At 59.7% G+C, this 922,746-nt stretch carries 810 protein-coding genes, 8 tRNA genes, 1 other RNA gene, 5 pseudogenes and 1 riboswitch (2 of these 825 running past the window's edge); of the genes and pseudogenes, 416 read left to right on the forward strand and 408 right to left on the reverse strand.

What is annotated here, in order from left to right; translation table 11 throughout:
• Nucleotides 1-549, forward strand: the 3' portion of a protein-coding gene (locus tag IC231_RS09375) for a hypothetical protein (protein WP_190784267.1). The gene continues 36 nt to the left of window position 1, outside the view; 549 of the gene's 585 nt are visible here — the last part of the coding sequence; the start codon falls outside the window, past its left edge; its stop codon occupies nt 547-549.
• A 79-nt stretch (nt 550-628) separates the two neighbouring features.
• Nucleotides 629-1,576 carry an NmrA family NAD(P)-binding protein gene (locus tag IC231_RS09380; protein WP_190784268.1) on the forward strand — a complete coding sequence of 316 codons (948 nt, stop codon included), beginning with the start codon at nt 629-631 and terminating at the stop codon, nt 1,574-1,576.
• Nucleotides 1,577-1,610: 34 nt separating this feature from the next.
• Here the strand turns inward: IC231_RS09380 and IC231_RS09385 are convergent, their stop codons facing one another.
• The 5 genes from IC231_RS09385 to hutU all read right to left on the reverse strand — a co-directional run bounded on the left by IC231_RS09385 (nt 1,611) and on the right by hutU (nt 7,297).
• Nucleotides 1,611-2,804, reverse strand: a complete 1,194-nt coding sequence (locus IC231_RS09385) for a DUF1624 domain-containing protein (RefSeq protein ID WP_190784269.1) — start codon at nt 2,802-2,804, stop codon at nt 1,611-1,613.
• A gap of 175 nt (nt 2,805-2,979) precedes the next feature.
• A complete protein-coding gene (locus IC231_RS20420; protein WP_190784270.1) occupies nt 2,980-3,327 on the reverse strand; it encodes a DUF3592 domain-containing protein in 348 nt (115 codons plus the stop codon).
• A 265-nt stretch (nt 3,328-3,592) separates the two neighbouring features.
• On the reverse strand, nt 3,593-4,510 hold the full coding sequence (locus IC231_RS09395) for an NADPH-dependent F420 reductase (protein WP_394368203.1): 918 nt from the start codon (nt 4,508-4,510) through the stop codon (nt 3,593-3,595).
• A 200-nt stretch (nt 4,511-4,710) separates the two neighbouring features.
• The gene (locus tag IC231_RS09400) at nt 4,711-5,151 is read right to left on the reverse strand and encodes a cupin domain-containing protein (RefSeq protein ID WP_190784272.1); all 441 of its coding nucleotides are present in this window, start codon (nt 5,149-5,151) and stop codon (nt 4,711-4,713) included.
• A gap of 370 nt (nt 5,152-5,521) precedes the next feature.
• A complete protein-coding gene (hutU, locus tag IC231_RS09405) occupies nt 5,522-7,297 on the reverse strand; it encodes a urocanate hydratase (protein ID WP_223831393.1) in 1,776 nt (591 codons plus the stop codon).
• Nucleotides 7,298-7,579: 282 nt separating this feature from the next.
• On the opposite strand from hutU, the gene IC231_RS09410 reads away from it, so the two are divergent.
• Nucleotides 7,580-8,947, forward strand: coding sequence for a vanadium-dependent haloperoxidase (locus IC231_RS09410; RefSeq protein WP_190784273.1), 1,368 nt, complete (start codon nt 7,580-7,582; stop codon nt 8,945-8,947).
• 138 nt (nt 8,948-9,085) lie between these two features.
• Complete coding sequence (locus IC231_RS09415; RefSeq protein ID WP_190784274.1) at nt 9,086-10,075, forward strand: MBL fold metallo-hydrolase; 990 nt, start codon at nt 9,086-9,088, stop codon at nt 10,073-10,075.
• Between the two features lie 65 nt (nt 10,076-10,140).
• Here IC231_RS09415 and IC231_RS09420 read toward each other — a convergent pair whose 3' ends face one another.
• Together IC231_RS09420 and IC231_RS09425 are read right to left on the reverse strand one after the other, a co-directional pair.
• Nucleotides 10,141-10,986 (reverse strand): DUF4097 family beta strand repeat-containing protein, encoded by an 846-nt coding sequence (locus IC231_RS09420; RefSeq protein ID WP_190784275.1) that lies wholly within the window; start codon nt 10,984-10,986, stop codon nt 10,141-10,143.
• Between the two features lie 53 nt (nt 10,987-11,039).
• Nucleotides 11,040-11,948, reverse strand: coding sequence for an arginase family protein (locus IC231_RS09425; RefSeq protein ID WP_190784276.1), 909 nt, complete (start codon nt 11,946-11,948; stop codon nt 11,040-11,042).
• Between the two features lie 162 nt (nt 11,949-12,110).
• Between IC231_RS09425 and IC231_RS09430 the strand changes: the two genes are divergently transcribed.
• The 4 genes from IC231_RS09430 to IC231_RS09445 all read left to right on the forward strand — a co-directional run bounded on the left by IC231_RS09430 (nt 12,111) and on the right by IC231_RS09445 (nt 15,071).
• Nucleotides 12,111-12,527: a SpoIIAA family protein gene (locus tag IC231_RS09430; protein ID WP_190784277.1), complete on the forward strand. Its 417-nt coding sequence runs from the start codon at nt 12,111-12,113 to the stop codon at nt 12,525-12,527.
• 41 nt (nt 12,528-12,568) lie between these two features.
• Nucleotides 12,569-13,012 (forward strand): hypothetical protein, encoded by a 444-nt coding sequence (locus IC231_RS09435; RefSeq protein ID WP_190784278.1) that lies wholly within the window; start codon nt 12,569-12,571, stop codon nt 13,010-13,012.
• Nucleotides 13,013-13,117: 105 nt separating this feature from the next.
• Nucleotides 13,118-13,852 carry a YebC/PmpR family DNA-binding transcriptional regulator gene (locus IC231_RS09440; protein WP_190784279.1) on the forward strand — a complete coding sequence of 245 codons (735 nt, stop codon included), beginning with the start codon at nt 13,118-13,120 and terminating at the stop codon, nt 13,850-13,852.
• Between the two features lie 151 nt (nt 13,853-14,003).
• A complete protein-coding gene (locus IC231_RS09445; RefSeq protein WP_190784280.1) occupies nt 14,004-15,071 on the forward strand; it encodes a proline iminopeptidase-family hydrolase in 1,068 nt (355 codons plus the stop codon).
• 49 nt (nt 15,072-15,120) lie between these two features.
• Here the strand turns inward: IC231_RS09445 and IC231_RS09450 are convergent, their stop codons facing one another.
• Nucleotides 15,121-15,762 carry a hypothetical protein gene (locus IC231_RS09450; RefSeq protein ID WP_190784281.1) on the reverse strand — a complete coding sequence of 214 codons (642 nt, stop codon included), beginning with the start codon at nt 15,760-15,762 and terminating at the stop codon, nt 15,121-15,123.
• Between the two features lie 78 nt (nt 15,763-15,840).
• Here IC231_RS09450 and IC231_RS09455 point away from each other — a divergent pair, with 78 nt between their 5' ends.
• The 19 genes and pseudogenes from IC231_RS09455 (at nt 15,841) to IC231_RS09545 (ending at nt 36,838) form a co-directional block, all read left to right on the forward strand.
• The gene (locus IC231_RS09455) at nt 15,841-16,191 is read left to right on the forward strand and encodes a hypothetical protein (RefSeq protein ID WP_190784282.1); all 351 of its coding nucleotides are present in this window, start codon (nt 15,841-15,843) and stop codon (nt 16,189-16,191) included.
• Between the two features lie 123 nt (nt 16,192-16,314).
• Nucleotides 16,315-17,451 (forward strand): 23S rRNA pseudouridine(2604) synthase RluF, encoded by a 1,137-nt coding sequence (rluF, locus tag IC231_RS09460; protein ID WP_190784283.1) that lies wholly within the window; start codon nt 16,315-16,317, stop codon nt 17,449-17,451.
• A 324-nt stretch (nt 17,452-17,775) separates the two neighbouring features.
• A complete protein-coding gene (gene yiaA, locus IC231_RS09465) occupies nt 17,776-18,192 on the forward strand; it encodes an inner membrane protein YiaA (RefSeq protein WP_190784284.1) in 417 nt (138 codons plus the stop codon).
• 39 nt (nt 18,193-18,231) lie between these two features.
• Nucleotides 18,232-18,777 carry a sugar O-acetyltransferase gene (locus tag IC231_RS09470; RefSeq protein WP_190784285.1) on the forward strand — a complete coding sequence of 182 codons (546 nt, stop codon included), beginning with the start codon at nt 18,232-18,234 and terminating at the stop codon, nt 18,775-18,777.
• Between the two features lie 157 nt (nt 18,778-18,934).
• A complete protein-coding gene (gene bioB, locus IC231_RS09475) occupies nt 18,935-19,942 on the forward strand; it encodes a biotin synthase BioB (RefSeq protein ID WP_190784286.1) in 1,008 nt (335 codons plus the stop codon).
• A 94-nt stretch (nt 19,943-20,036) separates the two neighbouring features.
• Complete coding sequence (locus tag IC231_RS09480) at nt 20,037-20,630, forward strand: hypothetical protein (protein ID WP_190784287.1); 594 nt, start codon at nt 20,037-20,039, stop codon at nt 20,628-20,630.
• A complete protein-coding gene (locus tag IC231_RS09485; protein WP_190784288.1) occupies nt 20,630-21,778 on the forward strand; it encodes an aminotransferase class I/II-fold pyridoxal phosphate-dependent enzyme in 1,149 nt (382 codons plus the stop codon). Before IC231_RS09480 ends, IC231_RS09485 begins: the two co-directional genes overlap by 1 nt.
• A gap of 76 nt (nt 21,779-21,854) precedes the next feature.
• Nucleotides 21,855-22,427, forward strand: a complete 573-nt coding sequence (locus IC231_RS09490; protein WP_190784289.1) for a Crp/Fnr family transcriptional regulator — start codon at nt 21,855-21,857, stop codon at nt 22,425-22,427.
• A 74-nt stretch (nt 22,428-22,501) separates the two neighbouring features.
• Complete coding sequence (locus IC231_RS09495; RefSeq protein WP_190784290.1) at nt 22,502-23,353, forward strand: acyl-CoA thioester hydrolase/BAAT C-terminal domain-containing protein; 852 nt, start codon at nt 22,502-22,504, stop codon at nt 23,351-23,353.
• A 39-nt stretch (nt 23,354-23,392) separates the two neighbouring features.
• Nucleotides 23,393-24,013 carry a dethiobiotin synthase gene (gene bioD / locus IC231_RS09500; protein ID WP_190784291.1) on the forward strand — a complete coding sequence of 207 codons (621 nt, stop codon included), beginning with the start codon at nt 23,393-23,395 and terminating at the stop codon, nt 24,011-24,013.
• A 346-nt stretch (nt 24,014-24,359) separates the two neighbouring features.
• The gene (gene bioA, locus IC231_RS09505) at nt 24,360-25,691 is read left to right on the forward strand and encodes an adenosylmethionine--8-amino-7-oxononanoate transaminase (protein ID WP_190784292.1); all 1,332 of its coding nucleotides are present in this window, start codon (nt 24,360-24,362) and stop codon (nt 25,689-25,691) included.
• Entirely contained in the window at nt 25,684-27,114 is a 1,431-nt protein-coding gene (locus IC231_RS09510; RefSeq protein WP_190784293.1) for a beta-ketoacyl synthase N-terminal-like domain-containing protein, read from the forward strand. The genes bioA and IC231_RS09510 overlap by 8 nt, the downstream gene beginning before the upstream one ends.
• A 304-nt stretch (nt 27,115-27,418) precedes the next feature.
• A complete protein-coding gene (locus IC231_RS09515) occupies nt 27,419-28,777 on the forward strand; it encodes a M20/M25/M40 family metallo-hydrolase (protein WP_190784294.1) in 1,359 nt (452 codons plus the stop codon).
• 81 nt (nt 28,778-28,858) lie between these two features.
• Nucleotides 28,859-29,692, forward strand: coding sequence for a hypothetical protein (locus IC231_RS09520; protein ID WP_190784295.1), 834 nt, complete (start codon nt 28,859-28,861; stop codon nt 29,690-29,692).
• 196 nt (nt 29,693-29,888) lie between these two features.
• Nucleotides 29,889-30,134: pseudogene (locus IC231_RS09525) on the forward strand (DUF5958 family protein); the annotation flags it as partial.
• 384 nt (nt 30,135-30,518) lie between these two features.
• Complete coding sequence (locus tag IC231_RS09530; protein ID WP_190784297.1) at nt 30,519-31,853, forward strand: aspartate kinase; 1,335 nt, start codon at nt 30,519-30,521, stop codon at nt 31,851-31,853.
• Nucleotides 31,854-31,952: 99 nt separating this feature from the next.
• Nucleotides 31,953-33,101 carry a diaminopimelate decarboxylase gene (gene lysA, locus IC231_RS09535; RefSeq protein ID WP_190784298.1) on the forward strand — a complete coding sequence of 383 codons (1,149 nt, stop codon included), beginning with the start codon at nt 31,953-31,955 and terminating at the stop codon, nt 33,099-33,101.
• 80 nt (nt 33,102-33,181) lie between these two features.
• Nucleotides 33,182-34,654: an SDR family oxidoreductase gene (locus IC231_RS09540; RefSeq protein WP_190784299.1), complete on the forward strand. Its 1,473-nt coding sequence runs from the start codon at nt 33,182-33,184 to the stop codon at nt 34,652-34,654.
• Between the two features lie 384 nt (nt 34,655-35,038).
• On the forward strand, nt 35,039-36,838 hold the full coding sequence (locus IC231_RS09545) for a prolipoprotein diacylglyceryl transferase family protein (RefSeq protein ID WP_190784300.1): 1,800 nt from the start codon (nt 35,039-35,041) through the stop codon (nt 36,836-36,838).
• An 8-nt stretch (nt 36,839-36,846) separates the two neighbouring features.
• Here IC231_RS09545 and IC231_RS09550 read toward each other — a convergent pair whose 3' ends face one another.
• Nucleotides 36,847-37,056 carry a DUF2905 domain-containing protein gene (locus IC231_RS09550; RefSeq protein ID WP_262892760.1) on the reverse strand — a complete coding sequence of 70 codons (210 nt, stop codon included), beginning with the start codon at nt 37,054-37,056 and terminating at the stop codon, nt 36,847-36,849.
• Nucleotides 37,057-37,167: 111 nt separating this feature from the next.
• Entirely contained in the window at nt 37,168-39,717 is a 2,550-nt protein-coding gene (locus IC231_RS09555; RefSeq protein WP_190785007.1) for a type IA DNA topoisomerase, read from the reverse strand.
• Between the two features lie 187 nt (nt 39,718-39,904).
• Between IC231_RS09555 and IC231_RS09560 the strand changes: the two genes are divergently transcribed.
• Nucleotides 39,905-40,444, forward strand: coding sequence for a glycine-rich domain-containing protein (locus IC231_RS09560; RefSeq protein ID WP_211538973.1), 540 nt, complete (start codon nt 39,905-39,907; stop codon nt 40,442-40,444).
• An 839-nt stretch (nt 40,445-41,283) separates the two neighbouring features.
• Here IC231_RS09560 and IC231_RS09565 read toward each other — a convergent pair.
• Nucleotides 41,284-42,243 carry a formylglycine-generating enzyme family protein gene (locus IC231_RS09565; protein ID WP_190784302.1) on the reverse strand — a complete coding sequence of 320 codons (960 nt, stop codon included), beginning with the start codon at nt 42,241-42,243 and terminating at the stop codon, nt 41,284-41,286.
• A 172-nt stretch (nt 42,244-42,415) separates the two neighbouring features.
• Between IC231_RS09565 and IC231_RS09570 the strand changes: the two genes are divergently transcribed.
• On the forward strand, nt 42,416-42,844 hold the full coding sequence (locus IC231_RS09570; protein WP_190784303.1) for an EamA family transporter: 429 nt from the start codon (nt 42,416-42,418) through the stop codon (nt 42,842-42,844).
• A 66-nt stretch (nt 42,845-42,910) separates the two neighbouring features.
• On the opposite strand, the gene IC231_RS09575 is transcribed toward IC231_RS09570, so the two are convergent.
• From IC231_RS09575 to IC231_RS09590, 4 genes are all read right to left on the reverse strand, one after another.
• Nucleotides 42,911-43,858 carry an NAD(P)-dependent alcohol dehydrogenase gene (locus tag IC231_RS09575; protein ID WP_190784304.1) on the reverse strand — a complete coding sequence of 316 codons (948 nt, stop codon included), beginning with the start codon at nt 43,856-43,858 and terminating at the stop codon, nt 42,911-42,913.
• Between the two features lie 182 nt (nt 43,859-44,040).
• Nucleotides 44,041-44,808: a carbonic anhydrase gene (locus IC231_RS09580; RefSeq protein ID WP_211538974.1), complete on the reverse strand. Its 768-nt coding sequence runs from the start codon at nt 44,806-44,808 to the stop codon at nt 44,041-44,043.
• Nucleotides 44,809-44,914: 106 nt separating this feature from the next.
• The gene (locus IC231_RS09585; protein WP_317173268.1) at nt 44,915-46,483 is read right to left on the reverse strand and encodes a SulP family inorganic anion transporter; all 1,569 of its coding nucleotides are present in this window, start codon (nt 46,481-46,483) and stop codon (nt 44,915-44,917) included.
• 224 nt (nt 46,484-46,707) lie between these two features.
• Nucleotides 46,708-48,105 (reverse strand): sensor histidine kinase, encoded by a 1,398-nt coding sequence (locus IC231_RS09590; RefSeq protein WP_190784306.1) that lies wholly within the window; start codon nt 48,103-48,105, stop codon nt 46,708-46,710.
• A 227-nt stretch (nt 48,106-48,332) separates the two neighbouring features.
• Here IC231_RS09590 and IC231_RS09595 point away from each other — a divergent pair, with 227 nt between their 5' ends.
• Nucleotides 48,333-49,673 carry an ATP-binding protein gene (locus tag IC231_RS09595; RefSeq protein ID WP_190784307.1) on the forward strand — a complete coding sequence of 447 codons (1,341 nt, stop codon included), beginning with the start codon at nt 48,333-48,335 and terminating at the stop codon, nt 49,671-49,673.
• Nucleotides 49,674-49,681: 8 nt separating this feature from the next.
• Here IC231_RS09595 and preA read toward each other — a convergent pair whose 3' ends face one another.
• The 16 genes from preA to IC231_RS09675 form a co-directional block, all read right to left on the reverse strand.
• Complete coding sequence (gene preA, locus IC231_RS09600; RefSeq protein ID WP_190784308.1) at nt 49,682-51,076, reverse strand: NAD-dependent dihydropyrimidine dehydrogenase subunit PreA; 1,395 nt, start codon at nt 51,074-51,076, stop codon at nt 49,682-49,684.
• A 111-nt stretch (nt 51,077-51,187) separates the two neighbouring features.
• A complete protein-coding gene (locus IC231_RS09605) occupies nt 51,188-52,528 on the reverse strand; it encodes an FAD-dependent oxidoreductase (RefSeq protein ID WP_190784309.1) in 1,341 nt (446 codons plus the stop codon).
• Nucleotides 52,529-52,673: 145 nt separating this feature from the next.
• Nucleotides 52,674-53,540, reverse strand: coding sequence for a nitrilase-related carbon-nitrogen hydrolase (locus tag IC231_RS09610; protein ID WP_190784310.1), 867 nt, complete (start codon nt 53,538-53,540; stop codon nt 52,674-52,676).
• A gap of 232 nt (nt 53,541-53,772) precedes the next feature.
• Nucleotides 53,773-55,149: a dihydropyrimidinase gene (gene hydA / locus IC231_RS09615; RefSeq protein ID WP_190784311.1), complete on the reverse strand. Its 1,377-nt coding sequence runs from the start codon at nt 55,147-55,149 to the stop codon at nt 53,773-53,775.
• A gap of 146 nt (nt 55,150-55,295) precedes the next feature.
• Entirely contained in the window at nt 55,296-56,648 is a 1,353-nt protein-coding gene (locus tag IC231_RS09620; RefSeq protein ID WP_190784312.1) for an aminotransferase class III-fold pyridoxal phosphate-dependent enzyme, read from the reverse strand.
• Between the two features lie 146 nt (nt 56,649-56,794).
• Nucleotides 56,795-58,267 (reverse strand): CoA-acylating methylmalonate-semialdehyde dehydrogenase, encoded by a 1,473-nt coding sequence (locus IC231_RS09625; RefSeq protein WP_211538975.1) that lies wholly within the window; start codon nt 58,265-58,267, stop codon nt 56,795-56,797.
• Between the two features lie 254 nt (nt 58,268-58,521).
• Entirely contained in the window at nt 58,522-60,954 is a 2,433-nt protein-coding gene (locus tag IC231_RS09630; protein WP_190784313.1) for a T9SS type A sorting domain-containing protein, read from the reverse strand.
• A gap of 102 nt (nt 60,955-61,056) precedes the next feature.
• Nucleotides 61,057-62,214 (reverse strand): serine hydrolase domain-containing protein, encoded by a 1,158-nt coding sequence (locus tag IC231_RS09635; protein WP_190784314.1) that lies wholly within the window; start codon nt 62,212-62,214, stop codon nt 61,057-61,059.
• A gap of 33 nt (nt 62,215-62,247) precedes the next feature.
• Nucleotides 62,248-62,526: a hypothetical protein gene (locus tag IC231_RS09640; protein ID WP_190784315.1), complete on the reverse strand. Its 279-nt coding sequence runs from the start codon at nt 62,524-62,526 to the stop codon at nt 62,248-62,250.
• Nucleotides 62,527-62,588: 62 nt separating this feature from the next.
• Complete coding sequence (locus IC231_RS09645) at nt 62,589-64,487, reverse strand: M28 family metallopeptidase (RefSeq protein ID WP_190784316.1); 1,899 nt, start codon at nt 64,485-64,487, stop codon at nt 62,589-62,591.
• 13 nt (nt 64,488-64,500) lie between these two features.
• Nucleotides 64,501-66,240 (reverse strand): alpha/beta fold hydrolase, encoded by a 1,740-nt coding sequence (locus IC231_RS09650; protein ID WP_190784317.1) that lies wholly within the window; start codon nt 66,238-66,240, stop codon nt 64,501-64,503.
• Between the two features lie 115 nt (nt 66,241-66,355).
• Nucleotides 66,356-67,180: a DUF6252 family protein gene (locus tag IC231_RS09655; protein ID WP_190784318.1), complete on the reverse strand. Its 825-nt coding sequence runs from the start codon at nt 67,178-67,180 to the stop codon at nt 66,356-66,358.
• A 194-nt stretch (nt 67,181-67,374) separates the two neighbouring features.
• On the reverse strand, nt 67,375-69,087 hold the full coding sequence (locus tag IC231_RS09660; protein WP_190784319.1) for a S41 family peptidase: 1,713 nt from the start codon (nt 69,085-69,087) through the stop codon (nt 67,375-67,377).
• Between the two features lie 157 nt (nt 69,088-69,244).
• The gene (locus tag IC231_RS09665) at nt 69,245-69,964 is read right to left on the reverse strand and encodes a LytR/AlgR family response regulator transcription factor (RefSeq protein WP_190784320.1); all 720 of its coding nucleotides are present in this window, start codon (nt 69,962-69,964) and stop codon (nt 69,245-69,247) included.
• Nucleotides 69,964-70,695: a sensor histidine kinase gene (locus IC231_RS09670; protein ID WP_190784321.1), complete on the reverse strand. Its 732-nt coding sequence runs from the start codon at nt 70,693-70,695 to the stop codon at nt 69,964-69,966. Before IC231_RS09670 ends, IC231_RS09665 begins: the two co-directional genes overlap by 1 nt.
• 443 nt (nt 70,696-71,138) lie before the next feature.
• A complete protein-coding gene (locus IC231_RS09675; protein WP_190784322.1) occupies nt 71,139-71,801 on the reverse strand; it encodes a hypothetical protein in 663 nt (220 codons plus the stop codon).
• Nucleotides 71,802-72,267: 466 nt separating this feature from the next.
• Here IC231_RS09675 and IC231_RS09680 point away from each other — a divergent pair, with 466 nt between their 5' ends.
• Nucleotides 72,268-72,786 (forward strand): hypothetical protein, encoded by a 519-nt coding sequence (locus IC231_RS09680; RefSeq protein WP_190784323.1) that lies wholly within the window; start codon nt 72,268-72,270, stop codon nt 72,784-72,786.
• Entirely contained in the window at nt 72,783-74,186 is a 1,404-nt protein-coding gene (locus IC231_RS09685) for a M64 family metallopeptidase (RefSeq protein WP_190784324.1), read from the forward strand. Before IC231_RS09680 ends, IC231_RS09685 begins: the two co-directional genes overlap by 4 nt.
• Nucleotides 74,187-74,272: 86 nt before the next feature.
• Here IC231_RS09685 and IC231_RS09690 read toward each other — a convergent pair whose 3' ends face one another.
• Nucleotides 74,273-74,950 (reverse strand): response regulator transcription factor, encoded by a 678-nt coding sequence (locus IC231_RS09690; protein WP_185887033.1) that lies wholly within the window; start codon nt 74,948-74,950, stop codon nt 74,273-74,275.
• Between the two features lie 298 nt (nt 74,951-75,248).
• Between IC231_RS09690 and IC231_RS09695 the strand changes: the two genes are divergently transcribed.
• From IC231_RS09695 to IC231_RS09740, 10 genes are all read left to right on the forward strand, one after another.
• Complete coding sequence (locus IC231_RS09695) at nt 75,249-76,037, forward strand: polysaccharide biosynthesis/export family protein (RefSeq protein ID WP_190784325.1); 789 nt, start codon at nt 75,249-75,251, stop codon at nt 76,035-76,037.
• 162 nt (nt 76,038-76,199) lie between these two features.
• The gene (locus IC231_RS09700; protein WP_190784326.1) at nt 76,200-78,608 is read left to right on the forward strand and encodes a GumC family protein; all 2,409 of its coding nucleotides are present in this window, start codon (nt 76,200-76,202) and stop codon (nt 78,606-78,608) included.
• Nucleotides 78,609-78,720: 112 nt separating this feature from the next.
• A complete protein-coding gene (locus IC231_RS09705) occupies nt 78,721-79,803 on the forward strand; it encodes a hypothetical protein (RefSeq protein WP_190784327.1) in 1,083 nt (360 codons plus the stop codon).
• Between the two features lie 87 nt (nt 79,804-79,890).
• On the forward strand, nt 79,891-81,423 hold the full coding sequence (locus IC231_RS09710) for a lipopolysaccharide biosynthesis protein (RefSeq protein ID WP_190784328.1): 1,533 nt from the start codon (nt 79,891-79,893) through the stop codon (nt 81,421-81,423).
• A 64-nt stretch (nt 81,424-81,487) separates the two neighbouring features.
• Nucleotides 81,488-82,741, forward strand: coding sequence for a glycosyltransferase family 4 protein (locus IC231_RS09715; RefSeq protein WP_190784329.1), 1,254 nt, complete (start codon nt 81,488-81,490; stop codon nt 82,739-82,741).
• Nucleotides 82,738-84,066, forward strand: a complete 1,329-nt coding sequence (locus IC231_RS09720) for an O-antigen ligase family protein (RefSeq protein WP_190784330.1) — start codon at nt 82,738-82,740, stop codon at nt 84,064-84,066. Before IC231_RS09715 ends, IC231_RS09720 begins: the two co-directional genes overlap by 4 nt.
• A 3-nt stretch (nt 84,067-84,069) precedes the next feature.
• Nucleotides 84,070-85,035, forward strand: a complete 966-nt coding sequence (locus tag IC231_RS09725; protein ID WP_211538976.1) for a hypothetical protein — start codon at nt 84,070-84,072, stop codon at nt 85,033-85,035.
• Between the two features lie 52 nt (nt 85,036-85,087).
• A complete protein-coding gene (locus IC231_RS09730; RefSeq protein ID WP_190784331.1) occupies nt 85,088-86,086 on the forward strand; it encodes a glycosyltransferase family 2 protein in 999 nt (332 codons plus the stop codon).
• Between the two features lie 116 nt (nt 86,087-86,202).
• Nucleotides 86,203-87,042: a glycosyltransferase family 2 protein gene (locus IC231_RS09735; RefSeq protein ID WP_190784332.1), complete on the forward strand. Its 840-nt coding sequence runs from the start codon at nt 86,203-86,205 to the stop codon at nt 87,040-87,042.
• A gap of 598 nt (nt 87,043-87,640) precedes the next feature.
• Nucleotides 87,641-89,923, forward strand: a complete 2,283-nt coding sequence (locus IC231_RS09740; RefSeq protein WP_190784333.1) for an Ig-like domain-containing protein — start codon at nt 87,641-87,643, stop codon at nt 89,921-89,923.
• Nucleotides 89,924-90,019: 96 nt separating this feature from the next.
• Here the strand turns inward: IC231_RS09740 and IC231_RS09745 are convergent, their stop codons facing one another.
• The 13 genes from IC231_RS09745 to IC231_RS09805 all read right to left on the reverse strand — a co-directional run bounded on the left by IC231_RS09745 (nt 90,020) and on the right by IC231_RS09805 (nt 105,366).
• Nucleotides 90,020-91,222 (reverse strand): glycosyltransferase family 4 protein, encoded by a 1,203-nt coding sequence (locus IC231_RS09745; protein WP_190784334.1) that lies wholly within the window; start codon nt 91,220-91,222, stop codon nt 90,020-90,022.
• 289 nt (nt 91,223-91,511) lie between these two features.
• Nucleotides 91,512-92,771, reverse strand: a complete 1,260-nt coding sequence (locus IC231_RS09750) for a glycosyltransferase family 4 protein (RefSeq protein WP_190784335.1) — start codon at nt 92,769-92,771, stop codon at nt 91,512-91,514.
• Between the two features lie 63 nt (nt 92,772-92,834).
• Nucleotides 92,835-94,202 carry a glutamate-1-semialdehyde 2,1-aminomutase gene (locus IC231_RS09755; protein WP_190784336.1) on the reverse strand — a complete coding sequence of 456 codons (1,368 nt, stop codon included), beginning with the start codon at nt 94,200-94,202 and terminating at the stop codon, nt 92,835-92,837.
• Nucleotides 94,203-94,232: 30 nt separating this feature from the next.
• Nucleotides 94,233-95,513, reverse strand: a complete 1,281-nt coding sequence (locus IC231_RS09760; protein WP_223831394.1) for a DUF4910 domain-containing protein — start codon at nt 95,511-95,513, stop codon at nt 94,233-94,235.
• A gap of 62 nt (nt 95,514-95,575) precedes the next feature.
• Entirely contained in the window at nt 95,576-96,925 is a 1,350-nt protein-coding gene (locus IC231_RS09765) for a class I SAM-dependent methyltransferase (protein ID WP_317173269.1), read from the reverse strand.
• Nucleotides 96,926-96,961: 36 nt separating this feature from the next.
• Nucleotides 96,962-98,314 carry an NAD(P)H-dependent oxidoreductase gene (locus tag IC231_RS09770; RefSeq protein WP_190784339.1) on the reverse strand — a complete coding sequence of 451 codons (1,353 nt, stop codon included), beginning with the start codon at nt 98,312-98,314 and terminating at the stop codon, nt 96,962-96,964.
• A 94-nt stretch (nt 98,315-98,408) separates the two neighbouring features.
• Nucleotides 98,409-98,963 (reverse strand): dTDP-4-dehydrorhamnose 3,5-epimerase, encoded by a 555-nt coding sequence (gene rfbC, locus IC231_RS09775; RefSeq protein WP_190784340.1) that lies wholly within the window; start codon nt 98,961-98,963, stop codon nt 98,409-98,411.
• A gap of 58 nt (nt 98,964-99,021) precedes the next feature.
• A complete protein-coding gene (locus IC231_RS09780) occupies nt 99,022-100,101 on the reverse strand; it encodes an NAD-dependent epimerase/dehydratase family protein (protein WP_190784341.1) in 1,080 nt (359 codons plus the stop codon).
• A 118-nt stretch (nt 100,102-100,219) separates the two neighbouring features.
• Nucleotides 100,220-101,110, reverse strand: a complete 891-nt coding sequence (gene rfbF / locus IC231_RS09785) for a glucose-1-phosphate cytidylyltransferase (protein ID WP_190784342.1) — start codon at nt 101,108-101,110, stop codon at nt 100,220-100,222.
• 176 nt (nt 101,111-101,286) lie between these two features.
• The gene (locus IC231_RS09790) at nt 101,287-102,069 is read right to left on the reverse strand and encodes a WecB/TagA/CpsF family glycosyltransferase (protein WP_190784343.1); all 783 of its coding nucleotides are present in this window, start codon (nt 102,067-102,069) and stop codon (nt 101,287-101,289) included.
• A 60-nt stretch (nt 102,070-102,129) separates the two neighbouring features.
• Entirely contained in the window at nt 102,130-103,527 is a 1,398-nt protein-coding gene (locus IC231_RS09795) for an exopolysaccharide biosynthesis polyprenyl glycosylphosphotransferase (protein WP_190784344.1), read from the reverse strand.
• Between the two features lie 375 nt (nt 103,528-103,902).
• The gene (locus IC231_RS09800; RefSeq protein WP_190784345.1) at nt 103,903-104,769 is read right to left on the reverse strand and encodes an AraC family transcriptional regulator; all 867 of its coding nucleotides are present in this window, start codon (nt 104,767-104,769) and stop codon (nt 103,903-103,905) included.
• Nucleotides 104,770-104,934: 165 nt separating this feature from the next.
• On the reverse strand, nt 104,935-105,366 hold the full coding sequence (locus IC231_RS09805) for a DUF983 domain-containing protein (RefSeq protein ID WP_211538978.1): 432 nt from the start codon (nt 105,364-105,366) through the stop codon (nt 104,935-104,937).
• A gap of 416 nt (nt 105,367-105,782) precedes the next feature.
• On the opposite strand from IC231_RS09805, the gene IC231_RS09810 reads away from it, so the two are divergent.
• From IC231_RS09810 to IC231_RS09825, 4 genes are all read left to right on the forward strand, one after another.
• Entirely contained in the window at nt 105,783-107,426 is a 1,644-nt protein-coding gene (locus IC231_RS09810) for a glycoside hydrolase family 43 protein (RefSeq protein WP_190784346.1), read from the forward strand.
• Nucleotides 107,427-107,508: 82 nt separating this feature from the next.
• Nucleotides 107,509-109,035 (forward strand): xylulokinase, encoded by a 1,527-nt coding sequence (locus IC231_RS09815; RefSeq protein WP_190784347.1) that lies wholly within the window; start codon nt 107,509-107,511, stop codon nt 109,033-109,035.
• 41 nt (nt 109,036-109,076) lie between these two features.
• Nucleotides 109,077-110,405: a xylose isomerase gene (xylA, locus tag IC231_RS09820; RefSeq protein ID WP_190784348.1), complete on the forward strand. Its 1,329-nt coding sequence runs from the start codon at nt 109,077-109,079 to the stop codon at nt 110,403-110,405.
• 71 nt (nt 110,406-110,476) lie between these two features.
• A complete protein-coding gene (locus IC231_RS09825) occupies nt 110,477-112,165 on the forward strand; it encodes a sodium/sugar symporter (protein WP_190784349.1) in 1,689 nt (562 codons plus the stop codon).
• 102 nt (nt 112,166-112,267) lie between these two features.
• On the opposite strand, the gene IC231_RS09830 is transcribed toward IC231_RS09825, so the two are convergent.
• From IC231_RS09830 to IC231_RS09840, 3 genes are all read right to left on the reverse strand, one after another.
• Complete coding sequence (locus IC231_RS09830; RefSeq protein ID WP_190784350.1) at nt 112,268-113,296, reverse strand: LacI family DNA-binding transcriptional regulator; 1,029 nt, start codon at nt 113,294-113,296, stop codon at nt 112,268-112,270.
• 165 nt (nt 113,297-113,461) lie between these two features.
• Entirely contained in the window at nt 113,462-114,754 is a 1,293-nt protein-coding gene (locus IC231_RS09835; protein WP_190784351.1) for a voltage-gated chloride channel family protein, read from the reverse strand.
• Between the two features lie 45 nt (nt 114,755-114,799).
• A riboswitch (Fluoride riboswitch) is annotated at nt 114,800-114,873 on the reverse strand.
• A 131-nt stretch (nt 114,874-115,004) separates the two neighbouring features.
• Nucleotides 115,005-115,078 (reverse strand) — tRNA-Ile (locus IC231_RS09840).
• A 162-nt stretch (nt 115,079-115,240) separates the two neighbouring features.
• Between IC231_RS09840 and IC231_RS09845 the strand changes: the two genes are divergently transcribed.
• Genes IC231_RS09845 through IC231_RS09855 form a run of 3 tightly spaced genes read left to right on the forward strand, consistent with a single transcriptional unit; the run spans nt 115,241 to nt 117,771 of the window.
• Nucleotides 115,241-115,918, forward strand: a complete 678-nt coding sequence (locus IC231_RS09845; RefSeq protein ID WP_190784352.1) for an HAD family hydrolase — start codon at nt 115,241-115,243, stop codon at nt 115,916-115,918.
• On the forward strand, nt 115,872-117,098 hold the full coding sequence (locus tag IC231_RS09850; protein ID WP_211538980.1) for a site-2 protease family protein: 1,227 nt from the start codon (nt 115,872-115,874) through the stop codon (nt 117,096-117,098). Before IC231_RS09845 ends, IC231_RS09850 begins: the two co-directional genes overlap by 47 nt.
• Before the next feature lie 31 nt (nt 117,099-117,129).
• Nucleotides 117,130-117,771, forward strand: coding sequence for a hypothetical protein (locus tag IC231_RS09855; protein ID WP_190784353.1), 642 nt, complete (start codon nt 117,130-117,132; stop codon nt 117,769-117,771).
• 98 nt (nt 117,772-117,869) lie between these two features.
• Here the strand turns inward: IC231_RS09855 and IC231_RS09860 are convergent, their stop codons facing one another.
• On the reverse strand, nt 117,870-119,060 hold the full coding sequence (locus tag IC231_RS09860) for a phosphoglycerate kinase (RefSeq protein WP_190784354.1): 1,191 nt from the start codon (nt 119,058-119,060) through the stop codon (nt 117,870-117,872).
• A 261-nt stretch (nt 119,061-119,321) separates the two neighbouring features.
• Between IC231_RS09860 and IC231_RS09865 the strand changes: the two genes are divergently transcribed.
• The 8 genes from IC231_RS09865 to IC231_RS09900 all read left to right on the forward strand — a co-directional run bounded on the left by IC231_RS09865 (nt 119,322) and on the right by IC231_RS09900 (nt 128,258).
• A complete protein-coding gene (locus IC231_RS09865; protein WP_190784355.1) occupies nt 119,322-122,021 on the forward strand; it encodes a D-alanine--D-alanine ligase family protein in 2,700 nt (899 codons plus the stop codon).
• 60 nt (nt 122,022-122,081) lie between these two features.
• Nucleotides 122,082-122,867, forward strand: coding sequence for a PASTA domain-containing protein (locus IC231_RS09870; protein WP_185890041.1), 786 nt, complete (start codon nt 122,082-122,084; stop codon nt 122,865-122,867).
• Between the two features lie 216 nt (nt 122,868-123,083).
• Nucleotides 123,084-124,934, forward strand: coding sequence for a T9SS type A sorting domain-containing protein (locus IC231_RS09875; RefSeq protein WP_190784356.1), 1,851 nt, complete (start codon nt 123,084-123,086; stop codon nt 124,932-124,934).
• A gap of 96 nt (nt 124,935-125,030) precedes the next feature.
• Complete coding sequence (locus tag IC231_RS09880; protein WP_190784357.1) at nt 125,031-125,330, forward strand: rhodanese-like domain-containing protein; 300 nt, start codon at nt 125,031-125,033, stop codon at nt 125,328-125,330.
• A gap of 149 nt (nt 125,331-125,479) precedes the next feature.
• The gene (locus IC231_RS09885; RefSeq protein WP_190784358.1) at nt 125,480-125,932 is read left to right on the forward strand and encodes a MarR family winged helix-turn-helix transcriptional regulator; all 453 of its coding nucleotides are present in this window, start codon (nt 125,480-125,482) and stop codon (nt 125,930-125,932) included.
• 30 nt (nt 125,933-125,962) lie between these two features.
• A complete protein-coding gene (locus tag IC231_RS09890) occupies nt 125,963-126,400 on the forward strand; it encodes an organic hydroperoxide resistance protein (RefSeq protein ID WP_190784359.1) in 438 nt (145 codons plus the stop codon).
• A 146-nt stretch (nt 126,401-126,546) separates the two neighbouring features.
• Nucleotides 126,547-127,542: an NADP-dependent oxidoreductase gene (locus tag IC231_RS09895; RefSeq protein WP_190784360.1), complete on the forward strand. Its 996-nt coding sequence runs from the start codon at nt 126,547-126,549 to the stop codon at nt 127,540-127,542.
• A gap of 35 nt (nt 127,543-127,577) precedes the next feature.
• On the forward strand, nt 127,578-128,258 hold the full coding sequence (locus tag IC231_RS09900; protein ID WP_190784361.1) for a type 1 glutamine amidotransferase domain-containing protein: 681 nt from the start codon (nt 127,578-127,580) through the stop codon (nt 128,256-128,258).
• A 192-nt stretch (nt 128,259-128,450) separates the two neighbouring features.
• Here IC231_RS09900 and IC231_RS09905 read toward each other — a convergent pair whose 3' ends face one another.
• From IC231_RS09905 to IC231_RS09915, 3 genes are all read right to left on the reverse strand, one after another.
• Nucleotides 128,451-130,370, reverse strand: a complete 1,920-nt coding sequence (locus tag IC231_RS09905; protein WP_211538982.1) for a RecQ family ATP-dependent DNA helicase — start codon at nt 130,368-130,370, stop codon at nt 128,451-128,453.
• A gap of 231 nt (nt 130,371-130,601) precedes the next feature.
• On the reverse strand, nt 130,602-131,405 hold the full coding sequence (locus tag IC231_RS09910) for a hypothetical protein (protein WP_190784363.1): 804 nt from the start codon (nt 131,403-131,405) through the stop codon (nt 130,602-130,604).
• 506 nt (nt 131,406-131,911) lie between these two features.
• Nucleotides 131,912-132,568, reverse strand: a complete 657-nt coding sequence (locus tag IC231_RS09915; RefSeq protein ID WP_190784364.1) for an ABC transporter ATP-binding protein — start codon at nt 132,566-132,568, stop codon at nt 131,912-131,914.
• 255 nt (nt 132,569-132,823) lie between these two features.
• On the opposite strand from IC231_RS09915, the gene IC231_RS09920 reads away from it, so the two are divergent.
• Together IC231_RS09920 and sucC are read left to right on the forward strand one after the other, a co-directional pair.
• Entirely contained in the window at nt 132,824-133,876 is a 1,053-nt protein-coding gene (locus IC231_RS09920) for a glycoside hydrolase family 113 (protein ID WP_211538983.1), read from the forward strand.
• Between the two features lie 239 nt (nt 133,877-134,115).
• On the forward strand, nt 134,116-135,318 hold the full coding sequence (sucC, locus tag IC231_RS09925) for an ADP-forming succinate--CoA ligase subunit beta (RefSeq protein WP_190784366.1): 1,203 nt from the start codon (nt 134,116-134,118) through the stop codon (nt 135,316-135,318).
• A gap of 85 nt (nt 135,319-135,403) precedes the next feature.
• Here sucC and IC231_RS09930 read toward each other — a convergent pair whose 3' ends face one another.
• On the reverse strand, nt 135,404-135,886 hold the full coding sequence (locus tag IC231_RS09930) for an Ohr family peroxiredoxin (protein ID WP_190784367.1): 483 nt from the start codon (nt 135,884-135,886) through the stop codon (nt 135,404-135,406).
• Between the two features lie 145 nt (nt 135,887-136,031).
• Between IC231_RS09930 and IC231_RS09935 the strand changes: the two genes are divergently transcribed.
• The 5 genes from IC231_RS09935 to IC231_RS09955 all read left to right on the forward strand — a co-directional run bounded on the left by IC231_RS09935 (nt 136,032) and on the right by IC231_RS09955 (nt 143,433).
• Nucleotides 136,032-136,103, forward strand: a tRNA-Arg gene (locus tag IC231_RS09935).
• A 266-nt stretch (nt 136,104-136,369) separates the two neighbouring features.
• Entirely contained in the window at nt 136,370-137,914 is a 1,545-nt protein-coding gene (locus IC231_RS09940) for a SulP family inorganic anion transporter (protein ID WP_190784368.1), read from the forward strand.
• 138 nt (nt 137,915-138,052) lie between these two features.
• Nucleotides 138,053-139,936, forward strand: a complete 1,884-nt coding sequence (locus IC231_RS09945; RefSeq protein WP_190784369.1) for an alpha-amylase family glycosyl hydrolase — start codon at nt 138,053-138,055, stop codon at nt 139,934-139,936.
• Nucleotides 139,937-140,387: 451 nt separating this feature from the next.
• Complete coding sequence (locus tag IC231_RS09950) at nt 140,388-140,894, forward strand: fasciclin domain-containing protein (RefSeq protein ID WP_223831420.1); 507 nt, start codon at nt 140,388-140,390, stop codon at nt 140,892-140,894.
• Nucleotides 140,895-141,105: 211 nt separating this feature from the next.
• On the forward strand, nt 141,106-143,433 hold the full coding sequence (locus IC231_RS09955; protein WP_190784371.1) for an endonuclease: 2,328 nt from the start codon (nt 141,106-141,108) through the stop codon (nt 143,431-143,433).
• A gap of 89 nt (nt 143,434-143,522) precedes the next feature.
• Here IC231_RS09955 and IC231_RS09960 read toward each other — a convergent pair whose 3' ends face one another.
• The gene (locus IC231_RS09960; protein WP_190784372.1) at nt 143,523-144,401 is read right to left on the reverse strand and encodes a universal stress protein; all 879 of its coding nucleotides are present in this window, start codon (nt 144,399-144,401) and stop codon (nt 143,523-143,525) included.
• A 158-nt stretch (nt 144,402-144,559) separates the two neighbouring features.
• Nucleotides 144,560-144,850: a GNAT family N-acetyltransferase gene (locus IC231_RS09965; protein ID WP_190784373.1), complete on the reverse strand. Its 291-nt coding sequence runs from the start codon at nt 144,848-144,850 to the stop codon at nt 144,560-144,562.
• A 181-nt stretch (nt 144,851-145,031) separates the two neighbouring features.
• On the opposite strand from IC231_RS09965, the gene IC231_RS09970 reads away from it, so the two are divergent.
• The 3 genes from IC231_RS09970 to IC231_RS09980 all read left to right on the forward strand — a co-directional run bounded on the left by IC231_RS09970 (nt 145,032) and on the right by IC231_RS09980 (nt 146,932).
• Entirely contained in the window at nt 145,032-145,571 is a 540-nt protein-coding gene (locus IC231_RS09970) for a hypothetical protein (RefSeq protein WP_190784374.1), read from the forward strand.
• A 32-nt stretch (nt 145,572-145,603) separates the two neighbouring features.
• Nucleotides 145,604-145,888: a hypothetical protein gene (locus IC231_RS09975; RefSeq protein WP_190784375.1), complete on the forward strand. Its 285-nt coding sequence runs from the start codon at nt 145,604-145,606 to the stop codon at nt 145,886-145,888.
• Nucleotides 145,889-146,110: 222 nt separating this feature from the next.
• Nucleotides 146,111-146,932, forward strand: a complete 822-nt coding sequence (locus IC231_RS09980; protein WP_190784376.1) for a universal stress protein — start codon at nt 146,111-146,113, stop codon at nt 146,930-146,932.
• 10 nt (nt 146,933-146,942) lie between these two features.
• Here the strand turns inward: IC231_RS09980 and IC231_RS09985 are convergent, their stop codons facing one another.
• Both IC231_RS09985 and IC231_RS09990 read right to left on the reverse strand, forming a co-directional pair.
• Nucleotides 146,943-147,467 (reverse strand): GNAT family N-acetyltransferase, encoded by a 525-nt coding sequence (locus IC231_RS09985; protein ID WP_190784377.1) that lies wholly within the window; start codon nt 147,465-147,467, stop codon nt 146,943-146,945.
• 110 nt (nt 147,468-147,577) lie between these two features.
• Nucleotides 147,578-149,716, reverse strand: a complete 2,139-nt coding sequence (locus IC231_RS09990; protein WP_190784378.1) for a TonB-dependent receptor family protein — start codon at nt 149,714-149,716, stop codon at nt 147,578-147,580.
• A gap of 464 nt (nt 149,717-150,180) precedes the next feature.
• On the opposite strand from IC231_RS09990, the gene IC231_RS09995 reads away from it, so the two are divergent.
• From IC231_RS09995 to IC231_RS10005, 3 genes are all read left to right on the forward strand, one after another.
• Nucleotides 150,181-150,882, forward strand: coding sequence for a hypothetical protein (locus IC231_RS09995; protein WP_190784379.1), 702 nt, complete (start codon nt 150,181-150,183; stop codon nt 150,880-150,882).
• A gap of 65 nt (nt 150,883-150,947) precedes the next feature.
• A complete protein-coding gene (locus IC231_RS10000; protein ID WP_190784380.1) occupies nt 150,948-152,174 on the forward strand; it encodes a PQQ-dependent sugar dehydrogenase in 1,227 nt (408 codons plus the stop codon).
• Between the two features lie 219 nt (nt 152,175-152,393).
• Nucleotides 152,394-153,674 carry a dicarboxylate/amino acid:cation symporter gene (locus IC231_RS10005; protein WP_190784381.1) on the forward strand — a complete coding sequence of 427 codons (1,281 nt, stop codon included), beginning with the start codon at nt 152,394-152,396 and terminating at the stop codon, nt 153,672-153,674.
• A 15-nt stretch (nt 153,675-153,689) separates the two neighbouring features.
• Here IC231_RS10005 and IC231_RS10010 read toward each other — a convergent pair whose 3' ends face one another.
• Nucleotides 153,690-154,244 (reverse strand): NUDIX hydrolase, encoded by a 555-nt coding sequence (locus tag IC231_RS10010; protein ID WP_190784382.1) that lies wholly within the window; start codon nt 154,242-154,244, stop codon nt 153,690-153,692.
• Nucleotides 154,245-154,359: 115 nt separating this feature from the next.
• Here IC231_RS10010 and IC231_RS10015 point away from each other — a divergent pair, with 115 nt between their 5' ends.
• The gene (locus IC231_RS10015; protein WP_190784383.1) at nt 154,360-154,914 is read left to right on the forward strand and encodes a hypothetical protein; all 555 of its coding nucleotides are present in this window, start codon (nt 154,360-154,362) and stop codon (nt 154,912-154,914) included.
• A 217-nt stretch (nt 154,915-155,131) separates the two neighbouring features.
• Here the strand turns inward: IC231_RS10015 and IC231_RS10020 are convergent, their stop codons facing one another.
• Nucleotides 155,132-155,575, reverse strand: coding sequence for an energy transducer TonB (locus IC231_RS10020; RefSeq protein ID WP_190784384.1), 444 nt, complete (start codon nt 155,573-155,575; stop codon nt 155,132-155,134).
• A gap of 171 nt (nt 155,576-155,746) precedes the next feature.
• Here IC231_RS10020 and IC231_RS10025 point away from each other — a divergent pair, with 171 nt between their 5' ends.
• The 6 genes from IC231_RS10025 (at nt 155,747) to IC231_RS10050 (ending at nt 160,124) form a co-directional block, all read left to right on the forward strand.
• The gene (locus IC231_RS10025) at nt 155,747-156,067 is read left to right on the forward strand and encodes a sll1863 family stress response protein (RefSeq protein WP_190784385.1); all 321 of its coding nucleotides are present in this window, start codon (nt 155,747-155,749) and stop codon (nt 156,065-156,067) included.
• Nucleotides 156,068-156,290: 223 nt separating this feature from the next.
• Entirely contained in the window at nt 156,291-157,241 is a 951-nt protein-coding gene (locus tag IC231_RS10030) for an alpha/beta fold hydrolase (RefSeq protein WP_190784386.1), read from the forward strand.
• 65 nt (nt 157,242-157,306) lie between these two features.
• Nucleotides 157,307-157,891 carry a DUF7010 family protein gene (locus IC231_RS10035; RefSeq protein WP_190784387.1) on the forward strand — a complete coding sequence of 195 codons (585 nt, stop codon included), beginning with the start codon at nt 157,307-157,309 and terminating at the stop codon, nt 157,889-157,891.
• 16 nt (nt 157,892-157,907) lie between these two features.
• Nucleotides 157,908-158,990: a sensor histidine kinase gene (locus tag IC231_RS10040; protein ID WP_190784388.1), complete on the forward strand. Its 1,083-nt coding sequence runs from the start codon at nt 157,908-157,910 to the stop codon at nt 158,988-158,990.
• A 35-nt stretch (nt 158,991-159,025) separates the two neighbouring features.
• Nucleotides 159,026-159,781, forward strand: a complete 756-nt coding sequence (locus IC231_RS10045; protein WP_190784389.1) for a LytR/AlgR family response regulator transcription factor — start codon at nt 159,026-159,028, stop codon at nt 159,779-159,781.
• 79 nt (nt 159,782-159,860) lie between these two features.
• On the forward strand, nt 159,861-160,124 hold the full coding sequence (locus IC231_RS10050) for a hypothetical protein (RefSeq protein WP_190784390.1): 264 nt from the start codon (nt 159,861-159,863) through the stop codon (nt 160,122-160,124).
• Nucleotides 160,125-160,189: 65 nt separating this feature from the next.
• Here IC231_RS10050 and paaN read toward each other — a convergent pair whose 3' ends face one another.
• Complete coding sequence (gene paaN / locus IC231_RS10055) at nt 160,190-161,857, reverse strand: phenylacetic acid degradation protein PaaN (RefSeq protein WP_190784391.1); 1,668 nt, start codon at nt 161,855-161,857, stop codon at nt 160,190-160,192.
• Nucleotides 161,858-162,057: 200 nt separating this feature from the next.
• Between paaN and IC231_RS10060 the strand changes: the two genes are divergently transcribed.
• A complete protein-coding gene (locus IC231_RS10060; protein WP_190784392.1) occupies nt 162,058-164,922 on the forward strand; it encodes a S8 family peptidase in 2,865 nt (954 codons plus the stop codon).
• Between the two features lie 70 nt (nt 164,923-164,992).
• Here the strand turns inward: IC231_RS10060 and IC231_RS10065 are convergent, their stop codons facing one another.
• Both IC231_RS10065 and IC231_RS10070 read right to left on the reverse strand, forming a co-directional pair.
• Complete coding sequence (locus IC231_RS10065) at nt 164,993-166,306, reverse strand: Y-family DNA polymerase (protein WP_190784393.1); 1,314 nt, start codon at nt 166,304-166,306, stop codon at nt 164,993-164,995.
• A gap of 8 nt (nt 166,307-166,314) precedes the next feature.
• A complete protein-coding gene (locus IC231_RS10070) occupies nt 166,315-166,797 on the reverse strand; it encodes a LexA family protein (RefSeq protein WP_190784394.1) in 483 nt (160 codons plus the stop codon).
• 215 nt (nt 166,798-167,012) lie between these two features.
• On the opposite strand from IC231_RS10070, the gene IC231_RS10075 reads away from it, so the two are divergent.
• Nucleotides 167,013-167,261 carry a hypothetical protein gene (locus tag IC231_RS10075; protein ID WP_190784395.1) on the forward strand — a complete coding sequence of 83 codons (249 nt, stop codon included), beginning with the start codon at nt 167,013-167,015 and terminating at the stop codon, nt 167,259-167,261.
• Nucleotides 167,262-167,375: 114 nt separating this feature from the next.
• On the opposite strand, the gene IC231_RS10080 is transcribed toward IC231_RS10075, so the two are convergent.
• Both IC231_RS10080 and IC231_RS10085 read right to left on the reverse strand, forming a co-directional pair.
• Complete coding sequence (locus IC231_RS10080) at nt 167,376-168,086, reverse strand: carbonic anhydrase (protein ID WP_190784396.1); 711 nt, start codon at nt 168,084-168,086, stop codon at nt 167,376-167,378.
• 51 nt (nt 168,087-168,137) lie between these two features.
• Complete coding sequence (locus tag IC231_RS10085; RefSeq protein WP_190784397.1) at nt 168,138-168,848, reverse strand: TIGR02117 family protein; 711 nt, start codon at nt 168,846-168,848, stop codon at nt 168,138-168,140.
• Nucleotides 168,849-168,941: 93 nt separating this feature from the next.
• Here IC231_RS10085 and IC231_RS10090 point away from each other — a divergent pair, with 93 nt between their 5' ends.
• Nucleotides 168,942-169,349, forward strand: a complete 408-nt coding sequence (locus IC231_RS10090; protein WP_211538984.1) for a hypothetical protein — start codon at nt 168,942-168,944, stop codon at nt 169,347-169,349.
• A gap of 14 nt (nt 169,350-169,363) precedes the next feature.
• Here IC231_RS10090 and IC231_RS10095 read toward each other — a convergent pair whose 3' ends face one another.
• The 3 genes from IC231_RS10095 to IC231_RS10105 form a co-directional block, all read right to left on the reverse strand.
• Entirely contained in the window at nt 169,364-172,246 is a 2,883-nt protein-coding gene (locus IC231_RS10095) for an MSEP-CTERM sorting domain-containing protein (RefSeq protein WP_190784398.1), read from the reverse strand.
• 222 nt (nt 172,247-172,468) lie between these two features.
• Nucleotides 172,469-173,158 carry a hypothetical protein gene (locus IC231_RS10100; RefSeq protein WP_190784399.1) on the reverse strand — a complete coding sequence of 230 codons (690 nt, stop codon included), beginning with the start codon at nt 173,156-173,158 and terminating at the stop codon, nt 172,469-172,471.
• Nucleotides 173,159-173,475: 317 nt separating this feature from the next.
• Complete coding sequence (locus IC231_RS10105; RefSeq protein WP_190784400.1) at nt 173,476-175,770, reverse strand: aconitate hydratase; 2,295 nt, start codon at nt 175,768-175,770, stop codon at nt 173,476-173,478.
• Between the two features lie 232 nt (nt 175,771-176,002).
• Between IC231_RS10105 and IC231_RS10110 the strand changes: the two genes are divergently transcribed.
• Complete coding sequence (locus tag IC231_RS10110; RefSeq protein WP_190784401.1) at nt 176,003-177,295, forward strand: peroxiredoxin family protein; 1,293 nt, start codon at nt 176,003-176,005, stop codon at nt 177,293-177,295.
• Between the two features lie 123 nt (nt 177,296-177,418).
• Here the strand turns inward: IC231_RS10110 and IC231_RS10115 are convergent, their stop codons facing one another.
• Nucleotides 177,419-177,982, reverse strand: a complete 564-nt coding sequence (locus tag IC231_RS10115; RefSeq protein WP_190784402.1) for a GNAT family N-acetyltransferase — start codon at nt 177,980-177,982, stop codon at nt 177,419-177,421.
• On the opposite strand from IC231_RS10115, the gene IC231_RS20425 reads away from it, so the two are divergent.
• Entirely contained in the window at nt 177,921-178,112 is a 192-nt protein-coding gene (locus IC231_RS20425; RefSeq protein WP_394368201.1) for a hypothetical protein, read from the forward strand. The genes IC231_RS10115 and IC231_RS20425 overlap by 62 nt on opposite strands.
• Here the strand turns inward: IC231_RS20425 and IC231_RS10120 are convergent.
• Complete coding sequence (locus tag IC231_RS10120) at nt 178,022-179,425, reverse strand: cytochrome P450 (RefSeq protein ID WP_190784403.1); 1,404 nt, start codon at nt 179,423-179,425, stop codon at nt 178,022-178,024. The genes IC231_RS20425 and IC231_RS10120 overlap by 91 nt on opposite strands.
• Nucleotides 179,426-179,576: 151 nt before the next feature.
• Here IC231_RS10120 and IC231_RS10125 point away from each other — a divergent pair, with 151 nt between their 5' ends.
• A complete protein-coding gene (locus tag IC231_RS10125) occupies nt 179,577-179,876 on the forward strand; it encodes a hypothetical protein (protein ID WP_190784404.1) in 300 nt (99 codons plus the stop codon).
• Nucleotides 179,877-180,012: 136 nt separating this feature from the next.
• Here the strand turns inward: IC231_RS10125 and IC231_RS10130 are convergent, their stop codons facing one another.
• The gene (locus IC231_RS10130; protein ID WP_190784405.1) at nt 180,013-180,993 is read right to left on the reverse strand and encodes a polyprenyl synthetase family protein; all 981 of its coding nucleotides are present in this window, start codon (nt 180,991-180,993) and stop codon (nt 180,013-180,015) included.
• Nucleotides 180,994-181,350: 357 nt separating this feature from the next.
• Here IC231_RS10130 and IC231_RS10135 point away from each other — a divergent pair, with 357 nt between their 5' ends.
• The 4 genes from IC231_RS10135 to IC231_RS10150 all read left to right on the forward strand — a co-directional run bounded on the left by IC231_RS10135 (nt 181,351) and on the right by IC231_RS10150 (nt 184,356).
• Nucleotides 181,351-182,217, forward strand: coding sequence for an alpha/beta hydrolase family protein (locus IC231_RS10135; RefSeq protein WP_190784406.1), 867 nt, complete (start codon nt 181,351-181,353; stop codon nt 182,215-182,217).
• 11 nt (nt 182,218-182,228) lie between these two features.
• Nucleotides 182,229-182,834, forward strand: coding sequence for a hypothetical protein (locus IC231_RS10140; protein ID WP_211538985.1), 606 nt, complete (start codon nt 182,229-182,231; stop codon nt 182,832-182,834).
• A gap of 3 nt (nt 182,835-182,837) precedes the next feature.
• Nucleotides 182,838-183,320: a 2-amino-4-hydroxy-6-hydroxymethyldihydropteridine diphosphokinase gene (folK, locus tag IC231_RS10145; protein ID WP_190784408.1), complete on the forward strand. Its 483-nt coding sequence runs from the start codon at nt 182,838-182,840 to the stop codon at nt 183,318-183,320.
• A 190-nt stretch (nt 183,321-183,510) separates the two neighbouring features.
• The gene (locus IC231_RS10150; protein ID WP_190784409.1) at nt 183,511-184,356 is read left to right on the forward strand and encodes a class I SAM-dependent methyltransferase; all 846 of its coding nucleotides are present in this window, start codon (nt 183,511-183,513) and stop codon (nt 184,354-184,356) included.
• 81 nt (nt 184,357-184,437) lie between these two features.
• Here IC231_RS10150 and fabD read toward each other — a convergent pair whose 3' ends face one another.
• Both fabD and IC231_RS10160 read right to left on the reverse strand, forming a co-directional pair.
• On the reverse strand, nt 184,438-185,325 hold the full coding sequence (fabD, locus tag IC231_RS10155; RefSeq protein ID WP_190784410.1) for an ACP S-malonyltransferase: 888 nt from the start codon (nt 185,323-185,325) through the stop codon (nt 184,438-184,440).
• 116 nt (nt 185,326-185,441) lie between these two features.
• Nucleotides 185,442-188,357, reverse strand: a complete 2,916-nt coding sequence (locus IC231_RS10160; protein WP_190784411.1) for a T9SS type B sorting domain-containing protein — start codon at nt 188,355-188,357, stop codon at nt 185,442-185,444.
• A gap of 253 nt (nt 188,358-188,610) precedes the next feature.
• Between IC231_RS10160 and IC231_RS10165 the strand changes: the two genes are divergently transcribed.
• From IC231_RS10165 to IC231_RS10205, 9 genes are all read left to right on the forward strand, one after another.
• Nucleotides 188,611-189,282, forward strand: a complete 672-nt coding sequence (locus IC231_RS10165) for a succinate dehydrogenase cytochrome b subunit (protein ID WP_190784412.1) — start codon at nt 188,611-188,613, stop codon at nt 189,280-189,282.
• Nucleotides 189,283-189,301: 19 nt separating this feature from the next.
• Entirely contained in the window at nt 189,302-191,236 is a 1,935-nt protein-coding gene (locus IC231_RS10170) for a fumarate reductase/succinate dehydrogenase flavoprotein subunit (protein WP_190784413.1), read from the forward strand.
• 130 nt (nt 191,237-191,366) lie between these two features.
• On the forward strand, nt 191,367-192,122 hold the full coding sequence (locus IC231_RS10175; RefSeq protein ID WP_190784414.1) for a succinate dehydrogenase/fumarate reductase iron-sulfur subunit: 756 nt from the start codon (nt 191,367-191,369) through the stop codon (nt 192,120-192,122).
• A gap of 161 nt (nt 192,123-192,283) precedes the next feature.
• Nucleotides 192,284-192,811 (forward strand): NADPH-dependent FMN reductase, encoded by a 528-nt coding sequence (locus tag IC231_RS10180; protein WP_190784415.1) that lies wholly within the window; start codon nt 192,284-192,286, stop codon nt 192,809-192,811.
• Between the two features lie 78 nt (nt 192,812-192,889).
• Complete coding sequence (locus IC231_RS10185) at nt 192,890-193,270, forward strand: hypothetical protein (protein ID WP_190784416.1); 381 nt, start codon at nt 192,890-192,892, stop codon at nt 193,268-193,270.
• 113 nt (nt 193,271-193,383) lie between these two features.
• Nucleotides 193,384-194,142 carry an MbnP family protein gene (locus IC231_RS10190; RefSeq protein WP_190784417.1) on the forward strand — a complete coding sequence of 253 codons (759 nt, stop codon included), beginning with the start codon at nt 193,384-193,386 and terminating at the stop codon, nt 194,140-194,142.
• Nucleotides 194,143-194,163: 21 nt separating this feature from the next.
• Nucleotides 194,164-195,222, forward strand: a complete 1,059-nt coding sequence (locus IC231_RS10195; RefSeq protein ID WP_190784418.1) for a cytochrome-c peroxidase — start codon at nt 194,164-194,166, stop codon at nt 195,220-195,222.
• A 69-nt stretch (nt 195,223-195,291) separates the two neighbouring features.
• A complete protein-coding gene (locus tag IC231_RS10200; RefSeq protein WP_190784419.1) occupies nt 195,292-196,290 on the forward strand; it encodes a hypothetical protein in 999 nt (332 codons plus the stop codon).
• 119 nt (nt 196,291-196,409) lie between these two features.
• A complete protein-coding gene (locus IC231_RS10205; protein ID WP_190784420.1) occupies nt 196,410-197,573 on the forward strand; it encodes a cytochrome-c peroxidase in 1,164 nt (387 codons plus the stop codon).
• Between the two features lie 269 nt (nt 197,574-197,842).
• On the opposite strand, the gene ftsZ is transcribed toward IC231_RS10205, so the two are convergent.
• The 13 genes from ftsZ to mraZ all read right to left on the reverse strand — a co-directional run bounded on the left by ftsZ (nt 197,843) and on the right by mraZ (nt 214,521).
• Nucleotides 197,843-199,339, reverse strand: a complete 1,497-nt coding sequence (gene ftsZ, locus IC231_RS10210) for a cell division protein FtsZ (RefSeq protein WP_190784421.1) — start codon at nt 199,337-199,339, stop codon at nt 197,843-197,845.
• 124 nt (nt 199,340-199,463) lie between these two features.
• The gene (gene ftsA / locus IC231_RS10215) at nt 199,464-200,858 is read right to left on the reverse strand and encodes a cell division protein FtsA (RefSeq protein ID WP_190784422.1); all 1,395 of its coding nucleotides are present in this window, start codon (nt 200,856-200,858) and stop codon (nt 199,464-199,466) included.
• A 96-nt stretch (nt 200,859-200,954) separates the two neighbouring features.
• The gene (locus IC231_RS10220) at nt 200,955-201,719 is read right to left on the reverse strand and encodes a cell division protein FtsQ/DivIB (protein ID WP_190784423.1); all 765 of its coding nucleotides are present in this window, start codon (nt 201,717-201,719) and stop codon (nt 200,955-200,957) included.
• Complete coding sequence (murC, locus tag IC231_RS10225; RefSeq protein WP_211538986.1) at nt 201,703-203,139, reverse strand: UDP-N-acetylmuramate--L-alanine ligase; 1,437 nt, start codon at nt 203,137-203,139, stop codon at nt 201,703-201,705. Before murC ends, IC231_RS10220 begins: the two co-directional genes overlap by 17 nt.
• A 54-nt stretch (nt 203,140-203,193) precedes the next feature.
• The gene (gene murG, locus IC231_RS10230) at nt 203,194-204,288 is read right to left on the reverse strand and encodes an undecaprenyldiphospho-muramoylpentapeptide beta-N-acetylglucosaminyltransferase (protein ID WP_190784424.1); all 1,095 of its coding nucleotides are present in this window, start codon (nt 204,286-204,288) and stop codon (nt 203,194-203,196) included.
• A 100-nt stretch (nt 204,289-204,388) separates the two neighbouring features.
• Nucleotides 204,389-205,582 carry an FtsW/RodA/SpoVE family cell cycle protein gene (locus tag IC231_RS10235; RefSeq protein WP_190784425.1) on the reverse strand — a complete coding sequence of 398 codons (1,194 nt, stop codon included), beginning with the start codon at nt 205,580-205,582 and terminating at the stop codon, nt 204,389-204,391.
• A gap of 59 nt (nt 205,583-205,641) precedes the next feature.
• Nucleotides 205,642-207,027 carry a UDP-N-acetylmuramoyl-L-alanine--D-glutamate ligase gene (gene murD, locus IC231_RS10240; protein ID WP_190784426.1) on the reverse strand — a complete coding sequence of 462 codons (1,386 nt, stop codon included), beginning with the start codon at nt 207,025-207,027 and terminating at the stop codon, nt 205,642-205,644.
• Between the two features lie 10 nt (nt 207,028-207,037).
• Nucleotides 207,038-208,258, reverse strand: a complete 1,221-nt coding sequence (gene mraY, locus IC231_RS10245) for a phospho-N-acetylmuramoyl-pentapeptide-transferase (RefSeq protein WP_185887133.1) — start codon at nt 208,256-208,258, stop codon at nt 207,038-207,040.
• Between the two features lie 129 nt (nt 208,259-208,387).
• Nucleotides 208,388-209,875 (reverse strand): UDP-N-acetylmuramoyl-L-alanyl-D-glutamate--2,6-diaminopimelate ligase, encoded by a 1,488-nt coding sequence (locus tag IC231_RS10250; RefSeq protein ID WP_211538987.1) that lies wholly within the window; start codon nt 209,873-209,875, stop codon nt 208,388-208,390.
• A gap of 63 nt (nt 209,876-209,938) precedes the next feature.
• Nucleotides 209,939-212,338, reverse strand: a complete 2,400-nt coding sequence (locus IC231_RS10255; protein WP_190784427.1) for a penicillin-binding protein — start codon at nt 212,336-212,338, stop codon at nt 209,939-209,941.
• A gap of 6 nt (nt 212,339-212,344) precedes the next feature.
• Entirely contained in the window at nt 212,345-213,061 is a 717-nt protein-coding gene (locus tag IC231_RS20035; RefSeq protein ID WP_211538989.1) for an FtsL-like putative cell division protein, read from the reverse strand.
• Between the two features lie 42 nt (nt 213,062-213,103).
• Nucleotides 213,104-214,051, reverse strand: coding sequence for a 16S rRNA (cytosine(1402)-N(4))-methyltransferase RsmH (gene rsmH, locus IC231_RS10265; protein WP_190784428.1), 948 nt, complete (start codon nt 214,049-214,051; stop codon nt 213,104-213,106).
• The gene (mraZ, locus tag IC231_RS10270; RefSeq protein ID WP_185887137.1) at nt 214,048-214,521 is read right to left on the reverse strand and encodes a division/cell wall cluster transcriptional repressor MraZ; all 474 of its coding nucleotides are present in this window, start codon (nt 214,519-214,521) and stop codon (nt 214,048-214,050) included. The genes rsmH and mraZ overlap by 4 nt, the downstream gene beginning before the upstream one ends.
• A 334-nt stretch (nt 214,522-214,855) precedes the next feature.
• Here mraZ and IC231_RS10275 point away from each other — a divergent pair, with 334 nt between their 5' ends.
• The 4 genes from IC231_RS10275 to IC231_RS10290 all read left to right on the forward strand — a co-directional run bounded on the left by IC231_RS10275 (nt 214,856) and on the right by IC231_RS10290 (nt 223,307).
• Nucleotides 214,856-219,880, forward strand: a complete 5,025-nt coding sequence (locus IC231_RS10275; RefSeq protein WP_190784429.1) for an FG-GAP-like repeat-containing protein — start codon at nt 214,856-214,858, stop codon at nt 219,878-219,880.
• A gap of 86 nt (nt 219,881-219,966) precedes the next feature.
• Nucleotides 219,967-220,416, forward strand: coding sequence for an HYC_CC_PP family protein (locus tag IC231_RS10280; protein ID WP_190784430.1), 450 nt, complete (start codon nt 219,967-219,969; stop codon nt 220,414-220,416).
• A gap of 93 nt (nt 220,417-220,509) precedes the next feature.
• The gene (locus IC231_RS10285; protein WP_190784431.1) at nt 220,510-222,855 is read left to right on the forward strand and encodes a TonB-dependent receptor plug domain-containing protein; all 2,346 of its coding nucleotides are present in this window, start codon (nt 220,510-220,512) and stop codon (nt 222,853-222,855) included.
• A gap of 86 nt (nt 222,856-222,941) precedes the next feature.
• Nucleotides 222,942-223,307, forward strand: a complete 366-nt coding sequence (locus IC231_RS10290) for a heavy-metal-associated domain-containing protein (RefSeq protein ID WP_190784432.1) — start codon at nt 222,942-222,944, stop codon at nt 223,305-223,307.
• A 70-nt stretch (nt 223,308-223,377) separates the two neighbouring features.
• Here IC231_RS10290 and IC231_RS10295 read toward each other — a convergent pair whose 3' ends face one another.
• Nucleotides 223,378-223,941 carry a hypothetical protein gene (locus tag IC231_RS10295; RefSeq protein WP_190784433.1) on the reverse strand — a complete coding sequence of 188 codons (564 nt, stop codon included), beginning with the start codon at nt 223,939-223,941 and terminating at the stop codon, nt 223,378-223,380.
• A gap of 310 nt (nt 223,942-224,251) precedes the next feature.
• On the opposite strand from IC231_RS10295, the gene IC231_RS10300 reads away from it, so the two are divergent.
• Nucleotides 224,252-224,992, forward strand: coding sequence for a LytR/AlgR family response regulator transcription factor (locus IC231_RS10300; RefSeq protein ID WP_190784434.1), 741 nt, complete (start codon nt 224,252-224,254; stop codon nt 224,990-224,992).
• On the opposite strand, the gene IC231_RS10305 is transcribed toward IC231_RS10300, so the two are convergent.
• From IC231_RS10305 to IC231_RS10335, 7 genes are all read right to left on the reverse strand, one after another.
• Entirely contained in the window at nt 224,970-226,931 is a 1,962-nt protein-coding gene (locus IC231_RS10305) for a tetratricopeptide repeat-containing sensor histidine kinase (RefSeq protein WP_190784435.1), read from the reverse strand. The two genes, IC231_RS10300 and IC231_RS10305, sit on opposite strands and share 23 nt — an antisense overlap.
• Nucleotides 226,932-227,352: 421 nt before the next feature.
• Entirely contained in the window at nt 227,353-228,108 is a 756-nt protein-coding gene (locus IC231_RS10310) for a fatty acid desaturase (protein WP_190784436.1), read from the reverse strand.
• Nucleotides 228,109-228,171: 63 nt separating this feature from the next.
• A complete protein-coding gene (locus tag IC231_RS10315) occupies nt 228,172-229,020 on the reverse strand; it encodes a 4-hydroxy-3-methylbut-2-enyl diphosphate reductase (protein ID WP_190784437.1) in 849 nt (282 codons plus the stop codon).
• Between the two features lie 115 nt (nt 229,021-229,135).
• Entirely contained in the window at nt 229,136-230,305 is a 1,170-nt protein-coding gene (locus IC231_RS10320) for a carboxypeptidase-like regulatory domain-containing protein (RefSeq protein WP_190784438.1), read from the reverse strand.
• A 144-nt stretch (nt 230,306-230,449) separates the two neighbouring features.
• Entirely contained in the window at nt 230,450-230,926 is a 477-nt protein-coding gene (locus IC231_RS10325) for a hypothetical protein (RefSeq protein WP_185887148.1), read from the reverse strand.
• 72 nt (nt 230,927-230,998) lie between these two features.
• Nucleotides 230,999-231,841 (reverse strand): phytoene/squalene synthase family protein, encoded by an 843-nt coding sequence (locus IC231_RS10330; protein ID WP_190784439.1) that lies wholly within the window; start codon nt 231,839-231,841, stop codon nt 230,999-231,001.
• A 10-nt stretch (nt 231,842-231,851) separates the two neighbouring features.
• Nucleotides 231,852-233,339: a phytoene desaturase family protein gene (locus tag IC231_RS10335; protein ID WP_190784440.1), complete on the reverse strand. Its 1,488-nt coding sequence runs from the start codon at nt 233,337-233,339 to the stop codon at nt 231,852-231,854.
• A gap of 198 nt (nt 233,340-233,537) precedes the next feature.
• Here IC231_RS10335 and IC231_RS10340 point away from each other — a divergent pair, with 198 nt between their 5' ends.
• Nucleotides 233,538-233,933, forward strand: coding sequence for a hypothetical protein (locus IC231_RS10340; protein WP_190784441.1), 396 nt, complete (start codon nt 233,538-233,540; stop codon nt 233,931-233,933).
• Nucleotides 233,934-234,055: 122 nt separating this feature from the next.
• On the opposite strand, the gene IC231_RS10345 is transcribed toward IC231_RS10340, so the two are convergent.
• From IC231_RS10345 to IC231_RS10375, 7 genes are all read right to left on the reverse strand, one after another.
• Nucleotides 234,056-234,571, reverse strand: a complete 516-nt coding sequence (locus tag IC231_RS10345) for a sigma-70 family RNA polymerase sigma factor (RefSeq protein ID WP_185887152.1) — start codon at nt 234,569-234,571, stop codon at nt 234,056-234,058.
• Nucleotides 234,572-234,874: 303 nt separating this feature from the next.
• Nucleotides 234,875-235,780 (reverse strand): MerR family transcriptional regulator, encoded by a 906-nt coding sequence (locus IC231_RS10350; protein ID WP_190784442.1) that lies wholly within the window; start codon nt 235,778-235,780, stop codon nt 234,875-234,877.
• 2 nt (nt 235,781-235,782) lie between these two features.
• A complete protein-coding gene (locus IC231_RS10355; RefSeq protein ID WP_190784443.1) occupies nt 235,783-236,301 on the reverse strand; it encodes a sterol desaturase family protein in 519 nt (172 codons plus the stop codon).
• Between the two features lie 143 nt (nt 236,302-236,444).
• Complete coding sequence (locus IC231_RS10360) at nt 236,445-237,248, reverse strand: enoyl-CoA hydratase/isomerase family protein (RefSeq protein ID WP_211538990.1); 804 nt, start codon at nt 237,246-237,248, stop codon at nt 236,445-236,447.
• Nucleotides 237,249-237,434: 186 nt separating this feature from the next.
• Nucleotides 237,435-239,684, reverse strand: coding sequence for a ComEC/Rec2 family competence protein (locus IC231_RS10365; protein ID WP_190784445.1), 2,250 nt, complete (start codon nt 239,682-239,684; stop codon nt 237,435-237,437).
• A gap of 116 nt (nt 239,685-239,800) precedes the next feature.
• The gene (locus tag IC231_RS10370) at nt 239,801-240,235 is read right to left on the reverse strand and encodes a GNAT family N-acetyltransferase (RefSeq protein WP_190784446.1); all 435 of its coding nucleotides are present in this window, start codon (nt 240,233-240,235) and stop codon (nt 239,801-239,803) included.
• A 178-nt stretch (nt 240,236-240,413) separates the two neighbouring features.
• The gene (locus IC231_RS10375; RefSeq protein ID WP_190784447.1) at nt 240,414-241,532 is read right to left on the reverse strand and encodes a PhoH family protein; all 1,119 of its coding nucleotides are present in this window, start codon (nt 241,530-241,532) and stop codon (nt 240,414-240,416) included.
• 133 nt (nt 241,533-241,665) lie between these two features.
• Here IC231_RS10375 and IC231_RS10380 point away from each other — a divergent pair, with 133 nt between their 5' ends.
• The 4 genes from IC231_RS10380 (at nt 241,666) to IC231_RS10395 (ending at nt 243,566) form a co-directional block, all read left to right on the forward strand.
• Nucleotides 241,666-242,436: an SAM hydrolase/SAM-dependent halogenase family protein gene (locus tag IC231_RS10380; RefSeq protein ID WP_190784448.1), complete on the forward strand. Its 771-nt coding sequence runs from the start codon at nt 241,666-241,668 to the stop codon at nt 242,434-242,436.
• 118 nt (nt 242,437-242,554) lie between these two features.
• Nucleotides 242,555-242,875 (forward strand): putative quinol monooxygenase, encoded by a 321-nt coding sequence (locus IC231_RS10385; protein WP_190784449.1) that lies wholly within the window; start codon nt 242,555-242,557, stop codon nt 242,873-242,875.
• Between the two features lie 29 nt (nt 242,876-242,904).
• Nucleotides 242,905-243,459, forward strand: coding sequence for a Fe-S protein assembly co-chaperone HscB (hscB, locus tag IC231_RS10390; protein WP_211538992.1), 555 nt, complete (start codon nt 242,905-242,907; stop codon nt 243,457-243,459).
• A gap of 25 nt (nt 243,460-243,484) precedes the next feature.
• A tRNA-Leu gene (locus IC231_RS10395) sits at nt 243,485-243,566 on the forward strand.
• A 51-nt stretch (nt 243,567-243,617) separates the two neighbouring features.
• Here the strand turns inward: IC231_RS10395 and aspA are convergent.
• Nucleotides 243,618-245,024, reverse strand: coding sequence for an aspartate ammonia-lyase (aspA, locus tag IC231_RS10400; RefSeq protein WP_190784450.1), 1,407 nt, complete (start codon nt 245,022-245,024; stop codon nt 243,618-243,620).
• A gap of 218 nt (nt 245,025-245,242) precedes the next feature.
• Here aspA and IC231_RS10405 point away from each other — a divergent pair, with 218 nt between their 5' ends.
• The 7 genes from IC231_RS10405 (at nt 245,243) to IC231_RS10435 (ending at nt 251,751) form a co-directional block, all read left to right on the forward strand.
• Entirely contained in the window at nt 245,243-245,596 is a 354-nt protein-coding gene (locus IC231_RS10405) for an S-adenosylmethionine decarboxylase family protein (RefSeq protein ID WP_190784451.1), read from the forward strand.
• On the forward strand, nt 245,593-246,921 hold the full coding sequence (locus IC231_RS10410) for a DUF4178 domain-containing protein (RefSeq protein WP_190784452.1): 1,329 nt from the start codon (nt 245,593-245,595) through the stop codon (nt 246,919-246,921). The genes IC231_RS10405 and IC231_RS10410 overlap by 4 nt, the downstream gene beginning before the upstream one ends.
• Nucleotides 246,922-246,941: 20 nt before the next feature.
• Nucleotides 246,942-247,124: a hypothetical protein gene (locus IC231_RS10415; RefSeq protein WP_190784453.1), complete on the forward strand. Its 183-nt coding sequence runs from the start codon at nt 246,942-246,944 to the stop codon at nt 247,122-247,124.
• A gap of 18 nt (nt 247,125-247,142) precedes the next feature.
• Nucleotides 247,143-247,358, forward strand: coding sequence for a DUF350 domain-containing protein (locus IC231_RS10420; RefSeq protein WP_190784454.1), 216 nt, complete (start codon nt 247,143-247,145; stop codon nt 247,356-247,358).
• Complete coding sequence (locus IC231_RS10425) at nt 247,351-248,928, forward strand: polyamine aminopropyltransferase (RefSeq protein WP_190784455.1); 1,578 nt, start codon at nt 247,351-247,353, stop codon at nt 248,926-248,928. The genes IC231_RS10420 and IC231_RS10425 overlap by 8 nt, the downstream gene beginning before the upstream one ends.
• A gap of 73 nt (nt 248,929-249,001) precedes the next feature.
• The gene (locus tag IC231_RS10430) at nt 249,002-250,681 is read left to right on the forward strand and encodes an NAD(P)-binding protein (protein ID WP_190784456.1); all 1,680 of its coding nucleotides are present in this window, start codon (nt 249,002-249,004) and stop codon (nt 250,679-250,681) included.
• Complete coding sequence (locus IC231_RS10435) at nt 250,678-251,751, forward strand: hypothetical protein (protein ID WP_190784457.1); 1,074 nt, start codon at nt 250,678-250,680, stop codon at nt 251,749-251,751. The genes IC231_RS10430 and IC231_RS10435 overlap by 4 nt, the downstream gene beginning before the upstream one ends.
• 92 nt (nt 251,752-251,843) lie before the next feature.
• Here IC231_RS10435 and IC231_RS10440 read toward each other — a convergent pair whose 3' ends face one another.
• The 6 genes from IC231_RS10440 to IC231_RS10460 form a co-directional block, all read right to left on the reverse strand.
• Nucleotides 251,844-252,122, reverse strand: coding sequence for a hypothetical protein (locus IC231_RS10440; protein WP_190784458.1), 279 nt, complete (start codon nt 252,120-252,122; stop codon nt 251,844-251,846).
• A gap of 122 nt (nt 252,123-252,244) precedes the next feature.
• The gene (locus IC231_RS10445) at nt 252,245-253,156 is read right to left on the reverse strand and encodes a DUF6929 family protein (protein ID WP_190784459.1); all 912 of its coding nucleotides are present in this window, start codon (nt 253,154-253,156) and stop codon (nt 252,245-252,247) included.
• A 12-nt stretch (nt 253,157-253,168) separates the two neighbouring features.
• Nucleotides 253,169-255,220 carry an RICIN domain-containing protein gene (locus IC231_RS10450; RefSeq protein WP_190784460.1) on the reverse strand — a complete coding sequence of 684 codons (2,052 nt, stop codon included), beginning with the start codon at nt 255,218-255,220 and terminating at the stop codon, nt 253,169-253,171.
• Nucleotides 255,221-255,343: 123 nt separating this feature from the next.
• Nucleotides 255,344-255,466 carry a hypothetical protein gene (locus IC231_RS20200; RefSeq protein ID WP_262892761.1) on the reverse strand — a complete coding sequence of 41 codons (123 nt, stop codon included), beginning with the start codon at nt 255,464-255,466 and terminating at the stop codon, nt 255,344-255,346.
• Nucleotides 255,467-255,944: 478 nt separating this feature from the next.
• Nucleotides 255,945-256,625 (reverse strand): response regulator transcription factor, encoded by a 681-nt coding sequence (locus IC231_RS10455; protein ID WP_190784461.1) that lies wholly within the window; start codon nt 256,623-256,625, stop codon nt 255,945-255,947.
• Between the two features lie 148 nt (nt 256,626-256,773).
• A complete protein-coding gene (locus IC231_RS10460; RefSeq protein WP_190784462.1) occupies nt 256,774-257,517 on the reverse strand; it encodes a sensor histidine kinase in 744 nt (247 codons plus the stop codon).
• 212 nt (nt 257,518-257,729) lie between these two features.
• Between IC231_RS10460 and IC231_RS10465 the strand changes: the two genes are divergently transcribed.
• Nucleotides 257,730-257,954: a hypervirulence associated TUDOR domain-containing protein gene (locus IC231_RS10465; protein ID WP_190784463.1), complete on the forward strand. Its 225-nt coding sequence runs from the start codon at nt 257,730-257,732 to the stop codon at nt 257,952-257,954.
• 87 nt (nt 257,955-258,041) lie between these two features.
• Here IC231_RS10465 and IC231_RS10470 read toward each other — a convergent pair whose 3' ends face one another.
• Nucleotides 258,042-259,628, reverse strand: a complete 1,587-nt coding sequence (locus IC231_RS10470; RefSeq protein ID WP_185887168.1) for an amino acid permease — start codon at nt 259,626-259,628, stop codon at nt 258,042-258,044.
• Nucleotides 259,629-259,838: 210 nt separating this feature from the next.
• Here IC231_RS10470 and IC231_RS10475 point away from each other — a divergent pair, with 210 nt between their 5' ends.
• From IC231_RS10475 to IC231_RS10495, 5 genes are all read left to right on the forward strand, one after another.
• Nucleotides 259,839-260,273, forward strand: coding sequence for a hypothetical protein (locus IC231_RS10475; protein ID WP_190784464.1), 435 nt, complete (start codon nt 259,839-259,841; stop codon nt 260,271-260,273).
• 227 nt (nt 260,274-260,500) lie between these two features.
• Nucleotides 260,501-261,877, forward strand: a complete 1,377-nt coding sequence (locus tag IC231_RS10480; protein ID WP_190784465.1) for an MBL fold metallo-hydrolase — start codon at nt 260,501-260,503, stop codon at nt 261,875-261,877.
• A 130-nt stretch (nt 261,878-262,007) separates the two neighbouring features.
• The gene (gene sbcD / locus IC231_RS10485) at nt 262,008-263,240 is read left to right on the forward strand and encodes an exonuclease subunit SbcD (protein WP_190784466.1); all 1,233 of its coding nucleotides are present in this window, start codon (nt 262,008-262,010) and stop codon (nt 263,238-263,240) included.
• A 99-nt stretch (nt 263,241-263,339) separates the two neighbouring features.
• A complete protein-coding gene (locus IC231_RS10490) occupies nt 263,340-266,711 on the forward strand; it encodes a DEAD/DEAH box helicase (protein ID WP_190784467.1) in 3,372 nt (1,123 codons plus the stop codon).
• Nucleotides 266,712-266,886: 175 nt separating this feature from the next.
• The gene (locus IC231_RS10495; protein WP_190784468.1) at nt 266,887-267,120 is read left to right on the forward strand and encodes a hypothetical protein; all 234 of its coding nucleotides are present in this window, start codon (nt 266,887-266,889) and stop codon (nt 267,118-267,120) included.
• Nucleotides 267,121-267,204: 84 nt separating this feature from the next.
• Here IC231_RS10495 and IC231_RS10500 read toward each other — a convergent pair whose 3' ends face one another.
• The 8 genes from IC231_RS10500 to IC231_RS10535 all read right to left on the reverse strand — a co-directional run bounded on the left by IC231_RS10500 (nt 267,205) and on the right by IC231_RS10535 (nt 273,523).
• Nucleotides 267,205-267,627, reverse strand: a complete 423-nt coding sequence (locus IC231_RS10500; RefSeq protein ID WP_190784469.1) for a VOC family protein — start codon at nt 267,625-267,627, stop codon at nt 267,205-267,207.
• A 128-nt stretch (nt 267,628-267,755) separates the two neighbouring features.
• A complete protein-coding gene (locus IC231_RS10505; protein ID WP_190784470.1) occupies nt 267,756-268,028 on the reverse strand; it encodes a hypothetical protein in 273 nt (90 codons plus the stop codon).
• A gap of 80 nt (nt 268,029-268,108) precedes the next feature.
• Nucleotides 268,109-270,406, reverse strand: a complete 2,298-nt coding sequence (locus tag IC231_RS10510; protein ID WP_190784471.1) for a GH92 family glycosyl hydrolase — start codon at nt 270,404-270,406, stop codon at nt 268,109-268,111.
• Between the two features lie 57 nt (nt 270,407-270,463).
• A complete protein-coding gene (locus IC231_RS10515; RefSeq protein WP_190784472.1) occupies nt 270,464-271,309 on the reverse strand; it encodes a toxin-antitoxin system YwqK family antitoxin in 846 nt (281 codons plus the stop codon).
• Nucleotides 271,310-271,389: 80 nt separating this feature from the next.
• Entirely contained in the window at nt 271,390-271,773 is a 384-nt protein-coding gene (locus IC231_RS10520) for a hypothetical protein (RefSeq protein ID WP_190784473.1), read from the reverse strand.
• A gap of 99 nt (nt 271,774-271,872) precedes the next feature.
• Nucleotides 271,873-272,367, reverse strand: coding sequence for a nuclear transport factor 2 family protein (locus IC231_RS10525; protein WP_190784474.1), 495 nt, complete (start codon nt 272,365-272,367; stop codon nt 271,873-271,875).
• Nucleotides 272,368-272,440: 73 nt separating this feature from the next.
• Complete coding sequence (locus IC231_RS10530) at nt 272,441-272,857, reverse strand: hypothetical protein (RefSeq protein WP_190784475.1); 417 nt, start codon at nt 272,855-272,857, stop codon at nt 272,441-272,443.
• 114 nt (nt 272,858-272,971) lie between these two features.
• Nucleotides 272,972-273,523 (reverse strand): hypothetical protein, encoded by a 552-nt coding sequence (locus IC231_RS10535; protein WP_190784476.1) that lies wholly within the window; start codon nt 273,521-273,523, stop codon nt 272,972-272,974.
• A 231-nt stretch (nt 273,524-273,754) separates the two neighbouring features.
• On the opposite strand from IC231_RS10535, the gene IC231_RS10540 reads away from it, so the two are divergent.
• Entirely contained in the window at nt 273,755-277,192 is a 3,438-nt protein-coding gene (locus tag IC231_RS10540; protein ID WP_190784477.1) for an AAA family ATPase, read from the forward strand.
• A gap of 212 nt (nt 277,193-277,404) precedes the next feature.
• On the opposite strand, the gene IC231_RS10545 is transcribed toward IC231_RS10540, so the two are convergent.
• Both IC231_RS10545 and IC231_RS10550 read right to left on the reverse strand, forming a co-directional pair.
• Nucleotides 277,405-278,484, reverse strand: a complete 1,080-nt coding sequence (locus IC231_RS10545) for a DUF6687 family protein (protein WP_211538993.1) — start codon at nt 278,482-278,484, stop codon at nt 277,405-277,407.
• A 61-nt stretch (nt 278,485-278,545) separates the two neighbouring features.
• Nucleotides 278,546-278,878 (reverse strand): restriction endonuclease, encoded by a 333-nt coding sequence (locus IC231_RS10550; RefSeq protein ID WP_211538994.1) that lies wholly within the window; start codon nt 278,876-278,878, stop codon nt 278,546-278,548.
• 210 nt (nt 278,879-279,088) lie between these two features.
• On the opposite strand from IC231_RS10550, the gene IC231_RS10555 reads away from it, so the two are divergent.
• The 5 genes from IC231_RS10555 to IC231_RS10575 all read left to right on the forward strand — a co-directional run bounded on the left by IC231_RS10555 (nt 279,089) and on the right by IC231_RS10575 (nt 283,883).
• A complete protein-coding gene (locus IC231_RS10555; protein ID WP_190784478.1) occupies nt 279,089-279,547 on the forward strand; it encodes a hypothetical protein in 459 nt (152 codons plus the stop codon).
• A 145-nt stretch (nt 279,548-279,692) separates the two neighbouring features.
• A complete protein-coding gene (trxA, locus tag IC231_RS10560; protein ID WP_190784479.1) occupies nt 279,693-280,001 on the forward strand; it encodes a thioredoxin in 309 nt (102 codons plus the stop codon).
• A gap of 157 nt (nt 280,002-280,158) precedes the next feature.
• Nucleotides 280,159-282,459, forward strand: a complete 2,301-nt coding sequence (locus tag IC231_RS10565; protein ID WP_190784480.1) for a TonB-dependent receptor — start codon at nt 280,159-280,161, stop codon at nt 282,457-282,459.
• Nucleotides 282,460-282,581: 122 nt separating this feature from the next.
• Complete coding sequence (locus IC231_RS10570) at nt 282,582-283,364, forward strand: DUF4249 domain-containing protein (protein ID WP_190784481.1); 783 nt, start codon at nt 282,582-282,584, stop codon at nt 283,362-283,364.
• Between the two features lie 114 nt (nt 283,365-283,478).
• Nucleotides 283,479-283,883 (forward strand): lipocalin family protein, encoded by a 405-nt coding sequence (locus IC231_RS10575; RefSeq protein WP_190784482.1) that lies wholly within the window; start codon nt 283,479-283,481, stop codon nt 283,881-283,883.
• 71 nt (nt 283,884-283,954) lie between these two features.
• On the opposite strand, the gene IC231_RS10580 is transcribed toward IC231_RS10575, so the two are convergent.
• Nucleotides 283,955-284,773 carry a purine-nucleoside phosphorylase gene (locus IC231_RS10580; protein WP_190784483.1) on the reverse strand — a complete coding sequence of 273 codons (819 nt, stop codon included), beginning with the start codon at nt 284,771-284,773 and terminating at the stop codon, nt 283,955-283,957.
• A gap of 177 nt (nt 284,774-284,950) precedes the next feature.
• Entirely contained in the window at nt 284,951-286,708 is a 1,758-nt protein-coding gene (gene sppA / locus IC231_RS10585) for a signal peptide peptidase SppA (RefSeq protein WP_190784484.1), read from the reverse strand.
• Nucleotides 286,709-286,962: 254 nt separating this feature from the next.
• Here sppA and IC231_RS10590 point away from each other — a divergent pair, with 254 nt between their 5' ends.
• Entirely contained in the window at nt 286,963-288,750 is a 1,788-nt protein-coding gene (locus tag IC231_RS10590; protein WP_190784485.1) for an RICIN domain-containing protein, read from the forward strand.
• 60 nt (nt 288,751-288,810) lie between these two features.
• Here IC231_RS10590 and IC231_RS10595 read toward each other — a convergent pair whose 3' ends face one another.
• On the reverse strand, nt 288,811-290,058 hold the full coding sequence (locus IC231_RS10595; RefSeq protein ID WP_223831426.1) for a replication-associated recombination protein A: 1,248 nt from the start codon (nt 290,056-290,058) through the stop codon (nt 288,811-288,813).
• 243 nt (nt 290,059-290,301) lie between these two features.
• Between IC231_RS10595 and IC231_RS10600 the strand changes: the two genes are divergently transcribed.
• From IC231_RS10600 to dinB, 3 genes are read left to right on the forward strand one after another with little or no spacing between them, the layout of a single operon-like run.
• Nucleotides 290,302-291,234: a DMT family transporter gene (locus IC231_RS10600; RefSeq protein WP_190784487.1), complete on the forward strand. Its 933-nt coding sequence runs from the start codon at nt 290,302-290,304 to the stop codon at nt 291,232-291,234.
• 18 nt (nt 291,235-291,252) lie between these two features.
• On the forward strand, nt 291,253-292,194 hold the full coding sequence (locus IC231_RS10605; RefSeq protein ID WP_190784488.1) for an energy transducer TonB: 942 nt from the start codon (nt 291,253-291,255) through the stop codon (nt 292,192-292,194).
• 57 nt (nt 292,195-292,251) lie between these two features.
• Nucleotides 292,252-293,292, forward strand: coding sequence for a DNA polymerase IV (dinB, locus tag IC231_RS10610; RefSeq protein ID WP_190785020.1), 1,041 nt, complete (start codon nt 292,252-292,254; stop codon nt 293,290-293,292).
• On the opposite strand, the gene IC231_RS10615 is transcribed toward dinB, so the two are convergent.
• Together IC231_RS10615 and IC231_RS10620 are read right to left on the reverse strand one after the other, a co-directional pair.
• Entirely contained in the window at nt 293,289-293,978 is a 690-nt protein-coding gene (locus tag IC231_RS10615; RefSeq protein WP_190784489.1) for a sce7726 family protein, read from the reverse strand. The genes dinB and IC231_RS10615 overlap by 4 nt on opposite strands.
• A gap of 160 nt (nt 293,979-294,138) precedes the next feature.
• Nucleotides 294,139-294,432 carry a hypothetical protein gene (locus IC231_RS10620; protein ID WP_185887194.1) on the reverse strand — a complete coding sequence of 98 codons (294 nt, stop codon included), beginning with the start codon at nt 294,430-294,432 and terminating at the stop codon, nt 294,139-294,141.
• Nucleotides 294,433-294,903: 471 nt separating this feature from the next.
• On the opposite strand from IC231_RS10620, the gene IC231_RS10625 reads away from it, so the two are divergent.
• Nucleotides 294,904-295,701 (forward strand): oxygenase MpaB family protein, encoded by a 798-nt coding sequence (locus tag IC231_RS10625; protein WP_190784490.1) that lies wholly within the window; start codon nt 294,904-294,906, stop codon nt 295,699-295,701.
• A 57-nt stretch (nt 295,702-295,758) separates the two neighbouring features.
• Here IC231_RS10625 and IC231_RS10630 read toward each other — a convergent pair whose 3' ends face one another.
• The 11 genes from IC231_RS10630 to IC231_RS10680 form a co-directional block, all read right to left on the reverse strand.
• Nucleotides 295,759-296,703 carry a Rossmann-fold NAD(P)-binding domain-containing protein gene (locus IC231_RS10630; protein ID WP_190784491.1) on the reverse strand — a complete coding sequence of 315 codons (945 nt, stop codon included), beginning with the start codon at nt 296,701-296,703 and terminating at the stop codon, nt 295,759-295,761.
• 87 nt (nt 296,704-296,790) lie between these two features.
• Nucleotides 296,791-297,081, reverse strand: a complete 291-nt coding sequence (locus IC231_RS10635) for a GIY-YIG nuclease family protein (protein WP_125424434.1) — start codon at nt 297,079-297,081, stop codon at nt 296,791-296,793.
• Nucleotides 297,082-297,097: 16 nt separating this feature from the next.
• Nucleotides 297,098-297,421 carry a hypothetical protein gene (locus IC231_RS10640; RefSeq protein WP_190784492.1) on the reverse strand — a complete coding sequence of 108 codons (324 nt, stop codon included), beginning with the start codon at nt 297,419-297,421 and terminating at the stop codon, nt 297,098-297,100.
• A gap of 120 nt (nt 297,422-297,541) precedes the next feature.
• Nucleotides 297,542-300,775 (reverse strand): carbamoyl-phosphate synthase (glutamine-hydrolyzing) large subunit, encoded by a 3,234-nt coding sequence (carB, locus tag IC231_RS10645; RefSeq protein WP_190784493.1) that lies wholly within the window; start codon nt 300,773-300,775, stop codon nt 297,542-297,544.
• 94 nt (nt 300,776-300,869) lie between these two features.
• Complete coding sequence (locus IC231_RS10650) at nt 300,870-301,238, reverse strand: hypothetical protein (RefSeq protein WP_190784494.1); 369 nt, start codon at nt 301,236-301,238, stop codon at nt 300,870-300,872.
• 93 nt (nt 301,239-301,331) lie between these two features.
• Nucleotides 301,332-301,904 carry a DUF7677 family protein gene (locus IC231_RS10655; protein WP_190784495.1) on the reverse strand — a complete coding sequence of 191 codons (573 nt, stop codon included), beginning with the start codon at nt 301,902-301,904 and terminating at the stop codon, nt 301,332-301,334.
• A gap of 53 nt (nt 301,905-301,957) precedes the next feature.
• Nucleotides 301,958-303,037, reverse strand: a complete 1,080-nt coding sequence (gene carA, locus IC231_RS10660; RefSeq protein ID WP_190784496.1) for a glutamine-hydrolyzing carbamoyl-phosphate synthase small subunit — start codon at nt 303,035-303,037, stop codon at nt 301,958-301,960.
• 469 nt (nt 303,038-303,506) lie between these two features.
• Nucleotides 303,507-304,646, reverse strand: coding sequence for an aspartate aminotransferase family protein (locus tag IC231_RS10665; protein WP_190784497.1), 1,140 nt, complete (start codon nt 304,644-304,646; stop codon nt 303,507-303,509).
• Nucleotides 304,647-304,776: 130 nt separating this feature from the next.
• Nucleotides 304,777-305,757, reverse strand: coding sequence for an N-acetyl-gamma-glutamyl-phosphate reductase (gene argC, locus IC231_RS10670; RefSeq protein WP_190784498.1), 981 nt, complete (start codon nt 305,755-305,757; stop codon nt 304,777-304,779).
• Nucleotides 305,747-306,937, reverse strand: a complete 1,191-nt coding sequence (gene argG, locus IC231_RS10675) for an argininosuccinate synthase (protein ID WP_190784499.1) — start codon at nt 306,935-306,937, stop codon at nt 305,747-305,749. The genes argC and argG overlap by 11 nt, the downstream gene beginning before the upstream one ends.
• 142 nt (nt 306,938-307,079) lie before the next feature.
• Nucleotides 307,080-307,649 carry a GNAT family N-acetyltransferase gene (locus tag IC231_RS10680; protein ID WP_190784500.1) on the reverse strand — a complete coding sequence of 190 codons (570 nt, stop codon included), beginning with the start codon at nt 307,647-307,649 and terminating at the stop codon, nt 307,080-307,082.
• Between the two features lie 603 nt (nt 307,650-308,252).
• On the opposite strand from IC231_RS10680, the gene argB reads away from it, so the two are divergent.
• The 3 genes from argB (at nt 308,253) to argH (ending at nt 311,593) form a co-directional block, all read left to right on the forward strand.
• Nucleotides 308,253-309,035: an acetylglutamate kinase gene (gene argB, locus IC231_RS10685; RefSeq protein WP_190784501.1), complete on the forward strand. Its 783-nt coding sequence runs from the start codon at nt 308,253-308,255 to the stop codon at nt 309,033-309,035.
• Entirely contained in the window at nt 309,023-310,090 is a 1,068-nt protein-coding gene (locus IC231_RS10690) for a M20 family metallo-hydrolase (RefSeq protein ID WP_190784502.1), read from the forward strand. Before argB ends, IC231_RS10690 begins: the two co-directional genes overlap by 13 nt.
• 204 nt (nt 310,091-310,294) lie before the next feature.
• Entirely contained in the window at nt 310,295-311,593 is a 1,299-nt protein-coding gene (gene argH, locus IC231_RS10695; RefSeq protein WP_190784503.1) for an argininosuccinate lyase, read from the forward strand.
• Nucleotides 311,594-311,981: 388 nt separating this feature from the next.
• Here argH and IC231_RS10700 read toward each other — a convergent pair whose 3' ends face one another.
• Nucleotides 311,982-312,527, reverse strand: a complete 546-nt coding sequence (locus IC231_RS10700; protein ID WP_190784504.1) for a hypothetical protein — start codon at nt 312,525-312,527, stop codon at nt 311,982-311,984.
• A gap of 106 nt (nt 312,528-312,633) precedes the next feature.
• On the reverse strand, nt 312,634-314,028 hold the full coding sequence (gene lpdA / locus IC231_RS10705) for a dihydrolipoyl dehydrogenase (protein ID WP_190784505.1): 1,395 nt from the start codon (nt 314,026-314,028) through the stop codon (nt 312,634-312,636).
• A 241-nt stretch (nt 314,029-314,269) separates the two neighbouring features.
• Here lpdA and IC231_RS10710 point away from each other — a divergent pair, with 241 nt between their 5' ends.
• Complete coding sequence (locus IC231_RS10710) at nt 314,270-315,010, forward strand: tetratricopeptide repeat protein (protein WP_190784506.1); 741 nt, start codon at nt 314,270-314,272, stop codon at nt 315,008-315,010.
• Between the two features lie 156 nt (nt 315,011-315,166).
• Here IC231_RS10710 and IC231_RS10715 read toward each other — a convergent pair whose 3' ends face one another.
• A complete protein-coding gene (locus IC231_RS10715) occupies nt 315,167-316,411 on the reverse strand; it encodes an NAD(P)/FAD-dependent oxidoreductase (protein WP_190784507.1) in 1,245 nt (414 codons plus the stop codon).
• A 152-nt stretch (nt 316,412-316,563) separates the two neighbouring features.
• Here IC231_RS10715 and fabG point away from each other — a divergent pair, with 152 nt between their 5' ends.
• The 3 genes from fabG (at nt 316,564) to IC231_RS10730 (ending at nt 319,958) form a co-directional block, all read left to right on the forward strand.
• Nucleotides 316,564-317,313 carry a 3-oxoacyl-[acyl-carrier-protein] reductase gene (fabG, locus tag IC231_RS10720; RefSeq protein WP_185887211.1) on the forward strand — a complete coding sequence of 250 codons (750 nt, stop codon included), beginning with the start codon at nt 316,564-316,566 and terminating at the stop codon, nt 317,311-317,313.
• Between the two features lie 878 nt (nt 317,314-318,191).
• Nucleotides 318,192-319,130 carry a DUF808 domain-containing protein gene (locus IC231_RS10725; RefSeq protein WP_190784508.1) on the forward strand — a complete coding sequence of 313 codons (939 nt, stop codon included), beginning with the start codon at nt 318,192-318,194 and terminating at the stop codon, nt 319,128-319,130.
• Between the two features lie 153 nt (nt 319,131-319,283).
• Entirely contained in the window at nt 319,284-319,958 is a 675-nt protein-coding gene (locus tag IC231_RS10730; protein ID WP_211538995.1) for a YiiX family permuted papain-like enzyme, read from the forward strand.
• A gap of 12 nt (nt 319,959-319,970) precedes the next feature.
• Here IC231_RS10730 and IC231_RS10735 read toward each other — a convergent pair whose 3' ends face one another.
• A complete protein-coding gene (locus IC231_RS10735; protein WP_190784509.1) occupies nt 319,971-320,453 on the reverse strand; it encodes a hypothetical protein in 483 nt (160 codons plus the stop codon).
• 226 nt (nt 320,454-320,679) lie between these two features.
• Between IC231_RS10735 and IC231_RS10740 the strand changes: the two genes are divergently transcribed.
• The 4 genes from IC231_RS10740 to dnaK all read left to right on the forward strand — a co-directional run bounded on the left by IC231_RS10740 (nt 320,680) and on the right by dnaK (nt 326,878).
• A complete protein-coding gene (locus IC231_RS10740; protein ID WP_211538997.1) occupies nt 320,680-322,752 on the forward strand; it encodes a hypothetical protein in 2,073 nt (690 codons plus the stop codon).
• A 108-nt stretch (nt 322,753-322,860) separates the two neighbouring features.
• Entirely contained in the window at nt 322,861-323,769 is a 909-nt protein-coding gene (locus IC231_RS10745; RefSeq protein WP_190784510.1) for a pseudouridine synthase, read from the forward strand.
• 74 nt (nt 323,770-323,843) lie between these two features.
• Nucleotides 323,844-324,728, forward strand: coding sequence for an alpha/beta hydrolase (locus IC231_RS10750; RefSeq protein WP_190784511.1), 885 nt, complete (start codon nt 323,844-323,846; stop codon nt 324,726-324,728).
• 203 nt (nt 324,729-324,931) lie between these two features.
• The gene (gene dnaK, locus IC231_RS10755; protein WP_190784512.1) at nt 324,932-326,878 is read left to right on the forward strand and encodes a molecular chaperone DnaK; all 1,947 of its coding nucleotides are present in this window, start codon (nt 324,932-324,934) and stop codon (nt 326,876-326,878) included.
• 94 nt (nt 326,879-326,972) lie between these two features.
• Here dnaK and IC231_RS10760 read toward each other — a convergent pair whose 3' ends face one another.
• The gene (locus IC231_RS10760; protein ID WP_190784513.1) at nt 326,973-327,401 is read right to left on the reverse strand and encodes a hypothetical protein; all 429 of its coding nucleotides are present in this window, start codon (nt 327,399-327,401) and stop codon (nt 326,973-326,975) included.
• Nucleotides 327,402-327,604: 203 nt separating this feature from the next.
• Here IC231_RS10760 and IC231_RS10765 point away from each other — a divergent pair, with 203 nt between their 5' ends.
• On the forward strand, nt 327,605-328,753 hold the full coding sequence (locus tag IC231_RS10765) for an FAD-dependent monooxygenase (RefSeq protein WP_190784514.1): 1,149 nt from the start codon (nt 327,605-327,607) through the stop codon (nt 328,751-328,753).
• A 103-nt stretch (nt 328,754-328,856) separates the two neighbouring features.
• On the opposite strand, the gene IC231_RS10770 is transcribed toward IC231_RS10765, so the two are convergent.
• Together IC231_RS10770 and purE are read right to left on the reverse strand one after the other, a co-directional pair.
• Nucleotides 328,857-330,029, reverse strand: coding sequence for an endonuclease/exonuclease/phosphatase family protein (locus IC231_RS10770; protein ID WP_211538998.1), 1,173 nt, complete (start codon nt 330,027-330,029; stop codon nt 328,857-328,859).
• Between the two features lie 67 nt (nt 330,030-330,096).
• Nucleotides 330,097-330,657: a 5-(carboxyamino)imidazole ribonucleotide mutase gene (gene purE / locus IC231_RS10775; protein WP_190784515.1), complete on the reverse strand. Its 561-nt coding sequence runs from the start codon at nt 330,655-330,657 to the stop codon at nt 330,097-330,099.
• Nucleotides 330,658-330,800: 143 nt separating this feature from the next.
• On the opposite strand from purE, the gene IC231_RS10780 reads away from it, so the two are divergent.
• The 3 genes from IC231_RS10780 (at nt 330,801) to IC231_RS10790 (ending at nt 334,053) form a co-directional block, all read left to right on the forward strand.
• Nucleotides 330,801-331,427, forward strand: coding sequence for a MarC family protein (locus tag IC231_RS10780; RefSeq protein ID WP_190784516.1), 627 nt, complete (start codon nt 330,801-330,803; stop codon nt 331,425-331,427).
• A 127-nt stretch (nt 331,428-331,554) separates the two neighbouring features.
• On the forward strand, nt 331,555-332,589 hold the full coding sequence (gene hemE, locus IC231_RS10785; protein ID WP_190784517.1) for a uroporphyrinogen decarboxylase: 1,035 nt from the start codon (nt 331,555-331,557) through the stop codon (nt 332,587-332,589).
• 33 nt (nt 332,590-332,622) lie between these two features.
• On the forward strand, nt 332,623-334,053 hold the full coding sequence (locus tag IC231_RS10790) for a hypothetical protein (protein WP_190784518.1): 1,431 nt from the start codon (nt 332,623-332,625) through the stop codon (nt 334,051-334,053).
• Nucleotides 334,054-334,069: 16 nt separating this feature from the next.
• Here IC231_RS10790 and IC231_RS10795 read toward each other — a convergent pair whose 3' ends face one another.
• The 3 genes from IC231_RS10795 to IC231_RS10805 form a co-directional block, all read right to left on the reverse strand.
• Nucleotides 334,070-335,086, reverse strand: a complete 1,017-nt coding sequence (locus tag IC231_RS10795) for a bifunctional heptose 7-phosphate kinase/heptose 1-phosphate adenyltransferase (RefSeq protein WP_190784519.1) — start codon at nt 335,084-335,086, stop codon at nt 334,070-334,072.
• Nucleotides 335,087-335,232: 146 nt separating this feature from the next.
• Complete coding sequence (locus tag IC231_RS10800; protein ID WP_190784520.1) at nt 335,233-336,453, reverse strand: pyridoxal phosphate-dependent aminotransferase; 1,221 nt, start codon at nt 336,451-336,453, stop codon at nt 335,233-335,235.
• 65 nt (nt 336,454-336,518) lie between these two features.
• Nucleotides 336,519-338,585: a glycosyltransferase family 2 protein gene (locus IC231_RS10805; RefSeq protein ID WP_190784521.1), complete on the reverse strand. Its 2,067-nt coding sequence runs from the start codon at nt 338,583-338,585 to the stop codon at nt 336,519-336,521.
• Nucleotides 338,586-338,771: 186 nt separating this feature from the next.
• Here IC231_RS10805 and IC231_RS10810 point away from each other — a divergent pair, with 186 nt between their 5' ends.
• The 3 genes from IC231_RS10810 (at nt 338,772) to IC231_RS10820 (ending at nt 344,699) form a co-directional block, all read left to right on the forward strand.
• Nucleotides 338,772-339,860: an efflux RND transporter periplasmic adaptor subunit gene (locus IC231_RS10810; protein WP_190784522.1), complete on the forward strand. Its 1,089-nt coding sequence runs from the start codon at nt 338,772-338,774 to the stop codon at nt 339,858-339,860.
• Nucleotides 339,861-340,072: 212 nt separating this feature from the next.
• On the forward strand, nt 340,073-343,270 hold the full coding sequence (locus IC231_RS10815) for an efflux RND transporter permease subunit (protein WP_190784523.1): 3,198 nt from the start codon (nt 340,073-340,075) through the stop codon (nt 343,268-343,270).
• On the forward strand, nt 343,263-344,699 hold the full coding sequence (locus tag IC231_RS10820; protein WP_190784524.1) for a TolC family protein: 1,437 nt from the start codon (nt 343,263-343,265) through the stop codon (nt 344,697-344,699). The genes IC231_RS10815 and IC231_RS10820 overlap by 8 nt, the downstream gene beginning before the upstream one ends.
• Before the next feature lie 93 nt (nt 344,700-344,792).
• Here IC231_RS10820 and recR read toward each other — a convergent pair whose 3' ends face one another.
• Nucleotides 344,793-345,407 (reverse strand): recombination mediator RecR, encoded by a 615-nt coding sequence (gene recR, locus IC231_RS10825; protein ID WP_185887228.1) that lies wholly within the window; start codon nt 345,405-345,407, stop codon nt 344,793-344,795.
• Between the two features lie 78 nt (nt 345,408-345,485).
• A complete protein-coding gene (locus IC231_RS10830; RefSeq protein ID WP_185887229.1) occupies nt 345,486-345,767 on the reverse strand; it encodes an ATP-dependent Clp protease adaptor ClpS in 282 nt (93 codons plus the stop codon).
• Between the two features lie 219 nt (nt 345,768-345,986).
• Between IC231_RS10830 and IC231_RS10835 the strand changes: the two genes are divergently transcribed.
• The 3 genes from IC231_RS10835 (at nt 345,987) to IC231_RS10845 (ending at nt 349,709) form a co-directional block, all read left to right on the forward strand.
• Nucleotides 345,987-348,164, forward strand: coding sequence for a S9 family peptidase (locus IC231_RS10835; RefSeq protein WP_190784525.1), 2,178 nt, complete (start codon nt 345,987-345,989; stop codon nt 348,162-348,164).
• Between the two features lie 192 nt (nt 348,165-348,356).
• A complete protein-coding gene (locus IC231_RS10840; RefSeq protein WP_185887231.1) occupies nt 348,357-348,914 on the forward strand; it encodes a hypothetical protein in 558 nt (185 codons plus the stop codon).
• Between the two features lie 27 nt (nt 348,915-348,941).
• Nucleotides 348,942-349,709 carry a hypothetical protein gene (locus tag IC231_RS10845; RefSeq protein WP_190784526.1) on the forward strand — a complete coding sequence of 256 codons (768 nt, stop codon included), beginning with the start codon at nt 348,942-348,944 and terminating at the stop codon, nt 349,707-349,709.
• A 93-nt stretch (nt 349,710-349,802) separates the two neighbouring features.
• Here the strand turns inward: IC231_RS10845 and IC231_RS10850 are convergent, their stop codons facing one another.
• Together IC231_RS10850 and IC231_RS10855 are read right to left on the reverse strand one after the other, a co-directional pair.
• A complete protein-coding gene (locus tag IC231_RS10850; RefSeq protein ID WP_190784527.1) occupies nt 349,803-350,450 on the reverse strand; it encodes a YceI family protein in 648 nt (215 codons plus the stop codon).
• A 47-nt stretch (nt 350,451-350,497) separates the two neighbouring features.
• Nucleotides 350,498-350,947: a MarR family winged helix-turn-helix transcriptional regulator gene (locus tag IC231_RS10855; RefSeq protein WP_190784528.1), complete on the reverse strand. Its 450-nt coding sequence runs from the start codon at nt 350,945-350,947 to the stop codon at nt 350,498-350,500.
• 167 nt (nt 350,948-351,114) lie between these two features.
• Here IC231_RS10855 and IC231_RS10860 point away from each other — a divergent pair, with 167 nt between their 5' ends.
• Nucleotides 351,115-351,699 carry a DUF6799 domain-containing protein gene (locus tag IC231_RS10860; protein WP_190784529.1) on the forward strand — a complete coding sequence of 195 codons (585 nt, stop codon included), beginning with the start codon at nt 351,115-351,117 and terminating at the stop codon, nt 351,697-351,699.
• A gap of 164 nt (nt 351,700-351,863) precedes the next feature.
• Here the strand turns inward: IC231_RS10860 and IC231_RS10865 are convergent, their stop codons facing one another.
• The 6 genes from IC231_RS10865 to IC231_RS10890 form a co-directional block, all read right to left on the reverse strand.
• Entirely contained in the window at nt 351,864-353,342 is a 1,479-nt protein-coding gene (locus tag IC231_RS10865) for a L,D-transpeptidase scaffold domain-containing protein (RefSeq protein ID WP_190784530.1), read from the reverse strand.
• A gap of 85 nt (nt 353,343-353,427) precedes the next feature.
• Nucleotides 353,428-354,489 carry a 2-hydroxyacid dehydrogenase gene (locus tag IC231_RS10870; RefSeq protein WP_190784531.1) on the reverse strand — a complete coding sequence of 354 codons (1,062 nt, stop codon included), beginning with the start codon at nt 354,487-354,489 and terminating at the stop codon, nt 353,428-353,430.
• A 63-nt stretch (nt 354,490-354,552) separates the two neighbouring features.
• Nucleotides 354,553-355,320: an LOG family protein gene (locus IC231_RS10875; protein WP_190784532.1), complete on the reverse strand. Its 768-nt coding sequence runs from the start codon at nt 355,318-355,320 to the stop codon at nt 354,553-354,555.
• Between the two features lie 62 nt (nt 355,321-355,382).
• A complete protein-coding gene (locus IC231_RS10880) occupies nt 355,383-356,213 on the reverse strand; it encodes a DUF6544 family protein (protein ID WP_190784533.1) in 831 nt (276 codons plus the stop codon).
• A gap of 175 nt (nt 356,214-356,388) precedes the next feature.
• Nucleotides 356,389-357,804, reverse strand: a complete 1,416-nt coding sequence (locus IC231_RS10885; RefSeq protein ID WP_190784534.1) for an MBL fold metallo-hydrolase RNA specificity domain-containing protein — start codon at nt 357,802-357,804, stop codon at nt 356,389-356,391.
• A gap of 235 nt (nt 357,805-358,039) precedes the next feature.
• Nucleotides 358,040-359,074, reverse strand: coding sequence for a dipeptide epimerase (locus IC231_RS10890; RefSeq protein WP_190784535.1), 1,035 nt, complete (start codon nt 359,072-359,074; stop codon nt 358,040-358,042).
• Nucleotides 359,075-359,176: 102 nt separating this feature from the next.
• Here IC231_RS10890 and IC231_RS10895 point away from each other — a divergent pair, with 102 nt between their 5' ends.
• The 9 genes from IC231_RS10895 (at nt 359,177) to IC231_RS10935 (ending at nt 370,187) form a co-directional block, all read left to right on the forward strand.
• Nucleotides 359,177-360,598, forward strand: a complete 1,422-nt coding sequence (locus IC231_RS10895; RefSeq protein WP_190784536.1) for a dicarboxylate/amino acid:cation symporter — start codon at nt 359,177-359,179, stop codon at nt 360,596-360,598.
• 193 nt (nt 360,599-360,791) lie between these two features.
• Nucleotides 360,792-361,436, forward strand: a complete 645-nt coding sequence (locus IC231_RS10900) for a hypothetical protein (RefSeq protein WP_190784537.1) — start codon at nt 360,792-360,794, stop codon at nt 361,434-361,436.
• Nucleotides 361,437-361,579: 143 nt separating this feature from the next.
• A complete protein-coding gene (locus IC231_RS10905; RefSeq protein ID WP_190784538.1) occupies nt 361,580-362,980 on the forward strand; it encodes a M16 family metallopeptidase in 1,401 nt (466 codons plus the stop codon).
• Nucleotides 362,981-363,005: 25 nt separating this feature from the next.
• Entirely contained in the window at nt 363,006-364,565 is a 1,560-nt protein-coding gene (locus tag IC231_RS10910) for a M16 family metallopeptidase (RefSeq protein WP_190784539.1), read from the forward strand.
• Nucleotides 364,566-364,702: 137 nt separating this feature from the next.
• Nucleotides 364,703-365,596: a T9SS type A sorting domain-containing protein gene (locus tag IC231_RS10915; RefSeq protein ID WP_190784540.1), complete on the forward strand. Its 894-nt coding sequence runs from the start codon at nt 364,703-364,705 to the stop codon at nt 365,594-365,596.
• 113 nt (nt 365,597-365,709) lie between these two features.
• Nucleotides 365,710-366,264, forward strand: coding sequence for a hypothetical protein (locus IC231_RS10920; RefSeq protein WP_190784541.1), 555 nt, complete (start codon nt 365,710-365,712; stop codon nt 366,262-366,264).
• A gap of 124 nt (nt 366,265-366,388) precedes the next feature.
• Nucleotides 366,389-368,719: a GAF domain-containing protein gene (locus IC231_RS10925; RefSeq protein WP_190784542.1), complete on the forward strand. Its 2,331-nt coding sequence runs from the start codon at nt 366,389-366,391 to the stop codon at nt 368,717-368,719.
• A 123-nt stretch (nt 368,720-368,842) separates the two neighbouring features.
• Entirely contained in the window at nt 368,843-369,331 is a 489-nt protein-coding gene (locus tag IC231_RS10930) for a hypothetical protein (protein WP_190784543.1), read from the forward strand.
• Complete coding sequence (locus IC231_RS10935) at nt 369,303-370,187, forward strand: tetratricopeptide repeat protein (protein ID WP_190784544.1); 885 nt, start codon at nt 369,303-369,305, stop codon at nt 370,185-370,187. The genes IC231_RS10930 and IC231_RS10935 overlap by 29 nt, the downstream gene beginning before the upstream one ends.
• Nucleotides 370,188-370,193: 6 nt before the next feature.
• Here IC231_RS10935 and IC231_RS10940 read toward each other — a convergent pair whose 3' ends face one another.
• The 3 genes from IC231_RS10940 to IC231_RS10950 form a co-directional block, all read right to left on the reverse strand.
• Nucleotides 370,194-370,862: a phosphatase PAP2 family protein gene (locus IC231_RS10940; RefSeq protein ID WP_190784545.1), complete on the reverse strand. Its 669-nt coding sequence runs from the start codon at nt 370,860-370,862 to the stop codon at nt 370,194-370,196.
• Between the two features lie 232 nt (nt 370,863-371,094).
• Nucleotides 371,095-371,176 (reverse strand) — tRNA-Leu (locus IC231_RS10945).
• A gap of 134 nt (nt 371,177-371,310) precedes the next feature.
• Complete coding sequence (locus IC231_RS10950) at nt 371,311-372,024, reverse strand: phosphatase PAP2 family protein (protein ID WP_190784546.1); 714 nt, start codon at nt 372,022-372,024, stop codon at nt 371,311-371,313.
• A gap of 138 nt (nt 372,025-372,162) precedes the next feature.
• Here IC231_RS10950 and IC231_RS10955 point away from each other — a divergent pair, with 138 nt between their 5' ends.
• Both IC231_RS10955 and IC231_RS10960 read left to right on the forward strand, forming a co-directional pair.
• On the forward strand, nt 372,163-372,837 hold the full coding sequence (locus IC231_RS10955; RefSeq protein WP_190784547.1) for a class I SAM-dependent methyltransferase: 675 nt from the start codon (nt 372,163-372,165) through the stop codon (nt 372,835-372,837).
• Between the two features lie 85 nt (nt 372,838-372,922).
• Entirely contained in the window at nt 372,923-374,752 is a 1,830-nt protein-coding gene (locus IC231_RS10960; protein WP_190784548.1) for a M61 family metallopeptidase, read from the forward strand.
• Nucleotides 374,753-374,803: 51 nt separating this feature from the next.
• Here IC231_RS10960 and IC231_RS10965 read toward each other — a convergent pair whose 3' ends face one another.
• Nucleotides 374,804-375,535, reverse strand: a complete 732-nt coding sequence (locus IC231_RS10965) for a Bax inhibitor-1/YccA family protein (RefSeq protein ID WP_394368202.1) — start codon at nt 375,533-375,535, stop codon at nt 374,804-374,806.
• 102 nt (nt 375,536-375,637) lie between these two features.
• Between IC231_RS10965 and IC231_RS10970 the strand changes: the two genes are divergently transcribed.
• From IC231_RS10970 to IC231_RS11070, 22 genes are all read left to right on the forward strand, one after another.
• Nucleotides 375,638-376,867, forward strand: coding sequence for an MFS transporter (locus IC231_RS10970; protein ID WP_190784549.1), 1,230 nt, complete (start codon nt 375,638-375,640; stop codon nt 376,865-376,867).
• Nucleotides 376,868-377,012: 145 nt separating this feature from the next.
• On the forward strand, nt 377,013-377,603 hold the full coding sequence (locus IC231_RS10975; protein WP_190784550.1) for a hypothetical protein: 591 nt from the start codon (nt 377,013-377,015) through the stop codon (nt 377,601-377,603).
• A gap of 90 nt (nt 377,604-377,693) precedes the next feature.
• On the forward strand, nt 377,694-378,710 hold the full coding sequence (locus IC231_RS10980) for an MBL fold metallo-hydrolase (RefSeq protein WP_190784551.1): 1,017 nt from the start codon (nt 377,694-377,696) through the stop codon (nt 378,708-378,710).
• A gap of 157 nt (nt 378,711-378,867) precedes the next feature.
• Nucleotides 378,868-380,355 (forward strand): sodium:solute symporter, encoded by a 1,488-nt coding sequence (locus IC231_RS10985; protein ID WP_190784552.1) that lies wholly within the window; start codon nt 378,868-378,870, stop codon nt 380,353-380,355.
• A 71-nt stretch (nt 380,356-380,426) separates the two neighbouring features.
• Nucleotides 380,427-380,906, forward strand: coding sequence for an energy transducer TonB (locus IC231_RS10990; protein WP_190784553.1), 480 nt, complete (start codon nt 380,427-380,429; stop codon nt 380,904-380,906).
• 81 nt (nt 380,907-380,987) lie between these two features.
• Nucleotides 380,988-382,832: an ABC transporter ATP-binding protein gene (locus IC231_RS10995; RefSeq protein ID WP_190784554.1), complete on the forward strand. Its 1,845-nt coding sequence runs from the start codon at nt 380,988-380,990 to the stop codon at nt 382,830-382,832.
• A 42-nt stretch (nt 382,833-382,874) separates the two neighbouring features.
• On the forward strand, nt 382,875-383,921 hold the full coding sequence (locus tag IC231_RS11000) for a YcxB family protein (RefSeq protein WP_190784555.1): 1,047 nt from the start codon (nt 382,875-382,877) through the stop codon (nt 383,919-383,921).
• A 209-nt stretch (nt 383,922-384,130) separates the two neighbouring features.
• Nucleotides 384,131-385,126 (forward strand): cation diffusion facilitator family transporter, encoded by a 996-nt coding sequence (locus tag IC231_RS11005; protein WP_190784556.1) that lies wholly within the window; start codon nt 384,131-384,133, stop codon nt 385,124-385,126.
• Between the two features lie 4 nt (nt 385,127-385,130).
• Nucleotides 385,131-385,679: a hypothetical protein gene (locus IC231_RS11010; RefSeq protein ID WP_190784557.1), complete on the forward strand. Its 549-nt coding sequence runs from the start codon at nt 385,131-385,133 to the stop codon at nt 385,677-385,679.
• A 31-nt stretch (nt 385,680-385,710) separates the two neighbouring features.
• The gene (locus tag IC231_RS11015; protein ID WP_190784558.1) at nt 385,711-387,063 is read left to right on the forward strand and encodes a sigma-54-dependent transcriptional regulator; all 1,353 of its coding nucleotides are present in this window, start codon (nt 385,711-385,713) and stop codon (nt 387,061-387,063) included.
• A 383-nt stretch (nt 387,064-387,446) separates the two neighbouring features.
• Entirely contained in the window at nt 387,447-387,800 is a 354-nt protein-coding gene (locus IC231_RS11020; RefSeq protein ID WP_125430474.1) for a DUF7674 family protein, read from the forward strand.
• Between the two features lie 135 nt (nt 387,801-387,935).
• Nucleotides 387,936-388,013: a K(+)-transporting ATPase subunit F gene (kdpF, locus tag IC231_RS20430; protein WP_125422174.1), complete on the forward strand. Its 78-nt coding sequence runs from the start codon at nt 387,936-387,938 to the stop codon at nt 388,011-388,013.
• Nucleotides 388,014-388,143: 130 nt separating this feature from the next.
• Nucleotides 388,144-389,844 (forward strand): potassium-transporting ATPase subunit KdpA, encoded by a 1,701-nt coding sequence (gene kdpA / locus IC231_RS11030; RefSeq protein WP_190784559.1) that lies wholly within the window; start codon nt 388,144-388,146, stop codon nt 389,842-389,844.
• A 221-nt stretch (nt 389,845-390,065) separates the two neighbouring features.
• A complete protein-coding gene (gene kdpB, locus IC231_RS11035) occupies nt 390,066-392,114 on the forward strand; it encodes a potassium-transporting ATPase subunit KdpB (protein WP_125422111.1) in 2,049 nt (682 codons plus the stop codon).
• 155 nt (nt 392,115-392,269) lie between these two features.
• Nucleotides 392,270-392,830, forward strand: a complete 561-nt coding sequence (kdpC, locus tag IC231_RS11040; RefSeq protein ID WP_190784560.1) for a potassium-transporting ATPase subunit KdpC — start codon at nt 392,270-392,272, stop codon at nt 392,828-392,830.
• 3 nt (nt 392,831-392,833) lie between these two features.
• Entirely contained in the window at nt 392,834-392,968 is a 135-nt protein-coding gene (locus tag IC231_RS20205) for a hypothetical protein (protein WP_262892762.1), read from the forward strand.
• A gap of 255 nt (nt 392,969-393,223) precedes the next feature.
• Nucleotides 393,224-394,345 (forward strand): porin, encoded by a 1,122-nt coding sequence (locus IC231_RS11045; RefSeq protein WP_190784561.1) that lies wholly within the window; start codon nt 393,224-393,226, stop codon nt 394,343-394,345.
• A gap of 108 nt (nt 394,346-394,453) precedes the next feature.
• Nucleotides 394,454-395,623: a sensor protein KdpD gene (locus IC231_RS11050; protein ID WP_190784562.1), complete on the forward strand. Its 1,170-nt coding sequence runs from the start codon at nt 394,454-394,456 to the stop codon at nt 395,621-395,623.
• Nucleotides 395,624-395,648: 25 nt separating this feature from the next.
• Nucleotides 395,649-397,418, forward strand: a complete 1,770-nt coding sequence (locus tag IC231_RS11055) for a sensor histidine kinase (protein ID WP_190784563.1) — start codon at nt 395,649-395,651, stop codon at nt 397,416-397,418.
• Between the two features lie 119 nt (nt 397,419-397,537).
• Nucleotides 397,538-397,714: a hypothetical protein gene (locus IC231_RS11060; protein ID WP_190784564.1), complete on the forward strand. Its 177-nt coding sequence runs from the start codon at nt 397,538-397,540 to the stop codon at nt 397,712-397,714.
• Between the two features lie 39 nt (nt 397,715-397,753).
• On the forward strand, nt 397,754-398,251 hold the full coding sequence (locus tag IC231_RS11065; RefSeq protein WP_190784565.1) for a hypothetical protein: 498 nt from the start codon (nt 397,754-397,756) through the stop codon (nt 398,249-398,251).
• A 120-nt stretch (nt 398,252-398,371) separates the two neighbouring features.
• Entirely contained in the window at nt 398,372-399,256 is an 885-nt protein-coding gene (locus tag IC231_RS11070) for a DUF2911 domain-containing protein (RefSeq protein ID WP_190784566.1), read from the forward strand.
• 95 nt (nt 399,257-399,351) lie between these two features.
• Here IC231_RS11070 and IC231_RS11075 read toward each other — a convergent pair whose 3' ends face one another.
• From IC231_RS11075 to IC231_RS11080, 3 genes are read right to left on the reverse strand one after another with little or no spacing between them, the layout of a single operon-like run.
• Nucleotides 399,352-401,082: a sodium:solute symporter gene (locus tag IC231_RS11075; protein ID WP_190784567.1), complete on the reverse strand. Its 1,731-nt coding sequence runs from the start codon at nt 401,080-401,082 to the stop codon at nt 399,352-399,354.
• Entirely contained in the window at nt 401,079-401,210 is a 132-nt protein-coding gene (locus IC231_RS20210; protein WP_260625679.1) for a hypothetical protein, read from the reverse strand. Before IC231_RS20210 ends, IC231_RS11075 begins: the two co-directional genes overlap by 4 nt.
• A 55-nt stretch (nt 401,211-401,265) precedes the next feature.
• Nucleotides 401,266-403,797 (reverse strand): PIG-L family deacetylase, encoded by a 2,532-nt coding sequence (locus IC231_RS11080; RefSeq protein ID WP_190784568.1) that lies wholly within the window; start codon nt 403,795-403,797, stop codon nt 401,266-401,268.
• Between the two features lie 241 nt (nt 403,798-404,038).
• Between IC231_RS11080 and IC231_RS11085 the strand changes: the two genes are divergently transcribed.
• Nucleotides 404,039-405,673, forward strand: coding sequence for a S8 family peptidase (locus tag IC231_RS11085; RefSeq protein WP_190784569.1), 1,635 nt, complete (start codon nt 404,039-404,041; stop codon nt 405,671-405,673).
• A 95-nt stretch (nt 405,674-405,768) separates the two neighbouring features.
• Here IC231_RS11085 and IC231_RS20335 read toward each other — a convergent pair whose 3' ends face one another.
• Entirely contained in the window at nt 405,769-406,368 is a 600-nt protein-coding gene (locus IC231_RS20335; RefSeq protein ID WP_317173273.1) for a DUF805 domain-containing protein, read from the reverse strand.
• On the opposite strand from IC231_RS20335, the gene IC231_RS11095 reads away from it, so the two are divergent.
• Nucleotides 406,274-407,206 carry a YitT family protein gene (locus IC231_RS11095; RefSeq protein WP_190784570.1) on the forward strand — a complete coding sequence of 311 codons (933 nt, stop codon included), beginning with the start codon at nt 406,274-406,276 and terminating at the stop codon, nt 407,204-407,206. The genes IC231_RS20335 and IC231_RS11095 overlap by 95 nt on opposite strands.
• 40 nt (nt 407,207-407,246) lie before the next feature.
• Here IC231_RS11095 and IC231_RS11100 read toward each other — a convergent pair whose 3' ends face one another.
• Entirely contained in the window at nt 407,247-407,921 is a 675-nt protein-coding gene (locus tag IC231_RS11100) for a DUF3667 domain-containing protein (RefSeq protein ID WP_190784571.1), read from the reverse strand.
• Nucleotides 407,922-408,125: 204 nt separating this feature from the next.
• Between IC231_RS11100 and IC231_RS11105 the strand changes: the two genes are divergently transcribed.
• The 3 genes from IC231_RS11105 (at nt 408,126) to IC231_RS11115 (ending at nt 410,900) form a co-directional block, all read left to right on the forward strand.
• On the forward strand, nt 408,126-408,950 hold the full coding sequence (locus tag IC231_RS11105) for an MOSC domain-containing protein (RefSeq protein WP_190784572.1): 825 nt from the start codon (nt 408,126-408,128) through the stop codon (nt 408,948-408,950).
• A 364-nt stretch (nt 408,951-409,314) separates the two neighbouring features.
• Nucleotides 409,315-410,112, forward strand: a complete 798-nt coding sequence (locus tag IC231_RS11110; RefSeq protein WP_190784573.1) for a DUF547 domain-containing protein — start codon at nt 409,315-409,317, stop codon at nt 410,110-410,112.
• Between the two features lie 122 nt (nt 410,113-410,234).
• A complete protein-coding gene (locus IC231_RS11115; protein ID WP_190784574.1) occupies nt 410,235-410,900 on the forward strand; it encodes a DUF2461 domain-containing protein in 666 nt (221 codons plus the stop codon).
• A gap of 138 nt (nt 410,901-411,038) precedes the next feature.
• Here IC231_RS11115 and IC231_RS11120 read toward each other — a convergent pair whose 3' ends face one another.
• Entirely contained in the window at nt 411,039-411,662 is a 624-nt protein-coding gene (locus IC231_RS11120) for a deoxynucleoside kinase (protein ID WP_185887269.1), read from the reverse strand.
• Nucleotides 411,663-411,820: 158 nt separating this feature from the next.
• Here IC231_RS11120 and IC231_RS11125 point away from each other — a divergent pair, with 158 nt between their 5' ends.
• Complete coding sequence (locus IC231_RS11125) at nt 411,821-412,294, forward strand: hypothetical protein (RefSeq protein ID WP_190784575.1); 474 nt, start codon at nt 411,821-411,823, stop codon at nt 412,292-412,294.
• A gap of 83 nt (nt 412,295-412,377) precedes the next feature.
• Here IC231_RS11125 and IC231_RS11130 read toward each other — a convergent pair whose 3' ends face one another.
• Nucleotides 412,378-413,046 carry a hypothetical protein gene (locus tag IC231_RS11130; RefSeq protein ID WP_190784576.1) on the reverse strand — a complete coding sequence of 223 codons (669 nt, stop codon included), beginning with the start codon at nt 413,044-413,046 and terminating at the stop codon, nt 412,378-412,380.
• Between the two features lie 142 nt (nt 413,047-413,188).
• Here IC231_RS11130 and IC231_RS11135 point away from each other — a divergent pair, with 142 nt between their 5' ends.
• The gene (locus IC231_RS11135; protein WP_190784577.1) at nt 413,189-413,704 is read left to right on the forward strand and encodes a GNAT family N-acetyltransferase; all 516 of its coding nucleotides are present in this window, start codon (nt 413,189-413,191) and stop codon (nt 413,702-413,704) included.
• A 78-nt stretch (nt 413,705-413,782) separates the two neighbouring features.
• Nucleotides 413,783-414,007, forward strand: a complete 225-nt coding sequence (locus tag IC231_RS11140; protein ID WP_190784578.1) for a CDGSH iron-sulfur domain-containing protein — start codon at nt 413,783-413,785, stop codon at nt 414,005-414,007.
• A gap of 123 nt (nt 414,008-414,130) precedes the next feature.
• Here the strand turns inward: IC231_RS11140 and IC231_RS11145 are convergent, their stop codons facing one another.
• Nucleotides 414,131-414,382, reverse strand: coding sequence for an acyl-CoA-binding protein (locus IC231_RS11145; protein WP_190784579.1), 252 nt, complete (start codon nt 414,380-414,382; stop codon nt 414,131-414,133).
• 226 nt (nt 414,383-414,608) lie between these two features.
• On the opposite strand from IC231_RS11145, the gene IC231_RS11150 reads away from it, so the two are divergent.
• Nucleotides 414,609-415,136: a CinA family protein gene (locus tag IC231_RS11150; protein WP_190784580.1), complete on the forward strand. Its 528-nt coding sequence runs from the start codon at nt 414,609-414,611 to the stop codon at nt 415,134-415,136.
• Between the two features lie 103 nt (nt 415,137-415,239).
• Entirely contained in the window at nt 415,240-417,057 is a 1,818-nt protein-coding gene (locus IC231_RS11155) for a DUF2339 domain-containing protein (RefSeq protein ID WP_190784581.1), read from the forward strand.
• Between the two features lie 44 nt (nt 417,058-417,101).
• Here IC231_RS11155 and IC231_RS11160 read toward each other — a convergent pair whose 3' ends face one another.
• The gene (locus IC231_RS11160) at nt 417,102-418,136 is read right to left on the reverse strand and encodes a hypothetical protein (RefSeq protein ID WP_190784582.1); all 1,035 of its coding nucleotides are present in this window, start codon (nt 418,134-418,136) and stop codon (nt 417,102-417,104) included.
• A gap of 152 nt (nt 418,137-418,288) precedes the next feature.
• Here IC231_RS11160 and IC231_RS11165 point away from each other — a divergent pair, with 152 nt between their 5' ends.
• On the forward strand, nt 418,289-419,527 hold the full coding sequence (locus IC231_RS11165; protein WP_190784583.1) for a zinc dependent phospholipase C family protein: 1,239 nt from the start codon (nt 418,289-418,291) through the stop codon (nt 419,525-419,527).
• A gap of 257 nt (nt 419,528-419,784) precedes the next feature.
• Nucleotides 419,785-420,567, forward strand: a complete 783-nt coding sequence (locus IC231_RS11170) for a peptidylprolyl isomerase (protein ID WP_190784584.1) — start codon at nt 419,785-419,787, stop codon at nt 420,565-420,567.
• Between the two features lie 24 nt (nt 420,568-420,591).
• Here the strand turns inward: IC231_RS11170 and IC231_RS11175 are convergent, their stop codons facing one another.
• The 3 genes from IC231_RS11175 to IC231_RS11185 form a co-directional block, all read right to left on the reverse strand.
• Nucleotides 420,592-420,957: a hypothetical protein gene (locus tag IC231_RS11175; protein WP_190784585.1), complete on the reverse strand. Its 366-nt coding sequence runs from the start codon at nt 420,955-420,957 to the stop codon at nt 420,592-420,594.
• A gap of 119 nt (nt 420,958-421,076) precedes the next feature.
• Entirely contained in the window at nt 421,077-423,188 is a 2,112-nt protein-coding gene (locus IC231_RS11180; RefSeq protein WP_190784586.1) for a M13 family metallopeptidase, read from the reverse strand.
• A 160-nt stretch (nt 423,189-423,348) separates the two neighbouring features.
• Nucleotides 423,349-424,989 (reverse strand): ArnT family glycosyltransferase, encoded by a 1,641-nt coding sequence (locus IC231_RS11185; RefSeq protein WP_190784587.1) that lies wholly within the window; start codon nt 424,987-424,989, stop codon nt 423,349-423,351.
• Nucleotides 424,990-425,190: 201 nt separating this feature from the next.
• Here IC231_RS11185 and IC231_RS11190 point away from each other — a divergent pair, with 201 nt between their 5' ends.
• Both IC231_RS11190 and IC231_RS11195 read left to right on the forward strand, forming a co-directional pair.
• Nucleotides 425,191-426,207 (forward strand): GDP-mannose 4,6-dehydratase, encoded by a 1,017-nt coding sequence (locus IC231_RS11190; protein ID WP_190784588.1) that lies wholly within the window; start codon nt 425,191-425,193, stop codon nt 426,205-426,207.
• Between the two features lie 3 nt (nt 426,208-426,210).
• Complete coding sequence (locus tag IC231_RS11195; RefSeq protein ID WP_190784589.1) at nt 426,211-427,908, forward strand: ArnT family glycosyltransferase; 1,698 nt, start codon at nt 426,211-426,213, stop codon at nt 427,906-427,908.
• Here the strand turns inward: IC231_RS11195 and IC231_RS11200 are convergent.
• Together IC231_RS11200 and IC231_RS11205 are read right to left on the reverse strand one after the other, a co-directional pair.
• A complete protein-coding gene (locus tag IC231_RS11200) occupies nt 427,905-428,612 on the reverse strand; it encodes a lipid-A-disaccharide synthase N-terminal domain-containing protein (protein WP_211538999.1) in 708 nt (235 codons plus the stop codon). The two genes, IC231_RS11195 and IC231_RS11200, sit on opposite strands and share 4 nt — an antisense overlap.
• Nucleotides 428,581-429,342 (reverse strand): glycosyltransferase, encoded by a 762-nt coding sequence (locus IC231_RS11205; protein WP_190784590.1) that lies wholly within the window; start codon nt 429,340-429,342, stop codon nt 428,581-428,583. Before IC231_RS11205 ends, IC231_RS11200 begins: the two co-directional genes overlap by 32 nt.
• 233 nt (nt 429,343-429,575) lie before the next feature.
• On the opposite strand from IC231_RS11205, the gene xseA reads away from it, so the two are divergent.
• The 9 genes from xseA (at nt 429,576) to IC231_RS11250 (ending at nt 436,353) form a co-directional block, all read left to right on the forward strand.
• Nucleotides 429,576-430,946: an exodeoxyribonuclease VII large subunit gene (gene xseA, locus IC231_RS11210; protein ID WP_190784591.1), complete on the forward strand. Its 1,371-nt coding sequence runs from the start codon at nt 429,576-429,578 to the stop codon at nt 430,944-430,946.
• Between the two features lie 91 nt (nt 430,947-431,037).
• Nucleotides 431,038-431,331, forward strand: a complete 294-nt coding sequence (gene xseB / locus IC231_RS11215; protein ID WP_190784592.1) for an exodeoxyribonuclease VII small subunit — start codon at nt 431,038-431,040, stop codon at nt 431,329-431,331.
• Nucleotides 431,332-431,463: 132 nt separating this feature from the next.
• Nucleotides 431,464-431,802 carry a hypothetical protein gene (locus tag IC231_RS11220; RefSeq protein ID WP_190784593.1) on the forward strand — a complete coding sequence of 113 codons (339 nt, stop codon included), beginning with the start codon at nt 431,464-431,466 and terminating at the stop codon, nt 431,800-431,802.
• A 168-nt stretch (nt 431,803-431,970) separates the two neighbouring features.
• Nucleotides 431,971-432,543: a hypothetical protein gene (locus IC231_RS11225; RefSeq protein ID WP_190784594.1), complete on the forward strand. Its 573-nt coding sequence runs from the start codon at nt 431,971-431,973 to the stop codon at nt 432,541-432,543.
• Nucleotides 432,544-432,757: 214 nt separating this feature from the next.
• Complete coding sequence (locus IC231_RS11230; protein ID WP_190784595.1) at nt 432,758-433,501, forward strand: hypothetical protein; 744 nt, start codon at nt 432,758-432,760, stop codon at nt 433,499-433,501.
• Nucleotides 433,502-433,635: 134 nt separating this feature from the next.
• The gene (locus tag IC231_RS11235; RefSeq protein ID WP_190784596.1) at nt 433,636-434,349 is read left to right on the forward strand and encodes a hypothetical protein; all 714 of its coding nucleotides are present in this window, start codon (nt 433,636-433,638) and stop codon (nt 434,347-434,349) included.
• Between the two features lie 90 nt (nt 434,350-434,439).
• Nucleotides 434,440-435,129, forward strand: coding sequence for a hypothetical protein (locus tag IC231_RS11240; RefSeq protein ID WP_190784597.1), 690 nt, complete (start codon nt 434,440-434,442; stop codon nt 435,127-435,129).
• Complete coding sequence (locus IC231_RS11245) at nt 435,122-435,937, forward strand: sensor histidine kinase (protein WP_190784598.1); 816 nt, start codon at nt 435,122-435,124, stop codon at nt 435,935-435,937. Before IC231_RS11240 ends, IC231_RS11245 begins: the two co-directional genes overlap by 8 nt.
• Entirely contained in the window at nt 435,934-436,353 is a 420-nt protein-coding gene (locus IC231_RS11250) for a response regulator (RefSeq protein ID WP_190784599.1), read from the forward strand. Before IC231_RS11245 ends, IC231_RS11250 begins: the two co-directional genes overlap by 4 nt.
• A 113-nt stretch (nt 436,354-436,466) precedes the next feature.
• Here IC231_RS11250 and IC231_RS11255 read toward each other — a convergent pair whose 3' ends face one another.
• Together IC231_RS11255 and IC231_RS11260 are read right to left on the reverse strand one after the other, a co-directional pair.
• Entirely contained in the window at nt 436,467-439,220 is a 2,754-nt protein-coding gene (locus IC231_RS11255) for a TonB-dependent receptor (RefSeq protein ID WP_190784600.1), read from the reverse strand.
• Between the two features lie 282 nt (nt 439,221-439,502).
• Entirely contained in the window at nt 439,503-439,865 is a 363-nt protein-coding gene (locus tag IC231_RS11260; RefSeq protein ID WP_190784601.1) for an MGMT family protein, read from the reverse strand.
• 127 nt (nt 439,866-439,992) lie between these two features.
• On the opposite strand from IC231_RS11260, the gene IC231_RS11265 reads away from it, so the two are divergent.
• From IC231_RS11265 to IC231_RS11285, 5 genes are all read left to right on the forward strand, one after another.
• Nucleotides 439,993-440,499: a YciE/YciF ferroxidase family protein gene (locus IC231_RS11265; protein ID WP_190784602.1), complete on the forward strand. Its 507-nt coding sequence runs from the start codon at nt 439,993-439,995 to the stop codon at nt 440,497-440,499.
• Nucleotides 440,500-440,686: 187 nt separating this feature from the next.
• Nucleotides 440,687-441,844 carry an efflux RND transporter periplasmic adaptor subunit gene (locus IC231_RS11270; RefSeq protein WP_190784603.1) on the forward strand — a complete coding sequence of 386 codons (1,158 nt, stop codon included), beginning with the start codon at nt 440,687-440,689 and terminating at the stop codon, nt 441,842-441,844.
• 108 nt (nt 441,845-441,952) lie between these two features.
• A complete protein-coding gene (locus tag IC231_RS11275) occupies nt 441,953-445,036 on the forward strand; it encodes an efflux RND transporter permease subunit (RefSeq protein WP_190784604.1) in 3,084 nt (1,027 codons plus the stop codon).
• Between the two features lie 132 nt (nt 445,037-445,168).
• The gene (locus tag IC231_RS11280) at nt 445,169-446,602 is read left to right on the forward strand and encodes a TolC family protein (protein WP_190784605.1); all 1,434 of its coding nucleotides are present in this window, start codon (nt 445,169-445,171) and stop codon (nt 446,600-446,602) included.
• 189 nt (nt 446,603-446,791) lie between these two features.
• Nucleotides 446,792-446,977, forward strand: coding sequence for a hypothetical protein (locus IC231_RS11285; protein ID WP_190784606.1), 186 nt, complete (start codon nt 446,792-446,794; stop codon nt 446,975-446,977).
• A gap of 98 nt (nt 446,978-447,075) precedes the next feature.
• On the opposite strand, the gene IC231_RS11290 is transcribed toward IC231_RS11285, so the two are convergent.
• Nucleotides 447,076-448,344, reverse strand: a complete 1,269-nt coding sequence (locus IC231_RS11290) for a zinc dependent phospholipase C family protein (RefSeq protein ID WP_190784607.1) — start codon at nt 448,342-448,344, stop codon at nt 447,076-447,078.
• Between the two features lie 212 nt (nt 448,345-448,556).
• On the opposite strand from IC231_RS11290, the gene IC231_RS11295 reads away from it, so the two are divergent.
• The 4 genes from IC231_RS11295 to IC231_RS11310 all read left to right on the forward strand — a co-directional run bounded on the left by IC231_RS11295 (nt 448,557) and on the right by IC231_RS11310 (nt 454,881).
• Nucleotides 448,557-448,970: a hypothetical protein gene (locus IC231_RS11295; protein ID WP_190784608.1), complete on the forward strand. Its 414-nt coding sequence runs from the start codon at nt 448,557-448,559 to the stop codon at nt 448,968-448,970.
• A 283-nt stretch (nt 448,971-449,253) separates the two neighbouring features.
• Nucleotides 449,254-452,373, forward strand: a complete 3,120-nt coding sequence (locus IC231_RS11300) for an efflux RND transporter permease subunit (RefSeq protein WP_190784609.1) — start codon at nt 449,254-449,256, stop codon at nt 452,371-452,373.
• Between the two features lie 81 nt (nt 452,374-452,454).
• Entirely contained in the window at nt 452,455-453,693 is a 1,239-nt protein-coding gene (locus IC231_RS20340; protein WP_190784610.1) for a TolC family protein, read from the forward strand.
• Nucleotides 453,694-453,714: 21 nt separating this feature from the next.
• The gene (locus IC231_RS11310) at nt 453,715-454,881 is read left to right on the forward strand and encodes an efflux RND transporter periplasmic adaptor subunit (RefSeq protein WP_190784611.1); all 1,167 of its coding nucleotides are present in this window, start codon (nt 453,715-453,717) and stop codon (nt 454,879-454,881) included.
• 87 nt (nt 454,882-454,968) lie between these two features.
• On the opposite strand, the gene IC231_RS11315 is transcribed toward IC231_RS11310, so the two are convergent.
• The 6 genes from IC231_RS11315 to mltG form a co-directional block, all read right to left on the reverse strand.
• Entirely contained in the window at nt 454,969-456,672 is a 1,704-nt protein-coding gene (locus IC231_RS11315; RefSeq protein ID WP_190784612.1) for a T9SS type A sorting domain-containing protein, read from the reverse strand.
• 273 nt (nt 456,673-456,945) lie between these two features.
• Nucleotides 456,946-457,030, reverse strand: a tRNA-Ser gene (locus IC231_RS11320).
• 58 nt (nt 457,031-457,088) lie between these two features.
• Nucleotides 457,089-457,178: transfer RNA gene (locus IC231_RS11325), tRNA-Ser, on the reverse strand.
• Nucleotides 457,179-457,311: 133 nt separating this feature from the next.
• Nucleotides 457,312-458,304 (reverse strand): YihY/virulence factor BrkB family protein, encoded by a 993-nt coding sequence (locus IC231_RS11330; RefSeq protein ID WP_190784613.1) that lies wholly within the window; start codon nt 458,302-458,304, stop codon nt 457,312-457,314.
• A gap of 146 nt (nt 458,305-458,450) precedes the next feature.
• A complete protein-coding gene (locus IC231_RS11335) occupies nt 458,451-458,939 on the reverse strand; it encodes an acyl-CoA thioesterase (protein WP_190784614.1) in 489 nt (162 codons plus the stop codon).
• A 117-nt stretch (nt 458,940-459,056) separates the two neighbouring features.
• Nucleotides 459,057-460,133 carry an endolytic transglycosylase MltG gene (mltG, locus tag IC231_RS11340; protein WP_190784615.1) on the reverse strand — a complete coding sequence of 359 codons (1,077 nt, stop codon included), beginning with the start codon at nt 460,131-460,133 and terminating at the stop codon, nt 459,057-459,059.
• A gap of 259 nt (nt 460,134-460,392) precedes the next feature.
• On the opposite strand from mltG, the gene IC231_RS11345 reads away from it, so the two are divergent.
• Entirely contained in the window at nt 460,393-462,225 is a 1,833-nt protein-coding gene (locus IC231_RS11345; protein WP_190784616.1) for a T9SS type A sorting domain-containing protein, read from the forward strand.
• Nucleotides 462,226-462,530: 305 nt separating this feature from the next.
• Nucleotides 462,531-463,163 carry an L-threonylcarbamoyladenylate synthase gene (locus IC231_RS11350; RefSeq protein ID WP_185887317.1) on the forward strand — a complete coding sequence of 211 codons (633 nt, stop codon included), beginning with the start codon at nt 462,531-462,533 and terminating at the stop codon, nt 463,161-463,163.
• 88 nt (nt 463,164-463,251) lie between these two features.
• Here IC231_RS11350 and IC231_RS11355 read toward each other — a convergent pair whose 3' ends face one another.
• Both IC231_RS11355 and IC231_RS11360 read right to left on the reverse strand, forming a co-directional pair.
• Nucleotides 463,252-464,154 (reverse strand): lysophospholipid acyltransferase family protein, encoded by a 903-nt coding sequence (locus IC231_RS11355; RefSeq protein WP_190784617.1) that lies wholly within the window; start codon nt 464,152-464,154, stop codon nt 463,252-463,254.
• A gap of 9 nt (nt 464,155-464,163) precedes the next feature.
• Nucleotides 464,164-465,030, reverse strand: coding sequence for a hypothetical protein (locus tag IC231_RS11360; RefSeq protein ID WP_190784618.1), 867 nt, complete (start codon nt 465,028-465,030; stop codon nt 464,164-464,166).
• Nucleotides 465,031-465,345: 315 nt separating this feature from the next.
• Between IC231_RS11360 and IC231_RS11365 the strand changes: the two genes are divergently transcribed.
• From IC231_RS11365 to IC231_RS11395, 7 genes are all read left to right on the forward strand, one after another.
• On the forward strand, nt 465,346-465,981 hold the full coding sequence (locus tag IC231_RS11365; RefSeq protein ID WP_190784619.1) for a WbqC family protein: 636 nt from the start codon (nt 465,346-465,348) through the stop codon (nt 465,979-465,981).
• Between the two features lie 122 nt (nt 465,982-466,103).
• The gene (locus tag IC231_RS11370) at nt 466,104-468,725 is read left to right on the forward strand and encodes an ATP-dependent Clp protease ATP-binding subunit (protein WP_190784620.1); all 2,622 of its coding nucleotides are present in this window, start codon (nt 466,104-466,106) and stop codon (nt 468,723-468,725) included.
• Between the two features lie 189 nt (nt 468,726-468,914).
• A complete protein-coding gene (locus tag IC231_RS11375; RefSeq protein WP_190784621.1) occupies nt 468,915-470,483 on the forward strand; it encodes an acyl-CoA carboxylase subunit beta in 1,569 nt (522 codons plus the stop codon).
• Nucleotides 470,484-470,492: 9 nt separating this feature from the next.
• Complete coding sequence (locus IC231_RS11380) at nt 470,493-471,005, forward strand: GNAT family N-acetyltransferase (protein WP_190784622.1); 513 nt, start codon at nt 470,493-470,495, stop codon at nt 471,003-471,005.
• A 59-nt stretch (nt 471,006-471,064) separates the two neighbouring features.
• Nucleotides 471,065-472,135, forward strand: coding sequence for a M42 family metallopeptidase (locus IC231_RS11385; RefSeq protein ID WP_190784623.1), 1,071 nt, complete (start codon nt 471,065-471,067; stop codon nt 472,133-472,135).
• Nucleotides 472,136-472,193: 58 nt separating this feature from the next.
• A complete protein-coding gene (locus IC231_RS11390; protein WP_190784624.1) occupies nt 472,194-473,072 on the forward strand; it encodes a glycosyltransferase family protein in 879 nt (292 codons plus the stop codon).
• Between the two features lie 11 nt (nt 473,073-473,083).
• The gene (locus IC231_RS11395) at nt 473,084-473,893 is read left to right on the forward strand and encodes an ABC transporter substrate-binding protein (RefSeq protein WP_211539000.1); all 810 of its coding nucleotides are present in this window, start codon (nt 473,084-473,086) and stop codon (nt 473,891-473,893) included.
• 7 nt (nt 473,894-473,900) lie between these two features.
• On the opposite strand, the gene IC231_RS11400 is transcribed toward IC231_RS11395, so the two are convergent.
• Both IC231_RS11400 and aroB read right to left on the reverse strand, forming a co-directional pair.
• A complete protein-coding gene (locus IC231_RS11400) occupies nt 473,901-475,166 on the reverse strand; it encodes a 3-phosphoshikimate 1-carboxyvinyltransferase (protein WP_211539001.1) in 1,266 nt (421 codons plus the stop codon).
• A gap of 61 nt (nt 475,167-475,227) precedes the next feature.
• A complete protein-coding gene (aroB, locus tag IC231_RS11405; protein WP_190784626.1) occupies nt 475,228-476,268 on the reverse strand; it encodes a 3-dehydroquinate synthase in 1,041 nt (346 codons plus the stop codon).
• A 127-nt stretch (nt 476,269-476,395) separates the two neighbouring features.
• Here aroB and IC231_RS11410 point away from each other — a divergent pair, with 127 nt between their 5' ends.
• The 3 genes from IC231_RS11410 (at nt 476,396) to IC231_RS11420 (ending at nt 477,824) form a co-directional block, all read left to right on the forward strand.
• Nucleotides 476,396-476,851 (forward strand): hypothetical protein, encoded by a 456-nt coding sequence (locus IC231_RS11410; protein WP_190784627.1) that lies wholly within the window; start codon nt 476,396-476,398, stop codon nt 476,849-476,851.
• A gap of 157 nt (nt 476,852-477,008) precedes the next feature.
• The gene (locus tag IC231_RS11415; RefSeq protein ID WP_190784628.1) at nt 477,009-477,320 is read left to right on the forward strand and encodes a hypothetical protein; all 312 of its coding nucleotides are present in this window, start codon (nt 477,009-477,011) and stop codon (nt 477,318-477,320) included.
• A 21-nt stretch (nt 477,321-477,341) separates the two neighbouring features.
• Entirely contained in the window at nt 477,342-477,824 is a 483-nt protein-coding gene (locus IC231_RS11420) for a hypothetical protein (protein WP_190784629.1), read from the forward strand.
• A gap of 5 nt (nt 477,825-477,829) precedes the next feature.
• Here the strand turns inward: IC231_RS11420 and IC231_RS11425 are convergent, their stop codons facing one another.
• Nucleotides 477,830-478,927, reverse strand: coding sequence for a chorismate mutase (locus IC231_RS11425; protein WP_190784630.1), 1,098 nt, complete (start codon nt 478,925-478,927; stop codon nt 477,830-477,832).
• Between the two features lie 167 nt (nt 478,928-479,094).
• Between IC231_RS11425 and IC231_RS11430 the strand changes: the two genes are divergently transcribed.
• The 6 genes from IC231_RS11430 to lysS all read left to right on the forward strand — a co-directional run bounded on the left by IC231_RS11430 (nt 479,095) and on the right by lysS (nt 487,299).
• Nucleotides 479,095-480,285, forward strand: coding sequence for a proline dehydrogenase family protein (locus IC231_RS11430; protein WP_190784631.1), 1,191 nt, complete (start codon nt 479,095-479,097; stop codon nt 480,283-480,285).
• 115 nt (nt 480,286-480,400) lie between these two features.
• Nucleotides 480,401-480,775: a hypothetical protein gene (locus IC231_RS11435; RefSeq protein WP_185890061.1), complete on the forward strand. Its 375-nt coding sequence runs from the start codon at nt 480,401-480,403 to the stop codon at nt 480,773-480,775.
• 176 nt (nt 480,776-480,951) lie between these two features.
• Nucleotides 480,952-481,782, forward strand: a complete 831-nt coding sequence (locus tag IC231_RS20345) for a hypothetical protein (RefSeq protein ID WP_211539002.1) — start codon at nt 480,952-480,954, stop codon at nt 481,780-481,782.
• 319 nt (nt 481,783-482,101) lie between these two features.
• A complete protein-coding gene (locus IC231_RS11445) occupies nt 482,102-484,249 on the forward strand; it encodes a carboxy terminal-processing peptidase (RefSeq protein ID WP_190784632.1) in 2,148 nt (715 codons plus the stop codon).
• Between the two features lie 241 nt (nt 484,250-484,490).
• Nucleotides 484,491-485,537 (forward strand): hypothetical protein, encoded by a 1,047-nt coding sequence (locus IC231_RS11450; RefSeq protein ID WP_211539004.1) that lies wholly within the window; start codon nt 484,491-484,493, stop codon nt 485,535-485,537.
• 199 nt (nt 485,538-485,736) lie between these two features.
• On the forward strand, nt 485,737-487,299 hold the full coding sequence (gene lysS / locus IC231_RS11455; RefSeq protein ID WP_190784633.1) for a lysine--tRNA ligase: 1,563 nt from the start codon (nt 485,737-485,739) through the stop codon (nt 487,297-487,299).
• A gap of 565 nt (nt 487,300-487,864) precedes the next feature.
• Here the strand turns inward: lysS and IC231_RS11460 are convergent.
• Nucleotides 487,865-488,221 (reverse strand): YtxH domain-containing protein, encoded by a 357-nt coding sequence (locus IC231_RS11460; RefSeq protein WP_190784634.1) that lies wholly within the window; start codon nt 488,219-488,221, stop codon nt 487,865-487,867.
• Nucleotides 488,222-488,361: 140 nt separating this feature from the next.
• Entirely contained in the window at nt 488,362-488,796 is a 435-nt protein-coding gene (locus tag IC231_RS20350; RefSeq protein ID WP_185887334.1) for a YtxH domain-containing protein, read from the reverse strand.
• A 274-nt stretch (nt 488,797-489,070) separates the two neighbouring features.
• On the opposite strand from IC231_RS20350, the gene IC231_RS11470 reads away from it, so the two are divergent.
• The 3 genes from IC231_RS11470 (at nt 489,071) to IC231_RS11480 (ending at nt 490,644) form a co-directional block, all read left to right on the forward strand.
• Nucleotides 489,071-489,322 carry a Kazal-type serine protease inhibitor domain-containing protein gene (locus IC231_RS11470; RefSeq protein ID WP_190784635.1) on the forward strand — a complete coding sequence of 84 codons (252 nt, stop codon included), beginning with the start codon at nt 489,071-489,073 and terminating at the stop codon, nt 489,320-489,322.
• Between the two features lie 5 nt (nt 489,323-489,327).
• On the forward strand, nt 489,328-489,696 hold the full coding sequence (locus tag IC231_RS11475) for a cupin domain-containing protein (RefSeq protein WP_185887336.1): 369 nt from the start codon (nt 489,328-489,330) through the stop codon (nt 489,694-489,696).
• 87 nt (nt 489,697-489,783) lie between these two features.
• Nucleotides 489,784-490,644: a dienelactone hydrolase family protein gene (locus tag IC231_RS11480; RefSeq protein WP_190784636.1), complete on the forward strand. Its 861-nt coding sequence runs from the start codon at nt 489,784-489,786 to the stop codon at nt 490,642-490,644.
• 105 nt (nt 490,645-490,749) lie between these two features.
• Here IC231_RS11480 and IC231_RS11485 read toward each other — a convergent pair whose 3' ends face one another.
• Entirely contained in the window at nt 490,750-492,324 is a 1,575-nt protein-coding gene (locus IC231_RS11485) for a M28 family metallopeptidase (protein WP_190784637.1), read from the reverse strand.
• Nucleotides 492,325-492,465: 141 nt separating this feature from the next.
• Here IC231_RS11485 and IC231_RS11490 point away from each other — a divergent pair, with 141 nt between their 5' ends.
• The 11 genes from IC231_RS11490 to IC231_RS11540 all read left to right on the forward strand — a co-directional run bounded on the left by IC231_RS11490 (nt 492,466) and on the right by IC231_RS11540 (nt 502,401).
• Nucleotides 492,466-493,437: a proline iminopeptidase-family hydrolase gene (locus IC231_RS11490; protein WP_190784638.1), complete on the forward strand. Its 972-nt coding sequence runs from the start codon at nt 492,466-492,468 to the stop codon at nt 493,435-493,437.
• Nucleotides 493,438-493,465: 28 nt separating this feature from the next.
• The gene (locus IC231_RS11495) at nt 493,466-493,753 is read left to right on the forward strand and encodes a putative quinol monooxygenase (protein WP_190784639.1); all 288 of its coding nucleotides are present in this window, start codon (nt 493,466-493,468) and stop codon (nt 493,751-493,753) included.
• 134 nt (nt 493,754-493,887) lie between these two features.
• Nucleotides 493,888-494,439 carry a hypothetical protein gene (locus tag IC231_RS11500; protein WP_190784640.1) on the forward strand — a complete coding sequence of 184 codons (552 nt, stop codon included), beginning with the start codon at nt 493,888-493,890 and terminating at the stop codon, nt 494,437-494,439.
• A 73-nt stretch (nt 494,440-494,512) separates the two neighbouring features.
• Nucleotides 494,513-496,324 (forward strand): ABC transporter ATP-binding protein, encoded by a 1,812-nt coding sequence (locus IC231_RS11505; RefSeq protein ID WP_190784641.1) that lies wholly within the window; start codon nt 494,513-494,515, stop codon nt 496,322-496,324.
• A gap of 50 nt (nt 496,325-496,374) precedes the next feature.
• The gene (locus tag IC231_RS11510) at nt 496,375-496,884 is read left to right on the forward strand and encodes a hypothetical protein (protein ID WP_190784642.1); all 510 of its coding nucleotides are present in this window, start codon (nt 496,375-496,377) and stop codon (nt 496,882-496,884) included.
• A 105-nt stretch (nt 496,885-496,989) separates the two neighbouring features.
• Nucleotides 496,990-497,295 carry a barstar family protein gene (locus tag IC231_RS11515; RefSeq protein ID WP_190784643.1) on the forward strand — a complete coding sequence of 102 codons (306 nt, stop codon included), beginning with the start codon at nt 496,990-496,992 and terminating at the stop codon, nt 497,293-497,295.
• A 78-nt stretch (nt 497,296-497,373) separates the two neighbouring features.
• Entirely contained in the window at nt 497,374-498,444 is a 1,071-nt protein-coding gene (locus IC231_RS11520; protein WP_190784644.1) for an SDR family oxidoreductase, read from the forward strand.
• Nucleotides 498,445-498,781: 337 nt separating this feature from the next.
• On the forward strand, nt 498,782-499,843 hold the full coding sequence (locus IC231_RS11525) for a hypothetical protein (protein WP_190784645.1): 1,062 nt from the start codon (nt 498,782-498,784) through the stop codon (nt 499,841-499,843).
• A 189-nt stretch (nt 499,844-500,032) separates the two neighbouring features.
• Entirely contained in the window at nt 500,033-500,731 is a 699-nt protein-coding gene (locus tag IC231_RS11530; RefSeq protein WP_190784646.1) for a hypothetical protein, read from the forward strand.
• Nucleotides 500,732-500,865: 134 nt separating this feature from the next.
• Nucleotides 500,866-501,273 (forward strand): hypothetical protein, encoded by a 408-nt coding sequence (locus IC231_RS11535; protein ID WP_185887348.1) that lies wholly within the window; start codon nt 500,866-500,868, stop codon nt 501,271-501,273.
• Between the two features lie 60 nt (nt 501,274-501,333).
• Entirely contained in the window at nt 501,334-502,401 is a 1,068-nt protein-coding gene (locus tag IC231_RS11540) for a tetratricopeptide repeat protein (RefSeq protein ID WP_190784647.1), read from the forward strand.
• Nucleotides 502,402-502,418: 17 nt separating this feature from the next.
• Here the strand turns inward: IC231_RS11540 and IC231_RS11545 are convergent, their stop codons facing one another.
• From IC231_RS11545 to IC231_RS11590, 10 genes and pseudogenes are all read right to left on the reverse strand, one after another.
• The gene (locus IC231_RS11545; protein ID WP_211539005.1) at nt 502,419-503,204 is read right to left on the reverse strand and encodes a pectinesterase family protein; all 786 of its coding nucleotides are present in this window, start codon (nt 503,202-503,204) and stop codon (nt 502,419-502,421) included.
• 15 nt (nt 503,205-503,219) lie between these two features.
• Nucleotides 503,220-503,363 (reverse strand): hypothetical protein, encoded by a 144-nt coding sequence (locus tag IC231_RS20050; RefSeq protein ID WP_211539007.1) that lies wholly within the window; start codon nt 503,361-503,363, stop codon nt 503,220-503,222.
• A gap of 43 nt (nt 503,364-503,406) precedes the next feature.
• Nucleotides 503,407-504,399 carry a pectinesterase family protein gene (locus IC231_RS11550; RefSeq protein ID WP_190784648.1) on the reverse strand — a complete coding sequence of 331 codons (993 nt, stop codon included), beginning with the start codon at nt 504,397-504,399 and terminating at the stop codon, nt 503,407-503,409.
• 212 nt (nt 504,400-504,611) lie between these two features.
• Nucleotides 504,612-505,433: an enoyl-ACP reductase FabI gene (locus IC231_RS11555; RefSeq protein ID WP_185887353.1), complete on the reverse strand. Its 822-nt coding sequence runs from the start codon at nt 505,431-505,433 to the stop codon at nt 504,612-504,614.
• A 150-nt stretch (nt 505,434-505,583) separates the two neighbouring features.
• Nucleotides 505,584-507,257, reverse strand: a complete 1,674-nt coding sequence (gene recN / locus IC231_RS11560) for a DNA repair protein RecN (protein WP_190784649.1) — start codon at nt 507,255-507,257, stop codon at nt 505,584-505,586.
• A gap of 231 nt (nt 507,258-507,488) precedes the next feature.
• On the reverse strand, nt 507,489-508,421 hold the full coding sequence (gene porD / locus IC231_RS11565) for a type IX secretion system protein PorD (protein ID WP_190784650.1): 933 nt from the start codon (nt 508,419-508,421) through the stop codon (nt 507,489-507,491).
• Nucleotides 508,411-509,726 (reverse strand): annotated as a pseudogene (locus tag IC231_RS20435) (bifunctional phosphopantothenoylcysteine decarboxylase/phosphopantothenate synthase). The gene porD and the pseudogene IC231_RS20435 overlap by 11 nt, the downstream one beginning before the upstream one ends.
• 12 nt (nt 509,727-509,738) lie before the next feature.
• A complete protein-coding gene (locus IC231_RS11580; RefSeq protein WP_190784653.1) occupies nt 509,739-510,092 on the reverse strand; it encodes a DNA-directed RNA polymerase subunit omega in 354 nt (117 codons plus the stop codon).
• 108 nt (nt 510,093-510,200) lie between these two features.
• Entirely contained in the window at nt 510,201-511,028 is an 828-nt protein-coding gene (locus IC231_RS11585) for an outer membrane protein assembly factor BamD (RefSeq protein ID WP_190784654.1), read from the reverse strand.
• Between the two features lie 101 nt (nt 511,029-511,129).
• A complete protein-coding gene (locus tag IC231_RS11590) occupies nt 511,130-512,875 on the reverse strand; it encodes an OstA-like protein (RefSeq protein WP_190784655.1) in 1,746 nt (581 codons plus the stop codon).
• Nucleotides 512,876-512,947: 72 nt separating this feature from the next.
• On the opposite strand from IC231_RS11590, the gene tilS reads away from it, so the two are divergent.
• The 3 genes from tilS to IC231_RS11605 all read left to right on the forward strand — a co-directional run bounded on the left by tilS (nt 512,948) and on the right by IC231_RS11605 (nt 516,426).
• Nucleotides 512,948-514,279, forward strand: coding sequence for a tRNA lysidine(34) synthetase TilS (gene tilS / locus IC231_RS11595; protein WP_190784656.1), 1,332 nt, complete (start codon nt 512,948-512,950; stop codon nt 514,277-514,279).
• 407 nt (nt 514,280-514,686) lie between these two features.
• The gene (gene mdh, locus IC231_RS11600) at nt 514,687-515,628 is read left to right on the forward strand and encodes a malate dehydrogenase (RefSeq protein WP_190784657.1); all 942 of its coding nucleotides are present in this window, start codon (nt 514,687-514,689) and stop codon (nt 515,626-515,628) included.
• A 99-nt stretch (nt 515,629-515,727) separates the two neighbouring features.
• Nucleotides 515,728-516,426, forward strand: a complete 699-nt coding sequence (locus IC231_RS11605; RefSeq protein ID WP_190784658.1) for a DNA alkylation repair protein — start codon at nt 515,728-515,730, stop codon at nt 516,424-516,426.
• A gap of 49 nt (nt 516,427-516,475) precedes the next feature.
• On the opposite strand, the gene IC231_RS11610 is transcribed toward IC231_RS11605, so the two are convergent.
• From IC231_RS11610 to mutL, 3 genes are all read right to left on the reverse strand, one after another.
• On the reverse strand, nt 516,476-517,375 hold the full coding sequence (locus IC231_RS11610) for a rhomboid family intramembrane serine protease (protein WP_190784659.1): 900 nt from the start codon (nt 517,373-517,375) through the stop codon (nt 516,476-516,478).
• Nucleotides 517,376-517,443: 68 nt separating this feature from the next.
• Nucleotides 517,444-518,241 carry a rhomboid family intramembrane serine protease gene (locus IC231_RS11615; protein ID WP_185887366.1) on the reverse strand — a complete coding sequence of 266 codons (798 nt, stop codon included), beginning with the start codon at nt 518,239-518,241 and terminating at the stop codon, nt 517,444-517,446.
• A 110-nt stretch (nt 518,242-518,351) separates the two neighbouring features.
• Nucleotides 518,352-520,337: a DNA mismatch repair endonuclease MutL gene (gene mutL, locus IC231_RS11620; RefSeq protein WP_190784660.1), complete on the reverse strand. Its 1,986-nt coding sequence runs from the start codon at nt 520,335-520,337 to the stop codon at nt 518,352-518,354.
• A gap of 317 nt (nt 520,338-520,654) precedes the next feature.
• Here mutL and IC231_RS11625 point away from each other — a divergent pair, with 317 nt between their 5' ends.
• Nucleotides 520,655-523,609, forward strand: a complete 2,955-nt coding sequence (locus IC231_RS11625; protein WP_190784661.1) for a glycoside hydrolase family 3 N-terminal domain-containing protein — start codon at nt 520,655-520,657, stop codon at nt 523,607-523,609.
• Nucleotides 523,610-523,760: 151 nt separating this feature from the next.
• Nucleotides 523,761-524,903: an N-acetyl-alpha-D-glucosaminyl L-malate synthase BshA gene (gene bshA, locus IC231_RS11630; protein ID WP_190784662.1), complete on the forward strand. Its 1,143-nt coding sequence runs from the start codon at nt 523,761-523,763 to the stop codon at nt 524,901-524,903.
• A 92-nt stretch (nt 524,904-524,995) separates the two neighbouring features.
• Here the strand turns inward: bshA and IC231_RS11635 are convergent, their stop codons facing one another.
• Complete coding sequence (locus IC231_RS11635) at nt 524,996-525,532, reverse strand: DUF7935 family protein (RefSeq protein WP_190784663.1); 537 nt, start codon at nt 525,530-525,532, stop codon at nt 524,996-524,998.
• A 268-nt stretch (nt 525,533-525,800) separates the two neighbouring features.
• Between IC231_RS11635 and IC231_RS11640 the strand changes: the two genes are divergently transcribed.
• Entirely contained in the window at nt 525,801-526,154 is a 354-nt protein-coding gene (locus IC231_RS11640) for a HesB/IscA family protein (RefSeq protein WP_185887371.1), read from the forward strand.
• A gap of 115 nt (nt 526,155-526,269) precedes the next feature.
• On the forward strand, nt 526,270-528,468 hold the full coding sequence (locus tag IC231_RS11645; RefSeq protein ID WP_190784664.1) for a penicillin acylase family protein: 2,199 nt from the start codon (nt 526,270-526,272) through the stop codon (nt 528,466-528,468).
• A gap of 76 nt (nt 528,469-528,544) precedes the next feature.
• Here IC231_RS11645 and IC231_RS11650 read toward each other — a convergent pair whose 3' ends face one another.
• Entirely contained in the window at nt 528,545-529,096 is a 552-nt protein-coding gene (locus IC231_RS11650) for a dioxygenase family protein (RefSeq protein ID WP_190784665.1), read from the reverse strand.
• A gap of 221 nt (nt 529,097-529,317) precedes the next feature.
• On the reverse strand, nt 529,318-529,743 hold the full coding sequence (locus tag IC231_RS11655; protein WP_190784666.1) for a GNAT family N-acetyltransferase: 426 nt from the start codon (nt 529,741-529,743) through the stop codon (nt 529,318-529,320).
• Nucleotides 529,744-529,862: 119 nt separating this feature from the next.
• On the opposite strand from IC231_RS11655, the gene IC231_RS11660 reads away from it, so the two are divergent.
• Nucleotides 529,863-531,509 (forward strand): glycerol-3-phosphate dehydrogenase/oxidase, encoded by a 1,647-nt coding sequence (locus tag IC231_RS11660; protein WP_190784667.1) that lies wholly within the window; start codon nt 529,863-529,865, stop codon nt 531,507-531,509.
• On the opposite strand, the gene IC231_RS11665 is transcribed toward IC231_RS11660, so the two are convergent.
• The 8 genes from IC231_RS11665 to IC231_RS11700 form a co-directional block, all read right to left on the reverse strand.
• Nucleotides 531,506-532,141, reverse strand: coding sequence for a hypothetical protein (locus IC231_RS11665; RefSeq protein WP_190784668.1), 636 nt, complete (start codon nt 532,139-532,141; stop codon nt 531,506-531,508). The two genes, IC231_RS11660 and IC231_RS11665, sit on opposite strands and share 4 nt — an antisense overlap.
• A gap of 26 nt (nt 532,142-532,167) precedes the next feature.
• Entirely contained in the window at nt 532,168-533,007 is an 840-nt protein-coding gene (locus IC231_RS11670; RefSeq protein WP_211539009.1) for a ChaN family lipoprotein, read from the reverse strand.
• A gap of 144 nt (nt 533,008-533,151) precedes the next feature.
• A complete protein-coding gene (locus tag IC231_RS11675; RefSeq protein WP_190784670.1) occupies nt 533,152-534,519 on the reverse strand; it encodes an ABC transporter permease in 1,368 nt (455 codons plus the stop codon).
• A 39-nt stretch (nt 534,520-534,558) separates the two neighbouring features.
• Entirely contained in the window at nt 534,559-535,500 is a 942-nt protein-coding gene (locus tag IC231_RS11680) for an ABC transporter ATP-binding protein (protein ID WP_190784671.1), read from the reverse strand.
• Between the two features lie 130 nt (nt 535,501-535,630).
• Nucleotides 535,631-536,185, reverse strand: coding sequence for a hypothetical protein (locus IC231_RS11685; RefSeq protein WP_190784672.1), 555 nt, complete (start codon nt 536,183-536,185; stop codon nt 535,631-535,633).
• Nucleotides 536,186-536,271: 86 nt separating this feature from the next.
• Complete coding sequence (locus IC231_RS11690) at nt 536,272-536,778, reverse strand: RNA polymerase sigma factor (RefSeq protein ID WP_190784673.1); 507 nt, start codon at nt 536,776-536,778, stop codon at nt 536,272-536,274.
• A 229-nt stretch (nt 536,779-537,007) separates the two neighbouring features.
• The gene (dnaJ, locus tag IC231_RS11695; protein WP_190784674.1) at nt 537,008-538,147 is read right to left on the reverse strand and encodes a molecular chaperone DnaJ; all 1,140 of its coding nucleotides are present in this window, start codon (nt 538,145-538,147) and stop codon (nt 537,008-537,010) included.
• Nucleotides 538,148-538,260: 113 nt separating this feature from the next.
• Nucleotides 538,261-538,857 (reverse strand): nucleotide exchange factor GrpE, encoded by a 597-nt coding sequence (locus IC231_RS11700; RefSeq protein WP_190784675.1) that lies wholly within the window; start codon nt 538,855-538,857, stop codon nt 538,261-538,263.
• 232 nt (nt 538,858-539,089) lie between these two features.
• Between IC231_RS11700 and IC231_RS11705 the strand changes: the two genes are divergently transcribed.
• On the forward strand, nt 539,090-539,461 hold the full coding sequence (locus tag IC231_RS11705) for a hypothetical protein (protein ID WP_190784676.1): 372 nt from the start codon (nt 539,090-539,092) through the stop codon (nt 539,459-539,461).
• Nucleotides 539,462-539,486: 25 nt separating this feature from the next.
• Here the strand turns inward: IC231_RS11705 and obgE are convergent, their stop codons facing one another.
• From obgE to IC231_RS11730, 5 genes are all read right to left on the reverse strand, one after another.
• A complete protein-coding gene (obgE, locus tag IC231_RS11710) occupies nt 539,487-540,563 on the reverse strand; it encodes a GTPase ObgE (RefSeq protein ID WP_211539011.1) in 1,077 nt (358 codons plus the stop codon).
• Nucleotides 540,564-540,732: 169 nt separating this feature from the next.
• Entirely contained in the window at nt 540,733-541,356 is a 624-nt protein-coding gene (locus tag IC231_RS11715; RefSeq protein WP_190784677.1) for an adenylate kinase, read from the reverse strand.
• Between the two features lie 119 nt (nt 541,357-541,475).
• The gene (hpt, locus tag IC231_RS11720; protein ID WP_190784678.1) at nt 541,476-542,015 is read right to left on the reverse strand and encodes a hypoxanthine phosphoribosyltransferase; all 540 of its coding nucleotides are present in this window, start codon (nt 542,013-542,015) and stop codon (nt 541,476-541,478) included.
• Between the two features lie 148 nt (nt 542,016-542,163).
• Nucleotides 542,164-544,395, reverse strand: coding sequence for a sodium-translocating pyrophosphatase (locus IC231_RS11725; protein WP_190784679.1), 2,232 nt, complete (start codon nt 544,393-544,395; stop codon nt 542,164-542,166).
• A 225-nt stretch (nt 544,396-544,620) separates the two neighbouring features.
• Nucleotides 544,621-545,535: a M20/M25/M40 family metallo-hydrolase gene (locus tag IC231_RS11730; protein WP_190784680.1), complete on the reverse strand. Its 915-nt coding sequence runs from the start codon at nt 545,533-545,535 to the stop codon at nt 544,621-544,623.
• Between the two features lie 142 nt (nt 545,536-545,677).
• On the opposite strand from IC231_RS11730, the gene IC231_RS11735 reads away from it, so the two are divergent.
• Together IC231_RS11735 and IC231_RS11740 are read left to right on the forward strand one after the other, a co-directional pair.
• Entirely contained in the window at nt 545,678-546,886 is a 1,209-nt protein-coding gene (locus IC231_RS11735; protein WP_211539015.1) for a tetratricopeptide repeat protein, read from the forward strand.
• A 9-nt stretch (nt 546,887-546,895) separates the two neighbouring features.
• Nucleotides 546,896-548,251 carry a hypothetical protein gene (locus tag IC231_RS11740; protein WP_190784682.1) on the forward strand — a complete coding sequence of 452 codons (1,356 nt, stop codon included), beginning with the start codon at nt 546,896-546,898 and terminating at the stop codon, nt 548,249-548,251.
• A gap of 3 nt (nt 548,252-548,254) precedes the next feature.
• On the opposite strand, the gene IC231_RS11745 is transcribed toward IC231_RS11740, so the two are convergent.
• From IC231_RS11745 to IC231_RS11820, 16 genes are all read right to left on the reverse strand, one after another.
• On the reverse strand, nt 548,255-549,043 hold the full coding sequence (locus tag IC231_RS11745) for a formyl transferase (RefSeq protein WP_190784683.1): 789 nt from the start codon (nt 549,041-549,043) through the stop codon (nt 548,255-548,257).
• Entirely contained in the window at nt 549,040-550,065 is a 1,026-nt protein-coding gene (locus IC231_RS11750; protein WP_211539017.1) for a polysaccharide deacetylase family protein, read from the reverse strand. Before IC231_RS11750 ends, IC231_RS11745 begins: the two co-directional genes overlap by 4 nt.
• Nucleotides 550,066-550,077: 12 nt before the next feature.
• Nucleotides 550,078-551,151 (reverse strand): glycosyltransferase, encoded by a 1,074-nt coding sequence (locus IC231_RS11755; RefSeq protein ID WP_190784684.1) that lies wholly within the window; start codon nt 551,149-551,151, stop codon nt 550,078-550,080.
• A 41-nt stretch (nt 551,152-551,192) separates the two neighbouring features.
• Nucleotides 551,193-552,320, reverse strand: a complete 1,128-nt coding sequence (rffA, locus tag IC231_RS11760; protein ID WP_190784685.1) for a dTDP-4-amino-4,6-dideoxygalactose transaminase — start codon at nt 552,318-552,320, stop codon at nt 551,193-551,195.
• Nucleotides 552,321-552,416: 96 nt separating this feature from the next.
• Nucleotides 552,417-553,058 (reverse strand): NeuD/PglB/VioB family sugar acetyltransferase, encoded by a 642-nt coding sequence (locus tag IC231_RS11765; RefSeq protein ID WP_190784686.1) that lies wholly within the window; start codon nt 553,056-553,058, stop codon nt 552,417-552,419.
• An 8-nt stretch (nt 553,059-553,066) separates the two neighbouring features.
• A complete protein-coding gene (locus IC231_RS11770; protein WP_190784687.1) occupies nt 553,067-553,996 on the reverse strand; it encodes a glycosyltransferase family 2 protein in 930 nt (309 codons plus the stop codon).
• Nucleotides 553,993-554,715, reverse strand: coding sequence for a WbqC family protein (locus IC231_RS11775; RefSeq protein WP_190784688.1), 723 nt, complete (start codon nt 554,713-554,715; stop codon nt 553,993-553,995). The genes IC231_RS11770 and IC231_RS11775 overlap by 4 nt, the downstream gene beginning before the upstream one ends.
• 29 nt (nt 554,716-554,744) lie before the next feature.
• Nucleotides 554,745-555,527: a 2OG-Fe(II) oxygenase gene (locus IC231_RS11780; protein ID WP_190784689.1), complete on the reverse strand. Its 783-nt coding sequence runs from the start codon at nt 555,525-555,527 to the stop codon at nt 554,745-554,747.
• 72 nt (nt 555,528-555,599) lie between these two features.
• Nucleotides 555,600-556,805, reverse strand: a complete 1,206-nt coding sequence (locus IC231_RS11785) for a glycosyltransferase (RefSeq protein ID WP_190784690.1) — start codon at nt 556,803-556,805, stop codon at nt 555,600-555,602.
• 42 nt (nt 556,806-556,847) lie between these two features.
• Nucleotides 556,848-557,750, reverse strand: a complete 903-nt coding sequence (locus IC231_RS11790; protein WP_190784691.1) for a glycosyltransferase family 2 protein — start codon at nt 557,748-557,750, stop codon at nt 556,848-556,850.
• Nucleotides 557,751-557,848: 98 nt separating this feature from the next.
• Nucleotides 557,849-559,234: a lipopolysaccharide biosynthesis protein gene (locus IC231_RS11795; protein ID WP_190784692.1), complete on the reverse strand. Its 1,386-nt coding sequence runs from the start codon at nt 559,232-559,234 to the stop codon at nt 557,849-557,851.
• A gap of 24 nt (nt 559,235-559,258) precedes the next feature.
• Nucleotides 559,259-560,251, reverse strand: a complete 993-nt coding sequence (locus IC231_RS11800; RefSeq protein WP_190784693.1) for a glycosyltransferase — start codon at nt 560,249-560,251, stop codon at nt 559,259-559,261.
• Nucleotides 560,252-560,313: 62 nt separating this feature from the next.
• Entirely contained in the window at nt 560,314-561,294 is a 981-nt protein-coding gene (locus tag IC231_RS11805; protein ID WP_190784694.1) for a glycosyltransferase family 61 protein, read from the reverse strand.
• A gap of 266 nt (nt 561,295-561,560) precedes the next feature.
• A complete protein-coding gene (gene gmd, locus IC231_RS11810; protein WP_190784695.1) occupies nt 561,561-562,673 on the reverse strand; it encodes a GDP-mannose 4,6-dehydratase in 1,113 nt (370 codons plus the stop codon).
• A 225-nt stretch (nt 562,674-562,898) separates the two neighbouring features.
• Complete coding sequence (locus tag IC231_RS11815) at nt 562,899-563,906, reverse strand: glycosyltransferase family A protein (RefSeq protein WP_190784696.1); 1,008 nt, start codon at nt 563,904-563,906, stop codon at nt 562,899-562,901.
• 59 nt (nt 563,907-563,965) lie between these two features.
• Nucleotides 563,966-564,538: an acyltransferase gene (locus IC231_RS11820; protein ID WP_190784697.1), complete on the reverse strand. Its 573-nt coding sequence runs from the start codon at nt 564,536-564,538 to the stop codon at nt 563,966-563,968.
• Here IC231_RS11820 and IC231_RS11825 point away from each other — a divergent pair, their 5' ends adjacent.
• Nucleotides 564,539-564,781: a hypothetical protein gene (locus tag IC231_RS11825; protein WP_190784698.1), complete on the forward strand. Its 243-nt coding sequence runs from the start codon at nt 564,539-564,541 to the stop codon at nt 564,779-564,781. It begins immediately after the preceding gene.
• A 34-nt stretch (nt 564,782-564,815) separates the two neighbouring features.
• Here IC231_RS11825 and IC231_RS11830 read toward each other — a convergent pair whose 3' ends face one another.
• The 5 genes from IC231_RS11830 to fcl all read right to left on the reverse strand — a co-directional run bounded on the left by IC231_RS11830 (nt 564,816) and on the right by fcl (nt 569,604).
• Nucleotides 564,816-565,385: an acyltransferase gene (locus tag IC231_RS11830; RefSeq protein WP_190784699.1), complete on the reverse strand. Its 570-nt coding sequence runs from the start codon at nt 565,383-565,385 to the stop codon at nt 564,816-564,818.
• Nucleotides 565,386-565,396: 11 nt separating this feature from the next.
• A complete protein-coding gene (locus tag IC231_RS11835) occupies nt 565,397-566,329 on the reverse strand; it encodes an NAD-dependent epimerase/dehydratase family protein (protein WP_190784700.1) in 933 nt (310 codons plus the stop codon).
• 13 nt (nt 566,330-566,342) lie between these two features.
• Entirely contained in the window at nt 566,343-567,467 is a 1,125-nt protein-coding gene (locus IC231_RS11840; protein WP_190784701.1) for a DegT/DnrJ/EryC1/StrS family aminotransferase, read from the reverse strand.
• A gap of 66 nt (nt 567,468-567,533) precedes the next feature.
• Nucleotides 567,534-568,529 (reverse strand): glycosyltransferase family 10 domain-containing protein, encoded by a 996-nt coding sequence (locus tag IC231_RS11845; protein ID WP_190784702.1) that lies wholly within the window; start codon nt 568,527-568,529, stop codon nt 567,534-567,536.
• 136 nt (nt 568,530-568,665) lie between these two features.
• On the reverse strand, nt 568,666-569,604 hold the full coding sequence (gene fcl / locus IC231_RS11850) for a GDP-L-fucose synthase (RefSeq protein ID WP_190784703.1): 939 nt from the start codon (nt 569,602-569,604) through the stop codon (nt 568,666-568,668).
• Between the two features lie 298 nt (nt 569,605-569,902).
• On the opposite strand from fcl, the gene IC231_RS11855 reads away from it, so the two are divergent.
• The gene (locus tag IC231_RS11855) at nt 569,903-570,688 is read left to right on the forward strand and encodes an enoyl-CoA hydratase/isomerase family protein (protein WP_190784704.1); all 786 of its coding nucleotides are present in this window, start codon (nt 569,903-569,905) and stop codon (nt 570,686-570,688) included.
• Between the two features lie 86 nt (nt 570,689-570,774).
• On the opposite strand, the gene IC231_RS11860 is transcribed toward IC231_RS11855, so the two are convergent.
• The 8 genes from IC231_RS11860 to asnB all read right to left on the reverse strand — a co-directional run bounded on the left by IC231_RS11860 (nt 570,775) and on the right by asnB (nt 580,122).
• Entirely contained in the window at nt 570,775-572,139 is a 1,365-nt protein-coding gene (locus tag IC231_RS11860) for a glycosyltransferase family protein (RefSeq protein ID WP_190784705.1), read from the reverse strand.
• Between the two features lie 61 nt (nt 572,140-572,200).
• The gene (locus IC231_RS11865) at nt 572,201-573,139 is read right to left on the reverse strand and encodes a glycosyltransferase family 2 protein (RefSeq protein ID WP_190784706.1); all 939 of its coding nucleotides are present in this window, start codon (nt 573,137-573,139) and stop codon (nt 572,201-572,203) included.
• Nucleotides 573,140-573,175: 36 nt separating this feature from the next.
• Nucleotides 573,176-574,291 carry a DegT/DnrJ/EryC1/StrS family aminotransferase gene (locus IC231_RS11870; RefSeq protein ID WP_190784707.1) on the reverse strand — a complete coding sequence of 372 codons (1,116 nt, stop codon included), beginning with the start codon at nt 574,289-574,291 and terminating at the stop codon, nt 573,176-573,178.
• The gene (locus IC231_RS11875) at nt 574,288-574,905 is read right to left on the reverse strand and encodes a GNAT family protein (protein WP_190784708.1); all 618 of its coding nucleotides are present in this window, start codon (nt 574,903-574,905) and stop codon (nt 574,288-574,290) included. The genes IC231_RS11870 and IC231_RS11875 overlap by 4 nt, the downstream gene beginning before the upstream one ends.
• Before the next feature lie 332 nt (nt 574,906-575,237).
• The gene (locus tag IC231_RS11880) at nt 575,238-575,675 is read right to left on the reverse strand and encodes a sugar 3,4-ketoisomerase (protein WP_190784709.1); all 438 of its coding nucleotides are present in this window, start codon (nt 575,673-575,675) and stop codon (nt 575,238-575,240) included.
• Nucleotides 575,676-575,806: 131 nt separating this feature from the next.
• A complete protein-coding gene (locus IC231_RS11885) occupies nt 575,807-576,754 on the reverse strand; it encodes a UDP-glucuronic acid decarboxylase family protein (protein ID WP_190784710.1) in 948 nt (315 codons plus the stop codon).
• A gap of 66 nt (nt 576,755-576,820) precedes the next feature.
• The gene (locus IC231_RS11890) at nt 576,821-578,158 is read right to left on the reverse strand and encodes a UDP-glucose dehydrogenase family protein (protein WP_190784711.1); all 1,338 of its coding nucleotides are present in this window, start codon (nt 578,156-578,158) and stop codon (nt 576,821-576,823) included.
• Between the two features lie 23 nt (nt 578,159-578,181).
• Nucleotides 578,182-580,122 carry an asparagine synthase (glutamine-hydrolyzing) gene (gene asnB, locus IC231_RS11895; protein ID WP_190784712.1) on the reverse strand — a complete coding sequence of 647 codons (1,941 nt, stop codon included), beginning with the start codon at nt 580,120-580,122 and terminating at the stop codon, nt 578,182-578,184.
• A gap of 128 nt (nt 580,123-580,250) precedes the next feature.
• Between asnB and IC231_RS11900 the strand changes: the two genes are divergently transcribed.
• Together IC231_RS11900 and IC231_RS11905 are read left to right on the forward strand one after the other, a co-directional pair.
• Nucleotides 580,251-580,751, forward strand: a complete 501-nt coding sequence (locus IC231_RS11900) for an acyl-CoA-binding protein (RefSeq protein WP_190784713.1) — start codon at nt 580,251-580,253, stop codon at nt 580,749-580,751.
• Nucleotides 580,752-580,858: 107 nt separating this feature from the next.
• Nucleotides 580,859-582,838, forward strand: a complete 1,980-nt coding sequence (locus IC231_RS11905; protein ID WP_190784714.1) for a peptidylprolyl isomerase — start codon at nt 580,859-580,861, stop codon at nt 582,836-582,838.
• Between the two features lie 65 nt (nt 582,839-582,903).
• Here the strand turns inward: IC231_RS11905 and IC231_RS11910 are convergent, their stop codons facing one another.
• Nucleotides 582,904-583,242, reverse strand: a complete 339-nt coding sequence (locus IC231_RS11910) for a cupin domain-containing protein (protein WP_190784715.1) — start codon at nt 583,240-583,242, stop codon at nt 582,904-582,906.
• Nucleotides 583,243-583,434: 192 nt separating this feature from the next.
• Between IC231_RS11910 and IC231_RS11915 the strand changes: the two genes are divergently transcribed.
• Together IC231_RS11915 and cysK are read left to right on the forward strand one after the other, a co-directional pair.
• Entirely contained in the window at nt 583,435-584,277 is an 843-nt protein-coding gene (locus tag IC231_RS11915) for a serine O-acetyltransferase (RefSeq protein ID WP_190784716.1), read from the forward strand.
• A gap of 87 nt (nt 584,278-584,364) precedes the next feature.
• Complete coding sequence (gene cysK / locus IC231_RS11920; RefSeq protein WP_190784717.1) at nt 584,365-585,288, forward strand: cysteine synthase A; 924 nt, start codon at nt 584,365-584,367, stop codon at nt 585,286-585,288.
• A gap of 133 nt (nt 585,289-585,421) precedes the next feature.
• Here the strand turns inward: cysK and IC231_RS11925 are convergent.
• From IC231_RS11925 to IC231_RS11940, 4 genes are all read right to left on the reverse strand, one after another.
• Nucleotides 585,422-585,495: transfer RNA gene (locus IC231_RS11925), tRNA-Ala, on the reverse strand.
• A gap of 173 nt (nt 585,496-585,668) precedes the next feature.
• The gene (locus IC231_RS11930) at nt 585,669-586,469 is read right to left on the reverse strand and encodes a DUF4397 domain-containing protein (protein WP_190784718.1); all 801 of its coding nucleotides are present in this window, start codon (nt 586,467-586,469) and stop codon (nt 585,669-585,671) included.
• Between the two features lie 36 nt (nt 586,470-586,505).
• Nucleotides 586,506-589,754 (reverse strand): TonB-dependent receptor, encoded by a 3,249-nt coding sequence (locus IC231_RS11935; protein WP_190784719.1) that lies wholly within the window; start codon nt 589,752-589,754, stop codon nt 586,506-586,508.
• A 146-nt stretch (nt 589,755-589,900) separates the two neighbouring features.
• Nucleotides 589,901-590,509, reverse strand: a complete 609-nt coding sequence (locus IC231_RS11940; RefSeq protein WP_211539018.1) for a C40 family peptidase — start codon at nt 590,507-590,509, stop codon at nt 589,901-589,903.
• Between the two features lie 105 nt (nt 590,510-590,614).
• On the opposite strand from IC231_RS11940, the gene IC231_RS11945 reads away from it, so the two are divergent.
• Nucleotides 590,615-592,036, forward strand: coding sequence for an FAD-binding oxidoreductase (locus IC231_RS11945; RefSeq protein ID WP_190784720.1), 1,422 nt, complete (start codon nt 590,615-590,617; stop codon nt 592,034-592,036).
• Between the two features lie 60 nt (nt 592,037-592,096).
• Here the strand turns inward: IC231_RS11945 and IC231_RS11950 are convergent, their stop codons facing one another.
• Nucleotides 592,097-593,155, reverse strand: coding sequence for an MJ1255/VC2487 family glycosyltransferase (locus tag IC231_RS11950; RefSeq protein ID WP_190784721.1), 1,059 nt, complete (start codon nt 593,153-593,155; stop codon nt 592,097-592,099).
• 243 nt (nt 593,156-593,398) lie between these two features.
• On the opposite strand from IC231_RS11950, the gene IC231_RS11955 reads away from it, so the two are divergent.
• Nucleotides 593,399-594,316: a hypothetical protein gene (locus tag IC231_RS11955; RefSeq protein ID WP_190784722.1), complete on the forward strand. Its 918-nt coding sequence runs from the start codon at nt 593,399-593,401 to the stop codon at nt 594,314-594,316.
• 41 nt (nt 594,317-594,357) lie between these two features.
• Here IC231_RS11955 and IC231_RS11960 read toward each other — a convergent pair whose 3' ends face one another.
• The gene (locus IC231_RS11960) at nt 594,358-595,113 is read right to left on the reverse strand and encodes a TerC family protein (protein ID WP_185887429.1); all 756 of its coding nucleotides are present in this window, start codon (nt 595,111-595,113) and stop codon (nt 594,358-594,360) included.
• 155 nt (nt 595,114-595,268) lie between these two features.
• Here IC231_RS11960 and IC231_RS11965 point away from each other — a divergent pair, with 155 nt between their 5' ends.
• The 4 genes from IC231_RS11965 to IC231_RS11980 all read left to right on the forward strand — a co-directional run bounded on the left by IC231_RS11965 (nt 595,269) and on the right by IC231_RS11980 (nt 600,713).
• The gene (locus tag IC231_RS11965) at nt 595,269-596,768 is read left to right on the forward strand and encodes an FAD binding domain-containing protein (protein ID WP_190784723.1); all 1,500 of its coding nucleotides are present in this window, start codon (nt 595,269-595,271) and stop codon (nt 596,766-596,768) included.
• 80 nt (nt 596,769-596,848) lie between these two features.
• Nucleotides 596,849-599,173, forward strand: a complete 2,325-nt coding sequence (locus IC231_RS11970) for a xanthine dehydrogenase molybdopterin binding subunit (protein ID WP_190784724.1) — start codon at nt 596,849-596,851, stop codon at nt 599,171-599,173.
• Complete coding sequence (locus IC231_RS11975; RefSeq protein WP_190784725.1) at nt 599,122-599,616, forward strand: hypothetical protein; 495 nt, start codon at nt 599,122-599,124, stop codon at nt 599,614-599,616. The genes IC231_RS11970 and IC231_RS11975 overlap by 52 nt, the downstream gene beginning before the upstream one ends.
• 98 nt (nt 599,617-599,714) lie before the next feature.
• Nucleotides 599,715-600,713 (forward strand): XdhC family protein, encoded by a 999-nt coding sequence (locus IC231_RS11980; RefSeq protein ID WP_211539019.1) that lies wholly within the window; start codon nt 599,715-599,717, stop codon nt 600,711-600,713.
• 51 nt (nt 600,714-600,764) lie between these two features.
• Here IC231_RS11980 and IC231_RS11985 read toward each other — a convergent pair whose 3' ends face one another.
• The 7 genes from IC231_RS11985 to IC231_RS12015 all read right to left on the reverse strand — a co-directional run bounded on the left by IC231_RS11985 (nt 600,765) and on the right by IC231_RS12015 (nt 605,864).
• Nucleotides 600,765-601,361 (reverse strand): DUF4136 domain-containing protein, encoded by a 597-nt coding sequence (locus tag IC231_RS11985; RefSeq protein ID WP_190784726.1) that lies wholly within the window; start codon nt 601,359-601,361, stop codon nt 600,765-600,767.
• A 108-nt stretch (nt 601,362-601,469) separates the two neighbouring features.
• On the reverse strand, nt 601,470-602,054 hold the full coding sequence (locus IC231_RS11990; protein ID WP_190784727.1) for a hypothetical protein: 585 nt from the start codon (nt 602,052-602,054) through the stop codon (nt 601,470-601,472).
• A 41-nt stretch (nt 602,055-602,095) separates the two neighbouring features.
• Entirely contained in the window at nt 602,096-602,668 is a 573-nt protein-coding gene (locus IC231_RS11995) for a hypothetical protein (RefSeq protein ID WP_190784728.1), read from the reverse strand.
• A 67-nt stretch (nt 602,669-602,735) separates the two neighbouring features.
• Nucleotides 602,736-603,188 (reverse strand): GNAT family N-acetyltransferase, encoded by a 453-nt coding sequence (locus IC231_RS12000; RefSeq protein ID WP_190784729.1) that lies wholly within the window; start codon nt 603,186-603,188, stop codon nt 602,736-602,738.
• A 44-nt stretch (nt 603,189-603,232) separates the two neighbouring features.
• The gene (locus tag IC231_RS12005; protein ID WP_190784730.1) at nt 603,233-603,490 is read right to left on the reverse strand and encodes a hypothetical protein; all 258 of its coding nucleotides are present in this window, start codon (nt 603,488-603,490) and stop codon (nt 603,233-603,235) included.
• A gap of 118 nt (nt 603,491-603,608) precedes the next feature.
• A complete protein-coding gene (locus IC231_RS12010; RefSeq protein ID WP_190784731.1) occupies nt 603,609-603,890 on the reverse strand; it encodes a hypothetical protein in 282 nt (93 codons plus the stop codon).
• 90 nt (nt 603,891-603,980) lie between these two features.
• A complete protein-coding gene (locus IC231_RS12015) occupies nt 603,981-605,864 on the reverse strand; it encodes an ABC transporter ATP-binding protein (RefSeq protein ID WP_190784732.1) in 1,884 nt (627 codons plus the stop codon).
• A gap of 161 nt (nt 605,865-606,025) precedes the next feature.
• Between IC231_RS12015 and IC231_RS12020 the strand changes: the two genes are divergently transcribed.
• Nucleotides 606,026-607,273: a serpin family protein gene (locus IC231_RS12020; RefSeq protein ID WP_190784733.1), complete on the forward strand. Its 1,248-nt coding sequence runs from the start codon at nt 606,026-606,028 to the stop codon at nt 607,271-607,273.
• 96 nt (nt 607,274-607,369) lie between these two features.
• Here IC231_RS12020 and IC231_RS12025 read toward each other — a convergent pair whose 3' ends face one another.
• Nucleotides 607,370-607,630: a hypothetical protein gene (locus IC231_RS12025; RefSeq protein ID WP_190784734.1), complete on the reverse strand. Its 261-nt coding sequence runs from the start codon at nt 607,628-607,630 to the stop codon at nt 607,370-607,372.
• A gap of 173 nt (nt 607,631-607,803) precedes the next feature.
• The gene (locus IC231_RS12030) at nt 607,804-609,477 is read right to left on the reverse strand and encodes a catalase (RefSeq protein ID WP_190784735.1); all 1,674 of its coding nucleotides are present in this window, start codon (nt 609,475-609,477) and stop codon (nt 607,804-607,806) included.
• Between the two features lie 224 nt (nt 609,478-609,701).
• Here IC231_RS12030 and IC231_RS12035 point away from each other — a divergent pair, with 224 nt between their 5' ends.
• From IC231_RS12035 to IC231_RS12050, 4 genes are all read left to right on the forward strand, one after another.
• On the forward strand, nt 609,702-610,895 hold the full coding sequence (locus IC231_RS12035; protein WP_190784736.1) for an MFS transporter: 1,194 nt from the start codon (nt 609,702-609,704) through the stop codon (nt 610,893-610,895).
• A gap of 428 nt (nt 610,896-611,323) precedes the next feature.
• Complete coding sequence (locus IC231_RS12040; protein ID WP_190784737.1) at nt 611,324-613,381, forward strand: DUF3857 domain-containing protein; 2,058 nt, start codon at nt 611,324-611,326, stop codon at nt 613,379-613,381.
• Between the two features lie 4 nt (nt 613,382-613,385).
• Entirely contained in the window at nt 613,386-615,341 is a 1,956-nt protein-coding gene (locus tag IC231_RS12045; RefSeq protein WP_190784738.1) for a DUF3857 domain-containing protein, read from the forward strand.
• 291 nt (nt 615,342-615,632) lie between these two features.
• Nucleotides 615,633-619,259 carry a reprolysin-like metallopeptidase gene (locus IC231_RS12050; protein WP_190784739.1) on the forward strand — a complete coding sequence of 1,209 codons (3,627 nt, stop codon included), beginning with the start codon at nt 615,633-615,635 and terminating at the stop codon, nt 619,257-619,259.
• Between the two features lie 160 nt (nt 619,260-619,419).
• Here IC231_RS12050 and IC231_RS12055 read toward each other — a convergent pair whose 3' ends face one another.
• From IC231_RS12055 to IC231_RS12075, 5 genes are all read right to left on the reverse strand, one after another.
• On the reverse strand, nt 619,420-621,549 hold the full coding sequence (locus IC231_RS12055) for a ComEA family DNA-binding protein (RefSeq protein ID WP_190784740.1): 2,130 nt from the start codon (nt 621,547-621,549) through the stop codon (nt 619,420-619,422).
• A 50-nt stretch (nt 621,550-621,599) separates the two neighbouring features.
• A complete protein-coding gene (locus IC231_RS12060) occupies nt 621,600-622,454 on the reverse strand; it encodes a PorV/PorQ family protein (protein ID WP_190784741.1) in 855 nt (284 codons plus the stop codon).
• A gap of 154 nt (nt 622,455-622,608) precedes the next feature.
• Complete coding sequence (locus IC231_RS12065) at nt 622,609-623,910, reverse strand: hypothetical protein (protein WP_190784742.1); 1,302 nt, start codon at nt 623,908-623,910, stop codon at nt 622,609-622,611.
• Nucleotides 623,911-624,050: 140 nt separating this feature from the next.
• A complete protein-coding gene (locus tag IC231_RS12070; protein WP_190784743.1) occupies nt 624,051-626,357 on the reverse strand; it encodes a S46 family peptidase in 2,307 nt (768 codons plus the stop codon).
• 123 nt (nt 626,358-626,480) lie between these two features.
• Nucleotides 626,481-627,164, reverse strand: a complete 684-nt coding sequence (locus tag IC231_RS12075) for a hypothetical protein (protein ID WP_190784744.1) — start codon at nt 627,162-627,164, stop codon at nt 626,481-626,483.
• Nucleotides 627,165-628,055: 891 nt separating this feature from the next.
• Here IC231_RS12075 and yidD point away from each other — a divergent pair.
• Nucleotides 628,056-628,277 (forward strand): membrane protein insertion efficiency factor YidD, encoded by a 222-nt coding sequence (yidD, locus tag IC231_RS12080; RefSeq protein ID WP_190784745.1) that lies wholly within the window; start codon nt 628,056-628,058, stop codon nt 628,275-628,277.
• 147 nt (nt 628,278-628,424) lie between these two features.
• Nucleotides 628,425-629,327, forward strand: a complete 903-nt coding sequence (locus IC231_RS12085) for a hypothetical protein (protein ID WP_190784746.1) — start codon at nt 628,425-628,427, stop codon at nt 629,325-629,327.
• A gap of 72 nt (nt 629,328-629,399) precedes the next feature.
• On the opposite strand, the gene lgt is transcribed toward IC231_RS12085, so the two are convergent.
• The 5 genes from lgt to IC231_RS12110 all read right to left on the reverse strand — a co-directional run bounded on the left by lgt (nt 629,400) and on the right by IC231_RS12110 (nt 634,884).
• Nucleotides 629,400-630,404: a prolipoprotein diacylglyceryl transferase gene (gene lgt, locus IC231_RS12090; RefSeq protein ID WP_190784747.1), complete on the reverse strand. Its 1,005-nt coding sequence runs from the start codon at nt 630,402-630,404 to the stop codon at nt 629,400-629,402.
• A 60-nt stretch (nt 630,405-630,464) separates the two neighbouring features.
• Nucleotides 630,465-632,399: an NAD(+) synthase gene (gene nadE, locus IC231_RS12095; protein WP_190784748.1), complete on the reverse strand. Its 1,935-nt coding sequence runs from the start codon at nt 632,397-632,399 to the stop codon at nt 630,465-630,467.
• Nucleotides 632,400-632,557: 158 nt separating this feature from the next.
• A complete protein-coding gene (rnc, locus tag IC231_RS12100; protein WP_190784749.1) occupies nt 632,558-633,298 on the reverse strand; it encodes a ribonuclease III in 741 nt (246 codons plus the stop codon).
• A gap of 5 nt (nt 633,299-633,303) precedes the next feature.
• On the reverse strand, nt 633,304-634,554 hold the full coding sequence (fabF, locus tag IC231_RS12105; protein ID WP_190784750.1) for a beta-ketoacyl-ACP synthase II: 1,251 nt from the start codon (nt 634,552-634,554) through the stop codon (nt 633,304-633,306).
• 93 nt (nt 634,555-634,647) lie between these two features.
• Nucleotides 634,648-634,884 (reverse strand): acyl carrier protein, encoded by a 237-nt coding sequence (locus IC231_RS12110; protein WP_019948606.1) that lies wholly within the window; start codon nt 634,882-634,884, stop codon nt 634,648-634,650.
• A 162-nt stretch (nt 634,885-635,046) separates the two neighbouring features.
• Here IC231_RS12110 and IC231_RS12115 point away from each other — a divergent pair, with 162 nt between their 5' ends.
• Complete coding sequence (locus IC231_RS12115; RefSeq protein ID WP_190784751.1) at nt 635,047-635,475, forward strand: IPExxxVDY family protein; 429 nt, start codon at nt 635,047-635,049, stop codon at nt 635,473-635,475.
• Nucleotides 635,476-635,625: 150 nt separating this feature from the next.
• The gene (gene pyk, locus IC231_RS12120; RefSeq protein ID WP_190784752.1) at nt 635,626-637,065 is read left to right on the forward strand and encodes a pyruvate kinase; all 1,440 of its coding nucleotides are present in this window, start codon (nt 635,626-635,628) and stop codon (nt 637,063-637,065) included.
• Between the two features lie 85 nt (nt 637,066-637,150).
• Here the strand turns inward: pyk and IC231_RS20355 are convergent, their stop codons facing one another.
• Nucleotides 637,151-638,662, reverse strand: coding sequence for a T9SS type A sorting domain-containing protein (locus IC231_RS20355; protein ID WP_190784753.1), 1,512 nt, complete (start codon nt 638,660-638,662; stop codon nt 637,151-637,153).
• 140 nt (nt 638,663-638,802) lie between these two features.
• Nucleotides 638,803-639,060: a 30S ribosomal protein S20 gene (rpsT, locus tag IC231_RS12130; protein WP_044013973.1), complete on the reverse strand. Its 258-nt coding sequence runs from the start codon at nt 639,058-639,060 to the stop codon at nt 638,803-638,805.
• Nucleotides 639,061-639,328: 268 nt separating this feature from the next.
• Here rpsT and IC231_RS12135 point away from each other — a divergent pair, with 268 nt between their 5' ends.
• On the forward strand, nt 639,329-640,312 hold the full coding sequence (locus IC231_RS12135) for a YheT family hydrolase (RefSeq protein WP_190784754.1): 984 nt from the start codon (nt 639,329-639,331) through the stop codon (nt 640,310-640,312).
• 49 nt (nt 640,313-640,361) lie between these two features.
• On the opposite strand, the gene IC231_RS12140 is transcribed toward IC231_RS12135, so the two are convergent.
• The 4 genes from IC231_RS12140 to IC231_RS12155 form a co-directional block, all read right to left on the reverse strand.
• Entirely contained in the window at nt 640,362-640,706 is a 345-nt protein-coding gene (locus tag IC231_RS12140) for a hypothetical protein (protein ID WP_190784755.1), read from the reverse strand.
• Between the two features lie 184 nt (nt 640,707-640,890).
• A complete protein-coding gene (rsmG, locus tag IC231_RS12145) occupies nt 640,891-641,523 on the reverse strand; it encodes a 16S rRNA (guanine(527)-N(7))-methyltransferase RsmG (RefSeq protein ID WP_190784756.1) in 633 nt (210 codons plus the stop codon).
• Between the two features lie 172 nt (nt 641,524-641,695).
• Nucleotides 641,696-642,313, reverse strand: coding sequence for an RNA polymerase sigma factor (locus IC231_RS12150; RefSeq protein ID WP_073287353.1), 618 nt, complete (start codon nt 642,311-642,313; stop codon nt 641,696-641,698).
• Entirely contained in the window at nt 642,304-643,464 is a 1,161-nt protein-coding gene (locus IC231_RS12155) for a glycosyltransferase (protein WP_190784757.1), read from the reverse strand. Before IC231_RS12155 ends, IC231_RS12150 begins: the two co-directional genes overlap by 10 nt.
• A 130-nt stretch (nt 643,465-643,594) precedes the next feature.
• Here IC231_RS12155 and tgt point away from each other — a divergent pair, with 130 nt between their 5' ends.
• From tgt to IC231_RS12170, 3 genes are all read left to right on the forward strand, one after another.
• On the forward strand, nt 643,595-644,725 hold the full coding sequence (gene tgt, locus IC231_RS12160) for a tRNA guanosine(34) transglycosylase Tgt (protein ID WP_190785032.1): 1,131 nt from the start codon (nt 643,595-643,597) through the stop codon (nt 644,723-644,725).
• 173 nt (nt 644,726-644,898) lie between these two features.
• The gene (locus IC231_RS12165; RefSeq protein ID WP_190784758.1) at nt 644,899-645,975 is read left to right on the forward strand and encodes an LptF/LptG family permease; all 1,077 of its coding nucleotides are present in this window, start codon (nt 644,899-644,901) and stop codon (nt 645,973-645,975) included.
• 79 nt (nt 645,976-646,054) lie between these two features.
• On the forward strand, nt 646,055-647,029 hold the full coding sequence (locus IC231_RS12170; RefSeq protein ID WP_190784759.1) for a DMT family transporter: 975 nt from the start codon (nt 646,055-646,057) through the stop codon (nt 647,027-647,029).
• 7 nt (nt 647,030-647,036) lie between these two features.
• On the opposite strand, the gene ispE is transcribed toward IC231_RS12170, so the two are convergent.
• Nucleotides 647,037-647,855: a 4-(cytidine 5'-diphospho)-2-C-methyl-D-erythritol kinase gene (gene ispE, locus IC231_RS12175; protein ID WP_190784760.1), complete on the reverse strand. Its 819-nt coding sequence runs from the start codon at nt 647,853-647,855 to the stop codon at nt 647,037-647,039.
• A 158-nt stretch (nt 647,856-648,013) separates the two neighbouring features.
• Here ispE and IC231_RS12180 point away from each other — a divergent pair, with 158 nt between their 5' ends.
• The 3 genes from IC231_RS12180 to IC231_RS12190 all read left to right on the forward strand — a co-directional run bounded on the left by IC231_RS12180 (nt 648,014) and on the right by IC231_RS12190 (nt 650,630).
• On the forward strand, nt 648,014-648,664 hold the full coding sequence (locus IC231_RS12180) for a sugar transferase (RefSeq protein WP_190784761.1): 651 nt from the start codon (nt 648,014-648,016) through the stop codon (nt 648,662-648,664).
• Nucleotides 648,661-649,359, forward strand: coding sequence for an acetyltransferase (locus IC231_RS12185; RefSeq protein ID WP_190784762.1), 699 nt, complete (start codon nt 648,661-648,663; stop codon nt 649,357-649,359). The genes IC231_RS12180 and IC231_RS12185 overlap by 4 nt, the downstream gene beginning before the upstream one ends.
• 116 nt (nt 649,360-649,475) lie before the next feature.
• A complete protein-coding gene (locus IC231_RS12190; RefSeq protein ID WP_190784763.1) occupies nt 649,476-650,630 on the forward strand; it encodes a DegT/DnrJ/EryC1/StrS family aminotransferase in 1,155 nt (384 codons plus the stop codon).
• Nucleotides 650,631-650,853: 223 nt separating this feature from the next.
• Here IC231_RS12190 and IC231_RS12195 read toward each other — a convergent pair whose 3' ends face one another.
• From IC231_RS12195 to atpD, 5 genes are all read right to left on the reverse strand, one after another.
• Nucleotides 650,854-651,921: a DUF6268 family outer membrane beta-barrel protein gene (locus tag IC231_RS12195; RefSeq protein ID WP_211539021.1), complete on the reverse strand. Its 1,068-nt coding sequence runs from the start codon at nt 651,919-651,921 to the stop codon at nt 650,854-650,856.
• Nucleotide 651,922: 1 nt separating this feature from the next.
• Nucleotides 651,923-652,375, reverse strand: coding sequence for a DUF2147 domain-containing protein (locus tag IC231_RS12200; protein ID WP_190784764.1), 453 nt, complete (start codon nt 652,373-652,375; stop codon nt 651,923-651,925).
• Between the two features lie 478 nt (nt 652,376-652,853).
• The gene (locus IC231_RS12205; RefSeq protein ID WP_190784765.1) at nt 652,854-653,981 is read right to left on the reverse strand and encodes a trans-sulfuration enzyme family protein; all 1,128 of its coding nucleotides are present in this window, start codon (nt 653,979-653,981) and stop codon (nt 652,854-652,856) included.
• Nucleotides 653,982-654,127: 146 nt separating this feature from the next.
• Nucleotides 654,128-654,367: an ATP synthase F1 subunit epsilon gene (atpC, locus tag IC231_RS12210; RefSeq protein ID WP_190784766.1), complete on the reverse strand. Its 240-nt coding sequence runs from the start codon at nt 654,365-654,367 to the stop codon at nt 654,128-654,130.
• A gap of 139 nt (nt 654,368-654,506) precedes the next feature.
• Nucleotides 654,507-656,012: a F0F1 ATP synthase subunit beta gene (gene atpD / locus IC231_RS12215; protein WP_185887474.1), complete on the reverse strand. Its 1,506-nt coding sequence runs from the start codon at nt 656,010-656,012 to the stop codon at nt 654,507-654,509.
• A 277-nt stretch (nt 656,013-656,289) separates the two neighbouring features.
• Here atpD and IC231_RS12220 point away from each other — a divergent pair.
• From IC231_RS12220 to pth, 4 genes are all read left to right on the forward strand, one after another.
• Nucleotides 656,290-656,362 (forward strand) — tRNA-Gln (locus IC231_RS12220).
• A 90-nt stretch (nt 656,363-656,452) separates the two neighbouring features.
• Nucleotides 656,453-657,382: a ribose-phosphate pyrophosphokinase gene (locus tag IC231_RS12225; RefSeq protein ID WP_190784767.1), complete on the forward strand. Its 930-nt coding sequence runs from the start codon at nt 656,453-656,455 to the stop codon at nt 657,380-657,382.
• Nucleotides 657,383-657,583: 201 nt separating this feature from the next.
• Nucleotides 657,584-658,156, forward strand: a complete 573-nt coding sequence (locus tag IC231_RS12230) for a 50S ribosomal protein L25/general stress protein Ctc (RefSeq protein ID WP_190784768.1) — start codon at nt 657,584-657,586, stop codon at nt 658,154-658,156.
• Between the two features lie 213 nt (nt 658,157-658,369).
• Entirely contained in the window at nt 658,370-658,936 is a 567-nt protein-coding gene (pth, locus tag IC231_RS12235; protein ID WP_190784769.1) for an aminoacyl-tRNA hydrolase, read from the forward strand.
• 144 nt (nt 658,937-659,080) lie between these two features.
• Here pth and metG read toward each other — a convergent pair whose 3' ends face one another.
• Nucleotides 659,081-661,129, reverse strand: coding sequence for a methionine--tRNA ligase (metG, locus tag IC231_RS12240; protein ID WP_190784770.1), 2,049 nt, complete (start codon nt 661,127-661,129; stop codon nt 659,081-659,083).
• Nucleotides 661,130-661,331: 202 nt separating this feature from the next.
• Between metG and IC231_RS12245 the strand changes: the two genes are divergently transcribed.
• Nucleotides 661,332-662,003, forward strand: a complete 672-nt coding sequence (locus tag IC231_RS12245) for a hypothetical protein (protein WP_190784771.1) — start codon at nt 661,332-661,334, stop codon at nt 662,001-662,003.
• Nucleotides 662,004-662,085: 82 nt separating this feature from the next.
• On the opposite strand, the gene IC231_RS12250 is transcribed toward IC231_RS12245, so the two are convergent.
• The 3 genes from IC231_RS12250 to msrB form a co-directional block, all read right to left on the reverse strand.
• Complete coding sequence (locus IC231_RS12250; protein WP_190784772.1) at nt 662,086-662,442, reverse strand: hypothetical protein; 357 nt, start codon at nt 662,440-662,442, stop codon at nt 662,086-662,088.
• An 84-nt stretch (nt 662,443-662,526) separates the two neighbouring features.
• Nucleotides 662,527-663,324, reverse strand: a complete 798-nt coding sequence (locus tag IC231_RS12255; protein WP_190784773.1) for a DUF3050 domain-containing protein — start codon at nt 663,322-663,324, stop codon at nt 662,527-662,529.
• Nucleotides 663,325-663,478: 154 nt separating this feature from the next.
• Complete coding sequence (gene msrB / locus IC231_RS12260) at nt 663,479-664,054, reverse strand: peptide-methionine (R)-S-oxide reductase MsrB (RefSeq protein WP_190784774.1); 576 nt, start codon at nt 664,052-664,054, stop codon at nt 663,479-663,481.
• A 255-nt stretch (nt 664,055-664,309) separates the two neighbouring features.
• Here msrB and typA point away from each other — a divergent pair, with 255 nt between their 5' ends.
• Together typA and IC231_RS12270 are read left to right on the forward strand one after the other, a co-directional pair.
• Nucleotides 664,310-666,118, forward strand: a complete 1,809-nt coding sequence (typA, locus tag IC231_RS12265; RefSeq protein ID WP_190784775.1) for a translational GTPase TypA — start codon at nt 664,310-664,312, stop codon at nt 666,116-666,118.
• A 156-nt stretch (nt 666,119-666,274) separates the two neighbouring features.
• On the forward strand, nt 666,275-667,006 hold the full coding sequence (locus tag IC231_RS12270) for a YqjF family protein (protein WP_211539022.1): 732 nt from the start codon (nt 666,275-666,277) through the stop codon (nt 667,004-667,006).
• 183 nt (nt 667,007-667,189) lie between these two features.
• On the opposite strand, the gene IC231_RS12275 is transcribed toward IC231_RS12270, so the two are convergent.
• Both IC231_RS12275 and IC231_RS12280 read right to left on the reverse strand, forming a co-directional pair.
• Nucleotides 667,190-668,689: a hypothetical protein gene (locus tag IC231_RS12275; RefSeq protein WP_190784776.1), complete on the reverse strand. Its 1,500-nt coding sequence runs from the start codon at nt 668,687-668,689 to the stop codon at nt 667,190-667,192.
• A 132-nt stretch (nt 668,690-668,821) separates the two neighbouring features.
• On the reverse strand, nt 668,822-669,631 hold the full coding sequence (locus IC231_RS12280) for a TrmH family RNA methyltransferase (RefSeq protein WP_190784777.1): 810 nt from the start codon (nt 669,629-669,631) through the stop codon (nt 668,822-668,824).
• A gap of 135 nt (nt 669,632-669,766) precedes the next feature.
• Between IC231_RS12280 and IC231_RS12285 the strand changes: the two genes are divergently transcribed.
• The 8 genes from IC231_RS12285 to IC231_RS12320 all read left to right on the forward strand — a co-directional run bounded on the left by IC231_RS12285 (nt 669,767) and on the right by IC231_RS12320 (nt 675,972).
• Nucleotides 669,767-671,287 carry a sensor histidine kinase gene (locus IC231_RS12285; protein ID WP_190784778.1) on the forward strand — a complete coding sequence of 507 codons (1,521 nt, stop codon included), beginning with the start codon at nt 669,767-669,769 and terminating at the stop codon, nt 671,285-671,287.
• Between the two features lie 64 nt (nt 671,288-671,351).
• The gene (locus IC231_RS12290; RefSeq protein ID WP_211539023.1) at nt 671,352-671,762 is read left to right on the forward strand and encodes a response regulator; all 411 of its coding nucleotides are present in this window, start codon (nt 671,352-671,354) and stop codon (nt 671,760-671,762) included.
• A gap of 129 nt (nt 671,763-671,891) precedes the next feature.
• Complete coding sequence (locus IC231_RS12295) at nt 671,892-672,812, forward strand: hypothetical protein (protein WP_190784780.1); 921 nt, start codon at nt 671,892-671,894, stop codon at nt 672,810-672,812.
• Nucleotides 672,813-673,047: 235 nt separating this feature from the next.
• Complete coding sequence (locus tag IC231_RS12300) at nt 673,048-673,650, forward strand: hypothetical protein (protein WP_185887490.1); 603 nt, start codon at nt 673,048-673,050, stop codon at nt 673,648-673,650.
• A gap of 126 nt (nt 673,651-673,776) precedes the next feature.
• The gene (locus IC231_RS12305; protein ID WP_317173278.1) at nt 673,777-674,559 is read left to right on the forward strand and encodes an endonuclease III domain-containing protein; all 783 of its coding nucleotides are present in this window, start codon (nt 673,777-673,779) and stop codon (nt 674,557-674,559) included.
• 119 nt (nt 674,560-674,678) lie between these two features.
• Complete coding sequence (locus tag IC231_RS12310; RefSeq protein ID WP_190784781.1) at nt 674,679-674,879, forward strand: hypothetical protein; 201 nt, start codon at nt 674,679-674,681, stop codon at nt 674,877-674,879.
• A gap of 2 nt (nt 674,880-674,881) precedes the next feature.
• A complete protein-coding gene (locus IC231_RS12315) occupies nt 674,882-675,154 on the forward strand; it encodes a DUF167 domain-containing protein (RefSeq protein ID WP_190784782.1) in 273 nt (90 codons plus the stop codon).
• A 23-nt stretch (nt 675,155-675,177) separates the two neighbouring features.
• Entirely contained in the window at nt 675,178-675,972 is a 795-nt protein-coding gene (locus tag IC231_RS12320; protein ID WP_190784783.1) for a ZIP family metal transporter, read from the forward strand.
• Nucleotides 675,973-676,199: 227 nt separating this feature from the next.
• Here IC231_RS12320 and IC231_RS12325 read toward each other — a convergent pair whose 3' ends face one another.
• From IC231_RS12325 to IC231_RS12340, 4 genes are all read right to left on the reverse strand, one after another.
• Nucleotides 676,200-677,543: an ammonium transporter gene (locus IC231_RS12325; RefSeq protein WP_211539025.1), complete on the reverse strand. Its 1,344-nt coding sequence runs from the start codon at nt 677,541-677,543 to the stop codon at nt 676,200-676,202.
• A gap of 276 nt (nt 677,544-677,819) precedes the next feature.
• Nucleotides 677,820-679,658: a glycosyltransferase gene (locus tag IC231_RS12330; RefSeq protein ID WP_190784785.1), complete on the reverse strand. Its 1,839-nt coding sequence runs from the start codon at nt 679,656-679,658 to the stop codon at nt 677,820-677,822.
• A 79-nt stretch (nt 679,659-679,737) separates the two neighbouring features.
• The gene (locus tag IC231_RS12335; RefSeq protein WP_211539027.1) at nt 679,738-680,943 is read right to left on the reverse strand and encodes a threonine synthase; all 1,206 of its coding nucleotides are present in this window, start codon (nt 680,941-680,943) and stop codon (nt 679,738-679,740) included.
• Nucleotides 680,944-681,196: 253 nt separating this feature from the next.
• Nucleotides 681,197-682,105, reverse strand: coding sequence for a LysR substrate-binding domain-containing protein (locus IC231_RS12340; protein ID WP_190784787.1), 909 nt, complete (start codon nt 682,103-682,105; stop codon nt 681,197-681,199).
• Between IC231_RS12340 and IC231_RS12345 the strand changes: the two genes are divergently transcribed.
• Nucleotides 682,104-682,268 carry a hypothetical protein gene (locus tag IC231_RS12345; protein ID WP_190784788.1) on the forward strand — a complete coding sequence of 55 codons (165 nt, stop codon included), beginning with the start codon at nt 682,104-682,106 and terminating at the stop codon, nt 682,266-682,268. The genes IC231_RS12340 and IC231_RS12345 overlap by 2 nt on opposite strands.
• Nucleotides 682,269-682,319: 51 nt before the next feature.
• Here IC231_RS12345 and IC231_RS12350 read toward each other — a convergent pair whose 3' ends face one another.
• Nucleotides 682,320-682,754 (reverse strand): hypothetical protein, encoded by a 435-nt coding sequence (locus IC231_RS12350; RefSeq protein ID WP_190784789.1) that lies wholly within the window; start codon nt 682,752-682,754, stop codon nt 682,320-682,322.
• Between the two features lie 109 nt (nt 682,755-682,863).
• Between IC231_RS12350 and IC231_RS12355 the strand changes: the two genes are divergently transcribed.
• The 7 genes from IC231_RS12355 (at nt 682,864) to IC231_RS12385 (ending at nt 699,151) form a co-directional block, all read left to right on the forward strand.
• Nucleotides 682,864-688,389, forward strand: a complete 5,526-nt coding sequence (locus IC231_RS12355) for an alpha-2-macroglobulin family protein (RefSeq protein ID WP_190784790.1) — start codon at nt 682,864-682,866, stop codon at nt 688,387-688,389.
• Between the two features lie 128 nt (nt 688,390-688,517).
• Nucleotides 688,518-689,066 carry a transposase gene (locus IC231_RS12360; RefSeq protein ID WP_190784791.1) on the forward strand — a complete coding sequence of 183 codons (549 nt, stop codon included), beginning with the start codon at nt 688,518-688,520 and terminating at the stop codon, nt 689,064-689,066.
• A gap of 136 nt (nt 689,067-689,202) precedes the next feature.
• A complete protein-coding gene (gene pbpC, locus IC231_RS12365; RefSeq protein ID WP_190784792.1) occupies nt 689,203-691,590 on the forward strand; it encodes a penicillin-binding protein 1C in 2,388 nt (795 codons plus the stop codon).
• A 331-nt stretch (nt 691,591-691,921) separates the two neighbouring features.
• Nucleotides 691,922-693,280, forward strand: coding sequence for a TolC family protein (locus IC231_RS12370; protein WP_190784793.1), 1,359 nt, complete (start codon nt 691,922-691,924; stop codon nt 693,278-693,280).
• A gap of 241 nt (nt 693,281-693,521) precedes the next feature.
• Nucleotides 693,522-694,679: an efflux RND transporter periplasmic adaptor subunit gene (locus IC231_RS12375; RefSeq protein WP_190784794.1), complete on the forward strand. Its 1,158-nt coding sequence runs from the start codon at nt 693,522-693,524 to the stop codon at nt 694,677-694,679.
• A gap of 135 nt (nt 694,680-694,814) precedes the next feature.
• Nucleotides 694,815-698,039 (forward strand): efflux RND transporter permease subunit, encoded by a 3,225-nt coding sequence (locus IC231_RS12380; protein ID WP_190784795.1) that lies wholly within the window; start codon nt 694,815-694,817, stop codon nt 698,037-698,039.
• Between the two features lie 194 nt (nt 698,040-698,233).
• Nucleotides 698,234-699,151, forward strand: a complete 918-nt coding sequence (locus IC231_RS12385) for an alpha/beta hydrolase (protein WP_190784796.1) — start codon at nt 698,234-698,236, stop codon at nt 699,149-699,151.
• Here the strand turns inward: IC231_RS12385 and IC231_RS12390 are convergent.
• A complete protein-coding gene (locus IC231_RS12390; protein WP_190784797.1) occupies nt 699,148-699,453 on the reverse strand; it encodes a hypothetical protein in 306 nt (101 codons plus the stop codon). The two genes, IC231_RS12385 and IC231_RS12390, sit on opposite strands and share 4 nt — an antisense overlap.
• Nucleotides 699,454-699,649: 196 nt before the next feature.
• On the opposite strand from IC231_RS12390, the gene IC231_RS12395 reads away from it, so the two are divergent.
• The 3 genes from IC231_RS12395 (at nt 699,650) to IC231_RS12405 (ending at nt 702,988) form a co-directional block, all read left to right on the forward strand.
• Complete coding sequence (locus IC231_RS12395) at nt 699,650-700,177, forward strand: glycine zipper 2TM domain-containing protein (protein WP_185887509.1); 528 nt, start codon at nt 699,650-699,652, stop codon at nt 700,175-700,177.
• A gap of 124 nt (nt 700,178-700,301) precedes the next feature.
• Nucleotides 700,302-700,766 (forward strand): YybH family protein, encoded by a 465-nt coding sequence (locus IC231_RS12400; protein ID WP_190784798.1) that lies wholly within the window; start codon nt 700,302-700,304, stop codon nt 700,764-700,766.
• A gap of 173 nt (nt 700,767-700,939) precedes the next feature.
• A complete protein-coding gene (locus IC231_RS12405) occupies nt 700,940-702,988 on the forward strand; it encodes a S9 family peptidase (RefSeq protein ID WP_190784799.1) in 2,049 nt (682 codons plus the stop codon).
• 184 nt (nt 702,989-703,172) lie between these two features.
• Here IC231_RS12405 and IC231_RS12410 read toward each other — a convergent pair whose 3' ends face one another.
• On the reverse strand, nt 703,173-703,577 hold the full coding sequence (locus tag IC231_RS12410; RefSeq protein ID WP_190784800.1) for a DUF779 domain-containing protein: 405 nt from the start codon (nt 703,575-703,577) through the stop codon (nt 703,173-703,175).
• A gap of 149 nt (nt 703,578-703,726) precedes the next feature.
• Nucleotides 703,727-705,256, reverse strand: a complete 1,530-nt coding sequence (locus tag IC231_RS12415) for an aldehyde dehydrogenase family protein (RefSeq protein WP_190784801.1) — start codon at nt 705,254-705,256, stop codon at nt 703,727-703,729.
• Between the two features lie 250 nt (nt 705,257-705,506).
• Here IC231_RS12415 and IC231_RS12420 point away from each other — a divergent pair, with 250 nt between their 5' ends.
• Both IC231_RS12420 and IC231_RS12425 read left to right on the forward strand, forming a co-directional pair.
• On the forward strand, nt 705,507-706,430 hold the full coding sequence (locus IC231_RS12420) for an AraC family transcriptional regulator (RefSeq protein ID WP_190784802.1): 924 nt from the start codon (nt 705,507-705,509) through the stop codon (nt 706,428-706,430).
• A 182-nt stretch (nt 706,431-706,612) separates the two neighbouring features.
• Nucleotides 706,613-707,749, forward strand: a complete 1,137-nt coding sequence (locus IC231_RS12425; RefSeq protein ID WP_211539029.1) for an MFS transporter — start codon at nt 706,613-706,615, stop codon at nt 707,747-707,749.
• Here IC231_RS12425 and IC231_RS12430 read toward each other — a convergent pair.
• From IC231_RS12430 to IC231_RS12450, 5 genes are all read right to left on the reverse strand, one after another.
• Nucleotides 707,746-708,267: a hypothetical protein gene (locus IC231_RS12430; RefSeq protein WP_190784804.1), complete on the reverse strand. Its 522-nt coding sequence runs from the start codon at nt 708,265-708,267 to the stop codon at nt 707,746-707,748. The genes IC231_RS12425 and IC231_RS12430 overlap by 4 nt on opposite strands.
• Nucleotides 708,268-708,313: 46 nt before the next feature.
• Nucleotides 708,314-709,165, reverse strand: a complete 852-nt coding sequence (gene rfbD / locus IC231_RS12435; protein ID WP_190784805.1) for a dTDP-4-dehydrorhamnose reductase — start codon at nt 709,163-709,165, stop codon at nt 708,314-708,316.
• A 74-nt stretch (nt 709,166-709,239) separates the two neighbouring features.
• Nucleotides 709,240-710,208, reverse strand: a complete 969-nt coding sequence (locus tag IC231_RS12440; RefSeq protein ID WP_190784806.1) for a TIGR03915 family putative DNA repair protein — start codon at nt 710,206-710,208, stop codon at nt 709,240-709,242.
• 43 nt (nt 710,209-710,251) lie between these two features.
• Nucleotides 710,252-710,431 (reverse strand): hypothetical protein, encoded by a 180-nt coding sequence (locus IC231_RS12445; protein ID WP_190784807.1) that lies wholly within the window; start codon nt 710,429-710,431, stop codon nt 710,252-710,254.
• An 80-nt stretch (nt 710,432-710,511) separates the two neighbouring features.
• Nucleotides 710,512-711,780, reverse strand: coding sequence for a putative DNA modification/repair radical SAM protein (locus IC231_RS12450; RefSeq protein ID WP_190784808.1), 1,269 nt, complete (start codon nt 711,778-711,780; stop codon nt 710,512-710,514).
• Nucleotides 711,781-712,121: 341 nt separating this feature from the next.
• Between IC231_RS12450 and IC231_RS12455 the strand changes: the two genes are divergently transcribed.
• The 5 genes from IC231_RS12455 to IC231_RS12475 all read left to right on the forward strand — a co-directional run bounded on the left by IC231_RS12455 (nt 712,122) and on the right by IC231_RS12475 (nt 716,921).
• The gene (locus IC231_RS12455) at nt 712,122-714,041 is read left to right on the forward strand and encodes a BamA/TamA family outer membrane protein (RefSeq protein ID WP_190784809.1); all 1,920 of its coding nucleotides are present in this window, start codon (nt 712,122-712,124) and stop codon (nt 714,039-714,041) included.
• Nucleotides 714,042-714,154: 113 nt separating this feature from the next.
• The gene (locus IC231_RS12460) at nt 714,155-714,994 is read left to right on the forward strand and encodes a CvfB family protein (protein ID WP_190784810.1); all 840 of its coding nucleotides are present in this window, start codon (nt 714,155-714,157) and stop codon (nt 714,992-714,994) included.
• A 3-nt stretch (nt 714,995-714,997) separates the two neighbouring features.
• Nucleotides 714,998-715,501 carry a hypothetical protein gene (locus IC231_RS12465; RefSeq protein ID WP_190784811.1) on the forward strand — a complete coding sequence of 168 codons (504 nt, stop codon included), beginning with the start codon at nt 714,998-715,000 and terminating at the stop codon, nt 715,499-715,501.
• A 101-nt stretch (nt 715,502-715,602) separates the two neighbouring features.
• On the forward strand, nt 715,603-716,271 hold the full coding sequence (locus IC231_RS12470; RefSeq protein WP_190784812.1) for an NAD-dependent epimerase/dehydratase family protein: 669 nt from the start codon (nt 715,603-715,605) through the stop codon (nt 716,269-716,271).
• 77 nt (nt 716,272-716,348) lie between these two features.
• Nucleotides 716,349-716,921 carry a hypothetical protein gene (locus IC231_RS12475; RefSeq protein ID WP_190784813.1) on the forward strand — a complete coding sequence of 191 codons (573 nt, stop codon included), beginning with the start codon at nt 716,349-716,351 and terminating at the stop codon, nt 716,919-716,921.
• 359 nt (nt 716,922-717,280) lie between these two features.
• Here the strand turns inward: IC231_RS12475 and IC231_RS12480 are convergent, their stop codons facing one another.
• From IC231_RS12480 to IC231_RS12545, 14 genes are all read right to left on the reverse strand, one after another.
• The gene (locus IC231_RS12480) at nt 717,281-717,568 is read right to left on the reverse strand and encodes a hypothetical protein (RefSeq protein ID WP_190784814.1); all 288 of its coding nucleotides are present in this window, start codon (nt 717,566-717,568) and stop codon (nt 717,281-717,283) included.
• Between the two features lie 172 nt (nt 717,569-717,740).
• Entirely contained in the window at nt 717,741-718,736 is a 996-nt protein-coding gene (locus tag IC231_RS12485) for a DUF4249 family protein (protein WP_190784815.1), read from the reverse strand.
• Between the two features lie 22 nt (nt 718,737-718,758).
• Nucleotides 718,759-721,158, reverse strand: a complete 2,400-nt coding sequence (locus IC231_RS12490; protein ID WP_190784816.1) for a TonB-dependent receptor — start codon at nt 721,156-721,158, stop codon at nt 718,759-718,761.
• A 154-nt stretch (nt 721,159-721,312) separates the two neighbouring features.
• The gene (locus tag IC231_RS12495; RefSeq protein WP_190784817.1) at nt 721,313-722,035 is read right to left on the reverse strand and encodes a hypothetical protein; all 723 of its coding nucleotides are present in this window, start codon (nt 722,033-722,035) and stop codon (nt 721,313-721,315) included.
• Nucleotides 722,036-722,073: 38 nt separating this feature from the next.
• Nucleotides 722,074-722,847 (reverse strand): hypothetical protein, encoded by a 774-nt coding sequence (locus tag IC231_RS12500; protein ID WP_190784818.1) that lies wholly within the window; start codon nt 722,845-722,847, stop codon nt 722,074-722,076.
• 20 nt (nt 722,848-722,867) lie between these two features.
• On the reverse strand, nt 722,868-723,800 hold the full coding sequence (locus IC231_RS12505) for a hypothetical protein (RefSeq protein ID WP_190784819.1): 933 nt from the start codon (nt 723,798-723,800) through the stop codon (nt 722,868-722,870).
• Nucleotides 723,797-724,522: a hypothetical protein gene (locus IC231_RS12510; RefSeq protein ID WP_190784820.1), complete on the reverse strand. Its 726-nt coding sequence runs from the start codon at nt 724,520-724,522 to the stop codon at nt 723,797-723,799. Before IC231_RS12510 ends, IC231_RS12505 begins: the two co-directional genes overlap by 4 nt.
• On the reverse strand, nt 724,519-725,070 hold the full coding sequence (locus tag IC231_RS12515) for an RNA polymerase sigma factor (protein ID WP_211539031.1): 552 nt from the start codon (nt 725,068-725,070) through the stop codon (nt 724,519-724,521). Before IC231_RS12515 ends, IC231_RS12510 begins: the two co-directional genes overlap by 4 nt.
• 165 nt (nt 725,071-725,235) lie before the next feature.
• Nucleotides 725,236-725,907, reverse strand: a complete 672-nt coding sequence (locus IC231_RS12520) for an OmpH family outer membrane protein (protein WP_190784821.1) — start codon at nt 725,905-725,907, stop codon at nt 725,236-725,238.
• 93 nt (nt 725,908-726,000) lie between these two features.
• Nucleotides 726,001-727,128 carry a succinylglutamate desuccinylase/aspartoacylase family protein gene (locus tag IC231_RS12525; protein ID WP_211539033.1) on the reverse strand — a complete coding sequence of 376 codons (1,128 nt, stop codon included), beginning with the start codon at nt 727,126-727,128 and terminating at the stop codon, nt 726,001-726,003.
• Between the two features lie 187 nt (nt 727,129-727,315).
• Nucleotides 727,316-728,266 carry a 30S ribosomal protein S6--L-glutamate ligase gene (gene rimK, locus IC231_RS12530; RefSeq protein WP_190784822.1) on the reverse strand — a complete coding sequence of 317 codons (951 nt, stop codon included), beginning with the start codon at nt 728,264-728,266 and terminating at the stop codon, nt 727,316-727,318.
• Between the two features lie 61 nt (nt 728,267-728,327).
• Entirely contained in the window at nt 728,328-728,804 is a 477-nt protein-coding gene (locus IC231_RS12535) for an ATP-dependent zinc protease family protein (RefSeq protein ID WP_190784823.1), read from the reverse strand.
• 106 nt (nt 728,805-728,910) lie between these two features.
• Complete coding sequence (locus IC231_RS12540; RefSeq protein WP_190784824.1) at nt 728,911-730,038, reverse strand: PQQ-dependent sugar dehydrogenase; 1,128 nt, start codon at nt 730,036-730,038, stop codon at nt 728,911-728,913.
• Between the two features lie 127 nt (nt 730,039-730,165).
• Nucleotides 730,166-730,453 (reverse strand): 2TM domain-containing protein, encoded by a 288-nt coding sequence (locus tag IC231_RS12545; RefSeq protein ID WP_190784825.1) that lies wholly within the window; start codon nt 730,451-730,453, stop codon nt 730,166-730,168.
• A 307-nt stretch (nt 730,454-730,760) separates the two neighbouring features.
• Between IC231_RS12545 and IC231_RS12550 the strand changes: the two genes are divergently transcribed.
• A complete protein-coding gene (locus tag IC231_RS12550) occupies nt 730,761-731,210 on the forward strand; it encodes a DoxX family protein (protein ID WP_190784826.1) in 450 nt (149 codons plus the stop codon).
• Between the two features lie 19 nt (nt 731,211-731,229).
• Here the strand turns inward: IC231_RS12550 and IC231_RS12555 are convergent, their stop codons facing one another.
• The 6 genes from IC231_RS12555 to IC231_RS12580 form a co-directional block, all read right to left on the reverse strand.
• Complete coding sequence (locus IC231_RS12555; protein WP_190784827.1) at nt 731,230-732,021, reverse strand: alpha/beta fold hydrolase; 792 nt, start codon at nt 732,019-732,021, stop codon at nt 731,230-731,232.
• 70 nt (nt 732,022-732,091) lie between these two features.
• Nucleotides 732,092-732,640 carry a DUF502 domain-containing protein gene (locus IC231_RS12560; RefSeq protein ID WP_190784828.1) on the reverse strand — a complete coding sequence of 183 codons (549 nt, stop codon included), beginning with the start codon at nt 732,638-732,640 and terminating at the stop codon, nt 732,092-732,094.
• A gap of 181 nt (nt 732,641-732,821) precedes the next feature.
• Nucleotides 732,822-733,706, reverse strand: a complete 885-nt coding sequence (locus IC231_RS12565) for a 4-hydroxy-3-methylbut-2-enyl diphosphate reductase (protein ID WP_190784829.1) — start codon at nt 733,704-733,706, stop codon at nt 732,822-732,824.
• A 131-nt stretch (nt 733,707-733,837) separates the two neighbouring features.
• Complete coding sequence (gene cmk, locus IC231_RS12570) at nt 733,838-734,566, reverse strand: (d)CMP kinase (RefSeq protein ID WP_190784830.1); 729 nt, start codon at nt 734,564-734,566, stop codon at nt 733,838-733,840.
• A gap of 38 nt (nt 734,567-734,604) precedes the next feature.
• A complete protein-coding gene (locus IC231_RS12575) occupies nt 734,605-735,006 on the reverse strand; it encodes a hypothetical protein (RefSeq protein WP_185887545.1) in 402 nt (133 codons plus the stop codon).
• A gap of 10 nt (nt 735,007-735,016) precedes the next feature.
• Nucleotides 735,017-735,709, reverse strand: coding sequence for a hypothetical protein (locus IC231_RS12580; protein ID WP_190784831.1), 693 nt, complete (start codon nt 735,707-735,709; stop codon nt 735,017-735,019).
• Between the two features lie 321 nt (nt 735,710-736,030).
• Between IC231_RS12580 and ade the strand changes: the two genes are divergently transcribed.
• A complete protein-coding gene (gene ade / locus IC231_RS12585; RefSeq protein ID WP_190784832.1) occupies nt 736,031-737,686 on the forward strand; it encodes an adenine deaminase in 1,656 nt (551 codons plus the stop codon).
• Nucleotides 737,687-737,771: 85 nt separating this feature from the next.
• Here the strand turns inward: ade and IC231_RS12590 are convergent, their stop codons facing one another.
• Together IC231_RS12590 and IC231_RS12595 are read right to left on the reverse strand one after the other, a co-directional pair.
• Complete coding sequence (locus IC231_RS12590; protein ID WP_190784833.1) at nt 737,772-738,194, reverse strand: response regulator; 423 nt, start codon at nt 738,192-738,194, stop codon at nt 737,772-737,774.
• 66 nt (nt 738,195-738,260) lie between these two features.
• Nucleotides 738,261-739,235 (reverse strand): annotated as a pseudogene (locus IC231_RS12595) (PLP-dependent cysteine synthase family protein); the annotation flags it as partial.
• A gap of 323 nt (nt 739,236-739,558) precedes the next feature.
• Here IC231_RS12595 and sucD point away from each other — a divergent pair.
• From sucD to IC231_RS12610, 3 genes and pseudogenes are all read left to right on the forward strand, one after another.
• Nucleotides 739,559-740,440, forward strand: a complete 882-nt coding sequence (sucD, locus tag IC231_RS12600; RefSeq protein WP_190784834.1) for a succinate--CoA ligase subunit alpha — start codon at nt 739,559-739,561, stop codon at nt 740,438-740,440.
• A gap of 11 nt (nt 740,441-740,451) precedes the next feature.
• Nucleotides 740,452-742,236: an IPT/TIG domain-containing protein gene (locus tag IC231_RS12605; RefSeq protein WP_190784835.1), complete on the forward strand. Its 1,785-nt coding sequence runs from the start codon at nt 740,452-740,454 to the stop codon at nt 742,234-742,236.
• A 158-nt stretch (nt 742,237-742,394) separates the two neighbouring features.
• Nucleotides 742,395-742,714: pseudogene (locus IC231_RS12610) on the forward strand (succinate--CoA ligase subunit alpha); the annotation flags it as partial.
• A 66-nt stretch (nt 742,715-742,780) separates the two neighbouring features.
• Here the strand turns inward: IC231_RS12610 and IC231_RS12615 are convergent.
• From IC231_RS12615 to IC231_RS12625, 3 genes are all read right to left on the reverse strand, one after another.
• Nucleotides 742,781-743,581: a hypothetical protein gene (locus IC231_RS12615; protein WP_190784836.1), complete on the reverse strand. Its 801-nt coding sequence runs from the start codon at nt 743,579-743,581 to the stop codon at nt 742,781-742,783.
• 106 nt (nt 743,582-743,687) lie between these two features.
• Nucleotides 743,688-744,347, reverse strand: a complete 660-nt coding sequence (locus IC231_RS12620) for a hypothetical protein (protein WP_190784837.1) — start codon at nt 744,345-744,347, stop codon at nt 743,688-743,690.
• Between the two features lie 248 nt (nt 744,348-744,595).
• Entirely contained in the window at nt 744,596-745,360 is a 765-nt protein-coding gene (locus IC231_RS12625; RefSeq protein ID WP_190784838.1) for a hypothetical protein, read from the reverse strand.
• 146 nt (nt 745,361-745,506) lie between these two features.
• Between IC231_RS12625 and IC231_RS12630 the strand changes: the two genes are divergently transcribed.
• The 3 genes from IC231_RS12630 (at nt 745,507) to IC231_RS12640 (ending at nt 748,057) form a co-directional block, all read left to right on the forward strand.
• On the forward strand, nt 745,507-746,901 hold the full coding sequence (locus tag IC231_RS12630) for a mercuric reductase (protein ID WP_190784839.1): 1,395 nt from the start codon (nt 745,507-745,509) through the stop codon (nt 746,899-746,901).
• Between the two features lie 92 nt (nt 746,902-746,993).
• On the forward strand, nt 746,994-747,461 hold the full coding sequence (locus IC231_RS12635; RefSeq protein ID WP_190784840.1) for an MlaD family protein: 468 nt from the start codon (nt 746,994-746,996) through the stop codon (nt 747,459-747,461).
• A 53-nt stretch (nt 747,462-747,514) separates the two neighbouring features.
• Nucleotides 747,515-748,057 (forward strand): GNAT family N-acetyltransferase, encoded by a 543-nt coding sequence (locus IC231_RS12640; protein WP_190784841.1) that lies wholly within the window; start codon nt 747,515-747,517, stop codon nt 748,055-748,057.
• On the opposite strand, the gene IC231_RS12645 is transcribed toward IC231_RS12640, so the two are convergent.
• Complete coding sequence (locus tag IC231_RS12645) at nt 748,035-748,730, reverse strand: hypothetical protein (RefSeq protein ID WP_190784842.1); 696 nt, start codon at nt 748,728-748,730, stop codon at nt 748,035-748,037. The genes IC231_RS12640 and IC231_RS12645 overlap by 23 nt on opposite strands.
• 781 nt (nt 748,731-749,511) lie before the next feature.
• On the opposite strand from IC231_RS12645, the gene IC231_RS12650 reads away from it, so the two are divergent.
• The gene (locus tag IC231_RS12650; RefSeq protein WP_190784843.1) at nt 749,512-749,757 is read left to right on the forward strand and encodes a hypothetical protein; all 246 of its coding nucleotides are present in this window, start codon (nt 749,512-749,514) and stop codon (nt 749,755-749,757) included.
• Between the two features lie 96 nt (nt 749,758-749,853).
• Here IC231_RS12650 and rny read toward each other — a convergent pair whose 3' ends face one another.
• The 6 genes from rny to radC form a co-directional block, all read right to left on the reverse strand.
• Entirely contained in the window at nt 749,854-751,551 is a 1,698-nt protein-coding gene (gene rny / locus IC231_RS12655; RefSeq protein ID WP_190784844.1) for a ribonuclease Y, read from the reverse strand.
• A gap of 134 nt (nt 751,552-751,685) precedes the next feature.
• Nucleotides 751,686-751,976, reverse strand: coding sequence for a cell division protein ZapA (locus IC231_RS12660; protein ID WP_044014150.1), 291 nt, complete (start codon nt 751,974-751,976; stop codon nt 751,686-751,688).
• 34 nt (nt 751,977-752,010) lie between these two features.
• Nucleotides 752,011-752,307: a hypothetical protein gene (locus tag IC231_RS12665; protein WP_044014152.1), complete on the reverse strand. Its 297-nt coding sequence runs from the start codon at nt 752,305-752,307 to the stop codon at nt 752,011-752,013.
• 133 nt (nt 752,308-752,440) lie between these two features.
• Nucleotides 752,441-754,876 carry a phenylalanine--tRNA ligase subunit beta gene (gene pheT / locus IC231_RS12670; RefSeq protein WP_190784845.1) on the reverse strand — a complete coding sequence of 812 codons (2,436 nt, stop codon included), beginning with the start codon at nt 754,874-754,876 and terminating at the stop codon, nt 752,441-752,443.
• Between the two features lie 136 nt (nt 754,877-755,012).
• Complete coding sequence (locus IC231_RS12675) at nt 755,013-755,630, reverse strand: DUF1684 domain-containing protein (protein WP_190784846.1); 618 nt, start codon at nt 755,628-755,630, stop codon at nt 755,013-755,015.
• A gap of 436 nt (nt 755,631-756,066) precedes the next feature.
• Nucleotides 756,067-756,819, reverse strand: a complete 753-nt coding sequence (radC, locus tag IC231_RS12680; protein ID WP_190784847.1) for a RadC family protein — start codon at nt 756,817-756,819, stop codon at nt 756,067-756,069.
• Nucleotides 756,820-757,361: 542 nt separating this feature from the next.
• Between radC and IC231_RS12685 the strand changes: the two genes are divergently transcribed.
• From IC231_RS12685 to IC231_RS12705, 5 genes are all read left to right on the forward strand, one after another.
• Entirely contained in the window at nt 757,362-758,189 is an 828-nt protein-coding gene (locus IC231_RS12685) for a metallophosphoesterase (protein WP_394368204.1), read from the forward strand.
• A gap of 164 nt (nt 758,190-758,353) precedes the next feature.
• Complete coding sequence (locus IC231_RS12690; RefSeq protein ID WP_190784849.1) at nt 758,354-758,992, forward strand: hypothetical protein; 639 nt, start codon at nt 758,354-758,356, stop codon at nt 758,990-758,992.
• A 217-nt stretch (nt 758,993-759,209) separates the two neighbouring features.
• A complete protein-coding gene (locus IC231_RS12695) occupies nt 759,210-759,881 on the forward strand; it encodes a carboxypeptidase-like regulatory domain-containing protein (RefSeq protein WP_190784850.1) in 672 nt (223 codons plus the stop codon).
• A gap of 45 nt (nt 759,882-759,926) precedes the next feature.
• Nucleotides 759,927-760,979 (forward strand): UV DNA damage repair endonuclease UvsE, encoded by a 1,053-nt coding sequence (gene uvsE, locus IC231_RS12700; RefSeq protein WP_211539036.1) that lies wholly within the window; start codon nt 759,927-759,929, stop codon nt 760,977-760,979.
• A 56-nt stretch (nt 760,980-761,035) separates the two neighbouring features.
• Entirely contained in the window at nt 761,036-761,380 is a 345-nt protein-coding gene (locus IC231_RS12705; protein ID WP_190784851.1) for a hypothetical protein, read from the forward strand.
• Between the two features lie 79 nt (nt 761,381-761,459).
• Here the strand turns inward: IC231_RS12705 and IC231_RS12710 are convergent, their stop codons facing one another.
• The 4 genes from IC231_RS12710 to IC231_RS12725 form a co-directional block, all read right to left on the reverse strand.
• Complete coding sequence (locus IC231_RS12710) at nt 761,460-761,849, reverse strand: hypothetical protein (RefSeq protein ID WP_190784852.1); 390 nt, start codon at nt 761,847-761,849, stop codon at nt 761,460-761,462.
• A 324-nt stretch (nt 761,850-762,173) separates the two neighbouring features.
• Nucleotides 762,174-762,701 carry a hypothetical protein gene (locus tag IC231_RS12715; RefSeq protein ID WP_190784853.1) on the reverse strand — a complete coding sequence of 176 codons (528 nt, stop codon included), beginning with the start codon at nt 762,699-762,701 and terminating at the stop codon, nt 762,174-762,176.
• Between the two features lie 559 nt (nt 762,702-763,260).
• Nucleotides 763,261-763,631, reverse strand: a transfer-messenger RNA (tmRNA) gene (ssrA, locus tag IC231_RS12720).
• Between the two features lie 169 nt (nt 763,632-763,800).
• Nucleotides 763,801-765,975 (reverse strand): prolyl oligopeptidase family serine peptidase, encoded by a 2,175-nt coding sequence (locus IC231_RS12725; RefSeq protein WP_190784854.1) that lies wholly within the window; start codon nt 765,973-765,975, stop codon nt 763,801-763,803.
• A gap of 281 nt (nt 765,976-766,256) precedes the next feature.
• Here IC231_RS12725 and dnaX point away from each other — a divergent pair, with 281 nt between their 5' ends.
• The 6 genes and pseudogenes from dnaX to IC231_RS12755 all read left to right on the forward strand — a co-directional run bounded on the left by dnaX (nt 766,257) and on the right by IC231_RS12755 (nt 774,493).
• Nucleotides 766,257-768,404, forward strand: a complete 2,148-nt coding sequence (gene dnaX, locus IC231_RS12730; RefSeq protein WP_190784855.1) for a DNA polymerase III subunit gamma/tau — start codon at nt 766,257-766,259, stop codon at nt 768,402-768,404.
• A gap of 275 nt (nt 768,405-768,679) precedes the next feature.
• A complete protein-coding gene (locus tag IC231_RS12735; protein WP_211539037.1) occupies nt 768,680-771,718 on the forward strand; it encodes a M16 family metallopeptidase in 3,039 nt (1,012 codons plus the stop codon).
• A gap of 150 nt (nt 771,719-771,868) precedes the next feature.
• Complete coding sequence (icd, locus tag IC231_RS12740; protein ID WP_317173279.1) at nt 771,869-773,188, forward strand: NADP-dependent isocitrate dehydrogenase; 1,320 nt, start codon at nt 771,869-771,871, stop codon at nt 773,186-773,188.
• Nucleotides 773,189-773,279: 91 nt separating this feature from the next.
• Nucleotides 773,280-773,717 carry a DUF7832 domain-containing protein gene (locus tag IC231_RS12745; RefSeq protein WP_190784857.1) on the forward strand — a complete coding sequence of 146 codons (438 nt, stop codon included), beginning with the start codon at nt 773,280-773,282 and terminating at the stop codon, nt 773,715-773,717.
• Between the two features lie 132 nt (nt 773,718-773,849).
• Nucleotides 773,850-774,140, forward strand: a complete 291-nt coding sequence (locus IC231_RS12750) for a nucleotidyltransferase family protein (protein ID WP_190784858.1) — start codon at nt 773,850-773,852, stop codon at nt 774,138-774,140.
• Between the two features lie 53 nt (nt 774,141-774,193).
• Nucleotides 774,194-774,493: pseudogene (locus IC231_RS12755) on the forward strand (HepT-like ribonuclease domain-containing protein).
• A gap of 85 nt (nt 774,494-774,578) precedes the next feature.
• Here IC231_RS12755 and IC231_RS12760 read toward each other — a convergent pair.
• The gene (locus IC231_RS12760) at nt 774,579-775,286 is read right to left on the reverse strand and encodes a hypothetical protein (RefSeq protein WP_190784859.1); all 708 of its coding nucleotides are present in this window, start codon (nt 775,284-775,286) and stop codon (nt 774,579-774,581) included.
• Between the two features lie 411 nt (nt 775,287-775,697).
• Between IC231_RS12760 and IC231_RS12765 the strand changes: the two genes are divergently transcribed.
• Nucleotides 775,698-776,024, forward strand: a complete 327-nt coding sequence (locus IC231_RS12765) for a hypothetical protein (RefSeq protein ID WP_190784860.1) — start codon at nt 775,698-775,700, stop codon at nt 776,022-776,024.
• Nucleotides 776,025-776,113: 89 nt separating this feature from the next.
• On the opposite strand, the gene IC231_RS12770 is transcribed toward IC231_RS12765, so the two are convergent.
• A complete protein-coding gene (locus IC231_RS12770; protein WP_190784861.1) occupies nt 776,114-776,671 on the reverse strand; it encodes a DinB family protein in 558 nt (185 codons plus the stop codon).
• 120 nt (nt 776,672-776,791) lie between these two features.
• Here IC231_RS12770 and IC231_RS12775 point away from each other — a divergent pair, with 120 nt between their 5' ends.
• The 5 genes from IC231_RS12775 to IC231_RS12795 all read left to right on the forward strand — a co-directional run bounded on the left by IC231_RS12775 (nt 776,792) and on the right by IC231_RS12795 (nt 781,522).
• Nucleotides 776,792-777,496 (forward strand): hypothetical protein, encoded by a 705-nt coding sequence (locus IC231_RS12775; protein ID WP_190784862.1) that lies wholly within the window; start codon nt 776,792-776,794, stop codon nt 777,494-777,496.
• Nucleotides 777,497-777,511: 15 nt separating this feature from the next.
• Nucleotides 777,512-778,057: a hypothetical protein gene (locus IC231_RS12780; protein WP_190784863.1), complete on the forward strand. Its 546-nt coding sequence runs from the start codon at nt 777,512-777,514 to the stop codon at nt 778,055-778,057.
• Nucleotides 778,058-778,099: 42 nt separating this feature from the next.
• Nucleotides 778,100-779,335, forward strand: coding sequence for a pyridoxal phosphate-dependent aminotransferase (locus tag IC231_RS12785; RefSeq protein ID WP_190784864.1), 1,236 nt, complete (start codon nt 778,100-778,102; stop codon nt 779,333-779,335).
• Between the two features lie 88 nt (nt 779,336-779,423).
• On the forward strand, nt 779,424-779,915 hold the full coding sequence (locus IC231_RS12790; RefSeq protein ID WP_190784865.1) for a hypothetical protein: 492 nt from the start codon (nt 779,424-779,426) through the stop codon (nt 779,913-779,915).
• 59 nt (nt 779,916-779,974) lie between these two features.
• Nucleotides 779,975-781,522, forward strand: coding sequence for a serine hydrolase (locus tag IC231_RS12795; protein ID WP_190784866.1), 1,548 nt, complete (start codon nt 779,975-779,977; stop codon nt 781,520-781,522).
• Nucleotides 781,523-781,633: 111 nt separating this feature from the next.
• Here IC231_RS12795 and IC231_RS12800 read toward each other — a convergent pair whose 3' ends face one another.
• On the reverse strand, nt 781,634-782,674 hold the full coding sequence (locus IC231_RS12800) for an NAD(P)-dependent alcohol dehydrogenase (protein WP_190784867.1): 1,041 nt from the start codon (nt 782,672-782,674) through the stop codon (nt 781,634-781,636).
• Nucleotides 782,675-782,836: 162 nt separating this feature from the next.
• Between IC231_RS12800 and IC231_RS12805 the strand changes: the two genes are divergently transcribed.
• Nucleotides 782,837-783,493, forward strand: coding sequence for a cytochrome b/b6 domain-containing protein (locus tag IC231_RS12805; protein WP_190784868.1), 657 nt, complete (start codon nt 782,837-782,839; stop codon nt 783,491-783,493).
• 11 nt (nt 783,494-783,504) lie between these two features.
• Here the strand turns inward: IC231_RS12805 and IC231_RS12810 are convergent, their stop codons facing one another.
• Both IC231_RS12810 and IC231_RS12815 read right to left on the reverse strand, forming a co-directional pair.
• A complete protein-coding gene (locus tag IC231_RS12810; RefSeq protein ID WP_190784869.1) occupies nt 783,505-784,233 on the reverse strand; it encodes a DUF1990 domain-containing protein in 729 nt (242 codons plus the stop codon).
• Nucleotides 784,226-784,795 carry a DUF1990 family protein gene (locus tag IC231_RS12815; RefSeq protein ID WP_190784870.1) on the reverse strand — a complete coding sequence of 190 codons (570 nt, stop codon included), beginning with the start codon at nt 784,793-784,795 and terminating at the stop codon, nt 784,226-784,228. Before IC231_RS12815 ends, IC231_RS12810 begins: the two co-directional genes overlap by 8 nt.
• 395 nt (nt 784,796-785,190) lie before the next feature.
• Here IC231_RS12815 and IC231_RS12820 point away from each other — a divergent pair, with 395 nt between their 5' ends.
• From IC231_RS12820 to IC231_RS12830, 3 genes are all read left to right on the forward strand, one after another.
• Nucleotides 785,191-786,396, forward strand: coding sequence for a glycosyltransferase family 87 protein (locus IC231_RS12820; protein WP_190784871.1), 1,206 nt, complete (start codon nt 785,191-785,193; stop codon nt 786,394-786,396).
• Between the two features lie 85 nt (nt 786,397-786,481).
• The gene (gene nfi, locus IC231_RS12825; protein ID WP_190784872.1) at nt 786,482-787,168 is read left to right on the forward strand and encodes a deoxyribonuclease V; all 687 of its coding nucleotides are present in this window, start codon (nt 786,482-786,484) and stop codon (nt 787,166-787,168) included.
• A 61-nt stretch (nt 787,169-787,229) separates the two neighbouring features.
• The gene (locus tag IC231_RS12830) at nt 787,230-788,258 is read left to right on the forward strand and encodes a T9SS type A sorting domain-containing protein (protein ID WP_190784873.1); all 1,029 of its coding nucleotides are present in this window, start codon (nt 787,230-787,232) and stop codon (nt 788,256-788,258) included.
• 28 nt (nt 788,259-788,286) lie between these two features.
• Here the strand turns inward: IC231_RS12830 and IC231_RS12835 are convergent, their stop codons facing one another.
• Nucleotides 788,287-789,201 (reverse strand): glutamate--tRNA ligase family protein, encoded by a 915-nt coding sequence (locus IC231_RS12835; protein WP_190784874.1) that lies wholly within the window; start codon nt 789,199-789,201, stop codon nt 788,287-788,289.
• 73 nt (nt 789,202-789,274) lie between these two features.
• On the opposite strand from IC231_RS12835, the gene IC231_RS12840 reads away from it, so the two are divergent.
• From IC231_RS12840 to IC231_RS12870, 7 genes are all read left to right on the forward strand, one after another.
• On the forward strand, nt 789,275-789,817 hold the full coding sequence (locus IC231_RS12840; protein WP_190784875.1) for a hypothetical protein: 543 nt from the start codon (nt 789,275-789,277) through the stop codon (nt 789,815-789,817).
• Nucleotides 789,818-789,892: 75 nt separating this feature from the next.
• Entirely contained in the window at nt 789,893-791,206 is a 1,314-nt protein-coding gene (locus tag IC231_RS12845) for a serine hydrolase (RefSeq protein WP_190784876.1), read from the forward strand.
• Nucleotides 791,207-791,351: 145 nt separating this feature from the next.
• A complete protein-coding gene (locus IC231_RS12850; RefSeq protein WP_190784877.1) occupies nt 791,352-792,071 on the forward strand; it encodes a pirin family protein in 720 nt (239 codons plus the stop codon).
• A 60-nt stretch (nt 792,072-792,131) separates the two neighbouring features.
• Complete coding sequence (locus IC231_RS12855) at nt 792,132-792,710, forward strand: nitroreductase family protein (protein WP_185887598.1); 579 nt, start codon at nt 792,132-792,134, stop codon at nt 792,708-792,710.
• A gap of 4 nt (nt 792,711-792,714) precedes the next feature.
• Nucleotides 792,715-793,425 (forward strand): pirin family protein, encoded by a 711-nt coding sequence (locus IC231_RS12860; protein ID WP_190784878.1) that lies wholly within the window; start codon nt 792,715-792,717, stop codon nt 793,423-793,425.
• A 332-nt stretch (nt 793,426-793,757) separates the two neighbouring features.
• Nucleotides 793,758-796,205, forward strand: a complete 2,448-nt coding sequence (locus IC231_RS12865) for an alpha/beta hydrolase family protein (RefSeq protein ID WP_190784879.1) — start codon at nt 793,758-793,760, stop codon at nt 796,203-796,205.
• 184 nt (nt 796,206-796,389) lie between these two features.
• Nucleotides 796,390-796,677, forward strand: coding sequence for a glycine zipper domain-containing protein (locus IC231_RS12870; RefSeq protein ID WP_190784880.1), 288 nt, complete (start codon nt 796,390-796,392; stop codon nt 796,675-796,677).
• Nucleotides 796,678-796,755: 78 nt separating this feature from the next.
• Here IC231_RS12870 and IC231_RS12875 read toward each other — a convergent pair whose 3' ends face one another.
• Together IC231_RS12875 and IC231_RS12880 are read right to left on the reverse strand one after the other, a co-directional pair.
• On the reverse strand, nt 796,756-797,805 hold the full coding sequence (locus IC231_RS12875) for a methyltransferase domain-containing protein (RefSeq protein ID WP_190784881.1): 1,050 nt from the start codon (nt 797,803-797,805) through the stop codon (nt 796,756-796,758).
• 37 nt (nt 797,806-797,842) lie between these two features.
• The gene (locus tag IC231_RS12880) at nt 797,843-798,436 is read right to left on the reverse strand and encodes a nitroreductase family protein (protein WP_190784882.1); all 594 of its coding nucleotides are present in this window, start codon (nt 798,434-798,436) and stop codon (nt 797,843-797,845) included.
• Nucleotides 798,437-798,577: 141 nt separating this feature from the next.
• Here IC231_RS12880 and IC231_RS12885 point away from each other — a divergent pair, with 141 nt between their 5' ends.
• Entirely contained in the window at nt 798,578-799,513 is a 936-nt protein-coding gene (locus tag IC231_RS12885; RefSeq protein WP_190784883.1) for a D-2-hydroxyacid dehydrogenase, read from the forward strand.
• A 76-nt stretch (nt 799,514-799,589) separates the two neighbouring features.
• Here the strand turns inward: IC231_RS12885 and IC231_RS12890 are convergent, their stop codons facing one another.
• Together IC231_RS12890 and IC231_RS12895 are read right to left on the reverse strand one after the other, a co-directional pair.
• Nucleotides 799,590-800,114: a GreA/GreB family elongation factor gene (locus IC231_RS12890; protein ID WP_190784884.1), complete on the reverse strand. Its 525-nt coding sequence runs from the start codon at nt 800,112-800,114 to the stop codon at nt 799,590-799,592.
• A 155-nt stretch (nt 800,115-800,269) separates the two neighbouring features.
• A complete protein-coding gene (locus IC231_RS12895; RefSeq protein WP_190784885.1) occupies nt 800,270-800,410 on the reverse strand; it encodes a hypothetical protein in 141 nt (46 codons plus the stop codon).
• A gap of 153 nt (nt 800,411-800,563) precedes the next feature.
• Between IC231_RS12895 and IC231_RS12900 the strand changes: the two genes are divergently transcribed.
• Both IC231_RS12900 and IC231_RS12905 read left to right on the forward strand, forming a co-directional pair.
• Nucleotides 800,564-801,127 (forward strand): hypothetical protein, encoded by a 564-nt coding sequence (locus tag IC231_RS12900; protein WP_190784886.1) that lies wholly within the window; start codon nt 800,564-800,566, stop codon nt 801,125-801,127.
• A 106-nt stretch (nt 801,128-801,233) separates the two neighbouring features.
• Nucleotides 801,234-802,181, forward strand: coding sequence for a 1-phosphofructokinase family hexose kinase (locus tag IC231_RS12905; protein WP_190784887.1), 948 nt, complete (start codon nt 801,234-801,236; stop codon nt 802,179-802,181).
• 21 nt (nt 802,182-802,202) lie between these two features.
• Here IC231_RS12905 and IC231_RS12910 read toward each other — a convergent pair whose 3' ends face one another.
• Together IC231_RS12910 and IC231_RS12915 are read right to left on the reverse strand one after the other, a co-directional pair.
• A complete protein-coding gene (locus tag IC231_RS12910) occupies nt 802,203-802,931 on the reverse strand; it encodes a DUF72 domain-containing protein (RefSeq protein ID WP_190784888.1) in 729 nt (242 codons plus the stop codon).
• A 76-nt stretch (nt 802,932-803,007) separates the two neighbouring features.
• Nucleotides 803,008-805,002, reverse strand: a complete 1,995-nt coding sequence (locus IC231_RS12915) for a T9SS type B sorting domain-containing protein (RefSeq protein ID WP_190784889.1) — start codon at nt 805,000-805,002, stop codon at nt 803,008-803,010.
• A 324-nt stretch (nt 805,003-805,326) separates the two neighbouring features.
• Between IC231_RS12915 and IC231_RS12920 the strand changes: the two genes are divergently transcribed.
• The 6 genes from IC231_RS12920 to clpB all read left to right on the forward strand — a co-directional run bounded on the left by IC231_RS12920 (nt 805,327) and on the right by clpB (nt 813,565).
• Nucleotides 805,327-806,931 carry an ATP-binding cassette domain-containing protein gene (locus tag IC231_RS12920; protein ID WP_190784890.1) on the forward strand — a complete coding sequence of 535 codons (1,605 nt, stop codon included), beginning with the start codon at nt 805,327-805,329 and terminating at the stop codon, nt 806,929-806,931.
• Between the two features lie 267 nt (nt 806,932-807,198).
• Nucleotides 807,199-807,774, forward strand: a complete 576-nt coding sequence (locus IC231_RS12925; protein ID WP_211539040.1) for a hypothetical protein — start codon at nt 807,199-807,201, stop codon at nt 807,772-807,774.
• A gap of 45 nt (nt 807,775-807,819) precedes the next feature.
• A complete protein-coding gene (locus IC231_RS12930) occupies nt 807,820-808,284 on the forward strand; it encodes a hypothetical protein (protein ID WP_190784891.1) in 465 nt (154 codons plus the stop codon).
• Nucleotides 808,285-808,759: 475 nt separating this feature from the next.
• Complete coding sequence (locus IC231_RS12935) at nt 808,760-809,455, forward strand: hypothetical protein (protein WP_190784892.1); 696 nt, start codon at nt 808,760-808,762, stop codon at nt 809,453-809,455.
• Between the two features lie 180 nt (nt 809,456-809,635).
• Entirely contained in the window at nt 809,636-810,811 is a 1,176-nt protein-coding gene (locus IC231_RS12940) for a hypothetical protein (RefSeq protein WP_190784893.1), read from the forward strand.
• A gap of 135 nt (nt 810,812-810,946) precedes the next feature.
• Nucleotides 810,947-813,565, forward strand: coding sequence for an ATP-dependent chaperone ClpB (clpB, locus tag IC231_RS12945; protein WP_190784894.1), 2,619 nt, complete (start codon nt 810,947-810,949; stop codon nt 813,563-813,565).
• Nucleotides 813,566-813,774: 209 nt separating this feature from the next.
• Here clpB and IC231_RS12950 read toward each other — a convergent pair whose 3' ends face one another.
• The 12 genes from IC231_RS12950 to IC231_RS13005 all read right to left on the reverse strand — a co-directional run bounded on the left by IC231_RS12950 (nt 813,775) and on the right by IC231_RS13005 (nt 825,545).
• Nucleotides 813,775-814,257, reverse strand: coding sequence for a hypothetical protein (locus tag IC231_RS12950; RefSeq protein WP_190784895.1), 483 nt, complete (start codon nt 814,255-814,257; stop codon nt 813,775-813,777).
• A gap of 225 nt (nt 814,258-814,482) precedes the next feature.
• Nucleotides 814,483-815,424, reverse strand: coding sequence for an oxygen-dependent coproporphyrinogen oxidase (gene hemF / locus IC231_RS12955; RefSeq protein ID WP_211539041.1), 942 nt, complete (start codon nt 815,422-815,424; stop codon nt 814,483-814,485).
• A gap of 54 nt (nt 815,425-815,478) precedes the next feature.
• Nucleotides 815,479-816,393: a universal stress protein gene (locus tag IC231_RS12960; protein ID WP_190784896.1), complete on the reverse strand. Its 915-nt coding sequence runs from the start codon at nt 816,391-816,393 to the stop codon at nt 815,479-815,481.
• Nucleotides 816,394-816,444: 51 nt separating this feature from the next.
• Complete coding sequence (locus IC231_RS12965; protein ID WP_190784897.1) at nt 816,445-817,173, reverse strand: sulfite exporter TauE/SafE family protein; 729 nt, start codon at nt 817,171-817,173, stop codon at nt 816,445-816,447.
• An 80-nt stretch (nt 817,174-817,253) separates the two neighbouring features.
• Nucleotides 817,254-817,724: a FixH family protein gene (locus IC231_RS12970; protein ID WP_190784898.1), complete on the reverse strand. Its 471-nt coding sequence runs from the start codon at nt 817,722-817,724 to the stop codon at nt 817,254-817,256.
• A 28-nt stretch (nt 817,725-817,752) separates the two neighbouring features.
• Nucleotides 817,753-819,162: a cytochrome c oxidase accessory protein CcoG gene (ccoG, locus tag IC231_RS12975; protein WP_190784899.1), complete on the reverse strand. Its 1,410-nt coding sequence runs from the start codon at nt 819,160-819,162 to the stop codon at nt 817,753-817,755.
• 101 nt (nt 819,163-819,263) lie between these two features.
• On the reverse strand, nt 819,264-820,124 hold the full coding sequence (locus IC231_RS12980; protein WP_190784900.1) for a cbb3-type cytochrome c oxidase N-terminal domain-containing protein: 861 nt from the start codon (nt 820,122-820,124) through the stop codon (nt 819,264-819,266).
• Between the two features lie 5 nt (nt 820,125-820,129).
• Nucleotides 820,130-820,390 carry a hypothetical protein gene (locus IC231_RS12985; RefSeq protein ID WP_190784901.1) on the reverse strand — a complete coding sequence of 87 codons (261 nt, stop codon included), beginning with the start codon at nt 820,388-820,390 and terminating at the stop codon, nt 820,130-820,132.
• The gene (locus tag IC231_RS12990; RefSeq protein WP_190784902.1) at nt 820,384-820,584 is read right to left on the reverse strand and encodes a hypothetical protein; all 201 of its coding nucleotides are present in this window, start codon (nt 820,582-820,584) and stop codon (nt 820,384-820,386) included. The genes IC231_RS12985 and IC231_RS12990 overlap by 7 nt, the downstream gene beginning before the upstream one ends.
• Before the next feature lie 29 nt (nt 820,585-820,613).
• Nucleotides 820,614-822,818, reverse strand: coding sequence for a cytochrome-c oxidase, cbb3-type subunit I (gene ccoN / locus IC231_RS12995; RefSeq protein WP_190784903.1), 2,205 nt, complete (start codon nt 822,816-822,818; stop codon nt 820,614-820,616).
• A 117-nt stretch (nt 822,819-822,935) separates the two neighbouring features.
• Entirely contained in the window at nt 822,936-823,085 is a 150-nt protein-coding gene (gene ccoS / locus IC231_RS13000; protein ID WP_073284721.1) for a cbb3-type cytochrome oxidase assembly protein CcoS, read from the reverse strand.
• 12 nt (nt 823,086-823,097) lie between these two features.
• Nucleotides 823,098-825,545: a heavy metal translocating P-type ATPase gene (locus IC231_RS13005; RefSeq protein ID WP_190784904.1), complete on the reverse strand. Its 2,448-nt coding sequence runs from the start codon at nt 825,543-825,545 to the stop codon at nt 823,098-823,100.
• A 196-nt stretch (nt 825,546-825,741) separates the two neighbouring features.
• On the opposite strand from IC231_RS13005, the gene IC231_RS13010 reads away from it, so the two are divergent.
• On the forward strand, nt 825,742-826,233 hold the full coding sequence (locus IC231_RS13010; RefSeq protein WP_190784905.1) for a hypothetical protein: 492 nt from the start codon (nt 825,742-825,744) through the stop codon (nt 826,231-826,233).
• A gap of 22 nt (nt 826,234-826,255) precedes the next feature.
• Nucleotides 826,256-826,645 carry a group III truncated hemoglobin gene (locus IC231_RS13015; protein WP_190784906.1) on the forward strand — a complete coding sequence of 130 codons (390 nt, stop codon included), beginning with the start codon at nt 826,256-826,258 and terminating at the stop codon, nt 826,643-826,645.
• Between the two features lie 171 nt (nt 826,646-826,816).
• Here IC231_RS13015 and IC231_RS13020 read toward each other — a convergent pair whose 3' ends face one another.
• The 3 genes from IC231_RS13020 to IC231_RS13030 all read right to left on the reverse strand — a co-directional run bounded on the left by IC231_RS13020 (nt 826,817) and on the right by IC231_RS13030 (nt 829,955).
• Nucleotides 826,817-827,125: a cupin domain-containing protein gene (locus tag IC231_RS13020; RefSeq protein WP_190784907.1), complete on the reverse strand. Its 309-nt coding sequence runs from the start codon at nt 827,123-827,125 to the stop codon at nt 826,817-826,819.
• A gap of 198 nt (nt 827,126-827,323) precedes the next feature.
• Complete coding sequence (locus IC231_RS13025; RefSeq protein WP_190784908.1) at nt 827,324-828,376, reverse strand: response regulator; 1,053 nt, start codon at nt 828,374-828,376, stop codon at nt 827,324-827,326.
• Nucleotides 828,354-829,955 (reverse strand): sensor histidine kinase, encoded by a 1,602-nt coding sequence (locus IC231_RS13030; protein ID WP_190784909.1) that lies wholly within the window; start codon nt 829,953-829,955, stop codon nt 828,354-828,356. Before IC231_RS13030 ends, IC231_RS13025 begins: the two co-directional genes overlap by 23 nt.
• 155 nt (nt 829,956-830,110) lie before the next feature.
• Between IC231_RS13030 and IC231_RS13035 the strand changes: the two genes are divergently transcribed.
• Nucleotides 830,111-830,437, forward strand: a complete 327-nt coding sequence (locus IC231_RS13035; protein WP_190784910.1) for a thioredoxin — start codon at nt 830,111-830,113, stop codon at nt 830,435-830,437.
• A gap of 301 nt (nt 830,438-830,738) precedes the next feature.
• Here IC231_RS13035 and IC231_RS13040 read toward each other — a convergent pair whose 3' ends face one another.
• On the reverse strand, nt 830,739-831,104 hold the full coding sequence (locus IC231_RS13040) for a hypothetical protein (RefSeq protein WP_190784911.1): 366 nt from the start codon (nt 831,102-831,104) through the stop codon (nt 830,739-830,741).
• A 375-nt stretch (nt 831,105-831,479) separates the two neighbouring features.
• Between IC231_RS13040 and IC231_RS13045 the strand changes: the two genes are divergently transcribed.
• The 7 genes from IC231_RS13045 (at nt 831,480) to IC231_RS13075 (ending at nt 842,124) form a co-directional block, all read left to right on the forward strand.
• A complete protein-coding gene (locus IC231_RS13045; RefSeq protein ID WP_190784912.1) occupies nt 831,480-835,628 on the forward strand; it encodes a T9SS type A sorting domain-containing protein in 4,149 nt (1,382 codons plus the stop codon).
• Nucleotides 835,629-835,831: 203 nt separating this feature from the next.
• A complete protein-coding gene (locus IC231_RS13050; protein WP_190784913.1) occupies nt 835,832-837,184 on the forward strand; it encodes a T9SS type A sorting domain-containing protein in 1,353 nt (450 codons plus the stop codon).
• 103 nt (nt 837,185-837,287) lie between these two features.
• Entirely contained in the window at nt 837,288-837,890 is a 603-nt protein-coding gene (locus tag IC231_RS13055; RefSeq protein ID WP_190784914.1) for a HupE/UreJ family protein, read from the forward strand.
• A 176-nt stretch (nt 837,891-838,066) separates the two neighbouring features.
• A complete protein-coding gene (locus IC231_RS13060; RefSeq protein WP_190784915.1) occupies nt 838,067-840,421 on the forward strand; it encodes a M1 family metallopeptidase in 2,355 nt (784 codons plus the stop codon).
• A gap of 89 nt (nt 840,422-840,510) precedes the next feature.
• Nucleotides 840,511-840,804: a hypothetical protein gene (locus tag IC231_RS13065; RefSeq protein WP_190784916.1), complete on the forward strand. Its 294-nt coding sequence runs from the start codon at nt 840,511-840,513 to the stop codon at nt 840,802-840,804.
• 118 nt (nt 840,805-840,922) lie between these two features.
• Nucleotides 840,923-841,297: a PH domain-containing protein gene (locus IC231_RS13070; protein WP_190784917.1), complete on the forward strand. Its 375-nt coding sequence runs from the start codon at nt 840,923-840,925 to the stop codon at nt 841,295-841,297.
• 179 nt (nt 841,298-841,476) lie between these two features.
• Nucleotides 841,477-842,124: a beta/alpha barrel domain-containing protein gene (locus tag IC231_RS13075; protein WP_190784918.1), complete on the forward strand. Its 648-nt coding sequence runs from the start codon at nt 841,477-841,479 to the stop codon at nt 842,122-842,124.
• Between the two features lie 14 nt (nt 842,125-842,138).
• Here the strand turns inward: IC231_RS13075 and IC231_RS13080 are convergent, their stop codons facing one another.
• Nucleotides 842,139-843,521 (reverse strand): NAD(P)/FAD-dependent oxidoreductase, encoded by a 1,383-nt coding sequence (locus IC231_RS13080; RefSeq protein WP_190784919.1) that lies wholly within the window; start codon nt 843,519-843,521, stop codon nt 842,139-842,141.
• Nucleotides 843,522-843,625: 104 nt separating this feature from the next.
• The gene (locus IC231_RS13085; RefSeq protein WP_190784920.1) at nt 843,626-844,315 is read right to left on the reverse strand and encodes a carboxypeptidase-like regulatory domain-containing protein; all 690 of its coding nucleotides are present in this window, start codon (nt 844,313-844,315) and stop codon (nt 843,626-843,628) included.
• A gap of 110 nt (nt 844,316-844,425) precedes the next feature.
• Between IC231_RS13085 and IC231_RS13090 the strand changes: the two genes are divergently transcribed.
• From IC231_RS13090 to pruA, 5 genes are all read left to right on the forward strand, one after another.
• Nucleotides 844,426-844,818, forward strand: coding sequence for an ArsR/SmtB family transcription factor (locus tag IC231_RS13090; RefSeq protein ID WP_185887641.1), 393 nt, complete (start codon nt 844,426-844,428; stop codon nt 844,816-844,818).
• 49 nt (nt 844,819-844,867) lie between these two features.
• Nucleotides 844,868-845,194, forward strand: a complete 327-nt coding sequence (locus IC231_RS13095) for a (2Fe-2S) ferredoxin domain-containing protein (RefSeq protein ID WP_190784921.1) — start codon at nt 844,868-844,870, stop codon at nt 845,192-845,194.
• Between the two features lie 45 nt (nt 845,195-845,239).
• Entirely contained in the window at nt 845,240-845,935 is a 696-nt protein-coding gene (locus IC231_RS13100; RefSeq protein WP_190784922.1) for a YjjG family noncanonical pyrimidine nucleotidase, read from the forward strand.
• A 39-nt stretch (nt 845,936-845,974) separates the two neighbouring features.
• The gene (locus IC231_RS13105) at nt 845,975-846,523 is read left to right on the forward strand and encodes a nucleoside/nucleotide kinase family protein (protein ID WP_190784923.1); all 549 of its coding nucleotides are present in this window, start codon (nt 845,975-845,977) and stop codon (nt 846,521-846,523) included.
• 583 nt (nt 846,524-847,106) lie between these two features.
• Complete coding sequence (pruA, locus tag IC231_RS13110; RefSeq protein ID WP_190784924.1) at nt 847,107-848,771, forward strand: L-glutamate gamma-semialdehyde dehydrogenase; 1,665 nt, start codon at nt 847,107-847,109, stop codon at nt 848,769-848,771.
• A gap of 647 nt (nt 848,772-849,418) precedes the next feature.
• Here pruA and IC231_RS13115 read toward each other — a convergent pair.
• Nucleotides 849,419-850,021 carry a Uma2 family endonuclease gene (locus tag IC231_RS13115; RefSeq protein ID WP_190784925.1) on the reverse strand — a complete coding sequence of 201 codons (603 nt, stop codon included), beginning with the start codon at nt 850,019-850,021 and terminating at the stop codon, nt 849,419-849,421.
• A 132-nt stretch (nt 850,022-850,153) separates the two neighbouring features.
• Here IC231_RS13115 and IC231_RS13120 point away from each other — a divergent pair, with 132 nt between their 5' ends.
• From IC231_RS13120 to IC231_RS13170, 11 genes are all read left to right on the forward strand, one after another.
• Entirely contained in the window at nt 850,154-850,546 is a 393-nt protein-coding gene (locus IC231_RS13120; RefSeq protein WP_044014256.1) for an NADH-quinone oxidoreductase subunit A, read from the forward strand.
• Between the two features lie 81 nt (nt 850,547-850,627).
• Nucleotides 850,628-851,182: an NADH-quinone oxidoreductase subunit B gene (locus IC231_RS13125; protein ID WP_044000931.1), complete on the forward strand. Its 555-nt coding sequence runs from the start codon at nt 850,628-850,630 to the stop codon at nt 851,180-851,182.
• A gap of 99 nt (nt 851,183-851,281) precedes the next feature.
• Complete coding sequence (locus tag IC231_RS13130) at nt 851,282-851,845, forward strand: NADH-quinone oxidoreductase subunit C (RefSeq protein WP_190784926.1); 564 nt, start codon at nt 851,282-851,284, stop codon at nt 851,843-851,845.
• Nucleotides 851,846-851,940: 95 nt separating this feature from the next.
• Nucleotides 851,941-853,209, forward strand: a complete 1,269-nt coding sequence (locus IC231_RS13135; RefSeq protein WP_211539043.1) for an NADH-quinone oxidoreductase subunit D — start codon at nt 851,941-851,943, stop codon at nt 853,207-853,209.
• Between the two features lie 22 nt (nt 853,210-853,231).
• Complete coding sequence (locus tag IC231_RS13140) at nt 853,232-853,801, forward strand: NADH-quinone oxidoreductase subunit NuoE family protein (protein WP_190784927.1); 570 nt, start codon at nt 853,232-853,234, stop codon at nt 853,799-853,801.
• Nucleotides 853,802-853,821: 20 nt separating this feature from the next.
• Nucleotides 853,822-855,162 carry an NADH-quinone oxidoreductase subunit NuoF gene (gene nuoF, locus IC231_RS13145; protein ID WP_190784928.1) on the forward strand — a complete coding sequence of 447 codons (1,341 nt, stop codon included), beginning with the start codon at nt 853,822-853,824 and terminating at the stop codon, nt 855,160-855,162.
• Nucleotides 855,163-855,284: 122 nt separating this feature from the next.
• Complete coding sequence (locus tag IC231_RS13150) at nt 855,285-856,289, forward strand: 2Fe-2S iron-sulfur cluster-binding protein (protein WP_190784929.1); 1,005 nt, start codon at nt 855,285-855,287, stop codon at nt 856,287-856,289.
• 127 nt (nt 856,290-856,416) lie between these two features.
• Nucleotides 856,417-857,496: an NADH-quinone oxidoreductase subunit NuoH gene (nuoH, locus tag IC231_RS13155; protein WP_190784930.1), complete on the forward strand. Its 1,080-nt coding sequence runs from the start codon at nt 856,417-856,419 to the stop codon at nt 857,494-857,496.
• A gap of 149 nt (nt 857,497-857,645) precedes the next feature.
• A complete protein-coding gene (locus tag IC231_RS13160) occupies nt 857,646-858,215 on the forward strand; it encodes a NuoI/complex I 23 kDa subunit family protein (protein ID WP_190784931.1) in 570 nt (189 codons plus the stop codon).
• A 104-nt stretch (nt 858,216-858,319) separates the two neighbouring features.
• Nucleotides 858,320-858,832, forward strand: coding sequence for an NADH-quinone oxidoreductase subunit J family protein (locus IC231_RS13165; protein ID WP_190784932.1), 513 nt, complete (start codon nt 858,320-858,322; stop codon nt 858,830-858,832).
• A 126-nt stretch (nt 858,833-858,958) separates the two neighbouring features.
• Complete coding sequence (locus IC231_RS13170; RefSeq protein ID WP_190784933.1) at nt 858,959-859,534, forward strand: hypothetical protein; 576 nt, start codon at nt 858,959-858,961, stop codon at nt 859,532-859,534.
• 56 nt (nt 859,535-859,590) lie between these two features.
• On the opposite strand, the gene IC231_RS13175 is transcribed toward IC231_RS13170, so the two are convergent.
• The 3 genes from IC231_RS13175 to IC231_RS13185 form a co-directional block, all read right to left on the reverse strand.
• Nucleotides 859,591-859,956 carry a hypothetical protein gene (locus IC231_RS13175; protein ID WP_190784934.1) on the reverse strand — a complete coding sequence of 122 codons (366 nt, stop codon included), beginning with the start codon at nt 859,954-859,956 and terminating at the stop codon, nt 859,591-859,593.
• Between the two features lie 120 nt (nt 859,957-860,076).
• Nucleotides 860,077-860,682 (reverse strand): RNA polymerase sigma factor, encoded by a 606-nt coding sequence (locus IC231_RS13180; protein ID WP_211539044.1) that lies wholly within the window; start codon nt 860,680-860,682, stop codon nt 860,077-860,079.
• A 177-nt stretch (nt 860,683-860,859) separates the two neighbouring features.
• Nucleotides 860,860-861,321: a MaoC family dehydratase gene (locus IC231_RS13185; protein ID WP_190784935.1), complete on the reverse strand. Its 462-nt coding sequence runs from the start codon at nt 861,319-861,321 to the stop codon at nt 860,860-860,862.
• Nucleotides 861,322-861,568: 247 nt separating this feature from the next.
• Here IC231_RS13185 and nuoK point away from each other — a divergent pair, with 247 nt between their 5' ends.
• The 5 genes from nuoK (at nt 861,569) to IC231_RS13210 (ending at nt 868,630) form a co-directional block, all read left to right on the forward strand.
• Nucleotides 861,569-861,901, forward strand: a complete 333-nt coding sequence (gene nuoK, locus IC231_RS13190) for an NADH-quinone oxidoreductase subunit NuoK (RefSeq protein ID WP_125421892.1) — start codon at nt 861,569-861,571, stop codon at nt 861,899-861,901.
• Between the two features lie 152 nt (nt 861,902-862,053).
• Nucleotides 862,054-864,000 carry an NADH-quinone oxidoreductase subunit L gene (gene nuoL / locus IC231_RS13195; protein WP_190784936.1) on the forward strand — a complete coding sequence of 649 codons (1,947 nt, stop codon included), beginning with the start codon at nt 862,054-862,056 and terminating at the stop codon, nt 863,998-864,000.
• Between the two features lie 57 nt (nt 864,001-864,057).
• Nucleotides 864,058-865,527, forward strand: a complete 1,470-nt coding sequence (locus IC231_RS13200; protein WP_190784937.1) for a complex I subunit 4 family protein — start codon at nt 864,058-864,060, stop codon at nt 865,525-865,527.
• Nucleotides 865,528-865,575: 48 nt separating this feature from the next.
• Nucleotides 865,576-866,988, forward strand: a complete 1,413-nt coding sequence (locus IC231_RS13205) for an NADH-quinone oxidoreductase subunit N (protein WP_190784938.1) — start codon at nt 865,576-865,578, stop codon at nt 866,986-866,988.
• 517 nt (nt 866,989-867,505) lie between these two features.
• Entirely contained in the window at nt 867,506-868,630 is a 1,125-nt protein-coding gene (locus IC231_RS13210; RefSeq protein WP_190784939.1) for a S41 family peptidase, read from the forward strand.
• Nucleotides 868,631-868,639: 9 nt separating this feature from the next.
• Here IC231_RS13210 and IC231_RS13215 read toward each other — a convergent pair whose 3' ends face one another.
• The 6 genes from IC231_RS13215 to IC231_RS13240 form a co-directional block, all read right to left on the reverse strand.
• Complete coding sequence (locus tag IC231_RS13215; RefSeq protein WP_223831403.1) at nt 868,640-869,989, reverse strand: OmpA family protein; 1,350 nt, start codon at nt 869,987-869,989, stop codon at nt 868,640-868,642.
• 150 nt (nt 869,990-870,139) lie between these two features.
• A complete protein-coding gene (locus tag IC231_RS13220) occupies nt 870,140-870,931 on the reverse strand; it encodes a 3'-5' exonuclease (RefSeq protein ID WP_211539045.1) in 792 nt (263 codons plus the stop codon).
• Nucleotides 870,932-871,458: 527 nt separating this feature from the next.
• Nucleotides 871,459-872,109, reverse strand: a complete 651-nt coding sequence (locus IC231_RS13225; RefSeq protein WP_190784941.1) for a response regulator — start codon at nt 872,107-872,109, stop codon at nt 871,459-871,461.
• Between the two features lie 133 nt (nt 872,110-872,242).
• Nucleotides 872,243-875,323, reverse strand: a complete 3,081-nt coding sequence (locus tag IC231_RS13230) for a sensor histidine kinase (RefSeq protein WP_190784942.1) — start codon at nt 875,321-875,323, stop codon at nt 872,243-872,245.
• A 160-nt stretch (nt 875,324-875,483) separates the two neighbouring features.
• Complete coding sequence (locus tag IC231_RS13235) at nt 875,484-876,149, reverse strand: SdpI family protein (RefSeq protein ID WP_190784943.1); 666 nt, start codon at nt 876,147-876,149, stop codon at nt 875,484-875,486.
• A gap of 17 nt (nt 876,150-876,166) precedes the next feature.
• Nucleotides 876,167-876,421 carry an autorepressor SdpR family transcription factor gene (locus IC231_RS13240; RefSeq protein WP_190784944.1) on the reverse strand — a complete coding sequence of 85 codons (255 nt, stop codon included), beginning with the start codon at nt 876,419-876,421 and terminating at the stop codon, nt 876,167-876,169.
• A 79-nt stretch (nt 876,422-876,500) separates the two neighbouring features.
• Here IC231_RS13240 and IC231_RS13245 point away from each other — a divergent pair, with 79 nt between their 5' ends.
• A complete protein-coding gene (locus IC231_RS13245) occupies nt 876,501-877,346 on the forward strand; it encodes a hypothetical protein (protein ID WP_211539046.1) in 846 nt (281 codons plus the stop codon).
• A 55-nt stretch (nt 877,347-877,401) separates the two neighbouring features.
• Here the strand turns inward: IC231_RS13245 and aspS are convergent, their stop codons facing one another.
• Entirely contained in the window at nt 877,402-879,165 is a 1,764-nt protein-coding gene (gene aspS / locus IC231_RS13250) for an aspartate--tRNA ligase (protein ID WP_190784946.1), read from the reverse strand.
• 310 nt (nt 879,166-879,475) lie between these two features.
• On the opposite strand from aspS, the gene IC231_RS13255 reads away from it, so the two are divergent.
• The 4 genes from IC231_RS13255 to IC231_RS13270 all read left to right on the forward strand — a co-directional run bounded on the left by IC231_RS13255 (nt 879,476) and on the right by IC231_RS13270 (nt 881,933).
• Nucleotides 879,476-879,928 carry a hypothetical protein gene (locus tag IC231_RS13255; RefSeq protein WP_190784947.1) on the forward strand — a complete coding sequence of 151 codons (453 nt, stop codon included), beginning with the start codon at nt 879,476-879,478 and terminating at the stop codon, nt 879,926-879,928.
• A gap of 154 nt (nt 879,929-880,082) precedes the next feature.
• The gene (locus tag IC231_RS13260; RefSeq protein WP_190784948.1) at nt 880,083-880,649 is read left to right on the forward strand and encodes a hypothetical protein; all 567 of its coding nucleotides are present in this window, start codon (nt 880,083-880,085) and stop codon (nt 880,647-880,649) included.
• Nucleotides 880,650-880,781: 132 nt separating this feature from the next.
• Nucleotides 880,782-881,213: a nucleoside deaminase gene (locus IC231_RS13265; RefSeq protein WP_211539047.1), complete on the forward strand. Its 432-nt coding sequence runs from the start codon at nt 880,782-880,784 to the stop codon at nt 881,211-881,213.
• A 111-nt stretch (nt 881,214-881,324) separates the two neighbouring features.
• Nucleotides 881,325-881,933: a superoxide dismutase gene (locus IC231_RS13270; protein ID WP_190784949.1), complete on the forward strand. Its 609-nt coding sequence runs from the start codon at nt 881,325-881,327 to the stop codon at nt 881,931-881,933.
• A 67-nt stretch (nt 881,934-882,000) separates the two neighbouring features.
• Here IC231_RS13270 and IC231_RS20060 read toward each other — a convergent pair whose 3' ends face one another.
• Genes IC231_RS20060 through IC231_RS13285 form a run of 3 tightly spaced genes read right to left on the reverse strand, consistent with a single transcriptional unit; the run spans nt 882,001 to nt 883,213 of the window.
• Nucleotides 882,001-882,309 (reverse strand): winged helix-turn-helix domain-containing protein, encoded by a 309-nt coding sequence (locus IC231_RS20060; protein ID WP_211539048.1) that lies wholly within the window; start codon nt 882,307-882,309, stop codon nt 882,001-882,003.
• On the reverse strand, nt 882,293-882,886 hold the full coding sequence (locus IC231_RS13280; RefSeq protein WP_190784951.1) for a hypothetical protein: 594 nt from the start codon (nt 882,884-882,886) through the stop codon (nt 882,293-882,295). The genes IC231_RS20060 and IC231_RS13280 overlap by 17 nt, the downstream gene beginning before the upstream one ends.
• A 12-nt stretch (nt 882,887-882,898) precedes the next feature.
• Nucleotides 882,899-883,213, reverse strand: a complete 315-nt coding sequence (locus IC231_RS13285) for a hypothetical protein (RefSeq protein WP_190784952.1) — start codon at nt 883,211-883,213, stop codon at nt 882,899-882,901.
• 338 nt (nt 883,214-883,551) lie between these two features.
• Between IC231_RS13285 and IC231_RS13290 the strand changes: the two genes are divergently transcribed.
• Complete coding sequence (locus IC231_RS13290; RefSeq protein WP_190784953.1) at nt 883,552-884,838, forward strand: nucleoside permease; 1,287 nt, start codon at nt 883,552-883,554, stop codon at nt 884,836-884,838.
• Between the two features lie 101 nt (nt 884,839-884,939).
• On the forward strand, nt 884,940-886,046 hold the full coding sequence (locus tag IC231_RS13295; protein WP_190784954.1) for an AAA family ATPase: 1,107 nt from the start codon (nt 884,940-884,942) through the stop codon (nt 886,044-886,046).
• Between the two features lie 108 nt (nt 886,047-886,154).
• On the opposite strand, the gene IC231_RS13300 is transcribed toward IC231_RS13295, so the two are convergent.
• Nucleotides 886,155-886,574 (reverse strand): nucleoside-diphosphate kinase, encoded by a 420-nt coding sequence (locus IC231_RS13300; RefSeq protein ID WP_190784955.1) that lies wholly within the window; start codon nt 886,572-886,574, stop codon nt 886,155-886,157.
• A gap of 277 nt (nt 886,575-886,851) precedes the next feature.
• Here IC231_RS13300 and IC231_RS13305 point away from each other — a divergent pair, with 277 nt between their 5' ends.
• From IC231_RS13305 to IC231_RS13325, 5 genes are read left to right on the forward strand one after another with little or no spacing between them, the layout of a single operon-like run.
• Entirely contained in the window at nt 886,852-887,895 is a 1,044-nt protein-coding gene (locus IC231_RS13305) for a DHH family phosphoesterase (protein ID WP_190784956.1), read from the forward strand.
• A 39-nt stretch (nt 887,896-887,934) separates the two neighbouring features.
• Nucleotides 887,935-888,888, forward strand: a complete 954-nt coding sequence (locus IC231_RS13310; protein WP_190784957.1) for an FKBP-type peptidyl-prolyl cis-trans isomerase — start codon at nt 887,935-887,937, stop codon at nt 888,886-888,888.
• Nucleotides 888,889-888,946: 58 nt separating this feature from the next.
• Nucleotides 888,947-889,522 carry an FKBP-type peptidyl-prolyl cis-trans isomerase gene (locus IC231_RS13315; RefSeq protein ID WP_190784958.1) on the forward strand — a complete coding sequence of 192 codons (576 nt, stop codon included), beginning with the start codon at nt 888,947-888,949 and terminating at the stop codon, nt 889,520-889,522.
• Between the two features lie 15 nt (nt 889,523-889,537).
• On the forward strand, nt 889,538-890,008 hold the full coding sequence (locus IC231_RS13320; RefSeq protein WP_190784959.1) for an FKBP-type peptidyl-prolyl cis-trans isomerase: 471 nt from the start codon (nt 889,538-889,540) through the stop codon (nt 890,006-890,008).
• A 51-nt stretch (nt 890,009-890,059) separates the two neighbouring features.
• Nucleotides 890,060-891,022, forward strand: a complete 963-nt coding sequence (locus tag IC231_RS13325; RefSeq protein ID WP_190784960.1) for an FKBP-type peptidyl-prolyl cis-trans isomerase — start codon at nt 890,060-890,062, stop codon at nt 891,020-891,022.
• Nucleotides 891,023-891,039: 17 nt separating this feature from the next.
• Here IC231_RS13325 and recO read toward each other — a convergent pair whose 3' ends face one another.
• The 4 genes from recO to IC231_RS13345 form a co-directional block, all read right to left on the reverse strand.
• Nucleotides 891,040-891,756, reverse strand: a complete 717-nt coding sequence (gene recO, locus IC231_RS13330; protein WP_190784961.1) for a DNA repair protein RecO — start codon at nt 891,754-891,756, stop codon at nt 891,040-891,042.
• 87 nt (nt 891,757-891,843) lie between these two features.
• Nucleotides 891,844-894,153 (reverse strand): type IX secretion system anionic LPS delivery protein PorZ, encoded by a 2,310-nt coding sequence (gene porZ / locus IC231_RS13335; RefSeq protein WP_190784962.1) that lies wholly within the window; start codon nt 894,151-894,153, stop codon nt 891,844-891,846.
• Nucleotides 894,154-894,218: 65 nt separating this feature from the next.
• Nucleotides 894,219-894,842 carry a thymidine kinase gene (locus tag IC231_RS13340; protein ID WP_190784963.1) on the reverse strand — a complete coding sequence of 208 codons (624 nt, stop codon included), beginning with the start codon at nt 894,840-894,842 and terminating at the stop codon, nt 894,219-894,221.
• A 217-nt stretch (nt 894,843-895,059) separates the two neighbouring features.
• A complete protein-coding gene (locus IC231_RS13345) occupies nt 895,060-895,386 on the reverse strand; it encodes a 2Fe-2S iron-sulfur cluster-binding protein (RefSeq protein ID WP_190784964.1) in 327 nt (108 codons plus the stop codon).
• A gap of 36 nt (nt 895,387-895,422) precedes the next feature.
• Here IC231_RS13345 and IC231_RS13350 point away from each other — a divergent pair, with 36 nt between their 5' ends.
• On the forward strand, nt 895,423-896,622 hold the full coding sequence (locus tag IC231_RS13350; RefSeq protein WP_190784965.1) for a hypothetical protein: 1,200 nt from the start codon (nt 895,423-895,425) through the stop codon (nt 896,620-896,622).
• A 108-nt stretch (nt 896,623-896,730) separates the two neighbouring features.
• On the forward strand, nt 896,731-897,768 hold the full coding sequence (locus IC231_RS13355; RefSeq protein WP_190784966.1) for a hypothetical protein: 1,038 nt from the start codon (nt 896,731-896,733) through the stop codon (nt 897,766-897,768).
• A 4-nt stretch (nt 897,769-897,772) separates the two neighbouring features.
• Here IC231_RS13355 and IC231_RS13360 read toward each other — a convergent pair whose 3' ends face one another.
• From IC231_RS13360 to purH, 7 genes are all read right to left on the reverse strand, one after another.
• Nucleotides 897,773-899,350 carry a hypothetical protein gene (locus IC231_RS13360; protein WP_190784967.1) on the reverse strand — a complete coding sequence of 526 codons (1,578 nt, stop codon included), beginning with the start codon at nt 899,348-899,350 and terminating at the stop codon, nt 897,773-897,775.
• A gap of 39 nt (nt 899,351-899,389) precedes the next feature.
• Nucleotides 899,390-900,694 (reverse strand): rod shape-determining protein RodA, encoded by a 1,305-nt coding sequence (rodA, locus tag IC231_RS13365; RefSeq protein WP_185887685.1) that lies wholly within the window; start codon nt 900,692-900,694, stop codon nt 899,390-899,392.
• Nucleotides 900,695-900,801: 107 nt separating this feature from the next.
• Entirely contained in the window at nt 900,802-902,640 is a 1,839-nt protein-coding gene (mrdA, locus tag IC231_RS13370; protein WP_190784968.1) for a penicillin-binding protein 2, read from the reverse strand.
• A gap of 125 nt (nt 902,641-902,765) precedes the next feature.
• A complete protein-coding gene (locus IC231_RS13375; protein WP_211539049.1) occupies nt 902,766-903,293 on the reverse strand; it encodes a hypothetical protein in 528 nt (175 codons plus the stop codon).
• Complete coding sequence (gene mreC / locus IC231_RS13380) at nt 903,290-904,216, reverse strand: rod shape-determining protein MreC (RefSeq protein ID WP_190784969.1); 927 nt, start codon at nt 904,214-904,216, stop codon at nt 903,290-903,292. Before mreC ends, IC231_RS13375 begins: the two co-directional genes overlap by 4 nt.
• A gap of 88 nt (nt 904,217-904,304) precedes the next feature.
• On the reverse strand, nt 904,305-905,330 hold the full coding sequence (locus tag IC231_RS13385; protein ID WP_044014329.1) for a rod shape-determining protein: 1,026 nt from the start codon (nt 905,328-905,330) through the stop codon (nt 904,305-904,307).
• 255 nt (nt 905,331-905,585) lie between these two features.
• On the reverse strand, nt 905,586-907,121 hold the full coding sequence (gene purH, locus IC231_RS13390; RefSeq protein WP_190784970.1) for a bifunctional phosphoribosylaminoimidazolecarboxamide formyltransferase/IMP cyclohydrolase: 1,536 nt from the start codon (nt 907,119-907,121) through the stop codon (nt 905,586-905,588).
• Nucleotides 907,122-907,275: 154 nt separating this feature from the next.
• Between purH and IC231_RS13395 the strand changes: the two genes are divergently transcribed.
• Genes IC231_RS13395 through IC231_RS13405 form a run of 3 tightly spaced genes read left to right on the forward strand, consistent with a single transcriptional unit; the run spans nt 907,276 to nt 909,847 of the window.
• On the forward strand, nt 907,276-908,460 hold the full coding sequence (locus tag IC231_RS13395) for an acyl-CoA dehydrogenase (protein WP_190784971.1): 1,185 nt from the start codon (nt 907,276-907,278) through the stop codon (nt 908,458-908,460).
• A complete protein-coding gene (locus tag IC231_RS13400; protein ID WP_190784972.1) occupies nt 908,453-909,202 on the forward strand; it encodes a PIG-L deacetylase family protein in 750 nt (249 codons plus the stop codon). The genes IC231_RS13395 and IC231_RS13400 overlap by 8 nt, the downstream gene beginning before the upstream one ends.
• Nucleotides 909,203-909,244: 42 nt before the next feature.
• Complete coding sequence (locus IC231_RS13405) at nt 909,245-909,847, forward strand: class I SAM-dependent DNA methyltransferase (protein ID WP_190784973.1); 603 nt, start codon at nt 909,245-909,247, stop codon at nt 909,845-909,847.
• Here IC231_RS13405 and IC231_RS13410 read toward each other — a convergent pair.
• The 8 genes from IC231_RS13410 to IC231_RS13445 all read right to left on the reverse strand — a co-directional run bounded on the left by IC231_RS13410 (nt 909,785) and on the right by IC231_RS13445 (nt 916,193).
• The gene (locus IC231_RS13410) at nt 909,785-911,065 is read right to left on the reverse strand and encodes a glycosyltransferase (protein ID WP_190784974.1); all 1,281 of its coding nucleotides are present in this window, start codon (nt 911,063-911,065) and stop codon (nt 909,785-909,787) included. The two genes, IC231_RS13405 and IC231_RS13410, sit on opposite strands and share 63 nt — an antisense overlap.
• Before the next feature lie 179 nt (nt 911,066-911,244).
• A complete protein-coding gene (locus tag IC231_RS13415) occupies nt 911,245-912,459 on the reverse strand; it encodes a BamA/TamA family outer membrane protein (protein ID WP_190784975.1) in 1,215 nt (404 codons plus the stop codon).
• A gap of 101 nt (nt 912,460-912,560) precedes the next feature.
• On the reverse strand, nt 912,561-913,493 hold the full coding sequence (locus tag IC231_RS13420) for a geranylgeranylglycerol-phosphate geranylgeranyltransferase (RefSeq protein ID WP_190784976.1): 933 nt from the start codon (nt 913,491-913,493) through the stop codon (nt 912,561-912,563).
• 157 nt (nt 913,494-913,650) lie between these two features.
• Complete coding sequence (locus tag IC231_RS13425; protein ID WP_073284930.1) at nt 913,651-913,845, reverse strand: cold-shock protein; 195 nt, start codon at nt 913,843-913,845, stop codon at nt 913,651-913,653.
• Between the two features lie 124 nt (nt 913,846-913,969).
• Nucleotides 913,970-914,473: a KdsC family phosphatase gene (locus tag IC231_RS13430; protein WP_190784977.1), complete on the reverse strand. Its 504-nt coding sequence runs from the start codon at nt 914,471-914,473 to the stop codon at nt 913,970-913,972.
• A gap of 131 nt (nt 914,474-914,604) precedes the next feature.
• Nucleotides 914,605-914,844, reverse strand: coding sequence for a Fe-S cluster assembly protein IscX (gene iscX / locus IC231_RS13435; protein WP_190784978.1), 240 nt, complete (start codon nt 914,842-914,844; stop codon nt 914,605-914,607).
• A gap of 118 nt (nt 914,845-914,962) precedes the next feature.
• On the reverse strand, nt 914,963-915,295 hold the full coding sequence (locus IC231_RS13440; RefSeq protein WP_185887698.1) for a 2Fe-2S iron-sulfur cluster-binding protein: 333 nt from the start codon (nt 915,293-915,295) through the stop codon (nt 914,963-914,965).
• A gap of 61 nt (nt 915,296-915,356) precedes the next feature.
• The gene (locus IC231_RS13445; RefSeq protein WP_190784979.1) at nt 915,357-916,193 is read right to left on the reverse strand and encodes a Rossmann-like and DUF2520 domain-containing protein; all 837 of its coding nucleotides are present in this window, start codon (nt 916,191-916,193) and stop codon (nt 915,357-915,359) included.
• A gap of 191 nt (nt 916,194-916,384) precedes the next feature.
• Between IC231_RS13445 and IC231_RS13450 the strand changes: the two genes are divergently transcribed.
• Nucleotides 916,385-918,268 (forward strand): T9SS type A sorting domain-containing protein, encoded by a 1,884-nt coding sequence (locus IC231_RS13450; protein WP_190784980.1) that lies wholly within the window; start codon nt 916,385-916,387, stop codon nt 918,266-918,268.
• Between the two features lie 370 nt (nt 918,269-918,638).
• On the opposite strand, the gene ccsA is transcribed toward IC231_RS13450, so the two are convergent.
• From ccsA to IC231_RS13470, 4 genes are all read right to left on the reverse strand, one after another.
• Complete coding sequence (gene ccsA / locus IC231_RS13455; RefSeq protein WP_190784981.1) at nt 918,639-921,233, reverse strand: cytochrome c biogenesis protein CcsA; 2,595 nt, start codon at nt 921,231-921,233, stop codon at nt 918,639-918,641.
• Nucleotides 921,234-921,359: 126 nt separating this feature from the next.
• The gene (locus IC231_RS13460) at nt 921,360-921,788 is read right to left on the reverse strand and encodes a cytochrome c maturation protein CcmE domain-containing protein (protein ID WP_190784982.1); all 429 of its coding nucleotides are present in this window, start codon (nt 921,786-921,788) and stop codon (nt 921,360-921,362) included.
• 123 nt (nt 921,789-921,911) lie between these two features.
• The gene (locus IC231_RS13465; protein ID WP_211539051.1) at nt 921,912-922,157 is read right to left on the reverse strand and encodes a CcmD family protein; all 246 of its coding nucleotides are present in this window, start codon (nt 922,155-922,157) and stop codon (nt 921,912-921,914) included.
• On the reverse strand, nt 922,138-922,746 hold the 3' portion of the coding sequence (locus tag IC231_RS13470; protein WP_190784983.1) for a cytochrome c biogenesis protein. It continues 63 nt past the right edge of the window; the window shows 609 of its 672 coding nt (coding positions 64-672); the start codon falls outside the window, past its right edge; the stop codon is at nt 922,138-922,140. Before IC231_RS13470 ends, IC231_RS13465 begins: the two co-directional genes overlap by 20 nt.

The raw sequence follows: 922,746 nt of genomic DNA on the forward strand, positions 1-922,746 counted from the left end.
GCTGGCTGTGGCTCCTGCGAGGAAGTAGTGCTCACTCCGGAGGAGCGGGCGTGGTTTACTGTCTACCAGAAAGCCAGTACGGTTACTTTCCGAAGCAACCGGGGCCACACCGTTACGGCGGTAGTGCAGCCGCTCAAGGAATGGCATCAGAATACGGACTGCAACCAACTGGAATCAGGAAAATACCAGCCCATTTTCACGCAGCTGGGCCTGATTCCAGCCGAGAAATACAACGACTCCAATCCTTCTTTTACGGTAAATATCCGCAAGCACACCCCGGAAAAGCCTGGCTACATGACTTTTGATATGGCTGGGCTGCAATGCGGCACGGCCTCCCAGGCAGGCGTGCCTACTGCCAAATGGCAGCAGCAGGCCTGCACTCTGTCTACTACCGGCAAAACATATCCGGCGGCTTATGCTTTTCGCAGAGACCAGAACTGCACCAGCTACTCCAATGCGCGGCTACAGGCCTTCTATTGGGACAAACAGGACGGCCTTATCCGGTACGAGCTGACCGATGGCGAGATTTTCGAGCTGGCGGCCAGGTAGTTTCTAAACCAAGCAGGCTTAGCAATCCGGCAAGTCGTCTCATCCAACCTTACTCCTACTCAACTACATCAACTCCCGAATGGCTTCGTCTACTGCTGAACTCAGCCCCGAAACGCTTCCCCAGGCTCCTTCCACTTCCGGCCCGGTAGTGCTGGCCGGTGCTACCGGGGCGCTGGGGCTGCTGATTGCCCATCATCTGCGCCGCCGCGGCGCATCAGTGCGGGCACTGGTTAGGCCTGAATCCAGCCACAAAGCGGAGGCTGAATCGTTGCGGCAGCAGGGCGTGGAGGTGATAGCCGTAGACTATAGCAGCGTTGCGGACCTTACGAAAGCCTGCCAGGGTGCTACCTGTGTCATCTCAGCTTTATCGGGGCTGCGCGATATTATTGTGGATACGCAAACGCGGCTATTGGAAGCAGCGGTAGCAGCCGGAGTACCGCGCTTTATTCCGTCGGACTTCTCCGCCGATTTCACCACGCTGCCAGAAGGCTCCAACCGCAACTTCGACCTGCGCCGGGAGTTTCAGCGCCGGCTTGATGCGGCACCAATCCGGGCCACGTCTATTCTCAACGGCATGTTCATGGACTTGCTGAAAGGCCAAGCGCCGCTGGTGCAGCCGGGTATCGGCCGGATTGTATACTGGGGCGACGCCGACCAGCCCCTGGACTTCACCACGATGGTAGACACGGCCGATTTTACTGCCGCCGCTGCCCTTGATGATGCCACGCCCCGTTACCTGCGCGTAGCCGGCGAAGTAGCCAGCATCCGGGGGGTGCAGGCGGCAGCCAGCCAGGCGTTCGGGAAACCGTTCAAGCTGCTGCGGGTAGGAAGCCTGGGCGTACTGGCCACCATGATTAAGGTGACGCGCACACTCATGCCCGCCCCCAACGACGTATTTCCGCCGTGGCAGGGCATGCAATACATGCACAACATGCTCAGCGGCCAGGCCAAGCTGAACCCGCTGGATACGGCCCGCTACCCCGATATCCGCTACACCCGAATCCGGGAGTTGCTGGCGGAGAAATAATCGGGATGGGGCTGGTGGACGGCCTGGGGGTGGCTTATAGATACGAGAGCCACCAGTAGCTGTGCCGCTGCCTGTATTGCTGGTACCAGCGGCAGGGCCAGTACAGCATCAGCACCAGACCCACCCACACGGCATAGGTGCGCCACAGACTGGGGTGGTAAGCTGAGGGCCAGGTAGCCGGCGCAGTAAAGCCCAAGTTGCGGGCCTGCCCGAAGGCCAGACGGGTCCAGACCCAGGCTGACGCGCTGATCAGCAGCAGATGCAGTAGATAGTAGAAGAACGGCACCTGCCCGAACGTGCGCAGCCAGCGGCTCAGGCGGCTGGTGAGCTGCTCGACGCTGCTCAATGCCAGCAGCGCTACTCCCAGCGTAAGGCACACAAACAGCAAAGAAGGTGGGTATTTACTCACATTCAGAAACGACAGTACGGTATACAGTTCCCCACGGGGCTGTACGCTCCACGGGGCCGGGTCGCCGTACCAGTTGGTGGCCCGCAGCACCCCAAACAGCACCAGCAGGCCCGCTCCTACCCGGCGCAGCAGCTGGGTGCGCCGGGGGAGCGGCAGCGCAAACCACGGCCCAACTACATAGCCGGCCAGCATCACGCCCAGCCACGGCCCCAGCGAATAGGCCACCAGAAACGGCGGCAGTGGTGGCAACGGCAGCAAAAACGGATTGTTGTGCAGCAGAGCCCAGCCGACGTTTTCGGGCGTAACGGGCTGAATGAACGGCAGCGCATCGTGGCCGGCTATGATGAGGAGTGCCAAGACCGCCAGCACCGTGCGAGGCAGCCACAGCAGCCCGGCCAGCAGCACCATGCTCCAGCCAATCACCCAGATTACCTGAAGCAGCAGCATGTCGTAGTTCCACTGCAGCAGAAAGCTGATAACCAGCAGCTCAAGCGCGGCCAGCCACAGGCCCCGCGTAAGCAGAAAGCGGCTGGTGCGGCACCGGCTGCCCTGTTTCTGCTGATACAGCCAGATGCTCACGCCTGAGAGAAACACGAAAGTAGGCGCGCAGAAATGCGTAATCCAGCGGGTGAAAAACAGGAGCCCGGTCGTCTGGGCCATATCCTCGGGGCGGATGGATGTGGGGCTCCACAGCTCACGCACGTGGTCGAGGGCCATAATGACCATCACCAGGCCGCGCACTACATCAACGGCCTGCACGCGGGCGACGGAAGCCCTGCCCGGCACGGGCACAGCGGCTGAAGCGAAGGCAAACTGCATAGCACGAACAGATTGAGTGGGAGAAGCAACCCAAAGTAGCGTATTCGCCGCCGAAGATTGCGCTACGGCTTCTGCCGAGGCTTTTCGAGGCTGACGCTTTGCAGCAACCTGCTGAAACAAAAGCGCCGCCCCGGTTTCCCGGGGCGGCACCATGTACCGACTTCGACAATGTTAGCTAGATAAACTGACGACTAGCATTTAGTATATCGAACTCATATGGGTTATGCTTATTGTAAACGATAGTGACGGTAGCTCCTGCCGCATACCGTGGTACAGCAAAAGCTGTCCCGTTCTTATCTAGGGTTTCAATTGTCTGACCACTCTGGGTCGTGAAGCGGACAACCGGCCGCATAACAGTCGTTTCCCCCCAACACAGCTCATTACGCACTACGACTCCCGGCACCCGCACTCCGTGCATCTGCAGCCGGTCGCGTCTCCTCTTGGCTGTAATATACCATACAGTAAGTGCTACCCCGAACATTACTAAGACAACTATAAGATGGCCGTCGAATGACAAATCCATAAGATCAAACGTGTTTCAGACGTAAAGTATTAGACGGTAAATGTACAGCGAGAATGAGGTCAGCTAGATGATGAAGAGCATAACTTGTACCTGACAAAGGTGCGTCTTGAATCGCAAGGTTTCTCTGAGAAGCTGCGCCCGGAAGCAGGTGTTCCCTCCAAAACGCAAAGCGCCGCCTGAGTTTCTTCAGGCGGCGCTTTGCGAGTTTAGTATCAAGAAGCCCGTCATGCTGAGCATGACGGGCTTCTTGATTTCCGGCAGGCGGCTACTTCAGCTTGATGCCCTGATCGGCCATGGCCTGCTCGGTTTTGGCGTGGTTGGCCAGAAACTCCTTGTGCTGCTCCTCGGTGCGCTCGGTGCCGAGGCTCTGCAGGTTCTCGCGCAGCTTGTCGGCGGGCATATCGGCGCCGTAGGAAGGGGTGCCGGGCTGCTGCCGCCACGACTGATGCAGGGTACCAGCATCCACCGCGTCGAAGCCCAGCTCATCCACCATCTGCATTACTTTCTGCTTGGCGGCGGCATCGTCGCCGGCCACGGGCAGGCTGATGCGGCCGGGCGTGCCGGCGGGCTGGCCCTTCTCCACAATGTGGTGGGCGTAGATGTTGTTAAACACCTTCACCACGGGGCGGCCCAGGTGCTGCTGCACCCACTCGCTCTCGGTGAGGCTGCCGGTTTCCAGCTCCGCAATCTTGCCGTCGCGCAGCATGGGGTAGTAGTTGCTGGTGTCGATGATGGGCGTCTCGCGGGGCACGCTGGCCAGCAGATCCTTGGGCAGGTCGGGAATGTTCTTGAGCGGGATGGTCACCACCACGAGGTCGGTGCCGTGCTGGGCGGCTTCCTCGGCCGTCACGGCCTGGGCACCCGTTTTCTGCTCCACGTCTTGGAGGGTTTCCGGCCCGCGGGAGTTGGCAATGTATACCTGGTGGCCGAGGTCCGTCAGCCGCATGGCGAGGGCGCTGCCGATGTGGCCGGCGCCAATGATTCCGATGTTCATAGTTGCGTTGTTTAGTAGTTCGTGCGCCGGTGATGTGCCGGTGCAGGGAGGTAAACAACGTAAGTGGGCGTTTTGCTTTTTTTCTTCTTTGGTGTGGCTAGAACGAGCAACGCCGCCGGAGAGGGGCTCGGGCGGTGTTAGTAGTAGAGTGCAGAAGACCCGTTCATGGTCCGGCGAGGCGGCTGGTATATCCTCAAATGGCCGGAACGCGGCGGGCTCAACTGCCCAATGATCTACGCCGGGGCCGGTTTTGCGTTTGGCCCGTCCGGCGCGTAGGTAAAGTCCTGCAGCATGTCACCAGTAAGAACTACGAATGAGGACGTAGTATAGTAGTATAGCGGGGCGGCATGTGTTGGTAGGATGCCTTTCAAAACGTCAGGCTCCTGATTTTACAGAAAATGAATGCCATACTCGGCACATATTTCAGCTACCTGAGCAAATTCCGGCGGGCCGGGCGGCAGTTGGGCCAACTCGTGAAACATGTCCTCGATGTCGGCAGGGAAAATGGAGAGCAGCACCCGGGCCGGGGCATTTCCCACTACTTTGAAACTATGCGGCACGCCTCTGGGCACATATGCCAGTTCGCCGGCTTGCAACACTTGCACGTTGTCGTCCACTTCAAATTCCACCTCTCCCTCCTGCACGTGAAATACCTCGTCTTCTCGCGAGTGCACATGCCGCGGGACGCCCGTGCCGGGCTGATTCAGTTGCTCAATCAGCGTAAACTGCTGGTTGGTGTCCTTACCAGTGAGCAGAATGCGTTGATGGTCCCCGATTACAACCAGTTGAACACCTGCTTCCGCCTCCAAAATCTTGGCATGTACATTCATAAACTTTCTGTTTTATGTCTTTCCTAATTTACATTTTATAGTAGATAATAAACAAAAGCAAACACAAGAATTGTGCGCCAGGTTGCGCATGAATCTTTCAACATCAACAGGATACGCAACGAAATTATGCGGCATATATCACGCTTGCTGCAACCAGTGTAAGCGTCGATTAATCTGTCGACCCTCACCACCCCCAAGCTTGGCGAAAGTTGTTGCAAGGCACTGGCCGAGGCCCAGCAGCAACTCAACGCCATACAATACCTCTAGGTGCGGGAGTGGCGCCTGAAGGTATTGTATGGCTAACTATCCCTACTATTTGATACACAAGGGCGGCAACCAGCCAGAAAGGCCAGATTGCCGCCTCTGCAGCTTACTCCCGCCCCGGAATCTTCACCCCGCGCTCCTCGGCTACCTGCTGGGCCAGTTCGTAGCCCGCGTCGGCGTGGCGGAAGACGCCCATACCGGGGTCGGTGGTGAGCACGCGGCGCAGGCGCTCCGCTTTTTCGGGGGTTCCTGTCGCTACTATCACCATGCCTGAGTGGGTGCTGTTGCCGATGCCTACGCCGCCGCCGTTGTGCAGGCTCACCCAGTCGGCACCGGAGGCGGTGTTGGCCAAGGCGTTGAGCAGGGGCCAGTCGGCTACGGCGTCGGAGCCGTCCTTCATGCCCTCGGTTTCGCGGTTGGGCGAGGCCACGGAGCCGCAGTCGAGGTGGTCCCGGCCGATGACGATGGGGGCCGACACCTCGCCGCGGGCCACCAGGTCGTTGATGACCAGGCCGAACTTTTCCCGCTCACCGTAGCCGAGCCAGCACACGCGGGCGGGCAGGCCGATGAAGGGCACCTTGGCCTGGGCCTTCTCGATCCAGCGGGCCAGCATCTTGTTGTCGGGGAAGGTTTCGAGCAGGGCCCGGTCGATGCGCAGAATGTCCTGCGGGTCGCCGCTGAGGGCGGCCCAGCGGAAGGGGCCTTTGCCCTCGCAGAACAGCGGGCGAATGTAGCCGGGCACGAAGCCGGGGTAGAGGAACTGCCCGTTCTCGTCGCGCACCTGCAGGCCGCCTTTTTCGGCCTGTCCGCGCAGGTTGTTGCCGTAGTCGAGGGCTACAGAGCCGGCCGCCTGCATATCAATAATGGCCTGGCAGTGCTTCATGATGGAGGCCAGGGCCTGGCGCTTGAACTCCTCGGGGTTGTCCTTGCGCAGCTGCAACACGGCCTCAATGTCGCCCTCGGGAATGTAGTCCATCAGGTCGTGGGCCGAGGTCTGGTCCGTCACGATGTCAACTTTGTAGCCTTGGGCCAGCAGCTCGGGCAGCACGGTGGCGGCGTTGCCGGTCAGGCCGATGCTCCAGCCTTTGCGGGCGGCTTTGTACTGCTCGCACAGCTCCAGGGCGTGCGGCAGGTCGCGGGCCTGCTCGTCGAGGTAACCTTCGCGCACCTTCTGCTTCACCCGCTCGTCAATGGGTTCGATAACCAGGCACACGCCGTCGTTCATGGTCACGGCCAGCGGCTGCGCGCCGCTCATGCCGCCGAGGCCGGCCGTCACGGTAACGGTGCCGGCCAGTCTGCCGCCGAAGTGCTTGTCTCCCACCGCAGCGAAGGTTTCGTAGGTGCCCTGCAGGATGCCCTGGGTGGCAATGTAAATCCAGGAGCCGGCCGTCATTTGCCCGTACATCATCAGGCCCAGCTTATCCAGCTCATCGAAGTACTCCTGGGTGCTCCAGGCGGGTACGATGTTGGAGTTGGCAATGAGCACGCGCGGGGCGTGGGCCCAGGTGCGTAGCACGCCCACCGCCTTGCCCGACTGCACCAGCATGGTTTCGTCAGCTTCCAGGTTTTTGAGGGTCTTGACGATGGTCTGGTATTCCTTCCAGTTGCGAGCAGCACGGCCGGCGCCGCCGTACACAATCAGCTCATCATACACGAGGCTCACGGCCGGGTCAAGGTTGTTTTCCAGCATGCGCAGGGCCGCTTCGGCTTCCCAGGTTTTGCAGCGCAGCGTGGTGCCGTGCTGCGCTTTTACCGTTTCCTCAGGTTTATACTCATAGTACATGGGCCGCGTGGTGGGCTTTTTGGCAGCGGATGACTGGCTGGTAGCTTCGAGATTAAGCTCGGGCGTTTCGAGGGCGGAGTGCGGCATGGGAAGGGCCATTGGGATGGTGGGTAGAACGGCGAATATAGCGTTTTCGCCGCTTGACGGTACACAGTTTGGTGGAGCGACAATGGAAAAAGCGAGGACCATGAAACAGAATTCCAACGCTGGAAATCCTCCGCGCCTGAGAGGCCTCATGGGGCTGCTCCCATTCATGCGCAAGAAGAAACCTCGAAGCAACAGAATATTTTTTTTACTATTTTTTATTATATAATTTATATTTTTACCGATATATGCTCCGTCTTCTTCAGGCATCTACCACTTAGCTACAACTTCTTTCTTATGGACAAACTTCTACTTCTTTCGACGACACGGCGCCTAGCGTGGTCGGGCTTGGTAGTGCTGGCGCTGCTGCTACAGAACTGCCAATCAGACAAGGAAACGGCAGCGCCCGAATCGGTGCCGGCAACCAGCTACACTGCCGAAGTGGCGGACAAATGGGCCAAGCTCACGCTACAATTGGTGCGCACCAGCCCCGGTTTCACACCACCCGTAACGGCGCGGGCGCTGGGCTACGCTGGCCTCACCATGTACGAGTCGGTGGTGGCCGGCATACCGGGGCGCCGCTCGATGGCTGGCCAGCTGCAGGACCTGAGCAGCTTGCCTCAGCCGGAGGCAGGGCAGGTTTATAACTGGCAACTGAGCGCCAATGCCGCGCAGGCCAGTATCCTGAAAGCGCTGTTTGCCAATACTACTGCCGCCAGCATGGCCCGTATCGATTCGCTGGAAACGGCGCTGGCCCGCCAGCACGCCGGCACCGATGAGGCGGTAGCTGACCGTTCAGGCCAGTACGGGCGCAGCGTGGCGCAGGCTATTTTCACGTGGTCGAGGACAGACGGCGGGCACGAGGGCTACAACCGCAACTTCCCCGCTAGCTTTACTCCGGCCAGCGCATTAGGTGACTGGCAGCCTACTGAAAACGGCCGGACCATCCCGATGCAGCCGTACTGGGGCTCGAACCGCACGTTCCTAGCCACAGACCGGAACATGCCCATGCCCGTGCCTATTTCTTATTCCAGTGCCCCTACTTCGCAGTATTACGCCCAGTATCTGGAGGTATATGCCAAAAACCGCAGCCTGACGCAGGAAGAGAAGGAAATTGCCATCTGGTGGGCCGATGACCCCAGCGAGACCTTCACGCCCCCCGGCCACTCCTACAACCTGGCCCGTATCTTGGTCAACACTACCCACGCCGACTTGGGCAAAGCCACCGAAACGTTTGCCCGCACCGGTATTGCTGTGGCCGACGCCTTCATTCTGTGCTGGAAGTGCAAGTACATCTACAACAACGAACGGCCTTACACCTTCGTCCGCCGCTTTATCGATCCTACCTGGGTGCCATTCTGGCCAGCGCCACCGTTTCCGGGTTTTCCATCGGGCCACGCCACGCAGTCGGCCGCCACGGCTATTGTGCTGGAGCAGTTGTATGGCAACATCACCTTCACCGACGACTCCCACGTGGGCCGGGGCCGCGACATACCCCGCGCCACCGACTTCCGGGCCCGTACCTACCATTCGTTCTGGGAAACGGCCGAAGAATCGGCCCTCTCCCGCTTCCTGGGCGGCATTCATTCCCGCCAGGACAACGAAATCGGGCTGCGCGAAGGCCGCAAGATCGGGCAGAACGTGAATGCCCTGAGCTGGCGCTAAGCGCGTGCTGGGGAATTTGTAAAAACGTTGTTTCTGTCCTGCTAAGCTGAACGGCACAGAATGCTGGCATTTACCGATCCGGCGCAGCCCTGAAGGGCGTTTCTGCGTATGCAACGCCCAAACCTACTGTCCTCCGTTATGAAAAAAGTAGCTGCTGGCGTGACCCAGCTTCAGATTCAGCGTTTCGTCAACCTGTATTTTGTGGAAACCGGTACGCCCGGCGAGTGGGTACTGGTGGATACCGGCCTGCCCGGCTCTGAAAAAGACATCATTGCGGCGGCCGACAAGCTGTTTTATCCCGGCACCCATCCCGAAGCTATTATCCTGACCCACGGCCACATGGACCATTCCGGCTCGGTGCAGGCACTGGCGGAGCATTGGAAGGTACCGGTATTAGCCCACCCGCTGGAAATGCCTTTCCTGACGGCCCGCGCCGTGTATCCGGCCGCCGACCCTACCGTGGAAAACGGCGGCACGCTGGCTTTCGTGGCCCGGTTCTTCCCGCCGCAGTCGTTCCAGCTCAGCGACTATGTGCAGGCTTTCCCCACCGATTCGGAGGAAGTTCCGTTTCTGCCTGGCTGGCGCTGGCTGCACGTGCCAGGTCACGCGCCAGGCCAACTAGCGCTGTTCCGCGAGTCAGACCGCACGCTGTTGGGCGCCGATGCATTTGCCACGGCCAACCACGAGTCGGTGCCGGCGCTGCTGCTACAGCTCCCGAAAATCAGCGTGGCCGGCGCGCCCTTCAACTACGACTGGCAGCAGGTGCGCGAGTCGGTGCAGAAGCTGGCGGCGCTTCGGCCCGAGGCCATTGGCTGCGGCCATGGCCCTGTCATTACGGGCCTGGAGGCCACTGCCGGGCTGCAGCAGCTAGCCGACCATTTCCCGATGCCAACCAAAGGCCGCTACGTGCAGGAGCCTGCTCGTCTTGATGCCAACGGCGTCGTGTCGGTTCCGCCCGCTCCTGCCGACCCACTCCGCACCAAACTCGCTATTACTGGCGTGGCGCTGGCGGCCATTGCTGCCGCGGCTTTCTTTGTCAAGAAGCAGAAAACGCATCAGCAGAACGACTACCCGAAAAAGCAGGCGGACGGGCCTCGCGTGCCCCGGACCGGTAAGGCTCCGGAGTAGAAACTGCCTTGTTGCAACTGTATACTGCCGCGCTCCGCTGAATCACTTCAGTGGAGCGCGGTTTTTTATTCCTCTTGCTTCGGTTCTGGTTCCGGCGCGTTTTTCTGGCCCGCTCCCTCCTGCTTCACCGCAATGCTGCCGTTCACGGTAGATACGCGCAGCTGCGGGCCGCCCTTCCCGAACGTAGCCGTGAGGCTATGCGCCTGCAGCAGCTTGCGCACTGCCGGTACCAAGCTAGCCGTGACGCGGCCGTGGCTGGTGCGGGCCACCAGTATCCCGGCATAGGAGGCCGGCAATTGGCACGTTGCACCACCGTTAGTAGTTTTTACATCGAGTCCGGGACCAGCCCAGGCAGCCCCGGTGAAGGCAACGTTCAGGCGGCCGTTGGTGGTTTTACCGCGTACGTCACCGCCCACACCCGCCAGCTCCACGCTGCCGTTGGTGGTTTCGAAGGTGATGGTACCCTGCACATTTTCGAGCCGGATGCTGCCATTGGTGGCCGTCAGTGCCAGGCTGGTTTGCGTGGGCACAAACACCTCGTAGCTCACGCCCCAGTCTTCCAACGAGCCATTGGCGCGGGACGCACGCAGCGTGTTGCCAGTGCTGCTGATTTGCACGGCCGCCGCCACTGCCCGGGCTGCTTCCAGCGTGCCGGACTGGCCTTGCACGCGGGCCCGCACCCGCACCGTGCTGCCGCTCCAGCCCCGCACCACAATACCGCCGTTCAGGCGGGCATCAACGGTCAGCGGGGTACCGGCCGCCGGGGCAGGCAGGCTCAGGTCGCGCGTTTCGCAGTAGGTTTTCTGCAGTTGGTTACCCGTACTGGTTTCACACCGAATCTGAAAAACGGGTGCCTGGGCGGCGCAGGTGGCAGCGCCCCCCATCAACAGTATAAGGAAGAGGTATTTCATGTTGAGAGAGCCGAAGAAGATACTGGAAGACGAAACTCGCCACGCGGCCGACACTACTGCAGGCTGGCCGCAACTCCCGTGAGGTAGGCCGCAACGATGGTAGCGGCCAGCCGCGCCGTCTGGTTATCCCGGTCGAAAATCGGGTTGAACTCCACTACCTCAAACAGCCGCACCTCCGGCTTCTGCCCGGCCAAGAATGCGGCTTCCGTGGCCTGGCGCGGCGTGAAACCGTCGGCGCTGGGCGCCGACACAGCGGGTGCAAACGCCTCGGCGCAGCCATCCACATCGAAGCTCACAAAGGCCGGGCTGGTAGCGGCCCGTGAAAGAGCCCGGCTCATGTAGAGCGGCATGCCTTCGGCCTGCACATGGGCCAGCGGCACAATGTGGGCCTGCTGCTGGTGCAGAAACTCGATATCCTCGAACGTGTTCAGATTGGAATGCAGCCCTATTTCGGTGAAGCGCGAACCGTCCAGGAACCCCTCGCGCAGCAGCTTGCCGAACGGGGTACCGCTGCTGATCAGGCCCGGCTTATCCTTCACATCAGCGTGAGCATCCAGGTTGATACCACTTACCGGCTGGCTTCCGGCCGCATCAAACAGGCCACGGACGGTGCTGTAGCTGCCATCGTGGGAGCCGCCCAGCACCACCACGCGCGGATAGCGGCGCAATAGGTCGGCCATCTGCTCCCGGATGTGGGCATGATTGGTCGCATGGTCAGGGTGGCTTAACTGCAGGTCGCCGGCGTCAGCAATCCGGAGGCCGTCGAGGCGAACGTTGTGCTCCAGATTGTAGGTTTTGTGGTAGCGGCCCAGCTCCCGGCGCATAGCGGCCGGGGCACCGGCGGCGCCGGGCCGTCCTCCTTCCAGCACCGTCCCGAAATCCAGGGGCAGGCCCACGAGGCATACCTCGGCTTCGGGCAGCTCGGCGGCGGGCCGAATCAGTTCACGCAGAAATGTTGGCATGCGCCAAATGTAGTACACAACCGAACAGGACGCATACAGCCCGACCGATCAGCAATAGCATGGCAGACAACGGCTTTTGCGCAATCCAACTCCCGCTCCGGCTCAAGCGTATTGCAGAAAACATCATCGGTATGGCCTGACAGGCGCCTTTCTCTCTCGCTCATGGCCTCTTCTTCCAGCCCACGGATTCTGTTCGATACCGCTTCGCTCACGATCCGCTACGACTACCACAATGATTGGCTGCACGCCCAGTGGCAGGGCCACCAAGATGATGCATCGGTACGCAGCGGCTGCGCCCAGCTATTGGCACTAGTGCGGCAGACTGGTAGCACACGTATCTTCAACGACAGTAGCGAAGCCTTCGGCGAGTGGTACCAGGCCGCCGAATGGATAGGTCAGGAATTTATGGTGCAGCTGCACGAGGCCGGGGTGCGGGCCGTAGCCTGGGTAAATGCCATGGACTGGCCTACGCGCAGCTGTGTGGCTTCCACTCTCCAGCACATGAACCACCCGCTGGCTACCACGTTCGAGTTCGATGAGAAGGAGGCCGCAAAAGCCTGGCTGGCCACCATCCACTGAGTGCTACCCCGATCTAAGCGGGCGGTGCGCTATCTTCCGGCATGATTCGTCGTTTTCTACTCCTGCTGCTGGCCGGCCTGTTGTGTAGCGCCCCGGCCGCCCTAGCCCAGCGCAAAACCGCCCCGGTACCCAAGCTGGCACCTTCCTTCTTCAGCACCTACTCCTACCTCACCTATTCCATCCTCGACAAGGCCACCAGCCCGACGCCGATGGCGGCCAAAGGAGTGGGCGGCACCCTCACGCTGCGCCCCGATGGCACTTTTCAGAAGGCCCTGACACTGGCCGGCAACGGCGGCACCATGCGCTTCGACCAAAGCGGCCGCTTTGCCTTCACCGCCGACCGGATTACGTTCAGCTACACCGACAAAAAAGGCCAGCCCCGCACCGATGAGGGCACATTTCGGCTGGCCAATGGCCTGCTCACGCTCACCATGCAGGGCTACCCCGCCGGCAACCAGAGCATCTACACGCTGCGGGTAGAATAGCGGGCCAGCGTTGCGCCCGGCCGGGCTTTCTGCTAACTTGCAGCCCATTCCGGGCGCAGGCCCGCTTTTCCTCTTTACCCACTCACCTACTTACCTACTCTATAGATGGGACGCGCGTTTGAATTCCGCAAAGGCCGCAAAATGAAGCGCTGGGACCGGATGTCCAAGGACTTTACCCGTATCGGCCGGGAGATTGTAATGGCGGTGAAGGAATCGGGCCCCAACCCCGATACGAACTCCCGCCTGCGCACCGCCATGCAGAACGCTAAGGGCGTGAACATGCCCAAAGACCGGGTGGAAGCCGCCATCAAGCGCGCCAGCAGCAAGGAAGAGAAGGATTATGCCGAGGTGGTGTATGAAGGCTACGCGCCGCACGGCGTGGCTGTAGTCATCGAAACCGCCACCGACAACCCGACCCGCACCGTAGCCAACGTGCGCATGTATTTCAACCGCGGCAACGGCGCCCTGGGCACGGCCGGCTCCTCCGATTACACCTTCACCCGCAAGGGCGTATTCAAGCTGGCCGCCGAAGGTCTCGACCTGGATGAGCTGGAGCTGGAGCTGATTGACGCTGGTGCCGAAGACGTGTACGCCGACCAGGAAGAAGACGAGCACGGCGCCGTGAAAGACTACATCGTGGTGGAAACTGCCTTCACCGACTTCGGCCAGATGCAGAAGGCGCTGGAGGAAAAAGGCCTGAACGTGGTTTCGGCGCAGCTGCAGCGTGTGCCCAACACCACCGTGCATCTCGAAGGCGAGCAACTGGAGGAAGTGATGAACCTCATCGAGAAATTCGAGGACGACGATGACGTGCAGGCCGTGTACCACACGCTGGGCTAAATCACGGATTTAACCGGATTTTCCGGATTGGTCGGATTTCGTAGTCGATTCAATCAGGCAAGCGGGCCGCTCCATTGGGGTGGCCCGCTTTTCGTTTGGTGGTGGCCGCGAAGTTGGGTAGGTTTAGTTTTCCACCTTCACGCCTGCTTACGTGCTCCATCGACTTCTCGCACTCGCCACGCTTAGCCTAGGCCTGCTGGCTTCCTGTTCCGGCCCCGCTCCCACCGAAATCAGCGCCCCGGAGACGCCCAGCCTCAGCAGCTACTTCCCCGCCCCCGATACCACCCAGCTGCAGACCGGCGGCGTGCAGCTGGTGGCCATCAACACGCCCAAAGGCACGTTCAACGTCTGGACCAAGCGCATCGGCAGCAACCAGCGCCTGAAGCTGCTGCTGCTCAACGGCGGGCCAGGGGCCACGCACGAGTACTTCGAGTGCATGGAAAGCTTCCTGCCCCGTGAGGGCGTGGAAATCATCTACTACGACCAGCTCGGCTGCGGCAACTCCAACAACCCCAAAGACACCGCCATGTGGAGCCTGCCGCGCTACGTGGAGGAAGTGGAGCAGGTGCGCCAGGCCCTGCGCCTCGACAGCAGCAACTTCGTGCTGCTGGGCCACAGCTGGGGCGGCATCCTCGCGGCCGAGTACGCCCTCAGGTATCAGCAGCACCTCAAGGGCCTCGTCATCAGCAATATGATGATGAGCGTGCCCGACTACGGGAAGTACGCGGAGGAGGTGCTGGCCCCGCAGTTCAAGCCCGAGGTGTTGAAGGAAATCCGGGCCATTGAGGCGCGCAAGGACTTCCAGAACCCACGCTACATGGAGCTGCTGCTGCCCAACTTCTACGCCAAGCACATCCTGCGCCGCCCGCCCGCCGAGTGGCCCGAGCCGGTAAACCGCTCCTTCGCCAAAATGAACCAGTCGCTCTACGTGACCATGCAGGGGCCCAGCGAGTTTGGCGTGTCGGGCAAGCTGCTGAACTGGAACCGCGTGCCCGACCTGCCCAGGCTGCGCGTGCCCGTGCTTAGCATCGGCGGCAAGTACGATACCATGGACCCCGAGCACATGCGCATGGTAGCCCAAAAGGTGCAGCACGGCACCGCCCTCATCTGCCCCAACGGCTCCCACATGAGCTTCTACGACGACCAGCCCATCTACATGCGCGGCCTGATTACCTGGCTAAAAGGCGTGGACCGGGGCGAGAAGGCGGTGAAGCTGTAGCGCCCACAAGACGTGTCATCTTGTGCTTGCGCAAGGTCGGGTTGAGGATTTACAGGAGTTCTATACTTGTGATTTCCCGCATTTTGCTGAAGCGTTTTTCCTGAGGCTGGTATATATCAATTTCCTGCCAGCTAATGCGCACCTGCCGACCTTGCAGCGTATTTAGCTTTGTTAGAATTTCTTCGGCCTCTGGAAAGCGAGTTAGCCACAGGAACTCGGCATTGTCACCTTTTGCAATCTGTACTTGCAGCCGCGCCAGTCCCGTACCCTGCAATGGGCCCAATTTACCTACCGACTTCCCAGTAGTGGCGGCAGTGGATTCAGGTGCAGGCGCCACCATTTGTGATAATGCCATAAAAGCTGGGCAATCCTGCATTAACTGAGCCCCTACCTCAGTACCAATCTGATTCATAATCTCAGCATTGCCAAAAGCATCTGCACCATATAGCCGCTTAATTGTCATTACTTCTTTGCCCGCTACCGGCCCGAAGCTCTGCGTTAGAATTTTTAGGTATTGAGCTTTCGTGAGGGATTCCGTTTTCTGCTCAGAAGCAGCTTTTTCAAGAGCCGGGCATATGGCCGCTGCCATTTTCACATTCAATTCCTGCTTGGTTTGCTGCGCATAACCCTGAATAGTATTCAAACAAATCATCCACAAAAGCAGAAATACGGTCTGTAAACGAGTAAGCATAGCAACGTCAAACAAATGAAGAGTGTGAGAAAGTGTCAAAGCTAAGCGTAATCTTGCTTCAAATTTCTGTTACCCCCAATGACTTACCGCCCCCTGTTCCTGCTCGACGCCGACACGGCCAGCATCTTCGAAATAAAGCGGCTGGATGTGCGGAGCGACAACCCCGGCGACGTGTACTTCTGGCTGTATTTCGACCGCGCCAGCCGCCAACTCCGCCACCTCACCTTCGTTTCGATGAATGCGGAGGGCGACGAGCAGCAGCGCGAATTCACGCAGGGCCAGCTGCGGTTTACGGCCTCAGAAGGCACCTATACGCCCACGGACCCCGGCCCGGCGCTGGCCCTGCAACCGGTGGTGCCGCCCACGCTGCCGGTTGAGCTGGAAGCAGCCTTGTTTGCGCTTTTCCGGGAAACCCAGCCCGCGGAGTAAGGCCGCCGCCGCGCTATACCGTATCTTTGCAGGCTGCCGACCCTCCAGGGGGCCGGCAGCCTGTTTTTTACCCGCCTGCCCAAGTGCCTCAGCACCAAGCGCCAGGCCCTAAGCACGACCTCCATGGCTACCCGTCTCAATAAATACATCAGTGAAAGCGGCGTGTGCTCCCGGCGCGAAGCCGACCGCCATATCGAGCAGGGCAACGTGCTGGTGAACGGCAAGCGCGCCCACGTCGGCGACCAGGTGACGACCAAAGACCGGGTAGTGGTAAACGGCATCGTCATTGAGCCGCGGGCCGAAGAAGATGCCGTTTATATTGCCTACAACAAGCCGCCGGGCGTCGTCACCACCACCGATACCAGCGTTAAGGACAACATCATCCGGTCCATCAAGCACTCGGTGCGCATCTTCCCGATTGGCCGCCTCGATAAGGAGTCGCAGGGCCTGATTCTGCTGACCAGCAACGGCGATATCGTCAACAAGATTCTGCGCGCCGGCAATCAGCACGAGAAGGAGTACGTGGTGATGGTAGACAAGCCCATCAACGACCAGTTCATCGAAGCCATGTCGGGTGGCGTGCCGATTCTGGGCGTGATGACCCAGCGCTGCAAAGTCACGAAGGAAACGCCTTACATCTTCCGCATCACGCTTATTCAGGGCATGAACCGCCAGATCCGGCGCATGTGCGAGCATTTCGGCTACGAAGTGGTGCAGCTGGAGCGCATCCGCGTGATGAACATCAACGTGAAGGGCCTCGGCCCCGGCGAGTGGCGCGAGCTGACAGAGAAGGAGCTGAAGGTGCTGTTTGAGATGATTGAGCACTCCAGCGGTACCGACGACGGCTCCGTGCCTCGCCGCCGCAAAACCGTTTCTACTGCCACGCAGTGGGCCGACCGCCCCTCACACAAAACCGCCCGCCCCGCCACCAGCCGCCCCGACATTGTGCGCCCGGCCTCCGGCGAAACCGCCGGCGACGGGCCGCGCAAACCCAAAGCCAAACCCACTGGCGCCTGGGTCGAGAAGCCCAGCGCCAGCGGCCGCAAGCCGGTTACGCCCAAAGGCCTGGCAACGGCCGGCCGCGCGGCTGGCTCTGGCCGCCCAACGGGCATAGCAGGCACCCGCCCCGGCAAATTGGCTGGCAAACCCGGACCAGGAAAGCCCGTCCGCTCCGGCACTCGCGGCGCCAGCGCCTCTCCGAAAGGCAAAGCCAGCACCCGCGGCACCCGCGGCAGTGCCCGGCCCGGCAAACGCTCCTAACCACCACGAGCCGCTTCACATGAAGCGGCTCGTTTTGTTTTGCACTCTGTATAGCCGTAAAATCATCCGGGTTAAAAGTCAGATTTCACGGCTTCAGAAAGTTCACTCCACGCAGCTCAAAAACCCTGAAAACCGCCTTCACACCCCAATTAAGTGCATCACACTGCAGGAACAGAAGCAAAAACGGCGGCTTTTGCTCCGATTCCAAAAGTCTGATTGGTGCTGAAGTTTGGATACGATTTATGCCGGCTTGCCTGCTATGTTTGGTTTGTCGACCGGGGAAGTCCTGGCGTTTTTCTCTCACCCCAAACTACCTGTTGCTGTATGAACTCCAAGCCCTCTAACGCCTTCGTTGCGGCCTCGTGGCTGGCGCTGCTGGCCGGTATGTCTGCCTTCGTCATTGGCCTCTGGAATGCCCAGATGCTGCTCAATGAGAAAGGCTACTACTTTACGGTGCTCATGTACGGACTCTTTTCGGCCATTTCGCTCCAGAAATCAGTCCGCGACCAGCTGGAAGGCATTCCCGTCACGAGCATCTACTACGGCCTGAGCTGGTTTTCCACCATCCTCGCAATAGGGTTACTAACTGTTGGCTTGTGGAACGCGACGCTCCTGCTGAGCGAAAAAGGCTTCTATGCCATGTCATTTATGCTGGCCCTATTCGGAGCTATTGCGGTGCAGAAAAATACCCGTGATACACGCGGCGTAGCCAATAACACGCCGGAAACCCCGGTTTCGTAGCCGGCGGGCCCCAGGTACAATCGTTTCATTCAGTAGTTTATGCCGCTCACCGACAAAGAAAAAATGCTCTCCGGCGAGCTATACCTCGCCAACGACCCGGAACTGGTAGCCGAACGGCTGCGCGCCAAGGAGCTCTGCCACCGCTACAACCAGGAGCCCGTGTACCTGAACCGGCAGGTGCTGGCCGAGCTGTTGGGCTACGAAACCGACGCCCACCTGGAAGCCCCGCTGCGCTGCGACTATGGCTACAACATCCGGCTGGGCCGCAACGTGTACGCCAACTACAACCTCACCATTCTCGATTGCGCCCTCGTCACCATCGGCGACAACGTGTTTATGGCGCCGAATGTGGTACTGAGCACGGCCGGGCATCCGGTGGAAGTAGAACCGCGCATTGCGGGCTGGGAGTTTGCACGGCCCATCACCATCGGGGATAATGTGTGGCTGGGCGCGGGCGTGCTGGTAATGCCGGGCGTGACCATTGGCGCGGGCACTACCATTGGGGCGGGCAGCGTCGTCACGCGCGATATTCCGGCGGGAGTGGTAGCTGTAGGCAATCCGTGCCGAGTGCTGCGGCCAGTATAAAGTGGCAAACAAGACCGGCTAAGCCCGGTTCTTCATCCGTGCAAATCCGCTTCTCCTGTATCTTGCGGCCCGCTGTGGAGCTTCGGCACCAGTGGGCCGCGCTGTTTTGCGCAGACACCAGCTTCCATTCCTCTACCAACCAGACACTTCCCACTCCATGACCATTCGTACCGACTGGACGCTCGACGAAGTACACGCTATTTACAACCAGCCCGTGCTGGAACTGGTCACGCAGGCCGCCGCCATTCACGCCGAAACCCAGGCCACCGGCGAAGTGCAGGTATGCACTTTGCTGAGCGTAAAAACCGGTGGCTGCCCCGAAGACTGCGCCTACTGCCCCCAGGCTGCCCGCTACCACACCGGTGTGCAGGCCCACAAGCTGCTGCCCGACGCCGAAGTGCTGGCCTCGGCCCAGCGCGCCAAAGACTCGGGCTCCACCCGCTTCTGCATGGGCGCCGCCTGGCGCGAAATCCGCGACAACCGCGACTTTGACCGGGTGCTGGGCATGGTGGAGCAGGTGAATGGCCTAGGCCTGGAAGTGTGCTGCACGCTGGGCATGCTGAACGAGTACCAGGCCGAGCGCCTCAAGCAGGCCGGCCTCTACGCCTACAACCACAACCTAGATACCAGCCGCGAGAAGTACGACGACATCATCACGACCCGCACCTACGACGACCGGCTGAACACGCTGGAGCACGTGCGCAAAGCCGGAATTTCGGTGTGCTCGGGCGGTATCATCGGCCTCGGCGAAACCGACGAGGACCGGATTGCCATGCTGCACACGCTGGCCACCCTGCCCGCCCACCCCGAGAGCGTGCCGGTAAACGCGCTGGTGCCCGTAGCCGGCACGCCCCTCGCCGACCAGCCCCGCGTGAGCGTGTGGGAAATGCTGCGCATGATTGCCACGGCCCGCATCCTGATGCCCCACACGATGGTACGCCTCTCGGCCGGCCGCCAGGAAATGCCCGTAACGGAGCAGGCCCTGTGCTTCCTGGCCGGTGCCAACTCCATCTTCAGCGGCGAGAAGCTGCTGACCACGCCCAACCCCGATTTCGATGCCGACAAGCAGATGTTTGCTCTGCTCGGCCTCAAGCCCCGCAAGTCGTTCAAGGACGTACCCGAGGGCGCCACGGTGCTCGGCCGCACGGCGGCGGTGGAGGCGTAAGCAGCATCGATTCCTTGCAATAGAAACGCTCCTTAGGCCGCCTTTTCTGCGCCTAAGGAGCGTTTTGTCTGTGTACGACTTTCTCTTTGTTGCTGTGAGTAAAGCACTTTTCTGGCTGTTGGCGCTACCGTTTTCCAGTCTTGCCCAAGGCGGCATCAACGGCAAACGCCTGCTGCCGCTTGATTCTGCCTATGCCGTGCACGGAGTGCCGTTGGGAGCCGCAGAAGGCACCATAGCAACTCTACGGCCGCAATTTTCCGGCACCGGCAAACGCTGGAAAACCAGCCGGGTATATGGTCTTCTTCCTGAAGCCGACACCGTGACGGTAGCAGGCCAGCCAGTGCATCCGGCATTCTGGTTTCGGGGCGGCAGGTTTATCGGCGTCACGTACCAGTTCAAGAAGGAGCAGAAAACCCGCCTTGTTTTGCAGAACCTGACTCGCCAGTATGGGCCACCCAAACCCGGCAACGTGGCCGGCATGTGGTACTGGCTGGGGCAGCGCACCTACATCCTGTATGAAGATGCGCTGCCTGATGTGGCGTTGCACGTAGCCAGCCTGGATATGCTCAATGAGCAGGTGATAGAAACGGCCGTCCGGCAGGAAGCCCGGCAGCGGCTGGGCTGGCAGCCCGATTCGCTGGGCTTACCGCGCCAGTTTGCTCTTCCCGGCGAGAAAAAGAAGAAGTAATGTCCTCCCCTCTCCACCAGCGTCTGCAGGAAGAATTAGGTCGGCGCGAAGCCGCCGGCACCCGCCGCCGCCTGCCTCCCCCGCCCGCCCCCGGCCTCGTCGATTTCAGCTCTAACGACTACCTGGGGCTAAGCCGGCACCCGCAGGTACGGGCAGCAGTGCAGGCCGCCGCCCACGCGCCCGCCGGCAGCACCGGCTCGCGCCTGCTCACCGGCAACTCCGCCGCCGCTGAAGCCTTAGAAATCCATCTGGCTCGTTTCCACCGCGCCGAAGCCGCGCTGCTGTTCAACTCGGGCTACGCGGCCAACCTGGGTTTCTTCGCCGCCGTGCCCAAGCGCGGCGACACGATTCTCTACGACGCCGCCTCCCACGCCTCCGTGAAGGAAGGCATCCGGGGCTCGTTTGCCACCGCCTGGAGCTTCCGCCACAACGATGTGGCCGACCTGCGCCGCAAGCTGGCCCGCGCCACCGGCAGCGTATTCGTGGCCGTGGAGGCATTGTACTCGATGGATGGCGACATGGCTCCGCTGGCCGAGTTGGCCGAGGTGTGCCGGGAGCAGGGCCTGTATCTGGTGGTGGATGAGGCCCACACCAACGGCCTCTACGGCCCCCAGGGCGAAGGTTTGGTGGTGGAGCTGGGACTGGAAGAGGCGGTATTCGCCCGCATCCTCACCTTCGGCAAGGCCCTGGGCAGCCAGGGCGCCGCCGTGGCCGGCCCCGCCGTGCTGCGCGACTACCTGCTGAGCTTCAGCCGGCCCTTCATCTACACCACGGCCTTGCCTCCGCTCACGGTGGCGGCCCTCACGGCTGCCTACGCGGTGCTGCCCGACCTCGGCCCGGAGCGCGCCCGGCTGTTTGCCCTCTCTGACTACCTGAAAGCCCGCTTGAACACCGTACCCAGCCTGCATGTGCCTCCCGAAAGCCACGTGATTCACCCAATATTCTTCGCTGATTCCCCCGGCCCGGCCCACGTGCGCGCTGTGGCCACCGCCGCCCAGGCCGCCGGTTTTGACGTGCGCGCCATCGTTTCGCCGACTGTGCCCGTAGGTACCGAGCGGCTGCGGCTCATCATCCATTCGTATACTACCAAGGCTGAAATTGACGCACTGGCAGCCGTGCTGGAACACGTGGTAGCTCCCGAACGATAAGCCCAGCTTCGCATGGCAGCCGCAGGGCCTGGGAAGCTTTGTGACCCTAAACCGCTGCCACATTATTCATCTTCCTATGCTACCAGCCGACGCCTTACTCCTGCACATCGGGCAATACATCCGGGTTTCGGAGCCGTTGCGGACGGCCTTGCTGGAACGGGTGCAGGCGGCCAGCTACAATAAGGGCGAGCTACTGCACGATGCCCGGCGCGTATGTACCCGCAGCGACTTTATTCAGCGAGGACTCGTGCGCTTATATTACCAGCACGACGGTGAGAAGATAACCGAGTATTTCAGCGCCGAGGGTGAATGGGTAAACTCGCCGAACAGCCTGGTTAAGCAAACCCCGGACATCTACTACCTTGAGGCACTGGAGCCCACACAGACTCTGAGTCTGCACATGCGGGACTTGGGCTACCTGTTCGACAACTTTCCGGAAATGGAACGCTACGCCAGGCTGTCCATGGGGTCGGTTTTCGGGCATCTGATGGACCGCATTACCTCGTTGCGCTTCACCTCCGCCCGGGAAAAATACGAGCATTTCTGCCGCACTCACCACGATATTCTACATCGGTTGCCGCTGGGCATGGTGGCTTCCTACCTGGGCATTACGCAGGAAACGCTGAGCCGCATTCGGGCCGCGCGGTGATTATTTGATCTATGTCAAAGAGTAGGGAGGATGGTTCGGACCACCTTTGCAGAAACCCGTAACCAACTCCTGCCATGCGCCAGCTTCTGCTTCCAGTCGCGTTTTTTCTGTTCTTGCTGCTTTCAGCTGCTTCCGTTCTTTCAGCACCCATTGACCTGAAGACACCCGGCGTGCAGAGCCTGCTATACGTGGGCGCCGGCCGGCAGCAGCCGCTGCTGGTAGGCTTGGGCGGCTCAGAAGGCGGTAATGCCTGGGCCAGTTCCCGTTGGCAGCCCACTCGTGAGCAACTGGTGGCCGATGGCTACGCTTTTTTGGCACTAGGGTATTTCAAAGCTGACGGTACCCCGCCCCTGCTCGACCGTATTTCGCTCGACACGGTGTACGCGGCTATTAAGGCGGCCACCCGGCACCCACAAGTCAACGGCCGCAAAATCGCGCTGATTGGTGGTTCGCGCGGCGCCGACTTGGCGTTGCTGCTGGCCAGTCGCTACCCCGATATCCGCTGCGTGGTGAGCATTGTGGGCAGCCATGTTGCATTTCCGGGCCACACCAGCCACTTCACCACTTCGGCTTGGTCGTACAAGGGCCAGCAGCTACCATTTGTGCCCGTGAATGAAGCCGCCGTGCCCTTTCTGTTGCAGGGTAATCTGCGGGCTGCGTTTGCGGCCATGCTCACCGACACAGCCGCGGTCCGACAGGCATTGATTCCGGTGGCAAAAATTCGGGGCGCGGTGCTGCTGGTATCGGCTACTCAGGATGAGGTGTGCCCTTCCACGCTCATGGCGGAGCACATGCTGGACCAACTGCAGCGCCGCAACTCTCGCTATCCGCAGCAGCACCTAGCCATTGAAGGCGGGCACGCCGCGCCGCTAAAGCACTTTCCTGCCATCATTCGCTTTCTGCACACGAACTTTCCGGCTCGATAGGCGCCTGAGTCTTCGTTCGTTGTTAAACATCTTTTCCCTTTGGAACGACTCTTCATCACCGGCATCGGAACCGACGTAGGCAAAACCTTTGTTTCCGCCATTCTCACCGAAGCCCTGCAGGCCGACTACTGGAAGCCCGTGCAGGCCGGCCTCACCCCCACCACCGACGCGGCCACCGTGCGCAGCCTCGTGCAGAACCCCGTCAGCCGCTTCTGGCCCGAGCGGCACCGGCTGCAGCTGCCCGCCTCGCCCCACGCCGCCGCCGCCGCCGAGGGCCTCACCCTGCGCCCCGAGGATTTCCAGCTGCCCGCCACCGACAACCACCTGCTGGTGGAAGGCGCGGGCGGCCTGCTGGTGCCCCTGGCCCGCGACTTCCTGCTGGCCGATCTGGCCCAGCAATTCGCCCTCGATGTGGTAGTCGTATCGCGCAACTACCTGGGCAGCATCAACCACACGCTGCTCACGCTGGAAGCCCTGCAGGCCCGCGGCCTGCGCGTGCGTGGCCTCGTGTTCAACGGTGAGCCCACGCCCGCCACCGAGGACTTCATTCAGCAGCACACCGGCGTCCCCCTTATGCCCCGCATCCTCCCCGAGCCCGAGGTAACGCCCGCCGTAGTCAGCCGCTATGCCGCCGAGTTCCGGGCGTGGTTTGGGCTGTAGAAACCGGCTGTCATAGTGTAGAGACGCAACATCTTGCGTCTCGTCGTTGAACGATTGGCGTGCTGGCACCCTCACTCAACGGCTATTCTGTTAGTATCGAAGAATCCGAAGATTTAAAGAACGTCATGCTGAGCTTTTCGAAGCATCTCTACCGCTTCGCTTGAGCTATTTTCAACGAAGCGGTAGAGATGCTTCGAAAAGCTCAGCATGACGGGCTACAGGCGTTCTGGCGCTGCAACATCAGCAACGACGAGACGCAAGATATTGCGTCTCTACACCTGCCAAACCACCGCCCGCGTGCCCGGTTGTAGCTTTGCAGCGGCCGCTACCTCCGGCCCCACCCGCAATGCCCCATCCTACTTCCCTTGCCCAGCGCGACCACGCCGTTTTGTGGCACCCCTATACCCAGATGCAGACTGCCCCGCTGCCCATCCCCATTGTGCGGGGTGAAGGCAGCTGGCTGATTGCCGAAGACGGCACCCGCTACCTCGACGCCATTTCCTCGTGGTGGGTGAACCTGCACGGCCACAGTCACCCCGCCATTGCGGAGCGCGTAAGCGAGCAGCTGCGCACCCTGGAGCACGTACTGTTTGCCGGCTTCACCCACCCCGCCGCCGTGGAGCTGGCCGAGCAGCTGCTGGCTTTGCTGCCCGCCAACCAGGCCCGCGTGTTCTACTCCGACAACGGCTCGACGGCCGTGGAAGTGGCCCTGAAAATGGTGCTGCAATACTTCCACAACCAGGGCCAACCCGCGCGCCGCACCTTCCTCTGCTTCCAGAACTCCTACCACGGCGACACCTTCGGGGCCATGGCCGTGAGTGCCCGCGGGGCCTTCACCCAGCCCTTCTGGCCCCTACTGTTCGACGTGGAGTTTCTCGACGTGCCAGTACCGGGCCGCGAGGCCGAGACGCTGGCCCAGTTCGACGCGCTGCTGCTGCGCCCCGATGTGGCCGGTTTCATCTTCGAGCCGCTGGTGCTGGGCACGGCGGGCATGGTGATGTACGAGCCCGGGGTGCTGAGCGAGATGCTACGCCGCTGCCACCAAGCCGGGGTGCTCTGCATTTCGGATGAGGTGATGACCGGATTCGGCCGCACCGGGCCGCTGTTTGCCTCCGGGCTACTCACCGAGCAGCCCGACATCATGTGCTTCTCTAAGGGCCTCACCGGCGGCACCCTGGCCATGGGCCTGACCACCTGCGCCGCGCCGGTGTACGAGGCGTTTCTGAGCCACGACAAGATGCGGGCCCTCTTCCACGGCCACTCCTACACGGCCAACCCGGTAGCCTGCGCCGCTGCGTTGGCAAGTCTGGAGTTGACGCGAGCCGACGAATGTACAGCCCAACGCCAACGCATTGAGGCAGCCCACGCTGCGTTTCGACAGGAAATTGAGGGCCAGCCGGGCATCCGGGCGGTGCGGCACCGGGGCACCATCCTGGCCGTGGAGTACGACCCCGGCGAGGGCACCAGCTACTTCAGCCGCCTCCGCGACGCCTTCTACCAGCTCGCCCTCGACCACCACGTCGTGCTGCGCCCCCTGGGCAACGTGGTGTACCTGCTGCCGCCCTACTGCACCACCAACGAGGAGCTAGGTTTGCTCTACACCGTGCTGCGCCGCATGCGTGAGTTGGTACTCGACTTCATTCCCGCTCCCAACCTGCCCGAAATCCTGCATGACTAACTTCGTAGGTAACGCCGCCAACGCCGCCGGTCCGGTGGTAGTCATTCGGGGCCGGGGCCGGGTATCGGCGCTGGGCCTGGAGCCGACGCCCCCGCTCGAAGCCGCCTCGCCCTTCACGCCCCACGCCACCGGCGTACCCGTGGCCGCCCTGCCCGCCGCCACCGAAGCTGCTGTAGCTACCCTGCGCCGTAGCCAGTCTGCCTTTCGCCAGCTCGACCGGACCGTGCTGCTGGCCCTGCTGGCCGCCCGCCAGGCTACCGCCGCCGCCGGCTGGCTCCCGCAACCCGACACCCACGCCCCGCAGCCTGCCAGACATCTCCCGCACCTTGACACTTGTCTCCCGCAGCCTGCCACTTATCTCCCGCAGCTTGACAGTCATTCCCCGCAGCCTGCCACTTATCTCCCGCAAGCTGACAGACGTTTCCCGCAGCCTGACAGCTATTCCCCGCAGCTTGACAGTATCCTCCCACTGTTCGACAGCCAACCGCCCACAATTGACAACCAGCAAACAACTCACTTAGCCGTGAGCATCGGCAGCAGCCGGGGCGCCACGGGGCGGCTGGAGGAGTTTCACGCTGGGTTTCTGGCCGAGGGCAGCGTGCCGGTAGCCGCTTCGCCGCTTACCACGCTGGGCAACGTAGCCAGTTGGGTGGCCTACGATGCCGGCCAGCAAGGCGGCGCGGCGCTCAGCCATTCCAGCACCTGTAGCAGCGCGTTTCAGGCCTTGGGCAACGCGCTGGCCTGGCTGAAAGCCGGCATGGCCACCCGGTTTCTGGCCGGCGGCACCGAAGCCCCGCTCACCGATTTCACCCTGGCCCAGATGCGCGCCATTGGCATCTACTCGCCCCTGCCCGCCGCCGACTGGCCCTGCCGGCCCGGCGCGGGCCGACCTTCCACCTTCGTGCTGGGCGAAGGCGCGGCCGTGTTTGCCCTGGAACAGCTTTCCGCCGCCCAGGCCACCGCCGAAACCAGCCCACTGCTGGTGCTGGCCGGCGTGGGCTTCGGCTTCGAGGCCATCGGCAGCAAAACCGGCCTCTCGCCCGAGGGCCGGCACTTCCAGCAAGCCATCCAGCAGGCACTGGCGCAGTCTGGTGTAGGCCCGGCCGACATCGACGCGGTGGTGCTGCACAGCCCCGGCACCCCCGCCGGCGACGCCGCCGAACGGGCCGCCTTACGTGCTATCTTCGGCCCGGAGCTGCCGCTACTGCTCTCCAACAAATGGCTGCTGGGCCACACGCTGGGCGCCTCTGCCGCGCTCAGTCTCGATTTCGCCTGCCACGTGCTGGAAACCCAACAGTGGCCGGCCGCCCCCTTCGCCACCGATCTGGCATCGGCAGTTGACAAGCCCATCCGGCGTATTCTGGTGAATGCTGCCGGCTTCGGCGGCAACGCAGCCAGCGTAGTGGTGGAGCTGAGAGGATAAAGCGTAAGAACGTCATTCCGAGCTTGCCGAGGAATCTCGCGTGCTGACGTTGCCAAACCAGCTATCATGCTTGATCTGGCGTCCGCGCAGCCGAAGCATCTCTCCCGCTTCGCCTGAACGATTCACTAGTCCAGGGTTTAAACCCTGGGCTACGGAGCGGTTCTCGTCACAACGTCAGCACGCGAGATTCCTCGGCTGCGGCTCCGCCTTCGCTCGGAATGACGGTCTTATTGCGCTACTTCCCCGCCCCGCAACACTGGCGGCAATCCTGCGTCTATAGCCTTCCACACCCCAACCACCGTCTATGCGTCGTTTTTTCCCTTTGCTGCTGGCCCTCGGTCTTTCTGCCCCGGCCTTGGCCCAGACCCAGCCCGCCACCACGCCCAATCCGCTTATCCTGAAGATGGTGGAGGAAGTATCCGAAAAGAACCTGCGCGACGACATCGATAAGCTCGTAAGCTTCGGCACGCGGCACACGCTGAGCGACACCAAAAGCAAAAAGCGTGGCATCGGGGCTTCCCGCAACTGGGTGGAAGGCGAGTTCCGTAAGTACAGCAAAGCCAGCGGCGGCCGGCTCAAAGTGGAGCAGGATACGTTCACCATCAAGCCCGACGGCCGCCGCATCGACCGGCCCGTGCTGATGGCCAACGTCATGGCCACCCTCCCCGGCACCGACCCCACCGATAAGCGCGTGTTCATCGTGAGCGGCCACATCGACTCGCGGGTGTCGGACGTGATGAACGCCACCGCCGACGCGCCCGGCGCCAACGACGACGGCTCGGGCACGGTAGCCGTGATGGAGCTGGCCCGCGTGATGAGCAAGCAGCAGTTTCCGGCCACCATCATCTTCGTGGCGGTGCAGGGCGAAGAGCAGGGTCTTTACGGCTCCACCTACCTGGCCAAACGCGCCAAAAAGGAAGGCTGGAACCTGGTGGCGATGCTCAACAACGACATCATGGGCAACTCCACCGGCCACGACCCCGAAATCAGGAACACCACCCAGCTGCGCGTGTTCAGCGAAGGCGTGCCCGCCACCGAAACGCCCGACGAAGCCCGCGTGCGCCGCACACTGAGCAGCGAAAACGACTCACCAAGCCGCAACCTGGCCCGCTACACCCGCACCGCCTGTCAGCAATACGTGCCCGGCCACGAGGTGGTGCTGGAATATCGCCCCGACCGATTCCTGCGCGGCGGCGACCATACGCCCTTCAACCAGCAGGGCTTCACGGCGGTCCGCTTCTCGGAGATGAACGAGGATTTCCGCCACCAGCACCAGGACCTGCGCACCGAAAACGGCGAAGAGTACGGCGACCACGCCAAGTTCATGGACTTTGCCTACCTGCGCAAAAATACCGGCGTGAACCTGGCCACCCTGGCTTCCCTGGCACTGGCCCCCGCCGCCCCCGAAAACGTGGGCGTGCTCACCGCCAAGCTGACCAACCGCACCGAACTGCAGTGGCAGGCTCCCAAAAACGGCGAAAAGCCAGCCGGCTACTACGTGCTGATGCGCGAAACCAGCGCCCCCGAGTGGCAGCAGAAGTTCTTCGTAACCGACACCAAAGCTGACCTGCCCCACAGCAAGGACAATTTCATCTTCGGAGTGGTAAGCGTGGACGCCGAGGGCCACGAGAGCCTGCCGGTGCTGCCGAAGCCGGTGCGGTAGCGCGGCGTTGGATACATTCCGAAAAGCATTATCTGCCAGCTACCATTGATTATCCTTATGCGTTGTATTTTCCGGCTCATTTTGCTGCTTCTGCTGAGCACCGGGCCTTGGCCGGTATATGCTGAGTGCGTAGAACAACGAGACATTGCCGTGTGGCCGGATGAGTATGCTGCCGCGACCATCCAGCCACGCCAGCTGTTCCTGTTTTCCGCTGGTAGCCGCACTAATGGCCGCTTAGCCATCCTCGATTTTGGGCGGCAGACACAGGTGTATCTGTGGTCGAAGCACGACTCAGTGCCGTTGCTGCTACTGGACCAAACAGTTAACCCTCTCAGCAGCGACCTACAAGTACTAATGCAGCCAGTGCGGCCATTGCTGCCCGATACGGTATACCACTTGCGCACCAGCCTGCCGCCGCCCGCTGGCTACAGCTTGTTCAGAATGCAGCGTGCCAGGGCTGGCAGCAACCAGCTCATTATTGCGCACCGCTGGCGCGTCAGTAGTGCTCTGTCCGATACGCAGGCGCCGCGCTGGACAGCCACGCCTGCTGTGCTGCACAAGGAGTACTCCAGCAACAGTGAGGGAATCAACAACTTCGTGCAATTCTCTTACCCGATGCTGGACGCCTCGCCGGTGCTGGTGCGGGCCACCATCCGAAGCGCGCGGCAGGCACAACCGGTGGTCAGCTACCTCACGCCCTGGCAAAATCAACTGGGAATCGGCTGGTTTACGTGTGGCGGCAATTTCGCTTTTGGGCCAAGTGAAGACTGTACCGTAACGTTTGAGGCGCTTGATGCAGCCGGCAACCGCAGCCTCGCTACCGGCCGCCCTATTTCGTTCCGGGGCCCTAGGCCGGAACAGGCTGCTGCCAAAATGAGTGAGCGGAAAACCAAAATACCTGCCCCCAGACGGTAAAGAGGCACAACTTCCGGCGTCAATTTCATTTCAGCTGACACCTCCACTATGCAACCCGCTCCCGACCATGTGCTCAACCGCCTGGCCCAGCAGCAGCTGCCGTGGGAATAGGCATGGGCGTGGTTTGCGACCCTTGACGCAGCAGGCCAGCTTGCGCAGCTGAACACCTTGTGCCAATACATTCAGCAGGCCCAGCCCGGCGCTGGTGCGGCAGGCCTTGTCGGAAGCCCAAGTAAAGCCCACTGCTACCCCGCTGGTGTTGCTGCGGGCCCACGGGGTAGCGGAAGCCCTGCGCCGCATCCAGAAACTACCGCCGCCGGAGTATCCGAATGCCTTTCGGGCATTGCTGAGCCTGTTCAGCGTGGCCGATGCGCACCGCCGCCGCACCGCGTGCCGGACCGGGTGCACGCACGACTGGCACCATCTGCCGCCGCTGCGCTGAGACTGATGCGGCGCTGCTGCTGGCCGTAACCAAGCAACGCAGTGAGTGGCCGCCCCGACGCGTCAGGCGCTTTTTTTCACTCCAAGGCTGGCCAAATGCTATTTGTGTACTTTCTTTGCGGAACCAGACGCCTCTTTGGCCCTGGTCCGATACTGCGCTTATCTGCCATGTACCTTACCAACTCCCGTGTCGTTCTGATGCCGCTGGCTGCTGCCGGAGCGAAGTGCGCGTGCGTGTTGGTCAAGAAATGCAAGAAACGGATTCCGGCCTGACCGTCGCACCCGTTCATTGCGCCTCGTTGCTTCTCTGAACTCTCCGCGCCGGTCCTCTTGGGCCGGCGCTTTTTGTTTGTCCTTTTCTGCTGATTTCCCGTTTATCCCTTTCATGAAAGTTCTCAAGTTTGGCGGCACGTCCGTCGGGTCGGCGCAGCGGATGCGCGAGGTAGCAGAGCTGATTCAGTTGCCCCAGGAGCGGCGCATTGTGGTGCTGTCGGCCATGAGCGGCACCACCAACACCCTGGTGGATATTGCCCGCCTGCTCTACTCCAACGACGTGGCAGCCGCTACGGCCCGTATCGAAATTATGCGCCAGGGCTACCACATGATAGCGCATGAGTTGCTGCCCGAAGCCAGTATAGCAGCGGCAGCCATCAAAGACCTCGACGGCGTGTTCCGTACCCTGTTCGACCTGACGCGGCAGCCGCTTTCAGCCTCCGGCGAGCGGGTGATTCTGGCCCAGGGCGAGCTGCTGAGCACCTGTTTGTTCCATCATTACCTGACCGGCGTGCTGCACCGCGACGCCGTGCTGCTGCCAGCGCTGGAATTCATGCGCCTCGACCAGAACGAGGAGCCGGATGCGTCCTATATCCGGGAGCATCTGGCAGTGCAGCTGGCCCGGTATCCGGAGCAGCAGCTGTTTATTACGCAGGGCTATATCTGCCGCAACGCGCACGGCAAAACCGACAACCTCAAGCGCGGCGGCTCCGACTATTCGGCCTCGCTGATTGGGGCCGCGGCCGACGCCGACGAAATCCAGATCTGGACCGACATCGACGGGCTGCACAACAACGACCCACGGGTGGTGGAAGGCACGTATCCTATCCGCGAGCTGTCGTTTGATGAGGCTGCCGAGCTGGCGTATTTCGGAGCCAAGATTCTGCACCCCAGCTCCATTCTGCCCGCCGCCAAGCATGGCATTCCGGTAAGGCTGCTCAACACCATGCAGCCCGAGGCACCCGGCACGCTTATCTCCACCCGAACCGGTAACGAGGCCATCAAGGCGGTGGCGGCGAAAGACGGGTTGGTGGCCATCAAAATCAAGTCGAGCCGCATGCTGCTGGCGCACGGTTTTCTACGCAGCGTGTTCGAGGTGTTTGAGCGGCACCGCACGTCCATCGACATGATTACGACCTCCGAAGTAGCCGTGTCACTCACCATCGACGACGCCACTCACCTGCCCCAGATTCTGGAGGAGCTGCGGAGTTTCGGCACGGTGGAAGTGGATGAGAACCAAACCATCATCTGCCTCGTCGGCAACCTGATTCAGGAAACCAACGGCGCGGCCCGCCTCGTGTTCAATGCTCTGGTCGATGTGCCGCTGCGCATGATTTCCTACGGCGGCTCGCCCAACAACATCAGCCTGCTGGTGCATACTTCCGACAAAACCCGCGCCCTGAAAGCACTGAATGCCGGCCTGTTTCAGCGGCCGGCAACCACCTGAGCGGCAGTGCGCGCGAGCTGAACTCCTGATTTTTTGACCTGATATTTCCTTAGCTCTGTGCCGACTTTCGTGGCTGGCACGGACCGCAGCCTACGCTACATGTCCTTTTCCCTTTCGCCGGAGCTTCTGGCCCAGCCCACTCCTTTCTACCACTACGATCTGGCCCTGCTGGACCGTACCCTGGCCGCGCTGCAGCAGGCCGCAAAACCGCGCGGTTTTCAGGCCCACTACGCCCTGAAAGCCAACGTTAATCTGCCGGTGCTGGCGCGCATCAAAGCCGCTGGCCTGGGAGCCGACTGCGTGAGTGGTGGCGAGGTGCAGCGCGCCCTTGACGCGGGGTTTGCGCCGGACCACATTGTGTTTGCCGGCGTGGGCAAGTCCGATGCGGAAATCAACCGGGCGCTGGCCGCCGATATCTGGTGCTTCAATGCCGAGTCGGGGGAAGAGCTGCAGGTACTGAATGCGCTGGCCGGCGCGCAGGGCCGCACGGCGCGGGTAGCGTTGCGCGTCAACCCGAACGTAGACGCCCACACGCACCCGCACATCACCACGGGCCTGGAAGCCAACAAGTTCGGCATCAGCCTGACTGATTTACCGGCCGTGGTGTGGCAGTTTTCCGCGCTGCCGAATCTGGAGCTGGTGGGCCTGCACGCGCATATCGGGTCCCAGATTACGGACCTGACCGTTTTTGCGGACCTGAGCCGCAAGCTAAACGAGCTGCAAACCTGGCTGGCTGACCAGGGCTACACGTTGCCGCACCTCAACGTAGGCGGCGGCCTCGGCATCGACTACCATCATCCTGATGAGAACCCGATTCCGGACTTCGAAGGCTACTTCTCAATGTTTGAGAAGCACTTGGTGCGCCGCTCGGGCCAGCAGGTGCATGTGGAGCTGGGCCGGGCCGTGGTAGCGCAATGCGGCACGCTTCTGAGCCGGGTGCTCTACGTGAAGCAAAGCCAGCAGACCCAGTTTGCTATTCTTGATGCGGGCATGACCGAGCTAATGCGCCCGGCCCTCTACGGCAGCTACCACCACATCCAGAACCTTTCGAACCCCGACGGCGACCGGTACATCTACGACGTGGTGGGCCCCATCTGCGAGTCGTCGGATAGCTTTGGGAAGGAGCTGGCACTACCAAAGACCCGGCGTGGCGACCTGGTGGCCATTCGCTCGGCCGGGGCCTACGGCGAAGTCATGTCCTCGGGCTACAACCTGCGCGAGAAGGCTGCCGCCGTGTATGTAGGCTAAGCAGCCGGCAGGCAATACGCAATACGTACAACTCTATTGCGGTCCGGTAGTTAGCACTATACCACCTACCCTGCCTGCTCATGAAAATCCTGCTCACTGGTGCCAACGGCTACATCGGCCAACGTTTGCTGCCGCTTTTAATCGAAGCCGGCCACGAAGTGGTATGCCTCGTGCGCGACCCGCGCCGCTTTGAGCTGCCGGAAAGCCAGCGCCCGCACGTGACGGTGGCACAAGGCGACCTGCTCAAGCCGGAGTCACTACAGGAATTGCCCACCGACATTGAGGCGGCGTACTACCTCGTGCATTCCATGAGCGGCGACGGCAAGGATTTTTTCCAGCTGGAGCAGGAGTCGGCGCGCAACTTTACTGCCTATCTAAACCGCACCACGGCTCGGCAGGTGATTTATCTTTCCGGCATCGCCAACGACCAGGCCCTGAGCGTACACCTTCGTTCCCGCAAAGGCGTGGAAGAGGTGCTGGGCAAGGCGCAGGCGGCCCTTACGGTGTTGCGGGCCAGCATCATTATCGGCTCGGGGTCGGCGTCGTTTGAGATTATCCGGGACTTGGTGGAGAAGCTTCCCGTGATGATTACGCCACGCTGGCTGAACTCGCGCTGCCAGCCCATCGGTATCCGCGACGTGATGTTCTACCTAACCGGCGTGCTCGGCAACGAAGCCTGCTACGGGCGCTCCTTCGATATTGGCGGCCCCGATGTGCTGACGTACCGCGAGATGCTGCTGCAGCTGGCACAGGTCCGTGGCTACCGGCGCTACATCATCACGGTGCCGGTGCTCACGCCGCGGCTGTCGTCGTGGTGGCTGTTTTTGGTAACAAGCACCTCGTTTTCGCTGGCGCAAAGTCTCGTGGAAAGCCTGCGCAACGACACCGTAGCCGACCCGAAACGCAGCATTGCGGCGGTGCTGCCGCACGAGTGTATGGGCTACACGGAAACGGTACAACTGGCTTTTCAGCGCATCGAGCAGAATGAAGTAGTGAGTAGCTGGAGCGACGCGCTGAGCAGCGGCAAGATGCCCCGCAACTACATGGACCACATCCAGATACCACAGTACGGCCTGCTCACCGACCGCCAGACCCTGCGTTTCCGCCGCGACCCGCAACAGGTGCTGCAGAATGTCTGGAGCATCGGTGGCGACCGGGGCTGGTACAAAGTGGATTGGCTCTGGCGTATCCGCGGCATTATGGACAAAATGGTAGGCGGGCCGGGTCTGCGGCGTGGCCGCCGCTCCCCTACCAAGCTCCGCGCCGGCGACCCACTCGACTTCTGGCGCGTACTCGTGGCCGACAAAGCCAACCGCCGCTTGCTCCTTTACGCCGAGATGAAGCTTCCCGGCGAAGCGTGGCTGCAGTTCCGCATCCTCGATAACGAAGATGGTTCCCACACGCTGGAACAACTGGCGGCTTTCCGCCCCAAGGGCCTGGCCGGACGGCTCTACTGGTACTCGCTGGTGCCGTTTCATTTCATCATTTTCAAGGGCATGATTGAAAATATCGTGCAGTATGAGGCACCAGAGCAAGTGCCAGTCGTAGCGTAGCCTGCTGGCCGGGTAGCCAGATTTGCTCCGGTTCTGCGGCCAGCAACCACTTGGGCAGTTCGTTACTAATCCCGAAATCAGCTATTTATATCATTGGCTGATGATATCCCCAAATCATGTCTTTAATTTATTGATATTCAATATTATATTAATAAAAATCATCATTCTATAAAGTCTGATTACTGCAATAATTGGAGAGGAAGTCGGGTGATGGAAAAGTAGCTTAGCTTCCGTTGCCACTGTTGGGGCCGCTTTACCATAAGCCGTTCCTCACACTGCCAGTTGTGCTGCATTTTCGTACTGAAGCCGAGGCTTGACTGGTCCACGAAAATGCTGATACCGCTGAGTCAGCAGCAGTTTTCCGGCAGCTTTATCCGTTAGTCTATGCTCTGTTCGACTACCCTGTTGCTGCCCTCGCCCGTGGGGCACCACTACTATTCCAGCTGCTACCTGCTGGCCTTTGGGCTGATGCTGCTATTGCTGCTACATGCGGGCTATCGGCGTGGCTACCCGTTGCAGACGTGGCTGGTGTTGCTGGCGGCCAGCACGCTGGCCTTTATTGTGGGTACCAAGCTGATTACACTGCCCACCGGAGCATGGCCGGCGCTATTGCACGGCATCTGGCCTGATTCTACGGCCCGGTCAGTGCTGGGCGGTGGCCTGGGCTTCGTGGGGGCGCTGCTGGTGTTGCGGCGGTGGCTGGGCTACAGTTGGCACATTGTGGATGCATTTGCGGGGCCGCTCTGCGCGGGGCTGGTGGTGCAGTGCATCGGGTGCCTGCTCACAGGCTGCTGCTTCGGGGCTCCTACAGATGGCAACTGGGGCCTGACATATGCGGCGGGCACGCTGCCGTACCAATTGCAGCTCCAGCAGGGCCTGCTGGACACCCATGCCGCGCATTCGCTGGCGGTGCACCCAACTCAGCTCTATACCCTGCTACTATGCGCCGGTGTGTGGCTTGTGCTGCATCTGACGCGCCACCGCCAATGGCCGGCGGGCAGCCGGGCGTTGTTGCAGGCCGGGTTATTAGTGGTGGGCCGGCTGCTCATCGAGTTCTGGCGCGACCCGGCTGGCGAACCGGTAGGCTCGTCTGTCGTAGCGCTGGGCCGCTTGCAGATGCTCCAATTGCAATGGCTGCTTTTGCCCTGTGCTGTGCTTCTGCTGGGTAGCTGGCTCTGGCTGATCCGATATGCTACACCCACACCAGATGAAGCACCCGAAAACCGGCCGGTACGGAATCTGCTTGGCGCTCTTGGACTATTGGCATTTGCCGCGCTGCTCCCAGCCGGAGCCCTCACACTGCCTGAATTGCTGGTAGTAAAAGCCGTATTGCTGGCCGTGGTGGTACTGGCTACGGCCACCATCTTGCGGGGTGCCTTGGCCGCGCAACGGACCGGGCTTCCGCTGGCCGCACTGGCCGCGGTGCTGCTTTTCACCAACCAGGTGCCGGCCGATACTACCGGCAACAAACAGCACTGGTCGGTTACGGTGGGTGGCGGCAACGGCGAATTTGCACGGGAGCAGCAGCCGTATGAGAATGAGGGATGCGGCAGCCCCCCTCCCACCCAACCTTTTCGCCACAAGTACCAGTCCGTCAGCGTAGACGTTTCGAGCACCTGGAAACCTGACGAGCGTCCGGAAGCCGAGAACGAGGCTGGGCTACGGCTCATGGTCGGCCGCGACCAGCAACACACCATCGGCCGGCCTGACACCGTAAAATCGACCTTTCTGTTCGCCATCAATCCGCACTACATGCTGAATCGGCGCTGGTTTGGAATCGGGGGCGGACTCCTGCTGGGTACTCTTGGATACAGCAAAACAGCCGGCGACACGTACCAGCCACTCGTGGCCGCACCTCATTTCACCACCTGGATAGGGCGGCGCGAGTACTTATATGTGCAAGGCGACGTGAACACGCCCAACCAAGGTCTCGGCAATCCGGCACTACGCGTAGCGGTGGGTTCCCGGTTCCGTTCGAGCGGACGCTATAGCGTGCTGCTGGGTATGTCCACTGGTAGTGGCTACCCCACGCCTCCCGATGTAAATGATAAAGCATTCTTCGTTGAATCAAGCCTGCAAATCAGCCCGCGCTGGCAGGTGCAGCCCTACCTCACGCTGGGTGGCCGCGAGTTCCGGCAAGCACACGTGCAGCTGCGCTACGTACTACCGCCCCACAATCGGTAGTCTTGGCTTCAGCCACCGAAGCGCCGCACCAGCCACAGGAGCAGGCTCAGCACCACACTTACCAGCAGCATCGACACGATGGGCGCGTAGAACCGAAACCCCGGCCGCTCAATGCGGATGTCGCCGGGCAGCCGGCCGAACCAAATCAGTAAACTGCCGCCTCCCAGCCACAGAAAAGCGCCAAAGGCTACGACAATGAGGCCTAGAATGACAAGCATTTTACCAGGTTGAGGCTGCATAGAAAGCGGCGTAGCAGGGCTTCGTGTATTGTTAAGCCAAATAGCTGATGCGGCACATATGGTGCGCAAAGCGAAGGATTCGCATTAAACTTACCCTTGTCCAAACACCGGCTCGATCCGGCCTTGCTGATTAATCTGCAGCACGGCTTCGTAGTTCTTGCCGGTTTTGGCGGATACGAAGCCGCGGATGACGCCGGTTTTGCCTTTGCGTAGCAGCTGGTTCATTTGGGTGTCGGTGAGGGTTTTGCCGCCCCATTCGAACGGCACGCGGAACTGGCAGTCCTCGCGGAAGCGGGAGCAACCCCAGGCGCTTTTGCCGCGCAGCATCTGGCCCAGCCGGCACACCGGGCACGGAATCTGGCCGGGGTCCTGGGGCGTGGTGGGCTTGCTTTCGGCGGCGCGCACCAACTCCAGCGTGCGGGCCGGCGTGAGGCGAATGGCGGCATCGAACTTCTGGCCCATGCCGTCCACGAAGCCTTTCATGACCGGCGTGCGGCCCTTTTTCAGAAGCTCGCCTACTTGCTTGTCGGTGAGCTTTTTGCCCTCGAACTCGGTGGGCAGCCGGAACTGGCAGCCTTCCTTCCAGCGCGAGCAGCCCAGCGCCGACTTGCCGCGCAGCACGTGGCCGCTGCCGCAGGCCGGGCACGGCCCCAGCGCCCCCGGTACGGCGGGCGTAGCGGCGACTTTCGGCGGGCTGGCTTTGGCGGTAGCGCCGGCTTTCTGGCCGGTGAGGTCGGCCAACTCAGGCTTGTGGATGCTGATGCCGCGGCCCGAGCCGTCCTGCTTCACCTCGTGCACCATTTCGCGCACCAGCTGCTGCAGCTCGCCCAGAAACTGCCCCGATTCCAGTTGGCCGCCTTCAATCTGGCGCAGCTTCCGCTCCCATTGCCCGGTCAGCTCCGCCGATTTCAGCGTGGGGTTGCGAATCAGGCCAATCAGCTCGACACCGGTGGGCGTGGGCACAATCTTCTTTTTGTCGCGCCGGATATAGCCACGTTTGAACAGGGTTTCGATGATGGCGGCGCGGGTGGAGGGGCGGCCGATGCCGTTTTCCTTCATGGCCTGGCGCAGCTCCTCGTCGTCGACGTTGCGGCCGGCGGTTTCCATGCCGCGCAGCAGCATGGCCTCCGAGTACTCGCGCGGCGGCTGGGTCATTTTGGCGTCGAGGCGGGGCTTGTGCGGGCCGGTTTCATCTTTCACGAAGCTGGGCAGCACGGTGCTCACCACGTCGTCGTCACCTTCACCAACCGCTTTCGGGGCCGAGGGTGCCTGCTGCTTCTCGGGGTCGCCGTACACCTCGCGCCAGCCAGGGCTCAGGATCTGGCGGCCCCGCACGCGGAACGTGCGCCCGGCCACGTCGGCCGTCACAGTGGTGTTCGACACTTCGCAGTCGGGGTAAAACGCGGCCAGGAAGCGGCGCACGATGATGTCATACACGCTGCTTTCGGTGCCGTGCAGGCTGTTGGCGCTGGCCCCGGTCGGGATGATGGCGTGGTGGTCGGTGACTTTGTTGTTGTTGAAGACCTTGGTGCTCTTGCGGATTTTGGGGGCCGCCAGCAGCGGCGCGGCCAGCGCGGCGTGCGCGCCGCCCAGCCCGCGCATGATGCCCGCAATTTTGGGGTACTGGTCGTCGGGCAGGAAGGTGGTGTCGACGCGCGGGTAGCTCACCACTTTCTTCTCGTAGAGGCCCTGCACCGTTTTGAGCGTGTCTTCAGCCGAGAGGCCCAGCTGGTTGTTGCACTGCACCTGCAGCGCCGTCAGGTCGAACAGCGCCGGCGGACTCTCCAGCGCCTTCTTGATTTCCACGTTGGTCACCGTCAGGGGCTGGCCGGTCACCTGGGCGAGGGCGGCATCGGCTTCTTCCTGGGTCACGAAGTAGCCGCGGGCTTTCAGGCGGGCCTTTTCGTCGGGCTCGTCGTCGTCCTTGCCCTTTATCAGCACGGCCACGTGGCTGAACATGGTGCCGCGGTACTCGGTGCGCAGCACCCAGTACGGCTCGGGCCGGAAGTTCTGGATTTCGTGGTAGCGGTCGACAAGCAGCGCCAGCGTGGGCGTCTGCACGCGCCCGATGCTGAGCACCTGCCGCTGGCCGGGCGCATATTTGAGCGTGAACAAACGAGTAGCATTCAAACCCAACAGCCAGTCGCCGGCGGCGCGGCTTTTGCCGGCTTGGTAGAGATTATCGAACTCCGAGCCTTCGCGCAGGTTCTGAAAGCCCTGGCGGATGGCTTCCTCGGTGAGCGAGGAAATCCAGAGGCGCTTGAAGGGCTTGCGGTACTTGGCTTCCATCAGCACCCAGCGCTGAATGACTTCGCCTTCCTGGCCGGCGTCGCCGCAGTTTATCACTTCCTCGGCGTTGGCCAGCAGGTTCTTGATGACGTTGAACTGGCGCACCACACCGTCGTCGCGGCGCATGAGCTTAATGCCGAACTGCTCGGGTACCATGGGCAGGTCGTGGATGCTCCAGCGTTTCCACTCGGGGCGGTAGTCCTCGGGCTCGCGCAGCTGGCAGAAGTGCCCAAACGTCCAGGTGACCTGGTAGCCGTTGCCCTCGTAGTAGCCGTCCATGCGCCGGTCGGCGCCCAGCACGCTGGCAATTTCACGGGCCACGCTGGGCTTTTCGGCAATGCAGACTTTCAACTCGTAGATGCTCGTGGTGAGGGAATGGTGCCGGCTTTGCGCTGGCAAGGGAATCAACAAAGATACGCGCAGGAAAGGTCGGGTAGAACCAGCTAATTCAACAATTCCCTGGGATGAAAAGGGCCTTTCCAATTTCATCCTGCGTATCTGAAACTTGCTTTTGCAGCCGCATTTTCCGTGGTTGGCATTGTCAAATCCCCCCAACTACCCCGTGCTTTTTGTGATGCCTTTGCTGCAGCCTGAGTTATGGGATAAAATTCAGCGCTTTGAGTTGGATGATCCGGCAGCGGCGCTTTCATTTACCAGCCGGCTGGCCCGCGAAAATGGCTGGAGTCTGACTTTTTCCTTGCGGGCCGTGGCAGAATACAAGCGCTTTATTTTCCTGCTCTGCACTACAAATCAACCTCTTACTCCTTCCGATGAGGTAGACCAAGTATGGCATTTGCATCTGCTTTACACTCGTTCTTATTGGATTGACTTCTGCCAGTATACCCTGCAAAAGGTCATTCACCACGGTCCTACACACGGGGACAGACAAGAGCGTGCTAAGTTCAACAACTGGTATGACCAAACTTTGAAATGCTATGCTGAGGTATTTGGCCAGTTGCCACCACCCGACCTTTGGCCCTCACCGGCTGTGCGTTTCCGGCCTTCCCGTTTTCAGAGAGTCAACTTATCTACCAAGTGGCTGGCACCCCGATTTTCGCTCCCATGGTACCGGAAATAACAGCCTTTCTTCAGCAGGCGCGTCCCACGGAAATACTGCTTTTGCTTGCTGACACTACGCCTTCGCAGCAGCAGCAATTGCGCCTCACATTTTTAGAGCTACTGCGCCAACAGGTGTTGGTTCTTGGAAATCGGCTGATTCAGCGTCCGCCAAGTAGCACCAGCGCTATTTATGTACGGCCCGGGCCGGCTTTTTACGACTATCAACCCCGGGCCTATGAAATCTTACTGCTCCGGCCATTCCTAAAACAGAACCTTCCGGAGCTTCTTTTAAGACATTTTGTTGAACTGGCTTTCCAGGTGGCGGAGTCTGCCTCACGATTTTCGGGAACAGTACATTTGCAGGGGCCCTTACCTTCGCTGTACTCTCAAAACTGGTGGCAGCGGCTACTGGGAATTCGGCAACTCGTGCCATCCGGCAACGCACTGCGTATGCGGTTAACGGAGTGGCTCACACATCAGGATATTACGCTAAACCGCATTGCTCAACGGGATGAAAAAGCAGCTACTGTCCTGGCGAGCCAGCTTGGGAGAATCTTATTTTTGCTTCCCACATTTCGTTCTCCTCTCGGCCATATTCTTGATCGGGAGCTATTCCGGGCTCAAACGGAACAACACGGTGCCGTATTTGCCACTGATAGTTCTGACAGTACTGACAGCAGCCCTAGCTCATGGTACAACTGTGGACACCACTTCGACAGCCACACGGACGCCGGAGGGCACGGAAGCCAATCAGACGGGGTAGATGACTCGGGTTGCGGAGGCGACTCGGGCTGTGGCGGTTGCGGTGGAGACTAGAAAACTCAGTTGAAAACCATTGCTATAGGCAATGGATTTCATCTACTGCCCCACCCGCCGCACCATACGTACGGTAGCCACGCAGCGGAAACCCAGCCAGCTCTGCGGCCCCTGGTAGAGCTGCCGCGACTCCAGTTTCAGGCTCAGCACGGAGCTTTGGAACGAGCCGCCTTTCGCTATGCCTTTTGTGGCCGTCATTTCGGCGGCGTTGCCGATGATGTTGTAGAGGCCGAGGTAGTTGGCGGGGTTCACGTACACGTACTCCAAGCCCAGCTGGCCGGGCTTCGCCGAGCACTCAAATACCTGGTTGGTTTCGGTCGTGTAATAGTTTTCGCGCAGGTTGTATGGCAGCTTGTAGATGGCGCTGGCGGCCGGAATCTGCAGCGCAACCAGGCAGGAGTCGAGGCCGGGCTCTTTGCGCGTAGCTACAGGCTTTGGCCGGGCTTTGGGGCTGGGCGGCACCAACGCGGCCGGCGTGTGGCCGCTGCCGAGCGAGCCTGCGGCCGCCTGCTGCCACTCGGCTTCGGTGGGCAGGCGGTATTCCACCGTCAGGTCGTAGCCGCGCAGTTCGGGGTGCTTTTTCCGGAAGTCCGTCGACTGCAGCAAGGACTCGTTGACGACTGCGCTGCGCCATTTGCAATAGGCTACGGCCTGCTCGTAGCTGATGCCCACCACGGGATAGTAGCGGAAACCCGGATAGCGGAAATAAATGATGGCCGTTGGGATGCCGGCCACGGCCGTTGGCGGCGCCGCGGCCATAGCTTTCCAGACCGTTGAGTCGGGCAGCTGGCTGCGGTAGTAGGTTTCAGACGAATCGAGGCGGATGCGCTGCAGGTATTCCAGCCAGTGGATATTGGCCACTTCCGATTCGTCGATGAACAGATTTTCGGCTAGGCGGATGGTGCCGGGCGGTTCGGGCGCATTCACATGCTGTTGCGCCGTAGCCGCCCGGCCGGTCAGCACCAGCCATAACAGAGCCGGCAAAAGTATTCCTGGTTTCATGGTTGTGTTGCTGGGCCCGCTGTCGTGTTGATGCAGGCGGTTCAGCGTTACCTGTTTCCCGCGCCCTGTATTCACTACAGACATATATCCCTGAATTAGTGGAACCTGCTTTTCGGCCAAGTGCAGACCGGCTGCGTACTTCTACCCGAATATCACTTCTTTTTCATCGTGTATGTGGATAGTCTTTTCGTTGCTGGCAGCACTGTCGGCGGCTGTGGTAGTTACGCTTTCCAAAGTAGGCGTCAAGAACATAGAATCCAGCGTGGCTTTTGCCATCCAGTCGGTACTGATTGTGAGCGTGGCCTGGGGCGTAGTGGCATGGCAGGGCCACTTGCCGCAGGTAGCCCAGATTGACCGCCGCACGTGGCTGTTTCTCATTACCGCGGGCATTATCACGTGCGCCTCGTCGCTGTTCTCGTTTCAGGCCCTGAAGATGGGACAGGCCTCACGCACCTCATCGTTCGACAAAATCTCGCTGGTGTTTTCCATTCTGCTGGCCGTGTTCTTTCTGAAGGAAAAAGTAACCTGGCAGGTGCTTCTGGGCGCAGCCTTCATGGCCGGCGGCGCCATCCTGATAGCCTTCACCAAGCCCGCCGAGTAAGTGGTGGATTGGTGGATTGTAGATTGTCCAGATATCAACCCACCACTCCACAATCCACCAATCCAGCTACTCCACAGTAAGCACAATTTTGCCGGGCGTGCCACCTTTCTCGCTGAGGCGGTGCGCGTCGGCCAGGTCGCGCAGGGCGAAGGTTTTGTAGATAACGGGCTTGAGAGTGCCCGCCTGCAGCCATGCCGAAAGCAGGGCCATATCCGGGCCGCTGTTTTTGGCCAGAAACATGGCCTGGCTCTTATCGGAGAAGGCCGCCGCAAAGGTGCCTGTCACCATGCCGGCCGGGTCGGGGATGGTCGTGACGTAGCGGCCCAGGCGGCGCAGGGCGTTTTTGCTGGCGCTGAAGCTGCTCTTGCCGGCGGCGTCGAATATCACGTCGTAGCGGCTATGGTCTGCGGTGAAGTCTTGCTCTTTGTGGTTGAGGACCCGGTCGGCGCCGAGCGTGCGTACCAGTTCCTGGTTGTCGGGGCCGCACACGCCGGTAATTTCGCCGGCACCCAGCGCCCGGGCAATCTGCACCGCAAACGAGCCCACGCCACCCGACGCCCCATTGATGAGCACCCGGTCGCCGGAAAGCAAGCGGCCGTGGTGGTACAGGCCCTGCAGCGCCGTGAGGGCGGCCAGCGGCACCGCTCCTGCCTGCTCCATGCTTAGCAGCGGCGGCACAAACGCCGCGCTGGTTTCGGCCAGCACCGCGTACTCAGCGGCAGCCCCGCCCACGCCGTCGGCCGCCATGCCGTACACCCGGTCGCCGACCTGGAAGCGCGTGACATTGTCGCCGACGGCCGCTACCTCGCCGGCCACGTCGCGGCCCGGAATCTTGGGAAACCTGTGGCATGTGAGCAGCTTCATTTCGCCCTGGCGCACTTTCCAGTCGATAGGGTTGACGCTGCTGGCCCGCACGCGCACCAGAATCTGGTCGGCTTTGGGTGTGGGGGTCGGCTGCTCGCCGTAGTGAAGGACGTCGGCGGAGCCGTATTGCGTGTAGTAGACAGCTTGCATGGGAGCCGAAGTTTAGAAAACAGAAGATTCTAGCCCGCCTACGCAATAAGCGGGGAAGCAGGTTCGTCAACGCAGCATTCTGCCGGCCCTCCTCCACAAAAAAAACCGCCGTAGCCAAAGGCTACGGCGGTTCCAACCACACTTAACTACGTAAACTTGCCCAGGGGCAAGGCGGGAAGCCGCTAACTGGTTTTCTGAAGGTGGGGCTTGTGCTCCTTGTCCTTGCTGCCAGCGGCCATAACTTCCGATTCCGAAACACGCTTGCCTTTGTCGGCCTGCGGATTGAAACCGGGTTGTTCTTCAAATACCTCTTCGGCGTACTTCATGGCCTCGGTACCATAAATGTGGTCCAGGTCGCCTATTTCGTCGTTTAGCTGCAAATCCCGGAGCAGGCCTTCCTTGATGTCATACACCAGGCCATGCAGGCGGGGCGGCTTGCTGGTTTTGCGGGCATTCTGGATGATGTTGGTTTTGGCCAAGTTCCGGACCTGCTCAATCACATTGAGCTCTACCAAACGGCGCAGCCGCTCATCCTCATTCTTGATGCGCAGAAATTCCCGCTCGTGCACCCGAATCACGTCGCGGATGTTGGTCAGCCAGTTGTCTATCAGGCCGTATTGCTTGTTGGCGGCGGCGGCAGCTACCCCACCGCAGCCGTAGTGGCCCACCACCAGAATGTCCTCTACGCCCAGCACTTCCACGGCGTATTGCAGCACCGACAGCATGTTGAAATCGGTGTGCACCACCATGTTGGCGATGTTGCGGTGCACGAACATTTCGCCGGGGCCGGTGCCGGTGATGGCCGAAGCCGGCACCCGCGAATCGGAGCAGCCGATAAACAGGTATTTGGGCTTCTGGCCATCGGCCAGCCGGTTGAAGAATTCAGGATCTGCGGCTTTCCGGTCAGCTACCCATTTCTCGTTGTTGTCTAAAATCTGCTTGATGCTCATGGCCAGTGGGAGGGAATGGAGAGAAAACCAGCCGTTAGGAGGCGAAGCCGCACCGGGCGGCCCGGCTGCCCTGTTGCCTGTCGATGTCCTGCTGCTCTGACCGGCTCTAGTGGCCCATTACCTCGACTTGCGGAATACCCCGCAACTCCAGGTTCAGGCCCCGGTCGGCAGCCGACTGGCGGAAGTTCTCAATGGCTTCCAACACGTCGTAGTCTATCATCTCCGACTCAGTACCGTCGAGGATGACCCGGCTGCCGGGGCTGAATTGCTCCAGCATCCGGATGATGCTGGCTTTGTTCAGGAAAGAGACATGCTCGCTCAGCTTCAGGTGGTACACACCGGCTGCCTGGAGCTCCGGCGACTGGCGCAGGAAGTAAGCCGATTCGTAGTGCGTTTTCAGGATGTAGAAGATGCCCACTACCAGCCCGATGGTAACGCCTTTCAGCAGGTCCGTCAGGAGCACGGCCACAATCGTGATGATGAAGGGCAGAAACTGCCGCCAGCCCAGTTTCCACTGCGTACGGTAGAGAGCGGGCTTCGTCAGCTTGTATCCTACTACCAGCAGCACAGCCGCCAGCGCCGACAGCGGAATCTTGTTTAGAATGGTATCCAGAAACAGCAGGCTGATGAGCAGCAGCAGCCCGTGCAGAAAGGCCGACATGCGGGTCTGGCCACCGGCATTGATGTTGGCAGAGCTACGCACGATAACGGCCGTCATCGGCAGGCCGCCCAGCAGGCCGCTCACCATGTTGCCGGCTCCCTGGGCCATCAGTTCCCGGTTGGTAGGGGTGGCACGCTTCTGGGGGTCCAGCTTGTCAACCGCTTCTACGCTCAGCAGGCTTTCCAGCGACGCAACAATGGCAATTGTGAAAGCAACGGTGTACGTGGCAGGCACCATGAAAGCCGACCACCTAGGCTGCGTGAATATGTTGATAAAGTCGGACCACGAGGTGATGTTGGGCAGCTGCACCAGGTGCTCGGGCCGCACCCGCAGTACCGGCAGGGCCACATCCAGCAGCGAGCTGATCCCAATGGAAAGCAGCACGACCACCAGCGCCCCCGGAATCATGCGCAGCACGGCCACACGCTTCGCAAGCACATTTTCCCAGAGGAGCAGCACACTCAATGACACCAGCCCGATGAGAGCTGACCCCCAGCCAAAGGAGCGCAAGGCTCCGCTCAGGGCGCTGAACGTGTTCTGGCCATCGAACTGCAGAAAGCTCATGTCCTCGAAGTAGTCGGTATCTACCCCGAGCAGGTGCGGAATCTGCTTCAGAATCAGGATCAGACCAATAGCGGCCAGCATGCCCCGAATAACAGAGGTGGGGAAGTACAGACCAATGATACCGGCCCGGACCAGCCCCATTACGATCTGTAGAGCACCGGCAATGACGGTAGCCGCCAGCACGGCTTCAAACGAGCCCAGCGTTTGGAGAGCAGTCAGGATAATGGCCGTGAGGCCGGCGGCGGGGCCACTCACGCTGAGCTGTGAGCCACTCAGCCACGATACCATCACCCCTCCTACTATGCCGGTAATGATACCGGCCAGCAGAGGCGCTCCGGAGGCTAGCGAAATACCCAGGCAAAGCGGCAACGCCACCAGAAATACAACTAGTCCTGCCGGAGCGTCCTTGCCCAGCGAGCTGAAAGGACCTTTGGGCGCGGGAGGAGGCACTGTAGCGGTGGTTGCCCTTTGCGCAGGGGCGGATGCTGTTTGAAGCATGGAGGTAGACTTGTCAAGTGTGGAACTGGTACTGATCAGAAATCAGCCCAGGTAGCAGGAACGGTCCACAAGTCTACACGCAGGTAATTAAGACCCGGTTAAAAGAGCGTTAAAAGGAAGTTAAAACGGCCTGAGGAGTCAAAATAGCAGATTATGAGCCTTTTGCTCTGAGGTTTTTATCCAAGCGCAGGCCAGTGAAGCCATACCTGAGTGCCCTCACCCAGCTCACTTTCTACCCGCACGCTGCCGCCGTGCAGGGCCATGATTTTGGAAGTAAGCGGCAGCCCGATACCGTGGCCCGGCACCGTCCGGATGGCTTCGGCCCGGAAAAAAGGCACAAATACCTGCTGCCGGTCGGCTTCGGTCATGCCAACGCCATGGTCGCGCACTTCCAGAAACACGCGGGAAGCAGTGGTGGTCAGGCTAGCCACAATGGGTTCTTTGGAGTCTTTAGAAAACTTGCAGGCATTTTCCAGCACATTCAGAAAGGCGGAGAGCAGCAGGGCCTCATTTCCTTTCACAGCAAATGGATGCCGTATCATGGCCGGTACATCACCAAATTCCAGGTCGACGCGGCACGTAGGGTTGCGGCGCTGTACTTCCTCGTGTGCCTGCAGCAGCAGCTCGTCGAGGCGCACAATGGTCAGGGGCACCTGGGAGGGGTCGTCGGAGGCCCGCGCAATCTGCAGCAGGCCATTGGTCAGGTCTTTGAGCAGGCGGGAAGCATCGAGCGTACTCTGCAGTACCCGGCGGTATTCTTCCGGGCTGCGCTCCTGCAGCAGCGCCACTTCCAGCTCCCCGATAATGACGGTGAGCGGAGTGCGCAGCTCGTGCGAGGCGTCGCGCACAAAGGTGCGCTGGCCGGCGAAGGCTGTTTCCAGCCGGTCGAGGAGCTGGTTGAAACGTTGGGCCAAGTGCGCAATTTCGTCGTAGCCACCGGCCTGCGAGAGGCGGCGGTGCAGGTCCGTTACCGTAATGCTGTCTACTTCACGCACCACTTTCTGTATGGGCCGCAGGGCCAGTCCGGCAAAAAACCAGCCGCCGATGCTCACAATAATAAAGGAGGCGAGCAGGCCACTGGCCAGAATCCGGCGCAGACTGCCCAATTTGTCACGGCTGTCGGTATCCACGGAAGAAGCCACCACCACAAAGTCGCCCCGGTCCTTGTCGCGGTACAGCATTCCGACTGTCTGGCCGAAGTTTTCGCGCAGCTGCACTTCCCGGCCTTCCTCCCGCACGGCCGCCAGCAACTCCAGGGGTAGCGGCACATCAGAAAGCTGGCCCTCGCGGAAAACCACTTGATTTTCCGCGTTGTATACGCGCACTTCTTCTTCGGGCAGCGTGCGGTAGAACTGCCGTAGGTAGCGCCGGTACGAGGCGCGGCTGCCTTCATCAGCCCGGCCGGTACCATCGAGGTACACGTGGGCCACAATCCGGGCCCGCGCAAACAGGTTCTCCGTGAAGGATTCCTGCCGGGCCCGGAAAGTGGAGAAATAAATTACCAGGGAAAACAGCAGCAGGGTGAAGGCCAGAATAGCCGCAAACTGCAGCGCCAGCCGGAGCCGAATGGTCATTGGGAAAGGAAATAGTCGTGAGAATCTGCCGTAAGCTGGCACAAAGAAACCGCTTGGCCGGAGCAAATGGTTTTGTTTGTCAACGGCCAGGCCAGAGACGTTACTATCCAGGGGCTGCTCCTCCTGCTCAAATATTCATCTTTTTCTATCTTTAGACAGGCGGAGCCAGGCTTTCCAGAAAACTGTGGCTCCCGCCTACACTGCCCACCACCTTTTAGCGCCTTGCCTTGGAAGCTCCCCGCCCAGCTGCTCTTGCTGCTACTCTCGCCCGTGAGTTCGACTGGCTTTCCGCCGTGCTGAATGCGCGCCTGCAGCTATATTTTGGGGCTGAAAGCGGAGCCGCAGCGCGTGACGACCTGCCCGCACCCGAATTGCCGGCCGAGGCTACCGATGCCTATAGCCGGCTGGTACAGCGTGAGCAGCTGGGCCGGGCCGAGCGGCTGGTGCTGGCACTGGCGCTGGCCCCGCATTTCCGGCCGCAGGCGCTGGATAGCTTTTTCGCCCGCAACAGCCTCTACGACCGTCGTTTCACGGAATTCGGCGGGCTGCAGGGCCGCAACCACGCGGGCTTTCTGCCTACCGGCGAAACCGCGCTGTTTCTGCTGGCCGGCAACGACCTGGCACGCCGCCTGCCCTATCAGTTTCATCTTTTCGCTGATTCCGTTCTGATTACAGCCGGGTTCATTGAGCTAGGCACTCCCGATGCGGCGGAACCTGCCCTGAGCGGCGCGCTGACGATTACGCCCGAGGCGCTGGCCCTGCTTACGGCCGGCCACGGCGCGCGCCGGCCGGCGAGTGTCGCGGCCTTGGCTCAGCTTGTCACCACTCCTCTTTCCTGGGATGAGCTGGTACTGGAACCAGACACCCAGGAGCAGCTGCACAACATACGAGCCTGGCTGACTCAGCAAGGCAGCCAGGGGCCGGACGCGCACCTGACCCGCCAACTTAAGCCTGGCTACCGGGTGCTGTTCTATGGCCCGCCCGGTACCGGCAAAACCCTGGCGGCCAGTTTACTGGGGAAAACTACCGGCACGGCCGTGTACCGAGTGGATTTGTCGGCAATGGTATCGAAATACATCGGCGAAACGGAAAAGAACCTGAGCCGCCTCTTTGATATGGCCGAGCGGCAGCGCTGGATTCTGCTTTTCGATGAGGCCGAGGCACTATTCGGCAAACGCACCACCATAGGCTCCGCTCACGACCGGTATGCCAATCAGGAAATCAGTTACCTACTCCAGCGCATGGAGCAGTTTCCGGGGCTGATTGTGGTGGCAGCCACTGCCAAAGGCAATCTGGATGAAGGTTTTATTCGCCGCTTCCACGCGGTGCTGCCGTTTCCGCTGCCCGGCCCCACCGAGCGGGAGAAGCTATGGCGGCAGGCGTTTGCGGGTATACCAGTAGCTCCCGACGTGGATTTTTCAGTTCTGGCCCGGCAGCACCAGCTAACGGGTGGCGCCATTAGTAATGTGCTGCGCCATTGCGCGGTGGCGGTTCGGCAGCATGGCCAGCGCGTTTCCACTGCCGACTTTGAACGGGCCATCCAACGGCAGAAGGAAGCCTTCGGCTGAGCAAACAGCTACTCGCGTACAACTGGCGGACTCGTGGGCACGGGCTCAAACTGCCGGGCCTTGCCGGGCAGCGTTTTATGCTTTTCCTTGCCCAGGGCGGCAGCCGGCTCGGGCACCCAGTGGTGGCGGCCGCCGGCCCGCTCGTCCTCAAACTCCGTCGGGATATTGCCGGCCACCGTGCGCTGCTGCCAGGTTTCGTGGCGGCTGCCGTCGTCGCGGCGCTCCATCGTGATGCACTCTTCCACGGGGCACACCAGGGAGCAGAGGTTGCAGCCCACGCAGTTTTCGTCGATGATTTCCGGTACGCGGGTGCCTTCATTCAGCCGGATGGCCTGGTGGGCGCCGTCTTCGCAGGCCGTGTAGCAGAGCTGGCACCCGATGCACTTCTGCTCGTTGATGCTGGCCGTGACTTTGTAGTGCAGGTTCAGCTCTTCCCAGTGCTTCACGTTGGGCAGCGCCCGACCCACCATATCCTGTATGGTCTGAAAGCCTTTCTCACGCATATACTGCTCCAGTCCGCTGGTCATTTCCCGGATGATGCCGAAACCAAAATGCATAGCCGCCGTGCACACCTGCACGCTGCTCGCGCCCAGCAGAATATGCTCCACGGCGTCGCGCCAGTTCTCAATGCCTCCGATGCCAGAAATGGGTAGCTGCACGCCGGGGTGCTGGGCGCAGTTTTTCACCATGTTCAAGGCAATGGGCTTTACGGCCGGGCCGCAGTAGCCGCCGTTGGTGCCCTGCCCGTCCACTATCGGATAGGGCGAAAACTGGTCGAGGTCCACGCCCACAATGCTCTGGATGGTATTGATGAGCGAAATGGCGTTGGCCCCGCCCTGCCGCGCCGCCAGCGCTGGCTCGGTTATATCGGAGATATTAGGCGTGAGCTTCACGATAACCGGCACCGTAGCCACTTCCATCACCCACTCTACTATGGTGCGCAGCACGTTGGGCTCCTGCCCTACCGCCGAGCCCATGCCCCGCTCGCACATGCCATGCGGGCAGCCGAAGTTCAGCTCCAGCCCGTCGGCACCGGCATCCTGCGAGGCCCGCACGATGTCGTGCCACTCCTGCCGGCTCTGCACCATCAGCGAGGCAATGACAGCGTGCTGCGGAAACCGCTTTTTCACTTCCTCAATCTCGCGCAGGTTGTCCGACAGCGGCCTATCCGAAATCAGCTCGATGTTGTTGAAGCCAATCAGGCGCTTGTCGCGGTAGTTGACGCCGCCGTAGCGGCTCGACACGTTCACAACGGGCACGCCCAGCGTCTTCCACACGGCCCCGCCCCAGCCCGCATCAAAGGCCTTCATCACCTGATAGCCGGAGTTGGTAGGTGGCGCCGAGGCCAGCCAGAACGGGTTAGGCGACTTGATACCGGCGAAGTTGATGGAGAGGTCTGGCATGGCGCAAGCAGATTGAATTTGTGTAGTTTGTCATCCTGAGCGGAGCGAAGGACCTTCTCACGTCAGACCCTCGTTCGATTGCCCCAGATACAAGAAGGTCCTTCGCGCTGCTCAGGATGACAGGTCCTGACTCATTAGATACTCGTGAATGCCGCGCGCTGCCACTTTGGCTTCGGCGGTGGCATTCACTACTTCGGCCCCACCATTGCCCGCGTCGCCGGCGGCGAAGTAGCGCGGGTTGGTGGTCTGGCCGGTGCGGCTGTCGAGGATGATGCGGCCCTTGGCATCGAGCTGCAGGCCATCAATCAGGCCGAGAAAGGTGGTTTGCTTGCTCTGGCCGGTGGCTTTTATCACCATGTCGCAAGGCACGACGAACTCGCTACCGGGCACGGGCTGCACCTGGCCACCGGTGGTGGCGGTGCGCACAAACCGCACGCCTTCCACCTTGCCATTACCGGTAATTTCGACGGGGGCTACGTTGAATAAGCCTTCCACGCCCACGCCTTTGGCCAGGTCGTACTCAAAGTCGTAGGCGCCCATATCGGCTTTGCTGCGGCGGTAGGCCAGCGTCACGTGCTCGGCCCCCATTCTGGCCGACTCGGAGGCAGCATCCATAGCCGTGTTGCCGCCGCCCAGCACTACCACCCGGCGGCCAACGGCTATGGCGTGGTGCTGCTGGCGCAGCTGCTCGATGAATTCCACCGCACCCACGCAGCCGGCGCTGTCTTCGCCCGGCAAACCCAGCGTGCTGGTGCTGCCCAGCCCGATGCCAAGAAACACGGCGTCGTAGCTGGCTTCCAGCTTCTCCACATCAGCGCGGCTGGCAATGGGCGCGTGGTAGTACACCGAGTAGCCAAACTGCCCTTGCAGATAGGCCATTTCGGCCAGCGTTTCCTCGTTTGTGATTTTGTAGGGCGCCACACCGTATACGGTCAGGCCCGAAGGCTGCGCTTTGGCCTCGAATACGTCCACCTCGTGCCCCAGGGCCCGCAGTTCGCAGGCACAGCTGATGCCGGCCGGACCCGCCCCAACTACGGCCACCCGCCGGCCCGTGGGGGCGCCCGGCCCGAACAGGGCCTCTCCGCTGTCCATCTGGGCCCGCGTGGCGAAGCTCTGCAACCGCCCGATTTCGATGGGTTTTACGTCCTGCAGATTGTACACGCAGGCGCCTTCGCAGAGCACTTCCGTGGGGCAAACCTTGCCGCAGGCATTGCCGAAGTAGTTGGCCTCGTAAATGGTGCGCGCCGCGCCCGTTACGTTGCCGGTGTTTATCTGGCGGATGAACTGTGGAATGTCTATACCCGACGGGCAGGCCTGAATGCAGGGCGCATCGAAGCAGAACAAGCAGCGGGAGCTTTCCAGCATAGCCTCAGTGCGGTTCATGCGCGGCTTGAGCTGCGCAAAGTTCGCCTGGAATTCCTGCTCGGAAGTTGGGGGGGAGTATTCGGCCACGAGTTTATGGCTTTAGTTATAAGGAAATACACATCTGCTGTTATCCTAAGCCTGCGAAAGGCCCTCTCACACCAGAACGAATCGTTGTTCTGGTGGTTCACACGTGAAAAGATCCTTCACAGGCTCAGGATGACAGTACGGAAGGCTACAGCTCCACCAGCTTCTCATAGGTTTCGGGGCGCCGGTCGCGGAAGAACTGCCAGGTAGAGCGCACTTCCTCTATCATATCGAGGTCGAATTCGGCTACCAGCAATTCATCTTTGTCTTCTGAGGCCTGGGCGAAAATCTGGCCGCGCGGGTCCACGAAGTAGCTGCTACCATAGAACCGGCCCAGATTCCAGGGCTTCTCCTCTCCCACCCGGTTGATGCAGCCCATAAAGTAGCCGTTGGCGGCGGCGTGGGCCGGCTGCTCCAGCTTCCAGAGGTACTGCGAGAGGCCCGCCACCGTAGCAGATGGGTTGTACACGATTTCCGCGCCGTTCAGGCCCAGCACCCGCGCGCCATCAGGGAAGTGCCGGTCGTAGCAGATATACACGCCTACTTTGGCGTATTTGGTCTGGAATACCGGATAGCCCAGGTTGCCGGGCTTGAAAAAGAACTTCTCCCAGAAGCCGGAGGTGTGCGGAATGTGGTTCTTGCGGTACTTGCCCAAGTAGGTGCCATCGGCATCAATCACGGCGGCCGTGTTGTAGAGGAAGCCCGCCGCCTCCCGCTCGTACACCGGCACAATGATGACCATGTTGTACTTCTTGGCATATTCGGCCATGCGCTCCGTCGTGGGGCCCGGCACGGCTTCGGCCGAGGTATACCACGCTTTGTCCTGGCCGGGGCAGAAGTAGGGCGTGTTGAAGATTTCCTGCAGGCACAGAATCTGCACGCCCTGGCGGCCGGCTTCCTCAATCAGCGGAATGTGCTTCTGCACCATGGCCTCTTTTATTTCCTCTATACTGCCCTGCCCTTCAGTCATGGGCAGGCTCATCTGGATAAGGCCGGATTTAACGATTCTGGGCATGATGGAGAGGAAATTAAGTGAGGGAGAAAATCAAATATCTGAGCCGTAGTTCTGTGCTTTTAGGCACTATCAGGACGTGGGTGAACTGTCATTCCGAGCTTGCCGAGGAATCTCGCGTGCTGAGGTTGTGGTGGTATTTACCACACTAGCGAGATTCCTCGGCTGCGCCTTCGCTCGGAATGACGGTTAAGTTGAGAGAGTGTATCGTCTGAATTGCGGGTTGAAATCCTGTTTAGAAGGCCGTTTTGCCGCGTTTGATAAACTGGCCGTAGCCGCGTCCAACCTTGGTTTCGCCGGCATGCACGGCTACCTGGCCGCGCAGCAGCACGGTTTCTATTTTGCTGGTCAGCTCCCAGCCTTCGTAGGCCGAGTAATCGACGTTCATGTGGTGCGTGGCGGCGGAAATGGTGTGCTTGGCGTCCGGGTCGATGATGACTAAGTCAGCGTCGGCGCCGATGCTGATGGTGCCTTTGCGCGGAAACATGCCGAAGATTTTGGCGGCGTTGGTACTCGTCACTTCCACGAACTTCTGCAGGCTGATACGCCCCTTCTGCACGCCTTCCGAAAACAGCAGCTCCATGCGGTGCTCGATGGCCGGGTGCCCGTTCGGAATCTTTGAAAAGTCGTCCTTTCCCATCAGTTTCTGCTCCCACCTGAACGGGCAGTGGTCGGTGCCCACCACCTGCACGAGGCCTTGGTTGATGCCGGCCCAGAGCGTGTCCTGGTCCTTTTTCTCGCGCAGCGGCGGCGACATCACCCACTTGGCACCCTCAAACTCTTCACCGTATAGTTCGGCATCGAGCAGCAGGTACTGAATGCAGGTTTCCACGAACACGCGCTGGTTGCGGCGGGTGGCTTCGCGCACCTGGTTCAGCGCACCTTCACAGGTGAGGTGCACGATGTAGGCATTCACGCCGGTATAGTTGGCAATGTCCGTGAAGCGGCCGGACGCCTCGGCTTCCGTCACTTCGGGCTGCGAGAGGTAGTGGTAGCGGGGCGTGAGCTTACCCGCGGCGCGGTGCTGCGCGATGAGCGTGTCAATCAGGTCGCCGTTGGTGGCGTGGGCCGTCACGAGGCCGCCGTGCTGGCGCACTTCCTGCATCAAACCTACCATCTGCGCATCGTCAATCATGAGTGCGCCTTTGTAGGCCATGAACGTTTTGAATGATGTAATGCCCTCGGCCACCATGTCCTTGATTTCCTCCCTGGTGCTCGGGTTGAAATCCGTCACGGCCATGTGAAACGAGTAGTCGCCGACGGCGGTGCCGGTGGCGCGGCCCTGCCACTCCGTGAGGGCCTCCCGCAGCGAGTGGCCCTGCTTCTGCAGCACGAAATCAATGACCGTGGTGGTGCCGCCGTGCAGCGCGGCGCGGGTGCCGGTTTCGTGCGTATCGGAGCTGAACGTACCCATAAACGGCATGTCCAGGTGCACGTGCGGGTCAATGCCGCCGGGCACCACGATTTTGCCGGTGGCATCAATGACTTCTGCCCCGTTGGCCGGCAGGTTGCGGCCGATGGCGGCAATAGTTTCGCCCTCCACCAGAATGTCGCACACCGCATCAAAATCGGCCGTCACGACGCGGCCATTTTTCACCAGTAAAGTCGCCATCAAACCTACAAACTATGAGAGAGTTGCAATTGAGAAAAGTAGCGTTTTGCCCCACCAAAAACAAGCGTTTCCGCCTGACTTAGAAGCAAAAGCAATAACGGCACCCGCACGAATGCGGGCCGGGCAATAGGCAGGAAAAGAGCGGGTTAGTGCACGTGCGCGTCGGCGATGCGCAGGGCTTCGGAAATGATGGCGAGGCCTTCGTCCAGTTCTTCTTTGGTGATGCAGAGCGGCGGGCAGATGAAGATGTAGTTCCAGCGCACGAAGGTGTACATGCCCAGCTCACGGATTTTGGCCATCACTTGGTTCATCACCTCCATCTGACTAGGCGCGGCGTTCCAGGGGGCCATGGGCTCTTTGGTCTGGCGGTTTTTCACCAGTTCCAGGCAGCCGAACAAGCCGGTGTTGCGCCAGTCGCCGATGCTGGGATGCTCACCCATCAGGTCGCAGATTCGCTCGTCGAGGTAACGGCCCATCTGCACGGTATTTTCGAGCAGGTTTTCCTCTTCGTACACATCCAGCACCGCCACGGCGGCGGCACAGGAAACCGGGTGGGCCGAATACGTGAGGCCTAGTGGCAGCGGCTTGTCGTCGAAGTGATGCGCTATCTTCTCATCCACCATCACGGCGCCCAGCGGCAGGTAGCCGGCCGTAATGCCTTTGGCCATGCACATCAGATCCACTTTCACGCCGTGGTGGTCGGAGCCGAACCACTTGCCGGTGCGCCCGAAGCCGCTCATCACCTCGTCGGCCACCAGCAGAATTCCGTGCTGGTCGCAGATTTCGCGGATGCGCTGCCAGTAGCCGGGCGGGTACTTGATGCAGCCCGACGTGCCCGACTCACCTTCCAGAATGATGGCCGCCACGCTGCCGGGGTTCTCGTAGCCGATGATGCGTTCCATGGCAGCAGCAGCCCGCTCGGCGCACTCTTCGGGCGTGGCGCTGTACCACGGGCAGCGGTAGAAATACGGATTCTCGACGTGCACCACGCCAGGCATAGCCTGGCTATCTACGGCAAATTTGCGCGGGTCGCCGCCGGCACTCATAGCCCCGTACGAAGCGCCATGAAACGACTGGTACAGCGTCACGATTTTGTGGCGGCCGGTGTACACGCGGGCCAGCTTGATGGCATTTTCGATGGCCTCGGCCCCACCCAGCGTGAAAAAGGCCTTGGTGAGATTGGCCGGCGTGATTTCCGCCAACTTGCGGCCCAGGTCGCCGCGGGCCTTGGTAATCATGCCCGGATACACGTAGCTCAGCTCCCGCATCTGGGCGGCCACGGCCTCCGTCACGCGCTGGTTGCCGTGCCCGATGTTCACGTTCATCAGCTGCGACGAGAAGTCGATGTAGCGTTTGCCGTCCCGGTCCCAGAGGTACACGCCCTCGGCCCGCTCGGCGCTAATCGGGTTCAGCCCCGCCTGCTTCGACCACGAAAACAGCGTGTGGTCGAGGTTGTCGTGCAGAATCTGTTCTTTGTCGGTGTCGAAGGCGGTTTCCATTTTGCAGAGGTAAATGGGTATTTTCTGACTCGCTAATCAGAACGTCATGCTGAGCTTGCCGAAGCATCTCTACCTCATTGGTAATTCAACAAAGCGGTAGAGATGCTTCGGCAAGCTCAGCATGACGTTCTACTAGTATTGTTCTTCTAGCTCATCCAGTTCACTCTGGACTCGGGGTTCCACTTGGTGGTGGTTTTCTTGAGCTGGGTCCAGAACTCGATGGAGCTTTTGCCGGTGATGTCGCAGGCCCCGAACTTCGACTCGTTCCAGCCGCCGAACGAGAACGGCTCCCGTGGCACCGGCACCCCGATGTTGACGCCAATCATGCCGGCCGAGGCGTTGTCCATGACGTAGCGGGCCATGCTGCCGCTCTGCGTGAAAACGGCGGCGGCATTGCCATAGGGGTTGGCGTTTTCGATGGCCAGAGCTTCATCCAGCGTGTTGGTGCGCATGATGGCCAGCACCGGCCCAAACACTTCCTCCTGCGCAATCCGCATGTCGGACGTCACGTAGTCAATCACCGTCGGGCCCACGTAGTAGCCCTCTTCGTGGCCGGGCACCACGGCGTTGCGGCCATCGAGCAGGACTTTAGCACCGGCGGCTTCGGCCTCCGTAATGTGCTGCTCAATCCGCTCCTTGGCTTCTTTGCTGATGACCGAGCCCAGATTCTGACCGGGTACAATCTTGCGGGCCTCCTCCACAATTTTGGCCACGATGCTGTCAACGGGCCCCACGCCGACCATGGTGGAGCCGGCCATGCAGCGCTGCCCCGCGCAGCCCGACATGCTGGCGGCCACGTTGGAGGCCGTCATGTCGGGGTGGGCGTCGGGCAGTACCATTAGGTGGTTTTTGGCCCCGCCCAGCGCCACGCAGCGTTTCAGGTTGCCGGTGGCCCGGATGTACACGACCTTGGCAATCTTGGTGGAGCCGACGAAGGACACGGCCTGAATATCGGGATGGTCGCAGATGGCTTCCACGATTTGCTTGTCGCCGTGCACAACGTTGAGCACGCCATCGGGCAGGCCGGCTTCGCGCAGCAGCTCCGCAATTTTCACGGCGCTCAGCGGCACCTGTTCCGACGGCTTCAGAATCATGGTATTGCCGAGTACCAGCGCGTTCGGGATGGTCCAGTGCGGCACCATATTGGGGAAGTTGAACGGCGCAATGCTGGCCACCACACCCAGCGGCTTCCGCTCGGCGCGGGCTTCCACGCCTTTGCTCACTTCCAGAAACTCGCCCTGAATCAGCTGGGGCATGGAGCAGGCAAACTCGGTTAGCTCAATGGCCTTTTCCACCTCGGCGCGGGCCTCGTCCAGCGTCTTGCCGTTTTCCTCGCGCACCAGGTCGGCTAGGGCTTTCATGTCGCGCTCCAGCAGGGTTTTGTAGCGGTAGAAAATCTGCACCCGCTCCTTGATGGGCGTGCCCGACCACGCCGGGAAAGCAGCTTTGGCCGCCGCCACAGCCGCGTCCAGAGCGGCGGTTCCGCTCAGCGGCACCGTAGAAATGACAGCCCCGGTAAGCGGGCTGAACACATCCAACGCAGCGGTCTGGGTATCTGCGACAAACTCGCCAGCCACGTAGTTGCGAAGAGCAGGATATTTCAGGGCGTGGACTTCCATGGCATGATAAGGTTAAGCCCAGGCAAGCTATAGTTTTTGCATCAAAAAGCTAATACCATCTCCTTTATCCACAATATTTCCCTCAATCAGCTGCAGTCTTTGCAGATTTCTCGCCTGCCGCACTGTTCCAGCAGCACCAATCGAGCGGGGCTTGTGCGCCTGCTATTGATATAAGGAGCGTTAGTGAAAAAGAATGGTCTGTTGAGCTTTGCGAAGCTTAACAGACCATTCCACCTAAATACGCTGCTACATGCTTAATGCATCAGGTGCCGCACCTGCTGGTGCCCTTGGGGGCTGCGCAGGCGTAGCCAATAAGGTCCGGCCGGGAGGTTCTGCAGGCCAGTTAGGAGTATGGATTCTGCAAGATCGGGCACGGCTTGCTGCCGCACTACCCGTCCCAAGCCATCCAGAAGCTCCAGCTGCAGTGCAGTGGTGGTAGCTCTGGGAACAGCAATGTGCAATTGGTCGGCAAAAGGTACGGGCCAGGCCTGCACCCGTTCTCTTTCCCACTCCCCCGCCGCACTGCTAAGCGTGCCGCTGAACTCGTAGGCTCCCATATCGGGCAGCGGCCCGCGCAGGGTACCGGCCAGGTCGGTGGCAACGGAGGGCACTGGTGTTCCGGCATTATCCAGCGCGGCATTGGTGGGGCGCAGCACAACGGCACCTGCCCCAAACTGCGGATCCAGCTCAACAGAATTCGTGTCGAATCCGGTGCCGGCCTGCCAGGCAGCCAGCGAGGCATACTGCTGGGTTCCGCCCGGCGTTCCGGCAAAGTAGGTTCCCAGGTAGCGTTGCGCCCCGGTGGTCAGTACCAGGTCGTTGTGGTCCATGCGGACGCGGGTAAGCGGCGGCGTGGCCTGGGTGGCCGCAATGCCTATGTTCACCACCGCCTGCACCGTTGTGGCTGTCACAGGACTGATAGGCGGAGTGGTGTTGAGCAGAATGTTATTTAGAATCTCGGCCGTGCCGAACGACGCGTTTTTGGTGCGTACCAACAGGGCGCTGCTGCTGAAATTGGCCCAGGCCGGCGCTGCTACCGCCACCGTATTGTGCGCAAAAAACAAGTGGCTGGTTGCAAAGCCGCCCAAGTCGGCAAGTACGCCGTAGGTTTGGCCGTTGCGGTCCGTGGGAACAGAAGCGCCCGGAGCCAGCCGGTGCCGCAGCTCACTGATTTCGTTGTTGAATACCCGCACCGGGTGGCCAGCTGCCAATGCCTGGGAAGCCGGTGCCTGCAGCAGCCACAGGCCCATGGCCAGCGCCGGCATGACCGGCGACATAGCCGGGTTGGCCGGGTGCCGGAATTCAATGTCCCGGATGCGGTTGTTGGCAAATACGGACGGCAACGGCCCCATCAGGTCATAGACGTAAATGCCCACCGCAAAATTGGTACGGCTGACTACGCCCTGCACCACGTTGTCGTGCACGTTCAGGCCATTGACGCGCATAAAGTACATGCCGTAGGCCTCGTAGCCATTTGTCGGGTAGCCGATGTTGCCCGGTGTTCCGTCGCCGATGGTTACGCGCGCTACCTCCACATCATAGTCAGGAACGTTGCCAATGCCGGCCGCCACCCAGATACCGTGGCAGCTCTGTTGAATCTGCAGGTTTTCGTAGTGAATGCGCCGGTTTACGAGGGCCGTATCTCCCGGCCCGGCACTGGCTAGCAGCAGATTGCGCTGGTAGACACCCTTGGTATGCGCCTGGGTTTGCCGCATCGTGATGGTGGCGTTGCGGATGTGAATGTCGTGGCTGCCCTGATCGAACGCGCCCGAAATGGCGTACCCGGCTTCGGGTCCCACGGCTTCCGGGCCGGGCGCAATGTCCAGGCCGTCGAAGGTGACGTGATGAGCGCCTACTAAGTCGATGTTGCCACCCTGCAATTGCGGGTTTGGGCCCACTCCCTGCTTCTGAAAAGCCACCGGATGCGTGTTGGTACCCCAGAGCTGCGGTACTAATTCAGTGAAACGCTGACCCGCAGGAATGGCTACCGTTACCGGGGCACTGGTGCCGGCAGTATTCAGCTGGAAAAACACGTCGGTCAGACTCTGAAAATTTCGTGGGCTACGAGGCTGCTGGCGGCTAAGAGTATAAGCACCAGCCAGGGCCACGGGCGGACCCGCCGTCACTTCCACGTTGTCGAGTACGGCGGGCAGCGCGGCCGGCACCTGGGAAGAGCTGGCCCAGGTGAAAATCAGGCGCTGCGTAGTGCCCGCTACGGTTGCGGGCAGCCGCAGGAAGGCCGTGCTGTAATATCCGCCGTTCTGCAGGTTGGCACTGAGTTGCGTGGCCGCTGGCGACGTTGGCCGCACGCCCGCCGTAGGCTGATAAGAGGTCGGGGCCAGGTGTACGTCCAGCACGCCCTGGCTCCGGAAGTCAAAGCGCAGCACAAACTCAGTCGTACCGGCCGGAAACGTTACATCCCGGTATAGGTGCACCACTCCATTCAGGCCCGACAAGGGGCCGTAGGTGCCGGCATTTGAGGAAACAAAAGCGGCCGTGTTGCCGGACCAGCGCGGACCGTTGCCGGGTGCGGCACCGGCGTACCAGGCGGGCGTCTGCGGCCCATTAACGGCAGTGAAACCGCCCAGCGTGCCGCTTTCAAAATCCTCCGTCAAAAGAGAAGTTTGCGCCTGGGCAGAGGCCACAAGCGCCAGCCAAAGGCCAGCGCAGAAAAGGAAGTACTTCATTACAGGATAGAGGATACCAGCGGGATTTCGGAAGCAAGTTGGGTCATAATCATTGATTTATCAGCTGGCCAATGGCTTACCAGGATAAAATTTACGCTAAGGCTAAGGCACTAGTCGTTTCAGGCTCTCTTCCAGCTCCGTTAGCCGGTCCTGGCTGCTGTTTTCGTTCACCAGCAGCACCATAGCTACCTGCGTGGCCGGGTAAAGCACTAGTCGGGTATTGTAGCCAGTGGATTTGCCATTATGATAGATTCGCGGCTTTCCCTGCGCATCGGTATCCAACATCCAGGTTAGCCCCATTCCCGTTTCCGCGGCCCCGCCCCAGGTGCGCTGGTGGGCCAGGCGCACGGCCGGCAGCCGCTCCTGCAGATTAGCCTGTGCGTAGCGCAGCAGGTCAGCGGCGGTGGAGCTCAGGTTGGGGCCGCCCCAGTAGCCCGTGTAGTTCTGGTGCGCCTGCGGCAGGTCGGGCCGGGTGTAGCCTATAGCGTAGCGCATTTGTTCTTTGGCTGAAAGCACGCGCTTGGTATCGCGCAGGCCGAACTGCTTGCGCACATAGCTGGTCACCAGCTGCTCGTAGGGCTGCTGATAGACACGCTCCAGTAGTAGCTGCAGCACCAGCGTGGCTACGCCGTTGTAGCGGTAGGTGGTGCCCGGCGCGGTAGCCAGCTGAAAATGGTGCATGTCGGCCAGCAGGCTGTCGGCTGAGTAGCGGTTGTAGTGCGCCGTCTTCTCCGCAAGGTTCAGTTGGTCGAGGCGCTGCTTGGTAGCGGCCGTGTACACGTGGGCGGTGCCGGGCAAGCCCGAGGTATGGTTGGCCAAGTCTACCAGCCGCACAGGCTGGCCCTGGTACTGCAGGTTGGGGTACTGGCCGGGCAGATACTGGCGGATGTCGTCCGTGAGCCGCACCTTTTTGTCGAGTACGGCCTGGGCCAGCAGCGTGCCCACGAAGGTTTTGGCCACCGAGCCCATGTCGTAGTAAGTAGTGGCGGTAGGCCGGCGGCCCGTGCCCTTTTCCACTTCGCCATAGTTGTAGAAGCGCTGCCGGCCCTGCTGGTACACTCCAATGGACAAGCCTGCCGCTTCGGGCTGCTGCATGTAGGGCAGCACCACGCGGTGTACCGCCGAGTCGAGGGCCGTTCGGAGTGGGTTGTCGGTTAGTACGGGCCGGGCGCTGGCTGGCGCCTGGGCATGGCTGGTCGTGCAGCCATCCGTCAGCAGCATGCCGGCGGCAGAGGCGAGTAAGATAAGAGCGTATCGCATCAGAAAAGAGGAAGTAGGGAAGAAAAAAAATGTCTACCGGGTCAGTATTGCTGGAAATTGCATGCAAATCGAACATAATGCCGGTGCGTTGTAGCTACTGCTGGGTTCGGCCGTAAGCGAATAGGTATCCCGGCCGTCGGCGCCTGTCAGGGTGACGTAGCTGGCGGCCCGAGCCGGCGTGACCTGGCCCTGAATCATGTCCTCAGTAGGCAGGGGCGCCACGGCATCTTCCTTGGAGCAGGAGCCAGTAACCAGAAACAGGACGCACCCTAGCAGGAAGAGCGCACAGCGCAGAGAGTAGGTAAGAAACATGGAGAGAAAAGAAATATGGTGAAGTAAATATCTGGAAGTATGGACAGGCGGCAACCCGCTTGCTAGGGCTTGCTGAACGCGAAGCGGCAGCATCCTTCAACCAGCACGAAGCGCGACTGCCCCGCCTCAAACTCCAGTAGCCCGCCGGTCGGCTCGAACCGGAAGACGTTTGGGCGAACCGGCCGCAGCACGAAAGCCGGCTGCCCCGTGGGCTGGGCCTGCAGCGTTTCCCCCACCCGGGACAGGGTGATGGTCAGCGGCAGCTGCGGGCAGCTATAACGCCCCGCGTAGCGGTCCAGCTCCGGCGCGGTGGGCTGGAAGCCCGGGCTTGCGCGCGCCGGGTCCGGGCGCGGCCGTTGGGGCGCGGTGGCTACTGCCCAGGCGGTGCGGAAGATGAGCTGGCTGCGCCGGGTGAGGGCCGCAAAGTCAATCTTATCCACATCGTCGCCGGGCTGGTGATAGTCGGGGTGGAAGCCGCTGAAGTAGTAGATGACTGGTACCTGCTGCCGGGCGAAGTTATAGTGGTCGGAGCGGTAGTAGAGGTACGCGGGATGGGTCAGCGTATTGTAGCGGTAGTCCAGCTGCAGTGGCTGATGCCGGCCATTGGTCTGCTCGCTCAGCTCGTGCAGTTCGCCGGAAAGCCAGTTGCTGCCCAGCAGGTACAGGTAGTCGCCCTGCTGGTGGAGGCTGTCCACGCGGCCCACCATGTCCAGGTGCAGGTTGGCCACGGTGGCCGTAAGCGGAAATACAGGGTGGTCGGTGTAGTACCGGGAGCCCAGCAGGCCCAGCTCTTCGCCCGTAAAGCCCACAAACAGCAGGCTGCGGCGCGGCCCGTGCCCTTCGCGCTTGGCCTGGGCAAACGCCCGGGCCATAGCCAGCACGCTCACCGTCCCGGAGCCATCGTCGTCGGCCCCGTTGTAGACTTGCCCGTGCTGGCGGCCCACGTGGTCGTAGTGGGCGGAAATCACCACCACTTCCTCTTTCTTATCGGTGCCTTCGAGGTAGCCCAGCACGTTCTCGGTGGGGAAGCGCTGGGTTTGTTCCCGCACCTGCAGTGTCACGGCCGGCGGCCGGAACGGCGAGGCCACGGGCTTGCCGGCGGCCGCTACCTGCTGCTGGTAGGCCGCCAGTCCGGCCTCGGTAGTCCCCAGCAGGGCGGCTCCCATTTCGGGCGACACAAAAAACACGTTGGCCCCCGCGGCGGGCGCCGGGGCCGGCCCGTCGGGAAAGGCAATGCGCGGTTCCCAGCCGGGCAGGTCGGCGTAGGCCTGCGGTACCTGCGCCAACGCGGCGGCGCTGGGCATAATCCGGAAGGTGGCGTGCGGGGCCAGGGTGCGCATGGCCGGGCTGCGGGCCAGCATCTCGGCAAAGCCCGGCTGGGCGTAGGCGCTGGCCTGGCCGTTCGGGCTCAGCAAGGGCTGGCCGGCCGGGTTCCGGGGCTCGTCGAGCAGCAGCACCAGGTCCTTGGCCTGCAGCGCCGGGTCCGAGGGGGTGTAGTCGGCAAAGCCGGGGGTGCTGATGCCGTAGCCCACGAAGGTGGGCTGAATCACGGCAGCGGCGGCAGCCGGGTTGCGCAGCAGCACGAAGAAGTCCTGGTTCACCCGGAAGGTCCGGGTTCCGACCGTCACCGACGAGGCGGAGTCCACCCCCGTCCGGGTCAGAGTGAAGCGCTGATAGTAGGGCGTATCGGATCCCGCTACGGGGCCCCGCAGCCCCGCGGCGGCAAAGGCCCGCGCCAGGTAGGCGGCGGCTTGCTGCTGCCCCCGCCGGCCGGTGGCGCGGCCTTCGTAGGCATCGGAAGCCAGCACCGTCAGGTCCTGGCGCAGCGCGGCGGGCGTGATGCGGGCGGCGTAGGTCGGGGCCGGGTCCGCGGGGGGCCGCCGGGCCCGCTGGGCGTGGGTGCCGAGCGGGAGCAGCGGCACCGCCAGGACGATAAGGAGGCGAACGGGAAAGGCTGGCATAGCGGGGAAAAGGTTAGCCGCGGGGCTGGCCTGGGCCGGCAGCGGGCTGAGCGGCAGGTACTTCCGCCGGGCGGAAAAAGCGCAGCACCTGCTCGGTGAAAAGCCGGGGAGTTTCCACCGGCGCGTAGTGCGTGGCGCCGGGCAAGAGCAGCAGCGTGCCGTGCGGCAGGGCGGCCGCAATGGCCCGGGTGTGGGCCGGCCGGATGACGTCGTGCTCCCCCGCCATGGCCAGCGCCGGCGCCTGAATCCGGGCCAGGTCGGCCGGGGTGAGGTGGGGCTCCTGCAGCAGCAGGTTCAGCAGGCGGGTCTGGGTAGGCGAGGCCGCTTCGGGGTGGGCGGCGCGGCGGCGCAGCAGCGTTTCCAGCTCGGGCGTGAAGGCCTCGGGGCCCGGAAACAGGTTGGCACCCAGCACGGCGAGGCGACGCACGTAGGCGGGGTAGCGCAGGGCCATTGTCAGGGCGGTGTTGCCCCCGTCGCTCCAGCCCAGCACGTTTACCTGGCGCAGGTGCAGCGTATCCAGCAGCTGGCGCATGTCGGCGGCAAACCGCTCGTAGGAAAGCGGGGTGGTGGTGGCATCCTGGCTGCGGCCCTGGGCCCGCGTATCCACGGCAATTACCCGGAAGTGCTGGCTCAGCTCGCCAATCTGGGCCGAAAAAGCCGCAATCGACTGGCTGTTACCGTGCAGCAGCAGCAGCGGCTCGCCGTGGCCGTACTCTTCGTAGTACAGCGTGCCGCCCTCGATGGCCACGGTACGGCCCACGGCCGCGCTGTCGCCGTAGTGCCGCGACGTGGCCGGCTGGGGAGGCGGGGCCAGCAGGGTCAGGTAGCGCAGGCTGTCGGGCAGGGTTTCGGGGGCGGCGGCCCCGGTCTCGGCGGCCCCGGCCCGGGCGTCGACGTCCGCCGTGAGGTTCAGGCTCAGGTAACCAGGGCGGATGGCCCGCCACTGGGCCGCGCTTTTCTCGCGGAACAGCACCGCGTGGCCCGGCGTAGGCACGGCGGCCAGCCCGAACGCCTTGGTATTGCCGGCAATGGCCTCGCTGCGCAGCCATTGCAGCGTGACGGCCACCTGGCGCACGTCACCCAGGCTCAGGTGATACGGGCGCAGGTCCACCGTCACCCAGCCCCGGGGCTGCGTCACGTCGAATACGATATCCGGGTGCGGCACGGGCTGGTCGGGCAGGCCCTGTTTCACGCGGTAGAGCTGCAGCCGGAACGTGACGGTTTTGAACCGGTTGAAGGCCACAAAGAAGCGGGCCTCGCGCAACTGGGAGCCGGGGTCCAGCTCAATCACGGTACCCTGCTCCCGGCCCAGCTCGTCGCTGATCAGGCTGGGCTCGGTGTACAGGCTGGCGCCCATCAGGGTGGAGCTGCCGGTGCGGCCAAAGGTGCGGGGCTTGCGGGGTTTGCCCAGCGGCGCCTGCACAATGACTTCGCCGAGCGAAACAGCCGCCGGCGTCAGCTCGATGGTACGGCGCCCCGGCCGGAAATCGTCCACGGCCAGGCGGACGGGCTCGTAGCCGACGCAGGAAACCACCAGCTCCGCTCCGGCCACGTCGCCGGGCAGGGTGAAGTGAAACCCACCCTCGGCATCGGCCACCGAGCCGTAGGGCTGCCGGGCCACGCCCAGCGTAGCGTAGGCCACCGGGGCGTGGGTGGCGCGGTCGAGCACGGTGCCCTCCAACATGAGAGTTTGCCCCCGGGCGCCCGCGCAGTGCAGGCAGCAGAGCAGCAGTACAAACCAAAAAAGACGCATAATAACTACGTGAATCAGCAACGGGAATTCTTATTTGATTCTTTGCTTATCAAGCCAATGCCACCTGTAAACCGCGTGGCAAGGTTACGACGCGGGTTAGGAATCAAGCAGGTTGTCAGAAGGTTATGGCGAATTCTCCGTTGGTAATGCGCTGGCTGGGAGTTGCTGCGCCTGTTCCCGGAGTAAAGCTGTAGTAGGTACCGATGAACTCGAACCGACCAGCCGCCCGCCGCGCTACGCTGTCGAACTGGCTTACCGTAATGGTGCCGACGGGTTGGAAGGAATACATGGTTGTGTACTGATCAAAATTACCTCCACGGGTAAACGTGTATCGGGCGTAGGGATACACGCTGCCCCCCAGTGGATAGGTGCCCACGCCGCTGAAGGGCCGCGCATTGGCGAGACCGGCCTGACTGATAACCAAGGTGAGGGAGTGGCTTTCCTGGTTGGCATCGGGGGCGGAGCTGCCTTCGATAGTGAATTTATCGGCGGTGAATTCGCCAGAGGTGGCCGGCACGCTGTAGCGCACCCCGTTCATCTCCCAGCTGATTGTGCCGCGCACCCGCACGGCCCGCGGCAGCGTGAGCAGGGTGCGGGTAGTGTCACCGACTTTTACCATCAGTTCCTGGGCCTCATTGGACGTAAACAGATAGTCGGCGACCGGCACGGCCCCGAGCAGGTAGTTCCCGGGAGGTAGCTGCGTAAACCGGAACAACCCGGTGCGCGCATCGGGCGCCACCGACCAGCGCCGGAAGCCCGCCCCGTGCAGCAGGATGCTGTCGGCGGAGCCGATGGGCTGCAGCCGTCCTTCCAGGGTTCCGGTAGTAGCGGGCGCGGGGCGGGACGGCTTAATTTCTTCTTTATGGCAGCCCGTCAGGGCAAGGAGGAAGGCGACGGTGAGCGAGGCAGCAAAAGCACGGAAGAAAGCGGGGACTATCATGGGAGGGAAAGCAGGAATAAAAAGTAGTAGGAATGCGCAGCCTGAACCAGCCGGCCAGCAAACGCAGGCAGTAGCCCGGAACTGAGGCCCGGCAACGAGGACATTGCCGTGAAAGAATTTGAAAGGGCTTGCTGGTGAATTGAGCGCTCATGCGGAACAGCAGCGCTGTTGCCCGTGAGATTCAGAAGTTTCCGCTACTGGCGCTGAAGCAGTTCGAGGGCCCGCTCCCGCAACTCGTCGCGGCCGGCGCGCAGGCCGGCGGGGGTCGGCTGCACCACCACGTCCGGGATAATGCCTACGCCCTGGGTGGGGCGCCCATCGGGGTAGAACACGCCGATGCCCGACATACCCGTTTTCAGCCCGCCCGGCAGCGTGATGGAAGAGCGGTTACCATCGGCCCCGGCCGTCTGGCTGCCCAGAATGGTGCAGTTTGGCGTAGCCCGCAGCGTAATGGCCGTAAACTCGCCCTGGCTCAGCGTGATTTCATTGACCAGCACCACCACCCGGCCGGTGTAGGGCAGCCCGGGCCCGGCCTGCGGGTAGATGGTGTCGGGGTCGGCGCGCAGAAAGCGGCCGGGCGAGCGGGTATCGAACAGCGTGTACCGGGCGAAGGTCGCGGGCTCGGGCAGGAAATAGCCGGGCAGCTGGCCCGCTACGAAGTCGCCGGGGTAGTTGCGCAGGTCGATGATGAGGCCCCGGGTCTGGCGGAAGGTCTGCATCATCCGCGGCAGCTTGTCGCGGCGCACCTGGGCCATGTCGATATAGCCCACGGTCGGGGTCAGAAATCGGTACAGGCTATCGGCCGCAGCCCGGGGCACGGGCGTCAGGGTGGTCGTCAGGCGGGCCTCGGCCCGCACGCGCAGCGGTCGGCCCTCGCGCAGCAGGTCCAGCGTAAGCTCGGGCGTGGGGCTGACGAGCAGCTCCCGGGCAATGAGGCGCAGCCGGGCGGGGCGGTTGGAGCCCGGCGTTTCGGGCAGGCGCTGCCGGACCAGCTCCGCCACCGGCACGCTGTTGAGGTGGGTGATAATGTCGCCCGGGGCCAGGGGACTGGGCTGGCCCACCCCGTCCTGGCGCACGCGCCGTACCACCGCCTGCTCCCCGATAAACTGCACCACCGCCGGCACCAAGTACGCGCCCGCTTCCTGGTCGAGCAGGGCATCCGGGGCCAGGGTGGCGTGCCCGTCCTGCAGCTCCGCCAGCAGGCGCAGCACCGCGTGGCGGTAGCGCAGGGGCGTATCGGCGGCCGCAAACAGCGGCAGCAGCTCGGGCAGCACCCGGGCCCAGGGCCGGGCCGCCAGCTCCTTGTAGGGCGAGTAGTACTCCACCATATTCCAGAAGCGGCACAAAGCCAGGATGCGCAGCCCTACCTCGGGGCAGGCCTGGTTGGCGTAGGCTTCCTCGTGCGGAAACGACGCGTTGCCGGCCGGCAGCTTCCCCACGTAGTAGGGCTCGCCCTGGTAGCGGTTGGTCTGGATGTAGGCCAGCTGCCGCCGCAGGGCGGCATCAAAGACCCGGGACTCCCGGGCCCAGCGCAGGTCGGGGGCGGTGTGCACGGGCAGGCCGGGCGGGGTGGCGCAGCTGGGGCAGGCGGGCACGTCGCCCAGGCTGCGTATCCAGCCGCCGAGCAGCAGCCGCTGCTCGGCGGTTGTGCGGCAGGCCAGCAGGGCGGGTAGCTGGCGCAGCAGCGTAGCATCCCAGTCCTGCTGCCCGGCCGCCACGGCCGGGTGGTGGTATTTCAGAAAGCCCCAGAGCTGGCCCAGCGCCGCCACGCCCGCCACTTGCCGCGGGGTCAGCGACTGAGCGGCGGGGCTGGCCTGGACGCTAGCTGGCAAAGCCGGGGTTTGAGCTCGTAGTGCCCCGGCGCAGAAAGTGAGCAATAGCAGCCATACGTAACGAATTGGGAGCATAGGAATTGGGTTTGTTGGCTAGAGAAATAGCATGTACTGGGTCGTGATATAATTGGCAGCACATTGCGTAACCAAGCGTCCACCCCACCGAAGTGGTGCGATACGCAGGATATCAAACCCAGAAAGTAGCCGGGGGGCTGGTGCTTATTTCGCGCCTCTAGCCCCCAACCACGTAGCGCTGCAGCGCTTCGAAGAAGCCGCGTCGGTACGTGTCGCCGAGCGGGGCGCTGGCCTTGCCGTCCTGAAACAGGATCTGGTTGCCGTCCAAGGCCTTGATTTTGGGCAGCGACACGATGTAGGACTTGTGCACCCGCATAAACTGGGTTGGCGGCAGCCGCTCCTGCAGGTCCTTGATGTTGAGCAGCGTGATAATACGCTCCTGCTCGGTGTAGATGGACACGTAGTTCTTGAGCCCCTCCACATACACGATTTCCTCGAAGCTGACCTTGCGCATGCGGCCCTTGCTTTCCGTCTTGACGAAGATGTAGCTGTCGGGCGGTGGGGCAATGGGCTGGGTGGGCAGGGCCTGCGCTTTCAGGGCTTTCTGGGCCGCTTTCAGGAACCGCTCAAAGGCAATGGGTTTGAGCAGGTAGTCCAGCGCTTCCAGCTCGAAGCCTTTGAGGGCAAACTCGCTGTAGGCTGTGGTCAGAATCACCTGGCACTTGCCCGTGAGCAGCGGCATGGCATCCAGACCCGAGAGCTGGGGCATGTGGATGTCGAGAAACACCAGGTCCACGGGCTGGGTGGCCACCAGGCGCAGGGCCTCCACGGGGTTGGTGGTGCTGGCCACCAGCTCCAGGAAGGGCGTTTTCTCCACGAATTGCCGCAGAATATCGATGGCGCCCTGCTCATCGTCCACAATCAGGCAGCGTATCACTACAGGGTCAGGGTAAGGTGGGTGGCGTAGGTGTCGGGCGTGTCGTGTATGGTGAGCTGGTGGCGGCCGGGGTAGATGGCCGCCAGTCGGCGGCGGGTATTTTCGAGCCCGATGCCGGTGGAGTGCTCCACGGGGCCGCCGTGCTTGCGGTTGCTGGTGAAGAAGGTGAGCTGGTTTTCCTGCACCCGCACCTGCACCAGCACGGGGTGGGCGGCATCAAACAGCTCGCCGTGCTTGAAGCAGTTCTCAACGAAGGTGATGAGCACTAGCGGCAGAATCAGCAGAAACCGGGTGCTGCCCTGCACTTCAAATTTTACCTGCAGCTGGTGGTCGAAGCGCAGCTGATTCAGAGCCACATAATTGCGCAGGTGCTGAATTTCCTTGTCCAGCATCACCTTGCCCTGCTCGCCGCCTTCGTTTAGGGCGTAGCGCATGATGTCGGAGAGCAGCAGTACACTTTTGGCCGTAGGCTCGGAAAGCGGGTAGACCTGGGCGTACAGGAAATTGAGAGAGTTGAAGAGAAAGTGCGGGTTGATCTGGCTTTTCAGGAAGGCAATGTCGGCTTCCAGCAAGCCCCGCTCCTGCTGGTGGAGCTGCTGCTCCTGGTTGCGCAGTTGCTGCTCGTGCAGGCGCAGCTGCTTTTGCATGCTGATGGCATACACGGCGTAGGCATACGTGAAGCTATAGCCCAGAAACTGCACGCCTCGCCAGATTACCAGGGACCAGAACATGCGGGCATTTTGATAAGTTAACGTCATCGTAATGCCCGTAGCAGGCACTAAATACACGGCTAGTAAGTAGCGTAAAGTACAGTAGCCAGCTAATAGGCCGATCAGGCCCAAGGCGTATTGCCCGTAGCGCTTAGTGTTGTAGTATCGGGGGAATATCCACAGCGCGTGGCCGTACAGCAGTAAAGCTGAAATAGCATAGTTGGGGGCCGTTTCCACTGGGTTGGGAACCGGGCCACCCAACGTCCACAGGCAAAGCACCTCATATATGTAAAATGTAGCCCACAGCGTGACGTGAAGCAGGATAGTTTTAAAGCGCGGCACGGTAAAAGCGGGCTGGAGAGAATTAGGGAAGGATAGTGCAAAAGTGCTCATAAAATTCTCTTGTAATAAAGTCCTCCCCTCACCTAGCAATACTGGCAATAGAAGCTTTGTGCTCCCCGCCCCTACCGCACCAGGCTCAGCTTGATGCCCACTTCCAGGTGCGGGCGAATCTGCACGCCCCGGTAGCTCATATTCAGCCGTCGGGTTTCCAGCCCGCCACCCACGTAGGCATCCAGCAGGCCGTGGCTGCCCAACCGATGCTGCGTGCCCCACAGCACCGACAGGGCCGATACTTCGTGGTAAAGCTTGGGTGCATAGTAGGGAGTGAAGCTGGTGCTACCCTGCAGAGCCACATAGTTGCCCACAAACGGCCCAGCAGCTCGTCCGGCAGCCTGCCGCTTCTCCTGGTTGTAGTAGTGGCGCACGCCCAGGTCTGCTCCTACCTCGGTGACATACGCCGACCGGGTACCACGCTCGGGTGCCGCCGTGCGGGCCCCTATGCGCCAGCCGCTGCTCACGTTGCCGTACACGGACCAGGCCGGTGCGTAGTTGTGCTCCACGCTGGCCACCAGCGGCAGTGCCGTGCCCATAAATCCGCCGATGGTCAGGCCGCGCGTGAGGCCGGTACCCAGCTTGAAAAGAGTAGCTGACTGGAAACCAGGCGCCGGTGCTGTCTTGGTCGGGGCAGGGGCGGCAGGTTCTGCAGCAGTCTGGGCCTGCGTAGCAAGCGGAGCACTCAGGCTGGCCGCTAAAAGAAAAGCGCTGAAGTAAAACTGATGAGGCATAAAATGAGAGAATGGGTGTAGAAAAACTGCAGTAAGAAGGCCAGCAGTTGCAGCTGCCTGCTCCTTCCTGCTTGATGATTCAAACCTACCTCACTGGCCTTGGGCCGTAAATTTTATTACACCAACAGCCCGTTTCTCCATATCAACGCGGCTCGTTTTGCCCGCAGGCCGCCAGAAACCCGCACGCAGGTGGCACCTACCCACCAGCAGTCAGCTGTCAGCCTCCCTACAGCACCCTTCCCTACTGCTCAGATACCGAGCTCCGCCACGGCGTATCCATCTATTTTCACTGCGCGGCACAGCAGCACAAGCACTTCCTGTCAATCCTCTGGCTGGCTTCTGTACCCATCTATCCTGTTGGTTTCCTCCCGGGGCCTTATATTGTCTTGGGGATTGGCCGCGCGCATCGGGCAGAGCCAAACGCCGCTTGCCCCGCGGCCCTGCCTACCCTCCTACTTCAGACTCTATGCGCTGTCTGCACTTCATCCCTTACGTGCTGCTTTTCTCCACCTTGGCCGGTTGCCAACGCCCTGTGTCGTCGGCAACCGCGGCATCGGGACCTGCTGCTACTCTGGAGTCCACAGCCGAAAAGCCAGCGGTTGTGTTTCTCACGTTTCGGGTGGTAGCTGCCGGGGCCGGGCAGCCGGCCCGCATCACGCTCCTCCGCAGCCAGGCCGCGCCGGGCCGCTTAAAAGCTGCGCCTGCTCCCACCCCAGCCACCGGCACCGACTATCTGGCGGTGCGGCTGCTTGATGCGGCGGGCCAGCCATTGGGCACCGCCGCGGTAGTAGAGCATCCGCTGCGCAAATCGGTGGAGTACACCGATGAAAAGCAGCAGTTAAGCCGCCGGGTAGTCAGCCTGCCCGAAGCGGAGTTTTTTGTGCGGCTTTCGCTGCCGGCGCAGGCCACGCAGGTGCGCGTCGAAGAAGTTGCGGCGGCTACGGCCACGGTTATTGCGTCCACCTCCTTTCCCCTACAGCCTTGAAAACACGCTACGCCTTTCTGCTTCTCCTGCTGCTGTTGGCCGCAGGCGCAAACGCTCAGAGTTTTCCCGTCGATACGCTCGTGAAAACCGGTCCCCTCGACCGGCGCATCAACCTAGTGTTTCTGAGTGACGGCTACCAGGCCAGCGAGTTGGCCCGCTTCCGCACTGATGTCGACCGGATTGTGGCGACTATGTTCACTCAAACGCCTTTCCGCGAGTATCAGGCTTACTTCAACGTGTTTGCCGTGCGCGTGCCGTCCGCCCAATCGGGCGCTTCGCACCCGCGCACCGCTCCCGACTGCACTTCGTCCACGCTGCCGGTGGCAGTAGTCAATAACTATTTCGGCAGCTCTTTCGACCAGGGTGGTATTCACCGGCTGCTGGTGCCGCGCAACCAGGGGGCGGTGGCCAGCGTGCTGGCGGCCTCCTTCCCACTCTACGATCAGGCCTTCATCGTTGTCAACTCCACCGAGTACGGCGGTTCGGGTGGGGCGCTGGCTACCTCTTCAGTGCACCCAAGCGCCAATGAAATCAGCATCCATGAAATTGGGCACTCCTTCTCCGGCCTATCGGACGAGTATTGGGCCGGCCAGCAGTACGCCCGCGAGACCCAAAACATGACCCAGCAAGCCAACCCAACCTTGGTGAAATGGGCGGCCTGGATGGGTACCAACGGCATCGGCATCTATCCGCATACCGGCAACGCTACCTGGTACAAGCCGCATCAGAACTGCAAGATGCAGGTGCTGGGCGTGCCCTTCTGCAGCGTCTGCCGGCAGGCCTTCACCGAAACCATTCATACGCTGGCCGGGCCGCTGCAGAGCTACAGCCCCACTACTCTTACCATCACCAACCCGGGCCAGGACCCGACGTTTGCGCTGATCCTGCTGCCCCCGAACCCCAATACGCTGCGTGTTACCTGGCGGCGCGACAATACCGTCGTCCGCCACAACCAGCCCCAGCTTACTGTTCCGCTCAGCAGCCTGAGCACCGGTACGCACCGGATTGTGGCGGAAATAACGGATACCACGGCCCTCACCCGCGCAACCAACCACCTCACCCAGCACACCTACACCGTGGTCTGGACGGTAGAGCGCACCGTGGCCGGCATCCGGAGCAGCGCGGCGGCCCACGACTATGAGGTGCAGGTTTTTCCGAATCCGGTGGCAGATGCACTGCAGATTTCCTGCACGCTCAGCCGGCCGCTACCCGTCGACATTACCGTGTACGACGCTACCGGGCGGCGGCTGGCCACTGCCCTGCGCCGCACGAAGCTGGCGGCCGGCACGCACACCTATCAGTTTAAAGCCGCGGAGCTGGGCCTGAAGCAGCCCGGCCAGTACACCCTCGTGCTGACCGTGGATGGCACTCCTATCAGCCGCCAGCTGATCAAGGAGTAGACACGGCTCTGTTAATAAGCAGCCCGCCTGCCCTTCCGGTTATGGATACCGGAAGGGCAGGCGGGCTGCTTTTTTTGATGGATGCGCTACTCTTCCTTCATCACGTAGCCCATTCCTACCAGCGTATGAATGAGTTTGGGAGTGAAGTCCTTGTCTATCTTTTTGCGCAGAAAGTTGATGTACACATCAATGACATTGGAGCCCGTATCGAAGCTGGTTTCCCAGACGTGCTCCAGAATATCGACGCGCGAGATTACGCGGCCTTTGTAGCGCAGCAGGTACTCAAGCAGTGAGAATTCGCGGGCCGTGAGCTGAATGGGCTGGCCGGCGCGCTGCACCAGTTTGCTGGCGGGGTCGAGGGTGAGGTCGGCGAGCTGCAGAATAGGAACCGAGGCAGCCGTTTCGGGGCGGCGGCGCACCAGTGCCCGCAGCCGGGCCAGCAGCTCCTGAAACGCGAACGGCTTCACGAGGTAGTCGTCGGCGCCGGCATCTAGCCCGCGGATTTTATCGTCGGTTTCGCCCAGCGCCGTAAGCATCAGAATAGGCACCGCCGGATTATGAGCCCGCACCTGCCGGCAGACTTCCAGTCCGCTCAGGCCGGGCAGCAGGTTATCCAGAATAATGAGGTCGTGCTGCCCGGCCAGCGCCAGTCGCAGGCCGGTAGGTCCGTCGGTGGCTACTTCTACGGTGTGCTGTTGTTCGGTAAGCCCTTTGTGCAGAAAAGCAGCCACTTTGGGCTCATCTTCCACCAGCAGAATTTTCATGCGGTAAGGTACAGGGTATAAACTGATTCAACGGGGCCGAAGGTAAAGGGTTTGCGGCTGCCGGCCACTACCTGCCGGCAGAGGAAATCAGAAACAGGCACCCTTGCCTTTCCTGTAGCACAGTGTTGGCAGCTACCCAGGTAAATACAATTAAATATAAAAAATATTGAATAAATATTTTGATTTTACAGAATCATACAATATTTTTATTAAAAAGTACCAGTTATTAAAATTATGCTTATGCTGAAGAGCTCCTGTCTTTTACCTCCGCTCATTTCCTGCACCACACGCTCTACTTATGTTCTCTCACGTTGCGTTGCTCGCCTTCCGCCCTCCCGTTCTGGCTCTGCTGCTGGCGCTTATGTTCAGCTCCTGCGTTCCAACCCGCGACATCAGCTACCTGCAGGGGCAGTACTCGCCCACGCAGCCGACGTCCGTAGCCAATCCGCCCACGGAGTACCGAATCCTCCCCAACGACGTGCTCTACATTCGGGTGCAGAGCCCGCAGCCGGAGCTCACCAAAGTGTTCAGCCTGCACGAGTCTGAGTTGGTGATGAACCAGTCGGACCCCGGCTCCCTGTACATCAACGGCTATGTCGTGGACGAGAAAGGCCAGATCATCGTCCCGACGGTAGGCAAGATTATGGTGCAGGGCCTGACCCTGAGCGCCGCCCAGGAAAAGGTGCAGCAGTCGATTGCCGGCTACGTGCGCAATGCCACCGTGGTCCTGCGGCTGGTCAGCTTCCGGGTGACGGTGCTGGGGGAAGTGAAAAACCCGGGGCGCTACACCGTTTTCAACGACCGGGCTACGGTGCTAGAAGCCCTGGGCCTGGCCGGCGACCTGAGCCCTCTTGGCAACCGCCGCAACGTGAAGCTGATCCGGCAGACTCCTTCCGGCTCAGAAGTGGTGCTGCTGGACCTGACCCAACCCGAGTTGCTTAAGTCGCCTTACTACTATCTGCTCCCGAACGATGCCTTGTATGTGGAGCCCTCCAAGGCCCTGACCCAGCGCGGCAACTCCGTAAATCTGGGCCTGCTGTTCTCAGGCCTGGGCACGGCAGCCCTGCTCTACGGCCTGTTCCGGTAGCGCCGGCAAAAGGCAAGAATCTGCACACATATTTATGTGATTAAAACAATTTTTTTTATAACAAAATAGTAACTTAGTTATCCGTCCCGGCTTCTGCCTACCCCGCTCCAGAAAGCCCTGAATGCTGCCAGTCGTTTTACAACTCAGTTTCAGTTTGCGCTTATGTCTACTACCCACACTCCCACTACCGCCGATGAGCTCAATCTGAGCAACATGCTGTTTAAGCTTCGCACGCGCTGGTACTACTTTGCGGCGTCGTTGGTGCTGTTTCTGGCCATTGCCTTTTTTGTGGCGCAGCTACTGCCGGTGCGCTACGGCTTCAAGGCCACCATGATGCTGGCCGACCGCACGACCGGCTCGCGCCATGCGCAGGAAATGCTGACCATGGAGGCCGCTAAGGAGCGGGAAACCAAAGTGGAAGACGAAGTTGGCATCCTCACATCAGCGGGCGTGATAAGCCAGACGCTGCGGGGCCTGGATTTCGGCGTGAGCTACCACGTGGTTCCGGATACGTGGGTGAATACGCTCCGGCCGCTGAAAACGCAGGAAGTATACGGGGCCGAGTCGCCGGTGAAGGTGGTAGTGGATACCACGGCGCCGCAGGTGGCGGGGGTGCGCTTTTTTCTGGAAAGCCGGCCCGATGGCACGTTCCACGTGAAGGCCGAGGGCAAGCGGGTGCCGGTAGTCCAGTTCACGACGGGCACCATGCTGAATACCGTACCGGAGTTTCAGTTTGAGCGCACCGTTACGCTGGGCCAGCCTATCGAGAGTCCTTACTGCAACTTCACGGTGGAAAGTACCACGCCGGGCCTGACGCCTCAGCTGCCGGGCAAGGCGTTCTACTTCGTGCTGCACGATATTCAGGGCCTCACGAGCGAGTACCAGAGCAAGCTCACCATCAAGCCGATTGAGCGGATGTCGCGCGTGCTCAGCATTACGACGCAGGGCGCCATACCGGCCAAGGAAATCCGGTTTCTGAACGCGCTGATGAACACGTATATCGTGAACGACCTCACCGACAAGAACCGGGACGGCCACAAGGCCGTGGCGTTCATCGACTCGCAGCTGGGCAAAGTAGGCGACTCGCTGCGTCGCTCACAAGCCGCAGTGGCCACGTTCCGGGGCCAGCGCGGCCTGATTGATGCTGGCCAGCAGACCAACGCCGACCTGCAGATGCGCGGCCAGCTCGAAAACGACCGGGCCCGCACCCAGAACGCGCGCATGGCGTACCAGAACGTGCTGAACCTGCTGCGTTCCTCGCCGGACGGAGATGCCGTCAGCTCGGCTACCGGCCTGGGCGTGGAAGACCCGGTACTCAACAGCCAGATCATCGAGCTGGCCCAGCTCAACACCCAGAAAGCCGGCCTGGCGGTGGGCGCATCAGAAAACAACCCGGTGCTGCAGGTGCTGGACAACAAAATAAAGGGCCGGCGCGCGGCCCTGCTGCGCAACCTTACCAACCTTATCGTCTCGGCCGACGCTACGCTGCGCAGCTACGACCAACGCCTGGGTGCCGTGCGCAGCAGCATCAGTCAGCTTCCTGAGAATGAGCGGCAACTGGCCCTGTTGCGCAACCAGGCCGATGTGAATGACAAAAACTACACGTTTCTGCTGCAGAAGAAGACGGAAGCGGCCGTGACCCTGGCCACCAACTCCAGCGACAAAAAGGTAGTGGACCAAGCCGCCATGCAAAGCGCTGATCCGCTCCCGCCTCATCCGCAGCAGCTCTACCTCGTTAGCCTGATACTGGCGCTGGTGCTGCCGGCGGGCCTGATTATGCTGCTGGAGCGCACCAACCAGACCGTGCAGACCGTCGACCAGATTAAGAGCGTGACGACCGTACCGTTTCTGGGTCTGATTGCCGACGCGGGCAAATCCATCAAGCTGGTGCGCCACGAGCTGCCCAAGTCCGCCGTAACGGAATCGTTCCGCACGGTGCGCATCAACCTGCAGTATGTGAGTGGTGGCGCCCGGCAGAAAGTCATCGGGTTTACCTCTTCGATATCGGGCGAGGGCAAAACCTTCTGCTGCACCAACCTGACGGCGGAACTGGCCATTTCGGGCAAGCGCACGGTGCTGATTGAAACCGACCTGCGCAAACCCACCATGAGCGCCTACTTCGATTTTCCGCCCCGGCGGCCCGGGCTGTCATCGTACCTGAAAGGCGACATCAGTCTGAAAGAAGCCATGCAGCAGTCGGAGCACATTCCTAACCTTGATGTGCTGACGGCCGGCCTGATTCCGGAAGATGCGGTGGCACTGCTGGAAAGCCCCCGCTTCCGGGAAATGATTGAGCAGCTGAAGGCCGAGTACGACTATGTGGTGCTGGACGCGCCACCCGTGGGGCTGGTATCGGAATATCACATTCTGCGCCAATACATCGACGTGTCGGTGTTTGTGGTGCGGCACCGCTACACGCAGCGCACTAGCCTGCAGCACCTGCAGGAGCTCGTTGACACGTCGCACCCCACGGCTCCGGCAGGCCAGGTGTATGTGCTGCTCAACAACGTCAACTTCAACGAGACCTACGAATACCATTACAAGAGCCAGGCAGCTTACTACTCCGTGTAGCGCAGCTTCATGGCACCAGCCTTCCGCAACCTGAGCGGGAACAGGGCCGCTGCCGGGTGGTAGCTTTTCGGGTGGCTCATCCTTTCGTTTTCTACTTTCTAATTCCCCCATCATGGCCATTGTGACGAGCCTTTGCGTGGATACGGCCGGGGCGCCGGCTTCCGTGTATCCGCAGCTGCTCGATGTGGGTGCGGAGCAGCGCCGACGGCTATACTGGCAGTGTACGGTTGTGTTCTTTGCCACATCGGTGCGCTGCAATCCGGGCGTGACGCATGTGTTTTACACGAATGATGAGGCCCCGGCCAACTGGGGCGGCATCGATTATCGGTCGTTTCTGGAGAAGCTGGGGGTGCAGACGCAGTACCTGCCGTTCGTGGAATTCTGCCCGCCTCCGCACTTCGGCACGGAGTTCCGGAATGCTTTTTATAAGCTGGAAGTATTGCGGGAGCTGGCCCGGCCCGAGGCGGAAGAAGGCAGTCTGCTTCTGGATTCGGATTGCGTCTGGACGCGGCCGGCACCAGCGCTGCTGCAGCTATTGCGCCAGCCCGAAACGCTGCTGCTGCTGGACGCCGAGCCCGAGGCCGGCCCCGACACCAAAGTGCACGGCCTGAGCCGCCGCGGCATCGGGAACCTGTACCGACAGCTTGACCCGACTTATCCGGCGGCCATACCGCATCATTATGGCGGCGAGATACTGGGTGGCAGCCGGCAACGGCTGGCGGAAGTAGACCAGGAGCTGCGTACGCTCTGGCATGCCGTGCTGCAGAACTACCCCAGCACCCCGCCCCGCTTTGAGAATGGCCGCAGCCTTTTCGATGGCGACGAGTACCTGACCAGCTACGTGTACAACCGGCTTGCCAGGCCAGGGGCAGATGCCAGCCCGTTTATCCGCCGCATCTGGACCTCCTACCAGAATACCAATGTGCGCCCCACGGATCTGGAGCTGCCCATCTGGCATCTGCCCAACGAAAAGAACCAGGGCCTGCCGCTGCTGTGCCGGCGCGTGCTGACTCCTGACAGTACTTTCTGGCGCACTCCCACGTCCGAACTAGCCCACTATCTGGGGCGGTTCCTGGGGGTTCCGCGCCCCCTGTGGCAGCCACAGCGGCTCTTGGTACTGGCCACCAAACTGCCTCGGCTGCTGGTGCTGGCCCGCCGGCTCTTGGCGCGGCCCGTTGCTCTCACTCCAGGCTAAGCTTGCTTCTGTTTCCCGCTCTATACTGCCCTGCCGCCCGCCGCCCCCATTTCCCCTGATCTGTAGCTCGTTGCCTCAGCTTCTGCTATGTCTGCATCTGCCTCTTCCATCCCGGCCAGCACCATTCGTGGGCTTCGTTGGAGCATGATTACCACCGTGGCCATTGCCGGGCTGCAATTCGTGTACTCCGGTATTATGTCGCGCCTGCTCACCCCCGCCGATTTTGGGCTGATGGGTATGGCCATGGTCGTCATCAGTTTCGGGAGCTATTTTGCCCACATGGGGCTGGAGCAGGCGCTCATTCAGCGCTCCGACCTGCAACCCGTACACATCCGGGCCACTTCCACCGTAGCTATTGGGCTCGGCATTGTCGTGACGGGCCTGATGTGGGCGCTGGCGCCTCTGGCAACGCTGCTTTTCAAAGAGCCGGGCGTCGTGCATGTGCTGCGTGGCATGTCGCTCACTTTTTTGCTCAATAGCCTGGGCGCTACCTCGCAGAGCCTGCTGCGCCGCCGCATGGCGTTTGATTTGCTGGCTCGTATCGAGTTCGGGGCATTTCTAGCGGGCTATGGCGTCATTGGGCTGGGAATGGCCTGGGCTGGCTGGGGCATCTGGAGCTTGGTAGGCGCCACACTGGCCAACCTGCTTGTGAAGGCCGTTGCGGCCTGGCTGTGTGTCCGGCACAGCCTGCGTCCGCCGCTGCGCTGGGCACATTATCAGCCGCTGGTCAATTTTGGCGGAGCAGTATCGGTGGTAAGTCTGCTGGAATATTTTGGCTCCAACCTCGACCGGCTGAGCATCGGCCGGCTGCTGGGCACCTTCACGCTGGGCCTCTACAACCGTACGTTTTTCCTGGTACAGCTGCCCCTCTACCATTTCACCGACAGCATTTCGCGGGTGATGCTGCCTTCCTACAGCAGTTTGCAGCACGACATTCCGCGCCTCCGGCCGCTCTACCTGACTACGCTCAGCCTATCGGCATGGGTGATGCTGCCGATGGCCGCCGGCATGGCGGTGGCCGCCGAGCCGCTGGTGCGCGTGGTGCTGGGGCCACAATGGGGCGCGGCGGTGCCGCTGCTTGGGCCACTGGCCCTGATGGTTGGGGCGCACCTGCTCACCATCTACAGCGGGTCATTGTGTGAGTCATTGGGCCGGCTGCGGTTTAAGGTATGGCTGCAGGTGGGCTTTATTGCGGGCCTGAGTGCGGGTCTGTGGCTGGCGGCCCCGTATGGGCTCCGCGCCATGGTGTTCACGGTGCTGCTGGCCGAGGTGCTGCGCCACCTCACGTACCAGGTCGCCATTCACCGCTACCTCCAGATTCCGGCGGCAGGCCTTTGGGGTGCCTACTGGCCCGCGCTATGCACGGCGCTGGTGCTGGCGCTGGTGCTGGGCACCGCACAGAATGGCCTAGCCCGCCTGGAAGCAGGAGCCCTGCTACAGCTGCTGGTGCTGATGGTGCTGGGAGCCGTAGCGCTGCTGGGCCAGCTGGCAATGCCTTGGAACCGCACGGTGCGCATTTCCCTCTACAACGAACTCGAAGGCCACCTCAAGCCCGGCACGATGCGCAACCGCCTGCTCGCCCTGCTGGGCCCGGCGCCTGCCATACTGCAACCCTCCTGATTTTTCCCCTGGCTGGTAGAACGCCTCTTTCCTCTGCTTTTCACGCTCTGCTCTTTTCCTTCTCATGAAAGTAGGCCTGGCAACTCCCATCGACATTGAAGTGCTGTGCCCCCACCTCGATTTGCCAGTCGGCACTGTGCCGCCGCAAGGGTTGGGCGGCAGTGCCACTACGCCGCTGGTGCAGGGGCTGCTGGCAGCCGGGCATACCGTATCTGTCTACACGTTGGGCCGCAACATACCGGAACCTGTTGTGCTGCGTGGCCCACGCCTCACGGTGTATGTGGGGAACTTCCGGGCCCGGGCCCGGCAGTACTGCCCCGATATGTTTGAAGCCGAAGCGACTATTATCCGGCAGTTCATCGACCTGGACCAGCCTGATATCGTGCATGCGCACTGGGGCTACGAGTTTGCGCGTGGCGCATTGGCCAGCGGCTTTCCGCACCTCATTACCCTGCACGACAACCCCTGGAACGTGCTGCGTTACCAACCCGACCTATACCGGATGGTGCGGCTGCTGCTTAAGCTCTGGGTGTTGCGGCGCGGCCAGCATTTCACGGCCGTATCGCCGTACCTGGCGCAGGCGCTGGAAAGTGCTTCCCGCAAGCTGACGGTAGTACCGAATGCCGTGCTTCCGGCTCCTGGTGGCGTCAAGGTTTTCCCAGCCAAGAAGGTCCGGCGCATTGTGTCTATCCTCACGGGCTGGTCGGAGCTGAAAAACGCCGCCACCGCGCTGCAGGCCTTCCGGCAGGTACGCGAGCAGCTAGGCCCCGACCTGGAGTACTGGCTCTACGGCCCCGACTATGGTCCGGGTGAAGCAGCCCAGCAGTGGGCCGAAGAGCAGGGCCTCGCGGCAGGTGTGCAGTTTGGTGGGCTGCTGCCGCACGAGGAGCTACTGCACTGCCTGCCCACTTTCGATGTGCTGCTGCATCCCTCGCGGGAAGAGTCGTTTGGACTGACGCTGGTGGAAGCCATGCAAGCAGGACTGCCAGTAGTGGGCGGAAGCCAATCCGGCGCCGTGCCCTGGGTGCTGGAAGGTGGCCGCTGTGGCCTGCTCGCCGACATCAACTCGCCCGCGGCTATTGCCGCTGCTCTGCTCACACTATTTACGCAGCCCGCCCGCTACGAAGAGCTGAGCGCGCTGGGAGTAGACCGGGTAGCCAACCACTTCTCCCAGGCGGCCGTGACAGCAGCCTACGAGCGACTCTACCAGCAGGTGTTAGGCTGGAACCAGACAGCCGTACGGCCACTGAAAACGCCAGCTACAGCCTGGCAGCACACTGTCGAACCCCATTCCGTTGCCCTTTCCCCGTTGTCATGAAAATCAATATCCGCTACTGCTATATCGGAGCCCTGCTGGTGCTGTTGCTATCCGACCCGCTGTTTTCGGAAATATTCACTGGCAAAGCGCCTGAAGGTGACCTGAGCCCACATCCGTCACACGAATTCAACCTTCTGTACGCCAGGTTTTTTGCCGTCATGTGCGTGGCACTCAGCGTACTCTACTACCGCTATCTGCGTGGTATGGCACTCGGGGTGTTTTGGGCATCGGTGGCCGCTACGGGGTTGCTGGCCGCCGAGTCGTACTGGTTTTATGATACACCGATGGTGTATCCGCATGTGTTTCAGAAGCTGCTGGTGCTGTTTGCCATCCCGGCTTTCTATGGCCTGTATGCCCGCGTAGGCCGCATCACCCTCGCCGACATCATTCCGATGATATGGGTGGCACTAGCCCTGAATCTGGCGCTGGTGAACCTTGAGGCATTGAGCGTGGGGTCATTCCTGGCGCACAACCGGGGGCTGTATGCCTCATCGGTGTACCTGCTGATGCTGCCCTTGCTCTACCATTTCAATGTTTATCTAGAGCAGCGGCAGACCCGGCAGCTGTTGCTGTTTTTTCTGGCAGCCTTTGCCATCTTCTTCTTCCAGCACCGCACGGTGTGGGTGACATCGGCAGTAGCCCTGGCGCTAAATGCGCTGCTGATAGCCCGGGCCGCGCCCAAACGCCTGGGCGGCGCGGCACTGCCCACGCTGATAGGAATCCCGCTGCTGGTGGTGTCACTGGCGGCATCCTTCATTCTGGTGTCGTACCCGGAAGTGACACAGAAGCTGGCGGCCAACTTCTCTGACATCGAGAACCACAGCACTCAGGGTACCGGCGAGTGGCGGGCCATCCAATTCGATTCCTACTGGCCTTTCGTGGAGGATCATCCGGTGCTGGGCATGCGGCTGGCCGGCTTCGAGCTACCAGTGCAGTTCTACAACCCGGAAAGCAACATGCCCTTCTTCGAGGACGGACACGGCCACAACCTGCACAGCTTCTACCTCGAAACCCTGTTCTACTTCGGGGCGGTGGGCCTGCTGCTGTTTGTGCTGCCGCACCTCCATGTAGCGGGCCAACTGCTGCGCCGCGTCCCGGCTTCTCCCGAAGCCCTGACTTGGGCGGTTCTCATCGTCACGAATCTGGTGTACGCCTACTCCTACTGCCTGCCGCCCTTTTTCTACGGCTTCATCGGGTTTGGCCTGTTGCGCATCACGCAGCTGACTGCTACGCCCCAGACGGCCAAAGCCCCCTTGCCACCGCCTGCCCGGCCACAGCCGGCACCATTTCCTGCAGAAAGCAATTCGTTGCCTTTTCCTGTCTGAGCTATGCAGTCCTCTCCATTTACTTCGGCCAACCCAAGTCCTGCTGCGGCGCCTCCACGGGCGGCGGTGTTGTTTATCATCTTCAACCGAGCCGATGTAACGATGCAGGTGCTGGCCGCCATACGGGCAGCCCGCCCGCCACGGCTCTACGTTGCGGCCGACGGCCCCCGGGCCCAGCGGCCCACCGAGGCTGAAGCCTGCACGGCGGTTCGGGCGCAGGTGCTGGCCGCCATCGATTGGCCCTGTACGGTTGAGACGCTGTTTCGGGAGCAGAACCTGGGCTGCCGCCGGGCGGTGAGCGAGGCCATCAGCTGGTTTTTTGAGCACGAAGAAAGTGGCATTATCCTCGAAGATGACTGCCTGCCGCACCCCAGCTTCTTCCCGTATTGCGAGCAGCTGTTGGAGCAGTATGCCCACGATACCCGCGTGCTGCATATCAGCGGCAGCAACCTGCTGCGTGGCTGGCACCGCGACCCGGACTACTCCTACTTTTTCTCACAATACGTGGGTATTTGGGGCTGGGCCACCTGGCGCCGGGCCTGGCAATTCTACGATGCGGCCACGTCGCTGCTGCCCGAGCTGGCCCGCAAAAACTACTTCTGGAACCGTTTTTTCCACCGGCTGGAGCAGCGCTTTGCCCTGCAGCCTCTTTGGGCCACCCACACGGGCCAGCTGGACACCTGGGACTACCAGTGGGCTTTCACGCTGCTGAGCCAGTCGGGGCTGAGCATCACGCCGGGCGTAAACCTGATCAGCAACATTGGCTTCGGGGACCAGGCCACCCACACCCACAATACCGACCACCCGTGGGCCAATCTGCCGACCCGGGCGCTGCCGCTGCCGCTGCGCCACCCACCATTCATGATGCGCGATACGCTGTCGGATTACCGGCAGTGGCGCTCCACACTCCGCGACAAGGCGGTGGCGCGGGTACGGCAGCTGGCAGCGGTATTTTCCATCACGCTGTAGCCACAAGCCTCCTGATTTCTACTTCATACTCACACACTTAAAAGCCACTCGCATGTCGGCAGTTCAGCTCTCCATCATCGTTCCTACCTACAACCGCCTGCACGACCTGCAGCGCGTGCTGGGCCAGCTGCAGCGGATGCACCGGCCGCCAGGACTTAGCCTGGAAATCCTTATCAGCGACAATTCTACCGAGGACGACACGCAACGCTGGGTAGAGCGGGAGCAGCCGGCGGGCATGCTCTACCACCGAAACGCCCGTAACCTGGGCCAATACAACAACTGCAACCTAGCGCTGCGGCGTGCACGCGGCGAGTGGGTGCAGATTCTGCACGACGACGACGAAGTAACGCCCGACTACCTGCAGGCCCTTGTTCCATACCTCTCCGATCCTGACCTCGTGCTGGTGACCGGCCGGAGCATCTTTGTGGGCACGAATGCCGCCGACGTGCAACAGCAGCACGATTTGCGGCTGCAGCGGCTACATTTCACGTACCCGGCCCGGCTCAATGGCCGGCAGCTGTTCACCCAAACCCTGCAGTTGGGCTGCCCTTTCATTATTTCGCATTCGCTCATGCGCCGCAAAGCCGTGTTGGCAGCGGGCAGCTTCAAGGAGCAACTCCGTTACACCGGCGACTTCGACCTGTGGCTCCGCATGATGATGCGCGGCGACTTCCAACTCGTGGACGCCGTGATGGGCAACTATCACCTGCATCCCGGCAACCAGATTTCGACCCGCAAAACGCGCTGGGCCATGTATATGGAAAGCTACTGCCACGCCCTGTACTATCTGGCCCCCCTGCACCACTACGACCCAGCTGGGGCCGCAACATTTCGCCAGGCACTTTCGAAGGAAGTACCCAAGCTGCAGTTCATATCCGGACAGCTGCTGCACAACCCCAGCCTGAGCCGGCGCCTCAACACGCTGCTGCAGCGGCACCAGCTACAGCCCCGCACTACTCCAGCCTCGCTGCCTTATATGCTGCTCAATGCGCTGCCTGCAAACCTGGGCGGACAGCTCTACCGCGGGCTGGTAAGCACCATACCGGCCTAAAATCCTTGCAGGCACATGGCATAATGCGCCAAGCGCTGTAGCAGAGCAGCAGGCTTCGCGGGCGCCATTCCTTCATCAGTAGATAGTTGCTTTTCACATCTCACTCTTTTGCGGCCATGCTGTATATCGTCATCCCGGTTTTCAACCGCCTCTCTTACACACGCGCTTGTCTGTATGCGCTGCGGGCCCAGACGGAGCAGGGGTTTCAGACAATTGTGGTGGATGATGGCTCGACGGATGGCACGGCCGAGGCCCTAGCCGCCGACTATCCGGAAGTCATTGTTCTGCCCGGCACGGGCTCGTTGTTCTGGACGGCCGGCGTGAACCTGGGCCTGCACTATGCGCTGGACCAGGGTGCCAGCTGGCTGATGACCATGAACAACGACGTAGTAGCCTATCCTGATTTCGTGGAGAAAATGATGCAGGCTGCCCACAGCCGCCCTCCGGCACTGTACGGGGCTTTTGAGCTGGACGCCCGCACCCAGGCGCCGGTATATGCCGGCGGCTGGCTCAACTGGCGCACCGGCAGCTTCCGGCGGCTGCTCGACGATGTGCCGCCGGACCAGCGCCAGGGCCAGTACCCCACTGAGTGCCTGCCAGGCCGCGGATTACTCATTCCGCGCGTTGTGTTTGAGCGTATCGGTCTGTTTGCGGCTGAGCTGCTCCCGCATTACTACGCCGACTACGACTTTACTCATCAGGCGCGGCTGGCGGGGTTTGAGGTGTATCTGAATTTTGACGCCTGCCTCGGCACCTACCCCGACGAAAGCGGCGACCAGCACAACCGGCAGCAACGCACCCTACGCAACTACTACCAGCACCTGTTCAGCATCCGGGGTGGCGCCAACCTGCGGGACTTCACGTGGTTTGCACGGCGAAACTGCCCCCCGCGCGACTTACCGCTGTGCCTGCTCACGGGCTATTCGCGCCGATTGGTGGGCTACTTTCTGAAGTGAGCCGGCTTTACCGCACCTATGCTACAGTAGGCCAGCTCTGTTCCACCCAGGTAGAAGCAGAACTGCTGTGACTTTTTTGGCTGTCGGCCCCGCCTGTTCATGCTGTTCGGACAACTATACAAGGCAGGCCGATGGTTTGATTTTGATATTGAGTAGAACAATACGCCTGGCTTGCCACCAAATTGAGTCTGGTCTGTTACAAAATTCCGGTCTTTTCCAGCATCGCCTTTCTGCATCAATCAAAATTGAACGCAAGGCAGTATGATTCAAATCCTTACCCGCAATAATTCAACCTTAGCCGGGGCATTACTCTAAACTCCTATTCCGACAAAAAATATTTCTACTATCCACAAGCAATAATTCAATTTTTCAAAATGCACTTGTACGCACTATACCGGTCATATTACATAATTTTTCCAATACATGAACCTTTATATACTTTCTATATGTATGCCTTTACTACATAGTTACGCTGGTTTAATCATTCATGAAGTGAACATGAATTAAGTTTTTCTGCGTAACTTTGCCTTACTCAAAACAACCTTTACGCTCTTTCACCTCTTAAAAAGTGCAAATGCTGAAGAAAAAGAAAATTGGAATGTCTGCTTCTTTGCAGACGTATGTGTCGTTGGCTGTGTTGCTCTTTTTCACCACGTTTTGCGCCAATGCTCAATCGGATGGTGGGCTGACCGGCCTGACGGCTAGTGCCCCGGTTCGCCTGGATGGCCAGAGCAACCGTGTGATTGAAAATCTGGTGATTACCAATTTCACCACGGAGCCGGCTATCAAGCTCACAAACTGCTCCAACATGACCATCCGTCGTGTTTCGATGCGCAACGGTCAGAAGCTGGGCGTTGATCTATACAACTGCTCGAACATCAAAATCGAGGATTGCTACTTCGAAAACCTGATTGGCGGTATCTACGCCCAGAACGGTACGGGTGGCCTGGTGGTTAGCCACAACTCCTTCAAGAACATGAACATGGCGGATGCCCGCGGGCAATTCGTTCAGTTCAACAACTGCACGGGCGCCGGCAACATCATTGAGTACAACTATGGTGTGAACGTAGCTGGCCAGAGCAACCCCGAGGATGCCATCAACATGTTCATGACCAGCGGTACGCCCAGCAGCCCGCTGCTGATCCGCAACAACTACATCAACGGTGGCGGCCCCAGCGCTTCGGGTGGCGGCATCCTGGTAGGTGACACGGGTGGCTCGTACTGCACGATTGAAAACAACGTGGTTATCAACCCGGGTCAGTATGGCATTGCCAACACCGGCGGCACCAACAACAAGATCATCAACAACGTGGTGTTTGGTCGTCAGCAGAGCTTCACGAACGTGGGCATCTATCTGTGGGGCGGTCCGCGCATCGTAGAAAACCCAACCGTAACCGGTAACAAGGTAAACTGGGTGAACAGCGCCGGCCAGCAGAATCCCTTCTGGACACTGAACACCACCAACATGGTGGAGAACAACAACAGCTGGGGCGACCAGTCGATTACGGCTAACTATCCGGCTCCGGCCGGCGCTGGTATCCGGGTAAGCGGTGGCGGTACTACTACCCCCACCACACCTACTACTCCCACCACGCCTACCACCCCAACGGTAACGCCGCCGCTGGCCAGCGGTGCCCTGTACCGCGCCATCAACTTCAACGGCAGCGCCGCTACCATTGACGGCAACAGCTGGGAAGGCGACAACGCCCCGAACGTAACGCACAATGCGCAGCGTTTCGCTGACCAGAACGCCGCGCTTACTCCCGCAACGGATGCTGCCCGCGCGAACATGATCCGCTCTTCCATCTACAGCAACAGCCTGCAGCTGACGGTGAGCAGCGTGCCAGCCGGCCAGTATAACGTGTATGCCTATGTGTGGGAAGACAACTATGCCGGCAACATCAACCTGAATATTCAGGGCCAGCGCGTCTCTTCCTTCAACACCGGCGCGGCCGGCAGCTGGCAGCGTATCGGGCCGTTCGCCACTACGGTAGCTTCCAACGGCCTGCTCCAGATTACGTCTTCGGGCGGTGACCTGAACCTCTCGGGCCTGGAAATCCGGGCAGCCGGCACGGCTCCGGCAGCCAACGTTGCACCACGCGTGCAGTTGGCCGCTTCTGCCGCTACTCTGACGGCCGGTGGCAGCGTAACCCTCACGGCTACGGCCTCGGATGCTGACGGCACCGTAAGCAAAGTAGAGTTCTTCCAGGGCTCGACCAAGCTGGGCGAAGACACCAGCGCGCCATACACCTTCACCTGGAGCAATGTAGCGGCCGGCGCGTACTCGCTGACGGCCAAGGCTACCGACAACGCCACTGCCAGCACTACCTCGGCTGCTGTAAGCCTGACGGTAACGGCTCCGGTGCCTACCACGCCTGTTACGGCCTTCTACCGCGCTATCAACCTGGGCGGCGGGCGCACTACGCTTGATGGCAAAACCTGGGAAGCCGGTACCGGCGCCTCGAACTTCACGGTAGTAAACGGCAACGCGTTTTCGAACAACAACGTGGCCCTCACGCCTGCTACCGATGCTACCCGCGCCAACGTGATTCGCTCGTCGGTATGGCACAACAGCCTGAACGTGCGGATGTCGGCAGTGCCAAATGGCACGTACGAAGTGTACATGTACGTATGGGAAGATAACAACCCGGCTACGTTCAGCCTGTCGCTGAATGGCCAGCAGGTAGTTACGAACCGCAACAGCGGCTCGGCCGGCAACTGGGCTAAAGTAGGCCCCTTCACTACCAACGTCACGAACGGTACCATCACCGTTACGTCGGCCGGTGGCGACGCCAACCTTTCGGGTCTGGAAATCTACTCGAAGACGACCACCAACTCGGCTGCTTCTACTACCTCGCCTGCCACAGGCGCCGGCCAGTAGCCTTCGCACTGACTATCTGCAAAAAAAGCCCGGCCGTTTGGCTGGGCTTTTTTCGTGTAAGGATTGTCTGGAAGCCACAATAGCGGCGGGCCTCAGCTAGCCCAGGTACTGGTGCACCATGTTGGCCAAGGACTTTCTGGCGGAGAACTTTTTGCGGTAGAAGGCATAGGCTTTGTCTTTCCAGCCCGTAATGCGGCCATCCGCTTTCATGGCGTGCATTTCCAGCAGGGCTTCATCAAAGCGCTCCGTGTCCGGGTCTATCCAGAAGCCATAGGTTTCGGCCGGATCTGCGGGCCGGAAGTCGTTCATGCCCCAGCCCTGGTAGAGGATAACAGGCACTTTGCAGGCAATAGCCTGCAGAATGACGTTGCCCAGCCCTTCCCAGTGCGACGAGAATATAAAGGCATCTGACGCCCAGAATACTTTAGGCAGGTAGTCGATATAGTCGAGGAAAATGACGTGTTGCTCGATGCCCAGCCGTTTCACGTATTCGCGCTCCTGGGGGAGGTTTTCGCCAGTGCCCCGGTGCAGAAAAACCAGGTTGGGCAGCCGGTCCTTCACTCTTGCTACCGCTTCAAATATTTCGTTGTGGCACTTCTTGTCGTTGCAGGTACCCACAGTCAGCACCACAAAGGCATCGGGCGCAATACCGATTTCCTGCCGGGCAGCCGCCATCTGCTCGGGCGTGGGCGGCCGGAACTCGTTTTCGTCAATCCAGTTGTAAACAATGGTAGTGGGGTTGCGGAAATGTTCCCGCTCCACCGTCTGCACCGACTCGCCGATGCTTACGTGGCGCACCCCCAACTGCGTGGCTAGCCAGCGGTGAAAAGTGCGCTTCATCCGCAGATACGGCGGGTACTGAAAGTAGACATCGTGGTGTGTATGCACAATGCGGGCCTTAGGAAAGGCCAGCCGGATAGCGAGGCAATGCCAGATAAATAGCCCCTCCAGGTGCAGGTGCACCACATCGGCAGGGTGCTTGCGCAGATACCGGTATAGCTCAATGAACGAGCCCAGATTCCGACGGGCCGGCAGATGCTCTACCGGGTAGCCGGCCCTGGCCAGTGTAGGAGCATAAGGGCCAAATTCGGGCCCTCGCGCTACTATCGAGCCGTACAAACCCTGCGACTCGAAGTACTCTTTGGCATCGTATACCATCACCTCAGCACCGGAATAGCGCAGCTCCCAGAGCAGGTGCAGCAGGCGCCGACGAGTTGGCTGGGGCTGTGTGGCAGCGGACGGCGCCAGCGTCTCGCGGCTGGCCACTAGCTGGTCTGAAGGGTAGGTTAAGGTTTCCATTGGGCAAAGCCTTGAAGAAAAATGGGAGTCCAGGAGGCGGTGATGTCAGCTACAAACCGAAGGTCTGACAGGTGCAACTTTGGATTAAACTTACGAATTTCATAATGCATTTTTGAAAGATTAGTTATATTTTTTCTTATTTAATTTTAATATAACCAGCCATATATTATGCCGCTTATTTCCTAATCTTACCGGATTTACCAAGCATTTTTCACCCTCGCGAGCTGGCACTCCAGCTACTACTGACCCATCTGAAGGCAGACAGGAGTAGGGTGGGGTCAGCGGAACATCAGCGTAGTAGCGGCACTTCTACCGGCGCATTGTAGTGCGGCTCCGGATTGCGCGTTCTGTCTTGCGCTGGTCTGCCACTGCCTTTTGCTACCACCTCCTGGTAGATGCTCAACAGGCAAGTGTAGTTGCTGGCCGGAGTGTAGAGCGCCTCATAGCTGGCCCGGCCTCCCTCACCCAGCCGGGCAGCCAGTTCTTCATCTGCGAGAAGATAGCGGGCGGCCTGGGCAAGTCCTTGGGCATCTCCGGGCTCAAACAGTAGACCATTACTACCCGGCCTGACCATTTCGCCGGGGCCGCCCCGCCGGGCCGCCAGCACCGGCGTTCCGGTGGCAAAGGCCTCCAGCACTACCATAGGCATTCCCTCCACGCACTCCGATGGCATCACCAGGGCCCGGCAGTGGCGCATGGCCTCCGCTACTCCGGCCGCGTTGGCGGACCCGACGTAGCGGACTGAGGGGGTGGCGGCAGCGCAAGCTTCCACTTCGGCGCGCAATGGCCCATCACCGACTATTACCAGCGGCAGCGCATGCGTGGCAGCGGCAGCCAGCAGGGTGTGCAGGCCCTTCTCAGGGGAAAGCCGCCCCACAAACAGCAGGTGGTTCGCCCGCTCAGTGCCAGCAACAGGTGGCCCCGGATCAGCCAGGAAGTTGGGTTTATAGACCAGCTGCTCGGGCCGTAGCCGTAGCGACGAATTAAGGTAGCGCTGCCGGGCAAAGTGCGTGAGCGTAATGTAGCGGCTCACGCCCCAGCGCCAGGTACCTAGCAGCTTGTGCAGGCCCGTAATAGCGGCTACAGTAGCGGTTTGCAGCGCTGAGTTGCGGTAGAGGCGGCGGCGGACTGCATCCCAGGGAAATAGCCGATGCACACTGGCCTCATACAATTTGCCATCGGTGTAGAGCAGTGCTCCGGGGCATATGAGCCGGTAGTTGTGCAGGGTCATCACGACGGGCACTCCGGCAGCGCGGGCTGCCCAGAGCAACGCCGGCGAGCCTACCGGAAACAGGTTATGAATATGAAGTACATCGGGCCGAAAGCGGGCAATAGCCTTGCGGAGGCGTCGGGCGCTGCCCGGGTTGTAGAAGCCCCGCAGGCCCGCCCGCAGCTTGCCCAACGCCCCGGCTTCTATCTCAGCGTTGTGAAATTCCAGGGTTTCGACAGCGTGGCCGTAGGTTCGCAGCAGGTCACGCTCTGACCGAAACACGGCATCTTCGCCGCCGGGCTGCTGGTAGAAGTTGTGAATGAGCAGGATGCGTAACATAGTAGCCAGTTTTCAGAACAGGATGTGGGACCTCGCTTCTTCGCCATTGCCGGGCTGCCCGGCTTAATTCCGGGTTCGATACACTGACTTCACCGGCTCCCCGACGAGGTAGTGCTCCACACCGTCTTCGAGGGCCCGCCGATACACGCCCAGCACCTCGTACAGGCGCTCCAACACGCTGCTGATAACGGCCGGCGTGTGCGAGTAATTGACGATAAGCGAAGGCATAAGCAAGCCGCGCCGCAGGGTTTCCTGCAGGAAAAGCGTACGGAGCGCCGCCGAGTGCTGCCCCTGGGCGTCGCGGGTGGTGTAGGTGAGGCAGCAGGACTGGCCGAGTGCCTGGATTTGTTCGGCTACACCTTGCTCCTGCGCCGCCTGCCGGAGGCCGTCGGCCAGCTGCCGGCCTGCTTTCCAGAGCTGTTCGACAACGGGCTGCGTGCGGTATTCGCGCATTACGGCACGGGCAGCAGCTAGTGCGTGCGTCTCGGCACCATACGTGGTTGAAAGCAGAAAAACCCGGTCGTGCGAATGGTGCAAACCGCCCCGTTCCATCAGTTCACGACGGCCAGTGAGAGCCGCCAGGCTGAATCCGTTGGCGAGGGCCTTGCCCCAGGTGCTCAGGTCGGGGCGCACGCCATAGCGGGCCTGGGCGCCCTGGTTGTGCCAGCGAAACCCGGTGATGATTTCATCGAAGATCAGGACGGCTCCTTCCTGGTCGCAGAGGCGGCGCAGCCCGGCCAGAAAGCCGGGTGCTGGTGCTACTTCTTTCTCTACTTCCAGCAACAGGCAAGCCACCTGCCCAGGATGGGCCGCAAACAGCGCCTCTGCACTGGCCAGATCATTGTAGCGGAAGCTGACGGTAAGAGAGCTGATGGCGGGCGGAATGCCAGCGGCCAGTGGCGTGGTCCCGATAAACCAGTCGTCGACGGAGAAAAATGGGTGGTCTTGGCAGATACCCACCAGATTGCGGCCCGTGTAGGCGCGAGCCAGCTTCACGGCAGCGCTGGTCGCATCGGAGCCGTTTTTGGCAAATTTCACCATCTCCCCGGCCTGCACGAAGTCCAGAAACTCCTCGGCCGTCTCTAATTCCAGCACGGCCGGCCGGCCAAAATTAACGCCCAGTTCCAACTGCTGCCGGGCAGCCGCTACTACGGGGCCGTAGGCGTGTCCCAGCGTCACGGAGCGCAGACCGGCCCCAAACTCAATGAACTCATTGCCATCGACATCCCAGACCCGGCAGCCTTCACCCCGCACAATATAGGGTGCCATGTGCTCCGGAAACTGGTCGTCGCCTTTGGCATAGGTGTGGGCGCCCCCCGGAATGGCGGCATGAAACCGGGCACTCAGCGCATTTGAGCCCGCGAAAACAGGTTCAGGGACTGATTTCTTAGCCAGAGAAGGAAGTGAAGCCGGAAGCGTGGCAGTTTCCATGATACGGAGCGCAAGAGTAGTGAGAAAGACCTAAACAGGTGCCAGTAAATCGGTGGTGGCCAGAGCTTCGGCGGCCCGCTGCAGCAGCTCAAACGGCAGGTTGGCCTGCTCGGCCACCGCTACCAGACTATGGTCGCCGTCGGAAAGGCTCAGTACCCAGAGCAAAGCCATCTGCCACTCCTGCCCTTCCAGACCTCCGCCGATACCCTTGTACAGGCCGCGCCGGCCCAGCTGCGGCTCGCCATACGGCCGCAGGTTTCGGTACACTTGGTCGCGTTCGAAAATACCGCATATGCGCAGCAACAACGCCCGCGCTTCGGCCAGCTGCTTGGGCTGGACAAAATCCAGGTTGTCGGCGGAGGTGTGGTACTCCGGAAACTCGCCAAATGGGGTGCGCGACAAACAGCCGACCGGCAGATTGAACCCTGGCGAACAGTATTGGCGCTCATCGTAGCCGTAGGGCAGCCAGGGCCTTATATTGTGCGCCACGGCAGCATCGCGCAAGGCCAGGGCCACGGCCCGGTCTACGGCGGCACTACCGCGGCGGCTTTGTTTATAGGTGAACGGCCCCGGGCCACCCAGCAGGGTAAGCACCAAGCCGTGCCGGATACGGGCTATGGCCTCCGGATTACGGGAAAGCCAGACAATGCTTCCGATAGTGCCGGGGCCAAACACGAAGCGGTACGTGTAGTGGCGCACAGGCTGGGCGGCCAAAGTCTGGGCCAGCGCCACGGCCACTACCAGCCCCGAAAGGTTGTCGTTGGCTAGTGAAGGGTGGCAGCAATGGCAGGAAAACAGCACCTCGTTCGCAGGGTTTTCTCCTGCTTCAGTAGCTGGCAACTCCAGTTCGCCGTAGGTCAGGAAGCCCTGCTCATCGATTGTGCTATCGATACAGACCTCGTAATACGCATCCTGCAGTGCCAGCCGGTGCTGGTGGCTGAGGCAAAAACCCCAGGTGGGCTGATAATAGCTGGTGCGATACGGAAGCAGATCTGGCTGCTCTGGCAATGAAAACAGGTGCTCATCCAGTTCCTGCCGCGAAAACCACCCCCGCACGGGTGTGCTGTACCCTACCACGTGCAGATTGTGCTGCCGGAAGTCGATGACCCGTTCCCCGGCCGCATTTTTCACCCAGGCATCCCGAATGTTCCACTCCGCAGGCACTTGCCAGTCGAGGGCGGGGGTGCCACTGGGCACCTCGTGTAGCTGCAGCGCGGGCAGATACTCCTGCACGATGGCCAGCGTCTGGCGGACTCCATTGCCGGTGATGCTCCGGCAGATAGGAAACAGCCGGGCCAGCAGGGCATGCATATCTTTTCCTGCTTCGAGGATAGCCGGTGTTTGTACTGGGCTGGTCGTTTCCATCCGAAAGGCTACTCAAACACCTGTACCTCCGGAATGGGCACCACAAACCGGCCACCCCACTCCCGGATACCAGCCATCTGGTCCATTATTTCCTCCCGCAGGTTCCAGGGCAGAATCAGCACATAGTCGGGCTGGGTGTCCCAAATCCGGTCCGGATGGCAGATGGGAATGCGGGTACCGGGCAGAAAATTGCCTTGCTTGTGCGGGCTCACATCCACTGTGTAATCCAGAAAGTCGGTGCGGATGCCGCAGTAATTAAGCAGGGTGTTTCCCTTACCGGGAGCACCATAGCCTACTACCGTTTTGCCGGCCCGTTTTGCCTCAATCAGAAACTCCAGCAGCTTCCGCTTCGTCTCTTTGGCTTTTTCCTCGAAGTCGGCGTAATACGTCAGGTCGGTGACGCCAGCAGCCAGTTCCCGGTTCCGGAGCTCCGCTACCCGCTCACTCAGGGGCCATTCTGGGCAGCCGGTGTGCCGGGCGTAGATGCGCAGCGAGCCGCCGTGCGTAGGCAGTTCCTCCACATCAAAAAGCGTAAGGCCATGATGCGCGAAGATGCGCTCTACCGTATAAAACGACAGGTAGCTGAAGTGCTCATGGTAGACAGTATCGAACTGGTTGCCCTCCATGAGCCGCAGCAGATGCGGAAACTCCATGGTGATAACGCCGTTGGGCTTGAGCAGCAGCTGCATACCAGCCACAAAGTCATTGATATCGGGAACGTGGGCCAGCACATTGTTGCCGAGAAGCAGGTCGGCCTGGCCACTGGTGGCAGCTATATACTGTGCTGTTTCACGCCCGAAGAAGCGTCCCAGCGTATTGATACCTTTGCTGCGGGCTACTTCGGCTACATTCAGCGCCGGCTCCACTCCCAGCACCGGAATATCCTTGGCCACGAAATATTGCAGCAGGTAGCCGTCGTTAGAAGCCACTTCTACCACCAGGCTTTGGGCGTTCAGGCCGAAACGCGTGGCAGCCATATCGGTGTAGCGGCTGGCGTGCCGGAGCCAGGAGGCCGAATACGAGGAAAAGTAGGCGTAATCGTTCTGGAATATCTCCTCGGATGTTACAAACTCATCAAGCTGCACCAAAAAGCACTCCCGGCATACCCGTGCATGCAGTGGATAAAAAGGCTCGGCGCAGTTGAACTCGTGCGGCCGCACATGGTTTTGGCATAGCGGTGATGTTCCCAGATCAACGAACGTCACATCGAGAGGAGCGCCGCAGAACCGGCAGGGACTAGCCGGAGGTTCAATTGGCTTGGACCGCAGTGCAGGTTGCTTTGTAGTAAGCTCTGCTGGTGCTACAACAGGCAATGCTACGGCAGAGTAGGTGGGCAGAGAAGACATAAGCTTGTCCATTGGGGAAGGTAGATCAGTAGTGGCAAGAACGGCGGCTCACCGAAGCATCGATGGAGGATCGGCAAGCGTTGGGGAATTCAGGAAGGGCTGGCTATTTTGAAAATACGCGGTCTGCTCAGCCCGCAATTGGTCTATGAGGCGACCCTCCGGCAGTATTACATCGTTGTAAGTCAGCACTTGGTCACGCTCGACATCGTGGCGAAGCGTGCAGCCCTCAGCCACGCCAATAGGCAGCAGGTTTTCGCGCTGGGTGATGTCGGCGTTTTCGGCCAGCCCGTAGGTATGGTAGTGGCCGATGCCATCGAGCACTTGGCCGGCAAACAGCGGCACTTTGGCGGCTGTCACGACTTCCACGCGCATGGGGCCGGCCGGGGCCAGGGCAGCATCCTGGAACAGCACGGCGCGGGCCACTGTAGTCGGCGTCTCGAAGTGGCAGAGATGGTAAGGCGTGTAGAAGCAGTAGAGTGGCCCGGGGCCCAGCTTGTAGAGCTTCAGGTAGTGCTGCTGCACCGCATCGTCGATGGTGCCCAGCACGAATACCCCGGGACCCGGCTCCGCTCCCACCACATAATCGACGAGGCCGGGGCCACCGCCCAGCAGCAGCTCCTGCGGGTACCATTCGGCGGCTTTGCTGATGGGCGTACCGGGCTCCACGGTGGGGCCCAGCATCCCGCGCCGCGCCACGCGCATGTCCAGCGCATTGGCAATAACGGCCTGCTCGAAGCTGATTTTGCTGCCGTCGGCGAAGCTGGTGACCATGCTCGGGTTCTGGCCCCACTGCCGGGCAAAGCCTTCCTGGGTAGTCGGGTTGCGGTACGGGTCGTGAAGGCCTTTGATGTTGCCGCACAGGACCGGTGTCACGCCCAGCCCCTTCACGAAGCGCGCCAGATTGAGCGTTACGCCCGGCTGGTCGCCATCCGCCACGGAGTAGATTACCCCGGCCCGGTCGGCATACACTTTAAGAATAGGCCCTACAGTACCGTCCAGCTCGGCATTCAGCAGGATGATGTGCTTGTGGTGCCGGATGGCTTCCAGCACCACATGGGCGCCGTGCTCTACGGCACCGGTCACTTCAATAATGGCATCAATGCCGGCGGCGCGGCTCAGCAGCAGCGCATCATCGGTAATGGCGGGCTGGCCCAGTGCTATGCAGGTTTCCAGCTGCGCCACCGAGGCTACTTCACGCACGTCGGCTACGCCCGCCTCGGCATAGATGTTGCGCGCCCGTTCCGGGTTCCGATTGGCAATGGCCACCAGCTCCATACCGGGCACATAGCAGCAAATCTGCCGGGCCACACCCCGCGCCATAAAGCCGGCCCCAATCATGCCCACCCGAATCGGGTTTCCGTCGCGCTGCCGTTTTTCCAGAGCTTTGTCAATGATGATCATGCGCTGATTCAATGAAAAATGGGGAGTCTGATGGGGAGTAAGGCTTCTGACAGCATTGCCACAGCAAGCTCTCAGGCCGTTTCCATCACATTTTTTAGCCGCTTACCTCTTCCGGCACGCGCAGTTCAAAGCCCGGATGGCTGCGGTCTTTTTCCGATACCAGCACCGGTTTGAGGGGCCACTTGATGCCGATGGCCGGATCGTCCCAGCGCAGGCCGCGCTCAGAGCCGGGAGCATACTTCGCCGATACCTGGTAGCACACGTCGGTATTGTCGGTGAGGGTGATGAAGCCGTGCGCGAAACGGGCCGGCACGAACAGCATCCGGAACGAGTCTGCGGTCAGCTCCACTCCCAGCCACTGCCCATAGGTCGGCGACTCTTCCCGCAGGTCCACGATGACATCGTAGATGGCCCCGCGTGTGCAGCGTACCAGCTTGGTTTCTTCGTGCGGGGCCAGCTGAAAGTGCATGCCGCGCAGCGTGCCCTTCGTTGGGTTTGAGGAGACGTTGGCCTGGAGCGGCGGCATCAGAATGCCATGGGCGGCAAACTCATCTTCGCACCAGGAACGGGCGAAGAAGCCCCGCTCATCGGACATGCGTTCTACATCAATGATAAACGCGCCGGCCAACTCGGTTTCGGTGAAAATCATACGGGATGTCATTAATTCAGGTGTGAGTGCGGTGGGGGTATCGGTTGCGGAGAATCGGCTATGCAAGCACGGCAGCCGGCGTGGCGGCCACTTGCGCCCAGGTCAGCTCATCGGTCAGCTCGCCCGACTCGCGCAGGCTGGTGAGCACCCGCAGGCGCATGAGCTGCGAAGAGCGGAACGAAGTGTCGCGGAAGTTCATCGCCAGCAGTCCGTCGCGCAGCTCGGCAATGGTATCGTGCAGGGTGCGGAGCGGCTGGTATTCGGGGGCCATGGCGCGGTACAGGCTGAAATCGACGCGGTACGAGCGTTTGTCGGGCGGAGCGGCGGCGTTCAGACTCACGTTCGTCCCCGGAATGATTTCGGCAATGGCATGTGCCAGGTCGCGCACCTGGTAGTTCCAAGCGTCGCAGCCGGTATTGATGGCCAGGAAAGCCCCTCCGTAGCTGGCGTCGCGGCGCAATGCCCACTCGATGCCGCGGGCCATATCCTGCACATGAATCAGGGGCCGCCACGGCGTCCCGTCGCTCAGGATATTGATGTCGCCGGAAGCCACTGCACCCGCCACAAAGTCGTTCACTACCAGATCTAGGCGCAGCCGGTCGCTCCAGCCGCAAGCCGTGGCAAACCGCAGGCAGGTTACGCAAAAGTCGTCATCGGCCAGCGGGCGCAGGTCCTGCTCGCTCATCACTTTGGAGCGGGCATATGCCGTCAGCGGGTTCACCTCCGACTCTTCGGTTTTGGCGCCTTCGCCGCCGGCCCCATATATACTGCAGGAGCTGGCAAACACAAACGTGCGCACCCCGGCTGCCTTCGCCCGCCGCGCCAGCCAGATGCCTGCCCGGTGGTTTACTTCCATGGTCACGTCCTCGTACGTCTGGCCCATGGGGTCATTGCTGATAGCCGACAGATGCACAATGGCATCTACTCCCTGCAGCAGGTCAGTGGGCAAGTGGCGCACGTCGCCGAAGATCTGGCGGTCCAGCCTCGATTCGGGCAGACGCGTGGCGCCGGTCAGGCAGTGCGCAAAGAAACCCATGTCGTAGCCAATCAGCTCGGCCTGCGGAAACTGCCGGCGCAGGTGCTGCACAACACCGGGCCCTACATAGCCCATGTTGCCAGTGATAAGGATGCGGTTCATCTCGAAGAGTTACAGGTGGAAAGGCAGGTATGTATGGCAGCAAGCAGGCTAGGCGCTGCCTTTGCGGCCAGCAGCACGGAGCTGGCTCGAAGAATTTTTACTCGTAAGGCGGGGGGAATCAGCTAACCGGCATAATGGTGGGTGCCGCCACGCGCTGGCCTTCGGGAGCAAGTACCGGAGCCGCCATAATTTCGGCCAGCACGGGGTCGGGCGCTTCGGCAGCAGGCGCCTTGTCCCAGACCTTCCATTTGGCCTGCCCTTTCTGCCAGAGCTCCTCCAGCATGTTTCGGTCGCGCAGCGTGTCCATGGGCTGCCAGAAACCGGTGTGGCGAAATGCGGCTAGCTGTCCTTCCTTGGCCAGCCGTTCCATAGGGGCTTTTTCCCACATGGTGTCGTCACTGTCAATGTAATCCAGCACGCGGGGCTCCAGCACGAAGAAGCCGCCATTTATCCAGGGCGTTTCAGCCCCTTCGGGCTTTTCCGTGAAGCTTTCCACCTGCTCGGAATTGTCATGCAGGTTGAAAACCCCGAAGCGGCCGGGCTGGCGCACCGCCGTAAGCGTGGCCAAAGAGCCCTGCGCCTTATGAAAACGAATGGCGGAGCGAATGTCCACGTCGCCTACTCCGTCGCCATAGGTCAGGCAGAAGGTGCTGTCGTCCAGATACTCTCGCACCCGGCGCAAGCGGCCACCCGTCATGGTCTCCTGGCCGGTATCTACCAGCGTCACATTCCACGGCTCGGTATTATTGCGGTGTACCTGCATTTCATTGCGGTCCATCCGGAACGTGACGTCGGCGTTGTGCAGGAAATAGTCGGAGAAATACTGCTTGATCATGTGGCCTTTGTAGCCGCAGCAAATCACGAAGTCGTGAATGCCATGGTGGGCATAGATTTTCATGATGTGCCAGAGAATAGGCTTGCCACCTATTTCCACCATGGGCTTTGGTCTTACTCCGCTTTCTTCGCTGATGCGGGTACCGTAGCCCCCCGCCAGAATGACTGCTTTCATGATTAGTACTGCTTGAGGAGAAAACGGAACCAAGACCACTTAACTTCCAGCTCAGGCGGTATTTCTCATACCAAGCACGTATCCTGGGCTAGTGAAAGATATCGATTATTATAATATTGTCAATATAAAATGTTAATTATTTTAATTTAAGGTAAAATACAAATTGGTATAGTTCACTAATAGCGCACTGTTGAATGGGTTGGGCGGCCCGCATACTGTGCTACCGTTCGCCGGAGCACGAGGTACACGAACTGGCTGTTGGTAACCAGGTAGCGCCGCCAAAGCCGACGCGGCTCCAGCCACAGCCGGTAGGCCCATTCCAGCCAGAGCCGCCGCGCCCACAGTGGCAGCCGGCGCTCCAGGCCGGCGTAGACGTGGAACGCCTGCCCGACGCCCAGCATGCAAGCCCGTACGCGCCCCCGGTGGTGGGCCATCCAGTTTTCCTGGCGCGGGCAACCCAATGCCACAAACAGCAGATCCGGGTCGGCGGCATTGATAGCAGCTACCTCGGCCTCATCCTCCTCCGGCGTAAGCGGACGAAACGGAGGCGCATGCGTACCGGCAATGCGCAGCGTGGGCAACTCTCGCCCTGCCCGTGCCACTATGGCTTCCAGTACATTTTCGGTGGTGCCGTAGAAATACACCGACTGCCCACGCCGCGCAGCTTCGGCAAGTAGCGCCGGCAGCAAATCCATACCGGCTACCCGCTGCTGCTGCTGCCCCTGGTTGAACCAGCCCACGGCCGCCGCAATCGGGCTGCCATCGGGCGCGGCAATTGCGGCCTGATTGAGTACCTCCTGAAAGCCGGGATTGGTGTGCGCCTCCACCAGCATGTGCACGTTGGTGAAGCAGACATAGGCGGAACAGCGGGCCTCGCCCAACCGCAGAATGGCGTCTACAAACTCCGGCGCTGTGCCGGTTGAGATGCGCGAGTCCAGTACATAGCGTTTGGGAAGCATGCCCTGAATGGTTGAATTGTCGATTGGGTTACCGGGCAGGTATAGGCGCCTGAGCACCTCTTAGTAGGCGTTCTTCTCGCCACGCACCATGTTCCAGACAGTCTGGCCTATGATCTTAAGGTCCAGCCCAAACGTCCAGTTCTCGACATATTTCAGGTCGTATTCCACCCGCTTTTCCATGGTGCCGGCCTCACGGGTTTCGCCACGGTAGCCGTTCACCTGTGCGTAGCCCGTGATGCCGGGCGTTACGGCGTGCCGCAGCTGGTAGGTGCGGATATGCTTGCTGTACTCTTCCAGCTGCGACACCATGTTGGGGCGCGGCCCCACCACCGACATATGCCCCAGCAGCACGTTAAAAAACTGCGGCAGCTCGTCTAAGTTGTACTTGCGCAGATACTGCCCCACGCGGGTTACGCGCACGTCGTTTTTGGTAGCCTGCAGCTCGGTACGGCCGTGGTCGGCACGCATGGTGCGGAGCTTGTAGCACGGAAACAGCTGGTTGTGCTTGCCGGGGCGCAGTTGCTTAAAGAACACCGGCCCTGGCGAGTCGAGCTTGATAAGCAGCGCCAGCAACGGCATGATAACAGGAAATATGGTGCAGATAACCAGCCCGGAAAATGCAATATCAAAGATGCGCTTCAGCACCTGATTGGTGCGCATGCCAAGCGGCTCATTCCGGATAGTGAGGATGGGCAGATGGTCGTAGAAATACACGTTTACATCCTTGCGCATGGTTCCGCGGAAATCGGGCACGATGCGGAAAGACAGAAAGTGCTCATCTGCAAACCGCGACAGCTCCGCAATGAGGTGACGCCGGTCGAGGGGCAGCGCGAAGTAGATATCGTTGATTTGCTCGTTCAGGCAAAACTCTTTCAGGTCGGCGAGGCGGCCACGCACCAACGGCTTCACAGCGGCCGGGGCGGCATCATCGGAGAAGAACCCCATAAACTTATTGCCGATAGGGTCGTGGGAGGCCAGAAAGCGGTACAGTTCCTGGCCACTATCGCTGGCCCCCACTATCACGAAGCGGCTGCTGGCCCTGGCTACGTGCTGATGGTAGGAGCGGTTGAGAAATGTTACCAGAAACCGCCCCGATACCACGCCTACCATCGAAAGGCTGTACACCGAAAACAGATACTGAACTGGTGGCCATTTCATCTGCCCGGCCACTACGGCCAGCAGCACAATGGTGGCGTGCAGCAGAAAAGTCCGCATCAGGTAGAGCAGCTTCTCCGGATAGGTGATAAGCCGGTCGACGCGGTAGATGTTGGCATACTGGCCGGACAGTATCCACCAGAGCAGCCCGAAGATGACGAAGAAATAAGGATAATAGCCGGCAAATGTCCAACTATCGAGGTAGATGCGGCCAGCGACCCGGAAAGCTCCGTAAATAAGGAGCACGTCGACTAGCAACAATACGAAACGCGAGGCGTCCGTGTAGTGTCTGTAGCGTTCCATGAGTAAGCAACATGAGCGAAGGTTAATACCAGGCAGTAGCGGGAACGGTAGGGTAGGATTCGGAGCGGCTGTATGACAAAGAAACAATTTTTTATTCTTTAATCAATATTTTATATGACTTTTTTTCTCAATAAGACAAGACAATCTGTAAATGATTCTGTACTAGCACACTGTAGTATTTCGCTCTATCATTTTCTAACCAGCTGCTTATCTGCATGTTGCTACATATATTTCAGAGACAAGCTCGGAACAGGTCTCTTGCTAGGCTATTTCACCTAAGCTGCCCTGGGATTTGCCTCCTATACGCTGCGCCAAATTGCCGGACTCCGCGCAAGTGAAGCCCCTGTTCCCACTCAGCAAACCGCCCTGCCTGCTTTAGCGGACACTATTGTGGCGGAACGACTCAGGCGTTTGGCCGGTGTGCTTTCTGAAATAGCGAGCGAAATAGGAGGCATCCTCAAATCCGACTGCGTAGGCTACCTGAGCCACCGACTGGGCGGAATGGGCAAGCAGGCGGGTTGCTTCCGCAATTACCCGTTCCTGAATCAGGCGGCTGGCTGTTTTGTTAAGTATGCGCCGGCAGACAGCGTTCAGGTGATTAGCCGTCAGATGCAGCCTTTCGGCATAATAGCGCACTGTTTTCTCGGCTCGGAAGTGCTGGTTGAGCAGCAACCCAAACTCCCTGATCTGCAGCAGCGCATGGGAAGCCTGCTCCTGAGGCGTGTACGCATAGTGCCGGGTAGCGAGTTCCAGGCACAGAAATAAGTAGGCCCCGATTACAGAAGAATGGTTGGGAGCCGACACTGCACGCTCCAGATAAATTCGCTGGAGCAGCGGCAACAGCATTACTTCGCTGGGGGGCAGATACAGTACTGGCTGATGGGCCGGATTGAAAAAGGGATACTCAGCTAACCGGGCGGCAGGATACTGCTGCAGGTAGAAATCAGCCGTAAAAAACAGGATGTAGCCTTCAGTGTCGGCGGACAGCACCCAGGAATGCGCCTGCCCTGGCACCAGAAAAAACAGGCTCCCGGCACGCAGGTCATACGTTATCAGATCGATAGTATGGCTGCCCTGCCCCTGCGTAATGTAGAGCAGCAGATAAAAGTCATGCGCGTGAGGCTCGCTCACTATCGGAAACTTAGCCACATGCAACTCCAGCCGCTCGATATAATACTGGTGAGCAGCGTGTTGCCCAGGAAACGTATTCAGTGCAAGAACAGGCAGGCTGGAGTATTTCATGCGGAAGCAACTCGGCCTGAGTCTTGGTTGGGGCCGGATAAAGTTCGGCCGCAAGCTACGCAAAGCTTACGCTGCACTTTCTCCGGCACGGGCAGATTCCGCTGAATCCTGTAAGCGTACAGGCGAGCCCCCTCTCCTATCGGCTCCCTGATCTGAAGCCGTAGCTTAGTTGGTATCCGAACGGTTTGCGAAGGAATTTAGATTTCGGCTCGCAGGCTCATTCAGGCGAGGGTCGTAGGTAATGCCGCCAAACAGGTACAGCATTAGGGCCCGCGAATAGCGTAGTACGAGCGGGGTGGTGGCCAGCACAATAACGGCTACCGTCAGCACATACACCCATACGGCAGGGTCATTCAGCAGGTAGTAGCACAATACCCCGCTGAACGCAAAAATGGCTACTGAAAAACCGTAGCTCACGAACATGGCTCCCCAATAAAAACCAGGCTCGGGCTCATACGCTACGTTGCAAACGGGGCAATGCGCGGGCATTTCGGCAAACTTGGTGGAGTAGGCGGGGTGCGAAAACAACTTACCCTGATGGCAGCGAGGGCAACGCAGATCCAGCAGGGCCAGACCAGTGGATTCTATTGGCTTCATACGCTATGAACACTTAAGCTAACACAAAGCTACATACGCTTTCAAAGCAGAAGCAGGCACAAAAGCGGGTACGTACCGCACAAATCAACGATTTGTACACTGCTACGCCTCTGCGCACTATGCTATATCTGGTATCATCAGAAGTACAGCAAGGGTGGTTATCACGCGTACTGTGAGTTGTACGTATTTCCACTAACAAGAAACGTATACCAGCGGTTATCGGAAACGTTTCCGATAACCGCTGGTATGTAACTGGGCAGTTATTTTTCCAAACACATTATGGTATTCGGAAACGTTTCCGAAAATCTTACATTTGTTCATAGCCACTGCTAAGTGGCGAATCCGTTGCACACTGTCGGCCCCTCTTACGTCTGCTTATGTCTCCGTTGTCCTGCCTTTCATTTCTTGTTCCATTGATGCAGGACGTTGGAAAGCAGATTCTGTACGCGGCAGTAGCTCTACTCCTTGCCCTTCCCCTGTCAGTGCAGGCGCAATCATCTGCGGGCCTTTCGAAAGTGTGGGCGCCGGACCTGGGCAACGGCAGCTACAAGAACCCGGTGCTGTATGCCGACTACTCCGACCCCGATGCTATTCGGGTCGGCGACGACTTTTACCTGACTTCTTCCAGCTTCAACTCCGCGCCCGGCCTGCAGATTCTGCACTCCAAAGATCTGGTCAACTGGACCCTGATTGGCGCGGCATTTCAGGAGCAGTTGCCAGTAGCCCGTTACCGCGAGCCGCAGCACGGCAACGGCGTATGGGCCCCGGCGCTGCGCTACCACAATAAGGAGTTCTATATTTTCTACCCCGACCCCGACCTAGGCATCTTCGTAACCAAGGCGAAGAATCCGGCCGGGCCTTGGTCGACGCCGATATGCATCAAGGAGGCCAGCGGCTGGATTGACCCCTGCCCGCTCTGGGATACTGACGGCAAAGCCTACCTCGTGCACGGTTTTGCGGGCTCCCGGGCCGGCATCAAAACTATTCTGGCGGTTTCGCCGATGGCAGCCGACGGCCTGAGCCTGACTGGCCCTGACGCGCTGGTGTTCGACGGGCACGCGGCACATCCGACGCTGGAAGGCCCTAAGTTCTACAAGCGCAACGGCTACTACTACATTTTTGCGCCGGCCGGCGGCGTACCTACCGGCTGGCAGCTGGTGCTGCGCTCCAAGAACGTGTATGGCCCCTATGAAGAGCGAATTGTGATGGACCAGGGCAAAACGCCCATCAATGGCCCGCACCAAGGTGCTTGGGTAGATACAGATGCAGGCGAGGACTGGTTTCTGCACTTCCAAGACCAGGGGCCCTATGGCCGCGTCGTGCATCTGCAGCCGATGGTCTGGAAAAACGACTGGCCGGTGATTGGCGAAGACCCGGACGGCGACGGCAAAGGCCAGCCCGTGCTGACGTACCGCAAACCCCGCATCAAAGGCAAGCCGCAGCCGCTGGCTACGCCCGCTACTTCCGACGAGTTCAGCAGCAACCAACTGGGCCTGCAGTGGCAGTGGCACGCCAATCCGCAGGATTACTGGGCTTTTCTGAATGGGCCACAGGGCTACCTGCGCCTGTACGCCATGCCGCTGCCGGAAGGCTACAAGAACCTGTGGCAGCTGCCCAACCTGCTGCTGCAAAAACTGCCCGCCGAAACCTTCACTGCCACCACCAAGCTTACGTTTCAGGCGCGGGCCGAAGGTGAGAAGATGGGGCTGGTGATGATGGGTCTCGACTACGCCTACATTTCGCTGACCAACGTGGGCGGCAAGCTGCAGCTCAGCCAGAGCGTGTGCCAGAAAGCCGACAAAGGCAGCCCCGAAACCACCACGGCGCCGGTAGTTATACCGCAGTCCACCCAGCCGATATATCTGCGTGTGACCGTGAAGCTAGGCGCCAAATGCCAGTTCAGCTACAGCTTCGACGGGCAGCAGTTTCGGCCGCTGGGCATCGAGTTTCAGGCCGTGGAGGGCAAATGGATTGGGGCCAAAGTGGGTCTGTTCTGCACCCGCGCCGCCAAATTCAACGACTCCGGCAACGCCGACATCGACTGGTTTCGCATCGAATAAGCTGATTGTTAGGTGTTGATGGTCAGTTGCCGGAGCGACAATCAACACCTAACAATCATCCATCAACCAACAACCGATACTCATGCTTCTCCTCGGAATAGACCTCGGTACTTCGTCCGTTAAAGTATCGGTAGTGGATGCGCAAACCCGGCAGTGTCTGGTGTCGGTGAGCTACCCCGAGGCGGAGCGCGAGATTCTGGCGCGGCAGCCGGGCTGGGCTGAGCAGGACCCGCGCCAGTGGTGGCTCGATGCCCGGCAGGCCATCCTCAATGCCCACGCCACGCAGCGCTACAATCCGCAGGACATCAGCGCCATCGGCATTGCCTACCAGATGCATGGTTTGGTGGTAGTAGACCAGAACCAGCACCCGCTGCGCGACGCCATTATCTGGTGCGACAGCCGGGCCGTGCCCTACGGTGAGGCGGCTCTGCACACTATTGGGGCCGAGTATTGCCAGAGTCACCTGCTCAACTCGCCCGGCAATTTCACGGCGGCCAAATTGGCCTGGGTGAAGGAGCACGAGCCCGAGACCTACGCCCGCATCGACAAAATCATGCTGCCCGGCGACTTTCTGGCGCTGCAGCTCACGGGTGAGTCCACAACCAGCATTTCGGCGCTGTCGGAAGGTATTTTCTGGGATTTTGAGCGCCATGCGCTGTCCAAGGAGGTATTCAGCTTCTTCGGCTTCGATAAAAGCCTGATTCCGCCGGTGCACGACGTGTTTGCGCCGCACGGCAACGTGCGCGAAATCGTGGCCGAGGAGCTAGGCCTACGAACCGGCATTCCGGTAACCTATAAAGCCGGCGACCAGCCCAACAATGCTCTATCCTTGAACGTGCTGCAGCCGGGCGAAGTAGCCGCCACGGCCGGCACGTCGGGCGTGATTTACGCCGTGACGGACCAGCTGTTTGTGGATGCGCAGTCGCGCGTGAATCCGTTTGCGCACGTCAACCACACGCGGGAGCAGCAACGACTGGGCGTGCTGCTCTGCATCAACGGCACGGGCAGCCTGAACCGCTGGGCCAAGCAGACGGTAGCCCCGGGACTGACGTATCCGGAATCCAATGAGCGGGCCGCTGCCGTTGCGCCCGGCTCCGAGGGCCTGCTGTGCCTGCCCTTCGGCAACGGTGTGGAGCGGATGCTGGCTAACCAGCCCGTAGGCGCGCATTTCCACGGCCTCGACTTCAACCAGCACAGTGCGGCCCACATGCTGCGGGCCGCGCAGGAAGGCGTGGCCTTCGCGTTCCGCTACGGCTTGGATTTGATGCGTGAGGGCGGCCTCCACCCGACCGTGGTGAAAGCCGGCCACACCAACATGTTTCTGAGCGACGTTTTCACGCAGGCCTTTGTGAACAGCACCGGACTGGCCGTGGAACTGCACCAGACCGACGGCAGCGTGGGCGCGGCGCTGGGGGCCGGCATTGGGGCGGGCATCTACGCTACCCCTGCCGAAGCCTTCCGCCACATGCAGCCGTTGCGCACCATCCAGCCCGACGACGCGACTTCGGCCGTGTACGAAGGCGTGTATCAGCAGTGGAAAGAGCTGCTGATGCGCCACCTGCAGCAGCCGGCCGCCCCGGCCCTCCTCCCCGATTCCGTTGTCCGCTAGCCGGGTCCCGTTCCGTTTCCATCTTCCAACTTCTTCGTACCATGAATTCCGTGCTTGAAAAAAACTCCCTGTTTTCCTCTATCCCGCAAATTCAGTTTGAAGGGCTGGAATCCGACAACCCGCTGGCCTTCCGCTGGTACGACGAAAAGCGCGTAGTGGCGGGCAAGCCCATGAAAGAGTGGCTGCGCTTCGCCGGGGCCTACTGGCACTCGTTCAACGGCTCCGGCGCCGACCCTTTCGGCGAAGCCACCCACCTCTTCCCCTGGGACACGCACTCCGACCCGATTGCGCGCGCCAAAGCCAAGATGGACACCGCCTTCGAGTTTCTGACCAAGCTCAGCCTGCCCTACTACTGCTTCCACGACGTGGATGTGGTGGACTATGGCAACGACATTGCCGGAAACGAGCGGCGGCTGCAGACCATGGTGCAGTATGCCAAGCAGAAACAGCAGGAAACCGGCCTCAAACTGCTGTGGGGCACGGCCAACCTCTTCTCGCACTGCCGCTACATGAACGGCGCCGCCACCAACCCCGATTTCCACGTGCTGGCCCACGGTGCGGCCCAGGTGAAGGCGGCTCTGGATGCTACCATCGAGCTAGGCGGCGAGAACTACGTGTTCTGGGGCGGCCGCGAAGGCTACATGACGCTGCTCAATACCAACATGCAGCGCGAGCAGGAGCACTTTGCTAAATTCCTGCACACGGCCAAAGACTACGCCCGCCGCAACGGCTTCAAGGGAACGTTCTTTATCGAACCCAAGCCCATGGAGCCCACCAAGCACCAGTATGACTACGACGCGGCCACCGTCATCGGGTTTCTGCGCCAGTACGACCTGCTGAATGACTTCAAACTGAATCTGGAGGTAAACCACGCCACGCTGGCCGGGCACACCTTCCAACACGAGCTGCAGGTGGCTGCCGATGCTGGTATGCTAGGCAGCATCGACGCCAACCGCGGCGACTACCAGAACGGCTGGGACACCGACCAGTTCCCGAACGACATCTATGAGCTGACCGAGTCCATGCTCGTGCTGCTCGAAGCCGGCGGGCTGCAGGGTGGCGGCATCAACTTCGACGCCAAAATCCGCCGCAACTCCACTGACCCTGTAGACCTGTTCCATGCGCACGTGGGCGGCATGGACATCTTCGCCCGCGCACTTATCACTGCCGATAATATTCTGCAGAAGTCCGACTACCGCCGCATGCGGCAGGAGCGCTACGCCTCCTTCGACTCGGGTGAGGGCCAGGCCTTCGAACAGGGCCAGCTGACGCTGGAGCAGCTGCGCGACTATGCGGCCCAAAACGGCGAGCCGGAAGTACGCAGCGGCCGGCAGGAGTATCTGGAGAACCTGATTAACCGCTATATTTAGGCGCTTTCCATGCATCAGGGCGAGGCTGCAGCCTCGCCCTGTTTGTGTCTGTTCATTCCTGCCTGTCCGCTATGCAGCACCAGCTTTCCTCGCTCGACTACATCGTTTTCTTCGTCTATTTTCTGATTGTTGCCGGCTACGGCATCTGGATCTACCGCCGCAAAACCGGCCACGATGGTACCGCCGAGGGCGACTCGAAAGACTACTTCCTGGCCGAAGGCTCCCTGACCTGGTGGGCCATCGGCTCCTCGCTCATTGCGTCCAACATTTCCGCCGAGCAGTTTGTGGGCATGTCGGGCTCTGGCTTCAAGATGGGCCTGGCCATTGCCACCTACGAATGGATGGCGGCCCTAACGCTCATCATTGTGGCTGTGTTTTTCATTCCGGTGTACCTGAAGAACAAGATCTTCACGATGCCGCAGTTTCTGCATCAGCGCTATAACGGCACCGTGGCCATGATTATGGCCATTTTCTGGCTGATGCTGTACGTAGTCGTCAACCTGACGTCTATTCTCTACCTCGGGGCCATTGCCGTGAGCAGCATTTCGGGCCTGAACCTGGAGTTTTGTATGTATGCGCTGGCGGCGTTTGCCATCATCATCACACTGGGCGGCATGAAGGTTATCGGCTTCACCGACGTGATTCAGGTGTTTTTCCTGATTCTGGGCGGGCTGGCTACCACCTATCTGGCCCTCAATATGGTAGCGGAGCATTACGGCCAGACCGGCGTGCTGAACGGCTTCAACCTGATGACGGAACAGGCCGGCGACCATTTCCAGATGATTTTCAAGCGCGACAACCCCAACTATATCGACCTGCCGGGCCTCACGGTACTGCTCGGCGGCATGTGGATTGTGAACCTGAACTACTGGGGCTGCAACCAGTACATCACGCAGCGGGCCCTCGGCGCCGACCTGCCCACGGCCCGGGCCGGTATCCTGTTTGCCGCCTTCCTGAAGCTGCTCATGCCGGTGATTGTGGTGCTGCCCGGTATTGCGGCCTACGTACTCTACAAGCAGGACGTATTTGGGGCGGCTGAGTTCATGCAGGGCGGCGAAGTCAACCCGGACCGGGCCTATCCGGTGCTGCTCAACATTCTGCCCACCGGGCTGAAAGGCCTTTCCTTCGCCGCCCTGACGGCGGCTGTGGTGGCCTCGCTGGCCGGCAAAGCCAACTCCATTGCCACCATCTTCACCCTCGACATCTACAAGAAAGTCCTCAACGTGGATGCTTCCGAGAAGAAAATGGTAGCCGTCGGCAAGATTGCCGTGGTAGTGGCCATGCTACTGGGCGTGCTCATTGCACCGCACCTCGGCATCGACAAGAAAGGCGGCTTCCAGTACATTCAGGAGTATACCGGCTTCGTGTCGCCGGGCATTTTTGCCATGTTCATTCTGGGCTTCTTCTGGAAGCGTACCACGTCCACGGCGGCGCTGTTTGCCACCATCGGCGGCTTCCTGCTGTCAGTGCTGTTGAAATTCCTGCCCAATATCATGGACCTGTCGTGGCTGGCTCCAATGGGTTTTGCGGTGCCGAATGCAGCGGGCATCTACGAAATTCCCTTCCTCGACCGGATGGGTTTCGTCTTCCTTATCTGCGTGGCTACCATGGTGATTATCAGCGTATTTGAAACCAACCGTGGCGTAAAAACCAACGGTCTGGAAGTAGACAGCAGTATGTTCCGGCCCCAGCGCAGCTTTACCATCGGCGCAATGGTCATTGTTACCATCCTCACGGCGCTCTACACTATCTACTGGTAAGCAGCAAGCCCCCCCAAGCGGCGGCCCGGTCTGTGCTCCTATCCGGAGCCAGACCGGGCCGCTGGCTTTTTAATACGCTTATGACGAGAAGCTGGCCGCGGCTTATTTTCGCAACGAAGAGCTGCGCACAATGAGCGTGGGCTTGAGCACAATGCGCTGGCTGGTGAAGTATTCCGTCCGCTTCAGCACCTGGAGAAACAGCTGCACCGCCACTTCCCCCATCAGCTGCCCCCGCTGATCCACGGAGGTCAGCTGGGGCTTAATCATCGTGGTGAAAGGCTCGTTGCTGAAGCCGACCAGCGCCATATCCTGCGGCACGCGCAAGCCATGCTCCTCCAGCACCTGCAGCGCACCGGCCGCCGCAAAATCGTAGGCCGAAAACACGGCATCCGGGCGCGGCGTACGGGCCAATAGCTGCTGCATGGCGGCCGCGCCAGCGGCCGTGCCGGAGCCCGCCAGCGGCACGACCAGCTGCGCATCGTAGGGCAGGTTGTGGGCCAGCAGCGCATCGTGGTAGGCGCGGTGCCGGTCGAAGGTGGTGTTGAGGATTTGCGGGCCGGCCAGATGCGCAATCCGGCGGCAGCCCTGCTGAATCAGATGCTCCATCACCTGGTAAGCGCCCCGGTAATCGTCAACTACCACGCCGCAGGCGTTTTGCAGGGCGGGCATTCGGTCGAAAAACACGAGCGGCGTAGCCTGGTGGCGCACTTTTTCGAAGTGGCTCAGGTCGCGCGTGGTGTTCGACATGGAAACCAGCACGCCGTCTACCTGTGCGTTCAGCAGCGCCTCAACGTGCTTTTTCTCCTGGGCCTCGTCTTCGTTCGACTGGCAGATCATGACGCTGAAACCGGCCTTGCTGGCCACTTCCTCGATGCCGTGCACCACCGCCGGAAAAAACGCCCCGTTGATGTGCGGCACAATCACGCCCAGCATGTTGCTGCGGCCTTTGCGCAACGCGGCAGCCAGGGTGTTGGGGCGGTAGTTCAGCTTTTCGGCCAGGGCCCATACCTGCTGCCGGGTGGCTTCACTCACATCGGAAGCATTGTTGAGCGCCCGCGAAATAGTGGAGATGGACAGGCCCAGCTGCTCTGCTAAATCGGAAATGGAGATGCGCTTATTTCCCTTGGCCATGCCACGTGGTAAAATGAATAAACTGCCGCCGGGGGTAGCGTCCGGCTTGTTTTTAAGGCCCGGCAGGTTCTGGCAAGGCAATGTACTTCCGTGTTGCCTTGCTCCCACTAAGCTACGCGTTGGCACTCAGATGAGCGCGCCTGTGGGGCGCTGGCTCGGCAGAATCTACAGCTCGTTCAGCCGTTTGCCCTGCTGCCGGCCGTAGCGCAGGTGCTTGGCCTGCCCAATGACCTGGGCCCCATAGATACCCCGATGGCCGGAAAACAGGTAGGCCACCACGCAGGCTACAGCCAGATATACCGCGCCCTGCACCCCGAACAGCTCCAGCCCCATCAGCAGGCAGGCCAGCGGCGTGTTGGCGGCGCCCGCAAATACGGCCACAAACCCCATGGCCGCCAGCAGCGCCACCGGCAGCGGCAGCACCACCGCCAACGCCGACCCCAGGGCCGCGCCAATAAAGAAGAGCGGCGTCACTTCGCCTCCCTTGAACCCGCACCCCAGCGTAAGGGCCGTCAGAAAGAGTTTCCAGGCGAAATCCGACGGCCCCAGCGGCCCCTGGAATGCCTCCACGATGACGGGGATGCCCAGGCCTATATAGCGCGTGGTACCCGACGCCCACACGATGCCCACCAATAGCACTCCGCCTACCACTGGCCGCAGCGGCGCATACGCAATGCGCCCAAATTGCCGACTGAACCAATGGGTAAGCGCCGCAAAGCTGCGCGCCACCAGCCCAAACAAGGCGCCGGCCAGCAATGTGCAGCCCAGCCCCAGCGGCGTAATCGGGAAAGCGGCCAGCTGCGGATACTGCGTGTGCCCTACTCCCCAGGCCCGCGTCACGAGGTCGGCACTGATGGCGGCCAAGAAGGCGGGCAGCACCGCGTCGTAGCGGATGGCCCCCAGCAGAAACACTTCCAGCCCGAACACAGCCCCGGCCAGCGGCGTCCCAAATACGGAAGCAAACCCTGCACTCATGCCCGCAATCAGCAACAGCCGCCGGTCGCGGGGGCGCAGCCGCAGCAGGCGGGTGAGCTGGTCGGCCAGGGCACCACCCATCTGCACGGCCGTGCCTTCGCGGCCAGCGGAGCCGCCGAACAGGTGCGTAGCCAGCGTGCCGCCCAGCACCAGCGGCACCAGCCGCAGCGGAATCAGGGTGCGCGGGGTATGAATTTCCTCCAGAAGCAGGTTGTTGCCGCGCACCGCCTGCTTGCCGAAATAGTGGTAAGCCAACCCGATTCCCAGACCGGCCACGGGCAGCAGCGCCAGCACCCAGGGCTGCTGTTCGCGCCAGTCCGTCGCCCAGTCGAGGGCTATCAGGAAGAAGGCCGAAGCGGAACCGGCCAGCACGCCAATCAGCACGCTGATCAGCAGCCAGCGCACCAGAAAAACCGCAGTAGTTGTTGTTTCGAGGCTGCGCAGGCGAGCAGGCAACTGGCGGAAGAAAGAAGAGAGCAGCATATACGAACCACGTGAAAATCTACCCGGCCAGCCTTCGGGGCCAGCCGCTCAGTAGGAATCATCAGCACAAAGCGGAAAGCTCTGGCGGTTCGCGGTGGAAATCCATCACCGTAAGCGTGGGGCAAATATAGAACGGCTCCAGCTATTTCAATCTGGTTTTCCCGCAAATCAGCCTATGCCGCCACGGCTACCTGCCGTTGGCAGAGAACAGAAAACCCGCTCTACACAGGTGTAAAGCGGGTTTCAAGAGTGGGCCCAACTGGAATCGAACCAGTGACCTGCTGATTATGAGTCAGCTGCTCTAACCGATTGAGCTATAGGCCCGGTGCCAAACCAAGTGCCGCAGCCATTGATTTCGACGCTGCAAACTTCGAAGTTTGTGGCCGTATTTGCAATTGGCAGGGAGCTAAATCGTGAAATGAGGTGCTGGTTGCGTACCGGCCTTGCTTGCGCTGCCACTCCGCCATGGCGCTATTTTCTTCCCCTATGTCCCGGAAACTTCCCAATCTGCTGTTCGACTTCGGCGGTGTCATCATCAATATCGACTACCAGCACACGCTGGACGCCATGCGCCGCCTGCACCGGCACGGCAGCACCATCGAGTTTACGCAGGCTGCCCAGTCGGAGCTGTTTGACCTGATGGAAACCGGCCGCCTGACGCCGCAGGAGTTTCGGGAAGGCCTGCGGACCACGTATGAGCTGGATGCCACCGATGAGCAGCTGGATGCGGCCTGGAACGCTCTGCTGCTGGACGTACCCGCCGAGCGGCTGGCGCTTATTGCCGAACTGCGCGCCCAGGGCCACGAAACCGCGTTGCTCTCCAATACCAACCAGATTCATATCGAGGAAATAAACCGCGTGCTGCACCGGCAATATGGGTTCGAGCAGGGCATTGCCGACTGCCTGGACCGGGTTTTCTACTCGCAGCAGGTGGGCCTGCGCAAGCCCGGCGAGGAGATTTTCCGGCATGCCTTACGCGAGATGAACTGGAAAGCCGAGGAAACTCTTTTCATTGAGGACAGTTTTCAACATATAGAAACTGCGCGCCGACTGGGCCTGCACACCTTGTTTCTGGCCCCGCCGCTTACCCTCACCGACGCTCTGCCCGCTGCCCTCCGTGCCTTTCCCGACCGAGAATACTCCGCCGCTCCTCCCCTTTCCTGACGCGCCGGCTCCGCCGCTTTCCCCTGCCGAAGACTTGGAGGCCGCTTTCACCCGCTACGAGAAACCGGAGCCGCCGCGCTGGCGCCGCTACCTATTGCACCTGGGTCTGTTTCTCATCACGCTGGCGACTACCACGCTGGCAGGCGCCGAGTGGATGACGGGAAAATTCACGTTTGGTGCGCCGGGGCTGGCGGCGGCTGAAGTGCAGCAGGGGTTGTGGTTTTCGCTGCCGTTTCTGGGGGTGCTGGCCGTGCACGAGTTCGGGCACTATTTCACGGCCCGGCACAACGGCGTGCGGGCTACTCTGCCGTTCTTCATTCCGTTTTTCACGGGCTACTTCAATACCATCGGCACGTTCGGGGCCGTCATCCGCATCAAGGACCGCATATTCTCGCGGCGGGAGTTCTTCGATATTGGGCTGGCAGGGCCGCTGGCCGGGTTCCTGGTAGCCGTGCCCGTGCTGGTTTACGGCTTCACGCACCTGCCGCCGCTCGATTACCTTTTCCAGGTTCACCCTGACTACCGCCAATACGGAGCCGATTACGCTCAGTATGTGTACCGCGACGGGCAGGGCATGGCGCTGGCGCAGCCGCTGCTTTACCAGGGCCTTGAGTATCTGTTTGCTGACCCAACCCGCCTGCCCCACCCCAACGAGCTCATGCACTATCCGGTGTTGATGGCCGGGGCGCTGGCGCTGTTTTTCACGGCCCTCAACCTGCTGCCCATCGGCCAGCTCGATGGTGGGCATATTCTGTACGGGCTGCTGGGGGCGCGGCGCTTCAATCGGCTGTCGGCGGGGCTGTTTGTGGCCTTTATTTTTTATGCGGGCCTGGGACTGTTTTCATTGCAAAGCGACAAGCAGCAGTGGCTCTATTGGGGCCTGCCCTACTTTGCTTACCTGTTTCTGGTACTTCGGCGGGCAGTGCCAACGCCACGCCGGGCGCTATTTCTTAGCCTGGGGATATGGGCAGCTCAGCTGGCCTGCACCGTGGCCTGGCCGGGAATTTTCGGCAACCCGGGCTGGCTGGTATTCGGACTGATCTTGAGCCGCGTAATGGGCATCTTCCATCCGGCTGCGCCCGATGAATCCCCGATTTCAACCCGACGCAAGGTTCTGGGCTGGCTAATGCTGGCTATTTTTGTGCTGTGCTTCACGCCCAGCCCTTTCAGATTTATGTAGCGGCGTGAGCCGAAACACCCTGTATAATTTGATGCAACTTGAACAACGCCGGCTGTGGGCCGGCAGCACCCAGCTGGCTCTGCGCCAGCACGGCTTCTATATCTGCCAGCGTCAGGCCTCGGGCCGGGCGGTGCTGGAAGTAGAGCTGCCCTACGAAGAAATTCTGCCGGTGCGGGTAGAGCGCCGCAACACGGTGCCCCATAAAAAGCTGCTGAGTCTGCTGGCCATTGCGTGCTGGTGGCTGTTCACTTACTCACTCGACCACCACGAGGACGCCACGTTTGTCGTTGATTTCTGGTTGTGGTTTCTGGGCCTGGGCGGTAGCCTGGGGGCCTATATCTGGTATGGCTGGCAGTACCAGTGGCGCGAGTTTGCGCTCCTGACGGCTCGTTCCAGCGTCATTCTGGCCGACCGCACCACTGAACGGGACACGTTGCATGGCTTCGCGGAAAGCTTGGAGCGCCGTACCAAAAGCTACCTCCGCCGCGAGTACGGGCAGATTAATCCGCTGGGGCCTATTGAAATGCAGCTGAGCCGCCTGAACTGGCTGCACACGCTGGAAGTGCTGACCGATGCCGAAACCCGCGCCAGCACCACCCGCCTTACCGGACGCCTCTCCACCGAAAACCTGCGTAGCATGGGTCAGGACTTGGAAATGCCTTACGTAAATTAACCTGTAGCCTCACCAGGAAATCAGCAGTACCCCGCAACCACAGAAAAGCCCGGCAGATGCTGCATCTGCCGGGCTTTTCTGTGGTTGCGGGGTACTATTTAGCGGCCTTCCAATGCTGCTACGCCGGGCAGTTCTTTGCCCTCCATATACTCCAGTAGCGCGCCGCCGCCGGTGCTGATGTAGCTCACTTTATCGGTGAAGCCCAGCTGGTTGACTGCCGCCGCCGAGTCGCCGCCGCCGATGAGGCTGAACGCGCCGGCCGCCGTGGCGTCGGCAATGGCCTGCGCTACGGCCTCGGTGCCTTTGGCGAAGGTGGGCATCTCAAACACGCCCATCGGGCCGTTCCAGAGAATGGTTTTCGACTGGCGCACCACTTCAGCAAACGCCTTGCTGGACTCCGGGCCCAGGTCGAGGCCCATCCAGCCGTCGGGAATTTCGCTGTTCGAGGCCACTTTCGTCTGGGCGTCGTTGGCGAATTTGTCGGCAATGAGGCTGTCGGTGGGCAGTACCAAATTCACACCTTTGGCTTTGGCCTTCTCCATCAGGCTCAGGGCCAAGTCCATTTTGTCGGCTTCCAGCAGCGAGCTGCCGATGTGGCCGCCTTGCGCTTTGGCAAACGTGTAGGCCATGCCGCCCCCAATCAGCAGGTTGTCCACCTTATCGAGCAGCTTTTCAATCAGCATGATTTTGTCGGAGATTTTGGCGCCGCCCATGATGGCCGTGAAGGGCCGCTCGGCATGTTCCAGCACCTTTTTAGCGTTGTCCAACTCGCTTTGCAGCAGGTAGCCGGCCACGCGGTCCTGGGGAGCAAAGTGGCTGGCCATGACGGCCGTGGAGGCGTGCTTGCGGTGCGCGGCCCCGAAGGCATCATTCACGTACACGTCGCCGAGCGGAGCCAGCTTTTCGGCAAATGCGGCATCGCCTTTCTCTTCCTCGCCATAGAAGCGCACGTTTTCCACCAGCAGAATCTGGCCGGGCTGCAGCGCCTTAGCCTGCTCCTGTGCCTTCAGCACGTCATCGGCAAACTGCACTTCCTGGCCATACTCTTGGCCAAGACGGGCCACAATGTGCCGGAGCGAATACTTATCCTCGGGGCCGCCTTTGGGCCGGCCCAGGTGCGAGAGCAGCACTACCGAGCCGCCATCGGCCAGAATCTTCTTGATAGTAGGAGTAGCCGAGCGGATGCGGGTATCGTCGGTGATGGCGAAGCTTTTGTCGAGCGGCACGTTGAAGTCAACACGCACCACAGCGCGCTTACCGGCAAAGTTGTACTGGTCGAGGGTTTGCATGGAATAAGGATTGGGTTGAGGATGGGCGAAGATAGGTAATGAGGGGATGGAGTGATGGAGTGAATGGTGAAATGAAGAACGTCATTCCGAGCGAAGGCGTAGCCGCAGCCGAGGAATCTCGCTAGTGTGGTAGCTACGCACGCGAGATTCCTCGGCAAGCTCGGAATGACGTTCTTCCACCTTACCTGTCACCTCTTACCTGTCACGTGTCACCATTTACCCCATCACTCCATCCCCTCATTACCTATCTTTGCGCTACCTATGAAAATTGGCATCTTCTTCGGCGGCCCGTCGCGTGAGCGGGAAATCAGCTTCGCGGGCGGCCGCACCGTATACGACAACCTCGACAAGGCCCTGTTTGAGGCCGTGCCGGTGTTTGTGGACAGTCGCGGCAACTTCATTCTGCTCGATTGGCACTACATCTACAAAGGCACCATCCGGGACTTCTACCCGCCGGTTTCGGCGCTGCCCGCTTCCGAGCACAAGCTGCAGGTGTACCTGGAAAGCCTGGGCGAGCTGACACAGGCCGAGCAGGACCAGATTATCAGCGAAGTAGGCCGCCGCGTGCAGCCCCACGAGCTGCGTGAGCTGATGGATTTCGCTTTCCTGGCTTTGCACGGTCCGGCCGGCGAAGATGGCGCCATTCAAGGGCTGCTGGAGTGGTACGGTATTCCGTACTCGGGCTCCGGCATCCTGCCTTCGGCGTTTGGCATCGATAAGATTGCGCAGAAAAAACTGCTGCACGCACTGGGCCGCCCCACGCCCGCTTTCCGCGTCGTGACGGCCGAAGAGTGGGACGCCGCCGACCCGCAGGCTACCCTCGACTACCTCGTACGGGAACTGGGTTTGCCGCTGGTATTCAAGGCGCCGCGCCAGGGCAGCAGCATCGGCATCAGCATCCTGCGCGAAGCCGACGTGACCAAGTTTCAGGCGGCCATTGACCGCAGCCTGTTCCGCAAAACCGTGACCCGTGCCGACTGGCAGCGCCTTTCGGAGCGTGACAAGCTGGCCTGGGTGCAACACCTCACCGATATCCGCGACGGTATCGGGCTGCCGGTGGTGCTCGACGACGAGCCGACCATTATCTATCATCCCGAAACGCTGCTCACTACAGTTAGTGAGCGGCTCGAAACTGCTGAGGCGGTGCGCCTGACCAACGTGGATGGTGAGTCGCAGGTGTTGGTAGAGAGCTTCGTGCACGGCCGCGAGTTTTCGTGCATTGTGGTGGAAGACCCGAGCGGCAAGCCGCTGGCGCTGCCCCCCACGGAGATTGTGAAGGGTGAGGAGATGTTCGACTACCGCTCGAAATACCTGCCCGGTCTGTCGCGCAAAATCACCCCCATCGACCTGCCCGAAGCCGAAATCCAGCGCATCCGGGAGGCCTGCGAGGAAATGTTCACCACGTTTGGCTTCCAGGTATACGCCCGCCTCGACGGCTTTCTGGCTCAGGACGGGCAGCTATTCCTCAACGACCCGAACACCACGTCGGGCATGCTGCCGGCTTCGTTCTTCTTCCACCAAGCCGCCGAAATCGGGCTCAATCCGTCGCAGTTCCTCACGTTCCTGATTCGCACGTCGGTGGCAGCGCGGCGGCGCGGCGGCATGCAGCCGGTGCGGCTGGCTGGCCTGCTCGCCCGCCTTGATGCAGCCGTGGCTTCGCGGGCCCACGAGGAGCGCACCCGCACCAAAGTAGCCGTAATTATGGGCGGTTACTCGTCGGAGCGGCACATTTCGGTGGAAAGCGGCCGCAACATCTACGAGAAGCTCAGCTCCAGCGTCAAGTACGAGCCGGTGCCCGTGTTTCTGGCCGGCAACAGCCAAGAATTCCGCCTGTATGTGCTGCCCATCAACGTGATGCTGAAGGACAACGCCGACGACATCCGGGAGAAAATAGAATACGCCGAGGCCGGCCACGAGCTGCACCCGGTGCTGGCCCGCATCCGCCGCGAGGCTGAGGCCATCACCAGCACCTACGCTGGCCAGGCCACGGCGCAGCCGCGCCGTGTTTCGTTCGAGGAGTTGGCCGACATGGTAGATGAGGTATTTATTGCGCTGCACGGCCGCCCCGGCGAGGATGGCGCGCTACAGCGTGAGCTGGAAAAGTTCGGGCTTCCCTACAACGGCTCGGGCGCCGATTCCAGCTCCGTTACCATAAACAAGTTTGAAACGAACCGCCGCCTGCGCGAAGCCGGGCTGCGCGTGGCCGAGCACCGCATGGCCAGCCGCCTGGAGTGGCAGGCCGATGCCGAAGGCTTCTACCGCAGCCTCGAAACGCAGTTCCCCTACCCCTTCATTGCCAAGCCCGCCGACGACGGCTGCTCTTCGGCGGTGAAGAAAATTAAGACCCGCGCCGAGCTGCAGGCCTTCACCCGCCTCATCTTCCGCGACCAGGAAGACCTGATGCCCGAGGATGCTACCACGCTTAATCTAGGCTTCAAAGAGGAATTTCCGCAGAAGGATGCCTTCCTGGTGGAAACCCTGATTTCGCGCGACGGGGCGGCGCATTTCCTGGAAGTAACGGGCGGCCTGCTCACGCATTTCGGGCCCAATGGCGAGCTGCAGATTGAGGTGTTTGAGGCTTCCGAAGCTTTGGCAACAGGTGAGGTACTGAGCCTGGAGGAGAAGTTTCTGGCTGGCGAAGGCCAGAACATCACGCCTGCCCGCTACGCCCCGGAGCCGCAGGAGCGCCAGCGCATTTCGGAGGAAGTGAAAGCCGAGCTGAAGCGCGTGGCCGAAGTGCTCGACATCCAGGGCTATGCCCGCATCGACGCGTTTGTGCGGGTGCGCGACAACGGCGCCGTGGAGGTGCTCATTATTGAGGTGAACTCGCTGCCCGGCATGACGCCCGCCACCTGCATCTTCCACCAGACGGCGCTGGCCGGCTACACGCCCTATCAGTTCATCGACCAGATTCTGGATTTTGGGAAGAAGAGAAGCGAAAAGCTGGCCTTGAAAAGCTAAACTGCTGGCCTTAGCGTTATTTGCCCCTCTCTCTTCCGCTTGCTCACTTCTATTCGTAAGATGTCCTTTCTCAAATCTGATACGCCGCTTGACCTTGTAAAACACCTGCTGGTGATTGGCGTGGCCACGGCAGTACTGGTGTTCGGGTTCTTTTTCGTGTATCTGCCCCTCACTACCAACCACGGCGAAACCATTGTGGTGCCCAAAATCACGGGCATGAACCAGGCCGACCTGGAAGACTACCTTGACGAGCGGAACCTGCGTTTCTACGTCGATGACAGCTCCTACAATCCCGGCACGCGGCCCTTCACGGTGCTCAACCAGGACCCCGCCCCCGGTGAGAAGGTGAAGGAAGACCGGAAAATCTACATTACGGTGGCCATGAAAAACCCACCCGTCATCAAGATGCCCAAGCTGACCGATGGCTCGGTGAAAAACGCCCAGATGATTCTGAGCAGCTACGACTTGGTGGTGGGCCAGATTAAGCTGGTGCCCAATATTCAGCAGAACGCCGTGCTGCGGCAGCTGGTAGGCGGTAAGGACATTGCACCCGGCGCGGCCATTGCCAAAGGCACTAAAGTCGACCTGGAAGTAGGCGACGGCCTCGGCAACCAGGAATTCCCGGTGCCTAACCTCATCAACATGCCCGCCGATGAAGCGACTACGCTGCTGGTAGGCCAGGGCCTGCAACTGGGCGAAGTATTCTACCAGCCGGCTCAGGACGGCGAAACCGATGGCACGGTGGTGAAGCAGCGCCCCGTGGCTACGCCCGGCGCCACTATCCGCATGGGCCAGCTGGTTGATATCTGGGTGGCGGGCGACGAGCCGGTGAAGAGCGTTAACTAAGTCCACACTCTACCTTATCAGAAGCCCTTACTAGGGCAGTTGCACTGCAACTGCTTTGGTAAGGGCTTCTGGCTGAAAGGCAGTATACGGGATGGTGTTTTTTCCCGCGACGCCTGAAATTTTCTCTGCTGCCGGCACGTTTGACGCAGGTATCCTAACTTAGTCCCGATGATGTGTCCGAAACCTTTACGCCTCTCTGTTTTATCATTTCTGAGTTTGCTGCCGCTGGCTGGCCTGGCGCAGCTGGGGCCGCTCACCTCCGACCCCGGCCGCACTTCGCCGGGCGCATTCCGCCCGCGGGCCACGGCCCAGCGCAGTCAGGCGCTGGCCCTGCCCTTTTTCGATGACTTCACGACCCCTCTGGATGGGCGGCCCAATGTTCAGTTGTGGCAGAATGGGGGCGGCGTACTGGTCAGCAACCGGTTTGCGGTAGCACCGCCCACCCGCGGCACCGCCACCTTCGATGGGCTGAAGGCCGATGGCCGCCCGTATGGCAGCGGCTACAGCGACATTGATACGCTCACCTCGCAGGCCATCGACCTGAGCGCCAGCACAGCCGCCAGCAAGCTGTACCTGGGATTTTACTGGCAGGCCGGCAACGTACTGCGGGCTCCGGAGCAGAGCAGCAGTTCCCGCACCCGGTCGTTGCAGCTGGAATTCCGGGACGCCTCCGGCAACTGGGTGCCCGTCTGGACCCGGCTCAGCAATGGCACGCGCGAAGCATTCCGGCGCAAGTTTGTAGCCATTGACCAGACGCGTTTTCTGCACGCCAATTTCCAGTTCCGGTTTCGCACCAAAGGCAGTCTGGCCAGCAACGATGACTCCTGGAGCGTCGACTATGTGAAGCTGGCTCCGGTGCAGACCACGGCTGATTCGGTGTATCAGGATGTGGCGACCAGCAAGCCGCTGAGCAGCCTGCTGGCCCGGGGCTCGGCCATGCCGGTGTGGCAGTACAACGCGGCAGCCAATCCGGCCAGCATGCTCAATCCGGCCACGTACACCACCATCAACAACCTCTCGACCACCAATATTCCGGTTCCCGGCCAGTGGATAGGCACGCTGGAAGTGCTGCCGAGTGGGCCGGTGGCGGCATTCACCACCACCCCGGCTTTCACGCTGAGTAGCCCGCAATACCAGGCGCGCATAGAAGGCGACCTGCGCACCAGCCCCATCCCGGTTACGGCCGACCCCAAAACGATTCGGCACCGCATCCAGCTAAACACCGGTGAAGGCGGCGTCAACCCGCTTACGCTACCCAACGACAACATCATTCGGCTGACGGAGCTGAATGACTATTACGCCTTTGACGATGGCACGGCCGAAGCTACCGTGAGCGTACCGCAACCGGGTTTGGCCACCAACTATTATGCCTTGCGCTTCGAGTTGAATAAGCCCGACCAAGTACGTAGCATCCGTATTTCGCCCTCGTTCCCGAGTGCGGCCAACCGCACGATAACCGTAAATGTCTGGGACGCGGATCCGGCGAACAGCAACGCTCCCACCCGCCTGCCCAAGTCCACGCAGAGCATCCAGCTGCCTGACTCTTTGCCGGCCGGGCAGACTTTTCTGGAAGTAGCTCTTCCTAGTCCGGTGGCGGTGAGCGGCGTGTTTTATGCCGGGTACGGCCATGGGGTCATCAGCACGGCGCTCAATATCAATGTTGACATGAATACTGTGCCGCCAGCCGATGCCATGTGGCAGTTTACCCGGGGTTTCTGGGAGCCTAAGTCTACTGTTTCGCCCGCCACTCCGCCTCTTTATGACGGCTATGCCCTCATGTTGCGGCCCGTGATGACCAACAATGTGCTGGCTGTAGCGCCAGCAGCCGTGGCGGCTGGGTATGCTCTCTATCCAAACCCCAGTTCGGATGGACAAGTACAGGTGCAGGGGCGCTATAGCCGGGCGCTGGTGCTGGATGCATTAGGTAGGGTAGCCTGGCAGCAGCCGGCCGCGCAGCAGGGCCAGCCGGCGCTGGATCTGCGGGAGTTGCCGGCCGGTCTGTATCTGGTTCAGCTTGCCTTGCCGGATGGCCTGACGGTTACGAAGCGCCTGATACTGACTAAATAGCACCCGAAAACTGCGCGGATTAGCGGCACTTCTGCGCAGTTTTTCCCACCTTTGCTCTTCCTTCCACATCCTTCTACCACCCTTTTTTCTCATTTTATGCCCGACATCACCCCTGCCGAGCTAAAGCAACGCCAGGCCGCTGGCGAGACACCAACCATCATTGACGTGCGCGAACCTTGGGAAAATGAGGAAGGCCGCATTGAGGGTAGCCAGAATATTCCGCTCGGCACGCTTCCCCAGAAGCTCGAGGATCTGGAGGACTTAAAGGACCAGGAGATAATCGTGCACTGCAAGGGCGGCGGACGTTCGTCTACTGCCAAAGCCTTCCTGAGCCAGCAGGGCTTCACACACGTGCGGAACCTGGTAGGCGGCTTTCAGGCGTATCAGCAGAGCTAATCATCCGTTTTCCTGTCTAAAAGGCTGCCTTCCACCCAGGAGGCAGCCTTTTTTATGCCCTTTGCACAGACTGTATGGAATCAGGCCTAAAAAATTAATTGCACACAATTAAACATTACACAACCTTATCCGTTCTATACCCGAACTGCATGAGCAACGACACGCCCCATACCGCCCCCAATCCCCTGCAACAGCTGGACAACCAACTGTGCTTTCCGCTGTATGCACTCTCCCGCATGGTCACGAAGGCCTACCAGCCACTTTTGCAGGAGCTGGACCTGACTTACCCGCAGTACCTCGTGTTTCTGCTGCTGTGGGAACACCAGGAGCTAACGGTAAAGGAGCTGGGCGACAAGCTGCTGCTGGACTCCGGCACGCTCACGCCGCTGCTCAAGCGCCTGGAACAGAAACACTGGATCAGCAGGCGCCGCGACCCGCGCGACGAGCGGTCCGTCATCATTGGGCTATTACCGGCCGGCCGGGCATTGCAGGAAAGAGCCTGCAAGGTGCCGGAGCAGGTTTTTGCTCAGCTCGACATGTCACCGACGGAGTTTGAGGCATTGCGCCAACAACTGCGTCATCTGTTAACTCACCTGGCTTAGGCCGTTTTACTTTTTCTTTTCCTACTTCCGATGAAAATCGAAAAAATCTTCACTGCACAGGCGAAAGCCAAAGGTGGCCGCGACGGCCAGATTACGTCCAAAGACGAGGTGCTCAACCTTGCCTTGAGCACGCCGCGCGAAATGGGTGGCCCCGGCAAGCCGAACTCTACTAACCCCGAGCAGTTGTTTGCAGCCGCCTACGCTTCCTGCTTCGAAGGCGCGCTGGGCGTAGCAGCCCGCCAGGCGCAGGTGAAGCTGAACGGGGTGACAGTGGAAGCCCTGATTGGTTTCGGCCAGGCCGAAGACGGTGGCTACGGCATTTCGGCCGACCTGCACATCAATATTCCTGGTGTGGAGCAGCAGAAGGCCGAAGAACTGGTGCAGGCGGCTCACGGCATCTGCCCCTACTCACGCGCCACCCGCGGCAACATCGAAGTGAACCTCACGACTACAACGGAAGCCGCTTAGGCTGCTAGTAGCTTTTTACAGGCTGCCATCCTGAGCCACACGGTAGCCATTCTCCGCTCGGATGGCACCTCTACCCGCCGGGCACGCTGAACTGTTTGGCGGCTCAGCTCAGGATGGCAGTTTTCTTTTCTCAGTTCTTCCCCGCTATGCAAAACCAAACTATTCTGCTCGCCAGCCGCCCCAGCGGTACTCCTACTGCCGATAATTTCCGCTTCGAGACCAGCATGGTGCCATCCGTGGCAGCGGGCCAGGTGCTATTGAAGACGCTGTACGTTTCTGTGGACCCATACATGCGGGGCCGTATGAACGCCGGCAAGTCGTATGTGGCGCCCTTCGAGGTAGGCCAACCTATTGCGGGTGGCGTGGTGGCAGAGGTAGTGGAAAGCCAGCTGGAGCAGCTCCCGGTGGGTAGCGTGGTGGTTGGCAACCTGCCCTGGCAGCAGTACAGCCTCTCCGATGGCAAAGGCCTGCAGCGCATCCCAACGGGTCCGGCGCCGGTCAGCTATTTTCTGGGTCTGCTGGGTATGCCCGGCCTCACGGCCTATTTTGGGCTGTTGGATATCTGCCAGCCGAAGCCCGGCGAAACCGTAGTCGTGTCTGGCGCGGCCGGGGCTGTGGGCATGATTGTGGGCCAGTTGGCCAAAATAAAAGGAGCCCGCGTGATTGGTACGGCTGGTTCCGATGAGAAAGTAGCTTACCTCAAAGAGCTGGGCTTCGATGAGACCATCAACTACAAAACCGCCGACATTCCGGCTGCTTTAGCTGCGGCCGCCCCAAACGGCGTAGACTGCTACTTCGACAACGTGGGCGGCGCCATCACGGATGCCGTGTACGACCTGCTCAACAAGCACGCCCGCATTGCACTTTGCGGCCAGATTTCCAGCTACAATGACGCTGAAGTACCCGTTGGCCCGCGCCCGGAAGGCAAGCTGCTCAAGACCAGTGCCAAGCTGCAGGGCTTTATTGTGGGCGACTACCTGCCGCAGTGGCCCGAAGGCGTAAAGCAGCTGACCCAATGGTACCAGGAAGGCAAGCTACGGACGGAAGAAACCGTGACGGAAGGATTCGACCAGATTCCAGCCGCTTTCCTGGGTCTGTTTAAAGGCGAGAATACCGGTAAAGCCCTTGTAAAAGTGGCTTAGCCGTTTGTTTTAGTTTCACTCTTACCCCTACTGCCATGAAGATATTGATGGTTCTGACCTCGCACGACCAGCTCGGCGACACAGGCAAAAAAACCGGTTTCTGGCTCGAAGAATTTGCCGCACCTTACTACGTGTTCAAAGATGCCGGCGCTACGCTCACACTAGCTTCCCCAGCCGGCGGCCAGCCGCCCCTCGACCCCAAAAGCGACGACCCGGACGCCCAGACGGAGGCCACCAAGCGGTTCAAGCAGGACCCCGATGCGCAGCAAGCCCTGGCCAGCACCGTGAAGCTGGACTCGGTTTCGGCCGCTGACTACGACGCTGTATTCTACCCCGGCGGCCACGGCCCACTCTGGGATTTGGCCGAAGACAAGAAGTCGATTGAGCTGATTGAAACGATGTACGCTGCCGGCAAGCCCGTAGCAGCCGTCTGCCACGCGCCCGGCGTGCTGCGCCACGTGAAAGCTGCTAACGGCGAGCCGCTGGTAAAAGGCAAGTCGGTAGCGGGCTTCACCAACACCGAGGAGGAAGCCGTGCAGCTCACCAATGTGGTGCCTTTCCTGGTGGAAGACATGCTGAAGCAGAACGGCGGCACCTATTCCAAAGGTGCCGACTGGGCCCCGTACGTCGTGAAAGCCGGCAACCTGATTACCGGCCAGAACCCCGCTTCGTCGGAACCAGCCGCTGAGGAGCTGCTAAAACTGCTGAAGAAGTAGCCTCAATCGGGCTCCAAACCAAGCCGCCCCGGCCGCGCCTGAGACAGGAGCAGCCGGGGCGGCTTTTCGTTGGCAAAAGTTCTGTAGCCTATTCTCTGAATTTTTAAAATAAGCTACAAACACCTGTAGCTTATTTTAAAAATTCAGAGAATAGGCTACAGAGCAGAAAAACCGTTATCGGGCATACTGTAGCTACCCCAGCCGCCCATCCGTTGCGTAGCGCAGTTCCCCTAGCTCCACCAGTTCCCGCAGCAGCTGCGTGATAGTAGTAGCCTGCCCCGGCGCAAACTGGGTCAGAATTTCGCGCGGCGTCTGCGGGCTGGCTTTTACCAAAGCCACCAGCTGCTCCCGCAGCTCGGGAGCCGGCGCTGTTTCCTGCTTGGCCTTTTTCTTGGCGAGGCAAAAGTCGCAGACCTGGCAGGCAGGCGCGTCCAGCTCCCCAAAATATTCCAGCAACAGCTGCTGGCGGCAGCGCCCCCCGCCGGCGTAGCGAATCACGGACTCGGTTTTGTGGCGTGCCAGCTCGCGGGCCTGGTTCAGGCGTTTCTGGTCCAGCGGCAGCTTGTCGGCGTCGAAGCGCGGAGTCGTGAACAGGGCCTGCGGCGACTCGTGCTTGGGCTGGTACTGAATGATGCCGGAGCGGTGCAGAAACACCAGCATCTTGCGCACATCCACCACGCTCAGGCGCAGGTGCTGGGCCAGACTGTTTTCCGAAATCCGCTGGAAGCCCGCAAACAGTTCCCCGCCATTGAAGCGCAGCAGGCTCTTAATCAACTGGTCTTGCTGCTGGTTGGCCACCTGAAACCGGTACAAGTCGGTGTGGTCGATGGGGATGTGCACGCGGGCCGGGTTGTTGACGGCTTCATTCAACTGCACAAACCCTTCGCGCTCCAACGTGCGCAGGCTGTTGTGCGCATCCAGCGCCTTGATGCGGTAGGTTTCCGCAAACTGCTGAATGTCGAAGTCGAATGCCACTAGCTCGCCACCACCCACGGCCGTGCGCGAGAAATTAGCCAGCGCCTGATACACGCGTCGCACCGTGTCCAGCGGCGGATAGGCCTGTTGGGTACGGCGGCGCAGCTCGTCGGCATCGTTGGGGCCCTGCAGCAGCACGGCAAAGGCGTATTTCTCGTCGCGGCCGGCGCGGCCCGCTTCCTGATAGTAGGCCTCTAGGTTGTCGGGCGCGTCGAGGTGCACTACCAGCCGCACATCGGGCTTATCGATACCCATGCCGAAGGCGTTGGTAGCCACGATGCAGCGGGTTTTGTTCTGCATCCAGTCCTGCTGGGTGCGGGTGCGCTGCTCGCTGGGCAGGCCCGCGTGGTAAGGCGCCGCGGCCACGTTCTGCTGGCGCAGGTAGTTGGCAGCTTCCTCGGTCTGGCGGCGCGTGCGGGCATACACGATGCTGGTTTTGTCGGCCCCTACCCCGCGCACCACTTCCAGCATGCGCTTGAGCTTGTCCTCCGTGCTCAGCACCGAATACGACAGATTGGGCCGGGCAAAGCTCTGCTGGAACACCCGGTGTGAGGCCCCAAACCGCAGCTTTTCCACGATATCCTGGCGTACCTGCTCGGTGGCAGTAGCCGTGAGGGCAATGCACGGCACGCCCGGCAGCAACTCACGCAGCTCCTGAATCCGCAGGTACGGCGGCCGGAAGTCGTAGCCCCATTGCGAAAGACAATGCGCCTCATCGATGGCCAGCAGGCTCACTTTCATCTTGCCCACCCGCGCCCGGAACATGTCCGTCAGCAGCCGCTCGGGGCTCACATACAGAAATTTCACCGGCCCATACACGCAGTTGTCTAGGGTCTGGTCGATTTCCTGATGGCTCATGCCCGCATACACAGCTTCGGCTTTGATGCCCCGCTTGCGCAGGTTTTCCACCTGGTCCTTCATCAGCGCAATCAGCGGCGACACCACCACGCACAGCCCCGGCTGGGCCAGCGCCGGTACCTGGAAGCAGATGCTTTTGCCGCCGCCCGTCGGCAGCAGCGCCAGCGTATCCTGCCCGACCAGCACCGACCGGATAATATCTTCCTGCAGCGGCCGAAACTGGGTATGCCCCCAGGTCTGGCGCAGCACATGCAGAATATCGTCGGTTTCGGGCAGCAACTGATTTGAGGAATATGGCGGACTACGAAGGTAGCGCCACTCGGCTGGAATCGAAAGCGCAGAACCGTTTCGCGCAGGGGCGGGGCAAGCCCCGCCCCTGCGCGAACTGAGCATCCATCGTTCAACGACGGGCGGGGGCAAGCCCCGCCCGTCTACGGATACCGGATGTAAGCCACAACAAAAAAGCCCGGTTCCAAGCGGAACCGGGCTTTCGGTGTATGTACTGGCAGCTTATGCGGCAGCGGCCTGGCCGTTTTCACGGTCCTCAATGGCCTTCTTCAGCTTGGCAATAGCCTGCGTGGCACGCTCATCGTCCAGACGGTTGATGTTGAGCAACATCTTGGTCTTTTCCGGACGAGTAATCACCGGATGGTTCAGCAGGCGGATGATTTCCTCCTTCTGCGCGGCCGAAGCGTAGGCTACGGCCGGCGCAGCTGGCTCAGCAGCTACTGCCTTCATGGCGGCTGGGGCCTCAGCAGTGGCGGCAACCTCCGCAACCGGTGCAGCAGGCACAACTGCCATAGCAGGCTGGCTGGTTACAGCGGGCGTGTTGCCGCCGTACTCCATTTCCTCGGCCGGCGTAGGCTCGTAACCCGCCGCCCGAATAATCCAGGCCAGGATGTTGCGGTAGGCTTTGCCGATGGCCCGGGTCTGGGCCATGCTCATGATGGCAAACTCCTGGTAGAACTTCTTGCCCTGCTCCTTATTGGAGCAAATGGCGAAGCCTGCCCCCACCGTGTGGCCCGACTTCATGTCGAACAGCGTCACCTTGGCCTGATACTTAATTTCCTGGTCCGTGGACACGTTAATGACGTGGTCGACGATGGGCACGATGCCCAGGCGCGAACCGGCATACTGCCAGCCTTCCACGTTCACGAACTCCTTGCCCTGCACGGTGGTCGTGAGCTTGTTTTCCTTGATAAACTTGGCCAGGTCCGTCGCCAAGTGCAGCGTCTCGTCGGAGCGCGAGATGTCGAAACTCTCCACTTTGGTCTTGCGAACCGGCTCTTTGATGGTCTTGGTTACGTCAGTCATGGCGTCTGTTGTTTTTATGTCCTGTAATACCGTTGTGTGTTCTGAGTATGTAACGCCTCAGCACCTACAAAGGTGCAAAAAACAGACTATTTTTTATCAATTTTTATCACTGAATAACAGACACTTACAAACATTATTTCCAAAGCAGTTAGTCAACTAACCTTTTTGGCTTTCATCAGCGCCATTTCATCAAAAACCGACCAGATATTCGGCACAGATTCTACCCAGTTTTACACAAAAAATAACCCCTTGCTCCGTTCCGGTAACGGAGCAAGGGGTTTCTACAGAACGGTCCGGGGCAATAACGGACGCGTTACCTAATCGACTGTAATACACTCTCGGAGAGAGTGGGAATGTTGGGTTCTAAACGCCTAGCAACGCGCCTGGGTTCCTCGCTGCTAATTGGATCCATTTTCCGGCATAGCGTAGAGGGTTGCTACCAAGCACAAAAAATACCGCTGACTTGCGCCAGCGGTATACTTTTGAGTTGTGCTGCCGGAATGGATTTAGCCTTCCCAGATGTAGCCATCCTTCATCGTAATCTTGCGGTCGGCCATTTCCGCCAGCTGGTCGTTGTGCGTCACGATGACGAAGGTCTGGCCCAGCTCCTTGCGCAGCAGGAAGAAGATCTGGTGCAGCTCCTGGGCGTTCTGCGAGTCGAGGTTGCCCGAAGGCTCGTCGGCGAAGATAATTTCGGGGGAGTTGATGAGGGCGCGGGCCACGGCCGTGCGCTGCTGCTCGCCGCCGCTCATCTCCGAGGGCTTGTGGTCGGCGCGGCGCTCCAGGTTCAGCATCCCAAGCAATTCGCGGGCCCGCACGCGGGTTTCCTTCTCCGAGCGGCCGGCCAAGTACGCCGGCAGACACACGTTTTCAAGGGCCGTAAATTCGGGCAGCAGGTTATGAAACTGGAAGATGAATCCGATATGGCGGTTGCGAAAACGCGCCAGTTCCGACCGTTTCAGCGAGCTGACCGACTGGCCGTCGAAGAGGATTTCGCCGGAATCGGGGTTGTCGAGCGTACCCAAAATGTGCAGCAGCGTGCTCTTGCCTGCTCCTGAGGAACCTACGATAGACACGATTTCCGCCTTTTCAATGGTCAGATCGATGCCCTTTAGGACTTCCAGCGTGTTGTAGCTTTTACGAACGTTTATGGCTTGCAGCAAAACGGAACCAAGTGAAGTGAGCCGGAATACGGGAAACAAATCTACAGTTTGCTGCGCAGATTACGCAGCCCAGCCCTATTTCATCTGCCTTACGGCTGCTAAGCAGTGCGGTGCCGGTGCTAACGCAATGGAGATACGGGCGGTTTTGCACAATTTGGGTCTTGTCTTTTGTGCTACACCGATTTTATGATGGCCACTCCGTTTCCTGTCGCCCACCGTGTTGCTTGGTTGCTGGCTGGAGTATTGGTGCTAGCCATGGTAGCGGTTGCTGCCTTGCAGCAGCGTACTGCTCCTCGCGTATCAGTGCCAGCTGAGGCTGGTGAAACTTCTGCGGCTACCCGCCGCGTAACGGGGCGTTTGCTGGGCGTGAATTGGGTGGCGGCCGACTCTGCGTCGAGCCAGGATATGGAGCCGCTGGTGCGCGCCCACGTGACCTGGATTGCCCAAACACCTTTTGGCTGGCAGCCCGACGCGGCTCAACCGCAAGTGCGCCTGCATACCGGTGCGGGCAGCCGCAACTACTGGGGCGAAAGTGACCGGGGCCTCATCCGCACGGCATTGTTGGCGCGGCAGCGTGGCATCCGGACAATGCTCAAGCCGCATCTGTGGCTGCGCAGCGGCGGCACCTGGCCCGGCGACGTGAGTATGCGTTCCGAAGCCGACTGGCAGCAGTGGTTTGCGGCGTACACCACATTCATTGTGCACTATGCTGCGCTGGCCGAGACCAACGGTATGGAGGCGCTGTGCATCGGGACGGAGCTGGAGAAAACAGTAAGCCACGAGGCGGAGTGGCGCGCCCTCATCGAGCGGGTGCGCCAAGTGTACCACGGCCCGCTCACGTACGCCGCCAACTGGAGCGGGGAGTTCGAGCAGGTGAAGTTCTGGGACGCGCTGGACTACATTGGGGTGCAAGCCTACTTCCCGCTCAGCACCACCGAGCGGCCCACCAAAGCGGCACTGCTGAAAGCCTGGCGCACGCCGCTGGCCCGCATGGCCGCCGTGCAGAAACGCTATGGCAAGCCTGTGCTGTTCACAGAAGCCGGCTACAAAACCACGCCCGATGCCGCCATTCAGCCCTGGGTATGGCCCGACCGCAACGCCCTGCCCACCACCCCCGACGAAACCACACAACGCGTCTGCTACGAGGCGATGTTCGAGACGTTCTGGCCGCAGCCCTGGTTTCGGGGCATCTTCATCTGGAAGTGGTACCCCGGCCTGCAGCCCAACGGCCCCGCCCACCGCCACCTCGACTTCACTCCCCAGCACAAACCCGCCGAGCAGGTAATGGCGCAGTGGTATGGGAAGTGATAGGGTGATGGAGTGATGAAGCAGATAAGTTAATATGTCATCCTGAGCTTGCGAAGGACCTTATCAATACAAAACAGCTGGCGTATTAGCGACCCGTTCTGCCGTGATAAGGTCCTTCGCAAGCTCAGGATGACAGAACCATTTCACCTCATCACTGCATCACCTCATCACTTAATCCCCCCTTTTTGCCTACTTTCGCGCTCAGTAACCCACCCCGAACTTCTCTTTAACCGACCTTTATGAACATTCACGAGTATCAGGGCAAAGAAATTCTGAAACGCTACGGCGTGCGCGTGCAGGAAGGCATCACGGCCGACACTGCCGAGCAGGCGGTGGAAGCGGCCAAGAAGCTGACTGAAGAAACCGGCACGAGCTGGTACGTTATCAAAGCCCAGATTCATGCGGGCGGCCGTGGCAAAGGCGGTGGAGTGAAACTCGCCAAAAACCTGGAGCAGGTGAAAGAAATTGCCGGCCAGATCATCGGCATGCAGCTCGTAACCAAGCAAACCGGCGCCGAAGGCCGCAAGGTGCATAAGGTGCTGATTGCGCAGGACGTGTACTACCCCGGCGCTTCGGAAACCAAGGAATACTACATGAGCGTACTGCTGGACCGTGCGACCGGCAAAAACGTCATCATCTACACCACCGAAGGTGGCATGGATATCGAGGAAGTAGCCGAGGCGCACCCCGAGAAAATCCACCGCGAGCATGTTGATCCGCGCGTAGGTCTGCGTCCGTTCCAGGCCGCTAAAATTGCCTTCAACCTGGGCCTGACCGGCCCGGCTCAGAAGGAAATGGTGAAGTTCGTGCAGGCCCTGTACAAGGCCTACGACGAGACGGACTCGGCCATGTTCGAAATCAACCCCGTTCTGAAAACTTCGGACGACAAGATTCTGGCCGTTGACGCCAAAGTAACCCTCGACGAAAACGCCCTGTACCGCCACAAGGACTTCGTGGAGCTGCGCGACACCAACGAGGAAGATCCGCTGGAAGTGGAAGCTTCGGCTTCCAACCTGAACTATGTGAAGCTCGACGGCAACGTGGGCTGCATGGTGAACGGCGCCGGCCTGGCCATGGCCACCATGGACATCATCAAGCTGAGCGGTGGCGAGCCGGCCAACTTCCTCGACGTAGGGGGTGGAGCCAACGCCCAGACCGTAGAAGCTGGTTTCCGCATCATCCTGAAGGATCCGAACGTGAAAGCCATCCTCATCAACATCTTCGGTGGCATCGTACGCTGCGACCGGGTGGCGAATGGCGTGGTGGAAGCCTACAAGAACATCGGCGACATCAAAGTGCCTATCATCGTGCGTCTGCAGGGCACCAACGCCGAAGAAGGCGCCCGCATCATCGACGAAAGCGGCCTGAAAGTGTACTCGGCCGTGCTGCTGAAGGATGCCGCTGAGCGTGTGAAGGAAGTGCTGGCTGCCCAGGGCATCTAGTCTCTCCAGGCCAACTGCTTAGCATAAAAAAGGCCCGTCCGGATATCCGGACGGGCCTTTTTCGTTGGGCTATTGAAAGCTGCGGTTAGCCTTTGGCGGCTACTCCGGCATTCTCATCAGCTTCTACGGGCAGGGCTTCGCCTTTCACGCGCAGCTCCACTTCCATGTTGCCGCGGGTGCCTACCGAGTACGGGCAGATTTTGTGGGCCTGACGCACCATTTCCACGGTTTTCTGCTGGTCAAACGACTTCAGGTCGACGTCGAGCACGGCCGACAGGCCGTAGCCTTCGCCTTCCTGAAACAGGGTCACCGAGCATTTTACCTCGGTTTGCGGGTCGAGCTTGTCGCCGGCGCGCTGGGCAATAACGAGCAGCGCCTGCTGGAAGCACGACGAGTAGCCAGCCGCGAACAGCTCTTCGGGGTTGGTGGCGTTTTTCTTGCCGCCCAGCCCTTCCGGCACCGACATATCCAGGTCGATGATGCCAGTGGCGGAGCGGACGTGGCCGCTACGGCCGCCTACTGCGGTGGCGTCGGCGGTATACAGGTTCTTTTTTTCAGTGGAAGCCATAAGTAGAAAAAGTTCGGGTTGTGTGCTAAGGCTAACTGCTTTACCAGCCGGAAGGTTGTAGCCAGCCCGAACATGATTTTGCATAAAATGGCCCGTGCTGTTTTGCGCGGCGGCATTTTCTCTCTAGTTTTGCGCCTCACTACCGGGTTGCGTAGTACAACGGATAGTATGGGAGCCTCCGAAGCTCTAGATCTAGGTTCGATTCCTAGCGCGACCACACCTAAGCCTGTTAATCGACTGTCCAGCAGTTTATTGACAGGCTTTTTCTTTGCCACCCGGAAACTGTGCATGCTGGGCATCCGCGCAAAAACAGCCCTCCCAATGGTTTACTGCGCCTGGGTGACCTACTTTTGATGCTGTTTATGCAATTTTCCGCTTGCTTTATTTTTAAGCTTACCCCGCCCTGAGGACTGGCCAGACTGCCTTGTGCCGCCGCTTTCTGTAGAAAGCGTGCGGCTTTTCTTTTGTCCTACCTCAGATCCTATGTTTCAAGTCCTGCCCTATCTCGCGCAGTATAAAATCAACGTAAAAAATGAAGTACTGGCGGGCCTGACGACGGCGCTGGCGCTGGTGCCGGAAGTAGTGGCGTTTGCCCTGCTCGCCCATATTAGTCCGCTCGTGGGTATCGGGTCGGCTTTCATTATCTGTCTTATCACCAGCGTTTTCGGAGGCCGGCCCGGCATGATTTCCGGGGCGGCCGGCTCGGTGGCGGTGGTGATTGTAAGTCTGGTGGTGCAGCACGGCCCCGAGTATCTGTTTGCGGCCGTAGTGCTGATGGGCTTGCTGCAAGTGACTATTGGGCTGTTGCGGCTGGGCAAGTTTATCCGGCTGGTGCCGCAGCCGGTGGTCTATGGCTTCGTCAACGGACTGGCAGTCATCATCTTTATGGCGCAGCTGGACCAGTTTAAGGTGCGCGATGCTGCCGGCACAGAGCAGTGGCTGGCGGGCACTCCGCTGCTGCTAATGCTGGGCCTGGTGGGCCTCACCATGGGCATTGTGTACTTTCTGCCCAAGCTTACGAAGGCTGTTCCGGCCTCGCTGGTGGCCATTATAGTGGTGTCGGCGCTGGTGATTTTGGGCGGACTCGATACCAAATCAGTGGGCGACATTGCTTCTATTGCGGGCGGGCTGCCTACATTTCATGTCCCACAGGTGCCGCTGGCCTGGCACACACTGGGTATCGTGTTTCCCTACGCCCTCATCATGGCGCTGGTGGGCCTCACCGAAAGCCTGCTGACACTGACCGTAGTGGATGAAATGACCGATACCCGCGGCCGGGGCAACCAAGACTGTGTAGCGCAAGGCCTTGCCAACATCACCTCGGGTTTTTTCGGCGGTATGGGCGGTTGTGCCATGATCGGGCAAACCATGGTCAATCTGGAATCGAGGGGGCGTGGGCGGCTGTCTGGAGTGGTAGCGGCGGTGGCGCTGGCATTATTCGTAGTGGTGGGCTCATCCCTGATTGAGCGGCTGCCGCTGGCCGCGCTGGTGGGTGTAATGTTTATGGTGGTAATTGGCACGTTTGAATGGGCCAGCCTACGCATTTTGCGCCGGATGCCCCGGGCCGATGTGCTGGTGATGCTTGTGGTGACGCTCGTGACGGCCATTTCGCAGAACCTGGCGCTGGCGGTGCTGCTGGGCGTCGTTATTTCGGCGCTGGTATTTGCTTGGGAAAACGCCAAGCGCATTCGGGCACGTAAGTATCTGGATGAAACCGGCGTGCGCCACTATGAAATATACGGCCCGTTGTTTTTCGGCTCGGTGCAGGCGTTCAGCGAGAAGTTCGACACGGCCGGTGACCCGCAGCAGATTGTTATTGATTTTCAGGAAAGCCGCGTGGCAGATATGTCGGCCATTGAAGCGCTGCACAAACTCACGGAACGCTACCACCGCCTGGGCAAAACGGTGCACTTGCGCCACCTCAGCCCCGACTGCCGCCGTCTATTGGCCAACGCCGATTCCATTATCGAAGTGAACATTCTGGAAGACCCACTGTACACGGTAGCCGGCGCCAACCAGATGTACTAGCGTTGGGCCCAGCCCCTGATAAAGGCACTCTCAATTGAGTGTGGGACCATTGCGGACAAAGTGTATCTTCCTACAACGACTGGCTTCCGCAGCCATTCCTTTGGCTGTACTACTCTATTCCGTTCCCCGTTCTGCCCCATGAAAAAGCCCTACCTGTTCCTGCTTGCGCTCCTGCTGCCACTGCTGGCTGTGTCTCAGACGCCGGCCATTACCCGCCTCAATCCAACCAACTGGTGGGTAGGTATGAAGTACGCCAACGTGCAGCTGCTTGTGTATGGCCCACAGGCCGGCACCCTCACCTATTCTGTCACCTACCCCGGCGTCAAGCTCACGAAAACCAACACCGTTGAGAATCCGAACTACGCCTTTCTCGACCTAAGCATTGCGCCTACAGCCAAGCCCGGCATTGTGCGGCTGGTAGGTAAAAAAGGCACCCAGACTGTAACCCAGAACTGGGAATTGAAGGCGCGCGACAACAGCCCTAAAGCCCAGGGTGTTACGCAGGCCGATTTCATCTATCTGGCTATGCCCGACCGGTTTGCCAATGGCGACCCAACCAACGACAAGTTTGCCGACATGGCTGACCCCAGTTCTGACCGCGCCAACCCGTTCCTGCGCCACGGCGGCGACCTGCTGGGCGCGGCGCAGCACATCGGCTACCTCAAAGACCTGGGCGTAACAGCCGTGTGGTTTACGCCAGTCATCGAAAACGACCAGAGCCTGACCGACGAAGGCGGCGCCAAACGCTCGGCATACCACGGCTACGGCTTCACCGACCACTACAACGTGGACCGCCGCCTGGGAGGCAACGCTGCCTACAAGACGTATGTGCAGCAGGCCCACGCCGCCGGCCTGAAAGTAGTGCAGGATGCTGTGTACAACCACGTCGGCAATAACCATTGGTTTATCAAGGATCTGCCGATGAAGACTTGGCTCCATCAGTGGCCCACTTACACTAATACCTCTTACCGTCAGCAGCCCATTACGGACCCGCACGCAGCCCAGATTGACCGCCGCGTAACGCTCGACGGCTGGTTTGTGCCGTTCCTACCCGACCTGAACCAGCAGAACCCGTACGTTGCCAATTTCCTGATTCAGCATGCCCTGTGGTCGGTGGAGATGTTTGGGGTGGACGCGTGGCGTATCGACACGTACATGTACAACGACCAGCCGTTTATGAACCGCTGCAATGCGGCGCTGCTGGCCGAGTATCCGCGCATCCACATCTTCGGCGAGTCGTCGGTGAGCAATGTGGTGGACCAGGCGTATTACGTGCGCAACAAGATTGACTTTCCCTTCAAGTCCAACCAGCCCGGCGGCCTCGATTTCGTGCTGGAAAACGCCATGCTGGCCGGCCTGAAAGAAGTAGGTGGCACCTCCGCTACCGGCTGGGACAACGGTGTGCAGCGCGTCTATCAGGCGCTGGCGCAGGATGCCGTGTACCAAGACCCCGGCAAACTCGTGTCCTTTCTCGACAACCACGACCATAACCGCTACCTATCGGAAGTAGGGGAAGATATCAGCAAGTATAAGATGGGCCTGACCTGGCTGCTGACCACGCGCGGCATTCCCAGCATGTATTATGGCACCGAAATTCTGATGAAGAATTTCAAAGACCCTTCCGATGCCGAAGTACGCCGCGACTTTCCCGGCGGCTGGCCCGGCGACGCGCAGAACAAGTTTATGGCGGCCGGCCGCACCGCGCCCGAAAATGATGCCTTCAGCTTTGTGCGCACCCTGGCCACCTACCGCCGTACGCACCCGGCGCTGCACTCCGGCAAGCTGATGCAGTATCTGCCGCAGGACGGCCTCTACGTCTACTTCCGCTACGATGCCAGCGGCACCGTGATGGTGGCCACCAACTCCACCGACAAAGCCGCCGCGCTGCCTACCGCTCGTTTTTCAGAGCGGATGAGTGGCTTCTCGAAAGCCCGCAACGTGCTGACCAATGAAGCGCTAAGCAGCCTCAGCACTATTCAACTGCCGGCCAAAACTGCGCTGGTGCTAGAGCTGCAGCGGTAGCGGTAGGAAGCGGGTTGCTTTCTGAGCGGAAATACCCTGGCTCGTAGCTGCCAAAACCAGATCAGACCACTGATAAACAGCTCACTACCTCGCGCGCAAAGGTCGTATATCTGATTTTATTATTATTTAGAAAACCATCCACCATTGTTGAGGTATCTATTATGGGCAAAGCTTCGTATAGCGGCCCATTACTACATCCACTCAACTCCTGTTACCCATGTTGAAGCAACTTTTTTCCCTGACGGCACTGGCTTTGGTACTTAGCGTAGGCACCGCTACTACCGCGCAGGCCCAAACTAAAACCAAGTCGGACGACGAGAAAACCAAAACCAAGAATGCCGAGATGACCACCAAGACCAAGGTGGCCGATGATGGCAAAATGAAGGTGAAGGGCGAAGCCGCCGACGGCTCGAAGATGAAAGCCACCACCAAGCCCCGCAAAGGCGCTGACATGAAAAACATGCAGATGAGCGAGACAGCGCCGGCTGCTGGTGCCGGCGTGATGGTGGGCGGCGCCATGATGACGCCGGACAAAGACATTGTAGATAATGCCGTAGGCTCCTCGGAGCACACCACGCTGGTAGCCGCCGTGAAAGCCGGTGGCCTGGTAGAAACGCTGAAAGGTGCGGGCCCCTTCACTGTGTTTGCGCCTACTAACGCGGCATTTGAAAAGCTGCCGGCCGGCACGGTCAACACGCTGGTGATGCCCGAAAACAAGCAGAAGTTGACCACCATCCTGACCTACCACGTAGTGCCCGGCCGCCTGATGGCCGCTGACCTGAAGGATGGCCAGACGCTGACCACCGTGGAAGGCGAAATGCTGACCGTACACCGCAAAGGCGACATGGTGATGCTGCATGACGCGAAAGGCGGCATGGCCAACGTCACGATTCCCAATGTGGTTTCGAGCAATGGCGTAACGCACGTCATTGATACGGTGCTGATGCCGACCAAATAATTTTGCTGGCTGCCACGGCTGGCACACAGCTTTGGTCCGGCAAGTAGCAGACAGCCGCCTTCGCGAGAGGGCGGCTGTTTTTTGTGTAAATTATTGGGGCGCCACGGAAATTTCCGGCCGTTGACACAATTTAAAGAGTTGGCAACCCGCTGATTCTAGCCAAAATCCCGACCTTTGCGGGCGTTTTCCCCTCAATCTTCTTTTTTCCAGAATGAAACACTTTTTCGCTCGGGTACTGGCAGCGGCGCTGTCGTTGGGCAGCTTGGCTGCGTCAGCGCAGATCATGCCGGCGGCTCCGCCTACCAGCCTGCAGGGCCAGGCTCTGAAAGACTGGCTGCGCCAGAACTGGTACGATGGCAAGCGCGTGGAGCTGAGCTACAACACGGCCCGGGGCAAGATGTACAACTACGTCGACAACTTCCAGGGCCGCGTGACGTGCGTGTACTCCGGCTACCAGGAAACCGTGCGCCTCGATTCGTCGGCAACCGGCACGGGTGTCGTCAACCGTATCAACTGCGAGCATAGCATTCCGCAGTCGTGGTTTAACGAGGTAGTGCGGATGCGCTCCGATATCCACCACCTGTACCCGACCTACGACACCTGGAACTCCAACCGCGGTTCTGATCCATTTGCCGAAATTCCGGACGCCCAGACCAACCTCTGGATGCGTGGCACGGTGGGCCAGAGCACTATTCCGACGTCGAACATCGAGGAATACAGCGAAGACAACAGCGCCTTCTTTGAGCCCCGCGAAGACCACAAGGGCAACTTGGCCCGGGCGGCGTTCTATTTCTACACCATGCACCAGAATCAGACGTTTGATCCGGGCAAAGGCACCATTGCTGCCTTGGCCGATATCAACACACTGTATCAGTGGCACCTTGCTGACCCGGTAGATGCCCGGGAACGGGAGCGGAACCGCCGCGCCGCCAAAAGCCAAGGCAACTTCAACCCCTTTATTGCCTATCCCGACCTCGTAGCCCGCGCCTGGGGCTTCCAAGTGGTGCCTACTTTCTCGTTTGCTACGGCTACGGCTACCATCACGGAAGGCAACAGCGGCACTACCACCTACACGGCAACGGTAAACGTCACCCCCGCTCCTACCACGACCCTGACGGTACAGGTGGTGCTGGACGCGGCTAACTCGACGGCTACCAACGGCACCGACTTCACCTTTACCTCACCCCAGACGCTGACGTTTACGGCCGGCCAGACCTCACGGACAGTAACCGTAACGGTAAACGGTGACACCACCCCCGAAGCCGACGAAACGGTTGTGCTGAGCCTGCAGAACGTAGGCCCTACCAGCAACGATGGCGCAATCGGTGGCCCGTCGTCGCAGGAGCTGACCATCACCAACGACGACGGCACGCCGCCTTCCGTCCGTTTTGCTGCCGCAACCGGCTCCATCACCGAAGGCAACAGCGGTACGGTAACGTATACCCTGAACGTAACGGCCGCCAGCGTGCCGACCGGTGGCTTCACGGTGCCGGTTACGGTGGATGCCGCCGGCACTACCGCCGACGCTACCGACTACCTGCTCAACACCAGCACCCTGACCTTCGCCGCCGGCCAGACTTCGCAGGCCGTTACCATCACCGTAACCGGCGACGTGACGCCCGAGCCGAACGAAACCGTGCGCCTGCGCCTGGGTACTCCGTCCAACGCGGCCGTACTGGTTATTGCGCCTACCACGCACACGCTCACCATCCTCAACGATGACCAAGCGCCGGCCGGCTCGCCCTGCACCGATCTGTACTTCTCGGAGTATGTGGAAGGCGCTTCCAGCAACACCAAAGTGCTGGAGATTTTCAACCCGACTTCCGCTCCGGTAAACCTGGCCGGCATCCGGATTGAGCTGTACGCCAACGGCGCTACCACGCCTACTTCCACGCAGGCCCTGACCGGTACCATTGCTCCCGGCGACGTATATGTGGTGGCTAACACTGGCGTAGTATCTCCGGTGGTAGCAGCCCAAACCGACCTGCAGTCGGCCGTTGGCTTCTTCAACGGCGACGACGCCATTGCCCTGATTGACGGCACCGACACACTGGATATTATCGGTGTGATTGGCGTAGACCCCGGCACTACCTGGACCATTCCGGGCGGCGGCTCTACCACCGACAACACCCTGATCCGCAAGCCTACTGTGGCCCGCGGCGAAACCGACTGGAGCGTAGGTGCTTCTACCTGGCTGGCGCTGGGCACCGATGTATACACCAACGTAGGCAGCCATACCAGCAGCGCCTGCATCGTGAATTCGACGGTGAAAAATGCGCCCTTGAATACTGGTCTGGCAGTGTATCCTAACCCGGCCGCAACGGCTGTTCGGGTGCAAGTGCCCGGTTTGCAGGGCCGCCACGGTGCCGATATTCAATTGTATAATGCCTTGGGCCAGCAGGTGCTGCGCCAGGAGTGCCTGCTTACGGGCGCCGATGCTGCTACGCTTGATGTGCACGCATTGCCCGCCGGCCTCTACTCCGTACGGGTAGTTGTGGATGGCGTGCGGTATACCAGCCGTGTGGCCGTGAAGCTGTAACCTACTGTACTGCTGACTCAGGTCAGACCTCACAGCAAAAAAGCCGTGGTTCCCAATCGGGAACCACGGCTTTTTTGGTAGTAGGCCAGTTACTTTTCCGGAATAGCCAGCACCGGAATCCGACTGTGCGCCATCAGGCCAGCCGTGACGCTTTGCAGAAACTCCGGGCCTGGGTACATGTGCTGCCGCACCACAAACCCAAGTAGGTCGGCGCGGTGGCGGGCTGCAGTATGCCGGATTCCTTCTTCTATGGCCGGATAGCGGGAAGTAGCAATGGTGTGCGCTATGCCGGCCAGCAGCCCGGTTTGATGGATACGATTGGCAATGTCGCGGGCTTCCGGCCCCGCCTCGGATGCATACACATGAATTCCCACTACCCTCGGAATGATATGGCTCAGCAGCTCGTCCACGGCACCCGCACCGTCGCAGAGCTGCAGCGGCGGGCCTGATGCCGTGAGGTAGGAGAACAACTCCGACACGACATCGGCTGCTCGCGGTAGCCGCAGTGGCTTGCGGTCCATGTCGAACACGATACGGCGCGGAGGCTGCCCCGCCCGATAGGTAGCCGGCACCACCAGCAAAGGCAGCGTCAGGTTCTGAACCAAGTACAGAGCGGTACTACATTGTGCGCTGTGCATTGCTTTGGCTGGGTTGCTGTTGCCTACCACGAGCACGCCTTTGGCTGTCATTTCCCTGGTTAACTCCTGCTTCGGCTCACCGGTAAGCACCTTGCCGGAAGCAGGCACGTAGCGGCTTGCCCAGTCCACTTGCTCTTGAAGCTGACGCTGGTTGTTTTCGGCTTCACGAGGATTGGCGCAGTCAAAACACGCAGCAACCGCTGACGGTGCAGATGGCACCACGTGGAGCAGCCGCACATGCGCCCCGGCCTGCTGCGCCAGCACCAATGCATGGTGCAGCGCATTGGCAGCCGCTATAGAGAAGTCTGTAAGGACGTAGAAAGTCAGCATGGGAAGCCAAACCTGCACCTGGTACGGGCAAGGTTATCGAGTAGATAATATACATGCTTCCCAGGCTTTGTGAATTAAGCTCACATTAAATACCCTATTAATGCAATAAGCAATTCATCCTGTCAGCTACCGGTACAGGCTACACTGTGCCGGGTGGCTCACTCCTGTTGCCTGTCCAGCAAAGGCTGATACTCCGGGTGCTGCGCTACGTAGCTCTTCATAAACTCACAGCTGGTCCGGATTTTCAGGTTTTGCTGTTGCGCATAGGCTAATGCCTCTTTTGCCAGGGCCTCTCCTACGCCTTTGCCGCGCAGGGCTTTATCAACGAACGTGTGGGTGAAGTCTATGACATCTTCAGTGGGAAAACTGTACGCCAGCTCTCCGGAGTGCCCATCCAAGGTGGCGGTAAACTCTTGGTCCTGGGGCTGATGCTGAATAGTGACGGGCATATTGCAAGGGACGGTTGAAAAATCAAAAGGCTACAAACCTGAGGAACCAGGCGCGGTATCTGATACGAGCCGGGGATTTTTTTGGTGCGCTGTTGTCCATGCAAGGGGTTGTCTGCGTATGAAACCAACGAACTCCCGGGTCTCTCCCCATTCGTTTCACTTCCTACCTACAGTCGTACTTATGCAGACTACCCCTCCCAACGGCGGCACCGACGAGAGCCGCGCTGACAACGAGTTTGAACAGGGCAACACCCCCGAAAATATCCAACAAGGCACGCAGCGCGCCAATTCTGCGCCGGCCGCATCTGGCGTGACCGGTGCCAGCAGCACCCCACAGTACGGCGAATTTGGCCACGCTGACACGCCAGTTGCTGCATCCGACAAAATTGAGTCACGGCCTGCCGGCACCAATCCCGGCGGCGTAGCGGCTCCTTCCTACACCGAGCCCGACCAGCGCGGCAGCGTACCGCAAAATCTTGACCCGAATGCAGTCCGCAATGTAGCGGATGCCGAATACGACGAACAGCGGACAGGCTGGGCCAAAGATGACCCACGCTACGGCAGCGGTACCCGCAACTGGCCAACCGAGGAACCTGCTAATCCCACCACCGCGCCAGCCGACGACAGTGGACGCAAAGCCAGCAACGACGGCAGCAACGACAACCCTGACGAGTTCAGTGCGTTGCGCTCAGATGAAGGCAAAGGCATTCCCGGCAAGTAAACTCAGCAGCATTCACAGATTTTATAGCTCCCATGGCTTCTAAAAACCAAGATCCTGCCAATCAGAACCCCGCCGATGCCCTCAACCCCGGCGCAGGCGCAAACCTGACCGACGAGCAGCGGAAACACCGCGAGGAGCTGTATGGCTACAAACGCGACGAGGAAGGCACTCTGGACACCTCAGCCCGGCTCGAAGACGAGACGGCGGGTATTCCTTCCGGAAGCTCCACTACCGGCCCCGACCCAGACACGGGCAGTCAGGCAGATGAGCTGAACAACCCTGATTTTAACAATCCCATCGACGATAATAACCGCTAGGCCTCCGTCGGTCTGCGGCCCAAAAAGCCCTCTGCATTTTGTGGGGGGCTTTTTTTCATATCGTTGTGCTGCCGGGCTGAATGCCCGGACGCGTGCCATGCCGGGTGAACAGCAGACCGAAAGCCTTCGACTGCCTCGGCGGCAAGCCACACGCAACCTTTTGCGCTTTGGTGGCGCATAGAAATAATCCTTATACTTCCCTCTCCCAAACCTCACCTCATTATGTCTGCTCATTTCCTCGTTCTGACTGATTTCACGCCTGACGCTGACCGGGCCCTGGAATACGCCGATGCCCTGGCCGTGCCGATGGGCGCGTCCATTGTGCTCCTGCACATCCGCCGCGAGTCTTTGCTGGACCCCGATGCCTTCACAGGCAAAATCCAGCACATGAGTGAAGGCGAGGTAGCAGCCGCGCTGGCGCAGCGGGCGGCTACCGTGCAGGTTCCTATTGAGGTGGAAAGCACGGTGGAAGGCATAACAGAAGGCGTGAGGGAGGCAGTAGCCCGGCACCGCTCAGCCCTGGTGATACTGGGCAAGCCCGAGACTGAAGACACGCCCGATGAGCTGGTAGCCAGCACCTCGCTTAAGCTGTTGCGCGCTACGCAGGTGCCGCTGCTGGTAGTTCCCATCGGCACCACGGCAACTATGCCGCCGGCCCGCATCACGCTGGCCGCCGATGGGCAGGCGTTCCGGCTGGCCGAGCCGGTTATCGTGTCGGTGCAGAAGCTTTTGCAACGCCTGCAGCCTGCACTTACCGTGGTACATGTAGCGGAGCCCGAAGAAAATGACGACCCCGGCATAGCTCTGGCCACCGTGCTGCACAGCGGTCTGGGCACCGAGTTTCCGGCCATCAACACGTGTGGCGTGCGGCACCGCACGCCGTCCAGAGGCATTCTGCAGGCCGGCCACGAAACCCAGGCTGACCTGCTGGTGCTGGTAGCGCGGCGGCGCAGCTTCCTGGGGCAGCTGTTCAACCGCAGCGTATCGGCGCAGGTGATTCTGCACAGCGAGCTGCCGGTGCTACTGCTGCCAGCCACCGAATAGGTTCGGTTCTCTACCTGCCCACGACCGTGCTGCGGCGTTCCAGCAGATACACGTCGCGCCACTGCCCGTGCAGCTGGCCCAGCTTTTCGCGGATGCCTACCGTGCGGAAGCCGGCCCGGTGATGCAGGGCCAGGCTGCCTATGTTCTCGCGGATGATGCCCGCCTGCAGCGTCCAGAGGCCGTGCTGCTCCGATGCCTGTATCAGCTGATGCAGCAACCGCAGCCCTACCCCCTGCCCGCGGGCGGCAGCGGCTATGTACACGCTTACTTCAGCTACACCACTGTACACGCAACGTCCCGATACCGGCGTCAGGGCGGCCCAGCCCAGCACGGTGCCGGCGGCATCCAGCGCTACCAGGCGGCTGTGGGCCAGATGCGCCGCCTCCCAGACCTCCCAGGTCGGCACTTCGGTGGTCAGGGTGGCGTAGCCGGTGGCTATGCCTTCGGCGTAGATGGCGGCCACGGCCGGATAGTGAGCAGCCTGCAGCGGCGCAAGCGTACTGAAAACGGACGTTTGGGTACTGGAAGCGGGCATCGGAAAGGCGGTTAGAAGACCGAAAAGGCAGCAGCGGCGAAGGTAAAAAGGAAATCCTGAGCCACGATATATGGTGCCGGCCCGCTTGTAGTCCGCCGTTCCGGCAGTTGTTACCAGCGCCAGCCGGCCTGCACGCCGCCGTAGTAATTGCGGCCGGGAGCGGGCTGGAAATAGCGGTTGCCGAAGGCGTTGAGGTCGTTGCCGAGGCTATAGCGGCGGTCGGTGGCGTTTTCGAGGCCGGCGAACAGGTCGAGTTCCAGCTTGTTTTTCAGTGCTCTGCGCCAGCCGCCGCGCGCCCCGAAGGTCCAGTAGCCGGGCGCCGCTTCGGTGTTGGCATCGTTCACGAAGATGCGGGCCTGGTGGTTGATGGTGGGGCTGAGGTAGAAACCGTGCGCTTCGCGGAAATCGAGGCCGGCGGTGAGGGTGTGGGGGGCGGTGCCGGTGAGGCGGTTGCCGCTGTAGTCGTTGCCGTTGCTTTCGTAGCGCCCAAAGCGGTAGTGGTTGTAGGTGTAGCTGGCGAAGGCCCGCAGGCCCACGCTGCCGGGCACGTTTCGCATCTCATACGCGGGGCCGTTCGGAGTCGGGACCTGCACGTTTTCAAGGCTGGCCATGCGCCACAGCCAGCCGCTGAGGGCTGCTTCCAGGCCGCGCTGGCGGGTGTTGCCGGAGTTGGCGAACAGCTGCGTGCCCTGGTCGTCGGTGCGCGTGACGATGGTTTGGTGCAGGCGGAAATCGTAGGCGGCTATATCGAAGGTGAGGCGCTGGTTCAGGAGCGTGCCGCGGGTGCCTAGTTCGTAGCTGGTGCCTCGCTCGGCCTGTAGGGCGGTGTTCAGGGAGCCATCCGAAGGCCGGATTTCCTCTTCGGTGGGGGGCGAGAAGCCGCTGCTGGCGCTGCCGTACACGGAAATCTGCGGGGTGATTTCCTTGAGCAGCGCCAGCCTCGGCGACACCTGCGGCCGGAAGTCGCGCGTGACCTGGTAGGCTGCGAAGGGGGGCGTTACGGCTTCGGTGAGGCGGTTGATGCGGTAGCGCAGGCGGTTGTAGCTGGCCCCGGCCGTCAGCAGAAAGCCGGCGGGCAGCTCGTAGTCGGCCTGGGCGAAGGCGAAGCCGGTGAGCGTGCGGATTTCGTCGTCGTAGCGGAGGGGGCCGGGCTGGCCGGCGCGGTTCTGGTAGTTGCGCGAGTTTTCGAAGCTGGTTTGCAGCTCGCCGCCCCCTTGCAAGCGCAGCGTGCGGCCGGCCAGGGCAGTGCGGTAGTTGAGCGTGGTGCGGCCGCCGGTACCGAGCTGCGTGTTGCGCTCGAAATCAATCAGAAACGGAGTTTTGATGGCGCTGGCAGTGACGTAGAGCGTGGTACGGCTGCTGAATCGGTCGGAGAAGCGGTGCTCGTAGGTGCCGCCCAGCAGCACGGTGCGCGAGGCGTAGGCGGCACGCTGGGCCACGGTGCCGGCGGCGGTGGGCGTGCTGGGGCGGGCCTGGCGCGGGTCCTGCCCGAACTGGGCGCGGGTGAGGCTGCCGGGCAGCTGGTAGTCGAGGTCGGAATAGAGGGCGTGGAGGCTGAGGGTACCTTTTTCGGAGGCCTGCAGCTCGCCGTCGAGGGCCAGCACGTCGCGGCGGAGGGCGCTGTTCTGGCGGTAGCCGTCGAGGATCTGGCGGGCGTATTGGGCGCGGAAGTAGCCGGTGGCACTGCCGGTTTCGGCGGCCACGGTGTAGCGGCGGAGGCCGTAGCTGCCGGCCGAAAAGCCGATTTGGGCCCGCGCCTGACCGGCTACGGGGCGGCGGTTGCGGAGCAGCACCGCACCGCCTGTGCCGGCCCCGTAGACGCTGGCGGCGGGACCTTTCACGACTTCGAGGGCGCCGAGCTGGGCGGGGTCGAGGAGGTTGAGGGGGGTGCTGCCGCTGGCTTCGGTGAACGGAATGCCTTCGTAGTAGACCTTCACGTTGCGCACGCCGAAGGGTGAGCGGAGCGTGCTGCCGCGTACGCTGAGGCGGTAGCTGGCGGTGGCACGCTCTTCGAGGCGCACGCCGGGGAGGGTGTTGACGGCCTGGGTGAGGGCGTTTTGGGGAAACCGCTCGAAGGTGGCGGCTTCTACCACGCCCACGGCGGCGGCGGTGCGGCGCAAGGGCAGCTGCTGGCCGTAGCCGGTGACGGTGGCTTCGGGCAGGGCCACGGTGCGGGTGGTATCGGGGGAGGTTTGGGCAAAGAGGGAAGCGGGCAGCAGCAGGAGCGGCGCGGCGTAGCGGAGGGGCATTGGGGAATGATAAGTGTCAATGTGGCTAACCTGAAAACCGGCATCAGGGTTGGGGTGATGAGGTAACAGGTGGCAGGCTGCGGGAGACAAGTGGCAGGCTGCGGGGGATGACTGTCAGCTTGCGGGAGATAAGTGGCAGGTTGCGGGGAATGACTGGCAGGCTGCGGGAGATGTCTGGCAGGCTGCGGGAGACAAGTGGCGGGCTGCGGGAGATAGGTGGCAAGGTGCGGGAGACAACTGGCAGGCTGCGGGTGATGTCTGGCAAGGTGCGGAAGATGGCTGGCAGGCTGCGGGGAATCAGAAAGCCTTCCGGATGCGGCGCTGGAGTTTCCTGGAGTTCTTTGGGGGGCTGTTTGCAGGAGGTGCAGGGAGTAATAAGGTCCTTCGCAAGCTCAGGATGACAGGCGACTAACAGCAGGGCTTGCGGCTTCTTTGCTATCTTTCAACGCTATACCTCCTGCCTTATGCCGCTACCGCTTCACTTGCCCCGCCGCCACCGCCGGCCACTACTGTTCCCGCCGGGTTTGCTGGCGCTGGCGTGGCTGCTGTGGCTGGGCTGCGTGGCGCTGCCGCAGATGCGGGGCATGGGGCGAGAAAGAGTTATGCAACTGACCTTGGCTCCCCTTCAAATACCCTATTATGGTGTGTTAGGGACCAACCTCATTGGGAAAGAGCCTTACTTTTCGTCGCTCGAATTGGCGGCTTTTCGCCCCTGGCAAGAGGTACGCTTCACAGGTAATCTGTGGAACGATTACTTTGCCCATAAACAAGTACAATCAATTGTTAAACAAATGCAGGCAGAGCCTGACTACGACCGTGGCCTGTGCGTGCAATTCGAGTCCCATATTTCATACGCTTCACTAGTTCGGACACTTGATATGCTCAATATGTATGATACCAAGAATTCCTGGCTGGACATCAGACAGTCTCCGGTTACTCTACATGCCTTTACTTCTAAGCCAATACCAGTAGCCACATCGATAGAGGCAGAGCCTTTGGATATTATTAGTTGTGGATATATTCCTTCCGAACCTACAAAACAAGAATTATTGATCAAGCATTTTGCTTCTCTCTTCCAGCCCGACTGGCGCAACTCTACGCTGCTCCTGCTGCTCATGGCGCTGCTGTCTGCCGTGCGGCTGGGGCGGCGGTGGCGCTTAGGATGAAAGCCGGGCTGTAACCCCGGCCCGTGAATGGGAGTTGAACAGAACCGCTACTTCGTTCGACTTCTATGACTAAAGCTCCCCTCCTGCTTGCTACGGCCCTGTTTGCCGGCTTCAGCTCTGCTACTGCCCAGAACGTGCCGCCGGAGGCGACGCCGTTTCAGATGCAGGGCAACATCTATCTGCCCAAAAAGCTGCCGGCTACGCCTGAGCGGGTGGCTTCGCTGAAAGTGCCGGCCGGCTTCACTATCAGCAAGTACGCCGAGGGCCTTGATGCACCGCGCATGCTGGCCCAGGCCCCGAACGGCGACCTGTACGTGAGCAACCGCGTGAAAGGCACCGTGACCTTGCTGCGCGACGCCAACAAGGACGGCAAGGTGGAACTGACGAAGCAGGTGGCGCAGAAGCCGCATCTGCACGGGCTGGCGCTAAAGGATGGCAAGCTGTACATGGCGGCGGTGCGGGAGCTGTACGTGGCCGACGTGAAGGCCGATGGCACGCTGGGTGAGCTGAAAACGCTGTACAAGGACCTGCCCGACGCGGGCCAGCACGCCAACCGCACGCTGCAGTTCGGGCCCGACGGCAAGCTGTACCTCTCGGTGGGCAGCACCTGCAACGCCTGCGACGAGGACAACCCCGAAAACGCCACGCTGCTGCAGGTGAACACCGACGGCTCGGGCCGCACGGTGTATGCCACGGGCCTGCGCAACACCATCGGCTTCGACTGGCACCCCACCACCAAGGCCCTGTTTGGCATGGACCACGGCATCGACTGGCTCGGGGACGAGGACCAGCAGGAAGAACTGAACCTGTTGAAGCCGGGCGGCAACTACGGCTGGCCGTCTATCATCGCCGATGGCAAGCCTTACCCGGCCAACAAGCCCAAGAGCGGCGAAACCTACGCCCAGTTTGACGCCAAAGCCGTGCGGCCGCTGCTGCTGTATAAGGCGCATTCGGCACCGCTGGGACTGGTGTTCAACCGCAGCCAGCAACTGCCGGCTGAGTACCAGAACACGGCCTTCGTGACGATGCACGGCTCCTGGAACCGGGCGCAGCCGTCGGGCTACAAGATTGTGCGGGTGCGCTTCAACGAGCAGGGGCAGCCCCAGCAGTTCGAGGATTTCGTGACGGGCTGGCTGGTGGAGAACGACAAGTCGGAGTTTGGGCGGCCGTGCGCCATCGTGCAGGCCGCGGATGGGTCGCTGCTGGTGTCGGATGATGACAACGGGGTGATTTACCGGGTGGCGTACACGGGTGGCGGGAAGGCCGTGAAGAAGGAGAAGAAGCGGGGGTAATTTGCTTTCAGGCACCCCACTACCTGACCGTCATGCTGAGCTTGTCGAAGCATCTCGCGTGCTGAGGTTGTGGTGGTGATTACTACACTAGCGAGATGCTTCGGCTGCGCTCAGCATGACGTTCTTTGGGGAATGACGGTCTTTTCAGCGTGGTTTTATTGGGTGAATGACGCGCTGTCTGCTTCCTGAGGGCTTGCTTCTCTCCTATCTTGCCGCGGCATGAAGAAACTTTCGCGTAATCTGACCTTCCAGGTGCTGACGGCCATTGTGCTGGGGGTGCTGGTGGGTACGTTCTTTCCGGGCGTGGGCACGGCGCTGCAGCCGCTGGGCAAGGTGTTTATCAACCTGATTAAGATGCTCATCGGGCCCGTCATTTTCCTGACGGTGGTGCTGGGCATTGGGAGTATCGGGGATTTGAAAAAGGTGGGGCGCGTGGGCGGCAAGGCGCTGCTGTACTTTGAAATCGTGACGACGCTGGCGCTGGTGATTGGGGTGGCGGCAGCCAACCTGACCAAGCCCGGCGCGGGCATTGACACGAGCGGGGTGGCAGCCAAAGCCGCTGAAACCGAGAAATACACCAAACAAGCCGCCGACATGGACTGGGTGGGTTTCTTCACGCACATCGTGCCCGAGAGCTTTGTGGGGGCGTTTGCGGAAGGCGACGTACTGCAGGTGCTGCTGGTGGCGGTGCTGTTTGGGCTGGCCCTGACGAAGGTGGGCCCCAAGGTGAGTGCGCCGCTGATTGCCACGTTTGAGCGCCTGAGCCACGTGTTTTTCGGGGTGCTGGGCATGGTCATGAAGCTGGCGCCCATCGGGGCATTCGGCGGCATGGCCTACACCATCGGCACCTACGGCCTCGATACGCTGCTGCCGCTGGCCAAGCTCATGGGAACGGTGTACCTGACCATGGTGCTGTTCATTTTTGGGGTGCTGGGCGGCATTGCGCGCTACTACGGGTTCAGTTTGTGGCGGCTGCTGGGCTTCATCAAGGAAGAGCTGCTGATTGTGCTGGGCACCTCGTCGTCGGAGTCGGCGCTGCCGCGGCTGATGGACAAGCTGGAAGCCTATGGCTGCGCGCGGCCGGTGGTGGGGCTGGTGGTGCCCACGGGCTACTCGTTCAACCTCGATGGCACCACGATTTACCTGTCGATGGCCAGCATTTTCCTGGCGCAGGCCTTTCAGGTGCCACTTACACTGGTCCAGCAGCTCACCATCATCGGGATTCTGATGCTGACGAGCAAGGGCGCGGCCGGCGTGACGGGCTCGGGCTTTGTGGTGCTGGCGTCCACGCTGGCCGCCACTAAGGTTATTCCCGTGGAAGGCATGGCCCTGCTGCTGGGTGTCGACCGGTTTATGTCGGAGGCCCGCGCCATCACCAACATCATCGGCAACGCGGTGGCTACGGTGGTCATTGCCAAGAGCGAAAACGAGTTTGATGAGGAGAAAAACCGCGCGGCGCTGGCCGGGCTGGTACTGCCCGAGTCGGATACGGTGGGGTAGTACTCCACCACTCCGCTACAACCCCAGCCTCCGCAGAGCCAGCAGGCACAGCGCGACAGAGCCGGAAACCCGGATTTCGCCGCGCAGCACCAGGCCTTCTACCTCGTGCAGGGGCACCTGCACTACTTCGATGTTTTCGGTTTCGTCGAGGTGCTGCTCGGCTATCTGGCGCACGTCGCGGGCCAGGAAGAACGAGAGGAAGTTGGTGTCTTTGGTGGGGTTGTCGAAGACTTCCAGCAGCGGCTCCACGGTGTCGGAGGCGTAGCCGGTTTCTTCCAGCAGCTCGCGGCGGGCGGCTTCCAGCACGGAGGTTTCGCCTTCATCGACCACGCCGCCGGGCAGCTCCAGCAGAATCTGGCCGGCGGCGTGCTTGTACTGGCGCACGAAAATGACGTGGTTGTCGGGGGTAATGGGAAACACCAGCACCACGTGGGGCCGCACGCTCACGAAGTAGTCGTCGAGGTGCTGGCCGCCGGGCAGCTGCACATGGTCGCGGCGCAGCTTGTACCACGGATGCTCGAACACCAGCTCCGATTTCAGCGTTTTCCAGGGCTCGATTTTCTTGCTCATAATGGTAGTCGGAAAGACGCAAGGTATACGGCAGCGGCCATTGCTGCGTAGTTTCGGCGGGCTGAAGTGCTGCCCCGCTTGCCCGTTGCCTTTTCATTCTGCCCCGCCTCATTCTATGCCTGCTCTTTCCCCCGACCTGCGCAAAGCCCTGCTCGCCCTGCCCGAGAAAGAAAAAGACCAGCTTCTGGTACGCCTGGTGGCGCAGGACGCCGTCCTGATCGAGCAACTGGCGTTCCGGCTGCTGGAAGGCGACGAGGCGCTGGAAATCCGGCGCCAGCGCCTGCAAATGCAGGTAGATGACCCGGTGCGCGGCTACCACCAAACGCCCAACGACCTGCTCCATATTGTGCGGCAGCTGCAGGCGCGGCTTGCGTACCACGCCAAAATCACGGGCGATACGCACGGGGAAATCGAACTGACGCTGCGCCTGCTCACCAACATTTTCCGGCACCAGCCCGAGGCCGTGGCGCGCCTGCACGGCCCCACCCAGCCGCTGCTGCAGCACCTGGCCCGTCGCACCGCTGATGTGCTCAAGCAGGTCGCCAAGCTTCACCCCGACTATTTGGTCGAGCTGGAAACCAGCCTCAATGAGCTGCTGACGCTGCTGTACGCTTCAGCGGCCGCGCCGCTGGCCCGGGAGCTGGGCGTGCCAGCGAGAATTGAGAATTGAGAATTGAGAATTGAGAATTGGAAACGCGCCTCTTAGCAGGACGGGTTGCATTGCCTGTGCTTTTTCGGGTGGGTGTTGCAGGCGTTGTCATGCTGAGCTTGCCGAAGCATCTCTACCGCTTCGCCTGATGCTATTCAACGAAGCGGTAGAGATGCTTCGGCAAGCTCAGCATGACGGAACCGATGTTTGTGCAAAACTCTAGGCACGCTTTACCTATTTATTTCAGGGCCCGAAACATGATGGGCAGCGTGTAGGCGACGCGCACGGGCTGGCCCTGCACGCGGCCGGGCGTCCACCAGGGCATGATGCGCACGAGGCGCAGGGCTTCTTCGTCGAGGCCGGCGCCGAGGCCTTTTACCACCTTCGCATCCTGGATCCGGCCTTCTTCGTCGATGATGAAACTGACGTGGACTTTGCCTTCCAGGCCTTTGCGCAGCGCTTCTTCGGGGTAGCGGATTTTGTCGCGCAGAAACCTCTGAAACGCCGGAGCTCCGCCGGGGAAGGCGGGCATTTGCTCGGCAATGTTGTACACCATCGGTACTGCTGCGGCTCCGGCGGCGGCAGCTTCGGGCTGCGTAAGGGCAGTAGTGCTAGCAGTCTGGGCGAGTAGCGGGCCCGCAGGCAGCACACACCAGGCCAGCAGAACAAGAACACGGAGCATAGGAACGGGGAGTAACGAGTTGGCCGACAAAGCTACTTGCACCGCTAAGCGCGACTGTAACGCCAGCGTTATGCTTGCGTTGTGCTTCTGTTGGGAACGGAAAGCGTATCCTTTCGCGGCTGAAAGCTGTATCTTAAGTAAGAAACCTTCGCCCACTCTACTCCTACCGCTATGTCAACCCTACCGTCTCCTGACAACGTGCGCCCGCCCCAGAACCTCTCCGATGCCTCCCTGCGGCAGGCGCTGGACGAGTTGGACAGCAAAATCCGGACGTTGCAAAACCGGGCTCATGCCACCACCGCGGGCGCCACGCACACCTACCACGAACACATTGCCAGCCTGGAAGCCAAGCGCCACAAGCTGCAGGAGCGCCTCGGTCCGGCTGCCGCGGAAAATGCTGCCTCACCCGCCAACGATTCGGAACGCAACACCTGGGACGAAATCTGGCGCGGTATCGAGAACCTGCGTGAAGACCTGCGCAACATTATTTAGGACAGCTCCCGCTTTTCCGTTGCTTTACTTGTCACAACGGCACCTCCCGCGAGGTGCCGTTTTTTGTTGTATCTGGGCGTGTCGGCCGGGTAGGCACCGCAGCAGGTCGGCAGGATTTTGCGCCGTTCGGGCGCCGGATTTACCGTTCGCTCAAAAGTAGTTTCGGTTGGGCTGAGGAGCGACTAGGTTTACATCATCAATCAACCTTTCTCCTTCTTCCGCCATGAACCTGACCGCTACCTTCCGCCCTATTTTTGCTGCCCTGCTTTTCTCCGTTGCCTCCGTTGCCGCCTCTTCGCCAGCCCTGGCCGCGGCCCCAACCATCACCGCCAGCACCGCCGCCGACACTCCGGCCGCACACCCCAACTTCACGGTGCGGGTAGTGGGCAAGGGCAAGCCCATGCTGCTGATTCCGGGCCTGACCTGCCCCGGCGCGGTGTGGGACGAAACGGTGGCCCGCTACCAGAGCCAGTATCAGTGCCACATCATCAGCCTGGCCGGGTTCGGCGGAAATGCGGCCCCGGCTTCTACCGACAAGCTGCTGCTTAACGTGCGCGACCAGCTGCTGGCCTACATCAAAACGAAGAAACTGAATAAGCCCGTAGTGGTAGGCCACAGCCTGGGCGGCTTTATGGGCCTGTGGCTGAGCACCACCCAGCCCGAGGCCGTTGGCCCGCTGGTAATCGTGGATTCGCTGCCGTTCATGGCCGCCATTCAGAACCCGGCCCAGACGGTGGAAGGCGCCCGGCCCATGGCCGAAGGTATGCGCCAGCAGATGGCGGCCGGCAAAATGACCGTGGCCCAGGCCCGCCAGATGAGCGCCGGCTTAGTAACCGATACGGCCCGCATGACGCAGCTGGCCCGCTGGAGTGCCGCCTCCGAACCCGCCGCCGTAGCTCAGGCCATGTACGACCTGTTCACGACGGACCTGCGCCAGGACATTGCCCGCGTGCAGCAGCCGGTGCTGGTGCTGGGCGCCTGGGCCGCTTACAAGCAGTTTGGCTCCACCAAGGAAAGCACCCGCGCCATTTTCGCGCAGCAGTACGCCAAGCTGCCCCAGCACCGCATCGAAATGTCGGAGGCCGGCCGCCACTTCCTCATGTACGACGACACGGCCTGGTTTTTCCAGCAGACGGACGGTTTTCTGAAGCAGCATTACGTGGCGAAGAAGTAAAGCCATATTTTCGGGTCCGCCAGGCGCGGCAGTTTGCCGCGCCTGCTTTTCCTTCTTTTTTTACTATGCTACCTGAGCACAATTTCGAGGCGCTGCGACTGGAACTCTCCGCCAAAGCCAAAAACGGACTGGATTTTATTGGCGCTGCCACGCTGGTCTGGGCCGCCATTGCCTTTGTCTGGACGCTGCCGGTGAGTGTGCCGTCGAAGGGGTTCATTACGTTCTGCGTGGGGGCCGCCGTGCTGCCGCTGGCCGCGCTGCTCTCAAGGGTGCTGGGCACCACCTGGAAGCTGCCGCACAATCCGCTGCAGCCGCTGGGTTTGTGGCTGAACTTCGCCCAGCTGTTCTACTTTCCGTTCCTGATTTTCATGCTTATGCGCTACCCCCAGCATTTCATCATGACCTACGGCATCATCACGGGGGCGCACTTCTTTCCGTATGCGTGGTTTTACCGGGCCTGGCCCTACGCATGTATGGCCGGTCTGATTCCGGTGGGCTGCCTGGTGCTGGGTCTGCAGCTTTCCCCGCCAGATCTGTACCTGATTCCGGCTTTTGTGGCCGGGGCGCTGCTGGTGCTGGGCGGACTGCTGCTGGGCTCGTATCGGCGCAACCGGCAGGCATATCTTCTTACTTCGCCGGCCGGCCGGTAGCGGCGGCTCTTCTGCTATGTTTTCCTACGCCTCGGTGCCCGCCCCCAGCCGCCTCTACTGGCGCGCCCAGCTGATTGGCTGGACTTTATACTTCTTGTTCAATCTGGCGTTGTTCTCGGCGTTTGGGCGGTTTACGAAGGAACTGCTGCTGACCGTGATGGCCATTGTGCTGCCCATGACTGGCCTCACGCACTGGCTGCGCTACCACATCCGGGCCAACGGCTGGGAACAGTTGTCGCCGGGGCCGCTGGTGGGGCGCCTGCTGGTCACGAATGCGCTGCTGTCGGTGCTGAGCCAAGTGATTATCTGGGCGCTGCTAATCTGGGTGGTTCGGCCGGGGCCTGATGGCAAGCCGCACGGCTGGGCGCAGTTCATCGGCTACGCGCTCAACGTCAATTTTGTGCTGTGGCTGTGGGCCGGCTTTTATTTCGGCTGGCACTTCTTCCACCGCTACAAACAGGCCGAAGTGGATAAGTGGAAGCTGGCCGCCGCCGTGCGCGAAGCCGAAATGCGCACCCTTAAGGCCCAGATCAATCCGCACTTCCTCTTCAACGGCCTCAATAACATCCGGGCTTTGGTGACGGAAAACCCGGCCCGCGCCCGCGACATGATGACGCACCTCTCGGATTTGCTGCGCTATTCCATTCAGCTGAACTCGGCTGAGCAGGTGCCGCTGGGCCGCGAGCTGGAAATAGTGGAGCACTACCTGCAGCTGGAAGCCCTGCAGCTGGAAGAACGGCTGGACTATTCCATCGACGTGGACCCGGCCGCGCTGCCCGTGCTTATTCCGCCCATGACGCTGCAACTGCTCGTGGAAAACGCCATCAAGCACGGCCTCGCGCCCCGGCCCGAGGGCGGCTTTATCCGGCTCACGGCCCAGCTCGACGGAGCGGGCCAGCTGCACGTAGCAGTGCGCAACACCGGCCGCTACCAGCCCCAGCCGGGCCACGAAGGCGTGGGCGTGCGCAACGCCCGCGAGCGGCTGGCCCTGCTGTTCGGGCCCGAAGCCTACCTGCACATCGACAACGACCCCGCTGAATCCGATACGGTGGTAGCCCAGCTGCGCCTGCCCGTACGGGCCGCCTCTGCCGCCGCATAGCCAGTATCCTGTTACCTCTCACCCCCAACTCTCCCGTGAACGTTCTGCTCGTTGATGACTCCCGCCTGGCCCGAACCGAGCTGCGCCACCTGCTGCAAGCTTTTCCCGATGTAACGGTGGTGGGCGAAGCCCGGCACGCCGCCGAAGCCCGCACGCGCCTGCAGGACCTGCGCCCCGACCTGCTGCTGCTCGATATTCATATGCCCGGCGAAACGGGATTTGAGCTGCTGGCGTCGCTGGAAGCTGCCCCGCACGTCATCTTTACCACTGCCTACGACGAGTACGCCTTGCGCGCTTTTGAGGTGAATGCGCTGGACTACCTGCTCAAGCCAGTGCAGGAAAACCGGCTGGCAGCCGCTCTGGAAAAAGCCCGCGCCAAGCTGCTGGCTCCGGCTGTGGTAGAAGCTGTAGCCGCACCCGCGCAGTCTGCTCCCGACGAGTCCGCGCCTACTCTGCTCACCGAGCACGACCAAGTATTTGTGAAGGATGGGGAGCGGTGCTGGTTTGTGCGGCTTTCCGACATCCGACTCTTTGAAATCAACGGGAGCTACACCCAGATTTACTTCGAGCAGCACCGCCCGCTTATTCCGCGCACCCTGCAGCACCTGGAGCAGCGCCTCGACCATAAGGTGTTCTTCCGGGCCAACCGCCAGCAGATTATCAACCTGAAATGGATTGAGAGCATTGAGCCCTGGTTCAGCAACACACTCAAAATCCGGCTGCGCGGTGGGCCGGAAGTGGAAGTTTCGCGCCAGCAGTCGGTGCGGTTCCGGGAGCTAATGAGCCTGTAGGATAATGCTGGGATAGTGTATCTTTTTTCATGCAACCGTAGTACACAGGGCATTACCTCACCTTTGCTACCCCGCAGCCATGAGAAATCTGCTATCCATACTTTCCCTCGCCGCCCTCGTCAGCCTCGGTTCCTGCGCCCAGGACCGCGTAACGCAAAGTGCCAATCCGCGCGGCTATGGCACCGTGAAAGTCAAGCCGGAAAAACGCAAGAACAACAAGGCCCGTTTCTACAAGGAGCGCAACCCTATTGACCTGGGCATTGACCTGTCGCCGCGCAAGCCCACCCAGTACGAAACCGTGAAAGCGCCTAAGAAATACAAGTACAGCAAAGTCGGCTGGTAGTATTCTACCCATAAAAAAGGGCTGCCGGATGTGCTCCGGCAGCCCTTTTTGTGTGCTGTGATATGCTATTCGGCCGGCTCCCGGAAGCCCACCCAAGTGAAGCGCTTAATCACGAATTCGGGGTTGGTGAACGAGGCGTTGCCGGCCGGATTGCCGCCCGTCACGTGGAAGTCGGAGAAGCCGGCGGCCTGGTTCACGTAGATGTTGCCGGTCAGGTTGAAGCTGACGGGCGTTCCGGCCAAACTCATTTCATCCATAATCTGCTCTTTCACGGCGCTGTTGGTGGTGTAGGCGCCGCACGAAATAGCGCCGTACTCGCGGGCCAGCTGCGCCGCCAGCCGGATGCTTTCCTGCGTGTCCCGGGTTTTGATAACCAGCATGATGGGCCCGAACAGCTCCTGGCTGTACTGCTCAATCCGGTCGGCACTGATTTCATGGATACAGGGCGAGCAGGTGCGCGCATTCTTGAACGTAGGGTGCTCTACCGGGCCGTGGGCCAGCACACTACGGCCGCCATCAAGGGCAAGCTTCTGCACCCGCTCGTGGGTGTCGCGGTTCTGGATGGCGCCCAGCACGTGCGGCCCGGCTTTGGGGTTCTGGGCCAGCCCCGTAACCGCGGCGGCCAGCTTCTGCACCACTTCCTCGTAGGGCACCTGCTCGTCGCCGACCCGTATGCCGCCAGCCGGCACAAAGAAGTTCTGTGGCGCCGTGCACATCTGCCCCGAGTATAAGCTCACGGAGAAAGCCAGATTCTGCGCCACCTTATCCAAGTCGTCGCAGGAATCCAGAATCACGCTGTTGACGCCGGTTTTTTCGGTGAAGACGGTTTTGCCCTTCAGCCCCTCAAGGTACTCGCCGAACTGCGCGCCACCAGTGTAGTCGATGAGCTTCACGGCCGGGTTTTCGGCCAGATCCTTCCCGATGAGGTGGTCGGCGGCATCCACAGCCAACTGGCAGATGCGCGGGTCCAGGCCGTATTCGGCCAGCACTTTCTGCACTTCGGCTACCACAATGGCAATGGGCAGCACGGCTTTCGGGTGAGGCTTAACGAGTACCGGATTGCCGGTAACGAGCGAGGCGTACATGCCCGGCACCGAGTTCCACGTCGGGAACGTGGAGCAGCCGATAACCAGCCCCACGCCTTTGGGTACAGCGCGCCAGGTTTTGTGCAGCGTGAGGTTGTATTTGCCCATGGGCTTTTCCCAGCGCGTTTCTTCCGGGAAGCGGGTCTGTTCCTCGTAGCCGGCGGCAATGGCCTCCAGCGCCCGGTCGGCGGCGTGCGGCCCGCTGGCCTGAAACGACATCATGAACGACTGCCCGGTGGTATGCATGGTGGCATAGGCAATTTCGAAAAACCGCTGCCGAATGCGTTCCAGGCTCTCGGTGAGCAGGGCCGCACGCTGCGCCGGCTTCAGCTTGCGCCACGGCCCAAAGGCGGCTTCGGCGTTGCGCACCAGCATAGCGGGCTCGAAATACGGGTACTCGATGCCCAGCGGCTCCTGCTCGTACGGCGACTCCTCCTGCCCCACCCAACCGGCCGGCTCGCCCTGCCGTAGCTCGGTGTAGCGCTGGTGGCGGCGCGCCTCGAAGGCAGCGCGGCCGTTGGCATCGGCATCAGCGCCGTAAATTTCGGGGGAAGGATTTTCGGGGAAAGCAGCGAAAAACGTGCGGCCGTGCAGAGCCTGGATGGCGGCGTCGAGGGCGGGCTGGTGCTTGCGGGTAGCTTCGGTCATTGGGCGGGTGAAGTGGCAGCGGAAGATTGAAGGACGATTTTGGGAAGTTGATCGAAAACCGGAATCCGGCGTAGCCGGAACAGCGGGCGAAGTGGCTAAATTTACGGAATCAGCCCCGCTACGTTTGCCCTGATTTTGCGGCATCCATCGGCGGCAGCAATTCGTTTATCCTGAATCGGATCCGCTTTTTCCCTGTCGATATGTTTCCACGGCTACGCGCGTTTTCACTGGCTGCATTACTCGGTTCTCTGCTGACTCTGGGCTCCATCCCAGGCCACGCCCAGCCAACCTACGGCCCGCTCACCACGGAAAACGCCACGCCTGCTACTCAGCCCGGCACGCTGGTGTTCAAGCTGCGCCCCGAATACCGGGCCCAGGCCGGCCCCACGCAGATAACGCAACCCCGGCTGGAAGCCACTTTGCGCCGCCTGGGGGCCACGCGCCTGCGCCAGAAGTTTCCGAAAGCTCTGCCGCCCGACCCCAAGAATCCTGAGGCTGTGGATCTGCGCTTGGTCTATCAGGTGTGGTTTGAGCCGAAAACAGTGCTGCCGAAAGCCCGACTGGCCCTGCAGCAAACCGGGGTGCTGGCCTACGTGGAGCCGCTCTACAACCGCGCGCCGCTCTATCTGCCCAACGACCCGCTGGCCGACTCTACCAACGTCAATGGCCAGCTCCACCTGAAAAATATCCGAGCGTATCAGGCCTGGGACTTGGCCAAAGGCGACACGACGGTGGTTATCGGCATTACGGATACCGGCTTCCGGCTTTCGCACGAGGACCTCGACGGGCAGTGGCAGCGCAACCGCCAGGACCCGCCCGATGGCATCGACAACGACAACGACGGGTTCGTGGACAACTTCCGGGGCTGGGACTTCGCCGACGACGACAACAACCCGTCTTCCGACTCCTACCAGCAGCCCCGGCACGGCGTGCACACCAGCGGCTGCTCCTCGGCCCGCCCCGACAACGCGCGGGGCCTGGCGGGCGTGGGCTTCAACTGCCGCTTTCTGCCCCTGAAAATATACCCCAGCACACCCGGCGGCAGCTTTGCCGGCTTTGAAGCCATTGTATACGCCGCCGACCACGGCTGCAAAATCATCAACCTGAGCTGGGGAGCGGCGGGTGGCCGCTCGCAGTTCGAGCAGGACGCCATTACCTACGCCGCCGTCAACCGCGACGCCGTGGTGGTGGCCTCGGCCGGCAACACCAACGCCGAGCTGGACTTCTACCCCGCCTCCTACGACCATGTGCTGTCGGTGGGCTCCAGCAGCGCTACCGACGTCAAATCCGGCTTTGCCACCTTCAGCCGCCGCCTCGATTTGGTAGCGCCCGGCGACGGAGTACTGACCACGTGGGGCGACAACGACTCGGACTATATCCGGGCTACGGGTTCGTCGTTTTCGGCACCGCTGGTGGCGGGAGCGGCCGGACTGGTGCGGGCGCGCTTTCCGCAGCTGAATGCCGCCCAGGTACGCGCCCAGTTGCGCCGCACCACCGACAACATTGATCTGCTGCCCGGCAATGCGGCCTATCAGGGCAAGCTCGGGACGGGACGCCTGAACGTGTACCGAGCCGTGCAAGCCAACAACCAGCGGGCAGCCCGCATCACGCAGCGCATCTTCGCGCCCGCCAAAGGCGCCTATCAGCCCGCCGACACGATTCGGCTGGCGGTGGAAGTGGAGAATCTGCTGCTGCCGGTGCAGAATCTGACACTCACCGTTACGTCGTTGTCGCCGTACCTCACGGTGCGGCAGGGCTCGTTTGCGGCGGGGGCGCTGGGCACGCTGGCCCGGGTTTCCAATCCGGCGGCACCATTCCGGCTGACAGTAGCGGGCAGTGTGCCGCTGAACACGCGCGCTGTGCTGCGCTATCATTTCTCGGATGCGGCCACCGGCTATGAGGAAGACCAGTACGCCACTATCCTGCTAAACCCTGATTATGTGGTGCTGAACGCCGGCGACCTGGCCCTCACGCTCACCAGCCGCGGCAATATCGGCTACGACGGACTGGGCTCCGACCTCGGCGAAAGTGTCAGCTACCGGGGCGGCGCACCGCTGCTCTACGAAGGCGGCTTGCTGCTGGCCACTGGCGCGACCCGCGTATCCAACCGCCTGCGCAACGAACGAAACACTGCCGACACCGACTTTTTCAGCCGGAGCCAGACTGCCCTGCGCCGCCAGCCGCTGCGCGCCGACCAGGAAGCCAGCGGCCTGCTGCAGGACTCCCTGCCGAGTGCCACGCGCAACCGCACGGTGGGCGTGCAGGTGCGGCAGCGCGGCTTTGCCTGGGCACAAGCGCCACACCGCGACTATGTGATTCTGGAATATCAGCTCAAAAACGTCACGCCCGACACGCTGAAACCGCTGTATGCGGGCCTGTTTATGGACTGGGATGTAGTGCCCGAATACAGCCGCAACGTGGTAGCCTGGGACTCGGTGCGCCGCCTGAGCTATGCTTATGATACTGGCAGCCCTACTACCTATGTGGGGCTGAAATGGCTGAACGGTGGCACTGCTACTTGCTACGCCATCAATGTAAATGCGCCAGCCGGCAGCCCCGTGCAGCTTTCCAACGGCTTCAGCCGGAGTGAGAAGTACCTAACCCTCAGCAATGGTACCCGCCAGAACACGACCGGCTTACCCACCGGCACCGATATTGCGCATGTGCTTGGCGCCGCGCTGCCCCGCCTCGCTCCCGCCGACTCCGCTGTGGTAGGGTTTGCCGTGCTGGCCGCCCCCAGTCTGGCCCAGCTGCAAGCCGCCGCCGATGCTGCCCAGACACGCTACAACCAGGTATTGCCTACCCGCCCGGCCCTAGCGGCTGGTGAGTGGCAGCTGTATCCAAATCCCGCTACCGGACGTGTGCGCCTCGAAATACCAGCCCGATTCGGAGCCCAGGAAATGCAATTGCTTAATCCGCTGGGGCAAGTGGTTCGGCGGGTTACTATTGCCGGCACCGTTGCCTCGCTGGATGTGAGCGGACTGCCGGCTGGGCTGTATATGGTGCGAGTGCAGGGCGCAAGCGCGAGTCTGGTACGTCGGCTGCTTGTGCAGCAACCGCAGTAGTACGGGCTGTTGCTGCACCAGCAGCCAACGTTGGCAGAATCACTTTATCATCAACTGCGGCCGCCATCCGTCATATCTGCCACAACTCTTCCCAGCTTGTCGTGTACAAGTCAGAGCGCATGGCACTGCGCCCTTTCCAGCCGGCATTTCCCGAAGCAATGCCGGCAGCCGCATAGCTCACCCGCCCTCGTCCGAACCGCTGGTTGAGAGTATCTACTGCTGCCATGAGTTGGGGCCGGTTCCGCTGGTCAGATGCAGTAACAAATAGATTCGTTTGTACCTGACCGGCTGCTTCCAAGCCACAGAACATTACACCAGCACGGGTGTAGACAGTTCCGGGCCGCCAAAGCCGCAGAAGCGCACTATGCGCAGCCTTCAGCAGCTCTCCGGTATCGTTGGTTGCGATGGGCAGCGTAAGCGTGGTGCTAACCGTGGCTGGGCCAGACCGGGCTTTGTACCGGTCAGTACCAAGCAGCACCGTGACAAGATGGGCGGCCAAGTGCTGCTGGCGTAGCTTTTCGGCGGCACGGCAGGCAAATGTGGCTATGGCCTCCTGCAGTACTTCAGCGGCATGCTGGGGCCGACCAAACGAACGGGTGCATACGACGCTCCGGCGCTGGCGGCCACCGGCAGGCAACAAGCAACCATCTTCGTCCAGCGCATGCGGATCAAAATCCAGGCAGGGATGCCCGTGCAATTCGTGCCACAGCCGCACTCCAGTAATTCCTCCTAATTGCCGGCGGACCCAGCTTTCGGGTTGCCCAGCCAGATCAGCAGCCGTTTCGATACCATACTCCCGCAGTTTGGCCGCGTAGCGCCGTCCAATTCCCCACACGTCCTGTATAGGTGTCTGGGAGAGTGCTGCAGCGCATTCAGACGCGGTTGCCAGCACTACAGCCCGCTCCATGAGCGGCTGTTTGCGGGCCAGGCGGTTAGCGAGTTTAGCCAGCGTTTTGGTAGGGGCCACGCCCACGCAGGTCGGGATGCCTACGTGGCGCTGTACAGTATCCCGGATCAGCAGCGCATAGGCCCGCACATCGGGTGCGGTGTAGCGCAGACCAGCCAGATTCAGAAAGGCCTCATCAATGGAATAGACTTCTACCTGTGGCGAAAAGCCCGTGAGAACCTGCATCACGCGCCGGCTCATATCACCGTAGAGGCCGTAGTTGGAGGAAAACACCGCTACTCCGTGCTGTTCCAGCGCAGGGCGCACCAAATGGTACGGCTCGCCCATCTTCAGGCCCAGTGCCTTCGCCTCATCCGAACGCGAAATAAGGCACCCGTCGTTGTTGCTGAGCACCACCACAGGTCGGTTTTCCAGCGTCGGCCGAAACACCCGCTCGCACGAAACATAAAAGTTATTGCAGTCTATCAGGGCATACATAGGGCGGGCTAGGCTTGCTTGTGGTGCCACTGCCGCAGCGGCGTTGCGGCCGGGCGGCCTTCCAGCGCATGTATGACGTGCGTTACGACACCCCAGACCTCCAGGCGGACATCGGCAAGGAGTTCAAAAGGAGCATACCGGTCATTCTCGGCTTCCAGCCAAGCACGGCCGTTTCGTAGCCGTAGCCGCTTCACAGTATGTTCGCCCTCTACCACCGCCACCACAATACTGCCGTCGCAGGCCGTTAGGGCACGGTCAACGGCTATCAGGTCGCCGGGATGGATGCCGGCCCCGGTCATGGAGTCGCCCACGATACGAGCCAGGAAGGTAGAGGCCGGATTGCGGAACAGATGCCGGGTCAAATCCAGCGGTGCATCCAGCTGGTCGTCGGCGGGCGAAGGAAAGCCGGCGGGCACGGGGCAGGTGTACAGGGGCAGTTCGGCGGGCAGCAGCTGATGTGCCGGAACGCAATACAGAATGGCGGTGCTCATAACGGGTAGCGACGGGGAAAGAAATCCGGCGGCGCTATTTACTAATAAAATTAGCAAATACCTCTACCCACTGCTTTTTGCACGGCAAGTTTGGCAACAGTTAACTCCGCCTGAATGTTCATTAAAATTACATTAAAAGCTGTTTTAAGCCACTTTTTCCAAAAAAACGCGGAGCTAATTCTTTTGGAAAACAGGAAATATGTTTATCTTTGGATATGTCGAAAGTAAAGCTTCCCGTTCCGCCTCCCTTGCAGCAATACGCCCGCTGCATAGACGCATCGCGCCGCCCCGCCGACCACGTAGGTGACTGGCCGGAAGCCGGCCGCGTGTATCCCATTCAGTTGCGCCGCAACGCCCGCACCGGCCTGCCGCAGGTACACGTGCTTGGCTTCTATGCAGAGCGTCCGTATGGCGCCTTTGCCCAGCACCGGTTTGAAACTGTGGTGCAGCTCTGGCTCAATTAACCTATCTACTTTTTCAACGCAAAGCCCGACCTCCCTGCTACACGTAGCTGGGAAGCCGGGCTTTTTTTGGAAGCGGCTATAGGCCGCAAAAAGGTATGAGAACAGCCTAGGCAACTACCGCTCTGCTTCGGTCTTGGCCTCCTGCCCAATTTCGACAGCAGGCGTCTTTTTGCCTTCGCCGAACATCACCTGGTCGCCGAGATTATAGATTTCCTGAATATCGTGCAGGATATGCTCAAAATCCAGGTTCAGGTCTTTGAGCAGACCGGTTTTCAGGTCGAATACCCAGCCGTGTACCGTCGGATAGCCTTTCTCCAAATACGCCTGCTGCACCACCGCCATTTTAGTGACGTTGACGCACTGCTCCTGTACATTCAGCTCTACCAGACGGTCGTAGCGAGCCGTGGTGTCCTCGATTTTGTCGAGTTCAGTGTGGTGCAGCCGGTACACGTCGCGGATGTTGCGTAGCCACGGATTCATGATACCCAGATCCTTGGGTTGCATGGCCGCTTTCACGCCCCCGCAGCCATAGTGGCCACATACCACAATGTGCTTAACGCCCAGGTGAGCCACGGCATATTCAATAACCGACGTGGCATTGAGGTCGATGTTGATGACCAGGTTGGCGATGTTGCGGTGCACAAACACTTCACCCGGCGCCACGCCCATCAGCTCCTCGGCTGTCACGCGCGAATCGGAGCAGCCGATGTAGAGGTAGTCCGGCTTCTGGTCGGCAGCGAGGTGCTGGAGAAAACTGGCGTTGGTAGCGGTGTTTGAAGCCACCCACTGGCGGTTCTTCTCGAAAATTTCGTCGTACGTTATCATAGCACCAACATACGATTTTTGTCATCAGACGATGCATAGCCCACCGGATTTCTATCCGGCGGGCTGTTTTTCCCTGTCTCGATAGTGCCAGAAGATGCCCGCGTCGAAAGGAGTCCAGAAGGCAGCCCGCTGGCCGGCCGCCTTTAGCGCCTCATTGGCCCAGCTGTTGCAGGTATAAAATAAGTTGTAGGTGCGCTTGGCCTCATAAAATGCATCGTGCTGGCCGTAGCTATGGCCCTGAATGTGCTCTACGCGGCCCTGCGCATCATAATCGAAGCTGTTGCGGATGAACTCAATCAACTGGCTGTACTGGGCCGGCGACAAATAAATTTTCACGCAGTCGGACCCTTCGACGGGCTGATGGTGGAACGTGGTATGCATGGCCGACTCGCCCAGCCAGAACATGGCTTTGAAGGCTGTACTGGGCTTTAGCTCGGCCCAGGTCGGCGTGTCGAGATAAAACCCCTTGTCGCCCCAGCCAAACCCGACGTAGCGCATGCTGGAATCGGCGGCAGGCGTATCGGCGTAGCGAACCAGCCGGGTCCAGTCCATTTGCGCGTTCCGGACGGGCACCACAATATCGGTATGCACGCCATTAGACAGTACATACGCCTCAATAGCATCGGGGGCAGAATGGCCACGCTTGCCTACCGGCACGGCCGAAAGCCCCACGGCAGCTACCCCATACAGTACCAACACCCCCACAATACTTCCCCCCGCGTAAGCAGCTCCTTTGGCTATTTTTCTGAGTGTACTGGGCATGAACGAGCGTAGCTACGGTTGGGGTCAGGCTCTCATACGCAAGCTCACGAAAAAAGCCGCCTGCGTTCTATATTTGAGGAATTCACTTTTGCCATGCCTCAGCCCGACAATCAGACTTACTCTATTCCGGCCCCATACCGCCGGATGGAAAACCTGCACATTCTGTTCTGGCTGCTCAAGGATATCGGCTGGTGCATGCTCTGGAAGCCGCTAGGAATTAGCATGATTTTCCCGACGCTGACCATTGCCCTCGTCATCACCTGGCGCACCCGCCACGTAGCGTCAGAGCTGGCCCACAACTTGGCCATCGTATTTTGGATTTCGGCCAACTCCTACTGGATGGTCAGCGAATTCCTGGGATTCGATACAGCGCGAGTGTGGGGCAACGTCACGGGCAAGCACCTGGCACTACTGCCGTTCCTGACGGGCCTTGTGATTCTGCTGTATTACTATCTGGTGCAGAAGCCACGCGAGAATCGGTCGGAGCAGGTTGCGACGTAGTTGATGGTCCGGTGCTACGCTGATTGCAGCTGCCGCAGGTGCCATGTGGCCAAGCCTACCGCCGCCAGCACTAGCAGCCCGAGGTAGTCATCTAGCGGCACGGCGGTTGGTTGGTTTTGTTCGCTTTCATCCACATCCAGCGCCGCTTTGCCGCTGAGTACCTGCTCCTGCTTTTGTTGCAGCGCAGCTTTCTGGGCCTGATTTTCGAGGGCCAGATAGGCCGTGAAAGGCGTCAGGATACCAGCCCGGAAGCTGGCCCGCACGAACGGAACGCGCTGCTCATCGGTGGATTCGGGGTGGAAAGCTTGCCACTGCTGGTAGCCGTGCAGCAGCAACCCCGTCTGCCAGCGCCCACCAGCCACCAGCGCCGGCCGCATTGGGGCCGCCGGGTGCGCCAGGACCACTTCAGCCGCACCGTTATCGGACAGGTAGGCCAAAGGCCGCGTTGCCGAAGGCCACGCCCGCACTGCCGGCTGGGTGGTTAGCGGCGGTAGTGTTGCGAAAGTATCAGTTAAATTCTGGCGAGAATTCTGGCGCAGCGAATGCACGGTTAGTCGCCGGTCGGCATCCAGCACGTAGAACCGGTCCGATTCCGGATACGCCACCTGCAGATCGGCCAGATCGGGCCCCAGCACGGTAGCGGCCCAGTTGCCGGTAACCACTACCGGAATCGGGTAGGCGGCGCGCGGCGGCTGATGCGCCTGGACCAGTAGTTGGCGCAGGGCGCCTTCCAGATAAAAGCCGCCCCGGCCCTGGTGGGTGGCCAACTGCTGCGCCCAATCGGCACCGGCCAGCATTGGGGTGGCATAGGCATCTACCAGCGTGAAGCGCGTGGCGGTATCGCGCAGAACTCCAGTTCCGAACTGCTGCTCCAAGCGGCGGGCATAAGCCCGTTGGTGTTGCTGCTGGCTGGCCGACACATCGAACAGGAAATGGTAATACGGCCGGCGCTGTACCAGCGGCAGACGCTGCTTGGCCGCGCGGCTCACGTACGCCACCTCCCCTCCCGGCACCAGCACTGGGGCCGTTACGGCCGGGGCTCCATCAGCCTTCCCTAGCTGCAATGTGCGACCATCCAGCGTGAGGACAACAGGCTCCTTATGCAGCAGCTGAAACCCGGTCACGCGCGGGGCGCGGCGCACCACGGGGTACACACGCAGGCTCAGTTGGTGGTCGTTCTGGTATGTTAGCAGGCCGGGGTCCCGCACCTGATTTTCGCTCAGAATCTGGGCGTACACCCAGGCGGCGGCCTTTTTCTCAGCCAGCACGCCATGCTCCCGATGGCCGTTCATGTCCAGGTAATAGTCGCCCACCCAGCAGCCGGCGGGCAGGCTCAGCAAGGTTGTGTACTCGCCGGCGCGCACGGTAGTATCGGTGTTGGCGACGCGTAGCTCCACTTGGCTCACCCAGGCTTGCTGGCGGGCATCGTAGGTGCTGGTGGTGCGCACATTGCGCAGGGCCGGGGCGGCGGGCAGCGGTGTGGCAAAAGGCCGGGCTACCGATTCCGTCTCCTCCGGCAGCGCGCCCAGGAACACCTGCTCTAGGTCGGCAATTTTGGTATCCGACAGCGTCAGGTTATCCAGCACCAGCCAGTTGAAGAACAACGACAGGTACGGCACGTGCGAGCCAAACATAACGTCACCCCGGTTGCTGCGGTCTTTGTGCTGCTTCACCACCGCCAAGGTGCGGGCCAGCGCCGACTCATTCAGGTCGTAGCGGCGGCCATACTCGGGGGCGTAGCGGTAGTCGAGGGCTTGGTGCAAAGTGTGGCGGTCGAATAGGTAGCGGGCCGTGATAAGCAGCGGCAGTGTACCGATTCCGCCCAGCAGCACCAGCCACAGCACCCGTCCCGAGAATAGCGGCCGCAGCAGTTGCCAGTCGGCGGCCAGCTCCCGCACGTGCACCACCAGCAGCATCAGCGGCGTAAGCATCAGAAAGCCGGTCCCGATGAGGATTACGGCCAGCAACGACAGCGGCAGGAACGGCAGAAACACCAGGAAAAAGTAGAACGTGTAGCCCAGCAGCACGCTCCGCCCGAACAGCAGCAGCAGGTGTCGCCAGTGGTTGGGGCTGGCCGGCAGACAAAGCAACGCCCCGTTCAGCACGGCCAGGACATAAAACCACGGGCTGTTGAAATTGCCGAAAATGCCCGTTTCCGCATTGCCGAAACTGCCCCAAAACAGTCCGTTGTTCACCAGCAAGCCTAACACCGGTAGCACAATGCCCAGCAGCACCTTCCAAAGCAGGCTAAACTCGCGGCCGTAGCCGCCCCGCCGCAGCTCCAGAATGTACACCACCCGCACCACGTAAAACAGAAATCCGATGGTGCCCACCACCAGCCCCGTCACCATAAGCCCGCCACTAAGCCAGGCAGGCAGAATATTTTCCAGCAGAAAGCCGCCCGGCAGCATAATCAGCACGAACCACACGCCCGGCACCGCCAGAGCCAGCAGCACATTAATCAGGACGGAATACTCGCGGTCAGTGGGCGTCAGGCGCATTACCAGGGCATAGCCGGCGTGGGCCAGCGTGGGCATCAGAAACGTGATGAGGTACACCAGCGGGTCGGTGGGCACCATCCAGCGCGGCACGGCCCGGGGCACCAGTTCATCCGCCAGGCTCACGCTCAGGCAGATGAAGGCCGCATAGCCCGCCAGCGTCAGCACGCAGTATAGCGTGCTGACCTCCTGTCGGCGCCTCAGTTGCCACAGCGCATACGTCAGCGTGCCGGCGGCCATCCCTGCCAGGCCGCCGCCCAGCCACGCCCAGGTCTGCACACTCCTGGTTGGCAGCAGGCTTTGGATAACATTGAACTGCCCGTAGCTCAGCAGAACCAGCACAACAATGGCCACCGTATTGACCAGCAACAACCATTTCGGATGCAATAGATTACGCATAAGATTCAGGAAACATAACGCCCGCACCACATCAGGCAACTGCCTGGTTACTCGGGTCGGACAAACATACTTTAAAGTACTTTGCATTTCAAAGTTTATACAAATAAAAACGGCCGCAGACCCTCTCCGGGCAGGCGGCCGTTTTTAGTAAACTGCTCTATAGCCTTTATTGCTGCTGCAGTTTCAAGGTGTTCCTATATGGTCCAGACTAAACCAGCCGCACTAGTGCCCCTCCTGCATTCCGGCCACTACCAGCTGCATCGGAGCCGGTTGAGCGGGGCGTCTGGCACTCCACTTGCGCAGCACGAAGTGCGTGGGCAGATAGGCAACCACCAGCAAAGCCAGCATCCAGAACACCAGATAGACCGGGGCCGGCAGCCAGGTTTGCGGGGCCGCGTCATCGAAGCCAAACACGTAGTTAATGTTTACTGGAATCTTCGGATCGGGCATAACGGCGCCGGCGGGAGGCAGGAAGAAGTATGCAACCAGACACAACGCCCAGGCCACACCCGTCCAGGCCCAGATGGCCCGTTTGTCGTAGCCGAGGCGGCGCACCAGGTACACGAGCAGAAAGGGCAGCCAGCCGTGAAAGAACGAGAGGCCGCGCAGAAACAGGCTGCGGTTTTCGTCGAACATATACGAGGTCATGCCCAGCAGCCGAACGCCCAGCAGCTCTCCCACAAAATCGGCGCACCAGAGCACCTGCGGCAGCAGAATACCCACCGCCGCCATCGACGCCGGCAGGGCCTTCTCGGTCCAGACGCTGATCAGGCAGAGCAGCAACGATATGTCGCAGAAGTACAGGAAGTTGCTGGGGCCGTAGTTGTACCAGTACACCGGCACCATCACGGCCAGGAAAGCAGTGAAAAGAACTTTAAGAGGAAGCGGCAGATGAGAGGAAGTGCGAAACATGGCAGTGGCGCGAAGCAGTGAAGGTTGCTACCAGTTTTCCGGACTGGTATGCTGGGACAAGTATAGCGCTACGCGTCCTCGCCATACCACCGAATTATCGTCTTTTCCAGACCTTGTCAAGTTCCTACAATCATTGTCTATCTGGTATTCAAGACCACTTTAGGTTTAATAATCAGACTTTACAAATACTAAGCAGCTGCCTCAAAAACTGACTAAATCAAACAGTTTGCAACCTCTGTAAAGCGTCAAACAGCATAAAAAAACGGCCGCCTCCCAAGCAGGGAAGCAGCCGCTTTCAATGTGCGCCGAATTCAGAATTACTTCTGCGATAGTTGGGCTTCGCCCGACTCCTTCAAACGAATCAGGTTCAGGGCCGAGCCGGCTTTGAACCACTCAATCTGGCCCTGATTGTAGGTGTGGTTCACCGTGATGAGGTCGGTGTCGCCGTCGGCGTGATGCAGACGGATCTGCAGGGGCTTACCGGGGGCAAACTCCGTCAGGCCGAGGATGTCGAACGTGTCGTCCTCTTCGATCAGGTCGTAGTCGGCCTTGTTGGCGAAGGTGAGGCCCAACATGCCTTGCTTCTTCAGGTTGGTTTCGTGAATCCGGGCGAAGCTCTTCACCAAGATGGCACGCACGCCCAAGTGGCGGGGCTCCATGGCAGCGTGCTCGCGCGAGCTGCCTTCGCCATAGTTCTCATCGCCTACCACAATCGACCCGATGCCCTGGGCCTTGTAGTTACGCGCTACTGCCGGTACCGGCGAGTACGGAGTGCCTTGCGTCAGGGCGTCTTTCACGGCGTTGGTTTCACCGTTGAAAGCGTTGGTGGCCCCAATGAGCATGTTGTTGGAGATGTTGTCCAGGTGGCCGCGGTATTTCAGCCACGGGCCGGCCATTGAAATGTGGTCGGTGGTGCATTTGCCCTGGGCCTTGATGAGCAGGCGCAACCCTTTCAGGTCGGTGCCTTCCCACGGCTTGAACGGGTCGAGCAGCTGCAGACGGTCGGAAGTGGACGCTACCAGCACCTGCACACCCGAGCCATCGGCGGCGGGGGCCTGGAAACCAGCATCTTCTACGGCAAAACCAGCGGGTGGCAGCTCAATGCCCTGCGGCTCGTCAAACTTCACCTGCTGGCCGTCTTTAGTGGTCAGCGTATCGGTGAGGGGATTGAAGGTCAGGTCGCCAGCAATGGCGAAGGCCGTCACGATTTCGGGCGAAGCCACGAAAGCGTGGGTGTTCGGGTTGCCGTCGTTGCGCTTGGCAAAGTTGCGGTTGAAGCTCGTGATGATGGAGTTACGGCGCTTCGGGTCGTCGGTGTGGCGGGCCCACTGGCCGATGCACGGACCGCAGGCGTTGGCCAGCACCACGCCGCCCATCTGGGCGAAGGTGTCCAGCAGGCCGTCGCGCTCCACGGTGTAGCGCACCAGCTCCGAGCCAGGCGTCACGGTGAATTCGGCGTTAACCGTCAGACCTTTGCTGACGGCCTGGCCGGCAATGCTGGCGGCGCGCGTGATGTCCTCGTAGCTGGAGTTGGTGCACGAGCCAATCAGGCCTACTTCCAGCTTCTCGGGCCAGCCGTGCTCTTTTACGGCTGCCGCGAATTGCGAAATCGGCCAGGCGGCGTCCGGCGTGAACGGGCCGTTCACGTAGGGCTCTAGCTCGTCGAGGTTGATTTCGATAAGACGGTCGTAGAAAGCTTCGGGGTTGGCGTACACCTCATCATCGGCGCGTAGGTGCTGGGCCACGCCGGCGGCGAGGTCAGCAATGTCGGCCCGCTCGGTGGAGCGCAGGTAGTCGCCCATCTTCTCGTCGTAGCTGAACACCGAGGTGGTAGCTCCGATTTCGGCGCCCATGTTGCAGATGGTGCCTTTGCCGGTAGCCGAGAGGCTGTTAGCGCCTTCGCCGAAATACTCCACGATAGCGCCAGTGCCGCCTTTTACGGTCAGGATACCAGCTACTTTCAGGATTACGTCCTTCGCGGAAGTCCAGCCGTTCATTTTGCCGGTCAGCTTCACGCCGATTACTTTCGGGAACTTCAGCTCCCAGGCCATGCCGGCCATTACGTCCACGGCATCGGCGCCGCCTACGCCAATGGCAATCATGCCGAGGCCACCCGCGTTGGGCGTATGTGAGTCGGTGCCGATCATCATACCGCCGGGGAAGGCGTAGTTTTCGAGCACCACTTGGTGAATGATACCAGCCCCGGGCTTCCAGAAGCCGATGCCGTATTTATTGGAAACCGAAGCTAGGAAGTCGTATACCTCTTTGTTTTCGGAGTTGGCGATGGCCAAATCTTCAGTAGCGCCTTCTTTGGCCTGAATCAGGTGGTCGCAGTGTACGGTGCTGGGTACGGCGGCCTTGGGCTTGCCGGCCTGCATGAACTGGAGCAGCGCCATCTGGGCGGTGGCGTCCTGCATGGCCACCCGGTCGGGAGCGAAGTCGACGTAGGAAACGCCCCGCTCAAACGCCTGCGAAACCGTGCCGCCGTACAGGTGAGCGTACAGGATTTTTTCGGTGAGGGTAAGCGGGCGGCCAACGGCGGTACGGGCGGCCTCGATGCGGGAGCCCATGCCAGCGTACACAGCCTTGATCATTTCTAAGTCAAACGCCATAATTCAAAAGGGAAAAAGTGGAGAGAACGTACCTATCTAAGACAGGTACGCAAATATAGGTACCGGTCGTTGCGCAGCCCAACTTTTCGGTGGTCGGAAGCCGATACCGGCTGGCATTTAGAATGATTCCAGCCGGCGCCGGCCAAAGTTGGGCTACATTCGCGGCTCTTGCGCTTTAAACTAATTCGGGGGCGCCGTAGTTTAGCCCCGAATCACCTTAACCCTCTTTTGTATGCCCGTTGCCATCGACATTCGCAAGGCAGTACTCGGGGCCGGACTCGCGCTGGCCGCCGCGGCCTGCCAGCCCAATTCCTCCACTTCTGAAAATCAGGCCGCTACCGATGCCGGCAGCGCCGCTGCTGCTTCGGCCCTGTCGGCCGGCACCTGGCGCGGCGTGCTTTCGGCCCAAGGCCAGGAAATACCGTTTTTGTTTGATGTAAACACCGCCGCCGGCAAGTCCACCGTGACGCTGCGCAACGGCGAGGAGCGCCTCAAGCTCGACGAAATCAGCGTGGCCGGTGACTCCACCACTATTCGGCTGGGCGTGTTCGATGCCGCGCTGGTGGTGCGCGCCGATGGCGCCGACAAGCTCAAAGGTACCTGGGTGAAATACGACGGCAAAGAGCCATACCGCGTGGCGTTTGCGGCCACCAAGGGTGCCGAGCCGCTGTTTCCGGTGATGGCCGACCAGAAGGTGGAATCCTTCGACGGCACCTGGAAAGTCACGTTTAAAGGCAGCGACGGCGAAACGTATCCGGCCGTCGGGATTTTCAAGCAGGAGGGCCCGAACGTAAGTGGTACCTTCCTGACCTCTACCGGCGACTACCGCTACCTGGCGGGGCAGGCCGACGGGAACACGCTCAAGCTCTCGACCTTTGATGGCAGCCACGGGTTCCTGTTCACGGCGCAGAAACAAGGCACCGCGCTGCAGGGCGACTTCTACAGCGGCAAATCGGGGCACGAAACCTGGACCGCCGTGCTCGACCCCAACGCCAAGCTGCCCGACGCCAACGCCCTGACCGGCATGAAGCCCGGCCAGAAAAAGCTCGACTTCAAGTTCCCGAGCGTCTACGAAGGCGGCAGCATCTCCCCTTCCGACCCCAAATACAAAGGCAAAGTAGTAGTGGTGCAGATCCTGGGCTCGTGGTGCCCCAATTGCATGGACGAAACCAACTTCCTGGCCCCCTGGTACGAGAAGAACAAGCAGCGCGGCGTGGAAATCATCGGGCTGGGCTATGAGCGCACCACCGACCAGAAAGTGGCCTCGCAGAAGCTGCTGAAGATGAAAGAGCGCATGAACATTGGCTACGACCTGGCCGTGGCCGGGCAAGCCTCATCGGCGGAAGCCAGCAAGTCATTGCCGCAGCTGCAGAAGGTCATTGCCTTCCCCACCACCATTTTCCTGGATAAGAAAGGCGAGGTGCGCAAGATTCACACGGGCTACTCGGGCCCCGGCACCGGCAAGTACTACGAGCAGGAAGTGGCCGAATTCAACAAAACCATTGATCAGCTGCTGGCGGAGTAACTGCATTCTGATAAAGCCAACCGGTCGTTCCGAGCCGAGCGAGGAATCTGAGTCATCATCTGAAATGGTGAAGCCAGATTCCTCACTCCGCTCGGAATGACCGTTTTAGCCGTATTGCCCCGCCTATTGGCGAGCCCGTTCCAGCAGCACAATGGGCGCGTTGTGGTAGGTGGCGCGGGCAAATTCCTGAAAACCGAATTTGCGCGCCACAGCCAGCGAAGCCACGTTTTCGGGGTCGATGATGCAGGTGAGGCGGGCTTGGGGAAAGCGGGGTTCAATCCAAGCCAGGGCAGCCTGCAGGACCTGGCTGGCGTAGCCGCGGCCGTGCAGGCGCGGGGCCAGGGTCCAGCCGGCTTCCAGGGTGCCCTTGAGGGAAGGCGTCAGGTCGCGCTGAAAATCGAAGAAGCCTACGGAGCCGCAGTAGCGGCCGGTGGCTTTTTCCTCGATAGACCACGCGCCGTAGCCAAACATGGCCCAGTGGCCCAACTGGCCCAGCATCCGCCGCCACACTTCCTCCTCCGTTTGGGGCTTGTTGCCCAGGAAGCGGTAGAAAGCCGGGTCGTTGAGCAGGGCAGTAAATTCCGGCAGGTCGGTGGGCAGCGGGCCGCGCAATAGCAGATCGGGCGTGTCGAGTTGGGGTACCGTTACGGCGGGTGTATTAAGCAGAGTAAGCAGAGGCGGCGTCATGGTGGCAGCTGGGATGAATGGTAGAGCAGACGACGGGGCTCAGGCGCTGGTTACTTGCAGCCACAATGGGCCTTTCGGGCGTAGCGTCACCAGCGGGTCGGTACCAGGAGCATCGGGAGCAGTGGGCTGAAAATCGAAGTGGCGCAGCGCCTCCAGCAACACCAGCTGAATTTCGGTGAGGGCAAAATGGTTGCCGACGCACAGGCGTGGCCCGCCCCCGAAAGGCAGATAAGCATAGGCTGGAATTGGTGGTTCCTGGCCGGACGCGAACCGCTCGGGCCGGAAAGCATCCGGTTCCGGCCACAGGCCCGGGTGGCGGTGAATGCCGTAGATGTAGATGGAAAACAGCGTGCCTTTCGGAATAGGTAGCCCCCGAAACTCGTCGTCTTCCAGCGCTACCCGGTCCAGAATCCAGGCAGGCGGGTAAAGGCGCATAGTTTCCTGCACCACCTGCTGGGCATAGGTTAGCTGCGGGAGTTCGGCAAATTCCGGCGGACGCTGGGCCAGCCCTGCCGCGGCCCGCTCCTGCCGAACCCGTTGGGCCGCCTGTGGATGCTGGGCCAGCAAATAGAATAGCCAACTCAAAGCGTTGGCGCTGGTTTCGTGGCCGGCCAGCAGCAGAATATTGGCCTCGTCCAGCAGTTGCTCCTCACTCATGCCTTCGCCGGTGTCTTCGTAGCGCGCATCCAGCAGCATCTGCAGCAGGTCATCGGGGGCCGGACTTTCTGGAGCAGTATTCTGCCGCCACCGAATGTAGCCGCGCACTAACTCGCGCAATTCCTGGCTGAGGGCCTCGTGCTTTTTGTACGCGCCCCGCGCCATAAACCACGGCCGTAAATAGGGCTGCCGGATGGTGCGCACATAAAAGGCCTGGATGCGCGTGAGAATGTCGGACAGCCGGTTACGCTCCGCATCGGCCATACTGGTACCGAAGGTGGCCTGCGCAATAATGTGAAAAGCCACCCGGGTCATTTCAGCATGAATATCTACCGTGAGCATGCTCTGAGGCGCGGCCTGCAGGCGGGCGCGCAGGTCGGCGCTCCACTCCTCGGCAGCAGCCTGCATCAGGCGCGTCAGGGCCGTGAGGCGCTGCTTATGAAAGCCCGGCTGAATCAGGCGGCGCTGCCGGAGCCAGTCGGCGCCTTCGTTGGTGAGCAACCCGCGCCCTAGGTATCGGATGAGGCCATGCGTCAGGTCGGATTTGAGGTAACGGCGGTGGTTTTTCTGCAGAATATGCTGAGCCAGCGCCGGGTCGCGCGTGACAATACAAGGCCGCACGCCGCCCAGGTGCAGCCCCACCGTGTCGCCGTGGTTCGAAAGGGCCCGGTCGAGGTTGCGGATAGGCTCGCGGGCCATAGCCAGGGAACCAAGCAAGGTGCGCCAGCGTGGCACCTTAGGCAGCGTAGTTAGTTCAGGGGCGCTGGGCGAAGTGGGAACAGACATCGTAGCAGGATAGCAATCAGAGCGGGGAAGATACGGGACGACGGCTTCGGTTGGTAGCCGAACATAACCCCGCCCCTACTTCTGCCCGTACAGAACGAAGCGGCCCCGTTGCGGCCCGCCGTCCTTTCTTCCAAACCAACTTCCTTTTCCTATGTGGATTCAACAGACAAGCACTCCGGCCCCTCTCAGCGAACTTCAAGGCCATACGGTCGGCCTCAAATTCGAATGCAACCAATGCCACACCGAAGTATTCACTGATTCCATAGGGGTGCCCGCCGCCGACCACCTCGCGAATTCCACGGAAGATGACGGCCAGTTTGAAAAGGAGGAAATCAAGTGCCCTGGCTGCGACATGACCCACGAAATAACCGTGAAAAGCACCTTCGAGGGCGTCACGTTCGATGTATCCGAGGTACAACCGGCAAGTGTATCCTACCAGCTGAATCACTAGCCGCTGGCCCGAGGCAGACTACCCGGATTTGGTAGCCGATTGACAGTCATCCAAAGCAAAAGAGGCTTGTCGTCTGGCAAGCCTCTTTTGCTTTGTCGCCCGGGGCAGCAACTGAAGCCGCTGCCAGCCGAGCTACTCAGTGGTTCCGCTCGATGGTGTAGTTAATCAGTTGCTCCAGGGAAGTGCGCGACGCCGACTCAGGGAAGGTGCGCAGGATGGTCAGCGCCTCGTCGCGGTAGCGCTCCATAATCCGGATAGCGTAGTCCAGCCCTCCGGACTGCTTCACAAACTCGATAACGGCCTGTACCCGGTCTTTGCGGCCGTCGTTGTTCTTTACGTTATAGATGATGCGGCGCTTCGTGAGCCAGTCGGCTTGCTGCAGCGCATAAATGAGCGGCAGCGTCATCTTTTTTTCCTTGATATCGATACCCACCGGCTTGCCAATTTCGGTGGTGCCAAAATCAAACAGGTCGTCTTTGATCTGGAAAGCCATGCCTACTTTCTCGCCGAAAAGGCGGGTGCGCTCAATCGTGTCCTTGTCGGCGCCAGCCGAAGCAGCACCCACAGCGCAGCAGGAAGCAATAAGCGAGGCTGTTTTCTGGCGAATAATATCGAAGTACACGTCCTCGGTGATGTCGAGGCGGCGGGCTTTTTCGATCTGCAGCAACTCGCCTTCGCTGAGCTCCTTCACGGCGTTGCTCACGATTTTGAGCAGCTCGTAATCATCGTTTTCCAGGCTCAGCAGCAGCCCCTTGCTCAGCAGATAGTCGCCGACGAGCACGGCAATCTTGTTTTTCCAGAGGGCGTTGATGCTGAAAAAGCCGCGCCGGTAGTTGCTTTCATCCACCACATCGTCGTGCACGAGGGTAGCCGTGTGCAGCAGCTCAATGAGGGCCGCGCCGCGGAACGAAGCTTCGGGCAGCGGGTCGCCGCCGCTGATTTTGGCCGTGAAGAACACAAACATGGGCCGGATCTGCTTGCCCTTGCGCTTCACGATATAACCCATAATCTTATCCAGCAGCAGCTGCCGCGTTTGCATGGACGCCCGGAATTTCTTCTCGAACTCCTCCATTTCGGCGGCAATAGGCGCCTGTATCTGGTCCAGCGTAACGGTCATGCAGGTATTTTGGGCGGTGCAATGATACGGGGCCGCGCGGGGGTTTCCTAACGGGCACGCCCGCGCCGGCGGAAGCGGCGCGGCCCGCAGGCCCTGCTACATACACCGGCAGCCACCGTCTGGTATAGCCAGCGCCGCTGCTGCCTGCGTATTTCACGATAAAACCGAAGCTGGCTTCCAGCAATTTTCAACTGCCTCCGCGACAACGGGACTACTTTGTGGCTACCTTGCCTGGCAGGCGGAACAGGCTGGTGCGGTAGGCACTGCCACCCTGCCGCCACTACGGCAGCCGATGTTTCGGCGGCTTTTCAGGTTATTTACTGGCTGCTGCAGGGTTCCTGTGGTTGCCGTTCGGCTATGGCTGCTTCTCCGGTTCGTCTCGATTTCCAACTCACCAGTGCCCGCCACCCCCGGCCGTTCACGGCCGACGTCCGCTACCTGCCCGATGGCCGGCCCAAACCGGTGGTAGTGTTCGTGCACGGATTCAAAGGGTTCAAGGACTGGGGGCATTTTAACGTGCTGGCCGACTGGTTTGCACAGCAGGGCTTTGTGTTCGTGAAACTCAACCTCTCGCACAATGGCCTGGTGGTAGGCGGCACCGGCGACCTGGAAGACCTGGAAGCTTTTGGCCGCAACAATTTCAGCCTGGAACTAGACGATATTGGTACGCTGCTGGACCATCTGGAGCAAAGTGCTGCCGTGTTGCCGGCTACTGAAGCCGACTTTTCCCGGTTGGCCCTCATCGGGCACAGCCGGGGCGGCGGGCTGGTGCTGCTGAAAGCGGCCGAAGATGCGCGCGTGAAGGCCGTCGTAACCTGGGCCGCCATCAGCAATGTAAACCCCGGCTGGACCGACGAGCTCATGCAGCATTGGCAGCAGCAGGGCGTGTATCACGTAGAAAACACCCGCACCAAACAGCTGCTGCCGCTCTACTACCAGATTGTGGAAGACTACCACCAGAACCGGCTGCGCCTCGATATTGCGCATAACCTGCGCCGCAAGCTCCGGCAGCCCCTGCTCATCGTACACGGCGACCAGGACGAAACGGTGCCAGTGGAGCGCGCCCACGAGCTGAAAGGCTGGAAACCCGAAGCCGAGCTGGTTCTGCTGCCCGCTGTCACCCACAATTTCGGCGGCGGCCATCCGTGGCCGCAGGAAGAACTGCCAAACGAGGCGCAGCAAGCCGCTGAGGCAACGGTGGAGTTTTTGCAGCGCATACTCTAATGCTTTTTGCGTTGAAAAAGCTGTTTACACACCTTTTCGCATTCGGCGTTAATTTTTACTTCCTCTCCGCATGCCTTGGCCTGGCCGCCGCAGTATACACTACTGAGCAGGGCCCTCTGCATCCGGTTGCTGCGGTATGCATTCCGGTGGCGTCTCTTCTGCTTTGTATTTGCTATCAGCTACGACGACGGTCCTTCTCTTTTCTCAGTCCTGGGGAAATAGCTCTCAGCAACCACGATAAGTCAAATCTATTGCTGCAACAGTCCGGCTTCGCACTGACGCGCATTCCACTATTCATTTTATTACTCCTGACTCTGGCTTTACCCAGTAATTTCTTGGATGGCTTGAGTGAAGAACAGACCTACCGAATTCCGCAGGTAGCCACATTGGCTCTGTTGTATTTCTGCTTCTATCGTGGCCTCGTTTTTTTCTCGCAGCCTAGGTTTTCGACTGCTGCTATGTTTGTCGGTGGGTTATTACTGTCGGCAGTAATGTCGTACACGCCCGGCGCCGCTGGCGCGGCTGTTTCCGCCCTGTTTCTGGCGCTGGCAGGGCTCTGGATAGTGGCATGGCTACTGTACCAACGCTTTCATACTCCCTTGCCTGACACCCCTTAATCCATGCCCGTTGCCTACCTCCTGCTTGGCTCTAACCTCGGCGACCGAGCTACTATTCTGCACGAAGCGCTACAGTACCTGCAGGATGCAGCCGGCACAGTGGAGGCGGTTTCCGGGTTGTATGAAACCGCCGCCTGGGGCCTCGAAGACCAGCCACCTTTTCTCAACCAGGCCGTGCAGTTGCGCACGTCTCTGTTGCCGGAGAAGCTACTCGATGCCTGCTTAGCCACGGAGCAGCAAGCGGGCCGGCAACGTCTGGTGCGCTGGGGCGCCCGCACCTTGGATGTGGATATCCTGCTCTACGAGGATATAGTGCTGCATACGCCGCGCCTGACGGTGCCGCATCCGCGGCTGCCGGAACGCCGCTTCGCGCTGGTGCCTCTGGCCGATATTGCCGCTTCGGTGGTGCACCCGGTGCTGGACCGCACGGTGGCGGAGCTGCTGGCCGCGTGTGCCGATGAGCTTGCAGTTACCCGCTTAAAATAGGTATATTAGAATATTCAGGATGCGTATCCCGCCTGACCGGATCTGGTCCTGCCGGAAGCATGTCGGCTGGCTGTATCCTGAGAGAAGGCACAGTGGTATCTGCCGGGTGCGCCGCCGAAGTAAGGCCGGAAACGAGCTTCCGCGCTTGGCTTCTGTATTCATCGAGCTTTGTCAGTCACAGGCTACAACTATGGAAGCACAACTGGAGCAGATTCGGGAGCAGCAAAAAGAAACCTGGAACAGGTTTTCGGCCGGGTGGCGAAAGTGGGATGACTTCACAATGGACTGGCTGCGGCCGATGGGAGAAGAAATAATCAGTTCCCTGGACCTGCAGCCCACCGATATAGTATTGGATGTGGCAGCCGGCACCGGCGAGCCGGGCCTTACCATCGCCACCATTGTGCAGGATGGAAAGGTGGTAATTACGGACCTCGCGGAGAAGATGCTTGCCGTAGCCCGCGACAACGCCGCTAAAAAGGGCATTACTAACTACGAAACCGTAGCCTGCGACGTATCAGAATTGCCGTTCGAGGACGCCACGTTTGATGCCGTAAGCTGCCGTTTCGGCTTCATGTTTTTCCCCGATATGCTGATGGCAGCCCGGGAGATGGTGCGCGTGCTGAAGCCCGGCGGGAAACTGGCAGCAGCGGTGTGGGGTATGCCCGAAAAGAACTTCTGGATTACGGCCATCATGAGTACCATCAATCGAAATATGCAGCTACCGGCCCCGCCACCCGGAGCGCCCGGCATGTTTCGCTGTGGCAGCCCCGGCTTTCTGGCCGATTTGTTCCGGCAAGCCGGGCTGAAAGACGTGACCGAAAAGGAGGTGACTGGCACGCTCAATTGCGGCACGAATGATAACTATTGGAACTTCATGAATGAGGTAGCTGCCCCGGTAGTTTTTGCGCTGAGCAAAGCCGATGAAGCCACCAAAGACAAGATTCAGCAGGAAGTCTTCGCCCTAGTAGACCAAAAGCTGCCCGGCAAAAACACCGCCCTGGACTACGGAACCGTGGTGGTGAGTGGCGAGAAATAGCTCGCACCTGTTCAGGATAAAACAAAAAAGCGCCCTGCCGGAATTCCGGCAGGGCGCTTTTTTGTTGAGGCGACTTGCCGTCTATACGGCTGCTGAGCTTACGGCCACTTCCGGCGCAATCTTCTTCACGAGGCCCTGCAGCACCTTGCCAGGTCCGCACTCCACAAACTCCGTAGCGCCATCCTGCACCATACGCTGCACGCTCTGGGTCCAGCGGACGGGAGCCGTGAGCTGACGCACCAAGTTCTCCCGGATTTCGTCGGGGTCGGTGTGCGGGGCGGCATCCACGTTCTGGTACACCGGGCAGATACCTGCCGAGAAAGTCGTGCGCGCAATGGCTTCGGCCAGCGCCGCCTCTGCCGACTGCATCAGGGGAGAATGGAAAGCGCCGCCTACGGGCAGCGGCAGGGCGCGCTTGGCGCCGGCGGCTTTCAGCTGCTCGCAGGCCAGTTCAATACCGCGCTGGGAGCCGGAAACCACCAGTTGGCCGGGGCAGTTGTAGTTGGCCGCTACCACCACGTTGCCGGCTGCACTGATTTCCTGGCAGATACGAGCCGTGGTATCGTCGTCGAGGCCGAGAATGGCGGCCATGGTACCGGGCTGCTCCTGGCAAGCGGCCTGCATGGCTTGGGCGCGTTTGGCTACCAGCAGCAGCGCATCTTCAAAGCGCAGCACTTTGGCCGCCACCAGCGCCGAAAACTCGCCCAATGAGTGGCCTGCCACCATAGCCGGCTGCAGCTCGGGCAGCACAGCAGCCAGCGCTATGGAATGCAGGAAAATGGCTGGCTGCGTCACGTCGGTGCGGCGCAGGTCTTCCTCAGAGCCGGAAAACATGATATCGGTGAGCGAGAAGCCCAGCAGCTCATTGGCCTGGTCCATCAGGCGCTTGGCTTCGGGGTGCTGTTCGTACAGGTCGCGGCCCATGCCGCTAAACTGGCTGCCTTGGCCAGGAAAAACAACTGCTTTCATGAGAGAATAATAGAGAGTGGCAAAGGATGGGGCGGCAAGATAGCCGAAATAAAAAAGCCCGCTACCGAAGGGCAGCGGGCTTTTTCGTGACAGACAGGCAAGGAAAGCGTGGCTGGCTAGCGGGTTATTTGCACCCAGCCTTTGTAGGTGCGCTTGGTGCGGTCCAGGTTGCTGAATTCCACCTCCGCCTGGTAGAAGTACACTCCTTCCACCACCGATGGCGCCGCGCCACCTTCTGCACGACTACCGCCGCCGCTCCAGTTGATGAGCGGGTCGGCGCTGCTCTCGTAGATTTTCACGCCCCAGCGGTTGAATACCGTGAACTTGGTGCTGCGAATCGGGGTGAAGACCTTGGGCCGGAACGTGTCGTTTTTCCCGTCGCCGTTGGGAGTGAAGATGTTGGGCAGCAGGAACAGCTGGCAATCATCCTTGCAGGCGATGTTGCTGCGCACACTCCGGGTTCCGCTGGAATCGACGGCCTGCACCGCGTAGCAGCCAGCCTCAGAAGTGAGGTTCAGGTGCTGATACGTGGTTTGCGTGGCCGGCACCGAGGTCAGGAAGCGCAATGAATCCTGGCTGTTGGGCGCGTAATAGATGTTGTACGAAGCAATGGCGCGGCTACAGTCAGGCGGCGTATTGCCCAGCGTCCAGCTCAGATTGTTTGTGTACACCGCTCCGCTTATCGGCGTGGCGGGCAAATCGAACAGGCGGCTGGCCAGACTGTCGCAGTTGGTGCGCTTGAGAGAAAGCACCGGCGCGCACGGCACGTCGCGCAGCGCAATACACTGCTGCTGACTTAGGTTAATCAGGTCACTGGGCAACCGGGTGCCAGTATATGCTCCATTTGTCGAGACATAGTAGCAATACGTCTGGCCTTTCACGAGCCGCTGCGCGGCCGTGCCTTCATCCAGATAAGAGCCGCCGGTAGCGGTGCCGGTTACGGTAGCAATGGCCACGAACGGGTCGTTGGCAGCGGGTCCTTTGCGGTACACAGTGGTAGGGCGCAGAGCATTGTTCCACGGCACGTTGTAGGTCCAGCGAAGCGAAATACCGTTTAGAGCAGTAGCACTGACGGCCGGTACGGCCGTGCCATCTATCCGCACACTCGAGGCTGCCGTGGCCGTTTCGGCCACCAGATTCTGGCTGAGCAACTCTACCCGGTAGCTGTACGAGCGGTTTTGCGTGTCCAGCGAGGGGTCAGCATCCACGTACGTGGTATCGTTGACGTTGTTAATGGTGGTGATGGTCGTGAAGGGGCCGGTTGTGGTCTGGCCAACTGCCCGCGACACCCGGTATTGCTGCGGATCAGCGAAAGGCGGCGTGCTGACCGGCTTGGTCCAGCGCACCGTAATCTGGCCATTGGTAGGAGCAGTCCGGTCTACCGTGACGTTGCGCATCAAGAGTGGGCGGCCAGCAAAGTCGATGCAGGCTTCCTGCGACACTTGGCTCTTGCCTCCGGCGGGCAGCGGAAACTCCACATATATTCGGTAGCAATACTCCTTACCCCGCTCCAGCCCGGTACCGCCGCCGTTATCGACGAACGACAACAGGTCTGTAGTACCCAAAGGCGAGGGATACGTCAGAGTACCGATTTGAGTGAAGCCCGACCCGGCCGGGATACCCGTATCGCAGGGACCTGGATTCAACGTGGACGCCCCTTCCTTGCGGAAAATCAGGATGCGGGCCCCGGGCTTGCGGCACAGGTAACTGTTCCAGGTGAGCACCGCACTTCGGACGCCCGTGTTGCCAGGCGCTACCCGCAGGTTCTGCGGAGCCGGCCCAATAACGGTGATGTTCCACACACGTTGGTCAATCAGGGGCGTGGGGTTGCCCCCGCCGGGCTGGTCCTCAGCCGTAAAGCTGACCCGCACGGGCTGGTTAGCAATGTTAGAGCAGTCTGGCGTCCAGCGGAAGGTACCGGTAGCGGTGGGTGGGCCAGAAGCGTTCTGCACAAAGGTAGCCGGCGGCAGAATACCGCTATTAGCTGTCAGTTTGATTGGGTTACTGTCGGCATCCGTAGCCGTTACGGTACCCGTGATGAGCGTACCGGCTACCACGCAGATGTCGGGCGGGATGGTCAGGATAGGGCGCTGGTTGTTGGTCGGCTTCACGTTGATCTGCATGTCGCGAATCACTTCCCCAATCAGGCGGCGGCCAAAGGCAGTGCGGCGCCATTCCTGCACCACAAATGCCACGTTGTATTCGCCCACCGTACCCGGCGAGTTCCAGATGATGGTACCCGTACGCCGGTTCTGCTGGAAGATGGACGCATTGCCCGGAATACCATTCGGACTGTCGCCGGAAGGGTCAGTGTAGGCTACCTGAACCCCATTGTTGGCTCCCACTAGCCGGTTGGGCAATACGTAGCCCGTAACACGGGTCGAGTCGACAACGAAACATGGCGGCTGCGGGCCGGTAATGCCGCCTACTACCTGCATGCTGGGCCGTAGCTTAAACACCAGCGAGTCACCATCCGGGTCGTAGGCCGATGGGTTGTGCAGAAATACCTGACCTACAGCCGCATTATCAATGGAGGGCTTGGTGAGGATGGGGGAACGGTTCTGCCCCAGGCCCGGGTCGATGGTGAAGGTGGTGGAAATGTAGAAAGACTGCGAAATAGAGGAGCTCATATTCAGAACTCCGGCATTGCGGTTTTCCCCAATGTAGTGTACTGTGTAGGTGCTGGGCGCACTATACGTGTGCTCAAAAAAGTAGACGTTGCGCTGCGTCTCGCTATTGACAGCTACCGCGGAGGCCCGCGAAAAGACCTGCGGCGGGCCACAGTCACCGAAAAATATGGTCACGCTGGCCTCATCCGGGATACCGCCAACGGGAGTTTTCTGGTAGAGCACCATCTTGAAAAACACCCGCCGCGGGTTGTTGCCGGGCCCTACCGTGGTGTCAATCTTGGCCTGTATGTCGCCGGCGCGCAGGTGGGTGGCCTGCACCTGGGAAGCCCAGCTCAGCAGCACGGCAAGTAGCAGCAGCAACGGGCCACGCCGTGCCAACCGGGATAGTAAGGAAAGAACCATAGAGAAACGTACGTAAAGGGACAACAACAACTCCGGCCCAGTAGCCAAAAGAACCATACGGCAACCTAACAAAAATTATACCTGACAGGTTACTAGCTAGGTTCTGCCTATAGCTGCTGTAACGGGATTGGCAACGGATTGATTCACGGATGACAACGCTCAAGTCCTATAGTTTATTTGGATTGTTTCCTAGCAGGACCGCCCTTACCTTTGGACGATTCACTGAACCCACCAAAACCTTTCATTCGCTCCTATGAGTTGGATTAGCAACACGTTTTCCAGCAGCATTGGCCGCAAAATCGTCATGGCCGCCACCGGCCTCTTTTTGTGTTCTTTTCTGGTAGTCCACTTAGTTGGCAACCTCCAATTATTTAAGAACGACGGCGGTCTGGCGTTTAACGCCTACTCCGAGTTCATGAGCCACAACACCATCATCCGGATTCTGGAAATCGGGCTGGTTGCCGGATTCGGGCTTCACATCTTCGAAGGGCTGTTGCTGGCATCCAAAAACAAAGCGGCCCGTGGCAGCAGCTACGTTTCCAACCATATTGAGCAGAACAGCCCGTGGCATTCGCGCAACATGGCGGTATTGGGAAGCCTAGTGCTGTTTTTCCTGATTGTGCACCTCTACAACTTCTTCGGGACCCTCCGCTTCGGCGAGCCGCTGAAAGACGCGCAGGGCAATGAAAACGCCTACGCCCTGGTTGTCGATGCCTTCCACAACATTTTCTACGTGGCCCTCTACGTGCTGGCGCAGTTTGCCCTGCTCTACCACTTGCTGCACGGGTTCCAGAGCGCTTTCCAGACGCTGGGCCTCAACCACCGCAAATACACTCCCCTCATCAAGCTGGTGGGTGTGGTCTTCTCCGTTGTAGTGTGTGCTGGCTTCGCGGCCATGCCCATCTACTTCTACTTCTTCAAATAGATACTAAGCTCTACTGCCAATGTTTCCGGAGTCTAAAATTCCCGAAGGCCCACTGGCCGAGAAGTGGGACAAGCACAAGTTCAATGTCAAGCTCGTAAACCCCGCCAACAAGCGGAAGTACGATGTCATCGTTGTGGGCACCGGCCTGGCCGGTGGGGCAGCGGCGGCCTCGCTGGCTGAACTGGGCTACAACGTAAAGGCTTTCACTTTCCACGACTCGCCGCGCCGGGCCCACTCCATTGCGGCGCAGGGCGGCATCAACGCAGCCAAAAACTACCAGAACGACGGCGACTCCGTGTTCCGGCTGTTTTATGATACCATCAAAGGCGGTGACTACCGGGCCCGCGAAGCCAACGTGTACCGCCTCGCCCAGGTATCGGTCAACATCATCGACCAGTGCGTAGCGCAGGGCGTGCCATTCGCCCGCGAGTACGGCGGACTGTTGGCCAACCGCTCTTTCGGCGGGGCGCAGGTAAGCCGGACGTTCTACGCCCGAGGCCAGACCGGACAGCAGTTGCTGCTGGGTGCCTATTCGGCCCTTTCGCGCCAGATTGCCTATGGCAAAGTGAAGATGTACACCCGGTCCGAGATGCTGGATCTGGTTGTCGTTGACGGACAGGCCCGCGGCATTATCACCCGCAACCTCATTACGGGCGAGATTGAGCAGCACGCGGCCCATGCGGTGGTGCTGGCTACCGGCGGCTACGGCAACGTGTTCTACCTGAGCACCAATGCCATGTACTGCAACGCTACTGCTGCGTGGCGGGCTCACAAGCGAGGTGCTTACTTTGCTAACCCCTGCTTCACCCAGATTCACCCTACCTGCATTCCGGTATCCGGCGACTACCAGTCGAAGCTGACGCTGATGTCGGAGTCACTGCGGAACGACGGCCGCGTGTGGGTGCCCAAGACAGTGGAAATGGCAGAGCGGGTGCGTAAAGGCGAAATCAAGCCCCAGGACATTGCCGAAGACGACCGTGACTATTTCCTGGAGCGCAAATACCCTGCATTCGGCAACCTAGTACCACGCGACGTAGCCTCGCGCAACGCCAAGCAGATGTGCGACGAGGGTCGTGGCGTCGGGTCAACTGGCCTGGCTGTGTACCTCGATTTCGCTGACATCATCAAGCGGACGGGTGCCGAAGCAGTGAGCCAGAAGTACGGCAACCTGTTTGCCATGTACGAGAAAATCACCGACGAGGACCCCTACAAGCAGCCGATGCGCATCTATCCGGCGGTACACTACACTATGGGTGGCCTGTGGGTTGACTACAACCTGCAAACCACCGTTCCTGGTCTGTACGCTACCGGCGAGTGCAACTTCTCAGACCACGGCGCTAACCGCCTCGGGGCTTCGGCTCTGATGCAGGGCCTGGCCGACGGCTACTTCGTGATTCCCTACACCATTGGGGACTACCTGGCCTCTACGCCGCCCAAACCCGTTACGACCGAACACCCGGCCTTCAAGCAGGCCGAGGCCGACGTGCGGGGCCGCATCGGCAAGCTGATGAGCATCAACGGTACCCGCACGCCCGACGACTTCCACAAACATCTGGGCCACCTGATGTGGGAATACTGCGGCATGGCGCGTAACGCCGAAGGCCTCAAGCACGCCAAAGCAGAAATTCAGAAGCTGCGCAAGGAGTTCTGGAGCGACCTGAAGCTGTCCGGCACAGACGGGGAGCTGAACCAGGCCCTGGAAAAAGCCGGCCGCGTTGCCGACTTCCTGGAACTGGGTGAGCTGATGGTGGACGATGCGCTGGACCGCAACGAAAGCTGTGGCGGCCACTTCCGGGAGGAATATGCTACCGAGGACGGCGAAGCCAAGCGTAACGACGATGAATACGCCTACGTGGCGGCCTGGCAGTACGTGGCCGACAATCAGCCCGAAATCCTGAACAAGGAGCAGCTGACCTTCGAAAACGTGAAGCTCACGCAGCGCAGCTATAAGTAAGCTGACTGCAACCAGCTACCGCACTTGCGGTGGCTGGCTTTCACCTCATTTAAAACGAAAGCTTGCTGCCTGCGGCGAAGAGCTTGAATCTTATAAAAACATGGCCGGAAGTAACCCCAACGCCAAACCAATGAATCTTACCCTGAAAGTGTGGCGGCAGAAAAACCGCAACACCGAAGGCAAGATCGTAGACTACCAGGTGAAGGATATTTCGCCCGAAATGTCCTTTCTGGAAATGCTGGACGTGCTCAACGAGGACCTGCTGCGCCAGGGCGACGAGCCGGTAGCCTTTGACCATGACTGCCGCGAAGGTATCTGTGGCTCGTGCAACCTGTTCATCAACGGCCGCGCCCATGGCCCTGAGTCCGGCACAACTACCTGCCAGCTGCACATGCGCAAGTTCTCCGACGGCGACACTATCGTCATCGAGCCCTGGCGTGCTAATGCCTTCCCCGTAAACAAGGACCTGAGCGTGGACCGCTCCGCCTTCGACCGGATTATTCAGGCCGGCGGCTACGTGAGCGTAAACACGGGCGGCACTCCTGATGGCAACGAAATTCCGATTCCAAAAGAAATTGCGGACCGTGCTTTCGAAGCGGCTACCTGTATTGGGTGCGGAGCCTGCGTGGCATCCTGCAAGAATGCATCGGCTATGCTTTTCGTGTCGGCGAAAGTAAGCCAGCTGGCGCTGCTGCCGCAGGGCCATGTAGAACGCAAAACCCGTGTCGAGAACATGGTAGCGCAAATGGACAAGGAAGGATTTGGTGCCTGCACCAACATCGGCTCGTGCGCGGCAGAGTGCCCGGTTGGCATCTCGCTCGAAAATATTGCCATCCTGAACCGCGAATTTCTGGCCGCTAAAGCCACTTCCAATAACCTCGTCTAGACAACGCGGTTATACCAACAAGGTACAAAAAGCGAAACGGCCTGCCGTTTCGCTTTTTTTGTTGACACGCAGCGGAACCGGCCGTACGCAAAACGCGTGACCTGCTTGGCGCAGCTGTACTGAGTCCGGCGGCTTTCCGTTTCTAACTCCCTATATCATAGATGATAACCATCATTGCGGGCACCAATCGTCCTGATTCCCGGGCCCGGCGCATTGCGGACATCTACGCCACGCTGCTACGCGAGCAGCAGGTACCCTACCAACTGCTGGATCTGGTAGAACTGCCGGCCGACGTCAGCGTTTCGGCGCTATATGACAACACCGGCCGCCATGATGAATTTAACCGACTGGCGGCCATGGCCGCTGCTGCCGATAAGCTGGTGCTGGTGGTACCGGAGTATAACTGCTCGTACCCCGGCGTGCTTAAAACTTTCATCGATGGCCTGCCCTACCCCGGCGGCATCCGCGGCAAAAAGGCCGCATTGGTCGGGCTGGGCACCGGTGCACAGGGCGGTTTGCTGGCACTGAGCCACCTGACCGATGTGCTGATGTACCTGGGCACTGCCGTGCTGCCGGCCCGGGTGCGTCTGCCTTTCATCGACCAGCACCTGACGCAAGACGGGCAATTGACCAATCCGTTTTACCAGCAATTGGTGCAGGAACAGATGGCCCAGCTCCTGGCATTTTGAGGGTGAAACCTTTATTTAGCCAGTATTGCTGGCTGAACAGCCTATATTTGCCCTGATTCATCTGCTTCTTCCACTACTATGGCACGCGTGCTGGCTCTTTTTCTGGCTGCTCTGATGCTGCTCCAGACATTCAGTCGGGAGTTGGTGGTAGTGGATTACCAAATGCACAAGGAGAGCATCACGCGCCTTTTTTGCGTGAATAAGGACAAGCCCCAGTTGCGCTGCAACGGAAAATGTCACCTGGCCAAACAACTACGCAAAGCCTCCGAATCAGAGAGCAAAACGCCTGCTTCCGGTTTCGCTAAAGTAAAGTATGATGTGGTGCTGCCCTTCGTTTTCCGGGTAGCGGCGCCCACGCGTACCTGTCCATTGCCGCTGCGCTTTGCACCAGCTGCCTCAGTGCATTATGCTTTTGCACCGGCACAAAGCGTGTTTCATCCGCCGGCCCCGAAGGCCTGATGTCCGACTTTCCACCCCGGTTTCGGGCGTGGTATTTCCTGCTGTGCTTGCCACCCTGCTTCTTGAGGCCGGGCGCACAGCAGCATTGACTGCATTTCCTTCGCCTTCCCAAGATGAAAATCCTGAAATACGCCACCCTTTTTCTGGCTTTGTCCGCCTCCTTCTCCCTCACTTCCTGCAACGAAGACGAGGATGTACAGCAGGGCAGCGTGAGCCTGGAATTTGAGAACATGGCCGGCGCTGTGCCGGTACAGCTGGGCAGCACCACGTATAAAACGACTGCCGGCGACACTTTTTCGGTTTCTACGCTGCGCTACTACATTTCCAACATCAAGCTGAAGAAAGCCGACGGCAACGAATACGTGCAGCCCGAGAGCTATTACCTGCTTGATGAAGCGCTACCCGCGACCAAAACATTCACCATTCCCAACGTGCCTTCCGGCGACTATACCGGCCTCACCTTCACGATTGGGGTAGACAGCGCCCGCAACGTAGCAGGCGCCCAGACCGGCGCCCTGGCTCCTTCCGACATGTTCTGGAACTGGAACAGCGGCTACATCTACACGAAGCTGGAAGGACGCTACAGCCCTTCCAAAACGAATGGGCCGCTTGTGTTCCACATTGGCGGCTTCAAATCCCCGAACAACACCATCCGCACGGTGTCGCCGGCTATGACCAACAAGGTTATTCAGATTCGGGAAGGCCGGACGCCGCAGGTGCATCTGAAGGCCGATATCCTGAAGATGTTTACCGGCGTCAGCACTATTCGCTTCGCCACGGTCAATAATGTGATGGGCGGGCCGAATGCCGTGCTGGTAGCCAAAAACCAGGCGGCGGGCATGTTTACCGTCGACCATATCCACGGCAACTAGCGCCAGTTGCTCTTGGCTCCCATGAAAGGCCTGTGTCCCTTCGTCCGTGGCTGGCTGCTGCTGGCATTGCTGGTAGCCGGCGGCTGCCGGCCCGATGCCGACGTGCGCCCGAATGAGGAAGTGCCCGGCACCAGCATGCCGGGCAACTTCCCGGTGCCGGTATATGGCATCGACAAGAACCCGCCAACCCGCGCGGCCTTCGAGCTGGGGCGCACGCTCTTCTATGACCCGCGCCTGTCGCGCACCGGCGCTGTATCGTGCGGCAGCTGCCATCAGCAATTCGTAGCGTTTGCACACGCCGGCCACCAGTTCAGCCACGGCGTAGATAACCGGCTGGGTATGCGCAACGCCCCCGCACTGCAGAACCTGCGCTGGAAACCCAATTTCTTCTGGGATGGTGGCCCGAGCAACATCGAAACGATGCCTCTCGCTCCCATTACCAATCCGGTGGAAATGGACGAAACCCTCGACAATGTGGTGCGCAAGCTCAATGCGGACGACGACTACAAGCGGCGTTTTGCGGCTGTATTCGGCGGTTCGGGACCTATCGACTCTTATCAGTTTCTGCGGGCGCTGGCCCAGTTTACGGCCGCACTAACTTCTGCCGACTCGCGCTACGACCATTACGTCCGCCACGAAGCCGGCGGCACGCTCAGCCAATCGGAACTGCGGGGCCTGACGATACTGCGCCAGAAATGCGGCAGTTGCCACGCCGGGGAGCTATTCACGGATGAGTCGTTTCGCAATAACGGGCTGGACCGCAGCTTCCCGCTGGACTCGGGCCGGGCGCATATCACGCAACGGAGCATTGATGTGGGCCGGTTCAAAGTGCCCAGCCTGCGCAACGTGGCGCTTACCGGCCCTTACATGCACGATGGCCGTTTCCAGACTCTGACCGAAGTGCTGGACCACTACGACCACGGCATGGTAGAATCCGGGACGCTGGACCCGCAATTCCGGCAGCCGGGAGCCAGAACCGGCATTTCCATCACGACCCAGGACCGCCAGGACCTGCTGGCCTTTCTGACCACGCTCACCGATGAGGAATTTCTGCGCAACCCGGAGCTGTCTGAGCGTTAGTCGCCCCAAGAGGCTGCTCAGGCTCAGGCCTAACCCTTAAATCAGCGCCGCATGGCGGTGCTTTTTCCTATGCTTTCCAAACAACTCCTACTACTGGGGCTGGCCCTATTGCCGGCACAGGCTGGTTGGGCTTGCGACATCTGTGGCTGCTTTATGGGCATCACCCCCTACGATAATCAGAGCAGTTTTTCGCTGATGCACCGCTACCGGATTTTCAATGGCTACCAGTACCTGGGCCAGAACCCGCAGTTTTTTCCAGCCGGAGCGCGCCCCGTGGTGCCGCAGCCGCTGAACGGCACGGATGCCGGCTACACGCATGCCCACAAAGGCGACCCCACCGATTTTGAGGCGTTTCGGGTAGTGGAGCTGCGGGGCAAGTATTTCCTGTCCCAGCGCCTGGAGCTAAATGCTTTTGTGCCATTTGCCATGAATACCTCGCAGATCAATGGCCGGCAGATCAATTTGAGCGGGCTAGGCGACGTGACGGGTTTTGCCGGCTACCACCTCATCCGCAACATCGAAACCGCCGGCGTGCAGAACCGCCTGATTGTGGGAGGTGGCATGAAACTGCCCACGGGCAGCTTCATGCGCCAGAAAGCCGATGGCAGCCGCTACCCTACCCTCACTCAGCCGGGCACTGGCACCACCGACGGCTTTCTGTATGCCAACTACATCGGCAGCTACCACAACGTAGGACTCAGCCTAAACACGAGCTACCGCCGAGGCGCGGCCAACCGTTTCGGGGAAGGCCTAGCACCCGGATCAACGGCGTTTGCGAATCTGTTTTATCGGGTGGCGCTGGGCCAGGATTGGCAGGTTTACCCATCAGCACAGTTGTTTTATGAGAAAAACAAGGGCGAGCTTTTTGAAGGCCGCCTCACCGGAGAACATGCTGTGAACAACGCCCTGCTGGGACCGGGTCTGGATGTGTATTACAAAAATCTGTTGCTGAACACCAGCGTGCAGCTTCCCGTGTACACCGCCACCACCGACCACCCTGCCAGCGCCGGCCGGATAGTGGTGGCCGTGGGCTACAGTTTCAAGCAAACCAACTACCTGTTTAAGTAGCGCAGGAGCCGTCAGGCGGCCGGTAGCCCACTGAATATCAGTCAGTGAAACTGAACTGACTGTATTCCATGTTGCCACAGGAAATAGTATCTTGAGCCTTCTTCGCTTTGCTACACTATATGCTTTTAAGTAGTACTCGTTTGCGCTCCTACCTGCTATTGTCAGCGGCTTTGTTGCTTTCGGCGGCCGCGTGCCACAAAGAAGAGCCGCAGCCGGCCGACCCGAAACCAGACGCTCCTACGCCCTACACGCTGGTACTGCCCACTCAGCTGCCGCAGAATGTAATCCTGCCTGCCGACAACCCCTTGACCGTGGAAGGCATCGATCTGGGACGCAAGCTGTTCTATGAAACCCGGCTCTCCCGCAACAATACTATGTCGTGCGGGAGCTGCCACCAGCAAAGCAAAGCCTTTACGGACGGCCGCCAGCTAGCCGTTGGCGTAGATGGCATTGCTCATCAACGCAATTCTATGTCGCTGGTGAACCTGCTGTGGGAGCCGACCCTGAACTGGGACGGCGCGGCGACTACTCTCGAAACGCAGGCCCGCAAGCCCATCGAAAACCCGGTGGAGCTGCACCAGTCGCTGGCTACGGGCGTGAGCAAGCTGCAGCAGACACCGCTTTATCCGCCGCTGTTTGCCAAGGCATTCGGCTCCAGCACCATCACGGAGGCCAACGTGCTCAAGGCGCTGTCCCAATTCGAACGGACTCTTATTTCAGCCAATTCGCGCTACGAAAAGTCACTTCTGGGGCAAACACGCCTGAACGATGATGAGCGCGCCGGCAAGCTGCTCTTCTTCAATCATCCTGGTGAGGGTGGTAATTCCAGCGCCCGGGGTGGCTCCTGCGACCATTGCCATAACGGCAACAACTTCACTTTCACGAATGCCACCTTCGCTACGGCCGGAGGAACAGCCGAATTCGTCAACAATGGGCTGGACAGGACTTTCACCGACTTGGGGCGCTTCAACGTAACGGGTCGCAACAGCGACAAAGGCTTGTTTCGGGTACCTACGCTGCGCAATATTGCCCTGACGGCTCCCTACATGCACGATGGCCGCTTCCAGACCCTGGAAGAAGTAGTGGACCACTACAACGAGCACATCGAGCGGAACAGTCCCAATGTCAATCCTATTCTGCTGCTGTCTAATCCTGCGCCGGCTGGCAGCAACAGTACCACGCTGAACCTGACAGCCAACGAAAAGCGGCAGCTTGTGGCCTTCCTGAAAACGCTGACTGACTCCACCTTCATTCAGGACCCGCGTTTCTCCAACCCTTTTTAGCCGAAGGCAGTTGTTCCACCTGCTTCTCCCCTTCTCATGCAGCAGGTCGCTTTTCGTCTGATTTTAGCGCTGCTTGGCTTGCTCACAGCAGCCTGCTCTTCCTTCTCGTCTACCCGCCAGCTTAGCCCTGACCGCGAAACAGGTACTCCCCGCTACAATTCACCTTCGGATACGGCCACCCAACCAATACAGGAGCCACACTAGATTCATACTAAAAAGGCCATTGCAAAATTTGCAATGGCCTTTTTAGTATGAATCTACAATCTACGCTAGTCCACGTTGTCGTGCAGGAAACGGTTGTCACCCAGCAGTTCATTATCGTCGGAGAGGTTGAAGCGGCTGATGTTGCGCTCTGAGGAAGGCGTCACGTTCTCCAGTTTCACCTGCCGACGCAGATAGGCGGGCGTTTCCAGTTGGTCCTTGATGGCATCGTTGGTCAGACCATTGCTCAGCTCCTGGAGGCGGCGGCGGCGCTCTTCTGCGCGAGCATCGAGTGCCGGGCGGCCGGGCAGCGGCGCAGCGGGCTGCGCCGCATGGTACACCACCGGCTCGGGGGCAGGGGCAGAGGGCGCTGCGATAGGCGGTATCTGCCCCGTGTAAGGCGACGTTTCCAAGTCGAATTTTACCGGCTGTGGTTCGGGCATAGCCACGGGCTGCGGAGCGGGTACACTCGTAAAGGACGGTACTACCGGAGCCGTTGTAACGTCCAGCGGCTCCTTGTTAAAAACATTGAGCTGCGCCTCTGGCTGGGCAATTGGCGCCTCCTCTTCACGAGCCGGGATGGCCGTGATTGTATGCGCTTCACGCGCAAAACCGGTGGCAATCACCGTCACGCGGATGCTCTGGCCCAGCGTTGCATCAATGCCGTGGCCAAAAATAACCTCGGCGTTCTGGCCGGCTTTGTCCTGGATGCACTCGGTGATTTCCGTCAGCTCGTCCATTTCCAGTTCCGCCTGGTCGCCGGACATGATGCTGAGCAGGATGCGCTGCGCGCCATGAATGTCCGTGTTGTTGAGCAGCGGCGAGGCCAGGGCCTCTTCGGCAGCACGGCGGGCGCGGTTTTCGCCTTCCGTGATGCTGGAGCCCATTACGGCGGCCCCACTGTCCTTCATCACCGTTTTCACGTCTTCAAAGTCCACGTTCACGTCGGCCGTTACCGTAATGATTTCGGCAATAGACTTGGCGGCGGTGCTCAGCACGTTATCGGCTTTGGCGAAGGCGGAGCGGATAGGCAGGTTGCCGTAAATCTCGCGCAGCTTATCGTTAAGAATCACGAGTACGGTGTCGCAGTTTTCGCTCAGCTCCTTAATGCCGTGCTCCGCCTGCTGACGCTTTTTCTTGCCTTCGAACATAAACGGCGCCGTCACTATTCCCACCGTGAGGATGCCCAGCTCCTTGGCAACTTTGGCAATAACCGGTGCTGCACCAGTACCAGTACCACCGCCCATACCGGCCGTGATGAACACCATCTTGGTGCCATTGCTGAGCAGCTCCCGGATCTGTTCGCGGCTTTCAATGGCCGCCTGCTTGCCCCGTTCGGGGTTAGCTCCGGCGCCAAGGCCTTCGGTCAGGTCCAGTCCGATCTGCAGCCGGTTAGGCACCGTAGAAGACGCCAGTGCCTGCTTGTCGGTGTTGCAAATGACGAATTCCACGTCCTTGATGCCCTGGCTGAACATGTGGTTTACGGCGTTAGAGCCGCCCCCACCCACGCCAATCACCTTGATGATGGACTTGGACTGCGCCGGGATGTCGAATTTATAATTCATTGGTTGGGGTCTTGGGACTTGGGGACTGTGGGTCTTGGTTGCTGCTACAGGGTTTCCTGGCCACTAAAGTTCCGCCATGCAGAACTGTTGAACCAAGCTCCTGAGGCCCCAAGACTCCAATCAACTAGTACTGCTTATCATCAAAATCGTCGATCAGCAACCCTTTGGTACGGCTGATGATGTCGCTCAGGAATTTGCTGGCACCGGAAGGCTTTTTGGGTTCAGCCGGTTTCTGAGCCTCTGGTTTTGGAGCGGAGGCGGGTATATGCAACGGCGTGGGTATGGCAACCGGCTGCTGGTAAGCAACGGCTGGCTTCTGCTGCAGCTCCTCCTGCTGCTCGTAGTTGTTGCGGTTCAGGCGCTCATCCAATGAGCGGTAACCGGCCAGCACGAGGCCGACCGTAGTAGCATACATCGGCGACTTCACCGCCTCGATTTTGCTCTTACCAAGGTGCTCATTCGGGTAGCCGATGCGGGTGTCGAGGCCCGTAACGTACTCCGTGAGCTGCACCAGATTCTGGAGTTGTGCACCGCCGCCCGTCAGCACGATACCAGCCGCCAGCTTATCGGCGTGGCCCGTACGCTGAATCTCGGCGTACACCAGCTCAATAATCTCCTCCATCCGCGCCTCAATGATGTAGGCCAGATTCTTGAGAGAAATTTCTTTCGGGGCACGGTCGCGCAGGCCGGGAATGCTCACGATTTCGTAGTCGGAAGCTTCTTCGGCAATGGCTTTGCCGAATTTTACCTTCAACTGCTCTGCCTGGTTCTGCATCACCTGGCAGCCCTGTTTGATGTCAGATGTAACGATGTTGCCGCCGAAAGGCAGCACGGCCGCATGGCGGATAATGCCATCCTTGAAAATGGCCAGGTCGGTGGTACCGCCGCCAATATCAATCAGCGCAACGCCCGCTTCCTTCTCTTCATCCGACAGCACTGACATGCTGGACGCCAGCGGCTCCAGAATCAGGTTGTCGATTTCAAGGCCGGCTTTGTTGACGCACTTGTTGATGTTGTTGATGGCCGTGCTCTGCGCCGTAATGATGTGGAAATTACCTTCCAGCCGCACGCCCGACATGCCCACCGGATCCATAATGCCTTCTTCGTAATCCACCTTGTAGTCCTGGGGCATTACGTGGATGATCTGGGAGCCGGGCGGCGTCACGAGGCGGTACATGTCGCCGGTAAGGCGCTCCACGTCTTCCTGCGTGATTTCGCTGTCGGCGGATGCCCGCGTGATGCTGCCGTTGTGCTGCAGGCTCTTGATGTGCTGGCCGGCAATACCCACGTTTACCACGCCGATGTTGATGCCCGACTGCTCTTCTGCCTGCCGAATAGCCCGCTTAATGGCGTCGACAGTTTTATCGATATTCGATACAATGCCTCGCACCACACCTTCGGACACGGCTTTGCCCATGCCCAGAATTTCTAGCTTACCAAATTCGTTTTTGCGGCCCACAAGGGCGCAGATTTTGGTGGTTCCAATGTCGAGGCCGACTACAATCTTATCGTGTTGCATGGGGAGGTTGTCGGGTTAAGCTGGCGGGCAAGGGCAGTGTGAGGCGGTGTGTTAGGGGCAAAAATAGGCTTTTCAGGCCAATAGAGCGAGAAAATCTCACTCACAGATTATCTGATCTTTAAACTCAACGTTGACGCGGTGGTACGTATCCCAGCCTAGGGCCGGAGGTATTTGACGGTAAAATACCATCAGTTTCGCAAATTTCTCCGAAATATTCTCAGGAAAGCCAAATTCTACCTGCTGATCTCCTATTTGCTGCGTGAACGAAACCTTGCCGTTGGCCCCAATAAAGACCTCCGCCACCTGAGCCCGCCAAAAGGAATGCTCGTCGATGTAGCGCAGCAGCTCCAGATAGCGCAGGCCGGTAGAGTCCTGGAAAAAGGAAGCGGCCAGCGGCTGCCCACCGGGTCGCGACACCGGCACCACGCGCGCCGTGAACAGCGAGGACAGCGGCAGTTTGTGCCCATCGGCATCGAGGTAGCAGTCCTGGCGGGTGTCGGCGTGCACGAGGCGGGCAATGGGGCGGTTCTGGCGCACGTCGGCGTGCAGGTTGCCGGCCAGGTCGCGGTAGACCTGGGCATCCTTCACGAAACTGTGGGCTTTCAGGCGGGCTTCCAGCGCCGGCAGATTGAGTTCTTCGGGCGTGGTGCCTTCCAAGCGCTGTTCGCCGTTGCGGGTGAGCAGGCTGGTTACTTCTCGCTCGCTGATGAAGTAGTTGTTGAACTCGTTGCCGATGGTGACGATGACCTGCCCAACGGGCCGGCTAGCCTGCTTTACGCCGGCAAACACGGCCAGCCCACCCAGCAGCACGAGGCAACCGGTGGCAAACAGCACATTATTTACCTTACGCTTGAGTTCCATTCCACCGAAGATGTAAAATATTCTTTAAACGCGGTACCAGTTGGTCAATGTCGCCGGCGCCGACAGTGGCTAATACGTCGAAATCCGTTTGGGTTTCGGCATTAGCGAGTATTTCCTCCCGGCTCTGCAACGATTTTCGGGGGGCAGTTATTTGGGACAAAATCAATTCGGACGTTACGCCGGGCAGTGGCAGCTCCCGCGCCGGATAGATATCCATCAGCACCACCTCATCGGCAAGGCTCAGACTCTCAGCAAATCCGGGGGCAAAGTCGCGGGTGCGGGTGAACAGGTGCGGCTGGAAAACCACCCGCAGCCGACGACCCGGATACAGAGTTCGGAGGGAACGAAGGAAAGCCTCAATTTCGCGTGGATGGTGAGCATAATCATCCACATAAACTTTTTGCTCCGCTCCTGCTCCGGTAGTCAGAATAAACTCGAAGCGACGTTTCACCCCCCGATAAGCGGCTACGGCTGTTTGTAACTTTTCCGGGCCCACGCCCTCCAGCTGGGCCACACAGGCGGCGGCCAGCATGTTTTCCACGTTGTGGTAGCCGGGCACGGCCAGCGCGAGACCCGCTGTCGTGCCCTGTGGCCCATGCAGGTCGAACCGAAACTCATGGCCCTGCGCCTTGATGTTGTCGGCGTAAAGCTCCGGCCCCTGCTCAGGCGAGAGGCCATAGCGAACAACCCGCACGCCAGCGGGCACAGCGGCGGCTACGCTGGCGTCGGCGGTGTGATTGATGATGAGCGTGCCGCCAGGCTGAATCTGGCCCACAAACTGCCGGAACGACTCTACCAGCGCGTCTTTGTCGCCATAGATGTCGAGGTGGTCGGCGTCGGTGCTCGTGACAATGGCAATTTCGGGGTGCAGGGTCAGAAAGCTCCGGTCGTACTCATCAGCCTCCACCACAATGGGCACGTTGGCTTCGCCGGCCGGCGGCAAGAGCAGGTTGGAACCCAGGTTTACGGAGAGGCCACCCAAGAAAGCAGCGCAGGGCACGCCGGCGTGGTGCAGCAGGTGCGCCACCATGCTGCTGGTGGTGGTTTTGCCGTGCGTACCGGCCACGGCAATGGTGCGGTGCCCAGCCGTGAGCACGCCCAACACCTGGCTGCGCTTGCGGATGTCGTAGCCATTTTCGCGCAGCCACGCCCACTCCAGGTGGTTTTTGGGAATGGCAGGCGTCAGGACTACCAGCGTCTGGGCGCGGTGCTGGCGTACTGCGGCCGGAATGCTTTCTACGGCATCGTCAAAATGCACCGCAATGCCTTCCGCCACCAGCGCGTCGGTGAGGGGCGTGCGGGTTTTGTCGTAGCCCGACACCTGGTGGCCATTAGCCCGGAACCAGCGCGCCAGCGCCGACATACCAATGCCTCCGATACCGAGGAAGTAGACGTAAGGAAAGGCGGCGACTGGGTTCAACGGAATTGACAATTAAGAATTAACAAGTATGAATTGCTGGTACACCTCCGGCTTTCAGGGTGTTTTGCCAGCCAGCTTCAGCAGCTCATCTACAATGGTACTGGTAGCCTCCGGATGGGCAAGCTGACGAACATGGGCATTGAGCTGCTGCTGCCGGGCCGGGTTCCGGAGCAGAGCCAGGGCCTCATCGTAGAGGCGCGTGGCGGCTTCGGTATCCTTCACCAGCAGCGCGGCATCGTGCTTTACCAAGGCTAGGGCGTTCTTGGTCTGATGATCTTCGGCCACGTTGGGCGAGGGTACCAGAATGCTGGGCTTGCCCGTGAGACACAACTCCGACACCGACAGCGCCCCGGCGCGGCTAATGACCACGTCGGCGGCGGCGTAGGCCAGATCCATGCGCTGCACGAATTCCAGCGCGTACAGACCAGCTGCCCCAAAGGGTGCGGCCTGCTCCTGCGCCTGCGGATAGTAGAGCTTGCCGGTTTGCCAGAGCAGCTGCACCCCGGCCGCCTGCAGGCGTGGCAGGGCGGCGGCGGTGGCTTGGTTGAGCGTGCGGGCGCCGAGGCTGCCCCCAATCACCAGCAGCACGGGCCGGCTGGCATCAAGGCCGAAGAAGGCCAGTGCCGCGGCCCGGTCGCCCGTGGCTATTTCGGTACGCACGGGGTTGCCGGTGAGCACCAGCTTCTCCGCCGGAAAAAACCGGCTCATACCCTCATACGCCACGCAGATTTTGTCCACGCGGCGGGCCAGCAGCTTGTTCACGAGGCCGGCGTAGGAGTTCTGCTCCTGGATGAGCGCCGGAATACCGCGCGACGTGGCCGCCAGCAGCACCGGCGCCGACGCATAGCCGCCCACGCCCACCACGGCATCGGGCCGGAAGCTTTCCAGCAGCTTTCCGGCTTTACGCACGGCGCGCATCACTTTAATCGGGAACAGCAGATTCTGCGGAGTGAGGCGGCGCTGCAGCCCGCTGATGTCGAGGCCCACGATTTGGTAGCCCGCTTCGGGCACGCGTGTCATCTCCATGCGGCCGTTGGCGCCCACAAACAGGATTTCGGCATCGGGCTGGCGGCGGCGCAACTCGTTGGCAATTGCCACCGCCGGGAAAATGTGCCCGCCCGTACCGCCGCCGCTGATGATGAATTTCATTTGTTGGTTGTTGATTGTTGATGGCTGACTATTAGTTGTTGATTGATGGTTAGTTAAGCTTTCGATAGCGCATCAATCAACTATCAACAGATAGCCATCATTAGGCATACGCCGTTTTCTTGGGAATCCGGGCAGTATCGGCGGGTTCGCCCACCATGGGCCGGATTTCCCGTTCGCCCCGGCTTACGGCCAGAATAATACCCACGCTGATGCCGGTGAAAATGAGAGAGGTACCACCCATACTCAGCAGTGGCAGGGGCAGACCCGTAATCGGGCCCAGCCCTACGGCCACGCCCATGTTCACCATGGCCTGCAGCACCAGACTAAACGTAAGTCCGGCCGCCAGCAGCCCGCCAAAGGCCCCATGGCTGTTCACCACCGTCAGCAGCCCTCGATACAGGAAAGCCAGGTAGAGGAACAGCACCGTCACGCCGCCCACCATGCCGTATTCTTCGATGATGACGGCGTAGATGAAGTCGGAGTATGGGTGCGGCAGAATGTTGCGCTCGGTGCTGTTGCCGGGGCCTTTGCCCGTGAGGCCGCCCGTGGCAATAGCTATATAGGAGTGCTCCAGCTGAAACGGCACCGGCTTGCTCTTGTCGGTGAAGCTCTCGATACGTGACAGCACGGTTTTGTAGCGCTGACCCGAGGCCAGGCCCACGCCCCCAACTACTATCCCAATAGCCACCATCACGGCCATCTGCTTGAGCGGCACGCGCCCGATGAACATCAGCAGCAGGCAGGTAGCAAACAGCAGCAGCGCCGTGGAGGCGTTACTCATGATGATGATGCCACAAATCAATCCCACCCACAGCATTACCGGCAACAGCGTGGCTTTGAAGTCGTTGACGTGCTGCTGGCGGCGACTGAGCATGGAGGCCAGGTGCGAAATCAGAGCCAGCTTGGCTAAGTCGGAGGGCTGAAAGGTTTGGTTGATGACCGGAATGGTGAGCCAGCGCGAGGCATCGTTGAGGGTGGTGCCGCCCATGAAGAACGTGAACAGCAGCAGCGGCACCGACAGTAGCAGCGCGTATAGCGAGAGGCGCGAGTAGTAGCGGTAGTCGATGCGGTGGGCCAGCCACATCAGCGCCAGCCCCACGAAGATGAGGCTGGTGTGCTTGAACAGAATCATTTCGGTGGTGCCGGACCGGCCGCGCAGCTCGTTTTTGTAGGCCAGCGTGCCGGTAGCCGAATACACCACGGCCATGCTGATAAGCGAAAACAGAATCACGATGCCCCAGAGTACCGGGTCACCCTTCAGATTCTGCCGCAGCCAGTTTTTAATGATGTCCATAAGGCACGTATTTTCGCTTATTGGGCTGGTTTGCCGTCGTCTTTTGTCACTATGCTGCCTTATTCGCCGGATTCCTCGTTGGTTTCGTCGTCGGCAAATCGGGCCACCGCGGCAGCAAACTGCCGGCCGCGGTCCTCGTAGTTCCGGAACAGGTCGAAGCTGGCGCAGGCGGGTGAGAGCAGCACCACGTCGCCTTTCTCAGCCAGCTCGGCGGCGCGCCGTACGGCGGCTTCCACGCTTTGGGTTTCCTCCAGCAACGGCACTACGCCGCCAAAACTGGCTTTCAGCTTCTCATTATCCACACCAAGGCAAATGAGCGCCTTCACGCGCGACTTGGCCAGCGGTACCAGCGTAGAGTAGTCGTTGCCTTTGTCGGTGCCGCCCGCAATCCAGATGATGGGCTGCCGGATGCCGTCCAGCGCGTACCACGCGGCCTCCACGTTAGTCGCCTTAGAGTCGTTGATGAACCGGGCCCCGTTGATGGTGCCCACGGGCTGCAGGCGGTGGTCGGCGTTGCGGAAGGTGCCCAGCGAGGCTTCAATCTGCTCGGTGCTCAGGCCGGCTACCCGCGCGCAGAGCACGGCGGCCAGCATGTTCTGGCGGTTGTGCTGCCCGATGAGCGGTGAGGCGGTGATGCTTATTTCTTCCCCATCCAGACTCAAACCGGGGCTCAGATTGGAGCACAGCCGGTCTTCCTGCGTGTAGTAGGCCGCTAGGTGGTAGTCGGGGCGGCGGTGCAGGCTGAAGGGCAACTGGTTGACGGGCCGCAGCGCGGCTTGGAAGTAGCGCTGAATAGTATCGTCGTCGGCGTTGTAGATGAACCAGCCGGAACTGTCCTGATTGCGCATGATGCGCAGCTTGGCCAATGCATAGAGCTGCAGCGAGTAGCCGTATCGGTCCAGGTGGTCGGGCGTGATATTGAGCAGCACCGAAATCCAGGGCTGAAACTCGTAGGTGTCATCCAGCTGAAAGCTGCTCAGCTCCACCACGTAGTACTCAAACTTGTCCTCAATCACCTGCTCAGCCAGCGAGTAACCCACGTTGCCGGCAAGGCCTACGCTGTAGCTGGCTTCCTTCAGCAGGTGGTAGGTGAGCAGCGTGGTGGTAGTTTTGCCGTTGGTGCCCGTGATGCAGATGCACCTGGCTTTGGTGTAGCGGCCCGCCAGCTCAATTTCCGAAATGATGGGAATGTCCTGTTCGCGCAGTGCCTGGATTATAGGCGCTTTTTCCGGAATACCGGGACTTTTCACTACTTCGTCGGCGCGCAGCACTTCGGCTACGGTATGCGTACCTTCCTCAAACCGAATGCCCGCCTGCGTCAGCTTTTCCTTGTAAACATGCTGAATGGGGCTTTGGTCCGATACGAACACCGTATGGCCTTTAGCCTGCGCCAGTAGCGCGGCCCCTACCCCACTTTCTGCGGCTCCGAGGATGACGTAGTGCATAGTTTGAGTATTAGCGAAGTTTCAGAGTAACCAAGGTCAGGACGGCCAGCATGATGCCCACAATCCAGAAGCGCGACACGATTTTGGACTCGTGGTAGCCGAGCTTTTGGTAATGATGGTGCAGCGGCGACATGCGCAGCAGGCGGCGGCCTTCGCCGTATTTGCGGCGGGTGTATTTGAAGTAGCTCACCTGCACCATCACCGATAGGTTTTCAATCAGGAAAATCCCGCAGAGCACCGGAATCAACAGCTCTTTACGCACAATGATGGCCAGCACCGCAATAATGCCACCGATGGCCAACGAGCCAGTGTCGCCCATGAACACCTGAGCTGGGTAGCTATTGTACCACAGAAAGCCCACGCACGCTCCCACGAAGGCAGCACAGAAAATGACCAGTTCCCCGGAGTTCGGAATGAACATAATATCCAGGTAGTCAGCCAGCAAGGCATTGCCGCTCACGAAAGCAAAAATGGCCAGCGTGGTACCGATGATGGCCGAAGTGCCCGCTGCCAAGCCGTCGAGGCCGTCGGTAATGTTGGCACCGTTGCTCACCGCCGTGATGATGAGAATCACGATGGGAATGTAGAAGAAGGCGTAGTACTCGTTGAAAAAGTCGCCGGCCGTGGCAAACAGGTCGCCGTAGTTCAGCTCGTTGTTTTTGGCGAAGGGAATGGTCGTAATCATCAGCTTCACATCCTGGTAGATGGTGCTGGCATCCACCGCCGACGACTGCCCGTTAGCCAGCAGATACTGGCGCACGGTCACGTCGTTGGAGAAGAACAGCACCCAACCCACCGTGAGGCCCAAGCCCACCTGGCCCATAATCTTGAAGCGGCCGGCCAAGCCTTCCTTGTCCTTCTTTACTACCTTGATATAGTCGTCGACGAAGCCAATCAGGCCCAGCCACACGGTGCTCAGAATCATGAGCACGATGTAGATATTGTCGAGCTTGGCAAAGAGTAGTACCGGCACCAGAATGGCCAGCAGAATAATGAGGCCGCCCATAGTAGGCGTGCCCTTCTTCTCCATCTGGCCCTGCAAACCCAGGTCCCGGATGGTTTCGCCGATTTGCTGGCGTTGCAGAATCCGGATCAGAGGTGCGCCAAAAAACTGCGCGATAATAAGCGAGGTGACGATGGCCAGGGCCGCACGGAACGAGCTGTACTGCATCACGCCCGTGCCGGGTACGTGGTGCACTTTATACAAGTAATTGAAGAGATAGTACAGCATGGGCGCGGGTTCAGCAGATTGCGGTCAGAGTTTCGGCAAGCTGCAAAGGTTCGGGTTTTTCAGGGTTCGGCAAGCGTTGCGTTTGTGCAGATTTTGGTGTAGAACGGAGCGGCACACTACGCTGCTGACTTACTTGCCCAGCAGATCAAACATGTCGGTCAGCACTTTTTTATCGTCAAAGTCGGTTTTCACGCCTTTTATTTCCTGGTAGGTTTCATGGCCTTTGCCCGCCACCAGCACAATGTCGCCGGGGCCGGCTAGGGCCACGGCAGTTTTGATGGCTTCGCGCCGGTCCGGAATGGTCAGGACTTTGGCTAGGTCCTGCACCTTCACGCCGGCCTGCATCTGCTGCAGAATATCGTTGGGATCTTCAAAACGCGGATTGTCGGACGTCAGCACGACCCGGTCGGAGCCTTGGCAGGCGAGGCCGGCCATAATGGGGCGCTTGGCCCCGTCGCGGTTGCCGCCGCAGCCCACCACCGTAATTACCTGCTGGCTGGGCTGGCGGATATCGGCAATGGTTTGCAGCACGTTTTCCAGCGCGTCGGGCGTGTGAGCATAGTCTACGATGCCCGTCACGCGGGTTTTCTCCGATACTACCGGCTCAAACCGCCCCGGCGCCGACAGCAGCCCCGACAGCACCGTTAGCACTTCCAGCGGCTCCTCGCCCAGCAATACAGCCGCGCCATATACAGCCAGCAGGTTGTAGGCATTGAACACCCCGATGAGGCGGAATTGGGTGTCGTGGCCGTCTACTTCCAGGTGCAGGCCATGCACGGCATTTTCAATCAACTTGGCCCGGAACGTGGCAGCACTGCGGAGCGAGTACGTTTCGCGGCGGGCGGCCGTATTCTGCAGCATCACCACGCCGCGCTTGTCATCAGCGTTGGAGAGGGCGAAGGCAGTTTTCGGTAGCTGGTCGAAGAAGCCTTTCTTGGCTTTCAGGTAGTTATCGAACGTGCCGTGGTAGTCGAGGTGGTCGTGGGTGAGATTGGTGAAGATGCCACCCGCGAACCGCAGCGCGGTGGTGCGGTGCTGCACGACGGCGTGGCTGCTCACCTCCATGCAGGCATGTGTGCAGCCGGCTTCCACCATGCGGGCCAGCAACTCGTTCAGCCGGATGGAGTCGGGCGTGGTATGCGTGGCCGGAATTACCTGCTCGTCAATCTGGTTTTGCACCGTGCTGAGCAGGCCGGTGTGGTAGCCCAGCTCGCGCAACAGCTTGTGCAGCAGCGTAGCGCAGGTGGTTTTGCCGTTGGTGCCCGTCACGCCAATCAGCTGCAGGCTCCGCGACGGATGCCCGTAGAACGCCGCTGCCATATGGGCCATAGCCTCCGCCGAATCCGGTACCTGCACGTAGGCCGTGGCCGGATTGAGGGCGGCGGGCAGGTCTTCACATACAATAACGGCGGCACCCTGCTCCACGGCTTTTGCAATGAACTGGTGGCCGTCGGTGGCGGCGCCGCGTAGCGCGAAGAACACGAAGCCGGGTGCAGCCTGTCGCGAGTCGAGGGTGAGGGCATGCACGGGCACATCGGCGGGGCCATGCTGCACCGTTACGCTCACATCGGCGAGCAGAGAAAAAAGCGGAGGCGTTATTTCGGTGGAATCAGGCAATGTGTTGGGTTCGTTTTCTCGCAGAATCCTTTGGTAAGGTGCGCGGAGGTGAACGGAATACTATCAGGCCTTTTTGGGCTTGGCAGCAGTGGCTTGCTGGGTCACCTGTTTGGCAGGTTTCGCCGGTTTGGCGCTGGGTTTGGGCTCAGGCTTCTTTTTCGGCTGGCTCGTAGCAGGTGTAGTATTGGCAGCAGCCAGGCGGGCCTTGGCTTTGGCGGCCAGCGCCCGGGCTTTGGCATCCAGGTCGGTATCAACGGGCGTCAGCAGCTTGTTTTCTTCCAGTTGGCTGGATGCTGGCGCAACCACCGGTGCTGCCGGGCCGCCGGAGCGCTGCCCGATGGGCGCCAGCGCCAGCGTCACCACGGTGCCGCGCCGCACGGCTGCTCCCGCCGCCAACGACTGCGCTTTTACGCGGCCGGTGCCTTGGGTGCGTACGCGCAGTCCCCGGTTTTCGAGTAGAAAGAGTGCGTCGCGAAGCGTGAGGCCCGTGACGTTGGGCACGCGGCCGGGCCGCACGGGCAGCGGCTGCAGCGTCAGGGCTTCGGCTCCGCTATCCTTTCTGGTTGCAATGCGGACCCAATCCTCGTCAGGCGTGGCAGCTTCGTTTTTCACACCAATCTGCTCACATACCAGCCGCAGCTCATCCTGCATGCCTGCTTCCACAAACGGCACTTTGGCTTTCTGCAATGAGGCGGCGCGTGCCAGCAGCGGGCGTTGGCTGGCCGCGTCGCGAGCCATAGCTTTGTCGGCTACCTCACGGAACACCGGCGCGGCCACATCGGCGCCGTAGATACGGCCTTTCTTGGGCGAATCGACCACGACAATACAACTGTACTTGGGCTTATCAGCGGGGAAATAGCCGCAGAAGCTGGTAGAATACACTTTGGTGTATGCTCCGTTCTTGAATTTCCAGGCGGTACCCGTTTTGCCAGCAATGCTGAAATCCTCGGACCGAATGCTGCGAGCCGTGCCCTGGGTGACGACGCCTTCCATCATGGCTTTCACCTTCTCCAGCGTTTCGTCGGAGCAGATTTTGGGGTTGAGCACCACCGGCTCGAACCGCTCCAGCACTTTGTCGGCCTGCTTGATTTCGCGCACAATCATAGGTTGCACCTGCACCCCGCCATTAGCCACGGCGTTGTAAAAGGCCAGCGTCTGCAGCGGAGCCAGCTTCAGCTCATACCCGATACTCATGGTAGTAAGCGAAGTGCGGCTCCAAGACCGATCCTGCGGGTCCTTCACGTAAGGGCGGGCCTCGCCAGCCATCTGGAAGCCCAGCGGCTTGTGCAGCCCAAACCGCTTCAGGTGGTCGGTGTAGCGCGTCGGGTTCTTGCTGAACTGCCGGTCGACCAGCACGGCCACGCCAATGTTGCTGGACTTCTCAAACACCTGCTTTACCGTGATTTTACCGTAGCCATGTGAGTCCGTTTTCACGGCTCCCCCGATGTACATGCGGCCGGGGCCGGTGTCTACCACATCATCGAGCGTGATGTCCGGGTTTTCCTCGAACAGGGCCATCATCGAGGCCAGCTTGAACGTGGAGCCCGGCTCGGTACGGCCCTGGTCGGCAATGGCGTAGTTGTAGTCTTCGCGGTATACGCCGTCGGCCACTTTGCCCAAGTTGGCTACGGCCTTGATGGCACCGGTCTGCACTTCCATCAAAATCACGCAGCCGTACTGAGCATTGTTATCTACCAAGGACTTGTACAGCGCATTTTCGGCCACATCCTGCAGGTTGATGTCAAGCGTGGTCTGCACGTCGTAGCCAGGAATCGGCTTCACTTCAGTGCCGTCGTAGATGGGCTTGTTGCCGCCGGGCAGCCGTTCAAACAGCGCCTCGCCGTCTTTGCCGGCCAGGTGGCGGTTGAAGGTGAACTCCAGGCCCGCGCCGTTCTTGTCCTCGTTTACGAAGCCGATGGTACGCTGCGCCAGCCCGCCGAACGGCCGGAACCGCTTATCCACCTTCTCGAAAATGACTCCGCCTTTGTTTTTGCCTTCCCGGAAAATGGGCCACTGTGCCAGTTCCTTTTTTTCCTGGTAGTTGATCTGCCTAGAGTTCAGGCGGATATAGCGCACGGAAGGCTTGGCCAGTTTGGCATTCTTCAGCTTGCGCTTGTACTCCGATACGCTTCGGTCGCCGAAGAAATGGGCCAGCTGAATAGCCAGCGAATCGACGTCTTTGTGGAAGGTCTCCGGATCCACTACGCTGGGGTCCCAGGCCACCCGAAAGAAGGGCAACGAAGTAGCCATAATGCTTTTGCCGTCGTCGGCGAGAATGGTGCCGCGGGTGGCAAACACCGGCTGGTACACTACGCGCCGCTCCTGCTCCAGGGCGCGCCACCGCTCCCCTTCCTTGAACTGGATGTTGGAAATCTTCCAGACCACGGCGCACGAGAATAGGCAGACGCCCAAAAACGCCAGCCGTACGCGGGTAACGATGGATTTTTTTACGCTTCCTTTCATCTTCACTTAACGACGGCGACGGGTGGCAGCGGGCTGAGGCTCCGGTTCGGCCGGAGCACCGGTGGCGTCCGTCCCGATGGGTACAGGTGGAGCACCTACCTCAATATTGGTAGAGTCGAGCGGCCCGACGGGGCCGGCGCGGCGCAACGAGTCGCGCAGGGCGCGGGCCGCCAACGAATCGGCGGTCAGCACAGGTACCAGATCCAGAGCCGCCTCATCAATACGGCCAGTTGGCACCTCAATCCGGAAGGGCGGCGAGGAGCTTTCCACGAGGCCATAGGCAGCCACTTTACGGGCCACTTCGCTTTGCTTGCTGGCTTCCATATAGTCCGACTTAAGAGTGGTGTAGTCGGCGCGCAGGTCTTCGGTTTCCAGTTTCAGCTTCTGGATGCCGCGGTTCATGCGGGTGGCATAGTGCGTGTTGCCGATGTAAACCAGAATCAGAAACATCACAAACAGCACATGCGGCAGGTAGCGCACCGGCAGCCCTTCCCGAAACAGACCATCCATGCGCGTAAGGCGCTCCAGCAGCGAAAACACGCTCCAGGAGTTGCGGGACACGGCTGGGCGTTCCGGACGCGCTGCTTTCGGAGGCTTAGGCGGCCGGGGCGCAGGCACCGGGGCCGTTTCGGGTTCCGGCAACACCATAGGCTCCGGCTCCACGGCGCGGGGCACGTTGGAGCGAGGCTGGCTGGCGACGGGTTTTATTGTATTAATAGCCACAGGCGTGGGGTTCTTCGGGAGTTTTCAGGAAACAAACGCGGATTACTCCGGCCGTCTTATGGCAATGCGCAGCTTTGCACTTCGGGCGCGGCTGTTCAGGGCTACTTCGTCGGCGGAGGCTTCCACCGGCTTGCGGGTCAGCACCTCGAAAGGTGTGTTGGTGTGGCCGAACAGGTCTTTCTCGGCTTCGCCAAAGAATTTGCCTTTCGCCATGAAGTTCTTCACCAGCCGGTCTTCCAGGGAGTGGTAGCTCATCACTACCAGCCGCCCGCCGGGACGTAGCACCTGCGCCGTTTGCTCCAGCATTTCCTGCAGGGCCTTCATTTCGTCGTTGGCCTCGATGCGCAGCGCCTGAAATACCTGGGCCAGGTACTTATTCTCCTTGCCGCGTGGCGTGCAGCTGGCAATAGCCTTTTTCAGGCCGGCAATGGTACTGATGGTTTGTCCGCGCCGGGCAGCGGCCACCGTCTGGGCCAGCGTGCGGGCATTGGTTACCTCGCCATACATGCCGAAGATGCGGTGCAGGTCGCCTTCCGGATACTCGTTGATAATATCAGCGGCGGTGGGTCCGTCCTCGGCGTTCATACGCATGTCCAGCGGCCCATCGAAACGAGTACTGAAGCCGCGCTCCGGCGTATCAAACTGGTGCGACGATACGCCCAAATCAGCCAGCAGGCTATCTACGGGCAGCGCGCCATGCTGCTGCAATTCGGTGTATAAGTCGCGGAAGTTAGCGCGGATGAACGTGAACTGGGGCCGGGCAAGCTTTTCGGCTTCGCGCTCGGCGTCAGCATCCTGGTCGAAGCTATAGAGGTGGCCTTCGCCGCTCAGATGCTCCAGAATACGAGCCGAGTGGCCACCGCCGCCAAACGTCACATCCACGTAGCGGCCGCCGGGCTGCAAGTCCAAGGCCTCCAGGCACTCGCGCAACATCACGGGGCGGTGGTAGGCGGTATCGTTCTGGTACTCGTTATTGGGAGTCGTGCTCATGCGGCAAGGGAGCCGCCAGGCCCGGTTTCGTTGGTCAGGAATTTCTGGGCCAGCTTTGAGAAGCTCTGCTGGTCCTTGATGAGGTATTCGTCGTAGCGGGCGGTATCCCAGATTTCGCAGCGGTTACCGAGTCCCACGATAATGGCCTCCTTCTCCAGGCCGGCGTAGCGCCGCATGGAGCCGGGCAGCATAAACCGCCCAATGCTGTCCAGTTCTACCTCCGTCATACCCCGGAAGAAATTGCGCTGGAACTGGCGGTATTCCTCGTTGAACTCATCCAGCGCCATCACCTTGTCATGAATTACGCGCCAGGCCTCCAGCGGATACAGCACGAGGCAGGGCTCGAACCCACGCACCAGCACAAGCTGCCCGGCCGAGGCTTGTGGCAGACTGCCCTTCACCTTGGCCGGCAGCACCAGCCGCCCTTTCGGGTCCAGCTTGCAGTCGTATTCGCCGGAGAGCAGGTTCATGGATGAGAGGAGGGCATGGAAGAGGGATGTTAGCAAAAGTACGGAATGCCTCAGAAAAGGCAACCACTATTTACCATTTTCTACCACTTCCTGAAAACCGCCTTTTTAAGCTGCAAACCCACTTTTTCAACTCATCTATCTGAATTTCGCCGGCTGCAAACCCGGATCAGGAGCGGTTTTGCCAATATGGCAGTCCCGGTAATCATCTTTCCGCGTTGGGAGTTCCGAGGCGCTGAAACTCACCAATTTGTTCGGTAATTTGCCTGCCGTAGTAACTGCAAAGTTCAGTTACTAGGGCCTAAGTCCTATTACCCAGCCTGCTTATTCTGCCTGCTTGATTCTAACTCCTACTTTCGTTTTTGCCCGCCGGGTTTCCAAGCCAGCTTCCCGCGTTATTCGCAGTGCTAAATGGGGCGGCCTGGCGGCTTTTTTACTACTTGGGCAGGCAGGGCACGGGCAAAACACGGTAGTTAGCCGTGCTCCGGCGCGCAACGCCACAGCCGCCGTCCGGACGGCGCCGGTCAGTGCTACATTTGCCCAGGCTATTTCCTCGGCTTCGGCCGGCAACCTGCGCGTGTTCAGCAGCCAGCGCCAAGGGCGCCGTACCGGTTCGGTAAGCGGCGGAGGCAGCCGTACCCTTTCCTTTAACCCGAACTACCCGCTGCTGCCGGGCGAGTTACTAAGCGTTAGTGTGCCCCCCACCCTGCTGACTGCCAGCGGTGGCACGCCCGTAACGCGGCAGGTATACCAGTTTCGGGCCGCTGCCGGAGGTACCAGCCGCGGCTACTTCACCGACTCGACCACCATCGGCCAGGCGGGCACCCGCAACGTGCTGCTGGGCGACGTAGATGGCGACGGCGACCTGGATATGGTGAGCGTAGCGGGCATATTTTCTGCCCGCATTCGTCTCAACAACGGCACCGGGCAGTTTGGGGCGGGTTCCAGCGTGGTAGTGGCCGGAGACCCGGCCGGCCTGGCGCTGGCGGATGTGGACAACGATGGTGACCTGGACCTGCTGGCCACCGATGCCCAGAATGCCGCCGCCGCCGTCTGCCTGAACAATGGCAGCGGCGAGTTTACCGGGTCGGTTTTCGGGGCGCAAAACGTGCCCGTAGGGCCGCGGCCGGTTAGCGTGGCAACCGGTGATATTGATGCCGATGGCGACCTGGATTTTGTGACGGCCAATGAATCCGGCAACTCGGCCAGTGTCAGTTTCAACAACGGCAGCGGCGTATTCAGCGCTGTTACCACGGTAGCTGTCGGCCAAAACCCTAACACCGTGACGCTGGCCGACGTGGACGATGACGGGGACCTGGACCTGCTCACCACCGATGGCACCAGCAACACAGTAAGCCTGCGGCTCAACAACGGCCTGGGCATATTCAGCGGCGCTGGCAGCGTGGCGGTTGGCACCGCCCCCAGCGACCTGGCCCTGGCGGACTTCGATGCCGACGGCGACCTGGATCTGCTGGTGACCAATGCCGGCAGCGGCACCGTTAGCTTGCGGCTGAACAGCGGAGGCGGCGTATTCGGAGGCACTACGGAACTGGCGCTGAGCGGAGGCAGCACGCCCTCGGCACTGTTTATCGGGGATGTGGACGCCGACAGCGACCTGGACTTTGTGGTGGCCCAGGGCACAGGAGGCGCAGTTTCGACCTTCAAAAACAACGGCTCAGCCACTTTCACCCTGCAGAACACGCCCCTGGTGGTTGCCGGCCTGCAATCCTCTGGCGTAACGCTCGGCGACGTAGATGGCGACCTGGATCTGGATGTGGTAGCTGTGGATGGCGGCGCGTCCACGGTAGTGCTGGGCCGCAACGGGCAGGCGCCGGCGCCGCCACGCATCCTATCTTTTGCGCCCGGAAGCGCCCCGGCAGGCAGCACCGTGACGATTACCGGCACCGATTTTACCAGCGCCAGCGCCGTAACGTTTAACGGAACTCCGGCCACGTCATTCACAGTCATATCGGCCAACAGGCTTACGGTAACGGTTCCGGCCGGAGCTACCAGCGGCCTGCTGACGGTTACGACACCGTTGGGCGTGGCAACCTCTACTACACCCTTCCAGCTTACACTGGGCATTATCAGCACCCTGCCCGCGCGCAATGCCTTGAATGTAAGCCGCGACGCTAACCCAACCCTCACCTTTGGACAGTCCCTGGCCCCCGCCACGGGTACGGGGGTGCGGGTGTTTGGCTCGCGGCTGGGCGGGCGCAAGGCGGGCACAGCCACAACGAGCGGCACCACTTTCACCTTCGATCCGGCGCAGGACTTTGCGCCGGGCGAACTAGTGAGCGTGACGGTGCCCGGTACCGTGCAAAGCAGCGGCGGCCTGCAGGCGCAGAAACAGGTACTGCAATTTACGGCCGCGGCGGGCGGAACCGGGCAGGCTAATTTCACGGCCCTGCCCAGTACCCCCGTCGGCTACAATCCCATTCAGGTGGTTTTGGCCGATGTGACCGGCGACGGCACCCTGGACCTGCTTACCACGCTGGCCTATCACATGACGGTGCAGGTTGGCATGGGCAATGGCCACTTTGGCGCCGCCGATACGCTGGCGCAGTTCTCTAACTATCTAGACCCAAACGGTATCAGCCCCGTTGATTTCGACGCGGACGGCGACCTGGACCTGCTCACAACCTTTCAAACACCCTACCAAGGCAAGGCAACAACCACCTGGGTTAACAACGGCAGCGGCGCCTTTACCCGGCGCCAGACGCTGACGACGGGCAGCTCGGAGGGGCCAGCCGTCGGCGACGTAGATGGCGACGGCGACCTGGACTTTGTGGTGTCAGCGAGTGTGGGAAGCACCACGGAGATTTTTACGGGCGTCAATGATGGCAACGGCAACTTCACGCTGCGGGCGCTGGCCACCGGATATGCCTCGAGCGAAGCCAGCTACCTGGCCCTGGGTGACCTGGACAACGACGGCGACCTGGACCTTGTAGCAGGCCAGAACGCCATATCATCCCTGCGAATTCGCCTGAACGATGGGCAAGGCAACTTCAGCAGCCCCACCGAAATCATGACGGGTGCCTACACGGAGGCGCTACAGGTAGCCGACATCGACGGCGACCAGGACCTGGATATCATTGTGAGCCTGTTTAACTCGTATTCGGGCAATTCCAATGCCGTACGCATCTACCTGAACAATGGGCAGGCGGCCTTCAGTGCCGGGCAGGTGATACCTATGGGCAACAACTACGCGCCCAGCTTAGCCACTGGTGACCTGGACGCGGATGGCGACCTGGACCTGGCACTATGCGGCGTAGGGTCCAATTCCTTGGGCATTTACCGCAACGATGGCAGCGGAACATTTGCTCCTTCCTCCACGCTGCAAGGCGGCTGGGTCGCCTACGGGCTTACGCTGGGTGATGTAGATGGTGACGCTGACCTGGACCTGGTCAACGTGACGGCCAATGGCCAGACGCTCGACGTTTTCCTGAACCAGGCCCCGGCTCCTGCCAACCTGAGCTTTACGCCAGGCACTGGCCCGGTAGGCACGAGCGTAATCGTGACCGGCACTAATTTCATCAACGTCTCGAAGGTGGAATTCAATGGCCTGAGCGCTGCGTATGTGGTCGACTCGCCAACGCAGCTGACGGCTACCGTACCCACTGGCGCCCGCACCGGCCCTGTTCGGGTGACGACCGGCGGCGGCACCGTTACCAGCACGGCCGTTTTCACGGTGCTGGTGCCCACGCCGCCCGTAGTGACGAGCTTCAGCCCGGCCCGCAACGACCCGGCCATTCTGCGCACGGCGCCGGTGGTGGTGAGCTTCTCGCAGAACATTACGGCGGCTACGGCTGGCAACCTGCGCGTATTTGGCTCGCAGCTGCGCGGGCAGCGGCCCGGCACGCTCACGGGCGCCGGCACTTCCACCCTCACCTTCCGCCCTACCCAAAATTTTGCCGCTGGCGAACAGGTGAGCGTCAGCATTCCAAGCAGCCTGCAGGGGCCGCTGGGTGGCAGCACGGTACCGCAGGTACTGCAGTTTACAGTAGCAGCCAGTGGCACCGGGCGCGGCCAGTTTGTAAGCCGCCCCAACGTGGCGACGGGGGCCGCCCCGTTGGAGGTGGCCGTCGCGGATTTCAACAACGACGACCTACTGGACCTGCTCACTGTCAATACCAACAGTTCCACGCTGAGCCTGCGTTTCGGCTGGGGCGGCGGTAACTTCAGCGGCTCCACTGAGGTGGCAGTTGCTAGCGTGACACGCTCCGTTGCCGTCGGAGACGTGGATGCCGACGGCGACCTGGACCTGGCAGTAGGCAGCTTCAATACCGCTAATACGGTAGAAATCCTGCTCAACAACGGCCGCGGGCAATTTATGGCTGCTCTTCCCGTGCCAGTTGGCGGAGGCACCTATAGCCTGGCGCTAGCCGACATCAACAGCGACGGAACCCTGGACCTGATAGCCAGCAGCACTGCGAACAGTGGCGTAAGCCTGCGCTTCAACGACGGGCAAGGCCACTTCAGCGGCACAACTAACCTGCCGGTCAGTTCCTGCTACGGAATAAGCACCGGCGACCTGGACAACGACGGCGACCTGGATCTGGTAGCCATTACGGGTGGCTCTGCCTCGGCCGTGCTATTCGCCAATGATGGGGAAGGCAATTTTACGCAGAGTGGTTTCTACCTGCTGGGCAACAACAACACGGTGTGGCAAGGCAAGGTGCGCATGGGAGACGTAGATGCGGACGGCGACCTGGACTTTATCGTCTCAACGGGGCAGCAAGTAAATTCGACGATTGTGCTGCTGCGCAACAACGGCAACGGCACCTTCGCAACCCCTGAACACCTTGCCCTGAACACGACTGCCCACGACGCCGTGCTGGCCGATGTTGATGCCGACGGGGATTTGGACCTGATCAGCAGCAATGCCTACTCGCTCAGACTGGAGGTGTCACTGAACAACGGCACGGGCACGTTCAGCCGCGGCGCCACGCTCACAGTGAATGGCGACCCAAGAGCCCTGGCTACCGGCGACCTGGACCGGGACGGCGACCTGGACCTAGTGACGGCTAACCCGGGCACAAATACGGCTAGTGTGTTGCTGAATGGCGGCACCGTGCTCGGAGCCACCGCTGGTATGGCATCTACTGCCGAGCTACAGAGCTACCCCAACCCCGCCCACGGCTTCTTCACGCTCCGCCTGGCACCGGATCTGGCCGCGCGGGCTACCCAGCTGGTATTACTCGACGCGTTGGGGCGGCAGGTGCAGGCGCAGTCCCTGAGCCGGTTGCCGGCCCATGGCGAAACCGAAGTTGATGTGCGTACCCTCAGCCCCGGCCTGTACCTGCTCCGGGTGCAACTCCGTGACGGGCACCAGCTGACCCAAAACCTGATGCTGGAGTAAACAGGCCGGCCCGGCAGGAATCTTATACCTGCCGGGCCGGTTTGCTGTACAGCCACCTTTGCTAAGGATGTGCTACTTTTGCACTTATGGTATCCCCGCGTCCTGTCTCTCACCGGCTGTTCAGCTTGCTGCTGGCCCTGCTCGTCCTCGCCTCCTCGGTGGGCCTGACGGTGCTGCGCCATACTTGCCGGGAAAGCGGGCATACATCGGCGGATGTTATTTTCAGTACTCCCAAACACGGCTGTCCCACCCCTAAGCCGGCGGCAGAGCATGCCCACAGCAGCCAGATCAAAGGCGCGTGCTGCGACTTTAGCGCCCACCTGCACAAGCTGGAGGTGCCTGCGCCAGAACTGACCTGGGCCAAGCTGCTGCCCCCGCCGCTACTGGCGCCAGTGTGGCTGCCAGCCACTAGCTGGCCTACTCTACCCCCGGCTCCCCTGGTAGCACAGGCAGCAGCATGGCATGCGGCCGATAGTTCGCCGCCGCCCCGGGCCGGCCGCGTGCTGCTCACCTTTATTAGTGTGCTGGTAGTCTAGCCTTCATTTGGCGTGCCTCTTTGAGCCGCTATGGAATACAGCGCCCTTCAGCGCTGGCATTTTCTCCAGAATGAATGCTAACTCACTACAGACATGGATTTTTTCTCCGGAAACCGGTTGCCGTTTGCGCTTGGCCTCCTGCTGAGCAGCACCGCCGCCGCTACCGCCCAATCGGCAGCTGATGTACTGGCCCCAGTCCGGGGGCAGGTAACGGATGCCGCTGCCGCCCCCGTACCGGGTGCTGTGGTCCGCTGGCTAGGCAGCACTACCACAACCACTACCACCGACAATGCGGGCCAGTTCGCCTTACCTCGCCCGGCCCGTGCTGAAGCCAGCAAACTGGTTATCAATGCCCTCGGCTATCGTGCCGATACGGTAGCTGTGGCTACTTCCGGCTCACCTTATGTGCGTGTATCCCTGAAGCCGGGCACTGAGCTAGGCGAAGTGAAAGTGGAAGCCCGCGCCCCCTCCTACTCCTCACTGACGCCGACCAACACACAGGTTATTACGGCCCGCGACCTGACGAAATCGGCGTGCTGCAACTTGGCGGAAAGCTTCGAGACGAATGCTGCCGTTGAGGTTTCCACAACGGATGCCGTGTCGGGGGCCAAACAGATTCAGCTGCTTGGCCTTGATGGGGCCTACTCGCTGCTGACCGTAGACAACCTGCCTGCGTTGCGCGGGCTGGCCACCCCTTACCGCCTGGGCTACCTTTCCGGAACCTGGATTGAGAGCATCGATATTATCAAGGGCATGGGCTCCGTCGTGAACGGCTACGAAAGCATGTCGGGGCAGGTGAACGTGCGCCTGAAAGAGCCCGATAAGTCGGAACGCCTGCTGTTCAATGCCTACGGCAATGATTTGGGCAAATTCGACCTCAACCTGAATCTAGCCGCGCCGGTCAGCAAGAAGGTCAGCACCGTTTTCCTGCTCCACTCCGACCACTTGGGCCGCCGCGTCGACCGGAACAAGGATGGATTTATGGATCTGCCGCTGGCTACGCAATACAACGTATTCAACAAGTGGAAATACAAGTCTGACAAAGGCCTCATCAGCGAAATTGGGGTGGGTGCACTGCGCGAAACCCGGGAAGGCGGCCAGGTAGATTTTCGGGCAGACGAGGCCAACGCGTTTGAGCGCAACTACGGCTTCACGGGCCGTACCAACCGCTACACCGGCTTCGCCAAAACCTCCTACACTTGGCCCGGCCGGCCGTACCAGAGCCTGGGGCTGCTGCTCAGCGGCACGCACCACAGCTTCAACTCTACCTATTCCTACGGGCAGTTTCTGAGCGGCGGCACCCTGCGGACCACCCGCGCCTACGATGGCACCCAGCGGACGGGCCTGGCCACGCTGCTTTTCCAGAGCGTACTGGGCACCACGGCGCATACCTACCGCCTAGGCCTGAGCTACCTGCACGATGACTACCGGGAGTTTTTCGGTTCCGGCATCATCTACCCCACCGAAACGGCGGAGCAACGCTATGCCCGTCAGCACCGCAACCGCCTCGAGAACGTGCCGGGCGCCTTCGCAGAATACACGTATCAGAACTCCCGCAACCTGACGCTGGTGGGCGGCCTGCGCCTCGACCGCCACAACCTATTCGGCTGGCAGTTTACGCCCCGGCTCAACGTGAAGTACGACGCGGCCAAAAACACCGTGCTCCGGCTGGCAGCCGGTACGGGCTTCCGGGTAGCCAACCCTATTGCCGACAACAGCGGCGTGCTGCTCAGCTCCCGTGAGTTTGTTATTGCGCCTGATCTGCGGCCTGAAAAAGCCTGGAACGTGGGCGGCAGCGTCACGCAGTATTTCACGCTTGCCGGCCGGCCCGCCACACTCATCGCCGACTACTACCACACCGCGTTTCAGAACCAGGTGGTGGCCGACATGTATACGTCGCCAACCGTATTGGAAATCAGCAATCTGTCGGCTGATGGCCGTTCTTTCTCCCGCAGCTTTCAGACTGAGCTGCAGGTAGAACCCGTGAAGGGGCTCACGGCCAAAGCGGCCTACAAGTACCTCGACGTGCGGACTACCTACGACGGGCAGCTGTTGCCGAAACCCCTGACGGCCCCGCACCGGCTGTTTTTTAACGTGGGCTACGCCACAGCATTTGATAAGTGGCGCGCCGACTTCACGGTGCAGGGGTTCGGGCAGCGGCCGCTGGCGCACAACCCCGCTTCCATGGGCCACCAACACGGCGCCGGCGAAATGCAACTTCCCTATGCGCCGCGCTTCGCGCTGCTCAATACCCAGGTAACCCGGGCCTTCAAACGCTTCGAAGTATATGCCGGGGTTGAGAACCTGACCAACTACCGCCAGCCTAACCCCATCCAGAGCGCCGCCGCACCGTTTGAGCAGGCTTTTGATGCGGCTATGGTGTGGGGGCCTACCTACGGCCGTCTCACGTATGCCGGCCTGCGTTTCCGGCTGGAATAGCCAGGTTAGCTGATCCGCGTTTTTGGCCGCTTTTTTGTATTCACTGCATCCGCTTTCCAGCGGGTTCACTCCACTTACCACTTCTTATGAAATCGTTCAAGCTTCTTTTCCTCGCCGTATTCGCTCTGCTTGCGCATACCACTACTGCCCAGACTACCGCGAAGGCCAAAGGACCAGCCACCGAACAGGTGCAGCTCAAAACGTCAGCCGTCTGCGACATGTGCAAAACCCGTCTCGAGAAGGCCATGGCCTATGAGAAAGGCGTGCAGGCTGCGGTGCTCGATGTGCCTACTCAGGTGCTCACCGTAACCTACCGCCCTGACAAAACCACGCCGGCTGCGCTGCGTACGGCTGTACAAAAAACCGGCTACGATGCCGATTCCGAGCCCGCCGAGGCCCGCGCCTACGACCGGCTTCCAGACTGCTGCAAGAAGACCAACGCCGTTCATTAACGCAGATAGTAGTAGCGCAAAACGCCCTTCTGTATCTATGGAAGGGCGTTTTTGCTCATTGTAATTCGCGTCAGGCCTCGGCAGCTTCCGGATTGAGCTGCAGGTCGAATTCCAGAACGGCGCTGAAACCCAGGGGCCGGGTGAGACGCCGCCGGTTGGTACCGGATATTTCCAGCGTAAACCAGTCGGAGCGCAGGTATTCCAGCAGGTTGGGCCGGCCCAGCATTTCCATGGTTACATGCGTGGGATGTACGTTACGCTCCGAGAAGGAGGCAATGGCAATTTTGCGGCTGTTCGCCGTCAGGAAGCAGCTGCCGCTTTCCAGCGCGGCCAGCGTGGAAGTCCCTCGCCCGATAGGATGTTCCGGGTCGGGCTGCCACGCTAAATGCGCCTCGCGTAGCGTTACGGCTATCACCCCTGGCCTGGTAAGGGCCCCCAGGCAGGGCAATGTGCCGGGCAGTGTTTTTTCGCAGAGAAAAATAAGGTCCATGCTGGGGTCAATCTGCAGATTGATGGCCCGCGTCTTCATGCCGAAAGCCGTGCGCAACGACCGGCGCAGGCCTTCATTCAGGTCGATGGTAAGCTCTACGCCCAGTATAACGGGGGGCAGTGCAGCAACTGGGAGTAGGTTCATAGCCAAAAGCAGGTGTGCGAGCAGGGGCGGTCATGTTGGGAACATGCGAAAAAGCAGCAGTTTGAGTCAACGGTGGAGAAGCGGCAGAAAGAAAAGCAGGTAACATGCAACGGTATATTTACTAGAACAGATATATGCATAAGCTATTGAAAGTCACCGATGATTACTGCCTAAAGTATAGCAAAGCCCGGTAAAAGTATACGTAGATGGTAATATTTGCCGTTAAGATTGATTTCTTCCGATAAAAAAATAAGATATAATTTCCAATTCTCTTTATATTCACCCAAACGCCTGCCATTTCTGCTCTTCTATGAAGATTACCTGCCTGCTACTCGATGATGATCCGCTGGTGCTGGACCTGCTGCAGGCTTATGTGGCCATGACTGATGTACTGGATGTAAAAGCCACGTTCACAGACCCCTTGGAAGCGCACCGCTACCTGTTGCACAATGATGTACAGGTGCTGTTCTCCGACGTTACCATGCCTCACCTGAGTGGTCTGGATCTGGTACGCTCGTTGCACCAGCCGCCCCTGGTTGTGCTAATGACAGCTCATCCGCAGTATGCCATGGAAGGTTTCAACCTTGACGTTATCGACTTTCTGCTGAAACCGATTTCACTGGACCGGTTTCTGAAAGCGGTGAATAAGGTAGCCGGGATTTTGCGCGCCAGCTCGGCCGAAACCGACCCCAAGCAGGACCTACTTTCGGGCTGGGGGTCGTTTTTTATCCGCACCGATGCACAGTTCGTACGCCTTCACTACCGCGACGTTCTTTACATTGAGGCGCTGAAAGACTTCACCAAAATCAACACCGCCGACGGGCGCACTCACCTGACGCTGGTAAACCTGAAAAACCTGGAGGAGCAGCTGCCACCCGGTTTATTTGTGCGTACGCACCGCTCCTACCTCGTCAATGCTTCCCGCATTGATTCAATCAGCAACCTTGAAGTGCGGGTGGGAGGGCACGCTCTGCCATTGGGCCAGACGTATCGGGAGCGGGTTACGGAGCGTATTGTCAACCGGACGCTTATCCGGCGGCAGCAACCGTAGCCGGCTGGCTCGAAGAAAGCAGGGGCAGCATCTCGGGGGCCGCCGCCGGCAGCGAGAAGCGGAAAGTAGTGCCTTGGCCCGGCGTACTTTCGAAGGAAATATGGCCTCCATTGCGTTCCACAAACTCCTTGCACAGGCGCAGCCCCAGCCCGGTACCTTTTTCGTGTGCCGTGCCCAGCGTGGTATGATGCCCCTGAGCTCCAAATATTTTCGCAGCATCCTGGGCGCTGATTCCGACACCCGTGTCCGCTACGGAAATTTCCCAGTGGGCATTCTGTAGCTGACGGGCTGAAATGGTAATGCTACCACCCTGCGGCGTGAACTTAATAGCGTTGCCAACCAGATTACGCAGCACCAGACGCACCATGTTTAGGTCGGCCCGCACGATACAGGAGTCAGGCAGGTCTGTGAGGAACAGGATGCTTTTGCGCTCGGCATCGCTAAGCAGCAATGCCAGTGCCTCTTCGGTTACCCCCTGCAGGTAAATCTTCTCCGGCTGGATCTTGTCGCTCTGCATCTGTGATGCTGACCAGTTGAGCAGGTTGTCCAGCAGGCGCAGCGTCACATCAAGGGTGCGGCCAAGGCGTTCCGTGTGCATTGCCATGCGCTCCGGCGACAAAGTGCCCATCGTCATAAGCGAAAACATGGAGTACAGCGAGCTGAGCGGGCTGCGCAGGTCGTGCGAAATGATGGAGAACAGCGTGTCTTTGGTGCGGTTGAGCCGGCCGAGTTCTTCCTTCTGCCGGCTGATAGCCCGGTTCTTTCGCTGCAGCAACCGGTTGATACGCGCCTGCTCCTGCCGGCCCCGGTACAGCGCCGCTACCGCCATCAGCAGCAGCAATGCCCCTATGGCCAGCCCATTGCGCAGCAGCATCTGGCGGCGCAGGTTAGCCGTCTGAATCTGCCGGTCCTTGGTCAGCAGCTGAATTTCACGCTCTTTTTTTTCGGTTTCGTAGCGGGTCTGCAGTTCGGCAATCTGTGCAGAGCGGCGTTCGGCAAACACGCTGTCCTGCAGGGCGGCATACCGGGTCTGAGCTCGTAGCGCCTGCTCAAAGTTTTCCTCGCGCCGATAGAGGCTCGTGAGCGTCTGATAAATATTGCTGGTCTGCACAACCGAGCCGCCGCGCCGGGCTAGAGGCAGCGCCTGCCGCAGCGCCCGGATTGCGGCAGGGCGGTTCGTCAACGAATCCTGCACTACGGCCAATGACTGGAATCCGGCAGCGCGGCGTGCCGGTGGCGTAGTGTGTGGCAATTGGCTCAGGGCTTGGGTATAAAAACCCATTGCTACTTCGTAGTTGCCGACATCCTCGTAGACACGGCCCGTACTGGCTAGTGCTTCACCGGTGCGGGCACTATCGCCGAGTTGGCGGGCATCGTTCAGGGAGCGCCGCAGATAGTAGAGCGCGCGGCTGTAGTTGCGAAGCTGGTGGTGAGCCAGCCCAATGGCATTCAGGGCAGCCGTCTGGCCCGTGCGACTATCGGCTTGTTGCCACTCAGAATACGCGCGCTCATAATTACTTAGCGCCCGCAGCCACTGGTCTTGCGTACCATACAGGTCGCCGAGTTGGGTGTATATCTGCGCTAGTCCGGCCGGGTCACGCAGGCTTTCGGTCAGGCGAAGTGCCTGCAAATACGTATCGTGTGCCTGGCCGGTGTCGCCTTGCAAATATTGGGCTTTGGCCAGTAGCCGCATCGACTGGGCCCGGCCTGGAGCGCTATGCAGTTGCTGATATAGGCGCAGAGCCCGCCGAAAGTAGCGCAGAGCCTGTTCGTACTGCTGCTGCTCCTGCTGGGCTTCGCCAATGGCCAGGTAAGCAGCCGCTACTTCACTGGTTGGGCCGCTTACAGCCGCCAGATGCAATGCCTGCTCCGCCTGCAGCTGGGCCGCCGCCGGATTAAGCGGCAACAGCTGTTCGCTGCGTTGCAGGTAACGGGACACCGAATTGGCCCCAGAAGCAGAGACGCGTTGGGCCATGCTGCTCTCTGGCACCAGCCACAGAACTATCCCAAGCAGCAACTGCCAGAGCCGAACAGGTAGCGTACGTACGAACCAAGGCTGCATCGGGATAAGAAAATAGCAGAAGTACTCCGCGCGCGAAATGAGCCCGGGCTGCAATTCCGAGGAAGATAAGTAACTATAGGCTAACTCCCGTTGCAGGCAGCACACAACGGTGGTATACCAGCCTGACCTGCAGGACATGTACTTCTGCCAGGCGTTGGTATCTGGCCGGCTGGCCACCTGCCCACTCACCTCTCCCTGCCCTCTGGGTTACAGGTCTACTGCTCAATCCTTTACTAGAACGCGCTCCTTCTCATAACGTTGCGGCGGCGGTCATCCGTATATTGTGCAGGCCAGAGCCTCAGGACGCCTCCTTGGCACGCCATAGCCGCCACCAGGGCAGGTACGGCTGGTCGTGGTGTTCGTAGTGATACCCGAAAAAGTAGCAGCTCACGAAGGCCCACATATGGTGGCGGAACTGGCTGCGGGACTTATGGGCATTATCAGGCGCATGGCTACCCCGGTGGGGCAGGTAGGTTCCGAAAAAGAAGAGCTGCAACGTCGCCAGCACGGCCGGAATCATCCAGAAGGCAATAACATTGGCTTGCGGAAAATATAGCTTGAGCACGTTGTAGGTAGCTGCCATCAGCACTATCTGCCACCACGTCACGTAGTTCCAAGCGAAACGGGCAAACCACGGCAAGAACCCGGCGTGCTGCCCGTCATGAAAATCGGGGTCCTCCTCGGTGGCGACATGGCGGTGGTGGGCATGATGCTTGGGCAACATGCGCGGAAACCAGTTGTAGGCAAACAGGCCGGCCGCCAGTGTGCCCAGCGCGTTGTTCAGGCGCTGGTTGGAACTGACCACACCGTGCATTGCATCATGAGCGGTGATGAACAGGCCAGTATAGAGGTGAGTTTGGAGCAGCACCAGCAGATAAGGCCACGGCGTGGCCCAGTCGGGTTGGTAGAACGCCAGCAGAAATGTCAGGAGCGCCGCCCAAAGCCCTATTACTCCTAATGCCACGACTACGCCCTTGCGGCCTAACGGAGCAGGACGCACACGCTTTGTAGCGCTGCCAGACAGAGAAACGGATGAGGGAATGGCTTGGAGCATAACGAGGATGCAAAGGAACAAACGGCCGGCTGAATACGTGCCACTGCCCAGGATCTACATTCGCTACAGCATCAGCAATGCGTCCCGCACCTGCTCCATCAGCCACATGGGCGTGCTGGTGGCCCCACAGATTCCTACCGACTGCCCGGGCTGAAACCATTCAGCGCGTAGCTCATCCGTGCTGGAAATGAAGTGGGTTTGCGGGTTTGTGTCTTTGCAGACCTGGTACAGCACCTTGCCATTAGAGCTTTTCGTACCCGAAACAAACACAATCTGGTCGAACTGGGCCGCGAATTTGCGCAGGTCCTTGTCGCGGTTGCTTACCTGACGACAGATCGTGTCGTTGGCATTCACCAGATAGCCCCGGCCTTCCAGCTCAGCTTTGATGCGGTAGAAGGAATCGGTGCTTTTCGTGGTCTGGCTGTAGAGCGTGATGTTGTCGGGCAGTTCGTGGCGCAGCAGCTCATCGAGGCTTTCAAACACTACAGCATTGCCGCTGGTCTGGCCCAGCAACCCGCGCACCTCCGCATGGCCGTGCTTGCCGTATATGAAGATGCGGTCCTGCTTATCGTAGGAAGTTTTGATGCGGTTTTGCAGCTTCAGCACCACCGGGCACGAGGCATCTACGAGCGTCAGATTGTTCTCGAGTGCGGTTTGGTAGGTACTGGGCGGCTCACCGTGGGCCCGGATCAGGACGGCTTCGCCGCGCAGCCGCGCAAACTGCTCATAGTCGATGATGCGCAGGCCGCGCTTCTCGAGCCGTTGGACTTCTTCGTCGTTGTGCACGATGTCGCCAAGGCAATAAAGATACCCCTGCTCTTCCAGCAGATCCTCGGCCATTTGAATGGCATAGATAACGCCAAAGCAGAAGCCGGAGTTGGGGTCGATTCGGACGCTCAGATGGTGCGGCATAGCTGATGAGGTAACCGCAGTGACAGGCGGAAAGTTATAAAGCCGCGGAATAGGCTGTAAAAGTTACGTAACTCAACGCTACAATAGATTACTGTTGCCGGCTGAATTGTGCTTTTCAGTAGCGACCAAACACTTTCCGGCCCTCAAAGCTCTTAATCACCTCCTGCTCCACAGGGCTGGCGCGCAATACTTCGTTTGTTTGCCAGAACTCGGGGTTGTAGGCTTTTTTCATTACCTGCTCCAGGTCGCGGGAGTGCCGCCCCACATCTTTATAGGCATGTCCTGGCAAGCGGCCGGTGTACTGGTAGAAGACCAATTGCGCGGCTACCCGCGTGCTATCAGGCCGGGCATTGGGGCGGCGCAGCACGATGGTCCCTTCGGCCCGCGTGGCGCTCAGACGCGTCAGGGAGTCGGCGTAGGGAATGAAATCAGCAACTAACCTAAAATCGTCGCCGGCACGCTCATACCCGGGCTCCATCTGAAAGCGAAGCATGCTGCTCAGGGGCAACGACAGTTCCTGCCGGCGCAATGCGGCCGTTTCTACATCTATATAGAGCGTGCCGGTCGTGGCTGGTTTCTGCACCTCTGGCCGGGGCTCAAAGTCGATGACGGCCGTTTCGCGGCCGTTTTCGGTGAAGAAGCTGCGCAGCGTGAAGTAGAAGTACTGGGTGGCCTGGGGCCCGAGCGGAACCAACAGTTTTTCGCGTAGCGGGTGGAGGCTGAACACCGGCACCTGCCGGATCAGGGAGGAGAAATTGGTGAACGTGAAGCCGCCCGGTGTGAATGCATAGCGCGATTCACCTAAGTCCCACCCCTCAATCACGCGGTTAGAGAACTTCACATCATAAAATGCATCGAAAAACTCGCGGTACTCGCCGTTGTGCCGGGTTTTCTGGCGGTAAAACGCCTTGCCGTACTGCACGTCTTTCCTGTGGCGAAGCAGCTTGGCGCTGGCCCGCCGCACCAGTTCTTCGGCTACCTTCTCTGGGTTGCGCACCGTCACGCCGGGCAAGGCCACGGCGCTGGCCTGCAGCACTATCCGCAGCAGCGTGCCGGCCTGCTGCACTTCCGTTTCAGAGCGGCTGTAGCCCATGCTGAGCACCACCAGCCGCTGGGGAAGCGTCGGCACTCGTAGGCTGAACTCGCCTACTTCGTTGGTAGCCGTGCCGTTTGAGCCATCTGCTAGCCCCACAATGGCGTAGGGCACTGGGCGCTGCTGCTCATCCACTACCTGGCCCAGCAGTACTATTCGCTGGGCCGATGCTGTGCTGGATAGCAGTAACAATGCGAGCAACACAGTGAACCGGACAGGCAGTAGCATTCAATGTTGTTTACAGAATCAGTATTACACAGACACAAAAAAGCGAAGCAGAGTTGGCCCTGCTTCGCTTTTTAGAGCGGGACTGAAATCTTATTGACTGTTCCCATACTACCCTTCAATGCGGCCCAGCTTCTCAGCTTCGGGGCCGGAAACGTGGCCGCGCTCCACCAAAAAGTCGCGGACCAGCCCGAACGACTCGGCGTCGAGGCCGGATTTGGGATGCTGTAGCAGAGTTTCAACCAGAAACTGCCGGTCTTCATCGACGTGGCCGCTCAGGCCCAGGAACGAGGGCAGGTTGCTTTCCACGCTCAGGCGCAGAAACCGGATTTCGGCATTGTCGCCGTCCAGTTTCACCGCTTCCTCAAACTGCTTGTTGGCGTTTTGCACGTAGGTCAGCTTGTTGAACATAGACGCGTCGCGGGCCCGGATGGCTTCGGCGGCGGCTTTGTAGGCCAGTACCACGGCATTGCGCTGGTCGTAGGCAGCCATCAGCTTATGAAATTTCTCGCCGGCTTCTTTGCTGGAAGCGGCCTGCTGGTATTGGCGGCGCAGATTGGGCAGGGAGTACGGGGTGGCGTCGGACACGAACGGAGACAGAATCAGAAGGAGAGAAAAAAGAACAGACAAAAACAGCTTCACGCGGCAGCAGATTCGTGACTAGATAGCTCGAAGGCGGTAGCGAAAGTACGACCCCATCAGCAAAAGCAGCTTGGTATTGTCTGGTACGCGCACCCGCTCGCCAAGGATGCGGGCCGCTGGTAGCTGCCGGATTTTGTGGAACAGCTTGAGATAGTACACATAGGCCAGGTACACCCCCAGCCGCGCCGCCCGCGGCAGCTGCACGATACCGGCGTATGCCGCATCAAAATCGGCCCGGATGTCCGCTTCGATTTCCTGCTTTACGTGGTCAGAAAATCGTTCGTACTGCACCCCGGGGAAGTACACGCGGCCCCGCTCCTCGTAATCTGACCGAATGTCGCGCAGGAAATTAACTTTCTGAAAGGCCGAGCCCAGCCGTCGGGCGGGCTCCCGCAGCCTGTCAAACATAGCCGTGTCGCCTTCGCAGAAGATACGCAGGCACATCAGGCCCACCACTTCCGCCGAGCCGTAGATGTACTTCTCGTAGAGCGACTGGTTGTAGGCATGGTCATCGAGGTCCATTTCCATGCTGTACAGAAAGGCATCGATAAATTCCCGGTCGATGCCGTACTGGCGCACCACATCCTGGAAAGCATGCAGCACCGGGTTCAGACTCAGCCCGATTTCCAGGGCCTCGTAGGTCTGGCGCTTGAAATCCTGAAACAGCGCCGCCTTGTTGTGGCCATGGAACGTGTCCACAATCTCATCAGCCCAGCGCACGAAGCCATACACGGCATACACCGGCAGGTGAAAACGCGTGTCGAGCGTGCGGATGCCCAGCGTGAATGACGTGCTGTAGCGCTGCGTAATCAGCTTGCTGCACGCCCGGCTGGTTTCGGTGAAAAGGGCAATATGATCCATCTTCTTCGACTTAAGAATTCTCCTTTTCTACCTCCTGCGCCACCACCTGCCCCGAAATGAGCGAGGGCGGCACGCCGGGCCCTGGCACGGTAAGCTGCCCCGTAAAATACAGATTACTGACCTTTTTGCTTTTGAGCGAGGGTTTCAGAATAGCTGTCTGGCGGAGCGTATTGGCCAGGCCGTACGCGTTGCCTTTATAGCTATGGTAGTCCTGCTGAAAATCCTGGTGGGCGTAGCTGCGCTTGTACACCACCGCGTCGCGGATGCTGTGGCCGCAATGGCGCTCCAGCCGCTCCATAATCAGGTGGTAGTAATACTCCCGCGTTTCTTCCGGGTCCGGCAGGTCAGGCGCCACCGGAATGAGCAGAAACAGGTTCTCGCAGCCTTCGGGCGCTACACTGGGGTCGGTTTTGCTGGGAGCCGACACGTAAAACAGCGGCCGGCTGGGCCACTTGGGCTGCTCGTAGATTTCTTCGGCGTGGAGTGCAAAATCCTCATCGAAGAACAGATTATGGTGCCGCAGCTTATCCACGCGCCGGTTTACGCCCACATAAAACAGCAGCGACGACGGGGCCATAGTACGGGAGTTCCAGTAGGCTTCGTCGTAGTGGCGCCACTCGGGGGCCAGCAGGTGCTGCTCGGCGTGGTGGTAGTCGGCGCCGGCCACCACTACATCGGCGGGGCGGAAGCCGGCGGCGGTTTGCACGCCGGTGGCGCGGCCATTTTCCACTACTATCTGCTGCACTTCCTGGTTGTATTCCAGCGTCACGCCCCGCTCCTGCGCCAAGGCCACCATGCCTTCCACAATCTTGTGCATGCCACCCATCGGGTACCAGGTACCCAGGGCCAGGTCGGCGTAGTTCATGAGGGAGTATAGGGCCGGTGTGTTTTCGGAAGTAGCACCCAGAAAAAGAATCGGGAATTCTACCAGCTCCAGCAGGCGCGAGTCTGTGAAGAACTTGCGCACGTGCTTGTGCATACTCTGGAGCAAATCCAGCCGGACGGCATCCACGAGCAGGCGCGGGTCGGCAAACTCCAGCAACGAGCGGCCGGGCATGTGCACATACTTGCCGATGCCGACCTCATACTTGTAGGCCGCCTGCCGCAGAAACTCATCGAGGCGGGCGGCGCTGCCGGGCTCGTACCGCTCAAACAGCTGCCGCAGCTCGCTCATGGCGGCCGGAATATCCACGGCCTCCGGCCCCTTAAAAATCACCTGATAGGAGGGGTCGAGCCGTACCAAATTGTAGTAGTCGCTTACCTTTTTGCCGAAGCGGGCGAAATACTGCTCGAAAATATCGGGCATCCAGTACCAGCTCGGCCCCATATCGAAGATGAAGCCCTGCTTCCGGAACACCCGCGCCCGGCCGCCCGGCCCTTCGTTCTTCTCCAGAATAGTGACGCGATAGCCGCGCTGGGCCAGCGACGTAGCGGCCGAAAGGCCCGCAAAGCCGGAGCCAATAACAAGGACGTGTTTGGAAGATGCAGTAGAAGCCAAATCAGGGAGGAATTCAAGGTTGGGTGCAAGCTACAATCCGGCAGGCAGATGGTTTTGTTTGCGCAGGTGGGCGCTTGCGTACGTCGGCTACACTGGCTTGCTGCCGGTGAGGCGTTGCAGGAAGCATCGGGAAGGTACCAACGCAGACAACTCTGTGTCGTATAAAAGCCGCCTTCCCTTTCTCTAATCCCGTTCCGTATGCGGCACCGCGTCCTGTTTCAGTCCCCAGCGCTCCTGCTGGAATATGATATGGTAGATGACTTTATCCATGCGCAATGGACAGCGCAACAGTCCGAGGACTCGATGCGCGCGGGCTATGAACAGATTCTGGAGGCGCTGCAGCAGAATTTCTGCCACCGCCTGCTCGACAATCATCTGCTGATTCAGGAGAATTGGGCCGGGTTGGTGAGTTGGTTTGCTACCGACTGGTACCCCAGGGCCCAGCAGGCAGGTCTACACGCTCATACAGTAGTCTTTTCATTGGATTTCTTTGGCCGGCGCTCTACCGAGCTGGCCCTGGAAATGGTGCCCGGAGGCCTTGTCGCCGGCTTCGATTCGCAGGATGATGCCCGCAACGCGCTACTGCATCTATAAAAAAGCAGCCGTAACGCTGACCCACAGCGCTGGTAACACAAACGGGCCGCGAGCTACGCCGAAAATGGCACTGCTCGCGGCCCGTGATACGCCCGGGGCGGGGTATACTCTCTCCCTATTCCCTACACGCCGGGGGCGTATACCTTGAGCGCATCCTTGAGCTCCTTGCGGGCAATGTGGATGCGGTTCTTAACGGTTCCAATCGGGATTTGCAGCTTCTCCGCAATTTCCAGGTACTTGTAGCCGATGTAATACATCATGAACGGCGTCCGGTAGTCGGCCGACAAACTGGCAATAGCCTGGTTGATGTCCGTTACTACGAAGTCGGAGGTTGCACCGTTGTGCGTAATGTAGTTTTCGTCGGTATTGAAGTACTGGAAGTACTCGGTACTGTCGATGTTACTGTTGCGCTTCGTTATCTTGTTGTAGTTGTTGATAAACGTGTTGCGCATGATGGTGTACAACCATGCCTTCAGGTTGGTACCGGCTTTGAACTTGTCCTTGTTGAGCAATGCCTTGAGCAGGGTTTCCTGCACCAAGTCCTTGGCATCGTCAGCGTCGCGGGTCAGGTTCATCGCCACTGGCTTCAGCGAGTAGGAAATCTTCTGTACTTGATTTGTGAATTCCAAAGAGGTCATGCTGTTTAGCTTTTCGTGGCAAAAAGTTAAACAAATATACGAGGGAATCTGAAAGTCGTCTACCTGCACCCCAACTATTTTTTTCCAGTAGGCCAAACAGGCTGGCGGACAGAAAAACAAGATACGAACCCACTGATAATCAGGATTTATTAATTCGTACAAGATTCGGCACACTCCCTGTTACACCCTACTTATACCGCTGCTTTCCGGAGAGCAAAAGCAGGATATATGCCCCTTAAACAGGCACTTGTATGTACAGACACGATTTTTCGGAAAAAGTGGCAGCGCCGGAATATTTTTTCCTTAGGCGGGCTCCGCGAACTGCACGTTCATCTCGTCGGCCAGGGCCAGCAGATCGGTAATGAGGCGCAACCGCACCGTATGGTGCGGCAGTTCCAGCGACTCGGCCTGAACCAGCGGGCCCGACAGCACCAATAGCGTGTCGGGGCACAGCTGCCGCAACTCCTCCACGAAACCCTGCAGCCGTTCCCGTTCCGGCACGGCAGTCAGCACAGTGCATACGGCATAGGGCTGGTAGCCCTGGCACACATTGTATAGGCCTGCAATTGGCAGGTTCTGCCCCAGATACAACACGTGGTGCCCCCGGGCCCGCAACGCGTAGTTCATGAACAGCAGGGCCAGCTCGTGCATCTCTCCTTCGGGCAAGAACAATACCCACCGCTTGGCCGAAGCAGGGGGTACCGGCGACAATACATCGGTAGCGGCCATCATCTTCTGGCGCAGCAAGTGCGTCACCAGGTGTTCGTGCGCCGGATTGACGCTGCCAGCCTGCCACATCACCCCGATGCGCTGCAGGAAAGGATATACCACGTGAATGATGGCGGCCTCAAACCCCAGCCGGCGAATTGCGCGGTTCAGCAGGCAGTTGAGCTGCACTTCATCCATGGCCAGCATGGCCGCCAGCAGCGAATGCACCTGCTGGCAGTAGTCGTTCACATCATCGTTGCAGGAAATAACGGCTTGGGCTATTTCCTTCTCGCTAAGTTGCGCGATTTTGGAAATCCGGTAGCCGCGGCCGCAGAGGGTGGCTACATTCAGCAGCCGCCGCAGGTCATCGTCGCAGTAGGTGCGGATGTTGGTGGCGGTGCGCACGGGCTGCAGCAGGCCGTAGCGCTGCTCCCAGATCCGGATGGTGTGTGCCTTAATGCCTGAAAGCTTTTCCAGGTCACTGATTGCGTATTGTCCCACGATTATTGACCTCCCTCCTTTTCTTGCGATGATACCGCCCGGGGCCGCAGGGTCCGGGTCGGGGCAGGCTGGCGTAGTGCCAGTGTAAAGTATTTCGGCGATACCCACAGCAGCCCGAATTCCTCGGAGCCGTGGCGGGTAGTGGCTTTATGATGCATTTTATGCGCCATGTTCAGGGCCCGCAGGTAGGGGTTGCGCGACTTGCGCCAAAACCGCAGCCGGCCATGAATCAATACATCGTGCACGAAGAAGTAGAGCGTACCGTACGCCGCAATGCCTACGCCTACCCAGAAGCGCCAGTCCTTGTCTGGCGAGCCGTACACGATAAGGAGCGCCGACAGGGAGCCGTAAAACAGAAAAAAGAAGTCGTTGCGCTCGAAGCGGTGCGGGTGCCGCACATGGTGTGAGCGGTGCAGAAACCATAGCGGCCCGTGCAGCACAAAGCGGTGCATGAACCATGCAACAAACTCCATTCCCAGAAATGTAGCCGCCGTAGTGGCAATGGCTGCGGGCGTTGTCATGCGGAGCTAACCACGAAAGAAGCGTAGAAGTTTGGAAACACAGGCGTTGAAAGGTACAAATTCCACTTGGCCAAACTCAACAGCGCGCCACCACACAGTATCAGATTGTATGATGGCGCGCTGCCTTGCTGTGAGAAGGATAGTCAGTTTTCCCAGGTAATTTTCTCTTTCGCCAGAAAAGCGGCAATGCCACGGCGGCAGTCCAGGGAGCCGCGGGCTTCAGCGTTGATGTGGGCGGCATAGCGCAGGCTGTCTTCCAGGGGCATTTCCGGGATGCGGGCCAGCATTTCCTTGGTGGCCTCCATGCTTTGGGCCGAGTTTTCGACGCAGAGGCGGCGCGCAAAATCGTGCACATAGCTCGTCAGTTCCGCCGCCCCAACCACACCATTTACGAGGCCCAGTTCCTGGGCCCGCTGCGCGCTGAGCACGTCGCCGGTGAGCAACAGCTCCTTGGTGCGGGCCTCTCCTACTTTGCGCAGCAGAAATACGCTGACGATGGCCGGCAGGAAACCAATCTTCACCTCCGTGTAGCCAAATCTGGCTTCGGGCACCGCAAAGGCAAAGTCGCAGACGGTGGCCAGCCCGCAGCCGCCGGCCAGCGCGTGGCCCTGCACCTGCGCAATCACTACTTTTTTGAGCGTGTAGATCTGGTGAAAGAGCTGCATGAGGTGCGTAGAATCGGCCAGGTTATCGGTGTAGCCGAAGCTTTGCAGCTCCTGAATATAGGCTAGGTCGGCGCCGGCGCAGAAGGCGGCTCCTTCGGCACGCAGCACAATCACCTTGCAGGCGGTATCCTCCTCAGCAAACTCAAATGCCATTTTCAGCTCCGACACCATGTCGGCGCTGAGGGCATTGCGTTTTTCAGGACGATTGAGGGTGATATAGCCAATGGCATCGGCAGCCTCATAGCGGATGAAGCGCAGGGCTTCCAGCTCTTGCGTGGGCATGTTGTCCATAGAATACAGAATTGCAACGGTGAGCAGCAACGCGGGACTGGCTCTGCGCAGCAGAACGGCCGGGCGGTACTAAATCAGCAGAATCAGGTCGGCACTATCCAAACCTAACAAAAATGCGGGGCTAAGTAAACTATATAGCGCGGCAAGCAGGCCGGGTGTTTCGGCCATGCCCGATTTTTACTTTTTCTCCGCCTGTATCGGCCGGACAAAAGCGCCCTGCAGCGTTACATCATGCGTCTGCCAGCCGGCCTGCTGCAGCTTTTCCTGCATGGAAGTCACGTACCAGGATTTGCACGAGGAGTCGAATACGATGGTCGGGGTGTACCCGAACGTAGCCGCCAAGTCTTCGGGCCATACGCGGGCATTGCGGCGCAGCACCACCACATCAACCGGCACCGACTCCCGCGCTCCGGCCAGGCGGCCGGCCACCAAAGCCACCCGCACGCCGCGCCACACGGCCAGCACTAAGTTGGTGCGGGCCGCCGTATCGGCTGTGGCCGGAACCGGGGCACCGCGCCAGCCGGCGTGGTAAACTACCTGGCGAGCGTCGCGCTGAATGGTGCCGGGCACGATGCGGTAGGTACGCTCGGTTTCGTTGAGCGGCAGCGAGTCGGCGCTGACGACGTGGGCCGCCGCACCCTGCCAAAACCCCACCACTGAGCGGCGCGGAATACTGTAGATGACAAGCCGCTCATCGGGAGCCAGCTCGTGGGCGGCCCACACGCGGCTACCGGCAAACAGGCCCAGCAGCGCACACGCCAGCCCCATCCAGGCCAAGTTCCTGAGCCGGAAAAACGCCAGCAACGCCAGAATAACGCCACATATCAGCCAGGCCTGCGGCGCCGTGACGTGAATACCGGAAATCAGCGCGCCGGGCATAGCCCGCCCAATCCAGAAGATGTATTCATTGAAAAGCCAGATCATCCATTCGAATACCCTGGCAACCAGTTGGGGCAGTATATCCAATACCTGAGCGGCGCCGGCAGAGGCCAGCCCCACAACCGCCACGAGGCCCTTCAGTACCAGCAGGCCCAGTCCCACGTACACGGCTCCGCTGGAAATCGGTACTGCCACCAGGTTCGAGAACAGAAAGCTGAGCGGAAACTGGTGGAAGTAGAACAGGCCGAGCGGAAACGTGGCCACCTGCGCCGCCAACGACAGCGCCGTGGCCTGCCAGACGCCGTCAAGAAACTTACCACTCCATTTCCAGAATTTCTGCACCGTTTTGGTCTGCCAGGGTCGCTGCTTCTGCAGGAAATAATCCTTCACATCAAACCAGGCCACAATGCGCGGCTGCAGGTACACGATGCTGATAACAGCCAGAAACGAGAGCTGAAACCCTACGTCGCAGAGCAGATAGGGGTCGTAGCAAAGCAGGCAGAACGCGGCCACGGCCAGCGTATTGAACATGTTGGTTTGCCGCTGCGTAGCCCGCGCCACAATGATGAACGTGAACATCACAGCCGCCCGCAGCACCGATGCCGACAGGCCCGTCAGAAAGGCGTAGCTCCAGATAACGGCCAGCCCCAGCGCCGCCGTCACGAACCGAAACAGGGGGCCGCGCCGGCCTGGCAGCAAGCCCAGCAACCACGTCACGGCCCCAAACAACAGCCCCACCTGCAACCCCGACACGGCCATGATGTGGGTGGTGCCCGTGTTGGCATAGGCCTGCTTGGTCTGCTGGTCGATGTCGTCTTTGATGCCCAGTACCAGCGCCGAGGCTAACGCATACTCACGTTTGGCCCGCACATACTGCCGGAACACGCCATCGAGCACGCGGGCTGCGCGCATGGCCGCCGCCTTCAGGTAGCTGGGCGGCTCGGTGGCTACTTTCCGGTACTGGTCGGGGTGAATAAACTGCTGATGGTACACCTGATGGTACTGCAGGTAGCGGCGGTAATCGAACTCGCCGGGGTTTAATGGCGCTTTGCTGGGTGCCGGCGCGCCCCGCACCAGCCACACGTCACCGTACTGTGGGGCTGCCACGCCGGAGTCGCGCGGAATGGACACCCGGATGCCGCCCAGAGCCGGGCGCCACTGCCCACCCACCCGCACCGCCGACACGCGCACGGTAGTGGCATAGGTGGCGGGCCGCACCACGGTGTAGTCGTCTACCACGGCCCGGTAGTATTCGATGCGGCTGCCAAAGCGGTAGAGGTGCGCTCCATCGCGCGACTCGGTGGCCTGCTGCGTAAGGGCCACGCCCGTCACGTACACGGCCAACAGAGCCACAAGGCCGGCGTTATCAGCGGAGGCCGGGTTGGAACTGCGCCGCACCGCTACCTGAACGACGAAGAAAAGAACGGCCAGACCAGCCAGCGGCCACCGCAAATCCGGCAGCTGCTCACCGAAATACAGAAAAGTCAGGATGCCAGCAACCAGCGCCAGCGTGAGGCGCACAAAGGCGTAGGAAGCCCAGTGAATCATAAATGCACGAGTGATATAGTATTGCTTCTCAATATATATACTGGCCCGCAACCTCCACAAAAAAGCCCTTCCGTTTTTACATCGGAAGGGCTTTTTTGTGGGCTATAGGAGTTTCGTTAGCGGCGTTGCCACACCATTTTGTAGTGTTGCAGACCGCCTTCCTCGAACATCGGCCCCACTTTCTCAAACCCATGCCGCTCGTAGAAGCGCACGGCCGGCAGCTGCGCATTCAGGTACACGGTAGCGTGCGGGTGCGCTGCCGCCACGTCCTGCAGCACCTGCCGGAGCAGCGCGGCACCGGCCTGTTGGTTCCGGTAGTCGGCCAATACGGCAAAGCGCTCCAGCTTCACGCCGCTTTCTGTAACGCGCCAGCGCGCCGCGCCGCAGGGCGTGCCATCGTCGGCCAGGGCCAGATAGTGCGTGGCGTCGGTATGGTCGTGGGCATCCCGCTCCAGCTCGGCGGGTACGTTCTGGCCCAGCACAAACACGGTACGCCGAATGGCAAGAGCCGCATTCAGGTCAGATTCGCTGGTGATTCGATGGGCATTCATACAATGTTCAGTTCAAGCGGGGTACTTTCCAGACAAATCCGCTGATGCAAGTAACGACTTCTTATGGCAGCAAAAAGGGCGAAAACACCAGAGCCGCCACCCGGCGGGGCAACGGCTCTGGGGTGTTAAGCAGCGGCAATTTCCGCAAGCCTACCGGTTTCCGGACTTCGGCGTGCCGTCAGATTTGCTCGTGGTTGACGGGCAAATCCCGGGTGCCGTCGTCTTCCCGGCGGGCATCAGGATGCTTGCCAGGGTCGGAACCAGCATTTCCGGGGTTGTTGGGGCGGCGGTAGGGCTGGTACTCGCGGATAGGACGGTTGGCTTGGTTGGCCTGCTCGTGCTGCATTTCCACGTCGAACTTGTCGTAGGCCTGCACAATCTGCTTCACCAGGCGGTGGCGCACCACGTCTTCGGCCGTCATTTCCACAAATCCGATGCCCGATACGTCGCGCAGGATATCCAGCGCCTGAATCAGGCCGGACTTCTGCTTAGTGGGCAGGTCAATCTGGCTCCGGTCGCCGTTCACCATCACCTTCGCCGACGGACCCATGCGGGTCAGAAACATTTTCAGCTGCGAAGGAGTAGTGTTCTGGGCTTCATCGAGCAGCACAAACGCATTGTTGAGCGTGCGGCCGCGCATGTAGGCCAGCGGGGCTATTTCAATGGTCTTGTTTTCGAGGTAGAACTTGAACTTCTCGGGCGGGAGCATGTCTTCCAGCGCGTCATAAATCGGGCGCAGGTAGGGGTCTACCTTCTCCTTCATGTCGCCGGGCAGGAAGCCGAGGCTCTCACCCGCCTCCACCACCGGGCGCGAAATGATGATTTTCTTGACCTCCTTGTTCTTCAGTGCCCGCACCGCCAGCGCCACCGAAATGTAGGTTTTGCCGGTACCGGCTGGCCCCAGCGCAAACACCAGGTCGTTTTTCAGTACCGTGTCCACCAGGCGCTGCTGGTTGGCCGTTTTGGCTTTGATAACGCCGCCTTTGGACCCAAACAGAATCACATCGGGCGAGGCCGCTAATATGCGGTCCTGCTGGTCCTCATCGGCTGAGGACAGGTACTGGGCGACGGTTTTGTCGGTAATCTGCCCGTACTGGTGGTAATGCTCCAGCAATGCCGACAGGATATCGTTGATGCGGCTGATAACGGGCGTTTGGCCCTGTATTTTAATCTCGTTGCCGCGTGAAATAATTTTACTACCCGGAAAAGCCGCCGCCAGCTGGCGGATGTTCTGGTTGTCGGGCCCCAGGAAATCTATCAGGGACACGTTTTCGAGCGTGATGACTTTCTCGACCAAATCGTGGGGGTTTTGTAGCTAGGGAGTTAGGAAAAAGGCACCTCTCGCAGAGGCAGCAGTTCGGCTAAATAGCCTACTTTTGCCGCCCTTGGGGCACCCAAACAATAGTACGAAGAACTCAGGATTTCCGGCAATGGGGTTGATTACGTTTCTGTCAGACTTTGGCTACCGCGACCATTATGTGGCGGCGGTGAAGGCGCGGATTCTCCAGCTGGCACCCACAGTACCGGTTCTGGACATTACCCATGCCATCGAACCCTTCAACATCGCCCACGCCCTACACGTTCTCCAAGCCGTATTTCGCGACTTCCCGGAAGGCACAGTGCACCTGATTGGGGTGAACGATTTGGGTGGTCCGCGCGCGGCCTGGCATGCGGCCAGCTTTCAGGGCCACTACTTTGTAGCGGCCGACAACGGCCTGCTGGCGCTGCTCTGCGACGGGCAGCCCGAAGAGCTGGTTGCCCTTGGCACGGCTGCACCTGCTACCTCCTCCCCCACCCGTGACCTGCTGGCCCCGGCGGCCGTGCATTTGGCCCAGGGTGGCCTTCTTCCGGACCTTGGGCCCGCTACCACGGAGCTATACTCATTGCTCAACCGCCAGGTGCGCCTCCAGGACAACCGCATTACCGGGCATATTGTCCATGTGGACCACTACGGCAACCTTATTACCAACATCACGCGTCCGGCGCTGGAGGTTATCGGGCGCAGCAGGCCCTACACTATTCATTTTGCCCGCGAAACAGTGCGCAGCGTAATGGCGCATTTTCAGGCCGCTGATCCAGGTGAAATAGTGTGCATATTCAATAGTCAGGACCAGCTGTGCATCGGTATTAACCAAGGCCACGCGGCAGAACTGCTGGGCCTGCACTTCGATTCTCAGGTCGATATCCGCTTCCCTGCATAGCCACCAAACCACTGATACCAGCTCGAATAAGCCTTTTTACGAGTTGTTTATTTATTATGTTAAGTAAAATATAATGTCTTGACAGACATACTTTCTGCTTTTTGTCTTCTTGACCAACATGTTGATTCGAATTGTGCGCATGACGTTTGCGCCGGAAAACGTTGGTGCCTTCCTCCAACTGTTTCATAACTCAGCGGACCAGATCCGGCAGATGCCGGGCTGCCGCTTTCTGGAACTTTGGCAAGATGCTGACCAGCCTCACGTCTACTGTACCCACAGCCACTGGGAATCGGCGGAGACACTCAATGCGTATCGCCGTTCGGCTCTGTTCGGGCAAGTATGGCCCGCTACCAAACGCCTGTTTGCGGCCCCTCCATTGGCTTTCTCCGTACACCCGGCTAGTAGCGCCAGAACCAACAGCACCGCTACCCTCCTCTAGGCGCGCCAGTCGTACCGTCTTTCCCAGCCTTGTTTTCATCTCTGCCCATGGTGCCCGATTATTTTACGTTCTACCAGCTGCCGGAAACCTTCCGCCCAGATGCAGCGGCCCTAAAACGCGCTTACTACACCCTAAGCCGCCAGTATCACCCTGATTTTCATGCCACTGCTTCCCCCGAGCAGCAGCAGGAAGCCCTGCATCTAGCCACCCTGAACACCAACGCCTACCGCACCCTCTCCGACCCCGACCTACGCATGGCCTATATCCTCAGCCGCTACGGCTTGTTGGAAGAAGGCAAACAGGAAATTCCGGCTGACTTTCTGATGGAAGTAATGGAATTGAACGAGCAACTGATGGAACTGGAAGCTGAACCTAATCCAATGGCGGCAGCACAGGTAGAAAACGAAGTGAATATTCTCACGGCGAAACTGGAAGCAGGTATTGAGCCGGTAATAGCTGGCTACGAATCTCTTGCTGCTGATTTCCGCACGCAGGCACTGCAGCAGATACGCACGTATTATCTCAAAAAGCGCTATTTGTTGCGCATTCAAGAAAGTCTGGCTAAGTTTGCCACCCGTTCCTGACCTACCGACAGGTTCGGCGTGAAATGCCCGGATGGCGGAATCGGTAGACGCGTCGGTCTCAAACACCGATATCGAAAGATGTGCCGGTTCGACCCCGGCTCCGGGTACGAAAAGGCCCCTGCTACATGTAGCAGGGGCCTTTTTCGTTGTGTTGTTGGTTATTGAATAAAACCTGGCCGTATCAGATTCTCAAACGTGAAAATCTCGTCCCATTTGGCTTGGGTCAGCAGCTGCCGCTCCGTAACGGCAATATCGTGCACCGACCTACCGGTTTTCAGCGCCTCTTTCGCAATTTCGGCGGATGCTTCGTAGCCCAGCACGGGGTTTAACTGCGTCACGATGCCGATGCTGTTGCGCACCATATTCTCGGTGTGTTGGGCGTTGGCCGTGATGCCCAGCACGCATTTTTCCCGCAGGGTGTGGCAGGCATTGGTCATGTAGCTGATACTGGTAAACAGCGCGAAGCTAATAACCGGCTCCATCACGTTGAGCTGCAGTTGCCCGCCTTCGGCGGCCATGGTCACTGTCAGGTCGGCCCCGATGACGTAGAAAGCCGTCTGGTTGACCACTTCCGGCACTACCGGATTCACCTTGCCGGGCATGATACTGGAACCGGGCTGCAGTGGTGGCAGGTTGATTTCAAACAGCCCCGTGCGTGGGCCGGAGGACAACAGGCGCAGGTCGTTGCAGATTTTGGAGAGCTTCACGGCGGTACGTTTCAGCACGCCGGAAAGCTGCACGTAGGCGCCGGTATCGTAGGTGGCTTCGATCAGGTCGCCGGCCAGGCTCAGGTCGAGGCCGGTGATGGTACGCAGGTGCTGCGTTACCAGCTCGGCGTAGCCGTCGGGGGCGTTTACGCGGGTACCGATGGCCGTGGCCCCCATGTTGATTTCGCTGATCAGGCGGCGGCTGTCTTCGATGCGCAGCAGCTCCTCGCGCAGGTTGGTGGCAAACGCCTTGAACTCGTCGCCCATGCTCATGGGCACGGCATCCTGCAGCTGCGTACGGCCCATTTTCAGCACGTTGCGAAACTCCACGCCTTTGGCAGCAAAGGCATCAGCCAACTCGCCTAAAGCAGCACTGTAGCCCACCAGCTTGTTGCTGAGCGCAATACGGAAGGCGGTAGGGTAGGCATCGTTGGTAGACTGGGAACAGTTGACGTGGTTGTTGGGGTGGCAGAAGTCATACTGCCCTTTGGGCTTGCCCATCAGCTCCAGCGCTACATTGGCAATAACTTCGTTGGCATTCATGTTCACGGAAGTGCCTGCACCGCCCTGAATCATGTCGGTCAGGAACTGGTCGTTCAGTGCCCCGGAGGCCACTTTGTCGCAGGCCTGCACGATATAGTCGGCAATGGTGGGGTCCAGGACCCCTAGTTCCCGGTTTGTTAGAGCGGCGGCTTTTTTCACGTAGGCCAGCGCCTGCACAAACAGCGGCTCCGACTTCAGCGGAATGCCCGTGATATTGAAATTCTCCATCGCCCGCAGCGTCTGGATACCATAATACGCTTCGTCGGGAATAGCTCGTTCGCCGAGAAAGTCGTGCTCAAGTCGGGTGGTTTGCATGGGAAACGGGTCGGGGATGTGAGTTGGGGGCCGAAAGGTAGCGGCTCAGGTGCAAATCAGTGGCGGTGCCCAGTTGAGGGCGCGCCGCACAGCCGGATAAGCGGTGGCGGAGCGGATACGCTGCCGGCCATTGCGCGGTTGGCCGCCAACTGTGTAATATTGTCGGGTGCCAGCCGGCTCATGCCGATGGCCTTTCTATTCCAGCTCTGGTATCCTGAATGTCTGTTTATTCGCCGGGCCTGCACGTGCTGGCCACTTTTGCTGCCCCCGCCGGCGCGCTGACCAATGCGGCGGCCTGCCAGCGTTTCTTCGATGAGCAGATTGCCGCGCTGGGCCTGACCAAGGTGGGCGAAGTGTACCATACGTTTCCGAATGGCTCGTTCACGGCCGTCATTGGCCTCACCGAGTCGCACCTGAGCATTCATACCTGGCCGGAATACGGACAGGCCACGTTTGATGTGTTTCTGAGCAACTACCACCGCGACAATGCCGACCGGGCACGGAAGCTATACGTCGCAACACTGGCCTTTTTTGAGGGAGTTGAGCAGAACAAAACCGAAGTCCGCCGATGAGCAGCCTACTCGCTACGCCTGCGGCCCCTGCGCACGTGCCCTGCCCAAGGTGTCGGCATGAGGTACCGTATTTCGACCAGCTGAACAGCGTTTTTTTCGTGTGCCCGGCGTGTCACGCCTACTTCAAAGCGGAGGACAATACCGCGCTGGTAATGCTGGGCAAATTTGCGGGTGACCAGAAGCCCGTGCTGCACCCAGGGGCCCTAGGTACGTTGCGCGGGCAGCAATACCGGGTCATGGGCTTTATGCTGCGCAAAGAAAAAGAGGCGAGCTACCAGTGGCACGAGTATATGCTACGCCACGAGGAAACAGACATCTATGCCCAGCTGGCTATGTATGACGGCCATTGGATGCTGGTAGGCCCTGCCGGCCGCGACTATACTGTTTCCGGACAGGCCACCAGCCCCGGAGCCACTATTCTGGACGAGGATACCACCTACGACATCTACAATTCCTACTCGCCGGATATTCTGTTTGCGGAAGGTGAGTTTGACTGGGATATCCGCGAGGACAGCAAACTCACGGTCACGGAATACATTGCGCCCCCTTACATGCTGGTGCGCGAGAAGCAGGGACACCAGGCGGCACAATGGTACAAGGGGCTGCACCTGGAGCCATCAGAAATAGCCGAAGGCTTTCAGGTGCCCAACCAGCGCATGCCCTTCCGTACGGGCGTGGGTGCTATTCAGCCGGCACCGGCTGAGAATTGGCCGGCCCTGCGTTCATTCAGCCTGAGCATGGCCCTGCTGGTCATTATTACGCAGCTGGCCCTGCTGTTCATCAAGCCCGAAAAACGGGTACTGCGGCAGGAATTCTCAACCGGCCGCGAAACCGTGCCGACCGGCGCCAGCGTGGAGGCGTTGGCTGCGGGCAGCAACCGGGTGCTGGTGTCGAAGTCGTTTGACATAGAAGGGCCGGCGGCGCTACAGTTTGAACTTACCTCGTCGCTGGCTAATCAGTGGCTGGAGGTACCCGTAACGCTGGTAAATGAGCGCACCGGCCAGAGCTACGAATTCACCAAAAGCCTGGAGTTTTACTCGGGCGTAGAAGGCGGCGAAAGCTGGCGCGAAGGCTCCCAGGACCAGGAAGCAACGCTGGCAAACATTCCGACGGGCAAGTATCATCTTACGCTTTACCCCGTCACCGAAAACGGACAGGATCTGCCGCTACGGCTCGGTGTCAGCCAGCACACGCCGCTGCAGTCCAATGCGGTAGTGTTGCTGCTGCTGCTGGCGGTTTATCCCGTCATCCAGTACCTGCGTCGCTACTCGCACGAACACACCCGCTGGGCCAACAGCAGCTACGGCCCTCAGGACGAATCTTAGCCCTCTTACAGCACTGCCGCATGAATTTTCTGCGCTCCTTACTTTCCATCCGTTACTACGTGCTGGTGGCGCTACTCGCTTACGGCGTGTTTGTGTGGGCTGGCCTCCGAGGCATACGCCTGCTCGGCGACGACAACGAAAATCCGGAAGGCACCCGCACTTCGGGCGCACGTGGCGGCCACGCGCGCTTTTATCACAAATAGCGAATCACCCCCACTCGTATGGAATACCTCAACTTCAAGCTCATTGCCTCCTCCATCATCTACTCGGTGCTGGGCATCGTGATTCTGGTCGTGTCGTTTGTTGTCATCGAAAAGCTCACGCCGCGCATGCTCTGGAAGGAAATTGTGGAAGAGCACAACACCGCCCTGGCTATTCTGGGAGCCGCTTTCATGATTGCCGTGGCCCTGATTATCAGCTCTGCCATTCATGGCTAATGCCACCACGGACGCGCCGCCCGCCGCGCCGGAGCGGGCCCGGCGCGGCACGGCGCGGCAGGATGCCCAGTCGGTGCTGCTGCTGGGGTCGGTGTTTGTGATTGCCACCTGCGGGCTGATTTACGAGCTGATTGCGGGCACGCTGGCCTCCTACCTGCTCGGCGACTCAGTCACGCAATTTTCCACCATCATCGGGGCGTATCTGTTCTCGATGGGAGTGGGCTCGTGGCTGTCGCGCTATCTGGGCGGGGCGCTGCTGAAATGGTTTATCCGGCTCGAAATTCTGGTAGGCCTGGTGGGCGGCTTTTCGGCGCCACTGCTGTTCATATTGTTCGAGTATGTAGCGTCCTTCCGCCTGATTCTGTACGCACTGGTGGGCCTGACGGGCATACTGGTAGGCCTGGAAATTCCGCTGCTGATGCGCATCCTGGAAAACCGATTTGAGTTCAAGGATTTGGTTTCCCGCGTGTTCACCTTCGACTACATTGGGGCGCTGCTGGCTTCGCTCATTTTTCCGCTGGTGCTGGTACCGCAGCTGGGCCTGATGCGGACGTCGCTGCTGTTTGGAGCCCTGAACGTGGTGGTGGCCGCGGTGGCGCTGTACCGCTTTGCCGAAACCCGCCCCTACCGCCGCTCCTTCGCGGCCCTGATGGCCGCGGCGCTGCTGGCACTGGCTGTCACCTTCGGCTACGCCGGCCGCATCCAGCGCTACACCGAGACACTGGCATTTCAGGACCAGGTAATTTTTGCCAAAAGCACCATCTACCAGCGTATTGTGCTCACCAAAAACCAGCGCGAACTGCGCCTGTTTCTGAACGGCAACCTGCAGTTCAGCTCCCAGGACGAGTACCGCTACCACGAAGCGCTGGTACACCCCGCCATGCAGGCTCTGCCGAATGCGCGCCGGGTGCTGGTGCTGGGCGGCGGCGACGGGCTGGCCGTGCGGGAGCTGCTGAAATATCCGCAGCTGCAGCAGATTCGGCTGGTAGACCTCGACGCGGGCATGACTGAGCTGTTCAAGCAAAACCACCTCCTTACGGCGCTTAATCAACGGTCCTTCTTCAACCCGAAGGTGCAGGTCGTCAACGGCGACGCCTACCAGTGGGTGCGCCAGGATACCACCCGCTACGACTGCCTGATTATCGACTTTCCGGACCCGGCCAACTATTCCATCGGCAAGCTATACTCGGCAGCCTTCTACCAGGAGCTGCACCGGCTGCTGGCGCCGGGCGGCAAGCTGGTAGTGCAGAGTACCTCGCCGTACGTGGCGCGGCAGTCGTTCTGGTGCATCGCGCATACGCTGCAGGCGGCGGGGTTTCACACCATTCCCTACCACTGCTATGTACCGTCGTTTGGCGAATGGGGCTACGTGCTGGCTGGCGAAAACGGCCATTGGCGCCCCAACGCCGGGCCGTTGCCGCGCGGTCTGCGCTACGTCACGCCCGTCACCATCCGCCAGATGCTGGATTTCCCGCCCGACATGGCTGAGGTGCCTACCGATATCAATCAGCTCAACAATCAGGCACTGGTGCGCTATTTTGAGGAAGACTGGGGCCCCTACGTGCATTAGTCAGGCAGCCAGGTAGCGCCGTTTGGCTCCTCTGGCTATACTCAACAGCCTTTTCAGCTTACCCTTTCACACGATGCTGCCACACAATTCTTCGCCCTTTCCAGCGCCCAGCCCCACTGACCTTAGCCGCCGGGACTTCCTGGCGCGGACTGGCATAGGTGTGGCCGGGCTGCTGCTGGGGCCGGGCGTATTGTTGGAAAGCTGCAGCCCGGCTGGCTCCGCCACCAGCCACATACAGGGCGGCCTGCGCGGTGCCGACCATGCCGTGGGGCACCTGCTGCGTACGCCCGGCCAATTGCCTGCTCCCAGCCAGGAGCTAAGCACTGACATCCTGATTGTGGGCGGCGGTGTGGCCGGGCTGGCAGCGCGGCGCGAGTTAGCCCGGCACGGCCACGAGCCGCTGCTGCTGGAGCTGGAAGCCCGGACAGGAGGTAACGCAGCCAGCGGCCAGAATCCTGTGTCGGCCTACCCATGGGGTGCTCATTACCTGCCCGTGCCTGATGCGCGCAACCACGAGTTATTGGCTTTTCTGCGGGAATCGGGGGTCATTACAGGCGTTGATGAGGCTTCCGGCCAACCTATCTATAACGAGTATCATCTTTGCCACGACCCCGAAGAACGGCTGCTGCTAAACGGCCATTGGCAGCAGGGGCTGGTGCCGGAAGTAGGGGTGCCGGCCGCCGACCGCGCTCAGATTACCCGTTTTTTCCGGGTCATTGGCGAGTTGAAGCAGGCACGGGGCACCGACGGGCGCGACGCCTTTGCCATTCCGCTCGACCATTCCTCCACCGATGTGCAGTTCCGCCGCCTCGACCAGCTGAGCTTCGCGGCCTACCTCGACCGGGAAGGATTTACGTCGCCCTACCTGCGCTGGTACCTCGACTACAGCTGCCGCGACGACTATGGCGCTACAGCGGCGCAGGTATCGGCGTGGGCGGGCCTGCACTACTTTGCCGCTCGCAAGGGCCACGCCCACAATGCCACCGCCACCGATGTCCTGACGTGGCCGGAAGGCAACGGCTTTCTGGTTGAGCAGCTGCGCCGCCAGGGCAAGGGCACCATTTTGCCGGGCACCGTGGCCTGCCAGCTGCAGGAAACGCCGGCAGGTGTGGAGGTGCTGGCCTACGATGCTTCAACCCGGCGCACGATACGCATTCGGGCACGACAGGTGCTGCTGGCCGTTCCTCATTTTGTGGCGCAGCGCCTGCTGGCCGGCATAGAAGGCACCACGCAACCAGCACAGCCCCTGCATCATGCGCCGTGGCTGGTAGCCAACCTCACAATAAACGGATTACCGCAGGGCCCCGGCCAGCCGCTTTGCTGGGACAATGTGGGCTACGGCGGGGCTTCGGTAGGTTATGTCAATGCCAACCATCAGCACCTGAGCCTTTCAGCCGACGGGCCTAGGGTAATTACGCTATACTGGCCTCTTACCGATGCGCCGCCTGCTGTAGCCCGTCGCCAGGCCTACCAGACAACTTACGCCGAGTGGCTGCCCCGAATTTTGGCTGAGCTGGAGCACCTGCACCCCGGCGCTACCCCGCACGTGCAGCGCGTGGAAGCCTGGGTATGGGGCCACGGTATGGTGGCGCCCACTCCGGGTTTCCTCTGGGGCCCTGAACGCGCGAAGCTTGCCCAGCCTTTGCGGCAGCGCATTTTCTTCGCCCACTCCGATTACAGTGGCATGTCTATCTTCGAGGAGGCCTTTTACCAAGGCTTACGCGCCACCCACGAAATGCGGGCCGCCGTATGAAACCCTCCCTCCTGACACCGGAGCCCCAAGCCGCCAGTCGCCAGCCCTGGATTCGTTCGGCGGCGTTTGATGGGCTCTGGATTCTGGGGCCGCCGTTTCTGGCACTGCTGGCCGTGGTACTCGGGCCGTCTGTTTTTCGCACGTCTGCCCAGATGCCTGTCTGGGCCTGGGTAAGCCTGGTGGTGCTTATTGATGTAGCCCACGTCTACAGTACACTTTTTCGCACCTACCTCGACCCGGTACGGCGGCAACGGTTCCGTACGCTGCTCTGGCTGGTACCGCTGGGCTGCTATGTGGCAGGGGTGGCGCTGCACTGGGTGGCCGGCCTGTGGTTTTGGCGGATGCTGGCGTACGCGGCGGTTTTTCATTTTGTGCGGCAGCAATACGGGTTCCTTCGCCTCTACTCCCGCCACGAAGCAGCGGCCGCCACCAGCCACCACCTCGATGCAGTGCTGATCTATGCGGCAACTCTCTACCCATTGCTTTGGTGGCACCTGTCGTCCCCGCGCAACTTCAACTGGTTTGTAACCGGCGACTTTGTGCAGTACGACTGGCCGGCGGCACGCGGGCTGCTGACAGGCCTATATGCAGCCCTGCTGCTAGCTTACGTGGTGAAGGAACTCCGCCACTGGCGCCACACCCGCTACGTCAACCGGCCGCGCAATCTGCTGCTGCTGGGCACGGCGGCCTCATGGTATGTGGGCATCGTGCTGTTCAACGGCGACCTGGCTTTCACGCTGCTCAATGTAGTGGCGCACGGTATTCCATATCTGGCCCTTGTCTGGACGACCAGCCAGCCCCCTTCCTCCATCCCGGCCAAGGCCCGGCACTGGTGGCAGGGACGCTATGGCATAGGCCTGTTTCTGGGGCTGTTGGGTGGGTTGGCTTATCTGGAAGAAGGTATCTGGGATGGGCTGGTATGGCGCGAACATGCTGACGTCTTCGGCCTGTTTCAGCAGTTGCCTACCGTCTCCGATTCGCTGGCGCTAAGCCTACTGGTGCCCTTATTGGCCTTGCCGCAAGCCACGCACTACGTGCTGGATGGCTTTATATGGCGGCGAAATTCCTGAGAAGCTGCCCTAAGTACAACGCTCCGTTTTTGAAGCAAAAAAAACCGGCATGGCATTTACTTCTAAAACAGACAGATACTCTTGAAAAAGAATCAGGCCACGCGGGCAAGCGGCCGTGCTACTTCAGCATCCAGAATTTCGACGATGAAGCCATGTTCCGGTGAATACGTTTTGCGGTACTGCACCACCAGCTGACGACCACGAGGAGAGGTGGCCTGTGTGAAGCACACTTCGCCATAGGCTTTTTCCTTCTCCAGAAAGGGTTGCAGCAATTGCACTGTCTGCAGAAATTCAGCGGGCAGCAACCCCTGCTGCTCCTGCAGCTTCACAGCACTAACCGGGTACAGAAAACGAGTGTTGAAGAGAATCATAGGAGGGTTTCAGGCCAAGAATGAACGCTGCTTTTCAACATTTATGCCCAGCACAAAATTCCCTTAGCCTACACTATTGCTCTTACCCCGGCCAGCCTGTTCTGCCCTGGTTCAGCCTCCTGCTACAATCGCACTTCTACCAGCACGGCAGTCGATCCACCCTGGTCGTCGTCCGTTACCAGTAGCAGCTCGTAGTGGTTGGTTCCAAGGGTTCGGCGCACGGCTACGCTTTCTACTTTGCCCCGGTATGGCTTGCCATCAGGCAGCTGCAGCAGCGCAAATGACGCCAACGAGGCAGCGGGAGTATCTGGGTTCAGCACGCCTACAAAACTGCCCAGCACGGCCCCATCAAGCACGGCATCAAGGGTGTCTTCCACGGAGGCTGTCACAAACAGTTTGCCTGCATGAAACGAGGCCCCCGAGAAGCCGGCGGGCTTGCCCTCAATATGAGGCAGGCTGAAATGCTGCGCCTGCACCGGCGGCAGCTGCGGCGTGCGGTGGTGCAAATAGTCCAGCGTGGCAGGTAGCGGCAGCCGGAAGATGAAGTTGCCAGCCGCGGCGCCCACTGTCCGCTGAAACAGCAACAGCTCCGTAGGGCTGGCCGCAATAGCCTCCAGGTTCAGCGTGATGCCCGCCGGAAGCAACTCCCGCAGCCGTGTATACAACGGCCCCAGCGCCACCGGATACACGGTAGCGCCCGACGGCCTCCCTCCCACTGGCACCCAGAAGCCGCCTTCCCGCGCCGCCGTTGCGCCCGACCCAAACACCAGCAGCCCCGTTTCGCCGGTGCGGGTATCGGTGAGGGCCGTCAGGCACTCCAGGTCGGGCTTGAGGGCCTTGGGAATACGGCCGGCGCTGAAATGAGCCGTATCAAACAGCGTGACAGTCTGGCCGGGCCGGAGCTCCGCCACCCCGAAACGGTACAGATACGGCGAGTCGTCGCCGATTACATACACCGTTTCGCCCAGGATTTCCACCCCCGAAGCCGACGGCAGGTTCGGCAGGTCGAGCTGCCGGATGATGGTGGCGCGCATTTTTTCTGGCTCTTATTTTACAATCGTAAACTCGACGCGACGATTGAGCCGGCGCGTTTCCTCCTTGTCGTTGCTGGCTCTCGGACGGGTGCCCCCGTAGCCAATCACACTGATGCGCTGCTCCGGTACGCCCCGCGTAATGAGGTAGCGCCGTACTTCTGCCACCCGGTCTTCCGAGAGCTTCTGATTCAGGTCGGCCTTGCCCTGATTGTCGGTATGCCCTTCGAGGCGGATGTTCACGGTGGGGTTGTCGGACAGGGTACGGGCCAAACGGTTCAGCTCGGCGTAAGAAGCGGGCAGCAGCGTGTATTTGCCCTGCGCAAAAATCAGCGTGGGCAGCTCCAGGCTCGAGCCCACGGCCGCCGGCACGAGCAGCAGCTCCACGGTTCGGGAACCGGTCATGCTAACGGTATCAGAAGCGGTGAGGAAGCCGGGGCTGGTAGCGGCCAGGCGGTAGCGGCCGGCTGGCAGTGTCGCCTGGAACGCCCCACTGCCCGCTACGCTCCGGGCCGTAGCGTTAAAAGCCATATCGTTGCCTAGGCGGATTACGCGGATTTCTGCCGCCAGCAGCTCCCGGGTTTTCGCGTTCCGGACAACGCCCGTAAGCAACGTGCGGGCCGCCACCGCGGGCTCGGCCACGGCTACTACCGGGGCCGCCGAGTCGGCCGGCACCGTGGCAGGCGGTACGCCGGCAGCCGTGCGGAACAGGTCGGCAGGGCTGTTAGCGGTACGTGCCGCCGCGTAGTACGCCTGCTTACCATCCGGTGACAGCGTAAAATAGGCCTCAAACCCGGCGCTGTTGATAGGGGCTCCCAGATTGCGCGGCGTACTCCACCGGGTCCAGGAATCGTCGAGGCGTGTGCTGACGAAGATATCGGAGCTGCCGTATCCAGCGTGCCCGTAAGAGCTGAAGTAGAGGGTTTTGCCATCGGGAGCCAGCCAGGGCGCAAACTCGAAGCCGGGCGAATTGATGCTGTTGCCAAGGCTGCGCGGTTCGCTCCAGATACCATCAGCGGCTTTTCGACTGATATACAAGTCGTTGCCGCCCTCCGTATCGCTGCGTTCCAATGACAGAAGCAATACCTTTTCATCGGTGGTCATGAAGAAGGTGGTGGCAGGGCCTGACGAGTAATAATTTTCGATTTCCAGGGGCGCAGGCCGGGTTCCCTTCGCCACAGAACGCGCCACCAGTGATACGCCTTCGTCGCGGAAGCTGCCGTCCCGCTCATAAGTGCCGCGCACCAGCAGCTGGCTGCCCTGTGGTCCTACCACGGTCATTATGCCGTTGTGCTGCGGCGTATTCAGCGCATCAAGGCGGGTAGCAGGGCCCCAGGTGCGGCCCTGGTCGGCGGAGTTGCTCACCCACACGTCGCCGGATTCGGTATTGCCTTCGGTGTTGCCGGCAAAACGTGTGCGGGACAGGTACAGCGTATTGCCGTCGGGAGCCAGCACCGGGTGCAGCTCATTGCCGTTGGTATTCACGGCAGTCAGCGGCTCCGGCATGCCAAATCCCGGCTGCGCAGGATCTACGTTCAGGCGCAGCTGAAACAGCCGCCATTGCTGCGTAGCCCGGTTCTGGGGCCGCTGCATCACTATCGGGGTGCCGTTAAACTTGTCGGAATTGGCAATAGCGGCACACTTCTCGTTGCCTCGCACCACCAGTTGCACGCTGCCGGCCGGACCACCAGGCACCAGTTTCCACTGCTGGTAAAAGCTGCCCGACCATGGCCGCTGCACCACGGGCGCATTCTCATCAGGCTTGTCCACGGTCAGGCACTTGCCGCTGTGGCGGGCCTCAATGCGGTAGTACTCGCCACCGGGCGTGATGCGCACGAAGCGCCACTGCTGGCTGTTCGGATGATGAAACTCCCACTGCACGGCGGCGGCCCCAGCCTCCTGCGAGCCTTTGCTTACATCAAGCGCACGGCCGCTGCTACGGGCTATAATACCGTACCACGCGTTTTCTTCGGGGGCGGCAAGGGTAAACTGGGCCCGCAGTGGCCCTGCTATCAGACAGGAAAGAAGAAAGGTGAGTAGCAGAGAACGGAACGGGGATTGAAACATGGGCAGCTAAACGGTGGATACGGGATGCAAGTTAGCCCAAACCCGGCGGCTGCAGAACGACAGGTGCCACGCCCCAGCCAAGGAACGTGGCACCCGTACAACACGGCCAAAGCGCAGCTTCTGCTACAATCCGTTGCTGATATACTTGAAGCGAACGAACCGGTCGTTTTCGTAGATGGCGGTGAAATGACCACCACTCTGCGTTTTCTGCTCGGGTTTGCGGTCTGGTTTTGAGGTAGCTGCCATAGGAACGGAAGGGTATGAACCGGGCATCATGCCGGGAACGTGGCAAATGAAAGAGAGGATTTTTGAAGCCATGATGTGTTTCGTTGCAAGAGTTGAAGTGTGAGGCAGAAAGGCGGCAGAGCGAAGACAAAAGCAGTTAGCACCCGATGAGTTGCGCTAAACAGCTTCATCAAATGTAAACATATTATCATTTGATTGAACGATGCTAAGGTATATTTTTTCTTCAATAAATGTAAATACGTGCTGCTGCGTAATTATATATCCGTGCCAGTACGTAACTATCCATCCGTACTGGCACGGATGAGCAGGCTACTACCGGCCTCTCTGTAGTATAGGCGGCCTTTTCCCCTACTCGCTTCACTAGCAGGCCGCTGGCTATACTTTCCTGCTCTTGCGCCCAGAACAGCGACGGCCCGGCTCCTTCACTGGTGCGTGAAGGAGCCGGGCCGCCTGCTGATGTTGCTACTGCTACGCTGAATCAGGTGATAAGCTTGTGGCGCAACGCGTACTGAATCAAGCCAATCACCGATTTTGAGTTTGTTTTGGCAAGAATGTTTTTGCGGTGGGTTTCTACAGTTCGCTCACTGATAAACAGCTGCTCCGCAATATGATAGTTAGAATATTCGCGCGCTATCAGCTGCAATACCTGTTTCTCGCGGGCCGTCAGCTCAATGGGGTGCTCATCGGAAGATTTGCGGCGGCCGTTGGCCGGAATCTGCATATTCTGCAGCAGCATGGTCCCTACTTCCCGGCTGAAAAACGTACGACCGGCCGCTACGGCGCGTATTGCCTCGCTTAGCTCGTCCTTGTTGGTGTTCTTGAGCAGATAGCCGGCTCCGCCTGCTTCCAGCACTTCCGTTACGGAAGTGTGGTCATGGAACATGCTTAGGGCCAGCACGCGCACATCGGGGCGGGTGGTATGGATGGTGCGAGTCAATTCCACGCCGGTCATCTGCGGCATATTCAGGTCCACAATGGCTACGTTCACCTCCGGATGGGCCTGCAGGCAGGCCAATGCTTCCTGCCCGGAATAGGCCTGTGCCACTACCCGGATATCAGCTTCCTGCTGCAGCAAGGTCTTGATGCCTTCAATCACCATCTGATGGTCATCGGCCAGCAGCACATGGATATGGCGGGGACTCGCTAGTGGTTCGTTCATGGTAAAGCGGTGGACTCGGGTCGGCACAGGGCGCAAGACGGGCCAAGGAGCGGCAGCGTCTCACTTCTTCAACAACTGGAAAAGGAAGTTACAAGAATTGCGGCTATGCTTCACAATATAGCGTTATTTGTATTTTATAAAGCGTATGTCATTGGCTATCCGCGCGAGGCAAAGGCAGTTCCAGCGTTATGGTGGTTCCTCGGCCCGGAGCGGCATCGAACAGGGCACGGCCGCCCAGGTACGCCATCCGAGCCTCAATGGTGCGCAGGCCGTGGCCCGCACTCTGCACAGCCGGGTCGAAACCGATGCCGTTGTCTTCGGCCACCACAACCAGCTCCTGCTCGTGGCAGATAAGCTGCAGCGTCATTTCGGTGGCCTGCGCGTGCTTTGCGGCGTTCAGCACAAGTTCCTGAATTGCGCGGAACAGCAGGATTTCGGTTGGCAGAGCCAGTCGTTCTTGGCTGAGGCCCACCACCTCTACCTGCAATGCCAGCAAGTGCTCAGTTGCGCTCATTCGGCTGGCCAGATCTCGCACGCCACCCGCCAGACCGTGCCTGATGAAGGCATTGGGCAGCAGATCCTGCGACAGGCGGCGTACTTCCCGCACCGAATTGTCTAGCGCATGTATGGCGCTGGCCAGCAATTCCTGCTGGCCGCCATCGGGCGGCAGCGGCAGGCGCTGCTCCAGCGCCGACAGGCTCATCTTGGCAGCGGAGAGCAGCTGGCCCAGTCCGTTGTGCAAAGCGGTTCCCACCTGGCGGCGCTCCATCTCATCTACCACTAGTGCCTCCTCTGCCCGCAACTGCCTCAGTTGCTGCTGCTGTTGCAGTAGTTCAAGCTGCTGTAGAAGCTGGTGCCGCACCCAAAGCAGGTAGCCTAACCCGGAGAGCAAGCCTAGTAAGAGGAAATGGTAGCCCATAAGCAATAGTACGCAGGCCGAACAGGAAATAGCCGCACTGGTTTCGGCAGCCAGATGGCAGCCATATTTCCTAGAAAGCACCACTGCACTTTGGCAACGTATTTCGGGAAGCTACAGTAAACAGGAAGCAGAAAAGCATCGGGCCACTTTGCAGTGGCTCATCAGCCCTTTTACTCCTCTATTCTATGCGCAAAGGCACGACTGTCACCTGGAAATACGGCACCGGCACAGCTACCGGCAAAATCGAGGAAACCCATAAGGAGTCCGTTACTCGCAAGCTGCAGGGCGCCGAAATAACCCGCCATGGCACTCCCGAAAATCCGGCCTATCTGATTGTGCAGGAAAACGGTGACCGGGTGCTGAAACTACAAAGTGAGGTGAAGGCAGCTGCCGCAAAAACGCCCAAGTAGCTCTGTCTGGAAATCCGTTAGCCCCATGCAGCAAAAAGCCCCGCCAGATACATCCGGCGGGGCTTTTTGAGTAGGCAGCAGTCCGACTTAGCGGTTGTGCTGGTCGGGCTCGATGAAGGCTTGCTCTTCCATTTCGGTGGGCACCACCACAATGCCGCGCTGCAGCATGGAGTTGCGCTTGCCGTAGAGGAAGTACACGATGAAGCCCAGAATCATCCAGCCCATGGCGACTTTCAGTGTGAAGCCATCCAGGGCCAGAATCATGCTCGTACACACCAGAATGCCCATGACGGGTACAAACGGGAATGATGGCGAGGAAAGCGGCGCGCGGAACGGCCGGGGCTGCGCGGGGTCGGAGCGGCGCATGATCCAGACGCCGGCCGACACCAGCACGAAAGCCAGCAGCGTACCGAACGAGGTCAGGTCGCCGGCCAGGGAGCCGGGCACGAAGGCCGCGAAACCACCCACGAACACGAGCAGGGCCAGGTTGGATTTGTAGGGCGTGTTGAATTTGGGGTGCAGCTCCGAGAAAGCCTTAGGCATGAGCCCATCTTTGGCCATGGAGAAGAATACGCGGCTCTGGCCCATGAGCATCACCAGAATTACCGAGGAGAAGCCCAGCAGAATGGCCATGGTAACGGCCGTACCCAACCACTCGAAGCCGGGCATGTGCGCCTTGATGGCATACGTCACGGAAGCTTCGCCGCCCAGCGCCGGGTCAGCAAATTCGCGCCAGTTGGCTACACCCGTCAGCACGTGGCCGAACAGAATGTACAGGACGGTGCACACAGCCAGCGAGCCGAGAATACCGATAGGCATGTCGCGCTTGGGGTTTTTGGCTTCCTGCGCGGCGGTGCTCACGGCATCAAACCCAATGAAGGCGAAGAATACAATGGCCGCGCCGCCCAGCACACCACCCCAGCCATGCTTGTTCCACTCCGTGTACTCGCGCACCACGGTGCCGGCCGCATTTTTTACGGGCTCAGCATTTTCCGGAATCAGGTAGGGCGTATGGTTGGCCGGGTTGATAAACTGCCAGCCTACGGCAATGAAAACCAGCACAATGGCTACTTTCAGAAACACCACTATGGCGTTGAACATAGCCGATTCCTGCGTGCCTTTGATAAGCAACAGCGACAGGGCCACAATCACCAGCAGGGCTGGCAGGTTGATGAGGCCGCTGTGCATCACGCCATCAATGGCCGCGCTTTCGAAGGGCGAGTGGCTGAGCTCATAGGATATGGGCGGCATATGGAATGCCTCTAAGAGTTTGTTCAGGTATTCGCTCCAGGCGATACTCACAGTGGCCGCGCCCAGCGCGTATTCCATAATCAGGGCCCAGCCGATAATCCAGGCCACAAACTCGCCCATGGTGGTGTAGGCGTAGGTGTAGGCCGAGCCGGCAATCGGAATCATGGCGGCAAACTCGGCGTAGCAGAGGCCCGCAAATACGCAGCCAATGGCGGCCACAATGAAAGCCAGCGTAACGCCCGGTCCGGAAGCCTGCGCGGCGGCAGCGGCCGTCCGCACAAACAGGCCCGCCCCAATAATGGCGCCCACGCCCAGCGCAACGAGGTTGCCGGCACCCAGCGTCCGCTTCAGCGTACCGTGCCCGGTGGAATTAGCCTCGCCCAGCAGCTGGGCCAGTGGTTTTTTGGCGAAAATATTTGCCATACAGGTTTGGTGAGAGAAAAAAAGAGAGGTAAGTGGTAGAAACAAAAAAGGCGCAACGGCCTGCAAGTCGTTGCGAGGCCCCGAATATAGGCGTTTATGTTCTTCGGGAACTGCAAATCTGGTGGCAGGGCAAATTGGGACGCTCAGATTAAACCCCGGCTTCTGCCAGCGTTCTAATCTGCCGTAACCCCTCACATAGACTTTCCCGACATGAAAAAGATGCTTGTAGTACTCGCTGCTTTTGCTCTCACGGCTGGCGCAGTCTCCGCCCAAACCACCGCGCAGCCCGGCCGCATGGGCCAGGGCCGCACCCACGACGCGGCCCGCACCCCGGAGCAGCACGCCGACATGCAAACCAAGCGCCTCACCCAGCAGCTGAGCCTCAGCGCCGACCAGAGCGCCAAGGTCCGGGAGCTGGCGCTGGCTGAAAACCAGGAGCTGCAGGCTCTGCGCGGAAAATTCGCCGCTGCTGACAGCCGCAAAGGCGCGGGCCAGGAGATGAAAGCCATTCAGGCGAAGTACGATGCCCAGCTCAAGAGCGTCTTTTCGGCCGAGCAGTACACCAAATACCTGCAGATGCGCGAAGAACGCATGGACAAGCGCAAGGAGAAGATGAAAGAAGGCAAGATGAAACAGAAGAGCTAAACCTCACTGCACTTCCTCGCGAAAAAGCCCCGGCCAACAACGGCCGGGGCTTTTTCGTGCCTGCGGCCGGCCGTTTCCCTGTGCGGCCCGGCGCATTCCTGAAACCTTTGGCATCGGCAGCGGCTTTTTGCACAACCCACAGTGTTTAGCTTGCTACAGTTATCTTCAGGCAATACATTTGAAGAAGTCCGCCCTTTGTGGTGGCACTCCACCACATCCTCCACCCCATGAGTCCTCTGCCCAGTAGTACCGCGTCGGTACAGATTCAGCAGTTTTACGACAAAGGCCTGGCCCACGCGAGCTACGCCATCCGCAGCGGCCGCCAGGTAGCCATCATCGACCCGGCCCGCGACCCTCAGCCCTACTACGATTTCGCCGACGAGCACGACGCCAAGATTGTCGCCGTCATTGAAACCCACCCCCACGCCGACTTCGTGAGCAGCCACCTGGAAATTTCCCAGGAAACCGGTGCCATTATCTACGTGAGTAAGCTGGTACGGGCCGGCTATCCGCATCAGTCCTTCGATGATGGCCAGCGCATCAGCCTGGGCACCATCGAGCTGCACGCCATCAACACGCCCGGCCACTCCCCCGACTCCATTAGTGTACTGCTGATGGACGAAATGGCCCAGACCCGCGCCGTGTTCACCGGCGACACGCTGTTTGTGGGCGACGTAGGCCGCCCCGACCTGCGCGAAGACGACAACGTGGGCGGCCACAGCCGCGAAGACCTGGCGGCCCAGCTCTACCAGAGCACCCGCCAGAAGCTCATGACCCTGCCGGCCACCACCAAAGTATATCCGGCGCACGGCCCCGGCTCGCTCTGCGGCAAAACTACCAGCACCGACCTCGACAGCACCATTGGCAAAGAGGTGAAAACCAACTATGCCCTGCAGCCGATGTCGCAGGAGGAGTTTATTAAGGTGCTGCTGGAAGACCAGCCCTTCATGCCCAAGTATTTCGGGCACGACGTGGTGATGAACAAGCTGGGTGCCTTGCCTTTCGAGGACAGCATCCGGGCAGTGCCACGCCTGATGCCCGACGCCGAACTGGAAGCTGGCAACATCATCATTGACACGCGCCCGGCGGCGCAGTTCCGGGCCGGCCACTTGCCCGGCGCCATCAACCTGATGGACGGCGGCAAGTTCGAAACCTGGCTGGGCTCGGTAGTAGGCCCGCAGGAACCGTTTTACCTCGTGGCCGATTCGCAGATTGCGCTGGACACGGTCATCCGCAAAACGGCTAAAATCGGGTATGAGAGCAACATCAAAGGCGCGCTGCTTGCGCCTCGCGAATTGCCTGCCACCAGCCCGGCGGTAGATGTGGAGCATGTGCGGCAGCAGCCCCACGACTTTACTATTGTGGACATCCGCAACCGCACGGAAGCTCAGCAGCCGGTGTTCGACAATGCGTTGCTGATTCCGCTGCCTGAGCTGCGCGAGCGGGCCCACGAAGTGCCCACCGGCAAGCCCATATTGATACACTGCGCCGGCGGCTACCGCTCCGCGGCTGGTGCCAGCATTGTGCAGGCCGCGCTGCCCGGCGCCACCGTCTACGATTTGGGCGAAGCCATTTCCACATTCCAGACCCAGGCCGTTCACTAGCTGACGCGGGCCAGGTTCTACTTACAACTTACCTGCAATGGTTCGCGGAGGCTTTCTTCGCGGACCATTGTGCTTTTGATGGAATGAGAAGCCCTGTTTAGCCGTTACCTTTACAGTTCATTTACCTGCAATGCGCGTACTACACACCGCCGACTGGCACCTGGGCCAGCGCTTTATCAGCGGCCACGAACGAACCGACGAGCACCGTCATTTTCTGGAGTGGCTGGTGCAGACGGTGCGCGAGCAGCACGTGGAAGTGCTGGTAGTGGCCGGCGACATTTTCGATACCGGTTCGCCCTCCAACCAGGCACTGGAGCTGTATTACAGCTTTCTGCTTGGCATGCAGAACACCGGCTGCCGCGACATAGTGGTGGTTGGCGGCAACCACGACTCGCCGGCCACGCTCAACGCCCCGGCCCGGTTGCTGCGCCATCTGCGCGTGCATGTGGTAGGTTGTGTGCCCGAGTGCTTTGAGGAGCAGGTGCTGGTGCTGGACGATGCCGCCGGCAAACCCGGCCTAGTAGTATGCGCCGTGCCTTTCCTGCGCGACCGGGACGTGCGCCTTTCCGTGCCCGGCGAAACAGCCGAGGAGCGCGAAGCCCGCATCAAGCAGGGCATTGCCGACCACTACCTGCGCCTTTCGGAAATAGAGCAGGTGTGGCAGCTGAAAGATTTGGGGCTGCCCGTGCTGGCTACCGGCCACCTCTACGCCGCCGGCGCCGCCCCGTCGGATTCCGAGCGCACGATTCATGTCGGCAATCTGGGCCAGGTTACGGCCGACCATTTCCCGGTGGTGTTCGACTACGTGGCGCTGGGCCACCTGCACCGCCCGCAGCGGGTGGGCGGCCGGGAGCATATCCGCTATTCCGGCTCCCCCATCCCGCTTTCCTTCTCCGAAATTGACCATCCCAAGGAAGTGCTGCTACTCGACTTCGAGAGCGGCAAGCTGGCGGCGCTGCAAAGCCTGCCGGTGCCAGGGGCGCGGCGGCTGCTGCGCTTCCACGGCACGCTTGATGAGGTAACGACGGGCCTCACCACCTACGACAACGCCGGCTATCTGCTGCCCGCCTGGGCCGATGTGCAGATTCACTCGGAGCTGACGCAGCTGGAAGTCGCCGACGCGTTGCTTGCCGTCATTCAGGCCCTGGACCGCCAGCAGCTCGAAGTGCTGGCGCGCCGTCATTTCCGCCTCGTGAAGCTCCGGGCTCTCGGGCAGGAGGACGAAGAAGCCGACGCCCCGCTCACGCGCAGCCTCCACGATTTTACGGAGCGGGAAGTGTTTGAGCAGCGCCTCGAAGCTGAACCCGAAGCCAGCCGCGCCGAGCTGCTGCGCACCTTCGACGAGCTACTGGAACGAATGTAGATGCGCAGCAGGCCCTAGCAACTGCCGCTGCGCGGGAGCCAGACGGCCGGGCGGCGCGTATCTTTACCTGACGTGCGGAAGCCTGCCGCCGCCTTCTGCATGCCGATTTCCTCGTCGCCTCATCCGCACCAGTATCTTTTGCCCAACCTGACTGTGGCGGAGCTGACCAACGCCGTTGTCTGGCTGCATTGTGCTTCGCTGCCCGAGGCTGATTCCCGTACGCTGGCGGCCATTCAGCCCGAAACGCTGGAGCCGAACCACGGTATCTTTAGCAGCACCAGCCAAGCAGCTGGCACTCTACATTTTCCTACTGTGGAAGTGCAGCAGCTGGATGGAAATCTGCTGGTTTCCTGCGCCTGTACTACGCCCAAAACTACCCTGTGCGAGCATCAGGCAGCGGTGCTGCTGAGCATTCTGCACCGCAAAGAGCTGCGGCTGTTTTTCGATCAGCAGGCCCGTAACCAGCACCTGCGCGCCGCCGCCCGCGACTATGGCCTGGAGCAGGCTGCTGATCTGGACGCGCATTTTGAGTTGACGTATGTCCGCCCGGCGTCCGTGACGGTAGCGCCCCGGCAGGCAGCGTTGTATCCCGTCACGGCGGCGGCAAACCAAGAGTTGATAGCTCAGTTACTACCGCCGAAGTCTGCGCCGCTTATTGCACCGGCGGGTAGCCGGCAACTGCTGGTACTGGGCCGCCATAAGTACTACGGGCACCTGACGCTACAACTGGCCGAGGCGGCGCTTACGGCTACAGGCAAGGTCAAAAACCCCATCAGCCCCCTTCATCCGCTGGAAGGCATCTGGCAGCTGCAGAGCGCAGAGGAAATTAAATTTTACACGGCCGTAGCGCATTTCCAGCGCAACTTCGAGGACACCCGCTCGGTGGCCACCCTCAACGCATTGCGGGCCGTGGTGCAGAATCCGGCCGGGGTAGCTTTCTACACGCACAACGCTACTATTTCTGATAACATCACGGCCCAGTCTATCAGTCCCGTGCAGCTCCGTACTGCCCGCACCGAGCTGCGGCTGACCGTCACCCAGCGAGGCGACTATTACGACGTGAGTGGCAAGCTGCTGCTCCACGACCAGCCCCACGACCTTCAGGCCCTCACCATCCGCTACGAGTATTTTGTGGCGACACCGGAAGCGCTGTACTTGCTCGAGGATGTGGCGGTGTGGCGGGTTGTAGAGTTTTTTCAGAAGCGCAACAACACCCTCCTGATTCACCGGAGCAAGTTTCCGGAGTTTCAGCGGGACGTGCTGGCCAATCTGGAGGACCGCCTGCACATTAGCTACGGCCACCTGCGTCCGGCCACGCCCGAGCAGCGCGCAGCCAGCGGATTCGATACGCCCCCGGAGCTCCTGCTGTACCTTTCAGATGCCGGTCCGAGCGTGGAGCTGCTGCCGGTGATGCGCTACGGCCCGAAGGAAGTATCCATACTCTCGCGGCGGCAGCTGCATGCCGTAGATGAGTTGAGCCGGCCTTTTGTGCTGGCGCGGGATGCGAATGCCGAGGACCGGTTTGTGGCGGCCTTACTAAAGCATTACCCCGAGTTTCGGGAGCAGCTGCAGCAGGAGGCATTATACGTGCCCAAAACGCAGTTTTTGCGGGAAGAATGGTTTCTGGAGGCTTTCGAGGACTGGCGCCGGGCAGGCATCACCATCCTGGGGTTCAATCAGCTGAAAAAGAACACCCTCAACCCGCACAAAGCCCGCATTACGGTACGCGTAACCGGCGAGACCAACTGGTTTGATACAGCTGTGGGCGTGCGGTTTGGCCAGCAGCAGGTGACGCTGCAGCACCTGCAGCAAGCCGTGCGCAACAAGCGTCGCTACGTACAGCTCGACGACGGTACGCGCGGCATTCTGCCCCAGGAGTGGATGAAGAAATTTGCGGCCTGGTTTGCCGCCGGCCACGTCGAGGATGACCGGATTCGCACGCCCAACATCAGCTTCGCCACCCTCGCCGAGCTTTATGACGCTGAAGCATTGGCGCCCTCCGCACAGGCCCAACTGGCCCGCTACCGCGCCGCCGCTGCCGACTTCACCGGCATTGCGCCGGTAATGGTGCCGGCCGGCCTGCAAGCCACGTTGCGCGAATACCAGCGGCAAGGCCTCAACTGGCTCAACTTCCTCGACACCTTCCATTTCGGGGGCTGCCTGGCCGATGATATGGGCCTGGGCAAAACAGTGCAGGTGCTGGCCTTCCTGCTGCATCTGCGTGAAAAGGGACACACGGCGGCCAATTTGGTGGTGGTGCCGGCGTCGCTGATATTCAACTGGCAGGCGGAGGCAGAGAAATTTGCGCCTTCGTTGCGGATACATGCGGTGCAGGGTGCGGGGCGCGGCCAGAAGGCGCCGGATTTCGACGCTTATGACATCGTCCTAGTTACCTACAACACCATGGTATCCGACATCCAGTGGCTGCGCGACTACCGCTTCAACTACGTGGTGCTGGACGAGGCGCAGGCCATCAAAAACCCCGACTCGCAGCGCTACCGGGCCGCCTGCCTGCTGCAGGCCCGCAACCGCCTCGTGCTGACGGGCACACCCGTCGAAAACAGCACTTATGACCTATACGGGCAGCTTTCCTTCGCGTGCCCCGGTTTGCTGGGCAGCCGCCAGCACTTCCAGGACCAGTTTGCGGCTCCCATCGACAAGTTCAAGGATGGCCGACACGCGCAGGCGCTGCAGCGCAAAATCAGCCCGTTTGTGCTGCGCCGCACCAAGGCCCAGGTAGCAACGGAGCTGCCCGCCAAAACAGAGATGGTGCTCTATTGCGAAATGGGCGCCGGGCAGCGCCGCATCTACGAGGCCTGCCGCCAGGAGTTCCGGGCCCGGCTGCTGGGCCAGCACCCCGACTCGCCCCGCAAAAACAGCGCGCACATTCTGCAGGGGCTCACCCGCCTGCGCCAGATCTGCAACGCCCCCGCTCTCCTTGCTGATGCCGAATCGTACGGGTCAGAATCGGCGAAGCTGGCGGTGCTGCTGGAGGAAATCGAGAGCAAGGCGCCGCAGCACAAGCTCCTGGTTTTCTCGCAGTTCGTCGGGATGCTCGATTTGATTCGGCCGGAGCTGGAACGGCGCGGCATCGGCTACCAGCAGCTCACGGGCCAGACGCGCAACCGGGCCGCTGCCGTGCGGGCGTTTCAGGAAGACGATTCGGTGCGCGTATTCCTGATTTCGCTGAAAGCAGGCGGCGTGGGCCTCAACCTCACCGCCGCCGACTACGTGTACCTCGTGGACCCGTGGTGGAATCCGGCCGCTGAAAACCAGGCCATTGACCGCGCCCACCGCCTCGGCCAGCAGAACAAGGTGGTGGCCGTGCGCCTCATCTGCCCCGATACGATTGAGGACAAAATCAGAAAGCTGCAGGAAGCCAAACAGGAGCTGGCGCATGACCTCATCAAAACCGACGCGTCATTGTTAAAGTCGCTCACGCCGCAGGAGTTGCTGGAGTTGCTGGGATGATGCTGTAGTGAATGGGGGTTGCCCCCGCCCCTTGTGGGCCGGTGACAAAGGGTTTCGTTCAACGGCGGGCGGGGGCAAGCCCCGCCCCTACACCAATCTGGGGTGCCGCAATTTTCCTCAACCCCTCACACCTGAGTTGCGTTAGAGCCTTTACACCATTTTTCCCTTGTCAATCATGAGTATATTTGGTTCTGACCGCCCGAGCGGTTCACTTGGTGGCCTGATTTCGGGCCTGTTTGGGGGACGCACTGCCGTTAACCCTACTACCGGAACATATGACACGCCTGCTCGCTCCGGCGGAAGCCGTAAGCTGCTAGGCGGTGCGCTGCTAGCGGCGGGTGCTGCCTACCTCTACAGCCGCAACAAGAACAGAAACGCCAGCACGCCCAGCTTCACCGGCAACAAATAGAGTAGCTACCAAAGCAACTCAAAACGCCCCGCTCCACTCCAGTTCAGACGTGAAGCGGGGCGTTTTGCTATCTGGCTGCTACTGCTAAACAGGTTCCCACAGTTCCAGTTTGTTGCCGTCCGCGTCCATGATGTGCACGAACTTGCCGTAGTCGTAGCTGGCAATGTCATCCAGCACGGTTACGCCGTTGGCTTTTAGCTGCGCCACCAGCCCTTCAATGTTCTGTACCCGGTAGTTGATCATGAACTCCTTAGCGGAAGGCACGAAATAGTCGCTCCCTTTCTGGAAGGGGCTCCACTGAAGCGAGTTTACTTCCTCGGGCCGCTCCACGTTTCTGTATTCAAACGTCGAGCCCCAGTCGTTGACTTCCAGCCCCAGGTTTTTGGCGTACCACTCTCTCATTTCCTGCGGATTGTCAGAGAAAAAGAAAATACCGCCGATACCCGTCACCTTGGGTGTAATGTCGTTAGACACCGGGGTATTTACTATGTTTTTTTGCTCGGCCATTTTTGATATGATTTAATGCATGAAGTCTCAGCATGCGCGGCTAAGCACGAGTTACTGTACACTATACTCGCGCCATCTGGGGCTTTAATAATCTCAGCCTGACTAAAAACCCAAAAGTTGACCCGCTCTTAATCCAGTATCAAATCGGTAATACGAATCCAAAGAGAGTTCTTGATGGGATTATGATTCTCTAATCCATAATCGTCTATACTTTGCTCGAACAATACCAATACCCTCCCGTCAAAATCATCATTTGTCTCAATGATTTTTCCCCTTTTACCTATTAGTTGCCAATAATTCTCTCTTGCCTCGATGTCCTCACCAGCCACTGCTGTTCCAAGGAAAGATATCATTCTTACCATTACGTCCTTCATGATGCTTTCAGCACTGAGGTGCTCCACAATAAAGATGTTAAGCCTTTGGCTCCCAGTTGGAAGCAATTTCAGGAAATCCAAAACCTGCTTCTACAACCCTCTCCTCCTCACGGCTTCCCCGCCATTGTAAATACCAACTCCCCGCCCTTCACCACATCGGCATATTGCAGGAACGGGCGGGTGAGCTTCTGGCCGTTGAGGCGGGCTTCCTTCACGTAAACGTTTCTGTCGCTCTGGTTTTTGACGGTGATGCGGAAGGCGTTGCCGTTCTCTAGATTGATGGTGGCGCCGTACACGGCGGGGCTGCCGAGGGCGTATTCCGGCGAGCCGGGCGCTACGGGATAGAAACCCAGCGCCGAGAAGATGTACCAAGCCGACATCTGCCCGCAGTCGTCGTTGCCGCCGAGGCCGTCGGGGGTGGGGCGGTACATCTTGGGCAGAATCATCCGCACGCGGGCCTGGGTTTGGTAGGGCTGGCTGGTCCAGTTGTAGAGGTAGGCTACGTGGTGGGCGGGCTCATTGCCGTGCACGTAGTTACCGATGATACCGTCGCGGGTGATGTCCTCGGTTTCGGCGAAGAACTTGTCGGGCAGGTGCATGGTGAACAGCGAATCCAGGTGGGGCAGAAACTTCTTTTCGCCGCCCATCTTGGCAATGAGGGCGGCGGGGTCCTGGGGCACGTAGAGGCTGTAGTTCCAGGCGTTGCCCTCGATGAAGCCCTGGTCGTGGGTGCTCAGCACATCAAAGCGCGGGCGGAAGCTGCCGTCGGCCAGGCGGGGGCGCATGAAGTTGATGCGCGCGTCGTACACGTTCTGCCAGTTCTGGGCGCGCTTGCTGAACTCGGCTTCAATGTCCGTCTTACCTAGCTTGCGGGCCAGCTGCGCAATGCACCAGTCATCGTAGGCGTATTCCAGCGTCTTCGATACCGAGGCGCCGCTTTTGTCTTCGGGCACGTAGCCCAGCTGCTCGTAGAGGCCGATGCCGTCGTAGCGCTGCTGGTGGGCGGTGGTTACGCAGGCATCGAGGGCGCGCTGGGCCTGGTCGGCGGGCACCACGCCTTTGAGCACGGCATCCACTATCACGGGCACCGAGTGGTAGCCAATCATGCACCAGTTTTCGTTGGCGTAGTGGCTCCAGATGGGCAGCATGTGCATCGTGCTCTGGTCGAAGTGGGCCAGCATCGACTGCACCATATCGGCGTTGCGCTTGGGTTGCAACAGGTTGTAGAGCGGGTGCAAAGCGCGGTAGGTGTCCCAGAGCGAAAACGAGGTGTAGTTGGTGAAGCCTTCGGCCTTGTGAATATTCTGGTCGAGGCCACGGTACTGGCCGTCCACGTCCATGTAGGTGGTGGGGCTGAGGGCGGCGTGGTACATGGCCGTGTAGAAATTCTCCTTGTCCACCCGTTTCGGCGACTCCACCACCACTTTGCTTAGCTCCTGCTGCCACAGCGCCTGCCCCGCCCGCTTCACCGCCTCGAAGTCCCAGCCCGGCACTTCGGCCCGCATGTTGCGCAACGCCCCCTCGGTGCTCACGCCCGACAACGCCATTTTCACCTTCACCTTCTCCCCGGCTGTGGTTTTGAAATCGAAGAACAAGCGCAGCTGCTCGCCGGCCAGCTCGGGGAAGTTCTTGGTTTGGTCGAAGCGGCCCCAGAAGCCGCGGTACACTTGTTTCTTGGACAAATTGCGGCTGCCGTAGCTCACGAACGGCTTCGAGAAGCTCATGGCGAAGTACTCGGTGCGGGTGCGCGCCCAGCCGTGGGTTTGGCGGTAGCCGGTCACGAGGGTGTCGTTTTCCACCCGCACAAAGGTCCAGACGTTCTTATCTGGGTAGTTGTAGATGCCGGCCGTGAGGTCCAGGATAATATGCGCCTGCTCGGACTGCGGAAACGTGTACTGGTGCATGCCCACGCGGTTGGAGGCCGTCAGCTCGGCCACAATGTTGTGGTCGTCGAGTTTGACACGGTAGTAGGCGGGCTCGGCCACTTCGTTCTGGTGCGAAAACCGGGAGCGGAATCCTCGTTCCGGCTGGTCTGCGGTGCCGGGGTTGAGCTGGAGCGGGCCGGTGGTGGGCATCAGCAGAAAGTCGCCTAAATCGGAGTGGCCGGTACCGCTAAAGTGGGTGTGCGAGAAACCGACGATGGTTTTATCGGCGTACTGGTAGCCGGCGCAGTACTCGTACACACGGGGGTTGTACTTGCCGTTTTGCTCGTAGCTCAGCGTGTCGGTATCGGGGGAGAGCTGCACCATACCGAAGGGCACCGTGGCGCCGGGGTACGTGTGCCCCATCCGGGCCGTGCCTACCAGCGGCTTGGCGTACTGCACCAGATTTTCGGTGGGCTTGGCTTTCTGGGCGAAGGTTGGAACGGTGGCGAGGAGCAGCGCAGCAAGCAGCAATAGTTTCATCAGCTTCAGGAGGGCGTTGAAGCTGGCAAGGTAGGGAGGCAGGTAAACAAAACCTTGTCACTTGGCTATAGTGAGGTACAGTCTGCCAACATTATTCTCGCCCTTCAATACCTCCAGAATAAAACGTGGATTTTTATCCATAGGTATCCCAGATGCTAACAGCAACTTACGAGTGTCAATTCCTTTAAATTCATCTACTCCATATTTACTAACGAATGATCTATACCCAACAGCCTCTATGTAAAGCTTCACTGTTAATACCGCATGAGCCTTATTCTTATATCGAGGAATAATATCTATTTCTGAAATCTGCTCCACTCGCAAAGGAAAATTCTCAGCATCTTTTCCCTGAAAAACAAATTCCATCTTCCATATCTCTGGTGTCAATTGTTCAGGAATCTGTCTGATAAATTCACCGTCTTTCCAATCCTCGGCATATAGCTGTTTTCCTCCTTCATCGAAGTACGTCCATCGGCCTATTTTTACACCACAATAGTGCCGTGTACACAAATCCCCCCAATCGTTAGTTGAATTTTCTTTGTACTGTCCGCTGATTTTAATTTTACCGTTGGGATAATATATTTTCTCCCATCCAACAGGCGCATCGGTATAGTAAACTCCTTCACGTAACAGCTGATTACTACCATTATATACCTTCAGAATACATGGACGGCAATTTTCCATATTTCGCCTCGCAAGCTGAAAACTATCATAAGTTAGCTTGTCGACTTTCTTATTCTCCACGATATAAATCCTCTCACCTTCTACCACGCGCGTCATCATGCTGACAGCAAAGAACTTCTTTGTGGCAAGGTCTTTATAAACCGTGCTGCTGGACGACTGGCCCTTTAAAAATCCGGCTGAGGCAAGACAGAAGAGGCAGGTGAAGAATATTAACTTCATAAGATATGGTGCAGCGCGGCAAGCGGCAGTAGTTTCATCAGCTTCAGGGGGGCGTTGAAGCTGGCAAGGTAGGAATAACTCTAGCTGGTTGCAGACACAGGTATATAGGCGTACAGACGCAATCTGTCATCAGATAACTCCAACCGAAATTGGCCTATTTCCTCTATCTTCTGCTGAATGGAGATGATATCCTGTTTTTCAGACTCGATATTCCCAATAAATCGAGGAAAATCCAGCCATTCAATTTCCTTGTATGCACACCAGCCATTGAGCACCGGACTACCGGAAATCATAGCCTCCATAGCCGTGTCATAGTAGTCAAAATTATAGCTGGCATACTCGTCAATGACCAGTAGACGCTTAACGCCTTCATCTTCCCACATTAGTTTTACTCGACATTCCAGCACCATTCTGTGATTTTCAACAAGAACGGTTAGGAGCTTTACCCATTTGGAATCGCTCATTGTTGGAATCAAGTGTCTACTTGTAATCAACTTATCGAGTGAATCATCATCTCGTTTCGGCATGGAACTCCTCATAGTATCAGCAGTAGAGTTGAGATATTAATGCCCATAACTCACCACCCGCGTCACCTGCCAGCGCCCGTCGCGTAGGCGCCACACCATCATGTTCTTGAAGGTGCCGCAGTCGTCGCGGCCGTTTTCCACGTGGCAGAAGCGGTGCTGGTAAGTTTCCACAGCGCCGTAACCGTTAATGGGGTACACTTCCAGGGTGCCGGGCACGAGCTGGCGGTTCAGGCCGGTGGTTTTGTTCTGTTCGAACAGATTCCGGAAGCCATGCATGGTTTGCTGGAAGTTGGCTAGGCCGCCCTTATCGTGGTAGAACTCCAGGTCTTCGGCGAAAAAGGTTTGCAGCGTGGCCACATCGTGCCGGTTGAAGGCCACGAACATCAAGCTGTCCTGCCGGGCAATGGTGCGGTACAACTCCGGCGACACCGGCGGCGGGGCCGCACTGACGGCGGTGGTAGCGGTACGTACCGGCGCGCAGGCTTCGGCGAGGAGTAGCAGGAGCAGCGCGGCCAGCAGCAGGAGCTTCATGGGCACTTATTGGGATGTGGACTGGCAAGGTAGGAATCAACTACTTGCTATTGTCAGCTACTACTCAATTGATTTACCGCTTCACAATGGATTCAACCACTCCAACGCAGGTCCGCTTGAGCGAGCAGGCTCTCGGATCAAGAGGTGCATAGATATTATCTGTTTTAGCATTTGTGCTTGGATGTATCACCACCAATTCCCCATTAGCAAATTCCTTACTGATGTTGCATAGTTCTAACACCCTTATAGTATCATTTTCTATTGTTTTGACTAGAGTGATGGAGGCAGTTGGCATTATTCCACATAACTCGTTTGTGGTCTTATGAAAAACAACTATGCCTCTTATATCGTCACGAATGCCGGGATATTGCCAGTCTTCCTGGCAATCCTTCTTTCGATATGGCCTGTGCAGATAATTAGACGCTGACAACTCAGCACCCCAGCCACTGATAACGGATACCAACATTGTAGCTCCAATAACTCGATTCATATACATATAAGTGTCAGTAAAGCTTGATCTATAGGCAGGGCCAACGGCAATAGTTTCTTGGGCTCAGCAATGGCGTAAGCAGGCTAGGCTGGCAAGGTAGCACTCCTACCCCCTCTATCCTCCTTCCCCACCCAGTGCGTCTGCCAGCGCCGCCGCTTCTGCCTCCAGGCCCAGCAGCCGGGCCCGCAGCTGGTGGTAGCGGGCCGCTTCCCAGGCATCCAGGTCGGTGGCGGCCTGCTCCTGGCGGCGCTCCAGCCAGCGGCGGGCGGCGTCATCGGGGGCGGCAGCGAGCAGCGCTGGCAATGCCTGCTGCAACCGGGTAGCGGCCTGCTGCCGGGCCACCAGCTTCGCGAGCGAGGCCCGCAGCTGCCCGGCGCGGTGGCGGCATTCATCCAGGCGGGCCCAGAGCGGCTCCGGGTCGGGCGGGGACAGGGTGGGCAGCGGCTCGGTGAGCGGCCGGGGCTCGGTTTTGGCGGCCGGCGCGGCCAGTATCAGGGGGAGCAGCCGCACCAGCAGCGGCCCCGGCAGGTCGCGCCGGCCACTTTCGCAGTGCCCCATTTCCACCCGACTCAGGTGCAGATACGTGCCCAGCGTAGCCTGATCCAGCCCGAATACCTTGCGCACCAGTCCCGGCAACGATTCGTGCCGGCCGCTTTTTCGTCCCATCTGAGTGTAGCTTATTATTTTCCTTTTCAAGATAAGCTACAAAACAGTGTAGCTTATTTATATTTTTCAGAAAATAAGCTACACCCGTATTCGGCCATTTCCACCCCTTGCTGAAGCGGGCAGGATTTGCGGGTGACGCTTGGCCGGTTTTGGCGTAATTTTGAGTTTCCAGGCCGGCTCTCCCAGCGGCTACCCCTGCCGTTCTCCCTTCTCTGCCGCCAACCTGCCCACATGAAAATTCTCCGCGTCCGTTTCTGCAACCTCAACTCCCTACGCGGGGAGCACACCGTGGATTTCAGCCTGAGCCCGTTGGCCGATGCAGGGCTGTTTGCTATTACGGGCGCCACGGGAGCGGGCAAAACCACCATTCTGGATGCCATTACGCTGGCCCTCTACGGGCAGGTGCCGCGCCACGAAACCACCGGCCCCGAGCAGGTGATGAGCCATGGCACCGGCGAGAGCTGGGCCGAAGTGGAGTTTGAGGTGAACGGCCGGCACTACCGCTCCAAATGGGGCCAGTACCGCGCCCGCAAGCGCCCCGAGGGCAATCTGCAGCCCCCCAGCATGGAGCTGAGCGAGCGGCAAGTGGCCGATGACGGCGAAGAAACCTGGCCGTTTCTGGAAACCTACAAGTCGAAGGTGCCGGTGCGGGTGGCCGAGCTGAGCGGGCTGGAATACAAGCAGTTTCTGCGTTCCGTACTGTTGGCTCAGGGCGACTTCACCCGCTTTCTGAAAGCACCGGCCGGCGAGCGGGCCCAACTACTGGAAAAGATTACCGACACCCGCAAATACTCCGACATCTCGCGGGCAACCTTCGAGCGGGCTAAGCACGAAACCCAACAGGCCGAGCAGCTCCGAGCGGGGCTGGCGGGCGTTACGCTGCTTTCGGCGGAGGAAGTGGCGTTTCTGGAAGGCGAAGCGCAGGACCTGACCCGGCAGCTCACGGCCGCCACCGCCGCTCAGGAGCAGCTGCGCGAAGCACGGCAGTGGCACCTGCGCCTGCAGGAGCTGCGCCAGAAGCTGACCACTACCCGGCAGCGCCAGCAGCAGCTGGCTGCCCAGGCTGAAACCCTGGCCCCGCTGCGGCAGCGGCTGGCGCTGCACCAGCAGGCCGCCCCTTTTGCCACCGACTACGCCCTGCTGCGCCAGACCGAGCAGCAGCTGGCGCGCGTGCAGCAGGAAGTGGAGCAGCTGCGCAGGCAGCTGCCGCAGCTGCAGGAGCGCCGCGCCGCCGCCGAAACCACCCGCAATGCCGCCCGGCAGGCCCATGAGCAGGCCAAAGCCTTCCAGGAAACCCAGGAGCCGAAGCTGCGCGAGGCCGAGCAGCTGGATCAGAACATTCGGCAGCAGGAATCTCAACTTCAGGAGAATCGGCAGGCCTACGACAAGCGCAACACGGAATGCAAACGGATAAAAGCGGAACTGGCAGCGGCCGAAGCTCAGACCCAGGAGGCACGGCAGTTCTTGAGCACTTCCTCCGAATGGCTGCTTCGCCACGGCCGGCGGGCAGAAATGCTGGACGTTTTTGCGGCCTTCACCGGGCTGGTACAGGACTGGGACCGGCTTCGGACAGAAAATGGCCAGCTGGAAGGGCGTGTGACGCACTTGACAAAGCGCTTGGCAACGTTGCAACACGACGAGCAGCAGTGCGCTGCAACGGCCGAAGCAGCTCGGCAGCAGTTGGCCGAGCAACAGCAGCAGACCCGGCAGGCCGCCACCACGCGCGACGAGCAGTTGCGGCAGTTACATCACCATATCGGGAGCCTTCGGCGAGAGTTAGCGGAGAAGGAAGCCCGCCGCGAAGAAATGCGCCAGTTGGTGCAGGCGCACCAGCTTATTCTCAATCATGAACAGGCGCGGCAGCAGCTACGGCCGCACGAGCCATGTCCGCTCTGTGGGGCCACCGAGCACCCGTACGCGGCCGGGGTACTGGGGCTTACCGATGCCTCGCTGGCACAGGAAACAGCAAAGGCCGAACTCCTAACCCAGGAAGCCCACGCGCTGAACACCCGAGTCAATCACCTCAATACGTTTCTCAACCTGTTGGAAAATGCGGGTGGCGACTTTACCAACATAGCCACCGATGCCCCACTGCAGCTTATCACACCGGCCGCCGAGGAGATGGTGCCGGCTACCAGCCGTGCCATTGTGCGGCAGCTAAAGGATCTGGAGCAGCAGCAGGTAGCCACCGAAAGAAGCCTTGCCCAGACCGTAGCCGAGCAGCAAGCCGCCGTCCGGGCACAAGTCGGCGCCCAGCACGATTTACAGGAGGCCCGGCTTGCCTTTGAGGAGGTGCGCGACCAACTGCCCACGGTGCAAAAGCAGTTGGAAAGCTTGCTGAGCAATTTTGACTTGGCCTTCACCGGCGAAAACGGCGCGGCCATGCTCACACAGCTGCGGGGGTTAGAAACAGAATACCAGACCCGCAAACAGCAACACACTAAGGCAGAGCAGCAAGACAAAGTAGGGCAGGCGCTGATTGAGAAGCTGACGCGCGACGAACAGGACATCAGGGTGTGGTTGAGGGAGCACCGCCAGGACCTTATTGATCAGAACGATGCTATTGAGAAGCAGAAAAAGCAGCTCCAGGAACTGATTCCCGAACCCAACATAGCCCTGCTTCGGCAGCAGCTGGAAGAGGCTGTGCGCGCCGCTGAGCAGCAGCGCCAGCGCACCGAGCAGCAGCTGTTGCAGCACGAAACCGCCCATACGGTGGCGGCCAACACGCTGCGCCAGCGCGAGCAGGACGCCGGGCAGCAGCAGCAGGCCCGGCAGCAGCAGCACGCGGCGCTGGTGGCTGGCCTCACCGCCGCTGGCCTCGCCCCCGACCCCGCTGCCCTGCCCGCCCTGCTCCTCCCCGACCCGGAGCTCACGACGCTGCAGAGCCAGTTGCGCCGCCACGAGCAGGAAGTAGCCCTGGCCGCCGAAACCCTGCAGGAAACCACCGCGCTGCTGCAAACCGAAGAAGCCCGCGCCCTCACCCCAGAGCCGCCGGAGGTCATTGATCAGCAGCTGAACGCCTATAGCCAGCAGCTGGCCGCACTCAACCAGCAGCTGGGGCAGCGGCAGGAGCGGCTGAGCAGCCACCGGGCCGGGCAGGAACGCCACGCCACGCTGGCCGCCGAGCTGGAAAAGCAGCAGCAGGAAGCGCGCCGCTGGCGGGAGCTGGCCGAGCTCATCGGGTCTGCCGACGGTAAGAAGTTTAGCGAGTTTGCCCAGGGCCTCACCCTGGCCCGCCTCGTGGATCTGGCCAACCGCCACCTGCACCGCTTCACCGACCGATACCGCATCCTGCGCAACCCCGAGCAGCACCTCGACCTGCTCATTCAGGACGAGTACCAGGCAGCGGCGGTGCGCTCCATGAACTCGCTGTCGGGCGGCGAGAGTTTTCTGGTGAGTCTGGCGCTGGCGCTGGGCCTCTCGGAGCTGGCGGGCCGCAAAACCCAGATTGACACGCTCTTCATTGACGAGGGTTTCGGCACCCTCGACCCCGACACGCTGGACGTAGCCCTTTCGGCGCTGGAAATGCTGCAGGGCACCGGCAAAACCATCGGCATCATCTCGCACGTGGAGGCCCTGAAAGAGCGGGTGCAGACCCAGATAAACGTTCGCAAAGGCGCCGGTGGCGTCAGCTCGCTGCAGGTGCTGGGTTTCGGCGAGAACGTGTAACGCGGTGCGGAGCCTGCAGTAAAGACGCGGCCTGGGTGTATCGACAGCAAGCAAAAAGCACGTCCTGCTGAGCCCGAAGAACGTCATGCTGAGCGAAGCCGAAGCATCTCTACCGCTTCGTTGCAATGCTAGATTTTACCCTCGGTAGAGATGCTTCGGCTTCGCTCAGCATGACGGCCCGGAAGGCAGTTGAACACCTCCGACAAGCAACATCAGCGGCCGGCAGCCCTGATTTCGGCCCAGGTCCAGTAGCGTTTCGGCGCAATGCCTGCGTAACCGGTCTGGAAGAAGGCTACCACTTCGGCCTCCAATTGCTCCGGCACAATAGAGGACGGGTGAATGGGGCGTTGGTCGGGGTCGGCGTAGCGCTGGGGCTTCGTGAGGGCTTTGCCACTCAGGCGCAGCAGCGGGCCAGTGTCGGTGATGCCGTCGAAAGTCCAGCGGCGCGGCGTCTTCTCCAGTTGGTTGAGGCGGGCAGCCAGCGCATCGAGCGGCAGGCGCGGCAGCGTGGCACGGCTTTCCAGGTCTATCCAGGTGGTGTATTTGTACTCGAATTCGTAACGCTGACCGTCGTAGAGGCTCAGCACCATATCGGTGCCGATGCTCGGACTAAACAGCGCGTAGTACGGCAGCGGCTCCGGCGTGCGCACCACCGTCAGCCCGATTTCGGGGTAGCGGCGCACAGCCGTTGCGGAGCTATGTAGTATTGCCACCGCCTGTTTCACCCGCTCGTATGCCGGCTCCCACATGGCACGGCCGGCCTCCGGATTCGTCAGCAGCTCCGCGAAGCGCGGCAGAAACCAGTTGAACTTCTCGGCAGAAGCCTCATCCTCGCGCCGACGCCGCGCCGGGGCCCCGAATGGCTCATAGAACCTCGCCTTTTCCTCCGCATTCAGCCAGCACACCAGCTGCAAAGCGTGGTCGGCCAGCGGGTTGGCCCAGTTGATTTCGCGGAAGTCGCCGAGCGTGGCCACTAGCCGCAGCAGCTGCTCATGGCGCCGGGCCAACGCTGGGTTCAGTAGCGCCCACACGCCCACAAACCCATCGATATCGAAGTGGTTGGCCGTCACGGCGGCGGCTTCCAGTCCGGGGGTTTCGGGCTGGTGCAGCGCCCGGAGTACGGAGCCGGCGCTGGTGTCGTCGCGCAGGGCCAAAGGCGTGGCAGCTCCGCGCCAGTGGGCCAGCGTCAGGGCCGCGCCCAGCCCCGTGCTGTCGACCACAATAGTGGGCTGCCGGCGGAGCTGCTGAAACGGAACAAAGTATTTCTGCAAGGAAGTGGCAGTCGGTTTCACGATAAGATGACAGCCCAAATGTAGCCACGCGCGCCGGGCACAGCATTCCGGCAGTGGCCGGCTACCTCCGGCCGCGCCGGTTGGCAATCCGCTCGACCCGGCTACGACGCACCCAGTGCAGGTATTTCTGCAGCGGCTCGGCTGTCCGCAGTGCATCAATGGTGTGGTAGCACCGGGCCAGCTCCTTGTTGTCCAGCAGCAGATGAATGGTGCTGTGGCAGGGCTGGCACAGGTCGGCGGTGGGGCCGTGGCGGCCACCCTCTTCGCGGGGCACTAGGTGGTGGCGCGAGGTATGCTGCACTTGCCGCTCGCACAGCGCACACCGGGTCTCAGCCGGCGTACCGGCCGGTCCCGGGGCTGAAGGCGTACTTGGTCTGCTATTGCGGCGCGGCATGAGTCAGGGAGAAAGGGGGGGGATAAGCGAAACAGGTTTGGGGCGGCACAAGGAGGCGGAAGTGTAAAAAAAAATAAAAACCTGCTATACAGGCCAAGTAGAAATACTTCTATATTTGGTTGGGACCACGCTATACAACCCTCTAGCATCTGGTTTTTTTTACACTTTTCGGTTCTTTTTTTGACTTCGACACATTTAACTTCTTTGCCCATGCGTGTTTCTACTCCTTCTACGTTCCACCGCCTTACGTCCGTTCTGCGAGCAGCAGGATTGGCCTTGGCTCTGCTGCTGCTGGCGCCGCTGTGCGCCCAGGCTCAAACCTGGATGGTCTCGACTGATGCCTACATCAAAATGGGGGTAATGGACAAGTTCGGGCAGCTTGGTACCTACTCAGCCAAGTTCGTGGTGACTGACCAGACCAGCGGCAAGGCCTACGTCCTGGTGAAAGAAGTAGGTGCGGGCCAGAATGGCGTCGATGTAATTTTCCCGTCGGAGCCATCGGAGCCGGACTATTTCAAAACCGAAACCGGCGAAGCTGCCAGGTCGCAGCCCGGCCGCTACACCTGGGAGTGCCAGGTAAGCGGCAAAAAGGTAGTGGGGGGCCGCTTCACGCTGCCAGAAACGGCCAACGATGTAACTGTGGTGGAAAAGCAGGAAAAGAAGAAATAGCCTCCCTGCCCTACTCACTCCTGAAGGCCCAGTGCTGTGCACTGGGCCTTTTTTGTGCCCACATCTTCCCTACACCCCGACAAATTGCGTATCAGTTGGAAAGGCCTGTAGCGGGTCTGATTTGGTAGAACTACAGCTGACTAAGATGGCTAAGAAGTCGTTTGCAGAACTCATAAACAGCCCAGGCATGCCCGTGCTGGTCGATTTTTTTGCCGATTGGTGCGGCCCCTGCAAAACCATGGCTCCCATTCTGGAACAGGTGGCGGCGCAGCACCAGGGCAAGCTCAAAATCATTAAGGTAGACGTGGACCGGAACCCGGCGGCAGCCCAGCAGTTTCGGGTGCAGAGCATTCCTACGCTCATTCTGTTTCATAAGGGCCAGCCGGTATGGCGGCAGGCCGGCGCGGTACCCGCCGCCCAGCTGGTGCAGGCCGTGCAACCCTTTCTGAGCTAGGCGCCTCCCTCTAGGCACTGGCCAGCTCCGCCCAGACAAACTATCCGGGGCAGGCCACTGTTGGGCAACACGCAGGGACGTACCTTTGTCGTGCTTGTCCTTATCTGTGCTGATGTGTTTTTCAACTCTTCTATTTGCTTTTGTCTCGGTATGGAGCATGGCCGGCGTAGCCGTGGCCCAGGCACAGGAACGCTACACGCTGAGTGGCTACGTGCGCGGCGGCGCCAGCCGTGAGCGGCTGCCCGGCGCCTCGGTGGCCGTGCCCAGCCTGGTAGCCGGTGCCACCGCCGACTCTACCGGTTTTTACTCGCTCAGGCTGCCAGCTGGCCGGCACCAGGTGGTTATTTCCTTTATCGGCTACGAAACCCAGACCCACGACCTGACTCTGACGCACAATCAGCGGCTGTCGTTTACGCTGCCGGAGTCCAGCAATACGCTGGGCGAAGTGGTGGTAGAAGCCTCGGGTACGCTGGAGCAGAAGCTGCAGACCACCCAGATGAGTGTGGAGCGCCTGACCGCCAAAGAGGCGAAACTGCTGCCTGCGTTGTTTGGCGAAGTAGACCTGCTCAAGACGTTGCAGCTGAAGCCGGGCGTGCAGAATGGCGGCGAAGGCACCTCCGGCCTGTTTGTGCGCGGCGGCTCCTCCGACCAGAATCTGGTGCTCGTGGACGACGCCGTGGTGTACAACCCCAACCACCTGTTCGGGCTGTTTTCGGTGTTCAACCCCGACGCCGTGCAGAGCGTGGACCTCTACAAAGGCGGCTTTCCGGCCCAATATGGCGGCCGGCTTTCGTCGGTGATAGACGTGAAGCTGCGCGAAGGCAACAATCAGAAATTCGTGACCAGCGGCGGTATCGGCCTGATTTCGTCGCGCCTGACGGTGGAAGGCCCGATTGTGAAGGACAAAGGCTCGTTCATTCTATCGGGGCGGCGCACGTATTTCGACGTGTTTACGCGCCAGATCAACAAGCTGAACGAAGGCAACGCCGACTACAACCCCATTCCTGATTACTACTTCTACGATTTCAACGCCAAGGGCAACTACAAGCTCGGAGAGAAGGACCAGGTGTTTCTGAGCGGCTACTACGGGCGCGACATTTTCGGGTTCAACTCGCAGGGCGGTTTCAATTTCAACTTCAGCTGGGGCAATACGGTGGGCGCAGCCCGCTGGAACCACGTGTTCAACAAGCGCCTCTACCTGAATACCACCGCCTCCTACACGCGCTACCAGTACGGCATCACCAACGCGCTGGACCAGTTCAGCTTCAATCTGTCGTCGGATATTCAGGATCTGGCGCTGCGCACCGACCTCGACTACACGCCCAACGACCGGCACACCTTCAAATTCGGAGCGCAGCTCATCAGCCACGACTTTGGGGTGGGGCGCCTGCAGGCCGGCTCCGGCGACGGCAGCCTCAACCTGGGTTCCGATGTGGGCTATACCGGTCAGGAAGGCGGCCTTTACGCTTCCGACAACTTCAAGGCAACCGACAAGCTGCAGCTCGACTACGGCCTGCGCCTGACGGGCTTCCGCAGCGGCTCCGACGTGTATGGTGGCATCGAGCCCCGCGCGTCGGCCCGCTATTCCCTCACGCCCAAAACGTCCATCAAAGGCAGCTATGCGCTGATGTACCAGTACGTGCATCTTGTCACGAACTCCGGCGCCACGCTCCCGACTGATATCTGGTACCCTTCCCGGCTGTCGGTGAAGCCGCAACGCTCCCAGCAGGCCGCGGCCGGCGTGAGCTTTCTGCTGGGCGACGGCAAATACCTGCTCACCAACGAGGTGTACTACAAATGGAGCCAGAACCAGGTTGATTTCAAGGACGGCGCGCAGCTGTTCGTGAACCCCGACCTGGACCAGGAATTTCTGTTTGGCAAGGGCTGGGCGTACGGCAACGAGCTGTATCTGGAGAAAAAATCGGGCCGTACGACGGGCTGGGTGGGCTACACGCTGAGCTGGAGCAAGCGGCAGTTTCTGCCGCAGCGCGGCACTACCGGCATCAATGAGGGCCGCGTGTTCTACCCCAACTACGACCGGCGCCACAACATCACAGTAGTGCTGCTGCACCAGCTGACGGAGCGCCTGAACCTGACCGGCTCATTTGTATACACGACCGGCAACGCCACCACGCTGCCATCCGGCCGTTTCAACGTGCAGGACGTGTTCGGCGGCGACCTGTCGGTGGCGCCCATTTACCCCGACCGGAACTCCTTCCGGCTGGCGCCCTACAACCGCCTCGACCTGGGGCTGGTCTGGAAGCTGAAGCCCAACCGCTGGTTTCCGGAATCCGACCTGACGTTCAGCGTGTACAACGCCTACAACCGCCGCAACCCTTACTTCGTGTACTTCGACCAGGTGAAAAACGAAGCTACCGGCCAGGTGCTCAACTACCGCGCCCGGCAGGTTTCGCTGTTTCCGACCATTCCGGCCGTTACCTACAATTTCAAATTTTGATGCCGAAGCGCCGCGCTTTCCCCAAGCCAGCCCGCTGCGTGCATCTGTTTTCAGTATCTGACGTTTCTACTTCCGTGAACTACTTTTCGCCCGCCATACGCTCCCTGCTTCTCCCGGCAGCTATGCTTTTGTCTGGCTGCGACCTGCAGAAGGACATTGATGTGGAGCTGCCGGCCCTGCCCGCCCAGCTCGTGACGGAATGCTACCTCGAAGACGGCCAGATTCCGCGCCTCACCGTCACGGAAACCACGCCCTACCTGGCCAGCCCGGTGCCCGTACTCCCGACCGATGTAACCGTGGTACTAACGTTGCCTTCCGGCCGCCACGATACGCTCCGTTTCCGGCCGGGCATCGATTCCACTATTCTGAAAGGGTACACCCACATCGGCAGCCGCCCACTGGTAGCCCGCCCCGGCGACACGTTCAGGCTGGAGGTGTACGATACCAAAGGCCGCCGTGTGACGGGCACGGCCACCATGCCGGGCCGGATTCCGATTGATTCGCTCCGGTACAAATTCAACGATAAGCCAACCGAAGAGCGCAAAGCCTACCTGCTCACTTCCTTCACGGACCCCGCCGCCACCGCCGACTTCTACCGGCTGCAAATCCACAAGGACAGTATTTCTACCGACCGGGAACGGGACTTTGAGCTGGACGACCGGCTCAACAACGGCAAGTCGTTCACGGTGGGCACTAGCTACCAGTTTCAAGCCGGCGACACGCTCCTCGTGACGCTCTACCACATCGACCAGCCGTACTACCTGTTCCGGCAGTCGGTGCGCGATGCGCGCGACGCCAACGGCAACCCGTTTGCGCAGCCTTCCGCCATCAGGAGCACGGTGCAGGGCGGTGTTGGGGTGTTCACGGTGCTGAGCTATGACCGGAAGCAGATTATTCTGCGCTAACCACATATTTTCTCAGGTAAACCAAGCAGCTTGCAACGCTTTGCGGCGTGGGCTGCTCAGTTAGTTATTCCTTCACTTCCATTCCCTTTTAGTATGCGTTTATTGCGTTTCTCCATGTTGATATGGCTGGTTGCCTTGATGGGCCTTACCCTCAGCAGCTGCAAAAAAGATGACCCGAAGCCGGAAACCACCCCAGCCCAGCTGCTGGCCACCGGCACCTGGCGCCTTGATGCCATCCAGAGCAACGGCCAGACCACCAGCAGCGGCAGCGCCATCAAAGACCGGTTTACCCTCACGTTCCGCCCCGACGGCTCCTATACTGAAGACCAGTTCGTGAATGGCGACACCTACGACGGCACCTGGATGCTGATGAACAACAACACCGTTCTGCACTTCACCGACCACAAAGGCGACGACCACCAGTATGCACTCCGCAGCCTCACCGCCACCGAGCTGCGCTACAACTACACCAACAAGGGCAATATTTTGGAGGAATTCGTCTTCTCGGCGCAACCGTAACTGCCCTAACGCTTCCAACAAAAAAGCCCGCTGCATTACGCAGCGGGCTTTTTTGTTGGAAATCAGCAAGGTTACTGCTGCTCAATAACTGCCCGCAGCAATGCTGTTAGGCGGGGCTCGGCGGCGGCAGCCGTGCGCAGGATATCGGCTATGGCTACGCGTTTCAACTTATCGGGGGCGCACAGGTCGGTGATGACGCTGATGGCCAGCACTGGCAAGCCCATATGCACGGCGGCAATAACCTCCGGCACGGTGCTCATGCCCACGGCATCGGCCCCGATGGTGCGCAGGTAGCGGTATTCGGCGGGCGTTTCGAGCATGGGACCGGGCACGCTCACGTACACGCCGCGCCGCACCTTGTCGGCGAAGCCGAGGCTGCGGGCCGCCTCCTGCGCCTGGCGCAGCAGCGTGGCATCGTAGGGCTCCAGCATATCGGGAAAGCGCGGCCCCAGCTCGTCCAGGTTGCGGCCAATGAGCGGATTAGTAGGCTGCAGGTTGATGTGGTCCTCGATGAGCATCAGGTCGGAGTACTCCATGTCGGGGTGCAGGCCGCCGGCGGCGTTGCTCACGAACAGCTTGCGGATGCCCAGCATTTTCATCACGCGCACGGGCATCACCACCTGCTCCATGGTGTAGCCTTCATAGTAGTGAAAGCGGCCCTGCATTACCAGCACTTTCCGCCCCCCCAGCTCAGCGGCCAGCAGATTGCCGGAGTGGCTTTCCACCGTCGAAACCGGGAAATTGGGGATGCTGGCGTACGGGATGGTGTGGTGAATGGTCAGATCCTTCACCAGCGCCCCTAGGCCGGTTCCGAGGATGATACCAAATTCAGGCTCGAACCCCTGCAGCAGCGGGCGGATATGGTTAGTAGCGTCGTGGAGGTGTTGCATGTGAGCAAAAAAGAACTGCTGAAAAGCCTGTCATCCTGAGCATGTCGCGCATCAAGCGAGGACGAAGGATCTTGTCGCGCTAGAACAAGTCGTTGCAACGCTTGTCGTACTAACGTGATAAGGTCCTTCGTCCTCGCTTGATGCGCGACATGCTCAGGATGACAGGCGAAATAAAACCTATTGAATGTTCAACTCGAACGGCATGCGGGCCTGAGCCCCTTTCATTTCCGAGAGCTTCTTATACTGCTCATACACCGGGAAAAGCGGCCCCATTTCCTGTTTTACCAGGCTCAGGCGCACTTCCTCATTGATGCCGCTGAAGAAGCTTTCCATGAACGTCCGCTGGCGTGGCAACGCCTGCAGCCTGTAGTCGCCTTCTTTGAGGTTGGCGCGGCGGGCCGCAATGCGCAGCGCGTCATCAAACGAGCCCAGCACGTCTACCAGGCCACGGGCTTTGGCTTCGGAGCCCGACCACACCCGGCCCGAGGCAAACCCGCGCAACCGCTCTACGGGCATACGGCGGCCGGCGGCGGCTTTGGTCGTGAAGTCGGCGTAGATGCGGTTGATTTCCTGCTGAAACTGGCTTTGCTCGAAAGCCGTGAGCGGCCGCGTGATGGTCGGGAAGTCCGAGAACTTGCCCGTCGTGACGCGGTCCGTGGTGATGCCGAGCTTGTCGCGGAGCAGCGGCTGAATGTTGGGCAGCACGCCGAATACGCCGATGCTGCCCGTAATGGTGTTCGGATGGGCCACAATGGTGTCGCAGCCCATGGCAATGAAGTAGCCGCCCGAAGCCGCCACGTCCGACATGCTGGCAATTACGGGCTTGACTTTCTTGGTCAGCATCACTTCGCGGTATATGATGTCGGAAGCCAGCGACGAGCCGCCGGGCGAGTTCACGCGCAGCACCACGGCCTTCACCTTGTCGTCGAGGCGGGCTTTGCGGATGGCTTCGGCAAAGCGCGTGCTGCCGATGCTGCTGCTGCCGCCCTTGCCCGTCACGATGTCGCCCTCGGCGTAGATAACAGCAATCCGGCTGCTGCCGCTGCCTTCCTCATCGTCGGACTTGCCGTAGTCGCTCAGGTCCACGAGGCTCAGCTTTTCGTCTTTCTCCACACCCAGCTTGCCTTTCATGTAGTCGAGGGCCTGGTCGTAGTAGCCGAGGTTCGTGACGAGGCCGAGGCGCTTGGCGTCGTCGGCGTTGTGCACCAGCATCGAGTCGCTGATGGTTTTGATGCGTTCCGGCGTGATTTTGCGGGCCGTGGCAATGTGGCCCAGCATGAAATCGTTGAGCGAGTTCAGGAACGACGACGTCTGCAGGCGCGCCGAATCCGACATGTTTTCCCGGAAAAACGGCTCTACGGCGCTCTTAAACGAGCCAACCCGGAAAATCTGGGGCTGAATCCCGACCTTCTCGAACAGGTTTTTATAGTACATCGTCTCGGAGCTGAGGCCGTTGAACTCCAGCGTACCCTGCGGATTGAGGTAAATCCGGTCGGCGATGGACGTGAGGTAGTAGCTCTTCTCCGACTGCGCATCGGCGTAAGCCACCACAAACTTGCCCGACTTCTTGAAGTCCAGCAGCGCGTCGCGGATTTCTTCCAGCGAGGCCATGCCGGCCTGCACCAGCTCCACGTTCAGGAAGATACCCTTGATGTCGGAGTCGGTTTTGGCGCGGCGGATGGTGGCTTTCAGCTTGTCGAGGCCGATGTTGTCGGCCTGAGAGCTGATGAGCGAGCCAAATGAGGTGCGGCTTTCGCGCTCCGCAATAGGCTTATCCAGCTTCAGTTCCAGCACCGAGTCTTTGGCCACCGACACTTCCTTATCAGAAGAAGGCGCCAGCGACACTATCAGCGCCACGACCAGCAGCAGACCTACCAGACCGAACACAAACAGGCCGGTAACCGTGGCCAGCACGTACTTAAAAAATTGTCTCATGAGTCACTGATTTACGCTGATTTGGGGCGGATAGAGCTGATTAGCATTGCGGCTGGGCCAATGGCGGCCTCATCAGCAAAGGTAGAAGGGTTTCAGCATCGTAAAGAAGCAAAAAACAGGGCTGAAGTTGCCTGCCTGCCGTGGGATGTTACGCCTGAGCTTGTGCGGCTACCCGCATACCTTTCTTCAGCTCTTTCTTTACTGTATTATTTGCCTATCATGCAGTATTTTTCACTTAACCTCCTTCTATCCGCATGACGCTTATTGTTCCCAACGACCGTCCATTCGTCATTATCCCCAAGCACAGCAACCTGCCGCTGGCGCCCACGCATCACCGCAAGGAGCAGGGCACCGCTATTCAGCAGCAGGAGGCCTACAAAAACAACCCAGCCCAGCAGTTTCAGCTAAGAAAAAACGGCTCCGGTGAACACCTCGTGTACCTGCCCTACAGCAACCTGTTCTGGGCCACGGCCGGCGGCCCGTCGAGTGGCGAGGGCGCGGCTCTGATTCAGTGGCTGGACCAGAACACCACCAACCAACGGTTCCGCTTTCTGTACGCTGGCAACGGCTATTATTATCTGCGGCCGGTGCATGCCGGGGGCCTCGTGCTGGAAGTGCCCGGCGCCACCCACGGGCAGGACACCCTGAAACTGGGAAAGCTGGCCGCTGCCACCAGCCGCGACCATCAGCTTTTCCGCGTAGTACCCGCTTCGCCGTTTTACGTCGCCAATGAGGCCCACACGTTCCGGCAGTACAGCGACCTGATACGCGACGCTATTCTGGGCGCGATAAGCGCCATTCCGAAAGTGGGTGGGGCCGTGAAGGGCGTACTGGGCGTGCTTTGGCCCGACGGGCACGACAAAGACTTCTGGAACCAGACCACGCTGTATGTAGAGCAGCGCGTGCGGGAGCTGCTCCAGGCCGAGCACCTTAAGAACCTGGCCAGCGACCTGCAGGGCGCCCGCCAGAATGCCGACGAATACGGCAAAACGTCCAGCTTGGTCAACAAGCTGAGCAAGCTCATCAGTGCTATTTCATCGGCTACGCAGCGCGAAGACACCTTTCTGCGCGACCAGGAGGGAGTTGGGGTGTTGCCGATGCTGGCGGCCTGGGGTACGCTGGTACTCACGCTACGCGCCGAAATGGTGAAGGAGTACGACACGCTGCACCCCAATGAAACGGCGGACGAAAAACGGAGCGGGAAGGCAGACGAACTGACGTTTCTGCAATCCGCCATTGCCCGCTACAGCGCAGCCGTACAGCGCAGCCGGGAGGCCGCTATGGCGTGGCGGCTTGGCAAAATCAAGCAGAAGCACATCGAAGACTGGGAAATCGTTGATATTGGCACCAAGCAGTTCAACAAGACTGCATGGAATAAAGACTCCGTCACCGATGAGTACGACGGCTGGCAGATGTACCGCGAATACCGCCAGCATAACCCCAACCCCGGCGACCCGAACAGCCACGCCAACATTTCCTACGCCAAGCAGGCCCGCCAGGCCCAGGTGCAGGCCAAATTCGGGGCTGAGCTGGATGCTATGCTGGCCCAGGCTTACCTCTGGCCGTATCTGGACCCCACCAAGACCGCGCAGCCCAGCGACCAACGGATTCAGGTGGCAGTAGGCACCTTCGGGGGCCGGCCCGGCGGCACACCATTCAATGTGCCTGTAGACAGCCTGATGAAATTCAGCATCTGCTTCGATGCCAGCCACCACTATGTGTGCGGCCTGAACCTAACTTTTGCTGGTAGCGGCACCACTTTGCTGCGCGGCACCATGGGTGGGCGCCAGAACACCATCACGCTACAGCCGGGCGAGTATTTTACCAATGTGCGCGGCTACGAATGGGACCAGATAGAAGGCCTTGTGCTGGAAACTAACTACGGCCAGCTGGTGGAGGGCGGACAGCTCGGCGGTCATTCCTACTTCGAGGCAGGCATTGATGACGCGCTAAATGCCAAGCTGATGAGCATTTCGGGCACGTATCAGGGAGACGTTATTAATACGCTCACTTTCCACTGGGAGTACGTGCTTAGCAAGTAGCCGTACTGCCCATTCCTCCTACTGCGGCCCCGCCTGAGCATTCAGGCGGGGCCGTTGCAGTTAATACCCGTACTTCTCGCCCCAGAGCTGGCGCAGACGCTCCTGCACCTTGGTTTCGGCGGGGTTGTGGCCGGGGTGGTAGAACACGGTGCCGCTGAGGGCCTCGGGCATGAACTCCTGGTAGGCGAAATTGCCGGGATAGTCGTGCGAGTATTGGTACTGGCCACCGTAGCCGAGGTCTTTCATGAGCTTGGTGGGCGCGTTGCGCAGCGGAATCGGGACGGACTGCACGCCCTGCTGCCGCACCAGCGCCCGGGCCTCCCGGATAGCCTTGTAGCTGGCGTTGCTCTTGGGCGACGTGGCTAGGTATACCACCGTCTGGCCCAGAATAATGTCGCCCTCGGGCATGCCGATTACGGTGACGGCCTGGAAGCAGCTTTGCGCCAGCATCAGGGCGTTGGGGTTGGCCATGCCCACGTCTTCACTGGCCAGAATGAGCAGGCGGCGCGCAATAAATTTGGGGTCCTCGCCGCCTTCCAGCATCACGGCCAGGTAGTAGAGCGCCGCGTTGGGGTCGGAGCCGCGGATGCTCTTGATGAAGGCCGAAATGACGTCGTAGTGCATCTCGCCGCCTTTGTCGTAGCGGGCGAGGTGCTGCTGGGCCAGCTGCTGCACGCCTTCGTCGGTGATGATGACTTCGCCAGTCTTGGGGTCGGGGCGGCTGGCTTCCACTACTATTTCCAGCAGGTTCAGGAGTTTGCGCGCATCGCCGCCCGAAATGGTGAGCAGCGCGCCGTAGTCCTGCACCCGCACTTTGTACTGCTTCAGCACGTCATCCTGGGCCAGGGCATTATCCACGAGGCCGGTCAGCACCTGCTTGTCCAGCGGCTCCAGCACGTACACCTGCGCCCGGCTCAGTACGGCCGGAATCACCTCAAACGACGGATTTTCAGTGGTAGCTCCAATCAGCGTCACGATGCCCTGCTCCACGGCGCCCAGCAGCGCGTCCTGCTGGCTTTTGCTGAACCGGTGAATCTCATCAATAAACAGCACCGTGCCGCGCTGCTTTTTAGCCCGCTCAATGACTTCGCGCACGTCTTTCACGCCGGCATTCACGGCGCTGAGTGAGGCGAAAGGCTTCCCCAGTTCGGCGGCCAGCAGATTGGCCAGCGTGGTTTTGCCCACCCCAGGCGGGCCCCACAGAATGAGCGAGGGCAGGCGGCCGGCATTCAGGTAGCGGCGCAGCACGCCTTCGGGCCCGATGAGGTGGCGCTGCCCGGCGTATTCGTCGAGGGTGCGGGGACGCATCCGCTCGGCCAGAGGCGCGCCGGGGCGCGGGGCGTTGGACTGGGGCTGGGGGTCGGTATCGAAGAGGGAGCCGGTAGACATAGGTGGGGAAGCGCGAACCTTACGGGAGCGGGCTGGTTCGGATAGGGCCGCGGGGTTGCGGCAGCGTGTTTAACGTTCGAAGCGAAGCGCAGGCTACAAAGGTAGTGTGCAGCCCCGCCGGGTTATGCGTTATCCGCACATTCGCCTCTACCTTCGTTCTTAATGAAAAATGCAGCCCGGGTCCACGCGGCCTTGTTCGTGGTAGCCCTTATCTACGCCGCTAACTACAGTATTTCTAAAGACGTGATGCCGCGCTATATGGGTCCGTTTGGGCTGGTGCTGCTGCGGATTGTGGGCGCGGCGCTGTTCTTCGGCGTGCTGAGCCGGCTGGTGGCCCCGCAGGACCGCATCACGGGCCGCGCCGACCAGTGGCGTGCCGTGGTGTGCGGGGTACTGGGCATTGGGCTGAATCAGCTGCTGTTTTTCTCGGGCCTCAACCTCACCTCCCCCATCAATGCCTCGCTCATCCAGACTATTGCGCCCGTTGTGACGGTGCTGGCCTCGGTAGTGCTGCTCGGCGAGCGGCTGACAGTGCCGCGCCTGCTGGGTATTGCGCTGGCGGGCGTGGGCGCGGCCAGTATCATTCTGAGTCGGGGGCCAGTGGCCGCGGGCGGGCAGGATGGGCTGCTCGGCAACCTGCTGATTCTGCTCAACGCCACGGCTTTCGGCATCTACCTCGTGCTGGTGATGCCGCTGATGCGCAAGTATCATCCGTTTACGGTGCTGGCGCGCATCTTTCTGGTGGGTGCGGTGCTGGCGGTACCCGCCGGCTGGCAGCAGGTGCAGCAGCCCGACTACGCCAGCTTCCCGCCCGGTATCTGGGCCGCCATTGCCTACATGGTCATCTGCCTCACTATCATGGCCTATCTGCTCAACAACTGGGCCCTGAAATACGCCTCCCCTTCCCTACTTGGCGCTTATATCTACCTGCAGCCGGCACTGGCCGTGGGTATTGCCGTGGCAGTAGGCAAAGACACGCTCACGCTCACCAAAGGCCTGCAGGCGCTGCTGATTTTCGGGGGCGTGTTTCTGGTGAGCCGCAAGCCCCGGCAGCCCGCGCCAGCTGTAGTGCCCTTGGAACAGGTGCAGGACTAAGGTAACTTGCGGGTTGATATGCGTAATTCCCTCTTCTATTCCGGCCTGCTTGGCCTGCTTATCCCCTGCACCAGCCTGGCCCAGAACCAGCCAGCGCCGGCAGATACTACCGGCCAGCACTACACGTACCAGGAAACCATGCCCGTATTTCCGGGCGGCCAGGAGACGCTTTTCAAGCTGCTGACAAAGGGCCTGCAGTACCCGCCCAAAGCGCTGCGCGACGGAGTGCAGGGCAAGGTGTACCTCTCGTTTGTAGTAGAGCCCACCGGCGACGTGGCCGATATCAAGGTGAAGCAGGGCGTGCGGGCCGACCTGGACGAGGAAGCCCTGCGGATGGCGCAGCGGCTGAAAACCGTGCGCTGGCAGCCCGGCACCCAGAACCAGCGGCCGGTTTCGGTGGTCTACACCGTGCCGCTCACCTTCAGCCTCACGAAAGGCCCGTTAACGCTGGCGGCTGATTCGCTGGATGCCAACCCCGGCCCGGCCATCGTACTACCGTCGCGGCTCTGGACGGCCGCCGAGAAAACCATCCCCGCCGACAAAGGCGTGCTGTACGGCAACTGCATTCAGCGCCTGGGGTTCAGCAGCGGCGGGCTGCCCCAGTACGTGCGCGTGCTCAACCTGACGACGGGCAAGTTTTACCGGATTCTGGTGAAGCCCGCCATGCGCAGCCGCAGCGAAAACGGCTTTTGCGTGGCGCTGCCGCCCGGCCGCTATGCCCTGCAGTGGTATGAGTACTCGTATGGCCTTGATGCGCTGCGCAAAGCGGGCCAGGGCCGCCTCACGGATACCCGCTATTGCTTCACGCTGCAGCCCGGGCAGATGCATTACGCGGGCAAGTGGGATTTCTCGCAGCCCGATGCGCCGCGCTTCCTCAACGAGAAAGTGCAGCTGGACGCCCATTTTTCCGCTGAAACCAAGGCCCTGTACGAAGGGGCCGTTATCAGCCTGCCCCAGTAGCCGCCCCGCTTTTCCGCCGTGGACACGCCGCACACCCGCAAAATCATTCACCTCGACATGGATGCCTTCTATGCCTCGGTGGAGCAGCGCGACAACCCGGCGCTGCGCGGGCGGCCCGTAGCGGTGGGTGGATCGCGGCAGCGGGGCGTGGTAGCAGCGGCCTCCTACGAGGCGCGGGCCTTCGGGGTGCGCTCGGCCATGCCTTCCGTCACGGCGCTGCGCAAGTGCCCGGAGCTAGTATTCGTGAAGCCGCGGTTTGAAGTGTATAAGGAAGTTTCGCGGCAGATCCGGGCCATTTTCGCCGAGTACACGCCCCTCATCGAGCCACTTTCTCTGGATGAAGCCTACCTTGACGTGACGGAGAACCTGAAGGGCCTGCCGCTGGCGACACAGGTAGCGCGCGAAATCAGGGCTCAAATTCTAGAGAAAACTCAGCTCACGGCCTCGGCGGGCATCAGCTACAACAAGTTTCTGGCGAAGCTGGCCTCCGACTACCGCAAGCCCAACGGGCAGTTCGTCATCAGGCCCGAGCAGGGGCTGGCCTTCGTGGAGCAGCTGCGCGTGGGCGAGTTTCACGGCATCGGGCCGGCCACGGCGGCGCGCCTGAACCAGCTGGGCATATTCACGGGGCTGGAGCTGCGGCAGCAAACCGAAACGTTTCTGCGCCAGCATTTCGGCAAGGCCGGCTCCTACTACTACCACATTGCCCGCGCCATCGACGACCGGCCCGTGGTGCCGGACCGGGTGCGCAAATCGGTAGGCTCAGAAACCACCTTTGCGGAAGACCTGACAGAAGAAGCGCAGCTGCTAATCGGCCTGCAGCCCTGCCTGGATTCGGTGTGGGCGTATTGCGAGCGGGCGGGTCTGCTGGGGCGCACACTCACGCTCAAAATCAAGTACGCCGACTTCCAGCAGATAACCCGCAGCCGCACCATGCTGGCACCGCTGGCCAGCCTGGCCGCTTTGGAGCAAATCAGCCGGGAGTTGGTGGCTGGCTGCCTACCCTTGGCCAAGGGCGTGCGGCTGGTAGGCGCCTCACTCTCCAACCTCGAAACCACGGAAGACTCCGTAGGCAAGCAGCTGACCCTAGGTTTCTAGCCTGCGGGCGGTGGCGTAGGTGTCTTTCTGACGTTGGCCTTTGTTTTGGCCTTGGCGGCTGGTTTTTGAGGTTTCTTGCGGGCAGCGCGCCGGGCTTTGCGCCGCTGCCGGAGGCCGGCCAGGCGCTGGCGCTCGGCTTTGCGCTCAGCGCGCATCTGCATTCGTTCAGGGAGGCGGGCCATCAGCCGCTCGCGCACGTACTGGGCCAGGCTGGAAAGCGGCACCAGATTCGTGGTACGCAGAAAATGCAGCACCTCAGCACGTCGCAACTCACTCACGCCACGCAGGCCGCGGGCCATCAGAAACTGCTTCACTTCTTCTAGCAGTAGCAGGCTAGCCAGTGGCGCAGGCTCTACAGTAGCATTGTAGGCCGCAGCCCGGTGCGGGCGTAGCTCCCCTTCCACTACGGTCAGCACGCCTACCCATTCGGGTAGCAGCGGCAGCAGCTTGGGCAGGTGCTTTTCCGTCACCACAAACGTCACGAAGTCATATACCTCGCCGTAGCAGCGTAGCTGGTTGGGCACCCGCTGCAGCGTGTCGGAGTCGCCTTTTACCTCATAGCCGTGCAGAAAGTGCTCTGTGATGTGTACCACATCGGCACGGGTAGTACCGGTGGGTAGCTCATCTATATACACGCCGCCTGGCAGCAGCGGGTAGAGCAGGACACGAATTTCCGGGTCGTTCATATAATGATATTCGGCCGTACTGCCGGCCTCGGCACTACTCTCAGCGCCACTACAGCCTGCTCAGACGAAGTTGCACCGCTCCCTCTGATTCGCCAAGAAAAATAAAAGCCTGGCCGCAACTTGTGCGGCCAGGCTTTCAGCATAAGGCAAAACGCCGCTACTAGTCAGCGTCAGTCTTAATTTTACGCTTCTTCTTTTTGTCTTTGATTTTACCATCGGCCGGCAGCGTGGTAGCCGGAGCCACGCTGGTGCTCGACTGAGTTTCTACCGTGGTGGTGGTAGAAGCCGGCTGCGTGGTAGTGGTAGAGTTGATTACACCAGGCGCAGGCTGCGTCTGGATGGTGGTGCTCTGTTCGGGCTGCGTGGTAGTCGTGGTCGTGGTGTTGGTGGTCTGTGCGTTAGCAGCCGACACACCTGTCACGAGCACAGCGGCGAGGACAAGTAGCTTTTTCATGAGCATGGGGTTAGGTGAACTAATCCGAAAGAACAGGGAGTTTGTCTTTCAGTGAGCCTTAAACGGGACTTTTCCATTCCAGGTTCAATTCGCCCGAATTTTTCACCTTGCCAGAGCAGCTCCCGCATCTCCGTTACCTGGGCAATACGCAGTTTCAGGCCTTCCGGATTTCCAACCAATCAGCAGGTCAGGGAGCACAAATGCACTTTCTGCCGCGTGGCGCACGGCCCTGCATACTCCCGTTTTCGCTGCATGAGAATTGCGCGGATTGTGTGGCTTACCTGCTTCGGTGCTTTTCGGCTAACACGAGCTGCACTTTACCCAGGCTTCAAAATACCCACATGATCTGCAGACAGTTCAGAAGTGATTTATTAACTTTGCAACACAAAGTTCTTTTTAAAACAATTCTGCCATTCCCAAAAATCAAGTGGGAATACTCTGAGTTGAGAGCGTACTTACTTCCCCTCCATCATGCCACAACACCCAACCTACTTCGTGGCTCCCACTTCCGTGGTGCGCACCATCTGGGGCAAAGCGGATACGGTTCTGTTCATTTTTGCGGGTGCTGCCGCCGAGTTTGCGCTCAATAAGGCTGTTGACTGGCTCTACTTCACCGGCCGCCTGCCCGCCGACCCCTTGGCGCGTCTGTTTTCGACCGTAGAATATGCCCGCCGGATTGTGTTTGCCGAACGCGCCGACGCGGAAAAGGCCATCGACACCATCACGGCCATTCACGCGGCCGTGGAAGCCAAACGCGGCATGGCCATTCCGGCCTGGGCCTACCGCGACGTGCTGTTCATGCTCATCGACTACTCCATCCGCGCCTTTGAGGCGCTGGAGAGGCCATTGAGCTCCGCCGAAAAACAGGAAGTTTTTGCGGTTTTCACCCGTGTGGGCCAGCGCATGAGCATCCCGGAACTACCGGCTTCCCATGCGGCGTGGCTCCTGGCGCGGCGGCAGCACCTGACAGAGCACCTGGAGCACAGCGCCTTCACCGCTGACCTCTACCAACAATACGCACGGCACCTGGGCCCGGTGCGCTACCGCCTGCTGCTGCAAGCCCAACGAGTAGTAGCTCCAACCCAGGTGAGCCGGCTGTTGCGCCTTGGCCGCATTCCCTGGCTGCTGCCCGTTCTGGGTGTGTACCGCCACGCGCAGCACTTGCCCCTGAGCCGATGGGCGCGGGCCAGCCTGCTCCCCAGCGAGTACCGGGAGAAAATTCTGCGACTGGACATCGTGCCCTCTGCCCCGCTTTCTGTAGCCACCTAAACACCTAAAAGGCCACTCTGTAGGAGTGGCCTTTTAGGTAGTGCACTGTCTTTCCGCCTACTTCAGCAACTCGTGCAGCACCGTCTGCATGGAGATAGTGCGGTTGCCGGCTTCTTGAATGATGAGCGAGCCGGGCGCGTCGAGCACGGCGTCGGACACTTCCACGTTGCGGCGCACGGGCAGGCAGTGCAGGAATTTGGCGTCGTCGGTCAGGGCCATATGGGCGGGTGTGAGCATCCAGGCGGGGTCGTTCTGGAGCACTTGGCCGTACTGCTGGTAGCTGCTCCAGTTTTTGGCCTGCACGTAGTCGGCCCCGGCCAGCGCCTTCTTCTGGTCGTACTCGATGCGGGCCCCTTTCGTGAATTTGGGGTCCAGCTCGTAGCCCTCTGGGTGGGTAATGACGAAATCCACCCAGTCGATTTCCGAGAACCAGTCGCAGAACGAGTTGGGCACGCATTGAGGCAGGGCGCGCACGTGCGGGGCCCAGGTCAGCACCACTTTCACCCGCTCCTTCCGCTTGGTTTCGGCCACCGTAATCAGGTCGGCAAAGCTTTGCAGCGGGTGCAGCGTGGCGCTTTCCAGGCTGATAACGGGCACTGTGGCGTACTGCATGATTTTCTGGAACACTTCCTCGCTGTAGTCGGCCTCCCGGTCTTTCAGCGTGGGGAAGGTGCGCACGCCCAGCACGTCGCAGTACTGGCTCATCACGGCAATGGCGTCCTTGATGTGCTCCTGGGTGCCGCCGTTCATCACCGCGCCATCGGCCATTTCCAGCGTCCAGGAGTCGGCGCCGGCGTTGAGCACCCAGGCCTGCGCGCCTAGGTTGTAGGCCGCCTTCACCGAGCTAAGCCGGGTGCGTAGACTGGGGTTAAAGAAGATGAGGCCGACGGTTTTGTTGCGCCCGACGTGCTGGTAGCCATACGGGTTGGCCTTGATTTCCAGGGCTTGCTGCAACAGAGCTTTATAGTCGCCGGCATCGGCGAAGGAGGTGAAATTTTTCATGAGGGGGTATGGTAATAACCTGGTTCCGAAAGCTAAAAAAACGTCATGCTGAGCTTGTCGAAGCATCTCTACCGCTTCGCAAGCAAATCAGTCGCTCAAAGTTTCCAGATCAATAGGATTCCAGCTGGGATTGAAAGCTGAAATCAACGCGTCTTTTTTGCTGCGCGTCCAGCCTTTCAGCTGCTTCTCGCGGGCAATGGCCTGCATGGCATCCGGGCAGGCTTCGAAATACACCAGCAAGTCGGTTTGATACCGGCCGGTGAACTTACCCGTGTCGCCGCGGCTCTGACTGTGCTCGTAAAGGCGGCGGGCCAAGTCGTTAGTGACGCCGATGTACAGAACGGTTTTGGTCGTATTGGTCAGGATATAGACATACATTCTACGTCTGTCTTAATCAGAGAAAAAGTTTGACAACCCCCATCAGCAACAGAGCTAACTGTAGGCAAATGGCAGTTGTCAGAGAAAAGGGCACCACTTTCACTTTGTATGGTTTTCCCTTGTATGGAACTAAAGCAAGCAATGAACCTAGCAGGAAGCTTATCAGCTGTATCCCAAGAAATAACGTCCTGATTGTTGCTCCGCGCATTGCCTCACTTTGCCCCTCAACGACATGACCTGCCAAGTCACGACCATCTCCGACCGTAAAAGTGCTAACTAAGAAGTTGAGAATAGCCAGTATAACGATGGCAAAAAGCTGTTTCTTGGTAGTGTTGCCCATGCTCACAAGGTATTTTGTATTTTAAAAATAACCCGACACGCTGAGCGAAGCGGTAGAGATGCTTCGACTCCGCTCCGCTTCGCTCAGCATGACGTTCTTTTCTGTCTCTCGCTCTACTATTTACATCGCCTTATACTCGTTCCAGCTCTTGATCTTCAGGTCCTTCATTTCCAGGCGGCAGAAGGCCTGGATGAAGGCTTTCGCCAGGCGGGCGTTGGTGAGCAGCGGAACGCCGAAGTCGATGGCCGTGCGGCGGATTTTGTAGTCGTTATCCAGCTCACCCTTCGAGAGGTTCTTGGGGATGTTGATGACCAGGTCGATTTTCTTCTCCTTCAGGTAGGTCAGCACGTTGGGCTCCTGGTGGTCGTCGGGCCAGAAGAGCAGGCTGCTGGGCACGTTGTTTTCGGCGAAGAAGCGGTGCGTGCCCTGGGTAGCGTAAATCTGGTAGCCCTTCTGCACCAGCAGCTCCACGGCCGAGAGCAGCGTGACTTTCGACTTGATGGGGCCGCCGGAAATCAGCACGGTTTTCTGCGGAATCTTGTAGCCCACGCTCAGCATCGACTTCAGCAGGGCTTCCTCGGCGGTGTCGCCCAGGCAGCCCACTTCGCCGGTGCTCACCATGTCCACGCGTAGCACCGGGTCGGCACCGGGCAGGCGGGTGAAGGAGAACTGCGGGGCCTTCACGCCCACGAAGGGCAGATCGTACACCCGCTCGCTCTCGTCGCGCGTTACGTCCTTGCCCAGCAGCACCTGGGTAGCCTTTTTGATCAGGTTATTGCCCGATACCTTGCTCACGAACGGGAAGGAGCGCGAGGCGCGGATGTTGCACTCAATCACCCGGATTTCGCGGTTTTTCTCCAGGAACTGGATGTTGAACGGCCCGCTGATCTGGAAGCGCTTAGCAATCTTCTCGGCAATGATTTTGAGCTTGCGCACCGTGCCCACGTACACGCGCTGGGGCGGGTAGTACATGGTGGCGTCGCCGGAGTGCACGCCGGCAAACTCTACGTGCTCAGAAATGGCGTAGCTCACGATTTCGCCTTTGTCGGCCACCGCGTCCAGCTCAATTTCCTTGGCCTCCTGCATAAACTCCGACACCACCACCGGGTACTCGGCGCTTACTTCGGCGGCGGCTTTCAGGAAAGCTTCCATCTCAAAAGCGTTGGAAACCACGTTCATGGCCGCACCCGAAAGCACGTAGCTGGGCCGGATCAGCACGGGGTAGCCCACCTCGCCCACAAACTCGAACATGGCGTCGAGCGAGGTCAGCTCCTTCCAGCGGGGTTGGGCAATGCCCAGCTCGTCCATGATGCTGCTGAACTTGTGGCGGTTTTCGGCCTCGTCGATGCGGGCTGGCGCGGTGCCCAGGATGGGCGCGTTGGCGGCGGCCAGGCGGGTGGCTAGGTTGTTCGGAATCTGGCCGCCGGTGCTCAGAATCACGCCCTCGGGCTGCTCGAACTCCAGAATATCCATCACCCGCTCGAAGCTCAGCTCCTCGAAATACAGCCGGTCCGACACGTCGTAGTCGGTCGAAACGGTTTCGGGGTTGTAGTTGATGATGATGGTTTTGTAACCTTCCTCGGCGGCCGTCTGCACGGCATTTACGCCGCACCAGTCGAACTCCACCGATGAGCCGATACGGTACACGCCCGAGCCCAGCACCACCACCGACTTGTCGGTTTCCGGCGCCAGGTCGTTTTCGGTGCCGTGGTAGGTGCTGTAGAGGTAGTTGGTTTTGGCCGGGAATTCAGCCGCCAGCGTGTCAATCTGCTTGATGACGGGCAGCACGCCCAAGGCCTTGCGGCGGGCGCGCACCAGCAGCTCGTCGGCTTTCACGTCGCCCTCGCCCAGCAGCTTCACGGCAATCTGTTGGTCGGAGAAACCAGCGCGTTTTACGTCGCGTAGCAGCCCGGTTTCTAGTGCATCCACACCGCTGCCGCGACGGGCGGCTATCTGGTTGCCCAGCTCGAAAATGGTGAGCAGGCGCTGCAAAAACCACAGGTCAATTTTGGTCAGCTCGTGCACCTGCTGGATGGTGTAGCCGGCCTCAAACGCGCTGTTGATGGCGAAGATGCGCTCCTCGTTCGGTTCGCTCAAAAGCTGGTCGATGGCGGCGTTGTCCAAGTCAGCCTCGGGCCGGTTGGCCACGAAGCCGCGCTTGCCGGTGTCCAGCATGCGCAAGCCTTTCTGGATAGCTTCCTCAAACGATTTGCCGATGGCCATGACCTCGCCCACGCTCTTCATGGCCGAGCCGATGTGCCGGTTCACGCCCTCAAATTTGCCCAAATCCCAGCGCGGCAGCTTCACCACCACGTAGTCCAGGGCCGGCTCGAAGAAGGCCGAGGTGGTCTGCGTCACACTGTTTTTCAGCTCGGCCAGCGAGTAGCCCAGGCTCAGCTTAGCGGCCACGAAGGCCAGCGGGTATCCTGTCGCCTTGGAGGCCAGCGCCGAGGAGCGCGACAGGCGCGCATTCACCTCAATCACGCGGTAATCCTCGGAAACAGGGTCAAGGGCGTACTGAATGTTGCACTCGCCCACGATGCCCAGGTGGCGGATGGTTTTGATGCCGATGCTGCGCAGCTTGTGGTACTCCCGGTTGCTCAGCGTCTGCGACGGGGCCACCACGATGCTCTCGCCGGTGTGGATGCCGATGGGGTCGAAGTTCTCCATGTTGCAGACGGTGATGCAGTTATCATAGGCATCCCGCACCACTTCGTACTCCACTTCCTTCCAGCCCTTCAGCGACTCTTCCACCAGAATCTGGTCGGACGTGGTGAAGGATTTCTGGGCTAGGGCGCGGAGTTCGTCCATGTTGTTGGCGAAGCCGCTGCCCAGGCCGCCCAGCGCAAACGCCGCTCGCACAATGATCGGGAAGCCGATTTTCTCGGCGGCCGCCAGCGCGTCGTCCATGGTCGTCACAGCCACGCTGCGGGCCGAGAGCACGCCAATCTGCTCCAGCTTCTCCTTGAAAATATCCCGGTCCTCGGTGTCGATGATGGCCTGCACAGGCGTGCCCAGCACCTGCACGTTGTACTTCACAAACACGCCGGCGCGGTACAGCGCCACGGCGCAGTTCAGGGCCGTTTGGCCACCAAACGCTACCAGGATACCATCGGGCTTCTCCTTCTTGATGACTTCCTCCACAAAGTAGGGCGTCACGGGCAGGAAGTACACGTCGTCGGCAATGTTGTCCGACGTTTGCACGGTGGCAATGTTGGGGTTGATGAGGATGGTGCGTATGCCTTCCTCTTTCAGGGCCTTGAGAGCCTGGGAGCCGGAGTAATCGAACTCACCGGCTTCGCCAATTTTCAGCGCGCCGGAACCGAGGATGAGAACTTTCTGTGGTTTTTCCATTCTAAGGGTTGGGGTAACAGGCCGCTGGTGCGGTCATGTTCAAAGGCAGTCGTACTAAGTCGGCTACAGCCGATTGGTTAGGTGAGGGAAGTTTCTATTCGGTAAAGACGGTGTCACTTTTTACTATTTGCCATTCACCCGACGGGCGCCTGGCCATCCAAAGCCTGACGGTGGCATCGGCCCGCTCACCATCCAAGAAAAATCGGAAGGAGAGCGAATCCTTGGTAGCGCCGAGCTTCTCCACCTTAAAGTTTTTGGAGGTTATGTGTCCTGTCCTACTGGTAATCCGAGGTGAAACCCGAGCCGAACTCATGGACTTGTTAATCAAATTGGCTGGCTCACCCAGTACGGCTTTCAAAATCGTCTTCTGGCCCATGTTCCTGACGAAGTAGAACCCCGCGAAAGCCAAAGCACCCAACAGCACATATCCCCAGTTCGGAAAGCCTCTACGTTTTTCTTGCATAAGAGCAGTGCGTTGGGAAGTGATGAATAACTGAACGTTATGCTGAGCGAAGTCGGAACATCTCTACCGCTTCGTTGGAGTCAGTATAGAAGTTTAGTAGATGTCCTGCTCCAGCTCATCATCTGTAAACCAAACGGCTGGTGCATAATCATCGAATTGCCTCCGTGCTCTTTCATTCGCCCTCTTTAAAGCCCGGCTGAATGCTTCAACTTTGTCTGTGAAAGGTCGATTAATTTCGTAAGTCCAGGTTGCAAACGTCGGTACGGCGTCAGTCCCATTGCCTTCTAGCCACAGTAAGTAGTCAGGATTCTGAATTGGATCATCAAACGTGTTATAGATGAAGTGGCAGGCTAGTTGAAAAAAACGAGCATACACATCATCAAACACTGTTTGATGTAAGCTAACTAGCAAAGCTTCAACGCGTACATGGTCGTGCAATGCATACTTCGCGACCAAGTACTCAACTGCAACTGAGTAAGCACTACCCTCATCTTGCCGAAGAGCATTTGCCAGCAAATGGAAAGTATATTCCAACTGTTGTGGCTCTCGCAAAAGTGACTGCACATAATTAGGCTCAGAAGTAATAAGCTCGGGCGCTATCGTACCTTTAAAAAGGTAGTACACAAAGCACTGGATAACGAACTTGGCATCTTCTGAGAGCAGCATAGGCACAGAACAAGTAGTGGTTGGATAGAAGCTCAGAAACGGTTTTTTGGCTTCTACTTGCCAGCCTTATACTTCTCTACCTCGTCCAGAAACTGGTCGAACAGAAACTCCGTATCCTGCGGGCCGCCGGCGGCTTCGGGGTGGAACTGGGTGGAGAAGAACGGCTTAGTTTTGTGCTTAATGCCTTCGCAGGTGCCGTCGTTGAGGTTTTCGAACAGCATATCCCACTCGGCGGGCAGCGTGGCGGTATCCACCGCGAAGCCGTGGTTCTGGCTGGTGATGTAGCAGTGCTGGGTGCCGGTGAGCTTCACGGGCTGGTTGTGGCTGCGGTGGCCGTATTTCAACTTGAAGGTGTCGCCGCCCGCGGCCAAGCCCATGAGTTGGCTGCCCAGGCAGATACCGAAAATCGGCTTGTCCTGGCCTAGCGCCGTTTGCAGGTGGCCAATGGTGGCCTCGCACATTTTGGGGTCGCCGGGGCCGTTGCTCAGGAACAGGCCGTCGTAGTCGAACTGGGTGAAGTCGTAGTCCCAGGGCACCCGAATCAGCTCCACGTCGCGCTCCAGGAAGCAGCGAATAATGTTGGTTTTGGTGCCGCAGTCAACCAGCACGATTTTATGCTGGCCCGTGCCGTAGTGCTGCACGCCCTGAGGGCTCACCTGGGCCACCAGGTTTTCCAAATTGGGGTCGTGCAAAGGCACGTCCTGCTCGGCCACAATTTTGCCGAGCATGGCGCCCTTCTCGCGCAGCTTCTTGGTGAGCATGCGGGTATCGACGCCGAAGATGCCGGGGATGTTGTACTCCGCCAGCCAGTCGCCCAGGCTCTTGGCGGCGTTCCAGTGGCTGTGCTCCTCGGAGTAGTAGTTCACCACCAGCCCGGCAATGTGAATCTTGTCCGACTCGAAAATCTTCGAAATTGACTCGTACAGCTCCTCACCCGGCACCCCGTAGTTGCCCACCATGGGGTAGGTCAGCACCAGAATCTGCCCGGCGAAGGACGGGTCTGTAAGGTTTTCGGGGTAGCCGGTCATGGCCGTGCTGAATACCACCTCGCCCGCGGCGGAGGTGAAGGCGCCGAACGACTGGCCCTGGATTTCAGTACCGTCTTCGAGGACGAGTTTTACTGTTTTGGACATTTGTAGGGAGGGAATGTAGAGACGCGATACTTCGCGTCTCAATCGTTGCTAACGCTGTCGAGGCTGGGTGTGGGGCGGGCCGTTCAACGGCGAGACGCGAAGTGTCGCGTCTCTACATAGTGCTCGTATTTCGTTCCGCAACATTTGCCGCCGGCCGGATACAATTTCGGCTGGAACAGAACCAAACAAGTGAGGTCTATTCCAGCCGAACAATGACTTTAGCCAAACGGGAGAGAAAGAAACTAGATCAATCGGTCCCGCACCCTGCCACTTCCAAATGTCAGGCATCGGGAAGTCGGGCGGGCATAACTGCTGGAAGGAAAAGGGGGAGGCTGTTCTTTCGGGGAAAGAACTGGCCGGTTGCTGCGCAGGAGTCACCAATGGCAGCGGGCAGCTTGTCAGAAGGGGAGCGTGGCTCGGGAGCTTCAGGGTGCTACTCATTGGGGCTGCAAGTTAGGCCACAGGTCGTTTACTTTTTCACTTCGGCCGGAATTAATGCGTACAGCGCCTGCAAAAACCGGTCTACCTCGGCCTTGGTGATATTCAGCGGGGGCAGCAGGCGCAGCACCGTGGGGTCGGAGGCGTTGCCCACGAAGATGTGGTGCTCCGAGAGCAGCTGGTCGCGCAGGTCTTTGATGGGGAAATCGTACTTGATGCCCACCATCAGGCCCCGACCCCGGATTTCCTCGGCCCCGGCGTGGGCTTCCAGCTCCGTGCGCAGGTAGTCGCCCAGCTCGGCGGCGTGCTGCACCAGGTTTTCCTGCTCAATAACTTCCAGCACGGCCAGCGCGGCGGCGCAAGCCAGGTGGTTGCCGCCAAACGTGGTACCCAGCAACCCGTAGGAGGCCTTCAGCTCGGGGGAAATCAGGATGCCGCCAATGGGGAAGCCGTTGCCCATGCCCTTGGCCACCGAAATGACATCGGGCCGGATGCCGGCGTGCTGGTGGGCGAAGAACTTGCCGCTGCGGCCGTAGCCGCTCTGCACCTCGTCGGCCAGCAGCAGCGCGCCGTACTGCTGGCACAGCGCCGCCAGCCCCTGCAGAAACTCATCGGAGGGCATAATGATACCGCCCACGCCCTGGATGGGCTCGATGATGACCCCGCACACGTCGCCGCCCTGCAGCACCTGCTCCACTGCCGCCAGGTCGTACTCTAGGAAGCTGATGTGGTGGTCGGCGTTGAAAGGCGCCACAATTTTGGCGTTATCGGTGGCGGCTACCGCGCCCGAGGTGCGCCCGTGGAACGCGCCTTTGAAGGCAATGACACGCTTTTTGCCGGTGTGGAAGGAAGCCAGCTTCAGCGCATTCTCGTTGGCCTCGGCCCCGGAGTTGCACAGAAACAGCGTGTAGTCCTCGTAGCCCGACACCCGGCCCAGCTTCTCGGCCAACTCCCGCTGAATCGGAATCTGCACCGAGTTGGAGTAGAAGCCGATGTTGCCAAGTTGCTCAGTGAGGCGCTGCACGTAGTGCGGGTGCGAGTGGCCGATGCTGATAACGGCGTGCCCGCCGTAAAAATCCAGATACTCCTGGCCTTTGTCGTCCCAGAGTTTCGCCCCCAGCGCCTTCACGGGCGTGATGTTGACGAGCGGATACACGTTGAAAAGCTCCATGGTTGTTGCGGTAATCCCAGTGTTCCCAGGGTTGAAACCCTGGGCTAGTCAGCGAAAAAACGAAGTAGAAAATGCGGCCACTACGTAGCCCAGGGCTTCAGCCCTGGTACACCCGCGCCATTGGCATCAGTTAAAACAGCCCAGCCTTCAACCCCAAGCCCGTCGTTTCGGGCAAACCGAAGATCAGGTTCATGTTCTGCACGGCCTGGCCGGAAGCGCCTTTCACCAGGTTGTCGATAACCGAGGTAATAAGCAGCTGCTTGCCGAGTTTCTGCACGTGCAGCAGGCATTTGTTGGTGTTGACTACCTGCTTCAGATGCACTTCCTTGTCAGATACCGTGGTGAACGGGGCGTCCTGGTAGAACTGCTGGTAGAGCACACGGGCCTCGCCTTGGGTCAAATCCGACGGCGTATAGACACTGGCGAAGATGCCCCGGGTGAAGTTGCCGCGGTACGGGATAAAGTGGATATCCACCGCCAGCTCATGCTGCAGCTGCGCCAGGCTCTCCCCTATCTCGCCCAAATGCTGGTGCGTGAAGGGCTTGTAGATGGACACGTTGTTAGTGCGCCACGAGAAATGCACCGTCTCCGAGAGGCTCTGCCCCGCGCCCGTGCTGCCCGTAATGGCCGATACGTGCACGTCATCCGTCAGCTTGCCCGCCTGGGCCAGCGGCAGCAGTACCAGCTGGATGGCCGTGGCGAAGCAGCCGGGGTTGGCAATGCTCTGGGCCTGCTGGATTTGGCTTTTGTTCAGCTCCGGCAGCCCGTACACAAACTCCCGGCCTTCAAACTCGGCGTCGGCTTCCAGGCGGAAGTCGTTGCTCAGGTCGATGATGTGGGTGGTTTCGGGTAGCGGGTTCTGAGTCAGCCAGGCTTTGGAGTTGCCGTGGCCCAGGCACAGAAACACCACGTCCTCGTCGCCCTGCAGCGCGGCCGCGAAGCGCAGCTCCGTGTCGCCCACCAGGTCGTCGTGCACCTGGTAGATAGGGTTGCCGGCGTTGGAAGAACTCACGATGCCACCCAGCTCCACAAACTCGTGGTGCAGCAGAATCCGCAGCAGCTCCCCCGCCGTGTAGCCGGCCCCGCCGACGATGCCAGCCTTAATTTTCATCGTTGAATGAGCCGTGAATCCGCAGCTGGTTGCTGAAGATTTTGATGAAGCCTTTCGCGTCGCGCGAGTCCCAGGCGTTGTTTTCCTCGCCGTAGGTGGCCACCTTCGACTGCATCATATCAAACGGCGACTCCACGCCCAGCAGCTCAAACTGATACGGCTTCAGCGTCACGTACACCGTACCCGACACCCGCGCCTGCGACGATTCCAGGAACGCCTCCATGTCGCGCATCACCGGGTCTAGGTACTGGGCCTCGTGCAGAAGCGTGCCGTACCAGTTGGCGATGTAGTCCTTGTGCAGCAGTTGCCAGCGGCTGGAGGTGTGCTTTTCCAGCAAGTGGTGGCCTTTGATGAGGATCAGCGGCGCGGGCGCCTCGAAGCCCACGCGGCCCTTGATGCCTAGAATCGTGTCGCCCACGTGGGTGTCGCGGCCGATGGCGTACTGGCCGGCCAGCTCGTTGAGGGCCACAATCAGATCCACGGGCTTCATAGTTTCGCCGTTCAGGGCCACCGGCTCACCTTTCTCGAAGGTGATGCTGATTTCCTGCGGCTCGTGCTGGCTCAATTGCGTCGGCCAGGCCGACTCGGGCAGGCCCTGGCGGGAGGTCAGGGTTTCCACGCCACCCACGCTGGTGCCCCAGATGCCTTTGTTGATGGAATATTTGGCTTTTTCCCAGCTCATCTCCACGCCATTCTGCTGCAGATACTCGATTTCCTGCTGGCGCGAGAGGCCCAGGTCGCGGATGGGCGTGATGATTTCGGTGTCGGGCGAAATCACCGAAAAGGCCACATCGAAGCGTACCTGGTCGTTGCCGGCGCCGGTGCTGCCGTGGGCAATGTAGTCGGCCTTGTTCTCGCGGGCGTACTCGGCCAGCGCCAGGCTCTGGAACATGCGCTCGGCACTCACGCTCAGCGGGTAGGTGTCGTTTTTGAGCACGTTACCGGCCAGCAGGTAGCGCAGGCACTGCTGGTAGAACCGCTCGGTCACGTCAATCACCTCGTGGCGCGTGGAGCCCATTTCGTAGGCGCGCTGCTCGATGCCAGCCAGCTCCTCCTCGGAGAACCCGCCCGAGTTAACAATCACCGTGTGTACTTCCAGACCCAGCTCGCGGGTCAGGTACACCACGCAATAGGACGTATCCAAGCCGCCGCTATAGGCGAGAACTACCTTTTTTTTCATGGAGTGCTGTGTAGTATTAGTGGGCCGTCATGCAGAGGCGGAGCCGAAGCATCTCGCGTGCTGAGGTTGTGATGCTATTCATGGCGTCAGCCATGCGAGATGCTTCGGCTCCGCCTCTGCATGACGGGCTGACGGCAATTGATTAGTGCTTCTGCTCCAGAATTTCAATGGATTGCTGCGTGAAGCTGTCGTCCAGCGTATCGTACACCATGCCGGTGCAGAGGCACATTTTGCGCTGGTTTTCCATCAGGATGCCGTAGTTTTTGCAACTGGAGCAGCCCTTCCAGAAGTCGTCCGACTGCGTGAGCTCGGGGAAGGTCACGGGGCGGTAGCCCAGCTCGTTGTTGATCTTCATCACGGCCGCCGAAGTGGTGATACCGAAGATCTTAGCCGCCGGGTACTTGGTGCGCGACAGTTCAAACACGCGGTGCTTGATGGCGCGGCCCAGGCCTTCCTTGCGCAGCTCGGTGTTCACAATCAGCCCCGAGTTCACCACAAATTTCGCGTCCTCGAAGGTTTCGATGTAGCAGAAACCCGCCAGCTGGTCATCGAGGAAGGCAATGATGGCATCACCCTTTTCCATCTTCTTAATCAGATAGTTAGGATCACGCTTGGCAATGCCGACGCCGCGGGTTTTGGCGGATTCGGCGTACCATTGACAGAGGATTTCCACATACTGCGCATCGGCAGCATCGGCGACTCGTAGGAACATGGTCAAAGCTCGGTGGGCTGCCGGAGTTGGGCAGCAGACTCGGAAAGACGAAAAGCGGGAGGGGAACGGCGCGGGCCAGGCAAAGCCTATGCTCAGGCAGAAACGCCGATAGCGACAAAAACCCAAAAAGAAGGTGGGGCCAGCAGGCCGGGGAGCGGGGTATCCCGGCGGATACCGGGCAACGTCACACGAAGGCTTACACTCGGACTAGGGTCGGTTGATTCGGGAGGTGTCTCTTGGGGTGGGCTCCGGAGGGAGGACCCGGCGTCGGTTCGCGGTAGAGGCGGAACCCGGACGTACTATTGCAGCCAGCGGTTAAGCTGGCATGATTCGCACGACCAGTCTAGGTCGTCGCAGAAGCGCAATAGAAGAGAGTTGAATCATGACGGATGCCGCGGCGAGGCGAGGGAGTGTTTTCACGGTTTAAATCGTTTAAACCGCTAAATCGTTGCAAAACTAGATGATTTTTTTCGGAAACTTTGCCGCTCCGGGAGCAAAATAAATTTCTTAACAGTGAGGCCGCCCGGTTGCAGCCGGGGCCCGATGAGCCTCATTTTGGCAGCGTACGGCGCGCAATGCCGCATTTCTCCCTACTTGCATCCTATGAGCGAAGGCCTGAAAATTTTTAAAATCGGGGGCGGCATTATTGATGATGACGCCCAGCTGCAGCGGTTTCTGCGGGAGCTGGCGCAAGTGCCGGGCCGCAAGGTGCTGGTCCACGGCGGCGGCAAAGGCGCCAGCCAGATGCTGCGCGACCTGGGCCAGGAACCCCAAATGGTGCAGGGCCGCCGCATCACCGACGCGGCCACCCTCGACATTGTGACCATGTTCTACGCCGGCAAAACCAACAAGCAGGTGGTGGCCGGCCTGCAGGCCGCGGGCGTGAATGCGCTGGGCCTCTCCGGCGCCGATGGCAACGCCATCCGGGCCGTGCGGCGGCCGGTCAAGGACATTGACTACGGCTTCGTGGGCGACCTGCCACCCGACGCGGTAAACGTGCCCCTGCTGCACCAGTTGCTGGAAACCGGCATGCTGCCCGTGTTCTGCGCCATCACCCACGACGGCGCGGGCCAGCTGCTCAACACCAACGCCGATACCATTGCCAGCGTGCTGGCCTGCGCCCTAGCCCCGCACTACGCCGTGGAGCTGCACTACTGCTTCGAGAAGGACGGCGTGCTGCACGACGTGAATGACGACGCCTCGGTAATTCCGCAGATAACCGCCGCCGAGTACCAGCAGCTGAAGGCCGCGGGCGTCATTGCGGCCGGCATGGTGCCCAAGCTGGATAACGCCTTTGCCGCCCTGGAGGCCGGCGTGGAGCGGGTGGTTATCGAGCACGCCCTGCGCATCAACGAGCCCGTAAAAACCGTGCTATGCCGGAGCTAACCGCCCTTACCCACGACGCCATTGAGCTGCTGACCCAACTGGTGCAGACACCCTCCTTCTCGCGGGAAGAAGACCAGACGGCCGAGCTGATCTTCCGGTTTCTGACGTTCCACGGGGCCCGCCCCCAGCGCGACGCCAATAACGTGTGGGCCGTTTCGAAGCACTTCGACCCGGCCCGGCCCACCATCCTGCTCAACTCCCACCACGACACCGTGAAGCCCGGCGCGTCCTGGACTGCCGACCCGTTCGGGGCCGCGGTGGAAGGCGACCGGCTGACCGGCCTGGGCAGCAATGACGCGGGGGCTTCGGCGGTGAGTCTGCTGGCCACGTTCCTCTACTTCCACGAACGAGAGAATCTGCCCTACAACCTTATCTGCGCCATTACGGCCGAGGAGGAGGTATCGGGCGCGAACGGCATCCGCCGGCTGCTGCCGCTGCTGCCCCGGATTGACCTGGGCATTGTGGGTGAGCCGACGCAGATGGACCTGGCCGTGGCCGAAAAAGGTCTGGTGGTGCTCGACTGCGTAGCCCACGGCCGCACCGGCCACGCCGCCCGCGAAGAAGGCGAAAACGCCCTCTACAAAGCCCTCGACGACGTGCAGCGCCTGCGCAACTACCGGTTCGAGCGAGTATCGGAGCTGCTGGGCCCGGTGAAGCTGACCGTGACGCAGCTGCAGGCCGGCACCCAGCACAACGTGGTGCCCGACCGCTGCACCTTCGTGGCCGACGTGCGCACCAACGAGCTGTATACCAACCCCGAAGTGGTGGAGCTCGTGCGCGGCCTCATTGGAGCTGAGGTGACGCCCCGCTCCACTCACCTCAACTCCTCGCGCATCCCGCTCACGCACCCGCTGGTGCAGCGCGGCGTGGCGCTGGGCCGCCGTACCTTCGGCTCCGTCACCCTCTCCGACCAGTCGATGATGCCGTTCACCACCGTCAAAATCGGCCCTGGCGACTCGGCCCGCTCCCACACCCCCGACGAGTACATCCTGCTCAGCGAAATCCGCGCCGGCATGCAGGGGTACGTGGAGTTGCTGGACGGGCTGGAGCTGTGAGGTAGAGACGCAATATTTTGCGTCTCGTCGTTGAACGATTGGTACTGCGTGGAATGCTGACCGTAGTAACGCGCACCGTTAAACGACTTGAAACTAACTACAGCAACATCAGCAACGATGAGACGCAAAATATTGCGTCTCTACAGCCTGAATCAACTTTCCCATCAAACGCGAAGCAAAGGTTTCGCGCTACACCGCACTACCATGAAAATCTGGGATAAAGGCATTGCCGTTGACAAGAAAATCGAGCAGTTCACCATCGGGCGCGACCGGGAGCTGGATATGTACCTGGCGCAGTTCGACGTGCAGGCCTCCCGGGCCCAGGCCAACATGCTGGCCGGGGCGGGGCTGATTTCCGCGGCGGAAAACCAGCAGTTGCAGCAGGGCCTGCAGGAGCTGGCTGCCCAGCTGGAAGCCGGCACGTTCACCATCGGCGAAGACTTCGAGGACGTGCACTCCAAAATCGAAGCGTACCTGACCGAGCACTACGGCGACGCGGGCAAGAAGATCCACACCGCCCGCTCCCGCAACGACCAAGTGCTGACCGCCATTCAGCTGTTCCTGAAAGACTACACCCGGCGCGCGGCGGCCAAAACGCTGGAGCTGGTGGAGGTGCTGCTGCAGAAGGCGGAAACGCACAAAACCGACCTGATGCCCGGCTACACGCACTTTCAGGCGGCCATGCCCAGCTCGTTCGGGCTGTGGTTTTCGGCCTACGCCGAGCACCTGTTGCTGGACCTGGCCCTGTTTGAGGCGGCCCACACCGTGGCCGACCAGAACCCGCTGGGCTCGGGCGCGGGCTTCGGCAGCTCCTTCCCCATCGACCGGCTGCAGACCACGCAGGAAATGGGTTTCAACAACCTGGCCGTGAGCAGCGTGGGGGCCCAGATGCTGCGCGGTAAAACCGAGAAAACCGTGGCCTTTGCCCTGGCCGGCATGGCCGCCACCCTGGCCAAGATGAGCTACGATCTGGTGCTCTACAACGGGCAGGACATGGCCTTCGTGGAGCTGCCCGCGGCGTTTACCACCGGCAGCAGCATCATGCCCCACAAAAAGAACCCCGACGTGTTCGAGCTCATCCGGGCCCGCTGCAACGCCCTGCAGGCCCTGCCCAACACGCTCATGCTGGCCACCGGCAACCTGCCCAGCGGCTACCACCGGGACTTCCAGATTCTGAAGGAAATCCTGTTCGAGCCGATGACGCAGTTTCTCGATATCCTCGACATCGTGCTGTTTGCTCTGCCCCAACTGCGCATTAAGCCCGATCTGCTCAACCAGCCCAAGTACGACGCCGTGTTTACGGTGGAGAACATCAACCAGCTGATCCAGACCGGCACGCCTTTCCGCACGGCCTACAAGCAGGTGGGCCTGGCCGTGGAAGATGGCTCCTACGTGCCGCACAAGGAATTCCAGACCACCCACCTGGGCAGCGTGCACAACCTCGGCCTCGACGAAATCCGGGCGAAGGTGGCGCGGTTCCGGGCGGGTAGCCGCTTGGGATAGCGCCGGCCTCGCCTGCTAGCCGGCCCGGCACAACGCCGCCCGGCCCTCATATCCCGTCTGGCGTTACCGAAGTCCCTCCCGGGACGCCTGAAGGCCCGAAAGTATCTCCGGGAACGTCTTCGGTTGCGCCGGGAAGAGGTTCGGTTAGGCCGAGAAAGGCTTCGGGAAAGCCGGGCGGCGCTTCGGGCGGGCCTGGAAAGACGTTGGTTGTGGCGGTAGATGTTTGGGTTGGCCCGGCTGGCTGTTCGGGTGCCCTGGGCGAGGCTTAGGCCGCTGACGGGAAACAAGCCGCTTGGTTTAGATTAGCCTGATTCAGCAACCTAAAAGCCTCGCGGTAATGCCCACAATCTGGACAGTACCGCGAGGCTTTTAGGTTCAGGTTATTTGGTTACTTTTTGACGACCTGCAACGACGCCATGATTCGCTGGGCGCTGGCTTTGTACACTTCCAAATCCTTCTTCACGCAGTTGAATGTTACAATAAGCAGCCGGCCTTCCACATCCGTGAAGAACATAAGGTTGTATATCTCCGTGTCGATGGCGGGGGTAAGCATTTCCAGATAGCCAACCTGACGACCATGAATGGTGCGCAGGCCGTGGCCGTACCAGGTTGCATTTGGCTGGGCCTTCTGCAAAGCACTATACAAGGCCTTTTCGTAGGCGGGCAAGGCAGCCTGATCGGCCTTGTTCTGAGTCCAGTTGAAGGCCACATTGGTTGCGCCTCGCTCATCTGTGAAAACCTCCCGAGGACGCTGAGCAGACGGATACTTGAGTTGCAGCATCTCGGGGTCCATTTCAGTGAAGCATCCTGGAATCAGTATCTCTACTTTTCCGTCAAGAATCTGACGCTTCTCAAGGGTTAAGGCTTGCCCCGAGGCTGCTGGTATTACAAGTAGCAGAAGCGCCACTACCACACAATAAATCGTCGCTTTCATTTACAATAGCTTAAGTTATAACTCAAACCTAGTGAAAACGCCCCGAAATCAGTTGATTCCGGGGCGTTTCTCTATCCGGCCAAAGCCAGAAGCGGTGCTACAACTCTTACAGGTGAATTACCTCGCCGTAGGCGGCGGCGGCGGCTTCCATGATGGCCTCGCTCATGGTGGGGTGCGGGTGCACGGCCTTGATGATTTCGTGGCCGGTGGTTTCGAGCTTGCGTGCTACTACCACTTCGGCAATCATTTCGGTCACGTTGGCGCCAATCATGTGGGCGCCCAACCACTCGCCGTACTTCTTGTCGAAGATGACTTTCACGAAGCCGTCTTTCACGCCGGCCGCCGAAGCTTTGCCGGAAGCGGAGAACGGGAATTTGCCTACCAAAATATCGTAGCCCTGCTTTTTGGCTTCGGCTTCGGTGAGACCCACCGAGGCAATTTCCGGCGAGGCGTAGGTGCAGCCGGGAATGTTTTGGTAGTTGAGCGGCTCGGGGTGATGGCCGGCAATTTTCTCCACGCAGATGATGCCTTCAGCGGAAGCCACGTGAGCCAGCGCGGGGCCGGGCACGATGTCGCCGATGGCGTAGATGCCGGGCACGTTGGTCTGGTAGAAGTCGTCCACAATCACGCGGCCTTTCTCCACCTTGATGCCCAGCTCCTCGATACCAATGTTTTCGAGGTTGGTTTGCACGCCCACGGCGCTCAGCACCACGTCGCACTCAATCTGCTGGTCGCCTTTGGCCGTTTTCACGGTCACGAGGCAGCCGGCGCCGCTGGTGTCTACCTTGGTTACCTCGGCCGAAGTCAGCACGTTCACGCCGATTTTCTTGAAGGATTTCTCCATCTGGCGGCTCACTTCCTCGTCCTCCACGGGCACGATGCGCGGCAGGTATTCCACCACCGTCACCTCCGAACCCATGGTGCGGTAGAAGTAGGCAAACTCGACGCCGATGGCGCCGGAACCCACCACTACGAGGCGCTTGGGCAGCTCGGGCATCACCATGGCTTGGCGGTAGCCAATGATTTTCTTGTTGTCGACGGGCATGGTGGGCAGCTCGCGCGAGCGGGCGCCGGTGGCCAGAATGATGCTCTTGGCCTCCACGGTTTCCTTAGTGCCGTCGGCTTTGGTGAGCTCCACTTTACCGGGGGCTAGCAGCTTGCCGGTGCCCATCAGGGCGTCGATTTTATTCTTTTTGAACAGGAAGTTGATACCCTTGCTCATGCCCTCGGCCACACCGCGGCTGCGCTTGATAACGGCGTCAAAATCGTAGCCCACGCCTTCGGCCTTGAGGCCATAATCGGCGGCGTGGTTGAGGTATTCAAACACCTGGGCGCTTTTGAGCAGGGCTTTGGTTGGAATGCAGCCCCAGTTGAGGCAGATGCCGCCGAGCGACTCCCGCTCGATAACGCCGACTTTCAGACCAAGCTGCGAAGCCCGGATAGCAGCCACGTAGCCGCCGGGGCCGCTGCCGACAACGACCAGGTCGTATTGCAATGCCATGTTGTTGTACTTGAGGGTGAGATTGGGAAACCCGCGCCGGGCATGAACTGCTGGCGGGGCCCGGCAAAGATAGGCAGGCGGCGCAACTCGCCAACCTGCCTGCTTTTGTGCGCGCCGCCGGGTGCGGCAGCGGGTGCAACCGGCAGAAATCCTTGCCAGCGGATATCCGTTCTGGTAGCGCTGCCGTAGAAGGCCCGACTGGCTTTTTACGGCCTATTGCATTCTTTTTCGCTCCCCTGCCATGACTCACCGTTACGCTTCCCTCCTCTCCATTGCCGGCAGCCTGCTTTTCTTTTCGCAGTGTGCTACCACCGTTGAAACCGATAAGCCTACTGCCACCGCCCAGCGTGCCATGCGCCAGGAAGTAGCCACGCCGCGCGCCGCCGACAGCACCGGCGCCAGCCTTTCGGCTTCTGCGGCACCTGCTATTCCGCTGCCGGAAGCGCCTTCGTCGGTGGAAGCAGCGGCCCCCAAAACCAGCGCCGACTACCGCAAGGCTATTAGGGTGGCCGATGCTACGCTGGCCAGCAAACCGCGCGACTTTGATGCCGTGCTGACTCGCGCCAAGGCCAAAAGCCACCTCAAGGACTACAACGACGCCATTGCCGACTACAACTTTGCCGCTCGCCTGCAGCCCAAGAACGCCGAGGTATACTACAACCGGGGCCTGAACCGCCTCAAGCTGAAGCAATACACGGCGGCCATTTCCGACTTTAGCAAAGCCACCCGCTACAACCCTGCCGACAAGGAGGCCTTCTTTGGCCGGGGCGCGGCCCGCATGCAGATGTTCCAGTTCAAAACCGCCATTCCGGACTTCACCAAGGCCATTGAGCTGGACCCCACCTACGCCGACGCCTACGAATACCGCGGCATCAGCTTCTCGTCCATTAACAAGCCCAACGAGGCCAAAGCTGACCTCGAGAAAGCCACCCAGCTTAACCCTGCCGCCGCCAAAAGCCTGCGCCGCTACGCGGGGAAATAGGTACTGCGTTAGCAGAAACACTCCCTTTTCATCATCCTGAACGCAGTGAAGGACCTTATTACAGCAGAACGAAAATCGTTGTATCGATTCGTTCCGCTGTAATAAGGTCCTTCACTGCGTTCAGGATGACAGGTGGTTGCCAGCCCCGCCACCCTATCATTTCCGGCCGAAAAGCAGCTTTAGGTAGAAACTGGGCTGGCGCACCCGGGCGCGCATATCCAGGTCCAGGAACATCATGGAGAGAGTTTCGGCCAGCGTGGGGTTGCGGGCGGCGCGGTTGGCCACGAAATTGAACAGCCACGGATAGTCGAGCAGCTTCTGCATGGCGCGGCTCAGGCGCAGCTCCTGCCCCAGGCGGTTATACACGGCGGCATCGTAGCCGCGCAGGAAAGCCGGCGCGAAATTCCGGGCTGCCAGCGCCCGGCCGGCCCAGTCGGCGGCGTGCCTTCCCGATACCATAGCGTGGCTGATGCCTTCGCCGGTAAACGGGTCGATGAGCGACGCGGCGTCGCCGAGCAGCAGGTAGTTCCGGCCCGACAAGGCGCGCCGTTTGGAGCCCAGCGGCAGCCCGAAGCCGCGCACCGGCCCCAGCCGCTCGGCTTCGGCAAACCGGTCTTTCAACGCCGGGTGCGTAGCCAGGATTTCCGCGAGCCGCTCGCGCAGGTTCACTCTCTTCTTCGATACGGCTTCCGTGAGCATGCCCACACCCACGTTGGCTTCGCCGTTGGGCAGCGGAAACACCCACAGGTAGCCGGGCAGGAAGTCCTTGATGAAGTGCAGCTCGATAAAGTTGTCGGGGTGCAGGCCGCGCACGCCGCGGTAGTAGGCGCGCAGGCCGGCGCAATGGTGAGCCGGTTCCAGCGCGTGCCCGGCAATCTGGCGCGCAAACCCCGACTGCGCCCCGTTGGCCACCAGCAGCAGCTGCGCCAACGCTACGGGAGTGCCGTCGGCGGTTTTTAGGAGCCAGCGGCCATCGGGCTGCTGCTCCGGCTGGGCCACGTCCGTTCCTTCCCGAAAGTCGATTTCCGTGCGCTGGCGCACTTCTCCAATCAGAAAATTATCGAAGTCGATGCGCTTGCTGATGTGGCCGGCGGCCGGGTCGGTGGCGGGGTTATAGCTGTATTTGAACGGCACCGTCAGCCGGCGGCCGTTAGGGGCGTAGAAGTCGATGCCCCAGCTGGGTATTTGCGTGGGCAGCGCCTGAAGGCGGGCGGGCAGCGTGGCATCAATCCGCTTCAGTTCCACCAGCACTTTGCCGCTGAGCGCGTCGCCGCATACTTTGTCGCGCGGGAAGGTGGCGCGGTCCAGGAGCAGGCAGGGCTGGCCAGCGTTGGCGAGGTGCAGCGCCGCGGTGGCGCCGCCGGGGCCGGCCCCCAGAATGCAGATGTCGGTTTCGAGCACGAAGTAATTTTTAAGAGCTGATTCTCGGCTTTTTGTCTGTAAAACCCGGAATCCAGCCACGAAGATGGCAACTTGCCTGCACTCCTGCGTGTTCAGCTCGTCTATTCACCCCGAAAACCACCAACCCAAATCCAAAAACCTATCTTCGCCGCATGACTAAACTGCTCGACGGAAAAGTGGCCCTCATTACGGGCGCTTCCAAAGGAATCGGCCGCGCTATAGCGGTATATTTTGCCCAACAGGGCGCTCAGGTGGCTTTCACATACCTCTCCAGCGTGGAGAAAGGCCAGCAGCTCGAAGAAGAACTGGCCGCCCACGGCTCCAAGGTAAAGGGCTTCCGCTCCGATGCTTCGGTGTATGCCGAAGCCGAGAAGCTGGTGGAAGACGTGGTGGCGGAGTTTGGCAAGCTGGATATTCTGGTGAATAACGCTGGTATCACGCAGGATGGCCTGCTGATGCGCATGAGCGAGCAGCAGTGGGACCAGGTGCTGGCCGTGAACCTGAAATCGGTGTTTAACCTGACCAAAGCCGCCACCAAACCTATGATGCGCGCCAAAGCCGGCAGCATCATCAACATGAGCTCAGTGGTAGGCATCAAAGGCAACGCGGGCCAGAGCAACTACGCGGCGTCCAAATCGGGCATTATCGGCTTCACGAAGTCGGTGGCGCTGGAGCTGGGCTCGCGCAACATCCGCTGCAACGCGGTGGCGCCCGGCTTCATCGAAACCGAAATGACTGACGCCCTCGACCCCAAGCAGGTAGACGAGTGGCGCAAAGCCATTCCGCTGAAGCGCGGTGGCACCCCCGAAGACGTGGCCAAAGCCACCGCCTTCCTCGCCTCCGACGATAGCAGCTACATCACCGGGCAGGTGCTGCAGGTGGATGGCGGCATGCTGACGTAGAACGATTGTAGCGCATTCCCGGCCGTCATGCTGAGCCTGTCGAAGCATCTCTCCCGCCTCAGTCATCAGATTACGTTGGCGGGAGAGGTGCTTCGGCAAGCTGAGCATGACGTTTTTTTTTGCCGGTTCTACTTGTCGTATGAATATTAAAAAGCCCGGAGTTGGTGACGTTGCAATGATGCTTCGGCTGCTCTGGCTTACGTTGTGTGCACAGCACAGGGCGCAGGTGCCCGATTAGCCATACATGCATCCTCTTCCGCCGGGGAAGAGCCTGGATATTTTTATTTCTACTCTCTTCCCGAGTGGAAGTGCTCAGAAATAGTTACATCTGCCCTCTTCCCGTGTGGAAGTGCTCGGAAACTTTTATATCCAGGCACTTCCCCGGCGGAAGTGCTCAGAAATAAAAATATCCAGGCACTTCCGCCGGGGAAGTGCCTGGATATTTTTATTTCTGAGCACTTCTTTCTGAGCACTTCCAAGACACGCAGGCAGTGGTTTGAGGTCAAAGCCGAAGGTTGTGTCACCATTCAGATACAACGCTCCCATTCGGTTGCTTTGAGCTTGGCTTTTTTGATCTGGTCAACAGTTAGATTTCAGTGGGTTTGATACTGCCGTGGTCCAACAAGCCCTAGCAAACCCGACTATCGGCACCAGCCTCCAAACACCTGCGCCCCTCGTCTTTTTTGCAGCAAAACCGTAGTAGCACGGCGTACCCTCGCAGTCGTTGCTTGCCGGCTGGCCCGCTGAACTTCGGCGCTAGGCCCGTGGCCAACGTACGACTGCTCCGGATACCTTTGCAGCGGCCTGCCGCCCGACAACCCGGGCACGCGGGCCAGCTGCACGCTTTCAACTTTGCTTGTTTCACTCAACCAACCCGCATGGCCTCCGGACTTTTTGCTCTACTAGATGATATTTCGGCTTTAGTGAAAGTCAGTGCCGCCAGCCTGGACGACGTGCCAGCGCAGGTAGCCAAAACCACCGGCAAGGTGTCGGGCATCGTGATTGACGACACGGCCGTGACGCCCAAGTACGTGGTGGGCCTCGACCCTAGCCGGGAGCTGTCCATCATCTACCAGATTGCCAAAAAGTCGCTGTTCAACAAGCTGCTGATTCTGACGCCGGCGGCGCTGGTGCTGGGCTATTTCGCGCCCTGGGCCATCACGCCCATTCTGATGCTGGGCGGGGCCTACCTGTGCTACGAGGGCTACGAGAAGGTGCATTCCATGTTCAGCAAGCACCCCGAGGCTCACGCGGAAACCGAGCAGATGGAAACCATTACGCCGGAGGAGCTAGAGCAGCAGCGCGTAGCCGGCGCCGTCCGCACCGACATCATTCTGTCGGCCGAAATCATGGCCATTGCCTACAGCCAGGTTACGGGCCAGCCCATCGTGAACCAGATTGTGGTGATGCTGGCCGTGGCGGTATTTATCACGGTGGCCGTGTACGGCTTCGTGGGCCTGATTGTGAAGGCCGACGACATTGGCCTGCACCTGGCGGAAGGCGACAACAGCGCGGCCACCAAGAAATTCGGCCGCGGCATCGTGAAGTTCATGCCCAAGTTCCTCAACATCCTGAGCTACGTGGGCACCGCCGCCATGCTGTGGGTGGGCGCCGAAATCATTGCCCACGGCATCCCCTTCACCGCCCACCTGCTCCACGATTTGGAAGAAGCCCTGGCCTCCATGCCCGCCGTGGCGTGGCTGGCTAAGGTAGTGGCCTGCGGCCTGGGCGGCCTGGTGGTTGGCTTTGTGGTTGACCAGATCGTACGGCTGGTGAAAAAGATGATGCCGGCTAAAAAGGAGGTGGCGGCCAAGTAGCGCGAACTTTGCAGTTCGCGCCCCCGCATCTTCTTACTAGGTGGTCATGTTGAGCAAAGCTACAGCTTCTCTACTGCGGGCTACTCAACCAGCTCCTGATGCGGCGGAGTCGTTTCGGCTTCATGCAGCATGAAATGCCTTTTCTGTTCTGCCATGAATCGTACGCGTAGCCTGTTGGTGGTGGTCATGCTACTGGTCGTGGCGTATGGAATGTACCCGCACCTAAAGCGCCTGGTGCAGCGCCCCGCCGGACGAATGCAGGCGGAGCTTACTACGCTGCGCCTGTCGGTGAAGCTGCGCGAAGGCGACCTGATATTCCAGACGTCGCAGTCGGCGCAGAGTCAGGCCATCCAGCTGGCCACTCACTCCCCTTACAGCCACTGCGGCATGCTATTGCGGCAGGGCGGCGAGTGGCAGGTGCTGGAGGCGGTGCAGCCCGTGAGCATCACACCCCTGGAGCAGTGGATTGCGCGCGGCAAAGGCCAGCACTTTGTGGTAAAGCGCCTACGCGACGCCGACCAGGTGCTCACGCCCACCGTGGTGCGCCGCCTCCGAGACACTGGCCGGCGCTACTGGGGCAAGCCCTACGACCTGTATTTCGGGTGGTCCGACGAGCGGCTATACTGCTCGGAGCTGGTGTGGAAAGTATACCACGAGGTAACCGGCCGGCAAATTGGCCGGCTGCAGCGGCTCCGCGAGTTTGACCTATCCCACCCTGCCGTGCAGGCCAAACTGCGCGAGCGGTACGGCCGCCAGCTTCCACTTGATGAGCTGGTAATTTCGCCGGTGCGGATGTTTGAAAGTCCGGAGCTGGTAGAGGTGCGGTAAGTAAGCTAGCGGCTACCTCTCCGTCACCCGGATGGGGGTAGCCGACAGGCCATACGCCTGCATCACCTGCTTCGCCTGCTCCGGGGTCAGGCGCTTGAGCGGCAGCTGTTGCAGCACTACATCTTCGGGTGCGGAGGAACGCATGATGAGCAGGCCAAACACTTCCTTCTTGGTTTCCAGGTCCAGGTTTTTGCCGGTGCAGTACGCGTTGTAAGCATTGGCAACGGTGGTCAGAATATCGATTTCCTTGTCCGGATTCTGGTCTTTCTGGAAATCTGCTATCCACTGTTCCCGGCTGCTGGGCTCCACTTCCCGAAAAGAATTGACCAAGTAATCTATCTTTTCCAGCTGCTGGCGCGTGAGGGAGTCGCGCAGTACCGGACCGGGCTGCACTTCCTGCGGGCTGGCTTCTACCACCGTTTCCTTGGGCGTGTCGCTCTGGCAGGCCTGCAGCACGACCAAACTCACTGACAGCAAGAAGTATATATTTTTCATTCGAAAAGCATTGAAGCAAAGAGCACGCAAGATGGGGCTCAACCCGTGCCCAAGATATCCGGAATGCAGCAGAACCTGTCAGGCTGCGGATGCCGGGCGCATCCGGCCCCGGCCATAAGTTTCTAACTTCGCCGCATAGCCCGTTATCCGGGACGCATGGCCCGAGGCAAGCAACTTCCCGCCTTGGTTAGGAGTTCTTGGGTTCCCACTGATACTATTCTCGTCTTTGATTTCTGTCGCTGCTTCTCCCTGGTTGATTCTGCTGTGCCTGCTGGCAGGTGCGGGCTACGCGGCCCTGTTGTACTCGGCCAAAGCGCCCTGGAGCCGGGGCCTCAACTACGGGCTGGCCGCGCTGCGTTTTGTGGTCGTGAGTCTGCTCTGCTTCCTGCTTCTCTCGCCGTTCATCAAAACCACCAGCAACACCACCGAAAAGCCTACCATCGTGCTGGCCGTCGACAACTCGCAGTCGGTGGGGCTGTTTACGCCGGCGCCGGTGCTACAGCAGGCTACCACCGGGCTGCAGCAGCTGCAAACCGCGCTGCGTGCCAAAGGCTTTGCGGTAGAAACCCGCCCGCTGGGTGGCGCCGCTGCCCGCCCCGACTCGCTGCGCTTCACGGCTCCGGCCACCGACCTGAACGGCCTGCTCAACAGCGTGCGCGAAACCTACGACGGCCGCAACCTGGCCGGCGTGGTGCTGCTCTCCGATGGTATCGTGAACCAGGGCCAGTCGCCGACATACTCCGAGTTCAGCTTCCCGATTTATAGCGTAGCCGTCGGCGACACGATACCGAAGAAAGACCTGAGCCTACACGCCCTGAACTACAACCGCGTGGCGTTCAGCGGCAACCGGTTTCCCATCGAGGCCGATATCAGCTATGACGGATTTGCGGGCGGCACGGCTGTGGTACAGCTGCGCGAAAACGGCCGCGTGCTCCAGACGCAGCGCGTGGCGTTGCCGGCAGGCCGGCGGCGCACCAAAGCCACGTTTACGATAGTAGCGCCGGCGCCCGGCAAGCGCCGCTACGAAGTGGTGATTGAGCAGCAGCCCGGCGAATTCACGGCCCTCAACAACAGCAAGTTCGCCTACATCGAAATCGTGAAGGGCAAGCTGCGCGTGCTGCTGGCGGGCGCCGCCCCGCACCCCGATCTGAAAGCCCTGCGCGCCGCCATCCAGCAAAACGACAACTTCGACCTGATTACGTATCTGCCTGGCATCAGCCCGCTGAAAGCCGGCCAGGACTACGATGTGGCCATTCTGCACCAGCTGCCGGCCCGCACCGGCGAAGGCGCGGAGGTGCTGGCGCAGGTGCGCAGCCGCCGCATTCCGGCGCTGTACGTGCTGGGCGCGCAGTCTGATTTCAACGCCTACAATGCTCTCGGCACCGGCCTCACGGTGCAGCCGCGCGGCTCCCAAACCGACGACGTGACGCCCGTACTCAACCCGAGTTTTTCGCGGTTTTCGTTTGAGGAAGAAGCCCAACGGCGCTTTGCGGCCTATCCGCCCGCGCCAGTGCCGTTCGGCGACTACCGGCTGGGTGGCGGGGCTGAGGCGGCGCTGTTTCAGCAGGTAGGCCGCCTCAAAACCCAGAAGCCGCTGCTGGTATTTGGCGGCTCGCCGCAGCAGCGCCAGGCCACGCTGCTCACGGATGGCAGCTGGCAGTGGCGCCTGCAGGAAGCCGTAGAGCACAACGACCAGCCCCAGGCCTACGACCGGATGGTGAACCGCACTCTGCAGCTGCTGACGCAGAACGCCAACAAGAAGCGCCTCGACGTGTATCCCACGCAGGATGCCTTCAGTAGCCAGGACGACGTGACCTTCGCGGCCGAAACCTACAACGCCATTTTCGAGCGGATCTACGGCCAGCAAATCACGCTTACGCTCACCGACGAGCAGCAGAAAACCCGCACCTTCACCTACACTAATGCTGAGGATGGCGCGGCGCTGCACCTGGGCTCGTTGCCGGGCGGCCTCTACCGCTACGCGGCCCGCGCCACGCTTTCGGGGCAGGCACAGCAGGACCGCGGCGAAGTGCTGGTGCAGGAGCAGCAGCTGGAAGCCCTGCAAAGCCGCGCCGACCACAACCTGCTCTACCAGCTGGCCCGCCGCAGCGGCTCGCGGCTCTACTATCCGCAGCAGTTTCAGCAGCTCACCGACGACATCCTGAAGGCCGATTACAAGCCGATAATCTATGCGCAGGAAGACCTGAAGGACCTCATCAATCTGAAGTGGCTGTTCTTCCTGATTCTGGCCCTGGTTACGGCCGAATGGGCGACACGCAAGTATTCGGGCGGGGTGTAGCAGGCGTTGTACCCCGAAGCGGCCCTTCGGCCCACCTGCGAGAAACCGCCCAGCACCGTACCACCGGACTGAAGCGCCGCTTCGGGATACAGATGGTACCTTTGCGCCATGCGCTACATCCTGCTCAACAAGCCCTACGAAGTTCTCACCCAGTTCACCGACGAAGCCGGCCGGCAAACGCTCAAGGATTTCGTGGCCGTGCCCAACATCTATCCCGTTGGCCGCCTCGACTATGATTCAGAAGGCCTCGTGCTGCTCACCGACGACAAGCAGCTGCAGCACCGCCTCTCGGAGCCCCGCTTCAAGGTGCCGAAAACGTATTGGGTGCAGGTGGAAGGCATTCCGACGGAAGAAGCGCTGGAGAACCTGCGCCGCGGCGTAGACCTGAAAACAGGTTACACCACGCCCGCCGAAGTGGCGCTGCTGCCGGATGCGCCTGAGCTTTGGGAACGAAGCAAGCCGGTCCGGTTCCGGGCCAACATTCCTACCAGCTGGGTCCAGATTCGCATTTCGCAGGGCATGAACCGGCAGGTGCGCAAGATGACGGCTGCCGTGGGCTACCCGACCCTGCGCCTGGTGCGCGTCAGCATTGCCGACATGGAAGTGGGCGCGCTCCAGCCCGGCCAATGGCGCGAGCTGACCACCGACGAAGTGCAGGCGCTGCGCGAAGACATGGCCGCCCAAACGGCTGCGGCCGGCACCTTCAAAACGCCTAACAAAGGCACCGAATACTGGCCCGGCGGCATCCGGCCAGCATCCGCCAAAAGCGGCCAGAATAGCGCCGGCGGCTACAACCGGGGCGGCTTTGGCGGCCAGGGCAGCGCCAAAAGCACGGGCAGTTCTGCTGCGGGTCGAAACGCCAGTGGCTCGTTCAAAGCCCGGCCCGCAGGCGGCAAACCAGCTGGCAGTTCCACGCCCGGCAAAACCGGCAGCAAGCCCGGCCCTAAGTCGGCGGGTCGCGGCGCGGGCCGCAAGCCGGGCCCGGCAGGCGGTGGCCGTTCCGGCGGGCGCGGCTAGTGGTGGGCCGCAAGTCGCGGAAGTCGCGCCGGTGGCGGCAGGCGTTGCTGCTCCTGGGGTTAGCCTTTCTGGCGATGAACGTAGTGGCGGCTTTTCACGCATGGCGCTTCACGCACTTCGTGGTGGAAGACGGTATTCACACCAACAACCCCGAGCAGCTGACAGCCTCACAGAGGCTGTGGGTACTGCTGACTGGCATCAAAAACCCCAAGCCCGTCAACCAGGCCCGCCCCGACTTTCCATACGTTACGCTCTACCTGTCCAGTCCCAACGGGCAGTTGGAATCGTGGTATAGCGCCGTGCCGGAGCCGCGGGGTACCGTGGCGCTGTTTCATGGCTATACCAGCTCCAAAAGCAAGCTCCTGACCGAAGCCGCCACCTTCCGCCGCCTCGGCTACAACGTGCTGCTCACCGATTTTGCCGGCAATGGCGGCTCGGCGGGCAACGTATGCACCGTGGGCCACCATGAGGCGGAAGATGTGGCTGCCGTTATGCGTTTGCTGCAGCGGCGACCTGGCGCGGTATATATCTATGCCAATTCTATGGGCGCCGTGGCCACGTTGCGGGCGGAGGCGGAGCTGGGCGTGCGGCCCATTGCCAACGTGCTGGAATGCCCTTATGGCTCCATGCTGCAGACTGCCCAGAGCCGCTTCCGCTCCATGCACGTCCCGTCCTTCCCGATGGCCAACCTGCTGGTGTTCTGGGGCGGCCTGGAAAACAACTTCTGGGCCTTCGACCTCGACGCCACTACCTACGCTGCCCGCACCTCTACTCCCACCCTACTCCTGTGGGGCAAAGCCGACCCGCGTGTAACCCGCTCCGAAACCGATGCCATTTATGCTGCTCTGCGCGGCCCTAAGCAGCGGCAGTATTTCCCGCGTTCCGGCCACGAGCCGTACTGGTGGAAGCATCAAACGCTGTGGGAACAAACAATTCAGGATTACCTAAGCCAGCAGTAGCCTGCCCTGCTGTCAGCATATCCCGCTTGCCGAATTTCCGTAAAAGCCAGTCCGTCGCAGATTTTTCCCTGGCATTCTCGCAAAGTGACAATCTGTCACGAAAAAAGGCTTTTTCAGGGGCTGGTACGCGTCTTGTAATTCCCCCGATGCGAGTAATTCGCACCTAGTATCTGACACTCCAACTCCTAACAATAACCAGTCAAATGGGCAAAATAATCGGTATTGACCTCGGCACCACCAACTCGTGCGTGGCCGTAATGGAAGGCAACGAGCCGGTGGTAATTCCGAACAGCGAAGGCCGCCGCACGACTCCCTCAATCGTGGCGTTCCTCGATAACGGTAAAGGCGAACGTAAAGTAGGTGACCCCGCTAAGCGTCAAGCCATTACCAACCCCACCAACACGCTCCAGTCGATCAAGCGCTTCATGGGCCGCGGCTTCGGTGAAGTGACTGAAGAAGCGAAAAACGTGTCCTACCAATTGGTACGAGGCGCCAACAACACGGTGGCCGTGCAAATCGGCGACCGGCAGTACACGCCGCAGGAAATTTCGGCCATGGTACTGCAGAAAATGAAGCAGACCGCCGAAGATTACCTGGGCCAGCCTGTAACGGAAGCCGTTATCACGGTTCCTGCCTACTTCAACGACGCCCAGCGTCAGGCTACCAAAGAAGCTGGCGCCATTGCCGGCCTCGATGTGAAGCGCATCATCAACGAGCCAACTGCCGCCGCCCTGGCCTACGGCCTCGATAAGAAGCACAAAGACCAGAAGATTGCCGTGTATGACCTTGGTGGTGGTACCTTCGACATCTCCATTCTCGAACTGGGTGATGGTGTATTCGAAGTACTGAGCACCAACGGTGACACCCACCTCGGCGGCGACGACTTCGACCAGGTAATCATCAACTTCCTGGCCGAGACTTTCGCCAGCGAAAATGAAGGCCTCGACCTGCGCAAAGACGCTATGGCCCTCCAGCGCCTGAAAGAGGCTGCTGAGAAAGCCAAAGTAGAGCTGTCGTCTTCGACGGAAACGGAAATCAACCTGCCCTATGTAACGGCTACCGCTTCGGGTCCGAAACACTTGGTGGTGAAGCTGAGCCGCGCGAAGTTCGAGCAGCTCGCCGATAACCTGGTGCGCCGCTCGATGGAGCCTTGCAAAAAGGCGCTGCAGGATGCTGGCCTGAGCACTTCCGACATCGACGAGGTAATCCTCGTGGGTGGCTCGACGCGCATTCCACGCATCCAGGAAGAAGTGGAGAAGTTTTTCGGCAAGAAGCCTTCGAAAGGCGTTAACCCCGACGAAGTAGTGGCCGTGGGCGCTGCCATCCAGGGTGGTGTACTGACCGGCGAAGTGAAGGACGTGCTCCTGCTCGACGTAACGCCTCTGTCGCTCGGTATCGAGACGATGGGCGGCGTGATGACCAAGCTCATCGAGTCGAACACGACCATTCCTACCAAGAAGTCCGAGACCTTCTCGACGGCTTCGGATAACCAGCCTTCGGTTGAGATTCATGTGCTGCAGGGCGAGCGTCCGCTGGCTTCGCAGAACCGCACCATCGGCCGCTTCCACCTCGATTCGATTCCGCCAGCACCCCGTGGTGTTCCGCAAATCGAGGTGACCTTCGACATTGACGCCAACGGCATTCTGCACGTATCGGCCAAAGACAAAGGCACCGGCAAAGAGCAGAAAATCCGCATCGAAGCCTCGTCGGGCCTCACGGACGCCGACATCGAGCGGATGCGCAACGAGGCGGCGGCCAACGCTGACGCTGACAAAGCCGAAACCGAGCGTATCGGCAAAATCAACGCCGCTGACTCGATGATTTTCCAGACGGAAAAGCAGTTGAAAGAGTACGGCGACAAGCTGAGTGCCGGCAACAAGACGGCCGTTGACAATGCCCTTGCTGACCTGAAAAAGGCCCACGAGAGCAAAGACATCAGCCAGATTGATACGGCCATGGAAGCCATCAACACGGCTTGGCAGGCAGCTTCGCAGGAAATGTACGCCGCTACCCAGGGCGGTGCCGATGGCCAGCCTGGTGCTGACGGCGGCAACCCCTTCGGTGGTGCCGGCCAGCCCGGTGGCAACGGCCAGCAGGGCCAGCCGCACGACAACGTGACGGACGTCGACTACGAGGAAGTAGGCAAGTAATTGCCGGCATCCTCTAAATAAAGAAGGCCCGAAGCAGATTGCTTCGGGCCTTCTTTATTATCCGGGCTATGTCAGGTTGGGGGCTGGCCGTGGGCTATTCCATCTTGCGCAACCAGGCATGAGCTTCTGTTTCACTTTCGAATAGCCGATAGGTAAGCGCCGATTCGCGGGCCTCGCTCATAACCAGATTCATCGAGAGCCGCGCGAATACGTCGTGCGCAATCAGCACGGCGCCGTAGAACGACTTGCCTTCCGTGGCGGCGGTGTTGAGCCAGTTGTCCGTAATCCAGACTCGCTCTTCCTCCGTGAAAGCCGACATGACGCGCTGGTCGCCGAGCAGCTTGTGCCAGCCTCTGCTGTGCAGCAAACGGGCCGCATGCGTCAGAAAGGCCTGGAGCTCCTGCATCTTGCGCTTACCGGCGTTGTATTCCACAATGGCGTATCCGTCAGGGTCTTCCCAAAGGCGTCCAACGGGGTTTTCGAAATACAGGCGGAGTGGTTTTGGAGTAGAGAGTGGGGACATAGAAAGAGAAAACCGGGTGCTAATCCTGAGCAGCTGCAGAACTGGAAATAGAGCAAATATACCAGTCGGGGCGAAGTACGCAGCACGCGGGAGGCATCGGACCGGTGTTCAACGCGCAGTACTGTTGTGCTTTTCTTGGCTTCAGACGAACTTCGCCATCTTGCAGCAAAGTGTTCCTAAGCAGGCATTTTTACCTATTTCAGATGGCTCATTTTCTCCTAATTGGCGGCGGTATCGCGGGCCTGAGTGCGGCGCATGCCTTGCTGCGACACGGACACACGGTGCGCGTGTTCGAGGCGGCGCTAGAGTTGCGGGAGGTGGGCGCGGGGGTGGTGCTTGGAGCCAATGCCATGTGTGCTCTGCAAGATCTCGGCCTGCACGAAGCGGTGCGCCCGCATGGCACGGCGGTGACACACCTTCAGCTACTCAACCAGTACGGGCGCCTGCTTCAGGCAGCCGACACTACGGCTTTCACGCGCAAGCTGGGTTTCGAGAATGTAGGAATTCATCGGGCGGTATTGCAGCAGGAATTGCTGCGTAGGCTGCCTCCCGGCATTGTAGCTCTGGGCAAGTCTTTTGAGTGGTTCGAGGAAACGGCAACCGGCGTTGAGGCACATTTTGCTGATGGCACATCTGCCTCCGCCGATTTCCTGCTTGGGGCAGATGGCCTCCGCTCACGGGTGCGGCTTCAGCTGCTGCCTCAAGCTACGCCGCGCTACGCCGGCTACACCTGTTGGCGGGCCATTGTAGACGGTTCGCGGCTGGCCCTGCCGGAAGGCGAATCGGGCGAGACATGGGGCGAGCGGGGCCGCCGGTTTGGGTACGTGCCGGTGGGCGACGGCCGGGTATACTGGTTTGCCTGCCTGAACAGTTCTGCGCCGCAGAACTCACTGTTTCGGTCTTATCGGGTTACCGATTTGCAGCGGGAGTTTGCCGGGTTTCATGCTCCCGTTCCGGCGCTGCTGGCCCTTACCCGCGACGACCAGCTCCTCTGGAACGACATTCAGGATCTGAAGCCCCTCTCCCACCTGGCGTATGGCCGCGTCCTTCTCCTCGGCGACGCCGGCCATGCCACAACGCCCAACCTGGGCCAGGGCGCCGGCATGGCCATTGAAGATGCCGCCGTACTCAGACGATGCCTTGCCCAAAACCCTGACGTCGAGGCGGCCTTCCGCAGTTTCGAGCAGCGCCGCCTGCCTCGCACCTCCCGCGTCGTGCAGACTTCCTGGCAGCTGGGCCGCGTGGGTCAACTCGAAAATCCGCTGCTAACCCTGGTGCGCAACACGGCTATGCGGCTTTTGCCGGCGGCCATGAGCCGCAGCCAGATGGCGTGGCTGTATGAAGAAGTGTAGCGCCTGATCAGGCCCCAGTAGTGCTGTGGCTGTCAAGCACCAAGGCCCGGCCGCACCGTGTGGCCGGGCCTTGGTGGCGCCGTATACTGCAAGAAAAGCAACACTACGTGGTCAGCTCCTTTTTGGGCTGTCCCGGATTGGCCGCTTCCTCCGCTTCCTCCTCTACTTCTTCTTCAAACCCTTCCTTGATTTTTTCCACTGCTTCGGCGTGGTCGTCGGCATCAGCCTCTTCGCAGTTTTCCTCCTGCTCGGCCTTGTCATGCGGCTCGTAGCTAAGCTTGATGAAGATGGGAAAATGGTCGGAGCCCACGTAAGGCAGGCGCTCCATGTCATCGACCTTGAAATCGGCTGACACAAAAACGTGGTCCAGGGGCCAGCGCAGCAGCGAATAGTCGGCGTGAAATGTGGGCAGCAGGCCGCGCCCCACCCGTGGGTCCAGTAGCCCGCTTATGCGGCGAAACAGTTCGGACGTGTGCGACCAAGCCACATCGTTCATATCGCCGAACACGATGGTAGGCTCGTCCTTGTTGTCAATGGCTTTGCCGACCAGCAGCAATTCGGCATCGCGCTTGGTACTGGTTTTGGATTCGGCCGGGGCCGGCGGCTTCGGGTGCAAACCATAAAGCCGTACCCAGGTTCGGCCATCGGGCAGCTGAACTCGGGTGTGCAGGGAGGGCACATCGTCGTCGAGTAGGTATTTTATCTCGCAATTTTCCAGCGGCAGCCGCGAGAAAAACAGCAGGCCGTATGTATTGTCGAGCGGTTCGTGACAGGTATACGGATGGGTTTCTTCCAGAGGCTTCAGCTGCTCATACCACCATTGGTCCGTCTCTACCGTCATGATGATATCGGGGTCGATATCCTGCAGTACAGCCAAGGCTTTGTCGCTCTGCTTGTTGAATTGCAGCACGTTCATCATGGCCAGACTCAGGTGCCGCTTCCCGTCTTTCAGCGTACTATCCCCTACCTGCTTGCTCACCAGCCGCGTATAGGGCATAATCCGAAACCATTGATACAGCACCGCCGCTACCATCGAGCCCAAAGCGGCCCAGCCCCAGTAGCCGGGCAACTGGTGCCAGCCCAGCAGCAGCGCCCCCCCGATAGTAACCAGCGCTATGGCCACAATCTGCAGGCGCGGAAAGTCGAATATCCGAATCCACCAGGCAGTTTCTCGCAGTAGCGGCAGCAACGTGGCTACCAGCGTACTCACGGTGAGCAGCAGCACTAAACCGTGCAGTATGGTAAGCCAAAGCGGTAGGGTGTCGAAGTCGGGCACGGGTGGTGTGGCAGTGAGGTAGTGGATGCGGTGCGGTTTGCGGGTCGGGTGTGGAGGTCAGGCAGGGCTAGTCGTCGCTGAAACCGCCTTTGCGCAGCTCTTCAATAGTACGCATAACCTTGTCTTTGAGCGAAGTGCGGTATTTTTCCAGCACATCGGCGAGGCGCGCATTGTTCAGAGCCAGCATCTGGGTGGCCAGCACGGCCGCGTTGGTGGCTCCGTCCAGCGCCACCGTAGCCACGGGCACGCCGGCCGGCATCTGCAGCATCGACAGGATGGAATCAAGCCCATGAATGGAAGTGGCCGAGTTAATGGGCACCCCAATGACGGGCAGCGTGGTGAAGGAAGCCACCATGCCGGGCAAATGAGCAGCCCCGCCTCCACCGGCGATAATCACGCGCAGGCCCCGCTTGCGGGCCGTTTCGGCGTATTCTACCAGGCGGTGCGGCGTACGGTGGGCCGAAACCAGCGTAATTTCATACGTAACGCCAAACTGCCGGAGCAGTTCGGCGGCGGCAGCCATGGTTTTCAGATCAGACTGGGACCCCATGATAATGCCGACCAAAGGCGTATCAGAGGGAGCGGGCGTTTCGGCCGCTGCGGGAGCGGGAAGAATTGTACTACTCATATGAAGGGAGAAAACAGGACATGCCTGCCGGGCAATGGCTTCTACGGGCTGTTGCCGCGGCGGTTGAGCCATAAACATAGCATTTTCCGTGCTTGCTGATTTTCAAAGGCTCGTACCTTTACTCACTCCCTCTGCGCGCCCCTATGGAAATTCTGCTCGCCACTTTCACCACGTTGTTCTCGGTCGTAAACCCTTTTGGGGCCATGCCGGTGTTTCTCACTCTCACTGAAGACGATACGCCCACCCACCGGGCCGGGGTAGCACTGCGGGCGTGCTTCTACATGGTGGGCGTGCTGACGGTTTCGTTTTTCGCGGGCCAGTACGTGCTCAACTTTTTCGGCATCAACATTCACCATCTGCGCATTGCGGGCGGCATTCTGCTCATGCGCTCCGCCTTCGATCTACTGACCCCCGGCGGCAACCGCGCCAAAGTATCGGACGCCACGCTGGAGGAAAGCATGCACAAGGACGATATCAGCTTCACGCCGCTAGCCATGCCCATGCTTTCCGGCCCCGGCTCCATGGCCGTTTGTATTGGCCTGTTCACCGGCAAGCTGAGCGTGCCTGATATGGGCCTGATCGTGGTTGGTTTTTGCCTGGTGGCGCTGGCGGCTTATATAATCCTTATGTCGTCGCTCCGGCTCACGCGGTTTCTGGGCCGCCCCGGCATGGCGGCACTGGCCCGCATCATGGGCTTCCTGACGCTGGCTATCGGGGTGAATTTCCTGGCTACAGCCATTGTGGCGCTGTTTCCGGGGCTGAGCCGGTAGGCTCTCACTGAACAGAGGTACGCATCGGTTTGGTGAATAGCGGAAAGTCACTTGTTGTGTACCGATTCAGCATTTGAATGGCTTGTAGGCTTACAACACACGAGGCAGGCGTATCTTTGCCCTCCCTATGCTGAAGAACGACCTCCTCCTCCGTGCCGCCCGTGGCGAAGAAACCGAGCGCACTCCTGTATGGCTGATGCGCCAGGCCGGCCGCATCCTGCCCGAATACCGTGCCCTGCGCGCCCGCCTCAGTGGTTTCAAAGAACTGGTAGAAACCCCAGAACTGGCTGCCGAAGTCACCATTCAGCCCGTGGATGCGCTGGACGTGGATGCCGCCATCATCTTCTCCGATATTCTGGTGGTGCCCGAAGCCATGGGCCTGACCTACGAAATGGTAGAAGCCCGCGGGCCCCTGTTCCCGGAAACCATCAAAACCGCGCACGACGTGGAGCGCATGCGCATCGCCGACCCCGAGGAGCACCTCGGCTACGTGCTGGAGGCCATTCGCGTCACGAAGCGCGCCCTGAACGGTCGGGTTCCGCTCATCGGTTTTGCGGGTGCGCCCTGGACCATTCTGGCGTACATGGTGGAGGGCCACGGCTCCAAAACCTTCAGCAAAGCCCGCCGCATGCTCTACCAGGAGCCGGAACTGGCGCACGCGCTACTGCGCAAAATCACGGCTACGACCATTGCGTATCTGAAAGCTCAGGTAGAGGCCGGAGCCAATATTGTGCAGGTATTCGACTCGTGGGCCGGCATTCTGCCGCCTGCTCATTACCAGGAGTTCAGCAGCCGCTACATTGCTGAAATCTGCGCGGCTATTCCCTCAGTGCCCGTTACAGTGTTTGCCAAAGGTGCTTTCTGGGCCGTGGAAGAATTTGCACAGTTCCCCTGCCGCACCATCGGCCTCGACTGGAACCAGGACCCGCGGGCCGTTCGTCCGCTGGTCGGCGACAAAACGCTGCAGGGCAACCTCGACCCCTGTGCCCTCTACGGTACGCCCGCGCAGGTGCGCGCTGCCACCACGGCTATGCTCGACCAGTTTGGCCCGCACCGCCACATTGCCAACCTGGGCCACGGCGTATACCCCGACACCAACCCTGATAATGTGAAGGTGTTTATTGAGACGGTGAAGGAGTACAGCCCGAAGCTGCGCGGCTAATCGGAAACCGGCAACGCAGCCGTACAGATACTCATGCCACTCAAGCGCCTTTTCCTCTGGGCCAGAACGCACCGCCTAGCGCTGCTGGCGGCCGGAGTAGCGCTGGCGTGGCTACCGCTGCTGGCGCTGTGCTTCTACAACCAGCCGTTTCTGTGCGACTTCTCCGTTTCAACGGATGTAGCCAACCACGGCCTGTGGGGCGCGCAGCCGTATCTGTTTCTGAACTGGTCGGGGCGCTACTTCACCAATTTGCTGCTATTCGTGGTCAACCCGCTTAGCTACGGCTGGCTGGAAGGCGTGCAGCTCACGGCCCTACTGAGCCAGCTGCTGCGTATACTGGTGCTGTATCTGGCCGTTCGGGTGCTGGCCCGGCAGCAGCTGCGCCGCAGGGAAGCCGCTGTGCTGGCGGCAGGTCTGGCGCTGCTCTACGTGGCGCTGGCGCCCTACAAGTTCTCGGCGCTATATTACTTCACCGAAATAGTGGTGTACCATGTGGCGGCGTGGCTGCTGGTACTGGTGCCGCTGGCCGTTGAGCGGCTGCACCGGGCGCAGAGCCCCTTTTCCCGCAAAGCTTGGGGGCTGGCGGCCGTGCTGGGCACTGTGGCAGCAGCCGGCGCCAATGAACTGACAATTGTGTTGCTGGGGCTGGTGATGCTGGTAGGCGCAGGCCTTAGCCTGCAACGGCGGCAATGGTTTAGCCTGCGTGTTTGGGTGGGCTTGGGTCTTCTGCTTCTGTTTTTTGGAACCCTGTCGGTGCTGGCTCCCGGCAACTCGGCCCGGCAGGAACTGGATGGTGCGTTGGTGCCGGCTGCTTCTTTTGGGGAGGCAGCCTCACGACTGGCTGTACTGCTGCGCTATCTGTTCGTGGAGCCGGCCATGCTGATTGTTCCGTTGCTAGTGCTGGTTTTGGGGCCGCTGGCCGTGCGGGTTTTGCAGGCCCGGCCGCCAGGCCTGCACTTGCCGCTGCTGCTAAGTGCGGCCGTTTTGGTAGGCGGCGTGGTGCTGGGCACGGTGCCCTATGCACTGATGTGGGCGCGGGTGCCGCTCATTCCGCGGGCCACGAATATTATGGTTTGGTGGTGGCTGCTGGGCTGGATTGTAGCGGCGTGGGCCAGTTTGCCCGCCGACCCGCGGCAGGTGCGCATAGCTTCGCCGGCTGTCCGGATTCTGCTGAGTCTGGTGCTGGGCCTCATCATGCTGCAACCCGCTGCTCGCGCCGCCCTCGACCTGCGCCACGAGGCTCCCGAGTTTGCCCGGCAGTGGCAGCAGCGGTTTGAAAAGCTCCGTGAGGCCGGCAGCCACACACCGCACACCACGCTGCAGCTGGCGCCACTCCAACCGCTCACCAACCGCCTGCTGTTTATTCCGCCCGATGACCTCTCCCCAATGTGCGGCTTTGGTGTGAATACGCGGCTGGCAACGTGGTTCGGCGTCGATTCGGTGCGGCTAGCGGTGCCGCGCTAAGCACTGTGCCGGCCTGCTAGAGCAGCTGCTTCTCCTGTGCTTCGGCCAGCAGCAGGCTTTTTTCAATCGGCACGACGCCCACCTGCTCGCACACCAGCCCGCCGCCCAGATTGGCCAGCGCCGCCGTAACGGGGGCTGGCAAACCCAGCGCTACGCACAGCGCCGCAATGCTGATAACGGTGTCGCCGGCACCGGATACGTCGGAGATGCTACGCAGGTGCGCCGGAATGTAGGTGCGCGTCAGTTCGCCGTTTTCCACAAATACCCCGCGCTCCGAGAGGGTCACCAGCACAATTTCGGGTGTAAGTACCTCGCGCAACCGCGCTACAGCGGCTTCAAAGTGCGGCCGGTCGGCATCCGTATCCCCGAATTCCAGCTTCAGGCCCTCGCGCAGCTCTTTCAGATTGGGCTTGAACAGCGTGCAGTGGCGGTAAGCCAGGAAGTTCTTCTTCTTCGGATCAACTACTGTAGGAATACCGTGCTGCCGGGCCAGCTGAATGAAGTGATGAATGCTGGCTTCATGGAGGACGCCTTTGTCGTAATCCTCGAAAATCACGACGTCAGCACGGCTCAGCAGCTGCTCGAAACGTGCCGTCAGATCACTATTCTCCGCTGCGTTCAGGTCGGTTTCTACTTCCGAATCAATCCGTAGCAACTGCTGGCCATGCGCCAGAATACGCTGCTTGACGGTGGTGGGCCGGTGTCCGGAACGCACGATGCCTTCAGCGGAGAGCTGGTTACTTTGTAGTAATTCCAGCAGCTGGTCACCGCCCTGGTCCTCTCCTATCACGGCGCACAGCAACGGCGTGGCACCTAGCGCCTGCACGTTTAGAGCCACGTTGGCCGCTCCGCCAAGGCGCTGCTCCGTGCGGCTCACGTTTACTACTGGCACAGGCGCTTCCGGAGAAAGGCGTGCGGCCTTACCCCACACATACGCGTCCATCATCACGTCGCCCACAATCAGCACGGTCAGATGGTTAAAAGCGGCAAACAGTTCGGGGAGTGAAGTGGGCGGTACAGCAGCAGCGGGCATTACGGCGGGGTCAGAGGGAGAAGCTGCAAAGGTAAACCGCAGACCGCAATGATGCCGGTTGCCGCTGCTACTGGGAACTAGCCAGCAAAAAAGAAGCGCCAGCCGGACACATTCTCCGACTGGCGCTTCTTGCTGGTTCGCTGGCCCTACTGCAGCTTCGCCAGACTGTTTTTGATGCGAATGAAGGCTTCACGCAGCTTTTCATCAGCGGCGGCGGTGCTGAACCGGATGCAGTTCGGCGCCCCGAAGGCGCCGCCATCCACGGCAGCCACATGACCATCGTTGAGCATGAACAGAGCAAGGTCCGACGCATTGTGGATGACATCACCGCTGGGCGTGGTTTTGCCGAAATAGCCCGTCACGTCCGGGAAAACATAGAACGCCCCGCTGGGCGTAGGCGTCCGGAAGCCTGGAATATCCTGGCACAGCTTCAGTACCAAGTCGCGACGGCGGCGGTAGGCCGCCACCATTTCGTCGGCAGAGCTGCGGCCGCCCTGCAGCGCCGCCAGCGCCGCTCGCTGCGTGATGGAGCAGGTTCCGGATGTAATCTGGCTCTGCATTTTCTCACAGGCGCTAGCTATTTCCTTCCGGGCCGCCAGGTAGCCAATCCGCCAGCCCGTCATGGCGTAACCTTTCGAGAAGCCGTTCACAGTGATGACCCGGTCTTTGATATCGGCGAACTGTGCCATGCTCACATGCTCGCCCACAAAATTGATGTACTCATAAATCTCATCGGCCAGCACGTGCACCTGCGGATGGCGGGCTACTACCTGGGCAATGGCTGCCAGCTCTTCCCGCGAGAATACCGAGCCAGTGGGGTTGCAGGGCGAGGAGTACATAATCAGCTTGGTGCGGGGCGTAATGGCCGCTTCCAGCTCTTGTGCCGTCACTTTGAAGTCGTTTTCCAGCGCGCCCATCAGCGTGATGGTAGTGCCTTCGGCCAGCTTCACCATCTCCTCGTAGCTCACCCAGTAGGGCGCAAACACAATCACCTCGTCGCCGGGATTCACCAGGCTGAGCACGGCGTTGGCCAGCGCTTGCTTAGCACCGGTACTCACCACAATATTTTCGGGCTTGTAGTCGAGCTGATTGTCGCGCTGCAGCTTGTCGCAGATGGCCTGCCGCAGGTCGGGGTAGCCGGGCACAGGCGTGTAGAACGTGTAACCGTCGTCGAGGGCTTTTTTGGCGGCGTCTTTGATGTATTGCGGCGTCTGAAAATCAGGTTCGCCAAAGCTCAGACTAATCACATCCACACCCTGCGCAGCCAGTTCGCGGGCTTTTTTAGCCATGGCAATAGTCTGCGACTCCTGCATGGCATTGATTCGGTCGGACAGGATAGAAGGCGTGAGCGTGGTAGCGTCGGACATGGAAATTTGGGAGGTAGAGGGGACGAAAGTAAAAGTACGGGAGTAGCCGGAGAATCCAGTCCGGGCTATTTGTCCTCGGTACCTAGCCACCGAAAACGGCGCAGCAGAATCTGCAGGTCGGTGCTGGGCTCGTAGTCTTTGGCGTACAACAGTTCTAGGCGGCGGCGCGTGGCCTCGGTGAGGGGCGCAGCGGCCTGGGCCACATCGGCCGGCGACAGGATAGCACGGGCCAGACGCTGTGGCGCGGCGGCGTAGCGCAGGCCCACCCAGGTACGGGAGCCACTCAGCACACGCAGGCAATTGCGCAGAAATCCACCTTTCTGCTGCTGCAGCCAGATCAGCAGCGGCGAGCCCAGCAGCAGCGCGAGGCTAGTCAGAATATCAAGCAGCCGCTTGTTGCGCACCTGCTCCGGCCGGAACAGGTTCAGGGTAATATCGAGCGTGTAGTAGTCGCCGGGAGCATCTTTGCTGGAGCTCCCGATGATGTATTCACTGTCTTGGGGAAGAATTTTGAAAGCAATAGGCGGCTGCTGTGGTAGGCTCACCATAAGGCTGATGATCTGGCTGGCCGACAAGTCCCGGCCGCAGAAAATCAACTCATCTAGGACATAGATGCGGATTATCTCATCGAGCTGACGTACCTCACCCAGCAAATCATCGGGGGGGGCTATGGCCAGCGGCTCCGGCTCTGCCAGCACAGCAGCAGCCGTGCCATTGCCAGCTACCCTTCTGGTAGCAGTTGCACTGGCTCTGGCAGGTGCTGCAACTTCCTGTTCCTGCGGTGTGATATAGCCGATAATGCGGGCCTGCACGGCGGCTTGTTCCAGCAGATGGCGTACTCGTAGACTTTCGGTGGCAGAACCGACAATAGCCACGCTTTTCTGCCGGCGCTCCGAGAAGCGCAGGTCGTGGTAGCGCAAGAAATGCCCGGCAAGCCGCCGCCCTACCAGCGCCATTACGGCCCACACGCCGCCTAGAATAATAAGGGCCTTGGAGAAGCGGTAAGCATCAAAAAAGTTGCTGATAGCCGAAATCAGGACCGTACCCAGGAAGATGCCCCGGGCAATGCGGGCCGTTTTGGTAGGCTTGTCGTAGGCGCCGCTGAGGTAGGCAGTAGCTAGCCACACCAGTATATACGCCGGCACTGCTACCAGCATAAACTGCGGCGGATAGGCGGTGGGCACATATTTGTGGTTCTGCTCCCAGTACGTTTTCAGGAAGTACATACCGCCGTAGATCAGGGCAGCATCGAGCAACACGGGGGCAGCCTGCGTGAGCAGCCGCTCGGCCACCGCCGCACCAGCCCGCAGCCAGATGGCCGCATTTATCAGCAACGAAAAAGTACCAGCGCGGCCTGGCGCAAAGTGCTTCTGCGCAAAAATCACCATGGCCCGGTAAAACACGAACACATAGTTCACGCTCGTGCGCTTGGTGCTTTCGCCCTTGTAGTGAATGATGCGGGTGGCAGGCAGGTAGTGGTTTTTCCAGCCGCCCTGCGTGATACGGTACGAGAGGTCAATGTCCTCGCCGTACATGAAGTAGTCCTCATCAAGCAAACCCACTTGGTCGAGGGTGGCCTTGCGCATGAGCATGAACGCGCCGCTGAGCACCTCTATTTCGTGGGGCTGGTCTTTGTCGAGAAAGCCAAGGTGGTAGCGCCCAAATTTGCGCGACTTCGGAAACACCTTCGCCAGCCCAAAAATCTTGTAGAACGCCACCCAAGGTGTGGGCAGGCCGCGCTTGCTCTCCGGCAAAAACTTACCCTGCCCATCCAGCATCTTCACACCCAGACCGCCAGCGTTGGGATGTTCGTCCATGAACTCGCAGCAGATGCGGAAGGTATCTTCTTCTACTACCGTGTCGGGGTTGAGCAGCAGTTGATACTCGCCTTTAGCAATGCGTAGGGCCTGGTTATTGGCCTTCGAGAAGCCGGGGTTGTCCTTGTTTTCGATAAGAATAACCTCCGGAAACCGAGCCTTCACCATGGCCACGGAGCCATCCACGGAGTTGTTATCGACCACAAACACCTCAACCGGCTGAGCCAGCTTCTCCACCGCCCGCCGCACCGACAGTAGCGCCTGCTCCAGAAAGTAGCAGACGTTGTAGTTGACGATAACGACGGAAAGCTTCACAGGGAGCAGTAGCGGGGCGGGCGGATAGAACGGCGAAAGTTACGGAGAGTGACCGGCATTGTAGAACGGACGGCTCCGGCTTCGCCCTCTCTAAGCGAGTTAGCAGATTTTGTAGCGCTTCATACCGGCTTCATGAAGGCGGCGGTTGCTTTGTGCTATTAAATCAGGATGGCACGCAATACGCATATGAAAAGAGGGTTCCTGCTCACGCTACTAGGCATGAGTGCATTGTACGGCGGCACCAGCTGCTCCAAAGAGCACAAGGAGAAAGAGGAGAAAATCAAGTTCCTCGTCACCAGCCCGCTCCAGAAAGACACGACCATCACCAAGGAGTATGTGTCGCAGATTCATGCCTACCAGCACATTGAGGTGCGGGCGCTGGAAAAAGGCTACCTCCAGAAGATTTACGTGGACGAAGGCCAGCGCGTGCAGCAGGGTCAGCTCATGTTCCAGATCATGCCCATGGTGTACAAGGCCGAGCTGCAGAAGTCGAAGGCCGAGGCCAACTACGTGAGCCTGGAGTACCAGAATACCAAGAAGCTGGCCGACAAGAACATCGTATCGGGCAGTGAGCTGGCCCTGGCCCAGGCCAAGCTGGATAAGGCCAACGCCGAAGTCGGGCTGGCCAAAACCCACCTCGATTTCACCACCATTAAGGCCCCGTTCAGCGGCATGATGGACCATTTCCAGGCCCGGCTGGGCAGCCTGGTGGATGAGGGCGACCTGCTGACCACCCTCTCCGACAACAGCAAGATGTGGGTGTACTTCAACGTGCCCGAGGCCGAGTACCTGGCCTACAAGGCCCACGCCCGCACCGAAGCCGAAACCAAGGTGAAGCTGCGCATGGCCGACAACGAGGAGTTCAAGTACCCCGGCGTGGTGCAGACCATCGAGGCCGACTTCAACAACGAAACCGGCAACATTGCCTTCCGGGCAACTTTTCCCAACCCCGACGGCCTGCTGCGCAACGGCGAAACCGGCTCGGTGCTGATGACCGTGCCGCTGAAAAACGCCCTCATCATCCCGCAGAAAGCCACCTTCGAAGTGCTCGAAAAGAAGTTTGTGTACGTGGTGGACGAGAAGAAGAAAGTGCACCAGACCGAGGTAACCGTGGCCTCCGAAATGCCCGACCTCTACATCATCTCGTCCGGCCTGAAAGCCACCGACAAAATCATGCTCGAAGGCATCCGCAAGGTGAAGGAAGGCGACAAAATCCGCTTCACCTACGCGGAACCGAAGTCGGTGATTTCGCACCTGAAAGTGTACAGCGAGTAGGATTCTGCCGCACAAGCAGACCGTCATGCTGAGCTTGTCGAAGCATCTCTACCGCCAAACTAATCCCTCTTTATCGCACGATTTCCGCTCCATAGCCCAGGGTTTAAACCCTGGGCTAGTGAACCGTGCCACGAAGCGGTAGAGATGCTTCGACTGCGGCTGCGCCTTCGCTCAGCATGACGCCCCAATAGTCACGAACAGCTCCCTATTTCATGTTCAGTAAATTCATTCGCCGCCCCGTGTTTGCCATCGTTATTTCGGTGGTTATCATGTTCCTGGGTATTCTGGCTATCAAGACGCTGCCCACGTCGCAGTTTCCTGAAATTTCGCCGCCGATGGTGATGGTGAGCACGGCCTACCCCGGCGCCAGCGCCAAGGTGCTCACCGAATCGGTGCTGATTCCGCTGGAGCAGGCCATCAACGGCGTGCCCGGCATGAAGTACATGACCTCCGACGCCGTATCGGCCGGCGAGGCTAACATCCAGATTGTCTTCAACCTGGGCACCGACCCCGAGCAGGCGGTAGTAAACGTAAATACGCGTATTGCGCAGATCCTGAACCGTTTGCCGGTGCTGGTACAGCGCGAGGGTGTGGTGGTGAACCGCGTGGTGCCCAACATGCTCATGTACGTCAACCTCTACAGCAAAGACAAGAACACCGATATGCGGTACCTCTTCAACTTTGCCGGGGTGAACATGCTGCCCGAAATCCAGCGCATCGATGGCGTGGGTCGGGCCAGCATTCTGGGTTCCCGCCAGTACGCCATGCGCGTGTGGCTGAAGCCGGACCGCATGCGGGCCTATAACCTGTCGGTGGACGACGTGATGGAAGCACTCAACGACCAGAGCGTGATTGGCTCGCCGGGCCGTATCGGCCGCTCCGACGGTAAGGAAGCCTCGGCGCTGGAATACGTGCTGACGTACAAGGGCCGCTTCAACGACGTGGAGGAGTACAAGAACGTCATCATCAAGGCCAACGCCAACGGCGAAACGCTGCGCCTCAAGGACGTGGCCAACGTGGAGCTGGGCTCGGAATTCTACGACATCTACTCCAACCTCGACGGCTACCCTTCGGCGGCCATCATGCTCAAGCAAACCTACGGCTCCAACGCTCTGGATGTAATCAAGAGCGTGAAAGCCAAGCTGGAGGAGCTGAAGAAAACCATGCCCCCCGGCATGGACTACAAAATCAGCTACGACGTGTCGAACTTCCTCGACGCCTCCACCGAAAACGTGATTCACACCCTGCGCGACGCCTTTATTCTGGTGGCCCTGGTGGTGTTCCTGTTCCTGGGCGACTGGCGCTCCACGCTGATTCCGATTATTGCCGTACCGGTGTCGTTGGTGGGCGCGTTCATGGCTATGCAGGCGTTCGGGCTCACTATCAACATGATTACCCTGTTTGCGCTGGTGCTGGCTATTGGTATTGTGGTGGATGACGCCATTGTGGTGGTGGAAGCCGTGCACGCCAAGATGGAGGAAAAGCACCTCTCGCCCTATGGCGCGGTGCGCGAGGTTATCGGCGAAATCAGCGGGGCCATCATTGCCATTACCATTCTGATGACGGCGGTATTCGTGCCGGTGGCTTTCATGAGCGGGCCGGTGGGCATTTTCTACCGCCAGTTCTCGATTACCATGGCCGCCAGCATCGTCATTTCGGGCATCGTGGCCCTGACCTTGACTCCGGTACTCTGCGCCATGATTCTGAAGAACAACCACGGCCAGCCCCGCAAGAAAACGCCCATCAACCGGTTTATCGACTGGTTTAACCGCGGCTTCGAGCGTCTGACCGGCCGCTACACCAACATTCTGGAAAAGGTAGTGGACCGCCGCGTACTCACCTTCGCGGTACTGATTGCCTTCGGGCTGGGCATCTTCGGTATTTCCACTACCCTGCCTTCGGGCTTCATTCCGGCCGAGGACCAGGGTATGATTTACGCCGTGCTCCAGACGCCGCCCGGCTCCACCCTGGAACGCACCAACGACCTGTCGCAGCGCCTGCAGAAGCTGGCCGAGAAAGTGCCCGGCATCGAAAGCATTTCCACGCTGGCTGGCTACGAGATTCTGACCGAAGGCCGGGGCTCCAACGCCGGTACCTGTATCATCAGCCTCAAGCCCTGGAACGAGCGGAAGGAATCGGTGCACGACGTGATACTATCCCTGGAAGAAAAGGCCAAGGAAATTCCCGGCGCGACCATCGAGTTCTTCGAGCCACCAGCAGTACCAGGCTACGGCGCGGCGGGTGGCTTCCAGCTGCAGCTCCTCGATAAAACGGCCACCGGCGACTACAAGGCCCTGGAAAAAGTGAACGAGGAGTTCATGGCCGAGCTGAAAAAGCGCAAGGAGCTGAGCGGGTTGTTTACCTTCTTCTCGGCCAACTATCCGCAGTACGAGCTGCAGATTGACAACCAGCTGGCCATGCAAAAGGGAGTGAGCATCGGCAACGCCATGAACACGCTGTCTATCATGGTGGGCTCCACCTACGAGCTGGGCTTCATCAAGTACCAGCGCTTCTTCAAGGTGTTTGTGCAGGCTTCGCCCGAGTACCGCCGCCTGCCCAAGGACATTCTGGACATGTGGGTGAAGAACGACAAGGGCGAAATGGTGCCGATGTCGGCCTTCATGAAGATTGTAAAGGGCCAGGGCGCCAACGAAATCAACCGCTACAACATGTATCCCACGGCCTCCATCCGCGGCGACGCGGCCCAGGGCTACAGCTCGGGCGAGGCCATCAAGGCAGTGCAGGAAGTGGCGGCCAAAACCCTGCCCCGCGGCTACGACATCGACTGGGGCGGCCTCTCAAAGGACGAAGTGGGTCGCGGCAACGAGGCCATCTACATCTTCCTGGTGGTGATTGTGTTCGTGTACCTGGTGCTGGCCGCGCAGTATGAGAGCTTCCTGCTGCCGCTGTCCGTGATTCTGAGCTTGCCGGCCGGTATTTTCGGCTCCTTCCTGCTCATCAAAACCATGGGCCTGGCCAATAACATCTACGCCCAGGTGGGCCTCGTGATGCTGGTAGGTTTGCTGGGTAAAAACGCCGTGCTGATTGTGGAATTTGCGGTGCAGAAGCACGAGGAAGGTATGAGCGTACGCGAAGCCGCCATTGAAGGCGCGAAGGTGCGTTTCCGACCGATTCTGATGACTTCCTTCGCCTTCATTGCCGGCCTGATTCCGCTGGTCATTGCCCACGGCGCGGGGGCTATCGGCAACCGCACCATTGGTACGGCGGCGCTGGGCGGCATGCTGTTCGGCACCGTGTTCGGGGTGATTATCGTGCCCGGCCTGTACTACATCTTCGGCACGCTGGCCGCCGGCCGTAAGCTGATTGATGACGAGAATGAGAACCCGCTGTCGGAGTTTGAGCCGCACGTATTAGTTGATGAAGAAGTTCCGAGCCATAGTCATGCTTAACAAACGCATTTATCAGGGGCTGAGCGCCGCGGTGCTGGCCCTGTCGGTGGGCGCGTGCAAAATGCCCGAGCTGGCCACCAAGGCCGCCGGCCGGCCGGTACCCGCCACCTACGCCACCACCACCCCGGACAGCACCAACACCGCCCGCAACCAGTGGCGGCAGTTCTTCACCGACCCCAACCTGGTGGGCCTCATCGACACGGCCCTGCAGCGTAACCAGGAGCTGGATATCTCACTGCAGGAAATCCAGATTGCCCGCAACGAGGTACAGATCCGCAAGGGCGAGTACCTGCCCTTCGTGGGCCTGGGGGTGAAGGCCGAAACGGCGCGGGCCAGCAAAAACACGCTGCAGGGCGCTACGGAAGAGGCCATCAACATCCAGCCCGAGCACCGCAACCCCGACCCGCTGCCCAACTACCAGATCGGGGCGTTTGCCAGCTGGGAGGTGGATATCTGGCACAAGCTGCGCAACGCCCGCAAGTCGGCCGCGCTGCGCTACCTGGCTACGGTGGAAGGCCGCAACTTCACGGTCACGAACCTGATTGGCGAAATTGCCACCTCCTACTACGAGCTGCTGGCCCTGGACAATCAGCTGGCCATCGTGCGCCAGAACATCGAACTGCAAACCAACGCCCTGGAGCTGGTGAAGCTGCAGAAGGAGTCGGCCCGCACCACCGAGCTGGCGGTGCAGCGCTTCGAGGCCCAGCTGCACAACACCCGCAGCCTGCAGTACGGCATTCAGCAGCGCATCACCGAAACCGAAAACCGCCTCAATTTCCTGGCCGGCCGCTACCCCCAGCCCATTGCCCGCAACTCGGCGGCGTTCAATGAGCTGCTGCCCACGCCCGTGCAAGCCGGCGTGCCGGCCCAGCTGCTGCAAAACCGCCCCGATATCCGGCAGGCCGAGCAGCAACTGGCCGCCGCCAAGCTGGACATCCAGATTGCGCGGGCCAACTTCTACCCGGCACTGCGCATCACGGGCGGGGCCGGTTTCGGGGCCTTCAAGTCCGGCCTACTGTTCACCACGCCCGAGAGTATGCTGTACTCCCTGGCCGGTGATTTGGTGGCCCCGCTGGTGAACCGCAACGGCATCAAGGCCCTGTACGGCAACGCCAACGCCGTGCAGATTCAGGCCGCCTACAACTACGAGCGCACCATCCTGAACGCCTACGTGGAAGTAGCCAACCAGCTGGCTAGCATCAACAACCTGCAGCAGAGCTACAACGAAAAGGCCAAGGCCGTGCTGGCCCTCAACCAATCCACCAGCATTTCCAACAGCCTGTTCCGCTCCGCCCGCGCCGACTACACCGAAGTCCTCTTCACCCAGCGCGACGCCCTGGAATCGAAGTTCGACCTGATCGAAACCAAGATGCAGCAGCTCAACGCCTCCGTAAACTTGTACCGCGCCCTGGGCGGCGGCTGGAGGTAAGCCGAGAGGAAAACCCTCCGCACAGATGACGAAAAAAGCCTATCCATCACGTAATTACGCGACGGATAGGCTTTTTTTGCTTTTCCAGAGTAGTTACCGTGCTTGGCGCTGACGCTCTACTATCGAGCGGCCTAGCGTGATTTCGTCAGCGTATTCCAGCTCACCGCCCATTGGAATGCCGCGGGCAATGGTGCTGATGTGTACACCCTCAAAGTCACGCAGCTTGCGCGAGAGAAAAAAGGCGGTGGTGTCGCCTTCCATGGTAGGGCTGATGGCTAGAATCACTTCTTTCACCTCCGACTCGGGCGCGCCCATGCGGGCTACCAGCGAGTCAATCTGCAAGTCGCTGGGGCCCACGCCTTCGATGGGAGAAATAACGCCACCCAGCACGTGGTACGTGCCTTTGTATTGCCCCGTGTTTTCGATGGCAATAACGTCGCGGATATCCGACACCACGCACACGGTGCTATGGTCGCGGAGCTTGTTGGCGCAGATGGTGCACTCCGGCGTATCGGAAATATTGTGGCAGGTGTCGCAGTAGCGGATTTCGAAGCGCATCTTGGCCAGTGCCTCGGCCAGAGTAGCCGTCGTATCGGCTTCGGCCTTCAGCAGATGCAGTGCCAGACGCAAAGCCGTTTTCTTGCCTACGCCCGGTAGCTTCGACAGTTCGCCAACGGCGTTTTCTATCAGTTTGGAGGGGAATTCCATCTAGTTGGTAAGGAGTAATGATAGTTGCCTGCTGGGTACGCTGACGCCTGGACGGCAACAATCACCCCGCAGCAACCACTAGAGTACGTCGGCCGAGATGCCCCGGTCGTGGATGGCGGTGCACATGCCGGCCAGTTCATCGAACGTGCCGTGCTTGACGGTGCATTGGCCTTTATAATGAATAAGCAGCGTGCACTGTTCCGCCTGTTCCGGCTCATGGCCGCACACATCAATCAGGGTTTTGATGACGTGGTCGAACGTGTTGACGTCGTCGTTGTACACGATTAGGTCGCGCACGTCGGTGGTTTCTTCCAGGAGCAGAACGTCCTCGTCGTACTCGATTTGCGGTTTGCTGTTCATGGCACAAAAATACGGAAAAGCGAGCAGAAAGCCGGGTTTTCCTGGCCCGGCCGGCCTACTATAACCCCTTGAAAGGATGAATCGTTTCGGGCAGAGCCAGTAAAAAATAGCGGGCTGCAACTGCACGGCCGCTCGTCCGTCGTTGGCAGCAGAACGGGCTTCCGGCTCCCGAAATCTGCCGTAATTTCGGCCTTCGTTTCCTCCACCTTTTTCCGCTTCATGCTTCACTCCTCTTCTCGCCGGCCGCTGCTTCCGCTGCTGCTGGTGCTTCTTTTAGCGCAACTACCGGCCCTGGCCCAGCAGAAGCGCCTGACCATGGAAGATGCCTTCCTCAACCGCAGCCTGCAACCCGAAAACGTACGGCAGCTTTCCTGGATTCCGGCTTCGCAGAACGAATACAGCTACCTGCGCACCTCCGGCGGCCAGGATGAGCTGATGCAATCCAATATTGCCGGCAACTTACGGGTTGTGATTACGCTGGCCGAACTGGGCCAGGCCTTGCAGGCAGCTGGCGCGCCGGCCGTCAAAGCGGCGGCATTTCCGGTCGTTACGTGGGCAAATCCACAGAGTCTGCTGGTCACGCGTGCCAACAAGGTATACCGTATAGATGCGGCTACCAAGCAGGCCAGCGCGGTATTTGGCTATGATGCCGCCGCCGAAAATGTGGAAATGGACCCCACCAAAACCCGCGTGGCCTACACCAAGGCGCAGAACCTGTACCTATCGGCGGCGGGCCGCGAGAATGAGGCGGTGACCACCGAAACCAACCCTGGCATCGTGAACGGACAGGCGGCGCACCGGTCGGAATTCGGCATCACGAAGGGCACATTCTGGAGCCCTTCCGGCGGCAAGCTGGCCTACTACCGCATGGACCAGACCATGGTAACCGACTACCCGCTGGTGGACGTTTCCACGACGCCGGCCCAGGCCAAGCCCTTCAAATACCCCATGGCCGGCGACAAAAGCCACGAAGTGACAGTGGGAGTGTATGACCTGGCGTCGCGCAAAACCGTTTTTCTGCAAACCGGCGAGCCGAAAGAGCAGTACCTGACCAACATCAGCTGGAGCCCCGACGAGAAAAGCATCTATATAGCGGTGCTCAACCGGGGCCAGAGCCACCTGAAGCTGAACCAGTACGACGCGGGCAGCGGAGCTTTCGTGAAGACGCTTTTCGAGGAGAAGTCCGATAAGGACTTTGTAGAGCCGCTGCACGAGTTGAAGTTCGTGCCGGGCCACCCCGACCAGTTTCTTTGGCGCAGCCAGCGCGACGGCTACGAGCATATCTACCTCTACAGCACCAGCGGCAAGCTGCTGCGCCAGCTCACCAAGGGCCCGTGGCAGGTAACGGATGTGCTGGGATTTGCCGACAACAACCGCGAAGTAGTTTTCCAGAGCACGGAGGCCAGCCCACTGGAGCGGCAGGTCTACGCCATGAAGCTGAGCGGTGGCAAGCTGCGCCGGCTCAGCCAGGAGAAGGGTACTCATACGGCCACCCTCAGCCCGGGCGGCACGCTCCTGTTCGACGTTTTCAGTAACATCACCACGCCGCGCATGGCCGGCATTATCGGGCTGGATGGCAAGCTGAAACAGCAACTCCTGAATGCAGAGAATCCGCTGACGGGCTACGCACTGGGCGAAACCAAGCTCGTCACCATTAAAGCGGCCGACGGCACTACCGACCTCTACGGCCGCCTGACCACGCCTCCCAACTTCGACCCGGCCAAAAAGTACCCCACGGTGGTGTACCTCTACGGCGGCCCGCATGTGCAGCTCGTTACGGATTCGTGGCTGGGCGGCGGCAACCTCTGGATGCAGCTGATGGCGCAAAAAGGCTACGTGGTGTTCACCGTCGATTCGCGCGGCTCAGGCAACCGGGGCTCGGCGTTTGAGCGCGCCACGTTCCGGCAGCTCGGCACCGTGGAAATGGCCGACCAGCTCAAGGGCGTCGACTACCTCAAAAGCCTGCCCTATGTAGACCAGGCCCGCATGGGCATCCACGGCTGGAGCTTCGGCGGCTTCATGACCACGACCATGATGACGCGCAGCCCCGGCACGTTCAAAGTCGGCGTGGGCGGCGGCCCGGTCATCGACTGGCGCATGTACGAAATCATGTACACGGAGCGCTACATGGATACGCCCCAGGAAAACCCCGAAGGCTACCAAAAGGCCAATCTGCTCAACTACGTGGATAAGCTGCAGGGCAAGCTGCTGCTCATCCACGGCACCGTCGATGACGTGGTGGTGTGGCAGCATAGCCTCGACTACCTGAAAACGGCCGTTGACAAGGGCGTGCAGCTCGACTACTTCGTGTATCCCGGCCACCCACACAATGTGAGCGGCAAAGACCGGGTGCACCTCTACAACAAAATCACGCAGTACTTCGACGATAAGTTGTAGCGCTTGAATTTTACCAGAAAAAGCCGCTGACTTCCTCGTTAGCGGCTTTTTTCTTGCCCTGGGCCCCGACGCCACTTTGCCTTCACTCATAGTTTGCTGAACCAGAAAAACGGCCTGCGCTGCTCATCCAAATTCTGGCGGCTGCGTTTGTACCTCTACTTTTAGCTTCTCATCCGTAGCTCCGCGCTTCCCATGCCCGTTCCGTCCGCCGAATTCAAAAAAGCCCTCAAACGCCTGCCCGATGCCGAAAAGGAGAAACTGCTACTGCGGGCCGTACGTCGCGACGCGGAACTGTACGAAACCTTCGTGTTTGAGCTGCTCCCGGATGTGACGACCGAGCAGGTGTACGAGCAGGCCGCCGACCGAATTCATGAGTTGTTCAATGTGGCCGTGACGGGGCGCCTGCTCAACCGCAGCCTCAACAAGGCGCTGGGCAAAGCGGTGAAGGAAACCGCCCGCGCCCGCCGCATCACCAAAGACAAGCGCCTGGAAATCGACCTGAACCTGTACGCGCTACGCCTAATCTTCGATAATTACACCGGCCAGTTCGACTCGCCATACGCGGGCTTCTTTACCAGCACCGCCCGCCTTGCAGCGCGCACCACGCAGCTGGTGCTCACGTCCCTGCACGAAGACCTGTGGCTGGAGTACAAGCCGGAGCTCGACGACTTTCTAACGCAACTGCACGGCCGCAGCAAAAGTCGCAGCCTGAAATTTGAGCTACCCCGCGAGCTGGTGCTGCCAGATTAATAGTTTCTTGCGGGAAATATTTCCTCTATGTATTTACCGCGTTTAGCTACGGCGGCACTGGTGCTTTGCAGCGCCGCAGCCTGCTCCGAAGGTCCAGCCCGTCGGCCGGCTTCTGCTTCCGAAACGGCTCAGCCCGATACCGCCGCCGTGCGCAAAGTAGCGCAGGAGTATCGGGTACACTACAATACGCCCGTTGCCCTCGACAGCACCGACTTCTACTATCAGCCGATTTCGGTGGTGGCGCAGGATGCATCCAGCCGCAGCCGAATTCTATCCAGCAGTTCTTATGGCAGCGACTACGAGGGCAACACAGGCATAGAAGGCACCTGCTACAACGTGTTATTCTTCCAGAAATCGACGCGCCAGGAGCAGGCATTGTTACCGCACGGGCGCTTTGTCATCATGGAAATTGATGCCGAGAAAAAGCCCGATGTCCGCTGGCCTTACCTGTTCTACACCATCGTCAAGGACGATACCAACGCCGACGGCGACCAGGACGGGGAAGATGCCAGCGCATTGTTCGTGTCTGAGCGCAGCGGCCGGCAGCTTCGGCAGCTTACCCCTGATGGCACGCGCCTGGAAAGTCGTTTGCTGCTACCCAAAACTAGCCTGCTGCTGGCCGAGGTACGCCCCGATGTCAATCGGGACGGCAAATTCACGCACGCCGATGGTACCTACTGGCTCCGCTTCGACTTGGCCAACCTTGCGGCGGCACCCGTGCGCCAGCCGGCTCCGGCACTGGCCAATGCGCTGCACCAGCAGATGCTGCTGCGCCAAAGCAAACGCCACAACTAACCTCAAACACACAAAAAAAGCCCCGCCGGAATGTTCCGGCGGGGCTTTTTGCTGAATGAGATTCATCCATTCAGCATTCAGCGGCAGGCTGAATTACTGCTTGGCTACTACGTTGAAGCTCAGCGTGAATTCATCCATGATGGCTTTGTCGCCGATGCTTTCGAAGAACGACTTGGAGCCGTACTTGATGTCGAACTTGGTACGGTCGATGGTAGCAGTACCGCTGGCCGAGGCCAGACCGCCTTTCACACCCGTTTTGGCCGGGAACGTGATAGACTGCGTGATGCCTTTGATGGTCAGGTCGCCGGTGATGTTGGCATTGTTGCCGGCAGCATCGGCCTTTTTCAGCGTGGCAACTTTCGTGATTTTGAAGGTTGCCGTTGGGTTTTTGTCGATGCTGAAGAAGTCTTCGGAACGCAGGTGGCCTACCAGTTTGCCGTTGGTGTCAGCATCCTTGATGTCGGTTACTTTCAGCGAGTTCATGTCTACCACGAACGTGCCGCCCACAATCTGATTGCCGCGTACCATCACGCTGCCGTCTTTAAACTGTACGTTGCCGTCGTGCTGGCCGGTTACTTTTTTCCCAACCCAACCCAGGGTGCTCAGCTGTGGCTGCACCTTATAGGTTTTGTCGGCGGCTTTCAGCGAGCTGGCAGCTTTGGCAGCAGCAGGATTGCCGGCGTAAACAGGAGCAGCTAGCAGCGAAACAGCCAGCAGAGCGGGAACAAGAATCTTTTTCATGGGTATGTGAAGTGTGAAATGAGGGTGCAGGGCAAGGCTGAAAACCGTCAGCCGCGGATTTTATCGAGCAGGACGCTGAGTTGCGTCGCTTCTTCTTCAGTCAGGTGTTGCAGGCCGGTCGGGTTCTGCTCCATGGCCACATCCATCTGGCTCAGCAGCGTGAGGCCCGCTTCCGTAATGCGAATGTCCACGGCGCGGCGGTTGCTGGGACACACTTTGCGCGTTACCAGCGCCTTGCTCTCCAGCTTATCCACGATGCGGGAAGCATTGCTGGTTTTGTCCAGCATCCGCTCAATAAGCAGGTTCACGGTAGCCGGCTTGGGGTGCTGGCCACGCAGAATGCGCAGAATATTGAACTGGGGCAGCGTGACTCCGAAAGGTTTGAACGCCGCCGCCTGCCGCTGTTCCAGCCAGCCGGCCGTGTACAGCATATTGATGTAGGCTTTCTGGTACGCGTCGCGGAAAGTAGGCTGCTTGATTTCGTCCTCTATTTTCATAACCTGCATGAGCTACTGCGGTAATGTGCTGCAAATATATGTACATACATTTAATGTCACAACACAGTTTCGCAAATTTATTTTTTCTTCCTTGTCAAAAGCAGTGCGACAGCCATTTGCCGCCAATGTCCGTAAGATGAGCCTCTCACCTTTTTTTGCTGTTTCCTATGAAAAACCTGCCTGTAGCGCTGTTTACCTTGCTGTTGGCCATAGCGGCCCCGCTCAGCGCCTCTGCCCAGACCAAAACCGCGCCGAACCCCACCAGCCGGGTGGCCGCTAACGCTTCCGACCAGTATGTGATGCAGAAAGGCGAAGTAGTGCTGCGTCAGAATAGCCGCTTGGTGCCATTATCGAAGAACGTGGTGCTTTCCAACGGGACAAAGGTTAACTATAAAAGCGGAATAGTTGAATTTCCGACCGGCAAGAAAACGACTCTGCGCGAAGGCGACTACGTAACCATTGGGGGCGACGTGGTGTTTGCCACGCCCGGCAGTGCCGCCGCCGCCCGCGGCGACAACTCGGTGCCCGCCGATGCCAAGTTTGATCAGTATGTAGACCGGGGCACCACGCCCACTTCCACTACAACCACCGTCATCAGCTCGCAGCCCAATGACCTGACCACGCTGCTGAGCCGCAAGATCCAGCTGCTGAACGATAAAATTAACCTGATGACGCCCAACCCCGCCAACCAGGCAGCCATCGACAACCTCAATCAGCAAATCCGGAGCCTGGATGCGCAGATAAACCGCTAAAGCCGGACGCCGCCGAGCTACGGCAGCTACCCTGCTACAGCACCCCAAAAAGCCCCCTGATGCATATTCAGGGGGCTTCTTTTTGAGTAGCAAAGCGCGGCAACAGGCGCTTCGGGCCAGCGCAACTTATCTGGCGCGCACGGCAATGCACCTCCGGCAGCCGGCTACGAACGGGGCCCGAACAGGGCGCGGCGCAGCACTTCGTCGCGGTGATAGATGTCGGCGAAGAATCGTAGGCGGCCGCGCTCAGCGGTGCAGGTTGCGTAGCAGATGTGCAGCGGCATGGGCCGGCGCAGATACACCGTGCGGGATACAGTCTGGCGGGCGCACTCCGCCTCTGTGGGCAGGCGCACCGTACGGCCTTCACGCCGCATCAGATAAGCGGCCAGCGACAGGGGAGCCTGCAGGCGCATGCAGCCGTGGCTCAGAGCACGGTCAGGGCGGTCGAAAATCTGCCGCACGGGCGTGTCGTGCAGGTAAACCGAATACGGATTGGCAAAGCGAAACACAATGTTACCCAACGCATTGTCGCAGCCTGCCGACTGACGAACGGTGTAGCGAAAGTTTTTAGCCGTTATTGCCTGCCAGTTTATCTGCCGGGCATCCACAAACCGCCCCTGCGCGTCATAGAGCGAATAGTTATTGAGCGCCAGATAGCCGGCATCAGCTTTTAGGTGCGGCAGGATTTCCCTGGTGGCAATGGAGTGAGGGACGTGCCAGTCGGGCGCCAGGGTGAAATGCGTAATCCGGCTGCTGAGCGTAGGTGTAGGCGTACGCGGCTGCCCCACCACCACACGATGCCGCCGCACCACTGAATCGGCACTCAGTACCAGCAGTTCGTAAGCGGGAATATTGAGCAGGATATAGGAGGAGTCGGCGGACCGCGCAGTCCAGCGCCAGCGCTCCAGGTTTACCGCCGCCAGCTCATACCGGGCCTGATGCCAGGCGGCCGAATCGGGAGGCACGGGGGCTGCCAGCCAGCTGGCCAGAGCCTCCTGCAGCTGCCGGTATTCGCGGTGGCGGGGTTGGCCGCTGAGCATTGCCATCGGCACCGCACCCCGGCCCAGCGCTTCCCGCAGTGCCCTGACCGGCTCCCACGCCGCCCCATCTGCGGGGTTTGCTTCCGGCCGGGCGGAGGGCCGCAGCCGGCCAGTGCTCAGATCATGCATGAAGCGCAGCGCCGCATCACTCAGGAATACCTCCAGCCGCGCCTGTTGCCGGGCCCTGCTACCGGCAGGCGCAGGCCGCCGCAGCGAGTCGCGCAGCGCCTGCAGACGCAGCCAGTGATAGTCGGTGGTGCGCAGGCCGTATTCCGGCGCACGGGCCAGCAGGGCCAGCGCCGCCCGCGCATCAGCCGTAACGGAATCGAGGGAAGTAGTCCAGAGAGGTTGAAAACCGGCCCCGTACAATGCCCGCACATCGGGGCCGGCCTGTAGACTACGTTGTAGCCCGGCGCCGGGAGCCGCCGCAGTATCCAGCAGCTGCCGAATCAGGTCGGCAACGGGAACCTCCTGACTCTCAGGAGCGGCAGCCAGAGCCGGGCTGGTGGTTGCGGGCGGCAGCTTATGTGCTCCTGAGTGACACCAGGGACCGGCCAGCATCAGGCTGGAAACGTAGCATAGCAGGCGATGAACAGCCGACATACAGCAAAGAGAAAATAAAATCTAAAGGTACCCGGCCTGGCTTCGCAGGCAGCAGGCCGGGGATTTTGCCAGTTCTGCCGGCGCGTTACAGTGGGGCCTGAGGAGCTGCTACCACTGCGGAAGTGGGGCTATGCGCCTGGGGCGAGGCAAGAGCGGAAAGCGTAATTTCGTGGTCGGCTGCCCGGCCCTGCTCCCACGCATCCAGGCTGGAGGTAGTGCCTGTAGCAATAGTGGTGAGGGCCTCGCGGGTGAGAAACGCCTGATGGCCGGTAACCAGGACGTTGGACTGAACCAGCAGCTCCGCCAGCAGCGCATCCTTGAGAGGCTCGGGCGCGTGGTTTTCAAAGAAAATGCCTTTCTCATATTCGTACACATCCAGCCCCAGATAGCCCAGACGGCCGGAGCGCAACGCGGCCAGCGCGGCCTGCGTGTCGAGCAGGCCCCCGCGGCCGGTATTGATAAGCACTGCCCCCGGCTTGCAATGCGCCAACAGTGCCGCCCCGAACAAGTAGTGCGTGGCCGGAGTGAGTGGGGCATGCAGGCTGATAATATCGGCCTCTGCGCAGAGCTCCGGCAAAGGCAGGTAGCGCAACCCGTAGCGGGTGCTCAGCTCGGGGTTAGGGTCTACGTCATGCCCGAGCAGCTGGCACCCAAACCCGTGCAGAATGCTGGCTAGCGCGCCTCCAATCCGGCCGCAGCCCACAATACCCACCGTTTTGCCGTGCAGGTTGAAGCCCACCAGATGGTCGAGGCGAAAATCGTGGCGGCGCATTTGCTGCTGACTGCGCCAGAGCTGGCGGCTCAGGGCAAGCATCAGGGCCACGGCATGTTCGGCCACGGCGTAGGGGGAGTAGTCGGGCACGTTGGCCACACGCAAGCCCAGCCGGTGGGCTGCCGCCACGTCCACCTGGTCGTAGCCCGCGCCACGCACGGCCACGTAGCGGACGCCCAACTCTGCCAGGTGAGCCAGCACCGGAGCCGAGGCATCATCGTTGGCGAAAATGGCGACGGCCTCGCTGCCCCGTGCCCGATCAGCCGAATTCAGACTCAGGGGTTCGGCGCGCAGATGCAGCGTATGCTTAAAGGCAGCAGCCTGCTGCAGAAAAGGCCACTCGTAGTTGCGGGCACTATAAACGGTAACGTGCATGTCGGCAAGATTTTGACAGGTTTAACGGGACCAGAAAGCTGTTTTCCGGCCCGGCGTGTTATGCTAGCGCCCCTCCCCCATCCACCACCAGCGGCGAGGACGGCGGGTGGAGGCCAGCTGGAACTTGAGCACGGCGTGCTGCTCGATATGGGCCAGGGCTTCCGCCACGGAGTCGGTGTAAGTGAGCAGCTCCAGATCGGGGGCCGCTACCATGCCCTGCGCTTCCATCAGGGCCAGCTGCGCCAGCAGCGGCTGCCAATAGTCGCGGCCTACCAGCACTATCGGGAAGCTCTGAATCTTGCGGGTCTGGATAAGCGTCAGGGCTTCGAACAGCTCGTCCAGTGTGCCGATGCCCCCTGGCATGATGATAAAAGCATACGAATACTTGACCAGCAACACTTTGCGCACGAAGAAGTAGCGACAGGCCAGCCACGTATCCAGGTAGGCGTTGGGCTGCTGCTCCTGGGGCAGCTCAATGTTGCAGCCAACCGACGGCCCACCGGCTTCACGGGCGCCGCGGTTGGCAGCCTCCATAATGCCCGGCCCGCCCCCGGTCAGCACCGTAAAGCCCTGCCGGCTCAGGCCCGCTCCCAGCTGCCGGGCCAACTCGTAGTAGGGGGAGCCGGCCGCCACCCGCGCTGACCCAAACACCGATACGCAAGGCCCCACGAAGTGCAACACCCGGAATCCGCGCAGAAACTCCCGCAGCACCGTCGCCAGAAAGCGCAGCTCACTGCGCCGGCTGCGCGGCCCGGCCAGAAACCGCCGCTCGGCCCGCCCGCCGTTGCGGGCAGCCGCCGGTTCCGGCGCAGGAGTACCAAAATCAGCCATGAGGAAGACAGAGTAAAAAAGCAGGCGGAGAATCCGATGAGATTAGGCAGCTATTGCCCTGGTCAGTAGGGCGCCAGCGGAGCGTACTCAAGCTCCTGCACTGTGAAGCGCGCATACGGGCATTGCCGGCCATCCTGCACCCACAGCGCTTCAAGCTGCATAGGCACCCGCACGCCCAGCATCTTCCGGTAGTGGCTGAACCGACCGATCCAGGGCAGCAGGCGCGTTTCCCCTTGGTAGCGCTCCGTTTCGCACTGTGCTATTTCGTGCCGGGCATTGAAGCGCACCAGGTAGTGTACCGTCTGGCTGCCGTGCGTGAGCGAGAGGCAGGCCGAGTCCTCATCCACCGCCGACCATTGTACCTGCCGCGAAGGCAGCAGCGCCGTAGGAAGCCAGGTGCTTTCGCCCAGCCAGCGGAGCAGCTCCCCTTGGTCGTACGTGGGGCCGGCTCCGCATAGTATCGGCACGGCACCCAGCAGACGCACGCCAAGGTGGCCATGGCCACGCACATACGAGTCGCGGGCCGTAAACCAGCAGGTAGTACCCTGCCAGATAAAGCCCGGCGGGTCGGCCACCAGATATTCCTCTCCTTCGATGGCGCTCCAGCTCTGCCGCAGGTCGGGTTTGAACTGCCCGGTATGCCGCAGACGCACCCCTCGCAAATAGCGCTGGCCATTGGGCAGCACCCGGCGGAAGTAGCGCTGAACCGGAGCCGGCAACCCCACCAGCTGGGCTTCGTGGTAGGTTTGCCCTGTCACATCAGTGGAGCCGGCAAACAGTGCCTGCACACTACGGCGCAGCTGCCGGGCGGCCAGCCACCTGGCTGTGGCCACAGCGGCAGCTGCCGTAGCCAGCGCGGCACAGGCTCGCAGAAGTAGGGTGGCACGGCTCATGAGAAGCAGAGTGTAGCTGGAAAAACCGTGGAAGCAACTGCGCTTGCCGGTGAGCAGCCCCAGCCAGCAGCCCGGCCCAGGCATGGCACCACAACGAGAAGACAGTCAACGGCTTTCACACTTTACATTGAAACAGGTTGAACCATTCCCGATGGCTCCGCAAAGGCTGGCGCCCTCATATCCCTTCAAACAGACGGACACTTTCCAGGTAATCCGGCACCACCACATTGGCCCAGCCCTGCTCTGTGCGTAGCGTGGAAGCCAGCGCGCTGGCCGCTTCCGGCTCGCCATGCACCACGAAGGTGCGCTTGGGCGGCTGGCGGAAATTGCCCAGCCAGCGCAGCAGCTCCTGGCGGTCAGCGTGGGCCGAGAACCCATCAAGATGCTCCAGGTGGCAATGCACGGGCACCATTTCGCCAAACATTTTGACCGCCGTTTCGCCGTCCTGCAGGCGGCGGCCGCGGGTGCCCTCGGCTTGGTAGCCAATGAGCAGCAGCGTATCCTGGGCGCGGGAAAGGCGGTGATACAGGTGATGGATGATGCGCCCGCCGGTGCACATCCCGCTGGCCGAGATGATGATGGCCCGCCCGGCTTTGTCATTCAGGGCCTTCGAGTCCGAGGCTTCGGTGATGAAGCGCAGGCCGGGGAAGTCCAGCACGTTGCCGTGGCCCAGGCGGTGGGCCGCCGGATGACGTGGATACAGGTCCGACACCCGAATACCCATGGGGCTGTCTACGTAGACCGGCACTGCGGGCACGCGGCCCTCGGCGCGCAGCTTCTTGAGGTAGTAGAGCACCGTTTGGGTGCGGCCCACCGCAAACGCCGCTATCAGCAGTACGCCACCTCGGTCCATGGCATCGTTCACTACGTGCGCCAGTTCGGCTTCGGGGTCTTCGATGCGCGTCTCCCGGTTGCCGTACGTAGATTCCACCAGCAGGACATCGGCCTGCGTAATGGCGGCCGGATCGTGCATGACCGGGTTGTTGTAGCGCCCCAGGTCGCCGCTGAATACCAGCTGCTTCCGCTGCGTGCTGCCCTGCACGGTCAGCTCGGCCATGGCCGAACCCAGAATGTGGCCCGCCTCGCGGAAGGTGAGCGTCAGGGTGCCATCGAGAAAGGTCAGCGGAGCATCGTAGGCCACGCTTTCCACCAATGGAAGCACCTGCAGCACATCGGCCTGGGTGTAGAGTGGCTGAGCGGGATGGTGCTTGGAGTAGCCTTTGGCGTTGGCGAAGGCCGCTTCCTCTTCCTGCAGCTTGGCAGAGTCAAGCAGCATAATGCTGAGCAGGTCGGCGGTGGGCTCCGTGCAGAATATACGCCCCCGAAACCCGTCGCGCACCAGCTTGGGCAGGTAGCCGCTGTGGTCGATGTGGGCATGGGTAAGCACTACGGCCGCCAGCTCGGCCGGGTCGAAAGGCAGACTTTCGCGGTTGCGGAGGCGCAGCTCCTTCAGGCCCTGAAACAAGCCGCAGTCGATGAGCACCTGGTGCCGGCTGGCCACCGGGCCGGCCGCATCTTCTTCGAGCGTGAGCAGGTACTTGGAGCCCGTTACGCAGTGGGCGGCGCCGAGAAATTGCAGACTGACATCCATGGGGCAAGTGACCAGGGTGAAATTTCACCAAGGTTAGCCAGCCTTTGCGCGACTTGCCATGACAAAAGTCAGCCGTCCTGCTAACATTTAAACGCAAGCACAAGCAGCATCTGCTATGGGCCCTGAGAGGCAGCCCGCCGGCCTCGGCCAGCAAGCGCCCGACGAGAATATTGTATGGCAGGTATAGCGCAGTCCGGGGCCCGTTCCGTTGATGCGCGACTACCGCTGCCGCCTGCTACGAGAGTGCCAGCACGGGAGCCGGCGCGGCGTACAGCTCGCCTGCTTTTTCGTGTACCAGCCCAAACGGCTCGTCGCGCACAATCAGCAGCCCGTCCAGGTCGCAGATCTGGGCCAGGCCGCTTACCTGCAGCGCCGACCAGATACCCAGCGAGGTTTCGACCATGCAGCCCACCATCGTTTGCAGGCCATGCGCCTGGGTTTCGCGCAGAATGCGCAGGCCGTTGCGGTAGCCGCCGGCTTTCATAAGTTTCATGTTCACGCCGTGAAACTGCCGGGCAATGTCGCTGAAATCCGCCTCGTCCGTCACGGATTCGTCGGCGAAAAGCGGCCACGGCGTGCGGGGGTGCAGGTAGCGGTAGGCCTCGGCATGGGCGGCAGGCAGCGGCTGCTCCAGCAGGCGCACCCGCAGGCCGGGCAGCGCGGCGGTACGCTCCACAAACTGCAGCAGCTCGTCCGGGTCCTGCCACGCTTCGTTGCCATCAATGATGAGCGGCCGGCCGGGCAGCACGCTGGTAACTTCGCGCAGCAGATCGTAGCCGGCTTCTTTGTTCACCTTTATCTTGAGCAGCGCGAAGCGCCCCATGTCCTGCGCGCGCAGAAACTCCGCCACCTCACCGGGCGCCATGATGGGCAGCGTGAAGGCCGTGGGAACAACGGCCGCCGGCGCGGGCGCGCCCAGCCACTGCCACACCGGCAGCCCGGCCTGCGCCGCCTCGTAGTGCACCCACGCCGACTCCAGCGCAAACCGCAGGGCGTGAGCGGGCTGCCGGGCCTCCAGAAACTCCTGCAGCTCTTCTTCGGTCCGGATTCTACCCAGGCCGGCCTGTTGCAACGCCTCAAACTCCGCCTGCAGCCCCTGCGGTGTTTCGCCGTAGCGGATGTTGGGGGCGGCCTCACCAAAACCAGCTATGCTGGCCTTGGGGCCGCGCACCTGCACCAGCAGGTTGGTTTTGGCAGTGGAGGCGTTGCGGGAGATTTTCCAGGTGAAGCGAAGCGGCAGCTCGAGCGTAGACAGGGTCCAGGTGGGCATGGGAGGCACAAAAACGGGTGGCGAGCCAAAAAACGGACAACGAAACCCAAAAACCTATCTTTGCTGGCATTCCCCCATTTCTTTTCCCCCTTGCTGCCGCGCATGAAGTTCTCGCGACTCGTTCCTGTTGTTTTGCTGCTGGCCGTAGTGGCTGTGCTGCTTACCGTTCTGGCTGCCTATGGCATTGGCGGCATCAGCCCCGCCGTAGCGCAGGCTGCCCGCTGGCTTTTCTTGGCGGCTTTTGTGGCCTACGCCACCCAGCGCCGCTCCCTCACCTTCTGGATTGTGGTGAGCATGTTCGTCGGAGCCGAAATCGGCAACGACTACCCGGCCTTTGCCATCAACCTCAAAGTCCTTAGCGACGCCTTTCTGCGCCTCGTGAAGACCATCATTGCGCCGCTCGTATTCGGGACGCTGGTAGTGGGCATTGCTGGCCACGCCAACCTCAAGCAGGTGGGCAAAATGGGCCTCAAGGCACTGGTCTACTTCGAAATCGTCACCACGTTTGCCCTGTTCATCGGGCTGGCGGCCATCAACCTGACCAAAGCCGGTGTGGGCATCAGCCAGAACGGCGTGGATGCCAATGCCGAGAAGCTGCAGGCCGTGGAGCAAAGCACCTCCGACATCATCCTGCACATCTTCCCCGAAAACATTGCCAAATCCATTGCCGAAGGGCAAGTGCTACAGGTAGTCGTGTTTGCCATCATCTTCGCCATCGGGCTGGCTATGGTGCACCAGAAGCACCGCCGCCCCATGCTGGAGTGGGCCGAAAGCCTGTCGGAGGTGATGTTCAAGTTCACCAATGTGGTTATGTTCTTCGCGCCACTGGGCGTGGGTGGGGCCTTGGCCTACACGGTCGGCAAAATGGGCTTTGCCCCGCTGCTGAACGCATTCCAGTTGCTGCTCACGCTGTACGCGGCGCTGCTCGTGTTCCTGCTGGTGGTACTGCTGCCCATTGCCTTTATTGCCCGCATTCCGGTAAAACGCTTCATCAAGGCTATTGCCGAGCCCGTGAGCATTGCCTTCGCCACTACGTCCTCGGAAGCCGCGCTGCCCCGCGCCATGGAAGCCATGGAAGGACTTGGCGTACCGCGCCGGGTCGTGGCCTTCGTGATGCCGACCGGCTACTCCTTCAACCTCGATGGCACCACGCTCTACCTGTCGCTGGCCGCGGTGTTCGTGGCGCAGGCCGCCGGCATCGACCTGTCGTTCGGGCAGCAGCTGATTATGGTGTTTACCCTGATGCTGACCTCAAAAGGTGTGGCCGGTGTGCCGCGCGCGTCGCTCGTGATTCTGCTGGCTACGGTGGCCTCGTTCAACCTGCCGGCCTGGCCGGTCTTCATCATCCTCGGTATTGATGCGCTGATGGACATGGCCCGGACGGCCGTCAACGTCATCGGCAACTGCCTAGCGACGGCCGTGGTGGCCCGCTGGGAAGGCGAGTTCATCGACAACTATGTAGCTCCCGACCCGGTAGACGACCTGGCGGAAGCCGATAGCGCGCTGGCGCAGCATACACACTAGCACTTCATTCCCAGAATCTTAGCCGTATCAAGCCTCTCTCCTCACCGGAGAGAGGCTTTTTGTTTCCGGCAATAAAAACATTCATTATATTATATATTTTCGAATATTATTTATATTAGCAGTGCAGATTTCATTGCATTACATCCTCTACATTCGGGGTTCCTAGCACCCAGTCCCATAAGCCGCCTGCCTTATGCACAAGATGTTCCGCTTCTCTGTCCTGTTCCTGTTTGCCCTTGCTTTATTGGCAGGATGCAAATCCGCTGACCGTATCATGTTCCAGACGCCCAGCCAGCGCCTGAGCAGCCAGCTGCCGCCACTAGAAATTGAGGTGGACAATGGGGCGCTGGCGCAGACCGAAGGCGCCCTGCCCGAAGACCCGTTGCGCGTGTTCCGGCAGGAAGTGAGCCAGAACCTGATTGAGCCGACTGATAGTGCCCGTTTCGGCTATGCCAAGCTGCTGGTTACGCAGGCCGAAGTGAAGCGCACCGGCAAGTTTTTCCAGGGCGTGCAGTTGCTGACGATGATGATTCCCAGCCTGCTGGGCCTCCCGGTGGAGTACTACCGCACCAATCTGAAAGCCGAGGTGCAGATTCTCAATGCCCGGAGCGAGGTAATCGGCAGCTACGTGGGCACCGGCACCTCCAAAGTGCGCGTGGCCATGTACCACGGCTACTCGCAGGCTAATGCGCCCCGCCTCGCCGACGTGCAGGCCCTGCGCCTGGCCCTCGACCAGATTCGGCCCCAGCTGGAAGCCAATGCTGACACGCTACGCCAGCAGCTACTGGCAGCCGGCCCCATGGAAGCCACTGCTACCGGCACAGGCAGCGGGCAGTAGCGCCCCATCGACAGTTCTTATCCAACGCTCCTTCCCAAGGCACCGGGAAGGAGCTTTTTGTTTCAGCCGGCTTTCGGGTTGCGGGCGGCGCAACCTTTGCGGCAGTTGTTGCTACTTTGCCACGTCATTCATCTTGCTTTCCCATGAAACACTCCTTGCAGCGCCTGTTGCTGGCTACCTGCCTGCTGGCGCCCCCGCTGGCGCAGGCACAGAATCCCGCTGGCCCCTCTGCGCCGGAAGCTCCGGCGGCTCGGCCAGTGGCTCCGGCCCCAGCCTTCCCCTACCCTATTCAGCAAAAGCAGCTTGCCAACGGCCTGAACGTGGTGACCGTACCCTTCGACTCGCCGGGCTTGGCTTCGTTCTTTCTGGTAGTGCGCGCCGGCTCGCGCGACGAAGTGGAGCCCGGCCACACTGGTTTTGCTCACTTCTTTGAGCACGTGATGTTTCGGGGCACCGATAAGTACTCGAAAGAGAAGTACAACGACGTGCTCAAAAGCATCGGGGCCTCAGCCAACGCCAATACGTCCTTGGACCGCACCGTGTACCACATGACCGGCAACGCGACCATGCTGGAGAAAATGTTTGAGGTGGAAGCCGACCGGTTTCAGTACCTGAAATATCCGGAGCACGAGTTTAAGGCCGAAGCTGGTGCCGTGAAGGGCGAATACACCAAGAACTCGGCCTCGCTCTATACCCAGCTCAACGAGAAAGTAGCCGACGCCGCCTTCGACAAGCATACCTACGAGCACACCACGATGGGCTTCTTCAAGGACGTCGTGGATATGCCTAATCAGTACCAGTACTCGCTCACGTTCTTCGACCGGTTTTACCGCCCCGAGTACACCACGCTGCTGGTAGTCGGCGACGTGAAAGCGGAAGAAGTGAACAAGCTGGCCGACAAATATTTTGCCTCCTGGAAGCGCGGCAGCTACAAACCGGCCATTCAGCCGGAGCCCGCCCAGACGGCCCCGCGCTACGTGCATATTCAGAACGCCAACTTTCCGCCGATGGTGAGCCTGAGCTACAAGGGCCCGGCTTTCTCCGACCAGAGCAAGGACCTGCCCGCGCTGGACGTGCTGACGACCATGCTCTTCGCCGAAAACTCGCCGCTTTATCAGCAGCTGGTAGTGAAGGAGCAGAAAGTGCGCTTCGTGGGTGGCTCACCCAACATGACCCGGGACCCGTACCTGACCAGCATCCGGGCTTCGGTAGTGAAGGCCGAGGACATGCCGTATGTGAAAGAGCAGATTACGAAGGCGCTGGAAGACCTCAAATCCAAGCCGATTGATGCCAAGCGCCTCGCCGACACCAAATCGGCGCTGAAATACGGCTTCCTGATGAGCCTCGACTCGCCCGACCAGATTGCCAACTCGCTGGCCGAGTTTATCTGGCTGACCGGCAACCCCGAGAGCCTGAACCGCTACTACGCGCTGTATGACCAGGTGACGCCCGCCGACATTCAGGCCGTGGCCAAAAAGTATTTCGTGCCCGAAGGCCTCACGGTAGGCACCATCGGGCCGGGCGCTACGGGCGGCGTGCAGTAATCCTTCTCTTCTGATTTCTCTTCCAATGAAACCTACATTTTCCCGCTTGCTGCTGGCCGCCGCGCTGCTCGGCCCGGCCGGAGCACATACTGCCCAGGCCGCCGAACTAGTGGAACTGCGCCAGCCCAACGCCGCTAAGGTGGTCGTGAAGCTGCAGTTCCGCAACGGCTCCGCCGCCGACCCGGTCGGCAAAGAAGGCCTCACGTTCCTGACCTCTCAGCTTGTGACAGAAGGCGGTACCAAGGACATGACCTCGGCCCAGCTGAAGGATTTCCTTTATCCGATGTCCACGCGCTACTATGCCGTCACGGACAAGGAAGTCACCACCTTCACTTTCGAGTTTCACAAGGACTTTATCGACAAGTTTTACCCGGTGCTGCGCGGGCTGATGCTCACGCCCAGCTTCACGCAGGAAGACTTCGACCGGATGAAGTCCAACCTGCATAATTACGTGGAGCAGGTGATTCGGGCGTCGTCGGATGAGGACTACAGCAAGTTTGCGCTGGAAGACCAGCTGTTCCGGGGCACGCGGTTTCAGCACATGACGCGCGGCACCGCCGCCGGCGTGAAGAACCTGACGCTGGCCGACGTGAAAAAGCAATACGCCGCCGCTTTCGGGCAGGACAACCTGACCATCGGGCTGGCCGGCAACTATCCGGCTTCGTTTGCCAAGCAGCTGGAAGCTGACCTGAAAAAATTACCCAAAAGCTCAGTGAAGCCTGCCGTGCCGACTGTAGCCATGCCCAAAGGCATTCGTGTCGAAATCATCAGCAAGCCTGATGCGCTGGGCTCGGCTATATATGCGGGCTTTCCCATCCAAACCACCCGTGCCAACGACGACTTCGCGGCCCTGATGGTGGCCAACTCCTGGTTGGGTGAACACCGCAAAAGCTACGGCAAGCTCTACGACAAGATCCGGACGACCCGCTCCATGAACTACGGCGACTACAGCTACGTGGAATGGTACGAGGGCGGCGGCCAGAACATGCTGCCCGTGCCCGGCGTGCCGCGCCATGCCAACTACGCCAGCCTGTGGCTGCGCCCGGTCCAGATTGCCGAAGGCCTGCGCAAGCAATACCCCTCGGAGCTAGGCGACCTGAAAGTAGGCCACGCGCCGTTTGCACTGCGCCTGGCCGTGCGCGAAATGGACAACGTAGTAAAAAACGGCCTCAGCAAAGAGGATTTCGAGCTGACTCGCACCTTCCTGCGCTCCTACGTGAAGCTCTACGGCACCACGCCCGCCAAGCAGCTCGGCTTCCTGCTCGACTCGAAATTCTACGGCCGCAAAGACTGGCTGAAGGAAGTAGACGGCCAGCTGGCCAAGCTCACGGTAGACGACGTGAACCGCGCCATCCGCAAGCACTGGCAGGTACAGAACATGTTCGTGACCATCGTGACGGACGACAGCGAGGCTCAGCCCCTGGCCGATGTACTCAAGAACAACACGCCCTCGCCGATGAGCTATGCCAACGTAGTGAAAGCCGGCCTGCCCGCCGAGGTGGTAGCCGAAGACAAAGCTGTAGCTGATTATAAGCTGAACGTGACCGACGTGAAAATCGTGGACACAAAAGACACGTTTAAGTAGGCGCGTTTAACAGCACAGCCGCTTCTAAAAACCGGCCCGGAAGTTTTCCGGGCCGGTTTTTTCTTTTTCAGGTTAAACCTGTTGCCTGGCTGCCCCTCTATGCAGTATATTTTGATAACTCATTTCTTCCCAGCCAGATGAAAGCCACTGCCCTACCCCGCCTGCTGCTGCTCCTGCTGTTCGTGTTCTGCACCGCTGCCTCAGCCAGCGCCGCCAAAGGGCATCGGCGTGGCTTCGGGCCGGCTAATCCCGAACTCAAAGCCTATCTAGCGCAGAACGTGCTGCCCGCAGTGCGTCAGCAACGCCAGAAACTGGAGCCCCAGCTCAGCACCGCCGACAGAGCGCAACTGGCCATCTACCGCATCCAGCTCAAGGAAATAGATCAGAAAATGCAGACGCTGCGCCAGAGCATCGGGGCGACGAGCCCGGCCCCGCCACCTCCCGGCACCCGCCCCGCCCTGCCGGAAGCGCTGAAGCAACAGGTGCAGCAGGTGCACACCGAACACAAAACCCTGATGCAGAATGTGAGCCAGCTGGCCCAGAAATATGCCGGCGACATAGCCCGCCTCTCACAGGAGCTGCAGCCGCAAAAAGAGAAATGGGCCGCTGACATGAAGGCGCTGGTACTGAAGAATGCCACCCCGGAACAACAGGAAAAAATGGGGCAAATGTCCGGTCGTCTGCATCGCCGCGCTGGTGCCAACCGATTCTTCAATCCCGCAATGTTTCTGCTGATGGACCCCAACGCCCCGGTCAGCCCGGCCGTTTCCGATTTAGGCAGCACTTCGGTGTATCCGAACCCGGCAGTAGCCACCAGCCAGCTGGAATATGAAGTGAAGAAAGCGGGCCCCGTAATGGTAGAGTTGCTGGATGGGCGTGGCAACGCCCTACGCACCGTGGCCACCGAAGCTAAGCAGGAAAAGGGTCAGCATACGGTGCAGGTGAACATTTCGGAATTGCCCGCCGGAACCTATTTCTACAAAATCACCACCAGGTCGGGCTCCGAAACCCGCCGCTTCGTGAAAGAATAACCTGCTTCCGTTCTTCGTTGAAAGCCAGCCTGCTCCCGGGCTGGCTTTTTTGTTTGGCAGAAACCGCGGGCTGCTTTCCCGCGCTCCGCCGTCCGCTAGTATCTTTACGCCCTATGCTTCGCAATCCGCTTACCTGGCTTCTGCTGTTTGTTGTGTCCACGGCGCTGGCTGCCTGTTGCGGTTCCGTGGCCTGCGACTGCCAGGACTCGCTCGATGACGCGGTGTATTTCAACTTCAACCTGAGCCCAACGGCCCCCAACCGCCTCGATTCGGCGGCGGTAGATACCGTTTTCTTTGTGCGGCAGTTGCTGCCCTACCGCGACACCGTTACCACGGGCCGGCCCGCCATTGATACCATTCAATTGCTGCGGACCGGGCGCGAACGGGGCAATAGCGTGGTGCTGAACAACGCCCAGCCATTCGGGCAGCGCGGCACCCGCAAGCTCAATCAGTATTCCTACAAGCTGTATCTGGGCAAGCGGCGGGCTCCAACAGCCAGCTTCGTAATTGATAGTATTCAACTGGAAGATCAGCTGAAAGGCGACGGCTGCTGCACCTGCAACAGCAACGTAAAGAAGCTGGTGTTTCTCCGAGGCGCTTCTGCCCCCATCGACGCGTCCGACCCCGGCGGCCAGGACCGGGCCGTCCCCGTTACGCTTAACCGCTGAGCCGGCCCTGAAATGTCTTTCCGGTTCCTCTGGCACGACCAATGCCGGGACACGTACGTATAGCTGAAGCACACCGAAGGCTGGCCGCAATGATTTGGCTATCTTCGGTGTTGTTGCTCTACCTATGCTACCCGAAACCACCGCTGCCCGCCCGGCCCAGTCCGTTTTTCCGTTCAAATCCACGCTCAGCTTCGAGCCAATAATTGCGTATTGGAAGTCGCGTGAGGACGACCCGAACCCGGGTGTGTCGCTGCTGGCCCGCTCCATTGGGGAGAGAGTCGCTACGGAAACGTGGTGCCGCGGCCCCATCACCGACATGAGCGTGCTGGAATGCAACTGCGACCTGGTAGACACGCTGATGTTGGCTATGTTTCCGCCCGCTTCGTTCCGTTTCGATATCAGCGGGGCCATTGCGCCGTTTCAGCGCTACAGCTTCTACCATACGCCCCGTTTCGCCGAAGTGCTGCTGACGGCCGCCAAGAACATCAAGCAGCCGCTTAATATTGACGCCCGCACGCTGGATGTGCACACGGCGCGCATGGCCTACCAGCTTATTTTGGACAAGGTGTATGGGGTGCAGATGCCGCATCATGGCTCAATTATTTTCACCGTACCCGACTACAGCATCGGCCTCTACCGGCACTATGGCGTAGAGTTCAACTCTACATTCCTGGATGTGCGCGTCGTGGGCACACGCCCCGAACTGACTTCGGAGCAGATTGAGCTATTGACCCGGAATCCGCACCGCGTGGACTTGTGGCAGCAGCTGTTGCCGCCCGACTTGTTTGAGCTCGAAGGCTTCAACATTCTGCATCTGGTGGATGTAACGGACCAGGAAATCCTGTCGGAGCTGAAGTACGACCTGCTAGAGCGCGACGTTCTGCAGGCTTCTGACCGGCTGGAACAGATTCAGGAGAAGCTGCGGGTGCTGTTCAAGCGGCCGTTTCTGCAGCTCGGCATTGCGGCCTACGACGAGAAAAAGCGGGCTTTCGTGGACTTTGGCCGCAAAATCAACCACAGCTTCCTGACCAAGCAGCTCCACAGCCAGGATGCCGGCTCCGGCTTCCGCCAGATCTATTCGGAGCTGTGGCAGAACCGCCAGCCGCTGGTGCTGGAAGACGTGGAAACGGCCGCCATTCCCGAGGATCTGCGCCAGCAGATTCTCAGCATCGGTATCCGGTCGGCCATTCTGGCGCTGCTGCCCTACGGCGACGATACGGTGGGGCTGCTGGAGCTGGGCTCCCCGAATATCGGCGACCTGGACGAGTTTGATATTGAGACGGTAGCGCAGTTTGTGCCGCTGTTTGCGGTGGCTGTGAAACGCAACGCCGAGGAAATCCAGACCCGCGTACAGTCCATCATTAAGGAGAAGTTTACGGCCATTCATCCGAGTATGGAATGGCGCTTCACCAATGCGGCTGAAAACCTGCTGCAGAAGCTGGAAGAAGGCAACCGCAACGCCGAGATGGAGGCCATCATCTTCCACGACGTGTACCCGCTGCACGGTTCCTGCGACATTCGGGGTTCCAGCACGGCCCGCAACGAGGCCATCCAGGGCGACCTGATTGAGCACCTGACGCTGGCCAATAAAGTCCTCAAGAAGGCCTCCGAATTTCAGGCGCTGCCCATTCTCGACGAGCTGAAATTCTACGTCAACAAGAACCTGCGGCGGCTGCGCCAGACCCTGATTTCCGGCGACGAGGTGAGCATTTTTGAGTCGCTGAAGACGGAAGTAGAGCCGCTGTTTGAGTATCTGGGGCAGAACACGCCCGAGCTGCAGCCGGTTATCACGCAATACTGGTCGAATATTGATGCGGAGCTGGGCATCCTCTATAAGCGCCGCAAGGCCTTCGAGGAAAGCACCACGCTGCTCAACGATACGGTGAGCGACTACCTCGATGAGGAAGAGGAAAAGGCGCAGCAGATGTTTCCGCACTACTTCCAGCGCTTCAAAACCGACGGTGTGGAGTACAACATCTACGTGGGAGCCTCGCTGGTAGAGCATAAGCCCTTCGACCTGGTTTTCCTGAAAAACCTGCGTTTGTGGCAGCTGCTGACCATGATTGAGATTACGCGCCGCACGATGGCCCTGAAGCCCCAGCTGCCCGTTCCGCTCGACACCACCCAGCTCATCCTCATTCACAGTCAGCCGCTGGCCATCCGGTTCCGGCAGGATGAGCGGCAGTTTGACGTAGATGGGGCCTACAATATCCGCTACGAAATCATCAAGAAGCGCATTGATAAGGCCACCGTGCAGGGTACTGGCGAGCGGCTCACGCAGCCCGGCCATATTGCGCTGGTCTACTCGCAGCAGCGCGAAGCCGACGAATACCTCGAATACCTAGATTATATGCAGGACCGCGGCTTGCTGGAGCCTGAGATAGAAGAGCTGGAGCTGGAAGAGCTGCAGGGCGTGAAAGGCCTGCTGGCGCTGCGGGTGAAAGTGAAGTTTTAGGTGTAGCAAACACGCCAGACCAGCCGCTCACTGTTTCTCCCGGAGAAACAGTGAGCGGCTTTTTTCTGCCCTCATGGTGCAGAAAGCGTTGCAACTGCTTAGTATTGGGTTGAAAAGTCTGCTATGCGTGCGTTGCTCACAGCTTGTCTGCTGTTTTCTTGGTTGCCTGGCCGGAGCCAGCGGATCGTGCTGCCCGATGGCGAGTACATGGATACGACCATCACCCGGCAGTCGGGGTGCCAGGGCAAGCCCACGGCCCGCTACTACAGCGTGAATGGCAAGTATCCGCGCAGCTCCGATACGCTGCGCGAGCAGGCGCAGGCATTTTTGCAGCGTAGCGGCCACTCATATTCCGGCAGCGGCTACGTCACGTTCCGGTTTGTGGTGGACTGCAGTGGCAAACGCCTACCCCGCACGCAGGTGCTGCAGACGGATGCCCGCTACCAGCGGTACCGTTTTCAGCCAGAGCTGGTGGAGAAATTATACGCTTACCTGACTACACTCAACGACTGGCACATAGCCCGCAGCCCCAACGGTCAGGAAACTGCGAATTATATTGCCTACATAGCCTTCAAAATCAATCATGGGAAAGTTGTGGCGGTGTGCCCCTAGTCTGTTGCTGGGGCTGCTGAGCGCCCACCTGAGTTCCTGCCAGCCTAACAATTCTGGGCATCCACCCGCCGCGCAGGCACTGCCCGACAAGTGCAGCAGCCGCCAGTACCAGGACAGCCTGGTCAGCAGGTACATTGAGCACGGAGCCCAACGGTTTAGCTACCTCGACCCGCGCTGGACGCAGTACTGCGACAGTCTGATTGCTGTTTGCCCCAACATTGCGGTAGCGTACCGGGAAAAGGCTATTCCGCTCATCAAGGACGGCAAGTTTGAGGAAGCCTTTGCGCTGGAAGACAAGGCGGTGGCCCTGAATCCCAAACAGTGGCTGGCCTATCGGGGCTTCCTGAAATGCATTTTTTCCAAGGACTACGAAGGTGCCATTCTCGACTTTCAGAACGCGGCCCGGCTTACCCCCTACGGACTGGAAATGGACCACACGTATCCGTTCTTCGAGGGCCTCTGCCACCTGGAGATGGGCCGCTATGCCCAGGCCGAAGCCAGCTTCAAGCAGGACATGCAGCAGCAGCGCGGCCCCGACGGCCAGCGTGATATTCATTTCAATACGCTGTTTTACGTGGGCGTGCTCTATTATGAGATGAAGCAGTACGAGGTGGCAGCCACCTATCTGGGCTGGTGCCTGCGCGTCTATCCCCAACACCCCGACGCCAACTACTACCTGGCTCTGGTGAGCCGCGCCCGCGGCAATGAGCCGCTGGCCCGACGCCATCTGGAGCTGGCCCGGCAGGCGCTGGGCAAGGGCTACACCATGAATGAGGACAACTTGTACTATTCCAACTACCCCCACCAGATAACCCTCTACGAAGTGGCTACCGCGCTGGCCCCGGCATCCCGCTGATGCACCTCAGATCTGCTGCTCTTCCCGCCAGTAGAGCCGCAGCGCCGTGCGTAGCAGAATCAGCCAGAGCAGGCCGGCCGCGAAGCCGGCCAGCACATCGGTGGCATAGTGTACCTGCAGGTACACCCGCGTCAGGCCGATGAGCACTGCCCACAACAACAGCAGCGCGGCCCAGGCCGGATGCCGGCCGTGCTGCCACAGCAGCCACCCCAGGCATCCGTAAAGTGCCATCCCAATCATGGCGTGGCCGCTGGGGAAGCTCAAGCCCAGTTGAGAGAGCAGCGCAGAAGCCGGGCGCGGCCTTTGGAAGTGAGTTTTGAGCAGCTGATTGAAAAGGGTAGCTCCGGCTACGGCCAGAAACACTTCCAGCGCTTCCCGCCGATGCCCCCACCAGCGCAAACCCGCCGGTATAAGCACCCCGGCTCCCACCAGAAAAGGCAGCGAAGCAAAAAAAGTCACCACGTGTACTCCGCTCGTCAGGCCAGGCCAGGCGGCACGCAGCGCATTGGCGTGCCCGATAGCCCAATTGTCGAAGGTGAGCGAATTCGCCACGAATACGACCCGCGTGAGGTAGAAAAACATGCCCAATGATGCCAGAAACACTCCTCCTACCAGCAGAACTTCCGCGGTCAGAAAACTGAGCAGCGTGAGCAGACGAGCAGTGAGCTTCTTCATTGACCACGGAGTTACGCGGATTTCTACGGATGTTGAGTCGTTGCCAGTGATGGGCGGAAGAAGACCGGGGTGCGTGGAACGGGCACCGCGGACTGCCGTGAACACCGGGCAGAATGGCGACGATGCCAGACCACGTTTACGGCTGCGGGCCTGCGCCGTTCACCGGTTCCGAACAACCCAGCGGCAATGGGCAATAAACAAAAAAGCCGGTCCATTGCTGGACCGGCTTTCGTGCGCTCGGAGAGACTCGAACTCTCACACCTTTCGGAACTGCCGCCTGAAGACAGCGCGTCTACCAATTTCGCCACAAGCGCAACTTGTGCATCAAGCTTCATTTCCCTTGCGGGTTGTTGTTTGATGCTGCAAAGATAGAGACAAGTTGCGGCACCAGACAAGCTTCGCTGAAAAAAAGCCGATAATTTTCCTGCAAAAAAATTCGCTTTGCACGCTATTCAGGCTGTTTTTCAGCTAATTGCGGATTGTTTTTGAATTGTTTTTTCACGCGGGTTTCTATCCGTTTCAGTACCGGAATAGCTACTACCAGCCACACGAGCCCGGCCGTGAAGCCCGCCAGCACATCGGTGGCGTAGTGCACACGCAGGTAAACGCGCGTCAGGCCGATGAGCAGAATCAGCGAGACCAGAATGCTGGTCAGTAGCCACCGCAGCCACCGCCGCTCCACGTGGGTTTGCACCAGATACACGAGCAGCCCGTAGAAGGAGGCCGAAATCATGGCGTGCCCGCTCGGGAAGCTCAGCCCCGAGGCAGATACGAGCGGCAGCAGGGGCCGGGGCCGGTTATAGAAGTTTTTCAGCGCCAGATTGAGCGTGATGCTGCCCAGCGCTACTACCGGTATCAGCAGCGAATACCAGCGGTGCCGCCGCAATACCAGGAACCAGCCGATGAGCAGGCAGCCGGCAGCGGTAATGAAATTGCGGGAGGCAAAAAACGTAATGGTTTCTACCCACTGCTGCTCTGGGCCCAGCAGCCGCCGGGCCCACTGGAAGGCACCGGCATCGAAGGTGGCCGCATCCTGGTCGAATACCTCCCGGCCCAGCGCCAGAAAGCCTACCACGCCAACAATGCCGAGCAGCAGGGTAATGGCAAATTCGGTGAGGAAGAGCGTGAGTCCGGCCAGCAGGCGGCGCAGGTGATTAGTCATAGAGCGGAAAGTAGCGTAAGCGGTAGCTTGCGCCCGGCCAACGGCTTGCGACAAGTGAGGAGCATCCTCACGTACGAATAAACCGGTGAAGAGGTCGGGCCACCGGCCTGCCGCCTACCACGCACCTACCAGCTTTGCATGCGTTTTTCCCTGCCTGATTCCGGCTTCGACCGGGTAGCTACCTTCTACGACCCCTTGGCGCGCCTGGTGTACGGGCGCAGTCTGCAGGCTGCGCAGCAGGAGGTCCTGGACGCCGGGCTACCGGCCGGGGCGCCGCGTCTGCTCATCATCGGGGGTGGCACGGGCTGGATACTGCCGGAAGTACTGCGCCGCCGTCCGCCGGCGCAGGTGCTGTACCTGGAGGCGTCGCCGCAGATGCTGGCCCGCTCCCGGGCGCTGCTGGCGCGGGAGCTGCCGGGCGCCGCCGCGCAGGTAGAGTTCCGGCTCGGCACGGAAGGCGCCCTCACGCCCGCCGATACGTTTGATGGCATTATCACATTTTTCTTTCTGGACCTGTTTGAGCCGCAACGCCTGCGCCATATCGTGGACAAACTGAATGAAGTCCGGCAGCCTCTGGCCCCGTGGCTGCTGGCTGATTTTGCGGCGCCGCAACGCTGGTGGCAACGCGGGCTGCTGGCGGCTATGTATGGCTTCTTCCGGCTTACTACCGGCATCAGCGGGCGCGCCCGCCCACCTATCGAGGCGGAGCTGGCCCGTGTGGGGCTGGCCCCAGCGTACCGAATGGGGTTCTTCGGCGGCATGGTGGAGGCGGAAGTATGGCAGCCGCGCCGTGCAACCCCTACCTCTTGTTAAACGCCACTCGGCTTGTGTGGTGAAGTGTAGCTTCACCTTACATTTACGGCCGTCCCTCACTCCCTACTTACTTCCCTCTTGCACTATGCGGAAATCAGCCGCTTTGCTTTTCCTGGCACTCCCGCTGGCTTTTGGCCGGCCCGTAGCGGCCCAGGCCCCGGTTCAATACAATGTGGCTTTCCCAAACGCCGTGCACCACGAGGCGCGCATCAGTGTGACGTTTGCGGGAGTACCGGCCGGACCGCTGCAGGTGCGGATGGCCCGCTCCTCGCCGGGCCGCTACGCGCTGCATGAATTCGCCAAAAACGTCTATGAGGTATCAGCCACGGATTCTAGAGGCAAAACCCTAGCCGTGCAGAAGCCTGATCCATACGGCTGGGACGTAAGCGGCCACGATGGCACTGTCGTCTTCACCTACACCCTGTTCGGTGACCGGACCGATGGTACCTACGCTGGCATCGACAGCTACCACGCGCACCTGAACATGCCGGCCACGCTAGCCTTCGCGCGCGGGCTGGAGCAGCGCCCGGCGGAAGTGAAGTTCGACATGCCCCAGGGCTGGACTGCCGCTACGCAGCTGCGGCCTGATGCGGCCAAAGGCACCTATTTCGCGCCCAACCTGCAGTATCTTATGGACTCGCCTACGTCGCTGGGTCCGCAGAAGGTGCGCAGCTGGCAGGAACGCGGCAAAACCATAGAACTGCAGGTGCTGCACAAGGGCACTGATGCTGAGCTGGACGCCTATGCCGAACAAACCAAGAAGGTAGTACGTGAGGCCGCTGCTATTTTTGGCGGCCTGCCCGATTATGATTTCGGGCGCTACACCTTCATTGCCAACTACCTGCCCCAGACCAGCGGCGACGGTATGGAGCACCGGAACTCTACTTCGCTCACCAGCAACCGCCCCCTGAGCGGCCCCGGCGCCCTGGACAATCTGGGGACCGTGTCGCACGAGTTTTTCCATGGCTGGAACGTGGAGCGTATTCGGCCGCATGACCTCGAACCGTTCAATTTTGAGCAAGCCAACATAAGCAGTGGGCTCTGGTTTGCGGAAGGCTTCACGCAGTACTATGGCGAACTGCTCCTGCGCCGCTCGGGGGCCTACACCGATGCCGAATACTTGCAGGAAGCCGTGGGGCCGCTGGTAAATGCCATGCTCAACTCGCCGGGGGCGGCCCGCTATTCACCGGTGTACATGAGCCAGCAGGCCCCGTTTGTGGATGCCGCTGCCGCCATCGACCCGAACAACCGCGCAAATACGTACCTGAGCTACTACTACATTGGGGGAGCCAATGCGCTGGCCCTCGACCTGCTACTGCGCCAGAACCACAAAACCGACCTCGACACCTACATGCGGGCCGTATGGGAGCAGCACGGCAAAGCCCAGCGCGACTTCGCTCCGGCCCGGCCCTATACACTGCCGGACCTGCAGCGCATTCTGGGGGAAGTGTCTAAGGACACGGCTTTTGCCGGCAATTTCTTCCGCCGCCACATCTACGGTCACGAGCTACCCAAATTTGATGAGTTGCTGGCTCCGGCGGGCTTGCAGGTGCGCCGCGCCCGCGCCGGCCTGGCCAGCCTGGGAGGCCGCACCACTTTCAACCCCGCCGACAGCTCGGCCACGCTCGGTACCACGCTCCTTGGCAGCGCCCTGTATCAAGCCGGCCTCGACCGGGAAGATGTGCTGCTGAAAGTAGATGGCCAGCGCCTGCCTACCAGCCAATCACTCCTGAAACTACTGGCCACGCACAAACCCGGCGACACGGTTCCGCTGGAAGTGCGCACCCGCACCGGAGTGCGCACTGTGCCCGTCACGCTGCAGGAAGACCCGACGCTGGAAGTAGTACTGCTGCCCAACGCCACCCGCAAGCAATTGGCGTTCCGCAAGGCCTGGCTGGCCAGCAAGGTGAAATAGGGTGCGCAAGCTGCTTTTAACAAAAAGGCCCAGTTCCGCGGAACTGGTCCATTACCGGCGACGCCCGAAGATGCGCAGCAGGAACAGGAACAGGTTTACGAAATCCAGATATAGCGTGAGGGCACCCAGCACAGCGGCTTTGCGGTCGGTAGCGTCGTCTTCGTAGCCGAGGAAAGCCAGCATTTTCACTTTCTGGGTGTCGTAGGCGGTGAGGGCCGTGAAGAGCAGCACGCCTACAAAGCTGGAAATCCAGTATAGAGTCGAGCTATTGAGAAACAGGTTTACCACCGAGGCAATGATAAGGCCGATAAGCCCCATGAACAGCAAGTTGCCCCAGCGCGACAAGTCGGTACGGGTGAAGTAGCCGTACAGGCTCATCACGCCAAAAGTGCCAGCGGTAATGAAGAAAGTCGAGGAAATCGACTCCATAGTATACACCATGAAGATGATGCCTATTGTAAGCCCATTGAGTACTGAATAGCCGATAAATGCCGCCGTAGTAGTACCCGCCGACCAGTCGAAGGCCTTGCGTGACAGGAAGCCTACTACCGCAATTTCGGCCAGCAACAAGCCCAGGAATACAAACCGGTTGCCGAACACCAGTTCCTGCAACACTGGCAGAGACGCCACCGCCATAGCCACGGCTCCGCTCACGGCCAGGGCCCCGGCCATCCAGCCGTATACCTGCGTCATGAAGCGCGACATTACCTGCGAGGCCTTTTCCGGCGAGAGAGTTAACTGGGGTTGCGGCTCCTGATAATCTTCAGAAGTAAAATCTTCCATGAAACATAGAATTGGGAGTGAGAGATAAAGACGAGGCAAATTAAGCGTTTGCACCGCACGAAACTATACCGGCTACGGGGCCGGTTACGCTACCTTTGCCGGATGCCCACTCCGGACCGCCGCCTGTCCCATATCTACCTTATCATCCTCATCGACGTGATTGTGGGGGCGGCTATTGGGCCAGTGATGCCGGAGTTTGTACGCGGGCTGCCGGAGCCACAACTGTGGCTTTCTATAGGCACGGGGCTGTTTCTGGGAGTGCAGCTGTTTTCGGCTCCGGTGCTGGGGCGGCTTTCCGATGGGTACGGGCGGCGGCCCATCTTCATCCTGTCGGCGGTGGGTACGCTGCTGGCGAATGCGCTGCTGCTGCCGGTGCGGGCAGGGTTGTTTTTCGTGAACCGGGCTTCCGATGGCCTCACCAACGGCATGTACGCCACCGTGCGCTCGGCCATCACCGACATTTCAGACCCGGACAAGTTGTTCAAAAACCTGGGGGTCGAGGGCGCCATCATCTCGCTGGGCTTTGTGCTGGGCCCCATGGTGTCGGGGGCGCTGCTGACGGTGCTGGAGGTGCCAACGGGCCAGGAGGCAACGTATGTAGTGCGGCTGGGACTGGTGCTGGCGGCTCTGAACGTGCTGCTAAGCATATTTTTAGGCGAAACCCACACCCAGCGCAACGGCGTGCGGGGCGCGGAGCTGCGCAGTGAGTTGGCGCTAGCCCTCAATCCGCTCACGCTCTGGGCACGGCTGCGCGAAAAGGATGCTGCCACGCCCGGCGTGCGCCGCATTGTGCTGACGCAGGTGGCTCTTACGCTCAGTACGGGCTACTATTTCTACATGGTGCCCTTCATGAGCATGGGCGAGCTGCAGATGGATGCCCGCTCTATCTCCTACTTCTTCATGTGCTTTGGGGCGCTCAGCATTGTGCTCAACTACGTGTTCTACACCTACTTCGCCGACCGGATCAACCAGCGCCGGGCCATTGTGTGGCTGGCGGCGCTGGGCGTGCCCGTGCTGGCAGCCTATGGGCTGGTAGGCACATCGGTGGTGGCGCTTTATGTGCTTGTCATCATCGACTGCCTGACGCTGTCCTTGATTCAGGGCCTGCTGGAAGGCCTGCTGGCCCAGCGCACCACCGATGCCGACCGGGGCGAGATATTCGGGCTGAACCAAGCATTTCAGGGGCTGGCCAGCTTCGTAACGACGCTGATATTCGGGGGACTTTCGGTGATGGACCTGCGGCTGCCGTGGGCGTGGTTTGCGCTGTGTCTGGCGGCTGTGGCCGGTTTGGCCGCATGGCGGATGCCAGCCGTGCAAAAGCCCACAGCATAAAGCCAGCCGTGAGCAATGCGCCGGCTACAACCGTGTGTCTTTTGCCTAGCAAGCCGTACCTTTTCAGGAGCAAATCTGCTTTGGTGCCACTTTTCCGGGCAGTTTTGCGTCTATTACGTATCTGCCGTTCTATTTTCGCCGCGCCATGCTTCGTCTTTCCACTCTCGCCGCCTGTCTGCTGCTTACTAGCAGCGCCTTCGCTCAGGCCTCGTTTGCCCCGGCTGCTACAGCCGGGCTCGGGGCGCCACTGCTGCCGGGTTTGCGCGGGCCGCGCCAGAATATTCAGCTCAGCGCGGGCATGATGACGGCCGGCCGGCTGGGCACTGCGGCTTATCTGAGCCCGATTGCCAGCTACCGCCTCACGCAGCGCCTCACGGTATTCGGGGGCCTCACCTACCTACGCGTGACACCCGGCCCGGCTTATTATCCCAGCGCGGCTGCCGATAACCAGCTGCGCCCCTGGGCCGGCTACAACCAGTTTCTGATGCAGGCCGGCGCGCAATACGCCGTGTCGCCACGGCTGGCGCTTACTGGCACGGCTTGGAAGGAAATTCCGAATGGTCAGCCCCGCATCAATCCGTACGCCGGCTTTGGCAGCATGGGCTCGGGCATGAGCCTGCGGGCCGACTACCTGATTACGGAGAACTTCTCGGTTTCGGGTGGGCTGCGCATGAGCAACGGGCAGGGCCCTGCGTTTCCGGGCTACACACCGGGTTTGTCGGGCGGTTTCTGGTAGCCCATTTTCGCACTCCTGTTATCAGCAAAGCCTCGGAACCTTCCGGGGCTTTGCTGTTTCTTTGCTGTTCCTACTGCTTCATCCCGTTTTATGGCCTCAGCCCCACGCTACGTCAGCAATCCGCAGCTGCGCATTATCAAACCCAACTATCCCGGCAACAAAATGATAGGCCGGCAATACTGCAACGGCGAGGAGCTGTATGAACCGACTTTCGGCACGGTGCTCAAATGGCAGCTGAGCGAGAACCCACAGAAGCAGGAGAAGAAAGCCGACACCTGGGTGCCGGACGTGGTGGACTGCACCGCGTTTCTGCAGGGTACCGAGGAGGGATTGGTCTGGTTGGGGCACGCCTCATTTCTGCTGCGCGTGGGCGGCAAGCTGCTGGCTTTCGACCCGCTGCTGTTTTCGTCCCTGGGGCTGCGCCGCCGCCACGCGCTGCCCTGCCTTCCTGAAGACCTGCTGGGCATCGACTACCTGCTGCTCAGCCACGGCCACCGCGACCATCTGGACGATAAATCTGTACGGCTGCTGGCCCGCCAGAACCCCAGCATGCAGCTATTGACGTCGCTGAGCATGACGCCGCTGCTGCGCGGCATGGCCCCCGGGTTGCAGGTGCAGGAAGCCGGCTGGTGGCAGCAGTATGAGTTGGGCGAACAGGTACCGTTCGAGCTGTTCTACTTGCCGGCCTCCCACTGGCACCGCCGCGGCCTCCTTGACCTGAACCAAGTGCTGTGGGGCTCCTTTCTGCTTCGCCTGCGCGACGGCCGCACCCTGTATTTTGCCGGCGACACGTCCATGGCGGGCCACTTTGAGGAAATCGAGAAGCAGTTTGGCCCCCTGGACACCGTCATCATGCCGGTTGGGGCCTACAAGCCGGCCTACATGATGCAGCTCAGCCACGTAAACCCGCATGAGGCCGCCAAAGCGGCCAACCTGCTGCGTGCCGGCCACGTGGTGCCCATGCACTACGGCACCTTCGACCTGAGCGACGAACCGGCCTCCGAGCCGCTGCGCGAGCTGCAGCAGGTGGCGCACGGCAGCATGCTGCGCGGCGAGCTGCACGCACCGGCTGTGGGCGAGGTGCTGCGCTGGCAGGAATGGGAATAGCGCGAAAGACGCCCTATTTTCCCACTCGCCCAGGCTGCGCAACCGGAGCACTGGAGCGGCTGCGGAGCAGTAGCGGGCATAATTTGAGTAGCGGCCAATGGACTCCGAATAGTTGTGGCAGGCACTGTATCTTTGCCCTCTATTTTCCCGGCCTTCTATGTCCCCCACCCTCATCCTGAGCCTGATTGCGGGCTACTTCGTTGTTCTCATCATCATTTCGATTCTCACTTCGCGCAAGGCGACCAGCGAATCGTTCTTTATAGCTAACCGCAACGCTCCGTGGTACATGGTGGCGTTTGCCATGATTGGCACCTCCCTTTCCGGCGTTACGTTCATCTCCATTCCGGGCATGGTGGCCACGCAAAGCTGGAGCTACATGGCCGTAGTGCTGGGTTACATTGTAGGCTATCTGGTGATTGGCACCGTGCTGATGCCGCTCTATTACCGGCTGCGGCTCGTGAGCATCTACACGTATCTGGAGCAGCGGTTCGGGTTCTGGAGCTACAAAACCGGCGCGTTCTTCTTCCTGCTTTCCCGGGCCGTGGGTGCGGCGTTTCGGCTGTTTCTGGTGGCGGGCGTGCTGCAGCTGGCCGTGTTCGATGGGTTGGGCGTGCCGTTTGCCGTCACGGTTACCATCAGCATCCTACTGATTTACCTCTACACTTTCCGCGGCGGCCTCAAAACCATCCTCTGGACCGATACTTTCCAGACGATGGCCATGCTGCTGTGCGTGGGCGTGAGCATCTATCTGATGGCCGATGAGCTGAACCTGGGCTTTGCCGGGCTGGTGAAAACGGTGAAGGAAAGCGCCATGTCGCAGATCTACTTCTCCGACCCCAAGGACGACAAGTTTTTCTGGAAGCAATTTGCCTCGGGCGCCTTCATCACCATCGTCATGACCGGCCTCGACCAGGACATGATGCAAAAGAACCTGAGCTGCCGCAGCCTGCCCGACGCCCAGAAAAACATGTTCTGGTTCACGCTGGCTATTGTAATCGTAAACGTGTTCTTCCTGTCGCTGGGCGTGCTGCTCTACCAGTTTGCCGCCGCCAAAGGCATTGCGCTGCCCACTGATGCTGTTACCGGCAAAGTCATCGGCGACAATGTGTTTCCGCTGCTGGCCACCAACCACTTCTCGCTGTTTGCGGGCATCGTGTTTATTCTGGGCATCATTGCCGTTACCTATGCTTCCGCCGATTCGGCCCTGACGGCCCTCACCACCTCGTTCTGCGTGGATATGCTCGACATCAAGCAGCACGACGAGGCCAAGCAGAAGCGCCTGCGCCACCTCACGCACTTCGGCTTTTCGCTGGTGCTGATTGTGATTATCCTGATTTTCCGGGCCATCAACGACCAAAGCGTCATCACGGCCGTGTTCAAGGCGGCCGGTTATACCTATGGGCCGCTGCTGGGCCTCTACTCCTTCGGCCTCTTCACGGGCCGCGGCGTGCACGACCGGCTGGTGCCTTTTGTGTGCGTGGCCGCGCCCCTGCTTACGTGGTTCATCAATGCCAACTCCAAGGCGTGGTGGGGCTACGAGTTCGGCTTCGAGATTCTGATGCTCAACGGCCTGATTACATTCCTGGGGCTGTTGGCTGTTTCGCGCCCCCGCGAAGTGGCCACCGAATTGAACCCTGCTCTATAAGGCGTGTTTAGGGGAAGTCGGCGTACCTTTGCGCCCGCCTTTACCGCCCCGCCCGGGGGCTACCCGCTCCTATGAAACATCTGTTCTTCCTCTTGCTGCTCGTAGCTTCGGGCCCTTTGGCACTGGCTCAGCAGCCTGCTCCACCGACCAAGCAGCCCATCGAGTTGAAGGCCGGCCGCATGCAGGCGCAGGCCCGTCCCGCCGCCAACCGCCCCGATGTGGCCCCGCAGTACGTGGGGGGCGCGCAGGCAATGGGCGCCTTTTTTCAGGAGAACATAAAGTATCCGGAGGCCGCGCGCGTCAAAGGCCTTACCGGCAACGTGGAAGTCACGGCCACAGTCGGCGCGGATGGCCGTCTGAGCAACCCGGTAGTGGCCAAGTCTCTGTCTCCGGAGTGTGATGCTGAGGCGCTGCGGGTACTGGCCCTCATGCCGGCCTGGAAACCCGCCACCCGCAAGGGCGAGCCGGTGCCGGTACAGGTCAGGCTGCCGGTTCCTTTCGCCAACGGCAGCATTCTGCAGGTGGAGCAGGGAAAAACGAAATTTGAATAGCAATACCAGACATAAGCAATGAGGAGTGAGAAGCAGGCCCTGTTCTGTTTCTCACTTCTTGTTTCTTCCTTTTAGATTGGAATGGCCCGAAGCGGAATGAACACCAGCGGCATCGACCTTGCGCCGGTGCCCGAGAAAAAGAAACTCAGCAAAGAAAGTTTTCAGCGCGGGCTGCGGATTTTCCGCTTCACGCTGCCCTACCGGGGCAAATTCATTATTGGGCTGCTGCTGCTGGCGTTCAGCACCAGCACGTTTCTGGCGTTTCCGTGGGTGGCCGGCAAGCTGGTAGATGCCGCCAACCACAAGCCCGTATCGCTGCCCGGCGGCCTCGTGCTCGACATCGACCGGATTGCGCTGCTACTGTTCTGCATCATTGTGCTGCAGGGTCTGTTTTCTTTCGGCCGGATCTGGTTTTTTACGCAGGTAAGCGAATTTACCGTGCGCGACATTCGGCGGGGGCTGTATCAGAAGTTCATGCACCTGCCCATCCCGTATTTCGAAACGCACCGCGTAGGCGAAATCAACTCCCGCATCACCACCGACGTCGCGCAGATTCAGGATGCCTTCTCGCTGACTCTGGCCGAATTGTTTCGGCAAGTCGCGACGCTGCTGTTCAGCATCGGGGCCATCATGATGGTCAGCATCAAGCTTTCCTTGTTTATGCTGGCTACGTTTCCGCTGATTGTGGGGCTGGTATTCCTGTTCGGGCGCAACATTCGCGCCCTGTCGCGCACGACACAAGACGAGCTGGCCAAAACCAACATCATCGTAGCCGAAACCCTGCAGGCCATCAATACGGTGAAGGCTTTCACCAATGAGGGTTTTGAGGTGGACCGCTATAACTTCTCCCTGAATCGGGCCGTGAAGGCGGCTTTGCGCGGCAATATGTACCGGGGCGCTTTCGTATCCTTCGTGATTATCGGGCTGCTGGGCGGCATTATTCTGGTGCTCTGGCGAGGCGCTACGCTGGTCAGCTCTGCCGGCCCCGACCATCTGGAAATCGGCCAGTTGGTATCCTTTATCATCTATACCGGTTTTGTGGGGGCTTCCGTGGGCGGCCTCGGCGAGCTATACGGCAAAGTGCAGAGCACGCTGGGCGCCTCGGAGCGGATTCTGGAAATCCTAGACGAGCCCACGGAACCCACCCACCGGCCGCGCGTGGCTGGCCGCGCTCCGCTGGAAATCCGTGGCGACATCGACTACCAAAACGTGGCTTTCCGCTACCCCACCCGCCCCGACATGGCGGTGCTCAAAGACATCAGCTTTGATATTCAGGCCGGCGAGAAAATTGCGCTGGTGGGCCCGTCAGGCGCCGGCAAGTCCACGATTGTGCAGCTCTTGATGCAGTTCTATGAGTTGAGTGGTGGTAAAATCCTGATAGATGGCCGCCCCATCAGCCAGTACGACCTGACGGAGCTGCGGGGCCACATCGGCATCGTGCCGCAGGAAACCCTTCTGTTCGGGGGCAGCATCCGCGAAAACATTGCGTATGGCAAAACAAACGCCACCGACGAGGAAATTGTGCAAGCGGCGCGCAAGGCCAATGCCTGGCAGTTCATCGAGTCGTTTCCGGAGGGGCTGGATACACTGGTGGGCGAGCGGGGCATCAAGCTCAGCGGCGGCCAGCGCCAGCGCGTAGCCATTGCCCGCGCCATCCTGAAAAACCCGGCCATCCTGATTCTCGACGAGGCTACCTCTTCTCTCGACTCAGAAAGCGAGAAACTGGTTCAGCAGGCCATGGACGAACTGATGCAGAACCGGACCAGCATCATCATTGCCCACCGCCTGAGCACCATCCGCAAAGCCGACAAGATCCTCGTGATTGACGGTGGCCGCATCGTGGAGCAGGGCACGCATGAGGTGCTGGCCCACAACGAAAATGGCCTCTATGCCAACCTGCTCAAGCTGCAGTTTGAGCTGAGCTAGGATTGGAAGAGGCTGCCTACTTTGATACCCTACTCCCCCACTATGCATGCCCTTATTGTTGCCGACGTCCGTGTTTCTGAGGACGAATACGTTGCCATTTCCACACGTATGCACCAACGGCAACGGTGGATTACACTTGCGCTAACTGTAGTTTTACTTCTGTGTATGTTATGGTCCGATGGAGGTCTTACTGATCTTACCTCCATTCTTACTACCGCAGGCCTGCTGGTTCTTTTGGTAGCGCTGACATGGTGGCTTGGGCGGCGGAAGTTTCGCAAACAATACCGCAGCACTGCTTCCTTGCAGCACCCTGTAACGTATACCCTGTCGGCTGATGGGATTACAAGTCAGTCGGCACTTGGGCAAGCGTTGATAAGCTGGACCTCTATCCAGGCTATTCGTCCTTTAGACCGGTGGTTTGTCGTCACCCTTTCAACAGGGGTAAGCTTTCCCATAGATAGCCGCTGCGTACAGCCACCCTACACGGCCACAGATCTTGCTACTATATTGGCTCAGAACGGTGCCACTCTTGGTTCCTCGCCTGCACCACCAGAAAGGCTTGCTATACCTGTTACAGAATCAGGCATTTCTATATCTAATGTGCAGCCGACATTAGGGCAATATATGTGGCTTAGCTTACGCCTGACTGCAAAAACGACGCCTATTGTGTGGGTGCTGCTATTACCGCATGGCAGTGCGCTAGTAGTGCTCTGGAACTTACTATCAGGTACATATTCTCTACAAGAGTTGTGGCAGAATAACACCGGTCAGCTATTCATGACAGTACTCTTTCTAGCTCTTCCGATTTTCATACTTTGGGCAACCCGGAAGCAGTACCTCACCAGTCCATTGCTCAAGCATCCGGTTACTTATTTACTCACCTCTGATAAGATGTTAGTCGATTCCTTAGGCTGCAACTCCGAAATCAGTTGGGTTGGTATTCAACAGGCTGTTCGCTACGGAAGGTGGATATTTCTGCAAACCACCCAGAACGCAGGCTATATTTTAGACATGCAACAGGTAACCTCTCCACACACGGCTACAGATGTGTTTTCGCTATTCCAAGACCAGCGCATAACTCTGAAATAAAGTATTACAACATTGCTTTCGTCTCATCATTGTCCATTACCTGAATACTACTCACAAAGCCGACTCGACAGTGCAGCGCCTCGTCTGTAGTCGGGCCGTAAAATCCCAGTAGCTTTGAATCTTTGTGCCGCTTCGGAATTCGGAGCGGCCTATTTTTGTACTGTCCTTCCCTGTCCAACGTCAGGGACAGTACCTGACCACCGTTCCTTATGTCCGTCACCCGACTCAAACAACGTCTGGCTTTACTTTCGCTCGTGGTGAGCCTGGTGCTGGTGCTGGTGAAGTTCTACGCCTATTTTCTCACCCGCTCGCAGGCCGTTTTGACCGACGCCCTGGAGTCCATCATCAATGTGGTGGCTAGTGGGTTTGCGCTCTACAGCGTGTATCTGGCCAGCCTGCCCAAAGACGAAAACCACCCGTACGGCCACGGCAAAATCGAGCATCTGTCGGTAGGGTTTGAGGGCGGCCTGATTCTGATGGCGGGTGGCTTTATTTTCTATTCGGCCGTCAAGTCCATGCTGTATCCGCACACGTTGGAGCAGCCGGGCTGGGGCATGGTGCTGCTGGCCGCTACGGCCATCGTAAATCTGCTGGTGGGCTTTGTGCTGGTGCGGGCCGGCCGCCAGCACCACTCGCCGGCTCTGGTCGGCGACGGACAGCACCTGTACATCGACTCGCTCAGCACGCTGGTTTCGTGCGCGGCGCTGCTCATGGTGCTGGTCACCGACGACGTAGTGTACGACTCCGCAGCTTCGGTGCTGCTGGGCGTGTTCATCGTCGTGAATGGCTACCGCATGGTGCGCCGCTCGGTGGGCGGCCTCATGGACGAGTCGGATGTGGCCACGGTGGCGCAGGTAATTGGGGAGTTGCAGACGCTGCGCCAGCCCGCCTGGATAGATGTGCATAACCTGCGCGTGCTGCGCTACGGGGCCAATCTGCACATCGACTGCCACGTGAGCATGCCCTACTATTTCAGCTTGGAAGAAGTGCATACCGAAGTGCACCGCATCGAGGATTTTATTCGCACCCGGTTTGAGGTGGAAGTAGAAATGTTCGTGCACGCCGACCCTTGCTCGTTTGCGGCCTGCTCGCACTGCCACATGGCCGACTGCCCCGTGCGCCAGCATGCCTTCACCCGCGAAATTCCCTGGACCGTAGCCAACGCCATGAAGGACGAGCGGCATTATCTGGCAGAGCAAGCGTAAGTAGATGCCGGCCAGTATCACTGTCTCCGAGACGCAGCTTAGCGCCCTTGAGTTTACCCGGATTCACCAGATTCAGGAGCAGCGCCGCTACCCGGATGCGGTGCGGCAGCGCCAGATAGCGCCCCTGCCTTCGCCGGCCGGCTGGAACTATTGGTGGGTCGCAGGGTGGATTTTGCTGCTGCTTGCCGGCATCTGGCTGGCTCCTGAGCTCTGGCAGCGCTATCTGCGGCTGGCGCTATTTGCCTCTCTGATTACGGTCATCGGGCTGTTATATCAGCGTTATGAATACCGAAAAGCATTTCGGCAGAGCCCTACTGCTGGCCTCAACACGAGGTTCGAGGTGCTGGAAACGGGCATAATCGTTGAGCACGAAGGCCGGTTTACTACCTTTCTGTGGCGTGAGTTCTACCGTATCCGGCACATCGAATCGTGGGTGTTGCTCTACCCCAATCAGGAGTTTTGCTACTACCTGGATCTGCGCAACGTACAACCGCCCGCTACTGCATCCCAGGTGCTGAATCTGCTGACCAAACACAAACTTCTCACGCACTAGCTCCTGCCTGACTTTTTGCGTCCCCTTTTCTATGCCCAACGGCACCATTTTACTCATCGACGATGAGGCCATGCTACGCCAGGCCGTAGCCCGCACTCTGGAATTGGAAGGATATACCGTGCTACAGGCCCCCGACGCCCACCGCGGCTTGCAGACCTTACGCGAGCAGGCCGATAGTATCGGTGTTGTTCTTTCCGACGTGAAGCTGCCCGATGGCCGGGGCCTCGACCTGCTGCCGCGCTACAAAGCTCTGGCTCCGCTGGCCGAAGTCATCCTGATGACGGCCTACGGCACCATTCCCGACGGGGTGCGGGCCATGAAGGAAGGAGCCTTCGATTACCTGACCAAAGGCGACTCCGACGACCAGTTGCTGGTGGTGGTGGAGCGCGCAGCCGAAAAAGCGCGCCTGCAGCGCCGCGTGGCCGACCTCGAAAAGAAGGTGGGCACCCAGTACAGCTTCGACAGTATGATTGGCCACTCCGAGGCCCTGCTGCGGGCCCGTAAGCTGGCCGAGCGCGCGGCCCCCACCGACAGCACGGTGCTGCTGGAAGGCCCCACGGGTGCGGGTAAGGAACTATTCGCCCAGGCCATTCACCAAGCTAGTCCGCGCCGCAGCAAGCCGTTTGTGGCCGTGAACTGCTCGGCCTTCCCGAAGGATTTGCTGGAATCGGAGCTGTTTGGGTACAAGAAAGGCGCGTTTACGGGCGCGCTGACGGATAAGAAGGGCCTGCTGGAAGAGGCCAACGGCGGCACCTTGTTTCTGGATGAAATCGGGGAGCTGGAGCTGAACGTGCAGGCCAAGTTCCTCAGGGTGCTCGAAACCCAGCAGTTCACCAAGCTCGGCGACACCAAGCCCACCAACGTGAACGTGCGCATTGTGGCCGCCACCAACCGCAACCTGCGCCAGGAAGCCGAAGCCGGCCATTTCCGGCCCGATTTATACTACCGCCTGGCCGTGTTTACGGTGCCGGTGCCGGGCCTGAACGAGCGGCGCGACGACGTGCCGCTGCTGGCCGAGTATTTCCTCCAATTCTTCGCCGGCAAGCTGCGCCGCCGCCTGCGCGGCCTGGAGCCCGAGGTGCTGGAGCAGCTGCGCCGCCACGACTGGCGCGGCAACGTGCGGGAGCTGAAAAACGTGCTGGAACGCGCCGCCATCCTTGCCGACGGCGACACGCTCACCACCGACGACCTGCCTGCCGAGTTCCACTACCTGCCCGCCGCCCCCACCACCGACGAAGCCTCCGACAACAGCCTGCGCACCCTGGAAAAGCGCCAGATCCGCCAGGTGCTCCACGATACCGGCGGTAACAAGATGGAAGCCGCCCGCCAGCTCGGCATCGGTACCAAAACGCTCTACCGCAAGATTCAGGAGTATGGGCTGTAGAGACGCAACATCTTGCGTCTCGTCGTTGAACGACGCTGCCTGCGCATCCCAGGGCTGAAGCCCTGGGATGCAAGCACCCTACCAAACCGGGTTATTCTGACCAGCGCACCGGGTCAGAATGACCCGGTTTTTTTGTGTCCGGGGCGTGGGATAGGAGAGAGGTAAAAATATTTTGATCTGATAATCAGATTGATGCGATGAAAATGGTGGTTGCCGGCAGGATGTGGGCCCGGATTGGCAAGAAGCCGCCCGAGCCATTCGTCGATTCGGCAAACGGACCGAACCGGGGCCGGTGCTGGGGTGCCTGACAACCAGCCCAGCGCCATGCCCCGCCGACGCACGGCTCACTCACGGACCCGTTCCACTTCTTTTCATCTCGTCAGATGACTTCTTCTTCTGAAACCGCCACCCTGTTGCTGGAAAGCTTCCCCGAACTGGGGGCGGAACTGCAGGTACCGGCCACGCGCCAGAGCCTGTACCGGCAGCTGAGCTGCTTTGCCACCTTCACCCGCGAAGCTGCCGAGGCCGGTCAGCTGGCCCTGCTCAAACGCTGCTTCGAGGTGGCCGACCGCCTGCTACGCCAGGGCGACGCTTACCTGGCCCGCGCCATCGAAAACGTGTACCTGCACTGCCTGCACCTCGATGGCAGCACCTACGGCAACCAGCTGGCCCGCCAGCTCATGCCCAGCCGCCTCTACCAGACTTACAACTATCCGCACACCACCATGCTGCCCTAGGGCCGCTGCTTTTCCGCTTCGCCAATGGCTCCGCTCCTGATGATTCCCGTGCTCACGGCCGCCGGCCTGGCCGGTTTCTGGCTCTTCTACAAGTCCGTCGATTTCTTCGACCAGATCTAACCCCGTCGCGCCATGATGGTCACCCTGTTTTTCCTCTCCCTCGCCACGTTCGGCTACCTCTGCTACGTGCTGCTGCGCCCGGAGCGCTTCTAGTTGTTAGTTGCTGGTTGTCAGTTGTCAGGCGCTGGTTATCAAGCGGTTTATCCTGCCTGATAACGATAAAGTCGACAACTGACAACGAATAACTAGCAACTGACAACCAATAACTGACAACTCACCGAAAATGAACAACGAACTACTCAGCATCGGCGGAATTTACCTCATCACGCTGGTGCTGGCCCTGCCGCTGGGCGCGTATCTGGCCCGGGTGTTCCGGGGCGAAAAGAACCTGCTCGACTTCATGCGGCCCGTCGAGAATGGCATCTACCGGCTTTCGGGCATTGATGCCCGCCGCGAGATGACGTGGCAGCAGCACATGGTGGCGCTGCTCACCATCAACCTGGTGTGGTTCCTGCTGGCCATGCTGGTGCTGTGCACCCAGGGCAGCCTGCCGCTCAACCCCGACGGCAACCCCTCGATGTCGCCCGATCTGGCCTTCAACACGGCCATTTCCTTTCTGGTGAACTGCAACCTGCAGCACTACTCCGGCGAGTCGGGCCTGTCGTACCTCTCCCAGATTGTGGTGATTACCTTCCTGCAGTTCGTGAGTGCCGCCACCGGCATTGCGGCGGCCGTGGTGGTGTTCAATGCCCTCCAGACGCGCACCACCGAGAAGCTGGGCAACTTCTACGACTATTTCGTGAAGAGCCTCACCCGCCTGCTGCTGCCCGGTTCGCTGCTGATTGCCCTCATCCTGGCCTTCAATGGCACGCCCATGACGCTGCAGGGCAAGCAGGAGCTGATTTCCTTGCAGGGCGACTCGGTGGCGGTGAGCCGCGGGCCGGTGGCCGCTATGGTGGCTATTAAGGAGCTGGGTACCAACGGGGGCGGTTTTTACGGCGCCAACTCGGCCCACCCGCTCGAAAACCCCAACTTTATCACCAACGCCGTCGAGAACATTGCCTTGGTGATTATCCCGATTGCCATGGTGTTTGCGCTGGGCTTCTACCTGAAGCGCCGCAAGCTGGCTTACATGATTTTTGGGGTGATGACGGTGGGTTTCGTGGCTTTGCTGGCCCCCACTGTATATTATGAGATGCACGGCAACCCCGCCATTGCCAAGCTCGGCGTCGATCAGGCGCTGGGGGCCATGGAGGGCAAGGAAATTCGCCTCGGGGCCGCAGCTTCGGCCTACTGGAGCATCACCAACACCATCATCAGCTGCGGCTCGGTGAACTCCATGCACGACTCGTTTATGCCGATTTCGGGCATGAGCCAGATGCTGGGCATGATGACCAACGCCTTCTACGGCGGCTGCGGCGTGGGTTTGCTCAACTTCTTCGCCTACCTCATCATTGCCGTGTTCATTGCCGGCCTGATGGTGGGCCGCACGCCCGAGCTGCTGGGCAAGAAGATTGAGGCCCGCGAGATGAAAATTGCCGTCATCGTGACGCTGCTGCACCCGCTGCTGATTCTGGCCGGCACGGCCCTCACGGCTCACCTCTACGCCGGCAACCCCACCGAGTACAGCGGCTGGCTGGCCAACCCCGGCTACCACGGCTTCTCCGAGATGCTGTATGAGTTCACCTCCGCCTCGGCCAACAACGGCTCCGGCTTCGAGGGCCTCGGCGACAACACGCCCTGGTGGAATATCAGCACCGGCGTGGTGCTGCTGCTGGCCCGCTTCCTGCCCATTGTGGGCCCGGTAGCCATTGCCGGCCTGCTGGCCCGCAAGAAGTACGTGCCCGAAAGCGCCGGCACCCTGCCCGCCGACACGGCCACCTTCGGGGTGATGGTGCTGGCCGTCATCGTCATCATTGCCGCCCTGGCCTTCTTCCCGGCCCTGGCGCTAGGGCCGCTGGCCGAGCATTTCTCGCTGTATTAAACAGAACGAAAACTCCCCTCCTCAGATGATTCCGCGCATCAAGCGGCGAGGGGACGCGGCGGCGCAGCCGACGCTGGGGTGGTTGACCCGCGTGCTGATGTTGTTTAGTTGAACATTCTATCAGCCAATTAAAAACAACATCAGCAACGAGTTAACCACCCCGCCCTTCGGGCACCCCTCCTTGAAAAAAGGAGGGGAACCATATAGCCTCTTCTACTCTCATGTCAACTAAATCTCAATCTCTCTTTCAACCCGCGCTGGTGTCGGAGGCCGTGAAACAGGCGTTCGTGAAGCTCGACCCGCGCATCATGTTCCGCAACCCGGTGATGTTCACCGTGGAAATCGGGACGGTGGTGATGCTGCTCGTGACGCTGGGGCTACTGGTGAAGCCGGATGCCGCCCAGGGCTCGTTCGGCTACAACTTCACCGTGTTTGTGGTGCTGTTTCTGACGCTGCTGTTCGCCAACTTCGCCGAGGCCATTGCCGAAGCCCGTGGCAAGGCCCAGGCCGAAAGTCTGCGCAAAACCCGAGAGGAAACGCCCGCCCGCGTGCTCGATGCCAACGGCCAGGAGTCGTCGGTTTCCTCCTCCCAGCTTCAGAAAGGCCAGATTTTCCTGGTGGAAGCCGGCGAAATCATCCCCACCGACGGGGAGATTATCGAGGGCCTGGCCACCATTGACGAGTCGGCCATTACGGGCGAGTCGGCCCCGGTGATTCGGGAGGCCGGCGGGGATAAGTCCAGCGTGACGGGCGGGACCAAGGTGCTGTCGGACCGCATTAAGGTAGTGGTGACGACGGCCCCTGGCGAGTCGTTCTTGGACAAGATGATTGCCTTGGTGGAAGGGGCTTCGCGGCAGAAAACGCCCAACGAAATTGCCCTTACCATTCTGCTGGCCGGGTTTACGCTGGTATTCGTGTTGGTGTGCGTGACGCTGGCCCCGTTTGCCGAGTATTCCAATACGCCCATTGCCATTTCGGCCTTCATTGCGCTGTTCGTGTGTTTGATTCCGACTACTATCGGCGGGCTGCTCTCGGCCATCGGCATTGCGGGCATGGACCGCGCCCTACGCGCCAACGTCATCACCAAAAGCGGCAAAGCTGTAGAAACGGCCGGCGACATCGACGTGCTGCTGCTCGACAAAACTGGCACCATCACCATCGGCAACCGCAAAGCCACGCACTTCTGGCCCGCCCCCGGCATCACGGAGGCCCAGATGGTAGAGGCTGCCACCCTGGCCTCGCTCACCGACGAAACGCCCGAGGGCAAAAGCATTGTGGAGCTGGCCGGCGAAACCCGCCGCTCCGACGTGGCCGGTCTGCGCACCCGCCTGCAGGGCGCTGAGCTGATCAAGTTCACGGCTGAAACCCGCAGCTCGGGCGTGACGCTGCCCGACGGCACCCGCCTGCGCAAGGGCGCTTCCGATGCCATCCGGCAGCTGGCCGCCCGCGCCAACCAGCCCTTCCCCCAGGAAACCACCCAGCGCGTGGAAGCCATTGCCAGCAACGGCGGCACCCCGTTGGTGGTCAGCCAGAACGACCAGGTGTTGGGCGTGGTGGAGCTGCAGGACATCATCAAGCCCGGCATTCAGGAGCGGTTTGAGCGCCTGCGCAAAATGGGCATCAAAACCGTCATGGTAACCGGCGACAACCCGCTCACTGCTAAGTTCATTGCTGAAAAAGCCGGCGTGGACGACTTCATTGCCGAGGCCAAGCCCGAGGACAAGATGACCTACATCCGCCGCGAGCAGCAGCAGGGCAAGCTGGTAGCCATGATGGGCGACGGCACCAACGACGCCCCCGCCCTGGCCCAGGCCGACGTGGGAGTGGCCATGAACTCGGGCACCCAGGCCGCCAAAGAGGCCGGCAACATGGTGGACCTCGACAACGACCCCACCAAGCTCATTGAGGTGGTGGAAATTGGGAAGCAGCTGCTGATGACGCGCGGCACGCTCACCACCTTCAGCATTGCCAACGACGTGGCCAAGTACTTCGCCATTGTGCCCGCGCTGTTCATGGTGGCCATTCCGGCCCTGGGCGCGCTCAACATCATGGGCCTGAAGTCGCCGCAGTCGGCCATTCTCTCGGCCGTGATTTTCAACGCCGTGATTATCCCGCTGCTGGTGCCGCTGGCGTTGCGCGGGGTGGCCTACAAGCCCATCGGTGCCTCGGCTCTGCTGCGCCGCAACCTGCTGGTGTACGGCCTGGGCGGCGTGATTGTGCCCTTCATCGGCATCAAGGTGATTGACCTGGTAGTAGGACTGTTTTTGTAGAAAGCTGACGTTTGAACAGATAAAAAAGAACGTCATGCTGAGCGAAGCCGGAGGCGAAGTCGAAGCATCTCTACCGCAGTAGTATTTAATACCGATTCAACGAAGCGGTAGAGATGCTTCGACAAGCTCAGCATGACAGACAACACAAAATCAACATGAAACAGAACCTGCTTCCCGCATTCCGCCTGACTCTTGTGCTGCTGGTGGTGTGCTGCCTGATTTACCCCGCCCTAGTGTGGGCCGGCGCTCAGCTGGCCCCGGCCGGCGGGCAGGGCGAAACCATCAGCCACAAGGGCCGCGTGGTGGGCTACGACAACGTGGGCCAGAACTTCACCCGGCCCGAGTACTTCCAGGGCCGCCCCTCGGCCGTGGATTACAACGCCGCCGGCTCGGCCGGCTCCAACAAAGGCCCCAGCAACCCCGACTACCTGGCCACCGTGCAGGCCCGCCTCGATACGTTTCTGGTGCAGAACCCCGGCGTAACCAAGGCCCAGGTGCCGGCCGAGCTGCTCACCGCCTCCGGCTCGGGCCTCGACCCGCACCTCTCGCCGGCCGCCGCCGCTGTGCAAGTGGCCCGCGTGGCCAAAGCCCGCAACCTCGATGCCGCCAAGGTGCAGGCCCTGGTGACGGAGCACACCCAGCACAGCGCCTTCGGCCCCGACCGGGTGAACGTGCTGCGCCTGAACATGGCCCTCGACGCCCTGCAGAACCGCTAGCCAGTGGCTGTCTCCGCGCACCGGGCCCGCGCCCACTACCGGCTGCGGGCCCACCGGCACCGCGGCCGCCGCTTCCGCCCCGGCTACACCCTGCTGGCCCTGGCGCTGCTGTGGCTGCTGCTGCAACTGGTAGCCTGAGGCAGTAGCCAGTAGCGCGAACTTTGTAGTTCGCGCCTCAGAACGACAACCCGCCGAACGGCGCGGGGGCGTGAACTACACAGTTCGCGCTACTACCTCCCGGCCCGTTTTCGTTGCTTTACAACTCCAATTCCGTATTACTTCCCCGCCACCCGCCTGATCAAACAAAGTCAGGTTTCCCCTTCCCCCCGAGGCTTCGCGCATCAAGCGAACCGGGGGCCTGGGGGTGAGGTCCTCCGCATTCTTTCTCTCCCCATGAAACCACTGGTTCTCCTTACCGCTACTGCACTGCTCACGGCTTCGGCTGCTATGGCCCAAACCACGCCCGATTCCACGGCAGCGGCGGCGGCTCCGGCCAATCCGCTGACTACCTACGGGTTTGTGGATGGCTATTATGGCTATGATTTCAAGCACGCGGCCACCAACCAGCGGCCCGGCTTCCTGTACTCGCACAACCGCCAGAACGAGTTTACGGTCAACAATGCCGTTATCGGTCTGCGCTACGACAACGGGCAGGTGCGCGGGGCGCTGGGCCTGCATGCGGGCACCTACGTATCGGCCAACTACGCGGCCGAAGATCAGGTGCTCAAGCACCTCTACGAGGCTTATGCGGGCTTCCGCCCCTTCAAAAAAGCCTGGCTCGACGTGGGGATTTTCGGCTCGCACATCGGGTTTGAGTCGGCCCTGAGCAAGGACAACTGGACGCTGACCCGCTCCCTGATGGCCGAAAACTCGCCGTACTACGAGGCCGGGGCGCGGTTGACTTACGAGGTGAGCCCCAAGCTGACGCTGACCGGGCTGGTGCTCAACGGCTGGCAGAACATCCGCGAAAATAACCAGGCCAAAGCCGTGGGCACTCAGATTCAGTGGAAGCCCACCGATAAGCTGCTCATCAACAGCAGCACCTTCTACGGCAACGAGCAGCCCCAGGACTCGGTGCGCCGCCGCCGCTACTTCCACGATTTCTACGTGAGCTACGCCGCCACCGACCGCCTCAGCCTGGCCCTGGTGTTCGATGTGGGCAAGCAGCAAGCCGACCGCCCGACCGGTGACAACAGCGAGCAGTACGACACCTGGCACACCGGCGCGGCCTTCGTGCGCTACCAGCTGGCCGAGCAGTGGACTGCCGCCCTGCGCGGCGAATACTACAAGGCGGAGCGCGGCGTCATCATCAATGCCTATGCCCCGGCTGTAAGCGACGCCAACGTTTTCATCCGCGGCGGCTCGCTGGGCCTGGATTACGCGCCCACCGGCAACGTGCTGGTGCGTTTGGAAGGGCGGGTGCTTAACGCCGCCGACAAGGTGTTCCGCGAAGCAGGTGGCGCCACCCGCAGCACCTACACCAACCTCACGTCCAGCATTGCCCTCTCGTTTTAGCGCTTTGCTGGCGCACTCCTGCTTCCATCCTCCGGTTTTCTCCTGCATTGCTGAATTTCGGCGCCGGGGCCAGCCGGGGAAGGCCTGCGCTACTCTTCCACCCTGCTCATGAGCCCGACCGAAAATGACCTGCGCGATACTTCCGCCGAGCGGTTTCTGCGCCTGGTGCAGGCCAAGCGGCGCGGTACGCTCAAAGTATACCTGGGCCTGGCCGCTGGCGTGGGCAAAACCTACCGCATGCTGCAGGAAGCCTACGACCTGCACCAGCACGGCGTACAGGTGCTGCTGGGCTACATCGAAACCCACGGCCGCGCCGGCACCGTGGCCCAGTTGCGCCAGGTGCCCTTGCTACCGCGCAAGCATATCTTCTATAAAGGCCGGGCACTCGAGGAAATGGACGTGGAAGCTATAGTACAGCGGCGCCCGCAAGTGGTGATTGTCGATGAGCTGGCCCATTCCAACGTTCCCGGCTCGCGCCACGAAAAGCGCTGGCAGGACGTGGAATACCTCGTCAGCCAGGGTATTTCGGTGATTACGGCCGTAAACGTGCAACACCTGGAAAGCCTGCACGACCAGGTGCTCAAAATCACGGGTACCGACGTCACGGAGCGCATTCCCGACCGTCTACTCAAGCTGGCCGACGAGGTGGTGAACGTGGATGTGACCGTGGGCGAGCTGCGTGCCCGGCTAGAGGAAGGCAAAATCTACGACCCGGCCAAAGTACCCACCGCGCTGGCCAACTTCTTTCAGCCCGAAAACCTGCTGCAGCTGCGGCGGCTGGCCGTGCGCGAGGTGGCCCAGCTGCTGGGCCGGCAGGTAGAAACCGGCAGCGGCAGCGCCCCAGCCGTGCCAGCAGCCCGCCGCAACGACGACCGGCTGCTGGCCTGCATCAACTCCAATGACCGGGCCGCCAAGGAAATTATCCGCAAGACCTCGCGCCTGGCCGACCGGTTCGGGGCCGCTGCCTGGTACGTGCTCTACGTGCAGACCGGCCGCGAAACGTCGGCCCGCATCGGCTTGGCCACCCAGCGCCACCTGCTTGATAATCTGCAGCTGGCTACTGAGCTGGGCGCCCAGATTCTGCGCGTGAAGGACGATGACATCGTGGGCGCCATCACGCGGGTGGCCGCCGAAAAAGAAGCAACCTTGCTCGTGTGCGGCATCACCAGCGAAAAAGGACTTTGGGGCCAGATTTCGCGCCGTGGCGTCACCAACGACCTGCTGCGCGCCGTAGCTCGCCGCAACCAGGAACTGGATATTTTTTTGGTTACCTACTGATTTCAATGGATTTGCGCCAAAGAACATGAACGTTAAAACGCTGATTACGCTCGGCTTTCTGGCCATGCTGACGCTGCTGCTGGCCCTGGGCGGCTACGCCTACTACACGGTGCAGCGGCTGGAACGCAGCTCGCGCAACGTGCTGCAGGAGAATTTCTATTCCGTGGAACTGGGCCAGCAGATGCTTCAGGCTCTCGACCAGATGGAAGTGGCGCCGCAAGCAGCGCTGCCCCGGTTTCGCCAGTACCTGACCCGCGAAGCCGGCAACATCACCGAAACCGGGGAACGGGAGCTGGTGGACAGCCTCACCCAAAATCAGGCGGACTTGCAGCGCCTACTCGATGCCGGTGCACCCACTGCCGCGCGCACGCCCAAGCTGGCGCTGCTGCGTCGGCAAACCTACCGCATGGTGGCCCTGAACACGGCCGCCCTCACCCGCAAAAACGAGCTGGCCGCCCGCCGAGCTACCGAGGCCGGCCGGTACCTACTGGCCTTTGTGGGGGCAAGCTTGCTGGGGGGGCTGCTGTTCGTGGTGAGCGTGCCCGAGGCAGCCGTAGGCCCCCTGCGCACGCTCACCGCCAGCCTGGAACATGCCACCGAGAGCGACTTCACGGCCACCATACCCGTGGAAAGCACCAACGAGTACGGGCGCGTGGCCCTGGCTTTCAACCGGATGCTGGTACAGCTGCAGGAGTTTCGCAGCTCTACTATGGCCGAGCTGCTGACGGAGCGCAACCGGGCCGCCAGCATCGTGAGCAGCCTGGACGAGGGGCTGCTGCTGCTCGACGAAAACCGGCGCATCATCCTGGCTAACCCCGTGGCGTGTGCACTGCTTGGTTTGCCAGCAGCCCGCGTGGTGGGCCGGCTAGCGGCCGAGGTAGCCCAGGAAAACGACCTGCTGCGCGAAATGCTGCTCCCACTGCAAGTAGACGCCGCCCGTCGCGAGCAGGCCATAACCGACGCGCCCCTGCTGCGCATTGCCCAGCAAGGCGACGAGGCGTTCTACCGTCTGGCGGTGCAGGAGTTGGTATCCTTTAACCAGGCGCGCGAAAAAAATGAGTTCGTGGGCCAGATTCTGACGCTGCGCAACGTGTCGGACTTCAAAAAGCTGGACCAGGTGAAGTCGAATTTCCTGGCCACCGTGTCGCACGAGCTGAAAACGCCGCTGTCCAGCATCAGCTTCAACACCAAATTGCTGCTGGATGAGCGCCTGCCCGCCGAGGAACGCCAGCGCGTGACGAGCGACATCCGCCGCGAAACGCAGCGCCTGCAGCGCATGGTGGCCGAGCTGCTCGACGTGGCCCGCCTCGATGCGGGGGCCGGCATCCAGCTCGACCTGCGGCCCACTGACCTGACCGACGTCGTGAGCTTTGCCACCGCCACCGTGCAGCCCCAGCTCGACGACAAGCAGCTGCGCCTGGAACTGCACCGCGCCGTGAACATACCCCACGTGCTGGCCGACGTAGAAAAAACCACTTGGGTACTCATCAACCTGCTGGCCAACGCCATCCGCTACTCGCCCACGGGACAGGCCCTCACGGTGCGGGCCACCGTGGCCGGACGTTTCGTGCAGGTGAGCGTGCAGGACCGCGGGCCGGGCATCGCGCCGGAGCACCACGAGAAAATCTTCCAGCGCTTCGCCCAGCTGCCCGATAAGGCGGGCTACCGCGGTGGCTCGGGCCTGGGACTGAGCATTGCTCGTGAGTTCATCACCACCCAGGGCGGGCGGCTGTGGGTGGAAAGCGAGCTGGGCAGCGGCAGCACGTTCTACTTCACGCTGCCGCTGGTAGCTTAACCACAAACGCAATTCCTAACCAGATTCAGCCTTTCTACATTTTGCTGAAAGGCCGCCGCCGCGCCGGCTGTTTTACTTCAGGGCCATTTTTCAGTCAAGTAAATACTGACCCGCAGCGTGTGTTCACTACCTTTCTGTGGCAGAAGTTCTACCGTATCCGGCACATTGAATCGTGGGTGTTGCTCTACCCCAATCAGGAGTTTTGCTACTACCTGGATCTGCGCAACGTACAACCGCCCGCTACTGCATCCCAGGTGCTGAATCTGCTGACCAAACACAAACTTCTCACGCACTAGCTCTTGCCTGTTTACCCCCTGCTTGCTCCCGGCGTTCTGATGACATCCGCCGACTTCGTGGCCGTGAACTTCCGGCTGTGGCGGCAGCAGCGCCGCACCCGCTTCAACCACTGGCTGCTGGGCCTTGCCCTGCTGTTGCTGGCCGTGAGTGTAGCAGTTGATGTGGTACAGAATGGGCGCATTACAAACCAAGGTACACTGGCAATGCTGGCTGTAGGGTTGCTATATGGCCTGTTGCGGATGGTTTTGGTGCGCTACCAACTGCGGCGCGGCTTCGCGAAGAACCCTGCAAATCAGCAGCCCATTGACTTTGCATTTGACACCGACCGACTGCGCGGCAGCAGTAGCGCTGGCACCTTTGCGGTGCGCTGGAACCAGCTGCAGCGTGCTATCCGCGTCGGCGACGACTGGCTGCTGCTCTACCCCAACGATGCGGCCTGCTACTACCTGGACCTGCGCCGCCTGCAAGCCCCGGCCACGCCTGCTGAGTTGCTGGCGCTGCTACGGGAGCAGCAGGTTCCGGTAGTGGAGTTGTAGCAACGTAGCTAATGCAACTTCCGTCGAAGGCTGTGTCTTTCGGCCGACAGTTATAAACCCGCGCTCCAACGCGGGTTTTGCTACTTTTGAGCCGCTACTCATTCTCACCTTTTTCTTTTCATGAAAGCTCTACTTTCTTTCTCTGCCGGAATGGCCCTGCTGGCGGTTGCGCCACTTACCACTCAGGCCCAAATCAGCACGCCGCAGCCCAGCCCCAAAAGCACTATTCAGCAGCGTGTAGGTCTCACCGACATCACCATCACGTATTCGCGCCCCAGTGCCAAGGGCCGGGTTATCTTCGGTGACTCTACCTCGAAGGCCATTGTACCATATGCCAAACGCTGGCGCACGGGCGCCAACAACTCCACCACCATCAAGTTCTCAGACGATGTGACGGTGGAAGGCAAGAAAGTGGCGGCCGGCGAATACGCTCTGTATACGATACCCGGCAAAACCACCTGGACGGTGGTGCTCAGCAAAGACACCAAGCAGGGTGGCAACGTGGCCAACTACAAGGCCGCCGACAATGTGGCCAGCTTCTCGGTGAAGCCCTACAAAACGACCGTAAAGGCCGAAACCTTCACCATCAACTTCTCTGACCTGACGCCGGCCACGGCCAACGTGGACATGCTATGGGAAACGACCGGCGCCAAGTTCAAAGTGGTGGCCGACGTAGACCCCAAAGTGGTGGCGCAGATTGACGAGAAGGTGACCAAAAACGCCTCGCCCAGCACCAACGACCTGGCCGCTGCCGCCGTCTACTACTACGACAACGACAAGGACCTGAAGCAGGCGCTGACTTGGATGCAGAAGGCCAACGAGAAAGACCCTAAGTTCTGGAACGTGCACACGGAGGCTAAAATCCGGATGAAGATGAAGGACTACAAAGGAGCCCTCACGGCCGCCGAACAGTCGCGCACACTGGCCCAGAGCGCCAAAAACACCGACTATGTGAAGATGAACGACGAAATTATTGCTGCCGCCAAAAAGAACGGCGCCAAGTAAGCCACTAGTTTTCAAGCACCAAAAAGGGCCTTCCGCTACGTAGCGGAAGGCCTTTTTTGGTGCATACTATTTTCCCGGCTTTCCGGCTAAGCCAACTACAGCCCAGGCGGCTCTTCTTCTATTAGGTCCTGCACGGCGGGCTCCTCATGTAGCACCACAGCCAGCAGCAGGCTTAGGCCCACCACAATACCACTACCAATAATATTGAACCAGAGGTAGCCTATGTCGGTGCGCCAGAACAGCAGCAGCACTACCGCCTGGGCCACCACCGCCGACCAGAACACGGCTTTGCCACCCACGCGCTTCAGAAAAAACGCCACCATGAAAATACCGAGAATGGTGCCGTAGAACAGCGAGCCGAGAATATTCACGGCCTGAATCAGGTTTTCGAGACGGGCGGCGAAAGTGGCGAAGCCGATGCCGAGCACACCCCAGCCAATGGCCGCCCAGCGGGAGGCCTCTACGTTGTGGGCTTCATCGGCATGGGGGCGGCTGGGGCGGTACAGGTCGATGACGGTAGTGGAGGCCAGCGCATTGAGGCCAGCCGCCGCTGAGCCCATGGCCGCCGACAGCACCACCGCAATCAGCAAGCCCACCAGGCCCTGCGGCATGTAGTTCAGCACGAACGTCAGAAACACGTAGTCGGTATCCTTGGCCTCGGCCGAAGGCACGGCCTTTTTCAGCAGCACCTGGGCCTGTTGGCGCAGGCCGCGGGTGGCCGCGTTGGTCGCCTGCAAGTGCGTCTGGGCGGCGGCCAGTTGGGCCGGATCGTCGGAGTGCAGGGCTTCCACGAGTTGGGTAGTGGCCTGGCGGCGGGCCAAAAACAGGGTTTCGTGCTCGTCTTCCAGGGTGCGCAGTTGCGGACCGTACTCAGCAGAGCGGGCCACCCGGTCGTGCACGGGCCGGTTGAAGGTGAGCGGCGGCGGGCTGAACTGGTAGAACACGAACAGTAGCACCCCAATCAGTAGAATTCCGAACTGCATAGGCACTTTCACGAGGCCGTTCATGAGTAGGCCCAGGCGGCTCTGCGTGATGCTGCGGCCCGCCAGGTAACGCTGCACCTGGCTCTGGTCGGTGCCGAAGTAGGACAACGCTAGAAACAAGCCGCCCGTCATGCCCGACCAGAAGTTGTACCGGTCGGTGGGGTCGAAGTGGAAGTCTACCAGATTGAGCTTGCCCTGATGCCCGGCTACCTGCAGAGCTTCTGTGAAGCCAACTTCGGGCGGCAGGTAGTGCACCAGCAGATAGCCTGCCACCACCATGCCAGTGAAGATAACAGCCACCTGCCCCTGCTGCGTCACCATTACGGCGCGGGTACCGCCCGCCACAGTGTAGGCAATCATGATACCGCCCAGCAGCCACACGGTCAGGTTGATGTTCCAGCCCAGAATAGCCGACAGCACCAGCGCCGGCGCGTACAGCGACAGGCCGTTGCTTAGGCCGCGCTGCACCAGAAACAGCAGCGCCGCCAGCGTGCGGGTGCGCCTATCGAAGCGGCCTTCCAGATACTCGTAGGCCGTAAATACTTTGAGGCGGTGGTAAATGGGCACCGCAAACAGCGCAATCAGTACCATGGCCAGTGGCAGGCCAAAATAGAACTGAATGAAGCGCATGCCGTCGTCGTAGGCCTGGCCGGGCGTACTGAGGAAGGTGATGGCCGAGGCTTGGGTGGCAATAATGCTCAGCCCCACGCCCCACCAGGAGGCGTCCCGGTCGCCGAGCAGGTAGGAATCAAGCGTGGCGCCAGCCCCGCGGGTGCGCCATGCTCCGTACCCGATGATGAAGATAAGCGTGCTGCTGAGCACCAACCAGTCGAAGGTACTCATGCAGCGAAGGTGCGGGTCAGGTACGTAAAGAAGGCTACTTCCGCGGCCAGCGCAGCCAGCACCAGCCAGTACCACGCCCGCCACGAAGGCAACAGCGGCGGCTTTTCAGATTCGGGGATAGTAGACATAGAAAACGAAGGTAAAGTAAACCTCAGGAACGCCGGCTATAACACGCCGCCGATACTACTTCTTACCCAACGACACCATGTTGGTCAGAATCCGGTAGGCACCCGGCACGCCGGCGGGCAGCTCCCGGAACAGCGAAAGGCCGGTGTAGATGTAGTGACCTTTGCCATAATCGGCGACGAGGATGGCGCTTTCCTTGGCTTTCTCACCGGGGTCGGCGCTGCTGAGCACGGTCTGGTACTTGGCATCCCACTGGCTAGGATAATAGAGGCCCTGCTCCTGCACCCAACCCTCAAAATCCTTGCTCGTGATTTTGTTGGGCGTGTTGAGCAACGGCTGGCTAGGGTTTAGAAAGGTTACGGCGGCGTTTTCCACCGTCACCCGGTCGTTGGAGAGTGTCAGGGGGTACGGGCCGATTTGCGGCAACACCGTGCCGCGACTCACCACGTACTGCACCACTAGGTTGCCGCCGTTTTCGACATACTTCAGCAGGGTGGGCTGCAGGGTTTTGAGACGGTCTATGGTGTTGTAGGCCCGCACGCCCAGCACCACGGCATCGAAGCGGCGCAGGTTTTGCTCGGTGAGATCTTCGGGCTTGAGTAGCGTGACGGTGTAGCCAATCTGGCGCAGCGCGTCGGGCACTTCGTCGCCGGCGCCCATGAGGTAGCCGATTTCCTGGCCTTTGCGCTTGAGGTCCAGCTTTACGAGCGGGGCCACGGCTTCGGGAAACAGCACCTGAGTAGGAATGTGGTTGTAGGCGATGGGCTGGTAGCCGCGCGAATACGTCTGCCCGTCCACGGTAGCCACGGCCCGCAGCTCCGATTTGCCTTCCGCGGCGCCCGCGCCGGGCTGCACCCGGAATTGCACGGTTTGCTCGGCGTCTTTGGCGGCAATGTCAAAAGTGAAGCTGGCCGGCTCCGACTTCCAGCCTTGCGGCAGCGTCAGCGCCACGGAGCCTTTCACGCCCGCTTTGCCGGCGCGCAAGGTCACAGGGATGGTTTTGGGCTGGTTATCGGCAAACACATAAGCGTGCCCGCCGATGTTCACGGCCACGGGCGGCACCACCGTCAGCGGGCGGTACTTCTCCCCTTCCACCGGGTCGGTGCTTTTGTATTGAACGGGGACGGTGTAATCTATTATCTGTCCTCCGATTGCAAAACGCAGCAGTACATCAGTAGCAGCATCATTTTCAGGTCGCCCACGCTCCAGCAGCTCATCCACCTTATACATACCGGTTGTGCCGACAGCGCGCAGCCAGTATGGCTGCGACGCCAAAGCATCGGACGCGAGTAATCCTATTTGTTTGCGGAGTAAAACCTGCCGACCATTCGTCAACTTTATTTGCGTAGCAGAATCCCGGCCCACATATTGTGCACCAATTAACTCTACTGGCTGAATTTCTTTAGATACTGAAAAGCGCGGCGTGACCTCAATCGTAACCGGCACCTTATCCCCAGCTACCACTGCGGAAGTGGCCGTTGTTGCCTCTATATAGAGCCCCAGCGAAGCCCGAATCAGAGAATTTACTTGCTCGATTTTCTGCTGCATCCAAAACTGTTCTCCTGACAGACTCTTGGGCGATAATCTTTCTAGCGCCGCCCGCACCTTCAGCAGCCCCGCCACACTTGCCGACGGGTTAGCCGCGTCATACTTGCGAATTACCTCGTCAATCAGCTTGCCCACGGCCGCGCCGCCGGGCACCCGGTTCCAGCTCATGTCGATGCCCTCGAAGGGGTCGGACTTCACCTTGTCGCCTTTCACCTGCTGCAAGTATTCCAGCGCCTCGCCGCGCTGGGCGCTGCTCCCGAAGCCCTGGCTTTTGTGCTGGCTGCGGCTGCGGGCCGCTATTTCGCCGTAGCTCTGGCCCAGCAGCGGGTTGTACTGGCCGGCATCTACTTTCAGGTAGCCGTCCATGTTTTCGCCCTGCTTCACGAAAAAGCTGCCGGTGTTCCAAAACAGCCGCTTGGGCTGCCACACCTGCACGTATTGCAGTTGCTCCGGAAACCGTTTCGGGTCGCCGGCGGCCTCGAAGGCTTCGGCGGCCAAGATGGCGGAGGCGGTGTGGTGGCCGTGACCGGCGCGGGCATCGGGCGGGAAGCGGGTAATCATCACGTCGGGGCGGCGCTGCCGAATTACCCACACCATGTCGGACAGCACTTGCTCTTTGTCCCAGATGGTAAAGGTTTCCTCGGCGGTTTTCGAGAAGCCGAAGTCGTTGGCGCGGGTGAAAAACTGCCGGCCGCCATCGATGCGGCGGGCCGCCAGCAGCTCCTGCGTCCGGATGACGCCCAGCCCCTCGCGCAGCTCCGGCCCGATGAGGTTCTGGCCCCCGTCGCCGCGGGTGCAGCTGAGGTAGCCGGTTTCCACGAGGCGGCCGTTGGCGAGGTAGGCAATCAGACGGGTATTTTCGTCGTCGGGGTGGGCGGCCACGTACAGGGCCGAGCCCAGCACGTTCAGCTTCTTCAGCCCCAGCAGAATCTCCGACGACGACCAGGTTTTGGGCGCCTGAGCCTGGGCGGTGAAGGAGTGACTGAGTGACTGAGTGAGTAGCACCGCCGACAAAGCGGCGCGGAAAAGGCGAGTACGCATACGGAAGAGCAGCTTGAAGGCGTGAAGATAACCCGGCAATGGCAACCCTGTTCTTCTGCCCCGATTCGTCTCTCAAAATCAAGCATACAGCCTTTTCATTCGCATAAAGCAGGTCCTTGCTTCCACTGTCATGCGTCCTACTGGATGGAACCGTGTCTGTAGGAATGGAGTTTTGCAGCGCGGTGGCCATAAGGGCTACGCCTGCGTATAGGCCGTTCTATTTTTCGCCTGTTCTTATCTGATGGCATTTCCTGTTTCTTCCTGGCTGCGTCTGTCGGCGCTGGCCCTGCTGCTGCCTGCCCTGGGCGCGGCCCAGAATTCTGCACCCGTCCTGCCTGCCGTGCCCCAGCAGCAGTGGTACCTGCTCGACCCCGCCGCCGATGGCGTGATGGGCATAAGCGCCCGTAAAACCTACGAGGAGTTGCTCAAAAATCGTCCTTCCGCGCCCGTGGTGGTGGCCATCATTGATGCTGGCATCGACACGGCCCACGCCGACCTGAAGCGCCTGCTCTGGACCAACCCCAAGGAAATAGCCGGCAACAGCCTCGACGACGACCAGAACGGCTACGTGGACGACGTGCACGGCTGGAATTTTCTGGGCGCCGCCGACGGCCGCAACGTGGACGTGGAAACCTACGAGGATACCCGGCTGGTAGCCCGGCTCAAGCCGCTGTATGAGGGCAAAGCCCGCACCGCTGTGCCGGCGGCCAAGCGCGCCGAGTACGACCTGTACCAGAAGGTGAAGAAAACCCAGGCCGAAAAAATAGCCGAAAACTCGGAGCGGGCAGAGTCGCTGGGCAAAGCCTACACGCTCAACAAGCAGGGCGCCGACAACCTGAAGCAGGCCCTGAACCTGACCCGGCTGGACACGGCCAGCCTGCGCCGCGTGTCGCCCGCCGACCCCAACCTCTACCGCGCCGCGCTGGGCCTCTACGGCAACCTGCGCGAGGCCGGCTACGCCGATATGGAATCGGTGCTGGCGGACATGAAAGAGGGGTTCGACCAGAGCAAAAGCCTGCTTGATTTCAGCCTGAACCCGGCTTTCAACCCACGGGCCGGCATCATCGGCGACAACCCCGAGGATACCAAGGACCGCCGCTACGGCAACCGCGACAACCACGGCCCCGACCCTTCGCACGGCACCCACGTAGCCGGCATCATCGGCGGCGACCGGACCAATAACCTGGGCATCCTGGGCATTGCCGACAACGTACGCCTGATGTCCATTCGTGCCGTGCCCAACGGCGACGAGCGGGACAAGGACGTGGCCAACGCCATCCGCTACGCCGTGGATAACGGGGCCAGCATCATCAACATGAGCTTCGGCAAGTACTACTCGCCGCAGCGTGAAGCCGTGGAAGACGCCATTAAGTATGCCGCCAGCAAAGGCGTGCTGCTGGTGCACTCCGCCGGCAACGAAAGCCAGGATATTGATGTGAACGTGGAATTTCCGGCCCCCGTGTACCTCAGCGGCCAGCGCATTCCGAACATGATTACGGTGGGCGCCGCCGCCCGCACCAACGACAAGAACCTGATTGCCGACTTCTCGAACTACGGCAAGAAGAACGTGGACGTGTTTGCGCCCGGCCACCAGATTTACTCCACGCTGCCCGGCCAGCAATACGGCAACAAAAGCGGCACCAGCATGGCTTCGCCGGTTGTGGCAGGCATGGCGGCAGTGCTCAAATCGTACTTCCCCACGCTCACGGCCACTGACCTGAAGCGCATTATTCTGGCCTCGGTAGATGTGCGGCACACCAAAGTGCTGAAACCCGGCACCAAGAAGGAGGTGGACTTCACGGAGCTTTCCAGCACTGGCGGCCTCGTGAATCTCTACCGCGCCGTGCAGATGGCCAGCACGGAAGCCACGAAATAAAAGCGGCCTACCGCCCCAGAACACGAATACGCCCTTACGACTCCAGAGCCGTAAGGGCGTATTCGTGTCTAAACGTAACAGCCGAAAAGCGGGAGTTAGCTTCTGACGGGTACAAGTTCGGGAGAAGTGCCGGGCGCCGGCCCCCAAGGGTTGCAGCCGGGAGTGCCCGGCAGCACCAGCAGCAGCAGATAAGCCGGCAGATTTACCAGAGGCACCAGCAGCGCCAGCGTATACCAGCCACTCAGGTGCAGGTCGTGGAGGCGGCGCACGGCCAGCAGGGCAACTACGGCCGTGCAGGCGGCCAGCGCCAGACCGGCCAGTGCTGCCTGATACCAGGTAGTAGGCGCAGCCGGTAGAAAGTACGCCGCTAGCAAAGGAGTCAGCACCAAAAGCAGGCGCACCCCAAAATCGAGGCGGCTCATTCTACCTTGGAAAAGGGCAAATTGTCTCATATTCTTGTGGAGTAACACGCTTGCACAACCTGCGGACGTCCGCTGCAACTGGCATTTTCCAAAATCCGGGCCAGTTTCCGGCCAGCTGAGCCGTAGCGGCTGCGGCCGGTGTTGTAGTAGTGTTACCTTGCCTCCTAGCCCCAGCCTCATGTCAGACTCTCCGCTCGAACACCTTCCGGCCAACAGGCTGCTCATTCCTACGCCGGAACCGCCTTCCAAAAGCCACTGGCTGCGCCACAACATTTCCAGTGCGCTGTTTCTGCTGGCCGGTGTGTTTTCCGCTGCGTTTGGTCTGAAAGCCTTTTTGCTGCCCAACGACTTCATCGACGGCGGCGTTACGGGCATCTCGCTGCTGGTGCGTCAGCTCACCGACTGGCCGCTGTCGGTACTAATTGTGGTCATCAACATCCCGTTCATCATCATGGCCTATTTCCAGATGGACCGGGTGCTGGCCTTTAAAACGCTGTGCGCTATTCTGATGCTGGCCCTCGTGCTGCTGGTCGTCTCGTTTCCCAATCTGACGCAGGACAAGCTGCTGATTTCCGTTTTTGGGGGATTTTTCCTGGGCGCCGGCATCGGGCTGGCCATGCGGGGCGGCGGTGTGCTCGACGGCACCGAAATTCTGGCCGTGTTCCTGAGCAAGAAAACCAGCCTCACCGTCGGCGACATTATCCTGCTCTTTAACATCTGCATCTTTGCCGCCGCCGCCTGGATTTTGTCTGTCGAAACGGCGCTGTACTCCATTCTGGCTTACCTCTCGGCCGCCAAAACCATCGACTTCATCATCGACGGTATCGAAGAATACACGGGGGTTACTATCGTATCGAGCCGCTCCGACGCCATCCGGCGCATGATTACCGAAAAGCTGGGCCGTGGTGCTACCGTCTACAACGGCAAAGGCGGTTTCGGCACCCACGGCGACCAGCCCAATGCGGTGGATATCGTCTTCACGGTTATCACGCGCCTGGAACTGGCCCGCCTCAAAGCCGAAGTGGAAAACATCGATATTCAGGCCTTTATGGTGATGCACAGCGTGAAAGACACCAAAGGCGGCATGATCAAGAAACGGCCTCTGCACTAGTTTTCATGCCTCCAAAGTAGGGTCCAAACTACCCTAAACGCTAGGCAGCCCAGAACACATACCAGTGAAAGGCCAGGTAATTTAGCCCCACGCTGACGGCCACGCCCATAGCCACTACCAACAAGGACCGCCAGACCGCACTACCCCAGGAAAGCCGCAGCGCCTGCCGCCCCACCAGAATAAGGTACATGGTGATGATGGTGACCTGCAGGCTGCTGGCAATATTGCTGCTAGCCAGAGCCCGCGTGTGCAATGCCCACAGCACCAGCAGCACCACGGCCAGCAGCAAATGAAACACCGACCCAATGATGACGTGCACGAAAAACGCCTCGGCGTAGTTCCAGCCCTGTTTTCGGTACACCAGCCACGTCAGCAGCGCATATACTGGCAGTAGCAGCAGCAGCCACCAGATGTTGTAGTACTTACCCACATAGTGGAAATACGCCACCATTCGCTCAAGATTTTCGGCAGGCATGCGGCCCGTGAAGCGCTGCCGCATTTCGACGCCCGTCCCATCATAGTAATTCAGCAGCAGCGCGGCGGCGGCAGCTAGGCCTACTACCAGCAGCAGAAACTGAAACGGATTGAAGTAGCGCTTGCGCCGCCCGGCCAGATAATCGGCCACCACGTAGCCGGGGCGCAGCAGAATCTGCGGCACAAAGCCAATGATGGTATTGTCAGCGTGCGTAAAAACGTGCAGTATCTCGTGCGCCACGTGGCCCGGTGTAAGGCGGTGCGGCCTCTTCTGCCCGCATTGCGGGCAAAACGGGCCATCCGACAAAGAATACCCGCAATTCAGGCAGGTGGCAGCAGCGTACGACATGGAAAATCATATATAGCAACAGCTGCAAGTAACTGACTTTTATGCAGGTGGCAATACCGGTTGCTTCGTCCGCACCGTACCGCGTACCTTCGCCTCATGGCCGCTCCTCTCTTCCTGCAAGACCTCTATATCTATCCTGTTAAGTCGCTGGGCGGCATTCGTGTGGCACAGGCCGAACTGGAGCCGCGCGGCCTGCGCCACGACCGGCGCTGGCTGTTGGTAGATGAGCATAACCGGTTTATGACGCAGCGCCAAATGCCCGAAATGGCCCTGCTGCGAGTAGCTCCGGCCCACAACGGCTTCCTGCTCACGCACGCCCGCCGCCCCGATCTGCTGCCGCTTTACATTCCGTTTGCCGCTACTCCAGAGCGTACTCTGTTCGTGACTATCTGGGACGATATGGTATTTGCCTGGCGCGGGGCTCGTGAGGCCGACGAATGGCTCAGTGAGGCGCTGGGCCGCGCCAGCAAGCTGGTCTACATGTCGGATATGGTGCGCCGCGACGTGGAGCCGGAGCTCAACCCGGAAGGCCACCTAGTGAGCTTCGCCGACGGCTACCCTTTCCTGCTCATCGGGCAAAGCTCGCTGGATGAGCTCAATAGCCGCCTCGCCGAACCCGTACTCATGGACCGGTTTCGGCCCAATCTGGTGTTCAGCGGCGGCGAGGCGTTTGCAGAAGATACCTGGGAGCATTTCCAGGTCGGCGAGCTGCCATTCCGGGCCGTGCGGGCTTGCGGGCGCTGCGTCATGACGACCGTAGACCAGCGCACGGCCCAGAAAAACCCTGCCGGAGAACCGCTACGCACCTTGGCTACTTACCGCAGCCAAGGCAGTAAGGTGATGTTCGGCCAGAACGTAACCGGCCCCGGCCGCGGCCTGCTCCGCACCGGCGACCCGGTGCAGGTGCAGAGCTGGAAGTAGAGTGCCCATACTTACTTGCTGCTCCCCTCGGCTAATAAGTCTAGGAAAATTCAACGGCTGTTACATCTTAAAAACCGGGTTTAGGCACAGTAGCCGCGTGATTCGCTACTGCTCAGCTAGCTGCGTCATAAAATAGTAGGCAAGCCGCCTTGTTTAGCGGCTGCATCTATATAGTTTTGTGAATTCTTTGAATACCGAATAGTATGTTTTCAAGGAATAGTTACGCTCCCCTGCCCTTATATCCCGTTGCATTGCGGTAAAAGCAGTTTGCGCTTTTACCAACCGCCCTCCTTTTCCTACCCGGCACTACCGTGTGTCGGCTCTGCTTTTGGCTTCACGCCGCCTCTACTTTTATTGTTCCTGTATGAACAAAACGTTTTCCCTACGTTTTGCCGTCCTGCTATGGCTCCTCGGGAGTTGGCTGGCAAGTCCGGCGCAGGCCGCTGACGCTATGAGCCCGCAGGCCTTGCACGCCCCCTGGGACGAGTTGCTGCACAAGTATGTCACTCCAGATGGCATGGTGGATTATCAGGGGCTCCTCGACGAAGAAGACAAGCTACTGGACTACCTGATGGCCGTGCGCAAGACGGCGCCAAACGAGCAAACCTGGGCTCCGGCCGATATTCAGGCGTTTTGGATTAATGTGTACAATGCCTCCACGGTGTACATGGTGCTGCAGTACTACCCGGTCAGCAGCGTCAACGATATCCGGATGAAAGGTCGCAGCTATTCGCCCTGGGAATTTGCCGGTGTGACCGTAGGTGGCCAGGATTACTCCCTCAACCAGATTGAGCGGGAGAAGCTAAGCGCCCGTTTCCATGATCCGCGCATCCATTTTGCCTTGGTGCAAGGAGCCAGTTCCGGCCCCCGGCTGCTGAATGAGGCCTACAACGGCGCCCACCTGCAGCAGCAGCTGGAACAGCAGACCCGCAGTTTCATCAACGACCCGGCCCGAAACATGCTGGGCAGCCAGCAAGCCAGCATTTCCAGTCTGTTCAGCTTTTACGCGGCCGAGTTCGGCGAGCAGGCGCAGGTGCTGGAGTTTCTCAATCGGTATGCCCGCGTACCGCTGGCTGCCGCCACGCCCATTTCGTATCTGCCTTTCAGCTGGAATCTGAACGACCGGCATACCCAGGCCGAAATTCAGGCCCTGCGAAAATAGCAAGGATTACGAGTTGAGCTCTACCACAAGGCCCTATGCAGAAACGTCGGAAGACAGACTGTGCGGGGCTTTGTTGCGTATCAGGCGGTATTTACGCTGTTCCCTTATTGCTTTTCACTCGCATGGACCGAGCTTGTATACTGGAGTTTCTGCGGCAGTTGGCTGCCAACAACCATAAGGCCTGGATGGACGAACACCGCGCGGACTACCAGCAGGCCCGCGGGGAGTTTACCGCCCTGATACGCCAATTACTCCATGAGCTGCAGGAAATTGAGCCCGCGACGCGGGGCCTGACTCCAGCCGACGTCATGTACCGGCTGCACAAAAACGACCGTTCGCAGCGCGACCCTGAAACTTACAAGCGCCACCTTAGCGCAGGCCTTAAGCCGGGCGGGCGCCACAGCCCCTGGGCCGGGTATTTCGTGGTGCTGGAGCCGGGCGGCGAATCGTATGTGGGGGCCGGACGCTGGGAGCCGGAACCGCAGCAGCTGGCGCGCATTCGGCAGGAAATCCACTACAATGCGCCCGCCTTCCATGCCCTGCGCGAAGCGCCCGACTTCGTTCGGCACTTTCCCGCTGGCCTCGACCGTAGCGACGCATTGAAGACGGCTCCTAAAGGCTACGACCGGCTGGACCCAGACATTGAGTGGCTACGCCTAAAGCGTTTTTTTGTGTGGCGCCCTTTCTCCGATGCCGAAGTCCTGCGGCCCGATTTTATGAAGCAGGTGCTGACGGCCTGGCGGGCAGCCAAGCCTTTTGTAGACTTCCTGAACGAAGCTGTAAAGTAAGGCGGTGCTGGTATTTCTAAGAGCCGCAGAAAGACTCTTTGTGCGTAAATGCGCTTCAAACACACAAAAGCCCTTGATGTGTGCTACGTCAAGGGCTTTTCGCGTCAGGTGGTTTCGGAGGCCGCAACGGCGCATTTTCTAGAACAGCCCGAACAGCGTGCTGTTAATTCGCTCAATCACCACGCTCAAATCTTCCGGCCGGCTGACGTAATCGAGGTTGTTCACGTCGATGATGAGCAGCTTACCGTGCTTGTAACCCGCAATCCACTCCTCGTAGTGGTCGTTGAGGTGCCGCAGGTATTCAATCTTGATGTTGTTCTCGTAGTCGCGGTTGCGGCGCTCTATCTGCTGCACCAGCTTGGGCAGGTCGGCCCGCAGATACAGCAGCAAGTCTGGTGGGTCCACCATGCTCACCATCGACTCGAACAGCCCCAGGTAGTTCTGGTAGTCGCGCTCCGTCATCAGGCTGGACTGATGCAGGTTGGCGGCGAAGATGTGCGCGTCTTCGTAGATGGTGCGGTCCTGAATAACTCCTTTGCTGGCCGCCTGCAGCTTTTTGATGTGCTGGGTCTGGCGGAAGCGGCTATTGAGAAAGTACACCTGCAGGTGGAACGCCCAGCGGGGCATATCGTCGTAGAAATCCTTCAGATACGGATTGTGGTCTACGTCTTCCAAGAACACTTCCCAGTTAAAATGATGGGCCAGCTTGTTGGCCAGCGTGGTTTTGCCAGCCCCAATGTTGCCGACGATGGCAATGTGCATAAGTCAGAATGAAAGCGCGGCCTGCCGCCGTGGTTCGGCCCGAACGGCAAAAGTACATAACCCGCCCGAAGCTGCCGCCAAAACTATGCGGCGAAGCGGCACCCTTTTTTATATTCCTTCGTTGCAATATTTCACCCTGGCCCTGTGCTGTCTGCGCCATGCCTGCTCCCGCCTCTTTCCTCTCTCCTGAGCCCGAATCGGAACACATGCTGCCGGCGGGCACGCAGCAGCTGGGGCTGCTGCGCGACGAGCATGGCGCGCCCTTATTGCGGCTGCTCTACTATCCATCGGAGGGCATGCTGTATGCGCAGTGGTTCGGCAACCTTACCTCGGAATCGGTTATTGCCGGCGCACAGGCCGCCCTGGAAGCCCAGCAGAAGCTACGGCCGGCCCTCCTGCTCAACGACAAAAGCGCGGCTACCGGCGACTGGAGCGAGGCCATGGACTGGCTGGAATTTGAGTGGCTACCGCTTGCCATTCAGTACGGGATGCGGGCGTTTGCCTACGTATTCGCGCCGGATATGGTAAATCAGCCTTCCGCGCTGGAGTTTGCCACCCGCGTAAGCCAGCAGCGTCCTATTCAGCTTTTCTATGATGTGGACACGGCCAGCGCCTGGCTGCTGAAGCAATAAGCAACTGGCTCAACAGAAAAAGCGGCTCCCCGCCTATTAGCTGGAAACCGCTTTTCTAGTGGTAGTCTGATGGCTTGCGAGGTTTACTCTGCCATCACGCCTTTCACGTCCCGGGCTTTCTCCAGAGTCCGGAACTCTCCCTGCCAGGACCGGATGCGCACTCGCTCTTCCAGCGGCAACTGCTCGCGCACCTGATCATAGCGGGCGTTCAGGCGGCTGAGCACGGCGGAGGCATTGCTCCAGTCGGTGGCAGTCCAGTTGCGACGCTGGGTACGGGTCGTTTCAATAAAGCGGGCGTACAGATCCGGCAACTCGGTGGCGCGGGCGCGGCCCAATACCACTTTCTCGCCCAGCATCCGGTCCTGCGACTGTTGGGCCGTTTCTGGCTGGCGGGCAGCGCGGTCGAGGCTATCCTGCCGGGCCGACCACGCGCCGTACCGCTTTTTCTGGATGGAATACTCGCGCTTGCCTTCCACGGTGAGGCTGTCCACCGCTTTATCGATCCGCTTGCTCTGGCGGTCGAATTCCTCGGCCACTTTCGGCGTTTCGCGGGCAATGTCGTCAGCCGTGCGGCTCACCTTATCACTCACCCAGTCGGCGAAAATACGCAGGTCACGCTCCACGGCCGTTGCGGTACTGCTCGCCGATGGGCGCGTAGTAGTGGTAGTGGTGGTAGTGGCAGGTTTTTGCTGCGCCACCGCGGCCGAAATGGAAAGCAGGCCAGTGGCCAGTATCAGCGGAAATGATTTCATGAGGTTGGGAAAGAGGGGCGGATAATACGCAACGCCACAAGCGGCGCGGCGGTATGCCGGAACAGGCAATTTCTGGCCCAAAAACGAGTAAGCGCGGGGGTAAGGTTCGGTTTTCAGGTAAATAATGCCGTTTTTGCGGCCTATGTCACCTGTTGTACCCGCGTCTGCTGCCGTCCGTCCGGCCTCCCTGGCCGATATTCCAACCATTATTGAGCTGGCGGAAGCAACCTGGGAACCGACCTACCGCTTCATCATTTCGAAGGAGCAGATTGACTACATGTACCGCGTGATTTACACGCCGGCGTCGCTGCAGCGCCAGATGGCGGAGCAGGGCCACCAGTTTCTGCTGCTGCTCGATGAAGACCAGCCGGGCGGTTTCGCCTCCTACTCGGCCAAGGAAACGGCCGGCACCTACCATCTCAACAAAATCTACGTGCTGCCCTCGCATCAGGGGCGCGGCTTTGGGCAGTTGCTGCTTCGGGCTGTGGAGCAGGCGGTGCAGGTGGCGGGCGGCCACACGCTGGAGCTGAACGTAAACCGCCACAACCCGGCCCTGGCTTTCTACGAACACGAAGGCTTTCAGCTCAACCGCGAAGAAGATATTCCCATTGGCCCGTACTGGATGAACGACTACGTGATGCGCAAGCACCTGCAGTAGCGTCTGGTAAGGCTGCAGTTCATTCAGCTTTTTTCTCATCTGGCTGCTCTTTCGCAGTCGTTTCTTACCACCAACCTCATGGCAACCAAACTCACCGTTCTCAGCAATGGCTCCCTCCGCGTGGAAGGCGCCGATTTCGAACTCGTAGACGCGCAGGGCCAAGCTTACGGCCTCGCCGGCCGGGAGCGAATCAGCATCTGCCGCTGTGGCCTTTCCGCCAACAAGCCCTTCTGCGACGGTTCGCACAAAGGCCACTTCGAGCACGATGCCAAAGCATTTGACCTGCCCGCGCCCAAGGCATAGCTGCTTCGCACGTATTTCAGCAACAAGCCCCTGCCAGCATATGCTGGCAGGGGCTTGTTGCTGAAATACGGTTTCTGCTTCTGGCAGAAGCACAAAACTGCTTTTGCCAGAAGCGGCAGCTAGCTAGAACAGGGAGTTTACTAGATCCACGTATTCCTGGCGGGCTTCCTCCTGCGACTTGCCGCTCAGGCTGGCCCAGGCGTCGTACTTGGCAATGGCTTTGAAGTCGAAGCCCCCGGGCCGGTCGCCGGTTACGTCGCCTTCGCTGGCTTGCTTGTAGAGAGAGTACAGCTGGAGCAGCACCGTGTTGGAGGGCTTGCTGGGCAGCTCTTTGCTGCGGGAAGCGGCGGCTTCAAATTCTTCGGGAGTAGCCATAGGAAGGGCGTTGTGGAGAGTGAGCGGAGATGATACAAAACGGCTGGAGCCGGCGGCCGGAAGGTACGGAAGCACGCCGTATTTTATGCTGCAAGCAGCATTTTTTTTCGCCCGAATTTCGGTAAACTGACTGTTCAAGACGCTTTTTTGGCAACCTCGGCAATAACATTTCGGCTACCGGGCAGCGTACAGATAGCCTCCTGCTCTTCCTGTTTTCGCTGCCGCTATGAAACCAACTGACCTGAATAGCCTTGTCAAGAAATTCCTGCAATACAAGCTCACTCTGGCCTTCGCGGAAAGCTGCACGGCCGGACTGCTTGCTTCTGAATTCGTGCAGGCCGAAGGCAGCAGCGAGGTGCTGCTGGGCTCCGTCGTGACGTATCACCCGATTGCCAAAAACCGCCTGCTTGGCGTGAAAAAGGATACGCTGGCCCTATACACTGCCGAGAGCCAGCAGGTGACCAACGAAATGGTGATGGGCCTGCATAAGCAGTTGCCCACCGCCGATGTATGCGTAGCCGTAACGGGGTTGTGCGCGGGCGGGGCCTCGGAGTCGGAGGAAAAGCCCGTGGGCACGATGTACTTTACCATTCTGCACCAGAACCGGGCCCACGAGCTTCGCCAGGAATTTGCGGGCAACTGTGACAAAGTGAAGGCGCTGGCCGTCGACTTTATCTTTCAACGCTTAAATGAGCTGCTGGACACCTACTCCGAGCAGCACGCCGCCGAAGCCGTAGCAACCAAAGCCGAGTAGCTGACTCTGGCCCCGGCGGCGCGTCTGGCCCGGGCGGGGCTTGGTGAGCATCAGGATTTTTGAGCAACTTGCCAGCCTATTTTTCCGGCTAATTTCTGTGCTGATGTCGTTGCGCAAGTCTGTTTCCTTCTGGGCGCTGCTGTTTTGCTCCTCTATTATCCTGCTGACTTCGTTTCTGTATTACCCGAAATGGAATAAACCCGCATCGGAAGCTACCATCAGCTGGGATGCGTCTGGCTACTACATGTACCTGCCGGCCACCTTCCTTTACCAGGACCTGAAGCAGCTGGCGTTTCTGCCCGAAATAACCAAAAAATACAGCCCCGACCCCTATCAAAACCAAGCCTACCTGGACTCGGCCAGCGGCAATAAGGTGATGAAGTACCCGGTTGGCCTGGCCGTGCAGAGCCTGCCTTTCTTTGCGGCGGGGCATCTGGCGGCCAAATCCCTAGGCTACCCGGCCGATGGATTTTCGGCGCCGTACCAGCTGAGCCTGCAGATTGGGTCGGAGGTGGTGGCAATTCTGGGCTTTGTGCTGGTGTGGTGGGCGTTGCGCCGCCGTTTCGGGGAAGGCGCCACGGCCCTGACGCTGGTAGTGCTGGCCCTGGGCTCCAACTATCTCAACTACGCGGCCATCGACGGGGCCATGACGCACAACTGGCTTTTTACGCTGTATGCCGGTCTGATGCTGCTGATTCCTGCGTTTTACCGGCGCCCTACCCTGGCGCGGGCCCTGGCCATTGGGCTGGTCTGCGGTTTGCTGGCACTCACACGCCCCACCGAAATTCTGGCCACTCTCCTGCCTCTTCTGTGGGGCCTGCGCCTAAACCGGGCATTCCTGCAGGAGCGGCTGGCATTCTGGCGGCAGCACCTGCCGCATCTGCTGCTGGCCGTTGCGGCCTGTGGAGCGGTGGGCAGCATACAGCTGTTCTACTGGCACTATGTTACGGGGCGCTGGCTGGTGTATAGCTACGGTGAGCAGGGATTCAGCTGGCTGAAACCTCACCTGTTCGACGGTATTTTCAGCTTCCGGAGCGGTTGGCTGACGTACTCGCCGCTGATGGCTGCTGCCCTGCTGGGGTTTGGCGCGCTCCGGAAGCGGCAGCCAGAAGCCTTCGGAGCCATCCTGGTTTTCGCGGTGCTGTTCATTTACGTCACGTTTGCCTGGGATATCTGGTGGTACGGCGGCTCGTTGGGGCAGCGGGCTATGGTGCAGAGCTACGCGGTGCTGGCCTGGCCGCTGGCCGCCGCTATGGGGTGGCTGCTGCTGCGGCCGCTGCGCATCGCCTCGTTTGCAGTGGTGCTACTGCTGGGCATCTACTACAATGCCTGGATGACCCAACAGGCCCACGGGGGAGCCGGCCTGATGGTGGCCGGCGACATGACCCGCCAGTATTTCTGGCACGTGGTAGGCCGCCAGCAGGTGCCGCTGCCTACCCGCTGGCTGCTCGACAATGGCGACCAGGTGCTTGATAACTCCGACCGGCAACAAGTCCAGGAGCTATGGCGCGAGGACTTCGAGCAGGACTCGGCCAAGTGTGCCACGCCCGCCCTGCAAGGCAGCTGCTCCCTGGCCCTGGATGCTGCCACGCAGTCCAGCCCCGAGTTTCGGGTGGCCGTCAATCCGGAACAAACCAAATGGATCAGGGTGCGGGCACGGGCTCAGTGCGAGCAGAAGCAGTGGGACGTCTGGCAGATGACCCAGCTCATCGTCAGCTACCGCCTCGGCGACGAAGTGCAGAAAGAACGCATCATCCGGTTGCAGCGGGTGGTGGAGCCCGGCTGGCCCGAAGAAGTCTACCTCGACCTGCGCGCGCCCAAAGACCAGCCCTTCGACAACATCCGACTCCGCTTCGACAACTCCGGCAGCAACCAGCGCATTCTACTGGACGAGGTGCGCGTCGAGTCGTTCGAGAAATAGCCGCCAGCCTGCGTAAGGCGCGGCCCGGTACAGATGGCCGCGCCTCACTCGGGCCGGGGCCGGGTGAGCATCAGCTTCAGGTTCAGGCGCACCACGTCGCCCATGGAGCGGCAGCGGCGGAACTGCTCGGTGCCGTGGTGCTGGCCCAGTTGCAGCTTCAGCAGCTCCACTTTCTCGGGCGTCGATACCTCGTCGCGGCGCATGCAGTCGATGAGGTCTTTGAGGCGGTAGCGCTCCGAGCGGGCCCGCCGGGCCATCAGGGTGCGCTCCTCGGTCTGGTACTGCCGGATGGTTTCGTCCTTGAGCAGCTTGCTGCAGAGCTGCACCACGGCCCGGTTGTCCTTGAAATACTGGGGCAGATACATGGTTTTCTTGCCCTCATAGCTCTGCTGGTCGAAGTCGATGGCCCGCACGCGGTACTGCTCGTCCTCGAAATCGGGCGTCACGTCGATAACATAGTTGTAGGCGCGCATATCGCCGAGCAAGCGGGCAAAGCACCGCTCGTTGAACTTCACGAATTCCTTGGCAATACGCACTTGGTTGAGGTGAGGGGCGCGCAGCCGGTCCCGGATAAAATCGTCGCCGGGAATCCCCACGATGTGTTCTTCAATCAGCGTTTCGCCCGACACCAAGTAGTTGAGACTGTTGGGCGAAAGCAGGTGCTCCAGCTCCAGGCCATACACCCGCGAAGCATCGGCTTTTTTCACGTAGAAGTAGTCGTAGTTGTCGTTGAGCTGATTGACGATGCGCACCCGAAACGGGTTGGAATTGCCGAAGCGGCAGTAATCTACCCGGTCGGCGAGCAGATGCTCCGTAAACGACAGGTCGCCGTCGGTTTTCAGAATGGCGTATACCTGCGCCAGTCCGTCGCTCAGTTCCCGCAGGGCCTGCGGCTCATAAAACACGGTTTCCCACATGGTATCCCGGCCCTGGCGGTCGGCGAGCGGGTAGGCGCCGCTGAAGTGCGTGAGGTCTTTGTACGTAACGGGCAGGGTCGTTTCCCGGTCGTACTGCTGCAGGTAAGCGTGTAGCGGCGGCTGAATAGCGTAGGTTATCTTCTTCTTGGTGATGAGCGTCATGGCAGGCAGCGGATTACGCGTACTGTATTGTGTTTTCGGGCGGCAGACTGTGCTTATACGCAGATTTCCAGCGAATACGGGGAGGCACAGTTTCAGCAATGCGGCAATCCGCTAACTTCGCGGAGGCCATCTTCCGGGCTTGCCCTTCTGCTATGAAAAAACCGTTTCTCCTCTTGTTGTGCCTGGCGCTGTTGGTGCCGGTTACGTCGCCGGGCTGGGGTTTCTTTGCCCACCGCACCATTGCGCAGATTTCTGTGTATACGCTGCCCGCCGCCCTCCAGCCCTTTTATTTCCGCCACATGAAAGAGCTGGTGCGCCTCTCCACGGCCCCTGATGAGCGGCGCGACGCGGACCCCAAAGAGGCCAGCAAGCACTTCATCGACATGGACCACTTCGGCGACAACCCGTTCGGGGCCATGCCCAAAGCCTGGGACAAAGCCGAAGCCAAGTACACCGCCGACACGCTGCGCAAGTACGGCACGGTGCCCTGGACCATCATGGAAGTGAAGGACAACCTCACGGAAGCCTTCAAGCAGCGAGATACGCTGGCCATTATCCGCCTTTCCGCCGACCTCTGCCACTACGTAGCCGATGCCTACGTGCCGCTGCACACTACCGAGAACTACGACGGCCAACTCACGAACCAGACCGGGCTACACTCGTTGTGGGAAAGCAAGCTGCCTGAGCGCCACATTGCCGAGTATAAGCTGGATGCCGAGCCGGCCAAGTACGTGAAGGACCCGTTGACCGACATCTGGAAAATCCTGCAGGAATCGTACGGCTTTCTGGGCGAAACCTTCGACCGGGAAGAGAAAGTGACCCGGCAGTTTACGCCCGAAACCAAATACAACTTCTCGCACAAATACGGCAAGACCCGGCGCTTCTATTCCGATGCCTTTGCTGATGCCTACCACAAGGAAGTGGGCGGTATGGTGGCTTTCCGGATGAAGCTGGCGCCCACTTTTGTGTCGTCGTTGTGGATGACCGCCTGGAAGGACGGCGGCAGCCCCAACCTGAACGAACTGATGGCCAAAAAGCCTGGCAAAATTGAAAAGGACTCGCTCGAGAACCAGCTCAAAATCTGGAAGAAGAACGGCCTGGCCGATCAGCAGTTGCTGCTGGCTATGCAGAAGCAGGCGGCTGTAGTGCAGGCCGACCAGATCAACGCCGCCACCGATATGGCGCCGCCCGTGCTCGATACGGCCTCACCGCCCGAACCAGCTCCGGCCGCTGCTGCGGCTCCGGCTGGCAGCGCCAAGCAGCCAGAAAAGGTGAAAGTGAAGGCCAAGACGGAAGCTGGCAGTATCAAACTGAAGGAAAAAGAACAGCCGAAAAAGAAAGCAGCCAAAAAAGACGACGGCTGGGGCGCGCCAGCCGGCTCCGGCTGGTAGCCCGTCTGATTTGGGGAGTACGCATCCGGCTCCGGGCTGCAACCGCTCAAAAACAAGGTCTCTGCCGCGCACCGTGGCCGGGACCTTTGTTTTTTCCTTCTGCTCCAACTTCCTGCTTCTTGCATCGGCCAGCCGCTGAGGGGTGGGCTGACTTTCGGCATTTTTGCGGGAGCTGCTACCTTTGGGCGGCAGCCTGCCTCCTGTGAGACTGGAGCTGCCGCCCTGGTTTCTCTGCTCCTGTTTCTGTTTTTCCTGCCATGATGTTTCTAGCTCCTTCTGCTGCCCCACGGCTCCGCCACCTGCTGCAGGCCGCCGGCTTCGTGGCGGTTAGCTTGGGCGGCCTGGCCTGCAACCGCCAGCAGCCAGTCGAGGAAACGGCCGCCCCGGCTGTATCGGCAGAAAAACCGGTGCCCGGCCCGGCCCTGCTGGCCCTGGCCGACAGCAACGCTGCCACGCTGCTTCTGCCGTATGGCAGGCAATACCCGGCCTCGGGCGTGGTGCTGCACACCCGCCTCGGCGACATCAAGGTGAAGCTCTACGACGATACGCCAATTCACAAAGCCAACTTTCTGCTGCTTTCCCGGCGCGGCGTGTTCGACGAAACAGTGTTTAACCGCGTGTTGAAAGGCTTTGCGGTGCAGGGCGGGGCCTCCGACCACCGCACCATCCGGATGAACCGCTACCGCCTGCCCCCCGAAATCCGGCCGCAGCACTTCCACCGCCGGGGCGTTCTGGGCATGGCCCGCTATGACGACGAGCAGAACCCCGGCCAGCTTTCATCCAGCACTGATTTTTACTTTGTGCAGGGCGAGAAGCTGACGCCTGCCCAGAGCCTAGCTATGGCCGGCCGGCCTCTTAGCCCGGAGCAGCAGCGGGCCTATGCCACGGTAGGCGGTGTGCCCTCTCTGGATGGCAAGTATACCGTGTTCGGCGAAGTGACAGAAGGCATGGACGTGGTAGACAAAATAGCCAACGAGCCCGTCGATGACTACAAATGGCCCCTGACCGACGTGGCTATTCGGGTAGAAATACTTCCCTAGCCGAAAAGCAACAGCCGGTTCTTGCTACGGCCGCCGCACCTTGATCAGCTGGCTTTTGGTAACGTCGCCGGGTTGCTGGCCGAGTAGCTCGCGCAGCTCGGCGCGGGTGTAGGCAATGGTTTGGGGCGTGGGCTCAAAGGACAGCTGGCGCAGGTCGGCGTCGGGCGTGGGCGAGTCGGTGCGGGCCGGGTGCAGGTACACGCTGTCGGGCGCTACGCGGTAGAGGTGGTAGAAGAAGTAGCGCGCCGTGGTAGTGCCCCGGGGCTGAAACTGCACCACGTACACATCCCCTACTTTCGGGTCGGCTATCTGCTCCTGCACTGATTCGGAACGAGAGCAGGCAGCCAGCAGCAGCGGCACGAAAGCCAGCAAGCGAAGAGTCTTTTGCATGGCGCAAGATACGCGCCATTCTGAGGTGGCATCGTAGGGAGCTGTTTCTCCTTTAAAACAAAAAAGGCGGCCCGCATGATGCGGACCGCCTTTTTCATGGCACTAGAATCGAAGTCAGACTACCAGATTTTGGCACGCTCGGTCTGTACGCGCACCATTTTAGCGTCCTCTTTGCAGCCGAAGGCCTCGTAGAACTGAGGCATGTTCTGCAGCGGGCCATTGGTCCGGAACATGGCTGGTGAGTGCGGGTCCGTCATTACCTGCTGGCGCAGATACTCCGGGCGGGCATTGGTACGCCATACTTGCGCCCAGCTCAGGAAGAAGCGCTGGTCGGGCGTGAGGCCGTCGTATTTGGGGTAGTTACCGTCGGGGTACTGCTTCTTCAGCTCTTTGTGCAGGGCCGTGTAGGCAATGTTGAGGCCGCCGAGGTCGGCGAGGTTTTCGCCCATGGTCAGCTTGCCGTTCACATACACCGAGTCGAGCGGCGAGAAGGCCGAATACTGCTTGCCCACCATGCCGGCGCGGGCATCAAACTTCTCCGCATCCTCCTTGGTCCACCAGTCGCGCAGGTTGCCTTCGGCATCGTACTGGCGGCCCTGGTCGTCGAAACCGTGCGTGATTTCGTGGCCGATTACGGCCCCCATACCGCCGTAGTTGACGGCGTCGTCGGCTTTTGGGTCGAAGAACGGAGGCTGCATGATACCGGCCGGGAACACAATTTCGTTCATCGGCGGGTTGTAGTAGGCATTCACCGTCGGCGGCGTCATCACCCACTCGTTGCGGTCAATCGGCTTGCCGAACTTGCTGATGTTGTCCAGCGAGGCCCAACGGCGGGCGGCCAGCACGTTTTTCAGGTACGACTCACGCGAGATATTCAGCGCCGAATAGTCCTTCCACTTGTCGGGGTAGCCTATTTTCACGGTGAAGGCATTCAGCTTTTTCATGGCCTCGGCCTTGGTGGCGGCGCTCATCCAGTCTACCTGCTGGATATGCTCGCCCATGGCCTCCTTGATGTTGGCTACCATGGCCAGCGCCTTGGCTTTGGTTTCGGGCGTGAAGGCCTTGTCCACGTACAGCTGGCCGAAAGCTTCGCCCAGGGCACCGTCCGTGTCGCGGTTCATACGCTTCCAGCGGGGCTGCTGCTGCTTGGCGCCAGTCAGCACCTGCGTGAAGCGGAAGGCTTCGTCGCCGTGGGCTTTGGGCAGCGCCGAAGTCAACGATGTCACCTTATGCCAGCGCAGGTAGGTTTTGAGGTCGGCCAGCGGCTCGCTTTTCAGCATGGCGCTTTCCTCTTTGAAGAAAGCCGGCTGCCCCACAATTACTTCCTTGGCCGCGCTCAGCTTCATTTCCTTGAGGGCCGTGGGCAGCGCCAGGTTCGGGAACTGCTTGTTCAGCTCCGCCAGCGTCATTTTGTTGTAGTTGGCGTACGGGTCGCGCAGGTCTACACGGCTCTTGCTGGCTTTGGCGAGGCGCGTTTCCAGGCGCATCACCGTAGCCGCGTTTTTAGCCGCCGTGGCTTCGTTGTCGCCCAGCATCTTGAACGTATTCACGAGGTAGGTCGTGTAGGCGCTGCGGATGCCTTTCGAGCGGGCGTCGTCCTTGAGGTAGTAGTCCCGGTCGGGCAGAGAAAGGCCGCCCTGGTAGATCTGAACGGCATATTCAGTGCTCTTCTTCTCGTCCTGGCCTACGCCGCTGCTGAAGAAAGCGCCCGTTCCCTCCAGCTGCTGCCGCACGATTTCAGCCTGCAGGCCTTTGAGGTCCTTGATGGCGGCAATGCGGTCCAGCTCGGGCTTCAGGTATTTCAGGCCAGCCTTCTCGATGGCCACCGTATCCATGGCGGTAGCGTAGAAGTCGCCGACTTTCTGGGCGTTTGAGCCTTTGGCAGCCGACGTGTTGGCCGCGGCCTCCTCCAGAATCTGCCGCATTACGGCGTTGTTCTTGTCAGCCAGCTCGTTGAAAGCACCCCAGCGTACTTCAGCGGCCGGAATGGGGTTGTTCTTGTACCAGTTGCCGGAGGCGTATTGGTCGAAATTGTCGCAGGCAGATGCCGTCAGGTCGCGGTTGGCTACGTTCAGCCCCACACCAGGTACAATGGGCTCCTCAGCAGGAGCAGCCGGGGTGGCGGTGGCGGGCGTAGTGAAAGCCGTGGGTGTGCTGCTGGCAGCGCAGCCGGCCAGCGCCAGACCGGTGGCGGCCACGGCGGCAAGCGTCAGGCTGTTGCGGTTTTTCATAGGAGTTGGGTTTGTGGAAATTTAGGGTTGGGGCAGGCAAGGTAAGCGGATTTGAGAAATCGGGACGGCAGCCGGAGCGGCCTCTCAGCCACGCTAGCGTATTCTCCTTCTACTACCGGCAGAAAAAGACGCCGGGTTTTTCGGGCCGTTGCACCAGCACTTACCAGTCGTAGTACAGCCGCCACGGCCCTACCTGCAGCTGGTGCGAAAACGGCGCCACCAGCCATTCCTGCCCGGCAATTACCTCCCCCTTCACCAGCAGCACCGGCCGCTGCCGCCGCAGCGAGTCGAGCGTGTTCGGGGTGAAAGCAAACGTGTTGAGCCAGGTATGATGCCAGGCCGCCGTAGGCTCAAACTGCGTTTCGCGCAGCAGTTGGGAATTGCCGGCATACAGCGACACCGGCACCCGGCCCTGCGCGAAGGCCAGAGAAGGTAACAACTCATTATAGACCAGCGCCGGACGCTGGTCCATGCCTTCGGCGCGCAGGCGCTCCACTACCGGCCTAATGCCATTAAAAGCCAACTCATTCTGGCGTAGCAGAGGTTTAGCGGCCAGCAGCAGTGTAACAGTGAAAAGAGTACCTGCCAGTAGCAGCTGAGCCGTGGCGCGTAACCGGTGTCGGGTTTGCCAGGCGCTCAGCAGCAGTACCACCAACCCAATACCCGGCAGCAGTGCGGCCGATAAGTCCAGAGTGAGGTTGAGTTCCTTTGCCAGCCACGGCAAACCAGCCAAAGCCAGCAGCAACACTGCCCACAGCCCCAGGCAGCCGCGGTACCAGTTGCGGCGCTGGTCGGCGGGCATTTCGTGCAGATAGTAGGCAGCAAGCAGCGCCACACCCGGAAAAATGGGCAGCACGTATAGAATCAGCTTCGACTGCGAAAGAGAGAAAAACACTAGTGGCGTCAGTGTCCAGAACAAGAGCACGTTGCGCCATAGCTGCGGCAGCCTGCGCCAGCCTATGCGCATGGCCTGCACCATGAGAAGCATCGACCAGGGAAGCCCCGTGGCAGGCGCCAGCACTAAGTAGAACCACCACGGTTTGGCCCGGCCGAATGCCTCCGCATTTGCAAAGCGCTCCACAGTGTGCCCTACCAGAAAATAGCGCAGGAAGGCTGGGTTTTCAGCAATCAGAAACATATACCAGCTCAGCCCGACCAGCACAAACAGCACTACTCCCAGCAAGTGGTGCCAGGTGAAGGGCCGCCGCGTCTGGCCGCGCCGGAAATAATATCCGACCATAACCATGAGCGGCAGCACAAATCCGACCGGCCCCTTGGTCAGAAAGGCCAACCCCAGGGCCAGCCAGCACACATACAGGCCCCACCAGCGCCCATCGTGGTAGTGGCGCAGCAGGCCATAGGCAGCCGCCAGCTCCAGCGTTGCCAAATAAGCGTCGGTCGTTACGTTGAGGGACGAAATCAGGACAACGGGCAGCGTGCCGTACAGGATAGCTGCTGTGAGGGCACGGTTGCGGTTGCCGTCGAAAAGCAGCACGCCAAGCCCGTAGACCAGCAGCACCTGCGCCAGCACCGCCAGCACCGGTAGCAGCCGCACCCCCAGCGCCGTAGGGCCGCCCAAAGTCAGACCGACGGCCGTGAGCCAATAGGTGAGCGGAGGCTTGTGAAAATGCTCGATTCCCAGCAGCTTCGGGTGTAGCCAGTCGCGCCCGGCCAGCATTTCGCGGGCTATTTCGGCATAGCGGGCTTCACTGCTTTCCAACGGCCCCCAGCTGTTAATGCCCACCAGAAACGCAGCTCCGAGCACTGATATGAACAGCCATAGTGCTTGGTGAGCGGACAATACCTTTCTGGCAGCGGACCCTGATTGTTGAAACATTAAAACAAAATTAAAGCAAAGCGGGTATCGTTGCGACTCCTTTTCTTAGCAACGGTACTTTTCGCTGGGTTTTCTGCACTTACAACTCAATTCTCTTGCTGGCCGTTATGCTTTCAGCGTAGCCCTGGAGTTTATTCTCTCAAGGGACTTTCTTCTTTTCCGCGTATGCGCACTATACTGGTTACTGGCTGTGCCGGCTTTATTGGCTCTCACCTTTGTGAATATCTGCTGACGGATGGCTGCCGCGTCGTGGGCCTCGACAACTTTGACCCATTTTACGACCGGCAGCTGAAAGAAGAAAATCTGTGCCCCCTGCGCCGGCATGCTCGTTTCGCTTTCTGCGAAGTAGACCTGCGCCAGGGACCCGACGCCCTAACGGCTGCCCTACCGGCACTTCCCTATGATGCCGTGATACATCTGGCCGCCAAAGCCGGAGTTGGGCCTTCACTACGGGAGCCGGCGGCCTACCTAGAAAACAACCTGCTCGGCACTACACACCTGCTGGAATGGATGCGCCGGCACGCCATCCAAACGCTGCTGTTTGCCTCGTCTTCCTCAGTCTATGGCAATACGCCAGCCACCCCATTTCGCGAGGATGAGCCACTGCTGGCGCGCTGTATTTCCCCCTATGCGGCCAGCAAACTAGCCGGCGAGGAACTGACCTTTACCTATCATCATCTGTATCAGATGAGCGTGCTCAATGCCCGGTTTTTCACCGTGTACGGCCCGCGGCAGCGCCCCGACCTGGCGATTCACAAGTTTGCCCAACTGTTGCGGGCCGGGCAGCCCATTCCCGTGTATGGCGACGGCAGCACCTCCCGCGACTACACGTTCGTGGCCGATACGGTAGACGGCATCGTGCGGGGCCTGAATTACCTGCTGCACAACCCCGGCACCTACGAAACCGTGAACCTGGGCAACAGCCAGCCAGTGGCTCTGCTGGATCTGGTAGCCGCTGTGGGCGCAGCCGTGGGCGTGGTGCCGCAGCTAGAGTTTCTGCCCGACCAGCCCGGCGACGTGGACATCACCTACGCCGACAACACCAAAGCCAAGCGCCTGCTCGGCTACGAGCCCCGCACACCGCTGGCCGAGGGTTTGCGGCAGTTTGTGGCCTGGCTCGATGAAAAGCCGCGCAACTCTCCCCAGGCTGCGTCACTGCAGGCAGCCACTGTCTCCGAATAAGGTATGCGGGTAGCTTCCCCTGTAAGTCCCGGGCGGGGCTGGCGCCTGGCCAGCGTGCTGCTGGTCTGCTTTTTTTCGTTTTTCGTGCATCTGGGCTCGGCTGAAGTCAACCTGATGGAGTCGCGCAACTTTGTGGCGGCCCGCGAAATGGCAGCTGGCGGCTCCTGGCTTATTCCTACCATGAACGGGGCATTGCGGCTGGCCAAGCCCCCCTTGCCCACCTGGACGGTAGCGGCCGTCATCCAGCTGACCGGCCAACCTGATAATGCGGCACTGCTGCGGCTGCCAGCGGCGGGTATGTCGGTGCTGCTGGTGCTGTTTTTCTGGGGCCTGGCCCGGGAGCTAACCAGGCCTCTGCCCGGCGAAGAAGAAGCCCCCGGCCGTACGGCCTGGCTGGCCGCGCTGGTTCTGGCCAGCAGCCTACTGGTTATTACGGTAGGCCGCGAGGGGCACTGGGATATTTTCACGCATAGCTTTCTGATGGGTGCTTTGTGGGCCCTGGCGAGGGGCTGGCGGGCGGCAACCGGCGGCTGGCGCTGGTTTCTGCTCGGCGGGCTGCTGCTGGGCGGCAGTATTCTGAGCAAAGGACCTGTCGCCTTGTATGCCATGCTGCTGCCGTTTCTGCTGGCTTTCGGCGTTGCGCGCCTGTATCCGGACCGGGGCGCGCTTACGGCAGCCCGCCGCAACGGCCTGTTGCTGCTGGTGCTGCTTGCGTTGTTGGTTGGGCTGGCCTGGCCGGCTTACCTGGCCATTCAGGACGCGGTGGCACCGGCGGCCCTGGCCGTTGCGCGGCTGGAGGCTACATCCTGGGTAGAGCGCCACGCTCGGCCATTCTGGGATTATCTGAACTTCCCGGTATTTGCGGGCATCTGGGCGCCGGTAGCACTGCTGGCGCTGGCCGTGCCGTATGCCCGGCCCCGCGCCGGCCGTTTTGTGCCGTATCTGGCGGTACTGGCCTGGGTGCTGTTGGCGTGGCTGCTGCTGAGCGTTATTCCGGAGAAGAAGGAGCGCTACATGCTGCCGCTTATGCCGCCCCTGGCGCTGCTGGTAGCCGGCCTGCTGCACTACTTCGAAACAGCAATCCGCCAGCACCAGGCAACACGTTTGGATACCCTGCTGCTACGCATCTGGACCGGACTACTAGCTCTGATTTTTGCGCTGCTGCCCGTGGCCCTGTTTCTTGTGCGGCTGCCCGGATTCGGGCCCGGCACGCTGCCTTTCACTCTGACTGCGTTGATTTTTGGAGCTTTAGCAGTCTGGATGATCTGGCTGCTGGTGCGAAAACCACGACCAGTAATGCTGATGGGCATTTCCATCACGGCTATGTCGGCGCTGCTAGCAGTGTTGCTGCCGGTACACGCGGCCTGGGTAAACCGCAAAGGCGACCCTGGCCTGCGCCGTGCCGAAGCATTACAGCATAATCCGGAACTCGACCAGTTGCCCTGGTACACCTTAGAGGAACTGCATATTAAGGAAGTATGGCGGGCTGGGCGAGCCACGCCGTCCTGGCCACGCACGCCCGACTCAGTATTGGTGCGCATGCCCGGACCAGTAGCGGTTCTAGCCAGTAGCAACGTACGAGAGCAGCTACCGGCCGCATGGCGGGAGCAAGTGCGCCTGCGGGTCATCGACAGCTTCTACATTGACCGCACCCGGGAGGCGGGTTACTGGCGCGTAACGGTAGTAGAGCCCCTCCCCTAGTCGGCCGCGGCCGGCTCAGCTATTGGCATGGCGGAACTGGGCTTTGCGCGCAGTTCCCGGCGTAGTAGCACGATGTTGCGTGCATACACGACCGTTCCGAAAACATTCCCCACAATCAGCACCACATCTATCGGGCGGCGCAGCACAGCATAAGTCAGGATGAGGACTGAACCCACAAAGCTCACTACCCAAAACCCCAGCGGCAGCACCGACTCGCCTTTGCGCTCAGAATACAGCCACTGATACACGAAACGCAGCAGAAAAATGGTCTGCCCAATGGTGCCCAATGCCAGCACGCCGGCCGGAATACCGTGGCTCAGCATCCCTCTCAGGCTGAAATGCTGGTTGCCGACCACAAACCAAGCCAGCATGACCAATGGAAACACGTAGGCACTGGCCCGGAAAATGCCGCTCAGCTTGCGCCACTCGCCCAGCAGCTGCAGGTTACGGATATAGATGCCGTAGCTGATGAGCTGGGCCGCCAGAATCACCGGGTCGTGGCGCAGCATGCCGTAGAGTATCATCAGAAACGACGAAACCAGGCTGATTTGCCAGAACAGCGTGGGCACCAGCACGCGCTTAGCCCGCTCGCTCTGCACCCACTGAAGCACAATCCGGCTACTGAACAGCAGCTGCGACGTCAGGCCAATACCCAGGGCTATCTGCTCGGTGCTAAGCATGGGCTCCGGGGCGGTGCTGCTCACCGATTTCGTAGTTTTTCCAGCGGCTCCGGATCCAGCGGAACCCGAATGTATCGACCAGCGGCTTCCAGGCCCGGTTCCAGAGGTTATACTTGGCAGTGCCCGCAAAACGCGGGAAGTGCCGCACCGGGAGCTGCTTCACGCGGCCGCCCTGCAACTGCACCAATGCCCCCAGAAAGCGGTGCATGCCGTGGAAAAGCGGAATACGGCGCGCATACTCCATCTTAATGATTTTCAAGGGGCAGCCGGTGTCCTCGATACCATCGTTGATGAGTGTGCGACGCACTGTATTGGCAATCTTCGACGACAGTTTCTTTACCGCTGTATCCTGCCGCTTGGCCCGGATACCGTTCACCATATCGTACTCGGGCAGAAACTCGAAAAACTGCAGAAAATCCAGCGGAGTAGTCTGGATGTCGGAGTCGATGTAGCCGAGCAGCGTGCTGCGGCTATGGTCGATGCCGGCTTTGATGGCCGTGCTTAGGCCTCGGTTTTCGCTCAGGCTGATAAACTCGTAGTGCTGGTTCTGGCGGCAAATATCGCGCAGCAACCCCAGCGACCCGTCTTTGGAACCATCATTCACAAACAGTACTGTGGTAGCAACAGGGGTCTGAGCCAAGAACTTATCCATCTCTACCACAAATTGCGGCAGGCTTTCTTCTTCGTCGTAAACCGGCACAAGGACCGTGAGTGTTTGCTGAGCCAGATAGGGCGTGGCAGTTGGGTAGCTCATAGGGTGCAGAACAGGCCGGAAAGTTTAAGCCAAGATATGGAAGCCATACCGCGAAACGAGCCTATATGTTGTGAAACCCGGCCGCAAACCAGCAACTCTCTCCCCGAACCGTAGGTCCCGGCTCCGGATGGTGCAATGGCCGCCCGCAATAGGTAGGCAGCCTCTACCGCTTTATTCCTGTGGTTTGCGGCGGTACTGGCACCATCCCCTCACACCTGCTACCTTTACTACCTATGCCTCCCCTCTACAATCGTCGTTCTGAACCAGGTTTGCCGGCTTCGGCGCTGCCACCTGTGGCTCTGCCGCTGGCGGAGTTGCTGCTGCGAGTGAAGCAGACGCTCACGGAACGGTTTGCCGACTCCTACTGGGTGGTAGCCGAAATTGCTGACCTCACGCTGCCGCGCTTCGATGGCTCCCACTGCTACCTCACCCTCACCGACCAGCACCAGACCGGCCGCGGCGCTCAGCTGAAGGCCCAGGCCCGCGCTACCATCTGGAGCCAGCGCTACCAGCAGGTGGCCCCGGCGTTCGAAGAGCACACGGGGCAGGAGCTTCGGGTGGGTCTGAAAATCATGCTGCGCGTGCAGGTGAAGTTTCACGAGCAGTACGGCCTGAGCCTGGATGTACTGGCCATTGACCCGACCTACACGGTGGGCGAGCTGGCCCGCCAGCGCCTCGAAACGTTGCGCAAACTGCAGGAAAAAGGGCTGCTGGACCGGCAGCGGGCACTGCCGTTGGCGCTGGCACCCCAGCGGCTGGCCATCATTTCCTCACCCACCGCCGCCGGCTTTCAGGATTTTGTGCGCCAGCTGGAAGAGTCGCCGTATGCGTTTTCGCTGGCGCTGTTTCCGGCCAGCATGCAGGGCACAGAGGCGCCGGCCAGCATCAGGGCCGCACTGGACACTATTCGGCCCCGGCGCCAGTATTTCGATGCGGTGGTCCTTATTCGGGGTGGCGGCTCCAAAACCGACCTGCTGGCCTTCGACGACTACGGCCTCGCCGCTGCTATCGGCGCGTTTCCGGTGCCGGTCCTGACAGGTATCGGGCACGAGCGGGACGAAGCCGTAGTGGACTTAGCGGCCCATTTGGCCCTAAAAACGCCGACTGCTGTTGCAGCGTTTCTGGCTGAGCGGCTGGCCCGGCTGGATGCCGTATTTGATGGCTACGCGGGCCGTATTCGGGAGGTGGCCCAGGAAGTAGTGCAAGCTTCCGCAAGCCACTTCGACCGGCTGGGGCGCCGTACTCATCTGGCAGCTCAAAACCGCCTGCAGGAACACCATACTGCGCTGCGCCAACGGGTGCGGGCAGCGGCTCCGTTGGCCCGCCTGCGGCTGCGGCAGCAGGAGCAGCAGCTGGGCCAGCAGCGGCAGGCACTGCAACGGGCTGCCCACCAAGCGGCTGAAGGCCAGCACCGGCAGTTGCGGCGGCTGGGCTACACACTGGCCCGCCGCTTCCGCTATCTGCATCGGCGGCGGCGCGAGCAGCTGCTCACCCACCGGTTTCAGCTGCAACTGGCTACAGAACGGTTGCTGCACCGCGCTGAAATCCGGCTGCTCTCGCTGCGCCTGCCACCAGCCGCACCGCCGGCTGCCGAACTGGCGTGATTTCAGTCCGAGCGTTACTTCACCTCCTGCTTTATCCGGCCTGCACCCCGCAGACTACCTTTGCCGGCTACCACTTCCCTTACCTTATCCCATGGAAACCACTTACCGCGACGCCATAGCTGAGCTTGAGTCCATTCTGCGCGCCCTCGAAACCGATACGGTGGATGTAGACGAGCTGACAGCCCGGGTGCAGCGCTCCGCCTCCCTTATCCGGCTCTGCAAACAAAAGCTCCGCACCGCCGAAGATGCCATTGACCGGGTCTTTGAGAACCTGGACCAGGAAGAAGAGCTGCCGGAGCCCGAGCCGGAAGCACCTACGCCAGCGCCCGCCGCCCGCCGCCAGCCCCGGGCACCCCGTGAAACCGGCGGCGGGCTACTCTTCTGAGCTGGCCAGGCTGCCCCAGCGGACAGGTGAGTGAAGAAGTTTGCTTGCCCTCAATTTGGTTTGGCTTATATTTGAATGCCCCAACCAATTGGTGGTTTCGTCCCATTCTTCTCACACCCTATTGCTTCCTCTATGGATCCGGACTGCGGCCCTCTCACAGACACATCAGGTTCAACTATTCCCCTCGACGACGCTGTCACCTGGACCGGGAACTATCAGACAGCTCACCCAAACAAGCTTCGCTCGGTATACTTTACCTCCGAAGTATTTCAGGCCCTTATGGACCAGCCGGGTGCGAAAGGCATCCGCATCTATCTCGCAAATTCGGAAGCTACTACCGAAACGCTTGACACCATGATTCTGGTGAGTGCCACTGCCGACGCCGACCTGACGACTGTGGGCGAGTATGTGCTGTATGACCACGGCACCGGAACGCCCCCCTGCACAGTAACCAGCCCTCTCAACCACTAAGCCTAGGCCATGATACTACCGGAATCTGACGCGCTAAAGCTTGCGATAAACACTTTCTATTACATAGGACAGTGTTCTATCCTGTTGCCGCTGTACTTCGGGTTCCGGTACTGGTCCTCCCTGTCGGCCGGACTGCGGGCTATGGTCTACTGCTGCCTGATGTGGACTGTGATGACAATTCTGGGGGAAGCCTGCGGGAAGCTGCTCGGCTACAACATAGCCGTGTGGCAGACGGTGGATATCCTGGATGTCTGGTTTATCGGGACCGTCTACTACCATGTCCTGCGCTTTCGACTGCGCCGGTATTTCCTGCTGAGCGGGGTGCTGTACACAGCCTTTGCCCTAGTCGATATGTTCGTTATCAACGACCTCTGGAATGGTATTAAAAACGAACTGGTGACCGTCAACAACTACACGCTGGTTGTGAAGCATCTACTCCTGATCAGCCTGATTCTGCTGTACTTCGAGCAGAGCCTGCGCCACCTGCGCAATGTGGCGCTGGAGCGTGACCCGGTATTTATTATAAGCGTAGCGTTACTGATCTTTCATGCGGGCACCTTCGTTTTATTCCTGGTCCGGACCAGTCTGACCAGTCTCTGGGAATACAATTCCATGACTATTCCATTACTTACTACCCTGAACTTGGTGATGTATGTGTTGCTGGCCTACGCCTTTTGGCTGACCGGGCGCGAACCGCAAACCGTCCCGCAAGCTGCGCATTCGCAGTCAGTTCATTCCTAGACGAGTCTTATTAGTACTGCCGCCAAGCGCCTTGCTTATGGTGAGCGAAGGCCTGTACGCACGCTGGCAATCCGTCTACTTCTTCGTATCTTCCCAAACCGGAAGGCACTGAAAACGCGCTAGTTCTTCAATTATTGAACTCAGGCTGCTGCTGGCTGCACCTATGCAGCAGCTCGTCATCTATTTCTACCGGTTTATCTACTTTTAACCCATTATGAAACCAGCTATTCTCTCCTTACTGGCCGCCGGCCTGTTCCTGACCTGTTTGCCGGGCTGCCAGGAGCAGCAGAATGCCGCCGCGCCCAACAAGTCGGTTGTTCAGGACGTAGCCTCCGCCGGCCAGCAAATTAGCCTGGACCAGGCGGTTGCCTTGACCCTGAACTACCGCAGCCACTATCCGGGTAGCCTGCGGGCGGTGGCCTATAGCGCCCAGGGCATCCAGAGTTTGCTGAGCCAGGAAGGCTGCACCGGCATCCGGATCTACAACGCCACCACCGATGCCGGCGAAGACCTGTTCGTGCTGGTCGGGGTTGATGCCGCCGGCCACGACCAGACCACTGCCGGCCTGCTTGATGCCGCGCCACGCTGCCCGGTCTGGTGCGCCGCGAGTGTGCTCGTGGGAGATGTAAGCGGCTTTTCGGCAGCTACGGCCCCGGTTTCGATTCCTTTAACTCAGGAGCAGGCGGTTCGCTGGACGGGCACCTACCAATATAATCACCCCGGCCAGCTGCGCGGAGCCTACTATGAGGCCGCCATTCTGGAAGAGCTTATCCGCCAGAACGCCACCACCGGCATCCGCATCTACCACGCTCTGACGCACAACGACGAGCATACGTTTGTGCTGGTCGGAATCGATGGTAACTACCAGGACCAGGTCGAGACGTCTCACCACCTTTATGCCAACGGTCTGCCCTGCGTCGGGAGCGGGTGTGCTTCCGGCAGCCTATTGGCGCACTAGGCATTCTGCTACCAACCGGCCCAGGCCAGCCCCGCTACCTGCGAGGGCTGGCTTTTTGCCTTTCATTATTTTAGCTTCCACAGCAGCGGATCAACAGGCATCAGTATATTACAACTTAATCCTAGTTTCGCTTCATGTTGCAACCCGTTCCGTGGCTGGTAGCGTTAGCCAAGCAGCTAAATCTGTTTTCTCTGGCAACGTGTCTGGTACCGCTGATAATCGGGCTGCGCTACTGGCCGCGGCTGCAGCGGCCATTGCGCGTGGTTGTCCTTACGGTGGTGGCGCAAAGCAGCCTGGGCCTGCTGAGCGAGATAGGCCGGTATTTCTGGCACTACAACATTGTTTTCCTGCACCTGCTTACAACGGCCGAAACGGTAGGATTCGGCGCAACTTATCTGCTTGTGCTGCGCCACCATACGCAGCGCCGCGCGCTGCTGGGCATGCTGGGCCTGTTTCTGGGAGTGGCCGTCTACGAAACGGTTATTCAGGGAGGCTACCGGGCCGATGGCCCACCCAACGTAGCCACTTTTGCGCTCCAGTTCATTGTATTGCTGACGGCTGTGCTGCTGTATTTCGACCAGATTCTGCACGAACTGCTGGCCATTATCCTTGAGCGGGACCCGCTGTTTCTGGTCAGTGTCGGCATCACGCTCTACTACGCCGGTACCGTGCTGGTTAACGTTGCGGCAGAGTACATGCGCGACGGTGCCGACCCAGGTATTATCTGGATAATGTTCATTGTTCAGTTCATTCTGCTGATTTTTTTCAACATGATGCTGGCCATGGCCCTGTGGTACGCCTCGCACCCCACCCGCCAGCCCGACTCCGAAATACCACTCGCGCAGTAGCTAAATAAACTGTAGGCTACGCCAGACCGCGCACAAACCAGTATCTTCAGGCCCCGTTTAGGCTATTGCGAGTTGCGGGGCTTATATCGTATGCCAACTTCTTACTGGGTTATTTGGGCGGCAGAACGAATGGAGCAAAGCACGCTGCTGCTGTTGCTGTTTCCATTGGCAATAGCCATCATCCGGTGGAGCCTGCTCCCACGGTCTTTACGCATTCTGGCCGTGGGGCTGGCTTGCATGGCCGTTTTCATTGCCATCCTCACGGTACACCCGCTGTCGGGAGCCAATGAAGGGTTACTCTGGCACGCTTACACAGTGGTTCAGACACTGTTTCTGGGCAGCGTGTATTATTACCTTTTCCAGTTGCGCTGGCAGCGCCTGGCGGTGGTGGCTTCGCTGGCCAGCTTTCTGGTTTTTGCCCTGCTGGACTGGCTCTGGCTGGAGCGCGACCAACCCGTGCATGCCTACACGCATACGCTGCAGAGCACCTTGCTTCTGAGCTTTGGATTGCTCTACTTCTACCAGTTGGCCCGCCATATGCCTGCTGTTCGTCTAGAAAACGACCCGTTTTTTTTAGTCACTTCGGGTATAGTAATGTATTTTTCGGGCACGGTACTACTCTATGTGTTCGTACTGCCCTTCATTGCAGCTACTGATGCGCTGGGCCAGCACATCGTTTCGCTGCTGGTATCAGGGGTGGCAGCGTTGCAGTATAGTTTGTTTGCTCTAGCTTTTTACCGCGCCTCCCGGCCGTCCTCGTTGCTGCTACTTCATGAATAACTGGCTGGTTCCTGTGCTGCTGGCAACGCCGGTGCTGCTGCTGCTGGCCCTGGGCATTGTGGCCTTTGTGCTGCGCTACCAGCGGCGGCTGCTACGCCAGCAGGAGCAGCTGCGCCAGGTGCGCGAAACCTCTCAGCAACAAGCCCTTGAAGCCGCTTTACTGGCCCAGGAAGAGGAACGCCGCCGTATAGCGGCCGACCTGCACGACGGGGTTGGTACTACGCTGGCCATCGTGAAGCTGCACCTGAGCACACTAGGCCAGCCCGGCCTTACGCAGGAAGCCACGTCCCTGCTCGACCAGGCCATTACGGAAGTACGCCGTATTTCGCGCAATCTGCTACCGGCGGCCCTGCAGAAGTTCGGACTACCCTTCGCACTGGACGCTCTGGCCCGTACGGTGCCCGCTGATGGACCTACCCGCCTGCTGCTCGAACAGCGCGGACAGCCGCGCCGCCTCGACCCCAAGTATGAGCTCATTGTGTACCGGGTGGTGCAGGAGCTAATCGGCAACGGCCTGCGCCATGCGCATGCCGAGGTCATCAGCGTCATCGTAGACTTCGGCACCGATACCCTTTCTTTGCATTACACCGACAATGGCGTGGGCTTCGATTCTACACTGGTAGAGGCCCCTCCCCTGCCCGGCTCCCGCACCGGCCACGGCCTCACCAACCTGCGCAGCCGGGTAGCTGTGCTCCAGGGCACGCTCCGCTACGAGTCTGGTCCGGGAGCCGGCAGCCAGGTTTGGATTTCCTTCCCTATTCCGTATCTTACTGCCCTTCAGGCACCTGTTCTCTCTACTGCCCTATGAACCCCACGCCTGCACTCATTCGCTTAGCCGTAACCGACGACCATATTCTCTTTCGCAAAGGTCTTCGGGCCCTTATCAGCGGCTTCCCCGGAATGGAAGTTTTGTTTGAAGCTGGGGATGGAGAAGAACTGCTTCAGCGCCTCGACCAGGGCACGCTGCCGGACGTAATTCTCATGGACCTGCAGATGCCCAACCTTGACGGCTTGCAGACAGTCCGTTTGTTGCGGGCGCAATATCCCCGCATTCGGGTCATCATCATTTCCATGCACGATGAGCCCGAACTGATTGAAAGCCTGAAAGCGGAAGGTGCGCACGGCTACCTGCTCAAAAACGCCAGCCCTGAAGAAGTGCGCGGCGCCATTCTGGCCGCCCACAACAGCGAGTCGCAGCCGGCAATGGCTTCTACCCAGATTTAAGTTCGCATGGGCAGAACGCTGCTGCCAAACCGGCAGTGTATAACCCATCAACGAAAAGCGCCGGCCCCACGTGGGGCCGGCGCTTTTCGTTGATGCGCAGCGGAACAGCTCGGCTACAGGCCTACTGCCATTCCCACCGTGAAGGTACGGCCACGGTTGAAGAAGGCTTGGATCAGGTTAGGATCTACCACGTTTGAGTTGTTGCGGTTCGAGACGTCCGTGAAGTAGTACTCGTTCAGCACGTTCAGTACCGAAGCGCGGAAGCTCACACGGGCTCCATGAATCGGCTTCAGCTCGTATCCGAAATGGATGTCGAGGTTGCGGCTGGTGGGCAGACGGTACGAGTCGGTACTACTTTCCTCGTTGCGAATGTTATCCGGGTTGAAGTCGGCGAAGTATTTCGAGAACAGCAGAAACGATGGCCGGATGTAGAAGTTGGTGAACGGCTCGTAGCGCAGGCCCAGCTGGAACTGGTTCTGGGCGGCGTCGCCGACGTGCACCCCATCGAGGTAAACCGGCTGATCCGGCTCCCCGATAATCTCATTGGCTTCGTTGGTCTGGTTCACCAGGCCTTTGCCCACCCAGCGCCAGTCGCCGAGAGAAATAGCGGCATTCAGTTGCAGGCGGCGGCTGATGTCCTGCGCCACGGCCATTTCGATGCCCATGTGGCGGGCATCCACGTTGCGGACGTTGGTGTAGGTAGGCACCCCGTCCAGCGTCTGGAAGGAAGTAGTCGTTTTGTTAGCCCACAGGGTATAGTAGGCGTTCAGGGTAGCTTTCAGGCTGGGGTAGGTGATGCCGTAGCCCAGCTCCACGCTGGTAATGCCTTCGGGCTTCACTCCCGAGAATTGGCGGCCCTGGGTGTTGAACACAAAGTTGAAGAACGGCACCTTGCTGTTGTAGCCCACATTGAAGAACAGGTTGTTGCGCTCCGTGAGGTTGTAGTTGGCACCGCCTTTCACGCTGTAGCCCCGGAACTTCACCCAATCCGTTTCCACGTAGCTGCCATCGGCGTTGGTGTAGGTCTGCCCGTCAATCACCTGCGTCTGCCCGAAAGCAACAGGGTACGTCTGGCCATTCACGTTCACCACTTTGGGCTGGAAGTAGTCGATGCGCTTGTAGCGGATTTCGGAGAGCGTGCCGCTAAGTACCGCCGAGAAGACCGGCGTTTTGTATTCTACCTGGCTGTAGCCCCCGATCCAGCGCGTTTTGCCGTCGTAGTTGTAGCTGAGCTTGTCGCCCACCCGCAGGCGGCTGTTCGGGTCACTGTTCCGGTCCGCAATTGGCCGAACATAGTCACCGCCCAGCAGGTCGCGCACTTCGCGGTAGTGCAGGCCGTAGTAGCTGCGGCCGTCCACACCGGCCGAAAGCGTAAGGTTTTCCTTCAGCTTGTAGTCGCCGCCCACCACAAAGCCATACCAGCGGTGGTTGTTGACGTTGTTGATGAGAAACTGCGTCGACTGCCGCTCTTCGTTGTAGTTCGGCACGCCACCTACTTTGGGGTAGTTGAGGACGTTGAAATCGTAGATACCCTGAAAATCCGTCTGGCCCGTAGCCGAGTTGGCTCGGATGGTGCTGGAGTTGCCGCTGGTCAGGCCGCTCACCCCGCCGCCCCGGCCATAGGAAGCATACAGTACCGTGCTGATGAACAGCCGGTCGTTTACCTGCCAGTAGTCGTTGAGGTTGATCTGGGGCTTGTGGTAGTAGTTGGAACGCTCGTTCAGCGTTTCCTCTTTCCCGAAATCATAGGTTGAGTTAGTGCCGGGGTCGTACTTATAGCGCGTCAGGGAGCCCCAATACGGATTGTACTTGAAGCCGCGGTTGCCGTTGTTGACGAGGCGGGCGCCCAGCTCGCGGGCTTTCTCATCGGAATACAGCCCTACCTGCGCCTGGAACGTGCGCTGGCCGTGGCTCTGCGGTGAGCCCATGCCGGTCAGCGACAGGCGGTGGTTGCCGATGCGCTTGCTGATGTTGGCAAAGTACGTCCAGGCGTCGTCGTAGGCCTTATCAACCCAGCCGTCGGAGGTGCGGCGCGAGCCGAAGGCCGTGAACGTCCAGTCTTTCACGTTACCGCTGCTCAGCATCAGAGACGCTTTGCGGTAGTTGTTGGAGCCGGTTTCCAGACGAGCCAACACGGCTTTTTTGCTGTCGAAGCCTTTGGTGACTACGTTGATGGTGCCCCCCACAGACGGCACGGCAATTTTGGAAGCCGATAGCCCCCGCTGCACCTGCAGGCTCTGCGTTACGTCGCCCAGGTCCCAGTTAGACCAGTACACGGCGCCGTTTTCCATATCATTCACCGGCACGCCATTCACCATCACGGCCACGTTGCGCTGGTCGAAGCCCCGGATATTGATGCGGGAGTCGCCGGAGCCGCCGCCGCTCTGGGTGGCATACACGCCCGGCGTTTCGTTCAGGATCATGGGCAGATCCCGGTTGGAAAGCGTTTCGCGCAGCTTCACCTCGTTCACGGTCGAGTAAGCTACGGGCGTTTCACGCTCCACGGCAATGCCCAGCGTACCTACTACCTGCACCTCATTGAGGGTGGCATTGTCCGCATCGAGCCGGAAAGTGGCCACCGAATTCTGGTTGCCGATGGTTACGGTCTGCTGGCTGGGCTTGTAGCCGATAAAAGAGGCCTTCACCACGTAGGTTCCCGGCTTCAGATTAGGTACGGCGTACGTGCCGCTGGCCTCAGTTCCGGCACCGGTGTTCACGCCGTTGCCCGTAACCTGCACGGTCGCGCCGGGCAGTTCTTCGCCCGTCAGCTTATCGAGCACGCGGCCTTTGATGGAGTAAGTACCCTGCGCCGCTGCCGTCATTACGGTCAGGCAGGTCAACAGGGAAGTCAGTACGGGTTGTTTCATACCTAAAAGCAGGAGACGCGGGGTTTGCGCCCTGCAAAGGTAAGGGATTGATGGGGAGCCTAAAAGCCCGGTGCATGGAGTTTATTTGATGCCGCGGGCCGCAGCTTCTAAGTGGTGCCGGGCATTTCTGCTCTCCAGGGGCGCACTACCCCAAACCGGCCTAGAGCTTGCGCTGAGCTTCATCGAGCCCAACTACATCGGATAACAGCCGGGGTGGCCGCGCCGCTAGGTGCCGGTGCGAGAAGGCGCAGCCCGTGTGACGCGCATGGCCGGGCGCTGCGGCTACTCCAGCTCTACGGCCGGGTCCCAGAACAGCTTTTTGAAGTCCACCACCTGGTCGTCCTGCACGCGCACCCCTTCCGCTTCCAGTGCCTCCTGCATAGCGGTGGGCGTGGCAAAGTGGTGCCGCCCCGTCAGCAGCCCGTTCCGGTTCACGACGCGCTGGGCAGGCACGGCATGGAGGCCCAGGGCCGGGGCAGCCGCAATGAGGGCGTAGCCCACCATGCGAGCCCCGTGCCTGGCGCCCAGATAGTGGGCTATGGCGCCGTAGGTACTCACGCGGCCCGGTGGTATCAGGCGCACGACTTCCTCCACATCCTGAAAAAAATTACGGCTGGTGTCCGATTGTTTTTTAGGGGAATTCATGCAGGTAACGGGTTTTTTGCAGAAAATCTTGTGGCTACGGTGGAGCTAGCCGCGGAAGCCCGGCCATAACAAGCCGTATGGGCTGGCGTAAAGAAAGGCAAATCATTCCACCTCCAAAGCTACCGATATGTCAATCTTCTCAGCCAAGCTCGAAACCCTTGAAGACCTGTTCCAGCACGAACTTAAAGACCTGTACAGCGCCGAAAACCAGCTGGTAAAGGCGCTGCCCCAGATGGCGGCCGCAGCCAAGGATGGGCGGCTGCGGGCCGGCATTGAGAAGCACCTCAAGGAAACCCAGAACCAGGTGGCCCGCCTCGAAAAGATTGGGAAGCTCCTGGATATTGCCCTGGACGGCGAAACCTGCAAGGCCATGGAAGGCCTCGTGAAGGAAGGCCAGAAAACCCTGTCGGAAAACGCCACCGATGAGGTGATGGATGCCGCTATTATTGCGGCTTCGCAACGCATAGAGCACTACGAAATTTCGGGATATGGCACGGCGGCTCACTACGCCGACCGCCTGGGTTATGCCGAAGCCGCCCAACTGCTGCGCCAGACACTGGACGAAGAGCAGCTGACGGATACCAAGCTGAATGACCTTGCCAAAAATTACATCAACCAGAAAGCAATGCATTAGAACAGAGCATTTTGCGCCCCTGCCACCTCGCTTTGCACAAAAAAAGCCTGCAACCTGCAGGCTTTTTTTGTGTCTTCCCACGCTGGCTGCTCTCATTGTGGAGAAGACTAAACCCAAAGCTAACAGTTAGCGTTGTCAACCGTTACCTATCGGTGCCCGACACTTCGGTCGGCTCCAAATGCCGTTTATGCAAACCAAAGAACACGAGGAAATAGAAGTAGCCGAAGCGCCCACCGGCAAGAGTCATCGTCTGCTCTGGATTCTGGTTACGCTGGCCGTTGTGGCCGGGCTGGTTTTTGTCAAGATGAAGTACTTCCCCTCGCCCAACGCCGATGGCAAAGGCGGTGGCGGCAAAGGCGCGGGTGCCGGCAAGGGCGGCCCCGGAGGAGCCGGTGGCAAAGGCGGCGCTCAAAAGCTGCCGGTACAGGTGTACGTGGTGAAACCCACCAACCTTTCCGACGAGGTAGCTGCCACGGGCTCGGTGCTGGCCGATGAGTCGGTGGTGATTAAGAGCGAACTGTCGGGCAAAATCACCAGCCTAAATATCCGGGAGGGCCAGCCGGTGCGCAAGGGCCAGCTGCTGTTCAGCATCAACGCCGACGAGGCGCAAGCCGGCATCCGGAAGCAGGAGTACAACATCAAGCTTTTCCGTGACCAGGAACGCCGCCAGCGCACTTTGCTGGACAAAGAGTACATCAGCGCCCAGGAATATGAGCAGGCGAACAACCAGCTCCTCACGGCCCAGTCGGACTTGCAGGCGCTACGCGCTACGCTGGACCGTGCTTTCGTGAAAGCCCCTTTCGATGGGGTGCTGGGCCTGACTACCGCCACCGTGGGCACTTACGTGAGCCCCGGCACCGAAATTACGACCCTTTCCCGCGTGCGCCCCGTCAAGATTGACTTTGCCGTGCCGGGCCGCTTCGCCAACAATGTGCGCGTTGGTGATGTGGTGAGCGTCACGGACGAGGCGACCAACAAAAAATACGACGCCAAGGTCTACGCCATTGACCCGCAGATTGACCCCGTAAGCCGCACCCAGCCGGTGCGGGCCCGCTACGCTAACACCAACGATGAGCTCCGGCCCGGCGCTTTCGTGAAAGTAAATCTGCAGCTCGGTGAGTCGACGGACGCGCTACAGGTACCGACTGAGGCCGTTATTCCGGAGGCCAGTGGCTACAGCGTGTACACGGTGAAGGACGGCAAGATGGTGCCCAAGAAAGTGAAAATCGGGATTCGCTCGGACAAGGTGATTCAGGTAACGGATGGCCTAGCTGTCGGCGACTCTGTGATTCGCACGGGCATTCTGCAGCTGAAGCCCGGTGATGCCGTGCGCGTGACCAAATAGCCCTACGCGCCGTGTCTCGATGCAGATACCGCCAAGTTTCGCGGTGACTGTTCAACCATTGCAAGCCAAGGCGATACTTAGTAAGAGACACTGCCTGAAAACAGACCTATGAGCTTATCCTCCACCAGTATCAACCGCCCGGTCCTCGCCATCGTGATGAGCCTCGTCATCGTGATTTTCGGCGTGATTGGGTTTCGTTACCTCAGCATCAGGGAATACCCGAGCGTAGACCCGCCCATCATCACGGTGTCGGCGAGCTACACCGGGGCCTCGGCCGACGTGATGCAGGGCCAGGTAACTGAGCCGCTCGAAGAAGCCCTGAACGGTATTGCCGGCATTAAGAACCTGACCTCGAACTCGCGCGACGGCCGCACCCAGATTACGGTAGAGTTTGACCTCGACGCCGACCTGGAAACCGCGGCCAACGACGTGCGCGACAAAGTTTCGGGTGCGCAGGGCCGCTTGCCGCGCGACATCGACCCGCCCATCGTGAGCAAGGCCAATGCCGACTCCCAGCCAATTGTTATGACTTACCTCAGCAGTTCGCAGCGTAATCTGCTCGAGCTGACTGATTACGCCAACAACACCCTCAAAGAGCGAATTCAAACCATTCCGGGCGTGTCGGAAGTGCGGGTATACGGTGAGCGGAAATACTCCATGCGCCTGTGGCTCGACCCCGTGAAGCTGTCGGCGCTGGGCGTGGCTCCCGTGGAGGTGCAAAGCGCCCTGACCCGCGAAAACGTGGAGCTGCCCAGCGGGGCAGTGCAGGGCCAGAACACCCAGCTTACACTGCGCACCATGGGCCGCCTGTCCACGGTCGAAGACTTCAATAACCTCATTATCCGCAAGGACGCCAATTCGCTGGTGCGCCTCTCCGACATTGGCTACGCCGAGCTGTATCCCGAAAACGACCAAACCATCTTTAAGGTAAATGGTGTGCCGATGGTAGGCCTGGCCGTCATTCCGCAGCCGGGCTCCAACCAGATTGATATTGCCAACGAGTTCAACAAACGCCTGGAGCAGTACGGCAAGGACTTGCCCAAAGACTTGGTGCTGAAGCCGGGCTTCGACAACTCGGTGTTTATCCGCAAGTCCATCAACGAAGTAGAGCACACCATCATCGAAGCCTTCGTGCTGGTGGTGGTTATCATCTTCCTGTTCCTGCGCGACTGGCGTTCCACACTGATTCCGGTAGTAGCCATTCCGGTGTCGCTGGTGGGTATTTTCTTCGTGATGTACCTGCTGGACTTCTCCATCAACGTGCTGACACTGCTGGCCATCGTGCTGGCCATTGGCCTGGTAGTGGACGACGCCATTGTGGTACTGGAAAACATCTACTCGCGCATTGAGGAAGGCGAAGACCCCAAGACGGCTTCTATTAAAGGCTCCGAAGAAATCCTGATGGCCGTTATCAGTACCACGGTGGTACTGGCGGCGGTGTTCCTGCCGGTGGTATTCCTGACCGGTATTACCGGGCGTCTGTTCCGCGAGTTTGGCATTGTGGTGGCCGGTTCGGTGCTGATTTCGGCCTTCGTTTCGCTCACGCTTACGCCCATGATGTGCAGTGTGCTGCTCAAGCGGGAGGAAAAACACAACTGGTTTTACCGCAAAACCGAGCCCTTTTTCGAAAGTATGATTGGCAGCTACCAAAGCAGCCTCAAAACCTTCCTGAACAACCGCTGGCTGGCCTGGGTGGTTGTGCTGGGCACCGGCGTCGGCATCTGGTTTTTCATGAAAACCCTGCCGTCGGAGCTGGCGCCGGTGGAAGACCGTAGCCGCATCAACATCAACGCCACCGGCCCTGAAGGCGCTTCGTTCGAGTTCATGGATGCCTACATGGTCCAGCTTACGAAGATGGCCATGGACTCGACCAGCGACAACCTGAGCAGCGTGTTTACCGTGACGTCGCCGGGTTTCGGGGGCGGCTCCAACTCGGGTATTGCCCGCGTGCTGCTGGTAGAGGCCGACCAGCGGCAACGCAACCAGGACGACATAGCCAAAGGCCTCACGGCCGGCGTCAAGAACCTGACGGCGGCCCGTACATCAGTGTCGCAGGACCAGAGCATCGGGGGCGGCGGGGGCGGCGGCCTGCCGGTGCAGTTTGTGGTGCAGACCCAGGATTTCGAAAAGCTGCGGGCAGCCGTACCGAAGTTTCTCGACGCCGCCCGCCAGGACCCTACGTTCCAGTTCGTGGACGTCAACCTCAAATTCAACAAGCCCGAGCTGCGCATCAACATCGACCGGGAGAAGGCCCAGAGCCTGGGCGTAAGCGTGCAAAGCATCAGCCAGACGCTGCAGGCAGGTTTGAGCGGCCAGCGCTACGGCTACTTCATCCGGGGCAGCAAGCAGTACCAGATTATCGGGCAGGTGGCCCGCGAAGACCGCAACCAGCCGCTGGACGTGCGCCTGCTCTCGGTGAAAAATGCCGACGGCCAGCTCGTGCAGCTCGACAACGTGATTCGCCTCACGGAGAGCAGCACACCACCCCAGCTCTACCGCTTCAACCGCTATAACTCGGCTACTTTCTCGGCGTCCCTTTCGCCCGGCAAAACCCTCGGCGACGGCATTGCGGCGATGCAGGCCATTGCCGATAAGCAGCTCGACGATACATTCTCCACGGAGCTCTCCGGCGCTTCCCGCGACTTCCAGGAAAGCTCCTCGTCGCTGGTATTTGCCTTCGGGCTGGCCCTGGTGCTGATTTATCTGGTGCTGGCCGCGCAGTTCGAGAGCTTCCGCGACCCGGTCATCATCATGGTGACGGTGCCGCTGGCCCTGAGCGGCGCCCTGCTAAGCCTGTGGTATTTCAACCAGACCCTGAACCTGTTCTCGCAGATTGGCATCATCATGCTCATCGGGCTGGTGACCAAGAACGGTATCCTGATTGTGGAATTTGCCAACCAGCAGGTGGAAAACGGCAAAGACTACATGACCGGCCTGATTGAAGGCGCCACGGCCCGCTTCCGCCCGATCCTGATGACGTCTTTGTGCGCCATTCTGGGTATTCTGCCCATTGCCATTGCCACCGGCGCCGGGGCCCTCAGCCGCCGTGCCATGGGCATTGGGGTAGTGGGCGGACTGTTTTTTGCCACGGGCCTCACGCTCTACGTAGTGCCCGTGATGTACTCGTATTTCGCCACCGCGAAGAAGCACAGCCAGAAGCAGGAGAAGAAAGCCAAGGCCGTAACCGCCTAGCATTAAGCCAGTGCGTGGTGCCAGGTAAAGCCGGGCATTACGCACTGGCTTAATGCTAGGCTCGTAACCAGACGTCAGCATGCGGGATTCCCCGGCTCCGCTCCGCATGACGCCCCAATTCAACCTTTCCGAATGCAATTTTTCGCTCGCCTTTTACCTTTCCGCCTGACCGCGCTGCTGCTTTTTCCGCTGCTTGGGCAGGCGCAGCAGCCCGTGCTGCCCTCCCGGCAGCCAGCCACGCAGCCGCAGTCGAAACCGCAGACGGAAAAGCCGGAAACCGTGCGCGACGCGCCTCCCTTGACGCTGGCCGAAGCCATCCGGCTGGGCCTGGAAAACAACTACGATATCCGGGTGGCCCAACAGGACGAGCGGATTGCGGAAAACAACGTGACCCGCGGCAACGCCGGCCAGCTGCCCGTGGTGAACGGCAACTTCACCCGCACTTTCAACCGCAACAACGTGCGCCAGGAGTCGTCGTCGCGGCCTGAGGCCAGCACGGCCAACGGCGCGCAGTCGAACCTGTTCAATGCCAATGTGGCCGCCACCTGGACGGTGTTCGACGGCCTGGGCATGTTCATCGCCTACGACCGGCTGCGGGCCCTGGAACAGCAACAGCGCCAGGTTACGCGGGCCACGCTGGAAGAAACCGTGGCCGGCATCACCGACGCGTACTACGTGGTGGTGCGCGAGTCGGGCAAGATTCGCTCGATTGAGGAAGCGCTGAAGATCGGGCAGGCCCGCATCGACCTGACCCAGGCCCGCGTAGACGTGGGCGTGAGTGCCAAGGTGGAGGTGCTGACGGCCCGCGTCGATTACAACGCCGACCGCTCCATCCTGATTCAGCAGCAGGAAGCACTGCAGACGGCCAAAATCAACCTCAACAACCTGCTGGGCCGCACGCCGCGCCTCGATTTCCGCCCCGCCGATTCCATTGTAGTAGCCACCGACCTGAGCCGCGAGGCCGTGACGCAGGCCATCCAGCAGAACAATCCGCGCCTGCAGCAGGCCCGCCTCAGCACCGAGGTAGCCACCTACGACCGAAAGCTGGTGCGCGCGTCGCGTTTTCCCCAGATCGGGCTCACGAGCGGCTACGGTTACAACCGTAACATCAACGGCGCGGCCTTTTTCGGCAGCCAGCTCGTCACGAACACGGGCCGCACCTACGGCCTCAATTATGGTGTGGTGGCCTCCATTCCCATCTTCGATGGCTTCAACCGCAACCGGCTGGAGCAGAATGCGCGCATTACCGAAGAGCAGACCCGGTTGCAGCTCGGCCAGACCCAGCTGAGCCTGGAGGCCGAAGCCGAGCAGGCCTACGCCCAGTACCAGAACCGCCTGCAGCTGCTGCAGCTGGAGGAAGCCAACATTCTGCTGGCCCGCGAAAATGTGGCCATCACGCTGGAGCGCTACCGCCTGGGCCTGCTCACGCCCCTGGCCCTGCGCGAAGCCCAGCGCACCCAGCTCGACGCCGAAGTGCGCCTGCTCGATATCCGCTACCAAGCCAAGCAGGCCGAAATTGTGCTGCGCCGCCTCAGCAGCGGCCTGGTGCAGCAGAGCGGGCAGTAACCCCGTGCTTGCTAGTGACTAGTAAAACGTGCTTCGTCGGGTAGAAAGCAGGGTTGGTGGCAGAGGCACCGGGGCTCACCGAAAAGGCCGGCGGCGCGGCAGAGGCGGTGGCTACATTTGTGCACTTCCTCGCCGAAACGCCACGCTGGCGGCCCGGCCGGAAGCTCGCTTTCTACGCACCTATTGCACATGTTCTCTGCTATCTGCCGCCTGTTTTTAGTTCTTGTATTGGTAGCCGCCGGTACGCTGGTTTCGTTCGAGGCCGCCGCCGCGCCGTTCCTGCGCCTTTCTATCCTACGTAGCACGCCCAAGCACAAAATCGGTAAGCTGCACCGGCCGGTTTACCGCTCTTACCAGGCATACCGCCACTACTAGGCCCAAGCAGCCAGAACTCAGAACCAACAGCAAGAGGAGCTTACCCGGCTACAATCGGGCAAGCTCCTCTTCTCGTTTGCGGGCTGTAGCAGCCTGCTCTATTTCACGTCCAGCGCCTGTAGCTGGGCCAGGGCTTCCAGGGTTTTGGCGCGCGTCTTGTCCTCGGCTTCGTCTTCTTCCTTCGGGGTTTGGGGAGCCGGCCCAAAGAAGGCCAGAATGTTCCGGCGGACCGGAGCCGTCAGGCCTTCAAACTTGTTGTCGGCGAGCTTGCGCAGCCACTCGCCATAGGCTTTGTCCGTCAGCGCATACTCGCCTACTTTAGTTGGGCGGCCGGTATCAAAATCGGTGTTGGGCAGCAGCTGCCTCGATACCACGGCCGTGTCGGTAGGCTCGGCCTCCACTTTGCGGCAGTATTCGCGCATCACGTCCCGGAAGCTCTTCTTGAACAGCTCCTGCGCCTCGGGCGTAGGCAGCTTGAAGGCAAACGGCTTCAGCGGCCCGATTTTGGGCAACACCCGCACCAAGTACGACAGCAGCCGGGCTCCGGTGCCGGGTTTCTGGTAGTCGGTGCCGTACTGCTTGCGGTAGGCCCGCTCGCTCTGGTCATACACGTACTCGCGGCGGCGGGCCTGGGGGCTCAGCTTGCGGATATCCTTTTTCTGCGACTGCCAGGCGGCGCGGCTGGCTATCGGGATGAGGCTGCGTACGGCAAACCGGAACGAGCTTACCGACAGATCCACGTTGAAAATCACCTGGCCCAGCTCCAGCCCGTACGTTTTCTTAAACGCGCGCTCCAGCACCGGCTTGCTCACCTGAAACCCGATGTAGCGCTGGTAGTCGGCGGTGCGGTAGCGGCCGGCGGCCAGCTGCACCACATCGAAGGCAAACTCCAGCTGCGTGTGCTGAATAGGCGCTTCTTCGTAGGTGATTTCCGTGCCAAACTTCTGCTTCAGGTCCGGATATACCGACGGCATGGCGCGGTTGGTACCCTCCGGATGCCCGATGACATCGGCCGTGTAGTGCGCCAGTGCGCCCAGCGCAAACGCGTATTCGTTGCGGCCGTGGGCTTCGTCGAGCATGTTGCGCACAAAGTCGCCGCTGCGCACATAGTGCGTCATGTTGGTAAACAGCACCGAGCCGAAGGGGTAGAAGCCCATGTCCTGCACGATGGAGCCCCCGTAGGCGTAGCTTTTGGCCTCAAGGAGCTGCTCCTCGGTGGCGCCGGGGTAGCGTTTCTGCAGCATGGGCATGAGGCAGCGCGTCCAGGTAGAGTCGATGTTGGCCTGGTGGGTGAGCACCGAGTAGCCGGACGCGGAAGTGGGAGCCAGCACCAGCAGCGCCAGACTCCAGAGTAACCATTTGAACATACGAAGCAGCAGGTAACGGCAGACCCCGCGGGGGCCGGGCAGAGTAGCCCGGCTCCGCAGAGCGTTGCATGTACGCGGTACTACCGGGGAGGTTGTACGGCGGAGCTCCGGCAGAAGCCCGGACGGCCGTTTCTGGTTTAGAAGGCTTCCAAATTTCCGGGAACCTGCTCTTTTTAAAACAACAACTGCCCGGCTATCTTATCTTTGGCACGATGAAATCCGCGCTGGCTTTTCTTCTGGGTTTGCTCATGCTCACCAGCAGCCTGATTCCGCAGAACGATCTGGCGGAGCTGGGCAAGCTGCCGCAGCTGCTGCAGCACTACCGCTTCCATCATTCGGAAGCCGGTGGGCGCCTTTCGCTGCGCCAGTTTCTGGCCCTGCACTACGGGGCCGGCACCGCGCACTACCAGCACCCGCACTCTGCCCGCCACGACCAGGACCACCACAACCTGCCGCTGCGCTGCCACCACGACTGCGTGCTGGCGGCCTTCGTGCTGCCCACGGCGCGGCTGCTGGTGCTGGCCGGGCAACGCATGAGCTGGCCTGCCGCCGTGTACAAGGCCGCGGCACGCCCGCTGTACACGTTTTGTTTCAGCACCTCGCTGCTGCAGCCTCCCCGAGCGTAATCCGGTGGCTCCGGCGGGCGTAGTCTGCCCGCACCGCCCACTTTTTCCCGCTTTCCATCCGGTGTCTTCCGCCACGCCCGCCCTGCCGGGCACTGGCTGGGCTGCGCGCTGTCTGCGGCCGGTTCCGGTGGTTAGCGGCACGCGAAGTGTTGCCCGATTGGCTTCCTCCCTCCTTAGCGCTTTGTAGCCCGGTCAGGCGCGCTCTTTTTCATCCGGCTGTGCCGGTTCGGCCGCTGCGCAGCCGGATGTGGTCCCTGTACCGGCTCACCTGAACTCCGTTTCTATGCTTTCCCGAATCATTGCATTCAGCATCCATAACAAGCTGCTGGTAGCGCTGCTGCTGGCCGGTTTGGTGGCCTGGGGCGGCTACTCGGCCGCGCACCTGCCGCTCGATGCCGTGCCCGATGTCACCAACAACCAGGTGCAGGTTATCACCCAGAGTCCGGCGCTGGCGGCGCAAGAAGTCGAGCAGCTGCTCACAGTGCCGCTGGAGCTGGCCCTGCGCACCGTGCCCGGCGTCCTCGAAATCCGGTCTACCTCGCGCTTCGGGCTTTCGGTTATCACGGTGGTTTTCGACGACGACATCGACACCTACCGCACCCGGCAGCTGGTAGCCGAAAAGCTCAAAACCGCCGAAACCAGCCTCGGCGCCGGCCTGGGCGTACCCGAAATGGCGCCCATCACCACTGGCCTCGGCGAGATTTACCAATATACGCTGCACCTGAAACCGGGCTTCGAGCGGAAATACTCGCTGAGCGAGCTGCGCGAGATTCAGGACTGGCTGGTGAAGCGCCAGCTTTCCGGCGTGCCCGGCGTGGTGGAAGTCAGCAGCTTCGGCGGCTTTGTGCGCCAGTACGAAGTGAGCGTGGACCCGGACCGCCTCAACGCGGCCGGCGTGACCATGCCCGAGCTGTTTGCGGCCCTGCAGGACAACAATGCCAACACCGGCGGCTCGTACCTGGAGCGCGGCCCTAACGCCTATTTTATCCGGGGTGAAGGCCGCGTAACGTCCCTGGCCGACATCGGCAACATCGTCATCAAGCAGGCCGCCACCGACGCGCCGCTGCTGGTGCGCGACGTGGCCGACGTGCGGTTTGGGCACGCCGTGCGCTACGGCGCCATGACCCGCAACGGCCAGGGCGAAACCGTGGGCGGCATCGTGCTGATGCTGAAAGGGGCTAGCTCGGAGCAGACCATCAAAGGCGTGAAGGCGCGGGTGGCCGACATCCAGAAAAGCCTGCCGCCGGGCGTGGAAGTGCTGCCGTTTCTGGACCGCACCAAGCTCATCGACAAAGCCATTCATACCGTCAGCAAAAACCTGCTGGAAGGCGGCCTGATTGTGGTGGCGGTGCTGCTGCTCCTGCTCGGCAACCTGCGCGCCGGGCTGGTAGTGGCCGCCATGATTCCGCTATGCATGTTATTTGCGCTGGGCATGATGCGCACGTTTGGCGTGTCGGCTAACCTGATGAGCCTGGGTGCGCTGGACTTCGGACTGATTGTGGACGGGGCCGTAATTATCGTGGAAGCCATGATTTTCCACCTCGTGCATTTCCGGCAGCAGTCGGAGCTCGAAACTATGGACCAGGTAGCCGAAGCCGCCGCCACCCGCATGATGCGCTCGGCGTTGTTCGGGCAGTTCATCATCCTAGTGGTGTACTTGCCGATTCTGGCCCTCACCGGCATCGAGGGCAAGATGTTCCGGCCGATGGCCCTGACGGTGAGCTTCGCCATTATCGGGGCCATGCTGCTGTGCCTGACGTACGTGCCGGCCGTAGCGGCCTGGGCATTGCGCAAAGACATCAAGGAAGAAGGCACACTCGCCGACCGGATTATGCGGTTTCTGCACCGCGGCTACGCCCCCATTATTGCGGGCGCACTCCGGGCCCGGGCTGTGGTAGTGGTGCTGGCCGTGACCCTGCTGGCCGTGGCCGGGCTGGTGTTTGCGCGCATGGGCGGCGAGTTTATTCCGCAGCTCGATGAAGGTGACTTTGCGGTGTACGTGGGCATTTCGCCCGGCAGCTCCCTGGCCCAGAGCATTGCTGCCACGGCCAAAGTGCAGCAGATTCTGCTCAGCCAGTTTCCGGAAGTAGAGCAGGTGGTGGGCAAAATCGGGACTTCCGAAATTCCCACAGACCCGATGTCGCTGGAAGATTCCGACCAGATTGTGGTGCTCAAGGACCACAGCGAATGGACTTCGGCCAGCTCGCGGGAAGAAATGGCCAACAAGATGAGCGCCGCGCTGGCCGGCGTACCAGGCGTGACGGTGGAGTTTCAGCAGCCCATTCAGATGCGTTTCAACGAGCTGATTTCGGGCGTGAAGTCGGATGTATCCATCAAGATATACGGCGACGACCTGGATGTGCTCTACGAAAAAGCCAACCAGGCCGCCGCCCTCATCCGCCCCCTGGCAGGCGTCGGCGACCTGAAAGTGGAGCAAATGGTGGGCCTGCCCCAGATGCGCGTGACCTACGACCGGGCCAAGCTGGCCCAGTATGGCCTGCGCGTGCACGACCTGAACACGCTGCTGCGCACCAGCTTTGCGGGCGAAGTGGCCGGGCAGGTCTACGAAGGCGAGCGGCGCTACGACCTGGTGGTGCGCCTCGACTCCAGCCGCCGCCAGGGCCTTTCTGACCTCCGCCAGCTGTACGTGGATACGCCCAACGGCCAGAAGGTGCCGCTGGAAGAAGTAGCCACGGTAGCCTTCCGCAACGCGCCCATGCAGATTTCGCGCGACGATGCCCGTCGCCGCATCAACATCGGGGTGAACGTGCGCAACCGCGACGTGGAAAGTCTCGTGGCCGACATCCGGCAGCAACTGGATGCCAAGTTGAAGCTGCCGCCGGGCTACACGGTGCAGTATGGCGGCCAGTTCGAGAACCTGCAGCAGGCCAAAGCGCGCCTGTCGGTGGCGGTGCCGGTGGCGCTGCTCCTGATTTTCGTGCTGCTGTACCTTTCCTTCCACTCCGTGAAGCAGGCGGCCCTCATTTTCACCGGCATTCCGCTGGCCGCCATTGGGGGGGTGCTGGCCCTGGCGCTACGGGGCATGCCGTTCAGCATTTCGGCGGGCGTGGGGTTCATTGCGCTGTTCGGAGTGGCGGTACTCAATGGCATTGTGCTGGTGGCGAGCCTCAACGAGCTGGCCGCTGCCGGCGTGGATGCAGTGCGGGAACGGGCTTTGCGGGCTACTTCCGAGCGGTTCCGGCCGGTGCTGCTCACGGCCACGGTGGCGGCGCTGGGCTTTTTGCCCATGGCACTGTCGGGCGCGGCCGGGGCCGAGGTGCAGAAGCCGCTGGCCACCGTGGTTATCGGCGGCCTGATTTCGGCCACGCTGCTCACGCTGGTCGTGCTGCCCGTGCTCTACACCTTTTTCACGAAAGACGGTGAGCCCAGCCCCACGGAATAGTTGCGCAACGCCTCATCGTAGTGGCGTTGCTTTTCACCGGCTGGCTGCCGTGCCAGCCCTTGCCCTTCTCTGATCCGATATATGATACAGCGCCTGTTTCTTCTTTTCTGGTTGCTTGCAGCCGGAGCCGCCCACGCGCAGAATACGCTGCGTACGGTGGCTCCTCCCGCCGCTTCAGCGCCGCCGCTCACGCTTCCGCAGGCCCTCCAGACCGGCCTCGGGCAAAGCCTTTTCCTGCAGAGTGCTACGCTGGATGTGGAGCGCCAGCGGGCCCTCGGCCGCACCGGCTACGATCTGCCCCGTACGGTGGTAGATTACCAGTACGGCCAGATTTCGGGCTCCCTGGCCGACCAGAGCCTGAACGTGGTGCAGCAGACGGCCTTTCCCACGCTCTATGGTGCCCAGCGCAAGCTGCTGGAAAGCCAGACCACCACGGCCGAGCAGCGCGTACGGCTGCAGCGCCGTGAGCTGACGCGTGCCATCCGGACCAGCTATTTCGAGTTGCTGCTGCTGCACCAGCGCGCCGCCCTGCTGCGCCGCCAAGACAGCCTCTACCGCCGCGCTGCCCGCGCCGCCGAGGTGCGCTACCGTACCGGCGAAACCAACCGCCTGGAGCAGGTGTCCGCGGCGGCCCGGTCGCAGGAATTGCGCAACCGTCTGCTCACGGTACTCACCGAAGCGCGGGTACGGGAGCAGCAGCTGGGGCTGCTGCTGGGCACGCCGGGTCCGGTCCGGGTGGATACGACCAGCAGCCCGCTGGCCGCGCTCCTGCCAGCCGACACGGCCGGAATTTCGCCGGATACGAACCCGACGTTAGGCCTGCTGCGGCAGGAAGTAGCCGTGAGCGAGCAGCAGACACGAGTAGAGCAGTTGCGCCGCCTGCCCGATCTGCGGGTGGGCTATTTCAACCAGACCATCAACAAGGAGCGTGGCTTTCAGGTAGCGCAGGGCGGCTTGGCACTGCCGCTGCTGGGTGGCGCGCAGCGGGGCCGGATTCAGGCGGCGAAAGTGGCGGAGCAGGCCGCTACCGCCCAGCTTAGCTACGCCAGCCTGCAACTCAGCAGCCAGCTCAGCGGCTTGCGTCAGCAGCTGGCCCGTGCCCGCGCTTCCCTCGACTATTACCAGCAGACGGCGCTGCCGCAGGCCCGGCTCATCCTCGACGCGGCCAACAAGAGCTTCCGGGCCGGCGACATCGACTACGTGGAGTTTGTGGTGAATACCCAGCCTGCCTGGGACCTGCAGACCGCCTACCTCGACCAGATAACCCAGTACAACATGCTGGCCATTGCGTTGCAGGCACTGGCGGGCACTGATAACTAGCGTATGTTTTCTCTCCGAAAAATGACTTTTCTCCGCCTTTTCCTTCCCGGCCTGCTACTGCTGACCGCCTGCCAGTCGAAACCCGAAGCCCCGGCCGAAACGGCTGCGGCCCCGGCTACCCCGGCCCGGCCCGATGAAATCAGCCTTTCGCCGGAACAGGCGCGGGCGGCCGGCATCAGCATAGGCGGCTTTGCGTGGCGCAACATGACCACCGCCGTGCAGGCCAACGGTACCATTGATGTACCACCTCAGAACCGGGTGGACATCAGCGCCGTGCTGGGCGGCTACGTACAGACCGTGCAGATACTGCCGGGCCAGCGGGTGCCCAAAGGCGCTACCGTGGCCATCCTGCGCCACCCCGACTACCTGAAGCTGCAGCAGGACTACCTGCAGAGCCGGGCCCGCGTGGCGTTTCTGCGGCAGGAGCTGGACCGCCAGCAAACCCTCGACGCCGAAGATGTGGGCGCGAAGCGCAAGCTGCAGCAGGCCCAGGCCGACTATGCCACCGAGCAGGCGGCTCAACGCTCGTTGGCGGCGCAGGTTCAGATGCTGGGCCTATCAGTGGCGCGGCTCAATTCGGGCTACATCTCCCCTACCGTAGCCCTGAAAACCCCGCTCGGCGGCTACGTAACGGCCGTCAACATGAATCCAGGACAGTACGTGAATCCGCAGGACGTGCTGGTGGAAATTCTAGACCGCTCCGACCTGCATCTGGAGCTGAAGGTGTTTGAGCGGGATATTGCCCGCGTAAAAGTGGGCCAGCGCATTCTGTTCACGATTCCGAACCGCCAGACCGGCGAGGAAATGGTTGCGCGCGTATTTCTGGTAGGCCGGGCATTCAGCCCGGAGGCGCGCACCGTGAGCGTGCATGCTCATCTGGAGCCCAACCGCGAAGACCTGATACCCGGCCAGTACGTGCGCGGCAGCATCCAGACGGAAGGCTCCCGCCAGCGCACCCTCCCCGAAGACGCCATCATTCAGGCCGGTGACATCAGCTACGTTTTTGCCCAGACCAGTGCTACCGGCCAGCCAGCCTTCCACCGCTATAAGGTGAAAACCGGCCCCTCCGAAGACGGCACCGTAGCCATCACGCTCCTGGAACCAGTGCCCGATACGCTGCGCATGGTGCAGCACGGCGCTTATTTTCTGCAGGCCGAGCTTACCAAAGGCTCCGGCGAGGGAGAATAGCGCCGGCGTACACGGCCACATAAAGAAGGCGGTGAGACTAAGTCCCACCGCCTTCTTTATGTAGCTTTCAGCCTACTCAGCAAGCAGCTACTCCAGCACTACCTTGCGGGCAATGAGGACGTCGCCGACCTGTACGCGAAGCGTGTAGATGCCTTTCGCCAAGCTCTTCACCGATAGCGGCTGCTCTACCGCGCCGCCACGCAGGCTCACCTGCTGCGTCAGCACCGTCTGGCCGAGGCCATTGAGCAGCGTGGCGTTGGCCGTGGAGGTAGTGGCCCCGGCAATGCGCAGCGTGAGCTGGCCGGTTGCGCTGGGGTTCGGGAACACCGACACGTCGCCGGTCGGCAATTCGCCTTTCACTGCCAGTGCGCCTTGGCCTGCCTGCAGCGTAAAGGGCCCCTGCGTGTCGCTGGAACCGAAGCCGGACACCGAAACGTAGTAGGTAGCGCCAGCCGTAAGCCCGCTGACAACCAGCGTTCCGGCAGCCGTATTGGGGCCGGCACTACCCTGGCAGGCAACCTGCGTGAAGGGCCCGCTGCAGGTAGCGGCTGAGAACAGACGAACCTGCCCCGCTGGCCCGCCGGCCGCTACAATGGTGAGGGCAGTGGAGCCGCTGGCTGGAATCTGGACCCGGAACCAGACGTCTTTGGGGTTAGCAGCCGTAGTGCAGCCGGGATTCGCGTAGCCGTTAGGAATAGTGGCCGACGCGCCCAGGTTAGTCGAGGAAGTGGTCTGGAACGCGCCGCCCGTACCCAATGCCAGGGTAGTAGCGTTGCAGGGCTCATCATTGACGGAAGGTGGCAGCAGCGTAGTGAACGTGGCGGATACGGGAGCCGAGCTTTGGCCGCCGCTGCAGTTGCTCACCACGTTTACCCGGTATTGCATCAACCCCTGCAAACCGGTCAGCTGCAACGGCGAACCGCTGCCGGTTACGGTCACGGGAGTTCCCGTGGTCGGGGTGGCAATAGCCGTATAGCTGGTCACGCCCGTTACACCCGTAAACGTGACCGAAGCCGTGCTGCTGGTAACGTTAGTCACTATCAGGTTGCTGATGCGGGTGCAGTTGGTGGCCTGAAACGCGTACACCTGGCCCGTAGCCGGAGCCGTAGCCAACGACGTGGTTTCCAGCGTGGAGCTGGCCGTAGGCGAGGCGCTGGTATTGTTCAATGACAAGAATGAGATGGGGCTGCCTGCTCCCGACAAGCCAATGGAAGCTGAGGCCGAGTTAGGAGCACCACTTTCCCGACGGTACACAAACTCCACGCGGTTAGTGGTTTCGTAGAGCTTCACCTGAAACGAAACGACCGGGGCGGTGGCGCTGTAGTTCCATTCCCAGTTCAGCCACTCAAACGTGAATACGCGGTTCGGGACCGTACCCGTGGTCTGGTACTTGGCCGCGCTACCGGCTCCTTCACCAGCCAGGTCGTCCCAGAGCGGGGCCACCAGCGGCCGGATGGCGGCGGCGGCAGCGTCCAGGTCGTTGGTCAGGCTGCTGGAGGCGGCACTGTTGAAGGAGAGAAAGCCGTTGGAGCTGGCGTACACGTTGGTGTAGGGCACCCCATCGAAGGCAAACGAAAAGCCGATGGGAATAGCGCCTGACATGGCATCATCATCCTGCACCGCTGCTGCAACGGTAGCCGTGGCGGGCAGCGGGGTGAATGTGCCCTGGGAGGCAGAAAAGATGTAGGTATCTACCTGCGCTTGTGCCGTACTGACAGCGCAACTCATTCCGGCCACGATGGCTAAGGCGGTATGCCAGACGCGACGTGCTAACTGTAAACGTTTAAGCATGTGAAATTGGGTTGAGGAGGAAAAAAGGAAGACTTTCCGGCTGAGCGCTTCACGCAACTGGCGAAGCCTGGTGTGGCAGCCGGCTGGAAAGATAAGCGTACCCAGCGGCAATACAAGTCTCCCTCATCATTTCCGTACAGCTTACGGCCTAATCCATACCTCTGATTGTCAAACACATGCTTCCACTGCACACCCATTGATAGCCCATACGCAGGAAACAAAAAAGCCCCGCCGGATAGGCGGAGCTTTTCAGTTGATGACAACCTCATTTCGCAGAGGAGGAGGGATTCGAACCCCCGGAGGTTTAACCCTCAACGGTTTTCAAGACCGCCGCAATCGACCACTCTGCCACTCCTCTGAGTGTATAAGGGCGCTATGCGGTTATCATCAAAAGAGCTTCCACGGGTTGGAAGCTTTGGCAGAGAGGGGGGGATTCGAACCCCCGATACCCTTGCAGGTATAACGGATTTCGAATCCGTCGCATTCGACCACTCTGCCACCTCTCTAAGGTCCAAACTGAGTGGTTTGGGACGACAAAAGTAGCAGCACGCGCCACTTGCCGCAACTTTTACTTCTACATTTTTGCCGCCGCGCCTGTCTTTTACGGTTTATGCCTCTCTGTGAGCTGATTATCAGGAGTTAAATTTTTGCATCCCGACTGCGCAGCCGGTTGAGCAGCCGCACGCCCGAAGGACCATTGCGCAACCGGCCCGTCACGGCATCGATGCTCACGTTGATTTCAAAGCCCAGAATCAGGGTCATGCACACGAAGTCCAGCCACACCATAAAGCCGACCAGCGTGCCAACCGAGCCGTAGAAATGGTTGTAGGAGTCGAATATCTTGACATAGAGGATGAACAGGAACGACACCAGAAAAATCAGGAGCGTGGCCACCACCGCCCCCGCCGACAGAAACGGCCATTTGTCGTGTACGGGCGGCACGTAGTAGTACACGAGGCAGGTAGTGAGCAGGAACAGCCCCACCACCGAGCCGTATTTGATGATGGTAATCAGCTCCGAAGTAAAGGTTTCGGGCACGATTTCATGAAATACCAGCGCATCAATGATGTAGGTGCCGAAGAAGATACCAACCACCGAAACCAGCAGCACCAACGACAGCACCACCGTCAGCAGCGTAGCAATGACCCGCTTGCGCACGTAGGTCCGCTTCTTGAAGGAGGGGTACTTTTTCTCGAAGGCGTCGAGCAGGGCCATGATGCCGTTGGAGCTGAGCACCAGGGCCGTGGCAAAACCGAACGACAGCAGGCCACCGTGCGGAATGTTCACGATATCCTCAATAGTGCCCGAAATAGCCAGGTACATTTCCCGCGGAATCAGGTCAGACAGGAACTGCAGAATGTCCAGATTCAGGTTCGGAATCGGGACATAGGGAATTAGCGTGAATAGGAAGATGATGGTGGGAAATATAGCAATGGTGAAGTTGAACGCCATATAGGAGGCGCGCTTGGCAATACCATCGAGCCGGATTTCCTGCAGCAGCCGGTCTACCACATCATACACCGAAGCCCGCCCGCCCGCAAACCGTAGCCGCTTCAGAAACACAATGGCCTTGCGGTAGCTGCGGCGGCGGCGTACGTCGGGCAAATGGTAGCGGCGGGTGGGAAAACGCATGAACCGGATAGGTGAATTGTGCAGTGAACTGTCATGCTGAGCTTGCCGAAGCATCTCTACCTCTGGCTAACTCCTTACCACTAGCCCTAGTGCAACGAGGCGGTAGAGATGCTTCGGCAAGCTCAGCACGACGTGCCTTTAGCTCCTCACTTCTTCAAAAACGCGGCCGGCGCCGGTGCGTCTACCGGCGCTTTGGGTGGCGTGAGCGGGCCGCCGGTTTCGTCGTCGGAAAAGTAGCCGGCCAGCTTTTCCTGAATGTGTACCGGAATGGGCACGGGCCGGCCAGTAGCCATGCTCACGAACACCATCAACGTGTGGCCCTCGGTCAGCAGTTCCTGAGCCTCGTTGTAGATTTCGTACTCGAACAGCACGCGGGAGCCTTCGGCGGGCTGCCGGAGCAGCAGGCGTACCGTGAGCAGGTCGTCGTAGCGGGCGGGGCGGCGGAAGCGGGTTCGGATTTCACCTACCGGCATGCCCACGCCTTCGGCTTCCAAGTCCTTGTAGCTGATGCCCAGCTGCCGGAACGCTTCGGTGCGGCACACTTCAAAGTACGCCGCGTAGTTGCCGTGGTACACGTAGCCCATCTGGTCGGTTTCGGCGTAGCGGACCCGGATTTTGGTGTCGGAAATGTACATTGTTTTAGCTGTTAGCTTGTAGCTGCTGGCTGATAGCTGTTGGGTGAAAACGATAGAGGCCTTCTACGAGGGAAAAAGCTAACAGCTAATAGCCATCAGCTTTCAGCCACTAACAACTTACTTCATGATGCCGCTCCGCGTCAGCGCCGCTTGGTACCGCCGCGCATTTACAAGGTGCTCCTGCTCGTTGCGGGCAAAGGCGTGGTAGCCGCTGAAGTCCTCCTTGGCGCAGAAGTACAGGTAATCGTGGCTTTCGGGGTTCAGCACGGCATCAATGCTGGCAATGCTGGGCAGGTTGATGGGGCCGGGCGGCAGGCCTTTATACTTGTAGGTGTTGTAGGGCGAGTCTTTGGTGAGGTGCACGTTGAGCACCCGCTTGATGGTGAAATCCTTGTTGGCGTACACCACGGTGGGGTCGGCCTGGAGCTTCATGCCGCGCCGGAGGCGGTTGAGGTACACGCCGGCCACGCGGGGCCGCTCATCGGCATGCTGCTGCTGCTCGGCTTCCACAATGCTGGCCAGCGTGCTGACCTCGGCGCGGCTCAGGTTTAGTTGCTTGCGCTTAGCGTCGCGGGAAGGGGTCCAGAACTTCTCGTATTCCTTCTTCATGCGCTGCATGAGGTTGTCGGCGGACGTGTTCCAGGCTAGCTCGTAGGTGTTCGGGATGAACATGGTCTGTACGCTAGTCGTGTCGAAGCCCAGGCTTTTGGTGTAGCTGGGGCTGCTCAGCAGCGAGTCGAACTGGCCGGGGCGGGCATCGATGGTGGTGGCGAGCTTGCGGGCCAAGTCTTCGCGCAGCCGGATGTTCTGGAACGTGAGCATCAGGGGCAGCTTGTTGCTGCCGGTGCGCAGGTCGTTGATGAGCTGGCGGTTAGTGTAGCCTTCCTTCAGCTCGTAGCGGCCGGGTTTCACCAGCTTGTCATACTTCATCAGCTTCGCTACAAAGCGCAAACTGAGCTTATCGACGATGACACCGGTGGCCTCAATGGAGTCCAGCACGGCCTTGGCTGTTTCACCGCGGCGCACTACCACGTAGGTAGGCTTGCCTTTGGTTTCCACGTTCGGCGTGAAAAACACCTGGTAGAAGTAGTAGGAGAACGTAATGAGCAGCAGCCCAGAAATGCCCGTGATGTAGGCGAAACGGTTGCGGCGCTTCAGCGCTTTGGCTTTGTAATCGATGCGGGTCTTGGCCATCGGAGGAGAAGGTGGTCAGGTTACCGGAATATGAAGTTCCGGCGGGCAAATTGGCGGACGAAACCGTTTGGAGTAGCTTTGTCCGTCAAAAGTACGCGGAATCCGGCAGTGGCAGGATTTCAGACGCCTGGGTTTTGGGTTTGCTGCCAGCGCCACCGCTTTGCGGCTGCTCTGCTGCTTTTCCATCAACCTTTCCCGGCGGTTTGCGTCCTTACCCTGATTGCTGTTTCAATTTCATTACCCTTTTCTCCTTTCACGCATGCAACACTCTTACACTTCCCGGTGGCGGCGGCTGGCTCTGGTAGCCACGCTGGGGCTTTTTGGCACAGCCGCCCACGCGCAGCTGGCTACTTATTCCTTCACCGGCGCAACCGGCAGCGAGCCTACCGTAGCCGTTGACGCCCAGCCTATCAACGCCACGTTCAGCCCCATGTCGCGCGGGGCAGGTGTTACGCCTTCTGCCGGAGCCAACACTTTTTCGGCTATCGACTGGACCACAGGCACCACGCCGGACGCTACCGACTATTTTTCGTTCTCGGTGCAGCCGGCTACCGGCTTCCAGATGCGCCTCGACAGCATTCTGCTGGATGAGCGCCGCTCAGGCACCGGCATCCGGGATTGGGTGGTACGCTCCAGCGCCGACAACTTCACGGCCAACCTGATTACGGTGAACGTACCGGACGATACAGACACGCGCACGAACAAGAAAATTGTGCTGCCGGCCATTTTCGCGTCTCTTTTGACGCCGGTAGAATTCCGCATCTATGGCTACAACGCGGAGGCCACCACGGGCTCCTGGCGTGTCGACAACGTGAAGACGTACGGCCTGATTAGCCAGACGGGCGGTACCACAACGCCGGTGGCTTCATTCGCTGCCGCTTCGGCTACGGTGAACGAAAACGCGGGCACCATCCAGGTGCCGGTGCGCCTGAGCGCCGTAAGCGCCCAGGTTGTTACGGTAGAGGTAGCCATTGCTACTCCTGCTGGCACTGCCACCTCCCCTGCCGACTACACCTACACCACCCAAACCGTAACGTTCCCGGCCAACACCACGGCCCCCCAGAACGTGAACGTAACCATCGTGGATGACGCTGTTGCGGAAGCCAGCGAAACCATCATTCTGAAACTGCAGAACCCGCTTCCCGCCGGTTCTGCTACGGTTGATGCCGGCACCTATACCATCACCATCACCGACAACGACACCCCTACCGGCCCTACGGTTTCGACGGTAGCAGCCCTGACGGTGAACGACGCAGCCGGCGTACCGACCCAAAACACCCAAACGGTTTCGGCCCGCGGCACGGTGTATGGCACCAACCAGCGCACAGCTGGCTACCAGTTCACCCTGATTGACAACACCGGCGGCATCGGCCTGTTTGCTTCGGCCAACATTGGCACGACTGTTCTGGCGGAAGGTGACTCGGTGCTGGTGACCGGCACGCTGGGTCAGTTCAACGGCCTGAGCCAGATTACCATGACCAGCATCACGTCGCTGGGTCGTGCCCGCCGCACGTATCTGCCGCGCGCCGTGGTAGCGGCTCTGACTGAGAATGATGAGTCGGAGTTGATTGCTATTGCCACGCCCGTAACGCTTGTTACGCCTACTCAGTGGACCGGTGCCGCTACCGCCTACAACGTGGACGTCACGACGGCCGGCCCGAATCCGGTGGTGTACCAGATGCGGATTCCGGCCAACTCGGACTTCGCTGGCAAGCCTGCTCCTACCACGCCGTTCCTGCTCACCGGTATCGGCAGCCAGTTCGATGCCACCACGCCTTTCACGGAAGGCTACCAGATTATTCCGCGCCGCTACTCCGACCTGTCGTTTGTACAGCGTGCTGCTGAGCCGACTTTCGCTAAGGCTCTTGCCCTCTACCCCAATCCCGTGGCCAACCAGCTCACGCTGCGTGTTGATGGTGCCGGCCGTGGTGCTCAGGTAGAAATCATGAATGCGCTGGGCCAGGTAGTAAGCCGCACTGTGGCTACCACCGAGCTGACGAGCCTGAATGTAGCCTCGCTCAAAGCCGGTGTATATGCCGTGCGCCTCACGACTGCCGAAGGCAGCGCGACACGCCGCTTCGTGAAGCAATAGTCAGCCTTACCCGGCTTCACGCCTGAAAAGAGGCCCCGGCACTGCGCCGGGGCCTCTTTTTGCGTTATCCAAACAGCCTTCCCCGCGCCCCGGAACCCGATTCCCGCGCTCTGGAAATCGTTCCCCACGCTCTGGAAACCATTTCCCGCCTGCCGGAAGTCGTTGCCGTGGGGAGGAAACGTAACCCGGCAGGCAAAAACAACGAACAGGTGGCTGGCAGTTGTCTGTCACAACGGCTACCTTGCCCCGCTGCGGCGCTGCTCAGGTGCCGTATGTTGTTTCACCATCTAACTCCACGCTTTGCTATGGCCGCTACGCTGCTCCGCATTCACCCCGATAATCCGCCCCAGAACCGCATTCAGCAAGTTGTAGATGTATTACGTCGGGGTGGCATCATCATTTATCCTACGGACACGGTGTATGGCATCGGCTGCGACATTCATAACGCCAAAGCAGTGGACAAGCTGTGCCGCATAAAGGGCCTTAACCCCGACAAGGCGCTGCTAAGCTTCATCTGCTCCGACCTGTCGCACATCTCCGACTATGCGCACGGCATCACGACTCCGACTTACAAAGTGATAAAGCGGGCCCTGCCGGGACCATTTACGTTCATTTTCGAGGCCAGCTCCAAAGCGCCGCGCCAGGGAGGTCGTCAGCGCAAAACCGTTGGTATCCGGGTGCCCGACAGCCCCATTATTATTCAGCTGGTAAAGGAGCTCGGTAACCCTATTGTGAGCACCTCGGTGCGCGAGGATGAAAACACGCTCGACGAGTACGTAACGGATCCGGACCTGATTTTCGAGAAGTACCGCTCGTTGGTGGATATCGTCATCGATGGCGGCTTCGGCAACAACGTCCCCAGCACCATCATCGACTGCACCAACGACGACTTTGAGCTGGTACGCCAGGGCGCCGGCGACATCGAGCAGTATCTGTAACAGCACTAAAAAAGCCCAATAAGCGAAGCGGCTGCACCACTGGTGCAGCCGCTTCGCTTATTGGGCTTTTTTAGTGCTGTTGTCCGGCCTAGCTCACCGGCTCACTAACCGGGCGCTTGTGCTTCCAGCGGCGGTGGGTCCAGAGGTAGTCGGCGGGAAAAGCATGAATGTCGTGTTCCAGCTGGCGCACAAACGCTTCGGTGACAAGAAATTCGTTGGCGGGCAGCGGGGCGTCGCCATCGTAGAGTTCCGTCAGGATAATCTGGTAGTAGCCACGGCGCAGCCGGCGGATGCTTACATACACTACCGGGCAATGGAAGCGGGAAGCCAGCCGGTCGGCGCTGGTATAGAAGCCGGAGTCCTGGTTCATGAATTGCGTCCAGTAGGGCCGGTCTTCGGGGCCGGCAGCCTGGTCGGAGAGCAGGCTTACTACCCGGGTTTCGCCCCGGCGCTGCAGCATGTCGCGCAGGGTGTCGCGCATGGGTATCAGGCCGGCGCCGGTGCGGGTGCGCAGCTGGTGCATAAAGCTTTCGAAAAACGGGTTGCTTAGCGGTTTGTACACCCCATCAGCGTGCGCCGACAGCCATGCGGCCCCCGAAGTCAGCACCCATTCCCAGTTGCCGGCATGCGACGACAGGCCCAGCACCGTGCGTCCCTGCGCGAAGTGACGCTCCATTACCTCGGGGTTGCTGAACCACACGCGGCGCTTCAGCTCTTCAGCGGGCATCACCGCCAGCTTCAGGGTTTCCACCATCACCTGCGCGAAGTGCCGGTAGAATGCCTTCTGAATCCGCAGAATCTCATTTTCAGGCTTCTCCGGAAACGAATTGCGCAGGTTTTTCAACACTACTTTCTGCCGGTAGCGCAGCACGTACGCCAACAGGAAGTACATGACTTCGGCCAGCCCGTAGAGCACCGAAAGCGGCAGGTGAGCTAGGCCACGGAGCAGCCTGTTGAGCGGACGATAATACCAGGGATACGGCTTGATCATGCCCCAAAGTTAACGGGCCGGGCCCGCTCCGGCCGGCGCGTAGTCATTGGCCTCCCGATGCAGTGTGGCGGTCTGCGAGGCAAGCAGCTGGTTTTTAGCGTTGCGCACTTCCACAGTCAGCAGGTAGTCGCCGGTAGGCACTTTGCCCAGGTTCAGCTCGCTGGTCAGTACGGTAGGGCGCCCCTCGGCGCCGGTTACAGTGCTTTGCCCAGTGGCTATGGTCTTCGCGCCCATTCCTTTCGGCAGATTGATTTCTTTCAGCCGGTAAGAAACCTGTAGCGGCTGCCCTACGGCAGCATTGTACAGTTCCCCATAAAAGAATAGCTTCTCTTGCCCACGGGCATAGAGGGCACCTGGAGCGCGGGTAAGGCTAAAACCAGAGCGGCTAAAGTTGCTGGCCTCAGCGCCGCGCGCGGCCGGCTTGGCCAGCAGCACCAGGTCACTCAAGGTTGGCTTGGCTTCCGTCGATTTCAGCACCAGCGGCATTTCTATCAGGCTTTGCTGGCCCTTACGGTACTGATCCTGCACCAACGCGCGTAAAGAGTATTCTCCATCGGGCAGAACGATGCGCTTCTGAAAGCTGAGCGGATTTTTGATGACAGCCGTCGTGTCGCTGAGCACAGGTGGTTTGAGCGTAACCGTTTCCTGATAAGCCGCCTGTCCGTTGGGCCGCACAATTTCTAGTGTCAGCACGGCAGCGGCCTGGTACATTTTGGGCGCCCGGCGCATATAGCGCAGCCACTTTCCCGACACAGTGGCATACAATTCCACTACGTTGCCCTTTACACTTACATCTTCATTGCGGAAACGAGCTACATCAAGCTGCAGTGTAGGCTGCGGCGCAGCGGCAGCCGTGAGGTGCAGCAGAAGCAACAAAAGAAAAACAGGAAGTGTACGCATGCAGAAGTATCAGGCGGTAAAGGTAGATGGAGGCTGCGGAAAGCCTAACGTTCTGCAAACGGCTGGCCGTTCCCACCGTTGCCTCCGGCGCGTCACTCAAACCGCCCTATTTTGAACCAGTTGCTTCCCGTTTCTGGAAACCGGACGTGGTCAGCAAGCAAGTCTGCTCAGCATACTGGCCTGTTTCCAAAGCGGAGTTGCGTAACCATTCCTGTTTGCTGTTGCCGGTTTCTGCGGTCAGTGCGTTATGTTGGCAGTCACATCCGGTTAAGTCCTGCTCCTCCTTTGTCTATGTCCGCCGTCCTTTTCGAGTCGCAGTACAACCCGCCCGTTGCGTTTTTTGGCCAACTAATAGGAGCCGATGCGCTGTGGCTGGAAACGCAGGAGCACTACCGCAAGCAAACCTACCGCAACCGCTGCCTCATCCTGACGGCCCAGGGCGTGAAGCCGCTCACGGTGCCGGTAGTAGATGGCAACCGCAGCGAGAAAGTAAAAACCTCGGAACTGGAAATTGACTACCGCCAGAACTGGGTGCACACGCACTGGCGCAGCATCCAAACCGCTTATGGCGGCACTCCGTACTTTGAATACTACGCCGACTATCTCCACGACATTTACGTACAGAAGCCCCGGCTGCTGTTCGAACTGAATCTGACGCTGCTGCAGTTCTATCTGCGCTGCCTGCGCCTGCGCACTCCCATCCATCTCACCACCGAATACCACACCCCTTCCTCCACCCCAGCCCTCGGTTCTGAGTTGCTTGACAGGCGCGACTGGCTGACACCAAAGCCCCCCGGCGCAACTGGACCTGACAGTACGTCTGCCTTGCCCTATGCGCAGACGTTTGGTAAAGATTTTGCACCGGGGCTCAGCATCTTAGACCTGCTTTTTATGCAGGGCCCGGCCGCCGGCGACTTTCTCGCGTAGTGCCAAGTGCCGGCTCCGAACCTTCGCCCGACCCAATCTGTTTCAGATTATATCGGCCCAACCCGCTGCTGAGGCCTTCAGCCTGTTTGCGGGGTACCGTTTTTCTTCACTACCTTATCTGCATGGAAGCTAAATTCTCAAATCGAGTCAAGGAGGTCATCTCCCTGAGCCGGGAAGAGGCCATCCGGCTCGGGCACGACTATATCGGCACCGAACACCTGTTGTTGGGCATGATTCGCGAAGGGGAAGGCACGGCCATCGGTCTGCTCAAGAAATTGGGCGTATCCGTGGACGAGCTCAAATACGCCCTCGAGCAAGCCACCCGCAACACGGCCACGCAGGGCACGAGCATTACCGGCTCCATCCCGCTGACGAAACAAACCGAGAAAGTCCTCAAGATTACCTATCTCGAAGCCAAGATCTTCAAGAGCGAGATTATCGGGACGGAGCACCTGCTCCTCTCGATCCTGCGCGACGAAGACAACATTTCGTCTCAAATTCTCAGCAAATTCAACGTGAACTACGAATCTGTGCGCGATTCGCTGGACTACCACGGTAACACGGCGAACAACCCTACCAGCGGCCCCGAAGCCGACGACGACGACAATGACCGCCTCTTCGGGGGTGGTGCAGGCCGCGGCGGTGCCGGTGCCGGCGCTACGCCCAAGAAAGGCACCGAAAAGTCGCGCACACCCGTGCTCGACAACTTCGGCCGCGACCTGACCAAGCTGGCCGAGGAAGACAAGCTCGACCCGATTGTGGGCCGCGAAAAGGAAATTGAGCGTGTAGCTCAGATTCTGAGCCGCCGCAAAAAGAACAATCCGATTCTGATTGGTGAGCCCGGCGTTGGTAAAACGGCCATTGCCGAAGGCCTCGCCCTGCGCATCATTCAGAAGAAGGTGTCGCGCGTGCTGTTCGGCAAGCGAGTAGTTACGCTCGACCTCGCCTCGCTGGTGGCTGGTACCAAGTACCGTGGCCAGTTCGAGGAGCGTATGAAGGCCGTGATGAACGAGTTGGAAAAGTCGCCCGACGTGATTCTGTTCATCGACGAACTGCACACGATTGTGGGTGCTGGCGGGGCTTCGGGTTCGCTGGATGCCTCCAATATGTTCAAGCCGGCCCTGGCCCGCGGCGAAATTCAATGCATCGGTGCTACCACGCTTGATGAGTACCGCCAGTACATCGAGAAGGATGGCGCGCTGGCCCGTCGTTTCCAGATGGTGATGGTGGACCCCACCACGCCTGAGGAGACGATTGAAATTCTGCACAACATCAAGGACAAGTATCAGGACCACCACCACGTGGTGTACACCGACAAGGCCATCGAGGCCTGCGTGAAGCTGTCGGACCGCTACATGTCAGACCGGTTTCTGCCGGACAAGGCCATCGACATTCTTGATGAGGCCGGTGCCCGCGTACACATCAACAACATCGTGGTGCCCGAGGATATTCTCAAGCTCGAAGAGCAGATTGAGAACATCAAGGTGGAGAAAAACCGCGTGGTGAAAAGCCAGAAGTACGAAGAGGCCGCCAAGCTGCGTGACACGGAGAAGAAGCTTATTGATCAGCTCGAATCAGCCAAAAAGGACTGGGAAGAGGAGACTAAGAAGAAGCGCTACACCGTGAAGGAGGAGAATGTGGCCGAGGTAATTGCCATGATGACCGGCATTCCCGTTTCGCGCGTGGCCCAGAACGAAAGCGCCAAGCTCCTGAAAATGGGCGAAGAGCTGCAGGGTCGCGTAATCGGGCAGGACAAGGCCATCAAGCAACTCGTGAAAGCCATCCAGCGCACCCGCGTGGGCCTGAAAGACCCGAAGAAGCCCATCGGCTCGTTCGTGTTCCTCGGCCCGACCGGTGTAGGTAAAACCGAGCTGGCCAAGGTGCTGGCTACCTACCTCTTCGACAAAGAGGATTCGCTTGTGCGGATTGACATGTCGGAGTACATGGAGAAGTTCAGCGTATCGCGCCTCGTGGGCGCGCCTCCCGGCTACGTGGGCTACGAAGAGGGCGGCCAGTTGACGGAGAAAATCCGCCGCAAGCCGTACTCGGTTATCCTGCTTGATGAGATTGAGAAGGCACACCCCGACGTGTACAACCTGCTCCTGCAGGTGCTCGACGACGGTATCCTGACCGACGGCCTGGGCCGCAAGGTGGACTTCCGCAACACCATCATCATCATGACCTCGAACATTGGGGCGCGTGATTTGGCCGACTTCGGCGCCGGTATCGGTTTCGGCACCAAGGCCCGCCAGGAGAACATGGACGAGTTGACAAAGGGCACCATCACCAATGCCCTCCGCAAAACCTTCTCGCCCGAGTTCCTGAACCGTTTGGACGACGTCATCGTGTTCAACTCGCTGGAGAAGTCGGATATCCACAAGATTATCGACATCAGCTTGGCCAAGCTGCTGGGCCGTATCCAGACGCTGGGCTACCGCGTGGAGCTAACTGATGCTGCCAAGGACTTCGTGGCCGAAAAAGGCTACGACCCCAAATATGGCGCGCGTCCGCTGAACCGGGCCATCCAGAAGTACATCGAAGATCCGATTGCCGAGGAAATCCTGAAAGCGGAAATTGCTCAGGGCGACGTTATCACGGCTGATTATGCGGAAGGCGCGGAAGAGCTGACCTTCGCCGTGAGCAAGAGCGGCGAGCCGCAGAACCTTGCCAGCGACGAGCGGCCGGAGGAAGCTCCCGAGCCAACGGACGACGAGCCGAAGGACACCAAGAAGAAGGGCGAGTAATCGTCTGGAATACATAGAAACGGCCGGCTCCTGTGAAGGGGCCGGCCGCTTTATATTTATACAGCTAGTAAGTAGTAATAAAGACCAGTTGCCGCCCGCACAATTCTGGTGCGGCTTTTCTTTGCCCATACGTTACCTTTGGATTCCTGACCTAAGTAGCTACATAGACTTTCCTCAAGCCCACCCCGCATGTCCGATCCGCACGCTGACGCCCAACTAAGCAAACTCGAAATTCTCGACCGCAAAAACCAGGAGGCCCTGCTCGGCGGTGGCCAGGCCCGCATTGATGCGCAGCACAAGAAAGGCAAGCTCACGGCCCGGGAGCGGATTGATCTGCTGTTCGATGAAGGCTCATTTGAGGAAATCGGCAAGTTTGTAATGCACCGCTCTAAAGACTTCGGTCTGGACAAAGAGTATTACCTCGGCGACGGGGTAGTAACAGGCTACGGCACCGTAAACGGCCGGCTGGTGTACGCGTTTTCGCAGGATTTCACGGTGTTTGGCGGCTCGCTGAGCGAAACGCACGCCGAGAAAATTGTGAAAATCATGGACCTCGCCATGAAGAACGGAGCCCCGGTTATCGGCCTGAACGACTCGGGCGGGGCCCGGATTCAGGAAGGCGTAGTGAGCCTGGGTGGCTACGCTGATATCTTTTATAAGAATACGCTGGCCTCGGGTGTGGTACCGCAGCTGTCGGCCATTATGGGGCCGTGCGCGGGCGGCGCGGTGTACTCGCCGGCCATCACCGACTTTATCCTGATGGTGGAGGACACGAGCTACATGTTCGTGACCGGGCCGAACGTGGTAAAGACGGTAACCCACGAAAACGTGACCAGCGAGGAGCTGGGCGGTGCCAGTACGCACTCGGCCAAGAGCGGCGTCACGCACTTTTCGTGCGCCAACGAAGTAGCTTGCATCAACCACCTCAAGCAGCTGCTGAGCTACATGCCCCAGAACTGCGAGGAAACAGCCCCCGCGGTACTTTACGAAGCTGGCCAGGACGAAAGCCGCGCTGTGCTGGACACCATCATCCCGGAGAACCCCAACCAGCCCTACGACATGCGGGAGGTGATTGAAGGCATCATTGATGCCGGCACCTTCCTGGAAGTGCATCAGAATTTCGCCGAGAATATAGTGGTAGGTTTTGCCCGCTTAGGTGGCCGGAGCATCGGTATCGTGGGCAATCAGCCGGCGGTGCTGGCGGGCGTGCTCGACATCAACGCTTCTACCAAAGCCGCCCGGTTCGTGCGCTTCTGCGACTCGTTCAACATTCCGCTGCTGGTGCTGGAAGATGTGCCAGGCTTCCTGCCCGGCACCGACCAGGAGTGGCGCGGCATCATCACCAACGGCGCCAAACTGCTCTACGCCTTTTGCGAAGCCACCGTGCCGCGCATTACCGTCATCACACGCAAAGCCTACGGCGGGGCGTATGACGTGATGAACAGCAAGCACATTGGGGCCGACATGAACTACGCCTGGCCTACTGCCGAAATTGCGGTAATGGGTGCCAAAGGTGCCGCCGAAATCATCTTCAAGCGCGAGATTGCCGCTGCCGAGGACCCCGAAGCCAAGCTGCAGGAGAAGGTAGATGAGTATCAGCAGAAATTTGCCACGCCGTACCGTGCCGCCCACCGCGGCTTCGTGGACGAAGTAATTCTACCCTCGCAGACACGCCAGAAGCTGATTCGGGCGTTCAAGATGCTCGAAAACAAAGTGGACACGCTGCCCCGCAAGAAGCACGGCAACATTCCGCTGTAGGCCTCCCCTATGTCAGTTCAGATTCGTCCGTCGGTTTTGCAAGATGCCCCGGCTATCCGCAGCCTGTACCAGCGCGTGTCGCGGGAAAGTGGCGGTTTGGCCCGGCAGCCGGCAGAAATTACGGACGAGTATGTGCAGCATTTTCTGAGCCGTAGTCTGGCCCGGGGCGTAGCGCTGGTGGCCGAGCAAAACGGGCATCTCGTAGCCGAAATCCACACGTATTGGTCCGGCCTGCAGATTTTCGCGCACGTGCTCGGCGACATTACAGTTGCCGTAGATGCCGCAGTACAGAACCAGGGCATCGGCCGGCGGTTGTTTGAGGAGTTGCTGGCCCGCGTACAGACGGCGTTTCCGCAGGTGCGCCGCGTAGAGCTGCTGGTGCGCGAAAGCAACGTTCGGGCTATAGCGCTCTACGAGCAACTCGGGTTCCGGCAGGAAGGCCGTTTTGAAGGCCGGGTGGCTGGCTCAAACGGTCTGGAAGCCGACATTCCGATGGCGTGGCACGTACTTGAATCACCGTAGTGGCAAACCACTCTTTGTAGCTCATTTTCCTATTTTTTACCTTTCTGAGCCCTTGTTTCATGCGTCAGGAAAGCTTCGATTTCCTTCAGAAGTACCTCAACAACCCTTCTCCGACCGGCTTCGAGAAGGAAGGTCAGAAAATATGGCTGGACTATATCCGGCCGTATATCGACGAGTATTTCGTGGATACTTACGGCACAGTGGTCGGCGTCATCAACCCCGACGCCAAGTACAAAGTGGTGATTGAGGCCCACGCCGACGAAATCAGCTATTTCGTCAATTTCATCACCGAATCGGGCTTCCTTTATCTGCGCCGCAATGGTGGCTCCGACCCCTTGGTGGCACCCAGCAAACGCGTGAACATTCACACGGCCAAGGGCATTGTAAAGGCCGTGTTCGGCTGGCCGGCCATCCATGTGCGCAAAGTAGAGCAGGACAAGGCTCCAACCATCGAAACGGTCTTTCTTGACTGCGGCGCTTCCAGCAAGGAGGAGGTCGAGCAGATGGGCATTCATGTGGGCTCCGTCGTCACGTTCGAAGATGAGTTCATGGTAATGAACGACAAGTTCTACGTGGGCCGCGCCCTCGACAACCGGGTAGGCGGCTTCATGATTGCGGAAGTGGCCCGCATGCTGAAAGAGAACAGCAAAACCCTGCCCTTCGGCCTCTACATCGTGAATGCCGTGCAGGAGGAAATCGGGTTGCGCGGGGCCGAAATGGTAGCGCACCGCATCAATCCGGACGTGGCCATCATCACGGACGTGACCCACGATACTCAGTCGCCGATGTACGAGAAAAAGACTTCGGGTGACATTTTCTGCGGCAAAGGTCCGGTGATTACCTACGGCCCGGCCGTGCAGAACAACCTGCGCGACCTGATCATCGAAACAGCGCAAAAGGCTGAAATTCCATTCCAGCGGGCCGCTGCTACCCGCGCCACCGGCACCGACACCGATGCCTTTGCCTACTCCGGCGCCGGCGTGGCAGCCGCCCTTATTTCGCTGCCTCTCAAATACATGCATACCACCGTGGAAACCGTCCATAAAGATGATGTGGATAGCGTGACCAAGCTCATCTACGAAACTCTCCTGCGCATCGAGGACGGGCATGATTTCCGCTACTTCAGCTAAAGCGCAACCGGTCCTTCTGGGTGCTGCTCAGGAGGACCGGTTTTTTTCAGGCAGATCCATGAAAATTTCCGGCTTCACCATCATTCGCAACGCCGTCATCAACGATTATCCGGTGGTGGAAGCTATTCGCTCCATCCTGCCGGTCGTGGATGAAATGGTGGTGAGTGTCGGGGATAGTGAGGATGATACCGAGGGGTTGATCCTAGCCATCGGCTCGCCCAAAATCCGCATTGTGCACTCGGTGTGGGACCCGGCGCTGAAAACCAACGGCACCGTGCTGGCCGTGGAAACCGACAAGGCGTTCCTCCAGATCAGCCCCGACGCTGACTGGGCTTTTTACATTCAGGCCGATGAGGTAGTGCACGAGCAATACCACGCGGCCATCCGGCAGGCCGCCGAGCAGCACCTCACCGACAAGCGCGTGGAAGGTCTGCTGTTCAACTACACGCACTTTTACGGCACCTACGACTATATCGGGGACAGTCGGCGCTGGTACGGCCGTGAGGTGCGCGTCATCCGCAATGATGCCGCTATCCGGTCTTATAAGGATGCGCAGGGCTTCCGCAAGGCGAATGGCGAGAAGCTCCGCGTGAAGCCGGCCAATGCTTCCGTGTATCACTACGGCTGGGTGAAAAACCCGCAACAGATGCTCACCAAGATGAAGAATCTGGGCCGTTTCTGGGCCGGCGACGCAAGCCCCGACCAGCATCCGCTGGCGGCCGCCGACGTCTTTAATTTCGACGACTACGACTCCCTGGAAATATTCCGGGGCACGCACCCGGCCGTGATGCAGGAGCGCATAGCCCGCCAGAACTGGCAGGTAGACATCGACGTGAGCAAAAAGCGCTTCGATAAGCCCAAATACCGCTTTCTGTACTGGGTTGAGAAGCTGACGGGCAAGCGGTTCTTCGAGTTCCGCAACTTCCGGCTCGTATAGCGGCGGGCCACATGCAGCTTCCTCCCCTACTGCCGCCGCTCACCGTTACGGACCAGATGGGCCGGCGCGTGGCCGTGCCGTTTCCGCCGCGCCGCATCGTGTCGCTGGTGCCGTCGCAGACGGAGCTGCTGCATGCGCTGGGCCTGGGGCAGCACGTGGTGGGCGTCACGAAGTTCTGTATTCATCCGGCGGAAGCGCGGCAGCAGGCCGCCATCATAGGCGGCACCAAGAATTTCGATTTCGAGCAGATTGCCGCGCTCAAACCCGACCTGATTATCGGCAATAAGGAAGAAAACTACCAGGAAGGCATTGAGCAGCTGGCGGCGCACTATCCGGTCTGGATGAGCGACATCAGCACGCTGGCCGAGGCGTTGGATATGATCCGGCGGGTGGGCCTTATTGGCGGCCGCAAAGACGCGGCCGAGGCCCTGGCCGCCGAAATTGCAGCTTCATTTGAGCAACTACCGCAGCCTACGAAGCTCATACCAGCCGCGTATTTCATCTGGCGCAAGCCCTATATGGTGGCTGGCACGGGCACTTTTATTGATGAAATGCTCCGGCAGGCGGGCTTCCGCAACGTATTCGCGAGCCTGGCGCGTTACCCCGAAATAACGCCGGAGCAGCTGCAGAAGGCGGCACCCGAACAGATTCTGCTTTCCTCCGAGCCGTATCCGTTCCAGGAGAAGCATTTGGCCGAGTTCCGGACACTTTGCCGGGCTGCCGCAGTGCGCATCGTGGATGGGGAGCTGTTCAGTTGGTACGGAAGCCGCCTGCGGCTGTCGGCGGCCTATTTCCGAAAGTTGAACTCCCTGCCGGCCTGACAGCCCTCTATTCCACGCCGAAGCCGGCTTTTTCCAGCTCGGCCCAGAACTGCGGATAGGACTTGCGCACTACCTGCGGAGCCTCGATGGTGAGCGTCCCACGCAAGGCCAGCGGTGCGAAGGCCATGGCCATACGGTGGTCGTGGTACGTGGCAACGGTCTGGCCGCTTACGTGAAAGTTGTCAGAGCTCACGCGGAAGTGGCCTTCACTCTCCTCCGTCAGAAACGCACCGAAATTGGCCAGTTCGGTCTGGAGGGCAAAAATCCGGTCGGTTTCCTTGATGCGCAGGCTTTCCAGACCAGTCATCAGCACGGGCACCTGCAGCGCGGCAGCTACTACGGCCACGGTTTGGGCCAGATCAGGGCAGTCAGTGAAATCCTGCGTGAAAGCTTCGGTAGCAGCAGTTTGCATGAGCCGCACACCATCGGCAAGGTACTCCGTCGTTACGCCCAGCTTCTCCATGATGCTCACAATGGCCTGGTCTCCTTGCCAGGAATAGCGGCGCAGACCGGGCAGCTGCACCCAGGAGCCGGCCGGGGCCAGCGCCACCATGGCGTACCAGTAGCTCGCCGCCGACCAGTCGGATTCAATGGTGTAGTCGGTGGGCTGGTAGGCACCGGGGCGGGCTTCTACCGCCGTGCCCAGGTCGCGGCAGTTGCCCCCAAAATGCTGCATCAGGGCCAGCGTCATCCGGATATAGGGCCTTGAGCCTACTTTGCCTGTCAGGTGCAGCCGCAATCCGTGCGGCAGCGTAGCCCCTACCATCAGCAGCGCCGAAATGTACTGGCTGCTGATGTCGCCGCGCACTGTCAGCTCGGCCATTTCCTCGGCTTCGGGAGTGGTTTTGGTGTAGTGCCAACCTTTCAGCTGCAGTGGCGGGAAGCCATCCTGGCCGTCATATTCTATTTCGGCACCAAGCTGGCGAAGCGCATCTACGAGGATGGCAATGGGCCGCTCCTGCATTCGGGCAGTGCCCGTGAGTAGGGCACGGCGGTTGGTTACGGCCAGATAGGCCGTCAGAAAGCGCATTACCGTGCCGGCGTCTTCGGCATCAAATTCCGCCGCTGCAGCGTTTGCCAGCAGGCGTTGCATGAGCTGGGTGTCGTTGGCGTCGGAAAGGTTGCTGAGCGTGCCGCCGCCGGCCAGAGCCTGCAGAATCAGGGCGCGGTTGCTTTCACTTTTGGAAGCGGGCAGATGGGCCGTGCCCCGTAGCGGGCCAGAAGCCCAGTTGAGCGTGAGGGAAGAGTTGATGGCAATAAATCTGTGAGCCAAAGCAGGGCGCGTTGGTCGTTGTTGAACAATGGGCTGGCAGCCGGAAACGGCCAAAACGTGGCTACAGGCGGTGGTAGTAGCGCAGCGAATCGGCCAGCTCCTGCACAGTAACGGGCTGGTCGTAGACGCCCCGACCGATGCCGTGCAGCAAGGTACAGTTGATGATGGACCCGGCATTCTTCTTGTCCTGCCACGCATATTCCGCAATGGCCTCGGTTTCTAATGACACAAACTGCACCTTGTCAAACACCGAAAACAGGAACGTTTCTATCTGGTCCAGTTCTTCTGCGCTCAGCAGGCCTTTCTGCACCGACAGCCAGGCCTCACAGACCATACCGGCCGCTACTGCCTCGCCATGCAGAATTTCGCGGCCCGGCTGCGTGAGCAGGTAGCTTTCCAACGCGTGCCCCACAGTGTGGCCGAAGTTCAGGAGCTTGCGCGGGCCGGCTTCCAATGGATCCTGGGCTACTATTTCTTTTTTCAGCGCCACTGAGGCTTCGATCGTGCTGGTCCAGTCTTCCAGGAGCATGCCCGTGCGGCGCTGCACCCGAAATGCTTCCGCATCGGCAATCAGGCTGTGCTTTACCACTTCCGCATACCCCGATTTCAGCTGGCGCGGATCCAGCGTGTGCAGAAACCGGGGGTCGATGAATACACCAGCCGGCTCCTGGAATACGCCCAACTGGTTTTTGAATCCCTGGAAGTCAATACCGGTTTTGCCGCCTACACTGGCATCTACCTGCGCCAGCAGGGTGGTAGGCACCTGCACAAACCGGATTCCACGCTTGTACAGCGCGGCACAGAACCCGCCCAAATCGGTAAGTACGCCGCCCCCCAGGTTCACGAGCACCGCATGCCGGTCGGCCCGGCGTCCGGTCAGCTCATTCCAGACGGTTTCGCAGGAGGCCAGCGTCTTGGCTTCCTCTCCCGCCGGCAGCTCGATAATTGTATGCTCGCTGGGCAGGTAGGGCAACAGCAAAGGGTAGCATAGCCGGCCAGTGTTGGCATCAGTCAATACAAAAACCTGACTCACGGCCGGCTGCCGCAGCATTTCGGCCAATTCTGGCAAGGCATTTGCTCCAATCCACAGGGTTTTATTCAACTTAAACTTGCTTTAAGAAAATTAACTTCAGACAGACCCCTCTTTTCAGTACAAAAATAGCCCGTTGTTATGCAACTTTAGGGAGGCTATTCTGATCATCTAAACGAAACTTACAACCTATTGGATTATGCTATTCTCTACTCCTCGCTTTTTGCTGTCTGCAACGCTGGCTACCGGCTTGTTTTTGGGTGCCTGCAACCGGGATGCCCTGCCCCCGATGGAACAGCAGCTGGTGGGCCGCTGGGAATGGCAACAGACCTCTGGCGGCAGCACGCCCGCCCTCACCCCAACCAGCACGGGCCATCAGATGGTGGTCGAATTTGACCGGCGCGGTTGGGCCCGCTTCTACCAGGATGGCAGCCTGACGAGTGCGGCTGCTTTCACCGTACGGCACATTCGTGGGGGCTTCCGGCGGGCCGGCCGCCACATCATTCTTTACCGTGGCTACGAAGGCAGCCAGTATTATTCTGTGGCAGGCAATATGCTGTACCTGCAGGAAATGCGCGGCAAAGCAGCCCGCCACAGCTACACCCGGCTCCCTGCCGAAGGGGCCATTTCCACTGTTGTGCCACGGCCCCTATAGTTTTTGCAGCCCCCTGCAACTTTCTGCGGCGCGTCTGGCTCCTATCATATATCAACATACCTCTCTGTATTCTATGCGTTTCCTACCTAGGCTACTGTTGCTTTGCTGCCTGTGCAGCGGCTGCGAAAAAGAGGACGCTGCGCCAGGCCCTACAGCTTTGGCAGGAAGCTGGCAGTGGAAGAGCAGCTTCTGCGGCTGGAGCGGTGCCAGCTCCCCGGCTACCACTGGCTACTCGGAGGTGCTGCTGCTGGACTTGGCGGGCCGGGCACAACTCTACCGCAACGGCGCCTTACAGTCTAACACTGCCTACAGTCTCAGTCGCCATTATTCGGCGTTCAGCCAGGAAACCGCCGACTACATCAGCCTCGACAATCGGGAGCTTCGGTACGAAATCCAGAACAACACGCTGACTCTTTCGGAGGAAACCGCCGACGGTTGCAGCAGCTCTTATGAGGGGTCCAATCGATAAAGAATTCAACCAATTATCCGAATGCTAAAACGCTTTACATCCGCCACGTTTCTCGCCGTAATCTGCCTGACCAACATGGCGGCCCTGTGCTGCCGCCCCACCGAGCCCGGCGACTTACCGGCTAACTACGACGTACTGGCGCAGGACCAGGGCTATTGGGAATGGGAGCGTAATGTAACCGAAGGCCCTGTAGTTTCGCCTGCCACGACAGGCTTCTCGCGGCAGCTGGTTTTTGGAGCCGATGGGCAGCTCACTATCCGCCACAGCGGGCAGGCCCACAGCCAGGTCTCGTATCAGCTTTCTAACGGCACCTTCCTGCATTGCGGAAGCCCGCAGCTGGTACTGCCCCTGGTCACGTTTACTTCCGAGCCCCAGGTCCCCAACAACGAACGAAAGTCCTATACGGTGGAAACTACGGCTACCGGCCGCACGCTTTCCCTGGTCGGGGAAAGTGCCTGCACGGACGGGGGCTACTACGAATCCTATACCTGGCACGATGAATAGCGGGGCTATTCGGGCCGCTGCATGATTTCGGTTTGCCGCCGGATGCTCTCCACATGAATCAGCTTGTAGAGTTCCGCCACGAATTTTTCGTTCACCCCGGCCCGTTTGGCCCACTCCGGCCTCGACGTGAAGATGTCGTTCCAGCGGTCCAGCTGCAAAATCTTCACGTTGTTCTCCTTCTTGTATTCGGCCAGCTCTCCTACCAAAGCCATGCGGCGGGCCAGTGCTTCAATAATTTCGCGGTCCGCCACATCCATCTTATGGCGCAGCTCTTCCGCCTTGTTGAGGTATTCTGCGTTGTTAGACGACCGGTAGCGGTATTTCAGCTCGCTTAGAATTTCGCCTAGGCGCTGGGGCGTCACCTGCTGCTCCGCATCCGAAAGGGCATGGTCGGGGTCCGGATGCGTTTCAATCATCAGCCCCTCGTAATCCAGGTCCAAGGCTTTCTGGGCAATGGGCAGCAGCAGGTCGCGGCGGCCCCCGATGTGGCTGGGGTCGCAGATGAGCGGAATGTGCGGAAAGCGGGTTTTCAGCTCGATAGGTAGCATCCAGGTGGGGGCGTTGCGGTAGCGCGAAGGTGCAAACGTGCTGAAGCCCCGGTGAATAGCCGCCAGATCGGTGATGCCGGCCCGCTCCAGCCGCTCCAGTGCCCCGGCCCACAGCGCTACGTCGGGGTTCACGGGGTTTTTCACCATCACCGGCACGCCGGTTCCGGCCAGCGCGTCGGCCAGTTCCTGCACCGCAAACGGGTTGACTGTCGTGCGGGCCCCTATCCAGAGCACCTCAATACCGTGGGCCAGCGCCTCTTCCACATGGCGGGGCGTGGCTACCTCAATGGCGGTAGGCAGGCCGGTTTCGGCCGTTACCCGGCGTAGCCACGGCAGTGCGACGCTGCCCATTCCCTCGAACGAGCCGGGACGGGTACGGGGCTTCCAGATGCCGGCCCGAAACAGGTCGATGTTGCCCAGGGCCTGCAGGCCGCGGGCGGTAGTCATCACCTGCTCCTCCGTTTCGGCTGAGCAGGGCCCCGCAATCAACAACGGATTGCCTTTCGCGGCCAGACGGCGCGTAAAAAAAGTGTCGTTGTCGGGCTGGGTATTCATAGGGGCAACAGAAGGGAAAACGAAAGGGCCGAAGAAGCGGCCAGGCGGAATGAAACCGAACGAAACTACGTTGGCAGTAGCTGGCCGCCTGAGTAACCAGGCCCGTTCAACCGTTGTTTAACGGTTATATTTGCCTTTCCAAACTACCCGCCCAAAGCTACTACCTGATGCCCACAACCCAAGCTCCGCCCATCTCCTTCGACGATACGGCTGTAGCCTTCGCTTCTAAATCCGACGCCGAGTTGCGGAAGATGTATGCGTTGTTTGCTGCTATGAACAACAACGTGCTGGTAAAAACCGGTGGGGGCCTCATGAAAACCGCCCTGAAGTGGCAGCTACCCGGCACTAAGTTTCTGATTAAGAAATCAATTTTCAATCAGTTCTGTGGGGGCGAAACCATCCAGGAGTGCATTCCGGTCATTGGAGAGCTGGGCCGCTACCAGATAGGCACCATTCTGGATTATTCGGTGGAAGGCGAAGGCAGCGACAAAAGCTTCGACCACACCTGCGACGAAATTCTGGCCACCATTGATCTGGCTCACCGCTCCACGCACATTCCGTTTTCGGTGTTTAAAGTAACCGGGCTGGCCGACAGTGCGCTACTGGAGAAGGTGCAGGCGGGCAAACCCCTGACTGCTGCTGAGCAGACCAGCTACGAGCGGGCGCATGCCCGGGTCGATGCCATCTGCCAGCGTGCTCACCAGTATGGCGTGCGGGTGTTTGTAGATGCCGAGGAAAGCTGGTTTCAGGAAACCATCGACAACCTGGCCTACGAGATGATGCGCAAGTACAACCGCGAGTCGGCCATCGTTTGGAATACGTACCAGCTTTACCGCCAGGACCGGCTTGAGGCTATCAAGGAAGCGTATGCCGATGCAAAAAAGGACGGGTATTTCCTGGGCGGCAAGCTCGTGCGGGGTGCTTATATGGAGAAGGAAGCGCGCGTAGCAGCCCAGCGCGGCTACCCCAACCCTATCAACCCCAGCAAGCAGGCCACCGACGACCTGTATGATGAAGCCCTGCGCTATTGCGTGAGCCACGTAGAGCGCATCAGTATTTGTGCCGGTACGCATAATGAGGCCAGCTCCCGCCTCCTGACCGAGCTCATGCAGGAGTACGATCTGCAGCCCGGCGACTCTCGCATCTGGTTTGCGCAACTGTATGGCATGAGCGACAACCTGAGCTATAATCTGGCCCATGCCGGCTACAACACGGCCAAATATGTACCCTACGGTCCTGTTGATGCAGTGATGCCCTATTTGCTGCGCCGGGCCGACGAAAACACTGCCATTGCCGGCCAGAGCAGCCGGGAGTTTTTGCTCATTCAGAAGGAGATACGTCGTCGCCAGAACCGCTAGTATAATTCTGTCCGGTTGGTACGGTTTTGGGTAGTCAGGTCCGCTGCTTCACGAATTGTGGAGCAGCGGACTTTTTTTTTCCTATTTTCCGCTCCTTTAACCCACACCACCCAACATGTTCGGCCGAATTCGCAGCCATTTGATCCGCTTTGCCCGCCACCAGGTAGGTACCGTCAGCTACCTGAACCTGGTGCAGGAAGCTGAGCTAGGGCTTAATCTGGAAATTTCTCACGAAAAAAGCCGGCTCAATGAGTTGCTGGCAGAAATTTCTGAACAAGAATTTGCTGCCGGCCGCCCTATCATTAGCTGCCTAGTGAAAGTGGAAGGCTCCAAAGGGCAAGGCGACAACTTTTATAAGCTGTGCGAGCGGCTTGGCTTAGGAGAATGGCGCACCCTCAAACAACAAGAAGACTTCCTGAAAAATATGCGTCGGGAATGCCGCGCATTCTGGCAGGACGAGCGTAATTTCGAACAGTTTGGGCAAAAATAGACTGGTGGAATAGAGCTGAACAGTAAGAAATAGCGGAAGACAAGTATTAAGCTGGCCCGAATTTTTTGTGTAACCCCACACAACAGGCCGCGTTTAGTACTCCAGAATCCGGGCACAACTCCTCCTACTCCTGTGCCGGATTCCCTTTCTTTTTTTACAAATTAACTCTCCCACTCATGAACACGAACGAATCGAACAACCCGCTGAATTCAGGTACTGGCTCAGGTGCAAACTATGGTACTGGTTCTGCCGGTTCCGGCTATGGCACGGGCAGCGGCTCTACTTCCAGCGGCAATATGGGTAACTCCAGCACCGGCAACTCCGGCATTGGCAACGACAATAATCCCCATCACGACTACAGCGCTACTCAGAAAGGCGCTGCTGCAGCCGGTACTGCTGGTGCAGTGGTAGGCTCCGGCGTTGATGCTGTTCAGAACGCTGCCGGTGACGCAGCCCGCGCCGTAACAGGCAGCAACACGACTTACGGCTCAGGCAGCAGCTACACAACCGGTATGTTCCGTGACCGTGACAGCGCTGAGAAAGCCTACACGTCGCTGTCGTCGCGTGGTTATTCTAAGGATGACGTGAATCTGCTGATGTCGGACGAAACCCGCAAGAAGCATTTCGGCGAAAACACGGTTGACACTGACCTGGGCGACAAGGCCATGGAAGGTGCTGGCGTAGGTTCGGCCATTGGTGGCACAGCAGGTGCCGTTATTGGTGCTATTGCCGCCATCGGTACTTCGGTTGCACTTCCAGGCTTGGGTCTGATCATTGCCGGTCCGCTGGCAGCTGCGCTGGCTGGTGCTGGTGCCGGTGGCCTCACGGGCGGCCTGGTAGGCGCGCTGGTAGGCTCGGGCATCCCTGAGGAGCATGCTGTTGAGTATGAAAACGACGTAAAGAATGGTGGTATCGTAATGGGCGTTAAACCCCGTAACGCAGAAGATGCCCAGTATTTCGAAGAGGAATTCCGCCGCAACAATGGCGACAAAGTACGTCGCTATTAAATTTGAGGTGATTAAGTAAAAAAGCCCTTCCCTAATCGGGAAGGGCTTTTTTTGTCTACTGGTCTGATCCTCTACCGCTAGAGGAAACTCGTGGCCCACGTGCAAATCTGGCCCGGTTTTTAGCAGGATATTATAGCAGAAACCCATGCAACTCCGTCTGCCGGATTAGTGCCTTTCTGCCAGAGGTCTTGCTCAGCAGTATGGCACTTAATTGGGGCCATTCGGGGTTTTATAGCAGAACCAGGGCTTCTGCCCCGCCGTACGGGTTCAGTATGGCTTTTGTGTACATTTGATTTTCCTCCATTTCACCCGACTTTCCATGTCTTTCCCCAGAATCAAGATAGGTTTGTATGCCGCGGTGGTGCTGGCCGTATTCGTGCTGGCATCTTATAAGCTCTACCAACGCGGTGATTCGCGCACGCCTGAAAAAGATGCAGTCCTGATCCAAGCGATGCTCCAGGGCCTTACCGCCGCCCACTACCAGCCTGAAAAACTCGACGATACGTTCTCCAAACGTGTTTTCGACCTCTACCTGAAGCGTGTAGATTCGAACAAGAAGTTTCTGCTGGCCTCAGACGTTGCTCAGCTGCGTAAGTTTCAGACTGATATTGATGATCAGGTGAAGCGCGGCACCCATGAGTTCATGGACCAGACGAACGTGGTGCTCGACCAGCGCATCAAGGACGTGCAGGTGCTGTACCGTGATATTCTGGCCAAGCCGTTTGATTTCACTACGGAAGAATCGTTTGAAACCGAACCGGACAAGATGGTGTATGCCGCTGACAAGACGGCACAGCGTGAGGAATGGCGCAAATTTCTGAAGTATCAGACCTTGGTGCGGATTTCGGAGATGATGGACGCACAGGCCAAGAAGAAGGACAAGCCGTTGGCTTCAACTTCCGTCACGCCTTCGCCCACCACTACTTCTGAGCCGACGCGCACTCCCGCCGAAATGGAGATAGAAGCCCGCAAGCGGGTACTGAAGTACTTCGACGACCAGTTCAACGATCTGCTGCAGAACGATGCCAATGACCGGCTGGCTATGTATGCCAATACTATTGCCAACACCTACGACCCCCATACGGAGTACTTTGCGCCCCGCGACAAAGAGAGCTTTGATATAGCTATGACAGGCCGTTTCGAAGGTATTGGAGCCACGCTGCAGGAGAAAGACGGCAATATCAAGGTAGCGGACATTGTGCCAGGCTCAGCTTCCTACCGCCAAGGTGGATTGAAGGCCGGCGACATTATCCTGCGCGTAGCGCAGGCTGCTGAGGAACCCGTGTCGGTGGAAGGTTGGCGCCTGGATAAGGCCATCACCCTGATTCGTGGCAAAAAGGGCACGGAAGTGCGCCTGACAGTGCGCAAGCCTGACAACAGCACGAAGATTATCCCTATCATCCGCGACGTAGTGGTGATTAAAGAGACCTTCGCCCAGTCAGCTACTATCAATGAGGCAGGTAAGAAAATCGGCTACATCAAGCTGCCTACTTTCTATGCTGACTTCAACGACAACGGTGGCCGCAGCTCAGCGGAAGACGTGAAGAAAGAGCTTGAGAAACTCAAGCAGGAGAACGTACAGGGCGTAGTGCTTGACCTTCGCTTCAATGGTGGTGGCTCGTTACAGGACGCCGTAGAAATGGCCGGGCTGTTCATCGATAGCGGCCCAGTAGTGCAGGTGAAAGGCAGCCAGGGCGCCGCCAGCGTCCTCAACGACCGTGACCCACGCGTGCAGTATAGCGGCCCGCTGGTGGTGCTTGTGAACAAGTACAGCGCCTCGGCTTCCGAGATTCTGGCCGCCGCTATCCAGGACTACAAGCGCGGCGTGGTGATGGGTGCTGCCAGCACGTATGGCAAAGGCACGGTGCAGCGCATCTTCGACCTCGACGACGCCCTGCCGGCTGAGTTCAACAGCATCAAGCCTTTCGGCTCGCTCAAGCTCACAACCCAGAAATTCTACCGTATCAATGGCGGTTCGACCCAGTTCAAAGGCGTAGTTCCGGACATCATCCTGCCAGACGCATACAGCTACCTCGACCAGGGCGAGAAAGAGCAGGAGTACGCACTGAAGTGGGACGAAATCAGCCCGGCTCGTTACCGCTCGTGGGCGCAGGCACCTTCCTTCGATAAGCTGCGCACTGCTAGCCAAGCTCGTGTTGCTGCCAGCCCTAGCTTCCGTCTCGTGAATGAACTAGCGCAGCGTATGCGCAAGCGCAAAGATGAAACGAAGGTATCGTTGAAGCTGACTGCTTACCGTACCGAGCAGGAACAGAACAAAGCCGAGTCGGACAAATACGAAGCCGTGCAGAAATCAGCTCAACCTTTGGCTATTGCTCCTCTAAGCATCGACCTGAAGGCACTGGGCACCGATACGGTAGAAGTGAACCGTGCTTCACGCTTCACCAAAACTCTGAACAAGGATATCACACTTCGTGAGGCTGTGTCGGTAGTAAAAGACCAGATGTAAGCCATCCATAAAGAGTACCATGAAAGCGCCTGCAGCCTATGCTGCAGGCGCTTTTTTTGCGCCCACTGCTAGCATTCTGCGAACATTATTTTCCTTTAGCAAATAGGCCATACTTTCAACTACTCAAATTATTGATTTACATTCATAAATCACTGACAATCAATGGTTATAATACAATAATATCATACCAATATTTTTAGCAAATACAGAACTAATCACTACTTTAGGGCGTTGAACTGATATGACGACGCAAGACATGGAAACCCCGATTATTCCGCTCGTTACGGACGAGCAGCAGAAGCTAGCTGATGAGACCTGGCGCAAGTCTATTCCGGCGCAGGTGTTTCTCAACTATTTCTTTGCCATCAACTACCACATCCAGGAAGGTGATGACGCAGCCGGTGGCCTGCAGCACCTCCCCTTCTTCCGCGCGCATCAGGCAGAGTTGACTGATACGGATCTGACGGCCGTTACGAAGCTGCTGCATGCTTGCTGGAGCACGGAGTATGCACTACGCTCTACCGCTGAGCTAGGCGACGAAGATTACCTACGCAACGCGCTGCACTGGACTTTCCCGCAGGCCTATCACAACATTATGGCCGGGTTGCAGGCATTCCTGTACACGGCCGGCGTGCGCGGCAACAATCCTTCGCTGGTTCGCCGGGAGGTGGGCCGCCTGGTAGTGCGCAATGCGTACCCACGCCCTGTTGCGTTTTACGCGGCGGGTGCCTACGGCGACTTCAGCATTCACCGGCTGCCGCTGGCGGGTTACAAAGCTGGCTTGCACATTGCGGGCAAGGAAATCGACGCCCAGGCTCAGATTGGGCAGTTCCTGCGCACTACGCGCAAGCTGAAAGCTACGGTTACCCGCCAGCAGATTCAGGCGAACCCAAACACAGCACTACGCAGCCAGAAGACCGGCAAAGTACTGGACAAATGGACGGCTTCGCACTGGCAGCAGATTACGTGGCGCCTCGGCTACACCACCATCTTCGATCTGCTGGGCCGCCTGCGCATCTCGCAGACCAGCCGTGAGATTGAGCGTTTCATTGAGGCTGAAATCGACTTCAAGCTCTTTCATCAGTCGCTGCTCAATATCGTGAGCTACCTCAATGGCATCCACGAAACCTACGTGGCCAAGGCCATGGGCCTGGAGCGCTACCAGCAACTGGTGGCCGAGTTGCCGAAGCACTTGCAGCACAGTTTCGTGGAAGACCGCCTGCGCACCCGGGTGCAGCCGACCATCACCGGTGAAGCGCCGATGCCGCAGATGGGTATTGCGGCCTGATATCCTTAGTTACTGATTACTGTTAGATCCTACTTCATATACACGTAAGAGCCGCCCTGCTGGGGCGGCTCTTTTTGCTTGCACCGGCCGCCAACTATCCGACTCTTTGCGGGTTTATGCGAATAAGTGTCCGGGCCGCACTACTTTTGTGGCTTGACTTTTTCGGCCCCATGTGGGCCATGTTTTTAAGACTCTCCCCATGCAGCACCTCAGCGAACAGGAAATCATACGCCGCCAGAAGCTGGAAGAGCTTCAGAAGCTCGGCATTGAGCCATATCCGTCCGAGCTGTTTGACGTGAACTTCTACGCGCAGGAAATCCACGATAACTATCATGCTGAGCTGAACAACTTTCAGGATGTAAGTCTGGCAGGCCGCCTGATGTCGATTCGGGTGAAGGGCAAAGCGTCGTTTGCGGAGCTGCAGGACGCTTCGGGCCGCATTCAGCTCTACATCAACCGCGACGAAATCTGTCCTGGCGAAGACAAGGAGCTATACAACACCGTATTCAAGAAGCTGCTCGACCTCGGCGACTTTATCGGCGTAAAGGGCCATGTGTTCAAAACCATGGTAGGTGAAACATCCATCCATGTAACCGGCCTGACGGTGCTGAGCAAGAGCCTGCGCCCGCTGCCCGTTGTGAAAGAGCGCACCGACGAAGCCACCGGCGAGAAAGTTACGTACGATGCCTTCACGGACCCCGAGCAGCGCTACCGCCAGCGTTACGTGGACCTAGTGGTGAACCCGCACGTGCGGGAGGCCTTTATTAAGCGCACCCAGCTGGTGCAAGCCATGCGCAACTACCTCAACGACAAAGGCTATCTGGAGGTGGAAACCCCGATTCTGCAGCCCTTGTACGGTGGCGCGGCGGCCCGGCCGTTCAAAACCCACCACAACACGCTGGACATGACGCTGTATCTGCGCATTGCCAACGAGCTGTACCTGAAGCGCCTGATTGTGGGCGGCTTCGATGGGGTGTACGAGTTCAGCAAGGACTTCCGCAACGAGGGCATGAGCCGGTTTCACAACCCGGAATTCACGCAGATGGAGCTGTATGTCGCCTACAAAGACTACTACTGGATGATGGATCTGGTGGAGGAAATGGTGGAGCGCGTGGCCTTGGCTCTGCACGGCAAAACCGAAGTGCAGGTGGGGGAAAACCTCATCAACTTTCAGCGCCCCTGGAAGCGCTTCACCATGGCCGAATCGATTGAGCACTTCACGGGCTTCAACATCGATGGCAAGAGCGAAGATGAACTGCGCGCTGCCGCCAAGGAGCTGAAAGTAGGCCTCGACCCGAGCATGGGCAAAGCCAAAATTATTGACGAGATCTTTGGGGAGCATGTAGAGCCCAAGCTGATTCAGCCCACGTTCATCACCGATTACCCGGTGGAAATGTCGCCGCTGGCCAAGAAGCACCGCAGCAAGCCAGGCTTGGTAGAGCGGTTCGAGGCAATCTGCAACGGCAAGGAAATCTGCAATGCCTTCTCCGAGCTCAATGACCCCATCGACCAGCGCCAGCGCTTCGAAGACCAGTTGGAGTTGGGAAAGCGCGGCGACACGGAAGCTATGGTACTGGACGAGGATTTCCTGCGGGCTCTGGAGTACGGCATGCCGCCTACGGCCGGACTAGGAATCGGCATCGACCGGCTGAGCATGATTATGACTAACTCCGCTTCTATTCAGGATGTGTTGTTTTTCCCGCAGATGAAGCCGGAAAACACGAAGTCAGAAAATGCGCCGAAGCCTGAAGCTGGTGCATAAGCAATAGCACCACAACCTGCTAAAAATCAGAAAGCCTCCCGCAGTAAAGAGCGGGAGGCTTTCTTTTAAAAACTGACTACGTTTTCTGTTGAATAGCGGTTCTGAAGAAGCTTACACAGTGCCTGTATGATTTTACTGTCAGGTCTTGTTAACCCATTCTCTGACAGAAGCTCTACAGCTGGCAATTTTACGACAGATGCATATCCAACTCTTTGTAAGCCGGTTATATATTCTTGAACGGAAGTTTGCCTATGGGGTTTCAGGCTGACTGAAAGAATTTTCTGCTGAGCTAAACTGGCCGGACAAAAATCAGAAAGCCTCCCGCAAAATATAGCGCGGGAGGCTTTCCTTTTAATATAACTGACTTACCCTTCCAACCGGGGTTGATGGAAGAAACTTGCGATGGACGTACTAGATTTTACTACCAGAGGGTTTGAATAGCTCCAGTAGAAGCTCAGTCGTCGGCAATTTTACTTCTAAGAACTTCTCCGATTTTCTTTCAAGTCGGTTATATCTTCTTTAACGCCCTATTCGAATCAGGGTTTCAGCAGAGGCACTTTTTTTATTAGCTATGGCTGGTATAGCCAGGGAAATGGCGCCCGTCGCTGCCGATGCCATCATAGTCTGAGTCTGCCTCGTCGGGGCTAGCACTCGGCTGCCCAATAGAATTGAGCAGGCTATCGGCGGCAGAGCGGTCTGCTTGCTGACGGTCGGCCGTGGGGCCGGTAGCTTTGGCACTGCTGAATCGGTCTAAACCGTCTTTCAGGAGCTTATTCAAGTCGCCGCCGAACTTAGAGGCTGATTTTTTGAGCCCGGAGCGAGTTTCATCACCGGTTTCGGGAGCCAGCAGCAGCCCGGCAACAATGCCAGCAGTAGCGCCAGCCAAGAGTGACAGAATTACTTTGCCTTTCGTGTCTTGCATACCGCAATGAATAGTGGAAGTGAAAAGATGTAACGCCAGTATATCGGCTTGGAATGATATAACGTCTGAACGGCGCATTGGTTAAAAAAAAGCGTCGGCCTTCCTAAGAAGACCGACGCTTTTTTTAGGGAGCGAATGACCTACAGGTCGTTCAGCATCTTTACTACTTCACTTTTGGCTTTGCCCAGCTTGTTCTGAAGACGGCCAACCAGCTCATCGCCTTTGCCTTCCGTGTAGTCCAGGTCTTCATCAGTGAGCTGCGCGTATTGCTGCTTCAGCTTGCCTTTCGAGGCATTCCAGTCGCCTTTCAGTTTCAGGCTGCTGCCCGTTCCGGTCAGGCCCATATCTTCCAGCTTCTCAACGTAGCCTTTGAACTTAGAATCCAGCTCTTCACCGTACTTCGACAGCTGCTCACCTAGCTGGCCGCTGTATTTGGTGGCAGCGCTGCCAATCTTGTCACGGGTAGCTTTGCCTTTGTCCGGAGCCATCAGCAGGCCGGCGATAATGCCAGCGCCAGCGCCAGCCAAAGCAGCGAGGAGAATTTTTCCGGAGTTGTCTTCTTCGTGATACGACATGATGTAGAGGGAGAGAAAGGTGATGAATGAATTGCAGGTGGGTGGCAAACGGCCGCTACAATACAGCAGGCCGCAAACGCAAGGCCGAAGCCCTACTGTACTTATGCCATTCTGATGCCTAATACGCGGTGCGGCGACGCGGGTTTTGGTCCGGCTCAAAAAAGATATATTCTGCGCTATACTGGCAGGACCAAGGGCCGCTACTCCTGACAGCAGCCTCGTATATGCTCCTGAACTTCTACTTTCACGCCCTCCTCCTTCCAGTTGTGCTGCTATGATAAAGCTCCTTCCTCTACTCCTGCTGGCCGTTGCCTGCAACCGAGCGATACCGCCCACCACTGATAGTGCCACCTGCATCGACCCGGCCAAAATCCGCAAAGATGCTATGTGCACTATGCAGTATGACCCTGTGTGCGGCTGCAACAACGTAACGTATGGCAACGCTTGCACAGCCACCAACGCTGGCGTGCTCAGCTTTACGCCCGGCGCCTGCCCCGGCAGTTCTACTCCCACTTCTCCCCGCTAAATCCAATGTCTGAAAAACGCTATTTCCGCCAGCAAAATCCTTTCCGGGTTCCCACTACCGATGGCAAGCTAATTGAAGAACACATTGGGCTGGCTAGCACCCGTACCGGACAGTACAGTGTAGCGCATATGGTAGCTCCGCCACAGTGGAGCGAACCACACCAGAATCCGGAATTCGACGAAGTGACCATCGTGGTGCGGGGCCGCAAACGGTTTGAAATAGATGGTGACGTGGTAGAACTACGTGCCGGCGAATCGTTGCTGATTAAAGGCGGCGCGCGGGTGCGCTACTCCAATCCGTTTGAAGAGGAGTGCGAATACTGGTCTATCTGCGTGCCGGCCTTCTCGATGGATACTGTGCACCGCGAGGAATAGAGTGCCGGCCCATACCCTGTAGTGCTATGCCGTGGTTGCTGCTTTCAGCATCCTGCTTATCTTGTTCCGTTCATCACTCAACCCAACATGGATCAGCGCATTATCAATCTGTTCGACGAGTACACCCATGCTCCGCTTACCCGCAAGGAGTTTATTGAGCGGCTGGTGAAGCTCGCCGGCGGTACCGCGCTGGCTATGTCAGCGCTGGCGGTGCTGGAGCCGGGCTACGCCCAGGCGGCCACCGTAAGCGGCCAAGACGACGATTTGCTGCTAGAGGACGTGACCTGGAACGGGGCCGACGGAGTGCAAATGAGGGGTTACCTCGCACACCCTAAGTCAAAAAAGAAACGTGGGGCTGTGGTGGTCATCCACGAAAACCGGGGCCTGACTCCCCACATCAAGGATGTGACGCGTCGCGTGGCCAAAGCCGGGTATTTGGCGCTGGGCGTTGATGCACTTTCGCCGCTGGGTGGCACGCCCGCCAACGAAGACGAAGGCCGGGCCCTGATTGGGAAGCTTGATGCGCAACAAAACCTGCGCAACTACCTCTCGGCCCTCGCCTACCTGCGCCAGCATCCGGAAAGCAACGGCAAAACCGGCTGCGTGGGCTTCTGCTGGGGCGGTGCACTGGCCAACCAACTCGCCCTGAACGATCCGAAGCTCAATGCGGCTGTCGCCTACTACGGCACTCAGCCCAAAGACGCAGATCTGTCCAAAATCAAGGCGCATCTGATGCTGCATTATGCCAGCCTAGATGAGCGGGTGAATGCCGGTAAAGACGCGTACGAAGCAGCCCTGAAAGCGGCCGGCGTGAAGTATGAGCAGTACGTGTATGAAGGCGTAAACCACGCCTTCAACAACGACTCCTCCCCTGCCCGCTACAATGCTGAGGCTGCCGACTTGGCCTGGGGCCGTACTCTGAAGCTCTTCAAGGATAAGCTGAGCTAACGCCTTTTCCGCCGTGTTAGGACTATCTTTCTTCAGGTAGAATACAAGCCAAAGCGGCCCCACCAGAACTGGCGGGGCCGCTTTGGCTTGTACTAAGTATCGAGCCTACATCCGAGTGTCCGGCTTGGCGGCGGGCAGCGGCTTGCGGGGCAGTTTCTGGTCGCGCATGGCGGCCTGGTACACAAACGAGGCTACCAGCACGGATGCTTGCTTGAGGTCGTCGGCGGGGAGCCGCTCATAGGTGTCCATGTTGGTGTGGTGGGTGCGGGTGCCATAGTCGAGCGGATCCTGAATGAACTGGAAACCGGGCAGGCCCACGGCATCAAACGAGAGGTGGTCGGTGCCGCCGGTATTGCGCAGCGTGACGGTAGTAGCACCCAGGTCGGCGAAAGGCTTGAGCCAGTCCTGGAAAATAGGCGCGGCAGCTTCGTTGCCCTGCGCATAGATGCCCCGGATTTTGCCAGCACCGTTATCTAGGTTGAAGTAGGCGGCCAGCTTCTCGTGTTCCGGCAGCAGCTTCATGGTGGCGGGGTCGGCGAAGTGGTTCTTGACGTAGTTGCGGGACCCGAACAGACCCTGCTCCTCCTCACCCCACAGCGCAATCCGGATGGTGCGGCGCGGCTGCACGCCAGTGGCTTTCAGGATGCGCACGGCCTCCATCATGATGGCGCAGCCGGCGGCGTTGTCGGTGGCACCGGTGGCAGCGTGCCAGGAGTCGAGGTGGCCGCCCAGCATCACCACTTCGCTTTTCAGCTTCTTATCGGTCCCCGGAATTTCGGCTACCACGTTGTAGCCTTTCAGGTCCTGGGTCTGGAAGCGGGTGCGGGTTTCCAGCTCAATTTCAACGGGAATCCCGGCTTCGGCGAGGCGGATAAGGCGCAGCTGGTCTTCGGGAGCCATTTCCAGCTCAGGCAGTACAGGCTTGGCATCGGCGGCGTAAGGGGCGCCGTTGCTGGTGAAAAACGTGCCATCGGAGCCGCCTCGGGTGCTCAGAATGGCCGCCGCACCTTCGGCTTGTACCATGTCGGCGAGCTTGGTGCGCAGGGCAGCCTGCGCGCGGCGGGTTTTCATCCGCTCCTCCATATCCGTGTTTGCCGGAGTAGCGGCTGGTGCCTCCGGCTTGAAGTCCGCCATCTTTTTCAGCTCCTCCTCGGTGTGGCGGCGGGCATCCGGCTCGAAGGAAGGTTTAGGCGGATTTGCCACCTCGAAGAGCACAATTTTGTCGCGCAGTTGGCCCTGATATTTGGCCAAATCGGCTTCGGTAGCCGCTTTCACCACGACTACCTGCTTTTTGAGCGCGCCGTTGGTGCCGGGCGTCCAGGCCTTGGGCGCGCCAATCATAGTGTGGTAGTAAGGCGCCGTCATGGCCACATACGACTTCTCGATGTCCCAGCCACGGCCGAAGGTGCCCCAGGGCTCCACGTTAGCCTTCACAAGGCCCCAGTCGGTGAGTTGCTTTTTAGTCCATTCGTTGGCACGGGTCAGGCCATCGGAGCCGGCTAGGCGCGGACCGCAGACGTCGGTGAGATAGAAGGCCGTTTCCATCACCTTGGAGCGGTTTAGGCCTTCATCTTTGATTTTGGCCAGCATGGCCGGATCGGCTTTCGTGCCTTGCTGGGCCAAGGCGGGAGCCATAACGGCGAACGAGCCGGCCAGCGCCAGGAATCGAAGTGTATTCATTGCGTAGGTTGAGTTGGGTAAAGAAGCCTCGAAAACTAAAGTACCGGGAAAATGAGGTGCGTTGCGCGGAAGAGGAATATCTTCCGCCCCAAAAGTGGCTCACTCTTTATTTCCCCCATTCTTTATCCTCTGCTTCTCTCCGTGAAACTCCTCCAAATTTTAGCGCTACTCCTATTTCTGCCGGTGCTGGCCAGCGCCCAGATGCCCGCTCCCGACAGCAGCTACACTGCCAAACTGCAGGCGCCGGGCGTGAAAATGATACCCATTGATGGCAAGTATAAGGTCTGGACCCAGAAGGTAGGCGTCGGCAAAATCAAGCTGCTGGTGCTGCACGGCGGCCCCGGCAACACCCACGAGTACTTCGAGAATTTCCCGCAGTATCTGGCTAAAGAAGGCGTAGAAATCTACTACTACGACCAGCTCAACTCCTACCATTCCGACAAAACCGACGACAAAAGCGTCTGGACGATAGCGCGCTTCGTGGAGGAAGTGGAGCAGGTGCGGCAGGGCCTGGGGCTGGAGCAGTTTTATCTGCTGGGCCACTCCTGGGGCGGTATGCTGGCGCTGGAATACGCGGCCAAGTACCCGCAGCACCTCAAGGGCCTCATTACGTCTGATATCGGCTACAAGGCCACGGTGTTCAACAAGCATCGTTTCAGCCAGTACGCCGCTATTATCAGGCGCAACGCGGCCAAGGAGGGCAAAGTCATTGCCGGCCTCGATACAATGGGCCTGATAAGCCTGGTGCCGTATATCACGCCGGCCGTCACGAAGGAGTTCCGCAGCCTGCACATGATGCGCCTGCCGCAGGAGCCGGCCATATTCACACGCAGTCAGGCGCACGTTACGCGCACTTACGCGGGTATTTTCATGCCTTTTATGCTCGCCTGGGACTTTTCCGACCGGCTGGCCACCATCAAGCCGCCCACGCTGGTTATCGGCGCGAAGTACGACTTCATTCCGCCGGCCGACATCGACTACATGCAGCGGTACATTCCGAACTGCCAGAAGTACATCTGCCCCGAAGGCTCGCACTACGCCATGTGGGACGACCCGCAGCACTACTTCCCGGCCCTGATTAAGTTCCTGCGGAAAACAGAGCGGAAAGGGTAACTTCAGTTTCCATCTTACTCACTCTGCTATGACCGTCGAGTACATCCGCTACCGCATTGCCGCCGGGCAGCCGGCTTTTATCGAGGCCATCCGCCAGGCCAACCAGCTGCTGGCCGCCGCCCCCGACTGCCTCAGCTACCAGCTCAGCCACTGCGAGGAAGACCCGACGCTGTTTATCTGGCGCATCGAGTGGACGTCCGTAGAGCGGCACCTGAACGGCTTCCGCAAGAGCGCCGAGTTTGGAGCCTTTTTCCAACTGGTGAAACCGTTTTACACGAGTATTCAGGAGATGAACCACTATGCGGTGGTGGGGTAGAAAACGTCATACTGAGCTTGCCGAATCATCTCTACCGCCTCATTGAGTTACCACTTCAAAGAAGTGGTGGATATGCTTCGGCAAGCTCAGCAGGATAATTCTTAAACGCGTCCAGAAACCATCTTTAGCAAGCCGTGAAAAAGCGGATTATCACTTTATTCTCGTTCATTTCACTCTGCTTGTTGCTGACAAACTGCGTTGCCGTCAGCAAACGAAAATCGTGGATGTGGCGCAAGTTGAAAACCGATACCACCTCAATTCCTTACGTGGGATTTATTGAGATAAATCTGCTCAAGGAAGTCCTCTGGTTACCGACTCCGATTATCATGACAGAAGTTAATTGCTCACGCAATTATTTGCTCGACATTGATTTTCACACGGAAGAAAGAAACGTGTATAACAGTCTTGACTCAATACGTTACAGCATTTCTAGCCCGAATAACAGAATAATTGACGCCGGAGTATTGCCTATTAAGAACGGCCGGTTTAGTATCCGCTCGTATTCGCCCGGAATCTACCGGGCTCAATGCACGACGGAGCCCGGTATACGCCTGGGCAAACAGAAACAGGAGCTCAATGGCACTTTCACTATCTACGCCACTGACAGTAGCGGCAGGGCCAAATCAATTTATATCAGCAACGCCAGCCTCAATTATTACAAGCCTAAAATCATGAGCTTCTTTTAGCTCTTCCTCCGCCCCATAACCCCACCCTCGCCTCACTCGTCTAACCGGCTACTGCTTACTTAGCCGATTACGCATGAGTCTTTGGGAAATTATCAAGCGCCTGTACCCGTACGTGCTGCCCTACCGGGGGCTGGTGCTGGCCACGCTGCTGCTCACGCTGGTGGGCTCGCTGGCGGCGCAGGTCAATCCGTTTGTGCTGCGCTACACTGTGGATACGGTGCAGGGCCTGCTCAACCAGAACCTGGGCCTGGCGCAGGGCATGGATTTGCTGCTGGTCGTTACGGGGCTGCTGCTGGGCAAGGAAGTCATCAACACCGGCATTCAGTTCGGACAGAAGTTCTACGGCGAGAAAATCCGCATCAACGTGTCCAGCACCCTGATTCAGGATGCGGTGCACAAAGTGCTCAGCTACGAGCTGGGCTTCTACTCCGACAGCGGCAACCAGACCGGCAAGCTTCAGACCCGCATCGACCGGGGCGTGGAAAGCCTGATGAAGCTGGTGCAGAACTTCTTTATCGACATTCTGCCGCTGTTCGCCAACTCCATTGTGGCTCTGGTGATAATGTTCATGGCCAACGTGTATGTGGGGCTGGTGGCGGTGGCGGTGCTGCCGGTGTACTTCTGGCTCAGCTACCGACAGGCTGATAAGCTGAACGGCACCCGCCGGGCCCTGCGCGGCCTGCGCGAAGCCCGCAGCCAAGGCCTCGTAAACCTGATTGACTCGGCGGTGGTCATCAAGAGCTTCGTGCGCGAAGACTACGAGGAGCAGAAGCAGGCGCAGGTGCAGCAGAACTTACAGGCCGCCCAGCTCCAGACGCGCAAAACCAACTTCCTCTACGACGGCCTCAAAACCTTCACCGAGCAGATTGGCGTGGTGCTCATCATCATCCTGACGGCTTATCTGGTGCTCGATAGGCAGATCAGCATTGGGGCCATCATGTTCCATATTCTGCTCTTCAACAACGTGTCGGCGCCCATCCGGCAGCTGCACCGCATCTACGACGAGATGAACGACGCCCTCACCTACTCCGAAGGCTTCTTCGATATTCTGGATGCCCACGATGCCGTGGAGCCCACCGGAACGCTGCAGCCCGACCACCTGCGCGGCACCTTCGATATCTGCAACGTCGACTTCACCTACCCCAGCGGCACCCAGGCCCTGCACGACGTCTGCCTGACCATTGAGGCCGGCAAAACCACGGCGCTGGTGGGCCTAAGCGGGGCCGGCAAGAGCACCATCATCAACCTGCTCTGCAAGTTCTACGCCCCCGACCACGGCAAAATGCTGCTCGATGGCAAGCCCCTGGCCGACTACGACACCCACGCCCTACGCCAGCAAATCGGGCTGGTGCTGCAGAAAAACCACATTTTCAAGGGCACCATTGAGGAAAATATCCGCTACGGCGTGATGGACGCTACCCTTGACCAGATAAAGGCTGCCGCCAAGCAGGCCTATCTGCACGAGCAGATACTGGAGCTACCGAAAGGGTACGATTCCGATGCCCAGCAGCTTTCCGGCGGGCAGCAGCAGCGTATTGCCATTGCGCGGCTGTTCCTGAAGAATCCGCCCATCATCTTCCTCGACGAGCCCACCGCCTCCCTCGATGCCATTGCCACCGAGCAGATCAAGAACTCGCTCGATGCCATCAAGCAGGGCCGCACGGTAGTCATTATCTCGCATAGCCTCGCCCAAATCGTCGATTCTGACTGTATCTACGTGATGAAACAGGGCCGCATGGTGGAAAGCGGCACCCACGAGCACCTCTACGACCTGCGCGGCACCTACCGCGAAATCTTCGACGCCTCGGCCCGCAGCCTCAACATCGAGAAGCTGGCCCGTGTGATGGTAGACGACGAGGACGAGGTGGGCGACACGGCGGCGTAACCATATAAGCTTATGTCTTATTATTACTGGTCACCTAACTGCAGTTTCAGATGCCTTTCGATAAGTCACACTACATAGCTGAAATGAAAGCTATGGTAACTATAGCAATTCAACGAATGAGAGTTGAATACAGAGACTATGAAGTCTACACCATGAGCATATGGACTGACCCTAACGAAGGTACCAGCTCTATTAACTTCGACAGCAAGACTCATTCAGATCAACTAGCCAATCATTATAATCAGTTAATACAAAAGCATTATGATAGCTATATAGAAAAAGGAGATTATGAAAAAGCCAAATTGTATGCTCCTGTGGAAAGCAGAAACGATAATCCAGCTGTTTTTGAGCTTGCTGATTTCGTAGAGACTCAGCATGTAGGGATAGAACTCAATTGGGAATATGAGTCAGATGGAAAATGCTGGAATATACTAACTCCACTTCTGCAGGAAGTAGGCGATTATGCTTTCGAACAAGTAAAAATTCTTAAGCTACATTCTGATTTTGAGTTAGCAGTGAACGGTCCCAACGACTGGTATGAATTAACTTGGCCGAAATAATAGCATCAGCAACGAAAAGGTCAAACTGGGTGTAGAGGCAATGCTCGTAGCTGAATGAATAATATGCTTGAATAGCCTTTCTGTAAATTGTTATAGCACGTTTGCATGGTCAATTCAGACTACAACACTATGACCCTCGACCTCACCGGTATTACCAGCAAGGCCGCTATTCACCAGCTGTTCAAGGAAAAGCTGGGCTTTGAAGAGTGGTACGGACCGAGTTGGGACGCCTTCTGGGATTCTATCATAGCTATAGTGGAAATGCCACCGCTGCTGACGCTGACCAACTGGCAGGAGTTTGCCAAGCATTGCCCCCGCGACATGGAGATTCTGCGGCAGGTAATCGAGGATTACGCGGAGGAAATGGCGCCCAAGCGCATTGTGTTGGCCTCAAGCCCAAACACGAAGTAAGACAATCCGGGTGTTCGGCTGTTGTAACAGCTTGTGCCGTACTAGAAGCGGTATTTCTGAACTTTCGAACCCCAGCATATGAGCAATATTGCCCTTGTGGTAGGTGCCAGCGGCATCATCGGCAGCAACCTGGCCCGCGAGCTACTGGCCCACAACTGGACCACCTACGGCTTGGCCCGCACTCCCCGCCCCGACGACGTACCCGGCCTGCACCCCGTCGCTACCGACCTGCTCGACCCCGCCAGCCTGCAAACTGCGCTGGCTGACCTCGCGCCTACCCACATATTCATCACCAGCTGGATGCGGCAGGATACCGAGGCCGAAAACATCCGTGTGAATAGCCTGATGGTACGCAACCTGCTGGATGCGCTGGCGCCCCAACACTCGGTGCAGCATGTGGCGCTGGTAACGGGCCTCAAGCACTACCTGGGGCCATTTGAGGCCTATGTAAGCGGCGGCGTGGCTCCGCCTACTCCGTTGCGCGAGGAGCAGCCCCGCCTCCCCCTCGACAACTTCTACTACGCCCAGGAAGATGAGGTGTATGCCGCTGCGGCCCGCGACGGGTTTACGTGGAGCATCCACCGGCCGCACACCATCATTGGGAAGGCCGTGGGCAACCTCATGAACCTGGGCACCACGCTGGCCGTGTACGCCAGCATCTGCAAGGAAACCGGCCGGCCCTTCCGCTGGCCTGGCTCCGAAGCCCAATGGAACGGCCTCTCCGACGTAACGGACGCCCGCATCATTGCCCAGCAGTTGCGCTGGGCCGCTACTGCCGAAACTGCCCGCAACGAGGCCTTCAACATTGTAAACGGCGACATATTTCGCTGGAGCTGGCTGTGGCCGCGCCTGGCCGCGTGGTTTGGCGTAGAAGCCGTGGGCTTCGATGGCACCGTGCATCCGCTGGAGGCCGAGCTGGCTAATGACGGTGCCGTGTGGCGCGAAATTGCCGGGCGCCATCAGCTGCAGGAAGCCGACCTCAGTCGCCTTGCCTCGCCGTGGCACACCGACCTGGACCTGGGCCGCCCCATCGAAGTAATGACCGACATGACCAACAGCCGTAAGCGCGGTTTCCTGGCCTACCAGTCCACCGAGGACTCCTTCTTCGACCTGTTTGAGCAGCTGCGCACTGACCGGCTGATTCCCTAGAAAAGCCGACACAGCCTATTACAGCGGCCTCAGTGAATCTTAGCAGCTTGGCTACGACTCGCTGAAGCCGTTTTGGCTTGATTTCGCGCTTGGCTAGCCACAGTTTAGCGGCTTGTTCTTTTGGTTTCGCATGAGTCAGCTTACCACAGGCGCTGTTATCTGGTTTCGGCGGGCTTGAAAGTCTCTTTTCCTCCAGAATTGGTAATCCGGGCATCATCAGCAAGTGGTTGGTTTGTGTACTGGAGCGCATAAAGACTCTTCTCCTATCTGGCAGTCTAGCCGAAGGATAGCTACCTTTCCGGGCTCCTGAACCTGTTCAGCCCATCAACTGCACCACGTGCTTCATTTCGCTTTCCTTACCATAAGACTTACGGGGGCGCGGCGTTTCAACTGCCTGCTGCCCCTTGTTCTGGCGCTACACGCCGTCCTGGCTAGTGCCCAAAACGCTCCGCTTGCCCTCCAGCCCATTAGTCTGCCACAGGAAATTGCGGACCGTAACAATCAGTTTTCCGGGCTTTATATCCACCACCATCAGCTGCTCCTGCTGTCGGAGAGCCGCCTGCAGGAGCGCGCCGAGCCGAAAGTATATGGCCTGGACCTCGCCAGCCTGGACCGCCAGCTAGCCGGCCGCTCGAAGGAACTGGCCTATAAAAAATACACCATCCGAGGGCTGGATGCGGTGAGAACCAAGCTCGACAGCGCGGGCACTATTTACGAAGGACTGGAAGGCCTGACTATGCTGGACGGTATGCTGTACTTTTCCATCGAAACGGCTACCGCTTCGGCATATTGCTACCTGGTGAGAGGGCGCCTAGATGATGCCCAGGCTATCATCACGCTGGATAGCGGGTACCTACTGCCCCTGGCAAAACCGACTCTTCCCAACGGCACGCACATCTACAATGCCGGTTTCGAGGGGCTGGAAAGCCACGGCCAGAACCTGTTGCTACTCTTTGAATACAACTACTTCCCGCAAGGCAACTATGCCCTGGCATTGCCTGGCGCGGCAGCCACTGCTACTACTTTGCGCCACGTGCCGCTCCCCCCGGTGCCTTTCCGCGTAACGGATTTGGTACGGGAGGGCAAAAACCGCTTCACCGCCATCAATTACTTCTACAACGGCCCCGATGACAGCGTGTACCGCCCCGCGCTTATCGACCCAGCTACCCGCCTTATTCGGCAGGATTCCAGCTACCAGAACTACTGCCGGCTCATCAGCCTACGCTACAAACGCCACGCGCTGCGTTGGAAGCCGCTGTTTGAGTTGCCCAGAGAATACATGACGTACAACTGGGAAGGACTAGCGGCGCACCGTGGAGGATATTTTCTGATCAACGACAAATACGGTCCGTCCAATCAATCTATCCTACTTTACGTCCGAAAAAAAGGCCGCAAGTAAGCTTACGCCGAGTACCGTCTGTTCCTCTCAGGCCCTAGCATACCACATTCGTGTTGCCATCGGCAAGAAAAAGTGGCGGGCGGAGCAGGCGGTAGTGGTTGAATCTGAGTGGGAGCCGTAAACACAACAGGCGCGGGATTTTTCCGCGCTTCGCCCCGCGGCGGAACTCTGTACCCGGCATTTGCTTCCATGCACAACTTCACTGTAGAACGCCTCACATTCGATACGCTTACTGAACTACCCAATTCCTGGCAGCCCGCTGACTACAAAGCCATTCTGCGCAAAACTGGCTACGACAACCCCGACGAAATTGCGGCCGACGAGCTGACTGCCATGGCCCAGATGGCCCTCACCGACCTGGAGCCGACCGAAGCGGCCCAACTGGTGCTGGAATACCTGTTTGAAGACCAACTCAGCAGCGGCCAGATCGAAAACCTGGCCCACCAGATGCTGACCGAAAAACTGTGGGAAGAAAACCCGGAGCTAGACCAGCACGAAGGCTTTTTTAAAGCCACCCAACTGCTTTATACCGCCTACAATGGCAAGTTTCCCAGGGCCGAAGCGGTGCAGTTTCAGGTGAAGCTCACGGCTGAAAATCCCGAAGCCCTGGCCCTGTTTGATACCGCTCCGGAAGCGCCGCTTCTGCGGCTGCTGGCCCAGGGCATGCCTGATAACACGCTGCTCAAACGCCTGTTTCACGAGCAGCTCGACGGCACCAGTTTCCCGGAAGCGCCCAACATCATCTGGCAGCTGACACCTTCGCAGAAAACGGCTACGTCTGTTGTGTTCGAGGTAGTCAGTTCGGCCTATTGGCTCGATGATTTCAAATACGCCGACACGTACCAGGCCGCCACGCAACCCGATGTAACACCAGAAGAAGCCGCCTGACACAGGAGGCCAGTTTTTTGCTGACCAAAAACTACGAGGCAGGCCTATAGGGGACTTGCCTCGTCGCTTTTATGGCTGTTCCCCATATTTGCAGCTGTGTACTTGTCTATTCATCAAATCCTTCCCCTGGCTATATGACCACCTCACTAAAGCGCGGCGACGGTAGCGTGTACCTTACCGTGGAGCGCAACCGGCCGGCCGGCTGGATTCATGCCCGCTGGTACGGTCGCCAGACGCTGAGCACCGTGATAGACGGCGGCCTGACCTACGTCGACATGCTCCGCGAAGAACCCTGCTCGAAACTGCTCAACGACCACCGGGACCTGATTGGCACCTTCACCGACGCCAACGACTGGATTGAACAGGTCTGGACTCCCCTCATTATGGGAGCCGGGCTGCGCTCTTTCGCCCAAGTGCTTTCCCCCGATATTTTCGGCCAACTTTCCATCGAGAATCTGCAGCTCCGCATTGGTGGCTTGCTTCACATGCACATGTTTGATAGCTTGGAATCGGCTCAGATCTGGCTGCAGGACCAAGAATAGACCGTCCTCATAATTACTTTCATCATTCTATACATTCTAAGATCAGCTGTCTATACCAGTATGCCTATTCAATCTAGTATCTCCCGATTTCGGGCATACAGCACCATGTTAGCGTTGGTCAGCAGTATTGCCAGCACCCACGCCCAGACGCCGGAAGAAGCTGGCAAGCTCTACGTGAGCGGCCAGCTGGACCAGCTTATCGCGCAGGGCGAAGCATCATTGCGCAAAAACGACCAGCAGCCCATCCTGCACTTGTTCGTGGGCCGGGCCTATGCCGACCAGAACCGTTTCTCAGAGGCAATTCCGCACTTGGAAAAGAGCCTCCAGGCCCCCGCTGGCACCGATGGCGTGAAAGTGTGGAGCCTGGGCTATTTGGGCACTTCCTACTACTTCACCGACCAGCCAGGCAAAGCGCAAGTGGCCTTGGAGGAGTGCGTGGCCATCAACAACACCCAAAACGCCACCAAATATGCCCAGCGCCGACTGCAGGGCTACCAACTGCTACCGTTTTATGCGGGCTGGAAAGTGGTGGAAACGGCGCATCTGCGGCTGCACTTCCAGTCGCCGGAGCAGGTGACGGACCTGGCGCAGTACGCCGCCGAGCGGGAGCAGGCGTATCAGGCCATCAGCCAGAAATTCCCAGCTTCACTTTCCAAGAAAATCGACTTCTACGTCTGGAACAATAAGGCCGATGCTAAGCCGCTGTTGCAGCGGGAGCTGGGATTTGCCGTGCCGGAAGCCATGCTGCTGAATGCTCGCCAGGGCCAGACCCGGGGCCACGAGCTGGCGCACGTGCTGGTGCAGCACAGCCTGCAGCCAGTCCAGCGGGCTAAGCTGATTAACGAGGGCATTGCGGTATACCTGGACCAGACCAGCACCAACCGCATGCAACGCGCCCAGCAGTTCGCGCAGGGCCGCGCCGATGTGTGGCGCCTCTGGGAGCACCCTGAAGAAGCCGACGAAGGACAGCTGTACGCCGTGGGTGGTGCCCTGTTGGAATATCTGGCGGCCCATGCCACACCCGAGCAATTCCGGGCCCTCCTGAAAGACCAGCGGGCTGAGGCCAATCGCGCAACGCTGGGGCCGCTAGTAGCTGCTTTCGAGCAGGAGTTGGCTAAACCAGAATAAGCCCGTGTTGAGCGACGCTATTTGCCCGGGTTCCAAGGTTGCTGACTAGCGAAGATGCGCTTGGGCGTATACTGCTTTGCTTCTTTGCCGGTGAGTTGCCGGGCCCATTCCACCCGCTTATCCAGGGCTGCGCCAGGGCCGGTGGAACGGTATTCGGCGTAGCGGGCGGTTTTTTCGTTTTCAGGGTTTTTCCAGTTGTCCCAGCCTTCGGGCCGGATGTGCGGGCCCATGTAGGTGCGCACATACACCGCGCTGCCATACGGCCGCCCCAGCGACACATTAGTGGCCAGCGTGGCATCAGCTTCCAGCCGACAATCCAGAAACACGAAGCCGTAGGGTTGCTCCTGCGGCGTGGAAGCCGCCGTGATATGGGAGTTCTTCTTGCTGACGATGGTGCAATGGTCGAAGATGGCCGTGCTGGCCCCGAAGATGAAGTCGGTGGTGCCTTCGATGTGGCAATTCTGGAAATACTGACGGCTGTGGGCAGTAGCCAAAAACAGCGTGTCCTGGTCGCCGAGGATACGGCAGTTGCGGAAGGTGCACCGGTCGGCTTCTACGTGTAGGGCCACAGCTTGCCCGGCCGTGCGGCCGGCCGTATTCTGGAACGTCAGATTCTCGGCCGTGAAGTCGGCGCCCTGAATCAGGACTGAGTGCGAGGTGTAGGTGTTGATGGCGCCTTTGCCGCTGTGGTCGTCGAAAGTGAGAATGGTCTGGTCCCGGTCGTCGCCGATGAGCGAGATATGCACCTTCAGCACCGGCACCACCAGCTTTTCCTTATACACGCCCTTCCGAATACGAATCACGGTGCGGGTCGGCGACTAATTGGGCACGGCATCAATGGCCTCCTGCACCGTCCGGAACTGCCCGCTCCCGTCTTGCGCTACCACTATTTCGGCGGCCGGCCGGGCATGCACGGCAAAGACGAACAGGAAAAGCAGCAGGCTGAGTACGGTGGATTTCATAGGTAAGCGGGGCAAACTGCTTGTTGGCGTTGAATAGTGGAGGTTATTCTTTGGTCGGGTCCCAGCCGCGCAGGACGTTGGGCAGGGTATACTGCCTGGCTTCTGCTTCGGTGAGCTGCTTGGCCCACGCCACCCGCTTAGCGGGCGCCGCACCGGGGCCGCGGCTCTGGTACTCGGCGTAGCGGGCGGTTTGCTTGTTGCTTTCCTTTTCCCAATGGTCCCAGCCTTCGGGTTTGATCTGCGTGCCCAGCTCGCAGCTCAGGAAAACCGTTTTGGCGTATGGCCGCCAGGGCCGGCCAAGGTAGAAGCTGCCAGCCGGCGCGTCGCCGGTGATTCTGCACCGGTTGAACACGTAGCCGTAGCGGGTGCTGTCGGGCGTGGAAGCGGCCGTCACGAAGCCGCTGGTTTTGCAGAAAATGGTGCAGCTCTCAAACCACGCCGTGCTGCTGCCGAAGATGAAATCCACGGTACCCTCGATGTAGCAGTCCTGGTAATACTGGCGGCTGCCGTAGCCGTAGGTATATAGCGTGTCCTGAAAACCCAGGAAGCGGCAGTTTTTGAACCGCGCCTTGTCGCCGGCTACCCATAGGGCTACCGCCTGCCCCACCGGCCCCGACGAATTCTGGAATGTCAGGTTTTCAGCCGTGAAATCGGGGCCGTAGATGTAGCAGCTGGCCGAGCCGGACGTGCCTTTGTCTTCGCCGAAGATGTTTTTCTTCTGGTTGTAGTCGTCGTAGGTGAGGATGGTTTTTTCGCGGTCCTCGCCCACTATTTTCACGAAATGCTTGGAGCCGGCCAGTAGCAGCTTCTCCTTGTACACACCCTTTTTGATGAAGATGGTCGTGACTTTCTTCCGGAAATCAGGCACGGCGTTGAAGGCTTCCTGCACCGTCCGGAACTGCCCGCTGCCGTCCTGCGCCACCACAAAATCGTAGGATGGCGGGGCACCAACTGCCCGGCCCGGCGTGAGCCAGCACAGGGTCAGCAAAACCAACGCTAACAGACCGCAGAAGGCCTTGGCGGGGTACAATTTCATGCAAAAACAGGTGGGGTGGCGAGGGTTAACAACGGGCATGATACCGTAAACCCGCCGCTTATCAGCACCAATTCCGCGCTATTTCCGCGCAAACGTTGCCGGGAACGTTGCCACATGCCGAAAGCACCTGACGCCCAGAAACCTTTTGCCCAGGACCACACAAAAAAGCCCGACCAACCGGCCGGGCTTTTGATTCATTGTGCAGCAGAAACCTACGAATTGGCTTTCGACATCAGCTCTACAATCTCCTCGGAAATGCCGGTGGTGCTGAAGCCGCCGTCGTGCATGAGGTTCTGCATGGTCACGTAGCGAGTCAGGTCCGAAAACAGCGAAATGCAGTAATCGGCGCAGGCTTCGGCTGGAGCGTTGCCTAGTGGCGAGAGGCGGTTGGCGTACTCGTAGAACGCATCGAAGCCGCTGATACCAGTGCCGGCCGTGGTTTTGGTCGGCGACTGAGAGATGGTGTTCACGCGCACTTTCTTGAGTTTGCCAAGGCGCTGGCCGTAGCTACGGGCAATGCTTTCGAGCACCGCTTTGGCCTGCGACATATCCGTGTAGTCGAGAAAAGCGCGTTGCGCGGCAATGTAGCTCAGGGCTACAGCCGAGCCCCATTCGTTGAAGGCATCCTGCTTTTCGGCCACGGCCAGCATCTTGTGGAACGACAGCGCCGACACGTCCAGCGTCTTCTGGAACCACTCGTAGTTCAGCTCGCCGTAGTGCTTGCCCTTGCGGATGTTGGCGCTCATCCCGATGCTGTGCAGCACGAAATCCAGCTTGCCGCCAAAGTGCTCCTGCGCACCCGAAAACAGCTTCTCCAGGTCTTCCATGGAAGTAGCATCGGCCGGGATGATAGGCGCGTTGCACTGCTCGGCCAGCTTGTTGATTTCGCCCATGCGCATGGCCAGCGGGGCATTGGTAAGTACAATGCGGGCACCTTCGGCGTGGGCCTTCAGGGCCACTTTCCAGGCAATGGATTCTTCGTTCAGCGCGCCGGAGATGATACCGACTTTGCCCGCGAGCAGGTTACTAGCCATATAGGGAGTGGGGAAATGTTGACGTTTGAAGTACAAAAGAGGCAAAAAAATAGAGAACGTCACGTTTCAGTAGCTTGAATAAAAAGAACGTCATTCCTCGACTACGCTCCACTTCGCTCGGAATGACGTTCTAATAATTCTTCGCTCCTTCTATCCCACCAGCTCCTCGCCGCGCATGGCCAGCAGTTCGCGGGCACTCTGGTAGGCGTGCTGGCTAGGCTTGGCCCCCGAAATCATCTGGGCAATTTCCTGAATCCGCTCCTCCAGGCTCAGCAGCCGGATGCGGCTCACGGTGCGGTCGGCGCGGTCTTCCTTGTACACGAAATAATGGGTGTCGCCGGCGGCAGCCATCTGCGGCAGGTGCGAGATGGTGATGAGCTGGTGTTTTTTAGCCATCTGCTGCATCATGCGGCCCACTTTCACCGCAATTTCCCCGCTGATACCCGTATCAATTTCGTCGAACACGATGGTTGGCAGAGCCGTCTTGTCAGCCAGCATGTACTTGATGCACAGCATCAGGCGCGAGAATTCACCACCGGAAGCCGACTTGCTCAGCGTCTGGGGCTGCGCGCCTTTGTTGGCCGAAAACAGGATGCTGATAATGTCGATGCCGCTGGCGGCCGGCGCACCTTCCTGGTGCTGCACCACAATGCGCGAGTGCGGCATGCCCAGATCCGCGAGTAGCCCAGCCAGCTCCTTCTCAAACTTCGGGAACACCTTGCGGCGGGACCCGGAAAGGCGCGTGGCCTGTTTGGTTACCGTAGCCAGCGTGGCTTCCGCGTCGCGCCGCAGGCGGTTTATCTGCTTATCGAGGTTGAGCACAGAGCTGACTTTGTCGCGCAGGTCGGAGCGCACGGCCAGCAGCGCCACCACGTCGCGCACCTGGTGCTTGCGCTGCAGGCTGTAGAGCACGTTCAGGCGGCCCTGCAGCTCGTCGATGCGAGCCGGGTCGCCTTCAGTGCGGCGTTCCACGGCTTCTATTTCGTCGGCAATATCGTGCAGCTCAATCAGGCAGCTGTCCAGCCGGTGCTTCAGCTCGCGGGCCGCTTCTGAGTACGGGGCAATCTGGCCCAGCAACGTAGCGGCGTCTTTCAGGGCACCCGTCGCGCAGTACTCGCCTTCGCTCAGGGCCTGCAGGGCGTTGGTGAGCTTGTATTTGATTTCCTCGGCGTGCTCCAGCTCCTTTACTTCCTGCTCCAGCTCATCCTGCTGCTCGTTGTCGAGGCGGGCATCTTCCAGCTCACTGAGCAAAAAGCTGTGGTAGTCCAACTCCTTGTTGGCCTGCGCCACTTGGTCTTCCAGGGCTTTTAGGTCAGTTTCGAGCTTGCGATACTGGCGGTAGGCGTTGCTGTACTGGGCCCGCACAGGTACCAGCCCGGCATATAGATCCAGCAGATTCAGTTGAAACACGGCGTCCCCGAGCAGCAGCGTATCGTGCTGAGAATGAATGTCCATCAAATTGGCTCCGATGTGGCGCAGTGTTTCCAGCGTCACGGGCGTATCGTTCACGAAGGCCCGGCTCTTGCCGCCCGGACTTATCTCGCGCCGCAGAATGCACTGCGCGTCGTAGTCAAGGTCTTCGGACTCGAAAATGTCCTGCAGCTGGTAGCTGCTGATGTCGAACTGGCCCTCAATCACGCACTTCTTATCCGTGTCAAACAGCATGCGCGAGTCGGCGCGGTTGCCGAGCAGCAGGCCAATAGCCCCCAGCATAATGGACTTGCCGGCGCCCGTTTCGCCGGTGATAATGTTGAGGAGCGCCGAAGGCTGCAGTTGCAACTGCTCAATCAGGGCGTAGTTTCGGATGCGGAGGTCAATGAGCATAGCCAACCAAATGAAAAGCCGGACGACCGGCCGTAGCTGCCAAAAAATTGTGCTACGGACCAGTTATGCTAAACCGGGTCTAGTAGCTTTAGCAAAACTACTAGTTCACTTAGTCAAATGCCAACAAAATTTGCAACAAGACTTTTGTACTACGAAGCGGTGCTTCGCTGCCTGGATAGCTCTTGTTGTTAAGGATCCAATGAACGAAGCGCCGCTTCGTGGTACGCGGAGCTACCTCGGGCGCACTATAGCCTGGTACTTCGCTGCATTCGTGGGGTCTACTTCCGTCAGTAGATTGGCAAGAGTCTGCTTTTGCTGGGCATCGGGGGCGCTGCGGAAGATATTGGCAATTTCGTCCGCCTTCGTGTCAAAGAAGGAACGGGCCAGCAGCGTACCGGGCCGCCGTAGAGCAGCCTGCTGCACTGCCTGAAGCGCCGTAAAAATGCTGGTGCGGGCTTCGTCCGGCTTCTCGATAAAGATGTCCAGCCCCTGCCGGTAGTAGGCATAAATGCCGGTCCGGAAGGCTTCGAGCTGCGGGTCCTGCAGGTTGTTGAGCAGCCAGTAGCGGTTGCGGGTCTGCCCATCCTTCCAGGCTTCGTCCTGCTCGTTGGTAACGGTTTGTGAAGAAGCATTCTGCAGCACTATCCGGGCCCGGTCGTAGTACGGGGAGCCGCCGAGGCGCGAGAAGCTGTCTTGGTCGAGGCCGATGGTGAGGTAGGCGTAGAAGGTCAGCAACGACGACAGATTGCCCACGAAGTTGTTTTCGGAGAAATCAATCGGGTTTTGTGGCGAGTAGTTGAACAGGAAGTTGCGGTCGGCGAAGCTCAGCAGGTTGGTTTCGTAACCGGTGCCATACACCGGCCGCGACGACACGATACGGGCCGTGGCCACGTACTGCCCACTCTGCGGAATGCCCGTGATGCCCACAAAAATTCGCATCCGGATGCGTTCCTCCGGCCGGTACGTCTGGCTCGTGAAGGAACGGGTGTTCAGAAACGACTGCATATCGTTCTGCATCTGCTGCACCAGCTGCCGGTCCGAAATGGTTACGTTTTCGGTGGTGATGCGCACTTCTGCCTGGATTTCCTGGGCCTGCGCCTGCGGGCTGGTCAGCAGCGAAATCAAGGCAATCAGTACGGCAGGCAGCAGCTTTTTATACTTCACGGGGCAGGCGGGCAAGAACAGCATCCACAATATCCTGGGCCACTTCGGCTTTCGGCTTTACTTCAAAGATACGAGTTTGGCCCTGCGCGTCCAGCAGCGTCACTTTGTTGGTGTCGTGGCGGAAACCGGCGCCGGCATCGCGTAGCGAGTTTAGCACCACCAGGTCGAAGTTCTTGTGGCGCAGCTTGTCCAGCGCGTGAGCCTGCTCGTTGTTGGTCTCCAACGCAAAACCCACCGAAAATTGTTCGGGCCGCTTGGTTTTCCCCAGCGTGGCGGCAATGTCCACGTTCTTCACCAGCTCCAGCGTCAGCGTGTCGCCGGACTTCTTAATCTTCTCAGCGGCTACCTGCGCGGGCTTGTAGTCGGCGACGGCCGCCGCAAATACCCACACATCAGCCTCCGGCGCTACAGCAGCAGCGGCGGCAAACATCTGGTCGGCGGTTTCTACGCGCTGCGTCCGGATGTGCGGATGGGCCGGGTCGGGCAGGTTGGTGGGGCCACTGATGAGCGTCACCTCGGCCCCGATGGCAGCGAAGGCTTCCGCCAGCGCGTAGCCCATTTTGCCGGTGCTATGGTTGCCGATGAAGCGAACCGGGTCGAGGGGCTCGTAGGTAGGGCCGGCGGTAATGAGGACGCGCATAGTTTCAGAAAAAACGTCATGCTGAGCTTGCCGAAGCATCTCTACCTCTGGCTAACTCAGTCGTAAGAGCGAAGCGGTAGAGATGCTTCGGCAAGCTCAGCATGACCCGTTATTCAACGATTGAAAAACCGCTCCAGCTCCACCACAATGTCTTCGGGCTCCAGCATACGGCCGGGGCCAGACAGGCCGCTGGCCAGCTCTCCGGCCGGCGAGTCGAGCACGATATTGCCGTAGGAGCGCAGCGTCGCCAGATTAGCTGTAGTGGCCGGGTGGGCATACATATCCAGGTCCATGGCGGGGGCCAGCAGCACGGGGCAGCGGGCCGAGAGGTACACGGCATCGAGCAGCGAGTCGCAGAGGCCGTGCGCGAAATGGGCCAGCGTATTGGCCGAAACCGGCGCTACCAGCAGCACATCGGCCCATAGGCCCAGGTGCACATGGTTGTGCCATTCGCCGGCGGCCTCATCCTTCAAAAACCCCTGCAGAACAGGTTTCTTGGACAGCGTGCCGAGCGTAAGGGGCGTAACAAAGGCCGAAGCCGAGGCAGTCAGAATGACTTGCACCTCGGCTCCGGCCTTCACCAGCAGCCGCACCAGCGGCGCGGCTTTATAGGCGGCAATGCTGCCGCAAACCCCCAATAAAATCTTGCGGTCTTGCAGCGGCATTCCCACGCGGGACTATTGACCCTCGATAACGCGCAGATTGCCGTTCTCGTCGAACTCCGACGGGGTGCGGAAATGCACTTTACCTTCCAGAAACTCTTCTACCGCCAGGTTGGTGGGCTTGGGCAGACGCTCGTAGTGCTTGCTGATTTCGATTTGCTCGCGGTTTTCGAACACCTCTTCCAGGTTATCGACGGTGGTAGCAAACTCGGCCAGCTTGCCGTTCAGCTCCTCTTTCAGCTTCACCGAAATCTGGTTGGCACGCTTCGAGATGATGGCAATGCTTTCGTAGACGTTGCCCGTTTCGGCGGTAAAGTCCGACATGTTGCGGGTAACGATGGAGGCAGGGACGTGGTTAGGAGCTTTCATGATGCTAATGTGCTGATTTTTGAGTTGCTGATGTGCTGTGGTGGTCCAGAGGCCCGGCGCCATGCTGAAACTAGTTCAGCTAATCCCGAGGCCGGCCAGCCCGCAGCGTTAGTTGGCGGCCGTAGACTCAGAAGGTTTGAGCTTGGTTATTTGTGCCTGCGCATCGGTGTACATCCGCTCGGCATCTTTGAGGTGGCGGCTCTGCGGATAGGTATCGATGAAGTGCTGGTAGAACGCCACCACTTCCATATACCGTTCCCGCTGCTTTTCCAGTACACTTTCGCGGGCTAGGTCATACTGGGCGCTTACTTTCAGAAATTCAGCCTCTTCATTGAAGGCCGAGGCCGGAAACTGCTGCTGAAAGCCGCCCAGCGCCACCACCGCCGACTGGTAGTAGCGCAGGTTGTAGTACAGCTTGGCCCCCTGATACGCTTTCAGCTCCAGCTTCTTCTGCAGCTCCTGCGACATATTTTCGGCCTCAGGGCGGAACGTGCTGTTAGGGTAGCGGTTCAGGAATTCCTGAATGGTTTCCAGCGCCGAATACGTGTTGGTTTGGTCCAGCTCCCATTCCGGCGAGTCGCGGAACAGCGACTTGGCCTGCAGGAAGGTGGCTTCTTCGGCGTACGTGGAGTTGGGATACGTATCGGCGAAGCTTTTGAAGTAGTAGGAGCTGAGCGTGTAGTTGCGCTGGCGGAAGTTGGTGTTGGCGAAGTAGAACTGCGCCTTTTCGGCTTCCGGGCGGCCTTTCAACAGCGGCACGAGGTCTTCGAGCAGAGTGCCGGCCTTGAAATAGTCGCCCTTATCGTAGTACTGGATGGCAGCTTCGTACTTCTTGTTCACGTCGCTGCTCTTGAGCAGTTTCTGGTAGCCAGTGCAGGCGCCGAGCAGCAAGGTGCTCAACAACAGAACAAAAAGGGTCGGGCGAAAAGTATGCATAAGGGCGCAAAGGTAACGGATTGTGGAGCCGAATCAAACCCGGCACCTGTTGGCCTACGCGGCAGGTGGGCAGCGCGGGCAGTTGATATAGAAGAGAAAAGCTACTTGACGGCCGGCCGTACCACGGGTTTCGGGGCGTTGGCCGGCACTTTCGGGGCGGGTTTGGTGGGAGCCGCGCGGCGGACGGGCGCTTTGGCAGCGGCTTTCGTCTTGGCTTTGGGTTTGGCTTTCGTGCTGGTTTTGGCCGGCGTTTTGGCTTTGGGCTTGGCCTTCGCTTTCACGGGCAGCGCGAAGTGCTTGCCTAACACGGCGCGGCGGGTGGGGCGTTCCGTGGGGCGCCACTTGAAATCTTTCAGCTTCTCATCTTCGGGCTTTAGCTCATGGGGCGGAATGAAGCTGGCATCGGGGTTAGTCAGAAAACTGATGGTCTGGAGCTTGCTCTCGGCAAAGCGCAGCGCCATCGTGGCCGACGCGGCTTTGTTCATGCCACTCACGGCCGTGTCGCCTTCAAGAGCATAGTAGAGGCTCTCGGCGTTGCCAAGCACGTCCACTTTTTTTATCGAGTTGCCCTGGAAGTACGCCACCATGTTGCGGCCCTTCACCTGATTGAAGTTCAGTAGCGTGTCCTGCCCGATGATGAACGAGTTGGCATAGAGGCGCATTTGGTCCACTTTGCCATTGCGCTGCCGGATTTCCATGCTGTCGGCGGTCAGCTGGTTTTTCTCGTTCCAGAGAATCGGATTCTTGTTGAGGTAGATGATAGAATCCTGCCGGTCGTAGGTCAGCGAGTCGGCGCGGCCCTGCAGGTCGGTGCGGAAGATCTTGGCTTTCGGAAAGGCGTACAGCACGCCGGCCTCGTTGAGCGGCGGGCGGCCTTCCTGGCTGATGAGCGTATCGGCGGCGAGGTAGAGCGTGTCCTTGCCCGAAATGTTGCGCATCACTGGCACGCCGTACACTTTGGTGCGGCCCAGTGCCCGCCAGTAGCGCCCCACGTCGCCCCGGATTACGAGGTTATCTTTTTTGCTGGTCATCGAGACGTGGCCCGTAGCCACGCCATACTGCCGGGTCTCGTCATACACCAGCCGGTCGCCGCCGAGCAAGTAGTTGGGCGTCTCGATTTTGGCGTTTTTCTGGAAGTTCGATACCCGCGTGATGGTGTTGTACGTGCCGTTTTCAGCGTAGAGCGTACCCTGCCGGCCCTTGATGCGCGTGGGCCCGAGGAAGTACGCCACCTTCGACACCGTATTATACTGCAGCGTGTCAGTATCAATGGTGTTGTCCTTGGTTACCAGCTTCACGTCGCGCTTGAAGCTGAAGACTTTGCTGGTGGTGTTGTAGTAGCCGAAGCGGCTGTCGAGCGTGTTTTCCGGGTCTACCAAGTGGCCGCCGGTGCTGTAGTAGGCCAGGTTGCGGTTCAGGTCGTAGTCGAGCACCTGGGTGGTGAGGGTCATGCGCGGGTCGCGCATGGTCACGTTGCCGGTGATGCGGGCCTTGCGCGTGTCGCCGTCGTAGGTGCCTCGGTCGCCGGTGATGGTGATGGTGTCGTTCTGGATGATGCGCACGTTGCTGAAGGCTTCCAGCGCGTTTTTCTCCAGATACTGATAGGCCGAGTCGCAGTAGAGCAGCGTGGTGCCCTGCCGGAAGCTCACGTTGCCGATCAGCTTGCGGATTTCCACGCCGTTGAACGTGCCGCCGATGAGCCGCTGCGTGCCGGGCAGCAGCTCGATGCGGGAGCCTTTGGGCGGCGTAGGCTGCGCCGCCGGGCGGGCCGCCGGCCGCTGCTGGGCGAAGGAAAAGGCCGGCAGCAGCGCCAGCCAGAGCAGAAAAAGTGACTTAGACAGGGACATTTCGACACGAAGGTACGGAAGGCCCGCCGCTAACGTCCATCTTTGCAGTTCCGATACATTGCCCCCTCCCCCATGCTCGACCAGGTCCGCCACTTTATTCAGGAACACGCGCTTTTCAACCTCGAAACCGATACGCTGCTGGTGGCCGTGAGCGGCGGGCAGGACTCGGTGGCGCTGGCCGAGGTGCTGCACCAGCTGGGCGCGCAGTTTGCCGTGGCGCACTGCCACTTCGGGCTGCGCGGCGACGAGGCCGACGCCGACGAGCAGTTTGTGCGCAAGCTGGCCAAGAAGTACGAGGTGCCCTACTTCGTGGAGTTCTTCCAGACCAAGGCCTTTGCCGAGCAGGAAGGCATTTCGACGCAGATGGCGGCCCGAGCGCTGCGCTACGAGTGGTTTGAGCGCATCCGCCGGACGCAGGGCCTCACCTATATAGCTACTGCCCACCACCAGCGCGACGCCGCCGAAACCATGCTGCTCAACCTCACGCACGGCACCGGGCTGGCGGGCCTGCACGGCATTCCGCCCAAAAACGGCCATATCGTGCGGCCGCTGCTGGGCATCGGCAAGCCGGAGCTGTTTGAGTATCTGGTGGAAAACCAGCTGATGTGGCGCGAAGACGCCTCCAACGACAGCCCCGTGTACCAGCGCAACCGCCTGCGCCAGGAGGTGCTGCCCGTGCTGCGCGACATCAACCCCAACCTCGACCAAACGCTGCAATTCACGGCCGAGCGGGTGGGCGGCGCCGAAGAAATCGTGCGGCGCTACGTGCAGGACACCGCCGCCCAGGCCCAGCGCACCGAAGCCGACGCCACGTACCTCGACATCCGGCTGCTGCAGAAAACCGCCGCTACCACGCTGGTGCTGCACGAGCTGCTGCGGCCGTTCGGGTTCAGCTTTCCGGTGGTGAAGGACATTGTGGCCGCCTTCCCGGCCGAGTCGGGCCGCCGCTTCGAGTCGCCGACGCACCGGCTGGTGAAGGACCGCGAGCAGCTGGTCATCACCCCGAAAAACCTCACCAAATTCGGCACGCACCAGCTGCAGGCCGGCCAGGAAGTGCTCAAGATTGACGGCCTGCACCTGCGCCTGGAGCTGCAGGAAGTAACTGAGGCTTTCGAGGTGCCACGCGGCAAAGCCGTGGCCGCGCTGGATGCCGACGCGCTGAAATTCCCGCTCATCGTGCGCCCCTGGCAGGAAGGCGACTGGTTCATGCCCATCGGCATGAAGGGCAAAAAGAAGCTCTCTGACTTCCTCATCGACCAGAAAGTACCGCTCAACCTCAAAGACAACGTGCAGGTGCTCTGCTCCGGCGACGGCAAAATTGCCTGGGTCATCGGCTTCCGCCCCGACGAACGTTTCCGCGTGAACGAGGACACCGAGCGGGTGCTGGTAGTAAAGCGCATGTAACGCCCCGGTCCGACGGCTGTGCCTAGGTAGCAAAACGGTATTTCCGGACCCGCGCGGCGCGTTTCCGGCCGTGCGGGCGCCGCCGCGCACCCAACTTTCGCATTTCCACCCCTGCGGATTGTATTTCCACCCTTACGGATTGTATTTCCACCCTTACGGATTGTATTTCCACCCTTACGCGTCGCATTTCCACCCTTGCGCTTCCCGTTTCCACCCCTACGGATTCCATTTCCACCCTTGCGGATTACAGTTCCACCCATACGGCTTGCATTTCCGATTAGCAGCGGCAGTACGCAGCCCGTTTAGCGGTATTCCAGTGGCTTTACCAGTAGAAAACCGTTCACCCAAGCCGGTTTTCGCTTAGCTTTACGCGCAGAACCTTAATCGTACACCCAATTCCTCACCCGATGAAAGTTACCGTAGTTGGGGCTGGCAATGTGGGCGCAACCTGCGCCGACGTATTGGCCACCCGCGAAATTGCCAACGAAATCGTACTGGTTGACATCAAGGAAGGCTTTGCCGAAGGCAAGGCGCTCGACATCTGGCAGAAAGCCCCCATCATCGGCTACGACTCGCGCACGGTAGGCGTGACCAGCGACTACGCCCGCACGGCAGACTCCGACGTAGTGGTGATTACCTCCGGCCTGCCCCGCAAGCCCGGCATGACCCGCGACGACCTGATTTCGACCAACGCCGGTATCGTGAAATCGGTGACCGAACAGGTGGTGAAATACTCGCCCAACGCCATCATCATCATCGTGAGCAACCCGCTCGACGTGATGACCTACCAGGCCCACCTCACCTCCGGCCTCGACCGTACCAAGGTATTCGGCATGGCCGGCATTCTGGACACGGCCCGCTACCGCGCCTTCCTGGCCGAAGCCCTGAACGTGAGTCCTAAAGACATTCAGGCGGTGCTCATGGGTGGCCACGGCGACACCATGGTGCCCCTGCCCCGCTACACCACCGTCGGCGGCATCCCCGTTACGGAACTGATTGACAAAGCAACCCTCGACGCCATCGTGCAGCGCACGGCGCAGGGCGGCGGCGAGCTGGTGAAGCTGATGGGTACCTCGGCCTGGTATGCTCCCGGCGCAGCCGCGGCCCAGATGGTGGAAGCCATTGTGCGCGACCAGCGCCGCGTGTTCCCGGTGTGCATCAAGCTGGAAGGCGAGTACGGCATCGATGGCGTGTACCTGGGTGCTCCGGTTATCCTGGGCAAAAACGGCATCGAGAAAGTAATCGAGCTGCAGCTGAACGACGAGGAGAAGGCACTGCTGGAAACCTCGCGCGGCCACGTGAAAGAAGTAATGGACGCGCTGGACAACATGAGCAAGGCCACGGCCTAAGCTTCTCTAGTCTCCCGAATAGAAACCGGCCGTTCTGCGCAAGCAGGGCGGCCGGTTTTGCGTTGCAGAGGCGCATATTTGCGGCTTAGTGTTGAACCTATGACTGCCCAAACCGTCGAAACCGCGCTGCACACCCTCGCCGACCCGGTACGTGCCATTCTACTCCAGCGCTTCTTCAAGACCGGGCCGGGCGAGTACGGCGAAGGCGACAAATTCCTGGGGCTCAGCTTGCCGCAGCAGCGGCTGGTGGCGCGTACGTTTCGGGCGCTGCTGCTGGCTGAAACCGAGAAGCTGCTGTACAACCCTTGGCACGAGTGCCGCCAAACCGCCCTCATCATCTGGACGCTGCAGTTTCAGAAAGCTGGACCAGCAGGCCGGCAGGCCATTCATGAGGCGTATCTGGCTAACCGGCGCTTCGTCAACAACTGGAACCTCGTGGATATCACCTGTCCGCTGCTCGTGGGCACGTACCTGCTCGACAAGGACCGTACGCCGCTTTACGAGCTGGCCGCCGAGCCGCAACTCTGGAGCCAGCGCATGGCCTTGGTCTCGACGCTGGCCTTTATCCGCAAAAACCAGTTTCAGGACATTTTCGCGCTGGCCGAGCAGCTCCTCTCCCACCCTCACGACCTGATTCATAAAGCTACTGGCTGGATGCTGCGCGAAGTGGGCAAACGTAACGAGGAGGCGCTGGAAGAATTCCTCACGGACCACCACGGCCAACTGCCGCGCACGGCACTGCGCTACGCCATCGAGCGGCTCCCGCCCGACCGGCGGCAGTGGCACATGCGCAAATAAAACGCCCGCTGCCATGGCAGCGGGCGTTTTATTTGCTACGGATGGTTATTTATTTCTGGCTGGCTTTGAAGAGCTTTTGCTTTTCTTCCTTCGACAGGCTTTCGTAACCGGAGCGGGAAATCTTGTCGAGAATAGCGTCGATGTCCTCCTGCTCGGGCTTGGGCAGATTGCCTTTGCGCGCGGCCGAGGCGGCCGGAGCCGCCGCCGAGCCGCCCCGGTGCGTCACGCGCAGCCGTGGCCGGCCGGAAAGCAGCGCCCCCACCCAGTCGCCGACGGCCTGCACGGGGCGGCCCAGGTCGCGGCCGCGCTGCAGCTGCTTCACAAACAGGAAGCCGAGCAGCGCCCCACCCAGGTGCGCAATTTCGCCGCCGGGGTTGCCGCCATCAATGCCCGCAATAGATACCAGCACCACCACGGCCGCAATGTACTTGATGCGTACCGGCCCCAGCAGAATGATGTTGAAGGTGTAGTCGGGCAGCAAAGTAGCGGCACCTACGATAATTGCCGTAACACTGGCCGAGGCGCCATAAAGAATAGCCGGACGGCCTTGGAAAACCGGTATCAGATTGAAAGCCAGCAGATACAGCGTCGCGCCGGCCAAAGCCCCCAGAATATACAGGCTCACCAGTTTCCGGTCGCCGAGGTACTCGCGCACCAAGGACCCGAACCAGTACAGGTTCAGCAGATTGAACAGGATGTGCAGAAACTCAAGATGCGCAAAGCTGTAGGTCAGCAGCGTCCAGGGGCGCGTGAGCAGGCGCAGCGGGTCACTGGGCACCGCAATCCATTCCAGAATGGGCGTGATGGTGATGGCGCCGCCAGTGGTCAGAAACAAGCCGACCCGCACCAGCAGCAGGGCCACAAAGGCCAGCACGTTGATCAGCAGCAGCTGGCTCAGCGCGTTGTCGCGCCGGCTAAAGGCAGCCCGGATGTCGTCGATAAAACTCATGGGTGGAAAAGCAAAGGGGACGGCAGAACGGAGAGGCGGTCTGGTGCTACAACAACGTACGGCCCCGATTAGCCATAATGCGTACCGTTGCGCTGCCAGATTTTCAACACGATGAACCCAATCAACATTCCGCCCAAATGCGCAAAGTGCGCCACATTGTCGCCAGGCACCGGATGGATGCCTTTGTAGAGCTCGTAGGCCGTGTACAGCGCCACAAACAGCCAGGCTTTAATCGGAATCGGAATGGGAAAGATGATGAGCTTTTCGTGCGGAAACAGAAACCCAAAGGCAAACAGCACCCCAAACAACGCCCCGGAAGCCCCCAGCATGCCGGCAGATGGGCTATTCAGCGCCATATCGCAGGCGCTCTGAATGGCGTTGTTGGCGCTGGCTATCATTTCAGGGTTAGTAGGGTCGCGCTGCAACATGTTGGCCAACGACACGGCTGACTGCCCAGATTCCGGGAAATAGGTGCGGTAGAAATCTGCGAAGGCAACGCCCGACGGCTCTTCCTGAAACGCTATCCGGGCATTGTTCATCTGGTGCAGCTCGTAGGAGCGCACGCCCTGATAGAGCACGCCGGCCCCGATGCCGCAGATCAGCCAGTAGGTCAGAAACCGTTTCGGGCCCCATACATTTTCCAGCGAAGCCCCAATGAACACCAGCCCCAGCATGTTGGAGAACAAGTGCCCAAAACCACCGTGCATGAACATATACGTCACGAACTGCCAGGGCTGAAAGTACACTGACCCAAACGGAAACAAAGCACCGAGCACTGTAACCTGCGGACCAAACTGGCTCTGCAGAAAGAATATCAGCACATTGATAATAAGCAGCGTGCGGACAGTTGGCGTAAGTTGGAACATGAAGGGTACTGGTTGAATGGCAGTAGCACGAAGCGGTTGTTTCGCAGCTGGTGTATGCCGCCGAGACGGTACGTATGCAACGAGATACGAAGCAGAAGATTTGCGCTATATCACGCCTTACGGAAAAACTCCTGAATCTGGCTGAGCTCCAGCATAACGAGGGTGCGGCGGCCGTCGGGGGTGTAGCCGGGCACCTGGCAGGCAAAGAGCTTATCAACCAAGGTCGTCATTTCAGTGTCGGAGAGGCGGGCCCCGGCGGCGGCAGCGGCCACCCGGCGGGCCAGGGCCCGGGCCATCTGCTCGCGCCGGTCCAGCTTTATAGGGCCAGCATGGGTCCGGAACTGCTCAATTAACCCTTCCAGCAATTCCTTTTCATCGCGCGCCGGCACATCAACCGGAATGCCTTCTACCGCAATGGTATGCTTGCCAAAGTCGGTGAAGCGGAACCCGAGGCTGCGCAATGCCTCTTCTACTTCGCGCAAAATGGCAAAATCCTGGGGCGAAAACGTGATGGTACGCGGAAACAACAGCGTCTGGGAGGCACCAGTTTCGCGCTCCAGCGTGTGCGCATACTGCTCGTACAGAATCCGTTCCCGCGCCGCCGCCTGGTCCAGCAGCATCAGCCCCGATTTCACGGCCACCAGCAGATACTGCCCGTGCACCTGCAGCACCTTGTTGCCGGAGCTGGCACTCGATTCGCGTAGCGGCAGCTCCGGCGCAGAAGGCACCGCCGCCGAGGGCGCTGTCACAAGAAATGGCGCCGCGGCCGCCGTAAGCGCCGATGCTGACGGCACGGGCACTCCAACGGCCGTGGCCTCGTGCTCGACGTCGGGCACGCTCACCTTGCTCAGAGATTTGTAGAATTCTTCCAGCTCACGCTTGGCCTGCTCGGTGGGCCGGGGCGGCAATTGTCGTTCGTAGGCCTCGGAGCGGGCACCACTGGGGCGGGTGTCGCGCGGGCTGGGTGTCGCGGCCTGCGAAGCTGCCGAGGCCAACGCATCAGGGCGAAAATCATCGGTGAATGGGTTTTTCTGATTCGCGGAGGTGCGCAATGGCTGGATAGGCGCAAAATTCACGTCGCCCTCAAAGTCTAGTGAGGGCGCCATGTTGTGCAGGCCCAGGCTTTGCTTCACGGCGGCCCGCACAATGGCATACACGGTCTTCTCGTCCTCGAACTTGATTTCCGTTTTGGTGGGGTGCACGTTGATGTCGATGGCCTTGGGGTCGAGGTCCAAAAACAGCACATAAAACGGGTGCGTGTCTTTGGGCAGCAGCCCTTCGTAGGCGGTCAGTACGGCATGGTTGAGGTAGGCCGAGCGAATGAAACGGTTGTTGACAAAGAAAAACTGGTCGCCCCGGCTTTTCTTCGCCGACTCCGGCTTGCCAATAAAGCCCTTCACCGACAGAAACGGCGTGACTTCCTCGCAGGCTGCCAGCTGTTCCTTATAGCCGTTGCCAAGCAAGCTCACGATGCGCTGGCTGAGTTTGCCGGCCGGCAGGTTGAACACTTCCAGATCATTCTGGAACAGCGAAAACGTAATCTGGGGGTTGGCCAGCGCTACGTGCTGAAACTCGTCGAGGATGTGGCGCATCTCCACGGCGTTGCTTTTGAGGAAGTTGCGGCGCGCCGGCACGTTGAAAAATAGGTTCTTAACGCTGATGCTGGTGCCGTCGGGACAGGCAGTGGGCTGCTGGCTGGTGATTTGCGAGCCTTCCACGAGCAGCAGCGTGCCGGTGTCCTGGTCGCGCTGCTTGGTGCGCAGCTCCACCTGGGCCACGGCCGCAATAGAGGCTAGTGCCTCGCCCCGGAAGCCCAGCGTCCGGATGCGGAACAGGTCGTCGGTGGTGCGGATCTTGCTGGTGGCGTGGCGCTCTAGGCTCATGCGTGCATCGGTGGGGCTCATGCCCGCGCCATTGTCAACTACCTGCACCAACTGTTTGCCGGCATCTTTTACAATAAGCTGCACCTGGGTAGCGCCAGCATCCACAGCATTTTCGAGCAGCTCTTTCACTGCCGAAGCCGGACGCTGCACCACTTCGCCGGCGGCAATCTGATTGGCCAAATATTCGGGAAGCAGTTGAATTACGTCGGCCATGCCAAGTAGAAAATAAAGATACGAAGGATGAAAACTGAGGCGTTAACCCGTTGAGCAATTGGACTTGCTCGTTGAAATGCCAACCAATGCCGGGAATTTCTCCGTAAGTTTGTGGCCAACATTCGTGTGCGTTGTGCCTGCCGGGCTCCCGGGTTGGTACGTTGGAAAGAGCAGAAGACCGGATGCCTCGGGCCCGCTACCATTGCGGCCGGGCCCGCCGGACCACCCTATTTCCCGCCCCGAATGGGAACAAAAGTAGGTCGAAATCCGCTTGCGTTCAACCTCACCACTTATCGCCAGACACCACACGGGGGCCTATGCTCAAGGAATTTCGGATTAGACTCTTATTGCTGCTATTGGCCGCCACGGGTCTACTCATCACCTCCGCCGTGCCCTATGACGATGCGGCTCGTCCACGCTCTGTGGCCGAACAGAACTGGGTGGACAGTGTATTCAGTTCGCTCACGCCCGACCAGCGGCTGGGGCAGCTGTTTATGGTGGCGGCTTATTCCAACAAGGATAAGAAGCACACGCAGTACACGGAGTTTCTGGTCAAGAACTATAATATTGGTGGGCTGATGTTTCTGCAGGGTGGCCCCCGCCGGCAGGGCCACCTGACCAACCGCTACCAGGCCGCTGCCAAAGTGCCACTGCTCATTGCCATGGATGCCGAGTGGGGCCTGGACATGCGCCTCGATTCCAGCATGCACTTCGCCAAGCAGATGACGCTGGGCGCTATGGACGACGAGCAGTACGTGTACCAGATGGGCCGCGAAATTGCCCTTAAGATGAAAACGTTGGGCGTGCACGTCAGCTTTTCGCCCGTCGTCGACATCAACTCCAACCCCAATAACCCGGTTATCGGCAACCGCTCCTTTGGCGAGAACAAGGAGCAGGTAGCCAAGCGCAGCGTAGCCTATATCCGTGGGCTACAGGACCACGGCATCGTGGCTGTTGTGAAGCACTTTCCAGGTCACGGCGACACTGATGTGGACTCACACGTGGCACTACCGGTTATCAATTCCGACCTAGCCCACCTGACCAACATGGACCTGTACCCGTTTCAGCAGTCGTTTCAGGCGGGTGTGATGGGCGTGATGGTAGGCCACCTGTACATGCCGCTGTTTGATACGGTGCGTTCGGTATCGGCTACCATTTCCAGGAATTTGGTGACGGGGCTGCTGAAGGAGAAAATGGCTTACAAAGGGTTGGTTTTCACGGATGCGCTCAACATGAAGAGCGTAGCCAACCTTTACAAACCCGGGGAACTGGACGCTTTGGCGCTGCTGGCCGGCAACGACGTCCTGCTTTTCTCGGAAGATGTGCCGGTGGCCATCCAGAAAATAAAGGAAGACCTAGCGGCCGGCAAGTTGGTGCAGGAAGATGTGGACCAGCGGGTACGCAAGATTCTGCGGGCTAAGTTCTGGGCCGGCCTCAACCGCCGCCAGCGCGTGGATGTGCCCAACCTGATGACCAATCTGAACCGGCCGCAAAGCCGCACAGTTGCTCAGGAAATCTACGAGCACGCCACTACCATTGTCAAGAACAATGAGGACCTGCTCCCCTTCCACCGCCTCGACACGCTGCGCATTGCTACCGTAACGGTAGGCGCAGGCGCAGGCAGCACGCTGGGCGAAATCATGGGCAAATACCAGAGCGGGCCGGTGTATCCTATAGCAAACCGCTACGCCCCTGACTCCACGTTTGCCCGCATTCTGCCGCGCCTTGCCCCCTACAATGTAGTGGTGGTGACGCTGCATAACATGAACAACACGCCCACCCACAACTACGGGCTGGGCGACGGCGCCCTCAAGTTCATTAAGGAGTTGCAGGCCAACCCGCGCATCAAAACGGTGGTCGTGACGATGGGCAATGCCTACGCGCTGAAGTACCTCGACTCGGCCCGCACGCTGGTGTGTGGCTACGAAGACAACTACTTCTCGCAGCTGGTGGTGCCACAGATACTGTTTGGGGCGCTGCCTGCCGTGGGTCGCCTGCCCGTGACGGTGACGCCCGAGCTGCTGGCCGGCACCGGCCTGCCCACGCCCGACTTCCGCCGCCTGCGCTACGCTACGCCGGAAAGCGAGGGGCTGGACTCGAAAGTGCTGACCCAGATTGACAACATTGCGCTGGAGTCGGTGGCGTATGCGGCGGCCCCCGGCTGCCAGGTGCTGGTGGCCAAAAACGGTGCCGTGGTGTTCGATAAGAGCTACGGCTACTGCACCTATGATAAGTCGCAGCCTGTGAACAACTCCACGCTCTACGACCTGGCATCGGTGACCAAAGTGGCGGGCACGCTCCAGACCATCATGTACCTCAAGGACCAAGGCAAGCTGAACCTGGACGACAAGGTGGCCGCTTATCTGCCGGAGCTGAAACAGACCAACAAGAAGGACATGACGGTGCGCGAGGTGCTGATGCACCAGGCGGGCCTGAAAGCCGGCATTCCGACCTGGGAGAAGACCATCACCAAAACCGGCCCCAAGCCTACCTTCTACGCCAGCACCAGCGAAGCTGCCTTCCCCAACGAAGTAACGCCCAAGCTTTACAGTGTGCGCACTGCCGAAGACTCGGTGTGGATCTGGGTGCAGCGCTCCGGCCTGCTACCCAAAGTGAAGGGCAAATACCCGGTGGAGTACAGCGACCTGAGCTTTATCATTCTGAAGCGCCTGGCCGAAAAACTGCTGAACGAACCGATTGAGAACTTCCTGGACAAGACGTTCTACAAGCCACTGGGGTTGGGCACGATGACCTACAACCCGCTGTCCAAGTTCCCGCAGTCGTGCATCGCGCCCACCGAAAACGACACGTATTATCGCCGCACGCAGCTGCAGGGCACCGTGCACGACCAGACGGCCGCGCTGGTAGGCGGCGTGGGCGGACACGCGGGCCTGTTTGCCAATGCCAACGACCTGGCTATCCTGATGCAGATGAACCTGCAGAACGGGCGCTACGGTGGCCTGCGCTACTTCCAGAACCCCGTTGTGACGGAGTTTGCGCGCAGCACCGTAGCCGGCAACCGCCACGGCCTGGGCTGGGACCACGGCGACCCGACCAAACCCGAAGGCCCCACCAGCAACCTGTCGCCGGCCAGCACGTTTGGCCACACGGGCTTCACAGGCACTTGCGTCTGGATGGACCCCGAAAACAAAATCCTCTACATCTTTCTTTCCAATCGGGTGTACCCCGACGCCGGCAACAACAAGCTGCGCCAGTACAACATCCGCACCCGCATCCACGACGTCATCTATAAGTCGCTGCAAAAGACATGACCTGTTGTCTGACTCTTTTTCTTAACCTTTGATCCGCAATTGGCGGCAGGACATCTTCCCCGATGACTTGCCGCCAATTTTCTTTTTCTGTGTCCTTCTCTGTCCCGACCCGAATTCCGGGCCGTTTCTGAACGGCAAACTCTCTCCTCCCATGAACATCGGCATTGTCTGTTATCCCACTTTTGGCGGCTCCGGCGTGGTAGCCACCGAGCTGGGCAAAGCCCTGGCCCAGCGCGGCCACCGCGTGCATTTCATCACCTACAGCCAGCCGGTTCGCCTCGATTTCTTCAACGAGAATCTGTTCTACCACGAGGTCTATATTCCACCGTATCCGCTGTTCCAGTTTCCGCCCTACGAGCTGGCGCTGGCCTCGAAAATGGTAGACATCGTGCAGAATGAGAAGCTGGACGTGCTGCACGTGCACTATGCCATTCCGCATGCTTCGGCTGCGTTCATGGCCAAGCAGATTCTGCTCACGCGTGGCATCCGAATTCCCGTAGTCACGACGCTGCACGGTACCGACATTACGCTGGTGGGCAAAGACGCCAGCTACGAGCCCGTCGTGACGTTCAGCATCAACCAGTCGGATGGCGTGACGTCGGTTTCGGCGGACCTGCGGCGCGAGACGTACGAGTATTTTGCCATCGAGAAGGACATTGAAGTTATCCCGAACTTCATCAATCTGGCCCGCTTCCAGAAGCAGAACAAAAGCCATTTCAAAGCCGCCATTGCGCCCAACGGCGAAAAGCTGCTGGTGCACACCTCCAACTTTCGCTCGGTGAAGCGCGTGGACGACGTGGTGCACATCTTTGCGGGCGTGCGCAAGCAGATCCCGGCCAAGCTGCTGCTCGTGGGCGACGGGCCGGACCGGCCGCGCATCGAAAAGCTCTGCCGCGAAATCGGCTACTGCGACGATATCCGCTTCCTGGGCAAGCTGGAAGCCGTGGAGGAAGTGCTCAGCATCGCCGATTTGTTCTTGATGCCTTCTGAGAAGGAAAGCTTCGGGCTGGCGGCCCTGGAAGCCATGGCCTGCGAAGTGCCGGTCATCAGCACCAATGCCGGCGGCATTCCGGAGCTGAACCAGCACGGTATTACGGGCATGGTTAGTGAAATAGGGGACGTGGCCGACATGGTCAAAAATGCGCTTTACGTGCTGGAAGACGAGAATCTACCCCGCTTCAAAGCCGCTGCCCGCGCCCACGCCGAAACGTTTGCCGTTGAGAACATCGTGCCGCTCTATGAGGCCTGTTACCAGCGCGCTATCGACGCCGTGCTCACCGCCGCTGCGGTATAACGGTTCTGCCGCCGCCATAGTCACCTTACATAACGAGCCCCTGGTATCCGCACGGACGCCAGGGGCTCGTTATGCAAGGCGCTTGCGGAACGCTAGAACAGCCCGAAGGCTTCCCGCTTCACGGCCAGCAGGGCGCGCTCGGTCGGGTCGGTTTCCTCGTTTATCAGGGTTTCCAGCACGCGCTTGGCCAGCTCGGTGCCACGGCTTTGCTGGGGCTGCGGCAGGCCATGGTACGCTTTGTTGATGGTGGTCAGCACGTGTTCTTTGGCCGCTTTCACCTCGCCCCAGGTATCGGGGCTCATGTAGAGCTGCTGGCTGAGGTTGTGCTCGTATTCGGCCCGGATTTCCTGGATCAGCAGCCGATGGTACTCGGGCGCGGTCTGGCCGGCACTGCTCAGGCGCACCAGCATGTTGTTGGGCGTGATGCGCTCCAGCAGCAGCGTTACGCGCTCCAGCGCCTGCAGGCGCAGCGGCAGCGTGGTTTTGGAGTTCTCCAGCCGCAACTCAATCAGACGGCGCTGCTGCTCCTTTTCCAGGTATTGCCGAATCAGATAGAAGATGGAACCGGCCACCAACAGGGCAGGCAGCAGAATTTTGAGCAAGTCGAAGAGGTAGGCAGTGGAATCCATGCGAAAAGCGGGGCGGCCAGCCTTGCGGCGGCAGTAAGTAAGGAGAAACGGTGAGGCGTGTGAAGAGCGAAGGTAAACAAGCGGCGCTGATGGTACACGCTGCCGAACCAGACTTGACGCAGTAGTGGCCAAGAGCGGCCGAAAATGTTTGTGAACCGCCAGCGGGCAACTGCTGTTATAGCCGCAACGACTCCGATACCGGCCGTAATGAAACTCCTCTTCCGGCTTCGTATCTTTGTCGCCTTACTTTCCTAAACACGAACACACTATGGCAACGGCCGTCTCCACGAAACTTGCTCCCATAAGCCTCACTTCCCGCGCTCTGGCGGAGGTTCGCACTATTCTGACCGAGAAAAACGTGCCCGGCGAATACGGCCTGCGCGTAGGCGTTCAGGGTGGTGGCTGCTCAGGCCTGAGCTATCTGCTGGGTTTTGATAAGCCCAAGGAGCAGGACGAAACCTTCGATATCGAGGGTGTGATGCTCATCATGGATAAGAAGCACGCCATGTATGTGCTGGGTATGGAAGTCGATTTCCAGGATGGCCTCAACGCCCGCGGATTCGTCTTCAACAACCCGCAGGCCAAGAGCACCTGCGGCTGCGGCTCCTCGTTCTCCGCCTAAGTCATCCTCGCATAGCAAAACCCAAAGCTCTGGCCCTCCGGCCGGGGCTTTTTGCGTTTAGGGCGCTGTATGCCTAAGGCTGACTATTTTTAGCCTTCCCTCCTACTTCCTGCTGATGCGTTCTAGCCTTACCCTCGGTTTCCTGTTAGTTGCTATCAGCGCCCAGGCGCAGGTGTTTAGCCCGGCAGAAATAGCCCGCTGGCAACAGCAGGCACAGCAGGTAACCATCACGCGCGACACCTGGGGCGTACCGCATGTGCAAGGCAAAACCGATGCTGATGCAGTGTTTGGTCTCCTGTATGCGCAGTGCGAAGACGATTTTGCGCGGGTAGAAATGAACTACCTCGACGCCATTGGCCGGCTGGCAGAAGTGGAAGGCGAATCAGCCATCTACCACGATTTACGGGCCCGGCTGTTCCTGGACAGTACTCAAGCCATCAGCCTGTATACGAAAAGCCCGGCCTGGATGAAGCAACTGCTTAACGCTTTTGCCGACGGTACTAACTACTACCTGCATACCCACCCTACCGTGCAACCCAAGCTGTTGCGCCGCTTTCAGCACTGGATGCCGCTCATGTTCAGTGAGGGCAGCATTGGTGGCAACATCAGCGTGGTGCCACTGGAGCGGCTGAAAAACTTCTACGCCAACCGCAAATCCACGTCTTGGCAGCAGCCCGATTTTGAACGGGCGGAGCGGGAACCGGTGGGCTCAAATGGGTTTGCCGTGGCGCCGACCAAAAGCGCCAGCGGCCACGCGCTGCTGCTCATCAATCCGCACACGTCGTTCTATTTCCGGCCGGAGGTGCAGATGCGCAGTGAAGCCGGCCTGAACGCCTATGGTGCCGTGACGTGGGGACAGTTTTTCGTGTATCAGGGCTTCAACGAGCATTGCGGCTGGATGCACACGTCAAGCCAGGCCGACTCGATGGATGAGTATCTGGAAACCATTGAGCAGAAGGACGGGAAGTATTATTACCGCTACGGCAAGCAGTTGCGGCCGGTGCAGGCCGCCGCTGTTTCCATTGCGTATCGGCAGGCTGATGGCACAATCGGGCGCAAGCAGTTCACTACTTACCGCACCCACCACGGCCCGGTAGTAGGCCAGCAGGCCGATAACAAGTGGGTGACGGTGCGCATGATGGACACGCCGCTGGCGGCGCTGGAACAATCCTACCTGCGCACCAAAGCCACCGACTACGCCAGCTTTCGGGAAACGCTGAAGCTTAATGGCAATGCTTCCAATAACACGGTGTTTGCCGACAGCAAAGGCACCATTGCCTACTGGCACGGCAACTTCATGCCCCGGCGCGACCCACAATTCGACTGGAGCCAGCCCGTGGATGGCAGCAACCCCAAAACTGACTGGCAGGGCCTGCACAAGGTGGACGACTTGGTACAGGTGAAAAACCCGGCCAGCGGCTGGATTCAGAATTGTAATGCTACGCCGTTCACGGTTTCTGGCCCCAGCAGCCCGGCCAGGAGCAGCTACCCGACGTATATGGCCCCAGACGCCGAAAACTACCGGGGCATCAATGCCGTGCGCGTACTTAGCAGCAAGCCGGTGTTTACGCTTGATACGCTGATTGCGGCGGCCAAAGACCCGTATCTGGCTGGTTTCGAAGCATTGCTTCCGGCACTACTCAAGGACTTCCAGTTTGTACTGGACAGCTCCAATCCGCCGGAGGCTGACGTGGTAGAATCCATGAAGGTTCTGCAAGCCTGGGACAAGCGCTACAGCACAGCGTCTGTGGGCCAGACGCTGGCTACGTACTGGGGCGAGAAGATTCAGCGGGTGGCCCGTGCCCGCGCCGCCGCCAACCAGCCGCTGGATTATATGAGCCTCACTGCCTTCACCATTGCCAACACCACACCTCAGGAAAAACTAGCGGCCCTGCAGGAAACGCTTGACGAGCTAACCCGCGACTTTGGCACCTGGAAGATGCCCTGGGGCGCAGTAAACCGCTTCCAGCGCCTCACGGGCAACATCCAGGAAACCTACGACGACCAAAAGCCCAGCTTACCAGTCGCTTTCACGTCCTCAGCCTGGGGCTCATTGGCGGCTTTTGGTTCCCGCGCCTATCCAGGCACAAAAAAACGCTATGGCAGCGTCGGCAACAGTTTTATTGCGGTGGTAGAGTTCGGGCCGCGTATCAAGGCTCGCTCCGTACTGGCCGGCGGCAACAGCAACAACCCTACTTCTCCGCATTTCACGGATCAGGCGGGGCTATATGCGGAGGAGAACTTCAAGGAAGTATATTTCTATCCTGAAGACGTGAAGAAGCACGCGGAGCGGACGTATTCGCCGGGGCAGTAGGGCAGTAGTGTCTGCTAGGTTGAGGAGTGCAGCCAGCCTACATTGCCAGCAGCCCCACAGGCTCCGGAAAAGCCGCCTATTTTGTTAGCACAATATCACGGTGGCCAGCCCACTCCCCTGCTCCGGTCCGCTGTACTGCCACAATTCCGGCACCGCCTATCGGAGGCAACGATTTCAGGTACTGAGGGGTTACGAGCGGGTCATCGGCAAATACAAAGTCGCTTATGTAGTATGGCGGCTTACGGCCAGGTTCCTGAACAGCGACGTGAATATGGGCCGGAATCTTGTCGTTCGGGTACGGCGCCGGGCGAATTGTGCGGATAGTATACTGGCCCTGATGGTCTGATCTGGCCCACCCGTGCAGGTGTCCGTGCCATTTTTGCACGCCGGTTTCGCCGCCTTTTTTGGTGTAGTGCCCCGTGTTATCAGTCTGATACGCATACAGCACTACCCCAACGTAAGGCGTCTTGCCATCGGGACGAAACAGGGTGCCGGAAATGCGCAGTGGCTCACCGGGCTCCTGCGCACCGCCCATCGTCAGGGTTGAGGTCAGAGCGACCGGTGCATTGCGAAAGCAGCAGATGATTGACGCGTCCGGACTGTCACAGGCATCCTGCTCATTAGACACTTGGGAACCCGCTTCGCTGCAAGCACCAGCCAACAGCCAAACCCCGGCCAACAGTACGTGGATAAGTATGCCACTCATAAGGGGCCGCCCGACGGATAGTACCGCCGCACTTCATAAGTTACCCATCCGGTGCCGAATTTCCTTGCCACATTGGGGCGTCTCTACCCGCTAAGCCCCAAACGGGACGGAAGAACACAAGAGGATTCCTCTGCCAGTGCGGGCTATTTTCTCGGAGTCATTTCAAACCGCACTTCTCCACTCTTAGTCAGGCCGGTTTGCCGCCAGCCCTGGCGGCGGTAAAACTCCTCGGCCCGCGTGCCGGGCGCCGTACTGAGCCATACGGCTTGGGTACTCTGCGCGAAAACCCACTCCAGCATCAGCTGGTGCAGCTTTTTACCAATTCCACGTCCCGCAAATTCCGGCTGCACAAATAGCGCCCAAATGCTGTGCCCCCGTAAATCGGCAATGGCAAAGCCCACAATGCGCCCCTCTATTTCGCACACCCAGCCTTTGCCGCGTTGCGTGAGGTATTCGACGTAGTCCTGAAGCGTGACCAGTGCAGGATTGGAGAGGCGGTTTTCCTGCACCGACAGCCGCACCTGCGTGAGCTGCGGAATGTCCAGGAGGGTGGCTTCTCGGAATAGCATGAGCAGGAAAGCAGGGGTTGTAGTATAGGTTACCTGGGGCTAATATTATCTATTTCCTTCGCAATCCGTTGACGCAGGTATGCATGCCGGCCCTATTGGCGGCATCTGGCTTTCCGCTTATGCCCCAAACCCAACCACAAAACCCTTTTCAACGGCAGCAGCTCGTGCGGCAGCTAAGCACACAGCCCGTTTGGGACTTGCTGGTGATTGGTGGCGGGGCCACGGGCCTGGGAGTAGCGCTGGATGGAATCAGCCGGGGCTACAAAACGCTGCTGCTGGAGCAGGCAGATTTTGCCAAAGGCACCAGCAGCCGCAGCACCAAGCTAGTACACGGCGGCGTCCGGTACCTCGCGCAAGGCGACGTGGCCCTGGTGCGTGAGGCGCTGTATGAGAGAGGGCTATTGCTGAAAAACGCGCCGCATCTAGTCAAAAACCAAGATTTCATCATTCCCAACTACGACTGGTGGGGCGGGCCTTTCTACACTATTGGCCTGAAGCTGTACGACCTGCTGGCCGGAAAACGCAGCTTCGGGACTTCCGTGCACCTGAACCGGGAAGAAACGCTCCGCCGCCTGGGTAACCTGAAGGCTGAGGGCCTGAAGGGCAGCGTGCTTTACCACGACGGGCAGTTTGATGATGCACGGTTGGCTATCAACCTAGCCCAGACGGCTGTAGAACATGGGGGCACGGTCCTCAACTACTTTCCGGTAGGTGGGCTGCTGAAAGACAGCCAGGGCCAGGTTACCGGAGTAGTAGCCACGGACCAGGAAACCGGCACCCGCTACGAGCTGCGGGCCAAAGTCGTGGTGAATGCCACCGGCATCTTCGTAGACGATATTCTGCAGCTGGATGAGCCCGGTGCCCCAACGCTGGTACGGCCGAGCCAAGGCGTGCATATTGTGCTGGACAAGTCGTTTCTGCCCGGCGAGGCCGCCCTGATGATACCCAAAACGGAGGATGGCCGCGTGCTGTTTGCGGTGCCGTGGCACGGCCGAATAGTGCTGGGCACTACCGATACACCTCTGGAAGAGCGCCGCCAGGAACCCCAGGCGCTGGAGCAGGAAATAGACTTTATCCTGCGCACGGCTGCCCGTTACCTTACCCGCCCGCCCCAGCGCAGCGACGCACTAAGCATCTTCGCGGGACTCCGGCCATTGGCGGCACCCCGCAACGGCTCCGAGCAGAGCAAGGAAATCTCGCGTAGCCACAAAATACTGGTGTCTGCGTCGGGCCTCATTACCATCACGGGCGGCAAATGGACTACCTACCGCCGCATGGGCCAGGATACGGTGGACAAGGCCATTGCCCTGGGTAAGTTACCGTCGGCAGCCAGCCAGACCGCCCAGTTGCGCATCCATGGTGCGTGCCCCACTGCCGACTACTTGGGCCACCTGTATGTGTATGGCGCTGATCTGCCTGCCTTACAGCAGCTGATTACCGACGAGCCGGCGCTGGGAAAGAAGCTGGATAGCAGTCTGGAGTTTCTACAAGCCGAAGTAGTATGGGCAGCCCGCTACGAAATGGCCCGGACAGTAGAAGATGTGCTGGCACGCCGCGTACGAATACTATTTCTGGATGCCCACGCCGCCATTCGGGTGGCGCCGCTGGTGGCCATCCTGTTGGCACAGGAACTAGGCCACAGCCTAGCCTGGCAGGCACAGCAGGTGACAGATTTTACACAGCTGGCCCAACAGTACCTGCCCACAGCAGTACCGGAGTTACCCCCAACATTACCCGCACAAGGTAGCGCCAGGCAGCACGCCTAGCTGAAAGTGTAGGGGTAGCCTATCTGTTGCAGGTCGGCTTCCAGCTGGGGCCAGTCTTCCAGCGGGTCAATCAGCTCCTGCACCAGACTACGGGTCAACGGCTCGTGCTGGTAGACGCGAGCCACGGCTTCAGTATCTATTGGGTCCCGGTCGGTTTCGTCGATGAAGTATTCGTTGGCCCAGTCGGCGTAGGTTTCGGGCTTTCCGTCGAAGATGTAAAGCAGCTCTTCGGAGCCGTCGTCTTCGGCCTCCACCACACCGGTCTGCCAGCCGTGCGCGGGCGTATACCACAGGCAGAACGTAGTGCCGATAGAGCTGACCGGCTCCCCGAACATAAACTCATCAAATGCCGCCGGCAGGCCGCGCGTCACTTGTGCTTTGTCGGGCTGCTCGTACTCGGAGAGGAAGCCGTTGATGCAGCATCCTTCCGGCCGAAACAGCACCAGCATCTGGTCGCCTTCCCCGTCGCTCATTTCGAATAGCGCTTCGTTTTCGTCCCAGTTGGGGTTGTAGGTGTAGTAGCGGTATTCGGGGTCCTGCGAGTTGATGGCGTCGAGGACAGCCAACGACTGGCAGAGGCGCTGCAGGGCGGCAGCATCGGGCAAGGCAGAGAGGTCTTGGGTCGAAATCATAGCGGGACGAATAAGGACAGGAACTGCTAATACGTCTTGGTCATGTCTTCCGGTATCACCAGCACAAAATCGGCTTTCCGCTCGTGCTCTTTCTCCAGCTTGCCCAATTGCGCCTGCGAAACGGTGCTAATGGTAAGCGTTTTCAGCTTCGGGTTTTGCTGGCGCAGATAGGCCAGAATCCCGTCGTGGTTGTCGGAGTGGTAGGCGCCGTTGAGGTGCAGCAGCAGATGGCCTTCGGGGCGGGCTTGGTTCAGAAAGTGAGCCATGGTGGCATCCTTGAGGGCCTGCGCCTGAATGATGTTCTGCACACCGGCCGCATGGGCAGCGTCACCGCCGAACATCTTCGCCATATTTTTGTAGCCGGGCAGCTCAAAGTCCACGGTCATCGGCAACGGGGCTATCCAGGCTTTTTCCGCAGCGGGCAGCGCCTCCAAGGCCGTGAGGCTGCCCTTCGCTACCTGCGAGGCGTAGCGGCGAGGCACGTTGGTGCCCACCACCCGGAATTTCTGCTGCCGGGCCAGCAGCAGCAGCGGCTTGTAGTCGGTGGCGTAGTTGGGCCAGGGGCGGCTTTGCTCTTCAAAGGCTTTGTCGTCCAGCTCGCCCGTGGCGTATTGGTCTACGAGGGGCTGCACGTCGCGCTCAAACATCTCCAGGCCCAGCACCAGCTGGCCCTGTTTCAGGCGGAGCAGGTCTTTGGCGAGCTGCAGTTCCAGCCAGTGCGCAATGGGGTCGTTGTGCTGCTCCCCAAAAAACACGACATCGGCTGTGGCCAGCTCCTTCAGCATTTTGTCGTAGCTAGTGGCTTTGCCGGCGGCCGTAAACAGGCGGTAGGCGGGCTTGTCGTCGGCTTTCAGCGTGAAGCTCATGAGCGCAAGCAACAGGGGGAATAGAAGCAGTTTTGGCGTCATTGTCGGAACCGGGTGAGGCGGGCTGCAAGGTAACAGAAAGCCCCGGCAGCTGCTATGGTGCAACTACCGGGGCCTGCTTTGCTCAAAGGCTGAGCGGGTGGCTTAGCCTTTGTAGAACATCCACTTCGACAGCTCGCCGTAGGTGATTTTCTTGCCGTACATGAGCACGCCCACGCGGTAGATGCGGGCGGCCAGCCAGGTCGTGAAGATGAAACCGGCCACCAGAATAGCGCCCGACAGCAGCAGCTGCCACATGGGCACCCCAAAGGGCAGGCGCATCACCATGGCAATGGGCGAGGTGAGCGGCACCATGGAGAGCCAGAAGGCCAGCGGACCGTTCGGGTCGCCGTTGATGATGACGTTGATGCTGACGATGTAGCTCAGGATGAGCGGCACCGTAACAGGGAACATGAACTGCTGGGCGTCGGTCTGGTCGTCGACGGCGGCCCCGATGGCGGCAAACAGCGACGAGTACAGCAGGTAGCCCCCTAGGAAGAAGAACAGGAAACCACCAATAATAGACCCCAAGGGCAGCCCATCGAGGAAGGCCAGCGGGCTGCTGTCAGCAGCCGGAGCCGCGGTGGCAGTCGTAGCGGCCGGTGCATCGGCGGTTGGGGTTTCGCGGGCCGCACTGGCTTCCTGCACGCCTGCCGCCGCCGCTACCGGCGGCGACTTCCGGGCCGAATCCGTGAGCAGCGGCGCGGCAATGGTGGTCAGGCCCCACGACAGGACAGCCCACAGCGCAAACTGCGTGAACACCACGGCCGCAATGCCCAGAATCTTGCCCATCATCAGCTGAAACGGCTTCACCGAAGAGAGCATCACTTCCATAATCCGGTTGGACTTCTCTTCGCTCACGCCGCGCATCACCTGCACGCCGTAAATGAAGATGAACATGTACACCAGAATCGAGAGCAGATAGGCGGCGCCGGTGGTGGCACCCACGTTGTTTTTGCGGCCGCCTTCCTGGGTCAGGTCCACGGCGCTCAGCTCCACGTTGGCCTTCAGGTTGTCGATAGTGCTCTGGTTGAGGCCGGAGCGGCTCAGCTTCAGGTCGCCTACCGTTTTGTTTACGGCTTTCTTGATGGCGTTCTGCCGCTTCAGGCTCACGTTGCCGTTGGCCAGTAACTGCACGCCGGCGGCACTATCGAGCGTGAACGTGGGCGGGAAATACAGCAGGGCATCCTGCTTGGCTTTGTCCTTGCGGAACGCCTCGGTGGCGGCAGCCAGCGAGCTGCCGGTGGCGGGCACAAATTTCACGTCTTCGGTGGCGACCAGGCGCGTCAGCAACTGCTGCCCGCTTTCGTCGCGCACGGCCACCACATCGGTTTTCGAGGAGCTGGAAAGCAGGGCAATGCCCACCATGCTGCCGGCCAGCAGCAGCGGGGCCAGCAACGACATAATCAGAAAGCTTTTTTTGCGTACCCGGGTCAGGTACTCGCGCTGCACTATCAGCCAGATTTTATCCATGAGGGAGAAGAGTAGTCGTGGGCAATAAAGTCGGTTGCGTTAGGCCGGCGTGGTTTCAAGCAGGCTTTCGGGCATGGTTTCCTGCACGCGCCGGATGAAAATGTCGTTGATGCTCGGAATCAGCTCCCGGAACGCGTGCACCTCCACGTTGCCGATGAGGTAGCGCAGCAAATCGTTGGGCGAGGTGCCGGCGTGCAGCCGGATAACGTCGTAGAAGTGGCCGTTTTCGCGGTCCTTGTGCTCCAGCACCTCAAAATCAGGGTGCGTCACCAGCAGCCGGCCGCGGCCCTCTACTTCGTAGGTCTGTGAGCGGAACGTGTTTTTGATGTCGCGCACGGAGCCGTCGAGCACCTTGTGGCTACGGTTGATGAGGGCAATATTGTCGCAGAGCTCCTCCACCGACTCCATGCGGTGCGTGCTGAAGATGATAGTAGCCCCTTTGTCGCGCAGGGCCAGAATCTCGTCTTTGATGAGGTTGGCGTTGATGGGGTCGAAGCCCGAAAACGGCTCATCCAGAATGATGATGCTGGGCTCGTGCAGCACGGTGGCCACAAACTGCACCTTCTGCTGCATGCCTTTGCTGAGGTCTTCCACGTTTTTCTCGGCCCAGGGCTTCAGGTCGAGGCGGTCGAGCCAGCCTTTGATGCGCTGGGTGGCATCGGGGCGGCTCAGGCCGCGCAGCCGGGCCAGGTACAGCAACTGCTCCCCTACTTTCATCTTCTTGTACAGGCCCCGCTCCTCGGGCAGATAGCCTATTTCGGCAATGTGGTCGGGGTGCAGCTTCTGGCCCCGCACCCGGATTTCGCCCTCATCAGCGGCCGTAATCTGCGTGATAATGCGAATGAGCGAGGTTTTGCCGGCGCCGTTGGGACCCAGCAACCCGAAAATGCTGCGTTCCGGAATGTCGAGGCTCACGTCGTCGAGGGCAACGTGCGCGGCGTAAGCTTTGCGCACGTTGATGGCTTGGAGAATGGGAGTCATGGAAAGAAGGAGTGGTCGTGGTGTAATATTACAGGAACTGCATAAAGAAGTCATCGAAATCTTCCTCAAGCTGCAAACCAGCGGGGCTGAACGGCACAAAAGCCCCCCTGAGCTGTCTGGTTTGGCGCACCTAGCTGGGCTCCTGCAGCTCCTGCAGGGCTGCTTCCAGCCGGTCGAGGTGCTGGCCGTAGCGGCGCTGGTGTTCCATCTTGCCAACGGCGTAACCGGCATATATAAGCGCCAGTACGGCTACAGCCCCTACGCCCGCAATCAGCAGGTGGCGGCTCCAGTCAGGATTCGCCGGGTTGAGGTAGTGCAGCAAGTTGGCTTGCCGCACCAGTAGCACCGTCAGTACCACCAGCACCAGGGTTACCACCCCCACATAGTCGTGCAGGCGCATCAGGTGGCGGAACCGTGAAATCCGGCTTTTCAGGGACTGATACAGGTTATCGTGCTGCTGCTCCATTTCCCGAAGTACACGCAGCCGCTGATAAACGATTCCTCCCACCACTGCCAGCATGACCATCAGCATCACCACAAACCACTGCAGGCTGGCAGAGTTGCGAGCAAAAAACAAGGCGTTGAAGCTGTTCAGGCCAAAGACCACTACCAACCAGTTAAGCTCACGGGAGGCATTTTTTTTGAGTCGGGCCAAAGGATTCACGGAGGAGGGGGAAGTAAGCATGGTGCGTAGTTTTTGTTCGGTTAGAGAGGCTGGAGTTGGCTCAACTGGCTGCTGCTGCCAGCTGCGGCGAAAGTCATCGAGTTCCATCAGGCGGGTTGGGTTAGCAGGTGGCGAAGCTTGTCCTGCACGCGGTGCATTTTCACGCGCACATTGTTTTGGGTGATGCCGAGAATGTCAGCCATTTCCTCGTAGGTGCGCTCTTCCAGATAAAGCAGCACGAAGGCCTTTTCCACGTCGGAGAGCCGCTCGATAGCGCGGTAGAGTTCAGTCAGGTCGTCGGCATCGGGGCCAGAGTCGGGCGGTAGCGCCACCTCAGGGAGTGCCGGGCCCAGCCGTTCGGGCGTAGGGTGGCGGGTGCGCTGGCGCAGGTTGCTGATGGCCACGTTCAGCGCTACCCGGTAAAGCCACGTGCTGATTTTGGCGGCTCCGGGCTGATACTGCGGCCACGCCCGCCATAGCTGCAGCACTATTTCCTGGTAGAGGTCCTGCTGGTCATCGGCGTCGGGGCAGTACATGCGGGCTACCCGTCGCAGCAAGGGCTGAAACTGGTTCAGCGTGGCGAGGAAGTCCGGCGTGAGAGGAACGGCAGGCATACGGTGGGGAAGTTTGCAGAATATATCGGCGCTTCCCGCCCGGCATTACAGCTGGCCGCATATATATTTTTCGCTGGGGTTCTCTGCTGGCAGTTGAGTACCTTATTTTTTGATTTTTGAATAATAAGGTACTCAACGCCTGCACCCGACCACAAAAAAGCCCGCTTCCCCAGATACGGGAAGCGGGCTTTTTACTTCTACAAACTTTACGTCTGCCTTGCGGCGCGGCCTACTGGAAATACTCCTTCACTTTCTCGAAGAAACCTTTCTCGTTTTTGCCGGGGTTAGGCGTGAAGTTGCGGGCGTCACGCAGCTTTTCCAACAGCTCACGCTCCTCGTTGGTCACGTTTTTGGGCGTCCAGACGCTGAGATGAATGAGTTGGTCGCCGCGGCCGTAGCCGTTGATGTCCTTGATGCCCTTGCCGCGCAGGCGCAGGATTTTGCCGGGTTGCGTGCCAGGGTCCACCTTGATTTTTACCTTGCCCTCAATGGTGGGCACCTCAATGCTGGCCCCCAGGGCGGCATCCACGAACGAAATGTACTGCTCGAACATGATGTTGTTGCCGTCGCGCTTGAGCTGCTCGTGCGGCTCCTCCTCAATCTGGATGAGCAGGTCGCCGGGCACGCCGCCCCGCTCGGGGTAGTTGCCTTTGCCGTTCATGCTTAGCTGCATGCCCTCGGCCACCCCCGCCGGAATATTGATCGGAATAACTTCCTCGTGCAGCTGGCGGCCGTCGCCGTGGCAGACGTCGCACTTGCTGGTCACTACTTTGCCTTCGCCTTCGCAGGTGGGGCAGGTAGAGGCGCTTACCATCTGGCCGAGCATGGTATTCACCACGCGCTTCACCTGGCCCTGGCCGTTGCAGGTGCCGCAGGTTTTGAGGTCGGTGCCGTTTTTGGCGCCGGTGCCCGAGCAGGTATTGCAGGCCACGTAGCGCTTCACCTTGATCTTCTTCTCGACGCCGTTGGCAACTTCTTCCAGGTCCAGCTTCAGCTTGATGCGCAGATTGGAGCCTTTGCGCACGCGCCGGCCACCCTGGCCGCGCCCGCCGCCCCCGAAGAAGCCCTCGAAGCCGCCGCCCCCGAAGATGTCGCCGAACTGGGAGAAGATATCCTCCATGTTCGGGCCGCCGCCATTGCCGCCCATGCCCTGATGGCCGTACTGGTCGTAGCGGGCCTTTTTGTTGGGGTCCGACAGCACCTCGTAAGCCTCAGCAGCTTCCTTGAACTTGTCTTCCGCCGTTGGGTCGTCGGGGTTTTTATCGGGATGGTATTTGATGGCCACCTTGCGGTAGGCCTTCTTAATCTCATCGGCCGCCGCGTTTTTGGCTACGCCCAGCACCTCGTAATAATCTCGCTTCGTTGCCATACAATTCTGTCATCCTGAGCGGAGCGAAGGACCTTATCACGCCTGCACCGCTTATACTCTTTCATTTTGACGAATGCAGCCGTGATAAGATGCTTCCTTCGTCAGCATGACAATTACTGTCCCAGCACCACCTTCGCGTGGCGGATTACCTTGTCGCCGAGGTAGTAGCCTTTCTCTACTTCATCCACGATTTTGCCTTTCAACTCCTCCGACGGCGCCGGAATCTGGGTGATGGCCTCGTGCAGGTCGGGGTCGAAAGCACCACCTTTCGCTTCCATCGGAGCGAGGCCCTTCTGATTCAGCGTTTTCTGGAGCTTGTTCTGAATGATGTCGATGCTTTCACGCACAGCGTTGGCATCGTCGGTGTCCCTGGTGTGGTGGCGGGCCCGGTCGAAATCGTCGAGCACGGGCAACAGGGCCACCATCAGCTCCTGGTTGGCACTCTTAAACAGGTCGGCGCGCTCCTTGGTAGTGCGGCGCTTGTAGTTCTCAAACTCAGCCGCCAGACGTAGGTACTTGTCCTTCAGGTCGGCCAGCTCGGCATCAGTCTTCGAGCCGGCGGCTTTCGGAGCACCTTCCGAACCTTCTACTTCCCCTATTTCGGGGGCATTGGGCTCTTCGGTCAGTTCGCCGGCCACGTGGTCAGCGGGAGTGCCGTTCTGGTCGAGTTGCGTGTCGTCGGTGGGTTGCGTGTTTTTATCGTCAGCCATTTTCGCTTGAAATCGTCGGAATGGGTTGAATCGGGAAGACATAGAGCCTTTTCGGATTACAAGGAGTTTGCCAAAGCGCTACCGGCTGCCATTGTGGCACAGAAACCATAGAACTTACGCAGTTAGTTCAGACGCAGTGGCGCAAAACCACAATAGCATAACCGTTTCAGGGTAGCAGCTTTCCAGCCAGGCCAGACTTGCAACGGAGCGCAACACTTCGTTTCTTACCCCGATGAAGTCTATTGCCTCGCCTCAGACTGCAGCAAAACCCGTTTCGTGGTGGGCACTGCTGCCTGGGATTTTTCTGTTTCTCAGCTTCTGGAGCCTGTTTTTTAGTGAGTGGCTGACCATTGGCATCGTGGCTGACCCTGCCACTATTGGCAGCTACAGCTTCGGTTCAGAAGCCATGCTCGCTGAAGGCGGGCAGCACTATCGCACGGCCGAAACCTATGCCACTTCCGCCTTGCTGGCTTGGGTGCTGCTGCTACCGGCAGGCTTAGCCTTCGTGCAGGCCATGCGGAGGCGTACGCCGGTGCGGGCACTGCTGGCATATGGTATCCTGAGCGTGACACTGGCCGTGCTGCCGCTTCTGAACTCACTCTGAGGCCGAAAGCGGCAGCATTTTCGCTTTATGCCGGCAGTTCATCCGGGGTTTCCTGCTCGTCGTCCTCGGCCACATAGCCGGCGCGCGTCGACTCCGGTGCCTCACGATGAACTTTCTGCAGCTCGTCCCAAATCAGGTCTTTGAGCTTCTGGATGTTTTTATTGGCGAGGCTGGAAATGAACACCGTCGGCAGGTCGGTGGGCAGCGTTTCGCGGATTTCGGCTTCCAGCTCCTCGTCTAACATGTCGGACTTGGTGATGGCCAGCAGGCGCTGCTTGTCCAGCAGCTCCGGGTTGAACTGCTCCAGCTCATTGAGCAGCACCTCGTACTCGGCGTTGATATCCGGCGAGTCGCAGCTGATCATGAACAGCAGGATGGAGTTGCGCTCAATATGGCGCAGGAAACGCGTGCCCAGGCCTTTGCCGTCAGCTGCCCCCTCAATAATGCCCGGAATATCGGCCATTACGAAGGACTTGTAGTCGCGGTACGCTACCACGCCCAGGTTGGGCGTGAGGGTTGTGAAGGCGTAGTCGGCAATCTTGGGCTTGGCTGCCGACACCACCGACAGCAGCGTGCTTTTGCCGGCGTTCGGGAAGCCCACCAGGCCCACGTCGGCCAGCAGCTTCAGCTCCAGAATTACCCACTCGTCGATGCCGGGCTCACCGGGCTGGGCATAGGCCGGGGCCTGGTTGGTCGCCGACTTGAAATGGTCGTTGCCCCAGCCCCCCCGGCCGCCGGGCGTCAGAATCAGGCGCTGGCCGTGCTCCGTAATTTCGAGTTTCTTCTCGCCGGTTTCCGCGTCGCGCGCTACCGTGCCGAGGGGAACCTGAATGATGATGTCGTCGCCCTGGGCGCCACTGCGCAGGTTTTCGCCCCCGCCTTCGCCGGGCTTGGCAATCAGGTGCTTCTGGTACTGCAGGTGCAGCAGCGTCCAAAGTTGGGAGCTGCCTTCCAGAATGATGTGGCCGCCGCGGCCGCCGTCGCCGCCATCGGGGCCGCCGTTGGGCAGGCCTTTGGCCCGGAAGAAATGGTGCGAACCCGCCCCACCCTTGCCCGAGCGGCAGTTGATTTTGACGTAGTCGATGAAATTATTGGAAGCCATGCTGTGCGTCGTGAAAAAAGAACTGTCAGGCGGAGCTTTCGGCGTACTAAAGCAAAGGCGAAGGACCTTACCCCGGCAAAACAACCATCGTTAGAATGGCCCGTTCTGATGCGGTAAGGTCCTTCGCTAGGCTCAGGATGACAGAGTTGTGCGAGTTAGAATCGCAAAGTTACGCTTTTACTTCGTCGGTTGCCTGCTTGCTGCTGGCAGGTGCGGCGGCGGCGTGTTTGTCGAGGATGGCGCAGATCTGGCTGAAAATGTCTTCGATGGCGCCAATACCGTTCAGGGCGTGGAATTTCTGCTGCTGGGCGTAGTAGCCGGCTACCTGGGCGGTTTCGGTGTTGTACACCGTCACACGCTTGCGGATTTTGTCCTCGTTCTGGTCATCGGGGCGGCCGGAGGTTTTGCCGCGCTCCAGCAGGCGGGTCACCAGTTCCTGCTCCGCTACTTCCAGCGCTACCATGCACGACACGTTGGTCTCGTGCTCGGCCAGCAGTCGGTCGAGGCTTTCGGCCTGCGGCACGGTGCGCGGGAACCCATCGAAGATGAAGCCGGCAGCCTGCTTGTTGTCTTTCAGGGCGGAGCCAATCATGCCAATCACCACTTCATCGGGCACGAGCAGGCCTTCGTCCATGAGCTTTTTGGCACGCAGCCCAAGCTCAGTGCCTTGAGTAATCTGGGCGCGGAGCAGGTCGCCGGTAGAGAGGTGCACCAGATTGTAGCGGGCAATCAGCTTCTGGCTTTGCGTTCCTTTGCCGGCGCCGGGCGGGCCGAAGAGCACGAGATTCAGCATGGGGAGCGAAGTGTTACGCGGGGAAGAAAAGAAGTGGGGTTCTGGAAAGATAAGCAACGAATAGGAAAGCCTCTACGGACGCGGGCAGGTTTTAGCTGACGCCGCCGGCTGCACAATTCCTATACTGCTTTGTAAACGTCGGGGTAGTTGCGGCCTAAGCCATCAAAATCAAGCCCATACCCCACAATAAAATCATTGGGAATGCTGAGCCCCACGTAGCGGATTGGCAGTTCGTGCTGCAGGCACTCGGGCTTCAGGAACAGCGTAGCTACCTCCAGCGAAGCGGGCTGCTTAGCGCTCAGGTTGTCGAGCAGCATGCGCATGGTGTGGCCGGTGTCCACAATGTCTTCCACGATGATGACGTGGCGGTTCTGCAGTTCTTCGGTGAGGCCGAGGACTTCCTGCACGGTGCCCGTGCTGCTGGTGCCCTGGTAAGATGCCACCCGGATAAAGGTGATTTCGCAGGGAATGCTCAGGGCCTTCATCAGGTCGGCGGCGAACATGAACGAGCCGTTCAGAACAGCCACCAGCAGCGGCTGCTTGCCAGCATACTCGTGGTTGAGGCGGTCAGCAAGCTGCTGAATACTGGCCGACAGCTGCTGAGCCGAAAGGTAGGGCTCGAACTGCTTGCCGTGCAGTGAAATATGGTCCGGGTTCATCCGAATTGGGTTGGGCCGTGGGTGAGCGGGCAGGCAAAGGTAACAGAAAAAGCCGCCCTCCCAGCGTGGGAAGGCGGCTTACCCGGTTTTGCTTACTGACCACTTATTGTATTCGGCCGCTGAAAACGAGCCAGTTAAGCTCAACAGCTTATCGGTTGCGCAGCAGCGTGAACACGGCTTCGGCAGCATGGTCGGTCACATCGGCGAATTTCACCTTTGGGCGAGCATCCAGCTCTACACGAGGTTTCAGGTCTACGGGGGCCACACCACGCTCCGGAGCCGCAATGTGAGGGGCAATTACCAGCGACACAATGCTCATCAGCTTGATGAGAATATTCATGGAAGGCCCGGACGTGTCTTTGAACGGGTCACCGACAGTGTCGCCGGTGACGGAGGCTTTGTGGGCTTCGGAGCCTTTGTACTCCATCTTACCGTCAATCATCACGCCTTTCTCGAATGACTTCTTGGCGTTGTCCCAAGCGCCACCGGCGTTGCTCTGGAACATAGCCATCAGCACACCGCTTACGGTGACACCAGCTAGCGTGCCGCCCAGCACCTCGGGGCCGAAGGCGAAACCCACGATAACGGGCACAATGAGGGCAATGGCGCCTGGCAGCATCATTTCGCGGATGGCCGCCTGGGTAGAAATAGCTACGCACTTCTCGTATTCGGGTCGGCCGGTGCCTTCCATGATGCCGGGTATCTCGCGGAATTGCCGGCGCACTTCCTGCACCATGGCCATGGCCGCGCGCCCCACCGCCGAAATTGCCAGGGCCGAGAAAATAAACGGAATCATGGCCCCGACGAACAGGCCCGCCAGCACGCGCGCATTACTGATGTCGATGCTGTTGATGTTGGCTGTGCCCATGAAGGCGGCAAACAGCGCCAGCGAAGTAAGCGCCGCCGAAGCAATGGCGAAACCCTTGCCGGTAGCGGCCGTGGTGTTGCCTACGGCGTCCAGAATGTCGGTTCGCTCGCGCACTTCCTTGGGTAGCTCACTCATTTCGGCAATGCCACCGGCGTTGTCGGCAATGGGGCCAAACGCATCAATGGCAAGCTGCATGGCAGTGGTAGCCATCATGCCGGCGGCCGCAATAGCCACGCCGTAGAGGCCGGCACACTCGAAACTCAGCACAATGCCGGCCGCTAGTACCAGAATCGGAAGAACTGTGGATTCCATGCCCACTGCCAACCCGCCGATAACGGTGGTGGCGTGGCCGGTGGAACTCTGACGCACGATGCTCAGCACCGGGCGCTTGCCCATGGCCGTATAGTACTCCGTGATGATGCTCATCAGCGTGCCCACAATCAGCCCGACTACTACAGCTTTGAACACATCCATCGAATCGAAAGTGATGCCCCGAATAACCAAGTCTTCGGCCGGCAGCATCCAGCGGATGATGAAGTAGGACGCAATGCCCGACACAATGACCGACACATAGTTGCCCAGGTTGAGGGCGTTTTGCACGTTGCCTCCCTCCTTCACCCGCACGCACAGAATCCCGATGAGTGAAGCAATGATGCCCATTCCGGCAATAACCATTGGTAGTAGAATAGGCGAAAGACCCTGAAAGTCGTCGCCACGGGCCACTACTTCGCGGCCCAGCACCATGGTAGCCAGAATGGTAGCCACGTAGGACCCGAACAGGTCGGCGCCCATGCCAGCTACGTCGCCCACGTTGTCGCCCACGTTGTCGGCGATGGTAGCGGGGTTGCGGGGGTCGTCTTCCGGAATACCGGCTTCGACTTTACCCACGAGGTCAGCTCCTACGTCGGCAGCTTTGGTATAGATGCCGCCACCCACACGGGCAAACAGCGCAATACTTTCAGCGCCTAGCGAGAAGCCGGTCAGCACTTCCAGCGCGGTTTCCATTTCGATGCCGTTGGCACCGCCGCCTTTGCTCACCACAAACATCTGGTAGAAGGCAATGAATAACGAGCCCAGGCCCAGCACCGCCAGACCCGCCACGCCCATGCCCATCACCGAGCCCCCCGAAAACGACACGTTCAGGGCCTTGCTCAGGCTGGTGCGGGCGGCCTGCGCCGTCCGGACGTTGGCTTTGGTGGCAATTTTCATCCCGATAAAGCCAGCCAGTGCCGAGAAGATGGCGCCGATGATGAAGGCTATGACAATGACCGGGCTGGACTTTTCGCCCGTGCTGCCCAGATAGAACAGGAAGGCCGAGGCAATCAGGCCGAAAATGGCCAGCACTCTGTATTCAGCTTTCAGAAAGGCAATAGCGCCGTCGGCAATGTAGCCGGCAATGGTGCGCATTCGGTCGTCGCCGGGGTCCTGGCGGCTCACCCAGCCCGAACGGATCCAGGTGTAGACCAACGCCAGCACGCCCAGCGCGGGCACTGCGTAAAGAACATTCATCATAGAACGGTGAAAAGAAGATGGGAGTTAGGTTGGGAATGAGGCATTTGGGTGGGTAAAATAGACTTTATTGGCTAATCCTCAACCTGCCTTCACTAAATCCCAGCTGGTATTCTTCGGGCTGGCAGCCAGCTATATCCTGTTTCGGCTATCTGCAAACGCAAAAGAGCCGCTCCGGTGGTCCGGAAGCGGCTCTTGGCAATGGTTTGGGGTGCTGGGGCTACCTGATTACAACCGGCGCATGAGTTCCTGATACAAGGCCAGCATGCTCGCTATGTCGCGCTTATCCACAATCTCGTCGGGCGAGTGCACGTTGTCTTCGGGTGCCCCGATAAAGCACCAGTCCCAGGGCTGGGCGCCGTGCTGCAGTTCTTTGGCATCGGAGCCGCCGCTCCCTTCTACTTCCAATTGGTGCGGAATGCCAGCGTCCTCGGCAATACGTCGGATACGCTCCACATAGCTGCGCCGCGGAATCAGGGAGTCGCGCAGGGAAATAGCCACGCCTTGGCCAGGATGCACGCCCTCCGTCACCCAGGTAATGTCCGAAATAAGAGCCTGCCGCACGCCGTAGGTTTCGTAGATATGTTTGGCCAGATAGGCCACGGACCCACCGCCGTGCTCTTCCCAACAGCTGAAGACGACAATGCCGTTTTCCAGCGTTTCGCAGAGGCGCAGCGCGTTCCAGACGCCCAACCGGTTGTCGAGGTAGCAGCTCTGAACGGTCGTTTCCGTTTCGCGGAAGTCGCACTGAAACGTGAGTTCAGTTCCGCGGTCAATGTCGCGGGTGAACTCATATGCAGGCTGCCCGGTTTCCTCATCAATGACCAACGTACACTCAATTGCCCCCTGCGAATCGTGGCCAACTAGCTTGGTGCCGGTTTCCATCACAGGCCCTCCGATACGCACCAGTTGCCGGCCATAGCGCACCGTGAAGCCGATGCTATCCAAATGGGCAAATACGGCTGTGCGCGGCGCACCAAAAACCAGAATAATACAATCCTGCCACTGCTCTCCAGCCAGCACAGTTGGCATTACCCGCCAGGAAGGGCTTTCGGCACGGATGTGCTTTAGTAAGAACTGAGTAAGTGCGGCTTCGTTTCCAGCGGGGGCTGGTATACGGCAAAGGGTGTGTAAAAGCTCCATGATTCACCTATTATTTGTCCAAAACTAGGATAAAAGTCATACTTTAGCCTTTCCGTTGGGCGGTGCGTAGTGAAGTAGAACCCGGCCGCACCGGCAAGCAAACGTATCTATGATCCTTCGACTCCGATTTATCCTGTTGCTAATGTTGTTGCCTTTCCTGGCGCAAGCTCAGCAGCCTGATACTACTCGTACCCCTATTCGCAATATTGAAACCGAAAATGTGGACGTGCTGCCTAACGCCGTTGATACCAAAGGCTGGCTGCTGCTCGACAAGGATATTCAGACGGAACTAGAGGGCGCGGTACAGAACCTGTACAACTGCCGCTACGAAAAGGCCGAGAAGCAATTCCGCTCCTTGCGGCGCCGCTACCCCAACCACCCCATGCCCTACTTTCTGCTGGGCCTGAGTCAGTGGTGGAAAATCGTCCCGACCAACATCAAAACCAAACAGTACGACAAGCTTTTCTTCGCCTACATGGACTCGTCCATCACGAAGGCAGAAACGCTATACGAGGCGGACAACAAGAACTATGAGGCGTGTTTTTTTCTGGCAGCGGCTTATGGTTTCGATGGCCGCCTGAATGCGGAGCGCAGCAACTGGCCGAAAGCTACGGTCAGCGCCAAGCGGGCCCTGAAATACCTGGAAATCAGCAAGGAAGCCAATGGCCTAAGCCCGGAGTTTCTATTCGGACAGGCGCTGTTCAACTACTACGCCGTCTGGATTCCGGACAACTACCCGCTGCTGAAGCCTGTGCTGCTGCTGTTTCCGAAAGGCAATAAGCAGCTGGGCCTGCAGCAGCTGCGCAACGTGGCCGACAACGGATTTTACGTGGGTCCGGAAGCCAAGGTGTTTCTGATGCGCATCCTCAACAACGAGGAAAACAACCCGGAAGCCGCCATGCCGCTGGCACGGAACCTGGCCAAAACTTACCCCGACAATGGGTACTTCCAGCGCTTCTATGCGCTGCTGTGCTTCAATATGGGGGAGTTTCGGGAGAGTGAGCGGGTGAGCCAGGAAATCCTGACGAAGCTGAACCAGGGCATGCCGGGCTATGAAGGAATCAGTGGCCGCTACGCCACCTACTTTCTGGGCTGGCTAATGCAGAACCGCTATAAAGATCTGACTAAAGCCAAGGATTACTACCAGCGCTGCATTGTATTTGCCGAAAGTACCGACGAGACGAAAGGAGGTTTTTATTTGCACGCGAACTACAATCTGGCCCGCATTGCGGAGAAGGAACGGGATTTAGGAACCGCCCGCCGTTATTACTCCGTTGTACGGGAAATAGCCGACAGCAAATCCGACCAGTACCGGGAGGCCAAGGCCTTTCTGAAGAAGAACAAGAAGTAGCTTTCCCGCATGGATTTAAAAGACCTGCTGCTCACTCCGCTGTATCTGGGGCTGATTTATGCGCTGGCCTTTGCCGTGCGTCCGCAGGTTACAAACTTATATACCCGCAAATACTTCATTCCGGCACTTAGCCTGAAGCTAGTGGGCGCCATTGCGCTGGGCCTCATCTACCAGTTTTACTACAGTGGTGGCGACACATTTAACTACTTCATCCATTCGTCAGTGATGTATGATGCCTTCGGCGACTCCTTTGCTGTGGGCATGAAACTACTGACCAGCGACGGGGAGCGGCTGCCGGAATTGGCCAAATACACCTCCCGCATGTTCTGGTGGGAGCCTGGATCTACTGAGTTAGTTATCGTTCGGATTGCTACTGTGCTCGGGATGCTGTGCTTCAACACCTACACTGTAGTAGGTCTGTTCTTCGCCTGCATCAGCTTCAGCGGCATGTGGGCCATGTATATGACCTTCGCCAAGATTCGGCCGCAGGTGTATAAGCAGCTGGCTATTGCAGTTTTCTTTATCCCTTCAGTATTTTTTTGGGGGTCCGGGCTGATGAAGGATTCCCTGTGCCTTGGGGCGCTGGGCTGGATATTCTACGCTTTCTACCAAGGAGCCATTCAGAAGAAGCGTCTGCTCAAGTCGTTGCTGATTGGAGGGCTGGCGGCGTATATGCTCTACATTACTAAAGTATATATCCTACTTTCGTTTCTGCCTCCCGCACTCATCTGGGTGTTCAACGAAAACAGCCAGCGAATCAAGAACAAGCTGGTACGGATGATAGCAAAGCCGTTTCTGATTGGAATCGGGGCCGTTGCGGCCGTGTTTGCCATGGGCAATCTGACCGAAGGCGACGAGAAATACGACATCGACAAGATTGGTGAAAGAAGCAAAATCACGGCCGATTACCTTTATGAGGTATCCGTAAAGCAGGAGGGTTCGGCCTATACTCTCGGGGAGCAGGACGGTACCATTGGCGGCATGATCAAGCTCGCGCCTCAGGCCATCATAGTGGCCTTGTTCCGCCCTTTCCTGTGGGAAGCCAAGAATCCCGTGATGCTGCTGTCGGCGCTGGAGGCCACGTTCTTTCTGGTGTTCACGCTGCGCATTCTTTTCAGGGTTGGCGTGGCGCGGTTCTTCGGAGCCATTGCTGGCACTCCGGTCCTGATGCTCAGCTTCATTTTCGCGCTGGTTTTTGGAGCTTCTGTAGGCATCATCTCCAACAACTTTGGCACATTGGTGCGCTACAAAATTCCGCTTATTCCATTCTACGTAGCGGCGCTGTATATTCTACAAGATGTGAGCGGAGCCGGTAAGCCCAGCAAGGGCCGCACGATAGCACGCCGCCGATTAGCTACTACCTAGCCCTTAGCGGGTACCCGTACGGCGGCGGTTATTCACGTACTCGGCCAGCGTAGGATGCGACCATAGCTTCGATGCGCCTTCGGGGGCTGGCTTCAACTTAATTTCCCCGTACAAAGCATCCCGCACTGCCTGCTTAAGCAATGGCAGTCCGGCTGCTAGTTGCAGGAGCGGATAAGTCACAAAATTATCCTCCGCAGTAGGCTGAATCAAGGCCTGAGCAATGATAGCACCGGTATCAATGCCGGGGTCTACTAAGTGCACCGATACGCCGCAATGTTGCGGGTCGTTGTTAGCCAGCGCCCAGTAGCCGCCGTGTACACCCCGATATAGGGGCGTGATGCCGGCATGTGTATTAATGAACTTACAGGGCACACTGGTCAGCACCTTTTTAGAGATGATGCGCGTGCCGTTCACCACGATGACGTCGGGCTGCAGTGCCTGCAGCTGCTCAATGCATTCTGGCGCATTCACCGACGCCACCCGAATCACCCGATCCTCGGGCAAAGGCTGGTCATTGAGGTGCGCCTGCTGCTTAATAGCCCGCATACGCCCCTGCGACGCTCGGCTCAGGGGTGTAGCAATCAACAGTTTGAAGAGAATCTGACCGGCAACCGTGGCGTAGCCCAACTTCTCAGTGCGGCGCTTGAGCAGCTGCTTCTGGCTGACGGGCGTTTCCACGATAATGCGGTGCACACCAAACTCAGCATCCAGGGCATGAAACAGGATATCCGTAGACTCGCCGGGACCAGCCAGGATTACGATTTTCTTTGCGGAAGCGGGAGTTGAATTCATGAAGCGGTAACGGCAGATGAACGGCTTTGGAGCTCGGCGGCCAGGTTGCCCATAGCCTGGCTTTCCATGCCATAGGTAGCGTGCAGGTAGCGGTAGTGCTCGGCAATGCGCCGCAGTACGGCCATATTCTGCGGAATGTTCACCCCGAAATTGTGCGGATGCCACCACAAATGGAATACCTGCCCGTGGCGCGCAGCATATTCCATCCCGCTCAGGATGCGTCGCAGCCGCAGCCCTTCCAGCGCCTGCAGCCGCCCCGACCAGGGCCGCAGGAACCGGCTAGCCGGAATATTATAGGGAAACTGACGAGCAATGTCATCCAGCGTGTGGCAGTTGGGGCCTGATAGATCTACGTAGGCATCAAGCAGGCGGGCACCGCGCTTGTACAGGCTTTGCTGCTCCTCGCTGCGCTCCTTATAAATCCAGGAGCTTTCGTTGCCGCGGTAGCTCGTAATGCCCAGTTCCTCGCAGATGGCAATGTACTCGGCGTTGTACTGGTTGCGCGGAAATACGAGGCTCTGCAAGGTCATGCCCTGCTCCTGCGCCACCTGCACCGCCGCCGTCAGATCGGCGCGGAACGATTCGGCGGTCTGGCCCCGCTCGAGGCAATAGTAGTGGCAGAAGGTGTGCGTCGCCATTTCCTGGCCGGGCGTGCGCCGGATCTGCTCAATCAGCGAATGGCCGAAATGATAGGGGTCGGCAGTTTCGTTCTCGCCCACCTGATCCATCACCAGGTAAGGCGACAGGTTGGAATCGGCGTACTGAGGCCGCACCTCGGGCAGATGCGCCAGCATTTCGGCTTTGGTGCGGAAGAACAGCAGACCTACTGTGGCCCAGGTCACGCGCAGCTCATACTCCGCAAACAGCGCCAGCATAGCCGGAATGGCCTGCCGCACACCGAGCAAATTCTGGCCGTATTGGTCCAGGGTCTGCTGGTCGCGCACGCCCCAGTTGATTTCGAAGTCAAGAGAAATGACGAAACGGCCTCTCTCCTGCCCTTTGCGCATTGGTTGCTGTGTCATAGTAGGGCGCGCTTAGCTAAACAGGGCCAAAAAATTCTCCTTATTGGACAGCACCGAATAGCGCTCCACAATGGTGCGGCGGGCGGCGGCTCCCTGCGTGGCCCGCAGGTCCTGGCTGGCCAGCAGCCGGCGCAGGGCAGCATCCCACTGCTCCGGCGTATCGCAGACGAAGCCATTGATGCCTTCCTGCACCACTTCTGTGTTCATGCCAACCGGCGACACCAGCGCCGGCATACCCAGCGACATATACTGCAGGGCCTTGAACGCGCACTTTCCGCGAGCCCACGGGTCATCTACCAACGGCATCAGCCCCAAATGAAACTGGCTCAGATCAGCTATTTCCGTGTCTTTGCGCCAGGGCGTGTAGGTGAGGTTCTTCAGCCCTTTGTAGTCCGGCGGCTGATTGGAGATGACGCGGAACTCGAAGTCATAGCCTTCACGCTCCAGCCGCTCCAGCACCGGCCACACCAGATCCAGGTGGCGCAGCGTGGTATGCGTGCCGGTCCAGCCGATGATGGGGCGCTCGGGCGTGTACTGGTCGCGGATGCGGTTGTGCAGGTGTTCGGTGTCGAGGGTGGTTGGGTTTATCAACGAGTTGGGGTTGAACTGCAGGGCATAATCGCGCAGATACGAATTGCCGCAACTCACCTTATACGCCCACCGGCAAATTTGCCCTACTTTCTGCTGCCACTTCAGTCCGCTGATGAACGTCTGCTCGCCAGCCGGGTCTTTCATCCAGATGGCATCGTCAAAGTCGTAGATTATCTTCTTGCCCAACACTTTGGCGATAATCCACTCAAATACCGGCGGCCCAATGGGCGAGGCTTCGCGGTGAATGAACACGTAGTCGTAGGACGGCACGGTAAAGAGCAGGAAAAAACGCCGTACAAATCCGGCGAGGATGCCCAGTACCTTTGCCAGCGTATGGCCTGGCTTATAGAGAATGGCCCAAGTATCGTCTGAAAGAAAAGGGGCCAGCTTGTACGACCAGCCCTTTTCCGTCAGAAAATGCAGGTATTGCTCGAAGCGGAAGCGTTGGGAGGGTGCCTTACCGGAAGGGTAAGGAATCAAAAACAGAATGCGCATAGGAAGAAATAAGGCGGACCAGCGACAGGCTATCGGCCCGGCTACTGCTGATAGAAAGCCAGCACTTCGCGCACGATACGCTGCTGCTCGGTTTCGTCCAGTTCCACATACAAAGGTAGCCGAACCAGACAATCCGCGTATCGGTCGGCTCGGGGAAGCGCACGGCCGTCATGGCGAGCAGCGTAATAAGGGCTGCGGTGCAACGGCTGATAATGAAAGATGGCCGCTATTCCTCGCGCTTTTAGGTGCATTATCAAGGCCGTGCGCTCCGGTAACGAACGGCATACGAGATAATATAGGTGGCCGTTATTGGTGGCGTATGACGGCAGCATGGGCAACTCTACTCCCAGCGCTGCCAACGGTTGCAGCGCCGTATGGTAATGCTGCCAGATGGCGCACCGCTGCGCCTGAATAAACTCCAACGCCTCCAGCTGCGCCCACAGAAACGCCGCATTAATGTCAGCTGGCAGAAAAGATGATCCAACATCCACCCAACTATATTTGTCAACCTCACCTCGAAAGAAGGCCGCCCGGTTGGTGCCCTTCTCCCGCAGGATTTCGGCCCGGCTTACCAGCAACGCGTCGTTGATGGCGAGCAAACCACCTTCGCCACCAGCTGTAACGTTCTTGGTTTCGTGGAAGGAAAAAGCACCCAGTGCGCCTAGTGTGCCCAGCGGCTGGTCTTGGTAGTAGCTATTGATGGCCTGCGCAGCATCCTCCACCACCGCGAGGTGATGCTGCTCGGCTACTGCTAGCACAGTTGCCATGTCGCAGGCGGTACCGGCGTAGTGCACCGGCACGATGGCGCGGGTGCGCGGCGTGACCAGCGCCGCCAGCGCCGCGGTATCCAACGCCGGAGAATCGGGAGCACAGTCAACGAAGACCAGATTCGCCCCGCGCAGCGCAAAGGCATTGGCCGTCGAAGAAAACGTGAAGCTGGGCAGCAGCACCTCGTCGCCGGGCTGAATGTCGAGCAGTAGTGCCGCCAGTTCCAGCGCATCGGTGCAGGAGGTGGTGAGCAGCGCGCGGGCCGAACCAAGGTGCTGCTCGAACCACGCTTCGCAGCGTCGAGTGTAGGCTCCGTCGCCAGAAATCTTGCCGGAACGCACTGCTTCTTCGATGTAGCGGGTTTCGGTTCCGACGAAGTACGGCTTATTGAACGGGAGCATGGCGGAAGATGGCGCGAGCTACAAAGCTAGCAGAATGCCTCCTGCTTTGATTTTGGAATCTACTGCGTAGCCTGAGCCTTGGCTTGCTGCGTGCAACTACCGCAGCCGCCGGGCTGGCACGCCTACATAAGTCCCCGGCTCCGGCAAGTTGTTGATGACTACGGTACCGCCGCCAGTGCGCACATCGGCCCCCAGCTTCAGCGAATCAATAACCGTGGTGCCAATGCCCAGAAAGCACCGAACGCCTACCTGCACCCGGCCCGCCAGCCGCACGCTTGGCGCCAGCAGCGTATGCGCTCCAATGTGGGTATCGTGTGCCACAATGCAACCCGTATACAGCAATACGTTGGCATCCAGCCGCACATTCAAATCAAGGACGCAGCCGGGTGAGATGAATACGCCCGGCCCCAGCACTACACTGGAATCGACGTAGGCGCTGGCATGCACGAACCGTCCGAAAGGCAGCCCGGCTGCTTGTAGCTGCTCGAATAGCTGTTGGCGCCGCCCCATATGTTGATAGCCAACGCCCAGCAGCAGCTCATCGAAAACACCTGAGGCATATGCCTGAGCAGCGGCCGTTGTAGTCCCCAGCACCGTTCCGCCGGCTGCAGCGCCTACAGGCAGGGTATCATCGAAAAACCCCACGACCCTCTTGCCCTGCTGCCGCAGATGCTGCGCCAGTTGCTGGCCCAAGGCTCCGGCCCCGATTATAGCAACACGTGAATCAACTGCAGGCATGTGAAAGGCTAATCCAGGGTTTCCGCTTCCACAAAATTGGGGCGCCGGGTGGTTTTCAGGTTGATTCGGTGAATATACTCGCCCAGAATACCCATGCCTAGCAGCAGCAGACCTACCCCAAACCCAATGGCAATAATCAGGGACGCAAAGCCAGGCAGCAGATCATTGTAGACCAACTTACGCGCCAGAATATAGCCCGAATACAATGTAGTGAGCATAAACACGACTACGGACGCATAGGAGAGCATCCGAACCGGCGCATCAGAAAACGTGATGAAGATATTGAGCGAATGGCGCAGCAGCTTGCGGGCCGTGTAGGCACTTTGCCCCGCCGCCCGCGGCCCGTGCGACACTGGCACGCTGCCAACATGGGCCGTTACCCACATCAGGTAGCCATCCAGAAACGTATAGGAGTTGCGCATTTCCAGACAATGCCGCGCCACACCGGCCTTCAGCAGCCGGAAAGGGGAATAGTCCGGATGCAGATCGGGAATGCCGTAGCGCAGCAGCTTCCGCATCAGCCAGGACGCCAAGTTGCGTGGCCCGGAGTGCCGACGCGCCTCGTAGCAGCCGTACACCACATCAAAATCGGCTTCCTGCTGGCGCCGGATAAGCAGCGCAATATCTGCGGGTGCATGCTGCAGGTCTTCGTCAAGTGTGATAAAAAACCGACCACGCGCATGCCTAAAGCCACACAGCAGCGCATTGTGCTGCCCAAAGTTGCGGGCCAGCCGCACCGCCCGTACCACACCGGACCCAAGTTCCTGCCGTAGTTCCTGAATCACGCGCCACGAGTTGTCCGGGCCATAGTCGTGCACAAAAATCAACTCGAACGAGTACCCTTCCGTCTGGAAAAACTGCCGCAGCTGCTGCGCCAACGGCCCAAGCGTGGCCTGCCCCTGGTACACAGGCACTACTACCGAGTAGTCAGGTATCATAAGGCGGCTGGTTGATTGGGGAAGGAAAGCATAAAGCGGGAGGCATCCGGGCCCGTATTCAGCAAGAGGTCCAGCACGCTCACCTGATGCTCAAACGGGCCATGCAACTGGGGGTATCCGGGGTATCCTTCGTAGCTCATCCAGGTCAGGCCGATGCCCGCCTGGGCAAACTGGTCGGGTTCAAGATACGCTCTTGCCGCCGGACCAGACACATACTCAGTGCCGCCAACGGCCTGTACCAGCTCCACCAGCCGCCGGGTCCGGTCACCGGTTACCTGAAAGTCGGCGGCGGCATGCAGACGCGTATCAATTCCCAGCATGGCATTCAGGGTGCGAATGAAGCGCTGGTTTATCTGGCTCAAAAACTCAGAGTTTGGGCCGCAGTACAGCTCCTCCAGCTGGCTTCGGTAATGCTCAAAGTAAGTGGCGCGCGAGTAGTTCTGCGCTATCGTGCGCCAATGGCGCGTACCCCAGCCAGCATCGTACACCCGCGTTTCACTGATTTTCTGGGCCAGCCGTTCCTGCCGCACCGGAATGGTAAGCCACTGCACGCCGTGCGCCGTTTTGATGCGGTTGCGGTTGCGCCAGTCGTTTTTGGTGTACTGCACCTCATCATAAAAGATGAAGTCATCGACGCTGTTCAGTAAATCAAAGTAGCCTTTCCAGGGTATGTAGTTCGACTGCAGGATGGCTACGCGCCTAGTACATGGGGCTGCCACTTCGCTGTATGTGCCGCCGCTCACAGAGGTCAGCCTTTCACGCGCTCCAATGCAGCCCGCAACGCCGACTTCAGATTTTTCAGCATCCCGCCAGCACCTTCCGTGTTGACATATACTGTATTGTGCTCACTCGTAATTTCGGTTTCCGGCCGCGTAGCAGTATAGTAGTAGGTAGCCAACGACTTGCGCGTCAGGTCAGCAGGCGTTGCAAGCGGCTTCGGATGGCCGTGAAAGGAAATTTCGTTGGTTTCGAAAATGACGCAACGATTGAATACAGGTGCAATGGCAGCCAACTGTTCCTTTTTGCTCATGTCCCACAGCTCCAGATACCCGTTGTAATCAGGCTGCCAGTCGTGGTTCATGTACACAATAACGTTCAGGCGGCGGTGATGCTTGGTGGTACGATGATAGTTGAAATCGACATGCACATCCAAAAAAGCGCCCGTAATAGATTGGTGCAGCCCTCCTCCAAACAATTCCTCATCACTGATCAACGCCGGAATGCCCGTAATCTGCTCCAGTATATTCAGAAACCGAGCCCCGTTCAGCTCTGCAAAAACCTGGCGCAGTAGCTGCTGGTCTTCGCCAAACTGAGTGCAGGCAAACTTATTCTGCTGGTTGATATACGTAGTACCATCCCACTCACCGCGCGTGACTGGTGGGTAAGCTGCCAATATCTGTTCTGCTGGCTCCGCATGAAAAAAGCCATCATATATCAGATAATGGAATGGGTGCTCCGGTGTATTCCACTGCTGCTGCAATTGAAGCATAGCAGCCTCCAACCGTTCAAAATCAATCAGTTGCTGTGCCATATGCTTGCTCACTATGCTTTGTTTTGGACAGACTGCGCTCTTCGTCTACTCAATAATACTCACTAGCGCATACTATTCGCTGCCTTTTGTGTCGAAAAAGGCCGCATAGGCTTGGCGCGCCCGCTCCAGAGAACGGTAATGCACGGCCAGCTGGCTGGTTTTCTGCCGGTAGTCGGGTTGCAGCAAAATAGAGGCAACCCGCTGTATAGCCGCCGGAATACTGGCTGGCTGCAGCACGTTGAAAATAGCACCGCCGCCTTCCTGCTTGATGATGTCACTGTCGTCGCCTACTCCTTCCGTCAGAACTACCGGCAAGCCACTGGCCCAGTATTCACCTACCTTAATCGGGGAGCAGAACTTCCGGCAGTCAGCCGGCTTAATGGGAGCAAAAGCAAAATCAGCGGCGGAGAGGTAGCCCGGCACCTCATGATGCGGCGCTTTGGTCACGAAGCTCCGGGTGTCATCCAGCCCTACTGCTGCCAGCCGGTCCCTCACCTCCTCCAGCGGATTTGGCGTGAGTACTATAAGACGGAATGCCTCCCCAAAATGCTTGGCAGCTGCCTCAAAAAGCTCATAGGCTTCCTGATCATAGTATATGTCGCCGAACTTCCCGACGTAGATACCGACCACCGCCTCTTCAGGGAAACCCAGGCTGTTTCTTACCTGCGCCCGAAGGTCGGCATCGAAGCCGAAGTCAGCCAGATTCACGGAGCAGGGCACCGTTACGATGCGGCTGGCCGGAACGCCTTCCTGGATGAGTTGGCGACGATAGTTTTCCGCTACAGGCATCAGGCCCAGGGCCAGCTCCTTCTGTTTCTTTTCCCAGTACCGCTGAAACAGGTAGCGCGGGTCAAACCGCTGCCATACGCCGGACTCCAGCATGTAGTCGGCATGGGGCTCGAAAGACTCGACGTAGAATGGCAGCTTGATTTGTTTCCATACCAAGTACGCCAAGGCTCCGGCCGGCGCACCACGCGCCAGCAGAAAGTCGCTCCGATGCTCGGCGGCCAGCTGTATCAGCTGCTTGGGGAAGCGGAGAAAATCATCAGTTTTCGTAACCAGCACATTACGTCCCGGCTCCGAAACCAACGGTGCATAGGTTATTTTACTGGCTTCGAATGAAGGCTGGAATGCGGGAGCCGAACCGTTGCGCTCAATGGTTACGAGTAGAATACTCTCCACGTCGGGGCGCTGCTGCAGAATCCGTAGGTGCGGAAATACAGTTGATATCGTCAGCGGGTCGTCCAGTCCCCAATAACTCAAAAATAGAATGCGCATGCGAGCAGAAATAATATCAGGAGCAAGGACGGAGATTAAGAATCAGGCGCGGATTTTTTTTATCCATTCCACGACCTGCAGCCCAATCAGGCAGCGAACCAGCAGAACTGCTGCCTGCTTACCGGGCAGATGAGGAGCCGCCCGCCGCGCAAACTGCAATGCCTGGCTTCTGTGCTTATCGGCGTAGGCATGAATGGCACAAAGGTAATACACCCGGCCCGTGAGCACCTGCTGCTGCGGCGGCGTCAGCTTCACACGGGCCAGCATCCAGTCCAAGGCCAGCTGCAGCTTACGTACCAGGGCCGTATTGTCGGAGCGCATGGAGCGGGTGTCGTGGTCGTTCATGGTGAGCGTCACGGCATCCACGATATATACCCGATCCTGCTGCATATTTTCCAGCATAAACATCCAGTCCTCGACGGCCGCATAGCGGCGGTCTTCCTCGAAGGGCTTTAGGCCGGGGTTCTCGCGCCGCACACAAATGTTACAGGCCAGCGCGTTGCCGCGCACGAAGAAGTCGAGCCCGTACCAGCCTTCGGCCAGACTGGCCATATCACTGTCGGCCCGCACTCCGTCCCGGTCGAAGTCGTACTTCGTCGCAATGAAGTTGGGCTTCAGCTCCTGAATTTTCGCGTGCAGCGTAGCCAGGTGCGCCGGGTGGAACAGGTCGTCGGAGTCCAGAAAGATGACGTACTCACCTTGGGCGCGCGCCAAGCCGTAGTTGCGCGCGGTGCCTCGCTCCCCGTTGGTTTTGGGCAAATACTGGATGCGGGAATCCACAACTGCTGCCACAACCTGCCGCGTATTGTCCGTGCTGCCGTCATCGACTACCAGCACTTCCCATTGCGTGAATTCCTGACTGAGTACAGACCGCAGCGTGGCCTCGATGAAGCTGGCCCGGTTGTAGGTGGGAACCACGATGCTGAAGAAAGGAGTATTCGCCATAGTGTGTTTCAGCTATTTAACCCACAGGGAGCTTTCTGTGAATGCAGGGGTACTTACTCAGCGACTCGCGCCCAGGCTAAGGTTTCGCAGGCCCGGAGTTAGGACAGCAACTGCTCCAGAACCAACCGGCTGCCTTTCAGGAGTAGCAGCGTAGCTCCAACAATCAGAATGGTTCGGAGCGCAATACGCAGCACGGGCAGCTTCAGCAATGCCAGCACCTGCAGATCAATCAGGAAAGTAGCCAGCAGGCTACCCAGGCCAAAGAGTAGCAGGGCCAAGTTAAGGTCGTGGTAATACAGCCCGATGCCTAACCCAAGGCCGCGAGCAACCAGCAGGAAAATATTGCTGTACAGGATATAGCGCTGCTTGTTCATCACCGTATAAATCGGTGAGGTAGCCTGCGACATCAGTTTGAACACGTAGTAGTAGCCCAGATAGCCGGTATACACGCCGGCCATTTCCCAGCGGGCGCCAAATACAAACTTGAACAGCACATCACCATAGACCGTGATAACGCCGAAAGGTATCAGCCCTAAATACAGGAGCTTGTAATACAGGCTCAGCGTGATTGTCGGCAGCCGTTCGGGCTCGTTATTGTAGGTTTCGGTGGCCTTTTGCCAGAACACCGGCAGAATGGCGCTGCCAATCAGGTTGATAGGAATTTCCAGCAACCCCACCGAAAAAGAGTACAAGCCAACCGATGTCGAACCGAAACCGGTAGTCAGCGCAAAAATCGGCAGCTGCGTGGACAGGACGCTGATAAAGCTGGCTGGCAGGAAGTAAAACGGAAACTCCCGGTACTCTACCGCTACGTCCTTTACCCGCTGCCACGAAAACGTCCGCCACAGCATGCCGAAGGAATGCCTCAACGAGCCCGCCATCAGACTAACCGTACTGGTCAGGCGGTTGAACATTTCGCCCAGCAGCAGGCCCACCACGTTGCCGCCTACCAGCAGGCCGTAGCCTATCGTGAAGCCCCGGCCGGCTATGGCCGTCGTCAAGTCCACGGTAGTGCGCTTGACGAACTGCTTATCGCGCATGTACCAGCCACTCATGATGTTATTCAGGTTGAACAGCAGCAGAATGACGGGCAGGGTGTAGAACCAGTTGCCGAGGGCCTCCACTTTCAGATAGTGTAGGATAGCGGGACCACCTACCAGCAGCCCTCCGGCCAGCAGCAGGCACGTGCCGAAAGACAGCACCACTGTCAGCTGCACCAGACTAATAAACTTCTCCTGCGTTTTGGGTTGCAGAAAAGCCGCCGTGTACGTGAGCGTGGCTATCATGCTCAGGTTGCTGGCCAAAGAATTGAATACGGCAAACTGCCCGTAGGCGGCCGGCAGGTAAATGCGCGACATCACCGGCGTCAGCAGAAACCCGATGGCCGTTACTGCGGCGGAACCCGACAGGGTTACGGCAAAATTCTGCGCAAACGACCCTTTCCGGAGCAGAGGTCGGAGTAGTTGCTGAAGGTGTTGTTTCAAAGAGATACGGAAAATGCGAAGTGCTTAAGGGGTAAATACCTTGGTAATATCCGGCCGGCGATAAATAAACTGGATAGGGCGAGTGGCGTTGTGCGCAGCCAGGAAAGAGTCGCAGACTCGGAAAGCCGCTTCCACCGGGTCTTCGCCCGCCACCGGAACGTAATCCGTGGCGAAGCGTTCCGGGTCTTGATATTGGTTCCAGCCCATGCGCTCAAACAGCGCCCGTTTGGCGGGCCTGATCGGGCGCTTGGCCGCTTCTACTGTCTCGCGCAGGACCGACCCGAGGCTCCGCGGCGGCGGCGTGGGCATGAAGAAGTTATATATCCGGTTGTACTCGCGCGTGCGCTTTTCAACGCTCATGCGGTTGAAGTTGCCGTTGGGGTTGCTGATGTGCATGCTCAGCACCGCAGTGCACCAAGCAATATTCACGTTGAGGCTGGTGATGCGGTAGATGAACTCTAGGTCCACAAGCACGACACCCGTGTAGAAAAAGCCGGTCAGCGGCAGCACGGAGCGCCGAATAAGAAGCGGCAACCCAATCATCCAGAATGGCACCTTGTGGTCCAGCCACCGCTGATAATCCTTAGCGGGGTCTTCCTTCACGCGGGCGAAGGTCATGTCTTCTGACTGCAAGGCGGCGTTGTAGCCCATTACCACATCCACTTCCGGGTGTTCGGTCATGAAATCCACTGCTTGCCGGATGGCCGGGTAATAAAACGCGTCGTCGTCGGTAATGAACTTGATGACTTCCCCGCGGGCCATGAACATGCACTTATTAAAGCCGTGGGCCTCCCCTTTGTCGCGCTCCGAAATAAACTGCTGAATCTTGCCCGCTTCGTGGAGCTGCTGCAGATACTCGGGCGTGCCGTCGTTGCTGCCGCCATCGGCCACCACAATTTCTTCATCAGGCTGACGGGCAGCCACCAACCGTTCCAATACGTGGCGCAGATACGGGAGTTTGTTGTACGTGGTTAGGACGTATGAAATGCGGTATTCTGACATAAGGCAGGTGGGCACGGGGTAAAAGCTGAACGAAAAGACGGTCCGTAGTCTTATGCGCCATTAAGGCAGACCGGCTGCTAGGCGACTCCGCACACCTCACTGACCACTTGCTCCACGAGAACAGGGTCAACGGTTATGTCGGCGTAGTTGTGCTCCACGTTGAGTGGGGAGCCCAGCTTGGAAGGTATCAAGGCATACTGCACCCCAATGCTACTGGCCATGGAGAGGTAGCTGGGGTTGATGTAAGTTTCACTCAGCATTTCAACCGCATACGTTCCCGGGGTCATGAACAGTACATTGGTCATGTTAGCCCCATGTATGCCGATGAAAACAGCTGCTTCGTACATAGTGCGCACCTGTTCGGCAAAGCTCATTTCTTCGAAATACACGGTTTCAAAGCTGTATCGCTCCAATACCTGCAAAACCGCTGGCTCATTGGTGAGGTGGCGCCACTGCTGCCGGTTGCGGGAAACGTAAATCCGGCGTGTTGCTTTTTTCTCCGGCCGCAAATCGTTGCTGAAATGCTGCATTACGGCCTCGCGCACTTCCCGCACCAGCGAGGGCACCATGTAGCCGTGGCGGCCCGGCCGCACGGGCATCCACAGGTCCGAGACATGGACCAGTTCGCCCGGTGCAATGGTATAGGTACGCTGAAAGCCCAGTGCCCGCACCGTATGCATGATATACTCCGGGGGCGTAGGCCCGGGCAGCAGCACTACGCAGTCTGGCTGCAGCTTGCGCAGAAGCGCTAGACGCGGTAGGACCTCAGCTATCCAATGAAAATAATTTCCCGACCAACTGTCGAAAGCCAGGCCTACCGGCCCCGTAGCCAGTTCCGGTACTGGCCGCTGCTTGAACTGGCGCAGCAGGAAAAGACCGGCAAACTCCAGCTCCATATGAGGCTGCGGCAGGCTGGGCACAAACACTCGGGTGTGCTTGACCACCGTACCGTGCCAGGCAACGTTGACGTTGCGCAGCCGGTAGATAGCTTGCCGGAAGTTGGGCCTTACCTCGTCAAACACCTCTTGGTAGGTACGGGTAAATTCGGCAGGAACCATTGCCGTATTCACGGGAGCCGGGCACACGGCATCCGCTGGAACGGGCGCTATTTCGTGTATCTCAGCCGGCAATGGGCTGCTCACAGACTGCCCTAGCCTGCCTAAGAAACGGTCGACAACCCGCTTAGCCCGCTGGTATGCGCTGGGACGAGGGCGAGGGGGAGTAGCCATGGCACACGATGTAAAAAATTATCCGCGTCCGGCGACTCGCCGGACGCGGATGTCTGAAAGAAATGCAGCAACAGCAGCAAGCATTATCCGTCAGGCTACTCGTGGTAGTTGAAGATTTTGTGGCCGCCCTGTTTGAGGTATGCGTCGCGCTTGAACAGGTGCAAATCTGCCTGCATCATGTCTTTCACCAGTGCTGGCAGGTCGTAGGTAGGCGTCCAGCCCAGCTTTTGCTGCGACTTAGTTGGGTCACCGATCAGCAATTCTACTTCCGTCGGCCGGAAATACTGCGCATCCACTTCCACTACCACAGTGCCTTCCGGTACTTGGTATTCCGGGTTGGTGCAACGCACAACGCGGGCTTTTTCCTCAGCGCCTTCGCCTTCAAAAGCCAGCTCGATGCCAACCTCCTCAAACGACATTTTCACGAAGTCACGGACAGTGGTTGTAACACCAGTTGCAATAACGAAGTCCTCCGGCTCGTCCTGCTGCAGGATGCGCCACATAGCATCCACGTAGTCCTTGGCATGGCCCCAGTCGCGCTTGGCGTCCAGGTTGCCGAGGTAGATTTTCTGCTGCAGGCCCATGGCTATACGCGCCGTGCCACGCGTGATTTTTCGAGTCACAAACGTTTCGCCCCGGAGCGGGCTTTCGTGATTGAACAGGATACCGTTGCAGGCAAACATGCCGTAGGCTTCACGGTAGTTCACCGTAATCCAGTAGCCGTAGAGCTTGGCCACGGCGTAGGGTGAGCGGGGGTAGAAAGGCGTAGTTTCCGACTGCGGCACGGCCTGCACCAAACCATAGAGTTCTGAAGTGCTGGCCTGGTAGATGCGCGTTTTCTTGGTAAGGCCCAGAATCCTGACGGCTTCCAGAATGCGGAGCGTCCCGATGCCGTCGGCGTTTGCCGTATATTCCGGTGTGTCGAAAGAAACCTTTACGTGTGACATGGCCCCCAGATTGTAAATCTCGTCGGGCTGTACTTCCTGAATGATGCGGATCAGGTTGGTGGAATCTGACAAGTCGCCGTAGTGCAGCTTAAAACGCACGTTTTTCTCATGCGGATCCTGGTACAGGTGGTCGATACGGTCGGTATTGAACAGCGAAGAGCGGCGCTTGATGCCGTGCACCATGTAGCCTTTTTCCAGCAATAGTTCAGCGAGGTAGGCACCGTCCTGCCCGGTAATACCAGTCACTAAGGCTACTTTCATATGCGAAGTTGTTGAGGTAGATGTTTTTAGAAGAGCTATGTTGAAGGTCACCCGTACGACAGCATTTGTTTGCACGAAGTCGCAAAAGTACGCACTGCTGATTTGGCAAACAATTTCTTACTTGAACAAATCCGGTAGCGGGCGGTTTGAAGCCGCTCTATCTGACTACTCCGTCAGCAGGCAAGTTCTAGGCATGGTTCGGGCGCTGGTAGAGGCACGTAGCGACTATAGCACCTTGGTTACTTCCGAGCTACGGGCCAGAAATTTCGTAGGGTGGTGGGCGTTATAGGAAGCCATGAAGCCATCAGCCACCTCAAATGCCCGGCCGATGGCCTCTTCGGGTGCAGTGCCAGGTGCTAAGGCGGGCCCGGTGTACCCAGTTGGCAGGGCTTTGTTGCCTTGGTATTGCTCCCGGTTCAGCACATCAAATACTTTACGCTTGACAGGGCGTAGCGGTGCTTTCAGCATTTCGCTCCAGCCTGACTTGTAGCGCACAAAGTCGCGGAAGCTGTTGCTGATGGTTTTATCATAGTAGAAGCGCATCCGGTCTGCTTCCAAGTCGCTAGCGCTTCGGCCTTTTCCCTGGTTCATAACCCGGAAATTGCTCTGCGGATTCTCGATGCGGGTGCTGAGCATGGCGGTGCTCCAGGCCAGGTTCACATTCAGGCTGGTGATGCGGTAGGTAAATTCCGTATCGACCTGTACAACTCCCGTGTGGAATAGCCCCGTCAGGGCCAGCGAGGTGCGCCGGATTAGCAGCGGCAGGCCAATCATCCAGACAACTTCTTTGTGTTCCAGCCAACGGCGAAAGTTGTCGGCCACGTCGTCGTAAAGCGTAGCCTGGCCCAGGTTTTCCAGGTGAATAAGGCCGGTGTTGCCCGACAGTACATCTACTTCCGGGTGAGTCAGCATAAACTGCTTGGCTTCGCGGATGGCCGGGTAGCAGAAGGCATCGTCATCGGTGATGAGTTTGATTAGTTCTCCGCGGGCCATCAGCATGCACTTGTTAAAACCGTGAGCCTCCCCTTTGTCGCGCTCCGAAACGAACTGCTGAATCAAACCCGCTTCGTGGAGTTGACGCAGATATTCGGGCGTACCGTCCTTACTGCCGCCGTCGGCCACCACAATTTCCTCGTCGGGTTGGCGGGCAGCTATCAGCCGCTCCAGCACCTGCTTAAGGTAAGGAAGCTTATTGTAAGTCGTCAGGACGTAGGACAGCGCGTAATCAGCCATGGTACTCGGGATTGAAAACAAAAAAACGCCCGGCTGGGCTCTTCCAGACCGGGTAGCAACTAGTAACCCAGCTTTTTCGCGTACTCCAGCATTTTCTCGCGGGGTCGTATCTTAATCGGGCGGGCGGGCACGCCCACGTACACCGTCCAGGGCTCCGTATCCTTGGTGACCAGCGAGCAGGCTCCTACCACGCTGCCTTCGCCAATGGTCACGTTAGGCATAATCACCACATTGGTGCCGATACCCGAAAACCGGGCACACCGAATTATGCCAAATTCCACCGTATCCCGGTATTCTTCCGGCGCCGTTACGCTGGTAAAGCCCTCCCCCATGAACTGGTCGGAGCCGCAGATCAGGCGGCTGCCGGCGGCAATGGTCACGAAATCCTCGACAATCAGAGTGCTCTGGGCACCACCGATAATGGTGAGATAGGGCGAAAGGTGCGTGTAGTCGCCTATCTGGGCGGCAGTGGTCAGGTACACTCCCGAGTCAATGGCGACGTGGCTCCCGACCGTGACCAAGTGCGGGCGCCGTATTTCTACGCTGCTGCTGATGAATACATCTTCGCCGCAGCTCTTCAGAAGCGAAGTGTCGTATTGTCCGGATTTCAACGGGGTGTACTGATCAGCCATTTGGCAGTTACTAAGGGCAAAAAGAAAGGCAACAATTACTTTGAGAAGCAGGCGCGTTATCTGGCGGGAAACTCGGTGCTGCTACCAGACAACGCGCCTGCTTCTTCTCCTGCCGCTGCTTCATTTCAAGATGGAGCGAAACAGCTTTATGCCAACTCGCCACACCATATCCTGTCCATCATGCCGCAGACCACCGCGCTTTCCATTTGGGCGGCATTCCTATCTGAGTGGTGCCCGAAATAGGGAGGACTTACGGGGTTCTGGCTACTACGTAAGACTAGTAGCCCAGTTTCTTGGCGTACTCAATCATGTTTTCGCGGGGCCGCACCTTAACCGGGCGAGCGGGCACGCCCACATACACCGTCCAAGGCTCCGTATCCTTGGTGACCAGTGAGCAGGCTCCCACTACGCTGCCTTCGCCAAGCGTAACGCCGGGCATAACCACCACATTGGTGCCGATGCTGGCAAACTTCTCGAACGTGACCGGCGCAAACGTGATGATGTCGTGGTACTCCTCCGGTACGGTCGGGCCAACCAACCCGTGGCCCATGTGCGCGTCACTGCCACAGATAACCCGGCATCCGGCCGCCATGGAAGAAAAATGCGCCATTGACACCAGGCCCTGGGCTCCGCCTATAATTGTGCTGTAAGGTGCTATGTGAATATAGTCGCCGATGGAAGCAGCAGTTGTCAAGTAAAAGCCTGTGTCGATGGCAACATGGCTTCCGACCGATACCAGAGCCGGGCGCCTGATTTCCACGTTCGCGCTGATGAATACATCATCCCCGCAGTTTTTCAGCAACGTTTTATCGTATTGCGCCGAACCTACTTCTGATGTCGCTGCCATTCTTAGAGGAGTTAGTACGGGAATACGGATTCGTAGTAAGCAATGGTATTGGCAATGCCTTGCTCGAAATCGGTGAATTTAAAATCGGGAAACACCCGCCGGAAGCGGGTGTCGTCCATCACCTTCTTAGGCGCACCGTCGGGCTTGCTGTGGTCCCACACGACCTTGCCCTGATAGTCAAATTTCGACTGAATAATGTCTACCAGCTCCTTCACGCTCAAGCCATCGTTCTGAGCCACATTCAGCGGTTGCTCTAGCCCGGCCCGGTCGGGTATCAGCATAATTTCCCACAGCAAGCGGGCAAAGTCGCGGGCATAGAGCCATTCTCGTACGGCAACACCCGTACCCCAGATGGGCAGCTCGGTCTGCTTTATCTTTTCGGCTTTCACGAATTTCGACACCAGCGCATTCAGCGCGTGCGCCTTGTTAGGGTCGGTAGAATCATACGGCCCGTACATGTTCGGGGTCAGCAGGTTTATGCTACGGACGGCGTACTGCATTTGAAAGCTCTCGGCTACCGTCCAGAGCAGACGGCGGGTGGAGCCATAGGCCAGCACTGAGCGGTGAATGTGCCCATTCCACCACTCGTCCTCGCGGTAGGATTCGGCAGCGCCCGGATAGGCACAGTTTGCCAGCGGGTTGATGACAATTGCCTGTGGGCAGGCCGCTGCCACGGCTTCGTACATGCCCATTATCATGCGGGTGTTGTCAGCAATAACCGTCGCGGCCTGTTCGGTCACGTAGTTCAGGCTCCCCACGTGGGCCGCACAGTTCACAACAAACCGCGGCCGGTGCTGTGCCAGAAATTCCGTTACCTGCTTAGTGTCGCGCAGGTCGAGGCCGGTGCTCCGCGAAGCTTGTACCGGCTCCACTCCGTTTTCACGCAGCACTTCTACCACGTTGCTACCCACGAAGCCATTGGCTCCAAATACAACTACTTTCATCTTGCCTGTCATCTTACCAGCCCTTCTTGATTGTGTTGATGATGTATTCTACCTGCTCGGGCGTGAGGGCATCGTGCAGCGGTACGTGAATCTGGGTTTCGTCGAAGCGACGTTGGTTCACCAGCTCTTCGCGCTTGCCCCCAAAGAGCGTGTTTTTGTCGATGCCGTCGTGAATGACCGAGCTGGCAATTCCGGCTGCTTTCAGGGCGCGGATAAACTCCAGCCGGTTGTCGACGTGAAAGCCAAATAGCCAGTGGGCGCTTTCCCGGTCGTTTTGGTGGTTGAAGAGCGTGACACCGGCCACTCCCCACAGGCCCTCCTCGTACTGGCGCACCAGCTGCCGGCGGAAGCGCATGCGCTCCTGAAACTCTTCGAGGTTAGCAAGGCCCAGGGCAGCGGCATAGTCGCTCATATGGTACTTATAGCCTACGTCGGTCAGGTCATATACCCGCTCGCCAATTTCGGAAACCGGGGAATGCGCCCGGTCAATTCCGAACCAGCGCCGACGGAATATCTGCTGTGCCACGGCCGGGTCGGTGCAGCACAAGGCCCCCCCGTCGCCAGTGGTCAGGTGCTTAATGGCCTGAAAAGAGAAGCAGGTATAATCGGAGATGGACCCAATAGCGCGCCCCTTGTACGTAGCTCCTGGTGCGTGGGCTGCGTCCTCAATCACAACCAAGTTGTGCTTGCGGGCCAGGGCATGAATTTCGTCCAGGTCGCAGGGGTAGCCGCCCCAATGAACGGCCATAATGGCTTTGGTACGACTGGTGATTTTGCCTTCAATAGAAGCCGGATCGATGTTGCCGTTATCGTACTGGATATCGGCAAACACAGGCACGCCGCCCTCCTGCACAATGGCAATGGCTGAAGCAATAAAGGTCTGAGGGGCCAGAATAACCTCGTCGCCGGGGCCAATGCCAGCTACCGCCATGGCCAAGTGCAGGGCACTGGTGCCGCTGTTGAGCGCGGCCGGATGAGCCATGCCCAGCTCCGAAGCCAGCCGGGCTTCAAACTCTCTTACTAGCTTGCCTTCGCTCAGAAAGGTGGTGGTCAGCACTTCCGCCACCCGAGCCTGAGCCGAAGGATGCACAAACGTGTTGAAGATTGGAATAGCAGCTGCGAAAGTGGGAGTGGCCATGTGAGAAAAGGCAAAAAAAGAAAAGTCAGTCAGGAGCAAAGAAACAATGCTGCCTCCCTTACGAACTTAGGGCGTTTGGGTTAGAACCTCGGCCATAATTCGAGCATTATGCTCAGTAGAAAGCAGTTGCATAGCCGGGCCTTTCAAAAAGGCCTCACCAGCGTCCAAATATCGGGCATACTCTTCGTACCTCATGCCTTTGAGGTAACGATACAGTTCTTCGTGGCTCCGAAAATCGCTCCGATTGATATAACATTCGGCCGGCACCAGCCGGCTCGCATCCGGATGCCCCAGATAGATAGGCACACATGCGGCGGCCAACGCATCAAACAGTTTTTCGGTCAGATAGCCAGGAGTGTCGCCGGTATTCTCGTACGAGATGGGGAAACGGTAGTGCCGCAACACTTCCAGTTTTTGATTTGGCGGGGCACTGCCGCGGCTCACCCGGTCAAATACTTTTTTCCGGCGCTGGGCCAGCAGGTGCAGCGCATAGCTGGGCAGCACTTTGCCCAGCAAACCGGCACCTCGGAAACTGGTGTACGTTTTGGGGGATATACCGCGGCTGTACAGGTCAAACTCCTCCGGATGATTGTCTGAGAACCATTTCAGTGTCTGGTACCGCTCGTATAGCAACGAGCCTGACCCCTGCGGCGGCTTTACCACCGCAAAGGCAGCCGCCATCAGCACGCACAGCTTGCGAGCCGAAAACTCCTCTAAGGACGGCCGCTGGTAGACCGGGAAATCTTCAAAATCAATGGCGAAGTAGTACTGAAAGTACCGCGCGTTGTCCACGAGGGTGTGGTCGTAGGTGAGGACCCGGTCGAAGGGCGCATGGTTTTCCGCCAGCCAGTTGGCCGGATAGTACGTAGCCGGTTCGCTTAGAACCAGATACAATTTCTGCCCGGGCCGGGTCCGGACGAAATGCTGAAACTGTATGGGCTGGTCCAGGCAGATAATCAGGTCAGAGTCCTGAGGCGGGTGAATGTCCTGCGTGGCCAGCTGAATGCCCTGCTCAGCCAATACTTCACGCAGTGCAGCAAACAAATAACTATCTCGCTTCATGCCGTTTATCGGCTCATCGGAAAAGATTTTATTTCCGAGTAGGGCAGCGTCGTGATGAACGTATAGAGTAGCTTTCAAATGAGAGGATTGGGGGAAATAGAGTGGATAGAAATGAACCTACTGAAATACTGGAACGCTACAGGTTCTTACCAGTGCCGTGCAAGAAATCCTGGTAGACGGTGCGCAGCCCTTGTTCGAGCGGGATGGTGGCTTTCCAGCCCAAGGCCGTCAGCTTGCTGACATCCATCAGCTTACGGGGCGTTCCGTCGGGCATCGTCGTATCAAACTGAATCCGGCCCTCATACCCTACCACGTCCCGAATGAGCGTAGCCAGTTCCTGAATAGCAACGTCCTCGCCCGTTCCCACGTTGATGTGGCCCGGCTCGTTGTAGTGCTGCAACAGAAACAGACACGCTTCGGCCAGATCATCTACGTGCATAAACTCCCGCCGTGGCCGACCCGAGCCCCATACTTGCACCTCCGGCAATTGTTGCTGCTGGGCCTCATGAAACTTACGCAGCAGAGCCGGCAACACATGCGAATTATGGAGGTCGTAGTTGTCGTTGGGCCCGTACAGATTAGTTGGCATGGCCGAAATGAAGTTATCCCCGTACTGTGCCCGGTACGCGTCACACATCTTCACGCCCGCTATTTTGGCCAGCGCGTAAGGCTCATTCGTCGGTTCGAGCAGCCCTGTAAGCAGCGCGTCTTCTCGTAAGGGCTGCGCTGCCAGCTTGGGATAGATACACGAAGACCCCAGAAATAGCAGCTTTGCAACTCCGTGCACGTGACTCTGATGAATCACGTTGTTCTGAATCATCAGGTTGCTGTACATGAAATCCGCCCGGTAGGTATTGTTGGCATGAATGCCGCCCACCATAGCTGCTGCCAGAACTACATACTCCGGTTTTTCCACTGCAAAGAAAGCTTCAACCGCCGTCTGATTCCGTAGGTCCAACTCGGCGGAAGTGCGCACTACCAGGTTGGTGTAGCCTGCACGCTCCAACCGGCGTACCATAGCTGAGCCGACCATACCTCGATGACCAGCAACGTAAATTTTGGCGTTCAATTCCATAGAAAGAAACAAGGAATACTTTATCTGATAAGAACAGTTCTTCAGGCAAGCAAAGCTAGCGCATTTTGGCCACTGTATCGCCGAAAAACACGAACAAGTGCCCTCAGTAGCGTTTTTTGGATTCTCTCTTCACTACATAAGCCGTTGCTCTCGCTAGCAAAGCCTGGTAGCGCCACTCATTTCCGGCCGGATCGTTTAACCAAGCCTATTATCTTTCCTCGGGCGGTTAGCGACCCGCCAGCACTTCGATACTCTTGCGCATCTTTAGCAACCTTTTCACTTTTCTTCATATAGCACCATGTACCACAACCTGCTCTGTCAGACAAGCACATCGGGTGTATTGACTATCACCATCCATCGGCCGGCGAAGCTCAATGCGTTGAACAACGACACCGTATCTGAGCTGCAGACCTGCGTAGCCGCCGCGCTTGCTGATACTGCCGTGCGGGCAATTCTGCTGACCGGCGCCGGTGAGCGGGCCTTTGTGGCGGGCGCTGATATTGCCGAAATTGCGGGACTAACCGCCGCCACCAGCCGCAGATTTGCCGAGCGTGGACAGTCTGTTTATCAACTCCTGGAAAGCTCCCCCAAACCCGTGGTGGCCGCCGTAAACGGCTTTGCCTTGGGTGGCGGCTGCGAGCTGGCTATGGCCTGCCATGTTCGGGTTGCCAGCACGGCCGCCCGCTTTGGGCTGCCAGAAGTCGGGCTGGGTATTATTCCTGGCTACGGAGGCACGCAACGCCTGACACAACTGGTGGGCAAAGGAAAGGCCTTCGAACTGATCCTGACCGGAGACCATGTGCCGGCAGATGAAGCGTTGCGCATTGGCCTAGTTAACCACGTAGTAGCCCCCGACGATTTGTTGCCTTTTTGCCAAGCCATGCTAAGCAGAATGCTGGCCAAGTCATTGGTAGCAGTGGGCCAGGCTATTGCGTCCATCAACAGTTACTACGATGCCTCCTCCGCTGGCTATAGCGCTGAAGCGGAAGCATTTGAGCGCTGCTGCGCCTCACCGGATTTTCAAGAAGGAACTCAAGCCTTTCTGCAGAAGCGTCCGGCCCGGTTCGCGGGCCAGCCGTCCTAAGTTCCGGTTACCGACAAAGCCACGGAAGTGCGGCGGCTTGCTACTCTGGCGGCTATTTTCCGGGACCTGGCACGCTAGCCGGAAAACTATTGCTGTACCGCGGCGGGCGGGCGGTGCAGCAGGCGCCGGGCACCCGTCACCACTATCCAAACGGCTGGCAGCAGCAGCAGAACGTCGCCCTGAAGCAGGTAGCGCATTTCCAGGCTCCGAAAATCGAAGCTGACATAGAAGTAGATAAACAGGAAATACCAAGCAATGGGCCAGAAGTAGGACCGGCGCCAGCCCCCCACCAAACCGGCAATGCCAACCAGCAGCATCAGAGTGCGGTACCCGAACAACATCCGCTGCAGCAGCACCTTCACCCCAGCGCCACCTTGGTGAACCGTGGCACTTTTGAAGAAAGCTTTCCGCAGGTTCGAAAATGGCACAGCTGCTCTATATTCCCAGGGATGCCGTTGTATATAGCTCAGGCGTAACGAATCGAAGCCAGCGGCTATTTGCGAATTGCAATTGCGAAAGCGCTCTGGCAAGACCAGCCGATAGTCGTGGGTGTCGAGGCGGCGCAGATGAAAGCTTCCTCCACAGCGTGCTGCCATGCGCGTAAGAGCATATGCCCGGGCTTCCTCCTGCGGATTGCTGAAAATTTCTGCTGGATATCGTAGCGTCTTGTCGTGCACAAGCCCTTCCACCCAAGTCGTGTTGTCGTTGGTCCAGGCATGTAGCCAGTCGAGATAGGCCTGCATGTCTTCGCGCTGGTTAGGATACCCTGCTGAAGCTGGCTTAACCAATACCAGTTGCCCCTGGCCAACGAGGTTGCGTGCCGGCCACCAGATATATAATACTCCAAAGCCAGTCACCAACCACGCAACACGTTGCCAGCGAGGCAGTAGGCCTGCATGTGGCCACACTAGCACAAACAGCATACTAATGGGTAGCAGAACGCCCATATATGCCCGCACATAAAACGTACAAGCGGCAACCAAACCAATCAGAACATAGAGCCAGCGGTTGCCATTAGCCCGCGTAAGCAGGCTGAGCCAGACAACTGTGCAAAAGGTATTGAGCGTTTCGGTACCTACCACCGTAACCCAGATAATGGCAAACGGATAAGTGGCGTATAGTACTGCAACAAGTATGGCCGGCCACATCTGGCCCGTCCAGCGACGCAACATATTATGCAGCAGGACTATAACCGAGGTATCAAGTATTATCTGGCTGATAGAAAGCGTAGGCAGCGCCCACTGCGGGCCGAACAGGATATAGTGCAGTCCATAAAAGAAAGGGTAGCCCGGCAACCGCCCAAACGAAGCATCTGGGATAAGAGGCTCCAAGGTGTAATGCCCATTATGCCACAGATTCAGAAAGCTGTTGACAAAAGAAAAGGAGTCACCATTCAGATGCTCCTGCCCGGCACCATAATAAACAGTAGCGCCTTTTAATAGAAAAGCCAAACGCAGTAACAGTCCAAGCCCAACTATAGCGGGCAATACATTGCGTCCTGTTAAGCCTGTTTTACTTCGATCCTTCATACACTTGCTTTACAACATAGAGCGGGCGGTTTCTGGCAGCGTCAAGACCGCGCCACACATACTCTCCTATAACTCCCAGCGCTGTCATCTGAAATGCGGACACCAACAGCATCACAACCATCAGCGCGGTCCAGCCTGGTGGCTCTGCCCGGCCGGAGAGTTTCAGGAACATCAGATAGAGGCCATAGAGAAAAGAGCCACCGCCCAACACCAGCCCGGCAACCGAAATTGCGCGGATTGGCAAAAACGAAAAGGAAAGAAACGAATCGATAAAAAGCTTCACCTTTTTTTGGGTCGTCCAGCGGGAGCGGCCCAATTGGCGTTTTCGGCGCACATACGGGATGTTTACGTAGGCGTGCCCCAGCCACGTCATCAGATAGAATACGTTGCTGTTGCGCTCCTGCATCTGGAGCACCTGCTCCCGCACCTGCCTGTCGAAGAGTACGAAATCGAAGCCGCCGGAAGGAATATTGGGCAACGCAAAGCGTTTCATGAGGCTATGAAACAGGTTGGCCATCAGCTTCTGCATTCCTTTTTCCTCTCGGTCCTGCCGGTTGCCGATAACGAGGCGAAACCCCTGTTGCCAGTAGCTGTACATCTGCGCCAGCAGCTCAGGGGGATCTTGCAGGTCGGCTGTGATGATGGCCGTACAGTCGCCGGTGGCATAGGCCATGCCCGCAACTATGGCGTTATAGGATCCGACGTTGCCGGCCAGTTCTACCACCCTGACGCGGTCCGGCGTGCGGGCCTGGGCGGCCAGCAACTCCCGCAGCGTACCGTCGCGCGAGCCATCATCTACCAGCACGTACTCTACCCGCACATCCGCTGGTAGTGTTGCTTCGTTAGCCAGCAATTCGGCCATTGTGACCGGAATGTTGGCCTCGTTGAAGTAACAAGGGATGATAATAGTTAGAATAGGCATGCGGGCAGTGAGGCAAAGAAAGGAGCTAAGTTGGGCCTATTCGAGCAGAAAACCGCGAATAACTTCGCTTACTCGTTTCACCTGCTGCTCCGTCAGCCCGGGCCACAGTGGCAGACTGAGGGCAGTAGCGGCCAGTTCTTCGGCTATTGGGAAGTCGCCGGGGTGGTAGCCCAACGTGGCGTAGGCAGGCTGCATGTGCGGCGGCACGGGGTAGTGAATAAGCGTTCCGATACCCTGCATGGCGAGGTGCTGCTGCAACGCCTCTCTACGGGACGAACGCACTACGTAGAGGTGAAATACGTGCGTCGAATCGTTGGCAGTAACAGGCAATATGAGTTCTGGCACATCAGACAGATAAGCATGGTACCAGCTGGCAATCTGCTGACGCTGCGCAGTCCATTCAGCCAAATACGGCAGCTTAACGCGTAGGACAGCTGCTTGCAACTCATCGAGCCGGGAATTGACGCCGGCTATTTCGTTGTGATATTTCTGCCTGGATCCATAGTTACGCAACAATTGTAGCTGCTGGGCCCATTCCGCAGAATCAGTAGTGACGGCTCCGGCATCACCGAGGGCGCCCAGGTTTTTGCCAGGGTAAAAGCTGGTTGCATTCAGATGCCCAAAGCTGCCCGTAGGCTTCCCTTGCCAGGTAGCGCCATGCGCCTGTGCATTGTCTTCTACCACCCACAGGTTATGGCGCTGGGCAAAGCTAAGAATAGGCCCCATCAGGCAAGCCTGTCCATATAAATGAACCGGCAGAATAGCGCGGGTCCTGGGCGTAAGAGCCGCTGTCAGCAGCGCAGGATTCAGGTTGTAGGTAGAAGCATCGGGCTCAACCGGCACCGGTCGGGCCCCAGTCATTGACACGGCCAGCCAAGTCGCAATGTATGTGTTACTCGGGACCAGCACTTCGTCCCCTTGGCCTATCCCCAGGGTTTTCAGGCTCAAATACAGGGCATCGAGGCCATTTCCTACGCCTACACAGTGTGTGGTACCTGAATAGCAGGCATATTCCGCTTCGAAGCAACGCACAGCATCGCCTAGTATATACCAGTGCGAGTCGTATACTTCCGCAACTGCTGCCAGCACCTGCTCCCGAATAGGATCGTGCTGAGAGCCGAAAGACAGAAAAGGAATGGCAGCAGTGCTCATGAAGTCTGTGTGGAAGAAGTCATTGCCGTAGAATACGACAGTATGTGCGTAGTAGAACCCAGCGCGAAGTTCAGCTTTTCAGCATTGCGAATCACTGCGCCATTCGTGGCCTGTGTGGTCATCAGCACAAAGCTGGCCCCTCGCTCCCGGGCCCGATATACTGTTTCGCTCACAAGGCGCCGGTGCCATCCTCGGTTGGCGGGGCCTACTGCTGTCAGCACAACACGTGACAGGCCTACTCCCAGGGCAGCGGCGTCCTGACCTAAGTCACTGACAGCTAAGAAGGAATCAATTGGCACCGAGGGCTCATCGGGAACCAGTACAGCGTCGCAATATCCTTCAGTCGCCGCTGCTCCATAGCGCGCCAGGAACGCATCAGCCCGCTCCGTCCCAAACCATGGGTCTGCATGAAACCGATCATAGTCATTGCGGGCAGCGGCGGCAATCTGCCCAACACCCACGGCTTCCGCTGGCTGAGCCAGCCGCACTGCATAGCGTGGTTCCTCAAAATCAGCCAGTTGGCCTCTGTAGTAGTGCAGCCGGGTTTCATTCCAGCGCCAGCCAGCCTGCGTAAGCCCCTGCAACAACCGGATATCTTCAGCCGGAACTTCCACAAAGCAGTAAGCTGGCCCTTGCAGTGTCAAATGCGTCTGAAAGCGCTGCAGTACCTCTTTTAAGCGGTCAAGCGAATCAGTAGTTGCGAACAGGGCCGTGAATAGCCGGTAAGTAGGCACCCCAAAGAAGGCTGTATCCCAAGGTAGCAGCTCATATAGTACCTGTATGTCTTCGCTTTCAAAAACCTTTTCCTGTTGCTTTTCCCCAAACCGAATGGCCCGGCCTGCGCCAAACTTTTCGTACTGGTATTGCTCGGGCAAGCTTTTCAGAAAGTGATATGGAGAGTGGAATCGGAGGATTTTCGACCTTGACTCAGCCAGTCCGGTGTCTATCATCGAGTGCGCCATACGTTCCGGAACTGCTCATAGTCTCGGATGTAATCTGCCTCATCGTATGCCGTAGAAGTGAGTACCAACTGAACGGCTGTATGTGAGTACTGCATTGTATGCCACACGTTTGGCGGAACGTAGAGGCCGGTATCAGGGCTTTCTAACCGAAAAGTATCCAGCGTGCCATCGGCCTGCTCCGTCGTTACGATGATGCGGCCTGCCAGGGCTACCAGCACCTGCTCCGTACGATAATGCGCATGCCGCCCCCGCACAATACTTTCCGGGGTGAAGTATGTCCAGAACGTGCGGGCAATGGCAAATGGCAAATGGGTCAGCGACTCCACTACCGTGATATACCCAATGTCAGGGGCCCCCAACCGGGAAAAAGGCAGTAAGTAAGGTGCAGGGTACGCAGGTTGGGAATCAGGCAGAATAGTCATCGGAGCTACATGAGCGGGAGAGACAATTGTAGAAGGAGTAACCTGAAAGCGAAAAGCCGCTTCCGGTAGGGTGAAGATAGTGCAGAATCTATCTTCACCCTACCAGAAGCGGCTTTTCGCTTACTGCTAAGCTAGCGTTGCACGTGTTTCTGGAAGTACTCCAGCGTGCGGCGCAGGCCCTCGGCACGGTCTACTTTCGGCTCCCAGCCCAGGATTTCCTGCGCTTTGGTGATATCCGGACGGCGCTTCATAGGGTCGTTTTCGGGCAGCGGACGGTAGTCGGGCTTAAATTCCACGCCGGTCAGGCGCGCTATTTCTTCGCCAAACTCTTTAATGGTGATTTCCGACGGGTTGCCAATGTTAACCGGCATGTGGTAGTCGCTGAGCAACAGACGATAGATACCATCTACTAGGTCATCCACGTAGCAGAAGGAACGCGTCTGCGAACCGTCGCCGAATACCGTGAGGGCCTCACCACGCAGTGCCTGCGACAGGAATGCCGGCAGTACACGGCCGTCGTCGAGGCGCATCCGGGGGCCGTAGGTATTGAAGATGCGCACAATGCGCGTTTCCAGCCCGTGGTGGTTGTGGTAGGCCATCGTAATGGCTTCCTGGAACCGTTTGGCCTCGTCGTAGCAGCCACGCGGGCCAACGGGGTTCACGTTGCCGAAATACTCTTCTACCTGCGGATGAATTTCCGGGTCACCGTATACTTCCGAGGTGCTGGCAATCAGCAGGCGGGCATTTTTCACGCGGGCCAGGCCCAGCAGATTATGCGTACCCAGCGAGCCTACTTTCAGGGTCTGAATCGGAATCTTGAGGTAGTCGATGGGCGAGGCCGGCGAGGCGAAGTGCAGGATGTAATCGAGCTTACCAGGCACGAAAACAAACTTCGACACATCGTGGTGATGGAACTCGAAATCTTCGCGGGCAAACAGGTGCTCAATGTTCTGCAGGTCGCCGGTGATGAGGTTGTCCATGGCAATGACATGGTAGCCCTCCTTGAGGAACCGCTCACACAGATGTGACCCCAAAAAGCCGGCGCCACCGGTGATGAGTACACGTTTCTTATCAGACATAGTAGGTTGTTTTAGCAGTTGGAAAGAGCCGTCAGGGCAGAAGAAATCAGCGGGGGCCGACGGCGCTTAGGCGGGCTCTTTGTGCGTGGTCCGGACGCCGATGCAGTGGTAGGCAAAGCCTAATTCCTTGAGCTCGGCCGGATCGTAGATGTTGCGGCCGTCAAAAATAACTTTCTGCTTCAGCAGTTTGCCAACCACTTCAAAGCTGGGCGAACGGAACTCAGGCCACTCCGTCACGACCAGTAGCGCGTCGGCGTCCACCAGGGTTGAGAACTGGTCTTTGGCGTACGTGATACGGTCGCCGAGCGAGTGTTTCGCTTCTTCCATAGCTACCGGGTCGTACGCCGACACGGTGCAGCCTTCCGCCAATAGCTTCTCAATAATAACCAACGACGGTGCTTCCCGCATGTCGTCGGTTTTGGGCTTGAATGACAGACCCCACACAGCCAACTTCTTGCCGGCTAGGTCATTGCCGAAATGCTTTTTCACTTTGTCGAACAGCACTTCCTTCTGCGCCTCGTTCACGCTTTCCACGGCCTGCAGCACCTGCATCTGGTAGCCATTTTCGGCCGCCGTTTTGATGAGGGCTTTCACATCCTTGGGGAAGCAAGAGCCACCGTAGCCGATGCCAGGATAGATGAATTTGGTGCCAATCCGAGCATCGGAGCCAATACCTTTGCGCACCATATTCACATCAGCACCCATGATTTCGCACAGGTTGGCAATGTCGTTCATGAACGAGATTTTCGTAGCCAGCATGGAATTGGCCGCGTATTTCGTCATTTCCGCCGACGGAATATCCATGAAAATGATAGGGTGCCCGTTGAGCAGGAACGGCTTGTAGAGCTTGCGCATCACTTCCTCTGCCCGCTCCGACGAAACGCCGACTACAATGCGGTCCGGCTTCAGGAAATCGTCGATGGCCGCGCCTTCCTTCAGGAACTCCGGGTTGGAAGCCACGTCAAACTCGATGTTCACGCCGCGCTTGCTCAGCGCCTGCTCCAGCTCAGCCCGCACTTTGGCGGCCGTGCCGACCGGCACCGTGCTTTTGGTCACGATGACGCCATAGTCGTTCATGTGCTCACCGATACCGCGGGCTACGGCCAGCACGTATTTCAGATCAGCGGAACCATCTTCGCCGGGAGGAGTACCGACAGCAATAAAGGCTACGTCCGCATCCTTGACAGCCTCCGCCAGGTTGGTAGTGAAATGCAGGCGGCCAGCGCCCACATTGCGGTTCACCATTTCTTCCAGGCCTGGCTCATAGATTGGCAGAATGCCTTGCTTCAGATTATCAATCTTTTTCTGGTCGATATCGATGCAGGTTACTTCGATACCTACTTCGGCAAAGCAAGTACCTGTAACCAACCCAACATAGCCGGTGCCTACTACTGCAATTTTCATGGAACGTGGAAAGAGCGAAAAATCTATTGCGTAACTATTTTAACGGCCTGCGCGACGGGAGCCATCATGTAGCGTTTCCACCAGTGCTGGAACACGATGAGGGCCCAGATGCGGGCATGTACATCGCCGGGACTGCGCGAGAACAGCTGGGTTTTCAGGGCCCGAATGGCATCAACATCGAATACGCCCTGCGCTTCAATGAAGTCATCGGAGAGCAAATCGTCCTCAATCAGAGGGCGCAGCTCGCCGCGGAACCACTTGAGCAGTGGCACTTCAAATCCGTGCTTGGGACGTTTATACAACTCCTCGGGCAGCAGCGAGCGGAAGGCATCCTGCACGATACGCTTCTTCATTTTCGCGTCGATTTTGCTTTCGACAGGCAATGAAAAGGCGAAACGCACCACGTTGGGGTCGAGGAAGGGCGGGCGCACTTCCAACGAGTTGGCCATGCTCATCATGTCCACCTTGGCCAGCATGTCGTAGGGCAGCACCAGCGTGGTATCCGTGAGCAGTACCTCGTTCAGGTCGCCATCGGCGTGCAGGTTCTCCAGAATGTCTTTACGGCGCTTCTCGGCCAGCTTCTTGCCCACTTTGCGGCGGGAAGCGGCGCTGAGCAGGCTGCGGGAATCCTTTTCGGAAGCAAACGACGCCCAGTCCCAGTACCGGTCTTTGGGGCCGCTGAGCATGCCGCGCGAAAAGCGCTGGAACTGCCGCACGCGGTTGCCGAAGAAGGAGTTACGCGACTTGGGCAGAATGTCCCAGAGCAGGTTGAGGCCGGTTACGGCTTCAGCCTTGAAGCCGCCCTGCCGCACCTGAAATTCGCCCATGTGCTTGTTGTAGCCCGCAAACAGCTCATCGGCACCATCTCCGGACAGCGCTACCGTGGCCTTTTCGCGGGTACGCTTGCTGAGGATGTACACGGCCAGCGCCGAGGAATCGGCGAACGGCTCATCGATGTAGTCGAGGACGTCGAAGATATGGTCGTAGAGGTCCTGGTTGGTGAGCGAGAAGACGGTATGATTGGTCTTGTAGCGCTCTGCTACCAGCTTGGCATACTTCGTTTCATCAAAGAATGGCTCGTCGCGGTACCCGATGCTGAACGTGTTCAGGTGGTCGGTGTGGCGCGAGGCCAGTGCTACCACGACGCTCGAGTCGATACCGCCACTCAGGAAGGCACCTACCGGTACGTCGGCCACGAGGCGGCGCGCTGTAGCATCATCCATCAGCTCAACCAGCTTGGCTTGCTGCTGCTCATACGTCAGCTTATTTTTCTCAACCTTCTTCGGGTCGTAAGGCACTTTGTACCAGCGCTTGCGCACCACTTTCTTTCCTTTAATGAAAAGATAGTGGCCGGGCAGCAGCTTCTTCACGCCCTTGAAAATAGTGGCCGGGCCAGGAATATAGTTGAGCTGCAAGTAGTGGCTCAGGGCTACATAATCGAGCTTGCGCGGAATGCCAAGCGCCATCAACGACTTCATTTCCGAGGCGAAGAACAGCTTGTCTTCGTCGCGGTAGATGAGCACGGGCTTCTCCCCCATCCGGTCGCGGGCAATGAAGAGCGAGTCCTCTTCTTTGTCGTAGATGGCCAGCCCGAAGAAACCATTCAGCTTTTTCAGAAAGCCACGCCCTTCCGTGATGTAGAGGCGCAGAATAACCTCCGTATCGGTTTGGGAATGAAACGTATGCCCCTTCTTGACGAGGCGCTGGCGCAGCTCGCGGAAGTTGAAAATTTCGCCGTTGAAGACAATGGTATACCGGCCCGACTCGTCGGTCATGGGCTGGTTGCCATCGGCTGAGAGGTCGAGAATGGCAAGACGCCGAAAGCCGAGGCCACAACGGTCGTACACGAAGTGTCCCTGCGAATCGGGGCCACGGCTGACAATGGCATCGGTAGAAGCCGGCAGCGCGGCCAGCGCGCTACGGCCCGTGTCAGTAAAGGCGAATAATCCGGTGATTCCACACATAGAGCCCGCAAAAGTACGAAGTATCGGCAGACTTGTTGGCCCTACCTGCAGAACAACACCGGCCCGGCAACCTAAGGCCTGCCTCCTTAGTACACTCTGTAGTTTCCACCCTCAGCTACCCTCTGATTATGAATCTTCAGGAAAATATGGACCTCCAGCAACAATTTGAAGCCGCCGTATCCCGCGTGGATGGCCTGCCAGGCGACAAAGCGGCTCCGCACATGACCGAGCTGTACGGCCTGTACAAACAAGCCACCGAGGGCGACCATGACGCCAAGCGCGACGAAGTAGGTGACGAAATGCCGGATAATCCGAACGGCCCTGCGGGAATGTCGCAGGCCCAATGGGACTCGTGGAGCAAGTTCAAAGGCGTAGAGCAGGATGAGGCTCGTCGGCAGTACATAGATAAGGTGACTGAGCTGGCTGGTCCGGTTGGCGAGAAGCCCACCGTTATTACCGGCAATGGGCAGCCAGCTACTGGCTCCCAGGTAAATCCGTCTACGGCTGACAACAGCACTACCGCGCAACAACCTGACACTGGACCAGGAGTTTCGCAGGGCGGCCTGCGTGGTGATATTACGGCGGGCGCACCCTACGGCGGCGAAGACCGCCTGAAGGACGTGCAGTAGTAGCGCACTGCTTCTGTCTGGTTCCAGCCCGCTCCGTTTCGTACGGGGCGGGCTGGTGTTTTAGGTGGCGGCATGCCTAGCCGGATTTTGGCTATTTTCGGCCATCCATGACCTACCCTGTCTCCTTACGCGTTTTGCTGGGCCTATGCTGCTCAGCCAGTCTGCTTACGGGCTGTACGCCTTCCTCGCCTGCTTCTGCCACCACTGCTCCTGCAGCCGTTGCCCTCAACAAGTTTGCGGATGCTACACTGCGCCAGATAGCCACCGCGCAGGATGAGCGCAACGCACCAGCTCTGCTGCCCTATCTGGCAAGCCCGGAGGCCCGCTACCGCCAAGCGGCAGCACTGGCGCTGGCTTCGGTGCAGGAAAAAGCGGCTACCCAGCCCCTGCTGCCGCTACTGCAAGACACTGATGCTGCGACCCGACGTGCGGCCGCCTACGCACTGGGGCAGATTGGCGACAGCACCGCCGTGGAGCCGCTGGCCTATTACATTGTGACTGCCCCTACCCCAGTACAAAGGCGCTACCTGTCGGAAGCTTTAGGCCGCTGCGTGACCCGCACTTCGCTGCGGATGCTGTGGCGCAGCACAGCTACTCCCGACACTATTTTATCGGCGGGACAGGCGTGGGGACTGTTCCGAGCCGGGAGCCGGGGCATTACGTCGGAGGCCGCAGTAGCGCGGGCAGTAGCGCTGCTGGAGGCCCGGCAGCCGCTAGCGGCCCGCCAGGGTGCTGCTTTCACGCTGGCCCGCACTCCGCGCCTCGACCTCACCTCCTATCAGGCCGCGCTGGTCACGGCCACCACGGACTCCGACCCAACAGTGCGAGCCATGTCGGCCAGCGCCCTAGGAAAAGTGAAGTCCCCGACTGCGGCGGCCACACTCACCAACCTAGCCCGGCGCGACAACGACCACCGCGTGCGCGTGTGCGCCATACGCGCCATGAATGCGGCCATGTATGCTCCGGTGAAGGAAACCGTCTGGCAGGCTCTCACCGACCCCAGCAGCCAGGTGGCCGTGACGGCCGCCGAGTTTTTCCTGACGCATGCTACCGGAGAACCCGGCATTCTGTTTCTGGAAAAGGCCAATAAGATCAGCAAATGGCGCGTACGGTCTACGCTGCTGGCCGCTGCGCTGAAGCTGGGAGGCGCTGAGCGCAATGCCATCCAGACGGCCGTGCAGCAGCGCTACACCGCCGCCACCGACCCTTACGAAAAGGGCTACCTGCTGAAAGCATTGGGAGAAGACCCGGCGGCCTATGAGTTTGTGGAGCAGGCCACCTTCGCGCCAGGGCAGCCGCTGGTGGTAGGCTCCTATGGAATGGAAGCGCTGGTAGCCATGCGCCGCCTTCCCGCCTTCCCGGAAGCCCAGCAAGCGGCTTTTGCCCTGACACTGCGCCGGGCCGTGGCCGGTGGCGACGTTACGGTGATGAGCACGGCGGCCGAGGCCTTACGTGATCCACAGCTCGAGCTGCGGCGGCTGCTTCCCAATCCCGATTTCATTGTAGCGGCCCGCGACAAGCTCGTTTTGCCACGCGACCTGGAAGCGTGGCAGTCGTTGCAGCAAACCATCGATTATCTGCAGAAAATCCCTGCTACGCCCGTGCCGGTTGCTAAAGCCGCCAGCCATCCTATTGACTGGGCAGTGGTACAAACGATACCGGCACGGCAGCGGGTGGTAGTGCGCACCACCCAGGGCGACGTGACCATGCAGCTGCACGTGGAAGACGCGCCGGGCTCGGTGGCCAGCTTCGTACAGCTGGTGCAGCAGGGTTTCTATAATGGCCGGTTCTTTCATCGGGTGGTGCCCAACTTTGTGGCGCAGGGCGGCTGTCCGCGCGGCGACGGCTCCGGCAGCACCGACTACAACCTGCGCTCTGAATTTGGCGACCTGCGCTATGGTGAGGGCGCCGTAGGGCTTGCTTCAGCCGGCAAAGACACCGAAAGCTGCCAATGGTTCATCACCCACGCCCCTACCCCGCACCTCGATGGCCGCTACACCATATTTGCCCAGGTGGTGCAGGGCATGGACGTTGTGCAGCGGCTCGATATCGGGGATAAAATCACGCGGATCGACCTGATTCGCTGACTTCAAGCGCACAAAAAGGCCCCGCTGTTTCTGCTTGAAACAGCGGGGCCTTTTTGTGCGCCTGGCTATTTGTCGCGGCCGTGCACCTGGGCGGGTGGCGAGGTGGCCTCCACGGCCGAAAATGCTTCCAGTATCTTGTAGGTATGCTTGGAGCCTTTAGGTACTACCCAGGAGTTGCCGGGTTCCAGCAGCACCATCTGGCCTTCCAGATGCAGCTCGGCGCGGCCTTTCAGCACGTAGCCTACCGTTTCGTATTGGCGGCTGACGGGCTCCTTGGGCTCTCCGGGCTGCTCGTTTTCCCACAAGCGCATGGACACCTGCGTCCCGGAAGCCAGGTATTTTTCACCGTCCGGGCCCTTGGGCGAATGCGCCGAATCTATTTTGGTAATGGTGGAGTCAGCCATGATACGCGTTATAAAAGGATGAGAGAAAGATTGACCTACGGAGCAGGCTATCTGCAAACGCAGCACCCGGAATACAGGTTGCGCTGGCTATGGCACCCGGAAACTTTCTGTTGAATGCGTAGTTAAGTGATGTTGCGAAGCGGCTTTCCGTAGTCCTTCCGGCCCCGGTGGCGTGGCCACATCTGCTCTACTATGTCCTTTTCTTCTGATTCCCCTTTTGTACGGGCTTTGGCGCGTGCCCACCAGCAAGTAGCCGCGCCACTGCCGGCTGCGGCTTTCTGCCAGCTGGCCGAGCAACTGCTGCAATTGCTGTTTCCTGAGCGTACCGGCAAGCCGCTACTTAGGGCCGACTCGATTGCCGCAACCCTGATTCAGCAACAAAACGACCTTGCTGCGTTGCTGACCCACGTGCAACTGCCCGAGGCGACGCCAGCCGCCACTGCGGCGCTACTCATGGCTCGCCTGCCGCATCTGCGCGACGCGTTGCTGCACGATGCCGCTGCTATTGCGGCCGCTGATCCGGCAGCGCAGGGAACAGAGGAAGTTATCAGCACCTATCCGGGTTTCTATGCAATTGCCATGCACCGCATTGCGCATGCGCTATATCAGCTGCAGGTACCCCGGGTGCCCCGTATCATCAGCGAGTATGCGCACCAACGCACCGGCATCGATATTCACCCGGGCGCCCGCATCGGTATGGCGTTCTGCATCGACCACGGAACCGGGCTCGTTATCGGCGAAACGGCGGTTATCGGGTCCTATGTCAAGATATTTCAGGGTGTCACGCTGGGAGCATTGAGTGTGACGAAGGAGCTACAGGGCATCAAGCGCCACCCCACCATCGAAGACCATGTAGTGATTTACGCCGGCGCTACTATTTTGGGGGGCAATACCGTAGTGGGTAGCCATAGCATCATTGGGGGCAACGTATGGCTCACCGACAGTGTGCCGTCGCACTCCCGAGTGTACCACCGCGCCCAAATCCACGTCACCCGTACCGAAGATCCTACCGCCGACATCATGTTTTCCATTTAACTCAATGCGTAAGTAAAGCGCCTGCCAACGCATAGTAAGCGTGGAAGCACTTTAGCTTAGGCATTCAACCATTCACACTCTGCACCTATGAAAGCCCATTCCATTCTGGATACCATCGGCAACACGCCGCTTTTGCGCCTGAACAAGCTATTCGCCAGCCGCCCCGACGTGGAGGTTTGGGTGAAACTGGAACGCGCCAACCCCGGCGGCAGCATCAAGGACCGGATTGCGCTGAGCATGATTGAGCAGGCCGAAAAGGATGGCATCCTGACGCCTGACTCGCTGATTGTGGAGCCTACTTCCGGCAACACGGGCGTAGGCCTGGCCATGGTGGCTGCCGTGAAAGGCTACAAGCTGACGCTGGTAATGCCCGAGTCGATGTCGATTGAACGCCGCCGCCTGATGGCCGCTTACGGCGCCAACCTAGAACTGACGCCCCGTGAGAAAGGCATGAAAGGCGCCATCGAAAAGGCCCATGAGCTGGTGCGTGATACTCCCGGCGCCTGGATGCCAATGCAGTTTGAAAACCCCGCCAACATCCGGGTGCACGCTGAAACCACCGCCCAGGAAATTCTGCGTGATGCGCCGGAAGGTGGCTTCGACTTTCATATCACCGGGGTGGGTACCGGTGGCCACATCACGGCCGTAACGGAAGTGCTCAAGCCGCTTTTCCCGAACATGAAAACCTTTGCCGTAGAGCCCGAGCTTTCGCCGGTTATCAGTGGCGGTGCACCCGGTCCGCACCCGATTCAGGGCATCGGGGCGGGCTTTATCCCGGCCAACCTGCATACCGAAGTGCTGGACGGCACTATTCAGATTTCGCAACAGGAGGCTTTTGATATGACCCGCCGCGCAGCCCGCGAAGAAGGATTGTTCATTGGTGTATCGTCGGGCGCCTCACTGGCGGCCGTGGCCAAGAAGCTAAGCGAAGTACCCCAGGGTGGCCGCGTGCTTACCTTCTGCTACGATACCGGTGAGCGGTACCTGTCGGTGGAAGGGTTGTTCGTATAGATGCCACACCCCCATGAAAGAGGGCCGCTTCCGGTTGGAAAGCGGCCCTCTTTCATGGGGGTATGGCAGAGCAAGTGGATACGACGGAAAAGCAAAAAGCCTGACCTTACGGTCAGGCTTTTTGAAACAGAAGTGGAGAATATCGGAGTCGAACCGATGACCTCTTGCATGCCATGCAAGCGCTCTAGCCAGCTGAGCTAATCCCCCGTTTTATAAGAGCCATCCGCCGGTTGCGTTTGGTGTGACAAAAGTACGGCGCGTTTCGGGTTCTGCAAGTATGCCAGCGAAAAAAACCAAAAAAACTTTGCAACTCAGACACAAAAAAAGCGGCTGGAGAAGCTCTCCAGCCGCTTTTTACCAATGACTCGTTTGAGTGTCAGTTAGTTGTGCTGGACCACCGAAATACCGAGTGGCGTGGCGGTAGAACCGGCCGTTCCGCGTACATACAGCGTATAGATTTTGCCGGCTGCAAACGTAATTGGCTGAGCCGTACCAGCAATTGGCGTAGTAGCAGTGCTACGAACGTCCAGAGTGTAGGTACCAGCGGCTACCTCCGTGAAAGTGGCGAAGTTTACTGCGGTAGCTCCTGAGCCGGTGCTAATAGCTCTGGATGCCCGTGTAGGAGCAGCCGTGAACAACGAAGCCTGGGTGATAGAATTGAAAATGCCATAGGTGCCCGTCGTTGCCAGATTCACAAAACGGATTTTGGCGTTGGTAGCTGTTGCCGGAGCAGCCAGGTTATCACTCAGAGCAATGGCCCGGATGCCCCCCAAATCGGTACCGGTACCGGTGCGCGTAGGAGCATCGGTTGAGAAAACCGTATAGGAGCTACCCGATGCAAACTGCTGGCGCACAACACCGGGAACTACTTCCCCATTGGCATATTTCACGTTGTTCGGCGACACGATGCCAATCTGGCGCTGACCTGCCGGCACTGCGAAGTAGCCGGTTGTCGAGCTCAGATAACCGACTGACTGGCCCGTAGCAACGTTGTCGATGGTAACGGAACTGGTCTGGGAACCGGGCGAAGCATTTACGACCAAAACCCGGGCCGCGCTTACCGTGGAAGCCGTTACGGGCGACGGAGTCGGATAGTCCGGGTCGTCGCAGCCAACCAGCACGGCAGCTGCCGAAGCAGCCAGCGTGAGCTTGGCGAAGAGTGAAGAAGAAAGGAATTTCATGATAGAGTGCGTTTAGCGAAGTCTACTGACGACTGATTAAAACAGGTAACGAACGCCAAACTGAGCCTGCCAGCGCGAAGCCAGCTGATCCACCTGATAGCCAACCGTTGGGGTGGTAGAGGTACCGTTGCCGAAGCTGAAGGTAGGACGGCCCGTAGCGCCGTTTTCCAGACCCTGGTAGCGCAGCAGACCGTAGTTGCCGTTTGATACGAAGTAGTCGCGGCCCCACTCCTTGTTCAGCAGGTTGCCGAAGTTGATTACGTCAACCGACAGCTGGATAGTGTGCTCTTTGCCACCGATGGTGGTGTAGATATCCTGAAGCAGACGAACGTCTACTTTGTGCTGCCAAGGCGTACGGGCACCGTTACGGGCCGCGTATTCACCCCGGTGCTCTTTCAGGTAGTCATCATTCTCAATGAACGTATTCAATTCGCTCCAGATCTGGTCGAGGTTGCGACGGTCATTCGGGCCATCCGTTACCAGCACGATTTCGTCGCGGGTGCGCGGGATGTAGACTAGGTCGTTGGAGTTAGTCGTGAACTGACCACCGTCGTTGTTGAGGTCGCCACCGTAGTAGCTATACGAGAACGGCGTGCCCGACTGGCCATTGTAGAAGGCCGAGAACGTGGTAGCGAAGTGCTGGGCATAGGCCTTGCGGTACGACAGCGAAGCCAGTACGCGGTGGCGCAGGTCGAAGTTGGAGTACGACAGCGGCAGGCTGTTCGGACCGGCAACGTGCGGGTTGAATTCCCAGATGGAAACTGCCGTGGAGCTGGAGCCGGAGTACAGGTCGCGCGACTGGCCGTAGGTGTAGGCAGTGGTAGCGAACAGGTCGCTGTTTACCTGCTTCTTCAGTTCGCCGGTTACGCTGTACTGGTAGCCTTTGCTGGTGTTGGTCAGCAGAATCACGTTGTTGAAGTCGCGGCTGTTGCGGTAGCGAGCGGTACCGGTAGGGTACACCGGACGACCATCACCCTGAATTACACCCGTTGGGTTCGACAGGTTAATGTCAACCGGCAGTACGTCGTTCAGCGTCTTGGAGTAGATACCTTCCAGCGTAGCTACGATGCCAGCTGGCAGACGGTAGTCCAGAGCGAAGTTGGTGCGCAGCAGTTGCGGGTTGCGGAAATCCTTGTCGGTTACAGCAATGCTGCCCTTAGCGGCGGCGGCAGGCGTTGAGGCAATCCGGTCACGCAAGGTGGTGAAGTTGCCGCTCAGCTCGAGGCCGGCCTTAGAAGTGCTGTTGTTGGAATCGTAGGCAGCGAAGTCAACACCGGTGTTGCCGTACTGGTTGGAAATCCATACATAAGCCGGACGGCCTGTGAAGATACCAACACCACCACGCACTTGGAACGTCTGGTTCTTGCGCACGTCCCAGTTGAAGCCGATACGCGGCGATACCTGCAGGCGCGACTTGGGCAGACGGTCGGTTTTCACGTCGTACGCACCACCGTTGGCAGTAGCCAGAGCGAAAGTAGAGTCAACCCGCTTGTTGTAAGATGGGTTGTCGAAGTAAACTGGCAGGTCAACGCGCAGACCCGTTGTGAAACGGAAGTTGTCAGTTACGTTGTACTCGTCCTGCACGAATGCACCGAACTGAGCAGCACCAAACTTAGCCGTGGGCTTGCCACCGGGCAGTGCGTAGTTCTGGCGGTAGCGGAAACCACTAGCATTCACGTCATTGGCCAGGAAAGCAGCCAGCGTGGGGTAGTTATAGCGGCCTTCCGTGCTCTGCACGAACAGGTTGTCGAAACGGAAAATTTCGTTGTTCGTGCCGACCGTAATTACGTGCTTGCCGGCAAAAATATTGAAGTTGTCGTTGATTTCCAGGATGTCCTGGTCGAGGCGGTTAGCCACCGAGCTCAACTCAGAGCCGGCGAAAACCGAACCGTTGCCAATCGAAATTTCAATCGAGGGGAAACGGCTGCCTACCAACGAGCGGCTGTCGCGGATGCGCGAGTAGCCTACCAGCAAGCTGTTGGCGAAGCGGTTGCCGAAGCGGCTCTTCAGTTCCATAACCGTCGAGTTGGTCTTGCTCAGGAACTGGTAGCCGTTATTGCCGAAGCGGAAGTTGGTCAGGCTGCGGGTGATGTTATCGTCGGAAGCATCCACGAAGTTGTGGCGCAGCGTGAGCTGGTGGTCTTGGCTGATGTTCCAGTCGAGACGAGCGAAAGCCTTGTTACTACGGCGCTCAGCGTTTATCTCACCGAAAGCACCGGCATCATAGCCGTAACGGTCGCGCAGCGTGTTCGAAATATCCTGCAGCTGCTCCGTGCTTACGAAAGTCAGCAGGTCGGAGCCCGGGTTGTTGCTGATTTGGTCTTGCGAACCAGTGCGGAACAACAGCGGAGCCGTACGGCGGGTAATTTCGCCGTTTACGAAGAAGAACAGTTTGTCCTTAATAACCGGACCACCGAGACGGAAGCCCGCCTGGTAGTCGTTGAATTTGTCGAGTTTGGTACGCTCACCGGCCGAGTTAGGCGTAGGGCTTTTGCCGGCCGTGTTCTGGTTGCGGCCAAATACGAAAGCCGAACCCGAGAAGTCGTTGGTACCGGAACGGGTAATGGCGTTGATACCACCACCGCTGAAACGGCCCTGACGCACGTCGTAGGGCGACAGAACTACCTGGAATTCCTGGATAGCGTCCAGCGAAATCGGGTTGGTGTTAGCCTGCCCACCGGGAGCACCCGTGCTGCCCAGACCGAAGAGGTCATTGTTGGAGGCACCGTCAATCTGAATGTTGTTGAAACGGCCGTTACGGCCGCCCAGCGAGCTACCGTTAGCCTGAGGCGTCAGACGCGTAAAGTCCTGGAAGCTACGCGAGATAGTAGGCAGACGCTCAATCTGTTCGCGCTGCACGTTAGTAGCAGCACCGTTGCGCTCCGAGTTCAACACCGGGTCGCGGCGGCCCGAAACCGTAACGCCGGCCAGCTCCGTGGTAGCATCGCTCAGGTTCAGGTCGAGGCGCAGGTTCTGGCCCAGGCTCAGGAAAATACCTTCGCGGCTGGCATCCTTATAGCCCACAAACGTTACGCGAACCGTGTACGGGCCACCTACGCGCATGTTCTGGATGTTGAAGCGACCTTCCGAATTGGTAGGTGCCACATACTGGGTGTTGGTAGGCGTGTGAACCACTATGACCGTAGCCCCCGGCAAGCCGGCGCCTTCCTTGTCGGTGATGACACCGTTCATGGCCGACGTAGTGGTGCCCTGGCTCCAACCGGCATGCGCTGACAGCAGCGTCAGCAACAGCACAAGGAGGTGGCGTAAACGTAGGTGTTTCATAAAAGGGGGTATTGGTGAGAAAAGAGGGGAGCTTGGTGAAAAGCGGCGCAAAATTACATTCCAATTTACCGCAACACATTACCGAATCGTTATGATTGGCATGTTGCAACAGGGCCTAAATCCAAGACAAAGGTAAGGGGGAAATTCTACAATCTAGGCCGTACGGCCTTGATATAGCGACTTAAATAATAATCAGTTTCGAGGCTATTTTCAATCACTCCTGAGGAGCTGGAAGAATGTATAAACTGCACACCCTCAGGGGTTGCCTCCGTTACAAGACCTACATGCGTAATGGTATTGCTGCCAGGTGAAGCCCCGAAAAATACTAAATCTCCTACCTTCAGATCCTGCGGTTTTACGGGCTCACCCCACAGGGCCTGCTCATTGCTGGAGCGCGGAATTGCCACATTAATAGCTGCGAAGGAATTGTAAAGCAGTCCGGAACAGTCCATCCCCAGCCGGGAAGTGCCGCCGTACTTATAAGGAGTGCCCTGGTAAGAACGCGCGGTTTCAATCACCGTCACGATTTCGCGGCTGGCGTTAGCGGGCGTGCTGCGCCGCTTCGTCACGATTTTGGCTTTGCCCGAGGCAGTAGTTGCCTTGGCCTTCGATTTGGAAGTGGGGGCACCACCCCGGCGGCGGCGCTCTTCGGCCTTGATGCGCGCCATGTCGCGGGCCGAGTGGTAGCGGCCGTTCCGGTAGTTGACCTTCTTCGAGCCACTGCAGCTGGCCAACCAGCCCAGCAACATCAGCATAAGTACTGGCCACCAAATACGCCTCTGCGCTGAATGATGTACCTTCGTCATGTGTTCCCGCATCGGGTCAAAGATAGGCAAAACAGCCATTTGGCGCCTCTATATATGAATTTCAACTCCCTTACTCCCGAGCTGGTAGTCGCCTTCGAAAGCATTGTCGGGCCGGAGCACGTGCTGACGGCCCAGCGCGCCGAAGCCACCGCCACCGCCGACACCTACGCCGACTACGGCCGCGACCATACCGAGGACCTGCATTTTGCCCCCGATGTGGTACTACGGCCCGCTAACGCTGAAGAAATCAGCCAGATTGTGCGCCTCTGCCACGAGCACCGTGTTCCGGTGACGCCGCGCGGTGCCGGCACGGGCCTGAGCGGCGGCGCGTTGCCCACTCATGGCGGCGTGGTGCTGAGCACAGAGCGGCTCAACAAAATCATTCAGATAGATGAGCGAAACCTGCAGGCCACCGTGGAGCCGGGTGTGGTGAATGAAGCGTTTCAGCAGGCCGTGCAGGCCGTGGGGCTGTTTTATCCGCCCGACCCGGCCAGCAAGGGCAGCTGCTTTCTGGGTGGCAACCTGGCGCACAGCAGCGGCGGCCCCAAAGCGGTGAAATACGGCACCACCCGCGACTATGTGCTGAACCTGCAGGTGGTGCTGCCCACTGGCGACATCATCTGGACGGCCGCCAACACACTCAAGAATTCCACGGGCTACAACCTCACGCAGCTCATGGTGGGCTCGGAAGGTACGCTAGGCATCATCACGAAAGTAGTGTTCCGGCTCCTCCCCTACCCCAAGCAGAACATCCTGATGCTGGTGCCTTTCCGGCAGGAAGATCAGGCTGCTGAGGCGGTATCGGCGGTATTTCGGGCGGGTATTATTCCATCGGGCATGGAGTTCATGGAGCGCGAAGCCATTGCCTGGTCCTCCGACTACCTCAAGATTCCGCTTACGCTGCCCGAAGACATCCGCGCCCACCTGCTGATTGAGCTGGATGGCCAGGACCTGGATGAGCTTTACAAAGAAGCCGAGCAGGTGTACGGCGTGTTGGAGCACTACGACGTGGGCGAAATTCTGCTCGCCGACAACGCCACCCAGAAAGACGAGCTCTGGAAAATCCGGCGCAACATCGGCAACTCAGTACGCTACAACTCGGTGTATAAGGAAGAGGATACCGTGGTGCCGCGCGCCGAACTGCCCACGCTGCTCAAAGGCGTGAAGGAAATCGGGGCGCGCTACGGGTTCAAGAGCGTGTGCTACGGCCACGCCGGCGACGGCAACCTGCACGTCAACATCATCCGCGGCGACCTGGACGACGACATGTGGAACGTGGGTCTTCGCCAGCCCATTACCGAGATTTTTGAGCTGTGCGTGAAGCTGGGCGGCACTATTTCCGGGGAGCACGGCATCGGGCTGGTGCAGAAAGGCTACATCGGCATTGCCCTGCCCGACACAAATCTGGAGCTGATGCGCGGCATCAAGCGGGTATTCGACCCGAACGGCATCCTGAATCCAGGCAAGATTTTCTAGTCCTACGACAACTTATTCACTAAAAAGGCCCACCGGACCATTCCGGCGGGCCTTTTCCATTCAGGCAGGCAGTTCTTTCAACGCCTTATCCAGTTGCCGGAAAAGCTCCGTATTGCCCGCCTGCTGGTAGTGGCTCAGGGCTTGGGCAAAACTGCCGATGTCGTAGAGAAAGGCTTTGAGGTGGTCGGCGGTGAGCGTGTCGAAGTGGCGACCGTAGCCGAGCTTTTCTATTTCGGCAGCGTTGAGGAACTGCTCGAACTGGGCCGGAATGGGTACGGCGCAGATGGGCTTGCGCAGGTACACGGCCTCACTAATCAGCGAGAAGCCGCCATTCGTGACAACGGCCCGGGCCGAGGCCAGATCCTCGATAAAACCTTGCTCGCTGAAGGCTTTCAACTGCACGTTGCCGTGGCTTTCCTCCTTGTTGAAGCCATACACCCGGAATTCCTGCTCGGGCATTGTTTGCAGCAGCGGCACCAGGTCTTTCTGGTTGGTGGCCGACTGGTACATCAGCACGTGCTGGCCGGTGGTGGGCCGGGCCGCCAGAATTTCGGGCCGGATGATGGGCGGCACCAGCGTGGTGTTCGGCTTGATGACCGGCAGCGGGAAAAACGTGCTGACAAAATAATGCCGGCTGCGCGGCAGCTTGGCCCGCACAATGGCCCGCGCCAGCGCCAGGTTGTCGCGCTCCTGCGGCGGCACCGCCACGTCCAGCCGGGCCCGACTGATGATCTGCATGTTGTCGATGCTGATGACGGGCAGGCGCTTCCATTTGGCAAACAAGTAGCTGAACGACTCGAAATCGGAAATCACCACGTCGAATTCCACGCCGCACAGCAGCTCCCGGTACTTGCGGAAGTTGACGAGCAGATTTTCCGGCGCTGTGCGCAGGGTGAGCACGGCCGTACGCGAGCGACTGACGCTGAGGTTTTTGTAGGCCAGATGGTAGCCACGGATTTCGTGCACCCGGCCCGGAAACGTGCGGCTTAACAGCTGAAAGGCGCGGGCGCTACTCACGACGCACACCTCGTGCCCCTGCTCCAACAGGTGTTGAATGACGACTTTGCTGCGGGTCGCGTGGCCCATGCCTTCACCGGGCACTCCGTATAGTATGTTCATCAAGGCGAAGTAAAACCTAAAATTCGGCTTACCGAAAACGCAGTTCTGGCCCGTTCGGAAACACCGCGCCCACCGCTACTAAGCGCAAGCAGCCAGGCGGCCAGGAACTGAAGCGTGCCTTCCTTGCAGGGCAGTCGGAACCGGTTTAGAGGAACGGCTGGAGGAAAAGTGGCTACTTTCGGCCTGATTTTGGCGTATGCGCCATTTCCGCCCGTTTTTTCTCTTTGCGTCTGCCTGCTGCGTATGAACCGCTCTACTTTCTTCCGCCCCGCTTTAGGGCTTGCTGTTGCCACCTCGCTGCTTGCCACGGCCTGCTCCGCTCCACGTGCCATTACCAGCACGGGCAAAGTCACGCCGCGCGGCGAGTTCCGGGGCGGTGGCAACCTGTCGTTCAACGTAGCTACCGAAACTATCAGCAAAACGGGCTCCGCGCTGCTATCCGCCGCTTCCGAGGCAGCCAGCAAGGACACCGTAGGCTACTCCGGCACCATCGAGAAGCTGCAGCTGGCGGCCCTGGCCTACGTGCTCGACCCGGTGCGCGTCACCCCCGACCTGTACGTCCGCTACGGCGTGGTTGAGCGGATTGACGTGGGCTATAAATATGCGTTTGGCTCGCACGTTTTCGATGCCATGTTCCAGTTTATGGGGCCTACCGGCACGCCGGAGCAACCCGGTGGGCAGTCGGGAGCCATGTATGGCAGCATCGGACTGCAGTTTGCCACGCAGCGTGCCAAGCTGCCCAGCGTGCCTTTCCTGGATGATGTGGCCGACGTGCTCGGCTTCCGGGCCACGCGCAAAGACCTGATTGTCCCGTTGGTATTCAGCCACTCGTTCGGGCCGGAGGAGGAAATTGGGGCCGTTTCCTATGGGGTTGTGTATTCGCGCTCTTTCCTGCGCTATGGATTTGAGGCGCAGAAGGTGTACACGCCCGGTGGCAAAGTGCCTAGCCTGCCGCTGCAAACTAACAGCTACGGATCTTTCGGGGCCTTTGCCAACGCCAAAATCGGCTACCGCTACGTGTATTTCATTCCTTCGCTGAGCATCTACTACCAGAACTACGGTACCTACCAGCTGCTCAACAATGCCAGCGGCCAGCTCAGCGGCCTCACCATTGTGCCCAGTGTCGGGCTGCAGTTCCGGGTGCCTTCCACCCGCCGATAGAAAGCGGCGGCAAAACGCTTTTTAAAGGCTGCCTAGCTGCATCAGCTTCTCGCCCGGCTGCCCTTCAGCCAGGCAGCCAGCAGCGGCACAGCAAAAATGGCGACTGTAAGTAGCGTCAGGCCGATATCGGCGGTTTCGCTGCCGAGAAAGTGGCTGACCGGATGCTGTGGGAAATAGTGTTCCACCAACGACAGCAGCAGCTTCAGGCCCAGCAGCCCGATAACGACGAAAGCAGCGGTTTCCAGAAACGGATATTTGGCCATCAGCAGCACAAACGCCTGCGCCACCAGCCGCATAGCCAGAATACCGATAAACACGCCGGTGCAAATCAGAATCAGGTTGTCGGTGAAGGCCACGACGGCAAATACGTTGTCGATGGAAAAGGCCAGATCCATCAGTTCAATCAGGGCCACGGTAGCCCAGAACGGCCCCAGCAGGCCCAGCGTACTGCGGTATAGCCAGCTTTGGTGCTTGCTGACTTCTTCTTCCTCGGTGCTGCGCTTGGCCTTGAACTGGGCATATACCAGATATAGCAGGTACAGGCCGCCCAGCGGTTTGAGAAACCAGAACTCAATCAGAAACGAGGCAAACAGAATGCACAGCCCCCGAAACACGTAGGCCCCGATGATGCCGTAGCGCAGGGCCTTGTGCTGCTGGTGCTTGGGCAGGTCGCTGACCATGGTAGCCAGCACGGCCGCATTGTCCACGGAAAGCAGACTTTCGATAATGACCAGATTGCCCACGATGGCCAGCGCGGCCAAAGGGTTGTCGAGAATTTGCTGCAGATGAATGTTCATGCGAAGCGCGAAAGTACGCGGATTCGGGAGTACGGTGAAACAAGTCTTGTTGGGCTATGTGGTGGATGCAGCTTCGAAAAGATGCGGTCTGGCCACGTTTTGCTTCCCCCGAAACTCCGTAACTTGCCTTTCCTGCTCCGGAAAATACTCCCACCATGCTTCACTTTTACCTCAACGACCACCGCATCAGCACGGCTGAGCCGGCGGGCAGCGCGCTGCTCGATTTTATCCGCTACCAGCAGCACCTGAAAGGCACCAAAATCGGGTGCCGCGAGGGCGACTGTGGGGCCTGCACCGTGCTGGTAGGCGAGCTGAGTGCCGACGGCCAGACCGTGCGCTACCAGAGCATGACCTCCTGCCTGACCCCGCTCGGCAATGCCCACGGCAAGCACATCGTGACGGTAGAAGGCATTAACGCGGCCAGTGGCCAACTCACGCCGGTTCAGCAGGCCATTGTGCAGGAAGGCGGCTCGCAGTGCGGCTTTTGCACCGTTGGCTTCGTCATGTCGCTCACCGGGCATAGCCTCAGTAACAAGCCTGCCACTCCGGAAACTGGCCTCGCCGCTATTGATGGCAATATTTGCCGCTGCACCGGTTACAAAAGCCTGGAGCGCGCCACGGCCGTCCTCACTGGCCAGCTGCAGGAGCGCCCCGCCACTGAGGCCCTGAACTGGCTGGCTGAGCAGCAATTTGTCCCGGCGTATTTCACAGAAATGGCCGGCCGGCTGGCTGCATTGCAGGCCGAGCTGCACGAGCCTGCCATGCACGCCACCGGTATAGGCGGCCTTACCAACGGCTCGTTCGTGAATGGCCCCAATGGATTTGCGTCGGCGGCCCGGCAGGTGCTGGGCGGTGGCACCGATTTGCTGGTGCAGCGCCTTGAGCAGCTCCGCGAAATACCGGTACGCCTCGTGTTCGACTTGGCGGAGCTTCGCGGCATTTCGCCGGTTGATGCCGAAGGGTACGTAACGCTGGGAGCGGCCACCACTGCCGAGCAGCTGCGGGCTTCCCAAATGATGAACGAGCTGTTTCCGCGGCTGCCCGAGTATCTGAAGCTGGTGTCGAGCACACCGATTCGGAACATGGGTACGGTGGCCGGCAACTTCATCAATGCCTCCCCCATCGGCGACCTGACCATCTTTTTCCTGGCGCTGGACACGGAAGTTACCCTGGCGGCCCCCACCAGCGACACCCGCACGTTGCCTTTGCACGAGCTGTATCTGGGGTATAAGCAGTTGGCCAAAGAGCTGGAGGAACAGGTGGTTTCCATCCGTTTCCGGCCCCCCCGGCCGGGTGAGTTCTTCCATTTTGAGAAAGTATCGAAGCGCACCCACCTCGATATTGCCAGCGTAAACTCGGCGGCCTGGCTGCAAGCCAAAGACGGCATCATTCAGTCGGCGCGTATTTCGGCGGGTGGCGTGGGACCGGTACCGCTGCGCCTCCACCGCACGGCGGCGTTTCTGGAAGGGCGCGAAGTCAGCATCGAAACGCTGCAGGCCGCTAACCATGTTGCCCAGCAGGAAATTCATCCCATCAGTGATGCCCGCGGCTCGGCCGAGTACAAGCGCCTGCTGCTGCGCCAGCTACTGTTCGCGCACTTCCTGCAGTTTTTCCCCGAGCAACTTGCTATGCGAGAGTTGCTAGCGGTTAACTAATCTTATCTATTTCTCAGGTTCTTTTCGTCTGCATCCCGGTACCCGGGATTTCCCAACGTCTGCCTTCTCCTGCTACATCTATGAACCACCTTGACCCGGTGCGCCACGTGCGCGGCGAATCTTCCTACCTCGATGATATTCCGGTGCAGCAGGGCACGCTTTACGCGGCCGTGTTTGAGGCGGCAGTAGCGCACGGGCGGCTCCGAGGACTGGATCTGGCAGCGGCCCGGGCGGCACCCGGCGTGGTCCGCATCCTCACGGCCCACGACGTGCCGGGCGAAAACCAGATTGGCGGCATCGTGCCCGATGAGCCGGTGCTGGCGGAGGGCACCGTGCATTTCCGGGGGCAGCCAATAGCGCTGGTACTGGCTCACACCGAGCGGCAGGCCCAGGCCGCCCTACACCTTATCAAAGCCGACATTGAGCCCCTGCCCATCATCACCGACCCGCGGGTGGCAGCAGCCCACAACGAGTTGATTGTGCCGCCCCGCACCTTCCGTATCGGCGACTCGCGCACGGCCTGGGCCGACTGCACGCACGTGTTTGAAGGCGTAGCCGAAAGTGGCGGGCAGGAGCACCTGTACATCGAAACGCAGGGTGCCTACGCCTTTCCTACCGAAATGGGTGGGGTACGCATCGTGTCGTCTACGCAGGGCCCAACGGCGGTGCAGCGCCACACGGCGCACGTGCTGGGCATCGGGATGCACCAGGTAGAAGTGGACGTGACGCGGCTGGGCGGTGGTTTCGGGGGCAAGGAAGACCAGGCTACGCCCTGGGGTGTGCTGGCCGCGCTGGGGGCTTTCCTGACGCGCCGCCCCGTGAAGCTGGTGCTGGACCGCATGGCCGATATGCGCATGACCGGCAAGCGCCACCCCTACTCCTCCGACTTCCGAATCGGGCTGGATGCGGACCTGAAAATCGTGGCCTACGAAGTCACGTTCTACCAGAATGCCGGGGCCGCCGCCGACCTGTCGCCGGCCGTGCTGGAGCGCACGCTGTTCCATTGCACCAACTCATATTTCATTCCCAACGTGACGGCCACTGCCTACAGCTGCCGCACCAATCTACCGCCTAACACGGCTTTCCGGGGGTTTGGGGGGCCGCAGGGCATGTTCGTAATAGAGTCGGCCATTGCAAAGGCAGCTGAGGAACTGGGCGTGCCGGCCAGCGAGATTCAGCGGCGCAACCTGCTGCGCGAAAATGACCTGCTGCCCTACCGCCAGCCCGCCGAAATGTGCCACGCCGAGCAAGCCTGGGACACCGCCGCTGACCTCTACAACCTACCGCGCCTGCGAGAGGAAGTGGCCGAGTTCAACCAACAGAATGAGCGCCTGAAAAAGGGCCTGTCGGTGATGCCCATCTGCTTCGGCATCAGCTTCACCAAAACGCCCATGAACCAGTCGCGCGCGTTGGTGCACATCTACACCGATGGCACGGTGGGCGTGAGCACCGGCGCGGTGGAAATGGGCCAGGGCGTGAACACCAAAATTGCGCAGGTAGCAGCCCAGACGCTGGGTATCTCCATTAATCGGGTGAAGGTGGAAAGCACTAACACTACCCGTGTAGCCAATACCTCACCCAGCGCCGCCAGCGCCACCGCCGACCTCAACGGCAAAGCCACCGAAATGGCCTGCCAGGCCTTGCGCGAGCGGCTGCTGCGCCACGCCAGCACCGAGTACACGCTCAACTACGAAGGCCTCGAAATCAGGAACGAGCAGGTGCTGGCCGCCGGCGCACCCGCCGAAACTACCTGGGAGAAGCTGGTATCGTCGGCGTACTGGCGGCGCGTGAGCCTAACCGAAAACGCTCATTACGCCACTCCCGACATCCATTTCGATGCCACCATCGAGCAAGGCTACCCCTTCGCTTACCACGTATATGGCACGGCCCTCACCGTTGTCACGGTAGACTGCCTGCGCGGCACCTACGAGCTGGACGCCGTGCATATTGCCCACGACTTCGGGCAGAGCATGAACCCGGCCGTAGACCGGGGCCAGATTGAGGGTGGCGCGGTGCAGGGCATCGGCTGGATGACCATGGAGGAGCTGATTTACAATGAGGAAGGCCGCCTGCTCAGCAACTCGCTCAACTCCTACAAAATCCCGGACCTGTACGCCGCGCCCAAGGTGCTGGACGTGCATTTTCTGGATACGCCTGGCCACCCACGGGCTATTTTCCGCTCCAAGGCCGTGGGTGAGCCGCCGCTGATGTATGGCATCGGGGCCTATTTCGCCATCCGCGACGCGGTTCGGGCCTTCCGTCCAGGCCACCAGCCCACCTTCTCGGCACCTTTCACTCCCGAAAAGGTGCTGCTCAACCTATATCCTCCCGTTTCTGCCCGTTCCGCTGCTGCTTGGTCCTCCGTTTCCACTTCCATCCCCGCAACCACCTCCGCGGCCTCCTGATTTATGCGGCCGGCGACACCGCCGCAGCACTTTTACTGCATCAATTTTCCGTAGGCCGCCTGCTGGGCATGGCGCTGGTCGGGGGCTTACTGTACTCGCTGGAAGTGCCGGCGTATTTCAGCTGGATAGACCGGCAGGTACCCCCTGCCCCGGGCCTCAAGCGGCGCCTAGGGCGGGCGGCGCTGTCGCTGCTCTACTTCAATCCGCTCTGGATAGCGCGGCACATGCTGTTTATCCAGCTGTTTTCGGGCCACGCCGACCAGATTTCCACGGGTCTACTGGCCGTGGCGCTGCGCTCCTTCCTGCTGAATGTGCCGGTTTCCTTCGCTGCCAACTACCTTATCCAGAACCACATTCCGCCGCGGCGGCGTTTTCTGGCCAGCGCCCTGTTTTCGGGGCTGATGGCGGTGTACTATGCCCTCAGCGCAACCTGGCTGAAATAGAAGGGTTTGCCCGTTGAATTTAGAGTTAATAGCTGAACCGTTTTCCTGCTTTCCTTATTATATTGGAGTACGCTAATACTTTCCCGCCAGCCTTCGTCGTGGACGACCTATCCGCTACTCCCTCGCGCCCCCGCGACATGCTGGTGTGGAAGCACGCCGCGGCCAGCCTACGCGCTGGTATTCCGACGGCCCTGCTCTGCGTAGTGCGTAGCGAAGGTTCCAGTCCCGGTCGGCAGGGGTTCAAGATGAGCGTGACGGCCACTGGGCTGGCTGGCTCTATCGGGGGCGGCATCATGGAGCACAAGCTGGTAGAGTTGGTACGGGCCCGACTGCGCGAAGGCGACTACACCCCCGAAATCCGGCGGCAGGTGCACCGCGCCCACGCCCGCTCCGACCGGTCGGGCATGATCTGCTCCGGCGAGCAGGAAATTCTGCTGTTGCCATTGCGCGCCGAGTACCTGCCCAGTCTGGAGGCCTGCAAGCGCGCCCTGCGTCAGTCGGGCGGTTTCCGCTGGGCAGTAACCGCCGACAGCGGCCCCCGCGTAGTGGCCGATACCGATGTCACGGCTCCGCTTAGCCGCTACCAGCCGGGCGAGAACTGGCAGTACGAGGAAAAGCTGGGCTTTCGCGACCAACTCACTATAGTGGGGGGCGGGCACGTGAGCCTAGCCCTGTCGCGGACATTGAGCACCCTGGACTTTGATATTACCGTGCTCGACGACCGGCCGGCGCTACATACCCATCTGCTCAACCCCTACGCCCACCACAAACGCACTGTTCCGTACGACAAACTGGCCCCGGAAGTCCCGGAAGGACCGCACCAGTACGTGGTTATTATGACGGTAGGATACCGAACCGATGCCGTGGCACTACGTCAGTTGCTGCATCATCAAGTGCGGTATCTGGGGGTGCTGGGCAGCTCCAATAAGATAACCCATCTGCTGCAGGAGTTGCGCGCCGCCGGCACCGACGAAGCAGTTCTGAGCCGGATACATGCCCCCATCGGCCTACCGATTCATAGCCGCACCCCCGAGGAAATAGCTATCAGCATAGCGGCCGAAATAATTCGGGTACGGAATACGCCCGAATCAGAATAAGGCACTAGTTGGTGGTGCTACCCTGGCTTTTTAAGAGCCAACAGAAAGCGGCTAGTTTTCCGTCATGTGGTTGCCGTCGAGGTAGCCTTCGGTGAAGACGCGGTACTGGTCGAAGATGGAGCGGACGGAGCGGCGCAGAATGATTTCGGCCTGCGGACCGCTGGGCACCGTGACGCCGGAAGCGTAGCCGTTCCAAACGGCGCGGTTGGTCCGGTTGTCGATGAGCGTAATGAGCAGGGTTCCTTCGGCCAGCAGCATCCGCTGGGGCTGGTAGCCCTGGCGGTAATCAGAGGGTGTTTCCTCATCTTCTACTTTTTCTTCCTTCACCCAACGGCTGATTTCCTCCTGCACGTAGCCGCGGAAACGCATGTCGCCTTCGAAAACTCGAAAGTTTACCAGCAGATCGGGGCGGCGCTTGTTGGTTTTGTAGCCCTGCACTTTGAGCCGAAGCCGGATGGCGTCGCGCACAGCTTCGCCCAGCTTGCTGGTATCAGAGGCTAGCCCGTCGCCGGTAACAAATTCGTAGGTGCGGTAGCGGCGGAAGTTGCCTGCGTAGCTGTAATCCGATTCAATACGGGCCTCGCGGGCGGCAAAGCAACCAGAAAGGGCCAGAGCCAGCCCCACAAAAAGGGTAATCGACGGTTTCATACGCAGCACTAATGGTGGGTGACACACCATCAAGTTACGAAACTGCGGGCTTGTTAGGAACTGATTGTCAGACAGAAAATCGATAAAAAATTTGTCGTGACCCGGCTACTACCGGGTCAGCTGTAGCACGGGGGTTTCGGCAGTGTATATTTCCCCGGTGCCAAGCCGGTAGCGGACCCGAAACTGCTGCGGCCCGGCCTGGGCTGGCGAGGTTTTGAAGCGCAGCCGGGGAGCGTATGCCTGGTTGCCACGGGGCGAAAACTCCTGCCCGGTTTCAGTATCCAGCAGCAAATCATTGAGCGAGGCCCCAGCCGGATGCGCGGCGTCGTAGGCAAAGCGGCTCCGTATCACCACCGAATCGAGAGGCTGCCTAGTTCCCAGGTACCCGGGTGCCGGGGTGGGCGGGCAGGCATAGGCCGCCGGCAGCCACCCACCGGAAGGCGCAGACTGGTAGCCATAGTACGTGGTTTGCAGCTGCACACTCAGCAGCAGGTCGGGGGCCGGCACCGGCTCGTTGGGGCCGGGCGAGGCACCTGTGGTTTGGCGGCTGGCAGCCAGCGCCAGGCCCGTGATGGTATAGTAGCGCGCCACGTTCCCAATCCGGCACCCATCATCTTTGGTGCAGCTCAGCAGCACCGAGCCGGCCAGCGGCGCCACCAGCAATACGATACCAAGGAGCAGTTTTCTGGTCATGACGTAGCGGGAGGTGTCTGTACGATGTGCGCAGCCGCAGGTCAGGGCCGGATTTCAATGGCTACCGTTTCGGAGGTGTACACTTCCCCGTTGGTTTGGTGGTAGCGCACCCGAAACTGCTGCGTGGCAGAGCTGACTGGGGCCTGCCGGAGCCGAAACACCGGATACGGGATGCCCCCGACCGGCTTGGGCACAGCCAGCCACTCGCGGAGCGAAATCGGCTGGCCATATTCGTTTTGCAGCTGCACCACGTCGTTGAGCGACGTGCCCGCCGGATGCTGAGTGTCGTAATCGTAGCGGCTGGTAACGATTAGCGAGTCGATGGATTCCGTGTAGGACGGATCGGCAGGTTCGCAGGCCATAGCGGCAAAGCCCCCTGCTGATGCGGGCTGCGCACTATACAGCTTGGTGTCCAAGCGAATGAGGAGTTGCAGCTCGGCCGTCGATACGCTTTGTCCGGTAGTCAGCACCTGCCCCACGGCGCCAGCAGGCTGTTGCAGCAGCAGTGCCTGCATCCCCACAATATCGAAGTATTCCTTCTTGAAAGGGCCGCACTTTTCGCAGGCCGGCAACCCGACGCTGACCAGCGCCACTAGTAGTAATTTTCTCACCATGATACCTAAGGCTTGCTTTTATCTGGAGGATAACTTTTTCTTCCAGCAGGTTGCAACCTACTCAAGTTTAGGCCGCCAACTCCTTTTCCAGCACAATGGTCAGTCCGCGGGTGCCCTGCATTGTCCCGATGATATTGAAGCCGTGACGCAGGTTCAGCAGCAGCATGGCGCGCCAGCGGTTGTAGGTGTGCGTGCGGATATGCTGGTAGCCCTGCTCCCGGCACCAGGCATGCTGTTGGCGCATCAGCTCTGCCGCTATTCCCTGCCCCCGAAAATCAGGATGCACGCCGCCCAGCCAGCTGTAGTAGTGGCCCGGTTTCCGCTCGTAGCCCAACTTACAGCCCACCAGCTCTTCACCGATGTAAGCTAACCACGCCTGCACCGGCTGATGCTGCTGTTGGTAGCGCAAGTCGGCGGCGAGTTCCGCCACGGGGCTTTGCAGAACGGTAGCCAACAGCGCCGCAACTGCTGCCGGCATTTCGACAGAGAGAGACGGATGAAACGAATACACGACGTTCATGCGAGAGGAGCTGGCTGGCATGGTTCCAGTGGCGGCAGACGAAGCTACTGTGGTGCTTGCCGGCGTTTCAGCTCTTCTCTGATCTGGTTGTACGCCACCACACCTGGCATCAGCGTGACGAATGCAGCCGAGCCGACAACCAGCAAGCCGTACGACCTTTTCTTGAGTATCACCACATACAGGATGATAGCCAGCGCCACTCCCATCACGATGCCCAGCCCGATGATGGCACCTTGCAGCTTTTGTTTTCTCGCGTACAGCTCCTCTATTGTGAGTTGCGTCAGGTCCTGGGGTGCTTTCATCCGAATTTCGTGCTATTTAACTAGCAGGCAAAGCAAAAGCGCCAGCCTGTATTCTTACTTGCCAGTCGGCCGCCCCTGGTGCGCGTGAACGTTGAAACAGCACGGCAAGGGCAGCGCATTACCTGATATTCCGGGCGCTGATTTCCGTCTGGATTCGTTTGAGGGTTTGCTTTCTGATGCGGGCGTTTCTGAACACCAGGGTTATCAAAAACAGGGGAATGGCTATGTACACGAGGCCAAAGCCATTCCGCACCACGCCAAATAGCATGATCCCAACCAGAAAGCCTATCAGTACGGCCGACAGCATTTCATTTCTCTTGGCCACTTTCTCCGCAGCCAGCAGCTCGTCCAGAGGCAGGTCGGCGTAGTTCTTGTCGTCCGTCATATCGTAGGCTACCATGAGGCTGGGAATGCCGCAGCTACCAGCTGTTCTGCTGCCACTCACGGCCCCAAGCAGCGGCAATATACCTACCGCGTCGGAAACCGCACCCTACCGATACCCGGCCGCCTGCAGCTGAAACAGCTCGGCGTAGCGGCCACCGCGGGCCAATAGCTCCTCGTGGCTTCCGATTTCCACGAACTGCCCGTGCTCAATCACCAGAATCCGGTCGGCCATGCGCACAGTACTGAAGCGGTGGCTGATGAGGATAGCGGTTTTGCCCTGCGTGAGGTCTTTGAAGCGCTGAAACACCTCGTATTCGGCGCGGGCATCAAGGGCGGCGGTGGGCTCGTCGAGGATGAGCAGTTGGGCGTCGCGCATGTAGGCGCGGCCGAGGGCAATTTTCTGCCACTCGCCGCCGCTCAAATCCACGCCGCCGTTGAAGCGGCGCCCAATCATCTGCTCGTAGCCGCCAGGCAGCTTGGCAATGACGGAATCGGCGAGGCTGAGGCTGGCGGCCTGCTCGATACGCGGGCGGTTATCCTTTTCTTCGATGCGGCCCACGGCCAGGTTCTGGCCCGCCGGCAGCTGGAAACGCACAAAATCCTGAAATATCACCCCGATTTCCTGGCGCAGCTCGGCAGGGTCGTACTCGCGCAGGTCGTAGCCGTCGAGCAGGATGCGGCCTTCGGTGGGGTCGTAGAGGCGGGCCAGCAGCTTGACGAGCGTGGTTTTGCCGGCCCCATTCTCACCTACCAGCGCCAGCTTCTCGCCAGCCTGCAGCGTGAAATTGAGGTTGCGTAATGCCCATTTTTCGGCATTGCGGTACTTGAAGCCCACGTTTTCAAACTGAAACCCTTGCCGAATGGGCCGGGGGAAGGGTATGGGTCTTTCGCCCGTCAGCTCCTGGCGCACAATGCGCGGCTTGAGGTGGAAGAAGTCGAAAAAGTCCTGCAGATACAGCGCGCCTTCGGCCACGGTGCTGAAGCGGCTCAGAATGCCTTCGAGCAGGCCCCGCATGCGGGCAAACGAACCGGCCAAAAACGTGAGCTGCCCAATGCTGACGCGCCCGTACACGGCCTGACTGATGATGTAGACGTAGGCCGCGTAATAGCCGGCCGCGCCCACCGCCGCGAAAAAAGCGCCCCAGCCCGCCCGCCGAATCACGAGGTCCTTATTTTTCTGGTAGAACTCATCAGAAAGCAGCTTAAACCGGTCAATCAGGAAGCTGCTGAGGCCAAAAATCTTGACTTCCTTGGCCGTTTCGTCGGAAGCGCCGGTCTGGCGCAGGTAGTCCAGCTCGCGCCGCTCGGGTGTCCACCCGTGCACCAGCGAGTAGCTGCGCTCATTGAAGTGCGACTCGCCCAGAAAAGCCGGCACCACGGCCAGCAGCAGCAGCCCCAGCAGCCACGGATTGAAGGCCACCAGCCCCACGGCCAGAAAGCCCATGGTGATGATATCCTGGGCCTGGCTGAGCACCTGGGCCATCAGCACGGTGCGCGAGAGAGTCTGGCGGCGTGCCCGCTCCAGCTTGTCATAGAACGCACTGTCTTCGAACTGGTCGAGGTCCAGCTCGGCGGCGTGCTGCATGAGGCGCACTGATGTCTGATTCGCGAACAGGTCGCCGAGCAGCGAGTCCAGCAGCGCCACGCCCCGGCCCAGCGCGTCGGACAGGATGGCGAGGCCAAACTCCAGCGCCACCAGCGTGAGCACCGGGGCCAGCACCCGCTCGGGAACGGGCTGTTGGCTGAGCTGCACCACGGCGTCCAGAATCAGCTGGCCCACATACAGCATGGCTACCGGCAGCGCCGCCCGCAGCAAACGCAGCGCCACGTTGCCGAGCGTGAGGGCCGGGCTGGTCTGCCAGATCAGGCGCAGAAACTCCGGTAGATTTTTGAGGGCCGAAAACCGTTCCCGCACCGTGAGGGCAGGTTTGCCTTCCGGGCGGGGCCGTTTGGCCGAAACGGCATTGAAAAGCGAAGAAAACCAGGACATACGGCGGCTATACGGCACACTTCGGGCCGGAGTACACGGGCGGCCGTTTTGGCAGAACAAACCACCAATAACAACATGCAACCTTTCTTATATACCAGAGCTCTTAGAAAGGAAGCCTTTCTAGCTTTTCATTGCTTGACTCCACCTTTACTCGCTTTGCTATGAAACACTTTATTCCTTCCAAAGCCACGCTACTGAGTTTAGCCGGGGCTGCTCTTCTGTTTTCAGCCTGCCAGAAAGAAGGCACACCCGAAGCCGACCCTGGCAATGAACCGAAAACTCGCCCACTCACGGCGCAGGAAGTCCAGACCCTGAGCAGCACCAACGACTTCGGCTACCGCACTTTCGCGGCGCTTCGTACGGGTGCGGGCAGCAGCAATCTGTTTATCTCGCCGCTCAGTATTTCGGCAGCCCTCACCATGACCTACAACGGCGCCGACGGCACAACCAAAGACGCCATGCGCCAGACGCTGGGATTTACGGGCCAGACCGACGCGGCCATCAATCAGTCGTTTAAGTCGTTGTTTGAGCTGCTGACCACTATCGACCGGACTGTGGAGTTTGCGGCGGCCAACTCTATCTGGCACGGGCAGCAATACACGCTTCAGGTACCGTTTGCGCAGACCAATCAGCTGCATTTCGACGCCACGCTGCGGGCGGTGAATTTCAGTGACGTAAGCACTAAAAACGCCATCAACCAGTGGGTAAGCGACAAAACCAAGGCCCGCATTACCAGCATCGTGGAGCAGACGAGCGCCGATGATGTGATGTACCTGATTAACGCCATCTATTTCAAAGGGTCGTGGGCCAGGAAATTTGACAAAACGCTCACGCGAAAATCTACTTTCCACAAGGAAGACGGCTCCACGGCTTCCGTGGATTTTATGACGCTCAAAAACGGCTCGTACAGCTACTATGCTGATGCCACCAAGCAGGTAATCGACCTGCCCTACGGCAACAAGCAGTTCAGCATGACGGTGATAGTACCCAGCGGCTCCGCCACGCTGGCCACCGTCAGCAGCCAGCTCACCAGCGCCAACCTGGATACCTGGCTGGCCGCAGCCACAACCAGCAGCTGGGAGCTGCGCATGCCCAAGTTCCGGATGGAATACAAAAAGGAACTAAGCAACATCCTGACGCAACTGGGCATGGGAGAGGCTTTCACGGAGCGGGCCAACTTCAGCCGAATGCTGCAGAACTCCAGCCAAGGCTTGGCTATCAGCAAAGTAGAGCACAAAACGTTTTTGGAAGTAGATGAGGAAGGTACCGAAGCAGCAGCTGTTACGTCGGTGGGCGTGGTGACTACCTCTATTCCACCTACTATTAGCGTTGACAGGCCTTTTCTGTTTCTGATCCGGGAAAAGTCGTCTAATGCTGTGCTGTTCATGGGGCAGCTGGTGCAGCCGTAAATGCTGCGTACCAAAAAAGTCGGGTCGCTGCGTTGATGTCTGTTGCAGCAGGCGAAATGCCGCCCGGCTTTTTTGTAGCGGCGCCAGCCGGCTGGCTCAGCGGTTCATGATTTTGCCTTGGTTGTCCCAGTGGCTGGACCGCACTTGCTGGCTGCCGGGCTCACGCTTGATAGTACGCGTGAACCGCTCACCGGAAATGGTACCATCGGGGCGGCGCCGGCCGAAAAACAGCGTCATGGGCTCGCCTTCCTTATTGGTCAGAAAGGTGATGTCATAGCCTTTGAATACGTCGTCGATTCGCGCTGAAGGCTCATATAGCTTGCTCAGCTTCTTATCAAGCTCGGGGTGGAGTGGCATAGTGAGGCAAGGTTGATGCAGGCTTTCGTACGGCATCCTTTCTCCGTAGGATATTGTCGGGCTTTGCTCTCCCGATGGTTTAACACCCTGTTTTGACCGTCATGCCAAACACAACAAAGCCCCGACTCATGCGAGTCGGGGCCTTGTTGTATTTGACGAGGTTTTCGGTAGTGCTAGTAAGGCTGGGCGTTGTGCGCCGTGGCTTCGGCCTGTTCCACAGCAGCGGCAGCTTTGCCTTCGTTGTACTGGTTGCCTCCTTCGGCCGTTTTACCGGCGCGGGCGGCTTTCAGGCCTTCGGCCAAGCGGTTGCCCCAGTCCGGGTCGCAGTTGGTGCAGAGTTCCACCATCTTGTCGCTCACCTTGTGGTCAGCATCGGCCAGGGCGCCCACCATGTTGTTGATGAGGTCGTCTCGTTCCCAGTCTTCGTGCAGGCGGTACCGCTCGCCGGCCTGCTTGAAGTTGTTCTGCCGGTCAATGGTCTGGCGGATGAGGCGGCCCGTGTACTCCGGCGTGTGTTCCGGAGCAGAGCGGGGCGCTTCTTTCAGGCCGTTGAGGCTGCTGGGCTCGTAGTTGATATGGTTGTTCTGGCCGGGTACCGTGTCCACGTGGTAGGCCATCTGGCCGTCGCGCTGGTTGGTGGCCACGTGCTTTTTGGGCGCGTTGATGGGCAGTTGCAGGTAGTTGGTGCCCACCCGGTAACGCTGCGTATCGGAGTAGGAGAACGTGCGGCCCTGCAGCATCTTGTCGTCGGAGAAGTCGAGGCCATCCACCAGCACCCCCGTGCCAAATGCCACCTGCTCTACCTCAGCGAAGTAGTTTTCGGGGTTCCTGTTCAGGGTCATCTTGCCCACCGGCAGGAACGGGAACTGGTCTTCCGGCCAGATTTTGGTATCGTCCAGCGGGTCGAAGTCCAGCTCCGGATGCTCCCCGTCAGACATTATCTGCACGCACAGCTCCCACTGCGGGAAATTGCCGGCTTTGATATTGTCGAACAGGTCTTGGGTGGCGTGGTTGAAGTTCTTGCCCTGGATAACCTCGGCTTCCGCTGCTGTCAGGTTTTTGATGCCCTGCAGCGGCTCCCAGTGGTATTTCACCAGCACGGCCTCACCGGCGGCATTCACCCACTTATAGGTATTCACGCCCGAGCCCTGCATCTGGCGGTAGTTGGCCGGAATGCCCCACGGCGAAAACAGGAAGCTGACCATGTGCATGGCTTCCGGCGTGTTGCAGATGAAGTCGAAAATACGCTCCCCGCTCTGGCGGTTGGTGACCGGGTCCGGCTTCTGCGAGTGAATCAGGTCCGGGAACTTCATGGCGTCCCGAATAAAGAACACTTTCAGGTTGTTGCCTACCAGGTCCCAGTTGCCGTCTTCGGTGTAGAATTTCACGGCAAAGCCGCGTGGGTCGCGCAGAGTTTCGGGCGAGTGGCCGCCGTGGCCTACGGTGCTGAAACGCACGAATACCGGCGTCTCTTTGCCGGCCGTGTTGAAGAGCTTGGCGCGGGTGTATTTCTCAATGGGCTCGTTGCCTACTTTGCCATAGGCCTCAAACACGCCGTGCGCACCGGCGCCGCGGGCGTGCACCACCCGTTCCGGCACCCGTTCCCGGTCGAAGTGGCTGATTTTTTCCAGAAACGCATACTGCTCCAGCGTGGCCGGGCCACGGCTGCCCACAGTGCGCAGGTTCTGGTTGTTGGTCAGCGGGTGGCCCTGGCGGGTGGTCAGGGTCTGAGGGTTCTCGCCGTCGGCGGTGCGCTGGTCTACGGAGCTGCCGGCACCCGTGACGGCCGTGCCGGTACCGTTACCGGAAGTGGCGCCGTTCTGTCCTGTATTCTGATCTTGTGCCATGAGTATATAGGGTTAGAGGTTGCGTGACTAAGGTACCATGTTGGGTGGTCGGCTGGCCGTGATACGGCTTACAAAATTTGGGGTAAATGCAGTAGCTGCTGCCCTGCTGTAACAGGCTGCCGCCTGCCGGTATCAGGCGTTGAACAGGGTGGCGGCCCTAATGATTCGGGAATAAGAGCCGCTGTTCTGGCCTTGCCCGGCCGCGCCGGCTACCTTTGTGGCCCATGCCCGCTACCACCACTACCCGTACCTACAGCGCCGGCTTCTGGCTGATGTGCCTGTCGTCGTTCTTCTTTTTCATGAGCTTCAACATGCTGCTGCCCGAGCTGCCCGCGTACCTCACGCGGCTGGGCGGCGGCGAATACAAGGGCTTCATCATTGCTCTTTTCACGCTCACGGCCGGCATCTCGCGGCCCTTCAGCGGCAAGCTGGCCGACACCGTAGGACGGATTCCGGTGATGGTGTTCGGCTCGCTGGTGTGCTTTATTTGCGGCTTCTTCTACCCCTGGACTACCACCGTGGCGGGCTTTCTGGGGCTGCGGCTGCTGCACGGCTTCAGCACTGGTTTTAAACCCACCGGCACCGCCGCTTTCATTGCCGATATCATTCCGCTGGAGCGCCGCGGCGAGGCCATGGGCCTGCTGGGCGTGGCGGGCTCCTTGGGCATGGCGGCCGGGCCGGCTGTGGGGCCGCTCATTACGGCGGCATTTTCCCTCAACACCCTGTTCTATTGTTCCTCGGGGCTGGCGCTGCTGAGCCTAGCTGTGCAGGGCACCATGACCGAAACCTTACCGCAGGCGCAGCGCCAGAAGTTCAGCTGGAGCCTGCTGCGCCTCAACTGGGGCGAGATTCTGGAACCGCAGGTGCTGGCTCCGGCTGTCGTGACGCTGCTGTGCCTGTTCCCGTTTGGCGCCATCCTGACCGTGGTGCCCGACCAGAGTGAGGCGCTGGGCCTGGCCGACCACAGCAAGGGCCTGTTTTACACCTGCTACACACTGGCCTCATTGGTGGTACGTCTGCTGGCCGGCCGCGCTTCCGACACGTATGGCCGGGTGCCCGTTCTGCGCCTGTCCACGGCCCTCATGGTACTGTCGTTGGGCATCCTGATGCTGGCAGACCGGTCGGTGCCGCTGTTTCTGGGCTCGGCGGTGCTGTTCGGGCTGGCTACGGGCCTCAACTCCCCTACCCTCTACGCCTGGACCATCGACCTGAGCCACCCCGAGCGGCGCGGGCGGGCCGTAGCTACCATGTACATTGCTCTGGAAGTGGGTATCGGGCTGGGGGCCCTGCTGGGCGGCTGGCTCTTCAGCAACCAGATTGCGCGCCTGCCCTACGTGCACGGCCTGAGCACGGCCCTGACGCTGGTGGCACTGGTCTATTTGCTGGTGGGTGTGCGGGCCAAGCAGCCGGCAGCCTAAGCGTCGGGCGTTGCGCTATTGGGCGTAGCGTATGCTATTCGAATTGATACCGACTATACCTTACCGTACTTCAGGCTGATTCATCAACTGCTACAGTAGCCGAGCGAAGCCGAACCATGGCTTGGCGCCGCTACTTCTATGCGTAAGAGAAACACAGTCCGGCTGAGTATTCTGCCTTGCACGAATTGCACCAGCGGGCGGCAGCTAAGTGCGCCGAAATGCTGGTGGTGACCCGGAAATAACCCTGCTTCATTTTTTCTTCATAATTGGTATAGGCCGATATAGAAAAAGTGCTGACCTTTATACTTCCGTAATTCTGCCTGTGCCCTATCCGGCATATTTCTTCCTTTATCTATCTTCTTTTCCCGGCTTCTGGCGGGGACAAGTCGCTCTTCAGCTGACTTTTTACATTCCACTCACTTTACTGTATGACAACACGTGTACTCCGCGGGCTAAGCCTGCTGGCAGTGGTGGCTTGTGCCGCTGCTACTCCGGCATCTGCCCAAACAGATCCTATCAAATTTGGGAAGCCCGACCCTAAGGATTTTGAGGCCAAGAATTTCGTGGCCGACAGCGCCGCCGAGGCCGTGGTACTTTGCGACTATGGTCGTTCCCGCTTCGAGTACGCCGACGGTGATTTCCGCGTCGTATTTGACCGGATTACGCGCATCAAAATCCTGAAGAAATCCGGTTACGACTGGGCAACGGTGAAGGTGCCGCTTTACCACCAGGCGGGCCGCGAGGAGAAGCTGCTGAACCTGCGCGGCTATACCTACAACCTGGTAAACGGGCAGATTGCGAAGGAGAAATTTGACGACGCTACCACCTTCCGGGAAGAAGCCAACAGCAACGTGACGATGCGCAAGTTCACGCTGCCCAACGTGCGCGAGGGAGCCGTTATTGAATACGCCTACACCGTTCAGTCTGATTTCACTTTCAACTTCCAGGATTGGCAGTTTCAGGAGTCCATTCCGGTGCGCTGGAGCGAGTACCGGGCTTCGATTCCGGCGTATTTCGACTACAAGATTCTGATGCAGGGCTATGTTCCGCTGACAGTGGCAGAACATTCGGAAGGCTCTATGCAGGCAACAGTACGGCAGGAAGGCGGCTACGTCGGCGGCGGCTTCAACACGCAGCGGGTGGCCGGCTCAGCCTCGTCGGTGGTGCTGCCCCTGAAAACGCACCGTTGGGCCGCGCAAAATGTGCCGGCTTTTCGGAACGAGCCTTTCATGACTTCGTCTCGGGACTACGTTTCCCGCCTCGACTTCGAGTTGGCCGGCGTGAAGTGGGAAGGCCAGCCGTACCGGCCGGTTTCCGACTCGTGGGAGAAAATCAACGATGACCTGCTGGCTGACGAGAATTTTGGCGCCCAACTCAAGCGCGGCGGCTTCCTGAAGGAACAACTGACGCCGCTACTGGCCAAAACCACCGACCCTGCCGCCCGCATTGCAGCCGTGCACGACCTGGTGCGCAAATCGGTGAAGTACAACGGGCGCGACTGGTATTACAGCAGTACCTCGCTGCGCAAGGCCTACGACCAGCACCGAGGCAACGCAGCCGATGTAAACCTGCTGCTGATTGCGGCGTTGCGGGAGGCTGGCTTCCAGGCCAACCCGGTGTTGCTGAGCACCCGCGACCATGGCTTTGTCAACACGGATTTCATGCCGCTGCTTTCGCGCTTCAACTACGTAGTGGCGCATGTAGCACTGCCGGAAGGCAAGGAAATGCTGCTGGACGCTACCGAAGAGTTGGTTCCGTGCGGTATGCTGCCCACACGCTGCCTCAACATAACCGGCCGCCTCATTATGCCCAAACCAGCTGACTCCCGCTGGATCAGTCTGGTTCCGCAGCAGCGCCTCACCGAGTACCAGCAGATTCAGCTGACGCTGGACGATAAAGGTGGCTACACGGGCAAGATCCACTCGGAGCACGGTGGCTACGCCGGCCTGGCCCAGCGTGACAAGCTGCGCGAGAAAGGAGAAAAGAAGTTCGTGGAAGAAATGCTGCAGGGCCGCGAAGGCTGGAATGTGAGCAAGTACCAGTTTGCCCAGCGCGACGCCCTCGACAAGCCTCTGGCCTTCGACTATGAGGTGAACGTAGCGGGCAGCGACGCCCAGGCGGGCATGCTGTATCTGCGCCCGCTGCAGCATTTCGGCAACAGCAAAAACCCGTTTGTGCACGAAAACCGCCAGTTCCCGGTAGACTTCGGCTGCCTCGTGGACGAAACCCTGGTGATGACCCTAACCCTGCCAGCCGGCTATGAGGTGGAAGAGCTTCCGAAACCGGCCGCCGTAATGCTGCCGGACAATGGTGGCCGCTTCATGTACCAGGTGCAGCCTGGTGCCAATGGCACGCTGCAGCTGGTGAGCCGGCTGAGCCTGAGCCGGCCTGTGTACTCGGCCGAATCTTATGCGGATCTGCGCGAATTCTACCGCTTGGTGGTAGCCAAGCAGGCGGAGCAGATTGTGTTAAAAAAGAAATCCTAAGTCTGTGGCCTTCCTCCTGAAGCGCACCTGCCGGGCAGCCCTAGCGGCGCTGAGCCTATTGGCAGGCAGCCCGGTGCTGGCCGGCCAGCCACCCAAATATCCGGTGGCCGACATTCCGGGCTCGTTGCGCGAAAATGCACACGCCGTTGTCCGCTTCTCCGATGAAACCCTGCTGGTAAAGTCGGCAGGCCGCACCATCGAGACTGTACGCCGCGCCGTCACCATTTTTGATGAAGCCGGCGCGCACCATGCCCAGGAGCTGGTCTATTATGACCAGCTCAATACCGTGAGCTACCTGCGCGGCAGCGCCTATGCTACCGATGGCCGCCTGCTACGCACCCTGAAAGCATCGGAAATCGGAGACATCTCGCTTTCCGATGGGTTCAGCCTCGCCAACGACGGCCGGGGCCGGGTAGCCGACCTGCGCCAGCCGGTGTATCCTTACACAGTAGAGTTCGAGTACGAAGTCAACTCCACTAACACGCTGTTCTACTCCACCTGGCGGCCGCAGGCCCGCGAGCAACTGGCCGTGGAGCAGGCCACTTTCCGAGTACTGACGCCCGCCGAGTTGCCCCTGCGCTACCAGGAGCGCGACCTGCCAGCCGGCACCACAGTGGCCCGCACCTCGGTTTCGGCGGCGCTGCAGAGCTACGAGTGGCAGGTGCGGAATCTGGCGGCAGTGGAAGCAGAACCCGACGGGCCGCCAGTGGGCGAAACGACACCGGTGGTCTTCACAGCGCCTACGCAGTTTGAGGTACAGGGCCACGTTGGTACGCTTACTTCGTGGCAGGCACTGGGGCTGTGGAACTATCAGCTCAATGCCGGCCGCGACGAGCTGCCGGTAGCCGTTCAGGAGAAGATCCGGGCATTGGTGCAGGGCGAAACCGATGAGCGGGCGCGCATCCGGAAAGTGTACGAGTGGCTGCAGGCCAACACCCGCTACATCTCGGTGCAGCTGGGCATCGGTGGCTGGCAGACGTTTCCAGCCAGCAGCGTAGCGGCCAGCGGCTACGGCGACTGTAAAGCCCTCACCAACTACTGCCAAGCCCTGCTGAAAACGGCCGGTATTACGGGATACTGCGCTCTGGTACGCGCCAATGAAGAGGATGTCCGGACTGAGTTTCCGAGCCAGCAGTTCAACCATGTGGTGCTGTGCGTGCCGCTGCAGAAATCCGCCAAGCGCGATACCGTCTGGCTGGAATGCACGAGCCAGACCAACCCGTTCGGCTACATGAGCAGCTTTACCGGCAACCGCCACGCGCTGCTTATCACGCCCCAGGGTGGCCGCGTGGTGCGCACGCCACAGTATCTGGCCGCCGAAAACCGCCGGGAGCGGCTGGCCGATGTGTACCTAGATGCGCAGGGCAGTGCTACAGCCAACATCCGGACGCGCCGCTCCGGCCTGGAGCAGGACCGATATGAGGCCCTGGCCGGTACGTCGAATGCCGCCGACCAGAAAAAAATAATGGCTGAAAACCTGCCGCTGGCCAACTTCAGCATCAGCAAGCTCAGCTACGCTCAGGACCGGCGCAGTATAGTGCCTGTGCTCACCGAAAACCTAGGCCTGACGCTGCCGGGCTGGGCTTCGGTATCGGGCAAGCGGGCTTTCCTGACTCCTAACCTGCTCAGCCGCTGGAGCGCGCTGCCTGCCACGGTGGGCGAACGACGCACTGCCATCTGGCTCGACAACTCATTCAGCTACTCCGACACAGTCCGCATTCATGTGCCGGCCGGCTTCAAGCCCGAAAGCATACCCGCCCCGGTACAACTTAGCACCACTTTCGGTACGTATTCCAGCCAGGTGCAGGCCCTGCCCGATGGCACGCTGCTGTATGTCCGGCGCCTGCTCATGCCGCGCACCCGCTTCCCCAAGACCGATTTTCCGGCCTATCAGGATTTCCGGCGGCGCATCAGCTCCGCCGATAAAGCGCAGGTTGTACTCGTGAAAACCGACGCCTAGAAGACTAGTATACCCCCGCAACGCAACGGCCCGCCAGAACTTGTTCTGGCGGGCCGTTGCGTTGCGGGGGTACCGAATCACTCCACACGGTTACTTAGCATTCCTATCCACAAACAGCACCTTACTAACTCATAAACAGCTCTATATCTATATTATCTGACGTTGCATGTTTTTCTTCATTGAGGACTCAACGCCCAAAAACTGATGCCTGAGCACGCCAAGCCATGTGTAAAAAACAGTATCTTAGGGCCTTCTATTTTCTTTGACTTTTCCATTTCCAAAGCACAATTTATGTTGCAAACCTTTACCTCCTCGCGGCGCACATGGCGGCCGGCCCTGTTGGGCGGCTTGCTGTTGGCGGCGGCCGGGTCGCCATTATCGGTGTCGGCTCAACGCGTGTTGTGGGCCGATGCGACCGAAGCATTGCCTACCGCTGCCCGCACCACCACCCAAGCCCTGCGGCAGTACCGTTCCGTAACTATGCAGCTGCCCGCCATGCGCGCGGCGCTGGCAGCGGCTCCGGCCGAAGCCGGTTCGGGCGCCCGCAATTCCAGCACGGTTATCTCGCTACCGCTGCCCGATGGCAGCTCGCAGCGCTTCCGCATCGTGCAGGTGCCCGTGATGGCACCACAGCTGGCGGCAAAGTACCCGCAGATCCGCACGTATGAGGCGCAGGGCATCGATGACCCCAGCGCCACGGCCCGCCTCGATATTTCGCCGGCTGGCTTCCACGCCATGATTACGACTGCGTCGCGCACCATCTTCATTGATCCAGTTTCGCCGACCGACAATACCCACCTGGTGTTCGACCGGACGTCCATGAACAAGGACAACGTACGGTTCGAGTGCCTGACTGCAGGTTCGGCTATTGGGGCAGCAGGCTCGGTGCTGACACCGCCGATGCCCGCAGCCATTCCGAACGGCGCGACGCTGAAAACCTATCGGCTGGCCGTTTCCTGTACCGGTGAGTATGCAGTAGCTGTGTGCGCTCCGGCTGCACCCACCACGGCCCTGACTCTCTCTAAAATCGTTACGTCGGTGAACCGGGTTAGCGGTGTGTACGAGAAGGAAATTGCGGCCCGCCTGGTGCTGATTCCGAAAAACGACACGCTTGTGTTCCTGAACGGCACTACGGACCCCTTCACGAACAACTCCTCAACTACGCTGCTGACGGAAAATCAGGCTGTCGTGACGGCCCGTATCGGTGCTGCCAACTACGACATCGGCCACGTATTTGCTACTGGTGATGGTGGCGTAGCCCAGCTGCGCAGCCTGTGCGCTTCCAACGGCAAAGCCCGCGGTATGACTGGCCGGCCTGCTCCCTTCGGTGACGCCTTCGACATCGACTACGTAGCCCACGAAATCGGCCACCAGTTTGGCGGCAACCACACATTCAACGGTACGATTGGCTCGTGCAGCGGCGGTAACCGCTCGGCTTCCGCAGCCTACGAGCCGGGCTCCGGCACGACCATCATGGCCTACGCCGGCATCTGTGGCGCCGACAACACGCAGAACAACTCCGATCCGTATTTCCACTCCTATAGCTTTGATGAGCTGGTAGCCCACATGGCGGCTGGCGGCAACTGCGGGGTGAACACGCCTACCGGCAACAATGCGCCGGTGGTAAACGCCGGGGCCAACTACCGCATTCCGCTCAGCACGCCGTTCGAGCTGACTGGTTCGGCTACCGACCCCAATGGTGATGCCCTGACGTATAGCTGGGAGCAATTCAACCTGGGGCCGGGCGGTGCTCCTAACTCGCCGACCGGCGATGCGCCGATTTTCCGCGCCTACGCTCCGGTGGCCTCCCCTACCCGTACTTTCCCTGCTACCCTGACGCCAACCGGCGCGCTGGGCGCGCTGCTCACCAACACGCAGGTGCGCGGCGAGATTCTTCCCTCGTACGCCCGCCGGCTGGTATTCCGCTTTGTAGCTCGCGACAACCGCGTAGGCGGCGGCGGGGTTGACTATGACTCGATGAACGTAGCTGTAGTTGGTACGGCCGGTCCGTTCCTGGTAACGCTCCCCAACACGGCTTCGGCCTCGTGGCAGGCAGGTGCACCGCAGCAGGTGGCCTGGGATGTAGCCAACACGACTGCTGCGCCCATCAGCGCTGCCAACGTAGACATTCTGCTCTCAACTGATGGTGGCCGCACGTTCCCTACGACTCTGCTGGCTAACACGCCCAACGACGGCTACGAGAATGTGACGGTGCCTGCATCCGTGGCCGCTACCACTAGCGCCCGTATCAAGGTGAAGGCTTCCGGCAACGTGTTCTTCGACCTGTCGAACCAGAATTTCTCTATCACGAACTCCGGCGCGCCTACCTTCTTCCTGGCTCCGGTAGCTACGCAGATTGCTGCATTTTGCCCGGGTGCTTCTTCCACGTTTGACCTCAACGTGGGTCAGATTCAGTCGTTCACCGGTCAGGTAGCGTTGTCGGCCACCAGCCTGCCAGCAGGCATAACGGTGACGTATAACAACGCCACAACGGCGGCCGGCACCACGGTGCAGGCAACGGTTGCGGTAGCCGCTGGCACCGCTGGCGGTACGTACACTATCAACCTGACGGGCACGAGCGGCAGCATCACCCAGACGCAACAGTACACGTTCACGGTACTGCCCAGCGCTACTGCCGCCGCTGTTCCGGTAAGCCCGGTTGCAGCCCAGGTGGTGAGCCCCCGGCCCCGCCTGACCTGGAGCGCTGTGCCGAACGCAACGGCTTACGAGGTACAGGTAGCGTCTGATGCCAGCTTCGCAAACGTGCTGCTCACCCAGACCAACGTAACGGGCACCAACTTCACGGTGGCTTCGCCGGCGCTGACCACGGGCACGACTTACTACTGGCGCGTACGCGGCACCAGCCCCTGTGGTGTTGCGCCTTACTCGGTAATTTCTTCGTTCCAGATTGGCACGCTGTCCTGCTTCACGGCTGTTGCAACGCAGATTCCGGTGAACATTCCGTTTGGTGCTACGCCAACCGTAACGTCGGTTATCAATGTGCAGAATGGCGAGCGGGTGGGCAACATCCGTATCCGCAACCTGGCCATCACGCACCCCGATGTAAGTGAGCTGACCATTTCGCTGACGAACCCAGCAGGCCGCACGGCCGTGTTGCTGGCGAATGCCTGCCCCGGCACTTCCGATATCAACCTGACGCTGAGCGAAGATGCTGCTTCGGCCATCACCTGCCCGCTTACCGGCGGCGCTACCTACCGCCCGGCCAACTCGCTGGCTAACCTGCTCAACGATGCTGCCACCGGCAACTGGACGCTGAGCATTGCCGACAACAACCCGAGCAATGGTGGCCAATTGACTGGCTGGACGCTGGAGCTTTGCACCCTGGCTGAGCCGCCTGCAGCACCAGCCTCCCTGACGGCTCTGCTGAACGGCGTAACGAACAACCGCGCAAACGTAGACCTGATCTGGCTGGACAATGCCACCAACGAAACCGGCTACCAGGTAGAACGCACGGGCGCTGGCAACACCGTCTACACCCTTCTGGCTACGTTGCCCGCTAACTCGACTTACTATGCGGACCAGATCAGCGGCGCCAATGGCAATTACTGCTACCGCGTACGGGCCATTAGCGGGGCTGCCACTTCGGCTTACTCCAATGAGGCCTGCGTTGGCGTAACAACACTGGCTACCCAGAACGAAGCGCTGCTGCGGGGTGTGGAAGTATATCCTAACCCCAGCAATGGCCTGTTCCAGGTGAAAGTAGACAATGCCCAGCGTGGTACTGTTACGCTGCGCGTGACGGATGCTCTGGGCCGCACGGTGAGCCGCACTGCGCTCAGCAAGGCAGGCGCGCCGCTCCAGCACGCTCTTGACCTGAGCAAGCTGAGCAGCGGTGTATACCAGCTGCACCTAGATATGCCGGAAGGCACCGCCGTAGTGAAACTGCTGAAGCAATAAGCAGCGGCTGCTTTTACATAAAAAGGGCGGCTTCCCATTGGGAAGCCGCCCTTTTTATGTCTTGTTGGTTCACGTGCTTTTTGGGACAGAAACACTACAGTTCACTGTCATATGCGGCTGGATGCTGCTGGGCTTACATAGTCCACTTATGGAGGCCGTGCTAGAACCGGTAGCGGACCTGGGCTTTGAATTCGGTACGGCGAGGTCCCTGAATTTCCTCCAGGCCTGAGCCGACAGTGTTCTGGTAGCGGTAGTGGGTTTCGGCCAGCCGCAGCCAGAACGTGAGGTGACGGCTGCAGTTGATTTCGGCAATACCATATATGCGCGTGCCCTGCCCCGAAAGTGCCGGCACCGAAAACGCGTACAGCACGTCCTGCTCAAACACGTATTGCCGGGTATCGTAGCTGTCGGTATCGAAGATGGCATAGCGGGCCGTGAGACGCAGCCGACGGCCTACCGCAACAGAAGCGTCCTGCGCCAGTACATAGCCCCGCTGCCATGGGCCATTATCTTCGCGGTAGCGGCTGGCCTGCACCCGTGTGCGCAGCCCCAGAATGAGCGTCGGGTTAGCATCGTAGTACAGCAGCAGACTCTGGCGCGTAGTCGGTACGGGCAGCGGCGCCGGCTGGTCAGTGCTGGCATCATAGTCTTTCTGGCGGCTCCGGATCTGAGCGTAGAGCAGGCTAGTTTTCGTGGGCGAGTACGCCACTCGTGCCAGCCAGTCGTGCCCCGCCGAAGGCGCACCTACCCCATATTTCAGCCATGGAAACCGGAACTGGTCGTAGTAAGCCGACACTTCCCACCGGGCTACCGGCCGCAGCTTCAGCCCCAGGTACAGGCCGCTTTCGTTGATGTTGCGGGTGTTTTCACTCAAGGCATTGCCATAGAGCGTATGAAAGTCGCGGGAGTAGTGCCGCACCAGCGCCGACACATCAATAGTAGGTGCGAGACTGGCCAGCACGCCGTTTACCGTGCCCCACCCGCCGCTGCTGCTGCGCGCCGTTTCGCCAAACAGCAGCACATTGCCCCGTACGTAGCTGTAGTGCGCCCCCAAGGCCAGATTGTGAGTTCCTCGAAACTCGTATTGGTTGTACAGTTCGGGCCGACGCTGAATGGCCTTATCGAAATGCGTATCGACGGCCGTGAGGCCGGCTGACAGGTGGCCGCTGCGGCTGGTGTAGCCCAGGTTACCGCCCGCTACGGTTTCGCGCAGCGTCTGGCGGTTGGCCAGCTCACTGGCCGTCCGGTGAAAACCAGTCAGCAGAAAACCTGACGAAAACTCATCAAACTCCGCCAGCGAGTCGGCGGCCTGCTGCACGTTGGCATCTACCCGCTTGCGCGATACGAAGCCGGTAGCGCGCACCGTAGGCGACAAACTGACGGTAGCAGCCGCGCCCCGGAAGAAGGTGCTTTCCAGGATGGAAGAATACGGCCGCACGCCCACCGAACTGCGGCGCAGCGTGGTAATGGTTTCGGCCCCCTTGCCTACCTGCAGCCCCGACGACAGCAGCAGCCCCTGCCCAAACTGCAGCTGATAGTCGCCGACGGCCAGCGTGCGGAGCTTGCCCCGTTCCTGCAGCACAAAGTGCGCCGACAGGAAATCGGGGCCGTAGGTGCGGGCCGTGGGGTTCCAGAGCAACTGTTCGCCCGCGTCTTTTTCGGCAGTTATGCCCAGGCTGAAGTCTTTGGCGTGGCTGACGCGGTAGCGCAGCATCAGCTTATCGGGCGAGCCTAAGTAACGGGTAGGCCCCTGGCCCAGGCTGTCGGTGGGGGCAGTGGTGTAGCCTTTGCGGGTTTGCAGCACCCGCTCGTAGCGCATAAACAGCGCATTGTTGTCTTCCTTGAACACCCGCTGCCACAACGGCCCGCGCAACGCATTAGCGCCCCCGGCAGCCTGCGCCGTCACGAAAGGGGCTATGCGGTAGATACTACGCAAATCGAAGCTCGGAACAGCCTGCAGCTCATACAGGCTGAGCAGCGGACCGCGCTGCTGGCGGTATTCCAGCAGCTTACTGATCTGGTTTTCGGACAGCAGCAGCAGGCCCCGCAGGTCTTCGCGGGAAGCTGAGTTCAGGCTGAGCGGCGTCTGGTAGTACTGCAGCAGCGTTTCGTACAGGTCCTCGTAGGGTACCTGGTCACTCTGGATTTCAGCAAACAGCTCCTGCGTCAGCCGGTCCAGGTCGGCGGCGGGGCGCACGTACTCCTGCGCCTGGGCTGCCAGCGGCAACAGCAGAGCCAGTACCGCCGCAACCCGCCACTTTGCGCAGCCAGTTTTAGTATGAGGCAACATGGTGCGAGGCGCGAAACCAAACGCGCTGCACTGCGCTACGCGGGCTGACCTCATGGCTGCTTCCCGCTGAAAGCCAGACTAACGCCCAGGTGCTGGCTTAGTCCCAGCGCCGTATGCCAGGCCGCCGCATAGTCGATTTGGAGTGCACCGGCCTGGAAGCCTACGCCTCCGGTGGTTTCCTGCGTGAGGGTGCGCAGCCCGGCCCGCAAGGCCAGTGCGTCAATCACGCGGTATTCCAGGCCGGCCTTAAAATCGGCTGACTGCTCTACTTCCTTCTCGGTTTCGATGTTGAGCAGCACTTTGGCAGTAGGCCGATACGAAAGGCCCGCCTTGAGCACGGTGGGCACCCGCTCCTGCTGATACTCGGCCAGTCTGGCCTGGTTCAGGTTGTAGAGGTAGGCCCCGAATACCAGCCGCTTGGGTATCAGCTCAGCCTGCCCGCCCAACGATACGGCTACCGCCCGCTTGCTGCCCAGCCCTTCGATGCTGACCTGCAGCATATCTACCCGCCCGCCGATGCTCACGAGGCCGCCCCGGTAGCCGTAGCCGGCCCCTACGCGCTGCTCGCTGTAGAGCTTGCCACCAAACCGTTCCGCTTCAAACCCCACGACCCCACGGCTGGCCTGGCCGTTCTCTATCTTGCCTAAAGGCACCGCGGCTGCCAGCGCTACCGTATTCAGAGCCGATAATAAGTAGCGGTTTTCGGCGTACACGCCCACCGTCGGGGCGTTGAGCTGGCCCAGTCCGGCCACGTTATTGCCAATGGCCCATACGTCGCTGAGCGTGACGGAAGCATTGCCGAGGGCTGCCGCCCGGGCGCCTCTTGTGCCGGGCCCATTGCCCTGAGCATAACCTGATACTGCCAGCAAAAGCAAGCCACCAGAGCACACGTAATTCTTCAGCATAGCTATATAAAATAAGACGAATGAAATGTAGGATAAAAACCCTGATTACCAAAGCCTGAGGCACTTTTGCGCAATTTTCTTTGCGGCCGCCGCTACGCCTTGGGCAAGCCCTCTGCACAGGCCAAACCAGCAGACTAGCGTGCCTGAGTTCAGGCTAGGCAGTCAGCAGTTTCCACCAGGAAGCCCAGTCCCAGTCGTTGTCGGTCGGGAAGCAGGTTTCGTAAGCAAAGCTGAGCTTCAGGTTGTAGGCAATCAGCAGCACCAGCCCCAGGGCCAGCACCCCACGCCAGCGCGAGTTGGCCCCTCGCTGCAGGGCCACGCCCAGCGGCAGGGCCAGCACCGGCAAAAAATCGACGAAGCCACGGTGACCATAGCTGCAGCCCAGCGTATAGGCCCACCACGCCGCGTAGGTGTAGGAAACCCCCAGCGCAACCATTGCCACCAGCGCCGCCGTAGCCGGGCGGCTGCGCCATAGCAGCACTAAGCCTACGGGCACCAGCAGCAACACCGGGTTGTAGAGAAACAGCCCGTCTTCGGGTGCCAGCCACACTTCCAGCAGCTTAGGGCGGGCCCAATATGGAAAGCCTTCCTGCCCATAACTGTACGTGAGCATGGATCCTTTGAGGTACTGATAGTAGGCCAACTGGGGCAGCAGCAACAGACCTACGCAGCCGACCAGTACCGCCAGCACCCGCAGGCTCAGCAATTCTTGTAGCCGCTGCCGCAACCCGGCGCTATCGGCCACTCCCCACAGCAACAACGGCGCCGCCCACACAGCGTCAATCGGGCGCAGGGCCACAATGAGGGCCAGCGCTAGTCCAATCTGCAGCCATATACCCAACGCGGAGTTGCGGCCCGTGCTGGCTGGCTGAAGGCGGTGCAGACCGTGCAGCAGCAGCGCAAACGCGAAAAAGGCGTACACGTGCGACATGCCCGTTTCGATGATGGCGTAAAACCCCAGGTTGGTACCCAGCAACAGCACGGCCAGCGTAAGCACTGCCTGCCTGCCGGTCAGCCCTTGTTGCAGCACCCGCCAGAGCAGCCCCAGCCCTAGCAGCACATAGAACACGGCCGCAATATCAATGGACTTGTGCTCCAGCTTGGAGAAACCCGTCTTTTCGGTGCTCAGGGCATGGGCCGTCAGCCAGAACGGGCTTTGCAGCAGCGCCACGCCATACGGGTACTTGGTTATCACCTTGCCCGTAGTCCGGTCCAGTTGGAATCCTTTGCCGGTTCTGAACTCCACGCTATCCGGAAAAGCGCGGGCATCGAAGCCGTAGAGAAAGGTAGCTGGCAGGTACACATAGTAGCCGGCTTTGTCGGCCCACACCTCGCTTTTGTAAGTGAAGCGGCCCGCTTTGGACGTGGCGTGGCGGTTGAGGGTGAGCACCAGCAGGGCAGCGGCCAGCACCAGCCAGCAGCCTGCGGTGCGGAGGGAGGCAGCCGTTATTTGCATAGAAAGCAGGAGGTCATACGAGCCGCAAACAACGGGAAATACCCGCGTATTCCGACGCACCACTAGTCGTTTCCAATGCAAAACGCCCCAACATCTTCCGATGCTGGGGCGTCTGTTAGCTTCAGAGCGAAGCGGGCTGCTTACATGCCAGCCGCTGCGCCTTCTTTGGCTTTCTTCTTCTTGACCTTGGTTTTCTGACCGTCTTCGGTCTTCACCTTCATCTTTTCCACGTCGCTCAGGCCAGCGGCCGAAGCCGTAGGAGCGCCCACGCCGGGGTTGGGGCCGTTATTTACTACGGTCATTTCATCCACGATGTGCTTGGCACCGCCCAGCTTCTCGATGCACCACAGCACGTAGCGGATATCCACGTTGATGCAGCGCTTCAGCTCCGGGTCGTAGGCCAGGTCGCCGGTCATGGCTTCCCAGTTGCCATCGAAAGCCAGGCCAATCAGCTCGCCGCGGCCGTTGATAACGGGGGAGCCGGAGTTGCCGCCCGTAATGTCGTTGTCGGTGATGAAAGCCACGGGCAGGTTGCCCTCTTTGTCAGCAAACCGGCCGTAATCTTTCATTTTCAGCAGTTCCAACTCTTTCTGGGGCACTACAAACTCCGGGTTGGTGGCGTCTTCCTTTTCCAGAATGCCCTGGGCTGTGGTTTTGTAGTCGTAGCTCACCGCGTCGCGGCCCTTATAGGGGCGCACGGTACCATAGCTCAGGCGGATGGTGGAGTTAGCATCGGGCGAGTACACCTTCTGCGTGTTTTTCTCGCGCAGCGCGGCTACATACAGGCGGTTGGCGCGCGTCAGGCCGCTCTGCAGGGCCTGCATTTTGGGCAAAATATTCTGGGTGTAGTTTGTGTACACCGAGTTGAACGTCTTGAAGCCAGGGTCGGCCTCCAGCTTCGCCAGCGAAGGCGCGGCTAGGAAAGCATTCACCTTGGCTTCCGAAGTCAGGAAGGAATTGGCATACACGTAGTCGGCGTATTTCTGCATGGAGCCGCCGTACTGCTTCTTTACGGTCTGGAATACGTCGGGCTGCTGCTCGGCGGGCACATCCTTCATGTACAGGCCCATGAGGGCGGCAAACACCTTTTTGTCGGTAGAGGCGCTGTAGTCCTTGAAATACTCAGCTACCGGCTCCTTTAGGTCGGCGGTGGCTTTGCTGATGGCAGCTTTGTCGGCGGGCGTGGCTTTGAGGGCCATGTACAGCGGCATCATGCGCGAAGACAGCGTGATGATTTCGGTGCCGAAAGCAGCCTCGTTCACGTAGTTGGCGCTCAGGTTGTACTGGCGCAGACCAGCGTAGGCCTGGTTGATGCTGTTCAGGGCTTCGCCGTACTGCTGGCCGCGGGCCGGATCCTGGGCAATCCACTGCATCAGGGAAGCTTCCTCGGCTTTCTTGGCATCCACCGTTTTCAGGCGGTTCATGCCCTCATTCTGGCCGATGAAGTACTTCCAGTAGTTGGCAATGTTGGCGTATTTTGAGGCATACTTCAGGCGCAAAGCGGCGTCCTGGTCCATGTCCTCTTTCCACAGCTTCAGGCGCGTGTCGCGCAGCTTGATGCGGGCGGGGTTGCTCTGGTCGAGCGTCATCTGCAGGCCGGCGGCGGGCAGGAAGCGCTGCGTGCGGCCCGGAAAGCCGAACACCATGGCAAAGTCGCCTTCGCTCACGCCCTGCAGGCTTACGGGCAGGTGCTTCTTGGGCACATACGGAATGTTGTCGGCCGCGAAGCCGGCCGTAGGCTTGTTGTCTTTGGAGGCGTACACGCGGAACATGGAGAAGTCGCCGGTGTGGCGGGGCCACATCCAGTTGTCGGTGTCGCCGCCGAACTTGCCCACGGCTTCGGCCGGAGCACCTACCAGGCGCACGTCGCCGAAGCGCTGGTACACGAAAAGGTAGTACTCGTTGCCGCCGAACATGTCGCGCACATAGGCGACGTACTGGCCGTTTTCCTTGGCCGCGTCGGCCATTTCCTTCTGACGCTTCTGCACCGTTGCCACGCGTTCCTGCTCAGGCGTGGCAGCCGTAATGCCTTCCAGCACCTTGCCGGTCACGTCTTCCATGCGCACCAGAATATCCACGAACAGACCTGGGTTGGTTTTTTCCTCGGCGCGGGTGGCCGCGAAGAAGCCTTTTTCCAGGATGTTGTTCTGAGGGGTGCTGTGGCTCTGGATGGCGTCGTAGCCGCAGTGGTGGTTGGTGAGCAGCAGGCCCTGGCTGCTGACGAATTCACCGGTGCAGAAGCCGCCCAGCTGCACTACCGCATCTTTCAGCGAGGCATTGTTGACGTCGTAAATTTCTTCGGCCGTGAGCTTGAGGCCTTTCTTCTGCATGTCGGCCTGGTTGAGCCGTTTCACGAACAGGGGCAGCCACATGCCTTCATCGGCACGGGCCGTGATGGGCAGTAGCAGCGTTAGCAGCAGGGCCTTGGCCCAGTTGTTCTTGCGCATAACAATGAGTGGGAATTAGGGAAAGGAAAGCCGGGCGTCCTCTATCGGGCAACCCGCCTCCAAAGCTACAAAAAGGCCCGGCTCCTTGCGGAGCCGGGCCGGTATAAACTTCGGAGTCGCTTTCTACTCGCGCAGCACCCGGGCCACGTAGCGGCGGCCATCGGGGGCGGTGCCCGTGAGTAGGTACAGGCCGGCCGGCACTTCACCCAGAGGTAGGGCTTGCCCCTCCGTGCTGGTTACAGCGCGGGTAGCCGGCCAGTGGCGCACAGTGCGGCCCAGCGCATCGCGCAGCACTAGCTCACCGGCCAGGGGCTGGCCACTCCGGACACGCAGCTGCGACTGCCCCGCTCCCACCGGATTGGGCCAGGCTGCTAAGGCCAGCACCGGCTGCCGGGCGGGCGCCTGGGTACTGAGGGTGCGCCAGGCCGCTTGCCGCCCAAAAAACAGGTCGGCAAGACCCAGCGGCCCTTGCGTGGCGTAGCCGCTGAACACGTAGTTGCCCGTACCGGCTTCCACTTCCAGCCCGTTCACAAACTCGTCGCCGCCCGTGCGATAGAGCACCGTATCGCGTAGCACCTGGCCGGTGGGCGTCACCTTGCTCAGGTACACCCGGGTGCCGCTGTTGGCGTACACGCCCCCGGCTACCACCAGGTTGCCATCGGGCAGCGGCCGCACTAGTCGGGCCGAGCCGTAGGTGCGGAAGCCATTGGGCGCGGTGTAAGGCAGCAGCCTGGTCCAAAGGGTATCCAGGGCGGCATTGAAGCGAATGAGCCGGCCGTCCTGGCAGGCCAGGTAGCCGCTTTGCACCGGCATTGGCAAAACGCTATTCAGGAAACTAGAAGCTCTACCATACAACGGCTTCACCTGATCTACTACGCCAGTCTCCGTCAGATGTAGCAGCTTTCGTTCATTCCCAACAACGCCTTTTGAATTCAGTACCCAGTACCCGCCTCGGCTCGAGTTTTCTTTGAATAGAGCTGTAACATTACCAATATCAGTCGCATCATACGTTATATTGGTTTGGGCCAGTACCTGACCCGCGGAGCTAATTTTCAGCCATTGCGGAAAAGTGTTCAGCGAACCGGTCAACACGAAATTCCCATCGTTGCCAAGTATCAGACTGGAATAGAAATCACCCGTTGGGCCGTTGGTATAGCGGGTCCAGAGCGTATCGCCTTGCGGAGTTAACAGCACCAGCATGGCTTCATCAATGAAGCCTCCGGTAGTACGGTCGCCGCCGGAAGTGGCAACAAGTACTTGCCCCGCTGCATTTTCGCACACCGCCCGTACCTGCACGGAAGTGAAGTGCGGCAGTTTTCGCGCGCGGGTCCAGAGGGTGTCACCTAACGCATTTGTACGCACCAAGAAGAGTCGTCCATCAGCCTGAGGACCGGCCTTACTTTGGCTTCCTACCACCAAATAGCCTCCACTCTGCATAGCCGTTATATACCCTCCCATTTCCTCTCCCGCCGAGCCATACACACGCTGTTGTAGTAACTGCGCCTTGGCGGGCCAGGCCAGTAGCAATATAAGCCAGCAGAATCCAATGATGCGTTTCATAGCAAATAAGCAAAGCTGGATAGCCATGGGGGTAAGCAGTAATGATACAATATAGCCGAACGCAATGAAATTGGGCGCACCAGTACCTTCGCCCGCACCTTCCGGATTTATTCCGCACCGTTTGCGGTTCTTTGCGGCATGTCGTCTTTGTTTCGTCAGCTTTTTCTGGGGCTGCTGTGGGTATACCGGCACCTGATTTCGCCCCTTACGCCGGCAAGCTGCCGCTACACACCCACCTGCTCGGCCTACGCGGTGGAGGCCATTGAGAAGTACGGCCCCTGGCGCGGCGGCCGGCTGGCCCTGCGCCGCATCGGCCGCTGCCACCCCTGGGGCGGCCACGGCCACGACCCTGTTCCGTAGCCCAATGCTCAGCCGGCGTTGCGCACGCCGCTATGCAGGCTCGATACCAAACGCGCCACCGCATGGGCACATTTTCCGTACAAGGCATAGTCAGCTGCTCCGGCTCTTTGGGTCGGGCAGCTTTTTTTTCACTTATGCCTACTTCCGATGCCCAGAATATTTCTGCTTAGCCTTGGCCTGATTACGATGCTGAGTACTGCCTGCTCACAGGCCCAGAGCGACACGGCCAAGGAGATGAACGACGCGCCTAAAACCGAAAAGAAAAAAGGCAAAAAAGGTAAGAAGGACAAGGCAAGCAGTGGTTCGGTGGCTTCTCTGCAACCGGTAGGCGAGCTGCAGGGCGGCATTCCGGAAAGCTCCGGGCTGGCGCATGGCGGCCGCCCCGGCACCTTCTATACCCACGGCGACGCCGGTACCAGCTCTACTCTGTACCTCATCAATGAGCAGGGCGAGAAGCTGGGCGAGCGGGAATTGTCCGTCCGCAACATCGACTGGGAAAGTCTCGCGGACGATGGCAAAGGCACCGTTTTCGTGACGGATGCCGGCAACAACAACAATTCCCGTCGCGACCTGGCCATCTACCGCGTCAATCCGCAGCAACCCGATAACGTGGGAAAAATCAGTTTCCGCTACCCCGACCAGTCGGCCTTCCCGCCCCCGAAAGAGGAGCGCAACTTCGACTGTGAGGCTTCGCTCTGGCACGATGGTAAAGTGTATCTGTTCACGAAGGACCGGGCCAACCAGAGCACCAGCAAAGTGTACAGCGTATCGGACCAGCCCGGCTCCTACGTGGCCGAGTCGCTGGCCAAACTGCGCATTTCCGGCGAAGTAACCGGTGCCGACCTCAGCCCGGACGGCCGTCATCTGGCACTGCTGGGCCGTCAGGAGTTGTATCTTTTTGAAGGAAATGACCTGAACAGTGCCTTGAAAGCCACACCCAAAAACATTTCCCTGAAAGGAGCGGGCCAAACGGAAGGTGTACTGTTTCTCGACAACGGCACGCTGCTCATCAGCACCGAAGAAGGAGCTCTTTACCGGTACAAGCTCTGATAGCACTGGTCTTATTTGGCCACAAAAAAGCCGCCTGCTCTGGAGCAGGCGGCTTTTTTGTGGCTGTTGGACTCATGCTTTGATGGTCTTCTTGTCTTTGGCTTCCTGCTCTTCCAGGTCGCGGGGAGCGTAGCCGTACGGGTTCTTGGGGTCTTTGCCGGCCCGCCACAGCACCCACAGCCCCACCAGAATTAGAGGCAGACTCAGAATCTGGCCCATGTTCAGAGGCAGCTTGTCTTCAAAGGCTTCCTGGTTTTCCTTCAGGAACTCGCCCAGGAACCGCTGCGTGAACAGCAGCACCACAAACAACCCAAATAGCAAGCCGCGGGGCGTACGGTCTTTGGTGCGGTTCCACATGCCGTACAGCACCACTAGCAGCAAAATACAGAACGCAGCTTCGTAAATCTGGGTGGGATGGCGCGGCACCGCCATCGGCGAATCGGCCGCAACGGGTGTGCCGGCAGGCAACAGGCGGTAGGCGCGGCTGCCGTCAGTGCGCATGATGGGCTCGGCCGCTACCTGTACCGCACCGGCTGGCAACGGCTGCACAGCGGGTTTGAGGTGTTCCGCGTCGCGCACAAACACAAAGGCCCAGGGTTTATCCGTCGGCTCCCCCACAATTTCCGAGTTCATCAGGTTGCCCAGGCGAATCATGGCCCCGCCCAGCGCCACCACAATCACAATCCGGTCAAGCACCCAGAGGTAATCGAACTTGTTGTTGCGCGCAAACAGATAGGTAGCCAGCAAGATGCCCAGCGTGGCACCGTGGCTGGCCAGGCCCCCTTCCCAGATCTTAAAAATCTCCCAGAAATGCTCACTGGTAAGGTAATATGCCGGGTCGTAGAACAGCACGTGGCCCAGCCGCGCCCCCAGAATAGTGCCTACCAGCATGTAAATGGTGATGACATCAACCCAGCGCGGCGACACCCGCTCTGACTTGTAGATGTGCGACAGAATGAACGTGCCGAACACAAAGCCCGACATAAACAACAGCCCGTACCACCGCAGCGTCAGCGGCCCGATTTCGGCCAGAATCGGATTGGTGTTCCAGGTGATATAGGAGAGAAACGAGAGCATAGGTTCAGTGCAGGTAGGAGGCAAAGGTAGGAGTTGTGCATGAAGCGCTGATGTGCGGCGTTACAGCGCGTTCAACTCCTCGGTGTAGCCGCCGCTCAGAATAGGAAAGCGCAGCCAGGAGCGCGGGTCCACGTTGTAGTCGTCGAGGTGGAAGCTGGGGGCGTACCGTTCGCGCTTCCACTGGTTGCGGCTCCAGAGGCTGTAGAACCGCTTCACGTAGGTTTTGAGCTGCTCGGGGTCAGCGGCGGGGTCTTCCTGCCGAAGCGTAGCCAGCACCTGCTGCGGGCTGAGCCGGTCGTAGAAAGCCAGCCGCTCGATGCGGTTGAGCAGCACATAGGGCATCAGGTCCCGCTCGTCGGTTTGCTTGTCTTCCAGGGGGCGCAGCTCGGCGGTGGGCTGCAGGCCGTTCACGTGGCGCAGCGCGGGGTAGTTCAGCTCGGTTTCGGCCCAGCGCAGCCACTTTTTCACGAAGTCCTTATCAACACCGGCAATGGGCGAGATGCTGCCGGCCGTGTCGCCATCCATGGTGCAGTAGCCCACGCTGGCCTCCGAGCGGTTGGACGTGGTAATGAGCAGGCAGTTCTGCACATTGGCCAGCAGCCAGATAGCCGGGGCCCGCACACGCGCCTGAATGTTCTGCAGGGCCAGGTCATCGGTTTTCCAGGTCAACTGGCGGTGCAGGGCATTTTCGATTTTGCCGACGTAGCCCTCCACTTCCTGGTCAATTTCCCAGTTATAAAACACGGCACCCAGCGAATCAGCCAGCTCTTTTGCCGAGTTAAACGTGTCGTCGGACGAGTTGACGGTGCCCTGATAAGCGCAAGTCAGCAGGCGCTGCGTGATTCGCTGGTTGGTGGTTGCCTGCGCCCTGTTGGGCTCTGCTAGTGAAGCGTCTTTGGGACCGGGGGCATCCTGGTCGGCTACAGCCACAGCCGGGCCGGCCATCAGCTCGATTTCCTCCGCCGTGAAGCAGCCGGATCGGCGCATAAATTCAGCCGTGCCTAGCTCTGCCGCACCCAAACGAATCATTTCGGCCACCGCTACGGCACACATGCACGAGTCGGCGCCGCCGCTCAGGCTCAGCACAAAGCCACGGCTGCGGGCCTTGCGCAGGTAGTCGAACAGGGCCAGGCTCAGCGCCTGGTTCAGTTCCCGATACTCATCGGGCGCGGGCAGCGGCTGGATTTCTTCGGCACGAGGCTGTTCGGCGGCAAAATCCACGTCCACGCACTCCATGTCTACTTCCTTGAAGCTCATGAGCTGGTTGCGCAGCAGCAAATGGCCGTTGCGGGCTACCAGAATTTCGCCGTCGTACACGGTACGGCCGGCTTCATTGCCGAGCAGGTTAGCATAGAGGTAGGTGCAGTTGAACGTGCGCGAAGCCTTGGTCACCAGTTGGTAGCGCACATCGGTTTTGCTCATGGCAAAGTGGCTCGCCGACGGATTTACAATCAGGTCTACGCGGCCCATGAGGCGGCAGGCGGGGCGCACGTCATCAGGACACCATGCATCCTCACAGATTTCAAACCCAAACTTCACACCCTGATGCTCGAAAATCAGGTCGCCGAGTGTCCACTCCTCCCCTTCCCACTGTACGGTGGTGGTTTCGCCAGCTGGCCAGGGCTGGAAAAAGCGTGGCTCGTAATGGACACCGTCGTTGGCGAGAAACTGCTTGGCCGCGAAGCCCAAAATCTGTCCGTCGCGGAGCACGGCGGCTGTGTTGTAGGTCCGGTGGTTGAGCCGGATGGGCAGGCCCACCACCACGCAGATACCTTCAGTCCAGGGCCGCACCTGCTGCAGATGTGCCAGCGCCGACTCGGGCAGCCAGTCGCTCAGAAACAGGTCTTCGCAGTTGTAGCCCGTCAGGCACAGCTCCGGCAGGCACAGCAGCTGCACGCCGGCGGCTTTGGCCTGCTCGATGGCCTCGCGGATGGTGCGCAGGTTATGGGTCCAGTCAAACGGTATCTGGTTGAGAGCGGCGCCGGCTATTCGCATGGGTCGAGAGAAGGTTAGTCCTGCAAATCAACTCCATTTTGGCGGATTGGGTTGCTGCCACCTGTTCACCAAAGCCCAAGGCCCTGCCGCAGAAACCACATATCGTTGTTTCTGCGGCAGGGCCTTGGGCTTTGGTGAATGTCTGTTTGCGCGCTGCGCTATACCCCCAGCGTGGCCAGAGCCCGCTCGGCGGCCAGCTGTTCGGCCTGCTTTTTGGAAAGCCCCATGCCAGTGGCCACTACCTCATCGTCGAGCACGACAGAAGCTGTAAACTCCATCACGCCGCCGGGACGTGCTTCGCCGTTGAGTTCGTAGCGAATGGCTTTGCCGTGGCGCTGCGCCCACTCAATGAGTTTGCTCTTGAAGTTGGCCGTGGTTTCAGTGAGGGATTTCACGTCCACGAACGGCTTGACGAGGCGGCTGAGCACAAACTTGCGGGCCGCTTTGTAGCCTTGGTCGAGGTAAACGGCGCCGACTAAAGCCTCCAGCGCGTTGCCGTTCACGGAGCGCGAACGGGCGGCCCGGCCTTGGCCGGGGTCCAGTTGCACTAGTTTGTCAAGACCGAGTTTCAGAGCCAGCGCATTCAGGCTTTCCCGGTTCACGATACGGCTGCGCATCTCGGTCAGGAAGCCTTCCTGCTCGTACGGAAACTTGCGGAACAGATACTCGGCTACGACCGTGCCCAGCACGGCGTCGCCCAGAAACTCCAGCCGCTCGTTGCTTTGGTTGCGGCCGGCTTCCGTGGTTTGCTGCTTCACCACCGACGAATGGGTAAAGGCCAAATGGTAAAGCCGCACGTTTTGAGGCGTGCGGCCGGTTACCGTAGCAATTGCCTGGCGGAAGGCCTTATCCTGGCCCAGCATCCGCCGAAAAAACCCGAACAAGGGCAAGCGGCTCATGGCGGCTATTCCTGAAACCTGCGGAACACCACCGACGTGTTGTGCCCGCCAAACCCGAACGTGTTGCTCATCGCCACGTTCACTTCACGCGTCTGCGCGGCATTGAACGTGAAGTTCAGGCGCGCATCCAGTTCCGGGTCGTCAGTAGAATGGTTGATGGTGGGCGGTATCACGCCGTGCTGAATAGCCAGGATGCTAGCTACTGCCTCAATACCACCCGCACCACCCAGCAAGTGGCCGGTCATGCTCTTGGTAGAGCTGATGTTGAGGTTGTAGGCATGCTCACCAAACACCTTCTGGATAGCCTTGATTTCGGCTCCGTCGCCGAGCGGAGTGCTGGTGCCGTGGGTGTTGATGTAATCAACATCTTCCGGCTTGATGCCTGCATCGCGCAGGGCATTCTGCATAACCAGCACCACACCTTCGCCCGTTGGGTCCGGCGCCGTAATATGGTAGGCATCCGACGACAAGCCTCCCCCGATAATTTCGGCGTAGATCTTGGCGCCACGGGCCTGCGCGTGCTCGTAGGCTTCCAGTACCAGCGCACCGGCGCCCTCACCCAACACGAAACCGTCACGCTCCTTGTCGTAGGGGCGGGAAGCCGTCAGGGCGTCATCGTTCCGCTCGCTCATGGCTTTGAGGGCGTTGAAGCCCCCAACGCCTGCTTCCGTAATAGCCGCTTCGGAACCGCCCGTCACCACCGCATCGGCCATGCCGAGACGTATGTAGTTGTAGGCGGCCACAATAGCGTCAGACGAGGAAGCGCAAGCCGAGGTAGTCACGAAGTTGGGGCCCCGGAAACCATTCTTGATGGAGATGTTTCCCGACGAGCTGTCGGCAATCATCTTCGGAATGAAGAACGGGTTGTAGCGTGGCGTTCCATCGCCTTTCGCGAAGTTGAAGCTCTCGTCCTGGAAGGTTTTCAGCCCCCCAATACCCGAGCCCCAGATAACTCCCACCCGATCCTTATTCACACCTTCCAGCAAGCCGGCGTCCTGGATGGCCTCGTCGCTGGCGATAACCGCAAACTGCGTGAACAGGTCCATTTTCCGACCTTCCTTGCGGTCAAAATAATCGTCTGGGTTGTAGTTCTTCACTTCGCAGGCGAAGCGGGTCTTGAACTTGCTGGCGTCGAAGCGGGTAATGGGCGCCGCACCGCTTACGCCGGTGCGCAGACCTTCCCAGTAAGCCGGGACGGTGCTGCCTAGCGGCGTGATGGCACCCAGGCCAGTAACGACAACTCTCCGAAAAGCCATAGGCGGGCAGAGATTACGAAAAAGGTGGAAAAGCAAAACGGCCGGCGGCAGGCCGGCCGGAATGCGCGAAAACCGTAGAAAGTGCCGCTAATACTACTTAGCGTGCTCTTCGAGGTAGCTGATAGCCTGACCCACGGTGCCGATGTTTTCGGCCTGGTCGTCTGGGATAGATACGTTGAATTCTTTTTCAAATTCCATGATCAGCTCCACCGTGTCGAGCGAGTCGGCACCCAGGTCGTTGGTGAACGAAGCCTCGGGAGTAACTTCCGATGCTTCTACGCCTAGTTTGTCGATGATGATGGCTTTTACTTTTTCTGCAATTTCAGACATTTCCGTGGGGGTTTAGAGAAAACTCGCCACAAATAACACCATCTTCCCTAACATTTTCAAACATCGTCTTCCGAATCTTCCGGGTATAAGATTCTGGCCGGGGTGGTTCGTTTCGGGTTGGGCGGTGTGTACTTTTGCGCGTCACTGCCTTGGTGCCCGTTTATGAAAACCTTCACACTGGACGTAGAATACGAGTGCGACTTCGACCTGTTCGGGGTAGTTTCGTCGAGCCGGGAGCATATACTGGCCTGGCAGCTCAACCAGTCTTTGCGGCTGCGGCTCGTGAAACAGCAGGACCTTATCTACGACCTGCTCAACCAGGGCCGGCTCGTCATCAGCAACTACCTGCACGCCACCGAGCACTTCACGCTGCGGCTGCTGCGCAACCGCTCCATCGACCCCTCGGTGCTGAAAAAGCCCTTTCTGGCGCCCGATGTCAAGGAATACGACTACCTGATTCAGGTGAACAACGGCAGCGGCGAGCTGGCCGGCGAGGCGCTCCTGACCCAACTGACGGCCCTTCCGGTGGTGCAGTACGCCTGCCAATTTGACCCGAATTCGTTGAAGTTTAAAGAAAATTTGCTCTTTTGAAGCCCGGACGCAGCACGAAGCTCCCGCTCCGTGCATCGTGGAAAGCTGCTCGTAACGACGGCACGAACGATGTGCGAAACGGGAGCTTCGCGCTGCCTGCCAGGCCCGGCCTGCGGGCTATTTTTCACCTGTCATTTGTCATTCTACTGCATGGAAACCCGGCCTCATTTTAACAAAACAAAAATCGTTGCCACCGTCGGCCCCGCTTCCAACACCTACGAAAAGCTGGGCATGCTCATGCGCGAAGGAGTGGATGTGTTCCGCCTCAACTTCTCACACGGCACCCACGAAGACCACTTGTCCGTTATCAACACGGTGCGCCGCCTCAACAAAGACATGCGCATGAACGTGGGCCTGCTCCAGGATTTGCAGGGCCCCAAGATTCGTCTCGGCGAAGTAGAGGGCGGCGGCGTCGAAATCAAGGCCGGCGACAAGATCAAGCTGGTGTGCGGCGAGAAGGAAATCAGCACGGCCACGCGTCTGAGCACGATTTACCTGGGCCTGGCCCGCGACGTGAAGCCCGGCGACATGATCCTCATCGATGATGGCAAGATTGAGCTGCGCGTGCTGGCCACCGACCGGGACCAGGAAGTGGACGTGGAAGTCATCTACGGGGGCCTCGTGAAGCCCCGCAAAGGCATCAACCTGCCCGACTCCGAGGTGTCGGCCCCGAGCATGACGGAGAAGGACATCGAGGATCTGAAATTCGGCCTCGAAAACGACGTAGACTGGGTGGCGCTGTCGTTTGCGCGCCGCGCCGAGGACATCCGCTTTATCAAGAGCCTGATTGCGGAAAGCGGCAAAACGGCCCGCGTAATTGCCAAGATTGAGACGCCTGAGGGCCTCAGAAACCTCGACGAAATCATTGCCATTACCGATGCCGTAATGGTAGCCCGCGGCGACCTGGGCGTGGAAGTGAAGATGGAAGAGGTGCCGATGGCTCAGAAGAGGATTGTGGAGAAGTGCAACAAAGCCGGCAAACCGGTGATTGTGGCCACTCAGATGATGGAAAGCATGATTACGGCCCCCCGCCCGACGCGCGCCGAAACCAGCGACGTGGCCAATGCTGTGCTCGACGGGGCCGATGCCGTGATGCTGTCGGCGGAAACAGCCGTGGGTGCCTACCCGGCCGAAGTAATCCGCTCGATGGTGGGCACTATTCTGAGCGTGGAAACGCAGCGGGATTCGCTCTACCACCACTGGTTCCCCATCGACCCAACGTCGCCTTCGTTCATGGTCGACAGCGTGCTGTCGGCGGCCTGCCACCTGGCCAAAAACACGGGTGCCCAGGCTATTACGGGCATGACGCACCGCGGCTATACGGCCTTCCAGATTGCCAAATACCGCCCCAAGGCCAACATCTTTATCTTCACCGACAACCGCTCCCTGCTCACGACGCTGAGCCTGATCTGGGGCGTGCGCGGCTTCTACTACGACCGGATGGTGAGCACCGACAGCTCCGTTTCGGACATCAAATACGTGCTGACCACCACAGGCCACCTGAACAAGGGCGACGTGTTCATCAACACAGCGTCGATGCCCATCAACGAGAAGGGCAAAACCAACATGGTGAAAGTAAGCGTGGCATAAACTTCTCCCGGCTTTCGCACAGAAAAAGGCCCGCCTGAATGCTCAGGTGGGCCTTTTTCTGTGATGCGCCAGGCGCACCTGCTTTCTAATGCTGCAGCCGCAGGTGTTGCGGCGCCTCTCCCGGCGCCTGCACTTCTACAACATACAAACCGCCAGCCAGCCGCTGGAGCGGCAGCGTAGTGGTGGTCTGCCCAGCCGCCAGCTGCTGGATCAGTACGGCACGTCCCAGATTGTCGAGTACGCGTACGGTGGTGGCTACGCGCGCCGGGGCGGGCAGCGTGAGCGTGGCGGTTTCGGCGGCCGGATTCGGGTACAGCTGGAACGTGGCGGCCCGTTGCGCGGCCTTGGTGGGCAGCAGCGTGGCAAAGTCGGTGCGGGAGCCGCAGGTCTGCACGCTGCCGCCGGCGGTGCGGCGGGAGTAGCTGAGACGGTACTCATACTGCATCACGGGGCCCACACCTTCGGCCACTAGTTGATTCCAGCCAGCAGCGTCAATGCCCGGCGTGTAGGTATATGTGTTGGAGCCGAAACCACCATACAGTACTTCCTGCCGGAGCAGCGCCGGTCCGCTACAGGCAACGCCAGGCCGGGTTGCTACCACTGGGTACCCCATCATCAACGAGTTGGAACTGGTAGCCAGTACTCGATACTCATACGCCAGCAAGTCTGGATTTACGAGCCGGGCTTGGCTGTTGGCGTAGGTCTGATTGCCAGCCCAGCGCCCTGTACGACGTGAAGCAGACATACGGACCGTTGTAACAGGCGAGAGAGTAGTACCCGTACCGAAGCAGCCCGGCGCGTTACTATAGCTTATTTTGCTCTGCTGCTGAAAGCGGTACACTACACTATCAGGCGTTACCTGCCGGGTCAACACTTTGCGCAGCAGCCAGCCCTGGTAGCAGGGGAAAGAAACTATCATAATAGGCTCCTGCTCGTAGCCCAACTCGTCGCCGGGCTGCAGATCCAGCAGCGTAAGCGGGTTGTAGTAGCTCAGGCCAGCCGGCGCGGGGCGGCGGGCCAGCGTGAGCATGGGAGCTCCCGGCGCGTAGAAGCGCAGGTTTTGAGGAGCTGATACCAAGCCGTAGTTCTTGCTCAGCACAACGTTAACCCCCGGTGTGCCGACCCTGAAGGTTACTACTGAGTCCTGCACCCCATCAATTAGGGCCGTACCGCGCGAAACCAGAGTCGTCGTCACGCCTACATCCAGATTGAGACTTTGCCAAGTAGTACCAACCCGCGCAAATGGCTTCATTACTACCCCGTAGTCGAGACTAAATCCGTTGACAGTGCCCCCATTCCAGAACAACATATACGTACGGTCCGCCGAATTGTAGCGCATTTGCTGCCCAAACTGGTTGTTGCGCGACTTTTGCCACTGGTAGCTGCTTGCGCGCCGCATGATGTGGTTGAAGTAATACACCGAGTCGGAGCCAATCACACCTGCGGAATCGAGGCGCAATGTCAGAATAGTGTCGGCGGAGGCTCCTCGGAAGGCGTGCACGTCGCCGTTGGGGCGGAAAGGTCGCCAGTTTTGGGCCGGGGCGCGCAAGCCGCACAGGCAGGCACACAGAATCAATAAAGGGTAGAGTTTCTTCACGGAGAATGAGTTTAGGGTTACAAAAACAGAATACGACGCCAAAAAGATAGGAAATATTCGATATGAATGAAACGCGAGAAGGCCCTGCACTTGCGCGCAGGGCCTTCTCTATACAAAGAGCAGAAAGTTACTGGTGCTGCTTAGGCGGCCAGCGACTTCACGAACTTAGCCAGCTTCGATTTGTTGTTGGCGGCTTTGTTCTTGTGGATGATGTTCTTTTTGGCCAGACGGTCCAGCATCGACGATACTTTCTTCAGCAGCTCCTGAGCGGCCGAAGCATCGGTGGTGGCGCGCAGCTTCTTAACAGCCGTGCGGGTAGATTTTGCCTGGTAACGGTTCAGCACGCGCTTAGCTTCGTTGGAACGGATGCGCTTGAGGGCTGACTTATGATTTGCCATGAGTAGGAGAAATGAACGTTCTGCTCGGTTTCAATTCGGATTGGGTGGGCAAAGGTAAGGCTTTGGATGGAAAGTGCAAACTGTAGCCAGCGAATTTCCTGTCCTTTTCTCTGCTGGCGGCTCCACCGGGGGCCGGATTATAACCGTAGGCATGCAGAACTTTTTTCAGCAAAAAAGGTTGAAAACCCATTGCAAAGCACTAAATTTTATACCTGCACCACCGGGCACCCCATCACCACACCTTACGCGGCCATGCCGCCCTGGCCCCATGCCTCTCATTACGGAATCCAGCTATCAGCCGCCCTTTTATCTGTTCAACGGGCACCTGCAGACCATCGTGCCCAGCCTCTGGCGGGAGGTCCCGGATGTGCGCTACCAGCGGGAGCGGGTGGAAACGGCCGACGGAGACTTTCTGGACCTCGACTGGTCGCGGCTGACCGACCGGACGGCTGATACGCTCTGCCTGGTGTCGCATGGGCTGGAAGGCGATGCGGGGCGGCCGTATGTGCGGGGGATGGTGCGTGCCCTCAACAAAGCAGGGTTTGATGCGTTGGCCTGGAACTACCGCAGCTGCAGCGGCGAAATGAACCGCCTGCTCCGCTCCTACCACCTCGGCGACACCGACGACCTGGATTTTGTGGTACGCCACGCCCTGAGCAAGCTCCGCTATAGCCGAGTGTTCCTGACAGGGTTTTCGGCCGGCGGCAACGTGACGCTGAAGTATCTGGGGGAGCAGCCGGAGCGGGTGCCGCGGGAAGTGGAGCGTGCCGCCGTTTTCTCCGTCCCGACCGACCTCAAGGCCAGTTCCTACCACATTGCCCGGTTCGAAAACCGAGTATATCTGAACCGTTTCCTCAAGACGTTGCGCGAGAAGATGCGCCAGAAGGCCGCCCTACTCCCCGACCAAGTTGACCTCACCGACCTCGACCTACTCCAGGATTTCCCGCAGTTCGACGACCGGTTTACGGCGCCTATGCACGGCTTTAAGTCGGCGGAGGAGTATTACGAGCACGCCAGCTCCGGGCGCTACCTCAGCGGCATCCGCATCCCGACGCTGCTCGTTAACGCTCAGAACGACCCGTTCCTACCGCCCACCTGTTTCCCCCGCGACGCTGCATCGCACAGCGAGTTTGTGTTCCTGGAAACGCCTTCCGATGGCGGCCACGTCGGCTTCGGCGAAGGCACGCCCGATGGGGAGTATTACTCGGAACGCCGCGCCGTAGAGTTTCTGACGGCGGAAGTGCCCGGATGATTACTATGGTCATCCTGAAAACAATGAAGTACAGGAAGCAAAATATTTATTATAAGCACTTGACTACCACCGTATCTGTTACGCTATATGCCTCGCCTCTATAAGTACCACATATGGTTATGCTTGCTTCAGGGCACTGACCATGTATTGTTACCCGGAAAGTTTGATTAGGCGTTTCCTCACCAGAATACCACAAGTTATATCCCTCTTCTTCGCCAATTAATCTCATTAGCTGCGGGTTTTCTAGCAAATCATTTTTGATAGCAAATAGAAAACGGGGTGTGCGGGCAAAAACAAAATATGCTGCGCACCCCAGAGAAAAAACAAAGCAGAAGCCAACGAAAAAGTATGAGAAACGATTGAAGTGCGTCAAAAACGCTTTAAAGGAATTCATGCTGGTAAGCGCCAGAAGAAGAACATAACTAACTGTATCTTTTCAGAGATAAGCCAGCAAGTATCTAGGGCAAATACGCGCGGCATAACTACTATGGGACAAAAGTTTACAAAACGTTAGTCCAGATTTTATTTACCCTTTGCTTGTTGCGGGGAGCATTTTCCAAAACAATATGAACTTATAATCACCCTCTCCCACTCGAGTTAGTAGGCACAAACACCACCTTCTTCGTCTCGAAGAACTCCTCGGTGTAGAAGTCACTAAGGTTATACACTGTGGCTTTGAGGCCGGATTCCTCGATTTCTTCGGTCAGGTCGCCGCCTTTGAGGTAATAGAGGCCACTGGTGGCGTCGCCGTTGGGCTTGTAGCGGTGCGCAATCCAAGTGTGGAAGGTGGCAAGGCGGGCCACGGCACGGCTCACCACATAGTCGTACTTGGTGCGCAACTGCTCGGCCCGGATCTGCTCGGCCGTCACGTTGGTCAGGTTCAGGTCGTGGGCCATTTCCTGCACCGCGTGTATCTTCTTGCCAATGCTGTCGACGAGGTGAAATTTCACTTCCGGAAACAGAATAGCCAGCGGCAGGCCCGGTAGGCCACCACCCGTACCCACATCCAGCACCGAGCTGCCAGCCGGAAACTCAATCACCTTGGCAATGCCCAGCGAGTGCAGAAAGTGGCGCTCCGCGAGGTTGTCCACGTCGGTGCGGGCCACGAGGTTGAGCTTCTCGTTCCAGCCGCGAAACTCGGTATCGAGCCGCTCAAAAAGCTGGCGCTGGTGGTCGGTGAGATGTGGGAAGTAGTGGTTGAGGATGTGCATGGTGCGGCAAAGGTAAAAACGTCTGTCATCCTGAGCAGCGCGAAGGAGCTTATCCCGCTAGAACAAGTCGTACGCTAGTCATTTAGGCATGGCAAGGTCCTTCGCAAGCTCAGGATGACAGATAAGAAATAGCAGCCATAAAAAAGCCCCGACCTGCGCCGGGGCTTTTCACTTATATGATTTCCTTTTTGTTCTTCACCATGTCATAGAGCAGCTCACGGGCACGGTGCAGTTGGGCTTTCACGGTGCCGAGCGGGGCTTTCAGCTCCTGCGCAATTTCCTCGTAGCTCAGCTCATCGAAGTAGCGCAGCGTCACGAGGCGCTGGTACTTATCGGGCAGCCGCGACACCACGTGCTGCATGATTTCGATTTTCTGGTTTTTGATGGTCGTCTCCTGCGGGTTCAGGTTCTGGTCGCGGAAGTCGATGGTAATTTCGTCGCCGTTATCGATTTTGATGGCCGAGTCAATCGACATCGTTTTGATTTTATTCTTGCGAATAAAATCGATGCAGTTGTTGGTGGCAATGCGGAACAGCCAGGTACTGAAGGCAAATTCCGGGTTGAACTTGTGCAGGTTGCGGAAAGCTTTAGCAAACGCTTCGATAGTGAGGTCCTCGGCATCGTCGGGGTTGCGCACCATTTTCAGCACTACGTGGTACACCGGCTTTTTATAGATCTGCATTAGCTCGGCGTAGGCCTTCTCATCACTATTCTCCACGGCGGCACGAATCAGCTTGAAGTCGTGCTTGGCTTTGGCAGAGAATTGTTTTTCCTGATTGTTTACTTCCATCGGAGGTTGCGGTAGAGGAACAGCGACATTCCCAGAGCGAGATAATAAAAAAAGTAGACAACATCCAGCACAGGCAGCAACGCCACCGGCAACGGGTCGTCGAGGCGTCGGCTGAGACGCTGATAGGTGAAGCAAACTATTGCGGTACGCACCACCCACAGCCCGGCCAAAGGTATCCAATCGGGCCGGGAAAACAGCAACGGGATGCTGACCCCATAGAAAAGCAGATTGCTCCCTATAAAGTTTCCCAGACGCAGCCTGTCAGAAAACCGGTAGCTCCGGCCTGCTGACAAATGCCGCCGCTTTTGCCGCCACCAGCCCTTCCAAGTGTGGGAGGGCTCGGAGAGCGTATGAGCGGCCGGCTCGGCCACCACAGCCACCCGCGCACCACGCGCCACGGCGTCCTGCACCAGCAGGTCGTCGTCGCCGGAAAGACTGCGGATATGGGAAGCAAACCCCTTCGTGGAGGTGAATACCTGCCGGGTGTAGGCCAGATTACGGCCCACTCCCATGTAGGGCTTGCCCCGCCACGCGAAAGACAGATACTGTCCGCCGGTAAGCAGGGTTTCAAACCGGATTAATTTATTTAAAAAACCCTCTTCCGGGGCATACGCTGAGTACCCCAGCACCATGTCGGCGGGCTGCCGGAAGCCGTGCTGCATCCGGCTGATCCAGTGGCTGGTAGCCGGGATGCAGTCGGCGTCGGTGAAGAGCAGGTGTGGGTAGCGGGCCGTTTTGATGCCGAGCGTGAGGGCATATTTCTTGGGCGCCAGGCCAGCCGGTGTGCGGTCTACCGTCACGAGACGCACGTTGGGATAATATTGCGCAAGCTGCTGCACATACAGAAAGGTGTCGTCGTCGGAACGGTCGTCGATGAGCACGATTTCGAAGCCGGCGGGATATTCCTGGGTCAGCAACAGGGGCAGCAGGCGGCGCAGGTTTTCCAGCTCGTTGTGGGCGCACACCAGCACCGATACCGGCTGGGCAGCGGCTTCGTCGGGCTCCGGCTCGGGCGGGCGGCGGGCGAAGGGCAGGAAGTAGTAGGCGGCGTAATACAGCTGCACCAGCACGCAGGCCAGCAGCAGCCAGATGGCCGGAGAAAAATCGAACAACAAAGCGGGGGCAGTGAATTGGTCCGCAAAAGTAGGCATTCGGGGTGGGCGGAGTACCTTTGCAACTGACTTAGTTGGCGGTTGCCGCTGGCCGGTTTGCGGGTCGTTGTCTTATCCAATGGCCCCAACCCCGCTCCTGCTGCCCGCCCCCGACAACCCACTTCCCCGCATGACCTTCGACCTCGTAGCCAACGACCCGCACACCAAAGCCCGCGCCGGCGTGGTGCACACGGCCCATGGCGCCATAGAAACCCCCATTTTCATGCCCGTCGGGACGGCCGGCACGGTGAAGGCCGTGCAGCAGCGCGACCTGAAAAACGACGTGCAGGCCCAGATTATTCTCGGCAACACCTACCACCTCTACCTGCGCCCCGGCCTGGATGTGCTGCGCCAGGCCGGTGGCCTGCACAAGTTCAACGGCTGGGACCGGCCCATTCTCACCGATTCGGGAGGCTACCAGGTGTACTCGCTGAGTGGCACGCGAAAAATCAAGGAGGAAGGCGTGAAGTTCCGCTCCCACATTGATGGCAGCCAGCATTTGTTTTCGCCGGAAGGCGTGATGGACATTCAGCGCACCATCGGGGCCGACATCATCATGGCCTTCGACGAGTGCACGCCCTGGCCCTGCGAGTATGACTACGCCGCCCGCTCCCTCGACATGACGCACCGCTGGCTGAAGCGCTGCATTCAGCGTTTCGACAGCACCGAGGGCCACTACGGCTACCAGCAGACACTCTTCCCGATTGTGCAGGGCTCCACGTTCAAGGATCTGCGCGTGAAGTCGGCAGAGTTTATTGCCGAGCAGGGCCGTGAGGGCAACGCCATTGGCGGCCTGAGCGTGGGCGAGCCGGCCGACATGATGTACGAAATGACCGAGCTGGTCTGCGACATCCTACCCAAAGACAAGCCGCGCTACCTGATGGGCGTGGGCACCCCGGCCAATATCCTGGAGAATATTGCGTTGGGCGTGGACATGTTCGACTGCGTGATGCCGACCCGCAACGCCCGCAACGGCATGCTGTTCACCACGCAGGGCATCATGAACGTGACCAACAAGAAGTGGGAAACCGACTTCGAGCCGATAGATGCTGAACTGGGTGGCTACGTTAGCACGTTCTATTCGCGCAGCTATGTGCGGCACCTGTTCCAGAGCAAGGAAATGCTGGGGCCGCAGATTGCCTCCGTTCACAACCTCACCTTCTATCTGTGGCTCGTGAAGCAGGCCCGCCAGCAGATTTTGGCCGGCACTTTCCGCGAGTGGAAGGAGAAGATGGTGAAGCAGGTAATGACGCGGCTGTAGGTTTGTTCTTCATTTAGGAAAAACCGTCATGCTGAGCGAAGCGGAGCGGAGTCGAAGCATCTCTACATCTGGCTAATTAACCAACATTACAACGAAGCGGTAGAGATGCTTCGACTCCGGCTTCGCCTGCGCTCAGCATGACGTTCTTTTGCGTGACGTTCTAACACACACCAATGCGCATCCTCGACAAATACATTCTTCAGAAATTCCTCACGGCCTTCTTCTTCACGGTGGTGGTGCTGGTGATGGTGATTTGCGTGATTGACTTCACGGAGAAGAACGACGACTTTATCCAGCACAATCTGGGGGCGTGGCAGATTATCACGGAGTATTACGTGAACCTGTTTCCGTACTACGCCAATCTGCTCTCCCCTATCACCGTGTTTATTGCGGTGGTCTTCGTGACGGCGCAATTGGCAGCGCGCACCGAAATTGTGGCTATTCTGGCTTCGGGCGTGAGTTTTAAGCGGCTGCTGGTGCCGTATATGATGGGTAGTCTGGTACTGGGCATCATCACAATGGCCCTCACCGGCTGGATCATTCCGTACGCCAACAAGACGCGGGTGGAGTTTGAGCGGAAGTACATCAAAAACCCCTACCGCTTCAGTGGCCGCAACGTGCACATCAAGGTCGGGCCGAAGAGCTACGCCTTCATGGAGAGCTACGACAACGTGAACAACGTGGGCTACAAGTTTGCGCTGGAAACCATTGAGGGCACGCTACTCAAGCGCCGCCTGACGGCCGAAGCCATTACCTGGGACTCGACGAAGCGCGCCTGGCGCCTGACGCCGCAGCTCGTGCGCACGTTCCGGGGCCAGCAGGAAACGCTGCTTTCCTTGCCTGCCCGCGACACTACACTCAACCTCTATCCCAAGGATTTTGCCAGCACCTACCGCCTCAGCGAAACGCTCACGCTGCCCGAGCTGAACAACTTCATTCAGCAGAAGATAGAGCGGGGCGCGGCCGATACGCAGATCTATCTGAGCGAGAAATACGAGCGGTACGCCTATCCGTATGCCATTTTCATCCTCACCATCATCGGCGTGATTATGAGTGCGCGCAAAAGCCGGGCGGGCGTGGGCGGGCAGATTGCGCTGGGCTTCGTGCTGGCCTTTGTGTTCATCATCTTCGTGATTCTGAGCCGCAACTTCGCGCAGGTCGGCTCCCTTTCGCCACTGCTGGCCGCCTGGATTCCCAGCATCGTTTTCACTGGCATCGGGCTGGTACTCTACCGCGTAGTGCCACGCTAGCTTCATTGAGTGAATGAGTAGGTGAGTGAATAGCTGTTGCCTCCTCACCTGGTTATTCACTCATTCACCCATTCACCCAATGTTAAAAGACTACCTGCGCCTGCATTTCATTGTCCTGCTCTGGGGCTTCACGGCCATTCTGGGCAAGCTGATTTCGGTGCCGCCGGTAGAGCTGGTGTTCTGGCGGACGCTGCTGGCGGCGGCCGGGCTGCTGGCGCTGCTGGCCCTGCGGCGGCAGCCGTGGCGCATGCCGGCCGGCGAGGCGCTGCGCCTGCTGGGCGTGGGCGCGCTGGTGGCCGCCCACTGGATTACGTTTTTTCTGGCGGCTCGCCTCTCGTCGGTGAGCGTATGCCTGGCCGGAATGGCCACGCTGGCCCTCTGGACGTCGTTGCTGGAGCCGCTGCTGCTGTGGCGACGGGTGCGTTTCTACGAAGTAGGCCTGGGCCTGCTGACGATGGTGGGCCTTTACATTGTGGCGCAGGCCGTATACGGCCACCCGGCCCCGGCGGCGGAAGGCGCGGTTTCGGAGCAGGGGCAGCTGCTGGGGCTGGGTGTGGCGGTTATTTCGGCGGGCCTGTCGGCGCTGTTCAGCGTACTGAACTCCACGCTGGTCAAGCGCCACACGCCTGTGCGCCTCACGCTCTACGAAATGGCCGGCGCCTGCCTGAGCATCGTGCTGTTTATGCCCGTCTACAGCCACTATTTCACGGAAGGCCGCGGCCTGCAGCTGGCCCTGAGCGGCTACGACTGGCTGTGGATGTTTCTGCTGGCCGGCGTCTGCACGGTGTATGCCTTTTCCTCATCGGTAGAGCTGATGAAGCGCATTTCAGCCTTCGTCGTGAACCTGACCGTTAATCTGGAGCCGGTGTATGGCATTTTACTGGCCGTGGGCATGTACGCGCTACGGGTGCCGGGTTTTGGGCAGGAGCGCCTTTCCACGGGCTTCTATATCGGTACGCTGGTCATTCTGCTCAGTGTGCTTATCCATCCGGTGCTGGACCAGTGGAACAAGCGCCGCCAGCGCAAAGCGGAAGCGGCGGAAGCCGTAGTGTAGCGTTATGCTACAGCCGCCCGTCCCAGACCAGATACTCTGTTGGCAACTCCATTTTCGGGGGCTGCTCCTGGCCCGGAAACAGGCCGTACACGGCCGAGCCGGAACCGGAAAGGCTGGCATAGGCAGCACCGGCCTCATATAGCTTACGCTTGATTTCACCGAGCACCGGGTAGAAAGGTGTCAGGGCATCTTCGAAATCGTTGCTGATGGTGTCGCGCCAGGTTTCCAACGGCTGCGCCAATGCCTGCCGTAGCTCGTGGCGGGGCGGGCGGGGCGTCACGCGGCTGTACGCTTCACCCGTGCTGACGTGCAGCCCCGGATACACCACTTTGCAGGCGGTGCCCGTCAGGTTGAGGCTGATGTCCTCGAATACGTCGCCTTTCTCGTACGCGAAAACGGGCTTGTTTCGAACGAAAAAGGCGCAGTCGGAGCCCAGCCGGCGGGCATAGCTTTCCAGGGTTTCAGCCGTCAGATTCAGCGCGAACAGGTCGTTCAAAGCCTTCAGCGCAAACGCTGCATCGGCCGAGCCGCCGCCCAGCCCCGCCCCGATGGGCACCACTTTATGCAGGTGCATCTGCACGGGCGGCAGCTCAAAATCGTCGCTCAGCAGCTCGTAGGCGCGGCGGCACAGGTTGGTGGCCGGGTCGCCGGGCACCGGAATGCCGGTGAGGCTGAGCGTGGTTTCGGGGCCGGCGGCGGGCAGCACTTCCAGCGCATCGCACCAGGGCAGCGGCACAAACACCGATTCGAGGTTACGGAAACCGTCGGGACGCATGGCCGTGACGTAGAGGCCGAGGTTGAGTTTGGCGTTCGGAAAAACGAGCATGCGGCAGAAGCTTTTTGGGCCGGCCGCTGGTCTTCTCACTTTACGCGAGGCGGCGGGCCGGCAGAAGACGCAAGCTAAAGCACAGAATCGGAAGTCGCGCCAACGCAGCATTTCCTTCTATTTTTGGCCTTTTCCCATCTGCTCGCTTAACTGCCCGTATGTCCGCTGCTGAATCTGCCGGCTGGTACCCTCGCTGGGGCAAGCGCGCCCTAGATGTGCTGCTGGCCGCGCCCCTACTGCTGCTGGCGCTGCCGCTGCTGCTGCCGGCCGCGGTGGCGCTGGCCGTGCAGAACGGCGGCCCCTGGCTGTTTCGGCAGTTGCGGCCGGGCCTGCACGGGCATCTTTTCCCGCTCTACAAGCTCCAGACCATGACCTCCGCCCGCGACCAGCACGGCCAGCTGCTCCCCGACGCCCGGCGTCTGCCGCGCCTGGGCCGCTGGCTCCGGGCCAGCTCCGTAGACGAGCTGCCGCAGCTCTGGAACGTGCTGCGCGGCGACATCAGCCTGGTAGGTCCGCGGCCACTGCTGCCGGAGTATCTGCCGCTGTATTCGCCGGAACAGGCCCGCCGCCACGCGGTGCGGCCCGGCATCACGGGCTGGGCTCAGATAAATGGCCGCAATGCTATCAGCTGGGAGCAGAAATTCCGGTACGACGTCTGGTACGTCGAGAACCTGAGCTTTGCGCTGGACCTGCGGATCCTGCTGCGCACGGCCGGCCGCGTGCTGCGGGCCCATGATATCAGCGCCCCCGGCCACGCCACCACAGAGGCCTTCCGGGGCACTCCTTCCTCCCCCGACTCTTCCCTATGATACCTGCTTCAACTGCCACAACTGCACGCGCTGCTGGCGCAACGCCCCAGCCCTTGGTGATTTTGGGGGCCGGCGGCCTGGGCCGCGAGGTGCTGGTGCTGGTGCGCCAGCTGAATGAGCAACGCCCGGTCTGGGACCTACGGGGCTTTTATGACGACGTGCGCCCCGCCACCGATACCATCAACGGCCTGCCCTACCTCGGCACCGCTGCCGACCTGAATGCCACCGTTACGCCCCTGCACGTAGTGGTGGCGGTGGGCAGCAGCCAGGGCCGGGCGGCAGTGGTGGAACGGCTGAACTCCCCCAGGCTTTCGTTTCCCACCCTTATTCACCCCAGCGTTGCCTGCGCCCCGTATCAGCAGCTGCAGATCGGACCGGGCTGCATCATCAGCCAGGGCTGCATCCTGACAACGGATATCATGCTTGGCCGCCATGTGCTGCTCAACCTGGGCTGCACCGTTGGCCACGACGCCGTGCTGGAGGACTTCTGCTCGCTGATGCCGCATGCCAACGTAGGCGGCGAAGCCCGTCTGGAAACCGGCGTGTATCTGGGCACCAATGCCACGGTTATCAACCAAGTGCGTGTGGGGGCCCGCACCATCATCGGGGCCGGAGCCGTGGCCGTGCGCGACCTGCCCGCCGACTGCACCGCCGTGGGCGTGCCCGCCCAGCGCATCAAGCACCACCAGCGGTAGCCTGAGGAGGGCCCGGCCTTCGGGAACCGGCCTCATTGCTTCTTTTTTTTGCGGCCGGCTTTTGAGCAGAAGCGCCGGCAGTACGTTCCGGCTTCGGCCGCTGCTACCTTTGCCTTATGCGCAGTCAGGACCACGACCGAATCTACCTTTCTCCCCCGCACCTCGGCCGCCACGAGCTGAACTACCTGCACAAGGCCATTGAGGACAACTGGGTGGCGCCGGCCGGCCCCAACCTGGCCGGTTTTGAGCGCGACATCTGCGAGTTTACCGGCGCGGAACACTGCGTGGCCCTCACGTCCGGTACCGCTGCCATTCACCTGGGCCTGAAGCTGCTCGGCGTCGGCCCCGGCGACGAGGTGCTGTGCCCGTCGTTCACGTTCGTAGCCACCGCCAACCCAATTCTCTACCTAGGGGCCCGCCCGGTGTTTATTGACAGTGAGGCGGAAACCTGGAACCTGTGCCCCGAGCGGCTGCGCGAAGCCATTGAGGACCGGATGCGGCTGGGGCGCCGGCCCAAAGCCCTGATTATCGTGCACCTGTACGGGATGCCCTGCAAGCTGCGCGAAATTCTGGCCGTGGCGGCTGAGTTCGATATTCCGGTGCTCGAAGATGCGGCCGAAGCTCTGGGCAGCCGCTACGACGGACAGCCGCTGGGTACTTTTGGCGCTGTGGGCGTATTCTCTTTCAACGGCAACAAAATCCTGACGACCAGTGCCGGCGGCGCGCTGGTGACCCGCAATGCGGCCTGGGATACGAAGGTTCGTTTCTGGGCTACGCAATCCAAAGACCCCGCCCCTTATTATCAGCATTCCGAAATAGGCTACAACTACCGCCTCAGCAACCTCCTGGCTGGTATCGGGCGGGGCCAGATGGAGCTGCTGGAAGACCGGGTAAAGCGCCGCCGCGAAATCTACGGCTGGTACCAGCAGCACCTAGCTGAAATTCCGGCCTTGTCTCTTGGCCCGACCGAGCCGGCCGGTGGCCGCTCCAACCGCTGGCTGACCTGCGTGCTACTCGCTCCTACCCAAACCATCGTCGCGCCCGAGCCGCTGCGCCTGCATCTGGAAACCCGCAACATTGAGAGCCGCCCGCTCTGGAAACCTCTGCACCTGCAGCCGCTTTTCGCTGATGCGCCCATGTATGGCGGCGCGGTTTGTACCAATCTGTTTGATCAGGGTTTGTGCCTTCCGTCCGGAACCGCTATGACGGAGAGTGATTTGAGGCGTGTTGCGGACGCGTTAAAGGAAATAACGTCTGCCGAACAGACCTAAAATCGGCACAAACTCTCTTCCAGCAGTACATAAAGTTCAAACAGCAGTACTCTCAGCACAAAAGCCCGTGCCAGGAGTATTAAGCCAAGGCGGTTAGTATATCACGCGGCCCACCGGAACGCAAGTGGGCCGCGCCTGTTGCAGCAGACACGGCCCGGAATAAACCCCGCGTAGAAAATCGGGCCACGGCAGCCAGAGCGGCTGCGCGGCTGAAAACCCGCTTTTAAGGGCTTACCAGGTTAAGGCTCAGGTTGAAGTACAGTGGATTGCCCAACTCGTTTTCATAGAGCGGATTATTGCCCCCGCTGGGATTCTGGGTGCGGAACGCGTCGAAGCGGTAGTTGTACCGCAGGCCAGCCTGGGCCGACAGCCAGATAAAGCCTGTCAGCTGCCGCTCATAGGTGATGCGCGGCTTCAGCTCGCCCCGGCGCAGGTATACGTCCTGGCCGTTCACGGGGCCGAGGTAGTAGGCGTTGCCTTCCAGCTCGTAACCGAACATAAGCAGCGAGTTTGCGCCGAAGCTACGCCGCACATTCACGCGGGCCGGGAAAATGGCTTCCACACCCCATTTCGGATTGAACGTGCGGAAGTAGTACACTACCGGAATATGCAGCAGCTGCCCGGCCCGGTAAGTGCGCGACACACCCAGGCCCCACATATACGCCTCGCTGGGCTTCCAGCCATAAATAGCGGTGCCGCTGTACGTCAGCGCCTCGCTGCTGACGTCCGAGAAGCGGCGGTAGGTGCCGTTCAGATCAACGTTACCCTGCACCAGCAGGAAATTTTTGTCGTTGAGCGGCCGGAACACCGTGGCATTGAAGCCCGTAGAGCGCAACCCGTCTTCTAACGTCTTAAACAGCGGGGTACGCTCGGCATTGGCCACCCGCACGCCGGTGTTCCAGTAGGTGAGGCCCAGGTTAAGAATCAGGCTGGAATTGGAGACGACCGGTGCATTGAAGCCCAACCGCAGGCCCGCGAAGCGGTCCACGCGCTCCGTTGTCTCCTGTCGGCTACCCGAGGTGGGCTCATCATACCGCACCGACGTCAGGTCGAATGGCAACTGCGCTTCGTAGCCCACCGAAATTAGCTTGGTGGGACTCTGGGACAGTACTTTTTGGCTGGCGTACGGCCGGTTGGCGGTGGCATCTGCGTTGCCGAAGCTACTGAAATCATCCAGCCCTAACGAGTCGGGCGCGGCAGGCACAGTTTGGGCGCAGGCCGGATCGGCCAGCACGTAGCTGAATGCCAGCAGCGTGCCGGGAAGCAGGAAACGGGTCAGGTTGCGCATCATCCTACTTCTTTACCTGCCGCTTCCACACGTCGGTCCGGCCGAAAAGCGAAACCCCGATATAGCCGCGTACTTCCAGCGTGTTTGGGTCGGTCAGCGTCATCTCGCAGGAGTAGTCGCTGCCGTTCTTAGGGTCATAAATTTGCCCTCCCTCCCACTTGTTGTCGCCCACGTACTTAAAGTCGCGCATGTTCACCAAGCCGCGCAAAGGCTTACTGCGAGCCGATTCGGTGGGGTTGTTCACGTCGGTACGGGGCGTGCCGTCGGGGTTGTTGAGTACTTTCAGCCACACAATGCGGCCAAAGTACTTGTCGCCGCTTTTGTAGATCTGAATCATGCCCGTTCCTTCCCCATTTTTCCACACGCCCAGCACGGCGTCCGGGTTATCTGCCAGGGCGGCTGCCGCAGTCAGAACAACGAGCAATAGAGTGAGCAGACTTTGTTTGATCAGCTTCATGTAGCTTCTAAGAAAAAGGACGGATGAAAAAAGGGAAACAATGTTTTTCTCAAATAGAAGCAATAAAACAGACATACACTATATTTAATCAATTTTTAATCTTATTATAATCCTATTTTAATGTAAGCATACGGTGCTCTTTACTGACCAGCTTCGGATTCAGTCGAAGTTTTTGACGGATTCGGGATACCACCCCTCTATCTGCCTGCCGCTTCAGTCAAATTTCCGCTGATACTGCAACGAGAAAAGCCCGGTACATGCCACTGCTACTTATTGCAATTCAAGCAAACAGCAGTGGCATATACCGGGCATGTTCACGCGCGCATCGGCCGCCAATTCATAGAAATTCACTACAACCCACCCGATAACGGCTCACGCACTTCGCTGAGCAGGTTGCCAACTGCCAACTGCCAAAAATTGGTCTGCCAGAGGCAACGCGTACGTCTGTTCCGGTCGGGGCCCGGGACTCAACCGGGACTTAACCGGCATGCAGCGCCTGTTGCAGATCAGCCAGCAGTTCCTCCAGCGGCTCAATTCCGACTGAAAGCCGCACCAGCCCTACCGTAATGCCCAGGTCGGCCTGCTGCTCCGGCGTCAGGTAGCGGTGCGAGGTGCCCAGCGGATACGACAGAGACGAATCGACGCCTGCCAGGGAAGGCGCAAACGGGAACCGCTGGCTGCGCTGCATAAACCGGTTCACTACCCCCGCGTCGTCGTTCAGCAGCACAGACATCATTCCGCCAAAAAGCCCCTTTCCCTGCTCTCGCGCCAGTGCGTGCTGCGGGTGGTTGGGCAAGCCGGGATAGTACACGGCGCGCACGCCGGGCTGCTGCTGCAGGAATTCCGCTACAGCTAGTGCGTTGTGGCTGTGCTCACGCATGCGCAGGCGCAGGGTTTTGAGGCCGCGCACGGCCAACCAGCTTTCCATGGGGCTCAGCGTAAGCCCATAAAGAATCCCAATCTGCTTGAGCCGGGTAGCCGTTTCTGTGTCAGAAGCTACTACCGCACCGGCCGTCACATCAGAGTGGCCCGCAATGTATTTCGTGACGCTGTGCAGCACAATATCCGCGCCCAGCGCCAGCGGCTGCGTAATGACGGGCGTTGCAAAAGTATTGTCCACTACCAGCTTCAGGCCCACCTGGTGGCATTCGGCCGCTAGCCGGCGCAGGTCGGCTACGCGCAGCAGCGGGTTACTCATGGTTTCAGCCAGCAGCAGGCGCGTGGTAGGCTGCACAAACTGCTGTAGGTCGTAGAGCTGCTCAAACGGCACGTACGTCACCGAAATGCCCATCCGGCTCAGCTCATTGTTCAGCAACGACAACGAGCCACCGTAGATATCCGCCGCGCACAGCACATGGTCGCCGGCGTGGCAGCAGGCTAGCAGCGCCGCGAAGATGGCCGCCATGCCCGAGCCCGTAGCAATGGCCCCTGCCCCGCCTTCCAACCGGTTCACAGCCTCCGCCAGCTCATCCGAGTTGGGGTTGCCGTTGCGCGAGTACAGGTAGCGGCTGCCCGGCTCCCCAAAATACAGCTCCAGCTCATTCAGATCCTCAAACTTGAAAACAGACGTCTGATAGATCGGGGTAATCTTGGGGTGAATTTCCATGAAGTAAAGCTAGACAGTCGTTGGTAATAAGAGGCCAATAGACAAAGCGGAAGGCAAGCGGGCTGCAGCACAACAGCCTGCCGACCGGAAAAACAAAAAAGCCTTTCCTATACAGGAAAGGCTTTTTTGTTGCAAGCTGAACCCAGTTACGCCGAAGCGCCTTCGGCCAGTACGATTACGTTATTGCGCAACACTTCTACCACGCCGCCATCAATGTGAAAAGTGGTAGCGCCGCCGTTCAGCACGACGTTGCCTTCTTTCAGCGCCGAAATCAGCGGAGCGTGGTTGTTGAGAACCTCAAACAGACCATCGGCACCGGGAAACTGGGCCGACGTAACCTCGCCTTCAAAAACCTTGCGGTCGGGGGTGATGATTTCTAAATGCATGATGTATGGAATTATCAGGCTAAAAAAGAACGTCATGCTGAGCTTGTCGAAGCATCTCTACCGCAGCAGTAATTAAATACTTGCGCGGTAGAGATGCTTCGACAAGCTCAGCATGACGTTCCGCTTGACGTTCTGACGACTACTTGGCTTCGGCTACCAGCTTCTCACCTTTGGCCACAGCATCTTCGATGTTGCCTACCAGGTTGAATGCGGCTTCCGGCAGGTGGTCGTGCTTGCCGTCGATGATTTCGTTGAAGCCACGGATGGTGTCCTTGATGTCAACGAGTACACCTTTCAGACCGGTGAACTGCTCGGCCACGAAGAAGGGCTGCGACAGGAAGCGCTGCACGCGGCGGGCGCGGTTTACAACCTGCTTGTCCTCTTCGGAGAGTTCGTCCATACCCAGGATGGCGATGATGTCCTGCAGTTCTTTGTAGCGCTGCAGAATCTCTTTCACGCGCTGAGCGGTATTGTAGTGCTCTTCGCCCAGTACTTCCACCGACAGAATGCGCGAGGTGGAGTCCAGCGGGTCAACGGCCGGGTAGATGCCCAGCTCGGCGATTTTGCGGCTCAGTACCGTCGTGGCATCCAAGTGAGCGAAGGTGTTGGCCGGAGCCGGGTCAGTCAAGTCATCGGCAGGCACATATACGGCCTGTACCGACGTGATGGAACCGCGCTTGGTGGAGGTAATCCGCTCCTGCATAGCACCCATTTCGGTGGCCAGCGTAGGCTGGTAACCTACGGCCGACGGCATCCGGCCCAGCAGAGCCGATACTTCGGAGCCCGCCTGCGTGAAGCGGAAAATGTTGTCGATGAAGAACAAAATGTCGCGGCCGGCGCCGGTGCCATCACCGTCGCGGAAGCTTTCGGCAATCGTCAGGCCCGACAGGGCTACTCGGGCACGGGCTCCGGGAGGCTCGTTCATCTGGCCGAACACGAGCGTTGCCTGCGACTTCTCCATCTCGGCCATGTCTACTTTCGAGAGGTCCCAGCCGCCTTCTTCCATCGAGTGCTTGAACTCCTCGCCGTAGCGAATGATGTTGGCTTCGATAAATTCGCGCAGCAGGTCATTGCCTTCGCGGGTACGCTCACCCACACCAGCAAACACCGACAGACCCGAGTAGGCCTTGGCTACGTTGTTGATCAGCTCTTGAATCAGTACGGTTTTGCCTACGCCGGCACCACCGAACAAACCGATTTTGCCACCCTTTACATAAGGAGCGAGCAGGTCGATTACTTTGATGCCGGTGAAGAATACTTCCGAAGAAGTAGCCAGCTCTTCGAAAGCCGGAGCCTGACGGTGAATCGGCAGACGCGTGGTGCTCGTCGGCTGCGGAATGCCATCAATGGCATGACCGATTACGTTGAACAGACGGCCTTTGATGCTGTCGCCGGTAGGCATGGAGATGGGCGCGCCCAGGTCACGTACTACAGCACCGCGGGTCAGGCCCTCGGTCGAGTCCATGGCGATGGTGCGGACCCGGTCTTCGCCCAGGTGCTGCTGGCACTCCAGGATAACTACCTGGCCGTTGTCTTTCACGACTTCAAGAGCGTCGAGAATGTTGGGGAGCTTGGAGCCTTCACCCGCGAAGCTCACGTCCACAACGGGACCGATAACCTGGGTGATTTTGCCGGTATTCGCCATTACGTTTTATGTATGGATGGGATGCAACTTTTCAGGGCGCAAAACTACGGCTTAATCCCCGCTTTGCCAAAGTCAGGCCGCCAGGAAAGTTTCTGCCGGAAATCTACCGGCTTCTTTCCCTGAAAATCAGGTACTCAGGCTCCGCAAAAGGCCTTTACCAAGCCGATGAGGCCAAAATTTCTAAAAAAATTTTCCGACGAAAGTTTGCCTGCAATAAAAGCCGTAGTACATTTGCACACCCAAACGGAACACCGGCAACGGAAAACGAATGGGAAATTGTCCGATGGTGTAACTGGCAACACGCTTGATTTTGATTCAAGAAAGTCCAGGTTCGAGCCCTGGTCGGACAACCGACTGAGTAAAGCGAAAGGCGCTGATTCTTCCTCCTCCGGAAGAGTCGGCGCCTTTCGCTTTTTTATTTTCCTTCCTTCCCCTACCCCATGTCACAGCAGGTAAAGATTTTCGCGGGCAATGCTTCCCACGAACTGGGTATGAAAATCGCCGAAGCCTTCGGCCAGCCGCTCGGCGACCTGAGCATTCAGCGCTTCGCCGATACGGAGCTGGGGCCCAGCTTCAATGAAAGCGTGCGGGGCTGCGCCGTGTTCCTGATTCAGAGCACTAACCCGCCGGCCGAAAACCTGATGGAGCTAGCCCTGATGGTGGATGCTGCCAAGCGGGCTTCGGCCTACAAGGTGAATATTGTGATGCCCTACATGGGCTATGCCCGCCAGGACCGCAAGGACAAGCCGCGCGTGAGCATCGGGGCCAAAGTGGTGGCCAACATAGTGCAGAGCGTGGGCACTGACCGCCTGATGACCTGCGACCTGCACGCCGGCCAGATTCAGGGTTTCTACGACATTCCGGTAGACCACCTCGATGGCGCCACCGTGACGGCCCCTTATATAAAGAGCCTGAACCTCGACAACCTGATTTTCGCTTCGCCCGACGTGGGCGGCGTGGTGCGGACCCGCGCCTTCGCCAAGAAATTCGGGGCCGAAATTGTAGTCTGCGACAAAATGCGCCTGCGGGCCAACGAAATTGCCTCCATGCAAGTCATCGGTGATGTAACGGGCATGAACGTGGTGCTGGTTGACGACATCGTAGACACGGCCGGCACCATCTGCAAAGCCGCTGAGCTGCTGATGGAGCGCGGAGCCAAATCGGTACGCGCCGTTATTACGCACGGTGTGCTTTCGGGCCCGGCGCATGAGCGAATCCGCAACTCGGCCCTGGAGGAGCTGGTAATTACGGATACGCTGCCTTTAAAGGAGGAGAACCACAAAATCAGGGTTATTTCCCTGGCGCCGCTCTTCGCTTCGGCCATCCGCAACGTGGTATCGCACGAGTCGATCAGCTCACTGTTTGTGTAGTTTGTTTGCCTGTCATCCTGAGTGAAACGAAGGACCTTATTATGGCTGAACAATGGCTGTGCAAGTGTGATAGGGTCCTTCGCTCCGCTCAGGATGACAATTCTTTGTGGCACTCGCCATAATTTTCCCAAACAATCCGCCTATCTTTGCGGCCCGTTTGCCTGCTTTGGGTACGCGTTTTTTCCTCAAAAGCACACTTTTATGAAAAGCCTCGAGATTGTAGGGTTTAAAAGAGCGAATCTCGGTAAGAAGGACGCCAAGGCGCTGCGCCTGGAGTCGTATGTACCTTGCGTACTGTACGGCGGCACGGAGCAGGTTCACTTCTCTGCCCCCGCTATCCTCTTCCGCGAATTGCTGTACACCCCCGAAGTTCACATCGTGGACCTGAACGTGGAAGGCACGCACTACCGCGCTATCGTGCAGGACGCTCAGTTCCACCCCGTGAACGAGATGCTGCTGCACGTTGACTTCCTGGAGCTGCAGGAAGGCAAAGAAGTGAAGATGGACATTCCGGTGAAGTACGTTGGTGTTTCGCCGGGCGTACTGGCTGGTGGCAAGCTCGTGAGCAAGCTGCGCAAGCTGAAAGTGAAGGCTTCGCCTGAGAACCTGCCCGACTACGTAGAAGTAGACATTTCGGACCTGGGCCTTGGCAAGTCGATCAAGGTGAGCAAAGTTGTTCCAAACAACTACACCATCCTGACCAGCGAGCAGGCTCCTATTGCTACCGTGGCCATCCCACGTGCACTGAAAGGCCAGATGTCGGCCGACAAATAAGGACCACGGATTTTTCGGATGCCACGGATTTTGTGGACGATTCGGGAAGCTGCCGGTTCCAGCGTCAACGAAAAGCCGCTCTGCTTGCAGAGCGGCTTTTTTAGTGCTTGTTTGAATAATTTCACGCCTTAATCTGACGGGTAGGGCCGCGTTGCCCGAATAATCGTCCACGAAATCCGTGGCATTCGAAAAATCCGTCTAAATCCGTGGTCTATGAAGTTTCTTGTGCTGTGCCTGGGCAACATCGGGCCGGAATACGCCGATACGCGCCACAACGTGGGCTTTATGGTGGGCGACTACCTGGCCCGCAAACACGACGCCGCACCCTGGCAGCTGGGCCGCCACGCCTTCACCACCGAAATCAAGCACAAGGGCCACACCTACGTGCTGGTGAAGCCCACCACCTACATGAACCTGAGCGGCAAAGCGGCGGCACACTGGCTGAGCACGCTCAAGCTGACGAAGGAGCAAATGCTCGTCGTGACGGATGACTTGGCCCTTCCCTTCGGCAAGCTGCGGCTGAAAGCCAAAGGCTCGGCCGGCGGCCAGAACGGCCTCAAGCACATCCAGGAAACCCTGGGCTCCGACGAATACGCCCGCCTGCGCTTCGGCATCGACTCCAGCTTTTCGAAGGGCCGACAGGTGGACTACGTGCTCAGCCCCTTCTCCGCCGATGAAAACATTGACCTGGAAGGCCGCCTGGAAAAAGCCGCCGAAGCCGTGCTGGCGTTCGGGGCTATGGGCGTGGAACGGGCTATGAACGTGGTGAACGTGAAGTAATCCTCGCATTCAGGCCATACTGTAAAAGCAGAACGTCATTCAGAGCGAAGCGAAGAATCTCGCTAGAGGGTATCAATCGATATACCCTCTAGCGAGATTCTTCGCTTCGCTCTGAATGACGTTCTGTTGTTATCGGGTAGCGGCTTACGCTACGCCGGAACCGGGGCGTACGGGGCTGCTGGGCTGCATGAGGCTAAGCACGCCGTCGGCGTTTTCGGCCATCAGGAGCATGCCCTGGCTTTGGATGCCTTTGATTTCGCGGGGGGCGAGGTTGAGCAGCACCTGCACCTGCTGGCCGATGAGGGCCTCGGGCAGGAAGTGCTCAGCAATGCCCGACACGATGGTGCGGGGCTCGTCGAAACCGAGGTCTACGCTGAGTTTGAGCAGCTTTTTGGTTTTGGCTACCTTCTCGGCGGCCACGATGGTACCGATGCGCAGATCCATCTGCTGGAACTGCTCGAAGCTCACGTCCTCTTTTGCGGGGGCGGCTACGGCGGCGGCCAGCTCGTTGGCTTTCTTGGTATCAAGTAACTTCTGCACCTGGGCTTCCACGGTGGCGTCCTCGATTTTGGTGAACAGCAGCGCGGCTTCGGCCAGCTGGTGGCCGGCGGGCAGCGCGTCGGGGCGGCCGGCCTGGGGCCAAGTGCCTTTCTCGGTGTTCAGCATGCCCCCCAGGCGGGCGGCGGCTTCGGGCAGGAAGGGCTCCAGCAGTGTGACCAGGGCGGCAGCCAGCTGCAGCGACACGTGCAGCACGGTGCCGGTGCGGGCCTCGTCGGTTTTGACGAGCTTCCAGGGCTCCTGGTCGGCCAGGTACTTGTTGCCGAGGCGCGAGAGATTCATCAACTCGTTCAGGGCATCGCGGAAGCGGTAGTTGTCAATCAGCTCCCCGATGCGGGCCGGGAACTCCTGCAGCTGGCGCAGCACGTCCTCGTCCTCGGTGGTGAAGCCCACGGCGGCGGGTACTTTGCCCGCGAAGAACTTGTGCGTCAGGACCACGGCCCGGTTCACGAAGTTGCCGAGGTTGGCCACCAGCTCGTTGTTGTTGCGGGCTTGAAAATCCTTCCAGGTAAAGTCGTTGTCCTTGGTTTCGGGGGCGTTGGCGCAGAGCACGTAGCGCAGCACGTCGGCCTGGCCGGGGAAATCCTGCAGGTACTCGTGCAGCCACACGGCCCAGTTGCGGCTCGTGCTGATTTTGTCGCCTTCCAGGTTCAGGAACTCGTTGGCGGGCACGTTATCGGGCAGGATATAGTCGCCGTGGGCCTTGAGCATCGTGGGGAAGATGATGCAGTGGAACACGATGTTGTCCTTGCCGATGAAGTGCACCAGCTTGGTTTCGGGGTCTTTCCAGTAGGTTTCCCAGGTGTCGGGCAGCAGGTCTTTGGTGGCCGAGATATAGCCGATGGGCGCATCAAACCACACGTAGAGCACCTTGCCCTCGGCCCCGGCCACCGGCACGGGCACGCCCCAGTCCAGGTCGCGGGTTACGGCGCGGGGGTGCAGGCCCTGGTCGATCCACGATTTGCACTGGCCGTATACGTTGGCTTTCCAGTCCTGCTTGTGGCCTTCCACAATCCACTCACGCAGCCAGGGCTCGTATTGGTCGAGGGGCAGATACCAGTGCTTGGTTTCGCGCAGCACGGGGTGGTTGCCGCTCAGCATGGAGCGCGGGTTGATCAGCTCGGTGGGGCTGAGCGAGGTGCCGCACTTCTCGCACTGGTCGCCGTAGGCGTTTTCGTTGCCGCAGTTAGGGCAGGTACCCACGATGTAGCGGTCGGCCAGAAACTGGTCGGCCTTCTCGTCATAGTACTGCTCGGAAGTTTGCTCAATGAACTTGCCTTCTTCGTAGAGCTTCTTGAAAAAGCCGCTGGCTACCTCGGCGTGCGTGGCCGAGGACGTGCGCGAGTAGATGTCGAACGATACGCCGAAATCCTGGAACGAGTCGCGGATAATGGCGTGGTACTTATCGACTACCTGCTGGGGCGTGACGCCCTCCTTCTGGGCCCGGATGGTGATGGGCACGCCGTGCTCATCGGAGCCGCAGATGAATTTTACGTCGCGCTGCTGGGCGCGCAGGTAGCGCACGTAGATGTCGGCAGGCAGGTACACGCCAGCTAGGTGGCCGATGTGTACGGGGCCGTTGGCGTAGGGCAGCGCGGCCGTAACGGTGTAGCGCTTGGGGACAGATGAGGCCATATCGGGGGCAGAAAGCAACTTTAGCAAGAGAAAACCGCAGCCGGAAAGCCAACGGGAGTGCAAAGGAACGAGGAATAAGGCGAAAGGTGCCGCGTCGGCATATTCTTAACAATCCAGCCTATAAATACTGCTATATTTAAGCAGCCTACAGCGGAGTCTTGCGTATCACATGCTACCACTCTCTACCTAAATGCCACAAGCCATGAAAAATTCTGCTCAAGAGAAAAGTCCCAAGAAGGAGAAGAAAGCTGCCCGAGAGAAGGACCCCGCTGAAAAGACTCAACGCAAAGCGGCTAAGGCTGCGCAGAAAGCATCAGCCAGTATTTCTGACAGCAATTCCGCCAAAAAATCCAGCCAGAAGAAGGTTCTTAAATCAGCTGCGAAACAGCTACAGAAAGAGCTGGACAACCACATCAACGAACTGGTGAAGCGCATCCGGAAAGAGGCCAAAGCGAAGCTGAAGGAAGTAGTGAAAGATGCTACGCAGCGCCTCGACACCGACATGGAGCACTTGTTTGAGCAGGCGCTGCACACCATCGTGCGCCACCATGAGAATGGCACCGTCGCGGGCTCGGACAGCATTTCTGTTGACCTGGGCGCTGAACAACCGGCAGCTAAACCGGCAGCAACGAATTCTAAAGCGGCGCCTGCCCGGCCGGCACGGACGACAGCCCAACCAGCGGCGGCCAAACCGGCGACAGTCCGGAGCAGCGCATCCGGAACAGCTAAACCAGCCGCAGCCCGACCAGTTGCCAAAACAGCTTCCTCAGCTGCTCCCGGCCGCTCCCGCCCGGCTACCGCAAAAAAGCCGGTTTCGGCCACGACCAACTCACAGGAACCGGCCCAGGACAATACTTCCAACACTGGTATTTAGTCCGTGCACTGAGTACAGAAGATAGAATGCCCGGTTGCTTTCGTAGCGACCGGGCATTCTATCTTCTGTACTCAGCACTGCCCTATGGGCGGCGCAGCGTGTCTGTGGGCGCACCATTGAGACGGCGCAGACGGGTCTCGGGCGTAGTGGTATTGGGGTCGTTGGTATTGAGGCTTTCGGGCCGTTTGCGGGAGTTGATACCGCTGGCCTGCTCCCCCACCGGCACCCGGCCCGGGGTAGCATCGGGTACGGAACCGCCGTAGCCGGCCCCGCTATTATAAGCCGCCTGTCGGTCAGCATCGGTCTGGATAGTGGCGGGCAGCGCGGTAGGGCGGGCAGCTTCATTGGAGCTTTCCTGGGAGGTGAAGCAGCTGCTCAGCAGCGTGGCCGTACTTAGCAGGCAGGCCCCGACAAGCAAACGGGCAGAAATGATTTTCATCGGAATAGCGGAGAAAGCAGCACCGAAGCAGACACTGCTTCTTTACAACGAGCTAAGCCGCTGCCAGGTTGAAGCACAGCGGATTTAAAGAACCGCCGACTGCGTCAGCGCAGCCCGGATACCATCCCACAAGGCTATCCGGGCCTGCATGCACCCAACCGCTACCTCGCGGCTTTCCTGCCAGCGCTGCGCATCATCACCACACAGGTCGCGCACCATCTGCTGGGCCAGCGGCGTATGGACTTCCTCATCGAGCTGAATATGGCGGTTGAGGTAGTAGCTGAACGTATCGAGCTGGCCTGGGAAACGCTGCGTAAGGTCGGCTACCAAGTGACGAAACATGTCGGGAATCACGTCTTCGCGGCCGAAGGTGAAAGCGGCAGCCACAGTATGCGGCTTGCCCGAATCAATGATGCGGAACGTAGCCAGCACAAACTTCTGCACCGAAGCCGGGGCCTGCGCCTGCTCCAGCGCCTGGCCTACAGTAGCGCCAGCAGCTAACGCGGCCAGCAGCTTTTCGATAGGTGCTGTATCGGCGCCGCACTCGCGCATGGCACGCAGGTAGAGCTCGAAATGGCTAGCGGGGCGGCCTTCGGGGTCCACGTCGGTTTCCTCTTCCAGCACGATGTCGTTGATGAGGCGACGCGTGGCGGGGTTGCCGCGGGGCACCCACGGCACCTCTACGCAGGTCAGCTCGCGCTGCAGGGCCTTCAGCAGCGACATAAAATCCCAGACGGCAAACACATGGTGCTCCATGAATACGCGCAAATCATGGAGGGAGTGCAGCGACTGATACACGCCGTGCGCCACCAGCTGCTCTCGGGCCGGAGCCAGCGCCTGCTGCAATTCGGCAATGGAATCAGGATGAACGGAAGTTGACATAAAGTAAAAAGCGAGTTTACGGTGGAGCTTACGCTATAAGCCACTAACAAACGAAACGGCCCGCTGGCTTGGATTGCCAGCGGGCCGGGCGCAAAAGTATATCCGTTATGAGTTGCCAGAGCTACTCAGGAACCAGCAACGCGCAATGAATACCCTATTTTGCTTTTTCGAAGATCATACCGTCGGAATCCATGCAGTAGCGCTGGCCGGTGGGCTTGGGGCCGTCGTCGAAGACGTGGCCGAGGTGGCCGCCGCACTTGGCGCACACCAGCTCGTCGCGGCTCATGCCCAGGCTGTTGTCGGCGGTTACTTTCAGGCTGCTATCGGTAGCAGGTGCCCAGAAGCTCGGCCAGCCGGTTCCCGTTTCAAACTTGGTTTCGGAGGAAAACAGCAGGTTGTGGTCGGCGGCGCAATAGTAGTTGCCCTTCTCGTGGTTGTTGGCATACTTGTTCACAAAAGGCCGTTCGGTACCCTGCTGGCGCAGAATGAAATACTGAGCCGGGGTTAGCTGCGCCTTCCACTGGGCATCAGTTTTGCGGATCGGAAACTCGTCGGGTTTGCCGGTTACTACCTTGGGTTTGGGGTACGCCTTGGCGGCAGCGGAAGGAGCCGTAACGGGCCGGGGAGAATCCGCCAGGTCCATTTTTGCGTCACGGCTGCTCTTTTTCTGCGAGCAGGCAGAGTTCAGCGTCAGAGCGGACAGGAGAAGAATCAGGAATGAGAAGCGCATGTCGGGGAGGAAGAGAAAAAAGGACGATAAGCGGCCGATATCAGCGGTCAGGCCGCTTGTGAGCAACATACGAAGCCGTCGGGTGGTTCGGCCTTGCCGCTGGTAAAACTTGTTTGCCACCACCAACGGGAACTGCAGCAGCCCAAGGAGTTGTCTTGCTTCCTGCCCGCTGTTTCTTCCTCTCTCAGTAACAATTCCTTAGTGCGGGTTTTTGCGCTAAACATTCCGTACCTTTGCGCCCGGAAAAACCTTTGTATGCAGAACATTCGGAATATCGCCATCATTGCCCACGTTGACCACGGCAAGACTACGCTCGTGGACAAGATCATTCACGCCTCCAAGCTGTTCGACGAGCACCAGCAGTTCGACGACCTCATCCTGGACAACAATGACCTGGAACGTGAGCGAGGCATCACCATCGTCTCCAAAAACGTATCGGTACGGTACAAGGACGTAAAAATCAACATCATCGACACTCCTGGTCACGCCGACTTCGGCGGCGAGGTGGAGCGCGTACTGAAAATGGCCGACGGCGTATTGCTGCTCGTCGATGCCTTTGAAGGCGCCATGCCCCAGACTCGCTTCGTACTGGGCAAAGCCATTGACTTGGGCCTGAAGCCTATCGTGGTGGTGAACAAAGTCGACAAAGAAAACTGCCGCCCCGATGAGGTGCATGAGCAGGTATTCGACCTCATGTTCAACCTGGGTGCCACCGAAGACCAGTTGGATTTCGTGACCCTGTACGGCTCTTCGAAGCAGGGCTGGATGAGCACCGACTGGAAAGTGAAGACCGACAGCATTATTCCGCTGCTCGACGCCGTGGTGGCTTCCATCCCGCCTGCTCCTACCCTGGACGGCACGCCTCAGATGCAGGTTACCTCGCTCGACTATTCGTCGTTCGTGGGCCGTATCGCCATTGGCCGGGTGCACCGCGGTACGCTGAAAGAAGGCGCTAACATGAGCCTGATCAAGCGTGACGGCACCATCAAAAAGGTCAAAATCAAAGAGCTGCAAGTGTTCGAAGGCTTGGGCCGCACGAAAGTAGCCGAGGTTAGCTCGGGCGAAATCTGCGCCGTAACCGGCATCGAAGGCTTCGACATCGGCGATACGCTGGCCGACGCGGAAAACCCCGAGGCACTGGCGGTTATCAGCATCGACGAGCCGACGATGAACATGCTGTTCACCATCAACAACTCGCCCTTCTTTGGTAAGGAAGGCAAGTTTGTGACCTCGCGCCATTTGCGTGACCGTCTGTTCAAGGAAACCGAGAAAAACCTGGCCCTGCGCGTGAAGGAAACCGACCGGGAAGACACCTTCCTGGTGTACGGCCGCGGCATTCTGCACTTGTCGGTACTCATCGAGACCATGCGTCGCGAAGGGTTTGAGCTGCAGGTAGGCCAGCCACAGGTACTGTTCCGCGAGGACGACAATGGCAACCGCCTGGAGCCTATCGAGCATCTGGTAGTTGACGTGCCGGAGGAAACTGCCGGCAAGGTTATCGAGCTGGTGACGATGCGCAAAGGCGAGCTGACCATCATGGAGCCGAAAGGCGACCTGCAGCACCTGGAGTTCAACATTCCGGCCCGCGGCCTGATTGGCCTGCGCAACAACGTGCTGACCGCCACCGCTGGTGAGGCCATCATGAACCACCGCTTTGCTTCGTACGAGCCTTACAAAGGCGTGATTCCCGGCCGTATCTCCGGCTCGCTGATTTCGATGGACACCGGTGCCGGCACTGCGTACACCATCGACAAGATGCAGGACCGTGGTGAGTTCTTCGTGGATCCGGGTGAAGAGGTGTACGCTGGCCAGGTTATCGGCGAGCACACCCGCCCGAACGACCTGACCATCAACATCCAGAAAGGCAAGAAACTCACGAACATGCGTGCCTCGGGTACGGATGACAACGTGAAAATTGTGCCCAAGCGTCAGTTCTCGCTGGAAGAAGCCATGGAATACATCCAGAAAGATGAGTACCTGGAAGTAACCCCGAAATCGGTGCGGATGCGTAAGATTCTGCTTGACGAGAACGAGCGTCTGCGTTCGGCCAAGAAAGTAGACTAGGTTTTAGTTGAAAGAGTTAAAAAGGGGACGTTGCCGAGGGCTGCGTCCCCTTTTTTATTGTTCGCAACAGTAAGCTTCTGCGGGAGCTGTCTGTTATCAGACTGATTCTTACTTCTGGAACGTACCCGTTCATGTCTGCTATTCCTGCTTGGCCTGTTGCTGCCCGCTGCCCGCCGCCTGCACCTGATGCGCCAGCGCTGGAGCAACCTGCTGTTTGCGCACTGGCCCGTGCCGCCCGAGTTGCTGCGTCCGTACCTGCCCGCGCGGCTGGAGCTGGATCTGTTTGAGGGGCAGGCGTGGCTGGGCGTGGTGCCATTTACCATGAGCCACATCCGGCCGCTGGGGCTGCCGGCCGTGCCGGGGCTAAGCGCCCTACATGAGTTGAACGTGCGCACTTACGCTACTCTGGATGGGGTGCCGGGCGTCTGGTTTCTCTCCCTGGATGCCACGCAGCCGCTAGGCGTGTGGGCGGCCCGCACGCTGTTTCATCTGCCGTATCTGCACGCCCGCATCAGCCTGACGGAAACGGCGGGCACGCTGCGGGCGGTGGCCGAGCGCACCCACCGGGGCGTAGCGCCTGCCTCTTTCGCGGCTACCTGGACGCCGGGCGCCGCGTTGGCACCTGCGCAGCCGGGTACGCTGGCGTATTTTCTCACGGAGCGGTATAGTTTGTACACGGCCGGCGCCGACCTGCGGCAGGGCATACAAAGTCCTTATTTGTGGCGCGGCCGCCTGTGGCACGAGCCCTGGACCCTGCGGGAAGCTACGCTGCAGGAATGGGACTCGACGCTGGTGGAAAGCCATGGCCTGCCCACCTTGCAGGGCCCGCCGCTGCTCTACGCCGCCGATCCGCTGGATGTGCAGGTGCAGGAGCTGCGCCGCGTCTGAAGCTCCGAAGCAGCTACCGACGCACCTCACACGCGGTATGGTGCTGCATTGGTCCGGTAGCTACTTCCACTCTGATTACGCGGGCCGCGGGCAAACCTGGCGGCACCTGGCGTAACTGCCAGGATGCAACATCGCGGCCGGCAGCTGCCGTAACCGAACCCAGCATCCTGACACTGACACGTGCTAGGGCCTGCGGGGCGGCGCATAGGTGTAGATGTAAAACGACTCGAACCGGTGGCTGAAGTGGTAGGCGCCAAAAGACTGACCGGCTCTTGGGCGTGGCAGGTGCAGCAACTCCAACGATTCCTCATCGAGCAGCAGTAGTTGCCGCTGGAAACGGGCCGCCTGCGCGAAAAAGTCAAACGGTGCACCAGACTGTGCTTGTACCTGTGCCAGCAGGTAGTAGCAGAACGTGCCCTGCACAGCAAAATGCTCCAGCCCGTTGTACACGAATGGTAACGGCGCCACCACGGCCGCGCCCCGGTACGGAGCCAGATGCCGAACCAGCCGCTGATGCTGCTCTGCCATGTTGCGGTGGCGGCTGGTGAGGTAGAGCGTGCCGCCGAAATTGAGCAGCAGATAAGCCCCCAGCAGCACCCTGGCCACCCGGTTCAGCCAGTGGCTGTCCTCGGGCAGCCGGTCGAAGGCGGCGGTGATGAGAAGCACCAGAAACGGGATGTAAAGAATGGTATAGAAGGAGTTGTCGTTCTGGCTGCCCACGGCCAGCAGCACCAGCAGCGCCAGCGTATATAGCAGCAGCTCTGGTAGCCAGCCGGCAGCAAACCGGCTCCGGTGACGATACAGCACCGCGCTGGCCAGCAGGGCGCAGACTGAAAGCGGAGACTCTTTAAACGAGTGGAACAGCCGCTTATGCTCGTGCAGCAGTCGGCGCAGGCCGGCTCCGACGCCCGCCTCCGGCTGCACAGCCGGCTGGAGCTGCTGCCCGAACGCGGCCCAGGCTCCCAGCAAGCCCACTTCCAGGAAGTAGCACCCGGCGCACACCAGCACCGGCCCCGCAAACACGACGACAGCTACCGCCTGCCGGCGCCACAGCAGCAGCAGCCCGCCCGCTCCCACGAAGATGAGGCCGTTGAGGTGCGTGAGTGCCGCCAGCCCGGCCAGCAGGCCGGCTCCGGCCACATACCACAGCCCCCTCCGGGCATGGGCCGCCAGCTGCAGACACTGCCAGGACGCAAAGCCCAGCGTCATGAGCATGATTTCGGGTCGGAAAGTGAAACTGAACTCCGCAACCAGGGTATTGGCCAGCAGCAGCAGCATATATAGCCACCTGCTGCAGGGACGCAGGTCCAGGGTGCGCAGGTAGCGCCAGCACAGCCCCACAAACAGCCCCAGATACGCCAGGCTCAGCAGGCGCAGGGCCGTTACCGACCAGCCGGCCACCCGAATCAGGCCGGCAGCCTGCCACACAAAGAGCTTGTGGTACACCAGCTGCCGCACCTCGGCGTGCAGAAAGCCCCGAAACAGCTCCGAACGCACCACTCCGTCGCGGGCAGCCCAGTACGCCTGCTCCCCAATCCAGGCTTCGTCTATCTGAATGATGCGCTGGTAGGTGCTCAGCAGCAGCAGTGCCACGGCCAGCCCCACCAGGCTGGGCAGCCAGAGACGGGAAAGCCGACTGGCCGACGGGGTAGTGCGGATGCGGACAGGAAATTCGGGCGGCATAGCGCTATGGAGGCCGGATGAAGCAGCACGAATACCTCAGCAACCGGGCAGCCAGCGAAAATTAGCGTTTTCTAGCCTGAACCCGACCGGGCAGCCAGGTGCCCGCGCGGTAGCGGGCGCCGCCGTCCGCTGCTACCCGCGCTGGCGCACGGCCTCAAACGTAAGAATAGCGGTGGCGGTACTGACGTTGAGTGAGTCGATGGCGCCGCGCATGGGAATGATGATAGTCTGGTCGCAGGCCTGCATGAGCTCCGGCGTGAGGCCGTCGGCTTCGGTGCCCATCACCAGAGCGGTAGGGCCACGAAAGTCGCAGGTGGTATAGGGTACCGCCTGCTCGGTAAGAGCCGCCGCATAGGTGCGGATGCCGTGCTGCCGGCACCAGGCCAGCAGCTCGTCGCGGGTGGTAGCAACAGTAGGCACCGTGAAGATGCAGCCGATACTGGAGCGGATGGCGTTGGGATTGTAGAGGTCGGTGCGCGGGTCGCAGACGATGACGGCCGTAGCCTGCGCGGCATCGGCAGTGCGCAGAATGGCGCCCAGGTTGCCCGGTTTTTCCACGGCTTCCAGCACCAGCAGCAAGGGGGCGGCCGGCAGGCGCAGTCCGGCCAGCGTGTGGCGCGGCGGCTTCGCGAGGGCCAGCACGCCGTCGGAGCCTTCGCGGTAGGCTACTTTCTCAAACACGGCCTTCGACACCTCGAACCACTCGGGCTGGCGGCTGCCAAACAATGCCTGCAGCTCTCGTTGGCGCACCTCACCAGCTAATTCCGGGCACACAAACAGCGCCGTGATGGGTACGCCCGCGCCGTGCGCAATAGTCAGCTCGCGGTGGCCTTCGATAATGGTGAGCCCCTGCTCGCGCCGCTCCGACGATTTTTGCTGCAGCTTGAGCAGATTCTTGATGCGCGGATTCTGGGGCGAGGTAATCGGATCTGGAGCGGGCATACGGGGCGTAGAGCTGGAGGCGGTGGCCCCAAAGATACACCTGCCCTTCGCAGGATTACGAGCCCGCTTGGCGACTCAACCGTTATCCTTGTATGCGCGTAAGCGCCCACACTCCCTGCTCCGCTCCCTGTTCTGATGCGCTTACGACTCAATACCAAAATTCTGCTCGGGTTTATCATTGCCCTAGCGGTGCTGCTGCTTACCTCGCTGCTGGCCTACCGCAGCATTCAGCAGCTTGCGTTTTACACCCGCCAAGTAGAGCATACCTATCAGGTGCTGCAGTATACGTCGCAGCTGCGCACCAAAGTGCGCGATGCCCAGACGGCCGTACGAGCGTATCTGCTGCTGGCCGATACCACCCGGCTGGCGGAGTACCGGACCAACCTGGAAGGAACCAGCCGCGACTTCGACTCGCTGCAGTTGCTCACCCGCGACAATCCGGTGCAGCAAAACCGCCTGGATACGCTGCGCCGGCTGGTAGCGTATGAGAAGCAGGTGCTGAAAAAATGGAGCACCGTCAACCCCACGCCCTACGCGGCCCGCGACCTGCTGCTGGCCGACCAGCCGACGCTGGAAAAGCTGCGGAAAATAGTGAGTGATATGACCGCCACCGAAACCGTGCTGTTGCGGGAGCGGAGCCTGAATCAGGATTTCTACGAGAATACCACACCCATTGCCATTGTAGGGTCGGCGGTGCTGGCCATCCTGATTGTGCTGTGGCTGTTCTCAAAAATTACGCGGGAGCTGCAGGCCAATGAGCGGCTGCAGCAGGAGCTGGCCCAGGTAAACCAGGACACGGCGCGCCGCATTGCCATCATCGAGCAGCTGGCCGACCGGGTGGTGCAGGGCGACTACAGCGTCAAGATCAGCAACGGCGCGCAGCAGGACAGCCTCGGCAACCTGGCCACGTCGCTCAACCACATGACCCAGACCCTGGAAGAAACCTTTGCGGCCCTGCAAAACCGCAACAAGGAGCTGGACCAGTTTGCCTACGTGGCTTCCCACGACCTGAAAGCTCCCGTACGCGGTGTCCTGACCGTATTGAAATGGATTGAAGATGAGCTGCCCCACGAGCTCAGCGCCCAGATGCGCCAGTACCTGGACATGATGAAGGGCCGCCTGATCCGGCTCGAAGACCTCATCAACGGCATCCTGGCCTATGCCCGTGTGGGCCGCACCGAGCAGAAGCTGGAAGAAGTGCGGGTGGAGCAGCTGGTGCGCGAAGTGGCCGAGCTGGTGGTGCCGCCAGCCTTCCAGGTGGAAATTCCGACAACGATGCCCACTTTCGTGACGGACCGCCTCAGCCTGCAGCAGGTGTTCACGAACCTGATGAGCAACGCCGCCAAATACCACGACAAAGCCACCGGCACCATCACGGTTAGCTGCCAGGACATCGGGCGCTGCTACGAGTTTCGGGTGCAGGACGACGGGCCGGGTATTGCGCCGGAGTACCACGAGAAAATCTTCCTCATCTTTCAGACCCTGCGCGACCGGAACACGGCCGAAAGCACCGGCATCGGCCTCAGCATTGTCAAGAAAATGATTGACGAGAAGAAAGGCAGCATCCGCGTGGAGTCGGCCGTGGGGCAGGGCGCGGCGTTTGTCTTCACCTGGCCGAAAGCGGCTGTGCCGGAGCTGCCGGCCGCTACGCTGTAGCCCGGTTCGGCCGCAGCAGGGCCGCACAATGTGTATCTTTCCACCTCACTTACTGTTCCCGCTTATGCGCTCTGTATTGCTTGTTGAAGACGATTTTTTTGACACGATGACGGTGAAGAAGTCGTTCGAGAAATTCAGCGTGCAGCACCAGCTGTATTCCGCCTTCAATGGCCTGGAAGCGCTGGACCTGCTGCGCGGCCAGAACGGCGCGGAAGCCATCCGGCCGCTGCCCGAAGTGATTCTGCTGGACCTGAACATGCCCAAGATGAACGGGCACGAGTTTCTGGCGGAAATCCGCAAAGACCCCGAGCTGGCCGACATTCCGGTGTTCATCATCACCACGTCTTCGATGGACGTAGACCGGCTGAACGCCCAGAACCTGGGCGTGAGCGGCTACATCATCAAGCCCCTGGACTTCGAAACCAGCCCCGACATGGTAGACAGCATGAGCCTACTGGAGAAGCTGCTGAAATAGCGCCGCCCGCCGGCTTCCGGCGGTCCGGGAACTAACGGCCGGCTGATTTATTTTGTGCTGCTGGCTGGCTGTGCTTTTTTTAGGTCGCCGGCGTTAGCTGCACTTCTACTCCCTGTATTCCCTCTCCCGATGCTAGTAAACCGCTCTGTTTTGTTGCTGACGGCCGGCCTCAGCGTGGCACTGCCGGCCGCTACCCAGGCCCAAAACGCGCCCCGGCAGCTCAGCACGCTGCCCACTCCTACTACCCCTGTTGATACGGCCCGCCGCGCCGCGCCCCGGCAGCTGGCCGCCCCGCCCGTAGTGCCCGACTCGGTGCGCCGGCAGCAGCAGCAGCGCGCCACGCTGCCCCCCGCCAACACCACCCGCTACGCCGTGGGCCTCAAAAACGGCCAGGTGTATAAGGGCTACGATGTGCTGATGAAGCAGCCGTTCATCGGGCGGCCCTACCTGCTCGTGGACGAGCAGCGTTTTGAAATGGACCAGGTGCGCTACTACGAGGACGAAACCGGCTTCTATGTGCGCACCACGCTGCCCGGCCGCTCGGCCCGCGAAACCACGCTGCGCCGCGACAAAGTGGGCCGCATCAGCCTCTACTCCATCACGAGCACGCAATACGCCGGCAACGGCATGGGCGGGTTTGGGCCGTACGGCGGCTACGGGCGCTACGGCGGGTTTGGGGGCTACCCCTATGGCGGCTACGGCGGCCCGATGTACCGCACCACCAAAACCGAGTATTTCAGCAAAGACAACGGCCCCATCGAGGACCTGAACCTGCGCAACCTCTCCCTGGCCACCGCCGACAACCCCACGGCCACCAACCTGCTGCTGCAGGCCCGCCAGTACCAGACCTATACCACCGTCAGCTACGTGGCGGCCGGGGGCCTGCTGGTGGCCGGGCTGGTGTCGTCGCTGAATCCCAATAGCAGCGGCCCTTCCATTTCGCCGCTTGTGTATGCCAGCCTGCCGTTTCTGGTTGTGCCGCTGGTGCTGGGCGGCAAAAGCCAAAACAATGTCCGGCAGGCCATCAGCCTCTACAACCGCGGGCAGTAGCTGCAATAGCAGAGTGAGCGGAACAACAGTTGCTGTGACTGCGGGTACTGCCCTGCCACTCCTGCTGACGTTGAAGACAGCCCGCCAGCAGGAGGAAATTTCCAGTACGTTTCACTATTGTATCAGAAAGATCCTATATTAATGCAGCCTTTCGCTACCGCTCAACCCCTGTAAGCGCAGGTTTTCGGCTGCAGTTCTTCGGCGGAGCTAGTTTCAATCTTTTAATTTTCTATTTATGCGCACTCTTTTGCTTTCGGCAGCAAGCTTAGCTCTGTTGTGCCTGAGTTCCTGCGGCTCCAGCGGCTCCGAGCCTACCCCCGACCCGTATGACACGGTTTCGCGTACCGATGAGTTCGTCAGCGCCAAGGTTGATGGCCAGTTCTACGACTGCACCGCCAAATTTCAGTTCGCTGGTGCGAACGACACACTCTACAATGGCTATCAGAACTTTAGTGTGGCCAATACTATGCAGTTGCGGCAGGTCGATATTTTCCGCATGGAGAATACTGGCGGAAACTGCCGTCGTTTCACGGTGATGATCAACGGCCTCGACCTCGACGCCGCGACTCTACCACTGGAGCTCACGACAAGTAATCTGCCGGTAATTTCCTCCGTTACGTTCTCCGACTATACCCCTAGCCAGCTACCGAACCAAAACCCGGACCCCAACGTGTACGTGGCCTCTACCGCTGATGGCATGACGGTCAAGCTGCTAAGTAAAACCAATGATATGCTGGTTGGTACTTTCCGGGGCTCGTTTAAAAACCGGAACAACCAGACCAAGAACATCACCGAAGGCCAGTTCCGTATTCGGCTGCTCCGCAAGACGCGCCCGTAATTCCGGCCGATATATCTGCTTAAAGGCGCGGTTTCCACCCGGGAACCGCGCTTTTTGGTAAATATGGCCTTGGTACGCTGAACACGAAGGGCTACTCATCTGATCCTGTGAACGGACTTTTGGCCGGTGCGCCGCTCCGCCACCAACCCGCGCTTCCGCCGCTTCGTAAGCAGCGGAGTGACATCCTCTCTGTTCCCTGCCTCTGCTCCCGCCGACTTCGAAGCCCGCCAGCAAAAGGCGCTGCTGGTACACGCGCGCCTGTGCGCCGAGTACGGCGCGCCTTTTCCGTTTTTTAGCACCAAAGACCCGCTCAGCGAGCTAATCAGCGCGCTACTCTCGCACCGCACCCGCAACCAGGACTCGCACCGCGCCTACCAGCAGCTGCGGGCCCGCTTTCCGGAGTGGGAACAAGTGCGCGACGCCCCCACGGAGCAGGTGCAGGAAGCCATCAGCGCGTGCACGTGGCCCGAGCAGAAAGCGCCCCGCCTGCAGGCCGTGCTGCGCGAAATAACCACGCGCTGCAACGGCCCCTGCAACCTGCAGTTTCTGGCCGAGCTGCCCATTCCGGAGGCGCGGGCCTGGCTGGAAGCCATTCCGGGCGTGGGGCCCAAAACCAGCGCGGCCGTGCTGCTCTTCAGCACGTTGCGCATTCCGGCTATGCCCGTGGATAGCCACCACCACCGCGTGGCGCAGCGCCTGGGCCTTATCGGGCCGAAGGTGGGCGAAGGCCCGGCCCACAAGCTGCTGGCCGACCTGCTGCCGCCCGGCTGGGACGCCCAACAGGTCTACGACCACCACGAGGCCTTCATGTTTCACGGCCAAAAATGCTGCTACTTCCACACCCCCGCCTGTGGCCGCTGCGTCGTGCTCGACCAATGCCCGTTTGGGCAGGCGCGGGTGCAGGCTTGAGGTGATGGGGTAAATGGTGACAGGTAACTCGTGACAGGTCTTGTTATCACTTACCCCATCACCTATTACCTCTATCTTGTCACCTGTCACCATTTACCCCATCACTTCATCACCAAACAATGAAACCAACCTACGGCGTACCTGCCCTGCTTTCGTTTTTCATTCCCGGACTGGGGCAACTCATCAAGGGCCAGATTCTGAAGGCCTTCCTGATTTGGGCCGTGGGCGGCGTTATCGGCTTTCTGCTGGCCTGGACCATCGTGGTGCCCTTCGTCATCTGGGCCTGGAACGTGTACGACGCCTACAACGACCCGGCCTAGCTGTGGCCGTTTTGCACCTCAAAGCCAAGCCTAATGGCCGCCAGAACGCCCTGCAGGTAGCCTCTGATGGCACTGTAACCGTGCGCCTACACGCGCCGGCGCAGGATGGCAAGGCTAATGCCTGCCTCCTGGCCTATCTGGCCGAGGTGTTTCGGTTGCCCAAGTCTCAGTTTACGCTACTGAGCGGCCACACGGCCCCGTTCAAGAAAGTAGAGCTGGCCGGCGTGTCGGAGGAGGAGCTGCGGGTGGCGCTGGCACCTTTCACGGCCTCCTAAAACAGGCCCTTTTCTGTATACTAATGACTTTTCCTACTTGGACGCAAGCCGGATTCTGGGGCCTAGTTTCGGGTTCTGCCTTGCTGCTGGGTGCGGCCATCGGCTACTATGCCAAGGTGCCGCAGCGGCTTATTGCGGCTGTTATGGCATTCGGTAGTGGTGTCCTGATTTCAACCCTCTCGCTGGAGCTGATGGAAGAAGCCTACCACAAAGGTGGCTTCACGGCCACGGCGCTGGGCTTTGTGGGCGGCGCGGCGGCTTTCACGCTGGCCAACTGGCTGCTGGCCCGGCATGGCGCCAAACACCGCAAACGCTCGGGCCACCACCAAAGCCAGGAGCGAAACGCCGTGCAGCAGGGCCAGACCGAAGGCAACGAGGCCGGCGACGACAATGGGCTGGCCTTGGCCATCGGGGCACTATTGGATGGCATTCCAGAAAGCATTGTAATTGGACTGAGTATGCTGGCCGGCGGGGCCGTGAGCATGGTGGCCGTGGTAGCCATTTTCCTCTCCAATCTACCCGAAGGCCTATCCAGTGCGTCGGGCATGCGCAAGGCGGGGAGGCCGGCCCACTACGTGCTGCTGCTCTGGGCCGGCATTGCGCTGGTTTCGGGGGCATCGTCGCTGTTGGGCTACACGGTGTTCAGCCACTTCTCCAACGAGGTAGTGGCCGCTACCATGGCCGTATCGGCGGGCGCGGTGCTGGCCATGATTGCCGACACCATGATTCCGGAGGCGTTTGAAGTGGCACACAACTTCACAGGACTGATTACGGTGCTGGGCTTTCTGGTGTCCTTTTTCCTGAGCAAGATGGAGTAAGTCCTATCTGTCGTCCTGAGCTGGCGAAGAACCTTCTCACGCCGGAACGAAACTATTCGACAGGCATAAGGTCCTTCGCCAACTCAGGATGACAGACGTTTTACTTTATTATCTGAAAAACATGAAAAAGCCGTCAGATTCCCCCCTGACGGCTTTTTCTCTCCCCTTCCCCCAACGCATCCGGGAGCAGTGCCAGATTTGCAGAAATGGTACTGCCCGAATGGTACCTAGGCGTTTTCCTCCACCAGCTCGCGGCGGTAGGTACGCTCAAACTCTTCATCTACATGGTACGTGGACTCCTCGTGCTGGCTCAGGTCGAGTCCCAACTCTTCGTCCTGTAGCTTCACGCGCAGCCCGAACACCCGGTCCGTTAGCTTTAGCAGCACCCACGAACCCACGAACGAGTACGCTACCACAATCACCAAACCCAGCACGTGGTAGCCGAACACGGTGGCCGTGCCGTGTACCAGGCCCACTTTATCGGCGAAGATGCCCGTGAGCAGCATGCCCACGATGCCGCCCAGCCCGTGGCACGGAAACACGTCCAGCGTGTCGTCGATGGTGGTGCGGTTGTTTTTCCAGTGTACGGCACCGTAGCTGATCAGCGCCGCAATGACCCCGATAAAGACGCTGTGCCCGTATTGCACGAAGCCCGCGGCCGGCGTAATGGCTACCAGCCCCACTACGGCCCCGATGCAGGCGCCCAGCGCAGTGGGCTTGCCGCCGTGCACCGTTTCTACCAGCAGCCAGGCCGTGAGGGCCGCCCCCGAAGCCAGCGTGGTATTCACGAAGGCCAGCGCCGCTACGTCGTTGGCACCCAGCGAAGAGCCGGCATTGAAGCCAAACCAGCCGAACCACAGCAGCCCGGTACCCAGCAGCACGTACGGGACGTTGGGCGTGGAAAATGTGGTTTTACGCAGGTGCGTTGAGCGGCGGCCCAGCACCATGGCCCCGGCCAGCGCCGCAATGCCCGCCGAAATGTGCACCACCGTACCACCGGCAAAATCGAGCACGCCCCACTGCCGCAGGAAGCCTTCCGGGTGCCAGGTCCAGTGGGCCAGCGGACAGTAGATAAACAGGCAAAACAGCACCATGAAAGCCAGGTAGCCCTTGAAGCGCACCCGCTCGGCAAACGAGCCGGTGATAAGAGCCGGCGTGATGACAGCAAACTTGAGCTGAAACGCGAAGTAGAGCACAAACGGAATGCTGGCCGCAAATGCCGGGTTGGGCGCGGTGCCCACGTTGCGCAGCATTACGAACGTCAGCGGATTGCCGATCAGGCCGTGCCAGGAGTCGCCGTAAGCCAGCGAGAAGCCCACGAAGTAGAACACCAGCGTAATCACGCCCATGGCTACAAAGCTCTGCAGCATGGTACTGATGACGTTTTTGGGCCGCACCATACCGCCGTAGAAAAACGACAGACCCGGCGTCATGATCAGAACAAACGCCGTGGCCGTTAGCATCCAAGCCACATCAGCCGCATTGAGCGCCCCGGCTTCAGCAGCCGGATGCGGTACTTCTGTGAAAGCAGCCACGCCAGACAGACCGACCACGGAAAGGAGCGCTAACATGCTTAGACTGGTGAGCTTCTTCGAGGCAGGAACCATGGACATCAAATAGGCATGACTATCGTTTTCAATACCAATTTATGAAAAAACACATCAAATCAAGACGAATCACCCTAAATTTTATACACACATATGATGTATGTTATCAAAATATCAGATAACACCCTTTTGTGGTAAGGCAAAATCAAAAATACCACCTATTATCAAACAGGCACGATGACCCCAACCGGCATAGGGATGCCAGTCAGGAATATTCCGACGCACTAGTTGGTGGGGTGGCTACTTGCCGCGCTTCCAGCGGTAGTAGGCGCGGTACCAGAACGACGTTTTCTTGCGCAGTGTGGCCGTGGTTTCCTCCGGAAACATATTCACCCGGAACACCTGCATCCGGTCATCTTCGAGGTGCAGGCCGCCGGTGTCGGTGGCCACTCCGAATGCAAAGCCGGCCTCGTGCACCTGCTGCTTATGAGCTTCTGTCAGAGCACCATAGGGGTAAGCAAACGACACGATACGCGTGGCTAGGGCTTGTTCCAGAGCCGTTTTGCTTTCCCGTATCTCGCGGGCGGCTTCGGGCAGCGGCAGCTCCGGCAGCCGGGCATGGCGCATGGTATGGGCCCCGATTTCCCAGCCTGCCGCCACAAACGCCCGCTTCTGCGCTTCGTCCATAATGTCGGAGCGCGGCTCGGTGGGGTCCGTGTCCACGTCCCAGTAGTTGTAGCGGATGGCGGGGTCGCCGAGCAAGTAGAGCACGCCCCGGTAGCCGTATTGCTGCATCAGGGGCAGCAGGTTGGTGTAGTTGTCGAGGTAGCCGTCGTCGAAGGTGAGGATGAGCGGGCGGGCGGGGAGGTCGGCCAGAGGCCGCTCACCGTTGGCGAAGGCCAGGTAGTCGAGGAAGGTGATGGGCGTGAACTGCTGCTGCCGAAAAAACCGCAGGTGCTCCTCGAACCGGTCTTTCGTGACGAAGATGCGGTGCCGGGTCTGCAGCGGCTCCGTCGGAATTTTGTGATACATGAGTACCGGCAGGAAGCCCGGCAGCCGCTTCTTCATAATGGCCGAGCGGTACGCCGTCAAGACCTCGGCGCTGATGCGGGCCAAGCTGAACTCGGTGCGCGCGCGTTGCTGCAGGGCCGCCGGCACCGCTGCCGGAGCCACCAAAAACTCCCGCACCTGCGCCAGCAGCGCCGCGTACTCTACATGCGCGCTGGTGCCGACCTGCGCCGAGATGTCGCCGAAATTGGAGGCGGCGGCTGTGGGGTAGCTGGCTTCCGTGACGATGCCCTCGCAGGTGGCCTCGCCCAGAGCCAGCACCGGCACGCCCGCGCCCAGCGCCTCAATGGCCACCCGCCCCGCGCCTATTACCAGCGTGGAGCGGCGCAGCCAGCCTGGCACGTCATCGGAAAAGCCTACCACCTCCACCCGCGCGCCGAACTGCTGCCGCAGGCCTGCCAGGGCCGTTTTGCCGGCTTCGGGCAGATGCTCCAGCTCACCGCCCACCAACGCCAGGCGCAACTCCACAAACTCGGTGAGCAACTGCGGAAACACCTGTTGTAACAGAGCGGCCGCCCGCTCGCCCTTGCCACCGTTGAAGCGCCCGATAAATGACAGTCGAAGCCCAAAGGAACCAGCATTGCCAAGAGCTTCTTCATCGAAATCCACTCCGTTGGGCAGCAGCACGATTTTCTCGGACCGCATTTTCACTTCCTCGATGAGGTGCTGGCGCAGGTTGGCGCAGATGGCAATGACCTTGTCGCCGTAGATGTCGAAGAGGCTGGTGCTGGTGTGCAGGTGCTGGCGGCCGTGCACGGTGCTCACCAGCGGCACTTTCAGGCCCCGCAGCGCGAAATACGCCACCCAGCTGGCGGCGCGCGAGTGGGCGTGCACCACCTCAATCTGCTGCTGCTGCACCAGCTGCCGGATGCGTCGGATGTTGCGCAGCCGCTGCGGATGCCGCCGGTTGCTGATGGGCAGCTGCTCAACGTGCGCGGCTGTGGGCAGCGTGCCCGCGTCCGACAGCAGCCACACTTCATGGCCCTGGGCCCGGTGCGCATCGGCCAGGTGTACGGCGTAGCTCACCGAGCCGGCGAAGAAGTTGGCGGACAGCACGTGCAGAATACGCATGGATAAAGCAGTTAGGGCAGCCCCAAAGGTACAAACCAGGCCGCGCTACATCTTCTGCTCTCCGGACCTTCGCGCGACGCTATCCGTTCGCTCGGCCCAGCACGTTATCCAAGTACTTCTGGGCCGAGCCGGTGTTGAGCAGCAGAATCTGCTCCTCAGGTCGTATCTGGCCGGTGTGCAGTAGGTGCAGAGCCGCGCTCCAAAGTGCCCCGCCTTCAGGGGCCACGAACAGGCCTTCGAGGTGGCTTAGCTCACGCATGCTGGCCAGCATCTGTTCGTCGGTAATGGCCAGGGCCAGGCCGTTGGACTCATCCAGCACGTTCAGCATCAGGGCTTCACCTAATGGGCGCGGCACGGCTAAGCCGTTGGCAATGGACGGGCGGCCGACGTAGGCGTGGCAGTTGGGCTGGCGGCCGGCGCGGGTTTCCACCAACGGGCAGCAGCTGGCGGCCTGCACGGCTATCATGCGGGGCAATTTGGCGTGGCGCGGCAGCCAGCCCAATGCCTGCATTTCGCGCAGGGCCTTCCAGATGCCGATGAGGCCGGTGCCGCCCCCGGCGGGATACAGCAGCACATCGGGCAGCGTCCAGTTGAGCTGCTCGGCCAGCTCGTAGCCCATGGTTTTCTTGCCTTCGAGGCGGTAGGGCTCTTTGAGCGTGGACACGTCGAGCAGCTCGCCGGCGGCATTCAGCTCCCGCACCCGGGCGGCGCAGTCGTTGATGAGGCCGTCTAGGAGGTGGACTTCGGCCCCGTACCAGTAGCATTCCTCCTTGAAAGCCGTGGGCGTGTGACGGGGCATGACCACCACGCAGCGCAGGCCGGCACGGGCGCAATAAGCCGCCAAAGCCACGCCCGCATTACCGGCCGTCGGAATGATGCAGCCCGTAACGCCCAGCTCTTTGGCCTTGGAAACCGCCATGCTCAGGCCCCGGGCCTTGAACGAGCCAGTGGGATTCTGGCCTTCATCCTTGAGCAGCAGGCTGCGGAAGCCGTGGCGGGCCGCTAGGCGCGGCAAGGGCAGTAGCGGCGTCCAGCCTTCGCCCAGCGTCACGAGGTTGGCTTCGTCGAGCAGCGGCAGCAGCGCCCGGTAGCGCCACATGGAGTTGTCGGCGGGGTTGATGGCCTCGGCGCGGGTGCGGGGCGCGGTCAGGTCGTAGCGGGCCAGCAGCGGCTGGGCGCAGCAGTTGGATACGCGCTGCAGCGTAAAGGCGTCGTGGGGGGCGTGGCAGACAGCGCAGTGTAGCGCGTGCAGACAGGAGGTAGTGGAGGTTTCGAGGGTAGTCATAGCGGGGAGTTCAACGCAAAACTCCCCGCTACTCATGCCGTAAACAAACGCCTTCTTGGAATAGCCTATGCTTGTTTGGAATGATGTATAGACGCTACCCTTCGTGTCTCGTCGTTGCTAATGTTGTTATATCAATCGTCAAGTAGCGTCGTTCAAAGACGAGACGCAATATTTCCCGTCTCTACCTCCATCAAACGTCAGCCCGCGAGATTCCTCGCAGGCTCGGAATGACGTTCTGCTTGTGCTGCCCCTGTTACCGCTGCCTGCTTCCATAATACCGTCTGGCGAACTGCACGAAGGTTTTGTAGGGCAGGTTATTTTCGGTGCCTTTGCGCTGCACGAAATCGAAGTGGCGCACCAGGTTCAGGTCGCGCACGGGCACTTCCACCAGCTCGCCGGCGGCCAGCTCCTTCATCACCGACTGCCGGGGTAGAAACGCTAGGCAGGTATCCACCCGCACAAAGTTCTTGAGGGCCTCGGTACCGCCCAGGCGCACTTTCACCGGCAAGTCGGTGAGGCGGATGCCGTGGGTCAGCAGGGCTTCTTCCAGCACGGCCAGCGTGCCGGAGCCGGTTTCGCGCAGGGCGACGGGCGTGCGGCGCAAATCCTGGGCTCCCAGCTCGCGGCGGTTCAGCGGGTTGCGGGCCGAGCACACTGCTACCACTTCATCGGTGAGCAGCGGGGTATACGTCACGTTGCTGACTTTGTGGATACCCTCGATGATGCCCAGGTCGATTTCGTGGTCCAGCAGCGCCTTGAGGATGTTCTCAGAATTGCGGTTTTTGAGTGTGAGCTGCGTGTGCGGAAACCGCGCCAGGTAAGCCGAGAGCACTGGCGGAATAACGTACAGCGAAATGGTGGTGCTGGCCCCAATCACCATCTGCTGGCGCGGCTGAAATTCGGGACTGAGCTCGGTAAACTCCTGCTCCAGCTCGTGCTGCAGCTGCCGGGCCAGCAGCAGCTTGCGGTACAGCAGCTCGCCGGCCGCCGTGAGCTGCACCGCGTTGCCGAGCCGCTCAAACAGGCCCGTTTTGTAGTGCTCCTCCAGCGCCCGCACTCGCTTGCTCACCGCCGACTGGCTCAGAAACAGCGTCTGCCCCGCTTTGGTGAAGCTCAGTTGCCGGGCAACTTCGAGAAAGACTTCGTGGGCGTGGGAAAGCATGGCGGCGAAGGTACGCGCCCGGCTGGGTTTTGGGCGACGTAACGCGCAGAAGTCGAACGTCCTGCCCCGCGTCGACTTCTACACGCCCGGCCTCATTCCAGTGCACAAGATGCCGGAGTTTGGCATTGAGTGGGCGGAGGTGTTTGAGGGTGTGTACAGTTAACTTAGATGGAACGAGTTACGCTGTGCTAAACCCGCCTCAATTAATGAAAAACTAGAATACATGAATCTCCTGTAACTCCAAAGACACAGCAGAGGGCATATACAACACATTAAACGTAGCAGTTACGTCACTCCATTTCCCGTTCAGAGGAAGACTGAACCATACCTCTGCAACCGTTAGGACGTTTTCAATTCTATGCTTTCGGGGCATATGATAGCTTACTTCCGCGTAAGGAGATGCTACATCGTCTGTAGAAGCATCTTGCATTGAAGTGACCTTGTAAACTTCTATCTCAGCATCAGACTCAGGAAATCCATACCCATAAATCACCTCTCTCATTAGATCAGGTGTCCACTCATAATAGGGGTCTTGATACGTAAACTGAAATGCTTCCTCATAGTATTCCTTTTCTAACAATTTCACCCAAGTGTGCACTGCTTCTATTATGTCTTGGTCCGAAGCATCTAAAGGCAATAAAACTGGCATAACTCAACAGAATTTATTTAGGGGTAAGGTAAAGTAGCGACAATCATATTCTGCTATTGAATCCTGTTTTTCTATACCTTCCGGCGTCTTCCCTAACTCCTCCCTTTCCATGCTGTTTCGCTCCTTTTCCCGCCTGCCGCTGCTGGTGTTGCTGGCGGTGCTGTGCGCCTGCTCCAAGTCCGGTTCCGATGCCGGCCAGGACCCCAACGGCGAGGAAATTGACCCGTACCAGAACCTCGTATTCCAGTTTGCCGATGCCGTGGTGACGCCCGAGCTGCAGGACCGCTGGGATACGGTGCAGGTGGTGAGCTTCGAGCCGGCCGTGCGCGGCAAGTTCAAGTGGACGTCGGACCGGGAGCTGATTTTCTCGCCCAGCACGCCATTTAAGCCCAGCACCGCCTTTAAGGCCACGCTGCGCAAGGAGGCGCTGCCCGAAGCCAAGCGCAACGCCGAGCTGCCCGAGAACCGTCAGAAATTCCACACGCCCTACCTGGAGATGCAGGAGCCGCAGGCGTTCTGGGGCCGCTCCAGTCGGGCCGCCGGCACTGCCGAGATGCGCGTGGAGCTGCCCTTCAACTACGCCGTGAAGCCTGCCGACGTGAAGCCGCTGCTGCGCGTGACCCAGGACGGCCAGCCCGTAGCCTTCGAGGTCAGCGGCGAGCCCGGCGAGGTGGTGCGCGTGCGCCTCAACCAGCAGGTGCGCCCCGGCACGCCGCTCACGGTGGCGCTGGCCCAGGGCCTGCACGCCGTGGGCAGCGACCAGCCCAGCACCACCGACTACGAAACCCAGGTAACGGTGCCCGACCCCGAGGCCCTGCAGGTAACCACCATCGAAGGCTCGCTGAAAAACGCCGACCCGATGGTGCTCATCACCACCAACCAGCCCGTCACGGCCACCGATTTGCAGAGATACCTCACCGTGTCGCCGCAGGTGGCCTACGAAGTGGAGGAAGTGGAAAACGGCGTGCGGCTGAAAGGCGGCTTCGAGGTGGGCCGCAGCTACCAGATTGGCGTGAACCAGGGCCTGCGCGGGGCGCTGGGCGGGATGCTCGGGGAGGGCGTGACCCAGACCGTGAGCTTCTCCGACGAGCGACCCACCATCAGCTTCGCCAGCGCCGACAAGGCCATGTATCTTGATGCGCTGGGCTCGCGCAACCTGGGCGTGCGCATCAACGAGGTGAGCCAGGTGAAGGTGACCATTGCCAAAGTGTACGCCAACAACATTCAGCAGCTGCTGCGCGGCGGCACCCAGTACGGCTACCCCGAGTACGACGGCGAGGAAAGCAATGAGGAAGAAGGCGACGGGGGCGAGTACGTGGACCACTCCTTCCAGTACTACGACGTGGAAAACCTGGGCAACGTGCTGACGGAGCGCACCTACACCGTGTCGGGGCTACCCAAGGCGCAGGGGCTGCGGCTCCTAAATTTGAACCTCAAAGACCTGGAGTTTTCGGGTGGCCTCAAAGGACTCTACATCATCAAGGTGCAGGACACCGAGCGGCAGTGGCTGCAGGTGAGCAAGCTGGTGGCCGTGTCGGATATCGGGCTGATTGTGAAGCAGGGCAAGGCCGGCAGCACGCTGGTGTTTGCCAACTCCATCCGCAACGCAAAGCCGCTTTCCGGCGTGGAACTGCGCTACATCAGCACCAACAACCAGGTGATGGGCACCGGCATTTCCAACGGTGATGGCGTGGCCCGCTTCGATAGTACGGCCGCCAACGGCCGCTTCAAGCTGGGCATGGTGATGGCCCAGCAGGGCAACGACTTCACCTTCCTCGACCTGAGCCGCAGCCGCGTGGAAACCTCCCGCTTCGAGGTGGGCGGTCTGCAAACCAACGCCGCCCGCTACCAGGCCTTCCTCTACGGCGACCGGGACCTGTACCGCCCCGGCGACACCATCCAGACCAACACCGTACTGCGCACCGACGCTTGGCAAGCCCCGCCCAAGGGCCTGCCGGTGAAAATCCGGCTGCTGCTGCCCACCGGCAAGGAGTACGCCAGCCTGCAGAAGCAGCTGAACGCGGCCGGCTCCTTCGAAGCGCGCTTCATTCTGCCCCCGGCCGTGATGACCGGCCTCTACACCTTGGAAGTCCTCACCGGCAACGACGTGCTGCTGACTTCGCGCCAGCTCTCGGTGGAGGAGTTTATTCCGGACCGTATGAAGGTGACGGTGAAGGCCGACCGCGCCGTGGTGAAGCCCAGCCAGTCGGTTTCGGCCCTGATTACGGCCCAGAACCTGTTTGGCCCGCCCGCTGCTGACCGTAAGTTTGAAGTGGAGTTTTCCTTAAAGGAAAAAGCATTCAACCCCAAAGGCTTCGAGCAGTTCACCTTCGCCATCAACAGCGGCGACAAGCGGCGCGGCAGCTACGGCGACCTGGAATCGACACCCATTTCCGACCGGTTCGAGAAAACCACCCGCGAAGGCACCACCGACGCCGCCGGCCGCGGCACCGCCACTTACGAAGTCCCCGATTACACCGACATCGGCACCCTGGAAGGCGCGGCCTTCACCACGGTGTTTGACGAAACCGGCCGCCCGGTAAACCGCCTGGCCACCTTCGAGGTGCAAACCCAGCCGGTGCTGTTCGGCATCCGGAGCGCCGATGATCTGGTGAGCACCGGCCAGCCGCTGGCCGTGCAGCTGGCGGCCCTCACGCCGGCCGGCCAGCCCACCACGGCCCAGGCCCGGGTGCAGGTGGTGCGCCTGCTCTGGGAGACGGTCATTGAGCGCCAGGGCGGCCGCTACGTGTACAACTCGCAGAAGCGCGAGGAAGTGGTGCTCAACCGCGTGGTGTCGGTGAAAGGCGCGGGCCAGGATGCCGGCCTGAACTTCACGCCCACCTACTCCGGCGAGTACGAAATCCGGGTGTCGGGCACCGGGGCCGTGACCTACGTGGCCCGGCGCTTGTACGCCTACGGCTACGGCGACACCCAGAGCAATTCCTTCGAGGTGAACAACGAGGGCGAGGTGACCATTGAGGCCGACAAGCCCACCTACGAGCCCGGCGACGTGGCCCACCTGCTGCTGAAAACGCCCTTCCCTGGCCGCGTGCTCGTGACCGTGGAGCGGGACCGGGTGCTCGACCACTTCTACGTGAACACCGACGAGAAATCGGCCAAGGTGGACGTGCCCATCCGCGGCAACCACGTGCCCAACATCTACGTGACGGCCACCGCCATCCGCGAAATCAAGGACAACCGCCTGCCACTCACCGTGGCCCGGGGCTTCGTGCCGCTGACGGTGGAGAAGCCCGGCGCCCGCCTGCAAGTCGCCATCAAAGCGCCCGCCCAAAGCCGCTCCCAGACCGCCCAGACCATTGAAGTAACCACCGCCCCCGGCGCGCAGGTGACGCTGGCTATGGTGGACGAGGGCATTCTGCAGATGAAGGACTATCGCACGCCCGACCCTTACGGCTACTTCTACCAGAAGCGCGCCCTGGAAGTGCAGGCCTACGACGTGTACCCCTTCCTGCTGCCCGAGCTGGGCACCAGCAGCACCGGCGGCGACGGCTACGACCTCTCGCGCCGCACCACGCCCGTGCCCAACCGCCGCGTGCGCCTCCTGGCCAAATGGAGCGGCGTGCTCACCGCCGACGCCAGCGGCAAGGTGCGCTACAAGCTGCAAATCCCGCAGTTCAGCGGCGCCATCCGCATCATGGCCGTGGCCTACAAAAGCGACGCCTTCGGCTCAGCCGAGCACACCATGAAAGTGGCCGACCCGGTAGTTATTTCGACTGCGTTGCCCCGCTTCCTCAGCCCCGGCGACACGATTGACGTGCCCGTAACGCTGACAAATACAACGGGAGCAGCTATTAAGGGGACAGTAATCATCAAGGTGAATCCACGGGAGGAGCCCTTGAGCGTAGTTCAAGTTGGTCAGAAAAACTTCGACTATTCCGATTCCTATAGTGCCTTGTTACAGCCAGGCAGCGAAAAACGTGTTGTATTCTACCTGTGCGCAAAACCCAAGATTGGTAACGCGAAGGTGGAAATCATCTTCTCTACAACAGGTAGTAAGGAAATCTTCACCGAAACCATCGAGCTACCCATTCGCCCCGCTTCGCCGCTGCAGAAGCGCACGGGGGCGGGCGTGGTAGCGGGTGGCGCGGCCCAGCAGCTGAACCTGCGCACCGACTTCCTGCCTTCCTCCCTGCGAAGCCAGCTGGTAGTGAGCCGCTCGCCCATGACGGAGTTTGCCAAGGACCTGCGCTACCTGCTGCAATACCCCTACGGCTGCCTGGAGCAAACCGTGTCGGCCGCCTTCCCGCAGCTGTACTACGGTGATTTGGCCGCTTCTCTAGGTCAGAAAACTGGCAAGACGGGCAAAGCCGGCCTGTTCAACCCGAATTACCACGTGCAGGAAGCCATCCGCAAGGTGGAAGCCCAGCAGATGTACAACGGCAGCCTCAGCTACTGGCCCGGCGGCGACTACGACAACTGGTGGGCTACCGCCTACGCCGCCCACTTCCTGCTCGAAGCCCAACAAGCCGGCTTCGATGTGAACAAGAACGTGCTCGACCGGGTGCTGCGCTACCTGCAGGCCCGCGTCCGCAAGCGCGAAACCGACACCTACAACATCATCCAGACCGGCGGCGTGATTCAGCCCGTGACCCTGGCCAAGAAGGAAATTGCCTACTCGCTCTACGTGCTGGCCCTGGCCGGCCGGCCCGATGCCGTGGGCCTGAACTACTACAAAGCCAACCGCAAGCTGCTGCCCGAAGACTCCCGCTACCTGCTGGCGGCGGCCTTCGCCCTGAGCGGCAACCAGCGCAGCTACCGGGAGGCCCTGCCCACCCGCTTCGGGGTGCAGTCCATTGCCGGCCGCCAGCTCGGCGACGCCTTCTCCTCCCCCATCCGCGACGAGGCCCTGGTGCTCAACGCCCTGCTCGCCGCCGACCCCGCCAACGCCCAGGTGAACGTGCTGGCCCGCCAGCTCAGCCGCCAGGTGAAGCAGGCCGGCTGGCTTAGCACCCAGGAACGCGCCTTCGCGCTACTGGCGCTGGGCAAGCTGGCCCGCAAAAACGCCGGCAGCACCGTCACGGCCAGTCTGCTGGCCGATGGCAAGGCCATCGGTAACTTCTCAGGCAAAGACCTCACAGTAAGCAACGTGGCCAACCGCCAGCTGGCCCTGCGCACCAGCGGCAAAGGCAGCCTCTACTACTTCTGGGAAACCGAGGGCATCTCGCCCACCGGCCAGGTGCGCGAGGAAGATGCATACCTGCAGGTGCGCCGCCAGTTTCTGGACCGCACCGGCGCGCCTGTGGGCAGCACCAGCTTCCGCCAGAATGATTTGGTGGTCGTGAAAATCACCATTCAATCAGCTGAGTCGGCCGGTGAAGTCAAGAACGTGGCCATTACCGACCTGCTCCCCGCCGGCCTGGAAATCGAAAACCCGCGCATCGGCGCCGTGCGCGACATCACCTGGGCCACCGACGCCGCCCAACCCGACTACCTCGACGTGCGCGACGACCGAATCAACTTCTTCACTACCGTCACCCCCACGCCCAAGTCGTTCTACTACCTCTGCCGCGCCGTGAGCAAAGGTACCTTCAAGCTAGGCCCCGTCAGCGCCGACGCCATGTACAACGCCGAGTACCACAGCTACTCCGGCAGCGGCGTGGTGCGTGTGCGGTAGAGACGCAATATTTTGCGTCTCGTCGTTGCTGATGTTATTTCTATAATGCGGCTCCGCATCGTTCAACGACGAGACGCAAAATATTGCGTCTCTACACCATTTCAGTTGCTTAGAACTACACCTCACCAATGGATACCGGGCTGTATCAGGACAAATACCGCATTGCTTCAACCCGCTGGCAAGGATACCACTACAGCCAGAACGGTGCGTATTTCATCACTATCTGCACGCAGAACCGACGCCGGTATTTTGGGGAGATACGGGCCGGACAAGCCGTCGGTGAAGCAGCGGTGCTGGTTCCCACACCTCTTGCCGAACGTGCCTTAGCGTGCTGGCAGGAAATACCGGACCACTTTGCTTTTGCAGTACCGGACGCTTTTGTAGTGATGCCTGACCATGTACACGGCATCATCTTCTTCCACAAACCGGATACGAATACGGAAGCCGCTGCCACGTTCGGCCCACAAAGCCAGAATTTGGCGGCTGTCGTGCGCGGCTTCAAAGTGGGCGTGAAGGCCTGGGCAAAGCGCACCGGCGTGGAATTCACGTGGCAGCAGGGGTATTTTGACCGGGTGGTACGCAACGAAGCTGAGCTACAGAAGGCGCGGGAATACATTCGCAATAATCCCTCCCAATGGTCGGCTGACCATGATAAAGCAGACGGCTTGTTCCGTTGAACGAGGTAGAGACGCAATATTTTGCGTCTCGTCATTGAACGATTCAGAATTGCCCGAACGCCGGAAATAGAAAACCGCAGCTACATATAATAACATCAGCAACGACGAGACGCAAAATATTGCGTCTCTACATCCCATGAAACGCCGCCCCCTTTACCGCTTGCTGGCGGGCCTTGGCCTGTTGCTGCTGCTCTTGCTGGGGCTGGACTGGATGTTTCCGGTGCCGCCCGCGCCGCAGTACTCGCCCCTGGTACTGGCCGCCGACGGCTCGGTGCTGCACGCCTACCTCAACCCCACCCAAAAGTGGCGGATGAAGACGGAGCTGCGCGAGATTACGCCGGTGCTGCGGGCCGCCATCATCGAGAAGGAGGACCGGTGGTTTCGGTGGCATTTCGGGGTTAACCCCGTGGCCCTGGTGCAGGCCGCCGGGCGTAACCTGCTGGGCACGGGGCGCACCACTGGGGCCAGCACCATCACCATGCAGGTGGCCCGGCTGCTGGAACCCAAGGAGCGCACGCTGCCCAACAAGCTGCTGGAAATGGCCCGGGCCGTGCAGCTGGAGGCCTACTACAGCAAGGACGAGATTCTGCAGCTCTACCTGAACCTAGTGCCCTACGGCGGCAACGTGGAAGGCGTGAAATCGGCCGCGCTGCTCTACTTCCAGCAACCGCCCGACTACCTCTCTTTGGCCCAGACGGTAACGCTGGCCATCATCCCGAACCGGCCGCGGGGGCTGGTACTGGGCAAGAACAACGCGGCCGTGCTCCGGGAGCGAAACCGGTGGCTGCGGCGCTTCGGGGCGGCGGGGCTGTTCCCGGCGCAGGACGTGGCAGATGCACTATTGGAGCCGCTCGACGTGCAGCGCCACGCCGCGCCTACGCTGGCTCCGCACCTGGCGCGGCGGCTGGTGCGGCAGTTTCCGCACTCGGCCATCATCCGCAGCAGTTTGCAGCGCGCCAAGCAAAGCAAAGCCGAGGACCTCACCCGCAACTACGTGCGCCGCCTGCGCGAGCTGGGCATTTCGCAGGCCGCCGTGTTGGTGGTGAACAACCGCACCCGGCAGGCGGAAGCCTACGTGGGCTCGGCCGATTTCCGCGACTTCGCCAGCCAGGGCCAGAACGACGGCGTGGTGGCGGTCCGCTCGCCAGGCAGCACGCTCAAGCCGTTTCTCTACGCGCTGGCTATGGACCGGGGCCTCGTCACGCCTAAGCTGCTGCTGCCCGACGTGCCCACCAACTTCCAGGGCTACCGCCCCGAGAACTTCGACAAGCACTGCAACGGCGAGGTAACGCTGGAACGCGCCCTGGCCTACTCGCTCAACATTCCGGCCGTGCGCGTACTCAACCAGCTCGGCGTACCTGCCTTCACCGACAAGCTTCGCCAAGCCGGCTTCCGCAGCGTCACGCGCAACCGCACTCAACTGGGCCTGAGCAGCATTTTGGGTGGCTGCGGGGCTTCGTTGGAGGAGTTGACAGGGCTTTATGTGACGCTGGCCAACGGCGGCCGGTACGCGCCGCTGCGTTACCGGGCACCCCACCCCCCGGCCCCCTCCCTTCCGGGAGAGGGGGGGCCACGGCGGCGCGGTTCTAAATCGTCAGGCTCCCCTTCTCTTCTGGAGAGGGGGCCGGGGGATGAGGCGCTCATCTCCGAATCCACCGCCTTTCTCACCACCGACATCCTAAGTCAGCTCACCCGGCCCGATTTGCCGCTGGGCGCCGCCAGCAGCATGCGGCTGCCCAAAGTGGCCTGGAAAACCGGCACCAGCTACGGCCGCCGCGACGCCTGGAGCATCGGCTACAACCGGCAGTACACCATCGGCGTGTGGCTGGGCAACTTCAGCGGCCAGGGCAGCCCGGCTCTGACTGGGGCCGACGTAGCAACGCCTCTGCTCTTCGACCTGTTCAATACGCTGGCCTACAACTCGCCCAACGATTGGTTTGTGCCTCCGGCCGCGCTGGACTTCCGGCTAGTGTGCGCCGAAAGTGGCCTCGTGCCCGGCGAAACCTGCCCCAACCAACTCATCGACTATTTCTTGCCCAACGTGAGCAGCGGGCAGCGCTGCCAGCACCAGCGCGAAGTATTGCTTTCGGCTGATGGGAGCTTCACGTACTGCCGGGCCTGCGCGCCGGCGGCCGGATACCGGCGGGAGCTGTACCCGAATCTGCTGCCGGAAGTGGCGGCGTATAAGGAGGCGCAGGGCATTCCGTACCGCCGCCTGCCGCCCCACAACCCGCAGTGCCAGCTGGTGCGCGGCGGCCGGGAGCTGGCCCCCACCATCACCTCACCCACCGCCAACACCGAGTACGTCCTCAACGCCCGCGAGCAGCAGCAGCTCCTGCTCAGCTGCACCACCGACAGCGAAGTACGCCAGGTGTATTGGTACGTGAATGACCAGTTTCTGCGAGCCGCCGCTGCTACCGAGCGGGTATTTTTCCGCCCGCCGGCCGGGCCGCTCAAAATCTCCTGCGCCGATGACCACGGCCGTAACACCGATGTGCTGGTGACGGTGACGGAGCTGAATTAGGCAACATATACTGCAGCCATAAAGAAGCCCTGCTACCGCATGAATTTCTCAGTGGCAACAGGGCTAGGCTACTCAATAAAATAAGTACCTGACCTTATTTACGCGCACCATAACATTCCGGCACCGGGCGGGTTTAACCAACTTGCACCCCGCTCCACACCGAAACACAGGTCGGTATTTCCCTACTCACCGCCTGGTTTCGGGTCCCGTTTGACATGCAGCCCCTACCGGCCTTGTGTGTCCATCGAGGCATCCGCTCTATCCGCTTCTATTGGGTCGCCCAGCCCTGAACCGCTCAGTTACGTATCGGAGTAACTGTTTTTTCTTTTTTATGAACTACGTACACCAGACGCTCAGGCTTCTGCTAGGCTTTCTGTGGCTTGCTCCCAGCGCAGGTGTAGCCCAGACGGCCGCGCCATCCATACCGCCTAACCAGGAACTTACCCTCGACCAATGCCTGAATGTGGCCCTGGCCAATCAGCCATTGCTGCGGCAGGCCCGCGTTGATCAGGAAATTACCCGCGCCGAAAACCAGATTGCGCTGGCCGGCTGGCTGCCGCAGGTGGGCTTGCAGGGCACGGCGCAGCACTACTTCCAGCTGCCCTTCACCATCTTCCCCGACCCGGCCACCGGCACGCTCACACCCCGCCAGATTGGGGTGCGCAACGTGACCACCGTGGGTTTGAGCGGGACGCAGGCCATCTACAACAACGACGTGCTGCTGGCCGCCCGCAGCAAGCGGTTCAACAACCAGGCCGCCACCCAGAACACGGTGAACGTGAAGATTACCACGGTTTCCGACGTGAGCAAGGGCTTCTACGACGTGCTGCTGGCCCAGCGCCAGCTGGAGGTATTCAGCCAGGACATTGCCCGCCTCCAGCGCAACTACCGCGACGCCCGGGCCCGCTACGACACCGGCATTGCCGATAAGACGGAGTACCTCCAGGCCGAAATTTCCCTCAACAACTCCCTGGCCGGCCGCAAACAGTCGCAGGAAGCCATTAAGGCGCGGCTGGCTTACCTCAAGCAACTGATGGGCCTGCCCCCCGAACGGCCCCTGGCGCTGCAATACGACACGCTGAAGCTGGAGCTGGATGCCACCATGGACACGGCCGCCGTGCTGAACATCAACAACCGCATCGAAATTCAGCAGCTCCAGACGCAACGGTCCTTGCAGGACCTGACGGTGGACTACTACCGCTTCGGGTTTCTGCCGTCGTTGTCGGCGTTTGCCAACTACAACTCGGTGTTCCAGAACAACTCGGCCAGTGAGCTGTACCGCACCCGCTTCCCGAACTCCTACGCCGGTTTGCAGCTGGGGCTGCCCATTTTCACCGGCTTTCGGCGGCTCCAGAACGTGCGCCGCGCCCGCCTGCTCAACACCCGCCTGGAGGAGGACGTGAGCAACACCCGCAACCAGATCAACACCGAGTACGCCACCGCGCTGGCCAACTATAAGGGCTACTACACGCAGTACCTGCTGGGCAAGCGCAACCTGGAAGCCTCCAAGGAAGTGTACAACGTCATCAACCTGCAATACCGGGAAGGCATCCGCGCCTACATCGACCTGATTGTGGCCCAGACCACCCTGCGCACCTCCCAGCTCAACTACTACACCGCCCTTTTCCAGCTCCTGAGTAGCAAAGTAGACCTGCTCCGCGCCCTCGGCGAGCTGCCGACGGAGTATTAAACCTTGCCGTTAAACGACCGGAACCATGCCGGTTGAACGATGTAGAGACGCAACACTTTGCGTCTCGTCGTTGAACGGCAGGAACCACGCCGGTTGCCCAACCTCAGCAACGACGAGACGCGAAGTGTCGCGTCTCTACATCGCCCCAGCTACCCCTTCATAGCCCAGGGTTTCAACCCCGGGCACCCGCGCCGCCCGCCGCCGGACATACATCCTCCTTCTGCCGCTCCTGCTTTCCGATATGAACCATACCCTCCTCCGCCCCCTCGCCTTTGCCGCCAGCCTGCTGGCGTTGGCCGGCTGCGGCCAGAAAGAAGACGAAAAAGCCGCCGGGCCGCCGCCGGCTACTCCCGTGACGCTGGTTGCTGCCCGCACCACCGACGCCGTGTACTACGACGAGTACCCGGCCACCGTGGTAGCCCTCAACAACGTGGAGCTGCGCAGCCAGGTGGCCGGCTTCATCACCCAGATCTACTTCAAGGATGGCGACCTGGTGCAGAAGGGCAAGCCGCTCTATGAGATTGACCGCCGCAAGTACCAGGCTGCCTACCAGCAGGCCCTGGCCGGCCTCCGCAGCGCCCAGGCCGTGGTGCAGAACGCCCAGGTGAACCTGAACCGCTACCAGCGGCTGGCCCAGCAGGACGCCATTGCCAAGCAGATCGTCGACAACGCCGCCACCAGCTATTCCACCGCCCAGGCCCAGGTGGCCGAGGCCCAGGCCAACGTGGCCCTGGCCCGCACCGACCTCGACTATTCGGTGATTAACGCGCCGTTTACGGGCCGCATCGGCATTTCGCAGGTGCGGCTGGGGGCGCAGGTGAGCCCCGGCACCACGCTGCTCAACACCATCAGCGCCGAGGACCCGATGGGCGTGGACTTCGTGATTCCGGACACCGACCTGAGTCGCTTCGCCGATTTGCAGCGCCAGGGTGGCGGCCGTCAGGACTCCACGTTCCGTCTCGTGCTGCCTGATGGCACGCGCTACGCCCAGCCCGGCAAGATGCTCGCCATCGACCGGGGTGTAAACCAGCAGACGGCCACTGTGCAGATTCGGGTGCAGTTTCCGAACCCGAAGCGCGAACTGAAGGACGGCATGAGCACCGTGCTCAACGTGCTCAACCGGCAGTCGGGCCGCCGGTTGGTGGTGCCGTTTAAGGCCGTGGTAGAGCAGATGGGTGAGAACTTCGTGTTCATCGCCGGCGACAGCAGCAAGGCCTACCAGCGCAAAGTACAGCTCGGCCCCCGCCTCCGCGACCAAATCGTGATAATGGAAGGCATCAAGGACGGCGACAAAGTAGTCACCGAAGGACTAAACCGCCTGCGCGACGGCGGCCAGATTCAGGTAGGCACGCCCGCCCAGGCCCAAACAGGCGCACCGGCTGCCGGAGCCGCCAAATAATAGACATCCCAGCGGTGTAGAGAGGCGAATATGCGTCTCTGCACCGCTGAACCATGCCGTTGAACGGTCCCGCAGCCGGCCGTTCGACGAGGAGACGCGAATACGCGTCTCTACACCGCCCAAAGATTCACCGCTATGATTGCAGAAACCTTTATTCGGCGCCCCGTTACGGCCATTGTCACCTCCCTGGTGATTGTGCTGGTGGGGGTGCTGGCCATCCTGAACCTGCCTGTGGGGCAGTATCCGGAGATTACGCCTCCCACCGTATCGGTGAGCGGCACCTACACCGGCGCCGATGCCCAGACTGTGGAGCAGACCGTAGCCACGCCCGTGGAGGTGCAGGTGAACGGCACCCCCGGCATGACCTACCTGCAAAGCAACAGCACCAGCAACGGGCAGATGAGCATGACGGTGAACTTCGAGGTGGGCACCGACATCAACATCGCCGCCCTCGACGTGCAGAACCGCGTGAGCATTGCCCAGCCTACGCTACCACAGGAAGTGCAGCGCCTGGGCCTGATTGTGCGCAAGCGGAACCCCAGCATTCTGATGCTGGTAGCCATGTACGCCCCCAAAGGCTCCCACAATACTACCTTCCTCGACAACTACGCCAACGTGTTCGTGAAGGACGCGCTGCTGCGCACCAAGGGCGTGGGCGACATTGTGAGCCGCGCCGACGATTTCTCGATGCGCGTGTGGCTCAAGCCCGATAAGCTCAGCCAGCTCGGCGTGACGGCCCAGGACGTAACGGCAGCCATTCAGGAGCAGAACGCCCAAATTGCGGCGGGCTCCATTGGTGCGCCTCCCGCCCAAACCGGCCAGACGTTCGAGTACATTGTGTTCGTGAAAGGCCGCCTGACAAACACCGAGGAGTTCGGCAATGTCATCGTGAAAACCCGGCCTGAAGATGGCACAGTGGTGTATCTAAAAGATGTGGCGCGGCTGGAGCTGGGCAAGTTCAACTATGCCAACAACTCCTTCGTGGATGGCAAGCGCGCCGCTTACCTGCTGGTGTACCAGGCGCCCGGCGCCAACGCGCTGGAAACCTACGAAAACGTGAATGCCACCATGGAGCAGCTCAAAAAGCAGTTCCCGGCCGACCTCGATTATGTAGTGCCGTTTGAATCGGCAACGGTCGTGAAAGTGTCCATTGAGGAAGTGCTGCACACGCTGGTGGAGGCCCTGCTGCTGGTAATTATCGTGGTGTTTCTGTTCCTGCAAAGCTGGCGCTCCACCCTCATTCCGGTGCTGGCTATTCCGGTGTCCATCATCGGCACGTTCATTATGTTTATTCCGCTGGGTTTCACCATCAACACGCTCACTATGTTTGGCTTCGTGCTGGCCATTGGGATTGTGGTGGACGACGCCATTGTGGTGGTGGAAGCCGTGGAGCACAACATGAACGAGCGGGGCATGAACCCGCTGGACGCCACGCTGACCGCCATGCGCGAAATTTCGGCCCCGGTTATTGCTATTGCGTTGATTCTGGCAGCCGTGTTTGTGCCGGTGGGCTTCATCCCGGGCATCACGGGGCGCCTGTATCAGCAGTTCGCCATTACCATTGCCATTTCGGTGATTATCTCGGCCTTCGTGGCCCTCTCGCTCACGCCGGCTTTGTGCGTGCTGCTGCTCAAACCCCACAAGCGCGACGAGAATTCGAAGGGTCTCGACAAGTTCTTCTACAAGTTCAACACGTGGTTTGATAAGGTGACCGGTAAGTATGGCGCCGGTGTGCAGCGGGGCATCAAGCACTCTCGCTTTGTGGTCGTGATTCTGGTGTGTATTGTAGCCGGTACGGGCCTGCTGTTTGCCAAGAAGCCGGGCGGCTTCATCCCGACCGAAGACGAAGGGCGTTTGTTTGTGACGTTTACCTTGCCCGAAGCCTCCTCTACTGAGCGCACCGTCAGCACACTCAAGGAGGTGATGAAAGAACTCAGCCAGATTAAAGGCATCAAGCACTACGCCGGTTTGGGCGGCCTGAACGTGGTGAACTTCTCATCCAAGTCGAACAGTGGCACCGTCTTCTGCCAGTTGGAGCCGTGGGAAGACCGTAAAGACAAGGAACTGCAACTACAAGGCCTGATTACGACCGTACAGCAGCGCCTAAGCCGACTGAGGGAAGCGAATATTGTGGTCATTTCGCCCCCAGCCATTCCGGGCCTGGGCAATAGCGGCGGTTTCTCGTTCATCTTCCAGGAACGCGAAGCGGGCGGCGACATCCGTAACTTCGACGCGCAGCTCCAGAATTTCCTGGGTGCGCTGCGTAAGCGGCCCGAAATTACGGGCGCCTTCTCGTTTTTCACGGCCAACACGCCTGGCTACCAACTCACTATTGACCGGGAAAAGGCCAAGAAACTGGGCGTATCCATTGCGGATATCGGCACGGCACTACGCACCTACCTGGGCAGTGCCTACGTCAACGACTTCACAGTATATGGCCGCAACTTCCGCGTCGTGACCCAAGCCGACAGCATGTACCGCGGCGACATCAGCAACCTGGGCCAGTACTACGTGCGCAACAGTGCCGGCGGCATGGTACCCCTGAGCACGCTCACCAGCTACAAGCGCACTGAGTCGGCGCCGCTCATCTCACACTACAACCTGTTCCGCTCCGCCGAAATCAACGGCAACGCGGCACCCGGCTACAGTTCCGGCGACGCCATCAATGCCCTCAAGGAAACAGCGGCGCAGTCGTTGCCGGCCGGATACGGGTTTGAGTTTTCGGGCCTGAGCCGCGAAGAGCAGCTGGCCGGTGGCCAGACCGTGTACATCTTCGCGTTGTCGCTCACGTTCGTATTCCTGTTTTTGGCCGCGCTGTACGAAAGCTGGTCGGTGCCGTTTTCGGTGCTCCTGGCCGTGCCGCTGGGTGCGTTCGGGGCTATTCTGGCTCTTATATTTCTTCCCAAGCTCACCAACAACGTGTATGCTCAGATTGGCTTGATTACACTGATTGGCTTGTCGGCCAAAAACGCCATTCTGATTATTGAGTTTGCCAAGGAACGGGTGGATAAGGGCATGCCGCTGGTAGACGCCACGCTGGAAGCTGTGCGCCTGCGCCTGCGCCCCATCGTCATGACTTCCCTGGCGTTTATTCTGGGCGTGCTGCCACTGGTGTTTGCCTCCGGAGCTGGCGCCCAGAGCCGCCAAACCATCGGCTGGACGGTATTGGGTGGTATGCTTTCCGCCACGCTGCTGGCTATCTTCATTGTGCCGGTGCTCTACGTGCTCATCACCCGCTTCGCCTACGGCAAGGAGAAGCTGGCCGAGCTGGAAGCCAACTACAAGCCCGACGAAGAACACGGTGGCCCCGAAAACAACCGGTCGGATCCGGAGGACCCGAAACTACTGCCGGCCCACTAGCCACGGAGTGCACGCACTACAAAAGTCCCGCCGGCTGCTAGCTGGCGGGACTTTTTCGATTTGCTACTCACTCAGTAGGAATGCCAGGGCCTGCTTGCGTTGCTTGCTAGCGAATTTTCCTGGACCTTACCCTGCAGCCGGGAAGCAAGCCGGCTGAATGCGTTTCAGCTTCTGCCACACCATGTTCTTTTCACATGAAAAATACCTGTTTCATCCTGTTGCTGATGCTTGCCGCCCTGCCCTCTGTTTTCGCTCAGAGCACGATTTCGCTCTACAGCGGCACCATTCCCAACTCCATTGCTACCGATATGCAGGAGAAGAGCATTACGCTGGAGAATGGGGGTATCCGGGTGTCTAACGTGGTGCAGCCGACGCTGCAGGTGTTTCGGCCGGCCAAAGACAAAACCACCGGCACGGCTATCATTATCTGCCCAGGAGGTGGCTATGCGCGGCTTTCCATGGACAATGAGGGTTCCGATGTAGCCAAGCGGCTCACTGAAATGGGCGTTACGGCCTTCGTGCTGAAATACCGCCTGCCCAACGACCAGACCCAGCCCGACAAAACCATTGCCCCGCTCCAGGACGCGCAGCAGGCCATTCGGCTGGTGCGGCAGCGGGCCGCGGAGTATGGCGTAAACCCAGCCCGGGTCGGGCTGATGGGTTTTTCAGCGGGCGGGCACCTGGCTTCCACGGCCGGCACGCACTTCAGCAAACCCGCCGCCGATGATGCCACTACTACCTCGGTACGGCCCGGTTTCCTGGTGCTGCTGTACCCGGTTATCAGCCTTTCTGACAGCCTCATGCATGCCGGCTCCCGCACCAACCTGCTGGGCGCCAAACCTTCACCCGACCAGATTCGACTGTATTCCAATGACCTGCAGGTGACCACCCAGACGCCCCCTGCTTTCCTGGTGCACGCCGCCGACGACAAAACGGTACCGGTGCAGAACAGCCTGCGCTTTTATGAAGCCTGCCTGCACCACAAGGTGCCCGCAGAAATGCACCTGTATCCATTGGGAGGCCATGGCTTCGGCATGAACAACAAAACCACCAAGGACAACTGGACCGACCGGCTGCAGAACTGGCTGGATGCCAACGGCTGGCTGCGCTAAATCAGCATATCCCACTCCGTTATTTCGCCCTCCCACCATACTTCGGTCCCGACGGGCACGGTAGCCGTGCCTGCCTGCGTGAGCAGCAAAGCCCGAATTTCAGGAGTACCCGGACGAGAAATTTCTTCCACACTGGCCACTACTGAAGATTCAACCCCATCGGGGTAGCGCAACAGAATGGGCAGCGCAGTGTAAAGCGGCATGCTTTCCAGCTTTTCGGACCTTGATTCGGCTAGTAACAGCACCCCTAAGCCTGTCAGCCCAATACTTTCCGAAACCCGAAGCAGCAGTTGTTTCTCCATACAGCACACTACGCAGAAAAGCCGTTCTATGTAAACCAAAGGCCATTATCGGCTGATAGGTATTCTCTCAGCTAGGCCCGAACCAGCTCACTGTTGAGTTAAACCTAACTTGTAGCCGAGCCGTATTGGCATGGTGCTTGTAAAAGCCTACCCGAACCCGGGCATCAAGCCCACTGAAACCTAAAAGAACTTAGTCATGAAAAAGGCCAGTTTGCTCCTCGCATTTGTGATGTTTTTCGCTACCATCGCCAGCAGCTTTGCCCAAGACCGCAAGATTAGCTCCAGTGCCAAAGGAGCGGTTATCGGTGGCCTGGGCGGTGCCGCTGCCGGTGCCCTTATCAACAAAAAGAACCGTGTAGTGGGCGGCGCAGTAGGCGGTGCCGCTGGTGGTGCCATTGGGTATACCATTGGCCGCAACGCCGACAATAAGCGCCGGGCCGAAGCGGCTCGTGTAGCTGCTGCCCGCCGCGCCGAAGCCAACCGGGTGGCTGCCTACCGTGCCGGTATTGCGAAAGGCAACGCTACTGCGAAAGCCAACAACAGCAACGCTATGGCTGCCACTGCCGCCGCCACTGCTGCTGCTCCTACCATGATGAATAGCCTTGCTCCTGCTGCCTCGGGCCCTTCGGCCTTTGCTATGAGCACCGGCTACCTGCCTAACGAGTCGTATGGCGACCGTAACGCCGCTTATCCTTCTTCGGAAGTGCGTCGTAAGAGCTGGTAGTCACCAAGCCGTTGAGTTAACGAAAACCCAGGTCTTTGTACCTGGGTTTTCTGTTACTTCGCCAGGCACTTTCCGCTTTATTTCCGTTCTGCTCTTTCCCTTTCTCTTACCAAAACCTGTTCTCATGAAACCCTTCTTTGGTCTCCTGCTTGGAGGCGCTCTGCTGGCCTCCTGCTCTAAATCGGCGCCCGAAACCGCTGCCGTGAATGTGCAAACACTCAATCAGCAGTTTATCGGTGCCTGGAACGCCAAAAACACGCTGCAGATTGACTCGTTGCTGGCCGACGACGTGCAGTATGCGCAGGGTTCTACCCGCTTCAATGGTAAGTCGGAAGTAGCCGACAAGTGGGTGCGCGCCACCATGGGCACCATCTCTGACCTGAAGCTGTACACTACTTCTACCGGCTCCGACGCTACAATGGCCTACGAGGCTGGTACGTTCTCGACGGAAGTGCTGCCCGAAACGCCCGGCCAGCCCCGCGGTGAAGGTGAAGGAAACTTCATCCTGCTCTGGAAAAAGAACGCCAAGAATGCTTGGAAGCTCAGCTACGTGCAGCTCGAAGGCCTGCCCGTGAAAGTGGCCAACTAGCCTGCGCTGATTCTCTTCAGAGCCCGCTATGCTTACATGCATAGCGGGCTTTTGCGTTTGAAGCCGCCAAGAGCAACAACTTTCACGCCCATAAAAATCAATGTTTTATATAATTAACATTACATTAATCTTATGTTTGCCCCACATTGTACTTCCCTCCTTTCACTCTGGACATGAAACAACTACTTCTAAGCGCAGGCTTGCTGCTGGCGCTGGCTTTGGCTCCTGCCCCCGTTATGGCGCAGGCTGCCAAGGCCAGCGCCCAACCAGCCCTGATTGACCGGGACCTGCTGTTTGGCGACCCCGAAATTTCTGGTGCCCAGCTCTCGCCCGACGGCAAGTTCCTGTCGTTCATTAAGCCTTACAACGGCACCCGCAACCTTTGGGTGAAGGCCCTGAACGAGCCTTTCGACAAGGCCCGGGTGATGACCAACGACCAGGCCCGGCCGGTGCGTGGCTATTTCTGGAGCCGCGACGGCAAATACCTGCTCTACAGCCAGGACAAAGGCGGCGACGAGAACTTCAACATCTACGCCGTGAACCCGGCCGAGGCGCCTGTTGCCGGCCAGCCCGTGCCCGCGGCCCGCGACCTGACCGGCCTGAAAGGCGTGCGGGTGCAGATCATCAGCGCGCCCCTCTCCGACCCCAACACGCTCTATATCGGCCTCAACGACCGGGACAAAGCCTGGCACGACCTCTACAAGCTCAACCTGACCACCGGCGAGAAAACGCTGGTGCGCCAGAACACCGACCGCCTCGGCGCCTGGGTGTTCGACTGGAACGACCAGCTACGCCTGGCTTCCCGCTCTAACCCCGACGGCAGCACGGAGTGGCTGCGCGTGGAGGGCGAGAAGATGACGCCGTTCTACAAAACCTCCATCGACGAACAAAGCAGCGTGGCAGGCTTCACGAAGGACAACCGCCGCGTGTACGTCGTCACCAACCAGGGCCAGGGCCGCAACCTGGCCGAAATTGTGCTGCTGGACCCCGCTACTGGCAAAGAGGAAGTATACCAGGCCGACCCGCAGAAACGCGTGGACGTAGGCGGGCTGGTGCTGTCGGAGAAAACCCACGAGCCGGTATTCGTGAGCTTCGAGGACGACCGGATGCGCCGCGTGTGGAAAGACAAGGCGTTTGAGGCCGATTTCCAGAAAGCCAGCGCCCAGCTGCCGGGCCTCGATGTGCGCCCCGCCTCCAACACCACCGACGAGCGGCTGTGGCTGCTCTCGGCCAGCTCGGCTACCCAGCCCGCCGTCACCTACCTCTACGACCGCCAAACCAAGCAGCTCACCAAGCAGTACGAAACCCGCCCGCAGCTCAAAGCCGCCGACTTGGCCGACATGAAAGTGGTGCGCTACAAGTCGTCGGACGGGCTGGAAATTCCGGCTTACCTGACGTTGCCTAAGGGTGTGGCGGCCAAGAATCTGCCCGTCATCATCCTGCCCCACGGTGGCCCCTGGGCCCGCGACGTGTACGGTTTCAACGCCATGCATCAGTTTCTGGCCAACCGCGGCTACGCCGTGCTTTCGCCGAACTTCCGGGCCAGCACAGGTTTCGGCAAGAAGTTTCTGGAAGCCGGCAACGGCGAGTGGGGCCGCAAAATGCAGGACGACCTGACCTGGGGCGTGAAGTACCTGACCAGCCAAGGCATTGCCGACCCCAAGCGCGTGGGTATCATGGGCGGCTCGTACGGCGGCTATGCCACGCTGGCCGGTGTCACGTTCACGCCTGATCTGTATGCGGCCGGCGTAGCTATTGTAGCGCCTTCCAACCTGAGCACGCTACTGGGCGCCATTCCGCCGTATTGGGAAGCCGGCCGCAAGCAGATGTACGCCCGCATGGCCGACCCCGGCACCGAGGCCGGACGCGCCGAGCTGGCCCGCATGTCGCCGCTGACCTCAGCCGATAAAATCAAGACGCCACTCATGGTGGTGCAGGGCGCCAACGACCCGCGCGTGAACAAGGCCGAGGCCGACCAGATTGTGGTGGCCCTGCGCGACCGGAACTATCCCGTGCAGTACATCTGCGCCCCCGATGAAGGCCACGGCTTTGCCCGCCCCGTGAATAACCTGGCCATGCTGGCCGCCGCCGAAAAATTCCTGGCCGAGCACCTGAAAGGCCGCTACCAGGAAAGCATGCCCCCAGCCGTAGCCAAGCGTCTCCAGGAAATTACCGTGGACCCGAAAACGGTAACGCTGGCCAGCAAGGCAGCTGTGAAGTAGACTGAAATATCATAGAAAAGGCTCCTGCCATAATGGTAGGAGCCTTTTTTTGTGCGCTTGGTAGTGGAGAGAGAAACGGTCATGCTGAGCGCAGCCGAAGCATCTCTACCGCTGGCTAATCAATTGGTACTGCAACGAAGCGGTAGAGATGCTTCGGCTGCGCTCAGCATGACGTTCTAGGTTGCTACGCCTGCTGGCTTTCCAGGTATTCTTCACCTTGTAGCACTGGCGCCATATTCTTCGACTCCTCTTCGGTGAACAGCCGGGAGCGAATCAGGAACCGGACGCCCAGCGGAATTTCCAGCGAGAAGCTGGCCCCGCGGCCCTTCGTTACGTCGATGGTGAGCTGTGTGTGCTGCCAGTATTCAAACTGGCTGGTGCTCATGAAGAAGTCGCAGCCGTGGATCTGGCCCAGCCACACGTCGTTGCCGCCGATGCGGAACTCGCCCTTGGCAAAGCACATCGGCGACGAACCGTCGCAGCAGCCGCCACTCTGGTGAAACATCAGCGGGCCGTTCTGGTCGCGAAGCAGATCAATAGTAGCCTCGGCGGCTGGCGTGACGAGGACGCGGGGCGTGGGAGTTGACATAGAAAGAACACGTTTAAAGAAATGTAGAACGTCATGCTGAGCGCAGTCGAAGCATCTCTACCGCGCAAGTATTCAATTACTGCTGCGGTAGAGATGCTTCGACTGCGCTCAGCATGACGTTCTGTTTTACGCAGATTTAACCGGCGCTACTAGAAGAAGCCAAGTTTCTGCTGGCTGTAAGAAATCAGCATGTTCTTGGTCTGCCGGTAGTGGCTCAGCATCATCTTGTGGTTTTCGCGGCCGAAACCGGAGGCTTTGTAGCCGCCGAACGGGGCGCCGGCGGGGTAGTCGTGGTAGCAGTTCACCCACACGCGGCCGGCCTGAATGGCGCGGGGCATCTGGTACAGCTCGTGCGCGTCGCGGCTCCAGAGGCCGGCCCCGAGGCCGTAGAGCGTGTCGTTGGCCAGCTCAATGGCTTCGTCGTTGTCTTTGAACGTCGTCACGGACAGCACCGGGCCGAAGATTTCCTCCTGGAAAATCCGCATTTTGTTGTGGCCGCGGAAGATGGTCGGCTGGATGTAGTAGCCGTCGTGCAGGTCGTCGTGGGCATGGTCGCGGTGGGCTTCGCCGCCGGTCAGCACCTCGGCCCCTTCCGCCTTCCCGATTTCCAGATAGCTCAGGATTTTCTCGTACTGGTCGTTGCTGGCCTGCGCGCCCATCATGGTTTCGGGGTCGAGCGGGTGGCCCAGCTTGATGGCTTTTACACGCTCAATCAAACGCGGCATAAATTCGTCGTAGATGTCCTCGTGGATGAGCAGACGTGAGGGGCAGGTGCAGATTTCACCCTGGTTGAGGGCAAACATGGCCGCGCCTTCCAGGCACTTATCCAGGAAATCGTCGTCGGCGTCCATCACCGACTTGCAGAAGATGTTCGGCGACTTGCCGCCCAGCTCCATGGTCACGGGGATGATGTTTTCGGCGGCGTACTGCAGAATGAGGCGGCCCGTAGTGGTTTCACCGGTGAAGGACACCTTCTGCACGCGCTTGTTGGAGGCCAGCGGCTTGCCGGCTTCCAGCCCGAAGCCATTCACCACGTTAATCACGCCGGCGGGCACTACGTCCTGGATCAATTCCATAAGCACCATGATGCTGGCAGGCGTCTGCTCGGCGGGCTTCATCACCACGCAGCAGCCGGCCGCAATGGCGGGCGCTAGCTTCCAGGTGGCCATCAGCAGCGGGAAGTTCCAGGGAATAATCTGGCCTACCACGCCCAGCGGCTCCTGAATCACGAGCGACAAGGTGGTTTCGTTGAGCTCCGTCGCGGAACCTTCCTCAGCCCGGATGACACCGGCAAAGTAGCGGAAGTGGTCGATGCACAGCGGCAGGTCGGCGGCCATCGTTTCGCGGATGGCTTTGCCGTTTTCTACGGTTTCCACGGCAGCCAAGTGGGCCAGATTGGCCTCCATGATGTCGGCAATCTTGAGCAGCACGTTGCTACGCGTAGTAGCAGAGGCCTTGCTCCACGACTTAAACGCCTCGTGCGCGGCGTCGAGGGCCAGCTCAATATCTTCCTTAGTGCTGCGGGCTACCTTACAGAAGGCTTTTCCATCAATGGGTGAGGGATTCTCGAAATACTGCCCGTTTACCGGCGCCACCCATTTGCCGCCGATAAAATTGTCGTAGTGAGACTTGAACTTGGGACGCTCGACGAGAGTGGAGGTTCTTTCTAAGGTTTCCATGGGCGAGATGTTGAGGAGTTATTTGATAGCCCAAGCTAGTCCTACTTTTGGACGGAAGCACTGCAGTATCCTCGCAGAAAACCCGCCTATTGTCGCAAACTTGTAAGTACTCACTCACGCAGCCTGCAACTCCTGGCAGCTCGTAGTGGTTCTTGATATAAGGCGGCCTGTTGCGGCATTGTTTTGTCCTTGAACTGTGATTAGCTTTAGCTGTTTCTCTGTCTGTTGCCTCACGTTACTCTGCCGAATTATGCCGCACCACCTGCCCGCTCCTATTGCCCTGCGCCAGCCTGAGCAGCTTACTACGCTGGTAGAAAACCGGACGGTGTACTCGCTAGAAGCCTTCGAGCTGAACGTGTTTGAAACGCACCGCACCGCGCATCAGGTACCGCTGAGTATGGGCCATGTGGTACTCACAACGATGCTGCAGGGCAAAAAGGTGATGCACTTGGCGGGCCGGCCAGCCTTCGAGTATCTGCCCGGCGAGTCGGTGATTGTGGGCGAGAATGAGACGATGGTCATTGATTTCCCAGAAGCCGATGAGCAGCGCCCCACGCAGTGCTTGGCCGTAGCTATTCCCATCGAAACCATCCGCCAGACCGTGGACCTGCTCAACGAGGAACAGCCCCGCGCCGAAACGCACCTGCCCTGGCAACTAAACACTACCGAGCACGCCCATTTCCAGAACACGCCTGAGCTGACTGGCACCCTGGAGCGCCTCGTGCAGCTTTCTCGCGACACTGGCCGGGTGAAAGATGTACTAGCCAACTTCACGATTCAGGAAATGCTGGTGCGCCTGATGCAGACCCAGGCGCGGCAACTGCTGTTCCACAACTACCGGCAGCACGCCACCTCACACCGTTTCGCGGCGGTGGTGCAGTACATCAAACAGCATCTTACGGAGCAGATTACGGTCGAAAAGCTGTCGGAACTGGCCTGTATGAGCAAAGCCACGTTCTTCCGCGTATTCAAACGCGAGCTGGGCCTCACGCCGGTGGAGTTTGTTATTCAGGAGCGCATAGCAGAAGCCAAACGCCTACTACGCAACCCACTGACGACCGTGGCAGATGTCTGTTTTCGGGCGGGGTTCAACAACACAGCGTATTTTCAGAAGCTATTCAAGCAGTATGAAGGCGTGACCCCGGGCGTATACAAGCGCCAGTGTGTAGGGTAAGGCAGCCCCCCTATTCGCAACCTTACGGGTTCCGGACCGGTTTCCTGAAGCCACACCTGCCGCAACAGTAACCCTGCGGCAAATTACGCTTCATGAGAGAAACAGATACCGTTGCCGTTGAGGCGCTTCCCGATAAAACTCTACCTGCTCACCCGCCGCTAGCGCCGTCCCTGGTTTGGCTGATGGCCATTACCTGCGGATTAGTAGTGGCTAATATCTACTACAATCAGCCGCTACTGGCCGAAATCGGGCGCACATTTGGCCTTACCGAAAGCCGGGTGAGTCTGGCGGCTACCATCACACAGGTGGGCTACACGGTGGGCCTGCTGTTCGTGGTGCCACTCGGCGACAAGCGGGAGCGGAAAAGCCTGATTCTGGCGCTGCTGCTGTGCGCGGCCGTGTGCATGGCGGGTGCGGCCTACGCGCCTACGTTCGGTTGGCTGGTGGCCGCGAGTCTGCTCATCGGAGTGTTTTCGGCGGTGCCACAACTATTGATTCCAATGGCGGCCTCTCTGGCTTCGGATGCGGAGCGGGGGCGCGTAGTGGGCAAGGTCATGAGCGGTCTACTGATTGGCATTCTGCTTTCGCGCACTATCAGTGGCTATGTGGGGCTGCATTTCGGCTGGCGCACTATGTTCTGGGTGGGGGCTGGTTTGATGGTGCTACTAACCGGCGTTCTGGCCCGCATGCTGCCGCGCAACCAGCCCACCTTCACGGGCAGCTACGCCAGCTTACTGGGCTCGTTGGGCACGCTCACGAAACAGTTGCCGGTGCTGCGCCGCTCGGCGCTGGTGGGAGCCTGCATGTTTGGCGGCTTCAGCGCCTTCTGGACCACGTTGGTATTCTTCCTGGAGAGCGACGCCTACCATTACCACAGCGACGTGGCTGGGCTGTTTGGCCTCATTGGGGCTAGTGGGGCCTTCGCAGCCTCCTTCGCCGGCAAATCCGCCGACCGCAAAGGTGCTGACTACGCGCTGAACCTTGGGATTCTGCTGTTTCTGGGAGCGTATGTGCTGCTGGGCTTCACTGGCTACTATCTACTGGGGCTGATTGTCGGCGTGATTATTCTGGATGTGGGTCAGCAAATGACGCATATCTCCAACCAGACCCGCATTTTCGCGCTGCTCCCCGAAGCCCGCAGCCGCCTCAACACGGTGTACATGACCTCCTGCTTTATAGGAGGTTCAGCAGGCTCGCTACTAGGTGGCCTAGCCTGGGACCATTTTCAGTGGTACGGCGTGTGCGGCGTGGGCCTTGCGCTGGTATCACTGGCATATCTGGCGAACCGGTTTTATGGAAAGGCAAATGCCGCCGCTTAATATTTATTAGGAGGCGGAGGTGGATCGAAGGGAAGAAATATTACTTGCTTGTCGACACGCGTGACCTTCTGATCTTGGACAACGATTCGCCAGCCCCGGAAAGGCGGCGACCATATTTTACCTCGATTCGCTCGTTCTGTTTCTCTAATTAGGTGATGGTGGATCGTATCTCCGCCCGTCGCTATAGCTTCCAGCCCTGTAAAGACAAAAAATACTTTCTTGTCGACTGTCCACGTTGTTAAAGGCAACACCTTTATACCATTAGAATTATCCTCATCAAAAACGTAAACAGAGAGGTTTCCTGAAATAGAATCCTGTTTTATAAATGCCGCATAAAATTTAGGATGCTGAACTAGCGTATCGGCCTCAATAAACCTATGTAAAACACTGTCTAAATCCCTTGAAGGCGTTACCGTAATATGCTCTTGCTTTGTGGGAGCAGTCCTAGGTTCACAGGAAAGTAGCAGTATCGTGTTCAGCCCTATAGCCAGAGCGGAAACATAAACTCTTATTCTCATTTTATTGTAGATACGAGCCCTTCTTATATTATTCGCAGGTTGGTATCTACAGCCGCCCCAGACACGCCTTAAGACTCTCGCGCCAATGCGGGATGTATACGCCCAGGTTGGTTTTGGCTTTGGTCTTGTCCATCACGGAAAAGGCCGGACGGGTGGCTTTGGTCGGATATTCGGCTGTGCGGATGGGCACGGTGCGCACATGCGTATTGCTCAACTCAAAAATGGCAGTGGCGAAATCGTACCACGAGGTTACGCCCTCGTTGCTGTAGTGATAGAGGCCGTATTGCTGGTTCTGCGTTTCGATGATGGTGAGGATGCAGCCGGCTAGGTCAATGGCGTAAGTAGGCGTGCCTACTTGGTCCCAGATAACGCGTAGCTCGTCCCGTTCCCGCCCCAAGCGCAACATCGTTTTCACGAAGTTGTTGGCGTATTCCGAATACAGCCAGCCGGTGCGCAACGTGAAATACTGACTGGTGTGCTCTGCCACGGCCTGCTCGCCTTCCAGTTTAGTGAGGCCGTACACGCTGATTGGAGCCGCCTCATCGGTTTCAGAGAGCGGCTGGTTACAGGTGCCGGCAAACACGAAATCAGTGGATATATGGATGAGCGTGGCCCCGTACTCGGTGCAGGCCTGCGCCAAGTTAGCGGCTCCGTCGCGGTTCACTTTGCGGGCTATTTCCACCTCATCTTCCGCCTTATCCACAGCGGTATAGGCAGCACAATTGATGCAATACGTGGGCTGATAATGGGCGAAGGCCGCCTTTACAGCATCAGTATCCAGAATATTAGCTTCGGCTTCCGGCAGAAATACTAGGTCGTCGTTTCCTCGCTCCGCTGCTACATGCCGTAGGCACTGCCCTAATTGTCCTGATGCTCCAAAAACGAGTACGTTGCCCATGAAGTGCGGTTAAAGTCGGCTGCCCACCTTCTCTTCAAGCAGGAAGGCAGCCCTAGTGGATTATGCTCCGCAAATTAGCCTTTTCCCGCTTCGTCTGCACCGCTCACCGACTCGCCGGAGCTAATAACCGGGCCACCGGGCTGCACGGGACGCTTGTTGCGGATAGGCTCGAAACGCTGCTCCCGAGGCTGCTTTTCACTGAGGTAGCGCCAGTAACGGAGCGGCATATGGCGGCGGTGCAGCTTCATATTTTTGCGCTCCGGAATATTCACATGGTCGAAATACGACTGCCAGAGCAATTTGAACAGCGGCTCCCGCTCGTCCAACACTGTAGCTGAAACAGCCGTGCTACGTTGCGGGGCGCTGGTTTCAAACTCTACTATATCGGTGCGCGTGAGGTCATAGTAGAGGCCGTAGCGGCGGCGCTTATCAAAAATCAGCCAGCGTTGGTCGGCGTAGCGCTTGGTGAAATGCGGCGCAATAAGAGGCAGCACATCGAAATCCGGGTCGATGGTGGCGTGGAACAATCCATCCTGAGTTTTCTCGAAGCGTACAAAGGCTTCCATACGGTGCTTTTCGCGGTACATCTGCTGGGCCAGGCGCTGCACGCGGCGCACGTTGTCGTCGGCGTAGTTTTCCGAAATGTCGCGGCCGGCCCACATGGCCAGATCGGCGTAGCGGAAAATGAGTAGTTCCCGGTCGGGCTGCTCACTTAGAAACGTATGAAACAGCCGCGTGCGCGCCTCCGCGTCCATATAGCGCAGCAGGCCTTCCCACACGCGGGCGGCGGCTGTTTCATCGGTATCAATTTCTACGGGCAGCACAAACAGGCCGCCCTGCACGGCTCCTACCGGCTGAATGGTATTGGGAGCCGCCTTCCGGTCGTATATCTGGAAAAGCACCGTCAGCATGCCCTCAAACGACCCATCGTAGGCATAGTCCAGCGCCGGGTTGGTTAGCTGAGGAGCACCGGACCGGCGGCCGGCAGCCGAGCTAACGGCAGTGTTACAAGGTCGGCTGAGAGGCGAAAGGGAATGGCTCATACAATAGCAAATTGGAACAAAAAGCCACTTCCTGCCAGCTGCCCTACGCGGCCTCTGACTGGCGGGATTTGTTAGCGGGCCGAACTGTCTCGCGGTGTAGCTGCTGCACGAGGGGCAACAAGTCGGAGAGCTTACAGCAGCAGGCAATACGGGCCACTTTCATGGGCTGGGCAATCGTAGCGGTGGCGGCCGGCGCGTCGGCGGCGCGATGAGAAATAGTCATGGTTTGCTTTCGTTAGAAGTTTGTCGTTATGTCAGTCGTTTATGCGTGTACTACCTCCCCGAAAACCAACCACTTTGTTATTAAGATGCCTGCGCAAACAGGTCGAGTTGCTGCGTAACCAGAGCCGACCGGACGGAGCCCGCCCCGAATAGAATCTGGCGGCGGATGGTTTGCTCGTCGTAGTCGCGGGTGGAAAGAGCCTGGCCACGGCAAGTCAGGAAGAATTTGGCCCGCTTAAGCACCACCCCGAACTTGTGCAGATGGTCGAGGGTGAGCGGCGAGAAGCGGCGCGCCGCTACAATGCGCTTCGCCGACCGTGCGCCCACACCAGGAATGCGCAGTATCATTTCGTAATCGGCCACGTTGATGTCCACCGGAAACACGTGGCGGTTGCGTAGCGCCCAAGCCAGCTTGGGGTCCACTTCCAGGTCGAGAAACGGATGTGCAGGGTCCAGAATTTCGTCGGCCTGGAAGCCGTAGAAGCGCATGAGCCAGTCGGACTGGTAGAGACGGTGCTCCCGGATGAGCGGCGGCTGCGTCACCTGGGGCAGGCGGGCATCATCGGTGACGGGAATGTAGCCGGAGTAGTACACGCGCTTCAGGCCGTAGCCTTTGTAGAGAGAGTCGGAGAGGTTGATGATTTGCAGGTCGTTTTCGGCAGAAGCGCCCACGATAAGCTGCGTGCTCTGGCCGGCCGTAGCAAACTGCGGTACTTTCTTGAAAAGCGCCTTTTCCTCTTTATTCTGCATGATGCCGTCCCGAATCTGCGCCATCGGGGTCAGAATCTCGGCGTAGTTTTTCTCAGGCGCCAGATTCTGCAACGCCATTTCCGAAGGCAGCTCAATGTTCACGCTCAGGCGGTCGGCGTACAAGCCAGCTTCCTGAATCAGTTCCTCGGAAGCGCCCGGAATGGCTTTCACGTGGATATAACCGTTGAACTTATGCTCGATGCGCAGCTTCTTGATAATGCGCACGAGGCGCTCCATGGTGTAATCAGGCGACGAGAAGATGCCGCTGCTCAGGAACAGTCCTTCGATATAATTGCGGCGGTAGAAGTTCATGGTCAGATCCACGACTTCATCCACGGTGAAGGCGGCGCGCTTCACGTCATTGGAGCGGCGCGACACACAGTAGGCACAGTCGAAAATGCAGTGGTTGGTGAGCAGAATCTTGAGCAGACTCACGCAACGGCCATCCTCGGTATAGCTGTGGCAGATGCCCATACCCTCGGCGTTGCCCAGGCCCTTGTCCACGTTTTTGCGCTTGCCGCCGCTGCTGGAGCACGATACATCGTACTTCGCGGCGTCTGCCAATATGCTTAGCTTTTCCTGGATGCGCTGTTCGTTCATTTGGCAGTTTCGAGGCTTAAAAATAGAATCTTGCACGCACATACGCACTATTCAAAAGACTAAATTCATTAGAAATGTTCCGCAAGCGGCAACTATTTACTGCCCGCAAACACCCTCCCCTACTTCTCTCCCGATGCCCTGCGGCTCACGAGCAGGCACCGTACTAACTCGCCTTGGAAAGCCAGCGCAACGGGACTGTATGCCGGTAAAAGCCCGCTGCAACCGGCTGCGCGTTTCTACCAACCGGATACAGGTTCCGGGCCTGAAATCCGCTTCGGGAATTTTATAGCGACGCCGTATCTTGCACAGAGGTGACGGCCGGGCCGCTGCCTCTCCTATCGATGAAGAACCGGGTGCGCTTTTTGGTGGTGATGTGGCTGGCCCTGGGTGGGCTGGTAAGCACTGCTATGGCCCAGAAAGCAGCCGTAGCTCCTATCGACACTACCCGTCGGCCCAATGGCACGCGCCCCGATTCGCTGCGCCGGCGCTTCGACCAGGAACGGCTGCTCAACGGCATAAAAGCCTACACCAAGCGCAAGACCATTGCGGGGAAGGCGGCCGCCGCGCTATTCAACTTTACGGAGCGGCGCGAAGAGCAGGCCGGCCTTGATGCGGCCCTGCTTGACCGGCAATACGACCGGCACAGCTACAAAATCGTGCGGCGCATCAATATCCGGACGCTCACGGCTTTCGGCTACAGTATCACGGACTCGGCGCGGGTGCCGCGCAATATCCTGGAAAAGAGCGGCAACCTGCTGCACGTGCGCACCTCCCGGGCGCGGGTGCGGCAGGTGCTGCTGTTTCGGGTGGGCGAGGAGCTGGAGCCGCAGGATCTGGCCGAATCGGAACGACTGCTGCGCCAGACACCGGAGCTGCTGGATGCGCGCGTGTTCGTGAATGAGCGCACCAGCTCCACCGACAGCGTGGACGTGGAAATCGTGACGAAAGACGTGTTCAGTCTCAGCGGCTCGCTGGAAGTGCGCGACGTGGGCGCGGGCATCATTGGGCTCCGCGACCAGAACTTCCTGGGCATGGGCCACCAGTTCCGCAACTCCTACGAATACGGCCGCAACTCGCCGCAGCCCTGGACCTATGAAGGCAGCTACCAAGTACCGTTCCGCAACTTCATCTACGGCGAAGCGCGCTACTACAACGAGTACCAGAACAAACGGGGCGGCATCACGCTGGGGCGGGGCTTCTACTCCATCAATACCAAATACGCCGGCTCGCTCACGCTCAACTTCTACGACCAGGGTGCCGTGCTGCCCCTCCCCGACGGCTCGCCGCAGGTGGTGCCCGACGGCGAGCAGCCCATCTATACGCCCCAGCGCTACAGCACCCAGGATGCCTGGTTTGGCCGTTCCCTGCCCATGCCTTCCTACGACCTGGGCTATGAAAACCCGGCCCGCCTGATTGTGGCGGCCCGCGTGCTGCGCACCAGCTATACCCAGCGCCCCACCCCCGACTACTTCAACTCCGGCGCGGTGCTGGGCACGGTGGGCTACAGCGTGCGGCGCTACTACAAGGACAAGTACCTGTTTGGCTTCGGGCGCACCGAGGACATTCCGACCGGCACGCTGCTGAGTGCCACGCTGGGATACGAAGTAAACGAGCGGCAAAACCGTCACTACTACGGCATGCGCGCCTCCACGGCCAGCTACAGTCCGCGCGGCGGCTACTTCTATATGAGCGGCGAGTTTGGCTCGTATGTAACGCGGCCCAACAACGACTGGCAGCAGGGCCTTATCAGCACGGAGCTGCTGTATTTCACGCGGCTCTACCACGCCGGCAACTTCCAGTGGCGGCATTTTCTGTGGAGCCGCAACGCCATTGGCCTGCACCGCCGCCCCGGCGAGCAGCTGCTGGCCATTGAAGGCGACCGGGGCCTGCGCGGCTTCTCGCCAGCCACCAACCTGCGCGGCACCAGCCGTATCGTGCTCAACTACGAAACCACCGTGTTTACGCCCGTGTCGTTTCTGGGCTTCCGGCTGGCGGCGCTGGTGTTTGCCGATGCCGCCTGGCTGAACGTGAACACGCCCAACCGCACGCTGCCCATCCACGAGAAGCCCTACACTGGCTTCGGGGTGGGCCTGCGCTTCCGCAACGAGTACCTGCCGCTGCGCACCTTCCAGATTCTGCTGGGCTTTTACCCGCGCGGCCTCACCACGCCCAATGGCTTCAGCATCTACGAAAGCTCCCGCTCCTACTACGACTTCAGCGACTTCAGCTTCGGCCAGCCCGGCGCCGTGATTTACGAGTAGCCGGCCGAAAAGGCAGATGCTACCGGGCCTTTTTCGTGCCCGGCCCGCATTTCCGTAGCTTTGCAACCGCCGCTGGTCCGGCGCGTACCTGCTACTCACTCTTTTCTCTGCCCATGCTTGCCCTCGGTGATTACAACAACCTGGAAGTAGCCCGCGCCGTCGATTTTGGCCTCTACCTCACGTCCGACGACGGCGACCTGCTGATTCCGCGCAAGTATGTGCCCGAAGGCACCGAAATCGGGGACGTGCTGCGCGTGTTCGTGTACCGCGACTCCGAGGACCGGTTGATTGCCACCACCCTCGACCCGCTGGCCACTGTGGGCCAATTTGCGGCCCTCACCGTCCGCGACGTGACGCCGACGGGCGCGTTTCTGGACTGGGGCCTCGAAAAAGACCTGTTCCTGCCCTACAGCAACCAGCGCCACAACCTGCGCCCCGGCCAGCGCGAAACCGTGTTTGTGTACCTCGATGAGGCCTCCGACCGGATTGTGGCTTCGGCCAAGTGGGAGTGGTTTCTCAGCGACCAGCCCTACCCCGGCAAAGTCGGCGACTCGGCCGAACTGTTTGTGGCCGCCGAAACCGACATGGGCTTCAAGGTAATCGTGGACGGCACCCACCAGGGCCTGCTCTACCACAACGAAGTGTTCAAGCCGCTGCGCCTCGGCGACGTGCACACCGGCTACGTGCGCGCCATCCGCTCCGATGGCAAGCTGGACCTGAGCCTGCAGCGCCCCGGCCACGATGAAGCGCTGGCCGCCGCCGACACCCTGCTGGAAGCCCTGCGCAATGCGCCCAACCATACCCTGCCCCTCGGCGACAAGAGTGAGCCCGACGACATCTACCGCCGCCTGGGCATGAGCAAAAAGGTGTTTAAAAAGGCCCTCGGCACCCTCTACAAGCGCGGCCAGGTGCAGCTGCAGCCGGAAAGTACGCAGTTGGTGAAAGAAGAGTAAGCAGTGGAAAACTGGCAGATTCATTCCTTGCCGGGAGCGTGTTCTACCACCTACAAGCTTCTCTATTCCGAAGCCGACTTAGCCTTCGTGCTGATCTGTGGTAGCGTGGGCTTTGTGTGTGTCATGGCTTTGCTCTGGAGCGGCTGGCATGCCCACCCCCAAAAAACACTCTTCCTTTTCTTGGTATCCGCAGGCTTTTTCGGAGTCATAGTATACTTCGAGTGGCAAGAGTACCAGATGGATCAGGATATCCGTCAGCACATCGTCACAGCACCAGGCACCATCTTGAGCGTTGGCAGATCAGGCGGCAAGAACACTCTCTATGAGGGACAGTATTGTTTCTGGTATGGCGGCTACCAATACTATGGTCTTGTTCAACTACCAATACAGAATGTATCTTCTTATGAACAGTATTACACCAACAAACAATACACTATTCTATTCTCGAAGCTCAATCCGAATAACTCAAAGTTAGATATAGACTGTCCTGCTGGTTCTGCAGAGTAGCTTTTGGAAGCCATGCCAGACAACCCCCGGCGCGTGCGGCCCGTCTTAGTAGCTGCAGGGCTCCGGCAGAACGCCGGTAGTTGCACTATTCCTTTTTCATCATGCAGAAAACCGCCCTCATTGCCGGGGCCAGCGGCCTGATTGGTAGCCATCTGCTGCCGCTGCTGCTGGCCTCGGGCCGCTACGAGAAAGTAATAGCCGTAGGGCGGCGGCCGGTACCGGTGGTGCACCCCAAACTGGAGCAGCGCATCCTCGATTTCGACCACCTCGAAGACCACCGCATGAGTCTTATTGCCGACGACGTGTACTGCTGCCTGGGCACCACAATGCGGCAGGCAGGCTCCAGAGAGGCATTTTACAAAGTCGATTACCTGTACGTAATAAAGCTGGCGGCCCTCACGGCCGGTAACTTTGCGACGCAGTTGCTGCTGGTGTCGGCTATGGGAGCCGATGCCTCGGCACGGATATACTACAACCGCGTGAAGGGCGAAATGGAAGACGCGGTGCAGCAGACTCCGTTTCGGGCTATTCACCTGTTTCGGCCTTCGCTGCTGCTTGGTGAGCGGGAAACCCAGCGCCCCGGCGAACGGGTAGGCGCGGCGCTGCTGCGGCTGTTGAATCCTTTGTTACGGGGGCCGCTACGTCGGTACCGGGCCGTGGCGGCCGGTACCGTGGCCCGCGCCATGCTGCGCGCCGCCGAAGCCGAAACCACCGGCGTGCAGGTGCACCCTTCCGACGAAATAGCCCGTACCGGCGCGCTGGGCCTCTGAGCGGTTTTCTATCTGACTACGGGAATCATTTGGTACTTTTGCCGGAACATCACTTTTACCAACCTTTCCGTTTTCGTATGAAGCACTTGTTTTTTGGTCTGCTGGCCTTGTTGATTTCGGGCGTGCTCAGCCCCGCATCAGCCCAAAGTAAGAAAGGCAGCGGAGGCGGCAGCGGCTACACCAACGGACTCGGCCTGCGAGGCGGCGGCTACTCGTCAGGAGCCACGTTCAAGCACTTCATGAGCGGCAAAAACAACGTGGCGCTGGAAGCCCTCCTGACCACCGAATACAAGGCCCGCGGGGCCCGGCTCACGGTGCTGCTGGAGAAGCACCACCAGGTTTCCGACATCAAAGGCCTACAGTTCTACTACGGTGCCGGTGCCCACCTCGGCTCCTACAAAGGCCGCTACTACTACGTGGAGCGCCTTTACTACCGCGACAAAAACAAGTACAAGGGCTACTACAACGTGTACTACAACGATGACCGCAACTACGTCGTGTTCGGTGCCGACCTGATTCTGGGCCTCGAATACAAGATGCAGGATCTGCCGTTCGTAGTCGGGGTTGATTACAAGCCTTATTTCGAGGTATTCGATGGCTACACCGGCTTCTACAACGACGCCGCCATCAGCCTGCGCTTCACGTTCTAGGCGTCGCTCAGCTATTGTCAAAAACCGGCTTCAGCAATGCTGAGGTCGGTTTTTTTGTGATGTTGTTTGTCCTCGCTCATGCTACTTCCGCACCACTCGCGTCATCAGGCTTTGTTTTATTATATATAAGATATGATATTTAATAAAAGTCAATAAAATAAGTATACTTGTAGCAGCACACAGTCGGGCTACGCTTTGGGCGTCACAGCCAGGCCGGTACCGTCTGTTTCTCATCAAACACACTTCCAGCGCACACCCGGCTTTTCCCAGGCCTTTATTTCCGAGCTTATCTACCCAGTAATTCACCCACGAAAAAGCCCGCTCAGGTATTCTGAGCGGGCTTTTTTTGTATTACACTGTTAGAAGCGGCGGCCACCTCTATAGGGCACAGCGTGCGGATGATAGTAGCGCGAGCCCGGATGGACAATCACCGGGCGGGGCCGCACAATTACGGCCGGGCGCACCACCCGCGCCGGGCGGTAGTAAGGCCGATAATAGGGCCGGTATGCAGGGCCATAGTACGCGTCGTAATAAGGCCGGGGCGGGCCGGTAGTCACTACAGCCTGCGTTGAAGCTGCACAGCCAGTCAGCAGGCTACCTGCTACCAGCAGAACCAGGAGAAGCGGAAGTTTCAGAAGCTTTTTCATATCGATCAGCGCCGTCTCTGAGTGGAATCGGCTGCTGTACTAGACACAGAAAAGCATCGAAAGTTTAATCAACCTCCGCAAATCACCATAGCCAGTCAACTGATAATCAACCCAAAACCCCAGCTAACACGAAGCTAACCGGGGTTCTAGACATGTTACGAGTGGCGTAACGTCAGAGGGCAATCCGGTACACGGCGTCGGCGGCTCCCCCAAACAGGCCGTAGCCGGAGCGCACGTTGGAATGCAGCGGGGCGGGCTCGGCAAAGGGGTTGCCGTCGGTGTCGTAGTAGCGCAGCAGCGACTGGTAAAAGCGGTACGTTTCGGGCGTGATGCCGCTGACGATGACCTCCAGAAAGGCAGGTTCCGGAATTGTCGGGTTGTTGGGGTCGTAGCTGCCCCGATACTGCAGCAGCACATCGGAGCTGAAACTCAGGCGCTGCCCGTTGCCGCCCACGTCGCTGAATGGATACTGCGAGTAGAGCCCGTATGCCGAGGACAGTTGAAACCGACTCAGGTTGATATCAGGGCCGTCGGCGCCGGGGGCGCTGTAGTCGCGGTATACATCACCCCAGTAGCGGCCGTTCCGATCCAGCACGCGGGCGTAGGCCATGTAGTAATCAGCATAAGCGGCGTTGTCGGCTACCAGAACGGTGAGCCGGCCGCCAAAGCCACCATAGTTATTGTTGGAAGTACTGGCCACGTACTCCACCTTCTCAATGGCCGGCACGGCCGGCATGGTCAGGGTAGCTTCTACGGGCTCCAGACCAGAAGCGGAGGCGCGCAACGTGTAGGTGCGGCCCGGCACGCCCACAAAGTTGCGGGTAGGCACGTAGTAGCCGTACAGGCTGTCTTGGCCGTAGTAGCCATAGGAACCGGAGCGCGCTTTCGAGCGAAACTGCTCCACCACCTGCCCGCTCTCATCGAAGAGCTGTACCGTGGCATCCTTGCGGCCGGCCAACTGCCGGGTTTCGAGCACGCCCTGGCTGCCACTCACAAACAGGTCGCGGACTTCAAAAAAGGCGCGGTAGTCGGGAGTCGCGGGCTGGTTGCTGAGCGTGTAGCTCAGGGCCAGGCGCGGCGTGTGGGGCGGCGTTTCTACGTCCACCACCGTTTCGCAGCCGCTCAGGGCCAGCAGCGCCACCGCAGAAATCGGGAATAGCTTTTTCATCGGGTATATATCGGGCTGCTGCTTAAAACTTGAATGCCTTGCTGAAGGAAGGAATGATGGGAAACAGCGAAATCTGCTTGTAGCTGGGCTTTTCCTCTTCCACGCCGTTGTAGGAGTAGCCGCGCTGGAAGTAGAGGTAGTAGGGGTTGCGGCGGCTATACACGTTGTAGATGCTGAAGCTGTTCACCACTTCGCCCCACTTCTTCTTCTTGGTTTTGCTCAGGTCCAGGTCGAAGCGGTGGTAGGCCCGCATGCGGTAAGAGTTCCGCTCCCCATAGTCCTCAAACTCCTGGTATGGCCCCAGCAGAAACCGCCCCTGCGACAACGTAGTGGCATTGCCGGTGCCATATACCCACGTGCCGGAAAGCGTGAGCGTGGGGCTGAACTTGTGAATGGCCACCACCGAAATGTCGTGGCGCCGGTCGTACTTGTAGGGGTAGATGCGGCCCTGGTTGAGGTCGGGGAAGCGGCGCTTGCTCCAGGCCAGCGTGTAGCCGATCCAGCCGGTGGTGCGGCCAGTTTTCTTCTGCAGAAAAAACTCGCCGCCGTAGGCCCAGCCCTTGCCGCTGGTCACTTTGTTTTCCCAGTCGCTGTCCACCGTGCCCAGGAAGCTGGCGCCCTCCCGGTACTCGATGAGGTTCTGCATGGGCTTGTAGTAGCTCTCGAAGCTCAGCTCATAGTCTTCGTCCTTGAACCGCACAGTTCGGGCCGCGCCTAAGCTCAGCTGCTGCGCGCGCTGCGGCTTGATGGTGGGCGTAGCCGGCACCCAAAGGTCCGTTGGGAGGCCGATACCGCTGTTGGTGAGCAGGTGAATGTACTGCGTAGTGCGGGCATAGGCGGCTTTCAGGGCCCAGTCTTCGGTCAGCAGGAAGCGGGCGGCCACGCGCGGCTCCACACTCGGATAGAGCGTGCCGCGTACCAGAAAGGCATTCAGGCGCAGGCCGCCGTTCACCTTCAGCCGGTCCGTGAGCCGGTAGTCGTCCTCGGCGTAGAGCGACGCTTCCGAGGCCATAGTGCGGGTGCCCAGGTTTATCTGGTTTTCCTCGTTTGTGAAATTGTCCTTCTGCTGCAGCGCGCCCGGCCGGAACGAATGCAGCGTGTACTGGCCCCCGAACCGGATGTAGTGGTCGGGCGAAGGCACGTAGTCGAAGTCGGTTTTGAGGCTGAAGTCGCGGATGTTGGAGAAGTAGCGCAGCGAGTATTTGTCGGTGCGGTCCTGGCCGTTGTTGGTGTAGCGCTGCTCGTCTTCCTGCCCGATATTGAACTGGTATTTGCTGTAGGTGAAGTGCGTGTTCATGAACAGCTGGTTGTTCACCACACGGTTCCAGCGCAGCGCCGACGTCAGGTTGCCCCAGCCCAGATTTGCCTCGCTGCGGCTGTAGTCGCGCCCCCGGCTGTCATCGTCGCGCAGGCGGGCATAGAACTTGTCGTAGCCGGTGTAGGCGCTCAGGTAGAGCCGGTCGCGGCTGCTCACTTTCCAGTTCAGCTTGGCGTTCAGGTCGTGGAAGAAATAGCCAATAGAGCCCTGGGTTCCGTCGGCGGCCAGCTGTGCCTTGATGAAGGGCTGGGCCAGAATATCCAGGTAAGTGCGGCGGGCCGAGACGATGAACGAGGCGGTATCTTTCTTGATGGGGCCTTCGAGCGTGATTTTGGAGGCCACGATGCCAATAGCACCTTCGCCGTGGAACTCCTGCATGTTGCCTTCCTTCATCGAAATATCCAGCACCGACGACAGCCGCCCGCCGTACCGCGCCGGAAAGCCCCCCTTGATCAGCTCCACATTGTTCAGCGCATCGGCATTGAAGACGGAAAAGAAGCCGAACAGGTGTGAGGCATTGTACACCGGTGTGCCGTCGAGCAGGATGAGGTTCTGGTCGGGGGAGCCGCCGCGCACGTAGAGGCCGGTCTGGCCCTCGCCGCCGCTCTGCACGCCGGGCAGCAGCTGCAGCACCTTCAGCACGTCGGTTTCGCCGAAGAGCTTGGGCAGGCTCTTGATCTGGGCAATGGGCACATTGATGGTGCCCATGCGGGTGGTGCGCTCAATCCGCTCCTCAATGGCCTGGCTCCCGATTACCTGCACTTCGCCCAATGCATTGCTCACGGCGCGTAGCCGGAAGTCGTGGGTGGCGCTGCGGGTGGCGGGCGTGGCCCAGCGGCTGCGCTCGTAGCCCAGGTAGCTCACCAGCAGCTGCACGGAGTCGGCGGGCGCTTCGGGCAGCGTGAGCGAATAGAAGCCGTAGGTGTTGGTGGCGGTGCCCTGGCCCGTGGCTGGATTCACTACGGCCACGCCAATCAGGTTTTCGCCGGTGGCACCGTCGCGCACGTAGCCGCTGATGGTGATTTTGCCGGTCTGCTGGGCATAGGCCGGAGCAGCGGCCAGCACAATTCCAGTAGCCAGAATCGTGCGCAAGAAGAAGTGCATAAAAGTTTTTGAATAGCGTGTTATGGAAGGGTATAACCGTCAAAGGTACGCGTCAAACGGCAGCTTTAGGCCGTTGGTATGTGAATGATTCCGGCCCGCCGCAAAAGGTTGCCAGCTCCGTTTTGGGCGGCGAAACACGCTGGCAGCCCGCCCGCTATTTCCGCCATGGCCGGTGCTGGTCATGGAGCAGAAACCCAGCCGTGAACAGGGCCTGGCCGGAGCGCTGCCGGTAGGCGTAGGTCTGCCCCTGAAACTTGAACTCGCGCGAGTAAGGCGTCAGGCTACGCTCGTAGCGGGCATTCAGATCGAAGCGGCCCAGCTGCCAGCCGATGCCCAGCTGGCCCAGCACCTGGGTTGGCAGCTGGCTGCCGTAAATGCTGGCTTGCAGCGCCTCAATAGCCGTGGCGCTACCCTGCCTTTCCGGCGCTACGTAGCGCGCCAGCACCGGGCCGGCCAGCAGGTAGGTTTTCTGGCGGCGCCCTATCCGCACACCGGCCAGGCCCGCCACCTCAAACCGCCGCAGCCGTGGATAGAGGTAGAAGATATTAGGATAGGGCGAAAGTGGATTGTCGAAGTACGTGATGCTCGACTGGTTGCCCAACACCGACGTGTAGGCCACTTCCGGCTGCACAAACACCCGACCCGCACCCAGCTTCAGGCGGGCAAACAGGCTGTAGCGGTTGCCGGTATCATCAAGGCGCGCGCCATCATCATCAGCCCGGAACAGATATTTATCGACCTGGATAGTGGACTCGCGGGCCCAGGTCTGGCTGATGTTGAAGCTGGCCCCAACGCCAATGGCTTCGAGGCGCTGGGCGCGAAGAGCAGCAGGGAGAGCCACCAGCGCGGCCGCAGAAAGCAGAAAAGCACGTTTCATAAAGCTCAGAGAAAGTATAGACGGCTCACGCCACGCGGCTAGCGCCCCAGCGCCAGCCCGATGCGCAGTTTGCCAAAAATATCCACGGCCAGCGCGCCAGTGGCCGCACGGCCCGGATTGGGCGTGAGGGCCACGGGAACGGCCAGACTAAAATCGATGAAGCCGTAGCGGCCCAGGCGGCGCTGCAGCCCGTACACGGCGGCCAGGCTAAGTCGCACAGCCTGCCCGTCGCGGGCGAAAGTGGTGTAGTGCGTTTCGCGGGAATTCCGCCCGAAACCGCTGCTCAGGGCCAGCGAGAGGTAATTGGCCGAGAAATTACTGGCGCTTTTTCCCTTCCGAATCCGTTTGTTCAAGTTGTAGTAGTAGCGGCCGGCCAGTTGGGTACGAACTGCAAAGCCGTTGCGAAGCTGGCGCGTTTCGGCGTCGCGGTAGCGCAGGAAATCCGGGCTCACCTCGCCCAGCACCGACCATACCGGCGTCAGCTTCCGCTCGTAGGCCAGGTGCACGCCCAGGCGGGAGCTCAGCAGCGAATCGGGGCCGTTGGCAATGCCTTGGTAGACGGCGCCGATATTGTTCAGACCCAGCTTCCAGAGTTGCGTTTCCTCAATCTGCAACCGCACCAGCTTGCTGTACTGCTGGCCTAGCCGGCTGCCCGCAACGGGTTCGGAAGCGGGCAGCGGCGCCGGCAGCGTTTCCTCCCCATAGCTGATGCGCGACGAGTCAGTGGGCGTTTGGGCCCGGGCCGAACCCGCTACCACGACAAGCAGCACAGCCAGCACAAAGGCATTGCGGAGGGTAGAAAAGATGTTCATACGAGAGAGTGATGAGGCAATTAGCGCCGGATGAGTAAGGGCTGCGCCTGCAGCGTAATGGGGGCATAGGAAGTCAGGACCCGGATGAGCGGCAGCCGCGCCGCCGTGCTGACGCGCAGCGACTCTTGGCCGGTGGTTTTACGCACGCCACCCGCGTAGCTGGCCGGCACCGTGAGCGTGCTGTGGGCAGTGCTCAGGTTGTACTGGTAAAGGCCCAGCTCCGGCACTCCAATCTTCACTTCCGTGCGCTGCGCATCTATAAACACGCTCTTCAGTTCGGCGGTAGGCTCCAGCAGCACACTGCCGTACCGGTTGCGGATGGTGTAGCTGCCCCCCGCCCCTACCAGGCTCAGCGCCGACTTATCGGCCTCGCAGGTAAAGCTGAAGTTGGTGTTCGTGCTGTTGAGGTCGGCGTAGCGAATAAGAGCATTGAGGCTGCCGCCCATATCCTGTAGAACTATCTGCCCGAAATCCTGCTCCAGCTTCTGCTTGCCCGAAAGATTGGTCAGGTAGGTCTGGCCGTAGGCATTGATGACCTGCAGCGGGTTGCCGGCCGGCATTTGCACGGTGTATTCGGCGCGCAGGTCGCTGCGTACCGCTGTTACACCGGGGGGCAGCGCGAAGTAGTTGACCAAGTCGATGACGCCGCCGCTTTTTTCTATCAGATGCCGTGCTACAGTCAGCTCTTTTTCAGCCACGGTGCGCTCTGGATGGCGCGCTATCAGGCGCAGCACCACGCGCATTGTAGGCTTGTCCCAACCCTGTATTCGCAGCGTAGCTTTTTCGGCGCGCACCCGTACCAGCACTCCGGCCGGGCAGGGCAGCGTTTGCTCAATGGTGCGCGTCACGACCTGTACTTTATTTTGGGCCTGCGCTGGCGGCATGCTCGCCAGAAGCACAGCCAGACCACCGTACAGGCGCATCCGATGCAGCATCAACAGTATATTTTTCATGAGATGAGCAGTTGAATCAGCTCCCGCGTGACGGTGGCTTTCAGGGTAGTGATATGCACCTGGTGCTGCACCAGCTCCGGCGTGCTGCCAAACCGGCGCACATCCTGGCGCAGGCTCTGTTCCTCGGTTTCAAGCTCCGAGAGCTGGCTACGCAGCTGCTGAAACTCATCGGACTGGCACACGGTGGGCAGCGAGGTGCAATGCGCATCAATAAAAGCTACGCCCTGCTGGCCCAGCGGGTCGAAGGCCAGCGGAGCAGCCGGGCTGGCAGCAGGAGCCGTCACTACTTCTTCGCTGTAGGCAATGGTTTCGAGCGGAGCGGCGGCTTCGGTGGTAGCCACCGCGTCGGGTAGCGCCTGGGGAGCGTATGCCGGGCGCAACAGCCAGGCAGCCAGCAGCATCAGCACTGCCGCTGCTACTCCACTCACCCACCGCAACGTGGCAGCTGGCCACAGGGACTTTATCTGAGGCACAGGGTCCGGGGTCCGGAACACTGGCGTTTCCTCCGGGGCATCCAGGCGGGCTGCTATGGCGTTCCAAAGGGCATCGTCGGGCTCGTGAGTGGGCAGGTGCGGCAGGGTGCGGGTTACAGCTTCTTCGGCCGTAAGCTGCGCCAGAATGCGCGGCCAGGTAGCGGCGGCGGGTTCGTGGGTGGGCAGGTGGTGCAGGGCCCGCCGCAGGTGCTCCCGCCCGGTTTCGGGGGTGTCAGGGGTCTGGCTCATGCGTGGTAGTAATGATGCAGTTTCACTTGCAGCAGCTTTTTGGCGTGGAAAAGCTGCGACTTGCTGGTGCCTTCCGTAATGTTCAGCAACTCGGCTACTTCGCGGTGCAGGTAGCCTTCCACCTCAATCAGGCAGAATACCGCCCGGTAGCCAGCCGGCAGCTCGCCAATGGCCTTTTCCAGGGCTTCGCCCGTCAGGCTGTCGTGCCAGGCAACAGTAGGCTCGGGGTGGCGGGCCTCGTTATAGATTTCCATGCGCTGCTCCTGGCGCAGCACCCGCAGGGCCCGCCGCACCACAATGGCCTTAATCCAGGCGCCCAGGGTGGACTGCTGCCGAAAGCCGCCCAGGTTGCGAAATACATCTACAAAGCCTTCCTGCAAGGCATCCTGCGCCAGGTCCCGGTCGTTGAGGATGCGAAGAGCACAGGAGAACATGGCGGTTTTGTAGCGTTGGTAGAGTTGGTACTGCGCCGCCCGGTCTTGCGCCAGGCAGCCGTTCAGCAGCAGCTGTTCGTCATCGGAAGAAATAGAGGCGGGCAGCACAGTCACGGAAGAGGGAGTTGGCGGAAAGTGCCGCGTGCACCGGAAAAGGTTGGCCGGACGAAAAACTTTTTCCTGAAAATGGCTCTGGCAGCGCCGGAGCCTCCTTACCAGACACAAAAACGCCTGCCCTTGAAGAAGAGCAGGCGTTGGCTGAGTCCGTTACGGGTCAGATTATTTCTTGCTGCCGGCGTATTCGGCGTTCAGGTATTTGAGCACCTGGGGCGTAATGTCGAGGTCTTTGCGGCCGTAGGCAATGGTGCCGCTGGGCGCCGCAATCAGAATCAGGCGGTAGCCGTTGGCTTTGCCGTACTTCTCAAGCTGCTTGTTGAGGCGGCCGAGCACGTTTTCGGTCATCTTGGCTTCTTCCTGCTGGGCCTGCTGCTGCAGCTTCTGCTGGCTTTGCGCTACCTGCTGCTGCTGGGCTCCCAGCTTCTGCTCGGTGGCGGCGCGCTGCTCGGCAGTCATGCTTTCACCCTGCTTCTGATACTGCTGCACGGCCGTCTGGAAGCTTTGTACCAGCTTTTGGTTCTGGGCTTCCCAGCCTCTGGCTTTCGCCTCGAAGCTCTTGCGGGCATCCTGCATGCCTTTGTAGCCGTCCAACAGCTTGCCCGACTCCACGTAGGCTACCTTGTCGGTATCGGCGGCGGCAGTGGTTAGCGCATCTGTTTCCTCCGGCTCTACAGTGGCTTCCGTTACGGCACCGCTGGAATCGGTAGATGCTACTACTGCCGGCGCTTTGCGGGTGGGAGCCGCGGCGGGCTTGTTGGCGAAATGCAAATAGAACAGCACAGCCACGGCAATGACCAGCACGGCATTGATGGCCAGTTGGAGAGAATTTTTCATTCGGGGAATAAGAGAAAAACAAAAAAGCCGCCTGCCACCGGCAAACGGCTCCCCAAAGAAACGAAGGTCTTCGGATTAAATTGACTACCGGACTCAGGGCGCTTCCGGCTCGTCGTCTTCCGGGTCGTCGGGGTCGTGCTCCAGCGGCTTCATGGGCTTTTCTTCGTAGGGCGGCGCCAGGTCCACACGGCTGGGGGCCGCATCGGTGCGGCCTACATGCACCAGCGCATCGCCCTGGTTCACGACCGGCATGTGGTTGAGCCCGATGACGTAGCCCGATACCGGGGCTTCCAGCCGCACGGCCGTTTCGCCGTACGGGTCGGCAACGGAGCCGTACACCTGGCCTTTCTCGATATAGTCGCCGTTGCGAACCAGACTCCGGAACAGTCCCGCGAACTTGGCCCGCAGCCACGTATGGCGCAAACACACCACGCCCGGGTGCTCCGGCCGGGAGGCTTCGGCCACCATACCCAGGTGGTGCAGCACCCGAAACGTGCCCGCAATGCCTAGGTCAATGCCCGGCTCGTCGAGCCGCAGCGACTCGCCGGTTTCATACACAATGATGCGCCTGCCCTGCTGCATAGCCGTTTCGCGCAGGGAGCCGGCCCGCAGCGCGGCGTGCAGCGTAAAAGGTGCGGCAAAGGCGGCAGCCATGGCGTCGGTTTCGGGGTCTTCGTGCAGCAGGCACCGGATCTGGGGCATGTTGGAGCGCGCCGCGCCGCCCGTATGAAAATCGATGCCATAATCAATCAACGGCATGATTTCGCGCATGAAGCGGTGCGCTACGCGGCTGGCCAGCGAGCCACGGGGGTTGCCGGGAAAGCTCCGGTTCACATCCTTGCCATCGGGCACATCCCGCGAGAAATTCAGAAACCCATAGATGTTGAGGATGGGAATGGCAATGATGGTGCCTTTCAGGGGCCGCAACAAGTCGCGCCGGATCAGGCGCCGGATGATTTCGATGCCATTTACCTCGTCGCCATGCATGCCAGCCATCAGCAGCACCGTGGGGCCGGGCACGACGGAGCGGAACACATGGACCGGAATATCGATGACCGTACCCGAGGGCAGCCGCGAAATTACCAGCCGCGTCAGAATTCGCTCACCAGGCTTGATGGTGAGGCCGTTGAGGCAGATATCAGCAGACGCGGCAGTAGCAGTCAAATCCATCGGCGGATGCAGCGCGAAGCTCCAGCTCCGCGCTTTGTAGAACGTACTCACGATAGTGCCTCGCGGAAAAGCTGCCGCATCTGAAGCTGGAGATTCAGAGGGCGCTCAGCTTACTGCTGTGATTCAGGCCGGCGCCACCACTGCTATGCCAAAGGTGGCTTGCGGCAACGGAAGATATAGAAAGCAGCGGAATTTGCGCAGCCCGCGCTCAGGCAATGTTTTTCGCGTTTCCGCCCAGCTACATCGGTACATCCGACTGGTTGTCGGGCATGGGCTGTTTCTGGCGGGGCTTGGTGCCGGCTTTGGACTTTTTGCGCTGTGCTATATCCGCCGTGTATTCAATGATGCGGCCGGCAATGTCAAGGCCGGTGGCTTTTTCGATGCCCTCCAACCCCGGCGACGAATTCACTTCCAGCACCAGCGGGCCGCGCTTGCTCTGCAGCATATCCACGCCCGCAATGCCCAGGCCCAGCGCCTTAGCCGCCAGCAGGGCCGCCGCTTTTTCAGCGCGGGTAAGTTTTACGAGGGTGCCGGAGCCGCCGCGGTGCAGGTTGGAGCGGAACTCGCCTTCCTTGCCCTGCCGCTTCATAGCGCCTACTACTTCGCCGTTCACCACAAAGGCCCGTAAATCGGCGCCCTTGCTTTCGGCAATGAATTCCTGCACAATAATGCGCGCCTTCAGGTTATGGAAGGCCTCAATCACCGATTGCGCGGCCTTCGCCGACTCGGCCAGCACCACGCCCAGGCCCTGCGTTCCTTCCAGCAGCTTGATGATGACCGGCGCACCGCCTACTTGCTCAATCATGGCTGGCACCTCGTCGGAGTAGTTGGTGAAGGCCGTTTTGGGCATGCCCACCCCGGCCCGGGACAGAATCTGCATGGAGCGGAGTTTGTCGCGGCTACGCACAATGGCCTGGCTTTCTACAGCCGTGCGCACTTTCATCATTTCAAACTGACGCACTACGGCGCAGCCATAAAACGTGACGGAAGCCCCGATACGGGGAATAATTGCGTCGATGCCTTCCAGCGTCCGGCCTTCGTACAGAATGCCCGGCTTGCCCTTTTCGAGCACCAGATTACAGTGTAGATGATCTAAAACCACGGCTTCGTGGCCCCGCAGCGTAGCGGCCTCCACAAGGCGGGTGGTAGAATACAGCTTCGGCTCGCGCGATAGAATCGCCAGTTTCATCAGAGAGAATAGAGAAGGTGGAGTGGAGCAGAAGCGTCTGCAAGAGAATACGCCGGGCGTATCAGGACCGCGAAGAATCTGCGGCAAGTTGGGTTTTGGAAGATACGTTGCGCCGCGTTACGTCTACCACAAAGCGGCCGTGGCGCAAGAGCAAGCGCCCCAGCAGCACTGGGTATTTCATGTCGGAGCGGTCAGAGAGCGAAAACTCGGTGTTGAAATCTTCGCCAAATATCCGCAGGATAGCCCGGATAACGTAGCGTTCCTGCACTTCGCCGTTGGAACTTTTGATGTCGCGCAGACTGAACTCAGCAAATTCCATGGGCTTGCCATCAAAGTCCGGATGCGAGGGGTCGAGCAGCTGCACATGCAGGCGCTGGCGGCCCGCAGCATCCGTTACCAGATGAATATTGGAGCAATGGATGGCACTGGTGTAGGCCCCGGTATCCACCTTGGCCTCTACTCCCCACAGCTGAAACTGCGGAAAGTCTACCAGCTCCCGCCGACCTACAATACGCTTGGGTACGCGCTGCTTTTTCATCGGCGGACAAGTAAAGGCGAAATGGTGAGATTGTGAAATGCGGGTCTGCCGGCGGTGTAGTCACTACGCGAGGTGCGGCTAACTTACCATCTCACAGCCTTTTTGCTTAGCCTTTGTAGCTGATGCGGTATACGGCATCGTTCTGATCGTCGGAGACAAGCAGCGAGCCGTCGGGCAGCACCAGCAAGCATACGGGGCGGCCCCAGGGCTTCTGGCCCTGCAGCCAGCCCTCGGCAAATGGCTCATAGGAAGTTGCCTGCTTGCCCGTGGCATCGAGTTTCACAAGCATAATGCGGTACCCGATTTTGCTGCTTCGGTTCCAGGAGCCATGCTCCGGAATCAGAATCTGGTTGCGGTATTGGGCCGGAAACTGCTTGCCAGTGTAGAATTTCATACCCAGCGCCGCCACGTGTGGCCCCAGCTTACGGGCGGGCTTCTGGTAGGTATCGGCGGAGCGGCCTTTGCTAAGCTGCGGGTCGGGTACATCACCGGCAAAGAAGTACGGAAACCCAAAGTGTAGGCCGGCATTGGCGGCGCGGTTCAGCTCATCGGCGGGCAGGTTGTCGCCGAGCATGTCGCGGCCGTTGTCGGTAAACCACAGCGCTTTATCCTGCGGGCTCCAGTCGAAACCAACGGTATTGCGCACGCCCTGGGCAAATACTTCCAGCCCGGTGCCGTCGGCATTCAGGCGGTTGATGGTACCATAGATGGGTTCTTCGGGCAGGCAGGAATTGCAGGGTGCGCCCACGGGCACATACAGCTTGCCATCGGGGCCGAAGGCAATGTAGCGGTACCCATGCCAGTCTTTATTAGGCAGCTTGTCATACACCACGGCCGGTTTGGGCTTCTGCCTGAGGCGCGTGGCAATGTTGTCGTAGCGCAGAATGCGGTTGATTTCGGCTACGTAGAGCGCCCCGTTGCGCACAGCCACGCCATTGGGCGCGTTCAGGCCCGTCGCCACCGTCACGACTTCATCGGCGCGGCCGTCCTTGTTGCGGTCGGGCAGGGCGTACACTTTGTCGTCCTTGGTACCCACGTACACAGTGCCATCGGGCCCGACAGCCAGTTCGCGGGCACTTTTTACGCCTTGTGCGAAGTAGCTAATCGTGAAGCCGGCGGGCAGCTTAATCTTGCTCAGGTTAGCATCGGGGGCGGCTGTGGGGCGAGCCGGGGCAAAAGCTGCCAGCAGCACCGGAGCCAGCAGCAGTACAGGAAGGAAGTGGCGCGTCGTCATATACTGCGTCAAACCGCAGATAGCTCCCGAAGGTTGCCGGGATGTATGCACAAGGCCACCGGAGCCACGGGGCAGCAGTTCTAGGCTGCACTCCCTGCGGCTCCGGTGGCCTTACTCTGCCTGTGCTTTATATTCGCCCTTCGCGCTGCTGGCGCTGCAGCCGCTCATACTCGCGCTCCGAGAGCTGGGCCCGGCCGAAGCCGCCATACACACCAATACCGTTCATGAGCACGCCAAAACCCCAGAACACAGTAGACCACACCGGCCACGGAATCGGGTGCGACTCCCGCCCCGTCAGGGCCCAGATGGCCCACAGCAGGGCATTCACCGTGAGGTAGGTGAACAGGTGTGATTTAAATTTGGCGCGGTCTTTTGCCATACGCCACAGCTGCGGGTCACGTTCGGTGGTTTCCATGGAGACAGAAGGAGTTTTGGTGGATGAATGCTCAAACCTAGCCGGCTCCTTAAATATACACAACTGAATATTCCCCAAGCGGCAACTTCGGCGGTTGAACCCGCAAAAAACGCAGCCGGGCTGTAGTGTGCTCCGGTAGGTTCGCGCTGGCATTCTTCCTGTTTTTCCATACATATGCCTCAGTAGTGTCTAGCATGGCCCAGGCCATACGGAGGCTTCCGGCCCGGCAGCTTCGCTATAGCAGTACCATGTGCGGTGGATTTTGTAAATTCAGTCAGGATTGGATTTTCACTTCTACCCCCAGGACATGGAACTCTCCCATAAGTTGCCTTTGGCCGGGCACCGCCGCAACAGCTCCTCCAATCCGGTCTGGATGGATGTGCTGCGTATTCTGCTGGGTCTGTTCCTGTTTGTGAAGGGCATTGCCTTTCTGGACCACACCAGTGACGTTTTTTACCTGCTGAGCCAACAGCAGAGCCTGGCCGAGCTCAAAAGAGCGTCGATCTTTTTCAGCATCTTTCATATTGTTGGCGGGCTCATGATAGCCGCCGGGGCCCTGACCCGGTTTGCGCTGCTTTGCCAGATTCCTATCCTGCTGGGAGCCGTGCTTATCGTAAATCCTCAGAATGGACTGGAACTGGAAAACCGGGAGCTTTGGGTTTCTATGGTGGTGCTAGGGCTGCTTCTGTTTTTTATGGTGGTGGGCCCAGGCCGGTTTTCGGTAGACAACAAGATTTTCCGGGAGCAGAAACAATAGTATTAGCCTTACTGGCTTGCTAGAGCCGCACGTCCAGATGCTGGCGCAGGTAGGCGGCCACGTTGTGCAGCAGGCCGCCGTGCCCGGCCTCCAGCAATATGGTGCGGCCGGCACGCAACGCCCCCGTAAAACGCTCCAAGCCAGCATGCGGAATCACCACATCGTGGCGGCCCAGGAGAAACGTGACGGGAATAGGGCGGCGGTTGAGCACGGCGGCCAGCTGGCCCAAATCGAAGGTGAGCTGCCGAAAACCAACCCAACTGCGGTATACGCGCAGGCGCTTTTCGCGGCTATCCAGCTGCCATTCGGCGAAGCGCACGAGGCGGGCCGGCACCAGCCGGTGCTTTTCCAGCCGCCCCAGAAACCGCAGCAGATTCTCGGGTTTCAGCACGGCCCGGCCCAGCACGCCGCGCATCCAGGGCGGATAGGTAGCCAGCGCATACCAGAACTGCCGTTGCAAACCGTCGGGCGCAATCAGCCAGATGTTCTTTACCCGCTCCGGAAACTGCTCGGCGGCTGTCAGCGCGAATTTGGCGCCCATGCTGAAGGCCAGCAGACTGAATTCGTGGATGCCTTCCTGCCGCAGAAAGTCATGTAGCATTTCGGCCAGCCGCTGTTTGCGGAGTGGAGCATCAGCTTTGAGCAGGTGGCTGCGGCCGTGGTAAAACAGGTCGAAGGCATACACGGTCAGCCCATCACCTAACGCGTTTATCACAGCGTGCCAGTGCCCCTGGCTCTGCCCGTAGCCGTGAAAAGCCAGCACTACGCGCGGCCCGGCGCCATATACGTGGTAGTGCAGGCGGCTTGGCATACGGTAAGATTTAGATTCTGCGTGCGTAGCGCCCTGTTGGTTTTGCGCCCATATTCCCTTCCTGCTCCCGCTACCCTATCCGCGACACGCCACCCGACACGATGAACTTCATTACCTCGCTGCTGGGCAACTCCAGGTAGGATATGGCGGCCGGCTGCACCAGCACCAACTCGCCGGAGAAATTGTAGGAGTGCGGAAAATACACCGCCACCAGGTCTTCGCGGTTCAGCGCCGCCAGATTATCCTGCGTTATGAATCCCATTTTGTAGACGTTGTCCTGGCCATTGAGGCGCACCAGCACGGGGCAATTGAACTTCTGGTTGTCGCCGACGAAGGCATCGAACAGGTCTTTGAGGCTGGAATAGATGATGCTGACCAGGGGTGTGCGGTGCAGCAGCCGCTCGGCAATAACCAGGAAGGGCCGCACCATAAACGACCTAGCCACAAACCCGATTATCGTCACCAGGAACACGGCCACCACCAGCCCCAGGCCCGGCACGCCGTAGTTGGGAAACAGGTTGTCGAGCCAATTGAATACGGCGTACAGAATATATATCGTGAGGCCGATGGGCGCCACGATAAGAAACCCGTTGAGAAAGTAATTGAACAGTTTACGCATGCCGCGAATGTACTATACGGCGGCGCCTTGCCCTGGCCTAGATAGAAAAATCAGGCATTAACTGCTAAAGCGCGGCTATACCAATACTTGCCCGACACTCAAAAAAGACTTCCCTGCGCTATTCCTATTATGGAAGAAAGCGCAGGGAAGCTTATTACAGGTTAGTATAGTTCGGGGAGGCTTACACTACGTGCTCGGCTACTTCTTCTATCCGCTCTTTCACGCGTTGCATGAGCCACATGGGGGTGCTGGTAGCACCGCAAATTCCCACTGATTGGGCATCATGAAACCATGCTTCGTCCAGTTCCTGCTCGTTTTCTACAAAGTAGCTGCGCGGGTTGGTTTTGTTCACCACCGAAAACAGGGCCTTGCCGTTGGAGCTCTTTCGTCCGCTCACGAACACAATTACATCGTGCTCCACGGCAAATTTCGCCAGGGCCGGCTCCCGGTTGCTGACCTGCCGGCAGATGCTGTCGTTGGCATCAAACGACTCCAATGATCCGCCGGCCGCCTGAATGCGCTCCTCCATTACGGCTTTCATGTGGTAGAAGCCGGCGGTGCTTTTGGTGGTCTGGCTGAAGAGCGTCACGGGCCGCGCGAAGTCCACCTGGTCGAGGTCGGCTTCGGTCATGATGATGATGGCGCGGTTGCCGGTCTGGCCCGTGAGGCCGGCCACTTCGGCATGGCCCGGCTGCCCGTATATCACAATCTGGCCATTCTGGCGCTGGCTGGCATCGAAGGCATGCTTCACGCGGTTCTGGAGCTTAAGTACCACCGGGCAGGAGGCGTCAATCAGCTCGATGTTGTTGCGCAGGGCCAGCTGGTAGGTTTCCGGCGGCTCGCCATGCGCCCGAATCAGCACTTTGCAGTCGTGCAGGTTTTCGAGCTGCTCCCGGTCAATTATGCGGAGGCCTTTGCCGTGCAGGCGCTCCACTTCCATGCGGTTGTGCACAATGTCGCCGAGGCAGTACAGGGTTTCATCCTGGGCCAGTTCGTCCTCGGCCATCTGAATGGCAAACTCGACGCCGAAGCAATAGCCGGAATTCTTGTCAATGGTAACGTTCATAGCCCTTGGGGTGCAGCGTACGAAGTAGGTGGAGGGTGGAGTAGGTGGAAAAGCGGAGGCAGCAGAACGGCTATGCAATTCTGATGCCCGATGCTGCCTTGCCACCGGACGCCAGCAACTATTTCCTCCTGTTATACAACCACTTCGCCGCCATTCCGTTCGGCGCCGGCGCCGGCCGCCAGCGCAAACAGCGTCGCCGACACCCGTTCCAATACGAAATCCACCTGCTCGTCGATCATCATGTGGGTCGTGTCGAGCAGTACGGCATCGGTGGCGCGGCGCAGGGGGCTTTCGGTGCGGGTGGAGTCGAGGTGGTCGCGCTTTCGCAGGTTTTCCACAATTTCCTCCACCGCCACTTGCTCGCCCTTCACGGCCAGCTCTTCCTGGCGGCGCTCGGCGCGGGTCACTACTTCGGCCGTCATGAACACTTTCACCTCGGCATCCGGAAAAACGGTGGTTCCGATGTCGCGGCCATCCATCACCACGCCCCGCTTGCGGCCCATGCGCTGCTGCTGCGCCACCATGGCGTGGCGCACGGCCGGAATGCTCGATACTTCGCTCACGAGGTTGGAAATCCGCATCTGCCGGATTTCGTCTTCCCGGATCTGGCCATCGAGGCACAACTCGTTGCGGCCGGTTTTGCGGTTGCGCTTGAAGCTGATGTGCATTTCGTGCAGGGCCTGCTCAATCTGCGGCAGGTTGTCGAAGGCAATGTCGTGCTCCAGCAGGTAGAGCGTCACGGCCCGGTACATGGCCCCGGTATCGATGTAGGCGTAGCCCAGTTCCGCAGCCACTGCCTTGGCCGTGGTGCTTTTGCCGCAGGAAGAGTAGCCATCGATGGCAATGACGATTTTTTTCATGGCTGATTCTCTCGGCACAGAGTGGCTGCTGGGTGAACTCACGAAATCCAGTTTTTGCGACGTGGCGCGGCAGCCAGTCGTTCGGGTATGCTCGCAAAAAACGCTGCCACCGACTCAGGCTGGCCCTTATCGAGTTGCTGCGCAATGCGGTAGAAAGGATTGAAAAAGCTGTTTTGCTGAATGCCCACGCCGGTTGTGCCATCCGGGCCCTGGGCCCATGTGCCGCCGTAGGTGCTTACCAGGCATTGCCCCAGAAAGCACCCCAGCGCCGTCACGATGCCCTCCCGGTCGGCAGGCTTGATGCCGGGCCGCTGGGCTTCGATGAACTCGTCGAGCCGTTGCACGGCAGCAGCGTCATAGGCATTTACCTGTAATTGCTGGCGCACCGCCTCGGCGGCGGCAAGTAAGGAGGCAACAGGGGATTCGGCGGGTGAAGACATAGGCAAAAAATTAGCGTCCTGACTGCGCAGCCGACTGTAAAAACCGGTGCGTCTGCCAGTCGGCGTAGCGTTCCAAAAGCTGCGCGGCATCACGCCGGAGGTGGTATTGTCCGGCCTGCAAGCCGGGCACCAGCTCCGGGTCGGTGCCGAGCAGGGTGAGCATAAGTTGGTTAAACTTAACCGTATTTGTTGGCAGCACTTGCCACGGCTCGTTGCCACTGCGCAGCAACATGCTGCTGGAAAGCGCGGTAGTGAGGGTAGCCGGCCGAGCGGGGTCGTAGCTGAGCAACTGGAAGCCCCCACCCCGGTAGAGCTGGCGGGCGAAGGCGGCGGGCACCAGGCGGGGCTGAGGGCGGCGCAGAAAGCGCCGACGCGGCATGGCTACTGCATCAGCGGCCACCACCGTATCACCCAGATACACAAACCGCTTCAGATCAGTGGGCGAATAGGCAGCAAAAACGCCTCCTTCGTCACGCAGATAGACCCGGTCGTTTTCCCATCCATCTATCTGTACTGTGTACCACTGCCCATCCAGCGCTTGGTAGCTGCCGGCATGGCCAGCGCCTCGCCGAAGCATAGGGTCGGCGGCTGGGGCAGGCACAGGAGCCGGAAACGCGGCAGCCCGACGCTGCGCCTGCGCTCCGGAAGGGCGTAAGCTCAGCAGCAGAAACAGCACAGCGCTGTACGACAGGTAAAATTTCACTGATCCGGGATTAGAGACAATTGACGTTGCATGCTGGCAGCAGCCCAACAGCCGGTGGCAGAGCAGTCGGCCAGTAGCTAATGACTATCACAGGGACAGGGCATCTTGCCAAATTTAGCTTTGCGCTTCATGGCCGAGGTTTTTTTCTGCTGAGGCGTACGACTGGCGCAGCCCGTAGCAGCAAGGCCCGAACCCAAAACCAGGGTGGCCATCAGCAAAGTCACAATCTTTCTCACCGGCACAGATTTTCGGCAAATATACGGTTCTTTACCCGTTGGCCGTGGCCTAACCTCAACTTTCCCCTCGCTTACCTCCTGCTATATGCCCGTCGGTTTTCAGCTTACAGCCAACGTCATCGACCTGTTTGCCAATACCATTACTCCTGCAATCCTACTGGTGGCCGATGGCCGGATTGCCGCCCTAACCCACACCGGCGCTACTACTCCCGACCCGGCGCTGCCGTATGCGCTGCCGGGTTTTGTGGATGCGCACGTGCACGTAGAAAGCTCGCTGCTGGTGCCCGCCGAATTTGCCCGGCTGGCCGTGGTGCACGGCACCGTGGCTACCGTTTCCGACCCGCACGAAATTGGAAATGTGCTGGGTGTTGAGGGCGTGGAGTTCATGCTCGAAAGCGGCCGACAGGTACCATTTAAGTTCTGTTTTGGGGCACCGTCGTGCGTGCCAGCCACCCCGTTTGAAACGGCCGGGGCCGAAATAACCGCTGCCGATATCGAGCAGTTGTTCCAGAATCCCGAAATCGGCTATCTGGCGGAGATGATGAACTGGCCCGGTGTGCTGCACCGCGACAAATTGGTGATGGAGAAAATCCGGCTGGCGCAGCAGTACGGCCGGCCCGTGGATGGCCACGCCCCAGGCCTGCGCGGCACCGATGCCAAGCGCTACGCCGAGGCCGGCATCAGCACCGACCACGAATGCTTCACGGCCGAAGAAGCCCTCGACAAGCTGGCCGTGGGCATGAAAATTCTGATTCGGGAAGGCTCGGCGGCCCGCAACTTCGATGCCCTAATCGAGCTGCTACCCGAGCATTACGAGCACCTGATGTTCTGCTCCGACGACAAGCACCCCGACACGCTGGTGCTAGGGCATATAAACCAGCTGGTGCAGCGGGCCGTGGCGCTGGGCCACGATGTACTGAAGGTGCTGCGCGTTGCCTGCCGCAACCCCGTAGAGCACTACCGGCTGCCCGTCGGGCTACTTCGGGAGAATGACCCGGCCGACTTTATCGTGGTGAATAACCTCATCGATTTCCGGGTGCAGCAAACGTATCTGAACGGTGAGCTGGTGGCTGAAAACGGCCAGACCCGTATTCCATCAGTGCCCGGTCGTGAGGTTAATAACTTTCATGCCCACATGGTGGCGCCGGCTGATTTCCGCTTGCCGGCTCCCAGTGCCAGCGAGTCGGTTATCCGGGTGATTGAGTGCTTCGATGGGCAGCTTATTACGGCCCGCCACGATGTACCAGCCCACGTTGAAGGTAGCCTAGTGATGCCTGATGTGGCACAGGATATACTCAAGCTGACTGTGGTAAACCGCTACCATGCGGCCCCGCCAGCAGTGGCGTTCATCAAAGGATTTGGCCTGAAGCGGGGCGCCCTGGCCAGCAGCGTCGGCCACGACTCGCATAACATCACGGCCGTCGGCTGTGACGATGAAAGCATAGCCCGGGCCGTGAACCTAGTGATGGAGGCGAAAGGTGGCTTGGCAGCGGTGGGTGCCAATGGCGAGGAACTGCTTTTGCCTCTACCTGTTGCTGGCCTCATGTCGGGGCAGGATGGCTACCGCGTAGCCGCCGACTATGCCGCAATTGATGCGCTGTCGAGGCGGCTAGGCTCGCCACTGGGCGCACCCTTCATGACGCTTTCATTCATGGCCCTGCTGGTTATCCCCAGCCTCAAGCTCAGCGACAAAGGCCTATTCGATGGGGAGTCGTTTCGGTTTGTGGAAGCCGTAGTCTAGCTGCCTACCGCCTGGCAAAAGAAAACGCCCACTGGTCAGACCAGTGGGCGTTTTTAGTGAGGGTGGTTGCGGACTATCTTAAGAATTATTCTGCCAGCGCAAACCGCTTTTTCATCAGTTTTTCCATCTTCTCCTCTGTCAGCGGCTTTGCCAAATACTCTACGTTGGGGTATTGGGCTACTCGCGCCGTATCAGCAGCGTGCATGGAAGTAGTGAGAACGGCCATGACAGTTCTTTCTTTGGCGGCCTCTGGCAGCTCGTCGTACAGCTTCAGAAACTCAAAGCCATCCATACCGGGCATTTTCAGATCCACGAACACGAGTTCCGGTATGTCATCGGGGCCAACTCCGGTCTGGTCGGGTCCCCACAGAAACTGGAATGCTTGCTCAGCACGGGAGAATGTGTGGATTCGGTCCGCTACCTCCAGCCGGTTCAGCAAACGATTGTTCAGGAAGCTGGTGGTTTCGTTGTCATCCACTAGCACCACATTGCGCAGCTTTTTCGACATAAGGCAAGAGTTTAGTTAGGGTAGGCTGTAAAGCGAGTGACTGAGCCGGCAGATGCAGCCGAGCTACAGCCAGCCCTGCGCACGCATCCAGTCGTCGTTGTAGATTTTGCCCAAATAGCGCGTGCCATGGTCGGGCAGAATAATAACCATGGTATCGTCCTCTTTCAGGTGCTCCCGGGCATATTCCAAGGCGCCATGCACAGCCGAGCCACAGGACCAGCCAACAAACAACCCTTCTTCTTTTGCCAGACGCCGTGTCATGACAGCAGCATCTTGGTCGGTTACTTTAATAAACAGGTCAATCAGATCGAAGTTAACATTTTTGGGCAAAATGTCTTCGCCAATGCCTTCGGTCTTATAAGGATAGATTTCGTTTTCGTCGAAAATACCCGTCTCCTTGTACTTTTTGAACACGGAACCATAGGTATCGAGGCCTACTGCTACTACGGCCGGGTTTTGCTCCTTGAGGTACTGTGCCGTGCCGCAAATTGTGCCGCCGGTGCCCACACCGCAGGCCAAATGCGTAATGGTGCCTTCCGTCTGCTTCCAGATTTCGGGGCCGGTGCCTTCGTAGTGCGCCGCCGTGTTCGACATGTTGTCGTACTGGTTCGGGTAGAACGAGTTGGGTGTTTCCTCACTCAAGCGCTTGGCCACGGAGTAGTAGGAGCGTGGGTCTTCGGGCGCTACGTCTACGGGGCATACCACCACCTGGGCTCCTACGGCGCGCAGAATGTCCTGCTTCTCCTTGCTCTGCTTGTCGCTCATCACGAAGATGCACTTGTAGCCACGGGCAATGGCTGCCAGCGCCAGGCCCATACCCGTGTTGCCGCTGGTACCCTCGATGATGGTGCCGCCGGGCTTGAGCAGGCCGGCTTTCTCGGCGTCCTCAATCATTTTCACGGCCATCCGGTCTTTCACCGAGTTGCCGGGGTTGAAGTATTCTACCTTGGCCAGAATGGTGCCTTTGATGCCATCGGTGACGCTGTTGAGCTTCACCAGCGGCGTATTGCCAATGGCTTCAATGATATTGTTCAGGTACATGCGTAAGCGTGAGAAGTGAGAGGGGGAATTTGCGTGAGAGAACCACAAAGGTACGGATTTCGGCCGGCCGCCCCAGCCAGTTGTTCTGTATTGTCCAGATACACTTTCCAAGATTTTCTCTTCAACTCACACTGCTATAGCTCTTTATCCCGGCGTTTTCAACTCCGGAATCATTCTGATGCCAACCGCAGATTCATCTGGTTGCCTTTCCTCTGATTCTCACCTTGCCCCGCCCCCAAAAAAGGCTACTTTTGCACACCGGTTGCCCCATAGGGGCCGCCTCCCCCACCCCAACCGAATAACTCCTCTAACCCCCTCTTCTAATGAGTGTTCTGGTAAATAAGGATTCTAAAGTGATAGTACAGGGCTTCACCGGCTCTGAAGGCTCGTTCCATGCGCAGCAGATGATTGAGTACGGTACCAACGTGGTTGGCGGCGTAACGCCCGGCAAAGGCGGTACCATGCACCTCGACCGTCCTGTGTTCAACACCGTAGCTGAAGCCGTAGAGCAGGCCGGTGCCGATACCAGCATCATCTTCGTGCCTCCGGCTTTCGCCGCCGACGCTATTATGGAAGCGGCCGACGCAGGCATTAAGGTTATCGTTACCATCACCGAAGGCATTCCGACCAAGGACATGATTGCGGTGAAGGAATACCTGAAAGGCCGAGAAGGCCTGCGCATGATCGGGCCGAACTGCCCCGGCGTGATGACGGCCGGCGAGTGCAAAGTGGGTATCATGCCCGGCTTTATCTTCACGAAAGGCAAAATCGGCATCGTTTCCAAGTCGGGCACACTGACGTACGAAGCCGTTGACCAGCTCACCAAAGCCGGCCTGGGCCAGACCACGGCCATCGGCATCGGCGGCGACCCCATCATCGGCACCACCACCAAAGAAGCGGTGGAGCTGCTGATGAACGACCCCGAAACTGAAGGCATCGTGATGATCGGTGAAATCGGCGGTGGCATGGAAGCCGAAGCGGCTCGCTGGATCAAGGAAACCGGCAACAAGAAGCCCGTGGTTGGTTTCATTGCCGGCCAGACGGCCCCTCCCGGCCGCCGCATGGGCCACGCCGGCGCCATCGTAGGCGGTGCCGACGACACGGCGGCGGCCAAGATGGCCATCATGCGCGAGTGCGGCATCCACGTAGTGGATTCGCCCGCCGAAATCGGCGACACCATGCTACGCGTACTGGGCGGTAAGTAAGCTTTCTGTTTTTGTTTAATAAAAAAAGCCCCGACGCGCGTCGGGGCTTTTTTATTAAACAATTTATATTTTGCATTAACCATAATCAAGACCATCCTGTTACTCAAATTTTAACGACCATGTATAAAACCGCTACTCTACTCATCACCTTGCTATCTGCGTTGCTTTGCCAATTTACTTATAGCCAAAACGTGCCAACTGTGACCTTATCGTCATCTAGTCTGGCAGGATTTACAACGGCGGTTGGTACCCCATCGGCCCAGCAACTTGTGCAGGTGAGCGGCAGCGGCCTGACTGGCAACGTGACGGCTACAGCTCCTACTGGATTCGAGATATCATGGACTTCGGGCAATAGCTTTGCTACATCTATTACCCTCACTCAGTCAAGCGGCATATTTACCAACGTGCCACTTTACGTACGTTTGACCGGGGCGGCACTTGGTTCTGTTAGTGGCAATGTAGTGGTGAGCAGTACGGGAGCTACAAACCAGTTATTGGCCGTTACTGGGACCGTAACGGCGGCTCCCACGCCGAATCCAGCTAGCGTCCTCACCAGCATTTCGCCAACTTCCGGCCCCGGCGGCACGCAGATGCTCATCAACTTTTATGGTACCGGTTTTGTGCCTGGTGCTACGGTCAGTTTTCAGGCCGGTTCGAGCAACATCACGGCTAACTACGTTTCCTCCACGCAGCTCACGGCGCTGGTTTTGCTGCCTAGCGTGGCCACTCCTTTGGTTTCGTATTTCTATGCTAGCAATCCACCGCCAGGCGGGGGCGGCAGTGGTGGCATGAAGTTTTTCACTGTCAATCCTAGCCCGCCTACCATTACCGGATTTTCGCCTACCAGCGGAGCACCGGGTACGCTGGTAACAATCAGAGGCACCAATCTTTATGTACCAAGCGGAAGCACTGCCATTTTTTTCGGCGGTACGCCCGCAGCCATTGCCCAAAGGGTGCCCAGTTCGACTGAGTATTACACTGTGGTTCCGGCGGGCGCTACTACTGGCTTTATCACGCTTACAAATAGTAATGGTGGTGCTGTTAGCCCTACACAATTTGTAGTACCGACTGCACAACCGCCCTTTTTTGAGGATTTTGAGCAAGGCACTAAAACCAGTTATGCTACCGCATCGGTGCAACTACCAAGTGGCGGCTGGACATTCGCAGAGTCGTTGATTGGCACTACGGCCGGCGCTGACAAGTTTAATGGTACTAAGTCGAGCCGGCTACGAGGGGGTGGCTTTTTGGAAATGGACACCGATAAACCTAACGGGGCGGGGATAGTAACGGTGAGTGCCGCCAACTATAGCACCGAAACAGGAGCGTCATTTGTGCCTGAAATATCAACTGATGGGGGTGTAACTTACAATAGCCTCTTGGGGAATACTTCCCCGCCCATTCTTACCAGCACACTTACCCAATACTCTTTTACTGCCAACCGCACGGGCAATGTCCGTTTTCGCTTTAGCAGCACGAATACTACGGCCGCAACCAATCCTCGCATCAACATCGACGACATTGGTATAACCGATTATAGTGTGCTGCACACGCAGACTATCCAGGCGCTACCAAACCTACAGATATTTCCGAATCCGGCGTCCGACCAGCTTGTAATTGAAGGAATTGGGAATGCACAGGTTTCCCTGTACGACCTACTGGGCAGGAATGTCCTAGCTCCCATTCAGCTAATAAAAGGGCAGCCACTGGCGTTGCCAACTTCTTTGCCAACAGGCAGCTACTTATTGCATGTACAGAACAAGGAAGGCCAGCGCATAGTACGTATTATAAAGAAATGATCATCCTTCCTGTCATACAGAAGTCTAGCCTAATTAGAGCATCTCATCCCTTGGTTATCGCCCAAAATAGGTAATCCTCATTCCGGCACCACGCCCACCTGAGGCTGATACAACAAATAGGGCCGCAAGACCACCCCAACACTGACCAGGAAACTGGGGCAAGTACGCTGACGTACGAAGCCTTAGACCAGCTCACCAAGCCGGCCTGGGTTAGACTACAGCCCTCGGCATTGGTGGCATGGAAGCCGAAGCAGCTCGCTGGATCAAGGAAACCGGCAACAAGAAGCCCACAGTTGGTTTCATTGCCGGCCAGACCGCGCCTCCCGGCCGCCGCATGGGTCACGCCGGCGCCATCGTAGGCGGTGCCGACGACACGGCGGCGGCCAAGATGGCCATCATGCGCGAGTGCGGCATCCACGTGGTGGATTCGCTCGCCGAAATCAGCGACACCATGCTGCGCGTACTGGGCGGTAAGTAATGCCGGCTCCTGCTACAGAATACAAAAGCCCCGGCCTGCGCCGGTGCTTTTTGTTTGGTCAACACTTTACCATGAGGCGGTAGCGTCAGGACTCCAAAGGGAGGGTCGGAATATCACGCCTGCACCTAGTAGAAGACTGGCTCCGCGGTTGAATCGAGCCCGGTGCGCTACTTCTGTATAAGGGTCAACCAAGCCCCGCCCGGGGACCGTGACAGACCAAGCTGTACTTACCTGAAGCTGCCAGCGGTTCTGAGTGCCCAGTGAATGCCGACAGAATGCATATGGTTCGTGCCGTAGTTGCTTATCGAGTGGGAGCTGGTAGCGGATGAAAGGCTCGTGCAGGTCTTGGGCACTTAGCTCTTTAAAGCCTACCTGCGTCAGCCGATAGCCAAATCCAATACTAATACGCTGGGCTTGATGTGTAAAACCCAACTGCCCGTATTCTTTGTGGTATCGGGCATCATAGTTGTTACTGAAGGCCAATAACAGCCCGAACTCGGATACGGTGCGTTGCGCGCTGCCAGCACCGGTACCAGCCATGCCCTGAATGGTCCAGTGGTTCGCTAGTGGAAAGTAGGCCCCTAGCCCTGCCTCGTATTGCAGTGTGCTAAACTTGTCTTGGCTGGTTCGCCCTAACGGTATACCGGGCCGCGCCGTGGCTCCGCCCAACACCAGCACATGCTTCACCGGCGAGTAGGCGGCCTTCACCTCCGCCCGCCCGGTGAACTGCACTTCGAGTTGCGCTTCGCCTTCGCCTCTGGCCCGAACCATAGGGGCATGAGGCTGCATGGGCGTATACACGGTGCAGGAAGAAACCAGCGCGGGCAGAGTTCCTGCTTTCAAGAGTTTGGGAATATCTGAAAGCATAGGAACGGTAGTTTTCTGATAAAATTGAAGCAATCCAGGCAGGTACTGGTAGCTGCGTTTAGGTTTTACAGACGCATCCTTAGATACCTCTTCCGAGGTAATGCCCTCAGCGGCGACTTCTCAGAAAAGGCTGCCACCCGATACCAATACCCAGGAAAGGGGTCGGAACGCCGGCAGAAAACCACCGGTCCGTCTGGGCGGCCGAATCCAGTTCGCCCGGAGCCTTCAGGTTGCTCAGCGACACGCCCATGGTGTATTGCCAGAACCAAGTGTCGCTCCACCCCAGATAACGACGCGTAGCCAGGGCCAACTCGTGGCGGTAGGTGCCGAAATCAGAAATGGCATTTCCTTCATTTGTTACACCCGTGTACTGAAGCCGCGAAAGCCGATAGGTGAGGCTGGCCGACCCGAAAACGCCGATCCAGGCAATGCCGGCCTGCCCAAACAGCTTACTGTACTGGCCTTTCCGCTGATCACAGCCCCAGACACAGGTTTTGCGGTCGACGGACGCAAGGCCACCACCGCCGGCAGCATTCACCAGCCAGCTGTTGCCCAGGGACCAGTAGCCGCCTATTCCCAGCTCGCCCTGCTGCGTGCGCAGATACTGCCGGCCACCGAGGTTCAGGCCGACAGAGCCAGCGCCGGTCAGCACCACGTGGTTCAGGGGCGAGTAGGCGGCCATAGCTTCCAGCCGCGCCGACGGCTGCACGCTAGCTGTCACTTCCAGCTGGCCGCTTTCTTCCACCAGCGGCATGGTGGGTGTCATGGGAGCATACACGCTACATCCCGTGAGGGCAAGGCCACATAGGGCGAATAAAACAGCTTTCATAGGGCGCTACTTAATGTCTGCCCGAAGTAGCTGCTCTTTCGGCTCAATCCCGAATCAATTCATCCGCTTATCAGACTTTTCCGGCGGCCTTTCCAGGTTACCCAAATCATCGAATACGCGCTTATTACACTCGAAAAAGGCTTTTGCGAATGATAAATTCTGACTTTTGCGTCACCCCGATTATCTTACTTTCCACCGGCCTGCCCGCCCAGGTTCACCACAATACCCAGCTGGAACACAGAGTTGGCCGCCTTCACGTATTTGCGCGGGATAAGGCCGAAGTTGCTGCCGCTGATGAGTTGAAGCTGTAGCGGGCCCAGCACTTCGATGCGGGTATAGGTGATGGGCTCGAAGAAGATGTTGTATTCGGAGGCGCGGGCCACGCCGTTGAGCCGAAACCCATTGAGGGTCACGTAGCTGGCGCGCAGAGCCGTGCCGTAGTTGAAAGGCCAGTCGCGGCCCAGGACGTGGAAGCTTTTCTTTTCCTTGGACGTGTAGTTCACCTGCAGGAAATATTTGTTGAGCGTGCCTTCGCGGGTTTCGGTGGGCACGTTGGTTTCGCGGCTGTATTCGGTGTATTTGGTACTGCCCACGCCCAGGCCGCCGTATACTTCCAGCACGCGCCGGTCCTGGCGGAGGCGGGTGAAATAGCCGAGGCCTCCTTCCACAAAATCGTGGTCCTGGGTCTGGCGGTTGTCTTTGGAGCCGAAGAAACTCTGCTTCTTATCGGCGTGCAGAAAGGAGGCCGACCCTATGACCCCCAGATGGTCGGTGACGGCATAGGCGCCCTGCACGGCCGTGTTCTGGCTGAAGTTGGTATGGATGCCGGCGCTCCACTCGCCCTTTTGCGTGAGCAGCGGCACCTGCGGCGGCGGCGGAAAATACAGTGACGTGCAGCCGGCCAGCAGGGGCAGCAGCAGAAGCAGAAGCGCGCGAAGCAAAACGGACATTGGAGGCGGTGGCAGGTCGGAAAAGAAGAACCGGAGGCAAAACGCGTAAAGCGGACTTTCGTTGTGTGGCAGCCGCAGGCTCGTCAGTTGCGTAGAGCCTGTCGGACCCACGCAGGGTAGGTTCCCGTTTTCAAACTTCGTGTTTTATGCCCAATACTCAGTACGACGCGCTTATTATCGGTTCGGGCCAAGCCGGCAATCCGCTGGCAACTGCGCTGGCCGACGCCGGCCAGCGTGTGGTTCTTGTAGAGGAAAATCTGCTGGGCGGGTCCTGCATCAACTATGGCTGCACGCCTGTGAAGGCCATGCTGGCCTCAGCGGAACGCGCCCACCAGTTGCGCACGGCCGCCGCCTACGGCATGCAGCCCCAGGAACCCGCCGTGGATATGGCGGCCGTGGTGACCCGCAAAGACGAAATAGTGCTGGCTATGCGCAACGGAGTGCGCAGCAATCTGACGCAGGAGCGCCCCGGCATTACGGTGCTGCACGGGCACGCTACGTTTGTGGGCCCGCGCACGGTGCAAGTGCAGTTGGCCGGCGGCAAAACCCAGCAACTGACCGCCCGCAAGGTGTTCATCAACACCGGTACCCGGGCCGCTGTTCCCGATATCGAAGGGCTGCAGGAAGTTCCGTTCCTGACTACCACCCAGCTCCTCGACCTGAAAGAACTGCCCGAGCACCTCGTGATTCTGGGCGGCGGCTACATCGGCCTGGAGTTCAGCCAGCTCTACCGGCGCTTAGGCAGCCGCGTCACGATTGTCGAGTCGCACCGGCAGCTGCTGGAGCGCGAAGACGACGACGCCTGCATCGGGCTGACGCGGGTGCTGGAAGCGGAGGGCGTGGAAGTGGTGCTGGGCGCCAAGGTCCGTAAAGTGAGCCATAACGAAGGCAGCTACACACTCACGGCGCAAACGGCCGCCGGGGAGCGGCGCATCCGGGGCACGCACCTGGTAGTAGCCACCGGCCGCCGCCCCAACACCGACACGCTGGGCCTGGGCGCGGCCGGCGTACAAACGGACGAAAAAGGCTACATCCAGGTGAATGCGCGGCTGGAAACCAACGTGCGCGGCGTGTACGCGCTGGGCGACGTACACGGCGGCCCCCAGTTCACGCACATCAGCTACGACGATTTCCGGGTGGTGCGCGACAACCTACTGCGCGGCAAGCGGCGCTCGGCCAAACAGCGGCCCCTGCCCTACTGTGTATTCACGGAGCCCCAGCTGGGCCGCATCGGGCTGAACGAGGACCAGGCCAAGGAGCAGGGCGTCTCGTACCGGGTGGCCACCATGCCGGTGCGCACCATCGGACGGGCCCGCGAAATAGGCCGCACGGAAGGCTTCTGGAAAGTGCTGGTCGGCGACGATGACCGGCTGCTGGGCGCCACGGTGCTGTGCGCCGAAGGGGGCGAAATCATGAGCATGTTTCAGCTGATGATGGCCGGCCGCCTGAAGTACCAGCAACTGCAGAACATGGTGCTCGCCCATCCCTGCTGGGCCGAGGGCCTGAACAACGTATTTACCAAGCTGGACAAGCCGAAGTAGCAGGTGTGCTATTAGCAGCAGATAATGCAGAGGAATCCTAGCTAGGCTTCTTCCGCATTATCGTTTCTTCGTCCTGCCCAACTGCTATCCTTATGCTCCGACGATTTCTCCTTTTCAGCGGGCTGCTGGCTGGTCTGAACGCCTGCTCTTCCGGCACCGTTTGCTACCTGAAATCAACTGAAGCAGATGGATTATCGACTGACTCGCCGGTGCTGATGAATGGCGTGAAGGTAGGTGCAGTAGAAAGGTTCAGCATAGAGCCAGACAGCCTGATTCTGGTGCGCCTGCAGCTCGCCAAAGACGTGGTACTACCTAATGACTCCCGCTTTCAATTGGAGCGCAGCCTGCTGGGCACTGGCAGCATCGTAGTGGTAGCAGGCCGAAGCCCGCAGCCGCTACGCCAAAACGACACCCTCCTGCTGGCCGTGCCTACTTCTGCCGACAGCAATCGGCTGCCGGCTGCCGGCCTGCTACAAGCGTTGTTCGGCAACAAACAGGACTCACTGCTCATCGAGCTTAGAAGACTGAACCGCAACCTGGAAAAGGCCAACAAGGACTAGCTTTTCACCTTTCGGGTAGATTCGGGCTGCCCAATTTCCAACCCGCTACTACCATGACTACCTTCGCCGAAACGCCCCGCCTGCTGCTGCGTGAGCTACAAGCTACCGATGTGCCCGGCATGTTCGCGCTGGACTCGGACCCGGAAGTGCACCGCTACCTCGGCAACCAACCCGTGCAGACGCTGGCGCAAAGCGAGGAAACCATTGCCTTTGTGCGGCGGCAGTACCAGGAAAACGGCATTGGACGCTGGGCCGTGGAGCTTAAAGAAACCGGTGAGTTTCTGGGCTGGGCCGGCCTGAAATTTGTCCGTGAGCCACTCAACAGGCACGTCGATTTCTATGATGTAGGCTACCGGCTTATTCGCCGCTACTGGGGAAATGGCTATGCCACGGAAGCAGCCCGCGCCTCCGTGGCGTATGGTTTCAACGTGCTGCGGCAGCCGGTGCTTTATGCCACAGCCGACATGCAAAACCTGGCGTCGCGCGCCGTGCTGGCGAAAGTGGGGTTTCAGCACTTGGGCGAATTCGAGTACGAAAGCGTGCCGACGGCGTGGCTGGAGGCGCGGGCCGTCGCTACTTCGCCTCCCGCCGCTTAGCCCCGAACCGGTGCGGATAGAAAACCACCCCCACTCCGGCCGTGAAAGCACTGTTGCGGATCCGCTCGTCATTATAGCCCCGGCTGGACACCTGCTGGCTCAAGCCGGCCGATACTCCCAGCGTCATCTGCAGCTGTGCCCAGCCCGGCCGCTGGCTTTTCCGGTCATTGCTCCGCAAAAAAAGCATCGGCTCACCGCGCAGCATCTGCTGAATGGGCAGCGGCTGGCCGTTGTAGGTAAGGGTGGTAAAAGTCACGTTTGTGAGCCGGTAGGTGGCACCCAGCATCACCCGGTCCCACTCATACGCCACGCCTAGCTGACCAAACAATTTGTAGTAGCGGGCCCGATACACCGCTACTTCATCGGTCGGATTAAAAAACAGATCCGGCTCCCGGAAGCCCCGCTCACCTACGGCATGTCCACCGCCCAGCAGGCCACTCAGCAGCAGCCGGTCGGTGGCGGGCAAGTACGTGCCCACGCCCACCTCGTACTGCCGGCTGTAGAAGTAGGTGGTATCGTAGCCGCCGCGTGGCCGGAGACTACCGACGGCGGTGAGCACCATATAGCGCAACGGCGAGTAAGCAGTTCCTGCATCGAAGCGGCTGGCGGGTAGCCAGGTGGCCTGTACCTCCGCCTGGCCGGCACCCCGCAGCATCGGCATGTGCGGCTGCATGGGCGAATACACCGAACATGCGCCCAACAGAAAACTCAGCAGTGCCGGCACGACGCCCACCATACTCCGGCGTCTATTTGCATGAGACAGGATGCCCATATAATTCACTAGTTTACAGAGGATAACTCCCAATAAATATCGTTTTCACATACTTTTTCCCGGCAGCTTACGCCCGGCACTTACTTCCTGCGGCTCAGCCGGAATGCCAGCACGCTTACCCGTCGGGTAGTCATCCGCTAATGTAGTATCCTCGCTATGGAAAAACGTCTGGCTCTGTGCTTCCTTGCTGTAATTCTGTTTCCAGCATCACTATTCGCCCAACGCCCTTTTGCGGTAGTGGCCGCTGCTCAGGTACACGGTATGAAGCCCCGTTTTGCTGACGACCAATTGGTAAATGCCCGCATCAGCTTATCTGCCCGTGTATACCGAAGTCTGACAGTTGGAGCACTAATAGGCTTATCCCCTACCGTGGCACTGCAGGCTACGGCTGGCTTCTCTTCCTATGGCCTAGCAGTCCGTAGGCAACTCGATTATTCCAAGCACCGGTACCAGAATTCAGATCTAAGTAGTACCCGCACAAACGCGCTTGAATTTGCTTTGGTAGCTCGTCGGTCCTTCGCAAGAACGCAGAACCCCAATCACGGGTGGTTTACAGATGCCGGACTGGATGTTTTTTATCTTGGAAATCGTGGCGAAATAGGGGGCATTGGTGGCTTGGGTATTGGAAACAGCAACACAGGCCCAACTGGTCCGGGCATAGCCGGCTCAGTGTCCGCTGTCAGTGGCAGTCCGTACCGCATCGGTCTGCGGGTGGGCGCTGCATCCGCGCCACACGCTGGCGCTGGAGCTGCTGGCCAGTGCCGGTCTGCGCGACCTGCAGCGGTTCCAGATGCAGTACGTGGTCTGGGAGCAGGGGCCGACCATCGACCCCAAGGCCTATACCAACACCCTGGCAACCCGCTTCAGCTTTGTCGGGCTGCAGGCCGCCTACCGGTTTCAGACGAACAGAATGCCAGCTCTACCCTAAGGCCGCTGACAGCACATATATTTGCTGCCGACTTCACAGAAAAAGCCCCCACAACTTGCGTTACGGGGGCTTTTTTCTTACGAAGCAGGTGTCTGCTTACTTGGCGTAGGCTACGGCGCGCATTTCGCGAATTACCGTGATTTTGATCTGGCCGGGGTACTGCATTTCCTTCTCGATTTTCTGGGAAATTTCGTAGCTCAGCTCCGAGGCACGTTCATCGGTTACGTTCTCAGCATCTACCATCACGCGCAGCTCGCGGCCGGCCTGAATGGCGAAGCACTGGTTCACGCCCTTGAAGCCGTTGGCGGTTTCTTCCAGCTGCTTGAGGCGCTTGATGTAGCTTTCCATCATCTCGCGGCGGGCACCGGGGCGCGAGCCGCTGATGGCGTCGCAGGCCTGTACGAGCGGCGAAATCATGGCCGTCATTTCGATTTCGTCGTGGTGGGCGCCGATGGCGTTTACCACGTCGGGGTGCTCCTTGTACTTCTTAGCCATTTCCATGCCCAGAATGGCGTGGGGTAGCTCGGGCTCCTCGGTGCTTACCTTGCCTATGTCGTGGAGCAGGCCGGCACGCTTGGCTTTCTTCACATCCAAGCCCATTTCGGCGGCCATGGTGGCGCAGAGGTTGGCTACTTCGCGCGAGTGCTGGAGCAGGTTCTGGCCGTAGCTGGAGCGGAAACGCATGCGGCCCACCATCTTAATCAGCTCGGGGTGCAGGCCATGGATGCCAAGGTCGATGATGGTTTTCTCCCCGATTTCGACGATTTCTTCGTCGATGTTCTTGCGGGTTTTGGCCACAATTTCCTCAATGCGGGCCGGGTGAATCCGGCCGTCTTTCACCAGCAAGTGCAAGCTCAGGCGGGCTACCTCGCGGCGCACCGGATCGAAGCCGGAGATGATGATGGCCTCCGGCGTGTCGTCCACGATGATTTCGACGCCGGTAGCGGCTTCCAGCGCCCGGATGTTACGCCCCTCGCGGCCGATGATCTTGCCCTTCACGTCGTCGGATTCGATGTTGAACACCGACACGCAGTTCTCAATGGCATGCTCGGCGGCGGTGCGCTGAATGGTTTCGAGCACGATTTTCTTGGCGTCCTTGGTAGCGGTGAGCTTGGATTGCGCTACCACGTCCTTGATGTAGGAAGAGGCCTGAATCTGAGCTTCGTTCTTGAGCGACTCTACCAGCTGTTCTCGGGCTTCGGCAGCCGTCAGGCCGGAAATGGTTTCCAGCTGCTGCTGCACGTGCTGCTGCTGCTCGGTGAGCTCCTGCGTGCGCTGCTCCAGCTCGGCTTCCACTTCCTGCTCGCGCTGCTCTAGCTTGGCCAGCTGGTTTTCGAGGGTGGCACGGCGCTTCTCTTCTTGGGCTTCCAGCTTTTCGCGCTGCTGCTGCGCCTGCGTTTCAATCCGCTCACGGGTGGCATCCAGCTCGGTTTCCTTGCGCTGAATCTGTTCCAGCTGGCGCTGGGTGGTCTGGGTGAGCTGCTTGATGCTTTGCTCCTGTTCTACTACAGCGGCACGGCGCTCGGTCAGCTCCTGCTCAAGGGCCTGCTTCTGGCGGCGGCTTTCCTGTTCCCACTCCTGCTTGAGGGTGCGGAACTTGTCTTTCGATTGTTGAATCCGCTCGTCGCGGGTGCGGGTGGCTTGCTGCTCGGCTTCGGCCAGCAGTTGTTGGGCGCGCGCTTTCGCGTCGGCCTCGTGGTCCTGCCGGGCCTTACCGGCCAGCAGGCGCCCCACCACGATGCCGACCACAAGGGCCAGCACGGCGGCAAGAGCAATATAAACAGAGGTGGACATGGGCTATGGATTAGAGGAAGTGTGGAAACTCCATAACCCGGCAAAAGGCCAGATGCCAAACAACCCCGCCGCGCCGTCTGCGCCACCGGGGTTTCAAGCTCTGCTAACTACGCGGGTGCGTGCGTCTGGTAGCTTCAGACGAGCACCACTCCCGACAGCAGCTCATCGAGGCGCGCGAGGCGCTCGGTCAGAACCGTGTCGGTACCATCTTTCTCCTTACTGACTTTCAGGCGGTCAGCCATCGTGGACAAGGCAATCATGGCCAGCAGATCCTGCTTGTCCTGAATGCCGTATTGCTCGCGAAATTCCTTGATCCGCTCACCCAGCAGGCGACCAGCCATACGGAGCCGCTCCTCATCCTGAGGCTCGACGCGCATCGGATAGTCCCGTTCGGCAATGCGGATTTTAATGGATAGTTCGCTCATGGGAGCAGTCGTGGGTGGGGTTGGGTGGTGATGGTTACTCCCTCAAATAGGCAAGGCACTTATCTATTTCGCGGATGTATTCGTTGAGGCGCAGTTTAAGCTCGTTGACATTGGCCGGTTCACCGGCTATGGTATTGACAAGTTTAGTGATATTCTCCTGATTGTGGAAATCCTTCAGCTGCCGCTCCCGGTCGCGCACGTCGGCCCGGAGCTGCTCAACTGTAGTTTGGGCATCAGCCAGCTCCTCGCGCAACTGCTGATAGGCAGTCACTAAGGTGTTCACCTGCCGCTCCAGGCGGTCTAGTTGAGCAAGTTGCTGGGAGGAAGCCATGCAGATAAAGAATTTTCAGGCAGGTAAGGTAAGTAGTAGCGCGAACTTTGCCATTCCCTTTTCACAGCCCTATAGTTCAGGTTACTGAATCAATAGCCCAGCAATAGGTGAATTTGCCGGCTCGCGCTACTTGCTACCGCCGGATGACGGCACCGGCCTGCTGCTCGAACTGCTGGATGAGGCGGTTCATCACCGAGTCGATGGACTGGTCAGTGAGGGTTTGGGTGCTGTCCTGCAGGAAGAAGCTGACCGAGTAGGACTTCTTGCCCGCGCCCAGGTTTTCGCCTTCGTACACGTCGAACACATTCACCTGCTGCAGGAGTTTCTTCTCGGTGCGGCGGGCAATCTGCTGCAACTGGTCGAAGGTGACGGTTTTATCTACGACGAGGCTCAGGTCGCGGCGTACTTCCGGGAACTTGGGCAGCTCGCGGGCCACGAGGCTGTTCTTGTACTTCTTCATCAGCCAGTCCCAGTCCAGCTCGGCGTACCACACGGGCTGGCTCACGTCCAGCTTCTTCAGAATGGCACCCGAAACAGCTCCAAGCTGAGCTACCGGCTGGTTCTGGGCCAGCAGCGTAAGGCCGCCCGCTAAATACGGGTGCTGCACCGGCTGCGAGGTGGCGGCAGGGAAGCCCAGCGAAGCCAGTACCTGTTGCACCGCGCCGGCCAGCTGGTGGTAGGTGCTTTTATCGGACTTCTGCTGCCAGGTTTCGGCGGCAGTGTTGCCGGTCAGGTAGATGACGAGCTGATTCTTCTCGTCGTACTCGCCGTTGGCTTTGCGGTGGTAGGTTTTGCCGAACTCGTAGAGCTTCAGGTCGCGCTGGCGGCGGTTTACGTTGTGGCGCACCACTTCCAGGCCGCTGTGCAACAGCGTGGGGCGCAACACGTTCAGGTCGGCGCTGTTGAAGTTGAGCAGGCGCACCAGCGACTCGTCCGTTTCGCCTTCCTTCTCGAAGTAGAGCGAGTTGGTGATGGAGTTGGTGATGATTTCGGAGAAGCCCTGCCCGCTGAGCAGCCGCGCCGTATTCTGGCGGATAATTTCCGGGTCGGGGTTCGGGAACGTAGCCAGGAACGAGGCCGAGTTGTGCGGACGCAAAGCCACATGGTTGTAGCCGTAGATGCGCAGAATTTCCTCAATCACATCGGCCTCGCGGGTCACGTCTACCTTGTGCGGCGGCACTGACAATATCCACTCAGCCTGTCCTTTCTCATCCTGCAACTCTTCGGCAATCAGGATATCAAGGTCGGTGAGGATCTGGCGAATCCGCTCGGACGCAATGAACTGGCCTACCAGCTTCTCGACGCGCGGCAGGCGCAGCCGCACCGGGAAGTGCGCCATGTGCGTGGGGTACTCGTCTACGATGGGGGCGGCTATGGTAGCGCCGGCCACTTCCTGCAGCAGCAGCGCCGCTCGCTTCAGGGCCACAGGCACCATGTGCGGGTCGGTGCCCCGCTCGAAGCGGAACGAGGCGTCTGTTTTGAGCTGGTGTACCTGGCCGGTTTTGCGCACGGCAGCGGGCTGGAAGTAGGCGCTTTCCAGGAACACGCGGGTGGTAGCGTCTGACACGCCCGAGGTTTTGCCCCCGAATACGCCGGCCAGCGCCATTGGAGCGCCGTTGGCATCGGCAATAACCAGGTCTTCGGCGCGCAGGGTGCGCTCGGTGCCGTCGAGGGTCGTGAACTTCTCGCCCGCCTCGGCACGCTTCACCCGGATGTGGCTGCCCGTAATCTGGTCGGCGTCGAAGGCGTGCAGGGGCTGGCCCAGCTCGTGCAGCACGAAGTTGGTGACGTCTACCACGTTGTTGATGGGTGCCAGACCGATGCTGCGCAGGCGGCGCTGCAGCCACTCCGGCGACGGGCCTACCTGCACACCCGTCAGCAGCAGGCCGGCGTAGCGCGGGCTGGCTTCGGCGTCCTCAATGGTCACCTGGATGTTCTGGGCGGCCTCCGAAGGTGCGTGGAACTGGCTGATATCGGGCAGGTGGCAGGGCTGGCGGAGCAGGGCGCGCAGCTCGCGGGCTACGCCGAAGTGCGAGGCGGCGTCGGCGCGGTTAGGCGTCAGCCCGATTTCGAATACGGAGTCGGAGCCCAAGCCGAAGTAGTCGGCAGCGGGCGTGCCGTTGGGCAGGTCGGTGTCCAGCACCATGATGCCGGCGTGGCTCGTGCCCAGCCCGATTTCATCCTCGGCGCAAATCATACCCTCGGAGGCCGCGCCGCGAATCTTGGACTTCTTGATTTTGAATGGTTCGCCCTGCGCCGGGTAGAGCATGGCACCTTCTAGGGCCACTACCACGCGCTGGCCGGCGGCCACGTTGGGGGCGCCGCACACAATGCTGCGCGGCGTACCGTCGCCGACGTCTACGGTGGTGAGGCTGAGCTTGTCGGCGTCGGGGTGTTTCTCGCGGGTCAGGACGGTGCCCAGCACTATGCCGCGCAGGCCGCCCGGCACGCTTTCCAGCTCCTCAATGCCTTCCACTTCCAGACCGGAGCCAGTGAGCAGCTTCCCGATTTCCTCGGCGGGCTTATCGGTGGAAATGAGCGTGCGGAGCCAGTCGTAAGATATTTTCATTACAAATTTCGGTTGTCGGTTGCCCGTAGTCAGGCGCTAAAAGAGCCGATTGGAAGGGCAAAGGTACGGATTCGGGCGGGCGGCTTCAATGCCCGCACAGGCCGGGGCCGGCGGGGCAGCGCGGCCGGCGGGGCGGCTACTCGTGAAACGCCAGTTCGCCGGCCTTGATTTCGACGGGCAGGCGGTTGTCCTGGGGCGGCACGGGGCAGGCAAACCCGTCGTTGTAGGCGCAGAACGGGTTGTAGGCTTCGTTGAAATCAAGCACTATTTCCGTGTCGCCGGCGGCGGGCAGGGCGGCATCGAGGTAGCGGCCTCCGCCGTAGCTGCCGTGGCCGTTGGTACGGTCGGTGAAGGGCACGAAGAGCGTGGAGTCCTGGCCATTAGCCTTGCGGAACAGCGTGAGCTTGTACTCCTGCTTGTTGAGAATGAAGGAGGCGCGGCCCCAGCGCAGGTACTTGTCGGCTTTGCCATCGGTGAGGGGCATTTCCACGGTGTCGCGCTGCGCGAAAGCCTCCAGCTGCGCCTCGAAGCGGTAGGCTTTGTCGGGGGCGTAGTACTTGAGGCTGTCGAAGGTGTTGCGCTGCTCCTCGCTGAGGGGGGAGCCCTGCACGCGCCGGAAACTGTCGGTTTTGTCCTGCCGGGCTTTGCGCAGGCGGGCAGCATACTGGCCGTCGTTCAGCACCAGATCCTGCAAAAAGTAACCGAACACGACGAGCAGGCCGAGGCCGATAAGTAGCTTGGGGTTGATACGCATGGCCGCAAAGGTACCGGTTGCGGCCCAAGTGGGGTGCGGGCTGCTCGAGGCGGTTTTGCTTTAGCCGGGAGGTGTTTTGCTTCAGTTGGATGATGTTTCGTATTGGTCGGAGGGTGTTTCGTGTTGGTCGGGAGGTGTTTTGCTTCGGTCCGGAAGTGTTTCGTCGTAGTCGGGAGGTGTTTTCGATTGGTCCGGGGGTGTTGCGGCTTGGTCCGGGGGTGTTTTGCCTCAGTCGGGAGGTGTTTTCGGGTTGGCGGAGGGTGTTTTGCGTTGGTCGGGAGTAGAGACGCCATATTTTGCGTCTCGTCGTTGAACGACCGGAACTGCGCTTTGCCACCCAGGCGGCGCGGACGACGAGACGCGAATACGCGTCTCTACATCGTTTCGGAAGGCGGTTAGTGGTTCCTGTGACCGAAGCGCCGCTTCGGGGTATTGTTTACAGCATGCCTTCGTCGGCGAAGCTGTAGTATCCCGCATCGGTGTAGATGAGGTGGTCGAGGATGGGCAGGTCGAGGAACTGGCCGGCTTCCTTGAGCTTGCGGGTGAGGGCAATGTCGGCGGCGCTGGGGTTGCGGTTGCCGCTGGGGTGGTTGTGCACGAGGATAACCGACGAGGCCAACTGCTCCAGCGCCTCCTTGAAAATCAGTTTCGGGTCGGCGACGGTACCGGCCACGCCGCCCCGGCTGATGCTAACGGTGCGCATCACCACGTTGGCGCGGTTGAGCAGCACCACCCAAAACTCTTCGTGCGGCAAATCCTGCAGGTGCGGCTGCACCACACGGTAGATGTCGCGCGAGTTGGTGATGGTGGTGCGGGCCGGCGCATCGGCCTCTTTACGGCGGCGGCCCAGCTCCAGGGCGGCCACAATGGTTATGGCTTTGGCCTCGCCGATGCCTTTCTGGCGCATCAGCTCTTTCAGCGAGAAGCGGGCCAGCGCGTTCAGGTCGTTGTTGGCAGCGTTCAGTACCAGCTTGGCTACATCCACAGCCGATAGTTTGGCGGTACCGGAGCCCAGCAGAATGGCCAGCAGCTCGGCATCAGAAAGGGCGGCGCGGCCTTTCTGCATCAGCTTTTCGCGGGGCCGGTCTTCCTCGGCCCAGCTTTTGATGCCGAAGGAAGCCGGCGTTTCGTACGGGGCCGGTGTAGGGCCGGCGGGTATATTTGCGGTCAGATTGTCAACCTCTTGCATAGGGCACCGTTGTTGTAGCGCCCGGAAAATAAAGCAAAAACCCCGTTTCCCCGTCTACTCCATTGCACCTGCCCGGTGAACCAATTCCGGCTGGCCGAGTTTCTACCCCCGATATGTTTCGTTCTCTTTCTGGTATTCTGTTTCTGCTGCTGTTTCTGGCCGCCGAATGGTACGGCTTCCAGGCCGTTCGTACGGCGCTGCACAGCGCTTCTCCTGTCACGCGCAAAACCGCTGATTTCCTTTACTGGCTCCTGACGGTGCTGCTCTGGGGCATTGCCATCTGGGCTATGGCTACCCGGGCGCAGGGCCACGCGCCCTACAAAGCCTACCTGACCAGCGTATTGCTGGGGCTGCTGGTAGCTAAACTGGTCGTGCTGCTGTTCCTGTTTCCCGAAGACCTGGTGCGAGGCGTCCGCTGGCTGGTCCGGCGCTTTTCCGGCCAGCCGGCCAACGCGTCGGGCACGGCCATTTCGCGCAGCGAATTCCTGAGCAAAGCCGCGCTGCTTACTGCTGCCGTGCCGTTTGTGGCGCTGGCCTGGGGGATGCTGAAAGGTGCCACCGACTACCGCGTGAAGCGCGTGACGCTGCGCTTTCCGAACCTGCCCGCCTCGTTTGATGGATTCAAGCTGCTGCAGATTTCGGATCTGCACGCCGGCAGCTTCGCCAGCAAAGAGCCCTTGCAGCGGGCGGTGGCGCTTATCAATCAGCAAAACGCCGACCTCGTGGTGATGACCGGTGACCTGGTCAACAACATTGCCACGGAGGTAGAAGACCACATCGAGACGCTGGCCCAGATCCGGAGCAAGGTGCAGAAGCTGTCTATTCTGGGCAACCACGACTACGCCGACTATGTAGACTGGACCGAGCAGGGCGGCGCGGCGGCCAAAACCGCCAACCTGGACCGGCTCAAGCAGAACCATGCCAAAATAGGCTGGAAACTGCTCCTTGATGAGGCACACCACCTGGAGCGCGACGGCGAGAAAATTGTTATTTTGGGCATTCAGAACTGGGGCGCGGCCATGCGCTTCCCTAAGTACGGCGACCTGGCCAAGGCCCATGCCGCCGCCGATCCGTCGGTGCCCTTCAAGATCCTGCTTTCGCACGACCCCTCCCACTGGGATGCGCAGGTCCGCCCTGAGTTTCCGGATGTGGACCTAACACTTTCCGGCCACACCCACGGCATGCAGTTCGGGGTCAATCTGCCCTTCTTCAAGTGGAGCCCGGTGCAGTACGTGTATAAGCAGTGGGCCGGGCTGTATCAGCAAGGCAAGCAGTACCTGTACGTGAATACCGGGCTCGGCTATATCGGCTACCCAGGCCGTGTGGGGTTCCTGCCCGAAATAACGGTGTTTGAGTTGCGCCGGGCTTAGTTTACCTTGCCCGATATATCCCGAAAGCAGAGCCGCCGCAGTAACCTGTGGCGGCTTTTTCGTTTGTGTTTTTTCCGTTTGGTAACCGCTAAGGAAGCTGTACCGTATACGCGCCATTAGGATTTTCCTACCCTACTCTCTCCTTTTCCACAACCTCTCTAGTCATGAAAAAGACCCTGTTCCTTCTGTCGGCAGTTGCCTCCCTCTCTCTGGCATCCTGCTCCGACAACAAAACCACCGATACGGCCACAACCACTTCGGGTGATGGCATGACAACTACCACGACTACGACCACCACCACGGCGTATTCGGATGAGGCTATTCAGCAGCGCGCCGACCGGATTGCAGCAGCTATGGCCGCAAAGATGAAGTTCGACGATGCTACCCGCGAGAAAGTGCGCACGGTATACATCAACCGTGGCAAGCGCCTGGGCGAGCTGCAGACCCAGTACGCCACCGATACCACCGGTATGGCTGCTGCCATGCGCACCGCTTACTCCGATGCCGATATGGAGATGAAAACGGTCTTCGCCGACCCTACGCAGTATTCAGCCTATGAGTCGAGCCGTACAGAATACATGGATGACATGTACATGGACGACGCTTCGATGCAGGCTAACTCGACGGACATGAGCACCACTCCCGAAGCCTCGGGCACCGCTACGGAAGTCAGCAAAATGAAAGTAAAAGCCGACGGCGACGTGAAAATCAAAGACGTAGAAGGCAACAAAATGAAGATGGACGGCGACGATGGCACCGTGAAAGCCAAAACCGCTGACGGCGACAAAGTAAAAGCCGAGTAGTCTTCTGCTGTATTTAGCAAAGCGAAACAGGCTGCCTACCTGAAATACACACCATTCGTCGGTGTGATTTTTTAGCTGGCCGATTATTGTTTCTCTTCTCCCGGAAAAGCCCGAACCTGCAACGGTCCGGGCTTTTTTTGGCTCTCTTGTTGGCTACCTTGCCGGTTGCTGGCGTTATTTCTGGTTGATGAGCTATCTGAATTTCCTTTTTGGCGCTGTGTCGCACCGGCTCCGGCCCCTGGCCAGCAACGTGTGGTTCCTGGCTGGTTTCGTGCTGCTGCTGCTGTTTTCCGGTACGGCCCGTGCCCAGGTGCGCGTGTCGGGCTCGGTGCTGGAAGCCGGCACGGGCCGCTCGATTCCGGGAGCCGCCGTCATCGTGCAGGGCACGGGCCGGGGTACCGTCGCCGACCCCGAAGGCGACTTTCGCATTGATGTGGGCAACCGCGACACGCTGGTTTTCCGGGCCGTGGGCTTCAAGACGCGCCGCGTGCCGATGGGCAATACCGGTCTTTCGCAGCTGGTTATCCAGGTGGCCATGATGCGCGACAGTGTGATGCTGGGCGAGGTGCGCGTAACAGAAGGCCGCCCCGACCGGGCCGCCATCAACCGGGCGCTGCGCAACATCAACCGGCCCAGCACCGCGCCTGCCAGCGCCGTGAAGCGCCCCCCGGCTCCCCGCCCTTTGTTTCCCGTCGACACGATTGCGCCGCGGGCGGTAGTTCCGACCCTGGCCAGCCCCGTCAGCCTGATTTATGAGCAATTCTCACGGGCCGGCAAGGAGCGCCGCAAGATGGAGGAAATTCAGGCGCAGGAAGCCGCCGAGAAAGCGCAGAAGGCGCGTTTGAAATACAACAAGAACTTCAGGGACAACCGTGGCTACGAGGAGTAGCTGGTGAGGCGGTAACGTAGCTGGATAAAGAAAAGCATGCTGAGCATGATGGTGTTCTTTACCAACCCACCACCCGACCAACTCGTAAGCCCGAAAATGAAAATCGGGTATCCTTGTATCAATCAGTCACTCGACTGCACTTCCTCGACTACATTCCGCCTGGCTTCTTACTCTGATGAGCGGGTAGAGCAGACCGTGGCAGCCAATCTGGCGTGTCTGCAGCGCATTCTGGAGTATAATGTGGCACATGGACTGCTGTTCTTCCGCATCAGCTCCGGCATTGTGCCGTTTGGCTCGCACCCCGTCAACACCTTTCCCTGGCAGAGCCGCTTCGCCGCTGAGTTCCGCGCCATTGGCGACTATATCAAGGCCCACGGTATGCGGGTCTCGCTGCACCCCGACCAGTTTGTGGTGCTCAACTCGCCCAGCCCCGATATTGTGCAGCGCAGCATTGCCGAGCTGGTGTATCAGGGCTCGATGCTGGACTTGATGGGTCTCGACAGCACGGCTAAGCTCCAGATCCATCTGGGCGGCCTCTACGGCGACCGGGACACGGCTATTGAGCGGTTTATCGCCACATTTCATACCCTCCCAGCAGCAGTGCAGGTGCGGTTGGTGGTCGAAAACGACGACCGGCTGTTCAGCCTGCAGGACTGCCTGCGGCTGCATGCCGCTACCGGCACCCCCATTCTCTTCGACAACTTCCATCACGAATGCCTCAACCATGGCGAGCCGATGGCTGAGGCGCTACGCTTAGCGGCGGCTACCTGGCATCCTACGCGGGACGGCGTGATGATGATGGACTACAGCTCTCAGTCGCCGGGGGAGCGGAAAGGCAAGCACGTAAGCTCCATTCAGGAAGACCTGTTTCGTGGCTTCCTGCACGAGTTGGGCAGCTTAGACGCCGATATCATGCTGGAAATTAAAGACAAGGAGGCCAGTGCCCACCGGGCCTGCGGCATTCTGCGCGGCCTGTCGCTGGTGCCGCCTGCGCCGGCCGGCTACACGGCCCCTACTTTCCCTCCTGCGCTTACAGACTCGTCTGCTCTGCCCCCGCGCAAAGCCCGCACGCCGAAGAAGCCGGTAGCTGAACGGTAACCTTCGGGTGTATTCAGCTGTTTTTCTGTTTTTATCCTTCTCTTTTTCTGCTTACTATGACCACCGACCTGCTCAACGCTACGCTTCATTCTTTGCAAAACGGCCTCACGAGTATTCCGCTCAGTGCGGCCATGGACAACACCGAAACCTGGCAGCAACAACTGCTGCACAGCGGCGAGCCTGCACTGCAGGACATAGGCCGGGAAATCGGCAATCTGCAGTCGTTGCTGAGCAGCGGCTCGCTCAATGCCGAGCTCATCGGCCGCTCACTGAATATGCTGGGCTCCCAGACCATTCAGGCCGCCGCCCACGCCGACACACCTCTGCAGGCAAACCTGCGGGCCCTCGGCGACGTGCTGCTCCAGGCTGGTGCCAAGCTTGAGGCACAGCCAGCAGGGTAAGGAATAGCTTTTACCAGATACAGCAACGCCCACCCTGTGACCAGGGTGGGCGTTGCTGTATCTGGTGCCTTCAGGCGTATCAGCGCTGAGCCGGAACGGTGTTTGGCGTAGTAGTGCGGGGTGCGGTAGGCGTGGTAGCACGGCGTGCCGGCGCATTCGGCTGCACGGTAGTGCGGCGCTGCATCGTGCGCTCCTCCATCGTGGCAGGCCGCTGCAGCGGGGGCTCGACTGGGGTAGTACCGGTGCCCACCCCAGTGCTGATCTGGGTTGGACTATTGCCCAAACCTACCTGCGTGGGGCTGGTGGTAGTAGGAGTGCGCTGGTCCAGGGTACCCGGGTTGGAGGGTGCCGCCGGAGATACCGTGGTCTGGTTCTGGCTCCCGGCCCGTTGTGGCGAAGTAGGTGTCATCTGAGCCTGCGCGGAAGCAGCAGCAAGTAGTATGGTGGCAAAAAGCAAGGTCGTTTTCATGATATGTCTGCTATGGAGTAACGGATGCCGATATAGCTCCTGTTGGGTTCCATACGACCAAAGTGCTGGCACCGCCTGAAAACCGCGAGATTATTGGAGTACAAAATTTTGATATTCAATCTACTACATATTTTTTTCACCTGGCTCGCCCACCAGGAATAAGAGCCCTGAGGCCGGGTGCTCCTGATTCTTTCTTCAAGCGAAAAGCCACGGGCTGGTGGCGTTCTGGAGCCGAAGGAAGCACAAAAAAGCTCCTCTTTGAAGAGGAGCTTCAGGGGGCAGAATGCAACGCTACGGGCTGATTAGGCAGTCTGCGTCCGAGGCTTACGCGGCCTCGTTCGGCGTCGTCATCTGCTCAGCCTGGTACCGTGCCAGCAACGATGGACTGGCTATTACCACGGTAGCATAGCCTTTGGGCATTTCGTTGTAGAGTAAGCGCAGCTGAGCATTTTCCCAGCGCTGGCTTGTGGCAGAAGAGCCAGAGCCATAGCTACGGGTGAGGAGCGCCTGAATTCCGCGGCAGTTGGCCTCGCCCAGCACGCGCACCTCAATGCAGCACAGCTGGTCTTTGTAGAAGCCGTAGCTGATGCCCGTTACGCGGTAGCCGCCCAATATAAGGGGCTCGCCGGGACGAGTGTAGTAGCTGATGGAAGTTGGGGCACCAAGCCGTTGCTCAGGTACTAGCCGTCGGAAACTCTGCCGGGGCATACCCAGCCAGGTGGTGCGCAACTCTGCCGCCAGTTTCTGCGAACGGAAAGTGGTTTCGCGCTGTGCTGTGCTGCCAGCCGGCTGTATGGCCCAAGCGTTCAGGGTAGAAAGCAGCAAAAGCAGAAAAGTCAGCCCGTGTTTCATAGCTGCAGCAAGATAGTAAAAGACGTGGCTAAATGCCTGATAGCTCGCCCTATTAATTCTAAAAAGGCGAAATATCCGTGGATTGTTCATCCTCTTTTTGCTCGGCATAGGCCCGGTGCCACAGGGTTTTCAGTGCTGGTCTACACGGCCTTCTGCTGCGGTTTTCGGCACAGCGCTTCCCGAAGTGCTTATCGGTAGCCCGGTCAGCTGGGGTTCAATCCGCCGAAATCAAGTACCAGCTTGTTAAGCACCACGCCTTCGTGCGGGCCAAGGGCCTGAGCCGACATGCCGGCTTCGGTTCGGTGATGAATTTCCGGCGGCGCTGGTGGAGCCGGGCCTTACCGCCGTCAGCCGGCCTTCGTACCGCCTGCTTCTGGAGCAGGGGCGGTCCAAGAAAAGCGCCAGCCCGCGCGTCTGCATCGTTTTCAGCGGCCCGACCATCTTCTCTGAAAGACATAGCTGGCTGCTTTACCCTCAAAATCGGAGAACCGGCCCTGGTGTTGGCAATACTGTGGGCCTGAAAACAAAAATCCCGCCCTGCAAGCTGCAAAGCGGGATTTAGTGGAGCTGCAGGGAGTCGAACCCTGGTCCAGACAAGGAAGGCGTCGAGCTTTCTACGTGTGTATCTATGCTTAGATTTTCGAGACATCCCAGGCGCACATCAGGCCCTTGGTTTGTCCTTATCTGTTTGAGTTTCGCCTTAGCGTCACAGCGCCCCTAAGACTATCCTAACTCTTACGACGCCCCGAACTCACCCGTGAGAAGGATTACGGGTGCGGGACGATGACATTACTTAGTACCTAGACTAAGCAGCCATGGCGTAGCTATACTCGCCAGTTGTTGTTCGGACGGCTTTTTTTACGGGAGATTCATCCAACTCCCGACACGCTTACTCGCGACATGCACAAGCTGTCAATTCCGGTCAGCCCCAATTGAGAAAGAACATACCCGCCACGAATAGCGGGGTGCGAATGTACGCACATCAGCCAGAAAACGTTGCCAGCACCTGAAATTGTTCCCTTCGACACCCGTAACGCGTAAGGAATCTGAGCTTTCCATGCTGGGCTAACGCAGCCTTTCTTCGACGCGCAACTTGACGCTATTTAGCAGCTACTTTATTGGGCTGAAATCCGGGCGCGTTGGTCTGCCAGAGCCCGAAGGCCATGAGGTCGGCAATGCTTTCGAACTGCTTGAGGCGGGAGTCGCCCATGCCGTGACCGGCCTCGTAGTCGGTGAAGAACAGCACGGGCTTGCCGCTGGTGTTGCTGGCCTGCAGGCGGGCCGCAAACTTGGCCGGCTGCCACGCAATAACGCGCGGGTCGTTGAAGCCAGCCGTAACGAGCGTGGCGGGGTACTGGGTGCCGGATTTGAGGTGGTGGTAGGCGTCCATTTCCAGCAGCGCTTTGGCCTCATCTTCCTTGGCAATCGTGCCGAACTCGGGCACGTTTACGGGGCCATTGGGCGAGTTTTCCATACGCACGGCGTTCAGGCAGCCCACCTCCGGAATGGCTACCGCAAACAGGTCGGGCCGCTCGGTCATGGCCCGCCCGATGAGGATGCCCCCGGCGCTGCCGCCGTTGATGGCTATTTTGCCGGGCGCGGTGTAGTTGTTTTTGGTCAGGTACTCGGCGCAGGCAATGAGGTCTTTCCAGGTGTTGGGCTTGGTGGTTTTCTGGCCGGCCTTATGCCAGGCTTCACCCAGCTCGCCGCCGCCCCGCACGTGCGGCACAGCCAGCACCCCGCCCTGTTGGGCCCAGAGAAGGAAGGGCGGCATGAAGGTGGGCTCCATTGCCCGCGAATAGGCCCCGTAGCCGACCATCAGCGTAGGCGCTGACTTGTCGCGCTTCAGGCCCTTTTTGTACACCAACGACAGCGGCACCTGCACGCCGTCGTGCGAAGGCACCATCAACTCTTCCACTACCAAGTCGGCAAACTCGGGGTACTGCGCCTCCGACGATAGTGGCTCGGGCGTGAACTGCCGGCTGGCCGGGGTATAGCGGTAGCGCTGCCGGTCGGTGGTCCAGCCGCCCATCGTCACCCACAGGTCCGACGACTGCGCGTTTTTGCCCGTCAGCTCCAGGCGGCCGGCCGGCTGGGGCAGCTTCAGCTCCTGTGCCGTTTTCGAGCCCCGGGGCACAAAGTACAGCTTGGCTTCCACCCCATTTTTCGTGCGCACGAAATACAGACCATCCTTCGTGAATTTCAGCTGCTCATCGTTGATGGACTCGCCGGCCGCTTCGGGCACCAGCACTTCGGCCGTGGCTACATCAGGCCGGGCGGCGGGCATGCGCATCAGCTTCTGGCGGGGCGTGTTGCGCGAAGTCACGAAGTAGATATTCTGCTCGTCCGTCACGAAGTTGGTGACTTCATCGGAGGGCCGAAACAGCGGCTTCCACGGGATATTGGGCTTGGTGAGGGCCGCTGCCGGGGCGTAGAACACGTTCATGTAGCGGTCCACGGAGTACAGGAAGCCATAGGCCAGCTTGGTGTCCCGGTCGATGCCCGCATAAGGGTAGTCGGAGGGCTTGATGCCGAGCTTGGGATAGAGCTGGCTGGAGAAAACTATCTGGTCCTGAGCGACGGGCGTGCCCACGCGGTGCAGGCGGCACTGCGTGTTCTGGCGGGCGGCCATGTCCTTCAGGTCGCCGTTATTGAAGGGCAGGTAGGCCAGCGTCTGGTTGTCGGGCAGCCAGTCGCCGCCGCCCCGGTTCAACGGAATCTGCTCGGGGTAGAGCTTGCGGGTTTTCACGTCCATAATCAGGGTGCGGCCCAGCTCAGTTCCTTTCTCGCTGATACCAAACGACACCTTGGAGCCATCGAGGCTAGGCGAGAAACCGTTGATGTTGTACACCTTGCCCGGTTCGTAGGTTTCGGGGTCGAAGAGCAGCACCTCCTGCCCCTTGTAACCGTCGCGGCAGTACAGCTTGGGCTGCTGGTCCTGGGGGCGCGACTTGTAGTAGAAGTACCGGTCGTTATCGGCCACGCGCAGGTCCGTTACGCGGGCGGCCTTGCGCTTGTCCATCTCCACCATCTTATCAATCAGTCCCTGCCGGCCCGGTATGGCGTCCAGCGTTTGGCGGGCATACTCGCTCTGGACTTTCATCCAGGAAGCTACGGCGGGGTCCTGCAGATTCTCAAGGTTGCGGTAGGGGTCCTCCACCTTCACCCCGAAGTAGGTATCGGTGGCGGATACGGAGGGCGCAGCGGCCGGCCCCGACTGGGCCAGGGCGGTGGTGGAGACCAGCAGAGCCGTGAGGAATAGGATTGTCTTCATGTGGAAAATAATAACTATTGAGAAATGCACCGGCCGGCATAAGGCCCAGCCAAACACGCCAAATTATCAGCACTGCACAATCACACAATCATGTGATTATCAACTATTCGCCTATCAAACCACACCGCCAGCACCCGCCTTTCTCATCTTTGCTCTGCCTTCACCCTGGGGCCTTATTTCAGGCTGGTGAGATGCTCCGGCAAGCGGCTTTGCCTGATCAAAACCCCACCTGCCGGGGGCGGATTCGGGCAAGGCTTTGCCTATCTTTGTAGCCAGCATCTATGGAGAATTTCGTCGTTTCGGCCCGCAAGTACCGTCCAGCCACGTTTCGCAGCGTGGTGGGGCAGCAGCACGTCACTACTACTCTACAAAACGCCATTGCCTCGCAGCATCTGGCGCAGGCATTCCTGTTTTGTGGGCCCCGGGGCGTGGGCAAAACCACCTGTGCCCGCATTCTGGCCAAAACCATCAACTGCGAGTTTGTAGAGGAACACGTGCGCAAAAGCCGCCCGATTTCCGAGCTGATTCAGCAGCAGCCCGACATCGTGCCCGATGCGCTGCTCACGGCCAAAGACGCCGACAACACGCCGTTCGAGCTGGAAGCCTGCGGCAAATGCTCATCGTGCCGCGCGTTTCAGGAAAACGCCTCGTTCAACGTGCACGAGCTGGATGCGGCCTCGAACAACTCGGTGGAAGACATCCGCAGCCTGGTGGAGCAGGTGCGCTACGCCCCGCAGCAGGGCCGCTTCAAGGTGTACATCATCGACGAAGTGCACATGCTCTCGAATGCGGCCTTCAACGCCTTTCTGAAGACGCTGGAGGAGCCGCCGAGCTACGCCATCTTCATTCTGGCCACCACCGAGCGGCACAAGATTATCCCCACTATTCTGTCGCGCTGCCAGATTTTCGACTTCAATCGGATTCGGGTCGACGACATTCGGGGGCATCTGCGCCACGTGGCTACCCAGGAGAAAATCAAGGCCGAAGACGACGCGCTGCACCTGCTGGCCCAGAAAGCCGACGGCGGCCTGCGCGACGCGCTGAGCATGTTCGACCAGATGGTGACCTTCTCGGGCCACGACCTGACCTACAAGGATGTGGTGCAGAACCTGCACATTCTGGACTACGAGTACTATTTCCGACTCGTGGATGCGCTGCTCACCGAAAACCTGAGCGCCACGCTGCTGCTGCTGGAGGAAATCATGCAGAACGGCTTCGACCTGCACAATTTCGTGGTGGGCGCGGCCGAGCACCTGCGCGGACTGCTGGTGTGCAAAGACCCCGTGACGGTGCAGTTGCTGGAAGTATCCGACAACATCCGGAGCCGCTACGTGCAGCAGGCCCAGGCCGCGCCGCTGCCGTTCCTGCTTTCCGGCCTGAACCTGGTGAGCCTCTGCGACCGGGAGTTCAAGCAGGCCAAAAACCAGCGCCTGCACGTAGAGTTGACGCTGATGAAGCTCACCTACCTCAACAGCGCCGTGCAGTTTGCCCGCGACCTGAGCGCCGGCCCCGCCGCCTCAGCCAGCAACGGCGAGGCGAAAAAAAAAAGTAGCGTAACGACTCTGGCTGCACCGGCTCCCAATGGCCAGCTTGTAGCCGACGGTACTGCCGAAGCGCCGGCTGCCTACGGCTCTTTGAACGGCACCAGCACTCCACGCCCGGCACCGGCTGCGCCCATCAATACCGCAGAACTGGCGCATGCGCCCGCCGACCCGGAGCCCATTGTGCCAGTGGAAAGCGGCGTGGAAGAGCTCCACGACACGCCCAGCATCGAGGATGAAGGCGCAACGCAGGTGCCAGCTACGGCCCGGCTGCGCGACACCGTGCCGCACGTAGAAATCGGGCGGCCCAGTATGGCCGGCCACGAGCCGGGCCAGCCCGCCGTGACGGCGGCTCCTATGCCGCCGCCCCGCCCCGGGATGCCGCCCGCCGGCAAGCCGCTGGGCCTCGGCACCAAGCTCCCCGGCCTGGGCAGCCTGAGCGCCATGAAGGCGCAACTGGAGCAGCAGGCTGCCGCCGGCAAAGCCGCCGTGGACACTGAGCCCAGTGGCCCGACCACCGGTCTGCCCGCCATCAACGACGAGGTGCTGCAGCGCGTGTGGAAGGAGCTGACCGAAGAGCGCAAACCCATCAGCATGATGCATTATAGCCTGCTCAACCGGCCGGTGCAGGCCAACGAGCAGCACCTGATTCTGCTGCGCGTGGATAACCCCGTGCAGGAAGACCTGTTCAACGAACTGCGGGCCGAGTTTTTGGGCGAGCTGCGCCGCCGCACCGGCTATCCACGCCTCAACGTGCAGGTAGAAGTAGTGGAACGAGTGGAAACCGGCCGCAAGCTCTACACGTCCACCGACAAGATGGACTACCTGATGGAGAAGTACCCGATGCTGCTGGAAATGAAGCAGAAACTGGGCCTCGACGTCGATTAATCACGGATTTTGTGAGCGGCGCTTCCATTCCTGGGGGCGGCACACTTACTACTCTCTAAAACAAAGGGGCTTGTCACGTGGCAAGCCCCTTTGTTTTGCCAATCAGCCGCGAAAACCGGCTAGTCGAGCACCATCCGCGCTAATCCGTCGGTCTTCATACGCATTTTTCCGCACTTCGCGGCCGAGAGGGCGCGGCAGAGCTTTTTATTCCCAGGGGGTCCGCCTATCTTTGACTCCTTATTCCGTTCTGCTCTGCTGCCTGCGCTGGTCTCCCTGTGAAAAAACCCCTTCTGCTCCTTATTCCAGCCCTGGCCACGCTCGGTCTTACTCAATGCCAGACCAGCAAGCCCGCTGCTACAGCAGCAGCCACTACCCCGGCCGCCAACACAGAGGCTCCCAAACAGAAGGAATACAAGTACCAGACTGTAGAAGGCGACCCGCTCAAAGCGCGCATCTACACGCTGGATAACGGCCTGACCGTTTACTTGTCCGACTACGACGACGCCCCGCGCATCCAGACCTACCTGGCCGTGCGCGCCGGCTCCAAAAACGACCCCGCCACTGCTACCGGCCTCGCGCACTACCTGGAGCACATGGTCTTCAAGGGCACCTCCAAGCTGGGCACCCAGAACTGGCCGGCCGAAAAAGCGGAGCTGACCAAGATTGAGGCCCTCTACGAACAGTACCGCGCCCAGCGCAACGACCCCGCCGCCCGCAAGCGCACCTATCACCAGATCGACTCGATTTCTGGCGTAGCGGCCAAGTACGCCGTGGCCAATGAGTACGACAAGGTCATGGGCGCCATCGGCGCGAAAGGCTCCAATGCCTACACCTCCGTCGAGCAGACGGTGTACCAGGAAGACATTCCGAGCAACCAGCTGGAAAAGTGGGCCGCCATCCAGGCCGAGCGGCTGGGCGAGATGGTACCGCGCCTGTTCCATACCGAGCTGGAAGCCGTGTACGAGGAAAAAAACCGCGGCCTCGACAACGACTTCAACAAGGAATACGAGGCTCTGAACCGCAGCCTCTACCAGAAGCACGAGTACGGCACCCAGACCACCATCGGCACCATCGAGCACCTGCAGAACCCGTCCATCACGGAGATTAAGCGGTATTTCGACAAGTACTACGTGCCCAACAACGTGGCGCTGTGCCTGAGCGGCGACCTGGACTATGACCAGACCATCCGCGTCATCGACCAGTACTTCGGCAAGCTGCAGAGCAAGCCGGTACCGGCCTTTACGCCTGCTCAGGAAGCGCCCATCACGGCGCCGCTCGTGACGCAGATTGTGGGGCCAGATGCCGAAAACGTGATGCTCGGCTTCCGCTTTCCCGGCACCACCACCCGCGAGGCGCTGGTGCTGCGCATGGTGGACAAGCTGCTCAGCAACGGCCAGGCCGGGTTGATTGACCTGAACCTGAATCAGCAGCAGAAGGTGCTGCAGGCGGCCTCGTTCACCGACATCAACAACGACTACTCCTCGCACATTCTCTACGCCACGCCCCGCCAGGGCCAGAAGCTGGAAGAGGTGCGCGACCTGCTGCTCGCCCAGCTCGACAAGGTGAAGAAGGGCGACTTCCCCGACTGGCTGATTCCGGCCATCATCAACAACGAGCAGCTGCAGCGCACCAAGAGCTACGAAAACAACGAGGCCCGCGCCGGCGCCTTTGTGGCGGCTTTCGTGGCCCGCGAGGACTGGAAGGACTACCTCAAGCAAATCAACGACTTCGGCACCATCACCAAGGAAGAGGTGATGCGCGTGGCCAACCAGTACTACGGCCCCGGCTACGCGGCCATCTACAAGCGCACCGGCAAAGACGCCAACGCCGTGAAAGTGGTGAAGCCGGCCATTACGCCGGTGCCCGTGAACCGCGAAGTGGCCTCCGACTTCTACAAGCAGGTAACCGGCCTGAGCAGCCCCGAGCTGCAGCCGGTGTTCGTGGATTACAAGAAGGACATTCAGGAAGTGAAGCTGGAGTCGGGCGTGCCGGTGTACTACACCCGCAACACCGAAAACAACCTCTTCAACCTGTTCTACGTGCTCGACCTGGGCACCAACAACGACCCCAGGCTGGGCCTCGCCACCGACTACCTGCAGTACCTGGGCACCGACAAATACACGGCCGCGCAGCTGCAGCAGGAGTTCTACAAGCTGGGCTGCTCCTTCGCGGTGCAGAGCGGGCAGGACCGCACTACCGTCAGCCTCTCCGGCCTCGACGCCAACTTCGAGCCGGCGCTGCAGTTGTTTGAAAGCCTGCTGGCCGCGCCCAAGCCCGATGCCGCCGCCCTCAAAAACATGGTGGCCGGCGTGCTGAAGTCGCGCCAGGATGCCAAGCTGAACAAGCAGGTGATTCTGAGCCAGGCCATGGTGAACTTCGCCAAGTACGGCCCCAAAAACCCCTTCACCACGCAGCTGAGCGAGAAAGAGCTGAAGGCCCTGAAACCCGAGCAGCTCACCGCCACCATCAAAACCATCCCGACCTACCAGCACCGCGTGCTGTACTACGGGCCGCGTATGCTGGAAACGTGGCATAAGGAGGTGGCTCCTACGCAAGACGCCAAGACGCCTCAGTCTCGCGTGATGGTAGCCGGGCTAGTAGATGCTCTTGAAAACTACCACCGCGGCCCCGCCCAGCTCACCCCCACCCCGGCGGCCAAGGACTTCGCGGAGCAACCCATGAACCAGCGCAAGGTCTATTGGGTGGACTACAACATGGTGCAGGCCGAAATCCTGTTCCTGACCAAAGGCACCATCTACGACAAAGCCCTGGTGCCGACCACCAGCCTCTACAACGAATACTTCGGCGGCAGCATGGGCAGCATCGTGTTTCAGGAATTGCGCGAGTCGAAGGCGCTGGCTTACTCGGCTTTGTCGCGTTACGTCAACCCTGACAAGATGGGCCGCAGCGCCTACAACATGAGTTCCATCGGCACACAGGCCGACAAGCTGCCCGAGGCCATGGCCGGCATGAACACCCTGCTCAACGACATGCCCGTGGCCGAAGCCAACCTGCAAATCGCCAAGAACGCCATCCGCAACAGCATCGCCACGGAGCGCATCACCAAGGCCGACATCCTGCTCAGCTACGAGCGCGCCCGCCGCCTCGGCCTCGACTACGACCTGCGCCGCGACGTGTATGAGCAAACGCCCAACATGAGCTTCCAGGACCTGCAGAAGTTTCAGCAGGCCCGCGTGAAAGGCCAGAACCAGACCATTCTGGTGATTGGCTCCAAAGACCGCCTCAATTTCAAGGAGTTGGCCAAGTACGGCCAGGTCCAGCAACTCACCCTGAAAGAAATTTTCGGGTATTGACCGACTTCACGCCCCGACCCTCCGTCGCCTCACCCCCTGGCCCCCTCTCCTCTAGAGAGGGGGAACTAGCTCTAAAAAAGGATTAGAAAGCTAGACCTAGAGCCCCTCTCCCCTTGGAGAGGGGTTGGGGTGAGGCAACTAGAGCTAGGAGTGAAGTCGCCCTTCGCAACTACTAAAAACATACAGTCCAAAGTACCTTCAACAATGGCAGAACAGAAAATCACCATCAAGAACGGCAAACTCAATGTGCCTGACCAACCGACCATTCCTTTCATCGAAGGCGACGGTACGGGTCCGGACATCTGGGCGGCCTCCGTGCGCGTCTTCAATGCGGCCGTAGAAAAAGCCTACGGCGGCGCGCGCAAGCTGGTGTGGAAAGAGGTACTGGCCGGTGAAAAGGCATTCAAGCAAGTAAACAACTGGCTGCCCAACGAAACCCTCGACGCGTTCCGCGAATACCTCGTGGGCATCAAAGGCCCCCTGACCACGCCCGTGGGCGGCGGTATCCGGAGCCTGAACGTGGCCCTGCGCCAGGAGCTCGACCTCTACGCCTGCGTGCGGCCCGTGCGCTGGTTTGAGGGCGTGCCCTCGCCCGTGCGCCACCCCGAGCTGACCGACATGGTCATCTTCCGCGAAAACACCGAAGACATCTACGCCGGCATCGAGTACATGAACGGCACGCCGCAGGCCCAGAAAATGCTGGAATTCCTGCAGGATGAGATGGGCGTGAAGAAAATCCGCTTCCCCGAAACGTCCTCGTTCGGCATCAAGCCCGTCTCGAAAGAGGGCACCGAGCGGCTGGTGCGCGCCGCCATCAAGTACGCCATCGAGCACAAGAAGCCTTCCGTGACCATCGTGCACAAAGGCAACATCATGAAGTTCACCGAAGGCGCTTTCAAAACCTGGGGCTACGAGCTGGCCGAAAAGGAATTCGGCGACAAGGTGTACACCTGGAGCCAGTACGACAAGGTGCTGGCCAAGCAGGGCCAGGAAGTAGCCGACGCCCAGCAGAAAGCAGCCCTCGACGGCGGCAAAATCCTCATCAAGGACAGCATCGCCGATGCCTTCCTGCAGCAGATTCTGCTCCGCCCCGCTGAGTACTCGGTGGTAGCCACCCTGAACCTGAACGGCGACTACATCTCCGACGCGCTGGCCGCCATCGTGGGCGGTATCGGTATTGCGCCGGGTGCCAACATCAACTACCTCACCGGCCACGCCATCTTCGAGGCCACCCACGGCACAGCGCCCAAATACGCCAACCAGGACAAGGTGAACCCCGGCTCCGTGATTCTGAGCGGCGCCATGATGCTGGAGCACCTGGGCTGGCAGGAAGCCGCCGACCTCATCTACAAAGGCCTCGAAGCCGCCATTGCCGCCAAGCGCGTCACCTACGACTTCGAACGCCAGATGGAAGGCGCTACCCTGCTCAAATGCTCCGAGTTCGGCGACGAGGTTATCGCCCGGATGTAGTAGCTTGGCCGTAGCCAATTAACCATTGAAACCCCCCGCGTTAGCTGTCAGGCTTGCGCGGGGGTTTTAAAATAGACCATCTTATAAATCAATGGCACTGGATAAAGCAGACTGGCATTACGGGGGTGATTTCCCAGAAGAACTTCCTGATGAAAATGGGGCGACTCATATCGGAATGTTTATAGCTTGGATAATCCAGCAAGAGCTAGAAGGTGAAGTTCATCACGAAGATGAAGACGGAAAACAGGCGCTTGAGGCTGTTCGGCAACGCACCATGACAGGCCGCGATTTTTTGCAAACTCAGTGTGATGAGAAATTTTGGGCCGAGGATTTGAATGATGAAGGCCTTGCATTCGCTCATTATTATTATAGTGACGAAGAAGGTGGACTTGGCTCCTATTACGAAGACTATGAGCAGACACTAGCAGCGGACTTGCCGACCATATACCATGTAGAGGATACATGGAACAATTATGACCGCCTGAAACCAGTGATTGATCAGCGGTTCGCGGAGTGGAAATCTGTATAGCTGAACGCCTAATCCCCTCTGGCGCGAGTTTAGCGCAGCGTAACTCGTGACCAGCCCATCAGGGGGAGGCTGCGCCTCCACTGCCGCAATGCGGCAAGCTGGCCTCATGCCCAGACTTCCGTATCTTACAGCATGCAAACCCGCCAGCAGCTTGAAGCCATTCTCCGCGACCTGAAGCCTCTGTTGGCTTCCCGGTTTCGGGTGCGCAGCTTGGGCTACTTCGGTTCCTTTGCCACCGACACGGCCGGCCCGTACAGCGACGTAGATATTCTGGCCGAATTCGTGGAGCCGCCGGGCTGGGAGTTTTTCGAGCTGGAAGAGTTGCTGGAAAATGCCCTGCGCCGCAAAGTAGACCTCGTCACGCCCGACGCCCTGAAGCGGCAGCTGCGGGACAGCATTCTGGCGCAGGTGCGCTACGTCTGATGGCTACTCCCCGCTCCTATCTGCTATACCTGGAGGAGGATATGCAGGAAGCCATGGAACGCATAGCCCGCTACTGCGCCGGGTTGGATTTCGAACAATTCCGCGTTAACGAGCTGGTTGTGGATGCCGTGGTGCGCAACATCGAAGTCATTGGGGAAGCTGCCAAGAAAGTACCAGCACACGTGCAGTAGGCCTATCCGCAGGTGCCCTGGTCGCAGATGTACCGGATGCGTAACCGCATTTCTCACGAATACTTTGGCCTTGACCATGCCATTATCTGGCGCGTTGCTACCCAGCACCTGCCCGCCAACTACCAGGATGTGCTAACGATTATTGCAAGCGAGAAGCCGTAATCTGAAAGCAGCCTACCTACCCCAGCGCAAACAAAAACAGGGCCCCCACCGGGTGCCCTGTTTCATTTCCAGTAAGCCGAAACGCCTACTGCGCCGTGCCGGCTTTCCGTTCGCGGCGCACGCGCTTCAGCAGCTGCTGGAAGGTGTAGTCCTCGGCCTTGGCTTTGTCGGAGCGGGCGTAGAGGGCCTTGCCATCGTTGAAAAGGTGCGCCATTTCGGCGTAGAGGGCGTTGAGCACCGTCATGTTTTCCTCCGTGTTAATCTTCTGGCTGCTCATCTGGCTGCCCTGGCTGGTGGTATCCGCCACCAGCGCTTCGTAGAGGTCCTGCAGCTTTTGGGTGTCGTCGGGTTTCTGGCCTTTGGCCGCCAGCGCCGCCTTGTTAGCCTCCAGGTTCTGGAGCAGCGTTTTGAGGGACGCTTCCAGGCCCGAGTGGTCGTCGTGGTTCCGGGCGCGGCGGGCCTGCTCAATGCCAAACCGGTCGGCGGGCACCGTGAGCGGGGTAGCGCGCCGCACGCGGGCCGCCAGGAAATCCAGCGCCTGGGGCAGCCCCTTGTACACGGCCTCAATGCGCTCCGTGAACACCATGCGCTTGGCAATCTGCACCGAGGTAGCCTCCAGCGCATCGGCCGCCGCTACGTGGGCATCATAGTCTTTGAGGAAAGCGGCGGTATAGTCCTCGGGCAATAGCTCCTGAAAGTCGGCTTGGTCGCGCAGGTAGCTCGCGCGCAGCAGCCGTGCCAGCGGCACCAGCTCATCCAGTCGGCACTTAAAATCGGGTTTAATTCGGTCCATATAAGGAAAAATTGAAGTGAAATAGATGCGCGTAATGTAGCAAGTTTCGCGTCACGTATAGCACGCACCATCCCCGTTTTCGCACCCGATTTTCTTCCTCCTTTCGACACGAGCGCCAGACCGTTCGACACGACTTCCACGTCGGTCGGAATGACCTCCGGGGCGGTTGACACGACTTCCGGGCCGGTCGACACGGTTTCCGGGCCGGTCGACACGGCTTCCATAGCGGGCGACACGGTTTTCGGGCCGGTCGACACGACTTCCGGGGCGGTCGACACGACTTCCATACCGTTCGACACGGCTGCCGGCTGGCGCTTTGCCGGCCGCTAACTCCTGTTTTTTGTATCCCGAAGCCACAATATTCCGGCGAAGGGGCAGTTTACAGGCCCATTCTTTCTCTTTCCTATTTCTATGTTTCGTATCCCTACCCTGCGGCGCGTGGCCCCGCTCCTGTCGGTGCTGGGCGTGGCTGCCGCCTGCTCCAAAGACGACGACCAGTCGGCCACCCCGGAAACCGGCACGTTTGAGAAAACCGTGCGGCTGCCCGCCGACTACTACCCGCCCACCGATGTAGCCGAGCTGACCGATGGCAGCGTGTTCGTGCTGCGCCAGGCCCGCCCGCAGGTAAACGGCTACGTCGCCAGCTTTACCACCACCCGCGACGGGAAGCGGCTGCTCTGCTCCGGCGAAGCCGGCAGGCTGGTGCTGCGCAAAACCAACGCCGACCTCACCGACTAAAAAACGCAAAACCTAACGGTTGCTGCCCACACAAAGGCCGTTCTGCTGAGCACAGCAGAACGGCCTTTGTCGTTGTGGGTCGCCCTCCGCTAGTGGATAGAAGGACTTGCGGCATCATACGTGGCCTGCCCCGCCTGCACCACCCGCGCCGTCACGAGCAGCTGGCCGGTGTGGCGCGTGGTGTGCTCGGCGGCATGCACCAGCAGCCCGATGACGGTGCTGGGCAGCGCCTGCCGCCCCACCGGCCGGAACTCGGTGAGGGTAGCTTCGGGCGTGGCGCGCAGCGCGGCCAGCAGCTGCTCCACAGCTTCCGAAAACTGCTGCACCAGCGCGACGGTGGTTTCGGGGGCGGTGGGGCCTTCTTTTTCGGCGGCGAGGAAGCGAAACTGCTCGGCCGTGAGCGGCTGCTGGCGAGCGTAGGTCTGCATGCGGCTGAGCACGCCGGCCAGGTGGCGCAGATGAAACCCCACCGACGCCACCCCGGCCGGCCGCACCGGCAGCAGATGGTCGGGGAAGTCGTGGAGGGCGGCCTGCACTTCGGCGCGTGCCTGCAGCAGCGCGTGCGCCACGGGCTGCAGCAGCGGCGGCACCTCGGGCAGCGGGCCGCGCAGCCAGTATTCGGGTTGCGGAACGGAGGGCGTGGTCATGGGTAGTATAACTGCCGGGGCCGCCCGCAGGTTGGGCGCAGATGAGTTGGTGGGTATATTCACAAAAACCAATATCTTCCCAGTAGCAGTCTTATCCTTCCACCATTTCTCTTTCTTGCTATGGCCCTCGACCTGCTTTCCGATGCCGTTGTAGATACCGTGTCGTTGCCGACTACCAATGCCCGGGTGCGGAGCAAAGCCCGCGGTATTGGTAGCTCCCACACCGTTACGGGCCTGGAAGTGCGCCTGTCGCGGGTGTTTATCCAAGACAACCGCACGCCCAAAGTCTGGCCCTTCCCCGGCTTCGCCGACGTGTACCTGCTGCTGGTCGTGTTCGACGACCTCAACCCCGAGCCCCAGGCCCTGACGCTGTCAGGCTTTGCCCGCATTGATGACGGCGAAGACCTGCCCGTGGACAAAACCGCGTACCTCTGGAAGCAGCAGCAGGAAAACGAGCAGGCCCCGTCGCAGGTGCATGTGCTGCTATCGGTGCTTAAGAGCAAGAGAGGCCTGCGCGACACGGCCGCCGTGCTGGCCCAGGCCCGCGACTCCGACGACTACCGTGGCCTAGTGGGCGAGGTGGTAGGAGCCATTGTCGGCGCCCCGGCCCGCACCGCCGAAGTCATTTTGCAACTAGGAGCCGTGGTCGGTAATCTGCTGAAGGAAGTGGAAGACAAGCCGCTGTTCACGCAGGTCATCAGCTTCACCGACATCAACGGCGACTTCGACAACCTGGGCAAAACGCCGGTGGTGAAGATGAACAACTACGTGCAGACCACCCTCACGCTGGTCGTGCGCGACCCTTCCCGCGAGCCAGCCGTGTAAGGCCCCCTTCTCCGCATGAAGACGTTTTCGGAAGTATTGCTGGCCGCCCTCATCAGCGACGCGGTGGTGGCCCTGCTGCTGGGGCTGCTGCTGAAAAGCCGCACCGAGCGGATTGCCCACGAAATCAGGACCCAGTATGAGCAGCTGGCAACCACGTTCCGCTCGCGCTTCAGCTGGAAGGAAAAAGCCCTGGCCGAGCTGCTGGCGCCGCTGCACATGCAGCTGAACCGCACCGAGCGGGCGTTCCGGCGCTATGCCGCTGGCAATCTGTACCTGGAGGCGCGCATCCTGAAAGAAGGCAACGAGGCCATCCGCAACCTGCTCATCGAGAAAGGCTACCTGATTCCGCTGGAGCTGCTGCCCGACGCCGACCGGCTGATAGAGCACTACGATATCTGGCTCGAAGAATTTGCCCGCGTGCGGGATGCCGCCCAGCCCGACCTGGCCACGCCGTTCGTGTTTGTGGGGCCGCAGGGCTACCCGTTTCCGCGCGCCGCCGCCGACCGGTTTCAGCAGCTCTACCAGCAGCTGTGGCGCGAGGTATATGGCCCTGCTTCCTGAGCCCGGCTAGGTATTGACGGGCCCCGGTCTATCTTTAAGCCCATGCTCCAGCCTTCTCAGCGCGGCGTGGCCCTGCCTGCTTCGCCCTACCGCAAACTCACGCCCTTCGCCGACGCCGCCCGCCAGCGGGGAATTATCGTTCACCCGCTCAACATCGGCCAGCCCGACATCGAAACGCCGCCGTCCATGCTGGCAGCCGTGCAGCGGGCCAGCATTCAGGTGCTCGAGTACAGCCCTACGGCCGGCTACCCCAGCTACCGCCGCAAGCTGGCCGACTACTACCAGCGCCTGGGCCTGGACGTCGTGTCCGATGACATCATCGTGACGACGGGCGGCAGCGAGGCCATTGCCTTTGCGCTGCTGGCCTGCCTGAATCCCGGCGACGAGTTTATCGTGCCAGAGCCGTTCTACGGGCCGTATTCGGCGTTTGCCGTGGCTACGGGCACGCACGTGGTACCCGTGACGGCACGGCTGGAAGACAACTTCGCCTTGCCGCCCCTCGCGGAGTTTGAGCGGAAGATTACGCCGCGCACTAAGGCCATTCTGATCTGCAGCCCCAACAACCCCACCGGCTACGTGTACAGCCGCGCGGAGCTGGAGCAGCTGAAGGAGCTATGCCTGCGCCACAACCTCTACCTGCTCTCCGACGAGGCGTACCGGGAGTTCTGCTACAACACCGAGTATACCAGCGCCCTGAACCTGCGCGGCGCCGACGACCATATCGTGCTGCTCGATACCATATCGAAGCGGTATAGTGCGTGCGGGGCGCGCATCGGGGCCATTGTCACAAAAAACCCCGCCCTGCGCGACGTATTTTTCAAGCTGGCCCAGCTGCGCGTGAGCCCGCCGGGCCTGGGGCAGTTGCTGGCCGAAGCCGCCGCCGACCTGCCCGCTACCTACTTCGACCACACCAAAACCGAATACTTAGCACGCCGTGACCTGATGCTGCGCCGCCTGCGGGCCATGCCCGGCGTGCAGGTGCCCACTCCCAGCGGCGCGTTCTACGTCATTGCCCACCTGCCCGTGGATGATGCCGACCGGTTTGCGCAATGGCTCCTGGAGGAGTTCAGCTACCACGGCCAGACCCTGATGATTTCGCCGGCTTCCGGTTTCTACGCCACGCCCGGCCTGGGCCGCCAGCAGGTACGCCTGGCCTACGTTGTCAATCAGGACATCATCAGCAAGGCCATGGACTGCCTGGAAGCAGCGCTACAGCAATACCCGGGCCGCGAGGAGCAACAGCGTGTAGCCGCCGGGGTCCGGGAAGCGGCTGGCTGATTCGCTTGGGTACACCGTTTAGCTCCGTAGTGCCGCCGCGAGCAGGCTTTGTATACCTTCTGGGCTGATTCTTGCGTTCTGCTTCCTGATGAAACGTTTGCTGCCTCTTTTGCTCCTGCCACTGCTCGGTATTGTACCGGCCAGGGCGCAGCCCACATTGCCCGAATCGGCGCGGCTGCTCACGCTGCGCATCAACGGGCAGGCCGTGGCCGCCGATACCATCAGTTCCCGCTTCTTCCTGGGCGAAGACCGGGCGCTGCGCCTCAACATCGTGCGCGCCGACGACCCGGACGGCGAAGGCCTGACCATCATCATCGACCGGTTCCCGATTCAGGCGCGCAGCTACAGCTTCCAGGAAATTCTGAGTGGCCGCAACCGCGACGCGTCGTATCGTTTCGGCAAGGTATCAGCCTACTCCAAATCCTGCGGCCAGAACACCGGCAACGTTACTATTACGGGGGTAAATACTGTGCGGCACTGGCTGATGGGCACGTATTCGTGCCAGGTGTGCGAAGCCGGGCGGGGCGGGCGGCGCTTTACGCTGGAAGGCACCTTCCGGTACCCCGTGGAGAAGGAGTAAGCAGTGGCGAAACTGCTGTACCTTCCGGGCAGATTCTGGTTTTCATTCGCTCCTGTTACATGCTTCTTCCCACTTTCCCCCGCCTGATACTGGCGGCTGGCCTGCTGCTCAGCGCCGCTCCGGCTACGCTGGCCCAAACCACCACCGCACCCAACCGTTTCGTCACCGATAGCCTCGACAGCTACATCCAGCGCGGGATGCGGAAATGGCAAGTACCGGGGCTGGCCATAGTGGTGGTGAAAGACGGAAAAGTAGTGGTGCAGAAAGGCTACGGCGTGCGTGAAATGGGCAAACCCGCCCCCGTGGATGCCAACACGCTGTTCATGATTGCCTCCAACACCAAGCTGTTCACGGGCACGGCGCTGGCCAAGCTCGATGGCGAGAAGAAAATCAACCTCGACGAAAAAGTAACCAAGTACCTGCCCGATTTTCGGCTCTACGACTCGCTGGCGTCGCAGCAGGTGACGGTGCGCGACCTGATGAGCCACCATTTCGGCTTCAAGACGTTCCAAGGCGACTTCACGTTTTTCAAATCCAATCTGGAGCGCAAGGAAATTGTGCGGCGCATGCGGCTGATGAAGCCCGGTGGCCAGTTCCGGCGCGACTATGGCTACAGCAACTCGGGCTTTGTGGCGGCGGGCGAGGTGATACCAGCGGCCACCGGCGGCACCAGCTGGGAAAACTACGTGCGCCAGAACCTGCTGCAGCCGCTGAACATGACCAGCACCGATGTTAGCTCAGCGGGCTTTGGGCAGCGGCCGAATATTGCGCACGCCTACTCCAACACGTTCGGGCCGCTGGCAGAAGTGCCGTTTGATAACTGGGACAACATGGCTCCGGCCGCCAGCATCGTTTCCAACGTGACGGACCTGAGCAACTGGCTGCGTTTCCAGCTGGATAGTGGCCGCTACCAGGGCAAGCAGGTGATGCCTTGGGCGGCGCTGCGCAAAACCCGTGACGCCAACACCGTTATCAGCAGCCGCAAATCGGCCATCTACCCCATGCATTTCGTCACGTACGGGCTGGGTGTGGAAGCCGCCGACTATAACGGCAAGCAGATTTTCTGGCACACCGGCGGCGCTTCGGGGCAGGTGAGCAACGTGTGCTTTGTGCCGGAAGCCGGGCTGGGCATTGCCGTCCTCACCAACAACGACAACCAGAGCTTCTTCGAGCTGCTGCGCTACCAGCTGCTTGACAGCTACCTGGGCGTGCCTTACGTGGACCGCAGCGCCCAAGGCCTGAAACGCAAGCAACTGGCCGAAGCCACCAAAACTGATCCGACGAAGGAGCTGGCCGCCCGCGTCAGCAAAAAGAACAAGCCCGCGCTGCCGCTCAAGGCCTATGTGGGCGAGTATGAAAACAAGCTGTTTGGCCGTATCAGCATCAGCCAGAAAGGCAAGCAGCTGCTCGTTACGCTGCCCAACCACCCCGGCCTTACCGCCACCCTTGACTACATGGACGGCCAGGAATTCCGCGCCACCTACTCCGACCTGGTGTTTGGCGTGATGCCGGCCAAGTTTGAAATGGATGGCAACAACGTGAAGACCGTGGAGCTGCGCGTGAATGACTACGTGGAGTACGACCCGTACGTGTTCAGCAAGCTGTAATACCACCAAACGCCCAAAAAAGCCCGCCTGTCATCATCATGATGCTAGGCGGGCTTTTTTGGACTTATCAGCTATGTTAAACCAAGCTGGACCGGTTCACAGCACCACTGCTTACAGCGTGGCCAGATCAATCACGAAGCGGTATTTCACGTCGGACTTCATCATCCGCTCGTAGGCTTCGTTGATGTAGTCCATGCGGATAACTTCCACATCGGACATGACATTGTGCTCGGCGCAGAAATTCAACATTTCCTGGGTTTCCTGGATGCCCCCGATGAGCGAGCCGGCAATGCGGCGACGCTTGGCAATCAGGTTGAAGGCATGCAGCTGCGGCGCTTCCGGTGGCACACCCAGCAGCACCATCGTGCCGTCGCGGCGCAGGCTGGCCACGTAGGGCGTCAGGTCCATGGGAGCCGACACGGTGTTGATGATCAGGTCGAAATAGTTGCCGATGCCTTTCATTGCTTCGGGGTCTTTGGTTACCACGAATTTGTGGGCGCCCAGGGCTTTGGCGTCGGCTTCCTTGCCGGGCGAGGTGCTGAGCACCGTTACTTCGCAGCCCATAGCGGCCGCAAACTTTACGGCCATGTGGCCCAGGCCGCCGAGGCCCATTACGGCTACCCGGTCGCCCTGCTTGGCGTTCCACTGGCGCAGCGGCGACCAGGTGGTGATGCCGGCACAGAGCAGCGGCGCCACGCGGGCCAGATCCAGCTTCTCGGACACGCGCAGCACGAATTTCTCCGTTACCACGATATTGTTGGAGTAGCCGCCGTAGGTGGGCGTGCCGTCTTTCTCACGGGCATTGTACGTGCCCACAAAGCCATTGTCGCAGTACTGCTCCAGGCCGTCGTTGCACTCGGGGCAGTGCTGGCAGGAGTCTACCATGCAGCCCACGCCGGCAAGGTCGCCGGGCTTGAAGTTTTTGACGTGCGCGCCAACTTCCGTGATACGGCCCACAATTTCGTGGCCCGGCACCATTGGGAAGATGGAGCCGCCCCACTCGTCGCGGACCTGGTGCACATCGGAGTGGCAAACGCCGCAGAACAGAATTTCAATGCGCACATCGTGCGGGCCTACGTCGCGGCGCTCAAACTGAAACGGGGTGAGCGGCGCGTGAGCCGCCGGAGCGGCATATCCTTTAGATGCAATCATGCGTGTGGTTTTAAGGGGGAAACGGAGCAAGTTCGAGTGGGTATAACTGTGTTTGGCGCTGAAGGTTCGTTCCCGGGAATTAAACCGTCACGCTCAGACCACAAACGGCCGTAACGGTGTACCTTACGCCCCTGCTTCTTTCTCCACACTACCACACGTACGATGTCCGCTTCCGCTACTTCTGCTACTACTATTTCCGTGGCACCCCGGCACAATTCCGCAGGGCTACGCTTCTGGCACTGGTCTAACGCGGCCCTGGTGCTGGCTCAGCTTCTGACGATTCTGTTTCTGTTCGTCATCGTGAAAGTCAAGACCCTGGCCCCGGAATTCAGCAAAGTGCTGGCCGAGAAAGGCGTGAACATGGCGCCCGAAGACCTGCGCGGCCTCACGCGCATTGTTGCGCACCGCATCTGGGACTGGCATATCTGGATCGGCATTACGCTGTCGGTGCTGCTGGCCTTCCGCGTAGTGGTCAGCTTTCTGCAGCGGGGCCGGCAGCGCACTGCCGCCAAAATAGCCGCTCTGAAAGGCCGCGCCGCTCAAGGCGACACAGTAGCCCAACAGGGCGTGTGGGTGCGCTATGCCTACCGGGGCTTCTATGTCGTGCTGGCCGTAATGGTCGCTACGGGCTTGATTCTGGTGTTCGAGGACAACTTCCGCAGCATTGAGCACACGGCCAAGGAAGTCCATGAATTCACGATGTACCTTGTCATTGCGTTTGTGGCCGCCCATATTGCCGGCGTGTTCCGCGCCGAAGTCACCCACGACCCAGGCATTGTGTCGGATATGATTAACGGCGGAGCATCGGACGAGAAATAGCCTGGTTCTTATCAGGATGTAGCCTTATTCATCTGCTCCTGCGCCGCGTCGTGCGTGGTGGCGGCCTTTACGGGGGGCGCTTCGGCTGCCGAGGGGCTGGACCAGCCTTTGCGCAGCATCTCCTCCACTTGGGCCTTCAGCCGCTTCTGCGATTCGCGGGAGAAGCGCTTCTGCAACATCCGTCCGAATAGCTTAAAGCCCAGCCAATAGAACGGGTTGCTGATGCGGCCAGTCTGTGAAAACGAGTGAATTCGGAACACCACGCGGCCCGTCGTGAGGTTTTTGTGGACCATGAAATCAATCTGGCCACGCTCGAAGTGGCCTTCCAGGGTGCGGTAGTTGTAGCCCCACACCTGCTCCTGCTGGCCGTTTTCGAGGGTCCGCCACTCATCCGTGACGCCTCCGATGCGCACGCCAAACCAGAACGTGAACAGCAGAAACCGGCCCCGCAGTACCATCACGCGCTTTTCCAGCGGCTGGTCGGGTAGGAAGATGCCGGTGATGAGGCCGGGCGGCGGAAACGTGTAGTTGCGCAGCACTTCGCGGGCGGCAGCCCAGGAGCCATGCGCTTCGGGCGGGCCGGGCGCTTCCAGCGGCAGCTCGGTTTCGTAGTCGTCCACGTTCCAGCCGGCCTCCCGGGTGTATTCGTGTGTGCGGTCGAGGTCGAAATTGTAGCCCGCGTTGGTGTAGGACTCGAGGCGGGCTTTCTGCCGCTCGTAGAGGGGAATGGACTTAGGCATCCTGCGTGACTTCAGTTTCGTTGTCAGCCTGCTTCACGGTTTCTACGTGTACCGGCCCCAGCGGCAGGCCGCCGCTGTAGTCGGCTACGCGCTGGCAGAACGTTTCCCAGGTTTGCTGCTGCACCTTGCGGCCCATGCCCAGCGTGTCGTAGGTGAAGGCCACCAGCCCGTCGCGGGAGCGGGCCCAGGAGTGAATTTCGAAGTGCACCGTATCGGGCAAAGACGGATGCGGACAGAGCGTGAACCGGATGCGGCCCGCTTCGGGGTGGTTTTCCAGCGTCACAAACTCGAAATAGTCGTCGCCGATTTCCGTCACGCGCACGTCGCCGTTCCAGGGGCCCAGAATCTTGATCCGAAACTCGTCATCGACGCGCAGGCAGTGGTCCTGGCCCTGCGATTTTTCGAAGTCGGCCAGGAAATCCGGCGAGAAGTCGGGCACATGGCATTTCACATATTCCAGCAGCTCGGCGGCCGGCTGGCGGGGGTGCTGCACGTCTATCCAGTAGCGGCGCTCAAAAAAGGCGCCGCTGCCGGTGTTGGCGGGTTGTTCGGGTTTCGACATAGTGGAGCAGGTAAAGCCCGGGGGCTTCTCTCCTAAACGAGCCGACCGGGACTGGGGTTGGTGCGGCCGCTACGGCAATGTCCGCGTCAGGTGCCTGGGTAAAACCAATCGTTTCGGGGCACCTGCACCGCCTCGGAGCGCAAAACCGAATGGTTTTGTGCTCTGAGGCAGCCTACCAAGACAAAACCAAATGGTTTCGTGCTCTGAGGAAACCTACCAAGACAAAACCAAATGGTTTTGTGCTCCGAGGAAACCTACCAGGGCAAAACCGAATGGTTTTGGGCTCTGAGGCAGCCTCTCTAAGCAAAAACAAATGGATTGGCTTGGAGAGGCGTGTTTTCGTGGTCTGAGGCAAGCCGGCCAATCGGTGTACTTTTGCACTTTAGCTTTCGCCTATGCTGCCTGCCCGCTATTCCCGTGTTCTGCTGAATCCTCGTTTCGTGGCCCTGCTCTACGCGGTGCTCACGCTCATCGTCACGGCGCAGCACTACCTGAAAGGGCCGCAGTCGTACGACAACTACAAGATTTTCACCTGGCCGTTTTATCATCTGCTGGCGGGCCGCGACCTGTACGCCGAGTACCCGGAGCTGTATAGCGCGCCATTTAAGTACAGCCCCACTTTTGCGCTGGTTATGGGCGCGCTGGCTGTGCTGCCCGATTGGCTGGGCCTGCTGCTCTGGAATGTACTCAACAACGTGGTCCTGTTCACGGCCGGGCGACGCCTCTTTCCGGACGCACGCCGTAGCATGCTGTTTCTGTTGCTGGTGCTCGTGGATATGATGACGGCGCTGCACAACAGCCAGAGCAACGCCCTGCTGCTGGGCCTCATGCTCTGGACCTACATCCACCTGGAGCGCGAAAAAACGGGCTGGGCAGCGGTGTGCGTGGCCTTGGCGTTTTTCCTGAAGATTTACGGGCTGGGCATTGGGCTGCTGTTTCTACTGTACCCGAAGCAGCTGGCGCGCGGGCTGGCGTTGGGACTGGCGGCCACAGTGGTGTTGGCGGCTGCACCGCTGGTGGTGGTGTCGGGGACAACGCTTGCCGGTATCTACCAGAGCTGGTACACGGTAGTGTCGGGGTTCAATACGGCCGTGCAGCTTTCCCTGATGGGCGTGCTGGACACGTGGCTGGGCATCAGCGTGTGGAAGCCGGGCGTGCAGGCCGTTGGGCTGCTGCTACTGCTACTGCCGCTGGCCCTGTACTGGCGGCAGCGCCAGCACCCCGACCTCCGGCGCCTGTATGTGGCGCTGATTCCGGTATTTCTGGTGGTGTTCAATCAGGCCGGCGAGTCGCCGATGTACATCATGCCGGTAGCGGGCTTTATGTTCTGGTGGCTACACTACCGCCACACCACGCCGCTGGCCACCCCATTGCTGGTACTGGTGCTGCTCTTCACCACCTTCGCCTCCACCGACCTGTACCCGCATTCCCTGCGCTCCGGCTTCTTCGACACCTACAAAATCAAGGCAGCTCCCATGATTCTGGTCTGGGCCCTGATTCAGAGCCAGCTGCTGCTGTTTCCACGTTGGCGCGACCGGCTGGCGGCTGCCTCGGCGGCAGAAGCAGCCGGTGCTGAGCCGGTCCAGCAGAATATCAGCTGAATAAAACGGGGCCGAAGCAGGATTGAGCAAACATTCCGCCGGGGTTTGCTCGTAGCAGGGAGACTTCCTCTTTCTGCTACGCTCTATGGCTTACTACCGCCCGCCCGGCCCGCCCGCCGATCCACAACTTGTGCGCGACCTGACGCACCTGCAGGAGACTATGCGTGCTCAGGTGCGCCTGCTTCCCCTGCCCCAGGCTCCCACCCTCATTGCCGGCTGCGACTCTTCGTTTCCTACCTCCGACACCATTCTATCGGTGTTTGTGGTGTTGCGCTTCACGACGCTGGAACTGGTGGAGAAGGTCTATCATACCAGCACTGTAGAACTGCCGTACATTCCGGGGCTGCTTTCCTTCCGCGAAGCGCCTAATCTGCTCCTGGCGTACCAGAAACTGCAGCACAAGCCCGACATCATCATGGTGGATGGGCACGGCATTGCGCACCCGCGCCGCATGGGCATTGCGGCCCACCTGGGCGTGCTGCTGAACAAGCCGACGTTTGGGGTGGCTAAGCAAAAGCTGACCGGCACCTACCAAGAGCCTTCCCTGACCAAAGGCAGTATTTCGCCTTTGCTCGACAAAAGCGGTGAGCTGCTGGGCGAAGTCATCCGCTCCAAAGACAAGGTGAATCCGCTGTTTGTGAGCCCCGGCCACCACTGCGACCAGGCCACAGCCACGCGCCTTACCCTGGCCTGCCTGCGCGGCTACAAACTCCCTGAGCCTACCCGCCTGGCTGACTACTGGGCCGAGGAATTTAAAAAAGAGCTTCTCTAGGATATTACACCATACAGAAGTTTCTATATTAGAGCATCTTCCATCATCATTTCAACTACTTATGAGAAAAACCTTTACCCTCCTGCTACTCCTCACTGCCGGCCTGACTGGTACTGGGCTGCACGCGCAACAGCTGTTTTCCAACGGCGGCTTCACGACCGGAGCCACGGCCAAAGACGGCACCGCAGCACCCACCGGCTACACCTGGAGCGAAGTACAAAACGACGTCGGCGTGACGACTATCAGCAACACCAACGCTGGTTTCTCGTCGCTGAAGAGCAGCAACTTTGAGCTGGCCGACGACTTTACGGTGCCGGCCGGCCGACGCTGGACCATCAGCTCGGTGGGCGTGTATGGCTACCAGACCGGGTATGCCGGCACCACGTCCCCGTTCACGGCTATCTACATCCGGATCTGGAACGGCCCGCCCTCCAGTGCTACTTCGCAGGTAATCTACGGCGACCTGGTCACGAACCGCTTCACCAGCAGCACCGATGCCCTGTCGTACCGCATCTTCAACTCGCTGTATCCTGCGCCATCGGCCACCGGTACCACCCGCAGAATCTGGCGCGTGGTGGCCACGCTGCCTACCCCGATGTCATTGCCGGCCGGCACGTACTGGGTCAGCTACTCGACTACTACCTCAGGAACCACGGCGCATTTCATGGTGCCCGTCACAACGGTTGGGCTGCGGCAGACGCCCGGCGCCAATGCCCAGCAGACGGGTTCTACCGGGGCCTGGGCCCCTATCCAGGATGCCGGCAACCCGGCCGGCCCGATTGTAAGCATGGACATGGCGTTTGATCTGCAGGGTACGTCAGTGCTGGGCACTACGGCCGCCACGCCGGAGTTTGCGCTCCGTGTAGGTCCGGTTCCGGCTTCCAGCCTGGCCACAGCGGAGTTTTCTTCCCTGAAAAAGCCAGCCACTTTCACTCTGACCGATATTCAGGGCCGCAGTGTATGGAAAGCCAGCAGTGCCGTGGGCAGCACTTCGCTGCAGGTGCCTCTGGACGGCATGGCCGCCGGCACCTATCTGCTCACCATGACGTCGGAGCTGGGCAGCAGCCGGGCGCGCCTGTTGAAGCAATAGTTTAGCATGCTGGCTGCGGCCGGTGCCGTTATATTCCGGGGGAGTCGTTGAGGGCCTGCAGCAGGCTCCCCAGCGACTCCCCCGCTGCTTGCGGGAGCTCCAGCAACCGGGCCACCGCCGCATATACTACCTTAGGCGAGCCAGCCTCGGCCAGAATCCCGCGCTGCTGCCCCGTCTGCGTGGATTTGGATAGTTTCTGACCAGCATCGTCCAGCAACAGGCCATGATGCAGAAACTGCGTTTGCCGAAATGGCGCGGCCCCTGGCAGCTGCGTAGCCAGCCACAGTTGCGCCGCAGTGCTGGGCAGCAGGTCGAGCCCCCGCACAATGAAATTGACGCCCAGCCGCACATCATCTACCACCGAGGCCACCTGGTAGGCTGCCACACCATCCTTCCGGCGCACAACAAAGTCGCCCAGCTCTTCCGCTAACGGTACAGTCAGGGGACCTTGCTGCAGATCAGTGAAGCGTATTAGGGTATCGGCCGGCACCCGCGCCCGCCAGGCTGTTTCGGGCGTATCGAGCGGTAGGGCCAGTTCCTGGCAGGTGCCGGGGTAACGATTGTGGGTGGCAGCAGTTCGGGCCAGGTCGGTGCGGGAACAGCGGCAGGCGTAGAACCCGTGCGGGTGCGCGGCACGGGCCGCCTGCAGGCCCGCCTCGTACGCGGGCAGGTGCAGGCGCTGCGAATAGTTGCGCTCAAAATCATCGGGCCCGGAAGGGCCGGCATCGTAGTCGAGGCCCAGCCACTGCAGCGTCCGGAAGATATTTTCCAGATATGCCGGCCGAAACCGCGCCCGGTCCAAATCGTCGATGCGCAGGTGCAGCCGGCCACCTACCCGCCGCGTGAGCAGCCAGGCAAGGGTGAAGTTGACGGCGTTGCCGAGGTGCAGAAAGCCGCTGGGCGTGGGTGCCAGGCGCGACACTATCGGTTCTGAAGACAGCATAGGTATATTGCGGGGCCGGCAAATTACGGTGTGGCCTGCAACTGCGCGGTATTCATTTCACTCCTCCTATTCTATGCTCCCCTCTCTACCCTTCCGCCCACTACCCTTCCGCCTACTGGCCGCCGGCCTGCTGAGCGCCGCCCTGGCCGGCTGCGGCTGCGGCACCGTCGACTGCGACGCCTGCGACCCATTTGCCGACGAGCTGGTGCTGTTTCGCCTCGATGCCGACACGCTGCAAAACGGCTTCCGCAAGGCCGAAGTAGCCTCGGCCTACGTGGTACGCTACGCTAACCCCGATTTCACCCAGCCCCGCGACACCATCCGACAGCAGTTTCAAGGGCTGTACCAGGGCTTCGGCTTCACCAATCGCGACATTGCACTCAACCTGCTGTTTGCCAGCAAAATCAGCACGGCGGCGCAGTTTCTGGGCTCCAGCTACCGCGTGGTGGTGCCGCTGGCCAGCCGTCAGTTCGACATCAGCAACCTGGAAATCAGCACCGAAGAAGGCACCGGCTGCTGCCCTTGCTCCTACAACACCCGGCGGCGCTACTTCCTCAACAGCCGCCCCATCACGGCCGACGGCACTTCCTACACAGGCACGGTGCTGAGCCGGTAGGCTTGTTGCACGCCACATTAAACCCAACCGCCGTTTCGGTATCCATCCGGCAACCGCTATACTCGTAGTTGCCCTATGAAACACGTCCTACGCTTCCTGCTGATTCTGTTGCTGCTGCCGGTGCTGCCGGGCCGGGCGCAGCAAACACCCCTCTACTTTCCGCCCGCCAGCGGCACCTGGGCCGGTACCACGCCCCAAACTCTGGGCTGGTGCCAGCCCCAGCTTGATTCGCTGGTGGCGTTCCTGGGCCGCAAGGGCACCAAGTCGTTTGTGGTGCTGAAAGACGGGCGGCTGGTGGTGGAGCGCTACTATGGCACCTACACGCAGGACTCCGTCTGGTATTGGGCCTCCGCCGGCAAGTCGCTCACGGCTACGCTGGTGGGCCTTGCGCAGCAGGATGGTCTGTTGAGTTTGCAGGACAGCACCACGCGCTACCTGGGCCGGGGCTGGACCTCGGCTCCGGCCTTGAAGGAGCGCCTCATCACCGTACAGAATCAGCTTACGATGACCAGCGGCCTCGATGACACGCCGCCTGCCCCCTGCACCAACGAAAGCCAGACGCCCAACTGCTTGCTCTACCGCGCTGATGCTGGCACCCGCTGGGCCTACCATACCGGCCCCTACCGCCTGCTGCAGGATGTACTGGCCACTGCCAGCGGCCTCACCATCAACCAGTATACCAACCAGCGGCTGGCCTCCCGCATTGGCATGAGCGGGCTGTGGGTGAACGACGTGTATTACAGCCGGGCCCGCGACATGGCACGTTTTGGGTTGCTCACGCTGGCCCGCGGCAACTGGAACGGCACGGCCGTTCTGCGCGACACGGCCTATTTCCGGCGCATGACTACTCCTTCCCAACCCTTCAACCGCAGCTACGGCTACCTGTGGTGGCTGAATGGGCAGTCCTCGTACATGCTACCGGGGCTGCAACTGGTTTTCAACGGTCCGCTGGTGCCCACCGCCCCCACTGACATGATAGCCGCGCTGGGCAAAAACGACCAGAAAATCTACGTGGTGCCGAGCCAGGGGCTGGTGGTAGTCCGCCAAGGCCGCGCCGCCGATAACTCCGTTCTGGCCACCTCAGCCTTCGATACGCAGCTGTGGCGCTATCTGATGGCCACTATTGAGTGCCGGCCGCTGGCTGCCGCTTATCCTGCCTCCCAAAAGGTAACGCTGTACCCGAACCCGACTGCAGAATCCGTGACGGTAGGTCTGCTGCCAGGCAGCAGCCAGCTGCGCCTGCTTGATGCGCTAGGCCGGCCGGTGCAGCGCTGGCCGGCTGCTCAAACCACGCTGTCGGTAGCGGAGTTGCGCCCCGGCATGTACCTGCTACAATGGCTGGATACGCAGGGCAGCGTGTTGGCTTCCAAACAGCTACTCAAACAGTAAGCCCTTACTGCTGAGCGCTCCACCCCAATGCGTTTTAGAAAAATCTGAGAAGGAAATAAACTTTTGCAACACAATTGATGTATGTACATATATTTGCAACCAGAACCAGCAACTCACTCTGCTTTTCCTTTAGACTCTTCTAGCCATGCAAACCCTGCTTCATACCGCCACTTCCCGCGGACACGCCAGTCACGGCTGGCTCAATTCGTATCACACGTTCAGCTTTGCGGGCTACCAGAATCCGCAGCGTATGCATTTCGGAGTGTTGCGCGTCCTGAATGATGATACCGTAGCCGCCGGTATGGGCTTCGGGGCCCATCCCCACGACAACATGGAAATCATCAGCATTCCGCTGGCCGGCACGCTGGAGCACAAGGACAATGCCGGCAACCACGGCATTATCCGGAGCGGCGACGTGCAGGTGATGAGCGCCGGTACCGGCATTGCGCACAGCGAGAAAAACCATAGCCAGAGCGAGGAAGTGAAGTTTCTGCAGATCTGGCTGTTTCCGAACAAGCGGGGCGTGCAGCCCCGCTACGACCAGCAGAGCTTCGGGCCCGAAGGACGCCACAACCAGTTCCAGCAAGTGCTTTCGCCCAACCCCGATGATGCGGGTGTCTGGATCCATCAGGATGCGTGGTTCCATCTGGCCGATTTCGATGCCGGCTTTGCGGCCGACTACCAGGTGAAGCGTCCCGGCAATGGCGTGTATGTATTCGTGCTGGAAGGCGACGTGACCGTGGCCGGCCAACCTTTGCACCGCCGCGACGGTTTCGGGCTGTGGGAAACCGATTCGTTTTCCATTCAGGCCGACAGCTCTGCCCGTCTGCTGCTCATGGAAGTGCCCATGCAGCTGCCGCAATAACCGCTTCCGGCCGCCTCACTCATCGTTCATCCCAAGAATTCTGCGCTAGCCGCACTCCGCATGAAACACGCCCCCACTACCTACCCGGTCCACGAAATCATTCGCAAGCGCTGGAGCCCTCGGGCGTTTGCCAGCTACCCCGTAGCCCCCGAAACACTGGAGCAGGTATTTGAAGCCGCCTCCTGGGCCGCCAGCGCCATGAATGAGCAGCCCTGGCGCTATATCTACGCCCATCACGCCGACCAGGAAAACTTCCAGAAAATGGTGGATTGCCTGATGCCCGGCAACCAGCCCTGGGCTAAAAACGCACCGGTGCTTATTCTGGCTCTGGCCAAAACGCAGTACGACAACGGCACTCCCAACGGAGCCGCCCTCCACGACTTGGGCTTGGCCAACGGCAACCTGATTCTGGAAGCCACGGCGCTGGGCCTGCATGGCCACTTTATGGGTGGTTTCGACCGGACCAAAGCGCAGGAAACATTCCAGCTGCCCGAAAACCTGCAGCCCGCCGTCATGATTGCCTTGGGGTATCAGGGGGAAGCGGAGCAGCTGGAAGAGCCGTTTTTGAGCCGCGAGAAGGCGCCGCGCCAGCGCAAAGCCATCGGCGAAATTGCCTTTCATCGTCAGCTTCCGGCCTAGCACCATGCCACACCTGCTCACTAGCGCCGCCAGCCGGGGCCTGAAAGATATCGGCTGGCTGCAAAGCAATTTCTCGCTCAGCTTTGGACCCTACACCAACCCCGCCCGCAGCGGATTTGGGCTGTTGCGTGTCTTCAACGACGACTTCGTGCAGCCCGGCAACGGGTTCGGGCTGCATGCACACGCCAACATGGAAATCATTTCGGTGATGCTGGCCGGGCGCATGAACCACAAGGACTCGCTGGGCTATTCGGAGGAAGTGACGACGGACTGGGTGCAGATTATGAGTGCCGGCAGCGGTCTGCGCCACGAAGAGCACAATATCGGCGACGACGAGGTGAACTTCCTGCAGATCTGGATTGAGCCCAAGCTGCAGAACGTGACACCCCGCTACCAGCGCCGCCACTTCCCGGCCGAAAAGCGCCGCAACCAACTGACCACCATCGTCAGTAATGAGGAAGGCACGGCGCACTGCTGGATCAACCAGAACGCGAAGCTGGCGCTAGGCTACTTTGATGCCGGCCAGCAACTCACGTATGCCCTGAATCCGCTCAACAAAAGTGTATTTATCTTTCTGATGGAAGGCGAACTGACCGTGAATGGCCAAGCAGTAGCGCAGCGGGAAAGTATCGGCCTTTGGGAAACTGCTGAGGTGCAGATAGCATGCTCCGCAGAAAGCAAATTCATCCTGATTGAAGCGCCTATCAACCACTGAGCAATGCGTCATGCGCTATGCACCAAACTGTCCTGCCGAGGTTCTGCCTCCGCAGGACAGTTTGTTTTGCAGGACAGGTTGTTTTATAGAGGTCCACTTGGACACAGATAGGGCCTGAGTATTTGCATTCGAAACGCCGAGTTGAAGAAGACTTATGTGCGTGCATTCGGCTGCCAGGCTATATAGTTCAGCTTGTACTATTTCATTGCCACAATTAATTCCTTAAATAGTCCTTAACCAAGCCGCAACCTGCAGATAATGACGTTACTATAGGCTGTAACTTGGATTTTATTCCGAAATTCGGGGCCAAAGTCGTTTGCTCAATCTATAGTATGAAACAAACTTTCCTCTTGCTTGCCCTAAGTCTGGCGGGCCTGGCCAGCCGGGCTCAGGACCTGCCGTACCAGCTACCGCCCAAAGCCATTGCGACGCTGGCCGAAGCTCCACCAACGCCGCGGGTCAGCATTTCGCCCAACGGACAGTGGATGCTGATGATGGATGTGCAGGATATGCCGGCCATTGCTGATTTGTCGCAGCCGGAGTTGCGGCTGGCCGGCCTGCGCATTAATCCGCGCACGAATGGCCCCAGCCGGGTTAACTATGCCACTACGCTCCGTCTGAAGCGCCTGCCCGACGGCAAGGAGCTGCTGGTGCAGGGGTTGCCCGCCAATGCCCGCATCAGCGAGGTGAACTGGTCGCCGGACAACTCCCGGATTGCCTTCACGCACACCACGGACAACCATATGGAGCTGTGGCTGGCCGATGTATCAGCGGCTTCGGCGCGTTTGGTGCCCAACCTGTTTCTGAACGGCGTGTTCGGCTCTTCGTACGAGTGGGTTTCGGACAGCAAAAACCTGATTGCACGCGCCATTGTGGGCGGACGCGGCGAGGTGCCCTCGACTTTGGTGCCTCCTACCGGCCCTACCATACAGGAAAACAAAGGCCGCACGGCCGCCGCGCGCACCTACCAGGACCTTCTGAAAAGCCCCGCCGATGAGCGGCTGTTCCAATACTTCGCGCTGGCCCAAGCCGTGCGAGTAGGCGTTGATGGCCGCATGCAGCCGCTGGGCGAGCCGGGCATCATTCAGCAGGCCTCGCCTTCACCGAATGGCCGCTTCGTGCTGGTAAAAACGCGTCATCGTCCTTTCTCCTATACACTGCCCGTGAGCAGCTTCCCGGTGCGGGTAGATGTGTTGAGCATGGAAGGCCCGGTGGTGAAAACCCTCGATGACCTGCCGCTGGCCGACAACGTACCCACCAGCTTTGATGCCGCCCCAACGGGCCCACGCGCCCACGGCTGGCGCGAAGACGCTCCGGCAACCGTGTACTGGGTGGAAGCCCAGGATGGCGGTGACCCGAAAACGGCCGCTCCCGTGCGTGACAAGATTTTTGCTCTCGCTGCTCCGTTTGAAGGGTCGGCGCTGGAACTGGCCGCGCTGCCATTGCGCTTCGCCGGAATCTACTGGGGCACCGACAAGCTGGCGCTGGTGGAAGGCTACCGCTGGGCTGACCGCCACGAAACGATGTGGACGCTTGACCTGGCCACCAAAACCTCGCTTACCGTTCTCTTCGACCGGTCGTCGCAGAATACCTACACCGACCCTGGCACGCCTTACCTGACCCGCAACGCGCTGGGCCGCTCCGTGCTGGCCACCGATGCGTCCAGCAGCACAATCTATCTGTTTGGCATGGGAGCTTCGCCGGAAGGCGACCGTCCTTTTGTGGACGAGTTGAACGTGCGCACGAAGAAAAGCCTACGCTGGTGGCGCTCGGCTGCACCCTACTACGAGGTGCCGCTCACGATTCTGGATGCCGGCAAACGCCAGCTCGTGACGCGCCGTGAGGCCGTGAATGAGGCCCCTAACTATTTCCTGCGCGACACACATGGTGGCCGGTTGGTAGCTCTCACCCGCTTCACCAACCCCTACGCTAGCCTCGGCGGCCTGAAAAAGCAGGTGCTCAAATACAAGCGCCCCGACGGCGTAGAGCTGACCGCCAACCTGTATCTACCGCCGGCTTACAAGAAGGAAGATGGCGCGCTGCCCACGTTGCTGGAGGCCTACCCCGTAGAATTCAAGGATAAGAAAGACGCCGGCCAGGTAAAAGGCTCTCCCTACGCCTTCACGCGCCTCTCGTGGGGCTCGCCGGTATACTGGGTGACGCAGGGCTACGCGGTGCTGCAGGGCACCAGCATTCCGATTGTGGGCGAAGGCGACAAACAGCCCAACGACACGTACACCGAGCAGCTTGTGGCCTCTGCCAAAGCGGCCATCGACGAAGGCCAGCGCCTGGGCGTGGTGGACCCAAAGCGCGTGGCCGTAATGGGCCACAGCTACGGGGCCTTCATGACGGCCAATTTGCTGGCGCACTCAAGCCTGTTTAAAGCGGGTATTGCACGTAGCGGTGCCTATAACCGTACGCTCACGCCGTTCGGCTTTCAGGGTGAGGAGCGTACGTACTGGCAGGCACCAGAGGTCTACAACGCCATGTCGCCGTTCAATTACGCCGACAAAATCAAGACCCCGATTCTGCTGATTCATGGCGAGGCCGACAACAACTCCGGCACGTTCCCGATGCAGAGTGAGCGGTTCTACAGCGCCCTGAAAGGCCACGGTGCCACGGTGCGCTACGTAGTGCTGCCTGCCGAGTCGCATGGCTATGCGGCCCGCGAGTCCATCATGCACATGCTCTGGGAAATGAACTCGTGGCTGGACAAATACGTGAAGAACCCAGCAGCGGCGGAAACCGCCCCAACTGCTACGGAAGCTCCCGGCAACTAGCAAAACGCCCCCGACCTTAATCAAGCACCCTGAACACGTCGTTCAGGGTGCTTTTTTATGTTCTGCAGCAGAAAACTTAGCCGCGTTAAGCTGAAGTATAAAATCATGGCCAGCTAGTAACCCAGTCCTGACAGTCTGCGTTTTAAGGCACATATTCAGTTTACTACCTCTAACCTCAGACGTCATGAAAACTCTCAAGATATATGTAGCCATGCTGTCGGCCGTACTTATGCTGGGCAGCACAGTGGCTTCGCCGGAAGTACAGGCCCAGACCAAGAAAAGCTGGAGTAAAAAGGCCAAAGGTGCCGCCATTGGTGGTGGCGCTGGTGCCGCAACCGGTGCAGTAGTAGGTGGCGGTAAAGGTGCTATTGTAGGCGGCGTAGTAGGTGCCGCCGCAGGTGGCGTTATTGGCCGCAAAAAAGACAAAAAGAAAGACCCGGTACGCTACCAGGAATACTCGAAGAAAGACTAGTGCAATTCAAATCGGCACTAGCTAAAAAAGGCCCCGCACCAGTTGGTACGGGGCCTTTTTTAGCTAGTGCACTAGTGCTTAGCAGCCGCAGGAAGCAGACGCCGTATTATCGGAAGCTGCGGTGGCCGGAGCCGGACCGCAGGGGAAGAGGCCGAAGTGCTGCTCCTTGTTGCCGAGCACCTGGAAGTGGGCACCGTAGCGCGTGTGGCTCACCATATCGGCGGTGTTGCCGCACACCAGCATGGGCCGGCCGGTTTCAAAGAGGTGATGGTCGTCGAGGGCGAAGGTGTGGGCGTGGCCAGGAATGGTGCCGTTGTAGATAGCCACTTGGCCGTGGTCTTCGCACCGGTCTTCGAGGTCGAGCTTGAAGGCGCGCACCGTGAGCGAATAAAACTTAATATTGCCGACTTTCTGCTCGATTTCGGGGTTGCCGATAGTGAGGCGGCGGCTGGCTGTGAGGCGGTAGTCGCGGATGCCGAGGCTGTGCAGCAGGCGCCGGAAATCCTCAGTGTAAAGCGCACCGCTCAGGCACTCGCCATACAGCACCGGATCCTGGCGCAGGCTTTCCGGAATGCGGCGGTCGGCAAACACATCAGCAATATGCAGCTCGCCGCCGGGCTTCAACACCCGAAAAATCTCGCGGTAGGTGGCTTCTTTGTTGGTACTGAGGTTGAGCACGCAGTTACTTACCACCACGTCCACGCTGTTGTCGGCCAGGTCGGCGGTGTGCAGGTCCTCAATGTAGCCGTGGCGAAACTCCACGTTGGGCCGGGTGTAGCCGAAACGGGCCGTATGCGCATCAATATGGCGACGCGCCACGGCCAGCTGCTCCTCGGTCATGTCTACCCCGATAACGTGGCCGAACTCGCCTACCAGCTTCGAGAGCAGATAGGCGTCGCGGCCGCTGCCCGAGCCCAGGTCGAGCACGGTGCAGCCCTCTACCAGCGAGGGCACAGCCACGCCGCAGCCGTAATATTTTTCCAGCACCTCAGATTCCAACTGAGCCAGGATGCGCTTGTGTTCCGCCGGAATATCGTCGGTGCAGCAGGCGTTGGTTTGCAGGTCCTGCTGGGTTTGCAGCTGGCGACCGTAGTAGTCCTGAACCTGGTGTTGGGTGAGTTCTTCCATACAAGAGTAAATGTAGGCTGTAAATGACGTATCGGCCTTATTCCCGCACCCAGGTCACCTTTTCGGCTAGTGGTTTGCGGATGTTTTTGCCGGGTTGCTGCTGCACATAGCCGAGCGAGAAAAAGCCCAGTAGCCGGTCATCAGGCCCCAGCCCCAAAAACGGTTTGGCTTCTTCCAGATACGTAATGCCACCGCTGCCCCAGTAGCCGCCCAAACCATACGCAGTAGCTGAGAGATGCAGATTTTGCACGGCGCAAGCCACAGCCTCAATTTCCTCTACCTCCGGCACTTCGGCGTGGCGTTTCATGCCAATGGCAATGACGTGAGAGCAGCGCAAGGGGTTGGCTGCCAGCTTCTCATACTTGCCCTGCTGAAATTTCTCGCCAGCCCGCTCCTTATACAGTGCCGCCTGAAATTCGGCCAGCTTCTGCAAGCCAGCCCCGCTGAACACTACAAAGCGCCACGGCTCGGTGCGCTTGTGTGTGGGCGCCCAATTGGCATTTTCGAGGAGCTGCTCGATAACATCATCCGGAATGACCTGCCCCGGCACGAACTGCACAGGCTGAATGCTACGCCGAGCCCGAATAAGACGATTGAATTCTTGGGTATCGAAGGATGTGGGATGCGACATGAAGGCGAATGTTGATACTGGAGTAAAGAACCTGCGAACAGGAAGTAAGTTACCGGAGTTGCAGCACAGCCTGAAACGTATAATGCGGGCTTTTTGGGGCAATATGCAACCTACAGCAGTTCTTTTCAGATAGAGTACGGTATGCAGCTTTTCGTTTTTACCACGCTTCACGATACCGCGCGGCAGCTGCTGCGCAGCCAACTACCGGCCGAAGTACAGCCGGTATTCCGGCAGGAACTTCCTGCTGATGACCAGCAACCTGCTTTCCAGCGTGCAGACGTACTGTTGGGTAATCCACCGTTGGAATGGTTTGCCGCCGGCCCGCCTTCCGGCCTCCTGTTCTGGCAGATTGATTCGGCCGGTATCGAGCGGTACCAGCACCTGGACGTCAGCTTTCCGGTGGCCAACGTCGGCGACTTTTTTGCGTGGCCCTGCGCCGAAACCATTGTAGCGGGCATTCTGGGCTGGTACCGGCATATTCCGGAGCTGGCCGTGCTGCAAAGCCGCCGCGCGTGGGTGGGCGCACCAATTCGGAGCCGCGTGGGGCTGTTGCGCAACAAACGGGTGATAATTCTGGGTAGTGGCGCTATTGGGCAGGCTGTGGCCGAGCAGCTGGCTGGCTTCCGCTGCCACATCAGGTTCTTGGCCCGCACCGACCCTAAAGCGCAGTTACATTCTACAGAAGAGCTGCTAGCTGCGCTGCCCGAAACCGACGTGGTGGTAAACTGCCTGCCGGGCAGCGCCGAAAACTTCTTTTCTGCCGAGCTGGTGCAGGCGCTGCCCGCGCACGGCCTGTATGCCAGCGTTGGGCGCGGCAACACCACCGACGAGCCGGCCCTGGTAGCGGTGCTGCAGGCCGGCCAACTGGCCGGCGCAGTCCTTGACGTAACGGCCCAGGAGCCGCTGCCGGCCGGCCATCCTTTCTGGCAGATGCCCAACGTGCTGCTCACCCAGCATAGCGGCGGTGGCCAGCCTCACGAAGACGAAGGCAAGGTGGAAATCCTGCTGCGCAACCTCCAGCACTTGCTACGACAGGAACCGCTGGAAAACGTGGTGACGCTAAAGAAGGGGTATTGATTCTGAGCCGCCAAAGCCGGATATAATACTACTCATCAGTTAACCGCGAGTACGCCCAGGAAGCCGCCGCCTGCGTTCAGCCGCCCTCGTAGCGGATTTCAGCTATTTCTACCATTTCTTCCTTCGGGCCCAGCCGCAACGACACAATCTGGCCCAGCTGGCAGCCCTGCAGTAAGCGCGCTATGGGCGCCGTAAAGGCTATTTTGCCATCCGCCACCGATGCCTCATCAACCCCTACAATAGTGAAGCGCCGCTCTGCTCCTGATATGCCGCCGCTACGGGTGCGCAGCATAACGGTAGCCCCAAAGCGCACTTCCCTTGGGGGCTGAGTGCGCGGATCCACCAGCCGTGCACTGGCAATCCGGGCATTCAGGGCACTGATGCGGGCATTGTGGATGGTCAGCTGCCGGGTGCGGTCCGCTTCGTTTTCGCGGTTCGATTCGGCACGGGCGCGGCTGGCTTCCAGGTCGGTCAGTTCGGTGCGTAGCTGCTCCAGACCCTGCGGCGTGACGTAGTTGGGCGTGCTCGCAGGCAAGGGGGCACGTGGCGGCACAATCGGGGCCTCCAGCGAATCGTCTTCTTTGGTAAATGCGCGGCTCATGGCCCTTCCTAACGCATGGCTGCAGCCAGGGTTATGGTGCAGCACCGCGTTCCAGACGCACTTCGCCACGCCGGTTGCCCGCCCATTAGCACACAGGTATGTAGCCGAGCGCAGGGTCGCGCGGCAGGCTTGCAGCTAGCTGCTTAATTACTGGTTTACTGACCCGGAATCACGCCCAGCAGGTGCAGGACCCAGCCAAACAGATAGAAACCAGGAATCAGCAGAATGTAGGCCCACCAGGGCAGGTAGCTGAGACGGTTCGTCAGCCCCATTGGTCTTCTTTGTCTGGTCAGCATAGCCGGGCGTCAACTTTAGTGTGTTGACTATGAGAAGATACGCATTTTCAGCTGCTCTTGTCAAGCCCGCTGGCCCGGCAGGATTCGGCAGCACACAGCAACTTCCTCGCAGTCCATCCGGTACACTCTTCACGCCTCACAAATGCCCTTGCCATGAATACGCTCCGCACGTTCACCGCTGACAGCGAAACTGACCTCTGGAAGCAGGTAGCCGCCGACATGGCCCGGCAGCCCGATCTGCTGGAATACAGCGCCGAGCTGCAGCAGAATGGATTCCGCATCCACTTCGAACTGGACATTGACCTGGGCGGCGGCTTCGAGGGAGGCTACGAAACCACCTACTTCACAGCGGCAGTGCCGGGCCAGCCGGCACTGCATTTTGCCTTGCACGAGCAGGACTGGGTGCATGAGTTGGGGAAGCTGCTGGGCCTGACCGATGTGGAGCTGGGCGACACAGAACTGGACGATGCCTTCATCATCACCACCAACAATCCGGATGAATTACGCACGCTGCTTCTCTCCGACCATATGGTGCGCCAAACCCTGCTCAAGTATCAGGAGCTGCGCCTCGAGCTGACACCCACCAGCCACGCCCCCGACGCGGAAGTGCTACTCACTTTCACCAAGGAGCAAGCTATTACCGACCCGCACCAGCTACAGGAAATCTACCACATGCTCTACCTGTTGCTGCAGCAACTTCGGCCTGCTACCGCCTGATACCGTAACCAGCAACCTGCACTACCTTGGGCTGCCAAGCCCGCCCCCGACCTGGCCGCACTCCGCGGCGGCTAGGGTGCTTTCCTCTACCTATTTCCTCTCTGCCATGCAGTACATCGTCACGCTCACACTCAACCCGGCCGTCGATAAGAGCACCACGGCCGACCACATTACTCCGGACCAGAAGCTGCGGTGCGCAACGCCCAAATTCGAGCCCGGCGGGGGCGGCATCAACGTATCGAGAGGACTAAAGCGGCTGGGTGCCGACTCGGTGGCGGTATTTCCGACGGGCGGACCTACCGGCACGCTGCTGCGCGAGCTGCTAACCCAGGAGCAGATTCAGCAGATGCCTGTGGAAACGGTGAGCCGCACCCGCGAGAATTTTATCGTGGTAGATGCCTCCAGTGGCCAGCAATACCGCTTCGGAATGCCAGGCACAGAGCTGTCCATGGAAGAGCAGCAGCAGGTGCTAACGACCCTCAGAAGCCTGCCGGCCAAGCCTGATTTTCTAGTGATTAGCGGCAGCCTGCCGCCCGGTGTAGAGCCCGATTTCCTGGTGCGCGTCGTGCATGCGGCCAAGGAAATGGGTATTAAGGTCGTCGTCGATACATCAGGGCCGGCGCTGCAGCAGGTGCTGAACGAAGGCGTGTATCTGGCCAAGCCAAACGTGGGCGAGCTGAGCAAGATGGCGGGCGTGGATGAGCTGGACAACGAAGCGGTGGCAGCATTTGCGCAGAAGCTGGTGCAGGGCGGCAACTGCGACATTCTGGTGGTGTCGCTCGGGCCCCAGGGTGCCTGTGTCGTCACCAAAGATTCCGTGGACCATATTCCGGCCCCCGCCGTGCGAAAGCGCAGTACCGTGGGGGCCGGCGACAGTATGGTGGCGGGTTTAGTCTACGGGCTGTCTACGGGCCTCTCGATACGCGAAACGGGCCGTCTGGGCGTAGCGTGCGGTACGGCCGCTACCATGAACCCCGGTACGGAGTTGTTCAAAAAGGCCGACGTGGAAAAGCTCTACCACTGGCTGCTACAGTCGATGCCGCTGGCAGCCTGATTGACATAGAGCATCCGACTTTTATGAGAGGAATTTCTGCAGTTGCCGGGCGTTCAGCACGCCTGCTCCGCCAATGCCGTTGTTGAAGTATATATACACTTCCTTCACGCCGGGCTCAGCCTGAATTTCCTGGGCTACTCGCTGCAGAAACTCCTCGCTGTAAGTAGATGTGTAGAGCACCGGCACGCCATGAAAGCGGTAGTATACCTGCGGCATATTGACTATTACTTCGTCGGGCAGCGGGGCTGGGTAGCTTTGCCCGCAGAAGCTGATACCATGCCGCGCCAGCGTCCGGAATATCTCCCCATCCCACCAGCTCGGGTGCCGAAATTCCAGCACGTTATGGAACGCCGGGTCCAACAGCTCCAGAATGCGGGCCAGTAGCTCTTCTGTGTAGGCGGCTTTGGGTGGCAGCTGAAACAGCACGGGACCCAACTTCTCCTTCAGGCCTTCGCGCACGGTGCCGTAGAAGTCGGAGAGTATAGGGGCGGCCTCGGCGTTGAATTTCTTGTAGTGCGTTACCTGGCGCGGCGCTTTCACAGCAAACCGGAAGTCGGGCGGGCTTTGCGCATACCAGCCCTCAAACACCTTCAGCTCCGGCATCCGGTAGAAGGTCACGTTTACTTCCAGGGTGTTGAACTGGGTGCAGTAGTACGCAAACCGCTTGCGCGGCGGCAGCCCTTCCGGGTATAGAATGCCCTTCCAGTCGCGGTAAGAAAAGCCGGAGCAACCGATGTAGACAGCAGGCATACAGGAGCAGATGCAGTGTGTGGCTGCTCTTACGCAAAACGCGCGGCTGCAGTGCTCCTACCGCCCGTGTTCCGGCTTACCGCACCACGTCAAACCAGCCTTTGTAGCGGGTGCCATCAGCCAGTTGGCAGAGGTAGTAATACATGCCGGCGCTGGTGCTTTCGCCGCCGTAGTCGTTGCGGTAGTCAGCAGAGTAATAGAGCTGGCGCCCCCACCGGTTGAAAATGGTCAGCTGCGTGTTGGGGTGGCGCTCCAGATTCTGAATTTCGAATACATCATTGCGGCCGTCGCCATTGGGAGTAATGACGTTGAAGAACGCCAGACAGGCATCGTCCGGGCTGATGCGCAGCGAGGTAACACAGGTCGTCAGGGCCGGATTGGCTACCTGCAGCACGGCACTGGCCCCACGCACTACATCTACCAACACCGTGTTTGTGCCTTGCCCGCTTACAATGGTGCCATCCGTCACAGACCACTGGTACGCACCCAGTGGGCCCTCAATGGTGTAAGTAAGACCCGTATTAGCTGCCAGACAATACAGCCCTGCTCCTGTAATCCGGGGCCCTGGTTTCACCTGCACCTGCCGCGACACCGAATCGGTGGGACAACCGGACGATGCTATACCGCGCACCGTGACGGTGCCTGTACCGCCGGTCAGCCAATTCACCTGCACGGTTCGGCCGGTGGCTGGCCCTACTACGGTGCCGCCCTGGGCCGTCCATCTGTACTGCGGAAAGTTTGCCCCCAGCGCCGTATAGGTACCCAGCGCCTGAGCGCACAGCACCGAGTCGCCGCGCAGGCCGGTGGGGGGCCCTACCCCCGTTACCGTGATGCGGAAGACAGCCACCACAAACTTGCTGTTGCAGGCCTGGTCTGCCACCAATACCACCACATCGTAGGGAGCAGCGCGGGCCAGCCCACAGTCAGCCTGCAGCCGAAACACGCCGGCTACCGTACCGGAGCCAGCTACACTGACGATGCCCGGCGCATTGCCGGTACCGGTGCCGGGCTGTCCGTTCAGAGTAGCAGCAATTGGGCCGGCACCATCGAGCAGTACGCTGCTGACGGTCATTGTCAGCGGCTGCGCGTCCGGATCAGTAGCCGTAACGGTGAAATCCAGTGCCTGTCCTTCGGCCACTACAAAATCCTGGCGGACAGTGCTGGCTGCCGTGAAAGCGGGCGGCTGGTTGATGCCGCCGCCACAGTTGCGCACCGTAATCTGAATGTCGCGGCGTACGGTGCCCAGCAGCGCCTCCTGCCCATTAATCATGCGAAACTCCCGCACATCAATGGCGAGCAGAAAGGTCCCGACCTGCGTGCCCAGGTAGCGCGCAATGCCACTACGGGCATCGACGGCGGCATAGCCCGTGGGCCCGAAGGGAGCCTGGGCGCTGAAGTCCGGAGCATAAGCCACCGGCGCGTCCGGCACTACGTTTTCATTGGGAGTAGCTAGGCTGTAGCTGAGCCGGTCCCCGTCGGCATCATAGGCATTGTTGACCACGAGCGTCGTGTCGCCGAGGCAGATGACGGCGCCGGCATTGCTGGAAAAGACGGGCGAGGAATTGACCAGCATGGGCGGCGTCATATCCACGGACAGCGCCATGGCGGTGCCTTCCGAATAGGCCAGATTGGCAATACCGGCGTTGCGGTTGCGGGAAATTATAGTAGCCAGATAACCCTGGCTTATGGCCGGCAACGAAACCGTGGTGACATAAGTGGCCAGCGTTACGCGTGGTGCCCGCTCGGTGCAGCCCGGCAACAGCGCCGGTGTAATCTCGCTGAAGCTGCGCCGCCCCACATTGACCTGCAGCAGCTGCCGCGGGTTGGCTTCCTTGCTGAAAACGGTGATGGGCAGCGTCGCGCTGCCATTCGGAGCCGCAGAGCCAACTTCCTTGTTGAAGTAGACCCGGGCCGTAATCTGATACCGGTACGGAGTGGCCGTTGTTCCTCTGGCATCCAGATATACATAGCTCAACTCACCGCCCACCAGATGCGTGGCCGTGGCCGTCCGGAGCCCGGCAACCAGCCACAGGAGCGTGAGTAGACATATCCGTAGTAGAGTAGCTGGCATAGAATTGTGGCTGATACTAAGCGTGTAGCCTAAGATAATCGTTTACAGTCGCACTCCCTGCCGGATTCTACCTCGAGAGGAGTTACTGGTAGCCTCTTCTGTTACCAGGGCTTATGACGGAAAGCCGGTAATCAGCGAGCCTTCCTGCTACTTGTACTGCTAACAATGCTGCCCAACCTACCGGGATGCAGTGAACAGAATAGCATACTTTTGCCTTCGCAAGCAGCAAAACCCCGGCGTATGTAATAGTTGATTTCTTTCAAAAACTGAGTAGCCACCCTCCCATAGGTGTGCTGTATTCTCCTGCTTTTTGCGAAAGAACTCATGCTACTACTACAAAACCTGGGGTATAATCACCCGAACAAAGACGTGCTGTTCGATGGCCTGAATCTGGCCATCGGCCGCCACCAGAAGGCTGCCCTTATTGGCAACAACGGCGCTGGCAAATCCACCTTATTGCGGCTACTAGCTGGCGAACTGAAACCAACCACCGGGCTCGTACACGCGGAGGCCGCGCCCTATTATGTTCCGCAGCATTTCGGGCAGTTTGATGCCTGGACGGTGGCGCAGGCGCTGCGCATTGATGCCAAGCTGGCTGCTCTGCATGAAATTCTGGACGGCCAGGCCACGGAAGCCAACCTGGCTACGCTGGACGACGACTGGACACTGGAAGAACGCAGCCACGATGCCCTGCGGCATTGGGGTCTGGCCGACGTGCACCTTACCCAACGCCTCTCTAACCTCAGCGGCGGGCAGAAAACCAAGATATTCCTGGTGGGCCTCACCCTGCATCAGCCCGCGCTGGTACTGCTCGACGAGCCCAGTAACCACCTCGATACCGCTGGCCGGCAGCTACTGTATCACTACATCCGGACTACCGCCAGCACTCTGCTGGTAGTAAGCCACGACCGGCAACTGCTGCATCTGCTCGACGCGGTGTGTGAGCTGAGCAAGCGTGGCCTGACGCTGTACGGTGGCAAGTATGAGTTCTACGCTGAGCAAAAACAGGTAGAAAGCAACGCCTTGCAGCAAGACGTACAGAGCCGCACCTCAGCCTTGCGCAAAGCCCGCGAAACGGAGCGGGAGGCGCTGGAACGCAAGCACAAGCTCGATGCCCGGGGCCGGAAGCACCAAGCCAAGGCTGGTCTGCCCACCATTGTGCTCAACATGATGCGCAATAGCGCCGAGAACAACTCTTCCCGCCTCAAGGGCATTCACGCCGAGAAAGTGGAGGCTCTGGCGCAGGAGCTAAGTGAGCTACGCCAGGAACTGCCCGACCTCGACAAGATGAAGTTCGGCTTCGATGACTCGGGCCTGCACCGGGGCAAAATCCTGTTTGATGCCCACGGCCTCAATTACCACTACGGCCCACACCCGCTGTGGCCCGAAAACCTGAGCTTCCAGATTGTGAGCGGCGAGCGGCTGGCGCTGAAAGGCCTGAATGGCTCCGGCAAAACCACGCTGCTCCGGCTGTTGCTTGGGGAGTTGGAACCCACCCGCGGCACCCTGTTGCGGGCCGCCAGCAAGGTAGTATTCATCGACCAGGAATATTCGTTGCTCCAGCCTCAGCTTTCGGTATACGTGCAGGCCCAGCAGTTCAATACGGCCGGTTTGCAGGAGCACGAGGTGAAGATCCGGCTGACGCGGTTCCTGTTTACGGCCCCGTACTGGGACAAGCCCTGCGGCACGCTCAGCGGCGGCGAGAAAATGCGCCTGCTCCTGTGCTGCCTGCACCTGAGCCACCACGCCCCCGACCTTATTATCCTGGACGAGCCCACCAACAACCTCGACCTGCAGAACCTGGAAATCCTGGCCGCCGCCCTCCACGACTACCGTGGCACCCTGCTCCTGGTTTCTCACGACGAGCTGTTTCTGCAGCAACTTGGCGTGGAGCGGGCAATCCATCTAAGTTCGCCACCAAGCACCTAAACTGCATTTCCTGAGTTTCTTACACCACTCAAAATAAAATAGCGTGCGTTTACTTTGAAATGCAAAGTTCTTTTATATCCTTTGCATCACCCTACCGGGTGCCGCTTTCCGCGAGGTTTACCCCAACGCCAAGCACCGGTACCGGAGCCTTACTTCTCGACGGGGTTTTATTGCTGCGGTGGTGCCTGCGGCGCGCCTCACACACGCTGCTCACGGATCCTTCTTCTCTGAAAATCTTCCCATATCATTCTTCACACAACTGCGGTCATGACACTCACCAAAAGCCTTTCTATCGTGGCGCTGGTTACCGGGCTGCTGCTGCTCATTCCGTTGGTAGCTATGCAGTTTACCCAGGAAGTAAACTGGACGTTCTCTGATTTCGTCTTTGCCGGGGTTCTGCTGTTCGGCACGGGCACCACGTACGTGCTCATTGCCCGCAAGTGGAACAATCTGGCCTACAAACTGGCCGTGGCGGTGGGGGTGGTAGCCGGACTGCTGCTGGTGTGGGCCAATGCCGCCGTAGGCCTGGTTGGGAGCGAAGACAATCCCGCCAACCTGCTGTATCTCGGCGTCCCGATTGTAGCGCTTGTCGGGGCTTTCGTGGCGCGTTTCCAGCCGCTGGGCATGTCGAATGCCATGTTCGCGGCGTCCCTTACCTATGTAGTAGTTACCGCCATAGCCTTATTCGTCTGGACACCGGCGCCGGGTACTGCCGAGCCGTCAGCGTATTTCGTGAATGTATTGGTTGCCAATGGAATGTTTGCAGCGCTGTGGGCCGTTTCGGGCTGGCTGTTCCGCCGCGCCAGCGCCGCCAGTTCCCATCTGGGCCAACGACTGGCCTAGCGAAGCAGATTACCCAACCGTATCCCCCGATTTACTGATACTCCTATGACCACCGCACACGTTGTAATGGCGGGCATCCTGCTCCTACTCCTGGGTATTCTGTATCTGCTGGTAGCAAGCCGCGGCCGTAGCGGCGCCTATAAACTGGCCGCGGGCGTAGCGGTGGTAGCTTCCCTCCTGCTCGTGTGGGGCAATCTGGCCGTCGGCTTCATCGGCAGCGAGGACAACCCCATGAACCTGCTCTACGGCGCGGTACTGGCCGTCGGCTTCATCGGGGCCGTAGTGGCCCGGCTTCGGCCGCAGGGTATGGCCAAGGCCATGTTTGCCACCGCCCTCACCCAGTTTGCCGTGCCGTTCGTGGCGCTGCTCATCAAGCAGCCCGAGCTGACAATGGGCGTACTCTGGGTGATTGTGCTGAACACCATCTTCGCCGGCCTATGGGTTGCGGCGGGGCTGCTGTTTCGGCGGGCGGCGGGGGCCAGTGAAGAGCTGGGCCGGTCGGTGGCTTAGAAAAGCCTGGTTGAACGTAGCAGAAACGCCCCGGAGCCACGCTGGTTTCGGGGCGTTTCTGTTGGCTACGCTGAGCGCAAAACCCCTCGGCCCCCTCCCCCGAAAGCCGCGCCCCTATCAAACAACGGCTCTATTCGCTATAAGCTTGGCCCCACTTCACCAAAGCGCAGCCCTACTTGCCCAAACCCCGGTCACAGGTTCTCAAAGCCTGGCCCGAATCGTCCAAAGCGTAGCCCCCATCATCCAAAGCCTGGCCGCACCCGTCCAACGCATGGGCACACTTCTTCAAAGCCCGGCCCCAACCGTCCAAAGCACAGTCGTAGTCGTCCAAAGCCTGGCCACACTTTTCTATCCACTGCATTACTAGATTCTTCCCGAATATTCCTATTCTTGAGCTTTACTCTTGGTGCTCCTGCGCCCATCCCTATTCACATCGTCTGATTTCACTTTTTCACTCAATCCCTCTATTCCCAGTATGCTTACCGCAAAACAGGATAACCGGCTCACCGCCGCCCAAAACACCCTGCTCGCCCTCCGGCAAGACCCCGCCCCCTACCAGCAGGACAAAGCCCTCCAAAACACCCTCGCCGAGCTCCAGCAGCTCACCGACGACCTCGGCCCGCTGCGCCAGCAAACCCAGCGCCCCAGCAAAGGCAAAACCGTCGCCAAGACTGACCGCCGCGAGCAGCTGGCCACCAGCGCCGGGGAAATAGCCGGCGACCTGTACGCCTACGCCAACGCCCAGCAAGACCGCAGCCTCCAGGCCTCGGCCAACCACAGCTACGGCACCCTCCTCAACCTGCGCGCCAACGCCCTCACCGACGCCGCCCAGCACCTGCTCGACCTCGCCACCCAGCACGCCCAGCCCCTGCTCGACTACGGCGTCAGCCCCGAGCGCCTCGCCGAGCTGCGCGACACCCTCGCCGCCTTCAGCACCAGCAAAAACGACCCACGCCAGCAAATCAGCGAAGCCAAAGCCGCCCGCCTCGCCATCAAAGACAAGTTCTCCCAATTGGCCACCCTCCTCGAAGACCGCCTCGACCGCAGCCTACGCAAGTACGCCCGCTCCGCCCCCGAGTTCTACCAGCGCATCCAGGCCGCCCGCACCATCATCGACCGCCCCGGCAAGCACAAAGGCGGCAACAACGAGGCGTCGGAGAAGCTGGGGTAACAGGTAGTTTTATAATAAATAGCATCCCGCCCGTCGCCCCCGCCACTGAAGAAACAGGGGCGTCTTTGGTAGCTTGCCCCATCTACCCCCGCCCCGCACGGAAGCTGCTGAAGAAGCAGGAGCTTCTTCAGCAGCTTGCTATCAAGTACCTTATAAACAGCTTTAAGTAGTGCAAAAACAATGGTAATACTTCTTGTTACTAATAGTAAAAACGATGATGAATTTTATTTGAGGCGTCTGCAGCCTTTCACTGAAAAGGATGCGGTTATTATTGTCCATAGCGTTGAACGCGCCAAGGAATTCATTTCATCACAACTAATTAATGATGGCAATCATATAGATTTAGTTATTACCAACTATAAATTTAGGTTCGACCAGCAAAATGGTCATGACTTGATTTCCTGGTTGTCATGGAAAGAAGAAGAGAGTTATTTCAGAAAAAGCCTGCAAATTTCTTCTTTACCAGTCATACTGTTCCACACTGACAGGGAAGATACGGATACCGACTATTTGCTTGGATTTGACAAAGTAATAACGTCGAGAGATTCGTCTAATGATAAAAGAGTGCAGTTTATTGTTAGGAGCGCCATCAACTCTTGGATGGATAGTCTTCTTAATGACTATGATATTCTAAATATCGACCCTAGAAGGCCAGACCCATTTGCAATAGGCAGATGGAATAACAGATGTCAAATATTGACAATGGATTATGCAAGGCGCCCTTTTAGATTTCCATTTCTAGTATTCCAGAAAGATATTGACCAGGCAGAGGAGGAGATTGATATTTTTTTAAAGACGGTTAACAGAATTTCAAACTCAAGTAGGCCAAAGCAAGAGAAGTTATACCATCAGTTGTTAAGAAGGTATCCCCAATTCATGCTCGGCCAATCATTTGATAAATATTTCTATGAACACAATTTCATACTCCATCAAAACACAAAAGATAATTATGAGCCTGACTTTATACGGAGGCATAAGTTCTATAAATTTAATAAGCAGGCTAACTTGCTCGAGATCAAGCTACCTAAAGAAGAATTTATTGTACGCAACAACTTCCACCCCAAATTAAGTGCAACAATAATTGGACATTTGACGCAAGTAAAAGACTATCAAGAATATTTCTTAGAGCCAAACAATAAAAAAACTATAATATCTGAACTTAACTACCTTCCTGTAATGAGTCATTCTCTATTGTTAGGAAGAAGTACCGAACGTGACGACCATCTTGAAATACTAGACAAGCGTATGAGGCAATTCGGCTCTTCTGACATTGCTCTAATAACATATGATGATTTAATACAAAAGCGAAATTTATTGTTGGAGCAGAGAAAGTTATTTCGAATTCAATCGAAATGACTTTTTGGCTATTTGTGCAGCGTTGTGATTAAATTTTCCTGCCAAAAAGTCAGCAAAACCATCCTTGCACCCCGTTTGCTGTGCCCCTCGTAGAACCTTCCACTGCGAAGTCTCACCCTACGACGAAAGCAAACCATGAACTTTAATAACTATACCATCAAGGCGCAGGAGGCCGTGCAGAAGGCCACCGAAATTGCCGGCGCCAACCAGCAGCAGGCCATTGAAACCGGCCACCTGCTGAAGGGCCTGTTCCAGAGCGACGAGAACGTGCTGTCGTTTGTGGCCAAGAAGCTGGGGGCCAACCTCAACATCCTCACGCCCCGCCTCGACGCCATCGTGGCCGCCTACCCCAAGGTGAGCGGGGGCTCGCCCTACCTCGCCAACGAAACCGCCGCCGCGCTGCAGCGCGCCACCGGCTACCTCAAGGAGTTCCAGGACGAGTACGTGTCGGTGGAGCACCTGCTGCTGGGGCTGCTCAGCGGCAAGGACGCCGTGGCTACCCTGATGAAGGACGCCGGCTTCAACGAGAAAGACCTGAAAGCGGCCATTCTGGAGCTACGCGGGGGCCGCAAGGTCACGTCGCAGTCGGCCGAGGACCAGTACCAGAGCCTCAACCGCTACGCCCGCAACCTCAACGAGCAGGTGCGCACCGGCAAGATGGACCCGGTCATCGGCCGCGACGAGGAAATCCGCCGGGTGCTCCAGATTCTGAGCCGCCGCACCAAGAACAACCCCGTGCTGCTGGGCGAGCCGGGCGTGGGCAAAACCGCCATTGTGGAGGGCCTGGCGCAGCGCATCGTGGCCGGCGACGTGCCCGAAAACCTGCGCGACAAGGTGATTATGAGCTTGGATATGGGCTTGCTCATTGCCGGCGCCAAGTACAAGGGCGAGTTTGAGGAGCGCCTCAAGGCCGTTATCAAAGAAGTAACCGACTCGGACGGGCAGATCATCCTGTTCATTGACGAGATGCACACGCTCATCGGGGCCGGCGCGGGCGGCGACGGGGCCATGGACGCAGCCAACCTGCTCAAGCCGGCCCTGGCCCGCGGCGAGCTGCACGCCATCGGGGCTACCACGCTCAAGGAGTACCAGAAGTACATTGAGAAGGACAAGGCCCTGGAGCGCCGTTTCCAGGCCGTGATGGTGGACGAGCCCACCGTGGAGGACGCCATCAGCATCATGCGCGGCATCAAGGAGAAGTACGAGTTGCACCACGGCGTGCGGATTACGGACGACGCCGTTATTGCCGCCGTGGAGCTGAGCAGCCGCTACATCACCGACCGGTTTCTACCCGACAAGGCCATTGATTTGATGGACGAGGCCGCCGCCAAGTTGCGCATTGAGTTGAACTCCATGCCCGTGGAGCTGGACGAGGTGCAGCGCCGCATTATGCAGCTGGAAATTGAGCGCGAAGCCATCCGCCGCGAGGAAAACCACGACCGGGAAGCCGTGCTCAACAAGGACATTGCCGACCTCTCGGCCCGTCGCGACGACTTGAAGGCGCAGTGGGAAAACGAGAAATCGGCCCTCACCAGCATCCAGACCGAGAAGGAGAACATTGAGCGCTACAAGCTGGAAGCCGACCAAGCCGAGCGCCAGGGCGACTACGGCCGCGTGGCCGAGCTGCGCTACGGCAAGATTCAGGAAGCCGAAGCCAAGCTGAAGGAGCTGCAGGCCCAGGCCGAAGCCGACAAGGGCAAGGAAGGCGGCTCGATGCTGCAGGAAGTGGTGACCCAGGAGGATATTGCTGACGTGGTGGCCAAGTGGACCGGCATTCCGGTGAGCAAGATGCTGCAGTCGGACCGCGAGAAGCTGCTGAACCTGGAAGCCGAGTTGGGCAAGCGCGTGGCCGGCCAATCGGAGGCCATTGCGGCCATTTCCGATGCCGTGCGCCGCTCCCGGGCGGGCCTGCAGGACCCCAAGCGGCCCATCGGCTCGTTCATTTTCCTGGGTACTACCGGCGTGGGCAAAACCGAGCTGGCCAAGGCCCTGGCCGAGTACCTGTTCAACGATGAAAACGCCATGGTGCGCATCGACATGAGCGAGTTTCAGGAGCGCCACGCCGTGTCGCGCCTGATTGGGGCGCCTCCCGGCTACGTGGGCTACGACGAAGGCGGCCAGCTGACCGAGGCCGTGCGCCGCAAGCCCTACTCGGTGGTGCTGCTCGACGAAATCGAAAAGGCCCATCCCGACGTGTTCAACATCCTGCTGCAGGTGCTGGATGATGGCCGCCTCACCGATAACAAAGGCCGGGTGGCGAACTTCAAGAACACCATCATCATCATGACCTCGAATACGGGGGCCGACATCATTCAGCACAATTTCAAGGAACTGAACGAGTACAACCACGATGAAGTGGTGGACCGCACCCGCGAGGAAGTGGTGGACCGCCTCAAGCAGCACATGCGCCCCGAGTTCCTGAACCGGATTGACGAGATTGTGATGTTCCAGCCGCTCAAGCGCAAGGAAATCCGCAAAATCGTAGACATCCAGTTCCGCCAGATTCAGCAGCGCCTGGAAGAAGCCGGCATCCGTCTGGCCGCCTCCGACGAGGTGCTCGACCATCTGGGCGAGCAGGGCTTCGACCCCACCTTCGGGGCCCGGCCGCTCAAGCGCGTCATCCAGCGCCTGGTGCTCAACGAGCTGTCGAAAGACATCCTCTCAGGCCGCGTGAGCAAAGACGCGGTGGTGGAAGCCGTGCTGGAAGACGGCGGCATCCGCTTCAACAACGTGGAAATGCCCGCCGTGGGGTAAGGTAGAGTAGGTTGAATAGAAAAGCCCCGCCGGCGTTGTGCCGGCGGGGCTTTTTATTGTGATTGATTACTGTTTCCGGCTGAACCGGTAGTTGGTAGTAAAGAATCTGGGGGCCATTTTCTTCTCCAGAACGTGCGGCAGCCTATGGGTTTGCCCGTAAGCCGCTACGGCTTCCTGCCTGCTTTTTTTGTCGCCGTAACAGCTATACTTCACCGGAAGTAGCGAGGACGTAAACGGGCAATTATTCTTTCGGGCAGTGGTGCCCCGTTGGTGTAAGACACCAGTAGTGCAACTTCTTTTTTGCTACTGAACCGGATGTATTTGGCTGTTCCTATTGCAGTTGGCATGACGCCCAATAGCCCAACCCCACTGGCTACACTCATAAAGTCAGTGCTTGCTAAGGCCATAGGCATAAGCATAGTCAGAGAAACCACTCCAATACTTATCCCAGCAATACTCGCGGTCCGACGCCGGGCAAAAAGCTTGGCAATAGCTCTTAGCGTGTCCTTCTTACCGTTTGAAAAGCGGCTAATGTCCATCAGGACTATATCTGCTTTTGTCTCTGCTATGCCAGCGCTTTCACTAGTGCTGCCCACTGCAAAAAGCGCGTCTGGCGAGGCCTGAGCTACAGCTTGCTTCGCAATACCAGAGAAAAGTACTAGGTAGCATAATAGGAGAAAGAGACGGACCATATCCTGAGAGCAGCAAATTGATTACCTGCCGGAATACAGAGCCGCGCCCTGACACTTCAAGCTGATGGATGCTAAGACGCCAGGTATCGTAATATCCAAAACTTCAAGCCACTTTATTGCTTTTCCTTCGCCAGAGTGTGGTTTATTGACCGCGCTGCTTGCTCGTGGAACGATTTATAAAGTCTGATCTTCTCAACTATTTACAGCGGCGCGTGGCAACCCGTATTACTTCACGGGCACATCTGCCAGCCAGTCGATGCCCTTGCGGAGCCAGGCCTGGGTGGCGGCTTCGGGCGAGCCGGGCTCAGGCGTGAGGTTGTAGTGCCAGTTGGCCTGGGGCGGCAAGCTCATGAGGATGCTTTCGGTGCGGCCGCCGGTTTCCAGCCCGAAGCGCGTTCCCCGGTCGATGGCCAGGTTGAACTCGGCGTAGCGGCCGCGCCGCACCAGCTGCCACTGTTTCTGCTGCTCGGTGTAGGGCAGGGCCGCGTTCTGGCGCATGATGGTGCCATAGGCCCGGCCGTACACTTCGCCCACGTCCTGCACGAAGGCAAAAAGCTCCTCAAACGAGCCGTCTTTGCCAACGGTGAGGCGGTCGAAGAAGATGCCACCGATGCCGCGTGTTTCCTGGCGGTGCGTGAGGTAGAAGTAGTCGTCGGCCCACTGCTTGAAGAATGGATAGTAGCTGTCGTCGTGGCGCTGGCACACCTCCCAGATCTGCTGATGAAACCAGCGGGCCTGCTGCTCGTCCACGTAAATCGGGGTCAGGTCCAGACCGCCGCCAAACCAGGCCTCGCCGTTGCCGGCCTCGAAGTAGCGCACGTTCATGTGCGAGATGGGCACCATGGGGCTGCGCGGGTGCTGCACTACGCTCACGCCAGTGGCAAAGTAGCGCGGGTCGGGCATAAGCAGCTGCCGGGCGGCGGCCTCGCTCATCTCGCCCCACACCGCCGAAAAAGCCACGCCGCCTTTTTCCAGCACGTTGCCGTTCTGAAATACCCGGGTGCGGCCGCCTCCCCCGCCTTCGTGCTGCCACAGGTCTTCGCTGAACTTTGTGCCGCTGCCATCGGCCGTTTCCAGCCGGTGGCACAGCCAGTCCTGAAACTGGCGCATCCAGTTCTCGACCATGATGCGGGGCGCAAGTAGGGTTTCGGGGGCATGACTATACATGGGAAGGTGAAGCGAGGAGTGAATGGAAAGCGTCAGCAGGTGATGTGGCCGGCATCAGGCCCAGCGCACGGCGTGGTAGTCGGGTAGCGCCACTTTGCGCTGCTCCTGGGCCAGCCGCTCGGCACAGCGGTGGCAGCAGGCGGCACTGGCGGCACGCTCCGTGGTGCGCAGCACCAGCACCGGAATCTGGGTGTGGTAGGCGCGCGTGGTGGTGTAGCACGAATCGAAGTACTGCAGCAGCTGGGCGCGGCTGGTGGGCGCTATGACGAGCAGCTGAGCCTGCGTGCGGGCGCAGAATTCACTGACGGCCTCCAGCGGCGCATCGTCTTCGAGCAGGTGGGGCGTGATGCTGGTCCAGGTGAGCTGGGTGCTGGCACGGCTCAGGGCCTGCTTCAGCTGGCGGCGCTGACCGCGCGCGGCGGGTGCATAGAACTGCACCAGGTCCAGGTCGCCGGGGAAGGCACTTTCCAGCGCCGAAAGCCGGGGCAGCACATTCAGATGCAGCGAGGCAAAATCGGCGGAAAAGACCAAGCGGCTGGGCAGCGCCCGGCGGCCGGGCGGCACCACCAGCACCGGACAGCTTACCAGTTCCGTAATGGCCGCCGCGTGGTTGCCAGGCGCTTCCTGCCGGCCGCAGTCAATGTGCTCGAGGCCCATCACCAGCAGGTCGGCAGCGCAGGCGCTGGCTTCGGCCCGCACATGGTCGTGGAGGCAGCCGCTGAGCACGCGGTAGCGGTACCGGATGCGACGCCCATCCTGGCGCGTAAGCTGCTGGTAGCGCAGGCGCTCCACCAGGCTGCGCAGCCGCTGCTCTTCCGTTGCCAGATCGGCGGGGTGGCCGGCATCCGTATCGGGGATGCAGCACAGCAGCACGATTTCCGCCGGCCAGCGCACCGCCAGCTTGTTGGCATACGCAAGGGTGTGTTCGGCAGCCGCCGTGTGGTCGAGGGGAACGAGAATGGTTTTCATGCCAGGTAGTGGAGAGAAGGCGAAGCCGGGATGCGGGAAAGGAGTAAAAAGCTAGTGGCAGTAGTGCACGGTGTGCGGCCGGGCCGTGGTGGCCGGCACGGCCGCGGCCGGCAGCTGCGGGCTCAGGTATGGAATGCCCAGCCCCAACCCGCGCACGATGAAGAGCACGGCCAGCACCGACGCCGCGTAGGGTACGGCCTGCCGCATACGGGTGCGCCACAGCAGCGGCACCAGCTGCCCACTCAGCGAAAGGCCCAGCATCAGCGGCAGCGTGCCCAGCCCGAAGCAGGCCATGTAAGCCGCCGCGCCCGCCACGCCTGGGGCGCTAAGCGCGCCGGCCAGGGCCAGGTATACCAGGCCACAGGGCAGCAGCCCGTTCAGGAGGCCAGTAGTATAGAGCGCCGAAAGGGAAGACCGTTGGAACAGGCGGGTCAGCGTGTTTTTCACCCAGGCCAGCGGCCGGCTGAAACCCAACGCATCGGCCAGCCGGGCCGTATGGCGCTCCGGCACGGCCACCAGCAGCAGGATCAGCACCCCGGAGGCTACCGACAAACTTTGCTGCACGCCGGCCAGCCGCAGCCCCTGCCCCAGTAGACCGGCCCCGGCGCCCAGCATGGCGTAGGTGGTGGTGCGGCCCAGATTGTAGAGCAGCCGCCCGCCCACGTAGCGTCCCGAAGTGCCGGTGCCACTGGCGCCAGGCAGCGCCAGCGCAATGGCCCCGCACATGCCCACGCAGTGAAAGCTACCCAGTAATCCGAACAGAAAGCCGGCCCAAAGCATCAGCAGAAGAATAAAGCGAAGTCCTGTAAGAGCCGGCAAGTACGGCCGCGGGCCAAAGGCATTCCATGACGAAAATCAGCCTAGAAGCTGATTTTCTTCTCCACGAAATACGCCTGCTGGTCGGCCGTGAAATCCAGACGCACCCGCCAGTGGCCGGGCTGCATTTTGCTGGTATTGATGTGCTGCTGCAGGTTGGCATCGGGCTGCAGGGGGAGGCTGAAGTCCAACTGCTGGTTAGAGGGCCGGAAAAACCGGATGCTGCCCAGCACCGCTTTGCCGGCCAGGGCAGCCGGCAGCTGCACGGTCAGGCGCTGGGTGGCGGCCTCGTAGCGCAGGTCTACGGGGGCGGGCAGGGCCGCCGTGCGCGCCTCGGTTTCCATGCGCTGCTGGTAGGCCAGCTCCTGCTGGTAATAGTCGGTGCTGACCAAGTCTACGCTGCTGCGCATGGCCTGCTGCACCATGTAGCCGATGTAGGCCGCGAACAGCACGAAGGTGGCAATGATGGCGTAGGGCCAGAGGCTGCGCTTGGCAGCAGAATCAGAAGTAGTCATAGGAATAAGTGCGTTTCCGGGCCCAGGCTTACTGCACCGGGCCGAGGAATTTGGTGCTGGTTTCGGTGATGAGCTGCTTGCCGCTGAACACCCCAATGCGGATTTCCTGGTTAGTGCGCCGCAGGGCAGTGCGGGGCAGCTCGGCGAAGAATACGCCTTCCACTATGCCCTGCGCGGGCAGCGTCAGGCCGCTGGTACCTACCAGCGAAATCCGGCCCTGCGCCGGCTCCAGCACCCGCAGCGTGACCGGGTATGGGTGGTTGGTTTTGTTGATGACCGAGATGTTGTAGAGGTTGGTGATAGTGCCCCGGTCAGTTTTCTGGAACAGCTGGCCCGGGGTGCGCAGCACGGTAGCCGCCACATTATCCCGCGAGAGCAGCAGGCCCGCCAATGCCACCATCAGCACCACCAGTACCCCGGAAAGCGCCTTCATGCGGCCCGTAATCCGGAACTTGCGGCCCTGCGCAATATCGTTTTCCGAGGCGTGCCGGATCAGGTTGGGCGGCAGGTCAATCATGGCCATGATGCTGTTGCAGGCATCAATGCAGGCGGTGCAGTTGGTGCACTCCAGCTGCTGGGCGCCGTTGCGGATGTCGATGCCGGTGGGGCACACCTGCACGCACTGGTGGCAGTCGATACAGTCGCCGGCGGTGCGCGCCTGGTTTTTGCGCAGCTTTTCGCGCGGCTCGCCCCGCTGGTAGTCGTAGGCTACCACCAGGCTGTCTTTGTCGAGCAAAACGCCCTGCAGGCGGCCATACGGGCAGGCGATGGTGCAGACCTGCTCCCGGAACCGTGCAAAAACCGCGTAGAACACACCCGTAAAAATCACCATCGACGTCAGGCCGCCGAGGTGGGCCGTGGGCGGGTCGGTGATGATGCTGACCAGCGCATCGGAGCCGATGATGTAGGCCAGAAACGTGTTGGCAATCAGGAAGGAAATGAGCAGGAACAGCGCGTGCTTGGTGGTTTTGCGCCAGAGCTTGTCCCAGTCCAGCTCGCGCCGGCCCAGGGCTTTCTGCTGGGGCGCGTCGCCTTCCAGCCAGTACTCGATGCGCCGGAACACCATTTCGAGAAAAATGGTCTGCGGGCACACCCAGCCGCAGAAAGCCCGCCCGTACACCACCGTAAACAGGATGATGAACACCAGAAACGTGAGCGAGGTCAGCAGCAGCACAAAGAAATCCTGGGGCCAGAAAATCTGACCCAGCACGATGAACTTGCGTGCCGGCAGGTTCAGCATCAGCACCGGCAGCCCGTTGATGCGCAGCCAGGGCCCGGCAAACAGCAGCGCCAGCAAACCGTAGCTGATCCACGTGCGGGCACGGTAGAGCCGGCCCGTAGGTTTCTTGGGATAGAGCCACACCCGTTTGCCAGCCGCGTCTACCGTAGCAATAGTGTCGCGGTAGGAATCGTCGGGTTTGAACTGGGTGTTGGACATAATGTGGGTATGCTTGTAGTAGGGTGCGGAGCTTGCCCCGCCCGGCGTCCGCGCCATTGGCTGATACCGGAGCAACGGAGGGCGGGGACAAGCCCCGCACCCTACTTGGTTTCTTTCTCGCCCTGCGGCTCTTTGGCGCCGGCGGGCTTGGTGCCCCGCAGGCTCAGGATGTAGGAGCTGACCTGCAGAATCTGCTTGCCGGAGAGCTTGCCTTTCCAGGCCACCATGCCTTTGCTGGTGACGCCGAACTTCACGGTTTTGTAGACGTGGTTCACTTCGCCGCCGTGCAGCCAGTATTCGTCGGTCAGGTTGGGGCCTACTTTGCCTTCGCCGTTCTGGCCGTGGCAGGCGGCGCAGTTGCTGGCAAACAACGACTTGCCTTCACTCAGATCAGCAGGCGTAGCCAAGGGCTGATAGGTGGTCAGCTTGTTGGGGTCATCGGCATCGGGCGAAACCAGCAGGGCCGCCTGGCGCATTTCGGTTTCGTATTCGGCGCCCTGCAGCTGCCCTGCTTGGGCCACGTGGTAGTAGCTCACGTAAGTCACGGCAAAAATGATGGTGGCGTAGAAGCTGTACTTCCACCACGGCGGCAGGTCGTTGTCGAACTCGTGGATGCCGTCGTAGTCGTGGTCGAGCAGTTCGTCGCGCACCTCGCCTTTCACCAGCGTCGCGTCGCCGACGAGCAGGCCCAACACCCGGCCGCTCCAGGAGTGGCGCACAGTGGGCAGTTCGTATACTTTGCGCAGCTGTGGCCGCATCTGCACCGCAATACCCACGAACGAGAGCAGCAGCACCAGCAGCAGGAAAATCAGCAGGCTGATGAGCACCCAGAACAGGAGTTGCTGGCTGCTCATGCCGGCAACTTTGGCCGGCGCGGCGGCTTCCGGCGTCTGAGCCACCGCCTGCAGGCTGTTCAGCAGCAGAGCGGCTATAGTCAGTGCAGCAGGAAAGCGGAATTTCATTGAAGTTAGCATGTAGGTACCCCCCTTTCTGATGCGGCTGTATCGGTTGGGGTTTCGGCCGAATACTGCCGGCGGTGCTTGAGCTGCGAGGACACCATGGCGCCCGTGAGCACCACGGCCACAGCTACCAACCCCAGCAGGCCAACCACAAATCCGAACAGAAAATCGGGACCATCCGGGGCCGGGGCGGCAGGCGTTTGGGCGGCGGCCAGGTAGCCCATCAGCAGGCCCAGGCCGGTCAGGAAAAAGGTGCGTTTGGTTAGCATAGCGCGTCGGGTTCGGTGTGGGCCTGTAGCGTGTCGTTGTCGTGCAGCGGCAGCTGGCTCATGGTGCTGATGTGCTGGCGGTTGGCCACCACCACGTACAGCAGCAACCCCAGGAAGAAGATGAAGAAGATGAAGAAGGAGATGAGCGGATACAGCTCAATGCCGGCAATAGATTGCAAGACGTTCTTGTACATGGCAGCGGGTAGTTAAGAGGCCTGATAGGCTACTGAGCAGCGGCTTGCTCGGGCTTCACTTTAATGTCGGTGCCCAGGCGCTGCAGGTAGGCAATCAGGGCTACTATTTCCTTCTCCGACTTCACTTCGATGTCTTCCTTCTTCAGGTCGCTCACGATGCTGGCTGCCTGGCGGCGGGCATCAGCCACGGCCTGTTGCTCGTAGCCGGCCGGATACGGTGTGCCCAGCTGGCGCAGCACCGAAATCTTGGAAGGCAGCGTGCTGTAGTCGATGTCCTGGTCGAAGAGCCACGGGTAAGCGGGCATGATGGAGCCCGGCGACATGCTGGTAGGATCGAGCATGTGGTTGTAGTGCCAGGAATGCGGGTACTTGGCGCCTACACGGTGCAAATCGGGGCCGGTGCGCTTGCTGCCCCACAGGAAGGGCCGGTCATACACAAACTCGCCGGCCTTCGAGTACTCGCCGTACCGCTCGGTTTCGGAGCGGAACGGGCGCACCATCTGGGTGTGGCAGTTCGAGCAGCCTTCCTTGATGTACAAGTCGCGGCCTTGCAGCTCCAGCGAAGTATATGGCTTCACGGAGGCAATGGTGGGCACGTTGGACTTCACGAGGAAGGTCGGAATCATCTCAATAGCGCCCCCGATGAGAATGGCAATGGTAGCGCCCACGGCCAGTTGAAACGGGCGGCGCTCAATCCAGCGGTGCCAGTGCCCACCCTCGGCGTGCGGGTCTTCGGCGGCGGGCAGCAGCGCCGGAGCCTGAGCTTTTTCGTTCGCCAGCAACGAGCCGGCTTTGGCCGTCTTGTACAGGTTGAACATCATCAGGAACACGCCGCTCAGGTAGAGCACCCCGCCAATACCGCGCAGGTAATACATGGGCACAATCTGCAGCACGGTTTCCAAGAAGTTGGGGTACTGCAGCATGCCCTCGGCATTGAACTGCTTCCACATCAGGCCCTGCGTGAAACCGGCCCAGTACATCGGAATGGCGTAGAACAGGATACCCAGCGTGCCTAGCCAGAAGTGCGTAGTGGCGAGCTTTTTGGAGTGCAGCGGCGTGCGGTAGAGGCGCGGCCACAGCCAGTACAGCATCCCGAAGGTCAGGAAGCCATTCCAGCCCAGAGCCCCCACGTGCACGTGCGCCACAATCCAGTCGGTGAAGTGGGCAATGGCATTCACGTTCTTGAGGCTGAGCATCGGACCCTCAAAAGTGGCCATGCCGTAAGCCGTTACGGCCACCACAAAGAACTTGAGTACTGGCTCCTCGCGCACCTTATCCCAGGCGCCGCGCAGTGTCAGCAGGCCGTTGATCATGCCACCCCAGCTAGGTGCAATCAGCATGATGGAGAAGGCCACGCCCAGGCTCTGTGCCCAGTCGGGCAATGACGTGTAGAGCAAGTGGTGCGGGCCGGCCCAGATGTAGATAAAAATCAGGGACCAAAAGTGGATGATGCTGAGCCGGTAGGAGTACACGGGCCGCTCCGCTGCCTTGGGCAGGAAGTAGTACATCAGGCCCAGGTAGGGCGTGGTCAGGAAGAAGGCTACCGCGTTGTGGCCGTACCACCACTGCACCAGCGCATCCTGCACGCCAGCATAAGCCGAGTAGCTCTTGAACAGCGAAACCGGCAGGGCCGCCGAATTTACGATGTGCAGCACCGCCACCGTCAGGAACGTGGCAATGTAGAACCAGATGCCCACGTACAGGTGCCGCTCGCGGCGCCGGGCAATGGTGCCGAACATGTTCCAGCCGAACACCACCCACACCAGCGTAATGGCAATGTCTATGGGCCACTCCAGCTCGGCGTATTCCTTGCTGGTGGTCAGGCCCATGGGCAGCGTAATTACGGCCGACACGATGATGAGCTGCCAGCCCCAGAAATGGAGTTTGCTGAGCACATCCGAAAACATCCGGGTTTTGCACAGGCGCTGCAGCGAGTAGTAGACGCCCGTAAAAATGCCGTTGCCGACAAAGGCGAAAATCACGGCGTTGGTGTGCAGGGGCCGGATGCGGCCAAAGGTGGTGAACTGGGTACCGAGGTTCGCCTCGGGACGGGCCAGCTGAAACGCCGCCAGCACACCCACCAGCATCCCAATAATGCCCCACACCACGGTTGCAATACCGAAGTCGCGGACAATCTTGTTATCGTAGAAAAACGTGTCAACGGCCCGCGAGAGAGGACGCGGCACCAGCGGCGGCTTGGGGGCTGCCTGTGGCAGGAGAGGTTCGACTTGCATAGCCGGAGAAGTGAGTGATTTACTTCTCCAAAGGTCTTGGCAGGCCCATTCTGAAAAGATGACGAACGTCAGCCCCGGGCTTGATTGATGTCAGGCGGCTCGGCACCCGCAATAGCACTATTCCGGATTTTCGTCGTCGAAGAGCATGCGCACAGAGGGTGTGTAGTCGTCTTCGTACTGCCCGGAGCGCACAGCCCACAGGAAGGCCCCCAGAAACAGCAGCGCTACCAGCAAGCTGATACCGATGAGCAGGAATATAATGGTCATGATGGAGTGGAATTAAAGGTGGCGGCGGTGGGCGGCGTAGCGCACCAGCAGCGTGGCAAATACCATCACGCTCAAAGAGCTGATGGGCATAAGAATGGCCGATACGATGGGCGTGAACCGGCCCTGCACGGCCAGCCCCAGCCCGATACCGTTGTAGCAAAACGACAGCACAAACGTGGCCAGCACCACCTGCAAACAGTCTTGGGAAAAGCGCAGAATGGTGGCCAGCTGCCCGAAGCTGCGGGCTTCCAGAATGGCGTCGCAGGCAGGCGAGAAGTTAGTGAGCGTATCGGTGAGGGCAATGCCGGCATCGGCCTGCTGCAGGGCACCGGCATCGTTCAGGCCGTCGCCGACCATGATGACGGTGCGGCCCTGCTGCCGAAGGGCGGCAATGTAGTCGAGCTTGTCCTGGGGGCTTTGGCGGAAGCGGAGCTCGGCCTGCTGCCCGAACAGGTTGCGCAGCCGAGGCTTTTCGGCATCGTTGTCGCCGCTGAGCACGGCCAACCGGTAGCGCCGGCCCAAGGTGGCCAGCACCGTTTCCAGCCCCTCGCGGTACACGTTGTGCAGCATATAGCAGCCATACACTTCCCCATCCAGGCTCACGTAGACACTGGACTGCAGCGTATCGGCGGTAGTCTCGGAGGGCGCCGGGGCCGGAGCATCTAGCCCCACCAACGCCGCCGAACCTACCTCCACTGCTACACCGCCCACCACGCCGCGCAAGCCCTGGCCCGGCACCTCAGTGAAGCTCGTAACCAGCTCTGAAGCAGCGGGCAGTTCCTGAGCCAGGCGCTGGCTGAGCGGATGCGTGGAGTGGCGCACTAGGGCGGCTACGGCCCGCTGCCGCGCCTCTGTAAGCGGCAGGCCCACATATTCCACGGCCGAGCGGCCCACGTCGGTGAGGGTGCCGGTTTTGTCGAAGACGATGGTATCGGCGCGGCCCAGGGTTTCGACTACAGCGGAGTTTTTCAGGTAAAACTGGTGGCGGCCCAGTGTGCGCAGTGCCGCCCCCAGCGCAAACGGCGTGGCCAACGACAGCGCGCACGGACAAGCAATAACCAGCACCGACGTAAACGCCCGCAGTGCCATAGCCGAGTTGCTTTGCGCATACCAATAGGCCACCGCCCCTAGTGCCAGCAGCAGCGTAATGGCCACGAAATAGCGGCCCACTTTGTTGGCGTAGGTTTCGAGGGTGGCGTTGTCGTTCTTCTGGAAAGCGGGGTTGTTCCAGAGCTGGGTAAGGTAGCCCTGTGACACTTCGCGCACCACTTCCAGCTCCACGGCCTCGCCCACCTGCCGGCCGCCCGCATACACCACCTCGCCGGCCTGCCGCGCCACCGGCACACTCTCGCCCGACACGAAGCTGTAGTCGATCTGACCCGCGCCGCGCAGCAGCACGGCATCGGCGGGAATGATTTCCTGATGGCGCACCCGAATCCGCTGGCCCGCCCGCAGCTCCTTCACCGGCACCGACTGCTCCTGCCCGCCGGGGCCGAGCAGCGTGACGGCCACCGGAAAATACGATGTGAAGTTGCGGTCGAAGCGCAGGGCGTCGTAGGTGCGCTGCTGCACCCATTTGCCAATCAGCATGAAAAACACGAGCCCCGTGAACGAGTCGAAGTAGCCCGGCCCGGTCTGGGTGACGACTTCAACCACGCTGGTCGTGAACAGAGCAGTGAGGCCGAGGCTGATGGGAAAGTCGAGGTTGATGTAGCGCTGCCGGAGGCCTTGCCACGCCGAGCGGTAGAAGTCGCGCGCACTCACCAGCAGCACCGGCACGGCCAGCAGCAGACTCAGCCACCCGAAAAACCGCCCCAGCGCCGCCTGTAGGGTTTCCGTGAACGAAAAATACTCGGGCAGCGCCAGCAGCATCACGTTGCCGAAAGCAAAGGCGGCCAGACCCAGCTGGTAGTACAGCCGGCGGTTGGCGTGGTGGGGCTGCGCGCCCAGCTCGGCCAGCGTAATCTGCGGCTCGTAGTTGATGGCGGCCAGCAGCGTCACGACCTCCTGCAGGGTGGTGGCCCTGGGGTCGTAGCTCACGGTCAGCTCCTTGCGCAGAAAATTGACGCGCGACTCGGAAATGCCGGGGTCGAGCTTGAACAGGTTTTCGAGCAGCCAGATGCAGGAGGCGCAGTGCATCTGCGGGATGGTGAGCGTGAGGCGGGCCAGCGCCTCGGAGCGGAACGCCAGCAGCTGGCTCTGCACCGATTCCAGGGCGAGGTAGTCGAAGCGGCCGGGTAGCTCCACGGGCTTCACTTTCTGGCCGGCGTGGTCATCGAGACGGTAGTAAGTGCACAGGTTGCTGGCGGCCAGCAGCTCATATACGGCTTTGCAGCCCTGGCAGCAGAAGTGCAGTTCCGGCTGCTCCGGCAACCGAATGGGCTCGTCGGGGCAGTCGTCGCCGCAATGGGTGCAGGCTAGGTGAGTGAGGGTTTCGGCGGAGGCGGGCGCGGTAGGCACAGGCAAGGGGGCTGATGGCAGCCCCAAAGCTCCCCCACGCGCCGCGCCCGTCACCTGACGAATATCAGCCTCGCTCTTGATTCATCTCAGCCCCACCTTGAGCGCAAACCCGTTCTGAACTGCCAACTTTGGGGTGTTGTTCCGGGAGGCCGGGCCGGCGCTGCGCCCGGTCTGGCCTTCATTGCTGCTTGCGCTTATGCCTCGTTTTCACGCTACTGCTGCCTTGCTGCTGGTACTGTCCCTGTTTGTATGGGCAGGCTTGGTAGCGGGCATTTCCTTCCTGGAAGCCCCGCTCAAGTTCACCGCGCCCGGCATAACAGTACCGCTGGGCCTGGGCATCGGGCGCATCGTGTTTTCGGCCCTCAATAAACTAGAGCTGCTGCTGGCCGCCGTGGCGGTAGTCAGTGGGTTTTACCTGCGTGTGCCGGCCCATATCGGCGCTATGCTGGGGATAGTAAGCGGCGTGCTGCTGCTCCAGACGCTCTGGCTGCTGCCGGCCCTCGATGTACGGGCGCTGGCGTTACTGGCTGGGCATCCGGCCCCGCCCAATTCGCTGCACAAGGTGTATATCGGGCTGGAAGTGGTGAAGCTGCTGACACTGCTACTCACCGGCAGCTGGGCGTTCCGGTGGGCGCTGCAGGCAGCCCGTGGGCAAACTCTCAACCGCCGCGCCCAGCAGCTTGCCTGATTTCCGTCTTTTTTTTGTTATCATGTCTCTTCCCCTTCCCGATATTCAGTCTGAAGCCGATATCAAGCTTCTCGTCGATACGTTCTACCAGAAAGTAAACGAGGATGAGCTGCTGAACCCGGTTTTCAACGGCTTTGCCCACGTCGACTGGGCGCGGCACCTGCCCATCATGTACGATTTCTGGAGCAGCATTCTGCTGGGCAGTTCGCGCTACCACGGCCGGCCGTTTCCCAAGCACATGCCGCTACCCATCGATGCCACGCACTTTCAGCGCTGGCTGGAGCTATTTGAGGCCACCCTCGACGAGCTGTTCGCGGGCCCGAAAGCGGAAGAAGCCAAGGTGCGGGCCCTTAACATTGCTACCATGTTCGAGTACCGCCTGCGCAAACGCGACCCACTTTCGCTGCTGTAAAGGCGTTAGGCACTCTAACACAACAGACCGTCATGCTGAGCGGAGCCGAAGCATCTTGGTAGTGTGGTAGAATCATTTACTACACTAGCGAGATGCTTCGGCTGCGCTCAGCATGACGGTCTTCTTTACACGGCTACTTGGCAATGCCTGCTGCATTGCCAGCGCAGGTGCTTACCGATAAATCAGAATCCGGGCTGCTTCCAGGCAGGCCAGTGAGTGAGGCGCGCCAGCCGGAATAATAACGTAGTCGCCGGCCGTGACTTCCGTGGGAGCATCTTCCTGCGTGATAATGAGCCGCCCGGCCAGCACCGTCACAAATACATCGACGGAGGCGTGGTGCGTGGGCATTACTTCGCCGCTATGGAAGGTCTTGTAGATAACTTTCTGGCCGTTTTTTTCGAGTAGCACAAGCGCTTTTTGCTCGCCGGCCGGGGTGTGGGCGCCGGCCAGCAGGCTGCCGCTTTTCAAAGGAGGATACATGCAGAGGTGGGTGAGGTGGACGCAGGCCGGCTGCTAGCCGCTGCGTTATGATGCCAAAGCACGGCGTTCTGCGGTGCCCTTCCCATGACAAACCTCAGCTTTTCGGGCTGAGGTAGCGCAGCTTTGTTGTCGTCCGCTTCCTCCTGCTTCCCAGGCTGGGTGCTGCGCTGCATGTGCTGCCCTAGCCCTGTTGTTGGCTTACCAGTGCGCCTGCCGCAGCTTTTCGGGGTGCAGCACGCGGATATTTTTCGGCGTCAATTCAATCAGGCCATCCTGCTTGAACTCGCTGAGCGTCCGGATCAGCGACTCGGGCGCGGTGCCCACCATAGCAGCCATATCGTCGCGGGAGAGCTGAATGGTGGCATCGGCGGTGCCGCCGGCCTGCTCGTGCATGCGCAGCAGCGTATCGGCCACGCGGCGCCGGATGGAGTTGTAGGCCATGCCCAGCAGCTGTTGTTCCCGCTCGCTCACGCGGCCCGCCAGCAGCCGGATAAACTGCTGCCCCACCTCCGGATTGCGCAGCAACAGCTGCGAAAAATCGTCGCGTGGGATGTACACCAGCTCCGAGTCATCGACGGCCACGGCCGAGTCGGAGTGCGGCGTGTGCTCAAGCAGCGGCAGATAGCCAAAAAACTCGCCGGGCCCATAGAGCCCCGTAATCAGCTCCTTGCCGCCGGCCGTGGCTTTCACGGTTTTGATGCGGCCCGCCTTCACAAAATAGATGCGCGAAGGTTCTTCGCCTTCGAGGTAGATATCCTGCTTTTTGCGAATGGAGTACACTTTCCGGTCGGCCGACAGGCTTTCCAGGTTGCCCACAGCACGTGCGTCATCCAGAAACTCACCCAGGCCTTCGCCCTGCAAATCGTACTCGGGCTTGAGATGCCGAAACCGGTTGAGGCGACTAGTAATGGCGCTCAGCAGCTCGGTTTCGTCGAAGGGCTTGGTCAGGTAGTCGTCGGCGCCCAGCTCCATGCCGCGGCGCATATCAGTACGTTCGGTTTTGGCTGTCAGGAAGATGAACGGCACGCCCGAAAGCTGCGGGTTCTGGTTGAAAATCTGCAGTACGCCGTAGCCGTCCAGCACGGGCATCATAATGTCGCACACTACCAAATCGGGCTTGTGGGCCAGCGCCTGCTCTACTCCCAGCTTGCCGTTTTCGGCCGTCAGCACGTGGTAGCCGGCCAGTTCCAGAATCTCAGCGGTGTTTTCGCGGATAAACTCACTATCTTCAATCAGCAGGATGGTTTTCATAGGGAATGGTGATGGTGACGGAAGTGCCTACGTTTAGCTCGCTGTGCAGCGCAATGGTGCCGCCCATGAGCTCGAGGTAGCGCCCGATGATGTAGAGGCCGAGGCCCGTACCGGGCACGTTGGTGACATTGCGGGCCCGGAAAAACCGCTCAAACAGGTGCTCCTGGTCTTCGGGTGAGATACCGACGCCTTGGTCCTGCACCCGCAGCACCAGTTGGCTGTCCCGGCAGTCGGCCTGCAGCAGCACCACCGAGTTTTCGCCGGAGTATTTGAGGGCGTTGGACAGCAGGTTGACCACGATTTTGCGCAGCAGCGAAGGGTCAATCCATATGGGGGCGGTGCATCCCATCTGCCGGTCTATGCGCTGCCCCGCCTTGAGCAGGCCCTGCACGTCGGCCACCGTTTCGTCGAGCAGCGCGGGCAGGTCCATATTTTCGGGGTGCGCTTCAATCCGGCCTTCCTCAATCCGCCCCACCGACAGAAACTCTTCCAGGATGTCGTTCAGATGATTGACGGAGGCCCGGATACGCTGCAAGTGCTTCAGGCGCTTGTCCTGCTGGTCGGTGCCGGGGTATTTCTCGATGAGCGTGGCGGACGTGAGCACGGCCGTAAGCGGCGTGCGGAACTCGTGCGAGGCCATGCTCACGAAGCGCGACTTCAGCTCGCCCAGCTCCTGCTCGGCGGCCAGCGCCTGCGTCAGTTCCTGGCTGCGCTGCTCCAGCTGCTCGAGCGTGTTCATCAGGGCGTGGGTGCGGTCGGCTACTTTCTGCTCCAACTCCGTATTCAGAGCTTCCACGCGCTGGCGCTGCGCAATCAGCTCCCGCTCCGCCTCCTTCTTGAAGGTGATGTCGATGACGTAGGCCACCACGTACAGCTCTTCATCAAGGTGGAAATAGCTCAGGCTGACTTCTACCGGGAACACGGAGCCGTCTTTACGCTGGGCCTGCAGGTCGCGGTTGTGGCCCATGTTGCGCACCTGCGGATGGGCATTGAAGGACTGGCGGAGCTTTTCGTGCTGGCGGCCGGCGGCGTTGGGCACCAGCACCTCGATGCGCTGCCCCAGCAGCTCATCGGGCGCGTAGCCGAACAGGTGCAGAGAAAACTGGTTGGCCGACACAATATCGCCGGGCTGGTTGCAGACGATGATGCCGATGGTGGCGTTGGCAAACACCGCCTCGAAGCGCCGCACGCTGTGGGCCAGCTCCCGCTCGGCTTGTTGCAGGCGGTTCTGCCTAGTCAGGCGCACCAGCACAAACGGCTTTGCTTCCATCTGAAAGTTGCTCAGCTCAATACGCCCCCAGAACGGCTGACCTTCATAAGGCGTTATCTCCATCTCCGCTTCCTGCCGACCGTACTCGCGGGCCTGCTCACAGAGTTGCTGCCACTGCTCTTCCGAAGCGCAGAGTTTGTGGGCCGAGCCAGTGAGGAAGTCCTGTTCGGAGGAATAGCCCAGCAAGGCTGCTCCCGCGGCGTTTACCTGCGTGAATTGCCCCCGCGCCAGATCATACAGGCCCACAAACTCCCGGGCTTGCGTGTAGAGCAGATCGGTGAGAGCCTGTTGGAAAGGAGCGGGAACCATAGAATCGTAATAAACAGGGCAAGCCCGGAGTGGCATTATGGCTGCAATATAAGTAAGTCGGCAGCTGACAAAAGTCAGCCGGCCGCTTGACGGCAGTCATCGGGCAGCGGGCGGGCGGGCGCTACTTTTACGGTCACACTTTTAGCCGCGTCCTCATGCTTGCTTCCGTTTCTTCTTCCACGCAGGCTCCCGAACCGGCCGTACTGCTGGTGTTGCTGCCGATGGCCGCAGAAGCAGCTAAGCCCGCATTCATGGCTTCGCTGGCGCGGTTGCAGCAGCAGTTGGGCACGGCCATACGGGTCCTCAAGATTGATGAAGCCAGCCACCCCTCGGTAGTACGCAGCTTTCAGACGACCGAGCTGCCTGCCTTTGTGCTGGTGCGCCACGGTGTGGAGCTATGGCGCCAGCAGGGCTTGCCTGAAGGCGAAACCATTGCGCCGCTGCTACTGCGGCAGTTGCGCATAGCCAATAACGAGGCGTAGCCCAGCACCAACACCCCACCAGACGGAGAATGCAACTGCTGACAAATACCTAGAAGTGGGTATTGGTTATTATCGTTTTAACTTATATTTTTACAAAATATTATTTACATAACACCATTTACAATATCCTTTTCCCCTCCCCATCTTTTGGTTCCTCCGCTCCTGTTCCCCCGTTTTGCAGGAGTGGAGGCGCCATTAGATACAAGACTCCTCTTCTGATTCTCTAGCGCCCATACGACTAACGGCCGCCCCCAACTAATGAGGGCGGCCGTTAGTCGTATGGGCGGCTGGTTGTGACAGCCTACTCTACACCTACTGCAAAGTGCTTGGCTTTGAGGCGGCGGCGCACATAATTCGGCACAGGCTTGCCCTGCTGATGCGCGGCTATTATTTCTTCCTCGCGCGTTTTGCTGAAGCGTACCAGCTTGCTGATGCCGATACCGGCAGGCACACCCCCGAGTGCGGCAATACTAACAACTGCCCCGCCGGCATTGCCGCCAGAATCACCGCTGCTTAGGCCTCGTGCAATAGCGCCGGTAGCACCTATCCCGATGGCCGTAAATATGCCGCCGCCCGTCCGGCGCTGCTGAAACAAGTTCCGAACTGCCTGACTACTATCGGCGACGGGCGAAGGGGCCTGGGCGAGAGCAGCTGTAACGTTCAGCAACAGGGTAGTTGCCAGTAAAAATGTGCGTATGAACTGGAATAAGGGTAAAAGTGAGAGTGCAAATTGCCTGTAAAGGTAGGCTAGCTGCATAGTGTGCGGCAAGCACAACTGCCCAAAACGGCTCCTTTTCGAGCTGCCCTGTTATGGGTCAACTATAATTATATTCAGATAATACAAACACGTGGAAAAAGCGGCATCTTTACGAACGGCTTTGCCATACTACTCTACTACAGCCTCTCATTATCACACTTATTCTTTCTGATTAGTACTTATCAGACAGTCAAAGATTCACTCTATTAGTCCAGCACGCCCTCATGCGCAGTGCTTTCTGAGCCATTCCGCTTTTACTTTTCTTTTCCCACCATTTTCCTGTTTATGTCCCACACTTTACCCCTTACAGGCAAGCCCGCTGGGCGTGTCTCACAAGCCGGTCTGCGTGGTCTGCGGCCTCTGATGGCGGCGGCCCTGGGCTTGCTTTCCATTACCGGCTCGTATGCGCAACACCGTGCGTTAGCGCTGCCCACTGCGGCCGAAAAAGCAATCCGACCCGCTACTTCGGCGCCGGCAGCAGTGCTGCCCGTCAGAACGGCAGTTGCGGTGGCCCAGCGCGGCCAGGCCGCCATCAGCTCTACCGCCACCGGTGGCAACTGGAGCGACGCTACCACTTGGGTAGGCGGCGTAGTACCTACCAGCGCCGATGACGTGACAGTGGCGAGCGGCGCTACCGTGATGCTGGACGTAGCAGGTAGCTGCGCCTCGCTCACGGTGGAAGCCACAGCTTCCCTGCTGACGTCTGCTACCGCGGCGTACTCGCTGCAGGTAGCCGGCAACGTAACCAACAACGGTACCCTGGATCTGAGCAACAGCGCTACGCTGGGTTCCGATCTGCGCTTTACGGGGGCCGGCAACGCCAGCTTCACCGGTACCGGCACCACCGACCTGCAGACGATGTCGCTGGCCAAGGCAGTGCGCGCCGACATCGTGGAAATGAACCTGCCGACACTGTCGGTGAAGGGCACGGCGGGCGGCAACGACGGCTTCCTGTTCACCCGCACCACTGGCACCACGCCGGCCGATGACATGACCGGCACCCTGAAAATTTCGGGTACGGCTACCATCAGCAACCGGGTGTTCGGCAACGCGGCCTCCTACATTATTCCGGCTACCGGCGGCTTCTGGCTGAACAACGCCAACTTCACCGTAACGCCCCAGACTGGCTCGCCTTCGGTGGCAGGTTTGCTGCGCATTTCGGCCGGTACATACAACGTTGGCGTCACTATCGGCAACTCGATTAGCTTCGCTACGGGCGCTGCATTTACGATGGAGGGCGGTACGCTCAACTCGGCGGGCCGGGTAACGTCGTTTACCAGCGCCACGGCCGCAGCCGCCATTACCTTCAATATGAGCGGCGGTACCATCAACGCTAGCACCGTAGGCAACACCTCCGGCACGCCTTCGTTTGGCATCAATGGCACCACCACCATTTCGGGTGGCACCATCAACCTGGTGCAGCGGAGCACCGCCACCACGCCTCTCGACTATTACGTGGCTGGCACGTACAATTTCACGGGCGGTATGGTGAATGTGGGCACGGCCGCTACGGCCACCAACTTCGACTTCCGCATCCGGGGTACGGTTCCCAACCTCACCATCGACAACACTACCAATCCTAAGTCGGCCGTATTGCAGGGACAGACCAATGCCTACGGCACGGTACTGGTAACGCCGGGTGCTGGCCTGAATCTGAATGGTTTCCTGCTGTTGCAGCTTGGTTCTACCATCACGAACAACGGCACGCTGACCGGCACGACGACCGGCAGCACGCTCTACTTCGCCGGGGCGGTGCCCCAGACGCTGGGCGGCTCGGGCACCTTCACCACCATCCGCACCATTTCGGTCGATAACAGCGGCGGCGGCGCGACCCTGACCGTGCCCATCGTGACGACCCGCGTGAACATGTTCACCGGCAACCTGAACGGCACCAGCAACCTGACCATCGGCGATGCGTCGGCTATCTTCTTTGTTGTTCAGATTGGCGTTGCGAGCAATACCAATACCAGCGGCTCATTCGCCTCGGCTCCCACGTTCAACATTGGCAGCGGCGCTCTGCAGCTGATTTACGCCCCTGAAGCCACGGCCCGCACTACCGGGTTTGAGGTTCCTGCTACCCGCATCGTCGATGTAGTAAGCATCAGCAACCCGGCCGGCGTAACGCTGGCAGGTGGCAACCTGCTGGTTCCCGGCGTTTCCAACGCTTCGTTGCTGCTCACGGCTGGCATCCTGACTACCTCGGCGGCTAACACGGTCATCATCGGCCCGGCTGCCGGCGCATTTCCTACCGGTCTGGCTACGTCCTACGTGAAAGGCCCGCTGGGTATTACGGTGAATAGCGCAACGGCTGTGAGCCGCACGTTTGCCGTTGGCGACGCAGCCGGCTGGCGTCCGGTAGTAGTGACGGGCATTACCGCCGCTACTGACCAGATCTTCACGGCTACCGTGGTAAATGGAGCTACGGGCGGCACCGGCATTTCGCCGGTTACCAACCTGAACCCAACCCGCTATGTACGCCTCGAAAACTCGGCCAACCTGCCGGCTACGGCCCGCGTGCAGCTGAGCTACGGTGCGGATGACGTGCTGGGCAACGCGGCCACGGCTACGGTAGCGCAGGCGGCTACGGCCAACGGCACATATGCTTCCATCGGTGGTGCAGCGGCTACGGTTCCTACTACGGGCATCGTATCCACCCTCGACCTGACGCCCGGCAACGACTTCTTCGTGCTGGCCAACACCGAAGGCGGTGTCCTGACCTCGTCGGTAGCCAGCGTATGCGGCGGCACCAACTCGGGCACGCTCACGCTGGCCAGCAACATCGGCACCATCACGGGGTATGAAGCCAACACGGGTAGCGGCTTCACGGCCGTGCCCGGCACCAACACCGGCTCGACGCTGGCTTTCAGCAACCTGACCACCACGACGACCTTCCGCGCCGTCATCCTGACGGCCGATAACCGCACGGTGTACTCTGCCCCCGTAACGGTGACCGTAGAAGCAGCTCCAACGGCCACGCTGACGGCTGCTACGCCAACCACGTTCTGCGGCCCCGGCACGCTCACACTGAATGTGACACCCGTAACCGGCGCTACCTACCAGTTCCTGCTTGATGGCGCCCCCATCAGTGGTGCCACCAGCGCTACTTACACTACTACCGTATCGGCCAGCGGCTCTTACTCGGTGGTAGTAACCAGCGCTACCAATTGCACCAGCACCTCAGCAGCAGTAGCCGTAACCGTGAACCCGGCTACGACGGCTACGTTCAGCTATGCTAACACTACGCTTTGCGCAGGCGGCAGCGCCGTAACGCCCACTATCACGGGCACTACCGGCGGTACGTTCAGCAGCACCACGGGCCTGAGCATTGACGCTACCACTGGTGCTATTGCGCCGGCTACCTCCACGCCCGGCACCTACACCGTGACCTACAGCGTGGCTGGCACCTGCCCGTCGTCGGCTACGGCTACCATTACCATCACGACGGCACCAGTAGCTACGTTCTCGTACGCAGCGGCTACCTACTGCGCTTCCGGCACGGCTACGGCTGCTCCGGTATTCGGCACGGGCGCTTCGGCTGGCACGTTCAGCAGCACGACCGGTCTGACGATTAATGCTACGACCGGCGTGATTACCCCCGGCACGAGTACGCCCGGCACCTACACCGTAACCAACACTATTGCTGCTGCTGGCAGCTGCGCTGCTGCTACGGCTACGGCTACCGTGACCATCTCGGCTGCTACCACGGCTACCTTCACGTATGCCAATGCCACGCTCTGCGCAGGTGGTACCACTGCCACTCCTACCATCACAGGAACTGCAGGTGGCGCGTTCAGCAGCACCACCGGTCTGACACTTAACGCCACCACCGGCGCTATCAACCTGAGCACAAGCACTGCCGGTACTTACACCGTGACCTACAGCGTAGCAGGCACCTGCCCGTCCTCGGCCACGGCTTCGGTAACGATTACCGCCCGCCCGGCTCAGCCGACGGTGGCCCCGGCCTACAACGGCACGACCACCACGCTCACCAGCTCCAGCGCCACGGGCAACCAGTGGTACCTGAACGGCACGCTCATCCCCGGAGCCACCAGCCAGACGTACGTGGTCAACTCGGCCGCCCAGTTTGGCCAGTATACGGTGGTCGTGACCAACGCCACCACCGGCTGCGCCTCGCTGCCGTCAGCCCAGCTGCTGGTTAACTCCAGCGTTAAGGTGCTGGCCGGCTCCTCGCTGAGCGTGTATCCGAACCCAACCACCGACGGCAACGTGACGGTGGAGCTCAGCGGCTACACGAAAGCCACCGAGCTGAACGTGTACAACGCCGTAGGCCAGCAGGTGTACCACACCACGGCCGCCGGCAAGAACGGTGTGCAGACCGCCACGCTGGACCTGCGCCAGCTGCCGGCCGGCATCTACATCCTGCGCGCCCGCACCGAGGGCGGACTTGATGTGCGCCGTATCACCAAGCAATAGGCAGCCATAGCGGCTACTTTCTAGCTTAGTCACGAAAGCCCCGCCGGTACTGCCGACGGGGCTTTTTGCTGGCCTTTGGTGCTACTTAATAGACGGTGGCGGCAAGACGCTTCCAATCATTTTTCAAATGGTTACAACCTTCTCTGCAGCCAGTAGCTCTACACAGTACTTTTGCAGTTCACAACTATTCATCTTCTCCTTATATGCGTCTAATTAGACTCTGCTACGTGCTGGCCGCTGGCTTGCTGTTCCATTTTCAGGCCTCGGCTCAAACCAGCCAGCGCCCGGCAAACCATCTGGAAAACCGGCTAAAGAAGATTCGTCCGGCCACTGTTGGCGGCTTGGCTGGCCGTAATTCGCAGCAAACCGTGAGCCGCCCGGGCCGCGCCGTGTACTACAGCTGGGACCCCAACACTCAGGCCTGGAGCACCAGCCCAGGCGTGGAAACCTACCGCTACGACAGCCGCGCCAACCTCACTCAGGTAACGTATTCCGACTCAACAACCAACGCGCCAAGCATCCGCAGCACGTACAGCTACGACGCCCAAAACCGCAATACGGAAGAACTGACGGAGCAATGGGCAGCCACTGCCTGGGTGCCGGTCAGCCGCTACACGGCCACGTACGATGCGCAAGGCAACTACACGCAGCAGGTAGGGCAGACGCTACAAAATGGCACCTGGGTGACGACGGAAGGTTACCAGTTTCAAAACACCTACAACACGGCAGGCGTCATGACCGGGCAGATTGTCCAGCGGTTTCAGAACGGCGGATTCGTGAATGAAGGGCGCAGCCTCTACACGGTAGTCAATGGCCAGTGGACAGAAGTAGTGGAGCAGGAATGGGAAGCTGGCGCCTGGGTGAACGAAACCCGCTACACCGATATTCAGTGGGCCGACTGGGCCGCTCTGCAGCCGGCTTCGTATCGGGAACAGCGGTGGGAAGGTGCCTGGGACGATCAGGCGCGCTTCACGCATACGTATGCGCCTAATGGCACCGTCACGAGAGAAATAGAGCAGGCTACAGGCCCGGGCACCTGGGAGCTGGATGCTCGGCTCACCGACTCGTTTGATAATTTTGGCAACTACCTGGGGGCCCGGTTCGAAGAGTATCGCAACAATGCCTGGGTAATCGACTACGAGGAACGCAACGTGCTGCTCTACACAGCCACCAACGACGTGCGCCGCAGCACCAGCCAGGAGTACGACAGCTTCATCACCGGCGCGGGCTTCGAAAACCAGAGCCGTTACAACTACTCCAACTTCCAGAGCATTACGCTGAGCACCGCTTCGGCGGCGTTGCTGGCCCAAGCCAGCATCTATCCTAACCCTGCTGCCAGCGCCGCAACGTTCACGCTGTCGGGCCTCCAGGATAACGGGCCGGTGCAGGTGCAGGTATTCAACCAGTTGGGCCAGCCCGTACTGACGCGCACAACCACGCCCCGGGCGGGCACACTACAGACTTCGCTCAATGTGGGCGAATTGCCAGCGGGCCTATACTTGGTGCGGGCCACTACCTCGGTTGGTACCGTAGTGAAGCGTCTGGTGCGCGAGTAGCCGGTTTTCTTTCCCTCAGTAGCAACGCCCCGGCCCGCCATGCGAGCCGGGGCGTTTTTTGTGCAGGCCCCACACATTTCCTGGCAGATAGTAGCTTTACGGTATGGCGTCCCTGTTTCAGACCTATCTCCAGCTCGGCTTCCACCATATCCTCAACCTGCAGGCCCACGACCATATCGTGTTTCTGCTGGCCCTGTGCGCTCCTTATGTGCTGGCCGACTGGCGGCGCGTGGTAGCACTGGTAACGAGCTTCACCATTGGGCATTCGCTCACGCTGGCACTGGCCACGCTGGGCGTGGTGCAGTATAGCGCCGGCTTCATCGAGAAGCTGATTCCGATTACGATTCTGATTACCTGCCTCGTGAATCTGGTGAAAGCGGGACGAACTGAACCTCGGCTGGCACGCCGGTTGCGCCCCGAACCCGTTGTGCTGGCGCTTCCCAATCTGCTGGCCATTGTGTTCGGATTGGTGCATGGCCTCGGCTTTTCCAGCTACCTACGCGAGTTGCTGGGCCAGCAAAGCCGCCCGGTGCTGGAATTGCTGGCGTTCAATGTGGGCGTGGAACTGGGCCAGTTGCTCATCGTGAGTTTCATTCTGCTGCTGGGGTTTCTGCTGTTGCGCGGTTTCGGCGTAAGTCGCCGCGACTGGCTGCTGGTTGTGAGCGGCGCCGCAGCCGGTATTGCCGTGGTATTGCTGCTGGCGTAATGCCACGCGACACTAGGGCCCTGACGAGCCTGCACATATTTCATAGCCAGAATAGTATATGCAGCATACAAAGAAGGTGCAACGCCCGTCTTCAGCACGTGTCTTTGCCCAATCTGCCGGTGAACTTTCCGTAGATTTACCTCCTTCGCTTTCTGCTCTTTCTGCGCTTGACTATTATGCTTAAACCTTTCCTGCCGGTGGCGGGCCTTGCCTTGCTGCTGGTGTCGCCGGCGCTGGCTCAAACCACCAACTCGGGCACCGACAAATTTGCGCAGCTCGAAACGCTGCTGCCCACGCCCAACTCCTACCGCACGGCCTCCGGTGCCCCCGGTGCCGACTATTGGCAGCAGCGCGCCGACTACAACATCCGCGTCAAGCTGGATGATGAGAAGCAGGCCATTACGGGCTCCGAGGACATTACCTACACTAACCTCTCGCCCGACGTGCTGACCTACCTCTGGGTACAGCTCGACCAGAACATCCTCGACAAAAACTCCATCACCACGGCCACGCAGGTGGGCCAGATTCAGGACCGGATGCCGTTCCAGACGCTGGACTACCTACAGCGTAGCGAGTTTGACGGCGGTTTCAAGATTGGGGAGGTGAAGCTGAAAGGCGGTAAGGCCCTGCCCTACGTCATCAACCACACCATGATGCGCGTGGACCTGCCTACGCCGCTACGGCCCAAGCAGGCTGTCACGTTCAGCATCACGTGGAGCTACAACATCAACGACCAGCTGAAAATCAACCAGCGCAGCGGCTACGAGTATTTCCCCGAGGACAAAAACTACCTATACGAAATTGCGCAGTTCTACCCGCGCATGGCCGTATACTCCGACAACCAGGGCTGGCAGCACAAGCAGTTCCTCGGCAACGGCGAGTTTGCGCTGCCCTTCGGCGACTACCGCGTGAGCATCACGGCCCCCGCCGACCACGTGGTGGGCGCTACCGGCGTGCTGCAGAACCCCAACGAGGTGCTGACCAGCGCCCAGCGCCAACGCCTCGAGAAAGCCAAGAATGCCAAGACGCCGGTGCTCATCGTGAGCCAGCAGGAAGCCGAAAAGGCCGAAACCAGCCGCGCTAAAGGCACCAAAACCTGGACCTACGCCGCCAAAGACGTGCGCGACTTCGCCTGGGCCAGCTCGCGCAAGTTCATCTGGGATGCCATGGGCATTCAGCAGAAGGGCAAGCCGGTGATGTGCATGAGCTACTACCCCAAGGAGGGCAACCCGCTGTGGGGCAAGTACTCGACAGAAGTAGTGGCCCACACCATCAAGACGTACTCCAAGTATACCATCGACTACGAGTATCCGGTGGCTATTTCGGTGCACGGCCCGGTAGGCGGCATGGAGTACCCAATGCTGTGCTTCAATGGCGGCCGCCCCGAGAAGGATGGCACGTACTCTGCTGATCGGAAATACGGAATGATTTCGGTGATTATTCACGAAGTAGGCCACAACTTCTTCCCGATGATTATCAATTCCGATGAGCGGCAGTGGAGCTGGATGGACGAGGGCCTGAACACCTTCACGCAGTACCTCACCGAGCAGGAATGGGAGCGGAACTACCCCTCGCGCCGCGGCGAGCCCAAGAACATTGTGGACTACATGCGCACCGGCAAAAACCTGCAGACGCCCATCATGACCAACTCGGAGTCGGTGCTGCAGTTTGGGCCGAACGCCTACGCCAAGCCGGCTACCGGCCTCAACATTCTGCGCGAGACGATTCTGGGCCGTGAGTTGTTCGACTACGCCTTCAAGGAATATGCGCGCCGCTGGGCCTACAAGCACCCCACACCGGCCGACTTCTTCCGCACGATGGAAGACGCCTCCGGCACCGACCTCGACTGGTTCTGGCGCGGCTGGTTCTACACCACCGATGCCTCCGACCTAGCCATTACGAGCGTGAAGTGGTACTCGGTGGACTCTAAAAACCCCGAAATTGAAAACGCCCGCAAGCGGGAGCTAATTAATCAGGCACCGCAGACTCTGTCGCAGCAGCGCAACCTGCAGGACATTAAGCGTACCCTCGTAGATGAGAAGCCCGAGTTGAAAGACTTCTATAACAACTACGACCCGCTAGCCACCACCGACGCCGACAAGCAGCGTTATCAGCAGCTGGTAAAAGGCCTCTCGCCTGAGCAGCAGAAGCGCCTGAACAGTGGCCTGAACTTCTACGAAGTGGGACTGAAGAACGTGGGTGGCCTGACCATGCCCGTTATCGTGCAGATGACGTACGAAGATGGCAAGCAGGAAAAGATGACGATTCCGGCCGAAATCTGGCGCAAAAACAACGCGGAGGTAACCAAGGTGTTCATCACCGAAAAGCCTGTAGTAAGCTTTGTGCTGGACCCCTTGCAGGAAACCGCCGACATCGACCAGAGCAACAACGCTTGGCCCCAGAAAGCGGCGCCGTCGCGCTTCGAGCTGTTTGAGTACCAGCAGCGCCCTCAGCCCAACCCGATGCAACAGCAAACCTCCATGCAGCAGAAGGAGCAAAAGCCCGCTGGCAGCACCGGCGGCACTAACTAAGTTGTTGTTTCCGAACCTAAATGACAGAAAAGAGCCGGGCGTTATCGTCCGGCTCTTTTCTGTTATATATGCCTCATTTATCTACAGCTATGCCCTACCCCAAAAAACCTGATGACGATGTTAAAAATACTGTGCTGTGGTTCACCATACCGTTCGCCGCAGTGCTGTATACTTCGTTGTATTTTGTTGTTCGCTGGGATACCCAAAAAGACCACGCTCATTTCGTGAAGAGGTATATAGCGGCAGTAGTTGCTGAGAAATATCTCGACATAAACAACCGAAACATACCTAATATTCATCTGCGCTACATATTCATCTGCGCTACGTTGACGAGGCATTATCCTTTTCCGGCAGCCGGCGTTATTATGATTCCCTGCAAGTAGGCGACTCGCTGTATAAGCCGGCTGGCTCCACTTATTTCTATCTTGTCGAGCACCCAAACGGCGTAAGAACCCTGCGCCGCCCTCTCAACGACTCACTCTAACCTTCATCATCACTACTATGGGACTTCTCGACGGCCTGCTGGGCAACGCTTCCGAAACCGATGCGCAGGATATTCAGCTGGAGCTGAGCCAACAGCTTTCCCCCGGCGAAACCGTGCGCAACGCCTACGCCGTCATCCGCGACCTGATGGTATTCACCACCAAACGCCTTATCATGGTGGATAAGCAGGGCGTGACGGGCAAAAAGCGTGAATACCTGAGCATTCCGTACCGTAGCATCGAGCGGTTTTCGATGGAAACCACCGGCCACTTTGACCTCGACGCGGAGCTGAAAATCTGGGTGCGCGGCCAGACCGAGCCCATCAGCAAAACCTTCCGCGGCGACAAAAACGTGTATGACGTCTACCGCGCCCTCGGCGAGTTTGCCGTGTAGTTGATGAGGTTGAGCGGGTTGATGGATTGGGTGAATTCATCTGTCATCCTGAGCTTGCGAAGGACCTTATCACGCCTGAACGATTGACGTACCAACGAGCAGTTCTGTCGTAGTAAGGTCCTTCGCAAGCTCAGGATGACAGATAATCCACCACCTCACCAACCCACCAATCCGCCACCATGCCCCGCTTCCCCTCCTCTCACGCCCTCACACAAGCCCGGCAGCATCCGCTGATTCCGGTGTTTTATCATGCCCAGGAAGACTACGCCCGCCGGGTGCTGGCGGCCTGCCACGCGGCCGGAGTTCGGCTGTTTGAGTTTACCAACCGCGGCCCAGAGGCGCACAGCATTTTTGGGCGGCTACAGCGTTTCGTGGAGGCCGATTTTCCGGATTTGCTGCTGGGCGCGGGCACCATCTTCACGCCCGAAGAAGCCGGCCGCTTCATCGGGGCCGGCGCCGACTTCATCATCCAACCCGTCACTAGTCCCGACGTAGCCGCCATCTGCCGCAGCCACGATTTGGCTTGGTTGCCTGGCGCCCAGACCCTGAACGAGGTGTATGAGGCCCACCGCCTGGGCGCGACATTAGTGAAGCTGTTTCCTTCAGCCTACCTCACGCCCACCTATCTCAGCATCCTGCGTGGCCCACTGCCACAGGTACCGCTGATGGTTACGGGCGGTATCCAGCCCACGGTGGAGAGCCTTGCGGAGTGGAAAGCGGCCGGTGCTACCTGCGTCGGCCTCGATGCGCGCCTGCTCGATACCGACGAACCCGTCCGCCTCACGGCCCAGGTACGGGATCTGCTGGGCGTGCTGACAAAGGAATAGCCCCATACCCTATACTACCCTCCTACTACCGGGGCGCTGGGTGTGGGCACTGAGGGCGTGTACTGCGGCGTCTGGGCGTTATGCTCGGCGCGGGCCTTGCCTTTGTCGTCCTTGAAGTCGGAGCGTTTGTAGGGCCGGATGATCAGGCGCAGGGCCTTGTCGGTGCTGAAGTAGCTGATGGCCCAGCTGATGAGCGTCACGGCTTTGTTGCGGAAGCCCACTAGCGTCATCAGGTGCACAAACAGCCAGGTCAGCCACCCAAAAAAGCCGCCGAACGTGTGGTTGCCGGGTAGATCCACGACGGCCCGGTTGCGGCCCACAATGGCCATAGAGCCTTTATTGGTGTACTTGAAATCCAGGGGGGCATCGCCGCGCAGCAGGCGCTTGAAGTTGTGAGCCAACTGCTCGGCCTGCTGAATGGCCACGGGCGCCAGCATGGGGTAGCCGCGGGGCATTTCCTCACTCATCATGTTGGCCACGTCACCGATGGCGTACACGTTTTTCTGGCCCTCCACGCGGTTCCAGGGGTTCACCGTGATGCGCCGGTTGCGGGTCACGACTTCCGGTGCCAGCCCTTCCAGCGCCGAGCCGTTGACGCCGGCCGCCCAAATCAGGCAGCGCGTCGGGATAAACTCGGTGTCTGAAATATACGCTTTGCCCTCCTCGTAGCGCTGTACTTTTCGGCTGAGCCGCAGCTGCACGCCCAGGTCTTCGAGGTAGGCCCGGGACTTCACCTGCGCTTCCTTCGACATTGGCCCCAGCACTTCGCCGTCGGCCTCCACGATGAAAATCTGCATTTGCTGCAAGTCCAGTTCAGGATAGTCTTTGGGCAACACGTCGTTGCGCATCTCGGCCAGAGAACCTGCAATTTCTACGCCGGTAGGCCCGCCGCCAACAATTACCACGTTCAGCAGGGCCTGCCGCTCGGCGGGGTCTTCGGTGAGAATGGCGGTTTCGAAGTTCTGGAACAGGTAGCTGCGCAGGTTCAGGGCATTGGGCACACTCTTAATCTGCATGGCATTCTTCTCGATGCTCTCGATGCCGAAAAAGTTGGTGAGTGAGCCGGTAGCCAGCACCAGGTGGTCGTAGCGGATGCTGCCGATATTGGTTTCGAGCGTGTTGTGGGCCGTATCCACGCGCTGCACATCGGCCATGCGGTAGAACAGGTTTTCCTGGCCGGCGAAGATCTTGCGAATCGGGTAGGCAATGCTGTCGGCTTCCAGCGCGCCAGTAGCCACCTGGTAAAGCAGCGGCTGGAAGTTGTGGTAGTTGTTCCGGTCGATGATGACTACCTGCACGGGTGCGTTGGCCAGGTCTTTGGCCAGCCGCAGCCCGCCAAAACCGCACCCGACAATAACGATGCGCGGCTGCGAGGTAACTGGAATATTGGTATCCATTTCGGGTCAGGGAAGATAAAACACTTCCTGTACCGATTAAATGAGTGAATGGTTGATGGTTACTTGCTGATTGTTGGACAGGTGAGTCCAGCGCAACAATCAACCTAATAATCCACGCCTTCTTTCTTCTTGAACTCGCCGTCTTTCACCTGCTTAATCAGCTGCAGCCAGCTGAAGGGGTTAAGCAGCGGGTTGTTGGTGTACGGCGAAGGGCCCATGCCCATGCGGCGCTGCTGATCGAGTTGCTGGGCCTGCATGGTCTGGCGGTAGTTGCCCATGCTCGTGACGGGCGCGTTGTTGAAAATGCGGCGCAGGATGTCCTGGTTGAGGTTGTCGGCGGCGCTGGAGCCTTTTTCCTTGGGCAGGCGCAACGCCAGAAAGGCTTGCTTGAAGGCTTTTTCGGTGGCGTACGGAAACACGCGCACCTCGGGCAGCATGGTCACGTCTTCGCGCAGCTGCACAATCACGGAGTAGCTCTGGCGCGGATACTCCGGCGGAATCACCACGTACTGGTTGCGGTAGCCGAGGCTGCGAATCACGATACTGTCGCCGGCTACCACTGGAATAGAGAAGTAGCCGTAGGCGTTGGTGGCGGTGCCGCGGCCAGCTTTGGGCACAAACACGGTGGCACCGGGCACGCCAAGCAGCGAGTCGCCGGTGGCCACGATGCCCGTGAACTGCACCACGCGCTGCTGCCCCTGTGCCCGCGCCGCCGTGGGCGCCAGCCAGCAGGAGGCCAGCAGCATCAGCGCGAAAGCCGCCAGCAAAGAGGGAAGTCGAACTACTACAGACATACAGGAAATTACTGACTACAAGTATACGGCACTTTTGGGGGTCGCTGCCGGGTTTGAAGTAAATTCGCGCCGGGCCGCTATGGCCCGCTCCGCCCCTACTTCGTCTAAAGATGCGCCTCAAACACTTCAGCGTTGCATTTGGCCAGCAACTCTTCAAAGCTTTCGGCGACGAAAGCCGGGTGCGCATCCTGCACCTGCTCTGGCGCAACCAGGAAATGTGCATTTCCGACCTGGAGCAGGTGCTCGACTTCACCCAGACCAAAACGTCCCGGCAATTAGCGTACCTCAAAAATGCGAGCCTGGTCAACTACCGACGCCTCGACAACTGGGTGTTCTACTTCATCAAGGAGGAAGCGCAGGACTTCGTGCAGCAACTGCTGAGCTACATGGAGCGCGACGCGCAGCTGCAGCACGACCAGAAGATTTACCAGACGCTCTGGTCGAACCGGGAGCTAGCCGCGTATAAGCTGCAAAACCGCCGCTGGACCGGCATTGCCGAATAACCAACATTCATGCGTAGCGGTTCTTTTCTGCCTATTGCTTTCTGCTTCCGTGAAACCAGCCGCTTCCGTTATCCGCCTGTTTGTTTGTACTGCTCAAAAAGATGAAGTGGGCCGGGAGGTGGCCCGGGCTCTGAAAATCGAGCTGAAGAAACAGGGCCTGAAAAAGCTGCTTACGGGCGGCGAGCGGCATAAAGTGCGCGTGCAGACCTGCAATTGCCTCGACCTTTGCAAGCACTGCAAGAAGGGCCCCGGCGCAGCCCTCGTCATGCATCCGGAAGGAACAGTATATGGCAACGTGCGGCCCAAAGACGCTGCTGATATCGTGCACGAACACTTAGGCGAAGGCCGGGTTGTTAAAAGGCTGCTGCTTGAGTAAGCGCTTCTGCTCTACCTGTCATCATTTACCTCATTACTATAGTCCGTGAAGTACCAGCACATCTTCTTCGACCTCGACCACACGCTTTGGGACTTCGAAACCAACGCCGACGAAACCCTGCGCCACCTGTTTGACCTGCATGACATGGGTCGCTATGGCACCTTCACGGTCGAGGAGTTCATCCGCGTGTATTCCGATATCAACCATGCGCTGTGGCGCTTATACCAGGGCGGCAAAATTACGCAGACCCAGCTGCGCTCCGTGCGCTTCGTGCGGACATTAGCCAAGTTGGGTGTGCCCGAAGACGAAGTGCCGGCTGATATTTCCAATCAGTTCACCGACATTCTGCCCCAGAAAACGGCCGTATTCCCCTACACCTACGAGGTGCTGGATTACCTCCGGGCCAAAGGCTATCAGCTGCACCTGATTACCAACGGCTTCCGCGACATTCAGTACATCAAGCTCAACTCTTCCAACCTGACGGATTACTTTCAGGAAATCGTAACGTCGGAATGTTGCGGCCACCTCAAGCCCGATAGCCGCATCTACCAGCACGCGTTGGAGCGTACCGGCGCCACTGCCCCGGAAAGCATTATGATTGGCGACAATCTGGAGTGCGACGTGCTGGGCGCCTACAATGCCGGCCTCGACCAAGTGTACTTCAATCCCGAAAAGCGCCGCCACTTCGCCCAGACCACTTACGAAATAAGCTGCCTGAGCGAGTTGAAGCAGATTTTGTAGGCGCTACGCAGCAAAACAGTCTTTCTACCTTTGCGGTCGATGATACGACTGATTGGCTTTTCGGGAAAACGGGGTAGTGGCAAAGACACGGTGGCGCGCTTGCTACAACAGCTGCAGCCGGCTCGGCAGTGGCATATCCGCTCGGTGGGCGAGCCAATTAAGGCAGTTTGTGCGGCGCTGGCCGGAGAAGAACAGGCGCCCTACTTTTCGCAGCAGGGCAAAACCGAGCTGCTACCGGCTTTCGGGCGTACCCGCGGCGAAATGCTGCAGCAGGTTGGCTTGGCTCTCCGCCAATGGGAGCCGGATATTTGGGTGCAGGCATTCTTTTCCCAACTCCCCCCGGAGCAGTTCACGCTGATTCCCGACGTGCGTTTCCCCAACGAGGCCGACCTTATCCGCAGCCAGGGCGGCCTAATGGTGCGCGTAGAAGGCGACCCGCTCCGCCAGCGCGGCGACGGCACGCGCGACGACCAGCACCTCAGCGAAACCGCCCTCGACGACTACCCCCATTTCGACTTCACTGTCCACAACACCGGCTCTGTGGCTGACCTAGAGTTGCAGGCGCGGGCGCTACTAAGACGGCTGTAAGCGTTGGAATTCTAAACCCTGCCCTTTCCTCATAGTAGTTCAGTTCTTATGGGATATACTTACGCATTCTGTATGAGCAATATAATCACCGATCCTTCTGCTCGAATCTATCCATAACATGATAACCTCGACTGGCCAAATCAGGAGGGTACTATTCCTTACGAAACATTGTAAAGGATTAGCGGCCAGCTTGGTTTTCCTGATTATTGTAGCTAAGCCTAATATCCTTTTGGCAGCACTTCTTCCCTGAAAAAAGTCCTTGTTTGCATATAAAAGCCAGGCGAATCCCCAAGCCCATAGCTCAAAGTCTGATCCTTCCGCAACGAGTAGTACTGGTATACAGAAGCAACACATTATGCAATGATCTAAGAAGGCTGAGCCGAGGCGTTTATAACGGTTCATAAAATTTTTACTCCAAGTCTATTGCCAAAATGCTGGCAAGTAAACGGATATATGATTATTGGCAGCGGATATTCCACGCCTATTCTGTCTACATTTTGATTGGACGCAACGCGTAATGAGAAGCTGTAAGATCAGGTATCCTACCTTTGCTTCTCCCCACAACCTAAACCAGCCCCCTACTATGGCCAACGGATTTTTCAACGTCCCAACCCCGATAAACGAGCCGGTAAAAGGCTATGCTCCCAATTCACCCGAGCGGATGGAACTGCTCAAGACCCTGAAGGAGCTCAAGCAGCAGCAGCGCGACATTCCCATGCACATCGGCGGCCAGGAAATCCGCACCGGCAACAAGAAGGATATTACCCCGCCCCACGACCACCAGCACGTGCTGGGCCAGTTCCACGAAGGCGACGCCTCGCACGTAGCGCAGGCCATCGACGCCGCCCTGGCCGCCCGCCCGCTGTGGGCCGAAATGCCCTGGGAGCACCGCGCCGCCATCTTCCTGAAAGCCGCCGACCTGCTGGCCGGCCCTTACCGGGCGCGCATCAACGCGGCCACTATGCTGGGCCAGAGCAAAAACGCCTTCCAAGCCGAAATCGACGCGGCCTGCGAGCTGATCGACTTCTTCCGGTTCAACGTGCACTTCATGCAGCAGATCTACCAGCAGCAGCCCGAGAGCCTGCCTGGTATGTGGAACCGCCTGGAGCACCGCCCGCTGGAAGGCTTCGTGTTTGCCCTCACGCCCTTCAACTTCACCTCTATTGCCGCCAACCTGCCCGCCTCGGTGGCCATGATGGGCAACGTGGTGGTGTGGAAGCCCGCCAACACCCAAATCTACTCGGCCCAAGTGCTGATGGAGCTGTTCAAGGAAGCCGGCGTGCCCGACGGCGTCATCAACCTGGTGTACGTGGACGGCCCCACCGCCGGCGAGGTCATCTTCAAGCACCGCGACTTTGCCGGCATCCACTTCACCGGCTCCACCGGCGTGTTCCAGAACATCTGGAAAACCATCGGCGAGAACATTGCCTCCTACAAGAGCTACCCGCGCATCGTGGGCGAAACTGGTGGCAAGGACTTCATCCTTGCCCATCCTTCGGCGTACGCCAAGGCCGTGGCCGTGGGCATGAGCCGGGGCGCGTTTGAGTACCAAGGTCAGAAATGCTCGGCGGCTTCGCGGGTGTACCTGCCAGGTAACTTGGCTGACGAAATCCTGGGCTACGTGAAGGAAGACCTAGCCTCGTTCAAGATGGGCGACGTGGAAGACTTTTCGAATTTCATCAACGCCGTTATCGACGAGAAATCCTTCGATAAGCTGGCCAAGTACATCGACGGCGCCAAGGCCGACCCGAACGCCGAAATCGTGGCCGGCGGCGGCTACGACAAGTCGAAAGGCTACTTCATCGAGCCCACCGTCATCGTGACCAAGGACCCCAAGTACGTGACCATGTGCGAGGAGCTGTTCGGCCCCGTGGTGACGGTGCACATCTACGACGCCGATAAGTTCGAAGAAGTGCTGGAGCTGGTAGACACGACCTCGCCCTACGCCCTCACCGGTGCCATCTTCTCGCAGGACCGCTACGCCATCGACCACGCCTCGAAGAAGCTGGTACACGCCGCCGGCAACTTCTACATCAACGACAAGCCCACCGGCGCGGTAGTCGGCCAGCAGCCCTTCGGCGGCGCCCGCGCCTCCGGCACCAACGACAAGGCCGGCTCCATGCTGAACCTGCTCCGCTGGGTGTCGCCGCGCGCCATCAAGGAAACCTTCGTACCCGTCACGGATTACCGCTACCCCTTCCTGGGCTCCGAGCCTGCGGAGGACCTGAACCGGGACAAGGGCCTGTAACGCGAAGCTCCGCTTCGTGGCTCGTCCGCGCCGTCGCAACGACAAGGCCGCCTCGGGAAACCGGGGCGGCCTTGTGGGCTTTGTTGACTTTTTAAAGAACGTCATGCTGAGCTTGTCGAAGCATCTCTACCGCTTCGTTGTAAGCAAGGTATTGCTTCAAAAGCACTACGGTTCACGAACCAGCGTGCGGTATTCCTGGCAGTAGCTATACCTCTCAATAGAGTCCTTCTTTGTGTAAAGCCTCAGGGTATCATCTCTAAGTGAAAAGGCATCATTGTTAAATAGGCAGTTGCTTTTTTGCCCGAGTTTAAGGTTTCTTCTGCAAGAGGTTAAAAATACCACTTGTCCTGACTTTCGCCATGTCCCCTTAAATACTTGAGTCTTACGCTCAAAATGATACCATCTTGAGTATACAAAAGTAGAGTCGGAATATATCTTCAAGATTAAACGAGAGTAGCGGGCTTTGCCTCCTCGATACACTTCGGGATCTGATTTCCACAAAAGCCTTAGAAACAACACTGACAACCCTAATACCTTCATTGTAAACATCAGTGAAACAAGTATTTAATATCGATTAAACAATCATCAAATGTCTTCAATAGAGCGGTAGAGATGCTTCGGCAAGCTCAGCATGACAGCCTATTTTGCTACAACTCCGTCGGCGGCTGGGCCCGCATGGGCGCAATGTCAATTTCGTCGTAGATATCAGCCACCCGTAGCGTAATGGCCAGTTCCGGCAGTTCCAGCGTGTCGGTCAGCTCTCCCAGTGGCGTAAACGACCACACGCCGCTCGGCTCCCGCCGGAACCATTCCACTAGGCATGTGTGCTGCGACACCAAGAGGTAGTGCTGCAACGAAGGCAACCTCTTATACTGATTGAATTTCCAACTTCGGTCGTGGTCAGCCGTGGAAGGCGACAGGATTTCGATGATGAGCACCGGATGGTGCATGGTTCGCTCTGCCTCTATGTCATCGGGGTGGCAGGTCACCATTACATCAGGATAAGTATAATATTGGTTGGTCTGTACCGCCAACTGCACCCCTTCTAGAAAAACCTTGCACCCTTTACCGCGCACGCCCTGCCGCAAAGCAAAGGCACAGTTCTGCGCAATCAGGTTGTGCCGGGAGGTAGCCCCCGACATGGCGTACACTTCGCCTTCAAAATACTCGTGTCGCTGTTCCGACACCTCTTCCAGCGCGAAATACTCTTCTACTGTGTAGCGGCGAGGAGGCGTGAATACCGGTTCCATACATGACAGGCTGAGTTTCTCGTCAAATATACGCCTTTCCGCTACCCTCCTATTTCACCTTTGTTCCCAACCGGCTAGGTCCTACCTTTGCCTCCCATGCCGTTTCTACGCGGCGTTTATTTGTCGCAGCCTATGCTTCTCGCCGTTCCGACCCAGTATCAGCCCCAGGATTTCCTGCCCATCGTGGTGCAGTTTGTGCTGGCCGTGGCCTTTGTGGCCTTCGCCATGATTACGTCTCACCTGCTGGGCCCGCGCCGCAAGAGCGTGGTGAAGGATGAAGCCTTCGAGTGCGGCATCGAGTCGGTGGGCAACGCCCGCACCCCGATTTCGGTGAAATACTTCCTCACGGCCATCCTGTTCGTGCTTTTCGACGTGGAAGTTATTTTCATGTACCCCTGGGCCGTGAACTTCCGCCAGCTGGGCACCACCGGCTTCTACCAGATGCTGGTGTTCTTGGCTTTGCTGATGGCTGGCTTCGCCTACGTTATCAAAAAAGGCGTTCTGCGCTGGAACGAAGCCCGTTAAGCCCTGGTGGCGGCAACCTTTGGCCCCGGCCGGATGTTGCCTTTCTGAAGCGTCGCCGCTTCCCAAATCTGACTTGCTCTCATGGATACCCGAGTTCCTGAAATCAAAACGGTAGACGCGCCCGATGGCCTCGAAGGCGCCGGCTTCTTTGCTACCTCCCTGGAGAAAGTGGTGGGCATTGCCCGCGCCAACTCGCTCTGGCCGCTGCCCTTCGCCACCTCCTGCTGCGGCATCGAGTTCATGGCCACCATGGGCTCCCGCTACGATATTTCCCGCTTCGGCTCGGAGCGCCCCAGCTTCTCGCCCCGGCAGGCCGACCTGCTGATGGTGATGGGCACCATCGCCAAGAAGATGGCGCCCATCGTGAAGCAGGTGTACGAGCAGATGGCTGAGCCCCGCTGGGTGCTGGCCATGGGCGCCTGCGCCTCTTCGGGTGGCATCTTCGATACCTACTCCGTGCTCCAGGGCATCGACCGGATCATTCCGGTGGATGTGTACGTGCCCGGCTGCCCGCCCCGCCCCGAGCAGGTGCTCGATGGCCTGATGCGCATCCAGGACCTGGCCAAAAACGAATCCTTCCGCCGCCGCAACTCGCCCGAGTATCAGGCCCTGCTGGCGTCGTACAACATCAAGTAGTTAGGAGATAGGAGCTAGGAGTCAGAATTCGTTCTGAGCTTCTGGCTTCGCTCATCAATATTCCAGCTCCTAACTTCTAGCTCCTAGCTTCTCAAAAACATGGCTGACCAGAACGAATCCATCCCGGCTCAGGAACAGGCTGCCGCCCAGGACCCGGCCGCGCAGAAAAACGCGCAGCTGCTGGCTCTGCTGCACCGCCTGTTCGGGGCCGACGCCTTCAACGACGTGGAGGAGCCCTACGGCCTGCTGACCGCCACCACCACCCGGGAGCGGATTCACGATATCATCGAAGGCCTGCAGAAGGACGAGGAGTTGCAGCTCAACTTCCTGACCACGATGTGCGGCATGCATTTCCCCGACCGGCCCGGTCAGGAACTCGGCATGGTGTACCACCTGCACAGCCTCACCCAGAACATCCGGTTGCGCCTGAAGATCTTCTTCCCGATTGCCGACCCGGTTGCCCCGACCCTGACCGACCTCTATGCTACCGCCAACTGGATGGAGCGCGAGGCTTTCGACTTCTACGGCATCATCTTCCCCGGCCACCCCAACCTCATGCGCATCCTCAACGTGGAGGACATGGACTACCACCCGATGCGCAAGGAGTACGCCCTGGAAGACGGCACCCGCGAAGACAAAACCGACCTGTTCTTCGGACGATAGTTTTTTAGTGCTTAGTGCCTTGTGCTTGGTGCATAGGCAACAAAATCAGACCTGATTACTAAGCACGAAGCACTGAGCACTAAGCACCAAACCAGATGGCAGTAAACGACACGCTGGAAGGCACCCATAAAATCATTGAGTCGGCCCGGGAGCAGGAGCCGCGGCTGAACCCGCTGGCCCCTACCGTCAACGACTTCAACCAGGAGCTCACCACGCTAAACCTGGGTCCCACGCACCCCGCTACCCACGGCATCTTCCAGAACATTCTGCAGATGGACGGGGAGCGGATCATTTCCGGCGTGCCCACCATAGGCTACATCCACCGGGCCTTCGAGAAGATTGCCGAGCGGCGGCCCTTCTATCAGATTACCACCCTCACCGACCGGATGAACTACTGTTCGTCGCCCATCAACAACTTTGGGTGGCACATGACGGTGGAAAAGCTACTTGGTGTGGAGGTACCCAAGCGCGCCCAGTACATCCGGGTTATCCTGATGGAGTTGGCCCGCATCACCGACCACCTGATCTGCAACGGCATTCTGGGCGTGGATACGGGCGCTTTCACTGGCTTCCTCTACCTGATGGACGAGCGGGAAAAGGTGTACGAGATTTACGAAGAGCTGTGCGGCGCCCGCCTGACCACCAACATGGGCCGCGTAGGTGGCATGGAGCGCGACCTTTCCGACGTAGCTATTGCCAAGTTGCGGGCCTGGCTGAAGACCTTCCCGGCCGTGATGGCGGAGTTCGAGAAGATGTTCAACCGCAACCGCATCTTCATGGACCGGGTGGTGGATGTGGGCGGTATTTCCGCTGAACGCGCCCTCAACTACGGCTTCACCGGCCCCAACCTGCGCGCCGCCGGCGTCGATTACGACGTGCGGGTGATGAACCCTTACTCCAGCTACCAAGACTTCGAATTCGAAATTCCGGTGGGCACCAAGGGCGACACCTACGACCGGTTCATGGTGCGCAACGAGGAAATCTGGCAGAGCCTGCGCATCATCACGCAGGCCCTGGAGAACCTGCCCGCAGGCCCCTATCACGCCGACGCGCCCCACTTCTACCTGCCGCCCAAGCAGGCCGTGTACCAGAATATGGAGGCCCTCATCTATCACTTCAAGATTGTGATGGGTGAGATTGACGCCCCCGTGGGCGAGGTCTACCACTCGGTGGAAGGCGGCAACGGTGAGCTGGGTTTCTACTTGGTGTCCGACGGCGGCCGCACGCCCTACCGCCTGCACTTCCGCCGGCCCTGCTTCATCTACTACCAAGCCTACACCGAAATGGTGGTGGGCCAGACCCTCTCCGACGCCATCGTGACGCTGTCATCGATGAACGTAATTGCCGGGGAGCTCGACGCGTAGTTTTTTGCTGAATACAACTGATATGGAATCGACTGCTACCAAGCCGCAATTCTCCGAAGCCGCGAAGGCTGAAATTGCGCGCATCTGCAAGCAATACCCGGAGGAGCGCCGCAAATCGGCCATGCTGCCGGTGCTACACATTGCCCAAGCCGAATTTGGTGGCTGGGTAAGCCCCGAAGTGCAGGATCTGGTGGCCGAAGTGCTGGGCGTTAAGCCCATTGAGGTATACGAGGTGTCGTCGTTCTACACCATGTTCAACCTCAAGCCGGTAGGCAAGCACGTGCTGGAAATCTGCCGCACGGGCCCCTGCATGCTGCGCGGCTCCGACGAGCTGACGCAGCACTTGGAGCGCATCACCGGCGCTAAAGTAGGCGGTCCGGCTTCCGAAGATGGCCTGTTCACGCTGAAGGAAGTAGAGTGCTTGGCTGCCTGCGGCTTTGCGCCTGTGGTACAGGTGCGTGAGAAGTACTACGAGCAACTGGACACCCAGGAATCGGTGGATGCCATGCTCTCGGAGTTGCGCAACCAGGTGCACCGCCCGGCGCTGCCCTGGGAAGAAACCGGCCTCCCGAACGCAGTGGCCAACAACTAACGTCTTTCAGCTCTGAACCTATGGGACGCAAACTGCTGACCGAACATATTAACGTTGAAGGCATCGACACCCTGGAAGTGTACCGCAAACACGGCGGTTACCGCTCGGTGGAAAAGGCCATCAAAACGATGACGCCCGACGAGGTGGTGGAAGAAGTGAAGAAGTCGGGCCTACGGGGCCGCGGCGGCGCGGGCTTCCCCACGGGCATGAAGTGGAGCTTCCTAGCCAAGCCGGATGGCGTGCCGCGCTACCTCGTCTGCAACGCCGACGAATCGGAGCCGGGCACCTTCAAGGACCGCCAGCTGATGTCGAAGCTGCCTCATCTGCTCATCGAGGGCATGATTACGAGCTCGTACGCGCTGGGCGCCAACACCTCGTACATCTACATCCGCGGCGAGTTGTTGTATGTGCTGCGCATCCTGGAAAAAGCCATTGCCGAGGCTTACGCGGCTGGTTTCCTGGGCAAGAACATTCTAGGCTCGGGCTACGACCTGGACCTGCACGTGCATCCCGGCGGCGGCGCTTACATCTGCGGTGAGGAAACTGCCCTGCTGGAAAGCCTGGAAGGCAAGCGCGGCAACCCGCGCAACAAGCCGCCATTCCCGGCTGTGCAGGGCCTCTACGCCCGCCCCACGGTAGTGAACAACGTAGAATCCATTGCCGCCGTGCCGGTGATTGTAAACGAGGGCGGCGACGAGTACGCCAAAATCGGGGTGGGCCGGAGCACCGGCACCAAGCTGATTTCGGCCTGCGGCCACCTCAACAAGCCCGGCATCTACGAAATTGAGCTGGGTCTGCCCGTCGAGGAATTCATCTACTCCGATGAATACTGCGGCGGCATCTGGAAAGGCCGTGACCTGAAGGCGGTAGTAGCCGGTGGTTCGTCCGTTCCGATTCTGCCCAAGGAGCTGATCCTGAAAACCGCCGCCGGCGAAAACCGCCTGATGACCTACGAGTCGCTCAGCGACGGGGGCTTCGTGACAGGCACCATGCTGGGCTCGGGTGGCTTCATTGCCATGGATGAGACGACCTGCATCGTGCGCAACACCTGGAACTTCAGCCGCTTCTACCACCACGAGTCGTGCGGGCAATGCTCGCCCTGCCGCGAGGGTACGGGCTGGATGGAAAAGGTGCTGCACCGCCTCGAGCACGGCCACGGCCATATGGAAGACATCGACCTGCTGGTGAGCGTGGCCAAGCAAATCGAGGGCAACACCATCTGCCCACTCGGTGAAGCCGCCGCCTGGCCGGTAGCCGCCGCCGTGCGCCACTTCCGCCACGAGTTTGAGTGGCACGTGACCCACGCCAAGGAAGCCGCCCAACCCGGCGCGGTGTACCGGGCCGGTGCCGTGCTGGCGTAACTTTAGAACGTCATGCTGAGGAACGAAGCATCTTATCACCGCTACGTTCTTCAGGATTAGTACATACCGGGGCGCGGACGTGATAAGGTCCTTCGCTCCGCTCAGGATGACAAAACTGACCAATGGCTAAAATTACTTTCGACGGCATCGAGGTGGAAGTTCCGGACGGAACCACCATCCTGAATGCGGCCCGCCAGATTGGCGGCAGCATCGTGCCCCCGGCCATGTGCTACTACACCCCGCTGAAAGGCTCGGGCGGTAAGTGCCGCGCCTGCCTCGTCCGCGTGGCTGCCGGTTCGGCCAAGGACCCGCGCCCCATGCCCAAGCTGGTGGCCTCGTGCGTAACGCCGGTGCAGGATGGCATGGTGGTGGAAAACACCACCAACCCGCAGGTGCTGGACGTGCGCAAGGGCATTGTAGAGATGCTGCTCATCAACCACCCCCTGGATTGCCCCGTGTGCGACCAGGCCGGCGAGTGTGACCTGCAGAATTTCGCCTTCGAGCACGGCGTGAGCACCACCCGCTACCAGGAAGAGCGCCGCACCTTCGAGAAAATCGACATTGGGCCGCTGATTCAGCTGCACATGACGCGCTGCATCCTGTGCTACCGCTGCGTGTACACCGCCGACCAGATTGCTAAGGGCGACCGTATTCACGGCGTACTGGGCCGCGGTGATGCTGCTGAAATCGGCACTTACATTGAGAATATCATCGACAACGACTTCTCCGGCAACGTCATCGACGTGTGCCCAGTAGGTGCCCTAACCGATAAGACGTTCCGCTTTAAGTCGCGGGTGTGGTTCACGAAGCCCGTGAATGCCCACCGTGACTGTCCCAAGTGCTCCGGCAACGTGGTGCTCTGGTACAAAGGCAACGACGTGCTGCGCACCACCGCCCGCAAGGACCAGTATGGCGAGGTAAAGGAGTGGATCTGCAACGAGTGCCGCTTCGAGAAGAAGGAAACTTCTGACTGGACCATCGAGGGCCCCGCCCATATCGACCGGTCTTCGGTTATTTCGGCCAACCACTACGAGTTGCCGGTCCTCAACCAATCGGTAGTAGCCGACCTGCCCGAAAGCACCCAGCGCGACCTGCAGAAGAATCCACCGCTGAAACTCGGTAGCTAACCCCAGCACGTCATGCTGAGCTTGCCGAAGCATCTCTACCGCCAAAGCAATCAGTTACTATTGCGGTAAAGATGCTTCGGCAAGCTCAGCATGACAGACGTCCTCAAGGCTAACAGCTCAAAATAATATGATTGAACTACCCGCACTAGGCTGGCAATCCATTGTCATCTTCGTCGTATTCGCGCTTTCGCTGCTGATTGCGACGTATTGTACCTACGCGGAACGCGTAATTGCCGCATTCCTGCAGGACCGCGTGGGCCCCGACCGCGCCGGCCCCTACGGCCTGGCGCAGCCGCTGGCCGATGCCGTGAAGATGTTCACGAAGGAAGAATTCTTCCCCGGCGGTGCCAACAAGGCGCTGTTCGTGTTCGGCCCCTGCCTGGCCATGATTACGGCCCTGATGTCGTCGGCGGTTATTCCGTTCGGCAACATCATGAACTTCGGCAACAACCTATTCTTCCTGCAAGGCATTGAGGTGAACATCGGCATGCTGTGGGTGTTCGGCGTGGTGTCGCTGGGCGTGTACGGCGTGATGATTGGCGGCTGGGCTTCCAACAACAAGTTCTCGTTGCTGGGCGCCATCCGCGCCGCTTCGCAGAACATCAGCTACGAGCTGGCCATGGGCATGGCCCTGATTGCCGTGCTGATGATTTCGGGTACGCTTAGCCTGCGTGATATCACGCTGCAGCAGTCGGTAGCCGGCGAGTGGCACGTCTGGAACATCGTGAAACAGCCGCTGGGCTTCATCATCTTCCTGGTCTGCGCCTTTGCTGAAACCAACCGCACGCCCTTCGACCTTCCCGAGTGCGAAACTGAGCTGGTGGGTGGCTACCACACCGAGTATTCGTCGATGAAGCTGGGTTTGTACTTGTTCTCAGAGTACGTGAACATCTTCGTGGTGTCGGCCGTGATGAGCGTGCTGTACTTCGGCGGCTTCAATTTCCCCTTCCAGTACGAGCTGCGCGACTGGTTCGTGAGCAACCAAGGCTGGGAGCTGGCTTCGGCTCAGAACCTGATTACGATTCTGGGCACCGTGGGCCTGTTCCTGAAGATTTTCGCCTTCATCTTCTTCTTCATGTGGATCCGCTGGACCCTGCCGCGCTTCCGCTACGACCAACTGATGCGCCTGGGCTGGACCATCCTCATCCCGCTGGCCGTTTTCAACATCGTCCTCACCGGTGGCCTCATTTTGGCCGGCGTGATTTAAGTACCTTTAAACTGCCCGCGTCTGTCATGCAGAGCGCAGCGAAGCATCTCGCGTGCTGACGTTGTGCTACCAGCTAACGGCTCATGCGAGATGCTTCGCTGCGCTCTGCATGACGGCCCATCATTCCGACAGTTTTCGTAACTGACTATATGCAACTCACCAACCGAGCCAAGAAGCTAGAAAAGAAGCCGATGACGCTGGCAGAGCGGGCGTACCTGCCGGCCATCTTCCAGGGCCTGAGCATCACGATGCGCCACTTCTTCATGAAGAAGGCCACTGTGCGCTACCCCGAGGAAGTCCGTCCCTTCTCCAACACGTTCCGCGGCCTGCACGTGCTCAAGCGCGACGAGCAGGGCCGGGAGCGGTGCACGGCCTGCGGCCTCTGCGCCGTAGCCTGCCCCGCCGAAGCCATTACGATGGTGGCCGGCGAGCGGAAAAAAGGCGAAGAAGGCCTCTATCGCGAGGAGAAGTACGCCATTAGCTACGAAATCAACATGCTGCGGTGCATCTTCTGCGGCCTCTGCGAGGAAGCCTGCCCCAAAGCCGCCGTCTACCTCCAGCCCGACAAGATGGCTCCGCCACGCTACGAGCGGGACGAGTTCATCTACGGCAAGGACCGCCTGGTGGAGCCCGTGTCGCCGGACGAGCGTTCCGTGCGCGGCATCCAGCTTACGGCCGACCAGGCTACCACGCTGCGCGGCAAGCTGCAGCAGGCGTAATGACTCTCGTGTCATTCCGAGCAGAGCGAGGAATCTGAGTTATTCTGTTCAGCAGTTCTATTCAGATTCCTCGCTTTGCTCGGAATGACAAAATATACTTCTCCATGTCTCCCATCTTCCTCTTTCTGACTTTCGTGGCGCTGCTGAGCGCGCTGGGTGTGGTGTTCGCCAAAAACCCGGTGCATAGCGTGCTGTTCCTGATTCTGACGTTCTTCTCGCTGTCGGGGCACTACCTACTGCTGAACGCGCAGTTTCTGGCGGCCGTGAACATCATCGTGTACGCCGGCGCCATCATGGTGCTGTTCCTGTTCGTGATTATGTTCCTGAACCTGAACGTAGACACGGAGCCGCACAAGCCGGCCCTGGCCAAGATTGCCGCGGCCGTAGCCGGAGGTTCCCTCCTGCTCATCCTCGTAGCCGCCCTGAAAGACGTAACGCCCACCGGCGTAGCAGCCGGCACCGCGTTCAACTCGCAGATCGGTATGGTGGACCAGCTGGGCATGAAGCTCTACACCGATTATCTGCTGCCCTTCGAACTGGCCTCCGTGCTGTTCCTGGTAGCCATGGTCGGTGCCGTGATGCTCGGCAAGCGTGAAGTAGGCGAGCGGAACTTCTAGTCTGATCTGCTGGCTTCAGCGGAAACCAAGCGCGGCGGCTGATGCATCAGCCGCCGCGCTTTTTTAATGGTAGCATAGGAGGTGCTAGGCTACGCTTGTTAGATTGAGCCTGCTATAACAACCGCTATGAAGCTCCCAGCTCGCCAACCATTCATTTATACCGTGCTTATTTCCACTGCTACTGTTCTGGCAGTATGGTTTCTGGGGCTGCGGCAGGATTGGAGTTTGTTTAAAGACTCCCTCATTTCCCTTACTATTCTGTCAACGGCCTTCTCGTCTTTCCTCACCGTAAGCCTGTTTCAGGGTGTTTGGATGCACGACAACTTCGGCAGGCTGATAGACCACATCAAGCGTGTACCTTTCCCGGACGATTTTCCAGAGCTCGGCACTGGCGACTTGGATCTGAATTTTGACGACGACGAAGGTTGTGGGGCGTTGCTTCTTGGTATTCTGGCGTGGCTGCTGGTAGCTGTACTCGCGGTGGCGTTGCTATGGGTGTTTGCTGCCATTGCCTGGGCAGTGTTTCTGGTGCTCGCCGCCGTTCTGTACTGGATTTTCTTCAGGGCTCTACGGTTCGCGTTGCGGCATGGGCGCGAGTGCCGAGGTAAGCTTGGCCTAAGCGTGCGTTACGCACTTACCTACACCGTTGTGTATAGCTCATGGCTATACGCCATTCTACTGGCGGCACACTACCTGAAATAGACAGCGGCACCTGATTCTTCAGGTGCCGCTGTTGCTTTCTGCCTATCACAATCCGCCTACTCTGCTTCCGCACTGCGGCGACGCATCCAGGCGGGGCCGGTGCAGGCGCCTTCCATTTTCTGACGGAATTTCTCCTTTTCCTCGGGCGTGAGGCATTCCAGGCGGGATTCCATTTGCTGCTTCCACTGGCGGCGCTTGCGGGCCCAGCCGGCGCGGTGGCCGCGGCCGCCCCAGCCCCCGAACAGGATGCGCGAAAGCACCAGCAGCCCCAGCGCCTGCCAGATGCTGATGAGGGGCAGGTTGAACAGGTCGGGCAACAGCCAGTTCCAAAGGCGCATGGTCACGTAGCCGGCCACGGCCAGGAATAGCGTAATCAGGAGCAGTATTTTGAGGCCGTGTAACAGGCGAAAGGAGCGGTTCATGGGAATTGCGTCTAAAAGAACGTCATGCAGAGCGGAGCGAAGCATCTCGTCAGCATACTATTGACTACTACCCGAGCGAGATGCTTCGCTCTGCTCTGCATGACGTTCTGCGTGGTTCATCTAATCCGTAAACAGCTCGGTGTAGAGCGTGCGGAGGCGTTTGCGCAGGTGCTGCACGGCGTAGTGCTTGCGCGAAATCAGGGTTTTGAGCGGGACGCCGGTTTCCTCTTCCATTTCGCGGAAGGTTTTGTCTTCCAGTTCGTGCCAGATGAACACCTGGCGCTGGGCGACGGGCAGCTCGGCCAAGGCGTCGCTGAGGGCTTCCATGAGGGTTTCGCGCAGCAGGCGGTTTTCGGGCGCGTCGTCTACGGCGGGCAGGATGTCGGCCAGCAGCAGGGTGTTTTCGTCGCCATCGGCAGCAAAGGCGGCCATTTCGTTTTCCAGCGAAACGGGCTTTTTACGGCGGTAGAGGTCGGTGATTTTGTTGCGGGCCACCCGGAACAGCCAGGCGGCGGCCTGCTCCACGGGCTTCATCAGCCGGTAGCTTTCTACCAGCTCGGCAAACACGTCCTGCAGCACGTCTTCGGCCTCGGCCTCGTTGGGAATGCGGCGGCGGATAAACGCCAGCAGCCGCTTCCGTTGGGTGCGCACGGCTTCCTGTATCTGCAGGTCCTGGTGGCCGGCCGTCATGCGTGCAGCGTCGAGTGGTAGAGCTAAGGTTTCCATTCTGCTGACACAGACGTGGAAGGCCGGAAGATACTTTACTGGCGAGCGGAAATTTTATCGGGCTGGTCTAAACGTGTCATTCCGAGCGGAGCGAGGAATCTGGATAACTCGCCACAACGGTTTGTACCCAGATTCCTCGCTCCGCTCGGAATGACACGTTTGATCGGAAAATTCCTCCTACAAAAAGTGGTACAGAAACGTAATAACGCCGGTGTATGCAGGCTTTTTTTGGCCTTCGATTTCCATCGTTACGCCAATATTGGCTTTGGCAATACCGCGTAGGTCTTTTACGGCCAGCAGCTTGGCGTGGAGGCGCACGGCGCTGCCCACTACCACCGCCTGGTTGAAGCGGAACTCGCTGATTTCGTAGTTCACCTGCATCTTTAGGTTTTCCACCTGCACCAGCTGGTGCCAGAAGTAGGGCAGCAACGACAACGTGAGGTAGCCGTGGGCAATGGTGCCCCCGAACGGCGACTCGGTAGCGGCGCGCTGGGGGTCGGTATGAATCCACTGAAAATCGAGGGTGGCGGCGGCAAACTGGTTGATTTGTCCCTGCGTGATAATATGCCAGGGGGTAGTGCCGAGGTCTTGGCCTTCGTACTGCTGCAGCTCAGCTAAGCTGCCAATGGTAATACTCATAGGTGAAAGAGTAGGGTTGCGGAAATGCTAAAGTACGGTTTGCCTGCGGGCACCGCCGCACCTATTCACAAAAAGGTACAAATGCCGGTCCGTAGCCAACCTGCGCAGCGAATCTTCGCGCCCGCCTACGGCCATACAGGTCAATTTAAAGGGTGGCGTTTTCCAATTTTCAGGATACCTTTGCCGGCTAGTTGTCCTGACCTCATTCCTTGAAGTAAGGCATCCTTTTCGCCGTCAGCCCTTCCGCATGAACCCGAACATACCCGAGGTTATCCAAACGGTTCCGCTTCAGTACTACGTCTTCTTTGCCGCCGCTTTGTTTTCCATCGGGGTGCTGGGCGTACTTACCCGGCGCAACGCCATCATCATTTTCATGTGCGTGGAGTTGATGCTCAACGCTGTGAACGTGCTGCTGACGGCCTTCTCGGCCTATCGCGCCGACCCCAACGGGCAGATTTTCGTGTTCTTCATCATGGCTGTGGCCGCCGCCGAAGTGGCCGTGGGCCTGGCCATTATCGTGATGATCTACCGGAACCTGCAAAACACCGACGTTAATCTGCTCAACCGCCTGAAGTTCTAGTTTTGCCATGTCATCCTGAGCATGTGGCGAATCAAGCCAGTGTCGAAGGACCTTCTACCAGCCGAACGATACCCGTAACAACGCCTCGTTCTCCCGTGATAAGGTCCTTCGCTCCGCTCAGGATGACACCTGTGCTTCTGCATCCCTGACTTATGCAAGAAACTGTAATCCCCGCTGCCGGCGCGCCGTACTCCACGTTTCTGTACGTGCTTATTCCGCTGCTGCCGTTTTTGGGCTTTCTGATTAACGGGCTGCTCAACCGCAAGCTCTCGGGTACGGTGGCCGGTGCCATCAGCAGCTTGGCGGTGCTGGGCTCGTTCGCCATTTCGGTGTTCCTGTTCCTGAACTTCCAGTACCAGTACACCGTCACGCTGTTCGACTGGATTTCGGTCGGCTCGATGCAGATTCCCTTCTCCTACCAGATCGACCAGCTCAGCCTGATTATGCTGCTGCTCGTGACGGGCGTGGGTTTCCTGATTCACGTGTACAGCATCGGCTACATGCACCACGACGAGAACGTGGGCAAGTTTTTCAGCTTCCTGAACCTGTTCGTGTTCAGCATGCTGGTGCTGGTGCTGGGCGCCAACTTCGTGATTCTGTTCATCGGCTGGGAAGGCGTGGGGCTCTGCTCCTACCTGCTCATCGGCTTCTGGAACAAGAACACCGCCTACAACAACGCCGCCAAGAAAGCCTTCATCATCAACCGCGTGGGTGACCTAGGCTTCCTGCTCGGCATCTTCCTGATTTACCTGACTTTCGACTCGGTGCAGTACGCCGAGGTGTTCCAGAAAGCCAGCACGATGCAGATTGGCGCGGGCGTGGTAACGGCCATTACGCTGCTGCTGTTCGTGGGCGCTACCGGTAAATCGGCCCAGCTGCCGCTCTACACTTGGCTGCCCGACGCCATGGCCGGCCCCACCCCGGTTTCGGCCCTGATTCACGCCGCCACCATGGTAACGGCGGGCATCTATATGATTCTGCGCGCCAACGTGCTGTTCACGCTGGCCCCCGATACCCTCGAAGTTATTGCCATCATCGGCGCGGCTACGGCCCTGTTTGCCGCCACCATCGGCCTGGCCCAAAACGACATCAAGAAGGTGCTGGCCTACTCCACCGTTTCGCAGCTGGGCTACATGTTCCTGGCCCTGGGCGTGATGGGCTACAGCACCAGCCTGTTCCACGTCCTCACCCACGCCTTCTTCAAGGCGCTGATGTTCCTGGGCGCGGGCTCCGTGATTCACGCCATGAGCAACGAGCAGGATATGCGCCGCATGGGCGGCCTGCGCAAGTCGCTGCCCATTACGTTCATCACCTTCTTCATAGGCTGCCTGGCCATTGCCGGCATCCCGCCCTTCTCGGGCTTCTTCTCGAAAGATGAAATCCTGCTGCACGCCTTCGAGCACAGCAAGGTGCTGTACGCGGTAGGTTTGTTCACTGCCTTCCTGACGGCCTTCTACATGTTCCGTTTGCTGTTCCTCACCTTCTTCGGCGAGTTCCGCGGCACCGAGGAGCAGAAGCACCACCTGCACGAGTCGCCGGCTTCCATGACGCTGCCGCTCATCGTGCTGGCCATTCTGGCCGCCGTGGGTGGTTTCATGAACGCCCCCTTCTTTCTGGGTGAGGAAAACGCCTACTTGGCCAACTACCTCGCGCCCCTGTTCACCTACTCCAAGCAGCTGAACCCGGCTGCCTTCGGCGTACATGCCGACCACGCCACCGAGCTTATGCTCATCGGCCTCTCGGTGGGTGCAGGCGTGCTGGGCATCATTCTGGCCTACGTGCAGTACGTGAGCCGCGGGGTGCGCCCAGTGGAAGACGGCGAGTCGCGCGGCTTCCTTGAAAACCTAATTTACCATAAGTACTACATCGACGAGCTGTACAACGCCCTGTTCGTGCGCCCCATCATGTGGCTCTCGCGCGGCCTGTTCCGCTACGTGGAAAACGGCATCATCGACCCCATTGTGAACGGCTTCGGCCGCCTGACCATGGGCGGGGGCCAGCTCCTGCGCTACGTGCAAACCGGCTCCGTGGAAACCTACCTTATCCTGATGGTGGTGGGTATCGTGCTGGTGATGGCGCTGAACTTCGGGAAATTCTAATTCTACTGACGGCCGGACCGGACTTTTTCACCGGCTTCATCCGCATCCAGATAACGCATGCTGACTGTCCTTCTTCTACTCTGGCCCGTGGCGGCCGCCCTGCTGCTGCACTTCTTCAAAGGCCGTGCGGCCCGGGTTCCGGCGCTGGGCGCGGCCCTGGTTGAATTTGCGCTGGCAGCCTATGCCGCTCTTACCTTCAACGCCAACAACAGCGGCCAATTCAGCTTCAACCTCAACTGGATTCCCTCGGCCGGCATCCACTTCGCGGTGGGCATGGACGGGCTGAGTTTGCTGCTGGTGCTGCTGACGGCCGTGCTGGTGCCGGTGATTCTGCTGAGCGCCTTCCGCCGCAACTTCGAGAACGAGTCGGTGTTCTACGCGCTGGTGCTGTTCATGCAAACCGGTCTGGTGGGCGTGTTCACGGCTCAGGATGCCTTCCTGTTCTACTTCATGTGGGAAGTGGCCCTGATTCCGATTTACTTCCTGGCTGGCGTGTGGGGCGGTGTGAACCGGGCCCGCGTCACATTCAAGTTCTTCCTGTACACCATCATCGGCTCGCTGTTCATGCTGGCCGGCTTCGTGTACCTCTACTTCCAGACCGGCCCCACGGCCGACGGCCTCTCGGCTCACAACTCGGCCCTAGCTTCGTTCTACGCCCTCAACTTGCCCGCTGACACGCAGATGTGGGTGTTCTGGCTGATTTTCGCGGCCTTCGCCGTGAAGATGCCCATCTTCCCTTTCCACACCTGGCAGCCCGATACCTACACCGAGGCCCCGGCCCCGGCCACCATGCTGCTTTCGGGCATCATGCTGAAAATGGGTATCTACGGCTGCATGCGCTGGCTGCTACCGGTGGTGCCGATGGGCGTTGACTATTGGCAGAACCTGATCCTGATTCTGGCCATCATCGGCATCATCTACGGCGCCATCATTGCCATCCGCCAGCAGGACGTGAAGCGCCTGATTGCCTACTCGTCTCTGTCGCACGTGGGGCTGATGATTGCCGGCGTATTCTCGCTGACCCAGATGGGTCTACAGGGCGCCAGCATTCAGATGCTGGCCCACGGCGTGAACGTGGTAGGTATGTTCTTCATTGCCGACGCTATTGAGCGCCGCACCGGTACCCGCAACATCGCCGACCTGGGCGGCCTCACCCGCAAAGCGCCCGTCCTGACGGTGTGCTTCCTGGTGCTGCTGCTGGGCACAGTGGCCCTGCCGCTCACCAACGGCTTCGTGGGTGAGTTCCTGCTGCTGGGCGGCGTGTACCAGTTCAACCACTGGATGGGTGCCGTGGCCGGCGTGACCATCATTTTGGGCGCGGTATACCTGCTGCGTATGTTCCAGCGCGTGATGCTCGGCCCCGATTCCTCGTTCACCGAAACCTTCACCGACCTCACCGGCTCGGAGCTGGCCCTGCTGGTGCCACTCATCGTGCTGGTGTTCTGGATTGGCCTGTTCCCCAACACGTTCCTGCACCTGTCGGAAGGCAGCGTGATGAACATTCTGAACGAGGTAGTTAAACGCTAAACGGCTAGTGGTCTGCGGCCGAGCCCGTGGCAACTACATTCTCTGCTAATGAATTCCATCATTCTACTTTCCGTTCTGGGCCTGGGCAACCTGTTTCTCGGGTTCCGTCGCTCCAACCGGCTGCTGCTGCCCGTGATGATGCTCATCTTGGGCGGGGTGCTGACGGTGAACTTCCTCGACTGGGGCAGCACGCAGTCGTTCTTCAACGGCATGCTCACCATCGACAACTTCTCGGTGGCTTTCACGGGCATTGTGCTGCTGACGGCGCTGGTGCTGGTGCCCTTCTCCCAGAAATACGTGCTCGACGGCGAAAGCAACTTGGCCGAGTACTACTCGCTGCTGCTGTTCTCGCTGGTGGGGGCCATTATGCTGGTGAGCTACAACCACCTGCTGATGCTATTCCTGGGCATCGAAATCCTGAGCGTGGCCATGTACGTGCTGGCCGGCTCCGATAAGCGCAACCTGCGCTCCAACGAAGCTGCTCTCAAGTACTTCCTGATGGGCGCGTTCTTCACCGGCGTGCTGCTGTTTGGCTTGGCGCTGGTGTACGGGGCTACCGGCACGTTCGTACTAAGCGAAATCAGCTTCGCGGTGCAGAACCCGGCTCCCGGTTTCGAGTCGCTGAAGCCCATGCTCTACATTGGCATGCTGCTGATGCTGATTGGTATCGGCTTTAAAGTATCGGCCGCGCCGTTCCACTTCTGGACGCCCGACGTGTACGAGGGCACGCCCACGTTCTTCGCCGCGTTTATGAGCACCATTGTGAAGACGGCCGGTTTCGCCGCCTTCCTGAAGCTGCTGGTGCAGGCCTTCCCGGCCGCCAACGCCCAGGGCATCTGGCTGCCCACCCTGACGGCCATGTGCGTGCTTACGCTGCTCATCGGCAACGTGGGGGCCGTGGCCCAAACCAGCATCAAGCGCATGCTGGCCTACTCCAGCATCTCCCACGCCGGTTACCTGCTGATTGCGCTGGTGGCCTACAACGGGCAGCTGGAAGGTGCTTCCGCTAACGGCATTCTGTTCTACTCGCTGGCCTACTCGGTAGCTACCGTGGCTGCCTTCGGGGTAGTGAAGCTGGTGGCTGATGCCCGGCAGCGCGAGGATTACAACGGCCTGAATGGGCTGGCCAAAACCAACCCGCTGCTGGCCTTCTCACTCACGGTATCCATGCTGAGCCTGGCTGGCATTCCGCTCACGGGCGGCTTCTTCGGCAAGTTCTTCGTGTTTTCGGCGGCCGTGGAGAATGGTTACATCGGCCTCGTGGTGTTTGCCGTGGTGATGTCGATGGTGAGCATCTACTACTACCTGCGCCCCATCATTGCCATGTATATGCGCGACACCGACGCCACCACTGCCGAAGCTGTGCCCGTGACTACGTTCCAGGCCGGCGCGCTACTGCTGCTGGCGGCCCTCACGGTCCTGCTGGGCATCTTGCCCGGTCTGGTGGCCGGCGCGCTGTAAGCAGCCCCGTTCCTCCCGGTTTTCCTTTTTCGCAACGCCTCGGCCCTCCGGCCGGGGCGTTTTGCGTTGCGGGCCACGCCCCTCCGTTTTCCCAAAAATGGACGCGCTGACGTGGCAAAAGCCCGCGCTGAGCTGGCAAACACACCTGCTGCTATCTGGAACAGGCGCGCTACCGTAGCAAAGCCTCGCGCCGACTTCTGGAAGGCTCGCGCTGACGTGGCAAACCCTCGCGCCGGGGCTGCGGGGTGTAGAGACGCGACCCTTCGCGTCACCTCGTTGAACGACTGGTACTGCTTATACTCACCATGATGTAGGGTGCGGGGCTTGCCCCCGCCCGTCATGGAACGAAATCGGTGGGGTGACGCGAACGGCGGGCGGGGACAAGCCCCGCACCCTACGCTGTTTTCGCAAACCGCTTCGCAACAGGCATGCACATCTTCAGCACGCGCCGGGACGCGAAGGGTCGCGCCTCGACTTATCCTGCATCAGCTATACTTGCGGGCTGATACTGGTTCTTATGCGCTTTCTGAAACTACCCGCCACGCTGGCGGCCCTGCTGCTGGGCTTTTCGACCTTCGCCCAAACCCCAGCCGTTCCCAGCCTGCCTGAAAAAAGCTTTGAGCAGTTCTGGCAGGCTTTCCGCGACCATTACGCCTTCTTTCCCCTCAAACAGGTCGACTGGGACGCCGCCTACCGTACCTACCGCCCCCGCATCACGGCCCAGACGCCACAGGACTCTTTGGTGCAGGTGTTCGGCCGGATGGTGGCGCCGCTGCACGATGGGCACATCACCATCAGCCAAGGCGAAACTATTCTGTTCAAAGGGGAAAGCCGGCGCAACTCGTTCAAGCAGAACTTTAAGGCGGTGCAGCCGGAGTTCTGGCGTGTGGCGTATGCCCAGTTGCAGAAGGCAGGCTTTGGACCGGTCAAAGGCATGGGGCCCGATTTCAAGGGCAAGCAGCCGCTTTACGTCAGCCGCAGCGGCAACCTGGGCTACCTCCACCTCACCCGCAACTTCGCCGATATCAGCGGCGCCATGGGTACCGATGCGCAGGAGAAGAAGGATCAGCGGAGGTTGGAGAAGCTGTTTTCGCAGGCCCTGAAGCAGCTGAGTGGCTGCCAGGTGCTGCTGCTCGACATCCGGGACGACGGCGGCGGCCACAGCGGCGTGGAGTTGGCCGGCCACTTCGCCACCGAGCGGGTGCTCACCAGCTACAAAGCCCTGCGCCAACCGGGCGGCTACGACCAATTTGCGGAGCCGCAGCCCGTGTACGTGACGCCCGCCGCCGGCCCGCGATTCACCGGCCCGGTCATCCTGCTCACCTCCGACCAGACCGCCAGCGCCGCCGAAGACCTGACCCTGGCCCTGACCACGCTACCGCAGGTGACGCAGGTGGGCACCGCCACCAAGGGCATGCTCTCCGATATGTACAGCGTGCACCTGCCCAACGGCCTCGACGTGACTCTGTCCAACCAGCGCTACACCACGCCCGCCGGCCAGCTCCTGGAAGACAGCGGGGTGCAGCCGGATGTGGTAGTGGAAAATACGCTGGCCGGCCTGGAAGAGCAGCACGACCCGGTACTGGCTAAAGCGCTAGAACTGGCTCTGGAAACGACCAAACGCGCCACGCCCGCCCGGTAGGTATCGGCTCTACTTCTTAATCACTCGGATGCTGATGCGGCGGTTGAGGGCCCGGCCTTCGGGCGTGGTGTTGGGGGTAATGAAAAATTTGCCGCCGTAGCCTTTGGCCTGAATCCGGTTCAGGTCAACGCCCATACCGGCCATGGCCAGCATAGCCGTTTTGGCCCGCTCCTCGCTCAGTTGGAAATTTTTCAGGGGGGTGCCGGTGCTATCAGTGTAGCCGCCCAGCTTTACCACAGAAGTTGGGAAGGTTTTGAGGATGCTGGCCACATTGCGCAGCTGCTGAAACGACTCGTCGGTGAGCGTGGTAGCGCCCGGATCGAAATACACCCGGTCGAAATTGATCCAGCCTTTGGTGCGGTTCACGGAATCTACCTCAATGGCCGGATCGGCGAGGAAGGTAAAAAGGCGGTTTTCGGTGGAGTTGGCACCTACTTTCTGAGTAGTGCCATCAGCGAGGCGCAGAATAATGGGCTGGCCGGTATCATAGATGTAGTTGCCGCTGGCATCGTCGTAGCGGCCGGGCGCGGCAGTTGCCGGGGCCTCGGAACCAGGGGCCGCAGCAGTAGCCACCGGATTCAGGGAAGCTACTGCTGCGCCGCTAACAGGCTGGCGCGGGGCCGGCCGCTCGTGCCCAAACAGGTAGCCCAGTAACACGGCCACCAGCAGTAGCAGCCCCCATTGCCACCGGATGGGGCCACCCCCTGCTGCTGCGGCAGCAGGAGCTACAAAATACGCCTCACTCGCCGCCGGCCGGATCCGGGTCGGGCCTTCGGTTGGCATTTCCGGCAGGGTAGCGTATTCCGAGGGGAGTGGGTGCTGCGCCAAGTGGTGGCTGCTTCCGTCGGCGGCCACAGCCTGCCGGCTGACGAGCAGGGCACGCCGGAGCGTATCTTTTTCCCGGCTAACCCATCCGGCCAAGGCGGCGGGATCCAGGCTGTTTTCCTGCGCAAAGTCGCCGGCAACACCCAGAATAGCGGTTGTGCTGAGGCCCAGCAGCTGCGCCGCCGTGCGGTCGTCAAGGCCAGCGGCGGCGGCCCGGTCGTGCACAATCGTATCGTGTGCGTCACCAAGCAGGTCGCGCATCAGGTCCTCGCTACGCTGCTGCCAGCCATTCTGCCCTGGTTTGGCCAATGCCTCCAACACACTGGCTCCGTATGCTTCGCGGCTGAGCTTCCAGAAGATTTCGGGGCCGTACGGTTTCTCAATACGACCCAACAGCGTGTGCAGGGCCAGCGGCAGCAGCTGGTCGAGGCCGGCTCTCACCTCGTTTTCGCTCTCCGGGCCAGCTTTGGCCAGAGCGGTCAGCACATCTTTCGTAAAAGTTGCGCGAGCAGTTTGCAATAGGTTCTGTTCCATGGATTTGCAGCACTAAGGTCCAACTTCTCATAAAAGGTAAGTTTATTATTACAATAATTACATATAATTTTACACCTATTTTCAAAGAAAAAGCCTTCTGCCGGAGCAAAAGGCTTTTGACAAAGTATTGCCTGCGAAACTCGCTGTGGCCTAGGTGCGGCGCATGAGCACCGTGGCTTCGTCCGCATATTGCACTGCGTCGTCACTGAACGGCTCGTTGCCGCGGAATTTGAGCAGCAGGCGGGCCGTGGTGATGATATCCTTCTGGCAATAGCGCGCAATGCGGGGCAAATCATTTTCTTCGTAGTAGACGCGGGCCACATCCTTACCCTGTATATCGTCTTTGGGCGTAGGAATGCCGAACATGGCCGCCAGCAGGCTCAACGAAGTGAAGGATTTCCGGTCGCCGAACTTCCAGAGCTCCATGGTGTCGAGGTGGGTGATTTCCCAGGGCTTTTTGCCGGCCGTATCGAGGTGGGGAGGCAGTTCGAGGCCATTGATGAGCATCCGGCGCGACAGGTACGGAAAGTCGAATTCCTTGCTGTTATGGCCACACAGGCGAAAATGCGGCCGGTGGCTGATGACTTCGCTGAATTCCTGCAGCAGCTTTTTCTCATCGTGTCCATAAAACGACTTCACACTGAAGCGCAGCTCGCCGGTGGGCGCCGTCCGGAAACGGCCGATGGAAATGCAGACCACCCGCCCAAACTCGGCGTAGATACCGGCCTGCTCAAACAGGGTAGCGGCGTGCAGTGTGTCCGGCAGGGGCGCAATGTGGTCGTGGTGCGAAATCCAGCCTTTTTCGCGGCGCAGGGCGTGGCACTTATGCTCCCAGAGTTCCTTGAGCAGTTCCTGCAGGTCGTCGTGGCAGCCTACACACGGCACGGTTTCGATGTCGAGAACAAATACCTCATCGAGCTTCAGGTCACGGAGCAGGCGCATAGACGGAGCGGATAAAACAGTGTGCGGACACCGAATATAGGCTTTTCCGTTGCGTAAGCACCATTTTTAGCCAAGCACGACAGGCTTCGCCTCCGTGCCACCGTCGGGAGCTGCCTGAAACCGGCAGCTTTTCCGGCGGTGGTGCCTGCCAGAGCCGCTACGGGTTGCAGCACCGCAGCAGAAGGGCTTCCGACTGCGGCTGCCTGGGGCACTCTCACTCCAGAAGCACTCAGGCCAGGGCGGGGTGCTTCCGAATCCAGAGGCCCAATAAAGAAATCAGCAGCTGCGGACGCGGGTGCGGCATATCAACAGGCATTGAGGTAACCCAACCGGCTCCGGATACCCTCCGTTCGTGCAGATTCGCCGGGGCCGTTGGTCAGGTTGAAGGTGCCATATTCCGGCGTGCCCGTCAATCACACGATGATGTGAGGTGGTTGTTGGTTGCTGATTGATAGGTAGTAGTTGTCAGTGACTTCCAGGAATAACATGTAGCAACTGACAATCAACGACTAACAATCACCAATCACCTACGTCAGGCCCTGACGAAGGGCTTTACTGACGGCCTCGGTCATGGAGCGCACGTGCAGCTTCTCATAGATTTTCTTGATGTGCGAGCGGACCGTATCAATGCTGATGCCCCGGTCGGCGGCTATCATTTTGTAGCTGTAGCCTTCTACCAGCAGGCCCAGAATTTCCTGCTCCCGGGCGCTCAGGTTGGCCGGCGACTCGTCGGCGGTGGGGCGGCGCGGCGCTTTCGGAAACAGCCGCAGCACCTGGCGGGCAATGGCGGGCGTCATGGGAGCTCCGCCGGCACGTACTTCCCCAATGGCATCTATCAGCCGGGCTGGGGGCGTTTTCTTGAGCAGGTAGCCGTCAGCACCAGCGCAGATGGCATCGAATACCCGGTCGTTTTCTTCAAACACAGTCAGCATTACCACGTTCACGCCGGGCGCCACGGCCTTGATGCGACGCAGACCTTCAATGCCGGTACAGCCGGGCATGTCAATATCCATCAGCACGACATCAGGGCGCAGGCGCTCCATATCGGCCTCAGCCTGGGTGCAGTTGCTGAGCGCCCCGGCCAGCTCCAGCCCCGGCGCCCCGGAAAGCAGCTGGCTCAGGCTGGCCCGCAGGTCAGCATTGTCTTCATAAATCAGGACGCGGGTGAAAGTTTCCATCACAAAAGGCAGGTAAGCCGGGAATAGAGCTAAGGTACGCGCTTCAGCGGCACCATCCGATTACATAATAATGTGAGCAACAGCCCGTAAAAAGTCGTTGACTGTACCGCCTACGCACGGCCACGACCCGCTTTTAGTCGCTGAGCGGCACGCGCAGATGTAGGGTGGTACCCTGGCCGGGGGCGGTTTCGATGGTGAGGTGACCGGCCATTGCGGCCGCCCGGCTGCGCATATTGGTGAGGCCATTGCCGCTGCCCTGGGCCGGCTGCGTAGGGTCGAACCCGACGCCGTCGTCCTGCACGGTAAGGTGAAGCAGGCCCTGCTCATAGGCCAGCTGAATGCGGGCATGCTGGCAGCGGGCGTATTTGGCGAGGTTGTTTATGGCTTCCTTGAACAGCAGAAAAAACTCCCGCCGGGCCCGCATGTCCAGCTTCAGGCCCTGCACGGAAGGCGCGGCCTGAAACACAAACTCAATACCGCGGGCTTCCAGCACCTCCGAAGCAAAGCTGCGCATGCGGGCCGTTACGTCCTCCAGCGAATCGTGCGCGGGATTGATGGCCCACACAATGTCGTCCATGGCATCCAGCATGCGGCGCGACGACTCCCCGATTTGCTCCAGCAGCGCGGCGGCCTGCTCGGGACGGTGCTGATGCTGGTGGTTGCGGGCAATCTGGCTCAGGATGGAAATGCTGCTGAGCGTGGAGCCCATATCATCGTGCAGGTCGCGGGCAATGCCGTGGCGCACCCGCTCCAGCGCCAGCAGTTGGCGCACCCGCATCCGGTAGGCCATAAACAGCAACCCGAATATCACCCAGCTTAGGCCCACCCGAAACCACCAGGTGCGGTACCAGGGCGGCGTCACGATGATGCGTAGCGCCGCACCCTGCGGACTCCAGACGCCGTCGTTGTTGGTGGCCCGCACTCTGAAGGTATAGACATCGGGGTCGAGGTTGGTGTAGGTAGCTTCGCGGCGGGCCCCGGCATCAATCCAGTCCTTATCAAAGCCCTCCAGCATATAGGCGTAGCGGTTTTTGTCGGGCTGGCGGAAGTTCAGGGCCGCAAATTCGAGCGAAAAAAAGTAGTCCTGGGGGCCGAGGCGCAGCACGCGCCGCTCCGTAATGGCCGTGTCTGGCAGTTCCACAGGCCGGTTGAAACGGCGGAACCCGGTCAGCACCACCACCGGCGGCGTAGAGTTAGTTTGCACCGCCGCCGGCAGAAAGCCAACCAGGCCATTCACCCCACCAAAGTATAGCTGGCCAGTGGCGGCCCGGTGGCTGGCGCCGGCATTGAACTCATCCTGCAGCAGGCCATCCCGCTCATCAAACGTATGAAACTGGCCGGTGCGGGGCGTGAAACGGGCCAGGCCCTTGTTGGTGGAAAGCCAGAGGTAGCCCTGCCGATCTTCCTGCATGCCGTACACCACGTCGTTGGGCAGGCCCTGGGCCTCGCGGAAGGTGGTGAAGCGGCCCTTTGCCGCATCGTCGAGCCGGCAGAAGCCGCCGCCTTCGGTGCCCACCCACAAGGTGCCGCGCTGGTCCTGGAGCAGGCAGCGCACAAAGTTGCTGCTCAGGCTGCGGGGAGTGCGGCCATCCGCCCGAAACGTAGTAAACTGGCCGGAAGCCGGACTGTAGCAGCTCAAGCCGCCCCCCCCGGTGCCAATCCAGAGCCGGCCCTGGCGGTCCTGCAGCGTTACGCGCACAAAGTTGTTGGAGAGGCTGTTGGCGTTGCCGGGCTTGTTGCGAAACGCGGTAAACCGTTGTTTGTCGGCATCGTAGCGGTTCAACCCTCCTTCGGTACCGACCCAGAGCCGGCCGGCCCGGTCTTCGTAGAGGGAGCGGATAAAGTCGTCGGACAGGCTACCGGCCACGGTGGCGCTGTGGCGGTAGTGCATAAACTCACTGGCCCCGGGCAGCAGGCAGTCGAGGCCCTGGCTTTGCGTGCCCACCCACAGGCGGCCATCTTTTCCGAAGCACAGAGCCCTTATGAAATCCTGCGCCAGACTGCCGGGCTGCGCCGGATTATGGCGAAACACGCGTCGCCGCCCCGTCGCCGGCTCATAGCATATCAGCCCCTGGTCTTCGGTGCCTACCCAGATGCAACCGGCACCATCTGACGTCACGGCCCATACCGGGGCCGGGGCCGGCATAACCGGAATACTGTTGAAGGGCCGCGGGCGTAGGTCGGTATGCGTCAGGCCGGCCTCAGTGCCTATCCACAGCAGGCCGGACGCATCCTGAAACAACGCCTGCACGGTGTTCTCGGGGAGACTGGCGGGCTGCTGTGGGTGATGCACAAGGTGGCTGAATGTACCGCTGGCAGACTCGTAGCGAAAAATCCCTTCGTTGGTGCCGACCCAGATAGTGCCCTGCTGGTCTTCCAGCAGGCTTCGCACCCCGCCCGGCAGCAGTTGCCCGGGAGCATAGCCCGGCACGAATACCCGCGTGGCCCCGTTGGCGGGCGGCAGATACCGAAGCAGACCTGTTTCGGTGCCCACCCATAACCCACCTTTGCGGTCGGGGCAGAGCGTGGTGATGGCACCGGCGTAGGTCAGGCGTGGGTCGGGCACAAGCAGGCGGCGCACCGTATCGAGGCGGCTGACGGCTCCTTCGCCGGTGCCGACCCAGAGGGTACCAGCCTGGTCCTGCGCCAAGGCCCGGATGGAATTCTGGCGCACGCTGCTTGCCACTCTTGCATCGTGCCGGAAGAGCACAAAGCGCCGGGCGGCAGGGTTTATTTCGTGCAACCCGTCTTCTGATCCGGCCCATATCCGGCCCTGCCGGTCGCAGTACACCACCCGGATAAAGTTGTTGGCCAGGCCGCTGGAGTCGCCGGGCTCGGCACGGTAGGTCCGGAACAGGCCGGTACGGGGGTTGTAGCGCGAAAGGCCACCCGCCGTGCCGGCCCACAGCTGCCCGGTTTGGTCGTGGCACAACGACAGCACAAAGTTGCTGGCCAGGCTGGCCGGCTGCTGGGCGTCAGTGCGGAAGGTGCGAAAGCCGGCACCGTCGTAGCGGCTCAGGCCATCCTGCGTCCCAACCCACAGGAAACCCTTGGTATCCTGCGCAATGCTGTAAACGCTGTTCTCCGCCAGCCCATCAGCCGTGGAAAGGGTCCGGAAACGCAATGCTATGGCGGATTGCGCCAGGCTGCTCTGGCTCAGAAGCCACAGCAGAACAGCCAGCAGAAACCGTACAGCAGCAGGTTGTTTCATCATCGGCACAGACCGTGTGGGCTGAATGTACCGAATTACATTAAAACAACTCTATACTTTGGGCGCCTGGCTATCAGAATCCGTAAAAACGGGGGCATCGGCCTCGCCTGTCGTGGGTCAGATACCTGCCTGCTTCGGTGCGCGGCCGGCAGCGTTAGCGGCGCTACCCTGCATTGGCGGCGCGCATTTCCTTTCGGTACAGCCAGTACGAGTAGCTATACACTACCACCACCGTTGCCAGCAAGCCTGCCAGCAGCACGGTGGTAGCGGCCTCCACCGGCGAGAGTATGCCCAGCAGTGCACTCAGCAACCCCGTAGCAAAAAACATCCGCCCGCCCACACGGTGCACCTGCGCCCAGATGCGCGGAAACTCCAGGGCCCACGGCGTTTTGAACCCGACGAAGTAGTTGGGCTGCACAGTGGTGAGGTAGTTGCCGAGGAAGGCAAAAAACAGCCCTACCAAGACTGCAATGCCCTGCCCCGGCTTCTCCTGCGCATGCACTGCCACATACAGGCTGTGGATGCTCAGCCCGCTCATCAGGGCCACAAAAGCCAGGGTTAGTTTCTGGTAATTGAGGTTGCTGGCACTCAGCCGCCGCTTGGGGTCGAAGCGGGGCAGGAAGATCAGGAGCAGGTAGGTGCCTACCGGCAGGCCCAGGCACGTCAGCCAGATGTTTGCTTTGTCGGTATAGCCGTTGGCGTTGCCGCCGATATCAAAGTGAGTCGGAATCCGGGCAGGCAGCGCAGGCCAGGTATAAGCCAGATAAAGGGCGGGCAATACCAGCGCCAGCAGCGTTAGCAGGTGCCAGAGAGAGAAGTGGGCTTTCATAACAGTCAGGAATAGAACTAGGATTTGAATTGCAGCAGCCAGCCGAGTAGTTCGTCCATCACCGTCATATTGAGCGTGTAGGTCACGAATTGGCCCTGTTTGTCGCTGCTCACGAGGTCTGCTTGGCGGAGCAGGTCGAGGTGGTGGCTGATGGTAGGCTTCGAGAACTGGAAATGCTCGGCTATTTCCCCGGCCGTGCGTGGTTGCTCGCGCAGCAATTCCAGAATGGAGCGGCGGGTAGGATCGTTAAGAGCTTTGAAGAGGCTGTTCAATTTCGGTTAGTCATTTAGACAAATATCTAAATACCCTTGAAATGCGCAAGCATTTGGCAAATATATTTTTGTTTCTTTTTTGGTTATTGCATCCTCTGAATTGCGAACCGGTATGGCTACTGATGGTGTCAAAATTATAGATGGCGACTATGCTCATGATCTGTATAACCAGTTTATGGATTTGTACGATGCTGGCGCTTCGCTTGCAGAAATAGAAACGCAGTGTGGTAGTCAGCGCAACGATGCAGATCCTTTCGAGGAAGAAATTTTCGTTACCACATATGCACTCGCACTTTGGCAGATAGGAGAGCTTCCTGCTGATCTATTGGAGGAAACCCGGCGCATAGTTTCTAGAGAAGCAGGGGTAAGCGTCTTTACAGAGGAAGCTGGGCCTGCAGAAGGAAGAAAAAGAAAACGGGAACTAGAAAAACTGCTGAAGAGAATCAGTCAGCCGAATTTAAAGCCCAGGAAACGCAGAGTCTATACGGACACTTCTGAGGTCATCTTTTCAGCGGGCGAGATTCTGATTTTCCAGCTTCCCTGTGCGCAATATTGTGCCACCATTTTGCTTAGTGTGCAGCAATACCGGGGGCGTTGCAACTACCAGTTCATGATAAGCACTTTCAAATCTGCACAGAAGCCCACTCTGGAGGACATCATTCATTCCCGCGTTGTAGGTAGACGTATCTGGTCGGGCGCAACGAACTCAGGGCATTTTATCACGGTGCCGGACATAATCAAAACAACCTCTAAATCGTTGCGTGCTTATGCCGATAGATTCGAATCCCTCGATACAGTTACCATCCGGGACGACGCAAAGCTGGTGGGCAGTTGTATCTCTGCCTCGGACTTTTCGGATTTTATCGACTCATGGGTAAATCCAGAACAACCGGTCAAATCATTTTTCCTGAGCGAGCTTCTCTAAACAAAAACGGCGCCTGATGATTCAGGCGCCGTTTTTGTTTAGAGAAGCAACAGGTCTATTTCCCTACCACGGCCGTAGCAATGCTCAGTTCCTTGAGCTGCGCGCCCGAAATCTGTGAGGGCGAGTCAATCATGACGTCGCGGCCGGAGTTGTTTTTGGGGAAGGCAATGAAGTCGCGGATGGAATCGGCACCGCCGAAGAGGCTGCAGAGGCGGTCGAAGCCGAAGGCAATGCCGCCGTGCGGAGGCGCGCCGTACTCGAAAGCGTCGAGCAGGAAGCCGAATTGCGCTTTGGCTTCTTCATCCGAGAAACCGAGCAACGAGAACATGCGGGCCTGCACCGCCCGGTCGTGGATGCGGATGGAGCCGCCGCCCACTTCCACGCCGTTGATGACCATATCGTAGGCGTTGGCGCGCACTTCGCCGATGGTGTCGGGCGAGTCGAGCAGGGCCACGTCCTCGGGCTTGGGCGAGGTGAACGGGTGGTGCATGGCGAAGTAGCGGCCTTCTTCCTCGATGTACTCGAGCAGCGGGAAATCCACCACCCACAGCGCCGAGAAGGTGTCCTTATCGCGCAAACCGAGGCGCTGGCCCATTTCCAGACGCAGCTCCGAGAGAGCCTTGCGGGTTTTGTTCGGCTCGCCGGCCAGAATGAGCAGCAGGTCACCGGGCTGGGCGTTGAAAGCGGCTTTCCACTGCTGGAGTTGCTCCTGGCCGTAGAACTTATCCACCGACGATTTTACGGAGCCATCGGCTTCCACGCGGGCATAGATCAGGCCAGTGGCGCCAATCTGGGGGCGTTTCACGTACTCGGTCAGCTCGTCGAGCTGCTTGCGGGTGTAGCTGGCCGCGCCGGTGGCACAGACGCCTACCACCAAGCCGGCGGCTTCAAACACCGGGAAGTTGTGGCCTTTGGCCACGTCGTTCAGCTCCACAAAACGCATATCGAAGCGCGTGTCGGGCTTATCGTTGCCGTAGAAGCGCATGGCATCGGCGTAGGTTATACGCGGCAGCTGCCCGATTTCCAGGTTCTTCACCTCGCGGAACAGGTACTGCACCAGACCCTCGAAGGTATTCAGGATGTCTTCCTGCTCCACAAACGACATTTCGCAGTCAATCTGCGTGAATTCGGGCTGGCGGTCAGCGCGCAGATCCTCGTCGCGGAAGCACTTCACAATCTGGAAATACCTATCGAAGCCCGACACCATGAGCAGCTGCTTAAACGTCTGGGGCGACTGGGGCAGGGCGTAGAACTCGCCGGGGTTCATGCGGGAAGGCACCACGAAGTCGCGGGCGCCTTCGGGCGTGCTTTTGATGAGTACCGGCGTTTCCACTTCGATGAACTCCTGGCCATCCAAATAGCGGCGGGTAGCCTGGGCCACGCGGTGGCGCAGCATCAGGTTCTGGCGCACGGGGGCGCGGCGCAAATCGAGGTAGCGGTACTTCATCCGCAGGTCGTCGCCGCCGTCGGTGTCGTCCTCAATCAGGAAGGGCGGCAGCTTGGCCGGATTGAGCACATCAATCTTTTCCACCCGGATTTCAATGCCGCCGGTGGGCATTTTGTCGTTTTTGGAGTGGCGCTCGGCTACTTTGCCCGTCACCGAAAGCACAAACTCGCGGCCCAGCTGTCGGGCCTGCTCGCGCACTTCGGCAGTTTCCACGCCTTCTTCCAGGGCCAGCTGCGTGAGGCCGTACCGGTCGCGCAGATCCACCCACAGAATGCCGCCTTTGTCGCGGGTGCGCTGCACCCAGCCGCAGAGCGTGACGGTTTGGCCAATGTGTTCGGGGCGTAAGTCGCCGCAGGTATGAGTCCGGAGCATTTCAGTAGAGCTGAGTGGTGAGACCTTAGAGGTGAGAATGGTGAGGAAGCCCAGGCAGCCAGGTTTTCTCTCGTCTGATTTCTTCGTTCTGAGGTCTATACTAATAGCGAAGGTAGGCAGGAAAAATCAGTCAGGGAGGGAAAAAACGTGGCTGGCAGGCTGATACTGCGGATGTAGCGTGGCGGAATACTTCACGATTTAAGCGGCGCATCAGGGTTTTGCGTAAGCTTGCGAAAAATTGGTACGGAGTATGCAAAAGGCATTTCCCGAACCAACTCCCCTCCGACCACAACCTCTTTTTTGCCTTCCTATGAAACGCCCCGTTCTGCTTGCTCTGGCTGCTACCCTCCTTTCCTTCTCAGCCGCTCAGGCCCAGACCAAGATCAAAACCAAAGCCAAAACGGCAAATGGCACCGAGGTTAAAACCAAGTCCGAAGCGGAGGCCGTGACTCTCAGCGGCCCCATCAAGCGGGTGGAAACTCTGTCGGGCATCGACGTGTTTCCGGCCTCCAACGGCCAGACCATCATGCTCAGCTTTACCCAGCAGTTTACCAAGCCCGGCACGCTGGTGATGACCAACTATAAAAAGCAGCCGGTGTATACCACAGAACTCGACCCGGCCAACAACACCGGCGAACCGGTAGACTTGGGCCGCATTCCGGCCGGCACCTACCTCATTGAGGCCAAAACCGGCAACTACGTTTACTGGAAGAGCGTCAAGATTAAATATCCGGCGGCTCCGATGGCCAAGAAGCGCCGCTAACGGCCTTTTAAGCAGCCCATTTGCAAGCTCCGGAGTCGTTGCGGCTTCGGAGCTTTGTGTTTGCGGCACTACCAGGCGGCCTAGTAGTCGTTTGGGACCTGGCAGGGCTCCTTTCCGGGCCTGACGCCTCATCCTCGTACCTTTGCCTGCGTCTATGAAAACTACTTCCTCTTTTTTCCGCCTTGCGCCGCTGCTGTTTTTGCTGCTGGGTCTGGTGGCCTTCGCGGCTCCCAAGCTCAAAAAAACAGCTATCAACAAAAGCATCAGCGTGGGCGTGCCCGACGGCTTTCAGGCGCTGCCCGATGATGGTATTGCCGTGAAATACCCGTCGCCGCGCAAGCCGCTGGCAGTGTTCAGCAACCCCAGTGGCCGCGTCGACTTCAGCGTGGCCCAGAAGCCCAGCACCTTCAGCAACCGCGACTACGCCCTGCTGCTGAAGATTTACAAGGCCAGTATCCAGAACATGTACTCCAAGGTCGATTTTCTGGCCGAGGACATCCGCACCATCAACAAGCGTGATTTTGTGGTGCTGGAGTTCGTCTCGACAGTGGCCGACAACCGCCGCACCAGCAACCTGGCCCCCATTCGACGCTACCAGATGGTGCAGTACACCATCACCGGCGACCAGCTCACGGTGTTCACCTTCGTGGCTCCCGCCGATGAGCAGGCCCAGTGGCAGCCCACCGCGCAGGCCGTGATGCAGAGCATTGTGATGAAGTAGTTTGATGGGGTGATAGATGATTGTTAGTTGTTAGTGGCTGATTATTGATTGCTGACAGGCTGGCTTCTTTTGCTATAAACAATTAACAATCACCATCTAACACCCAGCAATCAGCCATTTGCAAGCAACAACATGTCCGACGAGCAGTACATGCGCGAGGCGCTGAAGCAGGCGCGGTATGCTTTTGCGGAAGAGGAAATTCCGATTGGGGCCGTGGTGGTGCTGGACCGGCAGATTATTGCGCGGGCCTACAACCAGACTGAAAAGCTGCGCGACGTGACGGCCCACGCCGAAATGCTGGCCCTGACGGCCGCCGCCAACCACGTCGGCAACAAGTACCTCTCCGACTGCACGCTCTACGTGACGGTGGAGCCCTGCGTGATGTGCGCCGGCGCCACAGCCTGGGCCCAGTTGCGGCGCGTGGTATATGGCGCCGATGAGCCTAAATTCGGGTACCGGCGCCACGGCAACCTACTGCATCCGAAAGCGGAAGTGGTGACGGGCGTGCTGGGCACGGAGTGCGGCGAGATAATGCGGGAGTTTTTCGCGCGGAAGCGGAAATAGGCTACTTTTGGCCGGCTCCGCAACCCTGACCGGGGTGCGGCGGTTATACTCTGACGCGGGGCTGGCCCCGCATCCGGTTTTTCTCTCCCATCACCTCAAAACCCAACTACTATGGCTTTCGAACTGCCCAAACTGCCCTACGCCTACGACGCTCTGGAGCCGCACATCGATGCGCAGACGATGGAAATTCACCATACCAAGCACCACCAGGCCTACGTCACGAACCTCAACAACGCCATTGCCGGCACCGAGCTGGAAGGCAAGAGCCTCGAAGACCTGATGCAAAATATTGCTTCGGCTCCGGCTGCGGTGCGCAACAACGGCGGTGGCCACTGGAACCATTCCCTGTTCTGGACCATTCTGGGCCCGAACGGCGGCGGTGAGCCCACAGGTGCAGTAGGCGATGCCATCACGAAGGCATTCGGCAGCTACGAGAAATTCAAGGAAGAATTCACGAAAGCCGCTACCACGCGCTTCGGTTCCGGCTGGGCCTGGCTGTGCAAGCAGACCGACGGCTCGGTGAAGATCTGCTCGACGCCTAACCAAGACAACCCGCTGATGCCGGACTCCGGCTGCCAGGGCACGCCCGTACTGGGCCTCGATGTATGGGAGCATGCCTACTACCTCAAGTACCAGAACCGCCGCCCCGACTACATTGCCGCGTTCTACAACGCCATCAACTGGGACGAAGTGAACCGCCGTTTCGCCGAAGCTGCTTAACGCTTTCGGGCATTAACAAAAAAGGGCCTTCTGCATGCATGAGGCCCTTTTTTATTCGCATTGGTACTCAGGCTGAGTCGGTGCCGGGTGAGAGGTAGCGCTGCAACGACTGCACGTAGGTTTCGAAGGCCGTGACGCCCTGCTGCGTGATGGCACAGCGCGTGAGCGGATAGCTGCCGTTGAACTCCTTGGTGAGCGTGAGGTAGCCGGCGTCGCGGAGCTTGCCAAGCTGCACGCTGAGGTTGCCGGCCGTGGCCCCGGTTTTCTCCTTCAGGAAAGTGAATTCCGCTTCTCGCACGCTCAGCAGCAACGACATAACGGCCAGCCGCAGCTGCGAGTGCAGCAGCGGGTCGAGGTCCTCAAACGGCGCGGCCACGGCGGTATTGGCTTTTGAGCAAATGCCCTGGCACAATGTAGGCGACCAGCACGGCCGCCGCAACCAGCAGCAATTGCGCATCAAATGATACGCGGAAGGCTACCGTGGCCAAAATCCAGCAGGCAGCCCCGCCCCAGATGAGCGGCCGGAAACGTAGCGCCCCACCCGTAGCGAAGGTTCCCAGCCCGTAGAGCGCAATAATGAGCGGATAGGCCTTGCCCCAGCCATATGCGGCGCCAACCCCAATCAGCATCACCATCAGCACGCCAAAGCCGCCCCACAGGTACACCATGAAATCGGCCTGGGCGGTGCGCACCCGCTCCCGCCTGACACGCCGGGCGCCGTTTACGAATGCCGCCACTGAGCCCAGGCCCATCAGCACGGGCCAGGCCAGCCAGGGTTTATCGTAGCCGGAGTGCAGCAGGCCATAGTGCCCCAACGCCGCTATCAGGACCAGCCAGCCCCAGAGCAGCAAGTCGAAGGAATGGTCGCTCAGGTCCTGCTTGGCGGCCTGAATCATCTCCTGAATCAGGCGCAGGCTTTCGGGTGCCGACAAGGGTTTTTCGGAAGTTTCCATGAGTGGAAGCGGTTAGAAAAGCTGAAAAAACGGATTGAAGCCGGCTGGCCGGGCCGGGGCTTTTAGCGGCTGCGCCGGCCGGAGTGCTGCCGCCGGCGGTGGCCCGGTGGCCCGGCCGCTCTGCGGGAGCCAGCCCGGCAGCGCCGCCCCGAGCAGCACCAGGCCCAGCAGTACGCCGGCAGCCAGCCAGGCTTCCAGCACCCCCGCTCCATAGCTCAGCAGCACCACGCTGGCCAGCGCAAGCGCCCGGCCCGATGCGGCGGCAAACCGGTGCAGGGCGCCGGCAGTGCCAGACGGCAGAAATGTGACAGTAGACCGGGCTTCCATAGCAGTAGTTGAAGAAGAGGAATAACTGATTCAACGTTACAAATATAAACCAGTTTATATTATAAACAACATTACAACACAAACTTTTTATTCTGTACCTACCTCCGTCGGCCCTTCGGGCATTTTCGCCTTTCTGATTTTACCTATCTTTGAAGGCTTGGCTGCGCCTGTGGCCGGGCTGTTCTTTCCTCCACTCTTCCCACTTTCTTTTCGGGCAGATTGACCAGACTGGCCAGCAGCGCACTTATTCCGGGGTGCTGCAGCCCTGTACCAGAAAGCCGTTGGTACAGCTGCATCAATTTTCCCGCAAAGGCCTCCCACCTTCAACCCAAACCGGCATGAGTACCAAGCTGCGTCTCACTATTCTGAGCTTTCTACAGTTTTTTATCTGGGGCTCGTGGCTGATAACCATTGGGGCATACTGGTTTCAGACCAAGCAGTGGTCGGGCGCGCAGTTCGGGGCCATCTTCTCCACCATGGGCATTGCCTCCATCTTTATGCCCTCGCTCATGGGCATCGTGGCCGATAAGTGGGTGAATGCCGAGAAGCTTTACGGTGTGCTGCACATCCTGGGCGGCGTGGTGCTTTGCACCATTCCCATGGTTACGGACCCCGGCATGTTCTTCTGGGTGATTCTGCTGAACATGATTTTCTACATGCCCACGCTGGCGCTTTCCATTGCCGTATCGTACTCGGTGCTCAAGCGTGAGGGGCTGGATGTGGTGAAAGACTATCCGCCCATCCGGGTGTGGGGCACCATTGGCTTTATCGTGGCCATGTGGACGGTGAGCTTGCTGGGCTTTGAGAAGTCGGCCAGCCAGTTCTACGTGGCGGCCGGCGCGGCTATTCTGCTGGGCTTCTACTCGTTTACGCTGCCTAAGTGCCCGCCGCCCTCCAAAGACACGCCCAGCCGCTCCCTGGTAGATGCGCTGGGCCTGAAGTCGTTTGCGTTGCTGCGCGACACCAAGATGCTCACCTTCTTCCTGTTCGCGCTGCTACTGGGTGCGGCCCTGCAACTCACGAATGCCTACGGCGACACCTTCCTGCACGATTTCGACAAGGTACCGGCCTACCAGGATACGCTGGCCGTGAAGTATCCGGCCATCATCATGTCCATCTCGCAGATTTCTGAGACGCTGTTTATCCTGGCCATCCCGTTCTTCCTGCGTCGTTTTGGCATCAAACAGGTTATGTTTTTCAGCATGATAGCCTGGGTATTGCGCTTTGGGCTGCTGGCGTACGGCAACCCCGGCCCGGGCCTCTGGATGGTTATTCTCTCGTGCATTGTGTATGGCATGGCCTTCGACTTCTTCAATATTTCGGGCTCGCTGTTCGTCGAAACCCAGACCACGTCTTCCATTCGGGCCAGTGCGCAGGGCCTGTTCATGATGATGACCAATGGCTTTGGCGCGGTGCTGGGCAGCTCGGTCAGCGGCGTTGTTATCGAGAAGTATTTCACCGCTGCTGATGGTGTTACCAAGGACTGGCAGGGCATCTGGCTGTCTTTCGCCGGCTACGCGCTGGTTATTGCGGTGCTGTTCATCATCCTGTTCAAGCACAAGCATACTGCTCAGGAAGTACCCGAAACCGCCGAAGAGCCTCTTCTGACCGTCGAACAGGCGTAGGCCTGCCGTCGCCTACGCAACGCCCTTTCCTGCGCCGCTCGCACCACCATTTAGGCGGAACGGGCGGCGCAGTTCTTTTTCTTCTTTGTCGTTACCCGTCCATGCCTTCCGAAGTACCCGCTGCCCCGGCCCCCAGCCATGCCGCCGTATTTGATAACGATAACTATTTTTTGCCCTTGGCCTGGTTTCATCAGGCTTTCGGGGTGTTGCCGCGCAAGCTCATCTTCCAGCTCGCCAGCGCCGATACCCGCGCCGCAGCACTGCAGGACCTGGCCGCTCGCTATGATCTGGAGCAGGCTACGGTCGCCCACTCCGTATACATCGAGAAAACGGGGCAGGAACCCGAGCTAAACGTGTGGGCGCTGCTGGCCCCGCACCTGCTCCTATTGGTCGGCGACCGGGGAACTTACAGCGAGCGGGGCGTTCAGGTATTCTACTCCCCCGCTACTGACGCCACTGAGCTGGCAGACCTGCGTGAGCTGCTAATGGCCTACGTGGAAACCGGGCAGCAAGAGCGGCAGCGGATTCATGCCTTGCGACTGGCCTACAACGACCTGGAGTTTACCCCGCTCGACATAAAAATTCCGGTGCTGGACCTAAGCACTCATTACAACGACGACTTACTACCTGCTCACAACACCATTGTACGGCGCCTGCAGCAGCCCCAGGACAAAGGCATCGTTATTCTGCACGGGCCACCCGGTACCGGCAAAACCAGCTACATCCGTCACCTCTGCGGCCTCACCGATAAGCCCAAGCTGTTCATATCGCCCAATCTGGCGGCCCGCATTGCCGACCCGGAATTTATCAATCTGCTTCACGACAACACCAACTCCATTCTCATCATCGAAGACGCGGAGGCGCTGCTCATCAAGCGCGACGCCGCCGGTGGTGGCCCCAGTGCCGTCAGCAACCTGCTCAACCTCTCCGACGGGCTGCTAGCCGACTGTTTTCATATTCAGATTGTGTGTACTTTCAACACCGACCTTTCCCGGATTGATAGCGCGCTGCTGCGTAAGGGCCGGCTGATTGCCGCCTACCACTTTCAACCGCTGAACGAAGCGAAGTCTGAAGCGTTGGCCAGCAGCCTGGGGCACTCTACGCCATTAGGCGCCCCTACTGCCCTGGCTGATATCTATAACCGTGAGGAACCGGAATTTGAGGTAGGCAAAATGGCCAAACCCATCGGCTTTGGCAGTCGGCAATAAAGAGCTAAGCATAAAAAAGGCACAAATCAAGCACAAAAACAGTATAAGCAAAAAGCCGCCCTGCAGCAAGCAGAGCGGCTTTTTGTGCAATAAAGGCAGCTGTTACGACTAGAACTGCTCGTCGGCGCCGAAGAAGAAGTTTCCTTCGATCTGGGCGTTTTCGTCGGAGTCGGAGCCATGCACAGCGTTGGCTTCGATGCTCTTGGCGTACTTTTTCCGGATGGTGCCCTCAGCGGCCTGGACCGGGTTGGTAGCGCCAATCAGGGTGCGGAAATCAGCCACTGCGTTGTCCTTCTCCAGGATAGCCGCCACGATGGGACCCGAAGACATGTACTTCACCAGGTCGCCGTAGAACGGACGCTCGGCGTGTACTTCGTAGAATTTGCCGGCGCGCTCAGCCGTCAGGAGCACTTTTTTCAGCGAAACGATGCGGAAGCCACCTTCCTCAATCATGCTCAGGATACCACCGATGTGGTTTTCCTGGGTGGCGTCGGGCTTAATCATGGTAAACGTGCGGTTCGTAGCCATTGTACTTATGGTTAGGGGTTGAAATAAACGGTTGGTGCAAAGCCGGAAGTTTGCGGGCGCAAAAGTAGCCGTATTATTTGGGGTCCGCACAAAAGGCTTGGCGGAAACGCTGACAAACTGCTGCCCGCCGCTACTCCTCGCCACCTCATTTCTGACATTCCAGCCAATCTCCGCACTAAAGCGAAACCCGTTTTGTTGGAACCCAGAATATTTACGACTTTTGCCGCCTTTGTACGCGGCCTAAACCACCGAAATTCAGTCACCTACCCCGTAGGAAATGTCCACAATATCTGAGTTGCAGGAGTTGCTGTCGCAGCCCCGGCAGGTTTTCATCACTACCCACCACAAACCCGACGCCGATGCCCTGGGCTCGTCGCTGGGCCTGGCGGGCTACCTTCGCAAGAAGGGACATTCCGTGACGGTTGTTACGCCTTCCGACTACCCCGATTTCCTGGCCTGGATGCCCGGCAACGAGGAAGTGGTGGTGTATGAGCGACGCGAGAACGATGCCCAGGTGCGCGATATTATTAATTCGGCCGAGGTGCTGTTCTGTCTGGATTTTTCCTGCCTGAACCGCATCAACGAAATGGGCGAGTACATCCGGCAGGCGCCCGGCACCAAGGTCCTCATCGACCACCACCAGGAGCCGGAAGCCTTTGCCGACCTCGACTATTCCAACTCCAAGGCGGCCGCTACGGCCGAGTTGGTGTTTGAGGTCATCCGGGACCTGGGCGACCAGGAGCTGATTGACCGCGGCATCGGGGAGTGTCTGTATGCCGGCATCATGACCGATACGGGCTCGTTCCGGCACCCCAGCACCTCGCGCAACGTGCACCTCATCATTGCGGAGCTGCTCAATGCCGGCATCAACCTGAGCGACGTGCACCGCCGCATCTACGACTCGCACTCTGAAATGCGCCTGCGCTTTCTGGGCTTTGTGCTAAAGGACAAGCTGACGGTGCTGCGCGAATACAACACGGCCTACATTGCCATTACACAGGACGAGTTGCGCCAATACGACTCTAAAACAGGTGATACTGAAGGACTTGTAAACTTTGCGCTCAGCATCGAGGGCATCGTTTTTGCCGCCGTGCTCATCGACCGGGGCCAGGCCATCAAGATTTCCTTCCGCTCCGTCGGCGACTTCTCGGTGAGCAGCTTCTCGCGCGACCATTTCCAGGGCGGCGGCCACCACAACGCGGCCGGCGGCATCAGCTACGACAAGCTGGAGCCTACCGTGCAACGTTTTCTGAGTTTGCTGCCTCAATACCAGAGCCAACTGGTGACGGCCCCGCTGGCAGTTGCGCCGCCTTCGGCGTAACTTGCCCGAAATTTCCTTTTTTCACCCCTTCTCTGCTTCATGCATTTGCATCGCAACATTCTGAGCCTGGCCCTGGCGGCCGGCGTACTGGGCCTGGCCTCCTGCAACAAGGGCGGCGACTTCGCGAAGACGAAAACCGGCATCGAATACAAAATCTACAAGAACGACGGCGGCACCAAATACTCGCCGCGCGAAGTAAGCGCCGACGGCGACGCGACCTACAAAGACCGTCTGGGCAAAATCATGGCCCTGGACGTGGAGTACCGCACGGCCAAAGACTCGGTGCTGTTCAACTCGCGCAAGCAGCAGGGCATTCCGATGCGCATTGAGTTGCAGGAACTGAAAGTTAAAGGCGGCCTGGAAGAAGCCCTGTCGCTGCTGCAGCCCGGCGACTCCGGCGTGTTCCGCTTCAACGTGGATACCATCTTCGCCAAGTCGTTTAAGCAGCCCGTGCCGCCGTTCATGAAGAAAGCCGGCAACACCATGACCATGTTCGTGAAGGCGCAGAAGCTGCAGACCCGCGACGAGGCCATGGCCGACCAGCAGAAAATGATGATGGAGCAGCAGCAGAAGATGGCCGCTCATGCCGAAGATCAGCTGAAGAAGGACGATGTGATTCTGCAGGAGTACGTGAAGAAAAACAACCTCACCATGCAGAAAGACGCTTCCGGCGTGTACTACATGGTGACCAAGCCCGGCACCGGCCCCAAACCGAAAGCCGGCCAGACGGTTTCAGTACTTTACAAAGGCTCACTGCTGGATGGCAAAGTGTTCGACTCGTCGGAGAAAATGGGCAACAAGCCGATTGACTTCCCGATTGGCGTAGGCCAGGTGATTCCGGGCTGGGACAAAGCTATTCCGCTGCTGGCCAAAGGCAGCAAGGCTACGCTGCTGATTCCGTCGTCGCTGGCCTATGGGCAGCGTGGCGCTGGTGCCGACATTCCTGCCGACGCGCCCCTGCGCTTCGACGTGGAGCTGGTGGACGTGAAGTAGAAACAATAGCCGCGGCCGGTTCGGCCGCGGTTTTTTACCCTTTTAGTTGCTTACGCTTATGAAAACCGGATTCAAACGCTCGGTATTGGTGCGGGTGGCGGTGGCTCTGCTGGCCGTAGCAGCCCCAGCCCTCTCAGGTTGCGGCAAAACCGATTACGCCAAGCAGCAGGAACAGCATCAGAATGAATACAAAGTCATTGACGATGGCCTGATCCAAGCGTATCTGACGCGCCACAACATCACGGCGTCGGGGTACACGCGCACTGAGTCGGGGCTGTATCTGGTGAAAATCAGCGACGGACCGGCTACTGGAGAGAATATCAAAGGCGGGCAGCAGGCCGACGTGAAGTACGTGGGCCGCTATCTGCGTGACCCCGCGACCAGCAACAACTACAACGAGAACATCATTTTTGATAACTCGACCGACCGGCGCGTGCCCTGCGCTTGTCTGAGCGTAACTGTAGGTGCCAGCCAGGTTATCAGGGGCTGGGACGAAGCATTGCTGCTCATGAAGAAGGGGGACCGGAAACTGCTACTGATTCCGTCGTATCTGGCGTATGGCCCAACGGGCAGCGGCACGATTCCACCCGATGAGCCGCTGGCCTTCGATATGGAAGTGCTGGACGTACGGTAAACTAATCGACACACTATGCAGACAATTCGGTGCGTACTGCTGCTGAGTTGCTGGCTGCTTTCGGCGGTAGCGTGGGCCCAGACGGTCCCGGCTACCGCCGATTCGCTTTCCAGCCCTCCGGCCGGCAGCCTTTCTACTCCCAGCGGTATACGCTACGTGGTGCTGCGGCCCGGCACCGGCCCGCAAGCCGTGGCGGGCGGCCGGGCCGCGGTGTACTACCGCGGCTTCCTACCCAACGGTAAGCTCTTCGACCAGACCCTGTTCCCGAGCAAGCCGCTACGCGTGCGCGCCGGGCGTGGCGACGTTATCAAGGGCTGGGACGAGCTACTGCTGCTGCTGCCCGTAGGGAGCCGCGTACAGGCCTGGATTCCGGCCCGGCTGGCGTATGGCGCCAAGGGCGTCCGTAGCCCGGCCGACGAGGACCGCTACCTGATTCCGCCGGACACCGACCTGCGCTTTGAGATGGAAATCATGCCGCTAAAATAGCTGGCTGCCTCACCGGCTGCCCCCTCCTACCTTCGTTCTTTATCGTTTGCTATGCGCCGCCTGTTGCTTCCTTTGCCTCTGTTGTTTTTCGGGTTCCTGGGCTCCGGTTTTCAACCCTTTCAGGTTGAGCCAAAGCCGTTTGGCAAGACGCCTTCCGGTATCGAATACCGTATCTACCGGAAGGTGAACGGGCGCTACACGCTCCGTACTGATGTGCAACCAGCCGGTGATGCAACGTATGCCAGCCGGGTTGGCAAGGTTCTGTCGGCCCATCTGCAATACCGCACCGGCAAGGATTCGACCGTATTTAACTCGCGGCGCCAGCTTCGGGTGCCCGTGCAGATACCGTTGGCAGAGTTGAAGGTGAAGGGAGGTGTGGAGGAGGCTATGGCGCTGCTGCAAGCCGGCGACTCGGCTATTTTCCGGTTTCAGGCCGACTCCGTTTTCGCGAAGTCGTTTCGGCAGCCGGTGCCGCCGCCCGTGCGGCAGGGTGGCAACGTGCTGCAGCTACTGGTGAAGGCCAACCAGGTGATGACACCCGACGAAGCCCGCACCGAGCAGCAGCGCATGGTGGAGCTGGCCCAGCAGAAAGAAGCCGCCGAAGCCGCCCAGCGCCTGCCCAAGGACATTGCCGCCATTCAGGCCTATGCCACCCGCAACAAACTGCCGGCCCTGCAGAAAGCGCCCGGTGGCACTTACTACATCATCACGAAGCGTGGTACCGGGCCGTTGCCGGCCCCCGGCCAGACGGTTTCGGTGCTCTACAAAGGGGCTTTGCTGAACGGCAAGGTATTCGACTCGTCGGAGAAATCCGGCGGCCGGCCGATTGACGTGCCCATTGGCCGGGGCATGGTGATTCAGGGTTGGGACCAGGCTATTCCGCTTCTACCCAAAGGCAGCACTGCCATCCTGCTCATTCCTTCCGGGCAGGCCTATGGCACCCGCGGCGCCGGCCCCGACATCCCGGCCAACTCCATTCTTCGCTTCGACGTGGAGCTAGTGGACGTGAAGTAGCCGAAGGAGCCAGCAGCTTATTCCGCCAGCACTTCCGACAGAATAGACAGGGAGCGGACTTCGCCCAGCCGTTCCACGTGCAGCTGGTAGTAGCGGATAAGCACCGCCAGCAGCTCGCGGCGTATGCGGCCATTGGGCACGGTGGCGTGCGCCGGGTTGCGGAGCAGCTCGTCAAAACACTGCTCAAACTCCTGCAGGCGCAGCACCGCCGGGCCACTGCCCTGCGCGGTAGGCACGGTAGCGGCAAAAGCCACCTGCGTTGTAATTTCCTCGCCGCTTTCCACGCCGAAACCCAGGTAGTGAGCCAGACCCAGCAAAAAGGTCAGCGCGAAGTTTTCGTGGCCGCTGGTCTGCTGGTCGAAGGTCAGCAGGCTGTCATGCAGAAACCGGAACAGCGGCTCGTTTTCCTCTTCTTCCAGCAGCGCGTGGCCCAGAATTTCGGATAGCACCAGCGCCACGCTGCTTTTCTGCACATCGTACGGCAGGCTGCTGTACGGCTCGGCGCAGCGAAACTCCGAAAGACGGGTGAGGCCGCCGGTGCGGGACGTATAAGCCACCAGCTCCAGCAGCGTGAGCGGCTGAAACAGGGCAATTCGGCCCGGGGGCTTGGCTTTGCGCACGCCATTCACTACGTAGCTCTGCACACCCAGCCGCTCGGTGTATACCCGCGCAATGATGCTGGTTTCCCGGTATCGGATATAGCTTAGAACAATACCTCGGGTTTTGATTAGCATGGCGTAACTAGTTAAGACTTACTTGTTGAATGGCTGAGTGCTGAACGACCAACCAGTTAACAATTCAGCCACTCCGTTTTCGAGCTCCTACTGCTCTACTACGGCAATCTTGCTGATGCAGCCGTTCTTGCCTTCCGCATCCGACGAAAGCACCAGATACACTCCCGACCGTACTTTGCGGCCGTTGTAGTCGGCCAGGTTCCAGATGACGGTGCCGCCGGTGGCAGTGGTCTGGAACACCAACTTGCCGGTGACATCCGTGATTTTGACGATGCCGTTGTTGGACAGCCCCGACACGCCCACCTGCCCCGTGAAATTGGTGCGCACCGGATTAGGAGTCACTTTCGCGCATTGCGGGGTGCCTTCCGTAACCGTAGCCGAGCCTTTGTATGATACGACGCCGGCCACCGTAGCGGCAAATACTTCCCCGGTTTTGTCGTTCACGGCCACATCCACAATCTGGTTGCTGGGCAGCGGGCTGTTGGCGGTGGTGAAATGGTGCACCACGGCGGTGCCGTCTTCGCTGAGCAGCCACAGGCCCCGGTCGGTGCCGAACCACTTGCGGTTGGCCCCATCTACTGCCACGGCGCGCACCACTTCTTCGTTCAGGGCCGGAAACCGGTCGAGGATGGGGGTAGTGAAAGCAGGGCGGGCGTCCGTGAAGGCCGAGCTTGGGTCGTCGAATACGGCAATGCCTTTGTCCGTAGCAACCCAGATAGCGCCTTTCCGGTCCTTGGCCAGCGCGTAAATCGTGTTCGAAGGCAGGCCATTGGCTTGCGAGAAATAGACCGGCGGCGTTTTGTTCACATCATCGTAGGCCATCAGGCCAGCACCCAGCTTACGCGCCTGCGACACCCACACTGCCCCAAAATCGTCGAGCACCAGCCGGTCCAGGTTATCGAAGCCGGGATAGAACGGAATGGTGCGCCACGTTTCCGTGCTGGGAGTCAGCACGTGCAGGCCGGAGCGGCTGGGCTGCTCCGGATGGCGTGTGGCCACCCATACGTCGCCGTTGGGCGCCGCAGCCACGTCCGTCACGCGGGTGTAGGGCTGCCCCGGAATAGCACTTATGAGCGGGCTGTTGGCGGGCGTGTAGAGCGTGAAATCCCCGGGAGCTTTCCAGCGGAGCAGTCCGTCGCCGTAGCTGCCCACGTACAGCGTGCCATCCGGCGTGCGGGCGCCCCGGGTAATGTCCTTGACGTTGGGATACTGCGTTGCCGAAGGGTAGGTTTCGCTGGTGTAGTTAGTCCAGCGCCCATCCGTGTACTCATAAAAGCCCGAGCGGCGCTCCTGCTGGGTATAGGCCAGGTCGAAGCCCCCCGTAAACACGTCCACCGTATTGCTGCGGGCATCGACCAGCAACCCGAACGCCTGCTGCGTCTGGGGCGCATTGGCCATAAACGATTCGTACGTGTTCCGGTCGGTGGTTCGGAGCAGGCCGCGCTGCAGATCGGCTATGTAAATGGCGCCATTCCTGGCCCGCAGGCTGTACCTTGGAGCCGGGAAAGCAGCGTTGCTGAGCACCGTTACGGCGTTGCTGGTAGTGTTTAGTAAGGAAATCTTCGTGTTGTCGGTGCAGAGCAGCCCGGCCGCGGAAGAAGTGAGGCTATTGTAGGCATCGGCGTACACCTCATAAATCGGCTCCCAGACAGAGCCGGAGCGGTACCGCAGAATATTGCCGAAAGTACGGCCAGCGTATACCTGCCCTCGGTGCGTGACCAGGGTTTTGAACGTCCCGTCATTGGCCGGTATGTCCAGTGTCCAGGCCCGATAGTCGGCCAGATTGGCGGTGAGGCTGGCGTGGTGCAGGCCCTTGTCGGTAGCGGCAAAGATAACTCCGCCCGAAACGGTGGTAGCGTACACTTTCACCCCTGCTCCCAGCGGCCCGATATTGGAATACGTGTCGCGCACTTCCAGCTTGCCCAGGTCCACCACTACAATACCGAAGTCGCAGGCCAGGTAGGCCCGCGGCCCGCTGAAGCTGATGGAATTAATGGCTTTGCTGCCCGAAAGCTGCTTGCGCTGAATGTCGCTGATGTTGCGGATGCGGCTGGCATCGGCGCTGATCAGGTCCAGATTGGCATCCTGATAGGCTACCAGCAGCTGCTGGCTCACCGAGTCGTAGGCAATGGTTTTTGCCCCGACGCTATTCAGGCCGTCGCGGCTGGAGAGCATCGTGGTGGTGGTGGTCTGCTTGTCGAAATAGTAGAAGGAATTGTCGGCGACTACGTAGATGCGGCTACCGGCATCGGCCAGCACGCGGGCTCCGCTGGTGGGCAGGTGCAGCTGCCAGTCGCCAAAGCCTACGCTCTGCGCCTGTAGCACAGCCGGCGCGGCCAGCAGAGAAGTCACCAATAAAACGACACGGAATTGGAGCGCGCGTAGCAGACGAATCATGGGCAAAAAATGGCAGTATGGCAGTAATGAACTATAACCGGCTGCATAACGCCCGGCGCCGGGAATTAGTGCTTGTGAGACGCCGCCGTTTCCAGCGTCGATTTTTCCTGCATGCCTTCCAGAAAACAGGGCCGGCAGCGGGCCTCGTACACATCCGTTTCGCCCAGCAGAATCTTGTCTTCGGAAGCGGCCATGCGAAAGGAATACGAGGCAATTTCGCCGCAGCAGACGCATACCGCGTGCACTTTGGTCACGTACTCAGCCACGGCCATCAGAGCCGGCATGGGGCCGAAAGGCTTGCCCAGAAAGTCCATGTCGAGGCCGGCCACGATAACGCGGGAGCCGTGGTTGGCCAGCTGCACGCACACGTCCACGAGGCTCTCATCGAAGAATTGGGCCTCATCGATGCCGACCACGTCGCAGCCGCCGGCCAGTAGCAGGATTTCCTGCGCCAGCGGCACCGGCGTAGAGCGGATGCTGGTGGCATTGTGCGACACCACATCCTCAACGTGGTAGCGCGTATCCAGCGCGGGCTTGAAGATTTCGACCCGCTGCCGGGCTATTTTGGCGCGGTTGAGGCGGCGGATCAGCTCCTCGGTCTTACCCGAAAACATGGAGCCGCATACCACTTCAATCCAGCCCCGGCGGGGTACATCACGGCCATTGCCGACACGGGGTTCAATAAACACAGACTTGTCAGTTGCAGGTTGCCAATTGCCCGGGAGCAGACACCCACCGGAACATCTAAAGTACGGCTTTCGACGGGTTAGCTCCAACCCTCTGCTGCCGGGTTTGTCCCGAAGCACACAGCCTCAGGAGGTTGCCACCAACACAAGCGCATGCCCCGAATATTCAGCCGGCCGCATAGCGCCCCTCCTGCCGGACTGCTACAGAATAAAAGCGCTTCTAAAGCGTATACTGCATGTGCGGCAGCATTGTAGCGGTGGGCACGCTTCCTGTCACGTGGCCTTCAGCCAGCCGGGCTTGGCACGTTAGCCGTTCTAGGGGCAGCAAACGGCCGGCGTCGAGGTAACGCAACTCCGGGCCGGTGGGCGGCGTTAGGCCCTCGGCACCGCTCGTAACAATGAGGCGGCAGGTGGTGCAACGACCTTTCGCGCCGCATGCGTGCATCCAGTCGTGGCCAGCGGCTTGCAGGGCGGCCAGCAGGGTGGCGCCGGCCGGCACAGGCACGGCCGCAGCAGCAGGCAGGTTTTGCACGGTGAGCGTAGGCATTTTCCTTAACTTTCTGGCCTGAATCAGGTGTTTTCGATGAACAACAAAGATAACGCGACCTTTCGCGAACAATACGGCCGCCGGCTGGCCACCCAACTCTGCGACCAGCACTTCGGCGCCCGCCCCACTGCCACCCTCGATGGGCCGGCAGTGCTACGCTTCACGCCCATCCGGCAGGTAAATCTGTTTGTGGTGCAGCAGCTTCTGGCGCAGTGGACCCAGGAAATGGCCCGCCTACGCAGCCCCTACTTCGATTTCGAGGCCGAAGACGTGCGCCAGTCCCTCACGCAGTTTATGAATGTGCTGTCGCGCCGTATCAAGCTGGCGCGCCCCACTTTCGAACCGTTGCTGGCCCGCGCCATCACCGACACACTGGCTATTCCGCTGGACCCGGCCACTACATTCGAGCAGAAGCTACTGGGCACACTGGCTACAGCCACACCCGAGCAGCTGCGCGACGCGTTGCGCTATCTGGATGTGGACAAAGTTTTTTATCAGGATTTTCTGGAGTCGCTGCCCGCGGGCACCGCGCAGCCCCAGGAAGCGCTGCTGAAGCGGTTTGCGCTTTACCAGGAGGCGAACTACAAGCATCACGAGCCCCTGGCCAAGCTGGTGGAAGAGTTTAACGCGCTGCTGCCGCTGACCGAAGACAAGTTGCAAGGCACGGTGCCGGCAGTTACCGCTCCACCGGTGGTAGCTGCTCCTACTCCGTCTACCCCATCTCCGATCCCGGCACCGCCCGCTCCGCCTGTGGTACCCCAGCCGGTTCCGCAGGCAGCACCAGCAGTAGCGCATGCACCAGAAACAGCAACTGCAGCCAGGCCCCAAGTGGCGGCTCCTGCTGCCGTAGCGGTAGCGACTGTGCCCGTCAGCAGCAACACGGAAACCGCAGCTATACCTCTCTACGAAAAGCTCAAGGCCGGCCAGCCGGCAACGGCTCCTCTCAGCGAAACGCTGCGCCCTGAGCGCGCCGCCTCTACTCTGGCGGATCAGGCACCCAAAGTCGAAACCCTGCGCGAGGCTATTTCCATCAACCAGCGTTTCAGCTTCATCAACGAGCTGTTCAGTGGCGAAAACATGGAGTACCACGCCGCTATTCAGCACCTAGACACGCTGCCCGACGCCGACACGGCCAAAAGCTACGTCACGCAGGACCTGGCCGGCAAGCACGATTGGAGCCGCAAAGACGAGCACGTCGCTAAGCTGCTGAAGCTGATTGACCGCAAATTCGCCTGATTTCTACCGCCGGCGCGTCATGCGGAACGAAGCGGAAGGAGTAGACTGGCAATGCCCTGGCAGTCTACTCCTTCCGCTTCGTTCCGCATGACGTTTTCTACCCCTTCGATGCCTGACGTTTCCTTCCTCACTTCCCGCTGGCGGCGGTGGCTCCTAGTGTATCTGCTGGCGCTGGGCGTACTGGCCGGCCCGGCCTATACCATGTACGTGCACTACGACTTCTCTCACTCACTCGATACGCGCAGCTACCTGAGCATGGCACGGGGCGAGTTTGAGGGCGTAAGCATCACGCGCCGCTACCGGGTGCTGGTGCCGGCCGCGGCGGCCGTAGTGGCCTGGCCGCTGGAACAGGCCTATGCCCGCGTCTGGCCGCAGCGCGCCACCTCCGACTGGCCGCTACGGCTGGCGTTTTATGTAGTGAATATGGCGCTACTGGCGGCAACGGGCGTGGTTCTGTTTGAGACATGCCGGCTTTATGGGGCCACACTGGCTGCAGCGGCGTTGGCGGTAGTGGCGGTGCTGTGCAGCCGCTGGGCCGTGTACACTGCCGGCCTGCCTCTCGTAGACAGCCTGTATCTGCTGGTTTTCGCGCTGGCCTTCTATGCGCCGCGCGCCGGCTCCGGTGTAGCTCTGGTGGCCGTGCTGGTGATGGGCCCGCAGGCAAAGGAGTCATTTGTGTTTCTGGTGCCGTGGCTGCTGCTGTTTGGCAGGCCGGCGCTGGGTTGGGCCCGGCAGTTGGGCTGGCTGGTGTTGGGCGGCGCGCTGGCCATGGGCGTGCGCTACTGGATTGATGCCCGCATCGGCGCACCGCCGGCCGAGAGTGTGAGCAATGCGCTGGACCATGTGCATAACATCACCTACTCGCTCCGGCGACTGTTTTCGGTGAAGGGGGCCGGCGAAATCTTCAGCATTTTCGGGTTCTTCTGGCTGGCGCTGCTGGCTGGCTGGCGCGGTGGCGCCACCGCCCGTCGGCAATGGCTGCAGCCTGTCGGTTGGGCGGGGGCTGGGCTGATGGCCGTGGTTGTGGTACACATGCTGCTGTCCGGCGACCTGGGCCGCATGGGCTACTTAGGCGCACCGGTTTTTGCGGTGGCCTTCTCGCTGGTACTCACCCAAAAGCCGTGGCTGAAGCAACAGCAGCCGTAGTCTGCTAGCGGATTTCCGTGAGATAGACAGGCCCGAAAAACGTGGGAAACGAGTCGGTGCGCACCAGGTGAAAGCCGTGAAGCAGCCGGAGGTGCGCTTCGTCGCCGCCCTGCGTGAGGCGCGCCCGGTCCAGGAGCTGTGGGCCACCCAGCGCGTCGGTGTACACGTGTTGCCCGGCTGCCCGGCGCGCCTTCAGCCACGCCCGAAACTTCTCCGGCGACTGGCCCGGTTGCTGCACCAGCAGCGCCGGAGCCGATAAAATGGTAGGTGGCCCTATTAGCTGGCCGGTGCGGTAGTGTAGCTGGTTCAGCACCAGATTGGGGTCGGAGAGCAGCCACAACGCCGTAGGCTCCTGCGCGGTACGGGCCAGTAGGGAGGCCATGTTGGTGAGGCGTAACCAGCGGAGCGGCACCAGCCCAAACGTGAGGTTCCAGAGCAGCAGCGCGGTACCAGCCAGGGCCAGCGGCTGGGCTGGCCAGGGCCGTTGAATCAGCAGCAGGGCCAGCAACGGCGGTAGCATGACCATAAACTCAGCATTGCCGGCCGCCCACGCAGCACAGGCAAGCTGCAGCACCAGAATAAGCAGATGCACGTTGAAAAACAGCTGCTTGTCCCTGCCTGCCACTCCGGCAGGTGCAGCGGCAGGTACAATCAGGGGTGCTGGCTCAGTCTTGCGCTTTGCTTTCCACCAATACCAGCCGGCATAAACCATCACGCCAGCGCACAGCAACCCTACAGCACTTAGGGCGGGCCAGCGTCGCAACAGGCTCAGGGTAGTGCCGTGCAGCTGTCCAAATGTGCGGACCAGGCTTATGGCGGTAAGCAGCAGCGTACGGCCCGAAAGCGGCGCGCCTGCATGGCCATGGTACAGCTCGTAAAAGACAAAGCGCCACAAGGACTCCGGCGTGAAGGGCAGGCTCCAGGCAGGAAGCGCGGCCGCATAGGCCATCGGTACCAGCAGCGCCGGCAACGCATAAAGCCCGGCAACTTTCCAGCGTCCACTCTGTCTTGACATGAGAATGCCCAGTAGCAGCCCTACTCCCCAGAATGCATGAATCTGGTGCAGCAGCGCGGCGGCGGCGGCCCAGGCTCCAGCCGCCACCCAACTCTGGGTGCCGCCCTGCCCGCTTAGCCCCCGCCACCAGCTGCGGCTGGCCAGCAACGAGAGCAGCAGCGGCAGCACGTAGGTTTCGTTTTCGGTGGCAAAGCGCAGCATTCCGAAGCTACTGCCCGCTACCAGCAGCCAGCCGGCCACCGGAGCCATTGGCCCACCGACGCGGCGCAACAGGTCGCGTAGTACCAGCAGGCAGCCCCCAAAGGACAGGGCGTTCATCACCTTTAGGCCCGCCAGCGTGTCGACGGAATCAGGCAGCAGGTGCATCCAGAGCCAGCCCACCGCATTATAGAGCAAATGGTGCGGCAACAGCAATTCGTGGCCGTGGCGGACGCAGGCGGCGTAATACCAAGCATCGGGCGTTGAGTTTTGGGTAGGCAGCAGCAGCGCCACGGCCGTCAGCAACACCACAACAGCCCATTCAGCGCGAGCCGGACGGAAGACAGAAACAGGCGGAGCAGTAGTCAAGACGAAGGAGCAGAAGCACAAATATGCGCTTCTATCTACTTAGTACCGTTCCAAATCCTGCTTACGATAGGCATCAATGCCCAGCAGAATGAACAGCAGAATGGTAAACGACCAGAGCGACGACCCGCCGTAGCTGAACAACGGCAGCGGAATACCGACCACCGGGGCCAGCCCAATGGTCATGCCGATGTTGATGGCGAAGTGGAAAAACAGGATGCTGGCCACGCAGTAGCCGTAGGTGCGCCCAAATACCGATTTCTGGCGCTCCGCCACGTACAGCACCCGGCCCAGCAGCGCCATGAACAGCACAATCACGCCGGTAGTACCAAGCCAGCCCCATTCCTCCCCAATGGTACAGAAGATGAAGTCGGTACTTTGGGCTGGCACAAAATCGAACTTAGTCTGGGTGCCCTGCAAGAAGCCTTTGCCGGTGAAACCACCCGAGCCAATGGCAATCTTGGACTGCGTCACGTTCCAGCCTACACCCAGCGGGTCGGCGGAAGGGTTGATGAGCACTTCGATACGTTTGCGCTGGTGGGGCTGCAGCACGTTGTTGAAGAAAAAATCTACCCCGAACACCATTCCGATTACCACAGCCCACACGCTTAATGACACCGGCAAATGGTGGCGCATCACCTTCGGATTGAAGACGAAGACCAAGCCCAGAATCACCGTAAAAACTCCTATCAGCCACACTTTAGGCACCAGTAACGCCAGAATCAGGATGATAGCGGCAGCCGCCAGAATCACCAGAATCAGCGGCGACATACCTTCCCGGAAGTAGGCCAGCAGGAAAGCAGCAAACACCAGTGCCTGCCCGGTTTCGTTGGCAGCCAGAATCAGCAGCGGGGGCAGCAGCGTGAGGCCCGCTAGCACGGCCTGGTCGCGGAAGTTCTGCTGGCGCAGGTTGATGCTGGCCATGTAACGCGACACGGCCAAGGCGGTGACAAACTTAGCAAACTCGGCGGGCTGCAGCCGCATTGGCCCCAGCTCAAGCCAGGAGCGCGACCCGCCAATAGGACGCGCAATGAATGGCGTGATAATGAGCAGCAGAATCATGCCACCATAGAGCACAAACGCAAACGTGTCGTAGGCCTTGTAGTCAATAACAAGCAGCATTACGATGAGCACTACGGCGGTACCAATCCAGAGAATCTGCTTGAACCAGTCATAGACCATCAGCTCCTGAAAGCTCAGATTGCCGAACAAGCTGCCATTGGTCGGTGCATCGGGCGTGTAGCTGGCCGCGTACACGCTCACCCAGCCCAGCAGCACCATCAGGAAATAGATTCCGACAGTCACCCAGTCGACGCTACGCGAATATCTTGCTGGTGAGGAGGCCATGGTTGAAAGAAGAAGCTACTCTATTGGTAAGCAGGTGGAAGTAGTGGTTTCCTTCGGCAGAAAGGTTTCTACTGTCTCAGGATGTTTGTTCAGGCGCCAACAGGGCCTTATCGTTTGCGGATAAATTGCTCGGCTGGCCCTTGGAGCCAGTTTTCCCAGCGTTTGCGCCAGGGCGCAATGTCGCCGCGCAGGTATTTCTCAATCATCAGAGAAGCCAACGGGGCCGCCGATGAGCCACCAAAACCGGCATTTTCGATGAACACAACAATGGCAATCTTGGGGTCTTCGGCCGGGGCAAAAGCCGCGAAGGTGGCGTGGTCGGCACCGTGACGGTTCTGTACTGTGCCGGTTTTGCCCGCCACCGAAATGCCTACGTCCAGCAAAGACGCGTTGCTGCCGGTACCGCCGCGGCCATCTACCACCTGCTGCATGCCCGGGATAATCGTTTCGAAATACTTCGGGTCTACCACCGTCACATGCCGTTCCCGGAATTGTGGCAGCGGCCCGCCGTTCCCGATTCCCTTCACAAAATGGGGCGTGTAGTAATAGCCACGGTTGGCGATGGTTGCCATGACGTTGGCCATCTGTAGGCCGGTAATACCCATTTCGCCCTGCCCGATGGACAGGGAATAGATGGTCCGAAAGTTCCAGCGGTGAAATCCGTAGGCCTTATCGTAGAAGTCTGATGTTGGAATCAGGCCCTTTTTCTCCTGCGAAATATCGACGCCCAGCTTTTCGCCCAGCCCGAAGGTCATCACCTGCCGCCGCCACTCGCTGTAGCCCAGGCGGGCATCCTCGAAGCGGTTGGTGGAACGCCCGCGCAGTACGGCCGTGCGCATCACCTGGTAGAAATAGGGGTTGCAGCTGTTTTTGATGGCAATACTGACGTTGTAGGGGTGCTCGTGGCGGTGGGTGCAGCGCACTAGCTTCCAGTTGCAGTCGAAGCTGGTCTGGGGGGTCACAACGCCCATTTGCAGCGCTACCAGCTCGTTTACCAGCTTAAATACCGAGCCCGGCGGGTAAGTGGCCATCAGTGGGCGGTTGAAGAGCGGCTTGGCCGTGTCTTGGAGTAATTCCATGTAGCGGTTGCCCATGCCCTTGCCCGTCAGCACCGACGGCTCGAAGCCCGGCGCCGATACCATGGCCAGAATTTCGCCGGTTTTGGGGTCGAGGGCTACAATGGAGCCGCGCTTGTTGCGCATCAGCATCTCACCGTATTTCTGCAGCTCAATGTCGATGCTGGTGTGCAAATCCTGCCCGGCCACCGACAGCGTATCGTATTCGCCGTCGCGGAACGAGCCTTTTTCGATGCCGCGCACATTGACCATACGGTACTGCACGCCGCGCTTGCCCATCAGCTGCTGCTCGTAGAAGGATTCCAGCCCCGAAATACCCAAAAAGTCGCCCGGCAGATACTTGGCGTATTTCTCCTTCTCCAGGAAAGCCGGCGTGATGGCGCCTACATACCCCAGCGCGTGGGCCATGTTCTCGGTGCGGTAGGAGCGCGCCATCCGGGCTTTGATACTGAAGCCGGGAAAGTCGATGAGGTTGTCCTGGATAGCAGCCAACTCGGGGGTGCTCAGGTTCTGGACCAGCGGCGAGGCCTTGACGCGGGAGTAGGCACGGGCCGTTTTCAACGATTCGCGCACTTCTTCCAGCGGCAATTGCAGCAGCTGACAGAAGCGCACCGTATCGAGCTGCTTTACTTCGCGCGGCACCACCATCAGGTCGTAGACGGGCGTGTTCTGCACCAGCAACTGGCCTTTGCGGTCATAGATCAGGCCCCGATAGGGCACCTGCACGATGCGCTGCAGCGTGTTGCGGTCGGCGGCCAGTTTGTAGCTGCCGTCGAGCACCTGAATGTAGAAAAGCCGGGCTCCGAAGGTGAGAGCTACAGCCAGAAAAATAGCCGCCACCACAAACCGGCGTCCTTCGAGATATTGCAAAGCGTGTGTTCTGAAAGAAAAGCACTTGCGGCCCTATGGCCGGATTCACAAAGGTACGGCCCGGCAGTCTTACTACCAGCTATATAGCCGCGCTATCCGGAACCGGTTTCCAGGACGGTCGGTGCTTAGCGGTTCCGTCTTTTGGTGGGGAAGAAAATGAGCTGGATAATCAGCAGCGTGAGTCCTGTGAATAGCGTGCTGACCACTATTTTGACCAGCGTAAGTCCAAACGCCTGAAAGCTGCCCAGCTCCAGCAGAAAAAATGCGGTGTGGTGCAGCCCGATCAGCAATGCCATGTATACCACAAACCACTGCCCGCCCATCTGGTGCACGTTCACCGAGTCCTGGGTTTCGTAGCCGTCGCGCGGCGTGAGCAGGCGCAACACCCACGGCCGCAGGTAGCAGAGCAGCACGGCCGCAGCCGCGTGCACCCCGCCCGTGTCGTAAAAAATATCCATCAGCAGGCCCGTCACGAAGCCCAGCACCAACTGCAGCACAATAGGCGTGCCGATGGGCAGAAACAGCAAAAAGCCCAGGTAGAAGAAACACCAGCCTAAATCAAACAGGGCCAGCTTACTCACCAGGAGCATGTGCACGGCCATGTAGAACACAAAGCGCAGCAGCTGAATCAGCAGCATTCCTACTCCTTTCATGGCCGCTCCTCCCCTTCTGGCTTCATGCCGGCTTTTGCCTCCAGCGTGTCGCGCTCCACTTTCGGGCGCGGATTCACAACGTACACGTAAGTCAGTTTTGAGAAGTCGACGGACAGCCGCACCCGCACCGTCCAGAAGTTCTTGTCGGCTTCCTTCACAAACGAGTCGATGGTACCGATGATGACGCCCTCCGGAAACAGCGCATTGTAGCCCGAAGTAACAATAGTGTCGCCGCGCACGAGTTTGTTCTGACGCGGAATGTAGTCGAGCAGTGCGTGCGTGAAGTCGTCGCCGGGCCACTTAATACTGCCGAAAGTGCCGTCGCGCTTGATCTTGGCCGATATCGACGTTTTGGAGTGCAGCACCGACGTGACGGTAGCGTAGTGCTCGCTGGCCACTTTCACCCGGCCTACCACACCTGCTGCCGCCAGCACGCCCATACCCGGCCGGATACCCTGTTGGGTGCCAACATTCAGCGTGAGGTAGTTATCCACACGTCGCAGTGAGTTATTCACAACCCGCGCCGGAATGAGCGGATAATCCGGGTCACGGGTGGGCAGCGTGCGCAGGCCCAGCAGCAGCGAATCGGGGTGCGGGAGGCGTGCCATACGGGCCCGCGACGTGCTATCCTGAGGCACGGGTAGGCTGTCGGCCTCGCGGCGGCTTAGGTCGGCGCGGTAAAGCTGCTGGCGTAGCAGAGCGTTTTCCTGCACCAAGCCTTGGTTGATGCTGACAAGGCGGAAGTAGTCAAAAATCTGCGTCCGCACGTCCAGAATCTGGCCTACGTAAGCATTCGATGAGTTGAAAAATGCCGCCCGCTGGTAGGTGCTGTTGCGCACCAGCAAGTACAAGCTCGCTACTTCCAGCAACGCAAACACGAGCATACCCCGGTAGCGAAACAGAAAAGCGAAGAGGTTACTCATGAATCAAGTACGCATGAGGAACGAACAGGAGGAACAGAGAATCGGCCGTTGCGAAATTCTCTGTTCCTCCTGTTCGTTCCTCAGTAGATTACGTCAGCAGAACGCTGCGGAAGGCCTGAATATTCTTGATGGCGGCACCCGTACCGCGCACTACCGCCCGCAAAGGGTCTTCGGCAATGTGAATGGGCAGCTTCGTTTTGGCGGCCAGCCGCTTGTCGAGGCCACGCAGCAGCGCCCCGCCACCGGTCAGGTGAATGCCATTTTCGTAGATATCGGCCGACAGCTCGGGTGGCGAGATTTCCAGCGCTTTCAGTACGGCTTCCTCAATCTTGGCCACCGACTTGTCGAGGGCAATAGCAATTTCGGAAGAAGTCACCTTGATAACCTTCGGAATGCCGGTCATCAGGTCGCGGCCACGCACCTCGAAATCGGGCGGCGTTACGTCCAGCTCGGTCAGGGCCGCGCCTACTTCAATCTTGATGCGCTCCGCGGAACGCTCCCCGATCAGCAGGTTGTGCTGGCGGCGCATGTAGTCGAGAATGTCCTGGTTGAACACGTCGCCAGCCGTTTTGATGGACTGGTCGCAGACGATGCCTGACAGGGCAATTACCGCAATTTCGGTGGTCCCGCCCCCGATGTCGATAATCATGGAGCCCACGGGCTGCTCCACGTCGATACCGATACCAATGGCCGCGGCCATCGGCTCCTGAATCATCCAGACTTCTTTGGCCCCGGCGTGTTCAGCGGAGTCACGCACAGCGCGCTTCTCTACTTCCGTAATGCCTGACGGAATGCAGATGACCATACGGTGCGACGGCTGAAACAGCCGGGTCCGCGTGTCAATCATCTTAATCATGCCCTTAATCATCTCCTCGGCGGCATGGAAGTCGGCAATTACGCCGTCTTTGAGGGGACGAATGGTCTTGATATTGTCGTGGGTCTTTTCGTGCATTTGCTGCGCTTGCCGGCCCACGGCAATTACTTTGTTGGTGGTGCGGTCTTTGGCGATGATGCTCGGCTCGTCCACCACGATTTTATCGTTGTGGATGATGAGCGTGTTGGCCGTTCCCAGGTCGATGGCAATATCGCTGGTGAGGAAATTAAAGAAACCCATTGGCTAACGGCAAGTGAAGGAGTACGGGGCAATTGCACCCGCACAAAAAAGTGGGGCAAAAGTAAGCAAGTTTCAGGGAAGGACGCTGCTGTTGACCTAACTCCTACTACATAATCTTCCCAAAACGGTCACAGGGCTTCCCGAAACGATAACGCCCCGACAGCTGCACACTATCAGGGCGTTACTTAAAAGAGCCACGTTTTGGACAAGTCGAAGAAAAGGGTGTCCGATGCCGCTTTTAATGCCAGAAAGTTGTTAGTGCTTGAAGTGGCGCACCCCGGTCAGGACCATGGCCATGCCCAGGCGGTTACAGGCGTCGATGGAGTCCTGGTCTTTGATGGAACCACCGGGCTGCACCACCGCCCGGATGCCCGCTTCACCGGCAATTTCCACGCAGTCGGGGAAGGGAAAGAAAGCATCGGATGCCATAACCGAGCCCTGCAGGTCGAACCCGAAGCTGCGGGCCTTCTCGATGGCCTGACGCAGCGCATCGACGCGTGAGGTCTGACCCACGCCGGACGCCAGCAGCTGACCGGCCCGCGCCAGCACAATGGTGTTGCTCTTGGTGTGCTTACACACTTTGAGGGCAAACTCCAGCGCTGCCACCTCATCAGCAGTCGGGGCCGACTCCGTAACGGTCCGGAAGTCAGTGGCGGCTTCTACTACTTTGTCGAAGTCCTGCTCAATCACGCCGTTCAGCAATGTTTTCACCTGTTTAGCCGGGAAAGCCACCGGCTTCTGGCGCAGCAGGATGCGGTTTTTCTTGCTCTGCAGAATGGGTAATGCTTCAGCTTCAAACTCCGGCGCAATCAGCACCTCGAAAAACAGCTTGTTCAGTTCTTCAGCAGTAGCCGCGTCTACCGGCTTGTTCACGATGATGACGCCGCCAAACGCCGACACCGGGTCGCAGGCCAGGGCGTTGAGGTAGGCGGTTTGCAGCGTCTCGGCCTGCGCCACGCCGCAGGCGTTGGTGTGCTTGAGGATGGCGCAGGCGGCCGGACCGTTGGCATCGAACTCCTGCATCAACAATACGGCAGCATCCACGTCCACGAGGTTGTTGTAGCTGAGCTGTTTGCCGTGCAGTTGATCGAAAAGGGCGTTTAGGTCGCCGTAGAAAGTACCGGCCTGGTGCGGGTTTTCGCCGTAGCGCAGGGCGGTGGCGGGCTTCTGGCTCACTTTCAGGGCCGCGCCGCTCAGCTCGGTACCCTGGGACATGTACTGGAAAATCTGGGTGTCGTAGTGCGACGTTACCTCGAAGGCGGCGGCCGCGTAGCGGCGGCGGTCTTCCAAGTCGGTGGCGCAGTTTTTCTGCGTCAGCAATTCCGTTACGGCCGCGTATTGGTCGCGGCTGCTGACCACCAGCACGTCGCGGAAGTTTTTGGCGGCGGCGCGCAGCAGCGAAATACCCCCGATATCAATCTTCTCAATAACCTCCTGCTCCGGCACGCCGGAAGCCACGGTTTCTTCGAATGGGTACAGATCCACGATGACCAAGTCGATGGGCGGAATCTGGTGCTGGGTGGCCTCGGTTTGGTCGCCGGCCTCGTGGCGGCGCTGCAGAATACCACCGAACACCTTTGGGTGCAGGGTTTTTACGCGGCCGCCAAATACCTCCGGAAAGCCCGTCAGACTCTCTACAGCCGTTACCTCGGCTCCTTGCTGCTCGATGAACTGCTGCGTGCCGCCAGTGGAATAGATGGTTACGCCGTGAGCTTTCAGCAACGCGACCAAAGGCTCCAGACGGTCTTTGTAATAGACGGAAACGAGGGCGGAACGAATAGGCTGCGACATGGCGACAGGGGTTGGTGAGGGTGTGAAATGCGCCACGAAGGTAGGACGACCAGCGCACCTGCCTATGTTACCGAATTGTTACGTCGCAGAAAAACGGCTGGCAATAACTAGTCCGCCGCAAATGCAGTACTAGTAGTATCCAATCTGTCTGATTATGTCTGCTGCCTTCTCCTCCACTTCTGCTATCGAGCCGGAGTCGGATATACTTGCTTATGCCCCCCCTATTGTACTTCCCCCCGAGCAAGCGGCGGCAGCGCTAGCGCCGAAACTGCTAGCCCATGCCCCGCATTCCGACCATGAGGGCGGCTTTCCAGTACAGGAATTTAGCTGGCTGCGCGAAGCTGGCCTGCTCCAGGCTCCGCTGGAATCAGTCAACACTGGCCTGGCAGCACCCGCGCAGACGTTGAAACTGCTGCAAACCCTGAAGCACATCGGGCGCGGCAACCTGGCAGTGGGGCGCGTGTACGAAGGCCATGTAAACGCGCTGCAGCTATTGCAGCGCTTTGGGCAGCCGGAACAGATCAGCGGCTGGGTGGCTAATGTCCGCGCTGGTCATTTGTTTGGCGTCTGGAACACGGAAGCGCAGGATGGCGTGAAGCTGGAGCCGCTACCCAACGGGCGCTACCGGCTGCAGGGCAGCAAAACATTTGCGTCGGGTGCCGGCCATGTCACGCGCCCGTTGCTGACGGCTGCTTTGCCGGATGGCGGCTGGCAAATGCTCATTCTACCAGCCAATACTCAACAGCCGGCGTTGGATTCCAGCTTCTGGCGGCCACTGGGTATGCGGGCTTCGGCCAGCTTCCGCGTTGATTTTTCAGGGTTGGAAATCAGTGAAGCAGATTTGCTGGGCCAGCCCGGCGACTATTACCGCCAACCGTGGTTCAGTGGCGGCGCCATTCGGTTTGCGGCCGTGCAGATGGGCGGAGCAGAGGCAGTTTTTGACGAAACCCGCCGCTTTCTGCAGGCGCTTGGCCGCACCGATGACCCGTATCAGCGCCAGCGTCTTGGCGAAATGACCCTGCTTATTGAAAGTGGCGCTCTTTGGCTGCGCGGAGCGGCCGACCACGCTTCCCGCCCCGGCGCTGAGTCGGCGGCCGAAGCCACGGTAGCCTATGCTAATATGGTGCGAACTGCCATTGAGGACATATGCCTGCGGGTATTGCAACTGGCCGAGCGAAGCGTAGGAGCCCGTGGCCTGTTGCAGCCGGAGCCCTTCGAGCGGCTACACCGCGACCTGACGCACTACCTGCGCCAGCCGGCCCCCGATGCCGCGCAAGCCGATGCCGGCCGCTTCGCACTGATCCATACTGCGCCTGCTTATCAGCTTTGGAATGCATAAGTCAGAGCCGCTCGATTTCAATGCGCTGCCGGTACGCTCCCCTGAGTTTGCCGCGACGCTGGGTCCTACGGTAGTTATTGTGCCGCATCCGGACGATGAAAGCTTAGGGTGCGGCGGTTTGCTGGCATTGCTGGCTCAGGCGGCACAGCCGGTATGGTGTGTGCTGGTGAGCGACGGGACTATGTCGCACCCTAACTCTGTAAAGTTTCCGCCAGCCGCCCGGCAGGCGTTGCGCGAAACTGAGTTGCAGGATGCTTTGCAGGAGCTAGGTGTAGGCTCGCACTTGCTGCAAATGCTTAACCTACCTGACGGGGCCGTGCCGACTTCTGATACGCCGGCTGGCAGTGCGGCAGCAAAGCAACTGCACAACTTTTTGCGCCAAATAGGTGCTACCACCATCTTGTGCCCCTGGCGCCGCGACCCACACCCTGACCATCGAGCTACCAGTAAGTTGGTACGCGCGGCTTTAGCTCAACTACCGCAGCCGCCTCGCCTGCTCGAATACGTGGTGTGGGCCTGGGAACGCGCCAGCCCGACTGACCTGCCGCAGACGGATGAAGTAGTGGGTTGGCGGCTCGATGTGACACCCGTACTGGCCCGAAAGCAACGTGCCATTGCCGCACACCGCTCCCAGCTGGCTCCGAATATTATTGATGATGACCCGGCGGGATTTGTGCTTTCGGCTGGCATGCTTGCCCACTTTGCCCAGCCCTACGAAGTCTATATGGAAGCCAAAGTGTAGCCTGCTTTGCCGCAATCTGAACCCTACCTTTCTCTATGCTCCATGAATCCGAACCAGCCAAGCACCCTGCCGCCCACCTATTTTGATGATGTATACCGGGCCAACTCTGACCCGTGGAACTTCGAAACCAGCCCTTACGAACGGGCCAAATATGCTGATACCGTTGCGGCGCTACCGGGTGAACTATACGACAGCGGCTTTGAGGTAGGATGCTCTTTGGGGGTGCTGACAGAACAGCTGGCGCCGAAGTGCCGGCATCTGCTGGCCATAGATGTGGCGGAAGCACCTCTCGAACGGGCCCGCCAACGCTGTGCCCAGTTGCCACAGGTAGAGTTTGAGCGCATGATGCTACCCGCGGAGTTTCCAGTCGGCCGGAGCTTCGACCTGATTGTGCTGTCGGAGGTGGGCTACTATTGGGCACTGCCCGACCTGCAACTAGCTTCTGAGAAACTGCTGAACGCCCTGCGGCCGGGCGGCCATCTGCTGCTGGTGCACTGGACACCGCCCGTACATGACTACCCCCTGACCGGTGACGAAGTACACGAGTTTTTTCTGGCGCAGGCTGTTGCTCCGGACAGTCCTCTAAAGCACCTGCACGGCCACCGGGCCGAACAATACCGGCTCGATTTGCTGGCCCGACGCTAAGCTGGGCTGCCGGGCAGTCAGGCTCGTTTCGTGGCGCGAAACCAAGTGGCGCAACTCAGCTATGGCCTTTGGCAAAGGTACCAGGCGCTGCCGCCGCCACCGGGCCCGATGCTGCTGCACCCATTCCCAAAGCGCCCCAAATGAAGCCGCAGCAGCCAGCTGCCGCGACAGCGCCGGCGCAGGCACACTCAGCGCGGCCGCCAGCTGCAGGCACAGCGGCAGTCGCTGTTGGCGGCCGCTATCCTGCAACTGGCTCCATAGGTGGCGCAGCTGCTGCCGGGTTTTCCACTCTACTACGAGGCCAGCACCGCTTTCTACCAGTGGCTCGCGCTGCTGCTGCGCCAGGCTGGCCCACTCGCGCAATTGCCAGGATAGCCCAACTGCCACTCGCCCCTCGTAGCGGGCCGATGTGCTGACCCGAACCTGTGGGCTATGGCGCAACTGAAGGTCGTGGCGGCGCAACGCTTGGTAGAGGGCTTCATCTTCCAGAAAAGGCACTACAGGTAGCCCTCCTACTTGTCGATAAGCAGCAACTGTGAGGGCCAAGCTGGCACCAAAGTGCTGGTGATGGCGCGGCCATGGGTCGGCGGGCTCAGGGTCGAGAAGGGCTTCCAGGCGGGCACGCAACAAGCGGTACAGCGTATCGTGCAGGTGCGTGCGGCGCACTGTGCACCCCGGCGAAAAAGTCGCTTCCGGCAGTATGCGCCCCCCTACCGCGTCGGCTCCTGCTTCAAACTCGGCCAGCATAGCTGCCAGCCAGGTGGCCGCAACACGAGTATCCGCATCTGTGCTGGCGATAATGCCGGCTGGCCCGGCTGTGAGTTCTAGGCGGCGGCAGGCCTCATCCATCAGCAACCGGCGCGCTTTGCCAACGTGTGCTTCGGCGGGCGGCAGGGTGGTTTCGGCTACGTATAGAGCCATGCCAGGGTGGCGAGACGCAAAGGAGCGCACAGTTGCGGCCGTCTGGTCGTGGCAGTTGTTGGCCAGTACCAATACCTCATACTTTCCGTAGCTCAGCGGCTGGCCTTGCAAATCCAACTGCACCGCCAGCGCCGCCAGGGTAGCCGGCAGCTGCGCGGCCTCATCTTTGGCCGGGATGATGACGCTTATTTTCAGGCCGGGGGCAGGTGGCGGCAGGTGCTGCCAGAGCCGGGTGGCTGCAACGGGGGCGGCCGGGTCGCTGTTGGTATAAAAGCGCACAGGAGTAGCGTGGTTCATCTGGCCCTCTTCTACGCGAAAGCCAGCAGGAAGATGAGTTGGAAATGCCTTTTGCAGCCTACAGACGAGCTTTATCACCGCCACCGGGGCCGCTGAGTATACAAAAGCACCACCCAAGGTGGGTGGTGCTTCCGAGTTGCTGGCATTTCTGCCAGCACATGTTAACTGGAAAAAGCGGGCTAGAATGCTTCACCCACAGCGAAGATGATACCGGAGTTGCCACCCGAGCCTACGCCATAATCAAGGCGGATATTGAGCCGGTCGCGGCGGTTGAACCGGAAACGGGCACCCAGGCCACCAGCGAATTTGGTACCATCGAAGGAGTAGTCAGAGAGGTTGTAGCCCACCTGACCAACACCCATGAAAGCGGCAATATCGAAGCGCCAGATAAGCTTCTGGCGGATTTCAGCCTGGAATGTGCTGAACTGCCGGTCGCGGTAGCGGGCTTCATAGATGCCGCGCATCAGGTAGGCACCATTGTAGAGCGAGCCGCCCAGCGTGGCCCCCATACCGCCCAGCTCCCGGAAAGGCACGTTGCCAGAGTGGTACTGCCCCAGAAACTGCAGCGCCAGAATAGTGTTGTTGGTCCCGAACAGCGGATTGAAGTGGCGGGCGTCTATCTGGTAGCGGTTAAACTTGTAGTCGCTGCCGAGGCCGGAACCGTTGAACAGCATGTGGGCATCCACGAAGTTGCCGCGGTAGGTGGCCAGCACATTGTCGCGGCCGTCATAAAGCAGCGCCGGGCCTACACCCGAGCTGATACCGCCGCCCCGCTGGTCTTCCGGGATGGAATAGTAAGGAGCCGTATTACCATCATTGTCCTTCAATTCCACGTCGCCGAGGTTGGTGAAGCGGTAGCGCAGGCCCACAAACAGGTTAGGCACTACCCGGGCCAGTGCCTTCTCGTCGAATACCCACAGCGGGTACTGAATATGCGACTCAATGTCTTTGCTGGTGTTGTTGCCGACGCCGTAGTAGTTGAATGCCAGATCATAATAGCTCAGCTCACCGGAGAAATACAGCTTTTCGCCCGGCGTGAAGATGTTGTGGGTCAGCTGAATGGTAGTCTGCTTTTCCTGAGAGAACCAGGCAATCAGGCGGGCATTGGACTTGCGCACCGTGGTATCCTGCCCGAAACGCCACACCGGCAAAATAGCCGCGCCGGCTGCAAAACCCGTTTCCTGCTGGTAGAACACGATAGGCACCGGAATAAAACTGGGCTTGTCGCTGGGCGCAAACCGGGACTTTTTGGGCTTTCCATCGGTAGTGGTGGCGCTGAGGCCGGGTGCGGGCGCCGTGACTACGGCAGTGGTAGTATCGGGCGTAGGGACTACCTGGGCAGACCCAAGCCGGGCCAGCAAACACAGGGCCAGCGGCGTGTAGAGAAAGCGCATAAAAGGCTTTATAAGAAAGAGGAAGACGAGAGCTGCCCTACTGAAAACAGTCGAGCTGCAGCCCTAATATTCTCCATAACGAAGCGGAGCCTGCTACGGTTTTACCCTATTCCTGCTACCAGCAGCATCGAGAGCACGCCGGCCAGCATAATACCTTTGCACCAGCGACTTAGCTCGGCAAAATGGCGCCGCCGGTCGGCGCGCAGCAGCAGGTGTGCCAGCCACAGCAGCGGCCCGAGCACCAGCACCAGCAGCCAGGCCCCCAGCACCCATCTGCTGTGCACAAACGAGTGCCAGGCTGCTCCTACAACCAAAGACAGCAGGCACGCCAGAAAAAAACCGGCTACCCACTTGCTGCGGGCCACGCCCCACACAATCGGCAGCGTACGGCAGTCGTGTTGCGCGTCGCCGCGCATGTCTTCCACATCCTTTACTATCTCCCGCACCACGGTCAGCAGAAATGCGGCCAGCGCATACACCCACACGCTGCTGGCGCCGGTGCGCAGTTGCAGCTCGGGCAGCAGTACCAGCGCCGCCGTGAGGGTTGCAATGCTGACGTTGCCGACCAGCGCCACCCGCTTGAACCGCACCGAATAGCCCCACAGCAGCAGCGCAGACCCCAGGTTCACGAGGCCCAGCAAAGGCGAAAGCAGGCCACTAATCCCAACGCCTACCCCCGACAACAGCACGTGCGCCAGCATGGCCCGGCGCCGGTTCACGACCCGCCCGACCACCAGTTGCTTCGGCCGGTTGATGGCATCAATCTTTACGTCGTAGTAGTCGTTGATGATGTAGCCGGCGGCGGCCACACACAGCGCCGCCAGCGCCAGGATACCAAACCGGACGCTCCCCAGCGCCGCCATCGGGTTGCCGGGCAACAGCAGGCCCGCGCGCACCAGCACCAGGCACAGCAGCATGATCAGCAGGTTGGGCAGCCGCACCAGCCGGGCAATAGGCGTCAGCCCTACTTCGTGCGGCGGGCCGGCCGGCTCCGGCGGCGTAGCGTCCGGAAAAGAGGTGGCTGATGACGACATAAGGCGGGCACGACTGGCAAAATGGAAACAAAAGCATAACACCACCGCCTGCCCTAACGGAGTCTGCGTGGCGGTGCTACCTGCAAAGGTGCCAAAAAGAAAGCCCCTCCGACGGGGGAGAGGCTTTCTTCGTTCTAAAAAACCGGTAAGTTGAAACTTACACTTTCTTCACGTTTACCGCATTTACGCCCTTGCGGCCTTCCTGCGTCTCAAATTCCACACGGTCATTCTGCTGGACCTGTCCTCCGTTAAGACCGGTAATGTGAACAAAGAAGTCTTCTTTGGTCACATCATCTGTAATGAAGCCGTAGCCCTTCGCCTCATTAAAGAATTTTACGGTTCCTGTTTTCATGAAAAAAAGAAAATGATGAATGGATGAGTGGGTAAATATAGAGGATATTCAGAAAAGTGCAACCTCGCCTAAACCAAGCAGTAACAGCGAAATAAGGCCTCCTAACGGCCACGCTCGCCGGAGTTTACCACGTCTTCTGAACCTTCATCACGGCTTCAATCAACTCGCGTACGGCACCGTGCCCGCCGGGCAGCGACGAGACGTAGGTGCTGATGGCGCGCACATCGTCGGCGGCATCGGCGGGGCAGGCAGCCACGGCGCAGCGGCGCATTACCTCCAGGTCGGGCATGTCGTCGCCCATGTAGGCAATATGCACGGGGTCGAGGCGGTAGGTGTTGACGTAATTATTGAAGATTTTCATCTTGTCGTCAACTCCCAGGTACACGTCGCGGACGTCCAGCGACTCCAGGCGCTTGCGTACCCCCTCTTCCTCACGGCCCGATATAACGGCAACGCGGTAGCCGTGCCGCAGGGCATGCCGGATAGCGTACCCGTCGCGGATATGAAAAGCGCGGGCCTGCTCACCAGAATTGAGGGCCAGCAGCGTGCCATCGGTCAGCACACCGTCTACGTCGAATATAAAGGCCTTAATCCCTGACAAGTCGGGAGTAGCGGGAGAAGAATTCATAGCAATGAGAGAATGGTAGAAGCAGAGCACCAATGCAGCAAAGGACCTGTCCCGGTGCCTGCCCGATGCATATACGAGTCGGGGCAGCGGGCAGATCCTTCGGTAAGGCTACATACGCAAGGTATGTGCGGCTATTTCTGGTTGTCGCGCCACTCGTAGACCCATTTGGCCTGAATCTGCTCCAGATGGCCTTCGTTGGCCTGGTCGCGGGTGCCGGAGAAGTTCGGCAGGGCCAGCACCCACTCCAGCAGCTCGGTGAAACGGATACGGTAGATTTTGGCCTCCGTGAAGTCGTCGCCGAACTTCTCGTACAGGGCCATAGCTACATCCTCATAGTCGTTCCAGTGAATGGGGGGCTCGAAGTGGTTCATAGGGTACTTACTGCTTGTTTGATATACGTCTGTGCCGAGCGGGTTGTTAGTGCAGGGGCCTGGCGCTAGCTGATGTATGGCATCAAACAGCGCAAAGCCTACAGTACACTCGCACTTTTTAGTGGCCCAGGAAATCCTGCGGCGGAACCAGAATAGCCAGATTTTCGCTGGCACCCTGCACTACGCACTGGCAAGCCAGCCGTGAGTTGATACGCGGATTTACGGCCCGGTCAATGAAATCCTCTTCTTTGTCGCTGATTTCAGGCAGTCCGTCTTCGCCCCGCACCACATAGACGTGGCAGGTGCTGCAGCCGCAGACGCCGCCACAGTTGTGCTGAAGCTGAATACCGTTGTTGAGGGCCACGTCCAGCACCGATTCCCCTTCGGCGGCTACGTGCGTCTGGTCGGGCTGGCCGTCCTGGAACTGGAAGGTAATATTGACAGCTTTCACGCAAAAAATCCTCAGCGGAGGTAAAAATGAAGCCACGAAGGTACGCACCCCCGCTGCCGATTCAAAGCTTCACGGGGCCTTGGTTGTTTGCAGGCAACCCTTCGTGCTGCTGCTGAATACTGTCAGTCAGAAGATTATATATTTCCAACCACTGTGTATGCCCGGCCAGCGCGGCCCGGTGCCGGTTGAGAGTAGGCGTATCGTGGCGGGCGGCCGGGCCGGTCTGCACCGCGAAAGGGGGATAGGCCAGGGCTTTTTCTACGGTTTCCTGCAGCAGTGGTCCCAGTAGCGCCAGTGGCAGCGCCTGCTGCTGCAGCAGCGCGTGGCTGATACCGAGTAGATGATTGGTGAAGTTGCAGGCAAATACGGCCGCTATATGAATGGACTGACGCTGGGGCGTGCCGACTCGCTGCACGCTGCGGCTCAGGGTAGCGCCCAGGGCCAGCAGAAGCGCCTCTGCGGCCGGTTCGGTGGCTTCTATACATAGTGGCACCGTCTGCCAGTCTACGTCCCGCCCCTGGCTGAATGTCTGCAACGGGTAGAATACACCCCCACGCACTTCCGGGCAACCCGAAAACACGCTCAAAGGAACCGTACCGGAAGTATGCGCGACCAAGGCATTGGCCGGAAAGTGTGCCTGCGCAAGCAAAACCGGAATGGCAGCGTCGGGCACGGCCAGCAGGTAGACATCAGCCGCGGGCAGGCTGGCCATATCGAGGGAAGACAGCACTTGCGCGCCGGGCAGCAGGGCAGCCAGCGCTTCAGCCGATGCCATAGTGCGGCTCCAGATATGCACCACTTGGTGCCCGGCCTGAACCAAGGCTGGCCCAAGCTGACTGGCAACCCGACCGGCTCCCAGCAGAACCACGCGCAACGAAGAGGTAAGGGACGGTGTCATTGGCAGAACTCAGAAATCAGAAGCAGCAAAGTAACCGGCCACAACTAGTTTTGACGCCATGTTGCGGGCAGTTCTCAGAGAAATTGAACAACTTGTGTCCGGTAAAACCCCGTCAAAACATTGCAGGGGCCGAATATTTGCCATTTTCCACCCATAAACTCCATTCATTTTCAACAACTTTACCCTTTCCGATGAAAAATTCTTACACTGCCCCCTGGCGTAAGCTGGCGCTGACGGCCCTGCTGGGCCTTGGCTCTACAGGTGCCTTCGCTCAGGCCCTTAACTACACGGCGGCCAACGCCCGAAACCTGGCCGGCACGTACACCGACCTCGGTACCAGTGGCTCGGTTATCACCACGGCTAACACGGATGCAGCCAACTCGGCGGCTACTCCCATCGGCTTCAGCTTTACCTTCAACGGGACGGCCTTCACGGAATTCACGCTGAATACCAACGGCCTCATCAAGCTGGGTAACACGCCTGTTTCTGACCCGACTGTTACGAACTACGTAGCAGCCACCGACCTGAACATTGTGGCCCCAGCCGGCGGCATTGACCTGGTTGGCGCAGCTAACCAAACTACTTCGCCTACGGAATACCGTGTGTTTACAAGCGGCACCGCTGGTAGCCGGGTTTGCACCATTCAGTTTGAGAACGTAGCTGATAAGCCGGTAGCGGGTGCTTCGCAGTTCGCAACCATGCAGTTCCAGATTAAGCTCTACGAAACCAGCAATACAATTGAGTTTGTATACGGTGCTTGGACGGCCGGCACGGCCACGCCAATTGGCCTGGGCTTCCTGGTAGGTCTGAAAGGTTCCAGCTCGGCTTTCGCCGACCGTCTGTTTGCCCAGAAGGCATCGAGCGCCACAGCTTGGACGACAACTGTATTTGCGCAAGAGTCGGGCGGACTGATTCCCTCCCACTTCGTGCGGAACACGTTCCTGCCTGATGCTGGCCGCACGTACCGCTTCACGTCGCCTACTTGCCTAGCACCTACTGGCGTAACCTTCACCAACACGACTACGACCGGTACGACTGTCAACTTTACGGCTCCTACCAACGGTACTGGTTACACGATTATTTACGGCGCGCCTGGTTTTAACCCTGCTTCGGCCGGCACGACCGTTACTACCCCATCTTCGCCCTACACATTCACTGGTCTGACGGCTTCAACCTCTTACCAGCTTTACATCCGTGCTAACTGCGGTGCGACTGACCAAAGCTCGTTAGCTGGTCCGTTCACTTTCTCGACGACTTGCACGGCTCCTATCATCAATACGTTCCCGTACACCGAGAACTTTGATGGTGTACCTACCGGCACGCTGCCTTGCGGCTTCACGGTTGCTAATACCAACGGTGACTCCGTTACATGGCGCAACCGCGCTACCGTTCCGGGTGCTACCGGCCCGATTGTAATTTCCGCGTCGTCGCCTAACGCCATGACCTATTATTACAATGAGGATGCTACCACTGCTGCAAACGACTGGTTCTTCACGCCAGCGCTGTTCCTGCGTCAGGGTGGTACCTACAAGCTGTCCTTCCAATACCGCAACTCAGGCGCTAACTTCCCTGAGAGCATGGAAGTGAAGTACGGCAACGCGGCTACGGTAGCCGGCCAGACCACTACCCTGTGGACGAACCGAGCCATTGCTACTACTGCCTTCACCACGGCCAACGAAACCAGCACTCCGGCTGTAGCTAACATTACCCCTGCTACCACGGGCAACTACTACATTGGCTTCCATGTCAACAGCCCCGCTGACCAGTTCTTCCTGGCAATCGACAATCTGAGCATTGCCGGTATCCTGGGTACTTCTTCGGCACTGAACAAAGCCGTTTCGATGTTCCCGAACCCTTCTACGGGTATGGTAACGCTGGACGTGCGCGGTGCCAACGCCAAGAACAACCTGCAGGTAAGCGTAATGAACATGCTGGGCCAGACCGTACACACGGCTTCGCTGAAGGATAACTTCGAGAACCAGCTCAACCTCTCGAGCCTGGCCAACGGTGTGTACCTGCTGAAGGTGCAGACCGGCTCGGACTTCACGACCCGTCAGCTCACCATCGCCAAGTAAGTTTTCTTACTTCGCAACAAAAAAAGGGCAGCCAGTGTGGCTGCCCTTTTTTCGTGCTACAGTTCGTTGGGTGGGCTTCTGTTTTGCTATCAGCACATGGTAGCCGGCTTACGTTGGTAGTCCCTTATTATCATTTCAAACCACCGTGAAACTCACTGGATAACCAGCAGGTAAGGGAACTACGCGTCGTCAGGGCACTATACAAACTGTTGCGCCAGTACTGCTAGTTCTGCTTCAAAGAAGATCCGTATATCTGTTGTATGCGCCTACAGGCAGCGGCACTATCGGGAAAGCAAGCCTAGTAAAAAAGCCTATTTCTGCTAGCAGAAATAGGCTTTTTTACTATCACTCGTTCGTAAGGAAGCAGTGATTATGCTACCGGCTCGGGGTGTACTTGGGTGGCAGTACGGCTACGCTGCGGCGCAGCAGCCGGCACAGCAGCTTCTTTGCGGCTGCCTTTGCGCAGGGCCAGCCCGAAGCCAACCGCCATCAGCAGCGTGCCACTCCAGAGCAAATTGATAAAGGGCTTCTCCACGGCTTTCAGGATGATATAATCCTTCTGCGTGGTGCTGATGCCGAACGTAAACTTGCCGACCGTTGGATCTACGGAGTTGAGCGAGATGCGCAGGCCAAGGTCTTCGATTTCGTCGGGGACGCGACCTATCATCTTGTTGCGCACTACAAACACGGGATGCACATGGTACTGCTTCTTCTCCCCGAATACCAGCATATCCGCCTGAATAGCCAGGTCACCTTTGGCAAGGCCGAGGCCGGCGGTTTCCTTAGCAGGCTCCACGCCCCGGAACACGGCAAAATAATCATTGAGAAAAATGGTATCCCCAACCGACAGTTGGCTTTCCTTCACCTCACTCCAGTCTTTCTCCTTAGTGGGGTCAGGCACGGAGCTGATGTGAGAATAGATGTCGTGGTCGAGGAATTTCTTGATGTCGGGTGAAGCCAGCAGGCCACCCATTTCCTCGTTTACCTGCGCCCGTGGGTACAGAGTGAAGGCGTTGCCGGTTTCACGGTCCTTGTACTCGACGCGGTAATAGGTGTTTTCGGGCAGAATTTCGACAGTGTCGCCGGCTTTGTAGTACACCTTTTCTTCGCGCTTGATTTCGGCCCGGGCCAGCGCCTTGTACTCATCGGCCGTGCGGAAGAGCAGGTCCTTGTTGACGTAGCCGGGCACGCCGGGCACATCAAAATACTGGCCGGTATAGCTCACATCGTACTGGCCCATGGGCGTCGCGTCGTTGCGCCACAGCAGCACGTTGTCGCGGTTCAGGTCTTCCGGAAACTCTTTCGAGTACACCAGGCCCGATACGTTCTTAGAAATAATGTTGGAGTAGCCGGCCGAGCCCAGGATACCCAGCAGCATCAGCGCAATACCCAAGTGCGCCACCGCGCCACCCGACAGCTTCACGCGGCGCAGAATCAGTTGCGAAATGGTACTGATGTTCGCCAGTACGCCGAACAGCGCCGCTGTCAGCAGCACAATGTAAGTAGGCTGAATTTCGAGGTCGTTGTAGCGGAGGAGCAGAATAACCAGCGCCGCGCCCAGCAGCGTCAGCACGGTAGGCGTGCCCAGCGCATTGGTCAGCGTAGACTTGTCGTTGCGCTGCCACCACATCAGCTGGGCCAAGCCCGACAGCAGCGCAACGCCCACGCCCATCCAGAGCTGGATTTTGGTGAAGTGCGCAATCTGGTCGGCGGGCAGGGCCATGTTGGATTTGATGCCGATGAAGCCCAGAAACGCATTGTAGACCGGAATGCTGGTCGTCACGAGCACCTGGAAAGCGCCCAGGCACAGCACCGTAGCACCCACAAACACCCACAACTCAGGATTGTAGGTGGTCAGCTCCTTCTCTGATATCGGAATAGATTTCCAGCGGTATACGAGCAGAGCAATGGCCAGCACCACGAAAGCGCCAAGGTAAATCATGAGCTGCCCGGATAGACCCAGGTCGGTGAAGGAGTGCACGGAAGCATTACCCAGCACGCCAGAACGGGTCAGGAAGGTAGCGTAGAGAATCAGCAGAAAAGTGGTGATTACCAGCACAAACCCAGTACGCAGCGCCGTACGGCGCTGCTGCCACAGCACCAGCGCATGGATACCGGCCACCAGCACCAGCCACGGAATGTACACGGCATTTTCTACCGGGTCCCAGTTCCAGTAGCCGCCGAAGTTCAGCGTTTCATAGGCCCAGTAAGCGCCCATCATGATGCCTACTCCCAGCACCAGACCGCCCCACAGGCTCCAGCGCAGCGCGGGCTTCACCCACTTGCTGAACTCGCCTTTCCAGAGGCCAGCAATGGCAAACGCAAACGGCACCAGCGTGAGGGCAAAACCCAGGAACAGCGTGGGCGGGTGAATCACCATCCAGTAGTTCTGGAGCAGTGCGTTCAGGCCCGTGCCATCCGTAGGCACGAAATCGGGGTTCATCTTGAACACCGGCAGATCCACGAGGAAGTCGCGAAGCAGAATAAACGGCGACGAACCGATTTTCACGCCTCCGAATACTACGCCCAGAATCATGGACGTCAGGAAAAGCTGTACGCCGGCAAAAATGGCCATTACCGGAGCTTCCCAAAGCTTGTTCCAGCGCATGATGGCCAGACCCAGCACTACATGCCAGAAAATCCAGAGCAAGAAGCTGCCCTCCTGCCCTTCCCAGAAGCAGGAAATCATGTAGTACACCGGCAGGTGGTTGCTGGAGTGGCTCCAGGCATAGTAGTACTCGTAGCGGTGCCCGTGGATGATGCCGAACAGACACACAATGACGCTCAGCACCGCCACGCCATGCAGCAGAAACGCGCCGCGGCCCAGCCGCAGCCACGCAGCATCCGCCTGGCCCAGAGGCTGGTTGCGGGCGGCCATATAGTAGGAATACGCCGCCACGGTGGCCGCCACGAAAGCCACAATTACGCTTAGGTGCCCGGCGTCGCCGATGAAAGTGTTGAGCATTTCTTTTAAGTGCTAACTGTCATGCTGAGCTTGCCGAAGCATCTCGCCTGCAGTGGTAATCAATTACTCTGGCGACGTCAGCGGGAGAGATGCTTCGGCAAGCTCAGCATGACGCGCTATTCCCTTCTAGTTCACAGCCGCCGTAGCCCCTTTGATGTCCTTCTCTACATATTTAGAAGGGCACTTGAGCAGAATTTTGTCGGCCACGAAGATGTCCTTGCGCATGGCTCCCGTAATCACCACCTGTTCCGATTTGTCGAAATCCTGCGGCTTGGGATTGAAGTAGATGACGCGCTGGGCAATGCGGTTGGTATCAACCAGCGTGAAGGCAAAGTAGTTGGGGTCGAGTACGGGGTTATACTCCAGGCCCAGGATGTTTTTCTGCCCGTCGCGGGGCAGACGGCCCACTACGTGCACTTTGGTAAGGTTGCCTTCAGCAGCCCGCTCGCGGGCTTCCTTGAAGGAAACGTACACGCTGGCGTCGCCGGCGGCGCTCATGATGATGCCAATGGCAACCGCAATAACAGCAATGGCAAGAATGTGTGCTTTTTTCATGGGTGTGCAACAGGTGGCCTTAGTGGGCAGGGCAGTCAGAACAACAGAAACGCGCGGAAAAATCCGAAGAATGCGAGAAGAAGGGGATGATTTATATCAGCTTCAATTTCTGCGGCCAAGCCGCTAATCTTTCAGCTCCCGCTCTAGGCGGCTTACCTTCTTATCCAAAGAAACCAGCAGCGCCAAAAGCCCCGCCAGCACCACCGAAATGACAGCCACTACCACGTAGATTTTGCCGTCGGCCCGGAAGGCATCGGCCATTTCGGGCGAGTCGTCGGCGGTAGATTGAGCGGCGGCGTGCAGCAGGGGCAGCACCAGCGCCAGCAGAAGCAGAAATGCCCGGCGGAGGTTAGGCAAGCTGTTTTTCATACACTTTGAGTTTGAGCAGAGAAATGCGGCTGGCTACCTGAGCCAGCCAGAACGCCAGTAGCGTCCAGCCAATAACGGCCGGATAGAATACCGCCCGCATGGCATCATCAAGGTCGTATTTGGCGAAGGCCGGGTTGCCGCCTGCGCCAGGATGCAACGAATCGGTGAGGCGCGGCAGAATATAGAACAACGGCATAGCCGTGGCGAAAGCGAAGATGTTGTAGATGGCCGAAATGCGAGCCCGCTGCTGCTCATCGGTGAAGGAGGAGCGCAACACCAGGTAGGCCCCATAAATCAGCATAGCAATGGCCGCACCGTTGAGCTTGGGGTCGTTGGTCCACCAGGTGCCCCAGGTATAACGGGCCCAGATGCTGCCCGTCGCCAGCCCTACCACGCCCATCAGAATCCCGATTCGGGCCGACTCATAGGACTGAATATCCAGCTCCGGCGTAGGGTTGCGCAGGTAGCGGATAGAGTAATACACCGAGGCAATCAGGATGAAGGTCATCCCAAACCACATCGGCACATGGAAGTACAGGTTGCGGATGGTTTCGTTGAGAATAGCCAGCCGCGGCACTGGCACCAGCAG

The organism is Hymenobacter duratus, from assembly GCF_014698995.1.
Classification (GTDB): Bacteria; Bacteroidota; Bacteroidia; order Cytophagales; family Hymenobacteraceae; genus Hymenobacter; species Hymenobacter duratus.

Excerpts from the sequence above, each read along its gene's own strand:
- mdh (WP_190784657.1), top strand. The coding sequence starts at position 514,687 with ATGAAAGTTACCGTAGTTGGGGCTGGCAATGTGGGCGCAACCTGCGCC.
- IC231_RS10500 (WP_190784469.1), bottom strand. The coding sequence starts at position 267,627 with ATGGCCGAGCAAAAAAACATAGTAAATACCCCGGTGTCTAACGACATT.
- recN (WP_190784649.1), bottom strand. The coding sequence starts at position 507,257 with ATGCTCATTGACCTCCGCATCCGAAACTACGCCCTGATTGAGCAGTTG.
- IC231_RS11890 (WP_190784711.1), bottom strand. The coding sequence starts at position 578,158 with ATGAAAATTGCAGTAGTAGGCACCGGCTATGTTGGGTTGGTTACAGGT.
- IC231_RS10565 (WP_190784480.1), top strand. The coding sequence starts at position 280,159 with ATGGCCGGCGTAGCCGTGGCCCAGGCACAGGAACGCTACACGCTGAGT.
- IC231_RS13070 (WP_190784917.1), top strand. The coding sequence starts at position 840,923 with ATGGGACTTCTCGACGGCCTGCTGGGCAACGCTTCCGAAACCGATGCG.
- IC231_RS10800 (WP_190784520.1), bottom strand. The coding sequence starts at position 336,453 with ATGTCCGACGCTACCACGCTCACGCCTTCTATCCTGTCCGACCGAATC.
- IC231_RS10050 (WP_190784390.1), top strand. The coding sequence starts at position 159,861 with ATGAGAAATCTGCTATCCATACTTTCCCTCGCCGCCCTCGTCAGCCTC.
- IC231_RS10420 (WP_190784454.1), top strand. The coding sequence starts at position 247,143 with ATGGAATACCTCAACTTCAAGCTCATTGCCTCCTCCATCATCTACTCG.
- IC231_RS13465 (WP_211539051.1), bottom strand. The coding sequence starts at position 922,157 with ATGAAAAACAGCTTGCCTAACCTCCGCCGGGCATTTCTGCTTCTGCTG.
- IC231_RS11765 (WP_190784686.1), bottom strand. The coding sequence starts at position 553,058 with ATGCCTGCAGTTGATTCACGTGTTGCTATAATCGGGGCCGGAGCCTTG.
- IC231_RS11785 (WP_190784690.1), bottom strand. The coding sequence starts at position 556,805 with ATGCGCATTCTATTTTTGAGTTATTGGGGACTGGACGACCCGCTGACG.
- IC231_RS12840 (WP_190784875.1), top strand. The coding sequence starts at position 789,275 with ATGCTCCCCTCTCTACCCTTCCGCCCACTACCCTTCCGCCTACTGGCC.
- IC231_RS11450 (WP_211539004.1), top strand. The coding sequence starts at position 484,491 with ATGACGACGCAAGACATGGAAACCCCGATTATTCCGCTCGTTACGGAC.
- IC231_RS10960 (WP_190784548.1), top strand. The coding sequence starts at position 372,923 with ATGCGGAAATCAGCCGCTTTGCTTTTCCTGGCACTCCCGCTGGCTTTT.
- IC231_RS10605 (WP_190784488.1), top strand. The coding sequence starts at position 291,253 with ATGCGTAATTCCCTCTTCTATTCCGGCCTGCTTGGCCTGCTTATCCCC.
- IC231_RS11265 (WP_190784602.1), top strand. The coding sequence starts at position 439,993 with ATGTCAATCTTCTCAGCCAAGCTCGAAACCCTTGAAGACCTGTTCCAG.
- IC231_RS10150 (WP_190784409.1), top strand. The coding sequence starts at position 183,511 with ATGGAAGCACAACTGGAGCAGATTCGGGAGCAGCAAAAAGAAACCTGG.
- fabG (WP_185887211.1), top strand. The coding sequence starts at position 316,564 with ATGACTAAACTGCTCGACGGAAAAGTGGCCCTCATTACGGGCGCTTCC.
- IC231_RS09745 (WP_190784334.1), bottom strand. The coding sequence starts at position 91,222 with ATGGAAACCTTAACCTACCCTTCAGACCAGCTAGTGGCCAGCCGCGAG.
- bshA (WP_190784662.1), top strand. The coding sequence starts at position 523,761 with ATGAACATCGGCATTGTCTGTTATCCCACTTTTGGCGGCTCCGGCGTG.
- IC231_RS10020 (WP_190784384.1), bottom strand. The coding sequence starts at position 155,575 with ATGCTCCGTGTTCTTGTTCTGCTGGCCTGGTGTGTGCTGCCTGCGGGC.
- IC231_RS10120 (WP_190784403.1), bottom strand. The coding sequence starts at position 179,425 with ATGTCTGTTCCCACTTCGCCCAGCGCCCCTGAACTAACTACGCTGCCT.
- IC231_RS10890 (WP_190784535.1), bottom strand. The coding sequence starts at position 359,074 with ATGCCCACCTGGACCCTGTCTACGCTCGAGCTGCCGCTTCGCTTCACC.
- IC231_RS12155 (WP_190784757.1), bottom strand. The coding sequence starts at position 643,464 with ATGCCTACTTTTGCGGACCAATTCACTGCCCCCGCTTTGTTGTTCGAT.
- IC231_RS13050 (WP_190784913.1), top strand. The coding sequence starts at position 835,832 with ATGCGTCTAATTAGACTCTGCTACGTGCTGGCCGCTGGCTTGCTGTTC.
- fabD (WP_190784410.1), bottom strand. The coding sequence starts at position 185,325 with ATGAAAGCAGTTGTTTTTCCTGGCCAAGGCAGCCAGTTTAGCGGCATG.
- rsmH (WP_190784428.1), bottom strand. The coding sequence starts at position 214,051 with ATGAGCACGACTCCCAATAACGAGTACCAGAACGATACCGCCTACCAC.
- IC231_RS12205 (WP_190784765.1), bottom strand. The coding sequence starts at position 653,981 with ATGGAAATTCACCCCAAGATTACCCCGATCTATCAGACGTCTGTTTTC.
- IC231_RS10470 (WP_185887168.1), bottom strand. The coding sequence starts at position 259,628 with ATGGCAAATATTTTCGCCAAAAAACCACTGGCCCAGCTGCTGGGCGAG.
- IC231_RS12390 (WP_190784797.1), bottom strand. The coding sequence starts at position 699,453 with ATGGAGAAACAACTGCTGCTTCGGGTTTCGGAAAGTATTGGGCTGACA.
- IC231_RS11050 (WP_190784562.1), top strand. The coding sequence starts at position 394,454 with ATGAGCCCGACCGAAAATGACCTGCGCGATACTTCCGCCGAGCGGTTT.
- IC231_RS13185 (WP_190784935.1), bottom strand. The coding sequence starts at position 861,321 with ATGAGTATTACCATTGGCAGCTTAGCTGAGCTGCAGCAGTACGAAGGC.
- IC231_RS10745 (WP_190784510.1), top strand. The coding sequence starts at position 322,861 with ATGCGCTACATCCTGCTCAACAAGCCCTACGAAGTTCTCACCCAGTTC.
- murD (WP_190784426.1), bottom strand. The coding sequence starts at position 207,027 with ATGCACTACGTCATCCTCGGAGCCGCAGAAAGTGGGGTAGGGGCCGCG.
- IC231_RS10130 (WP_190784405.1), bottom strand. The coding sequence starts at position 180,993 with ATGACCGTTACGCTGGACCAGATACAGGCGCCTATTGCCGCCGAAATG.
- IC231_RS09750 (WP_190784335.1), bottom strand. The coding sequence starts at position 92,771 with ATGTTACGCATCCTGCTCATTCACAACTTCTACCAGCAGCCCGGCGGC.
- IC231_RS11315 (WP_190784612.1), bottom strand. The coding sequence starts at position 456,672 with ATGCTTAAACGTTTACAGTTAGCACGTCGCGTCTGGCATACCGCCTTA.
- IC231_RS12040 (WP_190784737.1), top strand. The coding sequence starts at position 611,324 with ATGACAACACGTGTACTCCGCGGGCTAAGCCTGCTGGCAGTGGTGGCT.
- IC231_RS12575 (WP_185887545.1), bottom strand. The coding sequence starts at position 735,006 with ATGTCTTCACCCGCCGAATCCCCTGTTGCCTCCTTACTTGCCGCCGCC.
- IC231_RS11855 (WP_190784704.1), top strand. The coding sequence starts at position 569,903 with ATGTACCACAACCTGCTCTGTCAGACAAGCACATCGGGTGTATTGACT.
- IC231_RS11965 (WP_190784723.1), top strand. The coding sequence starts at position 595,269 with ATGCTTCACTTTTACCTCAACGACCACCGCATCAGCACGGCTGAGCCG.
- IC231_RS12060 (WP_190784741.1), bottom strand. The coding sequence starts at position 622,454 with ATGCTGAAGAATTACGTGTGCTCTGGTGGCTTGCTTTTGCTGGCAGTA.
- IC231_RS11770 (WP_190784687.1), bottom strand. The coding sequence starts at position 553,996 with ATGATACCTGACTACTCGGTAGTAGTGCCTGTGTACCAGGGGCAGGCC.
- IC231_RS09950 (WP_223831420.1), top strand. The coding sequence starts at position 140,388 with ATGAAAAACATGCAGATGAGCGAGACAGCGCCGGCTGCTGGTGCCGGC.
- IC231_RS13165 (WP_190784932.1), top strand. The coding sequence starts at position 858,320 with ATGTCTCCCATCTTCCTCTTTCTGACTTTCGTGGCGCTGCTGAGCGCG.
- IC231_RS13060 (WP_190784915.1), top strand. The coding sequence starts at position 838,067 with ATGCTTAAACCTTTCCTGCCGGTGGCGGGCCTTGCCTTGCTGCTGGTG.
- IC231_RS11935 (WP_190784719.1), bottom strand. The coding sequence starts at position 589,754 with ATGAAACACCTACGTTTACGCCACCTCCTTGTGCTGTTGCTGACGCTG.
- IC231_RS13230 (WP_190784942.1), bottom strand. The coding sequence starts at position 875,323 with ATGATGAAACAACCTGCTGCTGTACGGTTTCTGCTGGCTGTTCTGCTG.
- IC231_RS12250 (WP_190784772.1), bottom strand. The coding sequence starts at position 662,442 with ATGAAAATCATTTCTGCCCGTTTGCTTGTCGGGGCCTGCCTGCTAAGT.
- IC231_RS12815 (WP_190784870.1), bottom strand. The coding sequence starts at position 784,795 with ATGTCGAAACCCGAACAACCCGCCAACACCGGCAGCGGCGCCTTTTTT.
- IC231_RS11880 (WP_190784709.1), bottom strand. The coding sequence starts at position 575,675 with ATGACTATTCTGCCTGATTCCCAACCTGCGTACCCTGCACCTTACTTA.
- asnB (WP_190784712.1), bottom strand. The coding sequence starts at position 580,122 with ATGTGTGGAATCACCGGATTATTCGCCTTTACTGACACGGGCCGTAGC.
- IC231_RS12425 (WP_211539029.1), top strand. The coding sequence starts at position 706,613 with ATGGCCATTACCTGCGGATTAGTAGTGGCTAATATCTACTACAATCAG.
- IC231_RS09855 (WP_190784353.1), top strand. The coding sequence starts at position 117,130 with ATGCAACTTGAACAACGCCGGCTGTGGGCCGGCAGCACCCAGCTGGCT.
- IC231_RS10795 (WP_190784519.1), bottom strand. The coding sequence starts at position 335,086 with ATGCCCGCTGCTGCTGTACCGCCCACTTCACTCCCCGAACTGTTTGCC.
- IC231_RS11705 (WP_190784676.1), top strand. The coding sequence starts at position 539,090 with ATGAAGTCTATTGCCTCGCCTCAGACTGCAGCAAAACCCGTTTCGTGG.
- IC231_RS12480 (WP_190784814.1), bottom strand. The coding sequence starts at position 717,568 with ATGAAAAAGCTTCTGAAACTTCCGCTTCTCCTGGTTCTGCTGGTAGCA.
- IC231_RS12785 (WP_190784864.1), top strand. The coding sequence starts at position 778,100 with ATGCTCCAGCCTTCTCAGCGCGGCGTGGCCCTGCCTGCTTCGCCCTAC.
- IC231_RS09910 (WP_190784363.1), bottom strand. The coding sequence starts at position 131,405 with ATGACTGACGTAACCAAGACCATCAAAGAGCCGGTTCGCAAGACCAAA.
- aspS (WP_190784946.1), bottom strand. The coding sequence starts at position 879,165 with ATGCTCCGGACTCATACCTGCGGCGACTTACGCCCCGAACACATTGGC.
- IC231_RS12170 (WP_190784759.1), top strand. The coding sequence starts at position 646,055 with ATGTTAAAAGACTACCTGCGCCTGCATTTCATTGTCCTGCTCTGGGGC.
- IC231_RS09975 (WP_190784375.1), top strand. The coding sequence starts at position 145,604 with ATGGCTTCTAAAAACCAAGATCCTGCCAATCAGAACCCCGCCGATGCC.
- IC231_RS11205 (WP_190784590.1), bottom strand. The coding sequence starts at position 429,342 with ATGAGCTACCCAACTGCCACGCCCTATCTGGCTCAGCAAACACTCACG.
- IC231_RS10380 (WP_190784448.1), top strand. The coding sequence starts at position 241,666 with ATGGGGTTGATTACGTTTCTGTCAGACTTTGGCTACCGCGACCATTAT.
- IC231_RS09930 (WP_190784367.1), bottom strand. The coding sequence starts at position 135,886 with ATGGCTTCCACTGAAAAAAAGAACCTGTATACCGCCGACGCCACCGCA.
- IC231_RS09450 (WP_190784281.1), bottom strand. The coding sequence starts at position 15,762 with ATGCTTACTCGTTTACAGACCGTATTTCTGCTTTTGTGGATGATTTGT.
- IC231_RS10970 (WP_190784549.1), top strand. The coding sequence starts at position 375,638 with ATGCCCACTCCGGACCGCCGCCTGTCCCATATCTACCTTATCATCCTC.
- IC231_RS10060 (WP_190784392.1), top strand. The coding sequence starts at position 162,058 with ATGTTTCCACGGCTACGCGCGTTTTCACTGGCTGCATTACTCGGTTCT.
- IC231_RS12415 (WP_190784801.1), bottom strand. The coding sequence starts at position 705,256 with ATGGAAACCTTAGAAAGAACCTCCACTCTCGTCGAGCGTCCCAAGTTC.
- IC231_RS10965 (WP_394368202.1), bottom strand. The coding sequence starts at position 375,535 with ATGGAAGATTTTACTTCTGAAGATTATCAGGAGCCGCAACCCCAGTTA.
- IC231_RS13030 (WP_190784909.1), bottom strand. The coding sequence starts at position 829,955 with ATGGTTCCCGCTCCTTTCCAACAGGCTCTCACCGATCTGCTCTACACG.
- IC231_RS12750 (WP_190784858.1), top strand. The coding sequence starts at position 773,850 with ATGCAAACCCGCCAGCAGCTTGAAGCCATTCTCCGCGACCTGAAGCCT.
- IC231_RS10510 (WP_190784471.1), bottom strand. The coding sequence starts at position 270,406 with ATGAAACTATTGCTGCTTGCTGCGCTGCTCCTCGCCACCGTTCCAACC.
- dnaK (WP_190784512.1), top strand. The coding sequence starts at position 324,932 with ATGGGCAAAATAATCGGTATTGACCTCGGCACCACCAACTCGTGCGTG.
- sucD (WP_190784834.1), top strand. The coding sequence starts at position 739,559 with ATGAGTGTTCTGGTAAATAAGGATTCTAAAGTGATAGTACAGGGCTTC.
- recO (WP_190784961.1), bottom strand. The coding sequence starts at position 891,756 with ATGCTAATCAAAACCCGAGGTATTGTTCTAAGCTATATCCGATACCGG.
- IC231_RS10955 (WP_190784547.1), top strand. The coding sequence starts at position 372,163 with ATGCGTTTTTCCCTGCCTGATTCCGGCTTCGACCGGGTAGCTACCTTC.
- IC231_RS13020 (WP_190784907.1), bottom strand. The coding sequence starts at position 827,125 with ATGTATCCTCCTTTGAAAAGCGGCAGCCTGCTGGCCGGCGCCCACACC.
- IC231_RS09865 (WP_190784355.1), top strand. The coding sequence starts at position 119,322 with ATGAAAATTGGCATCTTCTTCGGCGGCCCGTCGCGTGAGCGGGAAATC.
- IC231_RS11495 (WP_190784639.1), top strand. The coding sequence starts at position 493,466 with ATGACCGTCGAGTACATCCGCTACCGCATTGCCGCCGGGCAGCCGGCT.
- kdpA (WP_190784559.1), top strand. The coding sequence starts at position 388,144 with ATGAACAACGAACTACTCAGCATCGGCGGAATTTACCTCATCACGCTG.
- IC231_RS10910 (WP_190784539.1), top strand. The coding sequence starts at position 363,006 with ATGAAACCTACATTTTCCCGCTTGCTGCTGGCCGCCGCGCTGCTCGGC.
- argG (WP_190784499.1), bottom strand. The coding sequence starts at position 306,937 with ATGAAAAAAAAGGTAGTTCTCGCCTATAGCGGCGGCTTGGATACGTCC.
- IC231_RS12010 (WP_190784731.1), bottom strand. The coding sequence starts at position 603,890 with ATGGTAGCCTACGATATGACGGACGACAAGAACTACGCCGACCTGCCT.
- IC231_RS10440 (WP_190784458.1), bottom strand. The coding sequence starts at position 252,122 with ATGATTCTCTTCAACACTCGTTTTCTGTACCCGGTTAGTGCTGTGAAG.
- IC231_RS13405 (WP_190784973.1), top strand. The coding sequence starts at position 909,245 with ATGAATCCGAACCAGCCAAGCACCCTGCCGCCCACCTATTTTGATGAT.
- IC231_RS11955 (WP_190784722.1), top strand. The coding sequence starts at position 593,399 with ATGAACCGCTCTACTTTCTTCCGCCCCGCTTTAGGGCTTGCTGTTGCC.
- IC231_RS13320 (WP_190784959.1), top strand. The coding sequence starts at position 889,538 with ATGCAGACAATTCGGTGCGTACTGCTGCTGAGTTGCTGGCTGCTTTCG.
- IC231_RS13345 (WP_190784964.1), bottom strand. The coding sequence starts at position 895,386 with ATGCCTACGCTCACCGTGCAAAACCTGCCTGCTGCTGCGGCCGTGCCT.
- IC231_RS10625 (WP_190784490.1), top strand. The coding sequence starts at position 294,904 with ATGCCACAACACCCAACCTACTTCGTGGCTCCCACTTCCGTGGTGCGC.
- IC231_RS13350 (WP_190784965.1), top strand. The coding sequence starts at position 895,423 with ATGAACAACAAAGATAACGCGACCTTTCGCGAACAATACGGCCGCCGG.
- IC231_RS09890 (WP_190784359.1), top strand. The coding sequence starts at position 125,963 with ATGAAAATCGAAAAAATCTTCACTGCACAGGCGAAAGCCAAAGGTGGC.
- IC231_RS12400 (WP_190784798.1), top strand. The coding sequence starts at position 700,302 with ATGAAACCCTTCTTTGGTCTCCTGCTTGGAGGCGCTCTGCTGGCCTCC.
- IC231_RS13430 (WP_190784977.1), bottom strand. The coding sequence starts at position 914,473 with ATGAATTCTTCTCCCGCTACTCCCGACTTGTCAGGGATTAAGGCCTTT.
- IC231_RS12180 (WP_190784761.1), top strand. The coding sequence starts at position 648,014 with ATGTCCGCTGCTGAATCTGCCGGCTGGTACCCTCGCTGGGGCAAGCGC.
- IC231_RS09960 (WP_190784372.1), bottom strand. The coding sequence starts at position 144,401 with ATGCTGACTTTCTACGTCCTTACAGACTTCTCTATAGCGGCTGCCAAT.
- nuoH (WP_190784930.1), top strand. The coding sequence starts at position 856,417 with ATGATTGAACTACCCGCACTAGGCTGGCAATCCATTGTCATCTTCGTC.
- IC231_RS12190 (WP_190784763.1), top strand. The coding sequence starts at position 649,476 with ATGCGCAGTCAGGACCACGACCGAATCTACCTTTCTCCCCCGCACCTC.
- hemE (WP_190784517.1), top strand. The coding sequence starts at position 331,555 with ATGCTGAAGAACGACCTCCTCCTCCGTGCCGCCCGTGGCGAAGAAACC.
- IC231_RS11640 (WP_185887371.1), top strand. The coding sequence starts at position 525,801 with ATGGCAACGGCCGTCTCCACGAAACTTGCTCCCATAAGCCTCACTTCC.
- IC231_RS12285 (WP_190784778.1), top strand. The coding sequence starts at position 669,767 with ATGCGCTTACGACTCAATACCAAAATTCTGCTCGGGTTTATCATTGCC.
- IC231_RS11105 (WP_190784572.1), top strand. The coding sequence starts at position 408,126 with ATGGCCGCTCCTCTCTTCCTGCAAGACCTCTATATCTATCCTGTTAAG.
- IC231_RS09625 (WP_211538975.1), bottom strand. The coding sequence starts at position 58,267 with ATGGAAGTCCACGCCCTGAAATATCCTGCTCTTCGCAACTACGTGGCT.
- IC231_RS11115 (WP_190784574.1), top strand. The coding sequence starts at position 410,235 with ATGGACCGAGCTTGTATACTGGAGTTTCTGCGGCAGTTGGCTGCCAAC.
- rfbD (WP_190784805.1), bottom strand. The coding sequence starts at position 709,165 with ATGGGCAACGTACTCGTTTTTGGAGCATCAGGACAATTAGGGCAGTGC.
- IC231_RS12505 (WP_190784819.1), bottom strand. The coding sequence starts at position 723,800 with ATGAAAAATATACTGTTGATGCTGCATCGGATGCGCCTGTACGGTGGT.
- IC231_RS12140 (WP_190784755.1), bottom strand. The coding sequence starts at position 640,706 with ATGAATTCCTTTAAAGCGTTTTTGACGCACTTCAATCGTTTCTCATAC.
- IC231_RS12550 (WP_190784826.1), top strand. The coding sequence starts at position 730,761 with ATGGAACTCTCCCATAAGTTGCCTTTGGCCGGGCACCGCCGCAACAGC.
- IC231_RS13385 (WP_044014329.1), bottom strand. The coding sequence starts at position 905,330 with ATGGGTTTCTTTAATTTCCTCACCAGCGATATTGCCATCGACCTGGGA.
- IC231_RS11130 (WP_190784576.1), bottom strand. The coding sequence starts at position 413,046 with ATGAAATCATTTCCGCTGATACTGGCCACTGGCCTGCTTTCCATTTCG.
- IC231_RS11285 (WP_190784606.1), top strand. The coding sequence starts at position 446,792 with ATGTTCTCTGCTATCTGCCGCCTGTTTTTAGTTCTTGTATTGGTAGCC.
- IC231_RS11990 (WP_190784727.1), bottom strand. The coding sequence starts at position 602,054 with ATGACCAGAAAACTGCTCCTTGGTATCGTATTGCTGGTGGCGCCGCTG.
- IC231_RS09495 (WP_190784290.1), top strand. The coding sequence starts at position 22,502 with ATGCGCCAGCTTCTGCTTCCAGTCGCGTTTTTTCTGTTCTTGCTGCTT.
- IC231_RS09955 (WP_190784371.1), top strand. The coding sequence starts at position 141,106 with ATGAAACACTTTTTCGCTCGGGTACTGGCAGCGGCGCTGTCGTTGGGC.
- IC231_RS10630 (WP_190784491.1), bottom strand. The coding sequence starts at position 296,703 with ATGAAAAATTTCACCTCCTTCGCCGATGCCGGCGACTATAAAGCTCTG.
- IC231_RS09610 (WP_190784310.1), bottom strand. The coding sequence starts at position 53,540 with ATGCCCAGAATCGTTAAATCCGGCCTTATCCAGATGAGCCTGCCCATG.
- IC231_RS11195 (WP_190784589.1), top strand. The coding sequence starts at position 426,211 with ATGCGGGTAGCTTCCCCTGTAAGTCCCGGGCGGGGCTGGCGCCTGGCC.
- IC231_RS13260 (WP_190784948.1), top strand. The coding sequence starts at position 880,083 with ATGAAAACTACTTCCTCTTTTTTCCGCCTTGCGCCGCTGCTGTTTTTG.
- IC231_RS11530 (WP_190784646.1), top strand. The coding sequence starts at position 500,033 with ATGCACAACTTCACTGTAGAACGCCTCACATTCGATACGCTTACTGAA.
- IC231_RS11725 (WP_190784679.1), bottom strand. The coding sequence starts at position 544,395 with ATGATGAATGTTCTTTACGCAGTGCCCGCGCTGGGCGTGCTGGCGTTG.
- IC231_RS11145 (WP_190784579.1), bottom strand. The coding sequence starts at position 414,382 with ATGGCTACTCCCGAAGAATTTGAAGCCGCCGCTTCCCGCAGCAAAGAG.
- IC231_RS09635 (WP_190784314.1), bottom strand. The coding sequence starts at position 62,214 with ATGCGATACGCTCTTATCTTACTCGCCTCTGCCGCCGGCATGCTGCTG.
- IC231_RS10930 (WP_190784543.1), top strand. The coding sequence starts at position 368,843 with ATGCGTGCGTTGCTCACAGCTTGTCTGCTGTTTTCTTGGTTGCCTGGC.
- IC231_RS12910 (WP_190784888.1), bottom strand. The coding sequence starts at position 802,931 with ATGCCTGCTGTCTACATCGGTTGCTCCGGCTTTTCTTACCGCGACTGG.
- IC231_RS11165 (WP_190784583.1), top strand. The coding sequence starts at position 418,289 with ATGAAAAAACCGTTTCTCCTCTTGTTGTGCCTGGCGCTGTTGGTGCCG.
- IC231_RS12905 (WP_190784887.1), top strand. The coding sequence starts at position 801,234 with ATGCAGTACATCGTCACGCTCACACTCAACCCGGCCGTCGATAAGAGC.
- IC231_RS09580 (WP_211538974.1), bottom strand. The coding sequence starts at position 44,808 with ATGAGCATCAAGCAGATTTTAGACAACAACGAGAAATGGGTAGCTGAC.
- IC231_RS09710 (WP_190784328.1), top strand. The coding sequence starts at position 79,891 with ATGTCTGCATCTGCCTCTTCCATCCCGGCCAGCACCATTCGTGGGCTT.
- IC231_RS10185 (WP_190784416.1), top strand. The coding sequence starts at position 192,890 with ATGGCACGCGTGCTGGCTCTTTTTCTGGCTGCTCTGATGCTGCTCCAG.
- IC231_RS10820 (WP_190784524.1), top strand. The coding sequence starts at position 343,263 with ATGCTTAACAAACGCATTTATCAGGGGCTGAGCGCCGCGGTGCTGGCC.
- IC231_RS11275 (WP_190784604.1), top strand. The coding sequence starts at position 441,953 with ATGAGCTTATCCTCCACCAGTATCAACCGCCCGGTCCTCGCCATCGTG.
- xylA (WP_190784348.1), top strand. The coding sequence starts at position 109,077 with ATGAATTCCGTGCTTGAAAAAAACTCCCTGTTTTCCTCTATCCCGCAA.
- mraZ (WP_185887137.1), bottom strand. The coding sequence starts at position 214,521 with ATGAACCTGCTCTCCGGCGAATACGACTGCAAGCTGGACCCGAAAGGG.
- IC231_RS09660 (WP_190784319.1), bottom strand. The coding sequence starts at position 69,087 with ATGCTCCCAATTCGTTACGTATGGCTGCTATTGCTCACTTTCTGCGCC.
- IC231_RS12380 (WP_190784795.1), top strand. The coding sequence starts at position 694,815 with ATGATTGCAGAAACCTTTATTCGGCGCCCCGTTACGGCCATTGTCACC.
- IC231_RS11355 (WP_190784617.1), bottom strand. The coding sequence starts at position 464,154 with ATGATCAAGCCGTATCCCTGGTATTATCGTCCGCTCAACAGGCTGCTC.
- aspA (WP_190784450.1), bottom strand. The coding sequence starts at position 245,024 with ATGCAAACCACCCGACTTGAGCACGACTTTCTCGGCGAACGAGCTATT.
- IC231_RS10790 (WP_190784518.1), top strand. The coding sequence starts at position 332,623 with ATGCCACTCAAGCGCCTTTTCCTCTGGGCCAGAACGCACCGCCTAGCG.
- IC231_RS12715 (WP_190784853.1), bottom strand. The coding sequence starts at position 762,701 with ATGAAACACGGGCTGACTTTTCTGCTTTTGCTGCTTTCTACCCTGAAC.
- IC231_RS11700 (WP_190784675.1), bottom strand. The coding sequence starts at position 538,857 with ATGGCTGACGATAAAAACACGCAACCCACCGACGACACGCAACTCGAC.
- IC231_RS11780 (WP_190784689.1), bottom strand. The coding sequence starts at position 555,527 with ATGGCACAGCAACTGATTGATTTTGAACGGTTGGAGGCTGCTATGCTT.
- IC231_RS12925 (WP_211539040.1), top strand. The coding sequence starts at position 807,199 with ATGACACTCACCAAAAGCCTTTCTATCGTGGCGCTGGTTACCGGGCTG.
- IC231_RS13355 (WP_190784966.1), top strand. The coding sequence starts at position 896,731 with ATGCCTGACGTTTCCTTCCTCACTTCCCGCTGGCGGCGGTGGCTCCTA.
- IC231_RS10490 (WP_190784467.1), top strand. The coding sequence starts at position 263,340 with ATGCCGATTTCCTCGTCGCCTCATCCGCACCAGTATCTTTTGCCCAAC.
- IC231_RS13265 (WP_211539047.1), top strand. The coding sequence starts at position 880,782 with ATGTCCGACGAGCAGTACATGCGCGAGGCGCTGAAGCAGGCGCGGTAT.
- IC231_RS10995 (WP_190784554.1), top strand. The coding sequence starts at position 380,988 with ATGGCCCGAAGCGGAATGAACACCAGCGGCATCGACCTTGCGCCGGTG.
- xseA (WP_190784591.1), top strand. The coding sequence starts at position 429,576 with ATGCCTCCCCTCTACAATCGTCGTTCTGAACCAGGTTTGCCGGCTTCG.
- IC231_RS20210 (WP_260625679.1), bottom strand. The coding sequence starts at position 401,210 with ATGTCTACTATCCCCGAATCTGAAAAGCCGCCGCTGTTGCCTTCGTGG.
- IC231_RS10615 (WP_190784489.1), bottom strand. The coding sequence starts at position 293,978 with ATGAACGACCCGGAAATTCGTGTCCTGCTCTACCCGCTGCTGCCAGGC.
- IC231_RS12325 (WP_211539025.1), bottom strand. The coding sequence starts at position 677,543 with ATGTTAGCGCTCCTTTCCGTGGTCGGTCTGTCTGGCGTGGCTGCTTTC.
- IC231_RS11255 (WP_190784600.1), bottom strand. The coding sequence starts at position 439,220 with ATGAAACAACCCGTACTGACTTCCCTGTTGACCTGCCTGACCGTAATG.
- IC231_RS12790 (WP_190784865.1), top strand. The coding sequence starts at position 779,424 with ATGAAACGTTTGCTGCCTCTTTTGCTCCTGCCACTGCTCGGTATTGTA.
- IC231_RS12420 (WP_190784802.1), top strand. The coding sequence starts at position 705,507 with ATGCCGCACCACCTGCCCGCTCCTATTGCCCTGCGCCAGCCTGAGCAG.
- IC231_RS10480 (WP_190784465.1), top strand. The coding sequence starts at position 260,501 with ATGAGTCCTCTGCCCAGTAGTACCGCGTCGGTACAGATTCAGCAGTTT.
- paaN (WP_190784391.1), bottom strand. The coding sequence starts at position 161,857 with ATGACCGAAGCTACCCGCAAGCACCAGCCCGCCCTCGACGCCGCCATC.
- IC231_RS12710 (WP_190784852.1), bottom strand. The coding sequence starts at position 761,849 with ATGAAAACGACCTTGCTTTTTGCCACCATACTACTTGCTGCTGCTTCC.
- IC231_RS10360 (WP_211538990.1), bottom strand. The coding sequence starts at position 237,248 with ATGCCCACGCAAGAGCTGGAAGCCCTGCGCTTCATCCGCTATGAGGCT.
- IC231_RS10875 (WP_190784532.1), bottom strand. The coding sequence starts at position 355,320 with ATGGCTGATTTTGGTACTCCTGCGCCGGAACCGGCGGCTGCCCGCAAC.
- IC231_RS12930 (WP_190784891.1), top strand. The coding sequence starts at position 807,820 with ATGACCACCGCACACGTTGTAATGGCGGGCATCCTGCTCCTACTCCTG.
- IC231_RS12320 (WP_190784783.1), top strand. The coding sequence starts at position 675,178 with ATGACTTTTCCTACTTGGACGCAAGCCGGATTCTGGGGCCTAGTTTCG.
- IC231_RS20050 (WP_211539007.1), bottom strand. The coding sequence starts at position 503,363 with ATGAAATCCACCGTACTCAGCCTGCTGCTTTTCCTGTTCGTCTTTGCC.
- IC231_RS12885 (WP_190784883.1), top strand. The coding sequence starts at position 798,578 with ATGCAGCTTTTCGTTTTTACCACGCTTCACGATACCGCGCGGCAGCTG.
- IC231_RS09990 (WP_190784378.1), bottom strand. The coding sequence starts at position 149,716 with ATGCCCCTCCGCTACGCCGCGCCGCTCCTGCTGCTGCCCGCTTCCCTC.
- IC231_RS11835 (WP_190784700.1), bottom strand. The coding sequence starts at position 566,329 with ATGAAAGTAGTTGTATTTGGAGCCAATGGCTTCGTGGGTAGCAACGTG.
- IC231_RS13300 (WP_190784955.1), bottom strand. The coding sequence starts at position 886,574 with ATGGCTACGAACCGCACGTTTACCATGATTAAGCCCGACGCCACCCAG.
- IC231_RS13135 (WP_211539043.1), top strand. The coding sequence starts at position 851,941 with ATGGCAGTAAACGACACGCTGGAAGGCACCCATAAAATCATTGAGTCG.
- preA (WP_190784308.1), bottom strand. The coding sequence starts at position 51,076 with ATGCCAGACCTCTCCATCAACTTCGCCGGTATCAAGTCGCCTAACCCG.
- IC231_RS09770 (WP_190784339.1), bottom strand. The coding sequence starts at position 98,314 with ATGATCATCATTGACAAAGCTCTGGAAAAACGGCAGCGCGACGGAAAC.
- IC231_RS11375 (WP_190784621.1), top strand. The coding sequence starts at position 468,915 with ATGTCCGATCCGCACGCTGACGCCCAACTAAGCAAACTCGAAATTCTC.
- IC231_RS12340 (WP_190784787.1), bottom strand. The coding sequence starts at position 682,105 with ATGCTTTCCCACGCCCACGAAGTCTTTCTCGAAGTTGCCCGGCAACTG.
- IC231_RS12135 (WP_190784754.1), top strand. The coding sequence starts at position 639,329 with ATGCCTCTCATTACGGAATCCAGCTATCAGCCGCCCTTTTATCTGTTC.
- IC231_RS10635 (WP_125424434.1), bottom strand. The coding sequence starts at position 297,081 with ATGTATGTCTATATCCTGACCAATACGACCAAAACCGTTCTGTACATC.
- IC231_RS12300 (WP_185887490.1), top strand. The coding sequence starts at position 673,048 with ATGCGCACTCTTTTGCTTTCGGCAGCAAGCTTAGCTCTGTTGTGCCTG.
- IC231_RS10415 (WP_190784453.1), top strand. The coding sequence starts at position 246,942 with ATGAATTTTCTGCGCTCCTTACTTTCCATCCGTTACTACGTGCTGGTG.
- IC231_RS11735 (WP_211539015.1), top strand. The coding sequence starts at position 545,678 with ATGTTGTTGCCTTTCCTGGCGCAAGCTCAGCAGCCTGATACTACTCGT.
- IC231_RS10465 (WP_190784463.1), top strand. The coding sequence starts at position 257,730 with ATGCGCAAAGGCACGACTGTCACCTGGAAATACGGCACCGGCACAGCT.
- IC231_RS10100 (WP_190784399.1), bottom strand. The coding sequence starts at position 173,158 with ATGTTTCGCACTTCCTCTCATCTGCCGCTTCCTCTTAAAGTTCTTTTC.
- IC231_RS10290 (WP_190784432.1), top strand. The coding sequence starts at position 222,942 with ATGAAATCGTTCAAGCTTCTTTTCCTCGCCGTATTCGCTCTGCTTGCG.
- IC231_RS11730 (WP_190784680.1), bottom strand. The coding sequence starts at position 545,535 with ATGGAGCTTTTACACACCCTTTGCCGTATACCAGCCCCCGCTGGAAAC.
- mraY (WP_185887133.1), bottom strand. The coding sequence starts at position 208,258 with ATGCTGTACTATCTCTTCAATTACTTGTATAAAGTGCACCACGTACCC.
- IC231_RS10640 (WP_190784492.1), bottom strand. The coding sequence starts at position 297,421 with ATGGGCAACACTACCAAGAAACAGCTTTTTGCCATCGTTATACTGGCT.
- rnc (WP_190784749.1), bottom strand. The coding sequence starts at position 633,298 with ATGAGCCGCTTGCCCTTGTTCGGGTTTTTTCGGCGGATGCTGGGCCAG.
- mutL (WP_190784660.1), bottom strand. The coding sequence starts at position 520,337 with ATGGCCGACGTAATTCAACTGCTTCCCGAATATTTGGCCAATCAGATT.
- xseB (WP_190784592.1), top strand. The coding sequence starts at position 431,038 with ATGGAAACCACTTACCGCGACGCCATAGCTGAGCTTGAGTCCATTCTG.
- IC231_RS13170 (WP_190784933.1), top strand. The coding sequence starts at position 858,959 with ATGAAGCTCCCAGCTCGCCAACCATTCATTTATACCGTGCTTATTTCC.
- IC231_RS12880 (WP_190784882.1), bottom strand. The coding sequence starts at position 798,436 with ATGTCGCATCCCACATCCTTCGATACCCAAGAATTCAATCGTCTTATT.
- IC231_RS10600 (WP_190784487.1), top strand. The coding sequence starts at position 290,302 with ATGAAAAATGCAGCCCGGGTCCACGCGGCCTTGTTCGTGGTAGCCCTT.
- IC231_RS10105 (WP_190784400.1), bottom strand. The coding sequence starts at position 175,770 with ATGGCGTTTGACTTAGAAATGATCAAGGCTGTGTACGCTGGCATGGGC.
- IC231_RS12520 (WP_190784821.1), bottom strand. The coding sequence starts at position 725,907 with ATGAAAAATTCTCTCCAACTGGCCATCAATGCCGTGCTGGTCATTGCC.
- IC231_RS11335 (WP_190784614.1), bottom strand. The coding sequence starts at position 458,939 with ATGTACATTTCCGACACCAAAATCCGGGTCCGCTACGCCGAAACCGAC.
- IC231_RS11905 (WP_190784714.1), top strand. The coding sequence starts at position 580,859 with ATGACCTACCCTGTCTCCTTACGCGTTTTGCTGGGCCTATGCTGCTCA.
- IC231_RS13280 (WP_190784951.1), bottom strand. The coding sequence starts at position 882,886 with ATGGAAACTTCCGAAAAACCCTTGTCGGCACCCGAAAGCCTGCGCCTG.
- IC231_RS09730 (WP_190784331.1), top strand. The coding sequence starts at position 85,088 with ATGTCGGCAGTTCAGCTCTCCATCATCGTTCCTACCTACAACCGCCTG.
- IC231_RS13130 (WP_190784926.1), top strand. The coding sequence starts at position 851,282 with ATGGCTGACCAGAACGAATCCATCCCGGCTCAGGAACAGGCTGCCGCC.
- IC231_RS10835 (WP_190784525.1), top strand. The coding sequence starts at position 345,987 with ATGCTTCACTCCTCTTCTCGCCGGCCGCTGCTTCCGCTGCTGCTGGTG.
- IC231_RS09510 (WP_190784293.1), top strand. The coding sequence starts at position 25,684 with ATGACTAACTTCGTAGGTAACGCCGCCAACGCCGCCGGTCCGGTGGTA.
- IC231_RS12115 (WP_190784751.1), top strand. The coding sequence starts at position 635,047 with ATGAAAACCTTCACACTGGACGTAGAATACGAGTGCGACTTCGACCTG.
- IC231_RS11655 (WP_190784666.1), bottom strand. The coding sequence starts at position 529,743 with ATGCTATTCCGAGAAGCCACCCTCCTGGACATTCCGCAGCTCACGCAG.
- IC231_RS10750 (WP_190784511.1), top strand. The coding sequence starts at position 323,844 with ATGAACGTAGTGGCGGCTTTTCACGCATGGCGCTTCACGCACTTCGTG.
- IC231_RS10410 (WP_190784452.1), top strand. The coding sequence starts at position 245,593 with ATGAGCAGCCTACTCGCTACGCCTGCGGCCCCTGCGCACGTGCCCTGC.
- IC231_RS10710 (WP_190784506.1), top strand. The coding sequence starts at position 314,270 with ATGACTCACCGTTACGCTTCCCTCCTCTCCATTGCCGGCAGCCTGCTT.
- IC231_RS11110 (WP_190784573.1), top strand. The coding sequence starts at position 409,315 with ATGAACAAAACGTTTTCCCTACGTTTTGCCGTCCTGCTATGGCTCCTC.
- IC231_RS10330 (WP_190784439.1), bottom strand. The coding sequence starts at position 231,841 with ATGGATCATATTGCCCTTTTCACCGAAACCAGCCGGGCGTGCAGCAAG.
- IC231_RS11970 (WP_190784724.1), top strand. The coding sequence starts at position 596,849 with ATGAACCACCTTGACCCGGTGCGCCACGTGCGCGGCGAATCTTCCTAC.
- IC231_RS13315 (WP_190784958.1), top strand. The coding sequence starts at position 888,947 with ATGAAAACCGGATTCAAACGCTCGGTATTGGTGCGGGTGGCGGTGGCT.
- IC231_RS09715 (WP_190784329.1), top strand. The coding sequence starts at position 81,488 with ATGAAAGTAGGCCTGGCAACTCCCATCGACATTGAAGTGCTGTGCCCC.
- IC231_RS09670 (WP_190784321.1), bottom strand. The coding sequence starts at position 70,695 with ATGTTCTGGTCCCTGGTAATCTGGCGAGGCGTGCAGTTTCTGGGCTAT.
- nuoL (WP_190784936.1), top strand. The coding sequence starts at position 862,054 with ATGCAAGAAACTGTAATCCCCGCTGCCGGCGCGCCGTACTCCACGTTT.
- IC231_RS12940 (WP_190784893.1), top strand. The coding sequence starts at position 809,636 with ATGGTAATACTTCTTGTTACTAATAGTAAAAACGATGATGAATTTTAT.
- IC231_RS11505 (WP_190784641.1), top strand. The coding sequence starts at position 494,513 with ATGAGTCTTTGGGAAATTATCAAGCGCCTGTACCCGTACGTGCTGCCC.
- purE (WP_190784515.1), bottom strand. The coding sequence starts at position 330,657 with ATGAGTAGTACAATTCTTCCCGCTCCCGCAGCGGCCGAAACGCCCGCT.
- IC231_RS11330 (WP_190784613.1), bottom strand. The coding sequence starts at position 458,304 with ATGCGTTTTCCCACCCGCCGCTACCATTTGCCCGACGTACGCCGCCGC.
- IC231_RS10840 (WP_185887231.1), top strand. The coding sequence starts at position 348,357 with ATGCCCGTTCCGTCCGCCGAATTCAAAAAAGCCCTCAAACGCCTGCCC.
- IC231_RS12020 (WP_190784733.1), top strand. The coding sequence starts at position 606,026 with ATGAAACACTTTATTCCTTCCAAAGCCACGCTACTGAGTTTAGCCGGG.
- IC231_RS11230 (WP_190784595.1), top strand. The coding sequence starts at position 432,758 with ATGAAACCAGCTATTCTCTCCTTACTGGCCGCCGGCCTGTTCCTGACC.
- IC231_RS11140 (WP_190784578.1), top strand. The coding sequence starts at position 413,783 with ATGGCAACCAAACTCACCGTTCTCAGCAATGGCTCCCTCCGCGTGGAA.
- IC231_RS12675 (WP_190784846.1), bottom strand. The coding sequence starts at position 755,630 with ATGCGTATCAACCCCAAGCTACTTATCGGCCTCGGCCTGCTCGTCGTG.
- nfi (WP_190784872.1), top strand. The coding sequence starts at position 786,482 with ATGGCTTACTACCGCCCGCCCGGCCCGCCCGCCGATCCACAACTTGTG.
- IC231_RS12000 (WP_190784729.1), bottom strand. The coding sequence starts at position 603,188 with ATGAACGTCGTGTATTCGTTTCATCCGTCTCTCTCTGTCGAAATGCCG.
- IC231_RS11870 (WP_190784707.1), bottom strand. The coding sequence starts at position 574,291 with ATGAGCACTGCTGCCATTCCTTTTCTGTCTTTCGGCTCTCAGCACGAT.
- IC231_RS12660 (WP_044014150.1), bottom strand. The coding sequence starts at position 751,976 with ATGAGCGAACTATCCATTAAAATCCGCATTGCCGAACGGGACTATCCG.
- IC231_RS10280 (WP_190784430.1), top strand. The coding sequence starts at position 219,967 with ATGGTATCCCCGCGTCCTGTCTCTCACCGGCTGTTCAGCTTGCTGCTG.
- IC231_RS10405 (WP_190784451.1), top strand. The coding sequence starts at position 245,243 with ATGTCTGTTTATTCGCCGGGCCTGCACGTGCTGGCCACTTTTGCTGCC.
- rsmG (WP_190784756.1), bottom strand. The coding sequence starts at position 641,523 with ATGCACATCCTCAACCACTACTTCCCACATCTCACCGACCACCAGCGC.
- IC231_RS12450 (WP_190784808.1), bottom strand. The coding sequence starts at position 711,780 with ATGAACGAACAGCGCATCCAGGAAAAGCTAAGCATATTGGCAGACGCC.
- IC231_RS11670 (WP_211539009.1), bottom strand. The coding sequence starts at position 533,007 with ATGAGCTTCACGCTGAAAGCCGACGACAAGCCCGCCTACCGCCTGTTT.
- IC231_RS13235 (WP_190784943.1), bottom strand. The coding sequence starts at position 876,149 with ATGAAAGCCCACTTCTCTCTCTGGCACCTGCTAACGCTGCTGGCGCTG.
- IC231_RS12835 (WP_190784874.1), bottom strand. The coding sequence starts at position 789,201 with ATGCTGTCTTCAGAACCGATAGTGTCGCGCCTGGCACCCACGCCCAGC.
- IC231_RS13420 (WP_190784976.1), bottom strand. The coding sequence starts at position 913,493 with ATGTCGTCATCAGCCACCTCTTTTCCGGACGCTACGCCGCCGGAGCCG.
- IC231_RS10080 (WP_190784396.1), bottom strand. The coding sequence starts at position 168,086 with ATGATAACGTACGACGAAATTTTCGAGAAGAACCGCCAGTGGGTGGCT.
- IC231_RS12150 (WP_073287353.1), bottom strand. The coding sequence starts at position 642,313 with ATGGAAGTAAACAATCAGGAAAAACAATTCTCTGCCAAAGCCAAGCAC.
- IC231_RS13220 (WP_211539045.1), bottom strand. The coding sequence starts at position 870,931 with ATGCGCCTGCTCCGTGACCTGAAGCTCGATGAGGTATTTGTTCTCGAC.
- IC231_RS11690 (WP_190784673.1), bottom strand. The coding sequence starts at position 536,778 with ATGCCTGCCGTTCCTCTCACGCCGGACTTCCTCGCCACGCTGAACCAG.
- IC231_RS10345 (WP_185887152.1), bottom strand. The coding sequence starts at position 234,571 with ATGACCTCTTTGGAATTCACAAATCAAGTACAGAAGATTTCCTACTCG.
- ade (WP_190784832.1), top strand. The coding sequence starts at position 736,031 with ATGCCCGTCGGTTTTCAGCTTACAGCCAACGTCATCGACCTGTTTGCC.
- IC231_RS09940 (WP_190784368.1), top strand. The coding sequence starts at position 136,370 with ATGTTTCAAGTCCTGCCCTATCTCGCGCAGTATAAAATCAACGTAAAA.
- dinB (WP_190785020.1), top strand. The coding sequence starts at position 292,252 with ATGGATGCCTTCTATGCCTCGGTGGAGCAGCGCGACAACCCGGCGCTG.
- IC231_RS13445 (WP_190784979.1), bottom strand. The coding sequence starts at position 916,193 with ATGACACCGTCCCTTACCTCTTCGTTGCGCGTGGTTCTGCTGGGAGCC.
- IC231_RS09695 (WP_190784325.1), top strand. The coding sequence starts at position 75,249 with ATGTTCTCTCACGTTGCGTTGCTCGCCTTCCGCCCTCCCGTTCTGGCT.
- IC231_RS11260 (WP_190784601.1), bottom strand. The coding sequence starts at position 439,865 with ATGAATTCCCCTAAAAAACAATCGGACACCAGCCGTAATTTTTTTCAG.
- bioB (WP_190784286.1), top strand. The coding sequence starts at position 18,935 with ATGACCATTCGTACCGACTGGACGCTCGACGAAGTACACGCTATTTAC.
- IC231_RS12535 (WP_190784823.1), bottom strand. The coding sequence starts at position 728,804 with ATGAAAAAGCAGCGCGTACCCAAGCGTATTGTAGGTCGGCGGGAGCTG.
- IC231_RS10065 (WP_190784393.1), bottom strand. The coding sequence starts at position 166,306 with ATGTATGCCCTGATAGACTGCAATAACTTTTATGTTTCGTGCGAGCGG.
- IC231_RS12185 (WP_190784762.1), top strand. The coding sequence starts at position 648,661 with ATGATACCTGCTTCAACTGCCACAACTGCACGCGCTGCTGGCGCAACG.
- IC231_RS11445 (WP_190784632.1), top strand. The coding sequence starts at position 482,102 with ATGTCTTTCCCCAGAATCAAGATAGGTTTGTATGCCGCGGTGGTGCTG.
- IC231_RS09515 (WP_190784294.1), top strand. The coding sequence starts at position 27,419 with ATGCGTCGTTTTTTCCCTTTGCTGCTGGCCCTCGGTCTTTCTGCCCCG.
- IC231_RS10475 (WP_190784464.1), top strand. The coding sequence starts at position 259,839 with ATGAAAAAGATGCTTGTAGTACTCGCTGCTTTTGCTCTCACGGCTGGC.
- pbpC (WP_190784792.1), top strand. The coding sequence starts at position 689,203 with ATGAAACGCCGCCCCCTTTACCGCTTGCTGGCGGGCCTTGGCCTGTTG.
- IC231_RS13065 (WP_190784916.1), top strand. The coding sequence starts at position 840,511 with ATGCCCTACCCCAAAAAACCTGATGACGATGTTAAAAATACTGTGCTG.
- rimK (WP_190784822.1), bottom strand. The coding sequence starts at position 728,266 with ATGAAACTGGCGATTCTATCGCGCGAGCCGAAGCTGTATTCTACCACC.
- IC231_RS10870 (WP_190784531.1), bottom strand. The coding sequence starts at position 354,489 with ATGCACGTTACCGTTTATAGTGCCCGCAACTACGAGTGGCCTTTTCTG.
- IC231_RS10300 (WP_190784434.1), top strand. The coding sequence starts at position 224,252 with ATGAAGATTACCTGCCTGCTACTCGATGATGATCCGCTGGTGCTGGAC.
- IC231_RS12195 (WP_211539021.1), bottom strand. The coding sequence starts at position 651,921 with ATGATGCGCAACCTGACCCGTTTCCTGCTTCCCGGCACGCTGCTGGCA.
- IC231_RS11160 (WP_190784582.1), bottom strand. The coding sequence starts at position 418,136 with ATGACGCTCATCACCAAGAAGAAGATAACCTACGCTATTCAGCCGCCG.
- IC231_RS09795 (WP_190784344.1), bottom strand. The coding sequence starts at position 103,527 with ATGGAACGCTACAGACACTACACGGACGCCTCGCGTTTCGTATTGTTG.
- IC231_RS12620 (WP_190784837.1), bottom strand. The coding sequence starts at position 744,347 with ATGACACCCACCATGCCGCTGGTGGAAGAAAGCGGCCAGCTGGAAGTG.
- IC231_RS09420 (WP_190784275.1), bottom strand. The coding sequence starts at position 10,986 with ATGAAATACCTCTTCCTTATACTGTTGATGGGGGGCGCTGCCACCTGC.
- IC231_RS11250 (WP_190784599.1), top strand. The coding sequence starts at position 435,934 with ATGAACCCCACGCCTGCACTCATTCGCTTAGCCGTAACCGACGACCAT.
- IC231_RS09650 (WP_190784317.1), bottom strand. The coding sequence starts at position 66,240 with ATGCGTCTTTTTTGGTTTGTACTGCTGCTCTGCTGCCTGCACTGCGCG.
- IC231_RS10855 (WP_190784528.1), bottom strand. The coding sequence starts at position 350,947 with ATGAAAATAGAGGACGAAATCAAGCAGCCTACTTTCCGCGACGCGTAC.
- IC231_RS10620 (WP_185887194.1), bottom strand. The coding sequence starts at position 294,432 with ATGAAAAAGCTACTTGTCCTCGCCGCTGTGCTCGTGACAGGTGTGTCG.
- IC231_RS12810 (WP_190784869.1), bottom strand. The coding sequence starts at position 784,233 with ATGCCTAAGTCCATTCCCCTCTACGAGCGGCAGAAAGCCCGCCTCGAG.
- IC231_RS10070 (WP_190784394.1), bottom strand. The coding sequence starts at position 166,797 with ATGAGCACCGCCATTCTGTATTGCGTTCCGGCACATCAGCTGCTGCCC.
- IC231_RS12405 (WP_190784799.1), top strand. The coding sequence starts at position 700,940 with ATGAAACAACTACTTCTAAGCGCAGGCTTGCTGCTGGCGCTGGCTTTG.
- IC231_RS13045 (WP_190784912.1), top strand. The coding sequence starts at position 831,480 with ATGTCCCACACTTTACCCCTTACAGGCAAGCCCGCTGGGCGTGTCTCA.
- ispE (WP_190784760.1), bottom strand. The coding sequence starts at position 647,855 with ATGCTCGTTTTTCCGAACGCCAAACTCAACCTCGGCCTCTACGTCACG.
- hpt (WP_190784678.1), bottom strand. The coding sequence starts at position 542,015 with ATGAACCCGGACCATATTTCACTGCACGGCAAGCAGTTCGAGCCCTAC.
- IC231_RS10495 (WP_190784468.1), top strand. The coding sequence starts at position 266,887 with ATGAGTATATTTGGTTCTGACCGCCCGAGCGGTTCACTTGGTGGCCTG.
- IC231_RS11240 (WP_190784597.1), top strand. The coding sequence starts at position 434,440 with ATGCCAACTTCTTACTGGGTTATTTGGGCGGCAGAACGAATGGAGCAA.
- IC231_RS11180 (WP_190784586.1), bottom strand. The coding sequence starts at position 423,188 with ATGAAAAACCGCAACAGCCTGACGCTTGCCGCCGTGGCCGCCACCGGT.
- IC231_RS12560 (WP_190784828.1), bottom strand. The coding sequence starts at position 732,640 with ATGCGTAAACTGTTCAATTACTTTCTCAACGGGTTTCTTATCGTGGCG.
- IC231_RS11645 (WP_190784664.1), top strand. The coding sequence starts at position 526,270 with ATGCGTTCTAGCCTTACCCTCGGTTTCCTGTTAGTTGCTATCAGCGCC.
- gmd (WP_190784695.1), bottom strand. The coding sequence starts at position 562,673 with ATGAAAGTAGCCTTAGTGACTGGTATTACCGGGCAGGACGGTGCCTAC.
- radC (WP_190784847.1), bottom strand. The coding sequence starts at position 756,819 with ATGCAAGAGGTTGACAATCTGACCGCAAATATACCCGCCGGCCCTACA.
- IC231_RS11515 (WP_190784643.1), top strand. The coding sequence starts at position 496,990 with ATGGTCAATTCAGACTACAACACTATGACCCTCGACCTCACCGGTATT.
- IC231_RS09640 (WP_190784315.1), bottom strand. The coding sequence starts at position 62,526 with ATGTTTCTTACCTACTCTCTGCGCTGTGCGCTCTTCCTGCTAGGGTGC.
- IC231_RS10525 (WP_190784474.1), bottom strand. The coding sequence starts at position 272,367 with ATGAAGCTCCTGCTGCTGGCCGCGCTGCTCCTGCTACTCCTCGCCGAA.
- IC231_RS09995 (WP_190784379.1), top strand. The coding sequence starts at position 150,181 with ATGCCGCTACCGCTTCACTTGCCCCGCCGCCACCGCCGGCCACTACTG.
- IC231_RS10285 (WP_190784431.1), top strand. The coding sequence starts at position 220,510 with ATGGATTTTTTCTCCGGAAACCGGTTGCCGTTTGCGCTTGGCCTCCTG.
- fabF (WP_190784750.1), bottom strand. The coding sequence starts at position 634,554 with ATGGCTTTTCGGAGAGTTGTCGTTACTGGCCTGGGTGCCATCACGCCG.
- IC231_RS11485 (WP_190784637.1), bottom strand. The coding sequence starts at position 492,324 with ATGAATACACTTCGATTCCTGGCGCTGGCCGGCTCGTTCGCCGTTATG.
- IC231_RS13375 (WP_211539049.1), bottom strand. The coding sequence starts at position 903,293 with ATGAAAGGAGTAGGAATGCTGCTGATTCAGCTGCTGCGCTTTGTGTTC.
- pth (WP_190784769.1), top strand. The coding sequence starts at position 658,370 with ATGAAGTTTCTTGTGCTGTGCCTGGGCAACATCGGGCCGGAATACGCC.
- rfbC (WP_190784340.1), bottom strand. The coding sequence starts at position 98,963 with ATGATTTTCACCGAAACCGAGTTGGCCGGCGCGTTTATCATTGATGTA.
- IC231_RS12410 (WP_190784800.1), bottom strand. The coding sequence starts at position 703,577 with ATGTCAACTCCCACGCCCCGCGTCCTCGTCACGCCAGCCGCCGAGGCT.
- IC231_RS10540 (WP_190784477.1), top strand. The coding sequence starts at position 273,755 with ATGAAAATTCTCCGCGTCCGTTTCTGCAACCTCAACTCCCTACGCGGG.
- IC231_RS11470 (WP_190784635.1), top strand. The coding sequence starts at position 489,071 with ATGATAAAGCTCCTTCCTCTACTCCTGCTGGCCGTTGCCTGCAACCGA.
- ccoN (WP_190784903.1), bottom strand. The coding sequence starts at position 822,818 with ATGCAAGTCGAACCTCTCCTGCCACAGGCAGCCCCCAAGCCGCCGCTG.
- IC231_RS09435 (WP_190784278.1), top strand. The coding sequence starts at position 12,569 with ATGATTCGTCGTTTTCTACTCCTGCTGCTGGCCGGCCTGTTGTGTAGC.
- IC231_RS13290 (WP_190784953.1), top strand. The coding sequence starts at position 883,552 with ATGAGTACCAAGCTGCGTCTCACTATTCTGAGCTTTCTACAGTTTTTT.
- IC231_RS11550 (WP_190784648.1), bottom strand. The coding sequence starts at position 504,399 with ATGAAATTGTACCCCGCCAAGGCCTTCTGCGGTCTGTTAGCGTTGGTT.
- IC231_RS12050 (WP_190784739.1), top strand. The coding sequence starts at position 615,633 with ATGTTGCAAACCTTTACCTCCTCGCGGCGCACATGGCGGCCGGCCCTG.
- IC231_RS12540 (WP_190784824.1), bottom strand. The coding sequence starts at position 730,038 with ATGACGACGCGCCACTTCCTTCCTGTACTGCTGCTGGCTCCGGTGCTG.
- IC231_RS11625 (WP_190784661.1), top strand. The coding sequence starts at position 520,655 with ATGCTCAAGGAATTTCGGATTAGACTCTTATTGCTGCTATTGGCCGCC.
- IC231_RS11245 (WP_190784598.1), top strand. The coding sequence starts at position 435,122 with ATGAATAACTGGCTGGTTCCTGTGCTGCTGGCAACGCCGGTGCTGCTG.
- IC231_RS11480 (WP_190784636.1), top strand. The coding sequence starts at position 489,784 with ATGGATCAGCGCATTATCAATCTGTTCGACGAGTACACCCATGCTCCG.
- IC231_RS20200 (WP_262892761.1), bottom strand. The coding sequence starts at position 255,466 with ATGGCAGCTACCTCAAAACCAGACCGCAAACCCGAGCAGAAAACGCAG.
- IC231_RS13270 (WP_190784949.1), top strand. The coding sequence starts at position 881,325 with ATGGCTTTCGAACTGCCCAAACTGCCCTACGCCTACGACGCTCTGGAG.
- IC231_RS12590 (WP_190784833.1), bottom strand. The coding sequence starts at position 738,194 with ATGTCGAAAAAGCTGCGCAATGTGGTGCTAGTGGATGACAACGAAACC.
- IC231_RS13015 (WP_190784906.1), top strand. The coding sequence starts at position 826,256 with ATGTCTCTTCCCCTTCCCGATATTCAGTCTGAAGCCGATATCAAGCTT.
- IC231_RS13255 (WP_190784947.1), top strand. The coding sequence starts at position 879,476 with ATGAAACGCCCCGTTCTGCTTGCTCTGGCTGCTACCCTCCTTTCCTTC.
- IC231_RS11290 (WP_190784607.1), bottom strand. The coding sequence starts at position 448,344 with ATGTTCAAATGGTTACTCTGGAGTCTGGCGCTGCTGGTGCTGGCTCCC.
- IC231_RS10550 (WP_211538994.1), bottom strand. The coding sequence starts at position 278,878 with ATGCCGCGCCGCAATAGCAGACCAAGTACGCCTTCAGCCCCGGGACCG.
- IC231_RS12430 (WP_190784804.1), bottom strand. The coding sequence starts at position 708,267 with ATGAGAATAAGAGTTTATGTTTCCGCTCTGGCTATAGGGCTGAACACG.
- recR (WP_185887228.1), bottom strand. The coding sequence starts at position 345,407 with ATGGAATTCCCCTCCAAACTGATAGAAAACGCCGTTGGCGAACTGTCG.
- IC231_RS12705 (WP_190784851.1), top strand. The coding sequence starts at position 761,036 with ATGACCACCGACCTGCTCAACGCTACGCTTCATTCTTTGCAAAACGGC.
- IC231_RS10655 (WP_190784495.1), bottom strand. The coding sequence starts at position 301,904 with ATGCTGCTCTCAGAAGATGCCAAGTTCGTTATCCAGTGCTTTGTGTAC.
- trxA (WP_190784479.1), top strand. The coding sequence starts at position 279,693 with ATGGCTAAGAAGTCGTTTGCAGAACTCATAAACAGCCCAGGCATGCCC.
- IC231_RS12555 (WP_190784827.1), bottom strand. The coding sequence starts at position 732,021 with ATGCCAAGCCGCCTGCACTACCACGTATATGGCGCCGGGCCGCGCGTA.
- IC231_RS09415 (WP_190784274.1), top strand. The coding sequence starts at position 9,086 with ATGAAAAAAGTAGCTGCTGGCGTGACCCAGCTTCAGATTCAGCGTTTC.
- IC231_RS10975 (WP_190784550.1), top strand. The coding sequence starts at position 377,013 with ATGCTTCGTCTTTCCACTCTCGCCGCCTGTCTGCTGCTTACTAGCAGC.
- IC231_RS09680 (WP_190784323.1), top strand. The coding sequence starts at position 72,268 with ATGCGCTGTCTGCACTTCATCCCTTACGTGCTGCTTTTCTCCACCTTG.
- IC231_RS13180 (WP_211539044.1), bottom strand. The coding sequence starts at position 860,682 with ATGGAAACCTTAGCTCTACCACTCGACGCTGCACGCATGACGGCCGGC.
- IC231_RS13310 (WP_190784957.1), top strand. The coding sequence starts at position 887,935 with ATGCATTTGCATCGCAACATTCTGAGCCTGGCCCTGGCGGCCGGCGTA.
- IC231_RS09545 (WP_190784300.1), top strand. The coding sequence starts at position 35,039 with ATGCTCTGTTCGACTACCCTGTTGCTGCCCTCGCCCGTGGGGCACCAC.
- IC231_RS12350 (WP_190784789.1), bottom strand. The coding sequence starts at position 682,754 with ATGCCAGTTTTATTGCCTTTAGATGCTTCGGACCAAGACATAATAGAA.
- IC231_RS11460 (WP_190784634.1), bottom strand. The coding sequence starts at position 488,221 with ATGCAAGACACGAAAGGCAAAGTAATTCTGTCACTCTTGGCTGGCGCT.
- IC231_RS13460 (WP_190784982.1), bottom strand. The coding sequence starts at position 921,788 with ATGAAAAAAGCACACATTCTTGCCATTGCTGTTATTGCGGTTGCCATT.
- IC231_RS09835 (WP_190784351.1), bottom strand. The coding sequence starts at position 114,754 with ATGCTGCTCTCTTCTTTCTTCCGCCAGTTGCCTGCTCGCCTGCGCAGC.
- IC231_RS10235 (WP_190784425.1), bottom strand. The coding sequence starts at position 205,582 with ATGGACATCATTAAAAACTGGCTGCGGCAGAATCTGAAGGGTGACCCG.
- IC231_RS11190 (WP_190784588.1), top strand. The coding sequence starts at position 425,191 with ATGCGCACTATACTGGTTACTGGCTGTGCCGGCTTTATTGGCTCTCAC.
- IC231_RS09675 (WP_190784322.1), bottom strand. The coding sequence starts at position 71,801 with ATGCCTCATCAGTTTTACTTCAGCGCTTTTCTTTTAGCGGCCAGCCTG.
- IC231_RS12255 (WP_190784773.1), bottom strand. The coding sequence starts at position 663,324 with ATGTCAACTTCCGTTCATCCTGATTCCATTGCCGAATTGCAGCAGGCG.
- IC231_RS11235 (WP_190784596.1), top strand. The coding sequence starts at position 433,636 with ATGTTGCAACCCGTTCCGTGGCTGGTAGCGTTAGCCAAGCAGCTAAAT.
- IC231_RS10990 (WP_190784553.1), top strand. The coding sequence starts at position 380,427 with ATGAAACATCTGTTCTTCCTCTTGCTGCTCGTAGCTTCGGGCCCTTTG.
- IC231_RS13285 (WP_190784952.1), bottom strand. The coding sequence starts at position 883,213 with ATGGAAGCCCGGTCTACTGTCACATTTCTGCCGTCTGGCACTGCCGGC.
- argC (WP_190784498.1), bottom strand. The coding sequence starts at position 305,757 with ATGAAAATTAAGGCTGGCATCGTCGGCGGGGCCGGCTACACGGCGGGG.
- IC231_RS13225 (WP_190784941.1), bottom strand. The coding sequence starts at position 872,109 with ATGGAAACTTTCACCCGCGTCCTGATTTATGAAGACAATGCTGACCTG.
- bioA (WP_190784292.1), top strand. The coding sequence starts at position 24,360 with ATGCCCCATCCTACTTCCCTTGCCCAGCGCGACCACGCCGTTTTGTGG.
- sppA (WP_190784484.1), bottom strand. The coding sequence starts at position 286,708 with ATGAGACAATTTTTTAAGTACGTGCTGGCCACGGTTACCGGCCTGTTT.
- IC231_RS10980 (WP_190784551.1), top strand. The coding sequence starts at position 377,694 with ATGGCCTCAGCCCCACGCTACGTCAGCAATCCGCAGCTGCGCATTATC.
- IC231_RS10200 (WP_190784419.1), top strand. The coding sequence starts at position 195,292 with ATGCTTTCCAAACAACTCCTACTACTGGGGCTGGCCCTATTGCCGGCA.
- kdpF (WP_125422174.1), top strand. The coding sequence starts at position 387,936 with ATGGTCACCCTGTTTTTCCTCTCCCTCGCCACGTTCGGCTACCTCTGC.
- kdpC (WP_190784560.1), top strand. The coding sequence starts at position 392,270 with ATGAAACAGAACCTGCTTCCCGCATTCCGCCTGACTCTTGTGCTGCTG.
- IC231_RS12850 (WP_190784877.1), top strand. The coding sequence starts at position 791,352 with ATGCAAACCCTGCTTCATACCGCCACTTCCCGCGGACACGCCAGTCAC.
- IC231_RS10010 (WP_190784382.1), bottom strand. The coding sequence starts at position 154,244 with ATGAGCAAGAAAATCGAGCCCTGGAAAACGCTGAAATCGGAGCTGGTG.
- IC231_RS10595 (WP_223831426.1), bottom strand. The coding sequence starts at position 290,058 with ATGCGTCCCCGCACCCTCGACGAATACGCCGGGCAGCGCCACCTCATC.
- IC231_RS11750 (WP_211539017.1), bottom strand. The coding sequence starts at position 550,065 with ATGACACAGCAACCAATGCGCAAAGGGCAGGAGAGAGGCCGTTTCGTC.
- IC231_RS11000 (WP_190784555.1), top strand. The coding sequence starts at position 382,875 with ATGCATGCCCTTATTGTTGCCGACGTCCGTGTTTCTGAGGACGAATAC.
- IC231_RS11605 (WP_190784658.1), top strand. The coding sequence starts at position 515,728 with ATGACTGCCCAAACCGTCGAAACCGCGCTGCACACCCTCGCCGACCCG.
- IC231_RS12055 (WP_190784740.1), bottom strand. The coding sequence starts at position 621,549 with ATGTTGCCTCATACTAAAACTGGCTGCGCAAAGTGGCGGGTTGCGGCG.
- IC231_RS10765 (WP_190784514.1), top strand. The coding sequence starts at position 327,605 with ATGGCTCATTTTCTCCTAATTGGCGGCGGTATCGCGGGCCTGAGTGCG.
- IC231_RS09530 (WP_190784297.1), top strand. The coding sequence starts at position 30,519 with ATGAAAGTTCTCAAGTTTGGCGGCACGTCCGTCGGGTCGGCGCAGCGG.
- IC231_RS10110 (WP_190784401.1), top strand. The coding sequence starts at position 176,003 with ATGCCCGTTGCCATCGACATTCGCAAGGCAGTACTCGGGGCCGGACTC.
- IC231_RS12625 (WP_190784838.1), bottom strand. The coding sequence starts at position 745,360 with ATGTCCGTTTTGCTTCGCGCGCTTCTGCTTCTGCTGCTGCCCCTGCTG.
- IC231_RS11675 (WP_190784670.1), bottom strand. The coding sequence starts at position 534,519 with ATGGATAAAATCTGGCTGATAGTGCAGCGCGAGTACCTGACCCGGGTA.
- IC231_RS12275 (WP_190784776.1), bottom strand. The coding sequence starts at position 668,689 with ATGCCGCCCGAATTTCCTGTCCGCATCCGCACTACCCCGTCGGCCAGT.
- IC231_RS09440 (WP_190784279.1), top strand. The coding sequence starts at position 13,118 with ATGGGACGCGCGTTTGAATTCCGCAAAGGCCGCAAAATGAAGCGCTGG.
- ftsZ (WP_190784421.1), bottom strand. The coding sequence starts at position 199,339 with ATGAATTATAAATTCGACATCCCGGCGCAGTCCAAGTCCATCATCAAG.
- IC231_RS12745 (WP_190784857.1), top strand. The coding sequence starts at position 773,280 with ATGGCACTGGATAAAGCAGACTGGCATTACGGGGGTGATTTCCCAGAA.
- IC231_RS09825 (WP_190784349.1), top strand. The coding sequence starts at position 110,477 with ATGCAGCACCAGCTTTCCTCGCTCGACTACATCGTTTTCTTCGTCTAT.
- hydA (WP_190784311.1), bottom strand. The coding sequence starts at position 55,149 with ATGGCGACTTTACTGGTGAAAAATGGCCGCGTCGTGACGGCCGATTTT.
- dnaX (WP_190784855.1), top strand. The coding sequence starts at position 766,257 with ATGGAGAATTTCGTCGTTTCGGCCCGCAAGTACCGTCCAGCCACGTTT.
- IC231_RS09800 (WP_190784345.1), bottom strand. The coding sequence starts at position 104,769 with ATGAAATACTCCAGCCTGCCTGTTCTTGCACTGAATACGTTTCCTGGG.
- IC231_RS09565 (WP_190784302.1), bottom strand. The coding sequence starts at position 42,243 with ATGAAACCAGGAATACTTTTGCCGGCTCTGTTATGGCTGGTGCTGACC.
- IC231_RS09570 (WP_190784303.1), top strand. The coding sequence starts at position 42,416 with ATGTGGATAGTCTTTTCGTTGCTGGCAGCACTGTCGGCGGCTGTGGTA.
- IC231_RS09780 (WP_190784341.1), bottom strand. The coding sequence starts at position 100,101 with ATGAACCGCATCCTTATCACTGGCAACATGGGCTATGTAGGGCCCGGT.
- IC231_RS09550 (WP_262892760.1), bottom strand. The coding sequence starts at position 37,056 with ATGCTTGTCATTCTAGGCCTCATTGTCGTAGCCTTTGGCGCTTTTCTG.
- IC231_RS12360 (WP_190784791.1), top strand. The coding sequence starts at position 688,518 with ATGGATACCGGGCTGTATCAGGACAAATACCGCATTGCTTCAACCCGC.
- IC231_RS12780 (WP_190784863.1), top strand. The coding sequence starts at position 777,512 with ATGAAGACGTTTTCGGAAGTATTGCTGGCCGCCCTCATCAGCGACGCG.
- IC231_RS09455 (WP_190784282.1), top strand. The coding sequence starts at position 15,841 with ATGACTTACCGCCCCCTGTTCCTGCTCGACGCCGACACGGCCAGCATC.
- IC231_RS11885 (WP_190784710.1), bottom strand. The coding sequence starts at position 576,754 with ATGTCTGATAAGAAACGTGTACTCATCACCGGTGGCGCCGGCTTTTTG.
- IC231_RS12110 (WP_019948606.1), bottom strand. The coding sequence starts at position 634,884 with ATGTCTGAAATTGCAGAAAAAGTAAAAGCCATCATCATCGACAAACTA.
- IC231_RS11065 (WP_190784565.1), top strand. The coding sequence starts at position 397,754 with ATGACATCCGCCGACTTCGTGGCCGTGAACTTCCGGCTGTGGCGGCAG.
- IC231_RS13410 (WP_190784974.1), bottom strand. The coding sequence starts at position 911,065 with ATGAACCACGCTACTCCTGTGCGCTTTTATACCAACAGCGACCCGGCC.
- IC231_RS11840 (WP_190784701.1), bottom strand. The coding sequence starts at position 567,467 with ATGGCCACTCCCACTTTCGCAGCTGCTATTCCAATCTTCAACACGTTT.
- IC231_RS12030 (WP_190784735.1), bottom strand. The coding sequence starts at position 609,477 with ATGGCACAAGATCAGAATACAGGACAGAACGGCGCCACTTCCGGTAAC.
- IC231_RS20340 (WP_190784610.1), top strand. The coding sequence starts at position 452,455 with ATGATACAGCGCCTGTTTCTTCTTTTCTGGTTGCTTGCAGCCGGAGCC.
- IC231_RS10255 (WP_190784427.1), bottom strand. The coding sequence starts at position 212,338 with ATGAAAGGAAGCGTAAAAAAATCCATCGTTACCCGCGTACGGCTGGCG.
- IC231_RS09985 (WP_190784377.1), bottom strand. The coding sequence starts at position 147,467 with ATGCCCGCTTCCAGTACCCAAACGTCCGTTTTCAGTACGCTTGCGCCG.
- IC231_RS12335 (WP_211539027.1), bottom strand. The coding sequence starts at position 680,943 with ATGACTACCCTCGAAACCTCCACTACCTCCTGTCTGCACGCGCTACAC.
- tgt (WP_190785032.1), top strand. The coding sequence starts at position 643,595 with ATGACCTTCGACCTCGTAGCCAACGACCCGCACACCAAAGCCCGCGCC.
- IC231_RS09575 (WP_190784304.1), bottom strand. The coding sequence starts at position 43,858 with ATGCAAGCTGTCTACTACACGCAATACGGCTCCGCCGACGTCCTTCAC.
- argH (WP_190784503.1), top strand. The coding sequence starts at position 310,295 with ATGAAAATCTGGGATAAAGGCATTGCCGTTGACAAGAAAATCGAGCAG.
- IC231_RS13400 (WP_190784972.1), top strand. The coding sequence starts at position 908,453 with ATGCATAAGTCAGAGCCGCTCGATTTCAATGCGCTGCCGGTACGCTCC.
- IC231_RS10575 (WP_190784482.1), top strand. The coding sequence starts at position 283,479 with ATGTTGATATGGCTGGTTGCCTTGATGGGCCTTACCCTCAGCAGCTGC.
- IC231_RS12475 (WP_190784813.1), top strand. The coding sequence starts at position 716,349 with ATGAAGCACTTGTTTTTTGGTCTGCTGGCCTTGTTGATTTCGGGCGTG.
- IC231_RS11020 (WP_125430474.1), top strand. The coding sequence starts at position 387,447 with ATGACTTCTTCTTCTGAAACCGCCACCCTGTTGCTGGAAAGCTTCCCC.
- IC231_RS11815 (WP_190784696.1), bottom strand. The coding sequence starts at position 563,906 with ATGGCTGATTACGCGCTGTCCTACGTCCTGACGACTTACAATAAGCTT.
- IC231_RS12855 (WP_185887598.1), top strand. The coding sequence starts at position 792,132 with ATGAAACACGCCCCCACTACCTACCCGGTCCACGAAATCATTCGCAAG.
- IC231_RS11155 (WP_190784581.1), top strand. The coding sequence starts at position 415,240 with ATGTCGTTGCGCAAGTCTGTTTCCTTCTGGGCGCTGCTGTTTTGCTCC.
- IC231_RS12490 (WP_190784816.1), bottom strand. The coding sequence starts at position 721,158 with ATGCACTTCTTCTTGCGCACGATTCTGGCTACTGGAATTGTGCTGGCC.
- IC231_RS11085 (WP_190784569.1), top strand. The coding sequence starts at position 404,039 with ATGGCATTTCCTGTTTCTTCCTGGCTGCGTCTGTCGGCGCTGGCCCTG.
- IC231_RS10590 (WP_190784485.1), top strand. The coding sequence starts at position 286,963 with ATGACGCTTATTGTTCCCAACGACCGTCCATTCGTCATTATCCCCAAG.
- IC231_RS10865 (WP_190784530.1), bottom strand. The coding sequence starts at position 353,342 with ATGTCGGCTGTTCATCGCCTGCTATGCTACGTTTCCAGCCTGATGCTG.
- IC231_RS11345 (WP_190784616.1), top strand. The coding sequence starts at position 460,393 with ATGCAACACTCTTACACTTCCCGGTGGCGGCGGCTGGCTCTGGTAGCC.
- IC231_RS11270 (WP_190784603.1), top strand. The coding sequence starts at position 440,687 with ATGCAAACCAAAGAACACGAGGAAATAGAAGTAGCCGAAGCGCCCACC.
- IC231_RS12770 (WP_190784861.1), bottom strand. The coding sequence starts at position 776,671 with ATGACCACGCCCTCCGTTCCGCAACCCGAATACTGGCTGCGCGGCCCG.
- IC231_RS11385 (WP_190784623.1), top strand. The coding sequence starts at position 471,065 with ATGCGTCAGGAAAGCTTCGATTTCCTTCAGAAGTACCTCAACAACCCT.
- IC231_RS11425 (WP_190784630.1), bottom strand. The coding sequence starts at position 478,927 with ATGAATACCCAGCCCGACAACGACACTTTTTTTACGCGCCGTCTGGCC.
- IC231_RS11390 (WP_190784624.1), top strand. The coding sequence starts at position 472,194 with ATGAAAATTTCCGGCTTCACCATCATTCGCAACGCCGTCATCAACGAT.
- IC231_RS11520 (WP_190784644.1), top strand. The coding sequence starts at position 497,374 with ATGAGCAATATTGCCCTTGTGGTAGGTGCCAGCGGCATCATCGGCAGC.
- IC231_RS10850 (WP_190784527.1), bottom strand. The coding sequence starts at position 350,450 with ATGAAAAAGATTCTTGTTCCCGCTCTGCTGGCTGTTTCGCTGCTAGCT.
- IC231_RS20345 (WP_211539002.1), top strand. The coding sequence starts at position 480,952 with ATGAACACGAACGAATCGAACAACCCGCTGAATTCAGGTACTGGCTCA.
- IC231_RS12895 (WP_190784885.1), bottom strand. The coding sequence starts at position 800,410 with ATGCTGACCAGACAAAGAAGACCAATGGGGCTGACGAACCGTCTCAGC.
- IC231_RS12395 (WP_185887509.1), top strand. The coding sequence starts at position 699,650 with ATGAAAAAGGCCAGTTTGCTCCTCGCATTTGTGATGTTTTTCGCTACC.
- IC231_RS13210 (WP_190784939.1), top strand. The coding sequence starts at position 867,506 with ATGCGCTTTCTGAAACTACCCGCCACGCTGGCGGCCCTGCTGCTGGGC.
- cysK (WP_190784717.1), top strand. The coding sequence starts at position 584,365 with ATGAAAGCCCATTCCATTCTGGATACCATCGGCAACACGCCGCTTTTG.
- yiaA (WP_190784284.1), top strand. The coding sequence starts at position 17,776 with ATGAACTCCAAGCCCTCTAACGCCTTCGTTGCGGCCTCGTGGCTGGCG.
- IC231_RS11170 (WP_190784584.1), top strand. The coding sequence starts at position 419,785 with ATGATGTTTCTAGCTCCTTCTGCTGCCCCACGGCTCCGCCACCTGCTG.
- carA (WP_190784496.1), bottom strand. The coding sequence starts at position 303,037 with ATGTCCAAAACAGTAAAACTCGTCCTCGAAGACGGTACTGAAATCCAG.
- IC231_RS11125 (WP_190784575.1), top strand. The coding sequence starts at position 411,821 with ATGCCTGCTCCCGCCTCTTTCCTCTCTCCTGAGCCCGAATCGGAACAC.
- IC231_RS11010 (WP_190784557.1), top strand. The coding sequence starts at position 385,131 with ATGCCGGCCAGTATCACTGTCTCCGAGACGCAGCTTAGCGCCCTTGAG.
- IC231_RS11585 (WP_190784654.1), bottom strand. The coding sequence starts at position 511,028 with ATGCATACTTTTCGCCCGACCCTTTTTGTTCTGTTGTTGAGCACCTTG.
- IC231_RS10555 (WP_190784478.1), top strand. The coding sequence starts at position 279,089 with ATGCGTGTTTCTACTCCTTCTACGTTCCACCGCCTTACGTCCGTTCTG.
- IC231_RS11120 (WP_185887269.1), bottom strand. The coding sequence starts at position 411,662 with ATGCACATTGCCATCGTCGGCAACATTGGGGCTGGCAAAACCACGCTG.
- nuoF (WP_190784928.1), top strand. The coding sequence starts at position 853,822 with ATGGGACGCAAACTGCTGACCGAACATATTAACGTTGAAGGCATCGAC.
- IC231_RS11830 (WP_190784699.1), bottom strand. The coding sequence starts at position 565,385 with ATGGCAGCGACATCAGAAGTAGGTTCGGCGCAATACGATAAAACGTTG.
- IC231_RS12565 (WP_190784829.1), bottom strand. The coding sequence starts at position 733,706 with ATGAACGTTACCATTGACAAGAATTCCGGCTATTGCTTCGGCGTCGAG.
- pruA (WP_190784924.1), top strand. The coding sequence starts at position 847,107 with ATGGCCAACGGATTTTTCAACGTCCCAACCCCGATAAACGAGCCGGTA.
- IC231_RS11310 (WP_190784611.1), top strand. The coding sequence starts at position 453,715 with ATGACTTTTCTCCGCCTTTTCCTTCCCGGCCTGCTACTGCTGACCGCC.
- IC231_RS12935 (WP_190784892.1), top strand. The coding sequence starts at position 808,760 with ATGCTTACCGCAAAACAGGATAACCGGCTCACCGCCGCCCAAAACACC.
- IC231_RS10450 (WP_190784460.1), bottom strand. The coding sequence starts at position 255,220 with ATGTTTCAATCCCCGTTCCGTTCTCTGCTACTCACCTTTCTTCTTTCC.
- yidD (WP_190784745.1), top strand. The coding sequence starts at position 628,056 with ATGTCGTCTTTGTTTCGTCAGCTTTTTCTGGGGCTGCTGTGGGTATAC.
- IC231_RS12630 (WP_190784839.1), top strand. The coding sequence starts at position 745,507 with ATGCCCAATACTCAGTACGACGCGCTTATTATCGGTTCGGGCCAAGCC.
- IC231_RS09655 (WP_190784318.1), bottom strand. The coding sequence starts at position 67,180 with ATGATAGTCCCCGCTTTCTTCCGTGCTTTTGCTGCCTCGCTCACCGTC.
- IC231_RS11045 (WP_190784561.1), top strand. The coding sequence starts at position 393,224 with ATGAAACCACTGGTTCTCCTTACCGCTACTGCACTGCTCACGGCTTCG.
- IC231_RS09425 (WP_190784276.1), bottom strand. The coding sequence starts at position 11,948 with ATGCCAACATTTCTGCGTGAACTGATTCGGCCCGCCGCCGAGCTGCCC.
- IC231_RS12230 (WP_190784768.1), top strand. The coding sequence starts at position 657,584 with ATGAAAAGCCTCGAGATTGTAGGGTTTAAAAGAGCGAATCTCGGTAAG.
- dnaJ (WP_190784674.1), bottom strand. The coding sequence starts at position 538,147 with ATGGCAACGAAGCGAGATTATTACGAGGTGCTGGGCGTAGCCAAAAAC.
- IC231_RS10430 (WP_190784456.1), top strand. The coding sequence starts at position 249,002 with ATGCTGCCACACAATTCTTCGCCCTTTCCAGCGCCCAGCCCCACTGAC.
- IC231_RS13085 (WP_190784920.1), bottom strand. The coding sequence starts at position 844,315 with ATGTCTGTAGTAGTTCGACTTCCCTCTTTGCTGGCGGCTTTCGCGCTG.
- IC231_RS11410 (WP_190784627.1), top strand. The coding sequence starts at position 476,396 with ATGCTATTCTCTACTCCTCGCTTTTTGCTGTCTGCAACGCTGGCTACC.
- IC231_RS13450 (WP_190784980.1), top strand. The coding sequence starts at position 916,385 with ATGAAAAATTCTTACACTGCCCCCTGGCGTAAGCTGGCGCTGACGGCC.
- IC231_RS10880 (WP_190784533.1), bottom strand. The coding sequence starts at position 356,213 with ATGAGCCGTGCCACCCTACTTCTGCGAGCCTGTGCCGCGCTGGCTACG.
- IC231_RS12445 (WP_190784807.1), bottom strand. The coding sequence starts at position 710,431 with ATGACTATTTCTCATCGCGCCGCCGACGCGCCGGCCGCCACCGCTACG.
- lpdA (WP_190784505.1), bottom strand. The coding sequence starts at position 314,028 with ATGGCATTGCAATACGACCTGGTCGTTGTCGGCAGCGGCCCCGGCGGC.
- IC231_RS12890 (WP_190784884.1), bottom strand. The coding sequence starts at position 800,114 with ATGAGCCGCGCATTTACCAAAGAAGACGATTCGCTGGAGGCCCCGATT.
- IC231_RS10905 (WP_190784538.1), top strand. The coding sequence starts at position 361,580 with ATGAAACACTCCTTGCAGCGCCTGTTGCTGGCTACCTGCCTGCTGGCG.
- IC231_RS12915 (WP_190784889.1), bottom strand. The coding sequence starts at position 805,002 with ATGCCAGCTACTCTACTACGGATATGTCTACTCACGCTCCTGTGGCTG.
- IC231_RS12355 (WP_190784790.1), top strand. The coding sequence starts at position 682,864 with ATGCTGTTTCGCTCCTTTTCCCGCCTGCCGCTGCTGGTGTTGCTGGCG.
- IC231_RS10735 (WP_190784509.1), bottom strand. The coding sequence starts at position 320,453 with ATGAAAAATATATACTTCTTGCTGTCAGTGAGTTTGGTCGTGCTGCAG.
- IC231_RS09860 (WP_190784354.1), bottom strand. The coding sequence starts at position 119,060 with ATGCAAACCCTCGACCAGTACAACTTTGCCGGTAAGCGCGCTGTGGTG.
- ccoG (WP_190784899.1), bottom strand. The coding sequence starts at position 819,162 with ATGTCCAACACCCAGTTCAAACCCGACGATTCCTACCGCGACACTATT.
- IC231_RS12545 (WP_190784825.1), bottom strand. The coding sequence starts at position 730,453 with ATGGAAACCACCGAACGTGACCCGCAGCTGTGGCGTATGGCAAAAGAC.
- IC231_RS10355 (WP_190784443.1), bottom strand. The coding sequence starts at position 236,301 with ATGACAACGCCCGCAGCCATTGCCACTACGGCGGCTACATTTCTGGGA.
- IC231_RS09965 (WP_190784373.1), bottom strand. The coding sequence starts at position 144,850 with ATGCCCGTCACTATTCAGCATCAGCCCCAGGACCAAGAGTTTACCGCC.
- IC231_RS09755 (WP_190784336.1), bottom strand. The coding sequence starts at position 94,202 with ATGGAAACTGCCACGCTTCCGGCTTCACTTCCTTCTCTGGCTAAGAAA.
- IC231_RS12440 (WP_190784806.1), bottom strand. The coding sequence starts at position 710,208 with ATGAGCCATTCCCTTTCGCCTCTCAGCCGACCTTGTAACACTGCCGTT.
- IC231_RS12970 (WP_190784898.1), bottom strand. The coding sequence starts at position 817,724 with ATGACTACTTCTGATTCTGCTGCCAAGCGCAGCCTCTGGCCCTACGCC.
- IC231_RS11580 (WP_190784653.1), bottom strand. The coding sequence starts at position 510,092 with ATGAAAGCTCCTAACCACGTCCCTGCCTCCATCGTTACCCGCAACATG.
- IC231_RS12725 (WP_190784854.1), bottom strand. The coding sequence starts at position 765,975 with ATGAAGACAATCCTATTCCTCACGGCTCTGCTGGTCTCCACCACCGCC.
- carB (WP_190784493.1), bottom strand. The coding sequence starts at position 300,775 with ATGGAAAAACCACAGAAAGTTCTCATCCTCGGTTCCGGCGCGCTGAAA.
- IC231_RS11135 (WP_190784577.1), top strand. The coding sequence starts at position 413,189 with ATGTCACCTGTTGTACCCGCGTCTGCTGCCGTCCGTCCGGCCTCCCTG.
- IC231_RS12690 (WP_190784849.1), top strand. The coding sequence starts at position 758,354 with ATGAAAAAGACCCTGTTCCTTCTGTCGGCAGTTGCCTCCCTCTCTCTG.
- IC231_RS13305 (WP_190784956.1), top strand. The coding sequence starts at position 886,852 with ATGTCCACAATATCTGAGTTGCAGGAGTTGCTGTCGCAGCCCCGGCAG.
- IC231_RS09765 (WP_317173269.1), bottom strand. The coding sequence starts at position 96,925 with ATGGACAAGCTTATGTCTTCTCTGCCCACCTACTCTGCCGTAGCATTG.
- rffA (WP_190784685.1), bottom strand. The coding sequence starts at position 552,320 with ATGCTCCCGTTCAATAAGCCGTACTTCGTCGGAACCGAAACCCGCTAC.
- IC231_RS10520 (WP_190784473.1), bottom strand. The coding sequence starts at position 271,773 with ATGAGCGATTCCAAATGGGTAAAGCTCCTAACCGTTCTTGTTGAAAAT.
- IC231_RS10725 (WP_190784508.1), top strand. The coding sequence starts at position 318,192 with ATGGCCTCCGGACTTTTTGCTCTACTAGATGATATTTCGGCTTTAGTG.
- IC231_RS11660 (WP_190784667.1), top strand. The coding sequence starts at position 529,863 with ATGCCCCAAACCCAACCACAAAACCCTTTTCAACGGCAGCAGCTCGTG.
- IC231_RS12665 (WP_044014152.1), bottom strand. The coding sequence starts at position 752,307 with ATGGCTTCCTCCCAGCAACTTGCTCAACTAGACCGCCTGGAGCGGCAG.
- IC231_RS12900 (WP_190784886.1), top strand. The coding sequence starts at position 800,564 with ATGAATACGCTCCGCACGTTCACCGCTGACAGCGAAACTGACCTCTGG.
- IC231_RS13125 (WP_044000931.1), top strand. The coding sequence starts at position 850,628 with ATGGATACCCGAGTTCCTGAAATCAAAACGGTAGACGCGCCCGATGGC.
- IC231_RS10090 (WP_211538984.1), top strand. The coding sequence starts at position 168,942 with ATGCCTCAGCCCGACAATCAGACTTACTCTATTCCGGCCCCATACCGC.
- pheT (WP_190784845.1), bottom strand. The coding sequence starts at position 754,876 with ATGAAAATATCTTACGACTGGCTCCGCACGCTCATTTCCACCGATAAG.
- IC231_RS11960 (WP_185887429.1), bottom strand. The coding sequence starts at position 595,113 with ATGAACATTCATCTGCAGCAAATTCTCGACAACCCTTTGGCCGCGCTG.
- IC231_RS12005 (WP_190784730.1), bottom strand. The coding sequence starts at position 603,490 with ATGAAAGCACCCCAGGACCTGACGCAACTCACAATAGAGGAGCTGTAC.
- IC231_RS13105 (WP_190784923.1), top strand. The coding sequence starts at position 845,975 with ATGATACGACTGATTGGCTTTTCGGGAAAACGGGGTAGTGGCAAAGAC.
- IC231_RS11900 (WP_190784713.1), top strand. The coding sequence starts at position 580,251 with ATGAATCTTCAGGAAAATATGGACCTCCAGCAACAATTTGAAGCCGCC.
- IC231_RS09945 (WP_190784369.1), top strand. The coding sequence starts at position 138,053 with ATGAAAAAGCCCTACCTGTTCCTGCTTGCGCTCCTGCTGCCACTGCTG.
- IC231_RS12290 (WP_211539023.1), top strand. The coding sequence starts at position 671,352 with ATGCGCTCTGTATTGCTTGTTGAAGACGATTTTTTTGACACGATGACG.
- IC231_RS10570 (WP_190784481.1), top strand. The coding sequence starts at position 282,582 with ATGCTTTTGTCTGGCTGCGACCTGCAGAAGGACATTGATGTGGAGCTG.
- IC231_RS12070 (WP_190784743.1), bottom strand. The coding sequence starts at position 626,357 with ATGCGCAAGAACAACTGGGCCAAGGCCCTGCTGCTAACGCTGCTACTG.
- cmk (WP_190784830.1), bottom strand. The coding sequence starts at position 734,566 with ATGAAAAAAATCGTCATTGCCATCGATGGCTACTCTTCCTGCGGCAAA.
- IC231_RS13215 (WP_223831403.1), bottom strand. The coding sequence starts at position 869,989 with ATGGAACAGAACCTATTGCAAACTGCTCGCGCAACTTTTACGAAAGAT.
- IC231_RS11865 (WP_190784706.1), bottom strand. The coding sequence starts at position 573,139 with ATGCCTATTCTAACTATTATCATCCCTTGTTACTTCAACGAGGCCAAC.
- sbcD (WP_190784466.1), top strand. The coding sequence starts at position 262,008 with ATGCGCGTACTACACACCGCCGACTGGCACCTGGGCCAGCGCTTTATC.
- IC231_RS12245 (WP_190784771.1), top strand. The coding sequence starts at position 661,332 with ATGAAAAATTCTGCTCAAGAGAAAAGTCCCAAGAAGGAGAAGAAAGCT.
- IC231_RS12685 (WP_394368204.1), top strand. The coding sequence starts at position 757,362 with ATGCTGAAAGGTGCCACCGACTACCGCGTGAAGCGCGTGACGCTGCGC.
- IC231_RS11535 (WP_185887348.1), top strand. The coding sequence starts at position 500,866 with ATGACCACCTCACTAAAGCGCGGCGACGGTAGCGTGTACCTTACCGTG.
- IC231_RS11590 (WP_190784655.1), bottom strand. The coding sequence starts at position 512,875 with ATGTCCCTGTCTAAGTCACTTTTTCTGCTCTGGCTGGCGCTGCTGCCG.
- IC231_RS09620 (WP_190784312.1), bottom strand. The coding sequence starts at position 56,648 with ATGGAAACCGCCTTCGACACCGACAAAGAACAGATTCTGCACGACAAC.
- IC231_RS09410 (WP_190784273.1), top strand. The coding sequence starts at position 7,580 with ATGGACAAACTTCTACTTCTTTCGACGACACGGCGCCTAGCGTGGTCG.
- murG (WP_190784424.1), bottom strand. The coding sequence starts at position 204,288 with ATGAAATTCATCATCAGCGGCGGCGGTACGGGCGGGCACATTTTCCCG.
- IC231_RS11540 (WP_190784647.1), top strand. The coding sequence starts at position 501,334 with ATGCCTATTCAATCTAGTATCTCCCGATTTCGGGCATACAGCACCATG.
- rfbF (WP_190784342.1), bottom strand. The coding sequence starts at position 101,110 with ATGAAAGCAGTCATTCTGGCGGGGGGCTACGGTACCCGCATCAGCGAA.
- IC231_RS09900 (WP_190784361.1), top strand. The coding sequence starts at position 127,578 with ATGAAGATATTGATGGTTCTGACCTCGCACGACCAGCTCGGCGACACA.
- IC231_RS10135 (WP_190784406.1), top strand. The coding sequence starts at position 181,351 with ATGGCTGCTTCTCCGGTTCGTCTCGATTTCCAACTCACCAGTGCCCGC.
- IC231_RS11430 (WP_190784631.1), top strand. The coding sequence starts at position 479,095 with ATGCCCACAACCCAAGCTCCGCCCATCTCCTTCGACGATACGGCTGTA.
- IC231_RS10190 (WP_190784417.1), top strand. The coding sequence starts at position 193,384 with ATGAAAATCCTGAAATACGCCACCCTTTTTCTGGCTTTGTCCGCCTCC.
- IC231_RS12085 (WP_190784746.1), top strand. The coding sequence starts at position 628,425 with ATGCCCAGAATATTTCTGCTTAGCCTTGGCCTGATTACGATGCTGAGT.
- folK (WP_190784408.1), top strand. The coding sequence starts at position 182,838 with ATGCCCGTTGCCTACCTCCTGCTTGGCTCTAACCTCGGCGACCGAGCT.
- IC231_RS12035 (WP_190784736.1), top strand. The coding sequence starts at position 609,702 with ATGCCCGCTACCACCACTACCCGTACCTACAGCGCCGGCTTCTGGCTG.
- IC231_RS09720 (WP_190784330.1), top strand. The coding sequence starts at position 82,738 with ATGAAAATCAATATCCGCTACTGCTATATCGGAGCCCTGCTGGTGCTG.
- IC231_RS09645 (WP_190784316.1), bottom strand. The coding sequence starts at position 64,487 with ATGCCAGCCTTTCCCGTTCGCCTCCTTATCGTCCTGGCGGTGCCGCTG.
- argB (WP_190784501.1), top strand. The coding sequence starts at position 308,253 with ATGAGCGAAGGCCTGAAAATTTTTAAAATCGGGGGCGGCATTATTGAT.
- IC231_RS12950 (WP_190784895.1), bottom strand. The coding sequence starts at position 814,257 with ATGGTCCGTCTCTTTCTCCTATTATGCTACCTAGTACTTTTCTCTGGT.
- IC231_RS12025 (WP_190784734.1), bottom strand. The coding sequence starts at position 607,630 with ATGCCACTCCACCCCGAGCTTGATAAGAAGCTGAGCAAGCTATATGAG.
- IC231_RS10680 (WP_190784500.1), bottom strand. The coding sequence starts at position 307,649 with ATGTTCCTACGAGTCGCCGATGCTGCCGATGCGCAGTATGTGGAAATC.
- IC231_RS11995 (WP_190784728.1), bottom strand. The coding sequence starts at position 602,668 with ATGGTGAGAAAATTACTACTAGTGGCGCTGGTCAGCGTCGGGTTGCCG.
- IC231_RS12225 (WP_190784767.1), top strand. The coding sequence starts at position 656,453 with ATGTCACAGCAGGTAAAGATTTTCGCGGGCAATGCTTCCCACGAACTG.
- IC231_RS10530 (WP_190784475.1), bottom strand. The coding sequence starts at position 272,857 with ATGAATCGAGTTATTGGAGCTACAATGTTGGTATCCGTTATCAGTGGC.
- IC231_RS11380 (WP_190784622.1), top strand. The coding sequence starts at position 470,493 with ATGTCAGTTCAGATTCGTCCGTCGGTTTTGCAAGATGCCCCGGCTATC.
- IC231_RS11075 (WP_190784567.1), bottom strand. The coding sequence starts at position 401,082 with ATGAGTACCTTCGACTGGTTGGTGCTCAGCAGCACGCTTATCTTCATC.
- IC231_RS12455 (WP_190784809.1), top strand. The coding sequence starts at position 712,122 with ATGAAGAACCGGGTGCGCTTTTTGGTGGTGATGTGGCTGGCCCTGGGT.
- IC231_RS12795 (WP_190784866.1), top strand. The coding sequence starts at position 779,975 with ATGCTTCTTCCCACTTTCCCCCGCCTGATACTGGCGGCTGGCCTGCTG.
- IC231_RS11820 (WP_190784697.1), bottom strand. The coding sequence starts at position 564,538 with ATGGCTGATCAGTACACCCCGTTGAAATCCGGACAATACGACACTTCG.
- nadE (WP_190784748.1), bottom strand. The coding sequence starts at position 632,399 with ATGCGAATAGCCGGCGCCGCTCTCAACCAGATACCGTTTGACTGGACC.
- IC231_RS09385 (WP_190784269.1), bottom strand. The coding sequence starts at position 2,804 with ATGCAGTTTGCCTTCGCTTCAGCCGCTGTGCCCGTGCCGGGCAGGGCT.
- IC231_RS11435 (WP_185890061.1), top strand. The coding sequence starts at position 480,401 with ATGTTCGGCCGAATTCGCAGCCATTTGATCCGCTTTGCCCGCCACCAG.
- typA (WP_190784775.1), top strand. The coding sequence starts at position 664,310 with ATGCAGAACATTCGGAATATCGCCATCATTGCCCACGTTGACCACGGC.
- IC231_RS12310 (WP_190784781.1), top strand. The coding sequence starts at position 674,679 with ATGAAACCAACCTACGGCGTACCTGCCCTGCTTTCGTTTTTCATTCCC.
- IC231_RS11945 (WP_190784720.1), top strand. The coding sequence starts at position 590,615 with ATGAATTTCAACTCCCTTACTCCCGAGCTGGTAGTCGCCTTCGAAAGC.
- IC231_RS09815 (WP_190784347.1), top strand. The coding sequence starts at position 107,509 with ATGCTTCTCCTCGGAATAGACCTCGGTACTTCGTCCGTTAAAGTATCG.
- IC231_RS10665 (WP_190784497.1), bottom strand. The coding sequence starts at position 304,646 with ATGGAGCTTTTCAACGTGTATCCGCTCGTCAACATCACGCCCGTGAAG.
- IC231_RS12645 (WP_190784842.1), bottom strand. The coding sequence starts at position 748,730 with ATGCAGCCGCACATGCCGATGCTGCGGGGTGCCGGCCAGGCGGAGGTA.
- obgE (WP_211539011.1), bottom strand. The coding sequence starts at position 540,563 with ATGGCTTCCAATAATTTCATCGACTACGTCAAAATCAACTGCCGCTCG.
- IC231_RS09740 (WP_190784333.1), top strand. The coding sequence starts at position 87,641 with ATGTCTGCTTCTTTGCAGACGTATGTGTCGTTGGCTGTGTTGCTCTTT.
- IC231_RS10920 (WP_190784541.1), top strand. The coding sequence starts at position 365,710 with ATGCTTCGCAATCCGCTTACCTGGCTTCTGCTGTTTGTTGTGTCCACG.
- IC231_RS12500 (WP_190784818.1), bottom strand. The coding sequence starts at position 722,847 with ATGAACATCTTTTCTACCCTCCGCAATGCCTTTGTGCTGGCTGTGCTG.
- nuoK (WP_125421892.1), top strand. The coding sequence starts at position 861,569 with ATGAACCCGAACATACCCGAGGTTATCCAAACGGTTCCGCTTCAGTAC.
- IC231_RS11950 (WP_190784721.1), bottom strand. The coding sequence starts at position 593,155 with ATGAACATACTATACGGAGTGCCCGGTGAAGGCATGGGCCACGCGACC.
- hemF (WP_211539041.1), bottom strand. The coding sequence starts at position 815,424 with ATGTATAGTCATGCCCCCGAAACCCTACTTGCGCCCCGCATCATGGTC.
- IC231_RS13055 (WP_190784914.1), top strand. The coding sequence starts at position 837,288 with ATGGCGTCCCTGTTTCAGACCTATCTCCAGCTCGGCTTCCACCATATC.
- IC231_RS12165 (WP_190784758.1), top strand. The coding sequence starts at position 644,899 with ATGCGCATCCTCGACAAATACATTCTTCAGAAATTCCTCACGGCCTTC.
- IC231_RS10030 (WP_190784386.1), top strand. The coding sequence starts at position 156,291 with ATGAACCTGACCGCTACCTTCCGCCCTATTTTTGCTGCCCTGCTTTTC.
- IC231_RS10780 (WP_190784516.1), top strand. The coding sequence starts at position 330,801 with ATGGAAATTCTGCTCGCCACTTTCACCACGTTGTTCTCGGTCGTAAAC.
- IC231_RS10895 (WP_190784536.1), top strand. The coding sequence starts at position 359,177 with ATGAAGTTCTCGCGACTCGTTCCTGTTGTTTTGCTGCTGGCCGTAGTG.
- IC231_RS10690 (WP_190784502.1), top strand. The coding sequence starts at position 309,023 with ATGCCGGAGCTAACCGCCCTTACCCACGACGCCATTGAGCTGCTGACC.
- IC231_RS11080 (WP_190784568.1), bottom strand. The coding sequence starts at position 403,797 with ATGCGTACTCGCCTTTTCCGCGCCGCTTTGTCGGCGGTGCTACTCACT.
- IC231_RS11420 (WP_190784629.1), top strand. The coding sequence starts at position 477,342 with ATGCTAAAACGCTTTACATCCGCCACGTTTCTCGCCGTAATCTGCCTG.
- IC231_RS11715 (WP_190784677.1), bottom strand. The coding sequence starts at position 541,356 with ATGCTGAATCTCGTGCTCTTCGGCCCGCCCGGCGCCGGCAAAGGAACG.
- IC231_RS12635 (WP_190784840.1), top strand. The coding sequence starts at position 746,994 with ATGCTCCGACGATTTCTCCTTTTCAGCGGGCTGCTGGCTGGTCTGAAC.
- IC231_RS13025 (WP_190784908.1), bottom strand. The coding sequence starts at position 828,376 with ATGAAAACCATCCTGCTGATTGAAGATAGTGAGTTTATCCGCGAAAAC.
- IC231_RS11555 (WP_185887353.1), bottom strand. The coding sequence starts at position 505,433 with ATGGCTAGTAACCTGCTCGCGGGCAAAGTCGGTATCATCTCCGGCGCG.
- IC231_RS10040 (WP_190784388.1), top strand. The coding sequence starts at position 157,908 with ATGTTTTCCTACGCCTCGGTGCCCGCCCCCAGCCGCCTCTACTGGCGC.
- iscX (WP_190784978.1), bottom strand. The coding sequence starts at position 914,844 with ATGAACCACTTCGAGCCCCCCATTCACTGGAACGACTATGAGGATGTA.
- IC231_RS09590 (WP_190784306.1), bottom strand. The coding sequence starts at position 48,105 with ATGACCATTCGGCTCCGGCTGGCGCTGCAGTTTGCGGCTATTCTGGCC.
- porZ (WP_190784962.1), bottom strand. The coding sequence starts at position 894,153 with ATGATTCGTCTGCTACGCGCGCTCCAATTCCGTGTCGTTTTATTGGTG.
- IC231_RS10700 (WP_190784504.1), bottom strand. The coding sequence starts at position 312,527 with ATGAAAGCGACGATTTATTGTGTGGTAGTGGCGCTTCTGCTACTTGTA.
- IC231_RS11755 (WP_190784684.1), bottom strand. The coding sequence starts at position 551,151 with ATGCGCATTCTGTTTTTGATTCCTTACCCTTCCGGTAAGGCACCCTCC.
- IC231_RS09690 (WP_185887033.1), bottom strand. The coding sequence starts at position 74,950 with ATGAAAATTCTGCTGGTGGAAGATGAGCCCAAAGTGGCTGCTTTTCTG.
- IC231_RS10025 (WP_190784385.1), top strand. The coding sequence starts at position 155,747 with ATGTCAACCCTACCGTCTCCTGACAACGTGCGCCCGCCCCAGAACCTC.
- IC231_RS12495 (WP_190784817.1), bottom strand. The coding sequence starts at position 722,035 with ATGAAACGTGCTTTTCTGCTTTCTGCGGCCGCGCTGGTGGCTCTCCCT.
- IC231_RS11300 (WP_190784609.1), top strand. The coding sequence starts at position 449,254 with ATGCTTTCCCGAATCATTGCATTCAGCATCCATAACAAGCTGCTGGTA.
- IC231_RS10885 (WP_190784534.1), bottom strand. The coding sequence starts at position 357,804 with ATGGATGTCAGTCTGCAATTTCTCGGCGCCGCCCACTGCGTAACGGGC.
- IC231_RS12370 (WP_190784793.1), top strand. The coding sequence starts at position 691,922 with ATGAACTACGTACACCAGACGCTCAGGCTTCTGCTAGGCTTTCTGTGG.
- IC231_RS12865 (WP_190784879.1), top strand. The coding sequence starts at position 793,758 with ATGAAACAAACTTTCCTCTTGCTTGCCCTAAGTCTGGCGGGCCTGGCC.
- IC231_RS11615 (WP_185887366.1), bottom strand. The coding sequence starts at position 518,241 with ATGTTCCAACTTACGCCAACTGTCCGCACGCTGCTTATTATCAATGTG.
- IC231_RS13090 (WP_185887641.1), top strand. The coding sequence starts at position 844,426 with ATGCGCCTCAAACACTTCAGCGTTGCATTTGGCCAGCAACTCTTCAAA.
- IC231_RS10000 (WP_190784380.1), top strand. The coding sequence starts at position 150,948 with ATGACTAAAGCTCCCCTCCTGCTTGCTACGGCCCTGTTTGCCGGCTTC.
- IC231_RS11940 (WP_211539018.1), bottom strand. The coding sequence starts at position 590,509 with ATGCTGATGTTGCTGGGCTGGTTGGCCAGCTGCAGTGGCTCGAAGAAG.
- IC231_RS13115 (WP_190784925.1), bottom strand. The coding sequence starts at position 850,021 with ATGGAACCGGTATTCACGCCTCCTCGCCGCTACACAGTAGAAGAGTAT.
- IC231_RS12805 (WP_190784868.1), top strand. The coding sequence starts at position 782,837 with ATGTCCGCTTCCGCTACTTCTGCTACTACTATTTCCGTGGCACCCCGG.
- IC231_RS10175 (WP_190784414.1), top strand. The coding sequence starts at position 191,367 with ATGAATCTTACCCTGAAAGTGTGGCGGCAGAAAAACCGCAACACCGAA.
- IC231_RS12990 (WP_190784902.1), bottom strand. The coding sequence starts at position 820,584 with ATGTACAAGAACGTCTTGCAATCTATTGCCGGCATTGAGCTGTATCCG.
- IC231_RS11395 (WP_211539000.1), top strand. The coding sequence starts at position 473,084 with ATGCAGCTTCCTCCCCTACTGCCGCCGCTCACCGTTACGGACCAGATG.
- IC231_RS12875 (WP_190784881.1), bottom strand. The coding sequence starts at position 797,805 with ATGGAAGAACTCACCCAACACCAGGTTCAGGACTACTACGGTCGCCAG.
- kdpB (WP_125422111.1), top strand. The coding sequence starts at position 390,066 with ATGTCAACTAAATCTCAATCTCTCTTTCAACCCGCGCTGGTGTCGGAG.
- IC231_RS12920 (WP_190784890.1), top strand. The coding sequence starts at position 805,327 with ATGCTACTACTACAAAACCTGGGGTATAATCACCCGAACAAAGACGTG.
- IC231_RS10295 (WP_190784433.1), bottom strand. The coding sequence starts at position 223,941 with ATGAACCTACTCCCAGTTGCTGCACTGCCCCCCGTTATACTGGGCGTA.
- IC231_RS09725 (WP_211538976.1), top strand. The coding sequence starts at position 84,070 with ATGCAGTCCTCTCCATTTACTTCGGCCAACCCAAGTCCTGCTGCGGCG.
- IC231_RS12640 (WP_190784841.1), top strand. The coding sequence starts at position 747,515 with ATGACTACCTTCGCCGAAACGCCCCGCCTGCTGCTGCGTGAGCTACAA.
- IC231_RS12775 (WP_190784862.1), top strand. The coding sequence starts at position 776,792 with ATGGCCCTCGACCTGCTTTCCGATGCCGTTGTAGATACCGTGTCGTTG.
- IC231_RS09845 (WP_190784352.1), top strand. The coding sequence starts at position 115,241 with ATGTCCCGGAAACTTCCCAATCTGCTGTTCGACTTCGGCGGTGTCATC.
- metG (WP_190784770.1), bottom strand. The coding sequence starts at position 661,129 with ATGGCCTCATCTGTCCCCAAGCGCTACACCGTTACGGCCGCGCTGCCC.
- IC231_RS11745 (WP_190784683.1), bottom strand. The coding sequence starts at position 549,043 with ATGAATTCAACTCCCGCTTCCGCAAAGAAAATCGTAATCCTGGCTGGT.
- IC231_RS11055 (WP_190784563.1), top strand. The coding sequence starts at position 395,649 with ATGAACGTTAAAACGCTGATTACGCTCGGCTTTCTGGCCATGCTGACG.
- rny (WP_190784844.1), bottom strand. The coding sequence starts at position 751,551 with ATGTCCACCTCTGTTTATATTGCTCTTGCCGCCGTGCTGGCCCTTGTG.
- IC231_RS12985 (WP_190784901.1), bottom strand. The coding sequence starts at position 820,390 with ATGCTAACCAAACGCACCTTTTTCCTGACCGGCCTGGGCCTGCTGATG.
- rodA (WP_185887685.1), bottom strand. The coding sequence starts at position 900,694 with ATGGCCTCCTCACCAGCAAGATATTCGCGTAGCGTCGACTGGGTGACT.
- IC231_RS13160 (WP_190784931.1), top strand. The coding sequence starts at position 857,646 with ATGCAACTCACCAACCGAGCCAAGAAGCTAGAAAAGAAGCCGATGACG.
- IC231_RS10035 (WP_190784387.1), top strand. The coding sequence starts at position 157,307 with ATGCTACCTGAGCACAATTTCGAGGCGCTGCGACTGGAACTCTCCGCC.
- IC231_RS10005 (WP_190784381.1), top strand. The coding sequence starts at position 152,394 with ATGAAGAAACTTTCGCGTAATCTGACCTTCCAGGTGCTGACGGCCATT.
- IC231_RS10115 (WP_190784402.1), bottom strand. The coding sequence starts at position 177,982 with ATGACGCCGCCTCTGCTTACTCTGCTTAATACACCCGCCGTAACGGTA.
- IC231_RS11150 (WP_190784580.1), top strand. The coding sequence starts at position 414,609 with ATGAAACCAACTGACCTGAATAGCCTTGTCAAGAAATTCCTGCAATAC.
- IC231_RS10935 (WP_190784544.1), top strand. The coding sequence starts at position 369,303 with ATGGGAAAGTTGTGGCGGTGTGCCCCTAGTCTGTTGCTGGGGCTGCTG.
- IC231_RS10915 (WP_190784540.1), top strand. The coding sequence starts at position 364,703 with ATGAAAGCCACTGCCCTACCCCGCCTGCTGCTGCTCCTGCTGTTCGTG.
- IC231_RS11350 (WP_185887317.1), top strand. The coding sequence starts at position 462,531 with ATGGCCGCTACGCTGCTCCGCATTCACCCCGATAATCCGCCCCAGAAC.
- IC231_RS09790 (WP_190784343.1), bottom strand. The coding sequence starts at position 102,069 with ATGCTTCCCAAACGCTATGTACTGGACTCGCGCATCTCAACCGGCACA.
- IC231_RS10085 (WP_190784397.1), bottom strand. The coding sequence starts at position 168,848 with ATGCCCAGTACACTCAGAAAAATAGCCAAAGGAGCTGCTTACGCGGGG.
- IC231_RS09895 (WP_190784360.1), top strand. The coding sequence starts at position 126,547 with ATGCAAAACCAAACTATTCTGCTCGCCAGCCGCCCCAGCGGTACTCCT.
- IC231_RS13325 (WP_190784960.1), top strand. The coding sequence starts at position 890,060 with ATGCGCCGCCTGTTGCTTCCTTTGCCTCTGTTGTTTTTCGGGTTCCTG.
- IC231_RS10815 (WP_190784523.1), top strand. The coding sequence starts at position 340,073 with ATGTTCAGTAAATTCATTCGCCGCCCCGTGTTTGCCATCGTTATTTCG.
- IC231_RS12385 (WP_190784796.1), top strand. The coding sequence starts at position 698,234 with ATGAAAAATACCTGTTTCATCCTGTTGCTGATGCTTGCCGCCCTGCCC.
- rluF (WP_190784283.1), top strand. The coding sequence starts at position 16,315 with ATGGCTACCCGTCTCAATAAATACATCAGTGAAAGCGGCGTGTGCTCC.
- IC231_RS12295 (WP_190784780.1), top strand. The coding sequence starts at position 671,892 with ATGCTAGTAAACCGCTCTGTTTTGTTGCTGACGGCCGGCCTCAGCGTG.
- IC231_RS09540 (WP_190784299.1), top strand. The coding sequence starts at position 33,182 with ATGAAAATCCTGCTCACTGGTGCCAACGGCTACATCGGCCAACGTTTG.
- IC231_RS10340 (WP_190784441.1), top strand. The coding sequence starts at position 233,538 with ATGCGGCACCGCGTCCTGTTTCAGTCCCCAGCGCTCCTGCTGGAATAT.
- lysS (WP_190784633.1), top strand. The coding sequence starts at position 485,737 with ATGCAGCACCTCAGCGAACAGGAAATCATACGCCGCCAGAAGCTGGAA.
- IC231_RS13035 (WP_190784910.1), top strand. The coding sequence starts at position 830,111 with ATGCTTGCTTCCGTTTCTTCTTCCACGCAGGCTCCCGAACCGGCCGTA.
- sucC (WP_190784366.1), top strand. The coding sequence starts at position 134,116 with ATGAACATTCACGAGTATCAGGGCAAAGAAATTCTGAAACGCTACGGC.
- mltG (WP_190784615.1), bottom strand. The coding sequence starts at position 460,133 with ATGGCCAAGACCCGCATCGATTACAAAGCCAAAGCGCTGAAGCGCCGC.
- IC231_RS10810 (WP_190784522.1), top strand. The coding sequence starts at position 338,772 with ATGAAAAGAGGGTTCCTGCTCACGCTACTAGGCATGAGTGCATTGTAC.
- IC231_RS11805 (WP_190784694.1), bottom strand. The coding sequence starts at position 561,294 with ATGGTTCCTGCCGAATTTACCCGTACCTACCAAGAGGTGTTTGACGAG.
- IC231_RS10310 (WP_190784436.1), bottom strand. The coding sequence starts at position 228,108 with ATGCTCCAAGCCATTCCCTCATCCGTTTCTCTGTCTGGCAGCGCTACA.
- IC231_RS10900 (WP_190784537.1), top strand. The coding sequence starts at position 360,792 with ATGCACAAGATGTTCCGCTTCTCTGTCCTGTTCCTGTTTGCCCTTGCT.
- IC231_RS12965 (WP_190784897.1), bottom strand. The coding sequence starts at position 817,173 with ATGCTTTGGGCCGGCTTTCTGTTCGGATTACTGGGTAGCTTTCACTGC.
- IC231_RS10845 (WP_190784526.1), top strand. The coding sequence starts at position 348,942 with ATGTATTTACCGCGTTTAGCTACGGCGGCACTGGTGCTTTGCAGCGCC.
- IC231_RS13295 (WP_190784954.1), top strand. The coding sequence starts at position 884,940 with ATGCCTTCCGAAGTACCCGCTGCCCCGGCCCCCAGCCATGCCGCCGTA.
- IC231_RS09630 (WP_190784313.1), bottom strand. The coding sequence starts at position 60,954 with ATGAAGTACTTCCTTTTCTGCGCTGGCCTTTGGCTGGCGCTTGTGGCC.
- IC231_RS12800 (WP_190784867.1), bottom strand. The coding sequence starts at position 782,674 with ATGATTGCATCTAAAGGATATGCCGCTCCGGCGGCTCACGCGCCGCTC.
- IC231_RS10205 (WP_190784420.1), top strand. The coding sequence starts at position 196,410 with ATGCTTTTAAGTAGTACTCGTTTGCGCTCCTACCTGCTATTGTCAGCG.
- IC231_RS10370 (WP_190784446.1), bottom strand. The coding sequence starts at position 240,235 with ATGAATGCCCATCGAATCACCAGCGAATCTGACCTGAATGCGGCTCTT.
- IC231_RS12765 (WP_190784860.1), top strand. The coding sequence starts at position 775,698 with ATGTTTCGTATCCCTACCCTGCGGCGCGTGGCCCCGCTCCTGTCGGTG.
- IC231_RS10455 (WP_190784461.1), bottom strand. The coding sequence starts at position 256,625 with ATGAACGAACCACTAGCGAGTCCCCGCCATATCCATGTGCTGCTGGCC.
- IC231_RS11295 (WP_190784608.1), top strand. The coding sequence starts at position 448,557 with ATGAAATCCGCGCTGGCTTTTCTTCTGGGTTTGCTCATGCTCACCAGC.
- IC231_RS11280 (WP_190784605.1), top strand. The coding sequence starts at position 445,169 with ATGCAATTTTTCGCTCGCCTTTTACCTTTCCGCCTGACCGCGCTGCTG.
- IC231_RS12980 (WP_190784900.1), bottom strand. The coding sequence starts at position 820,124 with ATGAAATTCCGCTTTCCTGCTGCACTGACTATAGCCGCTCTGCTGCTG.
- atpC (WP_190784766.1), bottom strand. The coding sequence starts at position 654,367 with ATGCATTTAGAAATCATCACCCCCGACCGCAAGGTTTTTGAAGGCGAG.
- IC231_RS11915 (WP_190784716.1), top strand. The coding sequence starts at position 583,435 with ATGTCCTTTTCTTCTGATTCCCCTTTTGTACGGGCTTTGGCGCGTGCC.
- IC231_RS12485 (WP_190784815.1), bottom strand. The coding sequence starts at position 718,736 with ATGAAAAAGCTATTCCCGATTTCTGCGGTGGCGCTGCTGGCCCTGAGC.
- IC231_RS12345 (WP_190784788.1), top strand. The coding sequence starts at position 682,104 with ATGGCGGCGAAGGTACGCGCCCGGCTGGGTTTTGGGCGACGTAACGCG.
- lysA (WP_190784298.1), top strand. The coding sequence starts at position 31,953 with ATGTCCTTTTCCCTTTCGCCGGAGCTTCTGGCCCAGCCCACTCCTTTC.
- lgt (WP_190784747.1), bottom strand. The coding sequence starts at position 630,404 with ATGCTCTCGTTTCTCTCCTATATCACCTGGAACACCAATCCGATTCTG.
- atpD (WP_185887474.1), bottom strand. The coding sequence starts at position 656,012 with ATGGCGAATACCGGCAAAATCACCCAGGTTATCGGTCCCGTTGTGGAC.
- IC231_RS11475 (WP_185887336.1), top strand. The coding sequence starts at position 489,328 with ATGTCTGAAAAACGCTATTTCCGCCAGCAAAATCCTTTCCGGGTTCCC.
- IC231_RS10425 (WP_190784455.1), top strand. The coding sequence starts at position 247,351 with ATGGCTAATGCCACCACGGACGCGCCGCCCGCCGCGCCGGAGCGGGCC.
- IC231_RS10220 (WP_190784423.1), bottom strand. The coding sequence starts at position 201,719 with ATGGAACTCAAGCGTAAGGTAAATAATGTGCTGTTTGCCACCGGTTGC.
- IC231_RS09810 (WP_190784346.1), top strand. The coding sequence starts at position 105,783 with ATGCAGGACGTTGGAAAGCAGATTCTGTACGCGGCAGTAGCTCTACTC.
- IC231_RS10365 (WP_190784445.1), bottom strand. The coding sequence starts at position 239,684 with ATGATTCACTGGGCTTCCTACGCCTTTGTGCGCCTCACGCTGGCGCTG.
- IC231_RS10580 (WP_190784483.1), bottom strand. The coding sequence starts at position 284,773 with ATGCAACACCTCCACGACGCTACTAACCATATCCGCCCGCTGCTGCAG.
- IC231_RS09970 (WP_190784374.1), top strand. The coding sequence starts at position 145,032 with ATGCAGACTACCCCTCCCAACGGCGGCACCGACGAGAGCCGCGCTGAC.
- uvsE (WP_211539036.1), top strand. The coding sequence starts at position 759,927 with ATGATGGTGTTCTTTACCAACCCACCACCCGACCAACTCGTAAGCCCG.
- IC231_RS13150 (WP_190784929.1), top strand. The coding sequence starts at position 855,285 with ATGGCTAAAATTACTTTCGACGGCATCGAGGTGGAAGTTCCGGACGGA.
- purH (WP_190784970.1), bottom strand. The coding sequence starts at position 907,121 with ATGTCGCAGCCTATTCGTTCCGCCCTCGTTTCCGTCTATTACAAAGAC.
- IC231_RS12870 (WP_190784880.1), top strand. The coding sequence starts at position 796,390 with ATGAAAACTCTCAAGATATATGTAGCCATGCTGTCGGCCGTACTTATG.
- IC231_RS13205 (WP_190784938.1), top strand. The coding sequence starts at position 865,576 with ATGAATTCCATCATTCTACTTTCCGTTCTGGGCCTGGGCAACCTGTTT.
- IC231_RS20350 (WP_185887334.1), bottom strand. The coding sequence starts at position 488,796 with ATGTCGTATCACGAAGAAGACAACTCCGGAAAAATTCTCCTCGCTGCT.
- IC231_RS11790 (WP_190784691.1), bottom strand. The coding sequence starts at position 557,750 with ATGGCGAATACTCCTTTCTTCAGCATCGTGGTTCCCACCTACAACCGG.
- IC231_RS13010 (WP_190784905.1), top strand. The coding sequence starts at position 825,742 with ATGCCTCGTTTTCACGCTACTGCTGCCTTGCTGCTGGTACTGTCCCTG.
- IC231_RS11220 (WP_190784593.1), top strand. The coding sequence starts at position 431,464 with ATGGATCCGGACTGCGGCCCTCTCACAGACACATCAGGTTCAACTATT.
- IC231_RS11175 (WP_190784585.1), bottom strand. The coding sequence starts at position 420,957 with ATGCAAAAGACTCTTCGCTTGCTGGCTTTCGTGCCGCTGCTGCTGGCT.
- IC231_RS10125 (WP_190784404.1), top strand. The coding sequence starts at position 179,577 with ATGTGGATTCAACAGACAAGCACTCCGGCCCCTCTCAGCGAACTTCAA.
- IC231_RS13415 (WP_190784975.1), bottom strand. The coding sequence starts at position 912,459 with ATGCGCTTTCTCTACACGCCGCTGGCCCTGTGTTTGCTGGCCCGGCTT.
- IC231_RS12330 (WP_190784785.1), bottom strand. The coding sequence starts at position 679,658 with ATGCGTATTCTGCACGTGCTGTCCGCCAACTTCTTCGCCGGCTCGGTG.
- IC231_RS10860 (WP_190784529.1), top strand. The coding sequence starts at position 351,115 with ATGAAAAACCTGCCTGTAGCGCTGTTTACCTTGCTGTTGGCCATAGCG.
- fcl (WP_190784703.1), bottom strand. The coding sequence starts at position 569,604 with ATGGAATTGAACGCCAAAATTTACGTTGCTGGTCATCGAGGTATGGTC.
- IC231_RS09400 (WP_190784272.1), bottom strand. The coding sequence starts at position 5,151 with ATGAATGTACATGCCAAGATTTTGGAGGCGGAAGCAGGTGTTCAACTG.
- rpsT (WP_044013973.1), bottom strand. The coding sequence starts at position 639,060 with ATGGCAAATCATAAGTCAGCCCTCAAGCGCATCCGTTCCAACGAAGCT.
- ccsA (WP_190784981.1), bottom strand. The coding sequence starts at position 921,233 with ATGCTCAACACTTTCATCGGCGACGCCGGGCACCTAAGCGTAATTGTG.
- IC231_RS13075 (WP_190784918.1), top strand. The coding sequence starts at position 841,477 with ATGCCCCGCTTCCCCTCCTCTCACGCCCTCACACAAGCCCGGCAGCAT.
- IC231_RS11370 (WP_190784620.1), top strand. The coding sequence starts at position 466,104 with ATGGAAGCTAAATTCTCAAATCGAGTCAAGGAGGTCATCTCCCTGAGC.
- IC231_RS10385 (WP_190784449.1), top strand. The coding sequence starts at position 242,555 with ATGTTGATTCGAATTGTGCGCATGACGTTTGCGCCGGAAAACGTTGGT.
- IC231_RS13425 (WP_073284930.1), bottom strand. The coding sequence starts at position 913,845 with ATGAAAACAGGAACCGTAAAATTCTTTAATGAGGCGAAGGGCTACGGC.
- IC231_RS09430 (WP_190784277.1), top strand. The coding sequence starts at position 12,111 with ATGGCCTCTTCTTCCAGCCCACGGATTCTGTTCGATACCGCTTCGCTC.
- IC231_RS12015 (WP_190784732.1), bottom strand. The coding sequence starts at position 605,864 with ATGTCCTGGTTTTCTTCGCTTTTCAATGCCGTTTCGGCCAAACGGCCC.
- IC231_RS10730 (WP_211538995.1), top strand. The coding sequence starts at position 319,284 with ATGAATCGTACGCGTAGCCTGTTGGTGGTGGTCATGCTACTGGTCGTG.
- IC231_RS09805 (WP_211538978.1), bottom strand. The coding sequence starts at position 105,366 with ATGAAGCCAATAGAATCCACTGGTCTGGCCCTGCTGGATCTGCGTTGC.
- IC231_RS12510 (WP_190784820.1), bottom strand. The coding sequence starts at position 724,522 with ATGAGCCAGACCCCTGACACCCCCGAAACCGGGCGGGAGCACCTGCGG.
- IC231_RS11510 (WP_190784642.1), top strand. The coding sequence starts at position 496,375 with ATGCCTTTCGATAAGTCACACTACATAGCTGAAATGAAAGCTATGGTA.
- IC231_RS11910 (WP_190784715.1), bottom strand. The coding sequence starts at position 583,242 with ATGGCTGACTCCACCATTACCAAAATAGATTCGGCGCATTCGCCCAAG.
- IC231_RS11635 (WP_190784663.1), bottom strand. The coding sequence starts at position 525,532 with ATGGATTCCACTGCCTACCTCTTCGACTTGCTCAAAATTCTGCTGCCT.
- IC231_RS12845 (WP_190784876.1), top strand. The coding sequence starts at position 789,893 with ATGAAACACGTCCTACGCTTCCTGCTGATTCTGTTGCTGCTGCCGGTG.
- IC231_RS09830 (WP_190784350.1), bottom strand. The coding sequence starts at position 113,296 with ATGGCCAAGGGAAATAAGCGCATCTCCATTTCCGATTTAGCAGAGCAG.
- IC231_RS09700 (WP_190784326.1), top strand. The coding sequence starts at position 76,200 with ATGTCTACTACCCACACTCCCACTACCGCCGATGAGCTCAATCTGAGC.
- IC231_RS10180 (WP_190784415.1), top strand. The coding sequence starts at position 192,284 with ATGATAACCATCATTGCGGGCACCAATCGTCCTGATTCCCGGGCCCGG.
- IC231_RS09470 (WP_190784285.1), top strand. The coding sequence starts at position 18,232 with ATGCCGCTCACCGACAAAGAAAAAATGCTCTCCGGCGAGCTATACCTC.
- IC231_RS10650 (WP_190784494.1), bottom strand. The coding sequence starts at position 301,238 with ATGCAAGAAAAACGTAGAGGCTTTCCGAACTGGGGATATGTGCTGTTG.
- IC231_RS11985 (WP_190784726.1), bottom strand. The coding sequence starts at position 601,361 with ATGAAACCGTCGATTACCCTTTTTGTGGGGCTGGCTCTGGCCCTTTCT.
- ccoS (WP_073284721.1), bottom strand. The coding sequence starts at position 823,085 with ATGACCATTATATTCCTGCTCATCGGTATCAGCTTGCTGGTAGCGCTG.
- IC231_RS12860 (WP_190784878.1), top strand. The coding sequence starts at position 792,715 with ATGCCACACCTGCTCACTAGCGCCGCCAGCCGGGGCCTGAAAGATATC.
- IC231_RS10940 (WP_190784545.1), bottom strand. The coding sequence starts at position 370,862 with ATGAAGAAGCTCACTGCTCGTCTGCTCACGCTGCTCAGTTTTCTGACC.
- IC231_RS10830 (WP_185887229.1), bottom strand. The coding sequence starts at position 345,767 with ATGAACAGCAAACCGCAAATCGAGTACGACGAGGACGTTCTGCTCCTG.
- IC231_RS20420 (WP_190784270.1), bottom strand. The coding sequence starts at position 3,327 with ATGGATTTGTCATTCGACGGCCATCTTATAGTTGTCTTAGTAATGTTC.
- IC231_RS12280 (WP_190784777.1), bottom strand. The coding sequence starts at position 669,631 with ATGCCCGCTCCAGATCCGATTACCTCGCCCCAGAATCCGCGCATCAAG.
- IC231_RS10445 (WP_190784459.1), bottom strand. The coding sequence starts at position 253,156 with ATGCGCGCCACCATCATCCGGCAGCTCGACCTGCCGAACCTGCCGTCG.
- IC231_RS11070 (WP_190784566.1), top strand. The coding sequence starts at position 398,372 with ATGAAAGCTCTACTTTCTTTCTCTGCCGGAATGGCCCTGCTGGCGGTT.
- IC231_RS09735 (WP_190784332.1), top strand. The coding sequence starts at position 86,203 with ATGCTGTATATCGTCATCCCGGTTTTCAACCGCCTCTCTTACACACGC.
- IC231_RS12460 (WP_190784810.1), top strand. The coding sequence starts at position 714,155 with ATGCTTGCCCTCGGTGATTACAACAACCTGGAAGTAGCCCGCGCCGTC.
- IC231_RS10165 (WP_190784412.1), top strand. The coding sequence starts at position 188,611 with ATGAGTTGGATTAGCAACACGTTTTCCAGCAGCATTGGCCGCAAAATC.
- IC231_RS20335 (WP_317173273.1), bottom strand. The coding sequence starts at position 406,368 with ATGTTGTGGCGCAGCCAGTGGCTTTTGGAAGGCGGTTCCGGCGTAGGA.
- IC231_RS12615 (WP_190784836.1), bottom strand. The coding sequence starts at position 743,581 with ATGCTTTCAGATATTCCCAAACTCTTGAAAGCAGGAACTCTGCCCGCG.
- IC231_RS11005 (WP_190784556.1), top strand. The coding sequence starts at position 384,131 with ATGTCCGTCACCCGACTCAAACAACGTCTGGCTTTACTTTCGCTCGTG.
- IC231_RS09705 (WP_190784327.1), top strand. The coding sequence starts at position 78,721 with ATGGCCATTGTGACGAGCCTTTGCGTGGATACGGCCGGGGCGCCGGCT.
- IC231_RS10195 (WP_190784418.1), top strand. The coding sequence starts at position 194,164 with ATGAAAGGCCTGTGTCCCTTCGTCCGTGGCTGGCTGCTGCTGGCATTG.
- IC231_RS11015 (WP_190784558.1), top strand. The coding sequence starts at position 385,711 with ATGCCCAACGGCACCATTTTACTCATCGACGATGAGGCCATGCTACGC.
- IC231_RS11845 (WP_190784702.1), bottom strand. The coding sequence starts at position 568,529 with ATGAAGCGAGATAGTTATTTGTTTGCTGCACTGCGTGAAGTATTGGCT.
- IC231_RS11665 (WP_190784668.1), bottom strand. The coding sequence starts at position 532,141 with ATGATTTCGACCCAAGACCTCTCTGCCTTGCCCGATGCTGCCGCCCTG.
- IC231_RS10760 (WP_190784513.1), bottom strand. The coding sequence starts at position 327,401 with ATGTCCCCACTCTCTACTCCAAAACCACTCCGCCTGTATTTCGAAAAC.
- IC231_RS10095 (WP_190784398.1), bottom strand. The coding sequence starts at position 172,246 with ATGCGTAATCTATTGCATCCGAAATGGTTGTTGCTGGTCAATACGGTG.
- IC231_RS13140 (WP_190784927.1), top strand. The coding sequence starts at position 853,232 with ATGGAATCGACTGCTACCAAGCCGCAATTCTCCGAAGCCGCGAAGGCT.
- tilS (WP_190784656.1), top strand. The coding sequence starts at position 512,948 with ATGCTCGACCAGGTCCGCCACTTTATTCAGGAACACGCGCTTTTCAAC.
- IC231_RS12065 (WP_190784742.1), bottom strand. The coding sequence starts at position 623,910 with ATGCAAATAACGGCTGCCTCCCTCCGCACCGCAGGCTGCTGGCTGGTG.
- IC231_RS13395 (WP_190784971.1), top strand. The coding sequence starts at position 907,276 with ATGTCTGCTGCCTTCTCCTCCACTTCTGCTATCGAGCCGGAGTCGGAT.
- IC231_RS13175 (WP_190784934.1), bottom strand. The coding sequence starts at position 859,956 with ATGAACCGCTCCTTTCGCCTGTTACACGGCCTCAAAATACTGCTCCTG.
- IC231_RS09490 (WP_190784289.1), top strand. The coding sequence starts at position 21,855 with ATGCTACCAGCCGACGCCTTACTCCTGCACATCGGGCAATACATCCGG.
- IC231_RS10015 (WP_190784383.1), top strand. The coding sequence starts at position 154,360 with ATGCCTGCTCTTTCCCCCGACCTGCGCAAAGCCCTGCTCGCCCTGCCC.
- IC231_RS12375 (WP_190784794.1), top strand. The coding sequence starts at position 693,522 with ATGAACCATACCCTCCTCCGCCCCCTCGCCTTTGCCGCCAGCCTGCTG.
- IC231_RS11740 (WP_190784682.1), top strand. The coding sequence starts at position 546,896 with ATGGATTTAAAAGACCTGCTGCTCACTCCGCTGTATCTGGGGCTGATT.
- pyk (WP_190784752.1), top strand. The coding sequence starts at position 635,626 with ATGGAAACCCGGCCTCATTTTAACAAAACAAAAATCGTTGCCACCGTC.
- IC231_RS10075 (WP_190784395.1), top strand. The coding sequence starts at position 167,013 with ATGTCGAAAGTAAAGCTTCCCGTTCCGCCTCCCTTGCAGCAATACGCC.
- IC231_RS09920 (WP_211538983.1), top strand. The coding sequence starts at position 132,824 with ATGGTAGCGGTTGCTGCCTTGCAGCAGCGTACTGCTCCTCGCGTATCA.
- IC231_RS12820 (WP_190784871.1), top strand. The coding sequence starts at position 785,191 with ATGCTGCCTGCCCGCTATTCCCGTGTTCTGCTGAATCCTCGTTTCGTG.
- IC231_RS12200 (WP_190784764.1), bottom strand. The coding sequence starts at position 652,375 with ATGAAGCTGATCAAACAAAGTCTGCTCACTCTATTGCTCGTTGTTCTG.
- ftsA (WP_190784422.1), bottom strand. The coding sequence starts at position 200,858 with ATGCAACACGATAAGATTGTAGTCGGCCTCGACATTGGAACCACCAAA.
- IC231_RS11930 (WP_190784718.1), bottom strand. The coding sequence starts at position 586,469 with ATGAAATTCCTTTCTTCTTCACTCTTCGCCAAGCTCACGCTGGCTGCT.
- IC231_RS09870 (WP_185890041.1), top strand. The coding sequence starts at position 122,082 with ATGTCCTTTCTCAAATCTGATACGCCGCTTGACCTTGTAAAACACCTG.
- IC231_RS12960 (WP_190784896.1), bottom strand. The coding sequence starts at position 816,393 with ATGAAAACCATTCTCGTTCCCCTCGACCACACGGCGGCTGCCGAACAC.
- IC231_RS09885 (WP_190784358.1), top strand. The coding sequence starts at position 125,480 with ATGAGCAACGACACGCCCCATACCGCCCCCAATCCCCTGCAACAGCTG.
- IC231_RS09980 (WP_190784376.1), top strand. The coding sequence starts at position 146,111 with ATGTCTGCTCATTTCCTCGTTCTGACTGATTTCACGCCTGACGCTGAC.
- IC231_RS11095 (WP_190784570.1), top strand. The coding sequence starts at position 406,274 with ATGTCAGACTCTCCGCTCGAACACCTTCCGGCCAACAGGCTGCTCATT.
- IC231_RS09760 (WP_223831394.1), bottom strand. The coding sequence starts at position 95,513 with ATGCATGCCCTGCTGGCCCGGCTGTTTCCTATCTGCCGGAGCATCACC.
- IC231_RS09485 (WP_190784288.1), top strand. The coding sequence starts at position 20,630 with ATGTCCTCCCCTCTCCACCAGCGTCTGCAGGAAGAATTAGGTCGGCGC.
- IC231_RS13080 (WP_190784919.1), bottom strand. The coding sequence starts at position 843,521 with ATGGATACCAATATTCCAGTTACCTCGCAGCCGCGCATCGTTATTGTC.
- IC231_RS12760 (WP_190784859.1), bottom strand. The coding sequence starts at position 775,286 with ATGGACCGAATTAAACCCGATTTTAAGTGCCGACTGGATGAGCTGGTG.
- IC231_RS13200 (WP_190784937.1), top strand. The coding sequence starts at position 864,058 with ATGCTGACTGTCCTTCTTCTACTCTGGCCCGTGGCGGCCGCCCTGCTG.
- IC231_RS10950 (WP_190784546.1), bottom strand. The coding sequence starts at position 372,024 with ATGACTAATCACCTGCGCCGCCTGCTGGCCGGACTCACGCTCTTCCTC.
- IC231_RS09380 (WP_190784268.1), top strand. The coding sequence starts at position 629 with ATGGCTTCGTCTACTGCTGAACTCAGCCCCGAAACGCTTCCCCAGGCT.
- IC231_RS10985 (WP_190784552.1), top strand. The coding sequence starts at position 378,868 with ATGTCCCCCACCCTCATCCTGAGCCTGATTGCGGGCTACTTCGTTGTT.
- IC231_RS10535 (WP_190784476.1), bottom strand. The coding sequence starts at position 273,523 with ATGGGACGAAAAAGCGGCCGGCACGAATCGTTGCCGGGACTGGTGCGC.
- IC231_RS13120 (WP_044014256.1), top strand. The coding sequence starts at position 850,154 with ATGCTTCTCGCCGTTCCGACCCAGTATCAGCCCCAGGATTTCCTGCCC.
- IC231_RS11685 (WP_190784672.1), bottom strand. The coding sequence starts at position 536,185 with ATGCTTACTTCCCCCTCCTCCGTGAATCCTTTGGCCCGACTCAAAAAA.
- msrB (WP_190784774.1), bottom strand. The coding sequence starts at position 664,054 with ATGCGCTTCTCATTCCTGATTCTTCTCCTGTCCGCTCTGACGCTGAAC.
- IC231_RS12470 (WP_190784812.1), top strand. The coding sequence starts at position 715,603 with ATGCAGAAAACCGCCCTCATTGCCGGGGCCAGCGGCCTGATTGGTAGC.
- mreC (WP_190784969.1), bottom strand. The coding sequence starts at position 904,216 with ATGAGTAACCTCTTCGCTTTTCTGTTTCGCTACCGGGGTATGCTCGTG.
- IC231_RS11610 (WP_190784659.1), bottom strand. The coding sequence starts at position 517,375 with ATGAGTTTTATCGACGACATCCGGGCTGCCTTTAGCCGGCGCGACAAC.
- IC231_RS10925 (WP_190784542.1), top strand. The coding sequence starts at position 366,389 with ATGCTACCCGAAACCACCGCTGCCCGCCCGGCCCAGTCCGTTTTTCCG.
- IC231_RS09880 (WP_190784357.1), top strand. The coding sequence starts at position 125,031 with ATGCCCGACATCACCCCTGCCGAGCTAAAGCAACGCCAGGCCGCTGGC.
- IC231_RS12830 (WP_190784873.1), top strand. The coding sequence starts at position 787,230 with ATGAGAAAAACCTTTACCCTCCTGCTACTCCTCACTGCCGGCCTGACT.
- IC231_RS11365 (WP_190784619.1), top strand. The coding sequence starts at position 465,346 with ATGTCCGCCGTCCTTTTCGAGTCGCAGTACAACCCGCCCGTTGCGTTT.
- hutU (WP_223831393.1), bottom strand. The coding sequence starts at position 7,297 with ATGGCCCTTCCCATGCCGCACTCCGCCCTCGAAACGCCCGAGCTTAAT.
- IC231_RS11680 (WP_190784671.1), bottom strand. The coding sequence starts at position 535,500 with ATGACTCCCATTCTCCAAGCCATCAACGTGCGCAAAGCTTACGCCGCG.
- IC231_RS10435 (WP_190784457.1), top strand. The coding sequence starts at position 250,678 with ATGAAACCCTCCCTCCTGACACCGGAGCCCCAAGCCGCCAGTCGCCAG.
- IC231_RS10515 (WP_190784472.1), bottom strand. The coding sequence starts at position 271,309 with ATGAAGTTAATATTCTTCACCTGCCTCTTCTGTCTTGCCTCAGCCGGA.
- IC231_RS10315 (WP_190784437.1), bottom strand. The coding sequence starts at position 229,020 with ATGCCGCACCATCTGAGCGTCCGAATCGACCCCAACTCCGGCTTCTGC.
- clpB (WP_190784894.1), top strand. The coding sequence starts at position 810,947 with ATGAACTTTAATAACTATACCATCAAGGCGCAGGAGGCCGTGCAGAAG.
- IC231_RS10160 (WP_190784411.1), bottom strand. The coding sequence starts at position 188,357 with ATGGTTCTTTCCTTACTATCCCGGTTGGCACGGCGTGGCCCGTTGCTG.
- IC231_RS10170 (WP_190784413.1), top strand. The coding sequence starts at position 189,302 with ATGTTTCCGGAGTCTAAAATTCCCGAAGGCCCACTGGCCGAGAAGTGG.